Raw genomic sequence first — 911084 nt, forward strand, 5'->3', positions numbered from 1 at the left:
CCGTGCGCTGGAACATGGACACGGATATCCCGTGGGACAAGTTCGACGCGTCCAAGCTGACCGACGACCAGGCGCGCACGATCAAGATGAACGCGATCACCGAGTGGTCCGCGCTGCCTGCCACGGAGATGTTCCTGCGCGACAACAAGGACGACAGCGACTTCTCGGCCTTCATGAGCGTCTGGTTCTTCGAGGAGCAGAAGCACTCGCTCGTGCTCATGGAGTACCTGCGCCGCTTCCGTCCGGACATGGTGCCGACCGAAGCGGAGTTGCACGAGGTGCGCTTCGAGTTCGACCCGGCCCCCGCGCTGGAAACGCTGATGCTGCACTTCTGCGGCGAGATCCGCCTGAACCACTGGTACCGCCGTGCCGCCGAATGGCACACCGAGCCGGTCATCAAGGCGATCTACGAGACCCTGTCGCGCGACGAGGCCCGCCATGGCGGCGCCTACCTGCGCTACATGAAGCGCGCGATGACCAAGTTCGGCGACGAGGCCAAGGCCGCGTTCGCGAAGGTCGGCGTGCTGATGGCCAGCGCGCGCCGCACGGCCCAGGCGCTGCATCCGACCAATCTGCATGTGAACGCCAAGCTGTTCCCGCGCGACACCATCCAGAGCCGCCTGCCCGATCCGGAATGGCTGGAGCGCTGGCTGGACAAGCAGATCCAGTTCGACACCGTGTGGGAGAACAAGGTGGTCGAACGCATCCTGCACAACATGAGCCTGCTGATGGAGCGCAGCTTCGCCAGCGTCCAGGAGCTGAACCGCTTCCGCAAGGAACTGACGCAGCGCCTGGCCCAGGCGGCGCAACAGGCGCAGGGTGGCGACGCGGCGCCGAAGGCGACCTGACCCTCCGAGCCCGCCGCTCGCACGAAGGCCCGCTGACGCGGGCCTTTTCTTTTGTCGTGGCCGCACCGAGGCGGTCCTCGCACATGGCCCTGGCGCATGCGCACCAGGCCCGCCGCGGCCACAATGCATCATTCCCTTCCCCCTTCCTTCCAACGCCATCCGCCGACCGCTCATGAAGTATCTGCACACCATGGTCCGAGTGACCGACATCGAAGCGTCCATGAAGTTCTACCGCGACGCGCTCGGCCTGCAGGAAGTGCGCCGCAGCGAGCACGAGGCCGGCCGCTTCACGCTGGTCTATCTCGCCGCGCCCGGTGACGAGGATGCCCAGATCGAACTCACCTACAACTGGGATCCCGAGGTCTACACCGGCGGTCGCAACTTCGGCCACGTGGCCTACGCGGTGCCGGACATCTATGCCGCCTGCCAACGGCTGATGGACGCCGGCGTGACGATCAACCGTCCGCCGCGCGATGGCCGCATGGCTTTCGTGCGCTCGCCCGACAACATCTCGGTCGAACTGCTGCAGGACGGCCCCGCGCTGCCGCCGGCCGAGCCGTGGATCTCCCTGCCCAACGTCGGCGCCTGGTGATGCTTCGATCGCTGGTCCCCTTGCTGCTGGCCGTGCCGCTGGCCTGTGCCGCGCAGGCACAGGGCAAGCTGCTGCTGACCGGCGGGGTGAGCAGCATCGACGGCGCTGCCGGTGGCGGCCTGACCCCCTGGGCCCTGACCGGGAGTTATGCCACCAGCGGCCAGGTCGGCGCCACGGCCTACTTCACGCGCCTGCCGGTGCAGGACTACGGCCTGTCCGGCTACGGCGCGTCCGTGGCCTTCGGCGAGCGCGCCGAGCTGTCGATCGCGAAACAGGATTTCAGCGCCGGCGGCACGGGCGCGGCACTGGGTCTCCCGGGGCTCCAGCTGAAGCAGACGATTCTCGGTGCGAAGGTCCGGCTGGGTGGAGACGCCGTGCTGGACGCAGACACCTGGATGCCGCAGATTGCGCTCGGTGTCGAATACAAGCATCTGGATGCCGGCGGCCTTGCGCCGACGCTGAGCGCGCTCGGTGCGAAGCGCAACGGCGTCGACGTCTATCCGAGCGCCACCAAGCTGTTCCTGGCGCAGAGCACGCTGGTGAACGTGACCTTGCGCGCGACGCGGGCCAACCAGAACGGTCTGCTGGGCTTCGGCGGCACGGCGAGCAGCCGGTACTCGCTGATGCCTGAGGTGTCGATCGCGTACCTGATCAACAAGCAGTGGGCGATCGGCGCCGAGTACCGCATGAAGCCCGACAAGCTCTACCGTCGATCCTCGGCGACGGGCTGCGCGAGGATGACTGGAAGGACGTGTTCGTCGCCTGGGCGCCGAACAAGCACGTCTCGCTGACGGCGGCCTATGTGGACCTCGGCCGTGTGGTGCCCGGCATCCAGCCGCGGAGACAGCGCGGTGTCTACGGGTCGATCCAGTTCGCGTACTGATCCCGGCGCGACGCCAAATCGCCATCACGACGAATCGACGAGGAGGCCTGGACGATGCGATCTGCTCGAAGACTGTGGACGGCAAGCGCGCTGGCGCTGCTGATCGGCGTCGGTGTGCATGCGCACGCAACGGACGACGCGTTGTACCGTTCGCTCGGTGGCGATGAAGGCATCGCCCGGATCGTCGACGGCATGGTCGATCGCGCCTATGCGGATCCGCGCATCCAGAAGAAGTTCGATGGCGTCAATCCGAAGGCGCTGAAGGAGTCGCTGCGCAACCAGTTCTGCGTGCTCAGCGGTGGCTCGTGTAAGTACGAGGGCGAGACGATGAAGAACTCGCACGCCCACCTGGCGCTGACCAAGGCCGACTTCAATGCGCTGGTCGAGGATCTGCAGTTCGCGATGGACGACCAGCAGGTGCCATTCGCGGTGCAGAACCGGTTGCTGGCGCTGCTCGCGCCGATGCATCGGGACATCATCACGCGCTGAGGCGCGGTGGGAGCCGTGCCCTCGATGGCCTGACTGGCGCGTCGAGGCAGAAAGCAGAAAGCCCGGCAGAGCCGGGCTTTCTTGAATCTGGTGGCCAAGGGCGGAATCGAACCACCGACACGCGGATTTTCAAGTTGGGCGCCAAGCACCCTGAAAACCTCGGAAGCCGCCTGCCGTTTGGCGAGACGACTTTCACCACACCGACGTCGAGCTTGAGCAGTTCGCCGACGTCGAAGGTTGGGCTGTGCTTGAGCGGGCGGGCCTGCCCATGGAGTTGTGCGCCGAACTCAGCGGACTTCGAGCAGATGTAGGCGCCACACCTCAGGCGATGGCCATCGTTCGCTCGGTCGTCGACCAGTTGCCGGACGAAGGCTGGGGTTTCACGGACGCGATCTGGCATCTCCGCCAACGCTTCGGGCATCAACTGCCATGGTCGTATGAGCCATCGTTGTGCGACTTGGTTGTCCGTGTCCTGGGCGCAGAACGGGGCCACAAGGTTTGGGTTCCATACGATCACAGCGGCCAGATCTGCGCTCGACTTGTCCGGGCCGGGGCGCAAGTGGTTCTTGGCGGACCCGGTCAGCGTGACGCCGGCTTGGCCTCTCTGATCCTGGCGCTTGAAGCTGATCTCCGTCAGCCATCGAGCCTTAGTCTCCTGCGCACCGTGGGCGAGGCGGGCGCTGGGCGAGATGAGATTAGCCACTGCTACTGCGCTCCGCCGTGGGGTCTCCGCGTCGAGCATGGCATGTACCCGCCAGGCTGGAGCTACCAGTTCAAGCAGCATCGATTTCTGCGCACGCATGTGGACGATGTTGACCGTGCGGAAGCCTGGAGCATTGCTGCCATGTGGCCCCAAGTCGAGTCGCGCGCCGTCTTTCTGACGTCGCACAGCTTCCTCTTCGGCCAAGGCCAGGAGTCCAAGCTACGCCAAGAGCTGGTCGAGCCCAAGAATCAGATCTCAGCAGTTCTGAACCTGCCACCGGGCTTGATGGGCATGACCAACATTCCCGGCGGCTTGCTCGTACTCGATGCCCGCGCGGAACCCAACGTTCGCATGCTAGACATCAGTGGCCAGACGATCGAAGGTCGAGTCAAGCAGCGCTTCGGGAAGGACCTCGACGTCGCCGGCGTGATGGACTACTACGAGGGTCACGACGACGTCCCTCAGCTGGCGACCGACGCGATAGCACCCGAGATCGCCTCGTGCGACTACTCGCTGATGCCTACGCGGTACACCCGACGCATTCACAGTCTCGGCGACGATCTCGTCCCGCTTGAAGACTTGGTGCTCCAGGTGCTGCGCGCGCCGCCGGCCGTCAAGGACGGCGTATCAGAGGGGGTCCAGGTTCTGAAGATGGGGGATGTCCAAGACGGCGAGGTCATTCTGGGCACCGCAGCCCGCGTCGGGTTCGAGACAGAAGGACTTCCAGATCTGCTGTTGAACTCCAATGACCTCCTCTACAACCGAACCAACAGTGCAGAACTAGTCGGCAAGACAGGCATCTTCAAAGGTCCACCTGCCACTTACTCGTTCGCGTCGTACCTGATCCGTCTTCGCTTCGATCCGGAGTTCATCTCTGCGGATTACGTCAACTTCGCAATGAACGCGCCGTACTTCCGCGCGACGCAGATCAATCCACTGCTAAAGCAGCAGTGTGGTCAGGCAAACGTGAACGGCACAGCGATGCAGAACATGTTGATTCCCGTCCCGCCCGTCGAAGAACAACGCCGAATCGTCGCCGCAATCCATGTGCTCTTCGACATCTGCGACCAGCTCAAGACCCACATCGCTGCTGCACGCACCAAGCATGCCCAACTGGCCGTGGCACTAGTGGAGGCAGCTGTGGCCTGATAGTTCGTTCAACATGTCGCGGACCCGCAGCTTCACAGGGAGACTCAAGTGGCAACAGACCACCAACGCATCCTGATCCTCTGCAAGACCTACCCCTCGCCCAGCGCGCGCTACGTGGAGACGTCGTGCGTGGCCGGCATGGCGGAGGATGGGGCGGCTTGTCCGCCTGTTCCCCGTGCCCTTCCGGCTGGTGGAAGACGATCAGCAATTCAAGAAGTGGCAGCCCTTGGTGTAGGCCTGCCAGTCGCCATCGGCCTTGTAGCGGTCACGCACGGGCTTAGGGCATCCCAGTGCGGCCCGGTGCTCGTAGGCGATGCCTGCGGCCGCCAGCGCCTCGCGGAAGGCCGTCTTGGAGAAGCCCTTCTTGCGTGACAGCGGCAGCTCGCGCACGTCCACGATCAGCTGGACGCGGGCCTGCTTCAAGCGTTCGATGAACGCCTCGATAGTTAGGCCCTCGTAGCCGAAGGTGTAGAGCGCGGAAGCCGCCATGGTGCCTGAGTCTGGTTTCGGTCAGCGTAGCGCGCCTGACCGGAATCCACACGAGGGAAAGCGGTACGCGGACTGCGCATCATTCGGGCGCAAAAAAGCCCGGTCGCTGCCGGGCTTCTCTGCGACCCCTAACGCGTTGCGGCGCTTGGGGCTTTCTATTCTGGTGGCCAAGGGCGGAATCGAACCACCGACACGCGGATTTTCAATCCGCTGCTCTACCAACTGAGCTACTTGGCCGTGAGACTGTGTCTCTCGCTCCGTTGTTCCAGGTCTTGCGGCCTGTGCCGAACAACGAAGACAGCGACTATAGCACTAAATTCCGCTGCCTCGCTTGTTTCTCGACAAATCGACGCCCAGTTGCTTGAGCTTGCGATACAGGTGAGTGCGTTCCAGGCCGGTCTTCTCGGCCACGCGGGTCATCGAGCCGTTCTCCTTGGCCAGGTGGAATTCGAAGTAGCTCTTCTCGAACGCATCGCGCGCCTCGCGCAACGGGCGGTCCAGTTCGAAGACCTGTTCGGAAGCCAGGCCCTGATGCGGCAGCGGCGTCACCGGGGCCAGGCCGGCCGTCTGGACCGGCAGCGTGCCGGCCGCGATGGGCGGCAGCGTCTCCGGACGCGGATAGCTGTTGCCGATCGCCGTCCCGATCACCGGCGCCGCCGGCGGCGCCGGGCGGGGCGCGGTCTTCACCAGGGCCTGCTCGACCGCGCGCAGCAGCTTCTGCAGCGTGATCGGCTTTTCCAGGAAGGCCATCGCGCCGAACTTGGTCGCCTCGACCGCCGTGTCGATCGTGCCGTGGCCGCTCATCATGATGACCGGCATCGTCAACTGCCCGGTGCTGCCCCACTCCTTGAGCAGCGTGATGCCGTCGACGTCCGGCATCCAGATGTCCAGCAGCACAAGGTCGGGACGCGAGCGCTCGCGGCTCGCCCTCGCCTGCTGGGCGTTCTGCGCGAGTTCGATGGTGTGCCCCTCGTCGGAGAGGATTTCGGACAAGAGGGCGCGGATGCCCAGTTCGTCGTCAACAACAAGAATGGTTGCCATGTATGCCTACTGTTCACGCGGCCGAGCGCGCGTCCTGCGCAGGGCTCGGTGCAGTCGCGAGTTTTGAAAATGATAACGAAACTTGTGCGCCGCTCGGCGGCTGATCGGCGCCGCTGGCTGCTGGGAGATTCACCAAGCGGATGCGAGCGCCGTGCTCGTCCGCAATTTTCTTCACCACGGCAAGCCCGAGCCCCGTGCCCTTGGTCTTGGTCGTGACGTAAGGCTCGAAGGCGCGCTTCAGCACGTTCTCGGCGAAACCGGGCCCGTTGTCGACGATCACCAGCCGCAGCGCCCGCAGCTCGCCGGCTTCGGTCAACGACTTCTGGGTCCGCACCGTCACGTGGCCGTCCGGGCGATGGCTGACCGCATCCAGCGCGTTCTGCACGAGGTTGTGGATCACCTGCCGCAGCTGCGGCGCGTCGCCCATCATCAGCGGCGGATCGGTCGCCAGGTCCGCCTTCAGCTGCCCCGCCTCCTGGGCTTCGGCGTACAGCGTCAGCACCTCGGCGACCAGCGCGTTCAGGTCCAGCGGCGAGAGCTTGGCCGCGGGCAGCCGCGCATAGTCGCGGAACTCGTTGACCAGCTGCTTCATCGCCTGGACCTGGTTGACGATGGTGCCCACCGAGCGCACCAGCATCGCCTGATCGGTGCCTTCGAGCTTGGACTCGAGCTTGAACTGCAAGCGCTCCGCCGACAGCTGGATCGGCGTCAGCGGGTTCTTGATCTCGTGCGCGAGCCGCCGCGCCACCTCGCTCCAGGCGGCGGAGCGCTGCGCCGACACGACCTCGCTGATGTCGTCGAACACCAGCAGTCGCGCGCCCTGCGGCAGCAGTGCGCCGCGCACCAGCAGCGTCAGCGCGGTCTTCTCGTCGAGCTGCAGTTCGAACGAATCCTGCCAGTGCTCGCGCTCGCTGGCCTCGGGGCTGCTCTGCAGTTCGAAGCGCTGCCAGATGTCCTTGCCGAATACCGCCAGCACCGGCAGGTCCTCCAGCGGCCGACCCACGTAGGCCGACAGCGGCAGCTTCAGGATGCGCGTCGCGCCGGGGTTGACGGTCTCGATGCGGCGATCGGCGTCGAACACGATCACGCCGGCCGTCAGGTTGTCGAGGATGGTCTGCACGTGCGTGCGCGCGCTCTCGAGCTGCGTCACGCTGTGCTCGACCAACGCGCGCGCGTCGGCCAGCTGCTGCGTCATGTCCGCGAACGAGCGCGTCAGCCCGCCGAGCTCGTCGCGCGAGCGGAACACCGGCTTGGCCTTCAGGTCGCCGGTCGCGACCTCGCGCATGCCTTCGGCCAGCAGCAGCAGCGGCTGCACCAGCTGGTTGGACAGCGCCACCGCCAGCAGCAGCGCCGCGAACACCGCGAGGATCAGCACCAGCGTCAGCGTGCCCAGGTACATGCGCCGCAGGCCGTCGCGCAGCAGCGAGCGCTGCAGGTATTCCTGGTTCGCCGCCGACACGTTCAGCGCGTTGCTGATCACCTTGCCGGAGATCTGCTTGACGACCATCAGATAGCGGTCGCTGTTGGTCAGCTGCAGCGCGCTGCTCGGCAGCAGGGCCAGCGAGCGGATGCGCGCCTCGCCCTGCATCGCCAGTTGCTCGTCCTCCAGACCTTCCAGCCGCGAGGCGATGCCGTTGCTGCGCGCCTGCGAGATCAGCGTGGAATTGGGCCGCGCTGGGATCTCGCTCGACTCACCGCCGGCGGACAGCATGATCTGGCCGTTGCCCGCGACCAGGGCGACGCTGCGCGCGCCCAGCTGATCGCGCAGCCGCTCCAGCGCCAGTGGCGCCAGCGCGCCGTCTTCCCAGCGTTCGGCCGCGGCGCGGGTGCGGACGGTCTGCTCGGTGCGCAGGTTTTCCAGCGTGTCCTGGCCCAGCGCCAGGCCCGCCTCCAGCGCGCTGGCGAGGCGTTGGTCGAACAGGCTCTCGATGCTCCGGTTCACGAACTGGTAGGAGACCGTGTAGATCAGCAAGCCTGGCACCACGCCGACGATCGCGAAGATGCCCGCGAGCTTGAGCAGCAGGCGGCTGCCGAAGCGGCCGCGCTTCACCCGCAGCGCGAGCCGCGTGCCGGCGACGCCGATGACGACGATCAGCGCGGTGGCGACCGCGACGTTGACCCAGAACAGCCAGACGTAATGGCGCTCCAGGAAGCCGCGTTGCGCGGTCGTGCTGATGGACAGCAGGAAGGCCAGCATGCCGCTGGCACCCGCGATCGCGGTCACGGAGATCAACCACGCCAGGCGCGCCGACTTGGTCACGGGTCAGGGTCCTTGCTGAAACAGGGGGATCGGAAAAACGACGGAGGAAGACGACGGCAAGGTCTGCCTGTTCAAGGCTGCGGCCGGTTGGGGGGCGGCGTGGACGGCGCCTCCAGGGTCAGCGTGAGATTGCGGTCGACGCTCAAGGCCCAGCCCTGGCTGCCGCCCAGCCCGATCTGCATCGGCCGCGGGAGCTGCGCGGTGTCCAGCTTGTAGCTGAACTCCAGGTAATAGCGGCCATCGTCCTCGATGTCCTTGGTCTCGGCCACGCGCCAGCCGGACACGCCACGCAGCGACGAGATCGCCTCGCCGAGCGTGTCGAAGCTCTGGTGCAGGCCGCCGGTGCTGACGCGGTATTGACGGGTCAGCGGCTGCCAGGTCAGTCGCCAGGTCCGGCTGGCCTGGGCGACACGCGCATCGCGCCAGTACCAGCGGTTGCGCAAGACCTGGATCTCGGCGACGAAGTAGATCGCCACGCCCTTGAGCAGCGCCTCCTCGGCCTGCCGGGGCAACTCGAAGCGGGTGCTGAAACTGACGGCCAGGCCGTCCTCGACGCGTTCCGCGTTCAGCACCTGCAAGGCCACGCCCTGGGCCAGCGCCCAGCCGTGCAAGGCCAGCAGCGCGCCGACCAGGGTCAGGCGCTGCCACCAGGAACGCAGCGGAACGGGACGGGACGGCGGGGACACGCGGACGGATGCAGGGGGGAAGTTCTCGGGTCAGGTCTTCTGCAGCAGCGCGTAATAGAAGCCGTCGGTGACGGCCGCCGCGCCAGATGCGGAGTCCTGCGGACCATTGTCTGCGAGCGGCAGCAGATGCCCGGCCCCCTGGTCGAACTGACGCGACCGCGCATCGCCATGGCGTTGCAAAAACGCGTCGATCTGGTCCTGGCCTTCGGCCTTGAAGACCGAGCAGGTCGCGTAAACCAGCCGCCCGCCTGGCTTGAGCAGCGGCCACAGCGCCTCGAGCAATTCGGACTGGATGCGTGCGAGCGACGGAATGTCGTCCGGCCGGCGCAGCCATCGCACATCCGGATGCCGGCGCACGATGCCCGACGCGCTGCAGGGCGCGTCCAGCAGGATGGCGTCGAACGGGCGGCCGTCCCACCAGACGGCGGTGTCGCGGGCGTCGGCGGCCTTCACGGCGCCGTCGAGCTTCAGGCGCTGCAGGTTCTGACTCACCCGTTCCAGCCGCTTGGCATCGGCGTCCAAAGCCAGCAGATCGAGGCGGTTGCCGGCGAGTTCCTGCAGGTGGGCCGTCTTTCCGCCCGGCGCGGCACAGGCGTCCAGCACCCGCGCGCCTTCGCCGAGCTCGGGCCACGCCTCGTCCGGGGACAGGTCTTGCGGGCGCCGGCGGCCCAGCACCAGCGGTGCGGCCAACTGCGCGGACGCGTCCTGGACCGAGGCATGTCCGCCGTCGAAGCCGGGCAGGGCCTGGACCGGCCGCGGCTCGTCGAGCACGACGGCCTGCGGGAACAGCGGGCCTGCCGGGTGCGCGGCGATGCCGGCCTCGCGCAGGCGGGCGAGGTAGCCGTCCAGGTCGTCGTGCGCCGGATTGACCCGCAGGGTCATCGGCGGCTTCTGCTGGTTGGCCTGCAGCAGGCCTTGCCACTGGGCGGGCCAGTCGTTGCGAAGGCGGTCCTGCCACCAGCGCGGATGGTTGAAGCGGGCGACGGGATCCGCTTCGGCGGCGGCGACCAGCGCCTCCCGCTCGCGCAGGAAGCGCCGCAGCACCGCATTGACGAAGCCCGCGCTGTTGGGCGCGCGCTGCCGCACCGCATGCACGGCCTGATCCACCAGCGTGTGATCGGCGTACGCGGTTTCGCCGGGCCAGAGCAGCGCCAGCGCGGTCACCAGCAGCGCGTCCACGCGCGGCGGCGGGTTCTTCGGAGCGAGCGCCGCGCGCACCGCCTGCGCCGCGCCGAGCCGGCGCAACACGGTGAAGCTTAGCGCCTGGACGCCGGGGCGGATATCGGCAGGAGAACGGGCGAGCCACTCGGTCAGCGAGTGGCCGTCGCGCACGGCCTGGACCGCATCGGCCGCACCGGCCAGCAGCCGGTGGAGTGGCGGGCGCTGCCGGACACGGCGTTCTTGGACGAGGAAGGGGAAGGAGAAGAGGAGGCAGACACCGGTGGAGTTTAGTGGCGAAGGCAGCGTGCGCTTGTGGGGCCGGAATGACTCTGGGGGTTCCCGGAGGGATGCCCCCTGAGTCGTGGAGAGCCCGCGCCAGGCCTCCCGCCAGCAAGTGCCTCGGCAGGAGGAACCCCGCGCCCCGCCAGGGCCCCTTGCTACCCCCAAGAGCCTTGCTTTCGCAATGGCATGAAGATGCCGCGACAATCCCGCCCCATGACGAGCACCCTCATCCTGAGCCCCGAAGAGTTGGCAGCGCTGCCGGCTTCCGACCGCATCCGTTACCGGCTGGTCCAGGCGGGCCGGCGCCATCATGCCAACGACAACATCGCCGAGTTCATCGAGGCCGGCGAGCTCGACCAACTGCAGGCCGAGGTGCAGGCGCGGATGCAGGACGTGCTGCAGTCGCTGGTGATCGACACCGACAGCGACCACAACACGCAGGAGACGGCCAAGCGGGTGGCGAAGATGTTCGTGAAGGAGGTCTTCGCCGGGCGCTACGCGCCGCCGCCGCCGGTGACCGAGTTTCCCAACGCCGAGCGTCTGAACGAACTGATGATCGTCGGCCCGATCACCGTGCGCAGCGCCTGCTCGCACCACCTGTGCCCGATCATCGGCAAGGTCTGGATCGGCCTGCTGCCGAGCGAGCACTCGAACCTGATCGGCCTGTCCAAGTATGTGCGGCTGACCGAGTGGATCATGAGCCGCCCGCAGATCCAGGAGGAGGCGGTCGTGATGCTGGCCAACGAGCTGCAGGACCGCGTCAAGCCGGACGGTCTGGCGATCGTGATGGATGCGGACCACTTCTGCATGCACTGGCGCGGCGTCAAGGACATGGACTCGACGATGACGAACAGCGTCATGCGCGGCTCGTTCCTGAAGGATGCGACGCTGCGCGCGGAGTTCCTCGCGCTGATGAAGAACAAGAAGGCCTGATCGCTCCCGCGATCGGTGACGAGGGCCCGCCTGGCGGGCCCTTCGCGTTTCGGCTCAGAGGCTGCGCGCCTCGCTGAAGCCGACGAAGCTCATCAGCACGCGGGTCGGGAACTGCCGGATCGCCGCGTTGTAGGCGTCGACCGCCTGATTGAAGACCTGCCGCGAGAACGCCCGCTGGCGGTCGATCATCTTGAGCTCGTCGACGGCGCCGCCGAGGTCCGGATCGGCGCTCAGCTCCGCGTGGTGCTCGACCAGCGACACCATCCGCGTCAACGCCGCGCCGTGCACGGCGGCGGCCACCGCCAGCAGCGCCACCGGATCCGCCGCATAGGGCTTGGCGCGCACCGCCTGCGCGGCGGCCCGGGCCTCGGCCTGCGTCGAGGCCAGCGCGTCCAGGCTGGCCTGCTCGCTGGGCAGGCGTTCGCGCAGCCGTTCCAGCAGCAGATCGCCGTGGGCGAAACGGCGCGTCAGCGCGTCATCCAGCTGCGCGTAGGCCTTCCCGATCTCATTGCGCAGCAGCATCACGCGGTTGTAGGCGCCGATGCTCCAGAAGGCCAGCACCGCGGCCAGACCCCACAGCCACCAGTTCCAGTGAATCGCCTGCACGGTGCTGGCTGCGCTGACGGCGCTGACGGGGATCACGGAGCGACGGCCGGACCGGCCGACGACTTGGCGACCTGGAACTCGTTCCAGCCCTTGGCGCGCAGCTCGCAGGCCGGGCAGTGACCGCAGCCCCAGCCCCAGGCGTGCCGGGTCTTGCGCTCGCCGAGGTAGCAGGTGTGGGTGTGTTCGATGATCAGCTCGTTGAAGGCCTCGCCGCCGAGCGACTCCGTCAACGCCCAGGTCTGCGCCTTGGTCAGGAACATCAGCGGCGTGTCCAGCGTCATCGGCGTGTCCAGGCCCAGGCTCAGCGCGACCTGTAGCGCCTTGAGCGTGTTGTCACGGCAGTCGGGGTAGCCGGAGAAGTCGGTCTCGCACATGCCGCCCACCAGCACCGACGCGCCGCGGCGATAGGCCAGCGTCGCGGCGAAGGTCAGGAACAGCAGGTTGCGCCCCGGCACGAAGGTATTGGGCAGGCCGTTGGCCTGCAGCTCGATCGCGCGCTCCTGCGTCAGCGCGGTGTCGGAGATCTGGCCCAGCAGGCTCAGGTCGAGCAGGTGATCCTCGCCGAGCTTGGCGGCCCACCGCGGGAACTGCGCGGTGATCTGCGCGCGCACGGTCTGGCGGCAGTCCAGTTCGACCCGGTGGCGCTGGCCGTAGTCGAAGCCCAGGGTCTCGACCTCGGCGAAGCGGTCCAGCGCCCAGGCCAGGCAGGCGGTGGAATCCTGGCCGCCGGAGAACAGCACCAACGCCTTGCGGCGCGAGGCATGGACAGCGGGAATCGGGGCGGTGGCGGCGTCGGACATGGGGAAATGGTAGCCAGGGGACCAGCGGTTGACAGGGAATGCGGCAGGCCGGAAGTGTGCCAGCACCGTGATAGCGTCGTCGGCCTCCAGGAGGAAAAGCAATGCAACGAGTGTTCATGGCGTCGGTGATCGCTGCTGGCATCGCAGCGTTCAGTGTTCCGGTCGTCGCGGCGACTGGCCCATCCGCAGGCGCTGCGTCGCAGGGGTCGTCCGTGATCGCCCAGGTGCTGCTGTATCCGGGCGGCGCGCAGGTGGAGCGCACCACGCGCGTGCCGGCCGGCGCAACGCAGGCGCGCTTGGCGTGCCTGCCGGCGGGTCTGGAGCGCGATGCGATCCAGGTGCAGGCCGCCCCGGGCATCAACCTCGGCGAACTCAAGATCGATCGCGTGCCGCGCGACTCCCTGACCGAATGCCGCCAGCGCGATCCGCGCGTCCGCGAGGTCGAGCAGCAGCGCGACGCCGTCGAAGCCGAGATCGCCGGCGTCGACTTGGCGCTCGGTTATCTGAAGGGTCTGTCGGATCGCGAGGCCAAGCCCGGCGCGGCGCTGGCCACGAGCCTCGAAGCCCTGCGGCGCAACGCCCAGGAATTGACGCTGAAACGCCAGGCGCTGAAGGAGCGGCTGACCGACATCGGCAACGACCTCGCGGCAGCGAAGGCTGCGGCGCCGACGGCCTCCAGCCAGGTATCGGTGGTGACGCTGCGCCTGTCGACGAACGATGGCGGTGACATCGGCCTGTCGTACCGGCTGAACGGTGCTGGCTGGCAGCCGCAGTACCGCGCACGGCTCGACACAGCGACCGGTGGTCTCGTCATCGAGCGCCTCGCGCAGATCGCGCAGAACAGCGGCGAGGACTGGACCGACGTGAAGCTGAAGTTGTCGACCGTGCGACCCCGTCAGAGCGTGGCGGTCGATCCGCTGCAGCCGTGGACGCTGGAGCTCGACCGCCCGAAACCAAGCGCGCGCGGTCTTTTCCGGGAGTCTCCGGCGCCGGCCATGGCCATGGCGCCCGCGATGGCGGACATGAAGGTCGAGGTCACCGGCGCCCGGGTGGTGCCGTTGAGCTTCGATCCGAGCGTCTTCGAGGGCGAGTTCGGCGCCGAATACGACCTGCCGCAGCGCGTCACGCTGCGTGCCGATGGCGCGGTATCGACGGTCAGCCTCGGTCGGACGACCGCGGAGGCGCGCCTGCTCGCCCGCGTGCAGCCCAAGACCGAGCCGGCGGCCTACCTCGTCGCCGAGCTGCCGCGTCCGCAGGGCTCGTGGCCGACGGGGCCGGTGCAGCTGTTCCGCGACAACGCGCTCATCGGGCAGGTGCCGCTGCAGTTCGGCACCGAGAAGACCTGGACCTTGCCCTTCGGTCTCGACGACCGGCTGCGCGTGCGGGTCGAACCCGACAAGCGCGAGGGCGCCAACGGCGGCTTCATCGGTTCGCGTCGCGAGGTCGTGCTGACGCGTCAGTGGCAGGTCGAGAACCTGCGCAGCCGCCCGGTCACCTTGCAGGTGCTGGAGGCCGCGCCAGTGCCGGACCATGAGGACGTCCGTGTGCAGACGCAATTCACGCCGCCGGTGACGACGGCCGGCTGGCGCGATCGTCCCGGGATCCAGATGTGGGAATTGCCGCTGGCACCCGGCCAGACGCAGCGCTTCCAGGCGGTCTACCGGATCAGCGCGCCGAAGGACGAGTACGTGTCGAACATGCCCTGAATGCCCTGACCCTCGGGCCCGGCATCGGCATCGGCATCGGCATCGGGCCAGGGACTCGGCCTGGCCCGGCCCTGCCCTGCCCTGCCTGCCCACGGATGTCGAGGCCCGGGCCGGATCAGCCCCTGATCTCGCCCTGACCCAGCACCACCCACTTCATCGACGTCAGTCCCTCCAGGCCCACCGGACCGCGGGCGTGGAACTTGTCGGTGGAGATGCCGATCTCGGCGCCCAGGCCGTACTCGAAGCCGTCGGCGAAGCGCGTGCTGGCGTTGACCATCACGCTGGCCGAATCGACCTCGCGCAGGAAACGCATCGCGCTGACGTGGTTGGTCGTCAGGATCGCGTCGGTGTGATGCGAGCCATGCCGGTTGACATGCGCGATGGCCTCGTCGAGCGAGTCCACGACCTTGATGCTGATGATGGGCGCGAGGTACTCGGTGTCCCAGTCCTCGGGCGTCGCGGGCTTGAGCAGGTCGCGCGGCACCGCTTCCAGCAGCGCCAGCGTGCGCTCGCAGCCGCGCATCTCCACGCCCTTGGCCGCGAACACCATGCCGATGCGGGGCAGGAAATCCGCTGCCTGCTTCGCGTGGACCAGCAGCGACTCGGTCGCGTTGCAGGGGCTGTACTTCTGCGTCTTCGCGTTGTCGACGACGGTCACCGCCAGGTCCAGGTCGACCTCGGCGTCGACGTAGCTGTGGCAGTTGCCGTCCAGGTGCTTGATCACTGGCACGCGCGCCTCGCGGCTGATGCGCTCGATCAGGCCCTTGCCGCCGCGCGGGATGATGACGTCGACGAAGGCGGGCATCGCGATCAGCAGACCCACCGCGGCGCGGTCGGTCGTGTTGATCAGCTGCACCGCGTCGCGCGGCAGGCCGGCTTCCTCGAGGCTGTCCGCCACCAGCGCCGCGAGCGCCAGGTTGCTGTGCAGCGCCTCGGAGCCGCCGCGCAGGATGCAGGCGTTGCCGCTCTTGATCGCCAGCGAGGCGGCCTCGATGGTCACGTTGGGGCGGCTCTCGTAGATCATGCCGAACACGCCCAGCGGCACCCGCATCTGGCCGACGCTGATCCCGGTCGGGCGGCGCTTCATGCCGGTGATCTCGCCGATGGGGTCAGGCATTGCGGCGATCTGCTCGCAGCCTTCGGCGACGGTGGCCAGCACCTTCGCGGTCAGGCGCAGGCGGTCGACCATCGGCGCTTCCAAGCCGGACGCCGTCGCCGCGGCGAGGTCGCGTTCGTTCGCGGTCGCGAGCGCCGGGCCCGCTTCGCGCAGGCGGCGCGCAAGCGCCCGGAGGGCGAGGTTCCTGGCGGCGGTCGGAGCGGCGGCCATCAGCGTCGCGGCCGCGCGGGCCGCCTCGCCGACGCCGGTCATGTAGGCGTTGAGGTCGGACATAGTCTTGGATTCTGACCGATGCCCCGCAGCCGCTGCGACGCCGGGGCCATCGAAAGCCGATAGCCAAGCCTTCGCGGTGTCCGCCATGTCCTCGGTCCATGCGGCTCATGGGAGAGGGGAGGGCTACGGGTATGTCCCAGGAGCCCGGACCTTGCGGCAGGTCGGCTCGATCTTCTACAGTTGTAGTACGACAGTTGTAGAAATACGGGATCCGGCGATGGACGAGTCGATCAACGACGACGGCAAGGGCGACGTGTCGCTCAGCGAGCTGCAGCTGGCGCTGATGCGCGTGCTGTGGACGCGAGGGCAGGCCAGCAACGCCGAGGTGGCGGAAGCGCTGCGCGAGCAGCAGCGCCCGCTGGCGCACACGACGGTGGCGACGCTGCTGTCGCGGCTGGAGAAGCGCGGCCTGATCGCCAGCGAGCGCGACGGTCGCGCGCTGGTCTACCGCGCCGCGGTCAGCGAGCCGGAGGTGCAGCGTTCGATGGTGTCGGGGCTGTTGAGCACGCTCTTCGGCGGCAAGCCCGAGGCGCTGTTGAGCCATCTGGTCTCCGAAGGCGAACTCGGCGACGATGACCTCGCCAGGATGCGCGCGCTGCTGAAGAGCAAGGGAGGCCGCCATGATTGAAGCCCTGTCCGGCTGGCTGTTGAACTACCTGCTGCACAGCACGGTGCTGCTGGGCGGCGTCTGGGCGCTGGAACGCGCGGGCTGGCTGAAGCATCCCGCGTGGCGCGAGGCGTTCTGGCGCGCGGCCTTCTTCGGCGCGGTGCTGACGGCGAGCGTGCAGCCGCTGACGCAGGTCACGCGCGTCGCGTTGCCGGAGGTCTGGGCGCCGGCGCATGAACAGGGCGAGCGCGCCGCTCCCGTCCTGGATGCCGCGTTGTCCACGAGCGTCGGGAACGAGTCGACGTCCGCTCCCTCGCCCACGCCAGGGCCTCTCCCAACACCGGTCGAGCGTTCGACCGAGTCCCTGTCGGTCGTCGCCGACCGCGCCGTCGCCGATCACGTCGTCGACATCGGCGATGACGCGATGGCCCGTCGCCGAGAGCTCCTGCGCGAGGGTCTCGCCGCCCTGCTGCTGGCCTGGCCGCTGGTCGCGCTGCTCGGTCTCGGGCTGACGCTGATCCGCTGGTTGGGACTGCGTCGGCAGGTCCGCGCGCTGCCGGTCTGCGACGACCCGGAACTTCAGCAGGCCGCCGCGGAACTCGCCGGCATTGCCGGCGTGCGCGCGCCGACGCTGCGCGTGAGCCCGCACTGGGCCAGTCCGCTGGTCGCGCCGGGCGGGCAGATCTGCCCGCCCGCACGCCTGATGCGCACGCTCGATGGCCAGCAGCGTGTCGCGGTCCTCGCGCACGAGATCGCTCACCTGCGCCGTCGCGATCTGGCCTGGCGCCTGGCGGCCCGGCTGGTGTCGCAGCTCGGCTGGCTGCAGCCGATGAACCGGCTGGCGATGCGTCGGCTGGACCTGCTCGCCGAGCTGGCCTGCGATGCCTGGGCCGCGGCCGAGGCCGGCGCGATGCCGTTGGCCGAGGGCCTCTATGTCTGCGCCCGGGACCTGGCCGCCGCGACCGCTGCGACCGACGGACGACGCGGCGCCCGGCCGATGCCGGTGCTGGCCAGCGCGATGGCCGCCGCCCGGTCCCCGTTGATGACGCGCATGGACGCGCTGCTGGAGGGCACGCCGCTGGCCGGCACCACGCCCACCCGCCGCCGTCTCGGACGCGTGCTGATCGCCGGCGGCCTGTGCGCCGTGGCGCTGGCCGTGCCGATGCTGGTCATCGGCAAGGCGCCGCGGCTCAACGTCGACCTGAGCGGGGTCAGCGGTGCGTTCTCGTCGGCGTTCAGCGGCATGAAGGTCACGCGGCAGGTCGTGATCGCCGATGGCGTCGAACGTCGCGTGAACTACTCGGGCGACCTGGAATTCAACGGCGACGAGACCGACATCGTCTCGCTCGACGACAAGCTCTCGATCATGGAGCGCGCCGACGGCGTGACGCGCCGCGTCGAGATCGCCGCCGACGGCAAGGGCGGGCAGGTGCGGCGCTTCTGGATCAATGGCGACACGAAGCCGATCGATGCACCGGCGCAGGCCTGGATCGCCGGGCAGATCGGCCTGATCGCGGAAAGCGTCCAGGGCAGCGGACCGCGCGTGGAGCGCCTGCTGCGCCAGGGCGGGACCGAGGCGGCGCTCGCCGACATCGGCAAGGCGCAGGACGCGATGGCGCGCCGCACCCGCATCGAGGCGCTGCTCGAGAGCGGGCCGCAGAGCGACGAGACCCTGTCGCAACTGATCGCGCTGGCCGGCCGGATGAAGGACGACTTCCAGCGCCGCACCGCGTTCATCGCGCTGATCCAGCATCGGACGCTGGCGCCGGGCCAGCAGCGCGAGCTGCTGGAACTGGTCCCGACGCTCAAGGGCGACTTCGACCGCCGCGAGGTGCTGGTGGCGCTGTCCCCGCAGCTCGTCAACGACGGTGCCGTGATGACCGCCTGGCAGCAGGCGGTGCGCGGCTTCGGCGGCGACTTCGACAAGCGGGCCGCCATCGTCGCGCTGATCGACGAGGACCACGAGGCCACGCCGGACCGCCTGCGCACGGCGATCGCCGCGAGCGGCATGATCGGCGGCGACTTCGACCGGCGCACCGTGCTGGAGGCGGCGGCCCATCAGATGCGCGGGAATGCGGCGCCGTACGCCGCGGCCTATGTCGACGCGGTGCGGAGCTTTTCGGGCGACTTCGACCGCCGCTCGGCGCTGACCGCGCTGATGGACGAGGCCCAGGTCGATCGCGAGATCGCGCTGCAGGTGTTGCGGGCCACGGGCAGCATGAGCGCCGGTTTCGACCGCGCCGAGCTGTTGATCGCGCTGGCGGAACACCTGCCGGCGGATCCGGACGTGCTGACGCAGTACCGGCAGGCGGCGCGCGGGCTGAGCACGCACGACCGCGGCCGCGTGGAGGCGGCGATCGACCACCTGGCGCCGTCCTGAGGCGCACAATCGCCGGCATGGCACTGCACACCTGGACCCTCTACTTCCTGGCCGTGATCGGCCTGTCGCTGACACCCGGCCCCAACAGCCTGCTCGTGCTCGCGCATGGCGCGGCGCACGGCAGCCGTCGTACGCTGTGGACGATCGCGGGCGGCGCGACCGGCTTCGCCGCGCTGATCGGCTTGTCGATGCTGGGCATCGGCGCGCTGCTGCAGACCACCGCCAGCGCGCTGCTGGTGCTGAAGATCGTCGGCGGCGCCTATCTGATCTGGCTGGGCATCCAGCTGTGGCGCTCGCCGGCCATCCAGCTGCGTCCGGCCGAGGGCGCTTCCGCGGCGCAGAGACGGGGTCGCGTGCTGTTCCGGCAAGGGCTGCTGTCGGCGGTCTCGAATCCCAAGGTGCTGCTGTTCTACGGCGCCTTCCTGCCGCAGTTCATCGATCCTCAGCGCGATCTGCTGGTGCAGTTCGTGTGGCTGGCGGCGACCTTCGTCATCACCGAGGCGATCGTCGAATTCCTGATCGCCAGCCTCGCGCACCGCGTGCGCCCCTGGCTGGAGCGCTCCGGCCGCGGCTTCAACCGCGTCTGCGGCTCGCTGTTCGCGATGATGGGCGCTGCGCTGCCGCTGACCCGCTGACCCGCCGAAGCGATGAAGCGATGAAGCGATGACCCGCAGGACGGCGGGCCGCTGAGCGACTGAGCGACACAACGGAAAACGGGCGCCGAGGCGCCCGTTGTCGTTGGTGTCCGCGCGATGTCAGCGCGGAGTGGTCCTGACCGTCACGGCTTCGCGGCCGAAGCCGGCGCCGACGGCGCGGTCACATCCACCGGCGCGCCCTGCAGGTCGCGGATCTCCAGCGGCTTGCGCCCCAGGGCCTCCAGCTGCGGCAACACCTTCGCCTTGTCGCCGACGGCCACGACGATCAGCGCGGCCGGATCGACGTAGGTCTTCGTCGCCTTGTAGGCGCTGCTGGCGTTCACGGCGCCGTACTTGCGCGGCAGCGACGTGATGCTGTCCGCCGGCGCGCCGACGGCCCATTCGCTGGCGTAGCTCGACGCCACGACGCGGTTGGTGTCGAACAGCCCCGGCAGGGCCAGCAGCTGCGCGTTGCGCACGCGGTTCAGCTCGTCGGCGCCCATGGGCTTGGCGCGCATGCCGTCGATCTCCTTGAACATGTCGGTCAATGCCGGACCAGTGACGTCGGTGCGCACGCTGCCGCGGATGCCGAACAGGCCGCTGTCGCGGTTCATCGTGTAGGCCGAGTAGATGCCGTAGGTGTAGCCCTTGACCTCGCGCAGCTGCGTGTTGATGCGCGACGTGAAGAGACCGCCCATCGCGGCGTTCATGACCTTGATGTCCTCGGCGTCGGGCGTGCCGGCCTTCGGTCCGGGCGCGACGACGCTCAGCGCGGTCTGCGGCGCATTCGGCTTGTCGACCAGGATCACGCGGGCGGCGACCGGCTGCGGCGCGGCGGCGTTGACGGCCGCGGCGGCCGTCGACGGACGCGCCCAGCCGCCGAACAGGCGCTCGGCCAGCGACTTCAGCTCGTCGGCCGAGATGTCGCCGGCGACCACCAGGGCGGCCTGGTCGGGCCGGTAATGTGTCGCCCAGAACTGACGCAGCGCGGCGGCGTCGGTGGCCTTGATCGAGGCCTCGTCGCCGATCGCGGCCTTGGCCAGCGGGTGGCCTTCGCCGTAGATCACGCGGTTGGAGACGACCGACGCCACGGCCGGCGCCTGCTCGCGCTGCTGCTGCAGCGCGGCCAGGCGCTGGTTCTGCATGCGCGCGATCTCGGCGGCGTCGAAGGCCGGGTGCAGGGTGACGTCCGCCATCAGCGCCAGCGTCTGCGCGAAGTTGCGCTTCAGGCTGCTGGCTTCGATGCGGGCCTCGTCGCGACCCGCGCCGCTGCTGATCGCCGCGCCCAGCGCGGCGGCCTCGTCGGCGATCTGCTGCGCGGTGCGCGTCTGCGTGCCCTGCTGCAGGATGCCGGCGGTGAAGCTCGACAGGCCGGGACGGTCCGCCGGGTTGGCGGTCTGGCCGGCGCGCACGACCAGCGTCGCGCTCACCAGCGGCAGGCCCGGGTTCGGCACGTGGATCAGCGTCAGCCCGTTGGCCAGCGTCAGGCGCTTGCCTTCCGGCAGCACCGAGGCCTTGGCCTTGCCGCCCTTGGGCTGGGTCTTGCGCCAGGCGACGTCGGCGTTCATCGACTCGCGCTCGCCCTTGGCGGCCTTCTCGGGCACCGGCGGGGTGGGGACTTCAGCGGCCAGCTTCTGCTCGCCCGGCGTCGCCAGCACGACGACGCGCGCGTTCTTCTTCAGCTGCTGTGCGACGACGTCGCGGATCTTCTCCGGCGTGATCGCCTGGTAACGCGCCAGGTCCTTGCCGATGTAGTTCGGGTCGCCGGCCTGCTGGTTGTAGTAGTTGATCTGGTCCGCCAGGGCCTGCACCTTCTCCAGGCGCGCCAGCGTGCTGGTCTCTATGGCGGCGCGGGCGCGGACCATCTCTTCGGGCGTCGGCGGGTTGACGGACAGCTCGGCGACCGCGTCGTCGACGATCTTCTGGATCTCGTCCAGCGACTTGCCGGGACGCGCGATCACCTCGACCGAGAACACCGAGCCCAGCGACAGCGAGTACTGCTGCACCTGCACCGACTGCGCCAGCTGCTTGTCGTAGACCAGCGTCTTGTAGAGGCGGCTGGACTTGCCGCCGCCCAGCACGTGGGAGGCGAGGTCCAGCTCCGCGTCGCCGGGCTGGAACACGGCCGGCGTGTGCCAGGCGATGTCCAGGCGGGGGAGCTCGATGCGGTCGGTCACCTCGACGCGCTTCTCCTCGGTCAGCTTCGGCTGCGGGACGTTGACCGGCGGCACCGGGTCACCGGCCTTCAACGGACCGAAGTACTTCTGCACCAGCTGCCTGGCCTGCGCGGGATCGAAGTCGCCGGCCAGCACCAGGGTCGCGTTGTTCGGGCGGTAGTAGCTGCGGGCGAAGGCCTTGACGTCGTTCAGCTTGATCGACTGGATGTCGGCATGCGAGCCGATCACCGTCGCGCGGTACGGATGGCCCTCGGGGAACAGCGCCTGGTACAGCGCTTCCTCGACGATGCCGTAGGGGCGGTTCTCGACGGACTGGCGGCGCTCGTTGCGCACGACGTCCTGCTGGTTGGCCAGCGACACCGAATCGACCTCGTCGATCATGTAGCCCAGCATGTCCGACTTCAGCCACAGGCCGAGTTCGAGCTGGTTCGAGGGCAGCGTGAAGAAGTAGTTCGTGCGATCGAAGTCGGTGGAGCCGTTGGAATCGGTGCCGCCGGCGGCGTCGATGATCTTGTCGGCCGTGCCGCGCGGGATGTGGCGGGTGCCGGCGAACATCAGGTGTTCGAACAGATGCGCGAAGCCGGTCTGGCCCGGGGCCTCGTTGCGCGGGCCGGCGTGCACCCAGAGGTTGAAGGCCACCAGCGGCAGGCGGTGGTCCTCGACCAGGATCACCTCGAAGCCGTTGGCCAGCTTCACCTTCTCCAGCTTCACGTTGAGCGTGCCGCCGACGGTGGTGACGGCGCTGGTGCCGGCCGCGGCCGGAGCCGCCAGGGCCGCCGACGTGGCGGTGGCGCCGCCGAGGGCGGTCAGGACGGCCAGGGTGATGGCGGCGGGTGCCGCGGGCATGAATCGCATGGTGGGACGCTTCCCTTCAATGTTGGTGCGGGGCACGCTAACCAAAGCGGGCCTCCCTCACAAGTGCCGGAACTCTGAAAGATCAAGGTTTGGCGGGTTGGAACCGATCGTGCGGTCGGTGCCACGTCAAGGCCTCGTCAACACGAGGCCTTGTCCAACGAGCGTCGTCACAGCGGGCGCAGCATCAGTTGTTGATGCAGCGGCTGCGGCACGGCGCCCAAGGCGCGCAGTGTGGCACCGCCAAGGTCCTCGCGTTGCAATTGCGGCACGCGCAGGCGGCGTTCCGGATACACCGCGGCGATGGCCTGGATCAGCGCGCGGGCTTCGTCCGGTCGCGGCGCGATGAAGCTGTGGACCATCACGGTCTCGTCGGGCAGGCTGAAGACGATCTGGCTGTCGGCGGTCTGCCAGCCGTGATAGTCGATGCCGTGCCGGATCGTGGCGGCGGTCACCTGCAGCGGCAGGTCGGGAATGCGGTGCTCGGCGGCTTCCAGCCAGCCCAGCAGATGGGGCATGTCGATCGCATGAGGCGCGCCGGTGGTCGAGGGCGCGGGCGCGATCGTGCCGGGCTCGGCCACGAAGCCGAATAGGTCATGTTGCCTGCGGAAGCCGCGTCCCTCATACAGGCGTCGCGCTCGCTCGTTCTGCGCGAAGACCTCGAGCTCCACGGCCCGCAGCCCTGCAGAGGCTGCGCGGGCGATGAAGTCATCGAGCAGCGCGGGCGCGGCTCCGGTGCCGCGCGCGGCGGGCAGCGCGCCCATGGTCGCGAGGCGCCAGCGATTCGACACCGGCCGCTGCGCGACGAACGCGAAGGCCAACGGCTCGCCGGCCGCGTCGAGCGCGACGCGCGACAGCGGCAGGTCGACGCCCTGACGCGCGAGGAACATCGGCCACTGCGCGAACGGGATCTGGAACGGACCGATCAGGTAATCGGCGAACGCGCCGGTGAACGCGGCGTGGAGGATCTCCGGCGCGACTTCGTCGCCGCGGACGAAGGAGAAGTCTGCGCTCGAGGTGGTCATCGTTTCCGTCATGTCGTCCTTGTGTTCAGAGGCAAAGATCGGAAGGCCCGTTCACGTGAGCCACGCCGGAATCGCCAACCAGATGGGCGCGGTCGCCGCGAACAGCAGCGTGCCCAGCACGATGGCGCCGGAGGCCTCGGCCTCGAGGGTGCGATAGCGTTGCGCGAACATCATCGCGTTCGAGCCCGGCGGCAGCGCGGCCATCATGACGATGACGGCGAGCGGCATGCCCGACAGCCCGAAGCCCCAGTGCGCGATGCCCAGCACCAGCGCCGGCAGCACCAGCAGCTTGAGCGCGGCCAGGCCGAGCAGCGTGCGCATCGCGCCGCGCGGCAGGCCGTAGTAGGACAGCGACATCCCGATCAGCACCAGGCACAGCGGCACGACCGCGCTGCCCAGCATCTGCAGCACCTCGTCGAGCACGGCGGGCAGCGGGATGCCGGTGGCGTGCCAGGCGAAGCCGCAGAGCACCGGCAGCACGACCGGGTGGATGACGGTGTTGCGCATCGTCGTGAGGATGGTCCGCTTCAGGCTCGCGCCGTGGGGCGTGTGGCGGGCGAGGTCCATCTCGACGAGGACGGTGGCGATGGTCAGCAGCGTCAGCGCGTGCAGGCTGACCACGGTGATGTGGACTGCGAGGCCGCTCTCGCCGAACACGCCGGCGACCAGCGGCACGCCGACCTGCAGCGTGTTGCCGAAGCTCGCGGTGATGCTGCGCACGGCGGGGGCGGCGGGGCTGTCTGGGTGGCGCTTGCGCTCGTACAGGTAGACGGCGACCAGCATCAGCACCACCGGCGCGAAGAACGCGGCCACGGTGAGCCAGGGCAATTCGGAGATCTCCACGCGCGCGGTGGTGCGGAACATCAGCGCGGGGACGAAGAGATAGAACGCGATGTTCGAGAGGATGCGGGCCGGGTCGTTCTCGCCGCCGGCCTTCCCCAGCCAGCGCATGTGCCCGACGAACCACCCCATGCCCGCGGCGATGAAGATCGCCAGCAGCTTGTAGAACAGGACGACAGTCATGGCGGAGGAGTATGCCGCCGCGCACCTCCCGACCGCGCGCCGCCCGCACACCGCGGTCCTCCAACGACGCCGAAGTCAGCGATCACCACTGGGGCCGGAATGGTGCTGGGGGTTCCCGGAGGGATGCCCCCTGCACCGTGGAGTGCCCGCGCCTGGCGAAGCGAAGTCCGAAGGGCCGTGTCAGGAAGCCAGCGGCAGCTCCAGCGCGAAGCTGAATTTGCTGCCTTCATCGGGCGAGGTCTCGACCGTGATCTCCCCGCCCATGAGCCGCACCAGTTGCTGGCTGATCGCCAGCCCGAGCCCGGTGCCGCCGGTGCGGCGCGACTGGTCCGCCACCTGCTCGAAGGGCTGGAACAGCCGCTCCATCTGCTCCGGCGCCATGCCGATGCCGGTGTCCGAGACGGTGAAGCGCAGCATCAGGCTGCTGGGCCCCTGCGCGACCACGTCGACGGTGAGGCCGATGCGCCCGTGGTCGGTGAACTTCACCGCGTTGGACAGCAGGTTCAGCAGCACCTGCCGCAAGCGCTGCCCGTCCGCCCGCACGCGCGAGGGCAGTTGCGGGTCCAGCTGCACGGCGAAGGCCAGGCCCTTCTCGGCCGCGCGCGGTCGTATCGATTCGCTGCAGATCTCCAGCAGGGCCCGCAGGTCGAGCGGGCTCATTTGCAGCGTCAGCTTGCCGGCCTCGATGCTGGCGACGTCCAGCAGGTCGGTGATCAGCACCAGCAGGTGTTCGCCCGATTCGCGCATCAGCCGGATGCGATGCTGCTGGGCCGGGCTGAGCGAACTGTCCATCTGCAGCAGCTGCGCGAAGCCCAGGATCGCATTCAGCGGCGTGCGGAACTCGTGGCTCATCGTCGCCAGGAACCGGCTTTTCGCCTGGTTCGCGGCTTCCGCGCGCTGCTTGGACTGGGACAGCTCGACCGTGCGCTCGGTGACGAGCTCCTCGAGGTGGTCGCGATGCTGCGTCAGTTCCTGTTCCGCCAGCCGGCGCAGCGTGATGTCGCTGACCAGGCCCTCGATGCGCGGCGCGCCGTCCAGCACCAGATGCAGGCTGAGTTCGACCCACAGGTCGCGGCCGTCGCGCGTCGTGACCAGCAGCGGCACCTGTTGCAGCAGCCGGTGGCGCTCCAGCGCGCGGGCCAGCCGGCGGTACTCGTGGTGTTCGATGCGCACCATGCGCCGCAGGGTCACGCCTTGCGCGTCCTCGGGACGCCCCAGCCCCAGCATCTGCGCCAGCGCCTTGTTCACGCGCAGCAGCCGTCCGTGGCCATCGGCCTGGAAGATGCCTTCGGCCGCGTTCTCGAACAGGCTGCGGTAGCGCTGCTCGCTGCTGCGCAACCCTTCGGCGAAGTCGAGCAGCTTGGCGCTCATCGCGTTGAGCTGCTCGGTCAGGTCGCCGATCTCGTCGGCATGCTCGGGCTCGATGTGGGCGCCGAGCTCGCCGCTCGCCACACGTTGCGCCAGTCCGCGCAGGCGGGAGACCGGGCGCTCCACCAGCCGTCGCACCAGCACGTAGCTGGTCAGTCCGATCGCCAGCAGCACCGTCGCCAGCAGGCTGGCCACCAGTCGACGCGTCTCGCCCAGAGTCTGGTCGATGTAGCTGCGCGTGTAGACCAGCGTCGCGCGGCCCAGCGCGCCCGCCGGGCCTTGCGCGCCGGCGCGGTGGCTCAACTCGAATTCGAGCGAGAGCGGCCGCACTGCCGGCGTCTGGCGCGAGCGCTGCAGCGTCTCCAGCCCCGGCGCCGCCAGCGTGATCGACTGAACCTCCGGATCCGCCATCACGGCGTCCAGCAGCTCCGACAGCGCGGCACTGTCCAGGTTCCAGACCGGCTCCGCGAAGCCCCGCGCCACCAGCTGCGCCATGCGCTGCTGGCGCTCGATCAGCGCCTCGTTGAGTTCGTGCTCGTGGCGGTCGACCCAGTACAGGCCGATCAAGCCCACCAGCACCGTCGCGCTGAGGCTCAGCGCAGCGACCAGCCGCGTCTGGATGCTCAGCGTCGATCGACCCATGACCGCATGCCCTCTCCTGATCCGCAAAATTGTTTGCGGTCGAGTGTCGCGCAAATGCGAGGGGCGTCCGAAGATTGAGGCACGAACCGACCCCCCAGGATTTCACGGGTTGCGAATTGGGGGAGCGCGAAAGGGCCGCCCGCGTGGCCTGCGATCGAAGCCGGGCGCGACCGGTGCCCCTCTTCGCTCAATCGCCTGCGCATGCTCGGCATTCGCTTCGAGGGGCACCGGTCGCGCCCGGCTTCTCCAACTGGGGACTAACGCGGGTGCGGTCCTGGCTCGGCGGTGAATTGGGGCGCGAGAACGCGCTTCGTTCCAGCGCCAGGGCAGGGCGCCGGGGCGGCGCAGCCCGGCCGTGACGCGCAGGGTCAGTCCGTGCTTGTCGTCGGTCCAGGTGACGTCGGACTCGGCGGCCAGGTGCAGCAGCTCGCCGCGCGCGTAGTCGGGCACGAGCAAGCCCGCGCGCGGATGGCGCAGCAGGTTGCCCAGCGTCATGAAGAAGCGGTTGCCGGGAAACTCCGGGATCCACAGCGTGATGCCGCCGTCCAGTCGACGTTCTGCCCGGATGAAGCCGGGCGGGCCGCCGCGGTGCGAGACGTCGACACCGTCCGCGCGCCCGTCGCCGGGCACCGGCGCCGACGCGCTCGCGATGAACAGGGTGTCCGCGGCCTCGATCAGCGCCAGCGCGCCGTCATCGAGCGCCGCGCCCAGCGGCTGCGCCAATGCGGGCGGTGCATCGTCCCAGGCCAGCGGATCACGCGCCTGGATGTACTTCGGGCAATTGCCGAAGCTCTGCACGACGCCGACCGACAGGCGTTCGCCGGACAGCGCAAGCAGCCGCCCGTTCATGCGGTTGCGCCGGCGGGTGTGCGGCTCGAGCCCGAGCAGCCCCACCGGCGCGCCCGGTCCACGCGCCCGCAGCGCGGCGAGCGCGGGATCCTGGGCGTCCAGCGCCGCAGCCACCGTCATCGTCCGCGCGTCCGGTGTCGCGACGAAGCCAGGCGGGCCCGCCAGCATCGTCGCCCACGGCTGGCCCGCGGCATCGATCGCGCCGAGCAACAGCGTGGGCAGCTTGTTGAACAGCTCGCGGTGCTGGTCGGGCATGTGGTCCCGGACCACCTGGGGGGCCGATCTCGGCCATGCGCTCGCGGACGCCCATCCGTTCCTGCAGCGTCTGCTCGCCGGGGTGCCAGGTCGTGTCCATGGCGTGCCTCAGAACTTGTCCGGCAGCGGCTTGAAGCGCGGCAGCGCCTCGATGCGCGCCAGCCAGCCGCGCAGGCGGGGGTAGTCGGCCAGCGACACGCCGCCCAGCGGCGCCTGCGCCGTGTAGCCGTAGAAGGCCACGTCGGCCAGCGTCGGCCGGTCGGCGATCAGGAAGTCGGTGCGGGAGAGCTGCTCCTCGATGAGCGCGAACAGCCGGTGTCCCAACGCCAACGAGGCGGGATCGACCGGCAACCCGGTCAGCGCGCGGAAACGCGGCGTCGCCGCGCCCCGGCCCGAGCAGGCTCACCGACAGGCTGAACCAGCGCTGCTGCCAGGCGGCCTCGATGGCATCGCGCGGCAGCCAGCCGGCATCGGGCGCGTAGCGCGTCGCCAGGTAGACCAGGATCGCGTTGCTCTCCGGCAGGACCAGATCGCCGTCCTCCAGCACCGGCACCTGGCTGAGCGGATTCATCGCCACGAACGCCGGTTGCCGTTGATCGCCGCCGGCCAGGTCGATGTCGACCATCGTGCAGGGCAGGTCGAGCAGGGACAGCAGCAGCTCGACGCGGTGGCTATGGCCGGAGGCGGCCACGCGATGCAGACGGAACGGCGCGGACGGGCGGAGGACGGAGGCGTTCATCGGGGAGGGCTCCAGCGGAGGTCTTCAGAGGCCCGTACCGTAGCTCTTGCAGTTGCTGGCTGGAATGCCGATGGCGGATCATTCAGAATTGCAGCTGCCGAAATAATGTGACGCTGCGGGCTTGCGGCGTTCCTGGACATGGATCACCTCGACCGCCTGCGCTGCTTCGTCGCCGTGGCTGACACGCAGAGCTTTGCCGCTGCCGCGCGACGGATGGGTTGCTCAGCGCCGGCCGCCACGCGCGCCATCGCGGCCTTGGAGCAGCGGCTCGGCGTGCAGCTGTTCCAGCGCAGCACGCGCTCGGTGCGGTTGACCGAGGCCGGGGAGCGCTTCGTCGTCGACTGTCGCCGCATCCTTGGCGACCTCGACGAATCGGAGGCCGCGGCGGCCGGGGCGCAGGCCGAGCCGGCGGGCCTGCTGTCGCTGACCGCGCCGTCGATGTTCGGACGGCAACACGTGGCCCCGCTCGCCGCGGAGTTCCTCCAGCAGCACGCGCGGATCCGGCTCAAGCTCCTGCTGGTCGACCGGGTCGTGTCGCTGCTGGACGAGGGGCTGGACCTGGCGGTGCGGATCGCCCATCTGCCGGATTCAGGATTGACCGCGGTGCCGGTGGGCGCGATGCGACGGGTGATCGTGGCCTCGCCCGACTATCTGCGCCGTGCCGGTGAACCGCGCACGCCGCGGGACCTCGTCGACCACCGGATCATCGCCAGCTACTTCGACGGCCAGAGCATGACGCCCTGGCGTTTCCGCGACGGCCCGCAAGCGCTGTCGCCCACGCTGATGGTGAACGACAACGCCGCGGGCATCGCAGCGGCGGTGGCCGGCGTGGGTCTGGCGCGGTGCCAGGTCTATCAGGCGGCGGACGCGGTGCGGAGCGGCCTGCTGCGCATCGTGCTCGCCGACCATGAACTGCCGGCGGCACCGGTGCATCTCGTCCATGCCGCCGGGCGGCGCGTGCCCGCGTCGCTGCGGCTGCTGGTGGACTTCATGGCCGCGCGGCTGCGCGCCGAGCCGGTGCTGGGCGGCGACGCGTTCCTGCGCGCGCCCTAGCGCCGTGCATGGCGAGGGAATCAGCCCTTCGCCGTCGCCTTCTTCGCCGCGACCTTCTTGGCTGCGGGTGTCTTGGCCGCGGGCCTGGCGCCGGTCTTGGCGCCCGGCTTCGCGGCGCGCGGCTCGAACTCGAAGATCACCTTGCCTTCCTTCTTGTCGTAGGTCAGGAAGGCCTTGAACTTGCGACGCGTCTTGTTGGAGACGAAGTTCTCCAGCAGATCCGTCTTGCCGGTCGCGAGCAGCTTGCTCATCTGCTCGGGCTCGATCGGCTGCTGCAGGATGATCTTGCCGCTCTTGAAGTCGCAGGTGATCTTGTCGCCGACCGCGTGCTCGCAGACGTAGTTGCTGCCGAAGTCGAAGACGCGGCCGTTGCACTTCGGGCAGTGGCCCAGCGGCGTGTGAGCGCTGAAGTCCACCGGCTCGCCGTTCTCCTCGGCCTTCTTCGCGTCCTCGCCGAAGTCGAACTCCAGCTTCCAGTTGTCGATCTCGGCGTCGAACACCAGCGCCAGCTCGGCCGTGAACGGCCAGCCGGCCTTGGAGCGGAAGCCCTCCAGCGGACCGACCTTCTTGTCGCGCAGGAAGGTCTCGACCTCGGCCAGCTCGAAGCTGCGGCCGCCCGGGATCTTGGGGATGGAGAAGCCGCACTCGTCGCCGTTGCCGACCTTGCCGGTGCAGGTGAAGCGGCGGTAGTTCTCCTTGACCACGCCGCCGCACTTCGGACACGGCGTCTTGAGCGTCGCGTAGTCGCCGGGGATGGTGTCGCGGTCGTATTCCTTGGCCTTGCGCACGACCTTCTCGGTCATCGCGGCGATCTCGGCCATGAAGGCCTCGCGCTTGAGGCGGCCCTTCTCCATCTCGGACAGCTGGAACTCCCAGTTGCCGGTCAGCTCGGGCTTGGTCAGTTCCTCCACGCCCAGGCCGCGCAGCAGCGTCATCAGCTGGAAGGCCTTGGCGGTGGGGATCATCTCGCGGCCTTCGCGCAGCATGTACTTCTCGGCCAGCAGCCCTTCGATGATCGCGGCGCGCGTGGCCGGCGTGCCCAGGCCCTTCTCGGCCATGGCCTCGCGCAGCTCGTCGTCGTCGACCAGCTTGCCCGCGCCTTCCATCGCCGACAGCAGCGTCGCTTCCGTGTAGCGCGCCGGCGGCTTGGTCACCAGGGCCTTCACGTCGGTGCTCTCGGTGCGCACGACCTCGCCGGCCTTCACCGGCACCAGCATCGCGCCGCTGGTGCCCGGCTCGGCGTTCTCGTCGGTCGCTTCCTTGCCGTAGACGGCCTGCCAGCCCGGCTTCACCAGCACCTTGCCGTTGGTCTGGAACGCATAGGCCTTCTCCGGCGTCTTCACCGTCGAGATCCGCGTCGTGACCTGGAACTCGGCCGGCGGGAAGAACACGGCCAGGAAGCGCTTGACGACCATGTCGTAGAGCTTGGCCTCGGCCTCGGTCAGGCTGCGCGGCGGCTGCAGCGTCGGGATGATCGCGAAGTGGTCCGACACCTTGGTGTTGTCGAAGACCTTCTTCGTCGGCTTGATGTAGCCCTTGTCCAGCGCCGTCTTCGCGTGCTGCGCCAGCGCCTGCAGCGGGCCGGGCATGTCCTCGCTGGCGATCATGCGCGCGGTGTCCTGCGCGACGATCAGGTAGTCCTCGGGCAGGTAGCGCGAGTCGGTCCGCGGGTAGGTCAGGACCTTGTGCTTTTCGTACAGCGCCTGCGCCAGGCCCAGTGTCGTCTTGGCCGAGAAGCCGAAGCGCGAGTTGGCCTCGCGCTGCAGCGTGGTCAGGTCGTACAGGCCGGGGCTGGCCGTCGTGCTGGGCTTGGATTCCTCGGTCACCGTCGCGGGCTGGCCCAGCGCCGCGGCGGCGATGGCGTCGGCCTCCGCCTGCGTCCAGACGCGGTCCGCGCGCTGCTCGGGATCGTCGGCGTTCTTCTTGAACGCGGGGTCGAACCACTTGCCCTCGTACTGGCCGGCCTCGGCGTCGAAGCTGCCGCGGATTTCCCAGTAGTCGCGGTAGACGTGCTTGCGGATCTTCTCCTCGCGCTCGACGACGATGGACAGCGTCGGCGTCTGCACGCGACCCACGGTGGTCAGGAAGAAGCCGCCGTCGCGCGAGTTGAACGCGGTCATCGCCCGCGTGCCGTTGATGCCCACCAGCCAGTCGGCTTCCGAGCGGCAACGCGCCGCGTCGGCCAGCGGCAGCATCTGCTGATCGGTGCGCAGGCGCTCGAAGCCGTCGCGGATCGCCTGCGGCGTCATCGACTGCAGCCACAGCCGGCTCACCGGCTTGGCGACCTGCGCCTTGGCGGTGCCGGCGTACTGGACGATCAGGCGGAAGATCAGTTCCCCTTCGCGCCCCGCGTCACACGCGTTGATCAGCGAGGTCACGTCCTTGCGCTTGATCAGCTTGACCAGCGCGTTCAGCCGGCCCTTGCTCTTGTCGATCGGGTTCAGATCGAAGTGGGGCGGGATCACCGGCAGGTGGGCAAAACTCCACTTGCCGCGTTTGACGTCGAACTCCTCCGGCGCCTTGATCTCCACCAGATGGCCGACGGCCGAGCTGACGACGTACGCGTCGTTCTCGAAATACTCGTCATGCTTCTCGAACTTGCCCGACAGCGCGGTCAGCGCCTTGACGATGTCTTGCGCCACCGACGGCTTCTCCGCGATCACCAATGCCTTGCTCATGCGCTTGCTTCTTTCCTCTTCGTTCAGGCGTCCAAGATCTTCATGAACGTCTGCCTACAATCCGGCCTCGCGCGCCTACGTACGTGTGTACACGCGCGCGCACCCATGAATTCAATGTACCGGACTCGCTCCATGCCGCAACCGCGCCCCGCTCCGAGTGTTCCCGCCCCCGCCGACGATGCCGTCGCTTCCCCCGTGACCCGGAGAAGCGCCCGGATCCAGGTCCGGGCCTCCGGCGTGCATGGCCGCGGCGTGTACGCGCTGGTGCCGCTGCAGGCCGGCGAGAAGCTCATCGAATACAAGGGCGAGCACATCGACTGGGACGAAGCGCTGCGTCGCCATCCGCACGATCCGTCGCAACCGGACCATACCTTCTACTTTCACCTTGAGACCGGCGGGGTCATCGACGCGGCCGTCGACGGCAACAACGCGCGCTGGATCAACCACGCCTGCAGCCCCAACTGCGAGGCACGCGAGCTCGACGGCCGGGTGTTCATCCATGCGTTGACGGACATTTCCCCTGGCGAGGAGCTGTTCTACGACTATGGTCTGGTGATCGACGAACGCTATACGCCCAAGCTGAAGAAGCGGTTCGAGTGCCGCTGCGGCACGCCGGGCTGCCGCGGCACGATGCTGGCGCCCAAGGACAGGAAGCGCTGAGCGGCGTCCGAAGCGGGCAGGGGGCGTTGGAGGTCGCCGAGGCACCCTGTCAGGTCCTACAGCCACCGATTCGCGGTGCGGGCCCCCGGACGATGACCATCTCCCTCTAGACTCGGACCATTCACGACCACCGGGCCGCTCGGCCCGGGAAGACCAAGACGGATCGCAAGATCACATTCGCGGCGATGCAAGAACATCAGAACTGGGGCGCTGAGGCCCTGTGGCAAGACCTGGAGCCGTTGCTGCCGGGGCTCAGCATCGAGGTGCTGGCGCGGGTCGAATCGACCAACGCCACGCTGATCGATCGCGTGCGCCGCGACGAGGGCACCGTGGCCACGGGCCGCGCCGGCGATCGTCCGTACGGACGGCGCCAGCACGACCTGCACCCCTGCCTGCTCATCGCCGAACACCAGACCCACGGCCGCGGCCGGCAGGGCCGCGCCTGGCACAGCACGCCCGGCGCGTCGCTGACCTTCTCGCTGTCGATGCCGGTGGAGGTGGCGGACTGGTCCGGACTGTCGCTGGTCGTCGGCGCGGCAATCGCCGAGGCGCTCGACCCCGACGGCAGCCGCCTCGGCCTGAAATGGCCCAACGACCTGTGGCTCGATGAGCGCAAGCTCGGCGGCATCCTGATCGAGACCGTGCCGGCGGGCAACTCGCGCATGGCGGTGGTCGGCGTGGGCCTGAACGTGTCGGACCGCGCGAAGGTCGCGGAGTCGCAGCTGAACACCGGCTTCGCCTGCCTGCAGGAACTGATTCCCGACGTCACCCCGCCGCAGGCGCTGGCGCGGTTGGCGCCGGTGCTGGTGAAGGCGCTGGCGGCATTCCCGCAGAGCGGCTTCGACGCCTGGCGCGAGCGCTTCGCGCGCCGCGACCTGCTGCAGGGCAAGGCGATCACCGCCGGCGCGCTGGAAGGCACCGGCGCGGGCGTCAACGATCGCGGTGAACTGCTGATCGACACCCCGCAGGGTCGCCAGACGGTCAGCGGCGGCGAGGTCAGCGTGCGGCTCGGCGGCGCGTCCGCCGGACAGGGGTAAGCCACGATGCTGCGCGCCGCGGTCGTCCTGCTGTTCGTCGTCAACGTGCTGGTGTTCGCGTGGAACAAGGGGTGGATCGCCGGTGTGGCACCCGCCACGCCACGGCTGGACCAGCAGATCAATCCGGAGCGGCTGTCGCTGCTCAACCAGAAGGCCGTCACGCAGCTCGCGGCTCGGTCTTGCCTGGAGCTGGGGCCGCTGATCGGCGATGAGCTGCTCAAGCGCGCCAATGCGGCGCTGACGGGAGCCGGGATTCCGGCGTCGTCGATCGAGGCCAATGCCGTCAACACGGGCGGCGTGTGGGCGCTGGCGACGATCAAGATGCCGAGCAAGGACTTCCGCGAACGCAAGGAAGAGACCTATCGCAGCGCCAAGATCGCGTTCGAGCCGCTGCAGGGCTTCCCCGACGAGCAGCCGACGCTGGTGCTCAGCAAGCACGACAGCGAAGCGGCGGCGCAGGCGGCCCTCGACGGCATGACCAAGCGGAACTACAAGGGCCTGCGCGTGATGCGTCTGCAAGAGCCGCTGCAGCAGACCACGCTGCGGCTGGCACGGCTGGACGGGACGCAGTCCGGGAAGTTGAATGCGCTGGCCAATCCGCCTTGGGGCGAGAAGCGCAAGGATTGCTCCGTGGAGGCACCGGCCGCTTCATCCGCGGCAAGCGCGGCGAACGGCTCAGGGTCGGGCGCGAGCCGCTGACGACAAGACCTGACCCTCGCTGACTGCTGCGTCTGCTGGCCCTCACCCCCACCCTCTCCCGCAAGCGGGGAGAGGGAGTGAGAGTGCACCGAGCTGACCGGATGATTCCCTTTCCCACTTGCGGGCGGTCACGGCGGACCGAGGGAATGACTCCCTCTCCCGCTTGCGGGACACCGCCTACCTGACGAGTTCCGGGCGTTGGCCGCCTATGCGTGGGGCCCCCGCGGCAAGCGCGGAAACCCCACGCATAGCCGTCCCCAACCAGTTCCGTACTGCCCCGGTTTTGCTACCGAGGACTTCGTGGATCTCGGGCTCGATTACTTCGAGCGGATCTTGGCAAGACGCGGCTTCGGCCAACGCAGTGCCACGATCGCCAGCACCAGGCCTGCCAGCCACAGGCCGCTCATGGCACCACCGCCACCACCGCCACCCGAGGACGTGTCGGTGGGTGTCGTCGGCGTCGTCGGTGTGGTGGGCGTCGTCGGCGTAACGGCAAGGACCGCCGCATTCGCATCGAGCATCCCGGCGCCGCAGGTGCTCGTCGTGCAGTTGCACTCGAGCTGCGGCTGCGTGCTGTTGCCGGCCACGCACTGCGCAACGCCCGCCGCGGCGGCCGGGAAGGCCCGGGCCGACGACTGCAGCGCAGCCTTGATCTGCGTCGGCGTCAGGCTCGAATTCACCGACAGCATCAGCGCGATCGTGCCGCTGACCAGCGGTGTGGAGAAGCTCGTGCCGGTGCCGGTGTAGTTGAAGGCGTTGCTGGCCGCGACCGGCGTGGTCGTGCCGCTGTTGCTGGTGGACAGGATCGGGTACAGGCAGGCACCAGTCGTGTTGACGCAGTTGCCGCCCGGCGCACTGATGGTGATCTGCGGGCCCAGGTTGGAGAAGCCGACCTTGGTCCCCGCATGGCGCAGGCCCGCCACCGCGATGACGTTGCTGCAGTTGGCCGGCGTGCCGACGGCGACGCCGCCTTCCTTGGTCGGGTCGTCGTTCTCGACGCCATTGCCGGCGGCCGCGACGACCGTCGCGCCCACGCCGACCGCCGCGTTGATCGCGTCCTGGTAGGTGGAGGAGCAGGCGCCGTCGCCGCCCAGGCTCATGTTGATGACCTTGGCCGGGTTGCTGTTGGTGGGCAGGCCCGGCACGGTGACGCCCGCCGCCCAGCGCATGCCGGCGGCGATGTCCGAGGCCCAGCCGCCGCATTTGCCCAGCACGCGCACCGGCAGGATCTTGGCGTTGTAGGCCAGGCCGGCCATGCCCTGGCCGTTGTTGGCGATGGCGGCGATCAGACCCGACACGCGCGTGCCGTGCCAGGAGCTGGAGCCGATGTCGTCGGCCGTGCAACTGCTGCCCAGCCGGCCGCTGTCGATGTCGGACTGGTCGACCCAGTCGCCGGGATCGCTCGGGTCGCTGTCGGCGCCGTCGCCGTCATTGGCGGTCGCGATCACGCTGGTGCCGCTGTTGCCGAAGCCGATCATGTCGTAGCCCTGGACGAACTGGCCGGTCAGGTCCGGGTGGTCCATGCGCGCGCCGGTGTCCAGCACCGCGACGACGACGCCCGTGCCGGTCGACTTGTCCCCACGCCGCCGGCGCATTGATCGAGGACAGCACCGTGGCGTCCGGCGCCTTCAGGTACCACTGGCCCGCGGTGACGCCGGCCGACGCGGCGGTCGCGTACAGCGGATCGTTGGGCACGGAGAAATGCTTCTGCCAGCGGTCGACCTCGACCGACTCGACATCGCCGTCGGTGGCCAGCCGCTTGGCGAGCTCGGCCGAGCTCATGCCGCTGGCCGTGTAGACGTGGGTGCGGCTGTCCAGGCTGCGACGCGCGTGCAGCGTGGCCGCGTGTCTCATGCCCAGCGTGGTGCCGCGCACCTGCGCGATGTCCTTCGCTTCGGAGGCCGTCGCCCGCACGGCGAGCGGCCGTGCCTTGACCGCATCCGCCTGCGCCTTGAAGCGCACGATCACGCGCGCGAAATCGGGCTGTTGATCCGGCTGCAGAGCGGTGCCGGTGACCGCGCCGGCAGTGCCGGCTCCGAACAAACCGAGTACAGCCACGGCAGCAGCCAGACGCTTCGGCAAAGACAGCACGGACATGCGGAAACTCCACAAAACTGAGCTAACCAGTTTATGTGTGAGGCCGCCAAGAAATTGCTAATACGATGACACATTTGCTGCGAGGCATCACCTCCAAAGGGGGATTCCTCACGCAAATTTGAGTCATCTATCGTCGAAGTGGTGACCGTTCGTATCGGGGGCGGTTTTGGCATGCCGGGAGGCCTTGAGAGACGCCTTGAAGGACGCCTTGAAGGACGCTCGCGACCTGGACGTCACGGAAACGAAAAAGCCCCGCCGGGGCGGGGCTTCGGAAGGCGGGAAAGAGGCCGCCGGGGTCGCTTACTTGGCGACTACCTTGACCATCTCCAGCACCTTGTTCGAGTAGCCCCACTCGTTGTCGTACCAGGACACCAGCTTGACGAAGGTGCCGTCCAGGGCGATGCCGGCGTCGGCGTCGAAGATGGAGGTACGCGGGTCGCCGCGGAAGTCGGTGGCGACGACCTTGTCCTCGGTGTAGCCCAGCACGCCCTTCAGGGCGCCTTCGCTCTGGGCCTTCATTTCGGCGCAGATTTCGGCGTAGGTGGCGTTGTTGTTGAGCTCGACGGTCAGGTCGACGACGGAGACGTCGGAGGTCGGCACGCGGAAGGACATGCCGGTCAGCTTCTTGTTCAGCTCGGGGATCACCACGCCCACGGCCTTGGCGGCGCCGGTGGAGGACGGGATGATGTTCTCGAGGATGCCGCGGCCGCCGCGCCAGTCCTTGTTGGACGGGCCGTCGACGGTCTTCTGCGTGGCGGTGGTGGCGTGCACGGTGGTCATCAGGCCGCGCTTGATGCCCCACTTGTCGTTCAGCACCTTGGCCAGCGGGGCCAGGCAGTTGGTGGTGCAGCTGGCGTTGGAGATGATGGCCTGGCCGGCGTAGGTCTTGTCGTTGACGCCGTAGACGAACATCGGGGTGTCGTCCTTGGACGGGGCCGACATGATGACCTTCTTGGCGCCGGCGGTCAGATGCTTCTCGCCGGTTTCCTTGGTCAGGAACAGGCCGGTGGCTTCGACGACGATGTCGGCGCCGACCTCGTTCCACTTCAGCTCGGCGGGATCCTTGACCTGGGTCAGGCGGATGCGCTGGCCGTTGACGATCAACGTGTTGCCGTCGACCGCCACGTCGCCGTCGAAGCGGCCATGGACGCTGTCGTACTTGAGCATGTAGGCCAGGTAATCGGGCTCGAGCAGGTCGTTGATGGCGACGATCTGGATGTCCTTGAAGTTCGCCACGGCGGCGCGGAACACCATGCGGCCGATGCGACCGAACCCGTTGATACCGATCTTGATGGTCATGAGGAATGTCTCCTGCGAGTGAAATGAATCGATGACGTCATGGGCGCGTCGCCCAGCCAGTGGACGTCGTGCCGCGGAGGTGTTCGGTCCGGCGCGTCGAGCGGGGCTGCGAGGCAGCGGGCCAGGGCGCCGGGAACCCTCGATTTGAACAGATAGTCGCGGACCGGCGTTTCGAGCGGGTTACCGGGTTACGAGGAATTTCAAAGCGTGGGTACATCGCCGGTGCGGGACGCTTCGTTCGAAGCTGCACGCCCAGCAAAAAGGGGTGCCGAAGCACCCCTTTGCTGTCGATCGCCGAAGCGGTCGTGGCTTACTTCAGGCGCGCCTTGCCCAGCACCACCTTGACGGTGTCGGCGACGTTCTCCGGCGTGAAGCCGAAGTGCTTGAACAGCACGTTGGCCGGAGCCGATTCGCCGTAGGTGTCCAGGCCGACGACGGCGGACACGCCGTACTTCCACCACAGGTCGGTCACGCCGGCCTCGATGGCGACGCGCGGCAGGCCGTCCGGCAGCACGCCCTTCTTGTACTTGGCGTCCTGGCGGTCGAACAGGCTCGTGCAGGGCATCGAGACCACGCGCACCGGGATGCCGGCCACGGCCAGCTGCTGCTGCGCCGCGATGGCCAGCTGCACTTCCGATCCGGTGGCGATCAGCACGGCTTGCGCCTTCTTCTTCAGGCCGACGTCGGCCGGCTCGCTCAGCACGTAGCCGCCGGTGGTGATGGCGTCGACGGCCTCGCCCGACTTCTTCAGGTAGGGGCAGGTTCTGGCGGCTCAGCGCGAGCACGCTGGGGCGCTGGCTGTTGGCCAGGGCCAGCGTCCAGGCCACCGCGGTTTCAGCGGTGTCGGCGGGACGCCAGACGTCCAGGCCGGGGATCAGTCTCAGGCTGGAGACGTGCTCGACGGACTGGTGGGGTCGGGCCGTCTTCGCCCAGGCCGATGGAGTCGTGCGTGAACACGTGGATCACGCGCTGCTTCATCAGCGCGGCCATGCGGATGGCGTTGCGGCTGTAGTCGCTGAAGGTCAGGAAGGTGCCGCCGTAGGGGATGAAACCGCCGTGCAGCGCGACGCCGTTCATGATCGCGGCCATGCCGAACTCGCGCACGCCGTAGTTGATGTGGCGGCCGCCGTTGGAGCTGCCGTCCTCTTCCAGGCGGAAGGCGGGCGTGCTCTTGGTGTTGGTCAGGTTGGAGCCGGTCAGGTCGGCCGAGCCGCCCAGCAGTTCGGGCATCGCGGCGGTGAAGGCTTCCAGCGCGATCTGGCTGGCCTTGCGGGAGGCGACGGTCTCCGCCTTCTCATGCGCGCCGATGACGGCCTGCGCGGCGACGTCGGCGAAGTTGGGCGGCAGCACGCCGGCGATGCGGCGGGAGAACTCCGCGGCCAGTTCCGGGAACTGCGTCGCGTAGGCGTCGAACTTCTCGTCCCAGGCCTTCTCGAAGCCGGTGCCGGCGTCCTTGGCGTCCCAGTCGGCGTAGACCTCGGCGGGCAGCACAAAGGGCTCGTGCGACCAGCCCAGCGCTTCGCGGGTCAGCTTGATTTCCTCGGCGCCGAGCGGCTCGCCGTGGGCCTTGGAGGTGTTGGCGCGGTTCGGGCTGCCCTTGCCGATGTGCGTCTTCGCGATGATCAGCGAGGGCTTGTCCTTGCTGGTCTTGGCCAGCGCGATGGCGGCGTCGACGGCGTCGACGTCATGGCCGTCGACTGGGCCGACGACGTTCCAGCCGTAGGCGGCGAAGCGCTTGGCGGTGTCGTCGCCGAACCAGGGACCGACCTGGCCGTCGATGGAGATGCCGTTGTCGTCGTAGATCGCGATCAGCTTGTTCAGCTTCCACGAGCCGGCCAGCGAGCAGGCTTCATGGCTGATGCCTTCCATCAGGCAGCCGTCGCCGAGGAAGGCGTAGGTGTGATGGTCGACGATGGTGTGGCCGTCGCGGTTGAATTCCTTGGCGAGCTGCTTCTCAGCCAGCGCGAAGCCGACGGCGTTGGTGATGCCCTGGCCGAGCGGGCCGGTGGTGGTCTCGACGCCGGGGGTGATGCCGACTTCCGGGTGGCCCGGGGTCTTGGAGTGCATCTGGCGGAAGGCCTTGAGCTCGGAGACGGGCAGGTCATAGCCGGTCAGGTGCAGCAGGGCGTAGATCAGCATCGAGCCGTGGCCGTTGGACAGCACGAAGCGGTCGCGGTCGGCCCACTGCGGGTTGGCCGGGTTGTGGCGCAGGTGGCGCTTCCACAGCGCGACGGCGATCTCGGCCATGCCCATCGGGGCGCCCGGGTGGCCGGAGTTGGCCTGCTGGACGGCGTCCATCGCCAGGGCACGGATGGCATTGGCCATCTGGGTGGTGTTCGGGGTGACGACGGCAGCGCTGGTCTCGGCCATGGTGTTGGTCTCGGGCAGGAGTTGGGGCAAACCCGGCATTCTAGTGACCCGCCGCAACTCGCTTTGGGCGCCCCGCTTCGTTGCGAATCCTCGCCATAGCTGGGCTATGGCTCCGGTTCACGCCTAGCGGTGCATCCCAAAGCGAGTCCGCGGCGGGTCACTAGATCGAGCGGTGTGGTCGAACACTACACTCGCGCTCGATATTTTCTGGATTGACGATGCGAGCCATGATCCTCGCGGCCGGGCGCGGCGAGCGCATGCGGCCGCTGACCGACCACACGCCCAAGCCCTTGCTGAAGGTGCGCGGCAAGCCGCTGATCGAGTGGCACATCGAGGCGTTCGCGCGGGCCGGGATCCGGGACATCGTGATCAACACGGCGTGGCTGCACGAGCAGTTCGAAGCGACGCTGGGCGACGGCGCGCGATTCGGCGTGACGCTGCACTACAGCCACGAAGGCGAGCGCTACGGTCGCGCGCTGGAGACCGGCGGCGGCATCGCGACAGCGCTGGACCTGCTATGCGCGGATGGCGACGATGCGTTCTGGGCGGTGTCGGCGGACATCTTCATTCCGGAGTTCGAGTTCGATTCGTCAAAGGCCGCGGCCTTCGCGGCGAGCCCGTTGCTGGCGCACCTGTGGTTCGTGCCGAAGCAGCCGCGGCATCCGACGGGGGACTTCGGCATCGATGCAGATGGCGTCGCGACGATCGATGGCGACCTCGAGGTCTACAGCAACATCGGCCTGTACAAGCGCGCGTTCTTCGACGGCGTACTGCCGGGGCAGCACCAGCGCATCCGCGCGAGCCTCGACCGCGCGATCGGCGCGCGAGCGGTGACGGCGGAGCTCTACCCCGGGCCGTGGGCGAATGTGGGGTCGCCGGAGCAGTTGGAAGAGCTCAACGGCAAGGGCTGACAACGAGCAGCCTGTTTTTTGAGATCGCAATTTGCGATCTCAAAGAACCGTCACTCCATGAGCTTTCTGAGGCCGGTCTGGAAGGCGACGGTGAGCACGCCAATGATGAAAGCGCCGAGGAAGCTGGTATCCAGGATGAACTTGAAGGCGACCAGCATCAGCAGAGGCGCGACCAGCAAACCGCGCAAAGGTCCGAGCAGCAGCAAGCCGGCGATCACGACCAACCCCGACACGACGCTGGCGACCGCGCAGCGACCGAAGCTCACTTCATGCGCGCCAACGATCTTTGCGGCGAACCAGATGCAGCCAATGCTGGCGATGGTCGAGACGACCATGGAGAGCAGGCTGAAAGTGGCGAAGAGGGTGCTCATGGCGTGCGCGTTCTGACAGTCCGGAATCGAAGCGCGCGAGTCTAGATCCCGCGCGTGTGCTCGCGAGACCCTCTGAAGAGGGGGGCAACTGCGGAAATTCGAGCGGAGCACTGCGGCGTTTCGAGATCGCAATTTGCGATCTCAAACGATGAGACCCAGAAACGAGAAACCCGCCTTTTGCACGTCTGCTTGCGCAGAACCCTGGCCGAAAACCAGGACGTGTGGCGGGTGTGTCGGGGATGAAGTCTAAGCGGCAACTTCGGGATGAAGCAAGGGCCGTGCGGCGTCGTTGACGACGACCTGACAAGACCTGGCCCTTCGGTGGGAAGCGCATCCCCCACACGACCCCACGATGGCGGAATCGCCGGAGCGCTTTGATTTTTATCAGAGAGTGATTCGCCGACCGGTTGCACGATGCACGCAGGTGCTTCAAACACCTTGAGAAGCGCGCCACCTCAGACGTGGTGCGACCCCGATCATTCGATTGCGGGCGAGATGGGTCATTCCGCGAGGATGGCCGCACTTCGTTCTCAGGCGTTTGAACATCTCGCCCACCCCTTCGATCGATCGACCGCATGTCGCGGCTCGGCAGTCGAAGCCGGTGGTTTCCAAAGTTCTTCGGAGTCTTACGAACATGGGAACCCTGCATCAAACGCGTATCAACGAAGCGCGCGGTCCGATCCGCGACCGCCGTCCGCTGGCGGGCTGCGACGTCGGCTCGCTCATCAGCCTTCAAAACGAATGGGGCATGAGCGACGCGCAGCTCTTTGGCCTGCGCCTTGGCGCCGACGCGGTTTGCCTGCGCACGGACGTGTCCGTCGCCTCGGCGATCGCCAACCTGCGTCACACCCTCGTGTCCGCAGCGGCGACGCTGTCGATGGTCGAGGACAACTGCGTCGAGGGCGATCCGTCTCGCCACGTGGTCGAGAGCGTGCGCCAGTCGCTGCGCGAAGGCCTCGGCATGCTGGGCATCGTCGGCCGCGCTGTGGACGAAGTGCCCGTTTGAGATCGCAGATTGCGATCTCAAAAGCTGGGATGTCGACCTTGAACTGGCAATGCCTCGATGGGCGCAACTTCGACTGCGCCCTCTGCCGACTCGGAGGAGGAAGTCGGCGCAGAAAAGGCGAAGGCCCGATCAACAGACCGGGCCTTCTGGTCGCTTACCGGAAAACGCATTCGCCGGGGCTAACACACGACAGAGCGTTGAAAGCGAACTCGCAACGTCATGGAAGCAATCCTAAGGAAAGACAGAGCTCTCCGCCATCACCCATATTTGCTGGTAATGCGTCAACGACGAGGCACTCGTTTGAGATCGCAAATTGCGATCTCAAACAGCGCAAGGTCTTCGTGATCAGCTCTTGTCTCGCCACGATCAAAGCGTTGGCCGTCGCGTGTCGTGGCGGATGGAGCGGGACGGAGCGTGACGCCTGGCGCGGCCCTCAGCTCTTCTTCAAAATCTTCAGATGATCACATTCAAGCAAGGCGACCTCTTCGACTCCGACGCCGAAGCCATCGTCAACGCCGTCAACACGGTTGGCGTGATGGGCAAGGGCATTGCGCTGGCCTTCAAGGAGCGATTCCCTGAAAACTACCGGCGCTACGCTGCGGCGTGCAAGGGTGGACTGGTGCAGGTGGGCGCGATGTTTGCGACGAATCCGCCGAGCTGGATTCGCCTAAGTGGATCATCAACTTTCCGACCAAACAGCATTGGCGCAGTCCGTCTCAGATGGCATGGGTTGAATCCGGCCTCCATGATCTACGGCGATTCATCGTCGAGCACGATTTGAAGTCGGTCGCCATCCCGGCTCTGGGCGCTGGAAATGGAGGGCTGGACTGGCAGAAGGTGCGACCGCTGATCACGGAAATCCTGGCGGATCTTCCGGGCGTCCAGGTTGAAGTCTTTGAGCCCATCGTTTGAGATCGCAGATTGCGATCTCAAACCCGCGTCACGCAGAAAGTGGACTGATGTTTTGAGATCGCAATTTGCGATCTCAAACGCTCAGAAGGTCCGGTTCAGCGCGCCGTCCCCACCGGCCTTCCCGCCCAGCGCTCGCACTGCTGCCGCACCAGCTCGTTCAGCAGCTGCTCCTTCTCCACGACCCCGCGCGCCCACGTCGCGTCGTTGCCCTGCCAGCGCATCTCCTCACGGACATACCGCAGCGCCGGTTCCGCCTTCAGCGCCACCGCGTGCGGCTCCAGCGCGTGCAGCGTCACGTTCAAATCCTCGCGCAGGCTGCGGTGCTCGCCGCTCTTCGGATCGACGAAGGTCCCGTCCAGTCCGAACCGGCACGCCTGGAACCGGTTGAACGTGTAGGGCAGGTAGTCGTCCTCGTGCAGCTCGAACGGCTTGTCGTGCGAGATCCACCGTGCCAGGCACTGGATCAGCGCCGCCAGCGCCGACGCCTTCTCGATCGTCAGCGGCGTGTCGAGCACCCGCACCTCGATCGTGCCGTACTCGGGCTTGGGGCGGATGTCCCAGTAGAAGTCCTTCATGCTCTTCACGACGCCCGTGTGGGTCATCTTCTCGAAGAACACCAGGAAGTCGTCCCAGGTCAGCACGAAGGGCGCGCGCCCCGACAGCGGGAATGCGAACACCGAGTTCAGCCGCGCCGAATGGAAGCCGGTGTCATTCCCCTGCACGTACGGCGACGACGCCGACAGCGCGATCAGATGCGGGATGAAGCGCGACAGCCCGTGCAGCAGCCGCAGCGCCTGGTCCGGGCCCTCGCAGCCGATGTGCACGTGCTGCCCGAACACCGTGAACTGCTTGCTCAGGTAGCCGTACAGCGACGAGATCTCCTGGAAGCGCGGCTTGTCGAAGATCCGTTGCTTGCTCCAGTGCTGGTACGGGTGTGTGCCGCCGCCGGACAGGCCGAGGTTGAGCCGGTCGGCGCTGCGCACCAGCGCGTCGCGCGTGACCGTCAGCTGCTCCAGCACCTGCTCGTAGTTCGTGCACACGTTGGTGCAGAGCTCGATCATGCTGTCCGTGATCTCGGGCGTCACGTCACCCGGCACGGTCTCGCCCTTCATCACCCGCAACAGATCCTTCGAACCCGGCATCAGGTCGTAGTCGTGGCGATTGACGATCTGGAGTTCGAGCTCGACCCCCATTGTCAGGGGCTTCGAGATTGCAAATGGTTCGAGGCTCATGTGTGCTCCCTCGGCTTCGCCGGTCCCTCCAAGAGGGACGCAGCACCGCCTTCGGGCGGCCGTGCGGCTGTGCTCATCGCTTCGCAGCCTCCTTGACTACAGGCGTTTCAGGGTGATGCTCGCCGGCGAGGCGCAATCCCCACTGCACGGCGATCGGACCGACCAGCTCCATCAGGGCGATCGTCGACAGGATGACGGGTGCGAGCAGGGTCGCAATCTGTGGATGGTGCAACTGCACCTCGCTGAACAGGACCAGCATCGTGCCCGACACCGGACTCAGGCACACCGCCAGCGCGATGCCCTGGCGGGCGTCGATGCCGCTGAGGCGCGCCATGCTGGTCAGGGCCAGCGCCTTGGCCACCAGGCGAAGCAGCAGCAGCGCCAGCGCCAGCACCGCGCCCATCGCCAGCGCCTGCAACGTCCAAGCGGAACCCACCGCGACGAACAGCATCAGCACCAGCACCCCGCCCGCCGTGCCGAAGTGGCGCGGCCAGACCCACGGCCGTTCGGTCGTGTTGCGCAGGATCATGCCGGCCAGCAGCGGCACAAGCAGCGTCGACAGGTTCAGCACCCGCGCCACGCTCAGCGCCACCAGCACCAGGCCGAGCAGCATCAGCACCGAGTTCTCGTTGCGCAGATCCAGCCGGCGCATCAGGTTGGCGGTGAGCCGCGCCAGCAGCGCGGCGACGATGATCGAACCGACGAAGGCATACAGCGGCTGCGCGACGGCTTCCAGCCAGTCGCCCTTCTGGTCCAGTGCGAGCCAGCCCAGCAGCAGCTTGTGCGCGAGCACGCCGTAGATCGTGTTCAGCGAGGTCAACGCGAGCATGCGCTCGCTCACCTGACCGGCGGCGCGCAACTCCGCGCCGACTCTGCCGACCACTGCGGCACTGGACGCCATCGTCAGGACCGCGCAGCTGAATGACACCAGCGGACTCACGCCCAGCAGCGTCAGCCCGAAGCCGACGACGACGAAGGACGCGAGCGCCTCCGCCGCGCTGGCGCCCAGCAGTGCCTTGTTGTTGCGCAGCCAGCGCAGGTTCACGCGCGAGCCCATCTCGAACAGCAGCAGCGCCAGCGCCAGATCGACGACGAGCCGCAGCCGCGCGTCCAGCGCGCCGTTGGCGAAGATGCCGTGGCCGAGCGCCGCCAGCACCATGCCGACGACGCTGTAGCCGACGACACGGGGCAGGCCCAGGCGGCGGTTCACGAATTCGCCGAGCACGCCGGCGGCCACCATGGTCAGCGAGGCCCAGAACAGCCAGTCGGGCCGAGGCGGCCAGCTGCTGAACTGCAGGAAGTTCGCAAAGTCGTTCATCAAAACGAAGGTTCTCCTCGATTCGTGGACGGCGGCCAGCTCCGGATGTCCGGAGGGCCGGGGGACAGCCCCCGATCATCGGGCCAATCCGGTCGCCATGGCGGCGATCCAGGACAGGCGCTGGCAGCCTTTACTTGTCGGCTTTACCGATTGCCGGTCATCGGCCATCGGGTGGGAGCGTCAATTGCCGTCTCCGCGCCGGTCTCGTCGCACGTGGGGCAATCGGCGGACCGGGAGGTGATCCGGACGGGCCGTGCCGCAGGGGTCAGGACTTGCCGGCGTCGATCCCCCGCGAGGGTGCGGATCGGGGATCGGGAATCAAAGGGCCGGCGGCGAAGAGCGCACGACCGTCAGGTCGCCGCTCGTCAGCCAGTCTGCCATCGATTCGCGCGAGTGCTGGCGCAATGCGCCCTCGAGGTCGGGGACATCGTCCCGCGGCGGGACGCCGATGACGCCCTTCCACCCGTTGCGCCCGCGGCGCTTGACCGCGTACAGGGCCTCGTCGGCGAGCGCGATCGTCGCGGCCCAGTCCAGCGCGCGCGGGAACGCCGGCGCGAGCGGGAAGGCCGCGAAACCCACCGAGCAGGTCACGTCCACGGTCCGGCCTTCGCCGAGATCGAACGGCGCGCCGCTGACCTGCAGGCGCGCTCTTTCGGCGAGTTCGGCCGCATGCGCCCGCGACGTGTCGCGCGCGACGATGAGGAACTCCTCGCCGCCCCAGCGAACCAGATAGTCCGCCTCGCGGAACACCGCGGTGAGCCGCTCGCGCATCTGCTGCAGCACCGCGTCGCCGGCCGCGTGGCCGAGGCGATCGTTCAGCGCCTTGAAGTGGTCGAGGTCGAGCAGGAAGAAGATCAGGTCGCCGTCGTCCGGCGGCGTCACGCCGTCGCCGTGCGCCTGCTCATGACGGCGCACCGCGAGCGCCACGTCCGCGTCGATGTGCTGCGTCAGGAAGCGGCGGTTGCGCAGGCCGGTGAGCGGGTCGGACAGGCTGGATTCCTCCAGCGCCACCGTCTTCGCCTGCAGATCGAGCGAGAGCCGTTCGAGCTCCGCCGTCCGTGCCCTCACCTTGATCTCCAGCGCCATCTGCGAACGCCGCAGGTACGAGGTCCGCAGCGCCACCAGCAGGTAGACCAGCGCGATCAGGGTCGCGCCGCCGAGCGTGCGCGCCCACCAGGTCTGCCACCAGTCCGGCAGCACGCGCACGGGGATGTCGAGTTCCAGCGGGCTCCACACGCCGTTGCGGTTGGTGCCCCGCACACGCAGGCGGTACTTGCCCGGATCGAGGTTCGTATAAACCGCGACGCGCAGGTCGGCGCCGGTGCTGATCCACTCCGGATCGAAGCCCTCCAGCTGGTAGGCGTAGCGGTTGCGTTCGGGCTCGCTGAAGTCGAGCGCGGCGAACTCGACGCTGAAGCTGCGGTTGTCGGCGCCGATGGTCAGGCCGTTCTCCGGCAGCTTGCCGGCGGCCAGGCGCTGGCCGTCCACGCGCAGCTCGGTCGTGACCAGCGCGGGCTGATAGGCCCAGGCCTCGAAGCGTTCGGGCGTCACCACCAGCACGCCCTTGCTGCCGCCGAACAGCAGACGTCCGTCGCGCGTCTTCATGTAGGCGCGGAACCAGCCGGTGCCGATGTCGACGCCGTCGGCGTTGGTCAGCTCGTAGTAGTTGTCCTTGGCCGGGTCGTAGACGAAGTTCTGCGACCAGATGCGGCCCTCGCCGTCTTCGAGCAGGTTGGCGCCGAAGGCGCGGCCGAGCACGCCGTGCTTCTCGCTGATGCGGTCGAACTCGGCATCGCGGCCGTCCCAGCGCGTGAGCAGGTGCAGCCCCGCCGCGGTGTCCACCCACAGGCGCTGCTTCGAATCGACCAGCAGGCCGACGATGGAGTGGTGGCTCAGGTCGCGGCCCGGCCGGGCGCGCGCGACGACCAGTTCCTTGCCGCCCGGAGCGATCCGGTACAGGCCCTTCTCGGTGCCGACCCACAGGCCGCCGTCCTCGGTCTCGGACAACGCGTTCACGTCGCCGGTCAGCGGCTGGCCGCCTTCCTGCCGGAGCCGGATCGGTGTCGTCAGTCCGGCCTGAGCGCCGTGTGCGCCTTGAGCGCTTTGAGCGGCCTGCGCCGACGAACCCGGTGGCAAGCGGAAGAGCCCGTCCTGCGTGCCGATCCACAGCGTGCCGTCGCGCCCGGCAAGCAGCCGTCGCGCGCGGCCCGTGCCGGCCTGGATGACGCGCAGCAGCTGCCGGTCACGCGTGTACTGGTGGAGGCCGCCGTCGCTGCCGAGCCAGATCGTCCCGTCCTTCATCTGGACGAGGCTGGAGATGCGTCCGCCCGACAAGCCGCCGCGCTGACCCGGCGCGGGGCGCAGCGTCGCGATCGAGCGCAGTTGCTCGTCGAGCACGGTCACGCCGCTCTCGTTGCTGCCGAGCCAGATCTCGCCGCTGTCGAGCTGCACCATCGCGCGCGTGCTCGGGTCGATCAGCTGCGCCTGCCTGCCCGGATCGCGGCCGCGCACCCAGGTGCTGGTGTTCGACGGGTTGTGACGCTGGAGGCCTCCCCCGTACCCGCCGGTCCAGATCCAGCCGGCGCGGTCGCGCATCAGCGCGCGGACCTCGTTGCCGCCGAGGCTGCCGCGGTTGAGCGGATCGTGCTTCATGGTCCGCAGCAGCTCGCCGCTGGCGACGGCGCGCAGCTCCAGCCCGCCGTTGCGGCCCAGCCAGAGGTGGCGATCGTCCAGCGCGACGAAGGTGTTGACCGAGCCGTTCACCGCCTCCTCGGCGCGCTCGAGCAGCGTGCCCTCGCCGGTCTTCGGATCGACGAGGGCGAGGTCGCCCTGCTGCGTGCCGGCCCAGACCCGGCCGTCGGGCGCGAGGAACAGGCTCAGCACGATCTTGTTGGCGAGGCCCGGCTTGCCCGGCGTCGAGAACACCGGCTCGAAGCGATCGGAGCCGGCGCGCTTGCGCGCCAGGCCCTTCCAGGTGCCGACCCACAACGAGCCCTCGCCATCGACGACCAGCGACTGGACGCGGTCGTCGGGCAGGCCGCCTTGCGCGCGGTCGGCCTGGCGGAAATGCTGGAAGCGGCCCTCGACCGGGTCGTAGCGGTCGAGCCCGTGACCGATCGTGCCGATCCAGAGCTGGCCGTCGCGATCCTCGGCCAGCGCGCGGATCGTGCCGGCGGAGACCGCGCTGCGCGGCAACTGCGGATCGGCGTCGGAACGGAACAGCGACAGCTTCTCGCTCTGCGGGTCGTAGGCGGCCAGGCCGTCGGCCTCGGTGCCGATCCACAGGCGGCCGTCGCGCGCGACCAGCAAGGCGCGGATGAAACCCAGGCTGCGCGCCGAGCGCACGCCGTTCTCGATCGGAGCACCGGGCTGGCGGAAGTTGTAGCCGTCGAAGCGCACCAGGCCGGCGCCGGTGCCGATCCACAGGAAGCCGGTGCGGTCCTGCGCGATCGCCGAGATGATGTTCAGCGGCACCGGGGCGTCGATGCCGACGGTCTCGAAACGCGGCTCGGCGAGCAGCGACACCTCCGGCGGCGCGGGACGGTCCGCGCGCGCCTCGTCCGGGAATGCGGCGGCACCGCCCGGCGTGAGCGCCATGGCCGAAGCCAGGACCAGCACGACGGCGGCGCACAGACTCGGCAGCAGGGGAAGGGCACGTCGTCGCAACATCGCGCGGGATGCTAGCTGGCCGCCCTGCAGGATTGCGGCACCGGCGCGACAACCCCGCCCCGTCAATGAGGGGCTTGGCGGGCGGTCTGCGGACAAACCCCGAGGCCGGGGCGAAGGATGGTGCAGGCGGCGACAGCCTGCGTGAGGCCAGGCGCGGGCACTCCACGACGCGGGGGGGCATCGCCTCCGCGAACCCCCCGCATCATTCCGGCCCCACGGGCACTCGCTGCCCGCGGGGCAGAGGCCTGCTCTGCGACTACTTGGCGAGGGGCAGGGTGATCGCGTCGATGCGCGCCAGGATCTCGGGCGTCAGCTTCGGCGTGACGCTCAGCGCGCCCAGGTTGTCCTGCAGCTGCGAGAGCTTGCTCGCGCCGAGGATCACCGTCGACACGCGCGGGTTGCGATTGATCCAGGCGATGGCCAGTTGCGCCAGCGTGCAGCCCAGTTCGTGGGCGATCTTGCCCAGCTCGGCCACCGCGGCGTTGCGCTGCGGTTCCTGCAACTGCTCGCGCAGCCAGGACATGCTCTCCAGCGCGCCGCGGCTGCCCTCGGGGATGCCGTTGCGGTACTTGCCGGTCAGCAGGCCGGAGGCCAGCGGGCTCCACGTCGTCAGGCCCAGGCCGATGTCCTCGTAGAGGCGGGCGTACTCCTTCTCCACGCGCTGGCGGTGGAACAGGTGGTACTGCGGCTGCTCCATCACCGGCTTGTGCAGGTGATGGCGCTCGGCGATCTCCCAGGCGGCGCGGATCTCGTCGGCGCTCCACTCGCTGGTGCCCCAGTACAGCGCCTTGCCCTGCGTGATCATGTCGCTCATCGCGCGCACGGTCTCCTCGATCGGCGTGTGCGGGTCGGGACGGTGGCAGTAGACGAGGTCGATCTCGTCCAGCCCGAAGCGCTTGAGCGAGCCGTCGATGGCCTGCATCAGGTACTTGCGGTTCAGCGTGTCCTTGTAGTTGATCGTGGTGCCCGACTTGTCGATGCCCCAGTAGAACTTGGTCGAGACGACGTAGGTGTGGCGGCCCCAGCCCAGCTGCCTGAAGACCTGGCCCATGATCTCCTCGCTCTTGCCGAGCGCGTAGGCCTCGGCGTTGTCGAAGAAGTTGATGCCAGCGTCGCGGGCCGCGGCCATCAGCTCGACGGCTGAGCCGGTATCGACCTGGTTGTGATACGTCACCCAGGAGCCCAGGGACAGTTCGGATACCTGCAGGCCGCTGCGGCCGAGTCGACGGTATTGCATGCGTCTTTTCTCCTCTTAGAGGCGCGCAAGGTTAGCGGAGCCCGGCGCGGCTGTCAGAGGGCATGTCGAATGCCCCGTTCCCGTGGGGACGTCCCTGTCATCGCCCCGCTGTGGCCCTGCCGTCGCCTTGCCGTCGGGTTGTCGTCGTCATGTCACCGTGAACACGAACACTGCGCCGCGCACATGCGACTGCACGTGCTTCATCCTCATCACGCCAGCCTCCGCTCGCCCGACCATGACCAAGAAGCCCCTGCTGAACCTGCTCAAGAACGACGAGCCTGCCTCGTCCTCCGAGACCATCGATCACACCCGGCGCCATCTGGTGCGTGGCGCGCTGGCGGCCGGCGCATTGGCCGGCCTGCCGCTGGCCGGCTGCGGCGGCGACGACGGCGATGCGCCGCAGGTCGCGGTGGTCTTCAGCCACGGCGTGGCCAGCGGCGATCCGCTGAGCGACCGCGTGATCCTCTGGACCCGCGTGCTGGCGCAGGACAGCGCCGACGTCCGTGACGTGCCGGTGAGCTGGGAAGTCGCGAGCGATGCCGCCTTCGCGTCCATCGTGGCCAAGGGCGACGCGACCGCGCGCGCCTCGAACGATTTCTGCGTGAAGGTCGACGCCACCGGCCTGCAGGCCGGCGTGCGCTACTGGTATCGCTTCAAGGCCTACGCGGCGACCTCGACCGTCGGTCGCGCGAAGACCTTGCCGACCGCCAACGTGGCGCAGGTGCGGCTGGCGGTGTTCTCGTGCTCGAACTACCCGACCGGCTACTTCAACGTCTACGCCGAGGCGGCCAAGCGCGCCGAGACCGACAGCTACGACGTCGCCGTCCACCTGGGCGACTACATCTACGAGTACGGCCCCGGCGGATACGGGAGCGGCAGCGCTCAGGCCCTGGGCCGCGTGGTCGAGCCGCAGAAGGAGATCGTCGCGCTGGCCGACTACCGCCGCCGCTACGCGCAGTACCGCGCCGACGCCGATCTGCAGAAGCTGCATGCCGCGCTGCCGATGATCGCCGTCTGGGACGACCACGAGGTCGCGAACGATGCCTGGAAGAACGGCGCCGAGAACCACCAGCCGGCCACCGAGGGCGACTTCGCCGCGCGCCGCGCCGCCGCCGTGCAGGCCTGGCACGAATGGCTGCCGGTGCGCGACGGCAGCGATCCGCTGACCACGTACCGCAGCTTCAACTTCGGCGCGCTGATGTCGCTGCACATGCTGGACACCCGGGTGCTCGCGCGCGACAAACAGCTCGACTACGCCGACTACATCACCGCGTCCGGCCTGGACAGCGCAAAGTTCCAGACCGACATGGCCCGCACCGACCGCACGCTGATGGGCGCGACGCAGAGCCAGTGGCTGCAGGCGCAGATGCAGGCCTCGACGGCGACCTGGCAGGTGCTCGGCCAGCAGGTGCTGATGGGGCGGATGAACATCCCCGCGCCGATCCTGTTCGAGGCCAACGCGCCGGGCACCGGCGTGTCGGTGTCGCAGTACGCGGCGATCGTCGCCAAGGCGCAGAGCAATCCGGCCGGCCTGACGTCGCAGGAGCAGGCGGTCCTCGCCGCGCCGAGCATTCCCTACAACCTCGACGCGTGGGACGGCTATCCGGTGGCGCGCGAAACCTTGCTCGGCACCGTGCGCCAACTGGACAAGAACCTCGTCGTGCTGGCGGGCGACACGCACAACGCATGGGCGAACGATCTGCTCGACGGCGCGAACCGCCAGATCGGCGTCGAGTTCGCGACCTCGTCGGTCACCTCGCCGGGCTTCGAGGAATACCTGTCCAAGGAGAACCCGCAGCAGCTCGCCGGTGCGCTCACGCAGCTGATCGGGCCGCTGGTCTACGCGGACACCTCGCGCCGCGGCTACATGACCGTGACCGCGACGGCGACCGAGTGCCGCTGCGACTGGATCTTCGTCAGCACGATCCTGAGCCGCGACTACACGGCGACGGTGGCCCAATCGCTGCGCACGCTGCCCGGCGCGAGTGGGCGCAAGCTGGTCGCGGTCTGAGGTGTGCGGGGAGGGCGGCGATATAGTGATCCGCAACCGGTCGCCTGACGCGACCGGAGCAGTTTCACGGGTCGATGCCATGCCCCAGCCTTCAGACTCCGCCGCTCAGGACGGCGCCGCCTCCGCGGCCGCCGATGCCTTCGATGCCTCCTTCGACGGCAACGCGCCGCCGCTGCGCCTTGCGGTGATCGGCGCGGGCCCGGCGGGCCTGGCGCTGGCGTTGCTCGCCGCGCGTTACCTGCCGCAGGCGCAGGTCAGCCTCTTCGACGCCCGGCCGCTGGAGCGCGACGTCTCCGGCGATCCGCGCACCATCGCGCTGTCGCTGGGCAGCGTGCAGCTGCTGCAGCGCCTGCGCGTGTGGCCCGCGGCGCAGGCACAGGCGATCCGCGAGGTCCACGTGAGCCAGGCGCCGCCGACGCTCTCCAGTCCCTGGTTCGGACCGTCGGGCGAGCCGGAGGTGCACATCTCCGCCGCCGAACAGTCGGTGCCGCAGCTCGGCGCGGTGCTGGCCTATGGGCAACTGGTGGCACCGCTGCAGGCCGCCTGGCAGCAGGCGAGCGCGCTGGAGCCCAAGCGCCTGATCAGCCGTTTCGGCCAGGCGGTGGACGGCATCAAGCAGGACCGCCCCGACGAGGTCGAGATCGACGCCGGCATCGCCGAGCGCTTCGACCTGGCGGTGGTCGCCGAGGGCGGCGTGTTCTCCGACCAGGCCCGCAAGGCGCTGGCGCACGACTACCGGCAGAACGCCTGGGTGGGCACGGTGACGCTGTCGCCGGACAGTCCGGCGGGCGTCGCCTACGAGCGATTCACGCGACGCGGCCCGCTGGCGCTGCTGCCGCTGCCGGACCGCGAGGGCCAACGTCGCGCCGCGCTGATCTGGTGCCAGCCGCAGGACGAGGACGAGGTTGCCGGCCTGACCGACGCGCAGCGGCTGACGGTGATCCAGCAGCAGCTGCCGGACCGCGTGGGCCGTCTGCAGGGCATCGGTCCGCTGAAGTGTTTCCCGCTGGGCCTGAACGCCGAACGCACCCTGGTCGAGGGCCGCCGCATCCGCATCGGCAATGCGGCGCAGACGCTGCACCCGGTGGCCGGACAGGGCCTGAACCTGGGCCTGCGCGACGCCTTCGCGCTGGTCGAGGCGCTGCGGCGCGATCCGCGCATCGACACGGCGCTGCGGCGCGTCGAATGGCAGCGCGCGCCGGACCGCTGGGCGACGATCCTCACGACCGACTTCCTGGCCCGGACCTTTGCCTGGCGCTGGCCGGGCCTGCCGGCGGCGCGCGGCCTGGGCCTCGCCGCGCTGCAGGCCCTGCCGCCGCTCAAGCGCGCGCTGGCCGGGCAGATGATGTTCGGCCGCCGCTGAGCCTGCGCATCGAGCCGTTCCGCCGAGCCATCCCGACGATCCTTCCATCGAGCCGCCGCCGACCGCGCCCCTTCCCATGAGCAGTCCCCCGGGCGCGGCGAGTGCCGCCGCCTCCCTCCACGACTACGCCGAACCCGGCACCACCGCCTACCGCCGCATCGCGTTCGCGCTCTTCCTGGCGGGCTTCACGACCTTCTCGCTGCTCTACAGCGTGCAGCCGCTGCTGCCGCTGTTCGCCGCGGAGTTCCACGTCGGCGCGGCGGCGAGCGCCTTGTCGCTGTCGCTGGCCACGGGTGCGCTGGCCTTCGCGATCCTGTGCGCCGGCGCGCTGTCCGAGAGCATGGACCGCAAGCGGCTGATGTTCGCGTCGATGGCGATGGCCGCGGTGCTGAACCTGATCGCCTCGGTGGTGCCGAGCTGGCACGCGATGCTGGTCGCGCGGGCGATCGAGGGCCTGGTGCTCGGCGGCGTGCCGGCGGTGGCGATGGCCTACCTGGCCGAAGAGATCCACCCCAAGGGCCTGGGCCGCGCGATGGGCCAGTACGTCGGCGGGACGGCCTTCGGCGGCATGATGGGCCGGGTCGGCGTGAGCGTGCTGAGCGACGCCTTCGGCTGGCGGCCGGCGCTTTTCGTCGTCAGCGTGCTCGGGCTGGCGGCGGCGATCGGGTTCTGGTTCCTGCTGCCGCCGTCGAAGCACTTCGTGCGACGCACCGGCGTGAAGCTGTCGGAGCACGTGGCCGCGTGGCGCGGCCACCTGACGCATCCGATGCTGCCGCTGCTGTTCGCGATGGGCTTCCTGATGATGGGCATGTTCGTCGCGGTCTACAACTACGCCGGCTTCCGGCTGATCCGCGCACCGTTCTCGCTCAGCCAGAGCGCGATCGGATTGATCTTCTGCGCCTACCTGTTCGGCATTGCCGCGTCGGCGACGGCGGGCGGCCTGTCCGACCGCTTCGGGCGCGCCCCGGCGCTGCTGTCGGGCATCGCGCTGGCGACGACCGGCGTGCTGCTGACGCTGACGACCTGGCTGCCGGCGGTGATCGTGGGCATCGTGCTGCTGACGATCGGTTTCTTCGTCGCGCACTCGGTGAGCAGCGCCTGGGTCGGCGCGCTCGGCGGACGCAGCAAGGGGCATGCGGCGTCGTTGTACCTGCTGGCGTACTACATCGGCTCCAGCACGCTCGGCGCGATGGGCGGATGGTTCTGGGACCACAGCGGATGGGGCGCGCTGGTGGGGTACGCGCTGGCGGTGCTGGCCGTCGCCGCGCTCGCCGCCAGCAGCTTGCGTCGCCGGGCGAAGCAAGCTGCCGTCTGACGCGTGGATCAGCCGAAGGTGCCCGCGCCCGAGCCGGCGCCGGTCTGGAATTCAGCCGCCGCGCCGGACTCGTTGTGGTCCCGGATCGCGTCCCAGGCCAGGTCCAGCAGTTTCCCGCCGCCCCAGCCCCGGAGGAAACCGATGACGCAGACCTGGCCGAGGAGGCCGCCGCTGACCAGATCCATCAGGCCCAGGTCCAGTTCTTGGATGTCATTCATGTCGTCGCTCACTTCCTTCAATGGAGTCAAGAACGGTCCGCGGATCGAGTCCCGCGTACCGGACGGCGTGAGTAGCGACCGTGCCATGGGGCTGCATGACACCTCCGAGCGAGTGGCCAGGCCCCATGCGATGTCGGTCGTGCACGCGAGCCGCGTGCACCTGCCTGGTGTTTGCTGTCGACACGTCCAGCTACCTGACACGACGCTGAACACCCCGATCGGGGTTTTCGATTACGTAGTCGCCTGCGTGCATTTGGACACGCTTGATGCACCATGCGCCGAGAAGGCTGACGCCGGGCGTCCGGCTGCTGTTTCGCCGCGCTCCAGGGTTGGCATTCCGACCCCTCATGGACCAAGACCATTCGGAGACAAACATGAAGTTCAGCGCGCGTTGGATCACCGCTACCGCACTGGCCGCCGCCAGCTTCGCCGCCCTCGCGGCCGACCCGATCAAGATCGGCGTCTCGGGTCCCTTCACCGGCGGCTCGTCGTCGATGGGCGTCAGCATGCGCGACGGTGTGCGATTGGCAGCCCAGGAAATCAACAAGAACGGCGGGGTCTTGGGTCGCCAGATCCAGCTCATCGAACGCGATGACGAAGCCAAGAACGAACGCGGCGTCCAGATCGCCCAGGAGCTGATCAACCGCGAGAAGGTCGCCGCCACCGTCGGCTTCATCAACACCGGCGTGGCCCTGGCCGCGCAGCGCTTCTACCAGGACGCCAAGATCCCGGTGATGAACAACGTGGCCACCGGCTCCGTGATCACGCAGCAGTTCAAGGACGCGCCGGACAACTACGTCTTCCGCAACGCCGCCCACGACAGCATCCAGGCGCCGATGATCGTGGAAGAAGCTGTCACCCGCCGCGGCTTCAAGAAGGTCGCCATCCTGGCCGACTCGACCAACTACGGCCAGCTCGGCCGCGCCGACCTGGAGAAGGCGCTGGAGCTCAAGGGCATCAAGCCGGTCGCCGTCGAGAAGTTCAACATCAAGGACGTCGACATGACGGCCCAGCTGCTCAAGGCCAAGGAAGCCGGCGCCGAGGCCATCCTGACCTACGGCATCGGCCCCGAGCTGGCGCAGATCGCCAACGGCATGACCAAGCTCGGCTGGAAGGTGCCGATGGTCGGCAGCTGGACGCTGTCGATGGCCAACTACATCGACAACGCCGGCCCCGGCGGCGAAGGCGCGCGCATGCCGCAGACCTTCATCCAGGAACCGACGACGCCCAAGCGCCAGGCCTTCATCGTCAACTACCTGAAGACGTTCAACCCGAAGAACAGCCGCATCGACTCGCCGGTGTCGGCCGCGCAGGGCTATGACTCGATCTACCTGCTGGCCGCCGCGATCAAGCAGGCCGGCGGCACCGACGGTCCCAAGGTCAAGGCCGCGCTGGAAGACCTGAAGGCGCCGGTGGAAGGCGTCGTGACGACCTACAACAAGCCGTTCACGAAGACCGACCACGAGGCCATCACCGCCAACATCCCGGTGTTCGGCGAAGTGAAGGGCCAGCGCGTCGTCTACGCCTACGAGGCCGACTTCAAGGCCGCCTCCGAGATCAAGGTCAAGGACGTGAACGCCAAGGGCGCGCTGACCCAGAAGAAGTGACCCACTGGAACGGCCGCCTCGCGCGGCCGTTTTTCCGGGCGCCGTCCTCGCGGCGGCGCCTCCGACTTCCCAGCAGTTCCGGACTCCGTATGCAGATCCTGACCCAACTGGTGTTCAGCGGCATCGCGCTCGGCATGATCTACGCGGTCATCGCCTTCGGCTACCAGCTGACCTTCTCGACTTCCGACACCCTCAACTTCGGCCAGGGCGACGCGCTGATGCTCGGCGCGCTGGTCGGGCTGACGCTCGTCGGCCACGGCGTCAACTACTGGCTCATGATCCCGATCGTGTGCCTGTTCGGTGCGCTGCAGGGCGCCTTCGTCGAGCGCATCGGCGTGCGGCCCGCCATCAAGATCAAGTCGGAGTTCGGCTGGATCATGTCCACCATCGCGCTGGGCATCATCTTCAAGAACGTGGCCGAGAACGTCTGGGGCCGCGACGACCTGAAGTTTCCCTCGCCGCTGCCGGAGGCGCCGATCAAGTTCCTCGGCGCCAACGTGCTGCCGATGGAGATCCTGGTCGTGGGCGGCGCGCTGGCGCTGATGCTGGCCGTCGAGCTCTTCAACCGGCGCTCGATCTACGGCCGCGCCGTCGTCGCGACCTTCAACGACCGCGACGCCGCCAAGCTGATGGGCATCAACACGGGGCTGGTGATCACCTTCTCCTACGCGCTGTCGTCGCTGACGGCGGCCTTCGCCGGCGTGCTGATCGCGCCGCTGACGCTGACCGGCGCCACGATGGGCGCGGTGCTCGGCCTGAAGGCCTTCGCCGTGGCCATCATCGGCGGACTGACCTCGGGCATGGGCATCATCGTCGGCGGGATCATCCTGGGCATCGCCGAGACGACGACGGGCTTCTACCTCTCCACCGGCTACAAGGACGTGCCGGGCCTCGTGCTGCTGCTGATCGTGCTGGCGTTCAAGCCGGCCGGCCTGTTCGGCAAGACCGCGATCAAGAAGGTCTGAGCCTCATGAGTGCCACTGCCAAGATCAATCCGAAGAAGTTCATCGCGGGCGCGATCGCGCTTGTCGCGCTGCTCGCGTTCCCGCTGGTGTCCGGCAACCCGTACTACATCCACCTGGTCGAGACGATCCTGATCTACGCGATCGTGCTGTTCGGGCTCGACATCGTCGTGGGCTACACCGGGCAGGTGTCGCTGGGCCACGCGGGGCTGTTCGGCGTCGGCGCCTACACGGCCGGCGTGCTGGTCATGAAGTTCGGGCTGCCGATCTACCTGACGCTGCCGGCGGCGATCGCGGTGACGGCGGGCTTCGGCGCGCTGCTGGCGCTGCCCGCGCTGCGCGTGACCGGTCCCTACCTGGCGATGGTGACGCTGGCCTTCGGCACCATCATCCAGATCCTCATCAACGAGATGGACTTCCTGACGAACGGGCCGATGGGCATCACGCTCACCAAGCCCAAGCTGATGGACCACACGATGACGGAGGACGAGTACTACTGGCTCGTCGTGGTGATGCTGATCGCGTCGCTGGTGTTCGTGCATCGCGTGCTGCGCTCGCACCTTGGGCGCGCGTTCGAGGCGCTGCGCGGCAGCCCGGTGGCGTCGGACTGCATGGGCGTCTCGGTCTACCGCTACAAGGTCTACGCGTTCGTGATCAGCGCCGGTCTCGCCGGCCTGGCGGGCGCGCTGTACGCCTATTCCGAGCAGTACATCTCGCCCAACACCTACAACTTCGAGCTGACGGTCTTCTTCCTGCTGGCCATCATCATGGGCGGCCGCAAGACCCGCACCGGCGCGCTGCTGGGCGCGGCGATCATCGTGGTGCTGCCCAAGCTGCTCGACGACCTGGAGCTGTTCCGCTACGTGTCGGTGATCTTCGCGATCGTCGTGGCGGCGGTGACGGCGGTGGCCTGGCGCCGCGGCAAGGTCAGCGGCGTGCAGGCGGCGATCCCGGTGGTGGGCAGCATCGCGCTGGCGGCGCTGTCCTTCGTGCTGCAGACGATGACCGACTGGCGGCTGTCGATCTTCGGGCTGATCACGCTGTTCGTCGTGTACTACCTGCAGGACGGCATCGTCGGCTTCGTGCGCAACGCGCTGCACCTCAAGGCCAAGCCGGTGGGCGAGGGCGGTCCGGTGGCGGAGAAGCCGTCCGATGCGATCTCCCAGGCCACGGGCGCCGGCGCGGGCGACGAGGTCCTGATCGACGCGCGCGGCGTGCTGATGCAGTTCGGCGGCCTGAAGGCGCTGAACAACGTCGACCTGCAGGTGCGGCGCGGCACGATCCATGGCCTGATCGGGCCGAACGGGTCGGGCAAGAGCACGATGATGAACGTGCTGACCGGCATCTACGTGCCGACGGCGGGCGAGCTGAAGTTCGTCGACCGCTCGCTGGTGGGGCGGACCTCGGCGGACATCGCGCTGTCGGGCATCGCGCGGACCTTCCAGAACGTGCAGCTCTTCGGCGAGATGAGCGCGCTGCACAACGTGATGGTGGCGCTGCATCACAGCTTCGGCAGCAACCTGGTGCAGGTGGCGCTGCATTCGCCGCGCTACAACGCCGAGGACGCGAAGGCCCGCGCGCGGGCGCTGAGCCTGCTGGACTTCGTCGGCCTGGCCGACCTGGCACTCGAGGAAGCGCGCAACCTGCCCTACGGCAAGCAGCGGCTGCTGGAGATCGCGCGGGCGCTGGCGCTGGACCCGCGCCTGCTGCTGCTGGACGAGCCGGCGGCGGGGCTGACCGCGCCGGACATCAAGGAGCTGATGCGCATCATCGGCAAGATCCGCGACCACGGCATCACGGTGATCCTGATCGAGCACCACATGGACGTGGTGATGGGCATCTGCGACGTGGTCTCGGTGTTGGACTTCGGCCAGAAGATCGCCGAGGGCAAGCCGGCGCAGGTGCAGGCCGATCCGAAGGTGATCGAGGCTTACCTCGGCGGCCAGGCGGCTTGAGCGGAACGGAACTGACATGCTGAAGATCGATCAACTGCATGCCGGCTACGGCAAGGTCGAGGTGCTGCACGGCATCTCGGTGGAGGTGCCCAAGGGCAAGGTGGTGACGCTGATCGGCTCGAACGGGGCCGGCAAGACGACGACGATGCGCGCGGTGTCGGGAATGATCGCGCCGAGCGCCGGCCAGATCACGCTGAACGGCAAGCGCATCGACGGGCTGGAGTCGTATCACATCGCCCGGCTGGGGCTGGCGCATTCGCCGGAAGGGCGCCGCGTCTTCGCGACGATGAGCGTCACCGACAACCTGCGGCTGGGCGCGTTCCCGCGCTACACCGGCGCGCGGCCCAAGGGCGACGTGGAGGCCGACCTCGAGAAGGCGATGGAGCTCTTCCCGCGCCTGAAGGAGCGGCGCCAGCAGCTCGCGGGCACGCTGTCCGGCGGCGAGCAGCAGATGCTCGCGATGGCGCGGGCGACGATGCTGAATCCGGAGGTCGTGCTGCTGGACGAGCCGTCGATGGGCTTGGCGCCCATCCTGGTGGACGAGGTGTTCCGCATCATCGCGCGGCTGAAGTCGGAAGGCGTGACGATGCTGCTGGTGGAGCAGTTCGCCGCGGCGGCGCTGGCGGTGGCGGACTACGGCTACGTGCTGGAGAACGGTCGCATCTCGCTGCACGGGCCCGCGGAGAAGCTGCGCACCGATCCGGCAGTGAAGGCGGCGTATCTGGGCGGCGGGCACTGACGGGCGGACCACCGTTCGTATCAGCGTCGACACGAACGGTCCCGAACGTGTCGGCGGCTCGGCGAGCCGGCCAAACCGGCGATACGTCGCACCGCTTCAATGGGGGGCACCGCGCGGCCGTCGCCGCGACGGTCCCCGCCCTTGTTGGAGCGACCGATGCCGACCCTCTCCCTGCCTGACCGCCCGCGCCGCAATCTCGTGATCGTGCGTGCGGGTGATTGCTCGCTGCATCCGCAGTGGGTGGCCGCACCGCGGCGCAACTTCGATCTGCTGGTGTCGTACTACGGCGCGATCGACGGCCTGCATGCCGACACCTGCGACCTGTACGAGCGCCGCCGCGGACCGAAGTGGCCGTGCCTGGGCGAGCTGCTGGACCAGCAGCCGCAGCTGGCCGAACACTACGACGCGGTCTGGCTCCCCGACGACGACCTGGCGGTGGACACGGCGACGATCTCCCGCATGTTCGATCTCTTCCATGCGCACGGGCTGGCGCTGGCGCAGCCGGCGCTGACGCGCGACTCGTACTTCACCTTCGACACGCTGCTGCGGCAGGACGGCTTCCTGCTGCGCCACATGGGCTTCATCGAGGTGATGGCGCCGATCTTCTCGCGCGACTCGCTGCTGCGCTGCCAGCCCTCCTTCCATCGCAGCCGGATCGGCTGGGGGCTGGACTTCGTCTGGCCGGGCCTGATCGACAACGCGGACAGACGCCGCATCGCGGTGCTGGACGCGACGCCGGTGTGGCACACACGACCGGTGCGGGGCGGCGATCTCTACAAGAACCATCCGGACACGGATCCGAAGGAGGACGAACGCCGTGTGCTGGCGACCTACGGTCGGGAGGCGTCGCGCTTCTTCGCGAAGTACCAGTTCTTCGGCGGCGTGCGCGAGGTGCGACCGCCGCTGGGACAGCGCCTTGCGCTGGCGCTGCGCGGGCTGAACGCGAAGCGGCGCTGGGCGCGCCGGCGCCGGCAGTTGCTCGAGCGCGGCATCGTGACGACGGAAGGCGGGGAGAAGACGGGGACGGTGTGAATCCGGCAGCGCCCTACTTGAAGCAGTAGGAATCGCGCGCACGTCGACCGCGAATGCGCAGGTGTCGTCGGCGCCTCGACTGCATAGAGTGACTGCATCGCCCAACCGGGCTTCCAGCAGTCGAGGTGCATGCATGACGACAGAATCCCATCGCGAGCCGGACCGCCCGCCCGTCGAAGCGTGGCAGGCGCAAGGCCTCTATCCGTTCCCGCGCGAGCCGGAGACGGCGGTCGAGGTGCTGGAGCGCCAACTGTTCGATCAGGCGGCATGGCACCTGTCCCGCTTCCATCCGGTATTTCGTACGCTGGCGCCGGAGGCGATTGCCTTCCAGTTCAGGCTGCTGAGGCAAGCCGTCGAGTGCGGGCCTGAGGAACTTCAGACGTTGTTGACCGAAGTGCTGGACCTTCCCGCCGACGATCGTCGGAGGATGGCGGAGCTGCTCAAGGATGTCTCGTTGTCGTCGGTGATTCGCGAAGCGCACGTGGTCACCGAACGCTTGCTGCTGCTCGACGGCCTGGAAGCGATCGTGTTCGAGCAGGATCTGCAACCGCACGTGAAGGAGCGCGGCGAACTGCACCGGATCGTCGCGCGCAATCCGTGGCTCTTCGGGGAACGCTTCGCGCTGTCCGTGGACAACCGGTCGCTCACGGAGGTGCTGCGCAAGCACCGCGCGATGTTGGGCCACGACGTGCTGATCGATGAGCCGGTCGGCGCACCGGGGCAGAAGCGCGCCATCATCGATCTGATGTTCTCCCGAGCCACGCGGCGCCACCAGCCGTCGACGCTGGAACATCTCGTCGTGGAGCTGAAGGCGCCGCGCGTCAAGGTCGGCCAGGATGAGATCAGCCAGATCTGCGACTATGCGTCGCGTGTGGCGCGAGACGAGCGCTTCCGTTCCGTCGATGCGAGGTGGTCGTTCTGGCTGGTGGCACGGGACATCGAGGAGGGGGTACTCGATGCGACTGAACGTCGGAACCAGATCGCACTGCCCTTTGCGTTCAATCATGCGGTACGCGTCGTGACCTGGGCGCAAGTCATCGACGAGAACCGCGCGCGACTGCAGTTCCTGCAGGAGAGTCTGGACTACCAAGCCAGCCGGCAGGCGGGACTGAAGCACCTGCAGCGGCGTTATCCCGACTGCCTGGGCGAAGTGGTCCAGCGCGCGCAGGAGCCTCAGGCAACTTATGCACGAGCCGGATGATCCGAGGCGAAGGGGCAGCATCGCCGCCGCCTTCGCTCACGCCATCAGACAAACATGCCGCCCGACGCCTCCACGCGCTGCGCGGTGATCCAGCCGTTGTCGTCCGACAGCAGCGAGGCCACGACCGGGCCGATGTCGTCCGGCAGGCCGGCGCGGCCGAGCGCCGTGACCGAGGCGATGAAGCCGTTCACCTCCTTGTTGTCGCGCACCGCGCCGCCGCCGAAGTCGGTCTCGATCGCGCCGGGCGCCAGCGTGTTCACGCGGATGCCGCGGGCACCGAACTCCTTGGCCATGTAGCGGGTCATCACCTCGACGCCGCCCTTCATCGTCGCGTACGCGCCGTAGCCGGGAATCGTGAATCGCGCCAGGCCGCTGGACACGTTCAGCACGCTGCCGCCGTCGTTGATCAGCGGCAGCAGCGCCTGCGTCAGGAAGAACGGGCCCTTCAGGTGCACGCGCATCAGTTCGTCGAACTGGTCTTCGGTCGTGTCCGCCATCGGCGTGTGGACGCCCATGCCGGCGTTGTTGACCAGGTGGTCGAAACGATCGCGCTGCCAGTGCTGCTTCAGGGTCTGCTTCAGCGCCTCGGCGAAGGCCGGGAAGGCGCCGCTGTCGCCGACGTCCAGCTGCAGCGCCGCCGCGCGTCCGCCGAGCGCGCGGATCTCGTCGACCACGGCCTGCGCTTCGCCCTGCTGGCTGCGGTAGGTCACGATGCTGTCGATGCCGCGGCGGGCCAGATGGACGGCCGCATTGCGGCCCAGGCCGCGGCTGCCGCCGGTGATCAGCGCGATCTTGGTGTTGGAGGAAGTGGTCATGGTGAGCTCCTGTTCGGACGGGTTGATCGGATGCAGGAACTTTATTGATCGACGAATCGGCGTATAAATCACCTCAGTCTGATTTGACCGTTCGTCCAAGGTGAACAAATGAGCGACGCCAACGTCCTTTCCTCACCGATCTCCGCGGCGCCTGCAGCGACTGCGCCCGCTCCTCCCACGGCGCCGGGCGCCACGGCAGGCGCAGCGCTGGCCTCGCCGCCGCCGTCCCTGGACACGCTCCAGGTCTTCGTCCGCGTGGCGGAGCTGGCCAGCTTCACGCAGGCGGCGCAGAGCCTCGGCCTGCCGAAGGCGAGCGCCTCGACGGCGGTCCAGCGGCTGGAAGCCAGCCTGGGCACGCGGCTGTTCCACCGCACGACGCGGCGCGTGCAGCTGACGCAGGACGGCCAGGCCTGCTACGAGCGCTGCAAAGACCTGCTGGCCGATCTCGACGACATGCAGACGATGTTCCAGCCGGCGGCCAGCGGGCTGCGCGGCCGGCTGCGGGTCGACATGCCGATGCGGGTGGCGCATGACATCGTCGTGCCGCGCCTGCCGGAGTTCCTCGCGGCGCATCCCGGGTTGGAGCTGGAGCTCAGCAGCACGGACCGGCGCGTGGACCTCGTGCGCGAGGGCTTCGACTGCGTGCTGCGGGTGGGACCGCTGAGCGACTCGAGCCTCGTCGCGCGACCGCTTGGCGGGATGGAGATGGCCGACCTGGCCAGCGCCGGGTACCTCGCCGCCTTCGGCGTTCCGCAGTCGTTGGAGGATCTCGCGCACCATCGGCTCGTCCAGTACGCCACGACGCTCGGCCAACGCTGCCCGGGCTTCGAGTGGTGCGACGCGTCCGGCGCGACGCGCTTCGAGCCCATGGCAGGGGCGCTCACGGTGAGCGATTCCGGCTCGTACACGGCGGCCTGTCTCGCGGGTCTCGGCATCACGCAGGTGCCGCGCCATGGCTTCGAAACGGAGGTGCTGGATGGCCGGCTGGTCGAGGTGCTTCCGCAGTTCCGGCCCGCGCCGATGCCGGTCCACCTGATCTATGCGCACCGCCGGCAGTTGCCCCGGCGCGTCCAGGCCTTCATGCAATGGCTGGCCGACCTGATGGTCCCGCGCCTGTTGCCGCTATCCTCTGCGTCTCCGGCCCCGACGGCCTGAACCGCTGATCACCTTGCGTTCCGATCCCCTCTTGGACCCGCACACCGCCCCTTCCCAGCAAGCCCGCGCCGCGTTGCAGGCCGGTGACGCCGTTGCCGCGCAGGCGCCCGGCGAGGAGTGGCTGCTGCTGGCGCTGGAGGAGGGGGACGACGCGCAGCGTGCGCAGGCGCTGCTGCACCTGGCGCGTTGCGACCGCGTGCTGCACCGGCCCGGTGACGCACGGGAGCGGAGCGAGCTGGCGGCACGTCTGTTCCGGGCAGCAGGGCGACGCGATCGGCGAGGCCGGCGCGCTGTCGGTGCTCGCGCACAGCGCGTCGACGGCCGGGCATCACGAGGAAGCGATCGAGGCGGCGCTGCTCGGCCTGCGCCTGGCGCAATCGCGCGGTGACGGCGCGGCGCTGGTGGTGGCGCTGCAGGACCTCGGCGCCTGCCACGTGTGGGCGCGCAATTTCGACAAGGCGGCCGAAGTGCTGCGACAGGCCGCCGACGCGGCCAACGCGTGCAAGCCCCGGCTCAGTCCGCTGATTGCCTGCCTGTGGCTCGCGCTGGGGTCACTCCTTGCCTACGCCGGCGAGCGCGAGCAGCGCGGCCAGTTGCCGCCGCTGGGGCCGCTCGAGGGCCACCTGATCAACGCGCGGCATCTGCTGTCCGAAGGCGATGCCGAGACGCACTGCTGGTGGACGCTGATGCGAGACGATGGCGCAGATCTGGAAGGGCGCCACGGCCTACGCGCAGCCGGAGCTGCAGCAGACATTGGCGCAACTGCCGGAGCAGGAGCGCCACTGGCTCGTCGCCTTGGCGGGCTGGGTGCAGGCGGAGCTCGCGTGGGCGCGACGGCTGTGGCCGCAGGCGCGGCGCGCGGCGGCGCAGACGGTGACGGCGGCGGACGCCGTGCAGCACGAGCCGCTGGCGCAGCTCGGCGAGCTGATCGCCAGCCAGATCGAGGAACAGCAAGGGCAGCCGCAACGCGCGCTGCAGCGGATGCGCGCGCTGCGCGAGCGCGAGGCCCGCGTGCGGATCGCGAGCCTCGCGAGCCGCGAGGCGACGGTGCAATGGCAGCTCGACGCACGCCGCAGCGAGCGCGACCGCGCGCAACTTGCGGACGAGGCCTTGCGGCTGGAGAAGCTGTCGATGGAGGATCCGCTGACGGAGCTGGCGAATCGCCGCAGCTTCGAGGATCACGCGCGGGCGCAGCTCGCCGGTGGTGGTGTGGTGAGCCTGGCGCTGATCGACGTCGACCATTTCAAGCAGGTCAACGACCGGCACTCGCACCTGGTCGGCGACCAGGTGCTAAGCCAGATCGCGCGGCTGATGCGGCAGCACGTGCGGGAGCACGACGTCGCCGCACGCCTGGCCGGCGACGAATTCGTGCTGCTGCTGCGCGGCGCGACCGAAGAGATCGCGCAACAGGCCTGCCTCCGGCTCGACGAGGCGGTGCGCAAGCACGACTGGTCGACGGTGTCCGAGGGCCTGCAGGTGAGCATCAGCATCGGCGCCGCGCAACGCCAGGAAGGCGACACGCTGGAGACGCTGATGGCGCGCAGCGACGCCGCGATGTACGCCGCCAAGCGCGAGCGCAAGAGCGCCGCGATGGCGGGCACGTGGCTCACCGATGAGAGCGAAGGCGAGGGCGATTCGCCGGATTGACTACTGCGCGTTGCAAGAGTGCAAAGAGTTGCGAGTTCGCTGAAAGAGCGCTGTTCCTAGACTGCGAGCCTTTCTACAAAGGGCTTTGCATGTACGACGAGGACATCGACATCGGCATCGACATCGCAGCGATCAAGCAGCTGCAAGGTCCCGCGCGCTGGGAACGCCTGAAGGAGCTACAGCGGAAGCTGTTGGCTATGGCCGCGGCGCGGCCGCTACCTTGGACTGAAGAGGAGGGGCCGCCTCCCTCGATGTTTTGCCGGTGTGGGAGTAGCGCCTGTCTCATACGGCTAGGCCGCGAGGAGAACTCGCTCCGAGGAACGGAGTTGCGAGAGTTCTTTCTCTGAAGGGGCCTCAGTGCCCCTGCTCCCTTGCCCGTTTGAGCAGCAGCTCCCGCTCGCGCTCATTGCCGGTCATCGCGGCGGCGCGTTCGAATTCCTCTTTGGCCTCGGCATTGCGGCCGAGCTTGGACAGCAGGTCCGCGCGCACGCTGGGCAGCCAGTGGTACTGCTTCAGCGCGGGCTCTTCCATCAGGCGGTCGACGATCTCCAGACCGACCGCAGGCCCGAAGGCCATCGACAGCGCCACCGCGCGATTCAGCTCCACCACCGGCGACGGCTGCCGCACCGCGAGCGCCTCGTAGAGCGCCGCGATGCGCGGCCATTCGGTGTCCTCGGCGCGACGTGCCCGCGCGTGGCAGGCCGCGATCGCCGCCTGCAGCGCGTAGGGTCCCAGGCCTTGCCCATCGTCCAGCTCGGCGGCCAGGCGGTCGGCCGCTTCCAGCGCCGTCAGGCCGCGTTCGATAGCCGCCGCATCCCATGTCGACCGGTCCTGCTCCAGCAGCAGCACCGGCTGCCCCTGCGCATCGACACGCGCCGCGGCGCGTGAGGACTGCAGCTCCATCAGCGCGAGCAGGCCGTGCACCTCGCTCTCCCTCGGTGCGAGCTTCACCAGCATGCGCGCCAGCCGCAGCGCCTCGTCGCACAGGTCCTGCCGGATCCAGCGCTCGCCGCTGGTGGCCGCGTAGCCCTCGTTGAAGATCAGGTAGAGCACTTCCAGCACGGCGGCCAGCCGCTCGGTCAGCGCCTCGCCGCGCGGCAGCTCGAACGGCACCTGCGCGTCGCCCAGCGTGCGCTTCGCGCGGACCAGCCGCTGCGCCACCGTCGGCTCCGACTGCAGGTACGCGCGGGCGATCTCGCCTGTCGTCAGGCCGGCCACCATCTTCAGCGTCAACGCGACGCGCGCTTCCAGGCTCAGCACCGGATGGCAGGCGCAGAACATCAGTCGCAGCACGTCGTCGCCGATCTCGCGCGCCGCGCGCTCGTCGTCCAGGCTCTCGACGAAGTCCGGCACGATCATCGCCTCGCGCGCGTCGAGCTCATGGCCGAGCTGCTCCAGCTTGTCGCCGCTCAGCTTCACGTGGCGCAGCCGGTCCAGCGCGCGGTGCTTGGCCGTTGTCATCAACCAGGCGGCGGGCTTGTCCGGCAGGCCCTGCCGGGGCCAGGTCTCCAGCGCGGCGACCAGCGCGTCCTGCGCCAGCTCCTCCGCCAGCGGGACGTCGCGCGTCAGCCGCGACAGGGCACCGATGATCTTGGCGGACTCCTGCCGCCAGACGGTCGTGATCGCGCGATGGGTCTCGTCGGTCATGCGCGCGATGGTACGCGCGCGCGCTCAGCCTCAGGCGCCGGGGAACTGCGTGATGTCCATGTACATCAGCTCCCAGATGTGCCCGTCCGGGTCCGCATACGCCTGCGAGTACATGAAGCCCATGTCCTGCGGCTCGCGCGGCACGGTGCCGCCGGCGGCCAGGGCCTTGGCGATCAGCTCGTCGACCTGCGCCTTGCTCTCGCAGGACAGGCAGGTCAGCACCTCGGTCGTCGCATGCGCGTCCGAGATCCTGCGCGGCGTGAAGGTCTGGAAGAACTCCTCCACCAGCAGCATCGCGTAGATGTCGTCCGAGATGATCATCGACAAGGCCTGCTCGTTGGAGAACTGCGGATTGAACTCGTAGCCCATCGCGCCGTAGAAGCGCTTGCTGCGCTCGACGTCCTTGACGGGCAGGTTCACGAAGATTTGCTTGTGTCGCATGGAGGAACTCCTCGAGGGGTGTGAAGTCGTCGGGCCCGTGCGGGTGGATCGGTGGTCGCATCGTGCCCTCCTGATGGCGGCGCTCCGCTTCCGGAGCGTCCACACTGGCACGACGACGCAGCCCCGCCGGTTTCGACAGGACGCGACGCGATCCTGGAAAAAAACTTCGGGGAGTCCTCGGGAGGCGGCCTCAGGCCTTCGACTCCGCGTAGCAGGGGACCAGCGAGCGGACCTCCACCGTGCACCACTCCGCCGCCGGGCATTCGCGGGCGATCGCGAGCGCCTCCTCGCGGGTCGTCACGTTCAGCCAGAAGAAGCCGCCGACCATTTCCTTGGCCTCGGCGAACGGGCCGTCGATCGTCGTCATGCGACCGTCGCGCTTGGCCACGCGGGTCGATCCGTTGACCGACTGCAGCGATTGCGCCGCATGGAGCAGCCCCTTCGCCTGGAGCTGCCCGGCGTAGGCGGTCATGCGGTCGTAGGCCTCGCGGCCTTCCTCCGGCGTGCGCGCCTCGCGTTGGCCGACAGGTTCGTTGATCAGCAGGATGTAGCTCATGCGGGTCTCCGTGGAATGCGGGCGGAATGCCGGGGAAGGCGGACTTGGCGGGAGTCGCCCGGATCTGCGGGCTATTGGACACCACGTGCCCCCGGCACTGTCAAAGGTCAGGGCATGAGGGGCCGGCGATGGGCCCGTCCACGCCGCCCGCCGTCGATCCGCCCGGCGCGCTGTCGATCCGTCGTTTCCCCGGGCCGGGCGGCCACGGCGGCTCCCTACACTGCGCCGCATGACTCCCGCCCCCTCCCGGCCCCTCTGGCGTGACGCCCGCCGACTGCGCGCGTCCTGGCATGCCTGGCTGAGCAACGACGTCCAGCCCAGCGGCCCCGAATGGCTGCAGTGGGTCTGGACGCTGCTGTTCTCCTGCGCGCTGGCGGTCGGCTTCACGGTGCTGGGCTTCCTCCTGAACGCGCGCTCCGCCCGCTGGACCGATCCCGCGATGTGGGCCTGGTGGTACTGGAAGAACGTCGTTGTCTGCGTGACCATCGGCCTGGTGATCCAGACGCTGTTCACGATCCTCGTGCCGCTCTTCGGCGGCCGCGCCCGCATCCGCGCCTGGGCGGACTGGAAGCGCACGGTGTTCTTCTCCGCCGTGCCCTTGCTGGGCGTGCTGATCGGCTGGGTACCGGGCATGTGGATGGCGGGCCTGGCGAACTGGGTGCGGATGGACTGGTCGCAGGGCGGGAAGATCATCGGCATCACCTCCGCGCTCTCGCTGTGCATCACCTTCGCGTTGCACCACTGGTTCGCGTCGAGGCACCGGCAGCTCACCGCCGAGCGCCGCGCCACCGAAGCGCAGCTGCGGCTGCTGCAAGGCCAGATCGAACCGCACTTCCTGTTCAACACGCTGGCCAACGTCCACTCGCTGATCGACTACGACGCGCCCAAGGCCAAGGAGATGCTGGGCGCCTTCACGGCCTACCTGCGGGCGTCGCTCGGCGGCCTGCGTCGCGAGACCGGCCCGCTCGACGACGAGCTGTCCCTCGCCACCGCCTACCTGACGGTGCTGCAGACGCGGATGGAAGACCGCCTGCGTTTCGAGATCCACGCCACGCCCGAGGCCCGCGTCGTGCCGTTGCCGCCGATGCTGCTGCAGCCGCTGGTCGAGAACGCGGTCCATCACGGGCTCGAGCCCAAGATCGAGGGCGGCACCGTGCGCGTCGATGCCGCGCTGAGCGGCGGCTTCCTGGTGATCGAGGTGCGCGACGACGGCGTCGGCCCCGGCGCCTCCCGCCGCACCGGCAACGGCATCGCGCTGGCCAACCTGCGCGAGCGCCTGATGACGCACTACGGCGACCGCGCGTCGCTGACCCTCGTTCCCGCCGAGCCCGGCTGCCGCGTCACGCTGCGCGTGCCGCTGGACACCTGAACGCTTGAACGCTTGAACGCCTGAACGCCTGAACGCCCGACGGCCTGACTCACTTCTTCTTCCCATGCCGACCATGACCGCACCCACCGCGCTGATCGCCGACGACGAACCCCACCTGGCCCGCGCGCTCGCGGCGCAATTGACCGCCGTCTGGCCGGAGCTCGACATCGTCCACATCGCCCGCAACGGCCAGGAAGCCGCCGAGCAGATCGCGGCGTTGCAGCCGGACCTGGCCTTCCTCGACATCCAGATGCCGGGCCTGACCGGACTGGAGGTCGCGGAGGGCATCGAGGGGTCGACGCGAGTCGTCTTCGTCACTGCCTACGACCAGTACGCGGTGCAGGCCTTCGAGCAGGAAGCGATCGACTACGTGCTCAAGCCGGTGGAGGCGGAGCGGCTCGGTCGCACGGTCGAGCGGATCCGCCGCGCGCTGGCGAAGCGGGACGCGGGCGCGGCCGGCGCGGCTGGCGATCACGGCGAGGACGGCGTGGACGCGCGCCTGCTCGCCGCGCTGCAGCGCCTGCACGCGCCGGGCAGCGCGCTGGCGAGGGCGGCGGGGCCGCTGCGCTGGGTGCGCGCGACGCAGGGCGACCTGATGCATCAGGTCCCCGTCGACGAGGTGCTGTTCTTCCGCGCCGACGACAAGTACACCTGCGTGCAGACCGCGACGACCGAGTACCTGATCCGCACGCCGATCCACGAGCTCGCCGCGCAACTCGACGGCGAACGCTTCTGGCAGGTGCACCGCTCGACGATCGTGAACCTGGACCATGTGAGCGGCACGCGCCGCGACGAGCTGAGCCGGCTGTTCGTGCGCGTGCGCGGCCACGCGAGCGAGCTGCCGGTCAGCCGCGCGTACGTGCATCTGTTCAAGTCGATGTAGGCCTCAGGGCGGTTGGCGGCCTGCTGGCGCGCGGCGGCGGGCCGCGGCGGGCTGCGGCGGCGAGGCGGCCGAGGTCCCGTCACGGGCGCCCCCTACACTGGCGGGCACATGCAGCTCGATCCCCGCTCGATCACCGTCATGACCGCGCTGATGGCGGCGATCATGGGCGGCGTGCTGCTCGGCGTGCGGCGCAACTATCCGCCGACGATCAGCGGATTGCTGCCCTGGGCGCTGGCGCCGATGACCTGCGCGCTCGCCGCCGGCGTCTACGCGCTGCAGGGACTGCTGCCGGAATTCCTGGTGGCGCAGACCGGCAACGTGCTGCTGCTCACGGGGTGCGGCCTGTTCTATTTCGGCTCGCAACGCTTCTTCGGACAGCGCGTGACCTGGCGCCTGTGGGGCGCGATCGCGCTGCTCAGTCTGGCCGTGCTGACCTGGTTCCTGGTCTGGCCGGACTACCGCGTGCGCATGGTCGTGTTCACCGGGACGATGACGGCCTGCGTGCTGGCGCATGCGCGGCTGGTCCTGCGGGACGGCCGCGGTTTCGCGGCGCGCCTGATCGGCGCGACGCTGCTGCTGCAGGCCGCCGTGCTGGTGCTGCGCGGCCTGGCGACGTTCTGGGTCGATGGCGCGCAGTCCTCGCGTTTCGCGATGACGGCGGTGCAGACGAGCTACATCGCGAGCTATTGCTTCAGCGTGCTGCTGCTGAGCGTGGGCGTGCTGCTGATGGCCAGCGAGCGCGTGCGCGAGGAATTCGAGCTGCTCGCCACCCGCGACGCGCTGACCGGCGCGCTGACGCGTCGCGCGCTGCTGCAGGCCGGCGGCGAGGAATTCGATCGCTGGCGCCGCTACGGGCAGCCGCTGTCGCTGCTGCTGCTCGACATCGACCACTTCAAGCTGGTCAACGACCGGCACGGTCACCAGGCCGGCGACCGGGTGCTGGCCGGCGCGGTGGCGGTGATGCGTGAGCAACTGCGCGTGACGGACCGGCTCGGTCGTTATGGCGGCGAGGAGTTCGTGATCCTGCTGCCGTCCACCGATGCCGAGGCCGCGCATGCCTCGGCCGAGCGCGTGCGGGCCGCGCTCGCGACGCACGCGCCGGAACCCGGCATCCCGCCGTGCACGGCGAGCCTGGGCGTGGCCTGGGCGCTGCCGGGGGATGTCAGCCTGGACGCGCTGCTCGCGCGTGCCGACGCGGCGCTCTATCGCGCCAAGGCGAACGGTCGCGATCGCGTCGAGTGACGCCGGCGCGGCCTCACTTGAAGAACCAGTACCCCACCACGATCGCGCCCACGAGGCCGACGAAATCCGCGAACAGGCCGCAGGTCAGCGCGTAGCGGGTCTTCTTGATGTTGACGCTGCCGAAGTAGACGGCCAGCACGTAGAAGGTGGTCTCGGTCGAGCCCTGGATGATCGCGGCGAGCTTGCCCTCGAAGCTGTCGACGCCGTAGGTCTTGAGCACGTCCACCATCAGGCGGCGCGCGCGCCGCTGCCCGACAGCGTCTTCATCAGCCCGACCGGCAGCGCCGGGACGAAGTCGGTCGGCAGGCCCAGCGCGCCCACGCCGGCGGCGATGCCGCGCACGACGAACTCCATGCAGCCCGTCGTGCGGAACACCGAGATCGCCACCAGGATCGCGATCAGGTAGGGAATGATCTGGATCGCGACGCCGAAGCCCTCCTTGGCGCCTTCGACGAAGGACTCGTAGACGTTGATGCGGCGCCACGCGCCGACGGCGACGAACATCACGATGATGCTCAGGATCACGCCGCTGCCCAGCACGCCGATGTACTGCGACATCACTTCCGGCGGGTAGCCTGTGCAGCCAGCCGAAGACGCCGGCCATGATCGCGATGAAGCCGCCGACGAACACCAGCACCGGCACGCTGAACAGGTTGATGCGCTGCACCCACGCCACCGCGATCAGCCCCGACATGAACGAGATGAAGGTGGCGATCAGCGTGGGCAGGAAGATGTCGGCCGCGTTGAACCCGACCAGGCCCTGGTCCACCGCCATCGCCTGCCGGATCGCGATCACCGTGGTCGGGATCAGCGTGATGCCGGCGGTGTTCAGCACCAGGAACATGACCATCGCGTTGCTGGCGGTGTCCTTCCGCGGGTTGAGCTCCTGCAGCTCCTTCATCGCCTTCAGGCCCAGCGGCGTGGCGGCGTTGTCCAGGCCGAGCATGTTGGCCGAGAAGTTCATGACCATCGAGCCGCCCGCCGGATGGCCGCGCGGCACCTCCGGGAAGATGCGGCCGAAGAACGGGCCCATCGCCCGCGCGAACAGCTGGATCACGCCGGCGTTCTCGCCGACCTTCATCAGGCCCAGCCACAGGCTCATCACGCCGACCAGGCCGAGCGAGATGTCGAAGCCGGTCTTGGCCGTGTCGAAGATGCCGGTCAGCACCTGCGTGAAGATGGTCAGGTCGCCCTGGACCAGCCGCGCCAGCGCGACCGCGAAGCCGATCAGGAAGAACCCGATCCAGATGAAATTGAGCACCATGGGCGCGCATTATTCCGGCCCCGCGCGCGCCGGGCCGAGGCGACTGGGGATTGCGAGCATCACCTTGTGGGGGCGGGTCATAACTGCCGCGGGACAGGGGGAGGATCACGTCGGGCGGACGGCGGACCGCCGCAGCCGTCGCGCGCACGACATCGGCACACCTGGGGCCGGCGAGCCCGATGCCGGGCAGTCGAGGGCCGAGCTGCCCCTGCTCGCGGTCATTGAGCCGCGAGGGCGATCTCCGAAGAATGGCCTGGCCCTTCCTGTCGTCGAAGGGCTGGAGACCGTCATGTCGATCCTTTCCTGCTGTCGAGGGCCCGCCGGCCCGATCTCCCACGCCAGGCGCCCCGGCATCCGCCGCGGACGCGGACCGTGGATGCTCGGCGCCCTGCTGGGCACGATCCTCGCCGCCGAGGCGGCCTCGGACGCCCCGCGGCGTCCCGCGCCGTCCGCGACGCTCTACCAGGTGCCCTTGTGGGTGCTGGGGCGGGACCATTGCTCCGCGACGCAGATCTCGCCGCGCGTGGCGTTGACGACCTACGCCTGCGCCGTCGGCGCGTTGTCCCCGCGGGCGATGGACGCGTGCAGCTCACGCAGCGCGTCAATCGGCGGCCGTTGAGCGGGCGCCTCATCGAGGATCGCCTGCTGAGCCACGCGCCTCCGGCAGGACTGCAACTGATCCTGCTGGACGAACCTCAGTCCTGGGAGCCGTTGGGCACCACCGGCGCGCCGATCCCGAGCTATCGGCGCGAGCGGGAACTGCTGCGCGATCCGGCCGCGCCCAACCCCGCCCGGTGGGAGGGCACGCGCCTCTATGCCTACGGACCCACGCCGACGCGGGCCGATCGCACCGACACGCCCATGTTCATCAGGAGCTATCACGGCGTGATGGGCTCGGGCTTTCGATTCGGCGATGAGGTGAACGTGCCGCTGACCTACCGCTCGCTGGCCTTCCACAGGAAGACTGAACCGGCGCGTTTTGACGCCGCTCCCGGGACGGCTGCCAGCGGCGTGGACACCTTGGGCCCGGACGTGACGGCGGCCTTGCACGGCCGCGATGACGTGCTGCGCGCCGACCGCTGGCTGATCCCGCTGGTCGGAACGGCGGCGGACGGCATCACCCGCACCGGCCGCCCGGTGCCCTTGCCCGGTCAGCCGGCCGTGCTCGACGCGCCCTTCATCGGCGCCAACCAGGGCGCCGGCCTGATGGCGACGCGCGCCTCGCCCGTGGACGAGTACTACCTGCCGGGGGCGCTCGTGGGTCTTGTGGCCGCGCCGGGCACCTTGCATCCCCGTCTGGCGCTGCATTGGCCGGAGGTGCACCGGGTGATGCTGGCTCAGGGACTGCGGGCCGATGCCGCGCATCTGGCGCGGCAGGTCCTGGATGCCAGGCTGCCGTGGAACGGCAATGCCGAAAGCGGAGCACCGGGCGACATCTTCGAGAGCGAGGATTCCCGGACCGGCGCGACGAGCTTCTATCGACTGAAGGCGCGGATCCCGGAAGGGTCCTACTGGTGGTTGCCGAGGATCGGGGACGACAGCGATCCGTGGTAGGAGCCGCTCGGCACCGCGCTGCCGACGCGTTGGCGCGTCCTGGGCTGGCGCGCGCCGCAGTCGGGCCGCGCGCCGGAAGTCGACGACATGCCTGCCGAGGAAGCCACCGTGCCCTGACCTCGACCGGGAGGAGACCTGACCCCGGTCGGTCGACGCGGGTCGCGGTCCGGCTCAAGCTCATTGGGCCGGCGCGACCGACTTCGAAGAATGGCCAGACCCTTCCGGTGTGGAAGGGGTGGCGTGCCTCATGAATGATCGTCTGTCCCGGCCTCGTCGTGGCCTTGCCCGCTGGCTGCTCGCGATGCTGCCGCTGACCGGCGCGGCAGGCGTCGGCGCCAGCGTCACCACCGGCGTCAACAGCGGCGCCCACATCGAGATGCCGCCCGCCTGGCTGCTCAGCAACATGCATTGCTCGGCGACGCTCATCACGCCGCGCGTCGCACTGACGGCGCAGCGCTGCGTCGAGGGCTGGCCTCACCACAGCTTTCGTCACCGCGGGACGGATCAATGGCAGACGGGCGTGGCGGTGACGTATTCCCGCCAGCTCGGGCCGTTGGGCGATCTGGCGCTCGTCCTGTTCGACGCGCCGTTCGGCGGCGGCATGCCGACCACGGTCCCCATCCCCAGCTATCGCCTCGAGCAGCGGCTGCTCTCGGATCCGGTGCCGATGACCGGCGAACGCATCAGGACGACCCTGGCGGTCTACGGCCAGGATCACGATCCCGGCGGCGTCCGGACCTCCGCGCGCCGCAGGACGACGTATGTGGCCGACACCGAGATGCCCCTCATCCATCGATCCTTTGCCGGGATTCGCGCCTGGAGGACCTCGGATGACCTCTACCGGCACTTCTTCTTTCCCTACAGCTACTTCTGGCAGTCGGCGGCCACCGGCCTCCATGCGTCGCTCTATGAGACGCCCGCCGGTCAGGGCGGGCTGGCGTTCAGCGACAGCGACACGGACGACCTGATCGTGGGCCTCACCGGGCACACGGCCGGCTGGGGCCGGTTCGCGGTGTCGCCCATCGATGCCGGCGACCGGGGCGGCGCCATCCTCGCGACCCGGCAGGTCGGCGAGTGGCTGGTGAGCACCGTCTCCGGCACGGTCGGTGCATCCGCGGCTGAGCGCCTATTGGCCCTGGGTCTACAGGACGCTGATGGCCCGGGGAATGCGCGACGACGCGGTGCAGCTGGCGAGGCAGGTGCTGGGCACCGGCCGCTGGGGCGACAACGATCACCGCGGCACCCTCGGCGACATCCATGTCTACGAGAACCCGTACAACGGCGATGTCGAGTTCTTCCGGCTGGCGGCGTTCGACGGCGAGGGCCGCTACTGGTACTTCTCCCCGGCAAGACGGACAACCTCCACTGGGAATACCTCGGGACGGATCTGCCGGAAAAGCTGCAGGCGACGACGCCGGTTCATGCCTGGGGCGAGAACGATTTCCGGGGCACCGTCGGCGATGTCTTCATCCATGCCAACCCGTACTCGAATCGCGTCGAGTATTTCCGCTTGAAGGCACTGGACAGCGATCAGCGCTACTGGCTGTTGCCGAGGGACGCCGGCGACACGTTCTGGTGGACCTATCTCGGCACTGATCTGCCGACGCGGACGCTCAGGTTCGTCGAGTGACCGTGACGTCGCCCGGAGATTCCGCGCGGCCCAGGCCCAGGCCCAGGCGTGGGGTCAACTCTCGAGGAAGCGCTCCCGCACTTCCAGCACCTGCGGCAGCACGCCGATGAAGAGCTCCACCAGCGCCGGATCGAAGTGCCGGCCGGCTTGCGCGCGCAGGTGCTCGACCGCGCGCTCGATCGGCCACGCCGGCTTGTAGGGCCGGATGCTGGTCAGCGCGTCGAAGACGTCGGCGATGGCGACGATGCGGGCCTCCTGCGGGATCGCCTCGCCGGCCAGTCCTTCCGGATATCCGCTGCCGTCCCACTTCTCGTGGTGCGTCAGCGCGATGCGGCGCGCCAGGCCCAGCAGTCCGGTCGTCTGGTCGCCGAGGATCTCGGCGCCGATGGCCGGGTGCCGGCGCATCACCGTCCACTCGGCCTCGGTCAACGGACCCTGCTTCTGCAGGATCGCGTCCGGAATGCCGAGCTTGCCGACGTCGTGCATCGGCGCGGCGTGCAGCAGATCGTCGGCCTCCCGGTCGGTCCAGCCCGCGGCCAGCGCCAGCAGGTGGGCGAAATGGCTCATGCGGACGACATGCCAGCCGGTCTCGTTGTCCTTGTATTCCGCCGCGCGGCCCAGCCGCTGCACGATCTGCAGCCGCGTCTCGCGCAGCTCGTCGGCGCGCACCAGCGACAGGTGCGTGCGCACCCGCGCGCGCACGACCGGGGGGCTCACCGGCTTGGCGATGTAGTCCACCGCGCCGGCCTCGAAGCCCTCGGTCTCGTCGCTCGAATCGGCCAGCGCGGTGACGAAGATCACCGGCGTGCGCTTCGTCGCCGGCTGCGACTTCAGCACCCGGCAGACGTCCAGGCCGGACATGCCCGGCATCATGATGTCCAGGAGGATGAGCTGCGGGGACTCGCTCTTCGCGAGCTCCAGCGCCTTCTGCCCGTCGCGCGCGAACAGCAGCCGGTAGTCGTCCTGCAGCACGTGGCGCAGCACCTGCAGGTTGGCCGGCTCGTCGTCGACAAGCAGCAGCTTGGGGCGGTGGTCGGCGATCACGGCGTCATCCTCGCGCGCCCGAGGCCGCCGACGAGGCCGCGCTCAGCTGCCTGCGCAGCGACTGCAGCAGCAGCACCGCCGCGTCGAAGTCGAAGTCGTCCAGCGCCTGCGCCAGCGGCGCGATGCGCCTCGGCGCCGAAGGCGGTGCGCAGCGCGGCCAGCGATTCGTCGTCGAGCTCGCTGCGCTTGAGGGCCGCCGCCAGCCGATCGATCAGCGTCTTCTTCTCGCGGATCTCCTGCGCCACGGCGACCGCCGCGGCCGACGGCTCCGCCATCGGCATCGGCGCGCTCGCGGCAAAGCCCGACGGCGTGCCGTCCAGTTCCACGATCGCGTCCAGCGTGTGCTGCAGCGCCATCGCCAGCGTGTCGACGAGCGCCATCAGATCTTCCTGCCGGCCCAGCCGCAGCGCCGATTCGACCGGCTGCGCCGCGGCGAGCAGTGCCGGCATCGCCAGGCTGCCGGCCACGCCGCGCCAGCGATGCACCAGCCCGCGCATCTCGATCCATTGCCGGCTGTGCGTCAGCTGATGCAGCCGCGCGACGCCGTCGCGCTGTTCCTCGGCGAAGCGGCGCAGTCCGCGCTGCCACGCGGTCACGCTGCCCCACAACCGCAGGCCCTGCTGCCAGTCCAGCGGGCCGGCCATCGCGCCCGCGACGCGGGCATCGATCGCATGGCGCGTCGTCGGCACCGGACCGGCGAGGGCCGGCGAGCGCCCCGGCGTCAGGCCCAGCACGCGGGCGATCTCGGCGAACAGCCGCGCCGGGTCCAGCGGCTTGACCGCGAAGCCGTCCATGCCGGCGGCCAGCGCCGCCTGGCGGTCTTCTTCCAGCACGCTCGCGGTCAGCGCGACGACCGGCGTGTGGCCGCGACCCTGCGCATGCTCGAAGTTGCGGATCCGGCGCGTCGCGCCCAGCCCGTCCAGCCCCGGCATGTGGACGTCCATCAGTACCGCGTCGAAGCGTTCGTCGGAGAAGGCCTTCAGCGCCTGCAGCCCGTCCGAGGCCAGCGTGACCTGATGGCCCTCGCGGCCCAGGATGATCTGCAGCAGCTCGCCGTTCTGCGCCACGTCGTCCGCCACCAGCAGGCGCAGGGGCGGCAGCGTCACGGCCACCTCGGTCGCGTCGGACTCGGCGCGCGCGGCGTCGCCCGCGGGCAGCGGCAGCCAGACGTGGAAGGTGCTGCCCTGGTCGACCTCGCTCTCGACGGTGATGCGGGCCGCCCATGCGCTCGACCAGCTGGCGCGAGATCGTCGTGCCCAGTCCGGTCCCGCCGAAGCGGCGCGTCGTCGAGGCGTCGGCCTGCGCGAAGGCGTCGAAGATCCGGTCCAGCCGGTCGGCGGCGATGCCGATGCCGGTGTCGATGACGGCCAGGTGGATCTGTCCGCCCTCCTGGCGCATGCGCAGCGTCACCACGCCCCGCTCGGTGAACTTGATGGCGTTGCCGACCAGGTTCAGCAGCACCTGCTGCACGCGCAGCGGGTCGCCCTTGAAGAAGCGCGGCTCGGCGCCCGGATAGTCGAGGTGCAGCGCCAGGTTCTTGCGTTGCGCCAGCAGCCGCAGCGAGTCCAGCGCCTGCTCGCAGACGGTGCGCAGCGAGAAGTCGACGACCTCCAGTTCCATCGCGCCCTTGTCGAGCTTGGCGGTGTCCAGGATGTCGTTGAGCAGCGACAGCAGCGAACGCGCGGAGCCCCGCACCGTCGTCAGATGGCGGCGCTGCGAGTCCGTCAGGGTGGTGTCCAGCAGCAGCTCGGTGAAGCCGAGGATGGCGTTCATCGGCGTGCGGATCTCATGGCTCATGTTGGCCAGGAAGGCGCTCTTGGCCGCGGCGGCGGATTCGGCGCGTTCCTTGGCTTCCTCGAGCTGGCGCTGCAGGCGCTTGGGTTCGGTGATGTCGAGGATCACCCCGTCGATCCACTGCGCCGCGCCGCGGGTGTCGCGTACCGCGCGACCGCGCTCGGACACCCAGCGTTCGCCGGCTTCGCGGGTGTGGACGCGATACTCGATCGAATACGGCGCATCGGCGGCCACGGCGGTCTCGACCGATGCGTTCACGCGCTCCTGGTCGTGGCGGTGGATCAAGGCGGCGAAATGCTGCCGGCCCTCCAGGAAGTCCTGCGCGGGCCAGCCGGTCAGTTCCTCGACGGCGTCGTTGATCAACAGCATCGACCAGTTCTCGTCCATGCGGCAGCGGAAGGTCACGCCGGGGCTGTTGGCGATGACGGTGCGGTACTTGGTCTCGCTGTCGCGCAACGCCTGCTCCATCGTGAGCATGCGGCGGCGCTCGTCCATCAGGTCGGTGTTGAGACGGCGCAGCGCCAGCAGGCCGTTGGCGCCGGCGGTGATCGCGCTGATGGCCAGCGCCATCACGGTCACGGCCAGGGCGAGCCAGCCCGCGTTCTCGACGCTGGTGTTGCAGGGGCCGTCGCCCAGCCCGACGAAGCGCGCCGCGCCCATCGCCGTGTAATGCATGCCGGCGATCGCGCAGCCCATCACCAGGCCGCCCAGCGCGATCGCCCAGTGACGGTGGATCCGGCCGGCCAGGCCGAAAACGGATCCACAGCGCCAGCATCGCCAGCAACACCGCCACGACGATGGAGGCGGCGAACCAGACGGGGTCGTAGCGCAGCGCGAGGGACATCTCCATCGCCGCCATGCCGGTGTAATGCATCGTGCCGATGCCGGCGCCCACCAGCACGCCGCCGACGACCAGCCGCCAGCCGTTGAGCTGGTGACGGGCCAGCAAGGCCAGCGCGACCCAGGACGCGATCACCGCCGGCACCATCGAGATCGCGGTGATGTGGGCGTCGAAGGCGACCTGCGCGCACAGTTCGAACGCCAGCATGCCGATGAAGTGCATCGACCAGATGCCGCCGCCCAGGGCCAGCGCGCCGGTGGCCAGGATCGCCTGGCGGCGCCAGCCCTTGGCCGGCTTGGCCACGCCCGCGACCTGCAGCGCCAGCGCCGAGGTCAGCGAGGCGACGGCCAGCGACAGCAGCACCAGTGGCCAGTCGTAGCGGCCGGTGAGCAGCAGCGTCGGGGCGCCGTCGCGGAACAGGAAGAACTGCGGCAGGACCGCGAGGAGGTCGGACACGGAGGGGCAGGTCGTGCGCTCGCGCGAGCGCACGACCCGGGCATGGGAGGAGGGCGCCATGGTGCCAAGAAGCGGCGTTCGTCATACGGCACAAATGCGCGACTACTCGCCCGCAAATGCAAACGCCCCGCGAATGCGGGGCGTTTAGCGGAGCGTCCGGAAATCAGAAGGCGGGGACGACCGCGCCCTTGTACTGCGTCTGGATGAAGCGCTTGACCGCCTCGGTCTGCAGCGCGGCGGCCAGCTTCTTCACGGCCGGGGCGTTCTGGTTGTCGTCACGCGTGACCAGCCAGTTGGCGTAGGGCGACTCGCCGCCCTCGATCGCCAGCGCGTCCTTGGACGGATTCAGCTTCGCCTCCAGCGCGTAGTTCGTGTTGATCAGCGCCAGGTCGACCTGCGGCAGGATGCGCGGCAGCGTGGCGGCCTCGATCTCGCGGAACTTCAGCTTCTTCGGGTTGTCGGCGATGTCCTTGGTCGTGGACAGGATGTTGGCCTTGTCCTTGAGCTTGATCACGCCGGCCTTGTCCAGCAGCAGCAGCGCGCGGCCGCCGTTGGTCGGGTCGTTGGGGATGGCGACGGTGCCGCCGTCGGGCAGCGCGGCCAGGGTCTTGTGCTTGGTCGAGTAGGCGCCGAAGGGCTCCACGTGCACGGCGGCGACGGCGACCAGGTGCGTGCCCTTGCCCTTGTTGAACTCGTTCAGATAGGGCTTGTGCTGGAAGAAGTTGGCGTCCAGGCGCTTCTCGGCGACCTGCACGTTGGGCTGGACGTAGTCGGTGAAGACCTTGACCTCGAGTTCCACGCCTTGCCTGGCCAGCTCGGGCTTGACGAGGTTCAGGATCTCGGCGTGCGGCACCGCGGTGGCGGCGACGGTCAGCTTCTCGGCGGCGGCGGTGCCGGCGGCCGCCAGGGACAGGGCCGCGACGGCGGCGGTGAACAGCTTCTTCATGGGTAGAACTCCTCTGAGGGAACGGTGCCGCGCGCCTGCTTGGGGCGCCCGGCGATGGAAGGGGGAGGCGGGGTACGGGTCGACGTGACTAGCGATGGGAGACGCGGGTCACCAGCCAGTCGCCGAACATCTGCAGCAGTTGCACGAGCACCAGCAGCAGCACGACGGTCACGACCATGACCTCGGTCTGGAAGCGCTGGTAGCCGAAGCGGATGGCCAGGTCGCCCAGGCCGCCGCCGCCGATGACGCCGGACATCGCCGTGTAGCCGACCAGCGTGATGGCGGTGACGGTGAGCGCGGAGACGAGACCGGGCAGGGCCTCGGGCAGCAGGCCCTGCCACACGATCTGGCGTGTGCTGGCGCCCATCGCGAGACCGGCCTCGACGATGCCGCGGTCGACGCCGCGCAGCGCGGTCTCGACCAGACGTGCCAGGAAGGGCGTCGCACCGACGACCAGCGGCGGATGGCGCCGGCCACGCCGAGCGAGGTGCCGGTGACCAGCAGCGTGAACGGGATCAGCACGATCAGCAGGATCACGAAGGGCAGCGAACGCAGCACGTTCACGACGAAGGACAGCAGCGTGTACACCTTCGGCGAGGACACCAGCCGGTCGCGGTCGAACAGGTAGAGCGCGATGCCCAGCGGCAGGCCGAGCAGCGCGGTGAACAGCAGCGAGCCGCCGAGCATCAGCAGCGTGTCGCCGCCGGCGGTGGCGATCTCGGGCCAGTCGATGGCCTTCAGCGTGTCGAGCAGGGAAGGGGTGGTGGCGAGGCTCATGCGCGCAGCTCCTCGACCTGCACGCCGCGCTCGGCCAGCAGCTGCCGCGCCGCGGCGTGATCGCCGCCGCTGACGGCGATGGTCAGCTGTCCATAGGGCTGCTTCTTGATCCGGTCGATGCGGCCGGCCAGGATGCCGAAGTCCAGATTCGCGTGACGGGCGACTTCGCCCAGCAGGGGCTCGTAGGTGCGTTCGCCGAAGAAGGTCAGCCGCCAGAGACTGCCCGCGACATGCGCGTAGTCGTCGCGCTGCTCGCCTTCGTCGACGTGTTCCGCGGCGAGGACGAAGCGCTTCGCGGTGCCCGAGCGCGGATGCAGGAAGACCTGCGCGACGGGACCCTGTTCGACGATGCGGCCGCCCTCGAGCACCGCGACCCGGTCGCAGACGCGGCGGACCACGTCCATCTCATGCGTGATCAGGACGATGCTGAGCTTCAGCTCTTCATTGAGCTCGGCCAGCAGGTCCAGGATGGAGCGCGTGGTTTCGGGGTCGAGCGCGCTGGTGGCCTCGTCGCACAACAGCACCTGCGGGTCCAGCGCCAGCGCGCGGGCGATGCCGACGCGCTGCTTCTGTCCGCCGGACAACTGCGCGGGGTACTTGTCGGCCTGGTCGGCCAGACCCACCCGGGCCAGCAAGGCCTGCACCCGCGGGGCGATCCGGGCCGCCTCCCAGCCGGCGATGCGCAGCGGCCAGGCGACGTTCTGCGCGACGGTGCGCGAGCTCAGCAGGTTGAAGTGCTGGAAGATCATCGCGATCTTCTGCCGGGCAGCACGCAGGCCGGCGGCGTCCAGCGCCTGCAGGTCCTGGCCGGCCACCACCACGCGGCCGCTGTCCGGCCGCTCCAGCAGGTTGATCACCCGCAGCAGCGTGCTCTTGCCAGCGCCCGACGCGCCGATGATCCCGAACACTTCGCCCGATTCGATCTTCAGATCCACGCCCTGGAGCGCCAGAACGCGGCGACCCTCGACGTCATACGATTTGTGCAGGCTTTGAAGTTCGATCACGGGACGATGAAGGACGCTAGCGGCAGGTGACACCCGTTGCCGTCGTGCGCCTCTCTTTGGGGCGGAAACCGTGATGCTTAGGGATTACCCGGCGTTTGGCAAGCAATCAATGCTTATATGCATATGCCGGGGTGGGGGGATCTGCTGAATTCGTATAACGGGAAGGGCGCCTTTCCTGCGGCGGCCAAGCGTTGGCCGCCGAGGCATGGGGCCCCGGACGCAAGGTCCGAAACCCCACGCCTCACCGTCCCCAATCACTTCCGTACTGCCCCGGTTTTGCTACCGAGGACTTTCTACGCTGGAAGAGCGAGGGAGGCGAGCTCGCGGATCAGGTCCGCAATGTTGTTGCGCAGCGCGGACTCCGTGGCGATGCGCAGTTGCTCGCTCGGGTTCAGGCTGTCGTCGATGCCGGCCTTCTGCGTCGTGCGCAGCGTCCGCTGATAGAGCACCTTGCCGCCGCCAGCGGCACGTTCCGTCAGTGTGTAGCGGACGGAGAGGGCGACCTCGGGCAGCACCGGCACGTTCGGCTGAGCCAGCGCCAGGACCTCGACCTGCAACTGGTAGCGGCCGGTGTCGGGAACGTCCGGCATCAGCCCCAGGCGCCGCAGCGACTCCTGGTAGGTCTGGTTCAAGGTCATCGCGTTGATGCGGCTGCCCCACCACATCGAGGTCTCCTGGCCCCCGGTGACCGGCAGCAGGTCGATGTTGCGCCGCAGTTGCGGACTGATCCACGAACGCAGCTGCAACGACTCCATGTCGGTCAGCGAAGACTCCAGCGGCCGAGCCGGCGTGCCGCATCCCGCCAGCAGCGCGCAGGCGCACGCCGCGGCAGCCAGTTGGGCCAGCGCGGAACGGAGAGGAGCGGGGCGACGGTCGATCATGCCGGGCATCTTGCCTCCGCAAAGCGGGCGTCGATCGCCCGAAGTGGACCGCTTTCGGGGCTCAGTGTCTGAGGCTCAGGGGACGAGGCTCAGAGCCGCCGATGCTGCAGCGCCGGCAGTTGCTCGCGCACCTGCGCGATGCGCGCCGGATCGATCCTGGCCACCGCCAGGCCTTCGCCCTCGGGCACGCAGGCGAGCACCTCGCCCCACGGGTCGACGATCATGCTGTGGCCCCAGGTGCGGCGGCCGTTCTCATGCGTGCCGCCCTGCGCGGCGGCGATGACGTAGGCCTGGTTCTCGACCGCGCGGGCGCGCAGGAGCAGCTCCCAATGCGCCTGTCCGGTCGTGAAGGTGAAAGCGGCCGGTACGCTGATGAGGTCGAGCGGCCGCTCGCCGCCGAAGCTCATGGCGCGGTACAGCTCCGGGAAGCGCAGGTCGTAGCAGATGGACAGGCCCACGCGCAGCGTCGGTCCGTCGGGGATCGCCGCGTCGACCGTCACGGGCGCCTCGCCGGCTTCCAGCACGCGGGCCTCGTCGTAGCGCTCGCGGCCGTTGTCGTAGCAGAACAGGTGGAGCTTGTCGTAGCGCGCCGTCAGCGAGCCGTCCGGCGCGAAGACGCAGGTGGTGTTGCGCACCCGCTCCGCCGGCACCGGCGCGCCGTCGATGGCCATCGGCAGCGTGCCGCCGAGGATCCACACGCCGTGCTCGCGCGCCGCGCGGCTGAGCGCCCCCTGGATGGGCGCATCGACGTCACCGGGCCGCTCGGCGAAAGGCAGCTTGTCGGTGTCCTTGTGGCCCATCAGGCAGAAGTACTCGGGCAGCGATACCAGCGCGGCGCCTTGCCGGGCGGCCTCGCCGATCCAGTGGCGGGCGCGCTCGAGGTTCTCCTCCAGCCGGGTGCCGGCCACCATCTGGATCGCGGCGACGGTGACCGGGGCGGCGGCGCGCGGCCCGGCGCTGGGGGAGGCGGTGGATGGCGTGCTCATGGGGCGGTCTCTCCTTGCGGGGCGGCCGTGCTGTTGTAGCTGCCCTGCGGCTGGGCGCGCCGCGGCAATTGCTCGATGCGGGGATCGGACCAGGTGCCGGTGACGCGGAATTCCTCGCTGCTGGCCGCGGCCAGCGGCTTGCGCAGCAGCCACTGCGCCAGGAAGGCGCCCAGCCCGATCGCGGGGTTCACCGCCGCATAGGCGAGCGCGGCGCCGCCGGCGTTGATCTCGGGCAGCACCAGCACGTGCAGGTCCTGGGTCTCGGCGGCAAGGTCCGCGCTGCCTTCCATCAGCACCGCGGCCTGCAGGCCCTTCATGCGCAGGTTGTCGCTGCGGGCCACGCCCTTGCCGATGCGGATGTCGCCGGTGACGTTGTCGAAGGCGAAGCCCTCGGAGAACACGTCGCGGAAGTCCAGCATCAGCCGCCGCGGAATGGACTGGAGGCTCAGCACGCCCAGCAACCGACCGACGCCGGGCTCCGCCTTGAGGAACTGGCCCTTCTCCATCGCGACGCTCAACTGGCCGCTCATGCTCGCGTAGTCCGGCGAGAGCGGCGAGCCCTGCCAGGCCACCTGGCCGGTCAGTTCGCCCTTGCCGCCGCGCAACACCTGGCCCTGGCCGAGGCGCTCCATCAGCTTGCCGGCGTCCGCGACGTCCAGCTTCCAGTCGAGCTCGGTGCGGCGCAGCGCCTGGCCGGGTTCCGGCGCCCACTTGCCGGACGCGCTCAGCGTCGCGTCCGGGCTCTTGAGCACGAGCCGCCCGAGACGCCAGTCCCGCGCGTCGCTCTGCTGCTGGGCGTCGATCTCCAGGCGGCCCAGCCGCTTGCCGCGCAGCTCGAAGTCCTCGACGACGATGTCCAGCGTCGGCACCGACTTGGGCTGCTTGTCGAGCAGCTGCTCGACGCCGTCGACGTCGCTGCGGGGCACGGACAGCCGCGACAGCCGGGCATAGACGCGGCCCGGCTGGTTGGGCTTCGCGGCCCGCACCTCGATCAGGCCGCTGAGCTGCTGCGCGTCCATCGAGACCCGCCAGCCCGCGCCACTGTCGTGCGAGATGCCGGCGGTGACGGCGTTCAGCGTGCGGCCCGCCACCTGCAGCGTCTGCGCCTTCAGCGTCAACTGCGACGGCGCGTACCCGCCGTCGGCCATGCCGTCGGTCGCGCTGTCGAGCGCCGTGCCTTCCTTCCCGCCGGTCAGCCCCGGCAGCGCGGTCTGCCAGGCGTCGGCGTTGAACTGGTCGAAGGTGGCGCGGGCGACGGCGCCCTGCGCCGGCAGCTCGGGCAGCTTCTCGCGCACGGCGACGGCGCCGCGCAGGACCTTCGCCTCGTGCGTCGTCACGTCGCGCTGGTAGAGCGCCTGCACCGGACCGGCCTCGACGCGCAGCTCCTCGCGCTGCGTGCCGGCCGGCGCCGCGATCGCCCGCGTGGCGATGCGCAGGGGCCAGGTCTCGTCGGCGGACTTGTGCATCGGCGCCGGCAGGTTGACCGCGATGCCCTGCATCGGACTGGTGACGGTGACCTCCGTCTGCCCGCCCTTGAGCACGCCCAGCTCGAAGCGCAGCGAGGTCTGTCCGGTCATCACAGACGCGACCTGCTGCAGCCCCAGTTCGGGCGCGTTGCGCAGCGCCTCGGCCGTGACCGTGCCCAGCGCCGCGAAGCGCATCGAGCCGTCAGGCTGGCTGCCGCCGTCGAAGGTGGCGTCGCCGCCCAGCACGCGCGCCTGCCCGCCGCGGATCTGCAGTCCCTTCTGGTCGAAGCTCACCAACGCCTTCGCCTGGCCGAGCAGGGGGGTGTCGGGCCGGATGCGCACGTCGTTGCCGGTCAGCGTGACCAGGCCCTTCACCGTCGTGTCGTCGATATGCATCAACGGCAGCCGCAGGTTGAGCTTCAGCGCCATCGGGCCGGTGGCGATCGTGTTGTCCAGCACGTGGCTGGTCAGCGCCGCGACCGGCGAGTTCTTCACGTAGCGCAGGCCGTCGACCAGCGCGCCGCGCGCCTGGCCGTCGATTTCCAGAACGGGCGCGTGGTGGTACAGGTCGGGGATCGATCCCTGGACGTTGAACAGCTCCACGCCCATCAGCTTCGTCTTGGCGTTGCGGATGCTCATGGCGGCGCGGTCGAAGATCAGCTCGGCGTCCAACTGCTCCATCGCCGGCCACGGGGACTGGAAGGCCGGATGCTCGTCGTCGGCCGGGTGGCTGGGCACATAGGCCAGCGTCAGGTTGCGGACCTGCCCGGACACGCGGAACTGGCCCTTGCTGCGCGGCGCGTCGAAGGGGAAGTCGAGCAGGTCGCCCTGCAGCCGCACCTGGATCTTGTGGACGGTGCCGTCGCGGATCGCGTCGCGGACATACCGTCGCGCCTCGTGGCCCATCGACGCGGGCAGGTAGCGCAGCACGCGCGGCGCGCTGATCTCGTCGATGCGGCCGGTCAGGTCGAGCTTGCCCGCGTCGTGCGGACGCTTGCCGTCACCGCTCTGCCAGGCGCCGTCGATCTCCGCGCGCAGGTCGTCGTTGGCGATCCGGACGCCGTTGAACTGCACCGACCAGCGCGTGCGGGGCTCGTCGGGGGCCGACGCCGCGGTCGCGATCGAGGCCGCCGCGAGCGGGCTGACCGCGGGCTTCACCGTAGACGGCAGCGTCGTCGGCAGCACTGTGGCTGGAGCCGGCGCGCGCTTGCCGCCGAGGGGCGCCGGACGCTGCGCCTGCCAGCGCAGGGTGGCCTGCGCCTGCTTCAGCGGCAGGGACGGCTCTTCGAAGACGCCGGGCAAGGTCACTTCGCCGTTGTTGATCGCCAGCGTGGCGGTGCCGCCCTGCTCGTTGGCGTCGAACTGGAGGTCGGCGCCGCTGACGCCGGGCCGGCCGGTCGGCGGCGAGGAGCCCGGATCCGCAGGCGCTTCCGGCGCCGCGGCCGTCAGGTGCAGTCCCTGCAGCTGCCCCTTGGCGCGGTAGCTGCGCGGCGCGTCGAGCGTGCCCTCCCAGTGGAGCTGCAGCGCGTTGAGCAGGCCACCGGGTTTCATGTCGGCGATCAGCTGGCGTTGCGACTCGGCCAGCGGCAGCCGGGCCAGGATCTGCGCCCCGAGGGTCAGGTCCAGCTGCTGCGCCTGGAAGTCGCCTCCGGTCAGCGCTCCGGTCTTGGGGTCGCGTTTCACGTCCAGCAGCCAGTCCGAGCGCGGCCAGTCGAGGCCGTCGCCCGCCTGGAAGCCGAGCCCCTTGGCCTCCAGCGACAGCGATTGCGGCGTCTGCTTGAGCACCAGCCGGCCGCCGATCTTGGCCAATGCCAGCTCCGGCAGTCCCGGCGCGACGCGCAGCTTCACCGCGCGCAGGCCCATGTCCAGGGTCAGGCTGCGCGGCTCGCCGCGATCCACTTCCAGCCAGGCGCGCAGCGCGCCGTCGCCTTCGTTGAGCTCGAAGGGCAGGTCCACGTAGCGGCGCAGCTCGCTGACGTCGGTGCGCGGCAGATGGCCGAAGAGCTGCCCGCTCCAGCGCTGCACGTCGCCGGGGCGGTCCAGCAGCGATTGCGTGAATTCGCCGCGCAGCGTGAAGCGCTCGCCCCAGCCGGCCGGCGGCGTCGCGTCCAGCCGCAGCCGGTGGCGCCGCAGGCCGTTGCGCAGCACCAGGTTCAGGTCGAAGAGCTCCAGCGGCGGCGCCGCGCGCAGCTCGTCGACCCAGCGGATGCGGCCATGCAGGATGACGAATTCATGCTGCTCGAAGAACCAGTCGGCGGCGTCGTCGGAGGCCTGCGTGTCGGACGGACCGTCGACGCTGAGGCCGGCGACGAAGACGCGGCCCTTGGCATCGCGACGCAGCAGCAGCTCGGGGCTGTCCAGCAGCAGCTGGGAGAAACGCAGTTCAAGGGCCAGCAGCGAGCGCGGCGACAGCGCGGCGCTGACGCGCGGCAAATGCAGGGCTTCGTGGCCGGCGGCGTCGGTGATCCGGACGTCGCGCAGGTCCAGCGTGGGGATCCAGCCCGAGGATTTGGCGCTGATGGCGCCGATCTTCACGGGTACCCCCAATGCCTGGGTGGCTTGCTTTTCGAGCTCGGGTCGCCAGTCGTCGATGTGGGGCAGAATCGCCCAGTGCAATGCCAGCCAGGCCGCGATCAGCAGGGAGAAAACCCCTGCCGAAGCCAGACCGAGCCAGAGGGCGCAACGTGCCCACCAGCGTCGTTTCGCGACCGCGGAACCGGAGTCAGGACTGGTGGCGGCGGACGAAGACATGTAAGGGTGGACGGCGGTCGCCGAATCTAGCACAGCCATTCCGGCCATGAGCCAGCGAGAGCATTCTTTACCGATGGATTCAGTTGCCTCGGCAACCTCGAACCCGGCAGGCGCCACGACGCCCGCCGCGTCCGCGGACCACAGCCGTTTCGTTCAGCGCATCCGCCGCCGTTACGCGGCTGAATTGCCGTTGCTGCCGCCCGGGCTGCCGGACGACGTCACGATGCGTGCCGTCGTGGACCGGCTCCGGCAAGCCGGGCGCCCGCTGCCCGCCGCACTGCGCGTGATGCGACAGTTGGTGATGGAACGGCTGGCCGTGCTCGACGTCGAGCAGGGCGCCCCGATGACCGACGTGACGCAGGCGATGACGCACCTGGCGGAGGTGACGCTGGACATCGGCGTCGTGGCCTGCCGCGCCGAACTCGACGCCCAGTACGGCGCGCCACGCGACGCCGTCGGCCAGGACATCGACTTCTGGGTCGTCGGCATGGGCAAGCTCGGCGGGCGCGAACTCAACGTGTCCTCCGACATCGACCTGATCTATGTCTACGAGGAAGACGGCCAGACGGAAGGCAACGGTGCCGGCGGCCAGAAGATCTCCGCGCACGAATACTTCGCCCAGCTGTCGCGGCGGCTGTCGACGCTGATCGGCGACGTGACCGAGGATGGTCAGGTCTTCCGCGTCGACCTCGCGCTGCGGCCGAACGGCAACTCCGGACCGCCCGCCGTCAGCATGGCGATGCTGGAGGAGTACTTCCTCGTCCAGGGCCGCGAATGGGAGCGCTTCGCGTGGTTGAAGAGCCGCATCGTCGCGCCGCGCGAGAGCGTCAAGAGCGGCCGCGCGATGCAGCTGCGCAGCCTGGTGACGCCCTTCGTCTACCGGCGTTATCTGGATTACGGCGTCTTCGAAGGCCTGCGGCAGCTGCACCGCAAGATCCGCGACGAGGCCCAGCGCCGCGCCGCCGGGCGGCCCGAGCGGGCCAACGACGTCAAGCTGTCGCGCGGCGGCATCCGCGAGATCGAGTTCATCGTCCAGCTGCTGCAGGTGGTGCGCGGCGGGCAGTTCCCGGAGATCCGCACCCGTTCGACGTTGAAGGCGCTGACGCGGCTGGCCGCGCGCGGCCTGATGAAGCCCGAGACCGCCACGGCGCTGGCCCAGGGCTACGACTTCCTGCGGCGCGTCGAGCACCGCATCCAGTACCTGGACGACCAGCAGACCCACTGCCTGCCCGCGGCGGACGAGGACATCGGCTGGATCGCGCGCAGCCTGAACCTGACCTGCAACAGCCACGCCTGTCCGCTGCTGGACAAGCTGATGGAGGTGCGGGAGCTGGTGGCGACCGAGTTCGACGCGCTGCTGCACGACGGCGTCGCGCCGGGCGGCAAGGGCAATTGCAGGAACGGCATGTGCGGCGGGCCGCCGCTGCCGATCGACAGCGAGGAATTCCTCGACAAGCTGCCTGCCGAACTGGCGGGCAATGTGCGCCGCTGGGCCCAGCAGCCGCGCGTGCAGAGCCTGCGCGAGGAATCGCGGCTGCGGCTGGCCAAGCTGGTCGGGCGCGCGGCGCAGGCGGTGCGCCAGGGCGAGTGCACGATGGACGCGGCACAGCGCTTCGTCGACTGGATCGAGCCGCTGCTGCGCCGCGAGAGTTACCTGGCGCTGCTGGTCGAACGCCCCCCCGTGCAAGGCCGGCTGCTGCGCCTGCTGGGACTGGCGCGCTGGCCGATGCGCTACCTGATGCAGCATCCCGGCGTGATCGATGAACTGGCCGACGCGCGGCTGCTGAACGAGCGCTTCGACGGGCCGGCCTTCATCCAGGACCTGCAGGCGCGTCACGACGCCTGGGCCGAACACGGCGAGGCGAGCGAGGATGCGCTGCTCGACAGCGTGCGCCGCGCGCATCACGCCGAGGTCTTCCGCACGCTGGTGCGGGACGTGGAAGGGCAGATCAGCGTCGAGCAGGTCGCCGACGAACTGTCGCTGCTGGCCGATGCCACGCTGCAATGCGTGCTCGACTGGGCCTGGGACCGCCTCAAGCAGAAGCACCGCCCGGCACCGCGCCTGGCGGTCATCGCCTACGGCAAGCTGGGCGGCAAGGAACTGGGCTACGGCAGCGATCTGGACCTGGTCTTCCTCTTCGACGACGAGGACGACAACGCGGCCGAGATCTACGGCGCCTTCATCCGCAAGCTGATCACCTGGCTGACGATCCGGACCGCGGCGGGGGAGCTCTTCGACATCGACACGGCGCTGCGGCCCAACGGGAACTCGGGGCTGCTGGTGACCTCGCTGTCCTCGTTCGAGAACTACCAGGGCGGGCGCGGCAGCAACACGGCGTGGACCTGGGAACACCAGGCGATCACGCGGGCGCGTTTCTGCGCCGGCGACGCGTCGCTGGCCGAGCGTTTCGAGGCCACGCGTCGTGCGGTGCTGACCGCGCCGCGCGATCCCGGCGGCGCTGCGCGAGGAGGTCGTCGCGATGCGCGAGAAGCTGCGCGCCGCGCGGACCGTGCGCGCCGGCTTCTTCGACGTCAAGCACAGCCCGGGCGGCATGGTCGACGCCGAATTCGCGTTGCAGTACCTGATCCTGGCGCACTCCGCGCAGCACCCGGAACTGCTGGCCAACGCCGGCAACATCGCCTTGCTGCAGCGCGCCGAGTCGTTCGGACTGCTGCCCGCCGACGTGGGCCGCGCAGCCGCTGACGCGTACCGCGAGCTGCGCCGCGTGCAACACCGGGCGCGGCTGAACGAGCAGTCGACCTCGCTCGACGGCGAGGCCGCCGAGGCGCTTGCGCCGCAGCGCGACGCGGTGCTGGCGCTCTGGCGGGCCGTCTTCGGCTGAGTCGCGGAGCGGGACCGGATGCCGGGACGCGCTTGGCTCCTCGTCGCGATGGCGTTGGCCATCGGCTCGATGGTCGCCTGGATCCAGCCGCCGCAAGTGCAGGCCGCGATGGCGTGGCGACCCGAACTTGCGGCGACCCAACCCTGGCGTGCCGTCAGCGCGGCGTGGCTGCACTGGAGCCCGCAACACCTGATCGCCAACCTCACCGGCTGCGCCGTGATCGGGCTGCTCGGCATCGCCGCGCGGCTGACCGCGCGTGACGCGGCGGCGTGGCTGCTGGCGTGGCCGCTGACGCAGTTCGGCCTGCTGATCGAGCCGTCGCTTGAGCGTTTCGGCGGCGCGTCCGGCGTGCTGCACGCGGGGGTCGCGGTGGCCGCGATCGGGATGATGCGGATGCGGGCGTCTCACGGGCGGGAGCGCGTGATCGGGCTGCTCATCGGCGTCGGACTGGCCGTGAAGGTCGCGGCGGAGCGGCCCTTGTCGGCGCCGGCCTTGCGGCACTGGGACGGCTGGAACATCGCGATCGCGCCGCTGGCGCACCTGACGGGGCTGATCGCCGGCGTGGCGACGGCGCTGCTGTGTGCGTTGGCCGCGCGGGCCTGGGCAGGTCGCACTGGCCGCCGGGCATGATCCGGCGCCATGGAACGCAAGCAGCATCTCGACAGCACGGCGGTGGTCATCCTCCTGGGATGCTGCGTGCTGTGGGGCCTGAACCAGGTCGCGGCCAAGGCCGCGCTGACCGAGATCGGTCCGCTGTGGCAGGCAGCCTTGCGCTCCGGCCTGGCCGGCGCGCTGGTGTGGGGCTTCGCCGCGGCGCGCGGCATCGCGCTGTTCCGGCGTGACGGCAGCCTGCCGGGCGGGCTGCTCGCGGGCCTGCTGTTCGCGGCCGAATTCGCCTGCATCTTCATCGGCCTGCAGTACACGACGGCGTCGCGGATGGTGGTCTTCCTCTACCTGTCGCCGTTCGTCGTTGCGCTGGGCATGCCCTTGATCTCGCCGGCCGAGCGGCTGACGAAGCGGCAAGCCGCGGGGCTGCTGGTCGCCTTCGGCGCGGTGGCCTTCGCGTTCGGCGAGGGACTGCATGGGACCGGGCAGACGATGCAGTGGCTGGGCGATGCACTCGGCGTGCTGGCCGCGCTGCTGTGGGGCGGAACGACGCTGGCGATCCGCGCGACGAAGCTGTCGTCCGCCAGCGCGGAGAAGACGCTGCTGTACCAGCTGGCGATCTCGGCGATGGCGCTCGCGGCGGGCGCGATGGCGGCTGGCGAGTCGCTCCCGCTCGACTGGTCCTGGCGCCTGCTGGGGCTGTTCGGTTTCCAGGCGGTGATCGTGTCGTTCGCGAGCTACCTGCTGTGGTTCTGGCTGATCCGCCACTACCCGGCGACCAAGCTGTCCAGCTTCACGCTGAGCACGCCGTTGTTCGGCCTCATCGCGGGCGCGCTGCTGCTGGGCGAGCCGATCACCCCGCGATTGATGCTCGCGCTTGCGGGCCTGGCGGCGGGGATCGTGATGGTGAATCGCTGAGGCTGCTCAAGGCGAATTGAGGAAGTCGAGCACGGGGTTGCGAGGCGGCGGCGGCGGATCCCTGTCGAAGTTCCGTTTGGCCCATTGGGCCAAGGGAGAGTTTTCGGGAAGGGCTTTTCGGATTCGTTCTTCCTCCAGATATTGTTGAAGCACCTCGCCGAAAGTGATTTCATGCGGCGCCTTTCGACGCGGATGCTGGACAAGGGGGCTGGGCATGACGTCAATCGTCGCTGCATGGTCTATCGCGTTCATGTGATGGCCTTCAAGCAAGTGAGTGATGGAGTCGCGCCGAGTAGCGCGTGTTCCGGCTGAGGTCGAAGAAGTGCTTCCGGTGGATCCATACCAATCCTTCTTCTTTGGTAATGACCGCCACGTCGATGGGTCCGCCAACGGTCTCGGTTGACGATGTCACCCGTTCTTTCAGGGACTGGAGTTCGAGAAGAGATGTCGCCAAATGGGCCATCTCCTCGATGCCCAGGCTTTGAAGAATCCCAAGCAGCGGAGCCCGGTTGCTCTGCCAGTTCAGCCGTTTCCAGTCCGCCATGAAATCGCGCTGGCAGGTGTCGGAAATCTGTTCGATGCACTGGTCTGGAACGTCAATGCCAGCCTCATGAAGTCGCTGGAAGACCTTCGCGAAAGCAATCTGGCTTTGTTCATTGACGATGCCCTCGAGGGCTCGATCGAAGCCGTCCGTGAAGACATTGATCATCGAACTCATGGCGAACGGCTGGATCAAGGCGTCTCCGTCTCGCGTCATTTCATATGAGTTCTGAAGTCGATAGAACAGCTCGTCGCCCAGATGACCGAATATCTCCAGCTGGACATAGGAGGGGAAGATCTGATCCTCGCCATACCCCGCGATGACGAGGCCGGAACGCGGCAGAAGGACCTCGGGCATGACATACCGCAGTCGATGCCCCAGGTCGGCAAGGTCCTCGCAGTCCATCGCCTGCAACGAGTCAGATCCTGCGATTTGGATCTGCGCGCGCCGCACCCAGGGATCCAGGTCTTCGAGAGCGCGATGCATGGCCTCTTCCGTCAAAGGGGCGGCGACGCCCCTCGCATTCAGAATCGCACGGATGCGGTTCACCTGCCTGTCCCAAGCCGACCGACGCAGATCGAGTGGCAGTGCTGTGTCGAGGATCGATTCGTCGCCGTTGCACGCGAGGCGGGCGACCTCCTTGATCGCTGCGTCGAACTGCCCGGTCGTCTCTTGTTCCCTGAACGTCGTTGGAAACAGCCGGTCGTTGGCGGTCAAGAACGAGATGATCGCCGCAGCGTATTCGAGCGTCCGATTGAAGGTCCTCGGCCCAAGATGTGAGCGAAACAGTTTGATCGCCAATTCCCAGGGGACAGCGTCGATGCTGGCGTTGCCGAAGACGGCTGCGGCCATCGCGCCGTTCTTCGTCAACTCGAAGATCTTGTTGGCCGACTTCGAGTAACGCGGATGGTCGGAGCCGGACGAGGTCGTCGCGGCGCTGTCGGCGCCGATGACGATTGCGCGCTTGTTGAGAAGAAGTACTTCGCTGGTCATCCGATGTCCCGGTTCAGGAGAACTGACGTTTCGAGCGCCGTCTGCCTGATGCGGAAGCGACCGAAGGAAGCTTGAAATTGTTGGCGACGGTCGGCGTCACTGGCAATTCGCTCATTTCGGTGAGATCGATGCAATTGCATGCAGTCGCTCCCTCCAAATGGGAGCGCATGGGCTGTGGATGTCACCCCTTCGACCCTCGAATGGGGGAAGCACCTACCGCTCGCATCGCCGTCCGTCTATACGCCTGCTAGAGCGCCTGGAGGGCCTCGCCATTCGACTGTGACCCCCTCGCTGCCGGATTCGCCGGCTTCGAGCAGCCACGCCTCGTCGCCATCGCGCCCCCGACCGACATCGAGGTGGGCCGGGTGGGCGACGGGACTTGAGGGCGCGGGGCAGGCCGCTTCCGGCCCGGCCGCGGTCAGGCGTTCAGAGTTCGATGATCCCGCGCTTCAACGCGATCGTGACCGCGTGGGTGCGGTCCTTCGCCGACAGCTTGCCCAGGATGGTCCGCATGTGGACCTTCACCGTCTCCTCGGTCAGCGAGAGGTGCTCCGCCACCTCCTTGTTCGCGTGACCGAGCGCCACCAGGCGCAGCACCTGCGTCTCGCGCAGCGACAGCGCACGGCTGCCGGCATGCTGCGCGATGGCAGCCTCGATGGCCGGCGGCACCATCATCCGGCCGGCATGCACGCCGCGGATGGTGTCCAGCAGCTCGGTGCGCATCAGCCCCTTGAGCAGGTAGCCCACCGCGCCGGCCTTGATCGCGCGCGCGGCCTGGAAATCGCCGGGAAAGGTCGTGAGGATGACGATCCGCGCCTGCGGGAACTCGCGACGGATGGCCGTCATCGCCTCGATGCCGTCCATGTCCCGCATGCGCAGGTCCATCAGCGTCACGTCGGGCTGGTGCTGGCGGAAGCGCGACAGCGCCTCCAGGCCGGTCGTGGCCTCGGCCACCATGCGCATGTCGGGCTCGGCGTCGATGACCGTCGTGATGCCGCTGCGCATCAGCGCATGGTCGTCGACGGCCATCACCGTGATGGGGGAGGAGATCGGGGCGGAGTCGTTCACGCGCGGTCAGCGGTCAGGTCGGGAGCGCCGGCTCATGGGCGCAAGGGCCGAAGCGTAGCCGCAGCCGACGGTCCGGATCGCCCCTGGGGCTACTCCCGCTCCCTCGAAAGAGTTAGCCCGGAGGTGTCGCGCCGGCGCCTCGCGCCACCCCCGCGGCTCGCCCGATCCGCCCGCCGCTTCTGCTAGTGTTCCGGCCCCATGACGTTGTCGCTCGTGATGTCCGCTCCCATGCGCCGTACGCCCCGGGCTTCGCCGGCGGCGACGACGGCGTTGCGCGCGATGGCGACGCTCATGTCGATCGCGAGCGGGGCCTGGAAGGCGGCCGGGATGGCGGTGCTGGCCGCGACGCTGCTGCTGGCCGCCGTGCCGGTCCGCGCGCTGGACCACGGGCTGGCCATGAACCAGTTCCATCACCGTGCCTGGACCGCCGAGGACGGCGTGCCGATGGAAACCTGGACCATGGCCCAGACGCCGGACGGACTGCTCTGGATGGGCGGACCGAACGGCTTGACGCGCTTCGACGGCGTGCGCTTCGAGCGCTTCCGCCCGCCGCCGCCGCAGGAGTTCCCGTCCGGCACCGTGGCGAAGGTGCTGGCGACGTCCGGTGGCGATCTGTGGGCCGCCTTCTTCCCGCGCGGGCTGGTCCGGATCCGCGGCGACCAGGTCTGGCGCGTGCCGGTGACGGAGGCGGTGGCGACCGCCCGCATCCGGTCCATCGCCGAGGATGCGGACGGCGCGATCTGGGCGGGCGGTGCCACCGAGCTCTTCCGCTTCCAGAACGACCGCTGGGAGCGCATCGACGCGTCGTGGGGCGTGGAGGGCCGCGCCATCGACGGCGCGGTCGTCGACGGGCGCGGCACCGTCTGGATCTGCGACAACGAGCGCCTGCTCGGACTGCCGCAGGGCGAGACGCGTTTCCGCGCCGTCGGCGACTGCAAGGAGGCGACCAGCCTCCAGGTGCTGCGCGGCGAGACCTGGCTGGTCTTTGCCAACGAGATGCGCAAGGCGCCGGCACTGTCGCGGATGGCCATCGCGCGGGACCCGCGGCTGTCGACGCGGCGGGGGTCGTCGACCGTGGTGGACCGCGACGGCAACCTGTGGACCGTGTTCTGCCCGGCGGGCCTGTGCCGCCGCCGGCTGCCCTGGCCGCTGGAGGGTGACCGCGTGCCGCTGACCGGCGAGTACGAACGCTTCGCCGCGCCGGAGGGCCTGTCGGGCGACTTCGGGATGATGATCCTCGAGGACGTCGAAGGCAGTCTGTGGGTCGCGACCAAGACCGGCCTGGACCGCTTCCGGCGGGCCGCGCTCGTGCCCGCGCCGATGCCGCGCGCCACCAGCAATTTCGCGCTCGCGGCGGATCCGGGCGGCGGGGTGACGGTCGCGGCGTACTCGCCGGTGGCATCGACCGTGTGGCGGCTGTCGGGCCCTGCGGGCGAGGCCGAGAAGCTGCCGGCGCCGGGCGCGCAGATCACCGCGGCGGGCCGCGACGGCCAGGGGCGGCTCTGGCTGGTCGGACCCGCGGGACTCTGGCGCCGCGAGGGCGCGCGGTGGGAGGGGATTCCCAGACCGCCGGGCGTCGGGGAGCGCTGGATCAGCGGCATCGTCCCCTACGGCGACGGCTTGATGGTCGCCTTCCAGCGCGGAGGCGTGCAGACCTGGGAGGACGGCCGCTGGCAGCCGCTGTCGTTGCCGGGACAGCCGTCGCCGCTGGAGGCCGCGGTGGCGTGGGCCGGCGACGGCACCTACTGGTTCGGACTCAAGGACAACCAGGTGCTGCGCTGGGCCGACGGCAAGGTGCGCAGTTTCGGGCCGGCGCAGGGCGTGGATGTCGGCGACGTGCTGCTGGTGCATGCCGGCCGATCGCGACTGCTGATCGCGGGCGAACGCGGCGTGGCGATCCTGTGGGACCACCGCTTCGTGCCATTGGCGACCGAGGTGCCGGAGACGCTGGCCGGCGTGTCCGGCATCGCCGAGACCGCGGACGGCGACCTGTGGCTCAACGGGCGCAAGGGGGCGGTCCATGTCCGGCGCGAGGACCTGCTCCGCTTCCTGGGCGATCCCGGCGAGCCGCTGAAGGTGGAGGTGCTGGACACGCTGGACGGCCACCCGGGCGGCGCCACGGCCTTCTGGCCGCAGCCGAGCGTGGTGGAGGCCGCGGACGGCCGGTTGTGGTTCGCGGGCACGACCGGCGTGGCGTGGCTGGATCCGCGGCGGTCACGGCGCAACGCGGTGCCGCCCGTGGTGCGGATCACCGGGCTGCGCGCCCATGGCGTCGAGTACGCGCCGGGCGCGACGGTGACGCTCCCGAAGCACGCCGAGATGATGGAGCTGCGCTTCTCCGCCGCGAGCCTCGCGGTGCCGGAGCGGGTGAGCTTCCGCTACCGGCTGGACGGGGTCGATACGCGCTGGCGCGACGCGGGGCCGCGGCGGGAGACGGCCTACAACAGCCTGGGTCCGGGCAGCTACCGCTTCCACGTGCTGGCCATCAACAGCGACGGCGTCGCGGCGCCGCAGGAAGCGATCCAGGACATCGTCATCCCGGCCGCCTGGTACCAGACGGCGCTGTTCCGCGTGTTGTGCGTGGCGGCGGTGATCGCGCTGATCTGGGCCTTGCACCGGCTGCGCCTGAGGCAGGCCGCGCGGCGGGCGCGCGAGAAGATGCGCACCCGCATGGCCGAGCGCGACCGCATCGCCCGCGAGCTGCACGACACGCTGCTGCAGGGCGTGCAGGGGCTGATCCTGCGTTTCGAGGCGCACTCCGCGCAGCTGCCGGCGGCGCATCCGGTGCGCGCGGCGATCGATGCGGACCTGCTGATGGCCGACGACGTGCTGGATGAGAGCCGCCGCCGCGTGATGGCGTTGCGCGGCTCCCAGCCAGGCAGCGCGAGCCTGCCGAGGGCGCTGGAGGACATCGCGTCGCAGCTGGCGCGGGACTACGACGGCGAGTTCCGTCTGGAGATTGTCGGCCGCGAGCGGCCGCTGCGGGCGGAGGTCCGCGATGAGCTGCGCCTGATCTTCGGCGAAGCGCTGTTGAATGCGTTCAGGCACGCGCGGGCGAATCGCATCACGATGACCTGGCGCTTCGGATGGTGGCGACTGCGCGTGGAGCTGCGCGACGATGGCGAAGGCATGCCGCCGTCGCTGGCCGCGAGCGGCCGACCAGGGCACATGGGACTGGCGTCGATGCGGGAGCGCGCGCGCGCGGTGGGCGCGCGCTTGACGATCACCAGCGCGCCGGGGCAAGGCACGAGCGTGACCTTGACGATGCGTGCATCGCGCGCGAGCTGAACGCTGGCAAACCCTTCTGGAAAAGCATGCACATCGAAATCCGTTTGACAGCGTTCTTCTCGCATGGCGATGAGCGACGGTTCTTTGAAGGGCTGCGAGAGCTCGACTGCATCAAGGATTTCAAAGGTGTCGGCCGGGGCCTGGTGCTGAATGTCGAACTCAATCGACTCAGCAAGGAGCGTGTCTTCGAGTTGATGGCCTTGTTGTGGCGGTATGAGATCGATCTGAGCCCCTTGCGGGAACTCTCGAAGAAGGAGAAGTTCTCATGGATCTTGCGACCGGATTTCTATTGGCATGAGCGTCTGTGTCGATGAGGCGAGCTCGGAGATGCAAGGCCTTGAAACGATCTTCAGTGGGGCTCGCGTCGCGCAGGAACGGGTGAGACAACCATGATCATGAAGACAAGATTTCGTGAGGGTGCTTGGTTTGCCGCCGCCATCGCAGCGGCGTTGGTGTTCATCCCCTCCGCTTTTTGCCCACAAGCTCGATGGATGGAATGCCGCCAAGGAGCTCCTGCCTGCCGAGCAGGCGCTGGTCGCCGCATGCGGCAAGGAGATGCGAGTGGACCTCAGCAGATGGTTCTATACGTACCAGTTCTCCGGCGACAACGCCGAGGCGAAGTTTCGAGGGCGGGTGACCAGCCCGAGTTGCGATCGAGGCTTCACGGTCGAGCTGCGGAGCAGGTCCGATGCATGGAAAGTCACCAAACTCTCCATGACTTGAAGACGCTGCGCCCGATGGGCGCTGATCTCTTCCAGATCATCGACCTGCAGAGGGATTCCCTATGAGTTCAAGACTGATTGTCCTGGCGACCGCCGCCGCGCTGATCAGTTGTCGGCGCAAGGATGGTTTTCATTCCGCCGCTCTTTGCGGATAGGCTTGACGCTTGGGATGCTGCTTGTGTCAGCTTCATGGAGAAGGCACGCCAATGGATCGTCAGACGGGATTGAAATGGCTGCGTCGCGCGGCGAAGGGCGGTCATCGGGACGCGGCTCGCATGCTGACTGCGGCGACAGAACGCTCTGCGCCGGGTGGAAGTGACCTCGGCGGTGCGGCCGGTGCCGCCGCGGGCAGCGCAATGGTTGAGGCGGTCAAATACGGGAACGACTGCGGATGCAAGAAGTGAACAGATACATGAAACTCGCCGGGACGCTTGGACTCGGAATCTTGTTGATACTTGCTGGCGCAGGCGCGGTCTTCGTATTGCGGTGGGCCGTCGAGGCGATGGGCTATGTGGTACCGCCATTGCTATTCCTCGCCATCTTCTGCGGCGTTATCGGGCTGACGGTTTCGGCCGCAAACCAAATGTGGCTGAAACAGGGCCACCGACTGGGCTTCATCAAGCCAAAGAAGGCGCAGGACTGAGTGCGTGGGCTAATGAAGGGGATCGCAAAGACCCTACCCGTGCCAATGTTGGGCGTGGTGCTGGTTGCTGCCTTCCTGGTGGCATGCGGAGCCAGCGATGACGGGCGCAACCTGCCTGAAAGGTGGAATCTCGCCTTCGGTCAAAGGTCAATCGGCGAGATCGTGGAAAAGATTGGCGCCCCGCAGGAAGACGCGTCATCCAAGCAGTTCCTGAATTGGGTCGAGCCGACACCGGCCGGCAAGCGCTTGCTGAAAATCATCTGCCCGATCAAATGCCAGGCCAATGAAATGCCAACAATGGTGCTCTTCATCGTCCATCGCGGTGAGGACGACAAGCAGGTCCACCTGAAGGTGCTGTTCGAAGCCAAGTCGGGGACGGTTCGAGGGGCGGTGCAATGAAGAGGTATCTGCGCCTTCTCCTTGCCTTTGCCGCCGGTGTTGCACTACAGGTGTCGACCATGGTTTCGATCCATTTCCTTCAGATCTGGCTGCCTGCGAACGGCGTCATGGTGTCGGAGCAAGTCTTCCTGGGCGTTTCATGCGGGGCCATGGTTCTTGCATTCGCAGTAGGCGCGAAGTTGTGCTTGCGTGAGGCAAGGAGGCTCGGCCCGGCACGTCCCGGGCCAATGGACAGGATGAGATGAAGACCTCACGCGTTTCTCCTTTCTGCCGGGCAGCCATGACTTGAAGACGCCTTGCGGGATGAGCGCTACGCTCCTCCAGATCATCGACCTGCAGAAGGAGCCCTCATGAGTTCGAGACTGTTCGCGCTGGCCACCGTGACCGCCGCCGCGCTGATGTCGTCGCTGGCCATGGCGCAGACGCCCGTCGTCGACGCCGCCGTCTCCGCGGCGGTGGCGGATGCGACACGACCTGCCAAGGACGTCCAGCAGGACGCCTCGCGGCGACCGGCGGACCTGGTCGCCTTCTCCAAGGTGAAGCCCGGCGACAAGGTCATCGACGCCGTGCCCGGCGGCGGGTACTGGACCAGGATCTTCTCGACGCTGGTGGGCCCCAAGGGCAAGGTCTACGCCTACGTGCCGAGTGAGTTCGCTGTCTTCAAGTCGAACCCGGCCGCCACCGCGAGGGCCATCACGGCGGAGCCCGGCCATGGCAACGTCGAACAGACCTCGAGCCCGCTCGCCGAGCAGCCGCCGGCGTCCATCCACAACACGCTCGACGTGTTCTGGACCTTCGAGAACTATCACGACTTCCACGACAGCTTCATGAAGGGCGCTGACGTGAACGCCTACAACAAGGCGGTCTTCAGCCTGCTGAAGCCGGGCGGGTACTACATCGTGGCCGACCATTTGGCCGTGGCGGGGTCAGGTCTGAAGCACACCGAAGACCTGCATCGGATCGACCGTGAGACGGTCAAGGCCGAAGTGGAGAAGGCCGGATTCGTGCTCGACGGGGAAACCGATGCGCTGGCCAATCCCGCCGACGACCGCACGCTGAAGGTGTTCGATCCGGCGATCCGGGGCAAGACGGATCGCTTCGTGCTGCGGTTCAGGAAGCCGGCGCAGTAAGCGCTGGCGCCCCGCGCCGCCCGCGCTCGCGGATGCGGATGCGGATGCGCGGCGCCTGCGGCCTCGATGGCGACCTCGTGTCGCTGCGAGGCGCTCGCGGGATGCGCCGGGGAATGTCGCCGCGTGGCTGGTCGAGGAGGCGAACTGACAGGGCTTCTGCGCGTCGAACACGGGACGGCCGGTGACAGCGGCACAGCCGAGTCCGGGAGGGAAAAGATCGGCAGCTCGGGGGGGCCAAGTTCAGCCTTCGTCCGATGCCGGGTCGGGCGTGTCCTCCATAAGGTCTCCCTTCCCGGCCGCGCATCGGCGTGGACTGGACCACTTTTAGGAGACCCCGGATGGCCGACCACGATGCACGGGCCCGAGCGCCAGAGTCCCGCCGCGGACCCGCCGCGGAACGCTCATCGCCTGGCCATGGCGGGGCGATGGCGGGAAGCTGTTGCCGTCTCTCCCCGCATGGCGGCCCAACGACGCGCGCTGCAGGGCGTCCTTTCCGCCTCCCCCCACCACCGGACGATCGGCGCCCGTCCAGCGCAAGCTGAACGTGACGTCGCCCGAGCAGGACGTCCTCGCGACCCTGGCGACCGTCATCCAGTTTCGCGACTACATCTGGGCCGCTTTCCTGGCCGGGGGCCGCCGCCCCCATGACGCCGAGAGGCTGGAAACGGTGCCGGAACGCTTCTGGATCTGGGAGCCGCTGCATGACCACCTGAAGCCTCTGCTGGCGGAGGAGCCCACGGCGGTCGGTCATGACCAGTTGAAGCAGGACGTCGACCGGCAGATCGACAGGGAAGCGCAGGAGCAGCGTCTGGATGTCGAGCGGCTTGGCACACTCGATCGCGACGGAAAGCTTCCGAATCACCATGAGGCCCCCACCTTTGGCGAGGAGATCCAGCCCGAACTCGGCTACCGGGCGAAGGGCCCCGTCGGGTACGCCGAAAAGATGATGGGGAAAACCGACGCGCCGGATGACTTTCGCAAGACGTTGCAGGGCGTGGAGGACGTGCTCCTGACCACCGGCACGCTCGAGGAAGCCAACGAAGCACTCGTGAACTGGACGCTGGTCCCGGGGCCCGAGCAAGGTCCCTCCGATTCCCAGCGACGGCCGGGACTCTCGATCATCAACTACTCCCAGTCGATCTACCGGAACGGCTCGAAGCTGGCGATCTGCGGCATCCGAGGGAAGTTGCTGATGGACCAGTTCGCCTTGTCGATCCGCGAATACAGCATTGCGATGCTCTCCAAGGATATCAAGCTGGAACTGAGGCACGTCCAGGGCGAGGCGCTGCTGCACAACTACGGGCGGCTGCTCGAGTTCTTCAAGACCCATGTGGATTTCCAGAAGGCCGACACGATCGTGTTCGGCTACGCCAACGCCTTCAAGACCGAACATTCCGGGATGAAGACAATAGCGACCGGAGAGGCTCACGGTTGGGTGGCCACGCTGTTCGAAACAGAAGACGGCCGTCGTTTCGCCGCGTTGGATTCGGACACCCAGCACTCGTACCACGGCGAAGTGCTGGCCGAGAACGTGAAGCGCCTGTTGCTGGCGCCAGAGGGGCGCGCCGTCACTCAGGTGTTGATCGGCGGCTCCGCCGGCTCGCTCGTGGGCCCCGAGGAACAACCGCGGGAGGACGAGCAACGCCAGTCGCTGGACGGTGAACGGGAGGGCCCCGAGACCCTGAGGCACAACGGGCTCTACGTGCCCGAGGGCATCCTCCGGCAGGACGGCTACTTCAAGAAGAATGCCCTGCATCCGGGTGACGTCCAGGGCCAGGACAACTTGGCGACCTTGCCGGGCTCCATGCACGCCAGCGTGATTTCTGTCCTCGCCGAGACGCCGTCGGTGCTGTCCGACCTCCTCAACTACGGCATCCGCACCGTGGACATGGAATTTGGCTATGTGGCGCTGGTGCTGGGCGAACCGAAGGAACCAGAGCAGGTCGAAGACAAGCAGCAGTCGCAAGAACGGCCGCGCGACCTGGCCTATGTGAAGTTGGGTATTGCCTGCCTGGTGACGGACTTCCCGAAGACAGGCGCACACGGCGTGGCGCTCGCCGAGAAGGACGAACAGGCCAAGACCAAGACGAAGCTGCAGTTCGTCCAGTCCGTCCTGAATGCCATGAAGAAGTGAGCCCATCGGACCTGGCGTGCCCCGCCGCCACGCCCATCGACACGAATGCCTCGGGGCCTTCCCCTGGCGGTTGTCGGTTCTCACTCATGCGAAAACTGGTCTGCCGGCGCGCCGCGGGCTTAGCCACGACCACCTCAGTGCACCTTGAACCGCCGTCTCACTGAAGGTTGAATATTCCGGATTCCGTTTCGTTCAAGATGAAACTTAAGCGGCGCACCCAGCCGCCTATGGTTCGTGCAAGCGCCTACTTCACGCTCCACGGTACGAGCGAGAGCGTCGCGCCGAGAGCGAGAGCGAGGATCATCAGGCCGACCCACCACCGATCGAATGGAGGCCTGCGCTGCGCGACCAGCATGACCGAGCCGAATCGGTCTTGCCTTCTCGTCGAGACAACATTGCGGGCCGGCCGGCTCCTTGTCAGGCCAAGCTATCGAGCACGGCTTGAAGATACAGGCGACATTTGGCCGGGTAATGCTTGATCTTCAGATCCTGAAACCCCACTCCCACGATGCGCCCCAAGGCATCGGGTTCGAGGAAATACATCGCGCCTTCCAAAGAGAGCACCTTGTCGTCGACCAAGCGCTGTCGCAGGGCCTCGCCGAGCGGACCCTTGGTCATTCGAAAGTGCTCAACCTTGCCTTTGAAACGAGCAAGGCGGCCTTTGCTGTGTGAGCGAAAAGAGATGCACAGCCGGCGTAGTGCCCGTTGGGCGTCTGCCATGCGCGGATCCGGATCTTCTGCCTCCTCGGTCGAGAAGGGAGTCCAGGGGTAGGCCTTAGATCCGGGCCAGATGACCTGTAGGGTTGCGCCGTGTCGCACGAGGGGAGGCCGCAAGCCGCCTTCTGTCAGCGCCTCGCGCGCCTCCAGAACAATGGTCTGGTCGATCGCAGCCGTTGCGGGGTCCGGCTTGACGACCAGCTCGCTGCAATTCATGACGAGAGCGCCAGCGCGTAGGGCAATGGGCGCCGCGAATTCGAGCTGGCCCCCTTCGCCGCACTCGACCTCAGTGTTCTCGGCGTCGACGTTGATGCCGGTGACCCTTCGACCGAAGCGGAGCACGCCGCCTGGCACTGTGTTGAAGTCGTAGTGCTTTTCTGAGCCGGATTGCTGGACCAGCGCCATCTCGACGTCGAGCGCATCCTCGCCGTCCGCCGAAAGTCGGACGATGTCGCCCGCGCCAGCCATGGCTTCCAGCGACGCGTAGAGAAGACCGACATGGGAGGCTGGAATGGGGCCATTGCCAGAGGCCTCGCGGTAGAACTCGAGCAGGAAAGGATTAGGTGTGTTGGGGCCGCTGCCCGCGAAGCGCTCGGCGGCCTTGGCCACATCATGATCGGCGCTCGTCAGCGCCGCAGCCAGGATGCTGGCTCCAAAGACGGCACTGGAAGGCTTGAGTTCCTTGGTGTCCAGGAACGGGTGCTGGGGCAGCAAGCTTTCTACCGCTTGCTCATATGGCGCCACGGCATGCTGGGGAAGGCCGACCGGAACTTGTGGTTTGCCCGTCTTGAAGATACGTGACGCGAGCCGAGCTAGTTGCTCGCCTGGGCCGTAGAGACCTGTGGCATCGAAGCCAGCAACACTCTCCGCCAGCTGTGTGGCGAGCTTTCCAGACTCGCGGATCATGACCTGTGAGGTCACGCGACCGAGAACCTGTCCTTCCAGGATTGAACGGGTCGCATCGCTGATCTTGGCCGGGTTTGGTTCCGATGCGATCACGGTGGCCACCGCTTCTCAGCACCGGGGCGTAACCCGCGAATTGCGGTCCGTCGGCATGTGTGACGTCCGTGAGGTGCTGCACGAGAAAATCCGCAGCGTCGCGGTACACCGAATCATGCGTGGCGAGCGTCGTGGCAAGGTGTGGAAAAAGCTTGCGAGGCGGCCCCTCTTCAGTGGCGCTCGACAGCCGCTGCAGCGCTGCAAGGACAAAGTCCTTGGCTCGGTCGGCGTTGAACAACTGGATGTCGAAGATCGGCGGCGTCAGGCCAGCACGCTCATTGAGGATAGTCCACGCTTCTTCGACGATGCCAACCCGTCCGAGCAGCACGACCGGCACGCCGCGCTTGCCGGCGACGTTGGCCACGTCGGTCAGGAAGTCTTCGAACGATGACTGGGTGACGCGTAACCTGGCCTCATCGAGAGCGTCGACAAGCAGCGTCGAGGTGCCGACTTGCCAGGAATTCCAGAGGCCAGCGTTGACCAGGCCGCCGACAAGGTAGTTGCCCGCGACGGTAGCGGCAATCGACAGGTCCAGGTAAACGGCGTTCGTGGCAGCGCAGATCTCCCGAGCCAACGTCGACTTACCCACCGCCCCGGAAGCCGCAATCATCCAGACGCTCTGCGTCAGGTCATCGAAGCCGTCTCGCAACGAGAGACTGGCTTCAACGAAGGACGGCGCGTGTTCGACCACGGGGCTCCATCCCTTGAGCACGCCCGCGTGGCGTTGAGGCGCGACTGACGCAAACTTTGGGCGCCAAAACGCCTGAATTGAATAGTCCATGAACCTCTCCCTGATTTTTTGGAATGCCCGCCCAGCAATGCCGCCGACTTAACAACAGCGCCGAGTGGTGGGCCAGCCAGGGGGAGCGTACGGCCTAGGCTTCGTCTGTCAATCGTGATGTGCTCGGACAGCGTAGCCACCCTGCGCCACGGCAGCTCTTTGGCGGTATTGTGGCCGCCGCTGCGAGTCATCTTGACCTAGCAGAGCACGAGCAGAGCTGTATGAGTTCGACCGGCCATGGCGATCAAGGTCTTGGAATACGCCGCATGTCGAGGCCACGAAAATTCATCTCTTCAAGAAAGTGCGTGAACTCTTCCATCAGTGGAAGAACAACATCCTCGACGTAGCCCGGACCGCCTTCTACGAAGTGTGGAAGGGTCCGCCGCAGGATGTCCGAACCTCTTTGGAGCAGATGTTCTTCGGGCAGCGAGCGGAGATAAGGGTGGGCTCGGTACTCGCGGCGCCACCACTCGTGCCTGGGAAGCTGTGCGGGCGGCGCTTCAAGCGCCTCGCGCATCGTCGTGAACTTCAGCTCCGACGCATCCGATATTTCGCTTGACCCGCTGACGCCGCCATTCGCGACAGCCCACCTCTGTACCAGGTCGTGATGGAAGTCCTTAAACCAAGGAAACTTCCGGGCAATGTCGTTGTCGATCAGCATGAACGGGGCTGCGGGCCGGCCCTCGACGGCTCCGACGGAATGGCTCTCAAAGCAGAGGCATACAAAGTCCAGCTTCTCCGCTTCGCTTTTCCCCGTGCGGGGGGCGTCGCAGTAGCTGTGCGACGCGATGACCAACCACATAGGGGTCGAGGATCTCGATGGAATCGTTCAAGATCAGGAGTACGCCTGCGGCGTCTGGAAGATCAAGTGCGCGGCGAGTGTGCGTCACCTGTTCTTCCGCGGAGCGGACTGCAGTTTCGACTGACCGCCCCAGCGCGTTGACCAGCCTCTTGTAAATGGCGTCGCCATCTGAGAGGTTCGATAGCACCTTGCGCACATTGGCCTTGCCATAGAAAAGAGGCCAGTCGCCACGCGTCCGATGCTGATCGCCCAACGTCTCAACCTTGTGCGACGGGTCATCCGTGAGCGTTTTGATCTCGACGATGACCTTGCGATTCGCAAGCAGATAGTCAGCCTTGCGCCGATTCTTCCCGTCATCCGGCAGCTGCAGTCGGTCTATAGACTCGGCGGCTGACAGACCATCGAGGAAACGGGTGAACCGTGCTTCAAGCGTTTCGCTGTCCATGAGAAGCGCTCAACCTCGAGAACGTTTGGGGTCAACACTGCGCGGGTAGGTGCGTTCCTCCTGGAACTGGTTATCCATCTTTTTGATCTTCACCGAGGCGCCCGCACCGGACGCCTTCGCAAGCACGCCGCCTTTGGTGGCTGCCTCCTTAGTGTCGAAGCGTTTGACCACGCGATTCGTCGCATCATTTGTCAGACGCCAGTCTTCCTTCCTCTTGTCGTAGTCCAGCGTAAATTTGGTCAGCTTTGTCATGATGCCTCCCGAGATGGAGTCGCAAATATCGCGAGGCTGAGGACGCGCGTCAACGATCTTGCTGTACTGCTCACTTCATGTTGACCGGTGGCAATGCGTTGGAGAGCCGTGCCCCGCACCAGCATGGACTTTGGTGGCGAGCGAGGCGGAGCCCGCCGTAGAGACATCTTCGCCCGCAACCCCGCCATTGGGGCGTACACCAGATCGGCCGTCATCTTGAGGTGCCCACGAGTTCGCGAGCGCAGGGGACTCGGCCGCTCGGTCATCTACCGCATGATGCCGTCCGGGCACTGCAATCGTTCAAACTCTGGTGGATCAACGTGGTGCGCACTATGGGCATCGGCCCCAACGAGACAACCACCGAAACGCAGCCGGCCGCCGCCTCAACAAGGATAGCGATCCTTGATGTGATCGTTGTAGTAGCTGCCTTTCGAAGCCGCTCGTATCAGTCCGTCGAATACGTGCTGAGGCACGCCGCAGAAATCGTAGGTGTGGCCCTGAGCAAAGGTGATCTTCATGCGACGGGTATGGGGGTCATAGCCGACGGCCACCATGGCGGAAGAGCTCACTCCAATCATCTGCATGACATGCCCTCGTTTTCTAGACTGACGCGATGGCGCCATCGCGGCGAATGCAGGACCTTACGCTCGGCAGCTCGGTCTCCCAACCAGCGCTCAATTCGTCGCGCTAGGTCCACAGGCCATTCCGCTACTTGAGACCAAAGAGCCTCAGCTGTACGCTCAACAAAACTGAGCCGGGAGGACTCAATGGCCACAGCAAAAAAGGCAGCAGCTGGGACGGCTGCATCATCCATATCTTTGGTGCCGGAAGACCCCAAGACTCCGCGCCCGAGGCTTCATAAGCTAATCATTAAGAACTTCAGGGCAATCGGCCCCAAGCCGGTTGAGATTGAGCTAGACGAAATTGTAGTTCTGGTGGGACCGAACAACGCTGGTAAGAGCAGCATCCTGCGCGCGTACGACGTGGCCATGAAGCAAGGCTCTACCGAGGGCAAGCTCCAGATCGAAGACTTTCCTAACGGCAAGGTTCTTGAAGTGGCACTACCGGAGATCGAACTCCAAACGATCGTGTTCGATAACGCTCCTGGTGACCGATGGTTGGCACCCACCGCTGACGGGGAATGGCTAATTCGCGAGCAGTGGGTGTGGTCTAACCCCGGCGAGAACCCGAAACGGCGGGGCTTTGACGTAAAGAAGGGGGACTGGGACGAAGCCGTTCCATGGGGCGCGCCCGCGATCGCTAACGCCAGAAGGCCTCGGCCCCATCGCATTGAAGCCTTTGCGTCACCGGATGTCCAAGCAAAGGAAATTGCATCGCTGCTTATCGATGTCCTCATGGACAAGTACAAAGGGTTTAAGACCGATCCAGCGCAGGAGAAATCAGACTATGAGCTGCTGATTGCGCAGATTTTCGGCGTTTCAGAAACGAGTGGTCGACTCAGCGACCGGGGAAATGCAGAAGATTGAGGCGGAGGTTTCGACTCTGCTTGAAAAGGTTTTTCCTAAACATCGCATCAAGCTGGATGCTAGGGCGGAAACCGACGTCGACAAGGCGTATACGCCTTTCAAAAGCGGCGCCGAGGTGCTGATGGGGCCGGACGGAGGCTACTTCGGCAAGGTGGCGCAGCAGGGGAGCGGCGCACGACGGACACTGCTTTGGGCCGCGCTTAAGTATTTGACCGAAACTGAGGCCGCTAGACAGCCAGTTCACGGCCGCACGTCCTGCTTCTCGACGAGCCTGAGATATGCCTACATCCGAATGCCATCCGTGAGGCCCGCGAAGTCCTCTATGCGCTCCCGGAGACAAAAAACTGGCAGGTGATGATTACAACGCACTCCCCAGTGTTCATCGACCTTGCGAAAAACAATACGACGGTGATTCGCGTTGAGCGCGGGCAGGACGACGCAATCAGAAGCGTGACGTTGCATCGCCCATCCAAGATTAAGCTGGATGACGATGACCGTGCAAATCTCAAGGCACTTAACGCCTGTGATCCCTACTTGAATGAGTTCTTCTTTGGTGGGGATGTTGTCGTCGTCGAAGGGGATACCGAGTACACAGCCTTCCAGCTATTGAAGGCCAATTTTCCAACGAAGTATCGAAATTTGCATGTGGTTAGGGCCCGGGGAAAGGGGGCAATTCTCACCGTCCTGAAGATCCTGAATCAGTTTTCTGCAAGATATGCCGTGCTTCATGACTCCGACGTGCCGCTGACCAAGAATGGAACCGCCAGCCCCGCCTGGGGGGCTAACACTTCCATTCGTGATGCGATCGAAAGCGGTGCGGCGGCAGGCGCAGTCGTGCACATTGTGTCCGTGACCAACTTCGAGGTTGCGCTGTTTGGAGAAGAAGCGGCGGCCAACAAGCCCTACAACACCCTCAAGAGGCTAAACGATTCCGTCGCCCTGCAGGAGCGGGCCTGCGGCCTGCTCGATGCGTTGCTAGATCCCGCACAGCTGGTCGGTGAACCGTTCCATAGATGGACGACATTGGCCGACCTTCAAGCGGCCATTGCGGGCCCCGCCCCAGCATGAGCCGGCGTACACAGCCTGAGCCGGCTCCGGCCTGAATTGGCACTCGTCAGGCGAAGTCGAGCTAGGTGTGAGCGGTTGGTGGCCAACGTCCTTTAGGACTAGTGAAGTGAGCCGCGTCGATCGGGTGCGTCCCCATCTCGTAAGGCTTCGTACGAAGCGGCGCGGACGCGATGAATGAGATAGAGAATCCAAGCAGCAGCATTCGCGGTTCCGTAGACCTTATCGCCCGCGCTTTGCGGTTCCTAGGGGCAATGACGGCGGGCGTTGAGTGGATGTTGCTTGAACTCAGGCCGTGTTTGACCCGGGTCATTTCCGTGGAAACTGACCCCGTGTTGATTGCCGCCGAATCCTGACCCACCGGCCGCACTGATTTCCGTTCAAACCTGACCCACGTATGAACCCTAGCCTGCCGCAACTTGCGGCAGGAGCATTGGAGTGATTGACGTGGCGACACTAAGTGTCATCAGGCGATGGGCCCTGCGTGAGCAGTTGTCCATCCGAGAGATAGCCCGGCGCACCGGCCTGTCTCGCAACACCATCCGGAAGTACCTGCGCAGCGACGACAAGGAGCCGTCGTACGCCAAGCGAGAGAGCCGCAGCCGGCTCGATCCGTTCGCGGAGAAGCTGGCCCAGTGGCTCAAGACCGAGTCCGGCAAGAACCGCAAGCAGCGGCGCACCTTGAAGCAGATGCACGCTGAGCTTATGGAACTCGGCTACGACGGCTCCTACAACCGCGTGGCCGCCTTCGCGCGGGACTGGGCGCTCAAGCGCCAGGAGGCCCAGAAGACCACGGGCCGCGGCACCTTCGTGCCACTGGTCTTCGAGCCCGGCGAGGCCTTCCAGTTCGACTGGAGCGAGGACTGGGCCGTGCTCGCCGGCGAGCGCACCAAGCTGCAGGTGGCGCACTTCAAGCTCAGCCACAGCCGGGCCTTCTACATGAGGGCCTACCTGCTGCAGACGCACGAGATGCTGTTCGACGCTCACAACCACGCCTTCCGCGTGTTCGGTGGCGTGCCCAAGCGCGGCATCTACGACAACATGAAGACCGCCGTGGACAAGGTCCTGAGCGGCAAGGCGCGCGACGTCAATGCGCGCTTCGCCGCGCTGGTCAGCCACTACCTCTTCGAGGTCGAGTTCTGCAACCCAGCCTCGGGCTGGGAGAAGGGCCAAATCGAGAAGAACGTGCGCGACGCCCGGCACCGGCTCTGGCAGCCCGTGCCAGCCTTCCCCTCGCTGGACGCGCTCAACGTCTGGCTGGAGGAGCGCTGCAAGGCGCTGTGGACCGAGATCTCACACGGCAAGCTGCCAGGCACCGTGCACGACGCTTGGCAGGAGGAGCGGCCGCTGCTGATGCAGTTGCCACGCCCCTTCGACGGCTTCATCGAGCACACCAAGCGCGTCTCACCGACCTGCCTGGTCACCTTCGAGCGCACCAGGTACAGCGTGCCGGCGTCGTACGCCAACCGGCCGGTGAGCCTGCGCGTCTACGCCGACAGACTCGTCGTCGCAGCCGAAGGCAACATCATCTGCGAGCACCAGCGGTTCATCGACCGCCGGCACGACACGCTCGGCAAGACGATCTTCGACTGGCGTCACTACCTGGCGGTGCTGCAGCGCAAGCCTGGCGCGCTGCGCAACGGCGCGCCGTTTGTCGAGCTGCCGCAGGCCTTCAAGCGGCTGCAGGCCGAGCTGCTCAAGAAGCCTGGCGGTGACCGAGAGATGGTCGACGTCCTGGCGCTGGTCCTGCACCACGAGGAGCAGGCGGTGCTGGCAGCCGTCGAGCTGGCCCTGGAGGTCGGCGTGCCGACCAAGATGTACGTGCTCAACGTGCTGCACCGGCTGGTGGACGGGAAGGCCGCGCCACCGCCCGTGGACGCCCCGCACGCGCTGCGCTTGACCAACGAGCCGCAGGCCAACGTGAACCGCTACGACGCACTGCGCGAAGAAAGGAAGGTCCGCAATGCGTGACTCAGCAACCAACGGGCTCATGACCGCGCTGCGCGAGCTCAAGATGTTTGGCATGGCGCAAGCCGTGGGCGACCTGGCCGAGCAAGGCGCACCGGCGTTTGAAGCCGCGCAGCCCTTCCTGGCTCAGCTGCTCAAGGCAGAGTCCGCCGAGCGCGAGGTGCGGGCCGTCGCGTACCAGCTCAAGCAGGCCAAGTTCCCGGTTTACCGTGACTTGGCTGGCTTCGAGTTTGCGCACAGCGAGGTGAACGAGGCGTTGGTGAAGCAGTTGCACCGCGGCGAGTTCATGGACCGGGCCGAGAACGTCGTGCTGGTCGGTGGGCCGGGCACGGGCAAGACCCACCTGGCCACTGCCATCGGCGTGCAGGCGCTAGAGCATCACCGCAGGCGAGTGCGCTTCTTCTCCACGGTAGAACTCGTGAACCTGCTGGAGCAGGAGAAGCTGAACAACAAGACGGGCCAGATGGCGCACCGGCTCGCCCATATGGACCTGGTGATCCTCGACGAGCTCGGTTACCTGCCGTTTAGCTCATCGGGCGGCGCGCTGCTCTTCCACCTGCTGAGCAAGCTCTACGAGCGCACCAGCGTCGTCATCACGACGAACCTGAGCTTCAGTGAATGGGCCAGCGTCTTCGGCGACGCCAAGATGACCACAGCCTTGCTGGACCGGCTCACCCACCACTGCCATATCCTTGAAACCGGCAACGAGAGCTACCGGTTCAAAAACAGCTCAGCACAACCCACCCAGAAGGAGTCCAAAACCAAGAAGTTACCCACAGCCTGAGCCTCAGTGGCTCGAACAAGGGTGGGTCAGGATTAGATGGAAACGGCGGGTCAGGATCGAGTGGAAATCAACAGGGACCTTCGAGGTGCGTGCGTTGGTAGGGAAAAAGACCCCCACCGCCTCCCCCCGGGTCTCAGGCGAAATAAGGGGGCCATGTTTTGCCAACGGGGTCACCGTCGGGGGAGACGCCGCCTAGACATTCAGTTTGGGCTTGGGCTTGGGCTTGGAGCGAGTTCCGCCCGTTCCGTTCCGCCTCGCCCCGCGAACCTGAAATGCCGGCCACCATTTGCCGAGGCGCTGCTTGATCGTCGCCAGCACTGACTCTTCCGTCTGGATCGCATGCAGGATATGTGAAGGCACCTCGGTAAAAGCGTGGTGCGCCATACGCTCTGGCGAGATCCTGATGAACTGCCTAATCTCGACCGGTGACACGGGCTTCGTGCTATCTGCTTGGAGGTCGAAGACGCAGATGTACGCATTGAGCAGCGGTTCAGCCGGCGCCTCGGGGGCCACTCGCAGACGTTTCACCTCTGCAGACTCATCCTCAAGCTCGGGGGCGCCAAGGAAGGGCTGCCACGAGTCCCATACCGACTGCGGAATCGCAAGCACCGTGCCAGCGGCTGCAGACCCTTCTCCCGCAAGGCGAAACTTGAGAAGCATCTGATAGAAGGTGCGCTTGAACACGTTGGCGATGTTCGGCCCCTCTACTTCTTTGCCCGCCCATCGCTCTAGATTGGCGCCCAGCGCATCCGCGAAGGTTTCCTCGTGCAGACGTAAGCCATCGCGAAGGTTGCCGACCGCGTGCTTATAGGTCCCGTGGTAATCCATCGTCTGCAGTTCGAGGATGCCGTAACGGGAAACAGCAAATCCGCCCTCTCCATCGGGCTTGATCTCCACGATGGTGACGTCGAACGACATCTCAGGCGACCGATGCGTACCGATCACAGAGATTTCGCCGCCGAGCTTGTCTTGGAAGAAGACATAGCCGGAGCCATCGCGATTCACACGATCAACGAATGCCGCAAGCTCGGCCTCGTCGCTAAGGATCGGCACTGGGATAGGCTCGACCGGCTCCGATAGTCCGAAAATCATCTGGCACCCCCGGATGACGATTGAAGAGCTGATCACCCGGTATGGGCACACGAGCCAGTCCTGCCTCGAACCGTTGCTGGAACTGCTGATGGTGCAGACGCCTTTGCTGTTCTCGTTCTTGACGCAGTTCGTTGGTCGATGGAGGACATCGGTGAGAAAGGGGCACTGATTCGCGCAGGATCCCGACACCGCAGGGTAGGAGAGCCTTACCTGAGGATAGATCCGCTGGCCAAACCACTCACTGACGTAATTTCCGCGGCTGTTTGAGGTTGCCATTCAGCTTGGTCTTTTGCAGTTGCACGAACGTCGGTTGCGCATCGAACCCGATTGCGTTTCTCCCATGTTCCAGGGCCACCTCTAAAGCGCGGCCTGTTCCCGAGAAGGGATCCAGCACCTTCCCACCTGGCGGGCAAGAGGTGAGGATTCGGGGCTCGATGAGATCGTGCGGGAACGTAGCGCTGTGCCCACCTTCGCCGGGCGCGACGTTCACCGTCACGACATCACCCGCCCTCGGCTCTGCATGAGAGATGTCGTAGTAGTACGTCGCACGTCCCGCTGTGGGCTTCTTCACAAAATGGAAGAAGTGCTCGTGCGCACTCTTGAGTCGATCGACTTCGGGACGTGGGACCGCGTTAGGCTTATGCCAGATCACGTCGTTCCGAAGGATCCAGCCCCGTTCTTGCATGGCTATGGCGAATCTCGCGGGGATCAACATGAGATTCTTCTCCGCACGGATGCCTCCCATGGGAGTTTTGCGACGATACCGCTCGTCGGAGCCTAAGCCTTGGCGTCCCTGCTCTCGAATGCTGGCCCACCGCGCGAAGTACGTGTCGCCGATGTTCACCCACATGTTGCCTGACGCCTTTAGACCTCGCTTCGCCTTATCGAGGATCTCAGCGAGATGTTGGACGAACCACTCAGGATAAGGTTCGAGGCCCAGCAACCCCCCACTTGATCGATACCAGTCATAGCCTGGGCTGTCCGGGCCGATCTCGCGAACAGTTGGAATGTCGTTGAATAGATCCCAGTTGTGCGGCAGGCCATAGTCACGATGACCCCAATACGGGGGCGATGTGATCACAAGATCAACCGAGCTCTTCGGTAGTTCGTCAAAGAGGTCGAACGCATCCCCGTGACGCACCTCAGCGGTTGGCGTTACTTTTTTTGCTCGCTTCCCGGTCCCCGGCGCAGCTACCACATGTTCTTCCATCCAGTCATTCTATGAGCCGCCCTTAGGTTGACGCCAACGTGGAAACACCGGCGCGGCGCGTCTACGCACAGGGAGGCTTCTCGCGTCGTGAGGAGCTCTAGGTCAAGCCTCTGCCCTGCCGTTTGGCTTCGAGTTTGCACACAGGGAGGTGAACGAAGTGCTGGTGAAGCAGTTGCACCGCGGCGAGTTCATGGACCGGGCAGAGAACGTTGTGCTGGTCGGCGGGCCGGGCACGGGCAAGACCCACCCGGCCACGGCCATCGGCGTGCAGGCGCTCGAGCATCATCGGCGACGGGTGCGCTTCTTCTCCACGGTGGAAGTCGTGAACCTGCTGGAGCAGGAGAAGCTGAACAACAAGACCGGCCAGATGGCGCACCGGCTCGCCCACATGGACCTGGTGATCCTCGACGAGCTCGGCCACCTGCCGTTTAGCTCATCGGGCGGCGCGCTGCTCTTCCTCCTGCTGAGCAAGCTCTACGAGCGCACCAGCGTCGTCATCACGACGACCCTGAGCTTCAGCGAATGGGCCAGCGGCTTCGGCGACGCCAAGATGACCACGGCCCTCTTGGACCCACTGCCATATCCTTGAAACCAGCAACGAGAGCTACCGGTTCAAGAGCAGCTCTTCACAACCCACCTCAAAGGAGTCCAAGGCTGAGAAGTTGCCCACCGCCTGAGCCTCAGAAGCTCAAAGCAGGGTGGGTCAAGATCGGATGGAAACGGTGGGTCAGGATCGCGTGGGAATCAACAGACTAGACGCCTTACGCCTTTTGGAAGTCTTGTCACTTTCTAGCGCGGTCATGTTGAATCGCCATTTGCTGTGGGATTTCTATCCCGAGTTCGCTGCATAGCCGCTGTTTGTCGCGGAAGGGAACCTTGAACATATGAAGGTGACGCAACGCCATTGAACGGAGCATGGCAATGGCAAAGAGGTTGTTATCCATCTCCTTGCGAAGCGCTTTCACGGAATCAAACGGGATCGGCTCTGGTAGATCCAATTGGTGGGCCATCTGAATTAGCCTGTAGCTAAGCTTCCCGGAATTGCCCGCGACCTCCGAAAGGTTGCCTTTAAGAAATTCACTTCCGATTGCTGTGGAAGCTTTTTGGGTGAAGGCAAATGCAATCATTCCAAGTGCGTCGAAAATAACTTGCCGAGCCATTTGTTTGCGTTGGTACTCTTCTAGATCTCCCCGTGAATCCCTAATTGCCCTTTCGATCATGTCTGAGAGGCTTTCTGTGTGGGCTATCAGTATCTCTGTTGTGCCCCTCAGTCCGCGAAGGCCGCTATGAATGAGTGTTTCGATCAGATTGTTCTTGATCGGATTTTTCGTTGTTCCATAGTGGTTCTTCAAAAATTGCCCAAGAATTTCCATTCCACGGAAGAGTCTGGTGATTGCGGCAGCGGAGCCAAGTTGTTCCTCAGTCTCTGCGACCGATTTAGACGAACGATCTTCCATGCTATCTTGCCGCGCCCTCATCTCGGCACGATGGTCGCGGCCAGGAACGTCATCAAACAATAACGTCGGAACTTCATTGATTAGCTTGTTGATGTTCTTGACGTCTTCAATGAAATCAAAAGGCGTGGCATCCGCAAAGCAATTTACAAGCGAGTTGGCGATCCGTTCGTAGATGACCGGGCTCTTCGTATGGTGGCTGACGAATAGGACAATATTTGCGTTATCTCGCAGATGCAAGTCTTCGCAAAGTGAAGTGATCACATTGTCGACTTCCGGCTCATGCAAATGATCGGCAATATATTGCCCGAGGAACATAAAGTACAGATAGGGATATCTGAACTGGTAAGCGTCGTCGACAGTTATTAAAATCCCAGCCTGGGTTAACTCTCGAAGTCGTTTGCCTGGGGCGATTGGCGTAAATTCGCGAGAATATGCGGCGCTGAAAGCGTGAATTTCTGCGTCGCTAAGCTCTTTCCTCGCACTGGAGTGAAGGGTCCATGCGAGGTTGGAGCAGTAATTGAATACTTCACTCCATTGGTCTCGTTGCACACCAATCGTTTCCAGTGAGGAGGTTATAAGGTAATGATAATAGTGGCCGAGAGCGCTGTTCTGGAGATCAGCGGACCGCTTAGCCTCGGCACTCTGCAAAAGAGTCAACAAGAAAATGGGCACTGCTGGGACCAGTTGTCGGCCGACTGCAGTGGTGAGGTCTTTTTCAGACTTGTCGATTGTCGCCATCCATTCTTGTGATCCCTCCTCTGTAGTCTGACCGATTGCCACCCACCGCCTGATCAATTCATAACGTTTCTTATGGCCGAATTCGCGAATATCGAAATGCTTGAGCTTCTGCAATGCTGGCACTCTGTCCGTGGAAATTAGGTCCAGGGCCTCTGGACCATCCTTTCCCGTGACAATTACCGCTCCAAAATGATTGAAGAGTGTCTCCAGAAGATCTGAGAGAGTTTTGCCAGTCAGATTGGAATTGTGCAGGTCGTCAAGTAATAGTATCTTTTTTTCTTTTGTTTCTTGGTGAAAGTTCGTGTGCTGCGTGCGCAAATATTGCCGATCCAGTGCAAAATTGAGCGCTTTCAACGGCTCGGCGAGATGCTGCCGTTGCAGCCAATTTCCTCGGATATATAGCGGTAGAAAACCTCGTCTGTGGTAACTGCTGAAATATCTGTACAGCAGTGTCGTTCTTCCAAGCTTCTCATCCCCTTTTATTAGCACCCCCGGCGATCCTATATTTTCAAGCGACTCAAACATCGCGGCGCTGTGGTGTCGCTTTACGACGGAGGTGTCGTCCAAAAAGGTCAGATCCGGCCAAACAAATATGTCGCTGAGCGAAAGGGTCTTCTTTGCGGGATGGCTGAATGTCGCACCAGGATCCTCAAGGCTTGCAGCGAACTGGTCGGTCAACTGCATTTGCTGACTTCCCTTTGAAGGGAGTGGTCTAAACGAGCCCCAATCAGATTCATCTACGCTGGCGACATATCGATTCCCGTCCCAGCCCAGCAGAGCGGTTTGATACTTCTCCTCCCGGAGATCCAGCAACACCAAATTAAATGTCGATGTGGCGCCGTCATTGTGTGATTCGAAGAGTACACCGCCTTCTACGAATACGCTCGGGGAGCTATGAATATCCTGCGTCTCACCAACATTCTGATAATGTTCGTGGCCGGTTAAAACGAGATGGCTTTCGCTACGCACCGCATTCTTGAAGGGTTGATATGACGACTGCGCATACCAATTGAATGGGTGGTGGAGTATTGTGATGTTCAATCCCGATTTTGAGCCGTGATTAAACGGGCGCACTGCGGTGTCTGGGAAATGGAGCATCCCCTGCCGCTCTTTAATCTCAGACATCCACGCGACGTTCAAACACCTGATCCCAATACTTTGATTCGCGATTTCAATTCGGTGTTCCCAAGTGAGACGATTGTCGCGCTCTATCGGCAATGATGTAATCGCATCTCGAAAACTGAAGAAGTTATTTTGTACGCTTGTCGCAGCGTCGATTAGCTTCTGCGAAACGTCTTTAACCCCACTTGTCTGGAGCGTGGCCAACACCGCCCCTCTGATTTCGTCGTGGGCGTCGAAGTCAACATCGTGATTTCCAGGACAAACGACTAAATCGATTTTGACTGGGGGCGCTTCTTTCCTCATGCATTCGATCACTTGCGTAATCAAAGCCGTCGCACGTTCGTATTGGTCTTTCTGGCCGCTCCAGACGATGTCGCCCGAGACCGCGATCAATACATTACTAACTTGTGGGAGGTGCGAGAAAGTGGCTGCGGCTATCGCATTAGCCCGTTGCAAAATTGCGTCGGTCTCTTTCCGAATATGGATGTCGCTCAGATGAACGATTAGTAGCTTCTCAGCAGTCATGCGTACCCTCCCTGTTGGTATGCCCGGAAGATTAACGCATTTCGTTACCACTTATGGCCGTGCTGAATGCGGGTTGCGTGGACTACATGCGCACTGCGCCGCCAGGAGCCTTTGTGTCCAACGGTGGCCTCGACACCCCCGACGTGTCCGCGGAATCTGTCCGAGCTGCCATCGCGAGATCCACTGCGGGTGGGAGGTGCGGCGCTCAACGACGCGTTGCGCACGACCATGGAAGAGCGGGAGGATGCTTTGGAGCGAGATGAATCATGGGAGGCGTAGATCTCTCGGCAGCTCAATCACTTGCCCTAAGACGCATCGCCACAAAGTGATCCAGAGCGGCAAGACGAGCTAGCTCAGGATGCTCATATTTCCCGCCCAAGGTCACTCGAACCGCCGGGCCCATCTCGTTCGGCGGAGAAAAGACGAGTACCGCCTGGAACCCACCACCTGGGAGCTCCTCCGCGTCCACGTCTGCATCCCAGTTGTCATCCATCGCGGTAACCCTAGGCTGGACGAGTGGCAGCGCTGCCGGCATCGAGTCTGCACCTTCGTGCTGCTACGCATAATCGGACCCCTCAGGTCCACAGCGACTTCAAGAGGGTGCCCAGCCGAGGCCGCAAGGCGACCGAGCGCTGCATCAGATATCGGCGGGACTACTATGCTCTGCCGCGGCGCTCAAACGTTGAAGTCTCCGGCCTGATTCAAAGGGACAGTGAAGAGCAGCCTCGGGCCCCAACTTCTTCGCAACCTGCTTCCATACGACTGGAGACTACGCTGATCTTTGGTGTGGGTTAGTCCGCCATGTTCTCGGATCACCCTTGTCATTTTCGACCACAGCGCGAGCGACGGCAGCGGACGAGGGCACGGGTGATGGAAGAAGCAAGGCCCATCGTGCTCACCAGAGCTCGGAAGGGCCAGGAGATCAACGATCATCCGTCCGCGCCAAAGCCACCTCCCTTCGACTGTGTCGAGAGCGCCTGGACGCGTTAGGTCGACATAGCAAGGTGCGATGGCGGACAGCTCCGCACCGCAGAACTGGCAGCGGTGCTGACTTGCATAGCCCAGCTTTCCAGCCGGGAACTTGGTCATGTCATGCGGGTACTGCAAGTGCATGCCGCAATGATGGCAGTTGGTCTCCATCAGGCATGAATGCAGTGGGCAGTACCGTCTATCCAAGAACCGCCAAAAAATGGAGAGCGTTCGCGGCTGCCCTTGTCCTAGGCAGACTGGACAGAACAGGAATCTCGGGACCCGAGGTCCGCACCGGTAGAGAACGTCTGATCCAAGTGCGGCAGCTCCAACCCTTCCCATAATTAGATCCGAGAGAGCAAAGGCGGATGCAGACAAGCTGCACCTTCGTCGCAGCTCAGCGAGGCGAGGTCCCCACAGCAGTAGATCTACATCGGAACCTACGGTCAGCCCCAGGAAATCCAACATTTCTCCGATTGAGCAGCCCTGCGCTAGGGCGAGTCGGCACATCCAACCACTTGGCGCTTCGTCCCGTAGCGGTTCAACCATGCCATGCTGAAGAAGTCGATCTGTGGTCATGGCAGGAATAGCGGTAGTTGACCCTTGGGCCGAAGCCCCGCGCGCGTCTTGCTGGGAACGCCGTTGCTTCGAAACACGGCAAGTAGCCACCATGCAATTGCATGATCGGCGCTGCAGGCGTGATCCTTCGCCAGCTCGACGATCGCAGATTGATGCGTCAGCGCGGCGAAGGGCGCAGCATCTTCCGGGGAGGCCTCAATTGCGCGTAGCCGCGCGATTCCCCGGGAAAGCGTCGCCCCTATCTGCTGGGGAGTCGTGCAAGACGCTATCGCCTGACGCGCCGAGCTGTTTGACTCTTCGTAGATCCCTAACGCTTCCAGCACTCGAAACGCGCCGTCCGGGCTGAGATGGTCGAACACAGTGGGTAGGCTGTCTGACATGGAGCACGTGACGCTCTCGATGTTCAACGCTGCTTCCAGCCAAAGCTGCCACGCAAGGACATTTGGTTCAAGAGCAGTGGCGCCAACCGCTTGGAACGGAAACCCGCAGCGACAGATGTCGACATCGGGTCGGTCCCACCCAATACGTTCGCCGCATCGACGGCATGACCAGATTAGGCTGTAGCCATGATGGGGACATCCGACGCTCGCCCGCAGCAGCCAGCTCAGCCGGACGATCCCCGTTTCACGAACGCATTGCGGACACAGCTTCGCATAAAGCTTCGTAGAAGCCACATGGCGACGGAGCCGAAGTCCGGCCAAACGAACCCAGCCTGCCCGGCCGGGTTCGACCATCGCGACCCGCCGGGCCCACTGGTCCGAGTCGACGTTCAGCGCCCAAGCGATTCTTCGGGCGGCGTCCCGGTCGATCGGATGGAAACGAGTCAGGCTCAGCCATTTCATGCCGACATGGAACGCGATGCCGTTCGCTCGAAGGGCACGAAGTGCATATCCAAGTCCCGACTCTCCGTCCGCGAGCTGCAGGCGGACCGGGAGCTGGGTGCGGTTAGCTCTCTCCATAGGGATTAGGGGTCACATTTCCAGGACCACTGGTCCGCTCGAACGCCAACCGAAAATGAGCTCTAGTGACTGCGGTTTTAGAGTCGTCGACCGCGACGAGAACCGCCTCAGTGATGAGTCTCTTCACGGATCTCCTGCAACCGGCCGTCGCCACAAATGTGGCGGCCCTTACAGACGTCTCGTTGAGCGAGCTGAGGTCGATGACCTTGAAGCGGGAGAACTCCCCGAGGAAGGCCCCCCAGTTACCGTCGTTCTGGAACGGAGCCAGAGTCAGCCGAACGGAGACTCGGTCGGCGAGCGCACGGTCGACGCGCTCCAGGTGTTGAAGTCGATGATCAGCGAGCAGTACAAGGGCCACGTTCGCCCGATCCATCAACTCTCGCAGAAGGTTTCCTGCTGAAGTGTCGCGGTCATCGAGAGACCGCTCCTTGCCGCGGACGGCAAGGCATTGGGCTTCGTCGACAAACAGGATCCGCGTGCCCTTGTGCAGCATCGCTTCGCAAGCAATATCGCGCATCGACGCCATCCGCTCGGGTCGCACGATGGTGAATGGATGTCGCACGGCGCTGAGGACTTGGGAAACAACGAAGCCCGCCGAGGCAGCTGGCCGCATCCGGACATAGAGCGCGCCGAAGCCGTCGACGATGTCCGCCGTCGGCGGAAGCGAACGCATGAAGTAGTCCGCGATGCTCGTCTTAGAGGAGCCCGGAGGGCCCGACAACAGGACGCCCTGAGGGATTCCCAACTCGCGCGAAAGTTGATAAACCCGATCGAACGAAGCGAGAGCCGTCTTCAGCTCGGGGAAGAGGATGTACTTGTAGGCCACATCGCGTGCGATGGCGATGGCGCCGGGCGAGTACATCGCCATGCGTCGTGCCCTGACCTTGCGTTCCTCTTCGGGCCAATCATCACTGGGATCAATCACATCGAATGACATATGTCCCCCCCTCAACCGAGCTCGATCGTTTCGAAGTCCTCGGCGCACAGAGGCATGGGACTAGGACCAACGGGTGGTGGTGAACTCGACGCTGGTAGCTGCGCGGATGCTTCGGAAGCGGTCAGAACGCGCGCTGACGAGTAGCCAGCGAACTTCGCCGCTGTGGATCGATCTACGCGGCTCTTCCAGGCGACCGAGTCCATCCAGTGACCGTGGAGACGCAGGCGCGCTTGCTCCAGGTACTCAAGAGCTCCGTTGTTCTTGAGCTCTTGGCGAGCGAACTTGCGGATCATCAGATGCTGGTTCCAGCTGAGTCCGCGCGTGTACTCGGGCCAGCGAGACGCGCACGCCAACCAAGTCTTGGCGATAGGGTCCTGAACCCATATCTGGTCAATCTCGTCCGGATCCCACTTCACCAGCGCCTTGAAGCGCTCGCCTAGGTGTCTTCGCATCGGCAAAAGCTCGGCACCGCCGTAGGGGATCCCGTGAAGCTCTACGCCGCCTGGCCCGACAGTAAGCTGCTTTGAGAGTCCCGAAACCTGTCGAAGCGCTTCCATGTCCCGAGGAAAATGCACTTGTGGCCGTCGTTCGATGCCCTCGGCGAACAGATGGTAGGGGCGAGCCATCTTTCTCTGGTTGATCTGGAACGGGTGAACATCGACGACGAACTGAACAATGCCCTGCACGAAGTCGGAGAACATCACCGCGGCCCCTTCGTTTGGGTCCACCTCCACCACGTTGGCCACCCGCTTGTGAATGCGGCCGGCGGCAAGCGTGATCGAATCCAAGGTGGAGAAGAACCGCTCCACATGTGGCTTGAGCCACGGCGTCCGAACCCGGCAGTACGTGAAGTTCATGCCGAGTTCCCAGCCCATCAGCTGGAACACGGGGCTATGAAATTCCAGTCCGTTATCGAGCATGAGCTGATCGGGGACACCATGTGCAATCCACGCGTTCTTCAAGCCCAAGCCGCGCGTGATGTCGTCCTTCACCCTGATCGCCGAGCGCAACGCGCCGGAAACACTGGTGAGGCCCGCGCCGTAGAAGCTCACATAGAAGCCGAGCACATAGCTTGAGTAGGCGTCGATCAGGACGGTAAGCAACGGGCGTCCTAGAGGTAGGCCGGTCCTGTCGCAGACAACGACCCAGTTCATGGGGGTGTGATCGACCTCAACGCGCTGGAGGGGATATTCCGCTGCCGCTCCATCCATGCTTGTCCGGCAAACCATGCGGGCTCGCGCGGATCCTTGGCGTGCTTCGATGACACGATATCGATCGAGCGCTGCAACACGGCGACTCAGCGTTGCCAGGCTGACGCGCGAATCCATGGCATCTAGCTGGCCAGCGCGTACCCGACGCGCCGCTTCAGCATGGATCATGGCCTGCGTATGTACGAGCGAGTTCCGTGCGCGGGTCAGATATACGCGCTGCAGTGTTGAACCGATGATCTGTTCCATCGCGCTGGCGATTCGCGATGGGGCTTGATGTACCGCCCGTTTGTCGAGCAGCGCCCCGGCATAGCCATCGGCGGCTTTGAAGCGGCGCGCCCACGCCATTACCGCCGATGTGGATGGCTTCCTGGAATCTCCGATCCGGCTGGAGACGGCGTCGATCACGCGAGCAACCCGCGGACGGTCGCCATATGAGACATGCGCCTTGTCGAGCCCGGTCACGTAGGCCAGCCGGCGTTCAATACCTTTGCGAGCCGACGGCTTCAGGGAGGCTAGCTGTTGAATCGACAGAGTTCCATCGCGGGGAGCGCCCCGAGTCGGAGCGGGGTCCTGCAAGGTCATCCGGCCAGACCAAATCTCGTCGAGGAGTCGGGTCTTCTCGTACAAGGATTGACGCCGAGTCTGGCAGTCTTCAAGGGCAAGTTTTCCATCGGGCAGCTCCCGGACCAATTCCAGCGTCCGCGCGCCACGGCGAAACATCAAGCCAGCTTGCAAGCAGAACGTCATCGCTCTTCTCCAGTAGGTTCGGGAGGGTGATCAGGTCATCAGGACTGACGCGGTTTTTGAACGTCAGTTGTCGACGTGCGAGAAGGTGATAGATCAGCTCGCAAGGAACGGACGCAAGTTCGACGAGCGCCCTGATGGGCAGACCAAGCGGCTCAGATCGAATCCGATCCAGCACCCGTTCGATGCCCGCGGCGCTCGGCTGGTCCCTTTCGTAGCGCTGGAGGAGTGCTGCGAACCGATGACGGTCATGTTTGCGCAGTGATACGTTGGACACCGCGTAGAAGCGGAGGCCTTGCTTGCCCAGTTGCTGTGCCGCTTCGTTGAACAGCGGGCGGTACTGATCAAATCGAGAGGCGAGCTTGATCTCCCAGTACGAGGTCTCACTGCTGTGGAACTCGATGAGGAAGTCCGGTGTGTACTGACCGCTGCTTAGCTGCAACGTGCACGGTTGCGCAACGACCTGTCTCACGGTAGGGCACAGCGCTGCCAGGCGGACGAAATCTGCCTCAGTTGAAGCCTCCGCCTGCACCGGTGATGCCAGTGAGCGGATGTTGAGGAGATGGACGGTGCGCGGCGTGGTTGGCTTGATGAGCCTGCGGACCGGGGCGTTCATGACACCGCTCCCCGGGCGTCGCAATCACACGGTGGCCGCGTCTCTGATGGCCGGTCGATGAATCCGCTGTTGAATGGGCGCGGGCGCCCAGTCTCGGGCATGTGCATGGGCAAATCCGTTCGAGAACGAAGGGACGAGTTCGCCCAGCTACCCAGAGGCTTGACGCCTCAAGGCATGCGGCCCATACTAACCACACAAGTCCGCACTTGCTCTGGTCTTCGGGCCGGACGAACAAACCCGAGGTTGGCGCCTCGGGTTTTTTCGTTTCTGGGCGGGCAAGGGTTGAGCGGTTTCTGGGTGTGGCGGTCCTTCCGTTGAAAAAGTGATTGCTCAGTACCGGCTCGCGTTCATTCGCATCGGCTGTGCTGCGCGGATGCCGTCAGCCCCCTGCTCGTCAGATGCTTGGACGGGGGCAGAGTTGCGGCGGTCACGACGGTTTCGTCGTTCAACATGCAATCAGCTAGCCACCTGACTACATCCTGTGTCAGAGCGAACTTGCCGCGTCGATTCTTGAGATTGAAAAGCTGCACGCCGACCTGGTTCCGCAGAACAGCTTGGCGCATAGCGGCCGCAGAGGAAAAGCCCAAGGCCTGCCGTAGCGCCGTGCCACCCATGATCGGTCCGTAGCGTGTCGCCATCTGACGCAGCATCTTCTGCGTCGTGTTGGTTTGTTGCGCTTGGTTCATGCTTGGCTCCGTCGGACATGGCTGATCGTAGGAACCAGAAGAGCCAACGTCCAGGCACAAAATTGCTCCCAGCTTTCGGGACGGCACGCTAACCTTCTACGCATGCAAGTTGTTGAATCGGCGGAGCTTTCGCTGACTGACTTCGCACTCCGGGCTGGTTTCTCGTTAGCCGGAGCTGGTTTTTCGCGTCCAAGGCGAGACATCACATCCGCGCTGAAGACGGTGTTTTGGACTTACAGCCTGTGCCGACTGACGAAAACCCCTCGGCCATACGGACTCCAGCAGCGGTTGGAGCCAGAGAGCTTGTGGCGCGATAGCGAAGGAAATCGCCGGCGGCGTAATCGGTGGCCAGAATTCGCCAAAGGACTGAACGAGCCCCGCGGGTTCCTGAAGCAGATCGAGGAGGCGTGCCCGGGTTCAGGTAGCTGTCTGGAATGCCCACTTTGGGAGGGCCTTGCGGAGGGGCCTCTCCCGATGCCGCAGATTGAAGGTCTGGCTAGGAGGCTCAGCACGCCTGTTAAAGCACTGTTGGAGCGGAATGGGCTTTGGCCTGGCAAACAGGGAAAGCCGGTCCCTAAGCTCTTCGACGGAAAGTTCGCTGCTGCATTAGAGCGCCGCGCATGCTTGGACGCGCTGGCAGCAATCATTCTTCTAGTCCGTGCGGCGCATGCAAGCGATCGTCCGGAGATCGCTTACAAGTGGGGTCGACAGCTGTGGCGGATGTGGGTGCTGCTTACTCCCATGCTGGTCAAGGGAGGCATCGCCCGGGCCCTGGCAGAGCTGATTCAAGAACGAATCATGCCGATGGCGTGCTATGCGGGTGCTTGCTATGGCTTTCCGGACGGTACGGTTGTGGAGGTCGCCCGAGAATTCCCGAAGGCTTGGCGGTCGTTATTTGCGCTGGAGCGTACCGGCACGTTACGAGGCGCCGCGCGAAGGGCTCGCATCGGGCCGGACTTGCTAGCTGGACAGCACGGTTGGGACTATCACTTTGCTTTCCATCCCATTCCGCTGCTCGACGGTGGAGAAGCTCCTTGGCAACAGTCCCGACAGGCTGATCCCGATGTTGACCATGCAGTTCAGTGCCTATGGCTGCACAGCTGGGGGAAAAACATGCTCAAACAGGGGCGGCACCCCGCTTACCCGGCTCGCGCTGTGTGGGATGGTGCTGATCTGCACAGCAGGTCGTCTACGCCCTTGATCATGTGGGGCGTCAAGACGAACAAGCGTTGGCGGGTGACGCGCCTATGAGCTCGGTAGCCGCAACCGATTCCGCCGCAGCAATGTCGTCGATGCCCACTCTGTTGGAGGTTCGCTCCGGTGGCAGATTCAGCCGGTCTCGCGGCTAGACCGACTTGAGCAGGTCATCGGCTGGCGCCTGGTAGTCAGTTCAGACTCGAATGCAAAAAATTCGAGATCGAATGAGAACCGACAGCGGTCCCGCGGCAGCCTCCCGCTTCATCCCCCCCTTTCTGCAGTCTGTCGCCCCCCGCTAGGGGAGAACGGGGGTGCTTGATATGGTGTGCTACATCAGCAACACACCGGCGCTTCCGCGCCCCGCGTCATGCACAGCTGGAACGATCAAGCGCCGATCTATCAGCAGCTCGCCGACCGACTGGCGTCGCAGCTGCTCGACGGCGATCCCCCCGAAGGCGAAGCGCTGCCATCCGTGCGCACGCTCGCCAGCCAGTACCTCATCAACCCGCTGACCGTCAGCCGCGCGCTGCAGGCCCTCGTCGACGAGGGCCTCGTCGAGAGCCGCCGCGGCCTGGGCATGTACGTCCGCGACGGCGCCCGCATCCGCTTGCTGCATACCGAGCGCGAGCAGTTCCTCCAGGAGGAATGGCCCCGGTTGCGGGAGAAACTTCGCCGCCTGGGCCTCCGGCCCCAGGACCTGAATTGGGAGGACGCATGAAGACGCTCATCGAGGCCAGCCACCTGAGCCTGAACTACGGTCGCAAGGCCGCGCTGCAGGACCTGACCTTCACCATCCCCGCCGGCCGCGTCGTCGGACTGCTCGGCCACAACGGCGCCGGCAAGACCACGCTGATGAAGACCCTCGTCGGCCTGAAGCGCGCCGAAGGCGAGCTCCGCGTGCTCGGCCTGGATCCGCATGCGGATCGCGCCCAGCTCCTGACCTCGCTCTGCTACATCCCCGACGTGGCCGTGCTGCCGCGCTGGGCCAAGGTCTCCGAGCTGATCCGGCTGATGGCCGGCCTGCAGCCCGCGTTCTCCGCCGACCGCGCCCGGCAACTGCTCAAGCGCACCTCGGTCACCGAGAACGACAAGGTCAAGCAGCTCTCCAAGGGCATGGTCACGCAGCTGCACCTGGCGCTGATCGCGGCCATCGACGCGAAGCTGATGATCCTCGACGAGCCGACGCTCGGCCTGGACGTGATGTCGCGCAAGAGCTTCTACGAGATGCTCATCGACGAGTGGTGCGACGGCGAGCGCTCGGTGCTCATCTCCACCCACCAGGTCGAGGAAGTCGAGACGCTGCTGTCCGACGTGCTGATGCTCGACGAGGGCAAGCTGGTGCTGAACATCTCGCTGGCGGAGATGGACGAGCGCTTCGTCGCGCTGTCCCATGACCCCGACGCCGCCGAGCTGGTCGCCGCCAACCATCCGCTGCTGCGCTACCGCGTCCAGGGCCGGCCCGCCGCGCTCTTCGACGGCGTGCCGCCCGATGCCGTCGCGCATCTGGGCCAGCGCGTGCGCCCCAGCCTGGTCGACCTGTTCATGGCGCTGACCCGCAAGCCCGAGCGTCAGGCCACCGAAGCCTGATAGCCCCTCTACCAAGGACCCTCCCATGACGCTCTTCAACACGCTGCTGCTGCGCGAGTGGCTGCAATACAAGCGGGCCTGGATCGGCCTGGTGCTGGCGCCCGTGCTGGTGCTGCTGGCGCTGGTGCCGTTCAGCCAGGTCGACGGCATCGACGTGCCCAGCCCCGAGCCGGTGGCGCTGATCGCCGGCCTGCTGACCGTCGGCCTGGTGCTGGCGCTGGCCCTGGCCGTGTCCGTCTACCAGCTGATGGGCCTGGCCCGCCGCGACCAGCAGGACCGCTCGATCGAGTTCTGGTCCTCGCTGCCCGGCAGCCATGCGGCCAGCATCGGCGCGCCGATCGTTGCCCACGGCATCCTGGTGCCCGTCGTCGCCACGCTGCTGGCCCTGGTCGGCGGCGCGATCGTCGGGTCCGCGATGGCGTTCAAGGAATTCGGCCTGGCCGCGCTGCAGCAGACGCAATGGTCGGCGCTCTTTGCGGCTACCTTGTGGCTCGGGCTGCGGCTGGCGGTCGGGCTGGTACTCGCGGCGCTCTGGCTCTCGCCGATCGTGCTCGCGCTGATGGCGGCCTCGGCCTGGCTCAAGCGCTGGGGCGCGCCGCTGCTCGTCATCGCGGTCGCGGCCTTCCTCAACATCTACAAGAACGAAACCGCCGCCGAGGTGCTGCGCAACGCGCTGATCACGCAGGTCGCCGGGGTCGGCGCATCGCTGGTCCAGACCGGGACCAGGCTGGTGATCGACTCGGACCGCGAGGGCCATCTCAACATGCAGGACTTCTTCGACATGCTCTACCGCTTCCCGGACTACGCCCGGGAGGGTTTGCCGCAGGTGCTGCAAGCCGCGTGGCATCCGCAGTTCGTCGGCGGCCTGGTGATCGCGGGCCTGTGCTTCTGGCTGCTGGTCCTGCAGCGCAAGCGCAGCCTCTGAGCAGACAGGAAGCGCCCGCCGAGGGCGCTTCCTTCATCCCATCGTCGGGAAGGGACTGACGCCGATGATCAGCCGGTGCAGCCCCATGACGAGCGCGATCCAGGCGACCACGCCGATCGCGACCGAGATCGCCGTCCCCGTGGCGGTCCCCGCGGGCGGCGGCGGAGCGCCACGGCGCCGGGCCGATCGGAAGTCCAGGATCGCCCAGGCCAGGAAGGCGCCGAACAGCACGAGGTCCGCGACGGTGTTGTTGGCCAGCAGGTGACCGAAGGCCCACAGCTTCACGGACAGCAGCATCGGGTGATGCAGCTTCGCCTTGATGTGGTTGCGGGGCACCTGCGAGGCCGCCAGCAGGATCAGCGAGGGCAGCATCAGCAGCCCGGCCAGATGATTCATGCCGCGAGGCGTCGCCCACAGCGGGTGCGGATCGAGCCGCGCCTGCCCGTAGCCCCAGATGATCAGCAGCAGGCCGATCACGGAGAGGGCGGTGTAGCTGAGCTTCCAGCGTTTCTCGCCCCACGCGGCGAGGCGGACGTCGCGCCAGGCCGGCGCGACGATGCGGACCGAATGCGGCCCGAGGAAGAGGATCAGTCCGAGGATGAGTGCCCACATGGTGAAGTCGCTCCTTTGCGGCGCGGACTATGCGCCTGCCGGAAGGACATCACCAGTGCCTGACGGATCAAGAGACCCTTGTCGCGGACGGCTGGAATGCGGGAGAAGCCGGCGTCGTGGCGGCGGGCTCCCCGGTCGGGGCACGGACCTGGCGCAGATCGCCTTCGGCATGGTCGAGCCACGCCATGGCCGCCAGCAGGGCCAGCACCGCGACGGCGATGCCGATCGCGGGCAGCAGCAGGCGTCGCCAGCGGTGGGCGGCAATGGGCGGCTGTGCGGGCACCGGCGGTGCGGCGCCGTGGAGACGGGCAGGGGCTTTCATGGCGGAACTCCGGTGGACGTGGAGGTCGCCGCGGCGCTCAGGGGAGCACGGCGCCGAGACCCCACAGCAGCGACGGATAGACCGCGCCCCAGGCCACCGCGAGGATCGCGAGGGCCTTCATGCCGACGAAGATCGGCGGGACGTACTTGGCGGTGACGGCGGGCTTCGACATGGTGCGCTCCTTGAGCTGGCGACTCATGAATTGCAAACGGCGTGCCAGCTCGGCGCGTTGACGAGCGCGGGCGTCGAAAACATGACGTTACTCACGCATCACGAGACCGACATGGTCCGCGCGGCCGGGCTCACGCGCGCTTCACGCCGCGAGCTTGCCGCCGCGAGCGTCACGCGCTCCGGTCCACCCGGAGCGCCAGCAGCACCGAGGTGTGCGTCTTGATCACGCCCTCGATGTCGCCGATCTCGTCGAGCAGCGCATCGAGTCGCGCCGTGCTGTCGGCGCGCAGCGTGGCCATGTAGTCGAACTCGCCGCTGACCGACGCGAGCTGGCGCAACTCCGGCAGTCGCGAGAGTCGCTTCACCACCTCGCGCCCCGCGCGGGGCTGCACCGTGATGCCGACGAAGGCCTGCACGCCGCGCTCGACCGCCTCGCCGCCCAGACGCACGGTGTAGCCGGCGATCAAGCCCTCGGCCTCCAGGCGCGCCAGCCGCGCCACCACGGTGGTGCGGGCCACGCCCAACTTGCGTGCAAGGTCGGCGGTGCTTTCCCGCGCATTCGCCTGCAGCAGCGCGATCAGGTCGCGGTCGGTCCGGTCGCGCAGGGTCGCGGGCGACGAGGGGAGCGATTCGGACGCCGGGTCCGGCGCGGTCTTCCTGGCATTCATGGGCGAGGCCTTCGACAGGCTGTGACGGAGTTCTCGGGATAAACCCTCGTTTTCGCCGGAATGAATGATCCGGCTGACGAATCGTCAGTATCGACCTGTTTTCCGTCGAACTCGCGCTTTCTTTCGTCAGCGGAGGTTCCGACACTGCCCGCATCGCATCTGAAACCTCATCCGCACAGGATCACAAGGAGTACGACATGAAAGTGGCACTGCTGGGCGCCGGACACATCGGCCAGACCATCGCGCGACTGCTGCAGGGCAGCGGCGACTATCAGGTCACCGTGATGGACAAGAACGCCGGCGCGCTGAAGCTGCTGGCCGGCCAGGGCGTCGCGACGAAGACCGTCGACACGGAGGACAAGGCCCAGCTCGCCGCCGCGCTGCGCGGCAACGACGTGGTCGTGAACGCGCTGCCGTACCACCTGGCCATCACCGCCGCGCACATGGCGCTGGAAGCCGGCTGCCACTACTTCGACCTGACCGAGGACGTGGCCGCGACCAAGGAGATCAAGCGCATCGCCGAAGGCGCGAAGACCGCCTTCATGCCGCAATGCGGCCTGGCGCCGGGCTTCATCGGCATCGTCGCGCACCACCTGGCCAAGAGCTTCGACTCGCTCAGCGACGTCAAGATGCGCGTCGGCGCGCTGCCCGCGTTTCCGACCAATGCGCTGAAGTACAACCTGACCTGGTCGGTCGACGGCCTGATCAATGAGTACTGCCATCCCTGCGAGGCGATCCACGACGGCGCCCTGATCGCCGCGCTGCCGCTGGAAGGCCTGGAGCACTTCTCGCTGGACGGCACGGAGTACGAGGCCTTCAACACCTCCGGCGGCCTGGGCACGCTGTGCGAGACCTGGGAGAACAAGGTCCGCAACCTGGACTACAAGACCGTCCGTTATCCGGGGCATCGCGACCTGATGATGTTCCTGCTGGACGACCTGGCGCTGAAGAACGACCAGGAGAAGCTCAAGGACATCATGCGCAGAGCATGCCCGCGACGATGCAGGACGTGGTGCTCGTGTTCGTGACCGTGTCGGGCATGAAGAACGGCGTGCTGATGCAGGAAGTCTTCGCCCGCAAGATCTTCGCGGAGCGCGACGGCGCGCAGCCGCTGTCGGCGATCCAGATCACCACCGCCGCCGGCATCTGCGCCGCGGTCGACCTGTTCCGCGAAGGCAAGCTGCCGCAGTCGGGCTTCGTCCGTCAGGAAGAAGTGGCGCTGCCCGATTTCCTCGCGAATCGCTTCGGCAAGGCGTATCAGCAGTCGCGTCAGGTTGAATCGATTGGTTGATCGATCGATTCGATCGGCTGATCGCACGACCCGCCTGAACGGCTGAAGGAGAATTCCCCGATGACTTCCACCACCACCGACTTGCTGGCCGCCCTGGGCGTGCCGGCCGCCGCCGTCACCGGCGGCGCCATGACCGTCCGCAGCCCGATCGACGGCGCCGTGATCGGCGCGGTCCACGAGGCCAAGGCCGCCGACATGACCGCCGCGATCGCGAACGCGCAGCAGGCCTTCCTGGCCTGGCGCACCGTGCCGGCGCCCAAGCGCGGCGAACTCGTGCGCCTGTTCGGCGAGGAGCTGCGCGCCAACAAGGCGGCACTGGCCCGCCTGGTCTCGCTCGAAGCCGGCAAGGTGACCAGCGAAGGCGAAGGCGAAGTGCAGGAGATGATCGACATCTGCGACTTCGCCGTCGGCCTGTCGCGTCAGCTGCACGGCCTGACGATCGCCAGCGAACGTCCCGGCCACCGCATGATGGAGCAGTACCTGCCGCTGGGCGTGGTGGGCATCATCTCGGCGTTCAACTTCCCCGTCGCGGTGTGGGCCTGGAACTCGGCGCTCGCGCTGGTCTGCGGCGACACCTGTGTCTGGAAGCCCAGCGAGAAGACCCCGCTGACGGCGCTCGCCACGCAGGCGCTGTTCGAGAAGGCCGTCGCCCGTTATGAAGGCGCGCCGAAGTTCCTGTCGCAGGTCCTGATCGGCGGCGCCGGTGTCGGCGAGGCGATGGTCGACGATGCGCGCGTGGCGCTGGTCTCCGCGACCGGCTCGACGCGCATGGGCCGCGCGGTCGGCCCGCGCGTCGCGGCGCGTTTCGGCCGCTGCCTGCTGGAGCTGGGCGGCAACAACGCCATCGTCGTCACGCCGAGCGCGGACCTGGACCTCGCCGTGCGCGGCATCCTGTTCGGCGCCTACGGCACGGCCGGCCAGCGTTGCACGACGACCCGCCGCGTGATCGCGCATGAAGCTATCCATGACGAGCTCGTCGCCCGCCTGGACCGCGCCCGCGCGCAGCTCAAGATCGGCAGCCCGGTCGAGCCCGGCAACCTCATTGGCCCGCTGATCGACAAGGCCGCCTTCGACGCGATGCAATCGGCCCTGGCCGCCGCGCGTGAACAAGGCGGCGAGGTCAGCGGCGGCGAACGCGCGTTGGCGTCGCAGTATCCGGAGGCGTTCTACGCGGTGCCGGCGCTGGTCCGCATGCCGGCGCAGTCGGCCATCGTGAAGCACGAGACCTTCGCCCCCATCCTGTACACGCTGAAGTACAAGACGCTGGACGAGGCGATCGCGCTGCAGAACGACGTGCCGCAGGGCCTGTCCTCGGCGATCTTCACCAACGACATCCGGGAAGCCGAAACCTTCGTCAGCGCCAGCGGGTCCGATTGCGGCATCGCCAACGTGAACATCGGCACCTCGGGCGCGGAGATCGGTGGCGCCTTCGGCGGCGAGAAGGAGACCGGCGGCGGTCGCGAATCCGGCTCGGACGCGTGGAAGGCCTACATGCGCCGCACGACCAACACGGTCAACTATTCGCGCGAGCTGCCGCTGGCGCAGGGTGTGAAGTTCGATGTCTGATCTGACGGCGGAATTGAAGGCCCGCGTGGCCGAAGCCGCCGGCAGCGGCGTCTTCCAGGTGTTGAGAGCCGCGCTCGGCGAAGAGGCGGCCTCCGCCGCCTTCGCCCGAGTGCAGGTGGTGCCGGGCCTGCGGCGCCCCGCGGGCGAGCGCGTGTCGCGCGCCGAGCTGGCGCAGGCGCTGAACATGGCGCTCTTCCTCGACGTCACCGATCGCGTGCCGATGGCCGCTGCGTACGTGGCCGACCTTCAGCGCGACGGACAGCAACTGGTCTTCGACCACGGCGCGCTGCGCACGGTGGCGTGGCCGTCCGGCGCGCTGCCGCCGGGCGAGGCCGCGATCACGCGCGTGTTGCGTCCGCTGGGCTTCACGATGGCGGCGACGTATCCGCTGCCGCGCCTGAAGATGACCGGCCGCGCCTGGCGCCACGCCGACTTCCCCGAGGACATCGCGCAGTTCTTCGTCTCGGAGCTGCATCCGGAGCGCTTCTCAGGCAGTTTCCAGGGCGCGGTGACGCGGGTGCTGGCGACGTCGCAGGATCCGCTGACACCGGGCGATCTGGCGCTGCTGGAACAGCTCGCGCGCGACGGCGATCTGCCGACGGCGTCCGCGGTGGCGCTCCTTCCCCAGCTGGTCGGCTGCTTCGCGCGGCAGCATGCGCTGTTCGAGGCGGACGACTACCAGGTGCTGCTCGCCGAGTCGGCCGAGATGGCCTGGATCGCGACCGAAGGCAACGCCTTCAACCACGCGACCGATCGCGTGGCCGACATCGAGTCGGTGGTTGCGGCGCAGCGCGCGCTCGACCGGCCGGTGAAGGACGCGATCGAGACCTCCGCGACCGGGCGCGTGCGCCAGACCGCGTTCAAGGCGGCGCGCGTGATGCGCGAGTTCCTCGATCGCGGCCAGCGCGTGATGCTCGAAGTGCCGGGCAGTTTCCACGAATTCATCCAGCGCGCGCCTCTCGATGAGTCCGGTGCGCTGGACCTGGCCTTCGACGCGGGCAACGCGACCGGCATCTTCAAGATGACGGCGGGCGCGGCCAAGGACGCCGACACGACGGGCGAGGCCGCGGCGTGCTGAGCTTCCAGGCCGGCGGCTTCCTCGCGGAGGCCATCGCCGTCTGCGGCGAAGCATTCGTCCAGGTGGGCGCGGACATCGAGCCACGCTTCCTGCAACCGGCGCGTTATGCCGCGGGGCGGGCCGCCGCGCTCGTGCGTCCGGGCAGTCGCGACGAGGCGGCGCGCGTGCTGGCGCTCGCGGCCGCTTGCGGGCTTCGTGTGGTGGTGCAGGGCGCGCACACCGGGCTGGTCCGCGCGGCCACGCCGGATGATGCGCACGGCGAGGTGCTGCTCAGCACCGAGCGGCTGCGCGAGGTCTTCGAACTCGACCTGCTCGATCGCACGCTGCGCGTGTCGTCGGGCTTCCGGCTGTCGGAGATCAACGAGCGTCTTGAGCCGCACGGCGTGTGGTTCCCCGTCGACCTCAGCGCCGATCCGTCGATCGGCGGCATGGTCGCTCACAACACCGGCGGCACGCGGATGCTGCGCTACGGTGACGTGCGCGCCAACACGCTGGCACTGGAGGTTGTGCTGGCGGAGCCGGCGGGTCAGGTCTTGCGTCTGGGGCAGGGGCTGCAGAAGGACAACTCGGCGCTGGCGCTCGGACAGCTGTTCATCGGCTCGTCCGGCAGCCTGGGGCTGGTCAGCGAGGTGACGATCAAGCTCGCGCCCTTGCCGCGCCAGCGGGCCGTGGCGCTGGTGGCGCCGGCATCGCTGGCCGAGGTGTTCCCGCTGTACGCCGACGTGATGCAGCGTTGGGGCGGGCTGGTCTCGGCCTTCGAAGGCATCAGCCGCGCGGCGCTCGAGGCCGGGTTGCATGGCCAGGATGTCGCGCGCTGGTTCGAAGGGCAACTGCCGGACTACGCCCTGCTGATCGAACTCAGCAGCGAGCTGCCGGCGGATCAACTTGCGCTCGACGGACTGCTGCAGGGCTGGCTCGAGGGCGAGTTCGAATCCGGACGGGTGCGCGATGCCGTGCTCGATGCCGACGAGGCGATCTGGGGACTGCGCCATCGCATCAGCGAAGGACTGCGGGTGCAGGGCAAGGTGATCGGGCTCGATCTCTCGCTGCCGCGCAAGCACTTCATGGCGTTCCGCGAGCGCGGGGCGGCGTGGCTGGCCGAGCGCTTCCCGCAGGTCCGGCTGGCCGACTTCGGCCACCTGGGCGATGGTGGGATGCACTTCAACATGGTGTGGCCGGCGACGGCTGGCGCGCTCACGCCGGAGCAAGAACTGACCCTGCGCGAAGGCCTGTACGCGCTGGTCGCGGAGCTGGGTGGATCGATCAGTGCGGAGCACGGGGTCGGGCCTCAACTGCAGGCGGCGTATCGGGCGCATTGGGAGCGCGTGGAGCCGGGGATGCTGGATTGGGCGAGGAGAGTACAGGTGTTGTGGGATCCGCACGCCCGTCTTGGAAAAGTGAGTTGGGGTGGTTGAATCGCTTGTCAGTGTTCAAAACCATGCTAAAGTCCGATTCCTCGCTGCAACGGAAGTTGTGACGGGGAAGAAATCCTGAAAGCCCAGGTGGCGGAATTGGTAGACGCACTAGTTTCAGGTACTAGCGGGTAACTCCGTGGAGGTTCGAGTCCTCTCCTGGGCACCAAATCTGAAAAGCCGGCTTCTAGCCGGCTTTTCTCATTCTGAGGCCCAGGAAGTGATGTCCGGGGGACATCACGGGAGGACTCGAATGGTTTGGACCGTGAGGTCCAAACTGGGGTCGCGCTTGCGTGACCGAGTCCTCTCCTGCGGGGTCGGCGAGCGGTGCTGAGGTGCTCCGGGGCTCCCCTCCCACGCCGACCGTTTCCCTATGGCAAAGTCGGGCGAGCCTTCCGGACCCATATGCCGCCACGTAAACCCGCCACCATCATCGACGTTGCCCGAGAAGCGGGGGTCTCCATCAAGACGGTATCCCGGGTTCTGAACCAGGAGCCCGGCGTCCACACAGAAACCCGCGAGGCGGTCCTGAAGGTCGTCGCCGACCTCAAATACCGCCCGAAGCAATCCGCCCGCAGCCTCGCCGGCGGCCGCTCCTTCCTGATCGGCCTGCTGTACTACGACCCGTCCGCGGCCTTCGTCGGCGGTGTCCAGCAAGGCGCGACGCTGCGCTGCCGCGAAGCCGGCTACCACCTGGTCGTCGAGTCCCTCCACAACGACGCGCCCGACCTCGCGATGCAGGTCGACCGCATGGTCTCCGCGCTGCGCCCCGACGGCATGATCCTCACGCCCCCGCTGTGCGACCACCCCCAGGTCCTGGCCGCCTTGCGCGAGAGCCAGACCCCTTGCGTGCTGATCTCCCCTGCCGCCGACCAGCCCGACCACCCGAGCGTCCGCATGGACGACGTCCACGCCGCCGAGGAGATCACCAACCTGCTGATCAGCCTGGGTCACACCCGCATCGCGATCATCAAGGGGGCGAAGGAGCAGGTCGCTTCCAAGCGCCGGTACCAGGGCTACCTGTCCGCGTTGAAGGCGCACAAGCTGCCGCTGGACAAGGACCTGGTGGTGCAGGGCGACTTCACCTTCGACGCCGGTGTCGAGGCCGCCTATCAGCTGCTGAGCCGTCGCCAGCGTCCGACCGCGGTTTTTGCGAGCAACGACGACATGGCGCTGGGCGTGCTCGCCGCGGCGCAGCGCCTCGGCCTGGCGGTGCCGGGCGATCTCTCGATCGCCGGCTTTGACGACACACCCGCCGCCGCGCGCGTGTGGCCGCCCTTGACGACGGTGCGCCAGCCGATGGACGACATGGCGCGCGTCGCCGTGGACCTGCTGATCGGCGCGCCGCGCGATGCCGAGCCGGATGCCGAAGCCGACGAGGCCGCCAAGCCCCGGCACCGCGTCCTGCCGCATGAACTGGTCGTGCGCGACTCCACCGCGGTGCTCGGCACAACCACCGCGCCGCGCCTCAAGAAGCCCTGAGCGCTTCGAGCGCCCGAGGCCCGTCCTCGCGACGTGCCTTCAGGCGGCCCGCCGTCCCGTCCGCGCGAGGAGTTGCTCGATCAACACCCGATGCGGCGGCAGATCCCGCAGCGCATGCGCGCCGAGTTGCGCGATCGTCGCGAACTCCCGCCGGGCCTCCTCGCTGCGCATCAGTGCGGCAGCGCCGGTCCCGAGCTGGGTCTCGAATTCCATCCCGTAGAGCACGTACTGCCAGCTCGCCGGCAGGTACATCTCGACGTCGGTGATGAAGTCCAGCCGCTGCGGCGGCCGGCAGCGCCACATCGCGAGCTTCTCCTTCAGCGAATCCGTGAACGACGCCGGATCCGCGTTGTCGCGCCAGAACGCGGTGTCCGTGCGCCGCGTCAGTCCGTAGTGCAGCTTGATGAAGTCGACGATCCGCGCGTAGCGTTCCTTCATGAACGCGTTGAAGTGCTTCGCCACCGGCGCTGTGTCGCCGTTGAACGGGAACAGCTGCCCGATCAGATAGGCCGCCGTCTCGATGAGCCCGATGCCCGACGACTCCAACGGCTCCAGGAAGCCACCCGACAGGCCGACCGCCACGCAGTTCTTCACCCACTGCGTCTCGCGGTAGCCGATGTTGAGCGCGAGCTTGCGCGGCGTCAGCGCGTCCGACGCCGGGCCGATGTAGCGCCGCAGCGCGCGTTCCGCCTCGTCGTCGTCGCAGTACCGGCTGCTGTAGACGTGACCGATCCCGCGGCGTTCCTGCAGCCCGATGTCCCAGATCCAGCCGTGGTCCTGCGCGCTCGCGATCGTGTACGCCGCGATCGGCGCATCGGGCTTCGCATACGGCACCTGCATCGCGAGCGCGCTGTCGACGAACAGCACATCGCTCATCGACTTGAACGGTGAACCCAGCGCCTCGCCGATCAGCCGCGCGCGGAAGCCGCTGCAATCGACATAGAGCCCGGCCGTCAGCGTGCCGGCCTCCTTCGTGTGCACCGCGGCGATCGCGCCCTGTTCATCGAGGTCCACGCGATCCACCGTCGCGATCACGCGCTTCACGCCGAGCGCCTGCCCGTGCTCCGCCAGCAGCGCGGCGAAGCGCCCCGCGTCGAAGTGATACGCATAGTTCAGCGGCCCGAGGAAGTCCCCGTCGCTCGCGCGTTTCGGTCCATGCCGGGCATCGGCCACCGCCTTCTGCAAGGTCACCGCCTCCGCGAACGCGCGCCCCTCGCCGGCCTCGCCCAACAGCCAGTACGGCAGCAGTTCCGGCGCGCCGGGGCGCTGGCTCGGCTGGCTGAACGGATGGAAGTAGTGATCGGCGCCGGGCGTCCCCGGCGGCCGCACCCAATGCTCGAAACGGATGCCCTGCTTGTACGTCGCCGAACAGGCCTCGAGGAATTCCGCCTCGGCGATGCCGATCGCCGACAGCGTGCCGCGGATCGACGGGAAGGTCCCTTCGCCCACGCCGATGATGCCGATGTCGCTGGACTCCACCAGCGTGATGCGGACGCCGCCGTGCGTGGTGCCGAGCTGTCGCGCGAGGAACGCGGCGGTCAGCCAGCCGGCCGTGCCGCCACCGACGATGAGGATGTCCTGGATGGGCTGCATGCGCTTGTCTCCTGATGTTGTGGGGCGCGGTCCGATCTACGGGTAAATGATAGTGAGCAAAATGACAACGATGTCAATCGACCCGTTGACAGCGTTGTCATGCGTTGCCTGACGATGCACTCAAATTACAAGAACAAGACCCGGAACAGAGCTTCGTATCGAAAGCCCACCAGGAGACAACATGACTGACCGCCTCATCCGCCGGCCGCGCCTCGGCCTGTCCACGCCTGTCCAGATCGCGGTCCTCGCGCTGATGGCCGGCGCCGCCCACGCCCAATCGACCGAAGCTCCCGCGCCTGCGCCGCAGGCCGAAAGCAGCAGCTCCGCGTCCTCGACCGACGCCAAGGAGAACAAGGCGCTGCCGCAGGTCGTCGTCACGGCGACCAAGCGCAGCACCTCGCTGCAGAAGACCCCGATCGCGGTGACCGCGATCAGCGCGTCGACCATCGACGACGCCCACGTCAAGAGCATGCTCGACGTGTTCAACCTCGTGCCCAGCATGCAGGGCACCGGGCAGGGCGACCACGGCATCGTGAGCATCACGCTGCGCGGCATCGGCAACGACTCCGCCAAGACCGAGTACGCCGACCCCGAGGTCGCGCTGTTCGTCGACGGCGTCTTCGCGCCGCGGCCCGAGGGCGCCGCGACCATGCTGTTCGACCTGGACGGCATCGAAGTGCTGCGCGGCCCGCAGGGCACGCTGTGGGGACGCAACTCCACCGTCGGCACGATCAACATGAAGACGGCCAAGCCGGTGTTGAAGGACAACACCGGCTACGTCGAGCTCGGCACCGGCAGCTACAACCGCCTGGGCGCGAAGGGCGCGATCAACATCCCGCTGGGCGACACGCTCGCCGCGCGCGTGGCCTTCATCCACGAGCAGCACGACGGCTACGTCGACTACCAGAAGCCCACGCAGTACACGCTGGCGCAGCAGCAGGCGGCGTACAACGCGGGCAACACGGGCGGCACCTTCCCGCCGTTCCAGCCGATCAACTACAACCTGTTCACCACCGGCGGACCGAAGTACAACGCGCAGGACCAGACCGCCGCGCGGCTGAGCTTCCTGTGGCAGCCGATCAAGGCCTTCCGCTGGGACGTGTCGGTCGAGCAGTTCGCCGACCGCGGCACGCCGGCGATGAGCCTGATGCAGACGCCGCGCGAAGGCCAGAAGTTCTGGTCCGCGCTGATCGACACGGCGCCGTCGCTCAAGCGCGACTCCACGTCGATCCGCAGCCGCGCCGAGTACGACATGGGCGGCATGTCGCTGGCCTACGTCGCGGGCTACACGCACTTCAAGGGCTCGGGCACCTACGACCAGGACCTCGGCGTGCAGATGCCGACCAGCTTCACGACCGGCGCCAACCACCAGGAAGACAACACCGTCTGGACCAGCTACCGCAGCCAGAGCCATGAGCTGACGCTGCAGAGCACGCAGAAGCAGACCATCGACTGGGTGCTGGGCCTGTACTACGCGGCCGAGGACAACGGCATCCGCTTCGACATCCCGATCATGAACGGGACGCAGCAGGGCACGGTGAGCTGGCAGGGCTCGTTCATCCAGCCCAAGGAGACGGTCGATTCGAAGGCCGCCTTCGGCCAGGCGACCTGGAACCTGACCGACGCGTTCCACCTGACCGGCGGCCTGCGCTACACGCACGACGACCGCAAGAACATCGGCGGCCGCGGCTGGACCTGGGCCTACAACGCGGCGGCGCCGCAGATCCCGCTCAATCCGACGATCGATCCCACCGATCCGGCCAACGGCTACCAGGCCGGCAACATCAACGACGCGCACTACAAGGGCAGCAAGACCACCTGGCTGGCGCGCGCGACCTACGACATCGACAAGAACTCGATGGCCTACGGCAGCGTGTCCACCGGCTACAAGTCCGGCGGCACCGGCGACGGCGGCCTGCCCTACGGTCCGGAGACGCTCACCAACTACGAGGTCGGCTACAAGACTTCGCTGCTGGACGGCCGCATGACCTTCAACGTCAGCGCGTACCACATGAAGTTCAAGGACTTCCAGTTCAGCGCGCCGGTGATCGTCAACGGCAACCGCCAGTTCGCGTACTCCAACGCGGAGGGCGCGAAGGTGTCCGGTCTCGAGCTCGAGACCGCCTGGATGATCACCAACGACGACAAGCTGATGCTGTCGGCCTCGTACACGAAGACCAAGCTCGGCGCGCTGGTGGCCGCGTCCAACGACTACCAGCTGCCGACCTGCTTCGACCCGACGCTGGGCGGCACCTGCCTGAACGTCACCGGCAACGAGCTGCCGCACGCGCCGAAGGTGGCGATCCAGCTGATGTACGAACACGTCTTCCCGCTCGCCAACGGCGATCAGGTCGCGCCGCGCATCAGCTACCACTACCAGTCGGCCAACTGGCTGTCGGTGTTCAACCTGGGCGAGGGCGATCGTCAGAAGGCGTATTCGACGGCGGACATCAGCGTGCGCTACTCGTCGAAGAAGAACTGGTACGTCGACGGCTTCGTGCGCAACGTCTCGGACGAGAAGATCAAGACCAGCGCCGGCAGCGCGGTCAGCTTCGCCAATCCGGTCTGGACCGCGCAGTACGCGGCGCCTCGCACCTTCGGCGTGAACGCGGGCTACAACTTCTGAGCGCTGTGCCGACTGTCCACCTGAACCGGCGATCGGCAGCGTGCGCGCTGCTGGCTGCCGGGGTGGCCGCCGCCGTTCCTGCCTCGCTCCCTGCGGCGGCCCAGGTGCTCCCGACGCGCACGCCGACCTCGGTGCTGCGCGTCGCCACATTCCCCCGATCTCGATCGCGCCGCGATCGCCGCCGCGCCGCGCTGGCGCGCGCTGCATCCGGACGTCGAGCTCAAGTTGCTGTCGATGCAGTACGCCGATCACCACCTGTCGATGACGACCGCGCTGGCGACCGGCTCCGGCCTGCCCGACGTGATGGCCATCGACCTGCGCTACATCGGCAAGTTCGCCGGCTCGGGCGGATTCGTCGACCTGAACCAGGCGCCGTTCAACGCGGCCGCGCATGCGGACGAGTACGTCCGCTTCGCAATGGCGCAGGGCGTGGGGCCGACCGGCGCGCAGGTCGCGATCCCCGCCGACATCGGCCCCGGCACGCTGATCTATCGCAAGGATCTGCTCGACCGGGCCGGTGTCAGCGAGGCGGAGATCACCCGCGACTGGTCCTCGTACCTCGCCGCCGGCGAGCGCATCCGCAAGGCCACCGGCGCGTACCGATGGCCGATGCGGCCGACCTGCGCGACATCGCGCTGCGCCAGGGGATTCAGGACGGCGAGGGGCTCTACTTCGATGCGGAGGGCCGCGTGCTCGTCGAATCGGCCCGCTTCCGCCACGCGTTCGAGCTCGGCCGCGCCGCGCGCCGCGCGGGCCTGGACGCGCGCGCGATCGCGTGGACCAACGACTGGGCGGCCGGCTTCAAGCAGGGCCGCATCGCGACGCAGATGATGGGCGCGTGGCTGGTCGGCCAGTTGCGCAACTGGATCGCGCCGCAGACGGCGGGGCTGTGGCGTTCGGCGCCGCTGCCCGGCGGCGTGCAGGCGGCCTACGGCGGATCGTTCTATGCGATCCCGAAGAAGGCCGCCAACAAGACGGCCGCTTGGGACTTCATCCGCTTGATGACGGCCGACGCGCAGGTGCAGCTCGAGTCGCTGAAGGTGCTCGACAGCTTCCCCGCGATGCGCGCGGTGCTGCGCGATCCGGTGATGGACGAACCGATCGCCTTCCTTGGCGGCCAGCGCGCGCGCCAGCTGTGGCGCGAGACCGCGTCGCAGATCCCCGCGATCCCGGTGAACCGCTTCGACGCGCTGGCCACGACGGTGATCCGCGACGAGTTCGAGCGCGTCATCGCCAAGGGCAAGGCCATCGCGGAGGCCCTGGCCGACGCGCGCCATCTCATCGAACGCCGCGCGCGCCGCCGCTGAGGTCACACGCATGTCTGCGCGTCGATTCCCCTCGCTGTCCGCACTGCGCTGGCCATCGTTCCGCCTGCCGGCGCTGCGCTCGCGGCGTCTCGCGCCTTACCTGTTCATCGCGCCGTTCTTCGCGCTGTTCCTGGTGTTCAGCCTGTTCCCGCTGGTGTTCTCGATCTACCTGTCGCTGCAGCAGTGGAATCCGGCCGAGGGCCTGCACACGATGCACTGGGTCGGGCTGGAGAACTACGGCTACGCGCTCACCGACCCGTGGTTCTGGGACGCGCTCTACAACACCGCCTGGTTCGCGCTGGTGGCCGGCGTTCCGCAGCACCTGGTGGCACTGCCTCTGGCGTTCTTCATCCATCGCCGCTTCAAGCGCGGCCGGGACCTGATCGTCGGCGCGTATTTCGTCCCGTACATCACGTCGAGCGTCGCGATCGCGCTGATCTTCACCACGCTGTATTCCAAGGACTACGGCCTGATCAACGCCGCGTTGGCCGAGCTGACGCGCATCCCTTTCATCGGCAGTCCGCTGGCCTCGCTGACGGCGCTGAAGGACGGCGGCATCGACTGGCTGGGAGACGCCGACGTCACGCGACCCGCCGTGGCCTTCGTCGTGTTCTGGCGCTACCTGGGCTGGAACCTCGTGCTCTATCTGTCGGGCCTGCAGGTCATCGACAAGGACCTCTACGAGGCGGCGACGCTGGACGGCGCGACCGAGTGGCAGCAGTTCTGGCACGTGACGCTGCCGCTGCTCAAGCCGATGATGTTCTTCGCGGTGACGCTGACGATCATCGGCAACCTGCAGCTGTTCGAGGAGCCGTTCATCCTCGTCGACGGCGAGAAGGGCGTCGCGTCGTCGGTGATGACGACGGCGATCTTCATGTACCGGACGGCGTTCTCGGACGGCGACTTCGGCACCGCGTCGGCGATGTCGTGGTTGATGTTCGTGCTGATCGCCGTGCTGACCTGGGTCAACGCGCGGCTCTTCGGCCGCGATCCGCGGAGTCGCCATGACACGCGGTAAGAAGAACTGGCTGGCGGGGCTGATCGTCGCCGGGGGCGCGCTGCTGCTGGTGGCGCCGCTGTACTTCACCTTCGTCTTCGCGACGCATGGCCGCACGGACATCTTCAATACGCCGCCGCCGCTGTGGTTCGGCGACGCCGCACCTTCGAACCTGCGGCTGCTCGAGGAGCGCCTGCCGTTCTGGCGCAACCTCGGGATGAGCCTCTACGTCGCGTCGATGACGACGGCGCTGAACCTGCTGTTGTGCTCGCTGGCCGGTTACGCCTTCGCGATCTACGAGTTCCGCTTCAAGCGCACGCTCTTCGCGATCGTGCTCGGCTCGATGATGCTGCCGGCCTTCCTGCACATGATCCCGAGCTTCATGGTGATGGACGCGCTGGGCTGGATCGACGAGCCCCGCGCGCTGTATGTGCCGGCGGCCGCGAGCGCGCTGGGCATCTTCCTGATGCGGCAGTACATCGGCTCCGCGATCCCGCCCGACCTGATCGACGCCGCACGCATCGACGGCTGCGGCGAGCTGCGCATCTTCTGGAGCATCGTGCTGCCGCTGCTGACGCCCGCGCTGGGCACGCTGGGGCTGATCACCTTCATCGCGAGCTGGAACAACTTCGTCGCGCCGCTGGTCGTCATGCGCTCGGCCGAGAACTACACGCTGCCGCTGGCGCTGCGCTCGATGCAGGCGCCCAACAACACCGAATGGGGCGCGCTGATGATCGGCAGCGCCATCGCGATGCTGCCGCTGCTGGTGGCGTACTTCTTCAGCGCCCGGCGGCTGGTCGCCGGGCTGACCTCGGGAGCCGTGCGCGGCTGAGGCCGGCACGCTCCCCCGCAACCGACCGCCGGAAACGCCATGTCCTCTCCCGCGATTCCTTCGACCTCTTCGATTCCCTCGATCTCTTCGACCACGACTGCCACCACCATGCACGCGAACGACGCCAACCCCGCCGCAGACACCGCCACCTTCCAATCGCTGATCCAGTCGTTGCCCGCGGACTTCCAATGGGGCTCCGCCACCAGCGCCGCGCAGATCGAGGGCGCGGCCCGCGAGGACGGCAAGGGCGAGTCGATCTGGGACCGCTTCTGCGCCCAGCCGGGCCGCATCAAGGACGCGTCCAACATCGACGTGGCCTGCGACCACTACCGCCGTTATCCCGAGGACGTGAAGCTGATGAAGTGGCTGGGGCTGGACGCCTACCGCTTCTCGTTCTCCTGGCCGCGCGTGCAGCCGCTGGGACGCGGCGCGTGGAACGAGGCCGGCTTCGCGTTCTATGACCGGCTGATCGACGAACTGCTCGCCGCGGGCATCAAGCCCAACGCGACGCTCTACCACTGGGACCTGCCGCAGGCGCTGGACGATTCGATCGGCGGACTGCTGTCGCGCGACGTGGTCCCGCTGTTCGCCGAGTACGCCGCCGAGATCGCGCGGCGCTTCGGCGACCGGTTGTCGACGATCGCCACGCTGAACGAGCCGTGGTGCTCGGCCACGCTGGGCTACGAGACGGCGCAGTTCGCGCCCGGCCACACCAGCCGGGCCGAGGCCTACCAGGTCTCGCACCACCTGCTGATGATGCACGGCGCCGCGATGCAGGCGATGCGCGCGGTCGGTTCCAAGGCCCAGCTCGGCATCGTGCTGAACCACACGCCGTCCTTCCCGGCCGACCCGCTCAGCGAGGACGACCGCCGCGCCGCGCGCATCGACGACGGCACCAACGTGCGCTGGTACATGGACCCGGTGTTCCGCGGCCAGTACCCGGCGGACATCGTCGAGCACCTGGGCGCCGACGCGCCGAAGGTCCAGGACGGCGACCTCGCGCTGATCCAGCAGCCGCTGGACTTCCTGGGCATCAACTTCTACACCCGCAGCGTGCTCAACGGGCAGCAGCAGTTCGTGACGCCGCCGGGGGAGCTCGGCTTCACCGACATGGGCTGGGAGATCTACCCGCAGGCGCTGACCCAGCACCTGCTGCGCATCACGCGCGAGTACACGCCGCCGCCGATCGTCATCACCGAGAACGGCATGGCCAACGCGGACAGCGTCGTCGACGGCCGCGTGCCTGACGCGGCGCGCATCGCCTACCTGCGCGGCCACCTGGAGGCGCTGGCGCAGGCGGTGGCGCTGGGCGCGGACGTGCGTGGCTATTTCTACTGGAGCTTGCTGGACAACTTCGAGTGGAACTCGGGCTATCTCAAGCGCTTCGGGTTGTTCCACGTCGACTATGCGTCGCAGCAGCGACTGGCCAAGGACAGCGCGCACTGGTACCGCGACGCGATCTCGGCATTCAAGGCCGGTCGCTGACGGGCGCGTTGAAAGGCGCGTTGATGGGGACGTTGAGCGCGACGCGCTAAACACCGGCCGCAACGGCGTCCGTCACCGGGATCCGGCGACGGACTGTGGCAGCATCCATGACTTTTCGGGGCAGGCGACCCACTTGCCCCGCAAACGCATGGAGCATCGGTGAAGGAGCACAAGGCATGACACAGGGCGCAACGGCGCCAGCGCGGTTGCTGGCGGATGTGGGCGCGACGCACGTGCGTTTCGCCAGCCAGGGCGGTGCGGCCGAGCCGCTGGAACACGTGGCGCGGTATGTCTGCCAGGACTTCGACACGCTCGCGGACGCCATCTTCTATCACCTGCATCGCGAGGGCCTGCCGACGCCGCGCAGCTGCGCGATCGGCATCGCGACAGCGGTCACCGGAGACCACGTCCGGATGACCAATCACCACTGGAGCTTCTCCACGCGGGCGCTGCAGTCGGCGCTCGGGGCGGAGCGGCTGCTGGTGATCAACGACTTCACGGCGCTGGCGCTGGCGTTGCCGACGATCGGGCCGCAGTCCACGCGCAAGGTCGGTGGCGGCGAAGCCGTCGTCGGTGCGGCGCGCGGGTTGGTCGGACCAGGGACGGGATTGGGCGTCTCGGGGCTGTTGCCGTCCGAGGATGGGACCTCGATGGTCGCCGTCGGCGGTGAGGGCGGGCATGCGACGCTCTCGTCGTACGAGCCCGAGGAGCGTGCCGTGCTCGACCTGCTGCATCGTCGCTTCGGTCATGTGTCGGCGGAGCGCGCGGTGTCCGGGCCTGGACTTGAAAATCTCTACACGGCGCTCGCCGAACTGCGCGGACTCAAGCTCGCACCCGGCGAAGGTCGGACCGCGCCGGCCATCACCGCCGCCGCGCTCGCCGGCGAACCCTTCAGCAGCGACGTCGTCAGCATGTTCTGCGCGCTGCTCGGCGACATCGCCGGCCACGTCGCGCTCACGCTGGGCGCGCGCGGCGGGCTCTACATCGGCGGTGGCATCGTGCCTCGCCTCGGCGAGTGGTTCGATCGCAGCCCGTTCCGGACGCGTTTCGAGACCTGTGGACGATTGACGTCATATCTGCGAGCAATCCCCACGTTCGTCGTCCACGAGGCGGATCAGGCGCCGTTGCTCGGTGCAAGCCGCGCGCTTGACCGGGATGTGCTGACGCACTGAGGGCGGTTGTCCTTCTTCGGTCGGGGCGTTGGCCGCCGATGCATGGGGCCTTGGCGTCAAGCGCCAAAACCCCACGCATCGCCGTCCCCCATCACTGTCATCCTTCCACGGGTTTGCGACTGAGGACTGTGAAGGTGGCGACCGAGGACTGCGATGAAAAGCGGCCGGGGACTTGGTAGTCGCCGGCCGTCCGTTGCGGGGTCAGGTGTTACCAGATCCGGATGCGGTCCTCGCTGGGCTTGAACATCTTGTCGCCCGGCTTGGTCTTGAAGGCCTCGTGGAAACCGTCGTGGTTGACGGCGGCGCCGTTGGCACGGAACTCCGGCGGCGAGTGCGGATCGATCGTCAGCAGTTGCAGCTTGCGCTCGTCACGCGCCTTCTCGCGCCAGGCCTGCGACCAGCCCATGAAGAAGCGCTGCTCACCCGTGTAGCCGTCGATCACCGGAGCCGGCTTGCCGCCCAGCGAGCGCAGGTAGGCCTTGTAGGCGATCTGCAGGCCGGACAGGTCGGCGATGTTCTCGCCCAGCGTCAGCTTGCCGTTCAGGTGCTTGCCGGCGATGGGCTCGTACCCCTCGTACTGCGCGACCAGCTTCGCACCGATCGCGTCGAAGGCCTTGCGGTCGTCGTCGGTCCACCAGTTGCGCAGCTTGCCGTCACCGTCGAACTGGCTGCCCTGGTCGTCGAAGCCGTGGCTGATCTCATGACCGATCACCGCGCCGATGGCACCGTAGTTCACCGCATCGTCCGCCTTGGTGTTGTAGAAGGGCGGTTGCAGGATGGCGGCCGGGAAGACGATCTCGTTGAGCGTCGGGTTGTAGTACGCGTTGACCGTCTGCGGCGTCATCAGCCATTCGCGCCGATCGACCGGCTTGCTGGCCTTGGCGGCCTGGCGCTTCCATTCGAAGGTCGATGCGCGCAGGTTGTTGCCCACCGCGTCGCCCGCCTTGACTTCCAGCGCGGCATAGTCGCGCCAGACGTCGGGGTAGCCGATCTTCACCATGTACTTCGACAGCTTGTCCTGCGCCTGCGCCTTGGTCGACGGCGTCATCCAGCTCAGCTTGTCGATCGACTCCTTGTACGAGGCCAGCAGGTTGTTGACCAGCTCCACCATCCGCGCCTTGTCCGCGGCGGGGAAGTAGCGCGTGACGTAGACCTCGCCGACGGCCTCGCCCAGCGCGCCGTTGACGTTGCCCACCGCCTGCTGCCAGCGCGGCAGCGGGCTCTTCGCGCCGGTCAGCGCCGCGCCGTGGAAGGCGAAGTGCGCGTCGCGGTAGACCTTGGGCAGCGTCGAGGCGTTGGCGTCGATCGTGCGGAAGGTCAGGTAGAGCTTGAGGTCGTCCAGCGGCGCTTCGCCCAGGATCTTCGCGGCGCCCGTCAGGTAGCTCGGCTGCGAAGCGGAGAGCTTGTCCAGGCCCGGCAGCGAGGCGGCGGTGAAGAAGGCGTTCCAGTCGAAGCCCGGTGCCTTCTGCGCCAGCTCGGCCGGCGTCATCGGGTTGTAGGTCTTCTGCGGATCGCGCAGCTCGACCTTGTCCCATTGCACCTGGGCCAGACGCTCCTCGAGTGCCAGCACGCGCTGCGCGCTGCCCGCCGGATCCGCGATGCCCGCGGCCTTCGCCAGCTTCTGCAGGTAGTCGACGTAGGCGCCTCGCGCCTTGGACAGGCGCTCGTCGTCCTTCTTCAGGTAGTAGTCGCGGTCCGGCAGGCCCAGGCCGCCTTGCCAGGTCTGCAGGCGGTTGATGGTCGGGTCCTGGTAGTCGGCCTCGATGCCCAGCGGCACCGGCAAGTCGACGACGCCGGTCTGCGCACCCAGCCAGGTGGCCAGCTGCTCGCGTGTCTGGATCGCCGCGATGCTGTCCAGCAGCGGCTTCACCGGTGCGAGGCCGGCCTTGTCGATCGCCGCGGTGTTCATGTAGGCGGCGTAGTAGTCGCCGATCTTCTGCTCGACGGTGCCGGCCTTGGCCTTCTTCTTCGAGAGGTCCTCGATGATCGAGCGGGCCCGCTTGTCGGAGAGATCCGCCAGCAGGTGGAAGGCGCCGTAGGAGGACTTGTCTGCGGGGATCTCGGTGGTCGAGAGCCAGTGGCCGTTGGCGGCGCGGAAGAGGTCGTCCTGCGGTCGGACCGACTTGTCGTAACCCTTGAGATCCAGACCCGATTGCGGCTGTGCCGCCATCGCGAAGCCGCCCAGCTGCATCAGCAGGGCGAGGGTGGTGAGGCGGAGGACATTCTTCATCGCAAGCAGCTCTTGAGCGCGGGCCGGGCCCGACGAGGCCGCCAGCCTATGCCAGAAGACAGCCCCATGACAAAAGGCATGAGGCCGTCTGTGGCGCCCGTCGCACCGGGGCTTTCCAGCTTGCCGGGAGGCGCCTCAAGTGGCTGCGCACCGCCCGCCGGTACTCGCCATCGCCCCGACCTTTACCTCCGCTTTACCGGAGGCACGGTCCGCTGTTCCGGTGAGGCCGTTGAGGCCGTTGAGGCCGATGGCCGGCGCTGCCGATGCCGGCGACCTCGTGCTCAGCGTGAGGGCCGCGATGACGAGCGCCGCGCCGATCCATTCCTGCATGGCCGGATGCTGGCCCAGCGCGACGCTCATCAGCAGCGCCGACACCGGCACGCCGTTCAGGAACAGTGTCCCGCGCGAAGCGCCCAGTTGCCGCACGCCGAAGTTGAACGCGACCACCGCCGCCACCGTGGGCACTGCCGCGATGTAGATCAGATGCGGCGCGACGGTCGTCACGTCCTGCCAGGCAGGCGCGTCGATCCAGCCGCCGGCGGTGGCGACGAGCGCGAAGGCCACCTGCCAGGGCAGCGCCGCGATGGCGGTCAGGCCGGTGTATTCCAGCGGACTGAGGTCCGGCACCTTCGCCGCGCCCCGCGTGTAGAGCACCCAGCCGACCGTGCCCAGCAACGTCAGCGCGTCGCCGAGCAGCATGTGCGGCGGACCGTCGGTGCGCCCCAGCACGCCGGAGACGAGGATGACGCCGCTGAGCGCCAGCACCGCCGCGCCGGCCACCGCGATACCCGGCCGCTGACCGTCGAGCAGCCAGCGCAGGAGGATCGTCGTCATCGGCAACGTCGCCATCAGCACCGCGCCGTGCGAGGGCAGCGACAGCTTCAGCCCCTCCAGCACCAGGATGCCGAAGAAGCCGTAGCCCAGCACGCCGTAGCGCGTCAGCGTGCCCCAGTGGGCGCGGAGCTTGGCCCAGGGCCGTTCGCCGAAGAAGACGACCAGCAGCGTCATGCCGACACCCGCGAGCAGGTAGCGCACCGCCGTGAACCAGATGGGATCGAGCCGGCTCAGCACCGGCTTGCCGACGAGGAACAGGCTGCCCCACGAGATCGCCGCGAACAGCATCGCGACGGTGGCGGCATAGGGGTTGGAGAGGCTGATGGCGCCCTTCGCTTTCGCAAGACTTCGATGGGAGGGAAGTCTGGGCGCCGCCTCGCGCGGGGTCCATGCGCATCTTTGGAACACGCGTTCCGAGAATGTGAACAACGGTCCCGCGGCGGCTTGTCAGAATGCGGACCCATGGAGCTGTACCAGCTGAAGAGTTTTCTGGCCGTCGTGGCCGAACGCAACCTGACCCGCGCCGCGGAGAAGGTGTTCACGTCCGTGCCCGCCGTCAGCGCGCAGATCAAGGCGCTGGAGGAGGAACTCGGCGTCCAGCTGTTCGAACGCAGCTCGCGCGGCATGACACTGACGATCGCCGGCGAGAAGCTGGCCGAGGAAGCTCGACGGACGCTGGACGCCGCGCAGCGCCTGCGCCAGGCGGCGGCGCAGATCCGCGGCGACGTCCAGGGCGTGCTGCGCATGGGCACGGTCAGCGACCCGATCTCGCTGCGCTTGGGCGAGGTGCTGGTCAAGCTGGCGGAACGGCATCCCGGAATCGGTCTGCAGTTGATGCAGCGTCTGTCGCTGCACAGCGTGCAGGCGCTGCGCCGGGGCGAGGTCGATTGTGCGTACGTGCTCCATGACGGCGAGACCGCCGAGGGGTTGATCGTCAATCGCCTGCGACGGATGGAACTCGCGGTCGCGGTGCCGCGCCGCTTCGCGGACCGCGATTGGCCGGTGTCGCGCGACGCGCTGCTGTCGCTGCCGTGGATCGGCACGCCGGTGGACTGCGGTCTGCGCGCCGCGGCCGAACGCCTCTTCCAGAGCGCTGGCCGCGAGCCGCCGCACAGCCTGATGGCCGAGACCGAAGCCGCCGTGCGCGGCATGGTCGCCAGCGGCCTCGGCGCCGCCGTGCTCCGGCTGGATCAGGCGCAGGCCGCCGTCGACGCCGGCGAGTTGCGCATCTGGCCGCACTGGCAGGACGAGACCTGGCTGTGCTGGCTCCAGAAGGATGGCCCCGAGGAGCATGCGCTGACCGCGCTGCGCGAGCTGGTCGAGGAAGTCTGGCGGGAATGAACGAACGTTCGGGTTGATTTTTCGACCGATCGGTCGGGCTGCGATACTCCGTCGATCACAACGGAGACTGCATCGTGGAGACTCTGCAGATATCGACCGACACGCGTGGCGTGACCCGCGTGACGATGAACCGGCCCGAGGTGTTCAACGCCTTCGATGAAGCGATGATCGTGGACCTCGATGCCGCTTTCGTGCGACTTGGCCAGGATCCTGCCGTCCGGATCGTGGTGCTGGAGGGCGCCGGCAAGGCCTTCAGCGCCGGTGCCGATCTCCAATGGATGAAGCGCGCGTCGGAAGCGACGCAGGCGTGGAACGTCGAGGACGCGCGCCGATTCTCCGGCATGCTGGACCGCATCGCCCGCTGCCCGAAACCGACGATCGCGAAAGTCCACGGCGTGGCGCTGGGTGGGGGCGTCGGATTGACGCTGGCCTGTGACATCGCCGTCGCCACGGCGGGCGCGCAGTTCGCCGTCAGCGAGGCCCGCTTCGGGATCCTGCCGTCGGTGATCGGCCCCTACGTGATCAACGCCGTCGGCCCGCGTGAGGCGCGTCGGCTGGCGTTGACCGCCAGTCGCATTCCCGCCGCCGAGGCACTGAGAATCGGCCTGTTGCATGAGGTCGTCGAGAGCGACGCGGCCGGCGGACTTGACGGCGCCGTTGAGCGCTGGATCGCGGAGCTGCTGATGAACGGCCCTCAGGCGCAGGCGGAGATCAAGACGCTGTTCGCGCAGCTCGAGGTCGGACCGGTGAGCGGCGAGGTCCGCGAACTGACGGCCCAGACCATCGCCCGCGTGCGCATGGGCGCCGAGGCGAAGGAGGGCTTCGCCGCATTCCTCGCCAAACGACCTCCCGCCTGGGTGCCGAAGCCCGACGGTGCAGCGTAGAGGTGACAGGACGCGGGTCGGCGCGCGATGCGCCGCTTCGCAGGATCGACAGCGAGACACGAAGAGAAGATCAGGAGACAGCAATGGCGAAATCGACGGGATCCTGGCGCATTGCGACGGCCGAAGCCGCGCAGGCGCCGGTGGCGGTGATCGGCGCGGGCGTGATGGGCGCGGGCATCGCGCAGGTGGCGGCGCAGGCCGGTCACCCGGTCCAGCTGATGGATCTGCGTGAGGGCGCCGCCGCTGCGGCGATCGCGCAGATCGGCAAGGCGCTCGACGGACTCGTGTCCAAGGGACGCCTGGAGGCGGCCGAGCGCGACGCGGTGATGGGCCGGCTCTCGCCGGCCGCCGCGACGGTTGAATTGAAAGACGCGGCGCTCGTGATCGAGGTGATCGTCGAGAAGCTCGAGCCCAAGCAGGCGCTGTTGCGTGAACTCGACGCCCTGCTGCCGCCCGATGCGCTGATCGCGTCCAACACCTCTTCCATCAGCATCACCGCGCTCGCCAACGGCATGGCGACGCCGCGCCGCCTGGTCGGCATGCACTTCTTCAATCCAGTGCCGCAGATGAAGCTCGTCGAGGTTGTTGGGGGCGCGGAGACCGCCTCCACCGCCGCGTCGGCGATCGAACAGTTGTCGCGCCGCTGGGGCAAGACGCCGGTGCACGCGAAGTCGACGCCGGGGTTCATCGTGAACCGCATCGCGCGGCCGTACTACGCCGAAACGCTCGCGTTGCTGCAGGAACTGGCCGGGTCACCCGCGCAGCTGGACCGCGCGCTGCGCGGCGCCGGCTTTCGCATGGGGCCTTGCGAGTTGATGGATCTGATCGGACACGACACCAACTACCTGGTGACGCAGTCGGTGTTCGAGGCCAACTTCGGCGACAAGCGATATCAGCCGTCGCTGGTGCAAAAGGCGCTGGTCGACGGCGGCCGGCTGGGACGCAAGTCCGGCAAGGGCTTTTACAACGGCGTGCCCGCCGTCGCGCCACCGGCCGCTCCCGCCGAGGAGGACGTCGGTCCGGTCACGCTGGCGGGACAGGGCGTGTTGATCGACCGGCTCGGCGACTGGATGATGACGCGCGGCGTCACGTTCGAGCGCGATCTGACGGCGGACTGGCAGGGCGTGGCCATCGAGGGTCTGCAGTTGCACTTCACTCGAGGGCGTTGCGCCGCACAGCTGGCGCATGAGCGCAGCCAGCCCGGCCTGGCCGTGATCGACTGGCCACTGGTCCCGGACCGCATTGACGGCCTGGCCATCGCCTTTGCGCCGCGCATCGAGGCGGCGCTGCGGACGCGCGCCGAAACGCTGCTGCGCAGCCTCGGCTGGGAGCCGCTGGTCCTGCGCGACGTGCCTGGTCTCGCCGTCGCGCGGACGATCGCGATGCTCGTCAACGAAGGCGCCGACGCGGTCTGGCAGGGGGTCTGCGACGAGGTCGGCGCCGACACGGCGATGAAACTCGGCGTCAACTATCCGGCAGGCCCCTTCGAATGGCTCGCGCTGCTCGGCGCGCCGGTCGTCGTCGACATGCTCGACGGGCTCTTCGACGCGTATCGCAGCGAGCGCTACCGCGTCAGCCCGCTGCTGCGGCAGCGCCTGTGGGCCTGAACGGCAGGCTCGCACCGACCGGACCTGGATCCGGACATGAAAAAAGCGACCCGCGGGTCGCTTTTTCATTGGCGCTTTCGAGCGCAGTCCGGACGCCTCAGAGCAGCATGCGCAGGTGCGCTTGCGCCTGCAGCAGCGGCGGCAGGCAGTGCTCGACCATCTGCTCCATGCTCATGCGCGTCGCGTGGACGCTGATGGCCATCGCGGCGACGGTGTCGCCCTTGTAGTTCTTCAGCGGCACGGCCACCGAGCGCAAGCCTTGCTCCAGCTCCTGGTCGATCAGCGCGTAGCCCTGGGCGCGGGCGCGGGCGATCTCGATGCGCAGGCGTTCCGGATGCGTGATCGTGTGCGGGGTCAGCGCGGTCAGTTCCTGGCGGGCGATGAAGGCGTCGACTTCCGCTTGCGGTTGAGCCGCCAGCAGCACGCGGCCGTTGCCGGTGCAGTAGGCCGGCACGCGAGTGCCCGGCTGCAGCGTCGGGGAGACGACGCGGCCCGCGCTCGTCGCCGAGATGCAGATCACGTCATTGCCGTCCAGAACGCCGGCCGACGAAGCTTCCTTCATCGCATACGCCAGCTTGTGCAGCTCGGGTTCGATGATGCGCGGCAGGCGGGCGGAGTGCATGTAGCTCTGGCCCAGGCGAAGCACCTTCGGGGTCAGCGCGAACATCTTGCGGTCCTGCGAGACAAAGCCCAGATGGGTCAGCGTCAGCAGGTAGCGGCGGGCGGCCGCGCGGGTCAGGCCGGTGCGGCCGGCGACCTCGCTGATGGTCAGTCTGGGGCGTTCCTGATCAAAGGCTTCGATCACGGCCAGGCCTTTTTCCAGGCCGGCGACCAGATCACGCTTCAGCGGACCGGTACGGACTTCAGCGTCAGGGGAGGGGACGACCGCTTGGATTGCGGTCAGTTCATCATCGTGGGCTCGTGCAGCGGACATGGCGGGAGGGAGGACGTGCGTTTGACGCCCAAATCTGCTGGGCGTAAGCAGGTGATGTCCACGACTATAGGGACAACCCTGTGAAGAATGTTTGCCAGGGCAAATGTTTTATCCGCAAATCGCACGCTCATGCATCAAATTGGTGCGTTTTCTGCGCAGAACGCCCCACCGCCTTGGTCAGGTGGTGTACGTGGGCGTTCAGCGGGAAAAAGGTGCGCGAAACCGCGGTCGGTGGTCGCTAAGCAGGCGGTCAATAGTCAGACATCATGCTTGTCACCGCATACCCTACATATATGAGCGGTATGCGCCATCAAACGAAGTCAGTATCACACGCGGTGTGCGATTGGCGCCTACGTGGTCCTACGTGCGCCCATGACTATTTCTTTGCCGCCCCCAACCTTTGGCTATGGGTCCGTTCGCAGTGGTTGGCTCGATCAACGCTCTCGCCCTGCACCAAAATGAGGTCAGACAACCTGGGCGACTGCTGGAATTCTCAAACGCTTCTCGGAATGCCGCGTTCAGCCATGAACGAGGGACAGGAAGCCGGTCACCACCGGCGCCTGAGCAGGTCAGACGCGCTCGACGACGACCGCGATGCCCTGGCCCACGCCGATGCACATCGTGCACAGCGCGTAGCGGCCCTGGATGCGGTGGAGCTGGTTGATCGCCGTCGTGACCAGCCGGGCGCCGCTGGCGCCGAGCGGGTGGCCCAGCGCAATCGCGCCGCCGTTGGGGTTCACGCGAGCGTCGTCGTCCTGCAGGCCGAGGTCTCGCAGCACCGCCAAGCCCTGGGCGGCGAAGGCTTCGTTCAGTTCGATGACGTCCATCTGGTCCAGGGTCAGGCCCACCTGGGCCAGGACCTTCCGCGTCGCCGGCGCAGGGCCGATGCCCATGATGCGCGGCGCAACGCCGGCCGTCGCCATGCCGAGCACGCGTGCCCGCGGGGTCAGGCCGTGCCGGGCGATCGCGGCTTCGCTGGACATCAGCAGCGCGCAGCTGCCGTCATTGACACCGGACGCGTTACCGGCAGTCACGCTACCGTCCGGTCGGACGACACCCTTGAGCTTGGCCAGCGCCTCCAGGCTGGTCTCGCGCGGGTGCTCGTCCTGGCGCACGATGACGGCGTCGCCCTTCTTCTGGGGAATCGTGACCGGGCAGATCTCGGCGTCAAAGAATCCGTTGCGCTGCGCGGCCAGCGCCTTGGTTTGGCTGGAAAGCGCCATGCGGTCCTGCGCGTCGCGCGCGATGGCGAAATCGACGGCAACGTTCTCGGCCGTTTCCGGCATCGCGTCGACGCCGTACTGCGCCTTCATCCTCGGATTGATGAAGCGCCATCCGATGGTCGTGTCGTAGATGGCATTGGCGCGGGAGAATGCGGTCTCCGCCTTGGGCATGACGAAGGGCGCGCGGCTCATGCTTTCGACGCCGCCGGCGATCATCAGATGGGCTTCACCGGCCCGGATTGCTCGGGCGGCGCTGCCGACGGCGTCCATGCCGGAGCCGCACAGCCGGTTCAGCGTCACGCCGGGCGCGCCGATGGGCAGGCCAGCCAGCAGGGCGGACATGCGCGCCACGTTGCGATTGTCTTCGCCCGCCTGATTCGCGCAGCCGTAGAACACGTCGTCCAGCGCTTCCCAGTCCAACGACGGGTGACGCGCCATCAGGGCCTGGATCGGTACCGCACCCAGATCGTCCGCGCGAATCGACGACAGGGCGCCGCCGTAACGCCCGAAAGGGGTGCGCTGCGCATCGCAGATGAAGGCGTGCATGAAAAGTCTCCTGTATCTTTATGAGAATGCGAGGTTCGGAGGATCATAGGGGGGTGCAGGAAAAACCTGTGACAAGTTGCACGATCCCCCCGCGATCATGCGCAACGCCGTACGGTTGACGCGCTTTTGATTTAAGTTGCGCCCCTCCGCAGCCGAAGCTGCTGACGAGGGCGTCCGAACAGGGACGCGGAACTACAAGAATGAAGGACAGATCGGCAGACCCGCTCATCGATGTGAACCAGCTGAAAGTCGGGATGTTCATCCATCTCGACCTCGGCTGGATGTCGCATCCGTTTCCGCTCAGCAGCTTCAAGCTGAGTTCGGAAGAGCAATTGCTGATTCTTCGCCGTCTTGGCCTCAAGCAGGTGCGCTGGAGTCCGGGCAAGAGCGACCTGCCGCTGGAGGCGACGCCGATGCCCGCGCCGATGCCCGCGGCCGCCGTCGTCGAGGAAAACCGCAGCGCCGAAGACGAGGTCCGCGAACGCCATCGCCGCCTGTTGGCCGAGCAGCGCGAGGCGCTGCTGCTGTGCGAGCGCCAGTACGCCGAGGCCGCGAGTGCCCTGCGCGACCTGATGGACCTCGTGCCGCGCGAGCCGACGGACGCGCGAGACCGGTCGTCCGCGTTGTCCCGGGCGCTGCTGGACAAGATGCTGGTCGAGGGCGACATCAACATCCGCCTGCTCAACGAAGGCGCCGGCGACCGCGGCACCGCGCATGCGCTCAACGTCGCCGTGATCGCGATGCTGCTGGGCCGCGCCTTCGGCCTCGGCCGCGACGAGATGCTGGACCTCGGGCAAGGCGCGCTGCTCCACGACATTGGCAAGATGGAGCTGACCGCCCGATTCCGTCACCGTGACGACAGCTTCACCGCCGCCGAGGTCGCCGCCTACCAGCAGCACGTCGCCAAGGGAGTGGTGCTGGGACAGAAGATGGGCGTGGGGGCTGGGCCGCTGCTGATCATCGCGCAGCATCATGAACACGCCGACGGCAGCGGCTTCCCGCAGCGCCTGAACGCAGACCGCATGAGCATCGGCGCCCGCATCGTGGCGCTCGTCAACCGTTTCGACGGCCTGTGCAATCCGCTGCTCAGCTCCAAGGCGATGACCCCCCACGAAGCGCTATCCCTGATGTTCGCGCAGGGACGCAGCCGTTTCGACGCCACCATGCTCAACGCCTTCATCCGGATGATGGGCGTGTATCCGCCGGGCTCCGCCGTGCAACTGACCGACGACCGCTATGCGCTGGTCGTGGCCGTGAACTCGTCGCGCCCGCTCAAGCCCAAGGTCATGGTCCACGACCCCAAGGTGCCGCGCGACGAGGCGCTGGTGCTGAACCTGGAAGAGCTGCCCGACCTCGGCATCCGCCGCAGCGTCAAGCCGCAGCAGTTGCCGCGCGCCTCGCTGGACTACCTCAGCCCGCGCAGCCGCATCGCCTACTTCTTCGAGTCCGCCGGTGTGACCTCCCTCCCGCCGCCACCCCCCGGGGAGATGGCTGCGTGAATCTGCCGACCCGAGCCACCGCCGCATCTCCCGCGGTGTTCAACACCGCGTTCCTGCCGCTGATCGACGGCCTGCAGGAAGCGGTGTGGCTCGTGGACGCGCGCACCCACAGCGTCGTGGCAGTCAACCACGCGTCGCAGCAGTTGCTCGGACTGCAGGCCAGGGACCTGGTCGGAAGCAGCGTCGAATCGCTGGCTTCCACGCCGGAGGACGCGCTGTTCTGGATGGACGCCGCGATCGGCCGTCGCGAGAGCCTGCACACCGACACGATGATGCGTCACGCCGACGGCCGGCATGCTGTGGGTCTCCCGCCGCATCAGCTACGTCGCGCAAGCGCAGGGCGACGGCCTGTGGCTGATCGCGATGCGCGACCAGACCCAGCAGCGCCAGCATGACGAAGAGCGGGAGACGCTGCTCGCCGAACTGCGTGCCACGCTCGAATCCACTGCGGATGGCATCCTGGTCACGGACCTGGCCGGCCGGATCCGCAGCTTCAACCAGCGGCTGGCGTCGCTATGGGGCATTCCCGAAGACCTGCTCAACGATCGCAATGACGACGCCGTCCAGGCCTGGATGCGGCGCAGCGTCGTCGACGGTGCCGCCTACGCCATGCGGCTCGGCGCGATCCAGGAATCACCGCTGCTGCACACCAGCGACAACCTCAAGCTGATCGACGGCCGCGTGCTCGAGCGCGTATCGCTGCCGCAATGGAGCCGGGGCCGGCCGATCGGCCGCGTCTACTCGTTCCGCGACCTCAGCGAGAAGCTCGCCGCGCACCAGCGCATTGAAGAGCTGTCGCACAACGACATGCTTACCGGGCTGCCGAACCGTCGGGCGCTGATGGAACGCGTCGACTACGCGCAGGCCATGGCACGCCGCGAGACGACCCCGTTCGCGCTGCTCAACGTCGACCTCGACCGTTTCAAGCAGATCAACGACACGCTAGGCCACTCCTACGGGGACCGCGTCCTGAAGGAAGTTGCGCTGCGCCTGAAGGAGTCGCTGCGCGAGGTCGACACCGTCGCGCGGCTTGATGGCGATGAGTTCGCGCTCTTGATCCATCAGGCAGACGCCCGCGGCGCCGAGCACGCGGCGCGCCGCGTCCAGGAGGCGATGTCGCGGCCATTCTGCTTCGACACGCTGAGCTTCACGGTCACCTGCAGCACCGGCATCGCGCTGTTCCCCGGCGACGGCGCCAGCGCCGAGGAACTGCTGGCCAGTGCCGAGCGGGCCATGCACTGGGTCAAGGAAAGCGGCCGCAGTGCCTTCCGCTTCCACCAGCCGCGCAAGGACGTGGACCTGCTGTCGCGCATGCGGCTGGACCACGCGATGCGACAGGCGCTCCAGGAACACGAGTTCCGCCTGCACTTCCAGCCGCAGGTCTCGCTGGAGACCGGCGAGCTCATCGGTGCGGAGGCGCTGATCCGCTGGCGCGATCCGCTGCGCGGCGACGTGCCGCCGTCCGAGTTCATCCCCGTGGCCGAGGAGAGCGGCTTCATCGTCGCGATCGGTCAGTGGGTGCTGCAGCAGGCGGTGGCGCAGGCCGCGGCGTGGCTCCAGAAGGGGCTGCGCGTACCGGTGGCGGTCAACGTGTCGGCGCTGCAGTTTCAGCAGACGCAGTTCGTCGAGCAGGTGGCGCAGGCGCTGCGCGCCTACGACCTGCCGCCGTCGCTGCTGGAACTGGAGCTGACCGAATCCGTCCTGCTGCGCGATGCCGAGGAAGCCTTGCATCGGATGGAGGCGCTGTCGGAACTCGGCGTGCTGATGGCCATCGACGATTTCGGTACGGGCTACTCCAGCCTGGGCTATCTGAAGCGCTTTCCGATCCAGCGCCTCAAGATCGACCGCAGCTTCGTCAAGGGGCTACCGGGGGATGCGAGCGACGCCGGCATCGTCAACGCGATCGTCCAGATGGGCCGCGCGCTCAACCTGAAGGTCATCGCCGAGGGTGTCGAGACCGATGCGCAGCGCGACTTCCTGGCCCGCTGCGGCTGCCACGAGTACCAGGGCTTCCTGTGCGCGCCGGCGCTGGAGACGCGAGCCTTCGAGGAGCGTCAAACCCAGATCGCGGCGCAGGCTGAGGCCGGAAGGCTGGCCCGCGGACAGGCGGTGGCGCCGCGTGCCGCGCGCGCGTCCGTGCATCTGCTGCGCGGCGGGTGAGCCGCACTGCGCCCGAAGGTGCATCGGGATCGACCCGGAGATCGGGCGAACCGGGGTCGGGAGGTCTCTCCACTGCCTGCCGCGCGAGGGCGGCACAATGCGCCGATGGCCGCCGTCGACGGCCGGGAGACACGCGTGCTGTACAAGTTCAAGTCGAAGGCCGGGGCTGATGTCATCATGCTCGCCGCCCATGGCGATCAAGCGCTGCAGGCCCTGGGCCGCATTCCGGCTCCCCAGGGGATTCTCCAGGCGTCTGACCTGCCCGCGCTGATCGCGCAGGGAGAGTCCGCGATTGCCGAGGAGCAGCGAGCGCTGGATCGTGCCGCCGAGGAGGCCGTGGCCGACGGCCGCAAACCGCCGCCCAAGCCCGAGGTCACGTTGCGCCAGCGCCTGTGGCCGCTGCTGGAACTGATGCGTACCGCGCAGGCCGCCAGCACCGATGTGGTCTGGGGCGTCTGAGTGGACTCGACCCTGATCCTGGCCATCCGGCATGGCGAGACCGCGTGGAACCGCGAAGGCCGTTTGCAGGGACACTTGAACCTCCCGCTGAACGCTCTGGGCGAGCGTCAGGCCGAGCGGCTCGGTGCCGCGCTGGCCGAGCATCCGATCGACGCGATCTATGCGAGCGACCTGGATCGAGCCGCGGTGACGGCCCGGCATCTGGCGGCGCCGCACGGTATCGATGTCCAGCTCGATGAGCGACTGCGGGAACGCGCTTTCGGCATCCACGAGGGCAAGCTCTGGACCGAGATCGAATCCGGTTTTCCTGAGGACGCCCTCCGCTGGCGCCGGCGTGAGCCGGACTTCGAGCCGCCCGGCGGCGAGAGCCTGATCACGCTGTACGCGCGTTGCGTCGCCGTCGTGTCCGAACTGGCCGCGGCGCATGCGGGGCAGACGATCGCGATCGTCGCGCACGGCGGAGTGATGGACTGCCTGTACCGGGCCGCGACCCGCATCGACCTGCAGGCGCCGAGAAGCTGGGTCCTCGGCAACACGAGCATCAACCGACTGCTGTATTCGCCGCAAGGATTCAGTCTGGTCGGATGGAACGATGATCACCATCTGCAAGGCCTGACGCTGGATGATCCTGGCGTGCCGGGCTTCATGCCGGCCACGACGGTGACAGCCAAGGCCTGAGCGCCGGATCGCCGGCTCCCTCGAGGGACGGCGGCCGCGGAGATCGACAGAAGCGCCGCATCGAGCGCTCATCGAGGAGACACATGACCGACGCACAGATCATCGTGCTGGCCACGCCGGTGTTCTTCGCCCTGATCGGGCTTGAGTACTGGGTCGGCCTGCGCCGCGGCCGCAACACCTACCGCCTGAACGATGCAGTGAGCAGCATCGCGCTGGGCATGCTCAGCCAGGTGGTGGGCGTGCTGACCAAACTTTTCACGCTGGGGATCTACACCTGGGTCTTCGAGCGGGCGGCCTTGACCCAACTGGACGCAGGTGCCTGGTGGGTCTGGCTGCTGGGGCTGCTGCTGTACGACTTCCTCTACTACTGGCACCACCGGCTCGGTCACACGACCGCGCTGCTCTGGGCCGCGCATGCCGTCCACCACCAGAGCGAGGACTACAACCTCTCCACCGCGCTCCGCCAGACCGGGAGCGGTTGGCTGGTGGGCTGGATCTTCTACATGCCGATGGCCATCCTCGGCTTCCCGCCGCTGGTGTACGCAGTCGTCGCGCTGATCGACTTGCTGTACCAGTTCTGGGTGCACACGCAGCAGATCGGCAAGCTCGGCTGGTTCGACCGCTGGTTCTGCTCGCCGTCCAATCACCGCGTGCATCATGCCGTCAACGATCCCTATCTTGATCGCAACTACGGCGGAATCCTCATCATCTGGGACCGGATGTTCGGCAGCTTCCAGGAGGAGCTGGATCGCGAGCCCTGCGTTTACGGCACCCGGGATGCGCTGAAGAGCTGGAGCCCCTGGACCGCCAATGTCCAGGTCTATGCCAAGTTGCTGACCAAGACGCGACGCACGACGCGCTGGCGGGACAAGTTGCGCCTCTGGTGGGAGCCCGCGCACTGGGAGCCCGGTGTCGGCGCCCGCATAGCGCCCGGATATGACCCGCACACCAGGCCGCTGTTCGACCCGAAGGTCTCGTCCTCGCACGCCTGGGCAGCGGGAGCGATGTTCCTGCTGCTGCTCGTCGCCGTCGCGCTGTTCCTCTGGAACGCCCATCGACTCGGTCCGATCGAGCAGATCGCCGTCCTCGCCGGACTTCTGGCGGGGCAGGTGCTGACCGCGCGTCTGCTATCACCCGCCGACCCCCTCGTTCACCCCTAACGGGGAACTGTTGCAATTTTGCGTCGGGCGTTATGGGTGCGTGCAACGCACTTCTATACTCCGCACACCTTGCAGTAAAGCCATTGAGCCAGACCGGCTGAAACCTCCAACTGGATGAAGGTGGGTATGAAAAAGATTGCATTCGCTGCGGCCATCGCGGCTCTCTCCGCTCCCGTGTTCGCGCAGAGCTCCGTCACGCTCTGGGGTCGTATCAACACCTCGGTGGAAAGCATCAAGACCGGCAACAACGACCGCGTCGCCTCGGTGATCAACAACAACTCCCGCCTGGGCTTCAAGGGCACGGAAGATCTGGGCAGCGGCCTGAAGGCCAGCTTCGCGCTGGAACACGGTCTGAACTCGGACGACGGTCGCCAGACCAGCTCGGCGTTCTGGAATCGTGAAGCCAGCGTGCAACTGGCCGGCGATTTCGGCGCGATCCGTCTGGGCCGCTGGACGCCGGGTTCGTACTACGCCACCGCGGACTACGTGTCGATGCACAACCACGACACCGGCACGTCGGAAGACAAGCTGTACTCGGGTGCCGGCTTCACGCAGACCAACAAGGTCGGCTACTTCACGCCGAACATCAGCGGCTTCAACGGCGAGTTCACGCTGCACGCCGGTGAAGGCGTCGACCCGCGTGGTTACGACGTCGCCCTGAACTACGACCAAGGCCCGGTGCACCTGGGTGCTGGTTACAGCAAGCAAGGCAGCGCCAAGCAGTACGCGATCCGCGGCCTGTATGAACTGGGCGCCTTCACCTTCGGCGGCTACGCGCAGCGCGAAGAGTCGGGCACGCCGCAGTCGGCCGGCGCGAAAGATTCGCGTTGGATCGGCCGCGCCGCCGTGATGTACACGCTCGGCCAATCGGAATTCCATCTGAACGTCGGTGGCACCAAGGCGGGCGCTTACTCGTTCAACAGTGGTCGTAACGGTGGCAAGCAATACACGCTGGCCTACAACTACAACCTGAGCAAGCGCACCAAGGTCTACGCGTTCTACACCGCCGTGGACGCCACCACTGCGAACAAGCGCGACGATCTGAACTCGTTCGCCCTGGGTGTTCGTCACAACTTCTGATCTCCGGATCACGAAGCAGAAAGGCGCTCCTCGGAGCGCCTTTTTCATTGCAGCGTCGGTGCACCTGTTGTCTTGCAGGCTCACCCGGCGCTCATTCAAGCTCGAACAACTGCCCCGCCTGTTTCGGCGGAGCGACTCCAAGGTGGCGATACGCCGCCAGCGTTGCGATCCGCCCGCGGGGGGTGCGCTGCAGAAAGCCCTGTTGGATCAGATAAGGCTCGATGACGTCCTCGATGGTGCCGGGCTCTTCGCCGATCGCCGCAGCGACGTTGTCCAGCCCCACCGGCCCGCCGTCGAAGCGGTGCACCACCGCCTCAAGCAACTTGCGGTCCATCAGATCGAAGCCCAGCGGATCGACGTCCAGCATCGCCAACGCCTTTTCCGCGATCGTGCGGGTGATGGTGCCATCGGCCTTGACGTCGGCGTAATCGCGGACGCGACGCAGCAACCGGTTGGCGATCCGCGGCGTGCCGCGCGAACGCCGCGCAACCTCAAGCGCGCCTGCCGGCTCGATCGGTGCGCCGAGCAGCGACGCGGACCGCGTCACGATGCGCTGCAGTTCATCGGCCGTGTAGAACTCCAGCCGAGCGACGATGCCGAAGCGATCGCGAAGTGGGTTGGTCAGCATGCCGGCGCGTGTGGTCGCGCCGATCAGTGTGAACGGCTGCAGGTCAAGCTTGATCGAACGCGCTGCCGGGCCCTCGCCGATCATGATGTCGATCTGGTAGTCCTCGAGCGCCGGATAGAGGATTTCCTCGACGACCGGCGAAAGCCGGTGGATCTCGTCGATGAACAGCACGTCGTTGCGCTCGAGGTTGGTCAGGATGGCGGCGAGGTCCTTGGGCTTTTCGAGGACCGGCCCGCTGGTCTGGCGCAGGTTGACGCCCAGCTCCGCGGCCACGATGTGACTCAGCGTCGTCTTGCCCAATCCCGGCGGTCCGAACAGGAGCACGTGATCGAGCGCCTCGCGTCGCTTTTTAGCGGCGCCGATGAAGATCTCCAGCTGCTCCCGCGCCTTGGCCTGGCCGACGTACTCGTCGAGCAGCTTGGGGCGCAGTGCGCGCTCGATCGCGTCCTCGTTCGGCGACGCCGGTTGTGCGCTGATCAGGCGGGCCTGTTGCGGCGCGGGCGTGAAGTCGTCGGTCTGGATGCTCATGGTGGGAGGGTACGCCGCGCGCGCGGATTCATGACAGGTGCTTCATCGCCAGCTTGATGCCTTCACTGACGCCAATGTCCCCCGGCAGCGTCTTCAGCGCGGTACCGGCTTCCTTCTCGCTGTAGCCCAGCGCGACCAGCGCCTGGAGGATGTCGGCCTGCGCGTCGTTGGCCACGGACACCGGCAGCGACAGGTCGGGGCTCAGCTTGCCCTTGAGCTCCAGCAGCAGCCGTTCGGCCGTCTTCTTCCCGATGCCCGGGACCTTCACGAGACGGCCAGCCTCCTGCCTGGATACGGCCTGCGCCAGGTCGCCGACCGACATGCCGGACAGCAGCGACAAGGCCATCTTGGGGCCGACGCCGCTGATCTTGATCAGCAGACGGAAGGTGCTGCGCTCCTCGGCGGTGAGGAAGCCGAAGAGGACGTGGGCATCCTCGCGGATGCTCAGGTGCGTCAGCAGTGTGGCGCGCTCGCCCAGGCCCGGCAGATTGAAGAAGGTGCTCATCGGCACATCGACTTCGTAGCCGACGCCTTGCACGTCGATGAGGACCTGCGGGGGCGATTTTTCCGCGATGACGCCGGTGAGCTTGCCGATCATGGGCGCGGATTATCCGCGTTCAGCGGCGATTCGACGGTGATTTGCTGGATGTTTGTCCAGTATTTTCCCGAGGCGTGCGGCCACGCCTCGAGATCCGGCGCGCGAAGCGCTCAGTTGCGCCCGAAAAGCCCCAGGCGTTGTGCTTCCAGCGCCGCTTCGGCGCGCGAGCTCACATTGAGCTTGCGGTAGATCTGCTTCACATAGTCGGCGATCGTGTGGCGCGACAGCCCCAACTGCACGCCGATCTCCGGCAGCGTGAAGCCCTTGGCGACGCGAAGCAGCACTTCCGTCTCGCGGTCCGTCAGCGAGACCTCGTGCAGCACCTGCGCGGCCTGCGGCCGGCGTTGCGACGTGAAGTAGGCGATGACCTTGCGCGCGATCGACGGGGACAGCGGCGGCTCTCCCTGGCTGATGCGCTGGAGCTGCTCGACCAGCAGCTCGCGCGATTGCTCCTTGAGCAGGTAACCGAAGGCACCGGCCTGCAGGGCAGGGAAGAGATGCTCGTCGTCGTCGTGGATGGTGACGATCACCGACTGGACTTCAGGCTGTTTCTCTCGCAGCGCGGAGATCACGTCGACTCCGGAACCGTCCGGCAGGCCCAGGTCCAGCAGGGCCAGCGTGAAGCGCTGCGAGTTGACCTGCTGCAATGCGTCCTGCACCCGCGAGCACTCGGTGACGACCGCGTTGGCGAAGACCTGTTTGACCAGGACCTTGAGCCAGGCGCGGATTTCGGGAATGTCTTCGAGGAGCAGGATGTGGTTCATGGCGCGGATTCTTGCTCAGGATTGTCGTGCGGGCGGAGTGCTCGCTGACTTCCTGCAACGGTACGGCTTTCTGGAGGGACTGACCATCCTGATCAACGCCGGACTGTGGCGCCGGCGGCAATGGATCACGCTGGCATGCGATCAGAGCGGGATCGTCAGCCGGATGACGGTGCCCCAACCGGGGCCGGATTCGACCAGGCACTGACCATGCATCTGCTTGGCGCGCGCCTTCATGCTGGCCATGCCGTGTCCCTTGTCCAGGCGACCTTCGAGCTCCAGCGGGATGCCCTGGCCGTTGTCCTGGATCACCACGGAGAAGTAGCCGTCCTGCGCCGAGCAGCTGATCACGCAATGCGTGGCGCCGCTGTGCTTGATGATGTTGCTCACCGATTCGCGCAGGATGCGCGTCGTCTGCACGTAGGCGCGGGCGGGGAAGGTGTGCTCGATGTCCTCGGCGGGCGATTTCCACTCGGCCAGGATGTTGGCCTGTGCCAGTCGCGAGACCACCTCCGCGCGCCAGTCCCCCAGCGCGTCCAGCAGTTGCACGGGCTTGCCGGTCAGGCCACGCACCGACAGCCGCATCTCCTCGAGCGCCTCGCGCGCGAGCGTGGAGATCCGGTCCGACTCGCTGGTGTGGACGATGGTCAGCAGCTTGGCACCCAGGTCGTCGTGCAGGTCGGCGGCGATGCGCTTGCGCTCGCGTTCGGTGACCTGCTCCAGCTTGGTTTCCGCGACCTGATCGAAATGGCGCTCCAGCTCGGCGATGCGCTCCTGCAGACGCAACTCGCCTTGCAGGACGGCGAGCTCGGACTGCGTGAGCGCGCGGGCGAACTCGCGCACGCGATGCAGGCCGAGTCCCAGCAGGCACAGTGGCCCGAGGATGCCCGCCAGACCGCTGCCCGGCAGCGTCCATGCGGCCAGCACCGCGAGCGCGCCGAAGCCGATCAGCACGCAACTGAGGATGAAGTCGGACTGCGGGTACCGCTCCTCAAGCGTCGGGAGGAACATGTCCTGCCACAGATGCCAGAGATGCCAGCCCATCGCGACCAGCAACTGGGCGCCCAACCACCAGAGCGCGAAGGAGGCGATCCGTGTTGCCGGCACCGGCAGCAGCAACGCGGCAGGAAAGAGCAGCGCCTGGGCCAGCAGCGCGCGATGCATGCGGCGATCGCGTCGTCGCATCCGCCGCATCAGGTAATGGATGGCGCACCACAGCAGCCACGGCGCCAGGATCACCGCGATCCCCGTGCGCCATGACGACAGGGGCGCGAGGCCGACCGTGACGACCCATCCCGGCATCAGCACGAGCAGCCAGCTGATGTGACGTTGGGCGCGGCGTTGCCAGATCAGCAATCCCAGCACGAAGGCCATCAACACCAGCGCGGACTGCAGACCATAGGCGAGCTGCGGCGCCAGACGCGTCCATAGCGTCGCGAAGGAATCGGTGGCGACGCCGTCGGCACCGGCGACCGCCGCGCCCGCCACCTGGGCGAGACAGACCGGCACGGCCAATGTCAGCGCGGCCGCGGCGCCGAACGCCGCAGGTCTGGATCCTCCCTGTGCCGGCACGGCATCGCAGTGGCCGGCGTCTCCTTGTTGTTCCGTGATCCGGTGCATGGGGGGCGATTGTGCAGGCGCAGCAAGCGCGCGGCGCACTGGCGCGCGACAATACCGCCCTCAACCCCCCTGAATACGGAGCCTCCTCCGCCTTGAACCTGCGCCACGCTTTCACCCCCGCCGACAACCGGCGTCTGTCGCACCTGTGCGGCCCGCTGGACGAGCATCTCCGCCAGATCGAGGCGGCGCTGACCGTGCGCATCACCCATCGCGCCGAGCACTTCAACATCGAGGGCGACCGCGCTCCGGCGCAGCGCACGCTCGCCTTGCTGGAGTCGCTGTACGCGCGGGCCGACCGGGCCATTCCCGGCGAGAGCCTGCGTCTGGCGATCGTCGAGGCTGCCAATGACGTGGCCGCGCCGACGAAGCTCGCCAACGGCGAGGACGCGGACGGCGACAACATCGTGCTGCGCACGCGCCGCGCCGACCTGGCCGGTCGCACGGGCAATCAGCATCTCTACCTGCGCAGCATCCTGTCGCACGACATCAGCTTCGGTATCGGCCCCGCAGGCACGGGCAAGACCTTCCTCGCGGTGGCCTGCGCGGTGGACGCGCTGGAGCGCTCGACCGTGCAGCGCATCATCCTGACGCGCCCGGCCGTCGAGGCGGGCGAGCGCCTCGGCTTCCTGCCCGGCGATCTGACGCAGAAGGTCGATCCCTACCTGCGCCCGCTCTACGACGCGCTCTACGACCTGATGGGCTTCGATCGCGTGACCAAGGCGTTCGAGAAGGGCCAGCTGGAAATCGCCCCGCTCGCCTTCATGCGGGGGCGCACGCTGAATCATGCGTTCGTCATCCTCGACGAGGCGCAGAACACGACGCCCGAGCAGATGAAGATGTTCCTGACGCGCATCGGCTTCGGCAGCAAGTGCGTGGTGACCGGCGACACGAGCCAGATCGACCTGCCGCGCGGCATGCACAGCGGGCTGGTCGACGCGGAGCAGGTGCTGGACGGTGTCGAGGGCATTGCGATCACGCGCTTCACGCGCGCGGACGTCGTGCGTCATCCGCTGGTCGCGCGCATCGTGCAGGCTTACGAGGACCAGGCGGAAGTGCTGGCGCGCGAGGAAGCGCGCGCCCAGGAAGAGCATCGCGCGCAGTTCGCGGAAGAGCGTGAAGAGCGTCGTCTGAGGGCATTGCGCATGCGCGAGGCGGCGATTCGATTCGATGAGGTGCCATCGGCACCGCCGCCGCCGCCGCCCGCACCGGTGAAGAAGGCGCCCACCAGGAAGCCCGCGTCCAGGCCGGCGGCGAAGAGCTCGGCGACGAAGCCCGTCGCGACGAAGACTGTCGCGAAGAAGGTGGCCGCGAAAAAGGTGGCCGTCAAGAAGCCCGCTGCGAAGCAGGCGGCGGCCAAGTCTCCCGGCAAGTCCGCGCGAAAGGGAGCCGCGCGATGAGCCGCCCAGAATTGAGCCTGTCGCTGCAGTTCGCGGACCCGCGCCACAAGGCGCTGCTGCCGCGGCACAAGGTGATCCGCTGGATGCGCGCCGCGCTGGAACTGCCGGGCGAGATCACTGTCCGCATCGTCGACGCGGAGGAAGGTCAGTCGCTCAACCGCGAGTACCGCTCGAAGGACTACGCGACCAACGTGCTGACCTTCGACTACACGCACGAGCCCGTCGTCGCCGCGGACCTGGTGATCTGCGCCGAGGTGGTCGAGCGCGAGGCGAAAGAGATGGGGCTGGACCTCGCGGCGCACTACGCGCACATGCTGGTCCACGGCACGCTGCACGCGCAAGGCTACGACCACGAAGAAGACGACGAGGCCGAGTTCATGGAAGCACGCGAGACCGAGGTGATGCTCGGCCTCGGCTTCGCCGATCCCTACGCCAGACGCTGAGCACTACTGCTGCGTGCCCAGGTAGCGCTTGCGCCAGAAGAAGGCGCCGAGCGCGAGGGCGGTGACGACCATGACGCCGACGGCGATCCAGAAGCCGGTGGCCCGGTGGATCAGCGGCAGGGTGTCGAAGTTCATGCCGAAGACGCCGGTGATCAGGTTCAGCGGCAGGAAGATGGCCGTCAGCACGGTCAGCGTCCGCATGATGTTGTTGGTGCGCTCGCCGGTGAGGGAGAAGTGCATCTGCACCGAGGTCTCGGCTGAAGTCTCCAGCCGCCGCACATGGGTCAGGACCCGCTCGACGTGTTCGAGCACGTCGCGCGACCGCACGCGCAGCAGCTCGCGCTCGCGCTCCGCGCGCGCATCGCCGACGGGCCATTCGCCGAGCGCGTCGATCCATTCCTGCACGGCACTGCGCTGGTCCTCGCAGAGGTCTTCCAGCCGCGACAGCGTGTCACGGGCGTGCAGCACCACCGGCCAGTCGCGGAAGTGGCCGCGCCGATCGAGCAGCAGGTTCTGCAACGTGGTCAGCTGACGCGTGAGCAGCCGGCGCAGATCCAGGTAGCTGTCCACCATGTGGTTGACCATGCGCAGCATCAGCTCGGCCGGGCTGTGGGGCAGGCGGGTGCTGCCACGCAGGTCGCGACCCTCCTGCTGCGCGCCGAGCTTGCCGGCGAAGTGATCCCGCAGCGAGCACTCGCCCGGATGCACCGTGATCAGCACGCGGTCGAAGACGGCGAAACCGACCGGACTCGTGTCGATGGCCTTCAGGGCCTCGTTGACCGCCGCGGCGTGGCGGGGCTCGTCGTCGGACAGGTACTGCTCGCTGCCGGGCATCGTCGCGAGCCGGCGGAAGACCATCAGGTCGTACGAGCTCGTGTAATCGAAATGCGACGGCAGCTGCGGATTCATCAGATCCGATACATGCAGGTCGAGCAGTTGCGCGCCGGCCCAGCGCATCAGCCGCTGCTGCAGCGTGCCGAGCTGGAGCTCGAATTCACGCCGCGGCAGCCCGATCCACAGGAAGCCCTCGGGCGGGAGTTCGTCGGGCAGCTCGGCGAGTTCCTCGTAGAGCGCGTCGCTGAGATGGAAGATGCGCATGCGTCGGTCGGGCAGCCGGCGTTTCCTGGAGCCGCCGAAGCTCAGGCGCCGGCGCGGATCAGACGCGCCGCGTCCATCGCGAAGTAGGTCAGGATGCCGTCGGCGCCAGCGCGCTTGAAAGCGAGCAACGCTTCGAGCATCACGGCGTCGTGGTCCAGCCAGCCGTTGGCCGCGGCGGCCTTGATCATGGCGTACTCGCCGCTGACCTGATAGGCGAAGGTCGGGACCTTGAACTCGTCCTTCACCCGGCGGACGATGTCCAGATACGGCAGGCCGGGCTTGACCATCACCATGTCGGCGCCTTCGGCCAGGTCCAGGCCGACTTCGCGCAGCGCTTCGTCGCTGTTGCCCGGGTCCATCTGGTAGGTCTTCTTGTCCGCCTTGCCGAGGTTGCTGCGCGAGCCGACCGCGTCGCGGAACGGGCCGTAGAAGGCACTGGCGTACTTGGCGCTGTAGGCCATGATCCGCGTGTGGATGTGGCTGTCGGCCTCGAGCGCGGCGCGGATCGCGCCGATGCGGCCGTCCATCATGTCGCTGGGCGCGACGATGTCCACGCCCGCCCGGGCCTGGACCAGCGCCTGTTGCTTGAGTAGCTCGACGGTGCGGTCGTTCAGGATGTAGCCCTGCTCGTCGAGCACGCCGTCCTGGCCGTGGCTGGTGTACGGGTCGAGCGCCACGTCCGTCAGCACGCCCAGGCCGGGCACCTTCTCCTTGAGCGCCCGCACGACGCGGGGAATCAGACCGTCCGGGTTGGTCGCCTCGATGCCGTCGGGCGTCTTCAGCGCCGTGTCGATCGCGGGGAAGAGCGCGATCACCGGGATGCCGAGTTCGACGCATTCCTCCGCGACGGGGATCAGCCTGTCCAGGCTCAACCGGGACACGCCCGGCATCGACGCGATCGGTTCGACGCGGTTCTCACCCTCATGGACGAACACCGGGAAGATGAAATCGCTGGCGTGCAGGCGGTGTTCGCGGACCAGCGCCCGGGTGAAGGCGTCGCGACGCAGGCGACGGGGGCGGCTGGCGGGATAAGGGGCAGGAAGTTGCATGATTTCCGAGAAGTACCACCAGCATGAGGGGTCACTAGGTGGAAAGACGTAGATTCCGAAATTCGGCAGATCTGTTAAAGTCGTTCTTGAATGATAGCCGCTGGCTGTCGTTCCCTGCTTTTCCTCCCTGAGCAGGAGCCTTAACGTGATGACAGCGATAAGGCTTTCCGACCCCGGCTGTGAAGCCGGGTTTTTTTTCGCGCCCTCCATAATGCCGCGATGCTCTGGATCAAAGCGCTACACATCATTTTCGTCGCCGCGTGGTTCGCCGGCCTCTTCTATCTGCCGCGGATCTTCGTGAACCTGGCCATGGTGCCCGCCGACAGCCACGCCGAGCGCGAACGGCTGTTGATCATGGCCCTGAAGCTCTACCGCTTCAGCTCGGGATTGATGCTGCTCGCCCTGGCCTTCGGGCTGACGCTGTGGCTCTACTACGGCATCGGGCGCGGCCCGGGCAACGGCTGGATGCATGCCAAGCTCGCGCTGGTCGTCGCCGTCATCGGCTATCACCACGTGTGCCGCGCGTTCCTGCGCAAGTTCGAGATGCTCGCCAACCGTCGCAGCCACAAGTGGTTCCGCGTGTTCAATGAGGTCTCGGTGCTCATGTTCGCGGCGATCGTGATCCTGGTCGTCGTCAAACCCTTCTGATCCGGTGATGCATCGGCGCAGTTCCGCCACCTGGCTGGCCCTGTGTTACGCCGTGCTGGTGGTCTACGCCAGCCTGTATCCGTTCTGGCCCTGGCGGATGCCGCCGAGCCTGCCCTGGCCCGGCTTCGTGGGGCTGCCCTGGCCGCGCTACTGGGGCAAGTTCGACATCTGGGTCAACGTCGTCGGTTACTGGCCGCTCGGATTGCTCTGCTTCGCCGCGGTGAGCCGCGGCAGCGGCAGTCTCATGCGTGCACTGCTGCTGACGGTGGTCGGGCTGCCGCTGCTGTCGTTCTCGATGGAGACACTGCAGTACTTCCTCCCGGGCCGCGTGCCGTCGCTGGCCGACTTCCTGTTGAACAGCGCCGGCGCCTGGCTGGGCGGGCTGTGCGCGTGGGCGGTGCTGGGGCTGGGTGGGCTCCGGCGCTGGAACGGCTGGCGCGAGCGCTGGTTCGTGCCGCATAGCGCGGGCGCGCTGGCCTTGCTGGCACTGTGGCCGGTGGGGCTGCTGTATCCGGCGCCGCTGCCCCTGGGGCTCGGCCAATTGTTCCCGCGTCTGCGCGAGTGGGCCGAGCTGCTGCTGGAGAACACGCCCTGGGAGCTGGTTCCCAAGGAGCTGACCGACGAGCTGCCGCTGCCGCCGGGACTGGAGGCGATCGCGATCGCCATGGGCGTCCTGGCGCCGTGCCTGCTGGCGCTGTCGGTCGCGCGACCGGGCAGGCGTCGCGCGTTGCTGGTGCTGGGCGCGATCGCGCTGGGCGTGACGACGACGGCCTGGTCGACGGTGCTGAACTTCGGCCCCGATCACGCCTGGGCCTGGCTGACCGCGACGACCGCGCCGGGCCTGATCATCGGCGGCGTGCTCGCCATGCTGGCGGCGTTCATGTCGCGGCGCGCGAACGCGGCGTGGGGGCTGGTCGTGCTGACCGTGCTGATCGCGCTGATGGCCGAGGCGCCGTCCGACCCGTACCTGCTCGAGAGCCTGCAGTTCTGGGAGCAGGGCCGCTTCGTCAACCTTTACGGGCTGGCGCAATGGGTGGGGTGGTTGTGGCCGTTCGCGGCGCTGGCGTGGCTGCTCTACGGCGTCACGCAGAGCGATCGATCAGGCCCGCCGCCTGCCGATGGGCGGTCTGAAGGACAGGCCGATCGTGACGGACCGCACGAACGGCCGCTCGGTGGAAACCCTGAAACTACAATCGACCGATGAGCTCTGCCAGCTACTACCAACGCCACATCTTCTTCTGCCTGAACCAGCGCGAGAACGAGAACGCCTGCCTTCAGCACAACGCGCAGGAGGCTTTCGACCACTGCAAGAAGCGCGTGAAGGCCGAGAAGCTGGCCGGCAAGGGCGGCGTGCGCGTGAACAAGGCGGGCTGCCTGGACCGCTGTGCCGGCGGGCCGGTGGCGGTGGTGTACCCGGACGCGGTCTGGTACTCGTTCGTGGACAACAGCGACATCGACGAGATCGTCGAGCGCCACCTCAAGCATGGCGAGGTCGTCGAGCGATTGGTGCTCGACGATTCGGTCGGCCGCTGATCGGGAGCCCGCTCGCATGAATGCACAGACCCAGCGCCGGCAGATCGCCGGTCCGGCCGGCGAGATCGAATGCGCCGTCGATGAACCCGCGGTCGACGCGGGCCCGCTGCGCGGCGTGGTGGTGATCTGCCACCCGAATCCGACGCAGGGCGGCACGATGGACAACAAGGTGGTGCAGACGATCGCGCGTGCGTTCGTGCACCTGGGCTATCGCGCGGTGCGCTTCAACTTCCGCGGCATCGGCAAGTCGGCCGGCGCCTGGGACGAAGGCCGCGGCGAGGTCGACGACGCGCTGGCCGTGATCGCCGCGTTCCGCGATCCGGCGCAGCCGCTGGCACTGGCCGGCTTCTCCTTCGGCGGCTTCGTCGCGTCGCAGGCGGCGCTGAAGCTCGAGCAGCCCGCGGAGCGTCTGCTGCTGGTCGGTCCGGCCGCGAGCCGCTTCGGCGTCGCGACGGTGCCGGCCGATACCGTCGTGATCCACGGCGAACAGGACGATGTGGTGCCGCTGAGCGCGGTCTTCGACTGGGCGCGCCCGCAGGCGCTGCCGGTCATCGTGGTGCCCGGTGTCGGGCATTTCTTCCATGGGCAGTTGCCGCTGCTCAAGAACTTGGTGCTGCGCGGCTGGCATGCCGTCGGCGACGCGCGCACCTGAGGATTCCTCCCGAATGAAACGCTTCCTTGCCTCCCTGGCCCTCGGCCTGGGCCTGTCCAGCTTCGTGATGACGACCGGCGCCTCGGCGCAGGCGCTGACGCCGCCCGAGATCGCGGCGCGCAACTTCGTCCTGCTGGACCTGACGACGCACCAGACGCTCGCCGAGCGCGACGCCGACACGCCGCAGGATCCCGCCTCGCTGACCAAGCTGATGACGGCCTACGTCGTCTTCGACGCGCTCAAGGCCAAGCGCCTGACGCTGGACCAGACGCTGACCGTCTCCAAGCGCGCCTGGGACGAACGCAAAGGCGACCCGTCGCTGATGTTCATCGACACGACCATGACGCCCAAGGTCGACGAGCTGCTGCGCGGCATGATCATCCAGTCGGGCAACGACGCGTCGGTCGCGCTGGCCGAAGGCGTGGGCGGCACCGTCGAGCAGTTCGTCGCGATGATGAACAAGCAGGCGCAGGCCTGGGGCCTGAAGAACACCGCGTTCAAGAACGTCACCGGCATCACCGAGCCCGGCCACAAGACGAGCGCGCGCGACATCGCGGTGATCTTCTCGCACGTGATCCAGGACTTCCCGCAGTACTACGCCGACTACTACTCCAAGCGTGAGTACACCTTCAACAAGATCCGTCAGTCCAACCGCAACATGCTGCTGGGCCGCGATCCGTCGGTGGACGGCGGCAAGACCGGCTACACCGATGCGGCCGGCTACTGCCTGGCCGCCAGCGCGCAGCGCGACGTGCCCAACGGCAAGCGCCGCCTGCTGAGCGTGGTCATGGGCACGGCCTCGAAGGAGGCGCGCGCGACCGAGAGCCAGAAGCTGCTGAACTGGGGTTACTCGGCCTTCGACGCGGTGCGCCTGTTCGAGAAGAACCAGCCGATCACGACCGTCAAGGTCTGGAAGGGCGCCGTGCCGGAAGCCAAGCTGGGCGCGGCCGACGCGGTCTTCGTCGCGGTGCCGCGCGGCGAGGGCGGCAAGCTCAAGACCGACATCCAACGCACCGATCCGCTGGTCGCGCCGCTGGCGCTGAACCAGCGCGTGGGCACGCTGAAGGTGACGACCGCGGGTGGCGCGCCGGTGGCCGAAGTGCCGCTGGTCGTGCAGCAGGAGGTGCCGCTGGCCGGCATCTTTGGCCGCGCCTGGGACGCGATCCGGCTCTGGATCAAGTAAGACCCGAAGACCCGCGAGTCGGCGAGGTGCTGGCGCCATGGCCGGGTCGGGCCGTGGCGACGGGCCTGTCGGCCAAGGCCCCTCGCTTGCCGGGGTTGGCGAGCCGGGCCGGCGGCGTACAGTCGGTGGCTTCGGCGTGACCACACAGCGGGAGCCACTGATGACCATGCCCTGGGTTGACCTGCCCTGCTACCTGAACGGCCACCTGGGCCGGCTCGGCGATGCCCGGGTGCCGGTGATGGACCGGGGATTCCTCTTCGGCGACGGCGTCTACGAGTCGATCCCCGTCTACGCGCGCCGGCTGTTTCGCGTCGACGACCACCTCGACCGGCTCGGTCGCAGCCTGAAGGCGTTGCGCATCGAGGACCCCTACGAGCGTGAAGCCTGGCTGGACCTGTTCCGCAGCCTGGTCGCGCACCTGCCGGAGGTCGAGGACCAGATGATCTACCTGCAGGTCACCCGCGGCGTCGCGGCGCGCGGCCATGCGATGCCCAAGGACCTGGAGCCGACGGTGCTCGCGTACACACAGCCGCTGCACGCGCTGACGCCGGAGCAGCGCCACCAGGGCCTGAGCTGCGTGACGGCGCGCGATTTCCGCTGGCAGCGCGGCGACATCAAGAGCATCTCGCTGCTGGGCAACGTGCTGGCGCGGCAGGCGGCCGCCGATCAGGACGCCGACGAGACCGTGCTGATCCGCGACGGCTACGTGACCGAAGGCTCCAGCAGCAACGTCTGGATCGTGCGTGACGGTGCGCTGCTGACGCCGCCGCCGGGCGAGACGCTGCTCGAAGGCATCCGCGTGCGTCTGCTCAAGGAGCTCTGCGAGGAACTCGGCATCGCCTGCAACCTGCGCCCGATCGCGGAGACCGAGCTGAGCACCGCGGACGAGATCCTGCTGACCTCCGCCAGCAAGGAAGTCGCACCGGTCACGCGGCTCGACCACGACCAGGTCGGCCATGGCGCGCTGCGCGGCAAGCCGGGCCCGGTCTACGCGAAGCTCCACGAGGCCTATCAGCGGGCCAAGGTCTTGCAAAGCCGCTGACCGACTCCACTTGAATTCCCCATCATGACCAGCTTCAACAACGCCCCGATCCCGCCCGAGCAGTCGCTCATCGAGTACCCGTCGCAGTTCCCCATCAAGGTGATGGGCGCGCATGTGGAGGGCTTCGTCGAGGCGATCGTCAGCGTCGCGCAGCAGTTCGATCCGGCCTTCGACGTGTCGAGGGTGGAGAAGCGCCCGAGTTCGGGCGGCAAGTACCTGGGCGTGACGATCACCGTCACCGCCACCAGCCGCGAGCAGCTCGACGAGCTCTATCGCACGCTCACCACGCACCCGATGGTGAAGGTGGTTCTCTAACGCTCAGACCGAGCCGGCGTCTGCGGCCAGCGCGTCGTCGACCGCCTTGAGCTTGTACGGTGCGGCCTCGTCGCCGTTGCGTGCCGCGATGTCGTACCAGTAGCGCGCCAGTCGCAGATCGCGCTCGACACCCAGGCCCGACTCGTACATCGACGCGATCAGGTACTGCGCGCCGACGTCGCCGCCCTTGGCCGCTTCGCGGTACCACTGCGCGGCCTGCGGGAAGTCTTTCCCGGCACCGCGACCGAGATAGAACGCGGTGGCCACGGCCACCTGCGCGTCGACGCTGCCGTGCTCGGCCGCCTTCAGGTACCAGGACTGGGCCTGGACCAGATCGGGTTTGCCGTCCTCGCCCTGCTCATAGAACTGACCCAAGGCCAGCTCCGCGCGCACAAGACCGCGACCGGCTGCGCGTACCAGCAACCGGCGGGCGAGCTTGGCATCGGGCTTCGGCACTTCCGCGCGCAGATGCATCATCGCGAGGTTGTAGTCGCCCAGTGCCAGGCCTTGCTGCGACAGCGCGCGGAACTGCTTTTCAGCGGCGCGGAGGTCTCCGCGCTCATAGGTCGCGAGGGCCTGTTCGAGCGTGACGCTGGCGGCCGACGCGGTGCCGCCCTGCAGCGCGAGGCAGCAGACCGCGAGCGCGGCAAGGGCCGTGATGTGACGCGGCATGGCGCGGCTCCTGAATGTCCCGATGGCGCAGATGCTAGAGCCATCGCGGATAGCATGCCGACATGCTGATCAAGACCCTGGGCCGCGTCGACTATGCGGCCACGCTGGACGCGATGCGCGCCTTCACGGACGCACGCGGTCCGGACACGCCGGACGAGCTTTGGCTCTGCGAATTCGATCCCGTCTATACCCAGGGCCTGGCCGGCCAGGCCGACAACGTCCTGGATCCTCAAGGCATCCCGGTGGTGCAGACCAACCGCGGCGGACAGGTGACGTACCACGGCCCCGGTCAGGTGGTCGCCTACCCGCTGGTGGACCTGAAGCGGCTGGGCATCTTCGTCAAGGAATACGTGTTCCGACTCGAGACCGCCGTGATCCAGACGCTGGACGGCTTCGGCGTGACGGGTCACCGCGTGGCCGGGGCGCCTGGCATCTATGTACGGCTTGACGACCCGGGGGCGCATGCCGCCCTGACCGGGCCGGCCGACCCGGCGGACCCGTTCCGCGGACTGGGCAAGGTCGCGGCGCTGGGGATCAAGATCAGCCGGCACTGCACGTATCACGGTGTCGCACTGAATGTCGCGATGGACCTGAAGCCCTTCCTGGGCATCCATCCGTGCGGATACGCAGGGCTTCAAACGGTGGACCTCGGTACACTCGGGGTTTTCACGGACTGGGCCACGGTGGCCCAGCGGTTCGGAGATCGGCTCTCAGCCCAGCTCCAACCCTGAGGCCCGGAACAAGGCAACCGAGAGAACGCCTGATGGCAACCGAGAACGTCACCCACGAAGCCAAGAGCGCGTCCGACTACGACGCGACCGCCAAGCAGAAGGCGCAAGCCAAGACGGCGCGGATCCCGATCAAGATCATTCCGGCGGAACAGCTGAAGAAGCCGGACTGGATCCGGGTGAAGGCCGGTTCGCCGTCGACGCGCTTCTACGAGATCAAGCAGATCCTGCGCGAGCACAAGCTGCACACGGTCTGCGAGGAAGCGTCCTGCCCCAACATCGGCGAGTGCTTCGGCAAGGGCACGGCGACCTTCATGATCATGGGGGGACAAGTGCACGCGGCGCTGCCCGTTCTGCGACGTCGGCCACGGCCGGCCGGATCCGCTGGACGTGGATGAGCCGCTGAACCTGGCCAAGACGATCGCGGCGCTGAAGCTGAACTACGTGGTGATCACCAGCGTGGACCGCGACGACCTGCGCGACGGCGGCGCCGGCCATTTCGCCGAGTGCATCCGCAAGGTGCGCGAGCTGAGTCCCCGCACGCAGATCGAGGTGCTGGTGCCCGACTTCCGCGGCCGCATGGACCGCGCGCTGGACATCCTGAAGGCCGCGCCGCCGGACGTGATGAACCACAACCTGGAGACCGCGCCGCGCCTGTACAAGGAAGCGCGTCCGGGCTCGGACTACCAGTTCAGCCTGAACCTGCTGAAGCGTTTCAAGGAAGCGGTGCCGGGCGTGCCGACCAAGAGCGGCATCATGGTCGGCCTGGGCGAGACGGACGAGGAGATCCTCCAGGTCATGCGCGACATGCGCGCCCACGACATCGACATGCTGACGATCGGGCAATACCTGGCCCCGTCGGGTCACCATCTGCCGGTGCGCCGCTACGTGCACCCGGACACCTTCAAGATGTTCGAGGAAGAGGCCTACAAGATGGGCTTCACGCACGCGGCGGTCGGCGCGATGGTGCGCTCCAGCTACCACGCGGACCAGCAGGCGCATGCCGCGCTGGAGAAGGTGGAAGCGGAGAAGGCTTCCGCGGCCTGACCCATCGAACGCCATGCAAAACGGCTCCCTGGCGGGAGCCGTTTTGCTTTGATGCGCTGCCGCAGTCCTGCTTCGGCTGGGAGAACGCCCTTGAGCGCCCGTCAGGCCGGCGTCCAGCGCCCCGCCACGTTCTTCAGCAGCAGGTTGATCGCCGCCAGCTGACGGTTGCGGACCGACAGCAGCGAAGCCTCCGCGTTGAAGGCGCTGTTCTGCGCGGTCGTGACGTCCAGGAAGGACACCGTGCCCGCGCGGTACTGGTCCGTCACCAGTTCGAGGTTGCGCTGCGCGGCGTCGAGCGCCTCCTGCTGCAGCCGCGCTTCCTCGCGCAGATGGTTGGTGAGGATGAGGTTGTCCTCGACCTCCTGCAGCGCCGTCAGCACCGTCTGGCGATAGGTCGACGTCGCGATCTCCGCGCTCGTGCGCGCCTGTGCGCTCGCCAGCTTGCGCTGGCCGCCGTCGAAGATCGCCTGCGCCAGCGACGGGCCCAGCGACCAGAACAGGTTGGGCGCGGACAGCAGGTCCGTCAGCGTGCTGTTGCGATAGCCGGCGCTGCCCGACAGCGTCAGCGACGGGAAGTACGCCGCGTCCGCGACGCCGATCTGCGAGTACGCCGCCGCCACGCGCCGCTGCGCGGCCGCGATGTCCGGCCGGCGCTCCAGCAGCTGCGAAGGCAGCATCTCCGGCACCGCCGGCGGCTTGGGCAGCGCCGCGTTCTTCGCCAGGTCCAGCGCCGACGGCGGCAGTCCCAGCAGCACCGCGATCGCGTGCTCCAGCTGGCCGCGCGTCGAGCGCGTCTCCAGCAGCTGCGCCTCCGCCGAGCGCAGTTGCGTCTGCGCCTGCAGCACGTCGCTGCGCGCGGCGACGCCGCTCTGGTAACGCGCCTGCGTGAGGTCGAGGAAACGCTGATACGCCTTCACGCTGCGGTCGTAGAGCGCTTCCTGTGCTTCGGCGGTCCGCAGCGAGAAGTAGGTCTGCGCCAGCGTGGCCTGCGCGCTGAGCCGCGCCGCGGCGAGGTCGTCGGCGCTCGCCTGCAGCGAGGCGCTCGCGCCCTCGCTCGCCATGCGCAGCCGTCCCCAGAGGTCGGGCTCCCAGCTCGCGTTCAGCGAGGCCTGCACGCTGTTGGTCGGTCCGCGGTTGATCGAGCCGTTGGTGACATTGCCGTCCGGGCTCGCGCTGCGCGTGCCGGAGACGCCGACGGACAGCGTGGGGAACAGCGCCGAGCGGCTCGCCTCCAGCGCGGCGCGGGCGCCGGCCACCTGCGCGATGGCCGCCTTCAGGTTCTCGTTGCCGATCACCAGCCGGTGCTGCAGGTCGTTGAGCACGGGGTCGTCGAACAGCGTCCACCACTGCTCGGGCACCGGCTCCGCGGCGGCGGGGCGCGCCTGCTTCCAGAGCGCATCCTCCTTGAACTGCGCCGGCGCCGCGACCGGCGGGGGCGGATCGACGCGCGTCACCGCGCAGCCGCTCATCAAGGCGATCAGCGCCGCGGTCGCCGCCGCTGCCGCGATCGTGGTGAGGGCCGCGCGCGGGCGGGCGGAGGGGGCATTCATCATCATCGGGGTCTGCATGTCTCAGCCCTGCAGGGTCGGAGCCGGGGGCGGCTCGGGATTCATCGGGGGCGCGGCGTGCGAGGCCTTGGCGGCCTTTGCGACCTTCGCGGCGCGCCTGGCCGCGCGGCGCTTCATCACGCGCTGGCGCAGCCGCTCCATCGTCACGAAGACGACCGGCGTCGTGTAGAGCGTCAGCACCTGGCTCAGGATCAGGCCGCCGACGATCGCGATGCCCAGCGGCTTGCGCAGCTCGGCGCCGTCGCCGCTGCCCAGCGCCAGCGGCACCGCGCCGAAGATCGCGGCGAAGGTCGTCATCAGGATCGGCCGCAGCCGCAGCTTCGCGGCGCGGAAGATCGCCGCGCCCGCCGTCAGGTGCGCCGTCGTGCGCTGCCGCGCGATGGCGAAGTCGATCATCATGATCGCGTTCTTCTTGACGATGCCGATCAGCAGGATCACGCCGATCAACGCGATGATCGAGAACTCCGTGTTGAACATCATCAGCGCCAGCAGCGCGCCCACGCCCGCCGACGGCAGGGTCGACAGGATGGTCACCGGATGCACCAGGCTCTCGTAGAGCATGCCCAGCACCAGGTAGATCGCGATGATGGCCGCGCCGATGAGGATCGGCTGCGACTTCAGCGCGTCCTGGAATGCGTTGGCGGTGCCCGCGAAGGTGCCGCGCACCGAGACCGGCACGCCCAGCTCCGACATCGCGTTGCCGATCGCGTCCGTGGCCTGCGACAGCGACACGCCCTCGGGCAGGTTGAAGCTGATCGTCGATGCCGGCGAGCCGCTCTGGTGGTTCACCGACAGCGGCGTGTTGGTCGTCTCGAAACGGCTGAACGCCGACAGCGGCACCTGCGCGCCCGTGCTGCTCGTGACGTAGAGCTTGCGCAGCGTCTCCGGCCCCTGCAGGTACTGCGGGGCCAGCTCCATCACCACGCGGTACTGGTTCAGCGGGTTGTAGATGACGCCGACCTGGCGTTGGCCGAAGGCGTTGTTCAGCGTCGTGTCGATGGTGCTCACCGTCACGCCCAGCCGCGCGGCCGCGTCCCGATCGATGACCAGCGAGGTCTGCACGCCCTTGTCCTGCTGGTCGGTGTTGACGTCGGTCAGGTCCGGCAGTTGCGACAGCGCGTTGCGCACGCGCGGCTCCCATTCGCGCAGGACCTCCAGGTCGTCCGCCTGCAGCGTGAACTGGTACTGCGCGTTGGCCTGCCGGCCGCCGATGCGGATGTCCTGCACCGGCACGAGGAACAGGTTGGCGCCGGGCTCATGCGCCATCTTGTCGCGCAGCCGGTTCACGACCTGGTCCGCCGAGACCTTGCGTTCCTTCAGCGGCTTGAGCGTGATGTAGAAGTTGGCGCCGTTGCGCTGCCCGCCGCCGGTGTTGCCGTTGACGTTCTCCACCGCCGGATCGGACAGGATGATCTCCATGAAGCGGTCGACCCGCTTGCGCATCATCTCGAAGGAGCTGCCCTGGTCCGCCTGCACGCCGCCGATCAGCACACCGGTGTCCTGCTGGGGGAAGAAGGTCTTGGGGATCGCGCCGTAGAGATGCACGTTCAGGGCGACCACCGCCACCAGCGACAGCAGCGCCACCGGCTGGTGCCGCAGCGTCCACATCAGCGAGCGCCGGTAGCCGCGCGCCAGCGCGCGGTTGAACCGTCCCGCGGCGCGCGCGAACCAGCCCTTGCGTTTCGTCGCGGCGCCCGGCTCGGGTTCCTTGCGCGGCTTCAGCACGCGCGAGGCCATCATCGGCGTCGTCGTCAGCGACACGATCATCGACACCAGGATGGAGGCCGACAGCACGACGGCGAATTCGCGGAACAGGCGCCCGACGACGCCACCCATCAGCAGGATGGGGATGAACACCGCCACCAGCGACAGGCTGATCGAGATCACCGTGAAGCCGATCTCTCGCGCGCCGCGCAGCGCGGCCTCGACGGGCTGCAGGCCCTGCTCGATGTAGCGGGTGATGTTCTCGAGCACCACGATCGCGTCGTCCACGACGAAGCCGGTGGCCACCGTCAGCGCCATCGCCGACAGGTTGTCCAGGCTGTAGCCGCACAGGTACATGACGCCGAAGGTGCCGGCCAGCGACACCGGCACGGCGACCGCCGGCAGCAGCGTCGCGCGCCAGCTGCGCAGGAACAGCAGCACCACCAGGATGACGAGGCCGACCGCGATCGCCATCGCGCGCTGCACCTCGTCCAGCGAGGCGCGGATGGTGGGCGTGCGGTCGCTGATGACCTTGAGGTCGATCGCGGGCGGGATGGAGGCCTGCAGCCGCGGCAGCAGCTCGCGCACGTGCTGCACCGTCTCGATGATGTTGGCGCCCGGCTCCTTCTGGATGAACAGCAGGATCGCCGGCTGGCCGTTGGAGGCGCCGTAGTTGCGCACGTCCTGGACCGAGTCGCTGACGTCCGCCACGTCGCGCAGCCGCAGCGCGGCGCCGTCGCGGTAGGAGAGCACCACCGGCGCGTATTCGGAGGCGGTGCGCGCCTGGTCGTTCGCGCCGACCTGCCAGTAGCGGCCCGACTCCTCGACGGCACCCTTGGGCCGGTTCGCGTTGGTGTTGGTGATGGCCTGGCGCACCTGGTCCAGCGAGATGCCGTTCGCGGCCAGCTTGTCCGGGTTGAGCTCGACCCGCACCGCCGGCAGCGCGCCGCCGCCGACGTTGACCTGCCCGACGCCGCCGACCTGCGCCAGCCGCTGCGCCAGCACGGTGGACGCGGTGTCGTACATCTGGCCGCGCGTCAGCGTCTGCGAGGTCAGCGCCAGGATCATGATCGGCGCGTCGGCCGGGTTCACCTTGCGGTAGGTCGGGTTGCTCGGCATGCCGGTCGGCAGCAGCGTGCGCGCCGCGTTGATCGCGGCCTGCACGTCGCGCGCGGCACCATCGATGTCGCGGCTCAGGTCGAACTGCAGCGTGACGTTGCTCGATCCCAGCGCTGAACGCGACGTGATCTCGGTGACGCCCGCGATGCTGCCGAGCGCGCGCTCCAGCGGCGTCGCCACGGTCGCGGCCATCGTGTCCGGACTCGCGCCCGGCAGCGAGGCGGACACCGAGATCGTCGGGAAGTCCACCTGCGGCAGCGGCGCGATCGGCAGGAAGTGATACCCGAGCATCCCCGCCAGCGCGATGCCGATCGTGATCAGCGTCGTCGCGACCGGCCTCGCGATGAACGGCGCCGAAATATTCATGGAGCACCCCGATCGCCGGGTACGGCGATCGACCCTCCGAGAGGGTCGGGCCCGGCTTGGGGCGGCCCGGCGCTCGGGCCCGTCGCCTCCGATCCAGAGCCCGAATCCGACCCAGGACTGCGGCGGCGCTCGCGCCAGCGCTGCGCCATCCGCGCGAAGCCCAGGTAGATCACCGGCGTCGTGAACAGCGTCAGCAGCTGACTCACGATCAGGCCGCCGACCATGGTCACGCCCAGCGGGTGCCGCAGTTCATGGCCGACGCCGGTGCCCAGCATCAGCGGCAACGCGCCCAGCAGCGCGGCCATCGTCGTCATCAGGATGGGGCGGAAGCGCAGCAGCGAGGCCTGGTGGATCGCGGCGCGCGGCTCGAGTCCCTGCTCGCGCTCGGCCTCGAGCGCGAAGTCGATCATCATGATCGCGTTCTTCTTGACGATGCCGATCAGCAGCACGATGCCGATGATCGCGATGATCCCCAGGTCCAGCCCGCCGAGCAGCAGCGCCAGCAACGCGCCGACGCCGGCCGACGGCAGCGTCGACAGGATGGTGACCGGGTGGATGTAGCTCTCGTAGAGCACGCCCAGCACGATGTACATCGTGACCACAGCCGCCAGGATCAGGAACAGCGTGCTCGACAGCGAGTTGCTGAAGGCCTCCGCCGCGCCCTGGAAGCTGGTCTCGACGCTGATGGGCAGGTCGAGCTGGGCCTGCTCCGCCTTGATCGCGTTCACCGCATCGCCGAGCGCGACGCCCGGCGGCAGGTTGAACGAGATCGTCGCGGCCGGGAACTGCGCGACGTGGTTGATCGCCAGCGCGGCGGGGCGCTCGACGATCTGCGCGACCGAGCTCAGCGGCACCTGAACCGAGGTGGTCGACGCCGTGCCGGTGGCACCGGTCGTCGTCGTGCTGCCGGGCACGTACAGGCCTTCGAGCGCGCGCGGTCCGCTGCGGAACTCCGGCGCCGCTTCGAGCACGACCCGGTATTGGCTGGACTGCGTGTAGATCGTCGAGATCAGCCGCTGGCCGAAGGCGTTGTAGAGCGCGGTGTCGATCGCCGCGATCGTCACGCCGAGCCGGCCCGCCGCCTCGCGGTCGATCTGCACCCCGGCCTGCAGGCCCTGGTTCTGCAGGTCGCTGGCGACGTCGGCCAGTTGCGGCAATTGCTTGAGCCGCTCCAGCAACTGGTCGTTGGCCTTCTGCAGGTCGCCCGAGTCCGGCGAACTCAGCAGGAACTGGTACTGCGTCTTGGAGATGCGGTCCTCGATCGTCAGGTCCTGCACCGGCTGCATGTAGGCGGTGATGCCCGGCACCTGCCGGTTCGCGTCGCCCAGCCGCGCGATGATCTCCGTCGCGGACGCGTGACGCGCCGAGAACGGCTTCAGCGTGATCTGCATGCGGCCGGTGTTCAGCGACGCATTGGCGCCGTCGACGCCGATGAAGGACGCGATGTGGTCGACGTCGGGATCCTTCAGGAAGACCTCGGCGAGCTTCTGCTGGCGCTCGCTCATCGCGTCGAAGGAGGTGCTCTGCGTCGCCTCGGTGATGACCTGCAGCAGGCCGGTGTCCTGCACCGGGAAGAAGCCCTTGGGCACGACGACGTACAGCAGCGCCGTCAGCGCCAGCGTCCCGAAGAAGCCCAGCAGCGTCAGCACCGGACGGTCCAGCACCCAGTCCAGGCCGCGGCCGTAGGCCCGGATCATGGCGTCGAACTTCTCGCCGAACCAGGTGCCCAGGCGCGAGTGCTTCTGCTCGACCTCGGGCTTCAGCAGCCGGGCGCTCATCATCGGCGTCAGCGTCAGCGAGACGAAGGCCGAGATCAGGATGGACACCGCCAGCGTGATCGCGAATTCATGGAACAGCCGGCCGACCACGTCGCCCATGAACAGCAGCGGGATCAGCACCGCGATGAGCGAGACCGTCAGCGAGATGATGGTGAAGCCGATCTGCTTCGAGCCCTTGATGGCCGCCTCCATCGGCGAGTCGCCCTCCTCGACGTAGCGGGCGATGTTCTCGATCATGACGATCGCGTCGTCGACGACGAAGCCGGTCGAGATGGTCAGCGCCATCAGCGTCAGGTTGTTGATCGAGAAGCCGGCGAGGTACATCACGCCGAAGGTGCCGATCAGCGACAGCGGCACCGCGACGCTCGGGATCAGCGTGGCACTGCCGCTGCGCAGGAACAGGAAGATCACCGCCACCACCAGCACGATCGCGAGCAGCAGCTCGATCTCGGTGTCGTCGACCGAGGCGCGGATCGTCGTCGTCCGGTCGGACAGGATCTGCACGTCCACGGACGCGGGCAGCGTGCCCTGCAGCTTGGGCAGCAGCGCCTTCACGCGGTCGACGGTCTGGATCACGTTGGCGCCGGGCTGACGCTGCACGTTCAGGATCACGCCGGGCGTCGTGTCGGCCCAGGCCGCCAGGCGCAGGTTCTCGGCGTCGTCGACGATCTCCGCGACGTCGTTCAGGCGCAGCGGGTTGCCGTTCTTCCAGGCGATGATCAGGTTCTGGTATTCGGCAGCGGAGCGCAACTGGTCGTTGGCATCGATCGTCGACGCGCGCTGCGCGCCGTCGAAGCTGCCCTTGGCCTGGTTGACGTTGGCCGAGGCGATGGCGCTGCGCACATCGTCCAGCGACAGTCCCAGTGCCGCCAGCGCTCGCGGATTCGCCTGGATGCGCACGGCGGGCCGCCGGCCGCCGGCAATGCTGACCAGGCCCACGCCGTCCACCTGCGACAGCTTGGGCGCGAGCCGGTTCTCCACCAGGTCGTGGACCTTGATCACCGGCAGCGATGGCGAGGTCACGGCGATCGTCATCACCGGCGCGTCGGCCGGGTTGACCTTGCTGTAGACCGGTGGCATCGGCAGATCGCTGGGCAGCAGGTTGCTGCCGGCGTTGATCGCGGCCTGCACTTCCTGCTCGGCGACGTCCAGCGACAGGCCCAGCGAGAAGCGCAGCGTGATCACCGAGGCGCCGCCCGAACTCGACGAGGTCATCTGGCTCAGGCCCGGCATCTGGCCGAACTGGCGCTCCAGCGGCGCGGTGACGGTGGTCGAGATGACGTCGGGGCTCGCGCCCGGATAGAGCGTCGTGACCTGGATGGTCGGGTAGTCGACCTCCGGCAGCGCGGACAGCGGCAGCAGCCGGTAGGCGAGCAGGCCGGCCAGCAGGATGGCCAGCATCAGCAGCGAGGTCGCGACCGGCCGCTCGATGAAGGGACGGGACGGGTTCATGGCCATGGCCGGGCCTCGATCAGTTGCCGCCGCCCGAGGCCGCCTGCCGCTTCGCGCGTTCGGCGCGTCGCTCGGCGATCCAGGCTTCCCGCTCGGCGGGACTCATCTTCATGACCTTCTCTTGGACATCGGGCGGCAGGCGGTCCAGCCAGGCGGGACGTTCGCCGCCGGACTGCGCCGCGTCGTTGCGAGCTTCCGCCGTCGGCGCGCGCACCGCGGCGTCGGCCGGATTGCCGGAGCCCTGGGGCGACGACGCGCCCGAAGCCCTGCGGCCTTCGCCCCAAGCGCCGGAAGCGGCGCCGCCCGGTGCGCTCGCGCCACGGCCGCGACGCGGTGCCGCGTTCGCGCCGGCGCGCTGCTTCGGATCGGCGGCGATGACCTCGACCTTCGCACCTTCGCGCAGCCGGTCGACGCCATCGATGACGACGCGATCACCCGGTTCGACCTTGCCGTCCACGGCCATCCAGTCGCCGTCGACCGCGCCGGTCTGCACGACCCGCGTGGTGACGGCGTTGTCCGCGCCCACGACGTAGACGTAGAAGCCCTGCGCGCCGCGCAGCACCGCGGCGGCCGGCACGGCCAGGCGGTTCTGCTCGGTCGCGAGCTGCAGCTTCACGCTGACCGACTGGTTGGGAAACAGCGCATCGTCGTCGTTCGGGAACAGCGCCTTGAGCTTGATCGTGTCGGTGGTGATGTCGATCGCGTTGTCGGCGGTCGCGAGCTTGCCGGTGGCCAGGCGCGTCTTGCCGTCGCGGCTCCAGGCCTCGACCGTCATCGCGGTCTTGCCCTTCAATCCGGCACTGACCTGCGGCAGCAGCGCCGAGGGCACGGCGAAGGTCAGCGCGATCGGGCGCGTCTGCGTGATGCTGACGATGCCGTTGGTGTCGCCGGTCTGCACGACGTTGCCGATGTCCGCCTGCTTCAGGCCGACGCGGCCCGAGATCGGCGCCTGCACCCGGCTGTAGGTGACCTGCAGCCGCGCGCTGTCGACGGCGGCCTGATCGGCCTTGACCGTGCCGACAAGCTGGTTGACCGTGGCCTGCTGCGTGTCGACCTGCTGGCGCGCGATCGCGTCCTTGGCGAGCAGGTCCTGGTAGCGCGTGAGGTCGATGCGGGCGTTGTCCAGCGTGGCCTTGTCGCGGGCGAGCTGGCCTTCGGCCTGGCCGAGCGCGGCCTGGAACGCACGCGGGTCGATCTGTGCGAGCGTCTGGCCGGCCTTGACCTGCTGGCCTTCGGTGAAATGGATCTGCTGCAGCACGCCGCTGACCTGCGCGCGCACGACGGCGGTGTTGGACGCGCTGATCGTGCCGATCGCGGCAGCGGTGTGGCGGATGTCCTGCAGCCGCGCGGGCATCACCGACACGGGCTGCACGCGGTTGGCGGCGAAGCGGCCGCCGCGACCGGGACCACCACCGGGGCCGCCGGCACCGCCCGGTCCGCTGGCGGCCGAGGCGGGTCCGCCCGCCGCGCCGTCGGCGCCGCGGCCCTTCCACCACCACCAGCCGCCGGCCGCGACGGCCAGCACGAGAAGGCCGAGGACCCAGGGCGTCGCCCGACCTCGCTGTCGCCGGTGCGTGAACGCGTGGGAAAGCGGGGAGATCACAGTCCCCGGCGTGCCGGGCAGGTTCTTGTTCGTGTTCATTCGGGCGGGCGATGCTTGCTATGTCGCTACCCTAGTATCTGGCGACAGCAGCCTGGTGTACCCGAGGAAAAGAATCGCAAAGCGTCGGGGCTAACCCGCGCATTCGAGGGGAACACGAGGGGATCGCGAGGGGGCATCGAGGTCGTGCCGGCCTCGCATCGTCCGCCGATCCGCGCCCGGTCGACGGCGCGGTTCGACCATGAAAAATGCCGCTCGACAGCGGCATGGATCGGCGGGGCGGCGCGGGCTCAGCTTTCGGCGAGCAGCTTCTCGATCGTGCCGTGCAGCGCGGCGAAGTCGGGTTCGCCGACGAAGCGCTTGACGATCTCGCCGCGCTTGTTGATCAGGAAGGTGGTCGGCGTGAGCTGCACCTTGCCGAAGCTGCGGCGATCTCGCCGGTGCTGTCCATCGCGACGCCGAAGGGCAGGTTGCGCGTCTCGGCGTAGTTGGCGACGTAGGCCGGCGGGTCGTAGCTCATGGCCACGGCCAGCGTGTCGAAACCCTTGTCCTTGTACTTCTGGTGCGTCGCGATGACCTGCGGCATTTCCTTGACGCAGGTCGTGCAGGAGGTCGCCCAGAAATTGACCAGCATCACCTTGCCGGGCCACGCCTGCGCGGAGGCGTGCTTCGAGCCGTCGAGCAGCACGTAGTTCACCTGCGGGGCAGGTTCGGGCTTCAAGCCCTCATAGGCGAGGCCGGCGCCGACACCGACGGCGGCAACCAGCAGCAGGAGTCCGGACCAGCGAGGCAGCTTCATGGTGCGCGAGTGTATGCGCGAGGGTGTCGGCCCGCCACTTTGGAGGGGCTTAAGCCGGGTGCCCGCCCAAGGCGGCGGCGAGGGGCGGCGCCGAGGGGCGGCTCCGGGTCGGATGGCCCGGGCTTCAGAGCGCCTTGGACAACTCGAACAGCAGCACCGACGGCAGCGCGTCCTGCAGGTTCTGGCGCGAGATCCGCGCCATGTGGTCCGCCGTGGCCGTGGACAGCTGCGTCTGCTGATCGCCGTCCAGCACTTCGATGAAGCTGAAGCTGGGCACCTCGCCGGTGATGTCGGCGCGCAGGCGGTCGAAGTCGGCGTCGCGCATCGACTGCTCGAAAGCGATGCCGTGTGGCAGCCCCTCCTCGCAGAACTGCAGCGCCTCGTCCATCGAGCCGACGGCGTCGATGATCAATCCCATGTGGCGCACGGCGTTCTGGATCTCCTGACGCACCTCGCGGCGCGGCGAGACGATCAACAGATGGCAGCCTGCCAGCGGCTTGGAGTTGTGCGACGGCGTCGGATCGTCGAGCTCGGGCCGTTCCGGCCGGGCCGGCGGCGCCAGTTCGTGCGGCGCGGCGGGCTCGTCGACGGCGACATGCGGAAACTCCAGCGTCAGCATCGTGATGCCGGCTTCGTCGTCGCGCAGCGGCAGCGCGCCGAGGGTCAGCGCGGTCTGCTCGATCAGGCGCCAGTGCAGCGAGTTCAGCGACTCCGGCGGCGCGTTGATCACCGCCGACGGGGCACTGCCCAGGTCCAGCGAGCGGTGGGCGAAGCGACACATCAGTCGCGCCTTGGCGGGCCACGGCGTCACGTCCAGCCGCATCTCCAGCGAGGAATGCGTGTTGGCGAGCGCCCAGTCCATCACCGCGTTCAGCAGCGAAAACAGCAGCGACGCGTCGGTGACCACCTCGATCGGCTGCAGCAGCTGCCGGATCTGGATGCCGCGGGCCTGCGTCTCGCGGCTGCGCTGCGTCAGCACGCCGCGCAGCACCTGCGTCAGCGGCACGCGCTCGCGGGACAGCCTCAGCCGTCCCGATGCCAGCCGCGCCAGCTGCTGACTCACCATGCCCGCCTCGCGTGCCTGCGCCACCGAGTCGCGCAGCGCCCGCAAGCCCTGGCGATCGATCTGGCCCGTGCTGATCAGCGTGTGGATCCGCTCCAGCGCCGCGCTCAACGGGCCGGCGATCTCGGCGCCGAGCTGCTGGACGATGTCGCCCCATTGCGAATCGCTCGGGGGCTGCGCCATGTCATTGGCAGCCAACGGCGCGGCAATGGAGGGGGGCGGGCGGGACATGCTCTCTCGTTCTTGTGAGCCTCCGGCGGCATGCCGGGGCAGGGAGGCGCCATGGTTCCGCGCGGTCCCGGGGGAGGCCATCCCGTGACTCGGGGGCAATCGCCCCCCTGGGTGGATGGCGTGAAATGGCTCACGATTGCTCGGGTGTCGGGGGCGGATGGCGGACGTTCCTGGACTGCTTGCGCCGAGCCTTGGCCGCCAGGTCATGAGGCCCCCGCGGCAAGCGCGGAAACCTCACGACCTGCCGTCCCCATCCACTGCCGTCCTTCGACGGTGTTGCTACCGAGGACGCCGTCAGGGCTCCTGGGCCTGGCGGTCAGCGAGCATCAGGAGACGTTCGGTGAGTTCCTTTGGAGCGGAAACCATGACCTGATGACCGGTGGGGATCTCGAAGAGCTCCCAGCCGGGCTGGCTGCGCGCGCGTTCACGCGCGGCGGCGATGGTGAGGAGGGCCGGACGGTTGCAGTCGATGAAGGTGCGTGGGCGCTTCAGCCACGCCGCCTGGTCGAAGTCGAGCGGGCTGTCATAGACGCCGCCGGGCTGCGGGCGCTGGCAGCGCATCATCCAGTCAAAGTCGTCCGGCTTCAGGCCCATGCCGTTGGGCTCGGTCACCGGCAGGTGGCCGAACTTCGAGATCAACTCGCGACGCTGGATCTGGGTCTCCGGTGTGTGGCGGCTGGACCAGGACTCGCCCGGTTCCGGCACCACGGCGTCCAGGTAAACCAGTCGCGAGATGCGGTCCGGCATCTGATCGGCGACGCCGGTGATCACCATGCCGCTGTAGCTGTGGCCGACGAGCAGGACATCGGCCAGTTCCTCGCACTCGATGACCGCCTTCACATCGTCGATGTGCGTCTGCAGGCGGATGTCCGCGTGCGGTTGATGGGCCCGTTCGCCGACGCCGCTCAACGTCACCGGGAACACGTGATGCCCGGCCGCACGCAACGGTCCGAGCACCCGCTTCCATGCCCAGGCGCCCAGCCAGGCACCGTGCACCAGCACGATGTTCACGCCCTTGCCGGGAGATTCCTCATTCCGGACCTGCGCCGGATCCTTGCTGCTCATGCGATGACCCCTTCCTCGCGCCATGCGGCGATCGCGTCGGGGCCGTGTCCGAGCTCGGCGAGAACCTCGTCGGTGTGCTGCCCCATCAACGGCGGGGGCAATCGGTAGGCCACGGGTGTCTCCGACAGCTTCATCGGACTGGCGACCACCCGCAGCGCATCGCTCTGCGGATGCGCCATCGACACCACCATGCCTCGGTGCTGGACCTGTGGGTCGTCGAAGACTTCAGCCAGGTCGTTGATCGCCCCGCCCGGGACCTTCGCCGCCTCCATCGCATCGAGCCAATGCTGCCGAGGTCTTTCGGCGACGCGGGCGGCCAGCATCGGGACCAGGTCGTCCCGATGCCGGACCCGCTGCGAATTGGTCGAGTAGCGCGGATCACGGGGGAGGTCCGGCAGGCCGAGGAGCTCGCAGAACTTGACGAACTGACCGTCGTTGCCCACCGCGACGATCAGGTGCCCGTCGCTGGCCTGGAAGACCTGGTACGGCACGATGTTCTGGTGGGCGTTGCCCATGCGGCGCGGCGCCTTGCCGGTCGTCAGGTAGTTGGCGCCGAGGTTGGCCAGCATCGCGACCTGCGTGTCCAGCAGCGCCATGTCGACGACCTGACCCTGGCCTGTCGCGTCCCGGTGGCGGAGCGCGGCGAGGATCGCGACCGTCGCATACATGCCGGTGAAGAGATCGGCCACCGCCACGCCGACCTTCTGCGGCCCGCCGCCGGGCAGCGCGTCGGCCTCGCCGGTGACGCTCATCAGTCCGCCCAGGCCCTGGACCGCGTAGTCGTAACCGGCGCGATCACGGTATGGCCCGGTCTGGCCGAAGCCGGTCACCGAGCAGAACACGAGGCGCGGATTGATCTCGAGCAGCGCCGCGGCGTCGAGCCCGTAGCGGGTCAGGTCGCCGACCTTGTAGTTCTCGACCAGGACGTCGGCCCGTCGCGCCAGCTCCCGGATCAAGTCCTGACCCCGTGGGCTGGCGATGTCGATCGCGACCGAACGCTTGTTGCGGTTCGCGCCGAGGTAGTAGGCCGCCTCGGCGGTGTCCTGCCCGTCCCGGTCCTTCAGATAGGGAGGCCCCATCCGCGGGTGTCATCCCCCCCTGGGTGGCCGCCCTTTGGCGGGCGCTCGACCTTGATCACGTCCGCGCCGAGATCGGCCAGCGTCTGCGTGCACCAGGGGCCCGCCAGCACGCGGGAGAGATCCAGCACGCGCACGCCCGTCAGGGCCATGGCGGAGGGCGTGGGAGAGTTCGCTTCGCTCATCGGGGCATTGTGGGGGATGCTGCGGTGGGCCGCACCGGGGGCGCGCGTCGTCGTCACGCCCTCGATAATCGTCCGATGCGTTCGTTGTCCCTGCTTGTTTCGATCGTCCCGCTGGTGCTGGCCGCCGGGTGCAGTCCGGCGTTGAACTGGCGCAAGGTGAGCCCGGAAGGGGCGCAGATGCAATTGATGTTTCCTTGCAAGCCAGACCGCGAGGAGCGTACGCAGCCCGGCCCGGCGGGTCAGGCGGTCGCCGTGCGGTCACTGAGCTGCAAGGCGCGGGGGGCCCAGTTCTCGTTGACCTGGACGGATCTCCGGGAGGCCGGGGCGACGTCCGCGGCGATGCGTCGCATGCATGAGGGCATCGCCCGGCAGATGCTCCCGCAGGCGTCCGCGCCCTTGGGCATGCGCGGTATCGCGGCCGATCCGGAAGCGTTCCAGCAATCGTTCGAGGCCCGCGCCGGCCAGCCCCGCCAGCAGGTGCGGCAGGCGGTGTTCTCCCGCGGGGGACGGCTGTATCAGTTGCTGATGCAAGGCGAACGCCTCGACCCGGAAGCCTGGGACGTATTCCTCGGGTCGGTGGAACTGCCGCCCTGAGGGCGGGGGGGGGCTGCATCCTCCCCACGATTGAGGGTTTGTGCGAGCCACGCCCGCACCATGCTGCGCCGCACGATAATGATCGCCATGTCCGGCCTGCTGTTGATCGCTCACGCCCCGCTGGCCACCGCGCTGAAGCAGGTGGCCGAGCACACGTTCCCGCATTGCTCGCTGCAGCTGAGGGTGCTGGACGTGACGCCTGAGATGAGCGCCGACGACGTCGAGTCGCAGGCGCGCGCGCTGATCATCGCTTCCGGACACCAGCAGACCCTCGTGCTGACCGACGTGTACGGCGCGACACCGACGAATGCGGCGCTGCGCCTGCAGGGCGAGCAGGTGAAGGTGTTGACCGGCGTCAACGTGCCGATGCTGTGGCGCTCGTTGTGCTACGCCGGCGAAGGCCTGGAGGCGCTGGTCCAGCGCGCCAGCCAGGGCGGCACCCAGGGCATCCTGTGCGACGCGACGGCGCCCTGCGCCTCCAACAATTCCTCGTCCCATCCTTCCTGCACATGATCAAGTCGACCCTCACCATCAGCAACAAGCTGGGCCTGCATGCCCGGGCCTCGGCGAAGTTGACGAAGTTGGCGGGAGGATTCAAGGCAGAGGTCTTCATGACCCGCAACGGCCGTCGCGTGAATGCCAAGAGCATCATGGGCGTCATGATGCTGGCGGCGGGCATCGGCGCGGAGGTCGAACTCGAGACCTCCGGCGAGGACGAACAGCCCGCGCATGACGCGATCACGGCGCTGGTCAACGACAAGTTCGGCGAAGGCCAGTAAGGCGAACGCCAGCCCCTTCAATCGCCCCCACGAACCGCGCGATCCGAAGAAGCCGGAGCGCCGGTACCCTGCGGAGCGAATGCCGAGCGTGAGGAGGCGATTGAGCGGAGCGGGGTACCGGCGCTCCGGCTTCGCAGCGCTGTGCTCAACGTGTGCTCGACGCCCCAGGAAGTGCTTCCGGTACCGCGCCGGCAGATCCGCGATGCGCATGATCATCGGCAGGTCGGCGGTATTGAAGTCCGGATCCCACGCCGGCCGGCCGAGGATGCGCGCGCCGACCCGCAGGTAGCCCTTGATCAGGGGCGGTGGCTCGACCACCAGGTCCTGACGTAGCTCGTCGACCGGCAGCGGCAGGCGCGGACGCACTTGCCAGGCGATGTCCGCCATGTGACTGGCGTCCAGCTGGCGCCACAGGCTGGCGGCGTAGTGACCGCCGTCGCGCATGCTGATGCTGGCGCAGCCGATCATCGTGTCCAGGTCGTTGCGCACCATGAATTCGGTGAGGGCGCCCCACAGCGCCATGATGGCGCCGCCGTTGCGATGATCCGGGTGAACGCAGGAGCGGCCCAGTTCAACCATGCGGGGACGCAGCGAGCGCAGGCGGGTCAGGTCGAACTCGGTTTCGCTGTAGAGGCCGCCGGCGCGGCGGGCCGCCTCCGGCGTCAGCACCCGGTAGGTGCCGATCACCTCGCCGGGCTGTCCGTGCTTGTCGAGCGTGCGCACCAGCAGGTGCTCGCAGAAGGGGTCGAAGAGGTCGATGTCGTGCCCGGCGGGCGCGCCGGCCGGCACGCTCAGGCGCGCGCCCATCTCATCGACGAAGACCTGGTACCTCAGGCGCTGGGCCTGGCGGACTTCGTCCTCCGTGCGCGCCCAACCCACGTGGAAGCGAGTGCGCGCAGCATCGACAGCGACGTCTTGCGAACTGGCTGGAAGTGACCTCCGAGGCGCTTCGACAGGGCGCAGATCGGAGAAGGGCAGGGTAGGCAGCGGCAGATCCCTCATGGCAAAGCCTCGCTGAAGTGATGGCCGCGATGCTGAGCGGGCGGGGTGACGCGTCGGTGACCCTCAAGTGAACGAACCGTGACAGTCGCGGCCTCGTCACGTTCATGCATCGGGGTGATTGACGCCGGCTCCACAGAGGTTTTCGCGGAGTTCACCTTCGTCCACCGGGGGATTCGGAACCCGCTGCTAAAGTCGGCGCATGAGTTTCCAGGTCTTCGGCATTCCCGTTTCTCGCGGCGTGGCGATCGGCCGCGCGGTGCTGGTTGCCTCCAGCCGCGTCGACGTCGCGCATTACTTCATCGCCGCCGCCGATGCGGAGCAGGAGTACGCCCGTCTGGTGCGGGGCCGCGATGTGGTCACCCGTGAATTGCAGGGGCTGAAGGCCGAACTGCCGGAGGACGCGCCGCACGAACTCGACGCGCTGCTGGATGTCCACCTGCTGCTGCTGAACGACGAGGCGCTCGTCGACACGGCTCGCGATTGGATCGTCGATCGCCACTACAACGCCGAATGGGCGCTGTCGGCGCAGCTGGAAGTCCTGGCGCGTCAGTTCGACGAAATGGAAGACGACTACCTGCGCGAGCGCAAGGCGGATCTGGAACAGGTGGTCGAGCGCATCCTGGCCGCCCTCGCCGCGGAACTGGACGATGCGCCCGCCGGTGGACCGGCCGCCGTGGTGGCACGGGACTTCGCCGGAGAGGATCCGCTGCTGCTGGTGGCCGCCGACATCGCGCCCGCCGACATGATCCAGTTCAAGCGCAGCGTCTTTCAGGGCTTCATCACCGACATCGGGGGGAAGACCTCACATACCGCGATCGTGGCGCGCAGCATGGCCATCCCCGCCGTGGTGGGAACGCGAGAGGCCTCGCGGCTGATCCGCCAGGACGATTGGGTCATCATCGATGGCGACGCGGGGACGGTGATCGTCAACCCGTCCCCCATCGTGCTGGAGGAATACCGCTTCCGGCAGCGGCAGTCGGAACTGGAGAACGCACGTCTCGCTCGCCTGCGGCACACGCCGGCGATCACCATGGATGGGCAGCGAATCGAACTGCACGCCAATATCGAGTTGCCGGGCGACACGGTGGCGGCGCTGGCGTCCGGCGCAACTGGCGTGGGGCTGTTCCGCAGTGAGTTCCTCTTCATGAACCGCGACGGCGACCTGCCCAGCGAGGAAGAGCAATTCGCCGCCTATAAGAGTGCGGTCGAAGCGATGGCCGGTCTGCCGGTGACGATCCGCACGGTTGATATCGGCGCCGACAAGCCACTGGACCGGATGTCGGTCAACGAGCTCCGGCACGAACATGTGCTCAACCCGGCCATGGGCCTGCGGGCGATCCGATGGAGTCTGGCGGAGCCGAGCATGTTCCGCCAGCAACTGCGTGCGATCTATCGGGCGAGCGCGTTCGGCAAGGTGAAGCTGCTGATCCCGATGGTCGCCCATCTGGGTGAGATCCGTCAGGTCCAGGAGGCCGCCAAACGAGTGAAGGCGCAGCTTGACGAGGCGGGTCAGGCTTATGGCGAAGTCGAACTCGGCGTGATGGTGGAGGTGCCTGCGGCGGCGATCATGCTGCCGCAGCTGCTCAGGCATGTGGACTTCGTGTCGATCGGGACCAACGACCTCATTCAATACACGCTGGCCATCGACCGTGCCGATGAGGCGGTCGCCCATCTCTATGACCCGTGGCATCCCGCTGTCCTCCATCTACTGGCGCATTCGATCGCGCAGGCGCGAGCGGCCGGGAAGGAAGTCAGTGTCTGCGGCGAAATGGCGGGCGATGCCGCCTTCACCGATCTGCTCCTGAGCATGGGACTCACCAGTTTCTCGATGCACCCGTCGCAGATCCCTTCGGTCAAGCAACGGGTCCTGCGGGCCGACGTGCCACGGTTGGCTGCTGCGCTGCCTCGCATCCTGGAGAGCGATGAACCCGCGAAAGTGGCTCTGGAAGTACTCGCGCCGCAGTCCCGCCTGCATTGAGCCGCCTACTCGGGCGGCTGCGGTCGAACATCGCACCTCCCCAAGCAAGTCGTACGGGGGAGTTGCGCCGGTGAAAAAACTCGTGCTAGACTAGCGGTCTTCGCTGTTCACGACATCGTTCTGAACAGCGGCCTCGGAGGGTATGCCGAGGTGGTCGGATGAATAACTAGCAAAAGCTAGTTTTCATTTGACGGCGAGATTCTCGCAGTCGCTGATGAAAATAATTTCTCTGACTGCTTGACGGGTTCGAAAGAAATCGTTCATAATCTCGCTTCTGCGCTGCTGACGACAAATCGGCGGTGCGACGAAGCAAGGCGGAGAGCCTGAAGCGAAAGCTGCTTCGATGTTCTTTAAGAATTTACAGCCGATAAGCGTGGGCGTCTGGACGAGCGACCTGAGAAGGTTAAATCGCTAGATGCTCACGGAAGATATGAATGAAGCTATGAAAGTAGTCTTTGTTCGATTCCGTTGAGTTTATTCAAGATCGAACTGTAGAGTTTGATCCTGGCTCAGATTGAACGCTGGCGGCATGCCTTACACATGCAAGTCGAACGGTAACGCGGGGCAACCTGGCGACGAGTGGCGAACGGGTGAGTAATATATCGGAACGTGCCCAGTTGTGGGGGATAACTGCTCGAAAGAGCAGCTAATACCGCATACGACCTGAGGGTGAAAGCGGGGGATCGCAAGACCTCGCGCAATTGGAGCGGCCGATATCAGATTAGGTAGTTGGTGGGGTAAAGGCCTACCAAGCCGACGATCTGTAGCTGGTCTGAGAGGACGACCAGCCACACTGGGACTGAGACACGGCCCAGACTCCTACGGGAGGCAGCAGTGGGGAATTTTGGACAATGGGGGCAACCCTGATCCAGCCATGCCGCGTGCGGGAAGAAGGCCTTCGGGTTGTAAACCGCTTTTGTCAGGGAAGAAAAGACTCCTACTAATACTGGGGGTTCATGACGGTACCTGAAGAATAAGCACCGGCTAACTACGTGCCAGCAGCCGCGGTAATACGTAGGGTGCAAGCGTTAATCGGAATTACTGGGCGTAAAGCGTGCGCAGGCGGTTATGCAAGACAGATGTGAAATCCCCGGGCTCAACCTGGGAACTGCATTTGTGACTGCATGGCTAGAGTACGGTAGAGGGGGATGGAATTCCGCGTGTAGCAGTGAAATGCGTAGATATGCGGAGGAACACCGATGGCGAAGGCAATCCCCTGGACCTGTACTGACGCTCATGCACGAAAGCGTGGGGAGCAAACAGGATTAGATACCCTGGTAGTCCACGCCCTAAACGATGTCAACTGGTTGTTGGGAGGGTTTCTTCTCAGTAACGTAGCTAACGCGTGAAGTTGACCGCCTGGGGAGTACGGCCGCAAGGTTGAAACTCAAAGGAATTGACGGGGACCCGCACAAGCGGTGGATGATGTGGTTTAATTCGATGCAACGCGAAAAACCTTACCTACCCTTGACATGCCAGGAATCCTGCAGAGATGTGGGAGTGCTCGAAAGAGAACCTGGACACAGGTGCTGCATGGCCGTCGTCAGCTCGTGTCGTGAGATGTTGGGTTAAGTCCCGCAACGAGCGCAACCCTTGTCATTAGTTGCTACGAAAGGGCACTCTAATGAGACTGCCGGTGACAAACCGGAGGAAGGTGGGGATGACGTCAGGTCATCATGGCCCTTATGGGTAGGGCTACACACGTCATACAATGGCCGGGACAGAGGGCTGCCAACCCGCGAGGGGGAGCTAATCCCAGAAACCCGGTCGTAGTCCGGATCGCAGTCTGCAACTCGACTGCGTGAAGTCGGAATCGCTAGTAATCGCGGATCAGCTTGCCGCGGTGAATACGTTCCCGGGTCTTGTACACACCGCCCGTCACACCATGGGAGCGGGTTCTGCCAGAAGTAGTTAGCCTAACCGCAAGGGGGGGCGATTACCACGGCAGGGTTCGTGACTGGGGTGAAGTCGTAACAAGGTAGCCGTATCGGAAGGTGCGGCTGGATCACCTCCTTTCTAGAGAATGATGAGACCGTCGGGTTGCCTAGGCAGCTCGGGAGAGTCGAGTCGAAAAATGCGAGTTCAGCGCGCCCACACTTATCGGCTGTAGACACACAACAGTGAGTGAGAAAACGCGTGAGCCTGGCGAGCTGGCCTTGCCGGTTGGCGCGATACAGGAGCACGCATGAAACGCGTGGGTCTGTAGCTCAGTCGGTTAGAGCACCGTCTTGATAAGGCGGGGGTCGCTGGTTCGAATCCAGCCAGACCCACCACGAGGATCGTCAAGATCTTGGGGGATTAGCTCAGCTGGGAGAGCACCTGCTTTGCAAGCAGGGGGTCGTCGGTTCGATCCCGTCATCCTCCACCAATCACTTCACAAGGGTGGCAAACCACAGCGTCAAGCATGACGTTGTGGTTTGCCAGTCTCGACTTTTTAGTCGGCTGTTGTTCTTTAACAATTCGTAGAGTCGAATCAGCGTTGCTGGCGGAAAGCTTGGCACTCGTAAAGGGGTGACCGGCACCGTGCCGCCAGCGACATTTGATTGCGTCAACAAACTTCAACTCTGAAAAGAGTAGAAATTGAAGAACGGCGAACGCGTGATACTCAAATAAATGCTCAAGTTGTTGAGCATCTGTCCTTGACGACATCTGCGGATGTCAAAGTTATAGGGTCAAGTGACTAAGTGCATGTGGTGGATGCCTTGGCGATTACAGGCGACGAAGGACGTGATAGCCTGCGATAAGCTTCGGGGAGCTGGCAAATAAGCTTTGATCCGGAGATTTCCGAATGGGGAAACCCACCTCGTTTAGAGGTATCGCACACTGAATACATAGGTGTGCGAGGCGAACCGGGTGAACTGAAACATCTCAGTAGCTCGAGGAAAAGACATCAACCGAGATTCCGAAAGTAGTGGCGAGCGAAATCGGAGTAGCCCTCGTGTTTTAGCAGTTGGCATATCAGAACGGAATGGAAAGTCCGGCCATAGCGGGTGATAGCCCCGTATGAGAAATGTCGATTGTGGAACTAGGCACGAATAGAGTAGGGCGGGACACGTGAAATCCTGTCTGAATATGGGGGGACCATCCTCCAAGGCTAAATACTCGTAATCGACCGATAGTGAACAAGTACCGTGAGGGAAAGGCGAAAAGAACCCCGGGAGGGGAGTGAAATAGATCCTGAAACCGCATGCATACAAAAAGTAGGAGCCCGCAAGGGTGACTGCGTACCTTTTGTATAATGGGTCAGCGACTTACATTCAGTGGCGAGGTTAACCGAATAGGGTAGCCGTAGAGAAATCGAGTCCGAATAGGGCGATTTAGTCGCTGGGTGTAGACCCGAAACCAGGTGATCTATCCATGGCCAGGATGAAGGTACCGTAACAGGTGCTGGAGGTCCGAACCGACTAGTGTTGCAAAACTAGCGGATGAGCTGTGGATAGGGGTGAAAGGCTAAACAAACCTGGAGATAGCTGGTTCTCTCCGAAAACTATTTAGGTAGTGCCTCAAGTATTACCTTCGGGGGTAGAGCACTGTTTAGGCTAGGGGGTCATGGCGACTTACCAAACCTATGCAAACTCCGAATACCGAAGAGTACAGCTTGGGAGACAGAGCACCGGGTGCTAACGTCCGGACTCAAGAGGGAAACAACCCAGACCGCCAGCTAAGGTCCCTAAAATTGGCTAAGTGGGAAACGAAGTGGGAAGGCTAAAACAGTCAGGATGTTGGCTTAGAAGCAGCCATCATTTAAAGAAAGCGTAATAGCTCACTGATCGAGTCGTCCTGCGCGGAAGATGTAACGGGGCTAAGCCAGTTACCGAAGCTGCGGATGCACAGTTTACTGTGCGTGGTAGGAGAGCGTTCTGTACGCCTGTGAAGGTGGGTCGTGAGGCCTGCTGGAGGTATCAGAAGTGCGAATGCTGACATGAGTAGCGTTAAAGGGGGTGAAAAGCCCCCTCGCCGAAAGCGCAAGGTTTCCTACGCAACGTTCATCGGCGTAGGGTGAGTCGGCCCCTAAGGCGAGGCAGAGATGCGTAGCTGATGGGAAACAGGTCAATATTCCTGTACCGATCAATAGTGCGATGTGGGGACGGAGAAGGTTAGCTCAGCCGGGTGTTGGATGTCCCGGTTCAAGCCTGTAGTCGTGCCTGGTAGGCAAATCCGCCGGGCTTAGATGAGGGGTGATAACGAGTCTGCTTGCAGACGAAGTGAGTGATACCCTGCTTCCAGGAAAAGCCACTAAGCTTCAGCTATTGACGACCGTACCGCAAACCGACACTGGTGCGCGAGATGAGTATTCTAAGGCGCTTGAGAGAACTCTGGAGAAGGAACTCGGCAAATTGACACCGTAACTTCGGAAGAAGGTGTGCCTTTAGTAGGTGATCCATTTACTTGGTTAGCCCAATGAGGCCGCAGAGAATCGGTGGCTGCAACTGTTTATTAAAAACACAGCACTCTGCAAAGACGAAAGTCGACGTATAGGGTGTGACTCCTGCCCGGTGCTGGAAGATTAAATGATGGGGTGCAAGCTCTTGACTGAAGTCCCAGTAAACGGCGGCCGTAACTATAACGGTCCTAAGGTAGCGAAATTCCTTGTCGGGTAAGTTCCGACCTGCACGAATGGAGTAATGATGGCCACACTGTCTCCTCCAGAGACTCAGCGAAGTTGAAATGTTTGTGATGATGCAATCTCCCCGCGGAAAGACGGAAAGACCCCATGAACCTTTACTGTAGCTTTACATTGGACTTTGAACAGATCTGTGTAGGATAGGTGGGAGGCTTTGAAACCTGGTCGCTAGATCAGGTGGAGCCAACGTTGAAATACCACCCTGGTGTGTTTGAGGTTCTAACCTTGGCCCGTTATCCGGGTTGGGGACAGTGTATGGTGGGCAGTTTGACTGGGGCGGTCTCCTCCCAAAGTGTAACGGAGGAGTTCGAAGGTACGCTAAATACGGTCGGAAATCGTGTTGATAGTGCATTGGCATAAGCGTGCTTGACTGCGAGACTGACAAGTCGAGCAGGTACGAAAGTAGGACAAAGTGATCCGGTGGTTCTGTATGGAAGGGCCATCGCTCAACGGATAAAAGGTACTCTGGGGATAACAGGCTGATACCGCCCAAGAGTTCATATCGACGGCGGTGTTTGGCACCTCGATGTCGGCTCATCTCATCCTGGGGCTGTAGCCGGTCCCAAGGGTATGGCTGTTCGCCATTTAAAGAGGTACGTGAGCTGGGTTTAAAACGTCGTGAGACAGTTTGGTCCCTATCTTCCGTGGGCGCTGCAAGATTGAGAGAGCCTGCTCCTAGTACGAGAGGACCGGAGTGGACGCACCTCTGGTGTATCGGTTGTCACGCCAGTGGCATCGCCGAGTAGCTAAGTGCGGAAGAGATAACCGCTGAAAGCATCTAAGCGGGAAACTCGTCTCAAGATGAGTCTTGCCGGGGCCTAGAGCCCCCTGAAGGGTCGTTCAAGACCAGGACGTTGATAGGCTGGGTGTGGAAGCGCAGTAATGCGTTAAGCTAACCAGTACTAATTGCCCGTGAGGCTTGACCCTATAACTTTGACACTCAAAACGTCAAGGTGAGTGGTCACGCAGATCGACGCGCATCCCGCTCATGCTGGGAATGCCCGATCAAAACCGTTCTTCAAACCTGAAGACGCAATCAAACCAAGCTGATTTGACTCTACCGAATTGGGCCTGCTGAGTTCCTCAGCAAGCCAACCAGTCAAGCCTGATGACCATAGCGAGTCGGTCCCACCCCTTCCCATCCCGAACAGGACCGTGAAACGACTCAGCGCCGATGATAGTGCGGATTCCCGTGTGAAAGTAGGTCATCGTCAGGCTAATATCCGGAGACGCCCGGTCGGATGACCGGGCGTTCCTTTCTCTGCTTGCAGAGATCAGCGCTTCGCGGAGCGTTGATCTCTGGAGCTGAGGCGGTGTCGATCAGATCATGAGAATGATCGTGAAAGACGCTTGACAAGTTCAAACGAACTCGTTTATAGTCTCATCTCTGCGCTGCTGACGACAAATCAGCGGTGCGACGAAGCAAGGCGGAAAGCCTGAGGCGAAAGCTGCTTCGATGTTCTTTAAGAATTTACAGCCGATAAGCGTGGGCGTCTGGACGAGCGACCTGAGAAGGTTAAATCGCTAGATGCTCACGGAAGATATGAATGAAGCTATGAAAGTAGTCTTTGTTCGATTCCGTTGAGTTTATTCAAGATCGAACTGTAGAGTTTGATCCTGGCTCAGATTGAACGCTGGCGGCATGCCTTACACATGCAAGTCGAACGGTAACGCGGGGCAACCTGGCGACGAGTGGCGAACGGGTGAGTAATATATCGGAACGTGCCCAGTTGTGGGGGATAACTGCTCGAAAGAGCAGCTAATACCGCATACGACCTGAGGGTGAAAGCGGGGGATCGCAAGACCTCGCGCAATTGGAGCGGCCGATATCAGATTAGGTAGTTGGTGGGGTAAAGGCCTACCAAGCCGACGATCTGTAGCTGGTCTGAGAGGACGACCAGCCACACTGGGACTGAGACACGGCCCAGACTCCTACGGGAGGCAGCAGTGGGGAATTTTGGACAATGGGGGCAACCCTGATCCAGCCATGCCGCGTGCGGGAAGAAGGCCTTCGGGTTGTAAACCGCTTTTGTCAGGGAAGAAAAGACTCCTACTAATACTGGGGGTTCATGACGGTACCTGAAGAATAAGCACCGGCTAACTACGTGCCAGCAGCCGCGGTAATACGTAGGGTGCAAGCGTTAATCGGAATTACTGGGCGTAAAGCGTGCGCAGGCGGTTATGCAAGACAGATGTGAAATACCCGGGCTCAACCTGGGAACTGCATTTGTGACTGCATGGCTAGAGTACGGTAGAGGGGGATGGAATTCCGCGTGTAGCAGTGAAATGCGTAGATATGCGGAGGAACACCGATGGCGAAGGCAATCCCCTGGACCTGTACTGACGCTCATGCACGAAAGCGTGGGGAGCAAACAGGATTAGATACCCTGGTAGTCCACGCCCTAAACGATGTCAACTGGTTGTTGGGAGGGTTTCTTCTCAGTAACGTAGCTAACGCGTGAAGTTGACCGCCTGGGGAGTACGGCCGCAAGGTTGAAACTCAAAGGAATTGACGGGGACCCGCACAAGCGGTGGATGATGTGGTTTAATTCGATGCAACGCGAAAAACCTTACCTACCCTTGACATGCCAGGAATCCTGCAGAGATGTGGGAGTGCTCGAAAGAGAACCTGGACACAGGTGCTGCATGGCCGTCGTCAGCTCGTGTCGTGAGATGTTGGGTTAAGTCCCGCAACGAGCGCAACCCTTGTCATTAGTTGCTACGAAAGGGCACTCTAATGAGACTGCCGGTGACAAACCGGAGGAAGGTGGGGATGACGTCAGGTCATCATGGCCCTTATGGGTAGGGCTACACACGTCATACAATGGCCGGGACAGAGGGCTGCCAACCCGCGAGGGGGAGCTAATCCCAGAAACCCGGTCGTAGTCCGGATCGCAGTCTGCAACTCGACTGCGTGAAGTCGGAATCGCTAGTAATCGCGGATCAGCTTGCCGCGGTGAATACGTTCCCGGGTCTTGTACACACCGCCCGTCACACCATGGGAGCGGGTTCTGCCAGAAGTAGTTAGCCTAACCGCAAGGGGGGCGATTACCACGGCAGGGTTCGTGACTGGGGTGAAGTCGTAACAAGGTAGCCGTATCGGAAGGTGCGGCTGGATCACCTCCTTTCTAGAGAATGATGAGACCGTCGGGTTGCCTAGGCAGCTCGGGAGAGTCGAGTCGAAAAATGCGAGTTCAGCGCGCCCACACTTATCGGCTGTAGACACACAACAGTGAGTGAGAAAACGCGTGAGCCTGGCGAGCTGGCCTTGCCGGTTGGCGCGATACAGGAGCACGCATGAAACGCGTGGGTCTGTAGCTCAGTCGGTTAGAGCACCGTCTTGATAAGGCGGGGGGTCGCTGGTTCGAATCCAGCCAGACCCACCACGAGGATCGTCAAGATCTTGGGGGATTAGCTCAGCTGGGAGAGCACCTGCTTTGCAAGCAGGGGGTCGTCGGTTCGATCCCGTCATCCTCCACCAATCACTTCACAAGGGTGGCAAACCACAGCGTCAAGCATGACGTTGTGGTTTGCCAGTCTCGACTTTTTAGTCGGCTGTTGTTCTTTAACAATTCGTAGAGTCGAATCAGCGTTGCTGGCGGAAAGCTTGGCACTCGTAAAGGGGTGACCGGCACCGTGCCGCCAGCGACATTTGATTGCGTCAACAAACTTCAACTCTGAAAAGAGTAGAAATTGAAGAACGGCGAACGCGTGATACTCAAATAAATGCTCAAGTTGTTGAGCATCTGTCCTTGACGACATCTGCGGATGTCAAAGTTATAGGGTCAAGTGACTAAGTGCATGTGGTGGATGCCTTGGCGATTACAGGCGACGAAGGACGTGATAGCCTGCGATAAGCTTCGGGGAGCTGGCAAATAAGCTTTGATCCGGAGATTTCCGAATGGGGAAACCCACCTCGTTTAGAGGTATCGCACACTGAATACATAGGTGTGCGAGGCGAACCGGGTGAACTGAAACATCTCAGTAGCTCGAGGAAAAGACATCAACCGAGATTCCGAAAGTAGTGGCGAGCGAAATCGGAGTAGCCCTCGTGTTTTAGCAGTTGGCATATCAGAACGGAATGGAAAGTCCGGCCATAGCGGGTGATAGCCCCGTATGAGAAATGTCGATTGTGGAACTAGGCACGAATAGAGTAGGGCGGGACACGTGAAATCCTGTCTGAATATGGGGGGACCATCCTCCAAGGCTAAATACTCGTAATCGACCGATAGTGAACAAGTACCGTGAGGGAAAGGCGAAAAGAACCCCGGGAGGGGAGTGAAATAGATCCTGAAACCGCATGCATACAAAAAGTAGGAGCCCGCAAGGGTGACTGCGTACCTTTTGTATAATGGGTCAGCGACTTACATTCAGTGGCGAGGTTAACCGAATAGGGTAGCCGTAGAGAAATCGAGTCCGAATAGGGCGATTTAGTCGCTGGGTGTAGACCCGAAACCAGGTGATCTATCCATGGCCAGGATGAAGGTACCGTAACAGGTGCTGGAGGTCCGAACCGACTAGTGTTGCAAAACTAGCGGATGAGCTGTGGATAGGGGTGAAAGGCTAAACAAACCTGGAGATAGCTGGTTCTCTCCGAAAACTATTTAGGTAGTGCCTCAAGTATTACCTTCGGGGGTAGAGCACTGTTTAGGCTAGGGGGTCATGGCGACTTACCAAACCTATGCAAACTCCGAATACCGAAGAGTACAGCTTGGGAGACAGAGCACCGGGTGCTAACGTCCGGACTCAAGAGGGAAACAACCCAGACCGCCAGCTAAGGTCCCTAAAATTGGCTAAGTGGGAAACGAAGTGGGAAGGCTAAAACAGTCAGGATGTTGGCTTAGAAGCAGCCATCATTTAAAGAAAGCGTAATAGCTCACTGATCGAGTCGTCCTGCGCGGAAGATGTAACGGGGCTAAGCCAGTTACCGAAGCTGCGGATGCACAGTTTACTGTGCGTGGTAGGAGAGCGTTCTGTACGCCTGTGAAGGTGGGTCGTGAGGCCTGCTGGAGGTATCAGAAGTGCGAATGCTGACATGAGTAGCGTTAAAGGGGGTGAAAAGCCCCCTCGCCGAAAGCGCAAGGTTTCCTACGCAACGTTCATCGGCGTAGGGTGAGTCGGCCCCTAAGGCGAGGCAGAGATGCGTAGCTGATGGGAAACAGGTCAATATTCCTGTACCGATCAATAGTGCGATGTGGGGACGGAGAAGGTTAGCTCAGCCGGGTGTTGGATGTCCCGGTTCAAGCCTGTAGTCGTGCCTGGTAGGCAAATCCGCCGGGCTTAGATGAGGGGTGATAACGAGTCTGCTTGCAGACGAAGTGAGTGATACCCTGCTTCCAGGAAAAGCCACTAAGCTTCAGCTATTGACGACCGTACCGCAAACCGACACTGGTGCGCGAGATGAGTATTCTAAGGCGCTTGAGAGAACTCTGGAGAAGGAACTCGGCAAATTGACACCGTAACTTCGGAAGAAGGTGTGCCTTTAGTAGGTGATCCATTTACTTGGTTAGCCCAATGAGGCCGCAGAGAATCGGTGGCTGCAACTGTTTATTAAAAACACAGCACTCTGCAAAGACGAAAGTCGACGTATAGGGTGTGACTCCTGCCCGGTGCTGGAAGATTAAATGATGGGGTGCAAGCTCTTGACTGAAGTCCCAGTAAACGGCGGCCGTAACTATAACGGTCCTAAGGTAGCGAAATTCCTTGTCGGGTAAGTTCCGACCTGCACGAATGGAGTAATGATGGCCACACTGTCTCCTCCAGAGACTCAGCGAAGTTGAAATGTTTGTGATGATGCAATCTCCCCGCGGAAAGACGGAAAGACCCCATGAACCTTTACTGTAGCTTTACATTGGACTTTGAACAGATCTGTGTAGGATAGGTGGGAGGCTTTGAAACCTGGTCGCTAGATCAGGTGGAGCCAACGTTGAAATACCACCCTGGTGTGTTTGAGGTTCTAACCTTGGCCCGTTATCCGGGTTGGGGACAGTGTATGGTGGGCAGTTTGACTGGGGCGGTCTCCTCCCAAAGTGTAACGGAGGAGTTCGAAGGTACGCTAAATACGGTCGGAAATCGTGTTGATAGTGCATTGGCATAAGCGTGCTTGACTGCGAGACTGACAAGTCGAGCAGGTACGAAAGTAGGACAAAGTGATCCGGTGGTTCTGTATGGAAGGGCCATCGCTCAACGGATAAAAGGTACTCTGGGGATAACAGGCTGATACCGCCCAAGAGTTCATATCGACGGCGGTGTTTGGCACCTCGATGTCGGCTCATCTCATCCTGGGGCTGTAGCCGGTCCCAAGGGTATGGCTGTTCGCCATTTAAAGAGGTACGTGAGCTGGGTTTAAAACGTCGTGAGACAGTTTGGTCCCTATCTTCCGTGGGCGCTGCAAGATTGAGAGAGCCTGCTCCTAGTACGAGAGGACCGGAGTGGACGCACCTCTGGTGTATCGGTTGTCACGCCAGTGGCATCGCCGAGTAGCTAAGTGCGGAAGAGATAACCGCTGAAAGCATCTAAGCGGGAAACTCGTCTCAAGATGAGTCTTGCCGGGGCCTAGAGCCCCCTGAAGGGTCGTTCAAGACCAGGACGTTGATAGGCTGGGTGTGGAAGCGCAGTAATGCGTTAGCTAACCAGTACTAATTGCCCGTGAGGCTTGACCCTATAACTTTGACACTCAAAACGTCAAGGTGAGTGGTCACGCAGATCGACGCGCATCCCGCTCATGCTGGGAATGCCCGATCAAAACCGTTCTTCAAACCTGAAGACGCAATCAAACCAAGCTGATTTGACTCTACCGAATTGGGCCTGCTGAGTTCCTCAGCAAGCCAACCAGTCAAGCCTGATGACCATAGCGAGTCGGTCCCACCCCTTCCCATCCCGAACAGGACCGTGAAACGACTCAGCGCCGATGATAGTGCGGATTCCCGTGTGAAAGTAGGTCATCGTCAGGCTAATACCCCGCCAAACCCCTCGATCAGCCATGGTCGAGGGGTTTTGCCTTTTCCGGAAGCAATTTCCGACTTCAACCGCTCGCAGCTGAGATTGTTCGAATTGGCGTCGAGTCCTGTTGCAAGGCGCCGCCAAGTACGAGGTTCTGCACCAACTCCGCTGCCCAACCATGTAGCGGATCCGAGTCAAAGAACCGTCTCCAGGTCTGGACCAGGATAGGGGTGCTCGTCAGCCACTCGACCAAGTCCTCCGTTGGGCAGGCTTGAGCTTCGAGCATGTGGAAGACCGTCAGTGCCTTAGCCGCATGCATGGCGTGTTTTCGAGGCTCGCGCTGGAAATACTCGAGTCTTCCGCGTGCAGAGCTCAGGGCGGCTTGTGCATCTTTAAATGGCGAGCCATGACCCGGGATAACGATTCGAGGGTCGAGCGATTCGATGAGGTCTAGCGTCGCGCCCACGTGCGCGAACGCGTGTTCGCCGTCGAGCTCCGGAAACACAATGCCGAAACCCCGTTCCCACAACGCGTCAGCCGAGATCAGTGTCCGGTTCTCTGGCTCAAAAAGGATCACCGAGTGAGGATCATGGCCTGGTGCCGAATGAATCTGCCATTCGTGCCCACCTTGGTACAAGGCTTCGCCGGGAATCAGCTTGCCCGTGGGGCTGAACTGTTCACAGTATTGGCCAGTGGCGCGAAAACTGAGTGCGGCCTCGTCCCAGGCCAAGATCGCCGAGAATTCGCCCGGGGGGATCAAAAACTGGGCAACGATACCTCGCCGAGAGGGCCGCGTTTCCACCGCAATGATCCGAGTGCAAGTGACTATTGGCGATTAGCCGGAGCTTTTCACCCGGCCGGAGTGATTCCGCGATCAGTGCGAGCGTTTGTTCACGATGGGATGAGTACCCGGTATCTACCAAGACCGCACCTTCCTCACGTGTCGCGCCATGAAGCAGGATGTTGTTGGAGGAAAGCCATCCGCGCTCCAGCACTGTCATGCCGGCAGGAAGGTTCAGGTGGCCCATCGCCCCGCGTCTCGCCAAGTCCAATCGAACTGCTACTGGCGCAACTCGCGCCGGAGGATCTTGCCGACATTCGTCTTGGGCAGCTCATCGCGGAACTCGATGTACTTCGGACGTTTGTAGCCGGTCAGTTGCTTATGGCAGTAGGCGGACAAGTCCTCTTCCGCGAGCGCCGAATCCTTCTTGATGACGAAAAGCTTCACCGCCTCACCTGAATGCTGATCGGGAACTCCGATCGCAGCGCATTCCATGACGCCGGGATGCAGATTGACCACCTGTTCAATCTCGGTGGGATATACGTTGAACCCGCTGACAAGGATCATGTCCTTCTTGCGATCTACGATGCGCGTGAAGCCTTCGGCGTCCATGACGCCGATGTCGCCGGTCTTGAAGAATCCGTCCTGGCCGATTGCCTGTGCGGTGTCGTCCGGGCGATTCCAGTAACCGGCCATGACTTGAGGCCCGCGGATGCAGATCTCTCCGCGCTGCCCCAATGGCACGTCATTCCCGTCGTCGTCGCGGATGGCAATCTCGGTATTGGGAACAGGCAGCCCGATCGAGCCGTTGAACTGATCCAGGTCGAGGCGGTTGACCGTCGCGACAGGAGACGTCTCCGAGAGACCATAACCTTCGACGACAGGACAGCCGGTGATGCGAGCCCATTTCTCCGCCGTGGCCTGCTGCACTGCCATGCCACCGCCGTTCGAGATCACCAGTTCGCTGAAGTCCAGCTTGGCGAAGGCGGGGTCGTTCGCCAAGGCGTTGAACAGCGTATTGACCGCGGGGAACATGTTCACGCGGTAGTTGCGAAGCGTGGCGATCAGCCCTGGAATGTCGCGCGGATTGGGAATCAGCAGATTCATGATCCCCATCCGCGCGCCCAGCATGTAGCACGCCGTCAGCGCGAAGATGTGATACAGCGGCAGCGCGCAGACGATGGTCAGCGGCTTGTCGCCCAGCTTGTTGAGCATCGGCGCGAACCACGCCTCGCTCTGCAGGATGTTGGCCACGACATTTCGATGCAGCAGCGTCGCCCCCTTGGACAGGCCGGTCGTGCCGCCGGTGTACTGCAGGAACGCGGGATCCTCGGCGCCCACCTGCACCGGCCTCAGCGGCTGGCCTGCGCCTTCCGCAAGCGCCTTGTTGAAGCGCGTGACGCTACGGCCGCCGGTCAATGGCAGGCGGAATTCCGGCACCATCTTCTTGACATGTCGAACCGCGAAGTTGATCAGTGGCCCGCGCCACCAACCGAGCATGTCGCCCAAGCCGGTGAGCACCACGTGCTTCACCTGCGTTCGGTCGATGACCTCCGACAACGTCTTGGCAAAGTTCTCGAGGACGATGATCGCCTCGGCGCCGGAGTCTTTCAGCTGATGCTCGAGCTCGCGAGGCGTGTACAACGGATTGACGTTCACGACGACGTAGCCTGCGCGCAGGATCGCGGCGATCGTCACCATGTACTGCAGCACGTTCGGCATCATGATGGCGACGCGAGCACCCCGCGCCAGACCGCGGTGCTGCAACCAGGCGCCCAATGCGGTCGAGAGCTCATCGACCTGCGCGAAGGTCAGGCGCTGATCCATGCAGGCGGCCGCATCGCGGCGCGCGTGCTTGCGGAAGGCCTCCTCCAGCAGGGCTACCAGCGAGGGATAGACATCGACGGGGATCTCGGCAGGAACGCCTGGCGGATAGTTCTTGAGCCAAGGCTTGTCGGTGTGGGTTGCGGTCATGTCTCCTCGTCGCGTTCTTGATGTTGGGGAGGGGGCTGGCCCCCGAGGAACTGCCGATGCTGGCGGCTGACGCGGTCTCGTCGTAGCGGGGATGCCCTAGGCCGACGCGTCACGTGAGGGACAACGTGGGTGATCCGAGGGGCGGTGCACGCCGCCGCAGAATTTTCCGAACTCCCGGCGACGCCGAACCCACCTCTACACTCAATGCTTTGCCCGGGAGCCCGGATGAACGGCAGGCTGCAGCGCCTCACTTCCCTGTTTCGCTGGATCGTCGGACCGCTGCTGTCCGCGTGGGCGGCCGTTCTCTGGACGCCATGGATCGGTCTTTCCGTCCTCGCGCTGTTCGTGCTGGGGCCCCCTTTGACGATGCTGCCGCAGTTCCTGGTTCTGCGCGTCATACCGCCGGCGCCGGGGCTCCCGACCGCGCCGCTCGGCGACCTGCTGCACGCATGGTGGCGCGAAGTCGTCGTGGTGACCAAGGTGTTCAGCTGGCAGCAACCGTGGGCAGAGCACCAGGAGCCCGACTTCATCCCCGACGCCGCGCAGGGACGAGGGCAGCGCGGCGTCGTGCTCCTGCACGGCTATGGCTGCAATCGCGGCTTGTGGAACGGATGGATGAAGGCGCTGCGCAAGCGCGGCATTCCCTTCGTCGCCATCACCCAGGAGCCGGCATTTGGCTCGATCGATCGTTACGCGCCTCAGATCGACGCGGCTATGCACGCGCTGCAGGCGTGCACGGGGCAGGCGCCGTTGATCGTCGCGCACAGCATGGGCGGATTGAGCGCTCGCGCCTGGTGGCGCAGCCAGGGCCACGCCTTTGACCGCATCCATCGCATCCTGACGCTGGGCACCCCGCATCACGGCACGCTGCTGGCGAAACTCGGGACCACCGAAAACGCCCGCCAGATGCGCGGCGATTCGGAATGGCTGAATCAGATGGCGCGCGAGGAGCCTGCACAGCTGGCAGGTCATTTCGATTGCCTCTACGGGCACTGCGACCAGATCGTGTTCCCGGCGGAAACCGCCATCCTGCCCGGCGCCCGCGTCCTGCACCTCCCGGCGCGGGGACATCTGCAACTGGTGTTCGAGCCGCAGGCCTTCGAACGGGCGATGCAGTTGCTCGAAGCGCCCGCCCAGCGTGCACCCGAAAGGGCGAGCCGGGCGGGCTGAGTCAGGCAAAGATCAGGCGTCGGCCTTGAGCACGCCGCGGCGGATCTGGTCGAGCTCGATGCTTTCGAACAGCGCCTTGAAGTTGCCCTCGCCGAAGCCTTCGTTGCCCTTGCGCTGAATGATCTCGAAGAAGATCGGGCCGATCACCTCCTTGGTGAAGATCTGCAGCAGCAACTCGTGCGGCGCGCCCTGATGCGCGGCGCCATCGATCAGGATGCGCAGGCGGCGCAACTCGTCGAGGTTTTCGCCGTGCTCGGGCAGGCGCTTCGACACCAGGTCGTAGTAGGTCTCGATCGTGTCCTGGAAGACCACGCCGGTCCCCCGCATGCCTTCGATGCTGCTGTAGATGTCGTCGGTGCCCAGTGCCACGTGCTGGATGCCTTCGCCGTGATACAGGTCCAGGTATTCCGCGATCTGGCTCTTGTCGTCGCTGCTCTCGTTGATCGGGATGCGGATCTTGCCGCAAGGGCTGGTCATCGCCTTGGACTTCAGGCCGGTCAGCTTGCCCTCGATGTCGAAATAGCGGACCTCGCGGAAGTTGAACAGTCGCTCGTAGAACTCAGCCCATTCCTTCATGCGTCCGCGGAAGACGTTGTGGGTCAGGTGATCGATGTAGGTCAGGCCATGCCCCTTGGGCGTCGACTGCACCGCCTTGCCTTCCGCGTCCAGCAGCGGAACGAAGTCGACGTCGTAGATGCTGATGTTGCCGATCTCGCCGGCGGCCGCGCCGTTCTTGCCTTGCCAGCGGTCGACGAAGTAGATCAGCGAGTCGCCGATGCCCTTGATCGCCGGGATGTTCAGTTCCATCGGGCCGGCCTTGTTGTCGAAGCCCCAGGCGCCCAGTTCCAGCGCGCGGCGGTATGCGGAGGCGGCGTCCTTGACGCGGAACGCGATCGCGCAGATCGACGGTCCGTGCAGGCGCGCGAAGCGCTGTGCGAAGGCGTCCTGCTCGGCGTTAATGATGAAGTTCACATCGCCCTGGCGATACAGCGTCACGTTCTTGTGGCGGTGGCGCGCGACGGCGACGAAGCCCATCGAGGTGAACAGCGCGCCGAGCGCGGCGGGATCGGGCGCGGCGAATTCGATGAACTCGAAGCCGTCGGTGCCCATCGGGTTGTCCCAGGGGGTGAATGCCATGTTTGTCTCCAATACCCGGTCAAGGGGATCTGGTCAGAAATGCGATGGCGTCACTGTAGAAGGTGGGGGGCGCAGGAATTCTGCGATCCACGTCGTCCTCGCGGGGTGAGGCGCAGGAATCCTGCAAGAATCCCGACATGGACAAGCAGATCGAGCTCGATGCGATCGACCGACGCATCCTCCACGCCCTCCAGGCGGATGGCCGCATGACCTACGACGCGCTGGCGGCGCAGGTCAACCTGTCGTCGTCCGCGGTGCTGCGGCGGGTCCGGAGGCTGGAAGAGGGCGGCGTGATCACCGCCTACGTGGCGCTGGTGAATCCGGAGCGGGTGGGGCTGGGGCTGACGGCCTACATCAACGTCCGACTGGAGAAGCACACGGAGAGCCACAAGCGCACGCCGATGGACCTCTTCCGCGCCGCGGTCCAGACCTGGCCCGAAGTGGTGGAGTGCGCCGCCCTGACGGGGGAGATGGATTACCTGCTGCGTGTGCTTGTCGAGGACATGAGCCACTACGCGCGCTTCATCAGCGACACCCTGTTGCGTCATCCCAGCGTGCAGGACTGCAAGACGAGCTTCGTGCTGGACCGGTTGAAGAACACGACGGCCTTGCCGGTGTGAGTCGGAGCCGTCAGCGGCGTTCCAGCACCACCGCCAGTTCGAACCACCCCCGCTCGTGGGGGCGTTGCAGGTAGGGCGGCGCGGGCCACTTCCAAAGCGAGAGCGGGAACAGGGCCCTCACCGCGTTGATGTCGCAGTGGTACGGCGGGCCGACGACCTGGCCGAGCTCGGACTCCTCGCGCCGCGCTTGCATGAACAGGCCCAGCAGCCGCCCTCCCGGCTTGAGCCAGCGCTGCAACTGCTCGGCGTAGGTCGTCCATTGATCGGGGTGCAGGGCGCAGAGGCAGGTCTGCTCGTAGACCAGGTCGAGCGGCTGATCCGGACGCCAGGCCAGCACGTCCGCCTGTTCGACCCGGCCCGGCAGGTGCGCTTCCTTGAGCTTGGCGCGCGCGCACTCGACGGCCGCCGGTGTGTAGTCCAGGCCGGTCACGTCGAGCCCCGCCTGCGCCAGCACGGCCAGTTCGTGGCCGCGGCCGCAGCCTGGCACCACGATGCGCTGGCCCTTGCCGAGCAGACCTTCGCCCATCCAGGCCGCCAGTTGCGGATGCGCGCTGCCGCGGTCCCAGCCGGTCTGACCGGTCTCGAACCGCTGTTGCCAGAACGCTTGATCGGGGCCGGCCATGTTGTCTCCTCGCGCGGTGTCCGCGTTCCTGCGAAGCGGACAGCGTAACCGGGCGCGGGGGTCAGATGACGCCGTCGACCTCGTGGACGAGTTTCAGCGTATGGGCGGGAGAGAGGCTCATCAGCTGGCCGATCTCGATGAGATCGTCCGGCACGGCCGGGTTCTCCCAGCTCTGCGCGGTGTGTCGCGCCAGGCGGACCGCCAGCATCACGCTGCGGACCTGCGGGTCGTGGACCTTCTTGTCGTCGACGATGTGGGCGAGCAGCTCCGGCAGCCGCCAGGTGCGCATCAAGGCCTGTTCCAGATCGCCGAGTTCCACGTTGAGCACCGCGCGCTGCGCCGCGACGCTGCGCAGCGTCGGGTCGGCCTCCTGACGGCGCCGGATCTCGAGCGCGAGGTCCGGCGCCTCGCACCACAGCAGCATCTCGGAGAAGTCGTGGAGCAGCGCGGCGCTGTGGATGACGGCGGCGTCGGGATCGGCGCGGTGGGCGGCGAATCCCAATGCGAAGCGGGCCGCGCGCTCGGCGCGGTGCAGCACGCGCTGCACGCCGGCCAGCGCGTCCGGTCGGTCTGCCAGACGCTGCTCGACCGTCGGCTGCTCGCCGAAGGCCTTGAAGAAGGGGGTGATGCCCATCAACACCAGCGCGGCCGTGACCGTCTCGGTGTCGGTCAGCAGCCGGCTGGAGCGCTGCGACGCGGCATGCGCCAGCAGCTTGAGCGTCATCAGCGGGTCCTTGCTCAGGAACTCGCCGAGCAGGTGCGCGTCGACCGCGTCTTCATTCGCGCGCCAGAGCTCCAGTTGCTCGGCCGTGCTGGCCAGCACCGGGATCTCCATGTCGCGAAAGCGGGCCGTCCACGCCGCCAGATCCGGCAAGGGCCGGGTCAGCGGCTGGAACGGCGGCCGCGGCGCCGGAGGCGGCGAGGGAATCGGCGGATTCCCCGGCGCGCTCCCGGACGGGGCAGACGCAGCGGGCGGAGCGCTCTGGGTCATGAAGCGGGGTCGTCGCGTGGGCGGCGATGCACGGTGAACGTTGTTCATCGTATATCGGCTCGGCGCCGGCGAGCTTGATCCCCACCGCGGCCACGGCGACCGCGAGCCAGACCGGCATCACAGCCGTTGCACACCCGCGAGGGTGCCCTGCAGTTGGCCGTCGACGTAGATCCGGCCGGCGCCATCGGCATCGGCGTGGAACTCGAGCCCTTCGGCCGGTGCTTCCCGACGCGCCGCCGGAGCGACGTGCCAGGCCCAACTGATCAGGCGCCCGCCGGCGCTGAGCAGCAGGATCGCCAGCCAGCCCCGGAGGCTCTGCTGGCGGACCAGACCGTGCATGCGGCCTGGCATCAAGGTGATCTCTTGCATTTCTTGTCTCCCGGGGCGGCCTGCGCCGGACCGGGAGGACATCCCGTTCCGTCGGAGGCTACCCTTTCAAGGGCTGAAGTCGTCGTGCCGCTGAAGCGCGCGTTTCAGGGCCTGCTGTTCCTGCTGGCGGCGGCCGCCGGTGCCGGGGCCGTGACGGCCCGCGGAACGGCCGTGGCTCAGGGCCACGAAGGGATTGCGCGGCTTGCGCAGGGTCATTGCGAGACGCGGACGGGGAGTGGTGAACTGGGCCATGGCAGCCTCCTGTGATGACAGACGAAAGGGGACGGAAAGGGGTCGACAGCGTGAGCGCCTCGGTCCCGGAACGGCGCCAGACAGCGCGGCCGTTGCGGCGGGGGCTCAAAAGTTGCGCAGATGATAAACATCTGATTATCAAGCGCAAGAGCTTTTCATCAGACGTTGTCCCTGGGCGACGGGACGCGCCCAGGCTGGCGCCCACCGGGTCGGCGTGGCGTGTGCAGGATTGGGGCGTGCGGAAGAAGCGCGTCAGCGCTTCTTGGACTTCAGCGGTGCGATGCTCCGCTGCAGCTTGTGCCAGTCGTCGACGTCGGAGGCCGCTGGCGCAGCGGCCTTGGGCGCCGGCACTGGCGGCGCATTCGGCGCGGGTGGGGTGAGCACCTCGCCCAGCAGATCCAGCAGGCGCGTGCGCGCCCGTTGCGGATGGCGCCGGTAGTAGGTCAGCACCAGACCGACGATGAAGCGCTCGTCGTCGTCCTGCGGCAGGCTGGGGGAGTTGTCCGCCGCACCTGGCCGGCTTGCGCTTGATAAAGCCGTGTTGCTCTGCGAGGTACCGCCGGCCACCGGCGCGGCGGTGCCGAGCGGGCCGTGTTCCTGGTCCATCCAGCCGTTGGGCTTGTGGGTCAACTGTTCGAACTGGCGGGCCAGCCGCTCTCCGATCTGCCGCGAACGGCTCTTGATCTGGCTCCAGTAGCTGGGCTGGATCTGCAGGCGCTCGGCAAAACGGCGCTCAAGGCCGCGCAGGGCGGCGGCATCGGGATGTTTGATCGTCGCGGAGACAAACTCGTCGAACAAGCGCATCGCGTTGTCCAGGCGGATCTGCGCGACGTCTCGGTGGGCGGAACACATCCCCCAATGATAAAGCTTCGTTCACAAGCGCCCGGCCCCCACCCCGGGGCCAGCGCCGTGCCCATCGGCGTGGTAGCGCTACGGTGAGGGGAGCGGGGCTACTCCTCCTCCTTCAGGTGGTAGCCGGCCACCAACTGGGCCTGTGTATTGGGGGGCACCGCCTCGTAGTGGGACAGCACCATCGTGTAGCGCCCCTGGCCGCTCGTCATCGCGTTGAGCCGGTTCTGGTACGCGCTGAGCTCGGCCAGTGGCGCCAGCCCGTCGACGCCGATCAGTCCAGGCACGCTGCTGCGCGTCCCGAGTACCTGACCTCGCCGCGACGCCAGATCGCCGGTGATGTCGCCGGTCGCGTTCTCGGGCGCGCTGATCTCGACCTGCACGATCGGCTCCAGCACCACGGGTCGCGCTTCGCGGACCGCCGCGATCAGCGCCTTCTTGCTCGCCGTGATGAAGGCGATCTCCTTGGAGTCGACCGAATGGTGCTTGCCGTCGAAGACCGTCACCCGCAGGTCGACGACCGGATATCCGGCCACGACGCCCTGCGCCAGCGCCTGCCGCACGCCTTTCTCGACCGCCGGCATGAACTGGCCGGGGATCGTCCCGCCCTTGACCTCGTCGCGGAACTCGAAGCCTGCGCCGCGCTCCAGCGGCTCGATGCGCAGCCACACCTCGCCGAACTGCCCTGCGCCGCCGGTCTGCTTCTTATGGCGGTAATGCCCCTCGGCTTTCGCCGAGATCGTTTCGCGATACGCGATCCGTGGCGGTTGGGTCTGGACGTCGAACTTGTAGGTCTCCTTGAGTCGGTCCAGCAGCACCCGCAGGTGCAACTCTCCCAGTCCGTAGACGAGCGTCTCGCCGCCTTGCGGGCCGAGTCCCTCCTCCTGACCACCACGTTCCAGGCGCAGGCACGGGTCCTCCTCGACCAGGCGCGCCAGGACCTCCCACAGCCGCTGCTCGTCGCCATGCCGGCTGGGTCGGATCGCCACGCCGTGCACCGGCGTCGGCAATGCGATCGGCGCCAGGTGCAGATGCTCGTCTTCCTGCGCGTCGTGCAGCACCGCGTCGTAGTGCAACTCGTCGATCTTGGCCAGCGCGCACAGGTCGCCGGGCAGCGCCTGCTCGATCTCGACGTGCTCCTTGCCCTGCAGCATGAACAGATGGGCGACCCGCACCGCCTTGCGCGCGTGGCCGACGAACAGCTGGGCGTTCTTCCTCAGCGTGCCCTGATGGACGCGCAGCATCGCGAGCTTGCCGAGGTAGGGGTCGGACTGGATCTTGAAGACATGCGCGACGACGTGCTGCGCCGGATCCATCGCGACGATCAGCGGTTCCGCCTCGTCGCCTTCGCGTCGCATGAACTGCGGCGGGTTCGCCTCATAGGGGTTGGGCAGCAGCTTCTCGATCACGTCGAGCAGTTCCGCCACGCCCGCGCCGGTGCGCGCGGACACGAAGCACACGGGGATCAGGTGACCCTCGCGGAAGGCCTGCTCCAGCGGGGCATGCAGCTCGGTGGCGGGCACGTCGCCGTCGTTGAGGTAGCGGTCGACGAAGTCCGGATCGACCTCGACGACCTGCTCCACCAGCGCGCGATGCGCCGCCTCGACCGAGCCGAAGTCGCTCTCCCCGCTGCAGCCGAAGAAGCAGTCCTGCACCCGCGCGCCGCCCGCGGCGGGCAGGTTCAGCGGCAGGCACTCCCGCCCGAAGGCCGCTTGCAGCTGCCCGAGCAGCGCCTGCGCGTCGACACCCGGCGCATCGATCTTGTTGACGATGATCAGCCGCGTGAGGTCGCGCCCCGCCGCCGCGTCCATCATCCGTTGGACCATCAGCTCGAGGCCGTTCTGCGCGTTGATGACGACGGCGACCGTTTCCACCGCCTCGAGCGCCGGCAACGCCTGGCCGATGAAATCGGGCGCGCCCGGCGTGTCGAGCAGGTGGATGCGCAGGCCCTCGTGCGTGATGTGCATCTGCGAGGCCTGCAGCGAATGCAGCATCCGCCGCTCGAGTGGATCGTGGTCGCTGACCGTGCTGCCTTTCTCGATGCTGCCGGCGGTCTTGATGGCGCCAGCTTTCAACAGCAGGGCCTCGGCCAGCGTGGTCTTGCCGGCGCCGGCCGGGCCGGCCAGCACGAGGGTGCGGATCGCCGCGATGCCGGGATGCCGGGCCACCGCGGCGCCGCCTGGGCTGCCCGCGGGGGCGCCTTCCGTGTCGGGGGAGGGAGTGGGGGACATGGCTCGTTCCTCTCAGGCAAGAGTTGGACGTGGGTCTGGAGCCGGACTGCGGCCAGCGTAGAGGAAGCGCAGGGCCTGCACAAGCAGGGGCATCCGGGCCGGTTCCGGGCGCGCATGGTGATTGCCCGTGTCGCGGGAGCGTCCGGAGACGCCGATTTCATCCGCTTGCAACTCCGTTGCGAGCGCGGCCTAGACTGGCCGCCTTCACGGTGTCGTGACACCGGCACGAGCGGCAGGCAACAAGGAGAACGGACATGAGCGTGGCGGAATGGATGTCGACACTGGCCGTCGCGATGGCGGCCACGGCCTGCGGTGGCGGCGGCGGCGGGGATGACACCGCCGCGCCGACCCAGCCCGGCGGCGGCGCGGCGGCGCCTTCGATGCAGACGCTGAACAGCACGCTCGACCGTCCCTGGGGCCTGGCGCAGCTGCCGGACGGCCGGCTGCTGGTGACGCAGAAGGGCGGCACGATCGTGCGGCTGTCCGCGGCCGGCAAGACCGAGGCGACCGTCGCCGGCGTGCCCAAGGTGCTGGACAGCGGCCAGGGCGGGCTGCTGGGCATCACGATCGACCCGGACTTCGCGACCGCCGGCAGCAACTGGGTCTACTTCTCCTACTCGGAGCCGGGCACCGGCGCCGAGTCCGGCAAGGCCGGCACCTCGGTCGCGCGCGGCCGGCTGGAGGGCGACGCGCTCACCGGCGTGCAGGTGATCTTCCGCCAATCCCCCAAGGTCGACGGCACGGGGCACTACGGCTCACGGCTCGTCTTCGCGCGCGACAAGACGCTCTACATCACGACCGGCGAGCGCATGAAGGGCAGCCCGTCGCAGGACCTGCAGCAGACGCTGGGCAAGGTGATCCGCGTGAACCGCGACGGCAGCATCCCGGCGGACAACCCGAGCTTCGCGGCGGGCGCCAAGCCGGGCATCTGGAGCTACGGCCACCGCAACATCCAGGGCGCCGTGCTGCATCCGCAGACCGGCGAGCTGTGGATCACCGAGCACGGACCGCAAGGCGGCGACGAGGTCAACATCGCGCGCGCCGGCCAGAACTACGGCTGGCCGATCAAGAGCTACGGCTGCGACTACGGCTCGCCGGTCGGCGACGCCTGCCGCATCGGCGGCGGCACGCATGCGCCGACCTATGTCGAGCCGCTGACGACCTGGACGCCGATCTCGGTCGCGCCGGCCGGGCTCGTCTTCTACACGGGCAGCATGTTCCCGGAGTGGCGCGGGCAGTTGATCTCGGGCTCGCTGGCGGGCACCGCGCTGTGGCGCATCGCGCTGAACGGCGACACGGTGAGCGGCAAGGAGAAGATGTTCGGAGATCTCGGCGAACGCTTCCGCGACGTGATCCAGGCGCGCGATGGCGCACTGCTGACGGTGACCGATGGCGGCAAGCTGATGCGCTTGTCGCGTTGATGCGTTGAGGCGCTGATGCGCTGATGCGCTGACCAGCGCTCAGTCCAGCCGCTTCCAGTACAGCGCGGTGGCTTGCAGTTCGCCGCGTGGGTTGGCGGCGAAGCACGGAATCTCGCCGGTGCGCTGGAAGCCTTGCGACTGGTAGAAGGTCTCCGCGGCGGACTGGGCTTCCGTGTCCAGGGTCAGCAAGGTGAGGCCCGCGTCGCGCGCGGTCCGTTCCAGCGTGGCCATCAACTGGACGGCGAGGCCACGTCGCCGCGCGTCGCGGTGGACCATCAGCTTCATCACGTCCGCACGATGGCGCTGATTGGGTTTGCCGCAGATCGCCAGCTGCACCGTCCCGAGCACCCGGTCGCCTTCCCGCACGATCCACAGGCGATGGCGCGGTCCGAGCTGCTCGAACACGCCTTCCCAGTACTCGCGCATCTGCGCCTCGTCGACGTCCTCCAGGAACCCCAGCGAGCCGCCGCCATCGATGACGTCGAAGAACAGCTCGCCGAGCGCCGGCATCCAGTCGCGGTCGGTGCCGCGCAGTTCGATCAGATCCATGAGGCTTCCTTGTTCAAGGATGGGGCGGCAGCGTGGCGCAGCGGCTTGCCGAGGCACACCGCCTCCTCGCGGCCGACGTAGCTGCCGTAGTTGGGAATGTCGGAATAGCCGTGCCGCCGATAGAAGCGCAGCGCGCGCCCGTTGACGCGACGGGTCTCCAGCCACAACGCGCGATAACCCATGGCGAGGGCTTCCCGCTCCAGCGCGGCCAGCAGCGCGGCACCGACACCGCGGGTGCCGTCGCGGGCGAACATCCGCTTGAGCTCGGCCACCGGCGCCACGCCAGCCTGCGCGAGCGGGCGGATCGCGCCGCAGCCGAGGAGGGCGCCGTCGGCGCCTCGCGCAACCAGGAACACCGACCGCCCGGTCGGCATCGAGCCTGCTTCGAAACTGCTGGCGCCGGAGTCGCCGCTGAGCGATGCCAACCGTTGGTTGAGCTGATGCATCAGCAGCACCGCATCGGGGTGAGCGACGGAGACTGCCTCCACCACCGGCAAGGCGAAGGGTGCGTCGGCATGGTCAATCGCAGGGTTTTGTGGCATCGTCCAGTCTTCATTCAAACCGTTGATCAAATACTAACCAATGGTTAGCAAATCCACAAGTGGCAGCCGCGCGCCGATGCCGGACCCGCGTCCGAGCGGTCCGAAAGGCCTGCACAACACGTCGGGCGTCGTGCAGGACCGGCCGGATGGTTCGGCCGATGCGAGACCGCAGGCGAAGCCCCAGCCGCGCGTGCGACAGAAGGTGGCCAAGCCGGAAGGTCCACTCAAGCGTCAGGCGCAACGAAAGGCGTTGAACGAGGGCGACCTCGACGGCGAGGCCGCCCTGGGTCTCGGTGACGATGCGGATGTGCCGCAGACCGCCTCCCAGCAGCGGCGCGCCGCGCACAAGCTCGCGCTGGAGGCCGGGATCCTGGCCGCGGCGCGCGAGCTGTTTGCGGAGCGCGGCGCCGACGCGCTCACGCTGCGCGAAGTCGGCGCGGCGGTGGGCTACTCGCATGCGACGCTCTACAGCTTCTTCCACGACAAGGGGGAACTGCTCGCGCGCCTGGCCGAGGACAGCCTGCGCACGCTGCTCACGCGCTTGCAAGGCGCGGCGGACGGAGCCGCCTCAGGCGGCGAGGCCGCCGCCGTGGCGCGGGCCTTCGTGAACTGGGGGTTGCAGCACCCGCACGACTACCGGCTGCTGATGCTCGACACGCCGGTCGCCCTGCGCGAATCGCTGATCGCGGGCCTGGACGGATTGATCGCCCCCGCGGCGTTGCCGGTGCCGCGCGCCGCGGCGCTCTGGGCGGGGCTGCATGGCCTGGTGATGCTGGAGCAGGGCGGGCTCGCCGCGCTGGGCGGCGTTGCCACGCGAGCGAAGCGCATCGAAGCGCTGCTCGCGGGCCTGCTGGCAGGGCGCTGACGCACGCGCTGCCGGTCGGGCGCACGAGGACGCCGGGCGCCGGGCGCCGGCGTCCGTGCGCTGGCGCGGGAAGCTCAGACCAGATGCGGCAGGCGCTTGTAGTACAGCGCGGCGGCCTGCAGCTGGCCCTCGGCGCCGTGGCAGTGATCCGGGATCTGGCCGGCGCGCTGCCAGCCGAGATGCGCGAACACCGCTTCCGCCTGCGAGTCCGCGCAGGTCTCGAGTTGCAGCAGGAATCGGCCCTGCGTCGCCGCCGCGCACTCCAGGCGCGACATCAGCTGTCCGGCCACGCCGCGGCTGCGTTCCTGGCTGTGCACCATCAGCCGTTGGACTTCCCCACGGTGGTGCGCATTCGCCAGCGGGCACAGCGACAGCTGCACGGCGCCCAGCAGACGGCCCGGACCTTCCGATTCGCAGGCGATCCACAGCATGTGGTGCTGGCCCAGTCGCGCGAAGACACCGTGCCAGTAGTCCAGCGCCTGGTAGCGCGACAGCGGGGCCAGGAAGCCCAGCGTGGCGCCGAGGTGGACGTTGTCGATCAGCAGGTTCGTCAGGGCGGGCAGCCACTGCAGATCGCGAGAGGTCAGCTTGACGACCTCCATCGGCGCGCGTTGCAGGTGCTGCGACGCGGCGGCATCGCTGGCCAGCGGATTGAGGGCGCGAGGGGCTCGAGCGTGAACGGCCGTGGGACTGAGGGCGACATGCATGTGCGGGAACTCCAGGGCGAGGGTCTACGGCATCCCGACCGATCTCGTGGATCACGGCGGGACCTGGAAAACCCTGACGCAAACGTCATGCCAACCGGGCGTTGGCGCCTGTCGACTGGGCGATTGCCGCGCGGGCGGCATGGCGCGCGTGAACCGCGTCACATCGCAGGGCATCGGGGGGAGGTGGACGGGGGCCGATCGGACCTCGTCCCGACGCCGTCGTGCTCGCGGGGGCCGTGAGCGAGGGGGGCTCAGGCCGGAACGGCCACGCTGAGCTCGGCCTCGAGCCCCGGTTCGGCGCACAGGCGCCCCTTTCCCTGGCGTTTGGCGGCATAGAGCGCCGCTTCGGCGCGGTGCAGCAGGTCCTCGATGTTGCGGTCGCCGTTGCGCAGCTTGGCCCAGCCGGCGGAGTAGCCCAACGTGAAACCGAGCTCGCGCGGCGCGAGTTCGAGCAAGGCATCGCGCAACCGGCGGTCGAGCGCGGGCGGCCCCACCAGGTCGGAGCGCGCCATCAGCACGGCGAAGCGTTGGCCGTCGATGCGCGCGACGACGTCGCCCAGGCGCTTCTGCTCGTCCAGGCAGCGACCGAACAGCGCGATGGCCTGGTCGCCCTTGGCCTCGCCGTGCGTGGTGTTGATCGCCTTGCAGCCGTCGACGTCCATGACGAGCAGCATCAGCGGCTCGCTGTAGCGCCGGGCCATCGAGATCATGTCCACCGAACGCTGCTGGAACGCACGGCGGTTGGCCAACCCGGTGGACGCGTCGATCTGCGTGAGGCGGCGCAGCTCGGCCTCGCTCTCGCCGCGCCAGGCCACGAGGATCGCGACCGCGGCGGCCAGCACGCAGACGTTGGCAACGACGGCGAAGACCATGTTGAGCGGATGCGGGGCGTCGAAGCGGGGCAGGTTCGCGGTGTCGAAGCCGGCCAGGTAGGCCCGCGCCAGGTTGAGCACGGCCAGCAGGCCGAGGCTGACCGTGAACAGCAGCCGCCATCGCAGGTTGCCGACCGGGCCGCGCTTGACGGGCTGCATCAGGCTGGCGCCGAGCGCGAGCATCTGCAGGCCGATGCAGCCGTTGGACCAGGCCAGGCGCAGCGCATAGTTGTCCCAGCCGGCACCGTAGCCGACCATGACCAGCACCGGCATGCCGTACTGGAAAAGGCGGCCGAGCCGCCCCGGCAGCCAGCGGTCGGCGGCCATCCACAGCAGCGTGACGCTGAGGCTGAGCAGCCCGAGCGCGACGATCGACGTCAGGCGCGTGCCATCGGGCGGCAACAGCAACAACGCCCAACCGGTGGCCTGCGCGGCCGCGCTGAGCTGCGCGCGACGGGCGGCGATGCTGTCGCACCAGCCGAGCAGCAGCGGCAGCAGCAGCGCCAGCGCCAGGGACTGGATCAGCATCAGGCTGAACAGCGTCGGGACGTCGAAACGCATACGCGGCACCCGCCGGCGAGGACGGGCTGGAGCTGGTCATGACAGGACATTGTGGCCGTAAAGTCGCGCTCCGATGACCCCTGCCACCCCCACGATTTCCTCGGCCCCGTTCGAGGGCTTGCCCTTCGCCTATGCAGGCGGTTATGCGCCGCCATGTGCCGGCATCCACGCGCTGGTGCGCGATGCCGAGGGGCATGTCCGGACGCGCCTCGCGGCGGCGCTGCCGGGCAGTCCGACCTGGCTGCACCTCGCCGAAGGCGGAAGGCATCTGCATGCGCTGCTGGAAGATGGCCACGAGCTGGCGAGCTTCGACGTCGACCCGGAGGACGGGACGTTGACCCTGCTGTCCCGACACGCGACCGGCGGGACCTTGCCGGTGCACCTGGCACTCGATGCGCAGGCGCGCCATGCATGGATCGCGCATTACGGCGACGGCACACTGCGCCGCGCGGCGATCGGCGCGGATGGCGCGCTGCGGGCACCCGAGCGGGTCGTCATGCCGCGAGTCGGTGTCGACCCCGTCGCCGATGCGCATGCGCACATGATTCGCCACCATCCGCGATGGCCGCTGATGCTGGGAAGCGACCTCGGGCGCGACCTGCTGCGGGTGTGGCGGCTCGAGGGGCCCGCCGCAGACCCGCTCGAACTCGACGGCCTGACGCTGCCGACGGGCTCAGGTCCGCGCCACTTCGTCTTCCATCCCCAGGACGACGGACAGGTCTATCTGCTCAACGAGCAGGCCAACGCGCTCGACTGGCTGGGCCTGGACGGGGAGGGCCGTTTGACGCATCGACTTCGGCTCAGCAGCCTGCCCGAAGGATTCGAAGGCCTGAGCTACGCCTCGGACCTGCTCGTCGCGCCGGATGGTCGTCGGCTCTTCGCGCTGAACCGGCTGCACGACGCGATCGCCGTCTTCGACCTCGACGACCAGGGGCGGCCGTCATGGCGCGGCGAGACCTGGGCGCAAGGCAGCTATCCGCGCAGCGCGACCTTCAGTCCGGACGGCCGGGAGCTGTGGGTCTGCCTGCAGCGCAGTCATCAGGTCTGCGTGTTCCGGCTCGACGGCCAGGAACTGCCGCGCTTCGACGGCCGCTTCATCGCCATGCCAGGCGCGGCCTGCGTCGTGTTCCGCTGAGCGGGTGGACGGGCGACGACCGGGCGTCCGTTCAGCCGAATTGCCGCCGATAGCGTGAGGGCGCCGGCAGGCCCATCAGCCGGAAGTGCCGGCGCATCGACTCTGGCGAGCCCAGTCCGGCGAGGTCCGCGACGGCCTCGACATCGAGCGCGTCACGGGTCTCGAGCAGCTCCTTCGCGATGGCGACGCGCTCGCGGGTCAGCCACTCGAGCGGCGCGAGCCCGGTGGCGTCCTTGAAGCGGCGCTGCAGCGTGCGGGCGCTCATCGCGGCGTGGCGGGCCATCGACGCGACGGTGTGTGCCTCGCGCGGATGCGCGCGCAACCAGTCCTGCAGCACGGCGATGGGGCTGGATTCATCCGAAGGCATCGGCCTTGGCACGAACTGGGCCTGGCCGCCCTCGCGGTGTGGCGACATCACCAGCCGCTGCGCCACGGCGTTGGCGACACGCGGACCGTGATCGCGGCGCACGAGGTGCATGAGCATGTCGAGCCCGGCGGCGGATCCCGCCGACGTGACCAGTTCGCCCTCGTCGACGTAGAGCGCGGACCGGTCGACGTCGATCAACGGGAACTCCTGCGCGAGCCGCTCGGCATAGCGCCAGTGCGTGGTCGCGCGCCTGCCGTCGAGCAACCCCGCATGCGCGAGCACGAAGACGCCGGAGCAGATCGTGCACAGCCGCGCGCCGCGCGCGTGGGCGGCGCGCACGGCCTTGAGCAGCGCCTCGGGCGGCCGCTCCGCGGCATCGCGCCAGCCGGGGATGACGATGGTGTCGGCGCGGCGCAGCATCGCCAGCGTGTGCGGCGCTTCGACACGGACACCGCCGGTGCCGCGCAGCGGCCCGGGCTCCGCGGCGCAGATCGCATGCCGGTACCAGGCGACGCCCAGCTCCGGACGCTCGAGCGCGAAGAGTTCGACCGCGCAGCCGAACTCGAACATGCAGAGCCGGTCGTACGCCAGGATCGCGACGAGATGCGGCTTGTCCACGGCGGAGGCAGCGGCGGAACGACGGGCGGCACGGGCGGCGGTAGGCGGACGGGGCATGGCGCGATCTTACCGATTGGCGTCGTTCCGGCCACTCGTCCGAAGCGAGGCGCTTCGCGACACTGGCTGCCGTCGATCCACTCCGTTGAAGGAATCCCCGATGAGCTCGAACATCGCTGCCGTCCCCGCCGCCCCGAGCGCCCAGGCGCTTGCCCACTTCGAGCAGGCGTTCGCCTTCGAGACCGACTGCTGGGACGTGCACGACGCGTTCACGCGTGGCGTCGAGGACTTCGTGCTGCTCGACGTCCGCAGCCACGAGCTCTTCGCCCGCGGTCACGTGCCCGGCGCCGTGAGCCTGCCGCACGGCAAGATCACCGAGGGCAAGATGGCCGCCTACCCGATGGACACGCTCTTCGTCGTCTACTGCGCCGGCCCGCACTGCAACGGCGCGCACCGCGGCGCGATCCGGCTCGCGAAGCTCGGCCGACCGGTGAAGCTGATGATCGGCGGGCTGACGGGGTGGATCGACGAGGGGTTCGAGGTCGCACGCGGCGCAGTGCCGACCGTCGCCGGTGCCGACCGGTGACGCTCTTGGCTGAGGCTGACCGGCGTCGTCACTTCACCGGAATCACCGTCCCCCGATCCACCGGCACGGCCGTCACGCTGTTCTGCGGCGAGCCTTCGATCACCCGGTCCGAGTAGGTCAGGTAGACCAGCGTGTTGCGTTTCGGGTCGACCATGCGGACGACGCGCAGCCGCTTGAACACCAGCGAGGAGCGTTCCGAGAACACCTCCTCCTGCTTGGGCAGCGGCTTGGGGAAGCTGATCGGGCCGACCGCGCGGCAGGCGATCGAGGCCTCCGACTTGTCCTCGGCCAGGCCGAGGCCGCCCTTGATGCCGCCGGTCCTCGCGCGCGAGACGTAGCAGGTCACGCCGTTCACGGCGGGATCGTCGTAGGCATCGACGACGATCTTGTGGTTCGGGCCGATGAACTTGAACACCGTGCTCACTTCGCCGATCTCTTCGGCGCTGGCGGCGACACACGCCGAGGCGACGAGCGCGAGCACGGCGGCACCGGCGGACAGGACCGCCGCGCGGCGCGGGCTGCGGACAGGGCGGGTGGGGCTGGAAGGACGAGGGCTACGCATGCTGGGGACTCCTTGGATCCGCCGTTGTAGCACGCTGTGTGTCGACGAATTGCGAAGGGATCCAACGGTCCCGCAGGCGCATGAACGGCGACTCCACCCACCGGTACAGCAGCCATCCGCCGAGCAGGCAGGCCGCCGCGATCACCGGCACGGTCCATCCCGACGCCCGCATGAGTCCGAGCGCCGCCAGCGGCTTCACGAGCGCGAAGGCGATCGGCTTGTGCGTCAGATACAGCGCATACGACCAGCGTGCCAGCGCGTTCGCACCCGGGACCTGCGCGCGTGCCAGCGGCCCGCGCGGTGCGAGGGCGGCCAGCACCGTCAGGCCGAAACTCCAGGCCAGCGCGCTGTAGCCCCAGCTGCTCATGGCATGGCCGTAACCGTAGCCATCGATGTAGTAGAAGTGCAGCATCAAGGTCAGCATGCCGAGGCTCGCCGCCGCGCCGATCGCGAGCAGCGTCTTCGCGCGCCGCATCAGCGCCGACCAGAGATCCGCGTGGCCATGCTTCAGCAACGCGATCGCGACACCGGGCAGGAACTCGTCCAGTCGCGCGAGGCTGCCGTAGTACAGGTGCGGGTAGTAGCCGAGCGACGGGTCCTGCGTCCCGTACAGGCGCCACAGGTGATCGCGCCAGAGGATCGCCGCGAGGGTCAGCACGCCGATCAGCGACCACGCCAGCGCGCGGCGGTGCCGCTCCAGCGCGGCCCCCAGCATCAGTGCCGCGGGCAGCACCAGGTAGAACTGCTCCTCGATGCACAGTGACCAGGCGTGCGAGAACGCCGTGCCCGGCGTCAGCGCGATGTTCTGCGTGAAGGTGAGGAAGCGCCACAGTGGCGGCGGCTCGCGTCCGCCCATCACCTGCGGGAGCAGCCAGTAGAGCGCGAGCACCACATAGAAGTTGGGCAGCGTGCGCAGCAGGCGCCGCCCGTAGAAGCGCGGCAGCGAGAGCTGCCCGCCGCGCGTCATCCCACCCATCAACTGGTTGGCGATCAGGTAGCCGCTCAGCACGAAGAACAGGTCGACGCCCGCCCAGCCGATGCCGCTCAGCCAGCCGAAGGTCGGCGTGCCGCTCACGAAGACCTGGTAGTGGTACGCGAAGACCAGCAGGATGGCGGCGGCGCGCAGCGTGTCCAGGCCGTGCTGGCGCGGCGAACCCATGGCGGGCAGGGAAGGGGATGACATGAGCGGGGGGGCGGCCTCGAGGCCGTGTCGTAGGAGCGGCGGCGATTCTCGGCGCGCTGCCCGACGCCGGGCGCGATGGTGCGACGGAATCGTCCTCCCCGACGACGAGACCCCGGCGGAAGGCGCGTTACGTGCGTTACGTGCTCCATGCAGGCTCGCGGGCTCAGCCGCGATGCCGCTCGCGGCTATCCGCCGGCGCCTGCTCGCGCTCGGTCATGCCGTAATCGCGCAGTACTGCGGCGACGCGCAGGCGGTAGTCGGCGAAGACGCCCGCGCGCCCCTCCGATTGCGCGGCGCGGTGCGCCTCGATCCGACGCCACTCGCGCACCGCCGCCTCGTCGCGCCAGAAGGACAGCGACAGCAGCTTGCCCGGGTCGGTCAGGCTCTGGAAGCGCTCGATGCTGAGGAAGCCGTCGACCTCCTGCAGCAGCGGCTTGAGTTCGGCGGCAAGTTCCAGGTAGCGGTCGCGCCCGTCGGCGCTGGGGATGACTTCGAAGATGACGGCGATCATGGGCGGAGCTCCTCGTCCAGGAATTGCGGAATGTCCATGTTGGGCAGCGACAGTGGCGGGGCCGGATCAAGCAGCGGTGGGCCGGGCTGACCGGCGAGCCAGGCCAGCGCCGCGTGGAGGCTCGTCAGTGCCAGGCCTTGCCCGGGGCAGCGGTGGGCGCCGTCGCCGAAAGGATGGTCGGTGCTGGAGAGTGGAACGCTCACCGGCGTGGCGGGATCCTGCCGCACATCGAAGCGACGGGTCACGCGGACCGCGCCGCCCTCGCGGGCGATGCGCAACAGGTCCTCGCGCGTCGGCACGCGACCGGTCGACCGCCAGTCGAGCAAGGCATGCCCGAGCAGCGCGGCGCCGGCTTCGTGGCTCTGCCAGATCAGCGCCAGCCGGTTGGCGGTGAACGTGGCGCGATCGGTCCATCGGGCGGGCGGTGCATGGCGCAGCAGGGTCCATTGCAACGGGGCATCCGGCGAACGGCGCTCCGCGTCGTCGAGCGCGGTCAGCAGCGTCGTGACCGCCGCGCCACCCGCGAGCACAGCGTCGGCATTCGCGTCCGCGCCGAGCCCCGCCGCCATCGCGCGCAGGCAGGCGTACAGCCGACGTTGCGCGTCGACGTCGTTGAGCTCGATGCCGAGCAGGCTCGCCGCTGTCGACGCCGGGACGGCCCAGGACCAGTGCGACCACCCGCCTGGCCGCGCGATCGCGGCCTGGCGCCGTGCGTGGGCGCGGATGTCGTCGTCGGAGAGCGCTTGCAGCGCACGCGTCAGCGCGGCCTTCTCAGGCGCGTGTGCGCCATCGTCGCGCTGTCGCAGCCAGCGCGCGAAGACGTCGCCCAGCGGCCCGCCGTGCGCGCACAGCGGCGGAGGCAAGGGCTCACCGGGCGGGCGCATGCGCAAGTCAGGATCGAGCAGCGGCGAATGAATGGGACAGGAGGTCATGGGGGAATCTTCGCGATGGATCGCCAGGAACGCTTCGCTTAGCATCGAAGCATGATTGACGCCCCCACCGCCGACGAGGCGCTGGCCCACATCGCCGCCAGCATGGCCGAGCCGGTGCGCGCGCGCATGCTGTGCTGCCTGATGGACGGCCACGCGCGCACGGCGACCGAGCTGGCCGCCGTCGGCGACGTCGCCGCGTCCACCGCCAGCGCGCACCTGGCCAAGCTGCTCGGGCAGGGACTGGTCGGCTGCATGGCGCAGGGCAAGCACCGCTACTACCGGCTGGCCGGTCCGGAGGTCGGCCAGGCGCTGGAAGCGATGCTGGTGCTGGCCGGTCTGCCGCGGCCGCGTTTCGAGCCCAGCACGCCGCCCGCGCTGCGTCAGGCGCGGCGCTGCTACGACCACCTCGCCGGCCACTGGGGCGTGCGGCTGCACGACCACGCGCTGCGCCTGCACTGGATGACGCCCGACCCCGACGAGGTCCGCGGCTATCGCTTCACCGGCGAGGGCCTGGACGCGTTGCGCGACCTCGGCGTCGATGTCGACGCCGCCACCGGCGCGCGCCGCCGTCGGCTGGCCTGCGCCTGCATGGACTGGAGCGAGCGGCGCCCGCACCTGGGCGGCGCGCTCGGCGCCGCGTGGCTGCAGGCGATGCTGACGCAGGGCTGGCTCGATCCCGACCCCGACAGCCGCGCCCTGCGCGTGACGCGCCGCGGACAGACCCGACTCGAACGACTTCTGGAGGACACGACGACATGAGCACCTCGATCCACGTGGGCATCGGCGGCTGGAACTTCGAGCCCTGGCGCGAGACCTTCTATCCCAAGGACCTGCCCGCCTCGCGCGAGCTGGAGTACGCCAGCCGCAAGCTGAGCGCCATCGAGGTCAACGGCACCTACTACTCGACCTTCAAGCCGGCGACCTTCGCCAAGTGGCGCGACACCGCGCCCGAGGGTTTCGTGTTCTCGCTCAAGGCCAACCGCTTCGCGACCAACCGGCGCGTGCTGGCCGAGGCCGGCGAGTCGGTGATGCGATTCATCGACAGCGGCGTCGCCGAGCTGGGGCCCGAGCTCGGCCCCATCGTCTGGCAGTTCGCGCCGACCAAGCGCTTCGATCCGGTGGACTTCGGCGCCTTCCTGAAGCTGCTGCCGAAGGACTCCGCCGGCGTGGCGTTGCGGCATGCGCTCGATGTCCGGCATGAGAGCTTCCGATCGCCGGAGTTCCTGGCGATGGCGCGCGACCACGGCGCGGGCGTCGTGTTCACCGAGTCCGACGACTATCCGCCGATCCCCGACCTCACCGCCGATTTCGTCTACACGCGGGTGATGCGCACGCGCCCCGGAGCTCGTCACCGGGGTCACGGAGGAGGAGCTCGACGGCCTCGCCGCCAGCGCCTCGCGCTGGGAGTCCGGCGGCCAGCCCGACCGGCTGCCGCTGGTCGAGGCCGACCGCGCGCCGCCCAAGCGTGCGCGCGACGTATTCGTCTTCTTCATCAGCGGCGCGAAGGAGCGAGCGCCGGCCGCGGCGATGGCGCTGATCGAGCGCCTGTCCTGAGCCGGACCAGCCGCACCCGAGCCCGATCTGAGGCGGACCTGAGACGGACCTGAGCGGGAGGGACGCGGGCGCGCTGCCGTCCGCTGTCAACTTCGCGGCAGCGCGCGGCCGACGGGCCGCCTAGAGTCGGCGGTCTCCCGGGAGGTTCCACATGCCGTCGCTCGTCGCTCCGTTGTCCGCCACCGTCCAGCAGTGGCTCGTCGCCGTCGGGGAAGTCGTCCGACGCGGCCAGCCGGTCGTGCGGCTCGAGGCGATGAAGATGGAGCACGAACTGCCCGCGCCGGCTGATGGACGCATCGCGGAGCTCTTCGCCGTCGAAGGCGAGCTGGTGCGCGAGGGCGATGCCCTGATGGCGTGGCAGGCCGCGTCTCCCGCATCCGAATCCGAATCCGCGGCGGAAGCAGCGGACGGGGCCGCGGCCCACCACGGCGCCCCGAACGACAGGACCGTCGAATCGTCGACGACCGGAGAGCGTGCCGACCTTCGCGCCTGGCGCGCGCGCCACGCGCTGCTGACCGACGCGGTCCGGCCCGATGCCGTCGCCAGGCGGCATGCGCGGGGCCAGCGCACGGCGCGCGAGAACGTCGACGCCCTCTGCGATCCCGGCAGCTTCACCGAGTACGGTGCGCTCGCGATCGCCGCGCAGACCGCGCGTCGTCCCGTCGAGGAACTGCGGGCGCAGACGCCTGCCGACGGTGCCGTGACCGGCATCGCGCGCCTGCGCGGCCGGCCGATCGCCGTGATGGCCTACGACGCCACCGTGCTCGCCGGCACACAGGGCTTCCGCAGTCACCAGAAGACCGACCGGCTGATCGAGCTCGCGGAGCGCCGCCAGCTGCCGTTCGTGCTGTTCGCCGAAGGCGGCGGCGGTCGGCCCGGCGACACGGACATGCCGGTCGTCGCCGGCCTGCATGTCGCGACCTTCGCGCGACTGGCCGCGCTGGCCGGACAGGTGCCGACGATCGGCGTCGCGGCGGGACGCTGCTTCGCGGGCAATGCCGCTTTGCTGGCCTGCTGCGATCTGGTCGTCGCCACGCGCGGCAGCAACATCGGGCTCGGCGGTCCCGCGATGATCGAAGGCGGCGGCCTCGGTCGCTTCGAGCCCGAGCAGATCGGCCCCGCGCCCGAGCTCGCGCGGGCGGGTGTCGTCGATGCGCTGGTGGACGACGAGCAACAGGCGACCAGTCTCGTCCGGGCTCTGATGGGCTGGATGTGCCGCCTGCCCGCAGCGACCGCGTTCTCCGAGCCGGACCAGGCACCGCTCGACGACGCGATCCCGGAGATCCGCCAGCGGGCGTACCCGGTCCGCGAGATCCTTGCGCGTCTCTTCGACGCGGGCTCGCTGATCGAGCTCGGTCGTGGCAGCGGCGACAGCGTGATCACCGCCGCCGCCTTTCTCGAGGGCCAGCCGGTGGCCGTCGTGGCGAGCGACTGCGCCGTGCTGGGCGGCGCGGTCGATGGCGCCGCGTCACGCAAGCTGGCGCGCTTCTGGCGGCTGTGCGAGCGCCTCGGCCTGCCCGTCGTCAGCCTGATCGACAGCCCCGGCTTCATGGTCGGCCCGGAGGCCGAATCCACCGGCCAGCTGCGAGAGGCCGGCGACCTCTTCCGCGCCGCGGCGGCGTTGACGGTGCCGCTGGTGGCGGTGGTGATGCGACGCGCGTTCGGGCTCGGTGCGATGGCGCTGGCCGGCGGCAGCCTGCACCGGCCGATCGGCTGCGCCGCGTGGCCGAGCGGCGAATTCGGTGCGATGGGACTGGAAGGGGCGGTGCGGCTCGGCTACCGCAAGGAACTGGCGGCCGTGCCCGACGGACCGGAACGGCAGGCGCTGTTCGAGCGCCTGCTCGCGGCGCAGGTGGCACGAGGTCAGGCGCTGGCGATCGCGGAGACGCTGGAGATCGACGCCGTGATCGCGCCACGACAGACGCGCGACTGGATCGCCGGGCTGATCGGCGCTGCCCCGGCGACGTCCCGCGCGGGCGCCCCCGGCACATCTGCCGGTACATCCGCCGGCAAGGTCGTGAGCGACGCGACTTGACGCGCCCTTCACGCGCGGCGCCTGCGATGTAGGGGGTCTGCCGGCGGGCGTCGATCACTACGCTCACGCGTCATGGCGTCCATCCACATCCCCACGCTGATGTTGGCGCTGCTGAGCGGTTTCGCGATGCTCGGCGTCCAGCTGTGGGCGGCGCAGCGCAGCCGGCTGCGCTACCTCGACCTCGGCGTGTGGACCTGGGGCTCGTGGACGCTGCTGGCCGGCTTCACGATGCTGACGGCGCGCGTGGTGCTGCCGGTCTGGGTGTCGGCGCTGATCGGCAACGGGCTGATCGCGCTGGGCATCGTGTTCTACAACGAGGCCATCCATCGGCATGTGCTGGGGCGTTCGCTGCCGCGCTGGATGTGGTGGGGCGGCCCGACGGTGGCCTGGGGCCTGACGGCATGGATGCTGGCCTGGCCGCTGGCGGTACGCACGAGCGCGATCTCGCTGGTCTTCGCGACCCTGCTGCTGCCGGCGATCTTCGTGCTGCTGGGGCCGGGCTGGCGCGGCGAGTCGTCGCTGCGCGCCGTCGGCATCACGCTCGTGGCCGCGGCGGCGAGCCTGCTGCTGCGCAGCCTGCACGCGATGACGAATCCGGAGGAATACCTGGACCTGATGCAGGGCAGCCTCGGCCAGGGCCTGACCTTCCTCTTCAGCTTCCTCTGCCTGATCGGCGCGGGTTTCGGCTTCGTGCTCGCGAACTTCGAGCGCATCGCGCGGCGCATGGAGGAGGTCGCCTCCACGGACGGCCTCACCGGCTGCCTGAACCGGATGACCGCCGACGCGCTGCTGCGGCACGAGCTGGAGCGCGGCCGGCGCGAGGGCACGCCGCTGGCCTTCGTGCTGCTGGACCTGGACCATTTCAAGGACGTCAACGACTGCCACGGCCATCACGCCGGCGACGACGCGTTGCGCGCGTTCGCGGCCGAGGTGCGGGCGCGGCTGCGCGCGTCGGACGTCGTGGGCCGCTGGGGCGGCGAGGAATTCGGGCTCGTGCTGCCGGCCACCGACGGATCGGGCGCGATCCGTCTGGTCGAGCAGATCCGCGAAGCGGTGGCGACGCTGCAACTGTGCGACGGCGATGGGCGTGCCTTCACGCTGACGGTGTCGGCCGGCGTCGCGGTCGCGGAGCCCGGCGACCAGGTGAGCGCCGATCAACTGTTCATGCGGGCCGACCGCGCGCTGTATCGCGCCAAGGACGGCGGTCGCAACAACGTGCAGGTGCACGACAGCAACTGGGAGCTCGGCGCGGGGTCGTCCGCGGCGTGAGCCTGCGCCAAGCCGCTGGCGGGCCGTGGCCTCAGCAGTTCTCGTACTTCCAGTTCCGCCGCTTGCCTTCGGCCATCCACTCGACGGCCTGCGCCAGGCGGCGCTCGCGCGTCTCGGCCTTCCTGGCCTCGACGATCCAGTCGACGTAGTCACGCTTCTGCCCGGGCGGGAAGGACTCGAAGGTCTTCCGCGCGGCGGGATCGGCCCGCAGCGCGGCGGCAAGGTCGTCGGGCACTTCCGGCGGCGGCTTCGGCGCGGCCGCGCGCGCGGGTCGGGCCTTCACGCCGTCCTCGATCAATTGCATCGCGCGCTTCAGGATCGCCTTCTGCTCGGCCTTGGGCGGCAGGTCCTGGAGCGACGTGAGCTTGCCGAAGTCGCCCATCGCGCCCCCCTTCGCGTGGTCGGCGCCGACGGCCGCCTCGCCGTGCCAGAAGCCGATCGAGCAATGCGCCTTGAAGGCGGCCATGCCGGTCAGGATCTTGTCGCGGTACGTGAAGTTGGGGAAGCCCCACTTGATCGTCTCGACCACGTCGGGGCAGTGCGCATGCACGGTCGCGCGCCAGTGGCGCAGCAGGTCCTGGGCGAACGGGGCGGCGCGGTCGATGTAGGCGTCGACGCGCGGATCGAGGGTCGGCATGGCTGCCGAGCGTAGCGCTTCCGAGGTCGCCAGACCATCGTGGTCTATGCTCGGTCCATGCATGTGAAGCGCTCCAACTCCCTCCTTGCCCGCCTGCCGGCGGCCCTGCCCATCTGGTCGCTGCTGGCGCCGCTGGCCGCGATCCTCGCGCTGCTGGGGCTGACGGCGGGCGCCAATTCGACGCTGGTGCTGACGGTGGTGAGCGTGCTGCTGATCGCCGCGGTGCTCGCGGCGGTGCATCACGCCGAGGTCGTCGCGCATCGCGTGGGCGAACCGTACGGCTCGCTGGTGCTGGCGGTGGCGGTGACCATCATCGAGGTGGCGCTGATCGTGTCGCTGATGCTGGCCGGCGGCGAGTCGACCAACGCACTGGCGCGCGACACGGTGTTCTCCGCGATCATGATCGTGTGCAACGGCGTGCTGGGGTTGTGCATCCTGGTCGGCGGCTGGAAGCATCAGGAGCTGGCCTTCCGTGTCGAAGGCACGAGTCCGACGCTCGCGGTGCTGGCCGCGCTGTCGGTGCTGACACTGGTGCTGCCGGCGTTCACGACGAGTTCGGCCGGGCCGACGTTCACGACCACGCAGCTGCTGTTCGCGGGCGGCGTGTCGCTGGTGCTCTACGGAGCCTTCGTGTTCGTGCAGGCGGTGCGGCACCGCGACTACTTCCTGCCGGTGGCCGGCGTCGACGACCAGGACACGCATGCGGCGCCGCCGAGCTGGCGCGTGGCCGGCACGAGTCTGGCGCTGCTGCTGGTGTGCCTGGTCGGCGTGGTCGGCCTGGCGAAGCTGCTGGCGCCGACGATCGAGCGCGGCGTGCATGCGATCGGCGCGCCGCCGTCGCTGGTGGGCGTGATCGTGGCGATGCTGGTGCTGCTGCCGGAGACGGTGGCGGCGGTGCGCGCGGCGCTGCACAACCGGCTGCAGACCAGCCTCAATCTGGCGCTGGGTTCGGGCCTGGCCAGCATCGGGCTGACGATCCCGACGGTGGCGGTGCTCTCGCCGCTGTTCCCGCACTCGCTGGTGCTGGGGCTGACGCCGTTGAGCATGGTGCTGCTGTTCCTGACCTTCATCGTCGGCGGCCTGACGCTCGGCGGCGGCCGCGCGACGGTGCTGCAGGGGGCGGTCCACATGGTGGTGTTCGTGGTGTTCCTGTTCCTTGCGGTGTTCCCGTGATGTCTGTCAGCGCGGCCAGGCTGTCGCCTTCGACCCGTACTCCCACGTGAACGGCACGCCGGTCTCGCCGAGCACGCGGCGCACGATCGCGGGGTAGAGCCGTTCGGCCATCACGTCGTTGGACAGCAGCACGACGCAGGCGCGGCGCTGTTCGAGGCACACCATCGTGTTGCCCGTCTGATCGTCGTGGCCGCCCTTGAAGTAGCCACGGCCTTGCGGGCCGTCGAACACGACGACGCCCAGTCCGGCCGCGAGGTCCGGCCTGCGTTGCGTCGCAGGCAGCTCCGGCTGCAGCGTCGGGAACTGCGACGCGGTCGTGATCGGTGCCTGCGGGCGCGTCATCTCCGCGCGGCTGCGCGGCGAGAGGCCGTCGCCACGCGCAAGCCCCGCCGCGAAGCGCGCGAAGTCGTCGATCGACGTGTCCATCGAGCCCGCCGCGCGCACGCGGCTGCGCGCATCGTGCGGGACCCAGCGGCGCGCTTCGGTCACGCCGTCCGCGAGGTTCGTCGCGAAGTCCGCCCGCCACTTCATCGCCGTCATCGTCATGCCGAAGCGGTCGAAGACGCGGCGCTGCATCTCCTGGCCGAGGTCCAGCTTCAGCCGGCCCTGTTCGAGCACGAACTGCAGCAGGATCAGGCCCTCGCCGGAATAAGCGTAGCGGCTTCCCGGATCAAAGTGGAAGCGCAGCTTCCCGTCCGGCTCCAGGAACGCGAAGTTGCCGAAGCCGCCGCGATGCGAGAGCAGCAGACGCGGCGTCAGCGCCCGCCAGCGTTCATCGCCGCGCAGGTCCGGCCACGGGCCGTAGCGGGCGTCCTTCGGGTAGTCGGGCAGCGGACGGTCCAGCAGAGCGGCGATCGAGGCGTCCAGATCGACCCGGCCCTCGTCGACGAGCTGCATCACCGTGTAGGCGAAGACCGCCTTGGTCAGCGATGCCCCGTACATCACCGTGTCGGTCTGCAGCGCCTGACCGTCGGCGTTGCGATGGCCGTAGCTGCGCACCGCGCGAATCTGTCCGTCCTCGATCACGGCGAGCGCGAGACCCTTCACCTCGCCCGAAGTGATCGACGCCCTGATCAACGACTCCGCGCCATCGAGGTCCGGCGCGGAGACGACGACGGACGTGCCCGTCTGATCGCGCGCGCATCCGCTCAACGACGTGGTCAACGTCCCCAGCGCCGAACCGGCGACCAGTGCGGCGAAGGCCGCGGCGATGCGCTGTCCGTCGCGACGCCTCATGCCGCCAGTCGGAAGGTGCTCACCAGCGCGTTGAGCTGTTCCGCCTGCGAGCGCAGGCTGCCCGCCGCCGCGGCCGATTCCTCGACCAGCGCCGCGTTCTGCTGCGTCATTTCGTCGAGCCGCTGCACGGCGACGTTGACCTGGCCGATGCCGTCCTTCTGCTCGGCGGCCGCCGTCGCGATTTCGCCGACGATGTCGGCCACGCGGCGCACGCCCTGGACGATCTCGCCCATGGCCAGTCCCGCGTTCTGCGCCAGGCGCGTGCCGGTATCCACGCGCAGCACGCTCTCGCCGATCAGCGCCTTGATCTCCTTGGCCGCGCCGGCCGAGCGCTGCGCCAGCGCCCGCACCTCGCCGGCCACGACCGCGAAGCCCCGACCCTGTTCGCCGGCGCGCGCTGCCTCGACGGCGGCGTTCAGCGCCAGGATGTTGGTCTGGAACGCGATGCCATCGATGGTCCCGATGATGTCGTTGATGCGGCGCGAGCTCGACTCGATCTGCTGCATCACCGCGACCACCTCGCCGACGACATCGCCGCCCTTGGACGCCGACACGCGCGTCGCGCTCACCAGGTCGTTGGCCTGCTGCGCCGAGCTGGCCGTGCTGGCGACCGTGCCGGTCAGTTCCTCCATCGAGGACGCCGTCTCCTGCAGGTTGGACGCCGTGGCCTCGGTGCGCGCCGACAGGTCCTGGTTGCCGGTCGCGATCTCGCGCGTCGCGACATTGATCGTCTCCGTGCCGTCCCCGCACCTGGCGCACCATGCGCCGCAGCGACTCCTGCATCGCGCTCAGCTCGCGCAGCAGCACGCCGATCTCGTCGCTGCGGTCGACGACGATGTCCTGGCTCAGGTCGCCGCTGGCGATGGTCTGCGCCACCGCGCCGGCCCGCACCATCGGCGCCCGCACCGAGTGCGTGATCCGCCACGCGATGAAGATCCCCAGCACGACCGCGACGCCCGTCAACGTCAGCATCAGCGTCGCCGCCTGCGTGGCCTGTTCGCGCTGCTGCGCGGCGAAGTGGTCGGTGTCCTCCGAGATCAGCGTCACCAGCTTCTCGACCGATGCCAGGTAACTCGCCGCCACCGGGATCAGCGTCTGGTCGACCTGCCGCCCGCCGGCCTCCGGGTCCGCCTTGATCGCGGCCATCACGCCCTTGCGGATGTCGACGTAGCGCTGCCGCTCGGACGCGATCACCGGCAGCTGGGCCTTCTGCTCGGGATCGTCGATGACCTTGTCGAGCTCGGCCTGCAACTGGTTGATGCGTTCGGTGGTGCGCGTCATCTCGGCGGACAGGAAACCGCTGAGTCCCTCGTGTCCGCCGGACTTGGCCATCGCCATCACGCGGTTGAGGTTGAGCTCGGTGGCGGCGCGCCAGTTCGTGGCCATCAGCCGGCGCTGCTCCAGCGTGTGCAGCTGGTCGCTGAGCCGCACCATTTCGCGCAGCTTCATCACGCCGACGCCGGTCATCAAGGCGGCCATCGCGAGCACTGCCGCGAAGCCGACTTGCAACAGGGTCGTGATCTTCATCCGGCTCAGGACCTGCAGCATGTCGTACTCCAACAGCGATGGTGCAATCGATTATGGGAGTGCCGCTGCGGGGCGGCAACACGCGGGAGAACCCGGCCCCCCCGGCCCCGGGGGCGCGCGCTCACGCGAGCCGGAACACCCGCACCAGCTCCGCGAGTTCCTTGGCCTGCTGCTGTAGGCTGTCGGCGGCCGCGCTGCTTTCCTCGACCAGCGCGGCGTTCTGCTGCGTCACCTGGTCGAGCTGCGAGCCCGGTGTCACGACGGATCGTCCGCCTGCGAGAGCGGGTCCGCGAAGGTGACGCGCCGGGATCGCGGCCGCGCCGTCAGCGCTTCCATCTGCAGCAGGCCCATGCGGCGCAGCACATCGCCCTCGGGCAGACGCACCTGCCATTCGGCAAAGTTCAACATGGCCTCGCCGAAGCCCTGGCCTCCCTCCCAGGCCTTGCGCAGGCTGGTCGCGGCGGCGTGGCGCGCCTTGCACGCCTCGTCGATGCACTTCGCCCGCGTGTAGAAGGCGTCCGGCCAGGCCCACCGCTGGAGCTTGGCCAGCGTGACGAGGTCGCGCGGCGGCCGGATCGGTCGGAACGCGCCGCGGGGCGGACTGGCGATGTGCCATTGATCGTCGAGGAGGTGGGCGATGCGCAACAGGTCCTGCTCGTCCAGCCCTTGCTTGAGGTAAGGCGGAGGCGCCAGGCGCAGGGGAAGCATCCGGAGCAGCAGGTCCTCGATGGCGATCGAGCCCGGCGCGGGAAGCAGTTCGCGCGGCACCATGCGCAGCGCACGGCCGATCGTGAGCTGCTCCTCGGCGTTCGGCTGGATCCTCGGGTGAGCGCCATCCTTGCGGCTGTCGTCGACGCCGGAGCGGCCGAACCAGGAGGCAAACAGGTCGGCGAGCCGGCGCGACAAGTCCCCGAACGCCTTTGCCGGCGGCAGTTCCAGCCGGCAGTCATCGCTGCACAGGGCGTCGCGCAGGGCGGCGACCGCCATCAGGCGTGTCGGAGCGACGTCGCTGTCTTCCCGCGCCAGAGGCACGCAGCTCGGGGCCCGTTCGGTCAGGCGGAACAGCACCGGAACACCGGACGGGTTGAGCAGGTAGGGGAGCGGGTCCGTGGTCTCGAACAGGCGCAGCGCCGTGTCGGTCGGCAGGTCCACGAGGGTCCGCTGCGCGTCGACATGCGGCGCGCTGACGCATTCCGTGCCGGACAGCTCCCGCAGGAAGCGGTTGACCGTGGAGGCCGTGCAACCGTCCGGCAGCGCCACCACCGGCGGATGGTCGGCGGGGTGCGGAAACGCGTGTTTTCCCAGCAGCCGGAGGAAGCCGTCCGGCAACTCGTCGAGCGTGGTCGGACGCAGGTCGCGCAGATCGGCGACGGACGTGCCGGCGCCGGTCAGGCGCTGCAGCACCGGATGGAGGATCGTCCTGTCGCCGCCGCGGCGCGACAACGTGGAGAACGCCTGGACGAGCGCGGAGGGGAGAGCGGATGGTGGCAGCATGGTGGGAGACCTCGACGAAGGTCTCCCCTAGTGCCGGGCCGGCGGACGCGCGGCGCGCGCCCGCGGATCGCTCACATGCTGCGCCGGTACTGCCCACCCACTTCAAACAGTGCTGCGGTGATCTGTCCCAGCGAGCACACCCGCACCGCGTCCATCAGCACGTCGAAGACGTTGCCGTTGGCGATCACCGCCTGCTGCAACCGCTTGAGCATCGCCGGCGCCTCGGCCGCATGGCGCGCGTGGAAATCGCCCAGGCGCGTCAGCTGGCCCTGCTTCTCCTCCTCGGTCGAGCGCGCCAGTTCGATGTGGTCCGGCACCGGGTCGCCGTGCGGGTTGCGGAAGGTGTTCACGCCGATGATCGGGTACTCGCCGGTGTGCTTGAGCATCTCGTAGTGCATCGACTCTTCCTGGATCTTGCCGCGCTGGTAGCCCGTCTCCATCGCGCCCAGCACGCCGCCGCGCTCGGCGATGCGCTCGAACTCGGTCAGCACCGCCTCCTCGACCAGCTCGGTGAGCTCGTCGATGATGAACGCGCCCTGGCTCGGGTTCTCGTTCTTCGCCAGGCCCCACTCGCGGTTGATGACCAACTGGATCGCCATCGCGCGGCGCACCGATTCCTCGGTCGGCGTGGTGATCGCCTCGTCGTAGGCGTTGGTGTGCAGCGAGTTGCAGTTGTCGTAGATCGCGATCAGCGCCTGCAGCGTGGTGCGGATGTCGTTGAAGGCGATCTCCTGCGCGTGCAACGAGCGGCCCGAGGTCTGGATGTGGTACTTCAGCTTCTGGCTGCGCTCGTTGGCGCCGTACTTGTCGCGCATCGCCACGGCCCAGATGCGTCGCGCGACGCGGCCCAGCACGGTGTACTCGGGGTCCATGCCGTTGCTGAAGAAGAAGCTCAGGTTGGGCGCGAAGTCGTCGATGTGCATCCCGCGCGCGAGATAGGCCTCGACGAAGGTGAAGCCGTTGGACAGCGTGAACGCCAGCTGCGAGATCGGGTTCGCGCCCGCCTCGGCGATGTGATAACCGCTGATCGACACCGAGTAGAAGTTGCGCACGTCGTGGTTGACGAAGTACTGCGCGATGTCGCCCATCACCTTCAGCGAGAACTCGGTCGAGAAGATGCAGGTGTTCTGGCCCTGGTCCTCCTTGAGGATGTCCGCCTGCACCGTGCCGCGCACGTTGGCCAGCACCCAGGCGCGGATCTTGGCGGCCTCGTCGGCGGTCGGGTCGCGGCCGTTGTCGGCCTTGAACTTCACGAGCTGCTGGTCGATCGCGGTGTTCATGAACATCGCCAGGATCGACGGCGCCGGGCCGTTGATCGTCATCGACACCGAGGTCGTCGGGTGGCAGAGGTCGAAGCCGTCGTACAGGACCTTCATGTCGTCCAGCGTCGCGATGCTGACGCCGGAGTTGCCGACCTTGCCGTAGATGTCGGGCCGCGGCGCGGGATCGGCGCCGTAGAGCGTGACCGAGTCGAAGGCCGTCGACAGCCGCTTGGCCGGCAGGCCCTCCGACACCAGCTTGAAGCGCCGGTTGGTGCGGAAGGCGTCGCCCTCGCCGGCGAACATGCGGGTGGGGTCCTCGCCCTCGCGCTTGAACGCGAACACGCCGGCCGTGTACGGGAAGCTGCCCGGCACGTTCTCCAGCATCAGCCACTTCAGCAGCTCGCCCTGGTCCTCGTACGGCGGCAGCACGACCTTGCGGATGCGCGTGCCCGACAACGAGGTCGACACCAGCGCCGTGCGGATCTCCTTGTCGCGGATCTTCACGACGTACTCGTCGCCGGCGTAGGCCTGCTGCATGTCGGGCCACTGCGCGAGCAACTGGCGCGCGTCGGCGTCGAGCTTCGCCTGACGCGAGGTGGCGAGTGCTTCAAGCGTGGACAGCGACGCGGCATGAGCCTGGATATCGCCGCCGGCTCCGGCGCTACCGAGCATCGCGGCGCTGGCGGTCAGCTGCTGGATCTCGCGGGCCAGGCGCGCCTGCGCGCGGGCCCGCTTCTTGTATGAGCGCACCGTGTCGCCGATCTCGGCGAGGTAACGCGAACGCGCCGGCGGCACGATCGGTGTCTGGTGCGTGCTGAAGCGCGTGGCGGCGATCGGCAGGCGGCCGTCGCCGTCTCGCAGCGGCAGGCCGAGTTCGGCCAGACGCGGCTTCAGCGCCTGGTAGAGCGCGGTGACGCCGTCGTCGTTGAAGCGGCTGGCCATGGTGCCGAAGACCGGCAGTTCCTCGGCCTTCTTCCCCCAGGCCTCCTTGTTGCGCTGCACCTGCTTGGCGACGTCGCGCCACGCGTCGGCCGCACCCTTGCGGTCGAACTTGTTGATCGCGACGAACTCGGCGAAGTCCAGCATGTCGATCTTCTCGAGCTGGCTGGCCGCGCCGAACTCCGGCGTCATCACGTACATCGGCACGTCGACGTGCGGCACGATGGCCGCGTCGCCCTGGCCGATGCCGGAGGTCTCGACGATGACAAGGTCGAAGCCCGCGACCTTGGCCGCGGCGATCACGTCGGGCAGCGCCTGCGAGATCTCGGAGCCGAAGTCGCGCGTCGCGAGCGAGCGCATGTAGACGCGTTGACCCGCGGCCCAGGGCGCGATCGCGTTCATGCGGATGCGGTCCCCCAGCAGCGCGCCGCCGCTCTTGCGGCGCGACGGGTCGATCGAGATCACGGCGATGCGCAGCGCGTCGTCCTGGTCCAGGCGCAGGCGGCGGATCAGTTCGTCGGTCAGCGAGGACTTGCCCGCGCCGCCGGTGCCGGTGATGCCCAGCACGGGCGTGCGCAAGCCCTTGGCGGCATCGCGCAGCGCCTGCGTGAAGCTCGCATCGGCGCGACCGTTCTCCAGCGCCGTGATCGCCTGCGCGAGCGCGCGCCAGGCGCTTTCCGAATGGTCTTGCAGCGCGGCCACGGCCTTGGGCGCGGCGGCGCTGAGGTCCTGGTCGCAGCGCATGACCATCTCGCCGATCATGCCCATCAGGCCCATGCGCTGGCCGTCCTCGGGGCTGAAGATGCGCACGCCCTGGTCGGCCAGGTCGCGGATCTCGGCCGGCACGATCACGCCGCCGCCGCCGCCGAAGACCTGGATCTTCTCGCCGCCGCGCTGGCGCAGCAGCTCGACCATGTACTTGAAGTATTCGACGTGGCCGCCCTGGTAGGAGCTGACCGCGATGCCCTGTGCGTCTTCCTGCAACGCGGCGGTGACGACCTCGTCCACCGAGCGGTTGTGGCCCAGGTGGATGACCTCCGCGCCCATGCTCTGCAGGATGCGCCGCATGATGTTGATCGCCGCGTCGTGCCCGTCGAACAGGCTGGCGGCGGTCACGAAGCGGACCTTCTGGGTAGGGCGGTACTCGGCCAGGGCCTTGTACTCGGCGGACATCTCGGTCATGACGTGTGTCTCCGGCTGGGGGCGCGGTCGCCTGCGATGGAGAGGATGGTCCCGCCGCGGCGCCTGTCGTGGGTCGACCCCTTTTGGGGATCGATGTTGCGCGCCGATTCTAGATTCCGGTTGACGTTTACGTAAACGTGAGATGTCCGGGGTTGTTCACCCGCGAAGGGCGGGGAATCCCTAGGGTGCCGGTTGATCCGAGCGATGGCGGCGACGCGAGCGTCCCAGCGCGAGCAGCGCCAGCCCGGCAGCCATCAGCGCCCAGGTGCCCGGTTCGGGGACCGTCGCCGCAGCCAGCGAGGCGGCGTAGTTGATGCCGACGTCGTTGAAGGCGGTCACGTCCGCCATCGGGCGGCCCTGCGCATCGGTGACGCCGACGATCCCCGTCCCAGCTGAAGCTGTGGGAGAAGTCGGTCAGCCCGGCGCCCCAGGCGGTGATGCGCGAGTCGGTGTCGGTCAGGCCGACCACGGCCGTCGCATAGAGCGAGCTGCGCCACTGTATGTCCACTGCTTCGCCGAAGGTGACGGGCACGGTGTACGTGAAGGTGCCTACACCCTCGCCGGAGGCATAGCGGCTGCGCTCGCCGTTGTAGAAGTAGTTGACCTCGTAGCTGTCCACGCGGAACGGCGACGTGGTGGCCGCATTCAGCGTGAGCGCCGTTTGCCAGGAGGTCTCCCCGCCATAGACCCCGCCCGGCCCCTCCAGGACGGAGGCGTAGCCGTCGGGCCAGCGCACGCCGTCGACGACGATGCGGAAGCTCATCGTGCCGGTCGTCCCGGACACGCAGGCGGGGCAGGCGATCGCGAAGCGGTCGCTCCATCCGCCTCCCACCACCGCGGAGCCCACGGCGACGCCGGAGCCGTCGCGGCTGTCGAGGAAAGCGCTGGCCTGCGCCCTCAGGCGCGCGTTGCCATAGGTGAACTCGCCACGCGCCTGGGCCTGCGCGACGCTGCTGTGGCCCGGCGCCTCGCCGTCGGCGGCGGTCACGACTTGCGCGAAGAGCGGTGATTCGGCGAAGCGCTCCTCCAGCCGCCGCTCGTCCTGCTCGGAACTCGTGCGGCTGATGCCGTTGCCCCAGGTCCAGAAGTTGGCGCCCTGCGCGCCGGCGGCGGTGCCGATCAGCAGCGCGGCCAGCGCGCCTTGGCGCCATGCGGTGGCGGGCTTCACGCGCAGAGCTCCGGCGCACGGCCGCGCCCGCGAGCGGTCCGTCCCCACGCGCCCATCGCCAGCAGGCCGAGGGCCATCAGCGCCCAGGTGCCGGGTTCTGGCACGGCGGCGGCCGCGGCTGCGGCGAACGAATACCGGTAGTCGATGCCCGCAGCGTTCAGCGCGGTGAATTCGCGCAACGGCACGCCGTTCGAGTCGACCACGCCGTCGAAGCCGTCCCAGAACGTGGAGCGGGAGAGGTCCGCGGTCGACATCGCCCAACCGTCGACCGAAGGCTGGCCCTGTTCCGACACGACGGCCATCACGCCGGCGCTGCTGTGCAGCTCGAGGTGGATGGGCCGGCCGAAGATGAAGAACACCGTCATGTGGCGATAGCCCGGGCCGAACGACGCATCGCCAAAGGTCTCGGTGTAGTCGTTGTAGAGGATGTCCATCCGCTGCCCGCCCTCGAACACGCGGCCGGGGTTGTTCGGCGGGAAGGGCTCGCCGTGGGGCCAGTCAGGCGGTGGCGTGTCCCAGGGCACGCCTTCGGCTTCGACGCTGACCCCGGCGCCGCGGTCGACATAACCGGCATGGAGCGCGTCGGGGCTGTCCACACCGCCGGCCAGGTGCGTGACGCCGTCGACGTAGACCCGCGCCGAGAAGTAGCCGAGCGTGCCGGCCACGCAGCCGTCGCAGTCGATCACGAAGCTGTCGCGGCTGATGGCCGACGACGAGCCCCAGGCCTCCGCCGCCTGTTCCGGCAAGGTCGTCGACAGCTGGCTCGCGCCCTGTGCGAAGGCCTGGGCGTAGCCGTAGCCGGCGCGTCCCCAGGTCGAGAGCTGCACGCTGCCCGCGAGGTCGGCGGTCTGCGCCATCTGCGACAGCGCGCCGTCGACGCGCACGTTGCGCAGGCTGCCTTCGCGCGTCTGGGTCAGTTGCTGACCCGCGAGCGAGGTCGTGAGCGTCTGGCTGGTGAGGAACTCCGGTGCCTGCGCTTGCGCCAGCATCGGCGCCCCTGCGATGGGAATGGCGATGGCGCCAGCGGACAACGCCGTCGTCAGCGCCGATCGCGCCTGGCGACGCAAGCGCCAGCCCAGCAGCGCCAGGCCTGCTGCCATCAGCGCCCAGGTGCCCGGCTCCGGCACGGCCGCCGCGTTGGCGAACGAGCGCGCGTAGTCGACGCCCGTGGCGTTCAGCGCGGTGAAGCCGTTGACCGCGTTGCCCTGCGCGTCGACCACGCTGGTGATGCCATCCCAGTACATGCTGCGCGTCGCGTCGGTCTCCATCGCGCCGTGCCCGCTGAACGGCGTCGTGTTCTCGCCGGTGTAGACGCCGCCGAGCACGACCGCGCTCAGGCTCATGTCGAGCCGGATCGGCTCGCCGAAGACGAACTGGATCGACAGTTCCTGCAAGCCGGCCGACACGCGCGGACTTTCCTCGATGCCGGGGACGTCGTTGTGCAGCGTCTCCAGACGGTAGAACTGGAAGCCCAACTGGCCGGGGTTCGGCGGCCCGGGCACGTCGGGGGGCGATGGATTCGGCACGCCTTGCGCGTTGATCCCGAACCCGGTCCACCAGTTGGTGTCGGCCAGGTAGCCGCCGGTCTGCGAGACCGGCTGGCCGAGTCCGCCTTCGCGCGCGGTGGCGGCGTCGAAGAAGACGCGGAAGTTCATCGAGCCCACGGTCCCCGCCGCGCAGCCGCCGCACTGGATGACGAAGCTGTCGGTCAGCGTCGCGGTGATGCTGCCCAGCACGTAGGTGCTCTGGTCCGGCGCCTGGGCCGTGAGCGCCGTCGAGCCCTTGGCGAAAGCCTGCAGATGACCGTAACGCGCCGCGCCCCAGCCTTCGATGCGTGCATCCGAGAACAGCGACGCGTCGCTGAAGCCGATCGCATCGCTGAAGCGGCGCACTTCGCCGGCAGACGTGAAGGCGCTGCGCTGGTCCATCCGGCTGGGCGCGCCGGGTGCGACCAGTTGGTAGTCGTAGTTCACCTCGAAGGACGTCGGGGACTGCGCCTGGGCAAGGTGGCCGACGCCCGGACCCAGCAGGCCCCCGCAGGCCGCGACCAGCGCGGCGAACCGGGGCGCTGACCTTGACCTTGACGATGAGGTCGCATCGACGTGCCGCGAGCGCCGACGCCCGGCGATCAGCGCCAGCATCACCAGCCCGATCGCCATCAACGCCCACGTCCCGGGCTCCGGCACCAGCGCCGCATTGGCGAAGGACTGCGCGTAATCGACGCCCACGTTGTTCAGCGCGGTGACCCCATTCACCGCGTTGCCATTGGCATCGGTCACGGCCAGGAGGCCGCCCCAATAGAAGCTGCGGGAGAAGTCCGCGAAGCCGGCGGCGCTCAACGAACCCGCCGGGCCGCTGTCGGCCTCCGCCAGCAGGGCGTCGGCGCTGACGGTGGCATTCATCTGGATGCGGATGGGATTGCCGAAGATGAACTCCAGGGCTTCGACATGCTCGCCGCCCTCCCCTCGGCTGCCGCTGGAAGTCGGCTCGCCGTTGACCTTGAGGAGGTACTCATAGACGTTGATCGTCAGTTCGCTTCCGCCGGGAAAGTTCTCGTGGACGCCTTCCGGAGTCACCCGGAGGAGGGTGCTCCACGCATACGAGGTGGCGCGCAGCGGCGCGTCCTGCAACGGCTGTCCGGCGGCATCGGTGGCCGATTGGCTCTGCCCGGTGCGGCCCTCGATGACATAGCGCAGGAACATCCGTCCCGTCGTCCCGTCGACGCAGGTGTCGCATCGGATGACGAAGCTGTCGGCCACGGACATTTCGGACCGGCCCACGCCGTATGCCCCCGGCTGTCCGCCGGCCGATTGCTGCAGCACCTGCGCCTGCGACGAGAAGGCGAGGTGGCCGTACGAGATGCTCGCCCAGGTGCTGGCCGTCGCGCTCTGTGAGAGCCCCACCTGCGTGTCGTCGAGACGCGAGGCGGCCTGCGTCAGGAAGGGCGTCGAACTCGCGAGCGGCAACCCCACCGTTCCTTGCGTGTCGGTGCGCGTGCCGGTGGTGGTGGTCGCGGAGGACCAGCCCTCGAACGTGGCCGCCGAGGCGACGCCGACGCCCATGGACAGCATCGTCGCGAGCATCACTCGCCGATGATGACGCCGCGCCGCCAGGCCGAGCACCACCAGCCCGGCCGCCATCAGCGCCCACGTCCCTGGCTCCGGCACCAGCGCCGCGTTGGCGAAGGACTGCGCGTAGTCGACGCCGACGCCGTTCTTCGCGGTGAAGCCGTTCACCAGATTGCCGTTGGCATCGGTGACGGCGGAGATGCCATCCCAGTAGAAGCTGTTGGAGAAGGCGGCATAGCCCATCGCGCTCAGCGCGCCGATGGCATTGCCGTCGCCCGCCCGCAGGTCGGCCAAGGACGACGCGCTGGCCAGCCAGTTCATGTGGATGGGGCTGCCGAACTCGAATTCGAGCTGGTAGTCGTAGATGCCCATGCCTTCGCGCGAGCCGCCGGCCACGATGTCGTCGTTGACCATCGCCCGGTAGTCGTAGGCGAACAGCGCCAGCGTGCCGGGGCCGGGGAAGTCCATGGCGACACCCTCGGCGCGCATCGACAGGTTGCTGCTCCAGTAGTACTGCGTGGTCCGGGCCGCGCCTGGGATCGGTTGACCGCCGAGGCTGGTGGACGAATTGTTCAGACCCACGTCGCCCTCCAGCACGACCCGGAAGTTCATCGTGCCGCGCGTGCCGGCGACGCAGGTGGGGCAGGCAACGACGAAGCTGTCGGCCATCGACGCGCTGGCGTTGGATTCGGCGTGCAGCCCGGGCTGATCGCCCGACACGGAAGTCTGGTTCGTCGACGAGCGGGAGACGAAGACCAGGTGACCGTAGCTCGCGCTCGCGTAGGAGATGGCATTGGTGTTCTGAAGGACCCCGGGCACGGCGTCGTACAGGATGAGGTCGGTGCCGGCCCACACCGGCGAGCTGCCCGATCGGGGATCGCCGCCGCCCTGCTGCACGTTCTTCGTCGCGGTCTGGCTGGACGCTCCGGCCCCGGCGGTGAATTCGGCGGCGCAGACCGCGCCGCCGCCCAGCGACAGCAGTGCGATCAGCAGGGCCTGGCGACCCACGCGACGCGGGAGGTGGTGCGGAATCCCGTGTGGGATCAAATGCGTTGAAAGGCGCATGGTCATCTCCCTGGCGACGTGACCGCCGCTCGCCGCGACAGTACGGCGAAGCGCCGGTTTGCGCGGCCCCTTCTTGGCAGGACCCTGGGCACGCCGGTTGCGGTGGTTCAGGAGCGTGCCTTGCCCGGCATCCCGGCGTGGAGGCGGCCGGACTCGGCATGGAACTTGCGCCGTGATCGGCGTGAAGCCGCCGCCCGCCCCCGATGCCAGCCCGCCGCCCGCGCATGCCGCGCATGCCGCGCATGCCGGCTTGCGCGTGCTGCTCATCGACGACGGCGCCCATCGCGTCGACCTGCTGCGCGATGAACTGGTGCGCCAGGGCTGCGAGGTCGTCGGCGTCATCGAGCAGGCCACGCTGATCCACGACTGCGTGCTGCGCCTGCAACCGGACGTCGTCATCGTCGACGCCGAATCGCCGACGCGCGACACGCTCGAGAACCTCGCCACGCTGTCGACGAAGATGCCGCGCCCCGTCGTGATCTTCGCGGAGGACGAGGACCGCGCCCCGATGCGCCGCGCGATCCAGGCCGGCGTCAGCGCGTATGTCGTGGCAGGGTTGCAGACGCAGCGGCTCGCGCCCGTGCTGCACGTGGCGATCGCGCGCTTTGAGCAGGACCTCGCGCTGCGCGAGGAGCTCAGCAGGACGCAGGCGCAACTGGCTTCGCGCAAGGTCGTCGACAAGGCCAAGGGCATCCTGATGCGCGAGCAGGGCCTGGACGAGGACCAGGCCTACCAGCGCCTGCGCAAGCTCGCGATGGACCGCGGCGAGGCGCTCGCGCAGGTCGCCCGGCGCGTGATCGACGCGCACGATCTGTTGCGAGGCTGAACGCACCGCAACGGCGCATGGATGCCGCGAGACAGTGCATCGCGACGGACTTCGGCGTGCCTGTCCGCCTGCTTCCTCCTGGGCCGCGTCGTATCGACCTCGTGGCACGCTTCCTGCAATGCCCTGCTCGTGCCCTCGCAACGGCGTGAGGGTCACATCGAAAGATTTCGGCAAAGGCGTCCGATCGGTTCCGCTTCGACGAAGCGGGACGGTCGCGACGCCTTTTTTGTTTTTCCCCGGAGGTCTTGAATGCAACACGGTTCCCAGGAGGGTCTGATGAGCGCTGAGCGTCGCAAGCTGCTCGCCACCGGCGCGGCGCTGGGCGGGCTGTCCGCGCTGCCGGGCGGCGGCGCGTTCGCCGCCGGCTCCGACAAGCCGGAGAAGGAGGAGGTCCGCATCGGCTTCATCCCGCTGACCGACTGCGCGTCGGTGGTGATGGCCGCCGCGCTGGGCTTCGACAAGAAGTACGGCATCAAGATCATCCCGACCAAGGAAGCTTCCTGGGCCGGCGTGCGCGACAAGCTCGTCAACGGCGAGCTCGACATGGCGCACGTGCTCTACGGCCTGATCTACGGCGTGCAGCTGGGCGTGGCCGGGCCGAAGAAGGACATGGCCGTCCTGATGACCCTGAACAACAACGGCCAGGCGATCACGCTGTCGAAGAAGCTGGCCGAGGCCGGCGCGGTGGACGCGGCCTCGCTGGCCAAGGTCATGAAGAAGGACAAGCGCGACTACACCTTCGCGCAGACCTTCCCGACCGGCACGCACGCGATGTGGCTCTACTACTGGCTGGCCGCCGCGGGCGTGAACCCGATGAAGGAGGCCAAGGTCATCACCGTGCCGCCGCCGCAGATGGTGGCCAACATGCGCGTGGGCAACATGGACGGCTTCTGCGTCGGCGAGCCCTGGAACCACCGCGCCATCATCGACGGCATCGGCATCACCGCCGCCACCACGCAGGACATCTGGAAGGACCATCCGGAGAAGGTGCTTGGCACCACCGGCGACTTCGTCAAGAAGTACCCCAACACCGCGCGTGCCGTGATCATGGCGGTGCTCGAGGCCGGCCGCTGGATCGACGCCAGCCTGTCCAACAAGCAGAAGATGGCCGAGACCATCGCCGACAAGGCCTACGTCAACACCAGCGTCGACGCGATCAACCAGCGCATCCTGGGCCGGTACCAGAACGGCCTGGGCAAGACCTGGGACGACCCCGACTACATGAAGTTCTTCAACGACGGCCAGGTCAACTTCCCCTGGTTGTCCGACGGCATGTGGTTCCTGACGCAGCACAAGCGCTGGGGACTGATCAAGGAACACCCGGACTACCTGGGCGTCGCGCGCCAGGTGAACCAGGTCGAGCTCTACAAGCAGGCGGCATCGGCGCTCGGCGTGTCGGTGCCGAAGGAGACGATGCGCTCGGCGAAGCTGTTCGACGGCGTCGTCTGGGACGCCAAGGATCCCGCCAAGTACGCGGACGCCTTCAAGGTCCGCGCATGACGGGCTTCCTCACCTCTCCCTTCTGATCGATGCAGGAGTCCGCCATGGTCAGTGCCGTTTTTCATTCCCCCGGCGATGCGAACGGTGAGCCGGTCACAGTCTCCGTCGCGACGCCCCTGCCGCTGGCGCGCGACGCAGCCAACGAGCCGGTCGCCAAGCCGGTCCCCGCGCGGCCGCCGCGCGCCGGCATCGACTGGCGCGCCGTCTGGATGCGCGTGCTGCCGCCGGTGTGCGGGCTTGGCCTGCTCTGGCTGGTCTGGTACGTCGCGACGATGAAGGGCGGCGAGTTCCCGACGCCGGGTGCGACGTGGGACGCCGCGGTCAAGCTGTTCGCCGATCCGTTCTATCGCAACGGGCCGAACGACCAGGGCATCGGCTGGAACATCCTGAACTCGCTGCAGCGCGTGGCGCTGGGCTTCGGTCTCGCGGCGGCGGTCGGCATCCCGCTGGGCTTCATCATCGGCCGTTTCGAATTCGCGAGCCGCATGCTGTCGCCGCTGATCAGCCTGCTCAAGCCGGTGTCGCCGCTGGCGTGGCTGCCGATCGGGCTGCTGGTGTTCAAGAGCGCCAACCCGGCGGCGATCTGGACCATCTTCATCTGCTCGATCTGGCCGATGGTCGTCAACACCGCGGTCGGCGTGCAGCGCGTGCCGCAGGACTACCTGAACGTCGCCCGCGTGCTGCGCCTGTCCGAATGGAAGCTGGTGACGCGCATCCTCTTCCCCGCCGTGCTGCCCTACATGCTGACCGGCGTGCGGCTGTCCGTCGGCACCGCGTGGCTGGTGATCGTGGCGGCCGAGATGCTGACCGGCGGCGTCGGCATCGGCTTCTGGGTCTGGGACGAGTGGAACAACCTCAACGTGCAGCACATCCTCATCGCGATCTTCGTGATCGGGATCGTGGGGCTGTTGCTGGAGTGGTTCCTGATGACCCTCGCCAAGCGCTTCTCTTTCGATGACTAGGCCCACCCCCTACCGGCTTCGCCGGCCCCCTCAAGGGGGCGAGCCCGGTGGCCTGGCGGAGCCAGTTCCACGGGCTCCGCTTGATATGTCGGCCCGGTCCCGGGCCTCTTGATCCGAGGAGACTTCGATGAGTCCGTTCATCCGTGTGCAGCAGGCCGAGATGGTCTTCTCCAGCCGCAAGGGCCGCTTCCATGCGCTGCGCGAGATCTACCTCGACATCGCCAAGGGCGAGTTCGTGACGCTGATCGGCCATTCGGGCTGCGGCAAGTCGACGCTGCTGAACCTGATCGCCGGCCTGCTGCAGCCCACCGACGGCGGCCTGCTCTGCGACGGCCGCGAGATCGCCGGCCCCGGCCCCGAGCGCGCGGTCGTGTTCCAGAACCACTCGCTGCTGCCGTGGCTGACCTGCTTCGACAACGTGCTGCTGGCGGTGGAGTCGGTCTTCGGCAGCCGCGAGCTGCGACCGCGCCTGATGGCGCGCACCGAGGAGGCGCTGCACCTCGTCGGCATGAGTCACGCGATGTTCAAGCGGCCGCACGAGATCTCCGGCGGCATGAAGCAGCGCGTGGGCATCGCGCGGGCGCTGGCGATGGAGCCCAAGGTGCTCCTGATGGACGAGCCCTTCGGCGCGCTGGACGCGCTGACGCGCGCGCACCTGCAGGACGAGCTGCTGAAGATCGTCGCCGCGACGCACAGCACGGTGGTCATGGTGACGCACGACGTGGACGAGGCGGTGCTGCTGTCCGACCGCATCGTCATGATGACCAACGGCCCGGCGGCCACGATCGGCGAGATCCTGCCCGTCACGCTGCCGCGGCCGCGCGACCGCGTCGCGCTGGCCGAGGACCCGACCTACGTCCATGCGCGCAAGGCGGTGATCGACTTCCTCTACACGCGGCATCGGCACGTGGAGTCGCGGGCCGCTTGAGCGGCGATCAGCCCAGGATGATCTGCAGGCTCTGTTGGTAATGCACCGTGAGCAGTTCCAGCCGATCGAGCAGCACCTCGCTGCTGCGCGCCAGCCCTTCGGCCGCCTCGCGGCCGTGGGCGTGGCGCACGCTGCGCATCAGCCGCAGCCATTCGGCGCCGACCTCGGCCAGCAGCGCGCGGATCGCGTCGCTCGATAGCGGCGAAGACTCCAGTTCCGCGAGGCCCGCGGCGAAGCGATCCAGGCTGTCGATCAGCACCGCCGTGTCGCGACCCGGCAGCAGGTCCGCGAGCAGGGCCTCCTTCGCCAGTTGCTGGCTCAGCATGCGCTGCCGTCCGCAGACATTGACGACGTGCAGCGGCTTGCCGCCGCCCGAGGCCGCGAGTGCCGTGGCCAGCGCGTCGGACTGCGTCAGCAGGTCTTGCGCGGCGCCATCGGCGGCCGCCAGCGCCTCGGTGCCGGGCTTGCCGGCGAGCAGGGGCTCCAGCCGGTGCCAGGCGTTGATCACGGGGTCGACGAGGTGGGCCGGTGTGCCCGTCGACGGCGGCAGGCCCGCCACCAACGCGGGCAGTCGGGCCAGGTTGGCGGTGACGCGCGCGCAGGACTCGTCCTGCAGCGCCTTGGCGCGCTTGCCCTCGATGCCGGCGGCGCGCTGGGCCATCAGCTTCACCAGCCGCTGGCTGAGCATGCGCTGCTGGCCGGCGAGGTTCACCGCCTCCGCCAACTGGGCCGACTGCACGACCGACCGCGCCACCTCGCCCAGCCGCAGGTGCGCGTGCATCGCCGCATCGCGCAGCAGCCGGAAGGCGGCGTCTTCATCGAGGTCGCGGGCCGACATCAGCAGGCCCTTGGCGCGATCGGTCCACTTGCGGTCGTCCAGCTGCGCCCGCAGCGCCGCGAAGCGGGCGCTGGCCCGACCGCCCAACGCAGCTGGCGACGCAGCGCGGCGGGTTCCGGCATCGACTCGAGGAGCACCTGCACCCCGACCGACATCGCGCGCTGCTGGAACTCGACGGGCATCCGATCGGCGCCGGGCGCCACGCACACACCCGGCAGGTTCAGCTGGGCGGCCTCCAGGGCGTCGAACCAGTCCGACCAGGCCGGCACCATCGACCGCGCCGTGATCGACCGATCCGACGCGCTCGCAGGCGACACGCTCGCAGGAGACGCGCCGAGGTCGAGCACGAACGCCTCCGCGTCCCGTTCCTGTGCGGCGCGCACCAAGCTGTCGCGTTCCGACTGGTGCACGGCTGCCGCAATCCAGTGCGCGGCGGGGTCGCCCGCCAGCGCGGCGGCGCCGAGCAGCAGGACGCGGCGGGGCAGCGTCGCGTCGTCGTCGGCGGAATCGGCATCGGGTCGGGCGAGGGGCTCGGACATGGGGCTGACAGAGGAGGGCGGCGACGGTCTCCGGCCATCGACGGACGGTCTTGCGGAGCGCCGCAGCATAAGCCTGTACCGGTCCGGCGTTGAAGAAATACCGACCGCCGCGCGCGCTGGCATGCGACTTGCGAAGTCTCCGGCGTGGCGCAACGACGCGCCGCACCCGCGCGGGGCTCCGGTCCCGCGGTCTTCGCGCCGGATCGCCCGCGATCCGATGCCTCATCCGTCAGAAGGCCTCGCCGAGCCCCGCGCTCGACGCGGCCTTTTTTCGTTTCCAGCCCCCCACAGCAATTCCGCCATGGCAGCGTTCCGCACCTTCCTGCGCTCCGGCCACGCCCCGACCCTCGGCGCGGCGTTCCTGTACTTCGCCTGCTCCTGCTGCATCTGGGTGCTCAACGGCGCGCTCGCGCCCTTCATCAGCGAGGCCTACCAGCTCACCGCCGCGCAGAAGGGGCTGATGCTGTCGATCCCCATCATGGCCGGCGCGCTGATGCGCTTCCCGCTGGGCGTGCTGTCGCAGTACATCGGCCGCAAGAACGCGACGCTGGTGGAGATGGCGCTGATCGCCGTCGCCATGAGCTACGGCTACTTCATGGTCGAGAGCTACGGCGATCTGCTCGCGATGGGCGTGCTGCTGGGCATCGCCGGCGCGAGCTTCGGCGTGGCGATGTCGCTGGGGGTCGGGCTGGTACCCGCCGAAGTACAAGGGCCTGGCGATGGGCCTGGTCGGCGCGGGCAACGTCGGCACCGCGGTGTCGGTGCTGGTGGCCCCGCCGCTGGCGCAGTGGCTGGGCTGGCAGAGCGTCTACGCGATCGCCGCCGCCGCGATCGCGGTGCCGATGGTCGTGATGGTGGTCTTCGCGAAGGAGCCGCCGGACGTCGACGCCCACGCCGGTCTGCGCGAGCACGTCGCCTGCCTGTTCGAGAAGGACGGCTGGGCCTTCAGCCTGCTGTACGCGGTGACCTTCGGCGGCTTCATCGGCCTCACCACCTTCCTGCCCACCTACTACCACGACCAGTTCGGCGTCTCCAAGATCGCCGCCGGTCAGTTGACGATGCTGGCGGCGTTCATGGGCGCGGCGGTCCGTGTCTTCGGCGGCGCGCTCTCGGACCGCTGGGGCGGCGTCAATGCGCTGACGGTGGTGTTGGCGATGGTGACGGTCTCGCTGCTGCTCATCGGGCCGGCCAACGGCTCGCTGGTGCTGACGACGGTGCTGCTGGTGGTCTGCTTCGGCGCGCTGGGCGCGGGCAACGGCGCGCTGTTCCAGCTGGTGCCGCTGCGCTGGCCCGCGGCCACCGCGGTGGCCGGTTCGATGATCGGCGAGATCGGCGCCCTCGGCGGCGGCGCGGTCCCCAACCTCATGGGCCTGTCCAGGCAATGGGCCGGCACCTACGCCTGGGGCTTCGCGGCCTTCGCCGTCTTCGCGCTCGCGATGCTCGGCCTGCTGCGCGTGATGCAGGCCCGCTGGACCCGCACCTGGGTCGGCGCCGGCGGCCGCGCGCATCCCTCCGCGTCCACCGAGGCGCCTCTCTCACTCCCTCTCCCGCTTGCGGGAGAGGGCAGGGGTGAGGGCCGGGCTCTCCCGACCGCCACCTTCCGCATGGAGCGCTCCGCATGAACGCCACCACCGAACTCGCGCCTCTGAACACCCCAGCTGGAGCCCCTGCCATGAAGAAGATGAAGCTCGTGATGATCGGCAACGGCATGGCCGGCGTGCGCACGCTGGAAGAGCTGCTGAAGATCTCCCCCGACCTGTACGACATCACCGTCTTCGGGGCGGAGTCCCATCCCAACTACAACCGCATCCTGCTCAGCCCGGTGCTGGCCGGCGAGCAGACGCTCGACGAGATCATCCTGAATCCGCTGTCCTGGTACGAGGACAACGGCATCACGCTGCACCTGGGCAAGACGGTGACGACCATCGACCGGGTCCGCCGCAAGGTGGTCGCCGACGATGGCACCGAGGCCGAATACGACCGTCTGCTGATCGCCACCGGTTCCAACCCGTTCATCCTGCCGGTGCCCGGCAAGGAGCTCGCGGGCGTGATCGGCTACCGCGACATCACCGACACCAACACGATGATCGAGGCGGCCGCGAAGTACCGCCACGCCGTGATCATCGGCGGCGGGCTGCTGGGCCTGGAGGCGGCGAACGGCCTGATGCTGCGCGGCATGCAGGTCACGGTGATCCACATCGCCGGCTGGCTGATGGAACGGCAGCTTGACGACCAGGCCGGCGACCTGCTGCGCAAGTCGCTGCAGGAACGCGGCCTGCGCTTCCGGATGGGCGCGCAGACGGAGGCGCTGATCGGCGACAAGGACGGCCGCGTGATGGCCGTGCGTTTCAAGGACGGCGAGGAGATCCCCGCCGACCTCGTCGTGATGGCCGCCGGCATCCGTCCCAACACCGCGCTGGCCGAGCGCGCCGGCCTGCACTGCCAACGTGGCATCGTCGTCACCGACACGCTGCAGACGGTCACCGATCCCCGCGTGTACGCCGTCGGGGAATGCGCCGCGCACCGCGGCATCGCCTACGGTCTCGTGGCGCCGCTGTTCGAGCAGGGCAAGGTCTGCGCGAACCACCTGGCGCAGTTCGGCATCGGCCGCTATCTCGGCAGCCAGACCAGCACCAAGCTGAAGGTCACCGGCATCGACCTGTTCTCGGCCGGCGACTTCATGGGCGGCGAGGGCACCGAGGAGATCGTGATGAGCGATCCCTTCGCCGGCGTCTACAAGAAGCTCGTCATCAAGGAGGACCAGCTGGTCGGCGCCTGCCTCTATGGCGACACCGTCGACGGCAGCTGGTACTTCAAGCTGCTGCGCGAGGGCCGCAAGATCGGCGACATCCGGGACAAGCTGATGTTCGGCGAGAGCAACATCGGCGACGTCGGCCACCAGGGGCACAACAAGGCGGCCGCGATGGCCGACAGCGACGAGGTCTGCGGCTGCAACGGCGTCACCAAGGGCGCCGTCTGCAAGGCAATCAAGGAGAAGGGCCTGTTCACGCTGGAGGAGGTGCGCAAGCACACCAAGGCCAGCGCGAGCTGCGGCTCCTGCACGGGGCTGGTCGAGCAGCTGCTGATGTTCACGGCCGGCGGCGACTACTCGTCGGCGCCGAAGAAGAAGGCGATCTGCGGCTGCACCGACCTGAGCCACCAGGAGGTACGCGACGCCATCTTCGACGAGCACCTGATCAAGCTCGGCGACGTCTACGCGCGCCTGAACTGGAAGACGCCCAACGGCTGTGCGAGCTGCCGGCCGGCGCTCAACTACTACCTGCTCTCGTCGTGGCCCAAGGAGGCCGTGGACGATCCGCAGTCGCGCTTCATCAACGAGCGCAGTCACGCGAATATCCAGAAGGATGGGACCTACTCGGTGATCCCGCGGATGTGGGGCGGGGAGACGACCGCCGACGAGCTGCGCCGGATCGCCGACGCCGTCGACAAGTACAAGATCCCGACGGTGAAGGTGACCGGCGGCCAGCGCATCGACCTGCTGGGCGTGCGCAAGGAGGACCTGGTCGACGTCTGGCGCGACATCGGCATGCCCAGCGGCCATGCCTACGCCAAGGCGCTGCGCACGGTGAAGACCTGCGTCGGCTCCGAGTGGTGCCGCATGGGCACGCAGGACAGCACGCAGATGGGCAAGGACCTGGAGCGCGCGATGTGGCGGATGTATGCGCCGCACAAGGTCAAGTTCGCCGTCAGCGGCTGCCCGCGCAACTGCGCCGAGGCCGGCATCAAGGACGTCGGCATCATCGGCGTGGACTCCGGCTGGGAGATGTACGTCGCGGGCAACGGCGGCATCAAGACCGAAGTGGCGCACTTCCTCGTCAAGCTCAAGACCTCGGAAGAGGTCATGGAATACACCGGCGCCTTCATGCAGCTCTACCGCAAGGAGGGCTGGTACCTCGAACGCACCGTGCACTACGTGAGCCGCGTGGGCCTGGACCATGTGAAGCGCCGCATCCTCGACGACGCCGAGGGGCGCAAGGCGCTGTGGGCCGAGCTGCAGTTCGCGCTCGACGGCGAGCCGGATCCGTGGTTCGAGTTCGCGAAGGCCCAGGTCGACGTGCGCCAGTTCGAGCCGGTCGCCACCGTTCAAGCGTGAGGAACACCCCATGACGAACTGGATCTCCGTCTGCACCGTGGCCGATATTCCCGTGCTGGGCTCGCGACGCGTCGCCCGCGAAAAGGGCCCGCAGGTCGCGCTGTTCCGCACCGCCGACGACCGCGTCCATGCCTTGCTCGATCGCTGCCCCCACAAGGCGGGGCCGCTCAGCCAGGGCATCGTCTTCGGCAACGCGGTCGCGTGTCCGCTGCACAACTGGACCATCGCGCTGGAGAACGGCTGCGCCCGCGAGCCGGATGAAGGCCGCACGCCGGTCTTCCAGGTGAAGGTCGAGGACGGCGTCGTGCTGCTGGACCGCGATGAACTGGACACGGTCGGCATCGATCTGCCGCCGGTGAAGGCCGGCCCCTGCACCCGGGTGGCCTGCTGAGAGGCCGATGGCGATGAGCCCGGACGTCCGCACCACGCGCTCGACCTGCCCGTACTGCGGCGTGGGCTGCGGCGTGCTGATCGACGCGACGGGGGACGGCGCGGACGCCCGGATCGTCGGCGTGCGCGGCGATCCGGCGCATCCGGCCAACTTCGGCCGCCTCTGCACCAAGGGCTCGACCTTGCACCTGACCGCGACGCCGATGGTGCGCGCGCAGCAGCGCTTGCTGCAGCCGGCATGGCGGGCGACGCGCGACGCGCCGCTCCAGCCCGTGGCCTGGGACACCACGACGCAGCGTCTCGCCGATCGATTGCTGGCGATCCGGGCAGAGCACGGCCCGGACGCGATCGGCTTCTACATCTCGGGGCAGCTGCTGACCAGGATTACCACGCGTTCAACAAGCTGGCGCGCGGGCTGATCGGCACCAACAACATCGACAGCAACTCGCGGCTGTGCATGAGCTCGGCGGTCGTTGGCTACAAGCAGTCGTTGGGCGCGGATGCGCCGCCCACCTGCTACGACGACCTGGAGCAGACGGACTGCCTGTTCATCGCCGGCGCCAACACGGCATGGGCGCATCCGATCCTGTTCCGCCGAATCGAGGCGGCGCGCGCCGCGCGCCCGACGATGAAGATCATCGTCGTCGACCCGCGCCGCACCGAGACCGCCGAGTTCGCCGACCTGCATCTGGCGCTGAAGCCCGGCAGCGACATTGCGCTGTTCCACGGGATGATGCACGCGGCGATCTGGGAAGGCTGGATCGACGCCGCGTTCATCGAGCGGCACACGAGCGGCTTCGACGCGTTGAAGGCGCTGGTGCGCACGACGACGCCGGCCGAGTCGGCGCGGCTGACCGGACTGAATGAAACGGACATCCTGCAGGCGGCGCAGTGGTTCGCGCGGTCGCCGTCGACGCTGTCGCTGTACTGCATGGGCCTGAACCAGAGCAGCAGCGGCGCGGCGAAGAACACGGCGCTGATCAACCTGCATCTCGCGACCGGCCAGATCGGCCGCGCGGGCGCGGGGCCCTTCTCGCTCACGGGCCAGCCGAATGCGATGGGCGGTCGCGAAAGCGGCGGCATGGCGACGCTGCTGCCGGGTCATCGCGACCCGGGCAACGCCGCGCATCGTGCGGAGGTGGCGGCGCTGTGGGGCGTTGACGCCTTGCCGGAGCGGCCGGGCAAGACGGCGGTCGAGCTGTTCCAGGCGGCGGCGCGTGGCGAACTCAAGGCGCTGTGGATCGCGTGCACGAACCCGGCGCAGTCGATGCCCGACCAGGCGCTGGTGCGCGCGGCGTTGGAACGCTGCGAGCTGGTGATCCTCCAGGAAGCTTTCGCGGGCACGGCGACGGCGGCGTTCGCCGACGTGGTGCTGCCGGCGGCGACCTGGGCGGAGAAGGAAGGCACGGTCACCAACAGCGAGCGCCGCATCAGCCGCGTGCGTGCGGCGCTGCCGGCGGCCGGCGAGTCGCGCGCCGACTGGCGCATCGTGCGGGACGTCGCTCGCCGCATGGAGACAGCATTGCGACCGGGGCGGGCCTCGCTTTTCGCCTGGGACCGGGAGGAGCAGCTCTGGCTGGAGCATCGCGAGGCGACGCTCGGACGGGACCTGGACATCGGCGGTTTGAGCTACCCGATGCTGGAAGAGGCACCCCGCCAGTGGCCCTGGCCCACGGGCGCGAACGCGGCGACGACGAGGCTCTACGAGGACGGCGAGTTCGCTCACCCCGACGGCCGGGCGCGCTTCATCACGAAGCCCTTCGCGCCGACCGCGGAGGTGCAGGACGCCAGGTTCCCGATGGCGCTGAGCACCGGACGTCTGCGTGACCAGTGGCACGGCATGAGTCGGAGCGGCACGGTCGCCAGGCTCTTCGCTGGCGAGCCGGGGCCGGCGGTGGCGATGCACCCGCAGGACATCGACCGGCGCGGCTTGACGGCCGCTTCCCTGGTCCGCGTGCGGTCGCGGCGCGGCGAACTGATCGTGCCGCTTCGCGCGGACGAGGGCGTCGGCGCACAACAGGCGTGGCTGCCCATGCACTGGGGCAGCGAGTTCCTCGGCGGGCGCGGCCTGTCGGGCATCAATGCGCTGACACAGCCGGCGTACTGCCCCGATGCGCGGCAGCCGGAGCTCAAGTTCACCGCCGTGGCCGTCGAGGCCGTCCAACTGCCGTGGCGCGTCTTCGGCGCTGCGTGGGTCGGCCCGGGCGAGGGCGCGGCGCTGCGCAGCCAGCTTCGCGCGTTGATGGCGGAGGCGGATTACGCCTGCTGCCTGCCAGGCCCCGCGCAGGACGCGCAGGAGGGACTGGATGCGATGGAGGGATGGAGCCTGGAACTCGCCTTCGCGGAGCCGCCACCGGCACCGGTGGTGCAGGCGCTGGCGGCGGTGCTGCAACTGAACGGCGTCGGTGTGTTGCGCTACGCCGATGGGCGCCGTGGGCGCAGTCGATCGTTGCGGATCGACGGCGAAGGGACCGAGGCGAGGCTGCAATCGCTGATGCGCGTCGGCGAGGGCGGCGAAGCGGCCTGGCTCGACACGCTCTGGCGCGAGCGTGTGCCGGTGGCGCCGTTCGGGCGCCGCCTGCTGGCGCCCGATGCGGAGTCGCCCGCCGTGCCCGTCAGCCCGCAGGTCTGCAACTGTTTCAACGTGCGGGAAGACGCCATCGGCGCCTGCCTCCGGCGACTGCCGGAGGGCTCGCCCGAAACCCGTCTCGCCGCGCTGCAGGGCGAGTTGCGCTGCGGCACGCAGTGCGGCTCCTGTCTGCCGGCGCTGCGCCGCCTCGTGCACACCAAGGCACCGAGGGTGCCACCCGTCTCGAATGAAGTGAAGGAACCGACATGAGCCCGCTCGACGCCAGCCCACCTCTCGGTCAGGCCGTTCGCACGCCCTGTGTGTCCCTCGTCGGCGCCGGACCGGGCGATCCGGAGTTGCTCACGGTCAAGGCGCTCAAGCGGCTGCAGCAGGCGGAGGTCGTGCTGACGGACGATCTTGTCGACCAGCGCGTGCTGGCGTGTCTGCCGGCCTCCGCGCGCGTGTTGCGCGTGGGCAAGCGCGGCGGCTGCGTGTCGACGGAGCAGCGCTTCATCCACGAACTGATGATCCGCGAGGCCAGGGCCGGCGCGCGCGTCGTTCGCTTGAAGGGCGGCGACCCGTTCGTGTTCGGACGCGGCGGCGAGGAAGTCGACGCGTTGCGCGAGGCAGGGATCGAGGTCGAGGTGATCAACGGCCTGTCCGCCGGGCTGGCGGCGCCCGCGTCGGTCGGCGTGCCGGTCACGGACCGGCGCTGCACGCCGGGCGTGGCCTTCGTGACCGGGCACAACGGCGAGCACGGCGTCGCACCGGACTGGGCGGCGCTGGCGCGCAGCCGGCTCACGCTGGTCGTGTACATGGGTCTGACGCGCGCCGCGGTCATCGCTCAGTCCCTGCAGGACGGCGGACTGGCCGCCGGCACGCCGGCGGTGATCGTCAGCGCCGCGCACACGCCGCGTCAGCGCGAGTGCTTCACGACGCTCGCCGACCTGCCTGCCGCGATCGAGCGCGAAGGGCTGCCGAGTCCGGCGCTGCTGGTCATCGGCGACGTGGTGGCGCTGTCGCCGCAATGGCGAACGGACCTGGGCCTGGAGGGCTCGACGTCCGCCCCGGATGAAGTGGCCGCCGTGGCCGTCAGGGCCGCAACGGCCGCAATGGCCGCAATGGCCGATGGCATCGATGACTCACGCGTCGCCGCGCGCTTCCAGGCCGCGTAGTCTGAGCATGATCAGCATGCCGACGGTGAGCACGGCGGCGGTCAACCACAGCGATGCGCTGTAGCTGCCGCTGGCCTGCGCCATCGCGCCCGCGAGCGCCGGCGCGGTGACCTGCGCGACGCCGTAGCTCAGGGTGAGGCGCGCCATCGCCTTGCCGGGATTGCCGGGCGAGCGCCGTCCCACGAGCGCGAGCGTGAGGCTCACCAGCCCGATGAAGGTCGCCCCGTAGAGCAGCGCGCCGGTGAGCGCGGCGGCGAGGCTACCGGACAGCATGGGCAGGACGACGGAGACGATCTGCAGCGCGAAGGCGGCGAGCAGCGCGTTGAGATCGCCGAAGCGGCGGGCGACGCGGTCCCACAGGAACACGGCCGGCGTGGCGGAGAGCCCGACCAGCAGCCACGCCCAGGGGCCCTGACCGTGAAGCAGCGGCTGACGCTCGACGATGGTCACGGTGAACGTGGCGCTGATGACGAAGCCCCAGCCGGCGCAGAAGTAGCCGGCGATCATCCACCGCATCCAACGGGCGCTGGGTGCGCCGGCGGCAAGCGTGGCGGTGGCGGGCGGCGGGACGGGCGGACGCCACCACCAGGTGATCGCGAGCAGCGGCGCGCCGATGACGACGAAGCCCCACCAGTGGCCGGCCCAGTCGAGCGCGAGCCGGTCCATCGTCATCGCGCCGATCGCGGAGACGACGATGCCCAGGCCCAGTCCCATGAAGTGGACGCCGAGTTCCGGGCGTCTGCCGGCGCGCATCAGGAAGCCCAGCACGAGGCCGGAGCCGAGCAGCATGCCGGCGGCGCCGCTGAGGCCGCCGAGGTAGCGGGAGACCGCCCACAGCGCCAGGTTGGGCGCGAGCGGCATCAGCGCGGTGGCGACGAGGCCGAGCAGCATGCCCCAGAAGTACAGCCGCGAGCGCCAGCGCGGATCGTCGATGAGCGCGGCGAGGACGGCGCCGCTCATGTAGCCGGCGTAGTTGACGGCGGCGAGCGTGCCGCCCATCGCGTCGCCGAGCGCGGCCTGCTGCTGCATCAACGGCAGCACCGGCGTGTAGGCGAAGCGCGCCAGGCCGATGCTCAGGATCAGACCGGCGATGCCGCCGGTGGAGACTTGCCAGGGGAGGAGGGGGCTGGCGCTGCGCATCGCTCACGAATCGATGAAGGATGTCAGTCGCGACTAAGGCATTGCGTCATGTCACGACGCTCATGAATCACGTCGATCATGCGTACATGATCTTCGGTCTCAACATTGAAGACCTCCTGAGGGGACTTGTGCCCAACGCGCCAATGACGAAGCCGCGTCATGTTCAATGCCTCTGCCTCGGCTTCCTCAAGCAGTTCGTTGAAGTACTGGTCGTCCGCGAAGCCGGCCGGACCTGACTTGATGCTGTTGATCAGTCGACTCTTCAGCGCCTGCCTTTCGCGATGCTGATGGAGAACCTGGACGACGTATTGAGCGCTGTCGTCATGTCCGTGCGCAAAAGCCTGCTCGTCGAGATAGGCCAGCAGATCGTCGGGCAGTCCGAGGTTAAGAGTAGCCATCGTGGCGATGTGGCGGTCGGAGACGGGAGAGGGGGCGTCGTCGGGATGCGGGATGAAGTGCATGCTACGTCCGCAAGCGTTGGAGGAGGGCAGTCAGCCTAAACCTGTTGCGGACGCTAAAAACCCATTCCCAAAGCAAAACGACCTCTATTCAAGAGGTCGTTGCGCCAGATCAAAAAGTTTCCCAATCGCCGTCGGGAGCAGCCGTTGCGCTGGGTCCCGATGGTTTTGGGGCCGCCGGTCTTGGTGTATGCGACGCGGCGGGCGCTTTCGGCGCGGGCGCCTTGGGGACAGGTCTTGCCACCGGCTTCGGCGCGGACGCCTTGGCCGCGGTCTTCACGACCGGCGTCTTGGTCGCAGTCGATGGCCGCGGTGCCGGCGGCTTCTTCGCGACGGGTGTCGCCGCCGGACGGGGAGCAGTCGCCGGTCTGGCGACCGGTGCCGCGGCACGCGCGATCGGCGCGGGCGCCGCGACGACGCTCGTGGCCTCCTCCTGCGTCGGCTTGGGATCGCTGACCTTGAAGTGCCCCACCAGCGCGGTGAGCTTGCGCGCCTGCTCGCTGAGCGACTCGGCGGCGGCCGCCGATTCCTCGACCAGCGCGGCGTTCTGCTGCGTCATCTGGTCCAGCTGCGACACCGAGCCGTTGACGCTGCCGATGCCCTGGCTCTGCTCCACGGTGCTCGCGCTGATCTCGCCGATGATGTCCGACACGCGCTGCACGCTGGCGACGATCTCGTTCATCGTCGCGCCGGCGTTGCGCACCTGCTGCGAGCCGACCTCCACCTTGGTCACGCTGTCGCCGATCAGCGCCTTGATCTCGCGCGCCGCGCCGGCGCTGCGCTGCGCCAGTGCCCGCACCTCGGACGCGACCACCGCGAAGCCCTTGCCGTGCTCGCCCGCGCGGGCCGCCTCGACGGCCGCGTTCAGCGCCAGGATGTTGGTCTGGAACGCGATGCCGTCGATGGTGCCGATGATGTCGTTGATCTTCTTGGCCGACGCGTCGATCTGCGCCATCGTGCCCACGACGTCGCCCACCGCCGTGCCGCCGCGCTCCGCCACCTCGGCGGCGCTGCCCGCCAGTTGGTTGGCGGTGCGCGCGCTCTCGGCGCTCTGCTGCACGGTGCCGGTCAGCTGCGACAGCGACGACGCCGCCTGCTGCAGGCTGGACGCGGTCTGCTCGGTGCGCAGGCTCAGGTCCTGGTTGCCGCTGGCGATCTCCTGGCTGGCGGTCTGCATGCCGTCGGCGCTTGCGCGCACCTCGCGGATGACCTTGCGCAGCGAGCTCTTCATCGCGGCCAGCGCGCGTTGCACGTCGCCGATCTCATCGTCGCGGTAGTCGCGCTCGACGTGGTACAGATCGCCCTCGCCGATGCGCTCGGCTTCGGACATCAGGGACTTCAGCGGCGCCGAGATCGTCCGCACGAAGTACGCCGTGGCCAGCGCCAGCAGGCCGACGATGACCGCCATCAGCGTCGCCACGCCCCACAGTGTGCGCATCCGCTCGGCGCCCGCGGCCTCGCGCAGCGACGCGGAGCGCTTCTGCTGCAGCGCGACGAAGTCCTGCTGCGCGGCCAGGTACTGCTCGATCGCGGGCACGACCTTCTGCTTGAGCGCCTGATGCGCGCCGTCGTTGTCGCCGCCGGCCTTCAGCTTGTTGGCGTCGTTGCGCGCGGCGATGTAGACCTTGCGCTGTTCGGCGATCTTCGCCATCGCGGCCTTGTCCTCGTCGCCTTCGGCGAGCGCCTCGAGCTGCTTCTGGACATCGTTGATCGTCTCGGTGGTCCGGGCGATGTCGGCCTTCATGGCGTCGGCGACGGCGTTGTCGTTGGCCGCCAGCCCGGCCTGCACGCGGCTGGCGTTGGCCTCGGTGAGGCCGCGCCAGCGCAGCGCGAGTTCGAAGCGCTGCTGCTGCTTTTCCTGTGTCACCTGGGCGACTTCCAGCAGGGCGCGTGTCCGGGAGGCCGCTCCCAGCGTCATGACGACGGTCATGACGGACATGACGGCGACGGGGATCCACAGTCGCGTGGCGATGGAGAACTTCATCGGTCCGGAGCCTTGTTGTTGTGACGACGGCGTTGCCCCGGGATGGGCGACGAGCCTCGATTCAATCCTAAATCGGCTGTCCGGTGCACCGGCTTGAGGACAAACACTGCTAACCTGCCGCCCTGTCCCTCACGGCACCGACATTTCCCCAAGAACCGCACGGATTCGCGCAACGCCCATGAGCTTCCTGGCCATCGACATCGGCAATACCCGCCTCAAGTGGGCGCTTTATGCCGGCCCGCAACCGGGCAGTCCGATGCTGGCGCACGGCGCGCAGTTCCTGGAGAACATCGAGAAGCTCGCCGAGGACGACTGGGCGAAGCTTCCTGCGGCGCCCGGCAGCATGCTCGGCAGCAACGTCGCCGGCGACGCGATGCGGCATCGCGTCGAGGAGCAGATGGAGGAGATCTGGGACATCGAGCCGCGCTGGGTCGCCTCGTCGGCGCAGGCGGGCGGCGTGACCAACGGGTACGACCATCCGGGACGCCTGGGCGCGGACCGCTTCGTCGCGCTGATCGGCGCGCGGCACCATGTGGTGGCACGCGGGCGCGGACAGGCGCCGAAGCCGGCGCTGGTGGTGATGGTGGGCACGGCGGTCACGGTGGACGCGCTCGATGCGGACGGCCGGTTCCTTGGCGGACTGATCCTGCCCGGACACGGGATCATGCTGCGGTCGCTGGAAGGCGGCACCGCCGGCCTGCGCGTGCCGACCGGCGAGGTGCGCGAATTCCCGACGAACACGTCGGACGCGCTCACCAGCGGCGGCAACTACGCGATCACCGGCGCGATCGAGCGCATGCATCGCCACATCCTCAAGCGCTGCGGCCAGGCGCCGGTCACGCTGATGACCGGCGGCGCGGGCTGGAAGGTCTCGCCGGCCCTGGACATCCCGCACGAGCTGATCGACTCGCTGATCTTCGACGGGCTGCTGGCGCTGCAGGCGCATCGGCTGGCGCTCTGACTTCGCGCCCGCGGTTGTCCCCTCGCTGCGGGACGGTGCGGATCGACCCTTGCATGTGACACTGGTTTCGTCCGTCACCGTTCACGCCAGGGAGCATCGAATGAGCGAGATGAAGACCATGTTGCCGCTGATCGCCGCTGTCGTCGGCACGGCGGTGTCGATCGGGCTCGGAGGTTGCGCGACCTCCCATCACCACTGGGAGAAGTCCGACGCGCCGATGTCGCAGGTCGAGAAGGACAAGGCCGAATGCGAGTACGAGGCCAAGGCCGCGACCGCGAGTTACTCGACGGCGAGCTCCGGCAAGGAGAGCGGCAGCCAGGCCATGGGCAAGGCCGTCGGCGACGGCATCGTCATCGCCGAGAAGCGCATCGAGCTGACCAACGAGTGCATGAAGGTACGCGGGTACCGGCCGCGGGCGTCGTGAGCATCACACGTCGACCTTGAATCCGAGGTCGATCTCCGACGCCGGCAGGCCGCCGCGCAGGCCCCAGTTCTCGCGCTCCACTTCGTTGAGCGTGATCGTGATGTGGTCGGCGGGAATGTCGAGCGCGCCCAGGCGCTCGACGATGCTGCGATAGAGGCGACGCTTCGCCTCGATCGTCCGGCCGGCGAAGCCGGTGACCGTGACCAGGGTGTAGCACTCGGGGCGCGACAGACGCGGCGGGTAGATGAACCGGTGCGGCTCGTAGGCGACGAGGCGCACGCAGCGGTCTTCCGCCGGGATCTTGAAGCCTTCGATCAGCGCGTCCTGCACGGCTTCGATCAACTGGACTTCCTGCTCCTGAGCGTAGGCGCGGCGGACTTCGATGAGGGTGCTCGGCATGGGCGTGGCTGTGGAGGGCGACGGGCCCAGCAGCTTATCGCGACCCAGGCGGAGAGAGACGTGGAAGTGCGGCATGACGGATCGGTGTCCACTCGTTGAGGAGACGCCAGTCTCGTCATGCCCTTCGAGGGCAGCATGAGCCCGCGGTGAGGTCGGTGTGAAGTCGGACGCCTCCCGACGTCCTCGGCCCTTCATCGACGCTTCAGCGGCTCACCACCTGCTTGCTCTGGAAGTCGACCGGCACGGACGTGTGCTGATGGACGACACGCCACGTGCCGCCGTCGTTGCGCAGGAGCACGGTGAGGCGGTTCTCCGTGGACCGCAACGGCCGGCCGTCGGCGTCGAGCGCGGCGAACTCCAGCATGGCCGAGCCGCCGGCCACGTGGACATCGTGCCAGGTCTTGACGTCCTTCGCCGTGACGCGCACACGCACGTCCCGGATGCCTTCGAACCAGCCGGCGATCATGCCCGCCCAGTCTTCGCGGCCAGCGAACTCCCAGCGGTCCCAGCTGTCGAAGACCTGGACATCCCCGGCGTACAGGCCGACGAAGCGCTGCAGGTCGCGGTCGAAGACTGCCGCGGCGTAGTCGCGCAGGAAGGTGTGAACGGGATCGTCGGTCATCGCGGGCTCCTGGAGTTCATCGAAGGTAGATGACGAACGACGAACGGGATCAGCGGTTTTCGACATGAGCCGGTCGAAGAGGTTCCGCCCGGTCCGGTGCCATCACCGCACGCGCTGCTGATGCCGCGCCCATTCGCGTTTCCACGCCACGACGTTGTACAGCAGCACCGAGGCCGACGACGCCCAGAACATGCCGAGCCAGATGCCGACGACCTTCAGCGTGAAGGCCATGTCGCCGTCGCAGCGGCCGATGGCGTTGCAGGGCGACGGGACGTAGACGTCGATGAGCAGGGCGGTCGAGACGTTCCACACCAGCAGCCCGATGAGCACGGAAGCGAGAAAGCGGTTCATGGCGAGACGAGTCCTTTCCTGAGGTGAAGGACCCAGTCTCGCCATGGGGTTCGAACTCAGCATGAGCCCTGTGTGAGCTCAGGGTGAAGGCAGCGGACGCCGCACGGCAGGCGTCCCGTGCGCCGCGATCACTGCACGATCACTTCGGGAAGTCCGTCGACACCGCCAGCTCACGCCACTGCGCGAGTTCCCCGCGACGAAGGCGTTCTTCTGCTCGATCGCCGCGACGGTGTCCGAGCCGAACGGCATGCGCAGCGGCGGCTGTTCCGCGTCGACGACCTGCAGCAGGGCCTTCGCCAGGCGCGCCGGATCGCCGGGCTGCTGATGGTTCAGTTCCGCCGCGATGCGGCGCACCGCGCCGACCGGCGTGTCGGCGTAGTCGGGGATCGTGGCCGGGGCCGTCGTCAGCGAGCCGCCGTCGAGGAAGTCGGTGCGGAAGTAGCCCGGCTCGACGATCGTCACGTGGATGCCCAGCGGCTTCACTTCATCGGCGAGCGCCTCGCTGATGCCTTCGACGGCGAACTTGGTCGAGGCATAGACGCCGAAGCCCGCAGCGCTGCGATAACCGCCGATCGACGAGATGTTGATCACATGCCCCGCGCGTTGCTGGCGCAACTGCGGCAGCACGGCCCGCGTCACCGCCAGCAGGCCGTAGACGTTGGTGCGGTAGAGCGCCTCGACGTCGGCGGCGCTGGTCTCTTCGATCGCACCGAGCACGCCGAAGCCGGCGTTGTTGACGACCACGTCGATGCGGCCGAAGCGCTTGACCGCCTGCTCGACCGCGGCGCGGGCCTGCGCCTCGTCGGTAACGTCGAGGTTCGCCGCGAGCAGGCGAGGGTGGTCGCCGAATTTGTCGATGATGGCGCGGGCGTTGCGCGCCGTGGCGACGACGTTGTCGCCGCGCTCGAGCGCTTCCTTGACGAACAGGGTGCCGAAGCCGCGCGAGGCGCCAGTGATGAACCAGGTCTTCATGGGGAACTCCTTGTAGGAAAAAGGGGGTGAGGGCAGGGGGACTCAGTTCGCCGCGATCGGGTTCTGCCGCCAGAAATCGTCGAAGGCGATGCTGTCGAAGAAGGCCGTGACGCGGACGGCCTTGCCGTCGCGCATCGTCAGCATCCAGACGTAGCTGTTCGTGTAGGGCTTGCCGGCGTTGGTCGTGCCGGCTGCGGAGAAGTGCGCGACGACGGTTTCGCCGTCCGCGTGGATCGCATGGATCGTGCGCGGCCGGAAGCGGTCCGGCGACTGCGCGAAGCGCGCGCCGAACGGGCCGAGCACCGTGCGGTTGAGTTCATCGCGGCTGCGCGTCGTGCCGGCGACGAGGGAGTTGCCGGTGATCGTCCATTCGATGTCGTCGGCGAGCATCGGCTGCAGCGCGCCGTAGTCGCCGCCCATCCAGCGGCGCAGCATCGTGTCGACGGCGGCCTTGTTGGCGGCGGCAATGGCGACGGCATTGGAAGCGGCATCGGCGCTGGCCTGAGCCTTCGCCAGGGCTGCTGCGGTCGCGGCGCGGGCTGCGGGAATCGCCATCGCGAGCGACGCGATCACGGCGCCCGTCATCACGGCGGAAACAAGTCGGGTGCTGGTCATGGTGCGGTTCCTTTGCTGGTCGTCTCCCGCCGCCTGGTCGATGGCGTCGCGGTATGGAACGAACTCTAGGAACCGGCGATTGATGCGTCTATGCTCAGGAATTGAAACGAGCTAGTGGCGAATCTTCATGAATAAGCGTTCGGACGGTCCCCGTGACTGAGCGTCCCAGCCTCGCGGAGCTGACCGCCTTCCTGGCGATCGTCCGCCATCAATCCTTCCGCGCGGCGGCGGATGAGCTGGGGATGTCGCCGTCCAGCCTGAGCCATCTGGTGCGGGGTTTGGAGGAGCGGCTCGGCGTGCGCCTCTTCAATCGCACGACGCGCAGCGTGGCGCCGACCGATGCCGGCCAGCAGCTCGCGCGCGACGTCGGGCCGATCCTGGCGGAGCTGGACAACGCGCTGGGCGACCTGGGCTCGCTGAGCGGGCGCACGTCGGGCCGGCTGAGGATCAACGTCTCCGAGATCGCGGCCGGCGAGTTGATGCGGGACATCGTGCCGACGTTCGTCGGACGCCATCCGGACGTGCAGCTGGACCTGGTCACCGAGGGCAAGCTGGTCGACATCGTCGCCGAAGGCTTCGACGCGGGCGTGCGGCTCGGCGAGGCGCTGCCGCAGGACATGGTGGCGGTGCCTTTCGGCGGCGACGTGCGATTCATCGTGGTCGCTTCGCCGGACTATCTCGCGAAGCACGGCACGCCGCGCACGCCGGACGCGCTCGCGGAGCACCGCTGCCTCCGCTTCCGCCTGCCGAGTGGAAAGATGTACCGCTGGGAGTTCGAGCGCCAGCGGCAGTCGCTGAAGGTCGACGTGCCGGGCTCGCTGACGCTCGATCACATCGGGCTGATGGTCGAGGCCTCGGCGAAGGGGATGGGCCTCGCGTACGTCTGGTCGACGAAGGCCGAAGCGGAGATCGCCGCTGGCCGCCTGGTGACGGTGCTCGACGACTGGACGCCGCCGATCCCCGGCCATCACCTCTACTACCCCAGCAGTCGCCTGATGCCCGCGGCGCTGCGAGCGTTCATCGAGGTGATCCGGGAAGTCGAGGCTCAACGCGCGCCGGCGAAGGCGCGGGTGACGGCGACGTCGGCGCTGGGAAAGGCGAAAGGTCGGACAACGGCTGCCAAGGCGCCCGCGAAGCGGGGCTGAAGCGCGCGCTCAGGAGCCGGCGACGAAGTCGCCGATCACGCTGGCTCCCAGCATTCCCGCAGCACGTCGCGGAACAGTTCGGACAACAGCGGCTCCACTTCGGGTCGATCCTTGGCCGGAAGCTCCAGACCTTCGACCCGCGCCAGCTCCCGCTCGATGAAGCGCTGGATGGGAACGACCTGCGGCGACAGGCCGAGCTCCGGCGTGTGGCGCTTGAGCGCCAGCAGATCGTCGATCGCCGCCGGCAAGCCTGGCTCGTCGGCGATGGTCTCGAGGAGCCGATGGAATTCGATCGGCGCGGGCTGCTGGTGGCGTTCCAGCCAGCGGACCGAGAGCAGCGGTCGCAGCACGTAGAAGTACTTTTTCAGCGGCACTTCATCGGCCTGCAGGTAGCCGCGGAAGTTGGTCTTGGCCATGCTGCGGTAGTGATGGATGCCGCGCACGGTCGAGTACACGATCGGCAGCAGCTCGCGCGCCCGCGGGTGGAAGCTCGTACTGCTCTCGTAGACGATCGGCGACTGGATCCACTCGACGAAGCCCGGATTGGAGCTTCGGAACAGCCGAAGGGCCTTGCGCAGGTCCCAGCCGTTGATGTCCATCTCATCGACGATCGGGTACTCGATGACGTCGCGCTGTTCTTCCAGGCCGACCGACAGGTACCAGTCCGTCCGGTTCGCGTAGATGAAGCGCGCGTCGAAATCGCTGTTCGGCGACGCGAAACCCCAGGCGCGACTGCCGGACTCGATGGCCAGCAGCACGCGGACCTGGTGCTCGGATTCGGCCGCCCGAAGCCGGGCGTGAATCTCGGTCCGGGCGGATTCGGGGATGACGGAGATGTCGGTGGTCGGAACGGCGTTCATGGACGCCATTCTCTACGTCCAGCCCGTGTCAGGACATGAATCGAGAACAGCGCTGACGCGGTGGCATCAGCGCTGCTGCACCGCGACCTTGAGCCCCAGCGACACGAAGATCGTCCCGATGATCTTGCCCTGCCAGCGGCTGAGCCAGGCCACCCGCTTGAGCAAGCGTCCGAGCGGCTTGATCGACAGCGCGACGGCCGTCGTGTAGAGGCTGCTCATGACGACGAAGATCGCGCCCAGGACCGCGAACTGCACAAAGCTCGAGCCCTTCTCCGGATGCACGAACTGCGGCATGAACGCTAGGAAGAACAGTGCCGTCTTGGGGTTGAGGACTTCCGCCGGGATCGCTTCCAGATAGGCGCGCAGCGGGCTGATCGGCGCCAGGGTCGGCAGCGAGGGATCAGAGGGTTTGGACAGGAAGGCCCGGACGCCGAGGTAGACCAGATAGGCGGCGCCGACGTACTTCACCACGTTGAACGCGAGCGCCGAGGTCATCAACAGGGCCGAGAGCCCGACCGCGGCGAACAGGGTGTGGACGAAGTCGCCGGTGGCCACGCCGAGGCCGGTCATCACGCCCACCTTGCGACCGCCTTGCACGGTGCGGCTCAGCACGAGCAGCACCGCCGGGCCGGGGATCAGGAAGAGACCGAGGACGATGACGACGAAGGTCGCCAGGGTGGTGACGTCGAACATGGAACTCCTTGTGGCCGCGGCACTGCGGATCGGCGGAGTCTACGGAAATCCCGCCGGGCCTGCAGTGCGCGGCCTTGTCCGTCACCGGCCGCAGTGCCAAGCGCGCTTGTGCGCGTTGAAACTGAAGTTGCGCGGCCGCCGCTCCAGCATCGCCGTCAGCCAGGGCGCGCTGATGCGCCGAACTCGTTGACGAAATTGATTTATCAGACGGAGTGCCGTAAATGTCGCTAGCGAGAAATTACACGACTGACGTCTAGAAGGCGGATAAATCGAGAGTCATCCGAGAGGGAAGGCCTTGCAGCTGCGATGGATTCCAAGCACTGCTTGAGATCTCTTGCGTCCCATTGGAGTGATTTCACCAGGATGTCAGCGAGCTGTAGAGACTCAGTTGGAAAGCGCGTGGGCAGTCCAGATTGGCGCAACTTGCGGAGCGCGAAGTGAGGCTGATCGAGCGGAGCTAGCCAGTCATGGGTGACGCGGAGTGCCTCCGGAAACTTTTCACCCGCGGCAATGATCAGGCTGGCAATGTGATTGCCAATTGCCTGGGAGGCGTATCTCCTATCTTTCGGCCAAATGTGCATCCAGACTGGAAGTATTCGAGTCTGCCAGTACTCTTCCCGTCGTTCACCAGCGCCCTCTTGTGCGCGCGCCAGCGTAGCCGCTGCTCGATGGAGGCCATCTTGCGGGAGGCTTGCCATTGCTTGACGGAGTTCGTCTCTACTGAAACCTTCTGTCGGTTGGGCTGGACCGATGGCGAGGTACGTCAGGAAGGCGGCGAACTGCTCTGAATGCTCTCCCAATCTCTGGAAATGAGAAGGTGTTTGAAGTAAATAGGGCTTCATTTCCAGGAGAAGCGGCATGTAGAGACGAGGAGACCAAAGGAATCCTTCCCAAGCCGCCTTCGCCTCTTCCGGATCTGACTCCCAATTAAATAAGGGGAGTAAAAATGAAGTTGTCCAATCTCGGTCTATACGGAATAGGGCGATCAAGCGCGAAGCCAGTACGACGCGGCCATGCCGGTTCTGCGGTCGCGACGACTCGAACAGACGATCGAATCGAACTCTCGAGTTCGATGGGAGCCCCTCTCCGTCGCCCGGGTTGCGACTGAACCAGTGATTGAGCAGCCCCTGTGTGACATGACCTATTGGATGATTGATTGCGCGTGTCACCGGCGCATCCGTGTCGACAGCCTCGGCGTACTCGCCGTCAAGAATCCGATCGCACAAGAGAAAGAAGTTCTCGTCGTCATCAGTGACCGCAGAACCAATCGTCTGAATCCAATACGAGACATTCCTGGCTACAACGTTGAACGCAGCGTCGGGCATCGCGGCAATCAATCCGGAGACCCAATGCCAAGCTTTCGAGGCAAGTCCAGGTTCAGACCAGGCCTGAAGGGCTTCCTTCCAGCGTTCGGCAGGCCAGATGTTCTCTTTGCTTAGATCTCCAAGGGCCATTGCAGTGTGGAAGAACCGAGATCTGCAGGTGTCTCGCCACGTGTCTTCATAAAAGAGTCCTTGAGTCGATGATGAGTCCTGCTTGATCCATGCAACGATCTCGTGACGCCTTCGAGGCGCTGACACAATCTCGCGGAGCTGTTCAAAGTCGTCTTCACCGGACCCTGTCATCCAATGAGAAAACTCATCTGATAGGTTGTCCGCAAGCTCCCAGTCCGGGTGCTTAGCCGTGATGCGCTTCAATCGTGTCGCCGCGCCCTTGCCGAGCACTACGCCAACCGAAGCCAACTTTGCGAGGCGAAGCCAAACAGCGTGCTCCGCTACGAGTTGCTTCTGCTTCTGAGCTGCCGCGTTGGACAACGTTGCCATCGCACTCTTAATGACCAGCGAGCCTTCTAGTCGAGCTTGAGTTCGCTTGTCCAGCGAGTTTCCGCGGAGCACGAGCAGGCGTAGAACTTCCCGCTGGGTCTCTGCTGACCACAACGTGCCTCCACCGTCTCGTAACAACCAATCAACCCATTCTGAGGAGGCAATCGTTGCCGGTTGACTCGCTGCGAAAAGGGCCAAGCGCTTAAAGCTCGCATAGCCGACAGAGAACCATCCGCGAGCAATGAGAGCCGCGCGCTCGACATCCTGTTCGTTAATTCGAAGCCATCCGTCGCGCAAGAGCTCTATGAGGATTACCCACTCACGGAAACCGCGATTCTGATGGTGTGGTTCGACCGAAGGGAGATCCCAAAACGATCGATCAGAAGTAGTGGTGGCATCTCCAATTTCAATCTGTAGTTCAACGGCCTCGCGAAGCAGCTGCTCCAAGTCGGGTACGAGCGCAGCTAGGAGATCGATGATCCCTGGGTCACGCTCCCTATCAGACAAAAGCGACTGAACATGATCGGCCGCCAACGCGGGCTCCCAATCAAGCACGAGTTGAACTCGTTGCCGTTCGTTGCCGAGTTCAATTGAAGGAGCAGAGTCGAGTCGCCATGATCGACGTACTTCGAGTCGAGGTTCCAGAAGGTGGCGAAGTTCTGCTCGTACTGAACCCGTTGGCCCAAGCACTTTGGCTCGCTCAATCCATCCATGCAGGTCTTGATAGTGGTTCGTCGCTTTTAGCCGACCACTGCAGATACATCCCGCCAGAGCGTCCGTAGAGTGGGACTTGGAATTGCGCTCGGAGAACGCTCGAGCAGCGCAGTGATTGTGACTTCGTCGCCTGCGGCTTCAAGCTTTTCAACCGCCGCGATATCCGACTCGACGCTCGACTTGAAGCCTGGGTGTGGGACGATGCCAGTCTCTACGAGCCAGAGTAGTAGTTCTGGGTCGCCCAGATGCCGCAGTAGCCAGCGCGACACTTGGTGCATCACTGGATCGAGGATGTGGACCTGTGAAAGCTGTGAGCACAGTGCCATCCACGGTGAATGGGTGTACGGGGAAGGGCGTTGTAAGAGGCTAAAGCGCAACTTCGCGTCAGATTCGGGATTTGGGGTGACGCCAAATCTGACGAGGTCTGAGTGGCGAAATCGACGATCCGAAAATGCCTTGAGCCATCGAAGCGGGGGGGAAGGCGTCATCTCGGCAAAACGTTTGGCTGGGAGACCATCGGAATGTGCGAGAGCCCAAAGCATGCGACCAACGAAATCGTCTTGCGGCGTGCTCTCTGAGGGATTGGCAGAAGCATGCTCTGCGACGATGGCTTCTTTCCCCAGTGAACCTGCCTGATAGGTTTTCGACCACGCATCCAGTGTGCGCGGCATTGCAGAGTGATCTTTCGACCCACGAGCATCTTTGCTCACTTGGTAGAGGACTGGCTCGACACCCTTCGCACGCCACTCATCTTCCACGGCTCGTTTGTTATCGTCTTCGAATGAGCCAAAGGCATAGGCCTGTGGAGTGATCTCCCCCAACATGCGGTCGGCCGCGAGTGCGTCCATCATGTAGCGCAGCACTGGATCGTTGATGCTGTAGCCCACAAAGCAAACGACATAATTTCGGAACAGTTCAGTCACGAAACGTGCGGCCCACCTTTCGATCAAATAGGCCAGGCCAAAATCCCCGCTGGTCACCACCAAGCGGTTGAGCGCATGAGCATCGTCGATGATCGGCTGCAGACCGTGCAGGTAGACAAGCCCGTCCCACCGCGAGTTCTTGGGGATCGGTAGGGACGGTGCTGAATAGACGCTGTGCCTTCGCCGCTGTCGACTGGCCACGGTTTCGAAGATTCGGTCGAAATTGGTGGTGACGAGTCGTAGCGCGCCACTCCTATCTCGCGCAAGGCTGAGCAGAGCCTCATGCGTGGTCGTCGCGCCTGTGCGTCTCAATCGAGGTTGAAGAGACTCGACCATCGCTCTTCGTACCGCCAGCCGCCCGCCTTGATGTCGCCGCTCTAAAAGGTCCAACGTTACGTCGAACTGGGATCTGTCAAACGCTCCTCGTTCAAGATGATTCATCGACATGCCAGTCTTGTCGAAGATCTGTTCCACCAGTCCCCTAAACAGCGGCAAACCCGCCGGATAGGAGATCCCGGCGCCGCAGAAGAACACGACTCGACCCTCTTCTTGAGCCTGGATAAGTTCTTCCGGAACATCCGGCCCGTTGATCACAAATTGCATCTCGCCTCCCTCTGTCTGATTCTGTTTCTCTGGCACTTGAGCGTTCGTTGCCACTCTCTTGCTGCATCGGACACTGTTCTACATAGAAACGGATTTGCGCTCGCAAAAGCGACAAAAAAAAGCCGGGCTAGGCCCGGCATTTGGGAGGCAGGCGTTGCCTTACAAGATGAATCTGCTCAGATCCTCATCCTGCGCCAGCGCGCCCAGCTTCTCGTCGACCTGCGCGCCGTCGATCGTCACCGTCTTGCCGGCGTGCTTGTGCGCGTCGAAGCTGATGTCGTCCAGCAGCCGCTCCAGCACCGTCGCCAGGCGGCGCGCGCCGATGTTCTCGGTGCGCTCATTGACCTCGTAGGCGATCTGCGCCAGCCGGCGGATGCCGTCGGCGCTGAGCTCCAGCGTCAGGCCTTCCGTCGCCAGCAAGGCCTGGTACTGCTTCACCAGGCTCGCGTGCGTGCTCGAGAGGATCGCTTCGAAGTCGCCCACCGACAGCGACTTCAGCTCCACCCGGATCGGGAAGCGGCCTTGCAGCTCGGGGATCAGGTCGCTGGGCTTGCTCAGGTGGAACGCGCCCGAAGCGATGAACAGGATGTGGTCGGTCTTCACCATCCCGTATTTCGTGTTCACCGTCGTGCCCTCGACCAGCGGCAGCAGGTCGCGCTGCACGCCCTGGCGCGACACGTCCGCGCCGCCGCTGTGCTCGTTGCGGGTCGCCACCTTGTCGATCTCGTCGATGAAGACGATGCCGTTGTCCTGCGCCATGGCCAGCGCGGCGGTCTTGATCTCGTCCTCGTTGACGAGCTTGCCGGCCTCTTCCTCGACCAGCAGCTTGCGGGCCTCGGCGATCTTGAGCTTGCGCGTGGTCTTCTTCTCCTGCCCCATCTGCGAGAACAGGCCCTTGAGCTGCTCGGCCATCTCCTCCATGCCCTGCGGCCCGAGGATCTCCATGGAGGGCTTGGCCTCGATCAGCGCGATCTCGATCTCCTTGTCGTCCATCGAGCCTTCACGCAGGCGCTTGCGCATGACCTGGCGCGCGGTGTTGTCCACGCCGCCGCTCTCCGTCGCCGAAGGGGCGAAGCCGGTCGAGGATCGCGGCGGGGGGACCAGCACGTCCAGGATGCGCTCTTCGGCGGCGTCCTCGGCCCGCGCGCGCTGGAAGCGCATCTGGCGCTCGCGCTCCTGCTTGACGGCGATGTCGACCAGGTCCCGCACGATGCTGTCCACGTCCTTGCCGACGTAACCGACCTCGGTGAACTTCGTCGCCTCGACCTTGATGAAGGGGGCATCCGCCAGCTTGGCCAGGCGGCGCGCGATCTCGGTCTTGCCGACGCCGGTCGGGCCGATCATCAGGATGTTCTTGGGCGTGATCTCGCCGCGCAGCTTCTCGTCCACCTGCTGGCGACGCCAGCGGTTGCGCAGCGCGATCGCGACGGCGCGCTTCGCATCGGCCTGACCGACGATGTGCCGATCGAGTTCGGAGACGATTTCCTGCGGGGTCATGCTGCTGCTCATTGGAGCCCCTCGTTCGATGAGTACATCGACCGATCCCCCGAGGGGATGGCCACTTGCTTGGGGCGGCCCGGCGCCGCGTGGCTGTTCATTCGAGGACCTCGATCGTGTGATTGCCGTTGGTGTAGATGCAGATCTCGCCGGCAATGACCAGCGACTGCTTGACGATGTCCACCGCGCTCAGCTCGCTGTGGTTGAGCAGCGCCTTGGCCGCCGCCTGCGCATACGCGCCGCCGCTGCCGATGGCGACGATGCCTTGCTCCGGTTCCAGCACGTCGCCGTTGCCGGTGATGATCAGCGAGGCCGTGCGATCGGCCACCGCCAGCATCGCCTCCAGCCGCCGCAGCACGCGGTCGGTGCGCCAGTCCCGCGTCAGCTCCACGGCCGCGCGCACGAGGTTGCCCTCGTACTTCTCGAGCTTGGCCTCGAAGCGCTCGAAGAGCGTGAACGCGTCCGCCGTCGCGCCGGCGAAGCCGGCCAGCACCTGGTTCTTGTGGAGCTTGCGCACCTTGCGCGCCGTCGACTTGACGACGATGGTGCCCAGCGTGACCTGACCGTCGCCGCCGATCGCGACCTGGTTGCCGCGGCGCACGCTGACGATGGTGGTGCCGTGGTACGGCGGGAGCGGGGAGGAATGGTCTTGAGACATGGGCGATCCAAACGTCTTGAACGTCGTGAAGACCTCACGTGGGTTCCCTCGCGGAAATCACAAGGTGAGGAGACGGTGAGGAAAAGGCTGCGGCGCCGCGTGTGCGAAAGCCGGTTGACGAGGTCGATGATCGGACATCCGAAAGCACAACGGGGCCAGAAGCCCCGTTGTCGCGAAGGTCGCGAAGTGTGAAACCGCCAGGACGGCCAGGACGGCCAGGACGGCCAGGACGGCCGCGTCGCCTCAGACGTGCCGGACCTTGACCCGCGCGTGTTCGTTGATGCCCATCGCGCCGAAGAACAGCGCGACCAGCCGGTGCGCATCGCTGAACTGCACCGCGCGGTTCTCGCTGCGGCGGGCCAGGACCCAGTTCAGCAGGTCACCCGCGGCCATGAAGTCCAGGCGGATCAGCTTCGGGCAGGCGATCGTCACCAGCGACGCGCCGCCCAGCTGCTCGGTCATCAGCGCCAGCGTCTCGCTGATGTCGCCGCTGAGCTGGCCGGACAGTTCCATCAGCGCCGCCGTGTTGACCGCGTCGGTCATCGTCGACTCGAGGAAGGCGATGCCGGTGTCCATCGCCGCCGGTTGGATGGACGACGGCGAACTGGTCGACAGCGCGTTGCCGCTGATGCGGACGTGGCACAGCGCCTTTTCCCAGCTCGGCGGGGAGACCTCGTAGGTCACGCAGTAGTCGATCGCGACCTCGTCGAACTGGTCCGGGCGATTGGCCAGGCGCAGCGCTTCGAGCCGCAGCATCCAGAGGATGGGATCCGCGTCGCGGCTGCCCACCGGCGCCTGGTCCCGCAGCACCTGGAAGAAGTGGTCGCCGGACAGCCAGCGCAGGTCCAGCGCCTGTTGCGCCCAGGCACGGAACAGGTCGCGCAGCTTGGCGCAGGCCTCGATGTCGATCTGGCGCAGCGGCGCCCAGTCGATCACCCAGGGCATCGGCAGGTTCTCGCAGCGCGTGCGCATCTGCGTCACGGCCTCGGTGTCCAGGTACTCCGGCGTGGTCCACGACACGCTGCTCGCGCGGCCGCGCGGGGCGCGTTCCGCCTGCACCGCCTCGGCCACCAGCTTGGGCAGCGAGAACCATTGCGGCGACGACAGCCCGAACTGCTGCGCGTAGTCGTTGGCCAGATTCTCGAACTTGCCCTGCTGGCCGGTCGCCCGGTAGAGGTCGAACAGCACCAGCCAGGTCTCGGGGTGCTCGTGACGCGCGCCGCCCTCGCGGGTCAGGTCGATCAGGCTGCGCTCGCAATGCTCGTAGTCGGCATTGGCGAAGGCGATGACCGCCTCGTCCAGCTCGGCGTCGTGGACGACCTCGCTGACCTCGACCTGCGGATCCGCGACGTGGAAGCTCAGCGTCGGGATCTCCTTCTTCAGCTCGGGGATCGGCGCCGGAGCGCCGGCCGGTGCCGGCGGCGCGATGCCGCCGCCCATCGACGCCGCGGCCGGCGCGGGCGTCAGGTCCAGGCGTTCGATGTCGGCGCGCGGCGCATGGTCGGAGACGCGCGCGCCGATCTGGTCCGCCGGCTGCGTCGCCGCGAAGTTGATCGGACGCGTGCTGGTCTCGAAGAAGCCGGGCGGATGCTGCCCCTGGATCTGCGGCGGGACGAAGCCCTCGCCGACCATCTGCTGCTCGATCTGGTCGATCTTGGCCTTCACGGTGCCGTCGTCGCGCCGCACGCCCTGGATCTCGCTGATGCGGCCCAGTTCGTCGATGCCCGAGGTCGCATGACCACCCAGGGCGGCCAGTTGCTCGGGCGTCAGGCCTTCACGGCGGATCTTGCGCAGCATGTCGAGTTCGCGCTTGCGCACGAAGTCGTTGCGGCGCTTGCGCTCCACCATCGCCCGCAGCTCGGCCTTCGCGGCGTCGGCCTCGGGATCGTCCTGGCGCGAGTTGATCTCCGCCCAGTCGGTCGTCGGATTGGCGACGAAGCGCGCCACCTTGCGGAAGAAGCTCTCGCCTTCTTTGGTGCCGTCTTTGGGGTCGGACATGCTCTAGCGGACCTTGCTCTTCGCAGTGTTGCGCGGTAATGCGCAGTGTTGGCGGTTCTTCCTGTGGCTTGGCGGGCGAAGCCCGGGCGACTCAGTCGCCGAACATCTTCTGCTTCAGCTCGCGGCGCTGCTGCGCCTCGAGCGACAGCGTGGCGGTCGGACGGGCGATCAGGCGGCCCAGGCCGATCGGCTCGCCGGTCTCGTCGCAGTAGCCGTACTCGCCGCTGTCCAGGCGCGTCAGCGACTGCATGATCTTCTTGAGCAGCTTGCGCTCGCGGTCGCGGGTGCGCAGCTCCAGCGCGTGCTCTTCCTCGATCGTGGCGCGGTCGGCCGGATCGGGGACGATGGACGTGTCCTCGCGCAGGTGCTCGGTCGTCTCGCCGGCGTTGGACAGGATGTCTTCCTTCAACTGCGTCAGCTTGGCGCGGAAGAAGTCGACCTGCTTGTCGTTCATGTATTCGGTGTCGGGCATCGCGAGCACTTCGGCATCGGACAGTTCGGCACCGGCCTTGGTTTTCCAGGCAGAGGAGAGTTTGGGATCGGCTTTCACGGCAGGTCGGCTGTTCTGGTTCGTTGATGTCGGGGTCGAGGGCCGGACGGGGCTGTCCAGCAGTGAGACCGTGCTGTCGGGGGCGTCCGCCACGGCGGACTTGTCCTCCGCCGCGGCCTTGGACGCCTTCGAGGGAGTCTTGGTCGCAGCGGTCTTGGAGGCCGGGGTCTTGCTCACGTTCACTCTCCTAGCGGCTCTTTATACCTGCTCGACATGAGAAGCCGGGGCTTCCCGCCGTTGGCGCAGGGGCCTGGTTCGGGCGCGGCGGATTGTAGCCACCTCCGCCGACGTCCCAGCGATGGCCTTGAGCCATCGGTCAGTGTGGCACTAAGCCAGACACCCTTCCAGCCCCTGCATGAGGATGTCCTTCGGCAAATCGATACCGATGAACACCATCTTGCTGACCTTCTTTTCATCGGGCAGCCACTTCGGACCGAGATCCGAGCCCATCAGCTGGTGCACGCCCTGGAAGATGACCTTCTTGTCGGTGCCGTTCATGTTCAGCACGCCCTTGTAGCGCAGCATCTTCGGGCCATACACCTGCACGATCGCGCCAAGGAAGTCCTCCAGCTTGGCCGGATTGAACGGCCGTTCCGAGCGGAAGACGAAGGACTTGACGTCGTCGTCGTGGTGATGGTGGTGCGGATGGTCGCAGGCTTCGCCGGGGGCGTGGTCGTGGCCTTCGTGGCCGTGATCGTGGCCGTGATCGTGCGAATGACCGTGGTCATGGCCGTGGTCGTGTCCGTGGTCATGCCCGTGGTCATGCCCGTGATCGTCCACGGCCAGGAACTCCGGATCGATCTCCAGCTTGGCGTTCAGGTTGAAGCCGCGCAGGTCGAAGACGTCCTTGATCGGCACCTCGCCGAAATGGACCTTGGACTGCGGCGCGCGCGGGTTCATGTGCTTGAGGCGGTGCGACAGCGCGTCGACCGCCGCGGCGTCGACCAGGTCGGTCTTGCTCAGGAAGATCTGGTCGGCGAAGCCCACCTGGCGGCGTGCTTCCTGGCGCGTGTCGAGCTGGTCGTTGGCGTGCTTGACGTCCACTAGCGTCAGGATCGAGTCGAGCAGGAAGGTCTCCGCGATCTCGTCGTCCATGAAGAAGGTCTGCGCGACCGGGCCCGGATCGGCCAGGCCGGTGGTCTCGATGACGACGCGCTCGAAATCGAGCTCGCCCTTGCGCCGTTTCGCGGCCAGATCGGCCAGCGTGGTGCGCAGATCCTCGCGGATGGTGCAGCAGACGCAGCCGTTGCTCAGCTGGATGATCTGCTCCTGGGTCTCGCTGACGAGGATGTCGTTGTCGATGTTCTCCTCGCCGAACTCGTTCTCGATGACGGCGATCTTCTGGCCGTGCGCCTCGGTCAGCACGCGCTTGAGCAGCGTGGTCTTGCCCGAGCCCAGGAAGCCCGTGAGGATGGTGGCGGGGATGAGGCCCGTGGCGGCACTGCCCGCCGGACTCGTTGTGGAAGCCTGTGCGGCGGTATCAGGGACGGACGACATGGTGAAGACCAATCTGTAAGGGAAGCCTGGGCCCGGCAACTGAGGGCGGATGACTGTGTTTCAAGCGAATGTCAATGTCAATCGGTTATTCTGGCGCCTCTTCAACGACGGCACACACCCCAGTGTCTGAACCTCAGCCTAGTCGGCCCGCCAAACATGGCGGGCGTGGCAATGAACAACGCGGCCTGCTCGAACGCGTCCTCGAATTCCTGCACCCCGGGCCCGACTCGACCAGCGAGCTGATCGAGAACTTCGCCGAAGCGGAGGAGCGCGACCTGATCGCGCCCGAATCGCGCCAGATGCTCGAGGGCGTCCTGCGGATGGCCGAACTCAGCGCCGGCGACGTGATGGTCGCCGCGCCGCGGATGGACCTGCTGGACATCCAGTCTTCCGCCGACGAACTGCTGGCCTACGTCATCGACACCGGCCACTCGCGTTTCCCGGTGTACGACGGCCAGCGCGACAACATCATCGGCATCCTGCTGGCCAAGGACCTGCTCAAGCTCCAGCGCGCGCCGGAACTGAACCTGCGCGCCTTGCTGCGCCCGGCAGTTTTCGTGCCCGAGAGCAAGGGCCTGAACGAACTGCTGCGCGATTTCCGTTCCAACCGCAATCACCTGGCCATCGTCATCGACGAATTCGGCAACACGGCGGGCCTGATCACCATCGAGGACGTGCTCGAGGAGATCGTGGGCGAGATCGAGGACGAATTCGACGTCGGCGACGGCGATGCCGGCATCTACACGCTGGCCGACGGCAGCTACCGCGTCGCCGGCGACGCCGACGTGGCCGCGGTCAACGAGTCCTTCGGGCTGTCGCTGTCGGTGGCCGACTTCGACACCATCGGCGGCCTGGTCGCGCACGAGCACCGGCCGCGTGCCGCGGCGCGGCGAGACCGTCGAGGTCGCCGGGCTGCGCTTCTCGGTGATGATCAACCGCGGCGGCGCCGTGCGCTGGTTCAAGGTGACCCGCGCGCCGGCTTCCGAGGCCGACGACCACAGCGGCTGATGCGCCGCGGATCTCGCTTCGACGGCTCCCGCGGGGCCGACGGATTCGAACGCCCCGCCCGCCAGGGATGGCGCGCGTGGCTGTGCCATCCCGCGCTGGCGCTCGTCGCCGGCGTGCTGCACACGGCCTCGTTCTCGCCCAGTCCGGCGTGGTGGCTGCAGCCGCTGGCGCTCGCCTGGCTGATCGCGGCCTGCGACGGTGCCAAGCCGCGCCGCGCCGCGCTGACCGGCGCGCTGTTCGGCGTCGGCTGGCTGGCCTCCGGGCTGTGGTGGCTCTACATCAGCATGCACGACTTCGGGCATCTGCCCGCGGCCGTGTCCGCGCTCGCGGTGCTGGCGCTGGCGCTGTTCCTGTCGACCTACTACGCCGCCGGCATGGGCCTGGCCGCGCGCTGGTCGGCGGGCGCCGCGCCGTGGCGGCGCGCGCTGGCCTTCGCCGGGCTGTGGCTGGGGGCGGAACTCGTCCGCGCCACCTTCCTCACCGGCTTCCCGTGGATCGCCAGCGGCTACGCGCATGCGCAGGGTCCGCTGGCCGCGTTCGCGCCCTACCTGGGCGTCTACGGCATCACGGCGCTGGCGGCGCTCGTGGCGGCGGCGCTGGCGCTGCGGCGCTGGGCGCTGCTGGCCGCACTCGTCGTCGCCATCGGCGCGGGACAGTTCCTGCCGCAGGACTTCACGCGGTCCACCGGCACGCTGGCCGTCTCGCTGGTGCAGCCCAACATTCCGCAGGACCAGAAGTTCGATCGCGAGCGTTTCGACCAGAACCTGGACCAGCTGATCGCGCTGATCGACGCCGCCCGGGGTCAGGTCGTGATCACGCCGGAGTCGGTGCTGCCGGTGCCGCTGGCCTTCCTCGACGAGGACCACGTCGAGCGCCTGCGCCGCGGCGCCGAGACGCGTCCGCTGCTGCTCGGCACCTTCCTGGGCAACTCGACGGACGGCTTCGTCAACTCGCTGGTGGGCGTGGGCTTCGCGCGGCGCTACGACTACGGCAAGCGTCATCTGCTGCCCTTCGGCGAGTTCATCCCGCCGGGCTTCCACTGGTTCGTCAAGGCGATGGACATCCCGCTGGACGATCAGGCCAGCGGCACGCACGAGGGCGCGCTGCCCTTCGCGGGACAGCGCCTGCGGCCGCTGATCTGCTACGAGGATCTGTTCGGCGAGGACGTCGTCGCCAGCGCGCTCGACAGCGGCGAGCCGGCCGCGACGGTGCTCGTCAACGTCAGCAACCTGGCGTGGTTCGGGCCGCGCATGGTGCAGGACCAGCACCTGCAGTTCTCGCAGATGCGGGCGCTGGAGTTCCAGCGCCCGATCGTGCGCGCGACCAACACCGGCGCGACCGCGCATGTCGACCACCGCGGGCGCGTGCTCGCGCGGCTGCCGGCGGAGCAGGCCGGCGTGCTGGAAGTGAGCGTCGACGGCCGCAGCGGCGTCACGCCGTATGCGCGCTGGCTGGCGCTGCTCGGGCTGTGGCCGTTGTGGGCGCTGGCCGCGCTCGGCGTGCTGCCGGTGCTGGGCCGTCGCCGTCCCGCGTCGGCGCGCCTGGCCTGAACGGGGTCCGCGTCCCCGAGACGGGACGCCGGTGCGCGGCACGAGGCGCACATAGAATCGGTCGGTTTTCTCCAACGCCCGCCGACGGCCCGACGTCCCTATGCTGACTTTCCAGCAACTGATCCTCCGCCTGCAGGAATACTGGTCCCAGCAAGGCTGTGCCCTGCTGCAGCCCTACGACATGGAAGTCGGCGCCGGCACCAGCCACACCGCGACCTTCCTGCGCGCGCTCGGTCCCGAGCCCTGGAAGGCCGCCTACGTCCAGCCCAGCCGCCGCCCCAAGGACGGCCGCTACGGCGAGAACCCGAACCGCCTGCAGCACTATTACCAGTTCCAGGTCGTGCTCAAGCCCGCGCCGGCCAACATCCTGGAGCTCTACCTCGGCTCGCTGGAGGCGCTCGGCTTCGACCTGAAGAAGAACGACGTCCGCTTCGTCGAGGACGACTGGGAGAACCCGACGCTCGGCTGCTGGGGCCTGGGCTGGGAGGTCTGGCTCAACGGCATGGAGGTGACGCAGTTCACCTACTTCCAGCAGGTCGGCGGCATCGACTGCAAGCCGATCACCGGCGAGATCACCTACGGCCTCGAGCGCCTGGCGATGTACCTGCAGGGCAAGGAGTCCGTGTACGACCTGGTCTACACCGACGGCCTCACCTACGGCGACGTGTTCCATCAGAACGAGGTCGAGCAGTCGACCTACAACTTCGAGCACAGCGACGTCGACTTCCTGCTGAACGCCTTCGGCGCATATGAGCGCAAGTCCAAGGACCTGATGGACGCGCACCTGGCGCTGCCCGCCTACGAGCAGCTGCTCAAGGCCGCCCACACCTTCAACCTGCTGGACGCGCGCGGCGCGATCAGCGTGACCGAGCGCGCCGCCTACATCGGCCGCATCCGCAACCTCGCCCGCGCCGTGGCGCAGAGCTATCTGGAGAGCCGTGCGCGGCTCGGCTTCCCGATGGCGCCCAAGGACTGGGCCGACGAGGTGATCGCGCAGATCGAGAAGAAGAGCGCCGAGGCGGCCGCCAAGTCTGAAAAGGCTGCCGACAAGGCTTCGGACAAGAAGACCGCCGCCTGACGACGAGGAACCCCCCAGCATGACCACGAAGAATCTTCTCGTCGAACTGTTTGTCGAGGAACTGCCGCCCAAGGCGCTGAAGAAGCTCGGCGAGGCGTTCTCGACGGCGCTGACCGACTCGCTGAAGGCGCAGGGCCTGGCCGAGGCCGGCTCCGCCGTGACCGCCTTCGCGACGCCGCGCCGCCTGGCCGTGCACCTGACCGGTGTCGGCGCCAAGGCCGCCGACCGCGCCGTGCAGCAGAAGCTGATGCCGGTGGCGGTGGCGCTGGATGCGTCGGGCAACGCGACGCCCGCGCTGCTGAAGAAGCTGGCTTCGGTCGGCGCGGACGCGTCGGCCGTCCCCAGCCTGAAGCGCGCGCCGGACGGCAAGGCCGAGGCGCTGTTCCTGGACACCGTCGTCGCCGGCGTCACGCTGAAGGACGGCCTGCAGAAGGCGCTGGATGAGGCGCTCGCGAAGCTGCCGATCCCCAAGGTCATGACCTATCAACTGGCCGACGGCTGGAGCGACGTCAAGTTCGTCCGCCCCGCCCACGGCCTGATCGCGCTGCATGGCGACGAGCTCGTCGAGATCAGCGCGCTCGGCCTGACTTCCGGCCGCATGACGCGCGGCCACCGCTTTGAGACCCAGGTGGCCGAGATCTCGATCAAGAGCGCCGACACCTACGAGCAGCAGCTGCGCGAGGAAGGCCGCGTCATCGCGTCCTTCGAGCAGCGCCGCAACGACATCGTGCGTCAGCTGCAGGCGCAGGCCGAGCCGCTGGGCCTGACGCCGATCGACGCGCCCGAGCTGCTGGACGAAGTGACCGCGCTGGTCGAGCTGCCCAACGTGCTCTCGTGCCAGTTCGAGCCCGAGTTCCTGGCCGTGCCGCAGGAATGCCTCATCCTGACGATGAAGGCCAACCAGAAGTACTTCCCGCTGCTGGACGGCCACGGCAAGCTGACGCACCGCTTCCTGGTCGTCAGCAACGTGCATCCGGACGACGCCTCCAAGGTCGTCGAGGGCAACGAGCGCGTCGTGCGCCCCCGCCTGGCCGACGCGAAGTTCTTCTTCGACCAGGACCGCAAGAAGACGCTCGCCTCGCGCGTCGAGGGCCTGGGCAAGGTCGTGTACCACGGCAAGCTCGGCAGCCAGGGCGACCGGGCCGAGCGCGTGCGCGCGATCGCGCACACGATCGTCAACCAGCTGCGCATGGCCCAGCACCCGTACACGGCGGAAGCCAAGGACGAGTTCGACATGCTCGACAGCAAGGTCAAGGAAGCCGCGCTGCTGGCCAAGACCGACCTGCTGACCGACATGGTCGGCGAGTTCCCCGAGCTGCAAGGCATCATGGGTGGCTACTACGCGCGCCATGAAGGCCTGCGCGACGGCGTCGCCAAGGCCATCGAGGACCACTACAAGCCGCGCTTCGCCGGCGATGCGCTGCCGCGCAACCACACCGGCACCGTCGTCGCGCTGGCCGACAAGCTGGAGACGCTGGTCGGCCTGTTCGGCATTGGCCAGCTGCCCACCGGCGACAAGGACCCGTTCGCGCTGCGCCGCCATGCGCTGGGCGTGATCCGCATCCTGGTCGAGAACCACATGCACCTGTCGCTGCCCGAACTGATCGAGGGCGCGCTGCCCGCATTCGGCGAGCTGATCCAGGACCCGAGCGAGCCGCTGCTGGGCTTCTTCGCCGACCGCCTGGCGGTCAGCCTGCGCGACCAGGGCTACAGCGCCCAGGAAGTCGACGCGGTGCTGGCGCTGAACCCGGCCCGCCTGGGCGACGTGCCCAAGCGCCTGGGCGCCGTGCGCGCCTTCGCGGCGCTGCCGGAATCGGCCTCGCTGGCCGCGGCCAACAAGCGCGTGGGCAACATCCTCAAGAAGGTCGAGGGCGAGCTCCCGACCGAAGTGACCCCCGCGCTGCTGACCGAGGCCGCCGAGAAGGCGCTCGCCGACGCGCTGGCCGGCGTGAAGCCGCAGGCCGACGCGCTGTTCGAGCAGCACGACTACGCCGGTTCGCTGAAGGCGCTGGCCGCGCTGAAGGCGCCGGTCGATGCGTTCTTCGACGACGTCATGGTCAACGCCGAGGACCCGGCCTTGCGCGCCAACCGCCAGGCGCTGCTCAAGCAGCTGCACGAGGCGATGAACCGCGTGGCCGACCTGTCGCGCCTGGCCGTCTGAGCGGCGGCTGATCGTTCCCCGTCGTCGCCCCTCGTCGCCCCGTCGTCGTCCAAACGCAGTTCACTGGAGACCCCGATGCCTACCCGGTCCGACCATCCGCACGGCATGAAGCTGGTGATCCTGGGCCGCGACGGCACGATCAACCGCTACCGCGACGACCACGTGAAGTCGCCCGAGGAACTCGAGCCGCTGCCCGGCGCGCTCGAGGCCGTCGCGCGGCTGAACCACGCCGGCTGGCACACCGTCATGGCCACGAACCAGCCCGGCATCGGCCGCGGGCTGATCGACATGGCCTCGCTGAATGCCGTCCACCTGCGGCTCAACCAGCTGCTGGCGGAGAAGGGCGGTCGGCTCGATGCCGCGTTCTTCTGCCCGCACGCGCCGGAAGACAACTGCAACTGCCGCAAGCCGCTGCCGGGCCTGATCGAACAGATCGGCGAACGCTTCGGCGTGGACCTGAAGAACGTCCACATGGTCGGCGCCAGCGTGCGCGACCTGCAGACCGCGCGCAACGCCGGCTGCGTGCCGCACCTGGTGCGCGGCGACCGGCTCGCCGGCGTCGAGGAAGCGCAGCTGCAGGAGCAGATCGCGCTCGTGCCCGGCTCGCGCGTGCACCAGGACCTGGCGGCCTTCGCCGAAACCCTCATCCACGCGGAACGCCGCGCCCGCGCCGAGTCGCGGGGCGAGTCCGCCGAACCCGATACCGCTCCTGGAGACCTGGGCTGATGCTCGTTGCGCTGCGTTCCTTCCTCTTCGTCCTCTACCTCATCGTCACCGTCGTCCCCTGGGGCAGCGCGGTGGTGCTCTGCTCGCTGTTCCTGAACAGCACCCAGCTGTACTGGATGTGTGCCAACTGGCTGCGCGTCGCGATCTGGGGGGCCAAGCTCATCTGCGGCGTGCACTGGCGCGTCCGCGGCATGGAGCACCTGCCCACCGACCCGAAGCAGTCGGTGATCCTGCTGTCCAAGCACCAGTCGACCTGGGAGACCTTCGCCTACCCGATGCTGATGCCGCGGCCGCTGGCCTACGTGTTCAAGCGGGAGCTGATCTACATCCCGTTCTTCGGCTGGTCGATGGCGCGACTCGACATGATCCACATCGATCGCAGCAAGCGCAGCGAGGCCTGGAACAAGGTGGCCGCGCAGGGCAAGCGGATCGCGGCGCTGGGCCACTGGATCATCATGTTCCCGGAAGGCACGCGCGTGGCGCGCGGCAAGGCCGGCGATTACAAGACCGGCGGCTCGCGCCTGGCGGTCGAGACCGGCGTGCCGGTGGTGCCGATCGCGATGAACTCCGCGACCTGCTGGCCGCGCAAGAGCTTCCTGTTGAAACCTGGCACGATCGATGTCTCCATCGGCCCGATGATCCCCAGCACCGGTCGCGCGCCGGCCGAACTGATGAAGGAAGTGCAGGCCTGGATCGAGGCCGAGATGCGGGTGCTCGACCCCGCGGCCTATCCGGCGTCCGCGTCGGGCGAGGTGACTCAGGCACCGCCCACGCCGCCTGCGCCACCCGCGCCGCCGCCCACGCCGGCCGCCGCCTGATTACACTCGCAGCCCATGCTGCCTTCCAAGCTGCGGGGACTGGGCGCGCTGCTGAACAACTTCACGCAGCTGTCGCTGTTCGACACCGAGCCCCAGCCCCAGCCCGTTTCTCCGACAACGTCACCGCTGCCCCCGCCGGAGCCGCTCGCGCCGACGCCGCGGTCGCGTGGCGATGCCGGCGCGTCGACGCGTCAGGTCTTGCTCCAGGGCCAGTCCATTCCCTATGAACTGAAACGCGCGCGGCGCCGCAGCATCGGCTTCACCGTGAGCGAGGACGGCCTGCGCGTGTCCGCGCCGAAGTGGGTGCCGCTGGGCGACATCGACAAGGCGCTGCAGCAGAAGGGCGAATGGATCCTGCGCAAGCTCGTCGAGCAGCGCGAGCGCGCGCGACGCACGCAGGCGGCTCGCGTCCATTGGGGCGACGGCTGCAGCCTGCCTTACCTGGGCGAACCGCTGATCGTGGTGCTCGATCCGTCGCAGACGGGCGCGCGGCTCGACGAGGGTCAGGCCGATCCGCAACCGACGCTGGCGACGGTGCCGCGCCGCATGCTCTACCTCGGCCTGCCGCAAGACGCGACCCCCGAGCAGATCCGCGACACGGTGCAGGCCTGGTTGCAGCGCCAGGCGCGGCAGCGATTCGAGCAGCGTTGCCGGCACTTCGCGGGGCCGCTCGGCGTCACGATGACGGGGTTGCGGCTCTCGTCCGCGCAGACGCGCTGGGGCAGCGCCAGCGCGGACGGCATGATCCGGCTCAACTGGCGGCTCATCCACTTCTCGCCGGCGCTGATCGACTACGTCGTCGCGCATGAACTCGCGCACCTCAAGGAGATGAACCACAGCCCGCGTTTCTGGGCGGTGGTGAGATCCGTGTTCCCCGAATACGAGCTCGCGCGCGATCGTCTCAAGCAGGCCGTGCTGCCGCTGATGGACGAGGCCTGAGGCGGGCGGACGCAGTACGTTTCGGGCTTCCCCCTTCAGGGGGGCTTGTAGCTGATTTGAGTGGCGGTACACACTGCGAGTTGCTGTCATCACTCGCATCTGAGTCAGAACTTCCTCCCGCGTTCCGCTCCCGGCGGCGCTCAGGGTTCCCCGGCCGACAGGCTGCGTCAGGACAACCCGCGCTCAGAGCCGACAAGCTGATGCATAACAAGGCGCAGCGCCGCCGTCCCGTGATCGGGGCGGCGGCGACTGTCTTTCTGGGGGCTGTTTTCTTGCGCCGTCGCGCACGGACGGACGCCAGCGCGGCGTCGCGGCCTCAGGCCGAGAAGCGATGGATCCCGTCCTCGTCCAGCGTGCGCCGCAGCAGCCCGCCCAGCCACAGGCGATTCAGGTGGGCCACCGCCTCGCCCATCGCGAAGGTCGTCTGGTGCAGGTCCAGCGGCCGGCGGAACATCATCGGCAGCAGCTCCGCCGCATGACAGGGCTTCGCCGTGCAGGCCTCGAGCACTTCCGCCAGACGCTCCCGATGGTGCTGTTCCAGCTGATCGATGCGCGCATGCAGGCCGCGGAACGGCTTGCCGTGGGCGGGCAGCACCAGCGTGTCGGCGGGCAGGGCGGTCAACCGCGCGAGCGAGTCCAGGTAGAGCTGCAGCGGATCCGCTTCCGGCTCCCCATCGACGACCGACACGTTGGTCGAGATCCTCGGCAACACCATGTCGCCGGCGATCATCACGCCGAGCCCGTTCCCCTGCGTCTGGCTGAACAGGCTGATGTGCTCCGGCGCATGACCGTAGCCGACGAGGCAGCGCCAGTCGTGATCGCCGATGCGCACCGTCATGCCGTCCATGAGCCGGCGGAAGGCGGCGGGGATCGCCGGCACCATGCTCGGGTAGTAGCTGGCGCGGCCGCGGATCTTCTCCAGTGCCGCGGAGTCGGTCAGCCCATGGCTGCCGAAGAACGCCGCCGCCGCTTCGCCGCCCATGCCGACCGTCGACGACGAGGCGACCTTCGCCAGCTGATAGTCGGTGGCGCTGATCCACAGCCGGCACTGCCAGCGCTCGGTCAGCCAGTGGCCCAGTCCGAGGTGGTCGGGATGGAAGTGCGTGGCGATCACGCGCAGCACCGGCAGGCCGTCCAGGCGCTCGGCGAAGACGCGCTCCCAGTTCGCCTTCGTGGTGTCGTTGTGGATGCCGCAATCGACGATGGTCCAGCCCTCACGACCGTCGAGCACGTCGCGCAGCAGCCAGAGGTTGATGTGGTCCAGCGCGAAGGGCAGCCCCATCCGCACCCAGCGCACGCCGGGCAGCAGGTCCAGTGCTTCGCCGGGACCTGGCAGCGTGTCGCCCAGGGGGTAGGAGAGTTCCGATTCGCGAGGATTGGCCATGGCTTTAGACTTACGTTTACGTCAACGTCATTTGCCAGTGTAGCCATGAGCCCCTCACCCCGCCCGACCCCGGCCGATGACCTGCCCGAGGACGCGCTGCCCGAGGCCGGCGACGACGCGGGGCCGCTGTTCACGATCACCGAACTGGCGGCCGAGTTCGACATCACTCCCCGGGCGATCCGTTTCTACGAGGACATGGGACTGCTGACGCCTGCGCGTGCCGGTCGCAACCGTGTCTACACGCAGCGCGACCGCACGCGACTGAAGCTGACCTTGCGCGGCAAGCGGCTGGGCCTGTCGCTGCAGGAGATCAAGCAGCTGGTCGACATGTACGACAACCAGTCGGACACGGTGCCGCAGGCGCGCGCCTTCCTCGGCGTCCTGGAGCAGCACCGCCGCCAACTCCAACAGCAGCTGAACGACATCGAGATCACGCTCGAGGAAATCGCCCAGCACGAAGAGCGCTGCCACGCGCTCCTCGCCGAGGCCGGCGCCGAACAACAACCGACCGCCTGACTCGGTCCCAAACCGCGGCAGTACGCCAGTGGTTGGGGACGGCAGGGCGCAGGGTTTCGGCGCTTGCCGCCGGGGCCCTGCGCTCTGGCGGCCAACGCCCCGGTTTCCGCAGGACAGCCCTGCGCAGGACAGCCCCTAAACTCCCAGCCAATGAACGGCTTGCACCTCACCGCCGACCTGGCCGGCTGCGCCAACGAAGATCTGCTCACGGACGGGTCAGGTCTTGCGCGGGCGATCCGAGCGGCCGCGGAGGGTGCGGGCCTGAGCGTCGTCGGCGAACACTGGCACCGCTTCCCCGATGCCCCGGACGGTCAGCCCGGCGGCATCACCGGCATGCTGCTGCTCGCGGAGTCGCACGTCGCGCTCCACACCTGGCCCGAGATCGCGTCGGTCACGCTGGACGTCTACGTCTGCAACTACGGCGGTGACAACTCGGCCAAGGCGCGCGCGCTGATGGCGACGATGGTGGCGCTGTTCGCGCCGGCCGACGCCCGGGAGCACACGCTCGTCCGAGGGCGGCTCGGCGCCGAGGCCCTTTAGTAGACTCGCCCGGGCCGCGAGAGCCCGGGAGTAGAGGGATTGATCGAGAGCACGACCGAGCTGACGCTGGTGCCCAAGGCGCCGCCGGCGGCACCAGCCACGTCCGCGCCTGCGCGCGGGCCGGGCTCGGTGTCGCCTGCGCCCGCGCGGCCGGTCGGCCGGTCGTCGGGCGCCGCGTCCGCGCCGGACGCCCTCGCCGCCCAGCGTCATGCGCAGCGGCTCGAGTTCACCGGCACCGGCGGCGACTACTTCCGCGTCTGGATCGTCAACGCGCTGCTGACGCTGGCGACGCTCGGCGTCTATTCCGCCTGGGCGAAGCGCCGCAAGGCCCGCTGGTTCGCGCGGCACACGCTGCTGGCGGGTGAACCCTTCGACTTCCACGGCGACCCGCGCCGCATCCTCGCCGGACGCGTGATCGCGCTGATCCTGCTGATCGCCTACGGCCACGCATTCGACTGGTCCGCGGTGGCGGGCTTCGCCATGCTGGCGGTGCTCTACGCGGCCGGACCGATGCTGTTCGCGGGCGCCCAGCGCTTCAAGCTGGGCAACACCAGCTGGCGTGGCCTGCGCTTCGGGTTCCAGGCAAACGCCGTCACCGTCTATGCGTCCTGCCTGCCGCTGCTGGTGGCGTGGACGCTGGCGTCGTTGGTCGCGGGCTGGGGCTCGAATCCGCTCGTCGACGGGCTGGCCGCATTGGCGCTGTTCCTGCTGCTGCCGCTCGCGCATGGCCGGCTCAAGCGCTTCCAGCATCGCCATGCCCGCTACGGCACGCTCGCCTTCGACTTCCAGCTGTCCGTCGACGCGTTCTACGGTCTGTACGTGCGTCTGGGGTTGGCGCTGATCGTCGGCGGCGTCGTGGCCGCGCTGCTCGGCTTCGGCGTGTCCGCCGCCTTGAAGCTGGTACCGGGCGCGGAAGAAGGGCCGGTGAGTACCGTCCTGCCGCTGATGGCGCTGGCCGTGGTCTGGACCTTCGCCTGGCCGGTCTACGTCGCGCGGCTTCAGCACCTCACCTGGACCCGCACGCACCTGTCGGGCGGCATCGGATTCGCCTACGCGATCTCAGAATTCGCGCTGTTCAAGACGCTGCTGACCCACGGCCTGCTGACGCTGCTGACGCTGGGCCTGTACTGGCCCTTCCTGGCCGTGCGGATCGCCAAGATGCGCATCGAGGGCCTGGTCGTGCTGTCCGATACCCCGATCGGTGAACTCGTCGTGACCGCCCCGCAGCGTCGCGGTCGCGGCGCGATCGGCGACGGCGCCGCCGAGGCCTTCGGCCTGGACATCGGCTGGTGAGCGCGCAGGACCCGCCATGAAACCGCAAACCCTCACCGCCACCGCCCGCTGGTTCGACGGCGCCGAGAACCGGCCGCACGAGGTGCGCGTGCGCCTGAGCCGCAATCACTTCGAATTCATGCCGTGGCCGCCGCGCCCGCAAAGCTCGTCGTCGACGCCGCCGTCGGAGGCGGAGCTGGCCGCGTCGCGGCCGTCGATGCCCGGCCTGCGCCGCTACGCCCGCAAGGCGCTGCAGGTCGGCGAATGGTGGCGCGGCCGCCCGACGCCGGTCGGCCTGCCGGACGGCGGTACGGTCTGGCTCCCCGCGGACAGCGCGATGGGACGGGTACTCGGCGGCCAGTCGCTGATGTCGTTGATCATCGGCAGCTGGAGCCTGGCCGCGTGCGCGCTTGTGGCGCTGATCGCGCTGGTCGTGTGGTTCGACCGCCAGGGCGTGGGGCTGCTGGCGCGTGCCGCGCTGCCGCTGATTCCGACGCAGCTCGACGGCGCGGTCGGCAAGCGGGTCGAGGAGCAGCTCGCGGCCACCTGGCTGAAGCCGTCCCAGCTGCCGGCGCAACGCCAGCAGGCGATCCGCGCGCGCTTCGCCGACATCGCCGGACGCGTGTTCCCGGGCGTGGCCCTGGACGTCCGCTTCGCGCGCCAGGGCGACCGCCCCGGCCTCAATGCGATGGCGCTGCCCAACGGCACCCTCTTCGTCTTCGACGGCCTGGCGGAATTGCTGAGCGAGGACGAGCTGATCGCCGTGCTCGGCCACGAGGCCGGCCATGTGAAGCACCGCCACGCGATGCGCCACCTGGTGCAGGGCGCCGGGCTGCTGTCGGTGGCGGGCGTGGTGATGGGCGACTTCTCATCGGTCGCGGCGGGCACGCTGGCCTCGGTGCAGACGCTGCGCTACTCGCGCGACGCGGAGCGCGAATCCGACGCCGAGGCGCAGCGCCTGATCCTGCGGGAACACCTGCCCAACGAGACGCTGGTCGGCGCGTGGCTCAAGGTGCTGGAGCAGATGCGGCGGGACGGCCGCGTCGACAGCGGCACGGCATGGCTGTCGATACACCCGCCGATCGGCGAGCGCATCGAGAGCGCCCGGCGCGCGGCGCAGAACGCGGAACCGCCGCGCTGAGACCTACTGGCGCTCGTGGAGGTTGACGATTCCTGGCCCTTGGCCACGGCGGTCTCCGCCGGCGGCGTCGCCGGTTTGAACTGGCCCATCACGTCGCGCTTGCCCCGTTCGAGGCAGGGCACCGGCTGGTCCATCCACGTGGGCCGCGGACTGCCGAGCAGGTAGTGATCGAAGAACTCGGCCATGTGCACGGTGAAGTGCTTCATGTCGTCGCGGTCGCGCAGGCCGTGCTTCTCGCCGTTGTAGTTGAACCAGTACGCCTCCTTGCCCAGGCGGCGCAGCGCGGTGAAGAACTCGATGCCCTGGTACCAGGGCACCGCGTCATCCTCGTCGTTGTGGATCGTCAGGTAGGGCGTGGTGACCTTGTCGACACGGAAGATCGGCGAGTTCTCCAGGTACAGGTCCGGACGCTCCCAGGGCGTGGCGCCGATGCGGCTCTGACCGTGCTCGTACTGGAACGCGCGGCTGATGCCCGCGCCCCAACGGATGCCGCCGTAGCCGCTGATCATGTTGGCCATCGACGCGCCGGCCTCCGCCGCGCGGAACTGGTTCGTGTGCGTGATCAGGTAGTTGATCTGGTACGCGCCCCAGCTGTGCCCCTGGATGCCGACGCGCTTGGGATCGACGTAACCCTTGGCGATCTGCTGGCGGATCGCCGGCAGCACCGTGTTCATCGCACTCTTGCCGGGCTGCCCGGTCGTGTAGACGATGTCCGGACGCAGCACCAGGTAGCCGTTGCTGACGTAGCGCGTGACGTTGATGTTCTGCGCCGGCGCCGGCGGGATGTAGCGGTACCGGTTGTCGGTCATCTTCTCGTAGATGTAGACCATCATCGGGTACTGCTTTTTCGGGTCGAAGTCGGCCGGCTTGGCCAGCAGCGCGCGCAGCTTCTTGCCGTCGGCGGCGGTGTACTCGATCAGCTCCTGCGTGCCCCATGCGTAGCGCGACTGCTGCGGGTTGGCGTCGCTGATCTTCTGCGGCTGCTGGAACGCGAGCGTCGAGGTCCACAGGTCCGGGAACTGCGTGAAGCTCTGCTGCGTGAAGACGATGCGGTCCGCGTCCTTGGCCTTGATCAGGCCGCCGATCATGCGGTCGTCCTGGATCAGCGCTTTCGGCACACCACCGGTCGCGTCGACGCGGTAGTAGCCGCTGGCGCGCGTGATGTCCTGCGTGCCGGCCAGCGTCAGTGCATCCGCGGGCAGGGGCTTCTTGTCGGCGTCCTCGGGATCGAGCGGCACGACGCGCAACTGCAGCTGCTGCTTGCGGCCCCAGCCCTGCGTGAGGTTGCGGGACTGGCCGGTGGCCGGCTGCACGGCCCAGAGGTCGAACTTGTCGTAGACGACGACGCTGTCGTCATCCGCGGTCCAGCCGGCGCTGCCGTAGGGGGAGGGCAGGTCGGGCACGTCGCGGTCGTCGTTGTCGAAGCGCGACTTGATCTTGCCGGTGAGGTCGATGGCGGCGGCGGTGTCGGTGCGCCAGGCCATCCAGCGCGCAGCCGGCGCGTCGAAGCCCAGCACGTAGCGGCCGGCCGGCGACAGCGTCGGCGCATGGCGCAGCTTGCGCGCCAGCGGCCGGGCCGCACCGGTGTTCAGGTCGACGGCATAGGCGTCCATGTAGGCACCTTCCCACGACATCAGCTGGCGATACGGCAGTTCGCTCAGGCCGAGCGCGACGGTGGCGTTCTCGTTGACCTGGATCGTGGGCAGGTCCTTCGTCGCGAGCTGCACGAAGCGCGCCGCGTCGACGTCGTCGCCCAAGTGCACGACCGCGCGGTAGCTGCGCGTGCGCTCCCGCTCGGCCTTGGCCTTCTGCGCCGACTGCAGCTCCGGATCCTTCCAGTGCCAGAGGTCGACCTTCATCGGCTCGGGCGCATCCTTGGGCTCGGGGCGCGGGGAGCTCGGCGGTGCCGAGGAACAGGCGCTGTCCGTCCTCGCTGAAGGCGAGCGCGGCGTGCTCGCTCGGCGTCCAGCCGGCGGGCATGCCGGCGGTCTGCGCGCTGACCAGCACCGCGGCGCGCTCCTGGCCGGCCTTCCACAGGAAGAGCTTGAACGGCGTGGGATCGGGCCTGTCGGCCTTCTCGTCCTTCTTCTCCTCCTTTTCGTCGGCCCGCTTCGCCTTCTCCGCGGCCTTGGTCTCGGCGACGTGATCGCGGCTGCTGACGAACGCCAGGCGGCGGCCGGCCTCGTCGAAGCGCAGCTGCTTGTAGCTGCCGGCGCCCGACATCACCGCGCGCGCCTGCGTCGGCGCGGCCGGGTCGATCAGGTAGACGCCCTCGCGGGCCGCGTCATCGGGGCAGGTCTTGCCTCGGCGACGACCGCGGGCGGAGCGTCCGATACCGTGGATGCGCCGGGGACGCCTGGGCGCCGATGCCGACGCTGCGGGCACGGCGGGCGCGCTCGGCTTGGACGCGTCCTTCTTCGCCGGTTCCTTGACGGACACGACGTAGGCCAGCAGCGTTCCGCCGTTGTTCCAGGCGAAGTCCGACGCGTCCTTGAAGGCGTTGCGCTGCTTCGTCTCCGCGTCGATCAGCAGCAGGTCGTTGCCGGGGACCTTCTTGGCGGATGGCGCGCCGCCCTCGGCGGGCGCTTCCTGATCGCGCGGATTCGCGTCGAGATCGGCATCGATGCCGGCATCGATCCCGTCATCCATCTCGGCGTCGACCTTGGCCGGCGCCGCCTTGGCGTCCTTCGAGCCTTCCTTCTTCGCCGGCGCCTCCAGCAACAACGCCAGATGCTGGCCGCCGTCCTTGCCCCAGGCGAAGCGCTTCACGCGGTCGACGATCTGACCTTGCCGGTGCTGAGGTCCATCCAGGCCGCGCCGGCCTTGGGGGGCGTCGTCGCCCTTCTTCTTGTCCTTCTTGGCCTTGTCGAGCTCGACCCGCGTCGGCTGCACGGCGAAGGCGACGAATCGCCCGTCGGCGCTGAACTGCGGCGAGGTCCCGCGCGGCGCGCGGTACTCGCGGCCGTCGGCGACGTGGCGCACGACGAGTTCGCCATCGGCCTCCTGCGCGACCAGCGCGTAGGCGATCCACTGCCCGTCGCGGCTCAGCTGCGTGTGCTGGATGCTGCGCCAGGTGGCGTAGACGTCGTGCGTGATCGGCAGCCTGGCGGCGATGGGCTGCGCCACCGAAGCCGCCGCCGCGGCGACCGGCGTGGCGGACTGCGGCGGCGTGGCCGCGGACAACGGCGCGAGCGGCGCCAACGGCAGCAGGGCGAACGACAGCGCGGGGAGCGAGGACAGGAGGGACCGGTTGGACATGGGGCGGAAGAAGAAGTCGAGGAAGTGGGCGGACAGGCAGTGGGAGCCGAGGGACAGGAGCCGCGGATCAGCCGCCGGCTGAGTCCGCGGCGCCCGCGGCGGTCAGCGTCTTCACGAGCCAGGCCTGCAGGTCCTGGATCTCGTCCATGCTGACCTCGTGGGCCATCGGGTACTCGTGCCACTCGACGTCGTGGCCGAGCCGGCGCAGCTCGGCCAGCGACGCGTGCGCGCGGGCCGGCACGACGACGCCGTCGTTGCTGCCGTGCGCCAGGAAGATCGGCGTGTCCGCGTTGGCGGCGTTCCGTTCGGCTTCGGTCGTGCCCAGCACGGGCAGATAGCCGGACAGGCCGACGAGCCCCGCCAGCCGTTTCGGATACCGCAGCCCGGTCATCAGCGTCATCGCGCAGCCCTGCGAGAAGCCCATCAACACGACGCGCTCCGGCGGGATGCCGAACTCGCTTTCCTCGCGCGCGATCAGGTCCTCGATCAGGCGCTGCGACACGCGCAGGCCGTCGGCGTCCTCGCGCTGGCTGAGGTCGCCGTGGCGGATGTCGTACCAGGCGCGCATGCGCATGCCGCCGTTGATGGTGACGGGGATCTCGGGCGCGCTCGGCAGCACGACGCGCAGGCCGCCCAGCGCCAGCACCGGCGACAGGTCCAGGGCCTGGACCACGGGCACGAAGTCGTTGCCGTCGGCGCCCAGGCCGTGCAGCACCAGGAGGCTGAAACGGGGCGCCTCGCGGGTCTGCAGTTCGATGGTTTCGAGGTTCATGGACGGGAACGCTAGTCCGCCGCGCGGCGCCGGGCCTGGGTGGAAACGCCCTGTCGCGCCTCATCCGCTCCGCATCGCGCCCAGATGCAGCCGGTCGCACACGCCTCGCGGCAGGCCGGGCCGATGCGTAGTCTTCAACCCATCGCATCTTCCGATGCACGACTCTCCGGGAAAGGAGCCCACCATGTCCGACAGCGAAGAACTCAGCCGCCTGGCCGATCTGCATCAACGCGGCATCCTCAGCGACGAGGAGTTCGCCAAGGCCAAGGAGCGCGTGCTGAACGCCAGCGCCCGGTCGTCGAGTTCGACGTCCTATGCCTACGCCACGCCGCACGGCGGCAGCAGCGGCGCGCCGGTGGTGAACGCGATCAACACCTTCCGTCGCAGCCGCGACGACCGCTGGATCGGCGGCGTGTGCGGCGGGCTCGCCCGGCTGAGCGGGCTCGCGGCGTGGTTCTGGCGCATCGTGTTCGTGGCGCTCACGACCTGCGCCGGGGGTGGGGTGCTGCTCTACCTGCTGTTGTGGATCTTTGTGCCGCTGGAGGATTGAGGGAGGCCGCCTGCCTGCGGAGGGTGGGGCGTTGGCCGCCGAGGCATGAGGCCCCGGAGTCAAGCTCCGAAACCTCACGCCTCACCGTCCCCAACCACCACCGTCCTTCGACGGTTTCGCTACCGAGCACCCCGTGAGGCTGTGAGGGCTAGACCGAGCCGGTCAACACATACGCGGAGGCGAGCCAGCGGCGCTCGACCTCCGCGTTCTTCATCCGGGACTCGAGCAGCCGCCATGGGCACTCCAGGCCGTCCATGCGCACGATCGAGTGCATCGCCGCACCAAGCACGAACAGGTTGCTCACCGGCATCCACGGCGGCGCCCAGGCGAGTCCCGCCGCCACGATGCGAGCACCGGGCTTGAGCGCCGAGAAGGCGCGCTCCAGGCCTTCCTCGCTCTGCAGCACATCGTGCGTGAAGAAGAAGAGCGCCGCGTCCGCGCGGCGCTTGCCGAGCACTGACGCGTAGTCCGCGTCCTCCGCGGTGGCCGGCAGGAAGTCGATCGATGCGTCGAGGTGATCGACCGCGCGCGCTGCCGCGCCTGGCGCATCATCGTCTCGCAGGGCTCGACGGCCACCACGCGGCCGGTGCGTCCGACGGCGCGGCTGAGGCCGGGCAGGCTCAGCCCCGTGCCCGCGCCGACGTCGAGCACGGTCTGCCCCGGTTGCAGGCCGAGCAGCGCGATCGCCTCGCGCCGCAGCGGCGCCACCGGCATCAGCTCGTAGTCATAGACCGGCGCACGGCGCGCGTACAGCGCGTTCAGGGCGTGAAGCCCGGGCCGAGGGTCTGGCGTGTTCATGGACTCCCTTGTGCTGGCGGGCCAGCTTCGCGGCGTGCGACCCGCGGTGTCAAGCAAGAAAAACGGAGCGTCACGGAACCGTCATGCGGGACCGAAAAGAATCGCGTCCCTATGTGCGTCCAACTCACCACAGGTACGCGGCTTGCCCGCCGTGCCGCCCGCTCGATTGCCGCGCTGTGCGCCGCGGTCGCCCTTCTGCCCCTCTCCGTGTCCGGGCACACGCCGGGCCCGCCCCCGCTGAAGCGGTGGCCGATCTGAAGTTCGCTCAGTTCTTCAAGTCGCCGATCGGGCCGGCGGGCCTGGAGCTCTCCGACCAGCTGCGCGCCGCCGATGGTCGCGCGGTGCGACTGGTCGGCTACATGGTCGCGCAGGAGCAGGCCAAGCCGGGCCGCTTCTGGCTCACGCCGCGCCCGGTGCGCATGAGCGAACACGCCGACGGCGAGGCGGATGACCTGCCCGCGGCCACGGTCACCCGTGCTGCTCGATCCGGCCCAGCGGGACCGCCTCGTCGCCCATCGCAACGGACTGGTGACGCTCACCGGCACGCTGTCGATCGGCCGCGTCGAGGACGAGACCGGCCGCGTGTCCTGGATCCGCCTGCAACTGCCGACCGACGCCCTTTCCGATTCCCCCGACTCGAGCTCCCAACGATGAAACATCTGCCTTCCCTGCTCGCCGGCGCTTGCGCGTTGCTGGCGCTGAGCGCCGCGAACAACGCTGTGGCGGCTCCGACCGTCACCCGCCTGACGCCGCCGAGCGAGCGCTTCTCCAGCGGCCAGCCGGAGCCGGTCATCGCGCGCTTCCTGCCCGGCCAACGCTTCGACCTGCAGGCCACGATCAAGCCGGACGCCGGCCAGCGCATCACTGCCGCGCGCTTCGTGATCGATGGCAAGCCGGTCGACGCGACGGTCGCGTTGCGCGACTGCGCCACCGGCTGCGTGAAGGGCGTGAGCGCCGAGACCGCGATCGCGACGATCCGCGCGGTGAGCCTGGACAAGGCCGGCCGCCATGAGTTCAGCGTCGAGGCCACCCAGTCCGACGGTCAGAAGGTCGCCGCCATCGGCAATTTCGACGTGGTGCCCTTCACCGCGGCGATGGGCCCGAAGGTCAAGAACATCATCATCCTGCTGGGCGACGGCATGGGCGCCGCGCAACGCACCGCGGCCCGCATCGTCAAGGGCGGCTACGCGCAGGGCAAGGTGATCAACCCGCTGGCGATGGACACCTTCCCGGCGACCGGCATGGTGAAGACGGCGTCGTTGAACTCGGTGGTGACGGACTCGTCGCCGGGCATGACGTCCTACGTCTCGGGCAACAAGAACAACAACAATGAAGAAGGCGTGTTCCCCGACGACACCGTCGAGCCCTTCGACAACCCGCGCATCGAATACCTGTCGGAGTACCTGCATCGCACGCAGGGCAAGGCGCTGGGCATCGTGACGACGGCCGACGTGTTCGACGCGACACCGGCTGGCAACGCAGTGCACACGAGCAACCGCGGCGCGGGCACCGGCATCGTCGACCAGTTCTTCGACGACCGCTCGCGCACCGGCCTGACGGTGCTGCTGGGCGGCGGCCGGCAAGTGGTTCCTGCCGGCGGGCACGGCCGGCTCGGAGCGTGCCGACAGCAACGACTACGCGTTCTCGGCGACCGATCCCCACACGTCGGAGATCGTCAAGCGCTGGGGTGCCGCCCCGGGTTCGAAGGACAAGGGCCGCGACCTGATCCAGGAGTTCCAGGGCGCCGGCTACCGCTACGCGCCGACGAAGACCGAGCTCGAGGCCGCCACGGCGGGCGCGGGCGCCGACAAGCTGCTGGGCCTGTTCGCGTTCTCCAACATGAACGTGGCGCTGGACAAGATCGACGGCCGCCGCGGCGCGAAGAAGGGCCTGGCCGGCGGCAGCGTCGTCGACGACTACGGCTTCCCCGACCAGCCGATGCTCGACGAGATGGCCAAGGCCGCGATCGCGACGCTGAAGAAGCAGTCCAAGGGCTTCGTGCTGATGATCGAGGGCGCCTCGATCGACAAGCAGGCGCACAACATGGACAGCGAGCGCTGGATGCTCGACACGATCGAGTTCGACCGTGCCGTGCAGGTCGCGCAGGATTTCGCGCGCGAGAACGGCGACACGCTGGTCATCGTGACGGCGGATCACGAATGCTCGGGCGCGGCGCTGATCGGCGGCTCGATGCTGACCGACCAGGCGCTGCTGGACGCGGCGACGAAGAAGGGTGCGGCCAACCTGCGCGACAAGGTCGTCGGCGTGTACGAGAAGGCGGGCTTCCCGCGTTACCGCATCGCCGCCGACGGTTATCCGGAAGCGACCGACATCGACTACCGCCTGCTGGTCGGATACGGCGCGAACGCCGATCGCTACGAAGACTGGCGCACGAACGCGACGCCGCTGCGTGATTCGCAGCAGCCGCTGGCCAAGGCCGAACCGCTGAAGTGGTACCCGGCCAACGCCGCCGAACGCGACGACGCGACGGGCGAGTTCCTGGTCACGGGCCAGGTGCCCGGCGAGCAGGCGGTGCACACCGCGACGGACATCCCGCTGTCGGCTTTCGGCCCGGGCGCGTTGGCGTTCACCGGCGTCATCGACAACACGGACGTGTTCTTCAAGCTCGCGCAGGCGGCGGTGAAGGGCGCGACGGCGCCGGCGGATGCAACCGGCGCGAAGCGGCCGGCGAAGGTCACCAAGCAGTGATCGTCATCGCCCGGCAGCGACTTCAATGGCGGGGCCCGTAAGCCCCTGTCCTGCGCAACTCGACACTGCGTCACTCGCAGACAACCGCGACGAAATCTGCGAGGCGGCGAACCTGAAGGGACAAGTTCCGACAAATGAACTTGTCCTTTTTTTGCCGCTTTCGTGGTCGATCCGTTGTCCGATCTCCGGGCCCACATGCCGGTGTTCGGCTGGGTTATCAGAAGCTGGCCCTGCCGCTGGCGACGCGCGCCCTGATCACCGACGCGCTGAGGCGGGCAAACGATCCGACCCCGTCGCTGCGGGCTCGAGTGGCACGCTGGCAATGAGCGCGACCGGCCTGGTCCGGCCGTCTGCACGTCGCTGTCGAGGTCACTGCAACAGTCCCGACAGCCGTGCCAGCGCATCGTCGATGACCTCCATGGGCACCTGCTCGATGCGTCGCGCCTTGCGCGCGTGGAGGTCCAGCATCCGGATCTTGTTGACCAGCGCCGCGCCCTGCGTCTTGCATCCCGTGCCGGTCAAGGTCACGGCGAAGCCAGCATGACGAGCGAAGTCGCCTCCCTGCGTGATGGGCGCCACCAGGACGTCTCCGAGCGCGTTGAACTCCTTGGTCGTCAGGACCAGGGCGGGGCGCGTCCCGCGCTGTTCGAATCCCAGCGCGGGATCGAGAGGCACCGCGACGATATCGCCTCGGTCAAAGACTTTCCTCACCACGCTTCACCGCCTTCCGGCTTCATGCGATCCCAGTCCGCCATGTCCGCCGGTGGCGCTGCGGAGAGATCGCACTGGGCAATCATCTCGGCCAGCGTGTACTTGCGTTTTCGGGGTCAGGACGATGCGACGGTCGGACGTGGTCTCCAGCGTCAGGGCATGACCCGCGGTCAGACCCAGGTTGCGGAGCACGGTCGGCGGGAGGATCAACGCGGTACTGTTTCCCATTTTCTTCAACACCACTTCCATGAGCGCCTCCCTTCCATTGCAGCCTGGGTCGGATTCTAGAAGGGCGATGCAGTTGACGTAAAACAAAGTTGTACGTCCGTTGCAACGCCGGGCGACCCTTCGGAGGCAGTGGAAGGAGATGACGATGTGGGCCGCCCGGCGTGCATCGAACGAGCCCAGATCCTGCACCCGAGACCGGCAGTTGGAAATCGCGCCAAGGGGGGCACTCCAAATGGCGAGACGCAGGAGCGACATCCCTCCTCGCATTTCTCATACCGGGAAACCTTGGCAACACTGCCCCGTTTGCGGCGCGTGGATCGAGCGGCGATCGCGGCGATCGCCGCCATCCACCACCCAACGCCCGCACCAGCGCCAGCGGGTTCTCCAACTCGCTCTGCAGGATGCGGATCAGGTCGTTGTCCTGCGCGAAGAGCTTGCGCCGCGCGTCGATGACTCAGAAGCAGGTGACGACAAGCGCCCCTTCGCCACCATCTCCTCCGCCGCCCGCACCAGGCACATGGCCGTCGCGCCGGCGGCCAGGCCGGCGCGCCACTGGCGCTCCTCCAGCACGCCGCCGATGCCGACCACCGGCACGCCCGCCATGCGCGCCCACCAGCGCAACTGCGCCAGCCCTTGCGGCAGCCACGGCATGTCCTTGGTCGTCGTCGGCCACAGCGGGCCGCAGGCGATGTAGTCCGGCGCCACGCCGCGCGCGCGGGCGAGCTCCCACAGGCTGTGGCTCGACAGGCCCAGGCGCACGCCGTGCCGCGTGCGGCGCTGCTGAAGATCGTCGCGGTCCTCGCCGCCCATTCCCGCCCAGTCCTCCTGGCCGAGGTGCAGCGCCCGCGCGCCTTCGTCCAGCGCCAGCCGCCAGTGGTCGTTGATCCACAAGCTCGCCGACCGGCCCGCCATGTCGCGCACCGCCTCGCGGATCGCCGAGCGCAGCGCCTCGTCATCGGTCGACGGGCCCCGCTTGATGCGCAGCTGCACATGCTCGAACTGGCCGCTGAGCGCCAGGGTCGCCACGCGTTCCGCTCGGTCCGTGATCGCGTACAGACCGGTGGCGAAGTGCGCCGGACGGCGCGACGCCGGCCACATCACCTCGCGCCAGCGCGTCAGCGTCGCGCGATCGGGTGTCGTTTCGTCGTCGAAGCCCATCACGGGCATCGCGCGGGGGTCGTCCACGAAGCGTCGGTCCGGGCGCAGCGGTCCGGCGCCCGCGCCCGCCGCGTGGCCGTCGCGCAGGGCGCTCCAGGTGAGCATCTTCGCGAGGATCACCGCGTCGGGCACGGCGAAGCCGCGCGCCAGCGCGGCGGCCACCGCGGTCGCGAAGGTGCAGCCGCTGCCGTGGTGATGCGGCGGTCCGCCGTTGCGGCCGGACAGGCGCGGCAAGGCGATCCATCCCGTCGCCAGCGGACTGTCCAGCCAGTCCATCGAGAGCCCGTCGACCTGCGCCGCATCGTCGCCGCCGGTGATGCAGACCGCCTGCGCGCCCATCCCGCGCAGCATCGCGGCCAGTTCCGGCACCGGCAGCTGGCCCGTCGGGACGCCGAGCAGCCGTTCCGCCTCGCGCCGGTTCGGCGTGATCAGCGCCGCGCGCGGGACCAGTTGATGGCGATAGGCGCCGAGCAGGTCGTCGTCGCAGAACGCCGCGCCGCCCGCGCTCGCGCCGAGGACCGGATCGACGACCAACGGGGACTCGCCGATCTGCGCCAGCAAGGCGTCCACCGTCGCCGCGCTCGCGAGCAGGCCGGTCTTGACGACGCGCGGCGGCAGGTCCTGGCGCAGGGCGCTCAACTGCGCGCGCACCTGGCTGGCGGGAAGCGGGAACACCGCGTTCACGCCTTGCGAGTGCTGCGCCGTGACGGCCGCGACGACGGGGCAGAGATGAACGCCCATCGCCGCCGCCGCGCGCGTGTCGGCGCTGAAGCCCGCGCCGCCGCCGCTGTCGGTGCCGGCGACGCTCCAGATGACCGGCGGCGTCGGATCGTCGGTCCACGGCGTCAGGGTCAGCAGGTCCGGATCGATCGTCGCGGCCCAAGGTCCCGGCAGGCTCGGATGCGGCACGGCCGGCGACGGGCGGGCCATCGCGGCGGACTCGCGCCGATCGCCGTGTTCGTTCTGCCCGTTCATGCGTCCCCCAGCAGGAAGGCATGGCCGCCGACCGGCGTGCTCGCAACCGCAAAGGCCTGCGGCGCCATCAGGCCCGCGCGGAAGGCTTGCCGACCCGCGCGCACGGCGTCGGCGAACGCGCCCGCCATCGCCACCGGATCGGCGGCCTGCGCCACCGCGCTGTTCAGCAGCACCGCGTCGAAGCCCAGCTCCATCGCGCGCGCGGCCTGCGACGGGGCGCCCAGGCCCGCGTCGATCACCAGCACGGTGTCGGGCAGGCGCTCGCGCAGCGTGCGCAGCCCGTGCAGGTTCAGCAGTCCCTGGCCCGATCCGATCGGCGCTCCCCACGGCATCAGCAGCGGACAGCCGGCATCCAGCAAGCGCCGGCCGAGGATCAGGTCCTCCGTGCAGTAGGGAAAGACGACGAAGCCCTCGCGCACGAGTTCGGTCGCCGCGGCGACCAGCTCGAACGGATCGGGCTGCAGCGTGTGGTCGTCGCCGATGACCTCGAGCTTGATCCAGGCCGTGCCGTAGAGCTCGCGCGCCATGTGGGCGAGCTGCACCGCCTCACGCGCGCTGCGGCAACCCGCGGTGTTGGGCAGCAGCCGCGCGCCCTGCTCGCGCCCGACCGCGAGGGCCCGCGCCAGCGCGCCGTTGTCGCCCGCCTGCAGCGTGCGCTTGAGGCCGACCGTCAGCAGCTGCGAGCCGGACGCGCGGATCGCGTCGCACAGCGTCGCGGGGCTGGGGTACCCGGCCGTGCCGAGGAAGAAGCGGCTGTCGAGCGCGACGCCGTCGATCAGCAGCGGATCGTCCGTTTGAAGATGCGGCGGTGACGGATGGGGCACTCCTGGATCGACGGATTGCGGATCGGTGGACTGCGCAACGGTGGTGAGCAGCATGTCAACCTCCGACGATCGGTTGGAAGAAGAGCACGACGTCGCCGTCGTTGAGCGCCGTGCCCGCGCGCGCGTCTCGGGCGACGAAGCGGCCGTTCAGCGCGGTGGCCACGGCGTCGGCCTCGCGTCGTTCGAGTTCAATTAGCTGCGCCAGCGTCGCGCCGGCGGGCATCGCCACGGCGCGGTCGTCGAGCCGCACGGTGATCGGGGGAGGGCGTTCATGGGGAAGTCTCCAGGAGAGGGGCGGCCAGCCCGGCGTCGTCGAGCAGCCGCTCGACCAGCGCCGGCGCGAGCAGCCAGCCATGGCGGTACAGGCCGTTGAGCCGCAGCAGGCCGGGCTCGTGATGGGTGAAGGGCAGGTTGTCCGGCAGCGCCGGCCGGAGATGCCGGTCGAGCCGCACGATGCGTGCCTCCGACAACGCCGGCAGCACGCTCTGCGCCGCCGCCATCAGCTCGACGGCGGAGCGCAGCGAGACGGGGCTGCGGTCTTCGCTCTCGATCTCGCTGGCGCCGACGACGAGCTCCTCGTCGGAGCGCGGCACGAGATAGACGCGATGCCGCGGATGCAGCAGCCGGACGGGCCGGCGCAGACCGTGAGCGGGCAGCGAGAGCGTGATGATCTCGCCGCGCACGCCGCGCAGCGGCAGCGGCGGCCGGGCGCCGAGTCCGCGCGCATCGATCGCCCAGTCGCCGCGCCAGCGCCCGCCGTCGGCGAAGTGCAGCTCGCCGGGCAGCACCTGGTCGACCGCCCGCGCCCAGTGCCAGCGCGCGCCTGTCGCGCCGTCGTGCAGCGCGGCCATCGCGGGTATCGGCGCGATCAGGCCCTCGCGCGGCAGCAGCCATCCCCGCAGGCCCGGCGCGAGCATCGGCTCATGCGCGCGCAGCGCGTCCGCATCGAGCGGCTCCGCGCCCGGCATGCGCATCAGCGCGCGCTGGGCCGCACCGAGGTCCGCGCGATGCGACAGCAGCAGGCTGCCGTCGATGCGCAGTGGCACCGGCCGCGACGCTGAACTCGACCCCGAGCTCGAGCCAGGGCCAGGGCCAGGGCCAGGGCCAGGGCCAGGGCCAGAGCCAGAGCCAGAGCCAGAGCCAGAGCCAGAGCCAGAGCATGACTCCGGTCGCGACAGCGCCGCGACGATGCCCGGCCACAGCGCCAGCGAGCGCCAGCCCAGGGCGGCGATCTCCGCGCCGCCCTGTTCCTGCTCGGCGAGCGGACTCAGCATGCCGGCGGCGCTGAACGCGGCCGCGCCGTGCGCGTCGAACGCAGGCCCGGGGCCGGGCGACGCGTCGAAGACCTCGACGCGATGTCCGGCCCGCGCGAGCGTCCACGCCAGCAGCCGTCCGGCGAGCCCCGCGCCGGCGATGGCGATCGCGGCCATCGCGCTCAGGCCTGGCGGATCGGGATGTAGAGCTCGCCGCCGCCGGCCAGGAACTCCGCGCTCTTCTCGCGCATGCCCGCTTGCGCCTCGGCGTCCGCCGCATGACCGCCATGGCCGTCGGCATCGCCGTTCGCCGCCAGCTGCGCGCTGTACTCCCGCACGTCCTGCGTGATCTTCATCGAGCAGAACTTCGGTCCGCACATCGAGCAGAAGTGCGCCACCTTCGCGCTGTCCTTGGGCAGCGTCTCGTCGTGGAACTCGCGCGCCGTCTCGGGGTCGAGGCCGAGGTTGAACTGGTCCTCCCAGCGGAACTCGAAGCGCGCCTTGGACAGCGCGTCGTCGCGCGCCCGGGCCGCCGGATGGCCCTTGGCGATGTCGGCCGCGTGCGCCGCGATCTTGTAGGCCATCAGGCCCTGCTTGACGTCGTCGCGGTCGGGCAGCCCCAGGTGCTCCTTGGGCGTCACGTAGCACAGCATCGCGCAGCCGAACCAGCCGATCATCGCGGCGCCGATGCCGCTGGTGATGTGGTCGTAGCCCGGCGCGATGTCCGTGGTCAACGGGCCCAGCGTGTAGAACGGCGCCTCGTCGCAGTGCTTGAGCTGCTCGGTCATGTTGGCCTGGATCATGTGCATCGGCACGTGTCCGGGGCCTTCGATCATGGTCTGCACGTCGTGCTTCCACGCGACCTTGGTCAGCTCGCCCAGCGTGCGCAGTTCGGCGAACTGGGCCTCGTCGTTGGCGTCCGCCAGCGATCCCGGCCGCAGCCCGTCGCCCAGCGAGAAGCTGACGTCGTACGCCTTCATGATCTCGCAGATCTCCTCGAAGTGCGTGTACAGGAAGTTCTCGCGGTGATGCGCGATGCACCACTTCGCCAGGATCGAGCCGCCGCGCGACACGATGCCGGTGCGGCGCTTGACCGTCATCGGCACGAAGGGCAGGCGCACGCCGGCGTGGATGGTGAAGTAGTCGACGCCCTGTTCGGCCTGCTCGACCAGCGTGTCGCGGAACAGCGCCCAGGTCAGGTCCTCGGCCACGCCGCCGACCTTCTCCAGCGCCTGGTAGATCGGCACGGTGCCGATGGGCACGGGGCTGTTGCGCAGGATCCAGTCGCGCGTCGTGTGGATGTTGCGGCCGGTGGACAGGTCCATCACCGTGTCCGCGCCCCAGCGCGTCGCCCACACGAGCTTCTCGACCTCTTCCTCGATGCCCGAGCTCACGGCCGAGTTGCCGATGTTGGCGTTGACCTTGACCAGGAAGTTGCGGCCGATGGCCATCGGCTCGACTTCCGGGTGGTTGATGTTGGCCGGGATGATGGCGCGGCCGCGGGCGACCTCGTCGCGGACGAACTCGGGCGTGATGATCCCGGGGATCTGCGCGCCCAGGCCCTGGCCGCGCAGGCGCTGCTCGCGCTCGGTGTCGGACAGGTACTCGTGCATCCAGGCGCGGCGGCCGTTCTCGCGGATGGCGACGTACTCCATCTCGGCGGTGACGATGCCGCGTCGCGCGTAGTGCATCTGCGTCACGTTGGCGCCGGACTTCGCCCGGCGCGGCGGACGCGTCAGCGCGGCGCTCTGCGCGCGCAGCGCCTGCTGCTGCGCGGCCTCGCGCAGGCCGTCGTCGAAGAGCTGGATGGCGCGGCCGGTGTAGGGCTCGGTGTCCCCGCGCGACTCGACCCACGCGGCGCGTGTCGTCGGCAGGCCGCGGCGCACGTCGGTCTCGACGGCGGGATCGGTGTACGGGCCCGAGGTGTCGTACACCGTCAGCCGTTCGCCGTTGGTCAACGCGATCTCGCGCAGCGGCACGCGCAGTTGCGGATGCAACACGCCGGGCTCGTGCGTCTTGGTCGACGCGGGCAGCGGCGCGCGGCTGGCGGCGAGGCGGTCTTGGAAGGCGGCGGCGGCCGGGGCAGGTCTTGCTGCAGGTCAGGCGTCGAGTCGGGCATCAGGGTCTCCGGTTGGGCGCCGGAGGCTGGACTGACGGGGACGTTCGGACGTTCGGAACAGACCCCTTCCTGGGCGGGGCGCACGGGCGCGGTGCGGGACCGCTGGGCGTTGGTGCGGGCCTGGGGGCTCGCGATTCGCCGAGGTGCGCCTGGAAGGGCGGGCTCTTCTTACGCCGGTACGAACCGGATCAAGTTCAGCGGGTCCACGGCTTCATCGCCATGTCTCAGCCCGTGCCGGCGATGCGCGAAACGCGTCGTCGACCCAGGGCTCCCCGGAGCAGGCGCGCAGTATAGGTCCGGTCGCGCGCGGCGCGGCGCGGATGTGAATTCCTCGACGGAACCCCGACGCCATGGGGCTTCCAGGCCGCTGTTACATCCTGATTCCGGGGAAACACCGAGGGGGATCCACCCAGGTGACTTCTTACACTGCGGCGCTCATGCCGGGGCGCGAAAGAACCACAGCAACAAGCAGTAGACAAGACCGGCGTTGTCTCCAAAAGAGAGCAACCAGCGCAATCGAGAGGGTGGAGTGATGAGCAGCCGTAGTCTCCCGAGCGTCCGACGCCGCGGCCTGGTCGCGTGCCAGGTGTTGACCCAGGCCCTGACCTGGGGTCTGGTCGCGATGACCGCGCAGGCGCAGACCGCGCAACCCGCGCAGACAGCACCGACCGCGGCGGCCACGTCGGCCGCGCCGGTCGATCCGAAGGCGGCCTTGAGCGACGTCGACCGCGCCAAGCGCGATGCCGACAAGGTGTTCCAGTGGATCAAGTTCCACGCGGAGAAGGGCGAGAAGAAGCCCGCGCACGAAGCCAAGGCCGAGGCGCCCAAGCCGGTCGCCCGGCCCGTGGCCACGGCCGCGCCGGCCGCCGCGCCCGTGGCGCGTCGACAGGACCTGGACCCCGCCGCCGAGCGTGCGCTCGCGGCCCGCAATGCCGTGCCCGATACGGCGCCGGTGCCAGTCGTTGCCACGGCGTCGCCCACGCCTGCGGCGATCGGTCAGTCCGCCGCGCAGACGATCGCACCGCCGATGCCCGTGCCGCAGCCGATGTCGGAAGCGCCGGCGCCGCAGGTCGTGTCGATGGCGGCACCGTCGACCGCCGCGCCGGCCGGCAAGGCGCCCGAGCCGGAGCCCGACGACGAGCCCGTGCCGCTGAAACTGCTGCGCAAGGTCGATCCCGAGTACCCCCGCTCCTTGCTGGCGCAGCAGCGCGCCGGCTCGGTGCTGGTGCAGTTCACGGTCCGGCCGGACGGCTCGGTCGATGGGGCGCAGGCCTTGCGCTCGCCGGATCGCAAGCTGAGCACGGCCGCGATCAACGCGGTCAAGCAGTGGCGCTTCGGACCCATCCCGGCGCCGCGTCAGGTCAGCGTGGAGATCGGCTTCCAGGTGGAGTGACGCCCCGGCGATCGAAGACGTGAACCGCGAGGGGGTGTGCAGCGCACCAACCCCTCCTTGTTCATGCTTCCTGGGGTGTTCGCCGTGTATCCATCGTTCTCTCAATCGCCGCCGTTCCTGAGCTTCGACTGGCCGTTCCCGTCGACCACGCCGTCGGAGGTATCCGCTCGCAGCGACGTGAACGGACCGGCGCGCGATGAGTTGTCCGTCCTCTTCCGCCGGCTGACGGCGTCGCTTCCGGCGACTGGCCCGCATGCGGACGTGACGCAGGCCATCGGACGACAGGCGGCGGGGTGGACCGATCCGCGCTCGGCCATGGGCCCTGCGCAGGCGCAGATGTCGGGTGCCGGCAAGCGCCTGCTGGTCGAGTTGTGCCAGGCCCTGGAGGCCAATCCGCAGCCCGACATCCAGGCCTTGGCCTGCCACCCTCTGCGTGCCGGCTTCGTGCCCGGTACGGACCTGGATCCGCGCGCCGTCACGGCGATCGGACGGGCGCTCTCCGCGGTGATCGCCGCCAACGATCCGGACCTTGCGTTGCGTCGCCGCGAGCAGGCCCTGTCGAAGCTGGAGGCCTGGGCGCGCACCTGCAGTTTCCCGGGTGTCACGCCGGCCGACGTGGCGCGGAGTTTCCTGCAGTATCTCGGCTTCGACGAGACGTCCAAGGTCTCCGCCAAGCGCGAGTTCTGTGCGATGTCAGCCGATGCCCAGACATGCGACGCGGCCGCTGCGGCCTGTGCGGGGCTCCTGCCACGGCGCCCGGACTCCTCGGTGCCCGAAGAATACTTGCATGAACGCGTCGAGGAGCTGCGCCAGCTGGCCGTCCAGCTCGGCGTCGGGCCGGTGGAATCGCTTGACCGGTTCATCGAACGATTCGCCGGGCGCAGTCCGACAGGCGGGCAGGTCGACCCGGTAGGCAATCTGCATCGCTTCGGGTTGGAGGCGCTGAAGCACCTGTGCTCGCGGGCGAAGGAACGGGGCTGGAAAGAGGAGGGCAAGGTGCGTGACGTGCTCGAGCGCGTGCTGCATGGCATCGGAAGCGCCGAGGAACCCGCGGCGCTTCTGCTGAGCGCCCTCCGATACCGTCTGCCCAGGTTGGATATCCGGCCCGGCGACAGTGATGTGGAGGACCAGGCTCGTGTGCGTGTGATCCGCGATGCCGTTCGAACGCAGCGCCGAAGGACCGCTGATGAACTGGTCGGCGCGGGAACGAGAAGCCCTCGTCGAATCGGCGGTGGCCAAGGTGGCGGAGCTGCTGGGGATTGCCCTGAGCGTGCCCGAAAGCCAGTGGTCGACGACCTCGGGGCTCATCGATGTCTCGACGGACAACCTGGCGGCGCTGCTCCAGAAGACCCGTGACGAGGCCGGACATGCCGTCGAACGGCGGTCCTCTCATCGTCATTGACGACCCTGGGTGCGCGGCCGTCCAGGTCGCGTCGCTTCGGACCGCTGCCGTCGCCTACATCCCGTACATCGCCGCCTGATCGAACGGCGTCAGCGCCGCGGCCATCGCGTCCAGGAACAGCCGCGTGCGCAGCGGCATCAGGCGGCGCTGCGGGAACACCGCCCAGCAGGTCGACGGTTCCGCGCACCACGACGGCAGCACGCGCAGCAGCTCGCCGCGGTCGACGAAGGCCTGCGCATACTGGTTGCCGACCCAGGTGATGCCCAGGCCCGCGCGGGCCATCTGCAGCAGCATGTCCGGCGCGTTCACCAGCGTGCGGCTGTCCGGCACGCCGACCCATTCGATGCGCTGGTCCGCCTGTCCGTCGACGATGCCGAACAGGCGCCAGGGCAAGGGCTCGCCGGCGCGGCTCAGGATCATCAGGCCGTGCATGCTCAGCAGACCCTCGGGCAGTTGCGGCTCGCCGTGCCGTTGCAGGTAGTCCGGCGAGGCATACAGGCCGCTGCTGAACATCGCCATGCGCCGGGCCGCCAGTTGGCTGTCCGGCGGCAGCTGGCCCATGCGCACGGCGATGTCGAAACCTTCGGCGATCAGGTCCACGCGACGCGGTGACAGGTCCAGCTCCAGCTGCACCTCCGGGTAGTCGCCGACGAAGCGGCTCAGCATCGGGATCAGCATCTGGTTGGCGAAGTCCGCCGGCATCGACACGCGCAGGCGCCCCGTCGGCCGCTGCTGCCGATGCAGCGCCAGCGCGAGCGCGCCGTCCACCTCGCCCGCCAGCACGCGCGCATGCTCCAGCACGCCCTGGCCGAACTCGGTCAGCGTCAATCGCCGCGTGCTGCGCTGGAGCAGCTTCTCGCCCAGCCGCTCCTCCAGCGCCGCGATCCGGCGTGACACCGTCGACTTGGGCAGCTGCAGCCGTTCCGCCGCGCGGCTGAAGCTGCCGCTTTCGATCACGCGGGCAAAGACCAGCAGGTCATCGGCATCAAGGCTCATGGGCAAGGTGCTTTCCGGGCAATTGGATTGTTCGTTGAATGGAACAATCTTATCCAGTACGACGTCTTCCGGTGCTGGCAGGGGATCAATAGAGTTCACTCCATCCCATCACACCCCGGCTGATCCAGCCGAAACGCCCGGAGAAACGCACCATGAACATCCTCCAGATCAACTCCAGCGCTCGCCGTCTGCACGAGGGCCAAGGCTCGGTCTCGACCCTGCTGGCCAATGAAGTCGTCGCCCAGCTGGTGGCCCGCAATGCCGGCGCCACGACGGTCGTCCACGATCTGGCGGTGCGCCCGCTGCCCGCGATGGACGAGGCCACCCTCGGCGCGCTGTTCACGCCGGCCGACGCCCGCACCCAGGCGCAGGCCGACCGCGTGGCCTTCAACGACCAACTGATCGCCGAGCTGAAGGCCGCCGACGTCATCGTGCTGACCGCGCCGATGATCAACTTCGGCGTGACCTCGCAGCTGAAGAACTGGATCGACGCGGTCGCCCGCGCCGGTGCCACCTTCAAGTACGGCGCCAACGGCCCCGAAGGGCTGGTGACCGGCAAGCAGGTCATCGTCGTCAGCACGCGCGGCGGTGTGTACCGCGGCCAGCCGGCGGACAACATCGTTCCCTACCTGCAGCTGACGCTGGGCTTCCTAGGCATGACCGACGTGAAGTTCGTGCTGGCCGAAGGCCTGAACATGGGCGAGGAAGCCGCGGCCAAGGGCCTGGCCACCGCCCGCGAAGAAATCGCCGCGCTGTTCGGCGAGACGCAGCCGGCTTGATCGCCGTGACGGTGGCGCAACCGGCCTGATAGACCGCGCGCGCCCTCCACGGGGCATGGGGGATCCCTCCTGGACCCCCAAGCCCCATGCCGGGCCGGCAGCACCCGCTGACGGCCGGCACAGACATTCATCGACACCTTGGAAAGGAATCCATCATGACCGCCGCCACCCCTGTCACCTCTCTTCGGACGCCCCGCCAGGTCGAGCGCCTGGTGCAGGGCAGGGCCACCAGCGACGGCGCCGGCGTCAAGCTGACGCGCGTGTTGACGCAGGACCTGCAGCGGCGCCTGGATCCTTTCCTGATGCTGGATGCCTTCGGCACGGACAACGCCGACGACTACATCGCCGGCTTCCCCGACCATCCGCATCGCGGCTTCGAGACGGTGACCTACATGCTCGAGGGCCAGATGCGCCATCGCCGACTCGGCGGGCCATGAGGGCCTGCTCGGTCCCGGCGGCGTGCAATGGATGACCGCCGGCCGCGGCGTGGTGCATTCCGAGTTGCCCGAGCAGCAGGAAGGCCGCATGGAAGGCTTCCAGCTGTGGCTGAACCTGCCCGGCCGCGACAAGATGCGCGACCCCTGGTACCGCGACATCGCCAGCGCCGAGATCCCCGAGCTGACGCTGCCGGGCGCGACGGTCCGCGTGATCGCGGGCGAGAGCCACGGCGTGGCCGGCGCGATGCAGCGCGACGTCACGTTGCCGATCTACCTCGACGTGCATCTGGAACCAGGCGCGACCTTCGAGCAGGCGCTGCCGGCGACGCACAACGCGTTCCTGTACGTGTACCGCGGGGCGCTGCGCTTCGACACTGGCTGCTTGGTGCCGAGCGGCCGGATGGCGATCCTCGCCAACACGGCCGGCTCCGATGGTGCGCGACTGACGGCCTCCGATGAAGGCGCCCGCGCGATCCTGATCGCGGGTCAACCGCTCGGCGAACCGATCGCGCAGTACGGTCCGTTCGTGATGAACACGGAAGGCGAACTGCTGCAGGCGGTTCGCGACTTCCAGGCGGGCAAGTTCGCCTGAGGACAGGGCCGGTACCGAGGGTTCGGTACCGGTCCGCTTGTCGCCGGAACCAGAACGGCTGGGAGTGAACTGATACGGCCTCACTTTTTGGAGCCGCCATGTATCACCAGCCCACCTCTCCGCGCGTGGCTGCGGGGCCGTCGATGGCGTCGATCCCCGACGTCGATGGTCACGCTGTTGCGCCCGTCCCTGCCCGGATCAAATTCGCCAGAGCGTCGAGTTGTTTCGTGGACCACATGGACATCCAGCCGAATCAGATCCAGGAATGGGTGGACGTTTCAGACGGGCGGCCGGCACTGTCGTGCACCCTCCACTGGCTGCAGACCTTGCTGCCCGGAAAAGGCGAAGAGGCGGCCGTGAGGCGCGGCCTCGCCAACCTCGACCGCCGGCTGACCGATCCTGGGCAGCGGCTGACGGGGGACGACCTGTACACGCTGTATGGGTCGCTCAAGCGCAGCGTGAAGAAGCTGTGCCAGGGGCTGGAAGCTGACCAACGCCCCTCCACGATCGCGGCGGCTTGCCGCGAGTTGAATCCGGTGTTTGGCGTAGCGCGAGGACTGGGCGAGGTTGTCGAGATGGCAGAGGCGACCGAACGCGCGGTCTCGGCAGTGGCGGAACAGTCGGCTTCGCCGCAGCGTCGTTGCGAGGCACAGGCACCGCGGCCCGTGCCGAAGCCCAGGCGGTTGTTGCCCGCCGGGTCGACGACGCCGGCCGTCCCGTCACCGTCCGCTCCCGCTGCGAAGCCGCTGCCCAAGTCCGATGATGTGGTGCTCACGCAGGCTCTGACGGACATGGGCGAGGAGGGCGTTCGAGCGTGTTACGCGCAGCTCGGTGCCGCCTTTGATCGCCTCATCAGCTTGATGCCGCCGGGCACGAATCCCCTGCTGAAGAGCGGGGTCGCCAAATGGCGCGACAGTTATGCGACTCCGGCAGACGGCTTTGGACGGGAGCATGCCGAGATGCTCCTCGGTGGCCGCCTGATGTTGACGGCACTCTGCAATGAACTGGACAAGCTCGATCGCGATCGTCGCCAGGGCGTATTCCGTAGTCTGGAGCTGCTCATGCCTCAGGAATATGTCCATCCCAAAGCTCGCTCCTGCTCGTATGGCTCTCATGTCAGCATGCTCGCCAATGTGCTGACTGATGCGGAGAGCACCTCCGAACTCGGGAGCCCCCATCTGGAAGAACGCCGATCGGCCTTCGAGGCGTTGGTCGCGCCGCTGCTGACGAGGGAGCTGGTGACCGAGGAAGACGTCCGTCGCGGCATGTTTGAGCTGGGCTTGGCACCCGACTGGGCGGTCCATGGCGCCAACTCCAAGATGCACCCTGTCTACAACAATGCAGCCTGGCAGGTCTGTCTGGAGAGTGTTCTCGGCCCTGTCGAGCCGCACCCACTGGCCGACGTCGGCAAGGCCAGTCTGATATTGGCGCTGATGAAGCGCTACAGCATTGCAAAGCTTCCGACATGAACACGGCAGTGCTCGACGGGTGATCCGACACGTTGCTCAACACGGTCCCGGGCAAGAAGGACGACAAGGACGGCACGCTGCAAGGGGCATCGCGAATGCACTCCGACGCATCGATCGAAAGCTTGCCGGAGGCCCGCTGGAGGAGCAGCGGGAGGTGCTCAATTCGACGTTGATGTTGATTCAGACGGCCGAAGACCCGGTGACGCTGTTGCGCTAACTCGCGATGTGACCAGGCCTTCCGACCGGGCGCTGCGGCGCGGTTCGATACCGCGCCGCCTGGTCGTCGGAACCAGAACGGCGATGCAGGAACTGAAGCGGCCTCATCGCCATCTACAGGGCGCTCGACAAGGTGCTGGATCAGTTTTCCCAATCGACGCCCAGGTGACCCTGGGCCTGAACGATCCCGACATCGATGTCGACGGCGACCTCACCCGGATGCATCCCATCCGCAACAACGCGGCGTGGCGTGTCTGCCTGGGGATGTCCGTCGAACCGGGCCATGTGCCCCCCCTGGCGGACCTCCGCTACGCGGACCAGGCCCCGGCGCGACACAGCGGCGCAAGCAGAATCTGACCGCGGCACGACAAAGCGGAGCTCATCGCTCCGTCGTGCCCCATGTCGTCGTTCCTTGTCGTCTCTCCGCTCGCCCCCGATGGCGCCTTCGATCCGCACTTCGGGTTCGCGCCCGGCATCGAGCCGGACCTCGCGCCCGTCGCGCCGGCCAAGGGCGTCGAGGCCGGACGCGACCTGGCGCGGACCCTCGCCTCGGCCTGCGCCGATCTGTCGGCCGGCGCGAGCGCGCTGGGCGCGGCACGCGAGGCGGCGCTGTTCGGCGACCTGCCGGCGCGCACCGAGGACGTCGAAGACCCGGCGTCAGAGTCCGATCGCAGAATCTTCTTCCATGGTGAGGGCGCGGCGCTGCTGCAGGCGCTCGCCCGGCTGGCCGTCGATCCGGCCATCGCCGCCTTGCTGCGGCGGGAACAGCTGGTCCTGGCCGCCGAGGCCATCGGCCTGTGCGTGAGAGGTTGCGTCACGGCCTTGCGCGACGCGGTGCACCGGCTGAGCTGCGCCGCGGGCGGTGCGACACAGGCCGCCGCGCTGCGTCGCACCGAACTCGTCCGGCAGACGCTGATCGAGGTCGTGCGCGCGACCGTGGGCCGTGATCCGGACGAGGGGTTCCGGTCGCTCGCGAATTACGAGTCCCACTACGTCACCGCGCTGGAGCAGCGGTTGCGCCTGCCGTTCGTCCAGGATCAGCCTTACGACCGCTACTTCGACGCCGGGACCTTGGCGCCCGAGATCGTGAAGCGCGCCCGGCTCGCCCTGCGCCAGCGTGTGACGCCGACGGCGGTCGCGCGCTCGCTCGCCGAAGAGGCCTTGGACCGTCTGCGCGCACGCCTGGGCGAGGCGGGTGTGAATCTGGCGTGCGTGTGGCCCGCGACTGCGGACCAGCAGGCGGTGATCGACGAGGAGATCGTCGCCATCGAGCGTGCGCTAGGACCGGTGGACCGCTGGGCCTTGTTCCATGAGGACATCGATAGCGGCCGGGCCGGCCTGCTCGGACATCCGACCTGGCTGGCCGTGCAGGTGCTGCTGAACCTCATGGACAACGGGGCGCTGCCGGCCCGTGCGATCGACACGCGTCTGGCTTGGACGGCCGCCGACGGACCCCACCGGCTGCGCCAGCTGGGCGAGGGGCTCTGGTGGGTGCAGACCGGCCGCGCGGAGGACTTCGACCCCGGCGAGGCCTTGCCGGTTCGTGTCCGGCAGTTGCGCGAACTCGATCACGAGGAGACCCGGGGGCCGCCTCATCGCAGGCGCCTGGGCGCGGCGGAGCGCGAGGGCCTCGCGCGGATGCCGATCCTGTTCGATACCGAGGACGCCTTGCGATGGATCACCCCGCATTGGCTGGTGACCGATGAGCTCACCGGCATCTGGTGGCGCCGCATGGGCGAGGCGCGCTGCAAGGACTGGCTGCAGAGCCATCGGACCGATGGCCTGCCGGCGGATCTGCGTCATCGGTTGATGCTCGCCGCGGACGCCGCCGACCAAGCGTGGGCGTTTGCCCGCCTGCTGCCGAGGAAAGAGGAAGCCGCGGCCCGGGCATGGCTCGGGTGTGACGGCACCGGCATCGTGGCCGCCGCGGTCCGGCGCGACGACGTCACGCGGCTCCAGCGCTGGCAGGTCCTGCTGCAGATCGCCGCGCCGGCGCTGGGCGCGCGGCAGCGCGGGCGGGCGCTGGTGGCCCGCGACGACCACGGGCAGGCCGCGCTCGCGCGCGCCATGAGCCTGCCGGACGGCGCGGACACGGTGCGCGAACTGGTGGCGACGATGCTCGCGATCCGGGCGCATCCCCGGCCGGCGCCGCTGTCCATGTGGCCGCCCTTCAACGAGATCCTGGCGGGTGGCGACGCCGACTCGCTGGGAGCCATCGGGGTGGCGCTCGCGGAAGGCCGGGCCGCGCCGCTGCAGGCCTTCCTGGACGCCGTCGAGGTCGCCCACGAACGTGGCGTGCTGACGCATCCGGAAGTGCGGGGACTGCTGATGGGACTCGACGATGCGGACGGCCCCGGGCACTGGTGCGGGTTCGAGTACGCGATGGCGCGCAACCACGCCGACGTGATCGTCGTCTGGACGCAGGCCCTCATCGGCATGGCGCGACAGGGCGTGCTCGACGGCCCTGATCTCTTCGATGCCCTGAAGGTACCTCGGGTCGATGGCTCGGGCGTCTATCACCAGGCGATGCGCGAAGGATCGTGCGAGGCGGCGGCCCGCTATCGCGATGCGCTCCACGCCGCGCGGACGGATCGTCTCCTGTCGCGCGACCAGGTGGGCCGGCTGCTGCTCGGTGAGCGCGACGAGCCGCAGCCGCTGTTGCTCGCTGCTGCCGCGGGCCATGCGCGCGCGGTGGCGGAACATCTGCGGGAAGAGCTGACCGTGCTGGACCTCGGGCGCTTCTTCGACGTGGAAGACAAGGTGCATGCGCGCTGGTACCGGCGCGGTGGGCACGTCGCGATCGGCGCGGCGATGCGGTACGGCCAGGTCGAGGTGGTGGGTGTGCTGACCGGGCATGCGCTCGCACTGCAGCGGGGTCTCTGGCGGCCGGCGTTGTTCCCGTCCTTCGAGGGGGTGCCGGGCGATTCGCCAGCGATCGGTGTCGCCGTGACGGCGGGCCATTTCGATGCGGTGGGCCTGTGGATGGGGGCGTTGGCCCGGGGCGTGGAAATGGGCTGGATCGACCGCCGGGACATGCTGACCCTCATCGCGGCCAAGGACCGCCGCGGCGTCCGTCTCTTCCACATGGCCGCGCTGGTGCTGGAGCCCGTCGCCCTGGGCGAGCTGCTGGATCTGACGGTCGAGACCGTCCGCCCGGCGCGGCTGCGATCGTCGGACCTGATGCGACTGCTCGGGCCGGGGGCGGCGTCAGCCGTCTCCGCTCGCGGCGGCCCTGCTCGCGGACCGGGCCGGCGCGGTGCGGCAGATCGGACGCTGCCTGCTGCGTCTGCACGGCGAGGGCGCCTTGTCGTCGCGCGACCTGCACCGCCTGCTGGCCCTCCGGGGCCGGCCTCGCTGGTGGGGCGGCAAGGCGCCGCGTCAGACGCCGACGGCCGGTGGGCCGCGCCCCGCGGCCGCGATCGAGGCCTACGTCGCGCTCATCCGGTCGGCTGTCAGCAGCGGTTGGGTGGACGAGCCACGCGCGCATCGGTGGCTGCAGGCGTGGACAGCCGCTCCTGCCGACTAGTGCGGCGTCTTGAGCGGCGGCACGACGGGCGCCAGCAGCCGAGGGCCGTCGAAGCCGTGGACCGCGCCGAAGCGGCCGCCATCCTCGCGGCTGTTCCATTCCTCGGCGTAGACCTGCATCTCCTCGCGCGTGCGGCCGACGAAGTTCCAGAACAGCAGCACCGGTTCGCCGAACGGCGGGCCGCCGAGCAGCAGCGCGCGGCTCTTGCCGCCGCCCGACAGCAGCTTCAGCGACTGCGCGCCCGGCGCGATGTAGAGCAGCTCGCCGGGCTTGCTCGCGCCGGTGGATTCGCCGTCGAGCGTCACTGACAGCTCGCCCTCCAGCACCATCAGTCCGTACTCCTGATCGGGGTGCAGCGGGGTCGTCGCCTCCGCGGCGCGCGTGGCGCTCAGGTCCACGCCCAGCAGCGGCGTGTGGCTGGGCACCGGCGAGCGGTGACCGCCGAACTCGCCCACCAGCAGCATCGTGTCGAAGCCGCCCGTCGCGAACGACGGCAGCTCGGGGAAGTGCTCGAAGGCCGGCTCGCGATGGCGGGCCGCGTCCGGCAGGGCGATCCACAGCTGGGCCAGCTGCAGGCGGTCGGACTGCGACTCCTCCGTGTGGCTGATGCCGCGGCCCGCCGTCATGAGGTTCACCTGGCCGGGGCGCAGCATCTGCTGGGAGCCCAGGCTGTCGCGGTGCAGCACCTCGCCCTCGATCATCCAGCTGAAGGTCTGCAGGCCGGTGTGCGGATGCGGGCCGACGCGCATGGCGTTCTCCGGCGTCAGGTCGGCGGGGCCTGCGTGGTCGAGGAAGCACCAGGCGCCGATCATGCGGCGCTTGGGCGTCGGCACCGCGCGCCGGATCGTCAGGCCGCCGACGTTGCCGAGATGCGCGGTGATGCGCTCCCAGCGGGCCGGGACGGGATCGGCAGGGCTGCCGGATGCGGGATCGGAATCGAGGGGGGCGCTCATGGGGCGGCTCCTTGTGCGAGGTCGTCGAGGATGGGGCAATCGGGGCGGTCGTCGCCGTGGCAGCAGTGTGCGAGCTCGGCCAGCGCGCGGCGCATCGCCTGCATCTCCGCCATGCGGCGGTCGAGGTCGGCGATGTGCGTCTCGGCGATGCGCTTGACCTGGCCGCTGGCGCGGCGGCGGTTCTGCCAGAGCTTGAGCAGCTCGGCGATCTCCGCCATCGAGAAGCCCAGGTCGCGCGCGCGGCGGATGAAGCGCAACGTGTGCACCTCCTTCTCGCCGTAGAGGCGGTAACCCGCCTCCGTGCGCGCCACCGGCGGCAGCAGGCCCAGCGATTCATAGTGGCGCAGCATCTTCGGCGACACGCCGGAGCGCTCGGCGGCCTGGCCGATGGTCAGCGGCGACGGGGGTCATCGCGCGGCTCCCTTCCAACGCTTGAGCAGCAGCGCGTTGCCCAGCACCGAGACGCTGGACAGCGCCATCGCCGCGCCGGCGATCACCGGGCTCAGCAGTCCCAGCGCGGCCAGCGGCACGCCCAGCAGGTTGTAGATGAAGGCCCAGAACAGGTTCTGGCGGATCTTGGCGACCGTGGCGCGCGACAGCGCGATCGCCTCCGCGACGAGCCGAGGATCGCCGCGCATCAGCGTGATGCCGGCGGATTCCATCGCGACGTCCGTGCCGCCGCCCATCGCCATGCCGACGTCCGCGGCGGCCAGCGCCGGCGCATCGTTGATGCCGTCGCCCACCATCGCCACGTGCGTGCCGTCGGCGCGCAGCCCGGCCACGATGCGGGCCTTGTCCTCGGGCAGCAGCTCGGCGCGGACGTCATCCAGCCCCAGGGCATCGCCCGCGGCCTGCGCGGCGGCGGCGTTGTCGCCGCTGAGCATCAGCGTGCGCAGGCCCAGCGCCTTCAGATCGGCGATCGCCGCGGCCGATGAGGCCTTGACCCGGTCGCCGAACGCCAGCATCGCGAGCAGCACCGGCGCACCGGGACCATCGGCGGCGGCCAGCCACGACAGTGTGCGGCCCTGTGCCATCGCCGCCTGGGCTTGCGTCTCGAGCGCCGACAGGTCGACCCCGAGCTCCGCCATCCATCGCCCGCTGCCCAGCATCAACGCGCGGGCCTGGACACGGCCCTCGATGCCGCGCCCCGCGATCGCGCGCACCGAGGCCGCCGGCGCCGTCGTCAGCGCGCGCTCGAAGGCGGCGTCGCGCACCGCGCGGGCCAGCGGATGCTCGCTGCCCATCTGCAGCGCGGTCGCGAGGCCGAGCGCATCGTCCTCGCGCCCGCCGGGCGCCGCGACGAAGTCGGTCAAGCGCGGCTTGCCCTCGGTCAACGTGCCGGTCTTGTCGAACACGACCAGCTCGACGCGCCGTGCCTGCTCCAGCGCCTCGGCGTCCTTGATCAGCAGCCCGCGCCGCGCGGCCACGCCGGTGCCGACCATGATCGCCGCGGGCGTGGCCAGTCCCAGCGCGCAGGGGCAGGCGATCACGAGCACGGCGACCGCATGGATGAGCGCGCGTTCCCAGTCGCCCGTGGACAGGCCCCACGCCAGCAACGTCACCGCCGCGATGCCGAGCACCGCCGGCACGAACACCGCGCTCACCTGGTCCACCAGCCGCTGGATCGGGGCCTTGTGGGCCTGCGCGGATTCGACCAGGCGCACGATCCGCGACAGCGTGGACTCCGCGCCCAGCGCCGTGACCTCGACGAGCAGCAGCCCCTCGCCGTTGACCGCGCCGCCGACCACGCGGTCTCCTTCGGCCTTGTCCACCGGCAGGCTCTCGCCGCTGATCAGCGACTCGTCGACGGGACTGCGGCCCTCGCGGATGCGGCCGTCGGCGGGAATGCGCTCGCCCGGACGAACCACCATCAGGTCCTTCAAGCGCAGCTGCGCGAGCGGTACCTCGATGTCCGTTTCGGCGCCGGCGGGTCCGCGGCGAACGCGCGCGTGGTCGGGGCGGAGCTGCTTGAGCGCGGCGATCGCGCTGAGCGTCTGACGCTTGGCGCGGCCTTCCAGCCACTTGCCCAGCAGCACCAGCGTGATGACGGCGGCCGCCGATTCGAAGTACAGCGCCGTGCTCATCGGACCTTGCCGGAGGAGCTCGTAGACGCTGAGGCCGTAGGCGGCGCTGGTGCCCAGCGCGACGAGCAGGTCCATGTTGCCGCTGCGGTCCTTCAGCGCGGCCCAGCCGGCGCGGTAGAAGCGCGCGCCGAGCCAGAACTGGACGGGCGTGGCCAGCGCCAGCTGCCACCAGCCGGAGAGCATCCAGTGGCCGCCCCACGCCATGGCGATCATCGGTGCGATCAGCGGCAGCGTGAGCAGCGCGGCGGTGAGCACCGGCCAGCCGGTCGCGGCCCAGGGCGGCGGGGGTGGGGGCGAGTCGTCTTCCGCGGCGATCACGTGAGCGTCGTACCCGGCCTTGGTGATGGCGGCGACGAGCGCATCGACGGCGAGGCTGGCGGGTGCGCGCACGGTGGCGCTTTCCGTGGCGAGATTGACTTCGGCGCCTTCGACGCCGGGCACCTTGCGCAGTGCGCGTTCGACGCGGTTGACGCAGCTGGCGCAGGTCATGCCGGACACGGCGAGCTGGAACTCGCCCGTGGCTCCGGCAGCGGCAATGGTGGGGGTGGTGGCGATGTTCATGGCGTCAGTCTCAAGCTTGCCATGATGGGAAGGTCAAGGCCATGCCCCTGATGGGAGAGGTGTCCGAGGCCCCGAGCGACGCGGTGGACCGGTCTGCGGGATCCGGTGCCGGCCGACCGATTTGCGGAACATGTGCAGCGTATGAGGGCGGCCGGCACCGGATCCCGCAGACGTGCTCGACGACGGCAGGCTTGACCTTCCCATGGCGGCAAGGTTTACGCTTGAGCCTGAAGACTGATCCGAAGGATATCCCCATGCATGAATTCAAGCTTCCCGACATGAGCTGCGGGCACTGCCTGGCTGCCGTGACCGAGGCGGTGAAGGAGGCCGACGCGCACGCCGAGGTGAACGTCGACCTGCCGCAGAAGACGGTGAAGGTGGAGAGCGGCCTGAGCCGCGAGCAGCTGGCGGGTGTGCTCAGCGAGGCCGGCTACCCGCCGGCGTCCTGAGCGTGGGACAGGCGCTCAGGCGCCTGCTTGATCAAGCCTGCTTGAGCGCCTCGCTGTCGAACGGCAGCTGGCGCAGCCGCTTCCCGGTGGCTGCGAAGATCGCGTTGGCCACGGCCGGCGCGATCGGCGGCGTGCCGGGTTCGCCGATGCCGCCGGGGGCTTCGTTGCTCTGCACGATGTGCACGTCGACCTTGGGCATCTCGTTCAGGCGCAGCACCGGGTAGTCGTGGAAGTTGCTCTGTTCGACCTTCCCGTCCTTGAACGTGATGCGTCCGTACAGCGCTGCCGACAGCCCGTAGACCACCGCGCCCTCGATCTGCCGGGCGATCGTCTGCGGGTTGACGGTCTGGCCGCAGTCCACCGCCGCGGTCACGCGATGGACCTTGATGCCGCCGTCCTTGGCCACGGACACCTCCGCCACCTCGGCGACCCAGGTGCCGAAGCTTTCCGCCACCGCGATGCCGCGATGCCGGCCCTTGGGCAGCGCCCGGCTCCAGCCGGCCTTCTCGGCCGCCAGCAGCAGGACGCCCCGGGCGCGCGGGTGCTTCTCGAGCAGCGCCAGCCGGTACTTCAGCGGATCGGCCTTGGCGGCGTGCGCCAGCTCGTCGATGAAGCTCTCGATGAAGAACGCGTTCTGCGAATGTCCCACCGAACGCCAGAACCACACCTGCGGCCCCGGCTCCGCGCGGCCGTAGGCGATGCGCTGGTGCGGGATCTCGTAGGGGTGGTCCGCGAGCCCTTCGACGGCCATTGCATCGACGCCGTTCTCGGGAATCTTCATGAAGCCCGACGCCGCCATGATCGACGGGCTCGCGACATCGGCGCGCAGCATCAGCGGCTGGCCCTTGTCGTCGAGCCCCGCCTCGAAGCGCACGCGCGACGTCGGCCGGTAGTAGCCGGCGGCCATGTCGTCCTCGCGGGCGTAGACCAGCTTGACCGGGCTGCCGCTGAGCTTGGACAGCAGCGTCGCGTCGATGGTGAAGTCCGGCGCGAAGCGGCGTCCGAAGCCCCCGCCCAGCAGCATCGTGTTGACCTTCACCTTGGCCGGCGTGACCTGCGCGACCTGCGACAGGATGCCCTGCGCCGGCCCCTGGCTCTGCGTGCCGGCCCAGATGGTGACCTCGTCGCCCTTGACCCAGGCCAGGCAGTTCAGCGGCTCCATCGCGGCGTGGGCGAGGTAGGGCACGTCGTACTGCGCGGACAGGTTGCGCGCGGCGTTGGCGCTGCCGTCCTTGACGTTGCCCACGTCGCGCGCGATCGCGGTGGCGTTCTGCAGGCCTTCATCGAGCGCGCTCGAGACCTTCTCCGACGACAGGTCCGCATGCGCGCCCAGGTCCCATTCGATGCCGAGGGCGTCGCGGCCCTGCTTCGCCGCCCAGTAGCCGTCGGCCAGCACGGCCACGCCCGACGGGATGGCGATGACCTTGCGCACGCCCTTGATGGCCTTGGCCTTGCCTTCGTCGAAGGCCTTGGGCTTGGCGCCGGCGATCGGCGCGCGCGCCATCACCGCGACCAGCAGGCCGTCCACGTGCGCGTCGATGCCGAACTTGGCCGTGCCGTTGATCTTGGCCGCGCTGTCCAGCCGGCGCGTCGGCTTGCCCATGATGCGGAAGTCCTTGCGGTCCTTCAGCGTGGGCTTGTCCGGCACCGGCTGTTTCGCGGCGGCGTCGACCAGCGAGCCGTAGCTGGCCTTGCGGCCGTTCGGGCCGATCACCTGGCCGCGTTCGGTGCGCAGCGACGAGGCGTCCACGCCCCATTGCTTCGCCGCCGCAGCGACCAGCATCTGGCGCGCGGCGGCGCCGGCCTGGCGCACCGGCGTCCAGTGCGCGCGCACCGTCGTGCTGCCGCCGGTGGCCTGCATGCCGAACATCGGGTTGTTGTAGGCGGCGTCCGCCGGCGCCTGCTCGACGGAGACCAGCGCCCAGTCGGCGTCCAGTTCCTCGGCCACCATCATCGGGATCGCGGTCAGCACGCCCTGACCCATCTCGGCCGAGCCGCAGACGACCGTGACCTTGTTGTCCGGCGTGATCCGCAGCCAGGCGTTGGGCGCGAAGGTGTTGGAGGCGGCGCCGGGCTGTGCCAGCGCCGCGCGACCCGCGGCCAGCGGCAGCGCGAACGACACGGTCAGCGCCGCGCCGCCCTTGAGCAACGAACGACGGCTCGTGGAAACCGGAGAGGCGGGAGCAGCAGGAGAAGCGGGCGAGGACGGCGTTGTCATCGCGTCCTGGTCGAACATCATGCTCATGATCAGCCTCCCTTCGCCAGCGTGGTCGAGGCGTCGTGGATCGCCGCCCGGATCTGGTTGTAGGTGCCGCAGCGGCAGACGTTGCCGCTCATCGCGCCGTCGATGTCGGCGTCGGTGGGCTTCTTCTTGCCGGCCAGCAGCGCACAGGCGCTCATGATCTGGCCGCTCTGGCAGTAGCCGCACTGCGGCACGTCGATCTTGAGCCAGGCGTGCTGCACCGCGCGGCCGGTGGGCGTGGCGCCCACGCCCTCGATCGTGGTGATCTTCTTGCCCGCGGCCGCCTCCAGCGGCGTCTGGCACGAGCGCACCGGCTGCCCGTCCAGGTGCACGGTACAGGCGCCGCACAGCGCCATGCCGCAGCCGAACTTGGTGCCGGTCAGTTGCAGGTCTTCGCGCAGCGCCCACAGCAGGGGCATCTGCGGATCGGCATCGAGCGTCACCGCCTTGCCGTTCACGGTCATCGAAATGGACATGGGGGGTTCCTCCTGGGGACGCCTGGGCGGATCCGTCGCGCCCGGCCCTTCTGAAAGGGGGTCGGGTCTTGCGTTGGGGGTGCGCAAGCGTATCGCTTTCGAACTTCCAGCGTGCGGGGTCAGGGCTTGAGGGGGCGATGCCCACCGAAGTCCTGAATGCTTCGGGAGAACCCCTGCAGGGTTAACTCGCATGAAAGGGCGGTCAGCGCACCTGAATGGTGCTGCTTTCAACTCAGAGGGTTTTCCCTTCCTGGAACCGCTGTCATGCCCTGTTTCCACGCGCCGTTCGCCCGCTTTTGCGGCATCAGGGCGTTCATCGCCCGCCAATGCGAAGAGTGAATGCTGCGATGTGAATGATTGTTGCGGTTTTGCAATGGATGACGACGGACATGGGGGAGGGGGCTCCCCAGAATCCGCCCCCTCGCGCCCCTCGGGAGATCCCCGGACGCGACCCCGGTGCCCACCCGGCTGCCGGTCTCCTCGGCCGATGCCACCCATCCGGCCCTTCATCAATTCGCAAGTGGAAGTATGAGAAAAAACACCCAGCTCTCCCTGTCCCTGAGCGCCGCCGCGGCGCTGCTGTGCTGCGTCCAGATCGCGCAGGCCCAGGCACAGGACACGACCCAGCTTCAGCGCGTCGAGGTGACCGGCTCCAACATCAAGCGCCTGGCCTCCGAGACGGCCTCGCCGGTGCAGGTCTACAACCGTGACGAGATCCGCCGCACCGGCGCCAACACCGTGCGTCAGGTGCTGGACACGCTGACCTCGACCTCGAGCAGCGAGATCAGGGACGACGGCAACACCTCCAGCTTCGCGTCGGGCGCCTCGGGCGTGTCGATGCGCGGCCTGGGCAAGGGCGCCACGCTGGTGCTGCTGAACGGCCGCCGCGTCGCCAACTTCGGCCTGGCCGACGGCGCCAAGGACACCTTCGTCAACGTCGACTCGATCCCGGCCGACGTGGTCGAGCGCATCGAGGTGCTCAAGGACGGCGCATCCGCCATCTACGGCTCCGACGCGATGGCCGGCGTGATCAACATCATCACGCGCCGCTCGTACAACGGCGTCGGCGCTTCGGCCAGCTACACGTTCAACGAGCACCCGAGCGTCGGCGCGCAGCGCCAGGCCAGCGTCGTGGCCGGCTTCGGCGACCTGGACAAGGACCGCTTCAACGTCTTCGCCAACATCGAGGCGTACCGGCGCGAGGGCTACACCGTGGCCGACGTGAAGGACGACTATCCGGCCTGGCACAAGGGCTTCTACAACCCGGCCTTCGGCGACCCGAGCCTGAGCTCCTACCCGGGCAACCTGCGCGTGGGCACGACCCGCGTGCCGGTGGCGGGCTGCACGACGCTGAATTCGGCGGGCCAGTGCGTGACCGACATCAACGGGCTGAACCCGGTCTCCGACCCGGCCCGGCGCGTGAACCTGTTCAGCGCGGGGCGCCTGAAGGTCACGGAGGACATCCAGGCCTTCGCCGAGGTGTCCTACTCGAAGACGACCACCGAGTACCTGACCGTGCCGATGACCATCGGCGCCGGCGCCACCTCGCGCTGGTACGACGGCTACAACAAGGTCGCGCAGTCGGTGCCGCATCCGGTGCTGTCGGCCACGAACCCGGCCAACCCCACGGGCCAGGCCCGCGGCATCGACTACCGGTTCATGGACGACCCCAGCCTGTTCAACTATGACGGCACCGGCAAGCAGTACCGCGCGCTGACCGGCCTGCAGGGCACGTTCCGCGACATGGACTGGGAAGTCTCGATCGGCCGCAACGCCGCCGAGGCCGAGAAGCTGGCCCGCTGGGGTTCGCGCGACCTGTTCGCGGCCGTCGCGTCGGGCGAGTACAAGATCGGCGGCGGCAACAGCCGCGAACTGCTGGAGCGCCTGTTCCCGGTCAACGGCTCCAAGGGCAAGAACCACCAGACCTGGGTGGACGCCAAGCTGAGCGGCGAGCTGTTCCAGCTGCCGGGCGGTCCGCTGGCCTTCGCGCTGGGCGCCGAGCACCGTCAGGAAGGCGTGTCGATCAAGTCGACCGACAACGTCCTGAAGGCGCAGATCGTCGGCCGCGGGTCGGTGCTGATCGACGGCGAGCGCAACCTCGACGCCGCCTTCCTGGAGCTGAACGCCCCCGTGCTGAAGAAGCTGGAGCTGAACGGCGCGCTGCGCTTCGACAAGGCCTCGGGCTTCGACGGCCGCGTGTCGCCGAAGCTGGGCGTCCGGTTTGAGGTGCTGCCGCAGCTGCTGCTGCGCGGCACGGTTGCCGGCGGTTTCCGCGCTCCCAACATCCCCGAGACGCTGGGCCAGGTCGGCGTGACCGGCTTCTTCAACAACACGGTGGATCCGGCGCGCTGCGCGACCGCCACGGCCATCAGCGACATCCTCAAGAAGGGCAACGCCGCCGACCAGTCCGATGCCGCGCTGGCCCTGGCCAGCGGCTGCCGCGCCTCGGTGCCGGCGATGATCTCGGCCAACCCGGACCTGAAGCCGGAGACGTCCAAGAGCGTGACCGTGGGCTTCGTGTTCGAGCCGACCAAGAACGCGTCGATCGCCGTCGACTACTTCAAGATCGAGCGCAAGAACGAGATCAATTCCCGTGATCCGTCCTACGTGCTGGACCGCGAAGGCAAGCCGGGCTACGAGAACATGATCAGCCGCGGCGCGCTGACCGCGCAGGAGCAGGCCTGGGCGACCCGCGCCAACCAGCTGTCCGGCGGCACGCTTGCGTGGCAGGCGGGCCAGATCACCTCGCTGCTGCTGCAGTACGAGAACTTCGGCAAGACCGAGACCTCGGGCGTGGACATCGACGTCAAGGGCCGCGTGGCGGCGGGCTCGTTCGGCACGCTGAACCTCGGCGTGGCGGCGACCTATGCGCTGACCTACAAGGCCTGGGACATCGACGCGAACACGTGGCGTCCCAACCAGGTCGGCCTGTACGAGAACCCGCGCCTGAAGGCCGTGTTCTCGGCCGCCTGGAACAAGGGCGACTGGACGACCGGCCTGCGCTTCAACTACACGTCCCGCACCGCGCTGAACCGCGACGAGACGGACGTGGCCAGCTGGGGCGAGGAGGGTTGCCAGAAGACCCTGAAGCCGGGCGCGCTGCCCTGCTACATCGACGAGGACATCCGCACCGACTTCAGCCTGGGTTACACCGGCATCAAGAACCTGCGCCTGTCGCTGAACATCAACAACCTGATGGGCGACGAGCGTCCGGTCAACCTCCGCGATGGCTACCGGATCCGTCCGCGCAGCTACAAGGTGGGCGCGTCCTACGACTTCTGATCGCCGCGCGCGATCTCCGGATACCGCGGTCGGGTTTCCCCCGACGCGGTGGTCCGCACCCCAAGCCCGGCCTCGGCCGGGTTTTTTTCGTCCGTCGATCGCGGCGAGGGGGCCTCAAGCATGTCGAACCGGACAAGAACCGCGGAGGACCCCCCTGCCTTTTGACACCGTGGATGCCTGGGTCATGGGAATGACCCGGCATATCCGTGTGATTTGCGCCTGCATTTGAGGGGGTTTGTGGGGATAGGGTTCCCCCTGCTTTGACCCATGACTTTCGGGTTTCTTCTTATAGGTCTGTCGCTCTTTTGCTGCGCGATGTAGCAAATGTTTAAGTCGGTGAACCACACGTTTGCGCTACTGAAAAAATCCGCTCACGCATCGCACCGGACACATCACCGTCTGGGGCGCTCTGCAACGTTCGGGAAGAAGCGCCAACACCCGGTGCGACCCCATTCTCAGAAGAGGACCGCAATGTCTCGTCAACTTACCCACAGGGCGCTGGTACTCACCAGCATCGCGATCGCCAGCACGCTGGCCTGCGGCATCGCCGCCGCGCAGGAGTCGCAGCAACTGGAGCGCGTCGAAGTGACGGGCTCCAACATCCGCCGCACCACCGCCGAAGGCACCTCGCCGATCGACCGGATCACCGCCGCGGAAATCCGCGCCAGCGGTGCGAAGACCGCGCTGGAGCTGATGAAGATGGTGCCCGCGATGGGCACCGACGGCTTCAGCGACACACCGGGACAGAACGGCTTCTCGCGCGGCGTCGCCACCGCCTCGCTGCGGGGCCTGGGCTCGACCTCGACCCTGATCCTGCTCAACGGCCGCCGGCTCACCCCTGCCGCCTACGCGAACCCGAACAACGGCACGTCGACGCTGTACGACCTGAACTCGATCCCGGTCTCCGCGCTGGAACGCGTGGAAATCTTCAAGGACGGCGCCTCGGCCGTTTACGGCTCCGACGCCGTCGGCGGCGTCATCAACTTCATCACGAAGAACGACTACCAGGGCATCCAGATGGGCGCCACGGTGGGTGCCAACGACGATGGCGAATTCAGCCGCCAGACCGTCAACGGCGCGTTCGGCTTCGGCGACTTCGCCAAGGACGGCTTCAACGTCCTGGTGAGCGCGGACATCACGCATCGCGGCCGCACCATGACCCGCGACGTCAAGGACATCCACGCCGACGACTACAACAAGATCAACCTGCGCCTGAACCCCTACGGCTCGTTCTCGTCGGCGTCGCCGTTCCTGACGCGCGAATCCGCCCCGGGCAACCTGAGCTTCCCGCAGGGCACGGCCGCGAACGTGATCAACCGGACCAATTGCGATCCGTCGCAACTGATCACCGGCGGCGCGGTCTACGGCATCTCCACGGCGCCCCTGCTGAACCGCACGTTCTGCAACTACAACCTCGACAACTTCAACGAGGCGCAGAACAAGGGCACGGACGGCAGCCTGATCTCCCGCGCGAGCTTCCGCGTCACCAACGACATCACCGCCTTCGCCGAAGCCGGCTATGCGCGCACCGAGCGCGATTACCTGGGCGCCTCGCGCACGATCAGCGGCCTGAGCCCGAGCAGCAACTTCCTGCTGGGCAACGTGGCGCCGTCGTTCCAGCCGATCCTCGAGATCGGTCATCCGGACAATCCGTTCCCGAACGCGCGTTCCTCGGTGCAGATGCGTTTCGAGAACATCCGCGGCGGCAGCGAGCTGACCAACCAGCAATACCGCGCGCTGGGTGGCGTCAAGGGCACGACCGGCAACTTCGACTGGGAAAGCGCCGTCCTGTGGAACAAGGCCAAGCGTGAGGAAACCAGTTTCGGCTTCCTGAACCTGGACGTGCTGCGCACGATGCTCGGCCCCAACGGCCGAACTCTGGCGCAGATCGCCGCCGATCCCAACCTGTCGACGCCGCTGACCAACAACGCGAATGCGTCCATCTGGCAATGGGATGCCAAGGTCGCGACCGAGTTCGGTTCGCTGCCGGGCGGCGCCATCGGTGCGGCCGCGGGTGTGGAAATCCGTCGTGAAACGCTGGAGATCACGCCTGATCCGCTGAACGCCAACGGCAAGATCCTGGGCCTGGCGAACACGCAGATCGACGCGGGCCGTACCGTGAAGTCGGCCTTCGTCGAGTTCCGCACACCGTTCTTCAAGTCCTTCGAAATGGACTTCGCGGGTCGTGCCGACAAGTACCCCAGCATCAAGACCAACTTCGTGCCGAAGGTCGGCGCCAAGTGGACGGTGATCCCGCAGCTGTCGTTCCGCGGCAGCTACTCCGAGGGCTTCCGCGCCCCGGCTGTGTCGCAGATCGCTCCGGGCGGCGCGCAGTACTTCGTCAACGGCGTGATCGACCCGCTGCGCTGCCAGGAAGATGGCGTCACGCCGAAGCCCGGCGCCGCCGCGGCCGACTGCGCGAAGAGCGTGGCCGGCGTGGGCACCTCGAACCCCGAGCTGAAGCCCGAAAAGTCCAAGAGCCACTCGTTCGGCGTGATCTTCTCGCCGAGCAAGAGCGTGGACATCGTGGTCGACTACTTCAACATCGTCAAGAAGGGTGAGGTCGCCCTGCTGGACGTGCAGAGCGTGGTGGACCACCCGGAACGTTATCCGACCCTGATCCTGCGCGACTCCAACCCGGCGCTGCAACTGCCGGGCGTGGCGAACTCCGGTCCGCTGCTGTTCGTGCAGACCCCGTGGGTCAACCAGGGCAGCACCGAGGTGTCGGGCATCGACTTCGAGGTCAAGACCAACATGATCCCGAAGGAAGGCCTGCGCTGGACCAACCAGCTGCGCGGCACCTACATGACCCGCTACAGCCGCGAAGAGCACGTGGGCGACGCGCGTAACAACCTGGTGGGCACCAACGGCGGACTGGCCGACTGGGCGACCTCCGCCGGCGACACGCCGCGCCTGAAGTTCCGTGCGACCTCGACGCTGGAAATCGATGGCCGCCACTCGATCATGGGCGCGATGAACTGGGTGAGCGGTGTCTCGTTCATCCGCCGCATGGACGGCGCGGTGCCGGAGTACTACTCGGGCAACACTTGCCACTGGGGCGGTGCCAATCCGGACGGCCTGACTGGCCGCACTGTGCTGGGCGTGGCGCCCACGGCGACCAATGGCCGCGACCTGTACATCAACCGCTACCCGAACTGCGCAGTCGGCAAGTGGATGACCTTCGACGTGGGCTACACGTACTCCGGCTTCAAGGATCTGTCGCTTTCGCTGAACATCCAGAACGTGATGGACGAGAAGGCGCCTTACTACCCGGGCACCAACACCGCGGCCGGCACGATCCTGGGCTGGAACTCGGGCATGCACAACGGTTATGGCCGCTACTGGACACTGACCGCCAACTACACGTTCAAGTGATCGACACCGGCTCCGGCCGGTTCAAGCCTCACTCTGAACGTCACTCCGAAGGGGACCGCAAGGTCCCCTTTTTTCGTCTGTACGGGCTCAACGGCGCCGCTTCTTCTTGGGCGAGGGCAATCGCACGCGGGCCTGGTCCTTGGAATGCTCGAAGCGCGCGGCCAGCGCGTCGATGAACAGCCGCGTGCGGGCCGGCAGCAGACGCCGCGACGGGAACACGAGCTGCAGCGGACCGACCTCGCCGGCCCATTCGGGCAGGACCTCGACGAGGCGGCCGTCGTCGAGTTCGTCGACCACGTCCCAGACCGCGCGGCGCACCAGGCCCAGGCCGGCCAGCGCCCAGTCGTGCGCCTGCTCGCCGTTGTCGGTGACGAGCCGGCCCTGCACGGTGACCGTGCGCGGCGACGGCGACACTGTGGGATCGGCAGGCATGAACAGCCAGTCGGACTGCCGGGTGGCGATGCGCTCCTGCAGGATGCAGTCATGACCGGCGAGGTCCTCGAGCGAGCGCGGCGTGCCGCGGCGGCGCAGGTAGTCCGGCGTCGCGCAGAGCACGCGCCGGTTCGGGCCGAGGCGGCGCGCGACCAGCCGCGAGTCCGCCGGTCCGCCGATGCGCACGGCGCAGTCGAAGCCTTCCTCGATCAGGTCCACGAGCGCGTCGGACAGCGAGACCTGCACGGTGACGTCGGGATGCTCGCGCATGAACTCCGCAGCCAGCGGGCCGATGCAGCGACGGCCCAGCGCGACGGTCGAGGTGACGCGCAGCAGCCCGCGCGCCTGCTGTCGGCCCTGCGTGAGCTCGGCCTCGGCGTCGTCGATGTCGGCGAGGATGGTCTGGCAGCGCTCGAGGTAGATCGCGCCTTCGTCAGTCAGCGCGAGGCGTCGCGAGCTGCGCTGCAGCAGCCGCACGCCGAGCCGCGCCTCGAGCCGCGCCAGCCGCTTGCTGCCGACGGCGGGGGAGAAGCCCAGCTCGCGTCCGGCGGCGGACAGGCTGCCCGCCGCGACGGCGCGCACGAACAGGCGCATGTCATCGAGTTCATTCATCGGAAGACTCCAACGGATCGCCGCGTTCCCCCTCTATCGAGGGAGGTGGCGGGTGCCCTCTTCGGGGTGTCATCTGTTCCATCCGGGAACAGATACTTGTGCGGCGCGATGGATTCTCATCCGGATCGGTTGAGATCACAGTGTCCGCATTGAAATCACCGTTGGAGTCCTCCGATGACATCCGTTTCGACATGGCCGGTCCGCCCGGCGGGAGTTCCGGCGTGAGCGCCGTCATCACTCCTGGCGCGGCGAAGGACGGCGTGCCGCGCGCGTCGCGCGGTTTCCCGCTGCCGATCCTGGCGTTGGCGCTGGCGGCATTCGCCATCGGCACGACGGAGTTCGTGATCATGGGCCTGCTGCCGGCGATGGCGCAGGACCTGGCGGTGAGTCTGCCGCGCGCGGGACTGCTGGTGACCGGTTATGCGCTGGGCGTGGCCTTGGGCGCGCCGCCGCTGGCGGCGCTCAGCGCCGGCTGGCCGCGCAAGCGGGCGCTGCTGGTGCTGATCGCGCTGTTCATCGCGGGCAACGTGCTGTCCGCGATCGGCGGCGGCTACTGGACGGTGATGGCGGGGCGCATCGTCGCGGCGCTGGCGCACGGCTCCTTCTTCGGGATCGGCGCGGTGCTGGCGAGCGAACTGGTCGCCCCCGATCGCAAGGCCGGCGCGATCGCGCTGATGTTCACCGGGCTGACGCTGGCCAACGTGCTGGGCGTGCCCCTGGGCAACCTGATCGGCCAGGAATGGGGTTGGCGCGCGAGCTTCGGTGCGGTGGCGGGGCTGGGCATCGTCGCGGCGATGGCGCTGGTGGCCCTGCTGCCGAAGGCGAAGGACGCCGATGCCGGCGCTCAAGCGGGCAACGACTGGTCGGTGCTGAAGCGCCCGCAGGTGCTGATCGCACTGGCGCTGACGGCGGTCGGCTTCGGCGGCATCTTCACGGCGTTCACCTTCATCGCGCCGATGCTGGCGGAGGTCACCGGCCTGACCCCGGGCTGGATCACCGGTGTGCTGTTCCTGTTCGGCCTGGGCCTGACGATCGGCAACACGCTGGGCGGCAGGCTGGCCGACTGGAAGCTGATGCCGTCGTTGATGGGCGTGCTGGTCGCGCTGGCGGTGGTGCAGGCGCTGCTGGCGGTGGTGCTCGACTGGCAATGGCCCACGATCGTGACCGTCTTCGTCTGGGGCATGGCCGCGTTCGCCACGGTGCCTGGATTGCAGATGCGGATGATGCAGCAGGCGCCCGATGCGCCGGCGCTGGTGTCGACGCTCAACATCGCGGCGTTCAACCTGGGCAATGCGGGCGGTGCGTGGCTGGGTGGGTGGATGCTGACGCACGGTGCATCGCTGCGCTCGCTGCCGGTGGCGGGGGCAGGGCTTGCCGTGGTCGGGATCGGTCTGGCGGCGATCAGCGTGCTCATCGAACGGCGGGCTCGCTGACTTCAGCGATGGCCGCAATGAGGAAGGGCGACCGCATGCGGTCGCCCTTTCGCCGGGAATCAGCTTGCCAGTGCAGAGGCTGAGGGGTCCGGCCAGTTCTGTCGCGTGTGAACGAGGTCCAGTACTTCGATGGCCTCGGGCGTGACGCGATACGGTACGAAGTAGTTGGGGGTGAGGACGATCTCGCGGATCCCGGCCACGCGCGACGAGGCGCGATAAAGCATCGGGAACGACAGGGCCAATCGCAGCTTCTTGACCATCTGCCGACCGAACTCTTCTGCAGCCAGTTGATTGTGTCGGGCCATTTCCTCGAGGATCAGATCGATGCGGAGCAGCGCGCGGGCGCGACATTCAATCGTTTTGGGATTGAGCATGGCGGCTCCTCATGTCCTGAAGCTTGCGCTCCATCCAGTCGACGAAGTCATCGAAAGGAATGCTCGGTCGCGGGTCTTCGATCGACAGGCGGATCTGCTCCCGATACCAACAGTCCCAGGCTTCCTGATCAAAGTTGTCCTCGCTGATGCGAGGCGCGTACGCGCCGGGGGCAGTGGGTGGAGGGATCTGTATCGGCGCAATGCCAGCGCCCAGCAGCTCTTGAGCTGCGGATCGATGTCGTGGTTCACGTTGTCGGTCTCCATGGAATGACTCGAAAGTCGGAGCCGTCATCGTTCCCGAACAGGGGCCGTCGAACTATGACCTCAACTGCTGATCTTTTGACCTTCCCAGGTCTTGCGCGCTTCGACGCGTTGCGCTGAGGGTCAGGCCTTGCCGTCGACGGCGTCCATGCCGCCGCCGTCCAGCGCCTCGGCCACGCGGGCCTTCAGTCGACGCAGGGCCTTGAGCTCCTGGTCCGGCGCCTGCAGCGCCGGCCACAGCAGCGCGACCAGATCGCGCGCCGCCGCGTCCACCTGGATCTGCCGGCCGGCGATGATCACCTCCCACAGCATGTGTTCCATCGGCCCGAACACCAGCGAGCGCAGCAGCCGCAGCGGAATGTCCTGCCGCACCTCGCCCTGCGTCTGGCCGCGCGCCAGCAGGTCCATCAGCGGCGCCGTGTAGCGCCGCTGCAGGTCGACGAAGGCTGCGCCGAAGTCCTGGCCCTCGCCGCGCGCCACCGGCGCCTCGCGCTTGCGGCCTTCCGACAGCACCAGCTCGCACAGCCCCGTGCCCTGGATCAGGAACAGCCGCAGGTGGGTGTGGACCACGAACTCCAGCTGGTCCCGGATCGGCCGCTCGCGCGGCAGGCCCGATTCGATGGCCTCGATGATCTCGTCGTACCAGTCGCCGATCACCCGCATGCAGAGCTCGCGCTTGCCGCGGAAGTAGGTGAAGACCGTCGCCTCGGAGATTCCCAGCCGCTGTGCGATCTCGGTCGTCGTGGCGCGCTCATAGCCGCGCTCGGCGAACACCGCGCGGCTCGCGCGCAGGATGTCCTTCACCCGCTGCTCGGCCTTCGCGCCCACCGGCGAACGGCGCTGCGCGGGCAGGGCGGCCGCGGAGGGCGGATCGAGGCGGGCGTCAAGGCGGGTGTCCTCTCGGGACATCGGTGCGGGGCTCATGTGGAGCGCATTCTCCGGGTTTGTTGAGCCGGGCTCAAGTCGTTTCTCCGCAGGCTTGGAAACCCCCGCCATCTCGCTTATGCTTCGCGCCTTGCGTCGCTCCGGCGATCCCGGAACGGCGCCGTCAGCCAGCGCCCCCGCACCGAATTGAGCGCGGCTCATAAGACCGTCCCCGACGGTCACAAGACCGGAGACCCAGAACCATGCCCTTGCTGCCCACCAAGCTCAACGCCCGTTCGGCCGACTTCAAGGCCAACGCGGACGCGATGCGCGGCCTGATCGACGACCTCAACGCCCGACTGGCGAAGATCGCCGAGGGCGGCGGCGAAGCCGCGCGCGCCAAGCATGTCGGGCGCGGCAAGCTGCTGCCGCGGGACCGCGTGGAGATGCTGCTCGACCCGGGCACGCCCTTCCTGGAACTGGCGCCGCTGGCGGGCCTGGACATGTATGACAACGCCGCCCCGGGCGGCGGCGTGATCGCGGGCATCGGCCGGGTGTCCGGCGTCGAATGCGTGATCGTCTGCAACGACGCGACCGTCAAGGGCGGCACCTACTACCCGATCACCGTCAAGAAGCACCTGCGCGCGCAGGAGATCGCCGACCAGAACCGCCTGCCCTGCATCTACCTGGTGGACAGCGGCGGCGCCAACCTGCCCAACCAGGACGAGGTCTTCCCGGACCGCGACCACTTCGGACGCATCTTCTTCAACCAGGCGAACCTCTCCGCCAAGGGCATCCCGCAGATCGCCGTGGTGATGGGCTCCTGCACGGCGGGCGGCGCCTACGTGCCGGCGATGAGCGACGAGACCGTCATCGTCAAGAACCAGGGCACGATCTTCCTGGGCGGCCCGCCGCTGGTGAAGGCCGCGACCGGCGAGGTCGTCAGCGCCGAGGACCTGGGCGGCGGCGACGTGCACACGCGCCTGTCCGGCGTGGCGGATCATCTGGCCGAGAACGACACGCACGCGCTGGCGATCGCGCGCCAGTCGGTCGCGCGGTTGAACTGGCGCAAGCAGGGCGAACTGCTGACGCAGTCGCCCCAGGCGCCGGCCTACGATCCCGCTGAGCTGCACGGCGTGATCCCCACCGACACGCGCAAGCCCTTCGACGTGCGCGAGGTCATCGCCCGCATCGTCGACGGCAGCGCGTTCGATGAATTCAAGGCCCGCTATGGCAACACGCTGGTCTGCGGCTTCGCGCACATCGAGGGCATGCCCGTCGGCATCGTCGCCAACAACGGCATCCTGTTCGCGGAGAGCGCCAACAAGGGCGCGCACTTCATCGAGCTGTGCTGCCAGCGCAAGATCCCGTTGGTGTTCCTGCAGAACATCACCGGCTTCATGGTCGGCCGCAAGTACGAGAACGAAGGCATCGCCCGCGCCGGCGCCAAGATGGTGACGGCGGTGGCGTGCGCGCAGGTGCCCAAGTTCACCGTGATCATCGGCGGCAGCTTCGGCGCTGGGAACTACGGCATGTGCGGCCGCGCCTACTCGCCGCGCTTCCTGTGGATGTGGCCGAACGCCCGCATCTCGGTCATGGGCGGCGAGCAGGCCGCGTCGGTGCTGGCGACGGTCAAGCGCGACGGCATCGAGGGCAAGGGCGGCCAGTGGTCCGCGGACGAGGAAGAGGCCTTCAAGGCGCCGATCCGCCAGCAGTACGAAGACCAGGGCCATCCGTACTACGCCAGCGCCCGGCTCTGGGACGACGGCGTCATCGATCCGGCCGACACGCGCCGCGTGCTGGCGCTGGGCCTGTCGGCCGCGCTGAACGCGGAAATTCCCGAGACGAAGTTCGGCGTGTTCCGGATGTAAGGTGCCGAGTTTTCGACCGTGCCCATGCCCGTTCCGACGATGACCGACCTCACCCTGCGCCCGCTCGCGCCTGACGATTCCATCGAGGCCCTGACCGCGCTGCTGCACGCGTCCTACGCGTCGCTCGCGGCGCAGGGCTGGAACTTCACGGCCGTCGACCAGAGCGTGCAGACGACGCGCGAGCGCGTGGCCGCCGGGCAGGCCTTCGTCGCGCTGACCGCGACCGGCGAACTGGTGGGCACCATCACCATCGCGCCGCCGAAGCGACCCGATGGCCGCTATCTCGGCGACCCGGTGCCCGAGTGCTACACGCAGAGCGACACCGCCATCCTGGCCCAACTGGCCGTGCATCCGTCGTGCCGCGGGCAGGGCGTCGCCGAACGGCTGATGGACATCGCCGAAGCCTGGGCGCTGGCCCAGGGATATGCGCACGTGGCGCTCGACACCGCCGTGCCCGCCGAGGCGCTGCGCCGGCGCTACGAGCGCCGCGGCTACGCCTACGTGGGCGACGTGCAGTGGGCCGGCAAGACCTATCCCAGCGTGCTGATGCGCAAGGTGCTGGTGCGCCCGGCAGGACGCGCAGAAACCGCATGAAGGACGAGGACCGCATAAACGTCGTTCCGCGCTCACGCCCACGCGCCGCACACAGGGTGGTTCTCGGCCTCGTGATCGCGCTGGGCCTCATCGCCGCCGGCGCGCACGCGCAGGACGCGACCGTCGGCGAGGCGCCGCAGGCCGCGCCGGCGCGACTGGCCACCGACATCCGCGAGGCCGTCGTCCGTGTGCCGGTGTCGGTCGAGAACCACATCGGCCGCACCGTCCAGGCGGACCTGATCGTGACGACCTTCCGGCCGGCGGGGACAGGGGCCGTTCCCACTGGTGGTGCTCAACCACGGGCGCCCGGTCTACGAGCAGGAACGCGCCGCGATGAAGCGTCAGCGGCTGGAAAGCGCGGCGCGCTTCTTCGTCCGCAAGGGCTTCGCCGTCGCCGTCCCGACACGCATCGGTTACGGCGAGTTGGCCTCTGTCGGCGATCCGGAATCCAGCATCAGGTGCGACACACCGCGCTACGAGACCGCCGCGGCCGCGAGCGGCCGCGCAGGTGGCCGCCGTCGTGCGTTTCATGCAGTCCGCGGCCGACATCGATGCGCGACGCGTGGTGCTGGCCGGCCAGTCCCTGGGCGGCTTCGCGACGATGGCCGCGACCGGCGAGCGACTGCCCGGCGTCGTGGCCGCCATCGATTTCGCCGGCGGCCACGGCGGCAGCCCGGATCTGCACAGCGGCGAGCCGTGCCGCCCCGACGAACTCACGCGCCGCTTCGCCGACTTCGGCCGCCGTGCCGCCGAAGGCGGTCATCCGGTGCCCACGCTGTGGGTGTTCACCGAGAACGACCGCTTCATCGCGCCGCGTTTCCAGGAACGCTGGTCCGCGGCCTACCGCGAAGCCGGCGGGCTGGCGCAGACGCGGCTGATGCCGGCCTTCGGCGAGGACGGCCATTCGCTCTTCGTCAAGGGCAACGACCTCTGGCAGCCGATCGTCGACGACTTCCTGAAGCCGCTGGGCTTTCCGATTCCCGGCGCGCTGGCGGTGCCGCCCGGTGGCACGGTCGCTGTCGAGGACACGTCGGCGCTGCCCTCGGACGGGCGCGTCGTCAACGGCTACCGCAAGTTCCTCGCGGCCAAGGAGCCGCGCGCCTTCGCGACCAACGGCAACCATTGGGGCCTCGCGACCGGCGACGACGCGCCGTCGCGCGCGCTCGCGTTCTGCGACCAGCACACCGACGGCGAGGAACGCTGCCGTCTCTACGCCATCAACCGGACCGTCGTCTGGAGCCACCCATGATCTCGACCCGCTCGACCGATGCCCTGTCTCCGACCACGCTGCGCGTCGAACGCTCCGGTCCGTCCGATGCCGTCGCCCGCGTCACGCTGAACCGGCCCGACGTCCGCAACGCCTTCAACGACACCGTCATCGGCGAGCTGACCGCGGTGTTCGAGGCGCTCGGCCGCGACCCGTCGCTGCGCGCGATCGTGCTGGCAGCCGAAGGCAAGGCCTTCTGCGCCGGCGCCGACCTGAACTGGATGAAGGCGATGGCTGGCTACAGCTGGGACGAGAACCACGCCGACGCCGGCCGCCTCGCCCACATGCTGTGGACGCTCTACAGCTGCCCGGTGCCGGTGATCGCGCGCGTGCAGGGCGACGTCTACGCCGGCGGTGTCGGCCTGGTGTCGGTGTGCGACATCGTCGTGGCCGCCGAGTCCGCCGGCTTCTGCCTGTCCGAGGCCAAGCTCGGTCTGCTGCCGGCGACGATCGGTCCCTATGTCGTTCGGGCGCTCGGCGAGCAGGCGTCGCGCCGATACTTCGTCACGGCCGAACGTTTCTCCGCGGCCGACGCGCATCGCCTGGGTCTCGTCCACGAACTGGCGACCGATGCCGAAGCGCTGGACGCGAAGGTCGAGGCGCTCGTCGCGTCGCTGCTGGCCAATGGGCCGGCCGCCGTGCGGGCGTGCAAGCGCCTCGTCCAGGACGTCGCGCATGCCCCGATCAGCGCGACGCTGCGCGACGACACCGCACGACGCATCGCCGACATCCGCGCCAGCGACGAGGGTCGCGAGGGCGTGCAGAGTTTCCTGTCGAAGGGCAAGCCCTCGTGGCTCGCCTGATCGATCCCGCCGATCCGACGCGGGTGCCCGCTCGAGCACCGCGTCCTTGTTTTCCGAGAGCAGGTCTTTTGAATGTCTGAAGCAGTACGACAAGATTGGCAGCGCCGCAGCCTCGCGGCGGTCTGGCACCCGTGCACGCAGATGGCGCGCGCGCAGGACGTGCCGCCGCTGCCCATCGCCCGCGGCGAGGGCCCCTGGTTGTTCGACCACGAGGGCCGGCGCTATTTCGACGCCAACAGCTCCTGGTGGGTGAACCTGTTCGGCCATGCCGACCAGGGCCTGAACGACGCGATCAAGCGGCAGCTCGACACGCTGCCGCACGTGATGCTGGCCGGCTGCACGCACGAGCCGGCGGTTCGGCTGGCCGAGCGCCTGTCCGCGCGCACCGGCGGCGCGCTGGGACATCTGTTCTTCGGCAGCGACGGCGCCTCCGCGGTCGAGATCGCGTTGAAGCAGAGCTTCCATTCCTGGCGCAATCGCGGTCTCACGGACAAGCGCGAGTTCGTCTGCTTGAAGAACGGCTATCACGGCGAGACCATCGGCGCGCTGGCCGTCACCGACGTCGCGATCTTCCGCGACGCCTACGACCCGCTGCTGATGCGCAGCCACATCGTGACTTCGCCGGATCAGCGTCTGGGCAACGAGGCGCAGGCGATCGATGAGATGCGCGCGCTGCTGGCCGATCGACACGATCACATCGCCGCCGTCATTGTCGAGCCGCTGGTGCAGGGCGCCGCCGGCATGTCGATGTACGCGCCCAGCTACCTGAAGGCGCTGCGCGCGCTGTGCACCGAATTCAAGGTGCACCTGATCGCCGACGAGATCGCGGTCGGTTGCGGCCGCACCGGCACCTTCTTCGCGTGGGAGCAGACGGCTCCCGCCGCGAAGGCGGACTGGCCCGATTTCCTCCTGCTGTCCAAGGGCATCACCGGCGGCACGATGCCGCTGTCGCTGGTGCTGACGACCGACGACGTCTATGAAGCGTTCTGGTCGCAGGACGTGACGCGGGGGTTCCTGCACTCGCACAGCTACACCGGCAATCCGCTGGCATGCGCCGCCGCGAACGCGGTGCTGGATCGCTTCGACGCGGGCCAGCTCGAACGCAACCAGCAGCAGGCCGCGTGGCTCACCGAAGCGTTCGCGCCGCTGGCCGCCGATCCGCGCGTCACCCATCTGCGCCAGCGCGGCATGATCCTGGCCTTCGACATCCATCCGAAGACGACGGTGCCGGTCGAGCGCTTCTCCGAGAAGTTCCACCTCGCGGCCCGCAAGCACGAACTGCTGATCCGCCCGATCGGCCAGACCGTGTACCTGATGCCGCCGTACCTGATCGACGAGGCGGCGGCGAAGTTCCTGGCGAACGCCGTGACCGCGACGCTGGAGGAGGTGCTCCATGCTGCTTGATCACCTGAAGTCGAAGCTGGACGCGATCCGCGCCCAGGACCTGACACGCTTCACCCGCATCGCCGAGACCGGCACCGCGGCGCGCCAGACGGTGCGTGGCGCCGACGGCGTCGCGCGTGAGCTGACGATGTTCTGCAGCAATGACTACCTCGGTCTCGCCGCGCATCCGGCGGTGGCAGAAGCGCTGATCGAGGGGGCGCACGTCTACGGCGGCGGCTCGGGCGCATCGCCATTGGTGAGCGGCCATTCGCGTGCGCACCATGACGTGGAAGCGCTGCTGGGCCGCTGGTTCGAGCCTCATATCCCGAGCGCCAAGGCCATCGGCTTCTGCACCGGCTACATGGCCAACCTGGCGGTGGTGACCGCGCTCGGCGACGCCGACGCGGAGATCTTCAGCGAGACGCTGAACCACGCCTCGCTGATCGACGGCACGCGGCTGGCGAAGGCCAAGGTCTCGCGCTACGGGCATTGCGACGTCGAGGACCTGCGCGCGCAGCTCGCGGCCAGCGCCGCGCGTGTGAAGCTGATCGTCACCGATGCGGTCTTCAGCATGGACGGCGACATCGCGCCGCTGCCGGCGCTGCTGGCCGCGGCCGAGGAATTCGACGCCTGGCTGATCATCGACGACGCGCACGGTCTGGGCGTGCTCGGCGAGAACGGCGTCGGCTCGCTGGAGCACTTCCAGTTGCGCAGCGAGCGGCTGATCCTCGTCGGCACGCTGGGCAAGGCGGCGGGGCTGGCTGGCGCCTTCGTCGTCGCGCATTCGACGATCACCGACTACCTGCTGCAGGCGGCGCGCAACTACATCTTCTCCACGGCCTCGCCGCCCGCGGTGGAGCACGCGCTGCTGACCAGCCTGGACCTGATCCGGGGCGATGTCGGGCGCGAGCGTCGCGCGTCCTTGCGCGCATTGCAGGCGCGCTTGCGCGATGGCATCGGGGCGCTGCTCGATCGGCATCCGACGCTCACCTGGAAGCTCGCCGATTCGCAGACACCGATCCAGCCGCTGATCGTCGGCGGCAACGCCGAGGTGATGGCGCTCGCCGCCGCGCTCGAGCGCGAAGGCCTGCGCGTGCCCGGCATCCGCCCGCCGACGGTGCCCAAGGGCGAGGCGCGTCTGCGCATCACGCTGTGCGCGACGCACACCGAGGCGGATGTCGATCGCCTCGTCGCCGCGCTGGAGGCCTGCGCATGAGCACGATGCATCCGCTCCACGGCTTCTTCATCACCGGCACCGACACCGAGATCGGCAAGACCTGCATCACCGCCGGTCTGACGCGCGCGTTCGACGGCCTGGGCCGCTACGTGACGCCGATCAAGTCGCTGGCCGCCGGTCAGACGCAGAACGCCGACGGCGTCTGGGTCAACGACGACGTCGCCCAGCTGCATGCCGCGCAGCAGCAGGGCATGACGATGGACGAGGTCGGCCCGCTGCAGTTCCGCGAGCCGTGCGCCCCGCACATCGCCGCGAAGCTCGAAGGCCGCGAGATCGATCGCGCCGCGTTGCTGGCCGCGATCCGGCGTTCGGCGTCCAAGGGCGACTTCGCGCTGATCGAAGGCGTCGGCGGCTTCCGCGTGCCGCTCACCGACGACTGGGACACCGCCGACCTGGCCGTCGACCTGGCGATGCCGGTGGTGCTCGTGGTCGGGCTGCGACTGGGCTGCATCAACCACGCGCTGCTGACGGCCGAGGCCATCCTCGCGCGTGGCCTGCGGCTGGCGGGCTGGGTCGCGAACACCGCCGACCCCCATCAGCCGCATGTGGCGGACAATCTGGCCGCCTTGCGCGCGCGCCTCGACGAGGCGCTCGGCGTGCCGTGCTGGGGCCATGTGCCCCGACTCCAAGATCCCTCTCCCGCGGCCGTGGCCGCGCACCTGCAGCAGCCGCTGCTGTTGAACGCATTGAAAGCATGACGATGAAGCAGACCGTCAACCAGATCCAGACGCTGACGCCCACCACCGACGAGCAACGTCGCAACGCCAAGCCCTGGACCGTCAACGAGATCGCCGCGCTGTTCGAGCTGCCGTTCAACGACCTGCTGTTCCGCGCGCAGCAGGTGCATCGCGAGCACTTCGATCCGAACGCGGTGCAGCTGTCCACGCTGCTGTCGATCAAGACCGGCGGCTGCGAGGAGGACTGCAAGTACTGCCCGCAGTCGGCGCACTTCGACACCGGCCTGAAGGCCGAGAAGCTGATCCCGCTGCAGGAGGTGATGGAAGCCGCCCGCGCCGCCAAGGCCAACGGCGCGACCCGCTTCTGTATGGGCGCCGCCTGGCGTTCGCCGAAGGAGCGCCATCTTGAGGCCATCGGCGAGATGATCGCCGAGGTCAAGGCCATGGGTCTGGAGACCTGCCTGACCGCCGGCATGCTGGGCGACGGCCAGGCCGAGCAGCTGCGCGAGGCGGGGCTGGACTACTACAACCACAACCTCGACACCTCGCCGGAGTTCTACGGCCAGATCATCACCACGCGCACCTACCAGGACCGCCTGGACACGCTGGAGCGCGTGCGCGGTGTCGGCCTGAAGGTGTGCTCGGGCGGCATCGTCGGCATGGGCGAGACCCGCCGCCAGCGCGCCGGCCTGATCGCTCAGCTGGCCAACCTGGATCCGTATCCGGAGTCGGTGCCCATCAACAACCTGGTGCAGGTCGAGGGCACGCCGCTGGCAGGCACCGAGGCGCTGGATCCGTTCGAATTCATCCGCACGATCGCGGTCGCCCGCATCACGATGCCGCGCGCGATGGTGCGCCTGTCCGCCGGCCGCGAGGAGATGCCCGAGACGATGCAGTCGCTGTGCTTCCTGGCCGGCGCGAACAGCATGTTCTACGGCGACAAGCTGCTGACCACCAGCAATCCGCAGGCCGAGAAGGACCGCCAGCTGATCGATCGCCTGGGCATGCACTGCGCGACGGAGGCCGAGCTGAGCGCCGACACCGTGCCCGGCTGCGCGCCGGTGGGCGAGGACGCCGCGGCCTCCTGCGGCCATCGCCATTGAGCTGAACCGACCTGACCTGAACCGACCCGACAACGCGTGACGGCCCCTGCCGGCACGCGGCCCCGGACGATCGCGACATGCGGTCGCCCGGGCGCACCCGGCGCGAAGCGGCCATAAGCCGCGACGCGCCGAGGACCCGAAACATGAGGAGACACCCGTGTTCAAGAAGATCCTGATCGCCAACCGCGGCGAAATCGCCTGCCGCGTCGCCGCCACGGCGCGCCGTCTCGGTGTGAAGACGGTTGCCGTCTATTCCGATGCGGACGCGAACGCGCGCCACGTCCAGGCCTGCGACGAGGCCGTGCGCATCGGCGGTCCCGCGCCGCGCGACAGCTACCTGCAGTGGCAGCGCATCCTCGAGGCCGCGAAGGCCACGGGCGCGCAGGCCGTCCATCCCGGCTACGGCTTCCTGAGCGAGAACGAGGAGTTCGCGCAGGCCTGCGCCGACGCGGGCCTTGTGTTCATCGGCCCGCCGCCGTCGGCGATCCAGGCGATGGGCCTGAAGGCCGAGTCCAAACGGCTGATGGAGCAGGCCGGCGTGCCGCTGGTGCCCGGTTATCACGGCGCCGATCAGGATCCGGCGCTGCTGCGTCGCGAGGCCAATCGCATCGGTTTCCCGGTGCTGATCAAGGCCAGCGCGGGCGGTGGCGGCAAGGGCATGCGCGCGGTCCACGCGGACGAGGAATTCGACGCCGCGCTCGCCTCCTGCAAGCGCGAGGCGATCAACAGCTTCGGCGACGACGCGGTGCTGATCGAGCGCTACGTGCAGCGCCCGCGGCACATCGAGATCCAGGTCTTCGGCGACAGCCACGGCGATTGCGTCTATCTGTTCGAGCGCGACTGCTCGGTGCAGCGCCGGCATCAGAAGGTCCTCGAGGAAGCGCCGGCCCCCGGCATGACGGCCGAGCGCCGCGCCGAGATGGGCGCGGCCGCGGTCTCGGCCGCGAAGGCGGTCGGTTACCAGGGCGCGGGCACCGTCGAGTTCATCGCTGAGCAGGACGGCCGCTTCTACTTCATGGAGATGAACACGCGGCTGCAGGTCGAGCATCCGGTGACGGAGGCGATCACCGGCCAGGACCTGGTCGAGTGGCAGCTGCGCGTCGCCGCCGGCGAACCGCTGCCGCTGAAGCAGGACCAGCTGCGCATGCACGGCCACGCGATCGAGGCCCGCATCTGCGCCGAGAACCCCGAGGGCGGTTTCCTGCCCGCGACCGGCACGCTGTCGGTGGCGCGCTGGCCCGCGCACGAGGCGTTCCACCGCGCCGACGTGCGCATCGATTCAGGCGTGGGCGAGGGCGATGCGATCAGCCCGTTCTACGACTCGATGATCGCCAAGCTGATCGTCTGGGGCGAGACGCGCGAGCAGGCGCTGGCGCTGCTGGACGCGTCGCTGCGCGACACGCACATCGTGGGGCTGCATACCAACGTCGCGTTCCTGCGCCGCTGCGCGGCGACGGCGTCGTTCACGGATGCCGATCTGGATACCGCGCTGATCGAGCGCGAGAAGGCGGTGCTGTTCGGTCAGCCGGGCCTGCCGCTCGCAGATGCCGCGGCGGCCGTCGTGGCACACACTCTGGCGGAAGAAGCGCTCACCGAATCCGTCGATCCGTGGAGCCGCCGCGATGGCTGGCGGATGTTCGGCGCGGCGCAGCGGCGCTTCGAACTGGACGTCGACGGCGAGCATCACCAGGTGCTGCTCGCGCGCCACCATCACGGCAGCCTGTCGCTGTCGGTCGGCGGCGAGTCGATCGCGCTGGCGGTGCGTTCGTCGGGGCCGGAGCGCCATGAGCTCTACCTGGGCGAGCGTCGCATCACCGTCTCGACCTACAAGGTCGGCGAGCAGGTGGCGGTGTTCGGCGCGGACGGCTCGGCGCTGGTGACTGAGGTCGACATCATCGCCCACGCCGGGCAGGGTCAATCGGAAGCGGGGCGACTGACCGCGCCGATGCCCGGCAAGCTGGTGGCTTTCCTGGCCCAGCCGGGCGATGCGATTACCAAGGGCCAGCCGCTGGCGGTGATGGAGGCGATGAAGATGGAACACACCATCACCGCGCCGCGCGACGGCGTGGTGGCGGAGCTGCTGTTCGCGATCGGCGACCAGGTCGGCGACGGTGCCGAGCTGCTTCGGCTGCAGGCGTGAGGCCGCTGGCCCTCACCCCCGCCCTCTCCCGCAAGCGGGAGAGGGAGTAAGCCAGACACCCAGCCAGAGGATCAAGCCATGACGACATTGCCCACCCGCGTTACGCTCGTCGACGTCGGCCCGCGCGACGGCCTGCAGAACGAAAAGGAAAACGTCGGCACGGCCGACAAGGCCAGGCTGGTCTCGCTGCTGCAGGACGCCGGCCTGAAGGAGATCGAGGTCACCAGCTTCGTCTCGCCGAAGTGGGTGCCGCAGATGGCGGACAACACGGCGGTGATGGCGGCGATCGAGCGCCGGCCCGGCGTGCGGCACAGCGTGCTGGTGCCCAACATGAAGGGCCTGGAGGCCGCGCTGCCGACGAAGCCGGACGAGATCGTCGTCTTCGCGGCCGCGTCGGAGGCCTTCTCGCAGAAGAACATCAACTGCTCGATCGCGGAGAGCATCGAGCGCTTCGCGCCGGTCGTGGCCGCGGCGCACGAGGCGGGCATCAAGGTGCGCGGCGCGCTGTCGTGTTCCGTCGGCTGCCCGTACGAGGGCGACGTGTCGGCGGACGAGGTCGAGCGCGTCGTGCAGCTGATGAAGGCCATCGGCGTGGACCACCTCGGCGTGGCCGATACGATCGGCGTCGGCACGCCGCGCAAGGTGCAGGCCGCGATGGAACGTGCGCTCAAGCACTACCCGCTGGTCGAAGTCAGCGGACATTTCCACGACACCTACGGCCAGGCGCTGACCAACATCTACGCCTGCCTGGAGATGGGCATCCACACCTTCGACGCGAGCGTCGCCGGCCTCGGCGGCTGCCCGTACGCGAAGGGCGCGACCGGCAATGTGGCGACCGAGGACGTGGTGTTCCTGCTGAACGGCCTGGGCATCGAGACCGGGATCGACATCGACAAGCTGGTCGATGCGGGGGCGTTCATTTCGGGCGTGCTGGGCCGGCCGCCCGTCTCGCGCGTGGGGAAGGCGATCCTGGCGAAGCGCAAGGGCTGACGCCGCGCGACGCGTGCGGCCGCGTCCGGGGCCGCCGGGTGTCTCAACCCCTGACCCGCTCCACGAACCACCACAGGTGGCCGCCGAGGTCGAGCACGCCGTAGCTCTTGTCGGCCCAGTACTCGGGGCCGTAGTCCTCGATCTTGGGCTCGTAGACGATCGTGGCGCCCGCCGCGCGGGCGCGCTCGCAGTGCGCGGCGGCGTCGTCGACGTAGACCATCAGGCTCTGCGTGTTGGCCCCGCCCACGCCCTTGGGACTGCGCAGCGGGATGCCGAAGCGCTGCGAGCGCTCCCCTTCGCCGCCCTCGCTGACCATGATCAGCGCGTCCCCGTAGATCAGCTGGCTGTGGACGACCGAACCGTCGTCGCCATCGACCCGCAACTGCACTTCGAACCCGAAGGCCTTGCACAACCACGGGATCGCCTCGGCGGCGCTGTCGTAGAACACGGCGCTGGACAGACGCGGCCAGCCGGCGGGCGTGGGTTTCATCGCAACTCCTGCGGGTCGGCTCCGGGACGAAGCCAGGCGTCAGCATAGGCGATCGGACGTCCGACGCGCGACGAGCCCATCTCGAACCAACTGTTGGACCCGCCAACCAAGACGCCTTTCCATGTTCGAAAGGCGTTTCGATGAAAGTCTCCCTGCGACAGATCGAGGGTCCGTGGACCGCTGGTTTCGTGCTCGACAAGCAGATGCTGAGCAGCGTCTACGTCGGCGACGACCGCGAAGGTCGTCCGCAGTTCGAGCACACACGCACCGACGCCGGCGAGGCCTTGTTCCAGCTGAAGTACCGCGGCGACAAGTCGCAGGCGGAGCCGCTCGCCCGCGCATTGCGCAACTTCATCCTGCCTCGTCTCGGACCGGTCGGTTTCATCGTGCCGATGCCGCCGTCGCGCGTGCGCCCGTGGGACCCGATGTCGCTGATCGCGCGCGAGCTGGCGCTGCAGCTGCGCGTGCCCGTGTTCGAGCGGCTGCTGCTGAAGACGCCGCTGTCACGACCGCTGAAGGACTTCCCCACGCGCGAGGAAAGACTGCTGGCCCTCGCCCAGGCGTTCTCTCTGCACGACGAGGTCCGCAACCAGGGGCTGTGGAACGCCCTGCTGATCGACGACGTGGTCGACAGCGGCGCCACGATGGAGGCGGCCAGCCTGATGCTGCGCAAGTACCGCAAGGTCAACCACCTGTACGTCGCGGCGGTGACCTGGACATGAAGGGAGCGGGTGTCGATGATCAGCCGGCGGTGAGCGTTCGCGCGACGCTGTCGCGGAACTTCGCCGCGCGCTCGGCGTCGGATTCGGTCTCGATGCGCTCGCAGCAGAGGTCGATCCATTCCAGGAAGCGGCTTTCGGTGTCGGCCTGCCGTGCCAGGTCTCGCAGTTCGCCTTCGCGGCCGGCCAGCATCCGGGTGACGAGGTCGAGACCGAAGAACTTCGCGGACACGAGCCGGCGCGCCCGCTCCTGTGCGGCGCGCGCCAGCGCGGCGGCTTCGAGTACTTCGGCCTCGTGGATGACGTCGAGGCCGGTGACGATCGGAGGCGTCGCGGCCACCGTCGGCCGCATGACGATGGCCGGTACTTCGACCAGCCCCTGGTCGACCAGGCGCGTCAGGCCGTCGTCGCCCAGGCCCAGGCCGCGGCCGAGCTGGCGCAGTTCTTCGGCGTTGCGCTTGCCGTCGACGGTGATGAGCAGCGCGCGCAGCGCGGGCGGCAGCCGGCGTTGCCCCCGGCGCGAGCATCTCGCGCGCCAGCTCAGTCTTGCGGGGAGGTGTTACGGATGCTTGCATGGCGGGCGGATCTTGCGGAGCCCGCGTGCACGCTTGATGACACCCCCCATAGGCCTCCCGCCTCCACCTCCGCGGCCGCCGCGGCGCCGATTTGGGCGCCCCGCGTCGTTGCGAATCCTCGCCATAGCGCTGCTATGGCTCCGGTTCGCGCCTAGCGGTGCATCCCAAATCGGCGCCTCGGCGGCCGCGGAGGGCAGGGCAGACCTGAACTAGGATCCATGTCTTCCGGGCGGCGGGCCGGACCAAGGAGACCTCCATGGACAAGCTGGTGATCGTTCATCGCGGCGCGCTGCGCGCCAAGTACGGCGCGACCGCGCTCATGAAGATCGACGCGGCGTTGAAGGCGCTGGCCGCCGCGGACAAGCGGCGCGGCGTCGACACGCTGATCGTGGCCGTGGACCTGGCGTCGGTGATGAAACCCTACAGCGTCGCGCCCGTGCCGGCGCGACCCGACGCCAAGTCGCTCAAGGGCGTCATCGACGCGCTGGCCCATGCGCGTCTGCCGCATTACTTCGTGCTGCTGGGCGGGCCCGACGTGCTGCCGATGGTCCCGCTGAAGAACCCGGCCCATGGCGGCGAGCTCGGGGACTCGGACAAGCTGGTCCCCAGCGACCTGCCCTATGCCTGCGAGGCCGCCTACTCGACCGATCCGAACCGCTTCCTCGGGCCGACGCGCGTCGTGGGCCGCCTGCCCGACCTGCCCGGCGCGACGAAGCCCGACCTGCTGCTCCAGTTGATCCGCGCCGCCGCCCGCCACAAGGGCCTGCCGCGCGACGCCTTCGCCGACAGCTTCGGCCTGTCGGCCGAGGTGTGGCAGGGCTCGACGCGGCTGAGCCTGACCAACACCTTCGGCAATGCCGACCGACTGCACCTGTCGCCGCCCGGCGGCCCGAAGTGGACCAAGGCGGACCTGGCGCCGCGGATGCACTTCATCAACTGCCACGGCGCCGAGGACATGCCCGAGTACTACGGCCAGCGCGACGAAGACTTCCCGGTCTCGATGCGATCGGCGCTGCTGCGTGACCGCGTCACCGCCGGCACCGTGGTCGCGGCCGAGTGCTGCTACGGCGCGCAGCTCTTCGATCCGGCGCAGGCCGACGGCGACTGGCCGATGGCGCTGCGCTATCTGGCCGACGGCGCCTGCGGCTTCCTCGGCAGCACGACGGTGGCCTACGGCCCCAGCGACGGCAACGGCTCGGCCGACCTGATCTGCCAGTATTTCCTGCAACGGGTCCTGGCCGGCGCCTCGCTGGGGCGGGCCCTGCTGGAGGCTCGCCAGAAATTCGCCGGCGAGCGCACCCACCTCGATCCGATGGACCTCAAGACGCTCGGACAGTTCTACCTGCTGGGCGACCCGTCGCTGCAGCCGGTGTCAGGGACGGGGCATGCGCTGTCGCGGACGAAGGCGTTCCGCAAGGCCTTCGCCTCGGTCGAGGATCGCGGCGTGCGTGGCCTGCGGCGCGAGCGGCTCGAGCGCGAGGGGCGCAACCTGGCGCGTTCGTTGCCCCGTCTTCAGTCCACCGACGCCGCGCCCGCCAAGGCCGTCGCCGACGCCGTGCGGCCGATGCTCAAGGAGTCCGGCATCGACGCCGACCACTGCGTCCCCATCAGCTACCGCATCGCCGGCGCGCCGGGCCATCGCACGATCCACGTCTACAAGGGCTGGGTCGATCGCCGGCTGCTGGCGCTGATCGCGACCGAACAGGACGGCCGCCTCCTGCACGTGAGACGCATGCATGCCCGCTGACCTCGACGAATCGACCGCCCCCCGCCCCCACGGAGCAACTGCGCGGCCGCCTGTGCCGCGAGCGCGTCGACGCAGGCAGCAAGAGCGAGCGCCAGGCCTTGCTGCTCGCAGTGGCCGACGGCGAACGCGTCGCGTTGCGCCGCGCCGGCGCCAATCCCTTCCGCGATCCGGAGCTGGAGGCGCTGGAGGGTCAGGTCTTGATCGTCGAAGGCGAACGCCGCGCGCGTTATTTCCTGGTGCGCCACTACACCGTTTGCGCCGAGGATGGCGGGTCGCCGGGGTGATTTCCTCTCTCTCGCGCGGCTACCGGGAGCGAAATCTGCCGGAAGCGGGCGCATGGCCCGCGCATTGGCAAAACCGCGCGCCGCGGTCGGACACCCGTCGGGGCGACTTGCCGGGGACTGCTCGACAGACGTACAACCGGACTCCGTCCCGCGCCGATGCGCTTTCTGATCCCACAAACCGACCAAAAGGAGTAACGCTCATGGCCAAGACCTCTCCCTCCGACCGCCTGCTGACCGACCTGCACCAGGTGGTGACCGACGCCGAATCGCTGCTGCGCGCCACGGCCGACCAGACGAGCGCCGGCGCCTCCGAGCTGCGTGCCCGCGTCCAGTCGACGCTGGACCGCGCCAAGTCCAGCCTGGGCGAGTTCCAGTCCGTGGCGGTCGAACGCGCGAGGGCCGCCAGCAAGGCGACCGACGACTACGTGCATGACAACCCGTGGCAATCGATCGGCGTGGCGGCCGGTGTCGGCCTGCTGATCGGGCTGCTGCTCAGCCGCAAGTAAGCCGCAAGGCGATCGACGACGGCGCTCGCGCCGCCGTCGATCGGCGACCGCCGTCAGTCGTCGCGGTCCAACGACCGCCGGGTCCAGGGTGGCCGTTCAGCGGCCGCTGCTGGCTGGCGCCGCGCAAGGCGCCGCCAATACCGTCACCGCGGTCGTCGCGGGCGGATCCGTTTCCCAGGACTTGGGCGCGGCCAGCCAGCGATCCAGTTCGTCCGCCGGCATGGGCTTGGCGAACAGCCAGCCCTGACCCTCATGGCAGCCCAGCGCCAGCAGATGCTGGCGTTGTTCCTCGGTCTCGATGCCTTCGGCAACGACGCGCATGCCGAGGCTGCATCCCAGGTTCACCACCATCTGCGCGATCGTCGCGCCCGCGGCGGAGCTTTGCGCCTCGCGGACGAAGGCGCGGTCGATCTTGAGCCGTTCGACGTCCAACCGGCGCAACTGGCTCAGCGACGAGAACCCGGTCCCGAAGTCGTCGATCGCGACCGAGGCGCCCGTCCCGCGGATCTCCGCGAGCACGCGCAGCACGGCCGAGACTTCTTCCATTGCCATCGATTCGGTGATCTCCAGCTCCAGCGCGGCGCCGGGCACGTCAGCGTCGGCCAGCGCGCGGCGGACCGTGTCGATGAAGGCGGGATGGCGGAACTGCGCCAGCGAGATATTCACCGCGATGCGGAATTCCGAATAGCCGGCGTCGCGCAACTGGCGCACCTGACGGCAGGCGGTCCTCAGCACGAATTCGCCGATCGGGACGATCAGTCCCGACTGTTCGGCCAACGGGATGAACTGGTCGGGCGGCACGAACCGGCCTTCGTCGGTGCGCCAGCGCAGCAGCGCCTCGGCGCCGATCACGCGGTGCGTGGCCAGCTCGACCTGCGGCTGGTAGACGACGAACAGCCGCCGCTCCTCGAAGCTGGCGCGCAGCCCCTTGAGCAGCTTGAAGCGCTCGCGCGCATCGATGCCCATTTCCGGAGAGAAGTACTGCGACGCGCCGCGGTTGCCCGCCTTGGCGCGCTTGAGCGCGATCTGCGCGTCCAGCAGCAGTTCGGACCCCAGGGCGCGCGACTGGGCCAGGCGCACCAGGCCGGTCGTCGCCGACAGCTGCAGCCGCTCGCCGGAGACGGTGAAGGGATCGTCGAAGACGCTGCCGATGCGCTGGCCGTTGACCATGTCGTCCGGCCCCAGCAGGCCGAAGGCGTTCGACGAGATGCGCGCCATCGCGGTGTTGAACCCGAGCCGCTGCGCCAGCCGCTGCGACACGGCTTGCAGCACCTGGTCGCCGAAGCGGTGACCGAAGGCATCGTTCACATCGGCGAAGTCGTCCAGGTCGATCAGCGCCAGCGTGATGCCTTCGGGCGACTTGAGGTTGTGCTCCAGCAGCTCGATGAAGCGGGTGCGGTTCGGCAGCTGCAGCAGCGGGTCGTTGTACGCCTGGTCCGTCAGCTGTGTGTAGAGCATGACGTTCTCGAAACCGACGGCGATGTTGGAGCAGAACGCGCGCAGCAGCTGGCGGTCGAGCTCGTCGAGTTCGCGCTGGACCTCGACCAGCGCCGCCATCGCACGCCCGCTGGGCAGGCCGAAGAACAGGACGGTGCAGCCGTCCTCGTACAGGTTGTGGCCCACCGACAGGCAGCGCGAGAGCAGTTCGCGGATCTTGCCGGCCGGCACCGCATGCAGCGGGCGGTTGATCAGCGAGCTGTACTGGCCGGCGGCCGCGATCACGCGGGCTTCTTCGCTGACCTCGCCGCTGTGGTGCTTGGGGGCCTGCACGCAGACCAGGCCCTCGGGCAGCGTGCCCAGCAGCGCGCACAGCTGCGTGACCACGCCCTCGGCGAAGCGGTGCAGGCCGTGCTGGCGGCCGAGCTCGGTGCTGGCCTCGACGATCATCTCCAGGCCCTGCCGGTTCGCCTCCAGCGCGCGGATCTGCCGGTACGACCGGATCGCGGCGGTCAGCACCGTGTAGAGCCGGGTGCGGGTCAGCTCCGACTTGGTCTTGTAGTCGTTGATGTCGTAGGCCTGGACCGTCTCGATCTCGGGCGCGTAGCCCGGCTGGCCGGTGCGCAGCACGATGCGCACGGCGCGCTGGCGCAGCTCCTCGCGGATGTGGCGCACCAGTTGCAGGCCGGCGTCGTCGGACTCCATGACGACGTCCAGCAGCACGACGGCGATGTCGGGTTCGTGCCCCAGCAGCGAGCGGGCCTCGGCCGCGGACTTGGCGTGAAGGAAGGCCAACGGCTGGCCCTCGACCTGCAGTCCCTGCATGGCGAGCTCGGTGGCCTTGTGGACGTCGGTGTCGTCGTCGACGATCAGCACCCGCCAGGGCTTGCGCGCCTCATCGGGCTCGTCGGCCGCGTGCTCGTGGTCATCCAGGAACTGCAGCAGGTCATCGTCTTCGACGACGGCGGAGTGCGGCGTGTGCTGGCGATCAGGCATTGAATGGACCTTGTCAGGCAGGCGGCGCGGGGTCCGCGCAACCAGGCGTTACCGCACTGTAGCCCAAGCCCTGCGGGCGGATCGGACAAAGAACGCCCTCGTTTCCCCCGATTCAGTGATAGCTTTGGCACACCGAGAGGACGGACACAGAGGAGAAACAATCGATGGAATCACGCGATCCGGGGCTGACCGAGCGGCTGCGGCGAGTGGCCGATCGGGCGCTCGAACTGGCCCGCGTGCGGCTGGAACTGCTGGGCGTGGAACTGCAGGCGGAGCTGCTGCGTCTGTTCGGCGCGCTGACCGCGCTGTTGCTGGCCTTGCTGCTTGGCGTGGCCGCCTTGCTGATGCTGGTGTTCGCCGCACTCCTGTGGGTGCCTGACGTGTGGCGGGCGCCGGTGGGGGCGGGGCTGGGCGCGGCATTCCTGATCGGCGCCGCGGGGTGCTGGTTCTGGGCGAAGCGGCAACTCGCGGCGGGCAAGCCGTTCGCGGCGAGCGTCGCCGAACTGGCACGAGACCGGCGGGCGCTCGAGCCTGAGGACGGGCCGGCAGGCGGCGGAGTGCGGCCGTGATGTGGGGCGACGCACGTCAGCGGCTCCAGCTGCGGCAGCTCGAACTGCAACTGCGCAGCGCCGAGTTGCGGCTCGGCTTGCGGCACGAGGTGCAGGGGCTGGAAGGTCCGATGCGATGGGCCAACCGCGGCCATGCCCTCTATCGGTTGGCCGGCAGTCTGCCGCGACTGTGGCGGACCGTGGCGGCGCTCGCCGCGGCGGGTGGCCTGGCGGGCCTGATGCGCACGTTCCGGCGGCACGATCCGGAGGCGGCTGACAGCCCGCCGGGACGGATCGCCCGGCTCTGGGCGTGGATCAGCCTGGGATGGAAGGTGTGGCAGTGGGTGAAGCCGGCGCCGCCGGCCGGGCCGTCGACCTCGTCGACGTCGCCGGACGCCGACGACTGCTGATCCGCTGCCTCAGCGCGGGCCGCGCTTGGCGCCCGCTGCTTTTGTGCCCGCTTTTGCGCTGGCGTTTGCGCTGGCTTTTGCGCCGGCCTTCGCGCCCGCCTTCGGCGCCGTGCCGCCGTGCGTCTTGACGAAGGGCGTGGCCGGCGAACGCTGCGGGGTCCGCGCCGCGCCAGTCTCGCGCGGCGGCAAGCCGGTGTGCTGGGTCAGGATCTGGCCCGAGCGCCGGCTTGTTGGGCGCGACCTTCTGGCCGGCCTGCGTCGAGTTCTTGCGCCGTGCCGATTCGTAGCCGCCGTCGGTCGCCGGCTGGAAGGTCGGGATCAGGTGGTGCTTGCCGTTGCCGATCAGGTCGGCGCGGCCCATGTCCTTGAGTGTCTCGCGCAGCAGCGGCCAGTTGTTGGGGTCGTGGTAACGCAGGAAGGCCTTGTGCAGGCGCCGACGGCGCTCGCCCTTGACGATGTCGACCGGCTCGCTGTCGCGCGTCACCTTCTTCAGCGGGTTCTTGCCCGAGTGGTACATCGCCGTGGCCGTGGCCATCGGGCTCGGATAGAAGGTCTGCACCTGGTCCGCGCGGAAGCCGTTGCGCTTGAGCCAGAGGGCCAGGTTCATCATGTCCTCGTCGGCCGTGCCCGGGTGGGCCGCGATGAAGTAGGGGATGAGGAACTGCTTCTTGCCCGCCGCCGCACTGGCCTGCTCGAACAGCTGCTTGAAGCGGTCGTAGGTGCCGATGCCTGGCTTCATCATCTTCGAGAGCGGACCGCCCTCGGTGTGCTCCGGCGCGATCTTCAGGTAGCCGCCGACGTGGTGGGTCACCAGTTCCTGGATGTACTCCGGCGACTCGATGGCCAGGTCGTAGCGCAGGCCCGAGCCGATCAGGATCTTCTTCACGCCGCGCAGCGCGCGGGCGCGCCGGTACAGCTTGATCAGCGGACCGTGGTCGGTGTGCAGGTTCGGGCAGATGCCTGGATAGACGCAGCTGGGCTTGCGGCAGGCGGCCTCGATCTCGGGGCTCTTGCAGCCGATGTGCCACATGTTGGCGGTCGGGCCGCCGAGGTCCGAGATGATCCCGGTGAAGCCCTTGACCTTGTCGCGGATGTCCTCGATCTCGCGGATCACCGAGTCCTCGCTGCGGCTCTGGATCACGCGGCCCTCGTGCTCGGTGATCGAGCAGAAGGTGCAGCCGCCGAAGCAGCCGCGCATGATGTTCACCGAGAAACGGATCATTTCCCACGCCGGGATCTTGGTGGCGTGGTCGTGGCTGCCGTTCTCGTCGGCGTAGACCGGATGCGGGCTGCGGGCGTAGGGCAGGTCGAAGACGTGGTCCATCTCGACCGTCGTCAGCGGGATCGGCGGCGGATTCAGCCAGACGTCGCGGTCGACGCCGCCCGACGAATGCCGCTGCACCAGCGCGCGCGCGTTGCCGGGATTGGTCTCCAGGTGCAGCACGCGGTTGGCGTGGGCGTAGAGGACCGGATCGCTCTTGACCTGCTCGTAGGCCGGCAGCCGGATCACGGTGCGGTCGCGCGGCGTGACCAGCGCGCGGCCGTCGGTCTTCGACAGCGTCTGGCGGATGATCTTGATCGGCTTGATCTCGGGCATGCCCGGCTGAGGCGCAGCACCCGTCGCCGGGGCGCCGGGAGCGCCGGCGGCCTGGGCCTGTTCCTGCTGCTTCGAGCAATCGGTGCCTTGATCGGCGGCCGCTTCCTCGGTCGTCATGTAGGGACTCAGCAGCGCGTCGATCTTGCCGGGGGCGTCGACGTCGGTCGAATCGATCTCGAACCAGCCGTCCAGCGAGACCTCGTCCGGCTTGCGCATGAACGCGGTGCCGCGCACGTCGGTGATCGACTCGATCGGCTTCTTCTGCGACAGGCGGTGCGCGATCTCGATGATCGCGCGCTCGGCGTTGCCGTAGACCAGCAGGTCGGCCTTCGAGTCCACCAGGATCGAGCGCCGGACCTTGTCCTGCCAGTAGTCGTAATGCGCGATGCGGCGCAGCGAGGCCTCGATGCCGCCGATGATCACGGGGACGTCCTTGAACGCCTCCTTGCAGCGCTGCGTGTAGACCAGCGTCGCGCGGTCGGGCCGCTTGCCGGCGCCGCCGCCCGGCGTGTAGACGTCGTCCGAGCGGATCTTCCGGTCCGCCGTGTAATGGTTGATCATCGAATCCATGTTCCCGGCCGCCACGCCGAAGAACAGGTTGGGCTTGCCCAGGGCCCGGAACGCGTCCGGCGAGTGCCAGTCCGGCTGCGCGATGATCCCGACGCGGAAGCCCTGCGCCTCCAGCGTCCGTCCGATGACCGCCATGCCGAAGCTCGGGTGGTCCACGTAGGCGTCGCCGCTGACGATGATGATGTCGCAGCTGTCCCAGCCCAGTTGCGTCATCTCCTCCCGCGACATCGGCAGGAAGGGGGCGGGGCCGAACCGTTTCGCCCAGAACGGGCGGTACGAGGTCAGCGCCTTCTGGCCGGTCTTCTTCAGATCGGACAGTGGACGGGTGGGCGGAGGTGCGATGGACACGGCGGCGGCTCGGGCGTGGGCAACCGGGTATTGTCGCCGCTGACTGGGGTTCTCCCCAGGGCAGCCTGCATAAATGCAGGGCTTTCCAACGGAATAGGCGTCAGTCTCGGGGCGTGGCGGGGTCGGCGGTACGCCGGACGCCATCGTCGCCGCCATGTTCCGCATCGTCGGCCGCGTGGCCGTGACCGGGCAGGTCGTGGCCGCGGCTCGCGTCGCAGACCGGCTGCCGGCCCAGCGCGCCACGCTCGGCGGCGGTCAGCGGCGGGAAGCGGTTCGGCACCACGACCGTCAGCGAGGACAGGTAATGCTCCAGCCGGGCCTGGCCGACCACGATCAGGTCGAAGGCCTCCGGATCCAGGATCCAGTGATGCAGCAGCCCGCCGATCAGCGCCATCAGCCCGATGGCCGCCTGGTGGGCATCGACGTCCTGGGGCAGTTGGCCGAGCGCCTTGGCGCGCTCGAAGGCTTCCCGGTTGTGGGCGGTCCATTCCCGGTGGGCGGCGACCTTGCGGCCGCGGATCGACGCCATCTCGCCGACGAACTCGACACGCAGGTTGGCGATCTCGAAGGCGCGGCGGGTGCGGGCATTGAACGCCGCGCAGTGCATGACGTTCATCAATCTCAGCCGCAGATCGTCCAATGGACGGTCCGGTCCGGGGGACACCGACGCCTCGAAGTCTTCCTCCAACGGCATGGTGGCGCGTTCCATCATCGCGTTGAAGAGCTGGACCTTGTCCTCGAAGTGCCAGTACACGGCCCCGCGGGTCACGCCGGCGGCCTGCGCGATGTCCTGCAGCGAGGTGCGGGAGACGCCGCGCTCATGGAAAAGCTGTTCCGCGGCGTCCAGCAGACGGGCGCGGGTTTCCTGGGCTTCCTGTTTGGTTCGACGAGCCATGTTCCGATTGTAGGAGCACATGGCAGAAACATACATGCATGAATGTATGTATATACTGCGCCACTTTGGTCGAACCGTACCGATGCCGTACGTCGTGGCGGTAGGGCCGCGGTTTGCCCCGTCCGCCCGGCTGTTCGAGCCGGGCCGACCATCTGAATCTGCGAATCTGTACTTCGAGAGGAATCCCATCGTGATCTCTACCCCTCTGACAAGAGCAACGCCGGGGTCGGAGCGCCCGGTCCTGAAGGCCGGCGCACGCATGCTGTATCTGCTGCCGCTGGTGATTTCGATCGCGGCCGTGCTGACCGCGTGCGGCAAGGACGAAAAGGCCGCCGGTGCGCCGGGCGGCGGCATGCCCCCGGCCAACGTCGGCGTGGTGACGGTGGGTCAGCAGGCGGTGGCGCTGCAGACCGAGTTGCCGGGCCGCGTCGAGGCACTGCGCACCGCCCAGGTCCGCGCCCGGGTCAATGGCGTGATCCTCAAGCGCCTGTTCACCGAAGGCTCCGAAGTGAAGGCCGGTCAGGCACTGTTCCTGATCGATCCGGCGCCGTACCAGGCGCAGCTCGACAGCGCCAATGCCAACGTGGCCAAGGCGCAGGCCAATGAAGCCCAGGCCGCCGCGCAGGCCGCGCGCAACAAGCCGCTGGCCGACGCGAAGGCGATCAGCCAGCAGGAATACATCACCTCGGTCGCGACCGCCAAGGCCGCCGCGGCCGACGTGGCCGCCGCCAAGGCGGCCGCGGTGACGGCCAAGCTGAGCCTGGACTACGCCCATGTCTACGCCCCGATCGCCGGCCGCATCGGCCGCGCGCTGGTGACGGAAGGCGCGCTGGTCGGCGCGTCGGACGCCACGCAGCTCGCGCTGATCCAGCAGGTCAGCAGCGTCTACGTGAACTTCACGCAGTCGGCCAACGAGGTGCAGGCGATGCGCCGCGCGCTGGCGGCCGGCCAGCTCCGCAGCGCGGGCACGAACGCCGCACAGGTGGAAATCGTCGGCGACGACGGCACCGTGCTCCCGCGGACCGGCAAGCTGCTGTTCACGGACCTGACGGTCGATCCGACCTCGGGCCAGGTCACGCTGCGCGCCGAAGTGCCGAACCCCGACAGCGCCCTGCTGCCCGGCCAGTACGTCCGCGTGCGCGTGGCGCAGGCGGAGCTGCCGTCGGCGATCCTGCTGCCGCAGCAGGCGGTGACGCGCGGCTCGACCGGCGACACCGTGCTGGTGGTCGGACCCGACAACAAGCCCGCGCCGCGCAAGGTCAAGATCGGCAATGCCATCGGCAACCAGTGGGTGGTGCTCGACGGCCTGAAGGCCGGCGAGAAGGTCATCGCCGACGGCTTCCAGAAGATGTTCGTGCCGGGCGCGCCGGTCAATCCGGTGCCGTTCAACCCGGCCAGCGCCGCCTCCGGCGCAGCGCCCGCGGCCTCGGCCGCGGCGAGCCGCTGAGCGCCTGACGCTCAGGAAGGATCCAAGACATGGCACGTTTCTTCATTGATCGCCCCATCTTCGCGTGGGTGATCGCCTTGTTCATCCTGGTCTTCGGCGGGGTGGCGATCACCCAGCTGCCGGTGGCGCAGTACCCGACCGTGGCGCCGCCCTCGCTGGTGATCTCGGTGGCGTATCCCGGCGCCTCGGCCAAGACGCTGGACGAGGCGGTCGTTTCCGTCATCGAGCAGGAGCTCAACGGCGCGCCCGGACTGGCCTACATGGAATCGATCAGCCAGGCCAACGGCACCGGCTCGATCACGGTCACCTTCGAATCGGGCACCAACATCGACCTGGCGCAGGTCGAGATCCAGAACCGCCTCTCGCGCGCCACGCCGCGCCTGCCGGCGGCGGTCACGCAACAGGGCGTGCGCGTCGACAAGTCGCGTTCGAACTTCCTGCTGTTCGTGACGATGGCGTCCAAGGACGGCTCGATGGACCCGATCGCGCTGGGCGACTACGCCGCCCGCAACATCGTTCCTGAAATCCAGCGCATCCCCGGCGTCGGCCAGGCCCAGCTGTTCGGGTCCGAGCGCGCGATGCGCATCTGGCTGGATCCGGCCAAGATGCAGTCGTACAACCTCAGCCCCGCCGAGGTGAGCGCGGCCGTCGGCGCGCAGAACGCGCTGGTGCCGGCCGGCGTGCTGGGCGACCGCCCGAACACCTCCAGCCAGACCATGTCCGCGACCATCGTCGTGAAGGGTCAGCTCGAGGACAAGGCGCAGTTCGAGAAGATCGTGCTGCGCGCCAACACCGATGGCTCCAAGGTGCTGCTGAAGGACGTCGCCCGCATCGAGCTGGGCGGCCAGAGCTACGCCACCTACACGCGACTGAACGGCCAGCCCTCGACCGGCATCGGCGTGCAGCTGTCGCCCACCGGCAATGCGCTGGGCACCGCCAATGCGATCAAGAAGCGGATGGAGGAGCTGCAGAAGTTCTTCCCCGCCGGGGTCGTCTACACGGTCCCGTACGACTCGTCGAAGTTCGTGAAGATCTCGATCTCCCAGGTGGTCGAGACCCTGATCGAGGCGATCGTGCTGGTGTTCCTGGTGATGTACCTGTTCCTGCAGGACTGGCGCTACACGCTGATCCCCACGCTGGTGGTGCCGGTGGCGCTGCTCGGCACCTTCGGGGTGATGCTGTCGCTGGGCTTCTCGATCAACGTGCTGACCTTGTTCGGCATGGTGCTCGCGATCGGTATCCTGGTCGACGATGCGATCGTGGTCGTCGAGAACGTCGAGCGCATCATGAGCGAGGAGGGCCTGTCGCCCCGTGAAGCGACGAAGAAGGCGATGGGCCAGATCTCCGGCGCCATCATCGGCATCACCACGGTGCTGATCGCGGTGTTCGTGCCGATGGCGTTCTTCTCGGGCTCGGTGGGCAACATCTACCGCCAGTTCTCGCTGGCGATGGTGGCGTCGATGGCGCTGTCGGCGCTGATGGCGCTGTCGCTGACGCCGGCCCTGTGCGCCACGCTGCTCAAGCCGGTCGAGGCCGGCCACCACCACGAGAAGCGCGGCTTCTTCGGCTGGTTCAACCGCGGCTTCTCCCGCACCGCCAAGGGCTACGAAGGCTGGGTGTCCAGGCTGCTCAAGCGCGGCGGCATCATGATGGTGGCGTTCGCCGCGATCGTGGCCGTCGTCGGCTGGCTGTACATCCGCATGCCGACCTCGTTCCTGCCCAACGAAGACCAGGGTTACCTGATCGTCAACGTGCAGCTGCCGCCGGGCGCGACGTCCAACCGGACCGAGCAGGCCGTCGCCGCCGTCGAGAGCTTCCTGCACAAGCAGCCGGAAGTGGCCGACACGATCGGCGTGATCGGCTTCTCCTTCTCGGGCCAGGGCCAGAACGCCGCGCTGGTGTTCGTGCCGCTGAAGCCGTGGGAGGAGCGCGGCGGCAAGGAGCACAGCGCGCAGGCGCTGGCCGGCCGCGTGATGGGCGCGATGATGGTGGGCGTGCGCGACGCGTTCATCTTCCCGCTGTCGCCGCCCCCGATCCCGGAACTGGGCACGGCCACCGGCTTCGCGCTGCGCCTGCAGGACCGCGGCGGCCTCGGCCACGAGGCGCTGCTCAACGCGCGCAACCAGCTGATGGGCATGGCGCAGAAGAGCAAGCTGATCACCGGCATGCGGCCGGACGGCCTCGAAGACGCGCCGCAGCTGCAGATCGACATCGACCGCGAGAAGGCGCAGGCGCTGGGCATCGGTTACGACACGATCGCGCGCACGCTAGGCATCCAGCTGGGCTCGACCTACGTCAACGACTTCCCGAGCAGCGGCCGCATGCAGCGTGTCGTGGTGCAGGCCGATGCGCCCAAGCGCATGACGCCGGAAGACGTGCTGTCCATCAACGTGACCAACGCGCAGGGCGCCAACGTCCCGCTGTCGGCCTTCGCGTCGAGCCACTGGATCACCGGCCAGATGCAGGCCACCCGCTACAACGGCTATCCGGCGATGCGCCTCGCCGGCGACGCGGCAGCCGGCGCCTCGACGGGTCAGGCGATGAAGGAACTCGAGTCCATGATCGCCAAGCTCCCGCCCGGCATCGGGTACGAGTGGACGGGCCTGTCGCGCGAGGAACAGCTGTCGGGCTCGCAGGCCGGCATCCTGCTGGCGTTCTCGCTGCTGGCGGTGTTCCTCTGCCTGGCGGCGCTGTATGAGAGCTGGTCGATCCCGCTGTCGGTGATGCTGGTGGTGCCGCTCGGTCTGCTGGGCGCGCTGCTGGGCGCCACCTTCCGGGAGATGCCCAACGACGTGTACTTCAAGGTCGGCCTGATCACGATCATCGGCCTCTCGGCGAAGAACGCGATCCTGATCATCGAGTTCGCGAAGGACCTGCAGGCGCAGGGCAAGGGGCTGGTCGAGTCGATCCTCGAGGCGGCGCACCTGCGCTTCCGTCCGATCATCATGACCTCGCTGGCCTTCATCCTGGGCGTCACGCCGCTGTTCTTCGCGAGTGGCGCGGGCTCGGCGAGCCAGCGCGCCATCGGCACCGGCGTGCTGTCGGGCATGGTCACCGCGACCTTGCTGGCGGTGGTGTTCGTGCCGGTGTTCTTCCTGGTCGTGCGCCGCTTCTTCAAGGGCAGCGACCGCCAGAACAAGCTGTACGCCCACGAACTGGACGGTCCGGATCCGACCAAGGCCATCGCGGCCGCCAAGAACGCGGACGGAGTCTGAGCATGATGAAGAGCAAACTTTCCGTGATGGCCGCCGCGGCCGCGACCGTGGCGCTGCTGACCGGCTGCGTGAACCTCGCGCCGGACCACAAGCGTCCGGACGCGCCGGTGGCGCCGCAGTGGCCGCAAGGCCCGGGCGCCGAGTCGACCGACGCCAAGGCGGCGACCGAGCTGCAATGGCAGCAGTTCTTCCGTGACGAGCGGCTCAAGCAGTTGATCGACCTCGCGTTGAAGAACAACCGCGACCTGCGCATCGCGCTGCTGAACGTCGACGTCGCACGCGCGCAGGCCAACGTCACGGCGGCGAGCCGCTGGCCGACGGTCAACGCCGGGCTCTCGGCGTCGCGCGGCCCGCAGACCACGTCCAACGGCGACAGCCGCATCGTCAACGCCTACCAGGCGGGTCTGCAGATCACCTCGTACGAGATCGACCTGTTCAGCCGCGTCAAGAACCAGAGTGCCGCGTCCTTCGCGCAGTACCTGGCAACGGGCGAGGCGGCGCGGTCGGCGCAGATCAGCCTGGTGGCCGGCGTCGCGTCGGCCTACCTGGCGGTGCAGGCCGACGAGGAACTGCTGGCGCTGACGCGCCAGACGCTGTCGACGCGCGAGGACAGCCTGAAGCTGATGCAGCTGAAGTTCGACAACGGTGCCGCGTCCAACCTCGACCTGAGCACGGCGAAGTCGTCGTACGAATCGGCGCGTGCCACCTTGGCCCAGGCCGAGCGCACGCGCCAGCAGGACCTGAACGCGTTGACGCTGCTGGTGGGGCAGGGGGTGCCGGATTCGCTGCCGCAGTCCAGGCCGCTGAGCGACCAGACCATGGGCGCGCTGCTGGCGGGCATGCCGTCGCAGGTGCTGGTGAGCCGGCCTGACGTGGTCCAGGCGGAGCAGCAGCTGGTGGCGGCCGAAGCCAACATCGGCGTTGCGCGGGCGGCCTACTTCCCGAGCATCACGCTGACGAGCAGCGTGGGCACGGCGAGCAGCGCATTGCGTGACCTGTTCAGCCAGAGCGCGTGGAGCATCGCGGGTTCGGCGCTGATGCCGATCTTCGACGCGGGGCGCGTGCGCAACAACGTCGATGCGGCCAAGGCCAACCGCGAGATCGCGGTCGCCCAGTACGAGAAGGTCGTGCAGACGGCGTTCCGCGAAGTGGCCGATGCCTTGGCCGGCCGCGCGACGCTCGACGAGCAACTGCGCGCGCAGGATGCGCAGGCGGCCGCGGAAGCGACCCGTCTGGAGCTGGTCGACCTGAGCTTCCGCAACGGTGCGGCGTCGAGCCTGGATCTGCTGGACGCGCAACGCGCGACCTTCGCTGCTCAACAGGCGGCGCTGCAGGTGCGCCTCGCGCAACTGCAGAACCAGGTCCAGCTCTACAAGGTGCTGGGCGGCGGGGTGTCGAGCGGAGCCGTGGTCAGCCAGTGATGGTGGGGCCGGAATGATGCGAGGGGTTCCCGGAGGGATGCCCCTTGCGTCGTGGAGAGCCCGCGCTTGGCGTGCCGACCGACAGCGTCCTGGCGATCAGCGCAGGCGCTTGATCAAGCTCGACGTATCGAAGCGGTTCCCGCCCATCTCCTGCACATCCGCATAGAACTGGTCGACCAGCGCCGTCAGCGGCAACCGGGCGCCATTGCGGCGGGCTTCGTCGAGCACCAGTCCGAGGTCCTTGCGCATCCAGTCCACGGCGAAGCCGAAGTCGAACTTGTCTTCGACCATGGTCTTGCCGCGGTTGTCCATCTGCCAGCTCTGCGCGGCGCCCTTGCCGATGACGTCGAGCACCAGCGGCATGGGCAGGCCGCTCTTCTGTCCGAAGGCGATGGCTTCCGACAGTCCCTGGACGATGCCGGCGATGCAGATCTGGTTGACCATCTTGGCGAGCTGTCCGGCGCCGGCGTCGCCGACGCGGGTGACCGCCTTGGCGAAGTGGATCGCGTAGGGGCGGATCTTGTCGAACACGGACTCCTCGCCGCCACACATGACCGTCAGCGCGCCGTTGACCGCGCCGGCCTGTCCACCGGAGACGGGGGCGTCGATGAAGTGGAGGCCGAGCTTCCCTGCTTCGGCGAAGAGCTCGCGGGCGACCTCGGCCGAGGCCGTCGTGTGGTCGACGAAGACCGCGCCGGGCTTCATGCCGGCGAAGGCGCCGTCGGGGCCCAGCACGACCGAGCGCAGGTCGGCGTCGTTGCCGACGCAGCAGAAGACGATGTCCGCGTCCTTGGCCGCTTCACGCGGCGTCGCGGCGGATTGGCCGCCGAACTCGGAGGTCCAGGCTTGCGCCTTCGCGGGCGACCGGTTGTAGACCGTGACCTGCTGGCCGGCCTTGGCCAGATGGCCTGCCATCGGGAAGCCCATCACGCCGAGTCCCAGGAAGGACACGCGGAGGGACGGAGTCGATTCGTACGAACGCTGGCCGATGCTGCTCATGGAAGGACCTGTCACGGGGTGTTGAAGACCGCGTGATTGTGGCCCTTCCATCGGGCTCGGAACGCTTCAGACGATGGTCAGATGCTCGGTGCCCGACGACAGATCGCCGCTGCGCGCCCGCTCGCTGTTGAGCTTGATCTGCAGGCGCAGGTCGTTCACGGAGTCGGCGTTGCGCAGCGCGTCCTCGTAGGTCACCTTGCCCATCTCGTAGAGATCGAACAGCGCCTGGTCGAAGGTTTGCATGCCGAGCTCGCGCGAGCGCTTCATGATCTCCTTGATCTCGCCCACCTCGCCCTTGAAGATCAGGTCGCTGATCAGCGGCGTGTTCAGCAGGATCTCGACCGCGGCGATCCGGCCCTTGCCTTCCTGGCGCGGCAGCAGCCGCTGCGACACCAGCGCCTTCAGGTTGAGCGACAGGTCCATCAGCAGCTGCGCGCGCCGCTCTTCCGGGAAGAAGTTGATGATCCGGTCCAGCGCCTGGTTGGCGCTGTTGGCGTGCAGCGTGGCCATGCACAGGTGACCCGTTTCAGCGAAGGCCACCGCGTGCTCCATCGTCTCGCGGTCGCGGATCTCGCCCATCAGGATCACGTCCGGCGCCTGGCGCAGCGTGTTCTTCAGCGCCTGCTCCCAGCCTTCGGTGTCGAGGCCGACCTCGCGCTGGCTGACGATGCAGTTCTTGTGCGGGTGCACGAACTCGACCGGGTCCTCGATCGTGATGATGTGGCCGTAGGTCGTCTGGTTGCGGTGGTCCACCATCGCCGCCAGCGAGGTGCTCTTGCCCGAACCGGTCGCGCCCACCAGGATCACCAGGCCGCGCTTGGTCTGCACCACGTCCTTGAGGATGTGCGGCAGTTCCAGCGACTCGACGGTTGGCAGCGTCTGCGGGATCGTCCGCAGCACCAGCGCCACGTGGCCCTGCTGGATGTAGGCGTTGACGCGGAAGCGGCCGATGCCTTGCGGCGAGATCGCGAAGTTGCACTCCTTGGTGCGTTCGAAATCGGCCGCCTGCTTGTCGTTCATGATGGCCCGCGCCAGCTGCAGCGTGTGCTGGCCGGTCAGCGGTTGCGGCGACACCTTGGTCACCTTGCCGTCGACCTTGACCGCCGGCGGGAACTCCGCCGTCAGGAACAGGTCGGAGCCCTTGCGCGACACCATCAGGCGAAGCAGGTCGTTGATGAACTTGGTGGCCTGATCGCGTTCCATGGCGGCGTCCTGTCCTGTGTGCCGGGGCGTGGCGGTCACCCGCCCGCGCCCGGTCGATTTGTCGTTGTGGTGGCGGCCGGCCCGCTCAGCCCGGGAAGTTCTCAGGCATCTTGGCCTTCGCGCGAGCCTCGGCCGGCGAGATGATGTTGCGGCGGACCAGGTCGGTGAGGTTCTGGTCCAGCGTCTGCATGCCCAGGTTGTTGCCCGTCTGGATCGACGAGTACATCTGCGCGACCTTGTTCTCCCGGATCAGGTTCCGGATCGCCGAGGTGCCCAGCATGATCTCGTGCGCCGCGACCCGGCCGTTGCCGTCCTTGGTCTTGCACAGCGTCTGCGAGATCACCGCCTGCAGCGACTCGGACAGCATGGCGCGGACCATGTCCTTCTCGGCGGCGGGGAAGACGTCGACGATCCGGTCCACCGTCTTGGCGGCCGACGACGTGTGCAGCGTGCCGAAGACCAGGTGGCCCGTTTCCGCGGCGGTCAGCGCCAGGCGGATGGTTTCCAGGTCGCGCATTTCGCCGACCAGGATGCAGTCCGGGTCCTCGCGCAGCGCCGAGCGCAGCGCGTTGGAGAAGCTCAGCGTCTGCGGACCCACCTCGCGCTGGTTGACCAGGCACTTCTTGGATTCGTGGACGAATTCGATCGGGTCCTCGACGGTCAGGATGTGGCCGTACTCGTTCTCGTTGAGGTGGTTGACCATCGCGGCCAGCGTCGTGCTCTTGCCTGAACCGGTCGGTCCCGTCACCAGCACCATGCCGCGGGGCTTCATCGCCAGCTCGGTGAACACCTTCGGGCAGTTCAGCTGCTCGAGCGTCAGGATCTTGCTCGGAATCGTCCGGAACACCGCCCCGGCGCCGCGGTTGTGGTTGAACGCGTTGACGCGGAAGCGCGCCAGGCCCTGGATCTCGAACGAGAAGTCGACTTCCAGCGTCTCCTCGTAGGCCTTGCGCTGGGCGTCGCTCATGATGTCGTAGACCATGTCGTGCACCTGTCGGTGCTCGAGCGCTTCGACGTTGATGCGGCGCACGTCGCCATGGACGCGGATCATGGGGGGCAGCCCGGCGGACAAGTGAAGGTCGGAGGCCTTGTTCTTGACCGAGAATGCCAGCAGTTGGGTGATGTCCATGGGATGAGGAAAAGCGTGGGCGATTATGGCGACGATCTCCGAGAACATACAACAGCTCCATGGCCGCATTGAGAGGGCTTGCCAGCAGGCGTCGCGGCCTGTCGACAGCGTCACGCTGCTGGTGGTAACAAAGACTTTCCCGGCCCCGGATGTGAGAGAGGCCTTCGAGGCGGGGGAGCGCCGCTTCGGCGAGAACTACGTCCAGGAGGGCGTCGACAAGATCGACGCCCTGGCCGATCTGCGCGGACAGGTCGAATGGCACCTGATCGGCCCGCTGCAGAGCAACAAGACCCGCGTCGTGGCCGAGCGCTTCGACTGGGTGCACGGCGTGGACCGCCTCAAGATCGCCCAGCGGCTGGCGGAACAGCGGCCCAAGGACCTGCCGCCCCTGAACGTCTGCCTGCAGGTCAACATCAGCGGCGAGGACAGCAAGAGCGGCCTGGCACCGGCGGAGGTCGCCGGCGTGGCCCGGGCCGTCGCCGCGCTGCCGGCGCTGCGGCTGCGGGGGTTGATGGCCATCCCCGAGCCGGCGGCCACGCTGGAGGATCAGCGCCGGCCGCACCGCGCGCTCGCCGGGTTGATGGCCACGTTGAACCGGGACCTCGGCCTGGGCCTGGACACGCTCAGCATGGGCATGAGCGCCGACATGGACGCCGCGATCCTCGAGGGCGCCACGATGGTGCGCGTCGGCTCGGCGATCTTCGGCGCGCGTCCCAGACCGGAGCCTCCGTCCGATCCGTCTCCCCCGGCGGCCTGAATGGATGCGCCGCAGCGCCCCGCAGAGCTGGTACCCCAGACGCCGGGCAGCCTGTCTGTCCGGGCGCTGTGGCGCGAGGGGCGTACGGCGGAGCGCGCGTGGCTGCTCGGCGGCTGGCTCGCCACGATCGCCGCGTGCGTCGTGCTCGGACTCGTCACGATCCGCGAAGGCTGGTCCGGCATCCCGGTCGACCTCGGCGGCGCCAACGCGTTCCTGACCTTCTATCCCCCGGTTCCGTTGTGCCTGTGGTGGACGCTGTGCTTCGGCTGGCGGTGGGGGGCCGTGCCGGCCTGGCTGGCGACCTTCGTCCTGGCGCTGGCCGCCGGCATGACGACGCCCTGGGCGGCACTGTTCGCCTGCGCCAATCCGCTGGGGCTGGGCGTGCTGGCGCTGGGCTACCGTGCCGTCGACGCCCCGCGCGGGCTGGGCAGCCTGCGCGCCTGGCTGTTCTTCGTGCCGCTGTGCTTCGTCGCGGCGGTGTTCAGCTCCTCGGGCGCGCTGATCTGGAACTTCAGCCACGACCTCCCCGCGCATCGCCAGCTGCCGATCTGGCAAGGCTGGTGGCTGGGCGCGTTCCTGCAGAGCGTCCTGCTCGGCGGACCCTTGATGGCGCTGACCTGGCCCCGCCTGTCACGGTGGATCGCGGCGCGGCCGGTGCTGTTCACGCCGCCACCCACCGGCCGGCGGGCGATGGGCCTGGGCCTGCTGTTCTCGATCGTGCTGGCGGTGCAGGGCTACGGCCTGGTCAGTCTTGGGTTGGGCTCGCTGCAGCTCCGGACCGCGCTGGGCAGCCACGATTGGGCGAAGCTGGATGAAGCCTCCCGAGTCATGCTCAGCACGGCCTGGGTGTTCTTCTGGGTCTTCACGCTGATCGTGCTGTTCGTCGCCCAGTTCGGCTACCAGGCGCTCTCTCGCTGGCTGCGCTCGACCGAGGCGCTCGTGACGCAACTGGCGCGGGTGAACGCGGAACTGGAGCAGCGCTCGCGCACCGACGGGCTCACCGGCCTGGCCAACCGCATGGCGACGGAGGAGGGCCTGCGCGCCTTGCTGCGCACGGTGCGGCGCTACCGGACGCCGTCCGCGCTGCTCATGCTCGATATCGACCACTTCAAGCAGGTCAACGATCGTCACGGCCACGCGGCCGGGACGCAGTGATCCGTTCGTTGGCGCAGGTGCTGAAGGCGTCCTCGCGCGACGTGGATCTGCCCGGGCGTTTCGGCGGAGAGGAATTCGTCATCGGGCTCGCCCACACGGACCTGCCCGGCGCTCGCCGTTTCGCGGAACGGCTGCGCGAGCGCATCGCGGCCACGCCGGTGGCGATCGACCCGAAGGATGGCGGCGCGGCGTCGGTCGCGTACACCGTCAGCATCGGCGTCACCGTGCTGCGCGACAGCGATCCGGGCATCGAGGACGTGCTGCGTCGCGCGGACGCGGCGATGTACCGGGCGAAGGAGGGCGGGCGCAATCGTGTCGAGGTCCTCGACACGGACGCCGCATCGCTGCCCGAGGCGGCGCCGCCGACGCCAGGCAAGGCCTGACCCTTGCCGGACCCGGACGCCCGCGGTTACTGCGCGGGTACGTGCTCCGCGCCGACGTCCTGCGCAGGAATATGCAGGAATCATGAAACCCCGCCGAGCGGCTCATTAGGGCTTCTACCAAGTGGTTCGGACGGCCGTTTTCATTCAGTTGCAAGTGACGCGTCAGAATTCACGGGGCCTCGAACAGGCCATGGATTCCCTGAATCAAGTCCAACGATGATCGCGCCGAAGCCGATGGTCGGTCCGCACGGCGGCGCCACGAGCGCTCGAAGCTCGCCGCGGTCGGCCATTCAAACAACTCAATCGTTGCGAGGGAATCGATGTCGTTTCTGTCCCGCCTGCGTATCGGCCAGCGCCTGACGCTGAGCTACGCGCTGCTGATCCTGCTGCTGGTCGTGATCGGCGCCTTCGGCGCCCACAACGCCAGCCGCCTGTCCCATGACCTGAGCACGACGGCCAATTCCAGCCTGGTGAAGATCGCGCTGGCCAACGCGCTGGAGAGCGACGTCAACGTCATCGCCCGCGCCTCGCGCGACCTGCTGCTGCTGGACACCGCCAACGCGATCAAGCGCCAGAAGGCCGACATCGCCGCTGCCCTCGAAGACGGCCAGAAGCAGCTGACCGAACTCGACGGCAAGGTCTCCGACGCCAAGGACAAGGAACTCGCCGCCAAGGTGCGCGATGCCCAGACCAAGTTCGTCGACGCGGTGTCGAAGTTCCTGAAGGTCCAGCAGGACGGCAGCCCCGACGAAGCCCGCGAAGCGCTGATCAAGGACGTGCGTCCCGCGCAGAAGGACTACCAGGACACGCTCAAGAGCCTGGTCGACCTGCAGTTCGCCAACGGCCGGGATCTCGCCGAAGGCGGCGCCAAGCTGGCCAACCAGTCGATCGTCATCACCGGCATCCTGGTGGTGATCGCCGTGATCATCGGCAGCGTGGGCGGCCTGACGATCGCCCGCTCGATCATCGTGCCGGCCCGCAAGGCCAAGGACGCCGCCCAGGCGATCAGCTCCGGCGACCTGTCGCAGCACATCGAGGTCGAAGGCTCCGACGAACTGGCGCAGATGCTGCACGCCATGCGCGACATGCAGACCGCGCTGTCCGGCGTCGTCGCCAGCGTCAGCTCGGCGGCCGGCGAAGTGGCCCAGAACTCCAACGAGATCGCCGGCAGCAACGTCGATCTGTCGGACCGCACCGCGCGTTCCGCCGAGAGCCTGCAGAACACCGCCGCGTCGGTCGAGCAGATCGCCTCCAACCTGAACGGCGCCAGCGAGCTGACCCGCAAGGCCGCGAGCATCGCGACCAAGGCGCGCCAGTCGGCCTCGGCCGGCGGCACCGTGGTGAGCCAGGTCGTGTCGACGATGGAAGAGATCAGCGCGAGCTCGCGCAAGATCGGCGACATCATCGGCGTCATCGACGGCATCGCCTTCCAGACCAACATCCTGGCGCTGAACGCCGCCGTGGAAGCGGCCCGTGCCGGCGAGCACGGCAAGGGCTTCGCGGTGGTGGCGTCGGAAGTGCGGGCGCTGGCCTCGCGCTCGGCGCAGGCCGCCAAGGAGATCAAGGTGCTGATCCAGGAATCGTCCGTCAAGGTCGAGAACGGCACCGCCCTGGTCAACAACGCCGGCGCGACCATCCGCTCGGTCGTCGACGAGGTCAACAACATGGGCCAGCTGATCGAGGAGATCTCGCACTCGGCCCAGGAGCAGGCGGCCGGCGTCGGCGTCGTGAACAACGCGATGAACGAGCTGGACCGCGCGACGCAGCAGAACACCACGCTGGTGGACGAACTGACCCGCTCGACCGACTCGCTGCGCGACAGCAGCTCGCGCCTGGTGCAGGCCGTGGGCTTCTTCAGCACCGCGCGCGCCGCCTCCTGAATCCCCAGTTCCTACCGGAAACCCGTTTTCCTCATCCAAGACGTACGAGGTCCCCCATGAGCAAGCATCTCACCACCACCGTTTCCCGCACCCTGCTGGGCCTGGCCGCCGCGCTGGTCCTGGCCGCCGGCGCCCATGCCACGCCGAAGATCGTCAAGAAGGTGCCGCCGGAGTTCCCGGCCGAGGCCGCCCGCCAGTCGATCTCGCAAGGCTCCGTGCGCGCCAAGATGAACATCGAGCCGGATGGCAAGGTCTCGGGCGTCGAGATCCTGGAAGCCGAACCCCGCAAGGTGTTCGACAAGGCCGTGACCCGCGCGCTGATGGACTGGAAGTTCGAGCCCAGCGGCCAGAAGGAAACGCACGAGGTCAAGCTCGTGTTCAAGAACGAGGACTGATCGCCGTCGCCGGTCCCCTGGGCCGGCCGCTCGATGTCACCGAAGGGCCGCGCAAGCGGCCCTTGTCTTTTGCAGCCGGCAGGCGGCGTCTTCAGCATCGAATCCCCAGGCACGTGCCCGCTCCTGTGTCGATCCGGCCCCGGGCGTCACATCATGCGTTGTCGCTTGGTCGGCGGCTCGGTCACGACGTCGGTCGCGAGTCTGGCCCGGATGTGCCTCAGTTCCGGGAGCAGCGTATCCAGGCGGGTCTGGTGGAGGGCCGCGTCGATCGCCTTCAGCTTTTCGAAGGTGGCCGCTTGCAGCGCCTCGTCCTCGCCCCCGTCCTCGCCCTCCTCCTGCAGGCGTTCGTAGTCCCTCAGCACTTCCTGTCTGGCCTCGCGCAGGGCCCTGCAAGCGGGTTCCTGGTCGACGCGGGACTGCAGCATGTCGCCCAGCGGATCGTTCTCGACCGACAGGAGAAGCACGACGCCGGGGCAGTCGTCATCGGACTCGGCGGTGACCAGCGCGAGCGCCGCCTCCTGGAACTTCTCGCTGCGTGTCGCCGAGTTCCAGTCGTCGCCCGCGCCGACAGCGCCGAAGACCGGCTTGTCGGCGACGCGGACCCGATCGGCGCCCAGCAGTCCGGCGAGCACCCGCGACACGTGCCAGCGCAGCACCATGGCCTCCTCGAGCACCTCGTCGAAATCGGGCTGGCGCTGTACGCAATCCGCGTCGACGCGCGCGAGGCAGGCCTGGACGAAGGCATTGCCGGCCACTTCAGACAACGAGCTCGCCTCCGTCGCATCCCGCATCGCTGACATGGCCGACAAGGTCAGCATGCCGGCGTCCACGCAAGGGCCGACCGGCTGTTCGACCATGGCGCGGCAGCGGCGCGCGAAGTCGGTATCGGTGGCGAGTCCGTCGACGATGGTGGCCAGGTGGGCGCAGAAGGCGATGTCCCTGGCGCTGAATTCCCCGACCACCGCGCGCAGCTGACGCACGTTGGCGATGTAATCCAGCACCGGTTCGCCGTCGGGCAGGACGTTGACGGCGCGCGCCCGCAGCGCGGGCGGGAGCCGGCCTTCCGGCCACAGCGCCCGGATCGGTTCCAGGCGCTGCCGATTGGCGTTGCGACGGCGGTGGAACAGCACCCCCTCGACGCCGGAGGTCCAATCGGGTGGAAGGGCGTCGGGCGGCAGCGACCGGCCGCGCTCCGGCAGCCGGATCAGATAGAGCGACGGCAGTGCGCCGCTCAGGTGGCCGATTCGCCTCGCCAGGTCCGCGGGTGCCAGTTCGTGCGTGTGGTGCAGCGTGACGACGGAGATGTCGGCGTCACGCAGGCTCGAGGGGAGCGTCGAATGCGACAGCGGTGGCGTCGCGATGTCGATGTGACGGACGCCCAGACGGTCCAGCAGCTTGGCCATGCCATCGCTGGCGTGCAGCCGTTCGCCGCGCCAGATCAGCGTGCCGCGATCGTTCAGGCTGTCCGGCGGCACCAGCTTCAACAGCGCGTTCATCGGGGGCAGCGCGCAACCGCGACGCAGCATGGGGGCGGACAGCAGGATCCGTCCGTCCGGGTTGGCCGCCCTCTCGCAAAGCAGTTCCACCCAACGTTCCCGACGCACGCCTTCACGGCCCTGCGCCTGACGAGCCCACGCGACGAGTGCGGCGGGGTCTCGATGTCACCGGTGTAGCGCGACAGGGGTGCACCGCTGAGTCCCGCCACGGCCGGGGCGTGCGCCACCCGTGTCATGCGCAGGTGGCCATGCGTCGCCAGACGCAACAGCGACATCTGCTCCGGTGACGGGGTGGCAGTCGGGTCGTCGACCAGATCGTCCAGGACGGCAAAGGCCTGCGCGCGCAGCCATTCGTGCGCTGCGGTGATCAGTCTGCGATCCAGGGACGCCAGGTGCGCGCGCAGTGACGCCGGACCGTCGAGCGAGCGCGGGATGACGGCGAGGTCCAAGGCTGAGCCGGGACTGTCGAGCGACAGCAGGTTGGTCGACGGCAGCCATTGCACGGATTCGAGCGAGGGCAGGTCGACCTCGGACGCGACGTGCGACTCCCGCGGGCTGCGACCGCTGGTCATCAACGGGGCGAGGCCTGTCGCCTGGCGGCGTACGACCAGTGACGGTGGTCTCGACGAAGTGTGCTGATCGGCGACCCGCCCGGACGTCGAACGCCCGTCGTCGCCGTCGGGATCCGGCGTCTCGATGTCGCTCAGCAGGCGTTCGAAGAAGGGGATGTTCAATCCCGCGCCGGGTGTCCTAAGCGGTCCCTCAGGGATCGGTCCGGGGGACGTCACGGGATCGATCCCATCGATCGTTGGCCAGACGGCGCCGGGCGACGGCAAGGACCGGCCCGAGGTGAAGGGTGTGCCCGGCGTGCTCTCAGGCGTCTGCAGGCTGTCGATCGACGACAGGCTCGAGATCGATGACGTCGGAGGGGAGTCCGACGGATCCGGCGAGGCGGGGCGCGGCAGGCAGGATTGAGGCATCTCCCTGGCGGCCTGGAGCACTTCCACCAGCAACATCACCCGTCGTGCCGGTAAGGCGTCGGGTTGTGGCCGCGCGTGTGCGGCCGCCAGGGCCGCAGTGAGGTCGTCTCGCATCACGCGGTCGACCAGCTGGCAGATCTCGGCGGCGGTGGCTGCAGAGATGGGCGGACAGCTTGCGCCGGCGGTGGCGCGAATCTGATCCAGCAGTTCCGGCACGCCCGCCGCATTCAGGCGTCGCCATGCAATGCGAGTGCCGGAGTGCAATTCGGCCATCGGCCCCAGCGCCGCGATCGATGCCCGGGGATCGCCCGCCTGCAGTTGCCGACCCAACAAGTGACGCAGTTGGCCGCGTCCATCCGTTCTGACCGTGCCGGCGATTTCCGCAGGCGCAGCGGTGCCCGCCCATCGAGCAAAGACGTCGCTCGCCGAAAGCGGACGGACGCCGGGCTCCGATCCGGCCTGGCAGGACGAGGCGGTCGGCGCGAACGACGACGGCAGGGTCGATGCCGACCTGTCCAGGTCGCCGAAGTCGGGATGAGGATGAGTGGATTCGGGACGAAGAGGGTTCATGGGGCACGTTCTGGGGTAAGCGGAGCTTCCTCAGTGTTCACACGGCTCCACTCGACCTGTCCTACACTCCTGCCCCATGTCCCGCCTGAACGCACCCGGTCCGCGCCGGCTCCTCTGGAGCCGCTGGCTGGTGCTCGCGTTGCTGAGCCTGACCCTGCCGTTGCAGGGCGCGCTGGCCGCGACGATGGGCATCGGCATGGCGCTGATGCCGTCGAACGCGGGCGCGGCCGTGATGACGATGCCGAGCGACTGCGAGGACATGGGTCACGACCTGTCCGCCATGGCGGGGATGTCGCAGGACATGCCCGGCATGGACCACGCCGGCATGACCGCGACGGGCCACGCTGCGTGGCAGGACGACGGCGCGGATCATGCGTCCACCTCCGATCATCATTGCGGCATCTGCCTGCAGTGCTGCATCGGCGCCGCGATGCCGGTCGCCCCGCTGACACCGGCCGCGCACGACCTGCGCGACGCCGCGCCCTCGCTCGACGCCCACGGTGCGCCCGAGCAGTCTCCCCAGCCGCTTGAGCGGCCTCCCAAAGCCTTCCTCGCCTGAACGCCGGCGCCCGTCCTGGACGAGGCGCCGTCCGAGCCGTCATCCGTCTGCGCCTTCGCAGCGGATCGGCATCGATCCTGTTCATCCGCGAGGAAGCCATGTCTTCTCGTTTCATTCCCGCACTCGCGCTGACGATGTGCCTGGGCGCCGCCATGGCCGCGCCGCCCGATCCCGCCGACGCGCGCCAGGGCGCCGCCCCGCCGCGACCCAAGCCTCCCGCCGCCGCATCGAGCGCCGCGGTCGTCGATCCCGGCGTCGGCGACTGGCGCCAGGCCAACCGTCGCGTGCTCGACGCCGGCGGCTGGCGCGCATTGCTGCGTGAGAGCCAGGCCGCCTCGGCGCCGGCCGGCGGCCATCATCACCATTGAGGAGCGTCCGATGTCCTCCACGATGACCTCCGGTCGACCCGAAGGCCGGTATACGCCGCGGCTGTTGGCACTGGCGGTGGCCTTCACGCTGTCGGCCTGCGCCTCGCTGTCGCCGGAGCAGGCCGCCGCGCCCGTCCAGCAGAAGAGCCGCGACTGGCTCGGTGCCGACCTGCCCCTGCAGCGTTCCGACGATCAACGCGCCGCCGCGCGCGCGCGCACCGAGGCGCTGCTCGCGCAACCGCTCGACGCGCAGGGCGCGGTGCAGCTGGCGCTGCTCAATCACCGCGGCTTGCAGGCCGGGCTGTACGGCCTCGGCATGGCGGAAGCGGAGCGCGTGCAGACGCTGCTCTGGCCGAATCCGGTGCTCAACATCGGCCGGCTGGTCCGGGGTGACGAACGCGAGATCGAACGCGGCCTCCAGTTCAACCTGCTGAGCCTGCTGGGCCGCGGTGCCCGCCAGGACGCCGGCGCCCGGGCACTCGAACGCGAGCAGGCCCGCGTCGCGCAGCAGTTGCTCGACGTCGCCGGCCAGGCACGCCGCGGCTGGATCCAGGCGGTCGCGTCGCAGGAGCAACTGCGGCATGCGCGGACGGTGCTCGACTCGGCGTCGGCAGGCGCCGAGCTCGCGCTGCGGATGCGCCAGGCCGGCAACGTCAGCGCGTTGCGACTCGCTCGCGAGCGCAGCGTGCTCGCCGAGGCGCAGCTCGCGCTGGAACAGGCGCAGTTGCAGGCCGAGGGGGACCGCGAGGCGCTGATCCGCGCGATCGGTCTGTGGGGTGACGACCTTGCCGCGCTGAAACTGCCCGAGCGCCTGCCGGACGTGCCCGCCGATTTCCGGACCGCGGACGACGTCGAACGCCAGGCCGTCGCGCAACGGCTGGACATCCTGGCGGCGAAGCGCGAGTCGGAGCAACTGGCCGCGCAACTGGGGCTCACGCGCCGGACCGGCCGGGTCAACGTGCTCGAACTCGGTCTGCAACGCAACAGCAGCAACGAGGAGCCGACGCAACGCGGCGTCGAGCTCAGCGTCGAGCTGCCGCTGTTCGACTGGGGTCAGGCGCGTGTCGCCGGTGCTCGCGAGGCCTACGGCCAATCGCTGGAACGGACCGCGCAGATCGCGATCGAGGCGCGTTCCGAAGTGCGCGTCGCGCGTGCGCGCGCCGAGGCCGCCTGGCGCATCGCGCGGCGCCATCACGACGATGTGCTGCCGCTGGCCAGGCAGGTCTCCGACGAGACCCTGCTCCGCTACAACGGCATGCTGATCGGCGTGATGGACCTGCTCGCCGACGCGCGCGCGCAGGCACGCGCCGTGTCCGCGACGCTGAACGCGCAGCGCGACTTCTGGCTCGCGGAATCCGAGCTGTCGCAGAGCCTGCTCGGCCCCTTGCGCGACGGCGCCACCGCGGCCTCCTCTTCTTCTTCTTCATCGACCGCCGGCGCGCCTGAAGCCGCTGGCGGCGCCGCGCACTGAGCGCGCGGCATCGAAAGGACCTTCCGATGATTTCCCGGAGAAACCTCTTCGCCCGAGCGGCCGCTGGTGCGGCGCTCGGCGCTGCCGGCGCGGTGAACGCGAGCGGGGTCTCGCGCGTCGCCATGGCGGCGCTGCCCGAGCCCGCCCTGCGCGACAACGCCGAGACGGCCCCGCCGCTGGTGCCGCCGAACGGCCGGCCCTACAACCCGGTCGTCACGCTCAACGGCTGGACGCTGCCCTGGCGCTTGCGCGACGGCGTCAAGGAGTTCCACCTCGTTGCCGAGCCGGTGCTGCGCGAACTGGCGCCCGGGTGCACGGCGCACCTGTGGGGCTACAACGGCCAGTCGCCCGGTCCCACCATCGAGGTCGTCGAGGGCGACCGCGTCCGCATCTACGTGACCAACAAGCTGCCCGAGCACACCAGCGTGCACTGGCACGGCCAGCGGCTGCCCAACGGCATGGACGGCGTGTCGGGCCTGACCCAGCCGGCGATCAAGCCGGGCGAGACCTACGTCTACGAGTTCGTCGCGCGGCGTCCCGGCACCTTCATGTACCACCCGCACGCCGACGAGATGACGCAGATGGCCATGGGCATGATGGGCTTCTGGGTCACGCATCCGAAGGGCCGGCATCCGCAGATCGCCGAGGTGCAGCGCGACTTCTGCTTCCTGCTGTCGAGCTACGACATCGATCCCGGCAGCTACACGCCGCGCACGATGACGATGACCGACTTCAACCTGTGGACCTGGAACAGCCGCGTCTTCCCCGGCATCGACACGCTCAACGTGCGCCAGGGCGACCGGGTGCGGATCCGCGTCGGCAACCTGACGATGACCAATCACCCGATCCATCTGCACGGGCACGAGTTCGAGGTCACCGGCACGGACGGCGGCCCCGTGCCGAAGACGGCGCGCTGGCCGGAGGTCACGACCGACGTCGCGGTGGGGCAGATGCGGCAGGTCGAGTTCCTCGCCGACGAGCCCGGCGACTGGGCGATCCATTGCCACAAGAGCCATCACACGATGAACGCGATGGGGCATGAGGTGGACACGCTGATCGGCGTGGATCACCGCGGTCTCGCGTCGCGCATCAACAAGGTCATCCCGGACTACATGGCGATGGGCGAACGCGGCATGGCCGACATGGCCGAGATGGAGATGCCGCTGCCCGAGAACACCGTGCCGATGATGACCGGGCAGGGGCCCCACGGCTCGCTCGAGATGGGCGGCATGTTCAGCGTGATCAAGGTGCGCAAGGACCAGAGGCCCGGCGACTACGGCGATCCGGGTTGGTACGCGGCTCCGGCGGGCACGGTCGCCCGCCCCGTGGCGGCACCGGCCGGCGCGCCGATCGCCCCCGCTCCGAAGCCTGCCGCCGCTCCCGCCGCGGAACCGTTGCGCGTCCGCAAGCCCGATGGACACGGACATCAGGGGCATTGAGCTCCGACGCCCCCCACATTCACGAATTCTGAAAGTCATCATCATGAACCGCATTCACACCACTTTCGCCGCCCTCGTCGTTGTCCTGACCGCTGCCGCTTTGCCGGTCCGCGCGCAGGAGCATTCGCATGAAGGCCATGAACAGCACGCGCAGGCGACCGACGCCGCGACGCCGTCTTCGCAGGACTGGATCCCGGCCGAGGTCCGTCGCGTCGATGCCGCGCAGCAGAAGCTCACGCTCAAGCACGGCGACATCCGCCACCTCGACATGCCGGGCATGACGATGCCGTTCCGGCTGGCGCCCGGCGTCGTCAGCGCGGCGCAGCTGTCCGCGATCAAGGTCGGCGACAAGGTGGAGGTCCGCATCGAGTCACGCGACGGCGCACCGACCATCGTCGAGCTGCGTCCGGCGACTGCCTCGAACTGAGGGCAGGCCGCCGCTGGTTCAGGGACGGCTGTGCTTGAGGTTTTGACGCTCGCCGTCAAGGCCTCATGCACTGGCGGCCAAGCGCTGAGAAGACGCAGGTGGAAAGCTGCTTCCCGGATCGCGGACAATCGCCCCCATGGCGATTCAATGGTTTCCCGGGCACATGCACAAGACCCGGGGCGCGATCCGCGAGCGCATGAAAAGCGGGATCGACGTGGTCATCGAGATGCTCGATGCCCGCGTGCCCGCGAGCAGCGCCAATCCGCTGCTCGCGCAGCTCACGCAGGGCCGGCCGGCGCTGAAGCTGCTCAACAAGCAGGATCTGGCCGATCCGGCCCGCACGGCGGAGTGGCTGGCGTTCTATCGCGCGCAGCCGGACACGCAGGCCGTTGCGATCCACCAGGGCCAGCCCGGCCTGGCGAAGATGATGGCGGCCGAGTGCCGGGCGCTGGCGCCTCACCGCGGCGGGCTGGACAAGCCGTTGCGCGTGCTGATCTGCGGCATCCCGAACGTCGGCAAGTCGACCCTGATCAACACGCTGGTCGGCAAGCGCGCCGCGGCCACCGGCGACGAGCCTGGCATCACCAAGATCGAGCAGAAGATCCTGCTCGACAAGGGTGTCTACCTGTTCGACACGCCGGGCATGCTGTGGCCCAAGATCCGTGTGCCGGAAGCGGGCATCAACCTCGCCGCCAGCGGTGCGATCGGCCGCAACGCCTTCGAGGAGGAGGTGGTGGCGCTGGACCTGCTCGGCTATCTGCGCCGTTACTACCCGCAGTCGCTGAAGAGCCGCTACCAGCTCGAGCCCGACGCCTCGCTGCTCGACGGCGAGGTGCTGCAGCTGATCGGCAAGCGGCGCGGCGCGGTGCTCTCCGGGGGGCGCATCAACATGCAGAAGGCCGCCGAGGTCCTGCTGTACGACCTGCGTCAGGGGCAGCTCGGGCGCATCACGCTGGAGACGCCGGTTGAGTTCGAGGAGTGGACCGTCGCCGCCGAAGCCGCTGAAGCAGCCAGGATCGCCGAGAAGGAAGCCCGCGCCGCCGAAGCCAAGCGCGGCACGCGGGATGCGCAGCAGGCGCATGCCGCGGACGACCTCGAAGACGACGACGAGGACGAGGACGAGGAGGAGGACGACCTCGACCGCGAGAAGTGAGCCGCGCGAGACCGAGCACGACGGCAGAAGCCGGGTGCCCCCTCGCTCATACGCTCGCAGGCTCCGCTAAATCGCTCAGGGGCACCCGGCTTCCGCCGTCCGGAAAGGATGACCGGTGCGCTTGTCAGGGATGCACTTGCAGCATCTGCAGCGCAGGCAGTTGCCAGCCGAAGTACAGCGCCGCCAGGCGCAACGCCGCAACACCCACCATGCCGGTGACGAAAGCCCAGCGCATCGGAACGCCCATCGCCTTCAGCAGGAAATACAGCGCGATGCCGCCGATCGCGGCCGTCGCGTAGATGTCCTTGCGCAGCAGCAGCGGCGCCTGCCCGCTGAGCAGGTCCCTCAGCACGCCGCCGCCGCACGCCGTCAGCGTGCCCATCAGCAGCGCAGGCATCGGCTTCAAGCCGTGCTCCTCGGCGATCTCCGTGCCGCACAGCGCAAACAGCGCCAGCCCCAGCGCGTCGGCGATCTTCAGGATCCCGATCGCATGCTCCGGGAACGGCCCCACGATCAGCGCCGCCAGGGCACTGGCGATGATCACCAGCAGGTAACGCGTGTCCTTCATCCAGAACACCGGATGCCGGTTCAGCAGCAGGTCCCGCAGCGTGCCGCCGCCCACCGCCGTCATCGCAGCGATCACCAGCAGACCGAACAGGTCCAGCCCCGCCTGCATCGCGGCCAGCGCGCCACTGACGGCAAACACCGCCACGCCCAACAAGTCGAACCAGTAGATCATCGGCATAGGGCGCGGAGTTTAGAGGCGCGAGCCGTCCCCCCTTGAAATCGGACCGGGCCGGGCCCATCTGTCGCCGCGATAATCCTGGCCCCATCGGGGCTTGCCCTGTCGCACCCCGTTGGCATCCCTTTGGCATCACCGCTCTCACGAACGATGGACAAGCAAACCCATTCCTTCCAGGCCGAAGTCAAGCAGATCCTGCATCTGGTGACGCACTCGCTCTACTCGAACAAGGAAATCTTCCTGCGCGAGCTGGTCAGCAACGCCTCCGACGCCTGCGACAAGCTGCGTTTCGAGGCGCTGGACCATCCGCAACTGTTCGAGGACCAGCCGAACCTCGAAGTCCGCGTGTCCTTCGACACCGAGGCCCGCACCGTCACCATCAGCGACACCGGCATCGGCCTGTCCGCGGAAGAGGCCATCGCCCACCTCGGCACGATCGCCAAGAGCGGCACCCGCGAATTCATGGCCAAGCTCGAAGGCGACCAGAAGAAGGACGCGAACCTGATCGGCCAGTTCGGCGTCGGCTTCTATTCCGGTTTCATCGTCGCCGATCGCATCACGGTCGAATCGCGTCGCGCCGGCCTGCCGGCCGAGCAGGGCGTGCGCTGGTCCTCCGAAGGCACCGGCGACTTCGAGGTCGAGACCATCACCAAGCCCGGCCGGGGCACCGACGTCATCCTGCATCTGCGCGAAGGCGAGGAGGAGTTCCTCAAGACCTGGCGCCTGAAGTCGACGATCTCGAAGTACTCGGACCACATCTCGCTGCCCATCCTGATGCGCAAGGAAGAGTGGGACGCCGACAACGCGACCCAGGTGCTGAAGGACGAGTGGGAGCCGGTGAACAAGGCCTCCGCGCTGTGGACGCGCGCCAAGAGCGACATCACGCAGGCCGAGTACGACGCGTTCTACCAGCAGATCAGCTACGACACCGAAGCGCCGCTGGCCTTCACGCACAACCGCGTCGAGGGCCGCAGCGAATACACGCAGCTGCTGTACATCCCGGCCAAGGCGCCCTTCGACCTGTGGAACCGCGACAAGCGCGGCGGCGTGAAGCTGTACGTCAAGCGCGTGTTCATCATGGACGACGCCGAGGCGCTGATGCCGGTCTACCTGCGCTTCGTCAAGGGCGTGATCGACTCGGCCGACCTGCCGCTGAACGTCAGCCGCGAACTGCTGCAGGAAAGCCGCGACGTGAAGGCGATCCGCGAAGGCTCGACCAAGCGCGTGCTGTCCATGCTGGAGTCGCTGGCCAACAGCGAGGACGCCGGCGAGCGCGACAAGTACGCGCGCTTCTGGACCGACTTCGGCCAGGTGCTGAAGGAGGGCGTCGGCGAGGACCACGCCAACCAGGAACGCCTGGTCAAGCTGCTGCGCTTCGCGTCGACGCATGCGGACGAGAACGTCTCGTTCGCCGACTACGTGTCGCGGATGAAGGAAGGCCAGGAGGCGATCTTCTACATCACGGCCGACAGCCTGGGCGCCGCGAAGAACAGCCCGCAGCTCGAGATCTTCCGCAAGAAGGGCATCGAGGTGCTGCTGCTGACCGAGCGCGTCGACGAGTGGATGCTGTCGCACCTCCATGAGTTCGAGGGCAAGGCGCTGCAGTCGGTCGCCAAGGGCGCCGTCGACCTCGGCCAGCTCCAGGACGAGGAAGAGAAGAAGAAGGCCGAGGAAGCCGCCGAGCAGTTCAAGCCGGTGCTGGACCGTCTGAAGACCGCGCTGGAAGGCCGCGCCAAGGACGTCCGCGTGACGACGCGGCTGGTGGATTCGCCGGCCTGCATCGTGGTCGAGGAACACGACATCAGCGGCCACCTGGCCCGCATGCTGAAGCAGGCCGGCCAGACCGCGCCGGTGTCGCAGCCGACGCTGGAGATCAACCCCGACCACGCGCTGGTGAAGAAGCTGGGCGCGATCGAGGGCGACGACGCCCGCTTCGGCGACCTGGCGCAGGTGCTGTTCGACCAGGCCCTGCTGGCCGAAGGCGGCGTGCTGGAGGATCCGGCCGCCTACGTGAAGCGCGTCAACGCCTTGCTGCTGGGCTGAGCCGCCGGCCGCCTGATCGTCGCGGCGGCCCCCGATCCTCGTGGGGTCGATCCGCGGCGTCAGGGTATCGATGCGGCCGTGGCGTGGATCGCGGCCGTTGAGCGGCACGGCGATGACTGCCAGGTCAGCGCCAGGCTCGGGGGGCCGCCGGGCGGCCCCCCGCCGCCCGCCATCGCGTCGATGAACTGCGCGGCTTTCAGCCGCCAATGGGCAGGCGCCGCGGCGGCCGCCGTGCCTCCAAGCGGGATGTCCCGGCCCTGAGGCCGTCCTGCCCCGTCGGCAACGTCAGGGGCTCGCTGCAGCAGCGACTCTCCGTCGGCAGCCCGTAGATCACTCGCCAGCGACCATCTCTGTGGCGAGGTCTGCGATGCATCGGCCATGAGCGTGGCGAGCGATGCCGGCAGTGCCGCCATGCGCCACGCATCGGGAGCGATCGGATGCCGCAACAGCGCGACGGGTTCCTCGTCGGCGCCGACGGCGGCCACGGCGGCATCGGATGCCGGGATGTCTGGCAGACGGACACGGTCCCAGAGCGCCCCGTCGCTGATCAGCAGGTCGGCGTCGTCCCGGGTCGTTTCCAGTTGGCCGCTGCGCACCGTCAGCAAGGGCCGCGCCAGCGTGCGCGACACCGACGGCCATGCCAGGCAGCGCGCCTCGCCTTGACCGGTGATCCGGGTGGACGGGTCGGGCCGCCAGTCGTCATCGACGGGATCATCGGACAAAACCGTGAGTGCATTGCGGATCCGGATCAATTGGCCGCTGTCCGGCCGGTGGATCAGGAGATCGCTGCCTTCGTAGAAGGCCTCGTCGTCATCGAGCCCGAGGTCGTCCAGGTCGATGCGGCGCGGTGCGCCGTCGATCTCCTCCAGGATCACGATTTCCGCTGCTCCCAGCGCGGTGGCGCCATCCAGGTCGATGGGGCGTCCGTTGCCCTGGATGAGCACCAGCGCCGGCGCCGCCCGATCCGCGAGGAATTGCGCCTTGAAAGCACGGAAGTCGGCGTCGTCCTTCAAGTGGAACGGCGTGGTGTCGCCGTCATCCAGGCGGATGTAGAGGCGGCGACCGTCCGTGAAGCCGAAGTGCGTGCGACCCTGGGTCGTCGCTTCGAAGCCCGTGTCGTCGAGCTGGAAACCGGAGTAGCCGTCGGGCGACCAGGCGGGAGACAGCTGTCGCATCCACCATTCGATCAGCCCGCGGGAGAAGGTCTGAGGTCGCGCGGGGTCCGGGTCCACGCGCAGGCGCAGGTCCGTGCCCAACTCCCTGGCGCTCCCGATGTCGGCCCAGTAGAGGTTGTCCCTCGACGTCGCGGAAACGGGCGGGAGTTGGTGGAAGGCGGGGTCGGGACGCAGCATCAGCGCGTAGCGGGCGTCGCCGTCGCCGCCGTCGATCCGGAACACGTCGCCCGGACGCCCCCCTGTCGTTCCGATGTCCTTGATGATCTCGGGGCCCGGCACCAGCCGCTGGAGGGCCGTCAGCAACTGACGGCCCAGCAGCGCGTCGTTGGCCAGCGGCGCGTGCGACAACTTCGCGCGGTCCATTTCGTCGCGCACGCGGATCAGCCGATCGCGCAGGGCGGTGGCCGCCGATTCGCGCAGGCAGGACTCGACCGGACTGCGCGGTTCCGCGTGACGTGCGTACCAGGCGTCCAGCGGCAGACCTTGGACGCCCGCCTGGGCCTGCCAGAGCCTGAAGGTCGCCGACTCGATCTCCCAGCCGTCCGCGTCGCGTGCGATGCGACCCAGCGTCGAACCGGCGAAGTGCTCGGCGGCGGCATCGTCCGAGCCGCTCAGTCCTGGCGACGGGTCTCGCACGGTCAGGCCGGCGCGCCGGATCCGGTCCAGCAGCGTCTGGGGCAGTCCACCCATGCGGCCCTCGGCGCGCAAGGTGCCGGGCTCCGCGGCCCAGGCGGTGAGCGCCTGCTGAAGGGGGCTGTCGACCAGCCCTTCGACGCCCGTGGACGCGAGCACATGGGTGGACCGGTCGTCGCGCGTCAACTGATCGGTCAGGTCCTGCATGAACAGCCGCAGGGTGGGCGGCAGGACGTCGTAGTAGTCGTGCGGGCCGTCCCGGTCGGTGCTGTGCGAGTCGGCCGCCAGGGAGTACACGTCGATCCGGATGTCCACGCCGGCATCGCGCAACAGGTGGACCAGTTCCGAGGATTCGGGCGGCGTCGCCCCCAGCCTGATCCACGCCGACCCGTGGTCCCTGCCGGCCAGATGCTGGTCGAGCAGATGCTGGAGGCGGTTCACCAGCCCCTGGAGGTGGAGGCGCTGCGGCGCGGTCAGTCGCGGCAACGCCGGCAGCAGATCCGCGGGTGCCGTGCCCGCGGCCAGGTAGGCCTGCGCGTGGTGGAGGATGAGCCACTGTTTCGTCAGCGCGATGTCGTCGGAGGACAGCGCCTGGACGCCGGGATTGCGCAGGGCGCCGACGCCGACGCCGGCCAGCGACAGCGCGCCGGCCAGCGTGGGATCGGCGGCCAGACTCACCGTCGGCGCGCCGGCCGCCGACTGCTCCAGCGCGTCCACCCGGCCCCAGAGCGCCAGGAAACTGGCACCGCCGGACGGGCGGAGGGTGGCCGAGAGGCGGTCGGAGAATTCGATCGCCTCCAGGGGCTGCGGGGACCGCCGTCGGGGCCGGCGAGTTCTGTGCCTGCCGCGAGCTGCTCGTTCAGGAACGTGGTCAGGCGTTGCGGCGTCCATCGAGGATTCCCCCGGAGCCATCGCATCAACGCTTCTTCGCCGGCGTCGGTGAGCATCACGGGCTCGCGGGCGAACTCTCCGGATTCCTGCCGGAAGGTGTAGGTGATCGGCTGGAGGAAATGACCGCCGTCGTAGCGGACCATGGGACGTCCTTCGGGGTCGAGGCTGACCTCCCCGCCGCGCAGGTCATAGCGGGCCCACGCGCCGGTGCCGATCGTGGCGCCCGGTCTGAAGAGCATCAGATGCCGCTTGCTATGGAGCGCGGCCGCGCCGGAGACCGGGTCCATCAGCCCTGAGAGCGCCTCGCCGTCTTCCAGCGAACTGGACAGGTGGATCTGCCGGTGGATGTGTTCCTGAGCGAGGGGCAGGAACAGCGAATCGGGACGGAGCTCCGCCGGTGGTGCCAACGCGATCAGTGCCTTCCTCAGCGCCGTCTCGGGACGCAGGGTGGTGGACCACGCCGGCAATGCCAGCATCAGCGAGGCCCGCCGGTTGTCGAGGTCCAGCAGAACCCGCACGTCGGGTACCAGGGGGTCCGCGAGTTGGATGACCGCATCGTTCAAGGCTTCGAAGCGCAGCTCCTGGCCGCCGATGCGGACGCCCTTCTGGTCCCCGTCGATGAAGTCGACGGGCTGGCCGCCTCGGGCCAGCCCGCCCTTGCGCATGAAGGTCCAGACGTCGCGTCCCTGGGTGGCGGGCAGGATGATGACCGGGTTGCGCACGGTGCCGTCCGGCGGCAGCGCCAGCGTGTAGCGGCCGCCGCCGCCCAGCAGCCGGAGATGGACCAGCGACTGGTCGAGCGGCAGGAGGGTGCGGGCATTCTGGTCGTCGAAGACGAACCGGTTGCCCTCGGCCTCCGAGGCGGCGGGGAGCGCCAGCACGCGGTTCTGGTCGTCGAGGACGACCTCCAGCAGGGTGCTCAGGTACTCGTAGCGCCACAGATCCGCCGATTTGGCGAAGCTGCTCGAGGTCACGTAGTCGCCGACGAATCGGGCATCGCTGTTCACCTGCATCCGTTCGATCAGGTCGTCGTGCAACAGCGAGAAATCGCCGCCGGCCCGGGAGGAGGAATACCCGTCGTGGTGGATCCGGACATTGGGCGACGTCATGAGCACCAGCACCAGACCTGGATCGCGCAGCGGCCGGGGAAGCGGCACGCGCGGAACGGTGGCCCGGTCCGCGGTGCGCATCAGCGTCCAGAGGTCCATGTCCAGCCCGTCACGCGCATAGGTGGCCTGCCGGTCCGAGCCGTCGGCCACCCACCAGTCGTGCAGTCGCCGGCTGCCGGCCTGCCAGTACAGCTGGCTGGCCTGCAGCGCCGAAGCGCCCATCGATGCGTCGGCGAACACCACTTCGCCCTTGCGGAAATCGATGCGTTTCATCGGCGCCCAGCCGTTGGCCAGCAGCACCTCGGCGCCATGCGTCGGGCCGGCCCGCACGCGCCGCAGCGGTTCGATGTATCCCCGATTGATCTGGCGCAGCGGCCGGAGGTTGCGATCGACGCGTGCGATCGCGCCGGTGACGGCCCGGTTGAGTTCCACGATCCCGTAACCCAGTCCCGTGATCGGCACCAGGGCGCAATCGGCCGCGGCGGCAAGCAGCGAGGCGCCCAGCAGATCCGCGACCGCGGCGGCCCCCGCCAGCAGCAAGCCCTCGGAATCGATGACCAGCTTGACCGTGGCGCGCGAGACGTCGGTGCTGGTGCCGAGATTCAGCGCCTGGACCAGTTCGTTCAGGTCGGCCATCAGGACGCCGGCCTGCGCCGCGCCGCCCAGTGTCGACAGCGCCCTGGACAACTGATTGCTCGTACGCACCAGGCCGTCCATCGGAAGCAGCTGGGACTGGCTCATGGCCGCGCGGACATCGGCGACCATCGCCGCGACATCGGCGCCCGCCTGCAGACCTTGCTGGGCGACGCCCAGGTACCAGAGCGCGCCCTGATAGCGCATGCCCTCGGGCGAGTTCGTGGACAAGTCCTTCAGCGACAGGGCCAGCATGCCGACGTTGAGCAGGTCCAGGCCGCGGCCGGCGGACATCACGTCGTTGTCGCGCGTCTCGAGCTGGGACAGCCCGTCATGGATCACGGCGATGCCGGCGCGCAGCGCCTGACGATCGGCGGGTGCGGTGACGGTGCGACTCACCGTGGCGTCCGTCGACAGGTCGAGGTAGGTCAGGGTCAGAGGACCCTCGGCCAGGTCGTCGATCCGGGGGAGCAGCACCATGCCCGCGGGGCGATGCTGATCCACCACCTCCTTGAACCGCCGGCGGATCTGGAAACTCTCCCCGATCCTGGCGCGCGCGAACGCGTGGAACCGCTCGGTCGCGCGGTCGTCCGCGGCGCCGTCCAGGACGACGCAGCAGGCGGCGCGCGCCGGCTCCCCCACGCCCCCATCGGGGTACTTGTCGCGGACGCGGAGGCTGCCCGTGTCCGGATCGGACCAGTACACCCAGGTCTTTCCCGCGGCGCGGCGCACGGCAGGTGCCTGGGGGTGGGGCCGCGTGCCCTTGCGAAGGCGCCGGTGGCCGTAGTCCAGGAGCACGGTGTCGGTGTAGACCGTCGTTTCCATGCCCGGCCGCCCCAGCGCCTGGGTCACGGCTTCGCTCGTGAACTCGCGGCCGAAGCTGCGAAGCGTGGCGGGCGTCTCCAGCGAGCAACTGAGCAGATCGACGCTGGAGATCTTCGGAAGCGGACGGTCCGGCGTCTCGAGCCTCGTCATGAGCCCTTTCAGCGCCACGGCCAGGTCCGTCGCGGAGCGGCCGCTGAGCAGCCGCTCCTTCGTGATCCAGGAGGTGTGGCCGTGGCCGTTCACGATCAGCTTCACGCGCGCATCCGGCATGGCGTTCGCCAGCAAGGACTGACCCCGCACCACCTTGTAGCTGCCGTCCGGATGGAGTTGCACCCAGACGAGTTCGTTCGGATGGATGCGGCTGAGCGTCGCCCCGGCGGCATGGATCGCGGCGTCGTCCTCCATCTGCACGAACACGCGCAGCATCGGGCTGCGGGCGTCCGGCAAGGTGTCGGCGGGCAGGCGCGACGTGTAGGTGCCGGTCGTGGCGCTCCAGGCCGACAGGTCGGGAACGCGCGCACCGTGGAAGGCGGGCTCGCCGAAGATGTGGCGGACCACGGCGGTGCCGTGGGCCTGGAATTCCCAACGCCCGCCGTCACCGCGCTTGACCACGGGAATGTTCCCCACGCGGAACTCGTCCGCGGTCAGGGTGGCTTCGGGAGGCATGCGCTCATGGCGGAAGGGCAGCGAATCTCCGAACAGCGCGACGCAGAACGCGTCCCCGAGCTCCAGATCCAGGTTCTGCGTGCGGATCGCCGCCGGCCCTGCCGACAGGGCGAGCGCCGGCAGATGGAGCTGGAATGTCGGCGCCCCGGGACCTTCGATGCCGGTGAACGTCACGCGCCCGGCCTGCCGGTCCAGGCTCTGCTCCAGGTCGGGCGCGAGCGTGTGGAACAGCGGCAACGGCACGCGGTCGGAAGCCGGCAGGAGCGGGACCGGCGGGTCGCCGAGAAGGTCCGGGTCGCTGGGCATCGTCTCGGGGACCAGCAGCTTCAGCAGCGCGGACTCCTGATGGGTGATGTACAGGCCGGGCCTGACGCGGGCCCAGGGCACTGAACCGTCCGGCGTGCTGGACAGGAAATGCAGCGGGCCCATCATGTCCAGGTTGGACAAGGTCCGCAGCGGGCGCCAGAGTTTCCGCAGCGTGCCGACATGGCCTCGCGCCAGGGTGTCGCGTATCCCGACCACCTTCGCCAGATGATCCAGGTCCAGCAGGAACGGCACGCGGGCGCTCCCCGAATAGAGGGCGGCGGCCGTCAGTCGTGCCGCGGCGATGCGGTCCGCCAGGGCGTCCGGCAGTGAGTCGCCGACCGATTGCCGGACCAGGCTGTTCACCACCAGCAATCCCTCCGCCAGAAGCCCGCTGGCGCGATGCACGGGGATCTTCTGGCGAAGGAGCGGGGACGAGGCTCCCCCCAGGTTCTGCGTGCCGACGTCGCCGATGGTCCAGGTCCGGAGCATCGAGGCGACCCGCAGGTCCTGCGGTTCGAGGATGGCCTTCGCGAGCGTGTCGCGCGGGCCTCCGTTGCCCAGCAATCCCGCGTAGGCGCCATCCAGTACCGCACTCACCAGCCGTTCCGACAAGGTCTGCAGGAACTGCCGTTCCGCGGGCTCGATGCGGGCATCGCGCAGTCGTCCGATCAGGTGGGCGAGCACCTCGTCCCGCAGCGCGTCGCGCCGGTCGGCCAGCAAGGGGTCGGCGTCCGCCGCGCCGCCGCGCACGGCGTGCCCGACGGTCGACAGGATGACATGCAGACGCCCCTCCTCGGCGTGGACGGCCGGATGTCCGAGCGGGGTGAGCAACACTTGTTCAAGGGAGATTCCCGGCCCGGTCCGGGCGGGCGTCGACCGCGACGGCGTCGGGGTCGACGACAGCCGGGGCAGCGGGATCTGCAGATGCAGCGAGGACGGCATGGCGAACGCTCCTGAGCAATGGAACGTCGTCTCAGTCGTCCGCGCCGAGTGGCCCCGGCCAGGAAATCGGGGACCTCAGCGCTGGACCTTGATCGCCCTCCCTGCCTCGAATCGGTGAGGGGACCGCTGGAGAGGGCCGTTGCGTCCGGAGCGCGTCGCCGCGCTCCCTGGCGTCATCCGGGCCAGGCGTCGTGACGGCGCGTTTCCACCTGCATGACATCGAGCTGCTCCCGCAGCTTCACGACCTGGTCGCTCCAATAGTTCGGCGTGCCGAACCAGGGGAACGCCGCCGGGAAGGCCGGGTCGTCCCAGCGTCGCGCCAGCCAGGCGCTGTGATGGATCATCCGTTGCGTGCGCAGCGCCTCGACCAGCCTCAGCTCACGCCAGTCGAATTCACGCACGCTCTCGTAGCCGTCCAGCAAGGCATCGAGCTGCCGCCGCGCCGCGTCGGGCTCGCCGGACAGCAGCATCCACAGGTCCTGCACCGCGGGGCCCTGCGCGGCGTCGTCGAGGTCCACGAAGTGCGGTCCCCGATCCGGCGTCCAGAGGATGTTGCCCGGATGGCAATCGCCGTGCAGGCGCAGCGCGCGGCGATCCGGCAGCGCATCGAAGGCGGCGTCGATGGCATCGATGCATCGGGCCGCGGCGTCGTGCCAGTTGGCCGCCACCTCGGGGGCCAGCGTGTCGTTCGCGCGCAGCCAGTCGCGCGCCTCGCGCGCGGGCGCGGCGCTGTTCCATGCGAGGCGATGCTGGAAGGGCTCGCGCTGGCCGACCTCATGCAGTCGCGCCAGCAGGCGGCCGATCCAGCGCAGCACTTCAGGATCCTCGAGCTCCGGCGCGCGACCGCCCTGCCGCGGCGTCACCGCGAAACGCTGGCCCTGGAAGTGGCCGAGCGTGCCCGACGTGTCGTCGGTCGTCAGCAGCAGCGGCGGGACGACGGGCACCTCGGCGTCGGCCAATGCGCGCGCGAACGCGTGTTCCTCCAGGATCTGCGCGTCGCTCCAACGGCCGGGCCGGTAGAACTTCGCCACCACCGCCGACCCGTCCTCCAGATGCGCCATCAGCACGCGGTTCTCGTAGGAGTTCAGCTGCAGCAGTCGGCCGTCGGGGCGCAGGCCCGCGTGCTCGAGCGCGTCGAGCATCAGTTCGGGGGTCAGGAGGCCGAAACCGGCCGTCATGTCAGTCATCGGAGCGGCGAGGGCAACAAAAACGGCGCCGAAGCGCCGTCGTGTCCTCGAAGAGCGGGCAGGGGCGTAGCTTAGCGCCGCCCGTAGCGGGGCGAGTCGACGACCACGCCGCCGATGTCGGGGTCCGGCAGTTCGCCGGGCAAGGTCGGGAAGTCGCGACCGTACTGGGAGTCGCGGAACTGCGCATCGCGCCCATGCGGGTCCCGGAGCTGGGGATCGCGGAGCTGGGAATCCCGGAAGCCCGGGGCGTCCTGGGCGCCGGCGCGCGGTCGATAGCCGCGGGCACGCGGCTCCGCGGACGGCAGCGGCGCCTGCATCGATTCGCCGCTGAAGGCGTCGTAGCGGCTGTCCGGCGCGAAGAAGGAATCGCTGAACACCGGCGAATCGTTCCACAGCGTGTTGCGCGATGTCGCCGGCGCGGCCGCCGGGGCCGGGCGGCGCGGGGCGACCGGCGGGGCGCTGGGCAGGTGCGTGGCGCCTGTGCGCGGCATCGCCGCCATGCCGGCCCGGCTGCCCTGGTTGCTGTAAGGCACAAGCAGTTGCAATTCGGTGGCGCTCGGCAGGGTGTCCACCGAGGTGCGCAGGTAGCGGATGCGGCACGCGGCCAGGACCGCCTGCTTGATCTGCAGGTTGCGCGCGGAGCCCGGTCGGTCCGTCTCGATGTCGATCGCGGCGAGCACGCGACCATTGGGGCTGCAGATCGCGAAGTTCACGCTGATGCCGCCCAGCAGCTCATACCAGTAGCGCACGTCGCGGGCTTCGGTCGGCTGGCAGAAGCGCACCATCGGCAGCTTGCACATGACGACGTGGTGCGGCAGCGCCTCGCGCAGCAGGCGGAAGACGCGGCGTTCGTCGGCGCTGAAGACGGGACGGGCGTTGAGCGACCACTCCGTGGGCAGCGGCTTGCGCTCGCGACGCGGGCGCCGCAGCAGCAGTGCGGCGGCCAGCCCCAGGACTGCCAGCGCCGACAGCCCCGCGATGATCCACGGAAGCAGGTTCTGCATATCCCAATGAGCTGGACGGACCGGACGGATGGCGCGCGAGGACGCCGGCGGACGCACGGGAGCAGCGGATCAGAGACACCGTACCGGGCGGATCGCGGGAATGTAGCGGAAAGGCGTTACAAATTGCATCCGCAATCGCCCCGGAACCCCCTGGAATCGGGTGGGCCGGGAGGGAATGAAACCGGTACCTGTGCGATCAGCGGTTTGTCAGCGTTTGGAATCCGGGTCGTCGGAACGGTCGCGCGCCTTGCGGATGCGGGACTTCACTTCCGCCACGCCGTCCAGGAAGTCGCCGACGGTGCGCATGTGGCGCTTGAACTGGAAGTCCCATTCGGCCATGTGACGCTCGAGGGCCTCGTCCACGTGCGAGGACACCGAGTCCGGCGGCAGGCGAAGCCAGGCTTCGGATTCGCCGCCATCGCGCTCGACCGTCGCGCCGGCGTTGCGGGCGATCTTCAGCATCGGGGCGTTCTCGCTGAGCGCGTGGATGAAGAGCGTGTCGATGCCGCGGTTGCGCGCGTGCAGCGAGGCACGTTCGAACAGCCGGCCGCCGAAGCCCTTGCCACGGGCGGATGTGGCGACCGAGACGCCGAATTCCGCCATCGCCGGACGGCCCTTGATCTGCGGCGCCGGCGCGTAGGCCAGGTGGGCCACGGCGATCAGCTGCAGGCGGCGGTTGAAGATGCCCAGCACCTCGTCGCGCACCAGATCCAGGCCGGCGACGTACTTCCCGATCTGCTCGTCGCGCGCCGGATAACCGAAGCGCAGGTAGCGGTCGCGCTCGCCGAGCGCCAGCAGGTGCTGCAGGATGCGCTTGCGGTGGCGCTTGCCCAGCGAGCGGATCGGCACCCAGCCGGTCCAGCGCGCCAGCATCGCGCGCGGGCTCCAGCGGGAGGACGGCGCGGCCTCCGGCGCCTTCGGCCGGGGCGTGTTCGGGCGGGGATCGGGCGGGGTGGGCATGGCGGGCTCGGCGATGGGGAGGGATGCTAGCGGGGAACGGTCCCGGCGCCTCCCCGGACGCGTCACAAATCGGGTCGGAAGGGCGGTGGGCAGGGCGGATGGGGCCGCATCGGCGGTCAGGATTTGGGCTTTCGAACGGGTTCTGCTAGACTCGTCGGCTTTCCCGTTTCCAAGGCAGCGGGGGAACGTCCGTGAGAGGCCGCAAGCAAAAGCGTGCACCGAGCGTACGGGGGCAGATCGCCCGAAGTTTCGCCTTTTGAAAGAATCTCATGAAGACCTTCAGCGCCAAGCCGGCCGAAGTGACGCACGAGTGGTTTGTGATTGACGCCACCGACAAGGTGCTCGGACGTGTTGCCAGCGAAGTGGCACTCCGTTTGCGCGGCAAGCACAAGGCCATCTACACGCCTCACGTCGATACCGGTGACTTCATCGTCATCATCAACGCCGAGAAGCTGCGCGTCACCGGCAACAAGGCCACGGACAAGGTGTACTACCGTCACTCGGGTTTCCCGGGCGGCATCTACGCCACCAAGTTCAAGGACATGCAAGCCAAGCATCCGGGCCGTGCCCTGGAAAAGGCCGTCAAGGGCATGCTGCCCAAGGGCCCGCTCGGCTACGCGATGATCAAGAAGCTGAAGGTGTATGCGGGCGACACGCATCCGCACACCGCCCAGCAGCCCAAGGCGCTGGAAATCTAAGGAGCGGAGATGATCGGAAACTGGAACTACGGTACCGGCCGTCGCAAGTCGTCTGTGGCACGTGTCTTCATCAAGAAGGGCACTGGCCAAATCACGGTGAATGGCCGCTCGATCGAGCAGTACTTCGGCCGTCAGACGTCCATCATGATTTCGCGCCAGCCTCTGCTGTTGACGAACAATGGTGAAGCGTTCGACATCAAGGTCAACGTGCACGGCGGCGGCGAGTCCGGCCAGGCCGGCGCGGTCCGCCTGGGTATCACCCGCGCGCTGATCGACTATGACGCGGCCCTGAAGCCCGAACTGAGCCGCGCCGGCTTCGTCACGCGTGATGCGCGTGAAGTCGAGCGTAAGAAGGTCGGTCTGCACGGCGCCCGTCGCCGGAAGCAGTTCAGCAAGCGCTGATCGACTTCCGTCCGCTGGTGGCATCCGGGTTGGGATGTTGCCGGCGGCGAAAGCTCAAGAACAAGGCCGCTGCTTCAGCGGCCTTGTTTTTTGTCCGGCAGGGTGCATATCCTGCTGAAGGGGCTTATCTCCAAACGTCCGTTGCATGTGCGGGGGCTTTGAGATAATCCCGCCATTCCTCCGACACAACAGGATCCACGATGAGCGCAGTCCTCGAAACCACATCCACCGATCTGGGCGGCATGCCGGCACCGCTGGTCTTCACCGACAGCGCGGCTGAGAAGGTGCGCGAGCTGGTGCTCGAAGAAGGCAATCCGGAACTGAAGCTGCGCGTGTTCGTGCAAGGTGGCGGTTGCTCCGGCTTCCAGTACGGTTTCACCTTCGACGAGGCCGTGAACGACGACGACACGCAGATGGCCAAGAACGGCGTGACGCTGCTGATCGACGCGATGAGCCTGCAGTACCTGGTGGGCGCCGAGATCGACTACAAGGAAGACCTGCAGGGCGCCCAGTTCGTGATCAAGAACCCGAACGCGCAGACGACCTGCGGTTGCGGTTCGAGCTTCTCGGTCTGATCGGAGCACGCTCCGGACTCGTCGGACGCACCGGCCCTCGGGCCGAATGACAAAGACCGCCTTCGGGCGGTCTTGTCGTTTCTGGGGTGTGGAGCCTGTTCCGAGGTTCTCAGGCGGGTGTGTAGCTGCCCAGCACACGAGGGCCCGACGCGCCGGTCACTGCGGGCAGGTTGCCGGGCAGCCCGCGCACATGACGCATGGCCAGCCATGCGAAGGCGGCGCCTTCGACTTGCATCGGTGGCAATCCCTTCGCCGCGGTGGTGCTGACGGCCACCGTGGGCAGCAGCACCTGCAGCCGCTTCAGCAGCGTGTCGTTGAACGCGCCACCGCCGCAGACGAGCAGCTCGCGCCATGCGCCCGGCGCGAAGGCGACCAGACTGTCGAGGACGCAAAGCGCGCTCAACTCAAGCAACGTCGCCTGCACATCAACGGCGGAAACACGCGGCGCGTGCGCCGCGATCCTGGCATCGAGCCAACCGAGGTGGAACAGATCCCGCCCCGTGCTGCGCGGCGGGGCTTGGCGGAAGTAGGGCTCGGCCAGCAGCGCATCGAGCAACCCCGCATGCACCTGCCCCTGCGCGGCCCATTGGCCGCTGGCGTCGTATTCGGCGCCCTGATGGCGATGGATCCATCCGTCCATCAGGCAGTTGCCGGGGCCGCAGTCGAAGCCGCCGCTGCGGCCGTCGGCCCAAAGGAGGCTCACATTGCTGATGCCGCCGACGTTCAGCACGACCATGTCGGTGCCGTCCTGCCCCAGTACCGCGCGGTGGAAGGCCGGCACCAGTGGCGCGCCCTGACCCCCCACCGCCAGGTCGCGACTGCGCAGATCGTGGACAACGGCAATGCCGGTGAGCTCGGCCAACAGCGCGGCGTTGAGCAACTGGATCGTGAAGCCGGTGCCATCAAACTCGCCGGGCCGGTGCCGCACCGTCTGCCCGTGCGCGCCGATCGCGCGGATTTCCTGCGGCGCCAGTCGCTGGGACATCAGCAATGATCGGCAGGCCTGCGCGTAGGCGCGGGCCATGGCGTTGCCAGCGAGCGCGGCACGCTGCAGTTCGTTGTCACCGGGGCTGTTGAGCGCGAGCAGCTCCGCGCGCAGCTCTGGACCGAAGGGCTGGTAGTCGTGGGCGAGGGCGTGAACGCGACCATTGGCCTCGGCCCGCACCAGTACCGCGTCGACACCATCGAGCGAGGTGCCGGACATCAGTCCGATGTAGAGCTCGGCGCCGGAGGTCGTCATGGCCGAAGGGGCTGGGAAGCGAAGCGCTTGCGGCGAGCGCCGGACGCCTTACTCGCCGACGACGCCGTCGTGGATCGAGGCCGCAGCCTCGAGCGCGTTCTTCGCGCTGGCGACCTGTGCCTTGAATGCGGCCTTGGCGGTCGCGGGCAGCGTGACGGCCTCGGAGGCGCGGGCAATCACACGCGGATCCTGCTGCTTGCCGTTGACGCGGAATTCGAAGTGCAGGTGCGGCCCGGTGGCCCAGCCGGTCGAGCCGACGGCGCCGATCTTCTGCCCTTGCTCGATCTTCTGGCCCTTCTTGACGTCGATCCGGCTCAGGTGGGCGTAGACCGTCATGCGGTTGCCGCTGTGCTTGAGCTGGATGACGTTGCCGAAGCCGTTCTGCCAGCCCGCGAACTCGACGTTGCCGTCGCCGACGCTGCGCACCGCGGTGCCGGTCGGTGCGCCGTAGTCGATGCCCTGATGCTGGCGCCAAGTTTGCAGGATCGGATGGAAGCGCATCGCGAAGCCGGATGTGACGCGCGAGAACTCCATCGGGCTCGCTAGGAACGAGCGGCGCTTGCTCTCGCCGTCGAAGCCGTAGTAGTTGCTCTTGCCGCTGGTCGGGTCGCGGAAGAACACGGACTGGTAGCTCTTGCCGTTGTTCACGAACTCGGCGGCCAGCAGGCGGCCCGAACGGTTGCCCCAGGTGATGGGTTCGCCGTCGGCGGTCAGGGTTTCGTAGACCAGCGAGAAGCGGTCGCCCTTGCGCAGTTCGCGGTGGAAGTCGATGTCGCCCGAGAACATGTCCGCCAGCTGCGTGGCGATCGCGTCGGGCACGTTGGCCTCGTCGGTCGCGGCGAACAGCGAGGACTGGATCGTCCCGCTGCCCAGGCGTGTCTGGGTCTCGTACGCCACGGTCTCGAGCTTGGAGACGAACTTGTCGCCTTCGCGCGTGATGCTCAGGCGGGTGAAATGGGTGTCCAGCTGCTCGCTGGCTTCGGCGGCGTAGCGGGCGACGATGGACTGCACCTCGCCGCTGGCGGTCGCGACGACCTGGACGCGCTTGCCGACACGGCCGGTCAGCAGCTTCTTGGCGGTGTCGTCGGTGCGCAGGAAGGCGGCTGCTGCCGTGTCGAACGCGCCCATGCGCTTGAGCAGCGCATCGGCGGTGTCGGCGGCGCGGGTGACGTCGCTGCGCGAGAGACCCGGATCGAACGCGGCCAGGTCGGCCAGTTGGTCGTCCAGCGACTGCAGCGGGATGGATTCGGAGACGACGCGTTGCGGGAGGTCCGCGGCGTCAGGGGCCATCGGCGCGACGCCGAAGGCAGTCACGGCGAAGCAGCTCAGGACACCGACCACGGTGCCGGTCAGGGCGCGCGGGTGTTTGGCCGCGAAGGATTCGGCGCGAGCGAGGGTGCGCTGCACGCGCTGCCATTCGTCATTCCAATTCATCACGCGCCGAAGACCTTTTTCTGGAGCCTGAGAAAGTGCCGCCCGCCGCCACGCCTGCAAAAGCGCGTGGCTCGAACGGCCCGTGCCGGAGATCCGCAGCGCCTGCAAAACGAAGGACGCCCTGAAGGGCGTCCAGATGCTGCGAGGAGCGTCCACTAGAATCGCCGTCTTGCGTTGCAGCGACAGGTCAGGCATGTGAATTGCCCTCCTTGCGCCCCGCAAAAACAGCCGAAAGTATAGCGGCGGGCCCGGGTTACAAATGCTAGAAAACCCGGTAAATCAAGACTTTACGTAAGCCCGTGCGGGCTCCGAAGTGCCATGTCTGACATCCGAACCCCCGCCGCGTCGGCCCCCGAATTTCCGATCACGGACCGGGTCCGTCATGCGATGCAGCAATCCCTGCGCGGCTGCGAGGAATTGCTTCCGCAGGACGAATGGCTGAAGAAGCTGGCGCGCTCCGAGGCCACCGGCCAGCCCTTGCGGATCAAGCTGGGCCTGGACCCGACGGCGCCCGACATCCACGTCGGCCACACGGTGGTGCTGAACAAGATGCGCCAGCTGCAGGACCTGGGACACCAGGTGATCTTCCTGATCGGCGACTTCACCTCGATGATCGGCGACCCGTCCGGCCGCAACGCGACGCGCCCGCCGCTGACGCCGGAGCAGATCAAGCACAACGCCGAGACCTACTACAAGCAGGCCAGCCTGGTGCTGGATCCGGCGCGCACCGAGATCCGCTACAACAGCGAATGGAGCGACCCGCTGGGCGCGCGCGGCCTGATCCAGCTGGCCGCGAAGTACACGGTGGCCCGCATGATGGAGCGCGACGACTTCACCAAGCGCTACGCCGCCGGCACGCCGATCTCGGTGCACGAGTTCCTCTACCCCCTGATGCAGGGCTACGACTCGGTCGCGCTGAAGTCCGACCTGGAGCTCGGCGGCACCGACCAGAAGTTCAACCTGCTGATGGGCCGCCATCTGCAGGCCGAGTACGGCCAGGAGTCGCAGTGCATCCTGACGATGCCGCTGCTGGAAGGGCTGGACGGCGTCGAGAAGATGTCCAAGTCCAAGAACAACTACGTCGGCATCACCGAGCCGGCCAACGGCATGTTCGCCAAGATCCTGTCGATCAGCGACGTGCAGATGTGGAAGTGGTTCGACCTGCTGAGTTTCAAGTCGATCGAGGAGATCGCCGCGCTGAAGCGCGAGGTCGAGGGCGGGCGCAATCCGAAGGAGGCGAAGGTGATGCTCGCCAAGGAGATCACCGCGCGTTTCCACAGCGCGCAGGCGGCGGAAGACGCGGAGGCCGACTTCAACAACCGCGCCCGCGGCGGCATTCCGGACGACATTCCCGAGCTGTCGCTGAGCGGTGCGCCGATGGGCATCGCCGCACTGCTGAAGGCGGCGAACCTGGTGCCGTCGAACGGGGAGGGCAACCGCAAGATCGAGCAGGGCGGCGTCAAGATCGACGGCGTGACCATCAGCGACAAGGCCTTGAAGGTCGAGGCCGGCACGATGGTGCTGCAGGTTGGCAAGCGCCAGTTCGCGCGCGTGACGCTGAGCTGAACGCGCGACGCCAACGAAAAACGGGAGGCCAAGGCCTCCCGTTTCTGTTTGCGCAGGTCACTGCTTGATCGGCCGCAGATACGGCCCCGGCTTGGGCGTCTTGATCGGATCCTTCGCGATCGCGTCCTTCAGCCAGGCGATGGCGGCATCGAGCTGCGCGTCCTGCCCGTTGGCGGTCGCCCGTGGCGGGTTGTCGACCTCGATGTCGGGCGTCACGCCCTTGCCCTCGACGAGGAACTGTCCGTCGACGGTGATCTGGCCGTTCTCCGCGGCGCGCATCAGGCCGTTGTCCATCAGGCGGTTCTGGTCGGACAGCCACACGCCGGCCCCCGAGGTCGTCTTGCCGATGACGGGACCCAGGCCCAGGCGCTTGAAGCCTTCGGAGAAGGTCTCGCCGTCGGAGTAGGTCTCCTCGTTGGCGATCACGACGACCTTGCCGCGGAACACCTGCTGCATGTTCGGATACGGCTTGCTGCCGTAGGGCGAGCGCGGCTGCCAGAAGGCCCAGGCGCGGCGCAGCAGCGTCTGCAGGATCCAGCTGTCGATGTTGCCGCCGTTGTTGTGGCGGACGTCGATGATCAGGCCTTCGCGCTCGCTCTGCGCGTAGAACTCGCGGACGAAATCGCCGATGTCGTCGCGGGTCATCGCACGCAGGTGCAGGTAGCCGATCTTGCCGTCGCCGCCCTTGTCGACAAGCTTGGCGCGGCTGAAGCGCCAGTCGTTGACACGCAACTGGCTTTCGCGGCGCAGGTCGACCGGCGTCACGACGACCGGGCGTTCCTTGCCGGAGGGCTCGCGGATCTGCAGCAGCACCTGCTTGCCGGCCTGGCCGCGCATCAGCTCGCTGGGATCCGGCACCGACTGGGCCTTGCGTCCGTTGATCTGTGTGATCACGGCGCCTTCGGCGATGTTGAGGCCGGGCGCGGCGAGCGGGCCGGCCTCCGATGGCAGTTCCGGATCGCCGGCGAAGATGCGCGTGATCTTCCAGCCGTTGCCCTTGGGATCGCGCTCGAGCTGCGCGCCCAGGCCGGCGTAGCCGGGTTCCTCGGCGCCCTTGCGGAGTTCGCCCGGGGCGACCTGGCTGTGCAGCAGGCTGAGTTCGCCGACCATCTGCGCCATCAGCTCGGCGAGTTCGCCGCGCTCGGTGACGCGCTCCGTCAGCGGGAAGTACTTGGCGCGCATGGCGACCCAGTCCACGCCGTGCATGTCCTTGTCGTAGAAGAAATCGCGCTGCATGCGCCAGGCGTCGTTGAACATCTGACGCCATTCGGCCTTCGGGTCGACCGCAATCTGCCAGTCGGACCAGCGCACGCGCGACTTGTCCAGATCGCCCGGCAGCTTCGGACCGGCGTCGACGATCAGGATCTCGGGCGCGGTGCCCGGCGCGGCCGAGCGGCGGATCATCAGCTTCTTGCCGTCGGCGCTCAGGTCCCAGGCGGCGACGCCGTCGGCGAAGGTCTCGATCTTGGTCTCCTGCGGACCGATCGGCAGCTGGCGCAAGGCGGTGCCTTCCTGCACATACAGGCGCTTGGAGTCGACCGCCAGACCGCTGTAGTTGCCGGCGGCGGCCGGGACCTCGTACAGGCGCAGCGCCAGGCCCGGGATCTGGATCTCGGGTTTGCCGCCCTTCGCGGCGGCAGGCTTGGCTTCCTTGGCCGCGTCAGCCTTGGCTTCCTCGACCTTCTGCTTGGACTCCTTGTTGTCGGGCTTGTCCTTCTCCTGCTCGCGGATCTCGGCTTCTTCCTTGGCCTTCATGCCTTGGAGTTCATCCGGCGCGGCGAACGGGAAGCGCAGGTTCGGCTGCAGTGCGATCGCGTAGATCTTCCAGCCCTTGTCGAAGTAGGGACCCATGTTGCGGTCGCCCCAGGGGCCGGGGTTGCCGGTCACGCTGAAGGTGCGACGCGACAGGAAGTACAGCCATTGACCGTCGGGGCTGAAGGCCGGCGCGGTGGCGGCGTAGCGATCGCTGCCGAGCTGATGGACCTTGCCGTCGGCGACGGTGAGCAGCATCAGCTGCTCGCGGTACGGGTTCGCCGTGGTGCGGACGAAGGCGAGGGACTTGCCGTCCGCCGACCAGCTCAGCGCCGCGGCGCCGTCGCCGAGCGTGTCGTGGTCGACCTCGCGCGTCGCGGCGGCGCGGGCGGGGTTCTTGAGGTCGGTGAGGAAGAGCCGGCCTTCCTTGTCGGTGTGCGCGATCCAGCGGCCGTCGGGCGACGGCGACAGGCTGCGGCGCAGCACGGTGGCGCCTTCGGTGATCTGCCTGGGCTGGCCGGTGCCGTTGGCGGCGAAGCGCCAGATCTCGAATTCGCCGCTGAAGTCGCAGAACGCGAAGACGTCGCGGCTGTCGCCGCTGAAGGCGCTGTCGCGGCAGCGACCGGCGTCGTCGGCGGAGGCGGGGATCGGCAGTTCGGCGCGGCGCAGCGGGCCGACGCCCTGCGTGGCGAGGCGGCCACGCGCGGTCAGCACGACCTGCTCGCCGTTGGGCGAGAGCGAGACGCCGGTCAGGAAGTCCTGCGGACGAGCGATCCAGCGCTTGCGCTGCTGGTCGTAGTCGCCGGCCAGGCGGAGGTCGATCTTCCGTTCGGCGGCGCTGCCGTCGAGGTCGACGCGGTAGAGGTCGGCACCGAGCGCGTAGACCGCCTGCGCGCCGTCCAGGCTGGCATGGCGGACGTCCCAGCCCTTGTGGCGGGTGTGCTGGCGCAGGTCGGAGCCGTCGGCCTTCACCGACCACAGGTTGTAGGTGCCGTCGCGGTCGGAGAGGAAGGCGACTCGGGCGGTGCCGGACGCGTCCTTGTAGGGCATCGGGCGGCGGTCGTTGGCGCCTTCGGGCAGCAGCGGCCGGGCCTCGGCGGTGCCGGCGAGATCCATCACCCACAGCCGGGCGAGCGCGCCGCCGCGGTACTGGCGTGCGTTGTCGCCGCGCAGGCCGTTGCGGGTGAAGTAGAGGGTCTTGCCGTCAGGGCTCAACGCGCCGTCGCTGGCCTGACCGACCGGCAGCGCGCGATGCAGGCCGCTGGTGAGGGAGACCAGGTGCAGCTGGGTGCCGGGCTCGCCGCGTTCGGTGGCGCCGGAGTAGAGCACCTCGTTGTCGGCGGTGATGCCCCAGACGCGCACGGCGCCGGTGTCCCAGGTCAGGCGGCGGGCGATGCCGCCGGCCGCGGGCATCACGAAGACGTCGCCGGCGGATTCCTGCTGGCCGACGAAGGCGATCCAGCGGCCGTCGGGCGAGACGGCCGGGAAGGTCTCCGCGCCGCCGTGCGTGGTCAGGCGCTGCGCGGTGCCGCCACCGACGTTGGCCTGCCAGAGATCGCCTTCCGCGACGAACACCAGGCGGTCGCCGCGCAGCGCGGGCTGGCGATAGAAACCGAGCGACGGGTCGACGAGGGCGGGCCGGACCGGCGTGCTGCGGGCGACGGCATCCGCCGTTCCGGAGGCGGCGGCCGAGGTCGCGGTGGATTCGGCGGCGATGGCGAGGGTGGCCATCGAGCAGGCCGTGGCGATGGCCAGGCGACGGAGCGTGATGCGCATCGGAAGTCTTCCTTGTGGGAGTCCGGGACGGAGCGTCGGAACGTGAAGGGGAAGGGGCCCGGCCTGACGGCTGCCGGAAGTCATGCGGCGCGGATTCTGGCGCCGCGATCGGCGTCAGCGATTCGTCACCCCCATGGCCACGTGCCCGGCGGGCACGTGCGGGACGGCGTTCTGGACGTGGCCGTGCTGGTCGTCGAAGAAGAAGTCGGGCTCGAACTCCCGGAGGAATTCGCCCTTGGGCAGGCCGCCGAGGAACATGGCCTCGTCGACCTCGACGTCCCAGTCCATCAGCGTGCGGATGGCGCGCTCGTGGGCGGGCGCGCTGCGGGCGGTGACCAGGGCGGTGCGCAGGCGCATCGGCACGGCGGGCGCGGCCTGCAGACGCTGGAGCTCATGCAGCACTTGCTTGAACGGACCGGCGGGGAGCGGGGTCAGCTTGCGGGCGATCTCGTGTTCCTGGAAGGCGTCGAGGCCGTCGCGCTGGTAGATCTGTTCGGCCTCGTCGGAGAAGAGCACGGCGTCGCCGTCGAAGGCGATGCGCAGCTCATCGGGATAGGCGGCGGAGGCGCGCGCCGACTGCGGGAAAACACGGGCCGCGGCAACGCCCGCGATGAGCGCTGATCGCACGTCGTCCTCGTTGGCGGAGAGGAAGAGCTGCGCCTTGAGCGGCTTCAGATAGCGCCACGGACTGTGGCCGCGGGTGAAGACGCCGCGTTCGATGTTCAGTCCGTAATGCTGCGCGGAGCGGAACACGCGCATGCCGGAGATCGGGTCGTTGCGCGACAGCACGACGACCTCGACCCGGGGCGTCTCGCCGGCCACGTTGAAGGCGAGCAGCTTGCGCACGAGGGAGAACGCGGTGCCGGGTTTTGCCGGCTCATCCAGGCGCTGCTGCTGCAGGCGCATGTAGGCGCGGTCGTCGCTGTCCTCGAAGAGCTGGTTCTCCTCTTCGAAGTCGAACAGCGCGCGGGAGGAAAGGGCCACCACCAGGCGGCCGTCGAGAGAGGCGGGCATGGGCGGGATGATAGGCCGCCGCCCGACCCCGAGGCATCGGCGCGTGTGCGCCAATGGAAAGCCTTACTGCGCCGCCAGCTTGTTCATGTCGATGATCGGCAGCAGCACCGACAGCACGATCAGCATCACCACGCCGCCCATCGCGACGATCAGCAGCGGCTCCAGCAGCGTGGCCAGCGTCATCGCGCGGCGCTTCACTTCATTGCCGAGCTGCTTCGCCGCGCGCTGCAGCATGTCGGGCAGTTGACCCGTCTGCTCGCCCAGTCGCGCAAACATCGAGAGCAGGCCCGGGAAGCGCTTCTTCCCCGCCAACGCCGCGCCCAGCGGCGCGCCTTCGCGGACCTGCGCCAGCGCATCCATCGCGTCCGCGCGCATCGCCTGGTTGGACAGCGTCTCCGCCGCGGCCTGCAGCGCCTTCAGGATTGGCACGCCCGCGCCCGCCAGCATCGCCAGCGTGCCCGAGAAACGCGCCGCGTTGTAGCCGCGTGCAAGCCGACCCAGCAGCGGCAGGTTCAGGAACGCCGCGTCGAAGCGCTGACGCGGCCCTTCGCGCTTGAGGATCTGTCGCATGCCGATGACGCCGCCGACGACGACGATCACGATCAGCAGCCCCCAGTTCCGGAGCACGTCGGAGATGCCCATCATGATCCGCGTCAGCAGCGGCAGCGTCTGGCGCGTCTGCGTGAACACCGCCGCCACCTGCGGCACCACGTAGGTCAGCAGGAAGCTCACCGCCAGCACCGCGATGATGCAGACGATCACCGGATACGCCAGCGCCCCGAAGAGCTCCGAGCGCAGCCGCTGCTGTTCCTCGAGGTCGTCCGCCAGGCTCTCCAGCACGGGGCCGAGCGCTCCGCTCTGCTCGCCCGCGGCGACCACCGCGCGGTAGACGTCGTCGAACTCGCGCGGCGCGGTGGCCAGCGCCCGTGCGAAGGACGAGCCCGCATTGACCTCCGCCTTCAGCTGCGACATCAGCTCGCGCTGGCGCGGATCCTCGGCTTCATCAGCCAGCGCCGCCATCGAGCGTTCCAGCGGCAGACCCGCCGACACCAGTCCCGCCAGCTGTCGCGTCCACACCGCCAGCCCTGCCGCCTTGAACGCGCGCCGCGCGAAGCGCGACTGCTTGCCCGGCTGCGCCGCCACCGCCTTCACCTCCATCGGCACCAGCCCCTGCGCCCGCAACTGCGAGCGCGCGGCTTTCAGGGTGTCGGCCTCCAGCAGGCCCTGGCGGGCTTTGCCGGACGCGTCCAGGGCGTCGTACTTGAAGGCGGGCATCGCTCGGAACCTCGTGTCTCTACTGCTCGTGCGTCCGTGTCATCGCCGCGATCACTCGCGCGTGACCCGCAGCACTTCCTCTTCGGACGTGATGCCCGTGGCCACCAGCCGGTCGCCGTCCTCGCGCATCGAGCGCAGGCCGTTGGCGCGCGCCGCGGCCAGCAACTCGGACTCCGCCGCCTGGTTGTGGATCAGGCTGCGGATCGCGTCGTCGCACACCATCAATTCGTACACGCCGGTGCGGCCCTTGTAGCCGCTGCTCGAGCAGGCCGGGCAGCCCACCGGGTGGTAACGCACGCCGCCGCCGGGCAGCGACTCCGACGACTTGCACACCGGGCACAGCTTGCGCACCAGCCGCTGCGCCAGCACGCCCAGCAGCGAGGAGCTCAGCAGGAAGGGCTCCACGCCCATGTCGGTCAGACGCGTCACCGCGCTCACCGCGTCGTTCGTGTGCAGCGTCGCGAGCACCAGGTGACCCGTCAGCGAGGCCTGGATCGCGATCTGCGCGGTCTCGTAGTCGCGGATTTCGCCGATCATGATCACGTCCGGATCCTGGCGCAGGATCGCGCGCAGTGCCTTCGCGAAGGTCAGGTCGATCCGCGAGTTCACCTGCGTCTGCCCGATGCCGGGCAGCTCGTATTCGATCGGGTCCTCGACGGTCAGCACGTTCGTCGTCGACGTGTCCACCGTCTGCAGCGCCGCGTACAGCGTCGTCGTCTTGCCCGAGCCCGTCGGACCCGTCACCAGCACGATGCCGTGCGGCTGCTGCACGACGCGCTGGAAACGCTCCAGCCGCTCGCCGTCCATGCCCAGCGCCGACAGCGTGAAGCGTGATTCCGACTTGTCCAGCAGACGCAGCACCGCGCGTTCGCCGTGCGCCGACGGCAGCGTGCTCACGCGCACGTCGATCGCGCGGCCGCCGATGCGCAGCGAGATCCGGCCGTCCTGCGGCAGACGCTTCTCGGCGATGTCGAGCTCCGCCATGATCTTCAGGCGCGAGATCAGCGCCGCGTGCAGCGCGCGGTTCGGCCGCACGACCTCGCGCAGCGTGCCGTCGACGCGGAAGCGCACCGAGCTCTCGCGCTCGTAGGGTTCGATGTGGATGTCGCTCGCGCCGTTGTTCGCGGCCTGCGTCAGCAGCGCGTTGAGCATCCGGATGATCGGTGCGTCGTCGGCGGCTTCCAGCAGGTCCTCGACCGCCGGCAGGTCCTGCATCAGGCGCGACAGGTCGACGGCGTTCTCGACCTCGCCGATCACCAGCGCCGCGTTGTCCTCGCCGCCCGCGTAGGCGGCCTGGATGCGCGTCGAGAGTTCGGCGACGCTCAGGCATTCGATGCGCGACGGCGCGTAGACGCGCTGCAGCTCGGACAGCACCGGCAGCGTCAGCGCCGGCGAGGCCCACAGCGTGCGCTGCTGGCCGTCGTCCTCGATCAGCAGGTGCTGCGCCTTGGCGACGGCGTAGGGAAGGGGATGGCGGCTGGCCATGATCGCTCCGGGCTCAGCGGCCTTGCGGGTTGCTCGGCGGGGTGTTGCTCGGCGTGGCCGGTCCCGGCACCGGCGACGACGCCGGGTACACCGGCAGCGGCAACTGCTGGGGCAGCGTGCCGCCCGGCGTCGAGGCCGGCTTCTCCGGCAGCAGCGGGGCGCCGGTCTCGGGCAGCACCAGCGTGCTCTTCGGCTGCGATTCCTGCTGGTAGGCGCGGATCGCGTCGTAGCGGTCCATCGTCAGCGCCGCGGCGCTTTCCGGCGTGCGCAGCACCACCGGACGCAGGAAGATCATCAGGTTGGACTTGACCCGCTTGCGGCTCTGGTTCTTGAACAGGTTGCCCAGGATGGGGATGTCGCCCAGGCCGGGGACCTTGTCCTCGCCGTCGGTGTATTCGTCCTTGAGCATGCCGCCGAGCACCAGCACCTGGCCGTCCTCCAGCGTCACCGAGGTCTCCACCGCGCTCTTGTCGAAGGTCGGACCCTGCGTGGCCGAGTTGACCGAGGCCACCACGCTGGAGTTCTCCTGATACGCCTTCATGCGCACCGTGCCGTTCTCGCCGACGGTGGCGCGCACCTTCAGCCGCAGGCCGACGTCGCGACGCTCGAAGGTCTGGAACGGGCTGGTGGTCGTGCCCGACGTCGTGGTCGAGTTGCCGGTCAGCACCGGCACGTTGCTGCCGATCAGCAGGTCGGCTTCCTCGTTGTCCTGCACGATCAGCGACGGCGTGGACAGCACGTTGGTGCCGGACACCGAGCCGAGCACGTTGGCGATGGCGCCCAGCGTGTAGAGGCTGCCGACCTTCTTGATGATGCCGACGTTCAGGCCGGTCGGGATCGTCCCGCTCGAGATCGCGCTGCTGACGCCCGTGGTGCCGCCGGCCGTGGCGGCCGTCAGGTTCAGGATGTTCGAGAAGCCGGTGCCGAAGTTGGTGCCGATGGCGCCTTCGCCGAAGAGCTGCTGGAACTGCACGCCGAACTGGCCGGCCTTGCTGGCATCGACCTTCACGATCAGCGCCTCGACGTAGACCTGCGCGCGGCGCGTGTCGAGCTGCTCGACGACCGCGCGGATCTGGCGGTACATCGGCTCGGGCGCCGTGATGATCAGCGAGTTGGTCGCGGGGTCGGCCTGGACGAAGCCGCCCGTGCTGACCTGCGCGGTCTGGCTGACCTGCGTGGAAGTGCCGCCGCTGCCGCCCGACCCGCTCGTGCCCGAACTCGACGAACTGCCGCCGAACGACGAGCTGTTGCCCGCGAAGCCGCCGGACTGTCCCGCGCTGCCGGTCTGCGCGCCGGCGAAGCTGCCGGTGCCGCCCTGGCCGCTGCTGGAGCCGCCCGCGCCCGGGCCCGCGTTGTTCGTGTAGGCCGCGCGCAGCACCGTGGCCAGGCGCACCGCGTCCGCGTTCTTCAGGTAGATCACGCGGATGCTGCCGCCGGTGTCGCTGCTGGGCTGGTCCAGCTTGGCGATCATCGCGCGCAGCTGCATCAGCTTGGCCGGATTGGCCGCGCGCACGATCAGCGCGTTGCTGCGCGGATCGGCCATCACGCTGCCGCTGCCACCGCCGGCGCCACCCTGCACCTGGACGCCCTGCGTGCCGCCGCCGCCGTCCGACAGCCGCTGCACCAGCTGCACGATGTCCGAGGCCACCGCGTTGCGCAGCGGGATCACCTCGATGTCGGTGTTGGACGGCTGGTCCAGCGCCGCGACGATGCGGCTGATCCGCTGCAGGTTGTCGGCGTAGTCGGTGATGACCAGGCTGTTGTTGCCCGGGTTCGCGTTGATCGTGTTGTTCGGGGTGATCAGCGGACGCAGCACCGCGACCAGGTTGTTCGCGTTCTCATGGCTGAGCTTGAAGATCTGCGTCACGACCTGGTCGCCGCGCGTGCGCGACTCGCCGGCGATCGTCACCGCGCCGGTCTGCAGCTTGGCTTCGGCTTCGGGCACGAGCTTCAGCAGTCCGCCCGTCTCGACCATCGCGAAGCCCATGCCGCGCAGCGAGGCGAGGTAGCTCAGGTAGGCCTCCTGCACCGGCACCGGCTGCTCGGCCGTCAGCGTCATCGTGCCCTTGACCCGCGGATCAACCAGGATCGGCTTGCCCAGCGCGGCGGACATCGCGCGCGACACCGCCTCGATGTCGGTGTTGACGAAGTTCAGCGTGACCGGCGTGCTCGCGCGCACGGCCGGCTGTCGGCGGTTCTGCTGCTGATTCGACTGTGCGCCGGCCTGCATCGGCAGGCTGCCCGCGATCAGGGTGATCGCGACGCCCAGCGCCGTCGGTCGCATCATGTGCTTGTTCATGCTCATCCCACCGAGATGATCGAGCGCGCACCGTTGCGGCGCCCGATGATGTTCAACAAATTGGCCAATGCGGCTTCGCTGCCCGGCGCGGCTGTCGCCTCGCCCCGGAATTGCGTCCGCGTCGCGCCCAGGCTCCCCTGGCCGCTCAGTTGCAGCGGGCCCTGGATCGTGGTCAGGATCAGTTGCGGCGCCTCGCTGCCGCCCACGAGCCCCATCCGGTAGCTGCCCAGCGGCGTCACCTGCGCCAGGCGCGAGGAGAAGTCGCGCAGCTCGACCTGGGCCATGCCGTTCACCTTGACCGTCTTGCCCCGGCCCTCGAAGACGAAGCCCTGCGAGCTGACGGCAATGACGCCGTCCGGTGCCAGCGTGTTCCACGGCGTGCCGAGCCCGGCGAGCCAGGCGGCCGGCCAGCGGATCCACGGCTGCTCGGGCGTGGCGTCGGGCAGGCGCACGGTGACCCGGTCCATGCCGAAGCTCGCCGTCAACGGGACGCCGGGCTTGATGCAGCAGGACTGGTCCAGCGTCAGCCGCATGGCCAGTCCGCCGTCGATCCACGCCGGGCGCAGCGACCAGCCCAGCCGTTGCGGCAGTTCGCTCGCATCGCGGCTGCCTTCGCCCGGGCTCAGGATCACGCGCGCGCTGCCGTTCCAGAGGCTGCCGCGCGCGTCGGCGAGCAGCAGCCGTTCATTCGTGGCCGAGGCCACCGCCTTCGCCAGCCAGGCCGCCGGGGCCCAGACCACGACCGCGGTCAGCAGGCCCAGCACGGCGCCGGCCAACGCCCAGCGCATGGCGCCGCGATCGGTGCGGACCAGCGCCACGGCCTTGCCCGGAGCAGCCAGGAGCATGAAGGCCGACTGCATGAAAGCCGACTCCATGAAGCGTTGTTGTCGCGACATGGCTCAGTTCCCCGCCGCTGCGGGCAGCAGCACCGTCAGGCGACCGCTGAAACCCTGCGGACCGTTCTGCAGCTCGGCTTCCTGAGGCCGGGCGCGCGCGCCCTGGCGCGCCTCGCCGAGCCACATCGCCAGCGCGCCGCCGGGCACGCCGCGCAGCCGCAACTGCGCCTGCGTGCCGTTGATCGTCAGTTCGGCGGCCGGGCCGAGGCGGGCCGTCGCGGCCCGCAGCGCGGTCATCGACTGCTCGGCCGAGACCGGCACGGCTTGCTTCAAGGCCTGCGTCTGCTGAGCCATTGCCCGCATCTGCTGAAGCTCGCGATCAAGCCGGTCGATCTCGCCCGGCGCCTTGCGCAACGTGGCCCAGGCCGGCGCCAGCGCGATCAGCCAGAGCAGCAGCAGGCCGACGATCGCGGCGGTCGCCCGCGCGATCAGACGTTCGCGCGGCGTGGCGGCCTGCCAGCGGGCCCGGAGGTCCCGTTGCATGGTCGTGAGGGCGTTCATCGGTTGTCGGGTCGCAGGCTCAGTTGGAGCGTGTCGCCGTCCTCGGCGACCCGCAGTGCGGGGTCCTGGCCCAGCCGCTCGCGCAGTTGCGCGCGTTGCGGGGGCGAGAGTCCGGCGAGTTGCAGCCGGCCCTGTTCGAAACGGACGTTGGGCAGCGGCGGCTCGCCTTGCGGCCACACGCGCGCCACGGCGCCGAGCAGGTCCTCGAGGTCGCCGGGGCCGACCTGGCCGGCGCTGCCGCGCAGGGCCTCGGTCTCGCGGACCATCTGTGCGCGGGCGTCGCGAACCACGCGGACCTGCGGGAAGGCTTGTCGCAGCAGCGCTTCCTGCTCGGCCTTGCGCGCATCGATGGCGCGGCCTTGTTGCCACGCCATCGCGTTCAAGCCGATGACCTGCACGGCGATCAGGCCGATGACGCCCCAGCGGAACGGCCGCCAGGCCGGCGTCTGCAGCGTCTGCCACGCCTGGTGGACGCGCTGCCAGCCGCGCCGGCGCGGGGTCAGGTCGAACTGCAGCAGGTTGATCGGTGCCTCGCGGGCCGCCCAGGCGCGCTCGGTGTCGTTGAGGACGCCCACCGGGCGACCCAGCCACTGCTCGGCCACCGCCGAGGCGGCGGGGCTCGCGGTCACGGGCGCGTTCGTCCACCAGTCCTCGCCGAGCCAACCGCGCAGCCCGCCGCTGTCCAGCGGGAAGGTGGCCACGCCGTCGACGCGCGAGACGCGCAGCCGGGCGCGGTCATCGGAGCCGGCGTGGATGTGCCCGCCCTCCGTGCCGCCGGCGGTCTGCGGCCACGACAGCGGCAGCAGCGACTCCACCAGCAGACCGGCGGCTTCCATCGCCTGCAGATGCGCGCGCAGCGGTTCGCGCGCGGTCACGGCGATCCAGTGCGACTGGCCCTCGGTGCCGGAACTTTCCATCAGCGCGAGGTGCAGCCGATCGGGGTCCTCGAGCAGGTGATCCTCCATCACGCCGACGACGGCGCTGCGCAACTTTGCGCCCTTGATCTTGGGCAATTGCGCGGGGAGCCAGCTGACCTGATCGTCGCCGAGCAGCAGCATCACGCGGTCGGCGGGCGGCATCGCGGCCAGCGCGGCGCGCTGACCGTGCCCGCGTGCGTGGGCCGGCGCCTGCGCGTCGTGGCTGAACCAGAATTCGTAGTCGTGCGGGGCGGCACCGTTCTGAGGCGGGCTGGCCGGCAGGAGGATGAGCAGGGTACTCATAGGATCGCGGATTCTAGGAGGGCTTGCGTGACGGAACGGCGCCGCGCGCCCCCGAGCAAGCCCGTAGTCGCGCCTTTACAAGTGCATGCATCCCGTCCCTCTTCTTTCCAATCGTTTCAAGAGCGCGTGGGCGGCGCGCGACGCCGCCTCCGGCGTTCAAGGTGTGGCCCCGTAGCCGTTGGTGGTTCCCGCCAGCGTCGACTGGCGTTGCAGGCGCTGCCGATCGATGACGCGAACGTTAGTGCCGTCCCGGAACACTAGTGAGCGCTGAGCGAGGATCCGATCATCCATGCGCAACTGGCCTTCGACGAAGAAGTAGTTCGAGGTGAAGGCGGCCATCTGCTGGCGCGTGTCGGTGGCGGGGGATCCCCGCCACCAGCGAGGTCAGCCGGTCGTCCCAGGCGGTGAAGGCCTTGCTCTGGCGGGCCCGCACGATGCTGTCGGCGACGCCGAGGTCGACGCCCAGGACGTCCGCGATGACTTCCCGGGGCGCGGTGTTCAGGTTCAGCGTCGTCTGCGCCTTGGGCAGCAGCACGGCGAGCGTGCTCAGGCGGGCGATCTGTTCATCGTTGAGGCCGAACCAGCGCAACTGCTCGATCCGGGCGGGCCTCAGCGGCACCTCGCCCTGCTGGTCCGTGCCCTTGCTGCCGGCGGAGGCGATGAGATTCTTCTGGACCTGTTCGGCGATCGAGGCGCTCATGCCCGCGCGCTGGAAGATCCTGCGCGCCGCGTTCAGGTTGTCGAGGGCCTTCTGGACGGCCTGGGGATCGGGCGCCTGTCCGGGCTGGGTCTGCGCCGGCTGCGTCTCCAGGTTGCGCAGGTTGAACAGCCCCTGCGCGTCCTCGATGTGGCCGGAGAGGAACGCGTCGGGCCCCGAGTCCTCCGACTTGTTCTCGTCCTGCGACAGGAAGCTCGACAGACGCGCCTCGGCCAGCGGCACCGCCCACACTTCACCGAGGTCGTCGCTCTTCGCGGTGTTGTTGCGCGCGGACCGGACATCCTCGCTCAGGATGAGCCGTGCCCAGTCCAGCGCGCCCTGCAACACCCAGTCCGCCTGCGCGCGACCGCGGTCGGCGGCCTCGATCTGGATCGAGCGCGACTGCCGCCACAACATCGCGGCGGACAAGGTCGTCACCAGCACCACGATCAGCAACGCGGTGAGCAGGGCCGCACCCCGGCGCGATCGCGTCGACCGCGGGGCGCGGGCGGGAGCGTGAACGGCGCGCATCAGCTGCCCCCCTCCACCGCGACCTCGCGGACCAGCTCGCCGCGGTAGCCGCTGTCCTCGCCGAACTGCAGCCGCATGCGGACGCCGTCAGGCACCGCGTTGGTCGCGGCCGCGTTCTTGTTCGCCGGGTCGCTGTTCGCCGGATCCTTGTCGAGCGTGGACTGCGCGTTGGCCCACGCGCCTTGCTGGAAGAAGTACATCTGCCAGCCGACGACGCGATCGAGCCCCGGCAGCTCGCGCATTTCCTTGGCGTTGAGCTGCTGGCTGCGGAACCACGCGTCCCGCAACGCATCGGCGTTGTTCAGCGTCTGCGACTCCCAGCGCGCCAGCCGGCCTTCCTTCAACTGCCAGGCGACGAGCTGCAGGCCCGTCTCGCGCCGACGTGTGATGCGCAGCGTCGCGCCGTCGAAGGTCAACGCGTCGAACACGTCGCTCTTCTGCACCTCGCGCAGATCCAGCTCCCATTGGCGGATCAAGGTCTGCAGCGTCTCGGCGCGATCCATCGCGACCTCGTTGCGCTCGCGGCTGGTCGTCAACGCCGACACCGCGCGCCAGGCCATGACCGACATCACCGCCATCACGACGAGCGCGACGACGACCTCGATCAGCGTGAACCCGCGCGCCGCGCGCCGGGAGGAGCCTGTGGCGCGGCGCATCAGGAGTTGCGTCCCACGATGGTGGTGATGGTCAGCAGCGGCCGGTCCTTGTCGTCGAAGACCTGTGCCTCGACGCGGCGGAAGTTCGGATTCGGCGTGCCGCGCACGATCATCTTGACGCTGAAGTCGCGGCCGAGCTGCGAGCAACTGACGCTGTTGTCGCCGATGCCCGGGAAGGCCTTGGTCAGGCGCATCTCGGTGAGCTCGTTCTCGGCGCACCACTGCGCCAGCGAGTTGATCGCCAGCCGGTCGGAGTTCGAGGTCATCGCGCCCGCCGCGCGCAGCCCGGCGGCCAGGCACAGCGCGACGATCGTCAGTGCCACCAGCACCTCGACGAGCGTGAAGCCGCGGTCGCGCGGCGCAGGCCTGGCGACGGGCGTGGTTCTCATGTGCCGCCCTTCGCGATCGCGAACGGCCGCAGCCCATCCGTGGCCAGCGTGATGCGGTGATCGCCGCGGATCAGTGTCAGGCGTTGCGCGCCGATCAGCGGTTCAGGCCCCAGACGGATCGAGCGCCCATTGGCGCTGGCGCCCTCGATCTCGACGATCGGCGGGTCGCCCAGCCAGGGCCGCTCCAACTCCAGGCGCTTGATCAGCGCGACCGGCAGGCCGGTGACGCGGTAGCGGCTGGCGTCGTTGTTCGAGTCGGGGACCCAGCGCACGTCGAGCGACGCCGCACGGGCCTCGGAGCGCGCGGTCTCGAGCACGGACGCCAGATGCAGCGCCTCGCGCTCCAGCTGCACGTCGGCGCGGTCGCGCATGGCCACCGCGACGGTGGCGCTGGCGATCGCCACGATCGTGATCGCGACGATCAGCTCGATCAGCGTGAAGCCGCGTTGGAGCAGTCGGCCGGACGGACGCGCGCGCACGGCTCTGGGCAGTCGGTGGGGGAGGGACAAAGCGCACGGCGGGCCGCGCGCTTATTCCCAGGAGCCGATGTCGGCGTCGGAGCCCTCGCCGCCCGGCTTGCCGTCCGCGCCCAGGCTGTAGACGTCGATCTCGCCCTTCAGGCCCGGGTTGTCGTACTGGTACGGATTGCCCCAGGGATCCTTGGGCAGCTTCTCAATGTAGACCTTCCAGTTCGGCGCCGCCGGGCCGTTGGTGGGCTTGGCCACGAGCGCGCCCAGGCCCTGCTCGCCGCTCGGATAGCGGCCGTTGTCCATCTTGTAAAGCTTGAGCGATTGCATCAGCGTGTTGACGTCGGAGCGCGCCGCGGTGCGACGGGCTTCGGACACGTGGTTCATCACCGCCGGCACGACCACCGCGCCCATGACGGCGACGATGGTGATGGCGACGATCAGTTCGATCAGCGTGAAGCCGCGGGCACGGCGCGGAGAGAACTTGGAGAAGGGTCGACGCATGGTGTTGCAATCCTCGTGGAGCCACCCTTGGTGGCCCATCGCGCTGCATCATAATCGTCGGATGCATGCACGATGGTTAAGCTTCGTAGTCTGGGCGGCGCTGGCGGCGAGCCTTGCGTATTGGGCGTTGACGCTGATGGTGAAGGGGCCGCAGGCGCCCGCCATGACGCGTTCCGCGACCGGTGAAAGCGCGCCCGCAGACTGGACTCGACTGTTCGCTGCCGCGAAGGTGGCGGAGACGCCGGTCGAATCCACCTCGTCGCGTTTCCAGCTGCTGGGTGTCGTGGCTCCGACCGCCGGCGGGCGCTATCCCGGGGAAGGCGTCGCCTTGATCGCGATCGCCGGCGCGCCGCCGAAGCCCGTGCGCATGGGCGCTTCCGTCGATGGCGACCTGAAATTGATCGAGATCAATCGTCGTGACGTGGGCCTGGGCACCGGCAACGCGGTGACCGTCCGGCTGAGTCTCGCGCCGGGCGCGCCGGATGTGGTGCTCGCTCCGCCGCCGCAGTTCGCGCCGGGTGGCGGCATGGCCCCGCCGCCGAATTTCAATGTTCCGCAGATGCAGCCTCATGCTGGCGCGCCGGGACCCGACGGCATCGTGCCGCCCACCGCCGTCACCGGTTCCTTGCCGCAGATGCCCCCCGGCGACGGCAGCGCCAACCCCATCAAGTAGTTCCAAAGAGGTAGCGCGTGAGGCGTTGAGCACGCCTGGCGCGTCATCGGGCGCGTCGGCGCGCGCGCAGGGTCAGTACTTGCTGCCCAGCGTGGACCGGCCCGGACCTGTGTGCAGCGCGCCCGCGTTGCTCGATCCCGTGTCGCGCAGGTCGGACGGACGACTGTGGATGGCCCCGTCGGGCAGGTCCTGCACTTCCGTCAGCAGCGCCGCCGCGCAACGGACCAGCGGCCACGCCAAGGTCGCGCCGGTGCCATCCCCGCATTCCATGCCGAGTTCCAGCAGCGCCGCCGCGTGGAACAGCTGAAGCGCCTCGTCCAGTCCGCGATGGGTGGTGCTGCGGCAGAACACCGCGTAATCGGTGACCGGGGGAGCGATCATGGACGCCACCTTCAACGCCGCGCACGCGGCGATGCCGTCCACCAGAATCAGCTGCCGCTTCGACGCCGCGACCAGCATCGCGCCGACCATCACCGCCAGTTCGAATCCGCCGAAGGCCGCGAGCACCGCCATCGGTTCGCGCACCTCGCGGTGCCGCTGCTGAGCGCCTTGCAGCACCAGCATCAGATGCGACAGGTCGTCGTGCGGCATGTCGGGGCCGGAGATGATGAAGTCCTGCACCGGCATGTCCATCAACCGGGACAGCACCAGCGCAGAAGCCTCCAGCGAGCCTTGGCCCAGCCCCGCGCAGGCGATCACGTTGCCCGCCAGGTTGTCGGAGATTTCCATGCCGACGCGCACGCCGGCATGCGCCTGTTCCACCGTCATCGCCGCGCCAGCCCGCGAGTTGCGCGTCCCGTGCGCGATCTTGCGCGCGAGCAGACGCTGCTGCGGGCTGAGCGGCTCGGCGATGCCGCAGTCGACCACCGTCACATGCATGCCCTGGTTGCGCGCGAACACGGTCGAGGGCAGGCGGTGTTGCAGGGCGAGCAGGGCCTGCTCACGCGTGCTGCGACCGTTGGGCAATGCGATGCCGTCCACCGCCAGGCCGTGGTCGGCCGCGAACAGCACCAGCGTGGGGTCGCGGAACTTCGGTGTCTGCGTCGCCTGGATCAGGCCCAGTCGCACCGCGAGCGGTTCCAGTTCACCCAGTCGGCCGGCCAGCGTGCAGCGGCGTTCCAGGCGCTGGCGCAAGGCGCGTTCCAGCTCCGGATTGGCGGTCGGCGAGATGAGGGACTGATGAATGGACATGGGGACCGCCATTCTCGGCCCGCGCCGCGGGCGGGCCATCGGCAATTGCCCCCGCCGCCTCGCCTCTGCCCCTTGTCCCGGGGGCAGCTGTCGGTGTCAAGCCGTAACCGCCAGGCCGTCCGGGCGTCGGTGCGCCCGCGCGGTCACGGCCCCTTGACGCGGTTCAACGCAGGAAGAGCCGGTACACCGGGTTGTCGGTCTCTTCGGTACAGGGGTAGTTCAACTGGTCGAGGAAGGTCTTGAACGCCTTGCCGTCGCCCTTCGGAACCTGCAGACCGACGAGGATGCGGCCATAGTCCGCGCCCTGGTTGCGGTAGTGGAACAGGCTGATGTTCCAGTCCGGGCTCATGCTGGACAGGAAGCGCATCAGCGCGCCCGGCCGCTCCGGGAAGATGAAGCGGAAGAGGCGCTCGTTCTCCGCGAGTTCGGTCCGACCGCCGACCATGTGGCGGACGTGCTGCTTGGCCAGTTCGTCGTCGGTGAGGTCGACGGTGGCGAAACGATGGCGCTCGAAGCTGCGGACCAGCTTGTCGGCTTCCTCGCGCTTGGTGATGGAGACGCCGACGAAGACGTGCGCCACCTGGCGGTCGGAGATGCGGTAGTTGAATTCCGTGACGCTGCGGCCCTGGACCAGTTCACAGAAGCGCCGGAAGCTGCCGCGTTTCCTCCGGGATGGTGACGGCGAACAGCGCCTCGCGCTCCTCGCCGACCTCCGCGCGCTCGGCCACGAAGCGCAGCCGGTCGAAGTTCATGTTCGCGCCGCAGGTGATGGCGATGTAGGTCTCGCCCCGGGTCCCGTGCTGCGCCGCATACTGCTTGATGGCTGCGACACCCAGTCCGCCGGCCGGCTCCAGGATGCTGCGGGTGTCGACGAAGACATCCTTGATCGCGGCACAGACGGCGTCGGTGTCGACCAGGATGTAGTCGTCGACCAGCTCGCGGCAGATGCGGAAGGTTTCCTCGCCGACCAGCTTGACCGCAGTGCCGTCCGAGAAGAGCCCCACGTCGGTCAGCGTGACCCGCTTGCCGGCGCGCACGGAGCGCACCATGGCGTCCGAGTCCTTGGTCTGGACGCCGATGATCTTGATCTCCGGCCGCACGGCCTTGATGTAGGCCGCGACCCCCGAGATCAAACCGCCCCCGCCGATCGCGACGAAGATCGCGTCGATCGGCCCCGGGTGCTGGCGCAGCAACTCCATCGCGATCGTGCCCTGGCCGGCGATGACGTCGGGATCGTCGAACGGGTGTACGAAGCTCAGTCCGTGCTGCTGCTCAAGCTCCAGCGCGTGCCCGTACGCGTCCGTGAAGGACTCCCCGGCCAGCACCACCTCGCCGCCCAGCGCCTGCACGGCGTCGATCTTGACCTTGGGCGTCGTCACCGGCATCACGATGACCGCGCGGCAGCCGAGTTTCTTTGCCGACAGCGCCACGCCCTGGGCATGATTCCCCGCCGATGCGCAAATCACCCCGCGCGCCAATTGCTCGGGCGCGAGATTTGCCATCTTGTTATAGGCACCCCGCAATTTGAAGCTGAATACCGGCTGCTGATCTTCGCGTTTCAGCCAGACTTTGTTGCCGATGCGCTTGGAGAGATTGCGGGCGGCATCGAGGGAGGTTTCCTGCGCGACCTCATACACCTTGGCGTTAAGAATCCGTTGGAGATAACTCTGGTCGGCCGGGAGTAACGCGGGGTGTTGCGCCGATGGGCGCGTCGAGGTGTTCTTGCGCGATGCGCGGCGGGTGCCGGCCATGGAAATCCCTCCAGTTCCCCGTCCCGCGCGGACGCGGCGGGAGTCGGGCGGACGATGATAGCGAGGGTCTGCCCGGGGCGCGGGCACGCCTGAGCGGCGGCGGCCCATGCGCTTTCGCCATTGGAGGAGCGAGCCTTGCGCTGCGGAGCGTGCGCGGACGGACGAAAAAAAGCCCGAGGCTTGTGGCCTCGGGCTGAATCCACCATGGAGGCGGTGGAGGAGACAATCGGTGCGGGGCTGACCCTACAGAGTGGGGTAGCGCTATCGCATGCCTAGAATTCTAGGGGGATGCATGTTGCGCTGCAATATTTTTTGGGGGGTCCAGCCCTGGAGTCGGGCCTCTAAATGCGCAAAATCACCGCCAGAGTGGGTGACCGTGATGGGCGGTCCCGCAAGAAATGGGGTCAGATCACCGCCCCGCATGGCTCGAACGGCCCATGGAACGAAGGAACGACGAATGGAATGCACGATCAACTGGATGGGCGCCGACGGCATGAGCTTCATCGCCGAGACCGGCAGCGGCCACATGATCAACATGGACGGCGCGCCCGATGGGGGTGGTCGCAACCTGGCGCCGCGACCGATGGAAACCGTGTTGGCCGGGACTGGCGGCTGCACCGCCTATGACGTGGTGTTGATCCTGAAGCGCGGCCGCCACGATGTGCGCGGTTGCCAGGTCAAGCTGAGTGCCGATCGCGCCGACGCCGATCCGAAGGTCTTCACCAGGATCCACATGCACTTCGTCGTGACGGGCAAGGGCCTGCCGCAGGCGAGCGTGGAGCGCGCGGTGCAGCTCTCCCACGAGAAGTACTGTTCGGCCAGCATCATGCTGGCGAAGACGGCGGAGATCACCACGTCGGTGGAGATCGTCGAGGTCTGATTCCCGCCCGCCCGCCCGGCGGGCGAGGGCGCACGCTAGAGATGGTGCGCCGTGCGGGTCATGACCTTGGCGGCTAGGCGCATCAAACCCCGTACCGGCGCAGGCAGGTCGACGCCGCCGAGCCCGCGCGCCTCTTCGGCGTGACGGGCCTCCTCTTCCTTCATCTGCGCGACGATCGCTCGCGAACTGTGGTCGCCCGCGGGCAGCCGCTTCAGGTGGCCAGCGAGGTGCGCCTCGACCTGACGCTCGGTCTCGATGACGAAGCCCAGGCTGACCTTGTCCCCGATCAGCCCGGCGACGGAACCGATCGCGAAGGCGCCGCCGTACCAGAGGGGATTGAGCAGGCTCGGGCGGTCGTTCAGCGCACGGAGTCGCCCGGCGCACCAGGCGAGATGGTCGATCTCCTCCTGCGCGGCGTGCTCCAGGTGTTGACGCAGGGCCGCGTCCCTCGTGGTCAGGGCCTGGGCGCGGTAGAGCGCCTGCGCGCAGACCTCGCCGACATGATTGACCCGCATCAGCGACGCGGCGAGCTTGCGCTGCGGCTGATCCAGCGGCTCGTCGGCGGATGCCGCTTCGGGCGCCGGTCTCGCCATCGGCGCGACACCCGCCAGCGTCTTCAGGCTGTGATCCAGCGTGGATATCCACGCGTCCGCTCGAGAAAGTATGCGCGCCGGGCGCTGAGGCTGGGATTCCATCTTGAATGCTCGCGGTGGGCGTGACGCCGCAGTTTAGGAGCGGGGCGTCAAGTGGTTCGGTGGTGCCGGGTGATCCTTTGTGCGAATGCGTGATGACACAATTTTTTAATCCCATACGCGTTGCTTCGATCCAACGAAATCAGGACTTTTACGGGGTGGCTGCTGGTCAGGCGTGATCGGACCTGTTGCAATACACCACAGCTTCATTGCAGGAGCTTGGTTTGCGGGCGATCTACCAACCGCAACCTCATTGAAGATCTAGGAGTCTCTAATGAAGAAATCTCTCGTCGCGCTGGCTGTGCTGGCTGGTTTCGCTGGTGCCGCTGCCGCTCAATCGTCCGTCACGCTGTTTGGCGTGATCGACGTGGCCGCCCGTTACACGAAGGCCAATGGCCAGGACACGAAGCAACTGACGAACGACGGCAGCTCCTCCAGCCGCATCGGCGTCCGTGGCGTCGAAGACCTGGGTGGCGGCCTGAAGGCTGGCTTCTGGCTGGAAGGCGCCCTGGCTGCCGACACCGGCACCGCTGACGCCACCCGCTTCTGGGGCCGTCGCGCTTCCGTGAGCCTGATGGGCGACTTCGGTGAAGTCCGTCTGGGCCGTGGCAAGACCTCGACCCGCCTGGTCGTCGATGATTTCGACGTCTACAGCACCACCGGTCTGGGTGACGTGACCCGCACGTACAGCCTGCTGGGCTCGAACATCGACACGATCAACCGTGCCGACAACCTGGTTCAGTACTTCCTGCCGGCCGACCTGGGCGGCGTGTACGGCTCGTTCGACGTGGCTGCTGGTGAAGGCACCGACGGCAAGAAGTCCTTCGGTGGCCGTCTGGGCTACAAGATCGCCGACTTCAACGTGGCCGGCGGCTACCAGTCGACCGACTCGCTGGGCTCGAAGTTCAAGCAACTGTCGCTGGGCGCCAGCTACGACTTCAAGGTCGTGAAGGTGCAAGGCCTGTTCAGCCAGCTGAAGTTCGGTTCGCGCAAGCAGAACCTGTTCACGGTCGGCGCCGTGGTGCCGGTGACGGCTGCCGGTTCGGTGACCGCTCAGTACACCAAGGCTGAGACCAACGGTGCTGCTGACGCAGTGGTGGCGGCACGCGGCGACGCTCAAGCCTTCACCATCGGCTACCAGCACAACCTGTCCAAGCGCACCGCGCTGTACACGACCGCGTCGATCATCGACAACGACAACTCGAACTTCCGCGTTCAGAACAACGCTGTTGCCGCTGCTCGCGGTGGCAAGTCGGGTGGCCTGGACGTCGGTATCAAGCACAGCTTCTGATCTCCGGATCAGCGCGCTGCGCTACGAAAGCCGCCCCTCGGGGCGGCTTTTTTTCGTCTCAACGTTAGCCCGTAGGGAGCCTGTCGCGCAGGTGCCAGGTCTTGCGCCAGTCGATCAAGCACTGTCGTCGCAACGCACTGTTGTAGATTTTGTAGACAGTCTTCGCGGGTTTTCCCTCTGGGAGGGCGTCACAAACTTGACAGGGTTTGCTCGCGTGGGCGATGTGCAACACAAAGCGTCTCCGTCTGGGGGCTTCGCTGAGAATCGATCTCGGCGACCACACCAAACATACAGGAGACATCACATGAAGAAAGCCGCCTTGGCGTTGAGCATCCTCGCAGCGAGCACCAGCGCCGCCTGGGCACAGTCGACCGTGCAGCTCTACGGCATCGTTGACGTAGGTCTGCGCTGGACCAGCAATGCGAACGCCGGAAGCTCCGAGAAGCAGGTGATCCCCGGTGGCATGTCCCAGAGCCGTCTTGGGGTGAACGTGACCGAGGACATGGGCGGCGGGCTGAAGGCCATCGCCAACCTCGAGCACCGCCTGAACTCCGACACCGGCACCGTGGCCGCCGCCGATTTCTGGCGTCAGTCCTGGGTCGGCATCCAGTCGGCCGACTTCGGCCGCCTCACGCTGGGCCGCCAGTACAACATCCTGTTCGACATCTACACGTCGACCTACGCGTCCTTCAAGTACTCGCCCTACATCGAGGCCTACAAGCCCGAGATCGGCCTGTCGATGGGCGCGCGCCAGGACAACATGGTCAAGTACCTGTTCGAGAAGGGCCCCATCCGCGGCGAGGTCCAGGTGTCGGCGGGTGAAGGCAATTCACAGAACAAGTCGTTCGGCGGCCTGCTGCGCTACAACCAGGGCCCCATCGCCTTCGGCGGCGCCTTCCTGCAGGTCGAGGACACCCTGGGCAAGAAGGTCAAGGGCTACACCGCCGGCGGCGCGTACACGAGCGGCCCGTGGTACATCAACTTGTCCTGGGCGACCAACAAGTTCGACCGGGGCGGCTTGCTGGGCGCGGCCTACACGTCCGGCTTGCTGGGCACGGTGCTGAATGCGGCCGCGAACGATGTGAAGAAGCGGGACATGATCTCGGTGGGCGCCGCCTATCAGCTGACCCCGCAACTGAACTTGGGCGCTCACTATTGGTACGCCACGCAGACGCACTACAGCGCTGCTCTGGCCAACACCAAGAGCAAAGGGCACTACGTGGCCTTCGTCGCGGACTACGCTTTCTCCAAGCGCACCGACGCTTACTTCGAGCTGGACTACACCAAGCACGAGGGCGCGGTCCGCTTCGCCAACAACGCCGAGAAGCGTGGTGGTTCGATCGTCGGTATCCGTCACCGCTTCTGATCGTCCTTTGGGAGACGGCGGACCTGACCACCCCGCCGCCGCCTCGCAGCAAACCGCCTTCGGGCGGTTTTTTCGTTCTTGTGCAACGGTCGGGACGACGTCGCGTTCGCGCCGCGTCAAGGGCTAACCCACTTGCCGGTGGGCGTACGCTGCTTGATGATGGTTCCCTTCTGAAGCGCTCCGCCTCCGGGGTCAGGTCGTGCCAGGGCCGATCACAAGTCGCGTCGCCCGAGCCCATGCCGGAGGCCCTCGTCCATGCTGGTTTTCATTCTTCGCCGTCTGGCGCAGGCCGTCGTCGTCATGCTGACGGTGGCCTTCATCGCCTTCATGCTGTTCCAGTACGTCGGGGATCCGGTCAACAACCTGCTCGGCCAGGACGCCACGCCGGAGCAGCGCGAGCAGTTGCGCAAGGATCTGGGGCTCGATCAGAGCTTCATCGTGCAATTCGCGCATTTCGCCGGCAATGCGGCGCAGGGCGAGTTCGGCGTCAGCCTGAAGCAGGGTCGCAAGGTCTCCGCGCTGATCGCGGAGCGCTTCCCGGCGACGCTCGAGCTGTCTGCGACGGCCGCGCTGATCGCACTGCTGTTCGGCATCCCACTGGGCGTCTACGCGGCGCTGCGGCGCGGGACCTTCGGCTCACAGCTGTTGATGACGCTGTCACTGCTGGGCGTGGCGCTGCCGACCTTCCTCATCGGGATCCTGCTGATCCTGATCTTCGCGGTGCAACTGGCCTGGCTGCCGAGCTATGGCCGGGGCGAAGTCGTGATGCTCGGTGCCTGGAGCACCGGGCTGCTGACCGGCGACGGGTTGCGTCACCTGCTGTTGCCGGGCGTCACGCTGGCGGTGTTCCAGCTGACCTTGATCATGCGCATCGTGCGCGCCGAGATGCTGGAAGTGCTGCGCGCCGACTACATCAAGTTCGCCCGCGCCCGCGGCCTCAGCGACCGGACGATCTACTTCGGGCACGCGTTGAAGAACACGCTGGTACCGGTCATCACGATCACCGGCCTGCAGCTGGGATCGCTGATTGCCTTTGCGATCATCACCGAGACCGTGTTTCAATGGCCCGGCATGGGATTGCTGTTCATCCAGGCGGTGCAGTTCGCCGACATTCCCGTGATGGCGGCCTACCTCTGCCTGATCTCGCTGATCTTCGTCGTGATCAACCTGGTCGTCGATCTGCTGTACTTCGCTGTCGATCCGCGCTTGCGCGTGAGCGGCGGCGCGCATTGACATGAACGCTCCAGAGCACCTGACCGCCGCCGCGGCCGGCACCTACCAGCGACTCTTCGAGGCGCGCGGAGAGCTTGTTGCGCTGCGCCGCGAACTGCACACGATGCCGGAACTCGGCTTCGAGGAACACCGCACCGCCGCCCGGATCGTGCAGGCGCTGAAGGCCTGCGGCGTCGACGAGATCCACCAGGGCCTGGGCCGCACCGGCATCGTCGCGACCATCCATGGCCAGACGACGCCGGGCACGGCGCCCAGACTTTTCGGGCTGCGCGCCGACATGGATGCGCTGCCGCTGCGCGAGCAGAACGACTTCGCCTGGCGTTCGTCGACGCCCGGCCTGATGCATGCGTGCGGACACGACGGCCATTGCGCGATGCTGGTCGGGACGGCGCGCTACCTGGCGCAGACGCGGCGTTTTGCCGGTACGGCGGTGCTGGTGTTCCAGCCGGGCGAGGAGGGCTATGGCGGCGCGCGCGAGATGATCGCCGACGGCCTGTTCGAGCGTTTCCCGGTGGAATCCATCTACGCGATGCACAACTGGCCGCACCTGCCGCCCGGGAAGATCGGTCTGAACCGTGGCGCGATGATGGCAGCGGCGGACCGCGTGAACATCACGATCCAGGGGCGTGGTGGTCATGGCGCGCATCCGCACCTGAGCGTCGACCCGGTGCTGATCGCCGGCCATGTGATCACCGCGGTGCAAAGCCTGGTGTCGCGCAACATCGCGCCGATCGAGCAGGCGGTCGTCAGCCTCTGTTCGATGCATGCCGGCGAGCCGAGCGCCTTCAGTGTCATCCCCGAGGCCGCGCAGTTGACCGGCACGGTGCGCAGCTTCAAGCCCGAAGTGCAGCAACTGCTCGAGGAGCGGATGACGCGCCTGGTCGAATCGGTCGCCCTGGGTTTCGGCGCAAGCGCCAAGGTCGACTACCAGCGGCTCTATCCCGCGACCGTCAACAGTGCGCGCGAGGCCGACTTCGCGGTGCGCGTCGCGCAGTCGCTGGTCGGCCCGGAGAACGTCGACGACAAACTCGTGCCGAGCATGGGGTCCGAGGACTTTGCCTTCATGCTGCAGGCCCGACCCGGCGCCTATCTGCGGCTGGGACAAGGCGGCCCCTGCGGGCTGCATCAGCCGCGCTACGACTTCAACGACGAGATCCTGCCGCTCGGGTCCGCACTGTTCGCGGCCCTGGTCGAGCAGGGCCTGCCCCTCGCACCGCATTGAGCGGACCTCCGCGTCCCGCCGCCATCGTCCCGACAGCCCGCCCTCCTGATCTCCGAATGACCGCCTCCCTTCCTCCTCCGCCGGCCTCCGGTGCGCCGGCTCCGCGCCCGCCGACCGCGTTGAAGCGCTTCTTCGACGGCGACGTCTGGCATTCGTTCACCCGCTCGCCGTTCGCCATGGTCGCGGCCTTCGTCGCGCTGTGCTGTCTGATCTGCGCGCTGTTCGCGACCTGGATCGCGCCGCACGATCCGTTCGACCTGTCGGCGCTGGAGCTGATGGATTCGCGGCTGCCGCCGGCGTGGATCGAGGGCGGATCGACGAAGTACCTGCTAGGCACCGACGACCAGGGTCGAGATCTGCTGTCCGCGATCATGTACGGCGCGCGGATCTCGCTGCTGGTGGGCGTGGCCTCGGTGATCCTGTCGATGATCATCGGCGTCGGCCTGGGGCTGCTGTCCGGCTTCGTCGGCGGCAAGGTGGATGCCTTCATCATGCGCATCTGCGATGTGATGCTGTCCTTCCCGTCGATCCTGATCGCGCTGCTGATCGACGGTATCGGCCGTGTCGTGTTCAAGGATGCGCACGAGTCGCTGGCTTTCGCGGTGCTGATCCTCGCGATCTCGCTGACCGGGTGGGTGCAGTACGCGCGCACGGTGCGCGGCTCGACGATGGTCGAGCGCAATAAGGAATATGTGCAGGCTGCTCGCGTGATCGGCGTGCAGCCGATGGCCATCATGTGGCGACACGTGCTTCCCAACGTGACCGGTCCGGTGCTGGTGTTGGCGACGCTGCAGGTCGCGTCCGCGATCCTGACGGAGGCGACGCTGTCCTTCCTCGGCGTCGGCGTGCCGCCGACCAGCCCCTCGCTGGGGACGCTGATCCGCGTCGGCAACGACTTCCTGTTCTCCGGCGAATGGTGGATCACGATCTGGCCCAGCACGATGCTGGTGTTGATCACGGTGTCGGTGAACATGCTCGGCGATTGGTTGCGCGATGCGCTCAATCCCCGCCTGCGCTGATTGGATGACGGCCCCATGACCGCCTCTGCTTCCCTGCTGCAAGTCCGCCATCTGCGCGTGGAATTCCCGACCCGGCGTGGCACGCTGCTCGCGCTGGACGACGTGTCCTTCGACATCGCGCCGGGCGAGGTGCTCGGTGTCGTCGGCGAATCCGGCGCCGGCAAGTCGCTGACCGGCGCGGCGATCATCGGCCTGCTCGATCCACCTGGGCGCATCGCCGGTGGAGAGATCCTGCTCGACGGTCGTCGCATCGACAACCTGCCTGCGGACCAGATGCGCCGTGTTCGCGGTCGGCAGATCGGCGCGATCTTCCAGGATCCTCTGACGTCGCTCAATCCGCTGTATACGGTGGGCCGGCAACTGGTCGAGACGATCGCGACCCACCTCGGGCTCAGTGCGAAGCAGGCCCGCGCCCGTGCGATCGAGCTGCTGGCGGCGACCGGCATCCCGGCACCCGAGGCTCGTGTGGACCAGTATCCGCATCAGTTCTCCGGTGGCATGCGGCAGCGCGTGGTGATCGCGCTCGCACTCGCGGCAGATCCGAAGCTGATCGTCGCCGACGAGCCGACAACGGCCCTCGACGTGTCGATCCAGGCGCAGATCATTGCCTTGCTCAAGCGTGTGTGCCGGGAGCAGGGCGCGGCGGTCATGCTGGTCACGCACGACATGGGCGTGATCGCCGAGACCTGCGACCGCGTGGCGGTGCTGTATGCCGGGCGCGTGGCCGAGATCGGGCCGGTGCAGGAGGTGATCCATCGCCCGGGCCATCCTTACACGTCGGGGCTGATGGGCTCCATCCCCGCGATGGACGAGGACCGCGAGCGGCTCGTGCAGATCGACGGGGCCATGCCGCGCCTCACGTCGATTCCGACCGGTTGTGCCTTCCATCCGCGCTGTCCGCGGGCCTTCGATCGCTGCCACGAGCAGCGCCCCGAGTTGATGAAGGCGCCTGCGACCCAAGCAGCGTGCTGGTTGCACGCCGCGGATGTCGCTGTCGTGCAGGGAGGCGTCGCATGACTGTGTTGAACGAGACGCCACGCGCGACGGACCCGACGAAATCGGGCGACGGCGAGCGAGCCACAGCCAGCCCCGGTGAGGTGCTGGTTGAGGTGCGTGATCTGGCCAAGACCTTCGACGTGTCGGCCCCGTGGCTGAATCGCGTGATCGAGCGCAAGCCACGGCAGTTCGTCCATGCAGTGGATGGCGTCAGCTTCTCGATCGAGAAGGGCCAGACGCTCGCGCTGGTCGGCGAGTCGGGCTGCGGCAAGAGTACCGTCGCACGCCTGCTTGTCGGGCTCTATGCACCGACGCGCGGCGAGGTGCGCTTTGATGATGCGGACATCGCCACCACGTTGAAGGGACCGGATGCACTGGCCTTGCGACGCCGGATGCAGATGATCTTCCAGGATCCCTATGCGAGTCTCAACCCGCGCTGGAAGGTCCAGGACATCGTCGCCGAACCGCTGCGCGAGCACGGCCTGGTGCGCGACGCGCAAGCACTGAAGCAACGCGTCGGCGAGCTGCTGCAGTCGGTGGGGCTGTCGCCGGTGGACGCGGAGAAGTTTCCGCACCAGTTCTCAGGCGGGCAGAGGCAGCGTATCTCCATCGCCCGCGCGCTGGCGACCGAGCCGGAGTTCCTCGTCTGCGACGAGCCGACGTCGGCGCTCGACGTCTCGGTGCAGGCGCAGGTCCTGAACATCATGAAGGACCTGCAGCGCAAGCAAGGCCTGACCTACCTGTTCATCTCGCACAACCTCGCGGTGGTGCGGCATGTGGCCGACCAGGTGGGCGTGATGTACCTCGGTCGGCTGGTGGAGCAGGCCGACAAGCGCGCGCTGTTCGCGACGCCGCGACATCCGTACACGCGGATGCTGCTCGACGCGATTCCCGACATCCACATGTCGGGTCGCTCTCGCACCCCCGTGCAGGGGGAAGTGCCCAATCCGCTGAATCCCCCGAGCGGGTGCAGCTTCCACCCCCGGTGCCCGCACGCGAACGCGCGTTGCAGCGCGGAGCGGCCACAGCTGCTCGAGTTCCAAGGGATCCGCGTGGCCTGCCACGCGGTGGAGGAAGGGCGGATCTGAGGTCCGCCTCGCGCGGACGCGGCGGCGTCAGTTCGCGGCGCTGGCGGCCGAGGCCGGCGAGGAGGCCGTCGACGCCGACGACGGCGTCGGATGCTTCGCCTGCGGCAACTGGAGCGGTCGCTTCTGGCCACAGGCGCTGACGGCGAGCGCAGCCGCGCACAACATCAGGGTTGTCATGGCCTTGGCGGCGCGGCGGCGGGTCGTCTTGGAGGCAGCGCCTACACTTCGCATCTTCACGTTCTTCATGGGCTCGCAGTCTAGTCTCTCGCGAGCCCGCTCCCGATTGCCCATGACGCCCACGCCACTGACCGATGCCGACTACGACGCCCGCACCGACGCCGTGCTGGCCAGCATCGAATCCGACATCGACACCTGGCTCGACGACGACGTGGTCGACATCGACCAGCATCGCACCGGCGGACTGCTGGAACTGGAGTTCCAGGACCGCAGCAAGATCGTCGTGAACACGCAACCGCCGCTGCACGAGCTGTGGCTCGCCTCGCGGCGCGGTGGGTATCACTTCAAATTCGTCGACGGGCAATGGATCGACACCAAGGATGGCGTCGCCTTCTTCGCGCGCCTGTCCGAGGAGGCTTCGCACCACGCGGGCAGGCCGCTGGTCTTTTCCGGGAGCTGACTGAGCGAGTCCTGGGCGAGATCGTCCCGACCAGGCGGTCGGGGGAGCTAGCGCTTGAAGAGATCGAGGATGCTCTTCTTCTCTTCCTCGGAGCCGGTGGTCGGCACGTGCTCCTCGTTGCCGAGTGCCTTCACGCCGCTGTTGCCGGCGAATTCGTCGTAGTACCACTCGCCGTTGAAGTTCACCACGCCCTCGGGAGGCTGTATCTCCTGGACCGGCGTGTTGCGCAGTGCGTATTGCATGAACTCGATCCACACCGGCAGGGCGAGCCCACCGCCGGTTTCCCGGTCACCCAGCTTGCGCGGCTGGTCGTAGCCGATCCACACCACCGACACCAACTCCGGCTGGAAACCCGCGAACCAGGCGTCCATCGAGTCGTTGGTCGTGCCGGTCTTGCCGTAGATGTCCGGGCGCTTGAGCGTGGCCTGGGTACGGGCCGCCGTGCCGCTGCGCGCGACTTCCTGGAGCAGGCTGTCCATCAGGTAGGCGTTGCGAGGTTCGATGGCCCGCTGCGAATCCTCGAACTGCTTGGGTTGCTGCTGGTAGAGCACGCGGCCCGCATGGTCCGTGATGCGCTGGACCAGCTGCGGCGCGATCCGGTACCCGCCGTTGGCGAAGACCGAGTACGCCTGCGCCATCTGCATCGGCGTCACCGACCCGGCGCCCAGTGCCATCGTCAGATAGGCCGGGTGCTTGTCCGCGTCGAAGCCGAAGCGCGTGATCCAGTCCTGCGCGTACTTCACCCCCACCGATTGCAACACCCGGATCGACACCATGTTCTTGGACTTGGCCAGCGCGCGCCGCAGCGGCATCGGACCGTCGAACTGGCCATCGTAGTTCTTGGGTTCCCAGGGCTGGCTGCCGGTGGTCGTCGCGTCGAAGAACAGCGGCCCGTCGTTGACGATCGTCGCGCCGTTGAACCCCTTCTCCAGCGCGGCTGAATAGATGAACGGCTTGAAGCTCGAGCCCGGCTGCCGCCAGGCCTGCGTGACGTGGTTGAACTTGTTCTTGTTGTAGTCGAAGCCGCCGACCAACGCCCGCACGCTGCCGTCCTTCGGGCTGAGCGCCACCATCGCGCCCTCGACTTCGGGCAGCTGGGTGATCGTCCACTCGTCCTTGTTGTTCCTGACCAGCTTGATCACACGGATCACCGCACCACGGCGGATGCGCGTCTTCGGGTTGCCCTTGTCGGACAGCCCCGAGGTGGCTGGCTTGAGTCCCTCGCCGGTGATGGTCACCGACTCGCCGCTCTGCAGCGCCGCGACGACCTGCTTCGGACCGGCTTCAAGCACCACGGCCGCCAGCAGTTCGTCATTGGCCGGGTGGTCCGAGAGCGCCTCGGCGATGCGGGTGTCCAGTTCCTTGGGGTCGGCCGGCAGATCCACATAGGCCTCGGGTCCCCGGTACACCTGGCGGCGCTCGTAGTCCATGATCCCGCGGCGCAAGGCGCGGTAGGCACGTTCCTGCTCGTCCGCGTGCAGTGTCAGATAGACATTCAGACCGCGCGTGTAGGCCTCGTCCCCGTACTGGCTGAAGATCAGTTGGCGGGCCAGTTCGGCGACGTACTCGGCGTGGCTGGCGGCTTCCTGCGGCGGCCGGATGCGCAGTTTTTCGGCCTTGGCCTGGGCATGCTGCTCGGGCGTGATGAAGCCCATTTCCAGCATCCGGTCGATGATGTATTGCTGGCGCAACACTGCCCGGCGCGGATTGTTGATCGGGTTGTAAGCAGATGGTGCTTTCGGCAACCCGGCGAGCATCGCCGCCTCGGCGATCGAGAGGTCCTTCAGAGGCTTGCCGAAGTACACCTCGCTGGCCGCCGCGAAGCCGTAGGCGCGGTGCCCCAGGAAGATCTGGTTCATGTAGATCTCGAGGATCTTCTCCTTGGGCAGCGCGCTCTCGATCTTCAGCGCGAGCAGGATCTCGTAGATCTTGCGGGTGAAGGTCTTCTCGGTGGACAGATAGAAGTTGCGCGCCACCTGCATCGTGATGGTCGAGGCGCCCTGGCTCTTGGACTCGCTGACGTTGGCCAGGCCGGCGCGGATCACGCCCAGGTAATCCACGCCGCCGTGCTGATAGAAGCGCGCGTCCTCGATGGCCAGGATCGCGTCCTGCATCAACTTGGGGATCTCTCGGATGTCGGAGTAGCTGCGGCGTTCCTCGCCGTACTCGGCCAGCAACTGACCCTCGCTGGACATCACACGCAGCGGCAGCTTCGGCCGGTAGTCGGTCAGTCCGCTGATGTCGGGCAGTTGGGGGTAGGCGATCGCCAGGGCCATGCCGACCAGCAGCACCACTGCACCCACTCCCGCCAGCACCAGGCCGAAGAGCCAGCCGACCAGCCGCACAAACCAGGGCCGGCGCGGCTTGCCGTCGCCCTGGGGCTTCTTGCGGGTGGAGTTGCTCTTCTCTTTCCTGGATGCGGCGCCCTTGCCCGAATCGGACGGGGCGTCGAAGGAGGGTTCGTTGTCGGAGGAATTCTTCGAGGGCATGGGCCGGAGTGTGCAATCTTGCGTGCCTGGCCGCGCCCTATCAGGGCCTGTACGGGTGACGATGCGGGCCGCGAGCGACGATTATAGGAACGGCCCCCACTGGGGCTTCGCCGGGTCAGTCCGCGACCGCTTGACTGTTACAGGAGTTGTGGGGACTTTCGCGGACACTGCGCGGCTGCCTTTTTCCTCCGCCCGGGACATCCCTCTTGAAGGTGTCCCGGAGGGGATTCGGCAAAGCGGGAATCTGTCGCAAAACCGTTCCGAATGGGGAGTAAAAGGGCCATTTTTTGGCGCTTTACCACCCGTCGGTGGCGTGTATGTTACGCAACGCTGCGTTACTTGCTGTGACCGCTTTGCCTTGGGGCGACAAAGGCTTTGCTGATAGCATTCAAGTAACTTATTAACAAACCGGCGCATGAGCGGCGCGTTGGGGGAACGCATCATGGGGCTGTTGGACCTACTGCGCGGACGTGCGCATCCACCCATGATTGGCCTGGACATCTCGTCGTCCAGTGTCAAGCTTGTGGAATTGAGTCAAAACTCGAATGGCGAATACGTTCTTGAACGTTTCGCCACCGAGCCATTCGAAAAAGGCTGGATTACCGACGGCCAGATCGAGAAATTCGACGAGGTCGCGGACGCCGTCCGTCGGGTGGTCACGCGCAGTGGCAGCAGGACCCGGCAGGCTTCGCTGGCGATGCCGCAAAGTTCGGTGATCACCAAGAAGATCATGCTGCCGGCCGGCCTCCGCGAGGAGGAGCTCGAGCTGCAGGTCGAGGCCGAGGCCAACCAGTACATCCCGTTCTCGCTGGACGAGGTTTCGCTGGACTTCTGTGTCATCGGCCCGAGCCCGACTTCGGTCGGCGACGTCGAAGTGCTGATCGCCGCGTCCCGCAAGGACCGCGTGCAGGATCGTCAGGCGCTGGCGGAAGCTGCCGGCCTCAAGCCGGTCGTGCTGGACATCGAGTCCCACGCGTCGCGGATGGCCGTGGGCCGTCTGGTGGAGACGCTGCCCAACGAAGGCAAGGACGCGCTGGTCGCGCTGTTTGAGATCGGTGCCGACACCACTTCGCTGAAGGTGCTGCGCGACGATGAAATGCTTTACGACCGCGATCAGGCCTTCGGCGGCTCGCAGTTGACTCAGCTGATCTCGCGGCAATACGGTTTCTCCTTCGAGGAGGCGGAGCTGAAGAAGCTCAGTGGCGAATTGCCGGATGACTACGAGACGCAGGTGCTGAATCCCTTCGTCGATTCGCTGTCGCAGGAAATCGGCCGGGCGCTCCAGTACTTCTTTACCAGCACGCCCCATCACAAGGTCCATTACGTGATGCTCGCCGGCGGTACCGCCACCTTGCCTGGCCTCAAGGAGCGGGTGACCGAACTGACGGGCTTCGCCTGCATGGTGGTCAATCCTTTCGAGAACATGGTGCTCGGGTCTGCGGTGCGCGAATCCAAGTTGCGCCGTGAAGCCCCGGCCTATCTGACAGCGTGCGGCCTCGCCATGCGGAGGTTCTTTCAGTGATTCTGATCAACCTGCTCCCGCACCGCGAGGAGAAGCGCAAGCGCCGCAAGGCCGCGTTCTTCGTCGGGCTGGGAATGTCCTTCGCCGTCGGCGTGCTGATCGCCGCCTTCATCTATCTGCTGCTGCAGCAGTTGACCGCCGCGCAGGCGAGCCGCAATGACTATCTGAAGGCCGAGATCACCAAGCTCGACATCCAGATCAAGGACATTGCGACGCTGCGCGCCGAGATCGACGCGTTGCGTGCCCGGCAACGCGCCGTCGAGAACTTGCAGAGCGATCGCAACACACCGGTGCACCTGCTCAACGAACTGGCGAAGTTCACACCCGAGGGTGTGTTCCTGCAGTCGGTGCGCCAGGTCAACAAGGCGGTGGTGATCGCTGGCGTGGCGGCGTCGAACGAGCGTGTATCCGAGATGCTGCGCAATCTGAGTCGCGCCGAGTGGGTCGAGAACCCCGATCTCGTCGAGATCAAGGCGGCTCCCGTGAATCCGCGTGATCCGCGCCGGCTCTTCGATTTCTCCATCAAGGTCGGGATCAAGAGCGCGACGCCGGAGCCCGCGGCCGGCGCTGCCAGCGGCCCCGGCACCAAGCCGGCCACGAACGCCCCGGCGAAGAAGGCGTGAGGACCCCATGGCAAGCTTGAAAAACCTGGACCTCAACGCCTGGTTCGCAGACTTCTCCGGTCAGTTCCAGAACCTGAACATGCAGGAGCCGGGCCAATGGCCGCCGGCGCCGCGTTATGCCGCCTTCGTCGTGGTGGCGCTACTGACTGTGGTGCTGGGCTGGTTCGCCGTGCTGTCGGACGAGCAATCGGCGCTGGACGCTGAGGTCCAGAAGGAACCGCAGTTGAAGGAAGACTTCAACAACAAGCTGACGCAGGCAGTGAACCTGCCCGAGCTGCGCAAGCAGAAGAGTCAAGTCGAGGAGTACGTCCTGCAGCTTGAAAAGCAGCTGCCGGGCAAGGCCGAGATGGATGCGCTGCTGTCGGACATCAACCAGGCGGGCTTGGGTCGAGGCCTGCAGTTCGAACTGTTCCGTCCTGGCGGCATCGTCATGCGCGACTACTACGCAGAACAGCCGATCGCGATCAAGGTGTCTGGCCGTTATCACGACATCGGCGCCTTCACGGCGGACGTGTCGAATCTGTCGCGGATCGTGACGCTGCACGATCTGGCGATCGTGGTGCCGGGTGTCTCGTCCAACGCGAATACGCCCCCACGCACGGACACCAATGCGGTGTTGTCGATGGAAGCCACGGCTCGGACCTATCGTTACCTCGATCCGGCTGAGGTCGAGGAACAGAGGAAGGCCGCGGCGGCCGCGGAGAAGAAGAAATGACGCGCTTCATTCGCTCCCGCACAGCGTCGCCCGGCGTGGCGACCCCGGATCGAGCGCCTGTGCGTGCGCTCGGCCTGCTTGGCCTGGCGCTGACAGGTGCGTTGCTGACGGGTTGTACCTCCAGCACTGATGAGCTTCAGCAGTGGATGGAAGAGCAGCGCCAGCAGACGCGCCCGACCGTCAAGCCGCTGACACCGCCGAAGACCTTCCAGCCTCAGCCTTACGAAGCGCAGGCGATGGTCGACCCCTTCAGCACGCAAAAGCTGACGGTGGCGTTGCGGCGCGAAGCCACCCAGCCCAGTTCGCTGCTGGCTGCGGAGATGAAGCGCCGTCGCGAGCCGCTGGAGGCCTTCCCGCTGGACTCGATGACGATGGTCGGCAGCGTCTCCAGGGACGGTCGTCCGTACGCGTTGCTGCGGGTGGACAACCTGCTGTACCAGGCGCGGGTCGGTGACTACATGGGGCAGAACTTCGGCCGCATCACCAAGATCAGCGAAACCGAAATCACGTTGCGAGAAGTCGTCCAGGACGCTGCGGGCGAATGGATTGAACGCACCAGTACTCTCCAGCTTCAGGAGCAGGGACGATGAAGAACACTGTTGTGGAGAACGCTTCGATGAGCGTCCGTACGAGGGAACGAGAAGGGCGCGTCAAGCGCTGGCAAGCCTTGGCCTGCGCGGTGGGCCTGGCAGTTCTGCTGCCGGCGCAGGCCTGGGCGCAGAACATGATCCGGTCGATCAGCGCGACGCAGCAATCCGGTACGGACATTGTCCGCATCGAGTTGGCACAGCCGCTGACCGAAGTGCCGCGCGGGTTTGCCGTGCAGGTGCCGCCGCGTATCGCGCTGGATCTGCCTGGCGTATCGAACGGTCTTGGCCGCAGCGCGGTCGAGATCAATTCGGGCAACATGCGTTCGGCCAACGTGGCGCAGGCAGGGGATCGCTCTCGCGTCGTGCTGAACCTGCGTCAGGCGAGCACCTATCGCGCCCAGCTGCAGGACAACTCGCTGCTGATCTTCCTGGATGGCTCGCCCGCCGCGGCAACCGCTGCCGCTGCCGCCACGACGGTCGCGTCTGACCCGGTGCACTTCGCCCCGAGCCAGAATGCCGCCGCGCAGGGCTTGCAAGACATCGACTTCCGTCGCGGCAACGACGGCGCGGGTCGCGTGGTCGTGAACTTGCCGAGCAGCCAGGTCGGTGTGGACATTCAGCAGCAAGGTCAGAATCTGGTTGTCGAGTTCCTTCGCAGCACGCTGCCGGAACGTCTGCGCCGCAAGCTGGACGTCACGGACTTCGGCACGCCGGTCCAGTCGATCACCGCGACTCAGCAGGGCGACCGCGTGCGCCTGATCGTGACGCCGAAGGGCATCTGGGAGCACAGCGCCTACCAGAGCGACAACCAGTTCGTGCTGGAAGTCCGTCCCCAGAAGGTCGACCCGAACAAGCTCACGCAAGGTCCGGGTTATGCCGGTGACAAGCTGAGCCTGAACTTCCAGAACATCGACGTGCGCGCGTTGCTGCAGGTCATCGCCGATTTCACCAACTTCAACGTCGTCACCAGCGACACCGTCACCGGCAATGTGACGCTGCGCCTGAAGGATGTGCCTTGGGACCAGGCGTTGGACATCATTCTGCAGGCCAAGGGCTTGGGCATGCGCAAGTCCGGCAACGTGCTATGGATCGCGCCGAAGGAAGAGCTGGCCAACAAGGAAAAGGCCGAACTGGAGGCCAAGCAGGCAGTCGCGCAGCTGGAGCCGCTGCGCACGCAGTCCTTCCAGATGAACTACACGAAGGCCGAGGAGGTCGCGAAGGGACTGACCGGTCAGAACAACCAGGGTGGTGGCGGCACCACGCAGACCTCGCGCATCCTGTCGCCGCGCGGTAGCGTGATCTGGGAGACGCGTACGAACCAGCTGTTCGTCAGCGACATCCCATCCAAACTGGAAGAGATCCAGGCGCTGATTGCGAAGATCGACGTGCCGGTCCGTCAGGTGTTGATCGAGGCCCGCATCGTCGAGGCTGACGACAAGTTCGGGCGTGCGCTGGGTGTCAAGCTGGGCGCGAGCGACCTGCGCGGACGTCAAGGTGGCATTCCCGGCTATAGCGTTGGTGGCAGCAACTATGTGACGGTTGGCGGGAACTACTCGGCGGTCGGCTCGGCGACCAATCAGCAGACGGCATACAACTATGCGGACTCGCAGTTTGTGAATCTGCCCGCCAACGTGGCTGGCGATGCCTTCGGCGGTGCGACTGCCGCGAACTTCGCACTGTCGCTGTTCAGCGCCACGGCGAACCGGTTCCTGAATCTCGAAATCTCGGCGCTGGAAGCCGATGGTCGCGGCAAGGTGGTGTCCAGCCCGCGTGTCGTCACGGCTGACCAGACCAAGGCGCTGATCGAACAGGGCGAGGAAATCCCCTATCAGCAGTCGACATCGAGCGGCGCGACCTCGATCACATTCAAGAAGGCTGTGCTGAAGCTGGAAGTCACGCCGCAGATCACGCCAGAGGGCAACGTGATCCTGACAGTGGACGTCAACAAGGACAGCCGCGGCACGCTGACCCCGCAGGGTTATGCGATCAACAACAAGCATGTGCAGACGCTGGTGCTGGTCGAAAACGGCGGCACGGTCGTGATCGGCGGCATCTACACGCAGGAAGACCTGGAGAGCGAGAACAAGGTGCCGTACCTTGGCGACATCCCGCTGCTGGGTAACCTGTTCAAGAACAAGTCGCGCAGCACCGCGAAGACGGAACTGCTGATCTTCATTACCCCGAAGGTGGTGAGCGATCGGGTGACGGCGACCACACGCTGAGCGGAGCCGGCGCCTAGCGCCGGCCGCTCGCGGCATGATGCCAAGCAGCTAAGCGCGTTCGCGAGAGAACAGCCGCCACAAGAGCCGGAAAGGGCCGGTGGCGCGAACGCATTTCAGAGAGGATGCCGTGGCCAGGCAAGTGCCGCGGACGCAGGAGTAGCAAGACATGAAGCGAATCGAACGAGTGGCCAGCGTGGGCGGCAAGTCAGTGGTGATGCGCGGCACCGCCCGCCTGGTGTTGACGGGCACGATGGTGGCAGTGCTGGCTGCTTGCGGCGGCGGCGGTGGTGGCGATGCTGGTACGCCGGTGGTCGGGCCGGGTAGCGGCTCGGGCAGCACCCCGACGACGCCGGTGGTGACTGCGCCGACGATGACGCTCAAGCTGACGTCTGTGACTGTCACTGCCAGCGCCCCGGCCACGGTGACCGCCTCGTTGCGGACCGCAACCGGTGCTCCTGTAGCCAACACGGTGGTGACCTTCACGACCGCTGCGGGTCTGGGCAAGTTCGATTCGACGACGGCCCTGACCAACGACAGTGGCGATGCCACGGTGACGCTGAGTCCCGCGAGCGCGACGACAGCGGGTGCGGACACGATCAACGCAACGGCCACGGTGGCGGGAGCGAGCATTACGGCGAGCAGCGGTTTCCAACTTGCGGCGACCAATGTGACGATTGACTCACTGACCTCCGACTTGGCGCTGTCTGCATTGCCCCCGAACGGTGAGACGACCCTGACGGTCGGCCTGTCCTCCACGGCGATCGGTACGCCCGTCAACGTGTCGTTGACGTCCGCCTGTGTCGTGGCTGGAAAGGGCACGCTGACTCCGACCGGCACAGTCACGACGACCACCGGATCGGCCAGCTTCCGTTTCCGTGACAACAGCTGTGGCAGCTTCCAGGGCACGGACACCTACCAGGCCACCATTGTCGGCAGCACTTCGACGCGTCAACTTGTGCTGACTCTGGGCACGCCACAGGCACAAAGCCTGCAGGCCACGGACACGGCGACGAAGACGATCTACCTGAAGGGTTCCGGCTACACCGAATTCGCGAATGTCACGTTCCGCTTGGTCGATGCCGGCGGCAACGGCGTGCCGAACCAACCGATCGATCTGTCGGCCAACGTCTGGTCGGGCGGCTTGACGTTGGATGGCGTCACCGGAGCGACGATCACCAAGAATACGGACACCAACGGCGACGTGGTGGTTCGCATCAATTCTGGCACGGTGCCGACGCCGGTGCGCGTGGCGGCAACGTTGAAGAACACGACCATCTCGACGGTGTCGAGTTCCCTGTCCATCGCTGTCGGCCTGCCGTCGCAGCTGAATTTCTCGCTCGCCCAAGGATCGGCGAACATCGAGGGCGCGGACCGGGACGGTACGCCAAACACCTATTCGATCATCGCGTCGGATCGACTGGGTAATCCGGTGCCGGATGGCACAGCCATCAACTTCGTGTCGGAGGCAGGTCAGGTGGTGAACACGGTGTTCACGGCCAAGGACACCAACGGCATTTCCCGTGCGACCTCCAACTTCGCTGCGGCGGAACCGCGTCCTGCCGATGGCCGTGTGACGGTGCTCGCTTATGCCCTGGGCGAAGAATCGTTCATCGACAAGAACGGCAACAACGTCTACGACGCGGGTGAGCAATTCCAGAATCTGGGTTCTGTGTTCCTGGATCGCCTGTACAACAATAACTACAGCACGACAGACCAGTTCATCAAGCAGAACGACAGCACCGGGACCGGTGTTTGCGCGAACGATCCGAACAACGTTCTGACAGAGCCGGCCAAGTCGCTGTTCGCGTTCGGTTCGTACACGCCTTACGTGCCGGGCACCTGTGACGCCGGGCAAGGTCGCGCTTACGTCCGGCGCGCGGTCGAGACGGTGTTCTCGACTTCCAAGGCCAACATCGTTTGGGGCCTCAAGGCTCCGGGAAATCTCCGCCAGGCTGCTGTCAACGGAACTTGTCCGGACACGCGCAAGCTGATCGATTTCGGCGCTTTCGCAAAGGGGTCGGGTGTTGATGACAACGGCGCTACGGCGAACTGGTGGGGTTATTCGGATGACGGCCGTGACGCACCGAACTGGGTGACGGTGTCGCGAGTCGGCTCCGGCAACAACGTGCTGTACGGCGGCGCTGCCACGATGTCGCTCTACTTCCTGGTGAGTGACAACAACGGGACCGCGTTCAATCCGATGCCCGCAAGCTCCAAGGTGACGGCAACTGGCAGCGACGGTCTGACTGTGACAGTCCAGGCGGGCAGCTCCACTCCGAGCACGCTTGTGCCTACCGGCGCGACGGTGGACGTGAAGTTCGCGGACGCAACGGATAGCGGCACGGTGTACATCACTGTGACATCGCCCGCGGGCCTGGCCACCACCTTCTCGCAAGCGGTGGCCAAGGCTGGACCGACCGGAACGGCGTGCCCCTGACGATCTCCCTGGTCGGCATGCCCGGCGGTGGCAAATCCACCGTCGGCCGGTTGCTGGCCAGGCAGCTTGATATCGCCTACGTCGACTCCGACGCCGAGATCGAAAAGGATCTCGGCGGCGAGTCGATCAAGGACTACTTCGCCCGTGAGGGCGAAGCGTCGTTTCGGGACCTCGAATCGCGCACCATCGCGCGACTGCTCGACGGCGCGAACAGTGGCCAGGAGCTCATCCTGGCGACTGGCGGCGGCGCGGTGCTGCGCGAGATCAATCGCGATCGACTCAAGGCGCATTCGACAGTCGTGTACCTTCGCTCGTCACCTGAAGAACTCTTCAGACGTCTGAGGCACGATACCCAGCGCCCCCTGCTGCAGGTGGCCAATCCACTGGCGAAGTTGCGCGAACTCTATGCGCAGCGCGATCCGCTCTACCGGCGTTGTGCGCATTTCGTGCTCGAATCGAGTCGTCCATCGGTGCATGGTTTGGCGAACATGATCCTGATGCAGCTGGAGTTGGCGGGGTTGATCGATCCAGCGCGGGTCGCGGCCACCGTGGGGGCGAGCGAGGCCCCGTACACTTCCGGGAATGACCGCTCCGGCTCCTGATCCCACATCCACCGTCGCCATCGACCTCGGCGACCGGCGCTACGACATCCTCATCGGCTCGGGTCTCTTCGACGCTTCGTCGTCCTGGTCCGGCTTGCCGCATGCCTCCGCTGCGCTGATCGTCACCAACGACGTGGTTGCGCCGCTGTACCTCGAACGCCTCCAGCGACAGCTCGCACCCCATTACTCGCGTGTCGAGACGGTCATCCTGCCGGACGGGGAACAGCACAAGAGCTGGGAGTCGCTCGACGCAGTCATCGACCATCTGCTAGCCGGCGCGGCCGACCGTAGGACGGTACTGTTCGCACTGGGCGGTGGCGTGGTTGGCGACCTGACCGGCTTTGCGGCCGCGATCTACATGCGCGGCGTGCCGTTCGTGCAGGTACCAACGACCTTGCTGGCGCAGGTGGACTCATCCGTCGGCGGCAAGACGGCAATCAATCATCCGCGCGGCAAGAACATGGTCGGCGCGTTCTATCAGCCGGTCCGTGTTGTCGCTGATCTGGACACGCTTGATACGCTGCCGGAGCGCGAACTCTCGGCTGGTCTCGCCGAGATCATCAAGTACGGACCGATCGCCGATGTGTCCTTCCTCGAGTGGATCGAGGACAACCTGGACGCCCTGCTGGCCCGTGACAAGTCAGCGCTCGCTTATGCAGTGAAGCGCAGCTGCGAGATCAAGGCGTGGGTGGTCGGACAGGATGAGCGCGAGGCCGGCCTGCGTGCCATCCTCAATTTCGGCCATACCTTCGGCCATGCGATCGAGACCGGCCTCGGTTACGGTGCATGGTTGCACGGCGAAGGGGTGGGTTGCGGCATGGTGTTGGCCTCCGAGTTGTCGGCCCGGCTGGGGCTGATGCCGGCGTCGTTCGTCGACCGGATGACGCGGCTGATCGAGCGGGCGCACCTGCCGGTGAAGGCCCCCCGGATGCCGATCGAACGCTGGCTGGATCTCATGCGTGTCGACAAGAAGAACGAGGGTGGCGAAATCCGCTTTGTCGTGATCGAGAGCCTTGGCAAGGCGGGCATGAGGGGTGCGTCCGATGTGCTCGTGGCCGAGGTGATCGCCGCTCACACTGAGACAGGGCCCCGTTGAAGGCTTGAACCGACGATGATGATGCTGCGCGCGCCCTTTGCCTCCGATCCCGCGCGCAGCCGCGGTCGACGGCACGCCGAGGTGTCCGCGCCGACGCGCAGCGAGTTCCAGCGCGATCGCGACCGCATCGTTCACAGCACGGCGTTCCGCCGGCTGGTCTACAAGACCCAGGTCTTCCTCAATCATGAAGGCGACCTGTTCCGCACGCGGCTGACACATTCGCTCGAAGTCGCGCAGTTGGGGCGATCGATCGCGCGCAGCCTGGCATTGGACGAAGACCTCGTCGAGACCATCGCGCTCGCGCACGACCTCGGGCATACGCCTTTCGGGCATGCCGGGCAGGACGTGCTGGACGACTGCATGAAGGCGCACGGCGGCTTCGAGCACAACCTGCAATCGCTTCGAGTCGTCGACAAGCTCGAGCAGCGCTACCCTGCATTCGACGGGCTCAACCTCAGTTTCGAGAGCCGCGAGGGCATTCTCAAGCATTGCAGCAAGCGCGACGCCCAGCGCATCGAGGATCGCGAGCCCGGCGGTGTCGCGGCTCGCTTCCTTCGCGGCGGGCAACCGAGCCTGGAGGCGCAACTCTGCAACCTTGCGGACGAGGTTGCCTACAACGCCCACGACGTCGATGACGGCGTGCGATCGGGACTGGTGACGCTGGAGCAGCTGGAGCAGGTGCCACTGGTCCATCGTTACCTGCGCGAGACGTTGGCCGCATACCCGGGGCTCGTGGGGAAACGGCTTCTGGCAGAGACCATCCGCCGCATGCTGTCGCAGCAGGTCTACGACATCATTGACGCCACCCGCACCGCGATCGAGACGGCTGATCCCGTCGATGCTGAAGACGCGCGCACGAAGGGGCCGCTGGTGCGTTTCAGCCCTCAGATGCGCCACGCGAGCACCGAGCTCAAGCGATTCCTGTTTGCCAACCTCTATCGCCATCCCATGGTGCAGCAGCAGCGCGACCGCGCCGAGCAGGTGCTGCGGGAACTCTTTCAGCTTTACCTCTCAGATGCGGGACACCTGCCTGCGGATTTCGCTGACGCCGAAGACCATGCCCGCGCCTGCTCGGACTACATCGCGGGAATGACCGACCGCTTTGCAATCAAGGAGCACGAGCGGCTGACCGGGAAGAAGTTGATCCCAGCATAATTGGGGACAGATTACTGCTGTCCCCCTCATGGCAAGACTCCCACGGCTGGCGCTCGCCGGCCATCTGCATCATCTGATCCACCGCGGGCATAACCTGCAGCCCATCGTCGTCGACGACGAGGACCGAAAGGCTTTGCTTGCTGCGCTGCAGGACAGCGCCGCCACTCACCGGGTTGCCATTCACGCGTACGTCGTGATGCCGAACCATCTCCACCTGCTGGCCACGCCCTCCTCGGACGACGGCCTGAGTCGAATGATGCAGGCGCTGGGGCGGCGTTACGTGAGCGCTTTCAATCTGCGCCATGGTCGCCTGGGCACGCTCTGGGAGGGGCGTTTCCGCGCCGCACCGCTGGAGGCCGACAGCTACTTGCTCGCCGTCATGCGCAGCATCGAGCTGAACCCGCAGCGCGCCGGCCTGAGTGGGGATCCCGGCGAGTTCGTCTGGTCGTCGGCGGCGCACCATCTCGGTCGACGGCGTGATCCGCTCATCACAGATGCGCCGGGGTTCTGGGCGCTCGGGAACACGCCGTTCGAGCGCGAACTGGCTTGGCGTCGCTGGCTGGAGGAGGGAGAGTCCGAGACGGAGCGCCAGAAGCTGATCGATTCGGCGCTGAAGGGTTGGCCGCTTGGCTCGGCACGTTTCCTGCAGACGCTTGGCGAGATCAGTGCCCGACCGATCAGCCCGCGCCCCCGTGGTCGACCTCGCAAGGAGAAGACACCGAGGACAATTTGACTCTTCCCGTGATCTGTCCCCAATTAACAGGCGCCAATTCGCCACGCATCCATTTAATCGATACTGACCCCGTTTAGTTGTGCTTGTGCCCTTGCGGTACGCGTCTTAATCTGCGCGGGTTTCGTTTTCGAGTTCAGGAGGCCACCGATGTCGGCAGCTCAAGATCCGCGCACCGCGCAACCGTCGTCCAGTATCACGAGCCCGGCAACGATGCCGGCCAGCGGGCCGTCCACCAATGAGATCCGCGAGCTTGCCGCACACGGCCTCTACGACGGCGCCAATGAGAAGGACGCCTGTGGTCTGGGATTTGTCGCTCACATCAAGGGCCAGAAGGCGCACCACATCGTCCAGCAGGGTCTGAAGATTCTGGAAAACCTGGACCACCGCGGCGCGGTCGGCGCGGACAAGCTGATGGGCGACGGTGCTGGCATCCTGATCCAGATCCCGGACGAGTTCTTATCGCGCGGAGATGGCCAAGCAAGGTGTCACTTTGCCCCCGCCTGGCGAATACGGCGTCGGCATGATCTTCCTGCCGAAGGAACATGCGTCGCGCCTGGCCTGCGAGCAGGAACTGGCGCGCGCCATCAAGGCCGAGGGTCAGGTGCTGATCGGCTGGCGCGATGTGCCGGTGGATCGCGACATGCCGATGTCGCCCACCGTGCGCGAGAAGGAGCCGATCATCCGGCAGATCTTCATCGGTCGCGGTCCGGACATCATCGTCCCCGACGCGCTCGAGCGGAAGCTGTACGTGATCCGCAAGACCGCCTCCAGCGCGATCCAGGCGCTCAAGCTGACGCACAGCCGCGAGTACTACGTGCCGTCGATGAGCTGTCGCACCGTCATCTACAAGGGCCTGCTGCTGGCCGACCAGGTCGGGAAGTACTACCAGGACCTGGCCGATCCGCGCGTTGTCAGCGCGATCGCGCTGGTGCACCAGCGTTTCTCGACCAACACTTTCCCCGAGTGGCCACTGGCGCATCCGTACCGGATGGTCGCTCACAACGGGGAGATCAATACCGTCAAGGGCAATTTCAACTGGATGCGCGCCCGCGAGGGCGTCATGAAGTCCCCCGTGCTGGGCGACGACCTCAAGAAGCTGTATCCGATCAGCTTTGAGCACCAGTCCGACACGGCCACCTTTGACAACGCCATCGAGTTGTTGACGATGTCGGGGTACCCGCTCGCGCACGCGGCGATGATGATGATCCCCGAAGCCTGGGAGCAACACGAGTGGATGGACGAACGCCGCCGCGCGTTCTACGAGTATCACGCGGCGATGATGGAACCGTGGGACGGTCCGGCCGCGATGGTCTTCACCGATGGCCGTCAGGTCTGCGCCGCACTGGACCGCAACGGCCTGCGCCCGGCCCGCTACTGGGTCACCGACGATGATCTCGTTGTCCTGGCGTCCGAATCCGGCGTCCTGCCGATTCCCGAATCGCGCGTCGTCAAGAAGTGGCGGCTGCAGCCGGGCAAGATGTTCCTGATCGACCTGGAGCAGGGGCGCATCATCGACGACGAGGAGCTCAAGACCCAGTACGCCAACGCTCGTCCGTATCGCCAGTGGATCGAGAACGTCCGCGTCAAGCTCGACGAGATCCCGGCGCCGGAGGTCACCGCGCCCGTGTTCCCTGCCTCCCTCCTGGACCGCCAGCAGGCTTTCGGCTTCACGCAGGAAGACATCAAGTTCCTGCTCGCGCCGATGGCCGCGAACGGCGAGGAAGGCATCGGCTCGATGGGCAACGACAGCCCGCTGGCCGTGCTCTCCGACAAGAACAAGCCGCTCTACAACTACTTCAAGCAGCTGTTCGCACAGGTCACCAACCCTCCGATCGATCCGATCCGCGAGGCGATCGTGATGTCGCTGAACAGCTTCATCGGCCCGAAGCCCAATCTGCTCGACATCAACGCGGTGAACCCGCCGATGCGGCTCGAGGTCACGCAACCCGTGTTGGACTTCGAGTCGATGGCTCGCCTGCGCGCGATCGAGCATCACACCAACGGCAAGTTCAAGCCTTACGAACTCGACATCACCTACCCGCTGGACTGGGGGCGCGAAGGCGTCGAGGCGCAACTCGCGTCGCTGTGCGCCGAGACCGTCGATGCGATCAAGAGTGGACACAACATCCTGATCATCACGGACCGCCACCTGAGCGCGAACCGGGTCGCCATCCCCGCGCTGCTCGCGCTGTCGGCCGTCCACCATCATCTGGTACGCGAGGGCCTGCGCACGACGGCGGGTCTGGTCGTCGAGACCGGCACCGCGCGCGAGGTGCATCACTTCGCCGTGCTGGCCGGCTTCGGCGCCGAAGCGGTCCACCCCTACCTGGCACTGGAAACGCTGCAGGCGATGACGTCGGAACTTCCGGCCTCGCTGTCGGCCGACAAGGCGGTCTACAACTACATCAAGGCGGTGGGCAAGGGCTTGTCGAAGATCATGTCCAAGATGGGCATTTCGACCTACATGTCCTATTGCGGCGCGCAGATCTTCGAGGCCATCGGTCTGAAGGCGGATCTCGTCGCCAAGTACTTCCGAGGCACGCCGACCCAGGTCGGCGGCATCGGCGTTTTCGAGGTCGCGGAAGAGGCGTTGCGCCTGCACCGCGCTGCCTTCGGCGATGACCCGGTCCTGGAGCACATGCTCGACGCTGGCGGCGAGTACGCGTGGCGCGCCCGCGGCGAGGAGCACATGTGGAGCCCCGACGCCATCGCCAAGCTGCAGCACAGCACGCGTTCGGGCAAGTTCGACACGTACAAGGAATACGCTCAACTGATCAACGATCAGAGCAAGCGTCACATGACGCTGCGCGGCCTGTTCGAGTTCAAGTTCGACCCTGGCCAGGCGATTCCGCTGGAGGAGGTCGAATCCGCCGCTGACATCGTCAAGCGCTTTGCCACCGGTGCGATGTCGTTGGGTTCGATCTCCACCGAAGCACACGCGACGCTGGCAGTCGCGATGAATCGCATCGGCGGCAAGAGCAATACCGGCGAAGGCGGCGAGGATCCGGCGCGTTACCGCAACGAGCTCAAGGGCATCAAGATCACGGCCGGCACGAAGATGTCGGACGTCGTTGGCAGCAAGGTGGTCGAGGCCGACTACGAACTGCAGGACGGCGATTCGATGCGCTCGCGCATCAAGCAGGTCGCGTCGGGCCGCTTCGGCGTCACGACGGAGTACCTGGTCAGCGCCGACCAGATCCAGATCAAGATGGCGCAAGGCGCCAAGCCCGGCGAGGGCGGTCAACTGCCTGGCGGCAAGGTTACCGACTACATCGGCTTCCTGCGCCATTCGGTGCCTGGCGTGGGTCTGATCTCGCCGCCGCCGCACCATGACATCTATTCGATCGAGGATCTGGCGCAGCTGATCCACGATCTGAAGAACGTCAATCCGCGTGCCGACGTCTCGGTAAAGCTGGTGTCCGAAGTAGGCGTCGGCACGATTGCGACCGGCGTGGCGAAGGCCAAGGCGGACCACATCGTGATCGCGGGGCACGACGGCGGGACCGGCGCTTCGCCGTGGAGTTCGATCAAGCACTGCGGCACGCCGTGGGAGTTGGGGCTGGCGGAGGCGCAGCAGACATTGGTGCTGAACCGCCTGCGTGGCCGCGTCCGCGTGCAGGCCGACGGTCAGATGAAGACCGGCCGTGACGTCGTCATCGGCGCTTTGCTGGGTGCGGACGAATTCGGCTTCGCGACGGCGCCGTTGGTCGTCGAGGGCTGCATCATGATGCGCAAGTGCCACCTGAATACGTGCCCGGTGGGCGTCGCGACGCAGGATCCGGTGCTGCGCAAGAAGTTCAGCGGCAAGCCCGAGCACGTGGTGAACTACTTCTTCTTCGTCGCGGAAGAGGCGCGCCAGATCATGGCGCAGCTGGGCATCCGCAAGTTCGACGACCTGATCGGCCGCGCCGACCTGCTCGACACGAAGAAGGGCATCAGCCACTGGAAGGCCAAGGGCCTGGATTTCACCCGCGTATTCCACCGTCCGGAACTGTCGGCTGACGTGGCCCGCCTGCACAACGACCAGCAAGACCATGGACTGGATCGCGCGCTGGACGTCAAGCTGATCGAGAAGTGCCTGCCCGCGTTCGACAAGGGCGAGAAGGTGCGCTTCATGCAGGAGGTGACCAACGTGCGCCGCACCGTTGGCGCCATGTTGTCGGGCGAGCTGATCCGCCGCCGTCCCGAAGGACTCGACGACCAGACCATCTTCATCCAGATGGAAGGCACGGGTGGTCAGAGCTTTGGCGCCTTCCTTGCGCCGGGCATCACCTTCTACCTGATCGGCGACGCCAACGACTACACCGGCAAGGGCTTGTCTGGCGGTCGTATCGTGGTGCGGCCGTCGATCGACTTCCGCGGCGATGCGACGAAGAACATCATCGTCGGCAACACCGTGCTGTACGGCGCGACCAAGGGCGAGGCCTTCTTCCGTGGTGTCGCCGGGGAACGCTTCGCGGTGCGCCTGTCTGGCGCGACGGCGGTCGTCGAGGGCACGGGCGACCACGGGTGCGAATACATGACCGGTGGTACTGCGGTCGTGCTGGGTCGGACCGGTCGCAACTTCGCCGCCGGCATGAGTGGAGGGCTCGCGTACGTCTTCGACGAGGACGGTCAGTTCGCCAAACGCTGCAACACCAGCATGGTGTCCCTGGACAAGCTGCTGCCTGCGCATGAGCAGGAGGCCACGATGGACAAGGCGCTCTGGCACAAGCTCGGCGACGGGCAGGCCCGCACCGACGAGGCGCTCCTCAAGAAGCTGATCGAGGACCATCACCGCTGGACCGGTAGCCAGCGTGCGCGGGACATCCTGGACCACTGGGCCGAATCTCGCGCCAAGTTCATCAAGGTGTTCCCGAACGAGTACCGCCGCGCCTTGGGCGAGATGGGTGCCGCCAAGGAAACCGCCGCCACGATTGCCCAAGCCAAGGCGCCCGCCGCCAAGGCCAAGGCCTGATCGTCACCGCATCGAAGATTCAGGAATTCAGGAGCGAGCCGTCATGGGAAAAGTCACCGGCTTCATGGAGTACGAGCGTCTGGAAGAGGGCTATGAGCCCGTCGAGGCGCGACTCAAGAACTACAAGGAATTCGTCATCGGCCTCAATGTCGAGCAGGCGAAGCAGCAGGGCGCGCGCTGCATGGACTGCGGCACGCCGTTCTGCAACAGCGGCTGCCCGGTCAACAACATCATTCCGGACTTCAACGATCTGGTGTATCGGGGCGGAGATACGGACTGGAAGAGCGCCATCGCGGTGCTGCACTCGACCAACAACTTCCCCGAGTTCACCGGCCGCATCTGCCCAGCGCCCTGTGAAGCAGCTTGCACGCTGAACGTCAATGACGACGCCGTCGGGATCAAGTCGATCGAGCACGCGATCATTGATCGTGCCTGGGCCGAGGGCTGGGTGCCGCCACGTCCGGCGAAGGTGAAGACGGGGAAGACCGTTGCCATCGTCGGTTCCGGCCCGGCGGGTCTGGCCGCCGCGCAGCAATTGGCGCGCGTCGGGCACAGCGTCACGGTGTTCGAGAAGAACGATCGTGTCGGCGGTCTGCTGCGCTACGGCATCCCCGATTTCAAGATGGAGAAGAGCCACATCGATCGCCGTGTCCAGCAGATGGAGGCGGAGGGCGTGGTCTTCCGGACCGGTGTGATGGTGGCGCATCTGCCGGAGGGGTCCAAGGTCACGAACTGGGCCAAGGACGTGATCACCGCGGACGAGCTGACGCAGCAATTCGACGCTGTGCTGCTCGCCGGCGGCGCGGAACAGTCGCGTGATCTGCCGGTGCCGGGGCGTGACCTGGCCGGCGTGCATTTCGCGATGGAGTTCCTGCCGCAGCAGAACAAGGTCAATGCCGGTGACAAGCTCAAGGGCCAGTTGCGCGCCGACGGCAAGCACGTTGTTGTGATCGGCGGCGGCGATACCGGCAGCGACTGCGTGGGCACCAGTAATCGCCATGGCGCCACGAGCGTGACGCAGTTCGAGTTGATGCCGCAGCCGCCCGAAGTCGAGGACCGGCCGATGACCTGGCCCTACTGGCCGATCAAGCTGCGCACCTCGTCCAGCCATGAGGAGGGTTGCGAACGCGAGTTCGCGATCGCAACCAAGGAGTTCCTGGGCGAGAAGGGCAAGGTCACCGGCGTGAAGACGGTGCGCGTGCAATGGGTCAACGGCAAGGTCGTCGAGGTCCCGGGCAGCGAGCAGATCCTGAAGGCTGACCTCGTGCTGCTGGCGATGGGCTTCGTGAGTCCGGTGTCGGCGATCGTCGAAGCATTCGGGGTGACCAAGGACGCACGTGGCAACGCCAAGGCAACGACCGAATTCAACGGCGGCTACAAGACGAACGCAGCCAAGGTCTTTGCTGCCGGAGACATGCGACGTGGTCAGTCGCTGGTGGTCTGGGCCATCCGGGAGGGCCGGCAGGCCGCTCGGGCGATCGATGAGTTTCTGATGGGAGACAGCGCGTTGCCGCGCTGAGCCACGGCGGACGCCCAAGTAGGCTTGCTGCCGCAAGGCAGCGGGCCTTTTCCATTCGTAGCGCGGATCTGCTGCGGCAATGCCTCCGGACAAGTGCCACCCATTCTTCAGGCGCCGACCCCCTTTGTCCCGAGTCTTCACAAAAGATGACCCGTCCCGAATGCGTTGAAACGCCCTAAGCGGCAATCACGCATTGCACAACCAGCTCAACACCGCCGAGTGCCCTGGGCCGCCGTACTCGGCCTTGCGCCCTCTTCCACGTCGGTACGTCCCCTCTTACCTGCGCCACGACAGCCAACTGAAGGCCGTCGTGTATTCGCGCGGCGCTCTACTTCACCCTCGAATCCATAGACATCGCCCTGTTGGGCAGTCCCAGGTGTGAATGTGTGGGGCTGGACGGTCACGCCCGGAAAAAAGCCCGGCGAGGGCCGGGCTTCTAGGGAACGTGGGGATCGTCAAAGGCTGCCGTTGGTCGGGGTCCGCAGCGGAATCTCGCGCCAGTTCAGGATCTTTATGCCGTAGTTCGGATCCTCCCCGGCTTCCTGGTTGCAGGTGATCTGTCCCGGCGGGCAGCAATCCTTGTCGCCCGGCTTGCAGATCTTCTCCACGCACGTGGGATCGTTGGCGGCGCAAGTGTTCTTCGAGCCCGAAGACTCGTTGGCCCCGCCGATCGTCAGCGAGATCTTCTTGTCGCCGCGCGTGAACATCAAATCAGTCACCGAGAAGCCAGGTTCGACGTAGACCGCGTTGTTGGCAAAGCGCGTCTGTCCGCTGCCCAGATCGATCATGTACACGCGACTGGAACCTGACGGGTTGCAGGGATTTTGCGAAGTCGGCAGCGTGGCGGCGAAGGCAACGGTACCCAGGTAATACACCGGATCGTTCAGCACGCGATAGCCACCCGGCAGGTCGAAGTACCAGCCGGCCTTGCTGTTGAAATCGATCACCGCCGGTTGCGATAGATCGGTCAGTTGGACCAGGTTGGCACTGGTGATGGGCAGACTGACGCCGGCTGGCAAATCGGCGCTGGACTCGACAAACTTGCCCAGTGAACCGTCGACCACCGCATACAGGCGCTGCAAATCCGTCGTGTTGATGTCGTTGGCGTTCAGCAGCTTGCCGGTGCCAAAGGCAAGGAATCGGCGGTAGGTCTTGGGATCGACGACCGGGACTACCTGTGTCGTGATTGACTGCGGGGTGCTGTTGGGGCCGACCGCGCGAGCGACCTTGACCATGTTGCTGAAGCCGCCGGATGTGTTGCGGAGATCCGCACGCCAGACGTTGCCCTTCAAGTCGCCGATGTACACGGATTCGACCTGCATGGTCGTCAGATCCTGATAGAAGGTAGACGGCTGGCCCAGGCCGGACGGCGAGGCCGCCGTGCCGTCATCGGTGATGTCGCCGTTGAGGGTGGTGATCAGCGCGCCGGTGCGGGCGTTCAGCACGTAGAGATGCACCTTGCCGGTGGCATTGTTGTATCCGCTCGACACCAGCACCACCCAACCGTATTGCGCGGTCTTCGTGATCACAGGTTCTCCGAACATGAAACCCATGTCGGCGGCGGAGAACTCCCACAGGACCTTGCTCGCAGCCACCGTTTCTGAATTGACGTTCGACAGGTCGGTCAGGTCCAGCGCATAAACGCGCTTGCCGCCCTTGCCCAAGCCGCCGACGACGATGGTGCGCCAGTCGGTGCCCGAGCCGCCGACCGTCTTGCCGAAGTCGACGTCCATGGCGGTCGGACGTGCGTCCACGAAGAAGCGGTGGTTGAAGCTGGGGTTGCCCAGCGAGGCGAGACCGTCCACGCCCGGGGTCGACGGCGTGCTTGGGCCGTCGAAGGCTGCGCCTGGAACATACGAGAAGATCTCGCGACCTGCGGTGTTGCCGGTCAGCGAGCCGTCGATCACGTGCACGACGCCGCTGTTGGTGCCGACCACCAGATAGTTCGGACGGTTTTTCTTCGCCACCACGTAAGCGCCGTAGCCTGGGTTTGCCCCTTCCGACAAGGTGAGCGATGGCGGCGCCACCACGGTGACCTTCGAGTTCACGATGTCACCGACCAGCGAAGAACGCGTGCGGTAGGCCTTGGAACTGCCGGCAACGAGGGAACCCTGTTCCTGGCTGGTGTCGCCGCGCAGATAGTTCAGATAGTCCTGGGCATCGTTGCCGCGATACGCGGTGTTCAGCAGGCTGAACTGGGCGGCCGGGATGTTGGCCTTGCGGAACGGCACCCCCACGTTGGTGGTGTTGCTCCAGGTGACCATGTACCGGTTGGTGTCCCAACCGGTACCAGCCAACTGCGTCGCCAGCTTGGTGGAGAAGCGCCAAGCCTCCTCCTGCGTCAGGCTGCTGTTGCCATCGACGGCCTTCAGCGTACTGGCGATGACTTCGCCGGTCCAATCCTTCGCATCGAACTGCGTCGCGTAGCTGGCCACGCCGATCGAGGTGATCTGCTGTTGCGCGGTACTGAAGCCGGTTGAGTAGGCCTTCATCCGCGAGGCGATGCTCGTGAACGCGCTAGCCAAACCGCTGACCATCGTGTCGGCCTTGGCCGCGGTGAAGTACGTGTCCGGGCGCAACTGGCCTCCGACCGTGTCGTTGGCCGGGCCGGTGTGCCACCACGACTGGTTCAAATCGGTGGTGCGGGTCGCCGGATTGAAGTCGGCCGGCAGATTGGCGCCACCATACTTCGTGGCCAGGTAGTACTGGTTGTTAGTCTTGAAGGTCTGCAGCTCCAACACGTCCACCCAGTACGTCTGCACGGTCTGCATACCGGTGGTCTTGATGTCGGACGTGTCGGGACGAATGTCGTTCGTATTGGCCCAGTAGGCCATGCCCGCCATTAGGGCGCCGTTGTTGGTGCAGCAGCCGCCGTAGGGTTGCTGGCCTGCCAGGTTGTTGATGCCGGCCATCGTGCCGACGTAATTGGTGTACGTCGTCGCGTTCAGTGCGGTGTCTGCGGACACTTCAGCCGGCTTGGATGGCTCCGAATTTCCAGTGGCGCCGGGTAGATTGCGGTCCGCGTGAGTGTTGACGTCGCCGATGCCGAGGATGAAGTTCTTCTGGCAGGAGTATTGGATCGGATCATCCCAGGTGGAGATCACCGGGAAGCCATCGGCGTAGGTGGTTTTGGTCGTTGCGTTGGTCGTATTGGGCGCCGACCAGGTTGAGACATTGCCAAGGTTGCGGTAGTAGCGAAGTGCTGCGTAGTAGAGCTCGCCGACCGGGTCATAGGTCTTGTAGCTCTTGGATGCACCGAACTTGTTGAGGTAGTTCATCACCCCGCTGTTGGCGACGGAGCCGAAGATCGCCGAAGTGGCGCTGGCGTCGGCCGCGTCCGGATTGACAACCATCACGCCGGTCATGGCGTCCCACTCTGTGAGGGCATTCGTGGTCGGATCACCGCCCGGTATGGGTTGAGTCGGACCGACGAACTTTTGACGAGCGCGCAGCACGCCGCCGTCGCGCGATAGATTGCCGTCGTTCAGATAGCCGAAGGCGCTGAAGCGGATCTGATTCGAGTATTGCTGGATCAGGCCTTCGGGCTTGTAGCCCGAAGAATAGGGCCTGCAATTGGACTCGAGAAAGCTTGCTCCGAGCGTCGAATCGCAGACGCGCGGCCGAACGGAGACGACCCAAGACGTGGCACCGTTCCAGCTCGTGGCGCTTGGATCGAACGCCGTCGGGTTGCCGGAGTTGTTGTCTCCGCTGTTGGCGAAGCGCAGTTGGACGCCCATGCCCTGCACCCGCAGCTTGAGGCCGTTCCAGGTCGTGCCGTTCGAATTCTTCAGTGGCGTCGCGCCGGCGATCGTCGTGCTGTTGGTGATCGACCGGTCCGGGAAGTTGCCGGTGCCGCCTTGGCCGCTCGCATAGGCCTTTTCCAGCACGGTGGCGTTCGGTGTGTCGAAGACACGGAAGCCGCCCGTCAGTGCCCACCGGAACGGGTCGATGGTCTGCATCGTGGCCCAGTTCAGGAAGTTGCCGCTCCATTTGTTGGAGCAGACGTGTGCTGCCGCCTTGGCTGCGGGCACAAAGTGATCCACGGTGATCGCATTGGCGCCGGTGGCCGCCAGCTTGTAGTCGTAGCACTTGTCCGGGTCGAAGTAGCCCAGGTACGTCGTCGCGGGAGCATAGGTGCTGTCGATGTGCGCGTTGCCGACGGCCGTCGGAAACTCCACGGACAGCGCCAGTGCCAGGTTGCCAGGCACGGAAACCGAAGCCAGGACCGGCTTGTCGGCCAGCACCGTCTGCGCCGCAGCCGGGTACACGGCCACGGCGATCAGCGCCGCCGCGCCCGCGCCGCTCAGGCGCGAAATGAATCGGGAGGTGGACGACATCGAGGACCTCTTAATCCAGGGTGGTGAACGTGCTCTGATAGAACGAGTACGCGTTGTCGGGGCCGGTCACGCGCACGGTGATCCGGTAGGTCGGCTGGGGGGGCGGCGTCGGGGGGCCCTGTCTGCTTCCGAACGAAATGAAGTTGCCGCGTTTCTGGCAGGTGATCGGGTTGAAGGCGCCCGTGTTGATGCAGATCCGGTCGATCAGGTAATGGACGGTGATGCCGTCCGCGGTGGACTTGATCGCATTGCCCGCCGCTCCGAACCCGCCCATGCCGTCCGCATTGGTCATGTTCAGCATGACCAGGGGAATGCCGGAGGCGTCGCTTGGCAACATCCTCGCGCTGTAGTTCTGCGCCGAGTTGTCGTTCCAGCGCGATCCCGTTGCAGACAGCGCGCCGGTGGTCAAGGCGGTCGTGGCGAGACGCAGTCCACGCTCGGCCTGATTGGTCATGTCACGCTTGAAGCCAAAGAAGCCGACGCTGGATAGCGTCACGTTCATTGAACGCATGGCTGCGGCTGCGCCGATCAGCAGCACGGCGAGCGTGATGAGCGCGATCACCATGATCACGCCACGTTCGTGACGCATGCGGCGCGCCTGGTGTTCATGGAAGGAGAGAGTGCGCATCGGTATGTTCTCTGGAGAAGAGTCGGAACAGGCGCTCATGTCGGTGGGATCCGCTTCGGCGCGGAGAGGATCGCGTTGCGGATCGGGATCGAGAGCTCGATCAGCCGATAGTTCCGGCGGCGTTCCTGGTCATCGATGGCGACCGTCCGGGCGAAGCCGGGCAGTGCTGAGAACATCGTCAACGATGTCGGAGCGACACGGGGATCGGACTCTTTTTCGATACGGTCGCCGCGAACGACCAATGACAGCCGCAGCGCCACGATGCTGGCCATGGCCCCCTGTGCTGCTGTCGTGTTGTTGTTCATGGTCGCCGGGTCGAAAGGCGCCGCCGACGGCGCGACCCAGCGGTCGACAATGCCATCTTCGTTGTTGTCGACGCCATACAGCGCGCGCATGTCCATGACGTTCTCGGCCAGCGGCACGGGAACGTCGGAATTGGGGACGTTGTTGAACTGCAGTGCGTCGTAGGCGACGAGCTGCTGGCTGGCATTGATGCCGATCAGTTGGATCTGCGGCTGGTTGCCATTGGCGTTGCCGATCGGCATGACGTTCGCGGCGCCGGTTCTGCCGTAAGCGACGATACTGGTGAGGCCCACCGCTGCGGCGAACCGTGGACCGGCGAGCGGCAGCACCGTCGTCGCGGGAGCAGCAGCGAAGGTGGGGTCGATCTGCACGATGAGGCAGTTCAACGCGGTCTCCTGCATCATCAGCAAGTCTCCGGCGCGAAGTCCCAGCGTGTTGAACAGCGTCATCGAATTGACGGTGACCGTGTTCGGCTGGACCTGGAGCGGCGATTCGCTCGTGCCCGAGGCGAAGGTCGTGACCTGAATGAGGTCGGAGCCACCCTGACCGGCGCCAGGAAACACGATGAGCGGAACTGCGCGCAGGTTTACCGGCACGGCAGCAAAGGGGGCGGGGAAGGCTGTCAGCCGAGGCAGGATCTGGGCGCCGTTGCGGGCGGCCGCCAAGGGACAGCCGAAACTTGCCCCTTTGCTCGTGAACATCCCGGAGCCCGCGCTGCGGATCTGCCGATCCAGGTCGTAGGCCATGTAGCCCGTGCCTTGGGCCAGGTCCATGGTCGTCGAGTTCTGGTTCTTGGACTGCTCGAACCTGGCCATGATGATGCCCAGCGCGCCGATCAGCACGAGGCCGATCGTCATCGAGATGAGCAGTTCGATCAGCGTGAAACCGCGCGACGCGCGGCCGGATCGAAGAGAAGGGCGGCGGGAAAGGGTCATGGTCAGTTCAGCCGCACGTTGGTGAAGTAAACGCGGCGGGAAACGTTGACGTCCTTGGCGCCGGCGGCCGTCCAGACGATCGTGATCCGCGCAACGTTCTGTCCTGGAAATGTCACGGTGCCGGTCGCGCCGTTGAGCCCTGATTGGGCCGGCGTCGCGACGCGCGTCTGCCAAGCCGTCTGGGTGGGTGGATTGGTGCTGTTGTAAATCCACATGTCGTTGGCCAACTCCGCAGCCAGCAGCGCAGCGCGCTGGTTGTCATCGGCGCCGGCTGCGGCCTGCGAGGCGCGCGCCATCATGGCGACCAATCCCACGATGCCGATCGTCATGACCAGCATCGCGACCATCAATTCGACGAGCGTCATGCCGCGGGCTGCGCGGCGGGAACGATGTGTCATGACGTGTACCCCTTGTTCGCCGTGGTGCAGCCTTCGGGCGTCGTGTCGGAGATCGCGGTCTCGCGTGCGCAGGTCCGGATCGTGCCGCCGAGCGTCGTCCACACCGACAGCTTGCGCATGTTGTTGACCGTGGCGGAGGAGTCGACCCAGTAGACGATCACGCCGTCCGCGTTGACGTTGCAATTCGCCACGCCGGGAATTGGCCCAGTCACGGGAATCGGACGACCGTTGGGGCCGAAGCAGACCGCGGTCGGGCCGTTGATCGTGAGATTGGCCGTGTTCTCAGTCATCACGCCGCAAAGCGCCGGAGCCTGCGCCGACGGCAGTGTCAAGACCGCATTCGGGATGACCTTGACGACCCAGTACTTGCCGCCTGCGTTCGCGCTGGAGTTCGTCGAGCAGGTGGCGTCGTTCGTACGATAGAAGATCACCGGCTGGTAAGTGCGGATCGCTTCCGCCTGGGCCATACGCAGGCTGGTTGCCAGCGAGCTGGCCGCTGTCTTCACCTGCGCGTTGGCCGACCAGCTGCGCAGTGCCGGAGCAGCCAGCGCCGTTGTGATGCCGACGATCGCCAGCACGATCATCAGTTCGATCAGCGTGAAGCCGCGCGCAGCGCGGTGCCGCGTTGTCAGCATGCTTCGCCCTTGGACATTACCCAGCGAGCGCAAGGCAACGTGTTGGTCCAGCCAGTCGGGGCGTTGACGGTGCTTCGCGTGTCCTGCTGGTTCACCGTGAAGATGAAATCCTTCAGGAGGTTGTCGGTGCTCACCGCCTGGAGTCTGAAGCTGTCGGCTGCGACCATGCCGTTGGCGCCGGTGCAACTGACCACGAACTTTCCGTATTTGGCGCCGGTGGCGCACGGCGGCGTGCCGCCATTTGCGGCCGCGTAGCTGCGGTAGTTCTGGTAATAGGTCTCCATGTCCGCCCGCATCGACGTCAGACCGGTCGCCGCGTCGGTCAGCGAGCCGCGGATCGCATAACTGCGGTAGCTGGGAATGGCGATCGCGGCGAGGACACCGATGATGGCGACCACGATCATCAGCTCGATCAACGTGAAGCCCCGGCCGTCGCAGGTCCGGCGTTGAGCGGAAGAGGTCTTGAAGGTCCCGAACATGAAGCGCTCCTTGTTTCCGAAATTATCGACAGCGGCCTTCGGAAGGCGAGGCCGCTCGTCGTGCCTTGGATTCCGCCCGTCTCGCGACAACCTCCGAATGTGACGTCTGTCACGCCTGGGGCGGCGGACCCCTGGCACGAATGCTCCCTGGGCGCCTCATATCTGCACCCCGCCCCAGGTGCCCTCCGGCATCAATTCGGGCTTTACCCTATGATCCCGGCTCCCGGACGCCTGCCGCCCGGCATCGTCCCGGATCGATCCCAAGGAAATGGCATTCACTGATCCCAATTCATCCAGAAGCGTCCGCCCACTGATCGAAGTGAAGGATGTGACCGTCGGCTATGGCGACCGGATCATCCTGAAAGACGTCAACGTCACCTTGCCACGCGGCAAGGTGATGGCGCTGATCGGCTCATCGGGCGGCGGCAAGACCACGTTGCTGCGGCTGCTGACCCGGCAATTGCGGCCGCGCTCCGGACAGGTGCTGTTCGATGGGCAGGATCTTGCGCCGATGGACCAGACCCAGCTCTATGCTCAACGTCGCCGGATGGGCATGCTGTTCCAGTTCGGCGCGCTGTTCACCGACTTGAGCGTGTTCGACAACGTCGCGTTCCCGTTGCGCGAGCACACACGGCTGCCTGAACCCATGATCCGCGACCTCGTCCTGATGAAGCTCAACGCGGTCGGGCTGCGCGGTGCCCGCGACCTGATGCCGAACGAGGTGTCCGGCGGCATGGCACGTCGCGTTGCTCTGGCGCGCGCGATCGCCTTGGATCCGGATCTGGTGCTGTACGACGAACCCTTCGCGGGCCTGGACCCGATCTCGCTGGGCGTGACTGCGCGGCTGATCCGCGATCTCAACGACGCGTTGGGCCTGACCAGCGTGATCGTCTCCCATGACATCCACGAGATTTTCGGCATCGCCGATCACGTCGTGATGGTGGCCAACGGCGGTGTCGTCGCCCAGGGGACGCCGGACGAGTTGCGCCACAGCACGGATCCGCTGGTGCATCAGTTCGTCAATGCCGAAGCCGACGGCCCGGTGCGTTTCCACCAGCCCGCCAAGCCTGTCCGCGAGGACTTCGGTCTTCCGCAGGAGGCATCGGCATGATCGGTTTCGCCACTTCGATCGGGCGCGGCCTGCGCCTGAAGCTTGGCGATTGGGGCGCCTCGGCCCGGCTCCTCGGTACGCTGATGCTGCATCTGGGCGCCTGCCTGCGCCGCTTCTCGCTGGTGCGGGAGCAGATCTACTTCCTCGGCAACCGTTCGCTCTCCATCATCGGCGTGTCCGGACTGTTCGTCGGTTTCGTCCTGGCACTGCAGGGCTACTACACGCTGCAGCGCTATGGATCGGCGGAGGCCGTCGGCCTGCTGGTTGCCCTGAGCCTGGTGCGCGAACTCGGCCCGGTCGTGGCGGCTTTGCTGTTCGCTGGCCGCGCTGGGACCTCGTTGACCGCCGAGATCGGCCTGATGAAGGCCGGCGAGCAGCTCAGCGCCATGGAGATGATGGCTGTCGACCCGGTGCAGCGTGTGCTCGCGCCGCGCTTCTGGGCCGGCTTCATTGCGATGCCACTGCTCGCGGCCGTGTTCTCCGCAGTCGGCATCATTGGCGGCTGGCTCGTGGCCGTGCCGCTGATCGGCATCGACGCGGGTTCGTTCTGGTCGCAGATGCAAGGCGGCGTCGACGTGTTCAAGGACGTCGGCAACGGGTTCGTCAAGAGCGTCGTGTTCGGCGTGACAGTCAGCTTCGTCGCCCTGTTGCAGGGATACGCCTGCAAGCCCACGCCCGAGGGTGTGTCCCAGGCGACGACGCGCACCGTGGTGCTGTCGTCGCTGGCGGTGCTGGGTCTGGATTTCATCCTGACCGCCATGATGTTCTCGATCTGACGCGCAGCGCGCGATCCATCGACACCACAATCGAATTCAAGAGATATCTCGGAGTTGCCTGATGCAATCCTCTCGTTATGACGCGCTGGTCGGATTCTTCGTGCTGCTGGGCGGCGCGGCCCTGCTGTTCCTGGCCCTGAAGGCGGGCAACCTGCTGTCGTTGAACTTCCAGGACACGTACACCGTGACGGCCAAGTTCGACAACATCGGCGGACTGAAGCCTGGTGCGGCCGTGAAGAGTGCGGGCGTTGTCGTCGGCCGGGTGGGCACCATCAGCTTTGACGACAAGAGCTTCCAGGCGCGTGTGATCCTGAACATGAACCAGGGCGTCGCGTTTCCGAAGGACAGCTCGGCCAAGATCCTCACGTCCGGCCTGCTGGGCGAGCAATACATCGGCCTCGAGCCGGGTGCGGAAGAAAAGAACCTCGCCACGGGCGACATCATCACGCAGACGCAGTCGGCCGTGGTGCTGGAGAACCTGATCGGCCAGTTCCTCTATAACAAGGCGGCCGATGCGTCCTCGACGCCGGCCTCGGGAGAGAAGCAATGACCACCACCACCACGGTCGGGATCGCCGGAGCGGCCCGGACTGAACTCGCGGCTGCGCTGCTGAGTGCCACGCTGCTAGGCGCGGCGGCACCAGCGATGGCGCAGACGGAGCAACCGCTTGAGCGGCCCCAGACGTTTGCCTTGACGGCGCTGCCCGTCCATCAGGCCATCGAGGAGCAGCAGGCCGTCGAGCAACAGCAGGCTGACGAATCGAAGGCTGCTGAGCCGCAGGCCGACCAGGAAGAGAAGACCCAGGATCAGGCAGCAGTCGCGGCGTCCGCGGCCTCCGCCGCTGCGCCTGCGTCAGGCGCCTCGTCCGCTGAGCCTGCCGCGGCGGGACAAGCCGGCGCGGCTGCGGCTGCGGCTGCGGCCCAGGATGCGCCAGCGCCGGGCCCGCGGGTGCGCAATCGCCTGGACCCCTGGGAAAGCTGGAACCGCAAAGTCTTCAACTTCAACGAGAAGCTCGACGAGAACCTGCTGCGTCCCGTCGCCACGGCGTACTCGGACCTCGTGCCGCAGCCGGCGCGTCAGGCCGTGGACAACTTCTTCGGCAACTTCTCGGACGCCTGGTCGGCGGTCAACCTGTTCCTGCAGGGGCGCTTCAAGACTGGTGCATCCCAGACGATGCGCGTGGCCGTGAACTCGGTGTTCGGCATCGCCGGCCTGATCGACATCGCCACGCCCGCAGGCCTGGAGAAGACCTCCGAGGACCTGGGACGTACGCTCGGCTACTGGGGCGTCAAGACAGGTCCGTACATCGTGTGGCCCTTGCTGGGGCCCTCGTCGTTGCGTGATTCGGTGACGCTGCCGGCCAACATCTACTACTCGCCGGCCTATCTGTTCGACGATGGCGAATACAAGTTTGCGATCTCGGCGCTTCAGCTGATCAACACCCGCGCCAACCTGCTGCGAGTGACCGACATGCTGGATGGCATCGCGCTGGACAAGTACACCTTCGTGCGTGACGCCTACATGCAGCGTCGCAACGTCAAGACGCACAAGGAACAGGAAGAAGACGATGACTACGAAGTCATCACCCCGGACGAGAAGCCGGTCAACCCTCAAGGCGATCGCTGAGCGACGCGTGAGAGATGGTTGAGTGTCGCAACAACCGGTAACGCCCATTGGGCGCGGCCGGTGAACCGGTACCGAACTTGCCGCGTTGTGATCCGGTCCGTGTCATGAAGAGAAAGAAAGGACAAGCATGAATGCCACCAAACGACTGCTGCTGGGCGCGATCGTCTCGATCGCCGCGCTGAGCCCGCTGGCCTCCTTCGCAGCCGACAGCTCGGCGCCAGATCAGTTGATCCGCGACCTGTCGATCGAGACGCTGGACGCCGTCAAGGGCGACAAGGCCATCCAGGGCGGCGACGTCAACAAGATCATGCAGCTGGTCGACAGCAAGGTGATGCCGCACGTGGACTTCCAGCGCATCACCGCAACGGCGGTGGGCCGTTTCTGGCGCCAGGCGACGCCGGAGCAGAAGCAGCGTCTGCAGGACGAGTTCAAGACCCTGCTGGTGCGCACGTATGCCGGCGCGCTGACGCAGGTCAAGGATCAGACGATCGCGATGAAGCCGATGCGCGCGGCGCCCGAGGACAAGGAAGTCATCGTGCGTACCGAGATCCGCGGCAAGGGTGACCCGATCCAGCTGGACTACCGCCTGGAAAAGCTGGATTCCGGCTGGAAGATCTACGACGTGAATGTGCTGGGCATCTGGCTGGCGGATCAGTACAAGAACAGCTTTGCGCAGGAGATCAACGCCAAGGGCATCGACGGCCTGATCAAGTCGCTGGCCGAACGCAACGCGCGTCCCACGACGGCTGCTTCGGGCGCGAAGAAGGGCTGACGCGATGCTGAAGCTGCCGTCGCGGCTGCGTCTCGAGAACGTGCCTGATGAATGGGTGCGGCTCGAGAGCGCGCTGCGCGCCGAGTTGGCTCAGGTTGGCAATGCCGCCGGACGCAGCGTGACCTTGGATGCCAGCGGGCTGATCGACTTCGATTCGGCGGCGCTGAGCTTGCTGCTCAGCGCGCTGCGTCTGTGCGGTCAGGACGGTTGGCAACTGACGCTTCAGCAGGCGCCGCGCGAGTTGCGCGAGTTGGCGCGCGTGTACGCGCTGGAACATCTGTTCTGGGCCGATGCAACGGCTCCCGCCGAGATGGTGTGACCTTCTGTCGCACTGAATGAAATCGGGCCGCTGATGCGGCCCGATTGTTTTTCAGCGTCGCGTGCCGACGAGCATGGGAGTCACTGTGCGTAACGCTTGGTGCGGAGGTTGCGTTTGATCTCCTGCAGCATTGGACGCAGGTTTTCGCCCAGTCGCAAAGCGACGCCGGTGGTCAGCACGTCCACGACGATCAGGTGCAGCAGCCGCGACACCATCGGGCTGTAGCGGTCGTAGTCTTCCGGGTGATCGACGGCCAGCAACACCTGGCCTGGCAACTGCCCCATCTGGGCCAGCGGCGAGCCGCTGGCGGTGATGATGATCGTCGTCGCCCCCTTCTTGCGGGCGATCTCGGCGGCATCCATCAGGTCGCGACTGCGTCCCGAGTTGGAGATGATCACCGCGCAGTCGCCCGAGCCCAGCATCGTTGCGCTCATCAGCTGCACGTGGCCATCGCTGCAGGCGAAAGTATTGGCCCCGAGCCGGAAGAACTTGTGCTGCGCGTCCTGCGCCACGATCCCGGAGTTGCCGACGCCGTAGAACTCGATGCGCTGACGCTGACGGGCCGTCTCGGACAGTGCTGCAATGGCGCGTTCGAAGGCGTGGCTGGCGGCGTCGTTGCGGTAGTGGAGCAACGCCGCGACCGCGTTGTCGACGACCTTCACGATCAGGTCGCCGGGCTTGTCGTCCTCGTCGACGGCGCGGTGCACGAAGGGCACGCCTTCATTGACGCTGCCGGCGAGCTTCAGCTTGAAGTCGGCCAGGCCGTCATAGCCGACACTGCGGCAGAAGCGCACGACGGTCGGCTTGCTGACATGGGAACGATCAGCGAGTTCGCTGACCGGCAAGCTCGCGAACGAGCGCGGATCGGCCAGCAGCAGCTTGGCGACCCGCTGTTCGGCGGGCGGCAGCGCGGGCAGCGCGGCCTTGACTCGTTCGAGCATGCTCATCGCTTCAGCATTCCTCGATCCAGGAGTGGCCGTCGCGCGCCACGAGCGCGCTCGAGGCGGGAGGGCCCCAACTTCCGGCGACGTAGGTGCGTGGTCCGGTGCTGTCCTGCTTCCAGAAGTTCAGGATCGGCTCGACCCAGCGCCAGGCCTGCTCCTGCTCGTCGCTGCGGACGAAGAGGTTGAGGCGTCCGGCGATGGCGTCCAGCAGCAGCCGTTCGTAAGCGCCGACACGGGTGTGGGCGAAGGCCTTGTCGAAGTCCAGGTCCAACGAGACAGGGCTCAGGGCCTCTGTGCTGGAGCCGCCCTTGTTGGCCATCAACTGCAGCTCCAGGCCGTCCTCGGGCTGCAGCTTGATGATCAAGCGGTTGGGACAGCTGCTGCCCGGGAAGATCGGATGTGGCACCGGGCGGAAGTTGATGACGATCTGCGCGTCCCGCGCGGCGAGGCGTTTGCCGGTGCGCAGGTAGAAGGGAACGCCTGCCCAACGCCAGTTCTGGATCTCCGTCTTCAGGGCGACGAAGGTCTCGGTGTGGCTGTCCGCGGGGATCTTGCCCTCGTCCAGATAACCCGGCACCGGCTTGCCCTCGGCGTTACCGGCACGGTACTGGCCACGCACCACGTCGCGCGCGACGCTCTCCGCGGTGAACGGCTTGAGCGCGCGCAGCACCTTCAACTTCTCGTCGCGGATCGCATCGGCGTCGTTGCTGGAGGGGGCCTCCATCGCAATCATCGTCAGCAGTTGCAGCGCATGGTTCTGGATCATGTCGCGCAGCGCGCCGGTGCCGTCGTAGAACGGACCGCGTGTGCCCACGCCCAAGCCTTCGGCCAGCGTGATCTGGATGTTGGCGATGCTCTCGCGTCGCCACAGCGGTTCGAACAGCGCGTTGCCGAAGCGCAGCGCCATCAGGTTCTGCACCGAAGGCTTGCCCAGGTAGTGATCGATACGGAAGGCCTGCGTCTCCGAAAACACCGAACGCACGACGCGGTTGATCTCCTGCGCGCTGGCCAGATCGTGGCCCAGCGGCTTCTCCAGCACGACGCGCACGTTCGCGCCGTTGAGGCCCGCAGCGCCGAGCTGCTGGCAGATCTGCGTGAACAGGTGGGGACTCGTCGCCAGATAGAACACGACGGTGTCTGCGTTGCGCTCGCCCAGCCACTCCTTCAGCCGCGCATAGTGGTCGGGCTGGGACAGGTCCATGCGGCGGTAATGCACCAGCTCGGAGAAGCGGGCGAATTCTTCGTCGTTCGGCCGCTTGCCGGCCTCGACCTCCTGGAAGCGCTCCTTGAGCCATTCGCGATAGCGCTCGTCGGATTGCTCGTCGCGGGCGACGGCCAGGATGCGGCCGCCTTCGGGCAGCTTGCCGTGGCGGAACGCCTGGAAGAGGGCGGGCATCAGCTTGCGCCAGGTCAGGTCACCAGTGCCACCAAAGAAGACGAGGTCGAAGGACATGAGCGCGGCACCCCGCATCGGGGCGTAAGAGTTGTTGGCGATGTCTTGATGTAACGAAGTTACCGGAATTATGATGCCCCAGTTTCTTGGGCCGGTCAACGGCGCGGCGCCTCGGAAGGCGGGCGCCGCAAGCAGTTCTAATACGGGTTTCCCTGTCGTCGTCGAGGGGCAAAGCCCATGCCTCCGACGCGTCCCGTCCGTTCTCGATCGCCTCAGGCGCCTACGCTCATGAACCAGCTCGAACAACTCAAGGCCTTCACCACCGTCGTCGCCGACACCGGCAATTTCAAGCAGCTGGCGCAGTTCACGCCGCGCGATGCCACGACGAATCCGTCGCTGATCCTGAAGGCGGTGCAGTCGCCGGACTACGCCCATCTGCTGGAGGACACCGTCGCCGCCAGCAAGACCGATGCGTTGGATCTGATCGTCGACAAGGTGCTGGTGGCCTTCGGCCTGGAGATCCTCAAGGTCGTCCCCGGCCGCGTGTCGACCGAGGTCGACGCCCGACTGAGCTTCGACACCGTGGCCACGCTGGCGCGCGCGCGCCGCCTGATCCAGATGTATGAGGACGCGGGCATCGGCCGCGACCGCGTGCTGATCAAGGTCGCGTCGACCTGGGAAGGGATCCAGGCCGCGCGCGAGCTGGAGCTCGAAGGCATCCACACCAACCTGACGCTGCTGTTCTCCTTCTGCCAGGCGGTGGCCTGCGGCGAAAACGGCATCCAGCTGATCTCGCCCTTTGTCGGCCGCATCTACGACTGGTGCAAGAAGGCTGCCGGCCCGAACTGGGACGAGGCCGCCAATGCCGGCGTCAACGACCCTGGCGTGAAGTCGGTCGCCGCGATCTACAACTACTTCAAGAAGCACGGCATCCAGACCGAGGTGATGGGTGCAAGCTTCCGCAACATCGGGCAGATCCAGGCGCTCGCCGGCTGCGACCTGTTGACGATCAGCCCCGATCTGCTCGCCCAGCTGCAGGGCAGCGAAGCGCCGCTGGCGCGTGCGCTCGACGCCGACGCCGCCAAGGTCCAGGACTTGCCCAAGGTCTCCTTCAACGAGGCGGCCTTCCGCTTCGCCCTCAACCAGGACGCCATGGCCACCGAGAAGCTGGCCGAAGGCATCCGCCTGTTTGCCGTCGATGCCGGCAAGCTGGACCAGATGATCGAAAGCCTGCGATGACCGAGTTCCCGCGTTGCGACCGCAGCCCGACCTGGGCGGCCTTGCAAAGTCATTTCCAGCAATCCGGGCGCGCGTTCGACGTTCGCCAGGCCTTCGCGACCGATGAGGACCGCTTCGCGGCCTGGTCGCTGCAGGCGCCGGAAGTGTTTGCGGACCTGTCGAAGAACCGCATCGACGCTCGCACGCTGGAACTGCTGCTGACGCTGGCCCGGGACGTTCAGCTGGAGTCGCAGCGCGAGGCGCTGTTCAACGGTGATCCCATCAACGCGACCGAAGGCCGCGCCGTGCTGCACACGGCGCTGCGTGCGCCGGCGGGGCTGGGGCCGCACTCGGATGAGGTGCAGGCTTCACTCGCGCGCATGCTGGCCTTCGCCGACTCTGTCCGCGATCAGGCGAGGAGCGGCATCACCGACATCGTCCACATCGGCATCGGTGGCTCGGACCTCGGGCCGGCCATGGTCGTGCAGGCCCTGCAGTCGTATGTGCCGGCTGGCCTGACGCTGCATTTCGTGTCGAACGTCGACGGGCACGACCTGGCCCCGGTGCTGCGCGGTCTGGACCCGAGGACGACACAATTCGTCGTCGCCTCCAAGACCTTCACGACGCAGGAGACGCTGGCCAACGCGATGGCAGCCAAGGCCTGGTTCCAGCAGAACGGTGGTACCGACATCGCGAAGCACTTCGCCGCCACGACCAGCAATGCGAAGGCCGCCGCCGAGTTCGGCATCACGACGACCTTCGGTTTCTGGGACTGGGTCGGTGGGCGCTACTCGCTGTGGTCGGTGATCGGGCTGCCGATCGCGATCGCGGTGGGCTCGGCCCACTTCCGCGCGCTGCTGGCCGGTGCGCATGCCATGGACCAGCACTTCCGCAGCGCTCCGCTGGAAAAGAACCTGCCGGTGCTGCTGGGCCTGCTGGACGTCTGGTACCGCAACTTCCACGGTTTCACGAGCCGCTCGGTGGCGCCGTACCACCAGGGGCTGCGCCGGCTTCCGGCCTATCTGCAGCAGCTGGAGATGGAAAGCAACGGCAAGGGCGTCGATCGCGCGGGCAATCCGCTGAGCTTCGCGACCAGTCCGGTCGTCTGGGGCGAGGCTGGCACCAATGGCCAGCATGCCTACTTCCAGATGCTGCACCAGGGGACCGATGTGATCCCGGTGGAGTTCATCGCCGTGAAGACGCCGAACTTCGGCCCGGAGGTCGGCGGCGAGCTCCTGGACAAGCTCAAGGACCAGCACGTGAAGGTGCTGGCGAACTGCCTCGCGCAATCGCAGGCGCTGATGCAGGGCAAGACCGCGGAGGCTGCGCGCGCGGAGAAGGCGCCGACCGCGTCGCAGGATCTTGATCCGGACGTCTTGGCTCGGCATCGGAGCTTCACCGGCAACCGGCCGAGCACGACGCTGCTGCTCGATGCGCTGACGCCATCGTCGCTCGGCGCGTTGATTGCGCTGTACGAGCACCGCGTGTTCGTCAGCGGTGCCGTGTGGAACATCAACAGCTTCGACCAGTGGGGCGTGGAGCTGGGCAAGGCGCTGTGCAACAGCCTGCTGCCGCGCTTGACCAGCGGCGATGTGGCGGGCTTGGATGCCTCCACGGCCGGACTGCTCGCCAAGGTGCGCGGCTGACCCATCTTCCCGATTCCCACGCAGTAGAGAACCCGTCAGATGAAGATCGTTTTTGATTTCGGCGCGGTGCTGTTCCGCTGGCACCCGCCGAGTTTCCTGGCCCGCGTCTGGGCCCACCGTGTCGCCGACGAAGTCGAAGGCGCGGCCATCGCCAAGGACTTCTTCCAGGCCTACAGCGGCGATTGGGGGGCGTTCGACCAGGGTCTGGCCGATGCGCCGACCACGGCCGATCGCATCCATGCGCGCACCGGCTGGTCGCGCGAGGACATCGTCGCCGTGATGGAGGCGGTGCCGTCGGAGCTCAAGCTCATCGAAGGGACCGCGGCGCTGATCCAGGAGTTGAAGGCACAGGGTCACACGCTGCACTTCCTCTCCAACATGCCGGAGCCTTATGCCGACTACCTCGAGCAGAGCTTCCCGCTGAAGGAGTGGTTCGTCTCGGGTGTCTTCTCGGGCCGCGTGAAGCAGTCGAAGCCGTCACGCGAGATCTTCGACCTCGCGCTTGAACAGTTCGGCGCCAAGCCCGAAGAGGTGCTGTTCCTCGACGATCATCCGGCCAACATTGCGGCAGCGAATGAACTCGGCTGGCACACACACCTGTTCACGACGCCGGAACTGGCGCGGGAAGACCTGGTGCGTCGGGAACTGCTTCCGGCTTGAAGGACGTCGGCTGGCGCGCAGCCCGCGCGTGAAGCGGCCTACTTCGAGGCGTCGTCCTCGTCGATCGTCGTCGGCGGCGCGGCCACGCGGAAAGATTCGTCGGACCAGTGGCCCAGATCGATCTGGCGGCATCGCTCGCTGCAGAACGGGCGCCAGAGATTGCTTGGTGCGAACAGGCTGTCACCGCCGCAGGTCGGGCAGGGCACGATGCGGGGCGCCGGCGTGGCGGGGATGAATTTCTCGGTCATGACGAATTCGGAACTGCGGCGTGCGGCGGGGCGCATTCAGCGCCGAGCGCACCAGGTCAGGAACACAGGGTCAGTTCGAAGGTGGCGTCCACGGGCGCTGGTTTCAAGCGTCCGTCCTCGTCCTGGCGCATCAGCCGGATCGAGACCATCAGACGGTGGCCGCTGATCTCCGGAATCAGGCCCAGGCTGGGGTCGATGCGCATGCGCAGCATGTGGAAGCTGCGCCCCGGCGGCAGGCTCTGCTGGTACTGGCCGCCGTGGGCGGCCACCTTGTGCGGCGAGCCGCTGTCCCGCAGCAGGCCCAGCAGCACGTTCAGCGCTTCGGCCAACGGCATCAGCGTCTGTGCCCACTGCATCAGGTCGTTGCGGCGACGCACTGGCAGCAGCTGCTGCCACGCGTAGTAGGCAGGCAGATCGAACTCGCAGGTGCCGCCCGGGATCGAAATCCGGCTGCGGATGCTCATCAGCCACTCGTTGGTCGTGAGCGCATGACCGGCCTTGCCAGGCAACTGGTTGAGCTTGTCGAAGGCGGCATCGATGCGGCCGACCACCTCGTCCAGCACGGCTTCAGACACCGCCGGATTGCCGCGGTAGCTGTTGAACTGAGTGCGGTGGCGCTCCAGCTCCTTGAGCAGGTCGGCCTTGAGGTCGGCACGCGAGGCGACGTCCATCACCTCGAAGATGGTGGCCAACGCGAAGTGGTGATCCATCGCGGTGTCGCGCGCCATCAACTGACCGAGCCGATCGAACAGGTGTTCGAGTCTGAGCATCGTGCGGATGCTCTCGTTGAACGGGTATTCGTAGAGGACCAAGTCGACATCCCTTTGCGGCAAGTGACCATTGTTCCACAGTGTCACAGTGCCCCCCGATCCGGTAGCGGGGTCAGAGCAGGGGACTGGTCAGCAGCATGCGGACTTCTTCTTTCAACTGTTCGAGCGTGAGACCGTCGTTGTGGATGACCGCGTCCGCGGCGGCTCGGCGTTGAGCGCGCGTCGCCTGCTGCGCCAGGATGGCGCGCACGGCCGGCTCGCTCAGGCCTGATCGCGCGATCACGCGGGCGAGCTGAGTCTCTTCCTGGCAGTCGACGACCAGCACGCGGTCGACCAGGCGCCGCCAACGGCCGGATTCGACCAGCAGCGGCACATCGAACACGACCCGTTGCCCCGGCGTCGCGAGCGCTGCCTGCCGCGCCGTTTCCGCGCCGATCATCGGATGCAGGATGGCTTCGAGCGCGCGTTTGGCCTCCGGGTCCCGGAAGGCCAGTTCCCGCATCGCGGCCCGGTCCAGCGCACCGTCAGGCGCGACGAAGGTCGGACCGAATCGCATCGCGATGGCCGGCATCGCGCCGCCGTCAGGCAGGGTGAGTGCGCGGGAAATCGCGTCGGTGTCGATCAGCAGCGCGCCGCCCAGCGCCACCAGTGCCGACGCCACGGTGCTCTTGCCGCTGCCGATGCCGCCGGTGAGACCGATGCGCACGAGTTGCTCCGAGGAGAGATCAGACTGGCTGAAGTCCCAGCCAGACCGCGACCTTCGCAGTCCCGAGGAGCAGCACCGCAAGTCCGCCGCCGGCCAGGAAAGGCCCGAACGGCACATAGCGACCCTCGCGCAATCCCCCTCGGAGTTTCAGTCCGATGCCCACGAAGGCGCCGATCAGCGAGGCGAACAGCGCGACCGGCAGCACCATCTGCCAGCCCAGCCACACCCCCAGGGCTGCCAGCAGCTTGAAGTCGCCGTAGCCCATGCCTTCCTTGCCGGTGGCCAGCTTGAACACCCAGTAGATGGACCATAGCGAGAGATAACCCACGAGCGCCCCGATCAACGCATCGGTCAGCGAGACCGGAATCCATCCGGCGTACGCCGCGATCAGGCCGGCCCACAGCAGGGGCTGGTTGATGCTGTCGGGCAGCAGCGTGGTGTCCCAGTCGATGCCGGCCAACGCGACCAGCGCCGCGGCGAAACCGCAATACAACAGGCTGGCCGACTGAGGGCCCAGGCGCCAGGCGATGCCCGCGAACAGCAGGCCCGTGAGCAGTTCGACGAATGGGTAACGCGCCGAGATCGACGCCTTGCAGGACGCACATTTCCCACCCAATCGCAGCCAGCCGAGCAGTGGCAGATTTTCGTGCCAGCGCAACCGGTGGCCGCAATGCGGGCATCGCGATGCCGGACGGACCAGCGAGAACGCGGGCTGGCGATCGAGCGACTCCCGCAAGGGGCCCGCCGCGGCCGCCAGGTGACGCGCCGCGGCCTCGTCGAGCCCGGCGTGGGTGCGCAGGTCGCTTTCCAGCGCCAGTTGGTCCGCGCAGTCGGACAGCCACTCGCGGTGCAGCATCACCGGCAACCGGTAGATGACGACGTTGAGGAAGCTGCCGACACACAGGCCGATGAGGCCAAGGAACGCGGGCGAGAGCAACGCGTCCAGCAGAGCCGGGTCCAGCACTTACACCACCGCGCCCAACTTGAAGATCGGCAGGTACATCGAGATCACGATGCCGCCGATCAACGTGCCCAGGAACACGATGATGATGGGTTCCATCAGGCTGGACAGCGCCTTGACGGCGTCATCCACCTCTTCCTCATAGAAGTCGGCCGCCTTGCCCAGCATGTGGTCCAGCGAGCCGGATTCCTCGCCGATCGACGACATCTGCAGGACCATGATCGGGAAGATGCCGGTCGTCTGCATCGATGTGGTCAGCGAAGCGCCGGTCGACACGTCGCGCTGGATCTTTTCGGTCGCCTCGACGAATACCGCATTGCCGGAAGCGCCCCCCACCGAGTCCAGGGCCTCCACCAGCGGCACGCCCGCGGCGAACATCGTTGCCAGCGTGCGTGTCCAACGTGCGACCGCCGACTTGTAGATCAACTGGCCGAACACCGGGATTTTCAGCAGGAGCCGGTCCATGAACTTCTGCATCTTCTCCGAGCGTTTCCAGCTCTGGAAGAAGAAGTACAGGCCACCGCCGATGACGCCGAAGATCAGCCACCAGTACGCGACGAAGATCTCCGACATCGCCATCACGAACAGCGTCGGAGCCGGGAGGTCAGCACCGAAGGACTTGAACACGTCCTTGAAGGCCGGGATCACGAAGATCATGATCACGGCCGTCACGACGAAGGCCACGATCAGCACCGCGATCGGGTAGGTCAGGGCCGACTTGATCTTGCCCTTCAACGCAACGGTCTTTTCCTGGTAGATCGCCAGACGGTCCAGCAGGGCTTCCAGGATACCGCCCTGCTCGCCGGCCTCGACCAGGTTGCAGTACAGCGCGTCGAAGTAGAGCGGGTGCTTGCGGAAAGCGGCCGACAGCGAAGTGCCGGTCTCGACGTCCTGACGGATGTCGGTCAGCAGCTTGGTCAGGCGGGGATTCGGGCTGCCGCGGGCGACGATGTCGAACGACTGCAGCAGCGGGACGCCCGCGCGCATCATCGTCGCGAGCTGACGTGTGAAGACCGAGATGTCCTTCTGCTTGATGGACTTGCCGCCGGAGCTGCGCCGCTTCTTGATCTTGCTGACCAGGATGCCCTGGCGCCGCAGCGACGCGCTGATGACGGCTTCGCCGCCGGCCCGCATCTCTCCGCGAACGATCTTGCCGTTGCGGTCCTTGCCTTCCCATTCGAAGACGTATTCCTTGATGCCCTTGGCCGCGCTCTTGGCGCCTGCGGTGGTCGTCGCCATATCACCTCCTGCCGTCGCGCCAGACGAGTGGCGCTCCCAATCTTTGACTCGTTCGATCGGTCCTGGTGACCTGACGCCGGACATGCGAACGCGGCGCCCGAGGACGCCGCGTCATGCTCCCAGTGTCATTCGTTGGTGGCCGCCAGCACCTCTTCCAGTGTTGTGACGCCCGCCCGGACCTTGACCAGCCCGGACTGCCGCAAGTCCCGCACGCCATCCGCGCGGGCTTGCTGGGCGATGTCCACGGCCGTTCCCTCGGACAGGATGATCCGCTGGATCGCCTCCGTGATGGGCATCACTTGGTAAAGGCCGACGCGTCCACGATAACCATTGTTGCAATTCGAGCAGCCGACGGCCCGATAAGGCTTCCAGCTGCCGTCGAGGTCCGACTCCACGAAGCCCGCGCGAAGCAGTGCTTCGCGCGGATATTCGGCCGGCGCCTTGCAGTTCTCGCACAAGCGGCGCGCCAATCGCTGTGCGGTGATCAGCAGCACGCTCGAGGCGATGTTGAATGGCGCGACGCCCATGTTCAGCAGGCGGGTCAGCGTTGTCGGCGCGTCGTTGGTGTGCAACGTCGACATCACCATGTGACCGGTCTGTGCAGCCTTGATGGCGATGTCCGCCGTCTCCAGATCCCGGATTTCACCGACCATGATGATGTCGGGATCCTGGCGCAGGAAGGCCTTGAGCGCGGCCGAGAAGGTCAGCCCTGCCTTGTCGTTGACGTTGACCTGGTTGATGCCGGGCAGGTTGATTTCCGCCGGATCCTCGACGGTGGAGATGTTGGTGCCGGGAACGTTCAGGATGTTCAGGCAGGTGTACAGCGACACCGTCTTGCCCGAGCCGGTCGGCCCGGTGACCAGGATCATTCCGTAGGGCCGCTGGATGCAATGCAGCAGCCGTTCTTTTTCAATCTTCTCGTAACCCAGGGCCTCGATGCCGAGCTTGGCCGAGGAGGGGTCCAGGATCCGGATCACGATCTTCTCGCCGAACAGCGTCGGCAGCGTCGAGACCCGGAAGTCGATCGCCTTGGAGCCGAACTTCAGCTTCATCCGGCCGTCCTGGGGGACGCGGCGTTCGGAAATGTCCATCCGCGAGATCACCTTGATCCGCGATGAGAGCTTGTCCTTGATCGCGATCGGCGGCTGCGTGATCTCGCGCAGCTCGCCGTCGACCCGGAAGCGGACACGGTAGTGGTATTCGAACGGCTCGAAGTGCAGGTCCGAGGCCCGCATGTTGATGGCGTCCACCAGCATCTTCTGGAGGAAGCGCACGACCGGCGCATCCTCGACGTCGGTGATTTCCTGCGTTTCCTCGGGCGGTGGTGCGTCGTCCTCGGCGATGTCGAAGTCGAAGTCCTCGCCGGAGATCGCCTCCAGGGCCTCGGCGGTCGAAGCGGCGGCGATGCCCAGCAGTTTCGTGAGCTTGTCGTGCTCGACGATGATCCATTCAGGTGTCAGCTGGGTGGCGAATTTGATGCGCTCGACGACTTCCTGCTCGGTCGGATCCGCCCCCGCCGATGAACAGCCGGTTGCCACGGCGCGCCAGTACCACGACCTGATACTGCGCCGCGAGCTTCGCGTCGATGATGTTCTGCGGCAGCTTGTGCCCGTCGACCGCATTCAGATCCAGCAACGGCAAGGCGAGCGCATGCGACAGCGTGTGGGCGAGGTCCGTCGGCGAGACGGTGCCCGAGGCCATGACCGCATTGATGAAGCTGGTCTTCTTTTCCCGCGCGAGTTTGACCAGGTCCTCGGCCGCCTGCGGCTTGAGCTTGCCGGCGTGCACGAGCACGCGGGCAACGCCTGACAGGGCGGACTGAGGGGGTTCGGCCAGAGTGGTGTCCACGGATATCGCCATCGGGTAGGGTCTTGCCGGATGCCGGCGCGCGCGCCGGAGCAGCCCCTCACTTTACCCCCATGAACGGAGGGCCGGCAGCAGGGGCTGTCCTGGCTTTCACTGAAGTCAGACGCTTCGTGCAATTTCGGCCTTGGTCACTGGAAATTGAGCGCGAAATGTGCGAGACATCCCACTGCCGCCGGCTTCTGCGCAAGGCCTGACCCTCGGATCGTCGGAGCATCGCGCGACGACGCCTTGCGTGGCGTGATCTGGCGCGCAAAGAAAAACGCCGCGAATCTTGCGATTCGCGGCGTCATCGATGTGCCTGGTCGGGGTGAGAGGATTCGAACCTCCGGCCTCTACGTCCCGAACGTAGCGCTCTACCAGGCTAAGCTACACCCCGTTTTGTCACTCGATCGAGAGTCTGTTCAAGAACTTCTCTCCACCGACTGAGCCGCAAATTCTCAGCAGGCTTTCTTTCCACTTGGAAAGAGGCAGTGCGGACAAATGTTGTCTCGCCTGTGCGACTTCCGCGCGGGCGGCTTCGCGCGTCGCTTCCAGCGCGCCGGTGCGGCGCACGATCGCGACGATGTCCTGCAGGCGCTCGACCTCGCCGTGCTCGATGGCGTGGCGGATCAGCGCGCGGTCGTCCTCGGTGCCGCGCTCCATCGCGATGAGCAACGGCAGCGTGGGCTTGCCCTCTCGCAGGTCGTCGCCGACGTTCTTGCCCAACGATTCGCTGGTGCCTTCGTAATCCAGCGTGTCGTCGATCAGCTGGAAGGCTGTGCCCAGGGCGCGGCCATAGCCGGCGCAGGCTTCCTCCAGCGCGGGCGGGGCATCGGCCAGCACCGCGCCGAGGCGCGCACTGGCCTCGAACAGCTTGGCCGTCTTGTAGCGGATGACACGCAGATAGCTGTCCACCGCGACGTCCGGATCATGCATGTTCATCAACTGCAGGACTTCGCCTTCGGCGATCACGTTGGTCGCGTCCGCCAGCACTTCCAGCACGCGCATCCGGTTCACGGACACCATCATCTGGAAGGCGCGCGAGTACAGGAAGTCGCCCACCAGCACGCTCGCCGCGTTGCCGAACAGCGCGTTGGCGGTCTGCTTGCCGCGACGCAGCGCGGACTCGTCGACGACGTCGTCATGCAACAGCGTCGCGGTGTGGATGAACTCCACGACCGCGGCGAGTTCCCGGCTGGCGGGGGAGTCGGCATCCAGTGCGTTGGCGAACATCAACACCAGCTTGGGCCGCATCCGCTTGCCACCGGCGTGGATGATGTAGGCGGAGATCTGGTTGATCAGGGCGACGTCCGAGCGAAGCCGCTGCGCGATCACGGCGTCGACTTCATTCATCTGCGCATTCAGCGCCTCGAGGACCTCGGTAACTGGGGTAGAGGCAATGGGCTGCACTCTGGACTCACTGTGAGGGGAAGCGCGGATTATAGGAAGGTGCGGACGCGGGCCCGTCCGTGAAGTCCACGCCTTCGCACGGGCGCGTCGTCGTTGCCAGTGGGGCGGGTTCCGGCGCGTGTCGCATCGGCCGCGGATTTCCGCGGACGCGCTGCGGAAGGCCGGTGGTTGCGGGCTTTGCGGCTGCTCAGGGTTTGCATCAGTGCAGCAGGTTGTGCTACATTCTTGGGCTCCGCATCTTTGTGCGGTGTTTTTTCTTGGGCGGTCGGCAGGCGCTTCTGGCACCTGATGCGCCGCTCTCATGTGAAAGGGCTGATATGTACGCGGTCATAAAAACCGGCGGCAAGCAATACAAAGTTGCTGCTGGCGAAAAGATCAAGGTAGAACAGATTGCTGCGGACGTTGGCCAAGAGATCGTGATTGACCAGGTGCTGGCCGTCGGAAACGGCGCGGACCTGAAGATCGGGACTCCCTTGGTTGCGGGTGCAAGCGTCAAGGCCACTGTGGTGGCTCACGGCAAGCACGACAAGGTGCGCATCTTCAAGCTGCGTCGTCGCAAGCACTACAAGAAGAGCCAAGGCCATCGCCAGACGTTCACCGAGCTGGAAATCAGCGCGGTCAACGGCTGATTCCCTGACTCTCTCGTAATCTGATCAAGGAGTAATCCATGGCACAGAAAAAGGGCGGCGGCTCGACACGAAACGGCCGCGACTCGAAGCCGAAGATGCTTGGCGTCAAGGTGTACGGCGGCCAGACCATCTCGGCTGGCTCGATCATCGTCCGCCAACGCGGCACGAAGTTCCACGCTGGTACCAACGTGGGCATGGGCAAGGACCACACGCTGTTCGCGCTGATCGACGGCACGGTGTCCTTCACCGTCAAGGGCGAAAACAGCCGCTCCACGGTCGTCGTCACGGCGATCTGAGCGACTTGATGTCCTGACGCCGCGACGCGGGAGACCTGGTCTCCCGTGCTCGGCGGACCCAGAGCCCGGCATCGTCCGGGGCTTTGTTTTTCTCGGTGCCTGATACCGTCGGGCGCCGCGCCGACCGCGAGTCCCGGCGAAACCTGACTCGCTCCGATTCAAAGCATGGCCTTGCGCGGGAGCGCGGGGGCGTGAATTACGATAGCCCCGCTCCGGGACTGAAGGCCATCCATGAAGTTCGTTGACGAAGCCACCATCGATATCGCCGCCGGCAACGGCGGGGCGGGCTGCGCCAGTTTCCGCCGAGAGAAGTTCATTCCGTTCGGCGGTCCGGACGGCGGGGATGGCGGCCGCGGCGGCAGCGTCTTCGCGGTGGCCGACCGCAACCTGAACACGCTGATCGACTACCGCTACGCGCGCCGCCATGAGGCCCGCAACGGCGAGGCTGGCCGTGGCTCGGACCAGTTCGGCGCTGCCGCGGACGACATCACGCTGAAGGTGCCGGTGGGCACCATCGTGCGCGACCTGGAGACCGACGAGATCATTGCCGAGCTGCTCGAGCCCGACGTGCCGGTGCTGCTGGCCAAGGGCGGCGACGGCGGCTTCGGCAACCTGCACTTCAAGACCTCGACGAACCGGGCGCCGCGTCAGAAGACGCCCGGCTGGCCCGGCGAGATCAAGAAGGTGAAGATGGAGTTGCGCGTGCTGGCCGACGTCGGCCTGCTGGGCCAGCCCAACGCCGGCAAGTCGACGCTGATCGCGGCTGTGTCGAACGCACGTCCGAAGATCGCCGACTACCCGTTCACGACCCTCTACCCGAATCTGGGCGTGGTGCGTGTGGGTCCGGAGAAGAGCTTCGTCATCGCCGACATCCCGGGTCTGATCGAGGGTGCCGCAGAAGGCGCCGGCCTGGGCCATCAGTTCCTGCGTCACCTGCAGCGCACGCGCGTGCTGCTGCACGTGGTCGACCTGGCGCCGTTCAACCCGGACGTGGACCCGGTGGCCGAGGCCAAGGCCATCGTCAAGGAATTGAAGAAGTACGACGAGGCGCTGTACGAGAAGCCGCGCTGGCTGGTGCTGAACAAGCTGGACATGGTGCCCGCGGAAGAGCGCGTCGCCCGTGTGAAGGACTTCGTGAAGCGCTACAAGTGGAAGGGGCCCGTCTTCGAGATCTCCGCGCTGACGCGCGAGGGCTGCGAGCCGCTGATCCGCGCCATCTACGAGCACGTGGCAGCGATCCAGTCACCGCCGGTGGAAGACCCGGATGCACGGTTCGACGCACCGACGATCGATCCGCCCAAGGCCTTCCAGGAAACGCGCAAGACGCGCGCCACGAAGGCCAAGGTGATCAAGGCGGCGAAGGCTGAGAAGGCCGACAAGGCGGAAAAGCCGCCCGAGCGCGATCCGCGCTTCGATCCGCTGCCCTGACTTCCGTCTTCGACCTCACGGCACCCTGATCCTCCGCGCATGAGCAACGACAACTTGAACGGCCACTCGACGGGTGTCTTGAAGGACGCACGACGCATCGTCGTGAAGGTCGGCTCGAGCCTGGTGACCAATGAAGGCCGCGGCGTCGACGCCGAGGCCATCGGCAACTGGTGTCGGCAGCTCGCGGAACTCGCCCGCGAAGGGCGGGAAGTGGTGATGGTGTCCAGCGGCGCGATCGCCGAGGGCATGAAGCGCCTGGGCTGGGCGAGCCGGCCCAAGGAACTGCACGAACTGCAGGCTGCGGCGGCCGTCGGCCAGATGGGCCTCGCGCAGATGTACGAGACCAAGCTTCGTGAGCAAGGCTTGACGAGCGCGCAGGTGCTGCTGACGCACGCCGACCTGGCCGACCGCGAGCGCTATCTGAACGCGCGTTCGACATTGCTGGCCTTGCTGCAGCATCGCGTGCTGCCGGTGATCAACGAGAACGACACCGTCGTCAACGACGAGATCAAGTTCGGCGACAACGACACGCTCGGCGCGCTGGTCGCGAACCTGGTCGAGGCGGACGCGCTGGTGATCCTCACGGACCAGAAGGGCCTGTACTCGGCGGACCCGCGCAAGGATCCGAACGCCCGCTTCATCGATCGTGCGACGGCGGGCAAGCCCGAGCTCGAAGAGATGGCCGGCGGCGCGGGCACCAGCATCGGGCGCGGCGGCATGATCACGAAGATCCTGGCCGCCAAGCGCGCGGCCAGCAGCGGTGCCAACACCGTGATCGCCTGGGGTCGCGAGCCCGATGTCCTGCTCCGCCTGGCTGCCGGCGAGGCCATCGGTACGGCGCTGATGGCATCGACCGCGAAACTCGCGGCGCGCAAGCAATGGATGGTCGATCACCTGCAGTTGCGCGGGAAGGTCGTCGTCGACGCGGGCGCGGCGATCAAGTTGCGGGAAGAGGGCAAGAGCCTGCTGCCGATCGGCGTGCAGGAGGTGTCGGGTGAATTCCATCGCGGCGACGTCATCGCGATCGTTGATCTGGCCGGGCAGGAGCTCGCACGTGGCCTGACCAACTACGGCAGTGCCGAGGCCCGGCTGATCGCGCGCAAGCCGTCGTTCGACATCGAGCGCGTGCTGGGTTACGCGGCCGAGCCCGAGCTGATCCACCGCGACAACCTGGTGCTGCGCTGACGCAGCGTTGATGCGGCGCCGAAGCGCGAACACCAAGAACAATGGCGCCCGAGGGCGCCATTTTCATTTCCACGGCGGGTTGCGGGCCGTCAGTCCTTCGCGGGCTCCACCGGACCACCATGGGCCGCCGCGGGCGGCGCGACCTCACGGGCATCGCGCGATTCCTGATGGGAAACCTCCGCATGCGCGGTGCCGTCGTGCTCATGGGGCCGGTGATCGAAGCGCTCATGCCGGTGATGGTCCTGATCACCATGGTCGCCATGTCCGCCCTGGCGGTCGCCGCGCGGAGGCGGCCGCATGCCGGCGCGCAGGTAGCGGTTGTGGTGATTCAGGCGCGGCAGGAAGCGCGCCAGTTCAGTCAGCGCCATCTGATACACGCCGCGCTTGAATTCGATCACGGCCTCCAGCGGCACCCAGTACTCGTTCCACCGCCAGGCATCGAACTCGGGATGGTCGGTGGCGCGCAGGTTCATGTCGCTGTCACGCCCCATCATCTGCAGCAGGAACCAGATCTGTTTCTGCCCGCGGTAATGACCGCGCGCGTCGCGCCGGATGAAGTGGTCGGGAACCTCGTAACGGAGCCAGTCCCGCGTGCGCGCGATGATGCGCACGTGGTCCGCAGTGAGGCCAACTTCCTCATGCAGCTCCCTGAACATCGCCTGCTCGGGCGTCTCTCCATGCTTGATGCCCCCTTGGGGGAACTGCCAAGAATGGGTGCGTATGCGCTTGCCCCAGAACACCTCGTTCTTGTGGTTGAGCAGGATGATGCCGACGTTGGGCCGGAAGCCTTCACGGTCGAGCATAATCAACCTTCAAATCATTCGTTGGATTGATTATTGCACCGGGGCTGCAACCCGGCGCGATCATCGCTAACCCTCGGTGATGCACGGTTTTTTTCCGCGGCGGCCTGGCTGACCGCGGACTTTTATTTTCTGCGCCCATGAAAGCCTCCCAGTTCTTCATCTCCACGCTCAAGGAAGCGCCCGCCGATGCGGAAATCGTCAGCCACAAACTGATGATGCGGGCCGGCATGATCAAGCGCCTGGGCGCGGGCATCTACAACTACATGCCGATGGGCCTGCGGGTGATCCGCAAGGTCGAGAACATCATCCGCCGCGAGATGAACCGCGCTGGCGCGGTCGAACTGCTGATGCCGGTCGTGCAGCCGGCCGAGCTGTGGCAGGAGACGGGCCGCTTCGACAAGATCGGGCCCGGAGCTGCTGCGCGTGAAGGATCGCCATGGGCGTGACTTCATCATCCAGCCGACGTCGGAGGAGGTCATCACCGACATCGCGCGCCAGGAGCTCCGCAGCTACAAACAGCTGCCGAAGAATTTCTATCACATCCAGACGAAGTTCCGCGACGAGCGCCGCCCCCGCTTCGGGATCATGCGCGGCCGCGAGTTCACGATGAAGGATGCGTACTCGTTCGACCGCGACAAGGAGGCGGCCGGTCGCAGCTACGACGCCATGTACACGGCCTACGGCAGGATCTTCGACCGCCTGGGTCTGCAGTACCGCGCGGTGGCGGCGGACACTGGCGCGATCGGTGGCGATCGCTCGCATGAGTTCCAGGTCATCGCCGAGACCGGCGAGGACGCGATCATCTATTGCCCGACCAGCGACTACGCGGCCAACATCGAGTTGGCCGAGGCGCTCTCGCTGATCGCCACGCGCGGCGCGGCGACGCAGACGCTGGCGAAGACGCCGACGCCCGGCAAGGCCACCTGCGCCGATGTCGCCGAGCTGCTGAAGCTGCCGCTGTCGCAGACGGTGAAGTCGCTGGTGCTGGCGACCGACGAACTCGACGAGCACGGCACGATCGTCAAGTCGCAGGTCTGGCTGTTGCTGGTTCGCGGCGATCACGACCTGAACGAGGTGAAGGTCGGCAAGCTCGAGGGCCTGAAAGGCGGTTTCCGCTTCGCGACCGCCGCGGAGATCGACGCCCACTTCGGCTGCAAGCCCGGCTACCTCGGCCCGATCGGCCTGAAGCAGCCGCTGAAGATCATCGCCGACCGGACCGTCGCCAACATGGCGGACTTCGTCTGCGGCGCCAACGAGGCCGACTTCCACTTCACCGGTGCGAACTGGGGCCGTGACCTGCCCGAGCCCGACCTGGTGGCCGACATCCGCAACGTCGTCGAAGGTGATCCCTCGCCGGACGGCAAGGGCGTGCTGGCGATCCAGCGCGGCATCGAGGTCGGCCACGTCTTCTATCTCGGCACGAAGTATTCGGCCGCGATGAACGCGAACTACCTCGACGAGAACGGCAAGCCGCAGCTGATGGAGATGGGTTGCTACGGCATCGGCGTGACCCGGATCCTGGGGGCGGCGATCGAGCAGAACCATGACGAGCGCGGCATCGTCTGGCCTGACGCGATCGCGCCCTTCACCGTGGTGGTCTGCCCGATCGGCATGGATCGCAGCGAGGAGGTGAAGGCGGCCGCGACCAAGCTGCACGAAGAGCTGCTGGATCTTGGCATCGACGTGCTGCTGGACGACCGCGGCGAGCGCCCCGGCGCGATGTTCGCGGACTGGGAGCTGGTCGGCGTGCCGCACCGCGTGGTGATCTCCGATCGCGGCCTCAAGGAAGGCCAGGTCGAGTATCAGGGCCGCCGCGATGCCGCCGCGACCAAGCTGCCGCTGGCCGAGGTCATCGCTCATCTGAAGCAACGCCTGGCGTGAATCCGGCCCGTCCGCCGCAGCGCGTCGCGGCGGTGGACGCGCTGCGCGCGATCGCACTTTTCCCGGTGATCGCCGTCAACTGGGTCGGTTACCCGGCCCTGCCGGATGCCGGACCGCTCAGCCCGCCATCGCCGGCCGATGGGATCGTGGCCCAGGTGATCTCCTGGTTCCTGCATGCGCTCATCGCGGGCAAGGGCATCGCGCTGCTCGCCTTCCTGTTCGGCTACAGCCAGGGGCTGTCCCAGTCGCGGGGCGATGAGGCCTTGGGCAAGCGCCGGCGTCGGCTGGTCAAGATGCTGACGCTCGGCCTGCTGCACGGGACCTTTCTCTACATGGGCGACATCCTGACGCTCTACGCCGTCGCCGGCGCGGTGCTGGCGATCTGGGCCGGGCATTCGATGGCGATGCTGAAGGTTCGACTGCGCGTGTTGATCGCGCTGGAACTCGCGGTGATCGCGCTCACCGTCCTGATGGCCAGCATGCCGCTGTCAGGCGAGCCGTCGATGCCGCTGTCGACGCCGGCGTCATGGGGCGACTGGACGCTGCGCAACGCGGGACACTTCCTCGCGTCGACCATCGCCTTCGCCACCCTGGGTCTGCCGACGCCGCTGCTCTTGATGACCGCGGGATTGATGGCGGCACGCTTGCGGCTGTTGTCCCACCCGCGCTGGGAGCCTGCGCTACGGCGTTGGTCGCGCCGCTGGCTCTGGCCGGCGGTGGCGACGAACATCGCGTTCGCCACGCTGCTCTGGCCCGGGCTGCGAGATGGCGACACCTCCGTCACCAGCCGCTACGCGATCTTCTATCTCTATCCGACGATGCTGCTGTTGAGCGCCGCCGTGCCCGCGCTGGTGCTGCGGTTGCGCGGCAATCCGCGACTGCTGAACGCGCTCGCGCCGCTGGGGCGGCACACGCTCACGCTGTATCTCTCCAGTTCGGTCCTGAGCTTTGGGCTGTTCGGCGGTGCCGGCCTGGCGTGGCAGCCGGGGACGGTGGTGGTGGCCGGTCTCGCGCTCGCGTACTGGACCGGGGGCCTGCTGCTCGCACGGGCGCGCGGTCCGAGACCTTTGCCGCTGGAGCGCTGGCTGTCCCGCTGACGGCGGCGGCTCGCGCCGTTATGCTGCCGCGCCTCTTCCTTCCGCATTCCGATCGATACCGATCCCGCTGTTCCCGTGACTGATCCTGGCTTCAAGACGATTGCCCCGACTTCGCGCCGCGCGCTGCTGCTCGCCGGCGCGGCCGTCTGCCTGCCGGCGCCAGGCGCTCGCCGGCGCGCAGGTGGAGGAGCCGCTGGCCGACGCGGTCCGCTCCGCGCTGTCCGCGGCGATCGCCTCGGACGCGCCGCCCAAGCCGCATTTCGATTCGATCGAGCCGCGCCTGGCTTACCTGCGCTGGCTCGGCGAAATGAGCGAGCGCATGAAGCGCAAGAAGAGCGAGACGCAGACGCGGATCGAGTTTCTCGAGACCATCTGGTACGAGAGCGCCCGCGCGGGCCTTGAGACGGCGCTGGTGCTGGGACTGGTGCAGGTGGAGAGCGGTTTCCGCAAGTACGCGATCAGCGTCGCGGGCGCGCGCGGCTACATGCAGGTGATGCCGTTCTGGACGCGCTCGATCGGCGATGGACAGGTCTCGCGGCTGTTCCACATGCAGACCAACCTGCGCTTCGGCTGCGTGATCCTGCGGCACTATCTCGACCGCGAGAAGGGGGACCTTTTCCTCGCGCTGGGACGCTACAACGGCAGCCGTGGACGGCCCGAATACCCGAACATGGTGATGGGCGCCCGCAAGGCCTGGCTGATGCCTGGGCAGACCTGACGCCAGGTCAGGCCCGATCTCAGATCAGGATTGAGGCCGCAGGCCCAGCCACGCCTGCGGCGTCGCGCCGGGCAGTTGCGCCAGTTCGAGCACGCGCTCGACGGTTTCCGCCACCATCTCGTCGATCGACTTCGGCTTCAGGTACAGCGCCGGCAGCGGCGGAAAGATGATGCCGCCCATCTCGGTCACCGCGGTCATGTTGCGCAGGTGGGCGAGGTTGAACGGCGTCTCCCGCACCATCAGGATCAGCCGCCGGCGTTCCTTGAGCGTGACGTCGGCGGCTCGGGTCATGAGGTTGTCCGACAGCCCGTGCGCGACCGCGGCCAGCGTGCGCATCGAACAGGGCGCGACAACCATCGCGGCGGTCGGGAAGCTGCCGCTGGCGACACAGGCACCGACGTCGCCGGGCGCGTAAGCGAAGTCCGCCTCGCGCTCCAGCGCGTCGCGTGCGAGCCCCAGTTCATGGTGGGCGTCGAGCACGCCGGCGGGGCTGAGGATCAGGTGGGTCTCAGCGCCGATCGCCCGGGCCCGGCGCAGCAGTTGCAGCCCGTAGGCGGCGCCGGTCGCGCCGGTGATGCCGACGATCAGGCGTGGCCGAGGCGCCGCAGCTGCCGTCATCAGGCCTTGGCCAGCAACTGCTGCAGCTCGCCGCTCTCGTACATCTCCATCATGATGTCGGAGCCGCCGACGAATTCGCCGTCGATGTAGAGCTGCGGGATCGTGGGCCAGTTGGCGTAGTCCTTGATGCCCTGGCGGACGCTTTCGTCCTCGAGCACGTTGAAAGTCTTCAACTCGCTGGCACCGCTGGCCTTGAGGATCTGGATCGCGCGCCCGGAGAAGCCGCACATCGGGAACTGCGCAGTCCCTTTCATGAAGAGCACGATGCGGTTGCCCTTGACCAGGTCGTCGATGCGTTGCTGAACGTCGCTCATGGCGGAGATCCTCTGAAAGCTGATGCGGGAAGGCGTATGCGCTGCACGGCAGGATCCGTTCCGGGCTACGGAGCCTGGGCCGGCGCGGTGCCGCGCGATTCGTGGATTATCAAGCAGCGCGCAAGCCCGCGCTGCGCAGGGCTCAAGTCGCTCGCGCGGCGTCCGGCCAGCGGGAGAGGATCAGAAGCTGTAGCTGACGCCGAACTGGACGACCGGCTTGTAGCGCAGGTCCTGCGACAACTCGCCTTGCGGGGCGCTGTTGCCCAGGCGCAGGCTGGAAGCACCACCGCCCACCACGCCGACGTCGGCGCTGAAACCCCAGCCGCCGCGCAGCGAGTAGCTGGTATAGCCGACGCCCACGTAGGACAACGACAGGTTGGGCTCGCGCTCCGGTCCGGTGAGCAGACTGAGGCTCCGACGGCCGGCCGACAGCGATGGCGAGACCGCCGCGCTCTGGCCCAGTGCCAGGCCGGAACTGCTCTGCAGCAACGACATCGGGCCGAGCATCAGCCCGCCGGTGGCCCGCAGGCCGCCGCGCGTGCCGGCGCCCAGGCCGGATCCGGTGAGGTAATAGTCCGCCAGCAGGTTCGCGCTCAGCAGGCGGCTGCCATTGCGGGCGTCGAAGGAGAGACTGCCGCTGTCCTGGCTCTGGCTCAGCTGAAGCCGGCCTTGCCAGTTGGTGAACGCCTTGCGATCCGGTTTCAGTTGCAGGCCCTGTTGGGCCCAGGCGGCGCCAGCCATGCAGACACTGCCGGCCAGGACCACGGCAACGCGCAGGAGCAAGGGGGCGGCGCTCATGACAGGTCTCCCAGACAGACGACGAACCCGTTTCAAGATGGATCAAAACGGGCACCAAGTCAGACCATGCTACGCCCGCCCCGATGACCGCGCCAGATCGAGTTGAGGGGGATTCCCGGCACTGTTGCGGATTCCCGGCGCGGTTTCTCGCAGTGTGGAAACAGTCTGTGAGCCGCGCCACATTCCTGTGAGGCGCGGCACATTCCTTACGCCGGCCAGCGGCCGCCAGTGGCGCGGGCTTGGCCGCCCAGGTCGCGGCGGTTCTCCACGTCGACGAAGCCGCGTGCGCTCAGCAGATCGGCCACCGCGTCGGCCTGGTCATACCCGTGTTCGAGGAGCAGCCATCCGTTGGCGCGCAGCCAGACCGGGCCTCCCTCGATCAGTCGCCGCAGATCGGCCAGCCCGTCGCCTTCCGGCGTCAGCGCCATGCGCGGCTCGTGCCGCAGGGCGTCGAGGTGATGATCGTCGCCGGCAACGTACGGCGGGTTACTGATGATCAGGTGGAACGCCAATTGACCCGCCAGCGGCTCATACCAGCTGCCGAGATGCGCGTCGACCGACAGGCCCAGCCTGCGCGCGTTGTCCTGGGCGACGGCGAGGGCCCCGGCGCTGGCGTCGACCATCCGGACGTCCGCTTCGGGGCGTCGCGACTTGATTGACAGCGCGATCGCACCGGTGCCCGTGCCCAGGTCGACAACTCTCGGCACGGGCAGGTCGGCGATCCGTTCGAGGGCCCATTCCACGAGCACCTCGGTGTCCGGCCGCGGGATCAGCGTGTCCGGCGTGACGCGCAGCGTCAGGCCGAAGAATTCCTTTTCGCCGCTCAGGTAGGCGAGCGGCACGCCGTCGAGGCGGCGGGCGAGCCATTCCTGGAAGCGCTCGCGCAGCGAAGCATCGAGCGGATCCGTGTCGTGTGCGATCAGCCAGGCGCGCGAGACGCCCAGCAGCGCCTGCAGCAGGTATTGCGCCTCGCCGCGGGGCAAGCCAGCGGTGATCGCGGCGCGTTCGGCTGCTGCAACCGTCATCGCATCGTTGGAAGCGCTCATCCCTGGCCGCCTTCCAGCGCCGCGAGCTGTTCCGCGGCTTGTGCCTGTTGCAGGCCGAGCAGCACGTCGGCGAGATCGCCGTCCATGATCGCGCCGAGCTTGTAGAGCGTCAGATTGATCCGATGGTCGGTCAACCGTCCCTGAGGGAAGTTGTAGGTGCGGATGCGGTCGCTGCGGTCGCCGCTGCCGATCAGGCTCTTGCGCTGCGCGGCTTCCTTGGCGGCACGCTCGTTGCGGTCCTTGTCGCGCAGCCGCGCGGCGAGCACCGCCATCGCCTTGGCCTTGTTGCGGTGCTGGCTGCGGTCGTCCTGGCACTCGGCGACCAGACCGGTCGGCAAGTGGGTGATCCGGATCGCGCTGTCGGTCTTGTTCACGTGCTGCCCGCCCGCGCCGCTCGCGCGGAAGGTGTCGATGCGCAGCTCGGCGGGGTTGAGCTGGATCTCCTCGGCCTCGTCGGGCTCGGGCATCACCGCGACCGTGCAGGCGCTGGTGTGGATGCGGCCCTGCGACTCAGTGGCGGGCACGCGCTGCACGCGGTGGCCGCCCGACTCGAACTTCATCTGCCCGTACACGCCGTCACCGTCCAGGCGCATCACGATTTCCTTGTAGCCGCCGAGGTCCGATTCACTCGCCGACAGCACCTCGCAGCGCCAGCCCCGGTCCTCGGCGAAGCGCGTGTACATGCGGGTCAGGTCGCCCGCGAAGAGCGCCGATTCGTCGCCGCCGGCGCCGGCGCGGATCTCGAGGAACGCGGGCCGGTCATCGTCCGGATCCTTGGGGATCAGCGCGAGCTGCAGTTCCTGATCGAGTTGCGCCAGATCCGCTTCGGCGCCGGCGATCTCCTCGCGCGCCATCTCGATCATGTCGGCGTCGCCGCTGTCGAGCAGCTCGCGCGCGGCGGCAAGGTCCTGCTCGCGCTGGACATAGCGGCGGTAGCGCTCGACCAGCGACGACACCTCCGACTGCTCGCGCGTCAACGCGCGATAGCGCTTCATGTCGGCGGCGACGCTGCCGTCGGCGAGCGTGCTGTCGAGTTCCGCCAGCCGATAACCGAGGCGGTCGAACTTCTGGCGCAGGGCGTCTTTCATGGGCGTGGGCAGGGGAAAAGCGGAGGGACGACGGTGCGGTCCGTGGACCGCGAGCGGAAAGGCACGGCGTGCCCCGAAGAGAGCGACCGGAGCCGGCCGCCCGTGCGCGAGAACGCGCCGCTACGAATCCGCTTCGTCGCCGAGTGCGTCCGGACGGGCGCCCGACGCTTTTGCGCTGCCGCGCAGGAACAGGCGCGACACCGTCTGCGCCATCTGCAGCCGCTGCTCGCCATCGCTGCCGTTGAGTTCGGCCATCGCGCCGTGCAGCATCTTCTGGGTGAGGCCGCGTGCCAGCGCGTCCAGCACATCGTCGATGTCCTCGCCCTTGGCGATCAGCTTGCGTGCGCGCTGGATCTCGGCCTGCCGCCAACTGTCGGCCTGCTGGTGCAGGGCCTGGATCAGCGGGACCGTGTGGCGCTGGCCCAGCCAGTGGACGAAGCTCTGGACGCCGGTCTCGATGATGGCCTCGGCCTGCTGGACCGCGGCCTGGCGCTTCTCGCCGGCGGTCTGGACCAGCTTGGACAGGTCGTCCACGGTGTAGAGGTAGACGTCGTCCAGCTTGGCCACTTCCTGCTCGATGTCGCGGGGACCGCCAGGTCGACCATGAACATCGGCTTGTGGCGGCGCTTCTTCAGGGCGCGCTCGACGGCGCCCAGGCCGATCAGCGGCAGGCTGGACGCGGTGCAGGAGATCACCGCGTCGAATTCGTGCAGGCGGTCGGGCAGGTCCGCCAGCCGGAAGGCTTCACCGCTCAACTGATGGGCGAGCTTCTCGCCGCGCTCCTGCGTGCGGTTGGCAATGGCGATCGCCTTCGGCCCCTTGGCTGCGAAATGCGTGCCGACCAGTTCAATCATCTCGCCCGCGCCGACCAGGAGCACCCTGATGTCAGTGAGTTTCTCGAACAGCTGCGAGGCCAGTCGCACCGAGGCCGCGGCCATGCTGATCGAATGGCTGCCGATCTCCGTGGAGCTCCGGACTTCCTTGGCCACCGAGAAGCTGCGCTGGAACAGCTGGTGCAGCGTCGTGCCGAGCGTGCCGGCCGAATCCGCCTCACGCACGGCCTGCTTGAGCTGGCCGAGGATCTGCGGTTCGCCCAGCACCATCGAGTCCAGCCCGCTGGCGACCCGGAAGGCGTGCCGCGCGGCGGCGCCGTCCTCGACCACGTACGAGTGGTCCATCAGCGTCGAGCTGCCAACCCCGCCGACCTGAGCCAGCCAGTCGACGGCGGGGCGGACCATGTCGGCGTCGCCGGCGACATAGAGTTCGGTGCGGTTGCAGGTCGAGAGGATGGCCGCTTCAGCCGCGGCGGTGCGGCGGCGGTGGGGCGTGCCGATCTGGTCCTGGAAGCGCAGCAGCGTCGGGGCCAGTTGCTCGAGCGTGAACGCGAAACGTCCACGCAGATCGAGCGGCGCGGACGTGTGGTTCAGACCCAGGGCAAAGACGGACATGCAGCGATTATAAAATTCCCGCCCGACCCGTGTCTCGCACGGGCCTTGGCGGCGCGCTCATCGCCCCGGGATGCGTCAAGAATGACGTCGCTCGACCGCCGTCCTGTTACATCTACCCCTCGCGCGGAGCGTACCGACCTGTGGATCCACTCGACGCCGTCTGGCATTTCGGCAACCTGTTCCTGCCCGCCTGGGGTGTCGCGGCGCTGATGGCGTCGGCGCTCAAGCTGATCTGGCGTGAGACCGTCTCCGGCATGCGTTGGCGCACGCTGGCGTCCTGGGGCGGGCTCGGCGGCACGCTGGGCCTCTGCGCCGCGTTGATGCTCACCGGCCGCGACGGCACGATGGCCGGCTACGGCCTGATGCTGATCGGCATCACCGCCACGCAGTGGGGCGTCAGTTACAAGCGCTGAGGGAGCGCGCTACCGCTTTCGAGGGAGGGGCTGCCGCCCCTCCAACGCTTCAGCCCGGCAGATCCTCGGTCACCGGCACCTCGCCGCGCAGCGAATGCGCGAAGGCTTCGGTGATGTGCATCGGGATGATCTGGTGCATCAGCCGCTCGTGGCCCTTGAAGTTGACGATGCGGTTGCACTCGGTGCGGCCCATCAACTCGGTGGCGTCCTTGCGGGCATGACCTGACACCAGCACAGGCACGGTCTTGCCGACCATGCTGTGGTTGTAGCGGATGGCGGTCGCCTCGATCTCGGCCTGCAGCTCCTGCAGGCGGCGGACCTTCACCTCGTGCGGCGTGTCGTCGGCGAGGTTGGCGGCCGGGGTCCCGGGACGCGGGCTGAAGATGAAGCTGAACGACGCATCGAAGCCGACGTCTCGCACCAGCTGCATGGTCTTGGCGTGGTCCTCGTCGGTCTCGCCAGGGAAACCGACGATGAAGTCCGACGCGATGCGGATGTCCGGTCTCACCGCGCGCAGCTTGCGGACGATGCTCTTGAACTGCAGCGCGGTATAGCCGCGCTTCATCGCCATCAGGATGCGGTCCGAGCCATGCTGCACCGGCAGGTGCACGTGGTTCACCAGCTTGGAGATCGTGCCGTAGGCGTCGATCAGGCGCTGGCTGAACTCGTTGGGGTGACTGGTCGTGTAGCGGATGCGCTCGATGCCCGGAATCTCGGCGACGTATTCGAGCAGCAGCGCGAAGTCGGCGATCTCGTCGGTGCCGCCCATCGTTCCCCGATAGGCGTTGACGTTCTGGCCCAGCAGCGTCACTTCCTTGACGCCCTGGTCGGCCAGTCCGGCGACTTCCTCGAGCACGTCCTCGAAAGGCCGGCTGACCTCCTCGCCGCGGGTGTAGGGCACGACGCAGTAGGAGCAGTACTTCGAGCAGCCTTCCATGATGGACACGAAGGCGGACGCGCCCTCGACCTTGGCCGGCGGCAGGTGGTCGAACTTCTCGATCTCGGGGAAGGAGATGTCCACCTGCGGGCGCAGCTGCTGCTGGCGCTGGGCCAGCATCTGCGGCAGGCGGTGCAGCGTCTGCGGACCGAAGACGACGTCGACGTAGGGGGCGCGTTCGATGATCGCCGCGCCTTCCTGGCTGGCGACGCAACCGCCGACGCCGATCATCACGCCCTTGGCCTTCAGGTGCTTGATGCGGCCGAGGTCGGAGAACACCTTCTCCTGCGCCTTCTCGCGGACGGAGCAGGTGTTGAACAGCACCAGATCGGCCTGCTCGACGTCGGTGGTGGGTTCGTACCCTTCGGCGGCGCGCAGGACGTCGGCCATCTTGTCCGAGTCGTACTCGTTCATCTGGCAGCCGAAGGTCTTGATGAAGACTTTCTTGCTCATGGCTTCAAGGCCTCACGACATCAGGGCTTGCGCCAGACCTGGCTGGCCTGGTCGAACACCAGCTTCGAGGCCTGGTCCGGCGTGGTCGGCCAGGACTTGTTGGCCAGCTCGACCTCGCTCAGCAGCCAGATCTCCATGAGCAGGCCGTTGATGTCGCGGGTGTAGAGCACGGTGGCCTTCTGCTCGTAGAGCGAGCCCGGCGTGGCGACCAGATCGACCGCGTTGCGGATGCGGGCGCCGGGCGCGAGCCGCGCCGGCTTGCCGTTGAGCAGCACGTCGGGCGTGACGCCGAAGACGATCTCGCCGCGCAGCGCGCGCTGCGGGAAATAGCGGTGGCCCGGGGCGATCTGGGCCTGGGCGGACGTCGGCGTCGCGATCGCGGCGACGCCGCCGAACGTGGCGACCAGCGAGAACAGGGCGGTGCTGGCGGCCGCCGCCATCATCGAGCGACGGCGGGCCGGGGCGGGCGGGGCACAGCGGTACATGGTGTAGATCCAGTGGCTGCGGAAATGCGCAAGGGCGCAAGTGTAGCGGGCGTGGTCCCGTCGCCGGCTGGGGCGGGCTCCCGGTTTCCAATGGGGCCGGGCGGTCCGGAGTGATTCAGAGGGCCGCTCGAAGACGGGTCAGCGGGGGATCAGGGCGGCCCAGGCGCGGCTCAAAGGCGCCCGCTGGCCGTGTTCTGTGCCACGGCTGCGGAGGCCGGTTCGGGCAGCACGTAGACGACGCCCGGCCCATGGCCGAGCACCGGCGCGACGACGCGGCCGAAGAAGTCGCCCGTCACGACCACGCAACCCAGCGAGATCCGGTTGTCGTCCGGCGACAGCGAGGCGAGCCGCTCGGCACGGCGCTCGTAGGCCGGGCCCGGGCGCAGACGGTGGATGGCGAATGCGGCGTCGTAATCGACCCAGATGACGGTCTCGCCCTTCAGATTGGGACCGGGTTGGCTGTCGTAGCGACCGGAAGGGGTGGTCCGCAGATCCGGCGGGATGCCGGTGCTCACCATCTGACCCACGCCGGGCGCGACCGTGTCGCCGCGAGCCAGGCCCAGCAGCGCCGATGCGGCACCGATCAGATGGCCATCGGCGCTGAAGACGAAGAGTTTGGCTTCCTTCTTGTCGACGACGGCGAAGGGCAGGCCCTTGGCGTCGGCGTGTTCGAAGGCGACCCTGGCCATGGCGCGGGCCTCGGGCGACGCCGCTTCGCCGTGGAAGTCGACGGTGGCCGGCGCCATCTGCGCAGAAGGCTGCGAAAGCTGCGTCTGGAGTGCGGGCTCGGCGTTGACGCCTGGAGTGACCGTCGACAGTGCGACGGCCGCTGCCATCGCCATCCATGCCTGTACCGCTTGTTTGGACTGAACCAACGACCCGATCGACTTCATGCTGCCCGATGTCTTTCTGGCGGACGGTCTTGCTTGCTCCGGCTGGGGCCGGGCGGGTCCGCTGGGGCCGCATATTAAGGAGCAACCGGGTGTTTCAACGGTCGATCTGTCGGCAAAAACGGCAGGACTTTCCCGGGAATTTGTAAGGCGTGCGCGTTGCGGCACGAGTTGGCGTACGTTAGGTACGAGATAGGAACTTCCGTCCGGTCGCCGCCCGCTTTTGCGACAGGTTTCGCACCACCTCGATGCCTGCCGCCCAAACGCGGGGTGCGATCCCCCGTACGCGTACGGTCATTACCGATCAGCAATACAGGGGGGCGCGTCGACACACAAAATCCGCGCTCTGCATGACCGGGAAGCGGTCAAAGAAGAGAGCAACGATGACACCGATCGTGGGAACCCGTCCATGCTGATGGCCGCCGTGCGCGTCGCGCTGCGACGTCCTTACACCTTCTTCGTGCTGGCGCTGCTGCTGCTGATCCTGGGCCCGCTGGCAGCCCTGCGCACGCCGACGGACATCTTCCCGGAGATCCGGGTGCCGGTCATCGCGGTCGCCTGGCAGTACACCGGGCTGCCGCCGGACCAGATGGCCGGGCGCATCTCGACGCTGTTCCAGCGCACGCTGACGACCACCGTCAACGACATCGAGCACATCGAGGCCAACACCTATCCTGGTGTCTCGGTGGTGAAGATCTTCTTCCAGCCGGGTGTGAACATTGCGGTGGCCAACGCGCAGGTCACCGCGGTCGCGCAGGTCGCCGTGCGGCAGATGCCGGCCGGCACGACGCCGCCGCTGATCCTGAACTACAACGCCGCCACGGTGCCCATCCTGCAGCTGGCGCTCTCGGGCAAGGGGCTGTCGGAGCAGCAGCTCTTCGACCTTGGCTTCAATACCATCCGCACGCCGCTGGTGACGGTGCCGGGCGCGGCGATCCCGCTGCCCTACGGCGGCAAGCAGCGCCAGGTGCAGATCGACGTCAACCCGGCCGCGCTGCAGGCGCGTGGACTGTCTGCGCAGGACGTGGCCACCGCGCTGGCGACACAGAACGTGCTCACGCCGATCGGCACGCAGAAGATCGGTGAACTCGAATACACGCTGCAGCTCAACAGCGCGCCGTCGGCGATCGAGGAACTGGGCCGGCTGCCCGTGAAGGTGGTCAACGGCTCGACCATCTACCTGCGCGACGTGGCCGACGTGCACGACGGCAATGCGCCGCAGACCAACATCGTCCATGTGGACGGCGGGCGCTCGGTGCTGATGTCGGTGCTGAAGAACGGCGCGGCGTCGACGCTGGCGATCGTCGACGGCGTGCGCGCCAAGCTCGGCGAGTTGCGGCCCTCGCTGCCCGACGAGCTCGAGGTCAAGCCGATCAACGACCAGTCGGTCTTCGTGCGCGCCGCCATCAAGGGCGTCGCGATCGAGGGCGCCATCGCCGCGGCGCTGACCAGCGCGATGATCCTGCTGTTCCTGGGCAGCTGGCGTTCGACGGTGATCATCGCGGTGTCGATCCCGCTGTCGATCCTCGGGTCGATCATCGGCCTGGCGGCGATCGGCGAGACGCTGAACCTGATGACGCTGGGCGGATTGGCGCTGGCGGTGGGCATCCTGGTGGACGACGCGACGGTGACCATCGAGAACATCAACTGGCACCTGGAGCATGGCAAGGGCGTCGAGGAGTCGATCATGGACGGCGCGCGCCAGATCGTGACGCCGGCCTTCGTCTCGCTGCTGTGCATCTGCATCGTGTTCATCCCGATGTTCTTCCTGGAAGGCGTGTCGCGCTTCCTGTTCGTGCCGATGGCCGAGGCGGTGATCTTCGCGATGGTGTGCTCGTTCATCCTGTCGCGCACGCTGGTGCCGACGATGGCGAAGTACCTGCTGCAACCGCACGCGCCGTTGACCGACGGCCACGGGCATCTGGCGCAGGCGCCGTCGCGCAATCCGCTGGTGCGCTTCCAACGCAATTTCGAAGCGCGCTTCGAACGCGTGCGCGAGGGCTACCGCCGGATGCTCGAGACCGCGCTGGGCAGCAAGAAGCCCTTCCTGATCGGCTTCGCGGCGGTGGTGCTGCTGTCCTTCGCGCTGGTGCCCTTCATCGGAAGCAACTTCTTCCCGCAGGTCGATTCCGGCCAGATCCTGATGCACGCGCGGGTGCCGGTGGGCACGCGCGTCGAGGAGACCGCCGCGCGCTTCGCGAAGATCGAGCAGGCGATCCGCCGCGTGATCCCGTCCGAGAAGATCGAGACGATGGTCGACAACATCGGTCTGCCGCCGTCGTCGATCAACCTGACCTACAACAACACCGGTGTGCTGGGCACGTCCGACGGCGACTTCCAGATCGCGCTGAGGGAAGGTCACGCGCCCACGGCCGACTACGTGAGGCAGCTGCGCCAGATCCTGCCGCGCGAGTTCCCGGACACGACCTTCTCCTTCCCCGCCGGCCGACATCGTCAGCCAGATCCTGAACTTCGGCGCGCCCGCGCCGATCGACGTGCAGGTGCGCGGACGCGATGTCGAGTCCAACTTCGCCTACGCGCAGCAGCTGCTCAAGCGCATCAAGGCGATCCCCGGCGTGGCCGATGCGCGCATCCAGCAGTCCAACAAGGCGCCGACCTTCAATGTCGACGTCGACCGCACGCAGGCGCAGCTGCTGGGACTGACCACGCGCGACGTGGCCAACAGCCTGGTCGTGAACCTCGCCGGCAGCAGCCAGGTCGCGCCGACCTTCTGGCTGAATCCGCAGAACGGCGTGAGCTATTCGATCGTGATGCAGACGCCGCAGCACCAGCTCGATTCGCTGGCCTCGCTGAGCAATCTGCCGATCGGCAACGGCAACCAGGCGGGCACTTCGACGCTGGGCGGTCTGGCGAGCTTCCAGCGCGTCAACAGCCCGGCGCTGATCAGCCAGTACGACGTTGCGACGATGGTGCAGATCCATGCGACGACGCAGGACCGCGACCTCGGCGCCGTCGCGCGCGACATCCGCAAGGTGCTCGCCGACACGCAGGCCGACGTGCCCAAGGGCTCGAACGTGCAGCTGCTCGGCCAGGTGCGCACGATGGACCGCGCGTTCTCGGGGCTGCTGTTCGGGCTGCTCGGCGCGGTGGTGCTGATCTACCTGCTGATCGTCGTGAACTTCCAGTCGTGGCTGGATCCGGCGGTGATCGTGTCGGCGCTGCCGGCGGCGCTGGCGGGCATCGTGTGGATGCTCTTCGCGACGGGGACGACGCTGTCGGTGCCCGCGCTGACCGGGGCGATCATGTGCATGGGCGTGGCCACCGCCAACAGCGTGCTGGTGATCAGCTTCGCGCGGGAGCGGCTCGAGGAACTCGGCGACGCAACCGCCGCCGCGATGGAAGCCGGCTTCGTGCGTTTCCGGCCGGTGCTGATGACGGCGCTGGCGATGGTCATCGGCATGCTGCCGATGGCGCTGGGCCTGGGTGAGGGCGGCGAGCAGAACGCGCCGCTGGGACGCGCCGTGATCGGCGGACTGGTCTTCGCCACCTTCGCGACGCTGGTCTTCGTGCCGGTCGTGTTCAGCATCGTGCACCGACACCACCGCAAGACCGGACCTGCTTCCGACCTTTCCGAATCGAACGACTTGACTGCCGGTGCCGCGACTGCGCTGCCCGGGGCCGGAGATCCTTCCCATGCGAACTGATGCCGACAACGCCGTTGTGTCTTCCCGTCCTCCCGCGCGCTTCAAGCTTGCCGCGACCGTCGCGGTCGTGATCGCGATCGCGGTGGTGGCGGCAGGCCTGTGGGCCCGCAAGTCCAACGCCGAGCAACTGCAGACCACGGCGGACGAACGCGGTCAGCCGAGCGTCGCGCTGGTCACGCCGCAACCCTTGACCGAAGGCGGCCTGGAGCTGCCCGCGCGGATCGAGGCCTGGTCGCGCGCGCCGATCTATGCGCGGGTCAGCGGCTACCTGAAGCGCTGGAACGTGGACATCGGTGGCAAGGTCAAGGCCGGGCAGCAGCTCGCCGAAATCGAGACGCCCGACCTCGATCAGCAACTGATGCAGGCCAAGGCCGAGCTGGCGACCGCGCGCAGCAACGCCGCGCTGGCGGCGAGCACCGCCAAGCGCTGGCAGGGGCTCCTGGAGTCGGACTCCGTGTCGAAGCAGGAAGTGGACGAGCGCACCGGCGACATGACCGCCAAGCAGTCGCAGGTCAATGCGCTGCAGGCCAACGTCGATCGCATCGAGGCGCTGAAACGCTTCACGCAGTTGACGGCGCCGTTCGACGGCGTCGTCACCGCGCGCAACACCGACGTCGGCGCGCTGATCAACATCGGCGGTGCGCCGGGGAGCGAGCTGTTTGTCGTTTCCGACATGCGCAAGCTGCGCGTCTACGTCAACGTGCCGCAGCGCCAGGTCGCGCAGGTCCGGGCCGGCGGCAAGGCCGTGCTGACGGTGCCCGAGCGGCCCGGCCAGCGTTTCGCCGCGACGGTGCAGTCGACTTCGCAGGCCATCAACACGGCCAGCGGCTCGATGCTGGTGCAACTGGCCGTCGACAACGAGAAGGATGAATTGCTCCCGGGCGGTTTCGCGACGGTGCGCTTCGACGGCGCGGCTTCGGCCGGGACCGGCGCGCCGGCGAATGCCGCTGTCTCGCTGCCGCCGGGCGCCGTGATCATCAACAAGGACGGCGTGCAGGTCGCGACCGTCGACGCGAGCAATCGCGTGAAGCTGCGCAAGGTCACGATCGCGCGCGACATGGGCACGAGGATCGAACTTGGCGGCGGGCTGACGGCCTCGGATCGTGTCATCGCGAATCCGCCGGACGGCATCGCCGATGGCGACGTGGTGCGTGTCGCGCAGCCCGCGGCCGCGCCGGGCTCCGCGGCTCCGGCGAAGGGACGTTCATGATGGAGCGCCGGTCAACACGCCGGGCCGCGTACGTTGCTCGTGGCGTCTCGCTGGTCGCTGGCGCCTTGACGGCCGCGTTGATAGCGGGCTGCGCCCAGCCCCCGAAGACGGCGTTGCCCGAGGTGCCGATGACGACGGCTTTCAAGGAAGCCCGTGGTCCGTGGGTCGAGGCTGGCGCCGCCGCCGCCGCCGCCGCGCCGATCGCGTTCGATGGTTGGTGGAAGGGCTATGGCGACCCCGAGCTCGACGCGCTGCAGCAGCGCCTGGTCGAGAACAGCCCTGACCTCGCCTCCGCGCTCGCCCGCTACCAGCAGGCGAAGGCGGCGACAGACAGTCTGCGTTCGGCGCAGTCGCCGACGCTGAACAGCTCGCTCAACGGCCAGCGCGACCGGCAGTCGGAGCGTCGCCCGTTGCGGGTGCTCGGACCGACCTCGCCGGATTGGTACAACAGCGCGACGCTCGGCCTGGACCTGAGCTACGAAGTCGACCTGTGGGGCCGCATTTCGGAACAGGTCCGCGCGGGCCTGGCGACGGAGCGGGCGGCTGCCGCGGACCTCGCCGCCGCGCGACTCGCGCTGCAGGCGCAGCTCGCGGATTCCCTGCTGCAGCTGCGGGGCCTGGATCGCGACAACGCGCTGCTCGCCGATGCCGAAGAGGCCTACACGCGTGCCTTCGATCTGATCTCTCGCCGGCATCAGGCCGGCATCGCGTCGGGTCTGGATCAGGCGCGGGCCGAGGGCCAGCTCGAATCGGCGCGCTCGCAGCGCCGGCAGTCGCAGGCACAGCGCGCGGTGCTGGAGCACGCGATTGCCGCCCTGGTCGGGGCCAACGCGTCGAGCTTCCGCATCGAGCCGGCTCCGTCATTGGATCTGGCGATGCCGGTGGTGCCACCGGGGCTGCCCTCGACCTTGCTGGAGCGCCGTCCCGACATCGCGGCGGCGCAACAGCGCGTGGTGGCGGCGACCGCGACGCTGGGTGTGGCGAAGACGGCGTTCTTCCCGTCCGTCGTGCTGAGCGCGCAGGGCGGATTCCAGAGCAGCGACTTCGGCCGCTTCCTCGAAGCACCGAACCTGTTCTGGGCCATCGGTCCGACGCTGGCCTACAACCTGTTCGACGGCGGCCGCCGCAAGGCCGAGGAAGCGCGCGCGAGCGCGGCGCTGGAGGAATCGGCGCAGCGTTATCGTGGGACCGTGCTCGCGGCGTTCCAGCAGGTCGAAGACCAGCTGGTCCTGCTCGATCGATATGGCGAGGCGCTGGTGGCGGAGAACAAGTCGGTCGACGCGGCGGAGCGCTCGCTCGCGCTGGCGACGAACCGCTATCGCGCCGGTGCGGCGGCCTACCTGGAGGTGGTCACCTCGCAGACGGCGGGACTGCAGGCGCGGCGCAGCGCGGTGGATCTCGCGACGCGGCAACGCCGCGCGACGGTGGCGCTCGTGAGGGCGCTGGGCGGCGGATGGAATGCGCCGATGGAGATGAAGGCGGACGCGCAACGCTGAGCGCCCCGCGCGAGTCAGTGAAGTCAGGCCGGCTGCATCGGCATGGCCACCAGGCGCAAGCCCAGCGCCGCGCAGACCTTGCTGACGGTATCGAAGCGGGGCGAGGCGCCTGGGCGTAGGGCCTTGTACAGCGCCTCGCGGGTGATCCCGGAGTCCTTGGCGATCTGCGTCATCCCGCGAGCGCGGGCAATGTCGCCGAGCGCTGCCGCCAGCAGCGCGGAATCGTTCTCTTCGAGCACCACCGTGAGATAGATGGCGATGTCTTCTTCGGAGGTCAGATATTCGGCGGCGTCGAATTCCTGAAGGTCTGAAATCTTGATCTTCTCGCTCACGGCTCACTCCTCAAGTTTGGTCGCCACTTGAATGGCCCGCTGGATGTCGGCCTGCTGCGTGCACTTCTCGCCGCCGCCCAGCATCCAGATCGCCGTGCTGCTCCGACGCACGTAGTACATGCGCCAGCCGGGACCGAAGTGCTCACGCATTTTCATGGATCACGCCGCCGCCGACAGGCGCCACGTCACCCAGGTTGCCGAACTGGACTTTGCGCAGGCGGTTGGTCAGACGCAGCCGGGTGGTCGGGTCTTCGCAGGCTCCGGAGCCAGTGCGAGAACTCGTTCACCTGCATGACCGTATAAGACATGCGCGAAGTGTAATCGAACGATGACACTCACCAGGTCGGTGCGGCGTTTGATAGCGATCCGTAACGCCAGATCGGCAAATGTAAAACGGCTTTTCGAAAATTCGCGTTCTCGTTAGTCTGCGCCCGTTGTCGACGTGGCCGCGCCTGCGCGCTGGCGCATCGACACGTGGCCTGTGCCGACGGCCACCGTCCCCGACGCGGATCCTGCAGGTCCGTGCCGTGCGAGGCGGAGGAAACGGCGTTGGGTTCCCGAACATTTTTTGATTCACCGCTGACCGGTGAGGGCGGAGCCATGCCCGCGCCGGTCGCTTCAACGACTTTGGGAGACATTCGATGAAGAGCACCCGTAATGACGAGTCCGGCGCGCTGATCGCGCCGAAGCCGCCCACCTCTGGCGCGCTGCGCGCGCCGAGCCCGCGGCAGGGACTGATGGCGATGGCGGTCGTGGTCGGCGCCGTTGCGCCGATCGGCGCGGCGCACGCGGTCGATTGGCCGTCCGGCTATTCCAAGTGCGCGGACGAAGGCGGCACCTGCAAGGTGGGCGACACGGCGCGTCAGGTGTCCTTCGGCGTGAAGGACAAGTGGGTCATCAAGACGTTGAGCGGCAACGTGGCCTGCGCGTCGGCCACCTTCGGCGGCGCGGATCCGAATCCGGGCAAGGCGGAGAAGTGCGCGGTGGGACCGGCCGGTTCGCCCGCGCCATCGCCGTCTCCGGCACCGTCTCCCTCGCCGGCGCCTTCCCCTGCGCCTTCACCCGCGCCGTCGCCTTCTCCTGCACCGGCGGGTCACAGCGGCGGCTACGCGGGGCAGGTCACCGGCGGCGGCTCGGCAACGCCGATCACCGTCACGACCGCCGCGCAGATGCAAGCCGCGATCGATGCCTACAGCGGCACCGGTGGCCTGGTGATCCGCTACGCGGGGACCTTCGATTTCGGCACGATCCCCGATCCCTGCGCGCAGTGGAAGAAGGCGGCAGGCGCCGTCGTCGAGGTCAAGAACAAGAGCAACGTCACGATCGAGGGCGTCAACGGTTCGGCGGCCAACTTCGGGCTCGCGATCAAGGCCGCGGCGACCAACATCATCATCCGCAACATGACGATCGGGCTGCTGCCCGGATCCATCGATGCCATTGGCATCGAAGGCCAGAGCGGCAAGTTCCCGGGCTACGTCTGGATCGACCACAACACGCTGTTCAGCTCGACGGCCGAATGCTCCGGCGCCGGCGACCTGGAGTTCGACGGCCTCATCGACAGCAAGGCGGGTGCGCATCACATCACCTACTCGTACAACTACCTCCACGACCACCACAAGGTCGGCCTGATCGGATCGAGCGACAGCGACGCGAGCGACCGCTACATCACCTTCCACCACAACGTGTACAGCAACGTCGGCTCGCGGCTGCCGCTGCAGCGCGGGGGCTACACGCACCTGTACAACAACCTGTACTCGGGCGTGCTGACCTCCGGCGCCAACATCCGGATGGGGGGCTATTCGCTGATCGAAGGCAACTACTTCGAGAACGCGCAGAACCCGGTGACCTCGCGGGACAGTTCGTCGATCGGCTACTGGGAGCTGCGCAACAACAACGTGCGCAGCCCGGCCGACTTCGCGACCTACGGGATCAAGTGGGTGGCCAGCGGTTCGAGCCCGTCGCGCGACGCAAGCGATTGGACGACGACGGCCAACTTCCCCGTCGGCATCCCGTATGCGTACACGGTGCATGCGCCGGCCTGCGTGAAGCAGAAGCTGCTCACCGTGGCGGGGGCGGGGAAGAACTACGCGACCTTGAGCTGCAATTGAGCTGCCGTTGAGTCATTGAGTGGCTGACCATGAAGGGGCCGTCGCGACGCGATGGCCCCTTGTCGCTGATGGATGCTGGAGACACCGATTCGGCGACCCCCAAACGGCGACTCCAAACGGAAAACCCCGCAGAACTTGCGTTCTGCGGGGTTTCGTATTTGGTGGCGCTTCAGGGATTCGAACCCCGGACCTGCGGATTATGATTCCGTCGCTCTAACCGGCTGAGCTAAAGCGCCTTGCGAAGACAGCGACTATAGCAAAGTTTTCGCAGACAATGCAAGCCCCGCCGATCACGGCATCGACAGTTCGGCGCGCGAGTCCCACTCGACCCCCTCCATGTTCAGCTTCCTCAAGAAAAAACTGGGCTTCGGCTCCGCCGAACCCACGCCGGCCCCCGCTCCCGAAGCGGCGCCTGTTCGTCGATACGGCGCCCCCGCCGGCCTCGGCCTCGGCTTCGGCCGTTGTGCCATCGCCGGTCCCGGCCCCTGCGCTCGCAGCGCCGCAAACCCTGACCCCATCGCCAACGCCAGCGCCCGCTCCGGTCTCAGCCCCGGTCTCAGCCCCGGTCTTGGCACCGACACCCGTTGCTCTGGCTCCGGTTGCAGCGCCGACGCAGCCCAGCTTCCACCCACCGTAGCGCCTGTTCCCGCTCCCGCACCGGCGCCTGTGACGCCGCCGGTCGTCGAGGTGGCGCCGCGCAAGAGCTGGATGGACAAGCTCCGCCAGGGACTGCGCAAGACCGGGTCCAGCATCTCCCAGGTCTTCACCGGCACGCAGATCGACGACGCGCTGTATGAAGAGCTGGAGGCCGCGTTGCTGATGGCCGACGCGGGCGTGAAGGCGACCGAGTTCCTCCTCGAGGACTTGAAGCGCCGCGTGAAAGACGCCAAGGCCACCGAGCCGGCCGCCGTGCGGCAGTTGCTTGTGGACGCGCTGACCGAGCTGCTGCAGCCGCTGCAGCGTCAGCTCGTGATCGGCGAGCACTCGCCGACAGTGATGATGGTGGTCGGCGTCAACGGCGCCGGCAAGACGACCAGCATCGGCAAGCTCACGCGCCACCTGGCCGATGCCGAGGCCAACGTGCTGCTGGCCGCGGCGGACACCTTCCGCGCGGCGGCGCGCGAGCAGCTCGCCGTGTGGGCGGACCGCAATCGCGTGCAGATCGTCAGCCAGGAGGGTGGTGATCCGTCCGCGGTGACCTTCGACGCGGTCGTCGCCGGCAAGGCGCGTGGCTGCGACGTCGTCATCGCCGACACCGCCGGCCGGCTGCCGACGCAGCTCCACCTGATGGAGGAGCTCAAGAAGATCAAGCGTGTGATTGCCAAGGCCCAGGAGACGGCGCCGCACGAAGTGCTGCTGGTCGTCGACGGCAACACTGGCCAGAACGCGCTGATGCAGGTGAAGTCCTTTGACGACGCGCTCGGACTCACCGGGCTGATCGTCACCAAGCTCGACGGCACGGCCAAGGGCGGCGTGCTTGCGGCGATCGCGCGCGAGCGTCCGATCCCGGTGTACTTCATCGGCGTCGGCGAGAAGCTCGAAGATCTGCAGACCTTCGACGCGCGCGAGTTCGCGCAAGCGCTGCTGGAGTAACGACCGAAGTCCCGGGTCGCAAAACCGTCGAAGGACGGGGATGGTTGGGGACGGTGATTCGTGGGGTTTCGGCGCTTGCCGCCGGGGCCCCATGACTCGCCGGCCAGCGCGCCGAACCAAGCAGGCAGCAAAAGAAAAGGGCTCCGTGTTGGAGCCCTTGTCATTGGTGACTGACGGTCACATCGGGAACCCGCCGCCCCCGCCACCCATGAGGTTCTTGAGCCCGCCCATCTTCTTCATCATCTTCATCAGCCCGCCGCCCTTCATCTTCTTCATCATCCCCTGCATCTGGTCGAACTGATTGAGCAGGCGGTTGACTTCCTGGATGTGGACGCCGGCGCCCGCGGCGATGCGGCGCTTGCGGCTGGCCTTGGACTTGCCGTCCATCAGCAGCGACGGCTGGCGGCGCTCCTTGGCGGTCATGGCGTTGAGGATGCCTTCCATGCGCTTCATGTCGCGCTCGGCCTTGTCCATGTCGGGCTGGCCGGCCTTGGCGGTCATCTGGGTGGGCAGCTTGTCCATCAAGCCGGACAGCCCCCCCATCTTCTTCATCTGCGAGATCTGCGCGAGGAAGTCGTTCAGGTCGAAGCCGTCGCCGGACTTGAGCTTCTCGGCCAGCTTCTGCGCCGCCTCGACGTCGACGCCCTTCTGGACTTCCTCGACCAGCGCGACGATGTCGCCCATGCCGAGCACGCGGCCCGCGTGGCGGTCGGCGTCGAAGACCTCGAGGCCGTCGATCTTCTCGGACACGCCCGCGAACTTGATCGGCGCGCCGGTGATCTGCTTCACCGACAGCGCCGCGCCACCGCGCGAGTCACCATCCAGCTTGGTCAGCACGATGCCGGTCAGCGGCAGCGCTTCCTTGAAGGCCTTGGCGGTGTTGATCGCGTCCTGACCCTGCATCGCGTCGACGACGAACAGCGTCTCCACCGGCTTGAGCGTCGCGTGCAGGTCGCGGATCTCGGCCATCAGCGCCTCGTCGATCGCGAGCCGGCCGGCCGTGTCGACCAGCAGCACGTCGAAGAAGTGGCGCTTCGCATGATCGAGCGCCGCCAGCGCGATGTCGTGCGGCTTCTGGTCCGGCGCCGACGGGAACCATTCGGCGCCCGCCTGCTTGGTCACCGTCTTGAGCTGCTCGATCGCGGCGGGGCGGTACACGTCCGCGGAGACCGTCAGCACCTTCTTCTTGCGCTTCTCGGTCAGGTGCTTGGCGAGCTTGGCGGTCGTCGTCGTCTTGCCGGCGCCCTGCAGGCCGGCCATCAGGATGATGGCAGGCGGCTGCGCGGCGAGGTTGATGTCGGCGACGCCTTCGCCCATCGTCGCGGCCAGTTCCTTGTGGACCACCGAGACCAGCACCTGGCCCGGATTCAGCGAGGCGACCACCTCCTGGCCCAGCGCCTTCTCCTTCACGCGGGCGATGAAGTCGCGCACCACGGGCAGCGCGACGTCGGCCTCCAGCAGCGCCATGCGTACCTCGCGCAGCATGTCCTGCACGTTGGACTCGGTGATGCGGGCTTGGCCCCGCATGGTCTTGACGAGCCGGCTCAGTCGATCGGTCAGGGTGGATGCCATCGTTTCGGCGCCGCGCAAGCGGGCGCGCCTCATTACACTTTGCGGATGATTTTATCGTCCGCCTCCGCCGAGCCCAGCGGCCTGCTCCTCGCCGCCCTCAGCGCCGCCGGGGCGTTGGCCTATGCCGCCGCTGCCGTCTTCGCCCATCGGCGGCCTCGCACCTGGCGCGCGGTGCTGGTCCTGGCCTGGCTGCTGCACCTGGCCGCGCTGGTCGTGGACATCGGCGGCATCGGGGCCGAGCCGGTCAACGGCGGTCATGCCGCGCGCTTCGGATTCGCGCCGTCGCTGTCGATGACGATCTGGCTGATGATCGGCGTCTATCTGGTCGAAAGCCGCTTCCTCCCGCTTCCGTCGGCGCAACGGCTGCTCAGCGTGCTGGGGCTGGTCGTGATGATGGTGGCCTGGGCCTTCCCCGGCGAGTACCGCCCGCAGGCGGGCTCGCCGCTGGCGCCGCTGCACTGGGCGATGGGCCTGGCGTCCTACGGCCTGTGCGGCGTCGCGGTGATGCACGCGGTGATGCTCAACCGCGCCGAGCGCCAGATGCGTTCGCAGAAGGGGCAGGGCGCGCCTGCCTTCGGCACGCCGCTGCTGCGGCTCGAACGCCTGACCTTCCAGTTCGTGGGGGCGGGTGTCGTCGTGCTGTCGATCGCCCTGCTGCTGGGCGTGGCCTTCACGCCGCAATGGCGCTGGGACCACAAGACCTTGTTCGCCGTGCTTGGCTGGATCGTGCTGACCGGGCTGCTCACCGGACGCCGCGTGTTCGGCTGGCGCGGCAGGCGCGCCACGCGCTGGCTGTACTTCGGCGCCGCGCTGCTGCTGCTGTCCTACGCCGGTTCGCGCTTCGTGCTGGAAGTCGTGCTGCAACGTCCACCGGTCTGATCGCAGATCGCCCCCGTGTTCCTCTCCTCGATCCTCCCGACGCCCTCATCGTGATCAAGCTGCTCTTCTGGATCGTCCTGCTGGCGGTGGTCGCCTTCATGCTCGGCTTCAAGCGCGGGCGGCCGGCCTCGCGCGAAGAGCGCGGCCCGACCGCGCCCCCGCCGTCCTCACCGGCACCCGCGCCGCCCGCGCGCGAACTCGAGTCCATGGTGAGCTGCGCCGAATGCGGCACGCACCTGCCTGCCGGCGAGGCGGTGCCGGGTCGCGGCGGCCAGTTCTGCAGCGTCGCGCATCGCGCCGCCCATGAGGCGCGCCTGGACGTGGCCGAGGCGGAGCGCGCCCGCGGCGGCGGTGCCGGGACTTGACCGCCGGAGCGCGCATGGCCACCAACGAGGCCCGCGGCGCCATCAGCGCCAGCACCATCCAGCGGCTGTACCGTGCCTTCATGGGCGCGCGCGCCGCGCTCGGCCTGGCCTTGCTGGCCACGCAATCGCTGGCCGGCCTGATGGGCGCGCGGCCGACGGGCTGGGTCGCGCTGCTGGCGCTGATCTACGGCGTGCAGACGGTGCTTGCGTGGCTGCTGCCGCGCTGGTTCGGCGGCGGCGAAGCGCCGCCCAAGGACCGCCCGGGCCTGAGCGCGCGCCAGTTCCTGGTCAGCATCGGGGCCGACCTGCTGCTGTTCACGGGACTGCAGTTGCAGGAACCCGGAGGACCCTACGGCGCGCTGTTCTTCATGCCGGCGCTGATGGCCGGGGCGCTCTTGCCGCGCCTGCGGGCGCTGGGCTGCGCCGCGCTGCCGAGCCTGGTGCTGCTGACGCTCTCCGGCTGGGCCGTGCTGAGCGATCGCGACGGCGCGTTGCGCATCAGCCAGGCGGGTCTGCTGGGCTGCGGGCTGTTCGTCGTCACGTTGCTGTCCAACGAGATCGCGTCCCGTCTGGCACGCGAGGAGCGCGCCGCGCGCGGCAGCCTCGAGTACGCCCGCCAGCAGGCCGACCTCAACCGCCTGGTCATCGAGGAGATGGAGGAGGGCGTCCTCGTCGCGGACCGCCGCGGGCTGGTGCGCACCGCCAATCCGGCGGCGCGCGCGTTGCTGGCGGAGGGCGCCGCGCTGCGCTCCGGCGCCTTCCGGCTCGACACGACGCCGGCCTGGAAGCCGCTGCTGCGAGCCATCGAGAAGGCCTTCGGCGGCGAGCACTGGCCCGAGTCCGGCCGCGACCTGCTGCTGGACTTCGGCCGCGGCAAGCAGCGCTCGTTGCGCGCGCGGATGCGTTTCACGCAGCGGCCGGTGGACGGCGACGACCTGTGCGTGCTCTTCCTCGAGGACAACCGGATGCTCGAGGCGCGCAACCGCCAGGAGAAGCTCGCCGCGATGGGGCGCGTGTCGGCGGGCATCGCGCACGAGATCCGCAATCCGCTGACCGCGATCGCACAGGCCAATGCGCTGATGGCCGAGGACCTCGCGGACGACCCGCGGCTGGAGCCGCTGACCCGCATGGTGAGCTCCAACGTGGAGCGGCTCAAGCGGCTGGTCGAGGACGTGATGGAGGTCGCGCCCGGCATCGCGCCGGTGTCGCTGACGCTGGCCGCCGCGCCGCTGGTGCGTGAGTACTGCGCCGACTGGGCCGCGACGCAACGCCTGCCCGAAGGCGACGCCAGTCCGCTGCGCATCGAGATCTGGCGTGACGGCCTGCTCATCAGCTTCGAGCCCGAGCATCTGCGTCGCGTGCTGATCAACCTGCTGGACAACGGTCTGCGCCACGCGCGGCCCGGGCCCGGCGCGCTGCGCGTGCAACTGGCCGAGTCGGACGAGTGGGTGCGACTGTCGGTGTTCAGCCGCGCGGAGGCGATCCCGCCGGAAGTCGAACGACATCTGTTCGAGCCCTTCTTCTCGACGCGCAGCCGTGGGTCGGGTCTCGGCCTGTACATTTGCCGCGAGCTGTGCGAGCGCTACGGCGCCCGCATCAGTTACCACCGCCATGCCGCGCCCACGGGCGGCCCGGCGGATGCCGAAGCCAACGAATTCCGCGTGCTGCTGCCGCGGCCGGCGACGCCGGCCGGCGTGCTGGCCTCGATCCCGTCCGCGGGGCCGGACTCCTACTTCCCTGACACCGAACTCCATGAGCGCTGATCCCCGCCTGCTGGTCGTCGACGACGAGCCCGACCTGCGCACCCTCTACGAGATGACGCTGCTGCGCGAGGGCTTCACGCTGGACAGCGCCGGCACCGTCGAGGATGCGCTGGAGCTGCTCGGTTCACGCCGCTACGACGCCGTCATCACCGACATGCGGCTGCCCGACGGCAGCGGGCTGGACATCCTGCGCTGGCTCGAGCAGCAGGGCCGCAGCGAACGCGCGCTGGTGATCACCGCCTACGGCTCGGCCGAGAACGCGGTCGAGGCGCTCAAGGCCGGCGCGTACGACTACCTGACCAAACCGGTCGACCTGCGCCAGTTCCGCATGGTGGTCGCGTCGGCGCTGGGGCGCGCGTCCAAGACCGAAGGCACGGTGCCGAGGCCCTTCTCGTCGGCCCCGCCCGCCGTGGCTGGTGGCCTGTCCGGTGGCGCCTCGCGCGGAGCCGCTGCTGCTGCTGCCGCCGACACCGATGCGGACACCGACGCGTTCGCTCCGACCGCGCCGGCCACCTTCGACGTGCTGCCCCCGGTGGATGCACCCAGGCCCGGGACGCCGGAACGGCGCAAGGCCCCGCGCCCCGCGCCGCCGCTGACCGGGTCGACCTCGGCGCTGGAGCGGCTGGTCGGCGATTCGGCACCGATGCGGCAGGTGCGAGAACTGATCGAGAAGGTGGCCCGCAGCATGGCGCCGGTGCTGATCAACGGCGAGTCCGGCACCGGCAAGGAACTGGTCGCGCGCGCGATCCACGACGTCAGCGCGCGCCGTCCGCAACCGTTCATCGCGGTGAACTGCGGCGCGATTCCGGAGCAGTTGCTGGAGGCCGAGTTCTTCGGCTATCGCAAGGGCGCGTTCACCGGCGCGAGCGAGGACCGCGAGGGCTTCTTCCAGGCCGCGCAGAACGGCACGCTGTTCCTCGACGAGATCGGCGACCTGCCGATTGCGATGCAATCCAAGCTGCTGCGCGCGCTGCAGGAGCGTTCCGTGCGTCCGGTCGGCGCGGTGGCCGAGATCCCCGTCAACGTGCGTCTGCTCAGCGCCACGCACAAGGACCTGGCGGCCGAGGTGGCGGGCGGTCGCTTCCGGCAGGACTTGTATTACCGGCTCAACGTCATCCAGATCCGCGTCCCGCCGCTGCGCGAGCGCATGGAGGATCTGGCGCCCATCAGTGCGCGGATCCTGCTGCGCATCGCCGCCGACGCGGGCGTCGCGCCGGTCCCGGTGTTGACGACGGCCGCGCTGGCGACCCTGTCGCGCTACAGCTTCCCCGGCAACGTGCGTGAGCTGGAGAACCTGTTGCATCGCGCGCTGGCGCTGTCCAGCGGCGATGGCATCGATCTCGCGGCTCTCGGTCTGCCCGACAGCGTGCTGGGCCCGGACGACGCGCCGGTCGATCCTGCCTTCGGCAGCATGGATCCGTCGCTGGCGGCTGTGCTGCCGGCCGAGGCCGGCGGCGGCGCACCGCTCCCGTCCGATCTCGCGGCCTACCTGGACGAAGTCGAGAAGCAGATCCTGCTGCGGGCGCTCGAGCGCCATCGCAACAACCGCACGGCCGCCGGCGCAAGCCTGGGTCTGTCGCTGCGCCAGATGCGTTACCGCATGGCGCGCCTGGCGATCTCGATCGGCGGCGACGAGTCCTGACCCCCGACTGTCTTCTGCGCGCATTGCGACCATGACCCCACCGCAGGTGGCGACTCAGGGAAGGTCCTCATCGGACTTGTCCTAGCCCCCAGGGACACCCTGCGAAGTCGTCATCGAATTGCCATCGTCGCAAGCGCAGCAACCATGGGCGTTCGCAGCGCATTCGGTCCGCCAGCCCGCGTGGATCCTGGCGGTCCGGACGCGATGTGCGAATCCATCGGGCATGTGCGGGGTCAGGTCTTCCGGCTAGCCCAGCGGGTGGCGGACGTCAAGCGGGGAGGACGCTACCGCTAGTTCCTTGAAGGTCCGGAGACCACTAGATATAGTGTTTTGCATGCTATCCTGCTGACTTCGCAAACACGGCGATGAATGCTCCATCAGAAGTCTTGTCCGCAGTGCCGGCCCCCCAGCCGGAGGAGCGGAATCACCAAGCCAAGGCGCATCTTCAGCATCGCGAGCACCACCTGACCCCCTGATCGTTTGGCCCTTCGGAAAAGCCGGGCCGGGCGCAGCATTTTTTGTTTTCCAGACCAGAACGAGGATCCCATGCAGACAGTCGCCGCCACACCGACCGCTGAAACGGGCCTGGCGCAGGCTCCCCGCGAGTCCGCCGCCGCTTCGGCCAGCTTCCCGCAGCACCAGATCATCCGCCGCAACGGCGCGGTGGTGCACTTCGAGCCGAGCAAGGTGGCGGTGGCGATGATGAAGGCGTTCCTCGCGGTGCACGGCACCAGCGGCGCCGCCTCCGCGAGCGTGCGCGAGACCGTCGACGCGCTGACCGACTCCGTGACCCGCGGCCTGCTGCGCTCGCGTCCGGCCGGCGGCACCTTCCACATCGAGGACGTGCAGGACCACGTCGAGCTGGCGCTGATGCGCGGCGGTCACCATGAAGTGGCGCGCGCCTACGTGCTGTACCGCGAGCGCCGCACGCAGGAGCGTGCCCGCCAGGGTGAACAGCAGCAGGCCGCCGTGCTGGAGTCCGGCATCTCGGTGACCGAGAACGGCGTGCGCGTCCCGCTCGACCTGAACAAGCTGGCCGCGCTGATCGCGTCGAGCTGCGAGAACCTGGGCGCCGACGTCAAGCCGGACCCGATCCTGGCCGAAACGAAGCGCAACCTGTACGACGGCGTGCCGATCGACGAGGTCTACAAGGCCGCCATCCTGGCCGCCCGCACGCTGATCGAGAAGGACCCCGGCTACACGCGCGCCACCGCGCGTCTGCTGATGCACACGATCCGCCGCGAGATCCTGGGCGAGGACGCGACGCAGGCCGAGATGGCCACCAAGTACGCCGACTACTTCCCCGGCTTCATCAAGAAGGGCGTGCAGGCCGAGCTGCTCGACGAGAAGCTGCAGCAGTACGACCTGGCCAGGCTGGGCGCCGCGCTGAAGGCCGAACGCGATCTGCAGTTCGACTACCTGGGCCTGCAGACGCTGTTCGACCGCTACTTCCTGCACGTCGACGGCACCCGCATCGAACTGCCGCAGGCGTTCTTCATGCGCGTCGCGATGGGCCTGGCCCTGGGCGAGATCGACCGCGAAGCCCGCGCCATCGAGTTCTACGAAGTCCTGTCGACCTTCGACTTCATGAGCTCCACGCCGACGCTGTTCAACGCCGGCACGCGCCGCTCGCAGCTGTCGAGCTGCTACCTGACGACGGTGGCCGACGACCTGGACGGCATCTATGAAGCGCTGAAGGAAAACGCGCTGCTGTCGAAGTTCGCCGGCGGCCTGGGCAACGACTGGACGCCGGTCCGCGCGCTGGGTTCGCACATCAAGGGCACGAACGGCAAGTCGCAAGGCGTGGTCCCGTTCCTGAAGGTGGTCAACGACACGGCCGTCGCCGTGAACCAGGGCGGCAAGCGCAAGGGCGCCGTCTGCGCCTATCTGGAGACGTGGCATCTGGACATCGAGGAATTCCTCGAGCTGCGCAAGAACACCGGCGACGACCGCCGCCGCACGCACGACATGAACACGGCGAACTGGATTCCCGACCTGTTCATGAAGCGCGTCATCGAGGGCGGCGACTGGACGCTGTTCAGCCCGTCGACCTGCCCGGACCTGCACGACCTGTTCGGCAAGGCCTTCCAGACCGCCTACGAGGCGTACGAAGCCAAGGTCGACCGCGGCGAGCTCAAGCTCTACAAGCGCATGCCGGCTCGCGACCTGTGGCGCAAGATGCTGACGATGCTGTTCGAGACCGGCCATCCCTGGATCACGTTCAAGGACGCCTGCAACGTCCGCAGCCCGCAGCAGCACGTGGGCGTGGTGCACTCGTCCAACCTGTGCACCGAGATCACGCTCAACACCAACGACAACGAGATCGCGGTCTGCAACCTCGGCTCGGTCAACCTGGCGCAGCACGTCAAGGACGGCCAGATCGACCAGGAGAAGCTGAAGAAGACGGTGTCGACGGCGATGCGCATGCTCGACAACGTCATCGACATCAACTACTACGCGGTCAAGAAGGCGCGCGACTCGAACCTGCGCCACCGTCCGGTGGGCCTGGGCATCATGGGCTTCCAGGACGCGCTGTACCAGCTGCGCGTGCCTTACGCCTCGGACGCCGCGGTGGAGTTCGCCGACCGTTCGATGGAAGCCGTCTGCTACCACGCCTACTGGGCCTCGACCGAGCTGGCCGCCGAACGTGGCCGCTACAGCAGCTATCGCGGTTCGCTGTGGGACCGCGGCATCCTGCCGATCGACTCGCTGGACCTGCTGGCCGAAGCCCGCGGCGGCTTCGTCGACGTGGACCGTTCGTCGACGCTGGACTGGGACGCGCTGCGCGCCAAGATCGCCCGCGACGGCATGCGCAACAGCAACTGCGTGGCGATCGCGCCGACGGCGACGATCTCCAACATCATCGGCGTCGACGCGTCGATCGAGCCCTGCTTCGGCAACCTGTCGGTGAAGTCCAATCTGTCGGGCGAGTTCACCGTGGTGAACGAGCACCTGGTCCGCGACCTCAAGAAGCTGGGCCTGTGGGACGACGTGATGGTCATGGACCTCAAGCACTTCGACGGTTCGCTGCGCCGCATCGACCGCGTGCCTGAAGAGCTCAAGCAGCTCTACGCGACCGCGTTCGAAGTCGACACCGTGTGGCTGGTGGAAGCCGCCGCGCGCCGTCAGAAGTGGATCGACCAGGCGCAGAGCCTGAACATCTACATGGCCGGCGCGTCGGGCAAGCGCCTGGACGACACCTACAAGCTGGCGTGGCAGCGCGGTCTGAAGACCACCTACTACCTCCGCACGATGGGTGCGACGCACGCCGAGAAGAGCACGGTGCAGAACGCCGGTCAACTCAACTCGGTGAGCAGCGGCGGCAGCGGCGTGAGCGCCGCGCCGGTCGCGGCGGCACCGATCGTCGTCGCTCCGATCGCTGCATCGGCGGCGCCGGAACTGGGGAATGCGACGCCGGCCACCGACGTCACGTTCTGCGCGATCGACGACCCCGGTTGCGAGGCCTGCCAGTAATCGAAACAGGAGGTGTCGGCGTCATGCGCCGACACCTTCGACGCTCGCGATGCGAGTGTTCATCGATGTTTGCGGCGATCGACGGTTTTTTCCGCGACGCTTGCCGACGATCGATGAACGCTTGATACGACGCCCCGCCGCGCTCATCAGAAGGCGCGCAGCACACGGTCCCACGCCGCCAATGCGATGCGGACCAGCAACAGCGAAGCGGCGTCAAAGTCAAGAAGTCCTTTGTGTTTGAACACAACACTCCGATAATCCGCGACCATAGGAAGACCACCATGCTGGTTTGGGAAGAAGACCGTAAATCCTCGAGCAACGCGCCGCAGTCGGGCGCATCGATCCACGCAGCGACGCCCGCCGTCGCGCGTGATGCCGCCACCGCCGCGGCTGGCTCGGTGTCCTCTTCTGAATCGACGACCAGCACCGCGAGCGAGCGCCGCGTGAACGTCGCCGACAAGCGCATCATCAACGGCCAGACCGACGTCAATCAGCTGGTGCCGTTCAAGTACAAGTGGGCGTGGGAGAAGTACCTCGCCACCTGCGCGAACCATTGGATGCCGCAGGAAGTGAACATGTCGCGCGACATCGCGTTGTGGAAGGACCCGAACGGTCTGACCGACGACGAGCGCCGCCTGATCAAGCGCAATCTGGGCTTCTTCGTCACCGCCGATTCGCTGGCCGCCAACAACATCGTGTTGGGCACCTACCGCCACATCACGGCGCCCGAAGCCCGCCAGTTCCTGCTGCGCCAGGCCTTCGAGGAAGCGATCCACACGCACGCGTACCAGTACATCGTCGAGTCGCTGGGCCTGGACGAGAGCGAGATCTTCAACGCCTATCACGAGGTGAAGTCGATCCGCGACAAGGACGAATTCCTGATCCCGTTCATCGACGCGATCATGGATCCGAACTTCGTCACCGGCACGCCCGAGAACGACCAGACGCTGCTGAAGTCGCTGATCGTCTTCGCCTGCCTGATGGAAGGCCTGTTCTTCTACGTCGGCTTCACGCAGATCCTGGCGCTGGGTCGCCAGAACAAGATGACCGGCGCGGCCGAGCAGTACCAGTACATCCTGCGCGACGAGTCGATGCACTGCAACTTCGGCATCGACCTGATCAACCAGATCAAGCTTGAGAACCCGCACCTGTGGACGCCTGAATTCCGCGCGGAGATCAAGGCGCTGTTCCAGAAGGCCGTGGAGCTCGAGTACCGCTACGCTGAGGACACCATGCCGCGCGGCGTGCTGGGTCTGAACGCGGCCATGTTCAAGGGCTATCTGCGCTACATCGCGAATCGCCGTGCGACGCAGATCGGCCTGGAGCCGCTCTTCCCGAACGAGGAAAACCCGTTCCCGTGGATGAGCGAAATGATTGACCTGAAGAAGGAACGCAACTTCTTCGAGACGAGAGTGATCGAATACCAATCGGGCGGCGCCCTGTCCTGGGACTGAGTTCCAGGCGGGAGCGACCTCCGAGCATTGTTTGTTGAAGAAGAGATCAAGCTTGGCGATGCACTTTGAGACCGACGCAGAAGCGGCTCGAGCGCATCGCACCCCGATTCACCGCACCGCGGATCGCAACTCCCGCGAGTCGTGGGCGGTGAATACCTGCACCGGCATCAACCGGTTGATGACGGGCAGGGCTATTTCCACTTGATCAAGGAGAACTGAAATGGCAACTGCGAAGAAGGCCGCTCCGGCCAAGAAGTCGGCTCCGGCCAAGAAGGCCGCCGTGAAGAAGGCTCCGGCCGCGAAGAAGGCCGCTCCGGCCAAGAAGGCTCCGGCCGCCAAGAAGGCCGCTCCGGCCAAGAAGGCTGCGCCGGCGAAGAAGGTCGCTGCGGCGAAGAAGGCTGCTCCGGCAAAGAAGGCCGCTCCGGCGAAGAAGGCTGCTGCCGCGAAGAAGGCGGCTCCGGCGAAGAAGGTTGCAGCGAAGAAGGCTGCACCGGCGAAGAAGGTTGCTGCCGCCAAGAAGGCTGCACCGGCCAAGAAGGTCGCCGCCGCCAAGAAGCCCCCGATCAAGGCCAAGGCTGCGAAGCCCGCCGCGAAGAAGGCTGCTGCTCCGGCGAAGAAGGCCGCTGCTCCGAAGAAGGCTGCTCCGAAGGCCGCCGCCAAGCCTGCTGCGAAGCCGGCCGCCAAGAAGGCTGCTGCTCCGAAGAAGGCTGCCGCCAAGCCTGCCGCTGCCCCTGCCGCGAAGCCTGCCGCTGCTCCGGCGCCTGCCGCGAAGACCGCGCTGAGCCCGCAAGCCGCGTGGCCCTTCCCGACCGGCAACAAGCCCTGAGCTTGAACGATGACCGGGCCTTCGGGTCCGGTCCTCTCCCGAAACCCGGCTCACGCCGGGTTTTTTCTTTTGGGCTCCCGCAAGACGCCGCAAAAGCGAAGGGCGCCGAAGGCGCCCTGGGAGGATGGAGCGGGGTCTGCGGCGCGCTCAGGGATAGAACAGCTCGACGGAATAGCCGCTGATCTTCTGCGTGCCGCTGTCGAAGACCAGCTGCAGCTGCTGGTCCGCGCCCCCGGGCAGTGCGGTGCGCCCGGCCTGCATCTCCGTCGGCGACAGCATCCGGCGCACGACGAGCACGCCGCTCGCGTCGGTCAGGCTCAGGTCCACCCACGGCTGCGCGACTTCCCAGTTGCTGCGGTTGCGCAGGCTGATGCTGAAGCGGTAGTGGTTGCCGGCGCCGGCCGGATTGAGGCTGCTGCTCTCGACGCTGAGGGCCTCGATGTGCTGCCAGGGCTTGATCTCCTGGCCCATCGCCTGCGCGACGGAGACCAGCACCGGTTTGGCGTCCGGGTACTGTGCGGCGATCGCTTCGCGCGCATGCCACAGCAACTGGCCCATCAGTCCAAGCGCCAGCACCGTGGCCGTGCCGCCGAGGGCGATGCGCACGCCGGGACGGCTCCAGCGGCGCGCTGCTTCAGCCTGGCGCATGAAGCTCGGCAACTGATCCGGCATCACGCTCGGCGAGCCCTGCGCGGAGGCCGCGTCGGCCATTGCCGCGCGGGCGGCCATCAACTCGGACTCGGCGGCGAGCACCGTCATCGTCGTCTCAGGGCTTTCCGTCGTCGTGCGCTCGCTCCGACGTCTGAACAGCGACCACCCGCGGCGCGGCTTGGCGGGTTGCTTCGTCGCTTGCCTTGCCGCTTCCTTGGCGGCCTTCCTCGCCGCGATCTTGGCCGACTTCGCGGCGCGCTTGGCGTCGGTGATCGTGTCCTCGTCCGCCGCCATCATCGAAGAGCTCGGCTCGAGTGACGGCTCCTGGCCTGGCGACAGCTCGCCCGCGCGCAACTGCGCCGCGGTCGCGGGACTCAGCGCGAGTGTCACGTCCGGACGCTCGTCGTCGTCGATCATCGGCGGCGGCAGCTCGTCCTCTTCGAAGCGCATGCCCTTCGGTTCGGGGAGATCCTCGCGGGGATCGGGAACGGCTGGCGCTTCGAGGAAGGGCTCGCGGCGCGCCTCGAACGAAGGCTCGTCGAAGCGCGATGTCGACGCCTGGAAGCGTGCGTCGACGACGTCATCCGTCGGTTCCTCGTCGGGCAGGCGACGCGGCGGCGCGAAGGGGTTCAGCGACTCGTCGTCGGCGGCCATCCAGCCGCTGTCGCGCGGCGCTTGATGGTGGGACGGCGGCTCAGGTGCGAAGACCGGCGCGGGCGGCGGCAAGGGAGCGGGGCGGCTCGGTGCGAAGTCGCTCGGATGAGGCGCGTAGGACGGCGCAGGCGGCGTGGGGGCGGGCGGGGACGGGCGACGCTCGATCGGCGCGGGTTCGGCCGGTGCGCTCAGCGGCGGCCAAGGCGGCGGGCTGTCGCGCTCGAGGTCGAACAACTGCTCGCGCGCGTCGAACACCTCGGCGCAACGGCCGCAGCGGACCCAGCCCTCGGAGACGCGCAGCTGGTCCTGCACCACCCGGAAGATGGTGCCGCAGGTCGTGCAGCGGGTCGCGAGATTCATGGACGCGATGATGCCACGAAGCAGGGTCAGTCCTTGCCGCGAACACCCCCAGATTGACACTCGGTCACCGGGTGGGCGAAGGCGGAGAACCGGCTGTTCATCGGGGCTGGCGGGCGACGGATCGGCGGTGGATGGGGCGGTGGTGAGGCGGCGGGGGCTGGGTTGTCGTCGTCAGACCGCGCGTCGCGCGGTCATCAGGATCCAGCCGTCCTCGCTGTCCGCGACCTCGAGCTGGACATGCGGCGCGTAGGCCGTCTTCAACTCATCGGCCTGGCGCTCGAGGATGCCGGCCAGCACCAGGTGCGCGCCGGGGCGCAGGTGGTTGCACAGCAGCGGCGCCAGCAGCTTCAGCGGCGTCGCCAGGATGTTGGCGAGCACGACCGGGTACTCGCCCCGGGCGGCGTCCGGCATCGCGGCGTTCAGCGTTACGCCGTTGTCCTTGGCGTTCTGCGTCGAAGCGATCAACGCGGCCGGGTCGATGTCGACGGCGTCGATGGCCTTCGCGCCGAACAGACCGGCGGCGATCGCGAGGATCCCCGAGCCGCAGCCGTAGTCGAGCACGCGATCCCAGCCGGCCGCCTCGGCGCCGTGGCGCGCGATCCAGCGCAGGCACATGCGCGTCGTCGGATGCGTGCCGGTGCCGAAGGCCAGGCCCGGATCGAGCCGCATCACCTGCTTCGCCTGCGCGGGCGCTTCGTGCCAGGACGGCACGATCCAGAACTCCGGCGTGATCTCGACCGGCGCGAACTGCGACTGCGTCAGCCGGACCCAGTCCTGCTGCGCGATCGTCTGGATCGATTGGACGTGCACGTCCTCCGCCCAGTCCTGCGCGAGCAGCAGCGTCGCCGCCTCGGTCGCCTCCTCTTCGGTGGCGAACAGTGCCTTCACGACCGAACGATCCCAACCCGCGCGCGGCGCCGGCATGCCGGGTTCGCCGAACAGCGCGCGTTCGGCAGGGGTGTCGGCGTCGGCGTCCTCGACCGACACGGCCAGCGAGTCCACCTCCATCAGCGCGTCGCTGACGGTCTCGACGTCCTCTTCGCGGCAGATGAGTACGAGCTCGTGCAGCAGGGGATCGTTGGCGTGGTCTTCGCTCATGGCGGCTCCGGGACTTCGGTGGACTTCTGAAATGGAGAAGCCCTCAAGGCGGACTCGCGTCCACGCCTGAGGGCCTCGGTATTGTCGCTCAACGATCCGTGCCAGCTTCGCTTGGGTGTGGACCCGGCGGAGCCCGTGGAACTGGCTTTGCCAGGCCACCGGGCTCGCCTCTTGAGGGGCCGGCGAAGCCGGTCGGGGTGGTCAACGTTTATGCGCCGCCATCCATTGTTCGAGGTAATGGATGTCGGTGCCACCCTCGATGAACTTCGCATCGGCCATCAGCTCGCGGTGCAGCGGGATGTTGGTCTGGATGCCTTCGATGACGGTCTCCGACAGCGCGATCCGCATGCGGGCCAGCGCCTGCTCGCGGGTGTCGCCGTGGACGATGATCTTGCCGATCATCGAGTCGTAGTTCGGCGGCACGAAGTAGTTGGTGTACGCGTGCGAGTCCACGCGCACGCCAGGGCCGCCCGGCGGGTGCCACATCGTGATGCGGCCCGGCGACGGGATGAACTTGACCGGATCCTCGGCGTTGATGCGGCACTCGATCGAATGGCCGCGCATCGTGATGTTGCGCTGCGTGAAGGGCAGCTTCTCGCCAGCGGCGATGCGGATCTGCATCTGCACGATGTCGATGCCGGTCACCAGCTCGGTCACCGGGTGCTCGACCTGCACGCGGGTGTTCATCTCGATGAAGTAGAACTCGCCGTCCTCGTACAGGAACTCGAAGGTGCCCGCGCCGCGGTAGCCCATCTTCTTGCAGGCGGCGGCGCAGCGGTCGCCCACGCGCTCGATCAGTCGTCGCGGGATGCCGGGCGCCGGCGCTTCCTCGATGATCTTCTGGTGGCGGCGCTGCATCGAGCAGTCGCGTTCGCCCAGCCAGACGGCGTTCTTCTGCCCGTCGGCCAGCACCTGGATCTCCACGTGGCGCGGATGCTCCAGGAACTTCTCCATGTAGACCTGCGGATTGCCGAAGGCCGCGGCCGCTTCGGCCTTGGTCATCTGCACCGCGTTGACCAGGGCGGCCTCGGTGTGGACGACGCGCATGCCGCGTCCGCCGCCGCCGCCGGCCGCCTTGATGATGACCGGATAGCCGATCGCGCGGGCGATGCGGACGATCTCCTTCGGGTCGTCCGGCAAGGCGCCCTCGGAGCCGGGCACGCAGGGCACGCCGGCCTTGATCATGGCCTGCTTGGCCGAGACCTTGTCGCCCATGGTCCGGATGTTCTCCGGGGTCGGGCCGATGAAGGTGAAGCCGCTGCGTTCGACGCGCTCGGCGAAGTCGGCGTTCTCGGACAGGAAGCCGTAGCCGGGGTGGATCGCCTCGGCGTCGGTGACTTCGGCCGTCGCGATGATGGCCGGCATCGACAGGTAGCTCTGCGCGGACGGCGCGGGGCCGATGCAGACGGCCTCGTCGGCCAGCTTCACGTACTTCGCGTCGCGGTCCGCTTCCGAATACACGACGACCGACTTCACGCCCAGCTCGCGACATGCGCGCTGGATGCGCAACGCAATTTCGCCTCGATTGGCGATCAGGATCTTTTTAAACATCTGCGCCTCGGCTCAACTGCGTTGCCGCGCTGCGCGCGGACTGCGCTGTGGCTTCGCCGCAAGGCCTGCGGCCTTGTCCCCGCGATTCGCGATGAGGATCTTCTTGAACATCTCGGACCGCCTTACTCGATGACGATCAGCGACTGGCCGTATTCCACCGGCTGGCCGTTCTCGGCCAGGATCTTGACGATCGTGCCGGACTTGTCGGCCTCGATCTCGTTCATGATCTTCATCGCCTCGATGATGCAGATGGCGTCGCCTTCCTTGACCTGCTGGCCGATTTCGGCGAACGGCTTGGCATTCGGGCTGGACGCGCGGTAGAAGGTGCCGACCATCGGCGACTTCACGATGTGACCGGTCTCGACGGCCGGCGCCGGAGCGGCGACGGGCGCCGCGGCGGCGGCCGGCTGGGCCGCGACCGGCTGGGCGGCCACCTGCGGCGCGGCCTGCATCACGGGCATGGCGGCCACGAGGGGCTGGCCATCGGACTTGACGATGCGCACCTTGCCATCGGCCTCGGTGATTTCAAGTTCAGAAATGTTCGACTCGGACACGAGGTCGATCAGGGTCTTGAGCTTGCGCAAATCCATAAGAACTCTCCAACGGGGATCGGTGATCGGTGGTGATCTTCGGTGATGTCTTCCGGTCCGCGACGGGGATCGACGGACCGCGGCGCTCAGGTGGACGAGGCTGGCCGGCTCAACTGCTGGATCGCGAACTGCAGCGCCAGCCGGTAACCGGTCGGGCCCAGGCCGCAGATCACGCCCTCCGCGAGCGCCGACAGGTAGCTGTGATGCCTGAACGGCTCGCGCTTGTGGATATTGGACAGGTGCACCTCGACGAACGGCAGCGCCACCGCCGCCAGCGCATCGCGGATCGCGACGCTGGTGTGGGTGTAGGCCGCCGGATTGATCAGGATGAAGCGCGTTCCATCGCGACCCGCCGCCTGAATGCGGTCCACCAGCGCACCTTCATGGTTGCTCTGATAGCTCTCCAGAGCTACGCCGGCTTCCTGCGCGATCTGGCGAAGATCTGTATCGATCTCCGCCAAAGTGGTCGCGCCATACACCCCAGGCTCGCGGGTGCCGAGCAGATTGAGGTTGGGGCCGTGTAGTACCAGGACTTGCATTCAGCGACCGGTCCCGCCAATTAGAGCGAAGACACTAGAAGCGTAAAAGGGTGGACTTTACGCGTTTTGAGACCAGATCCCGGCAGCAGCCCAAAAATAAAGAGCTTGACCGGCCCTGGGGCGGTCGCTATGGCTGCGGACCGCCGCTTCTAGGGGTTGACCCGGGGTCAGACTTTGCTGGCGCGCGCCATCGCGCGCAGTTCCTCAAGATTCGTCGCACCCAGTTTGCGCCAGATTGGTTCCCCTTGGATACCGAAGGCGACGGTAAATGGCAGACCGCCCTTGGCGTTGCCCAAGGTCTTCGAGAGATCAGTGCCAGTGAATCCCGCCAGCGCCACGGGGAACTTCAGCGGGATCTTCTCCAGGAATCCTCGCACCGGCGTCGGCGCGTCGACGGCCAGACCGAGCACCTGCCAACCCTGCGCGCTGAACTCGTCGTGGAATTGGTTGATCTCAGGCAGCTCCTTGACGCAGGGCGCGCACCACGTTGCCCAGAAATTCAGCAGCAGCGGCTTACCGCGCAGATGTTTGGCCGGCTGATAGGTCTGCTGATCGAGGGTGTCGAAGCTGGCATTCCAGAACGCCGCAGCTTCCGCCGACAACGGGCCGGACGGCGCGCCGCCTCCCGGGCCGCCTTCCGCCGCCTGCTTTTCATGATGCAGGGCGAGATACGTGCCCGCGCCTGCCGCCACCAGGCCAGCGGCGCCCAATCCCAGAACAGCGCGTCGTTGCATTCAGTCGTCCTTCGAATTCATCAGTTGGCGCAGCGCGCCGAGGTCGCCGCGTTCGGTCCGGCCACGGGCATCGGGCTTGAGCCCGCCGCGCAGGTCGTCATGGTCCAGGATGGTCAGGGCGATCGCGACGCGTTCGTTCAGCGCGCGACAGGGCGCGTCGAGGATCAACTGGTCCACCGTCTCGCCCTTCGCATTGCGCGACTGGCCGACGTCGAAATCGATGCCCTGGTTCAGCAGCGCGATCTCCGCCGATTTGCTGTCATCGCAATACAGCTGCAGGTGGATGTGGGACAGCCGCGTCGCCGTGCCGCGCCAGACGGCGCCGGTCAGGTGCGGCCGGAACTCCGCCAAGCGCTCCATCCAGACGGCGGCCAGCTCTCGTAGCGCCTGCAACTCGGCGGGCTGGGTATCGGCGCAGAAGATGTCCAGATACTCGCGGACCTGGTCCTCGAGTTCATCGTTGTTGGGCAGCGCGGTCCGGGGCGGCAGCCCCAGCACCTTCAGCGCGCGGGACTTGGCGGGGCCGTATTCCAGGCCTTCCTCCACCACCAGCCGGGCGGCGGTGGCGGCAATCTCAATCGTCAGTTCGGATGTCATGGCGGTCTCCCGGCCCGGGGCGGGCGGTCCGGAGGGCGCGAACAAAAGCGCCTGAAAAGCGGTCAGGGTACCTCGACCGCGCCCATCCGGGCCTCGATGGTGCCAGCACGGCCGAGCACGTAGGGCGAACCTGGGCGTTTCTCGAACCGCTTCGGCGCCGGGAGCATCACCGCCAGCCGGGCGGCCTGGTTCGGCCCGAGCCGGGACGCGTCGATGCGGTAGTAGTGACGCGCCGCCGCCTGGGCGCCGAACACGCCTTCGCCCCACTCGACGTTGTTCAGGTAGATCTCCAGGATGCGCTGCTTGCTGAGCATCGCCTCCAGCATCAGCGTCAGCACCAGTTCCTGGCCCTTGCGCGCCAGGTTGCGCTCGGAATTCAGGAAGAGGTTCTTGGCCAGTTGCTGCGAGATCGTCGACCCGCCGATGATCTTGGGAACGGGCGGCGGCTTGGCGGGATTGATCCTGGCGAGCCGTGCGGCGCGCTTGTCGGCCTGCTCCTGCGCACGTTGGTTCTTGTCCCAGGCCTTCTCGAGCGCGTCCCAGTCGACGCCGCCGTGTTCGTTGAAGCCGGCGTCCTCGCTGGCGATCACGGCGCGCTTGAGGTTGCGGCTGATCAGGGCGTCGTCGACCCACTGCTGGGACCAGAGGATCTGATGCTTCTCGCGCAGCAGCCGCATCGCTTCGGAGCGCTGGAAGGTCGTCGACTGCGGCGACACGACCGCCATCAGCGCGATGCGCGCCGCGAAGAAGAGCTGCAGGCAGAGGACGCTGACCAGCAGCATCCCGGCGAAGCGCCAGAACTGTTTCATGCCTCGAGGCCTCAGTGGGAGACCAGCCGCTGGCGGAGGTCCGCGAGCACGGTCGCGCTGTCGGGGCGCACGCCGCGCCAGAGGAGGAAGGCTTCGGCAGCCTGCTCGACCAGCATGCCCAGGCCGTCGCGCGTCGCGCCGCCGGGGCCGGCTTGATCGGCCGCCCAATTCAGGAACGGCATCGCGGACGGGCCATACATCATGTCGACAGCCAGACCGCCGCGCGCGAGCACCAACGCCTCCGGATCGGGCAGCGGGAGGCCGGCGCCGCTGAGCGAGGCGCTGGTGCCATTGATCAGCACGTCGTGCCGGCCGTCGGGCGCGGCCTCGTCGAGGCCCCCGGCGCTCAGGCGCACGCCGTGCTCGGCGGCCCAGGCGCGATGGCTGTCGGCGAGCGCCAGAGCCTTGTCGGCGTTGCGGTTGATGATGCGGATCACCGCCGGTCGCCCGGTGATCAGACTGCCGAGCACGCCCGCCGACGCGCCGCCGGCGCCGATCAGCAGCACGCGCTGACCCTGCAGCGGACGCGCGGCATTGCGCTCGATGTCGGCGAGGAGACCGGCGCCGTCGGTGTTGTCGCCGAGCCAGCCGCCCGCCGACGCATCGTCGAAGCGGAAGGTGTTGACCGCGCCGGCCAGTTGCGCGCGCGGCGTCCTGCGTGCGGCCAACCGGAAGGCTTCGAACTTGAACGGCACGGTGACATTGCAGCCGCGACCGCCGGCGGCGACGAACGCACGGATCGACGCCTCGAAACCCTCGAGCGGGCAGAGCAGCCGCTCATAGACCAGCGACTGGCCGGTCTGCGCGGCGAAGGTGGCATGGATCTCGGGGGAGCGGCTGTGCGCCACCGGATTGCCGGCGACCACGTAGCGGTCGACGCCGGCGCTCTCAGGGGAAGTCGGCTTGGAGGCCGGGCCGGAAGTCGATGCGGATGGATCAACGCTCATGACAGTTCCATGGAAACAGGACGACCGACGTGTTGACGCTCAGGACGGTTGGGAGCTGAGCGTCGTCTCCACGCTTTCATCGCGGTTGAACCGGAAGCGGAAGGTCATCACGAGGACCTCCGCGCCGCGCCGCATCTCCGACGTGAACTGCCCCAACGGCCCGCTCGCCCGCACGATGGCGACGGCGCGGCGGTCCAGCACCGCGTTGCCCGAGCCCTGGACGATCTCCGTCTCGACGACGCGGCCGCGGTAGTCGACCTGGATGTTCATCGTGAGCTCGCCATAGAGCTTGCGGCCCTGGTAGCTGGGGAAGTCGCGCGTGCCGCGCGCCTCGATCCGACGACGCAGCTGGTCGTAATAGAGCGCATGCACGGTCTCGCGGGTGGCGGACTCACATAGCGCTTCTTCGGCCGCGCGTTCTCGGTGTTCACGCGCTTCTCGATCTCGGCCAGCGTCTGGACCAGCTGCCGGCGGTGTTCGGCGATCTGGCGGCCCTCGGCGGTGCTCTTCTCCCGCGCGGGATCCGGCGGCGGCAGCATGGCCAGCTGCCGGCGCAGCACGGTCAGCAGCTGTTCCTGCGCCTGCTGCAACTGCTGGATCTGGCTCTTCTGGAGCTCGATGCTGTCGCCGGTCTCCTCGATCGGCGAGGGCGCCAGCGGCGAGGTCGCCCGCACGTTGGCGGACATTTCGCCGCCGCCGGCCAGGTTGGCCTGCGCGAGCGCCTGGGCCTTGGACGGCGCTTCCTGGCCGCGCGCGTTGACGAGGATCACCTCGAGCGGCTCGTCCTGGAAGATCCGGTCGAACTGCTCCGGCGCGACCAGCTTCAACGTTCCCAGGCCCAGGTGCACCCCGGCCGAGGCGATCAGCGCGTAGTGCAAAAGGCTGAGCTTGGGCATCTTGAAATGGAAGGATCAGGAAGCGGCGGGCGCGGGCGCGGACGAGGTCGGCGCCGCGCCGTCGCCGCCCTTCGCGGTGTCGGAGCCGTCGTCGTTGACGTCGATCGCCAGCGTCAGCACGCCGCTGGGTTCCTCGTCCTCGTCGGCGCCTTCGTCGGCCTGGGCCGGTGCGGCCTCGGCGTCGAGGCGTTCGACCAGGTTGGCATGCAGATCCAGCGTCAGCTCATCGAGTCCCGTGATGCGCACCTTCACGTGCGCGTTGCGCGGCAGGCTTTCGCAGCCGAGCGCGCGGAACACCAGCGGCAGTTCGTCGGCGCGGACCAGGCCGTCCTTCAGCACGGACGCGGTCAGTTCGGTGATGCCCTGCTGCTGCAGATAACGCAGCGTCCAGTAGCGCTCGATGCCGGACTGGAAACCGTTGTACGCGCTGTACGCCGCGTCGAAGCCCGAGATGATCGAGAACAGCTGCGCGTCCTTCGGCTTGAACGGTGCGGCCAGCGCGGCCGTCTTGCCGTGGCGGGCGCACGCGATGATCTGCCACTGGTTCACCAGGTCGACATAACGGCGCAGCGGCGACGTCGCCCAGGTGTACTGCGCGACGCCCATGCCGGCGTGCGGCGCGGGCTTGGTGCCCATGCGGACCTTGATGCCGGGGGCGAGGCTGGCCTGGCTGCGGTAGATGCCGGGCACGCCGCACTCGGCGAGGAAGCCGCCCCAACTGGAGTTGGCCAGGATCATCGCCTCGGCCACGATCAGGTCCAGCGCGGTGCCGCGCTTGCGCGTCGTGATGCTGACCTGTTCGGCACCGGCGGGTTCGACCCCCTCGTTGTCGAGACGGAAGTTGTAGTCGGGCCGGTTGAAGGTCTCGGGCTTGCCGCGCACGACCTCGCGCTTGGACTTGAGGTCCTTGGCGAGCCGGTAGGCGAAGGCCAGTTCCGGCGCGAAGTCGTAGTCGGCCGGCGCGTCGCCGGTCAGCGTCGCGTCGGTGATGACGTCGTCGAGCTTGTCGTGGCGCAGGTTGGCCGCGATGGGCACGCGGTCGAGCCTGGTCTCACGCGCGGTGATCTCCAGCGTCGCCTCGTCCATCGTCAGGTAGATGCTGACGGCGGGGCAGTCACGGCCCTCGATCAGCGTGTAGGCCTGGACGACGTCGTCCGGCAGCATCGTCAGCTTCCAGCCCGGCATGTAGACGGTGGAGAAGCGCTCGCGGGCGACCTTGTCGACCGGCGAGTCCGGCTGGATGGCAAGACCGGGCGCGGCGATGTGCACGCCGAAGATCACCGTGCCGGTGCCCAGGCCCTGGACGGACAGCGCGTCGTCGATCTCGGTCGTGGCCGAGTCGTCGATCGAGAAGGCGCGGACCGGAGCGAGCGGCAGCGCGTCCTTGATCTCGGGCGCGGACAGCGCAGGGAAGTTCGTGCCCTTCGGGAAATGCTCGAAGAGGAAGCGCTTCCAGTGGAACTGGTAGGGGCTGGCGATCGCGCCGGCGTCCTTGAGCAGGTCCAGCGGTGCCTTGTGGCTGCGCTTGGCGGCCTCGACGACGGCCTTGTACTCCGGGCCGTTCTTGTCGGGGCGGAACAGGATCTTGTAGATCTGGTCGGCGATCGGCGCCGGGCACTGGCCCTCGGCCAGTTCGGCGGCCCACTGCTCGATCTGCGCGGCGATCTGCTTCTTGCGCTCGATGCCGAGCAGGGCGGCCTTGACGGTCTCGGCCGGCGCCTTCTTGAACTGGCCCTTGCCCATGCGGCGGAAGTAGTGCGGCGCCTCGAACAGCCGGAACAGCGCGCCGGCCTGCTGGGCGAGCGTGGACTTGGCGTCGAAGTAGTCGCGGGCGAGGTCGGCGAAACCGAACTCGCCTTCGGGCGCGAACTCCCAGGCCAGATCGAGGTCGATCTCCTCGGCCAGACGCTGTCCGTCCGCGATCAGTTCGGCCGGGAGGGCTTGTCGAACTTGAGCAGGACATGGGCGGTCTTCACTTTGACGCGCTTTCCGGATTCGAGCTCGATCTGCATCGAGGAATCGGCTTCGGACAGGATGCGGCCGGCGAGGAATTTTCCGGCGTCTTCGAACAGGGCAAACATAGAGGGCGGATTGTCGCTGATCGTGGAGGGGGTGCCGGGTGGGTGCGCGTGGGGGGCGTGTCAATTCGTTGTCAACACGCGGTCACGCCACTGACGCAGACTCGCCGCGCACTCCGCGCGCCCATGCCCCCACGCTTCCACACCCTCATCGCCGCCCAGTTCTTTTCCGCCCTGGCCGACAACGCGCTCCTGATCGTCGGCATCGCGCTGCTGCGCGAGATGGGGCAGCCGGTCTGGTGGGCGCCGCTGCTGAAGCTGTGCTTCACGCTGGCCTACGTGGGGCTGGCGCCGGTGGTCGGGCTGATCGCGGACGCCTGGCCCAAGGTCGCGCTGATGACCTGCATGAATGGCCTGAAGGCGATCGGCGTCGGCGCGATGGCGGCGGGGCTGGATCCGCTGCTCGCGTTCGGGATCGTCGGCACCGCCGCCGCCTGCTACGCGCCGGCGAAGTACGGGTTGATCACCGAGATCGTGCCGCCGACGCGGCTCGTGGCGGCGAACGGCTGGATCGAGGTCTCGGTCGTGTGCTCCGTGCTGCTGGGCACGATGGTGGGCGGGCTGCTGGTCAGTCCCTGGTGGATGGCGGCGATCGGGGAACTGGGCGTCGCCCGGCCGCTGACGGCGTCGCTCTGCGCGCTTCTCGGGGTCTACGCGCTGGCCGCGGTGCTGCAGCTCCGGGTGCCGGAGAGCGGCATCGTCTATCCGAAGCCGCCACGCCGCCTGCGCGAGATCCTGCGTGATTTCCGGACCTCGAACCGGGCCTTGTGGCGCGATCGCTTGGGCGGGCGGCTGTCGCTGTCGATGACGACGCTGTTCTGGGGCGCGGGTGCGACGCTGCAGCTGGCGGTCCTCCAATGGGCGCAGGACGTGCTGGGCTTGCGGCTCAACCAGGGCGCCTACCTGCAGGCGACGGTGGCGATCGGCGTCGTCGCGGGGGCAGGTCTTGCGGGACGATGGATCGCGCTGCACCACTCGTTGCGAGTCATGCCGCTCGGTCTGATGCTGGGCGCGCTGATGCTGGCGACGCCGTGGGTGACTTCCTTGGGTTGGGCCTTGCCGGCGATGGTGATGGTCGGCGCGGTCGGGGGAGCCATGGTCGTGCCGATGAATGCACTGCTGCAGCACCGCGGCGTGCAGATCCTGAGCGCCGGCCGGTCGATCGCCGTGCAGGGGTTCAACGAGAACCTGAGCATCCTCCTGATGCTCGGCGTCTACGCACTGCTGCAGGCCATGGGCGTACCGCTGGTCTGGCTGATGAGCGGACTCGGCGTCGTCGTGTTCACGGGCGTGCTGATCTTGATGATCCGCCGTCGTGCGCGGCGTGAAACCCCGTCCGACGACGTTGTGGAAGGTGGGATCGCCGGTTGAGTCGGTGGAGCGGGACGAAGAGCGCCCGGGGCCGGCGGCGTCGTCCGCCTTGGGGCGCCAACTCGCGACGCTCACCTGCGGTTCGCTCTGCTCGAACAGACGGCGCCCAGTCAGATGGGGAAGGCGGACAACGCCGCCGGCCCCGGGCGCCCTTCGTCAGCAGCGAGCGGTTCAGTGCGCGCGGGCTTCGAGACCAGAGAGGTGGGAGCCGGCGCGCAGCGCCACGGAAGTGCCGTCGATCGCGGAGGCGTAGACCTGCTCGATGCCCTGAACGATGCCGTCCCAGTCGAGCGATTCCGCGCTGCCACGTGCCGCGAGGCTCATGGCGCGGAGCCTTGGCAGGTCGTCCAGCAGGGCCAGCGTGCGCGTCTGGAAGCTCGTGGGATCGTTGAACGGCGCAAGCCCGCCGTTGATGCCGTCGCGCACGAGCAATGCCGCCGCGGCGTACTGGTAGGCCATCACCGGCAGGCCGCTGGCCAGCGCCTCTGGCGTGACGTTGCCGTAGGTCTCGGTGATGCTGGGGAAGGCGAACAGGTCGCCGCTGGCGTAGCAGGCGGCGAGGTCCTCACCGTGTTTCATGCCGGCGAAGACGACGTTGGACGACGGCGGCAGGAGTTGCTGGAAGTCGGCTCGCGCCGGTCCGTCGCCGACCAGCACGAGCCGCGCGCGCGGATGGCGCTGACGGACTGCCGGCCAGAGATCGACGAGCAACTGGAGATTCTTCTCCGCGGCGAGCCGGCCGACGTGCAGCACCACGGGATCGCCGGGCGCTGCGCCCCAGCTGTCGCGCAGCGCGTCGCTGCGGCGCGAGGGGTGGAAGAGCTGCGTGTCGACGCCGCGCGCGATGACGCTGACGTGGCGGAAGCCTTGCGCCATCAGTTCGCCGGCGAGGGCGGCGTTGGGCACCATCGTCGAGTGGCAGCGGTTGTGGAACTTGCGCAGATAGGCGAGCAGCGGCCGGCGCAGCCAGCCGATGCCGTAGTGCTGGGCGTAGGCGTGGAAGTTGGTGCGGAACTCCGACACCACGGGCAGCTTGAGCTGCCTTGCGGCCTGGAGTGCCGACCAGCCCATCGGACCTTCGGTCGCGATGTGGACGATGTCGGGGCGCTTGCTGGCCCACAGGTTGACCAGCGTGCGCTTGGACACGACGCCCATGCGAAGGTGCGGGTAGCGCGGCACGGCCAGGCCGCGCATCAGCACCTCGTCGACGGGCGCGTCGGGCACCGGCGGCGTGCCGGCGGGCGCCTGTCGGGGGCGCAGCAGCTGCACCGCGTGGTCGCGGGCCTGGAGGCCCTGGACGACGCAGGCGATGCTGCGCGCCACGCCGTTGACCTCGGGCGGATAGGTCTCCGTCACGACCGCGACGCGGAAATGCCGCTGACGCGTGGGGAGCTCGTCGACTTCGAGTTCGATCGGCGGTGTCGTCATGGCGCGGATGATGGGTCGCGAACGCAACAGTTCTGTGACGGTCCTGTCCGTCACGCGCCTGACACGGCCGATCGACACAGTCGCCACGCGTCCGTCATCGATGCATCACCGGGCCATCACGGCACTGACATCGACCGGCGTCACGCTCACCGCTCATTTCAAGGACGAGGCCCCCATGAAGGACTTTCTGGCACTTCTGAATGAACAGCGTTGGGACGACCACCGCTACTACCACCATTGCCGCATCAACCAGTCGCTGCATCTGCTGAGCGCCTGCTGCTTCGTGGTCGCCTACGGGCTGTTGCTGGTCGATCCCGCGTGGTCGGCGCTGCTGGCGTGGGGCGTGTCGATGACCAGCCGCCAGGCCGGCCATTTCTTCTTCGAGCCCAAGGGCTACGACCACGTCAACCAGGCGACGCACGAGCACAAGGAAGAGATCAAGATCGGCTACAACCTGCGCCGCAAGGTCGTGCTGATGGCGCTGTGGGCCGCCTCGCCGGTCGCGCTGTGGCTGCAGCCGGGCCTGTTCGGCCTGTTCGCGCCGGCCGCCAGCTTCACCGAGTACCTGCATCAGCTCGGCCTCGTGTGGTTCTGGCTGGGCGTCGGCGGTCTGGTGTTCCGCGTCCTGCAGCTGGCGGTGATCCGCGACCTGCGCACCGGGCTGGCCTGGGCGACGAAGATCATCACGGACCCCTTCCACGACATCCAGCTCTATCACCGGGCACCGTTGCAACTGTTGCGCGGTGAGCGGCTGGATCCCGCGTTGTGGCCGCGCGACGATGGGCACAATGCCGGGAACGGCGAACAGGCGGCCTGATCCACCAGGGATGACACGTGCCGCGATCCTCCTTGCGGGGATCGCGCACAGATGCGGGACCGGCCGGTTCGCCGGAAGAAGGAGTTCCCGCATGTGTGGAGTTGAACGGCGCCTTCGGGCGCCGATGTCGTTGGCGGTGGTCCTTGCGACCGCGGCCGCCGTGCTGGCCGGCTGCGCCAGTCCGATGCCGAACACCGGCAACCAGCGGGTCACGGGCGGTCCGATCGTCTTCACGAAGGTGGGTCACGGCGAGCCGACGGTCGTCCTGCAATCGGGGCTCGGCGATGGTCGTGATCCGTGGGCGACGGTGCTGAACGAGCTGCGTGCCGACCACAGCGTGTTCGCCTACGACCGCCCCGGCTACGGCGACAGCACGGCCACGCCGCCGGTGCCGCGCAATCCCTGCGGGATCGCGACCGAACTGCACGGACTGCTGCAGAGCGCCGGCATCAAGCCGCCGTACGTGCTGGTCGGCCATTCGATCGGCGGGGCTGTACCAGTACGCGTTCTCGCGGTTGTATCCGGACGAGGTGGCGGGCATCGTGCTCGTCGATGCGACGCATCCGCTGCACCTGCGACGCATGCAGGTCGAGGTACCGGTGATGGCCAACATGCTGGACAGCATGAGCCGGCGGGTGTTCCGGGGCATGATGCAGGCGGAGTTCCTGCAGCAGCAGGACTGCATCGACACGCTGTGGCAGAAGCCGCGGCCGAACGTGCCGGTGCGGGTGTTGACGCGCACGGTCTATTCGCCGACGGAAATGGCGAGCGGGTTCGAGACGATGGTGCACAACCTGGAGCCGAACTGGCTGCCGCTGGTCGGCGGCAAGGAACTTCAGCCGGTCGAGGGATCGGGTCACTACATCCAGCGGGACAAGCCGGAGGTCGTCGTGAAGGCGATCGAGGAGGTGGTCAAGGAGGCGCGGGAGCGCGCTCGTCCTTCCCCGGAAACAGCCCTCGGATCACTCCCAGGAACGCCGCCAGCACGCTGAAAGGAAGCGCAGGGCCAGTCGCGCCGTGGAGAAAGGTGTCCTGGAAGAGCGGGATGCCCTTCTTCTCGAGGCGCCAGGCCTGCGCGAAGAACATGAGCTTCTGAAGCTTCATCGAGTTCAGATCGCGCAGACGACCGTCGAGCGCGCGCCCGATGAAGGCGTTGGCAACGCAAAAGGTGGAATACATGTGACAACTCCCAATGGCACACGCAAATGCGCATGCAAGGCGGAGCAGTCTAGGAATCGCGCGGCGCCCAGGACAACGGGGCGCTCTGACATTCGTCAATGAATGTCGAGGCGCCCCGCCTTGTGGGGAGTCATTGGGGAGTCATGGGGGATTCGCGGGGGATGCCTGCAGCCCCTGGTCGATGGCTGACTCGCCGTGATCGTCAGCTGTGCAGCCCGAGCGTCTCCATCAGCAGCCGGCGCTTGATCGCCTTGTTGGTCGGCAGCGCCGGGTTGCTCCACCAGCCGCCGTCGCGCATCGCACGGGCCGCGGCGACGATGCGGCGCTGGACTTCGTCGAAGTCCGCGTCGCTGAAGTCCAGGCTGAAGATGAGCCGGCCCGTGCCGACCCAGCTCAGTGCCAGGCCTTGCTCGCGCAGGAAGTACTGCAGCATCCAGTTGTAGCGCGACGGCTCCGTGTAATAGAGCGTCCAGATCGACGACATGTTGGCAGCGCGCAGCGGCAGCTGTTCTGCCTCGAGCGCCGCGTTCAACCGCGCGCGCCGGCCATCCTGCTGCTCGTCCTGTTCATCGAGCCGACGCAGGCGGTCGGGGTCCTCCAGCGCGTCGAGGAACACCGACATCGCGCCCATCACGTACGGATGCGTGTTGAAGGTGCCGCGCGCGAAGCAGACATCGGCGGGACGTTCGTCGCGGAAGCGCTTCATCCACGCCGCGCGGCCGCAGACCACGCCGACCGGCAGGCCGCCGCCCAGCGTCTTGCCGTAGGTCACCAGGTCCGCCTGCACGCCGAAGTAGGCCTGCGCGCCACCCGCGCCGAGGCGGAAGCCCATGAACACCTCGTCGAAGATGAGCGCGATGCCGCGCTCGGTGCAGACCTGCCGCAGCTCGCGCAGCCAGGCGGCATAGGCGGCCTTGTCGTAGGACGCGCGGCGGGAGCTGTCGACCAGCGAGCCGTCGCCCGGCGCCGGCTTGTTGGGATGCAGCGCCTGCAGCGGATTCACCAGCACGCAGGCGATGTCGCGCCGCGTGCGCAGCACCTGCAGGCTGCGTTCATGCATGTCGCGCAGCGTGTAGGTGCGCTCGGCGGGCAAGGGATTGCCGGGGCCCGGCTGCGCCTCGTCCCACCAGCCGTGGTACGCGCCGCAGAAGCGCACCAGGTGCGTTTTCCCCGTGTGGTACCGCGCCAGCCGCACCGCCTGCATCACCGCCTCGGTGCCGGACATGTGGAAGGAGAGCTGGTCCATCCGCGCGTGCGACAGGATGCGGCGCACGTTGTCCTCGACCAGCGGGTGATAGACGCCGAGCACCGGTCCCAGCGCGTCCACGCGCGCCGCGCCCTCGGCGATGCAGCGCTGATAGAACGCGTAGCCGAACAGGTTCACGCCGTAGCTCCCGGCCAGGTCGATGAAGCGCTCGCCGTCGAAGTCGGTCAGCCAGTGGCCGTCGCTGGCGACCATCACCGGCCCCAGCGGCAGCTCGCGCTGCACGAGCGGGCTGAACGACGGCGGTACCCGGTAGCTGCTGGTGAACTGCAGGTCGGGGAGCGACGGCTTCATCGACTGCGTCGCGGCGATGCTGCGCGCGTGGCGCGTCTTCAGCGTGTGCGACAGCGCGGCGAAGCTGGATCGCCGCGTCGCGACGATGTCGGCCGGCGCGTCGTCGGCGTTGAAGAAGTGCGCGTCGTCGAAGCGCTGCGTCGGCATCAGGCGCGCCAGCCGCACCGCCATGCGCGAGTGACCCGCCAGCGATGGATGCTTCGCGCGGGAGAGCTGCAGGCGTCGCCAGCCGGTCGGCGCGTAGTACAGCGCCAACAGTCCCGCCGCCGCCGCGGCGACGGGCAACAGGTCAAAGGTGAAGAACGTCGTCGACATGGGCATGGGCCTCCGGAGCCTCGTTCAGCTGTCACACAGCGTTGGCAAATTACCGGGGTGTATCCGACGGAATTGACATGTCAATGAAACTGGCCCGCTTTCGCGACCGTCTGACCCAGCAGGAGTCCCTCAACTTCCTCCTCACCAACCGGGTGCCCCGCCTGGCGCTGACCCGCTTCATGGGCCGGTACGCCCGGATCGACAGCCCGGCGTTGACGCGTTTCAGCGTCGCGGTCTGGCGGATGTTCACCGACCTCGACCTGAGCGAGGCCGAGCCGCCCGCCCACGGCTACCGCTCGCTGCGGGACGTGTTCACGCGCCGGCTGAAGCCGGGACGGCGGCCGGTCGACCCGGCGCCGGCCACGATCGTGAGCCCCTGTGACGCCATCGTTGGGGCGCACGGCCCGGTCACGCGTGGGATGGCGCTGCAGGCCAAGGGCATGGACTACCGCATCGCCGATCTGTTCGGCGATGCCACGCGCGCCGCGCCCTATCTCAACGGCACCTATGTGACGCTGCGGCTGACCTCGGCGATGTACCACCGCTTTCACGCGCCGGCCGACCTGCGCATCCAGCGCGTCACGCACATCGCGGGCGACACCTGGAACGTCAATCCGATCGCGCTCAAGCGCGTGGAGCGGCTGTTCTGCCGCAACGTCCGTGCCGCCCTCGAATGCACGCTGCCCGACGGCACGCCGATCGCGCTGGTGCCGGTGGCGGCGATCCTGGTCGCCAGCTTGAGGCTGCATGCGCTGGACCTGACCTTGCGCCCGGACCACCCCGGTCCGCATCGCTTCGAGGTGGGCCACGATCACGCGCGCGGCGAGGAGATGGGCTGGTTCGAGCAGGGCTCGACGATCATCGTGTTCCTGCCGCCGGGCGTGAACCTGTCGACCGGCTTGCAGACCGGGCAGCGGGTCCGCATGGAGAGGCGATCGCGCGTCTACCATCCGCCGATGGCGATGAATGACACGACGCAGCTCCCGGGGGGATTGACCGGTCCCTATGCCGGCCCGTATGGCGGAGACGAGCACGGCCTGATCTGCGGCTTCTGGATCCATCCGGACCGGCCGACCGAGGCGCTGCCGACGCTGGCGCAGGCCCAGGCCCGGCTCGCCGAGCCGGACGGCGGCTATCTCTGGCTGCACCTGAACCTGGCGCATGCGGGCGCGCTGCCCTGGCTGCGCCGCAATGCCGCACTGGCCGAGAGCTTCGACGAGGCGCAGCAGCAGGGCTCGCGCTCGTCGCGGATCGAGCGCGTCGGCGACCACCTGTTCGCCGTGCTCAACGACGTGACCTTCGATTTCGCCTTCGACGTGGGCGATGTCTCGACGCTGTGGATGCAGGTCAGCGAGCACCTGGTGCTGAGCGTGCGGCGCGCGCCGCTGCGCTCGGTGGATCGGCTGCGGATGGCGATCAAGCGCGGCGACCGGCCGCGGTCCAGCGTCGCGCTGCTCGACCACCTGCTGCGCGACCAGGCCGACGAGCTCCAGCGCATCGTGCGCCAGGCCACCGAACGGGTCGACGACATCGAGGATGCGCTGCTCGCCGGGCGTCATGCCGGCCACGGTTCCGAGGTCGCCGCGCTGAGGCGGCTGATGGTGCGCTTGCAACGGTTGCTGGCGCCGGAGCCGAGCGCGCTGCTGCGCATGCTGTCGAATCCGCCGGGGTGGGTCGCCGAGCGCGACAAGCAGCAGCTGCAGCAGGCCAGCGAAGAATTCGCGCTGGTGCTGCGCGACATCCAGGCGCTGCAGGAGCGGATCCGCGCGGTGCAGGACGAGACCTCCGCACGTGTCGCGCAGGAGAACAACCAGACGCTGTATGTGCTGACGATGGTCACCGTGCTGGCGCTGCCGATCAACCTGATCAGCGGCCTGTTCGGCATGAACGTCGGCGGGCTGCCGCTGCTGGCGCATCCGCACGGGTTCTGGGTCGTCGTCGGATTGATCGTGCTGCTCACCGGCCTGGTGACCTTGCTGCTCCTGAAGGCGACGGGCCGGAGGAAGTAGCGGCGACGGCATGTCCCGCCGGGACGTGTGCGCGGGCGAGACCGGCGATAGCCGCCGGGAATGACCGTCCCGCCGATTGGCATGACCGATGGTCCCGGGGCGCTCCCACAATGCGCGCGACTTCACGCCGCCGCGCCGCCATGACCTTCCCGCCGCATCGATGCCTTGTCCACGCCGTGCTCGCGACGGCAACGGCGTTCGTTCCCGCGCTCGCCGCCGCGCAGTCGTGCGAGGCCCCCGGGTACGGCCCCCGACGTCGGCGCGCGCATCGCGTCGATCGCGATGCAGGAGTACCAGCGCTTCAACGGCCATCGCATCGATGCACGCGGACATCTGTGGAAGTTCGGCTCGGTGGAGACGGAGACCGAACCGCTGCGCACCGCCGATGGCGATGTCGCGCCGCCCGCCGATCGCTACGCATGGCGACGTGTGTGGCACTACTGGCAGACGCTGGACCAGCATCGGCCCGGCCTCCTCGGCCAGCGCGACCTCAAGTGGGCGCCGGACCTGCTCGACGATCCGGTGTCGGCCGGCAGGAGCCGCGTCGACGCATTGGGCCCGCTGCTCGCCGCCGTGCCGGCAGACGCGCCGCAGGCGGAGCAGATGCGCGAGGCGCTCGTGCGGACCGCCATCTCCGATTCGCCATGGTCAGGCGCGTTCATCTCGTTCGTGATGCACGAGGCGGGGCTGAGCGACCAAGCCTTCCATTTCTCCGGCGCCCACGCCGTCTACATCGGCGGCGCGCTGCGCGAGACGCCGGGCTACGCCTTCCGCGCCTGCGACATCCGGCGCACCGCGCCGCGCGTCGGCGACTTGATCTGCTACTCGCGCGGCCGGCCGGTGCTCGATACCTTCGCGGATTGGCAGGCCCTGGCCGATCGCATCGACAACCGCACCAAGTCGCACTGCGATGTCGTGGTGTCGGTCGACCGCCGCGCGCTGAAGATCGAATCGATCGGCGGCAACGTGCTGCAGGCCGTGACCCGTCGCCAGCTGATGGTCAACGAGGCGGGCCTGCTGTCCCGTCGCCACTACGCGAGTGCCCCGACGAACCGGCCGCGTCCCGGCAGCCCTTGCGCCGAGGACGTCACCTGCGAGAAGTCCGATCTCAACCAGCAGCACTGGAGCGTCCTGCTGCAGCTGCGCTGAAGCACTTCCAATCGCCGGTCAGAGGCCGAGGAAGGCGGTCAGTTCGTCCAGGTAGTCGTCGAAGTCGGCCAGGCCATGGTCGCTGCCTTCGAGCAGCTTGATCCGGCAGGACGCGTAGCGCGCGTGCATCTCGCGCCAGTCGAGCACCTCGTCGCCCTTGGCGATCACCGCGAGCATCCGGTCGGGATGCGCCAGCGTGCCTGCATTCAGCGCGACGAGTTCGTCGACGAACTCGGGCCGGAAGAAGAAGCGCTCCTCCGGGTTCTGCCAGCAGGTCTGTTCGCCGATGTAGTGGGCGAGGTCCCGGGCCGGATCCACAGCCGGATTCAGCAGCACGGTCCGCGCGCCGGTGTGCTGCGCGACCCAGGTGGCATAGAACCCGCCGAGCGAACTTCCCATCACGGCCATCGTGTCGCGCGGCCAGTCGCGGATCAGCGTGTCGACGAGCGCCATCGCCTCGCGCGGCGACGGCGGCAGCTGCGGGCACACGAAGACCAGGTCCGGACGGTGTTCCGCCGTCCATCGCGCCATCCGCAAGGCCTTCGCCGAACGCGGCGACGAGCGGAACCCGTGCAGGTAGAGGAGATGGGTGCGACGGGCGACGGTGGGCTCGGTGGGGGAGGGCTGCGCGGCCGCAGCGGAGGACGGGGGACTCATGGCGGGGCAGTGTAGGCGGCACCCCCCGCGCCGGGTGGCCGGGTCACTTCCGGCACGGGTGGGCGGACGTCGACGTGGGCGATCATCGCCAAACGCGCGATTCGCAGGGGCTGCGCGCTCGTTAGTGCGCATTGACGCGAGGGCCCCGGCCCCGCACATTGCCCGCTTCACCGGGGCCCATGCGGCGCAACGACCGCAACGCCCGCTTTCTCAACACGGTCCGGCCCCTCCAGGACGGACCCACGACCACATCGATCCATGATCCACAGGGACACGATCCAGCTGACGGCCATCGCCGCCGCGGCGCTGCTGCTCACCGCCTGCGCCACGACCGGCCCGGCCGGCACCTCCACCACCGCGCCGACCGCGCAGGCGGCGCAGCCGCCGGCCAGCGCCGCCTCGGGGGCACCGGGCCAGCCGGGCGCTTCGTCGCCGATGACGGCGCCGCGTCCCGCCGCCGATCCGACCGCGCCGAAGCCCTTCGCCGAAGTCAGCCGCGACACCAAGCGCGACGACGGTCTCTTCCCGATCCTGCGCAAGGACGAGAAGGTCTGGCTCGAGATCCCGCGGGCGATGCTGAACAAGCCCTTCCTGTTCACCATCAACATCACGAGCTCGATCGGCGAGCGCGGCTTCTACGCCAGCCAGATGGGCCCGGAGATCCTGGCCGAGTGGCGCCGCGTCGGCAATTCGATCCAGCTGATCGCGCTGAACACGGCGTTCCGCGCCGAGGGCGGCGGCAAGCGCGCCGGCGAGGAGGCGTTCTCGCCCAGCCTGATCGCGGCCGGTCCGGTCGCCAGCGCGGACCACCCCGAGCGCAAGGCCTTCCTGGTCGACGCCGGCCTGCTGCTGAGCGACATCCCCGGCATGTCCACGCGCCTGGAAATGGCCTACCGGCTGCCTTACAACGTCGACCGCGGCAACTCGTACTTCGAGCACACCCGCGCCGACGCGCAGCTCACGACGCTGAACGCCAAGGTCCACTACTTCACGCCGCGCATCCCCGCGCCGCCGCTGGTGGCTCCGCCGGTCCCGGTGCCGACGCCGCCGCAGGCGCTGCCGGATCCGCGCTCGATGTTCATGGGCTTCGTCTACAACTTCCGCGCGCTGCCGGAAGAGAAGATGGCCACGCGCCGCGCCGACGGCCGCCTGGGTCACTTCACCGAGTCCTTCACCGACCTGAGCGACGACGCCAAGCCCAATCCGCGCGTCCACTACATCGCGCGCTGGCGCCTGGAGAAGAAGGACCCGGCGGCGGCCTTGTCCGAGCCGGTGCAGCCCATCACCTACTGGATGGACAAGAACATCCCGCCGAAGTACCGCCCCGCGGTCGAGGCCGGCATCCTGGAATGGAACAAGGCCTTCGAGAAGATCGGCTTCAAGAACGCGGTCGTGGCCAAGCAGCAGCCCGATGACGCGGACTGGGACAACATGGACGCGTCGCACGCGTCGATCCGCTGGTTCGTCGGCTCCGACGTGGGCTTCGCGATCGGCCCGAGCCATCTGGACCCGCGCACCGGCGAGATCCTGGACGCCGACATCGGCATGAGCGACGTGTTCGCCCGCGGCGGCCGCGCCTTCATCGCGGAAGACGCGCCGCGCGGCATGGCCGGCGGCCAGGTGTCGACGCTGGCGGAAGAGGCGCAGGCGCTGGCCGCGCTGAACCAGGGCTGGCGCGAGGGTCGCAACGCGACCTACTGCACCTACGCGCACGACGCGGCGGCGGAGATGGACTTCGCGCTGGACGTGCTCGAGGCTCGCGGCGACATCGCGCCGGACAGCCCCGAAGCCGACGCCTTCATCCAGGCCCGGATCAAGGACGTGATCATGCATGAGGTGGGTCACACGCTCGGCCTGAAGCACAACTTCAAGGCCTCGACGCAGGTGACGCAGGCGCAGCTCAAGGACAAGGCCTGGACCGACGCCAACGGCCTGTCGGCCTCGGTGATGGACTACAACGCCTACAACATCCCGCTGGAGGGCGAGGCGCCGACCACCTACAACAACACGACGCTGGGCACCTACGACTACTGGGCGATCGAGTACGCCTACAAGCAGGTGCCCAAGGAGCAGGAAGAGGCGGAGCTCAAGCGCGTCGCCGCGCAGAACACGCTGCCGGGTCATGCGTACGCGGACGACACCGACGCCGGCGGCTTCGGCCCGTTCGACGGCATGGATCCGACGATCAACCGCTTCGACCTCGGCGACGACCCGATGGCCTACTTCCGCAAGCGCCTGAAGCTGACGCAGGAGCTGTGGACGCGCGTGCAGAACCGGACGCCAGAAGCGGGCGACGATCCGCTGCGCCAGCGCCGGCAACTGGCCAGCGGCTTCAACCAGCTGGCGCGCGCGTCGGACCTGGTGGGCAAGTACGTCGGCGGCATGTACACGCACCGCGACGTGCCGGGCGCGTCGGTCGCGGCGATGCGGCCGGTCGATCCGGCCAAGCAGCGCGAGGCGCTGCGCTTCCTGGCGCAGGGCATCTTCAGCGCCGACAGCTTCCGCTTCAAGCCGGAGTTCCTGACCTCGATCACGACCGACTATGTCGAGTTCATGCGCGCGGGCTTCGTGAACATCCCGGCGGCGGTGGCGCGGGTGCAGCTGGGGTCGCTGGACCGCCTGCTGCAGGCGCAGACGGCGATCCGCCTGATGGAGCTGCCGGCCTATGTGCCGGTGTCGCAGCGCAAGGGCCTGATCACGATCGGCGAGGTCTACGGCACGCTGCAGGCCTCGATCTGGAGCGAGCTCAAGACCGGCGCGGAGATCGATCCGCTGCGCCGCAACCTGCAGCGCGAGTACCTGCGTCGCATCCAGGCCAACCTGACCAAGAGCGGCGCGGCCTCGGGCCAGTTCGCCGATGCCTACGCGGTGCTGCGCCTGCACGCCGTGCAGCTGCAGAGCGACCTGCGCGCCGCGCAGGGCAAGGGCTCGATCGAGACCCGCGCCCACCTGGCGGAAAGCCTGGACTTCCTCAGCAGCGTGCTGAAGGCGACGATGACGCGGACGTGATGCCGGGCGAGCGGCCTCGCGGTCGCACGCCCAGCAACGCAAAGGCCGGCGAAAGCCGGCCTTTTTCGTTGGTGCGGGCGCTGGCCGGTCAGTGGTTGTCTCCGACCGGATAGCGCCGTTCGGCCGCGACGATGTCCCAGACCGCGATGAACATCGCCGCGATCAGCGGGCCGATGACGAAGCCGTTGATGCCGAACACCGCCATCCCGCCCAGCGTCGACAGCAGCACCACGTAGTCCGGCATCTTGGTGTCCTTGCCGACCAGCAGCGGGCGCAGCAGGTTGTCCACCAGGCCGATGACCACGGTGCCGAAGACGATCAGGCCGATGCCGGAGCCGACGTGCCCGGTCGACAGCAGGTAGATCGCCACCGGCGCCCACACCAGCGCCGCGCCGACCGCGGGCAGCAGCGACAGGAAGGCCATCAGCACCGCCCACAGCACCGGCGCGTGAATGCCCAGCACCCAGAACGCGATACCGCCCAGCGCGCCCTGGATCGCCGCCACGGCGATGTTGCCCTTGACCGTCGCGCGGATCACCGTCCGGAACTTCTCGCCCAGCTGGCGCTTGTACGAGTCCTGCAGCGGCAGCGCATCGCGGATGCGCGTCGAGAGCTGCTCGCCGTCGCGCAGCAGGAAGTAGAGCAGGTAGAGCATCACGAAGAAACTCACCAGGAAATCGAAGGTGTCCTGCCCGAAACCCAGCGCCTTCGTCGCCATGAACTGGCTGCCCTGGTTCAGCGCGCTGCCCAGCTTCTCCTGCAGGTTCGCCAGGTTGTGCAGACCCAGCCGCTCCAGCACGTCGAGCAGCCACGACGGCAGCGCCGCGTAGATCTGCGCCACATAGGTGTTGAAGTTGAACTGGCCGGACTTGACCATCTCGAAGACGACCGCCGCCTCCCGCACCAGCGCGCCCATCACGTAGGTCATCGGCAGCACGACCAGCAGCAGGATCACGAGGATCGTCAGCCCCGCCGACGGCCCGGGCCGCTTCGTCTTGCGCAGCAGCTTGCGATACAGCGGCTGGAACACGATGGCCAGCGCCACGCCCCACAGGATCGCGCTCATCATCGGCCACACGATCCAGCCGAACGCCACCGTCACCAGCGCCAGCAGGCACAGGAAGGACCGGTTCTGCAGCGCAGGCACCAGCTTGCCAGGACCACTCATCGTGAAGTCGCTCCTCGGGAATCTTGAAGGATCTTGCAGGGGGCGGGGATCGCCGGATCGGCACGCGGCGTGCCCATCCGCCGCCGATGCAAACCGGGCCGGCGGCGCAGGATCGCCGGTTTACTTCAGCGCGTCCAGCAGCTTTTCGTGGATGCCGCCGAAGCCGCCGTTGCTCATGCACAGCACATGATCGCCGGACTTGGCCGCGCGCTTGACCATCGCCACCAGGTCGTCGACGTTCGCGCCCACCAGGCCCTGCTCGCCGAGCGGGGCCAGTGCCTCGCGTGCGTCCCAGGTCAGGCCGTCCTGGTTGCAGAAGCTCAGGTCGGCTTCCTCCAGCGCCCAGGGGAGTTGCGCCTTCATCGTGCCCAGCTTCATCGTGTTCGAACGCGGCTCGAAGACCGCCAGGATGCGTTCCTGCGGCGCGATCCGGCGGCGCAGGCCGTCGACGGTCGTGTGGATGGCCGTCGGGTGGTGCGCGAAGTCGTCGTAGACCTTGATGCCGCGCACCTCGCCGCGCAGTTCCAGCCGCCGGCGCACGTTCTTGAAGCTGTCCAGCGATGCCGCTGCCTGCCCGGCATCGACGCCGACGTGCTCCGCCGCGGCGATCGCCGCCAGCGCGTTGAGCTGGTTGTGCTCGCCAAGCAGCTCCCAGTTGACGTGGCCGACCTTCAGGCTGCCGCGCAGCACGTCGAAGGACTGAGGCTCGCCGCGCGCGCGCAGCGCGCCGGGCTCCTCCTTGCGGGCGCCGAAGCGTTGCACCTCGCTCCAGCAGCCGCGCGACAGCACGCGCTGCAGCGCTTCCTCGCGCGCGTTGACGACCAGCCGCCCCGATGCGGGCACCGTTCGCACCAAGTGGTGGAACTGGGTCTCGATCGCGGTCAGGTCCGGGAAGATGTCGGCGTGGTCGTGCTCGAGGTTGTTCAGGATCGCCGTGCGCGGGCGGTAGTGGACGAACTTGCTGCGCTTGTCGAAGAAGGCGGTGTCGTACTCGTCGGCCTCGATGACGAAGAAGCTGCCGCCGCCCAGGCGCGCCGAGACACCGAAGTTCTGCGGCACGCCGCCGATCAGGAAACCCGGCGCCAGGCCCGCCGATTCCAGGATCCAGGTCAGCATCGAGCTCGTCGAGGTCTTGCCGTGCGTGCCGGCGACCGCCAGCACGTGCCTGCCCTGGAGCACGTGCTCCGCGAGCCATTGCGGTCCGCTGGTGTAGGGCAGGCCGGCGTCGAGGATGGCCTCCATCAGCGGGAAGCGTCCCTCGGACGAGCGCGTCACCACGTTGCCGATCACGAACAGATCGGGCTTGAGGGCCAGCTGTTCCGCGCCGAAGCCCTGGATCAGCTCGATGCCGAGGGCCTCGAGCTGCGTCGACATCGGCGGATAGACGTTGGCATCGCAACCGGTCACCGTGTGGCCGGCTTCACGGGCGAGGGCCGCCAGGCCGCCCATGAAGGTGCCGCAGATGCCAAGGATGTGGATATGCATGTCTGTCTCTCAGCTGCTGTACCAATCGGTAAGCAAGCGTAATGCCTGTCGCGGTTTGAAAGGATCGCGACAGGGCTGGCTCAGTGTTTGCCGAGGCCAGGCTTTCCCGAACCGGCAACCGGGCCGCCCGCCCGGTCTGCCGACGCGCTCAGCGCAGTGCGGCGCGGGCTGCTTCCAGCGTGGCGTCGATGTCCGCATCGGTGTGCGCGGCGGACACGAAGCCGGCCTCGTAGAGCGCCGGCGCCAGGTACACGCCGGCGTCCAGCATCGCGTGGAAGAAGCGGTTGAAGCGCTCCTTGTCCGTCGTCATGACGGTCGTGTAGTTCTGCGGCAGCTCCGGCATCAGGAAGAAGCCGAACATGCCGCCTTCGCTGTCGGCGCTGAACGGCACGCCGTTCTCGGCCGCCACGGTCTTCAGGCCGTCGACCAGACGGCGCGTGCGCGCCGACAGGGCATCGAAGAATCCGGGCTTCTTGATCTCGCGCAGCGTCGCCAGGCCGCAGGCGGTCGCCACCGGGTTGCCCGACAGCGTGCCCGCCTGGTAGACACCGCCCAGCGGGGCGAGGTGGCGCATGATCTCGCGGCTCGCGCCGAAGGCCGCCAGCGGCATGCCGCCGCCGATGACCTTGCCGAACACGCTGATGTCCGGCACGAAACCGGGGATCAGGTCGGCGTACACGCCCTGCGCGCTGCGCAGGCCGACGCGGAAACCGGTCATCACCTCGTCCAGCACCAGCAGGGCGCCGTGCTCGCGGCACAGCGCGCGCATCCGGGTCATGAAGGGCACGCTGGCGCGCACGAAGTTCATGTTGCCGGCGATCGGCTCGACGATCACGCAGGCCAGTTCCGGACCGTGCAGGGCGAAGGCCTCTTCCAGCTGGGCGACGTTGTTGTACTCCAGCACGATGGTGTGCTGCGCCGTCGCCTCCGGCACGCCGGCCGAGGTCGGGTGACCGAAGGTCGCCAGGCCCGAGCCTGCCTTCACCAGCAGCGCGTCGGTGTGGCCGTGGTAGCAGCCCTCGAACTTGATGAACTTGTTGCGCTGCGTCGCGCCGCGGGCCAGCCGGATCGCGCTCATCGTCGCCTCGGTGCCGGAGCTGACCAGGCGGACCTGCTCGCAGCTGGGGACCAGCGCCAGGATCTCCTCGGCCAGTTCGACCTCGCGCTCGGTCGGCGCGCCGAAGGAGAAGCCCTCCAGCACGGCCTTCTGGACCGCCTCGACGACCGCCGGATGGCCGTGGCCCAGGATCATCGGGCCCCAGGAGCCGATGTAGTCGATGTAGCGCTTGCCGTCGGCGTCGACGATGTAGGCGCCTTCGCCGCGCGTGATGAAGCGCGGTGTGCCGCCGACCGCGCGGAAGGCGCGCACCGGCGAATTCACGCCGCCGGGAATGACGCGCTGGGCGCGGGCGAACAGGGTCTCGTTCTGGCTCATGGGGAAATCCGGTGCTGCGTGGCGCTCGGCCAACTCAAGGCGGAAAAGGACAAGGGCGCCGCGCGGGCGCCCTCGGCGGTCTCAATGGATGCGGCGAGGGCCGCGGCTGGGCGGCTCGTCGATCGGCATCTCGTCGGTGGCCGGCGCGGTCTCGGCGCCTTCCTCCCCCTCCTCGCCGGGCGGCAGCGCCCAGAAGAAGCGGTCCGGCACGACGTTGCCCATGCCGGGGCGGAAGCCCGCCTCCAGCGACTGGTCGAGGAAGGCGAGCGCCTCGCCGACGGCGTCGTGCGGCTCCGAGCCGACCGACAGCAGCGCCGCCAGCGCCGCCGACAGCGTGTCGCCCGAGCCGACGAAGCTGGCCTCGAAACGCTCGAACTTCTCCCCGGTGATCGCGCCCTGGGAGTTGGCCAGCACGTTGTCGATGTACTGGTTGGGCAGCTGGATGCCGGTCACCAGCACGTTGGCGGCGCCGTGTTGCTGCGCGGCGACGGCCAGCTCGCGCGGGGACGCCGGGCGGTCCGCGTCCCAGTCGGGCAGCAGGCAGTCGCTCAGCGTCTTCTGGTTGCCGACCAGCACCAGCGTCTGCGGCAGCACCAGCTCCCGGAACGCGTCGAGGTAGCTCTGCTGCTGTTCCTCGTCCAGCCAGGAGATGCTGGGCAGGTAGGCCACCAGCGGCACGTCGGGATAGTCGGACAGGACCTCGGCGACCGAGGAGACGCCTTCGGCGCTGCCCAGGAAGCCGACCTTCCAGGCGGCGACCGGGACGTCCTCGAGGATGGAGCGCGCCTGCTCGACGATGCAGTCGCCGTCCAGGGTCTGGTGGTCGAAGACCTCGGCCGTGTCGCGCATGACGATGGCGGTGACGACCGGCAGGGCGTGCGCGCCCATGGCGGCGATGGTGGCGACGTCGCCGGCGCTGCCGCCCGCGCCGCTGGGGTCGGACGCGTTGAAGCTCATCACGCAGGCCGGGGGCGGCGAGTCCTGGTCATCGATCGCGGCGGCGTCCTGGGGATCTTGTTGGTGCGGGTCTGGGCGGCTCATGAATGGTTCGGCGATAAGCCGTGAACTGGTGCGCATAACGTGAAGAAGCACCGCAACCGACTGTTGTTTCATCGGTACTTCCGCCCCCCGGGCCTGACCGGGGGCATGGCTACAATCTTTCGATCATTGTAGTGATGCAAAGTCAACCCATCGTGAGCGAAGCAAGGACCTGGATGTGCCTGATCTGCGGCTGGATGTACGACGAGGCCGTGGGCGACCCTGAACACGGCATCGCTGCCGGCACGCGCTGGGAAGATGTCGACATGAACTGGACCTGTCCCGAATGCGGCGCCCGCAAGGAAGACTTCGAAATGGTCCAGATCTGACCCTCGCATCGAGCTTTCGGCCAGGTGCCGGTCCTCGATCATCCGGCGTTCCTTCCAGTGCTCGGCGCCTGTCGCGAGCCTGAAATCTCTTTGACAACCATTGTCTGAACAATACGGAGAAGAGCTTGGATTCCAGCGCAAGCCCCCGCACGGCGACCAAGGTGCTGGTCATCGATGACAGCAACACGATCCGCCGCAGCGCCGAGATCTTCCTGAAGCAGGGCGGCCATGAGGTCGTCCTGGCCGAAGACGGTTTCGACGCGCTGGCCAAGCTGAGCGATTACCAGCCGGACCTCGTGTTCTGCGACATCCTGATGCCGCGCCTGGATGGTTACCAGACCTGCGCCATCATCAAGCGCAACCCGCAGTTCGCGTCGGTGCCCGTGATCATGCTGTCGTCCAAGGACGGCCTGTTCGACAAGGCCCGCGGCCGGATGGTCGGCTCGCAGGACTACCTGACCAAGCCCTTCACGAAGGACCAGCTGCTGCAGGCGGTCCGACAGCATTGCCAGGTGGGCTGACCGGCTCGACGGACAGCCCGCTTTCAACGACCTCATCCACGACATCCAACGACGCTCACGCCTGGCTCGAACGACGAATCCACCGACGCGAATCGACACGAGCCAAGACAGAGGGAGATCCCATGCCCATCCACAAGATCCTGCTGGTCGACGATTCGAAGACCGAGCTGCACGCGCTGAGCGACCTGCTGACCAAACGCGGCTTCACCGTGCGCACCGCCGAGAACGGCGAAGAGGCGATGAAGCGCCTGGCCGAGGAGAAGCCCGACCTCATCCTGATGGACGTGGTCATGCCCGGCCAGAACGGCTTCCAGCTGACCCGCGCCATCACCCGTGACGAGCGTTATGCCGACGTGCCGGTGATCATGTGCACGAGCAAGAACCAGGAAACCGACAAGGTCTGGGGTATGCGCCAGGGCGCGCGCGACTACGTCGTCAAGCCGGTCAAGGCCGACGAGCTGCTGGCCAAGATCAAGGCGTTGGGCTGACATCATGGCCAACAAGCAAGCGCTGCGCGAACTTCAACAACGGCTGGCGCAGCGCATGCAGGCGGCGCGTGAGGCGCCGCAGGCCGCGAGTTGGCTGGCGGTCGAATGCGCGGGCCTCGGCCTGCTGCTTCCGCTCAAGCAATCCGGCGAAATTTTCACGCCGGTGCCGCTTCAGGCGGTCCCGTACACGCAACCTTGGATGCTGGGCGTGGCCAACTTGCGGGGCGGTCTGCATACGGTCGTGGATCTGTCGGCCTTCCTTGGCCTGCGGGGCCCGGCCCCGCTGACATCGGCCCACCGGCTGGTGTCGATCAATCCGGAACTGGGCATCAACTGCGCGCTGCTGGTGGACCAGCTGCTGGGCTTGCGCGGCGATGAACAGCTCCAGGCCGAGCCCGATGCGGGCGGCCATCCCGATTTCGCTCCTGCCCGCATGCGCGACGGGCAGGGCCGGCGCTGGCAAGTGCTGGACCTGGATGCGCTGACGCAGCATCCGCAATTCCTGCGCATTGTTTTGAACTGATAGCCAGACGACGGTCCCGTCACAGGCGCCGATTCGACGAACGAGATCAAACGAGGGTGAGATGAGCTTCCTGGACAAGATCAAGAACAAGGGCAAGAACGAGGGCAACGACGACTTCGACGCCGGTCCGCAGACCGACGCGGGCTCGGCGCCGGAGGACACGCAAGACTTCCAGCCCTCGATCATCACCACGGCGCAGCCCACGCCGGAGTTCCAGGACACGTCCGCGGGCTATCAGCCCTCGGCGTCCGCCCCGGAATCGCCGACGCCGATGCCGGCCGTGGCCCGCCAGCCCGAGCAGCGCCGCACCGGCCTGCTGACGGCGCTGGTGGCCGCCGGTCTGATCGGCACGACGCTGACGGTGTCCTGGTCGCTGATCAGTTCGAACCGCTCCGCGGCGCAGGTGCGCGGCGCGGGTCAGGCAGCGACGCAGTCGCAGCGTCTGGCGAAGGCGGTCTCGACTGCGCTGCTGGGCAACAAGAACGCGTTCCCGGAAATGAAGGAAGCGTCGGAGATCCTGACCGGCGTGATCGGCTCGCTGCGCGACGGCAGCGGTGAGCTGGCCAAGGCGCCGGGCTCGGTGGATCCGCTGCTCGAGAAGATCGCCCCGATGGTGGCGCGCGCCGACAAGAACACCAAGGTCATGCTGGCGCAGGAAAAGGTGTTGACGCAGGTCGGCGCCGCGCTGCGCGCGATCAACCGGCAGTCGTCGGACCTGCTGGAGAGCGCGGAGGCCGTGGCCTCGCTGTCGCTGCAGAGCTCGGCGCCGACGGGCGAAGTCGCCGCGGTCGGTCAGCTGGTGATGCTGACCCAGCGGATCGGCAAGTCCGCCAACGAATTCCTGACGCAGGAAGGCGTGAGCCCGGAGGCTGTGTTCCTGCTCGGCAAGGACTTGAACGCGTTCCGCGAGATCGCCCAGGCGCTGCTGAACGGCAACCCCGAGCTGCGCCTGAACGGCGCCAAGGACGCGCAGGTGCGCGAACGTCTGAAGGTGCTGCTGTCGCAGTACGACCAGACCCGCTCGCAGGCCACTGCCATCCTGTCGAACCTGCAGGGCCTGGTGTCTGCGCGGGAAGCGCAGACGGCGATGCTCAATGACTCGGAATTGCTTCGCAAGGACCTGGACGACCTGGGCGTCGGCCTGGAATCCGCCGGCGGTTTGAATCCGGCGGTGCTGATCGCCATGCTGGCCTCGCTGGCGGTGCTGGTGATCGGTTCGGTCGGCTTCCTGCGGCTGTACGTGTCCGACCAGTCACGTCGTGCCCAGATGGCGGAAGAACAGCGTCGTGAAGCCGAGGCGCAGGAGCAGGAAGCCAAGCGCGTCAACGACGCGAACCAGGCCGCGATTCTGCGACTGATGAACGAACTGCAGACGGTGGCGGAAGGCGACCTGACGCACCAGGCGACCGTGACCGAGGACATCACGGGCGCGATCGCCGACTCGGTGAACTACACCGTGGAAGAACTGCGCTCGCTGGTGCATCAGGTGCAGACGACGGCGGTCCGGGTGACGGACACGACCGCGCAGGTCGACCAGACCTCGACCGAACTGCTGGCCGCGTCGACCGAACAGCTGCACGAGATCCGCGCCACCGGCGAGGCCGTGCTGCAGATGGCGCACCGGATCAACCAGGTGTCCGCGCAGGCCCAGCAGACCGCCGACGTGGCCCGCCAGTCGCGGGAAGCGGCCGAGCAGGGTCTGGAGGCGATGCAGAACAACATCGGCGGTATGAACCAGATCCGCGACCACATCCAGGAGACGTCCAAGCGCATCAAGCGGCTGGGCGAGTCCTCGCAGGAAATTGGCGAGATCACCGAGCTGATCTCGGACATTACCGAGCAGACCAACGTGCTGGCGCTGAACGCGGCCATCCAGGCGGCGTCGGCCGGCGAAGCGGGTCGCGGCTTCTCGGTCGTGGCGGAAGAAGTGCAGCGTCTGGCGGAACGTTCCGCCGACGCGACGCGCCGGATCGCGGCGCTGGTCAAGACCATTCAGACGGACACGCACGATGCGGTGGCCGCCATGGAGCGTTCCACGCTGGGGGTGGTCGAAGGGACGAAGCTGTCCGACGCGGCCGGTCGCGCGCTGGAAGACATCGACTCGGTGTCGCGTCGCCTGGACGACCTGATCGGCCAGATCTCGACGGTCGCGCAGAACGAAGCGCGCGCCGCCAACGAGGTCGGCGCCAACATCCAGCACATCTTCGCGGTGACCGAGCAGACCTCCGACGGTACGCGTTCCACCGCCCAGATGGTGCATGAGCTGTCGCGGTCGGCGGAAGCGCTGAAGCAATCGGTGGCCCGGTTCAAGGTCACGTCCTGATCGGACGGGCCCCACCACGCGGCCACACCGGTAGAACAGGGATCACCCCGCACCGCGTCGACAATTAGAAGAGAACAAGAGCGAGCATGGACCTTACGCGCGAATCCGAGTTCCCCGCCGACCTGAGCCCCTTGGCCTGGGTCCAGGAGGAGCTGCGCCGCACGCTGGAATCGGTGCACAAGGCCCTTCGCCGCGTGCTGCGCGATGCCGATGCGCGGTCGACGACGCTGGGCGGCGACGGCCAGCCCAGTCCCGCCCTGCAAGGCGCGGCCCAGCAGATGCACCAGGCCGCCGGCGTGCTGGCGGTCGTCAGCCTGCCCGCCGCGGCGCATCTGCTTCGAGCCGCCGAGGCGACGCTGTTCCGTCTGGCCGAAAACCCGGCCGCCGTGAGCATCGCCGAGGTCGAGGCGGTCGAGCGCGCGGACTTCGCGGTGCTCGCCTTCATCGCCAAGACATTGGCTGGCGGGCAGCCGAGCTCGCTGGCGCTGTTCCCCGCCTACCAGACGCTGCAGGAGCTCAACGGCGCCGGTCGGATCCACCCGGCCGACCTGTGGACCGAGGAATTCCGCTGGCGCGAACTGCCGCTGGACCGTGGCGTGCGCGCGCTGACGTCCGAGCAGATGCGCACCCCGTTCGAGGCGCTGCTGCTCAAGCAGATGCGCGCGCCGGCGCCGGGACAAGGGCAGCTGCTGAGCGATCTGTGCGCCGGTCTGGCGCTGACGCAGACCCAGGCCAACGCGCGGACGCTGTGGATGCTGGCCGCGGGCCAGTTCGAAGCTCAATCGCGCGGCCTGCTGCCGGTGGACACGCTGGTCAAGCGGCTCGGTTCGCGCCTGCTCGCGCAACTGCGCGCCGGCAGCGACGCGGCGCCTTCCGAGCGCCTGGCCAAGGACCTGCTGTTCTTTGCCGCCGCCGCCAAGCATGCGCAGCCCGGCTCCGCGCCGCGCCTGAGCGCGGTGCAGCAGGCCTATGGCCTGGTCGAGGCCGACACCGTCGACTACCGTGACGACGCGCTGGGCCGCATCGATCCGAACTGGGTCGCTGCCGCGAAGCGTCGCGTGGTCGCGGCGAAGGAATCCTGGGCCTCTGCCGCCGAAGGCGAGACCCACCGGCTGGGTGGCCTGGACGAGCAGTTCGCCAACGTCGCCGAGTCGCTGCAGAAGTTGTTCCCGAGTGGTGAAGTGCTGGGCGACACGCTGCGCCGCGCCGTCGTCACGACGCTGCGTTCGGGCCGCGCGCCCGAGCCGGCGCTGGCGATGGAGATCGCCACGTCGATGCTTTATCTGGAGGCCGCGCTCGAGGACGAAGCCTTCGACCAGCCTGAACAGGGCGAGCGCGTGAAGAGCCTGGCCCGCCGCATCGAGTCGGTGGGTCACGGCGAGGCCCCGCTGGCGCTCGAGAGCTGGATGGAGGAGCTCTATCGCCGCGTCGCCGACCGGCAGACGCTGGGCTCCGTCGTCCATGAACTGCGCGCGAGCCTGTCCGAGGTCGAGCGCCAGTGCGATGAGTATTTCCGCGACCCCAGCAAGCGCGACCTGCTGATCCCGGTGCCGGGACAGCTGCAGGCGATGCGGGGCGTGTTCAGCGTGCTGGGCCTGTCGCAGGCCGCGCAAGCCACGCTGAAGATGCGCGACCAGGTCGACGAACTGGCCAACACCGAGGTCGATCCGACGCTGTCGGGGCCGCGCGCGCAATTCGACCGGCTCGCCCACAACCTGGGCGCGTTGGGTTTCCTGATCGACATGCTGAGCGTGCAGCCGCAACTGGCCAAGCGCATGTTCCGCTTCGAAGAAGACACCGGACTGCTGCAGTCGCTGGTGGGCCGCGAAAGCGAACTGCAGGCGGACGGGGAGGAACTGGCCGCTGCGGAAGCTGCGGCACAGCCCCAGCTGATCGATCAGTTGCAGGCCACGGCGCAAGCGGTTGCGCAGGGCGATCGCTCGACTGAGGATCTGGCCCGCGATCTGGAGCGGATCTCTCACGAAGCCCGCGCCGCCGACGACCTCGGCATGGCGCAGGCGGCTCAGCAGGCGCAGCAGCAGCTGTTGTCGGCCGGCGGCGACGCCGCAGGCAGCCATGCGGCCGAGTCGTTGCAGCAGTTCATCGAGGCCGCCGCCCCGGCGGCCCCGCCGGCGCAGGCGCCAAGCGCGCCGATTCCGCAGGCCGAGGAAGCCATCGACGAGGAGATGCTGGGCATCTTCCTGGAAGAGGCGGCCGAGGTCGTGACGACAGCTCGCGAGGCGATGACCGCGCTCGCCCGCAACGGCAGCGACAAGGAACAGCTGACAACCGCGCGTCGCGCCTTCCACACGCTGAAGGGCAGCTCGCGCATGGTCGGGCTGAACGAGTTCGGCGAAGCAGGCTGGGCCTGCGAGCAGCTGTACAACCAGCGCCTGTCGGAGCATCCGCAGGCCGATTCGGATTTGCTGCGCTTCAGCAACGAAGCGCTGGACGCCTTCCAGGCCTGGGCCGCCGCGATCGCCGAAGGGCGTCCGCACGGTTTCCACAGCGCGCCATTCCGCGCTTCCGCCGACGCGCTGCGCCTGGAAAACCGCTACGTGCCGCTGCAGGTGTCGGCCGAGCCGGTCGCCCCCGCAGCCGCGCCGATCGCCGCCCTGCCTGACGCCATCGAAACGGTGGAAGTGGTCGAGGTCGGCTCGATCCCTGACGTGATCGAGGTCGCCGAGGTGGCTGAAGTCGTCGAGGTTCCCACCGTCGACGAAGTCCATGACATCGATCTGTCCGGTCTGCCGGAGCTGTCGCTCGCCGACGAGGTCGCGGCGCCTGCGCAGCCGGCCACGTCCGAACCTGCATCCGACGAACGGGCCGCGCTGGACCTGCTCGCCAGCCTGGACGCGGAACCGGTTCCGACGGGCTCGGTCCTGCCGTCGCTGGATCTGCCGGCATTGGATCTTCCCGGCCTGGACGTGCCGGCGCTGCCGGTGGCCGACCTGGGCATCGTCACCGCCGTCGAGCCCGCAACGCCTCACGCCGATTTCTCGCTGGACTTCCCGGGCGAGCTGCCCGAATTGACCCGGGCGGTGCCGGAACTGCGTTCCTCGATCGACCTGGACGCGCTGTCCGGGGCCGACCTGCCCGCGCTCGACACGACGATGTCGCTGCCGACCGTGGCTGACGTGATCGAGCCGTCGTCGTTGCCGACACCGTCGACAGCCGAGTCGCCACTTGCCGTCGAGTCGCCGGTCTTCCACGACGAGCCGACTCAGGCCCTGGAGCCGACGCTGACGTCCGTCGAAGAAACGGATGTGACGATGGACCTGCCGGCAGGCTGGCCGGAAGATGCGGCGATGGTCGAGATCGAGGCCACGACACCGATGCCGCTGGACGAGCTGCCGGTCGCGTCGGTGGTCGACGAGCCTGCGTTGGACCTGCTGGATCTGTCCGACCTGAATACCGAACCGGTGACCGCGATCGATGCGGCGTCTGCGCCGGATCTGTCGCTGACGCTGGACCTGGGGCAGGAGCTGGTCGACACGCCGCCGGAAGGCCTGTCGCCACGTACCTTGTCCGATCTGGACCTGCCGGACCTCGACCTGGACACGCCGCCCGTGCCCGCGACGCACGCGCCGGCGCTGAGCCTGGTGGGCGGAACGGCGGTCACTCCGCCGGTCGCCGAGGCACCGATCGAGACGCTCGACGAGGATGTCGACGCCGAGGACAGCGACGAAGGTGTCAAGGTCATCGGCCCGCTGCGCATCAGCATCGCGCTGTTCAACATCTTCCTGAACGAAGCCGACGAGCGTTCGCGCCGTCTGCAGGTGGAATTGACCGAGTGGTCGCTGCTCCCGCAGTCCCCGCTGCCGCAGGACGCGGAAGCGCTGGCACACGGCCTGGCCGGCAGCGCGGCGACGGTCGGCTTCGACGACCTGTCGACGCTTGCCCGCTGCCTGGAACATGCCCTGGGCCGCGCCCAGGGTCATGAGGTCGGCGACCCGACGCTCTTCCAACGCGCCTCGGACGAGATCCGCCGCCTGTTGCATCAGTTCGCCGCCGGATTCCTGAAGGAAGCCGATCCGGCGCTGCTGGTCGAACTGCAGGCCTTCGAGCCGGGCTCGGTGCTGCCCGACGGTCATGCCGACAGCGACGAGGGCCTGCTGGCCATGTCGCTGGAGGAAGTGTCCACCGCCTCGCTGCCGGCCAGCCTGCTGAGCGTTCCGGTGACGCCGGTCGTTCCGGACGAGCCTGAATTCCCCACCTCGCAGGCCGCGTTCCATCGGGCCGCCGAGGCGACCGACGACGATTTCGACTTCAACCAGCCCGACCAGATCGAGCCGGAACTGATGCCGATCTTCGAGGAGGAAGCCGAAGACCTGCTGGGTGAGTTGCACGGCGCGTTGCGCGAGTGGGCGGCCCAGCCGGCGGACACCAGTCGTGCGGCGGCCTGCATGCGTGTGCTGCACACCTTCAAGGGCGGCGCCCGCTTGTCCGGCGCGATGCGTCTCGGCGAGGAAGCGCACCGCCTGGAATCGCAGATCGAGCACCTCCTGGCCGACGGCGAACCCCGCTTCGAGCAACTGCTCGCGTTGCAGGACGCCGGCGACAGCCTGGAACATACCTTCAAGACGCTCCAGCGGACCTGGCGCAATCCGACGCCGGTGGTGCCCGCACCGATGGCGCCGGCCGCGCCGATCGCCGAGCTTCCCGCGTCCGTCCAGGCCGTGGAGACCGTCGAATCGCCCGCCGAGGGTTCGGATGCGATCCCGGCCCCGGTCGGTGACGTGATTGCCGAACCGGAGATCCCGGCCGCGGAGATTGCGGAGTTCGTCGAACCGGCTGTGCCGGTTGAAGAACCTGCGGCCGCACCGGTGATCGAACCCATCGCCGAACCCATTGCCGAACCCTTCGTCGAGCCTGTTGCCGCGATCGCTGAGCCGGTCGCCGAGGTGCCGACGGTCGAAGAGGCGCCGGTGCCCGCACCCGTCGTGGCGGCACCCTTGGCCGACATCGAGATCGACTGGGCTCACTTCAGCGAGGTCGCTGATCTTGGCCAGCCGCTGGAAAGCGCGCCGGTCGCTCCGGCCGCGCAAGTGCGCGTCCGTGGCGCGCTGCTGGAACGCATGGCCGCGCTCTCCGGCGAAGTGTCCATCCGCCGTGCCCGTCTGGAATCCGAGCTGGGCCAGATGCGCACGTCGTTGTCCGACCTGGACGACAACCTGGAGCGCCTGCGCACGCAGTTGCGTGAGCTGGAGTTGCAGGCCGAGGCCCGCATCGCCGCTCGACAGGAAGCCGCGCAGGCCACCGGCAAGGACTTCGACCCGCTGGAGTTCGATCGCTACACCCGCTTCCAGGAACTGACCCGGATGCTGGCCGAGTCCGTCAACGACGTGGCGACGGTCCAGCGCGGCCTGCAGCGCAACGTCGCGGCGGGCGAAGACGAACTGGCCGGACAGTCCCGTTTGACGCGCGAGCTGCAGGACGACCTGCTGCGCACGCGCATGGTGGAGTTCGACAGCAGTCTGGGCGAGCGTCTGCATCGTGTCGTCCGGCAGGCTTCCCGCGAAAGCGGCAAGCAGGCGCAACTCGAGATTCGCGGTGGCGGCGTCGAACTGGACCGCGCCGTGCTGGAGCGTCTGACGGGCGCCTTCGAGCATCTGCTGCGCAACAGCGTGGTGCACGGCATCGAGACGCCGGACGTCCGCCAGCAGGCCGGCAAGGCCCCGGTGGGCCGCATCGTGCTGAACCTGCATCAGGAAGGCAACGAGATCCAGGTTCGCTTCAGCGATGACGGCGCCGGCCTGAATCTGGCGCGGATCCGCGCCCGTGGCGAGAGCCAGGGCCTGATCCAGCCGGGCCAGGACGTCAGCGATTCGCAGTTGATGGACCTCATCTACGAGCCGGGCTTCTCCACCGCCGATGCGCTGACCGAAATGGCTGGGCGCGGCGTCGGCATGGACGTGGTCCGCTCCGAAGTGAACACGCTGGGCGGCTACGTGCTGACGCAGTCGACCGCGGGGCAGGGCGCGAGCTTCGAGCTGCGCGTGCCGCTGACGACGGCGCTGACGCAGGTCGTCGTGCTGCGTTACGGCGATCGCAAGGTCGCGGTGCCGGCGGCGCTGATGCTGTCGGTGCAGCGTCTGCCGGTCGAGACGGTGGAGCAGGCTTACGTCGACGGCTCGCTGATGGCGGCCGGCGAGCGCATGCCCTTCTACTGGCTCGGCGGCCTGATGCGCCACAGCGACCGCGGCTTCGCCCATGGCAAGACGCTGCCCGTGGCACTGGTGCACAGCGCGCAGCAGCGTCTGGCGCTGCACTGCGACGAAGTCCTGGGCAACCAGGAAGTCGTGATCAAGAACCTGGGCCCGCAGCTGATGCAGGTGCCGGGTCTGGCGGGCATCAGCCTGCTGGCGTCGGGCGACGTGGCGCTGATCTACAACCCGGTGGCGCTGGCCAACCGCTACGGCCACGCTGCGCAGCAGCGCGTGCACGACGCCGAAGCGGCGGCGCGCCAGGTCGTGGTCGAGGAAGCCAAGGTCCAGCTCGCACCGCTGGTGATGGTGGTCGACGACTCGCTGACCGTCCGCCGCGTCACGCAGCGCCTGCTGGAGCGCGAGGGCTACCGCGTGCTCCTGGCCAAGGACGGCCTGGATGCGATGGAGCGCCTGGGCGGTGACGAGTTGCCCACGGTCGTGCTGTCGGACATCGAGATGCCCCGCATGGACGGCTTCGATCTGGTCCGCAACCTGCGTGCCGACGCGCGTCTGGCGGGACTGCCCGTGATCATGATCACGTCGCGGATCGCTCAGAAACACCGCGAGTATGCACAACGGCTCGGAGTCAACGATTACCTGGGCAAGCCCTATGACGAAGAGCACCTGTTGGGCCTGATCGCCCGATACACTTCGCATCTGTCCGCCGGCCAGCCGGCGAGGGCGTAGCGTCCGGCCTCCCGGACATCGGAAAGCCGGCGCCAGGATCCTCCCTCCACGCTGCAAACACCATGTCCGGGGTAGTCGACCATCTTGCCGAACTGACGGGCTTCCGTGACCGCGATGTCATGGACGTCACGCTCGTCACCGCCCTGCGGGATCTGCTCAACGGCCCGGTGGCCGCGGTGGCGATCTACCGTTGCGTCGGCGAGCCCGGCCAGCAACGCTGGCTGACCCGAGCACGGCTGCGCTCGGGCGACTCGGTCGCCACGGCCGACTCGCTGTGGGTCGATCCCGAATCATTGCCCAGACTGGCCGAGCACGCGCGTCGCCTCGAATGCCTCACGCAGCGCAGCGTGCTGCAGCAGCGCGAGGGCGACGAGTGGGTGACGCTGTTCCCGCTCGCCACCGAGCGCGAGGTCGTCGGCGTGCTGGAACTGCACACCGCGCGCCGCCTCAAGGCCGAGGCGCAGCGCATGGTCTCCAGCGTGCTGCGGATCTATCACAACTTCCAGGGGCTGCTGGACTACAGCGAGCGCGATACGCTGACCGGCCTGCTCAACCGCAAGACCTTCGATGAAAGCTTCCTGAAGGCCGTCTCGGAACTGCCGATGCGCGCGCTGGGCGAGGCCGCCGCGCAGGATGAGACGGGCGAGGATCGCCGGCATGCCGCCGTGCATCCGCGCTACTGGCTGGGCGTCATCGACATCGACCTGTTCAAGTCGATCAATGATCGTTTCGGCCATCTGATCGGCGATGAGGTCCTGCTGTTGCTGTCGCGGCTGATGCGCAGCAGCTTCCGTTTCAACGACCTGCTCTACCGCTTCGGCGGCGAGGAGTTCGTCGTGCTGATGCGATGCGAGGACGAGCCCGACGCGGCCCATGCCTTCGAGCGATTCCGCAACAACACCGCGCAGTACGCGTTCCCGCAGGTCGGCCGCATCACGGTCAGCATCGGCTTCACGCAGATCCGCGGCGGCGATTCGCCGGCTGCGGCTTTCGAGCGCGCCGACAAGGCCGTCTATCACGCCAAGGGCGCGGGACGGAATCAGGTGCAAAGCCACGCCACGCTGGTCGCGCAAGGCGCGATGTCCGAGGCGAAGCACCTGAGCGACGTCGAACTCTTCTGACATCGTGACCAGGACGTGGCGCTGGACCGCGCTCGCCGCCTCGGCAGCCGCAGCGTTCACGGCGCTGCTCATCGGCTGCGCCTCTCGCCCGCCTGCGAGCGGGCCTGACCTGCCGGCGCAGCCCGATGCGCAACTGGCCGACGACGGCAGCCACCACTGGCAGGACTTCGACTGGACCGATCCCGCTCGCCATCGCGCGGTCCCCGTGCGCGTCTATTGGCCCAGCGGCGCCGCCCCGGCCGGTGGCTGGCCGGTGGTGGTGTTCTCGCATGGCATGGGCGGCTCGCGCCGAGGCTACAGCTATCTTGGCAGCTACTGGGCCGCCCACGGCGTGGTCGCGATGCACGTCCAGCACATCGGCAGCGACCGCCGGCTGTGGACGGGCGGCTTCGGCTGGTCCAACTCGCTGAATCTGGTCCTGCGGCTGCAGCATGCGGCCCAGCCGGAAGAAGCTGTCGACCGCACGCAGGACGTGCGCTTCGCGCTGGACCAACTGCTCGCCGGGCCGTTGGGTCCTCAGTTCGACCCGGCACGGCTCGCGATCGCCGGGCATTCCTACGGCGCCAACACCAGCCTTCTGCTCGCCGGCGCCAAGGTGTCGGCGTCAAGCGGGATGCTGGGGGGCGCCGCGTCGATGCCCGCCCTGGCCGATCCGCGCTTCAAGGCGGCGATCCTGATCTCCGCGCCACCGTTCTACGGTGAAGGCGACCCCGTGCCCATCCTGGGCGGCATCGCCATCCCCACGCTGCACATCAGCGCCACCGACGACGAGATCACCATCCCTGGCTACTACAGCGGCCCGGCGGACCGTGTGGCGCTGTTCGACGCGACCGGCGGTCCGCACAAGGCGCTGGCGATGTTCAGCGGCGGCTCGCACAGCATCTTCACCGACCGGATGAACACCGGCGGCTTCGACCTCAATCCCAAGGTCAAGGCGGCCACGCGTGAACTGAGCCTGGCCTATCTCCGTCTGGTCCTGGACGGGGAGGACGCGCCGCTGCGTGACTGGCAACGGCGCCACGGCGCGTTGCTCGCACGCTGGCAAGCCCCTTGATCCGAGCCTGAACAGGACGTGCGATCGGGTCAAGTCCTGACCCCGCGATCGAGTACGTCGTGTATTGAGCGCGGACTCCGGCGGGTCGACGTGGCTTCCGCGGAACGCGGCACGTGAGCAGGGACTTGCTTTTCCGGCGCTACCCCTCTAGCGTTAGGCCCATGTGAACGGTCTCCGCAGAGAGACGCGACACCGGCCCCGGATGCGAGGGGCCGTAGAGAGGCGCGACGACATGTCGCGAGCCACAGAAGCACTGGGGTGGATGTCGGCGCGGATGTCATCGCTGTGATGCCGTCGTCCACAGGGTTGTACCAACACGGGCGCGCAAGCCCGGACCTTTGATGCGCATGCTGACCTTTCCGGTGGCTGCGGGCCTGTTGCTGGCCGGCTGCGTTGCTTTCGTGGCCACCGCCTACGGCGAGTACCGCAGTCTTGGCGAATTGACGCGTCAGGAGAACGTGCGCGCCCACGCGTTGCGCACGCAGCAACTGATTTCCGACCTCAATGCGCTGCTGATCGATCTCGAGACCGGCACACGCGGATTCCTGATCACCGGCGACGCCGCGTTCCTGCAGCCGTACGAGCACGCCCAACGCGACCTTGATGCCCACTATGCCGAGCTCAAGACCGCGCTCGCGCATTCGGGCGACCGCCAGGAAGCGGCGTTCGTGCGCCTGGACCGCTTCATCGCCGAGCGCCGCCAGCAGGTCGAACGCCAGGTCGAGAGCCGCTGGAAAGAGGGCGAATCGGTGCTGAAGGACCGTCAGGCCTACGTGGCGGGGAAGCAGCTGATGGACGAGATCCGCGGCGAACTCGGCCGCTTGAAGTCCGTGCAGCAACAGCGGATCGACGGGATCGAATCGGCTGTCGCGATCCAGACGAAGGAGACGACGCTGCTGGCGCAGGTGCTGCCCTTGGCCGGCGGCGTGATGGTGGCTGCGGCGATGGCGGCGCTGTGGATGGAACGCGAGCGGCGTGACCAGGCCGAGCGCGCCTTGCGCGACAGTCACGCGCAACTGGAAGGCGCCGTGGTCGAACGCACCCGCGAATTGACCGAGGCGCTCGGCCAGATCCAGAGCTTTGCGGCGGAGCTGGATCGCAGCGTGGAGGCGGAGCGGCGCCGTCTGGCGCGAGAGGTTCACGATCAGCTGGGCCAGCTCGGCACGGCGGCCAAGATGCTGGCGCTGTCCCTGGCGCGCAAGATCGCGCCGGCCAAGGAACCGATGCATGAGGAGATGCTGACCATCGCCGACGAAGTCATCGGCGCGGCGCGGCGCATCGCCAACACGCTGCGTCCGCCGCTGCTGGACGACTTCGGCTTCGCCGCAGCCGTGCAGCACTACGTGCAGGGGCTGCAGCGGCAGAGCGATCTCATCGTCGATGTCGACCTCGCGTCCGACGAGGCGCTGACGCCCGAGCAGCACAACCAGCTGTTCCGCCTGCTCCAGGAGGCCGCGACGAATGTGCTGCGGCATGCGCAGGCGCAGCAATTGACGATCGAGTCGCGCCTCGAGGACGGCGAGTACCGATTGAGGATCGAGGACGACGGGGTGGGCCCCGGCCATGTGCGGGTGGACGCGTCAGGTTTACGGAACATGCGGGAACGCGCCGTGCTCGCAGGCGGGGACATGATGTTCGGGCCGGCGCCCCAGCGCGGCACGCGGATCGACGTCCGGGTGCCGCTGGACGCCGGCGCAGACGATGCGGGGGGCGCGGACGGCATCACCGGTGGTGCCGTCGCGAGGCGGGAGAACGAGGAGGGTTGGGATGAGATTTCTGATCGTTGACGACCATCCGATCATGCGACTCGGGGTCAAGCAGTTGATCCAGGGTTACTGGCCGCAGGCGGTGATCGACGAAGCGTCGACCATCGCCGAGGGGCTGCAACTCGGCCAGGCGAACAAGCCCGACGCGCTGGTGCTGGACCTGTCGTTGCCCGACGCGAGCGGGACCGAGGGCGCCAGCCGCATGCTGCGCGCGATCAAGGGCGTGCCCGTGCTGGTGCTGAGCCTCAATGCGGAGTCCGCCTACGCGGCGCGGCTGCTGCAGATGGGCGTCTCCGGCTACCTCCCGAAGGACAAGGCGACCGACGAGCTCGTCGTCGCCTTGCAGCGCCTGCTGCAAGGCGGGCGCTATGTCACGGCGGCGATGGCGGATCACCTGCTGGGGCTGCTGAGCGGCGCGACGCCAGGGCAACTGCCGCATGAGCAGTTGTCGGCGCAGGAGCACCGCGTGATGCTGCTGATCGCCGCCGGCAAGACGCCGGCCGAGATCGCCGACACCATGCACCTGTCGGCCAAGACGGTCGGCACCTACCGTGCGCGCATCCTCGAAAAGACGGGCTGGCGCAACAACACCGAGCTGACGAAGTACTGCGTCCAGCACGGTCTCACGGACATCCAGTGATCGGGCGCAAGACGTAGGTGATTGCCCGACAAACCCTGCGGAGGCAACCCGACACCAGCTTGGGCGCGGTGCTGCTGCTGCGGGCGCAAGGGCGCGCGCAAGATGCCGGGCAGGCGGTGACAACCAGTCGCCGCGTCGATCCGGAGCACCCCTTCATGGATATCTTTCTCGTCGAGGACTCGTCGGCCATCCGCCGGCTCCTGGCACGCCGGCTTGAAGACTTGCCCGGCGCGCGCGTCGTGGGCGAGGCGGACTCCGCGCCGCAGGCGATCGCGCTGATCGACTGGCTGCAACCGGACACGGTGCTGCTGGACATGACCCTGCTGGTGGGAACCGGGATCGACGTGCTGCGCAGGTTGCGCGGCAAGGGCTATCGCGGGCGCATCCTGATGCTCACGCATCATGCGATGGACGCCTACCGAGACATGTGCATGAAGGCTGGCGCCGATGGTTTCTACGACAAGGGGAGCGGGCTGGAGACGCTCTTCGGTGATCTCGATGAACTGCTGCAGAGCGAGCTGGTGGTCGGGCGGCAGCAGCGGCCGTCGCCGTTGCTGCGCGATGCCGCGACCGGCCTGCTCGGACAGGTCGCCTTGCTCGAGCGGCTGGACCAGGTGTTGCGCATGGTCCATGCCGAGGCCGGCAAGGTGGCCGTCTCGGTGGTCGTGCTGAAGGGGCTGGAGGCGCTGCTGCGCAGCCAGGGCGTGTCGGCGGCGGCACCGGTGCTGGTCGAGATCGGCCGGAGGATGTCGGGCTGCGCCGGCCCGGCCGACCTTCTGGCGCGGCATGCCAACGAACAGTTCGCGCTGGTCGTCTCCCGCTGCGGATCGGCGCAGGAGGCGGAAGCGTTGACAGACCGCATCCGCGAATCGCTGGCTGACCCCTTCGCTCTGGGCGGCCATGAGGTCAGGCTGGACAGCCATGTCGGCCTCGCCGTCTATCCGCGCGATGCGGTCTCCGCACGCGGACTGCTCATCCTGGCGGAGGCCCGCGCCCACGGCACGCGGCTGCCCGAAAGCGGCAGCGCCGTGGTGCACTGACGGGACACCGATGCCCTCAGCATGACGCTCACATGCCCGTGACGTTCATTCCCCGGAGAACCCCCGGTCCTTGACCACGGCATAGCGCGCCATCGTCGCCATCCGTGCCGTCTCATGCCGCACGACCGGCTCCGGATAGTCGCGCCCGAGCACGACGCCGCAGGCCGCGAGTTCTGCCGGCTTCGCCAGCCACGGTGCGTGGATCAGCTTGGCCGGCAGCTTCGCGAGTTGCGGCAGGTGGCGCTTGATGAACTTGCCGTCGGGGTCGAACTTCTCGCTCTGGTTGACCGGATTGAAGATGCGGAAGTAGGGCTGCGCATCGCAGCCGCTGGATGAGGCCCATTGCCAGCCGCCGTTGTTGGCGGCGAGGTCGAAGTCGATCAGCTTCTCGGCGAAGTAGGCCTCGCCGCGGCGCCAGTCGATGCCGAGGTCCTTGATGAGGAAGCTGGCCGTGACCATGCGCAGCCGGTTGTGCATGTAGCCGGTCTCGTTGATCTGGTGCATCGCCGCGTCGACCAGCGGATAGCCGGTGCGCCCCTGGCACCAGGCCTCGAAGTCGGCATCCGCATCGGGGCCGCCGGCCCAGGCGATGCGGTCGTATTCAGGGCGGAGCACCCCCCACGACATGTGGATGGTGATGCAGGACCTGGTGGTAGAAGTCCCGCCAGATCAGTTCGGACAGCCAGGTCTGCGCGCCCGCGCTGACGTTCTTGCCGGCCTGCGGCGCATGGCCGCGCTGCCAGGCTTCGCGTGCCAGGCGGCGGATCGAGATCGTCCCGAAAACGCAGATGCGTGCTGAGATAGCTGGGCCCCTTCGCGGCGGGAAAGTCGCGTGTCTCGGTGTAGCGGTCGATGCGTTCGAGGAACTCTTCGAACAGGCGCTGCGCGCCCGCGCTGCCGCCGGTCAACGCCGCGGCGAGACCGGCCGGCTCGAATCCGATGTCGCCCAGCGACGGCACGCCGCGCTGGGGCGCCTCCGCCAGATGGGGCGCATAGCGTTCGACCGGATAGCTGCTCAGGAAGAACGGATTGATCTCCCGCAGCCACGCGTTCTTGTAGGGCGTGAAGACGCCGTAAGGCTTGCGTGAGCCCGTCAGGATCTCCGAGCGCTCGAAGACGACGTGGTCCTTGAAGCTCTCCACCTGCACGCCGCGTGCGAGCAGCGTGTCGCCGACATCGGCATCGCGGCGCAGCGCGTCCGGCTCGTCGTCGTGGTTGAAGTAGAGCGCGCCGATGTCCAGTTCCGCTGCCAGGGCCGGGATCTGTTCCCGCGCAGTCCCGTGCCGCACGATCAGCCCGGCGCCGGGCGCCAGCGCCGCCAGGTCCGCGTCCAGCACGCGCAGGGCGTCGACGATGAACTCCACACGGCGGTCCCGCGCGCGGCAGCGCGTCCAGGATGTCCGTGTCCAGCACGAAGGCGCAGAACACGCGCGGGTGGCGCTTGAGGGCGTGGAACAGGGCGGCATGGTCGTCCGCGCGCAGATCGCGCCGGAACCAGACAAGGGCGTTCATGGAGAGGGAGTGTCGGTGAAATAGAATCCGTCCCTATGTCCAAGGAACGCATCGACCTGACCAACCAGTTCCTGATCGCCATGCCCGGCATGGTGGACGAGACCTTTGCCGGCTCCGTCATCTACCTGTGCGAGCACAACGAGAAGGGCGCGCTGGGCCTGGTCATCAACAAGCCGATCTCGCTGACCCTGGGCAACCTGTTCGAGAAGGTCGAGCTGGAGCTGTCCGATGTGGACATGGCCGCGCGGCCGGTGTTCTTCGGCGGCCCGGTCCAGACGGAGCGCGGCTTCGTGCTGCATGAAGCGCTGGACGAGCAGGGCAACCACTACAGCGCGACGCTGGCCGTACCCGGCGGGCTGGAGATGACCACCAGCCGTGACGTGCTCGAAGCCCTGTCCAACGGCGCCGGTCCCAAGCGCGTGCTGGTCACGCTGGGCTACAGCGGCTGGGCCGCCGGTCAGCTCGAGGAGGAACTCGGCCGCAACGGCTGGATCACCGTCGACGCCACGCCCGAGATCATCTTCGACACGCCGATCGAGGAGCGCTACGACAAGGCGCTCGCGCTGCTCGGCATCGACCCGCGCATGCTCAGCCAGGAGGCCGGGCACGCATGAACCCCGGAAGCGCCATGAGCCTCGCTTCCCCGTCCTCCTTCGTCGCTCCCCTCGCGTTTGATTTCGGTATCAAGCGTCTCGGCGTGGCCACCGGCAACCGGATGTTGGGGAGCGCGCGCGGCCTGCGGACCGTGACCGAGCAGGGCGACGCCCGCTGGGCCGCGATCACGGCGCTGATCCAGGAGTGGCAGCCCGATGCGCTGGTCATCGGCGTGCCGCGCCATCCCGATGGCGCGCCGCACGAGATGACCGCCCGCGCGCTCAAGTTCGCCGGGCAACTGCGTGGCCGCTATCGGCTGCCGGTGGTCGAAGTCGATGAACGCTATACCAGCGCGGAAGCCCAGTCGCAGGGCGCGCGCGATCTCGATGCCGCGAGCGCGGCATTGATCCTCGAACAATTCTTCCGGGAACATCCATGAGCACATTGCACCTCGATGCGGAAGCGCTCTACGCCGACCTCGTGCGCGGCGTCCAGCGCCTGCTGCAACCCGACTGCGCGCTGGTCGGCATCTGGTCGGGCGGCGCCTGGCTCGCCGAGCGCCTCCAGCAGGACCTGAAGCTCGCCGGCCAGCACGGCGTGATCTCCAGCGCGCTGCACCGTGACGACTTCGGCAGCAAGGGCATGAACGCCAGCGCCGATCACACGAAGCTGCCCTTCGAGGTCGACGGCCGCCACATCCTGCTGATCGACGACGTCCTCTACACCGGCCGCACGACGCGCGCCGTGATCAACGAGCTGTTCGACTTCGGCCGCCCCGCGAGCGTCACGCTGGCGGTGCTGGTCGACCGCGGCGGCCGCGAGCTGCCGATCGAACCGGTGTTCTCCGCCGCCCGCGTCGCGGTCGCGCCGAACCAGCGCCTGAGCCTGGTCAAGGGTGACGGCGGCCGCTTCAGCTTCGACGTGAAGGAGGACTGACCCCATGCTGAGCAAACGCAATCCGCAGCTGAACAAGCATGGCGAGCTGATCCACCTGCTGTCCACCGAAGGTCTGCCCAAGGCCGTGCTGCACCAGATCCTGGACACGGCCGGGACCTTCCTCTCGGTCAACGACCGCGAGGTGAAGAAGGTGCCGCTGCTGCGCGGCAAGTCGGTGTTCAACCTGTTCTTCGAGAACAGCACCCGCACCCGCACCACCTTCGAGATCGCCGCCAAGCGCCTGTCCGCCGACGTCATCAACCTCGACATCGCGCGCTCCAGCACGGCCAAGGGCGAGACGCTGCTCGACACCGTGGCCAACCTGTCGGCGATGCACGCGGACATGTTCGTGGTCCGCCACAGCGAGTCCGGCGCGCCCTACCTGATCGCGCAGCACTGCGCGCCGCATGTCCATGTGGTCAACGCCGGCGACGGCCGCCACGCGCATCCGACGCAGGGCCTGCTCGACATGTACACGATCCGGCACTACAAGAAGGACTTCTCCAACCTGACGGTGGCCATCGTCGGCGACATCGTGCACTCGCGCGTCGCGCGCAGCGACATCCACGCGCTCACGACGCTGGGCGTGCCGGAGATCCGCGCGGTCGGCCCGAAGACGCTGGTGCCGGGGGATCTCAAGGACATGGGCGTGCGCGTGTGCCACGACATGGCCGAGGGCGTCCGCGGTGCCGACGTCATCATCATGCTGCGCCTGCAGAACGAGCGCATGAGCGGCGCGATGCTGCCCAGCGCCGGCGAGTACTTCAAGAGTTTCGGCCTGACGCCCGAGAAGCTGGCGCTGGCCAAGCCCGATGCGATCGTGATGCATCCTGGCCCGATCAACCGCGGCGTGGAGATCTCGTCCACCGTCGCCGACGGCCAGCACAGCGTCATCCTGCCGCAGGTCACCTTCGGCATCGCGGTGCGCATGGCTGTCATGTCCATCCTGGCGGGGAACGAAGCATGATTGACGCCGGGCCGTCCCAAGACAATCAACCCTCCCTCGGGGAGGCGGTGCGCAGCACCTGGAGGGCACAATGAAAATCCTGATCCAGAACGGTCGCCTGCTCGATCCGGCCTCGGGCCTCGACAAGGTCGGCGACCTCGCCATCGCCTCGGGCCGCATCGTCGGCCTTGGCAGCGTCGGCGACTTCAACGCCGATCGCGTCATCGACGCGACCGGACTCGTGGTGGCGCCGGGTCTTGTCGACCTCGCCGCCCGCCTGCGCGAGCCGGGCCACGAGCACGAAGGCATGCTGGAGAGCGAACTCGCCGCGGCTGCCGCCGGCGGCGTCACCAGCCTCGTCTGTCCGCCCGACACCGATCCGACGCTCGACGAGCCCGGCCTGGTCGACATGCTCAAGTTCCGCGCCCGCAAGCTCAGCCGCTGCCGGCTGTTCCCGCTGGGCGCGCTGACGCGCGGCCTCGCCGGCGAATCGCTGACCGAGATGGCCGAGCTGACCGAGTCCGGCTGCGTCGGTTTCTCGCAGGCCTACGTGCCGATCCGCAACACGCTGACCGTGCAGCGCGCGATGCAGTACGCCGCGAGCTTCGGCTACACGCTGTGGCTGCATGCGCAGGATCCGTGGCTGAGCGGCGGTGTCGCGGCCAGTGGCGCGGTGGCGACGCGACTGGGCCTGTCCGGCGAGCCGGTCGCGGCCGAGACCATCGCGTTGCACACGATCCTGGAACTGGTCCGCGTCACCGGCTGCCGCGTCCACCTGTGCCGAATCAGCAGCGCTGCTGGCGTGGAGCTCCTGCGCCAGGCCAAGAAGGACGGACTGCCGATCACGGCGGACGTCTCGATCAATTCGCTGCATCTGACCGACGTCGACATCGGCTACTTCAACTCCTCGATGCGCCTGCAGCCGCCGCTGCGTCAGCAGCGTGACCGCGACGCGCTGCGCGCCGCGCTGGCCGACGGCACCATCGACGCGCTGGTCAGCGACCACAACCCGGTCGCCGCCGACGAGAAGACCTTGCCCTTTGCCGAAGCCACGCCCGGCGCGACCGGCCTGGAGCTGCTGCTGAGCCTCGCGCTGCGCTGGGGTCAGGACGAAGGACTGTCGCTGGCGCAGTCGCTCGACACGATCACCGCTCGTCCGGTCAAGGTGCTGGGCAGCGCGCTCGGCTCGCTGGCGGCGAGCGCGGGCCGCCTGGTCGAGGGCGGCGTCGGCGACGTCGTCGTCTTCGATGCCGAAGCCACCGGTGCCGTGACGCCGGAGCGTCTCGTCAGCCAGGGCAAGCACACGCCGTTCGCGTTCGACATCACCGGCTTCGAGCTGCCGGGCCGCGTGCGCTACACGCTGGTGGCCGGCACGGTCGCCTACGAAGCGCTGGTCACCGAAGCCGAGCGGATCGCCTGATGCGGACGCTGGTCGGCGTGTGGCGTGCGCTGCGGATGCTGGCGCACATCGTGCACGGCGTCTACATCGTGCAGGTGCGCTGGCGCGGTTTCGACACGCCGACCAAGCATCGCCATGTCGGCTGGTGGTCCGCCGAGCTGCTACGGGTGCTGGGCGTGCGACTGGAGGCGCCTGGTCCGCAGGCGCCGTCGCCGCGGCTGATCACGGCGAACCACATCTCCTGGCTGGACATTGCCGCGATGCATGCGGTGATGCCGGAGGCGCGTTTCGTCTCGAAGGCCGACATCGCGACCTGGCCGCTGGTGGGCGCGCTGGCGACGGCGGTCGGCACGCTCTACATCGAGCGCGCGAGCAAACGCGACGCGCTGCGTGTCGTGCACAAGACGGCGGAGGCGCTGGCTGCTGGCGAGACGGTGGCTGTCTTCCCCGAGGGCACGACAGGCGCCGGCTATCCGCTGCTGCCTTTGCACGGCAATCTGCTGCAGGCCGCGATCAGCACGCACACGCCGCTGCAACCGGTGGTGCTGCGCTGGCACCAGCCGAACGTGCCGTACAGCGCCGCCGCGCAGTACATCGGTCAGATGTCCTTGATGGAGAGCCTGTGGCGCATCCTGACCGCGAAGGACCTGTCGGTCGAAGTGCGTTCCTTGCCGGCGATGCCCACGGAGGGTCTTGATCGCCGCCATCTGGCGGGGGCTCTCTCGGACCGAATCAACAACGCACTCCCCAGGCCCTGAGTCCTGGGTTGATCAGGGACGCCCCAACCAACGGGCTCAATTCGCCCAGCCCGGGTATGCCGGATGCCCTCCGGGTCCCGATTGGTGCGAGGATTCGCCGATGCTGCTTTGTTTCGAAGATGAACAGGAGTTGGCCACGCGTCTGGCGCGTGAGTTGGGCCGTCCGCTGGGCGTGATCACGCGCCACCGTTTTCCGGACGGGGAACTGCGCCTGGTCCTGCCCAAGCCGTTGCCGGTCGACATCATCGTGCTGCGTGGATTGCAGCATCAGCCGAACGATCGCCTGGTCGAGCTGCTGATCGCCGCGCCTGCCGCGCGCGGTTGGGGTGTCCGGCATCTGATGCTGGTGGCGCCGTATCTCGCCTACATGCGACAGGACATGGAGTTCACCCCCGGCGAGGCCGTGAGCCAACGGCACATCGCCGCGCTGCTGTCGACGCAATTCGACCGCGTGGTGACGGTGGACCCACATCTGCACCGCATCGCGAGCCTGGACGAAGTGATGCCCAAAGGGCGGGGCGTCGCGCTGTCGGCGGCGTCGTTGCTCGGGCGTTTCATCGCGACGCAGGTCCCCGGTGCGGTGCTGGTCGGGCCGGATGAAGAGTCCGGCCAGTGGGTCGCGGAGGCGGCGCGTGCCGCCAAGCTCGAACATGCGATCGGCCGCAAGGTGCGTTTCGGCGATACCCAGGTGCAGCTCGCGTTCCCGGATCTGGACGTGCGCGGTCGCGCGGTGGTGCTGCTCGACGACATGGCGTCGACGGGTCGCACGCTGATCGGCTCGGCGCGCGAGGCGTTGGAACGCGGCGCGGCCAGCGTCGACGTCGCGGTGACGCACGCGCTCTTCAACGGCGACGCGTTGCCGGCGTTGCGGGCGGCCGGCGTGCGCCACGTCTGGAGCAGCAACGCGGTGCCGCACGAGAGCAACGCGGTCTGCATCGCGGAACTGCTGGCGACGGCGTTGCGCCGCAAGTAGGGCGCATCCGCGCAGCGCGGCGCCTCGCGCGCCATCAACGAAAAAGCCCGGCACTGCCGGGCTTTCGTTCTTCTGCGTCAGTCCCTGTGCGCCACCGAGCGCGGCGCACGAGGACGTCGCCTGACCCTCAGGCCTTGCCCTGGTTCGCCACCGCTGCGGCAGCCTTCGCGGCGGCTTCGGCATCGCCCAGGTAATAGCTCTTGATGGGCTTCAGGTCCTTGTCCAGTTCGTAGACCAGCGGAATCCCATTGGGAATATTCACGCCAACGATGGCTTCGTCGGCGATGCCGTCCAAATACTTCACGAGGGCACGGATCGAGTTGCCGTGGGCCGCGATCAGCACGCGTTGGCCCGACAGAATCGCGGGTGCGATCTGTTCGTTCCAGTAGGGCAGCACGCGGGCCACGGTGTCCTTGAGGCACTCGGTCAGCGGAATGTCCGAGGGCTGCAGTCCGGCATAGCGGATGTCGCCGCGCTCGCTGCGCGGGTCCGACGCTTCCAGCGCCGGCGGCGGGGTGTCATAGCTCCGGCGCCAGACGAGCACCTGCTCGTCGCCGTACTGCTTGGCCATGTCCGCCTTGTTCAGACCCTGAAGGCCGCCGTAGTGGCGTTCGTTCAGGCGCCAGCTGTGCTTCACCGGCAGCCACTGGCGATCCATCTGATCCAGGCAATGCCACAGGGTCCAGATGGCGCGCTTGAGCACCGAAGTGTGGGCGACGTCGAAGTCGACGCCGGCTTCCTTCAGCAGACGGCCCGCCTGCTTGGCCTGCTCCACCCCGGTGGGCGTCAGATCCACGTCGGTCCAGCCGGTGAAGCGGTTCTCGAGATTCCAGGTCGATTCGCCATGGCGAATCAGCACGAGCTTGTACATGGGTCTTGGGTGGGTTCGTGAGGTTTGGCCGGGTTCCGGCAGGCCCGGCGGATTCTAGAGGCAGCCCTCCAGGGCGCCCGCCTCAAGAAGGCTTCCGCAGGGCCGACAACTGCTTTCGTGCCGGGCGAAAGGCGCACCTGCGCCCCAGTTTGGTTCGTCAAAAGAACATGCCCACGTTGGGCATTCACGCTGTACAGGAGTACTTGCAATGATGGTGGTGAAGAACTTGCGCATGACGCCGCTGGCGCTGGCGTTGGTGGTTTTCGGCGCGCAGGCGCAGGGCCAATCGGACTCGATGTTCTCGTTCTCCGGCTTCGGCACGGTCGGCCTGACCGGCACGACCAAGGATGGCGCCGAGTACGTGATCCCCGGCCAGGTCCACGGCGCGGACAAGACGGTCAGCGGTGAAGTCGACAGCAAGCTTGGTCTGCAGGGCACGGCGAAGTTCAACGCGCAGTTCTCGGCCACCGTGCAGGTGCTGACCAAGCAGACCGGCAAGGGTGACTGGACGCCGCAGGTCGAATGGGCCTTCGCCAAGTGGCAGGCCACCCCGGGTCTGGCGATCCGCGCCGGCCGCATCGGCGCGCCGTTCTTCGCGGTCTCCGATTTCCGTGACGTGGGATATGCCAACACCTGGCTGCGTCCGCCGATCGACGTCTACGGCCAGGTGCCGGTGAGCCACTTCGACGGTGCCGACGTGAACTGGACGACGCAGGTCGCCGGCAAGAGCGTTTCGCTGCAGGCTTTCGGCGGCGAGGCCTCGTCGTACGTGCGCCAGACCAAGCTCGAGATCAAGAAGATGATTGGCGTGAACGCCACCGTCGAACTGGCCGACGGCTTGAACCTGCGCGTCGGCCATGCGCAGGGCAAGCTGACCGCGCACAGCGCCACCGTCGCCTCGCTGGTCGGCGCGTTGCGCCAGACACCGTTCGCCTCGGTCGGCAACGAGATTGACCCGACCGACAAGGACGCGAGCTTCTCCGGCGTCGGCCTGACCTACGACGAAGGCCAGTGGGTCGTCGCCGCCGAGTACACCAAGCGCCGCAACGACTCGTTCGTGCCGGACACCACCGGCTGGTACACGACCGTCGGTTATCGCGTCGGCAAGTTCACGCCGTACGCGACGCTGTCGCAGCAGAAGACCGACAGCAGCAACGTCAACAACACGATCCCGGGCACGGTCGTCGTGGGTGGCCTGCCGCTGCGCGCCGTCGTCGACGCGGTCACCGCCGCGCAGAGCACGCCGCAGAAGACCATCGGTCTGGGTGTGCGTTGGGACGCTTGGCGCAACATCGCCGTCAAGGCCCAGTACGACAGCATCAAGACCACCGGCGCCGGCCAGTTCTACAACGTCCAGCCGGGCTTCAACAACGAGCGCGTCGGCGTCTACAGCGTTGCCGTCGACTTCGTGTTCTAAGCATCAGAAGAAGAGGCCCCCATGCAGTTCAACATGATCAAGCCCGTGATCGGCGCGGCGCTGTTCGCCGCTGCCGTGGCCGCGCAGGCGCAAGTCGCCGTCGTGGTCAATCCGAAGAGCCCCCGTCGCCAGCATGACCGCCGACCAGGTCGCGAGCATCTTCCTGGGCAAGTCCAACCAGTTGCCCAACGGCAGCGCCGCGCAGGCGGTGGATCTGCCCGACAGCGCCGCGGCGCGCGAGCAGTTCTATTCGAAGGCCACCGGCAAATCGTCCGCGCAGGTGAAGGCCGCGTGGTCGCGCCTGGTGTTCTCGGGCAAGGGCACGCCGCCCAAGGAACTGGGCAGCGCGGCCGACGTGAAGAAGTTCGTCGCCGCGAATGCCGATGCCATCGGCTACATCGAGAAGTCGGCGGTCGACGGCTCGGTGAAGGTGGTGCTCAGCGTCGATTGACGCCGCCGCCCGGGCGGCCCCGGCCGCCCGCGCCCACCGGCGCGAGTCCGCGCAGACGGACCGGCCGGTCGGCGCACCGGCGTCTCGCGAGGAGCGGGCGCTGCCGACCTGGGGAGGTCGTTGGAGACACAGGAAGAATTGGAGTCAGGCATGAACTTGAAGACCCGTATCGCGATGCTGCCGGTGCTGGCGGCGATCGTTTTCGCGGTGGGCATCGCGGTGGTGCTGTTCTTTTCGTCGCGGACCTCGGGCGCGATCCACGCGCTGGGCGAGGCGGACTATCCGTACCTCGTGGCCACCAACCAGGTGGCCGCGCAGCTTGAGGCGTTGGGCGGGACGATCCAGTCCGCCGTCGCCGAGGGCGAGAAGAAGCGCCTGGACGAGGCCGCCGAGCGCGCGACCGCGATGCGCAAGGTGATCGCGTCGATCAAGGCGATCCCGGGTCGCGCCGATGCCGGTGCGAAGCTGGAGAGCGGCTTCGAGGCCTACTACGCCGCCTCGGTCGAGACGGCGCAGCTGTTCCTCGGCATCAAGCAGGGCGATCAGGCGGGCTCGATCCCGAAGATGCAGGCGGCGCAGAAGGCGCTGGAGCAGACGCTCGGCGACGCGCGCGCCGACGCGAAGACCACCTTCGACGCGACGCTGTCGAGCGCCGAGAAGGGCGTCGGCGCCGGCCTGTGGGCGACGGTGCTGAGCGGGTTGATCGTCGTCGTGTGCCTGGGCGCCGGCTCGTGGCTGCTGATCACCAGCGTGTGGCGCCAACTGGGCGGCGAGCCGGAGTACGCCCGCGACGTGATGCGCCAGATGGCCGAGGGCGACCTCTCGCAGGCCATCCGCGTCGCGCCGGGCGCCGAGGCGAGCCTGCTGGCGGCGGTGCGCGACATGTCGCAGGGCCTGTCGGCCATCGTCGGCAATGTGCGCAGCGGCACCGACTCGATGACGGTGGCCTCGCGCGAGATCGCCGCGGGCAACCAGGACCTGTCGGTGCGGACCGAGAAGCAGGCGGGCTCGCTGGAGCAGACGGCGTCCAACATGCAGCAGCTGACCGAGACCGTGCGCCAGAGCGCCGACGCGGCCAGCCAGGCGAACCAGCTGGCTGGCAGCGCGGCGACCGTCGCGAAGAAGGGCGGTGAGGTCGTGGGGCAGGTCGTCTCGACGATGGACGAGATCAGCGCGAGCTCGCGTCGGATCGGCGACATCATCGGCACCATCGACGGCATCGCGTTCCAGACCAACATCCTGGCGCTGAATGCGGCGGTCGAAGCGGCCCGCGCGGGCGAGCAGGGCCGCGGTTTCGCCGTGGTCGCGAGCGAGGTCCGTTCACTGGCCCAGCGCAGCGCCGAAGCGGCCAAGGAGATCAAGACGCTGATCGGCGCGAGCGTGACGCGCGTCGAAGCCGGTTCGCGCCTGGTGCAGGACGCGGGCGCGACGATGGAGGAGATCGTGGCCAGCGTGCAGCGTGTCTCCGACATCATCAGCGAGATCACCGCGGCGTCCGCCGAACAGAGCCAGGGCATCGGCCATGTCAACGAGTCGGTGGTGCAGCTCGACCAGATGACGCAGCAGAACGCCGCGCTGGTCGAGGAGGCCGCCGCTGCCGCCAACAGCCTCGAGCAGCAGGCCCGCGCGTTGCAGTCCGCAGTCTCCACCTTCAAGCTCAGCTGACGCGGGCATGGACCGAAGTGCTCGGTCCGAGCTGGCGCAAGCCGGGGCGGGGTCGACGATTTGTGGAGTCCGCGAGACGTATGAGGAGACCCCGCCCCGGCTTGAGCCGGCGAGCGGTGTCCGCGGACCCAAGCCGGCTTCCTATAATCCTCGGCTTTTGCATCCAACCGAACGGGCCCCGCCTTGAAGTTCCTGATTGAAAATTGGTATCTCGTGCTGTCGGCCCTGGTGTCGGGCGGTCTGCTGCTGTGGACGTCGATGCGCGGCAAGGCGGGCGGCGTGCCGACGGCCGAGGCGGTGCGCCTGGTCAACCGCGAGAAGGGTGTGCTGGTCGACGTGAGCGAGCCGGAGGAGTTTGCCGCCGCCCACGCGAAGGGCGCCCGCAGCGTGCCGCTGTCGACGTTGACTGGCACGGACCTTCCGGTCAAGCAACTGCCCAGCAACAAGGCCCTGCCGGTGGTGCTGATGTGCAAGACCGGCGCACGCGCGCAGCGCGCTGCTGGCATCCTGCAGAAACAGGGCTACGCGAACGCGGTCGCTGTCCAGGGCGGTCTGACCGCCTGGCGCGAGGCGAGTTTGCCTGTCGAGACGTCCGCGGCCTGACCGCCCTGGCGACCGAGCCGGCACCTCGATTGCCGGAAGAGGACGCTCGACACGATTCTTGGAGAACTGGCGATGGCCGCCGTGAAGATGTATACGACCCTGGTCTGCCCGTACTGTGTGCGGGCGAAGCACCTGCTCAACCAGCGGGGTGTCAGCCAGATCGAGGAGGTCCGCGTGGACCTGGATCCGTCGCAGCGCGACGCGATGATCCAGCAGACCGGTCGCCGCACCGTGCCGCAGATCTTCATCGGCGAGACCCATGTCGGCGGTTGCGACGACCTCATCGCGCTGGACCAGCGCGGCGGTCTGCAACCGTTGTTGCAGGCCTGAAACCTCGCCACCGAAGTCCTCGACATTCTCCGGAAACCCCTCACCGGACTGTCGCGAACGCTCGGTCATAATGCCCGCCACGGCTCGCCGCTGGCGGGCTTTTTCATTTGGATGACCCCATGGCCGACGACAACAACGCTCCCGTGTTCCAGATCCAGCGCATGTACCTGAAGGACCTGTCGCTGGAGCAGCCCAACGCCCCGGCGATCCTGCTGGAGCAGGCCCAGCCGCAGGTCGACATCAAGCTCTCGCTGGCCGCCGAACCGGTCGCCGAGGGTCTGTTCGAAGTCAGCGTCACCGCCACCGTCACGACGACGGTGCAGGACAAGACCCTGTTCCTGATCGAAGCCAAGCAGGCCGGCATCTTCGAGATCCGCAACCTGCCGCAGGATCAGCTCGAAGGCATCCTGGCGATCGTCTGCCCGCAGATGATCTACCCGTACCTGCGCGCGATCGTCTCCGACGTCTGCACGCGCGCCGGCTTCCCGCCGGTGATGCTGACGGAAGTGAACTTCCAGGCGATGTTCGAAGCCCAGCAGGCGCAACTGGCCGCCAACGGCCAGGGCAACGGCGAAGCCATCCCGAACTGAGCTTCGGCCCCATGAGCGCGCCGGCCTCGCGGACCTGTCCGCTGGCCGGCGTGTTTCATTGCGAGATTCATTTCACCGATCCTCCGAACAGACCATGACTGCTCCGCGCATGAAGATCAGCGTGCTCGGCGCCGGTGCCTGGGGCACGGCGCTGGCGATCGCCGCGAGCGCGCGCCATGAGGTGACGCTGTGGGCGCGCGACGCCGGCGCGATCGCCGCGATGCGCGCCGACCGTTGCAACGTCCGCTACCTGCCTGATTCGCCGCTGCCGGCCCGCCTGGCCTTGACCGACGACCTCGAGGGCGCGCTCGCGCACGGCCGCGACGGGCTGATCGTCATCGCGACGCCGATGTCGGGCCTGCGCGGCATGCTGGCCCGTTTGCCGGCGGGCGCACGGGCGCAGTGGCTGTGCAAGGGCTTCGAGGCCGGCACCGGTCTGCTGGGCCATGAGATCGCCCGCGAGGTCGCGCCGCAACTGGCCACCGGCATCCTGTCGGGCCCGAGCTTCGCGCAGGAAGTGGCCGCCGGCCAGCCGACCGCGCTCGTGTCCGCGTCCGGCGACGCGGCGCTCGCGCAGCTGGGCGTGTCGGCCTTCCACAGCGAGCGGCTGCGCGTGTATTCGTCGGCCGATCCGGTCGGAGTCGAAGTCGGCGGCGCGGTGAAGAACGTGATGGCGATCGCCGTCGGCATCGCCGATGGCTTGCGGCTCGTCGCCGAGGCGAAGGGCGTGAAAGGCCCCGGCCTCAACGCCCGCGCCGCGTTGATCACGCGCGGACTGGCGGAGATGCAGCGGCTCGCGCTCGCGCTCGGCGCGCAGCAGGAGACGCTGCTCGGGCTCGCGGGCCTGGGTGACCTGGTGCTCACCGCCACCGGCGACCTGTCGCGCAACCGCCGCGTCGGCCTGCTGCTCGCCGAGGGCCTGGACCTGCCGGGCATCCTTGTGAAGCTGGGCCACGTCGCCGAAGGCGTCTACAGCGCGCCGACGGTGCTGGCGCGCGCGCAGCGTGCCGGCGTCGACATGCCGATCACCGCGGCGGTCGTCGAGGTCCTGGAGGGACGCATGACCACGCACGAAGCCCTGGATGCGCTGATGGGGCGCCAGGCCAAGTCCGAGTGGTGAAGCGCCGCGCGCTGATCGCCGCGACCGCGCTCGGCGCGCTGCCGCTGTCCGGTCGCGCGGCAACGCCGTGGCCATCGCGGCCGATCCGCCTCGTCGTGCCGTTCCCCGGCGGCAGCTCGCCGGACCTGATCGCGCGTGATCTCGCCGAGCCGCTCGCGCAAGCACTCGGCCAGCCGATCGTCGTCGACAACAAGCCTGGAGCGGGCGGCAACATCGGCACTGGCGCTGTTGCGAAGGCCGCGCCCGATGGGCACACGCTGCTGTTCACGATCCAGGGACCGCTGATCACCGCGCCGCTGCTGGCGAAGGCCTTGCCCTACGACCCGCAGCGCGAGCTGCGCGCGGTCAGCTTCATCGCGAGCTCACCGAACGTGCTCGTCGTGCCGCCGTCGCTCGGCGTGGAGACGCTCGCGCAGTTCGTCGCGCTGGCGAAGCAGCGCACGGGAGCGCTGAACTACGGCAGCATCGGCAATGGCAGTGCCGCGCATCTGGCGATGGAATCCTTCATCGCGCGCGCCGGCTTGAAGCTGGTCCACGTGCCGTATGCCGGCTTCCCGCAGGTCGTCAACGCGATGCTGGCCGGACAGATCCACGCCGGCTTCATGGTGCCGGCCATCGCGATGCCGCAGGTCAAGGCCGGCAAGTTGAAGGCCCTGGCCGTGACCAGCGCCGGACGCTTCGGCGCGCTCGCGGAACTGCCGACCGTGGCGGAATCCGGCTATCCCGGCTTCGAGGCCACGTCGTGGCAGGCGCTGCTGGCGCCGGCCGGCACGCCGGAAGTGATCGTGCGTCGCCTGGCCGACGAGGTCATCCGCATCGTCCGCGGCGACGCCTTCCGGCGCCAGCTGCTGCCGCTGTACTTCAGCGCGGCAGGCACCTCGCCCGAAGGGCTGGACAGCCTCATGAGCGACGAACGCAAGCGCTGGGGCGCGCTGATCCGGCAGCTCAAGCTGGAACGCGAATAGGCGGCCTTTGACGGCCAGCAGCGGTGGAAGTGCCGTCGTGGGGTGTCGGCGATCAGACGCCGTCGGCGTAGCCGTTCTGCCGCCACGCTTCGAAGACCGCCACGGCCACCGCATTGCTGAGGTTCAGGCTGCGCTGCCCGTCTCGCATCGGCAGCCGCACGCGCTGCTCCAGAGGGAAGCTGTCGCGCAAGTCCATCGGCAGTCCCGCCGTCTCACAACCGAAGACCAGCCAGTCGCCGGGCTTGAGCGCGACCGACGGCAGCAGCCGGCTGCCGCGCGTGGTGAACGCGAACATCCGCGTCGCATCCGGCTGCTCTGCGGCGATGAAGCGTTCCCAGTCCGCGTGCCTCAGCACCGGCGCGTACTCGTGATAGTCGAGGCCGGCGCGCTGTAGCAGCTTGTCCTCCATCGAGAACCCCAGCGGTTCGATCAGGTGCAGCCGGCAGCCGGTGTTGGCCGCCAGCCGGATCACATTGCCGGTGTTGGGCGGAATCTCCGGATGGACCAGCACGATGTTGAACATGGGGCGAAGCTCTTTCGACAAGGATCAAGGCGTGCGCGCGGCCACCCAGGCCTGCACCTCGCGGGCGCCCGCGCGGCGCAAGGTCAGCGCGGCCTCGTGCAGCGTGGCGCCGCTGGTCATGACGTCGTCGACGATCGCGACACTCAAGCCGTGCACCGGCTTCACGACGGCGAACGCACCGCGCAGATTGCCGCGGCGCTCGTCGAGCGGCAACTGCGCCTGCTGGTCGGTGTTCCGCAAGCGCATCAGCGTCCGCGCGCAAAGCCGGGATTGTCGCTCGGCCTCCGGCGGCAGCACGAGGCGGCGCGCGATCTCGTGCGCCTGGTTGTAGCCGCGCTCGCGCAGGCGCTGCGCCGACAACGGGATCGGCACGATCAGGTCGGGCGGCTCGACCTCCGCGAGCGCCAGCGCGCGCGACAACCGCGTCGCGAGCAGCGGCGCATGTTCGAGCCTTTCGCCGAACTTCAGGCCGAGCAGCAGCCGGTCCCACGGGAACAGGTAATCCATCGCCGCGATGCATCGCGACAACGGCATCGGATGCGACGCGCATCGTCCGCAGCGCATCGCGTCCGTGGCGCGCTCGCCCGTCGGCAGTCGAAGGGCGCAGAGCGCGCAGCGCGGCCCCGCGTCGACCGGATGTCCGGCCTCGCAGTCCGCGCACAGCGGTCCCTGGCACCAGCATCGGCAGAACGCGCACTGCCCTGGCCAGAACCGCGCGAGGCCGCTTGCCATCGAGGATCGCGCCAATGACCGGCGCCGGAACAGGTCAAGCATGGCCGCCTACAATCCCGCCCCATGACTGGAGATGAGGCCTTGCCGCCGAGCACACAGCAGATCGATGCGGGCGCGGCGCGGCGGCAGCGCCGTCGCCTGGCCGCGTCGGACCAGGCCCCGTGGCTGCATCAGGAAGTGGCCACGCGCATGCTGGACCGACTGCCGGTGATCCGGCTGCAGCCGACGGCCGTGCTGCAGAGCCGCCCGTCGATCGGCGGCGGCGACGAAGGCCTGCGCCAGCATTACCCGCAAGCGACCCAGCTGTGGCTCGAACCCGACGCCGATGTTCGCGCGCTGCTCGCGCAACGCCTCAAGCGCGGCTTCATGCAATCGATGGTGGACAAGCTGCGTGGCAGCGCGCCGACCGAGCTCATCACCGAGCCGCCCGTCGGCGCCGCGCAACTGGCGTGGTCCAACATGGAACTGCACGCCGAGGCCGACAAGCCCGAACTCGTCAAGCGCTGGCACGCGGGCCTCGCGGTCGAAGGCTGCCTGATGTTCTCGTGCCTCGGGCCGGACAGCTTCATCGAACTGCGCCCGATCTTCGCCCGCGAGGGCTGGGGCCCGCCGGCGCCGGACTGGGTCGACATGCACGACCTCGGCGACCTGCTCGTGCACGCGGGCTTCGCCGACCCGGTGATGGACCAGGAACATCTGCGCCTCACCTGGAGCTCGCCGCAGGACCTGCTGCGCGATCTGCGCGCACTCGGCGGCAACCTTGCGCCGGCGCGTCTGCGCGGTCTGCGCACGAAAGCCTGGCGCGAGCGGCTCATGCACGCGCTCGAGTCCTTGCGCGGCGCGGACGGCCGCCTGTCGCTGAGCATCGAACTGGTCTACGGCCATGCGTTCAAGCCTCAACCGAAGGTGAAGGTGGCGGCCACGACCGAGGTCTCGCTGGATCAGATGCGGGCGATGGTGCGCGGCGCGGGCAAACACTGACCCCCGTCGTTCGCGGGCTCGGCTAGCCCCGCGTTGTCAGAGGGCGAGAGCGCACCATTCTGCGGGTAATCCTGGGCGGTTCCGCGCGCTGCGCCCAGTCATAGTGCGCCAGGGGGGTGGGCTAGAATCCGCCCCCGACTGGAGTACGTCTGCTGGCCCCGTAGGTTTCCGCCATCGCTTGGCGCCGGAGCCCGCGCTACGAGCGGGCTCGAGCACCGAAGCCGCCTGGCCGAGACCCGGGTGACAAGAGCTTGAGAAAGACTGGATAAAGAGACGACCATGACGATTGAACACAGTTGTGTGCAACTGGGGCGCCGCTGCAGCCAGCTCGCGTTCGGCCTGTCGGCCGCGCTGGCCAGCCAGGTCGCCTTGGCGGTCAACGACCTCCCCGGAGGTCCGGCCGTCAACCAGCTGAATCTGCACCCGCCGGTCACCAAGATCGCGCATGAGCAGATGTGGCTGCACAACATGATGCTGATCCTCTGCCTGGCGATCTTCATCGCCGTGTTCGGAGTCATGTTCTATTCGATCTTCAAGCACCGGAAGTCCAAGGGCGCGGTGCCGGCGAACTTCCACGAGAGCGTGAAGGTCGAGATCGCGTGGACCATCGTGCCCTTCATCATCGTCATCCTGATGGCGCTGCCCGCGACCAAGGTCGTCGTGGCGATGAAGGACACCACCAACTCCGACATCACGATCAAGGCCACCGGCTACCAGTGGAAGTGGGGCTACGACTACCTGAAGGGCGAGGGCGAGGGCATCGGCTTCGTCTCGACGCTGGACGCCTCGCACCGCGCGCTGTCGGACTCCGGCCATCCGGGCCAGGTCGACAACTACCTGCTCAAGGTCGACAACCCGCTGGTGGTGCCGGTCGACAAGAAGATCCGCATCATCACGACCGCCGACGACGTCATCCACGCCTGGATGGTGCCGGCCTTCGGCGTCAAGCAGGACGCGATCCCCGGCTACGTGCGCGACACCTGGTTCAAGGCCGAGCAGGTCGGCGACTTCTACGGCCAGTGCGCCGAGCTCTGCGGCAAGGAGCACGCCTACATGCCGATCCACGTCAAGGTGCTCAGCGCCAAGGACTACAGCGCCTGGGTCGGCGAGGAACAGAAGAAGATCGCCGCCAAGGCGGACGATCCGAGCAAGGTCTGGACGATGGACGAGCTGCAGGCCCGCGGCCAGAAGCTGTTCGACGCCAACTGCGCGGTCTGCCACAAGGCCGACGGCAAGGGCATGGGCCAGTTCCCGGCGCTGGACGGCTCGGCGATCGTGAAGGCCGACGACCACACCCAGCAGCTCCACCTGGTGCTCAACGGCAAGGGCCAGATGCCGGCCTGGAAGACGGTGCTCAAGGACAGCGAGATCGCCGCCATCGTCACCTATACGAAGAACGCCTGGTCCAACAAGACCGGCCAGATCGTGCAGCCCGCGGAAGTCGTGGCCGAGCGCGCCAAGTGACCGCCGTCACCGCCGCCTGACCCGACGCCTTCCGACTGAACGACTGAACGCCAGATCGCCCCGGCGACCAGCTACCGAGGATTTGACATGAGTGCAGTGCTCGACCACCCGACCGGTCATGCCCATGACCATGACGATCACCACGACCACCACGCCCCGACGGGCTGGCGGCGCTGGGTCTTCGCGACGAACCACAAGGACATCGGCACGATGTACCTGCTGTTCAGCTTCACGATGCTGATGGTCGGCGGCATCCTGGCGCTGTGCATCCGTGCCGAGCTGTTCCATCCGGGCCTGCAGTTCTTCAATCCTGAGCTGTTCAACCAGTTCACGACGATGCACGGCCTGATCATGGTGTTCGGCGCGATCATGCCGGCCTTCGTCGGCTTCGCGAACTGGATGATCCCGCTGCAGATCGGCGCGGGGGACATGGCCTTCGCGCGGATGAACAACTTCAGCTTCTGGCTGATGATCCCGGCGGCGCTGATGCTGGTGGGTTCGTTCTTCATGCCCGGCGGCGCGCCGGCGGCCGGCTGGACGCTCTATGCGCCGCTGACGCTGCAGATGGGCCCGTCGATGGACGCCGGCATCTTCGCGATGCACATCCTGGGCGCGTCCTCGATCATGGGCTCGATCAACATCATCGTGACCATCCTCAACATGCGCGCGCCCGGCATGACGCTGATGAAGATGCCGATGTTCGCGTGGACCTGGCTGATCACCGCCTACCTGCTGATCGCGGTGATGCCGGTGCTGGCCGGCGCGATCACGATGACGCTGACGGACCGCCACTTCGGCACCAGCTTCTTCACGCCCGCGGGCGGCGGCGACCCGGTGATGTACCAGCACATCTTCTGGTTCTTCGGCCACCCCGAGGTCTACATCATGATCCTGCCGGCGTTCGGCATCGTGAGCCAGATCGTCCCGGCCTTCGCCCGCAAGCGCCTGTTCGGCTACGCCTCGATGGTGTACGCGACGGCCTCGATCGCGATCCTGTCCTTCATTGTGTGGGCGCACCACATGTTCGCCACCGGCATGCCGGTCACGGGCCAGCTGTTCTTCATGTACGCGACGATGCTGATCGCGGTGCCCACCGGCGTGAAGATCTTCAACTGGCTGGCGACGATGTGGCGCGGCTCGATGAGCTTCGAGACCCCGATGCTGTGGGCCGTCGGCTTCATCTTCGTGTTCACGATGGGCGGCTTCACGGGCCTCATCCTGGCGGTCGCACCGGTCGACATCCAGCTCCAGGACACCTACTACGTGGTGGCCCACTTCCACTACGTGCTGGTGGCCGGCTCGCTGTACGCGCTGTTTGCCGGCGTTTACTACTGGGGTCCGAAGTGGAGCGGCGTCATGTACTCGGAGACGCGCGGAAAGATCCACTTCTGGGGCTCGCTGATCTTCTTCAACCTGACCTTCTTCCCGATGCACTTCCTCGGCCTGGCCGGCATGCCGCGACGCTACGCCGACTACCCGATGCAGTTCGCCGACTTCAACGCGGTGGCCTCGATCGGCGCCTTCGGCTTCGGTCTGATGCAGGTCTACTTCTTCCTCGCCGTGGCCATCCCGATGATGCGCGGCAAGGGCGAGAAGGCCCCGCAGAAGCCGTGGGAAGCCGCCGAAGGCCTGGAATGGGAAGTGCCGTCGCCGGCGCCGTTCCACACCTTCGAGACGCCGCCCAAGCTGGACGTGACGGCCACGAAGATCATCGCCTGACCGAAATCGCCACCGCAGCGGAACCCGAGGACCGATCGATGTCGCCGACACCCGAGCAACGCAAGAGCAACCTGCGCCTGGCCCTCATCCTGGCCAGCGTGGCGGCGATCTTCGGGATCGGCTTCGTGGTCAAGATCGCGTTCCTCGGGGCGTCATGACCGAACCCACCAAGCGCGCCACCTGGATCCGCCGGGAGAACCTGCGGATGACCGGCAAGCTGCTGGTCGTGGTGGCGGTGATGTCGTGCTTCGGCTACGCGCTGGTGCCGATGTACCGCGCGATCTGCACGGCGCTGGGCATCAACGTGCTGTCGCTGTCGGAGCGCCAGCACGCGGTGCGCGCCGAGGACGTGAAGAACACGCAGATCGACTACAGCCGGACGATCTCGATCGAGTTCGACGCCAACGCCCGCGGCCCATGGGACTTCAAGCCGGCCAAGCGCCACCTGACGGTCCATCCGGGCGAGCTGACGACGGTGATGTACACCTTCCAGAACATCCAGACGCGGACCATGTCCGCGCAGGCGATCCCGAGTTACGCGCCCAAGCAGGCGACGCCGTATTTCAACAAGCTCGAGTGCTTCTGCTTCAACGAGTACACGCTGAAGCCGGGCGAGCAGAAGGAGTGGCCGGTGGTGTTCGTCATCGACCCGAAGATCCCGAAGGACGTGCGCACGATCACGCTGTCGTACACCTTCTTCGAGGTTGCGGGGAAGGGCAAGGCGCAGGCGAACCTGTCGGCGCCGACCACGGTGAAGACGCCCGCGGGCGAAGTGAAGATCCAGCCCGGCGCCTGAGCGCGGCGGGCTGAGCAGAACGACGATAGCGACGATGTCCGATGACCTGAAGCCGGGCGAGGATCTCAAGCAGGCGATGCAGCGCAAGGGCTCCTTCTGGGCCACGCTGCGCGCGGTGGCCTGGTCCTTCTTCGGCGTGCGCAAGGGATCGGACTACGAGAAGGATGTATCGCAGCTCAATCCGCTGCACGTGATCGTGGCGGGCGTCATCGCCGCGGCGCTGTTCGTGGTCGGATTGATCCTGCTGGTCCGCTGGGTGGTGAGCAGCGGTGCGGCAATGAACTGAGAACCGAGTTCGAGGAGAAGAACGCATGTCGGCAACGACGACTCATGGCAACACGCCTTATTACTTTGTGCCTGGCCCTTCACGGCATCCGGCGATGGCCGCGTTCGGCCTGTTCTGGGTGATCCTGGGCGCGGGCCAGTGGATCAACGGCCATGACTGGGGCAAGTGGTCGCTGCTGTTCGGGCTGCTGTGGTGGGCGTTCACGCTCAAGCAGTGGTTCGGCGACGCGATCCGCGAGAGCGAAAGCGGCCAGTACAGCGACCGCATCGACCTCTCGTTCCGCTGGAGCATGGGCTGGTTCATCTTCTCGGAGGTGATGTTCTTCGCGGCCTTCTTCGGCGCGCTGTTCTGGTCGCGCGGCTACAGCATCCCGACGTTGGGCAGCCTGGACAACGCGCTGCTGTGGCCCGACTTCAACGGCCTGTGGCCCAGCGTCGCGGCGGGCGCGACGGCCTCGCCGGCGGGCACGGTGGACGCGTTCGCGACGATGGGCCCATGGCCGATCCCGACGATCAACACCGCGCTGCTGCTGACCTCGGGCATCACGCTGACCATCGCGCACCATGCGCTGATCGCCGGCCATCGGGCCAAGACGATCGCGTGGATGTGGATCACCGTGATCCTGGGCGTGACCTTCCTGGGCTTCCAGGGCTACGAGTACTTCCACGCGTACCACGCGCTCAACCTGAAGCTGAACTCGGGCATCTTCGGCTCGACCTTCTTCATGCTGACGGGCTTCCACGGCTTCCACGTGTTCGTCGGCATGCTGATGCTGCTGTTCATCACGCTGCGGCTGATGAAGGGGCACTTCACGCCCGACCGCCACTTCGGCTTCGAGGGCGCGGCCTGGTACTGGCACTTCGTGGACGTGGTGTGGCTGGGCCTCTACGTCATCGTCTACTGGATGTGACCGCGCCGCGCGGCGCGATCCCCTGAACGACCAAGCGCCGCTCGATGCGGCGCTTTTCTTTTGCGGCGGTCCGGTCGGCGACCGGATCGGGTGGTCGGATCAGGCGATGATCGGCCGCCGGTCAGGGGCTCACTTCCCGATCGGCAGTCCCGTGGGATGGATCCATCCCATCCAGGCGCTGAAGAGGATGAACAGGAACAGCGCCACCGACAGCCCGACGCGCACCGCCAGCGCGCGGGCCATGGTGGCCTTGCCCTTCTGCTTGCGCAGCATCAGGATGCCGGCCGAGAAGAGCGCGGCCAGGATGCCGATGAACGCGATGAGGACGATGACTTTCATGGCGGACGATTATTCCCACCCGGCCCCGTCGGGGCCATCGGGCCGGGCCCGAAGGCGTCACGCCGTCGTGGCGATCGCGACGATCGCCGGCGTGGCGGCGACGCTGTCGCTCGGGACCTGGCAACTCGATCGGGCCGATCAGAAAAAGACGATGCAGCGGGCGATCGACGAACGCGGACAGGCAGCGCCGCTCGCGACGGCCGCGCTGCCGCGGGCGGACCAGGCGCCACCGCCCACGCTCGAGCATCGCCGTGCGACGCTCACCGGCCAGTGGGATGCGGCGCACACCGTCTACCTCGACAACCGCGTGATGAACGGCCACACCGGCTTCTACGTGGTGACGCCGCTGAAGCTCGCGGGTCGCGGCGACGCGATCCTCGTGCAGCGCGGCTGGGGCCCGCGCAACGCGGCGCAGCGCGAGGCGCTGCCGCCGGTGTCGACCCCGACGGGCGAGGTGCGGATCGAAGGCCGCCTGGCGGCCTCCGTGTCGAAGGCCTATGCGCTGGGCCGGGACGCGGAGACGGGGCCGATCCGGCAGAATGTCGACCTCGCGGCCTTGCAGGCCGAGACCGGTCTGCGGCTGCTGCCGCTGGTGCTGCTCCAGACGGAGCCGGACCGGGTGGCGCCGCCGGACCGCGCGGCCCCCGCGACGCCAGCCGCCGACGGTCTGCAACGACACTGGCCACCGCCCGCGGTCGATGTCCACAAGCATTACGGGTACGCGTTTCAATGGTTTGCGCTCGCGGCGCTGATCCTGGGTCTTTATGTCTGGTTCCAAGTCCTCGCTCCCTACCGCGCTGGCCGAGCCGCCCGTGCCACCAAGGTCTCCGATGAACAGCGTGATGCGTGACGAGCACGACCACGGCCGCGATGCCGCCCCGGCGCCCATCGACACACCGCTGCCGCCGGACGGTCCGGTGACGATGGCCGTCCATTCGGTGCCGATGCCCGACCTCGATCCTCCGAAGCGCACGCGCTGGACGCTGTGGCTGGTGCTGCTGGTCTGCGCGGCGCCGGTGATCGCGTCGTACTTCAGTTTCTATGTGCTGGATCTGCGCGGTCGCGCCTACAGCGACCTGATCACGCCGACGCGCGATCTGCCGGCCGCGATGCCGCTGACGACGCTGCAGGGCGCGCCGGTGGCGGCTGAATCGCTCAAGGGCCAATGGCTGCTGACCTATGTGCCGGACCGCGCCTGCGACGAGGCCTGCGAGCGCATGCTCTTCATGCAGCGCCAGTTGCGCGAGATGCTCGGCAAGGACCGCGACAAGCTCGACAAGCTGGTGCTGCTGCCCGACGACGTGACGCTGACGCCGGCGCAGATCGACGCGCTGACCGGCCACGGCGCGCCGGCGACGGTGCTGCGCGCGCCGCGTGCCGCGATCGAAGGCTGGCTGATGGCTGCACCGGGGCGTCGGATGGGCGAGCATCTGTTCCTGGTCGATCCGATGGGGCGATGGATGCTGCGCTCGCCGGCGACGCCGGAACCCTCGCCGCTGAAGAAGGACCTCGAGCGCCTGATGCGCGCCAACGCCGGCTGGGACAAGCCGGGCCGGTGATGAAGAGGACGGCCCGCGCATGAACGGATTGGCGATCGGTTTCGATTTCGAGCCGCTGCTGGAGCTGCTGGCGATGGCTGCGCTCGTCGGCGCGGTGCCGCTGGTCTGGTGGCAGTGGCGGCATCGCGGCGACGCGGCGGCGAAGCGGCTGCGCGCGCTGACGGTGCTCGCAACCTTCCTGACCTTCGACCTGATCCTGATCGGCGCGCTGACGCGGCTGACCGATTCCGGCCTCGGCTGCCCGGACTGGCCGGGCTGCTACGGCAGCGCCTCGCCGATCGGCGCGAGCGCCGAGATCCTCGCCGCGCAGACGGCGATGCCGACCGGGCCGGTGACGCATGGCAAGGCATGGATGGAGATGCTGCATCGCTACATGGCGGGCGGCGTCGGATTCCTGCTGGTGGTCCTGGCGGTGCTGAGCTGGTGGGTGTGGCGGCGCGGCCGCCGCACCGGCGAGGCGACGCCGTCGCCGTGGTGGGCGACGCTGTCGCTGGTCTGGATCCTGGTGCAGGGATTCTTCGGCGCCTGGACGGTGACGATGAAGCTGTTCCCGGCGATCGTGACCACGCACCTGCTGCTGGCGCTCGGGCTGCTGATGCTGCTGGCCTGGCAGGCCGAGTCCTACGCGCCGAAGCCACTGGCCTGGTCCACCGGCCTGAGACGTGCATTCCTGGCATTCACGGCGCTGGCGATCGCGCAGGTGGCGCTGGGCGGCTGGGTCAGCACGAACTACGCGGTGCTGGCCTGCCAGGACTTTCCGACCTGCCAGGGACAATGGCTGCCGCCGACCGACTTCGAACACGGCTTCACGCTGTGGCGCGAGCTGGGCCGCGGCGCCCACGGCGGCTGGTTGCCGTTCGAGGCGCTGACGGCGATCCACCTGGCGCATCGCGGTGGCGCGATGATCGTGTTCGCCGCGCTGCTGGCGCTGGCCTGGGCCTTGTGGCGCCAGGGCGGCACCGGTGCCGGCGGTGACGGCCTCGAAGCCCGACGCTGGGCGCGCCGCCTGCTGGCGGTCGGCGCGTGGCAACTGGCCTCCGGCCTTTCCAACGTGGTGCTGGGGTGGCCGCTGGTGGCCGCGCTGGCCCATACCGGCGGCGCCGCGGCGCTGTTGCTGATGTGTGCGATCGTGCTGGCGCGGCTGCGTGCCGGCACGACCCGCAATGTGATCGAGCCGGCGCCCGTGCGCGCCGGCATCCTGACGATGGGTTCGAAATGAGTTCCGCGACGCAGGCCGCCATGCCCTCCCGCTGGTGGCAGTTCTACCAACTGACCAAGCCCAAGGTCGTGCAGCTGATCGTGTTCTGCGCGGTCATCGGCATGGCGCTGGCGATCCCCGGCCTGCCGCAGGGCGAGGAATGGGTGCGCCTGATCGCCGCCACCGGCGGCATCTGGCTGGTGGCGGGCGCGGCGGCGGCGTTCAACTGCCTGATCGAGCAGCACATCGACGCCAAGATGAAACGCACCGCGTGGCGTCCCACGGCGCGCGGCGAACTCAGCCGCAACCAGACGCTGCTGTTCTCGGGCGGGCTGTGCGCGCTGGGGTCGGCGATCCTGTACGCGCTGGTGAACCCGCTGACGATGTGGCTGACCTTCGCGACCTTCGTCGGCTACGCGATCATCTACACGGTGATCCTGAAGCCGATGACGCCGCAGAACATCGTGATCGGCGGCGCCTCCGGGGCGATGCCGCCGGTGCTGGGCTGGGCGGCGATGCGCGGCGAGCTCGGCGCCGAGGCCTGGCTGATGTGCCTGATCATCTTCCTGTGGACGCCGCCGCACTTCTGGGCGCTGGCGCTGTACCGCAGCGAGGACTACCGCAAGGCCGGGCTGCCGATGCTGCCGGTGACGCACGGCAACGAGTTCACGCGGCTGCAGATCTTCCTCTACACCTGGGTGCTGTTCGCGGCGACGCTGCTGCCCTTCCTGACGGGCATGAGCGGCTGGATCTACCTGGCCGCGGCCATCGTGCTGGGGCTGATGTTCTGCCATCACGCGTTCAGGCTGTGGAAGGCCTATTCGGAAGCGCTGGCGCGCAAGACCTTCCTGTTCTCGATCCTGCATCTGTCGCTGCTCTTCGGCGCGCTGCTGCTCGATCACTACGTCAGTCCCTGGATCAGTTGAGCCGCCTCGGCGCTCGGGACCTTCTTTCGGATCGGATGTGCAGATGATCTCGCGACGTTTTCTGGGCCTCGGCGCCTTGGGGGCCCTGGGTGCGGCAACGCTGCTGGCGGGCTGCGACAAGCTGGGCTTCTCCTCGGCGCCCAAGGCGAGCTTCCAGGGCGTGGACCTGACCGGCGCGGCGTACGCGCGCGGCTTCAGCCTGCCCGACCAGAACGGGAAGACCCACACGCTGGAAGACTTCAAGGGCAAGGTCGTGGTCGTGTTCTTCGGCTTCACGCAGTGCCCCGACGTCTGCCCGACCACGCTGGCCGAACTGGCGCAGGTCAAGAAGGCCCTCGGGCCAGAGGGCGACAAGGTCCAGGGCGTGTTCATCACCGTGGATCCGGAACGCGACAAGCCCGAACTGCTGAAGGCCTACCTCGAAAGCTTCGACCCCGGCTTCGTCGCGCTGCGCGGCTCGCCGGAGCAGCTCAAGGAAACGGCCAAGGAGTTCAAGATCTACTACGCCAAGGTGCCTGGGAAGACACCGGACAGCTACACGATGGACCACACGGCGGCGAGCTTCCTGTTCGATCCGCAAGGGCGGGTGCGGGTGTTCTCGCGCTATGGGGCGGGGGCGTCGGCGTTGATGGGCGACATCAAGGCGTTGATCGCCGGTCAATGAACGAGCGCTCGGCCTGCGGGGCCAGGGGCTTGGCCCTCATACGTCTCGCAGGCTCCACAAATCGGGCCAACCCCCTGGCCCCGCAGGCCTCAGGGACGGGGCGTTGACATCCGAAAGACGAAGGCCCCGCAGTGCGGGGCCTTCTTCATGGGGCATCGATCAGGGGATCGAGCGGCTTTCCGATCAAGCGGCTTCCGCCACCATCGCCTTGCGCATCTTCTTCATCGCGGCGACTTCGATCTGCCGGATGCGTTCCGCAGACACGTTGTACTCGGCCGCCAGCTCGTGCAGCGTCATGCCGCCGGACCCGTCGTCGTTGACGTTCAGGTAGCGCTCCGTGACCACGCGGCGGCTGCGGTCGTCGAGCTGCTCCAGCGCCTTCTGCAGGCCGTCGGTGGCCAGCCGGTCGCGTGACTTGGACTCGATCACCCGCGTCGGTTCCTGCGTGTCGTCCGCCAGGTAGGCGATCGGCGCGAAGGTCTCGCCGTCGTCGTCGGTCTGCGGCTCCAGCGCCACGTCACCGCCGGACAGGCGCGTCTCCATCTCGACCACGTCCTCGGGCTTGACGTTGAGCTCTTCCGCCACCAGGGCGATTTCGGCTTCCGTCAGCGAGGTGCGCTGCTGGTTCGCGGCGTGTTCCTTGAGCGCGTGCTTCTTCGAGCGCAGGTTGAAGAACAGCTTGCGCTGCGCCTTGGTCGTCGCGACCTTGACCATGCGCCAGTTCTTCAGGATGTACTCGTGGATCTCGGCCTTGATCCAGTGCATCGCGTACGACACCAGCCGCACGTTCTGCTCCGGATCGAAGCGCTTGACCGCCTTCATCAGGCCGACATTGCCTTCCTGGATCAGGTCGCCCTGCGGCAGGCCGTAGCCCAGGTACTGGCGCGAGATCGACACCACCAGCCGCAGGTGCGACAGCACCAGCCGGCCCGCGGCGTCCACGTCGCCATGCGTCTTCAGACGCGTGGCGTAATCCTTCTCTTCTTCCGGCGTCAGCAGAGGAATGTGGTTGATCGCCGTGATGTACGCATCCAGGTTCCCGAGCGATGGCACCAGGGACCAGGGATCGCGGACCTTCAATGCAAGGGTGTTGGACATGTGTTCGTTGCTCCTGTATCGGGCCGGTCCTCCGGCTCGACGCTGAGAATATTAGCACTCATGGACGATGAGTGCTAAGGCTCCGGAAATCGGACGCGTCACGGGAGGGCTACCCCTGAAACCGAGTGTGTGCCTGCCGTCTTAGGATCCACTTAAGTCATTGATCTACCGAAGAAATCGGCAGCTCAAAGCTGAATGTCGCCCCTTCGCCGGCGGTGCTGGCGACCCGCAATTGGCTGCCCATCAGCGCCAGCAGCCGCTGGGTGATCACCAGCCCGATCCCCGTGCCTTCGATGCCGCCGACCTCCCGGCCCAGGCGGTTGAACGGCTGGAACAGCTGCGCCTTCTGCGCCTCGGTCAGCCCCGGCCCGGAGTCAGTGACGCTCAGTTCAACCTGCGAATCCCCGACCCGCCGCGCCCGGAGCCAGACGCGCCCGCCGTCGTGGTTGTACTTGACGGCGTTGCTGAGCAGGTTGGTCAGCACCTGCTTGAGGCGGGTCGCGTCGGCGCGCACCCGGCCGACCTCGGGGGCCAGTTCGACCTCGATGCTCACCCCGCGTCGCTGGCGCTGGGTCTCGATCATGGCGAGGCTGTCCGACGCGATCGGCGCCAGGTCCTGGTCGTCGATCTGCACGCGCAGGCCGCCGGCGTCCAGCCGCGAGAGGTCCAGGGTGTCGTTGATCATCTCCAGCAGGTGCCAGCCCGACTGCTGGATCTGCGCCAGCCAGCCGCGCTGCCGGGCGCTGAGCGTCGACCCGAGGTCCGACTCCAGCAGTTGGGAGAAGCCGAGCATCGCGTTCAGCGGTGTGCGCAGCTCGTGGCTCATCCGGGACAGGAACTCGTTCTTGGCGCGGTTGGCGGCCAGCTCGGCCTCATGGATGCGCTCCAGCTCGGCCAGCCGGAGCTGTTCGCCGATGTCCTCGACGACGCCCAGCAGTCGTGACGGCCGGCCCTGCGCGTCGCGCAGCAGGCTGACGGTGGCCCGGACCGTGATCACCTGACCCTGGCCGCCGATGTAGCGCTTGATGCGGCTGTAGCGGCCGAGTTCGCCCCGGATCAGCGCCATGCCCAGCCGGCTGTCCTCGGCCCGGTCCTCGGGGTGGGTGATCGCCATGATCGAGCGCGCCTGCAACTGCTCGACGCTCATGCCCAGCAGCTGGCAGAAATAGGGGTTGATCTCCTGCGGCCGCGCGTTGAGGTCGCAGGAGACGACGCCGATCGGCGCGTGCTCGACGATGGTCCGGAAACGCTCCTCGCTGGCGCGCAGGCGCTGGGTGGCTTCCTCGACCCGGCGCGCCACCCGCGCGGTGCTGCCGGTGACCGAGAGCAGCAGCAGGCCCAACAGCGCGGTGCCGGCCAGCCCCGCGATCGCGAAGGGCAGGGCGGCGCTGCCGTCCAGGGTCGGCAGTCCGGACGGGTTGTAGACGATCAGGCGCCAGGCCCGGCCGGCGAAATCGAAGTCTCGGGATCGGCTCGGGAGCGCGGCGGGCAGGTGCAGGCAACGCTCGTCGCCGGCCAGCAGCGGACGGCGGCTTCCGGACGTGGCGTCGATGAGGCAGTAATCGAGCCGGCCTGCGCGAGCCGGCAGCGCATCGTGCAGCAGCGCCTCCGGGCGCAGCGTCGCGAAAGCCACGCCGGTGGGTTTGCGGGCGCGGCCGGCGGCGTCGCGCGGATCGGTGGAGCCGCCCTCGTAGAGCGCGCGGTAGACCACGACGCCCATCAGCGTCACGCCGGCGTCCTGCGACAGCGGGAAGCTTTCGCTGGCCGACGGCTCGCCGGTGGCCATCGCGCGCTCCTGCGCGGCGCGGGCCTGCGGGATGTTGCGGATGTTGGCGCCCATCGCCGGCCGGTTGCGCGCGAACGGCGCGATGAGGCGGATCGGCAGCCTGTCCTCGGCCGGGTCGGGGGTCAGGTCACCGGGCCGGCGTCGTTCGTAGACGCGATAACCGACGTAGCCGTCGGCCTGGGCCGCCCGTTCGAACGTGGGCACCTCCTGCGGACGCACGAGCGGCGCCCAGCCCACCGCGTACACGGCGCCGCCCGCGCGGGCGCGCTCGGCATGGGCGCGTTCAAAGTCACCGCGGCTGATGTCCGGCGCGACCAGCAGCAGGCTGTGGTTGGCCTCGAGCGCGGTCAACGGCATCGACAGCTTGTCGGACAACGAGTTCAGCGCATTCACCGCTTCGAGTTCGAAGGCATGGCGCCGGCGTCCATCCTCGTTGCGCGCGACATGCAGCGTGGCGCCGAACAGCAAGGCGCACGCGACCAGCATCGGCAGGGCGACGCTCAGTCGTCGCGGCGCCCAGTGCTTGCGCGGCAGGCCGAACAGCGCCAGCGCCACCGGCGCGCCGATCAGCACGCCGATCGCGTCGCCGACCCACCACGCGAGCCAATGCGGCATGACCTGCGACGGCCCGATCGCACCGGTGATCCACAGCGCCGCGACGCCGAAGCTCGGTGCGACGAGGCAGGCGATGCCGGCGGTCGCGGCGAGGAAGCGCATGAGTTCGGCGGGTTCGCACAGCGGCGGGTTCGCGCCGATCCAGCGTCTCGCGAGCCACGCGCCCAGCCACGCCTGCAGCGCGCCGCCAAGGCCGACCATCAAGGGCTGCAGCGGTTGAAGGTGCGCGCGCTCGACGCCGATCGCCAGGCTGACCGCCGCGCCCCCGATCGCGATGCCCGGCAGCGCGCCGGGGCCCCAACGCAAGGCGGCGGCGACGGCGAGGCCGGCGGCGGGATAGATGGGGGAGACGAAGTCGGGCGGCAGGATCAGCTTGAGCGCCAGCACGCCGAGCGCGGCGTAGGCCACCGCAAGAGCGATGTTCAGCAGCACCAGCCGGACGGTCCCGCCCGGCGCGCCCGGTGGCGGATCCCCGCTGCCCTGATCGAGCGCGAGCGCGATGGAGGCGGACGTGGCGGGCGCAGCGCCCGCGGCGTTCGTGGCGGCCGGAGCGGGGAGGACGCGTCGGTCATGAACGCCAGCCTACCCTTGCAACGACGCGCCCGATATGCCGGAATGCCCCCCGGATCGGGCGCTTGTCCTGGGAAACCAACGAGGCGCCCGGCCGCCGGCGTCGCGGCGGCCGAGGCCCGATCGCGCCAAGGTCGGCGGTGGCGGCCTCAGGCCGGCAGGTCCCAGCCCAGGCCCAGGCTCTTCTGCAGCGCGACGAAGTCCTTCAGCAACGCGGACTCGCCGTCCAGCGCCTTGAGTCGCGCGTCGATGTCGCGGCGCTGCGCGTCGAGCAGGTCGATCTGGCTCGCGACGCCGGCCTGGCGGCGTTGCCCTGTCAGATCGAGTGTCCGCGCCGTGGAGCCCCGCTGCGCGAGCAGATGCTGCACCGACTGACGCTGCCGGCCGAAGCGCGCCAGCGAGGTGTTGGCGTCCTGCAGCGCGCCGAGCACGGCGGACTGGTAGTTGGCGATGGCCTCGTCGCGGCCCGCCTCGGCCTCGCGCACGGCGGCGGCAGTGCGGCCGAAGTCGAGGACGTTCCAGCTCAGGTACGGCACGGCGGCGAGGGCCAGGTTGTCCGTCCGCAACAGCTTGCCAGGCTCGGTGCCGGCGACGCCGATGTTGCCCAGCAGGCTGAGCTTGGGAAAGTACTTCGCCGTCTCCTGGCCGATCTGCGCCGTGCGGCCGGCCAGGCGGCGCTCGGCCGCGCGGATGTCCGGACGGCGCTGCAGCAGCGCGGCGGGATCGCCGATGGCGACGCGGTCCGGCGCGTGCGGCAGCTCGGGCGTGGCGGCGGCCAGCGCGTCATCGAGCGTGCCCGGCGCCTGTCCCGTCAGCAGCGCAAGCTGGTCGAGCGAGGCGGTGATCTCCGCGGCCACGTCGGCAAGCGAAGCCTGCGTCGCCTCGGCCTGCTGGGCGCGTTGCTCGACATCGTCGGCGGTGGCGACGCCCTGGTCGCGCCGCTGGCGGACCAGCGTCAGCGCCTGCGCGTCGACCGCGGCCGTGTCGCGCAGCAGCGCCTGCCGGGCTTGCTGGGCGCGCAGGCCGACGTAGGTGGACGCGACTTCGGCCGTCAGCGACACCTGCGCATCGGCCAGGTCCGCCTGCACCGCCTGCGCCTGCGCCGAGGCGGACTCGACCGCGCGGCGCGTGCCGCCGAAGAGATCCACTTCCCAGGTCGCATCGAAACCGACGCTGTAGAGATGAAGCGAAGTCTCGTGGTCGGTGCCCGGGCCTTGCCAGACGCCGGCGCCGAGCGCCGACGCCGAGCCCTTCGGTCGACCGTTGGCCTCCTGCGCGTTGAACGCGGCACGCGCCGAACGCAGACGTGCCTCGGCGGCCTGCAGCGTGGGGCTCTGCCTCAGCGCCTGCACGACGAGGGCGTCGAGCGTGCTGTCGTCGAGCGCACGCCACCAGCGCGACGCGACGGGCGCAGAGGCGTCGGTGGATGCGCCGGCAGACGCGCCTGCGGTCGCGCTGATGGTCGCGCCGCTGGTCGCGTCATCGCGTTTGAAGCGCGTCTGCCGGAGCGCGTCGCTCGCGACGGCGGGCGCGCCCGCGTAGTCGGGCCCGACCGTGGTGCAGCCGGCGAGCAGCAGCATGGCCGCGGCGGCGGCCACGGCCGACAGCGTCGTGACCGTGGTGAGCCCGACGCGGAGCGGGCTGGGCCATCGCACGCGGGGCAGGAGGGAGACGTGTGGGAAGTGGGTCATGAGGATCTCAATGGGCGTCGTTGGACGCCGGTGCCTGGCCGGGCTGCCTTGGCGTCCTGAGCGTCAGCGCGAGCGGCACGCAGAGCAGCAGCGCGGCCGCGAGCACGTAGAAGGTTTCGGAAAAGGTCATCACGCTGGCCTGCTGATGGACGGTGAGCACCAGTTCCTTCATCGCCTGCAGTTGCGCGTAGGCGAGATCGCCCCCCTGCGCGAAGTGGCTGGCCGCACTGCCGGCGAGCCGTTCCTGGACCAGCGTCGAATTCGCGTTGAGCGTCTCGCCCAGCCGATCGATGTGCAGGCTGTTGCGTCGGTCGATGAAGGTGCCGATGACGGCGAGTCCCACCGAGCCGCCCAGGTTGCGCGCCATGTTGTAGATGCCGGCGGCGTCGCCCGATTCCTCGCGCGTGACCGTCGCCATCGAGGCCTGGTTGAGCGGCATCATGCAGAGCATCTGCCCGACGCCGCGCAGCAGCTGCGAGCCGACGAAGTCGTGGCCGACGCTCTGGGCGGTGAGGCTGATGTCGAGCAGGCAGCTCGCGGCGAAGGCCGTGAGTCCGAGGATCACCATCACGCGCAGGTCCACGCGCGAGATCAGCCGCGGCAGGATGGGCATCATCAGGAAGGCGGGCACGCCGGCCAGCAGCATGATCGCGCCCGACTGCTGCGCGTTGTAGCCGGCGATCAACGCGAGGAACTGCGGCACCAGGTAGGAGATGCAGTACAGCCCCGCGCCGACGGTGAACACGATGACGATGACGCTGGCGTAGTGCCAGTTGCGCATCAGCTTCAAGCGCAGGATGGGCCTGGACGCGTAGCGCTGCGAGAGCGCGATCATCGCCATGCCGATCGCCGAGACCAGGCTCAGCGACACGATCAGCGAGGACTCGAACCAGCGCTCGCGCTGGCCTTCCTCGAGCACGACGGTCAGCGTCGACAGGCCGACCGCGAGGCCCACGATGCCGAGCCAGTCGGCGCGGATGAACTCCTCCAGGTGCATGCGCTGCGCGGGCAGTCCCAGCAGCAGCAGCGTCAGCAGCGCGGCGCAGACCGGCACGTTGATGAAGAAGCACCAGTGCCAGCTGGCGTTCTCGGTCAGCCAGCCGCCGAGCACCGGGCCCAGCAGCGGCCCGAGCAGCACGATCAACCCGAACAGCGTCATGCCGACGGGAAGCTGATGGCGCGGCAGCCGCGTGCGGATGATGGTCTGCGCGGTGGGGATCATCGCGCCGCCGGTGAAGCCCTGACCGATGCGGGCGAGGATCAGCATCGGCAGGCTGCCCGAGAGGCCGCACAGCACCGAGAAGAAGGTGAACAGCGCCGCGTTGCCGACCAGGAAGTTGCGCAGCCCGAAGACGCGCGTGAGCCACGCGGCCAGCGGGATCATGACGATCTCCGACATCAGGTAGCCGGTGGAGATCCAGGTGCCCTCGGTGCCGGTCGCGCCGATCGCGCCCTGGATCTGCGGCAGCGCCGAGTTGGTGATGGAGATGTCCAGCGTCGCCATCAGCGCGCCGAGCGCGCCGGCCGCGACGGCGATCCAGTCGCCCGTACCGGCGTTGGGCTCGGCGTGCGGTGTCGCGCCGGCCGCGCGCGGCGGACCTTGCGTGCTTGGTGCACCCATTGCACCCGGCGCGGCCGACGATGCGGCCTCAACCATGGCGGGCTCCGCGGGTGTCCACGTCGGTCGTCACGGAGAGTCCGGGCAGCAGGCGGTCGCGCAGCGTCGGGTCCGCCTTCGGATCGAGCTGCACGCGGATGCGCACCGGCACGCGCTGGACGATCTTCGTGAAGTTGCCGGTGGCGTTCTCCGAGGGCAGCAGCGCGAACTGCGCGCCGGTGCCGGGCGAGAAGCTCTCGACGGTGCCGTGCAGGTCCAGGTCGGGCAGGGCGTCGACGTGCAGCGTCACCGGCTGGCCGGCGCGCATGCGGCCGATCTGCGTCTCCTTGAAGTTGGCGACGAGGTAGACGTCCTGCGTCGGCACGACGGTCATCATCCGCGTGCCCGGCTGCACGAACTGCCCGACGCGCACGGTGGTGTCGCCGATGCGGCCGTCGATGGCGGCACGCACGACGGTGTCGTCGACGTCGAGGTGGTTCTGGCGCAGCGCGGCCTCGGCGGCCTCGACCTGCGCCTTCGACTGCGCGACCTGCGCCTCGCTCGACTTCAACCGGCCATCGGCGGCCTTTACCGCGGCGTCGGCGGCGGCCAGGCTGGCGACGGCCTGGTCGCGCGTGTTGCGCAGCTCGGCCAGACGTTCGGCGGTCGTGGCGCCGGTGGCGGCCAGCGGCGTGTGGCGCGTGACCTCGTCCTGCGCATGCGCCAGCGCCAGGCGCGAGGCCTCGGCCTGGGCGCGGGTCTGCGCGAGCTGGCCCTGCTGCTGGAGGATGTCCGCCTCGAAGCGGCGGATGTCGGCCTTGCGGCCGTCGATGGTCGCCTGCGACTGGTCGGCGGCGGCCTGGTACTGGCGGGCGTCCAGCTTCACGAGCGGATCGCCGCGCTTCACCGCCTGGTTGGCGACGACATAGACCTGCGTCACGTAGCCGCCGACCTTGGGCGCGGCGGTGACGCTGTCGGCCTTCAGGTAGGCGTCGTCGGTGGTCTCGATGAAGCGGCCGGTGGTCCACCAGTGCACGCCGTAGGCGCCGGCGGCGAGGAGCGCCGCGGCGGCGATCACCAGCAGCACGGGCTTGCGGCCGGAGGGGGACTTCGGCCCGTTCGGGCCGGCAGGGGTCTGGGACGACATGGGCGGGGCCGGGCTGACCGGCTCGAAGAATTATTCCGACCGATATCTTTTTCCAGTTGGAAGATTTCTGTCAACTGCTATATTTTTGACTTCAGCTTCCTTTACACATGACTGAACGCCCTGTCCGAGCTCCCCGACACCGCGCCGATGCGGCCTATGCGCGTGGCGAGGAGACCCGTCGCCGCATCATCGACGTCGCGCTGCGGCTGTTCAGCGAGCGCGGTTTCGAAGGCGCGTCGACGCGGGAGATCGCCAAGGCGGCGGGGGTGAACGCGCCGGCGCTGCAGTACTACTTCGACAACAAGGAAGGCGTGTACCGGGCCTGCGCGCAGTACATCGCGGACAGCTCGGCGGCGCATTTCGGACCGGTGGTCGCGCAGACGAAGGCGGTGCTCGCCGACCCGGCGGCGACGCCGGACCAGCTCTTCGAGGCCTTCGGCGTGATGCTGGACGCGCTGACCGATTTCCAGCTGCTGCCCGACGACGCCGAGTACCGCCGCCTGTTCATCGCGCACGAGCAGATCGGGCATGCGCCCGGCGTGCTGTTCGAGATCTTCGACAAGACGATCCGCCCGCAGATGGGTGAGCTGTCGGCACGCGTGGTCGCGCGCTACTGCGGCATGCCGGAGAAGGACCCGCTGCTGGCGATGCGCGTGATGATGCTGTGCGGGCAGGTGATGGTGTTCTCGCTGGGACGACGGACCATGCTGACCAAGCTCGGCTGGGAACGCTTCGGGCCCGAGGAGGTCGCGACGATCAAGCGGTCCTCGCGCGAGCACAGCCGCGTGCTGATGGACAGCTGGCGCGAGGAGTCGCGCAAGAGCGCTGCCGGCCGCTGACGAAGGACGGTGTCCGCGCCTAGGCTTATCGCGGCTCGCTACCGGGATCTGTCAGCAGACCCTGCTGTCAAGCGCATGCCATGCGTCTTCCTACATTGAACGGACCGGTCGCGACGTGCGTCGCCATGCAACGCGGCGCAGCGCGATCGGGCTTGTTCAACGATCCCAGGAACGACCATGGCACTGACCGTCACCACGCACCTCAACTTCCGCGCCCAGGCCCGCGAGGCACTCAACTTCTATCACGGCATCTTCGGCGGTGACCTGATGGCCGTGACCTACGGCGAGGCGCATGCCGCGCGATCCGAAGCCGATACCGCGCTGCTGCTGTTCGGGCAAGTCCTGGCACCGAACGGTTTCCGCGTCATGGCCTACGACGTGCCGACCGAGCTGAGCTGGGACCGCGGCGACCGCTCGTTCTTCGTCTCCATCCAGAGCGGCGAGGCGGAGGAAATCTCGGGCTTCTGGCGGCAGTTGGCCGAGGGCGCCTCGATCCTGCAAGATCTCGCGCCCTCGACCTGGTCGCCGCTCTACGGCATGCTCATCGACAAGTTCGGCGTGACCTGGGTACTCAACGTCGCCACGTCCTGACCGAAGCGCCGCTCGGCGACCCGAGGCGGGCGTCAGGCCTCCTGCCGCAGCAGTTCCACCTGGCGGCCACTCAGCAGCGGCAGGATGCGTTGCACCACCAGCTCCTTGTAGTGGGCCGAGGCGCGATGCGCCTCGATGGCGGCGTGGTCGGCGTAGCGCTCCAGCAGGAGCAGTTCGCCCGGGACGCCGACGCTCTGGAACGCCTCGTAGCCTTGGCATCCCGGCTCGGCCAGCGATTGCTCGCGCAGGCGGGCCACCAGCGCGAGGACCTCCGGTACCGTCTCCGGCGCCATGCGCCAGCGGGCGACGACCACGATCGGACCGCCGGCGCTCATGCCGCGTCCTTGTTCAAGGCGGCCACGATCTCCTTGGCCAGCGGGGCGCCGGACGCCGGGTTCTGACCCGTCATCAGACGGCCGTCGACGACGACCTTGGGCTGCCACACGTCGGCCTTCTCGTAGGTCGCGCCTTGCTCGACCAGCGCGCTCTCCAGCAGGAAGGGCACGTCGGCGATGGCATACCCTTCCTCTTCGGCGTTCGAGAACGCGGTGACGCGTCGACCCTTCAGGAAAGGCGTGCCGTCGTCCAGCGTCGCGCCGGCGAAGGCGACCGGGCCGTGGCACACGGCGGAGACGATCTTGCCGCCGTTCCAGGCGCGGATCACCGCCTGCTTCACGTCGGGATCGGTCGCGATGTCGGCCATCGGGCCGAGGCCGCCGGGGAAGAAGATCGCGTCGTAGTCGAGCACGTCGACCTCCGACAGCTTGCGGCTGCGCGACATGCGGCGGAACGCCGCGCTCTCGCGGAAGGCGCGCTGCGCCGGGTCGGTCTCGTCATACGCATCCGAGGGTGGCGTGCCGCCGAGCGGCGACACGAAATCGACGGCCACGCCGGCGTGGTCGAATACCTCGAACGGATGCGCCACCTCGGCGAAGAAGTAGCCGGTCGGGCGATGGTTCGGGCCGATCTGAGCGGTGTTGGTCAGAACGAAGAGGACATTCTTGACAGTCATGATGAGCTCCTTGGCGGTGCCCGCGTGGCGGGCGATTTGAGGGTCGTCGCTCCCCTGGGGGAGATGAATTTCGACGTCGCCAGGGAATGATGGGCGTTCGACTTCAATTCATGAAATTTATTCGATGGATATCAGTCATTCACAGCGGAGCATGACTCCGGGATTCGTCTGGCTCAGCGAAGCCGCGCGCGTGTTGACCTTCCGCGCGCCGCGCTGGGAGCGGCTCGACGGCGGGCCGTGGACGCTGGTCGTGCTGGTGCTGCTGTCGCTGGCGGTCGGACTCGGCCTGCAGCGCGAGGCGATCGACGGCGCCGCCACCTTCGAGTGGCGCAGCATCTTCAAGAGCTGGAGTGCGACGGTCGTGTCGGTGTGGATCTGCTGGCTGCTGATCGCGTCGCCCAGGCGCCTCGAGCCGGGGCCCGCCAACGTCGGCACGCTGGTGTCGCTGCTCGTCGCCGTCACGGTGCTGCTGAACATCGCCGACGGTCTTGCCGCCAAGCTCGCGCCCGCGGTGTTCGGCCCGGCCGACGCCTGGCCCGATTGGGGCCGGTGGGTCGCGTGGCTGTTTCCGATGGTCTGGGAGGGCCTCGCGAGCCTGCGCCTGTGGTGGCGGCTCACGGCCTCCGGCATGGTGCGCGTGATCGCGCTGCTGCTCACGCCGCTGCCCATCGCGATCAGCGGCTGGCTCGATCCGATGTACTTCTGGTGGCCGGCCCGTTCCGCCGAAGCGCGCGAGGAGTACTCGGGCCTTTCGCTGAGCGAGGACGTCCTCGACACGCAGTCGCAGCTCATCGCCAACGCCCTGCGCGCGTTGCCGCCCTCTCAACCCGGCGTGGTGAATGTCTACGCTGCGACCTACGCGCCGTATGCGTCCGAAGACGTGTTCATGCATGAGAGCGCCGTCGTCGCGAAGACGATGAGCGAGCGCTTCGGCACGTCGGGACGCACCGTCGAGCTGGTGACGAACGCGAAGTCGCAGAACACGCTCCCGTGGGCGACGCGGCCAAACCTCCACAAGACCATCGCGCGCATCGGCGCCGTCATGGACCGCGAGAAGGACGTGCTGTTCCTGCACCTCACTTCGCACGGCGGACGCGACGGGCTGCTCGCCACCGACTCGTATCCGCTGGAGAGCGAGCCGATGACGCCCGCGCTGCTCAAGCAATGGCTCGACGAGGCGGGCATCCGCTGGCGGGTGATCTCGATCTCGGCGTGTTTCTCCGGCAGCTGGATCGAGCCGCTGGCCGACGACGGCACCTTGGTAATGACGGCGGCCGACGCGACGCACACGTCCTATGGCTGCGGCTCGCGCTCGCCGCTGACCTTCTTCGGGCAGGCGATGTATGTCGACGCGCTGAAGGCAACGTGGTCCTTCCGGCAGGCGCATGCGCAGGCGCGCCAGCTGATCGAGGTCCGCGAGAAGGAAGCGGGGAAGACCGATGGCTATTCGAATCCGCAGATCCGCGAAGGCGCGGCGATCGGCGAGGTGCTGAAGCGGCTGGAGGCGCAGCAGAGCGCGCAGACGCGTCGTTGACGGCACCATGAAGAGGACCGCCCTCGGGCGGTCTTCCTTCCTCGCGTCGTCATGTCAGCGCAGGTAGTTGAACACCGTGATCATCACGGCCAGCATCCCGCTGCTACCGAAGACCGACGCCACGACGAAGCGCTGCAGGTCGGAAATCCGTTGGATCAGGTCGCCCCGCAAGTCGGCCAGATCGGTCTTGGTGGCCATGTCCTTTGTCGCGTCGCGAACTTCACTTCGCACGCCCTGTTGAATCGCCTCTGCCGCGGATCGCGCGTCGGCTTCAGACACACCAGCGCCCTTCAGCGCCTGGAAGATCGCTATTTCCATTCATCACCTCACTTTCAGCGAGTCATTGCGGAGAGAGAAACTGTACGCCCGCAGGCCAGACTTGGCACTGACTGGTTCTGAGGTTTCTCGTCGCGATCCGACGCGAATGAGTAGTGGTCCTTCGCAGCAATGAGTGACTGCGGCTTGCGCTGTCGAGCGACCGCAACACCTGACCCTGAATCGGGTGCGGTCATCGCGGCGGCCCATTGCGCGGCCGCATCGATTCGCTCAAAATCACGTCCATCATGAAGACCTCCCAAGTGATCAAGGCGACTTTCGCCACCTGACGCGCCCTCCGATCGCATTCGGAAGGCGTGCGCGCCTTCCGGTCTTCCACAGAACCCCGGCAGGCCCAGCGCCCTCCGGGGTTTTCTGTTTTCCGAGTCCACCCATGCGCACCCGCACCTACGACAAGCTGATCGCGACGATTCCCGCCCGCCGGAGTCGCGTCCGCACGCGCCTGCGCCCAAGCCCACGCTTGCGCCCGCGCACCGCGCTGCACTCCGGCAGTCAGCCGCTTCTCTCGACGCTAGCCCCATCAGGTGAATCCGCCTGAGGGCCGCGTCTTGCCCTCAGATTTCGAAAGAAGGATTCACCATGAACCCGGTCCACAAGCCTCTGCGCAATCTCGGCGTCATCGCCCACGTCGACGCCGGCAAGACCACCACCACCGAACGCATCCTGTTCTACACGGGCGAGAGCCATCGCATCGGCGACGTCAACGACGGCACGACCCGCATGGACTTCGATCCGCAGGAGCGTCGCCGCGGCATCACGATCAACAGCGCCGCCGTGTCCGTCCAATGGAAGGGCACGCAGCTCAACCTGATCGACACGCCCGGGCACATCGACTTCAACATCGAGGTCAACCGCTCGCTGCGCGTGCTCGACGGCGCGGTCGTGGTGTTCGACGGCGTCGCCGGCGTGGAGCCGCAGACCGAGACCAACTGGCGTCTCGCGGACAAGTACCGCGTGCCGCGCATCGCCTTCATCAACAAGCTGGATCGCGTCGGCGCGGACTTCCTGCGCGTCGTGGCCATGATGGAGGACCGTCTCGGTGCGACCGTGCTGCCGCTGCAGCTGCCGATCGGCGCGGAGGGCGACTTCCGCGGCGTCGTCGACCTGATCGCGATGAAGGCGCTGGTCTGGGAACGCGACGACGCGACCGCGCCGTTCGTCGAATCGGACGTGCCCGCCGCGATGCTCGACCAGGCGCGCGCCCATCGCGCCCGCCTGATCGAGACCGTGGTCGAGCAGGACGATGCCGCGCTCGTCGCTTATCTGGACGGTCAGCCGATCGATGACGCCACGCTGCGCCGCTGCGTGCGACGCGGCGTGCTGTCGGGCGCGTTCGTGCCGGCGCTGGCGGGCTCGGCCTTCCGCAATCGCGGGGTGGAGCCGCTGCTGGATGCGGTCGTCGACTACCTGCCGGCACCGGAGGACATCCGCCGCGCCGACATCGACGACGCGGCGGGGTCGCCTTCCGATCCGGACGGCCCCTTCGCGGCGCTCGCCTTCAAGGTGGCGGCGGACGGTCACGGGACGATGGTCTTCGTGCGTGTCTATCGGGGACGTCTGCGACGCGGCGACGCGGTGCTCGACGTCAACACCGGCCGCATGGAACGCGTCGGGCGGCTCTACGAGATCCACGCGGACGACCGCGTCGAGCGTGACGAGTTGCGCGCTGGCGACATCGCGGCGGTGATCGGCCTGAAGGAGACGCTGACCGGTCACACGCTGTGCGACCCGGCGAGTCCGCTGCATCTCGAGGAGATCAGCGTGCCCGAACCGGTGATCGACGTGGCGATCGAGGCGAAGACGCGCGACGACGTGGCCCAGCTGTCGAAGGCGCTGCAATCGATGCTGCGCGAGGACCCGAGCCTGCGGATGCGGTTTGACGCCGAGACCGGGCAGACCATCCTCTCCGGCATGGGCGAGCTGCAGCTGGAGGTCTCGATCGAGAAGCTGCGCGCGCGTCATGGCGTCGAGGTGCAGGTCGGCCGACCGCAGGTGGCGTATCGCGAGACGCTCGGCCGGTCGGTGGACGTGCATCACGTCCACAAGAAGCAGAGCGGCGGCCCCGGGCAGTTCGCCGAGGTCGTGCTGCGCTTCGAGCCGCTGGCGCGCGGCGAGGGCGTGCGCTTCGAGAGCCGCATCGTCGGCGGCGCGATTCCCCGCGAGTTCATTCCCGCGGTGGAGGCGGGCATCCGGCGCGCGGCGCTCAGCGGCGTGATCGCGGGCTTCCCGTGCGTGGACTTCCAGGCCACGCTGCTCGACGGCGGCTTCCACGAGCGCGACTCGTCGGCGATGGCCTTCGAGCTCGCGGCGGCGAATGCGGCGCGCGAAGCCTTTGCGAAGGCCGATGCGCAGCTGCTGGAACCGGTGATGGCGGTGGAAGTCGTCACGCCGGCCGAGTCGCTCGGCGACTGCATCGGCGACCTGAATCGCCGGCGCGGTCTGGTGCGCGGCCAGGCGCTGCGTGGCACCGCGATCGTCGTCGACGCCCAGGTGCCGCTCAGCGAGATGTTCGGCTACATCGGCAACTTGCGCGCGCTCTCGTCGGGACGCGCGTCGTTCTCGATGCAGTTCGAGCGGCACGAACTGGCGCCGCGGAAGGTCCGCGACGCCGTGGTCCAGTGATCGTCTGAAAGCGATGGTCTGACTGCCGCCTCATGAGGCGGCCCCAAGGAGCCCGCGACTGCGGGCTCCTTTTTTCGTCAGTGCGAGGTCTTGCGACGTCGCGTCGTGAACCCCAACGCGCCGAGACCCAGCGCCGCCAGCAGAGCGGAGGTCGGCTCCGGCACCGCAGACACCGCGAGATTGAGCGACGCGTTGAGCGGCTGCACATCGCTCCACAAGTAGCTGAGCCCGTGGTTCAGATTGCGGGCGTCGGTGATCAGGCTGATCTGCGCGAGGCCGCCCTGCAGCGCGTCGAAGTGCAGCGTGCCGAGCAGCAGCGAGCCCTGACCGCCGTTGGCGACGCCGGGGAAGCTCGATCCGCCGAAAGTGCCCGCGCCCAGCCACGGGCTGTCGTCGTCCCAGCCAGCGGCGGCGGTGAAGCTGCCGAAGGAGAGCTTCGTCGTGTCGTAGCTGAGGCGGAAGCCGAAGGACAGCAGTTCCTCATCGGAAGGCAGGCCGCCGAACGGATCGACGAGGCTGATGAGCAGGTCCACGCCTTCACCGACCTTCGCCGGACCGGCGGCGGTGAGCGAGACCGTGGCTGCATGAGCGGTCGTGGCGGCCAGCGAGGCGAACGCCAGCGCAGCGGCGGCGAGCAGGGGCTTGAAGTTCATGAGGGTTCTCACAGGGTGCTGAAGAGCTGGTACCAGACGCGGTAGTCCGCTTGCGTGATGCACTTGTCGCCGTCCATGTCGGCCAGCGGCTCGAAGCGCGTATCGCCGGCGCAGCTGCCGATGGCGTTGCGCAGCGTGTCGCGGTCGGCGGCGGTGACGGCGCCGTCGGCGTTCACGTCGCCGTTCTTGCGGATGCGGACCGACAGGCGCGGCGCGGCCTCGCCGTAGCCGTCGTTGAGGAACAGGCCGAAGAAGTAGTCCCCTTCCGGCTGACCGGCCAGCGAGAACACCTGCGATCCCGACGGGCTCGCCACGTAGTTCCACTTCAGCGAGCCGGGGCCGCCCGGCGTCATGCCGACGCGGTAGAGGCCGATCCAGTTCGTCGTGCTCGACGGCAGCCCGGTCCAGCTCAGCGACACGCCGCCGCCGATGCGCACGCGATCGACGTCGGCCTTGAACGTGGCCGTCGGCGTGCTCGGCGGCAGCACCGGCGGCGCGTTCCACGTGACCTGCGCGAGGCCGTTCAGCACCGGGTCGGTGAAGTCCAGGCCGGCGCCTTCGACGTGACCCGCCAGGCGGCGCAGGAAGGCGTTGTCGCCGTCGACGGTCACGACCAGGTCGTACCAGCCGTAGCTCGACGTCACCGCGCGGCCATGGTCGCGGCTCGAGCCCGCCGGCACGTCGATCGTCACGACGGTCTTGTCGCCGTAGGCGTTGTCGACGATGCGGAAGCGCATCGCCTGCGTGCTCGCATTGCGCAGCGTCAGCGTGACGCTCGCGGTCGCGGGTTGTTCCTTCAGGCTGGTCGCGGCCAGACGGCCGATGCCGTCGAAGCTCATGCGGAACTCGCGCAGGAAGCCGTTGTCGCCGTGCACGGCGAGCTGCATCGGCGCGCTGCTCCAGTTCCAGACTTCCTGGTCGATGCGCTTGCCCGGCTCGACGGTGTAGTGCCACGGGCCGTCGGTGCGCAGCGTCGAATAGACGATGAACGCCGCCGTGACGCTGCCCTCGTTGGCGAAGCTCAGCGCGAACTGGCGCGCGTTGGTCGCGGCGATGCCGTCGACGGTCGAGCGGTACGGCAGCGGCGCCGCGCGGCGCGGGATGCCGCTGGCGGCCTTCTCCTGGCGCGGCAGGCTCTGGTTGGCCGGCGGCAGCGCGTCCTTCGTGCCCCAGCCCTTGAAGTACACGGCGTTGGCCGGCACGCTGGACGGGAACTCGGCGCCGCCGGACTTGAAGTCGAAGGCGCTGGTCATGTCGCCGCAGACCGCGCGGCGCCACGGCGAGATGCCGTTGCACTGCACGCTGCTGCGCGGGTGGCCGAGGGCCACGAGCCATTCCTCGGTGAAGCGGATCAGCGAGGTGTGGTCGAACAGCTGCGAGCAGACGCGGCCGCCCTTGCTCCACGGCGAGATCACCATCGTCGGCACGCGGGGGCCGAGGCCGATCGGCTGGCTGTTGGCGATCTCGCCCTGCGTGGCGTTGGTCATCGTCGTGCGGCCGCGGTCGGTGTTCAGCGGCGCCATCACCGACGGCATGTGGTCGAAGAAGCCGTCGTTCTCGTCGTAGGTCAGGATCAGCGCGGTCCTGGACCAGACCTCGGGCGTCTGCACCAGTGCCTGCAGCAGGCGCGCGGTGAGGTTCTCACCGGCGTTGGGCGTGTCGTCGGGGTGCTCGCAGTACTCGGTCGGCGCGCAGATGTAGGACACGCGCGGCAGGTTGCCGCTGCGCACATCGGCGGCGAACTGGTCGATCAGCCACTGACCCGTGGTGCCCGGCGCGTTCGACTGCGTCGAGCCGGCGGCGAGCGCGCGGCCCTTGCGATACAGCGGCGAGGCGCTGGTCAGCTTCTGCCCGTTCGCGTCGGTGCGGAAGTTCTTGAAGTACTGGAGGTAGTTGTCGCCGTAGTTGTCCCACTCCTGGTAGACCTTCCAGCTCACGCCGGCGGACTCCAGGGTCTCGGCGTAGGTCAGCCACTCGTTGCCCTTGGCGGCGGGGTTGTCGTTGGCGATGTCGCCGTTGTAGGTGCCGTTGGTGACGTTGTAGAGCTTGGAGTCCGAGATGCCGGTCACGACCGCGTTGCTGTGGCCGGTGAGGGCGTAGAAGCGGTTGGGATCGGTCGGTCCGAAGATCGAGCAGTGGTACGCGTCGCAGACAGTGAACGCGTCGGCGAGGGCGTAATAGAAGGGCAGGTCGCTGCGGTCGAAGTAGCCCATGGTGCGCGACGACTTCTTCGGCACCCAGACGTTCCAGTCCTTCCAGGTGGCCTCCGTGCCCTTCCAGCTGTGGTCCAGGCCGACGCGCAGCGCGTTGGTGTTGCGGATGTCGAAGTGGTAGGGCAGGACCTGCGAGCCGACGGCGGTGCCGGGCTGCATCCACACGGGCTGGCCGGAGGGCAGGGCGATGGGGCGCGGATCGCTGTAGCCGCGCACGCCGGCCAGCGTGCCGAAGTAGTGGTCGAAGGAGCGGTTCTCCTGCATCAGGATGACCACGTGCTCCACGTCGGCGAGGGTGCCGGTGGCGTTGTTGGCCGGCGTGGCGAGCGCCTTGCGGAGGGTCTGCGCGAACGAATGGCTGCTGGCCATGCCGGCGACCGCGGCGGTCAGGAAGGACCGGCGGGATGTCGTGCTCATGAAGCTTCACCTGGGAGGTCGTGAAGCGCGTGATTTTTTTCGCGGAGGAAGTCAGCAGCGTGAAGGGATGAAGTAGCGCGTGCGATGGGGGGCGCACGCTGACGTCAGAAGCTGTGCCGCAGGCCGGCCTCGCACCCCTTCGAGTCGCCGCCCGCGGGCAGACCCGGAGGGCCGCCGGGAACCACCGCGGCCGCCCGACCCTTGTTGCTGATCCAGGACGCGGTGGTGTAGAGGGCCGTGCGCTTGGAGAGGCTGTGCACATAGCCCATGGCGAGCTGGGTCGACGCGTTGCCGTCGATGCTCGTCGCGCCGACCCGCCCGTCGAACTTCGCCCGGTTGATCGAGAACTTGAGCTCGCCGGCCACGCCCAGCGGGACGACGGCGCCCAGCAGCATGAGCAGCTGCTTGGCATCGGCGTACTTGAACACGCGCAGCGCGCGGAGAACTTCGCCCCGGCGAGGCTGACGGTGCCGCCGATGCCTGAGTCCTTCAGCTTTCCGGCCGTCGTCAGGTCATTTTCGATCTGCGCATGCGCCACGGAGATCTCGAAGGTCGGTGCCGTGTAGCCCAGGCGGGCGCTCGTCAGCTTGTGCTGTGCATTGGCCGAGAGACCGCCTTCGCCCGCCGCCACCATGACGACGCCCTCCACGCCGCCGAGCTCGCCAGGCAACACGTATTGCACCGCGTTGCTGGATCGGACGGTGGGGGCGAGTCCGGTGCCGAACGCCGACCGCACGGGCCCCACCGCGGTGGTGTTGATGAAGTTGCCGGCGCTGGCGGCGCCCGTGTATCCGAACGGGTCGAACCGCGCCCAGTTGGTGAAGTTGGGTGTGTAGTCGCGGCCGAGGCGAACTTCACCGAGCTGCTTGTCGGCGATGGCGACAATCGCGCGGCGGTCCCAGAACTGCGACGCGGACGCCTGCGTCCCCGAATCGACGAGCACGCCGTGCTCCAGGTTGAAGGAGGCCGTGAGGCCCCCGCCCAGGTCTTCGACGCCGCGTACGCCCAGGCGGCTGGTCATGCCGCTGCCGCTCACGAGCGACTTGATCGAGCCGACGGCGTCGTTGTGGACGTAGCGCATGGCGGAGTCGAGGATCCCGTAGAGCGTGACGGTGCCCTGCGCGTGCGCCGGTGTCGCGATCAGGGGCAGCGTGGCGGCGAAGGCACCCAGGAAGGGGACCAGGGAGGACGGTGGCTTCTGCATGATGCTCTTTCTCCAATGCGCCGTGGCGCTCTCGATCGTTGACGGGTTGAGGACTCGGACAACTGGGACCAGGCATGGCTCCGCCCATGGCGGAGGCATCCGCCATACGCTGGGTCGGTCAAGGGAGGGCTGGCGGAGCGCGAGTGGGACACGAGGCCCGCGGCCTCGATGACCTGGCCCAGGTCATCGATCCGGCGGCGTGGAACCGTGCCAGCCCTTCAGGCGTGGAAGTCGAGGGCTCAGCGCCGGTGGCGTCGAAGCGATCCGGGGCAGCGAGGCTTCTGCGGTCGGGCCGGAGCGGGCGCGTCAGGCGCGCCGACGCTGATCGTGATCGCCGCGGCCAAGGCGCTGCCGGCCCAGCGTTCGATCTGAAGCTGCTGCATGTTTGTCTCCAACGTTTTCTTATCGTGGGGCGTACTCTAGGGAGCGCTGAGCTACTCGGGAATTCGAAAGATAAGATCAACCTATCTGGAATGCCGATCAATCCCGCCACTGAGCCAGCGACTCCTCACGCCGTTGACGCCATGTCCGCAGTCTCCGACCTGCTCGCCGCTTACGACGCGCAACTCCGCTCGGAGGCCGAGACGCCGAGCGCGATTGCGGTCGCGCTGTCGGGGCCGCTGCGGCTGGTGACCTTCGCGCGTGGGCGCGGCTTCGTGACCTACCGGGATCTCGGCGGCGCCGATGCGACGGAGATCCGGCGACTCGTCGGAGCCGCGCTGCGGCACTACCAGGCCGACCCCGCCATCACGCACGTCGAATGGAAGTCGCGGGGGCATGACCTGGCACCGGGGCTGCACGAGGCGCTCATCGAGCACGGTTTCGAGCCCGATCCGCCGGAGTCGATCATGGTCGGCGAGGCGCGGCTGCTGGTCGCCGACGTGCCCTTGCCCGCGGGGGTGACGATCCGCACCATCCGCGCACCGCGGGAGGTCGCGCGCATGTGCGCGATGCAGGCCGAGGTCTTCGGCGACCTTGATCCGGAGCCGATGACCCTGTCGCTGCTGGAACGGCTGGCGCGCAACGACGGCATGTCCTTGTGGATCGCCGAAGCCGACGGCGAGCTCATCACCGCCGGGCGCCTGGAGCCCGTCGCGGGCACGGCCTTCGCCGGCATCTGGGGCGGCGCCACGCGCCCGGCCTGGCGCGGACGAGGCGTCTACCGCGCGCTGACGGCCGCGCGTGCGCGCGCCGCGCTGGCGCTGGGGAAGACGCTGATCCACAGCGATTCCACCGACTTCTCGCGATCCATCCTCGAGGCCTCAGGTCTGGTGAAGGTGTCGACGACGACGCCGTACAACTGGGAGCGCCAGACGGTCCGTGGTGTCACGCCCTCTCCCCTTCGGTCGCGGGAATGATCTCTCGCATCGGAACTGCAGTTTCCTGGCTTGTCGGCCCGGCGCTTGCCGCCGCCCTGATCACCTTCGCCTTGGTCGGAGGAGGCGGCCCCGGGTTCGTGCTTCTGGCGCTGGTCGTCGGTGCGTGGTTCTTGGTGGGGGTTCCGCTGGCGCAGGCCCTGCTGCTCAGGACGCCGAGATTCAAGGGGCGTCACTTCGAGGCATGCGGCATTGCGCTGCTGATCGGCCTGAGCGCGCTGCCGCTCGTCGCGATCCTTGGCAACTTCAACATCTGTTGAGCGCATGCACGGCGCAGGCCGATGCGCCCCTCACTTCGCAGGATTCTCATCCGGGTCCTGCATGCCCCCGGCGGCGTGGCTCCCCCGCCGCCCCGAGTCCAAGTCCCGCACCGAGTCCACCTGCGCCCGCAGCGCCGCCTCCAGCACCGCCGCCGCCGCGTGACCCGCCTTCACGCCCTCCGGCTCCGCCTGCCTTGCCGCCGCCCGCGGGCCTCAGCGGCCCCTGCTTCGGAATCACGACGGACGCCGGGATCGGATCGAGCTCCAGCACCTCGCGGATGAAGTCGCGCAGCGAGGCGACCAGCGCCGCGGTCTCCACCGGCTTGCCCGTGACCATGTCCTGCGCCGCCTGCGCGGCGAGCCGCACCTGCTCATCGGTGCCGAGCAGGATGATGTCGGACAGGGCGGCCTCGACGGCATCGCGCATGCGTCGCGCGCGGTCGGAAGCGCCGATCGCCATCGTGCCCGGCTCCGCGAGCTGGCGCAGTTCCCGCAGATGGCGCGGGTCGACCGCGAGCGTGCCGGTGAACGATCCGCCCAGCGTCTTGTACGCGGCGATGAGCGTCTTCAGCCGCTCATTGATCTGGCGGTTGGCGCGCTCGCGCCGCTGCTGCACCGACTGCATCACGAGCAGTCGCACGCCGACGGCGATGAGCGACACGATGACCAGCCCGATCAAGGTCGAGAGCATCGTCTGCCAGGAAGTGAAGTCGAGGGCGCTGCGCATGGATGGATCTCCGGGATGGCGGGCCTGGGCAAGCCGAAGGCCCGGCACGTGCGGGTACGCCATCCGGCTTATTTCCCGGGTGCGTCGACCCATTCATCATGCGCGTCACGATGTCGCCCCGGCACGCAGGCGCCGTGTCTCGTTCTCATCCCGAGTGGGAGCTTCCCATGCTCATCGGGCACCTTTCCGATCCTCACGTCCGCCCGCGCGGCCAGCTCTACCAGGGCGTCGTCGATTCGAATCAGGCGTTGCGTGAGGCGATCGACCATCTGCTGCGCATGGACCGACAGCCGGACCTGATCCTGGTCACCGGTGATCTGGTCGACGAGGGACGGCCCGACGAATACGAGGTCGCTCGTGAGCTGCTCGACACGCTCGGCCTGCCGTATCTGGTGATTCCCGGGAATCACGACCATCGCGAGCAGTTCCGTGCCGCGTTCGCCGATCTCGGCTATCTGCCCGGCGAAGGGCCGTTGCACTACTGCATGGACGACTATCCCGTCCGCATCATAGGTCTCGACTCCTGCGTCCCTGGCGCGCATCACGGCCATATCGACGAGGCAGGACTGCGGTGGTTGACGGAGACCCTCGCGAGCGATCGATCCAAGCCCACCCTCGTCATGCTGCACCACCCGCCTTTCGCCTGCGGGATTCCCTACATGGACGAGTACCGCTACCTCGACCCGGGTCCGTTGGCGTCCGTGCTGGATCGATGCGCGAATGTCGAGCTCGTCCTCTGCGGTCACGTTCATCGCCCGATGCTGCGGCGCTGGGCCGGCACCGTGGTGTGCGCCTGCCCCAGCACCGTGACCGAGATCGACCTGCAACTGCATCCTGCGGCCGCGCCCAGCAGTCATGCGGGCCCGCGCGGCGTGATGCTTCACCTGTGGGAACCGGGACTCGGCATGGTCAGCCACTTGTCGCAGATCGGCGCGTTCGCGGGGCCCTATCCCTTCGCGTGACGACCGGCCGCGCCCCGATCAGACCCCCGGAATGCCCCGCCGTCGCAGGATGACGTGCGACAGCGCGAGGGCGATGCCGGTGGAGGCGAGGAAGCCGGGCATCGTCCAATCGACCGGAGACGCGTCCCCGAGTCCACAGGCGCCGAGGAGGACGCCCGCTCCGAAGAAGGAGGTCACGGAAAACAGCAGCAGTGGCCTGAGCCTTGCGATGAAGGCGACGGTGCCGCCGGCACCCAGGCGCTGGTCGATGAGGCTCGCGAGCCACGGCGACATGAACGGGGACCGCTTCGTCCAGAAGGACCCAACGCCGATGACCAGCACGGGCATCACCAGCATGAACAGCCGCATCTCCGGCGGTATCGGCATCGGCGTCGGCAACGAGCAGAACAAGCGATCCGGTCCGCTCGTGAGGCTCAGCACGTTGAGCGCGATGAAGGCGATCCAGAGGCCGATGATCAGCGCGGTCGACTTCCAGTCGGAGCCAGTGACGGCGCCAGGAGCGGTCGTCGATCCGCGCGGCACCGGCACCGGCATCGGCGCCGCCACGGGCGGCGGATCTCCCTGCAGCAGATCCCGTCGCCGGAGCGCGATGAACCGCCAGGTCACCAGGCCGCCGAAGGAGAGGACGGCCCAGATGCGAGCGAAGAAGCCGAAGCTCCGTTGCTGGAGCCGGTCGTATTCCGCCTCCGTGATCTCACGCGCCTCCCCGCGATTGATGCGTTCGAAGTAGCGGTCGCCGCTGGCGTGCCATTGACGACTGGTCACGGCACTGCCGTCCGGCGCCTGCCCCAGACCCCACCAGGGTGATGGCCCCCAGCTCGGGACCGCGACGGCGGCGGACACGAGCGCAAGGACCAGCACCCAGGGTGCAAGCAGTTCACCCAGCCGTGGGGAGACGCGCCCCGCGGGTGCGGCTCCCAGACGGCGCGCCGCCCATCCGCTCGCGCCGACCACGATCATGACCGCGATGTGGTTCCACATCAGGAACACGACCAGGTGTGCCCATTCGGGCACCGCGCTGGCAATGATCGCGATCAGGCTGACGACCAGCAGGACGGCTGACAGGCCCATCATCCGACGGGCGCGGCGCAGTTGTTTCTCGGTGGTGGGTTTCTGTTCCTGAGGGGCGGTCATGCGCTTTCAATCCTGGTCGTGGAACGGGGTCGGAGTGACATGCTCAACGCAGCGTCTGCAGCACCGCCCCCAAGGCCAGCGCAGCGATCGCCGCGGCCACCGCCGGGACCAGGAGCCGCTTCTTCGGATAGTGGCTGCCATACGTCTTGATCAAGGCGCGGCTCTGCTTCTGCCCCGCGATGACGTACCAGATGACGTTGACGGCACAGAGCAGGAGGCTGGCCTCGAAGACCACGAACGGTCCGTCGGCGTTCTCATGCAGCGCATAGATCCCGACGAGCGAGAGGGCGCTCAGCAGGATGAAGCTGAGCCATGCGTCGGCGCTGAGCCGTCCATCCCGGATGGCCCGGGCGTTCGCGAGCTGGATCCCCGCGCCGAATGCCGGCGTCAGCAGGAAACCGAGCAGCACGGCGCGGTCCGGACTGAACAGCGGGACCGTCAACGGGATCGTCGCAGGCGCGGCGCTCTCTTCGCCTTCGAGCTGGAACGCGCCAGCGTCGAACTCGGCAATCGCTTCCCGCGCCGCGGGGGCCTGCGAACCAGGGACCAGCACCCGGACGCCACCGACCGCGTGCGCGATCAACGAGTAGCTCTGGACCATCTGGTCGTCCGCCACATGCGGCGTGAGGCCGGCGGCCTCGAGCACACCCCTCAGCAGATGCGCTTCGGTCGGCGTGGTCCGCGTCGCGACGCAGACGAAGTCATCGGATGTCGGCTCGTTGTGTTCTGGCATGGATCCTCCCAGCCGCGAAGCTTAAATCGCTTTGCGACCGGGGCGACCCGTCTGGATGCATGGCGATCACACAGGCACCGCCGCCCTCGGCGCGACCGCCGCCGGCGCATACCGCGTCACATACTGCTGATGCCCGGCATCTGCGCCACGGTCTTGTCGATGCGCGCGGTGATACCGCCGAGGAAGCCGGCGAGCTCGCGATCCCCCATCAGGTCCGCCGACGGATGATGCTGCTCCGGCACCAGCCCCTGGCCGAGCATCACCTGCACCCACGAGTTCTCGGTGAACAGCTCGTTGGGCACGCGGAACACGCGCCCCGTCTCGCGGAACAGGTCCAGCCGGTGCTGCAGCGAGGCCGGCACCGGCATCTCCCGCATGGCCTGCCACATCGGTGAATCCGTCCGCTGCTGCACGTGGTAATGCAGCACGATGAAGTCGCGGATGTGCTCCAGCTCGTCGCGCATCTGCGCGTTGTACTCGTCGATGTCGGACTGGCGGATCCCGTCCTTCGGGAACATCTGCAGCAGCCGGATCGCCGTGCGCTGGATCAGGTGGATGCTGGTCGATTCCAGAGGCTCCAGGAACCCGCTCGACAAGCCCGCGCCGACGCAGTTGCGCTTCCACACCACCTCGCGCTGGCCCGGCTTGAAGCGGATCACGCGATGCGGTGTCAGCACCTCGCCGGCGATGTTGCCGAGCAGCGCGGCGCGCGCCGTCTCGTCGTCGGTGTAGCGGCTGCTGAAGACCACGCCGTTGCCGACGCGATGCTGCAGCGGGATCTGCCACTGCCAGCCCCACGGGTGCGCAATGGCGCGCGTGTACGGCACGGCGTCGCGCACCGACGCCGTCTGCAGCGCGATCGCGCTGTCGCAGGGCAACCAGTGCGACCAGTCCTCGTAACCGACCCCCAGCGCCTGGCCCAGCAGCACCGAGCGCATCCCCGTGCAGTCGACGAAGAGGTCGCCTTCGATCTCCGTCCCGTCCTGCAGCCTCAGCGCGCGGATGTCGCCGTCGGGCTGCATCAGCACCTCGGCGATCTTGCCCTCGAGGCGCTTCACGCCGTAGCCCTCGCTGAACCGGCGCAGGAACTGGCCGTACAGCGTCGCGTCCAGGTGGTACGCGTAGTTGATGCCCTCGTCGGGCAGGTGCGCGAACTTGTTCTCCTTCGCCGCGCGCAGCTCCAGGCAGTAGTCGCCGTAGTCCGACGCGAGGCCGCGCTCGCGGCCCTTCAGCCAGAAGTGCTGGAAGCCCGCCGTCCAGTGGTCGACGCCGGTGCTGCCGAACGCGTGGATGTAGCTGGCGCCCAGGTCGCGCCATCCTTCGAACTGGATGCCCAGCTTGATCGTCGCCTGCGTCGCGGCCATGAACTCGCGCTCGTCGAGCCCGAGCAGCTGGTGGAAGGTCAGCATCGTCGGGATCGTCGCCTCGCCGACGCCCACGGTGCCGATCTCGTCGGACTCGACCAGCCGGATGTCCAGCTGCTTGCCCAGGTGCTTGGAGATGCAGGCCGCCATCATCCAGCCTGCGGTGCCGCCGCCGGCGATGACGACGCGCTTCACCGGACGGCGCGGGGTGGGGGGCTCTGGCGAGGTGAAGGTCATGGCGTCTCCTCCATGGGGGTGGGGGTGTTCAGCGTTGCTTGAGCCGCTGAATCAGATGTCCGCGCAGGTGGCCGGCGCCTTCCGCCGTCAGCGGGGCGAGCGCATGCCGCGCGTGCTCGGGGATGTGGGCCGCCGTGTCGGCGTCCGCGTTGAACACGTAGTGATCGAAGATCCCGCGCCACGCCGCGCGCTGCGGCGCGGGCAGGTCGCGCATCGACAGCAGCGCCTGCATCAGCGCGAACAGCGGCGGGTCCATGTGCGCCGGCGACTGCCGCCACCAGTAGTTGATCAGGACGTTGAACGCATCGAGCGCCTCGACCTGATGCCACCACATGCTCGGGATGTAGAGCGCGTCGCCGGGGCCGAGCTCGGCGACCTGCGCCTGCTCGAGCGCCTGCGCGAAGCGCGGGAATCGCTCGAAGTCCGGGTGTTTCAGATCGACCAGGCTCACCGGCTGACCGGCGGGCGTGAAGTCGATCGGCCCGACGTAGAGATTGGCCAGCTGCTCCGGCGGGAACAGCGTGAAGCGCCGATGCCCGGCCGCGACGCAGGCGATGTTGTCCGGCAGGTCGTAGTGCGGCGCGATGCGGCTGCGATTGCCGAGCCACACGCTGGCCAGCGCGTCCTGCGCCGTGCCTTCGCCGGTCGCCAGCGGTGAGAGGTCCAGGTCGTTCGCGGCCCGGAAGCCCGGCAGGCAGGTGTCCACCGTCGTCGAGCCGACGTAGTAGCAAGGCGGACGTTCGACGTCGGCCAGCTTGAGCAGCTCCTCCATCAGCGCCGGCAGCGGCGCGTCGGCACGACCGAAGTTCATGCCGGTGAGGTCGTCGTTGTAGAAGATGCGGCCGTCGATCTCCGGCGGCCCCGTCATGATGGCCACCGGCGCGCCGCGCCAGCAGCCGTGCAGGTAGTCGACCGCCGCGCGGTCGGAGCGCCGCGCCTCCCGCACCATCGGCCAATGCGACACGAGGCCGCGCAGCACCACCGGCTGCGCGGCCTCGAGCAGGTTCGACGGAAGCCGACCCGGGACCAGGTCCTTGATTTCCAGGATCGGCTTCATGCGGGCAGGGGCCCTCGCGGGCTCAGAACTTGTAGCGGAGTCCCAGCATATAGCGGCGACCCGTCTGCGTGACCGAGTAGACCTCCTCCGTCGTCCGCCCGTGCTGGCGCAGGATCGAATCGCCGACGTTGATCACCTCGGCCTGCAGGCTCAGCTTCTCGCTGAAGTTGTAGCCCAGGCTGATGTCCACCTGCGAGTACGGCTCCGTGAAGATCGGCGCCGAGCGGCCCAGCTGGTTGCCGTCGTTCACCGCGGCCAGGAACTTGTCGCGCCAGTTGTAGGCCACGCGCACGCTGAACCTCGCGTCCTCGTAGAAGCCCACCAGGTTGGCGGAGTCGCTCAGACCCACCAGCGCGTACTGCTGCGCGAAGCTCGCGTTGTCGTACTTCAGTCCCGACTTGACCTTGGTGTAGTTGGCCGCGACGCCGAAGCCCGAGTTCCCGAACGCGTGCTGCACGTTCAGCTCGAAGCCCTTCAGGCTGTTGGACTGCGTGTTGGCCGGCACCGTGATCTGGAAGTTGGCCACCGGATCGCCCGGCTGTCCCACGATCGTTCCCAGCGCATGCCCGTTGCTGTCGCCGGTCTTGGTCACGCCCGGCTGGCCGTTGTAGCGGTTGAGGATGTAGTCGCGGATGCAGGTGATGTCGCTGCCGCAACCGCCGGTGGTCGACGCCTCGTTGTAGTACGCGCCGCCGATCGGCGTGTGCAGGTTGAACGGGGTCGCGTTCTCCAGCGTCGAGCCGATGTAGTTGCTGATGTTCTTGCGGAACACGCCCGCCGCCACGTAGCTCGACCGGGCGTAGTAGTACTCCAGCGAGAAGTCGATGTTCTTCGACTTCAGCGGCTTCAGTCCCGGATTGCCCTGCGAGCCGGTGCCGCCGCTCAGGCGCGCCAGATCGTTCAGCGTCTGTCCGCCCTGGATCGCGTCCCAGCCCGGACGGCCGATGGTCGTGCCGTAGCTGGCGCGCAGCTTCAGCTTGTCGGTCAGGTCGGCCTGGTAGTCGATGTTGGGCAGCCAGTAGCTGTACTTGCCGTCCAGCGTCGTGAAGCCCGGATCGCCCTTCAGCACCGTCAGCTCGTTGTTGGAACCCCAGGTGATCCCCGTGGCGATCGGCACCAGCGCGCTGGAGGTGACCTTGGTCTTCTCGTAGCGCATGCCGACCGTGGCGCTCATCGGCACGCCCAGTTCCCACTCGCGGGTGTACTCGGCGTAGGCGCTGGTGGACTTCTCCGTCGTGCGGCGGTCGGTCGAGAAGACGTTGGACGCGAGGTACTTCGACGGGTCGCTCCAGGACTTCGCCGCCAGGTCGCGGATGGTGCCGAAGTCGAAGGTGTAGAACTGCGTGAACAGGCGCGGGTCGCCGACGCCGCCGATCTTGCCGAAGAAGTCGCGCAGGTCCTGCGGGATCCAGACGTTGTCCGGATAGTTGGCCGGACCGTTGGCCACGCCGCCCCAGTTGTCCAGCTGGACGTTGGAGTAGGCCGAGCGGTTCTTCGCCTTCGTCAGGCCGACGCCGAAGTCCAGCTTCGACTCGTCGCTGATGTCCCAGCTGCCGCGGATCTGCTGCTGGTCCACCTCGGCTTTCATGTAGCTGTTGCGGAAGGACGAGCCCGTCACCTGCTGCAGCGCCGCGTTGCGCGTCGTCGTCGGCATGATCAGGATCGGCAGGTCCTGGCTGAAGTCGACGCCGGTCTGGCCGCGGTTGAAGCTGGCCGTGCCGATCACGTTGTTGCTGCCCCAGGGGCTGTCGGCGCCGGACTTGGCGGTGGACTTGTGCGCGTCGAATTCGAAGCGCAGCTTGTCGGTCGCCTTCCAGTCGAGGTTGAAGCCCAGCGACTTGTTGTCGTTCTTGGTGGCGAAGTCCGCGCCCCCCATGGACAGGTCGGCGTCGCCGCCCGCGATCAGCTCGGTGTAGTTGAGCGGCCGGACACCGGGCCGCCGGTCCACGAGCTCGACGACGGACCGAAGCTGAACCACGCCGACAGGTCGTTGCGGCGCGTGTGCACCTTGTTCTGCGAGGCCGTGTAGTCCAGCGTCGTCGTCAGCGACTTGGTCGGCGCGAACTGGAAGGTCACCTGCCCGTTCGTGCGCTCACGGCGGATGCCGTTCATGTTGTAGTTGACGTTCTGCGGCAGCGAGTAGACGTCATTGGGACCGGGACGGTTGGTGATGCGCTCCGACCCCGGCGCGCCCGGCAGCGGGATCGCGCCGTTGCCCGTCTCGTCGCCCTTGAACGGCAGCCAGCCGTTGGGCACGCCGGCGCTGTTGTAGCCGGCGTCGCGCTTCTGGTAGCTGCCCGAGACGGACACGCCGAACATGCCCTCGCCGAAGGTCGTGCTGTAGATGCCCGACACCTCGGGCGTCACGCTGTCGCCCTTGATGTTGTCCGGCAGGCGCGAGTTGCCGCCGTCGTGCACGGCCTTGACGCCGATGCTGGCGATGGTCTTCTTCGTGTCCAGCGGACGGGCGGTCTTGATGTTGATCGTCGCGCCGATGCCGCCGGTCGGGGCGCTGGCGCGGCTGGTCTTGTAGACCTCCAGCGCGGCGATCGATTCCGTGGCCAGGTTGGCGAAGTCGAAGGCGCGCGAGTTCGACGGACCCGTGTCCGCCAGCGTCGACGCCGGCATCTGGCGGCCGTTGAGCAGCACGAGGTTGAAGTCGGGGCCGACGCCGCGCACGGTGACCTTGGAGCCTTCGCCCATCGAGCGGTCGATCGACACGCCCGAGATGCGCTGCATCGATTCGGCCAGGTTGGTGTCGGGGAACTTGCCGATGTCCTCCGCGACGATGCCGTCGACCACGCCGCGCTGCTGGCGCTTGAGGTTCAGCGAGGTGTCCAGCGACTGGCGGATGCCGGTGACGACGACGGTGTCGATCGTCGCGTCGGCCTTGCGCTGCGCCTCGGAGGCGGCCGCCTCGGGCGCCGCCGGCGCCTGCTGCGCATGCGCGGCAGCGGCGATGAACAACAGGGCGCAGGCGGCCGCCACGGGCTGGCGCTGCGGTCCGCGGACCTGCCGCAGTCGGGTGGGGTGGACGTGCTTCATCTTGTCTCCTTGTTATCTCTCAGTCTTGACCATGACCCCCATGCGATGGCGGGCCCGATTGTCTGCAGGGCAAGCTGGATCCGTGTATTCGGCGGTAACTTTGAAAGCGCTTTCAGAATTTATCTGCTTCAGCCACGGGACCTCTACTGACTTTCCCTAGCGAGGGGTTCGCGCCACACGGGCGCGGGGGTACTGCGGGGATCGGGGCCGGCCTCCGCGCAGGGAGGCGGGCCGGGGCAGTCCCGCACCGGGACTGCCGGGAGCGTGGCGGCTCAGGCCGCGGCCGGCACCGGAACGCGCGGCTCGAGGGCCCGCGCCTCGGCGTCGAAAGCCAGTGCGTGGTCGGCGGTGGCGATCAGGCGGACGGTGTCGCCGTCATGCAGCGACGCCGCGCCCGCGGGGAGCTTGGCGGTGAGCAGGTCGGCGATGCCGTCGACGCGCAGGTGCAGGATCGAGGTGTCGCCCAGGTGCTCGGCGAGCACGACGGTCGCGGGCACGGCGCCCTCGTCGTTGCTTGTCCCCAGAAGCAGGTGCTCGGGCCGCAGCCCCAGGCGCTGCGCCGCGGGTCGCGACGCGCCGCCGAGCGAGTCCCACAGGCGTCGTGCCGCGCCGGGCGCGTTGGCCGTCGGGCGTTCGATGAAGTTGATCTTCGGCGCGCCAAGGAAGCCGGCGACGAACTCGTTGGCCGGACGGCGGTAAAGGTCCATCGGCGCGCCGAGCTGCTCGATGCGGCCCTTGTTGAACACGGCGATGCGGTCGCCCATCGTCATCGCCTCGACCTGGTCGTGGGTGACGTAGATCATGGTCGTGCCGAGCTGCTGGTGCAGCCGCGTCAGCTCGATGCGCATGTCCACGCGCAGCGCGGCGTCAAGGTTGGACAAGGGCTCGTCGAACAGGAAGACCTTGGGTTTGCGCACGATCGCGCGGCCGATGGCCACGCGCTGGCGCTGGCCGCCGGACAGCTGCTTGGGCGTGCGCTGCAGCAGGTCGGTGATGCGCAGGATCTCGGCGGTGCGGCGCACCTGCTCGTCGCGCTCGGCGCGGCCGACGCCGGCCATCTTCAGCGCGAAGCCCATGTTCTCCGCGACCGTCATGTGCGGGTAGAGCGCATAGCTCTGGAACACCATCGCCGCGCCGCGGTCGGCGGGGCGCAGGTCATTGGCGCGGTTCCCGTCGATCAGCAGGTCGCCGGCGCTGATCTCCTCCAGGCCCGCGATCATGCGCAGCGTCGTGCTCTTGCCGCAGCCCGACGGGCCGACGAAGACCATGAACTCGCCGTCCCGGACGTCGAGGTCGATGCCCTGGATCACCTCGTGATCGCCGTAGCGCTTGCGGATGCCGCGCAGCGTGACTTGTCCCATGACGGTCTCCCGATCAGCCCTGGCGCGCGGCGCGCCGTTGCAAAACAAAATCGCGGTAGGCGAGCGCGCTGTCCTTCGGGGTGCGCTGCTGCGTCGCGTAGTCGACGTGCACGATGCCGAATCGTTTCGCGTAGCCGGACGCCCATTCGAAGTTGTCCAGCAGGCTCCACACCATGTAGCCGCCCATCGGCACGCCCTGCGCGATCGCGTCGCCGACGGCGGCGATGTGCGTGTCGAGGTAGCGGGTGCGGTCGGCGTCATGCACCTGGCCGTCGACGCCGACCGGATCGGGGAAGGCGCCGCCGTTCTCCGTCACGTACAGGCGCCGGGCGCCGGGGTAGTCGCGCTTGATCGACACCAGCAGGTCGGTCAGCCCCTGCGGATAGACCTCCCAGCCCATGTCGGTCAGCTCCAGGCCGCTGGTCTTGCTGTCGACCGGACCGGCCGCGCTGATCAGACCGCGCGAGTAGTAGTTGATGCCCACGAAGTCGATGGGCACCTGGATCTTTGCCATGTCGCCGGCCTCGATGTAAGGCGCGTCATGGCCGAGGGTGGTCCAGCACGTCCTGCGGATACCGGCCCTCGAAGAGCGGGTCCATGTACCAGCGGCGCAGCTTGCCGTCTTCCAGTCGGGCCGCGGTGCGGTCCGCGTCCGACTCGGTGGCCGGGTACATCGGCGCCATGTTCAGCACGATGCCGAGCGCGGCCTTCACGTTGAGGGCTCGCATCGCGGTGACCGCGAGGCCGTGGCTGAGCAGCAGATGGTGCGAGACCTGCGCGGCGATCTTGCGGTCCTTCAGGCCGGGCGCGAAGACGCCCGACTCATGGCCCAGCTGCGCGACGACCCAGGGCTCGTTGTGCGTGGCGATGGAGACGACCTTGTCGCCGAGCCGCTTCGCGATGCCGACGGCGTACTCGACGAAACGCTCGACGGTGACGCGGTTGCCCCAGCCGCCGATGTCCTGCAGCGCCTGCGGCAGGTCCCAGTGGTTGAGCGTCAGGTAGGGCTTCATGCCGCGGGCGAGCAGGCCGTCGACGAGCTTCTCGTAGAACGCGAGGCCGGCCTCGTTCCAGTCGCCTTGCCCGGTGGGCATCACGCGCGGCCAGGACACCGAGAAGCGGTAGGCATCGACGCCCAGGCGCTGGATCAGGTCCAGATCCTCTTCCCAGCGCGTGTAGTGCTCGCAGGCGACGTCGCCGTTGCTGCCGTCGGCGATCACGCCGGGCTGGCGGCAGAAGGTGTCCCAGATCGACGGCCCCTTGCCGTCGGCGTCGTGCGCGCCCTCGATCTGGAAGGCGCTCGTGGCGACGCCCCACACGAAGTCGGCGGGGAAGTCCTTGGCGGCGGCCGTCGGCAGCGCGGACGAGGCGGCGGTCGGCACTGCAGTCGACCCTGCGGTCGATGCGGCGGACGAGACGGGAGTGGCAGATGACATCGATGCAGGCTTTGTTGTGCGTTGGAGGAGAGGCGCAGGCGTCGGGCGTCACTTCACCGCGCCGACGGTCAGGCCCGAGATGAGCTGCCGCGAGCACAGGACGAAGAGCACGATCAACGGCAGCGTCGCGATGGCGGATCCGGCCATCAGCGCGCCCCATTCGGTGTCCACCGGGCTCTGCAGCGATCGCAGCGCCAGCGGCAGCGTGTACATGTCGGGCGAGCGCATGACGACCAGCGGCCCGATGAAGTTGTTCCACGAGGAGATGAAGGTGATCAGCCCCAGCGTGCCCAGCGCCGGCTTGAGCAGCGGCAGCACGATGCGGGCGTAGATGCCCAGCTCCCCGCAGCCGTCCATGCGCGCGGCCTCGACCAGCTCGCGCGGCACGGCGGAGCCGATGAACTGGCGCATCAGGAAGATGCCGAAGGCGCTGGCCGCGCCGGGGATGTAGAGCGCGCGCGGCTGATCGATCCAGCCCAGCAGGTCCATGATCATGAAGCTCGGGATCATGTTCATGAAGCTGGGCAGCAGCATCGTGCCCATGACCAGCCCGAAGAGCGCCTTCTTGAAGCGGAACTCGTACATCGCGAAGGCGTAGCCGCCCATCGAGCAGAACAGCAGCGTCAGGCCGGTGTTGCAGATGCCGACGTACAGGCTCAGGCCCAGGTTGCGCCAGAAGGGCAGGCGCTTGGTCAGGATGTCGACGTTGGCGAGGAAGTCGTCGCCGAACCACATCGGCGGCGGCAGGCTGAAGATCTCGGTGCGCGAGTGCGTCGCGAAGACGAACATGAAATAGAACGGCGCCAGCATGATCAGCGCGCCGGCGCCCACCAGCAGGTAGGCGGCCCAGGCGGTCATGCGCGGCGGCTGCGCGGCGTGGGCGCGGCGGCGTCGAGGGGGCGTGCATCGTGGTGCTCATGGCGTTTGCTCCGGTCGGCCCTCAGTCGTCCTTGCGCCGGAACGCACGGTTGGTGAGCCACGTCAGCGCCGCCACGACGAGGAACAGCAGCCACGACATCGCGCTGGCGGCGCCGAAGTCGTTGAAGTCGAACGCGTTGCGGTAGAGGTAGACGGCCGCACTCATGCCGGCCTGGTCGGAGCCGCCCTTGCCGCCGGTGAGGATGAAGGGCTCCTCGAACAGCTGCAGCCCGCCGATGACGCTCAGCGTCACGCCGAAGAAGATCATCGGCCGCAGGCTGGGCAGCGTGATGTGGAAGAACTGCTGCAGGCGGCTGGCGCCGTCCATGGTCGCGGCCTCGTAGAGATCGGGCGGGATGGTCTGCAGCGCGGCCAGGTAGAGCACGACGTTGAAGCCGACGTAGCGCCAGAACACGATCATCGAGATCGCGGGCTTGAGCGCGTCGGGGTCGTTGAGCCAGTCGACGGCGGCCTGCGGCACCAGATGGCCGAGCAGCGGGACCTCGCGCAGCGTCGCGATGGCGAGGTTGATCAGGCCGTAGTCGGTCGAGAACAGCGAGCTGAACAGGATCGCGATCGCGACCGACGAGGTGATGTACGGCAGGAAGTACGCGCCGACCATCGGGTTGCGCCAGCGCTTGAAGGCCAGGTGCAGGAAGGTGGCGAGCGGGATCGCGACCAGGTGCTGCGGCACGCCCGAGGCGATCGCGAGCCAGCCGGTGTTGCGCAGCGACTTCCAGAACCATTCGTCCTGCAGCGCGAAGGCGAAGTTGTCGAGACCGACCCAGTGCATCGCGCCCAGGCCGCTGGTCGGTTCCCAGCTGTGGAACGCGAGGTACAGCGAGAACAGCAGCGGGAACAGCCCGAAGACCACGAACAGCAGCAGGAACGGCGCCAGCAGCGCGTAGGGCGCGTAGCGGGGCGAGAGGCGCAGGGCTTGTGGCAGGCGGAAGCTCATCGTCGTCGTTCCGGGTCAGCGGTGCGCGCGCAGTTGCAGCAGGCGCTGCGCGTCGGCCAGGGCGGTCGGGATGTCCTTGCCGCGGTCGAGCACCTTGTCGAGTTCGGTGTCGATCACTTCCTTGGCGAAGTTGTCCTGCTTGTGCACGGGGAAGGCGCGGATGTGGTCGGCGGCCTCGCGCCAGTCGCGGCGGGCCCGCTGGCCGCCGAGGAAGGGCAGCGGCAGGTCGTAGAAGGGATCGGTCTGCGCGTCGATCAGCGCGGGGAAGGCGTCCTGGGCCTTGAATGCCGCGAGCTGCTGCGTGCGGTTCATCGTCATGAAGCGGATGAACTCGTAGGCCATCCGCTTGCGGGCCGCGTCGCCGTGGCGGGCGATGGCGAAGAAGGTGCCGCCGTAGGCTGCGAAAGCGCCCTCGGGCAGTTGCGCCGAGCGCCACTTGCCGCGGGTGCTGGGCGCGAGCCACGTGTTCAGGTGACCGGCCAGCCAGGCGCCGGACATCTGCGTGGCGATGCCGCCGCGCTTGAAACCCTCGGACCAATCGGAGGACCAGGCGATGACCTTGGCGTCGAGCTGCTGGCGGCGCACGGCGCGGGCGAGCTCGAAGGCGCGGACGAAGCGCGGCGTGTTCACCAGCGGGCGCGAGTCCTTGTCGAAGAACAGGCCCTCGCCGGGCTCCAGGCCGGTGCGGATCAGGATGTCCTTCATGTCGCGGGCATGGGCCATCAGGTAGGCGCCGGTCGCGGCCTTGATCTTCACGCCGGCGGCGACGTAGCCTTCCCAGCTCGTGGTCAGGTCGGACTCCTCGAGCCCGGCCTTGGCCAGCAGGTCGGTGCGGTAGAGCAGGGCGCCCGGGCCGATGTCCGTCGGGACCGCGAGTACCGCGCCCTTGGGCGTCGTCGCCTGGTCGAAGGCATAGGCGACGAAGCGCGCCTTGTCGCGGTTCAGGTCGTAGGGCGGGCCGGAGAGGTCCTCGAGGCCGGTGCCCTGCGCGAAGCGGCCGAGGTAGCCGATCTCCAGCGCCATCACGTCCGGCAGACCCTTGGCGGTCGACAGCGCCGTCGTCATCGCGGTGTGGTGGTCGTTGAGCTCGCGGCTCACGATCTTCACCTCGACGTCGGGATGCAGTTCCTTCCAGGCGGGAAGCGCGCTGCGGACGATCTCGTCGATGGCGGGGAAGGCGGCGACGGTCAGCGTGGTCGTCGTCGTGGGGGTGGTCGTCGTCGCGGGCGCGGCCGGCGAGGACGCCTGCGCGGCAACGCCTGACCCCGCCTGGGCCACACCCAAGGTCAAAGCCAATGCCGATAGCCACCGGGCCCACTGCCGCATGCTGTCCGTCTCCGAGTTCGTTCTGTTTATGAAAGCGCTTTCATGATATCCAACGAGGCAGCGTGACCGTACCAGGGTTATCGCTAGGGAGGGGCCTTGACTGCCTGGGACAGAGCGTTGGCCGCCATTGCATGGGCCGCAGCCGGCAAGCGGCTGAACCCCAAGCAATGCCGTCCCCCATCACTGCCGTCCTTGGACGGTTTTGCGACCGAGGACTGCGGGGAGGCAGGGGAGACTCTGGCGTCAGAGAGAGCGGGTGGACGATCGGATGATCAGCCGCGGCTCGGGGAGCTGGGCGGTGGGACTCTTGTTGCCGAGCAGGTCCAGCAGTGCCTGGGCGGCGCAGCGGCCGAGCTCAAGCCCGGCCTGGTGGATCGTGGTGAGCGGCGGGATGCAGTGCGCGGCGCCGGCCAGATCGTCGAAGCCGACGATGGAGACGTCCTCGGGCACGCGCAGGCCGCGGCGGTACAGCGCCAGCGACGCGCCGAACGCCATCTGGTCGTTGGCCGCGAAGATCGCGGTGAAGGGCTCGCGGCTGTCGATCAGGCGTTCGACCGCCATCACGCCGCTGTCTTCGTGGAAGAGACCCGGCAGCACCAGCGCCGGCTTGTATTTCACGCCGGCCGCTTCGAGCGCGGCGCGGTAGCCCTTCAGGCGCTCCTGCGCGTCGGGGTGGACCGGGTCGCCGGTGATGAACGCGATCTTGCGGTGGCCCTGCGTCAGCAGGTGATGCGTGGCGAGACGCGCGCCCTCGAAGTCGTTGAAGTTCAGGGAGTACAGGCTGGTCGCCTTCAGCGTCCGGCCGGTGACGACGACCGGAAGCTCCTTCGCGAGCTTGCGCAGCGACTCGTCGCTGAGCCGGCCGGTGAGCACGATGATCCCGTCGACGCGGCGCGCGCGCAGCGTGTCGATGCAGCGCTGCTCTTCCTTGGCATTCCAGTGGCCGCTGGCAAAGAGGGGCACGTAGCCGGCGGCGTCGAGGACTTCCTCGATGCCCCGCAGCGCGACGCCGTAGTACGGGCTGTCGATGGCCTGCGTCACCACGCCCACGCTGAGCGAGCGTCCGCCGGCCAGCACGCGGGCGATCGGGTTCGGAACGAAGCCGAGGTCCGCGATCGCGCGGTCGACGGCGTCCTTCTTTTCCTGGCTGACGACGGCGGTGCCGTTGAGGATGCGCGAGACGGTGCTCGGCGAGACCCCGCTGACTTCGGCAACCATGCCCAGCGTCACCTTGGCGGGCGTGCGGGCGGACTTGGTGCTCTTCATGAGGGGGATCGCGTTGTCGGTGGGCGCGGGCGAGTGTAAGGGACGGTTGCAGGACGTTGGCAAGCGGGACGGTGACCGGGTGATGTCAGGGGCGAAGGCCGGTGCCTTGGTGGGGGCACGGATTGATAAGGCGGCGTGAAGACGGTAACGTCGCGCCCCGGCGCATGGCGGGAGCCCTGCGGACACGACCTCGACAACGGGGCGATGTCGAAAAACATAAGAGATTCACTGAGGGAGTGGAACCATGAAGAAGCTGGCAAGGCTGATGGCCTTCGTCATGGCAGCGGTGCTGCCGGTGCAGGTGTTCGCGGCGTTCGAGTGCAACGTCAAGATCAAGGCGGTCCTGGTCTATGGCGACGGCATGGTCAACGTCCTGCACACGGGTCGCGGCGACTACACGGTGATCTGCAACCTCAACAGCAACTGGGGTGTCGTCTCCCCGACCACCTGCGCGATGTGGACCGCTGTCGTTCTCGGCGCGAAGAAGCGCGATGCACTCGCGACCTTCTACTTCCCCGGTGAGGGCAGCTGCGCGACGCTCAATACCTATGGCTCCGCCGCCATCCCGACTTACGTCGGAGAACTGTCGACGCCGCAATGACGTCGGTGGCGGGACGCGCAGGGGACTTGCGCCCAAGCAGGCGTGATCGAAGGGGAGTGCTCATGAAGCGAGTTGGAATTGCCGCTGTTGCGGCGTGTCTGGAGCTGTTGTCGACCGCAGCAAAGGCAGAGACGCAGATCACCGGCCAAGTCGACCTCATGCGCACGCATGACGCAGTGGCGATCCCGGGCTGGCCGGCGCCGATGTTCTGGTTCACGCTGAAGGGCGTGACCGCAGTGGAGAACTGCGGGAAGTTCTCCAACGGTCAAGTGCTGTTCGTTGGCCGCGACCTGCAGATGATGGCCTTCGTGATGTCGGCGCTCGGCAAGGGGCTGACGCTGAACGTCAACATCGATGCGCCGGAGACCGCCAACGGCTTCTGCGTGGCGCGGCATGTGACGGTGAGCAAACCCACATGACGAGGGAGAACGCAATGAAAGTCATCGGACGAATCGGCCGCGCCATCGCGACGGCGATGGTGATGTCGACGTTGGCTGGTGCGTCAGCGCAGGCGGCGGAGACCTACCTCGGACCACTCCTCCTCGAAAGCGTCGGCGTGCAGCAGACGCCGGCTGCCACGGGACATCTGTCGGGCAATCTGGAAGTCAAGCTTCGCAGTCCCGCCACTTTTCCGACGGGCATGAGCTGCGAGACGAGCTACATCACCACGAAGCGCGAGAACGATCCTGACAAGCGGCTGTTTGCGCTGCTTACGGCCGCCCATCTGGCGGGGAAACCAGTGAAGCTGCAGGTCTCCGACGATCCGTCGCTTCGTGCGTTTCCAGGCCGCTGCAGCCTGTTGTGGGTGGAAGTGCTGCCCTGATCCATTGGGAGTGAAACCATGAAATCGAGCTGGAGTTTTGGCCGTCCCGCATTCGCTGCGAGGCTCTTGGCTCTGATGTCGCTGGCCGGAACTGCGCAAGCGGCCGAGGGTGACACCGGCCCCGTCTTCCTCGACAACGTCGGCGTACTGGAAGTCGCCGGCGGCGGGCATCTGGCCGGCAACATGGAAATCAAGATCCGCGGCGGCTTCACGCTGCCGACGGGGATGACCTGCAGCAACGAATACATCACCACGCTCAAGTCCACGGACGCGAGCCAGCGGATGTTCACGTTGCTGACGATCGCGCACGTGAAGGGGAAGGCCGTGCGTCTGCGCATCACGGATGACCCGGCATTGCGGGCGTTCAGCGGGCGATGCAGCTTGATGTGGGTGGGGTTGGAACCATGAGGAACAGAGGCGGAATTCAATGCCCATCAAATTGATCAAGGCTGCATCGGGAGCCACCTTGCTGGCAGTCGGCGGCCTGAGCTCGCTCGCCCACGCCGCCATGATCCAGATCACCTCCGACCCGGTCACCTGGCGCGTCGAGAACTACGAGAACGATCTGGTGGTGATCTGGTACGCCACGTCCGAGGCCGAGTGCCCGGGCCGTCAGATGGTCTTCGCGCCCAGCTTTACGAAGTCCGACATGAATCGCTTCTGGGCGACGTATTCGATGGCGCGAACAGGCGCGGCAAAGATGCTGCTGTACTACCAGACCGTCGGACAGCCGGTGCGCTGCGAGATCAAGAGCTTCGGTTTCGAAGCCGGCCGATGAATCATTGAGAGAGTCCGCAACCATGAACTTCAAACACCTCTTTGGCGCCTTGCTCGCCGCCCTGCTGCCCCTGACCAGCCAAGCCTATACCGAATGCCCACCCGTCAAATTGACGAAGGTCTGGAGCGACATCAACGGCAACTTCTTCATTGGCACGGTCTCCGACCTCAACGGCACCATTGATGCAGTGACCAATCCGCCGTTGGCCAAGCCGGCGATCGCAGTGGCCATTGCTGCGTACACGGCCAATCGGAAAGTGGTCATCCGCTATGCGCGAGACAACGTCAACTGCGCAGCGCCGAGTTGGAGCGAGCTGATCGGCTCCATCGGCATGGCCGGCGACTGACGCTCACTGAATCCTGGAACATGAACAGCCACTTCCGACTCCTTGCCACCGGCCTGCTGGCCGCATCCACCTCCTGTGCCTTCGCCGCCGGCGGCAACCTGCCGCAGACCGTGGTGAGCGTCGGCATGCACGACACCGGCCACGCGATGGTCGAGTACGCCGCGGTCGGTCATTCCGACGGCTGCGCGACCGCCGGTCACGAGAAGCTCGTGCTCATCGAGAAGACCAACCCGAGTTTCAAGTACATGTATGCGACCGCGCTGGCCGCCGCTGCGTCGGGCAAGAAGCTCAATGGCTGGGTCGACGGCTGCGTCGGTCTGTGGGGCGACGGGCGGGTCCGCATCCCCAAGGCGCTGACGCTCGGGATCATGGGGCAGTGAGAACGCGAAAGCGTTCCGACGCGCACTGACCTCCCCGCTACTTCTGAAAGCCTCGCATGACCTCGATGCGCTCCGTGTTCTCGACGATGCTCGTCGCCCTCGGCCTGCTCACTGCCGTCTCCGCGCAAGCCGAGGAGTGGCTCACGCTGAGGCCCCAGGACCTCGTCCAGTACGAAATCACGCAGGCCAACACCGTCAACAACGCGGCTGAAGGCCTCTACATCAAGCACGTCGGTCTGTTCCAGCCCACCACCTTCACTTGCGCCCGCAAAGACTTCGTGATGATCGGTGGTGACGCCCGCGTCGTGAACCGGGCGCTGGCCACCTTGATGTTCGCGATAGCCAACAACAAGACCATTCAGTTCTGGGCGACCGGTTGCAACACCGCTTACATCGAGGCGAAGAACCTCATGTTGATCAACCAGTGAGCCTGCGGCGCCGAGGCGGTTGGCTTGATGGGGTGGCGCGGCCGACCTAGGGCAATCCTCTAGCCCTCTGCAGGCCTGTCCGAAATCCATCCGCCATGCCGACACGGTAAAGTCGCGCCCTGGCCGCACAACAGCAAGGCCACCCGGCGCGCCAAGCGTCGCGGAGCAGGGGAGGGTTTCATGAAGTTTTCTTTCGTGCGCGTATCGGACGCGCTACGGGGTGGCGCGCGTGCCGCCGCCATGACGGTCGTCGCCGTCGCCATGACGGCGTCTGCCGCCGAAAATACCTTCATCACGGGACCGATCCAGGAAGTGATCGTCAACGGCGGCGCCGATACCGTCAACGGCGGGCTCTCCTGCATTGCCATGGCCGGACTGCCTGAACAGTGCCGCGGCTTCGTCGCGATTCCCAACGGCAACAAGTCGCTGCTCTCCGCCGCGCTCATGTCGCGCGCCAAGGGTGGCGACTCGCGCGTCTACATGCAGTTCGACACCACCCAGAACCACCACTGCCCCGGCATCGCCTTCACGAGCTGCCAGGCCATCTCGATTTCGCTCAAATAGCGCGGAGCCTGCCATGCATTCGGCAGCAGTTCCGGCCGGATTCCTCCGTCCCGCCCCACCATCGATCTCGTCATGCGCCTGACCTCCATCGACTGGCGCGCGCTGACGGATCCCGCCACGCTCAAGCAACGTCTCTCCCGCGCGCCGACGGCCGTGTGGGTCGGTGTCGCGCTCGTGCCGCCGCTCGTCGCCGGCGCGCTACTGGTGGTCGCGCGTCAGGCCGAGCACCTCTCGCTCGCGCATGAGCAGGCCACTCGCACCGAACTCGCCGCGCTGCGCGCCAAGGCCGCTGCCGCGCCGGCCGCCGACGTCTCCCCGTTCGCCGCGCGCCTGCCGCTGACGCAGTCGTCCGCGCGCGCCGTCACGCACCTGCGCGAAGCCGCGGAGTCGCAGTCCGTGCTCGTCACCTCGATCTCCACGGCCCATCAGGCGCCGACCGCCAGCACGCTCGGACGCATGAGCCTGGACGTCAACCTGCGCGGTAGCTACGCCGCGATCAAGACCGTGCTGGCCGAGCTGCTCACGCGGGATGCGCAGCAGGCCGTGCTGCAGCAGATCTCGATGCGGCGCGCGCCCGGTACCGCCCCCCAATCCGGCGGGCGGCTTCGCGCCGATGAACGCGATGAACACGATGAACGGCATGAACGCAGGGCGCCCGGCCGGAGGCGACCTGGAAGCCCGCGTCGTCGCCACCTGGCTGAGCCGACCGCTGGCCGACCGGCCGTCCGCTGCCGAAGTTGTCTCGGCATCCACAGCGATCGCCGCCTCGTCGACCGCCGCGACCGCCGTGGCCGCTTCGGCTGCAGGCGCTGCTTCAGCCGCCACCGCCGCCGCACCGAGCACCGCCACCTCACCAAGCGCCAGCGCCGCATCGGCCGGCAAGGCTGCTTCGCCGACACGTCCGATTCCCGCTGCGAGCGCCGCTCCCATGACGGGCCGCTGGCCTGCTCCTACCGCGTCATCGGCGTCCGCGCCGGCGCCGCGTCGCTGAAAGCGCGCCGATGTTCAAGCGCACTCCCACCACCACCGTCACGGGCGCCACCGGCGCGCCGGCCAAGGGCTTGCGTCCCGGCCTGCGCTGGGCGCTCGGCCTGAGCGCCGTGGCCAGCGCGTGGGCGATGCTCGCGCCGGCCGATCCGCCGGTCGTCGCCGCCACCTCGCCGGCTCCGGCGGGGCAGGGCGGACCGAGCGCTCCCGCACCGCGTCCGCCGATGCCGACGACCGCGCCGACGAATGCACGGACTGCCGCACCGGGGCAGGCACTCGCGTTGGCGTCCGTCCCGGGGCGTCTGCCCGAGCAACCCCTCGAGCCCGCCGACCGCGATCCGTTCTCGATCCCGCAGCCGCCGGCCCCACCGCCGCCACCGCCGCCTCCACCCCCGCCGCCGCCGCCGCCGCCGCAGGCGCCGGCGCTGAACTACCGCTACCTCGGCCAGTTCATCGACCCCCAGGGCCAGCGCAAGGTCTACCTCGCGCGGCCCGACAAGGACCTGCTGGTCGAAGCCGGCACCCGCCTCGACGAGGGCTACCGCGTCGAATCGATCACCGACGACGAGATCCGTCTCGTCTACGAACCCCTCCAGCAGCGCACCGTGATCCGCATTCCGGCGGCCGCGCCGTCACCCTGATCCGCCCGCCCGATGCTTCAACGATCCGTCCGCCTCGTCCGTTTCGGTGCCCTCCGGTCCCCGGCCCCGACGACCCGCTGCACTGCCGGCGCGCTCGCGGTGCTGCTGCTGCTGGCCGGCTGCGCCGAGAACCGCATCCGCGACGAGTCGCGCCGCGCCATGGCCGGCGGCCAGTACCGCGAGGCGATGAGCACCCTCGAGAACGGCCTGCGCGACTATCCCGAGAGCACCGCGCTGCGCACCACGCTGCTGCAGGCGCGCGCCGATGCGCAGCTGCGGCTGGTCTCGCAGGCGCTGACCCAGCGCGCCGCGGGCCAGTTCGACGAGGCCACCGCCACGCTGCGCCAGGCGCTCGAACTCGATCCGACGAACGCGCGCGTGCAGGCGCTGCTGTCGGACATGGAGCTCGAACGCAAGGGCGCCGCGGACCTGGCCGTCGCGCAGAAGTGGGTCGAGGCCAAGCAGCCCGACCGCGCGCTGCGCGTGCTGGAACAGGCGCTCAAGGACAACCCCCGCCACGGCGGGCTGCAGGACCTGCAGCGCCGGCTGCTCAGCGACCAGCGCAGCGCGCAGGTCCAGGCGCTCAACGGGGTGCTGACCGAGTCCCGTCCGATCTCGCTCGACTTCCGCGACGCCAGCCTGCGCACCGTGCTCGACGTGGTGACGCGGCACAGTGGCATCAACTTCGTGCTCGACCGCGACGTGCGCGCCGACGTCCGCGTCACCGTGCTGCTGCGACAGGCCAAGGTCGAGGACGCGCTGGACCTGATCACCTCCAGCAATCAGCTGGCGAAGAAGGTCATCGACTCGCGCACCATCGTCATCTATCCCAACACCGCCGAGAAGCACCGCGAGTACCAGGAGCAGCTCGTGCGCGTGTTCAACCTCGCCAACAGCGATCCCAAGGGCGCCGCCGCCTTCCTCAAGGCGATGCTCAAGATCCGCGAGCCCTTCGTCGATGAACGCTCCAACCTGCTGGCGCTGCGCGACTCGCCCGAGAACATCCAGCTCGCCGAACGCCTGCTCGCCGTCTTCGACAGCGCCGAGCCCGAGGTGCTGCTCGAGGTCGAGGTGCTGGAGGTCAACGCCACGCGCCTCACCGAGCTCGGCGTCAAGCTGCCGACGTCGTTCTCGCTGACGCCGCTGCCGATCGGGAACTCCTCGCAGCTGACGCTCGCCGACTTCGAGAACATCGGCCGCAACCGGATCGGCGTCGGCCTCAACCCGAACAACGTCCTGGTCAACCTGCGCCGCGAGGTCGGCGACAGCTCCACCCTGGCCAATCCGAAGCTGCGCGTGCGCAACAAGGAGAAGGCCAAGATCATGATCGGCGACAAGATCCCCGTCGTGTCCACGACCACGGGCACTGGCGGGTTCGTTTCCGAGAGCATCAGCTACCTCGACGTCGGTCTGAAGCTCGATGTCGAGCCCACCGTGTTCGCCGACGACGAGGTCGCCATCAAGGTCGCGCTGGAAGTGAGCTCGCTGGGCACGTCGATCAAGACCTCGGCCGGATCGATCGCGTATCAGATCGGCACCCGCAACGCCACGACGCTGCTGCGCCTGCGCGACGGCGAGACCCAGTTGCTGGCCGGCCTGATCAGTCGCGACGAGCGCGCGACCTCCAGCCGCGTGCCTGGACTCGGCGACCTGCCGGTGCTCGGCCGGCTGTTCTCCAGCCAGCTCGACGACGGCAAGCGATCGGAGCTGCTGCTCGCCATCACGCCGCGCGTGCTGCGCAACGTCAAGCGCCTGAACGCGAGCGAGTCCGAGATGTGGGTGGGCACCGAAGCCTCGCCCAAGCTGCGCCAGGTCGGCGGGCTGCAGTTCAACACGCCGCAGGCGGATGCGAAACCCGGTGCGCCTGGCGCGGCCGGCGCACCGGGCTCGCCCTCGACAACGGGTGCTCCTGGCGCCCCGGGCACCGTTGCACCGGGAACGCCCGGCGCCGCGGGACCGTCCGGCGTTCCTGGCGCCTTGCCGGCTTCGGGGCAGCCCGGCATGGCAGGCGTCGCCGATCTGCCGTCACGCAAGATGCCCGCGTTGTCGCTCGCCGCGCCGGCGCAGGCCAAGGTCGGCGACACGGTCGAGGTGCGCCTGGACCTGCGCGACGCCAACCTGCGCGGCCTGATGACCGAGCTCCAGTACAGCGCCGACAAGCTGACGCTGGTCGACGCGGATGAGGATGAGTACTTCCGCAAGGGCGGCGCGGTCACCAGCTTCAGCAAGCGCGTCGAACCCGGCCGCATCAACCTCAGCGTACTGCGCAACCAGGCGACGGCGGCGGAGGGGGCGGCGGCGTCTTCAAGCTCCGCTTCAAGGCCGTCGCCTCGGGTCGGGCCGAAGTGCGCGTTGGTACCGCACAGCCGGTGTCGCTCGAACCCAACGGCGAACGGCCCACGCTGCCCGCGCCTGCGGTGATCGAGGTGAAGTGACGATGACGCCGTACCGCACGCCCGCCCCCGCCATGCGCCGCTCAGGCGGCGTCGGTGCGCGCGCGCGTTTGCGGATCCGCGGCTTCACCCTGATCGAGTTGCTCGTGTGCCTGGGCATCCTGGGCTTCCTCGCCTCGCTGGCGCTGCCGATGGCCGAGATGACGGCGCAGCGCGAGAAGGAACGCGAACTCAAGCGCGCGCTCTGGGAGATCCGCGACGCGCTCGATGCCTACCGCGCCGCGCGCGAGTCCGGCGCCGTGCTCGGCCCGAGCGACCGGCCGCCGTATCCCGAGACGCTGCAGAGCCTGACGGTCGAGGTCGCCGACGCGCGCACCGAACATCAGGGCCAGACGATCCGCTTCCTGCGGCGCGTGCCACGCGATCCGTTCGCGGAGCCCGGCGTGACGGCCGAGCAGAGCTGGGGCCTGCGCGGTTACCAGTCGGACGCCGACAACCCCCAGCCGGGCTCGGAGGTCTACGACGTGTATTCGAAGTCGACGGCGACCGGTCTCAACGGCGTGCCGTTGAAGCAGTGGTGAGGCGATCGTGAGACGAGAAAAAGTCCGGGGCTTCACCGTCATCGAACTGCTGGTGGTGCTGGCCGCGTTGGCGCTGCTGCTCAGCGTGGCCGCGCCGCGCTATGTGCAGCATGTCGACCGCGCGCGCGACACCGCCCTGCGGCACAACCTGCACGCGATGCGCGATGCGATCGACAAGTTCTACAGCGACCAGGGCCGGTATCCGAAGGAACTGCCCGAACTGGTCGAGCGACGTTATCTGCGCGCGATTCCGGTCGACCCGGTGACGAGCCGCGCCGACACCTGGGTCGCCGTGCCGCCGCGGGCGGGCAACGCCGACGGCGAAGGCGTCTTCGACGTGCGCAGCGGCGCGCGCGAGATCGCGTCCGACGGGAGCAGCTATGCCTCGTGGTGATCGCTGCGCCTTGCACGTTCCGATGCGCGTCCCGATGAGCAGCCCCATGAGCCGCCCGACGCGGACCCCGATGCGCGTCTGCACGCGCGGCTACGGCCTGGTGGCGGTGCTGGTGCTGGTGGCGCTGGCCTCCGCGGCGCTGTCGGTCACCGCGCAGTCCTGGGCCGACGCGGCCCGGCGCGAGAAGGAGCAGCAACTGCTGCGCGTCGGCGCGCTCTACGTGCAGGCGCTGGAGCGCTACCGGCGCAGTTCACCCGGTACCGACAAGCGCCTGCCGCAGGAGCTGGAGGAACTGCTGATGGACCAGCGCTTCGTCGGCACCGTGCGCCACATGCGCCGCCTCTATCCGGACCCGGTGGGGGCCACCGGCCGCTGGGCCGTCGTGCGCGGCGAGGATGGGCGTGTCCGCGGCGTCCAGAGCCTCAGCGAGGAGACGCCGCTGATCGCGGGCGCCGTGCGCCGCCCCGGGTTGCTCTTGCAGCCGGCGCAGCGCTATTCGGATTGGAAGTTCGTCGTGGACTCCGAGAAATGAGAGACCAGAGCAACATGAAGCACACCGAGCACATCAATACCGTCGCGGCCTCCGCATCCGCTGCACCCGTCGCGCGTGGCCGCGTCCCCGGCCTGCGGCGCTCCCGCGGCTTCACGTTGCTGGAACTGCTGGTGGTGATCCTGATCATCGGCCTGCTGACCGGCATCGTCGGTCCGCGTTTCCTGGCCCAGATCTCGCGCTCCGAGGTCACGACGGCCAAGGCGCAGCTCGACGCGATCGACAAGGCGCTGCAGGCCTACCGCATCGACATGGGCCGCTTCCCCGACACCGGCGAAGGCCTGGCCGCGCTGGTGCGCAGCGACGCCAACGATCCGCGCTGGCGCGGCCCCTACCTGAAGGGCGAACTGCCCAACGACCCCTGGGGCATGGCGTACCAGTACCGCATCCCGTCGCAGCAGCCCGGCAAGGACTACGAGCTGTTCAGCTTCGGCCGCGACCGGGTCGCCGGCGGCACCGGCGACGATGCCGATGTGCAGCTCTGACGACGGGCGTTGACGACCCGCTCCGACGACCCGCTCCGACGAATCGATCCGACGATCGCCACCGACCACCCCCGACCTGTCGCCACGACCCCGGCATGAAGCTCCGCGTCCGTCTGCTCGATCCCGTGCACCTGTCCATCAGCGAGGAGCTGATGGAGGTCGCGTCGCGCGAGTCGCTCGGCGCGCAGTTGCCCGACGGACGCAAGGTGCTCGCCGCCGAGCCCGTGCGCGAGCCCGCCACCGTGCGCGCTTCCGCCGGCGCCGGGACCGCCGGCGCGCGGGCGAGCGCGCTGGACATCGCCTGGTGGTGCCAGGAGTTGCGCACGCTGCTGGTGGCCGGGATGACGGTGGTCGAGGCGATCGAGACCCTGCAGGCGCAGTCCGGCGCCGACGGCGCCCGCGCCGAGCTCCAGGCCGCGTTGCTGGCGCAGCTGCATCAGGGCAAGGCGCTGTCCGTCGCGATGGAGGCGCTGGGCCGATTCCCGATGGTGCTGGTGGCGAGCGTGCGCGCCAGCGAGCGCAGCAGCTCGCTGTCCGAGGCGCTGTCCGAGTTCCTGCGTTATCACGAGATGGTCGAGACGCTGCGCAAGAAGGTCGTCAGCGCCGCGATCTATCCGAGCCTGGTGCTCGGCCTGGGGCTGCTGGTGAGCGGCTTCCTGATCGTCGTGGTGCTGCCGCGTTTCGCGTCGATGTACGCGGACCTGCGCGGCGAGATGAGCTGGTCGACCCATCTGCTGACCGTCGCCAGCACTTTCGTGCGGGAGCACCGCCTCGGCATCCTGGCGGCCGCGGCGGCGCTGGGCGCGCTGGGCGTCGTGGCGTGGCGGCAGGGCGCGATCCAGCGCGCGGCGATGCGCGCCGCCGCCGTGATCCCGCCGGTGCGGCGCGCGCTGCGCGAGTTCCGCCTGGCCAAGCTGTACCACTCGATGACGGTGATGTTCCGCGGCGGCTACACCCTCGACGAGACCCTGCTGCGCTGCGAGGGCTTGGCCCTGGGCGCCGACATGGACCATGCGATGCGCGACGCGCGGCTGGCGCTGACGCGCGGCGTGCGCGTGTCCAGCGCGTTCTCGGAGCACGGCCTGACCGACACCGTCACGCAGCGCCTGCTGGCCGTGGGGGAGCGCTCCGGCAACTTCGAGCGCGTGCTGCAGACGATCGCGGAGCGGCACGCCGGCAACTTCGCCGCCTTCATGGATCGCGCGACGCGCATCGTCGAGCCGGTGATGCTGCTGCTGGTGTCGCTGCTCGTGGGCAGCATCGTCGTGCTGATGTACCTGCCGATCTTCGACATCGCGAGCAGCATCCGCTGAGCGCCATGTCCCGCCCTTGCCGAATTCACCGACTCCGCCAACGCTGCCCGTTCCACGGACCCCGCCGACCGACTTCCCGATGAGAGCCTCCTTGCGATGAACGCCGACTCCCGCCCCGACTTCCGCGCCGCGCTGCAGGCCGCGCGTCGTCAGGCCGCCCAGGCCGGCGCGGACACGGTCCTCGACCACCTGCTGCGCGGCGGCTGGGCGAGTACCTGCCCGCGCTGCTGCGCGAGATCGGCGGCATGGAGATGCTGCAGGGCCCCAGCGCGGACCGGGCCATCGCGGACCTGGCGCTGCTGGGCGCGGGCGGTGTCGCCGTGGCGCGGCAGCTGCGGGCGGTGCCGGTGCGGCTGGACGGCGATCCGGACCGGCTGCGTCTGGCCATGGCCGATCCCTGGGACGAGGCCGTGCTGCGCCGCGCGGCGCAGGCGGCGGGACGACGCATGGCCGCGGTCGCGGCGACACGCGCGCAACTGGACGCGTGGTGCGGGACGCCCGCCGCGACGCCGGGCCAGAGCGCCGGCGTGGCGGACGCGGCGACCACGGCGGACGGCCCGGTGGTGGCCTTCGTCGACCAGGCGCTGCGCCGCGCATACGAGGTCGGCGCCAGCGACATCCACTTCGAATGCGACCGTCAGGGCGTGACGGTGCGCCTGCGCCGCGACGGCGTGCTGATGCCGCATGGCCGCCTGGAGGGCACGCGGGGCGCGGAGGAGGCCATCTCCCGCATCAAGGTGCTGGCGCAGCTCGACATCACCGAGCGGCGGCTGCCGCAGGACGGTCGCTTCCGCATCGCCTTGGGCGGCGGCGAGATCGACCTGCGTGTGTCCATCATCCCGAGCGTGTTCGGCGAAGACGCGGTGCTGCGGCTGCTGGACAAGGCGCAGCTGCGCGACCCGGCGGACCAGGTGTCGCTGGACCTGCTCGGCTTCGACGCGGCAGGTGCGGCGATGATCCGCGAGCTCGCGGGCCTGCCGCACGGCATGCTGCTGGTGACGGGACCGACGGGCAGCGGCAAGACGACGACGGTGTACGCGGCGCTGTCGGAGGTGAACAACGGCATCGAGAAGATCATCACGATCGAGGACCCGGTCGAATACGAGCTGGCCGGCGTGCTGCAGGTGCCGGTGAACGAGCGCAAGGGACTGACCTTCGCCAAGGGGCTGCGGTCCATCCTGCGGCACGACCCGGACCGGATCCTGGTGGGCGAGATCCGCGACGCCGAGACGGCGGAGATCGCGGTGCAGTCCGCGCTGACCGGCCACCAGGTGCTGACGACGGTGCATGCGAACAGCGTGTTCGACGTGACCGGGCGCTTCAAGCATTTCGACCTGGACATGTTCGGCTTCATGGCAGCGCTGAACGGCGTGATCGTGCAGCGGCTGGTGCGCTGCATCTGCCCGCATTGCGTGAGCGACCGTCCGGCGCAGCCGCGCGAGCAGCAATGGTTCGTCGACATGGGGCTGGAGCGGCCGGACACGATGCCGCTGGCCGTGGGATGCGAGCGCTGCGGCGGCACCGGCTACAAGGGCCGGCGCGTGATCGCGGAGGTGCACACGATCGACGACGGTTTCCGCGACCTGGTCACGACCGGCGCGCCGGTGTCGGCCTTGCGGGAGCACGTGTATCGCAAGGGCGTCCGCACGCTGTCGCAACTGGGCGCGGACATGGTGAGCCGGCGCGAGTCGAGCGCGGAGGAGATCAAGCGTGTGGTGGGCTGGTAAGCGCGCGTCGGCGCGGATGGCGGTCGCCTATGCAGGCGAGCGCGCGGTGCGGCTGTCGCTGGGCGGCATGCTGCTGGTGGCCGCGGACGTCGACGGGCGCGACGCCGCGGTGGCGGCGTTGGCTGCCGGCGTCCGGGAGCTGCCGCGCGGGACACCATTGCGGATCACGGTGAGCGGCGCGGTCTGCCGCCCGTTCCTGCTGCCGGAAGTGGCCGGGGTCGCGGGGGAATCCGACTGGATGGCGATCGCGACGTCGATGGTCGAGGACCGCGCGGGACTGCCCGCCGGTAGCCCCGTGTGGCTGGACAACGGGCAGTCGTCGCCGCGGATGGCCGTGGCGATCGATGCGCCGTGGCAGCGTGAGCTGCTGGCGCTCAGTGGCCGCGCATTGGAGAGCATGAGGCCCTGGTGGGCCGTCGCCATCGAGTCCGTCGGGACGGATGTTTCGGGTCTGGCCGTCGCCGACAGCGACGAACTCGTGCTGTTGATCGCCGAGGGCGACACCTATCGCGTGGCGCAGACCTACCCGCTGGACGGAGAGTCCGCATCGGCCGTCCTCAACCGGGCGCTGGTGACGCACGACGTTCCGGCGGACGGGATCGAGTTGATCGAATTCAACGGCGGTGCGCTTCCGGGGCAGCAAGCCGGCGATGCGTTGCCGTTCCGCAAGGAGGCCTCGGCATGAGGGCGTTGAAGGTGGACTTCGCGCCGGCGCGGCGACCGATCGCGGTGTTGGCGGTCTGGGGCGCGATCTGTGCCGTCGCGACGGTGGGGCTGGGCGTCGGTGCCTGGCAGGCGTGGGAGGAACGAGCCACGCGCGTGGCGCGGACCGATGCCGATGCGGCTGAGATCGCGCGTCTGAGGGACACCCTGCGTCTTCGCGCGGACAAGGCGGCGTCGGATGCCGTGCCGCCGTCCTACGCGCGCGACGCGCTGACGGTCGCGCGCACGGCGGCGTTCCCGATGCAGTCGGTCCTGCGATCGCTGGAGACCGTGGCGGTCGACGGCGTGCGCGTCAGCGGCATCGAGCTCAACGCCACGCGCGGCGGCGCCGACGTGACGCTCGAGTTCGATGACTACAAGGCGCTGCTCGCTTACCTCGAGCTGCTCAACGAGGGCGAGACCGTACAGCGCTGGACGCTGGTTCGCGCCGAGGCTGCCGGCGCGCGGCGCCAGGCGGTGATCCGGTCGACGTGGCCGTGAGGCCTGTGACAGAAATACTCAGGAGGACCTTGATATGAAGAAGACCTTGCTCGCTTTAGCGCTCATCGCGCATACCTTCACCGCTCACGCAAACATCGCCTGCACGGGCCAGATCAACTATCTGGGCTACGACCAGAACGGGGCTGTGGTGGTCGCCAACGGCGCCAACCTCCACACCATCTGCAGTTCCTCCGTCCAGGGGAACTTCCAGATCAATACGCTGGCGTGCAAGGGCTTCTACGCCACCTTGCTCACGCACCGGATCGCCGGCAAGCCGGTCACGATCTTCTACAACGATCCCGCGCTGACCGCGTGCTCGCAGATCGGTGCCTGGACGAACCAGCCGAGCGCGTACTTCATCCAGATGGCGGATTGACGGAACCGAGGCCGTCGGCACGGAACCATTGGCGTTTTCGAACACAGCGCGCCGTCCGCAAGACTTCGAACGGACATCGCCCCGTGGGATGATCCTCGCCGCAGAAAAAATAGCTCCACAAGGAGTCAGGGAGGAATCAATGAACACTCGCGTCCATCGCGTCCATCGCGTCCATCGCGTCCTGGCCGGTCTGGCCGCCGCGGCCTTCGTCCTGAACCCGTTGGCCGCGCAGGCATTCGATTGTCAAGGCCCGGTGCGTCAACCTTCGGTCGAGGCCTCGACCGGCGATGTGCTCGCCCAGGGCATCGGCGACTTGCGCTGGCCACGCCTGTGCAACTTGCGCGCGACGTCGCCGCAGGGCATCACGCCCGAGACCTGCAAGGTGATCTACGCCACACTGATGACGGCGGCGCTCACCGGCAAGCATGTCCGCGTGGCGACGAAGACTGCGCCCTACGCCTCTTGCGGTGCCTATCCGGAATGGGTCTGGTTGCCGGACTTCTATTGGATGGTGCTGGTCACCGAGTGACCCGAGTCAGAAGGACTTCGACATGAAACGCTTCCTGGCCGTGATGGCCCTGGGCGCGCTCGCATTCTGCGCGAACGCACAACCGTGGGACGGCTCCGCCGTCGGCAAGGTGAGAACACTGGACGTGACGGCCTCCGAGAACTTCGGATTCCGCGTCTACCTGGAGGGGCAGGCCATGTGCACCGGCGGCCCGAGCTGGGCCTACGTGAACGGCTCCGACCCGAGCTACAAGAGCTACGTGTCCTTGCTGATGATGGCGAGAGCCATGGACAAGCCCGTACTCATCTATTCGCAGCGCACCGGGGACTACTGCAAGATCGGCTACGTGTCGATGCAGCCTTGAGCCGTGGCATTTCAGACATCAGGAATCATCATGATCAGATTCATCGCGACCGCGTTGCTGGCAATCGCCGCCATCGCGCCCGCCCATGCCGGCAGCCAGGTCGGCAAGATCAAGACGTTGACGATCCGGGCGTCCGACGGGCTCGTCTACTTCGTGCTCGAAGGCCAGCGCAATGAACGCCCGGCATGCGCCAGCGGCGATTACTGGATGATCCGTGCCGAGGATTCCACGACCGGCAAGCGGCAGTTGGCCGTCCTGCTGACGGCCAGAGCATCGGGCCAACCGGTGACTGTCATCGGCTTCAATGCCTGCACGCGCTGGGCGGACGGTGAGGACGTCAACGAGCTCTACCTCTGAGGCGTCCCGCGCCGTCGTGGTCGCCTCACGGCAGCATCATGTATCCCGGTGACGCATAGACGGCGTTCTTCTCGCTGCAGGCGTTGATCCCGCTCCAATAGAACGTCACCGGCCGTTCCGCCAGCTTGGCGGACAGCAGCATCGCCAGCCCGGTCTTGTTCTTCTCTGCCGTGCCGTAGTTGATCTGGCACCACCCGTTGCTGCAGGTGCTGTCGGTCTGGAAATAGACGTCGCCGTTCTGGTGATAGATGACGAGCGAGATCTTCTCGGTGCAATGCACGCCAGCATTCGCCAGCGGTGCATGGAGTGATGCCGTTGCAACGATGGCGGCGGCTACGGCTCAGGTCAATGCGCGTTTCATGGATTCCCTCTCCTGGATGTGCCCGTTGATCGGGCTGTATCGATGAACCGGAGCGGATTCTGGCAAAGCCTGACCCCGGACAGCCTGACGCAAGTCATCGGGCGGCTGTCGCCCCAATCTGCCAGGTGAGCGTTAAAAACCCCCGCTTCCCGGCAACCTGGCGGCCGGAGGTCCGGGTTGTCCCGTGGCTGTAACGAAGCATTGCAAGACTCGCGGCGCCTCCCCAGCACCGGCCTCCCCAGGTCCCGCCGCATGTCTCTCAAACATCGTCTCGCCGTCGTCGCGCTCCTGTGCGGCGCCGTCTGCCTGCTGCCGACCGCGCAGCTGGGCTTCAACCTCCTCGACGCCCTGCGCACCGTCAAGGCGCAGCGCGCCGCGCTGCCCGCCAACCAGGCGTGGCAACGCGTGATCGCGGATCTCTCCGAACACCGGCTGGCCTCGGCCACCGCCTCCAGCCATCCCGAGCAGGCCGCCGCGCGCGACGCCGCCGCCACGAAGATCGAGAAGGACTTCGAGGCCGTGCTCGCCGACCTCGACGACGTGCGGCATGGCGATGCGCTGGTCGACGAAGCGACGAAGGTCCGTGAGCAGTTCAAGGCGCTGCACGCCAAGGGCGTGAGCCAGATGCTCCAGGTCCAGGCGCCGCAGTACCGGGCGCTGTTCGACGCGATCTTCGATGCCGTCGCGCAACTGAACGCGCGGTCCGGGGTTGCTGATGCAGCAGGACGGCGCGACCTACTTCAACGTCGTGGCCGGGCTGCAGGTCGCGCCGCAGTTGACGGATACGTTGGCCGAGCTCGGCGCGATCGGCGCCGCGGCTGCGGTGGACGACGTCGCGGCGGTCGGCAATGCCGCCGGGCGCTACCGCGCGGACCTGCGCCAGCTCAACGCGGCGCTGCGACAGGCGGCCGTCGCGGACGCGCCGCACGCGGCCGACTACGCCGAGACGCTGCAACGCGTCGCCCGGCAGCGCCAGGTGGTGCTGGATGCGCTCGATGCGTCGGCGAAGGACGTGAACTATCCGCTCGATCAACTGGTCGCCACGCTGAAGAAGGGCGCGGTGCTGCAGTCCGAGCTCTCCGCCCGCGTGATGGACACGCTGGCGCAGCGGCTCGACGACAGCGAGTCCGCCGTCGCGCGGCGTTTCCTGTTGACGACGATCGTCGTGATCGGCGGGCTCATCGCGATGGGCCTGGTGCTGTGGCGCACGCTGCTCGGCGTCTGGCGTCCGATCCATGAGGCGGAGACGCTCACCGAGCGCATCGCGCAAGGCGATCTCACCGCCGAGTCCTCATGGCACACGAACGACGACCTGGGCCGGATGCTCGATGCGATCCGCTCGATGCGCGACCGGCTGCGCGGTCTGGTGACGCAGATGCAGGTCGCGTCGGGCGAGATCCACGGCGCCGCCGACGAGATCGCCTCCGGCAACCAGGACCTCAGCGTGCGCAGCGAACACGCGGCGGCACGCGTGCAGGAGGCGTCGAGCAACGTGCAGCGGCTGTCGGAGACGCTGGACGGCACGGCGCAGGCCTCGGTCCGCACGCGCGGGCTCGCCGATGAAGCCAGCGCGAGCGCCGCCGCCGGCGGCCGGATGGTGCAGGGCTTCGTGGAGACGATGAACTCGATCGGCGCGAGCTCCAGGCGCATGTCGGAGATCGTCTCGGTGATCGACATGATCGCGTTCCAGACCAACATCCTCGCGCTGAACGCGGCCGTGGAGGCGGCGCGGGCGGGCGAGCAGGGCCGCGGCTTCGCGGTCGTCGCCGCCGAGGTGCGCCACCTGGCCAAGCGCAGCGCCGGTGCGGCCGGCGAGGTCAAGGTGCTGATCGGCGAATCGGTCGCGCGGGTGGAGCGCGGACAGTCCGAGGTGCAGGCGGCCGGCGCGGCCATCGCCGGCATCGAGCGCGGCATCGGCGCCGTCAGCGCCGAGATCGAGCGGATCGCCCACGAGGTGGCCGAGGAAGCCGTCAGCCTCCAGCAACTGCGCGGGACCTTCACCGATGTCGAGCGCATGGTTCAGCAGAACGCCGCGCTGGTCGAGGAAGCCGCCGCGTCGGCCGCCTCGCTCAACGATCAGGCGGAGCGGATGAACGAGCTGGCGTCGGCGTTCCGGCTGGGCTGATCGTCGGACCGATCGAGTGTCCCGCGCCGGCGACCAGCCGCGCGCGGGCTTCGTCGAGCACGTCCACGAGTTCGGACGATGCGACGTGAACCGCGAAGCTCGCTGGCGAGGTACCCCGATCGTCCGGCGCGTCGCTGCGATCGACGCGTTCGGCGTCGTGCAGCCACAGGGCGAGCCGGTAGGCGCGCTCCAGCAGCGCGGCCAGTTCGCAGCGCTCGTCGCGGGGCGGATCGATGCTCATAGCCCCCGCCACAGGTTCGCGATGCCGAGCACGATGAAGACGACGAACAGCGCGCGCTGGAACGTCGTCGCGCTGATCCTCGCCCGCACGGCGGCGCCGACGCCCAGGCCGGCGAAGGCCGCGGCGAGCGCCAGCAGCGAGGACACGGTCAACACCGATCCGCTCTCGAAGGAATGCAGCCGCGCGGCCAGCGACAGCGTCGCGACGGTGAAGGACAGGCCGAGCGCCTGGATCATCGTGTCCTTGTCCAGGCGCAGCGCCTGGAGGTAGGGCACCAGCGGCAGCGCGAAGACGGCCGTCGACGCGGTGACGAAGCCGGTCGCCAGTCCGGCGGCCAGGCCGATCCACCAGGCGTGCGGCGACACCTGCGGGACGACCGGTTTCCACAAGCCCCACAGGCCGTAGACGACGAGGATCGCCCCCAGCGCGATCCGGGCGTCGATCGGCGCGATGTCGCCGAGATCCGGCCCCCACACCGTGGTGGCGACCATGCCGAGCCACACCGGCCACAACGTCACGACGATGCGGCGCCAGGCCGGGCCCTGGCATTGCGCGATGTTCGTGACGAGGGACGGCATCACCAGCAGCGCCGCGGCCTGCGCCGGGGCCATCCACAGGCCGAGCAGGCTCATGGCCACCGTCGGCAGTCCCATGCCGGTGACGCCCTTGACGCCGCCGGCCAGGATGAAGACGAACCCGATGCCGAGCCAGGGCGCGAGCGCCGCGAAGGAAGTGGAATCCATGCGGCGCATCTTCGAGGCGTGCCCGACGACTGTCGATCTCGATGTGCGGCGGATATCCTTCGCGTCCGCAAGAGGATTCGCGAGAGGATGGCCTCGATGAACGCAATGCGCTCCACCGCCCGCCCGATCGACTACCGCGTCGATCCCTTCGACCTGCAGCTGTTCGAGGCGGTCGTCGCGCACGGCTCGATCACGGCCGGCGCGGCGGCGATCAGCCTATCGCTCGCGGCCGCGAGCGCGCGCCTGAAGGTGCTCGAGCACCGGGTCGGCGTGCGGCTGCTGGATCGTTCCAAGGCCGGCGTCGTCGCGACCGATGCGGGCAGGGCGCTCTCGCGCCAGGCCCGCCGGGTGCTGTCGGAGCTGGATTCGCTGCATGTCGAGATGTCGGCCTTCGGCCGCGGGCTGCGCGGCACGGTGCGCCTGCTCGGCAACACGGCCGCGGTGGTTGAGGCGCTGCCGCCCCGGCTCGGCCGCTTCCTCGCGGACCATCCGGACATCGACGTCGAACTGCAGGAGATGCCCAGCGACGCTGCGCTGCAGGCCCTGCGCGAAGGCGTCGCCGACGTCGCGATCGTGACGAACCACGTCGACACGACGGGCCTCACCTCGCAGCCCTGGGTGGAGGACGAACTGGTCGCGCTGCTGCCCGCGGTGAAGCGGGGGCGGGCGCCGAAGAGCGTGCGTTTCATCGAGCTGCTGGATCAGCCCTTCGTCGGTCTCGGCGCCGACAGCGGCCTGAGCCGCTACCTGCTGGCGCAGGCCGCGCGCAGCGGCCGCGTGCCGCATCACCGCGTGCGCGTGTCGAGCTTCGAGGCGGTCGCGCGGCTGGTCGAAGCCGGCGCGGGCGTGGCCGTGATGTCGCGCAGCGCGGCGGAACGCGGGAAGACGGACGGCGTCAGGATCGCCCGCCTCGACGAGCCGTGGGCGCGCCGCACGCTGATGCTCTGCCATTCGGGGCAGGCGTTGGAGCAGCCGGGGGTGATCGCGCTGGTGACGGCGTTGATGACTGCGCCTGACGCTTCGCGGGCCTAGGTGAACGGTGGCCAAATGGCCACATCGCCTGCGGCGTGCTTGAGCGCCGTCTGGTGATCGGGCTCGAGGATGTGGCCCTGCGGGGCGGCCGCTAGCCCTTCCGTGCAATTGACGGATGGGTATGCGCTCCGGAAATATCCGCAGTTCACCGATTCAATTTCATGAATCGCCGTTCAGCCTCTAGATTGGGAACAAGCCACTCTTCCCGAAAGGACTTCCCATGGCTCTGAAAGACCTTCTTCCCGGCAAGCTGGGATTCGGCACCGCCCCGCTGGGCAACATGTTCCGCGACATCCCAGAGGCCGAAGCCCGCGCCACCGTCGACGCCGCCTGGAACGACGGCATCCGCTACTTCGACAACGCACCGTTCTACGGCGCCGGCCTCGCCGAGATCCGCATGGGCGACGCGTTGGCCGGGCGCCCGCGCGACGAGTACGTCATCAGCACCAAGGTCGGCCGCCTGATCCTCGACGAGGTCGAGGACGTCAGCGCCCGCGACAACGGCGAGAAGGGCGACGTCTTCAGTACGGCCGCCCCAACAGGATCGTCAACGACTACTCCGAGGACGCGACGCTGCGCTCGATCGAGGACAGCCTCAAGCGCCTGAAGACCGACCGCATCGAGATCGTCTGGGTGCACGACGTCGCGCAGGACTTCTATGGCGACGAATGGCTGGGCGTGTTCGAAGGCGCGCGCAAGGGCGCCTTCAAGGCGCTCGACCGGCTGCGCGACGAGGGCGTGATCAAGGCCTGGGGGCTGGGCGTCAACCGCGTCGAGCCGATCGAACTGGTCATGGCGCTCGACAGCGCGCGCCCCGACGGCTTCCTGCTCGCCGGCCGCTACACGCTGCTCGATCACGATCGCGCATTGCAGCGCGTGATGCCGGAAGTCACCGCCCAGGGGCTGGGCATCGTCGTCGGCGGGCCGTACAGCTCGGGCGCGCTGGTCGGCGGTCCCAACTTCGAGTACGCGCCCGCGACGCCGGCCATCCTCGACAAGGTCGCCCGCATCAAGGCGATCGCCGACCGTCACGGCATCAGCATGAAGGCGGCGGGGTTGCAGTTCTCGCTCGCGAATCCGGCCGTCGCCGCCGTCATCCCGGGGGCGAGCCAGCCGAGCCGGCTCGCCGAGGATCGCGCCGCGCTGAATGAGAAGGTGCCGGCCGACTTCTGGCGCGAACTGCGTCAGGCCAGGCTGGTGCATCCGGAAGCACCGCTGCCCGGCGGCGCATAAGAAACGCGGGGCATAGCACCCGTCACGGAGCGCGCACCGGGCAGCGAGGAGCAAGGAGCAAGGATCAGAGAGCAGGCGGGCGGGCAGGCAGGCGTCCGGCTTGCCGGGACGTTATCGTTCCAGCCTTCCGCCACGCCGCGCGTCTCCTTGCTCATGCCCATGCCCTTGCCGACCGATTCCCGTCTCCCGCCGCTCTTCGTCGTGTTCAACCGCGCCTCGGGCCGTGGCAACCGGGATGAAGTCGGCCCCGCCGTGGAAGCCGCCTGCCGCGCGGCCGGGCGCGAGGTGCACCTGCTGCCCATCGAGGCGCCCGGCAAGCTGGCCGAGACGGCCCGCGAAGCCGTGCGCCGTGCCCGCGAAGTCGACGGCGTCGTCGTCGCCGCCGGCGGTGATGGCACGATCAACGGCGTCGTCCAGGAAGTCCTCGGCAGCGGTTGCACCTTCGGCGTGCTGCCGCGCGGCACCTTCAACTACTTCGCCCGGACGCACGGGATCCCTGCCGACCTCGACGGCGCGCTGCGCGTGCTGCTCGAAGAGCAGGCTGCACCGGTGCAGGTGGGCCTGCTCAATGAGCGGGTCTTCAACGTGAACGCGAGCCTCGGGCTCTATTCGCAGTCGCTCGAGGACCGCGAGGTCTGGAAGCAGCAATTCGGCCGCAGCCGCCTGATCGCGGCCGGCGCGGTGCTGGCGACGATCCTGCGCGGCCATCGCAGCCTCGGCTTGACCATCGAGCTGCACGGGCAGCCCAGGCACGTGCGCACGCCGACAGTCTTTGTCGGCAACAACGCGCTCCAGATGGAGCAGGTCGGCCTGCCTGAGGCGCAGGCCATCGATCGCGGCGAACTGGCCGGCGTGATGCTCAAGCCCGTCGGGCGTTGGGGCCTGCTGAAGCTGCTCGTGCGCGGGGCGATGGAAAACTTGCCGAGGCGGACCAGATCGTCAACTTCCCCTTCAATCGCCTCACCGTCCGCAGCCGGCGCTTCGGCGCGCGCCGCGTGAAGGTCGCCACCGACGGCGAGGTGTTGTGGATGCGCCTGCCGGTGTGCTTCGAGGTGTCCCCGCATCCGCTGATGTTGATCCGCCCGGAGGGGCTGTCGGAAGAGCGGCGGCAAGCGCAGGCGGCCTTCGCTTCCGATGCCGCTTCTTCGCACGCCTCCGCCCCCGCCCCAACGCCAGCTCCCACGTCAACACCGGTCTCCACGGAGCCGAGGACATGACCGTCGTGCTGCAGATGTCCGATCCGCACTTCGGCACCGAGCGGCCGATGGCGGTGGGCGCGCTCGAGCGTCTCTGCGGCGAGCTGAAGCCCGACCTGCTGTTGATCACCGGCGACATCACGCAGCGCGCGCGCCCGATCGAGTTCTCCGCGTGCGAAGGCCTTCGTCGACAAACTGGGCGTGCCGGCGCGGCTGGTCATCCCGGGGAATCACGACATCCCGCTCTATGCGGTGACCACGCGGTTGCTGCATCCCTATCGGCGCTATGAGCGCGCGTTCGGGCCCGCCGAGGACGGTGAGTTCGAGAGCGACGACCTGCTCGTCATCGCGCTCAACACGACGCGCCGCTACCGCCACAAGAACGGCGAGGTGTCCGATCCGCAGATCGAGCGCACGGCGCAGCGGCTGGCGCGCGCCAGGCCCGGGCAGGTGCGACTCGTGGCCGTGCATCAGCCGGTCGCGGTGACCAAGACGGCCGACCTCTCCAACCTGCTGCGCGGCCATGCGAAGGCGGTGCGGCGCTGGTCGGAGGCAGGGGTGGACGCCGTGGTCGGCGGCCACATCCACTTGCCTATGTGCTGCCGTTGCATGAGCGCCGGACGGACCTGCCGCACCCGGTCTGGGCGGTGCAGGCGGGCACGGCGCTGAGCATCCGCGTGCGCGGCGGGATTCCGAATTCCGTGAACGTGATCCGGACCGGTCCGGGGCGCGCGGCCGTCGTCGAACGGTGGGACGTCGACGAGACCGCCGGCCTCTTTCAGCGTGTGAGCTCGACCGCGCTGGCCTGACGCCCGACGCGTCTGCGGCGCGCCCAGCGCGCGAGTTCGATGCTGACGATGGAGACGGTCAGCCAGGCGGCGCCGGAAGCGAAGCCGGCCAGCACGTCGCTCGGGAAGTGCACGCGCAGAAAGATGCGGCTGGCGCCGACCGAGAACGCCAGCCCCGCCGCCGCGATCCAGGCCGCCACATGCCAGCGCCGCGGCAGCAGGCGCACGGCGAGGTAGGCGAGCATCCCCATCACGATCACCGTGCCGGAGCTGTGGCCGCTGGGGAAGCTGAATCCCTCCTCGGTCAGCCAGCGGGTCGGATGCACGGGACGGGCGCGTTCGAAGATGTGCTTCAGCGTCGGATTGAGCGCGGCGTTGCCCAGCATCGCCAGCGCCCAGCCGAGCGCCAGCCCGCGGCGTCGCAAGAGCAGCAGCAACACGGCCATCGCGATGCCGAGCGTGATCAGCGTCTCCCGGTTGCCGACGAACGTGATCAGGTAGAACGCCCGCAGCGCGAGATCGGGCACGTGATCGATCATCGCGACGATGAAGGCCTCGTCGAGCTGACCGAGCGTCTGCTCGGTGTGGAGCTCTTCCGCGATCTCGGCGAACAGCATCGCGCCGCCGACGATGAAGGCGAAGCCCGCCGCGAAGCGCAGCAGCAGCGCGGCCGGGGAGAGCGGTTCAGGCGTCGCGGCCTGCCCACCGCGGTCCGGCAGCAGCGCGCGCGCGGCGAGCCAGGTCGTGCCGGTGACCAGCACCAGCAGCGCGCCGTAGATCGCCAGCGCATGGGCGCCGGCGAAGCCGGCGGCGTCGAGGAGAGAGACGTGGGACATGCGTCGATTGTTAGCTCAACATCCACGGATATTTCTGCATCGACCTTCGATACAGCCATTCGAAAAGATCGACGGCCACGGACACGTCGTTGCGCTCGTACACGCCGAGCATCGCCACCACGTAGTCGCACGCCTCGACGCCGCCGAAGCTCAGCGGCGCGCAGTGCCCCGCCAACAGCGGCATGTTGGCCGATAACCGACCCGTGCGCTTGTTGCCGTCGGCGAAGGCCTGCAGGTAGGCGACATGGATCCAGAGGAAGAACGCGGCTTCGACCGGATTGAGGATCGCTAGTGCCTTGATGGCGATCTGTTGAAGCAGTTCTTCGAGGAGCGCGGGGATCCGTCCCGGCTGGCCGCGGGGCGAAACAGGTCGAATCCGGTTCCGCTACCGCAGGGGACGGCAGTTCAAGCAGCTCAGGCTTGTATCGCATCACTCACCTTGTTCTCTCAACAACAAGGCATCGATACTGCTCGGCGACGGGCTTGACCCCGGTCAAAACGCCGCGGGCGGGCTCAGCGGCGTGGCGGGATTTGACGGATCACGACTCGCGCACTCCCTCAAATCTGCAGGTCCGGCTGTCGCCCGACACCCGATGTGCGGCTTCCACGCGACAAAGAAAAAAGCCGGACCTCGCGGCCCGGCTCTTCCTTGCAGGAGGGACGCTGGTCAGGCGTCCTGAAGAACTCGGCTCAGTACATCATCCAGCCGTTGCGGGCGACGCGGCGCAGCGAGAAGGCCAGGTCCGGGCGCTCGGCCGACTGCTCGGCGGCGGCTTGCAGGACGGCTTCGCGGGGGCGCAGCTCGACGGCGGCGTGGACGAATTCGACGACGGCGTGGCCGGCGCGCAGAGCCAGGCTCACCAGGCGCTCGCCGGCCACATTGGCGGTGCGAGCCCGGGCTGCGTCGGCAGCCATCACTTGGACATTCAGCGTGGCGGTGATCATGGCGGTTCCCTTCTGAGGTGATGTTGGGTGGCGCTTGCTTGGCGGGTGGCCGTGCGCCATGGACGAGATATTGCGGTTTTCACGTACGGCACGCCAATTGCGCTTGGGAATCGCGTCATCACCGCCGGAAATGACCCGTGACGGAATTAGCATCCGACGCATGAGCACCCCCCGCCCCGTCAACTTCCGGACGCTGGACCTGAACCTGCTGCGCGTCTTCGACGTGGTGATGGAAGAACGCCACGTCACCCGCGCCGCGCACCGGCTGTCCATCACCCAGCCGGCGGTCAGCAATGCGCTGCGGCGCCTGCGCGAGGCCACGCACGAGGAACTCTTCATCCCCAGCTCCACCGGCGTCGAGCCGACGCCGCACGCCCAGTCGCTCTGGCCGGTGGTCCGCCGCGCGCTGGCCGCGCTGCAGCAGGCGCTGGAGCCGCAGGTCTTCGACCCGCGCGCCGCCGGCAACACGGTCAGCTTCACGCTGGCGATGGCGGACGCGACCGCGGCGCTGGTCGTGCCGCAACTGAGCCGGCGCTTCCTGGAGGAGGGCATCCACGTCGGCCTGCGCGTCGTGCCGCTGACCACCCGCGACCCGCGCGAGCTGCTGGAGCAGGGCTGGGCCGATCTGGCGATCGGCTTCTTCCCCGACCTGACCGAGCAGTTGATGATCGAGGACGACAGCACCGCCTTCCGGCGCGAGGCGCTCTACGCGAGCCGCTACGTCTGCGTCATGCGCGCCGACCATCCGCTGGCCGAGCACGGCGCGTTGACGCTGGATGCCTACTGCGCCGCGCAGCACCTGCGCGTGAGCTTCGCGGGCCGCGCGCACGGCTTCGTCGACGACGCGCTGGCGACGATCGGCCGCAAGCGGCGGGTGGCGATGACGGTCAACAGCTTCTTCACCGGCACGATGGCCGTGCAGCAGTCCGACCTGATCACGGTGCTGCCGGACAGCTTCGTCCCGGCGACCGGCTTCGCCGGCCAGCTCGCCTGCCGGAACCTGCCCTTCGCGCTGCGCGGCATCGACATCAGCCAGGTCTGGCACATCCGCGCCGAGCTCGATCCGGCGCAACGCTGGCTGCGGCAGATGATCGGGGAGATCTCGGACGTCATCGCCGACGGGGCGCGGGCGTTGCCACAAGCCACGGCTGCGGCCTGAAGACCGCCCGAAGCCGCAGTCAGGCGTCACCGCCATCCAGGCCCCGGTTCTTCCTGTGGACCCTTGCAGCTTTTGTCTCCTTCCGCCGGGCGGACGGCGCGCCTACATTGCGCGTCTCTCCAGATGAGAGCCGTTCTCATCGACGGAGCTCGAAGTTTCCGGTCCGACTCCGTCCCCGGGGTCCCTCGTCCGTTCTGACGCCTGAGAAAGAGACAACACGATGCGCCGATCTGCCAAGTCCTTGCGTTCCAAGCTCCGCCCGATCGGCGCCACGGCGGCCATGGTGGTGTCTGCCATCGCGCTGGTGCCAGGTGTTGCGCAGGCCAACGTACCCGCCGGTGGTGAGCTGACGCTCTACACGACGCGCGAGGTCGCGCTCGTCCAGCCGCTGCTGTCCGCGTTCACCGCGAAGACGGGCACCAAGGTCAACACGGTGTTCGTGAAGGACGGGCTGCTGGAGCGCGTCAAGGCCGAGGGCGCCCGCTCGCCGGCCGACCTGCTGATGACGGTCGACGTCGGCAACCTGATCGACCTCGTCGAAGGCGGCGTGACGCAGCCGCTGAAGTCAGCCGAGATCGAGTCGGCCGTGCCGGCCAACCTCCGCGCGGCCGACGGCCAGTGGACCGCGCTGTCGCTGCGGGCCCGCGTGCTCTACGCGGATCCGTCCCTGAAGACCGGCGCGATCCGCTACGAGGACCTGGCCGATCCGAAGTGGAAGGGCAAGGTCTGCACGCGTTCGGGCCAGCACCCGTACAACACGGCCCTGGTCGCCGCCATGATCGCCCACGACGGCGAGGCGAAGACCGAGCAGTGGCTGCGCGGCCTGAAGGCCAACCTCGGTCGCAAGCCCACCGGCGGCGATCGCGACGTCGCGCGCGACATCCTCGGCGGCATCTGCGACGTGGGGCTGGCCAACTCGTACTACGTCGGCCAGATGAAGTCGGCCAAGCCCGGCAGCGACGCGCGCAAGTGGGGCGACGGCATCCAGGTGCTGAAGCCCGTCTTCGCGAAGGGCGCGGGCACGCACGTCAACATCAGCGGCGCCGCGGTGGCGAAACACGCGCCGAACAAGGCGGCCGCGCAGGCGCTGATGGAGTTCCTCGTGTCGGAGCCGGCGCAGCAGCTCTACGCGCAGACCAACTACGAGTACCCGGTGCGTGCCGGCGTCACGCTGGATCCGCTGATCCAGTCGGCGATCGGCCCGGTGAAGGCCGATGCGCTGCCGCTGACGGAGATCGCGCGCCACCGCAAGCAGGCCAGCCTGCTGATCGACAAGGTCGCCTTCGACCAGTGACGGCGTGAGGCGTTTCTTCGGCCGGCCGCGCGCGGTCGGCCCGTTGTGGCACGCGACGGCTTCGGTCATCGCGCTCGTCGTGCTGGCGCCGCTGGGCGCGCTGGCGTGGACGGCGCTGGGTGCCGGGGCCGCGCATTGGGCCCACCTGTTCGAGCATGTGCTGCCGCGCGCCGCCGCGCAGACGGTGACGCTGCTGATCGGCGTCGGCCTGCTGACGGCGATCGTCGGCACCGGCTGCGCGTGGCTGGTGACGCGTGTCGACTTCCCCGGCCGCGCGGTGCTGCGCTGGGCGCTGCTGCTGCCGCTGACGGTGCCGACCTACATCGCGGCCTACAGCTACGTCGACCTGCTGCATCCGATCGGGCCGTTCCAGGGCGCCGTGCGCGCGCTGCTCGGGTTCGAGTCGCCGCGCCAGTTCCGGCTGCCCGACGCCCGCTCGATGGGCGGCGCGGTGCTGGTGCTGTCCGCCGTCCTTTATCCCTACGTCTACCTGAGCATGCGCGCGATGTTCTCGACGCAGCCCGCGCGCTTGATGGAGGCGGCGCGCTTGCTCGGCGAAGGGCCGTGGGGCGCGTTCCTGCGCGTCGCGCTGCCGATGGCGCGCCCGGCGCTCGCGGTGGGCGTCGGCCTGGTGCTGCTGGAAGTGCTGAACGACGTCGGCGCGTCCGAGTTCCTCGGCGTGACCACGCTGACCACGACGATCTACACGACCTGGGTGACGCGCTCCGACCTGGGCGCGGCCGCGCAGATCGCCTGCGCGATGCTGGCGATGGTGGCGTTGCTGGTCTGGCTGGAGCGGCAGGGACGCCGCCGTCAGCGCGCGGGCAGCGTGCGCGCGATGCGACCCGCGGCGCGACGTCGGCTGCGCGGCGCCTCGGCGTGGCTGGCGACCGCGGCCGCGGCCTTGCCCGTGCTGATCGGATTCGTGCTGCCGGCGGGGCATCTGACGGTGCTGGCCTGGAAGCGGGCGGTGGACGGGCACGGACTGTCCCCGGAGGTCCTGTCCGGCGCGATGCATTCGTCGGGGTTGGCGTTGAGCGTGACGGTGATCGCCGTGGCGGCGGGTCTGGTCGTCGCCTGGGCGTCCCGGTCGACGGGCGGCGCCGGACGTCCGCGCGCGTGGTGGCTGGGCAGTGCCGCGCTCGGCTATGCGGTGCCCGGCACGGTGCTGGCGATCGGCCTGCTGCCGCCGGCCTTGGCCGTCGACGGCTGGATCGCCGATCTGCTGGGCCTGCCCGGCCTGCCGTTGATGAGCGTCGGCGCGGTGCTCGTCGTGGCCGGCGCGATCCGTTTCCTGGCCTTGCCGATCGGCGGTGTCGAGGCGGGGCTGGCGCGTCTGCCGGCGCCGCTGGAGCAGGCCGCCCGCAGCCTCGGCGAAACGCCGTTCGGCACGCTGCGCCGCGTCCATCTGCCGCTGCTGCGGCCGGCGCTCATGGCGAGTGCGCTGCTGGTCTTCATCGACGTGATGAAGGAACTTCCCGCCTCGCTGCTGCTGCGGCCCGCCAACGTCGAGACACTGCCGACGCTGCTCTACGCCGAGGCCGCGCGCGGCAGCTACGAGCACGGCGCGCTCGCCGCGCTGCTGATCGTCGCTGTCGGCCTGCCGGCGGTGCTGCTGCTGAGCCGGGAACCCGCGGAGCGGACGCCTCCTGCGCCGCCCGTGCCGGACGCCAGGTCCGACGCGGAGACACCCGCCGCGTACGTGGCGATGAAGGGCACGACATGAAGGCATCGACGTGAAGGCATCGACATGAGCACGCTTACCCTTGAGAACCTCCACCTGCGCTACCCGGGCGCCGAATCCGCCGTCCTGAACGGGCTGTCGCTGACGCTGCCACTGGGCGGCATCGCCTGCCTGCTCGGTCCATCGGGTTGCGGCAAGAGCACGGCGCTGCGCGCGATCGCCGGGTTCGAGCCGCTGAGCGCGGGGCGCGTGCTGCTCGACGGACGGGAGCTGTCCGGCCCCGGTGGCCACGTCGAGCCGGAACACCGCGGCGTCGGTCTGCTCTTCCAGGAGATCGCCCTGTTCCCGCATCTGAATGCGGCGGCCAACGTCGGCTTCGGCCTGCGTCGCCGGGCGGCCGCCGAGCGGGACCGCCGCGTGCGCGAGCTGCTGTCGCTGGTGGGGCTCGACGACCTGGGCTCGCGCATGCCGCACGAGCTTTCCGGAGGCCAGCAGCAGCGGGTCGCGCTCGCACGGGCGCTGGCGCCTTCACCGCGACTGCTGCTGCTCGATGAGCCGTTCTCCAACCTCGACGCCGCGACGCGCGACCGGCTCGTCGTCGAAGTGCGCGACATCCTGCGCTCGGCGGGCCAGACCGCGTTGATGGTCACGCACGATGCCGATGAAGCCGAGGCGATGGCGGACTGGATCGGTGTGATGGCGGACGGGCGACTCGTCGAATGGCGACCGACTCGGGTAGCCGTCTAGCGCATTGCAGTCATTGAAAGTTCCGCAGGGAGGCGGAGCATGGCGGGCTTCTTCAAGACGGAGCCTGTATGCGACGCGGAATTGCTGGTTGCCACGAATATTCCATTGCCGGTGGCGAGGTGTGCCAGGCCTTCGTGCCGACGCCGCTGCCGCCGCGCCCCTCCCTGATCCTGGACACCGACCTGGAGATGCGTCTGGACCGCGCGAACCAGGCGTTGGGGCGACTGGATGGCCTGTCGCTGCTCATGCCGGATCCTTCCATCCTGCTGTACAGCTACATCCGCAAGGAAGCCGTCCTGTCGTCGCGGATCGAGGGCACGCAATCCTCGCTGGCGGATCTGCTGTTGTACGAGGCGGATGGCGCGCCCGGCGTGCCCGTGGACGATGTGCAGGAGGTGTCCTGCTACGTGTCGGCCCTGGAGCATGGGGTCGATCAGCTGCGCCGCGGGCTGCCGATCTGCACGCGGCTGATGAACGAGATGCATCGGCGCCTGATGACACAGGGCCGGGGCATGGGGAAGGCCCCGGGGGAGATCCGTCGCACGCAGAACTGGATCGGCGGTTCATCGGCGACGGACGCCAGCTTTGTGCCGCCCCCGCCGCATCGACTCGCCCAGTGCCTGGCCGATCTGGAACGCTTCATCAATGACCAGCCGGAGCGCCATCCGGCGCTCAAGAAGGCGGCCTTGACGCACCTCCAGTTCGAGACCATCCACCCCTATCTGGACGGCAACGGCCGGCTCGGCCGATTGCTGATTCCACTGATGCTCATTGCCGACGGGGTCCTGCGCGAGCCCGTGCTGTTCCTGTCGCTCTACTTCAAGGCGCATCGGAGCGACTACTACGAGCTGCTGCAGCAGGTGCGCGAGCACGGCGATTGGGAAGAGTGGCTGTGGTTCTTCGCCGGCGGCGTGCAGGTCGCGTCGGAGCAGGCGGTGGATCTGGCCCTGGCGATCACGCGGCTGTACACGACGGACGGCGTGCGCATCCGGCGTGAGGCCAGCCGCAACGAGGATGCCTTGCGCGTGCATCACGCGCTCTTCTGCCGGCCGGTGGCGCGCCGCGCCGACATCACCGCATTCAACGGCCTGGACGCGGCGTCCATCGACCACGGTGTGGCGGTGCTGGTGGATCTCGGCCTGATCCATCGGGTATGCGGAACGGCCGGGGAGCCGATCTTCGTGTACACCGCCTATCTCGACCTGCTGAACCACGAAGAGACATGAGCTTCTTCCTCCGCCCCGCCGTTCCGTCCGACATCGCCGCCTGCATCGACCTGCGCGGCCGCACGCGCGAGAACGCCGTGCCGGCCGCCCGCCTGGCCGAGCTCGGCATCACGGAAGCGTCCTGGTCCGGTCAGGTCAGCGATGGCGCGCTGCCGGGCTTCGTTGCGGAGACGGGCGGCGTGATGGCCGGCTATTGCTTCGGCGATGCCGCCAGCGGCGAGATCGTCGTCCTCGCGCTGCTGCCCGAGCATGAGGGTCACGGCCTCGGCAGGGCGCTGCTGGACCGCACCGTCGCCCATCTGCGCGGGCTGGGGCATCAGCGCCTGTTCCTCGGCTGCTCGGCCAACCCGGCGCATCGCTCGCACGGCTTCTACCGCCGGCTGGGCTGGCGGCCCACCGGCGAGCGCGATGGCTACGGCGATGAAGTGCTGGAACTCCTGCCCCCGTGAACAGGGCGGATTCCCCTTGGTTTCTTTGATGCCGTCTTGATTCCGTTCGGGCTACGCTAGCGTCAAGCAAGAACATCGAGACAAGCCATGCTCATCAACTGTGTCGCCTACCGCGACGGCCGCCGGCTGGCCGATATCCAGCCTGAAGCGATCAGCGACTACCTCAAGCTGCCCGACTGTTTCGTCTGGGTCGCCCTGCGCGATGCGTCGACCGAAGAGGTCCTCGCGATGAAGGAGGAGTTCGACCTGCACGAGCTCGCGGTCGAGGATGCGCTGCATGGCCAGCAGCGGCCCAAGGTCGAGGAGTACGGCGACACGCTGTTCGCCGTGATGCAGACCGTGCAGTTCACGCCGACGGACGAGCTGTGCACGGGCGAGGTGTCGATCTTCGTCGGCAACAACTTCGTGCTGTCGATCCGCAACCGTGTCGCGCAGAGCCTGCTGGGCGTGCGCGCCCGCGCGGAGAGGGAGCCGCACATGCTCAAGCGCGGCCCCGGCTTCGTGATGTACGCGATCATGGACGCGATCGTGGACCGCTACTTCCCGGTCATCGAGGCGCTGGAGACGGAACTCGAAGCGATCGAGTCGCAGATCTTCGAGCCCGGCGTCACGCGCGAGAACATCCGCCGGGTGTACGAGCTCAAGCAGCGCGTCACCGTCGTCAAGCACGCGGTCTCACCGCTGCTGGATGCCGTCGGCAAGCTGGTGCGCGGCCGCGTGCCGCCGGTCTGCGAGGACACCCGCGAGTACTTCCGCGATGTCTACGACCACCTGGAGCGCATGCAGTCGGCGCTCGACTCGCTGCGCGATACCGCGACGACGGTCATCCAGGTCCACCTGTCGATGGCTGCCATCGAGGACTCGGAGACCACCAAGCGCCTCGCGGCCTGGGCCGGCATCTTCGCGGCGGCCACGGCGTTCGCGGGCATCTGGGGCATGAACTTCGAGGTCATGCCGGAGCTCAAGTGGCGCTTCGGGTATCCCGTGGCGCTCGGTGTCATCACCGCGACCTGCGGCGTGCTCTTCTGGAGATTCCGAAAGGCTGGCTGGCTGTAGCCAGCCCAGCGCTTCAGATCAACGCGGCGATGGCTTCGCCCATCTCCGTGGTGTTGGCCGTGCCACCCAGGTCGCCCGTTCGCGGTCCCGACGCGAGCGTCTGCTCGATCGCCTTCAGGATCGCGTCGTGCGCGGCCTGCTCGCCGAGGAACTGCAGCATCAGCGCGCCCGACCAGATCATCGCGACCGGGTTGGCGATGTTCTTGCCGTAAATGTCCGGCGCCGAGCCGTGCACCGGCTCGAACAGCGACGGGAAGTTGCGCTCCGGGTTCAGGTTGGCCGACGGCGCCAGGCCGATCGTGCCGGTCGTCGCGGGACCCAGGTCCGACAGGATGTCGCCGAACAGGTTGGACGCGACCACCACGTCGAAGCGGCCCGGCTGCAGCACGAAGCGCGCGCTCAGGATGTCGATGTGCTGCTTGTCCACGGTGACCGACGGATAGCCGGCGCCGACCGCGTCCGCGCGGCCGTCCCACCACGGCATCGAGATCGCGATCCCGTTGCTCTTGGTCGCGACCGTCAGGTGCTTGCGCTCGCGGCTCTTCGCCAGATCGAACGCGTACTTCAGCACCCGGTCCGCGCCGAAGCGCGAATAGACCGACTCCTGGATCACGATCTCGCGGTCGGTGCCCGCGTACATGATGCCGCCGAGGTTGGTGTACTCGCCCTCGGTGTTCTCGCGAACCACGAAGTAGTCGATCTCGCCGGGCTTGCGGTTGGCCAGCGGGCAGGGCACGCCTTCGAAGAGCCGCACCGGGCGCAGGTTGATGTACTGGTCGAACTCGCGGCGGAACTTCAGCAGCGAGCCCCACAGCGACACGTGGTCCGGCACCGTCGCCGGCCAGCCCACCGCGCCGAAGAAGATCGCGTCCTGGCCTTCCAGCTGCGCCTTCCAGTCGTCCGGCATCATCTGGCCGGTCTCGCCGTAGTAGTCGCAGCTGGCCCACTCGATGTGGGTGAACTCGAACTGGATGCCGAAGCGCTTCGCGGCGGCTTCCAGCACGCGCAGCCCCTCGGGCATCACTTCCTTGCCGATGCCGTCGCCGGGGATGACGGCGATCTTGTACGTCTTGCTCATGGTCGTGCTTTCAACGGGTTCAGTAAGGCGAGCCGGTCGGGGCCGGCAGCGGCGGGGCCAGGTCGAAGTCTGCCGCAAGGCGCCTCGTGGCCTGTGCGAGCAGCGTGACGTCGATGCCGACGGCGACGAAGCTCGCGCCGAGCGACAGGTAGTGGCGGGCGAGCGTCGCGTCGCCCGTCAGCGTGCCGGCGGCCTTGCCGCTGGCGACGATGGTGCGGATCGCGCCGTCGATCGCCGCCTGCACCTCCGGGTGCGTCGGCTGACCGCGATGGCCCATCGACGCCGCGAGGTCCGCCGGCCCGATGAACACGCCGTCGACGCCGTCCACGGCGCAGATCGCCTCGAGGTTGCTCAGCGCCGTGGCGGTCTCGGCCTGGACGAGCACGCAGGCCTCGCCATCGGCTTCGTCCAGGTACTGGCGCCGCAGGCCCCAGCGCGACGCGCGCGCCACGGCGGCGCCGACGCCGCGCACGCCCAGCGGCGGATAACGCGTGGCCGCGACCACCGCCGCGGCCTGCTCCGCCGTGTCGATCATCGGCACCAGCAGCGTCTGCACGCCGATGTCGAGCAGCTGCTTGATGCCGTCCTTGTCCCCGTTGACCGCGCGCACGACTGGGTGGGCCGGGTAGGGCGCCACCGCCTGCAGCTGCTGCAGCGTGCTGGTCAGCTCGTTGGGCGCGTGCTCGCCGTCGATCAGCAGCCATTGGAAACCGGCGGTCGCGCAGACCTCCGCGCTGTAGGCCTGCGCCATCGACAGCCACAGGCCGACCTGCGGCCGGCGCTCGGCCAGGCCCTGCTTGAAGGTGTTGGAGAAGTTCATGGAAGCCTTCATGGATGGCGTCGCGGATGACGTCGTGGATGCTGCATGCCTGGATGCCGCGTCGATGGGCTCGGCGATGTTTTTGTCGATGTCCTCGTTGACGTCCTCGTTGACGTCCTCGTCGAGGCGCTCACGACAGCCCGCCCTGGCAAACGTACTTGATGTGGAGGTAGTCGTCGAGCCCGTGCGTGGAACCCTCGCGGCCGTAGCCGGATTCCTTGACGCCGCCGAAGGGCGCGGACTCGGCCGCGATCGCGCCTTCGTTGAGGCCGACGATGCCGCTCTCCAGCGCGTCCGCGACGCGCCAGGCGCGGGCGATGTCGCGGGTGTAGAAGTAGGCCGCCAGGCCGAAGGGCGTGTCGTTCGCCGCGGCGACGACCTCGTCCTCGGTCTCGAAGCGGAACACCGGCACAACGGGCCCGAAGGTCTCCTCGTGCCAGAGCAGCATCTCCGTCGTCGCGCCGGTCAACACGGTCGGAGCGAAGTAGTTGGGGCCGGCCGCGACCGCGTTGCGCACGCGCTCGCCACCGGTGATGACCAGGGCGCCGTGCGCGACGGCGTCGTCGACGTGGCGCTCGATCTTCTCCAGCGCGCGGGCGTTGATCATCGGACCGATCTGCGAGTCGGCACGGCTGGCCGGCCCAACCTTCAACGCGGCGACACGCGCCGCGAGTTTCTCGACGAACAGGTCGTGGATGCCCGCCTGCGCGAACACGCGGTTCGGGCACACGCAGGTCTGGCCGCCGTTGCGGAACTTGGCCGCCATCAGCCCCTCGACGGCCGCGTCGACATCGGCGTCGTCGAAGACGATGAAGGGCGCGTTGCCGCCCAGCTCCAGCGACAGCTTCTTCAGCGTCGACGCCGATTCGCGCGCCAGGTGCTTGCCGACGGGCGTCGAGCCGGTGAAGGTGATCTTGCGGACGCGCGCATCGGCCAGCCAGACGTCGACGACCTCCGGCGTGCGCTCACGCGACGCGCACACGATGTTGAGCACGCCCGGCGGCAGGCCAGCCTCCACCGCCAGTGCCACCAGCGCCAGCGAGGTCAGCGGCGTGTCCTCGGCCGGCTTGGCGACGACGGTGCAGCCGGCGGCCAGCGCCGGCGCGATCTTGCGCGCGATCATCGCGGCCGGGAAGTTCCATGGCGTGATCGCCGCGACGACGCCGACCGGCTCGCGCAGCGCGAGCATCCGACGACCTTGGACCGGCGCGGGGATGACCTCGCCGTTGGCACGCGTCGCTTCTTCGGCGAACCACTCGACGTAGCTCGCCGCGTAGGCGCCCTCGGCGCGGCCTTCCGCCAGCGGCTTGCCCTGCTCCTGCGAGATCAGCGCGCCGAGCCGGTCCTGGTCGCGCAGGATCAGGTCGTTCCAGCGCTTGAGGATCGCCGCGCGCTGTTTGGCCGGCACCATGCGCCAGCCGTCGAAGGCCGCGTGTGCGGCGTCGACCGCGGCGCGCGCGTCGTCGGCGCGACTGTCGGGCACCTCGGTGATGAGGCTGTCATCGGCGGGATCGACGACCGGAAAGCGGTCGCCGGCGGCCGCGTCGCACCAGCGACCGGCGATGTGGTTCTTCGTCTGCATGGAGGACCTCGGATTCAGGAAATTCAGCTCACGATGCCCAGATGCCAGGGCACGAACTCGTGGTCGCCGAGGCCGAGCAGCTCGCTCTTGGTCGGTTCGCCCGAGGCCGAACGCAGGATGTGTTCGAAGATCCGCTGCCCCATCTGCTCGATGGTCAGCGCGCCGTCGATGACGAGGCCGCAGTTGATGTCCATGTCCTCTTCAAGGCGCGTGTACATCGGCGTGTTGCTGGCCAGCTTGATCGTCGGCGCCGGCTTGGAGCCGAACATCGAGCCGCGCCCCGTGGTGAAGCAGATCAGGTTGGCGCCGCTGGCGATCTGGCCGGTGACGGCGACCGGGTCGTAGCCCGGCGAGTCCATGAACACGAAGCCCGACTGCTCGATGGGCTCGGCGTATTCGTAGACCTGCTGCAGCGGCGTCGTGCCGCCCTTCATCGCGGAACCCAGCGACTTCTCGAAGATGTTGGCGAGCCCGCCGGCCTGGTTGCCGGGGCCGACCACGCCGTTGAACTGGCCGTTCTGGCCGCGGGTGTACGCCTCCCACCAGGCCAGCCGGTCCAGCAGCTTCTGGCCGACCTCGGGGCTGACCGCGCGGCGGGTGAGCATGTACTCGACGCCGTGGATCTCCGGCGTCTCCGAGAGGATGGCGGTGCCGCCGTGGCGCACGAGGATGTCCATCGCCGCGCCCAGCGCCGGATTCGCGCCGATGCCCGAGAAACCGTCCGAGCCGCCGCATTCCAGGCCGATCTTCAAGTGGGCGGCGCTCACCGGCTGCCGCGTCACGCGGTTGGCGATCGGCAGCATGGCCTCGACGGCGCGGATGCCGGCCTCGATCGTGGCGCGCGTGCCGCCGGTGTCCTGCATCACCAGGGTCTTCAGCGTCTCGCCGGGCACCAGGTGTTGCGACTCCATCAGGCCGGCGACCTGGTTGCGCTCGCAACCGAGGCCGACGATCAACGCACCGCCCAGGTTGGGGTGCTTGGCGTAGCCGGCGATCGTGCGGCGCAGCAGGTCGAAATGGGGGCTGGGCGAGGACATGCCGCAGCCGGTGGTCTGCGCGAAGGCGACCACGCCGTCGACGTTCGGATAGTCCTTCAGCCGCTCCGGCGTGAAGTGCTCCGCGATGCGGTTGATCGCGGTCGACGAGCAGTTCACCGAGGCCAGGATGCCGATGAAGTTGCGCGTCGCCACGCGGCCGTCGGCGCGCACGATGCCCAGGAAGGTCGCGCGCTCGGACTCGGGCAGGTAGTCGACGGGTTTCACGTCGGCGCCGAAGGCCGGATCTCGGTCGAACTCGACCAGCGCGATGTTGTGGGCGTGGACGTAGTCGCCGGCCTCGATGTCGCGCGCGGCGACGCCGATGACGGCGTTGTACTTGCGGATCGGCTCGCCCGCGGCGATGCGGCGCGCCGCGATCTTGTGACCGGCAGGCACCTGCGCCTTCAGGCGAAGTCCAAATTCCGGCAGGTCCTGCCCCAGCGTCAGCATCTGGCGCGCGATCAGGACGTTGTCGTCGCGATGCAGGCGCAGCAGCGGCGAGGACGTCGCCATCGCGGCCGACGCGGCGGCCACCGCGTCGGAGGTGGTGGCGCCGGCCGAGCTCACGGCGCCCGGGGCCGTCCCCGTCGCGATTGCCGTTGCGCTTCCCGTCGCGGTTTCCGTCGCAGTGCCCGTGGCGGTGCCGATGGCGCTCATGGTCAGCCCTTCGCCAGCAGCTCGCGCAGCTTCAGGCGTTCGATCAGCTGCGTGTCCTTGCGGTAGGTGGCCTGGATGTACTTCTCGTACTCGGGCTGGTCGAGGTACATCACCGGCGAGTCGATGCGATCGCAGGTGGCGATGAAGTCGGCGTCTGCCGTGGCCTTGCGGAAGGCGTCGCGCAGCTTGGCGACGATCGCCGGATCCATGCCCTTGGGCGCGCCGATGCCGTTGGGCGCGTCGACGACCAGGTCGTAGCCGGCTTCCTTGAGCGTCGGCACATCGGCGAAGTCCTTGGTGCGCGTCGCGCCCCAGGTGACCAGCAGCCGCAGCTTGCCGGACTTGACGTGCGGCGCCCACGAGGTGGAGTCCGCCACCGCGTCCACCTGACCGCCGAGCAGATCCTGCAGCGCCGGCGCGCCGCCCTTGTACGGGATGTGATTCAGCTGGATGCCGGCGAGCAGGTTGAATTCCTCCATGCCGACGTGCGTCGCCCCGCCGATGCCGGCGCTGCCGTAGGTGATCAGGCCGGGCTTGGCCTTCGCGGCGGCGACGAATTCCGCCAGCGTCTTCCACGGCGAATCCGCGCGCACGACCAGGCCGAAGGTCTGGCCGTTGACGCGGGCGAGGTAGGTGAAGTCCTTGAGCGGGTCCAGCTGCACGGTGCGCAGCTGCGCGAAGCGGGTCACCGAGATCGGCACCTGGCCGATCGTGTAGCCATCGGGCTTGGACGTCGACAGCACCTTGGTGCCGAGCATGCCGGAGGCACCGGCGCGGTTCTCGATGATGATGGTCTGGCCCAGGACCTTGCCCGCGGCCATGCACAGCGAGCGCATCGTCACGTCGGCGGTGCCGCCGGCGGGCCAGGGGCAGATGAAGGTGATGGCGCGCTCGGACGGATAGGTGGCGGCCTGAGCGAGGCGCGGCAGCCCGAGGGCGCTGGCGCCGAGGCCGGCGGCGCCGGCGAGCAGGACGCGGCGGCGGTCCATGCGGATGGTCATGTCTTGTCTCCTGGCTCGGGGTCGATGCGGGCATCGATCGATGTCGTGGGCGGGGCCTCGTCGGGCCATTGGGCAATGGTCGCGAGGTCTCTGTGCGATGCATTGTGGGCACCCGCTCCATGCAACTCAATTGAGGAACTGGACTGCCTTCATGTCATGAACGGCATGAAGGTCCGTCAAGCTCCTAAGATCGACCCATGAGCCAGATCGACCGCGTCCTCCGTTCCAACCTGAAGCTGCGCCACCTGCAGATGCTGGTGGCGCTCGACCAGTTCCGCCATCTCGGCCGCGCGTCGGAGTTCCTGTCGCAGACGCAGCCGGCGGTGTCCAAGTCGCTGGCCGAGGTCGAACGCATGTTCGGGCTGGACCTGTTCACGCGCTCCACGCGCGGCACGGAACCCACGCCCTTCGGTGAGGCGGTGGTGCGTTTCGCGCGGTCGGTGCTGTCGGACTTCTCGCGCACCCGCGACGAGATCGCCGCCGTGGCCAGCGGCGCGGCGGGCCGCGTCAGCGTCGGCGCGATGGTGGTGGCGACGCCCGGGCTCGTCGTCGGCGCGGTCGAGCGGCTCAAGCGCCATTCGTCGCTGACGACGGTCCACATCGAGGAAGGCGACCTGACGCGCCTGCTGCCGCGGCTGCGCGTGGGCGAGCTCGACGTGATCGTCGCGCGGCTGGAGCCGGGCTACGCGTCGCCGGACCTGGCGACCGAGCCGCTGGTCGAGGAGGCGATGCGCATCGTCGTGCGGCCGGATCACCCGCTGGCGACGGCGCGCAAACCCAGGCAGCCGCCGTGGGCCGAGCTCGCCCGCATGCCGTGGGTGATGCCGCCGCCGTGGGCCTCGTCGCGGATCAAGCTCAACCAGATGTTCTATTCACAGCAGCTGGACCCGCCGAGCGACATCGTCGAGAGCGCGTCCTTCCTGGTCACGCTGACCTTCCTGCGTCAGCGCGGCGCGGCGGCCTTCGTGGCGGACAACGTCGCGCGCTACCTGGCCCGGGAAGGACTGGCGAAGGCCCTGCCGATCGACGTGCCGATCGAACTCCCGCCGGTCGGCCTGCTGACGATGCGCGCCCGCCGGCAGTCGCCGGCCGCGGAGCAGTTCATGGCCTGCTGCCGCGAGGTGGCCGCCGCTCACCCGCCTGAGCGCCAACCTCAGCGCCAACCCAAGGCGGCATCGCGGAAGCTGTCCAGGGCGAGCTCGTAGTTCATCTCCCCGAGCAGGCCGACCAGCCGGTCGCGGTCCGCGTTCCACGCATCGACGACATGGCGCCAGGCCGGCGCGAGCGAGCGGGGCTCGGCTTCGTCGGGCGGGATCTCCGCGTCGATCGAGGCCGGCGGCAGGTCCGACGGCAGCATCAGGCGCGACGGCACGGCGGGCCGGTCCGCATCCTCGTCGTACTGCGTGTCCGCGTCGCTGGCGTCCGTGCCGGGATCGATGCGCCATCGGCCGTCGTCCTGCACGGTGATGCGCGGGCGCAGCCACGGCTCATGGGCGCGCGGGTTCAGCAGGTGGCAGGTGCGATGGCGCGCATCGACGACCAGCAGGCTCAGCACCGAGCCCCGGCCGTTGGCGAGCTCCTCGACGTAGTCGGGGTGCTCCATCGGGCCGTCGACGTCGACGACGAAGTAGCGGTCGTCGATCCATTCGCCCGACCCGTTGACCGAGCAGCCGAAGGTCAGCTCCTGCGGATAGGGCAGCAGCCGGCCGTCGAGCCAGAGCGCGGCGCCGTAGGGCATCTCGAAGACGCGTCCGGCGTCGGGGTACTCGGGCAGGCGCCCGTCCTCCCACCAGACGACGGCCCGGTGCAGGCGGCCCGGTGCGTCGGCGATGCGGAAGCCGGCGGTCCGCCATTCGGGCCACGAACTCCACACGCGGGCCTCGACGCGCTCGTCGAGTCCCATCGCGCGCAGGTCGCGGGTGCTGGCGTGCTGCAACAGATGCTGTGCGAAGTGCCGCCACATGGCGGGGCCCAGCGCGCGGGCGATGGGCTCCGCGTCGCGCAGCCAGTCCAGCAGCAGCGGCACGATGGGCGCCTGCCGGGACCACAGCGCATGCGCGGCGATGGACCGCGCCCAGCGGCGCTCGAGCGCCCGCTCGCCCGGCACCTCGGATGTCGGGGGCGGCGTGGCGGGATCGGGGATCTCGTCGGACAGGGACCGTCCGACGGGCGTGGCGGGCATCCCGACCGAGGAGGGAGGGATGGGCGAAGGCGGAAGGTGGTACAGCGGCATCAGAGGGGGTGCACCGGGGTGAGGGAGGCGGTGGCGCTCGACCGGGGGCAGATGGGAGTCCCGGGGGAGGGGGCGCCCGTCACCGTCGTCGGGGACGTTCGAGGAAAGCGGTGTGGGGCCGGGTCTTGCCCGGCGGTGCGCGGCATCGGAAAAAGCTGCCGTGCGGGCGCCTGTCCCCTCCACGGGGGATGACAGTGCCGGCACCGCGCACCATCCTGACGCCTTGGGAGGCAGATGCGATGACCGATCCAGGGCCGAACCCGCAGGACGTACGCCAGGAGACCGAGGCGCACGAGGCGCACGAGGCGCGCGATGGTCGCGGGGAGGCGGACGCGACGGCGGCGCGGGGCGCGCGCGTGGCGGTTGTCGCTGTGCACGGGGTCGCGGATCAGGCGCCCGGTGCCACGGTGCATCAGCTGGCGGCGCTCCTGACGGTGCGGCCTCCCCGGGACGTGCACTACCGTGACGGGACCTGCGACTGCCTGCTGCTGCAGGTCCCGGTCCTCGAGGGCTGCGTGCCGGCGGCTCACGACCCCGACGCCCGGCCGACCGCGATGAAGGCCTTGCGGCAGTCGCTGAGATCGGACTTCCAACGGACCGGATGGATGGATGCCTCGGCCCGCGGCGTCGCGGAGGACCGGGTGAAGGCGCGGGACTACCAGTCGACCGTCCGGTCCGCGCACACGGCCAAGGGGGCGACGTCCCAGGCGCCGGGGGATCCGCTGAAGGGCGAGCCGGACCAGGGCATCGCCTTCACCGACTACCTGCTCTTCAAGGCGCAGCGCGGCAAGGCGGCAACCGAGTACGTCGAGGGCCACCGGATCCGCCTCACCCGCGAGGATGCGCGGGCGCGGACCACCCAGCAGGTGGACCTCCACGAGATGTACTGGGCCGACCTGTCGCGCTTGTCGAGCGCGCTGCCGACCATCCTGACGGAGCTGTTCACCATCCTGTTCCGGCTGTCCAAGCTCGCGCGCGACACGATCGACCAGGCGCGCCACGCGGCCGATGCCGCCGGAGCGCCCGCGGGGATCCGGCAGCGCTGGGCCCGGCTGTCCTGGCTGCAGACGGCGCTGGACTGGTCCTTCGCCCACCTGCTGTCCAACCTGTTCCTGCAGACACTGCTGCTGGGGACCTTCGTCGTGGTGATGTCGGCGCTGAACGGCGACCCGCGGGGCGGGATCGCGGAGAGTGTGCGGACCATGCTCGCCGTCGGGCTGCCGGCCCTGACCTACTGGTGGCTGGTCTATCGCCATGTTCGCTCGGCGGTCGGGCGCGCGGTGCTGCTCCTGCTGGCGGTGGCCGCCGGGGTCGCGTTGAAGCTCTTCGCCGCGCCCTGGGTGCTGGGCATCGTGGTGCTGGCCGCGCTCGCGCTGCTGTGCGATGCCGGCCTGAAGCTCGCGGACCGGCGCTTCGTGTCGACGCGTCAGGTCGGCCTGGTCTTCCTGGCGCTGAGCCTGGGCACCATCGCGGTGGTGATGCTCTGGTTCTCCCCGCGGCAGGACCTCTGGACCTGGTGGACCGCCGCGGCGCTGCGCGCCTTCGAGCTGATGCTGATGGGCACCTACCTCTGGTGGATCATCGCCGCCGCGCTGCTGGTGCCGTGGACGTGGTACGGCGTCCGGCAGGCCGGGCTCGGCGACGCGGCGCGGGCCAGCGTGGCGACGGCGCGGCTGGGGCTGTTCGTGTCCGTGACCTCGTTCACCGCAGTGGGCATGGTGATCTGGGCCGCCGGCCACCAGGTCCTGGAGCGTGCGGGCGGCAAGTGGGGCTACCGGCCCTGGCTGTTCGACCTCCAGTTCGAGGTGAGCGCCGACGCCTGGGGCTTCCAGCACCGGGCCGCGGAGATGTACCGCGCGCTGCCGGCGGAGAGCTTCCTGACGCTGCGCTACGTCTACAGCACGGCGACCTTCTTCCTCGTGGCCATGCTGCTGCTGGCGCTGGTGGCCTACGTGCTGGTGTCGCTGCTGCCCAGCGTGCTGGCCGAGCTGCAGCGCGGCGTGGGGACGGCGGGCCACCTGGGTCGCTGGCTGACCGGCGGGTATGAGCGGCTGGAGGACTTCGTCGCGCTGCTCGCGATCGCGAGCGCGCTGGTCGCCACCTACATCGGCGGCGTCTACCTGCTGGACCTGCTCCGCCTGGTGTCCCCCTTCACGGCGGCGGACCTGAAGCAGGCCATCGCCGGCACCGGCTTCGGTTCCCAGCTGCTGCTGGCGCCCTTCGTGATCGGCTCGGTGTCGGCGATCGGCGCGTTGACGCTGTTCGGACGCGCCTTGTCCAAGTACGCGCCGTGGCTGCGGGCGCCGCTGGACGCGATGCTGGACGTCGACAACTATCTGCGCGAGTTCCCGCGCAAGGCCATTCCGCGCGCCCGCATCTTCGCGCGCTACGTGGCGCTGCTGGAGCATCTGAAGCGGGACGGCGCCACGCGCGTCGTGATCGTGTCGCACAGCCAGGGCACCGTCATCACCGCGGACCTGCTGCGATACCTCACCTACCGCGCCATGCGCGATCCCGGCAGCCGGGCCGGTCAGCTGGGGCAGTGGCTGCAGGACATCGAGGTCCACCTCTTCACCGCCGGCAGCCCGCTGCGCCAGTTGTACGCGGCGCGTTTCCCCGACCTCTACCACTGGGTCCGCACCGGGCCCTTGCTGGATCAACTGGGCGTGGACAAGTGGACCAACGCCTTCGCCGCCGGGGATTACGTCGGGCGCTGGATCTGGGCGCCGTCGTCACCCGAGGCGCCGCATCAATCCGCGTTCTATGCGCCGGGCGCGGCGGCGCTGGATGTGCCGCCGCGCAAGGACCTCTGCGTCGGCGCTGGCGCGCACACGCACTACTTCGATGCCGACAGCGAACTGGTCGCGCAATGCGTGGATGAGTTGATCCGGTCCTGAGCCTGCATCAGCAGGCGGCTCAACGCCGCCGGCGCCACCACAGCCACGTGCCGGTGACGCCCATGCCGAACAGCACCAGTCCGAGTGCGCCGGTGATCACGCGGTTGGCGAGGCCGAAGAGCTCGCCCGCATGCAGCGGGTAGATCCACGCGGTGGAGCGCACGGCGAGGTCGAGGTCCTCCAGGCGCTGCTGGCTGAGCACGCGACCATCCACCGGATGCGCCCAGATCGACGACAGCCCGTTCGGATGCGGATCGCCCGCCAGCTTGAAGCGCAGGCGCACCGGCCGCGTGTCCGCGGCGCCCAGCTGGATGAAGCCGAGCTGCGCGCCGGGCCAGCGCTTTCGCGCCTCGGCGACGACGAGGTCCAGCGGGACGCGCTCCCCGTGCGCCTTGTCGATCTTGGGCGGCTTCGGCGCGGTCTCGCCGACCAGCGTGTTGAGCCAGCCGCCGATGGGCCGGTAGGCCATCCACGCGCCGCTCGCGACCGCCACGGCGATCAGCAGCCCCAGGACGGCGCCGGCGAAGCGGTGCAGGTCGAACAGGCTGCGTGTCGTGCCCTTGTCGAGCTTCAGCTTGAATGCGTGCTTCCACTGCGCCGCGTTCATCGGCCACCACAAGATCAGCCCGGTGATCAGCAGCAGGAGATACGCCAATGCGGTGAAGGCGAGCGTCGCCTTGCCGGTGTCGCCGAGCAGCAGCTCGCTGTGGAGTTCGAAGACGAAGTTGGCGACGCCTTCCGTCTCGCCGCGTCGACCGAGTTCGACGATGCTGACCGGGTCCAGGTACACGGTGCCCGCCCAGCCCGGCGAGCGGACCGCGACGCGCAGCGACTCGCCGTCCTCGCGCGGCGGACGGATCGTCATCGTCGCCTTCGGGCCGAATTCATCGGCCACGCGGCGTCGCAGCGTCTCGAACGGCGTGCTCGATGCGACGACGGCCGTCGCCGCGTCGTGAGCGGGCGCGCGGAAGAGCTCCGGATGCATGGCCTCGTCCAGCGGGCGCAGCACCGTCATCAGCGAACCGAGCAGCGCCGCCGCGGCGAGCAGTATTCCCAGCGTCAGCCCCATCCAGCGGTGCAGCCACATCCAGACGCGGCGCGCGGTCATCAGAGCCATGGTTCGTTGCTCCCAGGGCCAGCGATCAGAAGTCGACCTTGGCGGTCAGGCGCACCGTGCGCGGCGCGCCGACGCCCAGCAGGTTGTTGCCGGCCGTGCTCCAGTAATCCTTGTCGGTCAGGTTGTCGACGTTGGCCTGCAGGTTGACCGCCTTGTCCATGACGCGGAACTGGTAGCGCGCGCCGATCGACAGCGTCTCGTACGCACCGACCCAGCCCTGGTTGAGGTTGTTCACGGCGCGCTTGCCCGAAGTGGTACACGCCGGCGTTCAGCGACAGGCCCGGCACCATCGGCACGCGGTATTCGCCGAACAGGCTCAGCGTGTTCTTCGGCGTGTTCTCCGGCGATTGGCCGAGCTCGCCTGCGTTGCTGGTGCCGACGCGGGTGATCTCGGCATCGAGCAGCAGCGCGGAGGCCACGAGCGCGAAGTCGCGCCCGATCTCGCCGCTGGCGGAGAACTCCAGGCCGCGATAACGCGCCTCGCCGCCGACCTGGAAGACGCGGTTGATCGTCGTCGTCAGCGCGCGGTCCGTCTGGAACACCGCCGTCTGCAGCAGCACCTCGCCCACGCGCGCCTTCACGCCCAGCTCGCGCTGCTTGCTCACGGCCGGCGCCAGCACCTGGCCGGCGTTGTCGGCGGTCAGCGGCGCGGTACCGGTCTCTTCCAGGCCGCGCAGCAGGCTGCCGTAGACGCTCAGGTTCTTCATCGGCTTCCACATCACCGAGAAGTTGGGCGTGACCTTGTCCGCGCGATAGACGCTGACCGGCGCGGTGGGGCTGGTCGCCTCGCTGCGGTAGATCGTCTTGCGCAGGCCGGCCAGGAACTGCCACTGCTCGCCGACGGAGATGCGGTCGAAGGCGTACAGCCCGCGGTCGTTGATCTCGGACGGGAAGCCGGCCTGGCGCAGCGTGGGACTCAGCTGCGCGATGTCGACCGGCGCGTACAGGTTCTGCGGCGCGGTCGCCGTGCCGCTCATCCAGCCGGCGGACTCGCGCCGGTTGTAGGTCGCGCCGAAGGTCAGCTCGTGGCCGATGCCGACCGTGTCGAAGCGGCCGATGGCCTCGACGCGGTGGTTCGTGTTGGTGTACTTCTGGCCCTTCAGCACGTTGACGCTGGCCGTGCCGGCGCCGGTCTGCGGGTTGTAGTTGATGAAGGTCGTGTTGTTGCGATCGCGTTCGGTCTGGGCGCGGCCGGTCTCGATGCTCAGCACCCAGTCGTCGCTCAGCGCGAAGTCGCCGCGCAGCAGCACGTTGTCGGCCTGCGCGTCGTAGCGGGCCCGATTCGGGCGCGAGGTTGGTCTTGTTGTCCGGCACGCGCGGCAGCGTGATCACGCCGTTCACCGCGGCGGGCAGCTGGATGGCGGCCTGCTCGCTGGTGTTCTTGCGGTAGTGCTCGACGTCGAGCTTGAAGTTGGCCCAGGACGTCGCGCGCCAGTCCGCGGCCAGGGTCAGCACGTCGCGATCGCCTTTGTAGCGGTCGATGCCGGTCTCTTCCTTGCTGGTCGCGGCGTTGACGCGGATGCCCACGCTGTCGTCCTCGCCGAAGCGCCGGCCGATGTCCATGTGGACCTTCGCGCCGCCGTGGTCGTTGACGGTGGTCGTGATCGACGTCACCGGTGTCGGGCCGGCGCGCTTGGTCACGAAGTTGACGATGCCCGACGGCGGCACCATGCCGTAGTACATCGACGAGGCGCCCTTCAGCACCTCGACCTGCTCCTTGTTCTCGAGCGGGATGTCGATCAGGTTGACGACGGGCAGATTGCCGTTGAGGCGGTAGTTGCTGCGGTTCTCGACAATGATCCCGCGGATGGAGAGGTTGTCGTAGGTGGAGCCGCTGACCTGCGAGCGGGTCACGCCGGCGGTGTTCTTCAGCGCGTCGAACAGGCCCTGAGCGGCCTGCGCGTCCAGCAGGTCGCGCGACATGACGTTGTTGGTCAGCGGCACGTCCAGCGGATCCTGGTCGCGGAAGGCGCCGACGCGCACGGTGGTCGGTGCGAAGGTCTTCTTGCGCACGCCGGTGACGACGACCTCGTCCAGCAGCTTCTTCGCCGTGCCGTCGCCGGGACTCGGGGATGCGGCCTCCACGGCCGATGCATCGGCTGGCGCGGCCTGCGCGTGGCCCGCGAGCGGCGTCAGCAGCGCCATCACGGAGAGGGAGATGAGGGACAGGCGCGGCGCGGAGGCTTGGAGGGACATGGAGTGGGGACCGGGGGCGGGAACGGGAAAACCGACATTCAGCGTAACGCGACACGTTATCAAATGCGAATGGTTCGCAACATTGTGGTTGGGGCTGAGGGTGCGCAGGCCGCGCGATCTGCCCCTGTTCGCAGGAGAAAGCCGGAAAACCGTGGCGTCGTCGCCACCCTTTTGGAGGTAAAGGGGGGGCGGGGCGCCACGGGTGCGACGCAGGAACAGGTCCGATTGCTGCCAGACGGCGGCAGCAGCGCGGCCTAGCATCCGTCGTCTGTCCCACCGAGGAAGCCGCCATGAACACCGTGTCGACCCCCGACGAAACCACCTCCGAGACCCAGGCCGCGAAGGCCGCCGCGCTGCGTGCCTTGCACGAAAGGCCTGACCCCTTCGTGATCGCGAACGCGTGGGACATCGCCTCGGCGCGCATGTTGGAAGCGGCGGGCTTCGCCGCGCTGGCGACGTCGAGCGCCGCGGCGGCCGAGGCCGTCGGACGCCGCGACGGCCAACTCACGCGCGAGGAGACGCTCGCGCACATCCGGCTGCTCGCGGGCGCCACGCCCTTGCCGCTGAGCGCCGACCTGGGCAACGGCTTCGGACATCGCCCCGAGGATTGCGCGCTGACGATCCGCCTCGCCGCGGAGGCGGGCGCGGTCGGCGGTTCCATCGAGGATTCGTCCAGCGAGGGCGGGGCGCCTATCCTCGACTTCGATCTCGCCGTCGAGCGGGTGGCCGCCGCGGTCGAGGCGGCGCGCGCGTTGCCGTTCCGCTTCCTGGTCACGGCACGCTCGGAAAACTTCCTCCACGGCATCAACGACCTCGACGACACGATCCGCCGCCTGCAGGCTTTCGAACGTGCCGGCGCCGACGTGCTGTTCGCGCCGCTGCTGCCGGACCTCGACGCGGTGCGCCGGGTCTGCGCGTCGGTGACGAAGCCGGTCAACTTCATGGCCGGCATCCCGGGGCGATCGTTCACGGTGCGCGAGCTCGGCGAGGCCGGCGTGAAGCGCGTGAGCCTGGCGATGTCGCTCTTCCGGCATGCGATGAAGGCGGCGCGACTGGCCGCGGAGGAGATCCGCGATCACGGCAGCTTCGGCTATCTCGATCAGCGTTGAAGCCCCTGAGGGCTGCACGCGGGGAGAGAGGGAACGACACTTGCTCGCTTCGGCGCGCCGTTCCGTCGCCACTGGAGTTCCCCGTGATGAAGATGTTGTCCGCCGCCGCGCTCGCGGCATTCGCCCTCTGCACGCTCAGCGCGCAGGCGCAGAGCGCCCCGCCCACGAAGACCGCGCCGTCGGCGCAGGACGCGCCCGCCTATGGCGCGCGCCTGGAGGGCTTCGACTACCCGCATCCGCCGCAGCGCTTCAAGCTGACGTCGCAGCGGCAGGCGCTGGAGATGGTCTACATGGACGTCACCCCGACCGGCCAGCCCAACGGCCGGACCGCGGTGCTGCTGCACGGCAAGAACTTCTGCGGCGCGACCTGGGAGCAGACGATCACCGTGCTCACCGGCGCGGGCTATCGCGTCATCGTGCCGGACCAGATCGGTTTCTGCGCGTCGAGCAAGCCCGGCGGCTACCAGTTCAGCTTCAACCAATTGGCGGCCAACACGCAGGCGCTGCTGCAGTCGCTGGGCATCGCGAAGGCGACGGTGATCGGGCACTCGATGGGCGGGATGCTCGCGATGCGCTTCGCGCTCGCGTACCCGACGCAGGTCGAGCAACTGGTCGTCGTGAACCCGTTGGGTCTCGAGGACTGGCAAGCCGCGGGCGTGCCATACGCGACCATCGATCAGCTCTACGCGCAGGAACTGAAGACGACGGCGGAGACTATCAAGGCCTACCAGCTGCGCTTCTATTACAACGGCCAGTGGAAGCCGGAGTACGACCGCTGGGTGCGCATGTCCGCCGGCCAGTACGCGGGGCCGGGGCGCGAGCAGGTCGCGTGGAACCAGGCGCAGACGTCGGAGATGATCTTCACGCAGCCGGTGGTGCAGGAACTGCCGCGGCTGCAGGTGCGCACGCTGCTGATGATCGGCGGCAAGGACCGCACCGCGCCCGGCGCGGTCCGCGCGCCCAAGGAGATTGCGGAGAAGCTCGGCGACTACGCGACGCTCGGCCGCTCGACGGCGAAGATGATTCCGGGCGCGTCGCTGATCGAGTTCCCGGCGCTGGGGCATTCGCCGCAGGTCGAGTCGCCGAAGGAGTTCCATGAGGCGCTGCTGAAGGGGTTGAGCGCGCGGTGAGTGCGTGTTGAGTGCGTGTTGAGCGCGCGCTGAGCGTCTGGTCTCCGGGCATTCGTGTCCGCAGTTCAACAGGCTGTTGATCGCGGCGCGTCTACTGGCGCGTCGCCTCTTTGCCTAGCATCGGGGAACCCCATCCGACCTCGGAGTTCCCATGCGTCTGCTCCTCTCCACGCTGGTCCTTGCGGCCACGCTTTCGTCCAACGCCGGCGCGGCCGACATCAAGTCGGTCTCGCGGCTCGCCGCAGGGCCGGGCAACGTGCTGTTCCTCGCCGACTGGAAGGATGCGAAGGTCCACGCGCTCACCTTGTCGGACGCGCCGGCCAAGGCGGCCGGCACGGCCTTCAACATCCTCGACCTGGAGCCGTTGCTGTCCGCGCAGGTCGGCGGCGCCAAGGTCGTGGTCGAGGACATGGTCGCCCGGCCCGGTACGGCCGAGGTCTACATCGCCGTCAGCTACGGCCCCGCGAAGTCGCCGGCCCTGCTCGTCGTGACCAGCGACCGGCATGCGCGGCGCATCGACCTGAAGAAGGCCAAGACCACCACTGTCGCGCTGCGTGACGCGCCGGCGTCGTCCGGCGTGATCTGGCGGGACCTGCCCGAGCGCAGCTTCACCGTGACGGACATGAAGTGGCGCGAGGGCGAGCTGTTCATCGCCGGCTTGTCCAACCAGGACTTCTCCTCGAGCCTGCGGCGCGTGAAGTACCCGTTCGACGCGACGCAGGCGATGGCGTCGATCGAGATCTATCACACCGGGCACAACCTCCTGGAGACGCGGGCGCCGATCCGCGCGATGAGCTTCGCCACGCTGGCGGGACGCCCGTACCTGATCGCCGCCTACACCTGCACGCCGATCGTCACGATCCCGCTGGACGACATCCGCGACGGCGCGCACCTGCGCGGCAAGACGATCGCGGAGCTTGGCTATGGGAATACGCCGGCGGACCTGATCTCGTATTCGAAGACCGAGGACGGGCAGACGCGCGACTACCTGATGCTGCTCAACTTCGAGCGCGGCGCCAGCGCGATCCCGCTGTCGCAGGTGGAGGCCGCCAACGCGAAGCCCGGCATCGAGCAGGTCGTGCAGTTCGGCCAACTGAGCGGGCTGGAGCCGACGACGGCGCCGCTGGCCGGCGCGATCCGCATCGACAACCTCGACGATCAGTCCTTCATCGTCGTGCGCCGCCGCCTGGAGCAGGACCGCCTGCAACTGGTGACCATCGGCAAGGAGCTGTCCTTCCGGTTGACCGACTTCGTCTCGGAATACGCCTTCCCGAAGTACAGCTTCAAGGGCGACGGATTCCAGCTGAAGTACATCAAGCCGCGTCAGGACATGCTGCTGGAGCAGGAAGGTTTCGCCGACCACATCAAACCGAATCAGTGATGCCATGCGGCGGGAGCGATTGATCGGGGTGGCGCCGTCACACGCGAGGGGCCATGCGATGGGCCTCGCGAAGGCGATGGCGTTCGCATGGACACTCGCATTGGCAACGGCGGTTCTGCTCGTCGGCATGGAAGCTCGGGCGGCGAATCGCGCCGTGAGTGACGAGCTGCCCGACATCGTCGGCGTGGGGCCTTCAGGCCCCGCCATTCCCGAGAACCTGCTCCGGATCTCGATCCGCTTTGCGTCCGCCCCCGACGGACCTGTGCTGCGTCGTCTGGCGCTCATCGGCCGCGACGATCGACCATTGTTCGAGCCGTTCCTCGATCAGGAACTGTGGTCGCCCGATGGCAAGGTGCTGACCGTGCTCTTTCACCCGGGCCGGGTGAAGACGGGACTGATCGCCCATGACGAGCTCGGCGGTGTCCTGGTCGAAGGCGAGTCGATCCGTCTCACCCTCGACGGCCGCGAACTGCAGCGCTGGCAAGTCCTGGCACGGGACGAGACGGGGCCGCGTGCCGACACCTGGGCGCTGTCTCCGGTGGCGGTCGGTCGTCGCGATCCGCTGCTGGTCCGGCTCGATGCCCCGGTCGACGCGCTGGAGGCCGGCTACCTGGCCGTGCTCGACGCGCGAGGTCGGCGCGTCCCCGGACGCGGCGAGTTCCTCGACGGCGAGACCACCTGGCGCTTTTCGCCGGCGCGTGCCTGGACGGGCGGACCGTTCCGGTTGGTCGTGCGAGGCACGCTCGAAGACCCCGCAGGCAATCGCCTCAATGGCCGGTTCGAGGTCGCCGCCGGGGAGGTCCCTCCGCCTGCGCGCGATGTCGTGCTGCCGCTGACGCTCTGTTCGAGCAAGGCGGCCTGCCCGAGTCGCTGAAGGCGTTCCAACCTTCACCCCACCGCCAGATTGCTCGGCACCGTCTTCAACGCCGGCGCATGCGCCTTCTTCCGGAACAGCTGCGCGGGCCGGTGGCTGCCGCCGCTGGTGAACGCGCCGGGGATCTCCTCGATCACGTCGAGTTCCTCGATGCGGCGGCGGAAGCCGCGCTTGTCGAGCTCGGCACCCAGCACCTGTTCGTAGGTGCGCTGCAGCTCGCCGAGCGTGAACTCGGCCGGCATCAGGTGCACGGGCAGCGATGAGTACAGCGTCTTCGACCGCACGCGCTCGACCGCCGTGCGCAGGATCTGCGCGTGGTCGAAGGGCAGGGAACGCAGGCTGTCGACGGCGGCCCAGCGGAAGCGTTCGTCGGCGCCGCCATCAGCCGTGGCGCCGGTGTCGACATCGCCCGCCACGACCGCGTAGTAGCTCACCGACAGCGACCACCCGCGCGAGTCGCGATGCATGCCCGAGAAGGTCCGGAGCTGCTCCAGATACGGAGACACGAGACCGGCCTTCTCGCGCAGGATCCGGGCGGCCGCATCATCGGCGTCCTGGTCCGTGTCCGTGTGCACCCAGCCGCCAGGCAGCGTCCACGCGCCCAGCGCCGGCGCCTTGTCGCGCTGCGCGAGACCCGCATGCAGCGCACCGTCGCGCAGCGTCAGCAGCACGATGTCGACGGTGACGATGGGACGTTCGAACTCCACGGCGTTCTTCTTCTTAGTGCGGAAAAGCACGAATTATGGGCGGCAACGATTCAAGACGTCAAACCGCCGCCTTGCACGCATCCTGGAATCAATCGCACAGCACGCTACACCTCGTTGCACCGTGGGACGGGTCACGCCGATTCACTTAGTGCAAACAAGCACGAAGTGAGATATGCTGGCGCCACGACATGACAAAGACGGAATCGGAACTCTCATGACCCAGCGCCTCCAGCAACCCCTGCAACTGCTGATCGTCGATCCGCAGAACGACTTCTGCGACATCCCCGGCGCGACGCTGCCGGTGACCGGCGCCGACGCGGACATGAAGCGCCTGGCCGCGCTGGTGGACCAGGCCGGCGGCGCGATCGCGGACATCGTCGTGACGCTGGACTCGCACCCGGTCTATGCGATCGAGCGGCCGGCGTTCTGGCAACAACCCGGCGCCAATGGTGCTGACGGCGCTGACGGCCCGGCCGGTGCGCCGCAGCCCGTCGCACCGTTCACGCAGATCAAGGCCGAGGACGTCCGCGCCGGCCGCTTCGCCCCGCGCGATGCCGCGTTGCGCGATCAGGTGCTGGCCTACCTCGATGCCCTCGAGGCCAGCCCGAAGAAGTACATCCTGATGGTCTGGCCGACGCATTGCGTCGTCGGCACCTGGGGCCACAACGTGCATGGCGAGCTCGCCGCCGCGCTGGGCCGATGGGAGGCCGCGCGGCTGCGCACCGTGGAGAAGGTCCTCAAGGGCCAGAACCCGATGACTGAGCAGTACAGCGCCGTGCGCGCCGAAGTGCCGATCGCCTCGGACCCACGCACGCAGACGAACCGCGCGCTGGTCGACCGCATCGTCGACTTCCCCGGCCTCACCTTCATCGCCGGGGAGGCCAGCAGCCACTGTGTCGCGGCGACGGCGGAAGACCTCTTCGCCGAGATGAGCGCCGAACGGCTCGCGCGCATCGTGCTGATCGAGGATGCGATGAGCCCCGTCGGCGGTTTCGAGGCCGGCGCGACGGCCTTCGTCGACCGCGCCCGCGCGCTTGGCGTGCGGACGATGACTGCGGCACAGGCGCTCGGCCTGCTGTCGGCCTGATCGGAGCGATGTCATGAACGACGCCCCTGTCATCCGCTCGCTGCTGGAGACCGACCTCTACAAGTTCACGATGTGGCAGACGCTGCTGCACGCCTTCCCCGCCAACGACGCCGAGTACCGCTTCGTCTGCCGCAACACGCCGGTCTTCCCGCTGAGCGAGCTCAGCGATGCGGTGAACCGCGAGCTGGACCACCTCTGCACGCTGAGCTTCAGCGATGAGGAACTCGCATACCTCGGCGGCCTGCGCTTCATGAAGTCGGACTTCATCGACTTCCTGCGGATCTTCCGCTTCCAGCGTCGCTTCATCGACGCGCGACCGGGCGAGGGCGCCGAGGCGGGCCAGTTGGTGATCGTCGCCAAGGGACCGCAGGTCCACGTGATGGCGTTCGAGATCTTCGTGCTGGCCATCGTGAACGAGCTGTACTTCCGCCGCCTCTGCGCCGGGCGCGAGCAGGAGGTGCTGGTCGAAGGCCGCGCCCGGCTCGCGGCGAAGGCGGTCCGCCTGCGCGACTACGCGGCGGCCGTGCCGGGCACGCTGGGCGACGACGCCTATCCCTTCGAGTTCTTCGACTTCGGCCTGCGCCGCCGCTTCTCCGGCGACTGGCACGACGAGGTGGTCTCGACGCTGAAGCGCGAGATCCCGTCGGTCTTCAAGGGCACGTCCAACGTCGAGCTGGCGCGTCGCCACGGTCTGATTCCCATCGGCACGATGGCGCATGAATACCTGCAGACCTACCAGGCGGTGGGCGTGCAGTTGAGGCTGTCGCAGAAGGCGGCGTTGGAAGGCTGGGTGCAGGAGTTCCGCGGCGACCTCGGCATCGCGTTGACCGACGTGATCGGCATGGACGCGTTCCTCGCCGACTTCGACCTGTACTTCGCGAAGCTCTTCGACGGCCTGCGGCATGACAGCGGCGATCCGGTCGTTTCGGGCGAGAAGGCGCTGGCGCATTACGCGAAGCTGCGCATCGATGCGCGCACCAAGCGGCTGGTCTTCAGCGACGGCCTGAACTGCGACGAGGCCTTCCGCCTGCACACGCACTTCGCGCGGCGCGTGCCGGTGGGCTTCGGCATCGGCACGCATCTGAGCAGCGACCTCGGACCGAAGCCGCTGAACATCGTCATGAAGCTGGTCCGCTGCAACGGCCAGTCGGTCGCCAAGCTCTCGGACGCGCCCGGCAAGACGCTGTGCGACGACCAGACCTTCCTCGATTACCTGCGGCAGGTGTTCAAGGTGAAGCAGGTCGGATGACCGCAGCCCTCACCCCCACCCTCTCCCGCAAGCGGGAGAGGGAGTCCGACCGGCGCCCTGCTTACCCCCTCTCCCGCTTGCGGGAGAGGGCAGGGGTGAGGGCCAGCGGCGGATGAAGTACTGAAACCCTCAAGGAGCGAAGTCATGCTCAAGATCACCCTGGCCCAGATCAACCCGACGATCGGCGACCTCGACGGCAACCTGGCGCTGCACCTGGATGCGGCCCGGCAGGCGCGCCACGACGGCGCGGACCTGGTCGTCTTTCCCGAACTCTCGCTGACCGGCTACTACCCCGCCGACCTGCTCGACGACGAGGACTTCCGCCAGCGCCTCGACCGCGCGATGACCGCGCTGCTGGCCGCGACGCGCGAGGTCGGCTCGCTGCACTGGGTCGTCGGCGCGCCGACGCGCAATCCCGGCGCGGGCAAGGCTTTCCGCAACTCGCTGCTGGTGATCCGCGACGGCGAGGTGCTGCTCGAGTGCCACAAGCAGCTGCTGCCGACCTACAACGTCTTCGACGAACGCCGCCACTTCGAGCCGGGCCCGGACGTCGCGCGCGTGCTGCGGATCGGCGGCACGCAGGTCGGCTTCATGATCTGCGAGGACGGTTGGAACGACGATGGCAAGGACTATGCGGTCAACCCTTTCCAGCGTCTGGCCGATGCGGCGCCGGACCTGATCGTCTCGATCAACGCGAGCCCGAGCAACGTCGGCAAGCGCGAGCAGCGCCACGCGGTGTTCCGCGCCGCCTGCTGGCGGCATCGCCTGCCGCTGGTGTTCGTGAACCAGGTGGGCGGTCATGATCAGCTGGTCTACGACGGCGCGTCCTTCGCGATCGAACCGGAACCGGGCGTGGTCTTCGAGGCCGAGCGCTTCGAATCGCACATCGTCACGCTGCGCTTCGAGACGGACCGCGGTCTCTTCTCCTCGCGCGATGGCGGTGCGCTGCCACCAGCCAGCGCCGGGCTCGACACGATGGCGTTCTACCGCAGGCAGATCGTGCTCGGCCTGCGCGACTACGCGCGGCGCTGCGGCTTCGATCGCGTCGTCGTCGGTTCATCCGGCGGCATCGACTCGGCGCTGACGCTGGCGCTCGCGGTGGAGGCGCTCGGCGCGGACAAGGTCGCGGCGATCACGATGCCGTCGAGGTTCTCGTCGTCGGGCAGCGTCGACGACTCGAAGGCCTTGTGCGACGCGCTCGGCATCCCGCTGGACGTCTGCCCGATCGAGGACATCGTCCGGCAGGTCGGCGACACCATGGCGGGCAGCACGCTGGGACTTCGGCCCTCTGGACTCGCGCTGGAGAACCTGCAGGCGCGCGTGCGCGGCATGCTGCTGATGGCCGTGTCCAACGCGCAGGGCCATCTGCTGCTGACGACCGGCAACAAGAGCGAGATCGCGGTCGGCTACTGCACGCTCTACGGCGACACCAACGGCGGGCTGGGGCTGATCGGCGATCTCTACAAGACGGAGGTCTTCGCGCTGAGCCGGCACCTCAACGAGACGGCCGGCCGGGAGATCATCCCGGCGGCGATCCTCGACAAGCCGCCCAGCGCCGAGTTGGCGCCGGACCAGCGCGACACCGACAGCCTGCCGCCCTACGAGGTGCTGGACGAGGTGCTGAAAGTGCTGATCGAAGGCGAGCGGCTCGCCGAAGACGAACGCACCGCCGCGGAGGCCGCGGTCGCCGCGCTGCGCGGCAGCGACGAAGGTCAGGCGCTGATCGCCCGGATCAAGGGCATGATCGCCCGCAACGAATACAAGCGCCGTCAGGCGCCGCCGATCGTGCGGCTGCGCGCGCGGGCCTTCGGCAGCGGCCGGCAATTGCCGATCGCGGCGAAGCACTATTGAGAACAGGAAGGACCTTCATGACTCGCAAGACCGTCGCTGTCGTCGTCGGCCGCTGGCAGCTGGTGCACCTCGGGCAGGAGGCGCTGTTCCAGGCGGCCTTCGGCCTCGCGGACGAGGTGATCGCGGTGCTGGGTTCCTCGTACAAGGCGCGCGATCCGCGCAACCCTTTCGTCCATGAGGAACGCCGGCTGATGCTGCTGGCCAACCTGACGCCGGAACAGCAGCAGCGGCTGCACGTGCTGCCGGTGCGCGACTACTTCGACGACAAGCGCTGGAACGCCGCCGTGATGATGGGCGTGCGCGCCATCGCCGGAGAGGACGCGGACATCGTGCTGGTCGGCCACCAGAAGGACCACACGAGCTACTACCTCAACAACTTCCCGCGCTGGCGGCAGCAGCTGGTGGAGCGGCTCGCCGACGTCGACGCGACGGCGATGCGCCAGGTCTTCTTCGAGGCCGACGATCCCGACGCCGCGCTGACGGTGATGACGCCTTACGTCAGCGCGCCGGTGCGGGCGTGGCTGCAGGCCTGGAGCCGCCTGCCGGAGTACCGCAGGCGCAAGGCCGAGCATGCGGCCATCGCCAGCTATCGGAAGAAGTACACGGCGGTCGCTTACATGACCGGCGACGCGGTGGTGACGGTCGGCGACCACGTGCTGCTGGTGCGGCGCAAGGGGCCGTTCGGCGAGGACCTCTGGGCGGTGCCCGGCGGCCACCTCGACCGCGGCGAGAAGCTGGTCGCCTGCGCGATCCGCGAGCTGATCGAGGAGACGCGCTTCCCGCTGCTGCCGGCGTCGATCCTGGCGGCGCTGCACGGCGTCGAGACCTTCGAGGATCCGCTGCGCAGCGCGCGGGGCCGGCTGATCACGATGGCGCACCACTTCAAGTTCGGCGAGATGGGCACGCTGCCCGAAGTCGTCGGCAGCGACGACGTCAAGGAAGCGCGCTGGTTCCACCGCGACGAGCTGGCCGCGATGGAATCGCAGCTGTTCGAGGACCACTTCGTGATACTCGACCACTTCCTCAACATCATCGTCGGCTACAGCGGCAAGCCGACGTAGTTCTCGGCGAGCGCTCGCTGCGCGGCTTCGGATCCGAGTACGTAGTCCAACTCTGCGGTCTGCAATTTCGCCTGGAACGCCGGCTCCTGATCGAAGTTGTGCATCAGGCTGGTCAACCACCAGGAGAAGCGCTCGGCCTTCCACACGCGGGCGAGGCAACGCGCGGAGTAGTGATCCAGGCCGGCATCGCTGCGCTCCCGGTAGTGCTCGATCAGCGCCTGCGACAGGTAGCGCACATCGGAGGCCGCGAGGTTGAGCCCCTTCGCGCCGGTCGGCGGCACGATGTGCGCCGCGTCGCCCGCGAGGAACAGCCGGCCGAAGCGCATCGGCTCCGCCACGAAGCTGCGCAGCGGCGCGATGCTCTTCTCCAGCGAGGGGCCGGTGATCAGCGACTCCGCCGCTTCGGGATCGAGCCGCCCGCGCAGTTCGTCCCAGAAGCGGGCGTCGCTCCAATCCTCGACGCGCTCCGTGAGCGGCACCTGCAGGTAGTAGCGGCTGCGCGTCGCCGAGCGCATGCTGCACAGGCTGAAGCCGCGCGCGTGGCGGCTGTAGATCAGTTCCGCCGACACCGGCGGCGTGTCGCTCAGCAGGCCGAGCCAGCCGAAGGGGTAGACCTTCTCGTAGAGCTGGATCGCGCCCGTCGGGACGCTCGCGCGGCAGACGCCATGGAAGCCGTCGCAGCCGGCGATGAAGTCGGCGGTGATCTCGACCGGCTCGCCGTGGATCGAGCAGAACGCGCGCGGTGTCGATGAGTCGAAACCTTCGATGCGGACCTCAGCGGCCTCGTACAGCGTGGTTAGACCCGCTTCGGCACGCGCTTCCATGAGATCGCGGGTGACCTCGGTCTGCCCGTAGACCAGCACGGTCCGTCCGCCGGTGAGCGCGCGCAGGTCGATGCGATGGCGCACGCCGTCGACGGCCAGCTCGAAACTGTCATGCACCAGCCCCTGCGCATGCATCCGCGCGCCAACGCCGGCCTCGTCCATCAGGTCGGCGGTGCCTTGTTCGAGCACCCCGGCGCGGATCCGCGACAGCACATGGTCGCCGCGCTGTCGTTCGACGATGACGGTGTCGATGCCGGCCCGGTGCAGCAACTGGCCGAGCAATAGCCCGGAGGGCCCGGCGCCGACGATGAGCACCTGCGTGCGTAAGGTCTTCATGGGATCGAGGCGCTGTGCCGAAGGCCTTCTTGCGAGGCATTCCGGCGAGGCCGTGGTGTTGTCTCCGATGAGTCGGAGCCTACGGGGCGACCGCAGGACGGTGAATGGACGAGTCCGACCTCGGCTTGCACAATCCGAACCATGGTCATCGACAGCAAGCCGCGCCGGTCTTCCCGTCGACAGGGGGCGACGCCCGTGTATTCGCTCTACGGCGAGGAAGGACGATCGTCGGCGCTGGACGGGTTGCACCTGGAGTCGATCGCCGATCGCAGCCGCTTGCACAATTGGGAAATCCAGCCGCATCGCCATGGTGCGCTGGTGCAGCTGCTGCTGGTCGAACGCGGCCGCGTGACCGTCCGCATGGACGAGGAGGAACGCGTGCTGCGCGCGCCGGCGCTGGTGTGGGTGCCGGCGCTGGCCGTGCACGGCTTCCGCTTCGCGCCGGAGACGGAAGGGCTGGTGGTCACGCTGGACCAGAGCCGCCTGCGGGACCTGCTCGACCACCTGCCCGAACTGCTGGACAGCCTGTCCGAGCCGCGACTGGTCGCGCTTGATCGCGGCGCGACCGTGACGCGCGCGTTGTTCGCGGTCGGTCACGGCCTGCGCGAGGACTACGCTGGCGCCGGCGCCTGGCGCGGTCCGTCGCTGGACCATGCTGTCGCGCTGCTGGCAACCCAGGCGGCGCGCTTCGACGTTGCAGAAGGGATGCACCACGCAGCCGGTGAAGGACGCGCGTTGCAGCACCTGACCCGCTACCGCGACCAGGTCGAGCGCCACTACCGCCGTCAGCCCGCGGTAGCGGAAATGGCCGAACCGCTGGGCATCACGCCCACGCAGCTGAACCGGCTGTGCCGCCGGCACCTGCAGTGCTCGGCGCTCGCGGTGCTGCACCAGCGCGTGCTGCTCGAAGCCAAGCGCGAGCTCGGCTACACGAACCTGATGGTCCGGCAGATCGCCGATGGACTCGGCTTCGCCGACGCGGCCTACTTCACGCGCTTCTTCCTGCGCCACACAGGGCGCTCGCCCAGTGCATGGCGGGAAGAGGTCGGCGGACGCTGAGCGACCTCAAAGGCCCAGTTCAGTCAGCCCGGGATGGTCGTCCGGACGCCGTCCCTGGGGCCAGAAGAACTTCCGGTCCTCGGCCTTGATCGGCTGGTCGTTGATGCTCGCGTGGCGATGCGTCATCAGGCCTTGCGCGTCGAACTCCCAGTTCTCATTGCCATGGCTGCGGAACCAGTTGCCGGCGTCGTCATGCCATTCGTAGACGAAGCGCACGGCGATGCGGTTGCCGTCGAAGGCCCACAGCTCCTTGATCAGGCGGTAGTCCAGCTCGCGCGCCCACTTGCGTTCCAGCAAGGCCTGCGCCTCGGCGCGGCCGCGCGGGAACTCCGCCCGGTTGCGCCATTGCGTGTCCGGGCTGTAGGCCAGCACGATGCGCGCCGGGTCGCGGCTGTTCCAGCCGTCTTCGGCCAGGCGGATCTTCTGGATCGCGGTCTCGCGGGTGAACGGGGGCAGGGGCGGGCGGGTGTCCATGGTCTAGGTCCTCTCGTCGATGGGTGGAAAGTCGGGGCGACTCATGTAGACAGGTCTGTCTACTCGTTCCGATTCTGGCGGATGTAGACAGGTCTGTCTACAATGACCGGATGAACGACACCGAACGCAGCGTGGATATCGGCGAGCTGCCCGCCCGCGAGCGCATCCTGCGCACCGCGCACGACCTGTTCTATGCCGAGGGCATCCGCGCGACCGGCATCGACCGCGTGATCGCGGCGTCGGGCGTCACGAAGGTCACCTTCTATCGCCACTTCCCCAGCAAGAACGACCTGATCCTGGCCTACCTCGAGCTGCGACACGGGCGATGGATGGGCTGGTTCACCGGCGCGCTGGAACGCCACGGCGGCGCGACCAAGGGCGCGGCGGCGCTGGTGCCGACGATGTCGGAGTGGTTCGGCGGACAAGCGCTCGGCGAGTTCCGCGGCTGCGCCTTCCTGAACGGCGTCGGCGAGATGGGACCGAGCCTGCCGGAGGTGGTCGACGTGACCCGTCGCCACAAGCAGGACATGACCGATGCGATCGCGGCGCTGCTGCCCGCGTCGCGACAGCGGAAGAAGATCGCCGCGGCGCTGTCCATGGCGGTCGATGGCGCGATCGTGCAGGCGCAGTACGCGGAGGATCCCGCGCCGGTGCTGAAGAGCCTGCAGATGATCGTGGACTTCGCCGCCGGCAGCGCCGTCTGAGCTGGCGAACGGCGTCGCTCTGACGCCCGACCGGCGCCCGGGCGACAGCCGACGGCAGGCGTCGCGACAGCGGGTGACACCGGCGTGCGGGTCTCGCCCCCGGCGTCCGACTTCGAGGGGAAACGCGGAAGCGTCGACGGGGACCGGCGCCTACGCTCCATCGGCCGCGGCTGTCCGCCAGGGGCGGGCCGCGTCGGAGCACTCAACCTCGAAGGAGACCGCGATGGACCGACGTTCCCTGCTCAACACCTCGGCGGCGATGGCTGCCGGCGCCGTCGCTGGCTGCGCGCTGCCCGGCCAGGCCGATCCAGCGTCCGCGACGGCAAAGACGCCGTTCGACGTGCCGCAGACGACGATCCCCATCGTCGGCAGCGACCAGCGCTTCCCGGTGCGCCGCATCTACTGCATCGGCCGCAACTACGCGGCGCACGCGCGCGAGATGGGCAGCGACCCGACCCGCGAGCCGCCGTTCTTCTTCCAGAAGCCCACCGATGCGATCCAGAACGTCGCACCCGGCACCGTCGCCGATCACCCGTATCCGACGCTGACGAAGAACTATCACTACGAATGCGAACTGGTCGCCGCGCTGAACAAGGGTGGCCGCGACATCACGACGGAGCAGGCGCTCGACTGCGTCTTCGGCTACGCCATCGGGCTCGACATGACGCGTCGCGACCTGCAGCGCGGCATGGGCGACCAGAAGAAGCCGTGGGAGATCGGCAAGAGCTTCGACCGATCGGCGCCGATCGGTCCCATCCATCCGGTGGCCCGGCTCGGTGGTCACCCGTCCAAGGGCGCGATCTGGCTCAAGGTCAACGGCCAGACCAAGCAGGATGCGGATCTGAGCCAGATGATCTGGAGCGTCGCCGAGCAGATCTCGCAGCTGTCGCGGGCCTTCGAACTCAAGCCCGGCGACATCATCTACAGCGGTACGCCGGAGAACGTCGGCCCGGTCGTGAAGGGCGACGTCATCGATTGCCACATCGACGGCCTACCGAACCTGGGCATCCGGATCGTGTAGCCACCCTCCAGCCCCAAGTTCCCCACGCCTCCCACGCACCTCCAGCGCATCCCAAGGCCCGCGACCAGCGAGCCTTGCTGGGGCCGGAATGAGGCTGGGGGTTCCCGGAGGGATGCCCCCTGCCTCGTGGAGTGCCCGCGCTTGGCCCCCCGCATGAACGAGCGCTGCCTCATTCCGCAGCATTGCAAGCAATTCCCTGCCACGACAAGCACTTGCAGCATCCTTGCCCGGGCAGCCAACAGACTTGTCCACAGAGGCCGTGGACAGTCTGGCGGCCCGGTGCACAACCGGTGGGCACTGTGAGCAACTGCGGCGAGGGAACGAAGTTTGCCCACCGCGTCGGCTGGTCGAGTCAAGCGCTGATGGTCACCAACCGCCCGCGCCTCCATGGTGCCTTGTTTTGGAGCACGGAAAGCTTTTGCTTTGTATAACAACAGCTTACCTCGCCCCTGCAGAGGCAGCCAACAGACTTGTCCACAGTTCGCAGGGACAGTCTGACGGCTGGCGAAGTGCGCGTCGGATGGCCCGTCCGGATCATTGCCTCATTTCGCGGCATTGCAATGAATTCCGTGACGAATCAACGGCTTGCAGCATCCCTGCCCGTTGAGCCAACAGAGTTGTCCACAGAAGCCGTGGACAGTGTTCAAGGCAGCGATGCCGGGAGGGTGAGGCGCGCTTCGAGCCCCCCGCCGGTCCGGTGATGGAGGGACAAGCTCCCTCCCATGGCGGTGGCGAGCTGCAGCGCGATCGCCAGGCCGAGGCCGGTGCCGCCGGTGTCGCGATTGCGTGAAGTCTCCAGCCGGTGGAAGGGTTTGAACACCGCCTGCAACTGGTCTTCGGGAATCCCGGGACCCCGGTCCAGCACCGCGATCGTCAGGCGAGGGGTCGGGTCTTGCGCGGCGCTGCGCGTGACCTGGATCTCGGCCTGTCCGCCGAAGGCCAGCGCGTTGTCCAGCAGGTTGACCAGGATGCGCTTGAGCGCCTGCGGCTGCGCCATGATCGGCGCGCCGGCCTCGCCGCTGAGCGTCACCGCTTCGCCGGCGTCCTCGTAGTCGCCGACGATGCTCGCGAGCAGCGCGTCCGCGTCCAGGCGCGCGGGCACTTCGGAGGTGCCGTGCAGCGTGCGCGCATAGGTCACGCCTTCGCGGACCAGCAGGTGCATCGCGTTCAGGTCATGGCGGAACTTGTCGCGCAGTTCCTCGTCGTTCATCAGGTCCGCGCGCAGCCGCATCCGCGTGATCGGCGTCTGCAGGTCATGCGAGATCGCGGCCAGGATCTCCACCCGTTCCGCCGTGTAGCCGGCGATGCGCTGCTGCATCGCGTTGAAGGCACGCGCGGCGTGCGCGACTTCGGCGGGGCCTTCCTCCGGGATCAGCCGCGGCGACAGGTCCGGACCGAGGTCGTCCGCCGCCGAAGCGAGCGTCTTGAGCGGACGCGTCACCAGCCGCACCACCATCCAGCTGCACACCGCCAGCACGATGAGCTGCGCGCCCAGCACCCACATGACCCACTCGGGGACGGGCATGTCGACGCGGCGCGCGTGCACGGTCACCGCCGATCCGTCGTTGAGTCGCACCAGCAGTTGATAGCGTCTGGCGCCGAGCTGCACGACGCGCTCGATGCGGAAGGGTTGCATCGCCTGCGTCAACGCGTCGACGAAGGGCCCGTTGAAGTCGGTCCGCTCCACGGGGCCGGCTTGCGGGTCGATCTCGTCGGCGAGGGCGAAGCGGTAGTTCGGGCGCTCGAGCCGGTCCAGCCAGGCGCCGCGCTCGGCCGCGGGCAGGCGGTCCAGCACGGCGACGCCGGTGGCGATGTCGCGTTCGACGCCGGACATCATCAGCGCCCGCAACGCCATCGAACGCTCCTGGCGGATCGCGACGTAGGCCATCGCCTGCGCGATCGCGATGCCGAGCACCATCAGCCAGAAGACGCGCGCGAAGAGCGTGCGCGGGCCGAAGCGGCGCTTCGGCGCCGGCGTGGAGGTCGGCTCGGGCGCTGACGCGCGTGTCGAGGCGGGCACGGTGCTCATGCGCGGTCGGCCGCCAGCGCGCGCTCGACGAAGTCCAGACGGTCCTGGCCCCAGAACAGCTCGCCGTCGATGACGTAGCTCGGCGCGCCGAACAGGCTGGCGTCGATGGCGCGCTGCGTGTTGGCGTCGTATTGCGCGCCGATGTCGTCCTCGGCGGAGCGCGTCAACCGCTCGGCCGGCAGACCCTGCTCCGCGAGGATGGCCGTCAGCGTCGCGTCGTCGGCGATGTCGCGCTGCTGCTCCCAGACCGCGCGCAGCAGCGCGCCGGTCACGCGCATCGCGGCGTCCGCGCCGTCGGCCTGGTCGACCGCGATGATCAGCCGCGCGGCCTTGTGTGGCGCGACCGGGAAGCAGGCCGGCTCGACATTCATCGGCATGCCCAGGTGCTGCGAGAAGCGTCGCAGCTCCAGCAGGCGATAGGCCTGGCGCTGCGCGGGACGCTGCGACAGCGGAAGTCCGCCGGAGACGGCGAACAGCTTGAGCAGGTCGATCGGTATCAGCCGCACGGTGGCGCCGGCGTCGCGCGCGATGGCCGAGAAACGCTCGTGGCCGAGGTAGGTCCAGGGGCTGATCGGGGCGAAGAAGTAATCGATGATGCGGCTCACGAGGATCTCCAAAGCGTTGGGCGGACGACGTTCACCAGGATCTCCGAAGCGTTGGAGAAACGGCGAAGGCAAGAGGCCCTTCTAGCTCCCTCTCCCGCTTGCGGGAGAGGGCGGGGGTGAGGGCCAGCGGCGGTGGAAGTGCTGAATCCCGCAGGCAGGGTTATAGGCGCGGGCGGCGCGCTTGTGGGCGCCTTTGTATTGGCGTGTATCCGTGTCCCGCACCGGAGACACAACATTGCCTGGCCGTACCACCGGCGGGGCCGGGACCGGTACATTGCGGCTCATCCCGTTCGATGCGTTCCACCGAATCCCCATGCAGACGTCCGCCCCCACCCAGGATCATGTGTTGATCGTCGACGACGACCGCGAGATCCGCGAGTTGCTCACCACCTACCTGACCCGCAACGGCCTGAAGGTGACGGCCGTGCCGACCGGCCGGCACATGCGCATCGCGATGGAGACCGGCACGCCGGTGGACCTGGTGATCCTGGACCTGATGCTGCCGGGCGAGGACGGTCTGTCGCTGTGCCGCGATCTGCGCGCAGGCAAGCACAAGGCGACGCCGGTCATCATGCTGACCGCGCGCGGCGACGAGGCGGACCGGATCCTCGGGCTGGAGATGGGCGCCGACGACTATCTCGCCAAGCCCTTCGCGGCGCGCGAGCTGCTGGCGCGGATCAAGTCGGTGCTGCGGCGCGCGCGGATGCTGCCGCCCAACATGCGCTCCACGGACGAGTCGCCGCGGCTGGCCTTCGGCGAGTGGGTGCTCGACACGATCGAGCGTCACCTGATCGACCAGCAGGGCACGGTGGTGCCGCTCAGCGGCGCGGAGTACCGGCTGCTGCGCGTCTTCCTCGACCACCCGCAGCGCGTGCTGAGCCGCGATCAGCTGTTGAGCCTCACGCAAGGGCGCGAGGCGGAGCTCTTCGAACGCTCGATCGATCTGCTCGTGAGCCGCATCCGGCAGCGGCTGCGCGACGATGCGCGCGAGCCGAAGTACCTCAAGACCGTCCGCAGCGAAGGCTACGTCCTGTCCATGGCGGTTGAGGGTCGCGACTGAACGTCGCGCCCTCCCGATCATTCAAGCCTGCTCGCTCAACCCTGCTGCTTCAGCAAGGCCTGGATCTGTGCCTCGGTCTGCTGGTACTGGCCCTCGCCGAAGTGGGAGTAGACGATCTTCCCCTGCTTGTCGATGAGGTAGATCGCCGGCCAGTAGCGGTTGTTGTAGCTCTTCCACGTCTTGAAGTCGTTGTCCTGCGCGACGGCGTGGCGGATGCCCAGGCGCGCGATCGCGTCCTTGAGGCCGGCGGTGGAACGCTCCTCGTCGTACTCCGGCGAATGCACGCCGACGACCACCAGGCCCTGGTCCTTGTACTTCTCGTGCCAGGCCTTCACGTAGGGCAGCTGGTTCAGGCAGTTGATGCAGGTGTAGGTCCAGAAGTCCACCAGCACGACTTTGCCGCGCAGTTCGTCGATCTTCAGCGGCGGGCTGTTGATCCAGTTGTCGATGCCGGTGAAGGCGGGCGCGGGTTTGCCGGCCATGCCGGTGCTGCCGAAGAGCGACGCCGCCGCCGCGTCGGAGGTCATCGGCGGCAGCGAGAAGGCCACCGCCGCCACGGCGGAAGCGCCGGCGAGCAGCACCGGGAAGAGGGAACGACGGAAGAGGGAACGTCGGGTGGTCGGTCGCATGGGGAATCCTTTCCAGGCTGGCAGTGGAATGCTGCGATGGAGCGGATTCTTCGGGGACCCGTCGATCCGCGATACGGCTTTCGTATGCCTGTGTATCCCGCCCGGGAAGGAAAGACGATCCGATGCTCAGCGCAACAAATGCAGCGTGATGCCCGTGAGCTCGCGCTTGAAACGCGCCGGGTCATTGGGCAGCGTCGACACGGCGCGCATCACATGCGCGTAGGCCACCGTCTTGCTGATGCCGTTCATCAGCACCGAGAACAGCAGCGCCGGCTCGCAGCGGTGCAGTTCGCCGGCGTCCATCGCGTCGCTGAACAGCGGCAGGCAGACATCGTGGAAGGGCCGCACGATCGTGTCGACCAGCACGTTGAGGCGCTCGCCTTCCTCGGTCGCGGCGGTGGAGAAGAAGATGCCGATGTCGGGATGTTCGAACACGCGGTCGATGAACGACAGCATGCAGTGCTCCACGCGCTGCCGCGGCCCCAGCGCGACATCGCTGCGCAGGTCCGCGGCCGTCCGCAGCATCGGGTCCATCAGCACCCTGATCTGCTCGACGACCGCCAGCCACAGCGCCTCCTTCGACCCGAAGTGATGCGCGATCAGCGCCGGGTCCACATCGGCCTGGCGCGCGATCTCGCGCACGCTGGCGGCCTCGTACCCCCGCAGCGCGAAGATCCGCCGCGCCGTGCGCAGCAGGTTGTCCGCGCCTTGCGCACAGTCCGCGCTCGGCCGCCCGCGGCGCCGTGGCGCCCTGGCCGCCTTCGGGGTCTTGTTCATCGGGAGGGCCGCCTTTGTTATATTCATCACGCGTTGAATTATTTCAGGCTTTCACGCCGGATTGTCGGCGGATGAGAAAGGCGGTGTCGCATGTACAGGGATCTCGCGAGCGATCCGTCCCGGGACGGTTGGCTGCGCACAGTGGCGTGGCTCGGCAACGGCGGCGTGCCCCCTGCGCCGCAGCCCGCAGTCGCTCGACACGTGAAGGCAGCCCCCACCATCCACGTGCTCGATCGGCCGACACCACGCACCGCCGCCATCTCCTGGTCCGATCCAGGCGCCTGCCATTACGGCTATCAGATCTGGGACATGGTGCCGTCCAAACGCGACGGCATCTGCGTGCTCACCGGCTCCACCATCCGCACCGGCGAAATGATCTACACGCCGCGCGTTGATGAGCCTTCACCCATCAACGCGGGCGAGATGATCGCGGCAGCGTACGTGGACGCTTGAGACCGCAGCGGACGAGCTTGGCCGGAGCCGGCGGCTCACGCCTCGCTTGGCGCGCCAACTCGCTCCGCTCGCCTTCGGCTCTCTTCGCTCAGGCAGACGGCGCTCAAGTCAGTTCTGGAACGCTCGGCTTCGCCGCCGGCTCCGGCCAAGCTCTTCGAGACATCACAGCACCACGAAGAGGAACCAGACCACCACCGGGGCGATGACCGTCACCGCGGCACCGTAGAGCAGCAGCAATCGGAAGAAGCGGTCGCGGTCCATGCCCTTGGCATTGGCCAGCACCAGGGCGCCGTTCGTGGAGAACGGACTCACGTCCACGATCGTCGAAGACACCGCCATCGCAGCGATGAAGCCGATCGCCATCGTCGAGTTGTCGCCCGTCAGGAACGGCACACCCAACGGAATCAGCGATCCCAGCACCGCCGTCGACGACGCGAAAGCCGAAACCACTGCACCGACGAAACACAGCAGCAGCGCCGCCATCATCGGCGACGTCAGATTCGCGACGCTGTGGCCCACGTACTCGATCGTGCCCATCTTCTCCATCACGCCCACATACGTGCTCACGCCGACGATCAGCATGATCTCGGGCCACGACACCTGACCCAGCGCACTCTTCTGCAGGCGCGGCTGCATCAGGCTCAGGACCAGACCGATCGTGATCGACACGAAACCGATGTCCAGCTTGTAGCCCAGCGTCAGCACCGCCAGCAGCAGCAGGCCCAGCGCCGTGATCACCTGGTGCGGACCGGTCGTCTTGAAGGTCTGCGTCTGGACCTGGCCCAGCATCGAGGACTTGCTCGACGCGACGCGGCGGCCTTCGCCGTAGGACGCCGCCTCCGCATCGCCGAAGACCTGCGGGCCGCCTTGGGCGCGCGCGACCGGCGGGATCGGCGCGAGCTCCCCGTCGTCCGCGACCCGGCCGCGCCGGATCAGCTGCAGCCCGCCGAGCGCGATGAAGAGCCCCAGCGACACCGCGAAGTTGACGCCGAAGCTCGCCAGCATCGTCGTGATCTCGCTCAACGGCAGACCGGCCTTGGCGACGATCTTGTTGGTGATGCCGCCGTAAATGCTCATCGGCGAGAAGCCGCCCGCCTGCGCGCCGTGGATCACCATCAGGCCCATCATCAGCGGATTGATGCCGTGGCGCGCGGCGAAGCCCAGGGCGATGGGCGCGATGATCGCGACCGCCGCCGGGCTCACCGCGCCGACCGAGGTCAGCAGCGCGGCAATCAGGAACATGATCCACGGGATCGCCGCGATGCGGCCCCGCACGGCCCGCACGGCAAGCCGCACCAGCCAGTCGATGGTGCCGTTGTTCTGCGCCAGCGCGAAGAGGTAGGTGATGCCCGCCAGCGTCAGGAACAGCTCCGCGGGGAAGCCGGCCATGATGGCCTTGGCGCTCATGCCGGCGACCAGCGTGCCGACGAGGAACGCGCCGACGAAGGCCAGCACCCCCATGTTGATGGGCAGGGCCGTGGCCACGATGAACATGGCCACGAGTGGAAGGATCGACATCCAGTGAATGCTCATCGCTGTCTCCTGTTGTGACGGTCCGGCAAGTCGGGCGCCGGCCGCATCGTTTCTCGATGAAGCGCACGGTATCGACCGTGCGACGGCGCTTCAATCAAGGTGGCGCGCGGACCGTTACGCGCGCCGCAACGATCAAGGGAGAACCCGCGCCGCGCGCCTCACGGCGCGGAACGCTCGATCCATGCGAGCACGCCGTCGAGCGTGCGGAACTCGTCGGCCGAGCGCGCGGGAATCAGCGGGTGCCGCTGCTGCCAGAGCCGCGCGAGCGCCTGGCCACCGCCGATCTCCAGCACGCAGGACGGCCCGCGCGCGGCGAGCTGATCCATGACCTCGTCCCATCGCACCGTGTGGGCGATCTGGCGGGCGAGACCGGCGCGCGCCTGGTCGCCGGTCCAGACGCGGTTGGCGTCGCTGTCGAAGAGCGCGAGCGCGGGGGCGTGCATGGCGGCGCCGGAGAGTTCGGAGGAAAAGCCCTCCGCCGCGGCGCGCATCAGCGGCGTGTGCGAAGCAACGGCCACGGCGAGTCGCGTGCAGCGCGCGCCCCGCGATGCGAGCGAGGCTTCGACCGCATCAAGTGCCTCCGACTTGTCAAACATGTCGGACGCGTCGGACGCGTCGGACGCGTCGGATGCCTCGGGAGCCACGGCGCCAAGTGTCGGGCGGAGGGGCCCGCCGATCACGACGGAGTCCTCCCCATTGCGGATCGCGATGCTCACCGCGGTGCCGCGCAGGACGTCGTCGACGTCCGCGGACGCGAGACCGGTCACCCCGCAGAGGCCGCCGGCATGCGCGCGGCCCGCCTCGTCCATGAGGGCGGCCCGTCGCGCCGCAAGCGCGATCGCGTCCGCGTGATCGAGCACGCCGGCCGCCGCGCATGCGGCGAGCTCGCCGACGCTGTAGCCGGCGACGCCATCGATCTCGATCGAAGCGGACACCAGGCGCGGCGCGATCTGTGACCACGCGGCCAATGCGGTCGTGGTGATCAGCACCTGGGCGTGCGCGTTCGTGCGCGCCCATGCGGGATCGGCGAGCGCCGCACGCCAATCCGCAACGTCCAAGGTCTCGCACATGAGGGAAAGCAGTGCCGTGGTGGACGGCGATGCATCGTCGCCCAGCCACGGCAGCATCGCGGGATGCTGGTTGCCCTGTCCGCTGAAGACGATGGCGACGCTCACCCGATCCTCTCGATCCCTTCGATCGCACCGAGGCGCCGCATCCAGCACACGGCCGCCAGCATGTCGGCGGCACCGCCGGGGGAGAGCCGCCGGGCCTCGAAGTCGGTGGCGATCGCGTCGGCGCGGGCGAGCGCGTCCGGTGCCGAAGCGCCGCCCTGCTCGAGGAAACCGCGCGCGGCGCGCTGCGCGAAGCGCAGGCCTTCCAGCCCGCCGCGATGCGCGAGGTTGCTGTCGTCCAGCGTCGCCATCAGGTGGAAGAGCGTGTCGAGCTGTGCGCGCTCGCGCGGGAGGCCGCGCGCGACGGCGGACCGCATCGCGGGCACGGCGGTCTCGAAGACGGCGGGGAAGCCGAGCGCGGCCTCCTCGGATGCGCTGCGCAGACCGAGCCGCCGCGCCGCAGTGCCGCCCGGCAAGGTCGAAGGCCGCAGCGCGCGCTGTGCCAGCGCTGCTCCCCATCGCTCGATCAGCGTCCTGCGGATCGACTCAGGCGTCAGTCGCCGATGACCGGCGACCACGGCGCCGGCGGACGCGCACAGCAGCCCCAGCAGGAAGATCGCGCCGCGGTGGGTGTTGATGCCGCCCGTCGCTTCGAGCATCCGGGCTTCGGCCTCGATGCCGGCGCGCTCGAGCGCCGGGAAGTCCGCGTCCATCGCCCCCAGGTGGGCGATGCGGACGAAGTACCGTCGCAGCGATGAGATGCTGCGCATGAAGGTCCGTGCATCCATGTCGCGATGGCTGCCGTTGCTTGTCAGCGTGACCAGGCCCGGCTTGGGCGAGAGCGCCAGTTCGTCATGCAGCGCGACCGCGGCGGCGCGCCCGATGTCGCTGGCGGTCAGTCCGCGCCCGGCGGACACGGGGTGACGGTCCGAACGCCACGCGCTGTGCCACGCGGAGTCGTGGGCCAGGACAGGCCTGTTCATCGTGTCCTCCTGGACTGGGCGGCCTTCATGTCGCGCTGCCATGTCCGACCTCACGCGGCTGCCTTGACGTCGCGGACGATCTCGCCGAGCGCCGTCGCGAGCCGGCTGCCGCCGATGGATTTCACCAGGATCGAGCGCACGCCGCCGGCGCGCCACGTGAGCCACTCGCGCCAGGACACGGCGTTGTCGCCGTCGAAGACCAGCTCGCCGTCGAGCCGCAGGCCGGGAACCTCCGCGTCCGCCAGCAGCGCGGCGACCTGGTCGGCCTGTTCGGCGTCGGTCACGGCCACCCACAGGTCCGCGTCGGAGTCGGCCCGCACATGGCCCATCGCCGACAGCGCCTGCCAGCCGAAGCTGCCGTAGACGCGCGGCTGCACACCGCAGGCGTGCGTCGCGCGGCACAACCTGTCCCATGCGGCGCGCGCCGGCGCGGGCAGCAGCTTGGCGACGGCGCGGGCGGTGGGGAACTCGTCGAAGAACATCACCTCGCCGCGAGGGACGCTCACGCCGATGCGGCGCGATTCCCAGCGCAGCGGCGCCGACAGCCCCATGGCGATCCACGCCGGATCGGTCCCCGCGTCGCAGCGCTGCTGCGTCACCACCAGCGGCAGGCCGCGCGAGGCCCACAGCGTCAGGCATTCCCGCTCGGTGGCGTCGCGCGCGATCGCGCGCAGCCGCTCCCACGCGGTGGGCGTCAGGTGCACGAGTTGATGGCGGTGCAGGCGGGTCATGGCGGACTCAAGCGGGGTCAGGCGGCGTCAGGCGGCGTCGAGCACGCGTTGCATCACGCTGGCGGCCAGCCGTCGACCGCCGCGCTCGGCGCCGTCGACCGCGCGCCGGTCCTCGGTCGGCGCATCGGTCAGCGCCTGCCGCAGCGCGGCCCGCAGGTCGCCGGTCCACAAGCGGCGCACGCCGCCCATCGCCACGTAGTTGTCGACGCCCGGCGCGAAGACCGGGTTCGTCTCGGACAGCGCGGTGAGCATCTCTTCCGGCAGCTTCGTCACGCGCGACATCGCCGGGATGCGCATCACGCGGATCTCGGCCTCCGGCAGCGCGTCGCAGGCGTCGGCGATCAGGCCCGAGGTGATGAAGCCGCCCGACAGCGCCTGGTCGTAGACCAGCCCCAGCACGCGATGCCCGCGGCGGCGCGCCAGATCGATCGTCATGCCCAGGTGCGCCATCGCGCGGTTGATGCCGAGCAGCTCGTCGCGCCGCCGCAGCTGCTGGCCCTGCGTGTCGATCAGCAGCAGGATCGGCCGGCCGGGATGCCGGGTCAGCGTGTCCAGCACGACGCGCGTCTGCGCCAGCGCGAGCTTCACGCCGATCGCCGCATGCCCCGTCGTGCCCACGATGGTCAGCGGCTCGCCGTCGAGCTCGACGGTGCCGTGCAGGAAATCGCCGTCCAGGGTCAGGCCGCGGTCCGATCCGAACAGCGTCGTCGCCAAGGTGTTCCAGTCCATCTTCGAGTCTCCTACCGGGTTCGGTCGTTCAGCCGTTCATCCGCTCTGGTGTACGGGCGCTCGCGCCGCGGCCGCACGACCATTTCAACGGGTCAACGGCCACGAGGCCGAGGGACGCAGCGGAATGACCTCGGCCACGTCCAGGTCCGGCACGCGCGCTGCCTCCTCGACACCGAGCCGTGTCCACAGCACCTGCGCGTCGTCGCCGTCGACGGCCTCGTCGAGCAGCGCCAGGCGGCGCGCCAGCAGGGCACGCTCCGCTTCCAGTGCGTCGAGCGTCACCGGGCGCGATGTCGGCAGCCGGTCCATCGCCGCGATCGCCGCCCGGCGGAAGGCGGCGACGTCGTCCTCGACGAGGGCGTCGCAGTCGCCGCTCAGCCAGCGGTGCTTGCCGCCGGTGGTGCGCCAGACCAGCGCGCGGTCGCGGGCGTCGAATTCCTCCACGCCGTTGGACGCCTCGATGACCTCCGGGCCGGACATCGCGAGCCGGCCCAGGTCGCTCATGACGACGAAGTCCGTGCACCGCGCGACGATGCCCATGCCGCCGAAGCAGCCGTTGGCCGCGCCGATCAGCGTGATCACCGGGATGCCGGCGTCGCGCACGTCCAGCACCGCGCGCATGACCTCGGACACGGCGATCAGGCCGGCGTTGGCCTCGTGCAGCCGCACGCCGCCGGAATCGAGCAGCAGCAGCACGGCGGCGGGGCGGTCGCGCCGGGCGCGGCGCAGCAGGCCGACGAGCTTGGCGCCGTGGACCTCGCCGACGCCGCCGCCCATGAAGGCGCCTTCCTGCGCCGCCACGAAGATCGGCCGACCGTCGAGCACGGCCCGTCCGATCGCGACGCCGTCGTCGAAGGCCGAAGGCACGCCGAGCTGCGCGAGGTGCGGGCTGATCACCCGCTCCTGCGGCGGCAGCCATTCATGGAAGCTGCCCGGATCGAGCAGCAGCGCCAGTCGCTCGCGCGCCGAGCATTCGGCGTAGGAGAGGACCGTCATGGCTGCAACTCCTGGACCGCCTGATCGAGCCGCAGGCTGACGACCGCTGGCGTGGCGCCCATGTCGTTGATGGACACGCGCACGCCGGCCAGGTCGTGACGGCGGTGGAAGTCGTCCAGCACGGCCTGCCAGATCGGCGCGAAGCCACGCGCGGAGGTCTGGACGCGGACCGCGCAGTCGCCGCCGGGCTCCGGCTCGAGCATCACCTCGAGGTTGCCGGAGCCGACCACGCCGACCAGCACCGGCGCGAAGGCGCTCCGGGCCTGGGAGCCGGCGAAGCGGAAGTCCAGGGTCTCGAGACCAGGGGGGACAGGCGTCATGGCATTGCTCTCGTGTTGTCTCTCACCAGTTGCGGAAGCGCTTCGGCGGGCGGTACAGGCCGCCGGAGGCGCGCACCAGGTCGCGCATGCCGCGCGCGGCGAGCAGGTTGCGGGTGGCGTCGCGCGGATCGATGCCCAGGTCCTCGGGGCGCCTGATCACGCCGCGGTCGCGCAGGTTCTCCACGGCGCGGCGATCGCGCCCCAGGCCGACGGCCGTGTAGCCGGCGACGCCGCGGATCGCCTGCTCGCGTTCCTCGTCGCTGCGGCACAGCAGCAGGTTGGCGATGCCCTCTTCGGTGAGGACATGCGTCACGTCATCGCCGTAGATCATGATCGGCGGCAGGTCCATGCCGGCCTGGCGCTGCAGTTCCCACGCGTCGAGGTGCTCGACGAAGGCGGGCTGCATGTGCTCGCGGAAGGTCTCGACCATCTGCACGACCAGCTTGCGTCCGCGCGGCGTCGCGGCGGCGCCGGTCAGATGGCCGCGCGCCTCCTCGCCGGCCTTCAGCCAGGCGGGGCTGGCGTGACGGCGGCCGCGCGCGTCGGCGCCCATGTTGGGCGCGCCGCCGAAGCCGGCGATGCGGCCGAGCGTCGCCGTCGAGCTGTTGCCCATCAGGTCCATCTGCAGCGTCGAGCCGATGAACAGGTCGCAGGCGTAGTGGCCCGCCGCCTGGCTGAACGCGCGGTTGCTGCGCAGGCTGCCGTCGGGGCCGGTGAAGAAGATGTCGGAGCGGGCGCGGATGTAGTCCTCCATGCCGAGCTCGGAGCCGAAGGAGTGGATGGACTCGACCCACCCCGCCTCGATCGCCGGGATCAGCGCCGGGTGCGGGTTCAGCGCCCAGTGGCGGCAGATCTTTCCCTTCAACCCCAGCGATTCGCCGTAGGTCGGCAGCAGCAGCTCGATCGCCGCGGTGTCGAAGCCGATGCCGTGATTGAGGCGCTGCACTCCGTACTCGGCGTAGATGCCCTTGATGGCCATCATGGCCATCAGCACCTGGATCTCGCTGATCTGCGCCGGGTCGCGGGTGAACAGCGGCTCGATGAAGTCGGGCGTCGGCGCGCGCACGACGAAGTCGACCCAGTCCGCGGGCACGTCGACGCGGGGCAGGGCGGTGCCCTCGGGCAGCAGCTCGTTGACCTGCGCGATGACGATGCCGCCGGAGAACGCGGTCGCCTCGACGATCGCGGGCGTGTCCTCGGTGTTGGGGCCGGTGTAGAGGTTGCCCTGGGCGTCCGCGGCGTGCGCGGCGATCAGCGAGACCTTGGGCGTCAGGTCGACGAAGTAGCGGGCGAACAGCTCCAGGTAGGTGTGGATCGCGCCGATCTTCAGGCGTCCGGCGGACAGCAGCTTCGCGAGCCGCGCGCCCTGCGGCCCGGAGAAGCTGAAGTCGAGCAGGCTGGCGATGCCGCGTTCGAAGACGTCCAGGTGCTCCGGCAGCGCGAGCACGGACTGGACCATGTGCAGGCCGTGGATGCGCGTCGGATCGAGCCGCACCAGCGCCTTGGCCAGGAAGTCGGCCTGCTTCTGGTTGTTGCCCTCGAGGCAGACGCGGTCGCCGGGCTTGAGCACGGCGTGGAGCAGGTCGACGATCGCGTCGGTGTCGGCGTGCCTGCCGGCCAGGCGCGAGCCGAGTGCTTCGCGGGCCGCGGCGAGCCGGGCGGCGCGGTCGCGGGCCTTGGTGTCCATGGGAGTGCGGTCCATGGAGACGGAAGTTACGGGCGCCGATCCACCCGATCAATCAACCGGGGCGCGGGACGATTACGGGGAGCGGAACGGTTGCCGGCCGGGCGCCCCCTGCTGGCGAGCCGGCGGCGAGGGGATACCCGGAGATGTCCGGAGATCTCTGGACATCACCGGACGAGGCGGGGGGCGTCCGGCTCAGTGGCCGCCGAGCTTGAGCGTCCGGCTGGCGGCCAGCAGGGCCAGCAGGTTGGGGTCGCGCTCCCGGGTCCGCAGGAAACACAGCGCGATGGTCTGGCGCACGGCGGCGTAGCTTGCCTGGAGCGGGATCAGCCGCACGCTGGGCGGCAGCACGCCGCGCACGCGCCCGGGCAGCAGGGTGCAGCCGATGCCGCCGCCGACGAGGTTCATCAGCGAGAAGATGTCGTTGGTCTTCATCACGATCTGCGGCTCGAACCCGGCGATGCGGAAGGCGTCGACGAAGCGGCTGTAGGTGACGAAGCCTTCCTGCAGGCTGACGAACCGTTCCTCGGCGCAGTCGCGCAGGTCGATGCGCTCGAGGTCGGCGTAGGGGGACTGGGCGGGGGCGGCGAAGAAGACGTCGTCCTCGAAGAGGGCGTGGGTCTCGAACTCCGGCGCGGCCTCGGGCAGGCCCATGACGGCGGCGTCGATGGTGCCGTCGCGCAGGCGCTGGGTGAGGTCGGAGTTGGACCCGAGGATGAGCTCGGCCTGCACATCGGGCTTGCGTGCCTTGAGCGCCATGATCATCGACGGCACGGTGCCGCTGGTCAGCGAGTACAACGAGCCGATGCGGATGCGCTCGGCGCCGTAGCCGGCGATGGCGCGGGTGGCGTTGATGCCTTCGTCCATGCGCTGGAGGATCTCGCGGGCGACGTCGGCGAGCACGTGGGCGGCGTCGGTGGGCTGCAGGTTGCGGCCCTCGAGCCGGAACAGCGCGCAGCGCGTGCCGGCCTCCAGCGAATGCAGCGCGCGGTGCACGCTGACGGCGCTCGTGCCCAGCCGCTCCGCGGCGCGCGCGAGGCTGCCGCTCTCCAGGAACGTGATCAGGATCTCGAGCTTGCGGAAGGTGATCTCTTCGCTGATGCGGGGGAGCATCATGTGTCCTCGAACGCAGTCTTGACTGCGTCAATGATCCGCTCCTGACGTGCGTGCAGCTTGCCGTCGTTCTGGAAGATCTCGGGCAGCGTCTTGCGCAGCTTGTTGCTGACGGTCCAGTTGCCTTCCTTCAGCGATCGGATGATGCGATCGGCGTCCTGGTCCGGCATCTCGACAACACGCTTGATGGCGGCTCGAGCCCGATCGTTCTGGCGCAGCAGCTGCGCCTCCTCCGCCATCTCGTGCTCGACGGTCTGTCGCAGGACGGCGCTGAGGTATCGCGTGTGGGCGGTGAGATCGAGGAAACGCCAGACATGCCCCGCGTCCTCGGTCTGGAGGAACTCGAAATCGGTCGTGACGCCGTCCGGGCACTTCCGCGGCTCGCCGAATCGGAAGCCGTCGGCGTAGCGTTTCATGAAGGGTTTGGAGATCGTCTCCAGCACTTGGTCGTATTCCGCCCGCGCCCGGGCGGTGCCCGCGATCGTGGCGGAGACCGGCACGATGATGGTGGGCGGCACCAATCCATCGCCTGCCAGCAGATGATTGATCAGGAAGCGGTGGATGCGCCCGTTGCCGTCCGCCAGCGGATGCAGGTAGACGAATCCGAATGAGATCGCCGCAATGCGAGCGGCACCGGGGACGCCGCGCGTGCGCAGCTCCAGTTCGCGCAACGCGTCCAGCATCGGTTCGACATCGCCTTCAGACGGAGCGACGTAGTGGACGATCTGCCCCCGGAACGTGCTTTCGCCGACAAACACAGGAGACTGCCGGACGCCCGTCCTCAAGGCAGCCTCTCCCAGAACGGCCTTCTGCAGCATGTCGAGGTTGACCGGCGACATCGCGTCTTCGAGATGGCCGCTGTACTCCTGGATCACCGCCGCGAACCGCTTCACGCGATCTTCCTGATCGGCCTCATGTTCGATGGCGAAGCTCGCGCGCGATTCCTTGAACGTCAGCCATGCCGAGCTGCGCAGGAGGATCTCGGCGCCATAGAGGTCGTCGAGTTCCTTGACGCCCGCCGTGACGTCATAAATCCAATCGCGTTGCTGGGCGGGGCCGAGATAGACCACCGGGCAGAAGGCCGGCGTTCCCGGCATGTTGTTGTTGACCCGCCATCGGCGATTGCGTTCGGAACGTGCGGCGGTCAAGTAGAGGTCCGCGGGGAGGGCGTCGACGTAGCCCACGGTCGACTTGCAGTCCGGCACAGGCAACTCCCTGCCGGTGATCCACTCGAAGTAGAAGGCCGTGCGCCGGGCGTAGATGCCGGACGGTTCCTGCCTGACCCAGTCGGCAACCTCCTCGGGATCGATCGTCGCGAAGAGCCGGGAGAAGAACTCCAGATTGAGGCGTTCGTATTTGAGGCCGAACTCGAAGTGACCTCGCAGGCTGTCTTCCGGCTGATAGGAGGGGGTCCAGGTCTTGACCTCCCGTCCCGACACTTCTTCCGCTGCAGACGAGTGCCGATGCGGCTACGGGTGAAGAGCGGCTGCACCAGCCGGAGTTGGTGGCGCTCCACCAGTCGCTGAAAGCCAATATGGATGTCGGCCATCACGTCAAATTCGCTAGAGGGGCGTTCATTTTGCTAGAGAAAGATGAATTCTCAAAAAAAACGCTATAGCGGATGTGTTGGATGACCTCGCGGGGATACAGGAATCGAGGGCAGCGCCATTGTGCGGGCAGCGAATGCAGGGTGCAGATTCGCGTGAGAGCAAAGAGCCCGCGATCCCCTGACGGCGATCAACAGTCTCGGCTGCGAACGCCGCAAAGGCCGTCATCGCCGACTGATTCCAGGGATCTGGCATCACTCAAATCACGCATCGATGCAGGCGTACCGACCTTCATCTGCCGTGGGTGTTGCACGCGCATCTACCAACGAATTGAGGATCGCGTTGCGCGGCAGAGCGCAGTGCAATGAGCCCATGCAACAACTCAATCTGAAGGGCCTGTCGACGCGGGTGGCCCTGGAGAGCTCGCTCAACCCGCCGCGCCTGTTGCTGGACCTGCACAAGCCGGAAGCTGGGTACCGGCACTGCTCCGCCTGGTCCCGTGCGATCCATCCTTTCGAGGTGCGTCAGGAGTGGTACCGCGACTACGTCCTTGAGCTGGGCGAGGACCCGCTTCCCTTCGTTGGAAGCATCACCGTGAATGGTGTGGAACGCATTGCAGCGTCCTCGATCGTGGCGTTCCTCGGTACGCGCGGAAGGACGACGTGCTGGCCCGAGCCTCGAAGCCATCTGTTCGATGTTGTCGTCGACATGGCGGAAGCGACCGGCATTCTTGTGATGACAAGTCCGTGGGTCGCCGATGCAGCGGTTGCCTCCCCTGATGGGAAGGAAGTACATGGCTTCACGCTCGCCGATGATCTGGCGCCGTTGATTGTCATCAACGAGCGGCAACCCAAGGACGAACAGCTTCTGACGCTCGCCAGGCACCTGGCCTTGTTGTGGCTCGGACAGTCGGGCATCAGCACCGCGGCTTCTCCAGTCAGCAGCGACGGCAGCCTGCCGAGCTTCTGTGACGTTGTCGCCAGGGAGGTGGTGGACAGGCTTCATCGGCATGTGGCCGCGAACAAGCTGGTCGTCCCATCGATGCCCGCCATCGATGGCTGGCTGGCCGTCGCCACCCGGTCGAGCCGCACCTTCACCCGGGCCCTGATCGGCAACACGGGGGGAACGTCGACGACCTTCCTCTCGGCATTCCGGATGCTCGGCATCCGATCCACCGACGTGTTCAACGCGATCGGCCGATCCCTTGATCTGGAGGTCTGAGATGGCTTATCTGCTGGATGCGAATGTGTTCCTGGAAGCCCGAAAAACGCATTACGGCATGGACTTCTGTCCCGCCTTCTGGCGATGGCTGACGGTCAGCCAAGCGGATGGCCAAGTGTTCAGCGTCACCCAGGTGCGCGATGAACTGACTGATGACGTCATCGTGCCCTGGGTTGCCGCGCAATCCCCAGGCTTCTTTCTTTCCGCGGATGACACTGTCGCCCTGGCGATTCACGCGGTCACGCAATGGGTCAACAGGCAGCCCCTGCTGGATCCCGTGATCCACGAGTTCATGGACTCCGCGGATATGTACCTCGTGGTGCATGGGCTCGCGCATGGTCACACGGTCGTGACATTGGAGAAGTCGGCCAAGGGGTCGAAGAAAAGGATCAAGATTCCGGACGTATGCGCCGCCCTCGGCGTGCGCTGCATCGAGCCGCACGTGATGCTGCGCGAGCTCCAGGCCCGCTTCGTGCTCGGCCCGATCCACGAGCCGTACGAAGGCGCGAATCTCGCGAAGATCTCGAAGGACGAACCGCCGAGACAAGCGGCTGCGGACGTTCAGGAAGCGCTGCTGCGCTCGGTGGCCACGGGCACGGATTGACTCGCGCAGGTCGCCAGCGCTTCATCCAGCCGCGCCTGCCAGACTGCGTTCCATGAACGCGGCGTGGCCTGGGAGAGCGCCTGCAGCGGCTCGACCAGACGCGGATCGGCAAGCGCCTCGGCCGCATCCAGTTCGTACATGTGGCACTCGGGCGTCAGCAGACCGATCAGCCGTTCGACGATCCCCTCGTCCCGCCGCCGCGCCAGCCCGACCAGCGCTTCGCCGCGCACATCGATGTCCGGATCGTCCAGGTTCCTGCGCAGCGCCGCGCGGATCGCGGGCGTGTCGTCCATGCGCAGCGAGCCAAGCCCGAAAGTCGCCCAGTCCCGCACCTCGGCGGACGGATCCGTCGCGAGGCGGATCAGGCCCTCGATCGCCTCCGGCTCCTCATAGGAGCCGAGCGCCACCGCGACCTGCCATCGCATCTGGCTGTCCGGACTGGCCGAGAGTCGCAGCAGCGCCTCGACGCTCGCCGCATGCGGACGGTGCCCCAGACCGGCCACCGCCGCGCGCACCACGTCATGATGCGGATCGGACAGCCCGTGCAGCAGCAGCTGATGGGTCTCCGCCTCCGCGTACATCGCGAGCTGCCCCTGCACCTTGTGCATCAGCTGCCCGGCGATGGCCAGGCCGACTGCGCGCCGGCGAGCCCGCAGGCTCGTGCACAGCGCGGTGATCGTCGCCAGCAGCTGCGGCGACCCCCGCACGTGCAGTGCCTGCACCGCGCGCCAGCCATCGTCGGCATGCCAATGCCTCAGCGCATGACGCAACAGGCGATCGACGCTGAAGGACTTCAACCGGTTGCGGGCAAGGCGTTTCATCGGCGCGAGTCTCGAAGACGCGATGTGCCGACTCTACTGGCAGTGCTGAAGCCTCTTTCAGCGCGTCGCCGTTTCCTCATCCCCCGTCGGCAACCGCAGCGCTCCGGTGTTGTAGTCGTACTCGAACACCTCGCCGTGCCGCGCCCAGGTCACCGCCGTCTGCAGCACCGCATCCGCCTCGGTGTCGTCGAGGTGCTCGCTCAGCAGTCTCAGCACCGGCTTGTCCGGCATCACGCCGCTGGGCTCCTGCTCCAGGCTGTGCCGGATGTGCGCGATCAGCGGCACATGGGCGAGCAACTGTTGACCGAAGAGATCGCGCCGCAGTCCATGCGCACCTTCCACGTACCGCCGCCCCAGCGGCGTCAGCTGCAGGTCGCCGCTGTCGAGCTGCGCCAGCCCCAGCAGCGCCAGCGCGTGCGCGACCGGCAGCAACTCGGAGTCCGGCAGCCCCGCTTCCTCGCACAGCTGCGGCAGGTCCGCGCGGCCGTCGAAGGGCGGCTCGGCCAGCAGCTCCAGCAGGCCGTCCATCCGCGCCACGTCCGCCGCCGGCAGGCGCTCGGCCAGCGGCGCCGGCGCCGTGGCGGCGTCGACCGTGCCCGCCGCGCGTGACGGCCTCGCCGCGCCCGCGGTCATCAGCGCATAGACCTCGTCGATCAGCGCGCGCACGTCGGCGCTCTCCGGGTCGCGCGGCCGCGGCAACTGCACCGACAGCTGGCAACGGATCCTTCCCGGATCGCTCGCGAAGATCAGCACGCGGTCGGCCATCATCACGGCCTCCTCGATGTTGTGCGACACGACCAGCATCGCCCGCGTCGGCATGTGACCGCCGTCCCAGAGCTCGAGGATGTCCTCGCGCAGGCGCTCGCCGGTCAGTACGTCCAGCGCCGAGAACGCCTCGTCCATCAGCAGCACGTCCGGCTCGGTCACCAGCGCCCGCGCGATGCCGACCCGCTGCCGCATCCCGCCCGACAGCTCGCGCGGCAGCGCGCCCTCGAAGCCGCTCAGGCCGATCAGCGCGATCGCCGCCTCGGCCTTGGCCTCGCGCGCGGCCTTGGCCACGCCGCGCGCCTCCAGCCCGATCTCGACGTTCTGCTGCACCGTCAGCCACGGGAACAGCGCGAAGGACTGGAACACCATGCTGATGCCGCGCGCCGGTCCCGACAGCGGCTGCCCGCGATATCGCACCTGGCCCGCGTCGGCCGGCACCAGCCCGGCCATGATCCGCAGCAGCGTGCTCTTGCCCGAGCCCGACTGCCCGAGCAGCGCGACGATCTCGCCTTCGCGCAGGTTGAAATCGACGTCCGCCAGCACGGGACGCGGATGGCCGTCGGCCGAGCGGAAGCGCTTGCCCACGCCGTGGAGTTCGATGATGGATGCGGTCATGCCGGTCTCCTCACAGATCGCAGTTCACAGATGCATGCGGTCTTCGGCCAGCCGGTACAGGCGGCGCCAGACGAAATGGTTCAGGCCCATCACGAAGATGCACATCACGCCGATGCCCAGCGCGATCCGCGGGAAGTCGCCCTTGGCGGTCATCTCCGCGATGTAGCTGCCCAGGCCGTGCGCCTTGAGCGTGGTGTCGCCCCAGGAGACGTACTCGGCCACGATGCTCGCGTTCCAGGAGCCGCCGCTGGCGGTGATCGCGCCGGTGACGAAGCTCGGGAACACCGCCGGCAGCAGGTAGCGGCGCCATTTCAACCAGCCGCTCAGGCCCAGGTTGCGCGCCGCGTGGCGCAACTCGGCGGGGATGTTGGACGCGCCGGCGATCACGTTGAACAGCAGGTACCACTGCGTGCCGAAGATCATCAGCGGCGAGAGCCAGACGTCCGGGTTGAGCTTCCAGCGCACGATCAGCACGACGGCCACCGGGAACAGCAGGTTGGCCGGGAACGCCGCGAGGAATTGGGCCACCGCCTGCAGTCGCCCCGACCAGCGCGGATTCATGCCGATCCAGATGCCGACCGGCACCCAGACCAGCGCCGCCAGCGCGATCAGCACCAGCACGCGCACCAGCGTCAGCATGCCGAGTCCGAAGACGTGGCCGGCCTCGGACCAGCCGACCTCGGTGTGGACGAAGCGGACCAGGTGGTACAGCGCCACCATCACCGCCGCGGCCACGACCGCGTCCCAGGCGCGCGTCCAGGTCGCGCTGGCGATGCGCGGCCGGGCGCGGATCGAGGTGCCGTCGTGATGACGGCGGAACCAGATCATGCTGCCTTCGAGCCGGTCCACCAGCCAGGCCGCCGAACGGCGCGTGAACGAGGTGCGGCGCAGCCAGTTCAGCATCCATGAGTTCGGCGCGGCGTCGGTGCCGCTGTCCTCGAAGCGGAACTTGTCCGCCCACGCGACCAGCGGCCGGAACACGAGCTGGTCGTAGAGCACGATGCCCACGAGCATCGCGACGATCGCCCAGCCGATCGCGCCGAGGTCGCGGGCCTCGATCGCCATCGCGATGTAGGACCCGACGCCGGGCAGCTTGATGCTCTGGTCGGAGACCGAGATCGCTTCCGACGCGACGACGAAGAACCAGCCGCCGGACATCGACATCATCATGTTCCACAGCAGGCCCGGCATCGCGTAAGGCAGCTCCAGCCGCCAGAAGCGCTGCCAGCCGGAGAGCTGGAACACGCGCGCCGCCTCGTCGAGTTCCGACGGCACCGTGCGCAGCGACTGGTACAGGCTGAAGGCCATGTTCCAGGCCTGCGAGGTGAAGATCGCGAAGATCGCCGCGCACTCGACGCCCAGCAGGTTGCCGGGGAAGAGGGCGATGAAGCCGGTCACCGTGATCGACAGGAAGCCCAGGATCGGGATCGACTGGAGGATGTCGAGCATCGGCACCAGCACCTTCTCGGCGGCACGGACCTTGGCCGCGAGCACCGCGAAGACCGCGCTGAACAGCAGCGCCAGCACCATCGCCGCAAGCATCCGCAGGTTGGTGCGCAGCAGGTAGTAGGGCAGGTGGGACGGGTCCAGCGACAGCGGCAGCGGATCGCCCAGCGCGAACGGGCGCGCCATCTGCGCGGCCCCGTAGGCCAGCAGCACGAGCAGCGCCAGCACCAGCGGCAGCAGCGCCCAGTCCCAGCGGTTGGTGCCCGCCTCGACGACCGGGCGGGGGAAGAATTGGCGGCGGTCCATGAGCTTGCCTTTTTGTTCTGCATGGATTCCAGGGAACAGACGGCCTCCTGGGCCCCCCGCACGAAGGTGCGCAGGATGCCTGGGGTGGCCTTCAGAAACCTGTCCCGTTTCTGATGGGAGTCTGTCTGGGGGAGATCGCCCACCTGACTCGGGTGAGCGTCGGCCGCGAGGTCATGGGGCCCCCGCGGCAAGCGCGGGAACCCCACGACCTCCCGTCCCCCATCGTCGCCTTACTGCAGCGGATTTGCTACCGAGGACTCCGGGAGGTTCTTCAGGGCGGTGGCGGTGTCGAAGAATGAGTTCAGCAGGAGACTGTCCCGGCGTTCCTTGAGGCAGTAGATGTGCGTCTCGGTGAAGGCGGGATCGCCGTCGATGCGCACGGGGCGGAAACGGGCGTCGGGGATGAACTCGGCCTCGGAGACGACGCCGATCCCGATGCCGCGCGCGGCCGCTTCCCGCAGCGCCTCGCGGCTGCCGATCTCCATCGCGACGCGCGGCGCGATGCCGGCCTGCCGCAAGGCCGTTTCGAGCGCGCGGCGCGTGCTCGATCCGTCCTCGCGCTGCAGCAGCGGCTGGTTTTCCAAGGCTTGCAACGGAACGCTCTCGTGCTTCGCGAAAGGGTGATCGAGATGCACGAACAGGATGATCGCGTGCCGCGCGTACGCCATCGTCTCGAAGCCCGGCGCGTCATGGAAACGCGCCAGCACGCCGACGTCGATCACGTAGTTCTCCAGGTCCCCGAAGACCTGCGCCGAGTTGCCCAGCCGGATCGACACGTCCACCTTCGGGTAGCGCTGGCGGTAGGCGTCCACCATCTCGATCACGTGGAACGGGCCCACCGCGCCGAGCTTGAGCTGACCCCGCGTGAGCTCGCCGCAGTCGTGCAGCAGGTTGTAGGCCTCGACCTCCAGGGCGGCCAGCTGCCGTGCGATCGGCAGCAGCTGATGGCCGACGCTGGTCAGCTCGATCCGGTGGCCGCGCCGGTGGAAGAGCTCCACCTTGTGCTGCTGCTCCAGCCCCTGCACCTGCGTCGTCAAGGTGGGCTGCGACAGGCCCAGCGCCCGCGCCGCGGCGCTGAAGCTGCCATGGCGGGCGACGGCGAGGAAGGCGCGGAGCTTGGCGGCCGACATGGGTATAGAGACTCTCGATGATTTCGTGCGGTTCGCGATATTGATTCGATCGAGTGACGGTCACGTGACGTTCCTACGCTGCGGGGGCTTTATTCCTCAACCCGCTCGTTTGAGCCTGGAGCCTTCATGACCCTGATCCTTTCCCTGAAACGCCAGGCGGCCGCGCTGCGCGCGCTGGGCGCCGCCCTGGCCCTGGCGGCGCTCGCGCCGGTCGCCGGCGCCCAGACCGCGCCGTCGCCGCTGGCGTCGTTCACGCGCACGATCAACGCCGCGATCTCGGGCTACAACCGGGAGCACCTGACCGCCGTCACCCCGGAAGCCTGCGCCGCCGCGTGCCTGAACGACTCGCGCAAGTCCTGGTGCGTCAGCTTCGACTTCTACAAGAACGCCCAACAGTGCGACCTCAGCGACAAGCGCGCCGCCGATGTCGGCGGCCTGAAGACCGACTACGCCGGCAATCCGTATGACCATTACTCGCTGATTCCCGGCCCGGGCGTGCCCAATCCCATCGTGGGCCCGAACGGTCGCAAGCATGTGCTCGTGGTCGGCATCGACGGGTTGCGCGGCGACGCGCTGTTCTGCGCCGGCTGCGTCGCGACGCCGGCGCTCAGCGCGCTCGCCGGTAGCGGCGCATTCCACGGCAACGTGCTCGCGGGCGGCTCGCAGGCCACGCTCAGCGGCCCCGGCTGGGGCACGCTGTTCACCGGCTTCTGGGCCGACCAGCACGGCGTCACCAGCAACGACATCGCGTTGCCGCTGAAGAAGCCGCACCTGTTCGATCGCATCAAGACGGCCTATCCGACGGCCACCGTGGCGGTCGTCGGCGACTGGGCCAACATCACCGGCAACCTGAAGCCCGCGGGCGCCGACTTCGTGGTGGCGAATGCGGCCAAGAACTCGCAGCAGGCCACCAACGCCGTCAAGGGCTGGCTGTCCTGGACGAATCCGCCGACGGCGATCTTCTACTACCTGCACAACGTGGACATCCACGCCGCCAGCTACGACCCGTTCAACGCGTACTACCAGTCCAAGATCGCGGGTGAGGACGCGCAGATCCAGCAGGTGCTGGACGCGCTCGCGGCGCGGCCGACCTACGCCGCGGAGGAGTGGCTGATCGTCGTCGTCTCCGACCACGGCGGCACGGGCAGCGGCCACGGCGGACAGAGCGCCGGCGAACGCGATGCGACGCTGATCCTCACCAACAGCTACCGCAATCCGACGAAGCCGGCCTACTGCCAGGGCGACCTGACCGGCACGACGCTGCCGCAGACCGGCGCGCTGACGCCGCACGTGCTCGACTTCCTGGGCCTGCCCAACGACACGGCGGGAACGAAGCACCCGGCCTGCGGCCAGCACTGACCCTTCGCCAAGCCTCCGTCGCATCCATAGATCACCTCAATGGTTTGATCATGAATTCAACATGGCATCGATGGATGTCCTGTCATGTTGGATTCATAGAGTGGCGGCATCCGCTCACCACTCCCTGGATGCCGCCATGCGCCACGTCCCCCACGTCCCCCACGCCCCCCAAGCCCGCTCGTCCGTTCTCCGGCGCGCCGTCCTGGCCGCTGCCGTCGCCGTCGCGGCGGGGCTGCCGGCCGTGTCTTCCGCCCAGCAGCAGACGCTGACGATCGGCCTGATCCCGGCCGAGGACTCGCAGGCGATGATCGAATCCAGCCGCCAGGTGCTGGACGCGCTGCAGCAGCAGCTCGGCATGACGGTGAAGCCCTTCGTCGCCACCGACTACAACGGCGTCATCGAGGCGCTGCGCTCGAAGAAGCTGGACGTGGCCTACCTCGGTCCGTTCTCGTACGTGCTGGCCAGCTCGGTCGCGAACGTCGAGGCCTTCTCGGTCGCGGTCACGAAGAAGACCGGCCAGAGCGCCTACAAGAGCGTGATCCTCGCCCGCAAGGACAGCGGCGTGCACACGGTCGCCGAGTTGAAGGGAAAGAACTTCGCCTTCGTCGACCCGAGCTCCGCCTCCGGCCATCTGTTCCCGAAGGCCGGCCTGCAGCAGGCGGGCTATGACCCGGACGCGCTGTTCGGCCGCGTGCTGTTCTCCGGCTCACATGACGCCAGCATCCTGGCGGTCGCCAACAAGAAGGTCGACGCGGCCGCCGTCGCCGACCGCATCTTCGCCAGCGCCGTCGCCAAGGGCACGGTGAAGCAGGACGACTTCGTCGTGCTGTGGTCGTCCAAGCCCATCCCCGAATCGCCGATGGTCTGGCGCAAGGACCTCGATCCCGCGCTGAAGGACAAGCTCGCCAAGGCGCTGGCCAACCTGAAAGACGTGAAGTGGGGCGACCAGGGCGTGCTCAACGGCTTCCAGCCGACCAACGACGCCGCCTACGACGTCGTCCGCGACACGGCCAAGGTGCTCAAGCTCGACCTGCGGAGCATGAAGTGATCACGCTGCGCGGCGTCACCAAGCGCTTCGGCGACAACGCCGTGCTGCGCGGCGTGGACCTGGATGCGAAGGCCGGCGAGTTCCTCGTCGTGCTCGGCCCGTCGGGCGCGGGCAAGTCCACGCTGCTGCGCTGCATGAACCGGCTGGCGCAGCCGGACGCCGGGGCGATGACGATCGCGGGCCTGGACGCGATGTCCGGCTCGCGCGCCGCCGATCTGCGCGAACTGCGACGCCGCGTCGCGATGGTGTTCCAGCATCACCACGTGGTGCCGCGCCTGAGCGCGGTGAAGAACGTGCTGACGGGGCGGCTCGGCGCAGTGTCGACCTGGAGCTCGGTGCTGCAGCTGTTCCGCGCCGCGGACGTGACGCTGGCGTTGGAGTGCCTGGATCGCGTCGGCCTCGAGCACAAGGCGCAGGAACGCACCGACTCGCTGTCCGGCGGCCAGATGCAGCGCGTGGGCATCGCCCGCGCGCTGGCGCAGCGCCCGCAGGTGATCCTCGCCGACGAGCCGGTGGCCAGCCTGGATCCGCACACCGCGCGCCAGGCGCTCGGCTACCTGAAGCAGGCGTGCCGCGAACTCGGCATCACCGTCGTCTGCAACCTTCACCAGGTCGATTACGCGAAGGAATTCGGCGACCGCATCGTCGGGCTGTCGCAGGGTCGTGTCTTGTTCGACCGGTTGCCGGGCGAGCTGTCCGATGCGGAGCTTCATGAGCTTTACGCCGGTGGCGCCGGCCGCGCTGGTCACACCGGCCTGCAGCTCATCGAGCCCGTGGCGGTCGAAGAGGAAAGGAAAACCGCTTGACGACGATGAATGCCGTCGACCGTGCCGCCGCCGACCGCTATCGCTGGCTGGTCGGCCTGCCCACGACGCCGGGCGGCTGGACGAAGCTGCTGGCCGCGATGGTGCTGGGCCTGTGGGCGCTGCAGTGGAGCGCCAGCGGCGCGCAGTTGAGTCCGTCGGAGCTCGCGAACGGCCTGCCCCAGATCGCCGACTTCCTGAGCCGCACGTGGCCGCCGGACTGGCGCATCCTCGACCGGCTCTGGGCGCCGGCGTTGGAGACGATCCAGATCGCGGTGTGGGGCACGCTGCTGGGCGCGGTCGCCGCGGTGCCGGTGTCCTTCCTCGCGGCGCGCAACCTGTAGGGGCCGCGCTGGCTGTACCAGCTCACGCGGCAGGGCCTGAACGTGACGCGCAGCATCAACGAGCTGATCCTGGCGTTGGTGTTCGTGTCGGCGGTGGGACTGGGGCCGTTCCCCGGCGTGCTGGCGCTCGCGGTGCACGGCGCGGGGATGCTCGGCAAGTTCTTCGCCGAGGCGATCGAGGAGATCGACCAGGGGCCGCTCGAGGCGCTGCGCGCCACCGGCGCCCGGCCGCTGCAGGTGATCGTCTTCGGCGTGCTGCCGCAGGTGGTGACCGCGTGGATCGCCGTCGTGCTGTACCGCTTCGAGGTCAACCTGCGCTCGGCCACGGTGCTCGGCATGGTCGGCGCGGGCGGGCTGGGTTTCGAGCTCGTGGGCAGCCTCAAGCTGTTCAAGTACCCCGAGACCGCGACCTGCATCATCGTGATCACCGTGATGGTGGTCGCCGCGGACTTCGTGTCGAGCCAGCTGCGCCGCGCGATCCAGGACAGCGGCCGGCATTGAGAACGAGGACAACGACGTGAACGTGTGGAAGTTTCACAACCCGGTCGATGTGCGGGCCGGCATCGGCGCGCTGGAACTGCTGCCCGACTTGGTCGGCGAGCGCGATGCGCTGCTGATCGCCTTTCCGGAGGCCGAGCCGCTGGGGCTGGTCGGTCGGGTCAGGGCGATGCTCGGCGACCGCCTGGTGGCGGTGGAGACCGACATCTCCCCGAACCCCGATGTCCGCTGGCTCGCGCCGCTGTACGAGCGCCTGTGGCGCGACCACGGCGGCGCGCGCTGCGTGATCGCGCTGGGCGGCGGCAGCAGCATCGACGCGGCGAAGGCGATGCTCACCGCCACGCCGTCGGGCCGCTTCGACGAGCTGCTCGACCATCTGGTCGATCCGAAGGCGGCACCGCTGCCGGTGAACGGTCCGCATCGCGCGCTGATCGCGATCCCGACGACCGCGGGCACCGGCAGCGAGGTCACGCCCTGGGCCACGCTGTGGGACGCGGGGCGCTCGCGCAAGCATTCGCTGCACCTGCCGTGGACCTGGCCGGAAGCCGCCCTCGTCGACCCGTCGCTGATGGTCAGCCTGCCCGCGAGCGCCACGCTGGCCAGCGGACTGGACGCGCTGTCGCATGCGCTGGAGTCGCTGTGGAACGTGCATCGCAACCCGGTGTCGTCCAGCCTCGCGGCGAGCGCCGCGCGCGCCATCGTCGCCACGCTGCCCGCGCTGCTGCGCGAGCCGCGCCGGCTCGACCTGCGCGAAGCGCTCGCGATCGCCGCGCTGCAGGCGGGCATGGCCTTCTCCAACACGAAGACGGCGCTGGCGCACTCCTTGTCCTACGACATCACCTTGACGCGCGGCACCGTGCACGGCATCGCGTGCTCGTTCAGCCTGCCGCGCGTGATGCGGCTGGCCTTCGGGCGCGACGCGGCGCTGGATGCGCAACTGCTGGCGATCTTCGACGCGGCCGATGCCGACGGCGCGGTCGCCGCGCTGGAGCATTTCCTCGACGCGCTCGGCGTCTCCACCGATCCCGCCGACTACGGCATCGCGCCCGCCGACTGGGACGCGCGCGTCGAACAGGCGCTGCGCGGTCCGCGCGGTCGCAACTTCATCAAGGCCTACGCATGAACACGCTCTATCCCCATCTCCAGGCGGTCATCTTCGACTGGGCCGGCACGCTGGTCGACCATGGCTCGTTGGCGCCGACGCAGATCTTCGTCGACGCGTTCGCGACCTTCGGCATCACGCTGACGCTCGACGAGGCCCGCGGCCCGATGGGCCTGTCCAAGCGCGATCACATCCGCACGCTGCTCGAGGACGCGTCGCTGCAGGCGCAATGGCAGGCGCGCGTCGGCCGCCCGTCGACCGCCGCCGACATCGACGCGATCTACGAGCGCTTCATGCCGATGCAGATCGAGAAGGTCGGGCGCTACTCGCAGCCGATTCCCGGCGCGGTCGAGATGCTGGCCGCGCTGCGTCGTGCGGGGTTGAAGATCGGCTCCTGCTCGGGCTATCCGCGCCAGGTGCTGGATGTGCTGCTGCCGCAGGCGAAGGCCGATGGCATCGCGGCGGACCACGTCGTCGCCGGCGACGAACTGGCCGCCGGTGGCCGGCCGGGCCCCTTCATGGCGCTGGCGAACGTGCTGGCGCTGGGCATCGGCGACGTGCGCGCCTGCGTGAAGGTCGACGACACGACGCCGGGCATCGAGGAAGGCCGCCGCGCCGGCATGTGGACCGTCGGCCTCAGCCTGTCGGGCAATGAGACGGGCCTGACCTTGGCGCAACTGCAGGCGCTGCCGGATGCCGAAGTCGTGGCGAAGCGCGCCGCCGCCACACAGCGCCTCACGGCGGCGGGCGCGCATCTGGTGATCGACTCGGTTGCCGACTTGCCGAAGGCGCTGGCTGAGCTCGATGCGAGGATGGCGCGCGGATTGACGCCCTGAGGCGCTTCCCCTCCAATGCCTGCTTCCTTCTTCGGGACGCAAGACATGGCTTGGACTCTCTTCGGATCGGCCGCCTCCGGATCGACCGCGGTGGAAGCGGCGCTGACGCTGCTCGGCATTGATTTCGACCTGATCGAGGGCGCGACCTGGGAGGCCGAGGCCGCCCGGGTGCGCGTGGGCGCGGCCAATCCGATGCGGCAGATCCCGACGCTGGTCGATGCCGACGGCCGCGTGATGACCGAGAGCGCCGCGATCCTGATCCACCTCGCCGACACGCATCCGCAGGCGCGGCTCGCGCCGGCGATCGACGATCCGCGGCGCGCGGAGTTCCTGCGCTGGATGGTGTTCGTGTCGTCGGCGATCTATTCGCTGCACTGGATCAAGCCGGACGTGACCCGCATCGGCGCGCGGCCCGATCAGCGCGACCAGGTGGTCGACGCGGTCCATGACCGCATCGCGTTCTGCTGGGGCGTCATGGACGCGCAGATGACGCCGGGACGCTACCTGCTCGGCGACGAGCTGTCGGTGCTGGACTTGTACGTGACGGTGGTGTCGCGCTTCGGGCCGTGGCGGGAGCGCTTCCACGAAGTCGCGCCGACGATGTCCCCGATCGTCCGCCGCGTCGACGCCGACCCGCGCCTGCAGGACTTCTGGGCGGCGCGTTTTCCGCTCGACGAGGATTGACCTTCACGGCGTGCGAAGCGCGTGCGCGCCCTGGCAGGCACGCGCGATGGCGCTCCTATCATCGACGGCGAACTCCCTGACTCCATGAGGTCGCCGTGTCCGTCAACCCTTCGTCCGCCAGTCCCTCGTCCGGTTCCCCCCGTCGATTGCTCGTCCTGATGCCGACGGCGGAAGAACATCTGGCGCAGTTCCGCGCGCGCTACGACGTGATCTACGCGCCGACGGCCGAAGCGCGCGCGAAGGCGGTCGCCGAGCACGGCGCCGACATCGAGATCGTCCTGACCATCGGCGCTGTCGGCCTGCGCGCCGACGAGATCGCGGCGATGCCCAAGCTCCGCGCCGCCGCGGCGCAGGGGGCCGGTTACGAGGCGATCGACCTGGCCGCCGCCAAGGCGCGTGGCCTCACGTTGTGGAACGGTGCGGGCACCAACGATTCATGCGTCGCCGACCACGCGATGGCGCTGCTGCTGGCCTCCGTGCGCGCGCTGCCGCAGCAGGAGCAGGCCCTGCGCGCCGGACTGTGGCGCGACGCGCTGCCGCTGCGTCCGAGTGTCAACGGGCGCAAGCTCGGCATCCTCGGCATGGGCACGATCGGACTGCGCATCGCCAGGCGCGCGCTGGCCTTCGACATGGAGGTCGGTTATCACAACCGTCGCGAGCGCAACGACTCGCTGGGCTGCCAGTACTTCGGCTCGGCGCTCGAGCTGGCGCAGTGGGCGGACTTCCTGATCGTCGCCGCGCCGGGCGGCCCGACCACGAAGCACATCGTCAACGCCGAGGTGCTGAAGGCGCTCGGCCCGCAGGGTCACGTCGTCAACATCGCCCGCGGCAGCCTGGTCGACACGGCCGCGTTGGCTGCGGCCTTGGCGGCCGGCGAACTCGGCGGCGCGGCGCTCGACGTCTACGAGTCGGAGCCGAAGCCGCCGGAGGCGCTGCTCGGTTTCCCGAACGTGATCCTCACGCCGCACATCGCGGGCTGGTCGCCGGAGTCGGTGCAAGCCACGGTCGACCTGTTCCTCGAGAACGCCCGGCGCTGGGAAGCCGGCGAGCCGGTGCTCACCCCGCTGTAGTCGACATCGCGTCCAGCCGCGCCACGGCGTCGGCGGGAAGCGTCAGCGAGGCCGCCTGCAGGTTCTGCCGCAGGTGATCGACCGACGAGGTGCCCGGGATGAGCACGAGGTTGGGCGAGCGCTGCAGCAGCCAGGCCAGCGCCACCTGCATCGGCGTCGCGCCGAGTTCGGCGGCGACGGCCGACAGCGTCTCCGACTGAAGCGGCGAGAAGCCCCCGAGCGGGAAGAACGGCACGAAGGCGATGCCTTGCCCCGCCAATTGATCGAGCAGCGCGTCGTCGTTGCGGTGCGCCAGGTTGTACTGGTTCTGGACGCAGACGATCTCGACGATCTTGCGGGCATCGGCGACCTGGCGTGCCGTCGCGTTGCTCAGGCCGATGTGGCGGATCAGGCCTTGCCGCTGAAGCTCGGCCAGCGCGGTCAGCTGCGGCTCCAGCGAGCCTTCCGCCGGGCCGTGCACGTCGATCATGCTGCGCAGGTTGACGACGTCGAGCACGTCCAGGCCCAGGTTCCGAAGGTTGTCGTGGACCTGCTGCGTCAGCGCCTCGGCCGACTGCGCGGGTTGCCAGGAGGCGTCCTCGCCGCGCCGGGCGCCGACCTTGGTGACGATCGTCAGGCTGTCGCGATAGGGGTGGAGCGCCTCGCGAATGATCTGGTTGGTGACATGCGGGCCGTAGAAATCGCTGGTGTCGATGTGATCGACGCCGAGCGCGACCGCTTCTCGCAGCACGGCGACGGCGGCGGCTCGGTCCTTCGGCGGACCGAAGACGCCGGGCCCGGCCAGTTGCATCGCGCCGTAGCCGATGCGCGTCACCGTGCGGGTGCCCAGCTTGAACGTGCCGGCCTGGTCGAGGAGGCGGGAAGGGGTGCTGCTCATGGGGGAGTCCTTCAATGCTTCGGAGGGAGTTCGGGAGAACGTCGAATGAACTTCGGGGGAGATCGGCGACGTCGTGGAAGGACTGTAGGCAGCGCGCAGTCGTACGATAAGGGGATCGAATCCGCACGGGCTGTGCGAAATCAAGGACAGTGAGATGGAACTGGGCGATCTGTCGGCCTTCCTCGCCGTGGCGCGATCGGGCGGCTTCCGGGAGGCTTCGCGGCAGTCGGGCATGAGTCCGTCAGGACTGAGCGAGGCGGTGCGTCGGCTGGAGACCAGGCTCGGCGTCCGGCTGCTGCATCGGAGCACCCGCAGCGTCGCGCCGACCGAAGCCGGTGCACGCCTGCTGGACCGACTCGGACCGGCACTGGGCGAGGTCGAGGCGGCACTCGACGTCGTCAACGGTTTCCGCGAGCGGCCGGCCGGCACGCTGCGGCTCAATGTGCCGGCGAGTGCCGCGCGGCTCGTGCTGCCCAAGATCGTCCCGGCATTCCTGAAGGCGTACCCGGACATCAAGCTCGACATCACCGTCGAGGAGAGCTTTGTCGACGTCCTCGCCGCCGGCTGCGATGCCGGCATCCGCTATGAGGAGCGGCTGGAGCAGGACATGATCGCAGTGCCTATCGGCCCGCGGACGCAACGCATGGTCACGGCGGCATCGCCGGCCTACCTCGCCGAGCACGGCCAGCCGGCACATCCGCGTGACCTGCTCGCCCACCGCTGCCTGCGAGGCCGCTTCCCGAGCGGAACGATGCCCGCCTACGAGTTCCAGCGCGAAGGCGAAGTCGTCACCGTCGATCCCGACGGTCCGATGATCGTGCGCCTGGGCGGCGGCCTGGACCTGGCGATCGACGTGGCGGTCGCGGGTGGCGGCGTCATCCAGACCTTCGAGGATTGGGTGCGACCGCACCTGGACAGCGGCGCGCTCGTGCCGGTACTCGAGGACTGGTGGGTGTCCTTCAGCGGTCCGTTCCTCTACTACCCGGGCCGGCGCTACCTGCCCGCGCCGTTGCGTGCCTTCGTCGACTTCGTGAAGGACGGACAGGCTGCACCGGATGGATGGGGCGGACAAAAAAAGTCCGCCGCTTGAGCAACGTCCAGGACCGGGGTCAGGCGTTGCTCAAGTCGAGCGGACGAAAGGTGTGAGAACTGAAAATGGCCCCTCGAAGCAGGGACCGTGGCTCCGCGAACGGAACGCTGGAGGCGAAGGGCTCGCCAGGCTGAGCTAGGATCTCAACCCAGCAGACCCGTCGCCAGTCCGAGGCAGGACATGACGCCGATGCAGACCACCCAGGCATCCGCGTTGTTCAACGAAGACCAGACCGTTTGCTTGAGCATCTGCATGACCATCTCCTGCTGCAGCCGGGTTGGCTGCGATGGATGGAAATATACTGTATGCCCATACAGTATTCAACAGGGAAGCGCCGGATTGTGCGCGCCTTGCGACAGACGCCTCGGATTCAGCCGGCCCTTCAACGGTGGCGCTTCGCCCGGCACTCCGGGTTCGAGCACAGCCCGTACAGCGCGAGCGCATGCTCGACCAGCTCGTAGCCCCGCTCTTCGGCGATCTCGCGCTGACGCTGCTCGATGCCGGCGTCGTAGAACTCCTCCACCCGGCCGCAGGCCAGGCACACCATGTGGTCATGGTGCTGGGCGGAGTTGAGCTCGAACACCGCCTTGCCCGATTCGAAGTGCTGCCGCGCCAGCAGCCCCGCCTCGACGAACTGCATCAGCACCCGGTACACGGTCGCCAGGCCGATGTCCGCGCCGTCCAGCAGCAGCGCCCGGTAGACGTCCTCGGCGCTGAGGTGGCGCTGGTCCGATTGCTCGAAGATCTGCAGCACCTTGATGCGCGGCAGGGTGGCCTTCAGGCCGCTGGATTGCAGGCTCTCGATCTGGTGCTTGGGGGAATCGGGCTTGTGCGAGTCAGGCATGTGCGGTGAGTGTGATCGTGCGGACTGGCGATCAGGCGGCCGCGGTTTCGGGATTCTTGGCGTCGTCCAGGTCGTCGGCGGTCGAGGCCGACGCGCCCTTCGCGCCCTTCTTGTCTTTCCTGGCGCCCTGCGGCTTGCGCACCCACAGGTAGAGGCCGCTGCCGAGCACGACGATGGTCGCCACGTCCAGCAGCGCCCACAGGATCTTCATCGGCATGCCGCCGTAGTCGCCGAAGTGCAGCGGCTGCGACACCAGCAGCGCCGTCAGGTACCACGGCAGCTCCGGCGCCGCCGTGAGCTGCGAGGTCTTCGCGTCGATCAGCAGCGGCTGCAGCAGCTTCGACGTCAACGGCGTCGTGCCCTTCAGGAAGAAGGTGTTGTGGTGCGGGCTCGAGAAGGCGGTGCCGGGGAACGCGATGAACGAGACCTTGCGCTGGGCGCCGACCTGCATCGCCGTGTCCATCGACCCCTGCAGCGGCGCGCGCTCGGCAGCGGTGAGCAGCGGCTGGTCCTTGTACGGCGCCAGCAGCGCGGTGACCTTGTCGTACTGCCAGTACTGCACCAGCAGCTCCGCCCAGGTGTTGATCATCCCGGTCGCACCGACGACGAAGCACCACACCAGCGTCACGATGCCGACCAGGTTGTGCAGGTCCAGCCACTTCACGCGTGTCGAGCGGTCCTTGCGCACGGCGCCGAAGTCGAGCTTGCGCATGAACGGTGCGTAGAGCACCACGCCGCTGACCAGCGCGATCAGCAGCAGCAGGCCCATCAGGCCGAGGAAAAGCTTGCCCGGCAGACCCGCGAACAGGTCGACGTGCAGCCGGAACATCAGGTCCATGAAACCTTCGCCGATGCGGTACTCGCGCACCGCCAGGCCCGTTCGGGCATCGACGGCGACCGACTTGAACTGATCGGTCGGCGCCGGCGTCGGGGCCAGCGTGAACCACCACAGGCGCGGGTCGTCCTCGTTCTCTCCGGCGTACTGGATCACCATCGTCGGATGGACCGCGTTGGCCGCCTTGGCCATCACGTCCAGCGACACGCGCTGCTTGTCCATCGCGGCGGGCAGTTCGGGCGCCTCGATCTCGTCGCCGAGCAGGTGACCGATCTCGTGATGGAAGATCAGCGGCAGGCCGGTCAGGCACAGCAGCAGCATGAACAGCGTGCAGACCAGGCTCGTCCACTTGTGAAGCCAGGTCCAGACGCGGATGGCGCGCGAGCTCAGCATCGTCGTGTCCTCAGGCCTTGCGTTGGGAGCGCTGCGGCCGCCACGCGTACCAGGCGATGACCGCCACCGGCACGCCAAGGCCGACCCAGGACCAGGCATCGCCCCAGTCGTCCGACACCAGCGCGGTGAGCAGGCCGGAGGTGCTCAGCAGGCCCAGCGCGATCGGCCAGGCCCAGAGACGGCGGGATTCGGGAGACAGCATCGGACGGCGCCAAGTTTGCAAATAACAATTATTCGCATTCTATGGCGAAGCGCCGCTCCGGAAAGGGGGCGTCAGCGGGAATCGGCGGGGGGGCCCCGCCTGCCTCAGGCCGTCACGCGGGCCACGGCGGCAGGGCTGAGGCGCTCGGCGCGCGCCGCGTCCTGGCGGGCCAGGTACTGGTGGATGCTGGCGACGACCTGTGCGCCTTCGCCGATCGCCCCGCCGACGCGCTTCACCGAACCCGAACGCACGTCGCCGACCGCGAACACGCCGGGGATGCTGGATTCCAGCGGCTCCGGCTTGTACTCGGACAGCGGGCAGGCGCAGGCGCGGCCGGTGATGATGAAGCCGGCCTGGTCGAGCTCCAGGCCGCATTCGGCGATCAGGCCGGTCTCCGGCTCGGCGCCGATGAACATGAAGAGGTGCTGCAGCGCCAGTCTGCGTTCCTGGCCGTTGCGGCGGTCGCGCCAGCTCACGGCTTCCAGCGCGTCCCCGCCTTCGAGCTGGCAGAGCTCCTGGTGCGGCAGCAGTTCGATGTTGGCCGTGCCCTGGATGCGGTCGATCAGGTAGCGCGACATCGTCGCTGCCAGCCCCGGACCGCGGATCAGCATGATGACCTTCGCCGCGTGGTTGGCGAGGAACACCGCCGCCTGTCCCGCCGAGTTCCCGCCGCCGACGATGACCACCGTCTGCCGGCTGCAGATGCGGGCCTCGATCGGCGAGGCCCAGTACCAGACGCCGCGGCCCTCGAAGCGGGTCAACTCCTCGATATTGGGCCGCCGGTAGCGCGCGCCGGTGGCGATCACCGCGGTGCGGGCGCGCACCTTGCGGCCGTCCTCGAGCGACAGGTGGAGTTCGTCCTCCATGCCTTGCCGCTCGCAGCTCATCTGCATGACCTTCGCGGGGATCAGCATGTCCGCGCCAAACTTCTGGGCCTGGACGAAGGCCCGGCCCGCCAGCGCCTGGCCGGAGATGCCGGTCGGGAAGCCGAGGTAGTTCTCGATCCGCGAACTCGCGCCCGCCTGGCCGCCGAACGAGCGGCAGTCCAGCACCAGCACCGACAGCCCCTCGGACGCCGCGTACACGGCCGACGAGAGGCCCGCCGGGCCGGCGCCGATGATGGCGACGTCGTACAGCTCGGTCCGCTCGCGCATGTCGACGATGCCCATGCAGCGCGCGACTTCATCGTCCGTCGGATCGACCAGGACCTCGCCGCCGGGGCAGATGACCAGCATCTGCACGCCCTCGGTCATGTACTGGTCGGCGAGGGCCTTGGCGTCCTCGTTCTGGTCGGGCTCCAGCTGCTGGTGCGGGTAGCCGTTGCGGCCCAGGAAGCTGCGCAGCCGCATCACCGGCGCGGACTTGCCCCGGCCGATCAGCGTCGCGCCGCTGGCGCCGGCCTCGATCAGCCCGACGCGGCGCAGGATGAAGGCGCGGGTCAGGCGCTCGCCCAGATCGGCCTCGCCGATCAGCAGCGCGCGCAGTTGCGGCGGGCTGACGTCGACGGCCTCGACCTCGGTCTCGGCGATCGCATCGATGAAGGAGGGCCGGCCGCTGAGCTGGCCGACCTCGCCGAGGAAACCGCCGGGCCCGTGCCGGTGGATCGGCGTCACGTGGCCGAGGCTGTCGCGCTGCGACACGGTGATCTCGCCGCTGAGGATCAGGATCATGCCCATGCCGGTGTCGCCGGCGCGGACGACCCATTCGCCTTGGGAATAACGCCGGAACCGGCCGAAACGCGCGACGCGCGCGATGTCGGCGACGCCGAGCGCGGGGAACATCTGGGCACCGCGCGTGTCGACGATGCTGGGCTGCTGGACCTGGACCATGGAACCTCCTGGCATCCACCCTAACCGACGCGCGTGTCAGCGGCAAGCGCCATAAGAGGGAACCTCGGGGCCCCAGGAGTCTGGCACCATGGCGGCCACTCCCTCACTCCCTGATCCGATGCCGGATCCCGCGCCATGGACCTGCCTTCCCATCAACTCACGATGACGGTGCTGATGACGCCGGACATGGCCAACTTCTCCGGCAACGTGCACGGCGGCACCATCCTGAAGCTGCTCGACCAGGTCGCGTACGCCTGCGCCAGCCGCTATGCGGGCCGCTACACGGTGACGCTGTCGGTGGACCAGGTGATGTTCCGCCAGCCGATCCATGTCGGCGAGCTGGTCAGCTTCCTGGCGACGGTGAACTACGCCGGCACCTCGTCGATGGAGATCGGCATCAAGGTCGTCACCGAGAACATCCGCGACCAGGTCGTGCGCCACGCCAACAGCTGCTTCTTCACGATGGTGGCGGTCGGCGAGGACGGGCGCCCCGTGCCGGTGCCCACGCGCACGCCGACGACCCCGGACGAGCAGCGCCGCTGGGACGCGGCGCTGGAGCGCAAGAAGCTGCGTCAGGAATTGCAGAAGCGCCACGACGAGCTGCGCAGCTCGTCGCTGCCGGGCTGAGCACCGGACCCGTCGCCTTTCGCGGGAACTTCAGTCCACGATGAAGAAGCGCCGGCCCAACTGGCGGTTCCGCTTCTCCATCGCCTTGAGCAACGCGTCCCGCCGTGACTCGGGCTGCAACTGCTCAAGCTCCGACCGACAGATGTGGATCTCCTTCACATCGCGGTCCAGCTTCAGCCGGCCATGGATCTGCGCCTCGATGTAGCCGTGTTTCTTGCCTTTGCCGTAGCGGGCCGGTACCTTGCCGACGATACCGGCGGCGGCGTCTTTCAATGTGGTCAGGCAGTTGTAGCCGACCTCATTGTTCTGGGCGTGGACGATCAGGCGGGGAAAATGGTGCCAGGTGCAGATACGCTCCGGCTTCACCATTCTGCTCCTCGATGGCGACAGGTCGCGAGCGAATGAATCGACCGACGAAAACGTGCTGACGTGCTTCATGTGTTCGGCCAGAACGAGGTAGGACTTCCCGTAAGCCTGAGCCCCTCCGCGCGGTGACTTCAGGAAATCCACCGCGCAATAGAGTGGGCGGCTGGTCCACTGGAACGAAGGATTGCCGCCGTCCCCGCCGTTGGCGGAGCGGTATTGTCCAAAGTCGCGGTAGGCGCTCCTGGCCAGCGTCTCGTGCATGCCCAGGGCCTGCTCCTCGAGCTTCGCGCGTTGCGGAACGTAGTCGGGGCGCTTTTGTATCTGGCCTGAGCGGGCGAAGCAGTTGAGGTACTCGCCACCGGAGCCGGGCGCCATGAACTCGAGCAGCCGCTCGAGCGGCATGTTGATGGTGAGCCGCGCGTCTTGCAGCACCGCGGTCATCTTGTCCAGCAGCACCTGGGCCTGCGCTGGCGCCACGCCGGTCTGGCGAAGCCGGCGCAGCGCCGCATCCCGGTCCTGTTCAAGCGTGTGCTCGCAGTCGTCGAATACCTGCCGCAGGAAGTCCGCCCTGAAGAACTGTCCGAGGATCTCGCGATGCTCGTGGCCCAGTGTCTCCAGTAACCGTCGCTCGAACGGCGGTTCGCCCGGAGTCTGTTCGGGCTGCTGGATATCGCTGTCGTTGGAAGGGAAGCCGGAGCCTGATGCGCCAGGGAATTTGACCGGAGGCATGCGCTCTCCCGATGGGGGAAAGCGATGTCAGTTGACAGACGCGTCGATCAGTTCGCCTGTCGATCTGAATTCAGGAACGCCCCGCGGCGTGTGGCTCAACCGCGCAACTGCGCGGGATCGAGATACTGCTGACGGAAGGTCTCGAAGTCGACGGTGTCCGCCGCTTCGATCGCGGCCTGCGCCTCCAGCGAGGCGCGCGCCGACTGGTCGAAGCGCGCCATCAGGCCGTCGGGCAGCGGCGCCTCCAGCATCTGGCGGCGAGACGCCTCCGACTGCGCCGCGACGAAGGCCAGGTGCGAGGACTCGTACTTCGCCGCGCATCGCCGCCAGCACGCGGGCCGACGGCAGTTGATCGGGATCGTCCCAGCGCTCGACCGCCTGCGCGAGCGCCTCGCGGTACAGCGAGCCGCCCAGGGTCGCGTCCACCTTGGCTGCGATCGGCGCGAACTCGCCCAGGAGTTCGCGGCCCCAGTCGCGCAGCGACACCTCGCCGCCGCGGCGCTCCAGCTTCAGGCCGGGTTCACGGCCGGCCGAGGCGGTGCGGTGCTGGTTGCGCGCCAGCGCGCCGAGTTCCTCCGGCGTGTCGTTCGGGCTGTCCGTCAGCCAGCAGTGCAGCAGGAAGAGGTCCAGGAAACGCATCGTGCTCGCGGCGATGCCGACCGGCTCGAACGGGTCCAGGTCCATGCAGCGGACCTCGATGTATTCGACGCCGCGCTCGCGCAGCGCGTGCAGCGGGCGCTCGCCCGAGCGGATCGTGCGCTTGGGGCGGATCGTGCCGTAGAACTCGTTCTCGATCTGCAGCAGCGTCGTCGACAGCTGGTTGTACTCGCCGCCCGGATTGACGACGCCGACCTTCTCGTAGGCCGCATACGGGCGCGTCAGCGCGTCCTGCAGCGAGGCGGCATAACCGTCGATGCTGTTGTAGCTCACCGCCAGCGAAGCCTGCGCGTCGCTCTGGTAGCCGAGGCGGCCCATGCGCAGCGAGGTGCCGTAGGGCATGTGCAGCGTGCCGTCGACCAGCGGCTGCAGGCCGTGCTCACGGCCGGCGACGAAGCTCGCGCACAGGGCCGGCGACGCGCCGAACAGCGTCAGCAGCAGGAAGGAGTGGCGGCGGAAGTTGCGGATCAGCGCGAAGTGGTCCGCGTTGTCCAGGCCCGGCATCGACCAGTTGTAGTGGATGCCGGAGATGGTCTGCATGCGCCGCCCGTAGCGGTGCCCCAGTCCCATGCGGTAGACGCTCTTGGCACGCCCGATGTTGGAGGCGCCGTAGCGGCCGATGGGGATGGTCTCGTCGGCCGGGAGCTGGCAGGGCATGCTCGACGCCCACATCAGTTCGTTCCCGAGACAGCGGTAGACGGCCTGGTGGATTTCGGTCAGCTGGCGTTCGCAGTCCTCGGCGGACGCGTGCACCCCGGTGATCAGCTCGAGTTGCGATTCGCTGAAGTCGGTGGTGACGGTCTCGTGCGTCAGCGCGGAGCCGAGCGCCGTCGGGTGCGGCGTCAGTGCCAGGGAGGCGCCGCTCGGTTGCGCGCGCAGGCTTTCCTTCTCCACGCCGCGGCGCATGCCCGCCAGACGGGTCGGATCCAGGGCCTCCAGTCGCTTCAACCAATCGTTCAAATGCCGCTCCTCGTTCACTGTGGGCGCGCAAGTTACCAGAAGTGCACGAATCCCGCTTGACTTGGATTTATGTGAATTGTGCTAGCCCGGCGCAGGGCAAAAGACGGGCCAGCAAGGGTTCACCAGGATCCGGCCCCGAGGAAGTGATGCTAAGCCGGAGCGCCCATCCGGCGGCGGGTACGACGGAGTTGCTGGTCCGAGCTAAAGCCGGCCGCGAGCGCCGCCTGCGCCGGTCGTACCCCGCGCTGGAGTTCGCGCCGGGCCAGTTCCAGCCGGATCGCGCGCAGGTAATCGAGCGGCGTCGTGCCGCCGTGCTGCGCGAACAGCCGGGTGAGGTGCCGGGGCGTGACGTGCGCCACCTCCGCCATGCGGGCGAGGCTCCAGTCGGCGCGCGGATCGCCGCAGACGGCGTCCTGCACGCGGTGCAGCGCCGGATGCAGATGGTGCCGGTGCGCGAGCATCGGCGACAGCTCCGGATCCTGCGCGCCGCGGCGCAGGTAGACGACCATCACCTGCGCCACCGACGCGGCGATCGCCTCGCCGCAGTGCTCGGCGATCAGCGCCAGCACCAGATCGATGCCGGCCGTGATGCCCGCGCTGCTGGCCAGCGGACCATCGAGCACGAACACCCGGTTCGCCTGCACGTCGGCACGGGGCGCGGCGTCGCGCAGCGCGTCGAGCGCCTCGTGGTGGGTCGTGCAGCGGCGGCCGTCCAGCAGCCCGGCTCGCGCCGCCAGCAGCGCACCGGCGCAGATGCTCAGCAGCCGGCCCTGTCCGCCCGCCAGCAATGCGCTGCCTTCGCGATGCAGCCAGCGCTCGATGCGCAAGGCGTCTTCCCGGTCCGTGGTGTCGGGCGGCGGATCGTCCGGATGCGGATGTCGCCGGCCGCTCAGGATCAGCCAATCCCGCTCGCCGAGCGCCGGCAGCGGTTCCAGCGCGGCGAGCGTCAGGCCGACCGACGTGGACGCCGATTCGCTCGCGGCGCAGTACCGCAGCCGGAACGCCTCCGGCTCGCCGCGACGGCGCAGGGCCTGGTTGGCGAGCCGCAGCGCCTCGGCGGCGCCGGCCAGGTCGAGCAGCAGCGTGTGGCGCTCGACCAGGATCCAGACGTCGACGAGGGCGGCGTCCCGAGTGGCGCCGGAAGCCGGATCGGGCGCCGAAACGGAATCTAAAAAGGACATCGCCGCAGTATGCGCTCAGACCGCGCGGGCCAGCGCCTGCTCGACGCTCACGATCTCGGCGAAGCGGCCCTGCAGGGCGACCTCGGTGCGCAGCTTGAGGTCGTCGACGCCGACCACGACACCGCTGGCGTGCGGGATCGGGAAGGTGTGCGTCGCCTCGGTCACGTAGTCGACGGTCCAGCCCTCGTCGCTGGCGTGGCGGGTGGTGGTCTCGCAGCACTGCTCGGTGCGGATGCCCGCGACGATCAGCCGGCGGATGCCGTGCTCGGTCAGCCACACCGACAGCCCCGTGCCGACCAGCGCGCTGTGGCGGCGCTTGAGGAACTCGGCGGCGATGGGCACCTGGGCCAGCCCGTCCAGCGGGCGGACGTGGCCGCTGACCAGCGAGAATGGGTTGTCCGCCGTCTCGGGGCCGTCGCTGTGGAGGATGCGGATGATCGGCAGGCCACGAGCCGCAGCGCCGTCGAGCAGGGCGTTGGTGCGTTCGAGATACGCGGGCCAGGTGGTCTCGTCCCAGTACGGGCGGTGGCGGAACGACTCCTGCACGTCGATCAACAGGACGGCGGTCGTGGGGGGTGGCGTGGGCGGCGGTGTTCGAGGCGGTGTTCGAGGCGGTGGTCATCAAGGACTCTCCATCGGGTGGTTGATGGGAGTCATCGTGCCGGCGACGGGTCGATCCGTCGCGCCGCCGGCGGACCAGTCGCGGTCAAATCAGGACATCAGGTCTGCCACGATCCCAGCCCTTGCCCGAGCCCTTCTTGCTCCCTCTCCCGCTTGCGGGAGAGGGGGGTGAGGGCCAGCGGCCTCTCGCTGGGCTCAGTCCTCGCGCGTGACGCGCTGGGCCAACGGCAGCTTCGCCTCGACGTCCAGCGCCTCCCAGCCCTTGCGGCCGATCCGGCGCAGCGTGTCGATGTTGGTCTCGTAGATCGCGTCGGTGTCGGGCATGGTCTCGACGGCGCGCTCGATGCTCTCCTCGCGCAGCAGGTGCAGCGTGGGGTAGGGCGAGCGGTTGCTGAGGTTGTCGACGTCGTCCGCGTCGGTGCCGTCGAACTGGTAGTCCGGGTGGAAGCTCGCGACCTGGAGCACGCCGTCCAGGTCCAGGTCCTCGACCAGCGCATCGGCGGCGCCGAGGAAGTCGTTGAAGTCCAGGAAGTCGTTCAGCACCCAGGGGTGGACCAGCAAGGTGGTCTCGGTCTCGTCCGGATCGGCGCGATTGAGCGCGAGCAGCTCGTGGGCCAGTTCCTTGAGCAGGTCCTCGGGCGTGCGGGCCGCGCTGACCACGGTGCGCAGCCGCTGGTTGACCTCCACGCTCTTGGCGAAGGGGCACAGGTTCAAGCCGATCACCGCCCGCTGCAGCCAGCGGTGGGTGTCGTCGAGGACGGTCTTTTCCTGGTCGTCGGTCATCGGTCGGAACCCGTCATCGGGCCTGCTTGAACCAGGCGTCCACCAGCCGGACCCACATCGAGCCGCCCAGCGGGATCAGCTCGTCGTTGAAGTCGTAGCTCGGGTTGTGCAGCATGCAGGGCCCCAGGCCGTGACCGCCTTCGCGGTGGCTGCCGTCGCCGTTGCCGATCAGGAAGTAGCAGCCCGGCACTTCCTGGAGGTAGTAGCTGAAGTCCTCGGCGCCCATGGTGGGCTCGAAGGCCTGCACGTTGGGCGCGCCCAGCATCTCGGTCAGCACGCCGCGGACGAACTCGGTCTCGGCGGCGTGGTTGATCGTCGGCGGATAGTTGCGGTGGAACGAGAACTCGCACTTCACCTCGAAGGCGTCGCCGGTGGCCTCGGTGATTTGCTTCATGCGGCGCTCGATCAGGTCCAGCGTCTCCAGCGTGAAGGTGCGGACGGTGCCTTGCAGTTCGCAGCTCTCGGGGATGACGTTGGTGGCCTCGCCGGCGTGGATCATCGTCACCGAGATCACGCCCGCGTCGATCGGCCGCTTGTTGCGGGTGATGATGGTCTGGTAGGCCTGCACCAGCTGCGCGGCCACGACCACGGGATCGGTCCCCAGATGCGGCATCGCGCCGTGCGCGCCCTTGCCCTTGATGGTGACCTTGAACTCGTTGCTCGAGGCGAAGACCGGGCCGCTCTTCAGCGCGAACTGGCCGGCGGCCATGCCCGGCCAGTTGTGGATGCCGAACATGGCTTCCATCGGGAACTTCGTGAACAGCCCGTCCTTGATCATCTCGCGGGCGCCGCCGCCGCCTTCCTCGGCCGGCTGGAACACGACGTAGACGGTGCCGTCGAAGTCGCGCTGCGACGCCAGGTGCTTGGCGCCGGCCAGCAGCATCGCGGTGTGGCCGTCGTGGCCGCACGCGTGCATCTTGCCGGGGTGCCTGCTGGCGTGGGCGAAGGTGTTGTGCTCGGTGATGGGGAGCGCGTCGATGTCGGCGCGCAGACCCAGCGTGCGGCCGCTGGCGCCGCCGTCGCGGCCCTTGATGATGCCGACCACGCCGGTCTTGCCGAGGCCGCGGTGGATCTCGATGCCCCAGTCGGTCAGCGCCTGCGCGACCACGTCGGCGGTGCGTTCCTCGTGGAAGCAGAGTTCGGGATGCGCGTGCAGGTCACGTCGCAGCTTGGCGATGGCCGGGGCGTCGGCCAGGATGGGTTCGATCAGCTTCATGGGCGGGCACTCCGATGTCGTCGCGACAGCGCGTCGGGCTTGCCGCGGGCCAGAAAGGCCGCGGCGCCGCTCAGGGCGGCGCCGCTGTGGTCGGACCAGTGTACCCGCGGGTCCGGATCGTCGCCGCCAGCGGCGTGCGATCCGGCGTCCGGGTCTGCCCGGGGAGGGCAGGTCAGCGCTTGACGCGCCCGTCGTTGGTCAGCATCGTCATCTCGACAAAGCTCGAGCCGACATGCTTGTTGGGCTTGAAGTTCACGTTGAAGCCGCCGACGTTGTAGTTCGCCAGGGTGTCGAGCGCCGCGACCAGGCCTTCGCGGGTCGGGCGGGTCATGCGGCGGATGCCTTCGCTGATGACCTTGGCGCCGATGTAGCCCTCGATGGCGGTGTAGTTGAACTTCTGGCCGGCCTTGGTGGCGGCCTGCTGGTACTCGTGGACCACGCCGACCTGCGAGCCGAACGGATAGGGCATGACCTGGCTGACGACCACGCCCATCGCGTCCTTGCCGAGCTCGTCCAGCAGCGACTGCGTGCCGACGAAGGACACGTTGTAGAACACGCCGCCGTAGCCGGCCTTGCGGGCGGCGCGGATGAAGGCGGCGCAGCTCTTGTAGGCGCTGATCATGACGATGGCCTCGGGCGGCGCGCCGTTCTGGATCAGGTCCTTGACGGCCTTGGTCACCTCGACGCTGTTGCGCTCGACGGTGGAGGTGGCCTGCGGCTGCAGCGCCAGCGGCTTCATCGCGCGCAGCACGCCGTCCAGGCCGGCCTTGCCGTAGGCGTCGTTCTGATGGAAGACCGAGATGCGCATCAGGCCCAGATGGGTCAGCTGCTTCACGATCAGCGCGGTCTCGTCGTAGTACGAGGCCCGCACGTGGTAGACCCACGGGCTGAACGGGTCGCGCAGCGCCTCGGCGCCGGTGAAGGGGGCGACGAAGGGGATCTTGGCCTGGTTGACCAGCGGCAGCGCGGCCAGCGAGGTCGGCGTGCCGACGTAGCCGAACAGCGCGAACACGTCGTCGGCGATCAGCTTCTCGGTGTTGGCCTTGCAGCGGTCGGGCTCATAGCCGTCGTCCAGCGTGCGCAGCTCGATGGTCGTGCCGTTGATGCCGCCGGCGGCGTTCTGGGCGTCGAAGAACAGCTTCGCGCCGGCCTGCATCTGGATGCCCAGCTGGGCGGCGGCGCCCGTCAGCGGCACCGACTGACCCAGCACCAGGCGTTTGCCTTGAGCGCGGACGGCCGTCGGGATGGGCAGGGTGGCGAGCGCGCCCAGGGCGCTGGCGGAGGCGAGAAGTTGGCGGCGATCCAAGGGGGACTCCCAGAGGGGTGCGAATTGATATTGTGGCGTCCGCCGGAGGGCAAGCGCGCCAGGAGGCTCGACACGACCTATTTCGGCCTCCTGGCGCGCGAGCTTAGCGGCTCGTGCGTCCAGCGTTGTCGCCGACTCCGGTAAGAAAACGCAAGGGTGTGGCGCCTGTGCAATAGTTGACGCATGTCGTCCGTCCTCTCTGAATCCGCCGTGAACCTCCCGCCACAGGCCGCCGATCGCGGCACGCGCATCGTCAAGGGAGCCTGCCCGCACGACTGTCCGGACACCTGCGCGTTGCGCATCACGGTCGAGGACGGCAAGGTCGTGAAGGTGCAGGGTCAACCCGAGCATCCGAGCACCCACGGCGCGCTGTGCACGAAGGTGTCGCGATATCCCGAACGGACCTATCACGAGGAACGGGTGCTGCATCCGCTCAAGCGCGTCAGCGCGAAGCACGAGGCGCCGCGTTTCGAGCGCATCGGCTGGGACCAGGCGATCGCCGAGATCGCCGGCCGGCTGAAGGCCGTCGCGGCGCGCGATCCGCAGGCGATCCTGCCTACAGCTATGCCGGCACGATGGGGATGCTGCAGGGCGAGGCGATGGCGGGGCGTTTCTTCAACCGGCTGGGCGCGTCCTGCCTGGACCGCACGATCTGCGCGTCGGCGGGCGGCGCGGGGCTGGCGGCGACCTATGGACACAAGGTCGGCATGCACCTGCCGCACTTCGCGGAATCGAAGCTGATCGTCATCTGGGGCAGCAACTCGATCGCGTCCAACCTGCATTTCTGGACCTTCGCGAACCAGGCCAAGCGCAACGGCGCGAAGCTGGTGTGCATCGATCCGCGCAAGACCGAGACCGCCGACAAGTGCCATCAACACCTGGCCCTGCTGCCGGGCACGGACGGCGCGCTGGCGCTGGGGCTGATGCACGAACTGATCGCCCACGACTGGCTCGATCACGACTACCTCGTCCGGTACGTTGACGGCTGGGACGAGTTGCGCGAGCGGGCGCTCGCGTGGCCGCCCGAACGCACCGCTGCCGAATGCGGGCTCACGCCGGACGAGGTCCGCGGCCTGGCCCGGGACTACGCGACGCTGACGCCGGCGGCCATCCGGCTGAACTACGGCATGCAGCGCGTGCGCGGCGGCGGGAACGCGGTGCGGCTGATCGCGCTGCTCCCCTGCCTGACCGGCGCGTGGCGCCATCGCGCGGGCGGGCTCCTGCTGTCGAGTTCCGGCTGGTTCGCGCCGTTCAAGAACCCGGCGCTGGAGCGTCCGGACCTGCGTGCCGGCCGCCCCTCGCGGACGATCAACATGAGCACGATCGGCGACGACCTGCTGCGCGAGGCGTCCCCCACGTTCGGCCCGAAGGTGGAGGCGCTGATCGTCTACAACAGCAACCCGGTCGCGGTCGCGCCGGAGTCGCCGAAGGTCGTGGCGGGCTTCCAGCGCGAGGACCTGTTGACGGTGGTGCTGGAGCACTTCATGACGGACACCGCCGATCTGGCCGACTACGTGCTGCCGGCCACGACGCAGATGGAGCACCTGGACATCCACACCAGCTACGGCCACACCGACGTGCTGGTGAACGAGGCGGCGATCGCGCCGCTGGGCGAGGCCCGGCCGAACACCGCGATCTTCCGCGCACTGGCGGCGGCGATGGGCTTCGACGAGCCGGCCTTCCACGAAGACGACGAAACGCTGTTGCGCCAGGCGTTCCGCGACGACGTCGATCTGGCGCAGCTGCGCGAACGCGGCTGGTTCAAGCTGCCGCTGGCGGAGGCGCCGTTCGCGCAAGGCGGCTTCCCGTCGGCGAACGGGAAGGCCGATGCGCGTGGCGCGGACTACGTGCCCAACTACGAGAGCCGGGCGAGCGACCCGGCACTCGCGGCGCGCTATCCGCTGGCGATGATCTCGCCGCCGGCGCGCAACCACCTGAACAGCACCTTCGTGAACGTGAAGAGCCTGCGCGACATCGAAGGCGAGCAGGTGCTGGAGATGAGCGCCGGCGACGCCGCGTCGCGCGGACTTGCCGATGGCCAGCTGGTGCGCGTGTTCAACGACCGCGGCAGCTATGCGTGCCGGCTGGACGTGAGCGCACGGGCCCGCGAGGGCGTCGTGCACGGGTTGGGCATCTGGTGGCGCAAGCTGGGCGCGGACGGCCGCAACGTCAACGAGGTCACGCACCAGCGGCTGACCGACCTCGGACGCGCGCCGTGCTTCTACGACTGCCTGGTCGAAGTGGCCGCGGCCTGAGCCGGGTGCAAGGCGCACCGAACGATGCCCGCAACGATGACGAAACGCGCGCGACGACTGCTGCTGCTCCTGCTGGCCGCGCCTTTGCTGCTGGCGATGACGGCGCTCGGCGGCTGCGCGCAGCTGTCGTACTACGGCCAGTCGTTGTCGGGGCACCTGTCGCTGGTGCGCTCGGCCAGGCCCGTCGACGAATGGCTGGGTCAGCAAGACCTGGACCCGGAGATCCGCCAGCAGCTCGAGCTGTCGAAATCGCTGCGCGATTACGCGTCCTCGGAACTCAAGCTGCCGGACAACGACAGCTACCGCCGCTACGCCGATCTCAAGCGCGGCGCGGCGGTGTGGAACGTCGTCGCGACCCCGGAGCTGAGCCTGCAGCTCAAGACCTGGTGCTACCCGATCATGGGCTGCGCCGGGTACCGCGGCTACTTCGATCCGCACGATGCGCGCGAGCTGGCGCAGGAGCTCCGCAAGGACGGCTTCGAACCCTACGTGTACGGCGTGCCGGCGTACTCGTCGCTGGGCTGGAGCAACTGGCTGGGCGGTGATCCGCTGCTGAACACCTTCATCCGCTATCCCGAGGCCCAGCTGGCGCGGATGATCTTCCACGAGCTGGCCCACCAGGTCGCGTATGCGGGCGACGACACCACATTCAACGAGAGCTTCGCGACGGCGGTCGAGCAGATCGGCGTGGCGCGCTGGCTGAAGGATCGGCCCCAGGCGCTGCGCGACGACGAGCAGTCGAGACGCCGTCAGGACGAGATCCAGGCCTTGCTCAAGTCGACGCGGGAGCAACTGCAGGACGTGTTCCGCAGCACGGCCAGCGACGATGAGAAACGCGCCGGCAAGGCCGCGGCCTTCGCGAAGCTGCGCGCGGACTACGAGGCGATCAAGCGCGACCGGTGGAACGGCGACACGCGTTTCGACCGCTGGGTGCTGGGCCTGAACACGCCGGCGCTGGCGATCCAGGGCAGCTACACGGACCTGGTGCCGGACTTCGTCCGGCTGTTCGAGCGGCAGGGCGCGGACTGGCCGCGCTTCTATGCCGAAGTGCAGCGGCTGGCGAAACTGCCGAAGGATGAGCGCAGGGCGGAGTTGGCGCGCTGAACCGCATCTGCCTGGGCGATGTCAAGTCGTTGGCGCCGCGACAACGCAACATGGGCGGTTTGATTCCAGCATCGTTTGATCGCGATCAACCGTTCCCCAATCGACGCTATCTTCTGTCCGATGTGATTTCTAGACTGCGCACCTCCTTTGAAGTTGGAGTGGCTCCTCATGTCGATGATTCACAGCGCCCGGTCACCGGGTTCCCGCGCGCCGATGCGCTGGCGGCGCAAGGCCGAGATCCAAGTCGTCCCCGCCGTCTGCCATGGCGTGGTGTCCCCGCCCCGCGGTAGTGGCATCACGTTGCATGGCGTGGCCGAACGGGGCATGCAATGGTGGCCGCACCGCCGGCAACGCCAGCTCTATGCGAAGTTGATGAACGGCACCTTGCCATTGCGCCTGCTTGTCAATGGCCGCGAAGCCGCTCGTTTCGGGCATGACTTCGTCATGGTCAGTCGCGCAGCCGATGGGTTGACGATTCAGGCGGTCTTCGACCGTTGGCCGGAATGGGAGGACTGACCGATGGTCCGACATGTCACCACACGGCCGCGGGAAGCGGCAGGTTTGCGGGGCAATCAGTTTCATCGCTGCCACCACTCGCGACTGCAGCTCGTGCAGGCGGCGAGCCAGTTGGAAACTCTGTTGTCGGCCGCTCCGGAAGAAGGCTTTCGTGAGCGACCTCTGCTGGAATGGTTCGGCGCGGCGACCGAACGAATGGCGTTGTTGGCGCACGCGGGCGGGCATGTCTATCCGACGCATGTGGCCAGGGAGTTGATGCTCGACGACATGCGTACGGACTTCGCGATACTCAGCGTTCCAGACTTCGAGGATGCAGCACCTCGACTGCTGCTCGTGGAATGCCAGGGCGCTCGCGCCAACACCCTTTTCGAGCAGAGGGGTCGACAGCTGAAGCATTGGGGACAGGACTTCCTGGACGGCTTCGGTCAACTGGTCGATTGGGATTGCTTCAGCGACGTGGCCGGACGCAACCAGCGCGTGGCGTCCTTGGTGGCTCACTGTCGTCGGCCTCTTGAAGTCAGCTATCTGCTGGTTGCTGGGCTCCGGAAGTTCTCAATGGACGCGCTGTCGGTCGAACGGCTTCACTTCTGGTCCAAGACGCTTCGGCTTGGCGCCCATTTCCAGATTCGCCGTTTCGATGACGTTGCCGTCGATGCGCAGAATTGGATTCAGCAGGCACTCTGGGTTGGGCCCACGGTCGAAGGCGTACGACCGGATACAGCGCATTTGCCAGGCATCGAACGTGCCTTCCCCTCGGTGGGAGGTCGTGGGTCGCTCAAGCTGCTCTGAAAAGCAAAAGCCACCCGGAGGTGGCTCTTGCACCTGTCCGGCGCGAGCGCCGGCACTTGAGGACTTACTTCAAGCCTTCGACCAGGTCGATGTAGTCCTGCATCGCCTCGTCGTTGGTCTTGCCTTCGAGGGTCTTCCAGGCGTCCCACTTGGCGCGGTTGACGAAGTCGGTCATGCCGGGGCGGTCGCCCTCGACATCGCCGGTGGTCGCCTGCTTGAACAGCGCGTACAGCTTCAGCAGCGTCTGGTTGTCCGGGCGCTCGGGCAGATTCTTGGAATCGGCGACGGCGGCGTCGAATTGGTCCTTCAGGCTCATGGTGTGTCTCCCGTGGCGGTGAGCAGGGCGTCCCGTTGGCGACAATCGGGACGGACGGCCGCGATGTTACCCACCCCACCCCCACGTGCGGACTGGGGCCGCCTCTCTAGATGACGGATGATTCGGGCGTCAGCGCCTCGTCCCTCGCCCCGTACTTCGCCCCGTCCGTCCAGGAGACCGCATTGCCCACCCCCGCCGCGTTGAGCCCGTCCCCCTGTCGAAGCGCCAAGTCCACCCCGTCGACGACCGCTCCCTCGAAGCGCGGCACCGCCGGCAAGACGCCGCTCAAGGCCTCCGGGAACGGGCGCGCCAGTCGCCCCGACGGCCTGCCGAAGGGTGCCGAGCCGATGTCCAAGGTCGACACCGCCTGGCTGCGCCTGGACACCGAAGCCAATCGGATGATCATCCACGGCGTGCTGCTGCTGAAGCCCGCCATCGCGCTTGAGGACCTGCGGGCGCGCGTCGCCGAACGGCTGCTGCGCTTCCCGCGCTTCCGGCAGCGCGTCGTGGAGGCGGGCGACCGCGCCTGGTGGGTCGAGGACGCCGAGGTCGACATCGCCCGGCACGTCGTTCCTGAGACCTTGAACCGCCGCCGGGGGCGTCCGCTCGAAGGCGCGCTGCAGGACCGTCTCGCCGACCTCGCCGCCGAGCCGCTCGATCCCGCGCGTCCGCTCTGGCAGCTGCACCTGATCGAACATTACGACGGCAGCAGCGCGCTCATCGCGCGCGTGCATCACTGCATCGCCGACGGCATCGCGCTGATCGCGGTGCTGCTGTCGATCACCGACGGCGGTGCCGTGCCGCCGGCGCTGCCGACTGCGAAGACAGGCAAGGCTGCCAAGGGAACGAAGGCCATTCCCGACGAGGCCGCCGAGCCCGAATGGCTCGCCGACGCGATGGTCAAGCCGATCAACGCCTGGACCGTCCGCGAGATCCAGGCGCACGCCGGGTCGGGGACGCCGGATGTCTCCCCGGCCGAGCGCCTGGGCAAGCAGGTCCTCAAGGACGCCGCCGCGCTCACCGAAGCGCCCGACGACGCGAAGACCCGCCTCAAGGGCAAGGCCGGACGCGCCAAGCGCGTCGCCTGGGGCGCGCCGCTGCCGCTGGACGCCGTCAAGGCGGTCGGCAAGTCGATGAACGTCTCGGTGAACGACGTGCTGCTGAACTGCGTCGCCGGGGCGATCGGGCTGTATCTGCGCGAACACGGCGACAACACGGACGGCCAGGAGATCCGCGCGCTGGTGCCGGTGAACCTGCGTCCGCTGGAGACGGCGTGGCAGTTGGGCAACCGCTTCGGCATGGTGCCGCTGCCGCTGCCCGTGGGCATCACGAATCCGGTCAAGCGGCTCTACGCGGTGCATGCGCAGACGCAGGCGCTCAAGAACAGCCTGCAGCCGGCCTTGTCGATGGGCCTGATGGCGACGTCGGGCTCGGTCGAGAAGGCCGCCCAGCGCGCGATGCTGAAGACGCTCTCGCGCAAGGCGACGGCGTTGATGACCAACGTGCCGGGGCCGGCGCAGGCGTTGCAGCTGTGCGGCTCGGCCGTCGAGCGGGTGATGTTCTGGGCCCCGCAGGCCGGCGACATGAGCCTGGGCATCAGCATCCTGACCTATGCCGGCCAGGTGCAGTTCGGCTTGATCGCCGACGCCGGCCTGTGCCCCGATCCGGAGCGCATCGTGGCCCACTTCGAGCCCGAGTTCCAGCAACTGCTCACGCTGGCGCTGATGCTGCCGTGGGAGGTCAAGGCCTGACCCCGGGCGCCGGGTTCAGGCCCCGCCGCCATGAAAAACGCCGCCCGAGGGCGGCGTTCGTCGTTCCGGGCCCCGTCGTTCCGGACCCCGGCGTATCGAAGCCCGGGTTTCGATGTCCGGGTTCGAGGCCCGGTGTCGAAGACGGGACCGATTACTTGGCGGTCTTCTTGGCCGGCTGCGGGCGGCCCGCGGCGGTCGGGTAGGCGGACATCACACGGACCGGATCGGCGCTGGCCAGGTATTCGGCGTATTGCGTCTGGCCGCAGGCAACCGATTGACCGGCGGTGGCTTCGCCGCGGTATTCGCCGCGGTTGTAGACGAAGCGGTACTCGTTGGCGGCGGCGGCCTGCTCGAACTTCACCGCGTGCTGGCTGGCGCACTCGGCGCGCAGGGCCTTGGCGTCGGCGTTCTCGGCGGTGGCGGCGTGGGCCATCGGGGCGATCAGGGCCAGCAGGGCGGCGGTGGTCAGGATGCGCTTCATGGAATCGGTCCCTTGATGTCGGTGAATGCGATATCCCTAATTTATAGGGTGTCGTTTTTCGCCGCCAACCGCGACCAGGGGGTCCGGCTTCGCACGAATCCAGGGTTTGTGCGGAGGACCGGTCCCGAGCTTGCTGCTAGCCGGGAGGCTCGTCATTCCCACGCGAAAGGGTCCATCGAGACTCGCAGGTCCGCCAGGTGAGCGCCCCCCAGATCACGCCGATGACGAGGTAAGTGGTCCCCAACGCGATCCATCGCACCAGGGAGACCGACACGCCCGAGAGGATCATCATGCCGACGATTGGCGCGGCCAGCCATGGCGCGATGCGAAGCAGGCCGAATCGGACGACGAAGCCGAGCGGCCCAGTCCGCCTCCACCGCGCCCAGTCATTCAACAAGGACGACGGGCCCCAGGGCGTAATCCCGAACATGCTCGATGCTCCAGACAAGTCCGCGGCAATGTCGCCGCCCTTGCACCGTATTCATCAAGCTGCGGGCGCGCATGACTCAAGCCAGTCAATCCGACTGGCAGAGATGAGTCAAACGAAGAGGGGTTTGACAAGCATCAAGCCGACGTCGAGTCCCGATGGCGGGACTCGATCGTTCATGCTTGGGAGGCGCCGCCCGCTGGCGGCTGGTACTTCCCCACCAGCTGGAACAGGTGGTCGCGCGAGGCCGGTTCCAGGTACGGCAGCAGCAGTCCCAGCACATGGAAGGCGCCGCGCATCAGCGCCTCGCCGGCGCGCTCGGGCTCGAGCGCATTGCGCGGATCGCGCACGTATTCGTAGCTCAGCCAGTAGCTCAGCAGCACGACCATCGCGTTGGCCGTCGGCACCGCCTCGCGGACCTGCATCGTCAGCGCGCCGCTGGCCTGCAGGCCGCCCAGCAGGCCGACCATCGCCTGCGTCTTCTGCTCCAGCACGTGCTGGAAATGGGTCTCCAGCTTGCGGTTCTTCGACAGCAGGTCGTTGAGGTCGCGGTACAGGAAGCGGTGCTGCCAGATCAGCTCGAACAGCATGTGGAAGAACAGCCAGGCGTCCTCCACGTTGCGTACGTTGCCCACCGCCCCCAGCAGCTCCGACAAGGCCTTGTCGTAGCGGTTGAAGAGCGCGTTGATCAGCTCGTCCTTGGCCGGGTAGTGGTAATACAGGTTGCCGGGCGAGATGCCGAGCTCCGCCGAAATCAGCGTGGTGGAGACGTTCGGCTCGCCGAAGCGGTTGAACAGGTCCAGCGTGACTTCGAGGATGCGTTCGGCGGTGCGGCGCGGCTTCTTGGTGGCCATGGGCCCGGGGGCGTTGAGGGGTGGGGGGAGGTGGGCGCATTCTGTCATGACCCCAGGCCGGCGCGGGACGGACCCCCTGCCTACAATCGCCGCCCATGCCCGCAAGCCCCCCACAACAGTCGGCCGCCATGTCCGTGCCGGCCGGCGGTCCGCCCGCCCTGCGTTTCACCAATGTCAGCAAGACCTACCGCGACGGCCAGTTCCGTGCGCTGGACGGTGTCAGCTTCGACATTCAGCCCGGCGAGTTCTTCGGCCTGCTGGGCCCGAACGGCGCCGGCAAGACCAGCCTGATCAGCATCCTCGCCGGCCTGTCCCGCGCCAGCGGGGGGCAGGTCTCGGTGCTCGGCCATGACGTGGTCGACGACTACGCCGAAGCCCGCAAGAAGCTCGGCATCGTGCCGCAGGAGCTGGTCTTCGACCCGTTCTTCAGCGTGCGCGAGACGCTGCGCATCCAGTCCGGCTACTTCGGCGTGCGCAACAACGACGACTGGATCGACGAGCTGCTGCTCAACCTCGGTCTGGCGGACAAGGCCCACAACAACATGCGGCAGCTCTCGGGCGGCATGAAAGCGCCGCGTGCTGGTCGCGCAGGCGCTGGTGCACCGCCCGCCGGTCATCGTGCTGGACGAGCCGACCGCCGGCGTCGACGTCGAACTGCGCCAGACGCTGTGGCAGTTCATCGCGCGACTGAACCGCGAAGGCCACACCGTCCTGCTGACCACGCATTACCTGGAAGAGGCCGAGGCGCTCTGCCATCGCATCGCGATGCTGAAGCAGGGCAGGGTCGTCGCGCTCAACCGCACGTCCGAACTGCTCGCGGGCACCGCGTCCACGATGCTGCAGTTCAAGACCGATTCGGCGCTGCCGCTGTCCTTGTCCGAACGCGCCCGCAGCACCGGCCGCATCGTCCAGATCACCGCGCACGACGCGGCCGAGGTCGAGCAGATCCTCGCCACGCTGCGCGAAGCCGCCGTGCCCATCGAAGACCTGGAGATCGGCCGCGCCGACCTCGAGGACGTCTTCCTCGAAATCATGCAAGGGGGCCGGGCATGAGCGCCAGCCATTTCCCGATCCGCCTCGAAGGCGCCCGCACGCTTTTCTACAAGGAAGTGCTGCGCTTCTGGAAGGTCGGCTTCCAGACCGTCGGCGCGCCGGTGCTGACTGCCGTGCTGTACCTGCTGGTCTTCGGCCATGTGCTGGAGGACCACGTCAAGGTCTACGGCACCGTCGGCTACACCAGCTTCCTGATCCCGGGCCTGGTGATGATGAGCGTGCTGCAGAACGCCTTCGCCAACAGCAGTTCCTCGCTGATCCAGAGCAAGATCACCGGCAACCTGGTGTTCCTGCTGGTCACGCCGCTGTCGCACTGGGCCTGGTTCCTGGCCTACGCCGGCGCGTCCATCCTGCGCGGCCTGATGGTGGGCGCCGGCGTGTTCATCGCCACCGTGTGGTTCGCGCCGCCGGGCATGGCCAATCCGCTGTGGGTGCTGGCCTTTGCCATCCTGGGCGCCGGACTGATGGGGTCGCTGGGCCTGATCGCCGGCCTGTGGGCGGAGAAGTTCGACCAGATGGCGGCCTTCCAGAACTTCATCGTCATGCCGATGACCTTCCTGTCGGGCGTCTTCTACTCGGTGCACTCGCTGCCGCCGTTCTGGCAGGGCGTCAGCCACCTGAACCCGTTCTTCTACATGATCGACGGCTTCCGCCATGGCTTCTTCGGCGTCAGCGACGTCTCGCCGTGGGTCAGCCTGGGCGTCGTCGCCATCGCGTTCGCGGCGGTCGCCGCCATCGCGCTGGAACTGCTGCGCCGCGGCTACAAGATCCGTCACTGAGCCCAGGTAGAATCCCGCTCCATCATGGCCGATCCGACCCCCGCAGAAGTCCAGAGCTACATCGCCCAGGGACTCGCTTGCAGCGAGCTCCAGGTCGAGGGCGACGGACGCCATTTCTTCGCGACGATCGTGTCGGCCGAGTTCGAGGGCCTGAGCCGGATCAAGCGCCACCAGCGCGTGTACCAGGCCCTGGGCGATCGCATGCGCGAGCAGATCCACGCGCTGTCGATGAAGACGCTGACCCCCGACGAGTTCGCGCAGCAAGGCACCGCGCACCACCATCACTGACAGCCACCCGGCCTGCAGGCGGGTGGCGGTGTGTCCCCGTCCGGTGAACCCGCTGCCGTCCCCCTGAACACCCGAGGCCACAGCCCGAGGCGCTTTCCCGAGACACTCGAGAGGCGCGCGTTCACCGAGGACACCGCATGATCACCCTGGCACTTTCCAAGGGCCGCATCTTCGAAGAGACCCTGCCGCTGCTGGCCGCCGCCGGCATCCAGGTGCTGGAAGACCCGGACAGCTCCCGCAAGCTGATCCTCCCGACCAATCAGCGCGAGGTTCGCGTCGTGCTCGTGCGCGCGACCGACGTGCCGACCTACGTCGAGTACGGCGGCGCCGACATCGGCGTGGCCGGTCGCGACGTGCTGATCGAGCACGGCGGCGCGGGCCTGTACCAGCCGCTGGACCTGCGCATCGCGCAGTGCCGCATGAGCGTCGCGGTGCGCGACGACTTCGACTACGACAACGCCGTCCGCCAGGGTTCGCGGCTGCGCGTGGCGACCAAGTACACGACGATCGCGCGCCAGCATTTCGCCGACAAGGGCGTGCACGTGGACCTGATCAAGCTCTATGGCTCGATGGAACTGGCGCCGCTGACCGGCCTGGCCGATGCGATCGTCGACCTGGTCTCCACCGGCAGCACGCTGAAGGCGAACCGCCTGGTCGAGGTCGAACGGATCATGGACATTTCCTCGCGGCTGGTCGTGAACCAGGCGGCGCTCAAGCTCAAGCGCGAGGCGCTCAAGCCGCTGATCGACGCGATCGCTTCCGCCATTCCTGCCGCCTGATCCGCTGCCTGGAGCTTCGCCATGACGACGACCCTTCGCACCCTCATCACCGCCGATGCCGATTTCGAGACCCAGTTCCAGCGCGTGCTGCACTGGTCGGCGGAGACCGATGCCGCGATCGAGACGCGCGTCGCCGAGATCCTTGCCGATGTGCGCGCCCGCGGCGACGCGGCGGTGCTCGACTACACCGCGCGCTTCGACGGATTGCAGGCGGCGTCGCTGGCGTCGCTCGAGCTGACCCGCGAGGAACTGAAGGCGGCCTTCGACGGCCTGCCCGCCGACCAGGCGAAGGCGCTGACGCAGGCGGCCGAGCGCGTGCGCAGCTACCACGTGCGCCAGAAGCAGGCCTGCGGCGAGAGCTGGAGCTATCGCGACGAGGACGGCACGCTGCTGGGCCAGAAGGTCACGCCGCTGGACCGCGTCGGCATCTACGTGCCGGGCGGCAAGGCCGCCTACCCGTCGAGCGTGCTGATGAACGCGATCCCCGCGCAGGTCGCGGGCGTGCCGGAGATCGTGATGGTCGTGCCGACGCCGCGCGGCGAGAAGAACCCGCTGGTGCTGGCCGCGGCCTACGTCGCCGGCGTGCACCGGGCGTTCACCATCGGCGGCGCGCAGGCGGTGGCCGCGCTGGCCTACGGCACCGCGACGGTGCCGCGCGTCGACAAGATCACCGGCCCGGGCAACGCCTATGTCGCCAGCGCCAAGAAGAACGTCTTCGGCCAGGTCGGCATCGACATGATCGCGGGCCCGAGCGAGATCCTCGTGCTGGCCGACGGCACCACGCCGCCGGACTGGGTCGCGATGGACCTGTTCAGCCAGGCCGAGCACGACGAGATGGCGCAGAGCATCCTGCTGTGCCCCGACGCCGGCTACATCGCCCAGGTCCGCGAGGCCATCGAACGCCTGTTGCCCGGCATGCCGCGCAAGGACGTCATCCGGGCTTCGCTGGAAGGGCGGGGCGCGCTGATCCAGACGCGCTCGATGGAGGAGGCCTGCGAGATCAGCAACCGCATCGCGCCGGAGCACCTGGAAGTCTCCAGCGCCGATCCGCATCGCTGGGAGCCGCTGCTGCGGCATGCGGGCGCGATCTTCCTGGGCGCCTACGCCAGCGAGTCGCTCGGCGACTACTGCGCCGGGCCGAACCACGTGCTGCCCACCTCGGGCACGGCGCGCTTCTCCTCGCCGCTGGGCGTCTACGACTTCCAGAAGCGCTCCAGCCTGATCGAGGTCAGCGAGGCCGGCGCGCAGGTGCTCGGACCGATCGCCGCGACGCTGGCCTATGGCGAGGGCCTGCAGGCGCACGCGCAGGCGGCGGAGTTCCGCCTCAAGCGCTGAGCGCGTCGGCGCGAGCCGACAACGCGGGCAACCCGGCCGTCGGCGGGGTCGCGCAGATTTCACGCGGCCACGCCGGGCAAACCCTGGATCGCGGATAAACCGCCACATTTCCTGGTGTTTCGCGGTTCGCCCTTTCGTGCGAAACGCCTAGCATGCTTCGACATCTTCATAACAGGACGTCGAAGCATGAAGGTCTCAGATCTGCGCGTCGGGGTACGCATCTCCCTGGGTTTCGCGGCCGTGCTGCTGGCCACCGTGCTGGTCGGCGTGGTGGCGATCAGCCGCATGCAGGTGATCCAGGGCAACGTGGAGGAAATGGGGGGCGACTGGATCCCCTCGATCAACGCCATCAACGCCTTGCGCGGCGACCTCAACGAGTTGCGCCGGGCCGAGATGGGGATGTGCCTGAAGGACGTCATCCTCGAGGTCGAGCAGGAGCAGGAGCGCATCAAGAACCTGCGCGAGAAGTCCCTGCCCGCGCTGGCCAAGGCCTACGAGGCCATGGTGTCCACCCCGGAGGAAGCCGAGCAGTGGAAGGATGCGAAGGCGAAATACGCCACCTTCATCGCCGTGCAGGACAAGCTGATCGCCGCGCGCAAGGCCGGCAACCGCGGCGAGTACCAGTCCACGGTCAACGGCGAATCCCAGCAGGCCTTCGTTGCCCTCATCGGCGCGGTGCAGAAGCTGGTCGACATCAACACGCAGGGCGCGGACGCCAGCGTCGAGGAATCGCGCAAGGCCTACAAGGCGGTGCTCACGACGATGGCGGTGTTGATCGTCGCCGCGCTGGCCGCCGGTGGCGTGCTCGCGTTCTACCTGACCCGCAGCACCGTCAGGCCGCTGAACGACATGGTGAGCGTCGCCAGCCGTGTCGCCGAAGGTGACCTGACCGTCGAGATCGATACCTCGCGTCGCGATGAACTGGGCCAGTTGGCCCAGGCGCTCTCGGCGATGCAGGGCGCGCTGAACCGCTCGCTGTCGGCGGTGCGCACCAGCGCCGAGAGCATCGCGATGTCCAGCGCCGAGGTCGCCGCCGGGAGCAGCGACCTGTCGGCGCGGACCGAGCAGATGGCCTCCAGCCTGGAGGAGACCTCCGCCACCATGCACGCGCTGACCGACACGGTCCGCCTGAATGCCGATTCCACGCGTCAGGCCAGCCAGTTGGCGCTCAATGCCAGCCAGGTCGCGGATCGCGGCGGCGTGGTGGTGTCCGAGGTGGTCAGCACCATGGACCAGATCAATGCGTCCTCGCGCAAGATCTCCGACATCATCGGCACGATCGACGGGATCGCTTTCCAGACCAACATCCTGGCGCTGAACGCCGCGGTCGAAGCGGCCCGAGCGGGCGAGCAGGGTCGCGGTTTCGCGGTGGTGGCGAGCGAGGTCCGTTCGCTGGCCCAGCGCAGCGCCGAGGCGGCCAAGGAGATCAAGACCTTGATCGGTGCCAGCGTCGAGCGCGTCGACGTGGGATCGAAGCTGGTCAGCGATGCCGGCGAGACGATGCGGGAGATCGTTGCCGCGGTGCAGCGGGTGACGGACATCATCCAGGAGATCTCCTCGGCCACGCAGGAGCAGAGCACCAGCCTGATGGAAGTGGGCCAGGCGGTGCACCGCCTGGACGAGGTCACCCAGCAGAACGCCGCGCTGGTCGAAGAGTCTTCGGCTGCTTCCGAGTCGCTGCGCGAGCAGGCTGGCAGCCTGCAGCACGTCGTCGCTCAGTTCCGCCTGCACCCCTGACCGAACGCAGGCAAAGAACCGAACCCCGTCAAAGAACCGGAGGCAGCGAGTCTCCGTGGGGCCGGAATGACTCTGGGGGTTCCCGGAGGGATGCCCCCTGAGTCGTGGAGTGCCCGCGCCCGGCCTCCCAAAGTCGGCCTTCACAGAACACGAAGTTCGTGCGCCACGAACTTCGTGTTACTCTGAAGCCCTGATGAAGAACGTCACCGTGACCATGGAAGACAGCGTCGCCGAATGGGCGAGGCTGGAGGCGGCGCGACGCAACACCAGCGTCTCGCGGCTGGTCGGCGAGCTGCTGGCCGAGAAGATGCGCCACGACGACGCCTATGAGCGCGCCCTGCAGGACTGGCTGCACCGCGAGCGCACCTGGTCTTCCGACGGTCAGCCCTACCCGGGACGGGAGTTGCTGTGAGCGCCCCCGTCGAATTGACCGCGCCGGTCTTCGTCGACACCTCCGTGCTGATCCTCAGCGAGGATGGCGCCGATCCTGCCTGCCGCGCGCAGGCGATGGCCTGGCTGCGCTGCCTGTGGCAGCAGCGCCTGGGCCGGACGTCGAGCCAGGTGCTCAATGACTTCTACCGTTCGGTGACGACGCGCATCTCGCCCGCGATGCCGAACGGCGATGCGCGGGCCGAGGTCCGCCGCTACCAACGCTGGGCGCCGTGGTCGACCGACCACGCGACCGTCGAATCGGCCTGGTCGATCGAGAGCCGCTTCTCACTGCCGTACGCCGACGCGTTGATCGTCGCGGCCGCGAAGGCGCAGGGCTGCGAGATCGTGCTGAGCCGGGCGCTGCCGCACGGGCAGCTCTACGACAGCGTCCTGATCGTCGATCCGCTGCGCGCGCTGCCGGCGGGTGTTTCCCTTCCGACTTGCTGCCCGCCGCGGCGCTTGCCCCATGAACGCTGCCCTCGATCGAGCCCTCGGTGTCCTGCGCGAGGACGTCCGCGCGATGCATGCCTACCAGGTGCATCCGTCCGCCGGCCTGATCAAGCTGGACGCGATGGAGAACCCCTTCCGGCTGCCGCCCGACCTCCAGCGCGCGCTGGGCGAGCGCCTCGGCGCCGTCGCGATCAACCGCTACCCGGGCGAGCGCACCCAGGCGTTGGCTCAGGCGCTGGCCGTGCACGCCAAGCTGCCGGAGGGTCAGGCGCTGATGCTGGGCAACGGCTCGGATGAATTGATCTCGCTGCTGGCGATGGCCGTCTGTCAGCCGGGCGAGCGCGTCGTCGTGCTGGCGCCGGTGCCGGGCTTCGTCATGTACGAGCTGTCGTCGAGGTACCAGCACCTGGACTTCGTGGGCGTGCCGCTGACGGCGGATTTCGAGCTTGACGAGGCCGCGATGCTCGCCGCGATCGCCGAGCATCGTCCCGCGATCGTCTACCTGGCCTATCCGAACAATCCGACGGCCAACCTCTGGGACGACGCCGTCATCGAACGCATCGCCCAGGCCGCGCCGGGGCTGGTCGTCATGGACGAGGCCTACCAGCCCTTCGCCGCGCGCGACTCGATGGCGCTGATGGCGCGGCATCCGCAGGTGCTGGTCATGCGCACGATGAGCAAGTTCGGCCTGGCCGGCGTGCGCATCGGCTACATGATGGGCAACGCCGAGCTGATCGGCCACATCGACAAGCTGCGTCCGCCGTACAACGTCAGCGTGCTGAATGCGGAAGCGGGGCTCTTCGCGCTGGACCACGCCGAGGTCTATGAGCGACAGGCCGCCGAGCTGCGTGCCGAGCGCGAGAAGCTGCAGACCGCGCTCGCCGCCCTGGCAAAAACCGCGGACGTGCATGCCTATCCGAGCGAAGGCAACATGATCCTCGTGCGTGTCCCCGACGCCAACCGCCTGCATGCGGACCTGAAGGCCCGCGGCGTGCTGGTCAAGAACGTCTCCGGCATGCATCCGCTGCTGGCGCGCTGCCTGCGCCTGACGGTCGGCACGCCGGACGAGAACGCGGCGATGCTGGCGGCGATCGACGCCGGTTTGAAGCAGACCTGAACGTCCACCGTCCCTCCTTGATCCTTCCTGATCTCCCTGGAATCCCCATGAGCTCCGAACGCATCGCCGAAGTCCGCCGCGACACCAAGGAAACGCAGATCCGCGTGCGCGTGAATCTCGACGGCACCGGGCAGTCGACGCTGAACACCGGCATCGGCTTCTTCGACCACATGCTCGACCAGATCGCCCGCCACGGGCTGATCGACCTGGACATCGAGGCCAAGGGCGACCTGCACATCGACGGCCACCACACCGTCGAGGACGTCGGCATCACGCTGGGCATGGCCGTCGCGCAGGCGATCGGCGACAAGAAGGGCATCACCCGCTACGGCCACAGCTACGTGCCGCTGGACGAGGCGCTGTCGCGCGTGGTCGTGGATTTCTCCGGCCGCCCGGGCCTGGCGATGGAGGTCAAGTTCACCGCCGGATCCGTCGGCGCCTTCGACACGCAGCTGACCTACGAGTTCTTCCAGGGCTTCGTCAATCATGCGCTGGTGTCGCTGCACGTGGACAACCTCAAGGGCCACAACGCGCACCACCAGTGCGAGACGATGTTCAAGGCCTTTGGCCGCGCGTTGCGGATGGCGATGACGCTGGATCCGCGTTCGGCCGGTGTCATCCCATCGACGAAGGGCACGCTGTGAGCAACCCCGGAGCCAGCCAGCCGCGCACCGTCGCGGTCGTCGACTACGGCATGGGCAACCTGCGTTCGGTGTCGCAGGCGGTGCTGGCGGCGGCGCAGGACCAGGGCGTGCGCGTGATCATCACGTCCAAGCCCGACGAGGTCTACGCCGCCGAGCGCATCGTGCTGCCCGGCCAGGGCGCGATGCGCGACTGCATGCGCGAACTCGCCGACAGCGGCCTGAAGGAGGCGGTGCTCGACGCCGCCGCGCGCAAGCCGCTGATGGGCGTGTGCGTGGGCATGCAGATGCTGCTCGATCACAGCGAGGAGCAGGACACGCCGGGGCTGGGCCTGATCCCGGGTCGCGTGAAGCGCTTCCGGCTCGACGGCCAGGTGCAGCCCGACGGCAGCCGCTACAAGGTGCCGCAGATGGGCTGGAACCGCGTGCACCAGACGCGGGCGCATCCGGTCTGGGGCGAGGTGCCGGACGAGAGCTGGTTCTACTTCGTCCACAGCTTCTACGCCGAGACGTCGGACGCGCGCGACAGCGCCGGCGAGAGCGAGTACGGCCCGCGCTTTACCTGTGCGGTGGCGCGGGATAACATTTTTGCCACCCAATTCCACCCCGAGAAAAGTGCCGCGTCCGGGCTCGCCCTGTATCGCAACTTCCTGCACTGGACGCCCTGAGCGCATGGCGCGCGGCCTGGCGTCCCATGCCGGATGCGCCGCACGCGCCGTTCTCGAGTCCCGCCGAACCCTTCCCCTTCCTTCACCCCCACTGCCTCGGCCATGCTGCTGATTCCCGCGATCGACCTGAAAGACGGCAAATGCGTCCGCCTCAAGCAAGGCGACATGAACGACTCCACGACCTTCGGCGAGGATCCCGCCGAAATGGCTCGCCGATGGGTCGATGCCGGCGCCCGGCGTCTGCACCTCGTGGACCTGAACGGCGCCTTCGCCGGCAAGCCGGTCAACGAGGCGGCGATCAAGGCGATCCTGCGCGAGGTCGGCGACGACATCCCCGTGCAGCTGGGCGGCGGCATCCGCGACCTCGACACGATCGAGCGCTACCTGGACGACGGCCTGTCGTACGTGATCATCGGGACGGCCGCGGTGAAGAACCCCGGCTTCCTGAAGGACGCGGCGTCGGCCTTCGGCGGCCACATCATCGTGGGCCTGGACGCGAAGGACGGCAAGGTCGCCACCGACGGCTGGAGCAAGCTGACCGGTCATGAGGTCATCGACCTGGCCAAGAAGTTCGAGGACTACGGCATCGAGGGCGTGATCTACACCGACATCGGCCGCGACGGCATGCTCACCGGCATCAACATCGACGCGACGGTGAAGCTGGCGCAGGCGCTGTCCATCCCGGTGATCGCGTCGGGCGGGCTGTCCAACATCGCCGACATCGAGGCGCTCTGCGCGGTCGAGTCCGAGGGCGTGGGCGGCGTGATCTGCGGCCGCGCGATCTACACCGGCGACCTCGACTTCGCCGCGGCGCAGCGTCGCGCCGACGAGCTGAACGGGGACTGACCGGTGCTGGCAAAGCGGATCATCCCGTGCCTGGACGTGACCGGCGGTCGCGTCGTCAAGGGCGTCAATTTCCTCGAGCTGCGCGACGCCGGTGATCCGGTGGAGATCGCGGCCCGCTACAACGAGCAGGGCGCCGACGAACTGACCTTCCTCGACATCACGGCGACCAGCGACGGCCGCGACCTGATCCTGCCGATCATCGAACGGGTGGCCTCGCAGGTCTTCATTCCGCTGACGGTCGGCGGGGGCGTGCGCGCGGTCGCCGATGTGCGGCGGCTGCTGAATGCGGGGGCGGACAAGGTCAGCTTCAACTCGGCGGCGGTGGCAGATCCGGAACTGATCCGCGCGGCTTCGGACAAGTACGGCGCGCAGTGCATCGTGGTCGCCATCGACGCCAAGCGGCGTCAGGGCGGCGACGGCCAGCAAGGCTGGGACGTGTACACGCATGGCGGCCGGAAGAACACGGGCCTGGACGTCGTCGAATGGGCGACCCGCATGGCCGCGTTCGGCGCGGGCGAGATCCTGCTGACCAGCATGGACCGCGACGGCACGAAAAGCGGCTTCGACCTGGCGCTGACGCGTGCGGTGTCGGACGCCGTGGGCGTGCCGGTGATCGCGTCGGGCGGCGTGGGATCGCTGCAGGACCTGGCCGACGGCATCACCAAGGGCGGCGCCGATGCGGTGCTGGCCGCGAGCATCTTCCATTACGGCGATCACACCGTCGGCGAAGCCAAGGCGCTCATGGCGTCGCAGGGCATCCCGGTGCGCCAATGAGCACGTCCGGTGGTCGAGGCAAGGGTCGCGAGGGCCGCGATGGCCGTGATGGCCGTGAGCGCGAGCAGGCGCCGGGCATCGACGGCCTGCGCCGGGCGGCCCGTCCCGGACCGCGCGTGACGGTCGGCGAGGGCGCGGTCAAGCCGCGTCCGCGCGAAGCTGGGCCGGGCGAGGTCCGCATCGTCGGCGGTGTCTGGAAGCGATCCAAGCTGCCGGTGCCATACGTTCCCGGTCTGCGTCCCACGCCCGACCGCGTGCGGGAAACGCTGTTCAACTGGCTGGGCCAGGACCTGGGCGGCTGGCGCGTGCTGGATGCGTTCGCCGGCAGCGGTGCGCTCGGCTTCGAGGCCGCGTCGCGCGGCGCGGCCGGCGTGACCTTGCTGGAACGCGACGCGCAGCTCGCGAATGCGCTGCGCGCCAACCTGAAGCGGCTCGACAAGGACGGCACGGTGCCGATGACGATCGCGAACGCCGACGCGCTCGCCTGGATGCGTCGGGGGGCCGCGGGATCGTTCGACCTCGTGTTCCTGGACCCGCCGTTCGCGGAGGGGCTGTTCGTCGACGCCCTGACGGCCGCGGCCCCGCTGCTGGCCGAGAACGGGCTGATCTACCTGGAGTCGCCGGAGGCGATCGAGGCGCCGGCGGCGCTGGGCTTGTCCGTGTGGAAGGAAGGGCGGGCCGGGGCGGTGCATTACCGCCTGCTGCGGCGCGGCGGATAATCCCCGCCCATGACCTCCCAGATCCTGCTGACGGCCGTCTATCCCGGCACCTTCGACCCGATGACCCTCGGCCACGAGGATCTGGTCCGTCGTGCCAGCCGGCTGTTCGAGCGCCTGGTGCTGGCGGTCGCGGCGGGACATCACAAGAAGACGATGTTCAGCATCGACGAGCGGCTGGACATGGCGCGCCAGCTGGTGGCGCCCTATCCCAATGTCGAGGTGGTCGCGCTCGAGGGCCTGCTGAGCCACTTCGTGATCGCGAACGGCGGCAAGGTCGTGGTGCGCGGGCTGCGGGCGGTCTCGGACTTCGAATACGAATTCCAGATGGCCGGCATGAACCGGCAGCTGATGCCCGAGGTGGAGACGGTCTTCCTGCCGCCGTCGGACCATTACCAGTTCGTCTCCTCGACCTTCGTGCGGGAGATCGCCACCCTGGGCGGCGACGTCTCCAAGTTCGTCTCGCCGCTGGTCCGCGAGCGTCTGGAAGAGCGGATCGCCAAGAACCGTGTGGAGCAGTAAGCCATGGCTCTCATGATTACCGACACGAGAGGCGGAAACAGGCAAGGCATGCCTTGCCCCGCCGAGCGCGGCAAGCGCCTACGAGCGCTTGCCGTATTCGTCGGTTGCTGGGAGGGCGCAGTATGGCGCTGATGATTACCGACGAATGCATCAACTGCGACGTCTGCGAGCCCGAGTGCCCCAACCATGCGATCTCGATGGGCGAGGAGTACTACCAGATCGAGCCCAGCAAGTGCACCGAGTGTGTCGGGCATTTCGACGAGCCGCAGTGCGCGATGCTGTGCCCGGTGGCCTGCATTCCGGTCAATCCGGAGCACGTCGAATCGCGCGAGACGCTGATGCAGAAGTACGTGCGACTGACCCAGCAGAGCGCATGAGGCATTCGCCTACTTGAATGGGCAATTGAAGCGCCGACCGCCTCGGCGCAAGATCACCGCCTTCTGATTCCGGAACCCTTGTGAGCGTCGTGCCGATGCCGATCGCTGCGCCGGGATCGCTTCAACGGAAGGACGGTGGTGATGGCGGACATCCATGATGTGGCGGACTACTTGATCGTGAAGCTCTGGGAGGCTGGAGAGCGTCCCAGCGTGCATCGGCTGCACAAGCTGCTCTATTACGTGCAGGGCTGGCATCTGGTCATGCACGAACGACCGCTGTTCCCGGAGCGGTTCCAGGCCTGGATTCATGGGCCGATCAGCAAACCGCTGTTTGATCGCTTCGCGTTCGATCGCTCGCTGTACGCGATGGTGGAGCGCCGGGATATCCGGGAAGGATTCACCTTCGATGCGCTTTCCCCGATGGAACGCGATCATGTCGATCGGATCCTGGACGAGTACGCGATCTATCCGACCTTTCAGTTGATGCGCATGTCGCGGGAGGAGCTGCCTTGGCTCAAGGCCAGGGGAGGAATCCCCTTGGACGAGCGCAGCGAGCGGGAATTGGAAGAGTCGGTCATGCGGGACTTCTTCCGAAGCCAGATGGAGGATGAACATGAGCCCGACGGCATGCAAGCGCACGCCTGAGCGCCATCGAATCCGATACGCCGGCAATGCCGCCGCGCCGGACCGACGACCTCGTGCTGCCGAAGTCTCAACCCGCCCGGCAAATCCCCAATGGTCCTTCGGACTCAAATTTTTCCGGGAGACCAAATTCTTCGGTTTCGACGCGCCGGACATTGACCGACGTTGGATGGTCTCGATGCTTTACCGGCTCGGCGAACTCTCTGGCCTTCGGGTGCTCGATGTCATGGACGATGCCGGGGTCCGCGAGGGCACCCTGCGCATTCACGACATTGATTGGGCGGCGCGCAATGTGCCAATCAAGCCCGAACAGTTCGACTGGTTGCCCCCGGCATGTCGAGCGGCGGGCGATGAACTCGTGCTGATTCAGATCGCGGTGTCGAAGGCGGAGGGACGGCTGATCGGCTTCTTCGACGAAGAAGCGATCTTCCAGATCGTGCTTTTCGATCCCCTGCACAACGCCCAGCCCAGCAAGTACAACGACTACAAGGTCCGGCTGTCCAAGCCTTTGGGCTGCGAGGTGACGGCACTGCGGCATGAAGTGACGCAGGTGATGGCGAAGAGCCGGGATCGCGCCTGCGGATGCGAGTCCGACCTTGCCGCGGCGCTGCAATGGCGCCGCGATCAGCGTGGCAGCGCGATCGTGATGCCAGTCATCGACGGCACCGAGATCGAGGACGCCGACCAACTCATTGCCGAAGGTCGCGTCGGCAGCTATCGAGACATCTTTGCAGCCGGCCTCGTGACTGTGTTGGAGAGACGTCTCGATAGCTGAGGTTGATGCCGGGACTCAGAGCTCCCAGCGCTCCGAGTAGGCTGGCGGTCGCGGCCATTGATCGGCTTGAGGCGGCGCGTCGGGATGCTCCTGTCCCCACCGCCTCGCCAGCATCCACCCGCCATGGCTGACGACCAGCGCGCCGCGCGACCACGTCGAGGCGCGCTCCAGCAATGCCGTGAGCGACTCGCCGCCCGCCGGTGCAAAGCGAGCGAAGTCGGCGACCCATGCATCGATCTCGTCTTTTGGGATCTCCGCCCAGGGCCGGCCATCCCACGCGCCAAAGTCGATTTCCGCGAGCGCCGCATCGACGCGATGCCGCCATCCCCAGCGTTTCAGCCATCGCCCCACGTCGGCACAACGCCGCAGCGGTGAGGTCCACACCTCATGCGGCAGCCGGAGTCGTCGCGCGTGGGCCTGGATGCGTCGCGCAAGCCGCTTGGCACGGCGGCGTTCCACCGGCAGGTCGCAACGTGCGCCGACGCACAATCCCGTCGCCCCTTCGGGCCGCGGATGCCGCCAGACAGTGATATCGGCGCTGCCGTCCGCGCTCATGCTCATGCTCAGGCTGACGCTCAGTCCGCCGGGAACAGCGGCGCCATCGCCAGGAACGCCAGTAGCGCGCCCAGCTCCACCACCTGCTGCGTCGCGCCGAGCGTGTCGCCGGTATAGCCTTGCAGCCGACGCTCCAGCATCGACTGCATGTAGAAGGTCAGCCCCGCGGACACCACCACGGCGGCCAGCATCTCCGGCACGTTTTCCGGCGTGATCCACGCGCCGGAGATCGTCGCGAGGACCACCAGCGCCAGCGCGATGATCAGGCCGGGGCCGGTGATCTGTGTCGCCAGCGGCTTGGCCTTGGCGTGCTCGGCGTCGCCGGCGTAGGGCAGGGCATGCAGCAGCCAAACCGGCGCCGCACGCGAGGCCACATGCGCCCACACGATCGCGAGCATCGCGAGCGTCGGATCGAGGTCCGCGAGTCCCAGCAGCACCGTCGCCTTCAGGCCCAGCACGAGGATCAGGCCGAGCGCGCCGTAGCTGCCGATGCGCGAGTCCTTCATGATCGCCAGCGCCTTCTCGCGCGAGACCGAGCCGCCGAGCGCGTCGCAGCTGTCGGCCAGTCCGTCCTCATGGAACCCGCCGGTCAGCCAGACGCTGGCGGCCATCGCGAGACCCACGGCGACCGTGGCCGGGAAGAGCTGCAACGCGCCCCACAGCACCAGCGCCGAGACGCCGCCCACCACCGCGCCGACGAGCGGGAAGTAGCGCGCGCACTGCTGCAGCCAGGCGGATTCGAACCCGACCCAGCGCGGCACGGGCACGCGCGTGAAGAACTGCAGGGCGATGAAGAAAAGGCGGAGTTGATGCATGGACGCGGACCGGGGAACCGGCCGCGATGATAGGGCGCTTCAGCGCGGCCGATCCCGCTCCAGCAGCCCCTCGTACGCGATCGCGACATTGGCGCAGAAGATGTCGAGCATCTCCCGCCCGTCGTCGTCGAGCGGATCCGACAGCACCATGTACAGCAGGCTCTCATTGCCCGAGTGCGTCCGGTAGTAACCGATGAAGCGCCCGTCCTCGAAACTGCTCTGCCGGGTCGCCAGCGCGCGGTCCAGCGCCTCGCGCACGTCGGCGGGCAGGTCCGAGACCTGGGCGTCGGCGAGCAGCCCCTGGTACTCCGACGTCGCGGCCAGCACCTGCAGCCGGCCCTCCACGTGCGAGGCGGCGTACATGCGGCTCGCGCACAGCCCTTGCGCCTGGTAGCCGAGCATGTGCCCGACCTGCTCCAGCAACGCCGACGCGAAGTGGCGCAGGTTGCTCGAGTCGTGGATCTGCGTGATCGCATCGATCGAGCGCCGCAGCGCCGCGCGCGACTGCGACAGGATCACGATGTCGCGGTACGACCGCAGCGCCGAGTAGAAGACCGTGATCAGCTTGCGCTTGGTCAGCTCGGTCTTCTCCTTGTAGTCATTGATGTCGTAGGTCTTGATGACGTGTTCCTCGGGCGCCTGGCCCGGCTGCCCGGTGCGCAGCACGATGCGCACCTGGGTGTTGCGCAGCTCCTCGCGGATGAAACGCGCCACGTCGAGCCCGGCGTGCTCGGACTCCATCACCACGTCGAGCAGGATCAGCGCGATGTCCTGGCGGTCGCGCAGCAGGTCGCGCGCTTCGGCGCCGTTGTAGGCGTTGAGGAACTGCAGCTTCCGCCCCGCGAACTCGAAATCCGCCATGACCAGCTGGGTCACCTGATGCACCGCCGGATCGTCGTCGACGATCATCACCAGCCACGGATCGAGCGTGCGCGTCCGGGTGTCCTCTCCGGGATCCGGCAGCTCGTCGGCGAACACCATGTCGGTCATCGGTTCCTCCCTGGCTGATTTTGTTGCGAGCCATTATCAACAGCGGAGGTGACATGGGAAGACCGAGCCGCGTGCCGTGGCGGCCGCCGGTGTGACCCTCGCACGACATGGCGGGAATCCGTCGGGATCTCAGCAGGAAGGCTCGAGCGGCATCGGACCCGTGCGGTCCCTGCCTTGCCGCGTACGCTTGGCCTCGTACATGCGCATGTCGGCGCATTCCATCAGCGCCGTCGCGTCGCGCCAGTCCTCCGGACAGCGTGACGCCCCCATGCTGGCGCGCAGCTGCAGCACGCGATCGGCGTAGGCGAAGGACCCCTCGATCGCCGCGTGGATGCGCAGCAGCGTCGCCTCCAGCGTCGTCGGGGATCCCGCATGGGTCAGCAGGATCGCGAACTCGTCGCCGCCCAGCCGGGCGACCGTGTCCGTTTCGCGCGTGGTGCTCGCGAGCCGGCGGCTGAACTCGATCAGCGCCGCGTCGCCGGCCGCGTGGCCGAGCGTGTCGTTGATGTGCTTGAGGCCGTCCATGTCCAGCAGCACGATGGCGATCGGCGGGTCGCCACGCTCGACCTCCGCGGTGGCGTGGCGCAGACGGTCCATGAAGAGCGAGCGGTTGGCCAGCCCCGTCATGTCGTCGTGGGTGGCGCGGTGGAACAGGTCGTCGCGACCGTAGCGCGTGGCCCAGTACATCGCGGCGCCCAGCACCTTGGACATCAGGGACAGCACCTCCACCTCGTGGTTGCCGAAGTCGCGCACGCGGGACGAGAAGGCCTTGAGCACGCCGACCGGCGTGCCCTGGTGCGTCAGCGGCAGCACGACCATCGAGCGCAGCCCGACGCGCCGGCAGGCCTCGATGTCGACGCGGCTGTCGGAGTCGACGTCGTCGCAGATCAGCGGGATGCCCTGGCGCAGGCAGGTGCCGGAGAGGCTGCCGTCGCGGCGCACGCGCACGCCGAGCTGATGGCCCGCGGCGCCGGCGACGGCGCGGTAGACGAGGTCATCGCCCTCGGCCAGTTCGATGGCGGCGCCGTCGGCGTCGACGAGCTCCAGCGTGCCGTGGACCGACAGCGACATCACGCCCGCGAGGTCCAGCCCGAGCTGGGCGACCTGGCTGTGGATATCGATGATGCGGAGTAGTGCTTCCCGGCTCGGCATCGACCGCCCCGAAAGAACTCGCTCCCTGGCCCACGCCGGCCTCCTCCGCGCGCGCACTGCGTGCATCGATGCGCGGGACCACCTGCCGTCGTGCCGCCAGTCTAGACCTGGCGCCCCCGCGATTCATCCCCTGTTTCCGGTGACGTTGCGGCGCGGCACCGGTGGCCTCGGGGAATCTCCCGATGGAGGCCATGTCTTTACGCTGCGGATACGAGGGATGCGCAGAATCGCGCCCATGTCAGAAAACAAATCCTCCGCAGCCGATGGGCTCCCCCCCGGCGTGGCCGCCGCGGACACGGCCGGCGCCCAGCCCGGCGCGCCCGCCCCGATGCTGGCCTTCACGCCCTATCAGAAGCTCGCCGCCGGGCTGATGGCGTTGCTGCAGTTCTCCGTCGTGCTGGACTTCATGATCATGTCGCCGCTGGGCGTGATGATCATGCCGGCGCTGAGCATGAGCTCCGGCCAGTTCGGCCTGGCCGTGTCCGCCTATGCCTTCAGCGCCGGCATCGCCGGGCTGCTGACGGCGGGCTTCGCCGACCGCTTCGACCGCAAGCGGCTGCTGCTGTTCTTCTTCTGCGGCTTCCTGCTGGGCACGCTGTGGTGCGGCCTGGCGACGAGCTTCCCCTCGCTGCTGGCGGCGCGCATCGTCACCGGGCTGTTCGGCGGCGTCATCGGCTCGATCGTCATGGCGATCGCCGCGGACCTGTTCCCGCCGGCGCAGCGCGGCCGGGTGATGGGCCTGCTGCAGGGCGGTTTCGCGGCCAGCCAGGTGCTGGGGCTGCCGTTCTCGATCTTCCTGGCGTCGCGCTTCGACTGGCATGCGCCGTTCATCGCCATCGTCCTGTTCGGGCTGCTGGCGGCGCTGGTGATCGCCTTCAAGCTGCAGCCGGTGAACGCGCACCTGGGCGCGGGCGGTACTGGACAGCACAGCGCGGCGCGGCATCTGCTGCAGACGGTGCGCATCCCGCGCCAGCAGCTGGCCTTCGCGCTGACCGCGCTGCTGACCACCGGCGGCTTCATGCTGATGCCCTTCGCCAGCGCCTTTGTCGTGCACAACGTCGGCATCCCGCTGGACCACCTGCCGATCATCTACCTGATCACCGGCATCTGTACGCTGGTGTTCTCGCCGCTGATCGGCCGCCTGTCCGACCGCATCGGCGCCATGCCCGTCTTCTACGCGGGCTGCGCCATCACGATCGCCACGGTGGCCTTCTATACGCACCTCGGCACCTCGCCGCTGTGGGTGCTGATCGTGGTCAACGTGGTGATGTTCGTGGGCATCTTCTCGCGGATGATTCCGGCGCAGGTGACGCTGGCCGGCGTGCCCGCGCCGGAGCAGCGCGGCTCGTTCAACGCGATCAACTCGGCGCTGCAGCAGCTGGCCGGTGGACTGGCCTCGCTGGTGGCCGGGCACATCGTGCACATCGGCCCGGACGGCCACGTCAACGACTTCCCGTACGTGGGCTATGTCGTCATCGCGTCGACGCTGGTCGCGGCGCTGCTGATGCGCCAGCTCGTGCGCGGCCGGTCGGCAGGCGGCGTGCCAGCCACGGTCAAGCCGGGTTGAGTTCGGACATCGATCCGTGATGGATGTCACGGATCGGTCTTCCTTCCGGTCAAACCGTCTAGAGGCGGCACTCGAGCGTGGGGCGTTGGTGACAACTTGGGAACGTCGTCTCCCTAGAATTCAGGGTTTTCACCGACCCGGAATTCGAGCATGTCCTTCGCGATCCGGCGCCTGAGCGGCGCTTTCGTCCTGTCCGCCGCTGCGCTGACGTCGCTGTCGGCCGCCGCCGCCGGCCCCGCCGTCGACACGATGGCCCGCATCAAGGACACCCGCGCGATCACGCTGGGCGTGCGCGAATCGTCGCGGCCGTTCTCCTTCGTCAATGAGCAGAAGCAGGGTCAGGGCTACTCGGTCGACCTGTGCCTGGCGGCCGTCGAGGAGATCAAGAAGGAACTGAAGCTGCCCGAGCTGAAGGTCAACTACGTGGTCGTGTCCGGCGCGGACCGCATCCCGAAGCTGCAGAAGGGCGACATCGACCTGGAATGCGGCTCGACGACCAACACCAAGGCGCGTCAGGAGCAGGTCGACTTCAGCTACACGATCTTCGTCGCGGGCATGCGCGTGATGATCCCGAGCGGCGCCAAGGTCGACACGATCAAGGACCTGGACGGCATGACGATCGCGCTGACCAAGGGCACGACCTCGGAGAAGCTGTTCACGCAGCTGAACACCTCCGGCGAGGCCAAGATGCAGCTGGTCCAGTTCCCCAACAACACCGATGCCTTCAAGGCGCTGCGCGAGGGCAAGGCCCGCGCGTTCGCGCAGGACGATGCGCTGCTGCTGGGCCTGGCGTCGAAGGACAAGGCGCTGGACAGCCTGAGCCTGGGACAGATGGCGTTCTCGGTGGAACCCTACGGGATCATGATGCGCAAGGGCGACGCCAAGCTGGCCGCGGCCGTGGACCGCGCGCTGAGCCGCGTGTACGGCAGCGGCGAGATCGAGCAGCTCTACAACAAGTGGTTCCAGACCGCGGCGCTGTCGATCCCGATGAACCGCCTGACGCGCGACGGTTTCAAGCGTCCGAACCGCGAAGCCGGCGTGGCGATGCTGCTGGGGTATTCGATCTGATCCTCGATCGGATCGATCCCTCCCGGATCCTGGTGAACGAGCGGGCCTGCGGGCCCGCTTTGCATTTGAGCGCCACAAGACGTCGGCCTGCGGCGGGCAAGACCTGGACCCGCGAGGTCCGGACGCACTCCCTAGCCCTTGGGGGACGCATTCGCGCGCATCGCCGGGACACTGCGCCCTTCCCGTTGCTGCAGGAAGATCATGCGTTGTCTCGAAGTCGTCCGTCGTTGTTCATCGATCCTTGGCCATGCGGCCTCCGTCGCTGCACTGGCCGCAGTGGCCGCCGCACTGTCGGCGCCGCTAGCGCCCGCGCTCGCGTTCGACGCTCCGCCCGGCTGGACGCAGCGCGTGCACGAGGACGGCCTGCTGCTGCAGCCCGCGGACCTGCCGCCGGGCAAGGTGATGCAGCTCTGGGTCGCGCCGCCGTTGGAGGTCGGGCGCGATGACGGACTTGCCGCGTTCGCGCGCATCAAGGAGCCGATGCGCGGCCTCGGCGCCGCGGGTCAGCCGGCGTGCAAGCCGCCGCAGATGCTGCAGGCCGGCGTGGTGCTCCAGAACTGCGTGGCGACCGTGAACGCCGCGCCGATCGAGACGCAGATCTACATGCGACCGTCGCGCAACGGCCAGCTCGAATGGATGCGCATCGCGATGTCGCAGGACGAGGCGCTGCTGCAGCGCTACGGCGGCGGATTGAAGACGCTCTCGGCGAAGTCGAACGAGTTGTGGCCTGCGTTGAAGGCCCTGGCCGGGGACGAGCGTCGCCAACGGGAAGCCGCCGAACGGGCGGCCACGCTGGAACGCCGCGCCGCCGCCGATCGCGCGATCCACGTCGCGCCGGGCAAGGGCGTCGCGGAGCGCGACATAGCCTTCATGCTCTGGACCTGGTACCAGCCCAGCGGCGAAAGCCTGGTCGAGAACCTGCACCTGCTGCTGAAGGACGGCACCGGTTATCGCAACCTCGATCTTCCGCCGGACGAGTTCGACATGGCCGCGGCGCGTCGCTTCAAGCCGGAGCGCGTGATCCAGTGGCGCCGCAGCGGCGGCGACTGGCAGATCAAGGACCACGACGACAAGGACTGGCGCACGATCAGCGGCACGCCCGCGACGCCGGCCGCGGCGGGGCAGCGGATCGACGGCACGTTCACGCACTCCTGGTACTCGATCCTGGGCGGCGGCAGCTCGCAGAACCGCTTCCATTTCGATTCGGACGGCAGCTTCGAGCAGACCGGCAAGTCGGTCTTCGGCACCGGCGCCATGGCTGCGGCGAACGGCGTGGCGGGGATGGCGACGAACACCTACTCGCGCGGCGGCAGCACGACGACGTCGTCGGTCAGCGCCGTTGGCGCCGGTGCCGGCGGCGCGCAGCGGCAGCGGCGCAACGGGGCCGACTTCGCGGGCCGCTATCGCCTCGACCGCTGGGCCATGGTCGTCGAGCGCGAGAACGGCGAGCAGGAACGGGTGCTCTTCGCGTTCAACGGGGAGAAGCAGCGGGCGGTGTTCATCAAGGACATGGGCTACTCGAAGTAGCCCGGAAGTAGGCCGCCGATGAGCGACGACGTCATCGCGGGACTGCCTCCGACCGAACCGGATCGATGGCTGCGGTCCCTGGGCCCATTCGCGGATGAGCAGGGCAAGCACTTCCGGCTCGCCATCGACTGCACGCTGGCCCGATCGAGCTGGCGGGCGCGAAGGAAGCGCCTGCTGGCGGCGCTCGGGATGCATCGTGCAGCGGACCGGATCTCGCTCCAGGCGCGCATCGACATCGAACTGTTCGCAATCCAGCACATTCAAGGCGACCTCGTCGATCGCGACGGTGTTCCTCGTGAGGAGCTCTTCGTTGCGAGGTCGCCGCGCGTTCTTGATCTCCAACTGAACGTCACGCTTGGGCAGGGGGTGACGTACTACCTCCTCAAGCTGTCCACCGACGCGGGGAATGCGGAGTTCCCGTCGTTCGAGGCGATCGTGCAGTGGCGATTACGGTGACGGCGCCCGACGGCGGGCAAGACCCGGCACCTCATGACAGAACATGCTTGACTCGATTCAAGCGCGAATCAAGCAGCTCTGCCCGGGAGACCAAAGCGATCTGCAACGCGCATTTGATGATTGGGTTGTCCGAGCTGATCCGAATATCGAGAACATGGTCAAACGAATGAAAACTGGCTATGCAACAACGAAGGGCAATCAAACAACGTTCGGACTACCCTTCTTCCAGATCGAGCCCTATGAACAACCAAGCCGCGTCTACGTTGGCTGGCATGAGTTTAGGCATACCATGCCCGCAAATCGCGCAATAGTGGACCCGTCCAACTCCCTTGGGAACATCCTAAGGGGCCGAGCCGATCTAGTACCGTCTGAAATCGACGCAGATCGATTTGCGGACTGGTTCACCAAAACATCCAACCAATGTGGGTGCCCAAAATGAAAAAGCTTTTGCCTTGTGGCTCTTATTGGTAGCAGCAGCGCAAGCTCATGCCGCTACATATATTGATATATTTAATAAGGGTGCATTCCTGGTAATTGAACCTCACTCGGTTCAACTTGCTGATGTCGTTCATGATGCGACTTCATGCGCATCATCCGATTCTTTTGCCTGCCTCAAGTCGAATCACTTTAATATTGGCATGCCCAAAGACGCTCGATTGAAAAATTGGATTTTCGCAGGTGCACGCTATCGTATCAGGGAAGAATTAGAAGCAATATTTTTTTGGCATACCCTCTCGATATCTATTGATTAGCGTACAGGGTAAGTCGCCGTTTCAATTTGCTTATTCCCGTGCCAGGGGAATAGTCGCATTCAAGGTTCAGGGCGGCAATAGCCTAATACTCAACGAGACCTGCGGACTGCTGGCGCAAACATCTGATCTGGATTGCATGCCAAAATGAAAACTCCATTGCTGCTGAACCGGAAAAAATGGAGACTGATCAGATGAACGTACTGAAGCAGGAACTTGAACAGGCCATGCGCAGCGAGTCTCCGCTCATGGCGTTCCGTCAGACTGTGGCGCGGCACCTGGCCCAGGGATTGAACCGAACATTCCTCACCGAAGAACTGGAGAAGCTGCGCACGGTTGTCGAATCAGATAGCGAGGACGTGATTTTGGAGGTGCTCGATTTCATCGCTGGCTGGTGTCATCCAGATATGAAACTTTGACAAACCACGAGGACTGGGCGGTCAATTTGCCAACGCACATGCCGTTCCGAATCCGGCTGTGACCGGAACCAATACGACTTGAACGATCGAACGGCGAGCATTTGGACAATGATTGGACTCGGTCGGAAAATGGGGTGTGACATGTCTGCGGAGGCCGCAGCTGCCATGACGCTTTGCACACCTGGTGCACCGCTATGAATGTGGAGATTGACTTCAGTATCTTCAGCAGCCCGACCAAAGCGTTCGCTCGTGTCTTCGGAGGTTGGGCGGCCCGTCCTGATCTTGCCGAAGGCGACGTGATCGACCTTTCTCCTACGGCCCTCACGCTAAAAGTGGTGTCTATCGCGACGATGACCCCTGGTGGAATCGTGATAGGCCTCTCGGACGTCGTATTCAACTCGCTTGCTGAGGCCGAAGAGTTGGCACAGAAGTTGGAAACGGACTGTGGGCTGTTTGTGGATGTCTTCGATTGAGGCGGCGATCGTCGACGCCGGTCTTGGTTCCGCGATCCTGGGTGCGGTGCTCGCCATGCTGTTTTGCGCGATGGCCGCCAAGGGGAGTCGAGAAGAGATTCTCAAGGGGACCGCAAGCGCGGTCGCGCAGATCAGAGCGGGCCGCATTTGATCGGCGGCCGTGCGGTCACGCACCGTTCGAGCAATCCCTGACCAACAGATCCACCAGCAGACTCCCCTGCGTCGCATAGGTCCACTTGTCGGTCTTGAGCAAGGTCGCGATGGGTTGGGCTGTTGCGCCTGACCGGTCGATCACCGCGACGTCATAGTCTTCGCCTCGCTGTCGAAGACCACCTCCGCGTCCATCGACCGCTTCAGCGTCACCACCACGCGCCGCTTGTCCTTCTCGCTCCCTTGCTCGACCTCCAGCGCGCAACCGTCGCCCAGCGCGTAGCGCCAGCGCGGTCCGGGCGCGTCACGGCCGACGACGTTGAGCTCGGCGACGCGCTCCGCGTTGCTCATGTCGAAGGGACTGACCAGCGGCCGGTCCTCGCCGGGATAACCCTCCGAGCATGACCCGAGCAGCGCTGCGAACGCGAGCACGCTCACCACGCGCGCGCCATCACGCCACGACATCGCCGGCCTCCACCACGCGCGATGCCAGCACCTTGTCGATCGTCTTGCCGTCCATGTCGACGATCTCGAAGCGCCAGCCTTCCCACTCCACCGTGTCCGCCTCGCGCGGCAGTCGTCCGGAGAGCAGCATCATCATCCCGCTCAGTGTGTGATACCGGCCGCGTTCCTCCTCCGGCACTTCGTCGAGGCCCAGGCTGTCCTTCAGCTCCGGCACCGGGATGTGACCGTCGAGCAGCCACGAGCCGTCCTCGCGCTTCACCGCCCAGGCGGACGCCGGATCCTGCGGCTGGAACTCGCCGGTGATCGCCTCGATCAGGTCGTGCAGCGTGACCAGGCCCTGCACCTCGCCGTACTCGTCGATGACGAAGGCCATGTGCACCGCGGACAGCCGGAAGTTGGCGAGCAGCTCCATCCCCGTCAACGTCTCCGGCACATAGAGCGCCGGGGCGAGGTGCGCATCCAGACGCGGCTGGCGCTGGCGCAGCATCTCCGACAGCAGCTGGCGCGCGTTGACCACGCCGACGATGTCGTGCAGCCCGCCGCGCACCACCGGGAACAGCGCGTGATCCGAGGCCTCGATGCGCGCGAGCGTCGTCTCCATCGGATCGTTCATGTCCAGGCAGACCACGTCGCGGCGCGACACCATCAGCGAGCCGATCTGGCGGTCGTCCAGGCGGAAGACGTTGCGCACCATCGCGTGCTCGTGCGACTCGATGACGCCGGCGCTGGTGCCTTCGGCGAGCACGGCGTGGATTTCTTCCTCGGTGACGTTGAACGCCGCCGATGGCTTCACGCCGAGCAGGCGCAGCAGCGCGTTCGTCGAGCCCGACAGCAGGCGCACGAAGGGCTTCGTGGCCACGGCCAGCGCGGCGATCGGCCGCGCGACCAGACGGGCGACCGCCTCCGGATTGGACTGTCCGAGGCGCTTGGGCACCAGCTCGCCCAGCACGATCGAGAAGTAGGTGATCAGCACGACGACCAGGCCGGTCGCGGCGCCGCTGGCGTACTCCGCCGGCACGCCGTGGGAGGCGATCCACAGCGCGAGCGGGCCGGCGAGGGCGGCCTCGCCGACGATGCCGTTGAGCACGCCGATCGAGGTGATGCCGATCTGGATGGTCGACAGGAAGCGGGTCGGATCCTCACCCAGCTTGACGGCTGCCGCGGCGGCGCTGTCGCCCTCGTCGATGAGCTTCTGCAGGCGCGCGCGGCGCGCGGTCACCAGTCCGATCTCGGACATGGCGAACAGGCCGTTGAGCAGGATGAGGAAGAAAAGTAAGGCGATTTCCATGATGGATGAGGAAGACGCACCGGCCTGCCGGACCTCAAGGACGAGGCGCGGCGACGGCGGCGCAGACGCACGCGAGCGCGGAAGGCGCGGCGCGTGCTGAAAGGGACGAACGGGGAGGTGGAGGCGGCGAGGCGCCTCGGCGCGGGCTACACGGGGCGCGTCAGGCGCGTGGCGGCCGCAGCAGCGGCTGCGGGCAGCGCTGAGGCTCGTGCAGCTGGGGCGTGGGGAGCGGGCTCGACTGCGGCGGCGCGACGCGCAGCGGGCGCGCGTCGGGCTTGCAGTGGTCGGACATGTCGTCCGAGGTGTCGCCGAGCTCGAAGAGCAGGGCGGCGATGTCGGCGGCCTGGTCGTCGTCGGTGCCTGACTGCACCGCGGCGATTGCAGTGGCCGAGGGATCCGCGGGCTGCCCGTCGACCAGCAGATGCTGGGCATGCGCGACCCCCGCGGCGAACATCGTCACGCCGGCGGCGGCGATGCCGTACGCGGGTACGAGGATCGTCAGGACAAGGATGCGGAGCCAGCGGGTCACGGGCGTGATTCTATCGAGACGCCTGGATGGACCTGTTGGAGGATCAGGCGTTGTCGAGCTGAGCTTGGCCGGGAGGCGCTATCGGATATGCGCCGTCCCGGTCGAAACGCGTCAGCACGACGATCATGCCAACGATGCGATCGTTCAGCGCCTCCAAGTCTTCTGCGGGGATCCACCACTCCGTGTGGCGGGTGCCGCCGACTTGCTGGACCGGATAGCGGTCCATGAAGTCTTTGCGAACCTCGAAGCGGGTGACGAAGCCTTCGCCGCTGGCGGGCACGTTCCAGTCGCGCGCGATCTCGACGGCGTACTGCTCGTTGGTGACCGGATAGAAGATCGGCTGGTCCGGAAGCCGCGGCGGCCAACGCCGATAACCCGACTGAGCCACGAGCGCCAACTCCTGCGGGCCGGTCGGCCGGAAGAGCGTGACGGTGGTGAATGTCATGGCATCACTTTCAAGTAGGTGTGCGGCACGGCGTCGGTCAACCAGACCCCGTTCTCCGTCCTGAAGAACTGATGACCGTCCCGGTGCATCCGGCCGGCGTCGACTTTCAGCAGCACGACTTTGCCGTAGCGCGAGCCGACCTGGCGCGCCGTGTCCGCGTTCTCGCTGAGGTGCACATGGTGGCGTTGCCGCTTGTCGAGCCCCTCGGCGAGGATGGCGTCGAGGAAGCGCGTCGCCGTCCCGTGCAGCAGCGTCTCGGGCGGCGTCACCGGGGACAGGTCGAGGGCCACCTCGACCGAGTGCCCCTGGTTCGCGCGGATGCGCAGGCCATCCTCGCTGAAGGCGAAACGCTGCTTGTTGTTGGTCTCGACGATCTCGCGCAATAGCGGCAGGTCCAATCGCTTGCCTGCGGCCCGCGCGCCGGCGAGCAGCGCGTCGACCGTCACCCAGCCGTTCTCGTCGAGCGTGAGACCCAGCGTCTCGGGCTTGTGCCGCAGCGACAGGCTGAGCAGCTTGCTCAGCGAGGTCAGTGCCTTGTCGTTGTGCAAGTCGCTCATGGTTCGGTCGTCTCCTTTGCCGCTTTCAGCCGCGCGCGGACTTCCATCAACGCGAAGCCGAGCAGGTTCAACCCCTTCCACTGCGCAGGGTTGCGGGCGTCGGCATCGTTCGCCGCGAGCCCGATGCCCCAGACGGAATCGACGGGGCTGGCCTCGACCAGCACCTGGTCGCCGGTACCCAGCAGAAACCGTCGCAGCGGACCGTTTCCTCCGAACTTGCCCATGTTGGCGGCCACCACGATGTCGAAGCGATGCTCGGCCCATCGACGCTCGTCGAAGCCTGCGACCTGGCGACCGAGTTGTTTGGCCAAGTCAGGGGTCTTGGCTTCCAGAATCTGCTGACGCAGTACTTGGTCGCCGAAGAGCATGGCCTTGGCAGCCATCATGAAGTGCTCCGCCGTACGGAACGTCTCCGTCCCGACCTGGAACGACGCGTCGTACCACTGGCTGAAGCAGGAGGCGTTCACGCCGCGATCCTTCGGCGGGCGATGGCCCCAGAAAAGGATGTATTCGGCCGTACGGCCAGCCTGCAGGGATTCCACCAGACTGCGGACGTCCCGAGCTTCGCTGGCTTGATTCATTTCTTGTTCTCCCAATGTCTGTAGAGTTGTATAGTGCAACTCATCGAAGGTTGCACAATACAACTCTCCGCCGATCCGATCAAGTGAGAACGACGATGACGACCGATGCTTCGCGCCGGAAACCACAGCCCGCGCCGGCGATGGCCCCTTCTCCACCGGCTTTTCCACTGCCGTTCACGACGGTCGACGTGGTGATCTTCTCGGTGCTCGAGGACCAGCTGCGCGTCCTGCTGGTGCAGCGGCCCTCGAAGGACGAGGAGCCGTTTCCCGGTCGCTGGGCGCTGCCGGGCGGTTTCGTGGACATTGCTCGCGACCGCGATCTGGAGGCCTGCGCACGGCGCAAGCTGTCGGAGAAGACCGGCGTCGCCAGTCCGTATCTGGAGCAGCTCGGCAGCTGGGGCGGCAGGGATCGCGACCCGCGTGGATGGTCGGCGACCCATGTGTACTTCGCCCTGATGCCCGCCGACGGCGTGACGCTGGCCAAGGGCGCGAACGCCGCCGACGTCGGCTGGTTCGAGGTGGAGACGCTGCTCAAGCGCCCCCGTCTGGCCTTCGATCACGCGGCGATCCTGAAGACCGCCGTCGAGCGCTTGCGCGGCAAGGTGGAGTACACGTCGCTGCCGGCGTTCCTGCTGCCGCAGGTCTTCACGCTGCCGCAGCTGCAGCGGATGTACGAGGTCGTGCTGGGCCGGCCGGTCGACAAGAGCGGTTTCCGGACGCGGATGCTCGCGGCCGGGTTCCTGGAGGAGGCCGGACCGATGGCCGGCGACGCCAAGCGCGCCGCGATGGGTTATCGCCTGCGGGACCGCAAGAGCGCGGTGGTGTTCCCGCGGACCTTCAGTCCGCGACAGGGAGAGTGAGATGACGACATCGGCACAAGCGCTTCGCCGCGATCGGGCGCTCGGCGCCTTGCTGGGGCTGGCCTGCGGCGACGCTGTCGGCACCACCGTGGAGTTCGAGGCGCGCGGCAGCTTCGCGCCGGTCACCGACATGGTGGGCGGCGGCCCTTTCTCGCTCGCCGCCGGGCAATGGACGGACGACACGTCGATGGCGCTGTGCCTCGCGACCAGCCTGGTCCATCGCGACGGATTCGATCCGGTCGATCAGATGAACCGCTACGTCAACTGGTGGCAATGGGGTTACCTGAGCAGCACCGGTGAATGCTTCGACATCGGTCTCACCACCGCCAAGGCCTTGCAGCGCTACCAGCTCTCGGGCGACCCGTACGCGGGCGACACCGATCCACGCAGCGCCGGCAACGGCTCGTTGATGCGGCTGGCGCCGGTGGCGCTGCATTTCCTGTCGGACCGCGCGGCGCTCCGGCGGAACGCCCGTTTGAGCTCGATGACCACCCATGCCGCCGTCGAGGCTGTCGACGCCTGCGAGCTGTTCGCGGACCTGCTGGCCCGCGCCATCGACGGCGACGCGAAGGCCTCGTTGTGGGCCTCGCCGCGCGACGCGCACCTGAGTCCGACGGTCCGCATGGCCGCCGATCCGTCGCTGCGCGACAAGAGCGTCGACCAGATCAGAAGTTCCGGCTACTGCATCGACTCGCTCGAAGCGGCGATGTGGTGCTTCGCGCGATCGTCCTCCTTCGAGGCAACGATCCTGACCGCTGCCAATCTCGGGGGCGATGCCGACACGGTCGCTGCGATCGCGGGGCAACTGGCAGGCGCACATTACGGCGCATCGGCGATTCCCCCGCGGTGGCTGGAACGGCTCGCGATGCGCGGCGAGATAGAACGCCTGGCCGAGGCGCTGCTGACGTCGGTTCCGGGCTGAACGCAGACCGCCGCGCGCGGCCTCATCCTTGCAGGAACGGCTGGAGCCACCGTTCGAATTCGTCCTGCCACGCGCGCTGAGCGGCCTCGAGGATCGCCTCCGGATCGTCGACCGGCGCCAGCTGCAGCTGCGCCCGCAGCCAGTCGATGTAGGCGTCGAGCCCCTCGCTCTTGCGGTAGTGATGCTCGCTGCGGAAGTAGTGGATGCGGTCGAAGTCGATGCGCGGCTCTACATCGCAGCTGCTGACGCGCAGCAGTTCGCGCACGTCGCGCGCGACGATCCATTCGCCGCCTTCATCGCCGAAGGCCACCACCGGCCAGCGGTCCGGCACCAGCGCTTGCGACGGGTCCGGATTCCACAGCGCGTAGAACGAGCCCGACGCGGTCGCCCGCGCGAACGGGATCAGCCGGGACAGGAAGGCGGATCCTCCGACCAGCCGTATCGCAGGCCGTCGTGGTCGTCGTCGGTGAGTGTCAGCGCGGCGGAGTAGTTGCCATCGCCGATGTCATTCTGGAAGCGCAGCAGCGCGAGCAGGGACTCGGGAACGGGCAGGTCGCCGAAGGGCGCGGCGAAGTCGGTGGGATCGATCATGGGAGGAGCGGCGAGTCGGTACAACGACCGGCTGGACCCGGCCAACCCCGCCGCTCTGGACAGCAGCGGAGCCGCCGCGAATCTAGCGCCCATCGGCCTTCCCGGGACGTGACCTTCGTCCACTTCCGCGCCCATGTCCCCTGACCCGGCGTCGCACGCGGATCGTGCGCGCGTGCACCACGACGTGCGTGGTGGCGGTGCGCCTCACCAGGCTTGTGCCGCCGGCGTCCCCTGGTGATATCGCATCTGCCACCCCTCCGCCGTCTTCAGCCAGAGCGAGGACCGCAGCGTGTGATGCACCAGCGAACCGTCTTCCTGGCGATGCGCCGAACGGTAGGTCAGCAACGCCGCATCGGGTGCGAGCGGCGCGATGCGGAACTCGTCCGGCACGACCTTCGGCGGCTCCTGGTCGTCGGCAAGCCAGCGGATGATGGTCTCGCGGTCGTACTGGCGGCCGGAGCGGCCGACCTCATGGAAGTCCGGATGCAGCAGCTGCGACAGCCGCTCGGCGCTGCAGCGCACGCCGGGGTGGTGGAGCTCGACTTCCAACGCGCGCAGCGTGTCGAGCAACGAGCGCTCAGTGTTGGACATGGCGGTTCGAATCCTTGTGGAGCCGCGAGCATAGCGTCGGCTGCCCGCCTGACCGCTCGCGGAAGCGGCGTCAGGTCTTGTCGCTCACGCCCGCCGAATCGAAGCTCGCCATCTCGCCCAGCACGCGGCAGGCCGATTCCAGCAGCGGCCAGGCCAGCGCCGCGCCGGAGCCTTCGCCCAGGCGCAGGCCCAGGTCCAGCAGCGGCTGCGCCTGCAGCGTGTCCAGCATCAGGCGGTGGCCCTGCTCGTTGGAGCGGTGCGCGAAGATGCAGCGCTCCAGCACCGCCGGCTGCAGCTTGGCAGCCACCAGCACCGCCGCGCCGGTGATGAAGCCGTCGACGACGATCACCCGGCGTTCCAGCGCCGCCTGCAGCACCGCGCCGACCATCATCGCGATCTCCAGCCCGCCCAGCGCGGCCAACGCCGCCAGCGGCTCGATCGCGCGCGGATGCTTCTCCAGCACGCGCGCCAGCACGCCCAGCTTGTGACGCAGCTGCGCGTCGTCCAGGCCGGTGCCGCGGCCCACGCAATCGGCCAGCGCAAATCCGCCCAGGCGCGACAGCAGCAGCGCCGCCGACGAGGTGTTGCCGATGCCCATCTCGCCCAGCAGCAGCGCATTGCCCGGCCGCTTCTGCAGCAGCGTCTTGCCGGCGGCGATGGCGGTCGCGCACTCGTCGACCGTCATCGCCGGGCCCTCCAGCATGTCGCGGCTGCCCATCGCGATCTTCGCGATCAGCAGGCCCGGGCGCGGCTCGAAGCTGTGGCGCACGCCGGCGTCGACGACGCTCAACTGCAGCCCATGTTGACGCGCCAGCACGGAGACCGCCGCGCCGCCGGCCAGGAAGTTCTCCACCATCTGCCAGGTCACGTCCGACGGGAAGGCCGACACGCCGTGCGCCGCCAGCCCGTGGTCGGCCGCGAAAACCATCATCTGCGGGTCCACCAGCTGGGGCTGCTCCGTGCCCTGGATCATCCCCAGACGCAGCATCAGGCCCTCCAGCCGGCCCAGCGAACCCAGCGGCTTGGTCTTGCGATCGATGCGGTGCTGCAGCGCCGATGCCAGCGCCGCATCGTGCAACGAGGGGATCGAGGGAATCAGGTCTTGCTTGGTCATGGGACTTCTCGGGACATCAAGGGGAAGGAGGAGAGGGCGGCGACGGCGACAGCAGGTCCATCAGCACGCCGGGCGCGAAATGGCGGTCGATGTAGTCGGCCAGTTCGTCGAAGACCTGGTCGAGCGGACGCGCCGGCCGGTCGAACAGCGCGGCCAGCACGCGGTCGTCCTCGAACAGGCCGTGCAGGTAGTGGCCGAGCACCGGCCCGTGCTGCCAGCCGACCGGCTCGCCCAGGCCGTCGAACAGCACCGGCCGCGCCGCGGGCAGGCCGGGGTGCTGCGCCGTGCGGCCATGGTGGATCTCGTAGCCGCGGGCCACTTCGCCGTTCAGCGACGACCACGGCGCATCCAGCGACGGCGCGAAGCGGCATTCGGCCTCGCGCAGCAGCTTCTCGCGCTCGAACAGCGTCACCAGCGGCAGCAGGCCCAGGCCCGGCGCGTTGCCATCGAGCCCGTGCGGATCGACCAGCGCCTCGCCCAGCATCTGCAGGCCGCCGCAGATGCCCAGCACCCGCCGGCCGGCGGCCGCGTGCGCCGCGACCGCGACGTCCAGCCGCTGCGCGCGCAGCCAGGCGAGGTCGGACGCCACCGCTTTCGACCCCGGCAGGATGATCCAGTCGACACCGTCGAGTTCGGCCGGCGTGCGGACCCAGCTCAGGCGCACGTCCGGCAGGTTGCGCAACGGCTGGAACTCGTCGAGGTTGGACAGCCGCGGATAGGCGATCACGGCGACGCGGATCACGTCACGTCCGCCGCCGCTGACGCCACTCGCGCCGAGCCCGCCGGTCGTGCGGTCGTCGAAGACGCCGTCCTCTTCGGGCAACCCGTGGCCGCGCCACATCGGCAGCGTCGCGAGCGTGGGCACGCCGGTCATCTGCTGCAGCATCTCCGGTCCCGGCGACAGCAGCGCGGCGTCGCCGCGGAAGCGGTTGAGCACAAAGCCGCGGATCAGCGCGCGCTCGTCCGCCGGCAGCAGCGCCGTGCGTGCCGTACAGATGGGCGAAGGCGCCGCCGCGGTCGATGTCGGTGACCAGCAGGCAGGCGGCGCCGGCCTCGCGCGCGGTGCGCATGTTCACGTAGTCGCTGCTGTGCAGGTTGATCTCGGCGGGCGAGCCGGCGCCCTCGATGACGACGACGTCGTTCTCGTCGAGCAACTCGTGCAGCGCGCCGCGTGCGCGCGTCCACAGCGCCTCGCTGCGTTCGCGCCACGGCGCGCGGCTGAGCGCCTCGTCGACCTCGCCCATCACGACGACCTGCGAGGCGGTGTCCTTCTCCGGCTTCAACAGCACCGGGTTCATGCGCACGTCGGGCCGTGCGCGGGCGGCCAGCGCCTGGAAGTACTGGGCCGAGCCGATCTCGCCCTGCCGACCATCAAGACCTGGCACCACGCGCGCGTTGTTGCTCATGTTCTGCGCCTTGTACGGCGCGACGCGCAGGCCCTGCCGCGCATACCAGCGGCACAGCGCCGTGGTGAGGAAGCTCTTGCCCGCGCCGCTCGTGGTGCCGAGCACCATGACGGCCCGCCCCCGCCCCCGACCCCGCCCGGCCACCCCCTCCGGGGTCAACGAGTCACCCTGGGGCCGGAATGGGGCTTGGGGGTCCTGGAGGGATCCCCCATGCCCCGTGGAGAGCCCACGCTTGGCGGTCCGGCTGACATCATCCGACGCAGGACCGCTCACAGCGTTTCTCCAAACGGATGCGTCGTGTCGAACGCGCCATGGCGCGACGGCGGTGCCGGCAGCGGCGTGTGGCCGCCGAAGGTGAGCATCGCGGCGGCCAGCGCGTCGACGGCCTCCGGCGCCTGCACCGACACGCGCACGAGCCCCGGCAGTCCGAACGACGTCGCATCGCGCAGCTTGATGCCCATCGCGCGCAGGCCTTCGAGCAGCGGCTCCGGCATGCCATGCCACGGCGACGGCAGCGCGGCGAGCCAGAAGTTGGCGATGCCGCCGTCGATCTGGTCGAAGCCCATCGCGGCCATGCGCGTCCACTGCGCTTCGCGCCACTCGCGCAGCAGCGGCAGCGAGGCTTCGAGTTCGTTGCGGATGGACGGCGTGGTCCAGGCCTCGAGCAAGGCCTGACCCTCGGACGACAGCACCCAGCTCGGCGCGAGCTCCTCGACGCGATCGATCCAGAGGCCGTCGCGCGGACCGATCAGGTAGGCACCGCGCACGCCGGTCAGCCCGAAGGCCTTGTTGGGACAGACCAGCCGCCAGGCCCCGTCCGCGATGGGCTGCGGGAGCGCGCAGCCGCCGGCCAGGCGCAGCGCGTCGTAGGCCTGGTCGACGACGAGCTGCGAGCCGCTCTGCCCGAGCGCCAGCGCCACGGCCGTCCACTCGGCGGGGCCGAAGCTCGCGCCGGTGGGATTGTTGGGATCGCAGACCCACACCAGCGAGGGCAAGGTCAGCGCGTCGGCGAGCTCGAACGCGTCGTCGTAGCCGGTCACCTGCAGGCCGAGCGCGTGGGCCGCCGCCGCGTAGTCGCCGAAGCCGGGCTGCGGCACGCAGACGCGCGTGACCCCCGACAGCATCGCGGCGAGCGTCAGGCGGCGGATGGCTTCCGAGCCGCCGGAGGCGGGCAGCACGCGTTCGGGCTCCACGCCGTGCCAGTCGCCCAGGCGGGCGCGCAGCGCGGCGTAGGTCGGGTCGGGGTAACGCAGCCGGTCGGCGCGCAGCACCGCGTCGAGCGCCGCCGGCGGCGGGCCGAGCGGGTGGGCGTTGGTCGAGAAGTCGTGACGCACCGGCGGCCCGGCATCGGTGCCGCCGTGCGTGAGCGATGGGAAGCGAGTCATCGTGCGAATCCGCCGCGCAGTGCGGCGGTACCGAGCGCCAGCAGCGCGGCGAGGCCCAGCATCGCGCGGGCGGCGAGCCGTTGGGCGGTGAGCATGTCCTCGGCGACGACGTCGCTGCCGGACGGATTGAGCCGATAGTGGCCGGGCTTGCTCAGCGCGCGGCCGAGCCGCAGCGCCATCGCGCCCATCGGCCAGCCGCCGTTGGGCGAGGGCGTGCGCGTGGCCTCGCGCAGCAGCGGCGCGAGCAGCGCGGGACGCAGCGCGACGATCGCCAGTCCGGTCAAGCGCGCCGGGATCCAGGACAACACGTCGTCGGCGCGCGCGGCCCACTTGCCGGCCCATTCCCAGCGGCCGCGATAGCCCCACATCGCGTCGGCCGTGTTGGCGAAGCGGTAGACCGCCGCGCCCGGCAGGCCGGCGACCATGAACCAGAACAGCGGCGCGATGACGGAGTCGTTGAGGTTCTCGGCGAGTGTCTCGATCGCGGTCTCGCGGACCTCGAGCGCGGAGAGCTGCCGCGTGTCGCGGCTGACCAGGCGCGACAGCTGCGCGCGGCCCTCGTCGAGCGATCGTGCGAGCGCGGTGTCCACGGCGGCGACCTCGTCGCGCAGCATGCGCCACGCGAGCATCGGCTTCAGCGCGAGTCCCAGCAGCAGCGCCGCGACCGCGAGCCGCCACCCGCCGAACCATGGTTCGAGCCCGACGATGACCGCATGCTCGATCGCCCATGCGGTGCCGGCCGAGAGCGCGATCCCTGCGGTCCACGCGAGCGCACCGCCGATGAACGCTGCCTTCGGCGACATCGCGCAGAGCCGGTCGCCGAAGAGACCCAGGAAACGGCCCATGCCGACGACCGGATGCACGGCGGCGGGCGGCTCGCCGAAGCAGCGGTCGAGCAGCAGTGCGATGGGGATCGCGAGGGCGAGCAGCCAGGACATGGAGTTCAGAATAAGGATGTCAGCAAGCGCGCTGACGAGGGCGAGCAGGGCGGCGGAATCCGTCCAATCTAGGCGCAAAGCGGAGCAGTAGCGGCGCTACTGCGAGCATTTGCAACGACGAGTGGGCGGATTCTGCCGTCATGAGCGTCCTCGTCAGTCTTCGATTCCTCGCTGGGCCGGCACTCCTGCCTTGAAGTGATGTTTCACCATTGTCATTTCCGTCACCGTGTCTGCCAGATCCATCAATTCCTGAGGCGCGTTGCGCCCGGTCAGACAGACGTGCACCTGCGACGGCCGCTCGCGCAGCGTCTCCAGCACCGGCTCCAGCGGCAGCCACCCGTAGCGCAGCGGATACATGATCTCGTCCAGCACGACGAGGAAGTGTTCGCCGGCCAGGATCGTGGCCTTCGCCCGTTCCCAGCCGTCGCGCGCGAGCTGCGCCGAATGGTCCAGGTCCTTGCTCTTCCACGAGAACCCGTCGCCCAGACCCTCGATGGGCACGCCGATCTGCTCGAACAGCCGGTGCTCGCCGAAGCGCGCGCTCGGCACCTTCATGAACTGGTAGATGTGGACCGGCTTGCCGCGCCCATGCGCGCGCAGCGCCAGCCCGAAGGCCGCCGTGCTCTTGCCCTTGCCGTTGCCGGTGTGGACGATCACCAGCCCGCGGCGTTCGCCGTCGGGAATGATGCGCACCCGGTCGACGGGCGGTTTTTCGATTTCCATGTCGATGCTCCGATGAATGCGTTCAGATCCGCGCGCGCAGGCTGAGACGGAAGGTGCGCGGCTCCATCGGATGCACGAGGCGCCCGTTGATGCCTTCGCCGTTGTTGCAGCCCGCGCCCTCGGCGCGCGTGCAGGCGGCGCCCCAGTACTCGATGTCATTGGCCTTGGTGTCGAAGAGGTTCAGCACGTCCAGGCCGAGCTGCCAGCGGTCGCTGAGCTGATAGCCCAGACGCCAGTTGGCGGTGAACACGGCCTTGGACTTCTGCGTGCCGGTCTCCTCGAGCGCGTAGGCGCCCAGGTACCGCAGCTTGAAGCCGCTGGACCACGGACCCGCCGGCGCCCAGTTGGCCGACATCGACGCGGACCACGGCACCGCGTTGGGCACGCGCTTGCCGCTGCCGAACTCGGTCTCGGTCGTCTCGACGAAACGGGCGCGGGACCAGGCCACGTCCGCGTCGATCAGCCAGTCGCGGCCGACCTGCACGTCGTTCGACCATTCCAGCCCCACGCGCTTGGACGCACCGCGCGCTTCGGTCACGCCCTCGTCGCCGACGAAGACCAGCTCCGAGGCCAGGTTGGCCTGCCACAGCGCCAGACTGGTGGTCCAACCCGTGACGGGCTTGGTGCGCAGACCCAGCTCCGTGCTCTTGGTGCGCGCCAGCAGCGGCAGGCGGTCGACCTCGCTGCCGTCGGCGGGATTCGTCGTCGAGGTCGCGCCGCGCGCGTCGTTCGATCGGAAGGCCCGTGCCCAATGCAGGTAGACCTCGGTGTCCGCCGCGACGCGCGCGATCAGGCCCAGCTTCGGGCTGAACTGCGACTGGCTCGCCTTGCCGCCGTTGTCCATGTTGAACTCACCCGCGGTCGGCGAGACCGTCGCGCGCATCGTGTCCCAGCGCGCGCCCACGGTGCTGCGCAGCCAGTCGGTCCAGCGGCTGCCGAGCTCGACGAAGACGCCCGCGTTGTCCTGGCTGACGCGGTCCTCGCGCACGGTGTGCGTGCGCACGCGGTCGACGGTGTCGTACAGGCCGAGCGTGCCGATCTTGTCGTGGCGCCATTGCAGGCCCCAGGTCAGTTGCTGATCGGCGGGCAGCCACGCGGCGGGCAACTGGTGCTTCAGCGAGCCGCCCCAGAGCTTGCGGTGATCGGCCTGCTCGTGCTGGTCACCGTCGGGGCCGTTGATGAAGCCGGACGGCGCGGAGAACAGGTTCAGCGCGTAGTCCACCACCCAGGCGTCGGCGGTCCACTGGCCGCTGCCCTGGTTGTAGGCGAATCCGCCGCTCAGACTGTGGCGGTGCGTGCGGCCGCCATCGTTGGCCAACAGCGTGCCGTAGCGGCCGATCTCGCCGCTGTCGATGGCGCGCTCGGGCACGTGCTCGCTGGCCCGCCAGGCGGCGCTGTAGCTCAGCAGGTCGACGTGCGCGCCGTTGCGCTCGTCGCCGCGCGTCAGGCGCAGCACCGCGTTGCGGCGATGCAGGTCCTCGGCCTGGTCCCACGGGCCGTCGTAGACGCTGCCCTCGACCGCGCCCAGCAACGACCAGCCGCCGCCGACCTTCGCGCTGCCGGCGCTCAGCGCGCGCCGGTAGCCGTAGGGGCCGGCCGTCACTTGCGCGAAGGGGCGCTCGATCTCGCTCAGGTAGCCGATGCGCGCGGCGCCGGTCGTCGCGAAGTCGCCGTCCTCCGCGTTGAACGCGCCCTTGCGGTAGCGCAGGCTGTCGACCAGCTCCGGGATCAGGAAGTTCAGGTCCATGTAGCCCTGGCCGTGCGCGTGGCTCGCCATGTTCACCGGCATGCCGAGCACGAAGGTCGCGAAGTCGCTGCCGTGGTCGAGGTTGTAGCCGCGCAGGAAATACTGGTTGGCCTTGCCGTCGCCGCTGTGCTGCGTGACGGTCATGCCGGGCATCGCTTCCAGCAGCTCGGCCGGGCGCAGCAGCGGACGCAGCGCCAGGCGCTCGACGCCGACCTCGCCCTCGGAGGCGCTCTCGGCCTCGCCGAGCTGCGCGCGGCTGCTGATGCGGACGGTGTCGAGCGTGTTGGCGTCCTGCGCGTGGGCGGCGCCCGCGAGCAGTGCGATCGCGCTCGCGATCACGGTGATCCTGTTGTTCGAGTTCAAGCGGCTCCCCGTGGGATCAGGTGGTTGTCGTTATGGAAATGCAGGCCCGCTCGATGCGGCGGATTCGATCGGCGCGATTGCCAGATGGCGCCGGCGCACATGAGCAGCGCCATCGCGATCCAGGCGAGCGCCTGTTCGAGGCGCTCTGCGGTCGGCGCGGCCGTTGGCGGCTTCGGAGGCTCGGGCACGCGCTGCAGCGCGAGACCACGCACGGTCGGAACCGGCGGCACGGCGGGAGTCGCGCGCCGTTCCGCAGGCTTCTGCGCCTTGTTGGCCGGCTGAGGCGCGGCGGGTGACGCCGGCTGGAAGGCCGGCACGTCCTGCGGCAATTGATCCGCCGTCCAGCGGCGCACCGAAGCCAGTTCGTTGTTCAGCGGCGCCGCTTTCGTCAGGTCGCGGTACAGCGAGGCGATCTCCTGCTTCGTCCGCGCGTCCGGCTTCCAGTAGCCCATGCGGTCGGCCTGCACCAGGCGCTCCAGCGCCTGCGCATAGGCCTGCGGGTTCTGCTTCAGCCACGCCGGCACGCCGAGCTTGTGCCTGTCCTTGACCAGCACGTCGTAGAAGCTCTGCCAGTGGTCCGCCCGCACGGTGCCCGGCGCGATGCTCTGCCAGCCGAAGCTGTACTGCACCGCCTTGAGCACCTGCAGCGCGCCGGACCAGCCCTCGGCCTGCTGCGCCTTCAGCCAGCCGGGGTGCAGGTAGCGGCTCTGCATCTCCAGCGCGATCGCCTGCGCGGCGGTCTCGGTGTGCTGCTCGGCGGCGTCCTGCAACTGGCTCACGTGGAGGGCGACGCCCGTCGTGTTGCCCGCAACCTTCGCCGCCGCGGCCAGGCCGCCGAGGTACTGGAACGGATCGTCGCTGCTGACCATCGCGTACAGGTGGCTGCTGCGCGACATCAGCGCCGCATCGGTGTGACGCAGGTGCGCGCCCAGCGCCTGCTGCGCCTGCGCCGGCGGCACGCTGAGCGGCTCGCCGTCGACGTAGGGCTGGCTCATGGTCGACAGGAAGAGCTGGCCCAGGCGTGGATCGGTCTGGCCGTCCTTGCCCTTCAGGCCGTTGTCCTGCACTGCATCCGCGATGCCGGTGCCGTAGTCGCCGGCCGGGTTGCCGAACACGCGTGCCTGCGCCAGCGCTTGCGCCTGCGCGGGCTTCAAACCCGCCTTGCGGAGCTCACCGGCGATCGCGCGGTTGTTGCTGGCGATGGCGTTGTCGGACTCGGCCTCGCCGGCCGCGGCGACCGCCTGGTCGATCAGCTTCATCAACGCCGGGAACTGGTCGCGGTAGGAGCCGGTGATCGACAGCAGCACGTCCACGCGAGGACGGCCGAGCTCCTTCGGGCTGAGCAGCTTGATCGAGGTCGGCCGGCCGGTCGCGTCCCACACCGGCGTGGCGCCGAGCGCCACCAGCGCCTGCGCTTCCATGATCCCTTGATGGCGGAGCGTCTCGCCCGCCCACAGCGACAGCGCGAGCCGCCGAGGCGCGGTGCCGGCCTTGGCCTGCTCTTCGTACCAACGCTTGAACAGCGCCTGCGCGGCCTCGAAGGCCTGGCGCGTGGGCAGCCGGTTGGGATCGAGGCCGGTGAGGTTCCGGCCCGTCGGCAGGCTCTCCGGATTGCGCAGCAGATCGCCGCCGTAGGCCGCGGGGATGAAGCGCCCATCGAGCGCACGCAGCAGCCCGGGCATCTCGCCTTCGGTCGAGAGCCGCGTCGACATCTCCTGCGCGCGCAGCGCGAGTTGGTACAGCGCGGCCTGGTCGATCGGCTTGCGCGCGGCGCGGTTGGGGACGAAGCCGTCGCCGCAGGTGACCAGGGGAGCGCTCGCGGCGGTGCCGGGTGCGGAGGCTGCGTGCTTGAGCTCCGCCGCGACTGCGGAAGCGGCCGATGCCGCCGCTGCCGTGCCGGCCGCGATGCAGGCGGAAGGACGTAGATCGAGGTGGCTCGCTGCGTCCGCGTCCTTCAGCGCGAGGTCCAGCCAGCGCGCCGGCCGCGCCTTGGCCACGCCCTCATGGTTGATGAGGAAGGCCTCGTCGATGTCTTCGCCGAGCGCCTCGATCAACGGCACGCGCAGCAGCTGCAGGATGGAGCCACGACGCTGGTCCTCGTCGGGCACGACGCCGAACAGCGCCAGCCCCTTGGGCTGCGAGCTCTGCGCGAGCCGGTCCAGGTACGGATGCAGCAGCTCCAGATAGCCGCTGAAGTTGGCCGCGATCTGCTCGGCGCTCCAGCCCAGGTCGCGATGCAGGTTGTGCTCGACGAACTGCTGGATCATCTGCCGCTCCAAGCCCTGCCGGGTCGGTCCGGGATCGACGGTCTCCCACTCATGCATCAGCTCATGCATGTAGGCCATCTGCGCGTTGAAGCCGGCGGGCGCGAAGCTCGGCGTGCGATGGCTCACCATCAGCGCGCGACCGCGGCGCTTGGCGGTGAGCGCCTCACCGAGGTTGTCGACGATGTAGGGATAGATCACCGGCGTGTCGCCCAGCGGCAGCCACACGGGATCCATCACATCGGGCCCGCGGATCTTGCCCGGCGCCCATTCCTGCGTGCCGTGCGTGCCGAAGTGGATGATCGCGTCCGCCTGCCGCGCCCACAGGTAGGTGGCGAGGTAGTGGTGCGACAGCGGCGTCTTGCTGCGATGCATGAACGGGTCCTGCCCGTTGCGCAGCGTTTCCTCGCGCGGCGGCTGCGGCAGCACGGTGAGCGCGCCGAGCTTCAGGCGCGGGATCACGAAGACCGGCTCGCCGCGCACGCGCAGGACGTAGCGGCTGCTGGCGGGCGTGCCCCAGCGCGCGACGATGGGATCGCGCACGGCCTTGGGCAGCGCGTCGAACCACGCGGTGTAGCGCGCGAGCGGCAGCGCCTCGGCCTGGTCCGCATCGAGCAGCGCCTGCAAGTCGGTGCCCGGGTAGTACGCGGACAGCAGCGGCTTGAGGCCGGAGATCCAGTCGGCCTCCGCCATCGGCGTGACGCCGTAGCCCGCGTCCTTGAGTCCGGTGCCGACGCGCGCCAGGCTGCGCGGCACGTTGAGGAAGGAGGCGCCGAAGTTGCTGCCGCCCGGCGGGTAGTTGTAGACGAAGGCGACCAGGCGCTTGTCGGCGTTCGCCTTGGTCTGCAGCGTGACCCAGCGCGCGGCCTTGCCGGCGACGCTGGCGGCCTGACGCTCGATGAGCTCGGGCTCGCCGCGCTTCGGATGCGCGACGACGACGACCGGATCGATGAGCCCGGCCGCCTCCGGCTGCGCGAAGTAGAACGGGATGTCGGCCTGCGCGAGGCCGGTCTCGCTGCCTTCCCATACCGCGGCTTCATCCTGGCGATACGGCTGCGTCTGCAGCACCGGCACGCCCCAGCGCTCGAAAGTGGGTTGCAGCGTCGCGCCTTGCGGCAGCAGGCTGTGGTTGACGATCACGCGCGCCTGCACCTGGCCGTCGCGCTCGAGCAGCTCCGACAAGGGCTTGTCGCTGAGCTGGCCGCTGAAGGCGGCGTAGGCGAGCAGGCCCTGCTTGCGGAACATCGCGAGCCAGCGGTCCAGCCACTCGGTGTTGCCCTGCACGAAGTGATAGCGATGCAGCAGGATCGCGACGGGCTCGCCGCGCAGCCCTTGCTGCGCGGCCCAGGCGCGGAACTCGGCCGCGTCGGCGAAGAGCTTCGGAGCGCCGGGATAGTGGATGCCGCGTTGCGGGATCAACTGCGGCGGGCCGAGGTCGGGTGCGCGCTTGCCATCGAGCTGCGCCCGCGCGATCGCGAAGGCCGCGCGCGTGTTGGCCGGACCGCCGGCCTGCAGATAGGCGCGCAGGCTGCGATCGCTCGCGGCGGGCTCGCCCGCGGGAATCCACAGCACGCGCGGGGCGGGCAGGGCGGCGCGTTGCAGCGCGGCGTCGAGGATCTGATGCAGCCGTGCTTCCGCGGTGGCATGCGGGATGTCGATCCAGACGAGGTCCGCTTCGCGCAACGCGCGATCCAGCGCCGGATCCTTGTCGACCGGCGCGCCGCGCAGCGGGTACTCGATCTGGCGCACCTCGAAGCCGAGGGCCTTGCCCTCGCGCTCCAGCAGCGCATGCTTAGCGGCGGGCGTGATGTCGACGCTGAGGAACAGCACGCGAGACGACGTGTTCGCGGCGCTCGCGACGAGCGGCACGCACAGCGACAGGACCGCGACCGCGAGGCCGCGCGCCAGCAGGGACGCGATCCTCATGGCTTGGGCGCTTCCCCGGCCTCGGGCACGTAGATGATCGAGCCGTCCTTCAACTTGTACGCGACGCCGGCGCGCTCGCCCTGGCCTTCGGCGCTGCCGCCGTTGCCGCGGTACTTGATCTCCTGGCCGTCCTTGCGCACGACGATCTCCATGCCCGGCTGGCCGGGGTTGCGGATCACCGTCTCGTCCGCGTGCGACTGCTGCTGCAGCGCGACGGCGGTCAGCAGCGCGACGACCAGCACCAGGAACACGTCCACCAGGTTCACCGCGGACAGCATCGGGTCGTCATCCTCTTCGGCGAGGATGGAGAGGCGGCGGCCGGCGCTCATGTCCAGCCCTGTTCGGTCTTGATGGCGAGCAACTCGGCCAGCAGCCAGCGGCGACGGATCGAGTACACGACGAGCGCGATGGCGGCCGCCGCCAGCGCGAGCACGACGCCCGAGAACGCGGAGCTGAACACCGCCAGCGCGGCCTGACCCTGGCCGGCGGCGACGCTCTGCAGCGCCGGGCCGAGCGGGACCATCGTCGCGATCAGGCCCAGCAGCGGCGCGACGCGGCCCAGCAGGCGCGGCGCCTCGAGGCTGCGGACGATCTGGAGCTCCAGCGTCTCCAGGTTGCTCGTCGCATGCACCTTCAACTGACGGTAGCCGGGCCGGCGGCGCTGCACGGCCTCCATCACCGTGGCGCCCGCCGTCCACAGCGCGTAGACAAAGCCGAGGGCAACAAGGATCAGCACCGGCCACAGCAGGGCCTGCGCGATGTGGGCGAATCCGGATTCGAGGAACATGGTCGGTGGGCTCAGCGCTTGGAGAATGAATCGGTGCCGCCGAAGAACGCCGCGATGGCGCCCGGGTTCGACGGGAAGTAGTGATGGACATAGCTCCGCGCGCAGCGAGCCCAGGGCGTACAGGCGCTCCGCGGCGCGGCCGGCGTTGGGGTTGGTCGCCGTGGCGATGGGAGAGAGCGGCGTCTCCATCGCGGAGTAATGGAAGGTGTGGCCCCGCAGCTCGCCCTCAGGCCAGGCGATCGTCTGCAGCCCCAGCGCGGCCAGCCGCTTCTGCATCGACGCGCGGCCCGGCATCAGCGCCGCCATCGCCTGCGCACCGCCGTCGGCATCGCTCAACTCGTCAAGCAGCACCAGCATCCCGCCGCATTCGGCAAGCAGCGGCCTCTCAGCTTCCAGGTGCGACGCAAGATCGCCGAAGAAGCGCGGATGCTCGCGGAGCGTCCGCGCATGCAGCTCGGGGTAACCGCCGGGCAGCCACAAGGCGTCGCATTCGGGAAGGTCTTCGCCCGCGATCGGACTGAACTCCCGGACATCCGCGCCCAACTCGCGCAGCACATCAAGATTCGCCGGGTAGATGAAGGAGAAACACGCGTCGGTAGCGACGGCAATGCGCCGGCCCTCCAACGGACGATCGAGCGCAAGACCGACGGGCGGTGGCCCCTTTTCTCCGTGTCCCTCCTTCAGTTGCCTGCCGGCAACTGAATTCCCTCCTTGACCTCCGAAAAGGGGCCACCGCCCGTCGGTCTTCGATCCGCTCTGGAAAATGTCCCGCAGCGCGCCAACCTCCCACGCGTCCGCCCACGCCTCCAACTGCTTGTCGATCTCCGGAAGCTCCAAGGCCTGCACCAGACCCAGATGCCGCTCGGGAAGGGACAGCGTTGCATCGCGCTTCAATGCGGCAATCAGCGGGAGGTCGTGGGGCAGACCTTCGCCCACCATGCGCGCGTGCGCATCACTGCCGACACGGTTGGCGATCACGCCGGCAACTTGGATGTCATCGCGGAAGCGCGCCAGTCCCGTCGCCAAGGCGGCGAAGGTCTGCGCCATCGCCGATGCGTCCAGCACCACGATCACCGGCAACCCGAACGTCGCCGCCAGATCCGCGCTGCTCGGCTTGCCGTCGAAGAGACCCATCACACCCTCGACGAGGATCAGGTCGGCGCTCTCCGCCGCGCGAGCGAGCAGTTGCCTGCAATGCGCCTCGCCCCCCATGAACAGGTCGAGCTGGTAGACCGTGTGACCGCTCGCGCGCTCCAGCACCATCGGATCCAGGTAGTCCGGCCCCGTCTTGAAGACACGCACGCGCAGTCCGCGCCGGCGCGCCGCACGCGCCATCGCCGCAGTCACGCTCGTCTTGCCCTGGCCGGAAGCCGGCGCACTGATCAGGAAGGCTGGGCAGGCAGTCATCGGGAGTTCATTCATTGAGCGCGACCCAGCGACCCTGCACTTGAAGGATCAGCAGTCGGTTGTGGAAGACGCGCTGCAGCGCGTCGTGCGTCGTCGCGTCGTGCGGGGCACCCTCATGGACGATGCGACCACCATCCATCACCACCAGCGTGTCGGCCTGCAGGGCGACGTTGAGCTCATGAAGGACGCTGACGACGGCGCCACCCGCCGCGACGCGCTCGCGCACGATGCGCGCCCAGTCGCTCTGATGCGGCGGATCCAGGTGGGCCAGCGGCTCGTCCATCAGCAGCACGCCCGCGCGTACCGCCAGCGCGCGCGCCAGCAAGACGCGCTGCCGCTCGCCGCCGGACAGGCTGCCCAGCGCGCGGTCCTTCCAGTCCCAGCTTTGCGTCTGGCGCATCGCGTGTTCGACTGCCTGGTGATCGGCGGCGCTGGCCGGCGCCAGCCAGGGCTGATGCGGCAGCCGACCCAGCATCGCAATGTCGTAGGCCGTGAGATCTTCCGAGGCCGCTTCGTTCTGGCCGAGCCACGCGACCTGCCGCGCGCGCTGTTTTGCCGGCCAGGCCGTCCAGGGCTTGTCGTCGAGGGTCAAGGTGCCGTCGAAAGGCAAGAGGCCCGCGATCGCGCGCAAGAGCGTCGACTTGCCCGCGCCGTTCGGGCCGACGATCGCCGTCCATGCACGTGGCGCAAGTGCCAGCTTCAGTGCGTGAAGCACGGGGCGATGGCTGAGGGACAGCGACTTCAGGTCGATGCGCAGCGACGGCACGTGGCCGAGATCCACGGCGTCCGCGCTCATCGCGAACCTCCGGTGCCGCCGAAATGCGCCTTGCGCCGGTGCATCAGCCACAGCAGATAGCTGCCGCCGAGCAGGGCGGTGATGATGCCCACCGGCAGTTCCTGCGGCGCGATGACCCAGCGCGCGGCGATGTCGGCGGCGAGGAGCAGTGCGCCCCCTGTCAGCGCCGAGAGCAGCAGCAGCGCGCCGTGCGTGGTCGGTCCCCAGCTGCGCACGAGATGAGGCGCGACAAGGCCGACGAAAGCGATCAGTCCGCATTGCGCGACTGCCGCGCCGGTCGCCAGCGAGAGCGCGGCGATCAGGAGCAGTCGGATCAGCGTGAGCCGCTGTCCGAGCGAACGCGCGGTGTCCTCGCCCAAGGTCAGCGCATCGAGTGTGCGGCTGCAGCCGAGCGCGACCAGCAGGCACAGCCCCATCGCGACGACCATGACCTGCACCGCGCTCCAGCCGACATAGCCGGTGCTGCCGAGCATGAAGGCCTGCATGGCGCGCAGGATGTCGGGATTCATCAGCGTCAGCAGCGCGGAGCCGGAGCCCAGCACCACGCCGACGACCACGCCCGCCAGCAGCAGTCGCAGGCTCTGCGTGACGCCGCGCGCGAGCACGAGCGTGAGCAGCACGGCGCCGATGGCGCCGACGAAGGCCGCGCCGGTCATGCCGACGCGCAGCGCCAGCGCGGCCGCGGCGGGCGAGACACCCATGACGAAGAGCAAGGCGGCGACGCCGAGCGAGGCGCCCGCCGAGCAGCCCAGCAGGTACGGATCAGCGAGGGGATTGCGGAACAGGCCCTGCGCGATCGCGCCGGCCAGCGCCAGCAGCGCGCCGGCGAGCCACGCGCCGATGGAGCGCGGCGCGCGGATGTCCCACAGGATCATGCGCATCGTGTCGCTGCTCTCCGTCCACGGACTCCATCCCATGCTGCCGATGGCCAGGCCCAGCGCCAGCAGGGCGGCGCCGAGCAGCAGCAGCGCCGTCAGCTGCGCCGCCGTCTTGGGGGAGAGCAGGGAGGAGGGCCGCATCAGCGCATGCCCCCGGGCGGCGCGTTGAAGGGCACCGTCGGCAGCGGCACGGGGCCGGCCGCCGCCTCACGCAGGCAACGCGCCATCAGCGCCGCGGCCTCCGACATGCGCGGGCCGGGGCGGACGCAGCACGTCGGACTCCGACGGGATCCAGACGCAGATCCGCTGGTTCTTGACCGCGCGGATCGCGGGCCAGCCGGGTCGTTGCGGCAGTCCCGCCGCGTTGCGCTGGCCGACCATGATGACCTGCGGATCGGCGCGGACGATGAATTCGGGGTTGAGCTTGGGGAAGGGACCGAGCTCGGCCGGGATGATGTTCTTCGCGCCGAGACGCGTCAGGATCTCGCCCATGAAGGACGCCGTGCCCGCGCCGTAGGGGCCGGCGTCGACCTCGTAGTAGACGCTGAGGCCACGCGCGCCCGGAGGCAGCGTCGCGGCGCTCTGCGCGATGTGGCCGTCGACGCGGTTCCACAACCGGCGCGCGTCGTCCTCCTTGCCGAGGATTTGCCCCATCTTGCCCAGCACGCGCTGGACGTCGTTCATGCTCTTGGGCTCCAGCGCGACGACCTTCAGGCCGAGGCCCTCCAGCCGGTCGATGACGCGCGCGGAGACGCCCAGCACCACGACGTCCGGCTTCAGCGCCACCAGCGCCTCGATGCTGGTGTCGTCGAGACCGCCCAGGCGCGGCAGCTTCTGCACGCTCACCGGGAAGTTGGAGAAGCGGTCCACGCCGACGACTTTCGCGCAGTCGCCGAGCTCGCAGATGGTCTCGGTCAGGGAGGGCAGCAGGCTGACGATGCGTCGCGGCACATCGGGCAGCGTGACCGTGTGGCCGCGGTCGTCCTTCAGTGTGATCGGCGCGGCGATCGCGGTCGTCGCGAAGGTCGAGAAGGTCGCGAGCGTCCCCAGCATCGCGCCACCCGCCGCGATCCTGATCGCGCCTCGCATCCAGCGTTCCATCGACGTCATCCGTTGTGCTCCTCGTTCGCTTCGTTCGCCTTGTTCACCGTGTCGGTGGTCTGGCCGGCGCCGTCCGGGTCCTCGACGGGCCGTGTCCATGGCTGTCCCGCGACCATCAAGGTGAGCTCGGCGCACTGCCGCGCTACGAGCTGGTTGAGCCAGCCCAGTTCGTCCACATAGGCGCGCACCTCGCGACCCATCGGCATCACGCCCCAACCGACCTCGTTGGAAACGAAGACGACGGGCGACGCCAGTTGCGGCAGCAGTCGCTGCAGGTCGGCGCATTCGGTGCGCCAGTCGTCGAGACGCGGCGCGCCGTCCATCGGCATCAGCCAGTTCGTCAGCCAGAGCGTCAGGCAGTCGACGACGATCAATCGCTGCGGCGAGGCCGCGGCGCGCAGCGCCTCGCACAGGCGCAGCGGCGCTTCGAGGGTGTCGAAGCCCGCCGGGCGGTCCGCGCGATGGCGCGCGATGCGCTCGCGCATCTCGTCGTCATGGGCCTCGGCGGTCGCGATGACGGTGACCCGGTGCGTCGGCGTGCGCGCCCAGCGCAGCGCGAGGCGCTCCGCGTGGCGCGACTTGCCGCTGCGCTGGCCGCCGATGATCAGGTGATGAGCGGACATCCGGAATCTCCAGTGAAAGCCAGGCATTGACGCCGAGAGACAGACCTTACCGCCTGGGCCCGCCGCGTCGGATTACAGCGACGGCGAATAGCGCAGCGTGACGAACCAGGTGCGCGGCGCCTGCTGGTAGAAGTTCGCCGTCTGGTAGTCGCGGTTGAAGGCGTTGTCGACGTTCAGCTGCAGGCGCCAGTCCTTCGCGAAGGCGTATTGCGCGTCCAGGTTGAGCAGGCCGTAGCCGCCCAGGCGGGTCTTGTTGGCGGCGTCGTCGAAGCGCTGCCCCGAGCCGACGACGTTCGCGCCCAGCGTCCAGGCGCGCAGGGTGGTCTCGGCGCGCAGCGTGCCGAAGCGCTTGGCGCGGCGTTGCAACTGGCGGCCGGTGTTGGCGTCGGTGGGGTCGAGGAAGTCCGCCGTGGCGCTCAGGTTCACCGGACCCAGCTGCGCACCGCCCTTGAGGCTGGTGCCCTTGAGCAGCGCGCGCGCGACGTTGCTGTAGCAGCCGGTCGTCGAGCGGCAGGTCCCCGCCGCGCCGAAGGCGATCAGGTCGGTGACGCGGTTGTGGAAGGTCGTGACCGAGACGTCGACGTTCCCTTGCGCCCACGCCAGCCCGGCTTCGCGGTTCTGCGCGCGCTCGGGGCGGAGCGCCTCGACGCCGGCCTTGGTCGTGTCGGGACCGTAGACGCTGCCGCGCTGATAGAGCGTGGGGGCCCGGAACGCATTGCCGGCCGAGGCCGTCACGCGCCAGCCGCCGCCGATCTTGAAGCCCGCCGCCAGGCTGCCAGTGTCGATGCCGCCGAATTCGCTGTCGTCGTCATGCCGGCCGTGCGCCTGCAGGCTGAAGGCGCCCAGCGTGCCGAGGTAGCTCAGGCCGAGCGCGTTCTGGTCGCGGTCGCCCTTGCCGCCGCCGACGAGGTCGGTGTTGACCAGGCGATCTTCGCGACGCTCCAGCAGGGCGTTGAGCTGATGCTGCTCGTTGATCCGGTAGAAGCCCTGCAGCGAGGCGCTGCGGATGCGCGTCTTCGTCAGGTAGGGCGAGCTCGGCTTGGTCTCGTAGTTCTCTTCGGACTGGCCTGCCGACAGCTGGGTCGACAGCGCGGAGGACCAGGTGGAGTTCAGGCTCAGCTTGCCCGCCAGCGTCTCGGTGATGCCGCGGTCGTCGGCGTTCTTGCCGGCGTCGTAGCCGGCGTTGCTGCGGCTCTTCAGGCCGATGAACTCGAGGCGCTGGCCGTCGGCCACGCGACCGCCCAGGCGCAGGCTGCCGCTGTAGTTGCGCCAGCCGTCGGCGTCGGGGTTGTAGCTCCGGGCGGCCGTGTTCAGGTAGGCGTTGAAGCCGGTGCCGCGATCCAGCGCGAGCGCGCCGGCGTAGTCGAAGTCCGCCGTGCCGCCGCTGATGCCGACGTCGGCCTTCACCTGGCCGAGGTTGCCGCCGCCGAGGCCGAGGTCCAGCTGCGTGCGGCCCGCTCCCCGGCGCGTGAAGATCTGCACCACGCCGCCGATGGCGTCGGAGCCGTACAGCGCGCTGGCCGGGCCCTTGAGGACCTCGATGCGCTCGATCTGCGAGACCGGCAGGTTCTGCCAGCTGGCGCCGCCGGAGGATTGGCCGTCCACGCGCACGCCGTCGATCAGGACCACGGTGTGCCGGGTCTCGGCGCCGCGCACGAAGACCGAGGTCGAATTGCCCGGCCCGCCGTTGCTGGTCATCTGCAGGCCGGCGACGTTGCGCAGCAGAGCGGCGATGTTGCCGAAGCCCTGGCGCTCGATGGTGTCGCGGTTGATGACGGTCAGGTCGGCCGCGACGTCGGACAGCTTCATCGGGCTGCGCGTGCCGGTGACGGTGACGTCGTCGAGCCGGCTCGAAGGGGTGACGGTGGGGGAGGCCGCGGGGGAAGCGGAGGAGGGGGCGGACTGCGCGGCCGCGGCCGTGGAGAACGCCGCAAGCGCCGGGAGCGCCGGGAACGCCAGGAGCGTCGACAGGGCGAGCGCCATCGGGGTGAGGGCAGGCAGCGAGCGGGCACCAGCGCGCGCGCGCGAAACGAACGGAAGCATGAGGAACGGACCTACGACGGAGTTCAGACGCCTGCTCACCCGCAGGGCCTCTGAGAAACGGCGTCGCCGGCTCGTCGTCGGGTCGTCCTTGTGAAAGCTCACGAAGGACGCGTCGCGCGATCGGCTGGAGACGCCACCTGTTGGCCGGTATCCGGGCTGGTGGCCGCTGCCTGTGTCCTTCCCAGTGCAGACGCGCCAGTGGACGTGGGGACAGGCAGTGCCGGCTGCCGCCCGGTGTTCCCTCTTCAGGATCCCGGGCGCGCGACCGGCGGCCACTTACCGTTGCGGGGACAGCTCAGGTTGGTTCGCGCATCGGGGATGCGACCACTTCCTGATTCCCGTTTAACTGCACGGACGCAATGTCCGCACGAGCACCAACGGCGCGCATTCTAGCGAGCTGCGGGCGTCGTGGTGCTGTCGCTCGTCGTGGGCTTGGGCTGCAGCGCGCCATCCGGTGACTTCGGCACCTTGGGCTTCTTCTTCGGCGGCTTCTTCGGATCCTTGGGCTTGGGCTTCTTCGGATCCGCGGGTTTCGCCGGCTTCGCGGCGCGCTGTCCCGGCAGGCGGCCGTCGATGCCGGCGGCCTTGGGCGGCGCCTTCGCCGACTGGCGTTCGCGCTCACGCTCGCGCGCGGCCAGGTCGCGCGTCTCGGCGGCCGTGCGCTTGCGCGCGGCGTCGGCCTCCTTGGGATCGACCGGGTCCTTCGGGACCTCGGCCTTGCGGCCCTGTCCTTCGGGGCAGGGGCTGTCGCGCAAGTCCTGACCCTCCGGGCCGCAGCGGTAGAAGCCGAAGGTCCGCTCCTGCTGCGGGGGCGCCTTGGGCACGTCCTGCGCGTTCGCCGCGCCAAGCATGAGGACCAGAACAGCAGTCGTCAGGATCAGGGCGGCGCGCGCGGGCATGTCAGTCTCCGGGGATAGGGGGTGGGGCAGGGGGAACTGCCGGGGAAAGCACAGGAGCAGGAGCAGTGGCAGGGGTTGCGGCGGCTGCCGTGGCTGCGGCCGTCGAGGCCGCGGTCACCACCGTGCCGGCAACCGGGGCGCCAGCCGTCGGCGCGGCGCCTGCGGCACCGGGCTTGGGCGGCAGGGTCGTCGGCAGATTGGCGGGCAGATTGACAGGTCTGGGCGGCTTGGGCCGGGGCGGCTTGGCATGCAGCAGCGCCACGGCCTTGGCCATGTCGCCGCCCGTCATCAGCTTGAAGGCCTCGAGCGACTTGCCGATGCAGTCCTCGACCGCCTGGCGCTCGGCCACCGGCGGCTTGCGCAGCACGTAGCCGGCGACCTCGCCCTTGTGGCCCGGATGGCCGATGCCCAGGCGCAGGCGCCAGAAGTCGCCGCTGCCCAGCTGGGCCTGCATGTCCTTCAGCCCGTTGTGGCCGGCGTTGCCGCCGCCCTGCTTGAGCTTGAGCTCGCCGGGCGCGATCTCGAGCTCGTCGTGGATCGCCAGGATCTCCTCCGGCGCGATCTTGAAGAAGCGCGCCAGCGCCGCCACCGACTTGCCCGAGAGATTCATGTAGGTCATCGGCTGCAGCAGCCAGATCGGACCGGACGCGCCCGGTGCGTCGTTCACGCGCGCGACCAGGCCGAAGTACTTGGTGTCCAGCTGCGGCGTGACCTTCAGGCCGCGCGCCAGCGCATCGATCCACCAGAACCCGGCGTTGTGGCGGGTGTCCTCGTATTCAGGGCCGGGATTGCCCAGGCCGACAAAGAGACGAATCATGGGGCGCGATTATCAGTGTCGAGCTCAAAAGCAGAAGGCCCCGCGAGCGGGGCCTTCTTGGGAGGGAAGCCACCCTGAAGGGGGGCCTCCCGGCAACGAACGCAGACCTCGTCAGGCCAGCGTCCGGAGAGGAAGAAATTACTTCTTCTTCTTTTTCTTGTCGTCGGCCGGGGCAGCTGCCACGACGATGACTTCTTCCGCCGCGGCCGGGACCGGGGTCGCGACCACCGGGTTCGGCTTGCCGTGCGTGACGATCTTGATGTGATCGGCCAGCTTCAGGTCGTTCACGTGGATCGAGTGACCCATCGTCAGACCGCTCAGGTCGACTTCGATGAACTCGGGCAGCTGTTGCGCCAGGCAGGTGATTTCCAGCTGGGTCAGCACGTGGTTCACGGTGCCCTTGTCGGTCTTGACGGCCGGCGACTCGGCTTCACCGACGAAGTGCAGCGGCACCTTCTTGGTGATCTTGGTCGTGGCGTCGACGCGCTGGAAGTCGACGTGCAGCACTTGCTGCTTGTACGGGTGCATCTGGAAGTCACGCAGCAGCACTTGCGTGGTCTTGCCTTCCACTTCCATGTCGAGGATGGAGCTGTGGAAAGCTTCCTTCTTCATGGCGTGGAACAGCGCGTTGTGATCCAGCTCGATGACGGCCGGCTCGCCAGCACCGTAAACGATGCCCGGAACCTTGCCAGCGTGGCGCAGGCGGCGGCTCGCTCCGGTCCCCTGCAGCTTGCGCTCAAAAGCGACGAATTTCATATCAATCTCCAAGAATGGACGGAGCGCCAGGATTGACGCTCCGGATGAAGGCCCCGCGACCAGGCACCTTCGCGAAACGGCCGCGGTCCTTGCGAACAGCGGCCGGAACTAGGATGCGATCAGAAGTTGTTGTTCTGCTCGCTAAAGAGGGAGGTCACCGATTCACCGTCCGAAATGCGGCGGATGGTCTCGGCGAACAGGAAGGCCACCGACAGCTGGCGGATCTTGCCGCAGGCCTTGGCGGTTTCCGACAGCGGAATCGTGTTGGTGATGACGACTTCGTCCAGCAGCGAACCCGCGATGCGCTCGATGGCCGGACCCGACAGGATCGGGTGCGTGCAGTAGGCGAAGACGCTCTTGGCGCCGCGTTCCTTCAGCACTTCCGCAGCCTTCACCAGCGTGCCGGCCGTGTCGATCATGTCGTCCATGATCACGCAGTTGCGGCCGTCGATCTCGCCGATGACATGCATCACCTCGGAGACGTTGGCCGACGGACGGCGCTTGTCGATGATCGCCAGGTCGCAGCCCAGCTGCTTGGCCAGCGCACGGGCGCGGACCACGCCGCCCACGTCGGGGCTGACCACCACCAGGTCCGCGTAGTTGCGGGCCTTCAGGTCCGACAGCAGCACCGGCGAGGCGTAGATGTTGTCGACCGGGATGTCGAAGAAGCCCTGGATCTGGTCCGCGTGCAGGTCCATCGTCAGGACGCGCTCGACGCCGACGGTCTCCAGCAGGTTGGCCACGACCTTGGCCGAGATCGGCACGCGCGTCGAACGCGGACGGCGATCCTGGCGCGCATAACCGAAGTAGGGGATCACGGCGGTGATGCGGCGCGCGCTGGCGCGCTTCATCGCATCGACCATGATCAGCAGTTCCATCAGGTTCTCGTTCGTCGGCGCGCAGGTGGGCTGGACGATGAACACGTCGCGGGCGCGGACGTTCTGCTGGATTTCAACAGCCACCTCGCCATCGGAAAATCGACCGACCACGGCCTTTCCGAGCTCGAGGCCCAGATGCGTGGCGATTTCTTTGGAGAGGGTCGGGTTTGCGTTACCCGTGAAGAGGACGGTATTGAGCAGCACAGCGGGCCATCCTTAGACTTATGGCCCGGTGGCCAACCCAGCGGGTCCCGGATTGAAACTGAAAATTTGGCAGGGGAGGAAGGACTCGAACCCTCGCATGTCGGAATCAAAATCCGATGCCTTGACCAACTTGGCGACTCCCCTACACCGGACACTGTTCGTGGAACAGCACCCTACAACCTTCAATCTTCGGCCCAGCCCCGCAAAGGGTGAACCGACAGACTGCGACACATTTTTCCGACCCAACCGTCCGGGAGTTTTTCGAACTCACCTTCCGGTGTCGCCTTGAGATTGCTCTCCAGGCCGGAAACTGCATCTATCTTTTCCGCTGCTGTCTGCATTGCATTCAGCGAGGGTCGAACTATAGCAAAAACTGCACTGCCTGAACCCGTCATACGAGAATTTTCGTAGCGGGTCTGCAACCATTCAAGCGCCTTCGATACTTCGTTGCTTGCAGCTTCCGCGGGAGGTTGCAGATCATTTCTGCCCCATCCTTCAAACAACTGCTGAACGAGTATTTCCGACGTTTGGTGATCGCGGCGAATATTGCCTTTGCGTTCACCCCAGCTATTGACTTCGTTACTCTGGGAATCCGTTTCGGGAACCCCTTCGCTGCGTCTGTCGTTCGCTGCAGGAAAGCCCGCTACTATAGCCACGCTTTCAGACCTTTGCAACAGCGGGCTGGAAAAAATGTCCTTGGTGGCGATGCTCGCCCCGGGCTTGACCACCGCGAGCCGCAGCTCCGGTACCTCCAGCGGGGTGAGCACCTCGCCGATGCCTTCGACGAAGGCGTTCCGCCCCCCGACGAAGAACGGCACGTCCGCGCCCAGCGTCAGCGCGATCGGCAGCAGGCGCTCGCGCGACCAGTTCAAGCCCCACAACCGGTTCAGCGCCAGCAGCGTGCTGGCCGCGTCCGACGAGCCCCGCCCATGCCCGCGCCCGAGGGCAGGCGCTTCTCGATGTGGATGTCCGCGCCGAAGGTGCAGCCGCTGGCTTGCCGCAGCGCGCGTGCGGCGCGCAGGCACAGGTCGTCTGGCGGCAACGTGTCGCCCTGGTCATGGCGATGCAGCGCGCCGTCGTCGCGGCGCTCGAAGTGCAGCGTGTCGGCCCAGTCGATCAGCACGAACAGCGATTGCAGCAGGTGATAGCCGTCCGGCCGCTTGCCCACCACGTGCAGGAAGAGGTTGAGCTTGGCCGGCGCCGGCACGTCGTAGAGCGCCTTGAGCGGCGCCGCGGAGGGGGAGGAGATCATGGACGTCGTGGACGTGGGGACGGGGTGGCCAGAGGGAGTCAGGGCGACGCCGGCGCGTCGAGTTTCAGGCGCAGCGTGGCCAGCGGTTCAGGCCCGTTCGGATTGAGGCGCTGGGCGGAGATCAATTGATTGTCGAAGCGCCGCAGGTCGACCTGCCAGCCGAGCTGCTGGAAGCCCGACTCGCCGGCGGCCCGCGACGGCGCCTGCGGCCACGGCCGTCCGCGCAGCCAGTCGAACAGCGCCTGCAGCGGCAGCGTCTCGCCGAGCAGCTCCTGCGTCAGCGCGTCGATGTCGTCATAGGCGCGGTCGCCATCGGGGGTCTTGACCCAGGCCGAGCCCGGCTGCCACGACACGCGCGCCACCAGGCTGCCCATGGGGGTGCTCATCTCGAGCTGGCCACGGCGCGGATCGCCGAGCAGTTCGAAGTTGGCGTTGACGTTCTGTCCCGCGCTGGCCGGCGGCACCGGCCGGGACGATCAGTCCGAACTTGCCGGTCAGGCGCGGCGCATCGGCCAGCGCCGCGGCGTCCGTGCCCGATGCCTTGGGCACCGAGCTGCAACCGGCGAGCGCGACCCCGGCGAGCGCCGCCATCGCGCTCGCGCTGAAGTGCCGCCGCCGCATCAGGGACGGACCTGCAGTCGCTGCATCGCCGACTGCAGCGCTTCATTGCGCGGATCGCGGCGGGCGGCGTCGGCGAAGACACGGCGCGCCTCGTCCTGCTGACCGGCGGCCCAGAGCACCTCGCCCAGATGGGCGGCGATCTCCGCATCCGGACGCGAGCCGTAGGCCTGGCGCAGCAGCCGCTCGGCCTCGCCGAGCCGGCCCAGTCTGAACTCCACCCAGCCCATGCTGTCGACGATGAAGGGCTCGCCCGGCGCGAAGCTCAGCGCTTTCGAGATCAGGTCGCGCGCCTCCTGCAGCCGCTCGTTGCGATCGGCCAGCGAGTAGCCCAGCGCGTTGTACGCGTGGTAGTGCTGGGGCTTGAGCTGGATCACCTTCTGCAGCAGCGCTTCCATCTCCTGCGCGCGGCCGAGCTTCTCGGCCATCATCGACTGCTCGTAGAGCAGGTCGGCGTCCTCGGGGGCGTCCTTGATCGCGGTGCCGAGCAGGTCATAGGCGGCCTGCCACTGCTTGTTGTCGCGCAGCAGCTGCGACTCGGCCAGCGTGCGGGCACGGCGGTCCTGCTCGCGGTCGGCGGGCAGTTGATGCAGCAGCTTGCGGCCTTCCTCGAGCTTGCCCTGGCGCGCCAGCAGCGAGGCGCGGCGATAGGCGATGTCGAGGTTGCCCGGCGCCGCCTCGATCGCGGCCAGCCGCTTCTCGGCGGTCTTGAAGTCGCCGCGCATCTCGGCGGCTTGCGCGAGCAACAACTGACCCTGCTGCTTCGCTTCACGGTCCGCCTTGTCCAGGCCGGCGGCGGCGATCGCGCGCTCGGCCAGCGACGAGACGTCCGGCTTGTCGACCAGCTTCATGTAGCGCTGCAGCGCGTCCTCGGCGGCGTCGGGATGCTGCAGGTCCAGCTCCAGTGAGCCCAGCGCCAGCCAATGGCCGGGCTCGTCGGGCGACTGCTGCGTGAGCGTGCGGAACTCGCGGGCCGCGTCGCCGGGGCGCTGCGCGCGGGCCAGCGCGCGGGCGTAGGCCAGGCGCAGCGACTGCTTGTCCGGCTTGGCCTGCAGCTCGGCGGTGATCAGCGCCTCGGCCTCGGGGCGGCGGGGCAGCAGCTCCAGCGCCATCAGCAGCGGTTCCTCGCGGTCCGGGAAGTCCTTGGCGGCGGCGCGGACGTGGATCAGCGCGGTCTCGTAGCGGTCGGCCTTCTTGGCGAATTCCGCCAGCACCAGCAGCGAGGCGAAACGGGTCTCGGGCCTCGCGGCGGTCTCGCGCAGCATCGGCTCGAAGGCTTCCTGGATGCGCACCGGTTCCGGGTTGCGCTGGAACAGCGCCGGCAGCGCGGCGATCAGCGGGCCGCGACCGTCGGCCGGCGTCATCGCGAGCAGGGAGCGCAGCACCGGCGGGATCTCGGCCGGGCGGTTCAGCAGCGCGAGCAGCTGGATCTGCGTGCGGTGCGCCTCGACCGAGGTCGGGATCGCCTCGCGCCAGGCGCGGGCGGCGATGACGGCCTGGTCGCCGGCGCGCGACTGCAGCGCGATCTGGACGACGCGGCGGAAGAGCTCCTCGTCGCCGCTGCGCCGGGCGGCGTCGAGCAGCACCTGGAAGGCGACGCCGGGTTCGCCGCCCTGGAGTTCCATCTCGCCGATCAGCAGCTGATAGAACATCGGCGCGTCGAGGTCGGAATTGACCACGGGCGCGGAGGCGGCGGAGGCGGGCGCGTCCGTGGCCGCGGCCGCCGGGGCGGGAGACGGATCGGACTGGGGCGACGGCGAGATCTGGGCGTGGGCGGCGCAGCTCAGGGCGAGGGCGGCGGAGAGCCACCAGCGGTGGCGCACAAGGGCGGGCATGACGTGACTCCTGAACTGGGCGGGAAGGCTCGCGGGGCAAACCGGGGGCCGCGGACCATTCCAGGGACCCCGGAACCAGGTCGCGCCTATGATCCCGGGATGCCCGAGTTACCGGAAGTTGAAGTTACACGACGAAGTTTTGCGCCGGCCATCGCCGGGGCGCGCGTGCTGGATGTCCGGCTGGGAAAACCGCTGCGCTGGCCGCTGGGTGTCGCGGCCGAACGGCTGGTCGGACGGCGCGTCGGCGAGACGACGCGGCGCGGCAAGTACCTGTGGCTGCCGCTGGTGCCGACCGCCGAGCAGCCGGGCCATCCGGAGGAGGACGGCGGCGGGCTGCTGATGCACCTGGGCATGTCGGGCTCGCTGGCGTTCCGCGAGCAGCCGCCCCCGGCGGGGCCGCACGATCACTTCGAGCTGGTCACCGACCGCGGCGTGCTGCGGCTGACCGATCCGCGGCGTTTCGGCGCCGTCGTGTGGTCGGACGGGCTGGACGTGGAGCCGGCCGCGAAGCTGCTGTCCCGCATCGGGCTGGAGCCCTTCGACATCGAATTCCACGGCCCCTATCTGCATGCAGGCTTCCGCGGCCGCCGCGTCGCGGTGAAGCAGGCGATCCTGGCGGGCGACGTGGTCGTCGGCGCGGGCAACATCTATGCGTGCGAGGCGCTGTTCATGGCCGGCGTCGATCCGCGCGCGCCGGCGGGCAAGCTCAGCAAGCCGCGCGCGGAGAAGCTGGCGGGCGCGCTGCGGCAGGTGCTCGGCGAGGCGCTCGAAGCCGGCGGCAGCACGCTGCGCGACTTCAAGGACGCGCACGGCGTGGCGGGCAGCTTCCAGATGCAGGCGCGTGTCTACGGACGCGAGGGCGAACCTTGCCGCGTCTGCGGCACGCCGATCCGGCGCATCGTGCAGGGGCAACGGTCGACGTTCTTCTGTCCAAGTTGCCAGAAGCGATGAGCCCCAAACCGCGAGCCGAGCCGCCAGCCTTGAGAGACCTGACCCTTCCGCCGACCTCCCCGATGACCGACGACGAACTGGACGCCCGCGTCGAGGCGGTGCGCGGCGATTTCGCGCCGCGGCTGCTGGCCTGGCAACGCCGCGACGGCCGCCACGACCTGCCCTGGCAGAACACGCGCGATCCGTACCGCGTGTGGCTCTCGGAGATCATGCTGCAGCAGACGCAGGTGACGACGGTGCTGGGCTACTACCGGCGCTTCCTGGAGCGCTTCCCCGACGTGGCCGCGCTGGCCGCCGCGCCCAACGACGAGGTGATGGCCGCCTGGGCCGGACTGGGCTACTACAGCCGCGCGCGCAACCTGCACAAGTGCGCGCAGGCGGTGGTGGCGCTGCATGGCGGCGCGTTCCCGCGCAGCGCGGCGGTGCTGGCGGAGCTGCCCGGCATCGGCCGGTCGACGGCGGCGGCGATCTCGTCGTTCTGCTTCGACGAGCGGGTCGCCATCCTGGACGGCAACGTGAAGCGCGTGCTCGGCCGTCTGCTGGCCTTCGACGGCGATCTGGCCTCGGCGGCGCAGGAGAAGCGGCTGTGGCGCCAGGCGGAGGCGCTGCTGCCGGCGTCGCCCGCGGACATGCCGGCCTACACGCAAGGGATGATGGACCTGGGCGCGAGCCTGTGTTCGACGCGCGGCCCGCAATGCCTGCTGTGCCCGGTGGCCTCGCTGTGCGCGGGGCTGGCGGAGGGCGATCCCACGCGGTACCCGATCAAGACGAAGAAGCTCAAGCGCGGCCAGCGGGAGAACTGGTGGCTGTGGGTGGAGCACGAGGGCCGCATCTGGCTGCAGCAGCGGCCGGCCGAGGGCGTCTGGGGCGGCTTGTGGACGCTGCCCCTCTTCGATGACGAAGCCGCGTTGACCGCGCAGAGCGCGGCATTGGGCGTCGCGGCGCCGGAGACGCTGCCGCAGGTGAAGCATGTGCTGACGCACTTCGACTGGCTGCTGCACCCGCGCCGCGCGCTGCTCACGCGCGAGACGCGGCCCGCCGGCGACGGCGTGTGGGTCGCGCGCGAGCGGCTGGCGGAGTACGCGCTGCCGGCGCCGCTGAAGAAGCTGCTGGACTAGGGCAGGGCCGCGGGACTCACGCGGCGCGTCCCTCGCGGTCCGGACCGGCGACGGGCGGCCAGGGGCGCTGCTGGAACTTGAAGTTCCGCATGTCTCTTCGCCGCGCTCGTCGAGGGCGGCATTGAAAGCCGTCAGCTGCGAGCGGATCTTGGCGATCGCCTGTTGAGCGACGGCCTCGGGCTTGCTGCTCCTGGCCAGGGCGCGCAGCCCGGCCGCCTCGGTCCGTCGCGCTGCCTTCAGGATCGGGTTCAGGGTGTTACTGACCCACGCCGTGCGGTCCTGCCACTGCGCCACCGACTGCGGATCGGGCACGCCGGGCTTGAAACCGAAGAGGCTCAGCGCGGAGCTCCGCCCCCGAGAGGTCATCGTCCAGCAGCGACAGCTCCTCGCGCAGCGGCGCCTGGGCCTCCTGGCGCCGCGCCATCTCGGCGAGCTTCGCCTCTTTTCATCCGCTGGGGCGACAGGTGCTGGACCAAGGCGTTCCGCGCCGACTGCGCGGTATGGGCCACACGCGACAGTGCGCCGCGCAGCAGCGTGGCGGGGAGACCGTGCGCCGTGCGGCGCTCGGGATCGGTTCGGGATGTGGCGTCTCGGGGAGTGCGTCGTCCGGGTGGATGACCTTCTTGCGTTCGAGGAGGCCGCGCAGACTGGCGGTCTGCCCCGTGATCGTCGTCACGTCGTCGTGCAGGGCTTGCATGCGGCCGGCCATGAGGTCGTCGCGACCCGCATCGATCGCCGACGCAATGCGCTGGGCGGTCGCGCGAATCCTGGCGAAGTCGGGTTCGGAGATGCCATACCGGTGGCCGCCCCCGGCGATGCGATCCAGCGCCGTGCTCAGCCGGGAGAGTTCCCGCTGGTCGTACGCGAAGGCGTCGAGGTGGGCGGCGACCTGATGCAGTCCTTGCGGCAACTGGTCGATGTCGCGGTCGAGCTCGTACAACTCGGTGGCGATCGCCCGGGAATTGCCAAGGAACTCGTTCGCCCGCCGCGACAGCGTCTGCGTTTGCGCGCGCAGCGAGTTGTCCGCGCCCGGCCACTGTCGCGCGACCGTGTTGAGCCACACCGCCCGCTTCTTCACCCTGTCCTCGATGCCGGGATTGTTCCTCGGGCTGAAGTTCGTCTCGATGTCGAGCGCCGCCAGCGCTTCGTCGATGGCATCGTCGGTGTGGAGGTCGGTGCGGGCGCTGGGGTGTTCGGAAATGGTCGTCATGCTGATCTTCCTGCGGACATTGCCGTGCAAGGAGAGTCAGTCGTCTGATAACCGATCAGGTTCCCGGGTGGCACCTGCCGCTGTCGCGCGACTTCGGCCGGCGCGCGGAGACGCCGGTGGTCAGGCGCCCCGTTCGGTGGCCGCGGGCGCCTCCGGGGTTCCGCGCGTTGCCGGCGGGCGCTGCTCCGTTATGCTCGCGCGGATCACGGACGGGGGCCAGGGCGGCTCCGCGTCCGCTTCCACCGCATCCAGGGACACCATGTCGAACGACGTCAAGCCGGGCCGGGCCGCGGCCATCAAGAGCGCATTGGAATCGGCCTTCATCGCGCTGCTCGCCAGCGGGGTGTGCCTGTGGTTCCTGATCAGCGAGACCCAGGTGGCCGGCGAGGGCGATCCGGCCAAGCTGACCATGCTCGGCATGGGGCTCTTCGCGGGCTTGTGCGCGCACTTCGCGTACATGGGCATCGCGGTCAAGCGCGCGGAGCGCGGCGTGGTGCTCTGGATGATCCTGATGCTGGTGCTGATGCCCTTCGCGTCGGTCGTGCTGGGCATCCTGCTGTTCAACCAGGTGCAGGAGATCGAGCACCAGGCGGTCGAGCAAAGCTGAACGCCGCGGGGGCGACCCCGTCCGCGCCTGGCACGCCTGCCGTGCGCGCAAGCCCGCGTCGGCTCAGCGCGCGTCGAGTTCGCGATGCCGCTTCAACACCTGCCCGTGGAAGGCGAACTGCTTGGCCAGCGTCTCGACGAGGTAGACCGAGCGGTGCTGCCCGCCGGTGCAGCCGATGGCGACGGTCAGGTAGCTGCGCTGGTCCTGCGCGAAGTTCGGCAGCCACTGCGCGATGAAGGCGCCGATCTGGCTGAGCATCAGCCGGACCTCGGGCTGGCTCTCCAGGTAGGCCGCGACCGGTTCGTCGCGGCCGGTGAGCGGACGCAGTTCGCGGTCGTAATACGGGTTGGGCAGCACGCGGACGTCGAAGACGAAGTCCGCGTCGCTGGGCACGCCGTGCTTGAACGCGAAGGACTCGAACACCAGCGTCAGCGATGAACCGCTCACATGCACCAGGTCGCGCAGCCAGCCGCGCAGCTGCGCGGGGCGGAGCTGGCTGCTGTCGATGACGGTGGACTCCATGCGCAGCGGCGTCAGCAGCTCGCGCTCGAGCGCGATCGCTTCCTGCAGCGCGCGGTGCGTGTCGCCGTCGTCCCGCGCGTCGTAACGGGCGCGCAGCGGGTGCGGGCGGCGCGTCTCGGAGAACCGGCGCAGCAGCGTGTCGTCGCTCGGCGTCCAGGAAGATCGCGCGCAGCGAGACGCCTTCCTGGCGCATTTCCTTGATGTGCAGCAGCAGCTGCGGCAGCGAGCCGGCGCTGCGCACGTCCACCGCGATCGCGACGCGGCGCCAGCCGCGCTGGCGTTCCAGGTCGAGGAACTGCGGCAGCAGCTCGGGCGGCAGGTTGTCGACGCAGAAGAAGCCGGCGTCCTCGAGCGCGTGCATCGCGATCGACTTGCCGCCGCCGGACATGCCGGTGACGAGCACGACCTCGCCGCGGGGCGAGGTGGCGGTGGGGGTGGCGAGGGCCGGGGCACCGGAGCGGTATGGGGCGCGCTCACGGCTTCACCTTTCTGTTGGAGGACTTGCCGGCCGGGTCGGCGGGACTGCCCTTGGCGGACAGCTCCAGCATTTCCTGCGCATGGGCGAGCGAGGTCGACGACAGCCGTTCGCCGCCGAGCATGCGGGCGATCTCGGCGGTGCGGGCCTCGCCGGCGATGGGGCGGACGTCGGAGTTGGTCTTGCCGTCCTTGAGCGCCTTGGCCACGAGGAAGTGGTGATCCGCGCAGGCGGCGACCTGTGGCAGATGCGTGACGGCGAGGACCTGCGCGCGCTGGCCGAGCTGCTTCATCAGCCGGCCGACGGTCTCCGCGACGGCGCCGCCGACGCCGGCGTCGATCTCATCGAAGATCAGCGTGCCGGCGCCGCTGTTCTGCTGGCTGGTCGTGACGGCGATGGCCAGCGCGATGCGCGACAGCTCGCCGCCGGAGGCGACCTTGGCCAGCGGGCGCGGCGTGCTGCCGGCGTGGCCGGCGACGAGGAACTCGGCGGACTCCAGCCCGAAGCTCTGCGGCTCGTCCTGCGGCAGCAGCGCGACCTCGAAGCGGCCGCCGGACATGCCCAGCTGCTGCATCGCCTGCGAGACGGCGTCGGACAGCGTCGGCGCCGCCTTGGCGCGCGCGGTGCTGACGGTCCTGGCTTCCTTCTGATACCGCTTCAACGCGGCGGCCTGCTTGGCCTGCAGCGCGTCGAGGTCGGTGGCGGCGTCGAGCTGCGCGAGCTCGGCCTTCCATTCGTCGAGCAGCGCGGCCAGTTCAGCCGGCTGACGGCGGTAGCGGCGCGCGAGCGTGACCCAGGCGGACACGCGCTCGTCGAGCTGCTGCAGCCGGTCGGGGTCGAGGTCGGCGGCGTTCAGATAAGAGCTGAGGCTGTGCGCGGCGTCCTGCAGCTGCGCCTGCGCGCCGAGCAGCGCGCTGACGGTGTCCTGCAGGCCGGCGTCGTAGACGAGCACGTCCTGCAGCGCGGAGAGCGCCTCGTCGGTCAGCGACTCGGCGTTGATCTCGGCCTCGGCGATGCGTTCGAGCGCGCCGCGGGCGGCGTCCATCAGCGACTGCGCATGCGACAGGCGCTGGTGTTCCGCGTTCAGCTCGTCCCACTCGTCCGCGCCGGGCGCGAGGCGGCCGAGCTCGCCGATCTGCCAGCTCAGGCGCTCGTGCTCGCGGGCGAGGTCGGCCTGCTTGGATTGCGCGGCGGACAGCGCCTCGGTGGCCTGGCGCCACTCGGTGAAGGCGGCGGCCATCGGCTTGGTCTCGATCTGGGCGAAGCTGTCCAGCAGCTCGCGCACGCTCACGGGGCGGGTCAGGCCTTGCCAGGCGTGCTGGCCGTGGATGTCGAGCAGGTGTTCGGCGAGTTCGCGCAGCTGGGCGACGGTGGCGGTGCCGCCGTTGATCCATGCGCGGCTCTTGCCTTGGGCGTCGATCACGCGACGCAGCAGCAGCGTGTCGTCGGCGCCGTCGACCGCGGAGTCGAAGCCGGCTTCCTCGAGCCAGGGGGCGAGGACGGCGGGGGCGGTCGAACTCGGCGGAGATTTCGGGCGCGGGTGGCGCCTTCGCGGACGACGGCGGCGTCGCCTCGAGAGCCGAGGGCGAGCTGGAGGGCGTCGATGAGGATGGACTTGCCGGCGCCGGTTTCACCGGTGAGGGCGGAGAAGCCGGCGGCGAAGTCGAGTTCGAGCGCCGGGACGATCACGAAGTCCTTGAGGGCGAGGCGGCGCAGCATCAGGTGGTGCCTTCGTTCCAGCGGAGTTTGCGGCGCAGGGTGGCGTAGTAGGACCAGCCGCTGGGGTGGAGGAAGGGGGCGCGGTGCTGGGAGCGGCGCACGGTGATGCAGTCGCCGTGGAGCAGGGAGGCGAGGGATTGCATGTCGAAGTTCACCGACGCGTCGCGGCCGGCGACGATGGTGAGGCGGACCTCGCCGTTGTCGGGCAGCACGATGGGGCGGTTGGAGAGGGCGTGGGAGGCGATGGGCAGGAGGACCCAGCCGGCGATGCCGGGGTGGAGGATGGGTCCGCCGGCGGAGAGGGCGTAGGCGGTGGAGCCGGTGGGCGTGCCGACGATGACGCCGTCGGCGCGCATGTTGGCGACGAACTCGTCGCCGACGTCCACGCGCAGTTCGACCATGGCGGCGGTGGCGCCGCGGGAGACGACGACGTCGTTGAGGGCGACGCCGGAGAAGATCTGTTCGCCGTCGCGGATCACGGCGCCTTCGAGGAGGGAGCGGTGTTCGATCTCGAAGTCGCCGGCGAGGATGGGGGCGAGGGCGTCCTTGAACTGGTCGGCGGAGATGTCGGTGATGAAGCCGAGGCGTCCCTGGTTGATGCCGACGAGGGGGAGGTTGTAGCGGGCGACCTGGCGGGCGAAGCCGAGCATGGTGCCGTCGCCGCCGACGACGATGGCCAGGTCGCACTGGGCGCCGAGTTCGGCGTGGGACAGGCCGGGGAGGGCGGTGATGCCGGTGCTGTCGGCGGTGGCCTGTTCGAGGGAAACATCCAATCCCTGGGAGGCGACAAATCGGCAATCTCTTCCAGGATGGGCCGGATGCCCCGCGACTGGGGTTTTCCGACGATGGCCACATGGCGGAAGCGCTTGGACATGGCGGGAATTACACCACAGCGAACTGCTGGGACCGGGGGTATGCGGGGGGTGGCGCCGCCGGCTTCTTTAGAATGAAAAACATGCTCGACGATCGCGCGAAGACACTGCTGAAGGCTCTGGTGGAGCGGTACATCGCCGACGGTTCGCCGGTGGGGTCGCGCACCTTGTCGAAGGCGTCGGGGCTGGAGCTGAGCCCGGCGACGATCCGCAACGTGATGGCGGACCTGGAGGAGCTGGGGCTGATCGCGAGCCCGCACACCAGCGCGGGGCGGATTCCGACGGCGCGGGGGTACCGGCTGTTCGTGGACACCTTGCTGACGGCCAAGCCGGGCATGCCGCGCGAGGGGGTGGGGTCGTTCGAGAGCCAGTTGTTGCCTGATCAACCGCAGAAGGTGATCGCGAGCGCGGCGCATCTGCTGAGCAGCCTGTCGAGTTTCGTGGGGGTGGTGACGTCGCCGCGGAAGACGGCGGTGTTCCACCACATCGAGTTCCTGCGTCTGGGGGATCGACGGGTGCTGGTGATCATGGTGTCGCCGGACGGGGATGTGCAGAACCGGCTGGTGTTCACGGCGCAAGACCTGACCCAGTCCGACCTGACGGAGGCGAGCAACCGGCTGAACGCGCACTACGCGGGGCTGAGCCTGGACGTGGTGCGGGACCGCCTGAGGTCCGAGGTGGACCAACTGCGCGGGGAGATCGCCAAGCTGATGAGCGCGGCGGTGGACGTCGGGCAGCAGGGGGTGACGGAGCACGAGCCGATGATCATCTCGGGGGAGAGGAACCTGCTGACGGTGCAGGACTTCAGCCACGACATGGGGAGCCTGCGGCGGATGTTCGACATGTTCGAGCAGAAGACGCAGCTGATGCGGCTGCTGGATGTGTCCAGCCGCGCGGAAGGCGTGCGGATCTACATCGGCGGGGAGAGCCAGGTCGTGCCTGTTGAAGAGCTGTCGATCGTCTCCGCGCCGTACGAGGTGGATGGCGAGGTGGTGGGCACGCTCGGCGTCATCGGCCCGACGCGCATGGCCTACGACCGCATGATCGAGATCGTCGACATCACGTCGAGGATGGTGAGCAACGCGCTGTCGCAGAAGTAGCCGCGCTTCGCGGCTCGTCAGGCCGGCCCCCAAGCATGCTTACAATCCGCCGCTCCGGTGCAACGCCGGAACCAACGAACCCGCCAGGGTTCGTATATGCGATTACCCCCGGGGGCCGTTAGCTCAGTTGGTTAGAGCAGAGGACTCATAATCCTTTGGTCACAGGTTCAAGTCCTGTACGGCCTACCAACGAATTGCATCTTCTCGCAAATCACGTACGAAGAAATAAGTTCTCGTCGTCCCGCTCGATAAGTACTGAGCGGTGCATCTTTTGCAAAACATCCGCGATGATGCCTCAATCAATTTGTCTCCGGCATTTCGAGCGGGTACAAACATGCAGCAGCCAACTGTCGGCTGCCGCCGGTGGTGCGGATTCTTAATGCGCCAAGAAGTATGAATTGCTTTTTAATTATGAGCCCGTTATGGACTGATCGATACTCGGAGCTTCGAGGTTAAAGAGGATGGAGTTGGTTGGTGAGCGAAGAGAATCCGCAAGTTCGTCTTAGACGTCATAGCACCTACGACCGCAAGGCAATTCGTAGATTGTTCGAGCCTCTTGCCACAGGTAGTCTGGGTGGGCCATGGCAGAGTGGAATTGTTCAAACTCCAAAGGCAAGCGGCGATTATTCATTTCTTGTGACATTGGGTGGTGGTCGGTATGACGACGTCCTCTACGAAGACGGTCAACATGCGTGCGGAAGAATCGGGACAGCGCATACCGCGATTGCAATCCCTGAGTTCGAGATATTCCCGTTTGAATTGCATTCGTGATGGTGTGGCGGGGACGATTGAGAAAGCGCTCGAATAGCCGTGTCTTGGTAATTCTGAACTCAAAGAACTCTTGGCAACGGCTGACTTTCCAGCTCTCAATAATCTCTTGGGCCGTGAAGAAGTAATGGATATGCTCTCCGTCAGCATCGTCGGAGTGTAAGAACGCAAAGAAGTTGGTTCTTGGGCCTGTCATGTCCTCAACATAGCTGCGAAGAATTTTGACGAGATTCTTGCCCTGAAAGAATTTTGCCTGAATTAGGCCGAAGCATTGTGGATCGCCGGCAGCGGCTGGGATACTTGATGAATCACGCCGACGCTCAACCAAGAGATCCTCGCCGTTGATGTCGATCGATCTGCTGAGTAGCCAAAAGAAATCGGCAAGATGAGTTTCAGTGCGCGACTGACCTTTGAACGCATTCTCCTGAATTTGGTCTTGGACGCGTTTCGTTTTTTTTGATGTGGCCATTTGGATCTAAGTTGTTGACGAGAATGCGCAATCAGAGGGCGCGGGTGTATTTGCATACCGGATACGTCGAACACCCATAGAACGCCTGCCCAGCCTGAGGTCCACGCTTGGCAATGCGTCGCACCAACGGATGCAAGCAACTCGGGCATACGACCATCGTGGGAAGGTCGGAAGGTTTCGAGGCGGTCGGCGCTGGCGGCAGATGCGGTTCAACCTTGGCGCTCGCCAGCAACTCCTTCAGCCTCGTTCCATCGATCAGCTCGACGTTTCGACCCTCTGCAAACACCACCGCCTCAGAGGTGAACCTGCCCGACGTCACCACGAATCCACCTGCAGCTCCGCGTGCGGCCATCACTCCGTAAAGCTCCCGCACAACGTTCACGCTGACCTTGAACGCCTTCCAGTGCTTGCACTGAACCAGGAATGTCTCGTTCCCATTGGTCGCGGGTTTGCGCAGGACAAGGTCGACGCCGCCATCAGGCCCGTTGCCGCCGATCTCGACGACGGTGTATCCCTTCTGCCGGAACGCCTCTCCGATCAGCAGCTCGAACTGGTGCCAGGTCATGCCATCTATTGCAGCGGCATCCTGGTTTAGCGCCGAAGCCTGCAGCAGGTCCCTTCTTGCATGCCGGCGAAACGCCGACATGACCGACGCCACCAACAGCAACATCGGCAGCGCGTACTGCAAGCCTCCTGCCGCGCCACGCACTCCGGCATTGGCAACGAGCGTCTGGAATTGCCGCGCAAACGGCCCCGCTTGCGGCTTTGCCGGCGGCAGTCCCGCCAAGGCGTGCGCCCGAAGTATGCGACGACCGCGAGCACCACACTCACCCACCACGGCAGCAACGCGAATAGACCGAGCAGACCCCCTCCCGAGGATCTCTTCTTTCTTCTGGCCATTTTGGCTCTCTCCCTGAAGACGTCCGCCGAGTATCGTGGCCGCATTGTCTGCACGGCTGCGGGCGTTCACGGGGAACTCCCAAAGCGTTATCAATTGCCCAGCTCTCCCGGAAGGATTGCAAGGACGCGCGCGTCAGAACAACAGCGCGATTTCGCGTCTACCGTCTTGGGCGGAACCTTGCTCATCGCCATGTCTGACCGACACCGGAATTGCCGGCGAACTGCACTCCACGCTTCGCGCCGATGCGGCGTGCTTCGCATTGAGATCCCCAACCAAGCAAGTGACTTTCAACTTTCCACCCCACCCTAGACTGGCCGGCCGCTCCGTTGCGCTCCCGCGCAACACTTGCCCCTCACCCATCCCCAGTCCTGGAGCCCCCAGTTGACGAGCCATCAAGCGGACGGTGCAGCCGTGAAACGCTCCCCGTTCCTTCGCATCACCCTCTGGCTTGCTGCGCTCGCCATCGGACTCTTCTCGCTCGCACAAGCCATGGCCTTCTTCAAACCCTTCACCCTGTTCTCCGACCTGGAGGGCATCGTCCTGCTGGAGGGCCGTCCGGTGGAAGGCGTCGAGGTCCAGCAGCACTACTCCTGGCACTGGGGCGACAAGAGGGGCTCCAACGTGACCCGAACCGACGCCAACGGGCGTTATCACTTCCCGGTCATCACCGGGCGATCGATCACCGGCAACCTGCTGCCCCACGAGCCGGTCATCGATCAGGAAGTCAGCTTCGTCTATCAAAGCAAGACCTTCCGCGGATGGTTCCATAGCAAGCACAACTACGAAGACCTGGGCGAACTCGACGGCCAGCCCCTGCGCCTTGTGTGCGACCTCAAGGACGAACCGGTCGGGCGCCCGGAGATCCGGAGCTACGGGATCTGCACGGTGCAGAAGTGACCTCCTAACGCGGCGCCTTGATCCAGTCCGCGATGGAATTCGAGCGGAACACCGCTTCCATGCGCGCCGCAAGCGCCAACGCCTTCTCCCGCTGCGCCGAGCCTTCGGGCCACTTTCGCAGCGCATAGGTGGCGAAATCTCCGTCACATACCCCAGTCTGCAGGCAGGCGCTGTACATCCGCAGATCCCTGGCGCGATCAGCCTGCACGGAGGTCGCATTGAAAGAAGCGAGCAACACCGCGCTCTGAAAGATTTCCGACGCCTCGGCGCCCTTGAAATCCTCGCCCTGGAAGCGAGGGATGTTCGCAAGGATCAACGCTGCAGAAGCGAGCTGCCCTTGCCTCGCCAGCTCAAGCAGGGCAGCCGGCGTGGACGCGTCCATCTTGAACATGTCGACGCGCGCCTTCTGGTAACTGGCCGCGTTGCTGTCGCCCTCCAGGGCCTGGTCCGCCGCAACGTCTTGACGAAAGCTTTCGCATCGACTGCGTACCATCTGCTGGGCCTCGATGAATCGAGCCTGGAACATGGCCGGATCCTTCCCCAGCTGGGTGGCGCGCTGCAAGGCGATTTCAGGTCGGGCCCTCGATGCCAATTGGTTGGCTTCTCGACATTGCCAAGTGATCTGATCAGCCTTCGCAAACGACCCGACCTGCGAGAGCCCGTGTTGCCAAGCGGCAAAGGCCAGTGGATCAGAGCTGACCATCCCATCTTCCAGACCTGCCCCACGCAGTGATGACGGCGCGGAAGCCGGAGTCGCCGAAGCCGCGGGCGGCAGTTGTTGAGCGCTTGCCGCGCTGGACGATGCCGCTGGCGAAGCGGTGGTCCTGACATCCGCCAGCATCAAAACACGCTCGTCGCTGCGCAACTGCCAGAAGGCAAGAGCGCCGACGAAGAGGCCGATCATCAAGGCAAGGAAAATCTTCTTCATGGTTCAAGCCGGCTTCGTCCCCTTGCAGATGGGATACGTCGAACACGCATAGACCTGCTGCCCCGCCGTCGGACCGCGCTTGACCGTGCGCAACACCATCGGCTGCGAGCACGCCGGGCAGACCACCATCGTGACGTCCGCTGCTGACCGCTGTGGCTCGGGCTTCGGGGCAGGGGAGGTCGCCAGCAGCGCCTTCAACTTCGGCCCGTCGATAAGCCGGATGTTCCGGCCCTCGGCGAACGCCAGCGCCTCTTTGGTGAATCCCCCCGCCGTCACCACGAACCCACCCGCGGCGCCGCGCGCCGCCATCACCCCGTAGAGCTCCCGCGCCGCGCCCACGCCGACCTTGCGGGCCTTCCAGTGCTTGCACTGGACGAGGAAGGTTTCGTTCCCCGTCTTTGAAGGCTTGCGCAGCACGAGGTCCACGCCGCCATCGGGGCCGCTGCCGCCGATCTCGACCACGGTGAAGCCCTTCTGCCGGAACGCATCGCCGATCAGCAGCTCGAACTGGTGCCAGGTCATGCCATCGGTCACGGCGGCGCCATCGCCGAGTGCGGACTGCTCGTGCAACTTCCCCGTCGCGCGCGGTCGGAGAACCGACATCACCGCCGCTCCTACTGAAGCGAACAGACCCAGCAGACCCTCTCCCGAGGGTCTCTCTTCGTTCTGGCCATTTCGGCTCTCTCCCTGAAGACGTCAACCGAGTATCGCCGTCGCCATGCCCGCGAGGCATCGGACCTTCAGACAACTTGTTCGGCAACTTCCTGGCCTCGCTGGGACGGGTCAAGACCTACTACGACGTGCTCATCGATGGCGAATGATCAGAACCCCATCGTCCAGCGTTGGTTCGCGATCGCCTTGGTCTCGCTCGGCGCGATCGGCAACGCCGCCGCGGGCTCACCGGACGCGAGCCGCAGTCAGTGCGAGATCGGCGCCTTCGTCCAGGAAACCGATCCTGCCGGCCTGAACGTCCGTGCCGCCCCCCATGCCAAGGCGAAGGTGCTCGGCAAGCTCGTGCCCGTCTACGTGGATCCCGAACAGGGCTATCGCACGCGCGCCGAAGTCGAAGTCGTGGCGTCGGAAGGGGGCTGGTTCCTCATCCGCAATGCGCGCGACAACCCGGACATGACCGGCCAGGCCGAACGGCCGATGTATCGCGGCGAGGGCTGGGTGAGCGGCAGCCGCTTGATCGTGAAGTCGCAGGCCACCGCGGGCCGCGCAGCACCGCTGCGTGATGCCCCCGTGCTGATGCGCTTGCGCGATGGCGACACCTTCGACAGCAGCGCCATGATGGACGGGAGCCGGCTCGCGGCGTGTCAGGGCAAGTGGGCTCAATTGGAGTTCACTGAGGCACGCCTGCCTGCCGACTTCCGCGAGAAGCTGCAGATCACGCCCGCCGCCCGGCAAGGTCTTCCCGCGGGACGCTTCCGCGTCTGGGTGGACAAGATCTGCGATCTTCAGGAGACCAGCTGCAGCGGACTCGGCGGCGACGAGCCCTGAATTGCGGAGCGCTCGAGTCCTCCGCCATTACCTGATCGAAAGCCGACCCACTGCGCCGGACAGCAGTTCTCGCGTCGCGTCCAGATCGGCGCCGACATGTCGGTCGATGCGTCGGATGAAGGGACAGGTCAACACCGCCAGCGCATGGTCACCTGGGCCCACCACGGGCATCGACATGTCGACGACACCGTAAGCCTGCAGGCTGTCCCCTTGCCAATACCCAAGGTCGCGGACCTGCTGCAGGATCGGCGACAGGTCCTCCTCGGACAGCGGCACCTCCCCATCGAGACGCTCATGTTCGGCCAGCATGTCCGCGCGACCTTGGGCGGACTGGAAGGCGAGCATCACGTGACCGGATCCCGTCCCCACCAGGCTGATCCTCGCGCCGAGGCGCACCGACATGCCCCAGTTCCCCGGGCCGTTCACCTGGGCCACCACGATGATGTTGCCCCGGTCGTAGATGCCGAGGTGGCAGGACTGTTCAGCGGCCTTGGCGAACGCGTCCATCGCCGGCAGCGCCTGGGCCACAAGCCGTTCAATCGGCGGGTGACGATGCCCCAGCGCGAACAGCTTCAGACGAGGGCGTACCGGTCGCCCTGCGCTGACCTGGAGACGTAGTGGCGCGCGACAAGCCGCTCCAGCATGCGATAGATCTCGCTGGGGCTGCGGCCCATCTCCTTGACGATCTCGGCACGCGTCAGCCCGTGGGGCTGCTCCGCCAACAGTTCCAGGATGTCCAGCCCCTTGTCCAGTGCGGGGGCGCGGTAGCGGTCTTCTTCTGACATGGGCGGGTAGGGTAATGCGCAGAGTCGGGACGGATTCGAAGCACCAGGGGAATCACTGTTGCCTTGCGCTCATCGGAGTTCTAGATTATCCATCAATGAACTTGAAGTTCATTGGTGAACAGCGAGAACGCCATGAGACTCCGAGACAAGACCATCCTGATCACGGCCGCCGGGCAGGGCATTGGCCGCGCCAGCGCGCTGGCCTGCGCCCGAGAAGGCGCCAAGGTCATCGCCACGGATTTGAATGGCAGCTTGCTGGAGTCTCTGGCCACTGAATCCGGAAACCTGGTGACCCACGTGCTCGACGTGCGAGACGGCGCTCAGGTCAAGCAGCTGGCCGCTTCCGTGCCAGTTCTTGATGGGCTCTTCAACTGCGCCGGCTACGTCCACCACGGCTCGGTGCTGGACTGCGATGAAGCGGACTGGGACTTCAGCTTCGACGTGAACGTCAAGGGCGCGTACCGGCTGATCCGGTCGTTCCTGCCCGGCATGCTGGACAGGGTCGCCACGACCGGCGGTAGCGCGTCCATCGTCAACATGGCCTCGATGGCGTCGTCGATCAAGGGCTTTCCCAACCGCTTCGCCTATGGCGCCAGCAAAGCGGCCGTCATCGGCATGTCGAAGGCCATCGCGGCAGACTATGCGAAGCTGGGACTGCGCTGCAACGCACTGTGTCCGGGGACCGTCGATACGCCGTCGCTTCGCCAACGCATCGCCGCGGCTGCGGATCCCCTGCAAGCGGAGAAGGACTTCATCGCCCGGCAGCCCGTGGGCCGCCTGGCCACGGTGGACGACATCGCGCCGCAGGTGGTCTACCTGTTGAGCGACGAGTCCCGCTTCGTGACCGGACAGGCCGTCCTGGTCGATGGCGGCGTGACGATCTGAACCGCAAGGAAAGAGCACCCTCATGAAGCGGATCGACACACACCCACACTTCCGGGTCGAAGGCAACGGCGGACACCATCCATGAAACTGCTGCGCTACGGCCCGACGGGCCAGGAAAAACCAGGCCTCCTCGATGCACAGGGCCGTGTCCGCGACCTGTCGGCCCTCATTGCCGACATCGCGGGTGATGTCCTGACGCCCGCAGGACTGGATCGCTTGGGCGCCATCGACCCGACCACGCTGCCCTTGGTGGCAGGGACGCCCCAGCGGGATCTCCGCGTGGGTTCCTGCGTCGGCCGCGTCGGCAAGTTCATCTGCATCGGCCTGAACTACGCCGACCACGCCGCCGAATCCGGCCTGCCCGTGCCGACGGAACCGGTCGTGTTCGCCAAATGGACCAGCGCGATCACCGGCCCGGACGACGACGTGAAGATCCCGCGCGGCTCGGTCAAGACCGACTGGGAAGTGGAGCTGGGCGTCGTCATCGGCCAGGGTGGCAGCTACATCGAGGAAGCCGACGCGCTCAAGCATGTGGCCGGCTACTGCGTCGTCAACGACGTGTCCGAGCGCGAATGGCAGCTGGAGCGCGGCACGCAGTGGGACAAGGGCAAGGGCTGCGACACCTTCGGCCCCATCGGCCCGTGGCTCGTCACGGCCGACGAGGTGCCGAATCCGCAGGCGCTGCACCTCTGGCTGGAGGTCGACGGCAAGCGCTACCAGAACGGCAACACGCGCACGATGGTCTTCAACGTGGCGCAGATCGTCAGCTACCTCAGCAGGTTCATGAGCCTGCAGCCGGGCGATGTCATCTCCACCGGCACGCCGCCGGGCGTCGGCCTGGGCCAGAAGCCGCCTGTCTACCTGAAGCCGGGCCAGACGATGCGCCTGGGCATCGAAGGGCTGGGCGTGCAGACGCAGAAGACCGTCGCGGCGTGAGCCGCGTCACCGTGCTGCCGAAACGCCTCGCCGATCTGCAGTTCGAACTGGTGCCAGGTCATGCCATTCATGACCGCGGGTTCCTCGCCTCTCGGCGGCGGCGAAGGCCTACGTCGCCGACAAGCTCTACCAGCGAGCCTACGGCGCCTGGACCCCACCGAGCGGAGCGTCGTCGACGACATCCGTGCATCCTCCAGCGAAGCGCCGCGTCCGGGTCTGGAGCAGGGCATGATCAGCGGGGCGTAGCGCTCACGGTGTGACGCAGGATCCTCACTCCTCCGCCGCTAGCAGCTGCCCGATCTCGCGCCGATTGTTCCTCACCGCCTGATCCAGCGCCGGAATCAGCGCCGCCAGACTGCTCCCCCGCGCCGCCACGAAGCGCTCGCCCAGCGTCCCCAGCGGCGACGGGCCGACCTTCAGCCGCTCCAGGTTGCCGCCCGAGTCGGCGATGCGCTGCCTCAGCGCGCGCACATCCGTGTTGAAGTGATTCGCCAGCAGCACGTCGCACCGGCCGGCCATGAGCTGCCGGACCCTCGTCCGGAAATCCCCGGACACGTACTCCGCCGCGTAGATCGACCCCTTCGCCGCTTCCAGCGCGCGGCCGTAGTCGAGCCCCCGCACCACGCACACCCGCAGGCCCTTGAGGTCCTCCACGGCGCGCAGTTCCCGATCCACCTCGCTCCGCGCGATCGGCCACACCCCGCTGACGAAGACGTCCTCCGAGAACAGCAGCCGCGACGACAGGTTCGACGACTTCCCGGCCCCGAACCCCATCGTCCAGCCGTTCTCCACCATCGCCAGCATGCGCGGCACCGGCACCAGCTGGCAGTCCCACGCCAGCTCGGCGCTCCGGCCGATCAGCTCGAGCACCGGCTTGATCCGCGCGATGTTGATCCCCTCCGGCAGCGCGAGCGGCACGACCGGCATCACGGGCATCACCGGCGCACCCGCCGCCTTCCCGCCCGCGACCAGCGCGAGCAGCGGCGCCAGCGCCACCGCGCGACGGCGCACACCCATCCCCCGCACGCGGGCGGTCACTCCCTCCGCCGCCTGCGGATCCTCCCCGACGCTCACGCCCTTGACGCGCTGCATGGCCACGATCGCTCTCTTCCGCACCGGTGTGTCCGGCTTTGGTGGGAGACTAGCCGCGATGGTTGAAGGCTTGGTGAAGGAAGCGTTGGGAGGCCGCGAGCGGCATGAAAAAGGGCGCCGAAGCGCCCGTGGGAGGGAATGCCTCAGTCGGTCGAGAACATCTCGAGGATCTTTCGGACGCCACAGGAAATCATGGCGGAATTCTCCCCGACGCCTGACCAGCCGGACTGATCTCTCACGCATTCGATATAGCTCTGCATCGGGACCGGTTCGCGGCCTTCGGGCGTGCCGGCCCAGCTGTCACCGCCGGACACCACGTCGATTTCTTGGTCAGTCAAGACTTGCATATTTGCTTTCGAATCTCCGAGAGTCGCTCGGTGCGAGTGGAAGCGAAAGATCCACGACGCGAAAGTTACCGGTTGATGGCCCGCTCGAATATTCCTCATAAGCGCTGGCACAAAGCTGCGCATATCTGCAGGCCATTTGCATGCCTAGGATGCAGCGCTCCAATGCCTCCTGCTCTGAGTCATGTCTGAACTTTCCGCGCGACTTTTCCATCAAACGTCGGTCTTCCGAAAGCTGCTGCACATCGCCCGGTGGGTGCCTTTCCTCATCGTGGCGGTGGCGCTCAGGAATTGGCCCGAGTTCATTGAGGGGCCGCACCTGTGGTCGATCTTTGACTTTGGATACCGCGGGGAATTCCGGCTCTTTCTCAATATCGAATTGACCCTCTCCGGCCTCGCGCTGCTGGCGGTATTCGTGCGCTGGGATGCAAGCCCCAAGTGGTGCCAGTTGTTGCGTCCGCAGCTTCCACTCAGCCTCACCCTGGTCGCCGCGACGCTGGTGCTGGTTGCCGTCATGACATTCGTGGTGAACCCCGAAGCCATTCATTCGGCATTCCGCCCGGTCAATCCGGTCACTCATTTCCCGAGTTGGTCAATTTCAGTACTGGCGCTTTTGCTCGGCGCGTTCCAGCAGGAAATCTGGAATCGCGCGATCCTGCAGTCCACGCTCACCCGCATGTCCGGCAACAGGTGGATCGGCCTGGGCTTCACGGTCATCCTGCTGGTGATGGATCAGCACGGCCATCGCGTCGAGACCCCTTGCTCCGCCGTGCTTCTGGGCATCGTGTTCATGCACACCCGGTCATTGCTCTGCACCACGGCGATTCGTGTCGCCCTCGATCTGTCGCTGGGGATCCTGCAAGGCGGCACCTTCATGGTCGCCAGCTTTCTGACACCCAGCGAGTTCATGGGCACCAAGGCGCTCGTGGTCCTCAGTCTTCTGCTGCTCGCGGTCGGTGTCGAACTCCGGTATCGGCGATCGCCCCGCCTGCTTCAGTTGACCCAGGCAAGCGCGAAAAGCCTGGCGCTGATGTTCTTTGCATACGTGCTTTTCAAGCTCACCGGCAGGCTGCTCGCACCCGCGTGGCGATCCGTCATCGATATCAACGAATGGATGACTCGAGGGCTGGTGACGCGCATGGACTTGTTGATCCAGGCCGTCGTGCCGGTCATCGCACTTGCGGCGCTGGGCAAGGGACCCAGGCTGCGCGAACTCTTGGCGGTCCGTCCGAAAGCGACCTTCGGCCTGGCGGTCGTGGCTGCAGCCGTGCCGTTCCTGGCCGCGAGCATCGCGGTACCCGACGCGTTCCGCGCAGGCTTCTTTGCTCCTCTCAGCCCATTCACCACCAGTCCGCACTTCTGGCTTGGGGCCGTGCTGCCGCTGTTCGTCGCTGCGCTGCAGGAAGAGGTGGTCCATCGAGCGCTCGTCCAACCTCTGTTGAGTCGGCTCTTCCGCAGCGAGTGGGTCGGCGTGGTGACCAGCGCGCTGCATTTCGCCGCCTTCCATCCGCTGGAAAGCGCCGTGTTCGTCATACCGGGGGGCTTGCTCTTCGCCGTCGTTTTCATGCGGACAAGATCCATCGTTTGCACGACCGCCCTGCACCTGACGCTCAACATCGCCCTCTCGCTGATCAATAGCACCAAGTTCACGCTCGCGCTGTTCATTCCTTCCGACGTCCTCGCTGGCGCGGCACCGCTCATTGGCGCGCTGGTATTGGCGCTCGCTGTGGCGTTCGAATGGTGGTGGCGCATGGCAGCCGAGGCGAACGCACGGCGACTTGGTTCTCCCCCGAACGAGAGAGCCGCGACTTGCGGCATCGCGCCAACATCGGCGTGACGCCACCTCGCCCGCTCCGATGCAGTACCGCTCCTTCCCATCGCTCATGCTTGGCGGTCTCGCGCTCGCCGCGACCGCCGCCCACGCCCAATCCACCGTCACGGTCTACGGTCGGCTCAACGTGTCGCTCGAGCACGCCGACGCGAGCCATGCCCCCCGTGACCGCGCCGTCAACCGCGAGTCCAACAACCGCTCCGTCATCGGCTTCCGCGGCGTCGAGGACCTGGGCGACGGCGTCCAGGCGCTGTTCCAGATCGAGGGCTCGCTCGCCCTCGATACCGGCGTCGGGCCGTCCCTCGCCAACCGCGACACCCGCGTCGGGCTGCAGACCCCCTACGGCCTGCTGTTTGCCGGCCACTGGGGCACGCCGTACCTGCTGTCCACCAGCACCCTCGACCCCTGGTATCCCACCACCGCCGGCTACATGGCCCTGATGGCCAACGGCTCCGCGCCCACCACCAACCACCTGGGCAACACCGCGTCCTTCGACCGGCGGCAGCAGAACATCGTCCAGTACTGGACCCCCGCGTGGAACGGCCTCACAGGCCGCGTCGCCTACGCCTTCAACGACGGCGAGGTCGGCCCCAACGGCGCCCGCCCGCAGCTCCTCTCCGCGTCCATCACCTGGGACGACGGCCCTTGGAACCTCGCGCTCGCCCACGAGCAGCACCGTGACTACCAGGGCCCGCACCTCACCGACTCCGCCACCAAGCTCGGCGCCGCCTATCGCTTCGGCCCCGGCCGCCTCGCCGCCGCGGTCGAGCGCCTGCGCTACGAGACGCCGCTCGGCGCATTGACGCGCGACAGCGCCTTCGTCGCCGCCACCTGGCAGATCGGCCCGACCAACCTGCGCGCCAGCTTCACCCATGCCGGCGAGGGCAAGGGCCCCGCCGGCACGCGCATCGGCTTCATCGCGGCGGGCGAGGACACCGGCTCGCGGCAATGGACGCTCGGCGCGGACTACACGCTGTCCAAGCGCACCGGCTTCTACGCCTACGTCTCGCGCATCGACAACCAGGCGCGCGCCGCCTACGACTTCGCGATCAATCCGCTGGGCGTCGGCGTCGGGGAAAAGCCCACCGTGTTCGCGCTGGGGATGCGGCACGCGTTCTGACTTTCCGTCGTCAACCTTTTCGTCGCCAACCGCTCAAGGAGACCCGCCATGGGTGAACGCATCACCATCACGACGCCCGCCGGCTCGTTCGGCGCCTACCTCGCCCGACCGAAGGCGTCTTCCGCGCCGGCCGTCGCGGTGATGCAGGAGATCTTCGGCATCAACAAGGACATGCGCGAGACCTGCGACTGGCTCGCCGACCAGGGCTTCATCGCCGCCTGCCCCGACCTGTTCTGGCGCCTCGAACCCGGCGTCGAGATGTCCGACGGCTCCGAAGCGGAATGGAAGAAGGGCTTCGCGCTCTACCAGGCGTTCAACGTGGATACCGGCGTCGAGGACGCCGCCGCCACGATGCAGCACCTGCGCGGCCTGCCCGGCTGCAACGGCAAGGTCGGCATCACCGGCTTCTGCCTCGGCGGCCTGCTCACCTTCCTCACCACCGCCCGCGAGCGCACGGACGCGTCCGTCGCCTATTACGGCGGCGCCACCGAGCGCTACGTCGAGGAAGGGCGCGCCATCGCCACCCCGCTGCTGATGCACCTCGCCGGCAGCGACGAGTACATGCCCGCCGAGGCCCAGCAGCTGATCCGCGACACGCTCGCCGGCAATCCGAACATCACCATCCACACCTATCCCGGCCGCTCGCACGCCTTCGCGCGCCGAGGCGGCCAGCACTACGAGGCCGAGGCCGCCACCCTCGCCAACGACCGCACGATCGCGTTCTTCCGCGAGCACCTCGGCAGCGTCTGACCGCCATCGCCCCACAGCCTGCGCCGCAGGCTCAGTCCGTGGCGCACGCTCGGCCTGTGCGGACGCTCAGCCCGTGCGTCGGGTTCCCAGCGGACCTGGGATGCGACCGCCTGTCCCTCATGCTGTCCCTCATGTCTTGCACGGCATATCCATATGCCCGTTGACGCGGGCGACTGGTGGCAACATCGGCCCTTCCTACGAACAACGAGGGGCCCCATGAAAGCACTCCGCACTTCCCTGATCGCAGCCGCGCTGCTCGCCGGCGCCTCCATCGCGGCCCAGGCCGCTGATCTGCTCGACGACGTGAAGTCGCGCGGCACGCTGCGCGTCGCCGTCGAAGGCACCTACCCGCCGTTCAACTTCAAGGACGCCAAGGGTCAGCTCGACGGCTTCGACGTCGACATCGCCAAGGCCCTCGCCGCCAAGCTCGGCGTCAAGCCGGAATTCACCACCACCGAGTGGAGCGGCATCCTCGCCGGCCTGCAGGCCGGCAAGTACGACGTCATCGTCAACCAGGTCGCCGCCACCGACGAGCGCCGCAAGACCTTCGACTTCAGCGCCCCCTACGTCACCTCGTATCCCCAGCTGATCATCCGCGCCAACGAGACCCGCCCGCTCAACACCGCCGCAGACCTCAAGGGCAAGAAGATCGGCGTCGGCCAGGGCAGCAACTTCGCCGAACTCGCCAAGTCCTGGGAAGGCACCGACGTGCGCACCTATCCCGGCGCCACCGAGTACCTGCAGGACCTCGCCACCGGCCGCATCGACGCCGCCCTCAACGACAGCCTGCTGATCCCTTACCTCAAGGACAAGACCAAGCTGCCCATCAAGGCCGGTGCCGCCATCGGCAAACCCGCCACCAACGCGATCCCGTTCCGCAAGGGCAGCCCCAAGTTCCAGGCGGCCATCGACAAGGCCCTCGCCGACCTTCAGGCCGACGGCACCTACGCCAAGATCTCGACCAAATGGTTCGAGCGCGACGTCAGCAAGCCGATCGACAACAAGTGATCGCGGAACGTCCGGTGGATCGCCGCCGGATGGCTGATCGAACTTGCGGATCGATCCCATGATCCGCCGGTGATCGATGGATCACCGCAACGGGCCGACGCGATGCCTCGCGCCGGCCCTTTTCTTGGACGTCTGCAAGCCTCTCGCAGACGTCCCGGCCCGAGGGCCACGATCAGCGGCTCTTGTTCTGCGTCTTCGTCAGCGCGTACGCGCCCGCCACCTCTCCCTGGGCTTGCGCACTGCTCGCCGTGCCCGTCAGGAACTCCGCCGTGGCCTGGCACAGTGCGCGGCCTTCGGGCGTTCCGGCCCAGCTATCACCGCCGCTCACCAGCGCGATCTCCTGCGTCGTCAGCTCTTCAAACATCATCGACCTTTCAAGTCATGTCAGTCATGAGGATCCACTCATCCGCAGCCCCATGCCGCGGATGAACACGCATCGGCGAGGTCGCCTTGGAAGGCTGGTTCCGTCGTCGATGTGCGATCAACTCTAGGTCGACGAGCCCGGGAAGAAACTCCCCCGCGAGAGGGCAGCGATGGGGGCCACCGGAAGGGGGAGAGGCGTGGCCTCCCGCAACGCGCCGCGCTCCAGCACCACCACGCGCTGCGCGCCCGCGATCGTGTCTGGCCGGTGCGCGATCATCAGCCGCGTCAGCGGCAGGCCGGCGAGGTTCGCCGCCACCGCGCGCTCGCGCTCAACGTCCAGGTGACTCGTCGCCTCGTCCAGCGCGAGGATCGTCGGCCCGCGGTACAGCGCGCGCGCCAGCAGCAGCCGCTGCTTCTGGCCGCCCGACAGGCCGCTGCCGAGGTCACCGACCAGCGTCTGGTACCCCATCGGCATCTCGCGGATGTCCTCGTCGATCTGCGCCATCAACGCGCAGGCCCGCACGCGCTCGAGGTCCGGCCGGGCGTCGAAGAAGGCGATGTTGTCCGCCAGCGACCCCGTCAGCAGCACGTCCTCCTGCATGACCGTGCCGATCCGGCCGCGCACGTTCTTCAGACCCAGCTGCCGCATCGGCATGCCGCCGTAGCGCACCTCGCCCTCGACCGGCTCCAGCAGGCCCAGCAGCAGCTTCAGCAGCGTCGTCTTGCCCGCGCCGCTCGGTCCGGTGATCGCGACGCTCTGGCCCGCCGGCACGGTCAGGCTCACATGGCGCAGGATCCACGGCTCGCGCTCGCCGTAGCGGAAGCTGACGTCGCGCAGCTCCAGGCTCGCGTCCAGGTGCGCGAGGTCGCTGACCGGTGCCTCGTCGAGCTCGGGCGGTTCCAGCGCGATGTCGGCCAGGCGCTCGGCATGCAGGCCGAGCATGCGGAACTCGACCACGAAGTCGATCAGCGCCGACACGCGTCCGGTGAACTGCGTCCGGTAGCTGAGGAACGCGAACAGCATGCCCACCGTCATCGTCACGGCGCCGGCCTGCTGCCCGTCGAGGATCAGGCCGGCGCCGAGGAACAGCACCAGCAGGTTCTCCACGCCGGAAAGGAAGGTGTTGGCCGCGCTCATCGCCATCGACAGTCTGGCGGTGCGGACGTCGCGGTTCTGGACCTCGACGATCAGGTTCTGCCACTGAGCGCGGCGTTCCTGCTCGCGGCCGAACAGCTTCAGCGGCGTCATCGCGCGCAGTGTCTCGAGGAAGTGCGTGCTCTCGCGCGCGGCGACGACGAGGCGCTCGGCCGAGGCCTCCTTCAGCGGCCGGTAGGCGGCCCAGCGCAGCAGCCCGTACAGCGCCACGGAACCGAGCACCACCAGCGCCAGCGGCCACGCGTACAGCGCCATCATCACCAGCGCCGCCACGGCCATCAGCCCGTCGAGCACGGCCTCGATCGCGGAGGTGGTCAGCGTCTTCTGGATCGCCTCGACGGCGCCGAAGCGCGAGGTGATGTCGCCGAGGTGGCGACGTTCGAAGAAGCCGACCGGCAGCCGGAGCAGGTGCGCGAAGGCGTTGCCGCGCCACTGCAGCGACAGCGTCTGCGTGAGCAGGATCAGCATCCACGAGCGCGCCAGGCCGAGCGCCGTCTGCGTGACGAGCAGCAGGCCGAAGCCGATGACGAGCACCTTCAGCAGGTCGCGGTCGCCGGCGCTGAGCACGTCGTCGACGATGAGCTGGTTGCACAGCGGCGCGACGATCGCGAAGAGCTCCAGCACCAGCGCGACCAGCAGGATCTGCGTCAGCGAGCGGCGCAGCCCCAGCACCTTGCCGGTGAGCGCGCCCAGCGACACGCGCGGCGCGGGCGCGGCGGGCTGGAACGAGGCCGTGGGGCTGAGCTCGACGGCGACGCCGGTGAAATGCGCGGAGACCTCGGCGAGCGTCAGCCGCCGCTCGCCGACGGCGGGATCGAGCACGGTGACGACCCGGCCGCGCACCTTCGTCAGCACGACGAAGTGGCTCAGGTCCCAGTGCAGGATGCAGGGCATGGCGAGCTTGCCCAGGAGCGTCAGGTCCAGCTTCAGCGGCCGGGCCGCGAGGCCGAGGCCGGCGGCCGCGTCGATCAGGTCGCGCAGTTGCATCCCCTTGAGCGCGACGGGGAAGCGGCGGCGCAGCTCGTGCAGGGTCACGGCGGTCCCGTGCGCCGTCGCGATCATGGCCAGGCAGGCCAGGCCGCATTCGGCGATCTCGGACTGGAGGAGGGGCTGGGCGCGGACAGTCAAGGCTGGACCCGTTTGGCCGTTGCGAGCAGCGGTTCCAGCACCCATTCCCAGATGCGGCGATGTTCGAGCGTCACGTCGGCGTCCAGCGCCATGCCCGCCCGCAGGGGGAGCGCGCGGCCGTAGGCGGCGATGTCCTCGCGGTCCAGCCGCACGTCGATCCGGTAGAGCGGCTCGTTGGCCTGCGCCGCGCTGACGAGCGCCTGTGCCTGGCCCGCTGGGAGGTCCTGCGGCGCGATGGGGGTCGGGCTCACGTGGGCGACCTCGCCCGGGCCATGCCGAACTTCTGGTACGGATAGGCGGCGTAGCGCAGCCACACCGGCTGACCGGGTTGGACGAAGCCGACGGTGCGGCTCGGCGCGTAGAGCTGGGCGAGCAGGCGTGGTGCTGCGCCCGCGGTCGACGAGCTCGATGTGCGCGAGCTGGTCGATGAGGCCAATGCGCTCGAAGCATTCGATGTGCCGGATGTGTTCGACGTGTTCGGCGTGATCGACGTATTCAGTGCATCTGGCGTTGGAACGAGGGTGACCAGGGTCTGACCAGCCTGGACCGCCTGTCCGGCGTGAAGCGGCAACGCGCTCACGCGTCCGTCGCGCGGCGCGGTGACGGCGACGCCGGCCCGGGCCTGCAGCTCGGCGCGTTCCTGCTCCAGTTGGGCGACGACGCGATCGAGCTGCGTCAATGAGGTGGCCAGGCCCGTCGGGATCGAGGCGAGCTCCGCCTCCAGCGCCCGGGCGTCGCGCGACAGCGTTTCGATGGCCCGTTGCGCGCCGCGCTCCCGCGCCAGGAGGTCGAGCAGTTCCTCGTCCTTCTGCTGGGCCTGGATCTCGGACACGTAGCCGTTCGCCGCCAGCGCGGCGTAGCGTGTGCGGCTCCGCTGCGCGAGCCCGACGCGCTGGCGGACCATGTCCAGTTCCTCGCTCGCCTGGTCCGTCTCGACGCGCAGGCTGCGCAGTCGGCCGATGATCGTCTCGCGATGCTCCTCCGCCTGACGCCGCTGCAGTCGACGCTCGGTGTCGAGGCTCTCCCGACGCGCCTCGACCGCGCGCAGGTTGAGCGCGGTCATGTCGCCACCGTCGACCAGGCGCTCGCTGCGCACGCGCACCAGCAGCTGCCCGCGTCGCACCTCGTCGCCTTCGTCGACGAGCAGTTCCTCCACCTGGCCCGCCAGGGGCGCGGCGACCTGCAGCAGTCCGCCGACCGGCATCAGCAGCCCGGGCACCCGCGCCTTGCGCGAGACCTGTCCGATCAGCGCGAAGCCGATCAACGCCAGCGCCAACACCACCGCGATCGCCGCGACGAGCGCGGACTCCGGTCGCTGCGCGACGCGGATGCTCCCCATCCATGAGGCCTGCCGTGCCTCCCTGACCGCTGCCCGAAACATGAGATGTGAGTTCGCCCGTGACGCCGCGGCTGCGGCAACAGGTCGGATTCTTCGACGCTTCCACGCCGTCGGATCGTCGGCGGGGAGGGGGCTCCGAAAGAGGATTGATTTCCTCCCGGAGACATGCTCGTGTCGAGGCGTCCAGGCTATCGACGCCGTGGATATGGCGCGGATGTGTGGATGCACCACACGTCGATGTCGTCGGGCTATCCAGATGGGTGGTTGTCGACCGGTCGAACTCCCCTGGAAGAGGGCGAGGCTTCCGCAGATCCCACAAACTGGCTGCTCAGGATCGGGGAGGAGCGGTCGGTGTCCGCCAACGGATTTGTGGCCCGGATGTGGCGCGGCGCCCACGCCGGGGAGGGCGGGGCGCCGCGAAGGGGGCCAGTCGTTGCCTCTCGTCCGCCCTGCGCCGTCGGGAGCGTGCGGCGCGTCCGGGCGGAGGCCTTACTTCTTGCGGTCCTTCATCTGGGCGGCGGCGTACTGCTTGACCTGGTCGAGCGTGACGGCGCCGGACTTCTGCGTGTCGACCTCGTCGAAGTGCTTGGCCAGGCGCGGCATGCCGGCCTCGGCTTCGGCCTTGGTGAGCTTGCCGTCGTGGTCCTTGTCCGCGGCGGCGAACCGGTCCTCGAGCTTCTGGGCGGCCTTGCCGTTCTGCGCATGCGCGGGCAGGGCGGTGAGGGCCAGGGTCGCGATCACGGCGCCGGCCATGGCGGTCAGGACTGCTTTCATGTGAACTCCGCTGAAGTGGAGTCCGTAGCTTCGCCGCCGCATGCGCTGCCGTTGATGCGCCGCCGGTAAAGCTTCGTCAACGGGTGTAGCCGGGGGTGTCGTTGGCGTCGTCGGGCGCAACAACACGACATGCCGCTGATAGCGACACGTCGATAGAACGTGTCGCAAGAATCGAGTTCCGACGACATGGAAAAGGCTCATGTCGCAGAAATCGCGTTTTGGCGACATGAGTCCGATGTCATGTCGTCGCCGACGACATATCGCTGGAACGTGTCGCAGAAATCGCATTTTGGCGACATGAGACCGTTCCCACGGCCTCGCGGGCAACGCTTACTTGCAGAACAAGCGGATGTCGCTCTGCGCGACCTGGCGATCGTGGTCGTCGGTCCGGGCCCCATTCGAGTGCCGGACCGCGCCGGCCAGGATGTCCTTGGCCAGCGCGCATCGATAGGCGTCGGTCTCCCGGTTCAGGCCTTCAGACAGCGAGGGCGGCACGGAAGGGGTCTGCCGGGGTGCCGGGGTGGCTACCGGCTGCTTCTTCCGGGACTCCAATGCCGACGGAGAGACGGAGGGAGGCGCCAGTACCGGCTGGGCTGGCGGTGGTGGCTTGACCTCGGTGTGGGGCGTGGCGGCGTCGGTCGGCTTGTGCTGCGAGTACTGCACCCGCCGATTGGCGTCGACCCATTTGTAGACCTGCTGCGCCTGCGCGGCGAGGGTCGGCAACGTCAGCGCGACCGCGATCACCGTTGTCCTCAAGCAGTCCTTGAAGTCGGACCGCTGCATGTTCTTCTGCGCCTGAAATGCCATGGCGCCCCCCTGGAATCGCTTGTTCTTGTGGAAGGCAAGACTGTATCTGGCAGTCAAAGGAAACCAATCCCTCCTGGAGGGGATGCGATTTCGTGCGCTCCGGCCACCGACTCGACTGAGTCGGACACGGTCAAGGTTTGGCGCCACCTCGATGTGCCTTCAACGGTTTTTGCAGACCGAGGCCCCGATGGTCGGCCAAGCGCATCGCCGAGTTGACGCAGCCGGTATTCAGCAGACAGCCGACGAGCTCCAACCTGCCAATCGGCGGTCGCTTGAACCGATGGCAAAGCGCATCGAGCACCAGGCCCGTGTCGTCACGGTGTCGAGAAAAACGGCATCCAGGAATGCATCAGGAGTTGTTGACGAGACCGACGTGCCTTCAAAAGCCGAATGCGGGAGATGGCGCGTATTGGCGGTGACAAGCACCACGGCCCTGCCGCCGGGGACACTTTGGCTGATGCCAAGTGCGCTGGCAGCGACATGCAGGTCCTTCGCGTCGGCCAGCCCGGAGAAGGTCGATTCCAGATGCCGGCAGTCTGGTGCCACGGCCCCAGGGAAGCTGGATCGCATCTCACGCAAGAAGCGATCGACACGCGCCTTCGGCAAACGAAAACTGCCAGCAGGCAAGCAGAGATTTCTCTTCACCTCGGCGATGACTTGTTGAGACCAGAACGGCTGGAAGATGTCGGCTTCAGCCAAGTCCAGAAAGACGGCGCGCAAGTATTGGGGGATCAATACGTTGGCATCGAGAAACACTGCGAGGGAATCTGACTCGACCAGCGCTTCCAGGGCTGGCGAGGGGCACTTCTGAAGACGCTTCATGCAGACTCTGGTCCCCTGGTCGATTTGCCTTTGAACGCTTTGGCCGCAGGTTTTTCCTTGGGACTGTCCACCTGTCGAGCGGGCTTCTTGCTTGACGACGGTGAGTCCGCGTTCTTGTCCGCGCGATCGGTGGCAAAGCGCCATCCGGCGCGTTCGAAGGCGGCCATCGCGTCCGCAAGTTCTGCCTCCATGAGAGGAGCGACCAGCTCGTTCATCTTGTCCAGATGCGCACGCCGGCGCAGACGCTCCTCGCGGTACACCAGCACGCGATCTCGCGCGACGCGCCGCTGCCCCCCTTGCGTGACTTCGACCGTGCCCAACTCGCCCCGATCGCACAGCATCGCCACATGCGGCCGGCTCAAGCCGAGCAGCTTCGCCGCCTCCGATGTCCGGATCAGATCCGATGCGGGCTCGACCACGCCCGGCGCCGTCGACGGCACCAGCCTGAGCAGTACTGATCCCGGCTGGGTCGGGTCCATCAGATAGTCGACTTTCACTCGTCGATCCCCAAATGTCTGATCTCTCACCCGCATCACCGAACTCGCCAGCACTTCCAGATCGGTCAGCGCCTGCTCCAGGGTGCGATGCACGTCGGCCAGGGCCTCCGGTGCCGGGTAGGGATCGTCTTCGCTCAAATGCGCGCAGATCGCGAGCGCCCGCTGGATGGCGGCGCTGACGGACTCCGGCGCGCTGTTGCTCGCGCCCGGCGCGAGACGCATCGGCTTCGATCTGCGTCGTGGCTTCTCGATCTCCGCCGTCGGCGCGGGCGGCGGCGTCGCCCGGCGGCTGCGAGACGGACGGGCGGAGGTGGAAGGCTTCGAGGTGCTCATGCGGCTTATCCTAGCGCCGTCACCATGAACTCGAAAATAACGAAAGAAAGCTAACCAGTCGAAGTCAGCGCCGCCTGTCTACACTGACGCCCCTTCCCCGAACCCTCCCATGCAAGCGCTCCTCGACGCCATCGCCACGCTCCAGCGGCCCACCGACGCCTGCCGCGTCTTCCACGGCCGCGGCGGCCGGTTCCCCGGTTGCGAGCAGTGGGCGCTCGACGCCTATCCGCCGGTGTTCCTGCTGACCAGCTTCGCGCCGGTCGCGGACGAGGAACTCGTCCGCATCGGCGACGCGCTCGCCGCGCGCTGGGCCGAGATCGCGCCCGGCGAGCCGCTGAACTGGCTCTTCCAGCATCGCGACGAGAACCGCCCCACCAACCGCCTGATGGCCGGCGCGCTGCCCGACGAGCACGTCGTCGAGGAAGACGGCGTCCGTTTCCACGTCAACCTGCCGCACGGCCAGAACCACGGCTTCTTCCTCGACATGGCCGAAGGCCGCCGCTGGGTGCGGCGCTGGGCGCAGGCGCATCCGGGCGGCACGGTGCTCAACCTGTTCGCCTACACCTGCGCCTTCTCCGTCGTCGCGCTGCACGCCGGCGCCGGCGCCGTGGAGAACTACGACATGGCGCGCGGCCCGCTCTCCACCGGCCGGCGCAACCACCAGCTCAACGGCGTGCAGGACCGCGCCGCGTTCCACGCGCACGACATCTTCAACTCCTGGGGAAAGATCCGGCGCGGCGCGCCCTACGACCTCGTCGTGCTCGACCCGCCGAGCTACCAGAAGGGCAGCTTCGTCGCGACCAAGGACTACGCGCGGCTCGCCCGCAAGCTGCCCGAACTGCTCGCGCCCGGCGGCCATGCGCTCGTGTGCCTGAACACGCCCAAGCTCGGCACCGATTTCCTGCGCGACACGATCGCGGCGGAAGCGCCTGCGCTCGAATTCATCGAACGCGTCGCCAATCCCGAGGCCTTCGCCGACCTGTCGGACGAACGTTCGCTCAAGGTGCTGGTGTACCGGAACCCCTCGCCATAACGTCCTTGTCATCGGCTCGCAGAACTGCCTGCGCAGCCCGACGACCGAAGCAGTCATTCGCCACCATGTCCGACCCAGTCCTCTCTTTCGAGCGCGATCTGCGCGCCGATCCCGACGTCGCGCGCTTGATGCGCACGCTGACACTGGGCCATGCGCAGGCCCATGCGCAGCTGGAGCAGGAGATCGGCGAGTTCACCCGTTCCGGGCAGCGTCTTCACCTGGCCTATGCGCTGGCGCTGCTGGCGCGCGTCCAGGCGCTGCAGAGCGATCTGGACGCCGCCGACGCGACGGCCCTGCGGGCCCGGCAACTCTTCAAGGAAGAAGGCGCCCTCAGCGGCGAGGCCCTGGTGCTGCATTCGCTGGCGATCCGCAATCTCATCGGCGGTCGTCAGGCGCTGGCGCTGGAGGACCTGAACCGCGCGCTGCCGCTGGCCCGCGGCAGCGGCTGGCCCGATGTCCAGGCCTGCGTCCACAACGTGCTGGGCGTGGTGCTCAACGACATGGGCCGCCACGACGAGGCCGCGCGCGTGCTCCGCGAGGCGCTCGAGCTGCCCGCCCCCAGCGTGTCCAGCCCGTTGAGGCTGCGGCTGCGCAGCAACGTCGCGCTGGCGCTCGCACGCGGCGCGCAACGCGCCAAGAGCCGTCGGGAGGACGACTGGCGGGCGCGGTCCGACGAGGCCGTCGCGGAGGCTCGCCAGGTGTGGCGACATGGCGAGGAACTGCTGCCGGGGGACCGGGCCGCCTTCCTGGACACGCTCGCCACCGCGCTGGTCGCCCAGGGCGCCCTGGATGACGCCCATCGCGCGCTGGACGAGGCGGAAGCGTCGTTCACCGCGCACGGCAACGACCTGGGCCTGCTCTATGCGTCGTTGACGCGGGCGCGCGCCTGGCTGGAAGCCGGCGAGCCCGCCAAGGCGCTCGACGCGCTGGCGCGCGGCAAGGAGGCGGCCACCCGCAGCGGCGCCACGGTCCTGCTGGACGAACTCGAGCTCCAGACGTCGCTGGCTCACGAACAGCTGGGGGACTACCGCAGCGCGCTCGCGGCGCACCGGGAGTTCTATCGCTGGCGCGAGACGCAGGTGCTGGCGCTGGCGGAGGAGCGGGCCCGTTCGCTCGCGGTCACGCTGGACTTCGACCGCGCCCACCGGGAGTCGCGGCATGACGCGCTGACCGGATTGATGAGCCGGCGCGGCTTCGATGAACTGTTCGCGCGGGTCCTGAACCGCGCCGGGCTCGGCGCCGGGGTCGGGTTGGCGCTGATCGACCTCGATCACTTCAAGCAGGTCAACGATCGCTTCGGCCATGCCGCGGGCGACGAGGCCTTGCGCATCGTCGCGAAGCTGCTGGTCTCGGAATGCCGGCCGACGGACTTCGCCGCGCGGCTCGGCGGGGACGAGTTCGTCGTGGTGGTCCAGGGCGACCGCGGCACGGCGGCGACCGTCTGTCGCCGCGTGCGGGAGCGCCTCCACGCCCACGGCCCCACCCATTGGCCAGACGGTCCGGCACTGACGATCAGCGCGGGCGTGGCGGAGACCCTGCAGCCGGTCGATCCGTCGGTCATGCTCGCCCAAGCCGATGAGGCGCTGTATCGGGTCAAGGCTGCGGGGCGAAACGGCGTCCAGACCGGTTGAACCGCGCCCGTTGAGCGCCCATTGAGCGCCCGCGCCGACGCCAGCAGGCGCAAGTTTTGCCCGTCACCGCCGCCGCTGGATCGGCAAGTTTCGCGTCGCATCAGGCAAGCCGTGACCCCTTGTGCCTTTTAGACTGCCAGGGGCGCTCCGAGGGGACGCCTGCAGGGCTTCTTCCGGGGTCACGCCGCAGCAATCAGGAGGTCGAGATGGGTGCTCGCTTCGCTTGGGAATCCTCGTGGGGTTCCTCTTGGCATTCCTTGTGGGGTTCCTTGCGGGATTCCGTGCGGTCCGGGCCGCTGACCTCATCCTGCGCTGTGGCGTGCACGGCGGTGCTGGGGCTGGCGGCCGCCGCGCCGCTCGTCCACGCGGCCGACGGTCCCGCCAACTTTCAACCGACGCCGATCTCGGCCACGCCGAACCGGCAGGAAGGGCTCGCCGCCTTCGCACAGCTGGAGCGCGTGCTGAAGCATCCGCGATGTCTGAACTGTCACGTGCCGGACTCTCCGCTGCAGGGGGATTTCAGCCGCCTGCATTACCCACCGGTGCAGCGCGGCGCCGATGGCAAGGGCGTCGCGCCGCTGCAATGCGCGACCTGCCACTCGACGCAGAACAGCCCGCTGCAGCATGCGCCGCCCGGTCTTGAGACCGACGGCAAGCCCGGCTGGCACATGCCGCCGGCGAACATGAAGATGAACTGGGTCGGCCTGCAAGGCGCGGCGCTGTGCAAGGTCTTCCGCGAGCCCAGGACCAACGGCAACCGCTCGCTGGCGATGCTCGAGCAGCACATGGTCACGGACCACCTCGTCGCCTGGGGCTGGAAGCCGGGACCCGGCCGCGCGTTGCCGCCGCTGGACAAGGCCACCTTCGACGAGCAGGTCCGATCCTGGATCCGCAACGGCGCGCCCTGTGACGCCACCGAGCCGCTGCGCAAGTCCGTCGGCACGACGAAGGCGGATGCGACACGCGGCGTCGTCGATCACCTGCGCGCCCTCGCCACCGATGACGCCCCGGCCAGCAACGCCGCCAACCGTGGCGGCGCCGGCGGCAACAGCGCCAACAGCGCCAACAACGCCAACAGCAACAACGCCGCCCAGGCCGGCGTGACCAGGAGCCAGCCATGATCTCGTTCCGCCTCAACGGGCAAGCGCAACAAGTCGACGTGCCGGGCGACACGCCGGTGCTGTGGGTCCTGCGGGACACGCTGGGGATGACGGGCACGAAGTTCGGCTGCGGCATCGCGGTCTGCGGCGCCTGCACCGTGCACATCGACGGCGAGCAGCGCCGCGCCTGCGTCACCCCGATCGAATCGGTGGCCGGCCAGCAGATCACCACGATCGAGGCCATCGGCGGCGACCGCATCGGGCTGGCCGTGCAGGACGCGTGGGTGAAGCACGACGTCGTGCAGTGCGGCTACTGCCAGAGCGGCCAGATCATGGCCGCCGTCGCGCTGCTCAAGACCAACCCCAAGCCCAGCGACGCCGACATCGACGCCGCCATGAGCGCCAACCTCTGCCGCTGCGGCACCTACGTGCGGATCCATGCCGCCGTCAAGGACGCCGCGCTCGCGCTGGCCTGAAGGAGATCGACATGCGACCCATGTTCCAGTACCTGAGCGGCGAGTTGCCCGATGGCATCGAGGATTCCTCCGTCTCTACTGCCGCCTCGGCCATCGCCGATGCGGGAGGCCTCGGCCGCCGCGTGTTCCTGAAGATGAGCCTCGCGTCGGGCTTCGCACCGTACGCGACCGGAGCCGGTGCGCAGGAGGCCGCGGGCAGCGGCGCTTCCGCGGCGAGCGCGCCGGAAGGCCTCAAGCCGTTCCAGCAGCCGTCGGCTTTCGTGGCGATCGACGGCGACGGCATCGTCACCGTGACGATCGGCAAGATCGATTTCGGCCAGGGCGTGCAGACCGCGTTGCCGATGCTGGTGGCCGAGGAGCTGGATGCCGACTGGAGCAAGGTCCGTTGCGAACTCGCGCCGGCGGGCGAGGCCTACAAGGATCCGTTCTTCCACATCCAGATGGTGGGCGGCTCGACCAGCATGAAGGCGTCGTGGCAGCAGTACCGCGAGATCGGCGCCCGCCTGCGCGCGATGCTGGTCGCCGCGGCGTCCAAGCAGCTGAACACACCGGCGGCGCAGCTGCGGACCGAGTCGGGCAGCGTCGTCGCGCCGGACGGCCGGCGGCTGGGCTACGGCGTGCTGGCGCAGGCGGCCTTCGCGGAGCCGGTGCCGGCGACGGTCAAGCTCAAGGAGCCGTCGCAGTTCAAGCTGATCGGCAAGCCGATGAACCGGCTCGACGCGCGCGCGAAGTCGACGGGGCGCCAGGACTTCGGCATCGACGTGAAGCTGCCGGACCTGCGCACGGTGGTGATGGTCCATCCGCCGGTCTTCGGCGGGAAAGTGTCGAAGTTCGATGCAGCGGCGGCGCTGGCCGTGCCCGGCGTCGAGGAGGTGATCCAGGTCCCGCTGAGCAGCGGCGCGAGCGGGCTGGCGATCATCGCGAACGGCTTCTGGCCCGCACGCAAGGCACGCGAGCTGGTGAAGGTCGACTGGGACCTGAGCGGCCTGGAGCGCGTCGACAGCGCGGCGCAGCTGGAGCAGTTCCGCGCGTTGGCGAAGCAGCCGGGCGCGTCGGTGCAGAAGGCGGACACCTCCGCGCTGGACGCGACGAGCGCGGGCAAGGGCGCTCCGAGCCGCATCACGGCGGAGTACACCTTCCCGTACCTGGCGCACACGCCGATGGAGCCGCTCAACTGCACGATCGATTTCCGAGGCGATCGCTGCACGGTGTGGGTGGGCTCGCAGTTCCAGACGGTGGACCAGGCGCAGGTGGCGGGGGTGCTCGGCCTGAAGCCGGAGCAGGTCACGCTGAACACGATGACGGCGGGCGGCGGCTTCGGCCGGCGCGCGACGCCGACCTCGGACTACCTCGTCGAAGCCGCGCAGGTGGCGAAGGCGCGCCACGCCGCGGGCAAGCGCGGCCCGATCAAGATGATCTGGACGCGCGAGGACGACGTGCGTGGCGGCTTCTACCGCCCGACGCACCTGCACCGCGTCGAGATCGCGCATGACGGCAAGGGCAAGGTGCTCGCGTGGAAGCATGTGATCGTCGGCCAGTCGATCACGATGGGCACGCCGTTCGCGGACTTCATGGTGAAGAACGGCGCGGACGCGACGATGACCGAAGGCGTGGCCGAGAGCGCCTATCCGTTCCCGATCGCGCTGGACGTCCACCACCCGAAGGTCAACGTGCCGGTGCTGTGGTGGCGCTCGGTCGGCCACACGCACACCGCCTTCGTGATGGAGACGCTGGTCGACGAGCTGGCGCGCGCCGGCAAGATCGATCCGGTGGCGTACCGGCGGCAGCTGCTCGCCAAGCATGCGCGGCACATCGCGGCCCTGGATCTGGCGGTCGAGAAGTCAGGCTACGGGAAGACCAAGCTCGCCAAGGGCCACGCCTGGGGCGTGGCGGTGCACGAGTCCTTCAACACGGTGGTCGCGTACGTGGTCGAGGTGTCGATCAAGGACGGCCGGCCGGTGCTGCACAAGGTCACGGCGGGGGTGCACTGCAACCTCGCGGTGAACCCGCGCACGATCGAGGCGCAGGTGCAGGGCGCGCTGGTGATGGGCGTCGGCATGACGCTGCCGGGCGCGCAGATCACGTTGAAGAACGGTGAGGTCGAGCAGGGCAACTGGAACGACTACCGCGTGCCCATCCATGTGGATGCGCCGAAGGTGGACCTGCACGTCGTGCCGTCGGCCGACCCGCCGACGGGCATGGGCGAATGCGGCGTCCCGCCGATTGCGCCAGCGATGGCGAATGCGATGGCGGTGCTGACGGGGAAGAGGATCAGGAGTCTGCCGTTTCCGGTGTGAGGTTCCGTCCCATTAGGAGGAGCGCAAGGAGTGAGATCTCAAGGCTCTCTTTTGCTATTAGAGATGTGGACGTGGTAAGCCAACGAGAAGACGGTTTGAATGATTCCGCCCACGATCCAATCGTCATCTTTGGCGACCCAGCCGATCAATAAGAGGACGATCGGGGACCAATAGAGCGCGGCGTAGTAGGCCGTTCGACTGCCGCTGAGAAGGCCTTTGATCCCCGAGATGATCACGATGCCCTGAAGCAGGAGAAATCCGGCCACGAACAGCAACGTTGTCATCAGAGGAATAACCCAGTCAGTACGTGCCCAAGGTGTCCGGCCTTGTTCTTGATGTTCTCCCTGATCCTCTGGCATTCGCACTCATCCGCTCCAAAGAAATGCAGCGGGGGCTGTTCGCTCAGACTCGTCAGGGTGTTAAGCGTCGTCCCTAGTCCCATGGTCTTGGCAACGCTGCCGAGGGCATATTCAACGCCGACCTTCTTGCCGAGAAATCTGGTTGCCCCCATCGGAATGAGCTTGTTCCCAAGAAGGGTGGGTCCAGCGAAGCCCACGGCGGCAGAGGTGATGACCTTGCGGAAATCCACGCAGCGCGCAGCATCCGCAGCGTTTCCGCCACCAAGATAGTAGTTCACGGCGAACTGGATGCCTCCGTTCACGAGAGCTCCCCCCACTGCACCGGGGATGCCGAACTCACCCGTCGGATCGATGAGCGATGCGGGATCACCGCCGACATAGCTGTACGTGTTGACGCCACCAGCCAGCCCGATGGGATCGCTTTGCGCAAACCGCCCCGTCGTCGCGTCATAGTCCCGGAAGTAGTTGTAGCTCAGCCCCGACTCCTTGTCGAAGTACTGGCCGGGGAAGCGCAGGTTGAGCGTCACCGGCGCGAGGCCGCCTGGCGCCTCTTCTGGCGCGGTGTTCCCGAACGGCTCGCTGATCCAGCGCCAGCGGCCACCGTTGTTCTTGTCGATCATGACGCGCGGTGCGCCGAGGTGGTCCGAGAACACATAGAGAACCTCCGGATCCTGCGATGCGCCGTGAAGCACCGCGACCGGAATGTCGCCCAGCCACACGTACTCCTGTGAGGGCGTCGTGCCGGAGTACTGGCCCAAGATCTGGCCGCTCTGGTCGTAGCTGAAGTGCGTGGTGGTCGAGCCCGACATCTTGCGCACACGCTGACCACCCGCGTCGTAGCTGTAGGTCGTCGTCACGCCGGCCTTCGTGATCGTCCCCATCCGGCCGTCGAGCCGGTAGGTCGTCGAATACGCGAGCCCGGTATCGCTCAGCGTGTTGCCCATCGCGTCGTAGCCGAAACCTCGCGTGGGATTGCCGATGCTCGTGAGGCGGTTGCTCGTGGTCTCCGTCGTGTAGGCCCGAGCTGTTCCGTTGAGCGTCACGCCGGTCCGGTTGCCGTTGGCGTCGTAGCCGATGGACCAGCTTGAGGTGGGCGTGACGATGCCGGTCAGGCGGCCAAGCTCGTCATATCCGAAGCTCTGATTGAGCGACTGGGCCTCGGCCGTTGCCTGACCGGTGGTCGCGTCCAGGTGCGTGTAGCTGACGATGCGATCCGCCGCGTCGTAGGTGATGTCTCGGACCCGGGAGTTCAGCGAGTAGCGGACGATCCGGCCGTATTGATCGAAGACTCGTTCGATGGGCTTCGGGCCAGCGGTCAACTGGATGTTCCAGCTGCGTGCCGGACCGAACGGTTCCCATTGGATGCCGCTGATCAGCGGCTGCGCGGTACTCGACGCATCCTTGGCCAGGCTCATGCTCACCGGCAGGCCCGCGTCGTACTGGATGGTCAGCACGCGACCCGACGGGTAGGTGATGCTGATGACGTGGTCCGCGAGGTCGTACCCGTAGCGCGTGGTGAAGACCGCCGTCCCCACCGTCTGGATCACCGTGATTACACGGCCCTTGGCGTCGTAGCCGTACTTCGTGTTGCCTGCGGTGCCGGTGGCCGTCGTGAGCCGGCCGATCCCGGCACCGAAGTCGCCGCTGGTCTGGTCGTAGGTCCACGCGTAGTTTTGCGTCGTCTGGCCGCTCTGCGTGTACACCGCAGAGGTCATTCGGTCGAGGGCGTCATAGCCATAGGTCGTCAGCACGCCGCGGCTGTCCGTGCGGGTGAGCAGGTTCCCGACCGCGTCATAGGTGCTGTTGGCTGTGCCTGTGTCCGGGCTCACCAACTGCGTGAGGTCACCCAGCCCATTGCGCTGATACGAGGTCACCAGGCTGCGCGGATCGGTGACCTGCTTCAGCTGGTCGATGCCGTCGTAGCCCAGTTGCGTCACGCCGTTGCGAGCGTCCGTGCTGGTCTTGACGCGGTCCAACGGGTCATACGCGTTGGTCGTCGCAAAGCCGAAGCCCGAGACGCCCTTGGCCTTGATGACCTTCGTCGGATTGCCCTTGGCGTCGTACTCGTAGTCGGTGATCGGAGCCGGGGAAACCGGTGGAGGCGGCAGCGTCGCCGCATGGGCGATCGGCCCCACGGCGCCGATCACTCCGATGAACGCGGCCACGGTGGACGCGAGTGTGTTCCGGCACTTCAGGTGCCCGTAGAGGTGATGCATGGCTTACTCCCTGCCCGTCGTCTGTTGTGCCCGGCCCAGTGCATCGAACGCGCGGCTCATCGTCCGCTTGAGCGCTCCCTGCGGGTCCTTGGCGACTTCACCGGTCTTGTTGCCGCTTTGGTCGAGCGTGTATTCGACGCGGTTGCCTTGCGTGTCCGACGCGGCGACGAGTCGATGCGCATCGTCGTACTCGTAGTTCACGGCGCTGCCGTCTGGCTGGGACGACTTCTCGAGCAGGCCCGTCGGCCAGTACTCGTAGCTGGTTGTAGAGCCCGCGCTTGTCACTGACGTCAGTCGCTCGCGCAGGTCATAGGTGTAAGTCGTCGCGGTCGCGTTGGCATTCACCGCCTCAAGCGGTTTTCCGTAGGCGTCGTAGCGCGTGAAGTTCGTGAGGTGCCCCGCGGCATTCTTCGACGACTTCAGATCGCCCTTGGTGTGGTCGATGGTCGTGTCGGCGTAGTACTCGTTGGTGACGACTACGCGGTTGAGCGAGTCAGTCTCCGTCAAGACCTGACCCGTGGCGTTGTAGGTCCAGCTCGTCGCGCGTGCTGGGACACTTGTTTGAAGCGTCGCACCGAAGCCGAGCGCCCCCGTCTCATCGGTCGTCGCCTGCTCGACGCGCTTGCACAACACGACGATGGGCTTGTCATCCGGCAGCTTCGCGTCGGCGGGCGCGCAACTGGCCACCGCGTTGCCGTTAAAGGGATCCGGCTGCCCGTTGTAGACGAGGGTCGTGATGCGACGCGGTTCGGCCGTCTTCGTCGCCATGCGCCAATCCGGGTGCCATTGCGAAGTCACCTTTCGCGCACCGGTCGGAACTGGCGCACCGGCAGTCAGCACAGGCGAGCAGGCCGTGCCGGCGGCCAGACCCTCGACGCGGGCAGACTCCAACTGGCGGCCCGCCACATAGGCATGACACGACTGAGCGCCGTTGAAGTCCGCGCGACGGATCGCATTGGCTTCGCCGTCGTAGTCGACGGAGGAACTGGCCGCTTCGCACCCGGCGCCGGCCGGCTGCGACTGCCCCGTGAGCATCGGGGAGCTCATCAGTGGCACACTGTCCGCGACTTCCCGCCGTCCGTCCGGCCCGATGAGCACGGCCTGGATCGATTCGATCAGCGTGCGCTCCCGGACGATCCGGCGGTTTGGCAGATCGTCCGTCTCCGTGATGACCCACTTGGGCATGCGGGTCCATGAGATGCCCCATCGCTCGCCCTGGCTACCGGTCGCGGTCGAGATCGCGCGGCCAGCACTGTCGTACTCATAGGTGCCGTATTGAGCGCCCGATTCGTCGATACGCGCGGTGATGGCCCAGGGCAGGCTGGCATTGCCGTAGACGTAGCCGCGCGTCGTCCCGTCGGGAGAACCGATGGTCGCCAGCCCCTCACCGGCATAACCGAAGGTGAACCTGCGGCCCGCCGGATCGACGACCGCCTTGACCCGGACGGTCGAGAAATAGACGGGATCGGGCTCGTACTCGAAGCTGAGTGTTCGCCCCGTTTCATCGGTGACGCCGGCGATCACCGGGATCATCATCGTGCCGGCTTCTTTCGCCTTCGCCAGTCCGTATGTGAAGTCGAGGCTACGGCCATCGGCGTAATGGATGCGTTTCAGGTCGGTCGAGAGGTTGCTGGAGACATAGCGTTCAACTGCGGAGGCCGCCATGTCGTAATAGTTCCAGGAAGCGGGATAGCCAAGCCACTTCAGTCGATCGCGCTCGAGCGGCGATCTGGTGTCGCCGTAGCTGTCGAAGATCTTCATCGATCCGTCGCCGCGCAAGAAGGTGATGTAACCCAGACCACCGCCGTTCTGCAGTGCCTGCTTGTGAAGGTTGCTGTGCCAAAGCGCGCCGAACCGCGGCGTCGAGCCGCGATAACGCGAGAGATTCTGGGACTCGTCGAGCGGGTCGTAGCTGAGCACCAGCGAGTGACCGCGCCCCCAGCTCAGCACTTGCTCCTGTTGCGACTTGCGGCCGGTCAATGCGTCGATCGGGTTGCCCACTGGCTTCTTTGCCGTGCACATCTCGACGGGTCGCTTGTCGCGGTACCCCATGCACATGCCCAGATCCGGGCGCCACGTCGAATTCAGTCGGGCACCGCAGTTCATGACCATGCCGAAATAGCTGTTGGTCGTGGAGGTGGTCTGGTAGTCGTACAGCTTCGCGCGGTTCACCGTCTTGACCGAGTAGGTACATCGGTGGATGGGATAGCCATTGCCGTCGAAGCCGTAGGGAGAGCACCCGCCCGGCGTCACCGTGCTGGTCTCGACGAAATCGCCGTAATCGATCGGCTCTTCGATGAGCGGTTGAAGCCGCGCCCACAACTCGGATTTGAGCGCCTCAGGCGACGAAAAGCAGGCACTGAGCCCTTGTGCCTCGGGTCGCCCCGTCAGCCGGCCGACAAAGTCGTTCGCGTCGTTGAACTTGTGACAATCGAGCGCGAATGCCGGCGTGGCACCGGCCAGCGCCATGGACGCGAGCAGCGCGTTCCTGTGCTTGAACATGATGAGGAACTCCCGGAATCATCGAAATGACGACAGGGAGCCCACACGGCCTGCGTGGCCGCGCTCGCGGGCAGCCGGCCAGCGTCTTTGCGCCATGAGCCGGATCGCCTCTCTCCCTGATCAGCGTCGGCGATTCTGCCAATGCGGCCGGTGCATGACCAGCGGTTCGAAGGACATGTAGCCTTTGGTCACATTGTCATCACGGGGGCAGGCCTTGCCTCTCGACGTCCTACACCAAAGGCCGCGCGTCCCGGCAACGCTCTCTCCTGCTGCTCGTCGCCTTCCTCTCGTGCAGGGATGCCGTGCCGAACAGTCCTGTCAGGCGCTCGCGCTCCTCCTCCTTCCAGGCCTTCTGGAGTTTTGCGACCATCACCGCCGCAGGTGCGGCCTGATCAGGCCGCAGATCCGAGGCCGCCGAGCACATCACCCGCAGCGTGCGCATTCGAGCGAGGGCACTCAGGATGTGACGTTCGCTGTCGTTCTTGAAGTACATGGACAAAGCCAGGCCAAAGGCCAAGGCGTACTTCAGCAGGTCGAGCCCGTCGGGAGCGACCTCGAAAAATTCCAGATAGTGTTGAACTAGGCTTCGAGTCGACGCCAGCATGTAGTGAGGGCTGGCCGAGTTGGTCAACACGTCCCTGGTGAAGCCCAGAACGCCCGCGACATAGAGCTCTGGCAATGTGCCTGCTGCCCCGGCGTCATCGGCATTGAAGATGGAGCTGCGGGAGTTCAGTGCGCGGAAATCCAGGTCCAACGGATCCGGGTCTGCGAACGAATTCGCCAGCATGTACATCAGACGACAGAAATCACTCGTTGCCGCGACAGCCACGGCCACCGATCCGATACCGCGTTCAAAGTCAGAGGGGTCCATGAGGTAGAAAGAGGCACGCTCCGCGCCTCTGCCCGATCAAAGGATTGCTCAGATGTTCCTGAATTTCCGAGACAAGTGAAACGGATCTTTCACCATTCGGGCAAGCAGCTCGGAGGAAGCGTTGCTCAAGCTCCGGTCAACAGCGTCCCCCCCGCACTTGGCGAGAATCCGCGCCTGGCATTCCAGGTGAGACGCCGCCAGCGTCTCGCACAGCTCCTTCGATTCGGACAACATCCGTCCCGCCTCTAGCGCCATCGCTTCAAGCTGCTTGAAGTTGGGCAGGTCAGACATCTTGGTCGGTTGAGGCATTCGCTCACCCCTTTCTGGAGAAACCGGAATCGATGTGGCAAATGCTAGTTCCGGCGATCGCGGCCGTCGATGACCTATCTCAGTAGAAGCCTCACGGGGCCAGTCGTTGCCTGGCCACATCCTTGACCCAAGGCTGCGCTTCCCAGTGCGCCTTGGCGAAGGCATCGATCTGCGCGCGGTAGGTCATCGACAGCCCGATCGCGTCGAGCCCTTCCAACAGCATCCGCTGATGCCGCGGCAGCATGTCGAAGCGCGCCTCGACGCCGCCGGCGCTGCGCAGCGTGAGCGTCTCGACGTCGATGGTGACGGCGTTGTCGGGCACGTGGTCCGCCTCGGCCATCAGCCGGAGCACCTCCGCCTCCGGCAGCGCCACGAGCAGCAAGCCGTTCCCCATCGCATTCGAATAGAAGATCTCGCCGAAGCCCGGCGCGACCACCGCGCGGATGCCCGCCTGCTGCAGGCCCCACACCGCGTGCTCGCGGCTGGAGCCGCAGCCGAAGTTGTTGCCGCCGAGCAGCACCGAGACGCCAGCGTACTCGGGCTTGTTGAGGACGAAGTCCTTGCGCTCACGCCCGTCGGCGTCGAAGCGCAGGTCGTAGAGCAGCCCGTCGCGCAGGCCGCTCTTGTCGATGCCGCGCAGGAACTGCTTGGGCATGATCTGGTCAGTGTCGAGGTTCTCGAGGCGCAGCGCCGCGGTGCGGCCCTGGACTTGGCGGACGGGGTTCATCGCGGGATCTCCTGCGGAGCAACGGCACTGGGTGCGGGGTCCAGTCGGCGGACATCGGTGAGGCGACCCGTCACCGCGGCGGCGGCGGCCATCGCGGGACTCATCAGGTGCGTGATCGCGCCGCGGCCCTGGCGGCCTTCGAAGTTGCGGTTCGTCGTCGACGCACAGCGGATGCCGTCGGCGAGCACGTCGTCGTTCATCGCCAGGCACATCGAGCACCCCGGCTGGCGCCATTCGAGCCCAGCATCGAGGAACACGCGGTCGAGGCCTTCCGCCTCCGCCATCGCGCGCACCGCGCCGGAACCCGGCACGACCATCGCGCGCACGCCCGGCGCCACGCGGCGGCCGCGCAGCACGGCCGCCGCGGCGCGTAGGTCCTCGATGCGGCCGTTCGTGCAGGAGCCGATGAACACATGCTGGATCGGTGTGCCTTCCAAGGCCACGCCGCCGTGCAGGCGGGCGTAGCGCAGCGCGCGCTCCGCGCTCGCTCGGGGCGGGCCTTCGTCCATGCGCGCCGGATCGGGAATCGGCGCATCGATCGCGGCGACCTGGTCCGGGCTCGTGCCCCAGGTCACCTGCGGCGCCACCTCGGCGGCGTCGAAGCGGTGCTCGATGTCGAACGTCGCGCCTTCATCGCTGTGCAGCGTCGCCCAGTGGGCGAGGGCGGGCTCACGCCATTCGCCAGCGAGGTCGGGGCAGCGGGCGAGCACGTAGTCGATCGCCGTCGCATCCGGCGCGATCAGCGCGCCGCGGGCACCGGCCTCGACCGCCATGTTGCACAGCGTGAAACGGGCTTCGACGGACAACGCGGTGATCGCTTCGCCGCAGAACTCGACGACGTAGCCGCGCGCACCCTGGGCGCCGATGCGGCCGATGATTGCGAGGATCAGGTCCTTGGACGTCGTCCCGATCGGCAGCGCGCCGTCGACGCGGATCCGCATGTCCTTCGCGACGCGGTAGACCAGCGTCTGCGTGGCCAGCACGTGCTCGACCTCGGTGGTCCCGATGCCGAAACCCAAGGCCCCCAGTGCGCCGTAGGTCGTGGTGTGGCTGTCGCCGCAGATCACCACCATGCCGGGGCGGATCATTCCGTGCTCCGGCGCGACGACGTGCTCGATGCCTTGCAGCGCGTCGGTCGTGTCGAACAGCCGGATGCCATGCCGGTCGCAGTTCGCCTTGAGGTTGGTCGCCTGCAGCGCCGACGGCGGATCGGCGATCACGCGCAGCTTAGTCGCCACCGGGTGCGTCGGGATGATGTGGCTCACCACCGCCACGTTCTGGCCCGGCATCGGCACGCCGCGACCCTGCTCGTGCAGGCCGGTGAAGGCCTGCGGGCTGGTGTACTCGTTCATCAGGTGCAGGTCGCAGAACAGCAGCACGTTCTGTTCGTCGAGGGCCGCCACCGTGTGGCTGTCGACGAGCTTGCGATAGAGCGTGCGCGGTCCGGCGTGTGTGAGCGTGGCGAGCGTGGCGGTCATGGCTGGCTCTCCTGGCCATCGATGGCGATGGCGTCGGCGGTGAAGAAGGGCAGGACGCGATCGAGCAATGCCTCCGGGGCCTCCTCCGGGATGTAGTGGCCGCAGGGCAGGGCCTCGCCGCGCACGTCGTCGGCGACGCCGCGCCACAGCGTCAGCGGCTCGAAGCAGCGGTGCACGACGCCTTCCCGGCCCCACAGCGCGAGCAGCGGCATCTGCAGCCGCCGGCCGGCGGCGCGGTCCTCGCGGTCGTGGTCCAGGTCGATGCCGGCGCTGGCGCGGTAGTCCTCGCACAGGCCGTGCGCGGTGCCGGGCAGCGCGAGGCAGCGCTTGTACTCGGCCAGCGCGCGCGGGTCGAAAGGCGCGAGGCCCGCGCTGCGGCGGCCCATCACGTCGCGGATGTAGGCGCCGGGGTCGGACTCGATGAGGCGCTCGGGCAGCGGCGCCGGCTGGATCAGGAAGAACCAGTGCCAGTAGGCGCGCGCGAAGGCGACGTTGGTGCCCTCGTACATGTCCAGCGTCGGCGCGATGTCCAGCAGGGCGAGCCGCCGCACCGCGTCCGGCGCGTCCAGCGCGAGGCGATGCGCGACGCGCCCACCGCGGTCGTGCGCCAGCACGTCGAAGCGCTCATGCCCGAGCTGGCGCATCACGCTTAGCATGTCGGCAGCCATCGTGCGCTTGCTGTAGGCGGCATGGTCGTTCGGCGCCGGCGGCGTGGGCGGCGTTGACGGCGACTGCAGCGCCTGCAAGGCCTCGGGCACCTCCGGCTTCGACGAGTCCCCATAGCCGCGTAGGTCGGCGGCGACGATGGTGAAGTGCTCGGCCAGCGTCGGCGCGACCTTGTGCCAGATCGCGCGCGTCTGCGGATGGCCGTGGAGCAGCAGCAGCGCGGGGCCGGTGCCGCCCATCGTCAGATGGATGCGGACGCCGTCGGCGGTGGGCAGGCTCAGATGCTGGAAGCCGGGGTACAGCGCATCGAGCGCATGGACGCCTGGGGAAGCTTGCATGGGGTCTCCTGATCGGGCGTGCCGTCCGGAAGGGACGGGGTGGGAGCGGCGGCACGGTCGGCGATGGCCGACTCCTCGTTGGCCCCGATTCTGGAAGTGAATGCAGGGCACATAATTTCCGCTTCGGCAGTTCTTTCGTTCCGGAGGTTCATCAATGGACGGCTTCTCCGACCTGGCCTTCTTCGCACTGCTGGTGAAGCAGGGCAGCCTGGCCGCCGCGGCGCAGCAGCTCGGCGTGACGCCGCCGGCGGTGAGCAAGCGGCTCGCGGCGATCGAGCGCCGGCTCGGCGTGCGGCTGCTGCAGCGGACCACGCGCCGCATCGGCCTGACGCCCGAGGGCGAGACCTACCTCGTCGACGGCGCGCGCGTGCTGGAGGACCTCGAGGCGCTGGAGCGCACCGTGGCCGGCAGCCGCGCTGCGCCGAAAGGCCTGCTGCGCGTGGCGGCGAGCTTCGGCTTCGGGCGCAAGCATGTGGCGCCGGCGTTGTCGAAGTTCGCGCGACAGTTTCCGGACGTCGAGGTGCAGCTCGAGTTGACGGATCGTCCGGTCAATCTGATCGAGCAGGGACTGGACCTGGAGGTCCATGTCGGCGAGCCGCCCGACGCGCGGCTCACGGCGCGGCTGCTGGCGCGCAACCGGCGCGTGCTGTGCGCGTCGCCCGCGTACCTGAAGCGTGCCGGCGAGCCCGCCACGCCGCGCGAGCTTGCGCGCCACGCGTGCCTCTTCATCCGCGAGAGCGACGAGACCTTCGGCACCTGGCACTTCCAGCAGGGCACGCGCAAGGAGACGGTGAAGGTACGTGGGCCGCTGGCCGCCAACGACGGGGAGAGCGTGCTCGCCTGGGGACTCGATGGGCACGGCGTGCTGATGCGCTCGTTCTGGGAAGCGGCGCCGATGCTGCGATCGGGGCGCTTGCGACCGGTGCTGGCGGATTGGTCGCTGCCACCGGCGGACATTCACCTGATCTATCCGCCGCGCGCGCAGCTGTCGGCGAAGACGCGAGCGCTGGTCGATTTCCTGCTCGAACGCTTTGAGCCCCAGCGCGAGGGAGATGACGGCGGGTGGTGATCGACGGCCGCTGGCCCTGACCCTCCACCGCTGCGCAAGCCCCTACGTCGTGGGATGCCGGGCTGTTCGGCGCGCGGACAGAATCGCCGCTTGCATGCCGGAGACAGGCGCGAAAAAAGCGCGGCCGGCGTGCGCGGAAGCAGTCGAGGCGGTGCTCCGCATCGCGTCGCCAAGGGAGGATCCCCCATGAAGGCCATCATTGCTGAACTGATCGGCACGTTCTGGCTCGTGCTCGGTGGCTGCGGCAGCGCCGTGCTCGCCGCGGCATTCCCGCAACTGGGCATCGGACTGCTGGGCGTGTCGCTCGCGTTCGGGCTGACGGTGCTGACGATGGCCTTCGCCATCGGACACATCAGCGGCTGCCACCTCAACCCGGCCGTGTCCGTAGGCCTGTGGGCCGGCGGCCGCTTCGAGACGAAACGGCTGCTGCCCTACATCGTGGCGCAGGTCGTCGGCGGCGCGCTGGCGGGCGGCGTGCTCTACCTGATCGCGAGCGGCAAGCCGGGCTTCACCGTCGGCGGCTTCGCGTCGAACGGCTTCGGCGAGCATTCCCCTGGCGGCTACGCGATGGGCGCGGCGCTGCTGTGCGAAGTGGTGATGACGGCGATGTTCCTGTTCATCATCATGGGCGCCACGGACAAGCGCGCGCCGCAAGGTTTCGCGCCGATCGCGATCGGCCTGGCGCTGACGCTGATCCACCTGATCAGCATCCCCGTCACCAACACCTCGGTGAACCCGGCGCGCAGCACGGGCGTGGCGCTCTTCGCGGAGCCGTGGGCCCTGCAGCAGCTCTGGGCCTTCTGGGTCGCGCCGCTCGTCGGCGGCTTGATCGGCGGCGCGGCGTACCGCGCGCTGTCGAGCGACTGAGCAGGCATCGTCCGGCCCCGACGAGGGCGTCGCGCGCCACCGCCGCGCGCACGCCCGGCCGGGGCGATTTGTCCTAGGGCAATCCGTCCTAGGGCAGCTTGTCCTAGGACGATCTGTCCCTTCCGCGAACTGTCCGACTTCGGAACACTTCAGGGCCATGGACACCCTGATCCTGGCGCGCATGCAGTTCGCGCTCAACATCACCTTCCACATCCTGTTCCCGACGATCACGATCGCGCTGGGCTGGGTCGTGCTCTTCATGCTCTGGCGCTGGCGGCGCAGCGGCGAGTCCGCGTGGCTCGCGGCCTACCAGTTCTGGACCAAGGTCTTCGCGCTCAGCTTTGCGCTGGGCGTGGTCAGCGGCGTGACGATGAGCTTCCAGTTCGGCACCAACTGGCCGGGCTTCATGGAGCGCGCCGGCAACATCGCCGGACCGCTGCTCGGCTACGAGGTGCTCACGGCCTTCTTCCTGGAGGCCGGCTTCCTCGGGATCATGCTGTTCGGGCGGGAGCGCGTCAGCCCGCGTGTGCATTTCATCGCGACGGCGACGGTGGCCTTCGGCACGACGCTCAGCGCGTTCTGGATCCTCAGCCTCAACTCGTGGATGCAGACGCCCACGGGCTACGAGATCCGCGACGGCGTCATGCATGCCGTCGACTGGTGGGCGATCGTCTTCAATCCGTCCTTCCCGTACCGGCTCGCCCACAAGCTGCTCGCCTCGGGGCTGACGGTGGCCTTCCTGCTGGCCGGTGTCAGCGCATGGCAGATGCTCAAGGGCAGCGAGAAGGCGGAGACGCGCCGCGTGCTGCGACTCGGGCTGACGCTGGGCGCTGTGCTGATCCCGCTGCAGATCGTCGCGGGCGACCTGCACGGGCTCAACACGCTGAAGCATCAGCCGGCCAAGATCGCGGCGATGGAAGGCGTATGGACCACCGAGCGCGGCGCGCCGCTGTTGCTCTTCGCGCTGCCCGACGAGCAGACGAAGGAGAACCGCTTCGCCATCGGCGTCCCGCGCCTGGCCAGCCTGATCCTCAAGCACGATGCCGAGGGAGAGATCCGCGGGCTCGATGAATTCGCGGGCGCGCACCCGCCGGTCAAGCCGCTGTTCTTCGGCTTCCGCGTGATGGTGGGTGTCGGGTTGCTGATGCTGGTCTTCGCGTGGGGCGGGTGGTGGCTGTACCGGCGCTCGGGCTGGCAGCGTCTGCCGCGCGTCTGGCTGTGGGGACTCTCGTTCATGAGCTTCTCCGGCTGGATCGCGACGGTGGCCGGCTGGTATGTCACCGAGATCGGCCGGCAGCCCTTCATCGTCTACGGCGTGCTGCGGACGCAGGAGGTCGCGGCGCACAACCCGGGGTCGTTGATCGCGGCCTCGCTCGCCGGCTACGCGACGGTCTACCTGGCGCTGCTGATCGCGTACATCGCCGCGATCAAGCGGATGGCGGAGAAGGCCGCGCCAGGCGCCGTTCCCGTCGATCCTGCCCACTCGCCGGGCGGTGTGCCGGTCGGTGCCGTCATCTCGAGGAGCTTCACATGAACGCGTTGGCGACCCTGCCGGCAGGGGAGGGGAGCGTGCTCCCGGTGATCTTCATGGCCCTGATGGGACTCTCGCTGCTGATCTACGTTGTGCTGGACGGCTACGACCTCGGCGTGGGCATGCTCTGCGCGACGGCGAAGGACCTCGATCGCGACCGGATGGTCGCGTCGATCGGGCCCTTCTGGGATGCCAACGAGACCTGGCTGGTGCTGGCCATCGGTCTGCTGCTGATCGCCTTCCCGAAGGCGCAGGGCGTGGTGCTGACGGCGCTCTACGGGCCGGTGGTGCTGATGCTGCTGGGGCTGATCCTGCGCGGCGCGGCCTTCGACTTCCGCGCCAAGGGCGACCCGGCGCACAAGCGGTGGTGGGATGCCGCCTTCGCGGGCGGCTCCTTGCTCGCTTCGCTGGCGCAGGGCTGGATGCTCGGGCGCTACGTGACGGGCTTCGAGGACAGCATCGCCGCGCAGGTCTTCGCCGCGGGCATCGCGATCGCGCTGACGGCCTGCTACGCGCTGCTGGGAGCCGCATGGCTGCTGATCAAGACGGAGGGCGAGCTGCAGCGGCGGGCGATCGATTGGGCGAAGCGCGCCTGGCCGGTGGTCGTGGCGGGATTGCTGGTCGTGTCGATCGCATCGCCGTGGCTGAGCCCCACGGTCCGGGCGCGCTGGTTCGACATGCCGGGCCTGATCGCGCTGGCGCCGCTGCCGCTGGTCGCGCTGCTGGCGCTGGCGGCACTGCGTGGATTGCTCAACTCGCACCGCGTGCTGGGCAAGCTGAGCTGGGCGCCGTTGGCGCTGATGGTGGTCGTGCTGACGCTGAGCTTCTTCGGACTGTCCTACAGCCTCTACCCGTTCGTCGTCATCGACCGGATCACGATCTGGGACGCGGCGGCGGCGGACGAGTCGCTGCGTTTCCTGCTCGTCGGCGCGGCGCTGACGATGCCGGTGATCCTGGCGTATTCGCTGTTCTCTTATCGCGTGTTCCGGGGGAAGGTGCGTGCGCTCGCGTATTGACTGCAACGGCCAAGCGCGGGCTCTCCGCACAGCAGGGGGCATCCCTCCGGGAACCCCCAGCAGTACTCCGGCCCCACGGAGGTTGCTCATGCAACGGGCGGAGCGGGTCTCGCATTGATGCGTGCCACGGTCCCACTGGGGCCGGAGTGATGCTGGGGGTTCCCGGAGGGATGCCCCCTGCGTCGCGGAGAGCCCGCGCTTGGCAATGGCAGTCCTGGAGAGCCCGCGCTTGGCAATGGCAGTCCTGGAGAGCCCGCGCTTGACCAAGGCAGTCCCGGAGAGCCCGCGCCCGGAGATTGCAGTCCAGGAGATGGCAACATGCCGCCTTCCGCTGAGAAGCGAGCAATTCCAAGAACTCCATGGACTTCCCCTCCCTGCTCTCCCTGGCCGAGCTGGCCTGGCCGGTGCTGTTTGAAGGGCACCGGCTACACGCTGCTCTTCGCGGTGATGGCGATGATCTTCGGCCTGCCGCTGGCGGCCGTGATCACGCTGGTGCGGGTGCTGAAGCTGCCGGTGCTGGACCGCGTGATGGCGGTCTATGTGAGCGCGATGCGCGGCACGCCGCTGCTGGTGCAGGTGTTCATCGTCTACTACGGGCTGCCGAGCATCGGCATCGAGTTCTCCCCGCTGGTGGCCGGCGTGCTGACGCTGACGCTCAACGTCGCCGCCTACATGAGCGAGACCCTGCGCGGTTCGATCGGCGCGATCGAGCAGGGCCAGTGGCTGGCGGGCACCTCGCTGGGACTGAGCCGTCACCAGACACTGCGTTTCGTGATCGGCCCGCAGGCGCTGCGCGCCGCCGTGCCGAGCCTGTCGAACAGCCTGATCTCGCTGATCAAGGACACCTCGCTGGTGTCGGTGATCGCCGTGACCGAGCTGATGCTCGCCACCAAGGAGGTCATCTCCACGACCTTCCAGCCGTTTCCGCTCTACATGGCCGCGGCGCTGATCTACTGGGTGCTGAGCTTCGCCTTCGAGCAGGTGCAGAAGTGGATGGAGAAGCGCCTGGCCTATCCGCATTGATCCGGCCGCACGGATCCAGCCGCATTGAATCAGCCGCATTGAATCAGCCGCATCGATCCGGCTGAACCCCTCCCGCCCGCACTGAAGTCCCGCCCTGATGTCCACCTCCGTCGCCGTTTCCCCCTCGCTCCTTTCCGTCCATCTGCGACTGGTCGGCATGGCCGTGCTCTGGGGCGCCTCCTGGCCCATGGGCCGCGTGCTGGCGCAGACGATGCCCCCGCTGGCCGCGGCGGCTTGCCGCTTCCTCTTCGCGGGCGCGATCCTGATGCTGTGGCTCGCGCGCTCCGGCCGGCTCGCGACGCTGCGGGACTGGAGCGTCCAACGCTGGGCCGGCATGGTGCTGGCCGCGAGCTTCGGCGTCTTCGGCTACGCGACGTTTTTCATGAGCGGGCTGCGGCACGTGCCCGCCGGCAAGGGCGCGCTGGTGATCACGCTGAACCCGGTGATCACGCTGCTGCTGGCGGCGTGGATCTTCCACGAGCGCCTGAACGCGCGGATCGGTCTGGGCATGGCGATGGCCGCGGTCGGCGCCGCCATCGTGATCACGAAGGGCGAACCCTGGCACGTGTTCGATGGCCGCGTCGGCATCGGTGAAGTGCTGCTGCTGGGCTGCGTCGCGTGCTGGGTCGCCTACACGCTGATCGGTCGCAAGGTGATGGTCGGCGTCGATGCGCTGACGACCACCGCCGTCACGGCGGCGATCGGCGCGTTGATGCTGCTGGCGTTGACGCTCGTGGTTGACGGCACGGCCGGCGTGGCTGGCGTGCTGGACGCGCCGCGCAACGCGTGGCTGTGCATGGCCGGGATCGTCGTCGGCTCGACGGCGCTGGCCTACGCCTGGTACTTCGACGGCGTGAAGGCGCTGGGCGCCGGCGCGGCGGCCGGCTACATCACGCTGGTGCCGGTGTTCGGCGTCGTGTTCGCGGCGCTGGGGCTGGGCGAGGTCATCGACGCGTCGCTGCTCGTCGGCGGCACGATGGCCATCGCGGGCACGGCGTTGATGAACCTCGGCCGGCGCTGAGGCTTACTTCCGGCCCGCCCCCACCAGCACGATGCCGCCCACCGCGATGGCGGCGATGCCGGCCCACAGCGGCACGTTGACGCGCTTGGTCTCCTCGACCTTGAGCTCGAGCGGGCCGAGCTTGGCGGCGGTGTTTTCCTTGGTGTACGAGAACCCGCCGTAGACCAGGCCCAGCACGCCCGCGACGATCAGGATCACGGCGATCAATCGAATGCCACCCATGACGTCCTCCAGTGTTTGCGATGTGATGTTGAGATGAACGCGCCCCGGCCGTCGCCTCGCATGTCGTACGGCGTCGGGGTGGCTCGATTGAAGCGCTTCGCGATGCGGACGCACGTAGGACGGCGCCGCATCCGCGTGTCGGGCGGCTCCGTCGACGCGCTGGCCCGCCGATGCCTTCGCGGACCGGCCGGCGGCGGTGAGAATGCGCCGATGCGTGTCCTTCGAGTCCTCGCCGTCACGCGGCGTCATCCGTCCGCGATCCTGCTGATCGTGCAACTGCTCGGGCTGGTGCTGTATCCCCTGCTGGAGGCGAGCCGATCGGCGCCGCTGGCGCTGGGCGCCTTCGGCATCGTCGTCCTGATCTTCACGACGCGCATGGTGCGCAGCACGCCGGGGCTGACCTGGCTGAGCGTGACGATCGCGCTGCCGGCGATCGCGCTGCTGCTGCTGCAGGCGTTCTGGCACATGGAGCAGCTGCTGCCGTGGTCCTCGGGCTGGAGGCGCTGTTCTACTTCTACGCCGCCGGGAGCCTGATCTCCTACATGATGAGCGACTGGCACGCGACGACCGATGAGCTCTTCGCCGCCGGCGCGACCTTTACGCTGCTGGCCTGGGGCTTCGCGCATGTGTTCGTCGTCGTGCAGGCGCTGCATCCGGGCAGCTTCGCGGCGGCGGTGGATCCGCAGCTGCCGCGCACCTGGACCGAGCTGATGTTCCTCAGCTTCGCGCTGCTGTCGAGCACCGGCATCGGCGACGTGATCCCGGTGAAGCCGCTGGCGCGCGCCGTCACGACGGTCGAGATGTTCGTCGGCGTCATGTACTTGGCGGCGGTCGTGTCGCGGTTGATCGGACTGACCTTGATCCAGCACCGGAAGCTGTCGGATCTGGATTGAGACCCCGCCGTGCCGCGGCACGGCGCGCCGCTGGTCGGCGACGCGACGCGCTGAACGCGTCGCCTACGGCTTCTTCGGCGGATCGTCGCGCTGCAACAGCTTGTCGACGCCGGTGGTGTCGGCGGCGCGCGCGGTCAGGTCCTTCGCCCAGGCGAAGCCCTTCTTCGCCGCGCCCATCGCCTGGTTGGCGGCCTCGGCGGTGGTGTTGCGGACCTGCTCGGCGGACGGCAGACGCTCCTGCGTCCAGGTGGCCGCCTTCTTCGCGACATCGGCGGCCTGGGCCACGGTGCTCTCCGCCTGCGCGCGGACCTGGTCGACCGAGGGCAGCTGCTGCTGCGTCCAGTCCGCCGTCTTGCGCGCGGCGTCCCAGGCCTGCGTGGCGGCGGTGGCCGTCGTGACGAGGACCTGATCGGCGCTCGGCAGACGCTGCTGCGTCCAGTCGGCGGTATCGACCAGCACCGTGCGTACCTGTCCGGCGGCGGCGCCGGCCAGCGTCACCGTCTGGTTCCAGCGCTTGGAGAGCTCGCCCGGCGGCGCGGTCGCGAGCAGGCGCACGACGGTGTCGAGCGACTGGGTCTCCTCCGGTGTCAGCGGCCCGCCGGCTTCGAGCATCCCGCGCATGAAGACGCCGAGGTCCTTGGCGATCGCGGCGTGGTTGCAGTCGGGGTTGAGGTGGAGGAAGCCGGCGCCTTCGACGGCCATCGCCTCGAGCTCGCTGCCGCCGAGTCGTGCTTCGACCGCGGCGACGGACTGCTCGACGAAGGCGCGATTCAAGCCCCAGTCGGCGATCAGGTGGTCGATGAGGTACTGGCGCTCGGCGGGCTCGACGGCGCCATCGACGGCGGCCAGGCGCAGCGACAGCGGCGCGATGAGGTCGAACAGCGCGAGGCCCAGCGTGTCCAGCGGCGTGTTGAGGTACTTGGGGATCTCGATGACGCGCTCGCCCTTGGTCGAGCTGAGCAGGCGGTACATGCCGTAGCAGGCGCCGCCCGACGCGAGTGCGGCGAAGGCGACCCAGCCGATCGGCGTGGCCGACGCGCCGAGCAGCGACGCGACCATGCCCGTCTTCGCGACCGCCGCGCCCGCGCCTGCGGCGCCCAGGACGTCCCACACCTCGCGACCGCGGTTGATCATGCGCAGCGAGGCGTAGGCCGCCTCGCCGATGGCGAGCTTGGCCTTGAAGCGCAAGGGATCGGCGACGACCTGGTCGACACCCTTGAGCTCGGGCGGGGGCAGCAGCAGAGGCGCGGGGGCAGGCATCGTGGAAGACTCCGGTCGGATGGGGGGGAGTCTAGCGAAGTGGCATGACTCCCTTGCGCCGGCGCCCCTCGAGCCTACTTCTTCACGTAGGCGTCGATCGCCTTGCGCGCCAGGAACGACTGGTCGCTGAACAGGCCGTCCATGCCGATCTTCAGGAACGCCTCGATCTGGCCGGCGAGGTTGCCGATCGCCGTCGGATCGGCGCTGCTGTCGAAGTCGTCGGGCAGGAAGACGTTCTCCGCGCGGAAGGTCCAGCCGTGCACGATCAGGCCGGCCGCATGCGCGTCCTTCACCAGCGTCGTCGGCGTGCCCAGGCGGCCGGCGACCAGCGGGATCATCAGGTTCGTGTTCGCGCCGATGCCTTGGGCGTAGCTCGCGATCTCTGCCAGGCCGGCCGGCTGGGCGAGGTCCGCGTAGGTGCGCGTGTCGCCGCTCAGCGTGAAGTCGTAGGGCCGGCCCGAGCCGTTGAGCAGCTGCACCAGCGGCACGCGCGTCATGCGGTTGAGCTTGCGCAGGTTGCCGACCTCGAAGGACTGGATGAAGACCGCCGAGTCCGGGCTGCGGTAGCCATACTTGTTGAGCAGGCGCACCAGCGGCTCCTCCAGCGGCTTGCCGATGCCGGCGAAGTAGGTCGGGTGCTTGGTCTCCGGATACACGCCGATCGGCTTGACCTTCTGGCCGTGACCGTGGCCATGGCGGCCGGCCTTGCCGTCCTCTTCCCTGCGGCGCTCGTTGGCCTGCTGGACCAGCTGCAGCACCTCCTCGAAGGTGGGCACCTCGAACATGTCGTTGAAGCGCGTGTTGGCCGGGCGGATCTGCGGGATGCGCTCGCGGGCGCGCAGCGTCTTGAGCTCGGCCAGCGTGAAGTCCTCGGTGAACCAGCCGGTGATCGCGACGCCGTCGATGGACTTCGTCGCCTTGCGGGACGCGAACTCGGGACGCTCGGCGACGTCGGTCGTCGCTTCGCGCACCGAGCCGTCGGGATTCAGGATCGCGATGGCGTTCTCGTGGCGGGCGACCAGCACGCCATCCTTCGTCAGCACGAGGTCGGGCTCGACGTAGTCGGCGCCTTGCTCGATCGCCAGCCAGTAGGCGGCGAGCGTGTGTTCGGGCACGTAGCCGCTGGCGCCGCGGTGCGCGATCAGCAGCGGCTCCTTGGCGCGCGGGGGCTGTTGGCCGCCGTGGGCGCAGGCGGCCGTCGCCAGCGAGGCGGCGAAGAGGGTGGCGAGGACAGCAGTGCGAAGCAACTTCATCGGATGTCTCCTTCGGTCGATCGTCGAATGGACGGGGCGCCGGCAGCGTAGGTCCCCGCCGATAAAGTTTTGATGATCCGCCCTGGGGAGCGAGTCCCTTGAAACAGGTCTTACACACCGCCGAAAGGGCGATGAGGACGACGGACTCAGGACGCGAGGGGCAGGACCTCGTCGCCCTCGCCGGCACGGCAATCGGCCGGCAGCGGGTCCCAGCCGCGGCGGACGACCATGGTCGAACCCGTCGCGCAGAACTCGACGCGTTGCGCGTCGGGAACGAGCCGGTGCGCGAAGGCTTCGAGCGCCGCCGGTGTCGAGACCTTCAGCCGCATCGCGTAGAGGTCGTCGATCGGGTGGTCGTCGCTGTGGATCAGCGGCACGAACTGGGCCGCGAACATGATGGCGTGAGACGGCACGACGACCGGCAAGGGGTCGTAGCCGAGCCCCTTCAACCAGCGCTGTGCCTGCTGACGTGTCGGCGCGCCGCCCTCGACAGGCGGAGCGCCGTCGAGGCGCGCCGGCGCTTCGTCGTCGCGGGGCGCCCAGGCGAAGCCCATGAGCTCCGCCACCCATTGGTTGCAGTTCTGGTACTGCGTGCTGAAGGCGTAGGCGCTGGCGCTGTAGCGCGGCGACAGCAGTGCGAGCGCGAGCCGGTTGTCCAGCGCGCGGGCGGCGAGGCGGGCGCCGTCGCGCTCGGGCAGCGTCACGATGGAGAGTCGGATCGGCTCGGTGCGTCCCGCGCTCAGCAGGAAGCCGGCAAGGCCCTGATCGTAGAGCTTGGCCTGGGATTCGTCGCAGGCGTAGTAGAGCTGCCGCACCGACCACGGGCTGTTGCGGCTGTCCCTCAGCGCGATGCCGCTGTGCGAGTACTGCAGGTGGAAGCGGCTCAGGTCCGTGCCGGAGCGAGAGACCAGCGCGGCGGAGGCGCCGCTCGCCTCCAGCGCGCGCCGTGCGATCGCGACGACCTGGAGCTGGCGGTCCTGCTCGGTGGCGCTGACTTCGCCGCCGCGGTCGCAGAAGGTGGCAGCTTGCGACGCCGACGCCGCAGCGAGCGCAGTCATCGCGATCACCGTTGACGCGAGGCCGCGAAGCACCGGGACGATGCCGGTGCCGCTCAGCGTGCGACGACTTGCCGCGCGGGCCCGCGTACCGGGCCCGGCGGGAATCACAGCGTCACCGGATGCGATTCGAGCTCACGGTGCCAGTCGTCGTGCAGCGCGAGCAGGAAGGCCTGCTTGTTCTCAGCACGGGCGAACTCGTAGCCGTAGTCGCGCTTGTGCGCCAGCACGTGGTCGCCGACGCGCAGCGGCTGGCCGGCGACCGCCTGCTTGGGGACGTAGAGGAAGAACTCGGTGCCGCCCTCGGCGCGGACCGGCTGCAGGCGCAGGCGCTGCGTGTCGGCGCGGCCGGCGGCGTCCTCGACGGCGAGGACCTTGTACTCACCCTCCGCGACCTTGCGGTCCTTGCTGGAGCTGTCGCTGGACTGGCCGATCGAGTCGGACAGCTGGCGCGAGGACACCGAGCCCGCGCTCGAGGCGGAGGTGACGATGCTGTCGGCGTGGGCCGGCAGGGCCGCAAGGCCCGCAAGCGAGGCAATGGCCGCAGCGACAGCGGAAACGAAGGAGAAGGGGGAAGAACTGTGGCGCATAAAACCGTCCATGTGCAGGTCAGTCCGGCCGCGGAACGGCGGCCGGACGGCGCAAGCATAGGGGATGCAATGACACGTTCAGGTGTCGGTGTGTGCGCAGGTCGCGAAGGTCTCGCGAACGCCCTTGATCTGTTCGTTCATCACTTTTTGATCGACCGGCTTCTGCAACTCGTAATCGGCGTGAACTCGCCGGTCGCGTTGCGCCCTCATCAGAAGGGCGAGCGCCCGAGAGCGTTTGGCGATCCTTGCATCGCACAGGGGGTCAGGATCCCTGAGACAGTTGATCAACCACACATGAACGCTCCCGGATTTCGGCGGTTCTGGACGGTTCGGAAGAAGACTGACCCATGCCAGGCACCAGTGGTATGCAGCGTAGTACGCGCGGGACACTGCGGATCGGCGCCGAGCCTCCGACGTGAATCCGTTGGCAAGCGCCTCTGCGTCCTTGAGGAGTTCTTTGGCAGCGATGGACTTCATGGTGAGTTACTCCTCGTCTCCATCGTCATTGTCCCCGTCGAGATCTGGATGAGGACAAGCGCCCCAGTCCTTGGGTTGACAAGGGTGGATGGACCTGAAGCCCACCAGGAATCCGCCGCTGCGACGGTGACAATGCACGAGGTTCATCCGTAGTTCGTCCTCGAGCTCGTAGGTGCGATCGTCGTCCGTGTCGACACTCAGTGTCACGCGCGCAAATTGGAAACCGTCCTCCGCCAGGCAATGGCTGATGTCCACAGGCCCCCGGCACAAGCGCACCGAGTTGTTCGCCAGCACGCCGAGGGCCAGCCTGACCTCGAGGTAGGCGTCGACGCATGTCTCCCTGTTCTCCTCGAACAGCCGGCAGAGCACCTCCCGGACCTCCTCCCAGTCGATGTGCCTGAAAACCGGGGCGGGGATCTGGCCAATCACATAGGGATTGGTCTTCTCCGGATACCGCAGCAGGTGGAGCAGCGCATCCACACCTTCAGTCCAAGCGGGCGCCGATATTTCCTTCTGCAACGCCATCGGTACTTCGATCGGAGCCTGTTCTGGCGTTTCCAATTCCTTCAACACTGCGCTCATCCCGCTCATCCTTTCAAGCTGCGAAGTCATCGCCAATGACCAGCAGTTTCGGCAGGCGGCGCGATGAAATCACTCCCTCGGAAGAGCGCTTCGGCGGGGGATACACCTGTGAGTAGGTCGTTCCCCCGACGCCTACAGATAGTGGGGATTGGCGTTCGCGGGGTCAGGCGTTGCCTGCCCCGCTTGTCTCACGACAACTCGTAGAGGGACGGGTTCAGTTCAGTTCCCCCGCCGGCACCACCGGCAGCACGAGGCTCGACGGCCGCAGCGGTCCGGCATGGATCGTCGTCACGTTGCCGTTGGCCTGCTGCTGCAGCGGCGTCGGCCAGATGCCCTGCGCCTGGTTGCTCGCGCTGACCGCGATGCGCAGCCGGTGCCCCGCGCGGACCAATGCCGCAACCGGGAAGACCTCCACCGGCACCAGCATCGGCTCGTTGGCCACCACCGGCAGCGCCGCGCCCGCCGTGAACGGATGCCACGGCTGGATCATCGTGCCGTTGACGAAGCGCGAGCGGCTCGTGTCCACCGCGCGGTGCGCCGCGGACATCAACCCGTGCGTCAGCGGCTTGACCGCGCCGGTCGCCGGATCGACATCGTCGATGCGCACCGACAGCGCCGCCTGCGACTTCGACGCCGAGATCCACAGGTCCGCCTGGATCGGTCCGTTCAGGTAGAGGTCCTGCGCCAGCGGCGCGGTCTCGTAGATGGCCGCGCCTTGCAGGGACTCGACACGCGCGCTGTCCGAGTAGCAGGGCTTGGGCAGCAGCCCCGCCAGCCCCAACGTCCATTGCACCTGGCTCGCCGAGCAGTCGCTGTGATCGCGGATCTGCACGCTCGCGGTGAAGATCGTGCCCAGCACCGTCCCGCGCGTGGCCGTCGGCGCCGGCGGCTCCGAGACCGTCCACCCGGCCGCGCCCGCCGGGATGCGCGCGGCCAGGCTGCCGTCCGGCTGCAGGTACCAGCGCTGCGGCGCCATCTTCGGATGTGGCCAGTCGCTCGCCGTCGCGAACCGCGGCGTGCCGCCGCTGCCGTATCCATCGACGAACTGCGTCACCGTTGGCAGCGTGTCGGCCCCGGCCGCGCGTCCCTTCAGGTACTGGTCGAACCACTGCAGCAGCAGCGAGGTCGTGCTCGGCGGTCCGTATGACGGCGCGCCGCCGAAGCCGCTGATCCCTCCCTGCACCGACTGCAGGTGCGATCCCGGCAGGATCGCGAGCTTGGCCGTCACGTTGCGCTTGAGCTGCTCGTACAGCAGCGGCTGGTCGCGCTGGAAGATGTCCAGCGACGCGCCGACGATGAAGGTCGGCACGCGGATCCGTCCGGCGCTCTCCACCGGCGAGCGGCCCGCCCAGAACGACCCGTCGTCGGTCGCGATGCCGCTCGCGTTGCCGACGAAGCCGTCGAAGGTCGGCGCATACCAGGTGTCGATGGCCGCGACGTGATCGCCGGTCGCGGCGTTGATCTGGCTCGCGTACCACGGATTGAGCAGCAGCTCCGGCGCGTTGGCCACGCTCAGCGACTGCGTCAGCGGCAGCCAGGTGCTCAGGAACTGCGCGTTGAACAGCCCGCCCGTCGCCGCGACGCCGCGGTACGCGTCGCCCATCGGCACCGTCGCGAACGCGGCCTTGATCGCCGGATGCTGCTGCCCGGCGGTCAGCAACGAGCTGATGCCGAGGTAGGACGTTCCCGCCACGCCGATGCTGCCGTTGAAGAACGGCTGACGCGTCACCCACTCGACCGCCTCGCGGTAGGCCTGCTGCTCGTCGGGACCGATCAGTTGCGTGACGCCGCCGCTCATGCCGGTGCCGTGGGCGTCGATCGCGACCGTGACGTAGCCGCGGCGCACCATGAACTGGTCCAGACCGCCGATCAGCAGCGTGTTGCCGCCGGCCGGCGTGAACACGCCGAGGAACTGGCCGACGTCGATCCGATAGGCCGTCTGCGTCAGCACCACGGGATAGCGCCCGGACTTGGGGAAGCCGAGGAAGTCCGCCGGCATCGAGACCAGCACCGCCAACTGCTTGCCCGACGAGAGCCGGATGAATTGCAGCGGCAGCGTCACCGCGCGGGGATGGTCGGGACCGCGCGCATAAGCCGCGGACGGCCAGGCCGCGCCCGCGTTGGCGGTCACGGCGGGATTCGGCGCGGCGAGCGTGCCGCGCGTGCCCAGCGTGGTCGTCTGCGCCAGGGCGCCGAGCGCCGTGCCGGCGGCCAGCGCCACGGTCCATGCGCGGCAGCGGGCGCGGCACGCGCGCCAGGGGCGGACCGTGCCGCGCTGCGTCGGAAAAGCCAGGGTCATGTCTTGTCTCCAGGTCCCGAGGGTCGGGTGGTCGCTGCGGCGACTCTGTGGGGCTGTGGTCGCAATGCCCCGGCGACTATGCCGGGCCGCGGCGCGCGCGGCACGGGGGAAATCAGGAGGCGGATGGGTATGCGGCTTGCCGTCGCCGGCGCCGGACCGGCGCGGCCGCCGTCCGATTCCAGATCATGGGGAGGCGCCGCACCATGCGGACATGACGCCCGGGAGCGCGCAGGATGTCACGCCCGGACCGTCCGGCGATGGCGGGTTCCGCCGTCCCGGCGGCGCTGTAGGTCAAGTCCCTACAGCAGCTGCGGGAGGCGGCGCTCATCGCGAGTGGCAGCCGCTCGCTGGCGGCGACGCCGTCCGGCGACGACGATGAGACCCATGAACATCGCCGTCATCGAAGACAACGTCCCCGTCCGCCAACTCCTGGTCCGTCGCGCCCAGAAGCTCGGCGGCATCACCGTCGTCGCGCAGGCCTCCGGCGAGGACGAGGCCGTGGATGCCGTCATGGCCACCACGCCCGACGTCGTCCTGCTGGACCTGAACCTGTCGCAGGGCAGCGGCCTGTCGGTGCTGTCCCGCCTGCGCGACCGCGACTACGCGGGCCGCGTCTTCGTGCTCACCGCCGAGGACGCCCGCACCCACGCCGCACCGTGCCGCCGCGGCGGCGCCGATGCCTTCTATGACAAGGCCTTCGATTTCGAGAAGCTGCTCGCCGACCTGAACGACCTGTGCCGGCGCGGCGCCGCCACTGTTCCGCTGAGCGCGGGCCCGCGTGCCGCCGCCAACGGTTGAGTTCCCGATCCACGAACCGGCACGAACAGCCCGGACCATCCGCATCCAGCGCCCTGGGAGGACCCGCCATGAAGCTCACGATGACACTGCCCCGGCTGCCGTTCCCGCTGCCGACGCTGTCCTGGGCGCCGCGCGGTCCCATGGCCTCCTGGCTGCTGGTCGGCAACCTGCTGCTGATCGTGGCGCTGGCCGCGATGACCGCGCTCAGCCTCTGGAACCACCGCGAGACCGAAACCGACCGCGCCCGCGACGTGGTCGAGAACCTCGCGCAGAACCTCGCCGTCGAAGTCGGCGCCGAACTGCGCAACACCGACAACGCGCTGGCCACCATCGCGCTGCGTTACCGCAGCACGCGCCAGTCGCCGGACCAGACGGCGATGGTGGCCCGGCTGATCGACGAACAGCGCGGCCTGCTGCCGCAGGTCGTCGCGCTGCGCGTGGCCGACATCCACGGCACCGTCACCACCGGCCTGATGCCCGGCGAGCGTCCCTTCAACGTCGGTGACCGGACCTACTTCTCCCAGGCGCGGCTGACCGACGCGATGGTCGTCTCCGAGCCGCTGAACAGCCGCGCGCAGAACCACTGGTGCGTCATCCTGGCCCGCCGGCTGATCGACCACGACGGCCAATTCGCCGGCATCGTCTACGCCGTGGTCACGGCCCAGCACTTCGTCGACCGCTTCAGCGGTGTCGCGCTCGGTCCCTCGGGCGCGGTGTCGCTGCGCTCCGACGGCTTGAACCTCGTGGCGCGCTACTCGGCCGGTGAGCCCAGCTCGACCAAGGGATTCGGCGCGAAGCTGCTGTCCGAAGAGGCGCTGCGCTCGCTGGCGCACAACCGCGAGCGCGGCGTCTACGTCACCCCCACGGCGCTCGACCGCGTGGAGCGCATCACCGCCTACCGCAAGGTCCCCGGGTATTCGATGACGCTGTTCACCGGCATGAGCAGCAACTACTTCCTGGCCGGCTGGCGCGGGCAGGTCGTGCAGCAGTCGCTGCTCGCGGCGCTGGTCGCGCTGGCCGTGGCCGCCGCGTCGGCGCTGATCCACCGCATCCATCGCCGCGAACGCCGCGCCAAGGACGCGCTGCAGCATCTGGCGCGTGAACAGGACGCGATGCTGCAGAACGACCTGATCGGCATGGTCCGCATCCGCGACGGCCACGCCCTGTGGGGCAACCCGGCGATGGAGCGCATGTTCGGCTGCGTGCCCGGCGGCATGGTCGGCCACGCGGCGCAGACGCTCTTCCTCAGCCCGCAGGAACACGCGCGCGTCCGCGACGCCAGCCTGGCGACGATGCGATCGGGCGGCCGCTTCCACACGCAGCTGCGCATGCGCCGGTTGGACGGCGCGGAGTTCTGGGTCGACCTGCACGGCACGGTGCTGTCGGAGAACGAATCGATGTGGATGCTGGTCGACATCGACGGCCTCAAGCGCAGCGAGGAGCAGGCGCAGCACCTGGCGCTGCGCGACGTGTTGACCGGACTGCCCAACCGCCGCCTGTTCGAGGAGAAGGTCGGCGACGCGATCAACGGCGCGCGTCGCACCGGACGCGGCTTCGCGGTCTGCTACCTGGACCTGGACGGCTTCAAGCCCATCAACGACCAGCACGGGCACGAGGCCGGCGACGAGGTCCTCACCGAGGTCGCGCAACGCCTGCAGGGCCTGGTGCGCGGCGACGACGTCGTCGCGCGCCTGGGCGGCGACGAGTTCGCGATCCTGCTCTCGGGCATCAACCGGCCGGAGGACGTCGAGCAGACGCTGCAGCGTTGCCTGTTCTCGATCCAACGCCGCATCACGCTGGACAGCGGCGACAAGGTCTCGGTCGCGGCCAGCATCGGCGCGGTGATCGGCGGCGGCGGCGACGCCTGCCGCGAGCTGCTGCACGCGGCCGACGAAGCGATGTACGCGGTCAAGCGCAGCGGCAAGGGCCAGATCCGGATCGCCGGGCAGGTGCATTCCGAATGGGCGGTGGCGGCATGAACCGCCGGGTCGCCTGCGCTGGCCACTCTGCGCGTGCCACCTCGGCGCCGCTGCGACCCTGTCACGCGTGGGCCGCGGGCGCGGCGCCGTCGGGCCTGCTGCGCCTGATGCGCAGGACCGGAGGGCGGTCCCCGCAACGGGTGACAGCGGGGACGGTGCGGGCGACTGCCGTATCGCTCCGTTCAACTTCGGTGCACGATGCGCCGATGTATGGGGAAGCGCCCCGGCGGGACGTCGGCTAGATCCGCCCGCCCGCCGGGGATGTCATTCAAGCCTGTCCAGTGGGAGGAGAGATCAATGAACATCGGCACCTGGCGTCTGTCCACGCAGTTGACCGTGTCCTTCGTGATGCTGGTGGCGCTGTGCGCGCTGGTCGGCGGCATGGGCCTGCTGCAGTTGAACCGCGTGCATGAGAGCACGACCGAGATCGCCGAGGACTGGTTGCCCAGCATCCAGAACATGGCGGCGATCCGCGTGAAGGCGAACCAGATCCGGCGCATGGAGCCGGACCATCTGCTGTCCGAGGACCCGCAGGAGCGGGCGCAGATCGAGCGCAACATCGTGCAGGCCCGCAAGGAGCTGGCCGACGCGGAGAAGGCCTACCTGCCCTTCATCACCAACGACGAGGAGCGCCGGCTCTACGCCGAGGTCGCCGCCGCGCGCGACGCCTACTTCACGGCGCAGGAGAAGCTGCTGCACCTGTCGCGCAGCGACGGCACGGACTCCGAGGCGCGCGCCTTCTTCCGCGCCGACTCGCGCAACAGCTTCAACAACTGGGTGAAGGCGATCGAACGGAGCGCCGACTACAACGCCGCCGGCAGCGATCAGTCGCGCCAGGATGCGGCGAAGAGCTATGCCGCCGGGCACGGCTGGAGCCTGTCGCTGACGCTGGTGTCGGTGGTCGTGGCCGTCGGGCTGGCGGTGCTGTTGCTGGGGCATGTGCGGCGCCAGCTCGGCGGTGATCCGGCCGAGGCGGCCCGCCTGGTGCGGCAGGTCGCGGAGGGCGACCTCAGCGGCGAGATCCGCGTGCGGCCCGGCGACGACCGCAGCCTGATCGCGGCGCTCAAGGCGATGCAGACCGGCCTGCGGCAGGTGGTCGGCGATGTGCGCGAGGGCAGCGAGTCGGTGGCCAGCGCCAGCGGCCAGATCGCGATGGGCAACCACGACCTGAGCCAGCGCACCGAGGAGCAGGCCAGCGCGCTGGAGGAAACCGCGGCGACGATGACCGAGCTCGGCGAGACGGTGCTCCAGACCTCCGAGAACGCGCAGCAGGCCGACCGCCTGGCGCGTTCCGCCAGCGAGGTGGCGCAGCGCGGCGGCGCGGTGGTGACCCAGTTCGTCGAGACGATGCGCGGCATCGACGAGAGCAGCCGGCGCATCGCCGACATCATCGGCACCATCGACGGCATCGCCTTCCAGACCAACATCCTGGCGCTGAACGCCGCCGTCGAGGCCGCACGGGCCGGCGAACACGGCAAGGGCTTCGCGGTGGTGGCCTCCGAGGTCCGCTCGCTGGCGGGGCGCAGCGCCGAGGCGGCCAAGGAGATCAAGTCCCTGATCGCGGCCAGCGTCGAACGCGTCGACCAGGGCACGGGACTGGTCGAGCAGGCCGGCGCGACGATGGCGGAGATCGTCGCGGCGATCGGCCGCGTGACGGACGTGGTCGGCGAGATCAGCAGCGCGACGCGCGAGCAGTCGCAGGGCGTGAACCAGGTCGGCGAGGCGGTGAACCAGATGGACCAGGTCACGCAGCAGAACGCCGCGCTGGTCGAGGAGTCCGCCGCCGCCGCGGAAAGCCTGCGCCAGCAGGCGCAGGCGCTGGTCGCGTCGGTGGCGAAGTTCCGGCTTGGGTGAGACCGCCTGACCGCGCTTCGCCAAGCGCGGGCACGCCACGAGGCAGGGGGCATCGCGTCCGCGAACCCCCAGCCTCATTCCGGCCCCAGTGAGATCGATGCGTGCGGGCCTGACGCTTCTGTCACGGCGCGGCGACTGCGACGACCGCCTTTCCCAGATTGCGTCCCTCAAGCAGGTCGATCAAGCCCCTCGGCGCGAGCTCGAGTCCGTCGACGACATGCTCCAGCGCCTTGATCTCGCCCGCGGCGATCGCCGCGTTCATCTCGCGCTGGAACGCCTTGAAGCGCGCCATGCCCTCGCCGTAATGGTCCAACACGATGAAGCCCTCCATGCGGACGCGCTTCTGCAACACCGTTGCCAGCAATCGCGCCAGCCGATCCGGCGCCATGTCGCCGCCGTTTCCGCGCGGTGAAGCGCCGGCCTCGTTGTAATGCGCGATGAAGCCGCACACCGGCACGCGTGCGCCGATGTTCAGCAACGGCAGCAGCGTGTCCAGGACCTCGCCGCCAACGCTCTCGAAGTAGACGTCGATGCCGTCCGGCGCCGCGGCGCGCAGGCGCTCGGCGAACCGCGGGTCGCGCCGGTCGACCGCCGCATCGAAGCCGAAGGTGTCGATCAGGTGCCGGGTCTTGTCCGGACCGCCCGCAATGCCCACGACCCGTGCGCCGGCCCGCTTCGCGAGCTGCCCCACCATCGCGCCGACCGCACCCGCCGCGGCGCCGACCACCACCGTCTCGCCCGCGCGCGGGCGGCCGATCTCTTCGAGACCGATATGGGCGGTGAAGCCCGGCATGCCCGCCGCGCCCAGCGCCAGCGACGGGCGCGTCATGTCGCCCAGCGGCACGAGATCGGTGCCGTCGCTCAGCGCGTAGTCCTGCCAGCCGGCGTTCGACAACACGAGCTCGCCGGCACGGAAGTCCGGGTGGCGTGACTCGACGACGCGGCTCACCGTGCCGCCGACGATGACGTCGCCGATCGCGATCGGCGGCGCGTAGCCCGGACCGACTTCCTCCATCAGGTTGCGCATGTACGGGTCGAGCGAGAGGTAGAGCGTGCGGAGCAACACCTGACCCTGGACGGGCGAGGGGACGGCCACCGATTCGAGGCGGAAGTCCTCCGGCGCTGGCCTGCCGGCGGGGCGGGCGGCGAGGACGATGCGCCGGTTGAGGGACGGCGCCGAAGCGGACACGGAGGGTGAAGCCGAGGTCGTCGTCGTGGTCGGGATCGAAGAGGCGGTCATGCGCAAGCCTTTCCAGTGATCGAAGGGCGCCAGGGCGCCAGGGCCCCGGGGGCTCGAAGGACGTGCGCCTCAGGCCTTCGCCGCGCGCGGTCCGTGGCGCAGCGTCAGCAGCGTGCCCAGCGTGATCGCCGCCGCCGCGAAGGTCGGCCCGCCGAGCGCGCCGATGTGGTCCACCAGCATCCCGCCGCCGATGGCGCCGCTGGCGATCGCGATCTGGAAGGCGGCGACGAGCAGCCCGCCCGCGCCTTCGGCCTGGTCCGGCGCGGCCCGAACGATCCAGGTCTGGAAGCCGACCGGGAAGGCGCCGAAGGCGAAGCCCCACAGCACGACCGCGACCGCGGTGACCCAGACGGAGCTGCCCGCCATCAGCAGCGCCGCCGCGAGGACCACGATCAGCGAGCCGCCGGCAACGATGGCGCGCCGCTCGCTGCGCTCGGCGAGGAAACCGCCGACGAGGTTGCCGAAGAAGCCGCCGATGCCGTAACCCAGCAGCACCGCCGAGATCATCGACACCGGCAGGTGGGTGATGTTCTCCATCAGCGGGCGGATGTAGGTGAAGCCGGCGAAGTGACCGGAGATGACGAGCAGCACGGCCAGCAGCGCGACGCGCACGCCGGGGCGGGTCAGCAGTTCGCCGAGGACGCGCAGGTTCGGGTTGTCCTTGGGCGGCAGCTTGGGCAGGGTCAGGAGTTGCGCCGCCAGCGTCACCAGGCTGAGCACGCCCGCCGCGACGAAGGCACTGCGCCAGCCCCACATCTCGCCCATCCAGGCGCCGATCGGCGCCGCGCACACGGTGGCGACGGAGACGCCGGCCAGGATGACCGACATGGCGCGCGCGAACAGGTGCATCGGCACGAGCCGCATCGCCAGCGCCGCCGCCATCGACCAGAAGCCGCCCAGCGCGACGCCCAGGATCACGCGCGCCGCGAGCAGCACGCCCAGGCTGGAGGCGGTGACGGCCATGACGTTGGAGAGCACGAGCAGCAGGGTCAGCGCGATCAGGACCAGGCGCCGGTCGAAACGCCGCGTCAGCAGCGGGATCGAGGGCGCGGCCACGGCGCCGACCAGCGCGGTCGCCGTGACGGTCTGGCCGGCGGCACCGGCGCTGATGTTCAGGTCGGCGGCCATCGCGGTGAGCAGGCTCGCGGGCAGGAACTCCGCCGTCACCAGACCGAAGACCCCGATCGTCAGCGAGGCGATCGCCGCCCAGTGGGCGGTCTCCTCGGCAGCGGGAGCGGCAGGGGCAGCCGGGGCGGCAGTCGCCGCCACCGACGCGAGCGCGGCGGAGACGGACTCTCCGCGTGGGGGGTGAGGGGATGCGGACCCGGGTGGCGCGCCCACCGGGGTGTGGGGGGCGTCGAGGCAGTCGGTGCAGGTGGAAGACACGGCGGAGAAGAGGGACAGTGGGTATGGCCTTCAGCTTATGGGTAGGATCCTGGCGTTTCCATGCCGGAAGAGCCGAAATGCATGACGATTCCTCCAGAGCTCCCGTGGAGCCGCTGCCCCCGACGCCCTTGAAGCCCGCCGACCTGCTGACACAGATCCTGCTGGGGCTGCGGCTGGAGGGCGTCGAGTACGGCCGCTGCCTGCTGCGCGCGCCGTGGGCGGTCGCCTTCCCGGCGCGCAAGGAGGCACGCTTCCACTTCGTCGCGCGCGGCACCTGCTGGCTGATGACGCCGGGCAGCGACTGGGTCCAGCTGAACGCCGGCGATGCCGTGCTGCTGCCGCGCGGCAGTGCGCATGTGCTGGCGAGCGCGCCGGACCTGCCGGCCGTGGAGATCGACTCGATCGCGCGCCGCGCGGTCGCGGAGGACATCTATCTGGTCGGCGCGGAGGCGGTGGCCATGGCCGGCGCTGGGGCTGGCACGGATGCGGAGACTGCCTCCGGAGAGGACCCGCCCGACGTCATGTTCTGCGGCGCGATGCGCTTCAACCTGGATCCGTTGCATCCGCTGCTGGCGATGATGCCGGACGCGATGCGCGCCAACGACTTGGCGCGCCGCGACCCGACCGTGCCGACGCTGCTGGAGGCGATGGAGCGCGAGGTGGCGCTGGACCGCATCGGCGCCTGCGGCATCCTCGCGCGGCTGGCCGACGTGCTGGCCGCCAGCATCATCCGGGCCTGGGTGGAATGCGCCTGCAACGATGCCAGCGGCTGGATCGCCGCCGTGCAGTGCCCCGGCATCGGCAAGGTGATCGCCGCGATCCATGCCGAGCCGGAGCGCGACTGGAGCGTGCCCGAGCTGGCCGGCCTGATGGGCGCCTCGCGCTCGCGCTTCGCCGAGGCGTTCACGAAGGTCGTCGGCGACAGCCCGGCGAAATACGTCGCCAAGGTCAAGATGTTCCAGGCCCGCCGCTGGATCGCGCATGAAGGCATGCGGGTCGCCGTCGCGGCGGACCGGCTCGGCTACGACTCCGAGGCCTCGTTCAGCCGCGCGTTCAAGCGCATCGTGGGCCAGCCGCCCGGCGCGCTGCGGCGCTCCGCCGCGCGGCCGCCTGCGGGCTGACATCGCACGGGTGGAGCAAGGACGAAGCCGGGACTGGGCAGGGCCCAGGCCGGACGGGCGGGTCGTCGTATGACGCGGGCTAACCCGGAGTCGACGGCCTTTACACCCCCGCGTCGCGGGGATCCCCCGTGGATCGGGGTGTACGCCGCACGGCACCCGCGAGTGCCGATGCCATCGGGGTTTCCTGCGGGGTACCTCGAAAGTTCGTGACACTTGGCACAGCTTGTGCATCGTCCCCTCTGTTCAGCACCGCACCGAGCGTGGTTGTGCCGCGCGGGGTGTCCACACCTTTTCAGGGGAACGTCCGATGTTCACGCGAATCAAGAGCTTCAAGAGCCTCAAGAACACCTGGCTGCCGATCGCAGCCCTGGCCTTCGGCGCGGCGACGTCCGCGCAGGCGGCCGCAGTCTTCGTCGAAGGCGGCGGCGATGCCGGCGAAACCATCGTCACGGCCAAGACCTTCCTGGGCAGCGGCCCGATCGACGCGATCCAGGGCTCGATCGACGGCGACGCGGACCTGTTCGCGATCTACCTGACCGCGGGCACGGCGTTCTCCGCCACGACCACCGCGTCGGGCATCGACTACAACTTCTTCGACACGGTGCTGTACCTGTTCGATGCCGCCGGCAAGGGCCTGATCGGCAACGACGACGACGGCAACGTCGGCGGCTCGCAATCGACGTTGAGCAACTACATCCCGACCGTGAGCGGCCTGTACTACCTGGCCATCACCGGCGCGAGCTACACGCCGGTGAGCGGCGGTTCGGCGATCTTCCCGTCGCTGCTGGGCCAGGGCGGCAACGTCGCCGCCAATCCCGGCGCCGGCGCGCTGACCGGCTGGAGCAGCCTGACCAGCGAGTTCGGCGAGTACGAGATCCAGCTGGTCGGCGCGAGCGCCTCCGCCGCCTCCGACGTGCCCGAGCCCGGCAGCCTGCTGCTGGCCGGCGCCGCCCTCGGCGTGGCCGGCCTGATCCGCCGCCGCAAGCCCGTCACCACCGCACAAGCCTGAGGAGCCGCCCATGACGACTTCGACTCACACCAAGAACAGCACCGCCCCCCGTCTGCGCGTCCTGAGCGCGCTGCTGGCCCTGGCCGCCTGCGGCGGCGCCTATGCGCAGCACGCCAAGCTCGACGGCGCGCTGTCCGACATCGTCGACCAGCAGTCGCGCCGCCAGTTGCGCTCGCTGGCCGTCGAGACCGATGAGATCAAGCCCTACGTCAAGTCGATGTCCGACGCGCAAGGCCGCGTGCTGGTCGACATCTACCTCGAGGCCGGCACCTCGATCGACGACTTCAAGGCCCAGCTCGAGGCGTCCGGCGCGCAGGTGACCGGCGTCAACCGCGCGTTCAACCACGGCGCGATCTCGGCCTACGTGCCGACGTCCGCGCTGGCCGCGCTGTCGGGCACCAGCGGCCTGCACCTGGCCAAGCTGACGCGCCGTCCGCACAAGAACGTCGGGCTCACCACCTCGCAGGGCGCGCCGGTGCTGCGCAGCAACGTCGCCAACGCCGCCGGCTGGACCGGCGCGGGCATCACGGTGGGCGTGCTGTCGGACTCCTATGACGGATCGCCGCTGAGCTTCACGACGGTGCGTGCCGCCAACGACATCGCCTCCGGCGATCTGCGTCCGCCGAAGTGGGTCCTCGACATCGGTGCCGACCCGAGCAACACCGACGAAGGCCGCGCGATGATGCAGATCGTGCAAGACGTGGCCCCGGGCGCGGACCAGTGCTTCGCCACCGCCTTCGCCGGCGAGGCCGCCTTCGCCGACAACATCCGCCGGCTGCGCACGGAACCCGCGTGCCGCGCCGACGTGATCGTCGACGACGTCTTCTACTACGACGAGCCCTTCTTCTCCGACGGCCAGGTCGCGCAGGCGGTCAACGACGTCGTCAACAGCACGACGCTGGCGGGCCGTCAGGTCTCGTACTTCTCGTCGGCGGGCAACCAGGGCTCGGCCGGCGGCGGTGGCGCGATCGACGTGCCGGTCGCGACCTTCTCGACCACGCCGTCCAACCTGGGCAACGTCAATCTGGCGTCGCTGAACACCTGCACCAGCTCGCCGGCCTCCGGCAGCACCAAGGCCAACCAGGGCGGCGGCTTCCTGGACTTCGGCGGCGGCACCTACGCGCTGCCGGTGACCTACAGCGGTTCGGGCTCGACGCTGCTGCTGCAGTGGGACGACCTGTTCTACCAAGGCAAGGTCACGACCGACCTGAACTTCTACCTGATCAACGCCGCGGGCAACTGCGTCTTCACCTTTGCGACCAACAACATCGCGGCGGACTTCGGCGAGGAGATCGTCGGCCTGTCGGGCGGCGCCAGCGGCACCTACCGCATCATGGTCGGCCGCACGAGCGCCGGCACCAAGCTGGCCTCGCGCGTGCGCCTGGTCAATCTCGACGGCTGGGGCGGCGCGCCCTTCCAGGTGCGCAGCGGCCCGACGACCTTCGGCCACAGCGCGGCGGCCGGCGCCAACAGCGTGGCGGCCTACCGCTACAGCTTCCCGGCGACGCAGCAGAGCCCGTTCATCCCCGCGTTCGAGAGCTTCAGCAGCCCCGGCCCGGTGACGATCGCGTTCGACGCCGCCGGCAACCGCCTGGCGGTGCCCGAGACCCGCAAGAAGCCTGACATTGCCGCGCCGGACGGCGGCAACACGACCTTCTTCTATCCGAGCTCAGATTACGAAGGCGACGGCTTCAACAACTTCTTCGGCACCAGCGCGGCGGCTCCGCACGCGGCGGGTGTCGCGGCGCTGATGCTGCAGAAGGCCGGCGGCCCCGGCTCGCTGACGCCCAAGCAGGTCAAGAGCATCCTGCAGACCACGCCGGCGGCGCGGGTGATCCCGTTCTCCGGCGGCGCCGCGGTCAAAGGCTGGAGCCTGTACGACGGCTTCGGCCTGATCGACGCGGTGAATGCGTTGAACAAGCTGCCCTGAGCGCGCGTCCCGTCGTCCCGGTCTGACCGGGGCGTCTGAAGGCCTCCGAGGCCGCCGTCCGAAAGGTCGGCGGCCTTTTCGCTTGGGCGGTGCGCAAGGACTGACCCCGGCATCGATGACACCGCTGTGATGGTGGTGCAAGGGAGCGTCCCCCAAAAGGCTGGTGGCGGGCGCCGTGCACCTCTTGCAGAATGCGCCCCTGATCAGGGGGTGAGGCGATCCCGGCATTTGCGCAAAGACGCTGACCGGAATTCCGCGAGTGCGGCCGTTGTGGCGCGCATGAGGCCCCTGTCATCGTTTCGATGCCATCGGGAGTCCTCCACATCATGTCCATGCAAAGGAACGCGATCTTTGCGTTCATCGCGCTGATTGGCGCCGCGCCGGTCTTCGCGGTCGACTGTCACCAGTACAACGAGGGGCGGGACTTCGTCGCACGTCTGTCAGGCACGCCGGAGGGGCAAGGACTCAATGGTTGCTTTCCGACGCCCGACGCGCTGAAGAACGAGTTGTGGGCTCGCCTGAGGCCGCTGATCGAGAAGCCGTCCGAGACCACCAATGTCCTGGAGGTCAACACGGTGGCGCCCGGGCCGTGCAAGCCGTTCCCGCGCGACGCCAACGGCTCTCCTGTGCACCGCTGCAGCTATACGGTGACCACGGTGTCGACCTCGAAGCAGACCGGGGTCCGCACCACCTCGACGACCAACAGCTACTTCGGCATGGTGATGACGTGTGGGGACGCGTTGAACACCACATGGCGGGGTGATCTTGCCATGTGCATGAGGTACCGGGACATCCGGCCTGTCGAGATGTGCGCGGCCAAGGCGCCCGGGGGAATCCGATCGACGCCCTGACGGGGCGCAAGTCCCAGCGGGAGGAGGTGTTGGGGTGGGGCCGCGGTCATTTCCTCATGCTCACCTACGAGCCGCTCGACGAGAGCCAGGCGCTCTCCCGCTATCGGGGATCGACGGCCCGCTTCGGCGCGCTCTGGCATAGCAGTCTGCACAGGCAGGCGCTGTGGAACGGCGGCGGCGATGGCTACATCACCTTCCTTCGCGGGGACGGGTCGATGAAGGCCTTCGACGGGTACAACAACACCAAGGCGGCGTTGGAGCGCGATCGCGCGGTGTGGTCCAGGGACGCATCCACCTTCGGCAATTGGTTGTTCTATGACACCGGCGCCGCTGCCGTGGAGCGCTATGTCATGAGCGGCCAGAGCGGCGACCTGAAGCGCATTCATTACGCCGATGGTCGATACCTCGATGTCACGTACGGCGAGACACCGGTCGAGGAGGGGGCGACGATGACGGCGAAGGTGATCGCCGCCGTGACCGACGAGTCGGGCCGCTCGCTCACTTTCAGCTATGAGTCCGATCCGCAGTATTTCTCCACCGTCCGCGTGAAGACGATGACCGACCCGGCGGGGCGCGTGTTTGTCTTTTCCTATGCCACGGGCGGGGGCCTGGAGACGATCGGGTGGCCCGATGCGACGAAGCGCAGATATGCCTACGATCGCGCCGATCTGCCCTGGGCCCTCACGGCGCGCTTCGACGAGTTGGACGAGCGGTACGGCAGCTACGACTACGACAGCAAGGGCCGCGCCATCTCAACGGCCACCGGCAGTGCGGGCGAGCGCTGGAGCATCTCCTGGACCCGCGAGCCTCAATGGATTGTCAGCGCCACGGACGACATTCCAAGTCGGTCGATCATCCGGGAGCGCCGGCTGATCGAGCCGATCCAGGCTGTGATCGTCGGTCCGGACGGTCGAACCGAAGTGGCGGACAGCGTCCCGCTGAAGAGTTCGCCCATGCTCACGGGGCAATCGCAGCCGGCGGGCTCTGGATGCGAGGCCGCAAGCTCGTCGGTGGAGTACGACAGCGAAGCCAATGCGATCCGGCGGGTGGACTTCAACGGCGGCCAGTCGTGTCACGCGTACGTGCCGGGACGCCAGCTGGAGTCGTCCCGGGTCGAAGGTCTCGCGACGGGATCGGCGTGCGCGTCGGTGCTGGCGGCCGGCGTGTCGTTGCCTTCGGGCGCGCGCAAGATCAGCTCGCTGTGGCATCCCGACTGGCGCATGGCAACGAAGACGGCGGAGCCGCGTCGCATCACGACGCTGGTCTACAACGGACAGCAGGATCCCTTCAACGGCAACGCGGTGGCCAGTTGCGCGCCGACCGACGCGAAGCTGCCGGACAACCAGCCCATCGTCGTGCTGTGCAAGCGCGTCGAACAGGCGACGACCGATGAGACGGGGGCACTCGGTTTCAGTGCGACGCTTCAAGCGGGTGCGCCCGCGCGCACGACGAGCTGGACCTACAACGCGACGGGTCAGGTCTTGACGGAGATCGACTCGCGCAACCGCGTCGTGCTCACCAACGAGTACTACGCCGACACGACGGCCGATCACACGAAGGGCGATCTGAAATCGTCGACGAATGCCGCCGGGCACGTCACGAACTTCACGCGCTACGACGCCTATGGCAAGCCGCTCGAGCTTGTCGATGCCAACACGAGCACGACGACTTACGCCTATGACCTGCGCCAGCGGCTGACGTCGGTGACGGCTGCGGGTGCGACCACCGGCTACGACTACTGGCCCACGGGCCTGCTCAAGAGGTCGTCCCAGCCGGACGGCAGCGCGGTGAACTACGAGTACGACGACGCGCATCGGCTTGTCGCCGTCTCGGACACGCAGGGCAACCGCATCGAATACACGCTCGACCAGAGCGGCAACCGGACCAACGAGGTCGCCAAGGACCCGCAAGGAACGCTCAAGCGGACCATGAGCCGCGCGTTCGACGCGCTGGGTCGTGCACAACAGACGACGGGGAGGGAATGAGCTATGAACGGAGGCCACCGATCCACGCATGCTTGCGACGCCAGCGCGCGGCTGTTCGCCGCTTCCTGGTTGGCAAGACCTGTCACTTCGGGAGAGATCGCGTGAGCGATGCAACAAGACGCTTCTCGGCCGCCAAGGCCTTCCGCTGCCTGCTACTGGCAATCGGCCTCGGCTTCTTCACGCTGCCGGCGATGGCCGCCAGGGACTGTTGGGTGGTCTGGGGAACTGACGGCATCCTCCAGTGGGCGGACGATGCGCTGCAGCCGCTGCGATTCGAATGCAAGGACACCGCAGCAGAAGCCGTTGCTCCGGTCCAGGGCATTGCGCAGCCCGTACTCGGATCGGTGACGCCGAACTACACGTCGTCGTACCAGCTCAGTCCTGCCGGTTGCATAGACCAAGGCAAGCGGGGCGGCGCCCCGTGGCAGAGGTGCGCCTTCAATTACACAGGGACCACGCGGTGGTCGGACGGCAGAGTTACCACGTCGACCGGCCAGACCACCGTGGACTTGCTGATGCCTTGCGGTCCGTCGCTCAACACGACACCGATCGGCACGTCGACGGCGACCTGCAAAGGCATCCTGACGAGAACACCGCCTGGATCGAATAGCTGCCCTGCCTTCGGCAATCCCATCGAGCCCCTCACCGGCGTCAAGCGCCAGCACGAGCCGCTGCTGACCTGGGGACGTGGGCATTCGCTGTCCGTGACCTACGTCAGCCGTCCGAAGCCGGAGAGCAACTACATCGAAGACAGCGGGGCGCAGTCCTTCGGGCGCTGGTGGTCCAGCAACCTGCATCGCCAGATGGTGGCGTGGAACGTCGGTTCCGCGCAGCCGCTCTTCCAGCGCGGCGCTGGGGTCTGGAAGCAGTTCCCGCGGGTCGGCGCCAGCAGCGACCCGAGCGAGCGCGACCCGACCCCGCGATGGTCCGACACCGCGCCGTACTTCATGCTGTATCGGGACGAGGCAGCGCGAGCCATCGAGATGTACCGGGAGGACGGCAGCCTGGCGTCGATCGTGTATGCCGACGGACGCCGACTCGACTACACGAGCGTCGCCATGAGCAGCAACGGCTATCCCTTGGCATTCGGGAGGCAGGTGAACTCGATCCAGGACGAGACGGGACGTGTGCTCTCGTTCCAGTACGTGAAGATCGACGACAAGCAGATCGCCATCCAGTCGCTGACTGATCCGGCGGGACACGTGCTGTCGATGGACTACACCGCGGGCGGCGATCTCAAGGAGCTGACCTTCGCGGACCTGTCGAGCCTGGGGTTCGTCTATGAAGACACGGTCAAGAAGCATCTGTTGACGGGCAAGATCGACGAGACCGGCCAGCGGTTGGGGACCTATGCCTACGACGACGCGGGAAGGGCGGTGCTCACCCGCACCGGCTCGCTGGCCGGATGGAAGGTGACGTGGGAATCGCAGACGCCAGACGTTCAGTTGAGCGAGTACTACGACCCGGCGCTCGACGTCGTGATTCGCGAGTACTCACCGCCGCTTCCGCTGCGGGCACGAGTCACGGCGCCCGACGGGCGTGTGATGGACCTGGACAGTGCTGTCGCGGGAAGCGCGACCTACCTGGCCTCCAACTCGCAGCCGGCCGGGTCGGGGTGCGAGGCGGCCACGTCGATCGTCGTGCATGACCTGAACGGCAACGCGACGCAGCGCGACGACTTCAATGGCAATCGCAGCTGCATGGCCTACGACATGTCACGCAACCTGGAGACATCCCGCTTTGAGGGCTTCACCACGGCCACAGCCTGCGAGGCGGTGACGGACGCAACGCTGCCTGCGGGCGCTCGCAAGGTCAGCTCGCGGTGGCATCCCGACTGGCGACTCAGCACGGCGACCGCGGAGCCGCGTCGCATCACGACGCTGATCTACAACGGCCAGCCGGATCCGTTCAACGGCAACGCGGTGGCAAGCTGCGCGCCGACCGATGCGCTGCTGCCCGACGGCAAACCGCTGGTCGTGCTGTGCAAGCGCGTGGAGCAGGCCACCACCGATGAAACCGGGGTGCAGGGGTTCAATGCGACGCCGCAGTCCGGCGTCGCGCCGCGTGCGACGAGGTGGACCTACAACGCCACGGGTCAGGTCTTGACGGAGACCGATCCGCTCAACCGGGTGGTCGTCACCAACGAGTACTACGCCGACACGACGGCCGACCACACGAAGGGCGATCTGAAGTCGTCGAAAAACGCCGCTGGCCATCTCACGACCTTCACGCGCTACGACGCCTACGGCAACGCACTCGAGGCGATTGATGCGAACACGTCCTCGACGATTTACACATACGACCCGCGCCAACGGCTCACGTCGTTGACGACCGCGGGAGCGACGACGACCTACGAATACTGGCCCACAGGCCTGCTCAAGAAGTCGTCCCAGCCGGACGGCAGCGCGGTGAACTACGAGTACGACGATGCGCATCGACTGGTGGCCGTGTCCGACACGCGAGGCAATCGGATCGACTACGCGCTGGATGCCAATGGCAACCGCACGCGGGAAACCGCCAAGGATCCGCAGGGAGCGCTCAAGCGGACGATGAGCCGCACATTCGATGCGCTGGGCCGGGCACAACAAACGACAGGGAGGGAATGATCCATGAATGGAATCAAGAGGCACTTGAAGTGCCGGAGCACACTCGCGCCCATCGTGGCCGCGTTCATCGCATTGATCGGGCTCGGCGCGCATGCCGCGACGCTGCCGCCTCCGCCCGTGTCACCCGCACCGGTCACCGACTACGAGTACGACGCCAAGGGCAATCCCACCAAGGTGATCAAGGCCAAGGGCGTGTCGGGTTTCGGATTCACGTCGTCCAACACGTACGACCCTCTGGACCGCGTCAAGGACAGCACCGACGCGCGCAACGGCATGACCAGGCTCGGCTACGACGGCCTCGATCAGCTCAAGCAGGTCACCGATCCGCGCAACCTCATCACGAGCTACCAGCGCAACGGCCTGGGTGATCTCAACCAGCTCGTCAGCCCGGACACCGGCACGGCCAACAGCACCTACGACGCGGTTGGCAACCTGCTGACTCGCACCGACAGCCGAGGCGTGCTGGCGACCTATACCTACGACAACCTGGACCGCCTCAAGACGGCCGTCTATTCCAAGGCGGGTCAGGCCAGCGTGAGCTACGGCTGGACCTACGACGAGACCGGCGGCGACTTCACCAACGGCATCGGCCGTCTCACGACCGCCAGCTTTCCGGGCGGGTCGAGCAAATACGCCTACGACGCACTGGGCCGGGTGACCACGGTGACCCAGGCGGTCAGCACGGTCGTCAGTACCACGCGCTACGGCTACGACGGCGCCGGCAACATCACCAGCATCACGTATCCCTCGGGTCGTGTGCTGACGATCAGCTACGACCGTGGCCAACCTACCGGACTGAGCCTGGCCAAAGACGCGAGCAGCGCCGCCAAGCCGCTGATCAGCCAGATCCAATGGGAGCCCTTCGGCCCGGCACGGGCGTGGCTGTTCCACCTGAACAGCACAACAAAGAGCTACGAACGGGTCTTCGACACCTACGGTCGGCTCGTGCGTTACCCGCTGAACGGCGTGGTGCGCGACATCACCTACGACGCAGCGGACCGCATCGTCAGCTACACGCACCTGGACGCGACGACCGGCGCGGTGACGGCGGAAGCGCAGGCGATGAACCAGAGCTTCGGCTATGACGAGCTCGGCCGGCTGACGGGCATCGTCACCCCGGCCAACGTCTGGAACATCGGCTACGACGCCAACGGCAACAGGACCGGGGTCACGCTCAACGGCGCGGCGCGGAGCTACGCCACCGAGACGACGAGCAACCGGCTCACCGGCATCGACAACCCGACGCGCAGCTTCGGCTACGACGCCGCAGGCAACACGCTGAGCGACACCGGGCTGGGCTACACGACCACGTACGGGCTCGACAACCGGCTGGCCTCGCTCACGAGCGCGGGCGTCACGACGACCTACAACTACGACGCTGGCGGACAGCGCGTGCGCAAGGTGACGGGGACGTCCAAGCCGCATTACGTCTACGACCAGAGCGGCAAGCTGCTCGGCGAGTACAACAGCTCAGGCGGCGCGCTGCAGGAATTCGTGTGGCTCGGCGACACGCTGATCGCGGTGCTGACGAACTCGACCACGACCGAGCCACGGGTCTACTACGCGTACTCGGATCACCTCAACACGCCGCGCGTGATCGTGAACTCGGCGGGCGACGTGCGCTGGCGCTGGATCGCCGAGCCATTCGGGACCACGGCAGCCGAGACGGTCCCCAACTCGCTCGAGAATCTCGTCGTCAACCTGCGCTTCCCCGGCCAGTACTTCGACAAGGAGTCGGGGCTGAGCTACAACTACTTCCGGGACTATGACGGGACGATTGGTCGGTATGTTCAGAGTGATCCGATCGGGCTAAACGGCGGCATCAATACTTACGCCTATGTTGGCGGAAATTCTATTCAATATGTAGACCCGAGCGGGCTTGAGGTGTTAGTGTGCGCGAGAAAGGCGAGGGGAATGCCTGGCAATCACGCGTATCTCTGGGATACGACGACCTCAACGGCGGCGGGCCGGCGGGCAATTTTTGGAATGTCCATCATTCCAGGAAAAGGGGATGACGAAGCGGGACCTTCAGGAGATTCTTGCCGTCCCGTGGAGGGGAGTGAAGGGAAAGAGGCGAAGATCATGGCAGACATGAAGACATGGGGTAATTGGGGGCTATGGACGCCTTATGTAGACGACTGCCAGAATGCAGTCGATAGAGTCCTTTCGGCAAATGGATTGACCAGTCCTGGCGTGCCTGGGGGGGCGATTTGATGACATCCATCCAACACCCAAGCCGAAAATTCTTCCCCCGAGTCCGGCGGCCAACGCACCACATCGATGAATATAAAATATTTGCTGCATTCTTGTAGGCAAGTCGTTGCCTTCATATTTTGGCTATCAATCTGTCATTTGGCGCGAGGCAGTACCTCTCCAGGTGCGTGCGGCCTTCCGTCTGTTGAAAAGATCCTGCCGAGCGACTGGAAAATATACTCCTTAAGCAGTGAGGTAATACCTAAGGGGCATTATTGGGGGAGGGTTCGCGAATATACCGGGACAAAAGGCGTGGCGGTGCTTGCAATAGGGCCCGCCGCGGTGGATTTCAAGTGGCAAAGCAAATCGGGAGTCTGGACTCGTGAAGCGCTAGCGAGGGAATCATTGGCGTTGTATTTCATGCCTGCCACCTATTCTGAGGATCGCATCCGCTCCCCAAAAGGACCACGATCCGCCACCTTGGTATTCGAAGGCCATGGATGTCAGGTCTATGGCTATGTGTCGTTCCAGATCATCGAAAGTAAGAGGTTTGACGCCCTGCTGAAGGTTGCGAACGCCACAAGTTGGGTTGATGCGCCAACGACCGACGAACAACTTTCCTGGTCAACTTGGAGGCTGCAACTCCGTGAAGCCATGAGGGCAGGGCTCCAAAGCAAGTGATTGCCTCTGCTCAGAGCGGGACTGCCGCTTGCAACCTGTAGGAGTTGTTGAGGCGCGGCGATACGAGTCGGGATGCTTGATTGCCTCATCGGGTCTTCCTTTCCGCTATTTGGGCGCACGCATACCTAGCAGGCACGCTTCGATGCTCCGTGATGGTCGCGTTGGAGGCACGTCCTGCAGGCGCGTCTTCAGGCCACTTTCGCGTGCCCGACGCCTCCCTTCCGCCTCGTCTACTGACGGCTTTTTCAAGCCGTTGCAATGACGTTCCAGCGCGCGTTTTCCTCGTTGTCTTTACAGGCCAGATCCCCCTTGTTCACGGGGTCTGCGACCGCCTGGAGGGCAGGGCCGGGACCCATTCTTGCTATGGACCCCTGCGAACCCGGGATGGGGGCTTTGAAGCCTGCCGGAACGGGTAAGTTCAGTCATGGTGCAGGGCTACACTCGCCGCTCGCGTACGCGTAGAGCACCCCTCAAGGGGCCGCCGGACAGATACAACATCAAGGTCGACACCATGCATGCGATGAGGAATCGGGATCACGGAAATCAAGCGCGACAGGCCACGCCGGCGGTCGCCTCCTTTGCTGCCGTCTCCGCCGCCGTACTGGCCGCGGTCGTGCTCGCCGCGTGCGGCGGCGGTAGCGGCGCCAAGGCCTCGCAGACCGCGGCCAAGGTGAACAAGGAAGAGATCACCGTCCACCAGATCAACTTCGTGCTGCAACGCCAGCCCAACGTGAAGCCCGAGCAGGTGGACGCCGCGTCGCGCCAGATCCTCGAGCGCCTCATCGACCAGGAACTGGCCGTGCAGAAGGCCCAGGACCTCAAGGTCGATCGCGATCCGCGGGTGGTGCAACAGATCGAAACCGCCAAGCGGGAGATCATCGCCAGGGCCTATGCTGACCGCATCGGCGAGACGGCCACCAAGCCGACGGACCAGGAAATCAAGCAGTACTACAACGACAAACCGGCACTTTTTGCCGAGCGTCGCATCTACAACTTGCAGGAAATCAACATCGAGGCGAAGCCGGATCAGTTCGAAGCGATCCGCGCCAAGCTGCAGGGTGCCAAGACCCTCCCCGAATTCCTCGAAGCGCTCAAGGCCGACAACTTCAAGTTCGTCGGCTCGCAGATGGTGCGCTCGGCCGAGCAGATCCCGCTCAACAACCTCGACGCGATCTCGCGCCTGAAGGACGGCCAGTTCATCATGAACGGCCAGACCAACGGGCTCACCGTGCTGTTCCTCGCCGGCTCGCAACGCCAGCCCGCGACCGAGGCGCAGGCCCGCCCGTCCATCGAGATGTTCCTGCTGAACCAGCGCCGCGCGGAACTGGTCGCCAAGGACATCAAGGCGATGCGCGACAACGCCAAGATCGAATACGTCGGCAAGTTCGCCGATCTGGCCGCCTCCGCGCCCGCCGGCACACCGGCGCCCACCCCCGATCCCGCGGTGCCGGCCGTCACGCCCGCCGCCTCCGACAGCCCCACCGGCGCCAGCGGCCCGGTGGACAACAACCTTGCCAAGGGCCTAGGCATCAAATGATGAATACGCGTCGCTTCCCGATCCTCTCCTTCGCTTCGGCGGCCTCCACGGCCGTCACGGCGGTCCTCGCGCTGTCCCTCGCCGGCGGCGCCGTCGCGCAGGCGCCGGCCCGTCCAGCCGCCGTGTCGACCGTGCCCGCCGCGCCGACCGGCCTGGCCTCCGGCGCCACCGCCGAATACCGCCTGGGATCGGGCGACGCCATCCGCATCAGCGTGTTCCAGAACCCGGACATGCTGCTCGAGACCCGCGTGTCCGAAGCGGGCACCATCACCTTCCCGCTGCTGGGATCGATCCGCATCGGCGGCCTGTCGATCAGCGACGCCGAACAGCGCATCGCCGACGGCCTGAAGAAGGGCAACTTCGTCAAGCAGCCGCAGGTCACCATCGTGGTCCTGAAGGTCACCGGCAACCAGGCCAGCGTGCTGGGCCAGGTGAACCAGCCGGGCCGCTATCCGCTCGAGGTCGCCGACACGCGCCTGACCGACCTGCTGGCCAACGCGCGCGGCGTGGCGTCCACCGGCGGCGACACGGTCGTGCTGTCCGGCGTGCGCGGCGGCAAGCCGTTCCGCCTCGAGGTGGACCTGCCCACGCTGTTCGGCGCCAACGGTCGCGAACAGGATGTGGTCGTGCTCAACGGCGACGTGCTGTGGGTCGACCGCTTCCCGATGGTCTACATCTACGGCGAGGTCCAGAAGCCCGGCCAGATCCGCCTGGAGCGCGGCATGACGCTGCTGCAGGGCCTGGCGGCCGGCGGCGGTCTGACGCTGCGCGGCACCGACCGCGGCATCCGCGTGCACCGCAAGGACGCGTCGGGCAAGGTGCAGGAGATCAAGCCCGGCATGGACGAGGCGCTGAAGGACGGCGACGTGATCTTCGTCCGAGAGAGCCTGTTCTGAGTTGTGTGATGCCGGGCCGTCGAGGTCCGGCTGAGGAGTGCCCGTGACGCCAAGCAAACTGTTTTCCATCCTGCGCGCGCGCTGGTCCCTGGTCCTGCTCGTCGTGCTGCTGACCACGCTGACCGCCTTCGCCGTCAGCCTGGTGCTGCCCAAGAAGTACGTCGCCACGGCCTCGGTGGTGGTGGACGCCAAGCCCGATCCGATCTCGGCGCTGATCTATCCGGGCCTGGCGTCGCCGGCCTTCATGAACACCCAGGTCGACGTGATCAGCAGCGACCGCGTCGCGCTGCGCGTCGTGCGCGACCTGCGCCTGTCGGAGGTCCCCGCGATCCGCGAGCAGTGGCAGACCGCCACCAGCGGCGAGGGCACGATCGAGCAGTGGCTGATCGCCTTCCTGCAGGCCAACATGGACGTGAAGCCCTCGAAGGAGAGCAACGTGCTGACGGTGGCCTACCGCGCGCCGGACCCGCAGTTCGCGGCCGCGCTCGCCAACGCCTTCGTCAAGGCCTACGTCTCGACGACGCTGGACCTGCGCGTCGACCCCGCGCGCCAGTACGCCGGCTACTTCGACCAGCAGGCCAAGGTCGCGCTGGAGAAGCTCGAGAGCACGCGCGCCAAGCTCTCCGCCTATGAGCGCGAGCACGGCATCATCGCCACCGACGAGCGCCTGGACGTCGAGAGCAACCGCCTCTCGGAGCTGTCCTCGCAGCTGGTGGCGCTGCAGGCGCTGTCGGCCGAGTCCGGCAGCCGCCAGGGCCAGGCCGCGCGCGGCGCGGACCAACTGCCCGACGTGTTGGCCAACCCGGTGGTGATGCAGCTCAAGGCCGACCTGAGCCGCGCCGAGAGCAAGCTGCAGGAACTGAGCACCCGCTACGGCGACAACCACCCGCAGGTGATCGAGGCCAAGGCCACGGTGACCGACGTGCGCGGCAGGCTGCGCACCGAGATCGGGCGCGTCAGCGGCGGCGTCACCGTCACCAACACGATCAACAAGCAGCGCGAGGCGGAGATCCGCGCTTCGCTGGAGGCGCAGCGCGAGAAGGTCGCCAAGCTCAAGGCCGCGCGCGACGACGCCAGCGGCCTGATGCGCGAGGCCGAGAGCGCCCAGCGCGCCTACGAGAACATCACCACGCGGCTGACGCAGACCAGCCTCGAGAGCCAGACCACGCAGAGCAACGTCAACATCCTGACCGAGGCGGTCGCGCCGCTGAAGCCCTCGTCGCCGAAGATCCTGCTGAACACCGCGCTGGCCTTCGTCGCCAGCGTGATCCTGGCGGTCGGCCTGGCGCTGCTGCTGGAGATGCGCGACCGCAAGGTGCGCGATGCCGACGATGTCATGGCCGTGCTGCCGCTGCCGATGCTGGGCGTGCTGCCCGCGCCGGGCCGGCGCGCCTCGGCGCTGCCGTCGGCGGAACGTCGACTGCTCGGGCATACCGCCCGACCCGGCCGAGGGACCGCCTGATGTCCGATGTGAAGGAACCCATTCCGTTGGCCCAAGAGGAAATCCGTGGACGCACCGACCAACAGCAAGTCTTCCGGCCCGGGCGTGCATGACCGCTCGATCGGCGCGATCATCGCCGAGACCCGCAACCTCAGCGCCGACCAGGTCGAGCGCGTGCTGCAGTACCAGCGCGAACGCGGCATCCGCTTCGGCGAGGCCGCCGTGGCGCTGGGCTACGCCAACGCCGAGGACGTGCTGGAAGCGCTGTCCAAGCAGTTCCACTACCCCTACGCCCCGAGCGAGCGCAAGGTCCGCAGCCCCGAGCTGGTGGCGCTGAACACGCCGTTCTCGTCGCAGGCCGAAGTCTTCCGCGGCATCCGCAGCCAGATCACGATGCGGCTGTACCGCGAGAACGAGCCGCGCCGCGCGCTGGCCGTGATCAGCCCCGACTCGCTGGACGGCAAGAGCTACTTCACGGCCAACCTGGCGGTGACGCTGGCCCAGCTGGGCGGCCGCACGCTGCTGGTGGACGCGGACCTGCGCCGCCCGCGCCAGCACGAGATCTTCGACGTCAACAACCAGGCCGGCCTGTCCTCGATCCTGTCGGGCCGCAGCGAGCCGCGCGTGATCCAGCAGGTGGAGGGCATGAACAGCCTGTTCATCCTGCCGGTGGGCGCGGTGCCGCCCAACCCGGTGGAGCTGCTGGAGCGGCCCGCCTTCGGGCTGCTGATGCGCGAGCTGGCCGGCAAGTTCGACCACGTGCTGGTGGACACCTCCGCGGGCCAGTACGGCGCCGATGCGGCGATCGTGGCCGCGCGCTGCGGCGCGGCGCTGGTGCTGGCGCGACAGAACAAGTCGCGGGTCACCGCGCTGCAGGAACTCACCGACAGCCTCGACGGCGTGTCCACGACACTCGTCGGGACCGTCATGAACGAGTATTGAGTCAGGGCCGCGAAGAGCCCTCGTCGGCCCGGCATGCACCGGGCCTCCGCCGCGACGCGCGCGATCCCCGCCGGATCGCGACGTCGCCGTCTGCCCGTCGCCGACCGTCTTTGCAGGGATCGCAGTGAAAGTCATGGCTAGCAATCTGTTCCTACGCTCGGGTGACCGCGCGGGCCCCGGGCCGGGGCGCGGCTTCTCGGGCGCTCAACCGGCTGGCGCTGGTGGCGCTGGCCGTGGGCCTGGCGCTGCTGTACGTGCCGACCTTCATCGACTTCATCCACGGCCCGTGGCGCGGCGACCGCAACTCCCACGGTCCGATCGTGCTGGCGCTGTCGGCCTGGTACTTCTATTTCCAGACCCGTCGGCTGGCCTCGCAGGGCGAGACCTTCGACGTGCGGCCCGCGCCGCTGGCCGGCTGGTCCGTGCTGGTGCTGGGCCTGGCCGGCTATGTGCTGGGACGCTCGCAGTCGATCGCGCTGCTGGAGCTGGGCTCGCTGCTGCCGGTCCTGCTGGGGCTGGCGCTGATCCTGGCCGGCCCCGCGATCGCGCGTCGCTACTGGTTCGCGTTCTTCCTGCTGCTGTTCGCGGTGCCGCTGCCGGCGTCCATCGTCGACGTCATCACCCAGCCGATGAAGCTGGCCGCGTCCTGGGGCGCCGAGCACATGATGTTCGCGCTGGGTTACCCGGTGGCCCGCGCCGGCGTGATCCTGCAGATCGGGCCCTACCAGCTGATGGTGGCGGACGCCTGCGCGGGCTTGAACTCGCTGTTCACGCTCGAGGCGCTGGGCCTGCTCTACATGAACGTGGTGCGCCATGAATCGGTGTTCCGCAACATCGCGCTGGCCATCCTGATCGTGCCGATCTCGTACTGCTCCAACGTGATCCGCATCCTCATCCTCGCGCTGCTGACCTACCACTTCGGCGACGACGTGGGCAGGGCTTCATGCACGAGTTCTCCGGGCATGGCGCTGTTCCTGACGGCGCTGATGCTGATCGTGGTCGTGGACGGCCTGCTGCGCACGTTCTCGCTGCGCTGGGCCCGCTGGCGCGGCAAGGAGGCGGCATGAGCACGTCGATGAATCCGGGAACCCCGGGAACGCCCGCCACCCCGCCGGCGTCGACGCCGCCCGCGATGCTGCGACTGCCCAAGCTGTCCGTGGCCACCTGCCTGGCCGGCGTGGCGCTGATGGTCGTCGCGGCCGGCGGCGCGTGGCTGGCGACGCCGCGTCTGCAGGCGGTGCAGGGCGCGCCCAGCCTGGATGCGACCGTGCCCAAGGCCTTCGGCGACTGGCGGGCGATCGTGGACTCGGCGCCGCAGATCGACGTTTCGCAGGGCGTGGAGACGGTGCAGGAACAGCCCTACGACCAGACGGTGATGCGCACCTACGTCAACAGCCGCGGCGACCAGGTGATGGTGGCGCTGGCCTGGGGCGAGCGGCAGCGGCAGGACGTCAAGGTCCACCGGCCCGAGGTCTGCTATCCGGCGCAAGGCTACTTCGTGCGCGCGATCGGCGACGGCCGCCCGGTGCCGACGGCCGGTCGCGCCGAGCCGGTGCCCACGACGCAACTGCTGACCGAGGCCCGCGGCGGCGGCGGCTACGAGGCGGTGCGCTACTGGATCCGCATCGGCACGCAATACGGCGGCGACGGCCTGGCCGCGCGCTGGTACATCCTCAACGAGGGTTTCCGCGGCCGCATCCCCGACGGGATGCTGGTGCGCGCGTCGCAGCGGCTGAACCGGCCCGAAGGCGCCGCGCAGTCGCAGGTGGTGATGGAAGGTTTCCTGCGCGAGCTGGTGGACGCGGTGCCTCCGGGCACGCGGCCGCTGCTGGTGCGCTGAAGCCCGGATGACAGGATGACGGCGGCATGAGGATCGGATTGCGGACAGGATCAGGCACGGAGAGCGGGCGCGCAGATCGGGCGGCGGGCGCGGTCGGACGGATCGCGGGCGCGTGGCGCATCTGGCGCGACGGCCTGGACGGGATGTCCCTGCTCGGCCTGGCCGGGCTGCTGGCCGGCGCCGTCGCGATCGGCCTGATGACGGTGATGGTCGGCGGCATGGCATCGGACCGCCCCGCGCTGCTGGCGGTGCTGCCGCTGATGCTGGTCACGGCCTTCCTGTTCCTCTACAGCCGCGAGGCCTTCCTGCTGGCGGTGCTGCTGGTGCGCGCCGGCGCCAATCCGATTTTCGAGGAGACCCGGCTCGCGGCCATCGGCGGCCTGGGCGGCCTGCTGAACGCGCTGATCATCGTGCTGGCGGGGATCATCATCGCGCGCGATCCCAAGCGCGTGCCGCGCGTCGCCTGGATGGTGTGGCTGCCCTTCGTGGCGGTGCAGGCGCTGGGGCTGCTGTATTCGCCGGACAAGGTGCAGGCGCTGCGGCTCTATCTGGGCCAGCTGTCGGTGATGGCGCTGTTCCTGGTCAGCTTCTACCTGGTCAAGGAAGAAGCGGATCTGAACAGGATGCTCAAGTTGGTCACCTGGTCGTCGGTGCCTGTCGCAGTTGTCACGCTGATTTACATCGGCCTGGGCAAGACCGCTGGTAGCGTGGACGCCTTCGAAGCTTCCGCCGGCCGGTACGGCGGACCGTTCCCTCACGCCAACATCCTGGCGTTCTATCTCGTGTTGTCCGTGGGCGTCATCTTCTATCGATGGAAGAGCGGTCTGGCCGGCCGCGGCGTCCTGGCGACCGCGACGGTCGTGCTCTATCTGCTGCTGCTGATCGGGCTGCTGTTCGCGACCAAGACCCGCAGCGCATGGATCTCCGTGCTGTTCATCTTCGTCGTCTACGGCCTGTTCCGCGAGCGGCGCTATCTCATCTATCTGGTGATCGGCGGCATGCTGGCCATGCTGATCCCCGAGGTGCGCGAGCGCGTCGTGGGCCTGGCCGAAGGCAACCAGGTGGTGCAGTTCGCCAAGTTGAATTCCTTCGCCTGGCGCAAGCTGCTGTGGTCGGACGCGCTGTCGTGGATGGCCACCTCGCGCATGGCCTTCGGCTACGGTGCGGAGTCCTTCGTCTTCCACTCGCAGACCTTCTTCTCGATGGCCGGCGGCCGCAGCTGGGGCGCGCACAGCGCCGTGGTGCAGGTGTTCTTCGAATACGGCGCACTGGGCGTCGCGGCCTACGGCTGGGTCTTCCTGTCGACCGCGCGCATGCTGCGCGCGCTGCTGCCGGTGCGCAGCCTGCTGGCGCTGATCTCGCTGGCGCTGCTGCTGTCCAACTTCCTGGTCTCGCTGTCGGACAACATGCTGTCCTACCTCATCTACAACTGGTACTTCTGGTTGACGATGGGCGTGGTGTGCGCGCTGGCCTGCCGCATCGCCGGCGCGGCCGAGGCGCGCAAGCGCCTGCCGTGGGGCATCCGGCCGAGCAAGTACCGGCCGCGGCAGCCGCATGACCGCGTCAGCGAGTTCCCCGCCACGCTGCCCCGCGTCAGCGAGTTCTCGGCCACGCTGCCGATGCACGGCGCGGAGCACGCGCGATGAGCGTCGACCCGGACCGCGATCAGCGCCGCGACCAGGGCCTGGATCTGGCCCTCGCCGCCGGCCACCGGCCCAGCGAGCGCCAGCCCGCGCTGGACGGCGTGCGCGCGGTCAGCATCCTGGCCGTGCTGTGGACCCACCTGTTCCCGCTGCGCGTCGGCGGCACGCCGCTGAACGAGTCGCTGGGCATCTTCGGCATGGCGCTGTTCTTCATCCTGTCGGGCTACCTGATCACCGGGCAGCTGCTGAAGCGGCCGACGGTGTCGTCCTTCATCGCGCGGCGGCTGCTGCGCGTCGTGCCGGCCGCGTGGATCTGCCTGGCGGTGGTCTGGTCGGTCAAGCCGGAGAGCCTGGACACGGCGCTCAGCTACCTGCTCTTCTACGCCAACCTGCCGCCGCAGCGGCTGGTGCCGCCGACCGACCACTTCTGGAGCCTGTGCCTGGAGGTGCAGTTCTACATGCTGTCGGCGCTGCTGCTGTGGCTGCGCCCGCGCGCCATCTGGTGGCTGTTCCCGGCCCTGCTGCTGGCGACCACGGCGATGCGCGTCGGGCACCAGGTGACCGCGTCCAGCATCACCTGGTTCCGCTGCGACGACCTGCTGGCCGGCGCCTGCCTGGCGCTGCTGATGCACTCGCGCCACTGGGCCGTGGCACGCGACGTGCTTGCACGTACCGGCATGGTTCCGCTGTTGCTCGTCGTGCTGCTGGCCTGCAGCTTCCTGCCGCATCCGGGTGTGAATCCGCTGGGCTTCCTGCGGCCGTATGTCGCTGCGGCCTTCGTCGGATCGCTGCTGGCGCAGCCCACGCACCGCTTGTCGCGCGTGCTGGGCGGGCGGGTGTTCATCTACATCGCGACGGTCTCCTACGCCCTCTACATCTGGCATCTGCCATTGGCCGCCACCTGGCTGGGCAGCGGCGACGTGGTCACCAAGTACCTGAAGCGGCCGCTGCTGCTGATCGCGCTGTTCGCGATCGCGCATGTGTCGACCTTCCAGGTCGAGCGACGGTTCAACGACCTCGCCAAGCGCGTCGGCGCCGGGCGCGGCCAACGGTTGAAGGAGGTCTGAGATGACGTCCACGACCCATGTGCCGCGTACGCCTCGCAATGCCCGCGAAGACGCCGACTGGCAGGCCGATCTGGCCCGCTGCGGCGGTGCGTCCGCGCTGCGCCGCGAGCAGTCGCTGTGGGCGCTGCGGGTCTACCGCTACGGCCGGCGCGTCGACGCGATGCCCGAGGGCAGCGCGCGGCGCTGGTCCCTGCGCTTCTACTGGCTGGCCTTCCGCGCGGTGGAGACCGTCACCGGCATCAGCCTGCCCAAGGAATGCCGCATCGGGCCCGGCCTGCGGATCTGGCATTTCGGCGGCGTGTTCGTGAACCCGGGCACCGTCATCGGCGCGAACTGCACCCTGCGCCAGGGCGTGACGCTGGGCAACCGCGTCGAGGACGGGCCGTGCCCGGTGCTCGAGGACGGCGTCGAGGTCGGCGCCTATGCGCAGGTGCTGGGCGGCGTGCGCCTGGGCGCGGGCTGCAAGGTGGGCGCGATGTCGGTCGTGCTGCGCGACGTGCCGGCGGGCGCGACCGCGGTCGGCAATCCGGCGCGGGTCGTCGCGCGTGAGACGACGCCGTCGTCCGACGAGGTCGCCGCGCGCGTTCCGTCGGACCTCGCGTCCCCGATGACCATGGAGGAATGACACGATGACCTGGGATCGACGACGCTGGTGCGCGGCCGCGGGACTGAGCCTGACGGCCACCGCGCTGCCATCGGCGCTGTGGGCCGCCGGGGAGGGGCGTGACGCCCGCGCCGCGCGTGACGCGCGCGCGGCCGACGCGGCCCGGGGCGAGCGTTTCGGCACGGTGCTGCGGCCGTTCTCGGCGCAGTCGCCGTGGAACAGCCGGCCGGTCGAGCCGGTCCTGGACGACTGGGAGATTCCCAAGGCGTCCTACTCGCCGGCGCTGGAGTCGGGCAAGTGGTCGACCGGCGTCTTCGTCTGCCAGCCGGATGATCCGCCGATGCGCGTGGTCGGCCTGCCGGGCCAGAAGGGCGTCTGGGATCCGGATGCCGAGACGACGCAGCCGGAAGTCGTGCTGCCGCACTGGCCTGCCAGCGTGAATCCGGCCGAGGGCCTGGACGGCCACGCCGACATCGTCGATGCCGAGGCGGGCATCATCCATTCCTTCTACAAGCTCACCCGCGTCGACGACCAGTGGTGCGCCAAGCAATACGCCTGGACGCGGCTGGACGGCCGCGGCTGGGGCGACCCGGCCCACTACTTCCAGGGCGCGCGCGCGGCCGCGGTGCCGACGATGGGCGGGTTGGTGCGCCGCCATGAGCTGGAGGAGGGCGCCGGCCCGATCCGCCACGCGCTGGCGATCTCGCTGACCTTCAACGGGCTGAGCGCGGACCCGGGGTATGTCTTCCCCGCGACCTCGGCGGACGCCGGGCTCAACAACAACAACGGCCGCATCCCCGAAGGCGCGCTGCTCGATGCTGCCGCCGGACTTCGACGTCTCCAAGGTGGACGACGCGCGGCTGCGCCGCATCGCCGAGGCGCTGAAGGTCTACGGCGGCTACGTCGTCGATCGCAACGTGGGCACGCCCTTCGTCGTCTATTGCGAGATCGGCAGCAACGCCAAGCTGCACACCGCCAAGCTCTGGAACAGCCGCGCCGCCAGCGACCTGGAGCGCATGCGCCTGGCGCTGCGCCGGGTGAGCTCGGCCAAGGGCTGGCTCGATGGCAACGGCAAGCCGGTCGAATTGCGCCAGCCGATGAACCTGCTGTCCATGCGCGGCGCGTGGCGCTCCGAGCGCGACGACGCGCAGGCGCGCTTCGAGACCTGGCAGCAGGCCGTCGTGCTGAAGGACGCCAAGGCGGGCCTGGCCGTCGTCAACAACTCGGGCCGCCACATCACCGCGGTGAACTGGGCCAAGCCGCAGCCGGGCCAGAAGCTGACGCTGACCGCGCGCACCGGCAACGGCGCGACGCTGCGCCTGCAGCTGCGCGGCGGCGAGCAGGGCGCCAAGGGCGCCGTCGCCTACGACAGCGGCGACCTGGCGGACGGCAAGTCGGTCACCTTCGAGTGGCCAGAGAAATTCGCGGGCTCGCGCCTGGTGGTGCGTGCCACGGCGTCGGGCGATTGCTGGGCCCGCGGCGACCTGCTGCCGGCCTCGACCTGACAGATCCGCGCTGAATCCGGGAGGAACGATTGATCACGAAGCAGTTGGATGACCAAGCCCCTCAAGGCCAGCCCCCGGCCGGCGCGCGCCCGCGCGTCGCCTACCTGGTGAACCATTACCCCAAGGTCAGCCATACCTTCATCCGCCGCGAGATCCTCGCGGTCGAGCAGCAGGGCCTGGACGTGCTGCGCCTGGCCATCCGCGGCTGGGACGACGACGCGCCTGATCCGATCGACCAGGCCGAGAAGGCCCGCACGCACTACCTGCTGAAGGACGGCACGGTCGGCCTGCTGAAGGCGACGCTGGCGCAGGCCGCGCGCGCGCCGGGCCGCTTCCTGTCCGCGCTGAAGCTGGCGCTGCGCATGAGCCGCCGCGCCGACCGGCCCTGGCCCTTCCACCTGGTCTACCTGATGGAGGCCTGCGCCGCGATGCCGGTGCTGCGCGCCGCGCGCATCCAGCACCTGCACATCCACTTCGGCACCAACCCCGCGGAAGTGGGCATGCTGATCGAGGCGCTCGGCGGTCCGGGCTACAGCATGACGGTGCACGGTCCGGAGGAATTCGACCGTCCCGACTTCCTGCACCTGGGCGCGAAGATCCGCGGCGCGCGCTTCGTCGCCGCGATCACTTCGTTCTGCCGCAGCCAGCTGTCGCGCTGGGTCGCGTACACCGAGTGGCCCAAGCTGCGCATCGTCCATTGCGGGCTGGATCCGGAATTCCATTCGGTCGAGGCGCCGCCGCCGCACGGCAAGCGCCTGATCTGCATCGGCCGCATGACCGAGCAGAAGGGCCATCTGCTGCTGATCGAAGCCGCCGCGCTGGTCGCGCGCGAGGTGCCGGACTTCGAACTGGTGCTGGCCGGCGACGGCGAACTGCGCAAGACCATCGAGCAGCGCATCGCGCAGCTCGGCCTGCGGCGCAATGTCCGCATCACCGGCTGGATCTCCAGCGACACCGTGCGCAGCGAACTGCTCGCGGCGCGCGCGCTGGTGCTGGCGAGCTTCGCCGAGGGCCTGCCGGTCGTGATCATGGAAGCGATGGCGCTGGGCCGCCCCTGCGTCAGCACCTGCATCGCGGGCATCCCCGAGCTGATCCGCGACGGCGAGAACGGATGGCTTTTGCCCGCCGGCGATCCCGAGGCGCTGGCGCGCGCGATGCTCGCCTGCCTGCGGCTGGACGACGCCGAGCTGGCGCGTGTGGGCCAGCGCGCGCGGGCCTCGGCGCTGGAGCGCCACGACGTCGATCGCGAGGCCGCCAAGCTGGTCGCGCTGTTCGAGGAGTACGCTTCGCCCGCGAAGACCTATTCGCCTCATCGTGCCGCATCGGCCGCGAAGGAGGGGGCGCATGCCTGAGCTGTTGTCCACCGTGTCCGCCGTGGCCTGGACGCTGATGCTCGTGATCAGCCTGCTGGTGCTCGCGCCGGCGGCGCTGGTGCTGTGGCAGGTGCTGCTGGCGCTGCTGCCGGACCGCCGCGAGCTGCCCGCGTTCGAGCGGCCACCGCGCATCGCCGTCGTCATGCCGGCGCACAACGAAGGCCGCGGCCTGCGGCCGACGCTGATGCAGGCGCTGGCGCAACTCGGACCATCGGACCGCATCGTCGTCGTGGCCGACAACTGCAGCGACGACACCGCCGCGCAGGCGCGCGAGTTCGACGTGACCGTGGTCGAGCGCACGCACGCGACCGAACGCGGCAAGGGCTACGCCCTGGACTTCGGCGTGCGCGCGCTGGAGCGCATCTCGCTCGAGACCGGGCAGGCGCCGGACGTCGTGATCGTGCTGGATGCCGACTGCACGCTCGGCCCGCAGCTGTTGACGCGCATCGCCGCCGTGGCGCATGCGACGGGCCGGCCGGTGCAGGCGACCTACCTGATGTCGGCCGCCAACGACGGCCTGAAGGCGCGCGTGGCGGAGTTCGCGATGCGCGTGAAAAACCTGGTGCGGCCGCGCGGCATGCACCAGGTCGGCCTGCCTTGTGGGCTCTACGGCACCGGCATGGCCTTCCCGTGGGACGTGGCGGTGCAGGCGCCGCTGGCCAGCGGCCACCTGGCCGAGGACATGCAGCTGGGCGTGCGCCTGGCCCAACTGGGCGCGCCGCCGCTGCTGTGCGAGGACGCGCGCGTGACCAGCGTCTTCGCCAACAGCAGCGAGGGCGAGGCCAGCCAGCGCACGCGCTGGGAACACGGTCACCTGGCGATGCTGGTCGGCGAAGGGCCACGGCTGCTGTGGCAGTCGATGCGTCCGGGACGCGGCGCGCAGCTGCTGCAGGTGATGGACATGCTGGTGCCGCCGCTGGCGCTGCTCGGCATGCTGCTGGTCGGCTGGACGCTGGTCCAGCTGCTGCTGGCGCTGGTGCTGGGCTGGACGGCGCCGTTCGTGCTGTCGCTGCTGGGCCTGGGTGCGCTGCTGCTGGCCATCGTGCTGGCGCAACACCGCTGGGCCGGCGACATCCTGACGCTGGGCGAGCTGGCCCGCGCGCCGTTCATCCTGCTGGCCAAGATTCCGCTGTACCTGCGCTTCATCGTCAAGCGTCAGGTGGACTGGGTGAGAACCAAACGAGATGTCTGATCCCATGAGCCTCACACCCCCTCCGCCGGCGACGTCCGCCACGCCCGCGACGTCCTTGCCTCCGGCCGCGTCCACGGCGTCCACGACACCCGTGACGCCCGTGACGCCCGTGACGCCCGCCGGCGCCATGGACACCGGCCCCGCGGCGCTGCCGACCATCCACGTCGACGGGCTGCCCTTCGTCGCCACCACGGTGCCGGTGTTGACCGCCCACATCGTCGACGAGGCCACCGCCGGTCGCGGCGGCTGGGTGGTGACGCCCAACATCGACATCCTGCGCCGCTGGCGCCTGGAGCCCGCCTTCCGCGCGCTGGTGGCCGATGCGACGGTGTTCACCGCCGACGGCCGTCCCATCGTCTGGGCCAGCCAGCTGCAGGGCACGCCGCTGCCGACGCGGCTGACCGGCTCCGACCTGTTCAACGCGCTGATGGGCGCGGCCGCCGCGGCCGGACTGCGCATCGCGCTGATCGGCGGCAACGAAGGCGCAGCCGAAGCCGCCGCCGCGCGCCTGATCCCGGAGGCCGTGGCCGCGGGCCGCGTGCGCTGCCTGTGCCCGCCGTTCGGTTTCGAGCAGCAGCCGCAGGAGATGGCCAGGATCGAGACCTTGCTGACGGGCTGGCAGCCGCACATCGTCTTCATCGGCCTGGGCTCGCCCAAGCAGGAGAAGCTGGCCGCGCGTCTGCGACCGCTGGCGCCGCGCGCCTGGTACCTGGGCGTGGGCGTGAGCTTCAGTTTCGTGGCCGGCGACGTGAAGCGCGCGCCGGGCTGGATGCAGCGCAGCGGCCTGGAATGGGTGCACCGGTTGACGCAGGAACCCGGCCGGCTGGCGCGGCGTTACCTCGTCGACGGCATTCCCTTCGCGGCCGGGCTGCTGTGGCGATCGGCCACGCGGCGCGGCCGGAGTTCGGCAGTCTGAGCAAGACCTGGCCCCGCGCCGATCACGAGCTGCATTCCGAACCCGTCCCGACTTCTGACTCCCGACGCCAGATTCCGTCCCGCCCCCACGGCCCCCGACCTGGTCCCACCTTTCCGGATTCCGCATGACCGACTTCCTGTTCAACGGCTACTACGGCTACCGCAACACCGGCGACGACGTGTTCTGCGTCGTGGCGGACTGGGGCAGCCGCAAGTACTGGGGCGCCCGCGACCTGGCCTTCGTCGCCACCGAGCTGCCGGTGTTGAGCCAGCCCGCGCAGGCCATCATCCCGATCGAGCGTCGCTACCCCGGCCAGCAGACGCTGTCGCGCACGCTGTCGGGCCTGAGCGCGCGGCACATGGTGTATTTCGGCGGCTCGACGCTGCACTCGCCGCAGGAGCTGTGGGTGAACCTGCTGCGCCAGTCGCTGGTGCAGAAGGTCGGCCGCAAGTCGATCGCGGCGGCCGGCGTGTCGGTCGGCCCGTTCAAGTCCACGGACGGTGAACGCGAGATCCGCAAGCTGATCGGCGAGATGAGCTACATCGCGGTGCGCGATCGCGCCTCGTTCGAGATCGTGAAGGCGATGAACGTCGACACGCCGGTGATCCAGGCCTTCGATCCGGCGCTGCTGATGCTGGACGTGATGGCGGACTCGCCGGCGCCGGTGCTGCCGGCGCGGGCGACGGGACGGCCGGTGATCGGCGTGAGCGTGTGCAACGTCGAGCGCTACTACGGCAAGGGCAACCTGGAGAACGAGCAGCGCCGCGTGGCCTCGGTGAAGGCGACGGTGAAGGCGCTGGCGGAGGAGGGCTTCGCGCTGCGCTTCTTCGTGTTCAACGGGCATGCGGCGTCGGGCGACGACGCGGTGACCGACGAGGTGATCGCCTCGCTGGACGGCTATCCGCATGTGGAGCGGCTGCCGTACGACGACGATCCCAAGCGGGTCTACGCCGAGCTGCAGCGCTGCGACGCGATCTTCGGCGTGCGGCTGCATGCGTGCATCCTGGCCTACACGGCGGGCGTGCCCTTCATCCTGGTCGAGTACCACCGCAAGTGCGGCGACTTCCTCGACGAGATCGGCTACCGGCCCGAGGGTCGCGTGGGCGATGCGACCGCCGATCCGGTCGAGGCCGCGCGCCGCATCGCGAAGCTGGCCGTCGGCGGCCGCGCCGCGCCGCCGTGGGCGCGTTCGATCCAGGACTCGTGCGAGATGGCGCGCCTGAACTTCACGGCCGCGCCGTACAGCGAGGGGCGCCGCTGATGTCCGTGCCGTCTTCCTCCTTCGCTCCTTCCGGCGGCGTCGACGCGGTGCCGCGGATCTCCGTCGTCATCCCGCTCTACAACAAGGAAGGGCAGATCGCCCGCGCGCTGGATTCGGTCTTCGCGCAGAGCTTCCAGGACTTCGAGATCGTCGTCATCGACGACGGCTCCAAGGACCGCGGCGCCGACGTGGTCGCGGCGATCGCCGATCCACGCGTGCGACTCCATCGGCAGGCCAATGCCGGCGTGTCGGTGGCGCGCAATCGCGCCGTCGAACTCGCGCGGGCGGACGTGATCGCCTTCCTCGACGGCGACGATGCCTGGTACCCCGATCACCTCGAACGCCTGTGGCAACTGCGCGCGGACTACCCGGGCACCGTCGCGTGGGCGATGAACTACCACGTCGTGGACCTGGCCGGCAGGCTGACGCCCGGCGTGTCGGTCGTGACCGAGCCGCGGCTGGTGCTGACGCCGGAGAACTACTTCCGCATCGCGCGGCATGGCACGCCGGTGTTCTCGTCCGCGGTGGCGGTGGACAAGGCGGCGCTGCAGCGCGTCGGCGGATTCCCCGCCGGCGTGCGGCTGGGCGAGGACCTGGACACGTGGATCCGGCTGCTGTTCTCGGGACCGATCGCCTTCGACGCGCGGCCCGGCGCGTACTACCACGCGGACGGCGACGACCGCGCGCTGGTGCGCAACCCGCCGCCGCCGCGCTACGTGTTCTTCGACACCGACGAGGCCTGGATGCGCGCGCATCCCGAAGCCACGCAGGTGGCGCAGGACATCGAGGCCTTCCACGATTTCTTCCGGCTGGCGCATGCGCATCACCAGATCAAGTGGGGCGACAAGGCCGCGGGGCGCGCAGTGCTCAAGGACTGCCGCTCGCGCGCCTTCGCGGCGGAACGCGATCGCCTGAAGCGCCTGAGCCTGCTGCCGCAGCCGCTGTACCGCGCGCTGGGACGGGTGCAGGCGACGCTGCGGCGGCGCGCCGAGGCGCCGTCGGCGTCGCCCTCGTCGCCCTCGTCGACCACGCAGGCGTCGCGGGGCTGACGTGGGACAAGGCAAGCTCGGGGCCAACCTGGTCAGCAACGTCGCGTTCTTCGCGCTGAACATCGTCGTCTCGCTGTGGCTGGTCTCGTACCTGGTGCGCCAGCTGGGCGTCGCCGCCTACGGCCTCGTGCCGCTGGCGGTGACCGTGGCGGGCTACTTCAACGTCATCACCGCGGGCTTGAATGCCGCGGTGGGGCGGCATCTGACGGTGGCGATGAGCAGCGGCGACCAGGCGCGCGCCAACGGCATCTTCAACTCCTCGCTGTGGGCGTCCGCGCTGGTCGGCCTGCTGATGTGCGTGCTGGGCCTGCCGCTGCTGACCCAGATCGCGCACTGGATCGACGTGCCGGCCGGCTGGGAGCGCGACGCGGGCTGGCTGTTCTTCCTCACGGTGGGCGGGCTGGCGGTGACGACGCTGGGCACGCCCTTCCAGTCGGTGGTCTACAGCCGCAACCGCTTCGACCTGCAGAACCTGGGCAACATCCTCGGCCTGGTGGCGCGCGTCGTCGTCGTGCTGGTGCTGTTCCAGCTCACGATGCCCAAGCTCTGGCACGTCGGCGCGAGCGTGCTGTGCGCGGCGCTGGCCACGATCGGCGTGGTGATCGTGGCGTCGCGCCGGCTCGCGCCCGCGCTGCGACCGCGTCTGGACGGCTTCTCATGGCCGGTGGTGAAGGAACTCGGCGGCACCGGCGGCTGGGTCTTCATCAGCCAGATCGGCACGCTGCTGCTGATCAACATCGACCTGCTGGTGGCCAACAAGGTCGTCGGCGCGGCGGCGGGCGGACAGTACGCGCTGGTGCTGCAGTGGTCGATGCTGCTGCGCAATTTCGCGCTGGTGGTGTCGGGGGTGTTCGGTCCGACCATCCTCACGCTGCACGCGCAAGGCAAGCTCGACGAGATGATCGACTACGCGCGCGCCTCGGTCCGCAACCTCGGGCTGGTGATGGCGATCCCGATCGGCATCGTCTGTGGCTTCTCGGAGTCGATCCTGCATGTCTGGCTCGGTCCCACGTTCGCGCCGCTGTGGCTGGTGATGGTGCTCGCGACCGGGCATCTGGCGCTCAACCTCGCCTACCTGCCGCTGCACAACGTCAGCCTGGCCACCAACCACGTGAAGGTGCCCGGCGTCCTGCAGGTCGTGGCCGGCGTGGTGAACCTGGTGCTGGCGATCGCGATGGCCAGGGCCTGGGGCCTTTACGGCATCGCCATCGCGGGCGGCCTGGTGCTGCTGCTGCGCAACCTGATCTTCACGCCGCTGTACGCCGCGCACATCCTGCAGCGGCCCTGGTGGACCTTCGCCCGCGAGGCGCTGCCCATCCTGATGATGGCGACGCTGGTCTTCCTGGCCTCGCTGGCGGTGTCGCGACTGGCGGTGCCGGCATCCTGGCCCGCGCTCGCGCTGGCCACCTGCAGCGTGGGCGCCGGCGCGGCGCTGATGCTGTGGACGGCGTTCCTGCGGCGCGAGGATCGCGACGCGGTGCTGGGCAAGCTGCGGCGCAAGCTGAAACGCGCGGGCTGAGGCCGCGCGCTTGAGACGGTATTCAGGGGCGCGCGCACATTGCGACGGCGCACCGGCGGGACCAGCATCCTCCACGGGAGCAGCAGGTGCCGCCACGATGGACG

Annotated in this window: 765 protein-coding genes, 10 tRNA genes, 6 rRNA genes, 58 pseudogenes and 2 riboswitches (1 of these 841 only partly in view); of the genes and pseudogenes, 443 read left to right on the plus strand and 396 right to left on the minus strand. The window is 68.0% G+C overall.

Annotation, left to right across the window (positions count from 1 at the left end; translation table 11 throughout):
* The 5 genes and pseudogenes from ACFJIX_RS09550 to ACFJIX_RS09570 all read left to right on the plus strand — a co-directional run.
* Nucleotides 1-848 carry the 3' portion of a ferritin-like domain-containing protein gene (locus tag ACFJIX_RS09550; RefSeq protein ID WP_377159433.1) on the plus strand. Its footprint begins 34 nt before the window's first position, so only the last 848 of its 882 coding nucleotides appear in the window; its start codon lies off the left edge, out of view; its stop codon occupies nucleotides 846-848.
* Nucleotides 849-1020: 172 nt separating this feature from the next.
* A complete protein-coding gene (locus ACFJIX_RS09555; RefSeq protein ID WP_377159435.1) occupies nucleotides 1021-1440 on the plus strand; it encodes a VOC family protein in 420 nt (139 codons plus the stop codon).
* Nucleotides 1440-2323: pseudogene (locus ACFJIX_RS09560) on the plus strand (DUF3034 family protein). Before ACFJIX_RS09555 ends, ACFJIX_RS09560 begins: the two are co-directional and overlap by 1 nt.
* Nucleotides 2324-2377: 54 nt before the next feature.
* A complete protein-coding gene (locus ACFJIX_RS09565; protein WP_377159437.1) occupies nucleotides 2378-2812 on the plus strand; it encodes a group 1 truncated hemoglobin in 435 nt (144 codons plus the stop codon).
* Nucleotides 2813-3140: 328 nt separating this feature from the next.
* Nucleotides 3141-4664 (plus strand): N-6 DNA methylase, encoded by a 1524-nt coding sequence (locus ACFJIX_RS09570; RefSeq protein ID WP_377159439.1) that lies wholly within the window; start codon nucleotides 3141-3143, stop codon nucleotides 4662-4664.
* Between the two features lie 201 nt (nucleotides 4665-4865).
* Here the strand turns inward: ACFJIX_RS09570 and ACFJIX_RS09575 are convergent, their stop codons facing one another.
* The 6 genes from ACFJIX_RS09575 to rsmB all read right to left on the minus strand — a co-directional run bounded on the left by ACFJIX_RS09575 (nucleotide 4866) and on the right by rsmB (nucleotide 10505).
* Nucleotides 4866-5153, minus strand: a complete 288-nt coding sequence (locus ACFJIX_RS09575; protein ID WP_377159441.1) for a DUF488 family protein — start codon at nucleotides 5151-5153, stop codon at nucleotides 4866-4868.
* 161 nt (nucleotides 5154-5314) lie between these two features.
* Nucleotides 5315-5390: transfer RNA gene (locus ACFJIX_RS09580), tRNA-Phe, on the minus strand.
* Nucleotides 5391-5465: 75 nt separating this feature from the next.
* Nucleotides 5466-6194, minus strand: coding sequence for a response regulator (locus tag ACFJIX_RS09585; RefSeq protein WP_377159443.1), 729 nt, complete (start codon nucleotides 6192-6194; stop codon nucleotides 5466-5468).
* Between the two features lie 13 nt (nucleotides 6195-6207).
* Nucleotides 6208-8454, minus strand: a complete 2247-nt coding sequence (locus tag ACFJIX_RS09590; RefSeq protein WP_377159445.1) for an ATP-binding protein — start codon at nucleotides 8452-8454, stop codon at nucleotides 6208-6210.
* Nucleotides 8455-8525: 71 nt separating this feature from the next.
* Entirely contained in the window at nucleotides 8526-9140 is a 615-nt protein-coding gene (locus tag ACFJIX_RS09595) for a DUF4390 domain-containing protein (protein ID WP_377159447.1), read from the minus strand.
* Nucleotides 9141-9170: 30 nt separating this feature from the next.
* Complete coding sequence (gene rsmB / locus ACFJIX_RS09600) at nucleotides 9171-10505, minus strand: 16S rRNA (cytosine(967)-C(5))-methyltransferase RsmB (RefSeq protein WP_377161700.1); 1335 nt, start codon at nucleotides 10503-10505, stop codon at nucleotides 9171-9173.
* A 291-nt stretch (nucleotides 10506-10796) separates the two neighbouring features.
* On the opposite strand from rsmB, the gene folE reads away from it, so the two are divergent.
* Nucleotides 10797-11516 carry a GTP cyclohydrolase I gene (gene folE / locus ACFJIX_RS09605; RefSeq protein WP_377159449.1) on the plus strand — a complete coding sequence of 240 codons (720 nt, stop codon included), beginning with the start codon at nucleotides 10797-10799 and terminating at the stop codon, nucleotides 11514-11516.
* 54 nt (nucleotides 11517-11570) lie between these two features.
* Here the strand turns inward: folE and ACFJIX_RS09610 are convergent, their stop codons facing one another.
* Both ACFJIX_RS09610 and queC read right to left on the minus strand, forming a co-directional pair.
* Nucleotides 11571-12122 (minus strand): LemA family protein, encoded by a 552-nt coding sequence (locus ACFJIX_RS09610; RefSeq protein ID WP_377159451.1) that lies wholly within the window; start codon nucleotides 12120-12122, stop codon nucleotides 11571-11573.
* A 32-nt stretch (nucleotides 12123-12154) separates the two neighbouring features.
* On the minus strand, nucleotides 12155-12922 hold the full coding sequence (gene queC, locus ACFJIX_RS09615; RefSeq protein WP_377159453.1) for a 7-cyano-7-deazaguanine synthase QueC: 768 nt from the start codon (nucleotides 12920-12922) through the stop codon (nucleotides 12155-12157).
* Nucleotides 12923-13023: 101 nt separating this feature from the next.
* On the opposite strand from queC, the gene ACFJIX_RS09620 reads away from it, so the two are divergent.
* Nucleotides 13024-14628 carry a DUF4139 domain-containing protein gene (locus ACFJIX_RS09620; RefSeq protein ID WP_377159455.1) on the plus strand — a complete coding sequence of 535 codons (1605 nt, stop codon included), beginning with the start codon at nucleotides 13024-13026 and terminating at the stop codon, nucleotides 14626-14628.
* Nucleotides 14629-14743: 115 nt separating this feature from the next.
* On the opposite strand, the gene ACFJIX_RS09625 is transcribed toward ACFJIX_RS09620, so the two are convergent.
* On the minus strand, nucleotides 14744-16018 hold the full coding sequence (locus tag ACFJIX_RS09625) for a glutamate-5-semialdehyde dehydrogenase (RefSeq protein ID WP_377159457.1): 1275 nt from the start codon (nucleotides 16016-16018) through the stop codon (nucleotides 14744-14746).
* Nucleotides 16019-16235: 217 nt separating this feature from the next.
* Here ACFJIX_RS09625 and ACFJIX_RS09630 point away from each other — a divergent pair, with 217 nt between their 5' ends.
* The 3 genes from ACFJIX_RS09630 to ACFJIX_RS09640 are packed head-to-tail and all read left to right on the plus strand — an operon-like array spanning nucleotide 16236 to nucleotide 19640.
* Nucleotides 16236-16646 (plus strand): BlaI/MecI/CopY family transcriptional regulator, encoded by a 411-nt coding sequence (locus tag ACFJIX_RS09630; RefSeq protein WP_377159459.1) that lies wholly within the window; start codon nucleotides 16236-16238, stop codon nucleotides 16644-16646.
* Nucleotides 16639-19005: a M56 family metallopeptidase gene (locus tag ACFJIX_RS09635; RefSeq protein ID WP_377159461.1), complete on the plus strand. Its 2367-nt coding sequence runs from the start codon at nucleotides 16639-16641 to the stop codon at nucleotides 19003-19005. The genes ACFJIX_RS09630 and ACFJIX_RS09635 overlap by 8 nt, the downstream gene beginning before the upstream one ends.
* Before the next feature lie 17 nt (nucleotides 19006-19022).
* Complete coding sequence (locus ACFJIX_RS09640) at nucleotides 19023-19640, plus strand: LysE family translocator (RefSeq protein WP_377159463.1); 618 nt, start codon at nucleotides 19023-19025, stop codon at nucleotides 19638-19640.
* 143 nt (nucleotides 19641-19783) lie between these two features.
* Here the strand turns inward: ACFJIX_RS09640 and ACFJIX_RS09645 are convergent, their stop codons facing one another.
* The 6 genes and pseudogenes from ACFJIX_RS09645 to ACFJIX_RS09670 form a co-directional block, all read right to left on the minus strand.
* Nucleotides 19784-22672, minus strand: coding sequence for a M16 family metallopeptidase (locus tag ACFJIX_RS09645; RefSeq protein ID WP_377159465.1), 2889 nt, complete (start codon nucleotides 22670-22672; stop codon nucleotides 19784-19786).
* 167 nt (nucleotides 22673-22839) lie between these two features.
* Nucleotides 22840-23706 (minus strand): GNAT family N-acetyltransferase, encoded by an 867-nt coding sequence (locus ACFJIX_RS09650; RefSeq protein WP_377159467.1) that lies wholly within the window; start codon nucleotides 23704-23706, stop codon nucleotides 22840-22842.
* 39 nt (nucleotides 23707-23745) lie between these two features.
* Nucleotides 23746-24717, minus strand: a complete 972-nt coding sequence (locus ACFJIX_RS09655) for an AEC family transporter (protein WP_377159469.1) — start codon at nucleotides 24715-24717, stop codon at nucleotides 23746-23748.
* A 180-nt stretch (nucleotides 24718-24897) separates the two neighbouring features.
* Complete coding sequence (locus ACFJIX_RS09660) at nucleotides 24898-26727, minus strand: ATP-binding protein (protein ID WP_377159471.1); 1830 nt, start codon at nucleotides 26725-26727, stop codon at nucleotides 24898-24900.
* Between the two features lie 102 nt (nucleotides 26728-26829).
* Nucleotides 26830-27831 carry a pyridoxamine 5'-phosphate oxidase family protein gene (locus tag ACFJIX_RS09665; RefSeq protein ID WP_377159473.1) on the minus strand — a complete coding sequence of 334 codons (1002 nt, stop codon included), beginning with the start codon at nucleotides 27829-27831 and terminating at the stop codon, nucleotides 26830-26832.
* 108 nt (nucleotides 27832-27939) lie between these two features.
* Nucleotides 27940-28570 (minus strand): annotated as a pseudogene (locus ACFJIX_RS09670) (glutathione S-transferase family protein).
* Between the two features lie 138 nt (nucleotides 28571-28708).
* Here ACFJIX_RS09670 and ACFJIX_RS09675 point away from each other — a divergent pair.
* Entirely contained in the window at nucleotides 28709-29623 is a 915-nt protein-coding gene (locus ACFJIX_RS09675) for a LysR substrate-binding domain-containing protein (protein WP_377159475.1), read from the plus strand.
* Nucleotides 29624-29643: 20 nt separating this feature from the next.
* Here ACFJIX_RS09675 and ACFJIX_RS09680 read toward each other — a convergent pair whose 3' ends face one another.
* Complete coding sequence (locus ACFJIX_RS09680) at nucleotides 29644-32301, minus strand: DNA topoisomerase III (protein WP_377159477.1); 2658 nt, start codon at nucleotides 32299-32301, stop codon at nucleotides 29644-29646.
* A gap of 132 nt (nucleotides 32302-32433) precedes the next feature.
* On the opposite strand from ACFJIX_RS09680, the gene ACFJIX_RS09685 reads away from it, so the two are divergent.
* The 3 genes from ACFJIX_RS09685 (at nucleotide 32434) to ACFJIX_RS09695 (ending at nucleotide 34697) form a co-directional block, all read left to right on the plus strand.
* The gene (locus ACFJIX_RS09685; protein ID WP_377159479.1) at nucleotides 32434-32961 is read left to right on the plus strand and encodes an SET domain-containing protein-lysine N-methyltransferase; all 528 of its coding nucleotides are present in this window, start codon (nucleotides 32434-32436) and stop codon (nucleotides 32959-32961) included.
* A gap of 185 nt (nucleotides 32962-33146) precedes the next feature.
* Nucleotides 33147-33998: a biotin--[acetyl-CoA-carboxylase] ligase gene (locus ACFJIX_RS09690; protein WP_377159481.1), complete on the plus strand. Its 852-nt coding sequence runs from the start codon at nucleotides 33147-33149 to the stop codon at nucleotides 33996-33998.
* 6 nt (nucleotides 33999-34004) lie between these two features.
* Complete coding sequence (locus ACFJIX_RS09695; protein ID WP_377159483.1) at nucleotides 34005-34697, plus strand: hypothetical protein; 693 nt, start codon at nucleotides 34005-34007, stop codon at nucleotides 34695-34697.
* 317 nt (nucleotides 34698-35014) lie between these two features.
* On the opposite strand, the gene ACFJIX_RS09700 is transcribed toward ACFJIX_RS09695, so the two are convergent.
* From ACFJIX_RS09700 to tkt, 4 genes and pseudogenes are all read right to left on the minus strand, one after another.
* Complete coding sequence (locus ACFJIX_RS09700; RefSeq protein WP_377159485.1) at nucleotides 35015-36241, minus strand: S8 family peptidase; 1227 nt, start codon at nucleotides 36239-36241, stop codon at nucleotides 35015-35017.
* Entirely contained in the window at nucleotides 36126-36794 is a 669-nt protein-coding gene (locus tag ACFJIX_RS09705) for a hypothetical protein (RefSeq protein ID WP_377159487.1), read from the minus strand. The genes ACFJIX_RS09700 and ACFJIX_RS09705 overlap by 116 nt, the downstream gene beginning before the upstream one ends.
* A gap of 300 nt (nucleotides 36795-37094) precedes the next feature.
* Nucleotides 37095-38093, minus strand: coding sequence for a type I glyceraldehyde-3-phosphate dehydrogenase (gene gap, locus ACFJIX_RS09710; protein ID WP_067281231.1), 999 nt, complete (start codon nucleotides 38091-38093; stop codon nucleotides 37095-37097).
* A gap of 310 nt (nucleotides 38094-38403) precedes the next feature.
* A pseudogene (tkt, locus tag ACFJIX_RS09715) lies at nucleotides 38404-40502 on the minus strand (transketolase).
* 179 nt (nucleotides 40503-40681) lie between these two features.
* Here tkt and murU point away from each other — a divergent pair.
* Complete coding sequence (gene murU, locus ACFJIX_RS09720; protein WP_377159490.1) at nucleotides 40682-41374, plus strand: N-acetylmuramate alpha-1-phosphate uridylyltransferase MurU; 693 nt, start codon at nucleotides 40682-40684, stop codon at nucleotides 41372-41374.
* A 50-nt stretch (nucleotides 41375-41424) separates the two neighbouring features.
* On the opposite strand, the gene ACFJIX_RS09725 is transcribed toward murU, so the two are convergent.
* A complete protein-coding gene (locus ACFJIX_RS09725; protein ID WP_377159491.1) occupies nucleotides 41425-41745 on the minus strand; it encodes a hypothetical protein in 321 nt (106 codons plus the stop codon).
* 538 nt (nucleotides 41746-42283) lie between these two features.
* On the opposite strand from ACFJIX_RS09725, the gene ACFJIX_RS09730 reads away from it, so the two are divergent.
* The 3 genes from ACFJIX_RS09730 to ACFJIX_RS09740 all read left to right on the plus strand — a co-directional run bounded on the left by ACFJIX_RS09730 (nucleotide 42284) and on the right by ACFJIX_RS09740 (nucleotide 43663).
* On the plus strand, nucleotides 42284-42751 hold the full coding sequence (locus ACFJIX_RS09730; RefSeq protein ID WP_377159493.1) for a hypothetical protein: 468 nt from the start codon (nucleotides 42284-42286) through the stop codon (nucleotides 42749-42751).
* 457 nt (nucleotides 42752-43208) lie between these two features.
* Nucleotides 43209-43532, plus strand: coding sequence for a macro domain-containing protein (locus ACFJIX_RS09735; protein ID WP_377159495.1), 324 nt, complete (start codon nucleotides 43209-43211; stop codon nucleotides 43530-43532).
* Entirely contained in the window at nucleotides 43430-43663 is a 234-nt protein-coding gene (locus ACFJIX_RS09740) for a macro domain-containing protein (protein ID WP_377161702.1), read from the plus strand. The genes ACFJIX_RS09735 and ACFJIX_RS09740 overlap by 103 nt, the downstream gene beginning before the upstream one ends.
* 95 nt (nucleotides 43664-43758) lie before the next feature.
* Here the strand turns inward: ACFJIX_RS09740 and ACFJIX_RS09745 are convergent, their stop codons facing one another.
* From ACFJIX_RS09745 to ACFJIX_RS09760, 4 genes are all read right to left on the minus strand, one after another.
* Complete coding sequence (locus tag ACFJIX_RS09745; RefSeq protein ID WP_377159497.1) at nucleotides 43759-44895, minus strand: YbdK family carboxylate-amine ligase; 1137 nt, start codon at nucleotides 44893-44895, stop codon at nucleotides 43759-43761.
* Nucleotides 44896-44968: 73 nt separating this feature from the next.
* Nucleotides 44969-46213 carry a cation:proton antiporter gene (locus ACFJIX_RS09750; protein ID WP_377159499.1) on the minus strand — a complete coding sequence of 415 codons (1245 nt, stop codon included), beginning with the start codon at nucleotides 46211-46213 and terminating at the stop codon, nucleotides 44969-44971.
* A 318-nt stretch (nucleotides 46214-46531) separates the two neighbouring features.
* Nucleotides 46532-49882 carry a two-component regulator propeller domain-containing protein gene (locus ACFJIX_RS09755; RefSeq protein ID WP_377159501.1) on the minus strand — a complete coding sequence of 1117 codons (3351 nt, stop codon included), beginning with the start codon at nucleotides 49880-49882 and terminating at the stop codon, nucleotides 46532-46534.
* Between the two features lie 256 nt (nucleotides 49883-50138).
* On the minus strand, nucleotides 50139-51119 hold the full coding sequence (locus tag ACFJIX_RS09760; RefSeq protein WP_377159503.1) for a potassium channel beta subunit family protein: 981 nt from the start codon (nucleotides 51117-51119) through the stop codon (nucleotides 50139-50141).
* Between the two features lie 235 nt (nucleotides 51120-51354).
* Here ACFJIX_RS09760 and ACFJIX_RS09765 point away from each other — a divergent pair, with 235 nt between their 5' ends.
* The 3 genes from ACFJIX_RS09765 (at nucleotide 51355) to ACFJIX_RS09775 (ending at nucleotide 55808) form a co-directional block, all read left to right on the plus strand.
* Complete coding sequence (locus tag ACFJIX_RS09765; protein ID WP_377159505.1) at nucleotides 51355-53130, plus strand: alkaline phosphatase D family protein; 1776 nt, start codon at nucleotides 51355-51357, stop codon at nucleotides 53128-53130.
* A 79-nt stretch (nucleotides 53131-53209) separates the two neighbouring features.
* Nucleotides 53210-54493 (plus strand): FAD-dependent monooxygenase, encoded by a 1284-nt coding sequence (locus tag ACFJIX_RS09770; protein ID WP_377159508.1) that lies wholly within the window; start codon nucleotides 53210-53212, stop codon nucleotides 54491-54493.
* Between the two features lie 76 nt (nucleotides 54494-54569).
* The gene (locus ACFJIX_RS09775; protein WP_377159510.1) at nucleotides 54570-55808 is read left to right on the plus strand and encodes an MFS transporter; all 1239 of its coding nucleotides are present in this window, start codon (nucleotides 54570-54572) and stop codon (nucleotides 55806-55808) included.
* Between the two features lie 8 nt (nucleotides 55809-55816).
* On the opposite strand, the gene ACFJIX_RS09780 is transcribed toward ACFJIX_RS09775, so the two are convergent.
* On the minus strand, nucleotides 55817-56026 hold the full coding sequence (locus ACFJIX_RS09780) for a hypothetical protein (protein ID WP_377159512.1): 210 nt from the start codon (nucleotides 56024-56026) through the stop codon (nucleotides 55817-55819).
* Between the two features lie 374 nt (nucleotides 56027-56400).
* On the opposite strand from ACFJIX_RS09780, the gene ACFJIX_RS09785 reads away from it, so the two are divergent.
* The 6 genes from ACFJIX_RS09785 (at nucleotide 56401) to ACFJIX_RS09810 (ending at nucleotide 63522) form a co-directional block, all read left to right on the plus strand.
* Nucleotides 56401-57633, plus strand: coding sequence for an ABC transporter substrate-binding protein (locus ACFJIX_RS09785; protein ID WP_377159514.1), 1233 nt, complete (start codon nucleotides 56401-56403; stop codon nucleotides 57631-57633).
* Nucleotides 57634-57722: 89 nt separating this feature from the next.
* Nucleotides 57723-58598, plus strand: coding sequence for a branched-chain amino acid ABC transporter permease (locus tag ACFJIX_RS09790; RefSeq protein ID WP_377159516.1), 876 nt, complete (start codon nucleotides 57723-57725; stop codon nucleotides 58596-58598).
* 5 nt (nucleotides 58599-58603) lie between these two features.
* The gene (locus tag ACFJIX_RS09795; RefSeq protein WP_377159518.1) at nucleotides 58604-60550 is read left to right on the plus strand and encodes an ATP-binding cassette domain-containing protein; all 1947 of its coding nucleotides are present in this window, start codon (nucleotides 58604-58606) and stop codon (nucleotides 60548-60550) included.
* A gap of 16 nt (nucleotides 60551-60566) precedes the next feature.
* The gene (locus ACFJIX_RS09800) at nucleotides 60567-61289 is read left to right on the plus strand and encodes an ABC transporter ATP-binding protein (RefSeq protein WP_297523854.1); all 723 of its coding nucleotides are present in this window, start codon (nucleotides 60567-60569) and stop codon (nucleotides 61287-61289) included.
* A 156-nt stretch (nucleotides 61290-61445) separates the two neighbouring features.
* On the plus strand, nucleotides 61446-62321 hold the full coding sequence (locus tag ACFJIX_RS09805) for a DUF707 domain-containing protein (protein WP_377159521.1): 876 nt from the start codon (nucleotides 61446-61448) through the stop codon (nucleotides 62319-62321).
* A gap of 88 nt (nucleotides 62322-62409) precedes the next feature.
* A complete protein-coding gene (locus ACFJIX_RS09810; RefSeq protein WP_377159523.1) occupies nucleotides 62410-63522 on the plus strand; it encodes a histidine kinase in 1113 nt (370 codons plus the stop codon).
* Nucleotides 63523-63566: 44 nt separating this feature from the next.
* Here the strand turns inward: ACFJIX_RS09810 and ACFJIX_RS09815 are convergent, their stop codons facing one another.
* Nucleotides 63567-64337, minus strand: coding sequence for an SDR family NAD(P)-dependent oxidoreductase (locus ACFJIX_RS09815; RefSeq protein WP_377159525.1), 771 nt, complete (start codon nucleotides 64335-64337; stop codon nucleotides 63567-63569).
* Nucleotides 64338-64445: 108 nt separating this feature from the next.
* On the opposite strand from ACFJIX_RS09815, the gene ACFJIX_RS09820 reads away from it, so the two are divergent.
* The 4 genes from ACFJIX_RS09820 (at nucleotide 64446) to ACFJIX_RS09835 (ending at nucleotide 67486) form a co-directional block, all read left to right on the plus strand.
* Nucleotides 64446-65492, plus strand: a complete 1047-nt coding sequence (locus tag ACFJIX_RS09820; RefSeq protein ID WP_377159528.1) for a LysR family transcriptional regulator — start codon at nucleotides 64446-64448, stop codon at nucleotides 65490-65492.
* Between the two features lie 31 nt (nucleotides 65493-65523).
* Entirely contained in the window at nucleotides 65524-65880 is a 357-nt protein-coding gene (locus tag ACFJIX_RS09825) for a hypothetical protein (protein WP_377159530.1), read from the plus strand.
* Nucleotides 65881-66188: 308 nt separating this feature from the next.
* Nucleotides 66189-67139 (plus strand): GGDEF domain-containing protein, encoded by a 951-nt coding sequence (locus ACFJIX_RS09830; RefSeq protein ID WP_377159532.1) that lies wholly within the window; start codon nucleotides 66189-66191, stop codon nucleotides 67137-67139.
* A gap of 89 nt (nucleotides 67140-67228) precedes the next feature.
* On the plus strand, nucleotides 67229-67486 hold the full coding sequence (locus tag ACFJIX_RS09835; protein ID WP_377159534.1) for a hypothetical protein: 258 nt from the start codon (nucleotides 67229-67231) through the stop codon (nucleotides 67484-67486).
* Between the two features lie 7 nt (nucleotides 67487-67493).
* On the opposite strand, the gene ACFJIX_RS09840 is transcribed toward ACFJIX_RS09835, so the two are convergent.
* The 3 genes from ACFJIX_RS09840 to ACFJIX_RS09850 all read right to left on the minus strand — a co-directional run bounded on the left by ACFJIX_RS09840 (nucleotide 67494) and on the right by ACFJIX_RS09850 (nucleotide 69783).
* The gene (locus ACFJIX_RS09840; RefSeq protein ID WP_377159536.1) at nucleotides 67494-68786 is read right to left on the minus strand and encodes an RNA polymerase sigma factor; all 1293 of its coding nucleotides are present in this window, start codon (nucleotides 68784-68786) and stop codon (nucleotides 67494-67496) included.
* A 30-nt stretch (nucleotides 68787-68816) separates the two neighbouring features.
* The gene (locus ACFJIX_RS09845) at nucleotides 68817-69227 is read right to left on the minus strand and encodes a VOC family protein (RefSeq protein WP_377159538.1); all 411 of its coding nucleotides are present in this window, start codon (nucleotides 69225-69227) and stop codon (nucleotides 68817-68819) included.
* Nucleotides 69228-69417: 190 nt separating this feature from the next.
* Entirely contained in the window at nucleotides 69418-69783 is a 366-nt protein-coding gene (locus ACFJIX_RS09850; protein WP_377159540.1) for a YciI family protein, read from the minus strand.
* Nucleotides 69784-70012: 229 nt separating this feature from the next.
* Here ACFJIX_RS09850 and ACFJIX_RS09855 point away from each other — a divergent pair, with 229 nt between their 5' ends.
* The 3 genes from ACFJIX_RS09855 (at nucleotide 70013) to ACFJIX_RS09865 (ending at nucleotide 73277) form a co-directional block, all read left to right on the plus strand.
* A complete protein-coding gene (locus ACFJIX_RS09855; RefSeq protein WP_377159542.1) occupies nucleotides 70013-71152 on the plus strand; it encodes a sensor histidine kinase in 1140 nt (379 codons plus the stop codon).
* 73 nt (nucleotides 71153-71225) lie between these two features.
* On the plus strand, nucleotides 71226-72035 hold the full coding sequence (locus tag ACFJIX_RS09860) for a LytR/AlgR family response regulator transcription factor (protein WP_377159544.1): 810 nt from the start codon (nucleotides 71226-71228) through the stop codon (nucleotides 72033-72035).
* Between the two features lie 108 nt (nucleotides 72036-72143).
* Nucleotides 72144-73277 carry a GGDEF domain-containing protein gene (locus ACFJIX_RS09865; protein WP_377159546.1) on the plus strand — a complete coding sequence of 378 codons (1134 nt, stop codon included), beginning with the start codon at nucleotides 72144-72146 and terminating at the stop codon, nucleotides 73275-73277.
* 13 nt (nucleotides 73278-73290) lie between these two features.
* Here the strand turns inward: ACFJIX_RS09865 and ACFJIX_RS09870 are convergent.
* Nucleotides 73291-74541, minus strand: a pseudogene (locus tag ACFJIX_RS09870) (nucleoside recognition domain-containing protein).
* 289 nt (nucleotides 74542-74830) lie between these two features.
* Between ACFJIX_RS09870 and ACFJIX_RS09875 the strand changes: the two are divergent.
* From ACFJIX_RS09875 to ACFJIX_RS09885, 3 genes are all read left to right on the plus strand, one after another.
* The gene (locus ACFJIX_RS09875; RefSeq protein ID WP_377159548.1) at nucleotides 74831-75160 is read left to right on the plus strand and encodes a hypothetical protein; all 330 of its coding nucleotides are present in this window, start codon (nucleotides 74831-74833) and stop codon (nucleotides 75158-75160) included.
* On the plus strand, nucleotides 75124-76095 hold the full coding sequence (locus ACFJIX_RS09880) for a hypothetical protein (RefSeq protein ID WP_377159550.1): 972 nt from the start codon (nucleotides 75124-75126) through the stop codon (nucleotides 76093-76095). Before ACFJIX_RS09875 ends, ACFJIX_RS09880 begins: the two co-directional genes overlap by 37 nt.
* Before the next feature lie 247 nt (nucleotides 76096-76342).
* On the plus strand, nucleotides 76343-77725 hold the full coding sequence (locus ACFJIX_RS09885) for a hypothetical protein (RefSeq protein ID WP_377159552.1): 1383 nt from the start codon (nucleotides 76343-76345) through the stop codon (nucleotides 77723-77725).
* Between the two features lie 54 nt (nucleotides 77726-77779).
* On the opposite strand, the gene ACFJIX_RS09890 is transcribed toward ACFJIX_RS09885, so the two are convergent.
* The 4 genes and pseudogenes from ACFJIX_RS09890 to ACFJIX_RS09905 form a co-directional block, all read right to left on the minus strand.
* Nucleotides 77780-78769, minus strand: coding sequence for an HD domain-containing phosphohydrolase (locus ACFJIX_RS09890; RefSeq protein WP_377159554.1), 990 nt, complete (start codon nucleotides 78767-78769; stop codon nucleotides 77780-77782).
* Nucleotides 78766-79875, minus strand: coding sequence for a response regulator (locus tag ACFJIX_RS09895; protein ID WP_377159556.1), 1110 nt, complete (start codon nucleotides 79873-79875; stop codon nucleotides 78766-78768). Before ACFJIX_RS09895 ends, ACFJIX_RS09890 begins: the two co-directional genes overlap by 4 nt.
* Before the next feature lie 157 nt (nucleotides 79876-80032).
* Nucleotides 80033-81259, minus strand: a pseudogene (locus ACFJIX_RS09900) (histidine kinase dimerization/phospho-acceptor domain-containing protein); the annotation flags it as partial.
* Between the two features lie 103 nt (nucleotides 81260-81362).
* Nucleotides 81363-81626: pseudogene (locus ACFJIX_RS09905) on the minus strand (MHYT domain-containing protein); the annotation flags it as partial.
* Here ACFJIX_RS09905 and ACFJIX_RS09910 point away from each other — a divergent pair.
* The gene (locus ACFJIX_RS09910) at nucleotides 81565-81783 is read left to right on the plus strand and encodes a hypothetical protein (protein WP_377162146.1); all 219 of its coding nucleotides are present in this window, start codon (nucleotides 81565-81567) and stop codon (nucleotides 81781-81783) included. The pseudogene ACFJIX_RS09905 and the gene ACFJIX_RS09910 overlap by 62 nt on opposite strands.
* 240 nt (nucleotides 81784-82023) lie before the next feature.
* Here ACFJIX_RS09910 and ACFJIX_RS09915 read toward each other — a convergent pair whose 3' ends face one another.
* The 6 genes and pseudogenes from ACFJIX_RS09915 to ACFJIX_RS09940 form a co-directional block, all read right to left on the minus strand.
* A complete protein-coding gene (locus ACFJIX_RS09915; protein ID WP_377159558.1) occupies nucleotides 82024-82806 on the minus strand; it encodes a MetQ/NlpA family ABC transporter substrate-binding protein in 783 nt (260 codons plus the stop codon).
* 88 nt (nucleotides 82807-82894) lie between these two features.
* Nucleotides 82895-83493: pseudogene (locus tag ACFJIX_RS09920) on the minus strand (methionine ABC transporter permease).
* Nucleotides 83494-83579: 86 nt separating this feature from the next.
* The gene (locus ACFJIX_RS09925; RefSeq protein ID WP_377159560.1) at nucleotides 83580-84587 is read right to left on the minus strand and encodes a methionine ABC transporter ATP-binding protein; all 1008 of its coding nucleotides are present in this window, start codon (nucleotides 84585-84587) and stop codon (nucleotides 83580-83582) included.
* Nucleotides 84588-84880: 293 nt separating this feature from the next.
* Nucleotides 84881-85468 (minus strand): hypothetical protein, encoded by a 588-nt coding sequence (locus ACFJIX_RS09930; RefSeq protein ID WP_377159562.1) that lies wholly within the window; start codon nucleotides 85466-85468, stop codon nucleotides 84881-84883.
* A gap of 89 nt (nucleotides 85469-85557) precedes the next feature.
* A complete protein-coding gene (locus tag ACFJIX_RS09935; RefSeq protein WP_377159564.1) occupies nucleotides 85558-86454 on the minus strand; it encodes a carbon-nitrogen hydrolase family protein in 897 nt (298 codons plus the stop codon).
* The gene (locus tag ACFJIX_RS09940) at nucleotides 86451-90719 is read right to left on the minus strand and encodes a YhdP family protein (RefSeq protein ID WP_377159566.1); all 4269 of its coding nucleotides are present in this window, start codon (nucleotides 90717-90719) and stop codon (nucleotides 86451-86453) included. Before ACFJIX_RS09940 ends, ACFJIX_RS09935 begins: the two co-directional genes overlap by 4 nt.
* 25 nt (nucleotides 90720-90744) lie before the next feature.
* Between ACFJIX_RS09940 and glnE the strand changes: the two are divergent.
* The 3 genes and pseudogenes from glnE to ACFJIX_RS09955 all read left to right on the plus strand — a co-directional run bounded on the left by glnE (nucleotide 90745) and on the right by ACFJIX_RS09955 (nucleotide 95038).
* Nucleotides 90745-93514, plus strand: a pseudogene (glnE, locus tag ACFJIX_RS09945) (bifunctional [glutamate--ammonia ligase]-adenylyl-L-tyrosine phosphorylase/[glutamate--ammonia-ligase] adenylyltransferase).
* An 18-nt stretch (nucleotides 93515-93532) separates the two neighbouring features.
* Entirely contained in the window at nucleotides 93533-94144 is a 612-nt protein-coding gene (locus tag ACFJIX_RS09950) for a rhomboid family intramembrane serine protease (RefSeq protein WP_377159568.1), read from the plus strand.
* A gap of 9 nt (nucleotides 94145-94153) precedes the next feature.
* Nucleotides 94154-95038 (plus strand): DMT family transporter, encoded by an 885-nt coding sequence (locus ACFJIX_RS09955; RefSeq protein ID WP_377159570.1) that lies wholly within the window; start codon nucleotides 94154-94156, stop codon nucleotides 95036-95038.
* Between the two features lie 6 nt (nucleotides 95039-95044).
* On the opposite strand, the gene ACFJIX_RS09960 is transcribed toward ACFJIX_RS09955, so the two are convergent.
* From ACFJIX_RS09960 to ACFJIX_RS09970, 3 genes are all read right to left on the minus strand, one after another.
* Nucleotides 95045-95290 (minus strand): hypothetical protein, encoded by a 246-nt coding sequence (locus tag ACFJIX_RS09960; protein WP_377159572.1) that lies wholly within the window; start codon nucleotides 95288-95290, stop codon nucleotides 95045-95047.
* Nucleotides 95291-95300: 10 nt separating this feature from the next.
* Nucleotides 95301-96572 (minus strand): hypothetical protein, encoded by a 1272-nt coding sequence (locus ACFJIX_RS09965; protein ID WP_377159574.1) that lies wholly within the window; start codon nucleotides 96570-96572, stop codon nucleotides 95301-95303.
* 426 nt (nucleotides 96573-96998) lie between these two features.
* On the minus strand, nucleotides 96999-97601 hold the full coding sequence (locus tag ACFJIX_RS09970) for a response regulator transcription factor (RefSeq protein WP_377161704.1): 603 nt from the start codon (nucleotides 97599-97601) through the stop codon (nucleotides 96999-97001).
* A gap of 267 nt (nucleotides 97602-97868) precedes the next feature.
* Here ACFJIX_RS09970 and ACFJIX_RS09975 point away from each other — a divergent pair, with 267 nt between their 5' ends.
* From ACFJIX_RS09975 to ACFJIX_RS10005, 7 genes are all read left to right on the plus strand, one after another.
* Nucleotides 97869-100928, plus strand: a complete 3060-nt coding sequence (locus tag ACFJIX_RS09975) for an ATP-binding protein (RefSeq protein ID WP_377159576.1) — start codon at nucleotides 97869-97871, stop codon at nucleotides 100926-100928.
* Between the two features lie 26 nt (nucleotides 100929-100954).
* Complete coding sequence (locus ACFJIX_RS09980; RefSeq protein WP_377159578.1) at nucleotides 100955-101242, plus strand: hypothetical protein; 288 nt, start codon at nucleotides 100955-100957, stop codon at nucleotides 101240-101242.
* Between the two features lie 103 nt (nucleotides 101243-101345).
* On the plus strand, nucleotides 101346-101651 hold the full coding sequence (locus tag ACFJIX_RS09985; RefSeq protein WP_377159580.1) for a hypothetical protein: 306 nt from the start codon (nucleotides 101346-101348) through the stop codon (nucleotides 101649-101651).
* Nucleotides 101652-102041: 390 nt separating this feature from the next.
* Nucleotides 102042-102293 (plus strand): hypothetical protein, encoded by a 252-nt coding sequence (locus ACFJIX_RS09990; protein ID WP_377159582.1) that lies wholly within the window; start codon nucleotides 102042-102044, stop codon nucleotides 102291-102293.
* A 45-nt stretch (nucleotides 102294-102338) separates the two neighbouring features.
* Nucleotides 102339-102692, plus strand: coding sequence for a hypothetical protein (locus tag ACFJIX_RS09995; protein WP_377159584.1), 354 nt, complete (start codon nucleotides 102339-102341; stop codon nucleotides 102690-102692).
* Nucleotides 102693-103042: 350 nt separating this feature from the next.
* On the plus strand, nucleotides 103043-103822 hold the full coding sequence (locus ACFJIX_RS10000; RefSeq protein WP_377159586.1) for a class I SAM-dependent methyltransferase: 780 nt from the start codon (nucleotides 103043-103045) through the stop codon (nucleotides 103820-103822).
* Nucleotides 103823-104366: 544 nt separating this feature from the next.
* Nucleotides 104367-105956 (plus strand): hypothetical protein, encoded by a 1590-nt coding sequence (locus ACFJIX_RS10005; protein ID WP_377159588.1) that lies wholly within the window; start codon nucleotides 104367-104369, stop codon nucleotides 105954-105956.
* Nucleotides 105957-106373: 417 nt separating this feature from the next.
* Here ACFJIX_RS10005 and ACFJIX_RS10010 read toward each other — a convergent pair whose 3' ends face one another.
* Nucleotides 106374-107681: a hypothetical protein gene (locus ACFJIX_RS10010; protein WP_377159590.1), complete on the minus strand. Its 1308-nt coding sequence runs from the start codon at nucleotides 107679-107681 to the stop codon at nucleotides 106374-106376.
* Between ACFJIX_RS10010 and ACFJIX_RS10015 the strand changes: the two genes are divergently transcribed.
* Nucleotides 107674-108063, plus strand: coding sequence for a hypothetical protein (locus ACFJIX_RS10015; protein ID WP_377159592.1), 390 nt, complete (start codon nucleotides 107674-107676; stop codon nucleotides 108061-108063). The two genes, ACFJIX_RS10010 and ACFJIX_RS10015, sit on opposite strands and share 8 nt — an antisense overlap.
* 634 nt (nucleotides 108064-108697) lie before the next feature.
* Here ACFJIX_RS10015 and ACFJIX_RS10020 read toward each other — a convergent pair.
* From ACFJIX_RS10020 to ACFJIX_RS10035, 4 genes are all read right to left on the minus strand, one after another.
* The gene (locus ACFJIX_RS10020; protein ID WP_377159594.1) at nucleotides 108698-109114 is read right to left on the minus strand and encodes a hypothetical protein; all 417 of its coding nucleotides are present in this window, start codon (nucleotides 109112-109114) and stop codon (nucleotides 108698-108700) included.
* A 46-nt stretch (nucleotides 109115-109160) separates the two neighbouring features.
* Nucleotides 109161-109700, minus strand: a complete 540-nt coding sequence (locus tag ACFJIX_RS10025) for a hypothetical protein (protein WP_377159596.1) — start codon at nucleotides 109698-109700, stop codon at nucleotides 109161-109163.
* 9 nt (nucleotides 109701-109709) lie between these two features.
* Nucleotides 109710-109952, minus strand: coding sequence for a DUF2188 domain-containing protein (locus ACFJIX_RS10030; protein WP_377159598.1), 243 nt, complete (start codon nucleotides 109950-109952; stop codon nucleotides 109710-109712).
* A 383-nt stretch (nucleotides 109953-110335) separates the two neighbouring features.
* Nucleotides 110336-110536, minus strand: a complete 201-nt coding sequence (locus tag ACFJIX_RS10035) for a KTSC domain-containing protein (RefSeq protein ID WP_377159600.1) — start codon at nucleotides 110534-110536, stop codon at nucleotides 110336-110338.
* A gap of 183 nt (nucleotides 110537-110719) precedes the next feature.
* Between ACFJIX_RS10035 and ACFJIX_RS10040 the strand changes: the two genes are divergently transcribed.
* From ACFJIX_RS10040 to istB, 5 genes are all read left to right on the plus strand, one after another.
* Nucleotides 110720-111439: an AAA family ATPase gene (locus ACFJIX_RS10040; protein ID WP_377159602.1), complete on the plus strand. Its 720-nt coding sequence runs from the start codon at nucleotides 110720-110722 to the stop codon at nucleotides 111437-111439.
* A complete protein-coding gene (locus ACFJIX_RS10045; RefSeq protein WP_377159604.1) occupies nucleotides 111426-111794 on the plus strand; it encodes a hypothetical protein in 369 nt (122 codons plus the stop codon). The genes ACFJIX_RS10040 and ACFJIX_RS10045 overlap by 14 nt, the downstream gene beginning before the upstream one ends.
* Nucleotides 111737-112507 carry an ATP-dependent endonuclease gene (locus ACFJIX_RS10050; RefSeq protein ID WP_377161706.1) on the plus strand — a complete coding sequence of 257 codons (771 nt, stop codon included), beginning with the start codon at nucleotides 111737-111739 and terminating at the stop codon, nucleotides 112505-112507. The genes ACFJIX_RS10045 and ACFJIX_RS10050 overlap by 58 nt, the downstream gene beginning before the upstream one ends.
* Before the next feature lie 435 nt (nucleotides 112508-112942).
* Entirely contained in the window at nucleotides 112943-114475 is a 1533-nt protein-coding gene (gene istA / locus ACFJIX_RS10055; RefSeq protein WP_377155422.1) for an IS21 family transposase, read from the plus strand.
* Nucleotides 114468-115256: an IS21-like element helper ATPase IstB gene (istB, locus tag ACFJIX_RS10060; RefSeq protein ID WP_377155421.1), complete on the plus strand. Its 789-nt coding sequence runs from the start codon at nucleotides 114468-114470 to the stop codon at nucleotides 115254-115256. Before istA ends, istB begins: the two co-directional genes overlap by 8 nt.
* A 192-nt stretch (nucleotides 115257-115448) precedes the next feature.
* Here the strand turns inward: istB and ACFJIX_RS10065 are convergent, their stop codons facing one another.
* Nucleotides 115449-116624, minus strand: a complete 1176-nt coding sequence (locus ACFJIX_RS10065) for a hypothetical protein (protein WP_377159606.1) — start codon at nucleotides 116622-116624, stop codon at nucleotides 115449-115451.
* On the minus strand, nucleotides 116587-117558 hold the full coding sequence (locus tag ACFJIX_RS10070) for a DNA-methyltransferase (protein ID WP_377159608.1): 972 nt from the start codon (nucleotides 117556-117558) through the stop codon (nucleotides 116587-116589). The genes ACFJIX_RS10065 and ACFJIX_RS10070 overlap by 38 nt, the downstream gene beginning before the upstream one ends.
* Nucleotides 117559-117682: 124 nt before the next feature.
* On the opposite strand from ACFJIX_RS10070, the pseudogene ACFJIX_RS10075 reads away from it, so the two are divergent.
* Nucleotides 117683-118235 (plus strand): annotated as a pseudogene (locus ACFJIX_RS10075) (ATP-binding protein); the annotation flags it as partial.
* Nucleotides 118236-118340: 105 nt separating this feature from the next.
* Here the strand turns inward: ACFJIX_RS10075 and ACFJIX_RS10080 are convergent.
* The 8 genes from ACFJIX_RS10080 to ACFJIX_RS10115 all read right to left on the minus strand — a co-directional run bounded on the left by ACFJIX_RS10080 (nucleotide 118341) and on the right by ACFJIX_RS10115 (nucleotide 128101).
* Nucleotides 118341-121400, minus strand: a complete 3060-nt coding sequence (locus ACFJIX_RS10080) for a metallophosphoesterase (RefSeq protein WP_377159610.1) — start codon at nucleotides 121398-121400, stop codon at nucleotides 118341-118343.
* Between the two features lie 292 nt (nucleotides 121401-121692).
* Nucleotides 121693-121893 (minus strand): hypothetical protein, encoded by a 201-nt coding sequence (locus ACFJIX_RS10085; RefSeq protein ID WP_377159612.1) that lies wholly within the window; start codon nucleotides 121891-121893, stop codon nucleotides 121693-121695.
* 182 nt (nucleotides 121894-122075) lie between these two features.
* Nucleotides 122076-123041 (minus strand): TniQ family protein, encoded by a 966-nt coding sequence (locus ACFJIX_RS10090; protein WP_377159614.1) that lies wholly within the window; start codon nucleotides 123039-123041, stop codon nucleotides 122076-122078.
* Nucleotides 122945-123907 (minus strand): TniQ family protein, encoded by a 963-nt coding sequence (locus tag ACFJIX_RS10095; protein ID WP_377159616.1) that lies wholly within the window; start codon nucleotides 123905-123907, stop codon nucleotides 122945-122947. Before ACFJIX_RS10095 ends, ACFJIX_RS10090 begins: the two co-directional genes overlap by 97 nt.
* A complete protein-coding gene (locus ACFJIX_RS10100; protein WP_377159618.1) occupies nucleotides 123894-124844 on the minus strand; it encodes a TniB family NTP-binding protein in 951 nt (316 codons plus the stop codon). The genes ACFJIX_RS10095 and ACFJIX_RS10100 overlap by 14 nt, the downstream gene beginning before the upstream one ends.
* Nucleotides 124845-124855: 11 nt before the next feature.
* Nucleotides 124856-126802, minus strand: a complete 1947-nt coding sequence (locus tag ACFJIX_RS10105) for a transposase (RefSeq protein WP_377159620.1) — start codon at nucleotides 126800-126802, stop codon at nucleotides 124856-124858.
* Complete coding sequence (locus ACFJIX_RS10110; protein WP_377159622.1) at nucleotides 126708-127415, minus strand: hypothetical protein; 708 nt, start codon at nucleotides 127413-127415, stop codon at nucleotides 126708-126710. The genes ACFJIX_RS10105 and ACFJIX_RS10110 overlap by 95 nt, the downstream gene beginning before the upstream one ends.
* Before the next feature lie 347 nt (nucleotides 127416-127762).
* Nucleotides 127763-128101: a hypothetical protein gene (locus ACFJIX_RS10115; RefSeq protein WP_377159624.1), complete on the minus strand. Its 339-nt coding sequence runs from the start codon at nucleotides 128099-128101 to the stop codon at nucleotides 127763-127765.
* A 474-nt stretch (nucleotides 128102-128575) separates the two neighbouring features.
* Here ACFJIX_RS10115 and ACFJIX_RS10120 point away from each other — a divergent pair, with 474 nt between their 5' ends.
* From ACFJIX_RS10120 to ACFJIX_RS10135, 4 genes are all read left to right on the plus strand, one after another.
* Nucleotides 128576-129352, plus strand: coding sequence for a hypothetical protein (locus ACFJIX_RS10120; protein ID WP_377159626.1), 777 nt, complete (start codon nucleotides 128576-128578; stop codon nucleotides 129350-129352).
* 313 nt (nucleotides 129353-129665) lie between these two features.
* Nucleotides 129666-130016: a GntR family transcriptional regulator gene (locus tag ACFJIX_RS10125; protein WP_377159628.1), complete on the plus strand. Its 351-nt coding sequence runs from the start codon at nucleotides 129666-129668 to the stop codon at nucleotides 130014-130016.
* Nucleotides 130013-130885 (plus strand): ABC transporter ATP-binding protein, encoded by an 873-nt coding sequence (locus ACFJIX_RS10130; RefSeq protein ID WP_377159630.1) that lies wholly within the window; start codon nucleotides 130013-130015, stop codon nucleotides 130883-130885. Before ACFJIX_RS10125 ends, ACFJIX_RS10130 begins: the two co-directional genes overlap by 4 nt.
* 25 nt (nucleotides 130886-130910) lie before the next feature.
* Nucleotides 130911-131810, plus strand: coding sequence for a hypothetical protein (locus tag ACFJIX_RS10135; RefSeq protein WP_377159632.1), 900 nt, complete (start codon nucleotides 130911-130913; stop codon nucleotides 131808-131810).
* A gap of 33 nt (nucleotides 131811-131843) precedes the next feature.
* On the opposite strand, the gene ACFJIX_RS10140 is transcribed toward ACFJIX_RS10135, so the two are convergent.
* The 4 genes from ACFJIX_RS10140 to ACFJIX_RS10155 all read right to left on the minus strand — a co-directional run bounded on the left by ACFJIX_RS10140 (nucleotide 131844) and on the right by ACFJIX_RS10155 (nucleotide 133583).
* A complete protein-coding gene (locus tag ACFJIX_RS10140) occupies nucleotides 131844-132422 on the minus strand; it encodes an NnrU family protein (RefSeq protein WP_377159634.1) in 579 nt (192 codons plus the stop codon).
* Between the two features lie 67 nt (nucleotides 132423-132489).
* On the minus strand, nucleotides 132490-132744 hold the full coding sequence (locus ACFJIX_RS10145; RefSeq protein WP_377159636.1) for a hypothetical protein: 255 nt from the start codon (nucleotides 132742-132744) through the stop codon (nucleotides 132490-132492).
* 37 nt (nucleotides 132745-132781) lie between these two features.
* Nucleotides 132782-132916, minus strand: coding sequence for a hypothetical protein (locus ACFJIX_RS10150; RefSeq protein ID WP_377159638.1), 135 nt, complete (start codon nucleotides 132914-132916; stop codon nucleotides 132782-132784).
* Between the two features lie 169 nt (nucleotides 132917-133085).
* Nucleotides 133086-133583, minus strand: a complete 498-nt coding sequence (locus ACFJIX_RS10155) for an Lrp/AsnC family transcriptional regulator (RefSeq protein WP_377159640.1) — start codon at nucleotides 133581-133583, stop codon at nucleotides 133086-133088.
* Between the two features lie 197 nt (nucleotides 133584-133780).
* Here ACFJIX_RS10155 and ACFJIX_RS10160 point away from each other — a divergent pair.
* The 6 genes and pseudogenes from ACFJIX_RS10160 to ACFJIX_RS10185 all read left to right on the plus strand — a co-directional run bounded on the left by ACFJIX_RS10160 (nucleotide 133781) and on the right by ACFJIX_RS10185 (nucleotide 140412).
* Nucleotides 133781-134874: pseudogene (locus ACFJIX_RS10160) on the plus strand (saccharopine dehydrogenase NADP-binding domain-containing protein).
* 60 nt (nucleotides 134875-134934) lie between these two features.
* Nucleotides 134935-136440, plus strand: coding sequence for an aldehyde dehydrogenase family protein (locus ACFJIX_RS10165; protein WP_377159642.1), 1506 nt, complete (start codon nucleotides 134935-134937; stop codon nucleotides 136438-136440).
* The gene (locus ACFJIX_RS10170) at nucleotides 136433-137518 is read left to right on the plus strand and encodes a 2-oxoadipate dioxygenase/decarboxylase family protein (RefSeq protein ID WP_377159644.1); all 1086 of its coding nucleotides are present in this window, start codon (nucleotides 136433-136435) and stop codon (nucleotides 137516-137518) included. Before ACFJIX_RS10165 ends, ACFJIX_RS10170 begins: the two co-directional genes overlap by 8 nt.
* Complete coding sequence (locus ACFJIX_RS10175; protein ID WP_377159646.1) at nucleotides 137512-138933, plus strand: FAD-binding oxidoreductase; 1422 nt, start codon at nucleotides 137512-137514, stop codon at nucleotides 138931-138933. The genes ACFJIX_RS10170 and ACFJIX_RS10175 overlap by 7 nt, the downstream gene beginning before the upstream one ends.
* A gap of 81 nt (nucleotides 138934-139014) precedes the next feature.
* Nucleotides 139015-139099 (plus strand) — tRNA-Leu (locus ACFJIX_RS10180).
* A gap of 236 nt (nucleotides 139100-139335) precedes the next feature.
* Nucleotides 139336-140412 carry a LacI family DNA-binding transcriptional regulator gene (locus ACFJIX_RS10185; protein ID WP_377159648.1) on the plus strand — a complete coding sequence of 359 codons (1077 nt, stop codon included), beginning with the start codon at nucleotides 139336-139338 and terminating at the stop codon, nucleotides 140410-140412.
* Between the two features lie 39 nt (nucleotides 140413-140451).
* On the opposite strand, the gene ACFJIX_RS10190 is transcribed toward ACFJIX_RS10185, so the two are convergent.
* Nucleotides 140452-142005 (minus strand): tryptophan halogenase family protein, encoded by a 1554-nt coding sequence (locus ACFJIX_RS10190; protein WP_377159650.1) that lies wholly within the window; start codon nucleotides 142003-142005, stop codon nucleotides 140452-140454.
* A 181-nt stretch (nucleotides 142006-142186) separates the two neighbouring features.
* On the opposite strand from ACFJIX_RS10190, the gene ACFJIX_RS10195 reads away from it, so the two are divergent.
* From ACFJIX_RS10195 to glk, 6 genes and pseudogenes are all read left to right on the plus strand, one after another.
* Nucleotides 142187-144631 carry a TonB-dependent receptor gene (locus tag ACFJIX_RS10195; RefSeq protein ID WP_377159652.1) on the plus strand — a complete coding sequence of 815 codons (2445 nt, stop codon included), beginning with the start codon at nucleotides 142187-142189 and terminating at the stop codon, nucleotides 144629-144631.
* Between the two features lie 90 nt (nucleotides 144632-144721).
* Nucleotides 144722-145938: pseudogene (locus tag ACFJIX_RS10200) on the plus strand (extracellular solute-binding protein).
* 10 nt (nucleotides 145939-145948) lie between these two features.
* Entirely contained in the window at nucleotides 145949-146956 is a 1008-nt protein-coding gene (locus tag ACFJIX_RS10205; protein WP_377159654.1) for a carbohydrate ABC transporter permease, read from the plus strand.
* On the plus strand, nucleotides 146943-147767 hold the full coding sequence (locus ACFJIX_RS10210; RefSeq protein WP_377159657.1) for a carbohydrate ABC transporter permease: 825 nt from the start codon (nucleotides 146943-146945) through the stop codon (nucleotides 147765-147767). Before ACFJIX_RS10205 ends, ACFJIX_RS10210 begins: the two co-directional genes overlap by 14 nt.
* A 108-nt stretch (nucleotides 147768-147875) precedes the next feature.
* On the plus strand, nucleotides 147876-149252 hold the full coding sequence (locus ACFJIX_RS10215) for a GH1 family beta-glucosidase (protein ID WP_377159659.1): 1377 nt from the start codon (nucleotides 147876-147878) through the stop codon (nucleotides 149250-149252).
* A 176-nt stretch (nucleotides 149253-149428) separates the two neighbouring features.
* Nucleotides 149429-150424, plus strand: coding sequence for a glucokinase (glk, locus tag ACFJIX_RS10220; protein WP_377159661.1), 996 nt, complete (start codon nucleotides 149429-149431; stop codon nucleotides 150422-150424).
* Between the two features lie 208 nt (nucleotides 150425-150632).
* Here glk and ACFJIX_RS10225 read toward each other — a convergent pair whose 3' ends face one another.
* Both ACFJIX_RS10225 and ACFJIX_RS10230 read right to left on the minus strand, forming a co-directional pair.
* Nucleotides 150633-152654, minus strand: coding sequence for a M13 family metallopeptidase (locus ACFJIX_RS10225; protein ID WP_377159663.1), 2022 nt, complete (start codon nucleotides 152652-152654; stop codon nucleotides 150633-150635).
* Nucleotides 152655-152789: 135 nt separating this feature from the next.
* Nucleotides 152790-153896 carry a DMT family transporter gene (locus ACFJIX_RS10230; RefSeq protein ID WP_377159665.1) on the minus strand — a complete coding sequence of 369 codons (1107 nt, stop codon included), beginning with the start codon at nucleotides 153894-153896 and terminating at the stop codon, nucleotides 152790-152792.
* A 54-nt stretch (nucleotides 153897-153950) separates the two neighbouring features.
* On the opposite strand from ACFJIX_RS10230, the gene ACFJIX_RS10235 reads away from it, so the two are divergent.
* The 3 genes from ACFJIX_RS10235 to ACFJIX_RS10245 all read left to right on the plus strand — a co-directional run bounded on the left by ACFJIX_RS10235 (nucleotide 153951) and on the right by ACFJIX_RS10245 (nucleotide 157320).
* A complete protein-coding gene (locus tag ACFJIX_RS10235; protein WP_377159667.1) occupies nucleotides 153951-154829 on the plus strand; it encodes a LysR family transcriptional regulator in 879 nt (292 codons plus the stop codon).
* Between the two features lie 74 nt (nucleotides 154830-154903).
* The gene (locus tag ACFJIX_RS10240; RefSeq protein ID WP_377159669.1) at nucleotides 154904-155713 is read left to right on the plus strand and encodes an enoyl-CoA hydratase-related protein; all 810 of its coding nucleotides are present in this window, start codon (nucleotides 154904-154906) and stop codon (nucleotides 155711-155713) included.
* Between the two features lie 83 nt (nucleotides 155714-155796).
* A complete protein-coding gene (locus ACFJIX_RS10245) occupies nucleotides 155797-157320 on the plus strand; it encodes a 3-hydroxyacyl-CoA dehydrogenase (RefSeq protein ID WP_377159671.1) in 1524 nt (507 codons plus the stop codon).
* A gap of 97 nt (nucleotides 157321-157417) precedes the next feature.
* On the opposite strand, the gene ACFJIX_RS10250 is transcribed toward ACFJIX_RS10245, so the two are convergent.
* On the minus strand, nucleotides 157418-158254 hold the full coding sequence (locus ACFJIX_RS10250; RefSeq protein WP_377159673.1) for an IclR family transcriptional regulator C-terminal domain-containing protein: 837 nt from the start codon (nucleotides 158252-158254) through the stop codon (nucleotides 157418-157420).
* Nucleotides 158255-158823: 569 nt separating this feature from the next.
* The gene (gene pcaF / locus ACFJIX_RS10255) at nucleotides 158824-160023 is read right to left on the minus strand and encodes a 3-oxoadipyl-CoA thiolase (protein ID WP_377159675.1); all 1200 of its coding nucleotides are present in this window, start codon (nucleotides 160021-160023) and stop codon (nucleotides 158824-158826) included.
* A 200-nt stretch (nucleotides 160024-160223) separates the two neighbouring features.
* On the opposite strand from pcaF, the gene ACFJIX_RS10260 reads away from it, so the two are divergent.
* The 7 genes from ACFJIX_RS10260 to ACFJIX_RS10290 all read left to right on the plus strand — a co-directional run bounded on the left by ACFJIX_RS10260 (nucleotide 160224) and on the right by ACFJIX_RS10290 (nucleotide 167059).
* Nucleotides 160224-161522 (plus strand): HD-GYP domain-containing protein, encoded by a 1299-nt coding sequence (locus tag ACFJIX_RS10260; protein ID WP_377159677.1) that lies wholly within the window; start codon nucleotides 160224-160226, stop codon nucleotides 161520-161522.
* Complete coding sequence (locus ACFJIX_RS10265; RefSeq protein ID WP_377159679.1) at nucleotides 161519-161917, plus strand: PAS domain-containing protein; 399 nt, start codon at nucleotides 161519-161521, stop codon at nucleotides 161915-161917. Before ACFJIX_RS10260 ends, ACFJIX_RS10265 begins: the two co-directional genes overlap by 4 nt.
* The gene (locus tag ACFJIX_RS10270; protein WP_377159681.1) at nucleotides 161817-163682 is read left to right on the plus strand and encodes a putative bifunctional diguanylate cyclase/phosphodiesterase; all 1866 of its coding nucleotides are present in this window, start codon (nucleotides 161817-161819) and stop codon (nucleotides 163680-163682) included. Before ACFJIX_RS10265 ends, ACFJIX_RS10270 begins: the two co-directional genes overlap by 101 nt.
* A gap of 105 nt (nucleotides 163683-163787) precedes the next feature.
* Nucleotides 163788-164141 (plus strand): DUF1840 domain-containing protein, encoded by a 354-nt coding sequence (locus tag ACFJIX_RS10275; protein ID WP_377159683.1) that lies wholly within the window; start codon nucleotides 163788-163790, stop codon nucleotides 164139-164141.
* On the plus strand, nucleotides 164142-164819 hold the full coding sequence (locus tag ACFJIX_RS10280) for a histidine phosphatase family protein (protein WP_377159685.1): 678 nt from the start codon (nucleotides 164142-164144) through the stop codon (nucleotides 164817-164819).
* Nucleotides 164820-164902: 83 nt separating this feature from the next.
* Complete coding sequence (locus tag ACFJIX_RS10285; protein WP_377159687.1) at nucleotides 164903-165979, plus strand: sterol desaturase family protein; 1077 nt, start codon at nucleotides 164903-164905, stop codon at nucleotides 165977-165979.
* Nucleotides 165980-166105: 126 nt separating this feature from the next.
* Nucleotides 166106-167059 carry a porin gene (locus ACFJIX_RS10290; protein ID WP_377159689.1) on the plus strand — a complete coding sequence of 318 codons (954 nt, stop codon included), beginning with the start codon at nucleotides 166106-166108 and terminating at the stop codon, nucleotides 167057-167059.
* 91 nt (nucleotides 167060-167150) lie between these two features.
* Here ACFJIX_RS10290 and ruvB read toward each other — a convergent pair whose 3' ends face one another.
* The 4 genes from ruvB to ACFJIX_RS10310 all read right to left on the minus strand — a co-directional run bounded on the left by ruvB (nucleotide 167151) and on the right by ACFJIX_RS10310 (nucleotide 171194).
* Nucleotides 167151-168215 (minus strand): Holliday junction branch migration DNA helicase RuvB, encoded by a 1065-nt coding sequence (gene ruvB / locus ACFJIX_RS10295; protein ID WP_377159691.1) that lies wholly within the window; start codon nucleotides 168213-168215, stop codon nucleotides 167151-167153.
* Between the two features lie 28 nt (nucleotides 168216-168243).
* Nucleotides 168244-168813 carry a Holliday junction branch migration protein RuvA gene (gene ruvA / locus ACFJIX_RS10300; RefSeq protein WP_377159693.1) on the minus strand — a complete coding sequence of 190 codons (570 nt, stop codon included), beginning with the start codon at nucleotides 168811-168813 and terminating at the stop codon, nucleotides 168244-168246.
* A gap of 110 nt (nucleotides 168814-168923) precedes the next feature.
* On the minus strand, nucleotides 168924-169577 hold the full coding sequence (locus ACFJIX_RS10305; protein WP_067069232.1) for a response regulator transcription factor: 654 nt from the start codon (nucleotides 169575-169577) through the stop codon (nucleotides 168924-168926).
* 141 nt (nucleotides 169578-169718) lie between these two features.
* Entirely contained in the window at nucleotides 169719-171194 is a 1476-nt protein-coding gene (locus tag ACFJIX_RS10310; protein WP_377159696.1) for a sensor histidine kinase, read from the minus strand.
* A gap of 92 nt (nucleotides 171195-171286) precedes the next feature.
* Here ACFJIX_RS10310 and ACFJIX_RS10315 point away from each other — a divergent pair.
* A pseudogene (locus ACFJIX_RS10315) lies at nucleotides 171287-172240 on the plus strand (PhoH family protein); the annotation flags it as partial.
* Between the two features lie 347 nt (nucleotides 172241-172587).
* Nucleotides 172588-173034, plus strand: a complete 447-nt coding sequence (gene ybeY, locus ACFJIX_RS10320) for an rRNA maturation RNase YbeY (protein ID WP_377159698.1) — start codon at nucleotides 172588-172590, stop codon at nucleotides 173032-173034.
* 3 nt (nucleotides 173035-173037) lie between these two features.
* On the opposite strand, the gene ACFJIX_RS10325 is transcribed toward ybeY, so the two are convergent.
* Nucleotides 173038-174132: a magnesium transporter CorA family protein gene (locus tag ACFJIX_RS10325; protein ID WP_377159700.1), complete on the minus strand. Its 1095-nt coding sequence runs from the start codon at nucleotides 174130-174132 to the stop codon at nucleotides 173038-173040.
* Nucleotides 174133-174173: 41 nt separating this feature from the next.
* Nucleotides 174174-175181, minus strand: coding sequence for a porphobilinogen synthase (hemB, locus tag ACFJIX_RS10330; RefSeq protein WP_377159702.1), 1008 nt, complete (start codon nucleotides 175179-175181; stop codon nucleotides 174174-174176).
* A gap of 219 nt (nucleotides 175182-175400) precedes the next feature.
* Here hemB and ACFJIX_RS10335 point away from each other — a divergent pair, with 219 nt between their 5' ends.
* The 7 genes from ACFJIX_RS10335 to ACFJIX_RS10365 all read left to right on the plus strand — a co-directional run bounded on the left by ACFJIX_RS10335 (nucleotide 175401) and on the right by ACFJIX_RS10365 (nucleotide 180554).
* The gene (locus tag ACFJIX_RS10335) at nucleotides 175401-175829 is read left to right on the plus strand and encodes a CopD family protein (RefSeq protein WP_377159704.1); all 429 of its coding nucleotides are present in this window, start codon (nucleotides 175401-175403) and stop codon (nucleotides 175827-175829) included.
* Between the two features lie 7 nt (nucleotides 175830-175836).
* Complete coding sequence (locus ACFJIX_RS10340) at nucleotides 175837-177033, plus strand: VanZ family protein (protein WP_377159706.1); 1197 nt, start codon at nucleotides 175837-175839, stop codon at nucleotides 177031-177033.
* Nucleotides 177030-177362: a ferredoxin gene (locus tag ACFJIX_RS10345; RefSeq protein ID WP_377159708.1), complete on the plus strand. Its 333-nt coding sequence runs from the start codon at nucleotides 177030-177032 to the stop codon at nucleotides 177360-177362. Before ACFJIX_RS10340 ends, ACFJIX_RS10345 begins: the two co-directional genes overlap by 4 nt.
* A 16-nt stretch (nucleotides 177363-177378) precedes the next feature.
* Nucleotides 177379-178014, plus strand: coding sequence for an alpha/beta hydrolase (locus ACFJIX_RS10350; RefSeq protein ID WP_377159710.1), 636 nt, complete (start codon nucleotides 177379-177381; stop codon nucleotides 178012-178014).
* 13 nt (nucleotides 178015-178027) lie between these two features.
* Nucleotides 178028-179197 carry a D-alanyl-D-alanine carboxypeptidase family protein gene (locus ACFJIX_RS10355; RefSeq protein ID WP_377159713.1) on the plus strand — a complete coding sequence of 390 codons (1170 nt, stop codon included), beginning with the start codon at nucleotides 178028-178030 and terminating at the stop codon, nucleotides 179195-179197.
* 160 nt (nucleotides 179198-179357) lie between these two features.
* On the plus strand, nucleotides 179358-180239 hold the full coding sequence (locus tag ACFJIX_RS10360) for a D-amino acid aminotransferase (protein ID WP_377159715.1): 882 nt from the start codon (nucleotides 179358-179360) through the stop codon (nucleotides 180237-180239).
* A 24-nt stretch (nucleotides 180240-180263) separates the two neighbouring features.
* On the plus strand, nucleotides 180264-180554 hold the full coding sequence (locus ACFJIX_RS10365) for a DUF493 family protein (RefSeq protein WP_377159717.1): 291 nt from the start codon (nucleotides 180264-180266) through the stop codon (nucleotides 180552-180554).
* A gap of 3 nt (nucleotides 180555-180557) precedes the next feature.
* Here the strand turns inward: ACFJIX_RS10365 and ACFJIX_RS10370 are convergent, their stop codons facing one another.
* Entirely contained in the window at nucleotides 180558-181226 is a 669-nt protein-coding gene (locus ACFJIX_RS10370) for a tetratricopeptide repeat protein (RefSeq protein WP_377159719.1), read from the minus strand.
* Between the two features lie 62 nt (nucleotides 181227-181288).
* Here ACFJIX_RS10370 and lipB point away from each other — a divergent pair, with 62 nt between their 5' ends.
* Nucleotides 181289-181957: a lipoyl(octanoyl) transferase LipB gene (lipB, locus tag ACFJIX_RS10375; protein WP_377159721.1), complete on the plus strand. Its 669-nt coding sequence runs from the start codon at nucleotides 181289-181291 to the stop codon at nucleotides 181955-181957.
* Between the two features lie 32 nt (nucleotides 181958-181989).
* Nucleotides 181990-183001, plus strand: a pseudogene (gene lipA / locus ACFJIX_RS10380) (lipoyl synthase).
* Between the two features lie 101 nt (nucleotides 183002-183102).
* Here lipA and ACFJIX_RS10385 read toward each other — a convergent pair.
* From ACFJIX_RS10385 to ACFJIX_RS10420, 8 genes and pseudogenes are all read right to left on the minus strand, one after another.
* The gene (locus ACFJIX_RS10385) at nucleotides 183103-184569 is read right to left on the minus strand and encodes an efflux transporter outer membrane subunit (protein ID WP_377159723.1); all 1467 of its coding nucleotides are present in this window, start codon (nucleotides 184567-184569) and stop codon (nucleotides 183103-183105) included.
* A 3-nt stretch (nucleotides 184570-184572) separates the two neighbouring features.
* Nucleotides 184573-187758, minus strand: a complete 3186-nt coding sequence (locus ACFJIX_RS10390; protein WP_377159725.1) for a multidrug efflux RND transporter permease subunit — start codon at nucleotides 187756-187758, stop codon at nucleotides 184573-184575.
* Nucleotides 187755-190988, minus strand: a complete 3234-nt coding sequence (locus ACFJIX_RS10395; protein WP_377161708.1) for an MdtB/MuxB family multidrug efflux RND transporter permease subunit — start codon at nucleotides 190986-190988, stop codon at nucleotides 187755-187757. Before ACFJIX_RS10395 ends, ACFJIX_RS10390 begins: the two co-directional genes overlap by 4 nt.
* A 19-nt stretch (nucleotides 190989-191007) precedes the next feature.
* On the minus strand, nucleotides 191008-192630 hold the full coding sequence (locus tag ACFJIX_RS10400) for an MdtA/MuxA family multidrug efflux RND transporter periplasmic adaptor subunit (protein WP_377159727.1): 1623 nt from the start codon (nucleotides 192628-192630) through the stop codon (nucleotides 191008-191010).
* Between the two features lie 248 nt (nucleotides 192631-192878).
* Nucleotides 192879-193387, minus strand: a pseudogene (locus ACFJIX_RS10405) (TlpA disulfide reductase family protein).
* 124 nt (nucleotides 193388-193511) lie between these two features.
* Complete coding sequence (locus ACFJIX_RS10410) at nucleotides 193512-194681, minus strand: hypothetical protein (protein ID WP_377159729.1); 1170 nt, start codon at nucleotides 194679-194681, stop codon at nucleotides 193512-193514.
* A 294-nt stretch (nucleotides 194682-194975) separates the two neighbouring features.
* Nucleotides 194976-195746 (minus strand): alpha/beta fold hydrolase, encoded by a 771-nt coding sequence (locus ACFJIX_RS10415; protein ID WP_377159731.1) that lies wholly within the window; start codon nucleotides 195744-195746, stop codon nucleotides 194976-194978.
* Nucleotides 195743-197007, minus strand: a pseudogene (locus tag ACFJIX_RS10420) (CaiB/BaiF CoA transferase family protein). The gene ACFJIX_RS10415 and the pseudogene ACFJIX_RS10420 overlap by 4 nt, the downstream one beginning before the upstream one ends.
* Before the next feature lie 24 nt (nucleotides 197008-197031).
* Here ACFJIX_RS10420 and ACFJIX_RS10425 point away from each other — a divergent pair.
* The 3 genes from ACFJIX_RS10425 to ACFJIX_RS10435 all read left to right on the plus strand — a co-directional run bounded on the left by ACFJIX_RS10425 (nucleotide 197032) and on the right by ACFJIX_RS10435 (nucleotide 198380).
* Nucleotides 197032-197601 carry a hypothetical protein gene (locus ACFJIX_RS10425; protein ID WP_377159733.1) on the plus strand — a complete coding sequence of 190 codons (570 nt, stop codon included), beginning with the start codon at nucleotides 197032-197034 and terminating at the stop codon, nucleotides 197599-197601.
* 87 nt (nucleotides 197602-197688) lie between these two features.
* Nucleotides 197689-198114 carry a PTS sugar transporter subunit IIA gene (locus ACFJIX_RS10430; RefSeq protein ID WP_377159735.1) on the plus strand — a complete coding sequence of 142 codons (426 nt, stop codon included), beginning with the start codon at nucleotides 197689-197691 and terminating at the stop codon, nucleotides 198112-198114.
* Nucleotides 198111-198380, plus strand: a complete 270-nt coding sequence (locus tag ACFJIX_RS10435; protein WP_067281479.1) for an HPr family phosphocarrier protein — start codon at nucleotides 198111-198113, stop codon at nucleotides 198378-198380. The genes ACFJIX_RS10430 and ACFJIX_RS10435 overlap by 4 nt, the downstream gene beginning before the upstream one ends.
* A gap of 159 nt (nucleotides 198381-198539) precedes the next feature.
* Here the strand turns inward: ACFJIX_RS10435 and ACFJIX_RS10440 are convergent.
* A pseudogene (locus tag ACFJIX_RS10440) lies at nucleotides 198540-199382 on the minus strand (GNAT family N-acetyltransferase); the annotation flags it as partial.
* A 199-nt stretch (nucleotides 199383-199581) separates the two neighbouring features.
* On the opposite strand from ACFJIX_RS10440, the gene ptsP reads away from it, so the two are divergent.
* The 11 genes from ptsP (at nucleotide 199582) to rrf (ACFJIX_RS10495) (ending at nucleotide 212937) form a co-directional block, all read left to right on the plus strand.
* Nucleotides 199582-201360 carry a phosphoenolpyruvate--protein phosphotransferase gene (ptsP, locus tag ACFJIX_RS10445; RefSeq protein ID WP_377159737.1) on the plus strand — a complete coding sequence of 593 codons (1779 nt, stop codon included), beginning with the start codon at nucleotides 199582-199584 and terminating at the stop codon, nucleotides 201358-201360.
* Between the two features lie 486 nt (nucleotides 201361-201846).
* Nucleotides 201847-203376, plus strand: a 16S ribosomal RNA gene (locus tag ACFJIX_RS10450).
* 180 nt (nucleotides 203377-203556) lie between these two features.
* A tRNA-Ile gene (locus ACFJIX_RS10455) sits at nucleotides 203557-203633 on the plus strand.
* A gap of 19 nt (nucleotides 203634-203652) precedes the next feature.
* A tRNA-Ala gene (locus ACFJIX_RS10460) sits at nucleotides 203653-203728 on the plus strand.
* 302 nt (nucleotides 203729-204030) lie between these two features.
* A 23S ribosomal RNA gene (locus tag ACFJIX_RS10465) occupies nucleotides 204031-206911 on the plus strand.
* Between the two features lie 177 nt (nucleotides 206912-207088).
* Nucleotides 207089-207201: ribosomal RNA gene (gene rrf / locus ACFJIX_RS10470) — 5S ribosomal RNA — on the plus strand.
* 382 nt (nucleotides 207202-207583) lie between these two features.
* Nucleotides 207584-209112 (plus strand): 16S ribosomal RNA (locus tag ACFJIX_RS10475).
* Nucleotides 209113-209292: 180 nt separating this feature from the next.
* Nucleotides 209293-209370: transfer RNA gene (locus tag ACFJIX_RS10480), tRNA-Ile, on the plus strand.
* 19 nt (nucleotides 209371-209389) lie between these two features.
* Nucleotides 209390-209465 (plus strand) — tRNA-Ala (locus ACFJIX_RS10485).
* A gap of 302 nt (nucleotides 209466-209767) precedes the next feature.
* Nucleotides 209768-212647 (plus strand): 23S ribosomal RNA (locus ACFJIX_RS10490).
* A gap of 177 nt (nucleotides 212648-212824) precedes the next feature.
* Nucleotides 212825-212937, plus strand: a 5S ribosomal RNA gene (rrf, locus tag ACFJIX_RS10495).
* The 16S, 23S and 5S rRNA genes sit together here with 4 tRNA genes alongside, the layout of an rRNA operon.
* A gap of 71 nt (nucleotides 212938-213008) precedes the next feature.
* Here the strand turns inward: rrf (ACFJIX_RS10495) and ACFJIX_RS10500 are convergent.
* Together ACFJIX_RS10500 and ACFJIX_RS10505 are read right to left on the minus strand one after the other, a co-directional pair.
* Nucleotides 213009-213954, minus strand: a pseudogene (locus tag ACFJIX_RS10500) (MBL fold metallo-hydrolase).
* Between the two features lie 32 nt (nucleotides 213955-213986).
* Nucleotides 213987-215681 carry a long-chain-fatty-acid--CoA ligase gene (locus ACFJIX_RS10505; RefSeq protein ID WP_377159739.1) on the minus strand — a complete coding sequence of 565 codons (1695 nt, stop codon included), beginning with the start codon at nucleotides 215679-215681 and terminating at the stop codon, nucleotides 213987-213989.
* A 225-nt stretch (nucleotides 215682-215906) separates the two neighbouring features.
* Here ACFJIX_RS10505 and ACFJIX_RS10510 point away from each other — a divergent pair, with 225 nt between their 5' ends.
* Nucleotides 215907-216851 (plus strand): esterase/lipase family protein, encoded by a 945-nt coding sequence (locus tag ACFJIX_RS10510; RefSeq protein ID WP_377159741.1) that lies wholly within the window; start codon nucleotides 215907-215909, stop codon nucleotides 216849-216851.
* A gap of 12 nt (nucleotides 216852-216863) precedes the next feature.
* On the opposite strand, the gene hppD is transcribed toward ACFJIX_RS10510, so the two are convergent.
* Nucleotides 216864-217988, minus strand: a complete 1125-nt coding sequence (gene hppD, locus ACFJIX_RS10515; protein ID WP_377159743.1) for a 4-hydroxyphenylpyruvate dioxygenase — start codon at nucleotides 217986-217988, stop codon at nucleotides 216864-216866.
* Between the two features lie 137 nt (nucleotides 217989-218125).
* On the opposite strand from hppD, the gene ACFJIX_RS10520 reads away from it, so the two are divergent.
* On the plus strand, nucleotides 218126-218608 hold the full coding sequence (locus ACFJIX_RS10520; protein WP_088407753.1) for an Lrp/AsnC family transcriptional regulator: 483 nt from the start codon (nucleotides 218126-218128) through the stop codon (nucleotides 218606-218608).
* 10 nt (nucleotides 218609-218618) lie between these two features.
* On the opposite strand, the gene ACFJIX_RS10525 is transcribed toward ACFJIX_RS10520, so the two are convergent.
* The 6 genes from ACFJIX_RS10525 to fusA (ACFJIX_RS10550) all read right to left on the minus strand — a co-directional run bounded on the left by ACFJIX_RS10525 (nucleotide 218619) and on the right by fusA (ACFJIX_RS10550) (nucleotide 223922).
* A complete protein-coding gene (locus ACFJIX_RS10525; protein ID WP_377159745.1) occupies nucleotides 218619-219230 on the minus strand; it encodes a methyltransferase domain-containing protein in 612 nt (203 codons plus the stop codon).
* 61 nt (nucleotides 219231-219291) lie between these two features.
* The gene (locus ACFJIX_RS10530; protein WP_377159747.1) at nucleotides 219292-220221 is read right to left on the minus strand and encodes an HDOD domain-containing protein; all 930 of its coding nucleotides are present in this window, start codon (nucleotides 220219-220221) and stop codon (nucleotides 219292-219294) included.
* Between the two features lie 117 nt (nucleotides 220222-220338).
* Complete coding sequence (locus ACFJIX_RS10535; RefSeq protein ID WP_377159749.1) at nucleotides 220339-220590, minus strand: hypothetical protein; 252 nt, start codon at nucleotides 220588-220590, stop codon at nucleotides 220339-220341.
* A 66-nt stretch (nucleotides 220591-220656) separates the two neighbouring features.
* Complete coding sequence (locus ACFJIX_RS10540) at nucleotides 220657-220842, minus strand: hypothetical protein (protein ID WP_377159751.1); 186 nt, start codon at nucleotides 220840-220842, stop codon at nucleotides 220657-220659.
* A gap of 252 nt (nucleotides 220843-221094) precedes the next feature.
* Entirely contained in the window at nucleotides 221095-221694 is a 600-nt protein-coding gene (locus ACFJIX_RS10545) for a hypothetical protein (protein WP_377159753.1), read from the minus strand.
* A 98-nt stretch (nucleotides 221695-221792) separates the two neighbouring features.
* Nucleotides 221793-223922 (minus strand): elongation factor G, encoded by a 2130-nt coding sequence (fusA, locus tag ACFJIX_RS10550; protein WP_377159755.1) that lies wholly within the window; start codon nucleotides 223920-223922, stop codon nucleotides 221793-221795.
* A gap of 254 nt (nucleotides 223923-224176) precedes the next feature.
* On the opposite strand from fusA (ACFJIX_RS10550), the gene ACFJIX_RS10555 reads away from it, so the two are divergent.
* A complete protein-coding gene (locus tag ACFJIX_RS10555) occupies nucleotides 224177-225343 on the plus strand; it encodes a PQQ-dependent sugar dehydrogenase (protein ID WP_377159757.1) in 1167 nt (388 codons plus the stop codon).
* Nucleotides 225344-225382: 39 nt separating this feature from the next.
* On the opposite strand, the gene ACFJIX_RS10560 is transcribed toward ACFJIX_RS10555, so the two are convergent.
* Nucleotides 225383-225892 (minus strand): GNAT family N-acetyltransferase, encoded by a 510-nt coding sequence (locus tag ACFJIX_RS10560; RefSeq protein ID WP_377159759.1) that lies wholly within the window; start codon nucleotides 225890-225892, stop codon nucleotides 225383-225385.
* Nucleotides 225883-226452, minus strand: a complete 570-nt coding sequence (locus tag ACFJIX_RS10565; RefSeq protein ID WP_377159761.1) for a GNAT family N-acetyltransferase — start codon at nucleotides 226450-226452, stop codon at nucleotides 225883-225885. Before ACFJIX_RS10565 ends, ACFJIX_RS10560 begins: the two co-directional genes overlap by 10 nt.
* 58 nt (nucleotides 226453-226510) lie before the next feature.
* Here ACFJIX_RS10565 and ACFJIX_RS10570 point away from each other — a divergent pair, with 58 nt between their 5' ends.
* A complete protein-coding gene (locus ACFJIX_RS10570) occupies nucleotides 226511-227299 on the plus strand; it encodes a TetR/AcrR family transcriptional regulator (protein ID WP_377159763.1) in 789 nt (262 codons plus the stop codon).
* Nucleotides 227300-227373: 74 nt separating this feature from the next.
* Here the strand turns inward: ACFJIX_RS10570 and ACFJIX_RS10575 are convergent, their stop codons facing one another.
* Both ACFJIX_RS10575 and ACFJIX_RS10580 read right to left on the minus strand, forming a co-directional pair.
* Entirely contained in the window at nucleotides 227374-228006 is a 633-nt protein-coding gene (locus ACFJIX_RS10575) for a GNAT family N-acetyltransferase (protein ID WP_377159765.1), read from the minus strand.
* Nucleotides 228007-228257: 251 nt separating this feature from the next.
* Nucleotides 228258-229439: a GGDEF domain-containing protein gene (locus tag ACFJIX_RS10580; protein ID WP_377159767.1), complete on the minus strand. Its 1182-nt coding sequence runs from the start codon at nucleotides 229437-229439 to the stop codon at nucleotides 228258-228260.
* Between the two features lie 73 nt (nucleotides 229440-229512).
* Between ACFJIX_RS10580 and ACFJIX_RS10585 the strand changes: the two genes are divergently transcribed.
* Nucleotides 229513-230574 (plus strand): lactonase family protein, encoded by a 1062-nt coding sequence (locus ACFJIX_RS10585; RefSeq protein WP_377159769.1) that lies wholly within the window; start codon nucleotides 229513-229515, stop codon nucleotides 230572-230574.
* Nucleotides 230575-230605: 31 nt separating this feature from the next.
* Here ACFJIX_RS10585 and ftrA read toward each other — a convergent pair whose 3' ends face one another.
* Nucleotides 230606-231616, minus strand: a complete 1011-nt coding sequence (ftrA, locus tag ACFJIX_RS10590; protein WP_377159771.1) for a transcriptional regulator FtrA — start codon at nucleotides 231614-231616, stop codon at nucleotides 230606-230608.
* 100 nt (nucleotides 231617-231716) lie between these two features.
* Between ftrA and ACFJIX_RS10595 the strand changes: the two genes are divergently transcribed.
* Nucleotides 231717-232142: a rhodanese-like domain-containing protein gene (locus ACFJIX_RS10595; protein ID WP_377159773.1), complete on the plus strand. Its 426-nt coding sequence runs from the start codon at nucleotides 231717-231719 to the stop codon at nucleotides 232140-232142.
* Between the two features lie 28 nt (nucleotides 232143-232170).
* Here ACFJIX_RS10595 and ACFJIX_RS10600 read toward each other — a convergent pair whose 3' ends face one another.
* The 4 genes from ACFJIX_RS10600 to ACFJIX_RS10615 all read right to left on the minus strand — a co-directional run bounded on the left by ACFJIX_RS10600 (nucleotide 232171) and on the right by ACFJIX_RS10615 (nucleotide 235330).
* Nucleotides 232171-232704, minus strand: coding sequence for a CreA family protein (locus tag ACFJIX_RS10600; RefSeq protein ID WP_377159775.1), 534 nt, complete (start codon nucleotides 232702-232704; stop codon nucleotides 232171-232173).
* On the minus strand, nucleotides 232697-233887 hold the full coding sequence (locus ACFJIX_RS10605) for an acyltransferase family protein (protein WP_377159777.1): 1191 nt from the start codon (nucleotides 233885-233887) through the stop codon (nucleotides 232697-232699). Before ACFJIX_RS10605 ends, ACFJIX_RS10600 begins: the two co-directional genes overlap by 8 nt.
* 163 nt (nucleotides 233888-234050) lie before the next feature.
* Entirely contained in the window at nucleotides 234051-234398 is a 348-nt protein-coding gene (locus tag ACFJIX_RS10610; protein WP_377159779.1) for an antibiotic biosynthesis monooxygenase family protein, read from the minus strand.
* Entirely contained in the window at nucleotides 234395-235330 is a 936-nt protein-coding gene (locus ACFJIX_RS10615) for a hypothetical protein (protein WP_377159781.1), read from the minus strand. The genes ACFJIX_RS10610 and ACFJIX_RS10615 overlap by 4 nt, the downstream gene beginning before the upstream one ends.
* Before the next feature lie 51 nt (nucleotides 235331-235381).
* Between ACFJIX_RS10615 and ACFJIX_RS10620 the strand changes: the two genes are divergently transcribed.
* From ACFJIX_RS10620 to ACFJIX_RS10635, 4 genes and pseudogenes are all read left to right on the plus strand, one after another.
* Nucleotides 235382-236089 carry an ArsR/SmtB family transcription factor gene (locus ACFJIX_RS10620; protein WP_377159783.1) on the plus strand — a complete coding sequence of 236 codons (708 nt, stop codon included), beginning with the start codon at nucleotides 235382-235384 and terminating at the stop codon, nucleotides 236087-236089.
* Nucleotides 236086-236884 (plus strand): annotated as a pseudogene (locus ACFJIX_RS10625) (DUF72 domain-containing protein). The gene ACFJIX_RS10620 and the pseudogene ACFJIX_RS10625 overlap by 4 nt, the downstream one beginning before the upstream one ends.
* 151 nt (nucleotides 236885-237035) lie before the next feature.
* Nucleotides 237036-238919: a carboxyl transferase domain-containing protein gene (locus ACFJIX_RS10630; RefSeq protein ID WP_377159785.1), complete on the plus strand. Its 1884-nt coding sequence runs from the start codon at nucleotides 237036-237038 to the stop codon at nucleotides 238917-238919.
* A gap of 72 nt (nucleotides 238920-238991) precedes the next feature.
* A complete protein-coding gene (locus ACFJIX_RS10635; protein WP_377159787.1) occupies nucleotides 238992-240188 on the plus strand; it encodes a diguanylate cyclase in 1197 nt (398 codons plus the stop codon).
* Nucleotides 240189-240219: 31 nt separating this feature from the next.
* Here the strand turns inward: ACFJIX_RS10635 and ACFJIX_RS10640 are convergent, their stop codons facing one another.
* Nucleotides 240220-240825, minus strand: a complete 606-nt coding sequence (locus tag ACFJIX_RS10640) for a YdeI family protein (protein WP_377159789.1) — start codon at nucleotides 240823-240825, stop codon at nucleotides 240220-240222.
* Nucleotides 240826-240882: 57 nt separating this feature from the next.
* Here ACFJIX_RS10640 and ACFJIX_RS10645 point away from each other — a divergent pair, with 57 nt between their 5' ends.
* Nucleotides 240883-241998 carry a calcium:proton antiporter gene (locus ACFJIX_RS10645; protein ID WP_377159791.1) on the plus strand — a complete coding sequence of 372 codons (1116 nt, stop codon included), beginning with the start codon at nucleotides 240883-240885 and terminating at the stop codon, nucleotides 241996-241998.
* A gap of 6 nt (nucleotides 241999-242004) precedes the next feature.
* Here ACFJIX_RS10645 and ACFJIX_RS10650 read toward each other — a convergent pair whose 3' ends face one another.
* The 7 genes and pseudogenes from ACFJIX_RS10650 to ACFJIX_RS10680 all read right to left on the minus strand — a co-directional run bounded on the left by ACFJIX_RS10650 (nucleotide 242005) and on the right by ACFJIX_RS10680 (nucleotide 254882).
* Complete coding sequence (locus tag ACFJIX_RS10650; protein ID WP_377159793.1) at nucleotides 242005-243234, minus strand: serine hydrolase domain-containing protein; 1230 nt, start codon at nucleotides 243232-243234, stop codon at nucleotides 242005-242007.
* Nucleotides 243231-244782 (minus strand): annotated as a pseudogene (locus ACFJIX_RS10655) (methyl-accepting chemotaxis protein). The gene ACFJIX_RS10650 and the pseudogene ACFJIX_RS10655 overlap by 4 nt, the downstream one beginning before the upstream one ends.
* A gap of 100 nt (nucleotides 244783-244882) precedes the next feature.
* Nucleotides 244883-245020 carry a hypothetical protein gene (locus ACFJIX_RS10660; protein WP_377162149.1) on the minus strand — a complete coding sequence of 46 codons (138 nt, stop codon included), beginning with the start codon at nucleotides 245018-245020 and terminating at the stop codon, nucleotides 244883-244885.
* Nucleotides 245017-246255: a hypothetical protein gene (locus ACFJIX_RS10665; protein WP_377159795.1), complete on the minus strand. Its 1239-nt coding sequence runs from the start codon at nucleotides 246253-246255 to the stop codon at nucleotides 245017-245019. The genes ACFJIX_RS10660 and ACFJIX_RS10665 overlap by 4 nt, the downstream gene beginning before the upstream one ends.
* 71 nt (nucleotides 246256-246326) lie before the next feature.
* Nucleotides 246327-249638, minus strand: coding sequence for a fused isobutyryl-CoA mutase/GTPase IcmF (gene icmF / locus ACFJIX_RS10670; protein WP_377159797.1), 3312 nt, complete (start codon nucleotides 249636-249638; stop codon nucleotides 246327-246329).
* A 180-nt stretch (nucleotides 249639-249818) separates the two neighbouring features.
* Nucleotides 249819-249986 carry a PEP-CTERM sorting domain-containing protein gene (locus tag ACFJIX_RS10675; protein ID WP_377159799.1) on the minus strand — a complete coding sequence of 56 codons (168 nt, stop codon included), beginning with the start codon at nucleotides 249984-249986 and terminating at the stop codon, nucleotides 249819-249821.
* 816 nt (nucleotides 249987-250802) lie between these two features.
* On the minus strand, nucleotides 250803-254882 hold the full coding sequence (locus tag ACFJIX_RS10680; RefSeq protein WP_377159801.1) for a PEP-CTERM sorting domain-containing protein: 4080 nt from the start codon (nucleotides 254880-254882) through the stop codon (nucleotides 250803-250805).
* Between the two features lie 238 nt (nucleotides 254883-255120).
* Between ACFJIX_RS10680 and ACFJIX_RS10685 the strand changes: the two genes are divergently transcribed.
* From ACFJIX_RS10685 to ACFJIX_RS10700, 4 genes are all read left to right on the plus strand, one after another.
* On the plus strand, nucleotides 255121-255765 hold the full coding sequence (locus ACFJIX_RS10685; RefSeq protein WP_377159803.1) for an ANTAR domain-containing response regulator: 645 nt from the start codon (nucleotides 255121-255123) through the stop codon (nucleotides 255763-255765).
* A 276-nt stretch (nucleotides 255766-256041) separates the two neighbouring features.
* Nucleotides 256042-257265 carry a CmpA/NrtA family ABC transporter substrate-binding protein gene (locus ACFJIX_RS10690; RefSeq protein WP_377159805.1) on the plus strand — a complete coding sequence of 408 codons (1224 nt, stop codon included), beginning with the start codon at nucleotides 256042-256044 and terminating at the stop codon, nucleotides 257263-257265.
* A 44-nt stretch (nucleotides 257266-257309) separates the two neighbouring features.
* Entirely contained in the window at nucleotides 257310-258227 is a 918-nt protein-coding gene (gene ntrB, locus ACFJIX_RS10695; RefSeq protein ID WP_377159807.1) for a nitrate ABC transporter permease, read from the plus strand.
* 127 nt (nucleotides 258228-258354) lie between these two features.
* The gene (locus ACFJIX_RS10700) at nucleotides 258355-259155 is read left to right on the plus strand and encodes an ABC transporter ATP-binding protein (protein WP_377159809.1); all 801 of its coding nucleotides are present in this window, start codon (nucleotides 258355-258357) and stop codon (nucleotides 259153-259155) included.
* A 7-nt stretch (nucleotides 259156-259162) separates the two neighbouring features.
* On the opposite strand, the gene ACFJIX_RS10705 is transcribed toward ACFJIX_RS10700, so the two are convergent.
* Complete coding sequence (locus ACFJIX_RS10705) at nucleotides 259163-260080, minus strand: type IV pili methyl-accepting chemotaxis transducer N-terminal domain-containing protein (RefSeq protein WP_377159811.1); 918 nt, start codon at nucleotides 260078-260080, stop codon at nucleotides 259163-259165.
* Nucleotides 259993-260532, minus strand: coding sequence for a hypothetical protein (locus tag ACFJIX_RS10710; RefSeq protein WP_377159813.1), 540 nt, complete (start codon nucleotides 260530-260532; stop codon nucleotides 259993-259995). The genes ACFJIX_RS10705 and ACFJIX_RS10710 overlap by 88 nt, the downstream gene beginning before the upstream one ends.
* Before the next feature lie 301 nt (nucleotides 260533-260833).
* Here ACFJIX_RS10710 and ACFJIX_RS10715 point away from each other — a divergent pair.
* From ACFJIX_RS10715 to cobA, 5 genes and pseudogenes are all read left to right on the plus strand, one after another.
* A pseudogene (locus ACFJIX_RS10715) lies at nucleotides 260834-262154 on the plus strand (nitrate/nitrite transporter).
* A gap of 50 nt (nucleotides 262155-262204) precedes the next feature.
* Entirely contained in the window at nucleotides 262205-264646 is a 2442-nt protein-coding gene (nirB, locus tag ACFJIX_RS10720) for a nitrite reductase large subunit NirB (protein ID WP_377161710.1), read from the plus strand.
* Nucleotides 264647-264656: 10 nt separating this feature from the next.
* Nucleotides 264657-265037 (plus strand): nitrite reductase small subunit NirD, encoded by a 381-nt coding sequence (gene nirD / locus ACFJIX_RS10725; RefSeq protein WP_377159815.1) that lies wholly within the window; start codon nucleotides 264657-264659, stop codon nucleotides 265035-265037.
* 13 nt (nucleotides 265038-265050) lie between these two features.
* Nucleotides 265051-267875 (plus strand): annotated as a pseudogene (locus ACFJIX_RS10730) (molybdopterin-dependent oxidoreductase).
* Nucleotides 267872-268780, plus strand: a complete 909-nt coding sequence (gene cobA / locus ACFJIX_RS10735; RefSeq protein ID WP_377159817.1) for a uroporphyrinogen-III C-methyltransferase — start codon at nucleotides 267872-267874, stop codon at nucleotides 268778-268780. The pseudogene ACFJIX_RS10730 and the gene cobA overlap by 4 nt, the downstream one beginning before the upstream one ends.
* On the opposite strand, the gene ACFJIX_RS10740 is transcribed toward cobA, so the two are convergent.
* The 3 genes from ACFJIX_RS10740 to ACFJIX_RS10750 form a co-directional block, all read right to left on the minus strand.
* A complete protein-coding gene (locus tag ACFJIX_RS10740; protein WP_377159819.1) occupies nucleotides 268748-269920 on the minus strand; it encodes a YbfB/YjiJ family MFS transporter in 1173 nt (390 codons plus the stop codon). The genes cobA and ACFJIX_RS10740 overlap by 33 nt on opposite strands.
* Before the next feature lie 23 nt (nucleotides 269921-269943).
* Entirely contained in the window at nucleotides 269944-270381 is a 438-nt protein-coding gene (locus tag ACFJIX_RS10745; RefSeq protein ID WP_377159821.1) for a hypothetical protein, read from the minus strand.
* Between the two features lie 109 nt (nucleotides 270382-270490).
* On the minus strand, nucleotides 270491-272362 hold the full coding sequence (locus ACFJIX_RS10750) for a methyl-accepting chemotaxis protein (RefSeq protein WP_377159823.1): 1872 nt from the start codon (nucleotides 272360-272362) through the stop codon (nucleotides 270491-270493).
* A gap of 178 nt (nucleotides 272363-272540) precedes the next feature.
* On the opposite strand from ACFJIX_RS10750, the gene ACFJIX_RS10755 reads away from it, so the two are divergent.
* Both ACFJIX_RS10755 and ACFJIX_RS10760 read left to right on the plus strand, forming a co-directional pair.
* Nucleotides 272541-273323 carry a type III pantothenate kinase gene (locus ACFJIX_RS10755; RefSeq protein ID WP_377159825.1) on the plus strand — a complete coding sequence of 261 codons (783 nt, stop codon included), beginning with the start codon at nucleotides 272541-272543 and terminating at the stop codon, nucleotides 273321-273323.
* 100 nt (nucleotides 273324-273423) lie between these two features.
* Nucleotides 273424-273747, plus strand: a complete 324-nt coding sequence (locus ACFJIX_RS10760) for a hypothetical protein (RefSeq protein ID WP_377159827.1) — start codon at nucleotides 273424-273426, stop codon at nucleotides 273745-273747.
* Nucleotides 273748-273750: 3 nt separating this feature from the next.
* On the opposite strand, the gene ACFJIX_RS10765 is transcribed toward ACFJIX_RS10760, so the two are convergent.
* The 5 genes and pseudogenes from ACFJIX_RS10765 to ACFJIX_RS10785 form a co-directional block, all read right to left on the minus strand.
* Complete coding sequence (locus ACFJIX_RS10765; protein ID WP_377159829.1) at nucleotides 273751-274146, minus strand: tautomerase family protein; 396 nt, start codon at nucleotides 274144-274146, stop codon at nucleotides 273751-273753.
* Nucleotides 274147-274348: 202 nt separating this feature from the next.
* A complete protein-coding gene (locus tag ACFJIX_RS10770) occupies nucleotides 274349-274768 on the minus strand; it encodes a YybH family protein (RefSeq protein ID WP_377159831.1) in 420 nt (139 codons plus the stop codon).
* A 102-nt stretch (nucleotides 274769-274870) separates the two neighbouring features.
* A complete protein-coding gene (locus ACFJIX_RS10775) occupies nucleotides 274871-275119 on the minus strand; it encodes a hypothetical protein (RefSeq protein WP_377159833.1) in 249 nt (82 codons plus the stop codon).
* Nucleotides 275120-275258: 139 nt separating this feature from the next.
* Nucleotides 275259-276091, minus strand: a pseudogene (locus tag ACFJIX_RS10780) (oxidoreductase).
* Between the two features lie 42 nt (nucleotides 276092-276133).
* On the minus strand, nucleotides 276134-276706 hold the full coding sequence (locus tag ACFJIX_RS10785; RefSeq protein ID WP_377159835.1) for a nuclear transport factor 2 family protein: 573 nt from the start codon (nucleotides 276704-276706) through the stop codon (nucleotides 276134-276136).
* A 152-nt stretch (nucleotides 276707-276858) separates the two neighbouring features.
* On the opposite strand from ACFJIX_RS10785, the gene ACFJIX_RS10790 reads away from it, so the two are divergent.
* A complete protein-coding gene (locus ACFJIX_RS10790) occupies nucleotides 276859-277851 on the plus strand; it encodes a LysR family transcriptional regulator (protein WP_377159837.1) in 993 nt (330 codons plus the stop codon).
* 35 nt (nucleotides 277852-277886) lie between these two features.
* On the opposite strand, the gene ACFJIX_RS10795 is transcribed toward ACFJIX_RS10790, so the two are convergent.
* The 9 genes from ACFJIX_RS10795 to ACFJIX_RS10835 form a co-directional block, all read right to left on the minus strand.
* Nucleotides 277887-278711, minus strand: coding sequence for a DNA polymerase beta superfamily protein (locus ACFJIX_RS10795; protein ID WP_377159839.1), 825 nt, complete (start codon nucleotides 278709-278711; stop codon nucleotides 277887-277889).
* Between the two features lie 66 nt (nucleotides 278712-278777).
* A complete protein-coding gene (locus tag ACFJIX_RS10800; RefSeq protein WP_377159841.1) occupies nucleotides 278778-279404 on the minus strand; it encodes a LysE family translocator in 627 nt (208 codons plus the stop codon).
* Between the two features lie 227 nt (nucleotides 279405-279631).
* On the minus strand, nucleotides 279632-281674 hold the full coding sequence (locus ACFJIX_RS10805) for a hypothetical protein (RefSeq protein ID WP_377159843.1): 2043 nt from the start codon (nucleotides 281672-281674) through the stop codon (nucleotides 279632-279634).
* Nucleotides 281675-281967: 293 nt separating this feature from the next.
* A complete protein-coding gene (locus ACFJIX_RS10810) occupies nucleotides 281968-283467 on the minus strand; it encodes an SIR2 family protein (protein ID WP_377159845.1) in 1500 nt (499 codons plus the stop codon).
* Between the two features lie 159 nt (nucleotides 283468-283626).
* Nucleotides 283627-284976, minus strand: coding sequence for an ATP-dependent protease ATPase subunit HslU (gene hslU / locus ACFJIX_RS10815; RefSeq protein WP_377159847.1), 1350 nt, complete (start codon nucleotides 284974-284976; stop codon nucleotides 283627-283629).
* 85 nt (nucleotides 284977-285061) lie between these two features.
* The gene (gene hslV, locus ACFJIX_RS10820) at nucleotides 285062-285622 is read right to left on the minus strand and encodes an ATP-dependent protease subunit HslV (protein ID WP_297525322.1); all 561 of its coding nucleotides are present in this window, start codon (nucleotides 285620-285622) and stop codon (nucleotides 285062-285064) included.
* Between the two features lie 243 nt (nucleotides 285623-285865).
* On the minus strand, nucleotides 285866-287620 hold the full coding sequence (locus ACFJIX_RS10825; RefSeq protein WP_377159849.1) for a hypothetical protein: 1755 nt from the start codon (nucleotides 287618-287620) through the stop codon (nucleotides 285866-285868).
* 91 nt (nucleotides 287621-287711) lie between these two features.
* A complete protein-coding gene (dksA, locus tag ACFJIX_RS10830) occupies nucleotides 287712-288347 on the minus strand; it encodes an RNA polymerase-binding protein DksA (protein WP_377159851.1) in 636 nt (211 codons plus the stop codon).
* A gap of 150 nt (nucleotides 288348-288497) precedes the next feature.
* Nucleotides 288498-289667 (minus strand): CobW family GTP-binding protein, encoded by a 1170-nt coding sequence (locus tag ACFJIX_RS10835; protein WP_377159853.1) that lies wholly within the window; start codon nucleotides 289665-289667, stop codon nucleotides 288498-288500.
* Nucleotides 289668-289789: 122 nt separating this feature from the next.
* Between ACFJIX_RS10835 and ACFJIX_RS10840 the strand changes: the two are divergent.
* From ACFJIX_RS10840 to ACFJIX_RS10870, 7 genes and pseudogenes are all read left to right on the plus strand, one after another.
* A pseudogene (locus ACFJIX_RS10840) lies at nucleotides 289790-290675 on the plus strand (HlyC/CorC family transporter).
* The gene (gene lnt, locus ACFJIX_RS10845) at nucleotides 290675-292225 is read left to right on the plus strand and encodes an apolipoprotein N-acyltransferase (RefSeq protein WP_377159855.1); all 1551 of its coding nucleotides are present in this window, start codon (nucleotides 290675-290677) and stop codon (nucleotides 292223-292225) included. Before ACFJIX_RS10840 ends, lnt begins: the two are co-directional and overlap by 1 nt.
* Before the next feature lie 100 nt (nucleotides 292226-292325).
* On the plus strand, nucleotides 292326-293303 hold the full coding sequence (glyQ, locus tag ACFJIX_RS10850; RefSeq protein WP_377159857.1) for a glycine--tRNA ligase subunit alpha: 978 nt from the start codon (nucleotides 292326-292328) through the stop codon (nucleotides 293301-293303).
* Nucleotides 293304-293322: 19 nt separating this feature from the next.
* Nucleotides 293323-295464 (plus strand): glycine--tRNA ligase subunit beta, encoded by a 2142-nt coding sequence (glyS, locus tag ACFJIX_RS10855; protein ID WP_377159859.1) that lies wholly within the window; start codon nucleotides 293323-293325, stop codon nucleotides 295462-295464.
* Between the two features lie 75 nt (nucleotides 295465-295539).
* Complete coding sequence (gene gmhB, locus ACFJIX_RS10860) at nucleotides 295540-296190, plus strand: D-glycero-beta-D-manno-heptose 1,7-bisphosphate 7-phosphatase (protein ID WP_377159861.1); 651 nt, start codon at nucleotides 295540-295542, stop codon at nucleotides 296188-296190.
* Nucleotides 296190-297008, plus strand: coding sequence for a lysophospholipid acyltransferase family protein (locus ACFJIX_RS10865; protein ID WP_377159863.1), 819 nt, complete (start codon nucleotides 296190-296192; stop codon nucleotides 297006-297008). The genes gmhB and ACFJIX_RS10865 overlap by 1 nt, the downstream gene beginning before the upstream one ends.
* A 15-nt stretch (nucleotides 297009-297023) precedes the next feature.
* A complete protein-coding gene (locus tag ACFJIX_RS10870; RefSeq protein WP_377159865.1) occupies nucleotides 297024-297947 on the plus strand; it encodes a M48 family metallopeptidase in 924 nt (307 codons plus the stop codon).
* Between the two features lie 316 nt (nucleotides 297948-298263).
* On the opposite strand, the gene ACFJIX_RS10875 is transcribed toward ACFJIX_RS10870, so the two are convergent.
* Nucleotides 298264-299331, minus strand: coding sequence for an MBL fold metallo-hydrolase (locus tag ACFJIX_RS10875; RefSeq protein WP_377159867.1), 1068 nt, complete (start codon nucleotides 299329-299331; stop codon nucleotides 298264-298266).
* Nucleotides 299332-299376: 45 nt separating this feature from the next.
* On the opposite strand from ACFJIX_RS10875, the gene ACFJIX_RS10880 reads away from it, so the two are divergent.
* From ACFJIX_RS10880 to ACFJIX_RS10895, 4 genes are all read left to right on the plus strand, one after another.
* Entirely contained in the window at nucleotides 299377-299847 is a 471-nt protein-coding gene (locus ACFJIX_RS10880; protein ID WP_377159869.1) for a MerR family DNA-binding transcriptional regulator, read from the plus strand.
* Between the two features lie 150 nt (nucleotides 299848-299997).
* Entirely contained in the window at nucleotides 299998-300387 is a 390-nt protein-coding gene (locus ACFJIX_RS10885) for an S-adenosylmethionine decarboxylase family protein (protein WP_377159871.1), read from the plus strand.
* A gap of 39 nt (nucleotides 300388-300426) precedes the next feature.
* Nucleotides 300427-301680: a YjgN family protein gene (locus ACFJIX_RS10890; protein ID WP_377159873.1), complete on the plus strand. Its 1254-nt coding sequence runs from the start codon at nucleotides 300427-300429 to the stop codon at nucleotides 301678-301680.
* A gap of 16 nt (nucleotides 301681-301696) precedes the next feature.
* Nucleotides 301697-302800: a M48 family metallopeptidase gene (locus ACFJIX_RS10895; protein WP_377159875.1), complete on the plus strand. Its 1104-nt coding sequence runs from the start codon at nucleotides 301697-301699 to the stop codon at nucleotides 302798-302800.
* A gap of 170 nt (nucleotides 302801-302970) precedes the next feature.
* Here the strand turns inward: ACFJIX_RS10895 and ACFJIX_RS10900 are convergent.
* The 3 genes and pseudogenes from ACFJIX_RS10900 to ACFJIX_RS10910 form a co-directional block, all read right to left on the minus strand.
* Nucleotides 302971-303888: pseudogene (locus ACFJIX_RS10900) on the minus strand (alpha/beta hydrolase family protein); the annotation flags it as partial.
* 265 nt (nucleotides 303889-304153) lie between these two features.
* A complete protein-coding gene (locus ACFJIX_RS10905; RefSeq protein WP_377159877.1) occupies nucleotides 304154-306058 on the minus strand; it encodes a hypothetical protein in 1905 nt (634 codons plus the stop codon).
* A gap of 67 nt (nucleotides 306059-306125) precedes the next feature.
* Nucleotides 306126-306830, minus strand: coding sequence for an alpha/beta hydrolase (locus ACFJIX_RS10910; protein WP_377159879.1), 705 nt, complete (start codon nucleotides 306828-306830; stop codon nucleotides 306126-306128).
* Nucleotides 306831-307014: 184 nt separating this feature from the next.
* On the opposite strand from ACFJIX_RS10910, the gene ACFJIX_RS10915 reads away from it, so the two are divergent.
* Complete coding sequence (locus tag ACFJIX_RS10915) at nucleotides 307015-307380, plus strand: PspC domain-containing protein (protein WP_377159881.1); 366 nt, start codon at nucleotides 307015-307017, stop codon at nucleotides 307378-307380.
* Nucleotides 307381-307528: 148 nt separating this feature from the next.
* Here ACFJIX_RS10915 and ACFJIX_RS10920 read toward each other — a convergent pair whose 3' ends face one another.
* Entirely contained in the window at nucleotides 307529-307837 is a 309-nt protein-coding gene (locus ACFJIX_RS10920) for a hypothetical protein (protein WP_377162152.1), read from the minus strand.
* Between the two features lie 116 nt (nucleotides 307838-307953).
* A pseudogene (locus ACFJIX_RS10925) lies at nucleotides 307954-308178 on the minus strand (methyltransferase type 11); the annotation flags it as partial.
* Nucleotides 308179-308652: 474 nt separating this feature from the next.
* Here ACFJIX_RS10925 and ACFJIX_RS10930 point away from each other — a divergent pair.
* From ACFJIX_RS10930 to ACFJIX_RS10940, 3 genes and pseudogenes are all read left to right on the plus strand, one after another.
* Nucleotides 308653-308832, plus strand: a complete 180-nt coding sequence (locus tag ACFJIX_RS10930) for a hypothetical protein (RefSeq protein WP_377159883.1) — start codon at nucleotides 308653-308655, stop codon at nucleotides 308830-308832.
* A 485-nt stretch (nucleotides 308833-309317) separates the two neighbouring features.
* Nucleotides 309318-309713, plus strand: a pseudogene (locus ACFJIX_RS10935) (alkaline phosphatase); the annotation flags it as partial.
* Nucleotides 309714-309903: 190 nt separating this feature from the next.
* Nucleotides 309904-310887 (plus strand): alkaline phosphatase, encoded by a 984-nt coding sequence (locus tag ACFJIX_RS10940; RefSeq protein ID WP_377161712.1) that lies wholly within the window; start codon nucleotides 309904-309906, stop codon nucleotides 310885-310887.
* Between the two features lie 369 nt (nucleotides 310888-311256).
* Here ACFJIX_RS10940 and ACFJIX_RS10945 read toward each other — a convergent pair whose 3' ends face one another.
* The 7 genes from ACFJIX_RS10945 to thiC form a co-directional block, all read right to left on the minus strand.
* Entirely contained in the window at nucleotides 311257-311601 is a 345-nt protein-coding gene (locus tag ACFJIX_RS10945) for a type II toxin-antitoxin system ChpB family toxin (RefSeq protein WP_377159885.1), read from the minus strand.
* A 3-nt stretch (nucleotides 311602-311604) separates the two neighbouring features.
* Nucleotides 311605-311847 carry an AbrB/MazE/SpoVT family DNA-binding domain-containing protein gene (locus ACFJIX_RS10950; RefSeq protein ID WP_377159887.1) on the minus strand — a complete coding sequence of 81 codons (243 nt, stop codon included), beginning with the start codon at nucleotides 311845-311847 and terminating at the stop codon, nucleotides 311605-311607.
* 387 nt (nucleotides 311848-312234) lie between these two features.
* Nucleotides 312235-313959 (minus strand): bifunctional hydroxymethylpyrimidine kinase/phosphomethylpyrimidine kinase, encoded by a 1725-nt coding sequence (locus tag ACFJIX_RS10955; protein ID WP_377159890.1) that lies wholly within the window; start codon nucleotides 313957-313959, stop codon nucleotides 312235-312237.
* Nucleotides 313956-314837, minus strand: coding sequence for a thiazole synthase (locus ACFJIX_RS10960; RefSeq protein WP_377159893.1), 882 nt, complete (start codon nucleotides 314835-314837; stop codon nucleotides 313956-313958). The genes ACFJIX_RS10955 and ACFJIX_RS10960 overlap by 4 nt, the downstream gene beginning before the upstream one ends.
* Before the next feature lies 1 nt (nucleotide 314838).
* Nucleotides 314839-315033: a sulfur carrier protein ThiS gene (thiS, locus tag ACFJIX_RS10965; RefSeq protein WP_377159896.1), complete on the minus strand. Its 195-nt coding sequence runs from the start codon at nucleotides 315031-315033 to the stop codon at nucleotides 314839-314841.
* 19 nt (nucleotides 315034-315052) lie between these two features.
* Nucleotides 315053-316213 carry an FAD-dependent oxidoreductase gene (locus ACFJIX_RS10970; protein ID WP_377159899.1) on the minus strand — a complete coding sequence of 387 codons (1161 nt, stop codon included), beginning with the start codon at nucleotides 316211-316213 and terminating at the stop codon, nucleotides 315053-315055.
* Between the two features lie 5 nt (nucleotides 316214-316218).
* Nucleotides 316219-318036: a phosphomethylpyrimidine synthase ThiC gene (gene thiC, locus ACFJIX_RS10975; RefSeq protein ID WP_377159902.1), complete on the minus strand. Its 1818-nt coding sequence runs from the start codon at nucleotides 318034-318036 to the stop codon at nucleotides 316219-316221.
* Nucleotides 318037-318303: 267 nt separating this feature from the next.
* Nucleotides 318304-318440, minus strand: a riboswitch (TPP riboswitch).
* A 247-nt stretch (nucleotides 318441-318687) separates the two neighbouring features.
* Between thiC and ACFJIX_RS10980 the strand changes: the two genes are divergently transcribed.
* Both ACFJIX_RS10980 and ACFJIX_RS10985 read left to right on the plus strand, forming a co-directional pair.
* Entirely contained in the window at nucleotides 318688-319548 is an 861-nt protein-coding gene (locus ACFJIX_RS10980) for a TonB family protein (protein ID WP_377159905.1), read from the plus strand.
* Between the two features lie 36 nt (nucleotides 319549-319584).
* Nucleotides 319585-320904, plus strand: a complete 1320-nt coding sequence (locus tag ACFJIX_RS10985; protein WP_377159908.1) for a hypothetical protein — start codon at nucleotides 319585-319587, stop codon at nucleotides 320902-320904.
* Nucleotides 320905-321004: 100 nt separating this feature from the next.
* Here the strand turns inward: ACFJIX_RS10985 and ACFJIX_RS10990 are convergent, their stop codons facing one another.
* The gene (locus ACFJIX_RS10990; protein WP_377159910.1) at nucleotides 321005-321946 is read right to left on the minus strand and encodes a LysR family transcriptional regulator; all 942 of its coding nucleotides are present in this window, start codon (nucleotides 321944-321946) and stop codon (nucleotides 321005-321007) included.
* A gap of 152 nt (nucleotides 321947-322098) precedes the next feature.
* Between ACFJIX_RS10990 and ACFJIX_RS10995 the strand changes: the two genes are divergently transcribed.
* From ACFJIX_RS10995 to ACFJIX_RS11010, 4 genes and pseudogenes are all read left to right on the plus strand, one after another.
* Nucleotides 322099-322725, plus strand: a complete 627-nt coding sequence (locus ACFJIX_RS10995) for an FMN-dependent NADH-azoreductase (protein WP_377159912.1) — start codon at nucleotides 322099-322101, stop codon at nucleotides 322723-322725.
* 155 nt (nucleotides 322726-322880) lie between these two features.
* Nucleotides 322881-323754 (plus strand): annotated as a pseudogene (locus ACFJIX_RS11000) (pirin family protein).
* Between the two features lie 98 nt (nucleotides 323755-323852).
* Nucleotides 323853-325223, plus strand: a complete 1371-nt coding sequence (locus tag ACFJIX_RS11005) for a hypothetical protein (protein ID WP_377159914.1) — start codon at nucleotides 323853-323855, stop codon at nucleotides 325221-325223.
* A 381-nt stretch (nucleotides 325224-325604) separates the two neighbouring features.
* Nucleotides 325605-325796 carry a hypothetical protein gene (locus ACFJIX_RS11010; RefSeq protein ID WP_377159916.1) on the plus strand — a complete coding sequence of 64 codons (192 nt, stop codon included), beginning with the start codon at nucleotides 325605-325607 and terminating at the stop codon, nucleotides 325794-325796.
* Between the two features lie 3165 nt (nucleotides 325797-328961).
* Here the strand turns inward: ACFJIX_RS11010 and ACFJIX_RS11015 are convergent.
* The 3 genes from ACFJIX_RS11015 to ACFJIX_RS11025 are packed head-to-tail and all read right to left on the minus strand — an operon-like array spanning nucleotide 328962 to nucleotide 332563.
* Nucleotides 328962-329918: a pirin family protein gene (locus ACFJIX_RS11015; RefSeq protein ID WP_377159918.1), complete on the minus strand. Its 957-nt coding sequence runs from the start codon at nucleotides 329916-329918 to the stop codon at nucleotides 328962-328964.
* Entirely contained in the window at nucleotides 329915-330268 is a 354-nt protein-coding gene (locus ACFJIX_RS11020) for a MerR family DNA-binding protein (RefSeq protein WP_377161714.1), read from the minus strand. Before ACFJIX_RS11020 ends, ACFJIX_RS11015 begins: the two co-directional genes overlap by 4 nt.
* A gap of 57 nt (nucleotides 330269-330325) precedes the next feature.
* The gene (locus ACFJIX_RS11025) at nucleotides 330326-332563 is read right to left on the minus strand and encodes a heavy metal translocating P-type ATPase (protein WP_377159920.1); all 2238 of its coding nucleotides are present in this window, start codon (nucleotides 332561-332563) and stop codon (nucleotides 330326-330328) included.
* 254 nt (nucleotides 332564-332817) lie between these two features.
* Here ACFJIX_RS11025 and ACFJIX_RS11030 point away from each other — a divergent pair, with 254 nt between their 5' ends.
* Nucleotides 332818-333012 carry a heavy-metal-associated domain-containing protein gene (locus tag ACFJIX_RS11030; protein WP_377159922.1) on the plus strand — a complete coding sequence of 65 codons (195 nt, stop codon included), beginning with the start codon at nucleotides 332818-332820 and terminating at the stop codon, nucleotides 333010-333012.
* A 31-nt stretch (nucleotides 333013-333043) separates the two neighbouring features.
* Here ACFJIX_RS11030 and ACFJIX_RS11035 read toward each other — a convergent pair whose 3' ends face one another.
* Nucleotides 333044-335257, minus strand: coding sequence for a molybdopterin cofactor-binding domain-containing protein (locus tag ACFJIX_RS11035; RefSeq protein WP_377159924.1), 2214 nt, complete (start codon nucleotides 335255-335257; stop codon nucleotides 333044-333046).
* Between the two features lie 2 nt (nucleotides 335258-335259).
* A complete protein-coding gene (locus ACFJIX_RS11040; RefSeq protein ID WP_377159926.1) occupies nucleotides 335260-335730 on the minus strand; it encodes a (2Fe-2S)-binding protein in 471 nt (156 codons plus the stop codon).
* Nucleotides 335731-336258: 528 nt separating this feature from the next.
* On the opposite strand from ACFJIX_RS11040, the gene ACFJIX_RS11045 reads away from it, so the two are divergent.
* Entirely contained in the window at nucleotides 336259-339012 is a 2754-nt protein-coding gene (locus tag ACFJIX_RS11045; protein WP_377159928.1) for a TonB-dependent receptor plug domain-containing protein, read from the plus strand.
* Between the two features lie 471 nt (nucleotides 339013-339483).
* Nucleotides 339484-342387 (plus strand): TonB-dependent receptor plug domain-containing protein, encoded by a 2904-nt coding sequence (locus tag ACFJIX_RS11050; RefSeq protein ID WP_377159931.1) that lies wholly within the window; start codon nucleotides 339484-339486, stop codon nucleotides 342385-342387.
* Nucleotides 342388-342474: 87 nt separating this feature from the next.
* Here the strand turns inward: ACFJIX_RS11050 and ACFJIX_RS11055 are convergent, their stop codons facing one another.
* Entirely contained in the window at nucleotides 342475-343431 is a 957-nt protein-coding gene (locus ACFJIX_RS11055; protein ID WP_377159934.1) for a LysR family transcriptional regulator, read from the minus strand.
* Nucleotides 343432-343580: 149 nt separating this feature from the next.
* Between ACFJIX_RS11055 and ACFJIX_RS11060 the strand changes: the two genes are divergently transcribed.
* A complete protein-coding gene (locus tag ACFJIX_RS11060) occupies nucleotides 343581-344864 on the plus strand; it encodes an MFS transporter (RefSeq protein WP_377159937.1) in 1284 nt (427 codons plus the stop codon).
* 59 nt (nucleotides 344865-344923) lie between these two features.
* Here the strand turns inward: ACFJIX_RS11060 and ACFJIX_RS11065 are convergent, their stop codons facing one another.
* Entirely contained in the window at nucleotides 344924-345238 is a 315-nt protein-coding gene (locus ACFJIX_RS11065) for a type II toxin-antitoxin system RelE/ParE family toxin (RefSeq protein ID WP_377159940.1), read from the minus strand.
* Nucleotides 345239-345622: 384 nt separating this feature from the next.
* Entirely contained in the window at nucleotides 345623-346408 is a 786-nt protein-coding gene (locus ACFJIX_RS11070; protein ID WP_377161716.1) for a TetR/AcrR family transcriptional regulator, read from the minus strand.
* A gap of 218 nt (nucleotides 346409-346626) precedes the next feature.
* On the opposite strand from ACFJIX_RS11070, the gene ACFJIX_RS11075 reads away from it, so the two are divergent.
* Together ACFJIX_RS11075 and ACFJIX_RS11080 are read left to right on the plus strand one after the other, a co-directional pair.
* Nucleotides 346627-348234, plus strand: a complete 1608-nt coding sequence (locus ACFJIX_RS11075; protein WP_377159944.1) for a carboxyl transferase domain-containing protein — start codon at nucleotides 346627-346629, stop codon at nucleotides 348232-348234.
* A 39-nt stretch (nucleotides 348235-348273) separates the two neighbouring features.
* Entirely contained in the window at nucleotides 348274-348828 is a 555-nt protein-coding gene (locus ACFJIX_RS11080) for a GNAT family N-acetyltransferase (RefSeq protein ID WP_377159947.1), read from the plus strand.
* 32 nt (nucleotides 348829-348860) lie between these two features.
* Here the strand turns inward: ACFJIX_RS11080 and ACFJIX_RS11085 are convergent, their stop codons facing one another.
* Nucleotides 348861-349124, minus strand: coding sequence for a hypothetical protein (locus ACFJIX_RS11085; RefSeq protein WP_377159950.1), 264 nt, complete (start codon nucleotides 349122-349124; stop codon nucleotides 348861-348863).
* Nucleotides 349125-349348: 224 nt separating this feature from the next.
* On the opposite strand from ACFJIX_RS11085, the gene ACFJIX_RS11090 reads away from it, so the two are divergent.
* From ACFJIX_RS11090 to ACFJIX_RS11125, 8 genes are all read left to right on the plus strand, one after another.
* Nucleotides 349349-350077: an alpha/beta hydrolase family protein gene (locus tag ACFJIX_RS11090; protein WP_377159953.1), complete on the plus strand. Its 729-nt coding sequence runs from the start codon at nucleotides 349349-349351 to the stop codon at nucleotides 350075-350077.
* Nucleotides 350074-350898: an enoyl-CoA hydratase/isomerase family protein gene (locus tag ACFJIX_RS11095; protein WP_377159956.1), complete on the plus strand. Its 825-nt coding sequence runs from the start codon at nucleotides 350074-350076 to the stop codon at nucleotides 350896-350898. Before ACFJIX_RS11090 ends, ACFJIX_RS11095 begins: the two co-directional genes overlap by 4 nt.
* Nucleotides 350899-350970: 72 nt before the next feature.
* Nucleotides 350971-352302 carry an adenosylmethionine--8-amino-7-oxononanoate transaminase gene (gene bioA, locus ACFJIX_RS11100; RefSeq protein ID WP_377159959.1) on the plus strand — a complete coding sequence of 444 codons (1332 nt, stop codon included), beginning with the start codon at nucleotides 350971-350973 and terminating at the stop codon, nucleotides 352300-352302.
* Nucleotides 352292-353497, plus strand: coding sequence for an 8-amino-7-oxononanoate synthase (bioF, locus tag ACFJIX_RS11105; RefSeq protein WP_377159961.1), 1206 nt, complete (start codon nucleotides 352292-352294; stop codon nucleotides 353495-353497). Before bioA ends, bioF begins: the two co-directional genes overlap by 11 nt.
* The gene (bioD, locus tag ACFJIX_RS11110; RefSeq protein WP_377159963.1) at nucleotides 353494-354216 is read left to right on the plus strand and encodes a dethiobiotin synthase; all 723 of its coding nucleotides are present in this window, start codon (nucleotides 353494-353496) and stop codon (nucleotides 354214-354216) included. Before bioF ends, bioD begins: the two co-directional genes overlap by 4 nt.
* Nucleotides 354213-355298 carry a biotin synthase BioB gene (gene bioB / locus ACFJIX_RS11115; RefSeq protein ID WP_377159965.1) on the plus strand — a complete coding sequence of 362 codons (1086 nt, stop codon included), beginning with the start codon at nucleotides 354213-354215 and terminating at the stop codon, nucleotides 355296-355298. Before bioD ends, bioB begins: the two co-directional genes overlap by 4 nt.
* A gap of 157 nt (nucleotides 355299-355455) precedes the next feature.
* A complete protein-coding gene (locus ACFJIX_RS11120) occupies nucleotides 355456-357438 on the plus strand; it encodes an acetyl/propionyl/methylcrotonyl-CoA carboxylase subunit alpha (protein WP_377159967.1) in 1983 nt (660 codons plus the stop codon).
* A 78-nt stretch (nucleotides 357439-357516) separates the two neighbouring features.
* Nucleotides 357517-358428 (plus strand): hydroxymethylglutaryl-CoA lyase, encoded by a 912-nt coding sequence (locus tag ACFJIX_RS11125; protein ID WP_377159969.1) that lies wholly within the window; start codon nucleotides 357517-357519, stop codon nucleotides 358426-358428.
* Nucleotides 358429-358471: 43 nt separating this feature from the next.
* Here ACFJIX_RS11125 and ACFJIX_RS11130 read toward each other — a convergent pair whose 3' ends face one another.
* The gene (locus tag ACFJIX_RS11130; RefSeq protein ID WP_377159971.1) at nucleotides 358472-358918 is read right to left on the minus strand and encodes a VOC family protein; all 447 of its coding nucleotides are present in this window, start codon (nucleotides 358916-358918) and stop codon (nucleotides 358472-358474) included.
* 140 nt (nucleotides 358919-359058) lie between these two features.
* Between ACFJIX_RS11130 and ACFJIX_RS11135 the strand changes: the two genes are divergently transcribed.
* Complete coding sequence (locus tag ACFJIX_RS11135; protein WP_377159973.1) at nucleotides 359059-359640, plus strand: ComF family protein; 582 nt, start codon at nucleotides 359059-359061, stop codon at nucleotides 359638-359640.
* 19 nt (nucleotides 359641-359659) lie between these two features.
* Here ACFJIX_RS11135 and ACFJIX_RS11140 read toward each other — a convergent pair whose 3' ends face one another.
* The gene (locus ACFJIX_RS11140; RefSeq protein ID WP_377159975.1) at nucleotides 359660-359989 is read right to left on the minus strand and encodes a hypothetical protein; all 330 of its coding nucleotides are present in this window, start codon (nucleotides 359987-359989) and stop codon (nucleotides 359660-359662) included.
* A gap of 479 nt (nucleotides 359990-360468) precedes the next feature.
* Here ACFJIX_RS11140 and ACFJIX_RS11145 point away from each other — a divergent pair, with 479 nt between their 5' ends.
* The 3 genes from ACFJIX_RS11145 (at nucleotide 360469) to ACFJIX_RS11155 (ending at nucleotide 362749) form a co-directional block, all read left to right on the plus strand.
* Complete coding sequence (locus tag ACFJIX_RS11145) at nucleotides 360469-361959, plus strand: hypothetical protein (RefSeq protein WP_377159977.1); 1491 nt, start codon at nucleotides 360469-360471, stop codon at nucleotides 361957-361959.
* A gap of 98 nt (nucleotides 361960-362057) precedes the next feature.
* Nucleotides 362058-362243: a hypothetical protein gene (locus ACFJIX_RS11150; RefSeq protein ID WP_377159979.1), complete on the plus strand. Its 186-nt coding sequence runs from the start codon at nucleotides 362058-362060 to the stop codon at nucleotides 362241-362243.
* A 200-nt stretch (nucleotides 362244-362443) separates the two neighbouring features.
* Nucleotides 362444-362749 carry a YqjD family protein gene (locus ACFJIX_RS11155; RefSeq protein WP_377159981.1) on the plus strand — a complete coding sequence of 102 codons (306 nt, stop codon included), beginning with the start codon at nucleotides 362444-362446 and terminating at the stop codon, nucleotides 362747-362749.
* Between the two features lie 96 nt (nucleotides 362750-362845).
* Here the strand turns inward: ACFJIX_RS11155 and ACFJIX_RS11160 are convergent, their stop codons facing one another.
* Nucleotides 362846-365182, minus strand: a complete 2337-nt coding sequence (locus tag ACFJIX_RS11160) for an EAL domain-containing protein (protein ID WP_377159983.1) — start codon at nucleotides 365180-365182, stop codon at nucleotides 362846-362848.
* A gap of 164 nt (nucleotides 365183-365346) precedes the next feature.
* On the opposite strand from ACFJIX_RS11160, the gene ACFJIX_RS11165 reads away from it, so the two are divergent.
* Nucleotides 365347-365751, plus strand: a complete 405-nt coding sequence (locus tag ACFJIX_RS11165) for a phage holin family protein (protein ID WP_377159985.1) — start codon at nucleotides 365347-365349, stop codon at nucleotides 365749-365751.
* The gene (locus tag ACFJIX_RS11170; RefSeq protein ID WP_377159987.1) at nucleotides 365748-366140 is read left to right on the plus strand and encodes a hypothetical protein; all 393 of its coding nucleotides are present in this window, start codon (nucleotides 365748-365750) and stop codon (nucleotides 366138-366140) included. Before ACFJIX_RS11165 ends, ACFJIX_RS11170 begins: the two co-directional genes overlap by 4 nt.
* Here the strand turns inward: ACFJIX_RS11170 and ACFJIX_RS11175 are convergent.
* Both ACFJIX_RS11175 and ACFJIX_RS11180 read right to left on the minus strand, forming a co-directional pair.
* Entirely contained in the window at nucleotides 366046-368655 is a 2610-nt protein-coding gene (locus ACFJIX_RS11175; RefSeq protein WP_377159989.1) for a YgiQ family radical SAM protein, read from the minus strand. The genes ACFJIX_RS11170 and ACFJIX_RS11175 overlap by 95 nt on opposite strands.
* Before the next feature lie 100 nt (nucleotides 368656-368755).
* Nucleotides 368756-369550 (minus strand): TetR family transcriptional regulator, encoded by a 795-nt coding sequence (locus tag ACFJIX_RS11180; RefSeq protein WP_377159991.1) that lies wholly within the window; start codon nucleotides 369548-369550, stop codon nucleotides 368756-368758.
* Between the two features lie 259 nt (nucleotides 369551-369809).
* Between ACFJIX_RS11180 and ACFJIX_RS11185 the strand changes: the two genes are divergently transcribed.
* Genes ACFJIX_RS11185 through ACFJIX_RS11195 form a run of 3 tightly spaced genes read left to right on the plus strand, consistent with a single transcriptional unit; the run spans nucleotide 369810 to nucleotide 375633 of the window.
* Nucleotides 369810-370997, plus strand: coding sequence for an efflux RND transporter periplasmic adaptor subunit (locus tag ACFJIX_RS11185; RefSeq protein WP_377161718.1), 1188 nt, complete (start codon nucleotides 369810-369812; stop codon nucleotides 370995-370997).
* 29 nt (nucleotides 370998-371026) lie between these two features.
* Nucleotides 371027-374212: an efflux RND transporter permease subunit gene (locus tag ACFJIX_RS11190; protein ID WP_377159992.1), complete on the plus strand. Its 3186-nt coding sequence runs from the start codon at nucleotides 371027-371029 to the stop codon at nucleotides 374210-374212.
* 2 nt (nucleotides 374213-374214) lie between these two features.
* On the plus strand, nucleotides 374215-375633 hold the full coding sequence (locus ACFJIX_RS11195; RefSeq protein ID WP_377159994.1) for an efflux transporter outer membrane subunit: 1419 nt from the start codon (nucleotides 374215-374217) through the stop codon (nucleotides 375631-375633).
* Between the two features lie 96 nt (nucleotides 375634-375729).
* Here the strand turns inward: ACFJIX_RS11195 and ACFJIX_RS11200 are convergent, their stop codons facing one another.
* The 3 genes from ACFJIX_RS11200 to ACFJIX_RS11210 form a co-directional block, all read right to left on the minus strand.
* Nucleotides 375730-376632: an NAD(P)-dependent oxidoreductase gene (locus ACFJIX_RS11200; protein WP_377159996.1), complete on the minus strand. Its 903-nt coding sequence runs from the start codon at nucleotides 376630-376632 to the stop codon at nucleotides 375730-375732.
* A gap of 66 nt (nucleotides 376633-376698) precedes the next feature.
* Complete coding sequence (locus tag ACFJIX_RS11205) at nucleotides 376699-377835, minus strand: PilT/PilU family type 4a pilus ATPase (protein ID WP_088407837.1); 1137 nt, start codon at nucleotides 377833-377835, stop codon at nucleotides 376699-376701.
* Nucleotides 377836-377920: 85 nt separating this feature from the next.
* Complete coding sequence (locus ACFJIX_RS11210; RefSeq protein ID WP_377159998.1) at nucleotides 377921-378964, minus strand: type IV pilus twitching motility protein PilT; 1044 nt, start codon at nucleotides 378962-378964, stop codon at nucleotides 377921-377923.
* Nucleotides 378965-378989: 25 nt separating this feature from the next.
* Between ACFJIX_RS11210 and ACFJIX_RS11215 the strand changes: the two genes are divergently transcribed.
* The 4 genes and pseudogenes from ACFJIX_RS11215 to ACFJIX_RS11230 all read left to right on the plus strand — a co-directional run bounded on the left by ACFJIX_RS11215 (nucleotide 378990) and on the right by ACFJIX_RS11230 (nucleotide 383534).
* The gene (locus tag ACFJIX_RS11215; protein WP_377160000.1) at nucleotides 378990-379721 is read left to right on the plus strand and encodes a YggS family pyridoxal phosphate-dependent enzyme; all 732 of its coding nucleotides are present in this window, start codon (nucleotides 378990-378992) and stop codon (nucleotides 379719-379721) included.
* A gap of 1017 nt (nucleotides 379722-380738) precedes the next feature.
* A pseudogene (locus ACFJIX_RS11220) lies at nucleotides 380739-381259 on the plus strand (GGDEF domain-containing protein).
* 320 nt (nucleotides 381260-381579) lie between these two features.
* On the plus strand, nucleotides 381580-383139 hold the full coding sequence (locus tag ACFJIX_RS11225) for a methyl-accepting chemotaxis protein (protein ID WP_377160002.1): 1560 nt from the start codon (nucleotides 381580-381582) through the stop codon (nucleotides 383137-383139).
* Nucleotides 383140-383195: 56 nt separating this feature from the next.
* Nucleotides 383196-383534 carry an energy transducer TonB gene (locus tag ACFJIX_RS11230; RefSeq protein WP_331613150.1) on the plus strand — a complete coding sequence of 113 codons (339 nt, stop codon included), beginning with the start codon at nucleotides 383196-383198 and terminating at the stop codon, nucleotides 383532-383534.
* Nucleotides 383535-383680: 146 nt separating this feature from the next.
* Here the strand turns inward: ACFJIX_RS11230 and ACFJIX_RS11235 are convergent, their stop codons facing one another.
* On the minus strand, nucleotides 383681-385060 hold the full coding sequence (locus tag ACFJIX_RS11235) for a hypothetical protein (RefSeq protein WP_377160005.1): 1380 nt from the start codon (nucleotides 385058-385060) through the stop codon (nucleotides 383681-383683).
* Nucleotides 385027-386580: a hypothetical protein gene (locus tag ACFJIX_RS11240; protein ID WP_377160007.1), complete on the minus strand. Its 1554-nt coding sequence runs from the start codon at nucleotides 386578-386580 to the stop codon at nucleotides 385027-385029. Before ACFJIX_RS11240 ends, ACFJIX_RS11235 begins: the two co-directional genes overlap by 34 nt.
* Before the next feature lie 76 nt (nucleotides 386581-386656).
* On the opposite strand from ACFJIX_RS11240, the gene ACFJIX_RS11245 reads away from it, so the two are divergent.
* From ACFJIX_RS11245 to ylqF, 6 genes are all read left to right on the plus strand, one after another.
* Complete coding sequence (locus tag ACFJIX_RS11245; RefSeq protein WP_377160009.1) at nucleotides 386657-387139, plus strand: hypothetical protein; 483 nt, start codon at nucleotides 386657-386659, stop codon at nucleotides 387137-387139.
* Nucleotides 387140-387237: 98 nt separating this feature from the next.
* The gene (locus ACFJIX_RS11250; RefSeq protein ID WP_377160011.1) at nucleotides 387238-387507 is read left to right on the plus strand and encodes a hypothetical protein; all 270 of its coding nucleotides are present in this window, start codon (nucleotides 387238-387240) and stop codon (nucleotides 387505-387507) included.
* A 10-nt stretch (nucleotides 387508-387517) separates the two neighbouring features.
* Nucleotides 387518-388978 carry a TolC family protein gene (locus ACFJIX_RS11255; protein ID WP_377160013.1) on the plus strand — a complete coding sequence of 487 codons (1461 nt, stop codon included), beginning with the start codon at nucleotides 387518-387520 and terminating at the stop codon, nucleotides 388976-388978.
* Between the two features lie 26 nt (nucleotides 388979-389004).
* A complete protein-coding gene (locus ACFJIX_RS11260; protein ID WP_377160015.1) occupies nucleotides 389005-390417 on the plus strand; it encodes a multicopper oxidase family protein in 1413 nt (470 codons plus the stop codon).
* A gap of 43 nt (nucleotides 390418-390460) precedes the next feature.
* Nucleotides 390461-390844, plus strand: coding sequence for a copper-binding protein (locus ACFJIX_RS11265; protein ID WP_377160017.1), 384 nt, complete (start codon nucleotides 390461-390463; stop codon nucleotides 390842-390844).
* 136 nt (nucleotides 390845-390980) lie between these two features.
* Nucleotides 390981-391997: a ribosome biogenesis GTPase YlqF gene (ylqF, locus tag ACFJIX_RS11270; protein ID WP_377160019.1), complete on the plus strand. Its 1017-nt coding sequence runs from the start codon at nucleotides 390981-390983 to the stop codon at nucleotides 391995-391997.
* 124 nt (nucleotides 391998-392121) lie between these two features.
* Here the strand turns inward: ylqF and ACFJIX_RS11275 are convergent, their stop codons facing one another.
* Entirely contained in the window at nucleotides 392122-392742 is a 621-nt protein-coding gene (locus ACFJIX_RS11275; RefSeq protein WP_377160021.1) for a trimeric intracellular cation channel family protein, read from the minus strand.
* Between the two features lie 147 nt (nucleotides 392743-392889).
* On the opposite strand from ACFJIX_RS11275, the gene htpG reads away from it, so the two are divergent.
* Nucleotides 392890-394782: a molecular chaperone HtpG gene (gene htpG / locus ACFJIX_RS11280; RefSeq protein ID WP_377160023.1), complete on the plus strand. Its 1893-nt coding sequence runs from the start codon at nucleotides 392890-392892 to the stop codon at nucleotides 394780-394782.
* 59 nt (nucleotides 394783-394841) lie between these two features.
* Here the strand turns inward: htpG and ACFJIX_RS11285 are convergent, their stop codons facing one another.
* From ACFJIX_RS11285 to ACFJIX_RS11305, 5 genes are all read right to left on the minus strand, one after another.
* On the minus strand, nucleotides 394842-397307 hold the full coding sequence (locus tag ACFJIX_RS11285) for a hypothetical protein (RefSeq protein WP_377160025.1): 2466 nt from the start codon (nucleotides 397305-397307) through the stop codon (nucleotides 394842-394844).
* Complete coding sequence (locus tag ACFJIX_RS11290) at nucleotides 397265-401962, minus strand: C80 family cysteine peptidase (RefSeq protein WP_377160027.1); 4698 nt, start codon at nucleotides 401960-401962, stop codon at nucleotides 397265-397267. The genes ACFJIX_RS11285 and ACFJIX_RS11290 overlap by 43 nt, the downstream gene beginning before the upstream one ends.
* A gap of 173 nt (nucleotides 401963-402135) precedes the next feature.
* The gene (locus ACFJIX_RS11295) at nucleotides 402136-403149 is read right to left on the minus strand and encodes a serine/threonine protein kinase (protein WP_377160029.1); all 1014 of its coding nucleotides are present in this window, start codon (nucleotides 403147-403149) and stop codon (nucleotides 402136-402138) included.
* A gap of 71 nt (nucleotides 403150-403220) precedes the next feature.
* The gene (locus tag ACFJIX_RS11300; RefSeq protein ID WP_377160031.1) at nucleotides 403221-404153 is read right to left on the minus strand and encodes a DUF2726 domain-containing protein; all 933 of its coding nucleotides are present in this window, start codon (nucleotides 404151-404153) and stop codon (nucleotides 403221-403223) included.
* Between the two features lie 207 nt (nucleotides 404154-404360).
* A complete protein-coding gene (locus ACFJIX_RS11305) occupies nucleotides 404361-405113 on the minus strand; it encodes a GNAT family N-acetyltransferase (RefSeq protein ID WP_377160033.1) in 753 nt (250 codons plus the stop codon).
* A 269-nt stretch (nucleotides 405114-405382) separates the two neighbouring features.
* Between ACFJIX_RS11305 and rplM the strand changes: the two genes are divergently transcribed.
* The 3 genes from rplM (at nucleotide 405383) to erpA (ending at nucleotide 406788) form a co-directional block, all read left to right on the plus strand.
* Nucleotides 405383-405811 (plus strand): 50S ribosomal protein L13, encoded by a 429-nt coding sequence (rplM, locus tag ACFJIX_RS11310; protein ID WP_067065533.1) that lies wholly within the window; start codon nucleotides 405383-405385, stop codon nucleotides 405809-405811.
* A gap of 9 nt (nucleotides 405812-405820) precedes the next feature.
* Nucleotides 405821-406213: a 30S ribosomal protein S9 gene (gene rpsI, locus ACFJIX_RS11315; RefSeq protein ID WP_067065532.1), complete on the plus strand. Its 393-nt coding sequence runs from the start codon at nucleotides 405821-405823 to the stop codon at nucleotides 406211-406213.
* A 200-nt stretch (nucleotides 406214-406413) separates the two neighbouring features.
* Nucleotides 406414-406788 (plus strand): iron-sulfur cluster insertion protein ErpA, encoded by a 375-nt coding sequence (gene erpA, locus ACFJIX_RS11320; RefSeq protein WP_088407855.1) that lies wholly within the window; start codon nucleotides 406414-406416, stop codon nucleotides 406786-406788.
* A 109-nt stretch (nucleotides 406789-406897) separates the two neighbouring features.
* On the opposite strand, the gene ACFJIX_RS11325 is transcribed toward erpA, so the two are convergent.
* Nucleotides 406898-408028 (minus strand): anhydro-N-acetylmuramic acid kinase, encoded by a 1131-nt coding sequence (locus ACFJIX_RS11325; RefSeq protein ID WP_377160036.1) that lies wholly within the window; start codon nucleotides 408026-408028, stop codon nucleotides 406898-406900.
* Nucleotides 408029-408076: 48 nt separating this feature from the next.
* On the minus strand, nucleotides 408077-409435 hold the full coding sequence (locus ACFJIX_RS11330) for a peptidoglycan DD-metalloendopeptidase family protein (RefSeq protein WP_377160038.1): 1359 nt from the start codon (nucleotides 409433-409435) through the stop codon (nucleotides 408077-408079).
* A 414-nt stretch (nucleotides 409436-409849) separates the two neighbouring features.
* Between ACFJIX_RS11330 and tyrS the strand changes: the two genes are divergently transcribed.
* Entirely contained in the window at nucleotides 409850-411028 is a 1179-nt protein-coding gene (tyrS, locus tag ACFJIX_RS11335) for a tyrosine--tRNA ligase (protein ID WP_377161720.1), read from the plus strand.
* A 57-nt stretch (nucleotides 411029-411085) separates the two neighbouring features.
* Here tyrS and ACFJIX_RS11340 read toward each other — a convergent pair whose 3' ends face one another.
* The 14 genes from ACFJIX_RS11340 to gspG (ACFJIX_RS11405) form a co-directional block, all read right to left on the minus strand.
* Nucleotides 411086-414556 carry a S41 family peptidase gene (locus tag ACFJIX_RS11340; RefSeq protein ID WP_377160040.1) on the minus strand — a complete coding sequence of 1157 codons (3471 nt, stop codon included), beginning with the start codon at nucleotides 414554-414556 and terminating at the stop codon, nucleotides 411086-411088.
* Between the two features lie 114 nt (nucleotides 414557-414670).
* The gene (locus tag ACFJIX_RS11345; protein WP_377160042.1) at nucleotides 414671-415570 is read right to left on the minus strand and encodes a 5'-nucleotidase; all 900 of its coding nucleotides are present in this window, start codon (nucleotides 415568-415570) and stop codon (nucleotides 414671-414673) included.
* Nucleotides 415571-415633: 63 nt separating this feature from the next.
* Nucleotides 415634-416845, minus strand: coding sequence for a type II secretion system inner membrane protein GspF (gspF, locus tag ACFJIX_RS11350; protein WP_377160044.1), 1212 nt, complete (start codon nucleotides 416843-416845; stop codon nucleotides 415634-415636).
* A gap of 51 nt (nucleotides 416846-416896) precedes the next feature.
* On the minus strand, nucleotides 416897-418330 hold the full coding sequence (gene gspE, locus ACFJIX_RS11355) for a type II secretion system ATPase GspE (protein WP_377160046.1): 1434 nt from the start codon (nucleotides 418328-418330) through the stop codon (nucleotides 416897-416899).
* A gap of 13 nt (nucleotides 418331-418343) precedes the next feature.
* Nucleotides 418344-420629: a type II secretion system secretin GspD gene (gene gspD / locus ACFJIX_RS11360; RefSeq protein ID WP_377160048.1), complete on the minus strand. Its 2286-nt coding sequence runs from the start codon at nucleotides 420627-420629 to the stop codon at nucleotides 418344-418346.
* 2 nt (nucleotides 420630-420631) lie between these two features.
* A complete protein-coding gene (gspN, locus tag ACFJIX_RS11365; RefSeq protein ID WP_377160050.1) occupies nucleotides 420632-421489 on the minus strand; it encodes a type II secretion system protein N in 858 nt (285 codons plus the stop codon).
* A gap of 39 nt (nucleotides 421490-421528) precedes the next feature.
* On the minus strand, nucleotides 421529-422008 hold the full coding sequence (gene gspM / locus ACFJIX_RS11370; protein WP_377160052.1) for a type II secretion system protein GspM: 480 nt from the start codon (nucleotides 422006-422008) through the stop codon (nucleotides 421529-421531).
* A gap of 14 nt (nucleotides 422009-422022) precedes the next feature.
* On the minus strand, nucleotides 422023-423246 hold the full coding sequence (gene gspL / locus ACFJIX_RS11375; protein ID WP_377160054.1) for a type II secretion system protein GspL: 1224 nt from the start codon (nucleotides 423244-423246) through the stop codon (nucleotides 422023-422025).
* A gap of 156 nt (nucleotides 423247-423402) precedes the next feature.
* Nucleotides 423403-423585, minus strand: a complete 183-nt coding sequence (locus ACFJIX_RS11380) for a hypothetical protein (protein ID WP_377160056.1) — start codon at nucleotides 423583-423585, stop codon at nucleotides 423403-423405.
* Nucleotides 423530-424474, minus strand: a complete 945-nt coding sequence (gspK, locus tag ACFJIX_RS11385) for a type II secretion system minor pseudopilin GspK (RefSeq protein WP_377160058.1) — start codon at nucleotides 424472-424474, stop codon at nucleotides 423530-423532. Before gspK ends, ACFJIX_RS11380 begins: the two co-directional genes overlap by 56 nt.
* A complete protein-coding gene (locus ACFJIX_RS11390; RefSeq protein WP_377160060.1) occupies nucleotides 424474-425130 on the minus strand; it encodes a type II secretion system protein J in 657 nt (218 codons plus the stop codon). Before ACFJIX_RS11390 ends, gspK begins: the two co-directional genes overlap by 1 nt.
* On the minus strand, nucleotides 425130-425519 hold the full coding sequence (gspI, locus tag ACFJIX_RS11395; RefSeq protein WP_377160062.1) for a type II secretion system minor pseudopilin GspI: 390 nt from the start codon (nucleotides 425517-425519) through the stop codon (nucleotides 425130-425132). The genes ACFJIX_RS11390 and gspI overlap by 1 nt, the downstream gene beginning before the upstream one ends.
* Entirely contained in the window at nucleotides 425516-425998 is a 483-nt protein-coding gene (locus ACFJIX_RS11400; RefSeq protein WP_377160064.1) for a Tfp pilus assembly protein FimT/FimU, read from the minus strand. The genes gspI and ACFJIX_RS11400 overlap by 4 nt, the downstream gene beginning before the upstream one ends.
* Before the next feature lie 51 nt (nucleotides 425999-426049).
* A complete protein-coding gene (gspG, locus tag ACFJIX_RS11405; protein WP_377160066.1) occupies nucleotides 426050-426490 on the minus strand; it encodes a type II secretion system major pseudopilin GspG in 441 nt (146 codons plus the stop codon).
* Between gspG (ACFJIX_RS11405) and ACFJIX_RS11410 the strand changes: the two genes are divergently transcribed.
* Nucleotides 426489-427163, plus strand: a complete 675-nt coding sequence (locus ACFJIX_RS11410) for a hypothetical protein (RefSeq protein WP_377160068.1) — start codon at nucleotides 426489-426491, stop codon at nucleotides 427161-427163. The two genes, gspG (ACFJIX_RS11405) and ACFJIX_RS11410, sit on opposite strands and share 2 nt — an antisense overlap.
* A gap of 72 nt (nucleotides 427164-427235) precedes the next feature.
* Here the strand turns inward: ACFJIX_RS11410 and ACFJIX_RS11415 are convergent, their stop codons facing one another.
* Together ACFJIX_RS11415 and ilvA are read right to left on the minus strand one after the other, a co-directional pair.
* Entirely contained in the window at nucleotides 427236-428354 is a 1119-nt protein-coding gene (locus ACFJIX_RS11415) for a nicotinate-nucleotide--dimethylbenzimidazole phosphoribosyltransferase (protein WP_377160070.1), read from the minus strand.
* A gap of 163 nt (nucleotides 428355-428517) precedes the next feature.
* Nucleotides 428518-430105 (minus strand): annotated as a pseudogene (gene ilvA, locus ACFJIX_RS11420) (threonine ammonia-lyase, biosynthetic).
* Nucleotides 430106-430562: 457 nt separating this feature from the next.
* On the opposite strand from ilvA, the gene ACFJIX_RS11425 reads away from it, so the two are divergent.
* Entirely contained in the window at nucleotides 430563-430985 is a 423-nt protein-coding gene (locus tag ACFJIX_RS11425; RefSeq protein ID WP_377160072.1) for an OsmC family protein, read from the plus strand.
* A 35-nt stretch (nucleotides 430986-431020) separates the two neighbouring features.
* Here ACFJIX_RS11425 and coq7 read toward each other — a convergent pair whose 3' ends face one another.
* Complete coding sequence (gene coq7, locus ACFJIX_RS11430) at nucleotides 431021-431680, minus strand: 2-polyprenyl-3-methyl-6-methoxy-1,4-benzoquinone monooxygenase (protein ID WP_377160074.1); 660 nt, start codon at nucleotides 431678-431680, stop codon at nucleotides 431021-431023.
* A 271-nt stretch (nucleotides 431681-431951) separates the two neighbouring features.
* Here coq7 and ACFJIX_RS11435 point away from each other — a divergent pair, with 271 nt between their 5' ends.
* From ACFJIX_RS11435 to ACFJIX_RS11465, 7 genes are all read left to right on the plus strand, one after another.
* Nucleotides 431952-432968, plus strand: a complete 1017-nt coding sequence (locus ACFJIX_RS11435; protein ID WP_377160076.1) for a porin — start codon at nucleotides 431952-431954, stop codon at nucleotides 432966-432968.
* A 304-nt stretch (nucleotides 432969-433272) separates the two neighbouring features.
* The gene (locus ACFJIX_RS11440) at nucleotides 433273-434334 is read left to right on the plus strand and encodes a porin (protein ID WP_377160078.1); all 1062 of its coding nucleotides are present in this window, start codon (nucleotides 433273-433275) and stop codon (nucleotides 434332-434334) included.
* 255 nt (nucleotides 434335-434589) lie between these two features.
* Complete coding sequence (locus ACFJIX_RS11445; RefSeq protein WP_377160080.1) at nucleotides 434590-435567, plus strand: ABC transporter permease; 978 nt, start codon at nucleotides 434590-434592, stop codon at nucleotides 435565-435567.
* Nucleotide 435568: 1 nt separating this feature from the next.
* Nucleotides 435569-436789 (plus strand): M20 aminoacylase family protein, encoded by a 1221-nt coding sequence (locus tag ACFJIX_RS11450; protein ID WP_377160082.1) that lies wholly within the window; start codon nucleotides 435569-435571, stop codon nucleotides 436787-436789.
* 56 nt (nucleotides 436790-436845) lie between these two features.
* Entirely contained in the window at nucleotides 436846-437808 is a 963-nt protein-coding gene (locus ACFJIX_RS11455; RefSeq protein ID WP_377160085.1) for an ABC transporter permease, read from the plus strand.
* A 15-nt stretch (nucleotides 437809-437823) separates the two neighbouring features.
* Nucleotides 437824-438825: an ABC transporter ATP-binding protein gene (locus ACFJIX_RS11460; RefSeq protein WP_377160087.1), complete on the plus strand. Its 1002-nt coding sequence runs from the start codon at nucleotides 437824-437826 to the stop codon at nucleotides 438823-438825.
* Nucleotides 438822-439892, plus strand: a complete 1071-nt coding sequence (locus ACFJIX_RS11465) for an ABC transporter ATP-binding protein (RefSeq protein WP_377160089.1) — start codon at nucleotides 438822-438824, stop codon at nucleotides 439890-439892. The genes ACFJIX_RS11460 and ACFJIX_RS11465 overlap by 4 nt, the downstream gene beginning before the upstream one ends.
* A 27-nt stretch (nucleotides 439893-439919) precedes the next feature.
* On the opposite strand, the gene ACFJIX_RS11470 is transcribed toward ACFJIX_RS11465, so the two are convergent.
* Nucleotides 439920-440138, minus strand: coding sequence for a lipoprotein (locus tag ACFJIX_RS11470; RefSeq protein WP_377160091.1), 219 nt, complete (start codon nucleotides 440136-440138; stop codon nucleotides 439920-439922).
* A gap of 43 nt (nucleotides 440139-440181) precedes the next feature.
* On the opposite strand from ACFJIX_RS11470, the gene cyaY reads away from it, so the two are divergent.
* Nucleotides 440182-440529, plus strand: coding sequence for an iron donor protein CyaY (cyaY, locus tag ACFJIX_RS11475; protein ID WP_377160093.1), 348 nt, complete (start codon nucleotides 440182-440184; stop codon nucleotides 440527-440529).
* Between the two features lie 47 nt (nucleotides 440530-440576).
* Here the strand turns inward: cyaY and ACFJIX_RS11480 are convergent, their stop codons facing one another.
* Nucleotides 440577-443018, minus strand: a complete 2442-nt coding sequence (locus tag ACFJIX_RS11480; RefSeq protein WP_377160095.1) for a penicillin-binding protein 1A — start codon at nucleotides 443016-443018, stop codon at nucleotides 440577-440579.
* 442 nt (nucleotides 443019-443460) lie between these two features.
* On the opposite strand from ACFJIX_RS11480, the gene ACFJIX_RS11485 reads away from it, so the two are divergent.
* The 12 genes and pseudogenes from ACFJIX_RS11485 (at nucleotide 443461) to ACFJIX_RS11540 (ending at nucleotide 461189) form a co-directional block, all read left to right on the plus strand.
* Complete coding sequence (locus ACFJIX_RS11485; RefSeq protein ID WP_297528858.1) at nucleotides 443461-444540, plus strand: pilus assembly protein PilM; 1080 nt, start codon at nucleotides 443461-443463, stop codon at nucleotides 444538-444540.
* Nucleotides 444537-445163, plus strand: a complete 627-nt coding sequence (locus ACFJIX_RS11490) for a PilN domain-containing protein (RefSeq protein WP_377160097.1) — start codon at nucleotides 444537-444539, stop codon at nucleotides 445161-445163. Before ACFJIX_RS11485 ends, ACFJIX_RS11490 begins: the two co-directional genes overlap by 4 nt.
* Nucleotides 445164-445170: 7 nt before the next feature.
* A complete protein-coding gene (locus ACFJIX_RS11495) occupies nucleotides 445171-445878 on the plus strand; it encodes a type 4a pilus biogenesis protein PilO (RefSeq protein ID WP_377160099.1) in 708 nt (235 codons plus the stop codon).
* Entirely contained in the window at nucleotides 445875-446468 is a 594-nt protein-coding gene (locus ACFJIX_RS11500; protein ID WP_377160101.1) for a pilus assembly protein PilP, read from the plus strand. Before ACFJIX_RS11495 ends, ACFJIX_RS11500 begins: the two co-directional genes overlap by 4 nt.
* 26 nt (nucleotides 446469-446494) lie before the next feature.
* Nucleotides 446495-448690, plus strand: coding sequence for a type IV pilus secretin PilQ (pilQ, locus tag ACFJIX_RS11505; RefSeq protein WP_377161722.1), 2196 nt, complete (start codon nucleotides 446495-446497; stop codon nucleotides 448688-448690).
* Nucleotides 448691-448856: 166 nt separating this feature from the next.
* Nucleotides 448857-451127 (plus strand): hypothetical protein, encoded by a 2271-nt coding sequence (locus tag ACFJIX_RS11510; RefSeq protein ID WP_377160103.1) that lies wholly within the window; start codon nucleotides 448857-448859, stop codon nucleotides 451125-451127.
* On the plus strand, nucleotides 451124-451729 hold the full coding sequence (locus ACFJIX_RS11515) for a shikimate kinase (RefSeq protein ID WP_377161724.1): 606 nt from the start codon (nucleotides 451124-451126) through the stop codon (nucleotides 451727-451729). The genes ACFJIX_RS11510 and ACFJIX_RS11515 overlap by 4 nt, the downstream gene beginning before the upstream one ends.
* Nucleotides 451710-452825, plus strand: a complete 1116-nt coding sequence (gene aroB, locus ACFJIX_RS11520) for a 3-dehydroquinate synthase (RefSeq protein ID WP_377160105.1) — start codon at nucleotides 451710-451712, stop codon at nucleotides 452823-452825. Before ACFJIX_RS11515 ends, aroB begins: the two co-directional genes overlap by 20 nt.
* A 21-nt stretch (nucleotides 452826-452846) precedes the next feature.
* A complete protein-coding gene (locus tag ACFJIX_RS11525; protein ID WP_377161726.1) occupies nucleotides 452847-453980 on the plus strand; it encodes a deoxyguanosinetriphosphate triphosphohydrolase in 1134 nt (377 codons plus the stop codon).
* 28 nt (nucleotides 453981-454008) lie between these two features.
* On the plus strand, nucleotides 454009-454713 hold the full coding sequence (locus ACFJIX_RS11530; protein WP_377160107.1) for a transposase: 705 nt from the start codon (nucleotides 454009-454011) through the stop codon (nucleotides 454711-454713).
* Between the two features lie 210 nt (nucleotides 454714-454923).
* A pseudogene (locus ACFJIX_RS11535) lies at nucleotides 454924-459670 on the plus strand (glutamate synthase-related protein).
* Nucleotides 459671-459713: 43 nt separating this feature from the next.
* Entirely contained in the window at nucleotides 459714-461189 is a 1476-nt protein-coding gene (locus ACFJIX_RS11540; RefSeq protein ID WP_377160109.1) for a glutamate synthase subunit beta, read from the plus strand.
* A gap of 455 nt (nucleotides 461190-461644) precedes the next feature.
* On the opposite strand, the gene ACFJIX_RS11545 is transcribed toward ACFJIX_RS11540, so the two are convergent.
* From ACFJIX_RS11545 to ACFJIX_RS11570, 6 genes are read right to left on the minus strand one after another with little or no spacing between them, the layout of a single operon-like run.
* Nucleotides 461645-465526 carry a pilus assembly protein gene (locus ACFJIX_RS11545; RefSeq protein WP_377160111.1) on the minus strand — a complete coding sequence of 1294 codons (3882 nt, stop codon included), beginning with the start codon at nucleotides 465524-465526 and terminating at the stop codon, nucleotides 461645-461647.
* A 10-nt stretch (nucleotides 465527-465536) separates the two neighbouring features.
* Entirely contained in the window at nucleotides 465537-466193 is a 657-nt protein-coding gene (locus tag ACFJIX_RS11550) for a hypothetical protein (protein WP_377160113.1), read from the minus strand.
* The gene (locus ACFJIX_RS11555) at nucleotides 466190-467392 is read right to left on the minus strand and encodes a PilW family protein (protein WP_377160115.1); all 1203 of its coding nucleotides are present in this window, start codon (nucleotides 467390-467392) and stop codon (nucleotides 466190-466192) included. The genes ACFJIX_RS11550 and ACFJIX_RS11555 overlap by 4 nt, the downstream gene beginning before the upstream one ends.
* A 2-nt stretch (nucleotides 467393-467394) precedes the next feature.
* A complete protein-coding gene (locus ACFJIX_RS11560) occupies nucleotides 467395-467790 on the minus strand; it encodes a prepilin-type N-terminal cleavage/methylation domain-containing protein (protein WP_377160117.1) in 396 nt (131 codons plus the stop codon).
* Nucleotides 467787-468458, minus strand: a complete 672-nt coding sequence (locus ACFJIX_RS11565; protein WP_377160119.1) for a GspH/FimT family pseudopilin — start codon at nucleotides 468456-468458, stop codon at nucleotides 467787-467789. Before ACFJIX_RS11565 ends, ACFJIX_RS11560 begins: the two co-directional genes overlap by 4 nt.
* A complete protein-coding gene (locus ACFJIX_RS11570) occupies nucleotides 468419-468904 on the minus strand; it encodes a type IV pilin protein (RefSeq protein ID WP_377160121.1) in 486 nt (161 codons plus the stop codon). Before ACFJIX_RS11570 ends, ACFJIX_RS11565 begins: the two co-directional genes overlap by 40 nt.
* A 268-nt stretch (nucleotides 468905-469172) precedes the next feature.
* On the opposite strand from ACFJIX_RS11570, the gene ACFJIX_RS11575 reads away from it, so the two are divergent.
* The 6 genes from ACFJIX_RS11575 (at nucleotide 469173) to ACFJIX_RS11600 (ending at nucleotide 473508) form a co-directional block, all read left to right on the plus strand.
* Complete coding sequence (locus tag ACFJIX_RS11575; RefSeq protein ID WP_377160123.1) at nucleotides 469173-470015, plus strand: ABC transporter ATP-binding protein; 843 nt, start codon at nucleotides 469173-469175, stop codon at nucleotides 470013-470015.
* Nucleotides 470012-470791 (plus strand): lipid asymmetry maintenance ABC transporter permease subunit MlaE, encoded by a 780-nt coding sequence (gene mlaE / locus ACFJIX_RS11580; protein ID WP_377160125.1) that lies wholly within the window; start codon nucleotides 470012-470014, stop codon nucleotides 470789-470791. The genes ACFJIX_RS11575 and mlaE overlap by 4 nt, the downstream gene beginning before the upstream one ends.
* Nucleotides 470792-470852: 61 nt before the next feature.
* Nucleotides 470853-471341, plus strand: coding sequence for an outer membrane lipid asymmetry maintenance protein MlaD (mlaD, locus tag ACFJIX_RS11585; RefSeq protein ID WP_377160127.1), 489 nt, complete (start codon nucleotides 470853-470855; stop codon nucleotides 471339-471341).
* Nucleotides 471338-472417, plus strand: coding sequence for a VacJ family lipoprotein (locus ACFJIX_RS11590; protein WP_377160129.1), 1080 nt, complete (start codon nucleotides 471338-471340; stop codon nucleotides 472415-472417). Before mlaD ends, ACFJIX_RS11590 begins: the two co-directional genes overlap by 4 nt.
* A 127-nt stretch (nucleotides 472418-472544) precedes the next feature.
* Nucleotides 472545-473189, plus strand: coding sequence for a phospholipid-binding protein MlaC (locus ACFJIX_RS11595; RefSeq protein ID WP_377160131.1), 645 nt, complete (start codon nucleotides 472545-472547; stop codon nucleotides 473187-473189).
* Between the two features lie 4 nt (nucleotides 473190-473193).
* Nucleotides 473194-473508 (plus strand): STAS domain-containing protein, encoded by a 315-nt coding sequence (locus ACFJIX_RS11600; protein WP_377160133.1) that lies wholly within the window; start codon nucleotides 473194-473196, stop codon nucleotides 473506-473508.
* A gap of 80 nt (nucleotides 473509-473588) precedes the next feature.
* Here ACFJIX_RS11600 and ACFJIX_RS11605 read toward each other — a convergent pair whose 3' ends face one another.
* Nucleotides 473589-474449 carry a MurR/RpiR family transcriptional regulator gene (locus ACFJIX_RS11605; RefSeq protein WP_377160135.1) on the minus strand — a complete coding sequence of 287 codons (861 nt, stop codon included), beginning with the start codon at nucleotides 474447-474449 and terminating at the stop codon, nucleotides 473589-473591.
* 10 nt (nucleotides 474450-474459) lie between these two features.
* A complete protein-coding gene (gene zwf / locus ACFJIX_RS11610) occupies nucleotides 474460-475905 on the minus strand; it encodes a glucose-6-phosphate dehydrogenase (RefSeq protein WP_377160137.1) in 1446 nt (481 codons plus the stop codon).
* Between the two features lie 228 nt (nucleotides 475906-476133).
* Between zwf and tal the strand changes: the two genes are divergently transcribed.
* The 3 genes from tal to ACFJIX_RS11625 are packed head-to-tail and all read left to right on the plus strand — an operon-like array spanning nucleotide 476134 to nucleotide 479369.
* Nucleotides 476134-477084 carry a transaldolase gene (gene tal, locus ACFJIX_RS11615; protein WP_377160139.1) on the plus strand — a complete coding sequence of 317 codons (951 nt, stop codon included), beginning with the start codon at nucleotides 476134-476136 and terminating at the stop codon, nucleotides 477082-477084.
* Entirely contained in the window at nucleotides 477081-478709 is a 1629-nt protein-coding gene (gene pgi / locus ACFJIX_RS11620) for a glucose-6-phosphate isomerase (protein ID WP_377160141.1), read from the plus strand. The genes tal and pgi overlap by 4 nt, the downstream gene beginning before the upstream one ends.
* A gap of 39 nt (nucleotides 478710-478748) precedes the next feature.
* Nucleotides 478749-479369, plus strand: a complete 621-nt coding sequence (locus ACFJIX_RS11625) for an HAD family hydrolase (protein ID WP_377160143.1) — start codon at nucleotides 478749-478751, stop codon at nucleotides 479367-479369.
* Nucleotides 479370-479407: 38 nt separating this feature from the next.
* Here the strand turns inward: ACFJIX_RS11625 and ACFJIX_RS11630 are convergent, their stop codons facing one another.
* The 8 genes and pseudogenes from ACFJIX_RS11630 to ACFJIX_RS11665 form a co-directional block, all read right to left on the minus strand.
* Nucleotides 479408-479617 carry a DNA gyrase inhibitor YacG gene (locus ACFJIX_RS11630; RefSeq protein ID WP_377160145.1) on the minus strand — a complete coding sequence of 70 codons (210 nt, stop codon included), beginning with the start codon at nucleotides 479615-479617 and terminating at the stop codon, nucleotides 479408-479410.
* 56 nt (nucleotides 479618-479673) lie between these two features.
* Nucleotides 479674-480429: a cell division protein ZapD gene (zapD, locus tag ACFJIX_RS11635; protein ID WP_088407952.1), complete on the minus strand. Its 756-nt coding sequence runs from the start codon at nucleotides 480427-480429 to the stop codon at nucleotides 479674-479676.
* Between the two features lie 70 nt (nucleotides 480430-480499).
* A complete protein-coding gene (gene coaE, locus ACFJIX_RS11640; RefSeq protein ID WP_377160147.1) occupies nucleotides 480500-481093 on the minus strand; it encodes a dephospho-CoA kinase in 594 nt (197 codons plus the stop codon).
* Nucleotides 481094-481112: 19 nt separating this feature from the next.
* The gene (locus tag ACFJIX_RS11645; protein WP_377160149.1) at nucleotides 481113-482057 is read right to left on the minus strand and encodes a prepilin peptidase; all 945 of its coding nucleotides are present in this window, start codon (nucleotides 482055-482057) and stop codon (nucleotides 481113-481115) included.
* On the minus strand, nucleotides 482058-483293 hold the full coding sequence (locus tag ACFJIX_RS11650; RefSeq protein ID WP_377160151.1) for a type II secretion system F family protein: 1236 nt from the start codon (nucleotides 483291-483293) through the stop codon (nucleotides 482058-482060). It lies immediately after the preceding gene.
* A 125-nt stretch (nucleotides 483294-483418) separates the two neighbouring features.
* Nucleotides 483419-485153, minus strand: a pseudogene (gene pilB / locus ACFJIX_RS11655) (type IV-A pilus assembly ATPase PilB).
* Nucleotides 485154-485458: 305 nt separating this feature from the next.
* Nucleotides 485459-485535 (minus strand) — tRNA-Pro (locus ACFJIX_RS11660).
* An 8-nt stretch (nucleotides 485536-485543) separates the two neighbouring features.
* A pseudogene (locus tag ACFJIX_RS11665) lies at nucleotides 485544-486491 on the minus strand (polyprenyl synthetase family protein); the annotation flags it as partial.
* A gap of 374 nt (nucleotides 486492-486865) precedes the next feature.
* Here ACFJIX_RS11665 and rplU point away from each other — a divergent pair.
* From rplU to proB, 4 genes are all read left to right on the plus strand, one after another.
* Nucleotides 486866-487177 (plus strand): 50S ribosomal protein L21, encoded by a 312-nt coding sequence (gene rplU, locus ACFJIX_RS11670; RefSeq protein WP_297531896.1) that lies wholly within the window; start codon nucleotides 486866-486868, stop codon nucleotides 487175-487177.
* 38 nt (nucleotides 487178-487215) lie between these two features.
* Nucleotides 487216-487473, plus strand: a complete 258-nt coding sequence (gene rpmA, locus ACFJIX_RS11675) for a 50S ribosomal protein L27 (protein ID WP_088407914.1) — start codon at nucleotides 487216-487218, stop codon at nucleotides 487471-487473.
* Nucleotides 487474-487704: 231 nt separating this feature from the next.
* Nucleotides 487705-488901 carry an Obg family GTPase CgtA gene (gene cgtA / locus ACFJIX_RS11680; RefSeq protein WP_377160154.1) on the plus strand — a complete coding sequence of 399 codons (1197 nt, stop codon included), beginning with the start codon at nucleotides 487705-487707 and terminating at the stop codon, nucleotides 488899-488901.
* 39 nt (nucleotides 488902-488940) lie between these two features.
* Nucleotides 488941-490086, plus strand: coding sequence for a glutamate 5-kinase (gene proB, locus ACFJIX_RS11685; protein ID WP_377160156.1), 1146 nt, complete (start codon nucleotides 488941-488943; stop codon nucleotides 490084-490086).
* 89 nt (nucleotides 490087-490175) lie between these two features.
* Here proB and ACFJIX_RS11690 read toward each other — a convergent pair whose 3' ends face one another.
* A complete protein-coding gene (locus ACFJIX_RS11690) occupies nucleotides 490176-490889 on the minus strand; it encodes an RNA pyrophosphohydrolase (protein ID WP_377160158.1) in 714 nt (237 codons plus the stop codon).
* A 137-nt stretch (nucleotides 490890-491026) separates the two neighbouring features.
* On the opposite strand from ACFJIX_RS11690, the pseudogene ACFJIX_RS11695 reads away from it, so the two are divergent.
* From ACFJIX_RS11695 to ACFJIX_RS11705, 3 genes and pseudogenes are all read left to right on the plus strand, one after another.
* Nucleotides 491027-492770 (plus strand): annotated as a pseudogene (locus ACFJIX_RS11695) (proline--tRNA ligase).
* Entirely contained in the window at nucleotides 492767-493867 is a 1101-nt protein-coding gene (locus ACFJIX_RS11700; RefSeq protein WP_377160160.1) for a DUF418 domain-containing protein, read from the plus strand. Before ACFJIX_RS11695 ends, ACFJIX_RS11700 begins: the two are co-directional and overlap by 4 nt.
* Nucleotides 493868-493967: 100 nt before the next feature.
* Nucleotides 493968-494585 (plus strand): lytic transglycosylase domain-containing protein, encoded by a 618-nt coding sequence (locus ACFJIX_RS11705; RefSeq protein WP_377160162.1) that lies wholly within the window; start codon nucleotides 493968-493970, stop codon nucleotides 494583-494585.
* Between the two features lie 24 nt (nucleotides 494586-494609).
* On the opposite strand, the gene ACFJIX_RS11710 is transcribed toward ACFJIX_RS11705, so the two are convergent.
* The 6 genes and pseudogenes from ACFJIX_RS11710 to hemA all read right to left on the minus strand — a co-directional run bounded on the left by ACFJIX_RS11710 (nucleotide 494610) and on the right by hemA (nucleotide 499897).
* Nucleotides 494610-495203 carry a UbiX family flavin prenyltransferase gene (locus ACFJIX_RS11710; RefSeq protein ID WP_377160164.1) on the minus strand — a complete coding sequence of 198 codons (594 nt, stop codon included), beginning with the start codon at nucleotides 495201-495203 and terminating at the stop codon, nucleotides 494610-494612.
* Nucleotides 495203-495517 (minus strand): glutaredoxin, encoded by a 315-nt coding sequence (gene grxD, locus ACFJIX_RS11715; protein ID WP_377160166.1) that lies wholly within the window; start codon nucleotides 495515-495517, stop codon nucleotides 495203-495205. The genes ACFJIX_RS11710 and grxD overlap by 1 nt, the downstream gene beginning before the upstream one ends.
* A 180-nt stretch (nucleotides 495518-495697) precedes the next feature.
* On the minus strand, nucleotides 495698-496315 hold the full coding sequence (locus ACFJIX_RS11720; RefSeq protein ID WP_377160168.1) for a hypothetical protein: 618 nt from the start codon (nucleotides 496313-496315) through the stop codon (nucleotides 495698-495700).
* A 206-nt stretch (nucleotides 496316-496521) separates the two neighbouring features.
* A complete protein-coding gene (gene prmC / locus ACFJIX_RS11725; RefSeq protein WP_377160170.1) occupies nucleotides 496522-497298 on the minus strand; it encodes a peptide chain release factor N(5)-glutamine methyltransferase in 777 nt (258 codons plus the stop codon).
* Nucleotides 497299-497357: 59 nt separating this feature from the next.
* Nucleotides 497358-498449 carry a peptide chain release factor 1 gene (gene prfA, locus ACFJIX_RS11730; protein ID WP_377160172.1) on the minus strand — a complete coding sequence of 364 codons (1092 nt, stop codon included), beginning with the start codon at nucleotides 498447-498449 and terminating at the stop codon, nucleotides 497358-497360.
* Between the two features lie 120 nt (nucleotides 498450-498569).
* Nucleotides 498570-499897 (minus strand): annotated as a pseudogene (hemA, locus tag ACFJIX_RS11735) (glutamyl-tRNA reductase).
* A 140-nt stretch (nucleotides 499898-500037) separates the two neighbouring features.
* Between hemA and ACFJIX_RS11740 the strand changes: the two are divergent.
* Nucleotides 500038-500310, plus strand: a complete 273-nt coding sequence (locus ACFJIX_RS11740; RefSeq protein WP_377160174.1) for a hypothetical protein — start codon at nucleotides 500038-500040, stop codon at nucleotides 500308-500310.
* A gap of 49 nt (nucleotides 500311-500359) precedes the next feature.
* On the opposite strand, the gene miaB is transcribed toward ACFJIX_RS11740, so the two are convergent.
* From miaB to ACFJIX_RS11755, 3 genes are all read right to left on the minus strand, one after another.
* Nucleotides 500360-501700 carry a tRNA (N6-isopentenyl adenosine(37)-C2)-methylthiotransferase MiaB gene (miaB, locus tag ACFJIX_RS11745; protein ID WP_377160176.1) on the minus strand — a complete coding sequence of 447 codons (1341 nt, stop codon included), beginning with the start codon at nucleotides 501698-501700 and terminating at the stop codon, nucleotides 500360-500362.
* Nucleotides 501701-501720: 20 nt separating this feature from the next.
* Nucleotides 501721-502185 carry a hypothetical protein gene (locus tag ACFJIX_RS11750; RefSeq protein WP_377160178.1) on the minus strand — a complete coding sequence of 155 codons (465 nt, stop codon included), beginning with the start codon at nucleotides 502183-502185 and terminating at the stop codon, nucleotides 501721-501723.
* 170 nt (nucleotides 502186-502355) lie between these two features.
* Complete coding sequence (locus ACFJIX_RS11755) at nucleotides 502356-503021, minus strand: L,D-transpeptidase (protein ID WP_377160180.1); 666 nt, start codon at nucleotides 503019-503021, stop codon at nucleotides 502356-502358.
* A gap of 466 nt (nucleotides 503022-503487) precedes the next feature.
* Between ACFJIX_RS11755 and ACFJIX_RS11760 the strand changes: the two are divergent.
* The 3 genes and pseudogenes from ACFJIX_RS11760 (at nucleotide 503488) to ACFJIX_RS11770 (ending at nucleotide 509446) form a co-directional block, all read left to right on the plus strand.
* Nucleotides 503488-506740, plus strand: a pseudogene (locus tag ACFJIX_RS11760) (efflux RND transporter permease subunit).
* Nucleotides 506730-507950, plus strand: a complete 1221-nt coding sequence (locus tag ACFJIX_RS11765) for an efflux RND transporter periplasmic adaptor subunit (protein WP_377160182.1) — start codon at nucleotides 506730-506732, stop codon at nucleotides 507948-507950. Before ACFJIX_RS11760 ends, ACFJIX_RS11765 begins: the two are co-directional and overlap by 11 nt.
* On the plus strand, nucleotides 507950-509446 hold the full coding sequence (locus tag ACFJIX_RS11770; protein WP_377161728.1) for an efflux transporter outer membrane subunit: 1497 nt from the start codon (nucleotides 507950-507952) through the stop codon (nucleotides 509444-509446). Before ACFJIX_RS11765 ends, ACFJIX_RS11770 begins: the two co-directional genes overlap by 1 nt.
* A gap of 23 nt (nucleotides 509447-509469) precedes the next feature.
* On the opposite strand, the gene ACFJIX_RS11775 is transcribed toward ACFJIX_RS11770, so the two are convergent.
* Nucleotides 509470-509778 (minus strand): addiction module antidote protein, encoded by a 309-nt coding sequence (locus ACFJIX_RS11775; protein WP_377160184.1) that lies wholly within the window; start codon nucleotides 509776-509778, stop codon nucleotides 509470-509472.
* Between the two features lie 3 nt (nucleotides 509779-509781).
* Nucleotides 509782-509934, minus strand: coding sequence for a hypothetical protein (locus ACFJIX_RS11780; protein ID WP_377160186.1), 153 nt, complete (start codon nucleotides 509932-509934; stop codon nucleotides 509782-509784).
* Between the two features lie 485 nt (nucleotides 509935-510419).
* Here ACFJIX_RS11780 and ACFJIX_RS11785 point away from each other — a divergent pair, with 485 nt between their 5' ends.
* Complete coding sequence (locus ACFJIX_RS11785) at nucleotides 510420-511886, plus strand: polysaccharide lyase family 1 protein (RefSeq protein WP_377160188.1); 1467 nt, start codon at nucleotides 510420-510422, stop codon at nucleotides 511884-511886.
* A gap of 159 nt (nucleotides 511887-512045) precedes the next feature.
* Here ACFJIX_RS11785 and ACFJIX_RS11790 read toward each other — a convergent pair.
* Nucleotides 512046-512122 (minus strand) — tRNA-Met (locus tag ACFJIX_RS11790).
* A 100-nt stretch (nucleotides 512123-512222) separates the two neighbouring features.
* On the opposite strand from ACFJIX_RS11790, the gene ftsY reads away from it, so the two are divergent.
* Nucleotides 512223-513479, plus strand: a complete 1257-nt coding sequence (gene ftsY / locus ACFJIX_RS11795; protein WP_377160190.1) for a signal recognition particle-docking protein FtsY — start codon at nucleotides 512223-512225, stop codon at nucleotides 513477-513479.
* Between the two features lie 177 nt (nucleotides 513480-513656).
* Here ftsY and ffh read toward each other — a convergent pair whose 3' ends face one another.
* Nucleotides 513657-515051 carry a signal recognition particle protein gene (gene ffh / locus ACFJIX_RS11800; protein WP_377160192.1) on the minus strand — a complete coding sequence of 465 codons (1395 nt, stop codon included), beginning with the start codon at nucleotides 515049-515051 and terminating at the stop codon, nucleotides 513657-513659.
* A 45-nt stretch (nucleotides 515052-515096) separates the two neighbouring features.
* Here ffh and ACFJIX_RS11805 point away from each other — a divergent pair, with 45 nt between their 5' ends.
* The 7 genes from ACFJIX_RS11805 to ACFJIX_RS11835 all read left to right on the plus strand — a co-directional run bounded on the left by ACFJIX_RS11805 (nucleotide 515097) and on the right by ACFJIX_RS11835 (nucleotide 525454).
* Nucleotides 515097-515930 (plus strand): inner membrane protein YpjD, encoded by an 834-nt coding sequence (locus ACFJIX_RS11805; RefSeq protein WP_377160194.1) that lies wholly within the window; start codon nucleotides 515097-515099, stop codon nucleotides 515928-515930.
* A 50-nt stretch (nucleotides 515931-515980) separates the two neighbouring features.
* Nucleotides 515981-516295 carry a PP0621 family protein gene (locus ACFJIX_RS11810; RefSeq protein ID WP_377160196.1) on the plus strand — a complete coding sequence of 105 codons (315 nt, stop codon included), beginning with the start codon at nucleotides 515981-515983 and terminating at the stop codon, nucleotides 516293-516295.
* 14 nt (nucleotides 516296-516309) lie between these two features.
* A complete protein-coding gene (locus ACFJIX_RS11815; RefSeq protein WP_377160198.1) occupies nucleotides 516310-518058 on the plus strand; it encodes a sensor histidine kinase in 1749 nt (582 codons plus the stop codon).
* Entirely contained in the window at nucleotides 518048-519700 is a 1653-nt protein-coding gene (locus ACFJIX_RS11820; protein ID WP_377160200.1) for a sigma-54-dependent transcriptional regulator, read from the plus strand. The genes ACFJIX_RS11815 and ACFJIX_RS11820 overlap by 11 nt, the downstream gene beginning before the upstream one ends.
* A gap of 546 nt (nucleotides 519701-520246) precedes the next feature.
* Nucleotides 520247-523174 carry a ribonucleoside-diphosphate reductase subunit alpha gene (locus ACFJIX_RS11825; protein ID WP_377160202.1) on the plus strand — a complete coding sequence of 976 codons (2928 nt, stop codon included), beginning with the start codon at nucleotides 520247-520249 and terminating at the stop codon, nucleotides 523172-523174.
* A 281-nt stretch (nucleotides 523175-523455) separates the two neighbouring features.
* Nucleotides 523456-524628: a ribonucleotide-diphosphate reductase subunit beta gene (locus ACFJIX_RS11830; RefSeq protein ID WP_377160204.1), complete on the plus strand. Its 1173-nt coding sequence runs from the start codon at nucleotides 523456-523458 to the stop codon at nucleotides 524626-524628.
* 220 nt (nucleotides 524629-524848) lie between these two features.
* A complete protein-coding gene (locus tag ACFJIX_RS11835; RefSeq protein ID WP_377160206.1) occupies nucleotides 524849-525454 on the plus strand; it encodes a histone in 606 nt (201 codons plus the stop codon).
* 147 nt (nucleotides 525455-525601) lie between these two features.
* Here ACFJIX_RS11835 and ACFJIX_RS11840 read toward each other — a convergent pair whose 3' ends face one another.
* The 11 genes and pseudogenes from ACFJIX_RS11840 to ACFJIX_RS11890 form a co-directional block, all read right to left on the minus strand.
* Nucleotides 525602-527119, minus strand: coding sequence for a zinc-ribbon and DUF3426 domain-containing protein (locus tag ACFJIX_RS11840; RefSeq protein WP_377160208.1), 1518 nt, complete (start codon nucleotides 527117-527119; stop codon nucleotides 525602-525604).
* Nucleotides 527120-527290: 171 nt separating this feature from the next.
* Nucleotides 527291-528187 carry a 50S ribosomal protein L11 methyltransferase gene (gene prmA, locus ACFJIX_RS11845; RefSeq protein ID WP_377161730.1) on the minus strand — a complete coding sequence of 299 codons (897 nt, stop codon included), beginning with the start codon at nucleotides 528185-528187 and terminating at the stop codon, nucleotides 527291-527293.
* 231 nt (nucleotides 528188-528418) lie between these two features.
* Nucleotides 528419-529768, minus strand: coding sequence for an acetyl-CoA carboxylase biotin carboxylase subunit (accC, locus tag ACFJIX_RS11850; RefSeq protein WP_088406404.1), 1350 nt, complete (start codon nucleotides 529766-529768; stop codon nucleotides 528419-528421).
* A gap of 122 nt (nucleotides 529769-529890) precedes the next feature.
* Complete coding sequence (gene accB / locus ACFJIX_RS11855) at nucleotides 529891-530358, minus strand: acetyl-CoA carboxylase biotin carboxyl carrier protein (RefSeq protein WP_377160211.1); 468 nt, start codon at nucleotides 530356-530358, stop codon at nucleotides 529891-529893.
* An 86-nt stretch (nucleotides 530359-530444) separates the two neighbouring features.
* The gene (gene aroQ / locus ACFJIX_RS11860) at nucleotides 530445-530897 is read right to left on the minus strand and encodes a type II 3-dehydroquinate dehydratase (protein WP_377160213.1); all 453 of its coding nucleotides are present in this window, start codon (nucleotides 530895-530897) and stop codon (nucleotides 530445-530447) included.
* Between the two features lie 167 nt (nucleotides 530898-531064).
* Entirely contained in the window at nucleotides 531065-531631 is a 567-nt protein-coding gene (locus tag ACFJIX_RS11865; protein WP_377160215.1) for a TlpA family protein disulfide reductase, read from the minus strand.
* Nucleotides 531632-532228 (minus strand): hypothetical protein, encoded by a 597-nt coding sequence (locus ACFJIX_RS11870; protein ID WP_377160217.1) that lies wholly within the window; start codon nucleotides 532226-532228, stop codon nucleotides 531632-531634. It abuts the gene before it with no gap.
* Between the two features lie 62 nt (nucleotides 532229-532290).
* The gene (locus tag ACFJIX_RS11875; protein ID WP_377160219.1) at nucleotides 532291-533037 is read right to left on the minus strand and encodes a transglycosylase domain-containing protein; all 747 of its coding nucleotides are present in this window, start codon (nucleotides 533035-533037) and stop codon (nucleotides 532291-532293) included.
* A gap of 11 nt (nucleotides 533038-533048) precedes the next feature.
* Nucleotides 533049-533984 carry a shikimate dehydrogenase gene (gene aroE, locus ACFJIX_RS11880; protein WP_377160221.1) on the minus strand — a complete coding sequence of 312 codons (936 nt, stop codon included), beginning with the start codon at nucleotides 533982-533984 and terminating at the stop codon, nucleotides 533049-533051.
* A gap of 39 nt (nucleotides 533985-534023) precedes the next feature.
* Nucleotides 534024-534880 (minus strand): annotated as a pseudogene (locus tag ACFJIX_RS11885) (energy transducer TonB).
* A 15-nt stretch (nucleotides 534881-534895) separates the two neighbouring features.
* Nucleotides 534896-536961: pseudogene (locus tag ACFJIX_RS11890) on the minus strand (ribonuclease catalytic domain-containing protein).
* A gap of 123 nt (nucleotides 536962-537084) precedes the next feature.
* Between ACFJIX_RS11890 and lplT the strand changes: the two are divergent.
* Nucleotides 537085-538329, plus strand: a complete 1245-nt coding sequence (gene lplT / locus ACFJIX_RS11895; protein WP_377160223.1) for a lysophospholipid transporter LplT — start codon at nucleotides 537085-537087, stop codon at nucleotides 538327-538329.
* Between the two features lie 171 nt (nucleotides 538330-538500).
* Here lplT and ACFJIX_RS11900 read toward each other — a convergent pair whose 3' ends face one another.
* Nucleotides 538501-539757 (minus strand): glycosyltransferase family 4 protein, encoded by a 1257-nt coding sequence (locus ACFJIX_RS11900; RefSeq protein ID WP_377160225.1) that lies wholly within the window; start codon nucleotides 539755-539757, stop codon nucleotides 538501-538503.
* Between the two features lie 175 nt (nucleotides 539758-539932).
* Here ACFJIX_RS11900 and ACFJIX_RS11905 point away from each other — a divergent pair, with 175 nt between their 5' ends.
* The 3 genes and pseudogenes from ACFJIX_RS11905 to ACFJIX_RS11915 all read left to right on the plus strand — a co-directional run bounded on the left by ACFJIX_RS11905 (nucleotide 539933) and on the right by ACFJIX_RS11915 (nucleotide 541566).
* Nucleotides 539933-540574 (plus strand): hypothetical protein, encoded by a 642-nt coding sequence (locus tag ACFJIX_RS11905; RefSeq protein WP_377160227.1) that lies wholly within the window; start codon nucleotides 539933-539935, stop codon nucleotides 540572-540574.
* Nucleotides 540575-540758: 184 nt separating this feature from the next.
* Nucleotides 540759-541058, plus strand: a pseudogene (locus tag ACFJIX_RS11910) (alpha/beta fold hydrolase); the annotation flags it as partial.
* Nucleotides 541059-541089: 31 nt separating this feature from the next.
* The gene (locus ACFJIX_RS11915) at nucleotides 541090-541566 is read left to right on the plus strand and encodes an alpha/beta fold hydrolase (RefSeq protein ID WP_377162155.1); all 477 of its coding nucleotides are present in this window, start codon (nucleotides 541090-541092) and stop codon (nucleotides 541564-541566) included.
* Here the strand turns inward: ACFJIX_RS11915 and ACFJIX_RS11920 are convergent.
* On the minus strand, nucleotides 541487-541753 hold the full coding sequence (locus ACFJIX_RS11920; RefSeq protein WP_377161732.1) for a type II toxin-antitoxin system antitoxin SocA domain-containing protein: 267 nt from the start codon (nucleotides 541751-541753) through the stop codon (nucleotides 541487-541489). The two genes, ACFJIX_RS11915 and ACFJIX_RS11920, sit on opposite strands and share 80 nt — an antisense overlap.
* 202 nt (nucleotides 541754-541955) lie before the next feature.
* Nucleotides 541956-543626 (minus strand): aminotransferase class III-fold pyridoxal phosphate-dependent enzyme, encoded by a 1671-nt coding sequence (locus ACFJIX_RS11925; protein ID WP_377160229.1) that lies wholly within the window; start codon nucleotides 543624-543626, stop codon nucleotides 541956-541958.
* Nucleotides 543627-543703: 77 nt separating this feature from the next.
* Here ACFJIX_RS11925 and asd point away from each other — a divergent pair, with 77 nt between their 5' ends.
* The gene (asd, locus tag ACFJIX_RS11930; RefSeq protein WP_377160232.1) at nucleotides 543704-545635 is read left to right on the plus strand and encodes an archaetidylserine decarboxylase; all 1932 of its coding nucleotides are present in this window, start codon (nucleotides 543704-543706) and stop codon (nucleotides 545633-545635) included.
* Between the two features lie 282 nt (nucleotides 545636-545917).
* Complete coding sequence (locus tag ACFJIX_RS11935; protein WP_377160234.1) at nucleotides 545918-546784, plus strand: DUF2272 domain-containing protein; 867 nt, start codon at nucleotides 545918-545920, stop codon at nucleotides 546782-546784.
* Nucleotides 546785-546802: 18 nt separating this feature from the next.
* Here the strand turns inward: ACFJIX_RS11935 and ACFJIX_RS11940 are convergent, their stop codons facing one another.
* The gene (locus ACFJIX_RS11940; RefSeq protein WP_377160236.1) at nucleotides 546803-547441 is read right to left on the minus strand and encodes a YqiA/YcfP family alpha/beta fold hydrolase; all 639 of its coding nucleotides are present in this window, start codon (nucleotides 547439-547441) and stop codon (nucleotides 546803-546805) included.
* Nucleotides 547442-547699: 258 nt separating this feature from the next.
* Between ACFJIX_RS11940 and ACFJIX_RS11945 the strand changes: the two genes are divergently transcribed.
* On the plus strand, nucleotides 547700-550450 hold the full coding sequence (locus ACFJIX_RS11945) for a zinc-dependent metalloprotease (protein WP_377160238.1): 2751 nt from the start codon (nucleotides 547700-547702) through the stop codon (nucleotides 550448-550450).
* Nucleotides 550451-550538: 88 nt separating this feature from the next.
* On the opposite strand, the gene ACFJIX_RS11950 is transcribed toward ACFJIX_RS11945, so the two are convergent.
* The 4 genes from ACFJIX_RS11950 to ACFJIX_RS11965 all read right to left on the minus strand — a co-directional run bounded on the left by ACFJIX_RS11950 (nucleotide 550539) and on the right by ACFJIX_RS11965 (nucleotide 555579).
* Nucleotides 550539-551618 (minus strand): AI-2E family transporter, encoded by a 1080-nt coding sequence (locus tag ACFJIX_RS11950; protein WP_377160240.1) that lies wholly within the window; start codon nucleotides 551616-551618, stop codon nucleotides 550539-550541.
* 120 nt (nucleotides 551619-551738) lie between these two features.
* Nucleotides 551739-553103 (minus strand): UDP-N-acetylmuramate:L-alanyl-gamma-D-glutamyl-meso-diaminopimelate ligase, encoded by a 1365-nt coding sequence (gene mpl, locus ACFJIX_RS11955; RefSeq protein ID WP_377160242.1) that lies wholly within the window; start codon nucleotides 553101-553103, stop codon nucleotides 551739-551741.
* A gap of 148 nt (nucleotides 553104-553251) precedes the next feature.
* Nucleotides 553252-554538, minus strand: coding sequence for a glutamate-1-semialdehyde 2,1-aminomutase (gene hemL / locus ACFJIX_RS11960; protein ID WP_377160244.1), 1287 nt, complete (start codon nucleotides 554536-554538; stop codon nucleotides 553252-553254).
* Between the two features lie 81 nt (nucleotides 554539-554619).
* Nucleotides 554620-555579, minus strand: coding sequence for a hydroxymethylpyrimidine/phosphomethylpyrimidine kinase (locus ACFJIX_RS11965; protein ID WP_377160246.1), 960 nt, complete (start codon nucleotides 555577-555579; stop codon nucleotides 554620-554622).
* Nucleotides 555580-555713: 134 nt separating this feature from the next.
* On the opposite strand from ACFJIX_RS11965, the gene ACFJIX_RS11970 reads away from it, so the two are divergent.
* The 11 genes from ACFJIX_RS11970 (at nucleotide 555714) to ACFJIX_RS12020 (ending at nucleotide 572277) form a co-directional block, all read left to right on the plus strand.
* Complete coding sequence (locus ACFJIX_RS11970; RefSeq protein WP_088406382.1) at nucleotides 555714-555905, plus strand: rubredoxin; 192 nt, start codon at nucleotides 555714-555716, stop codon at nucleotides 555903-555905.
* Between the two features lie 125 nt (nucleotides 555906-556030).
* Nucleotides 556031-556426: a response regulator gene (locus ACFJIX_RS11975; RefSeq protein WP_331615093.1), complete on the plus strand. Its 396-nt coding sequence runs from the start codon at nucleotides 556031-556033 to the stop codon at nucleotides 556424-556426.
* A gap of 122 nt (nucleotides 556427-556548) precedes the next feature.
* Nucleotides 556549-556914: a response regulator transcription factor gene (locus tag ACFJIX_RS11980; RefSeq protein ID WP_088406380.1), complete on the plus strand. Its 366-nt coding sequence runs from the start codon at nucleotides 556549-556551 to the stop codon at nucleotides 556912-556914.
* 4 nt (nucleotides 556915-556918) lie between these two features.
* Complete coding sequence (locus tag ACFJIX_RS11985; protein ID WP_377160250.1) at nucleotides 556919-557437, plus strand: chemotaxis protein CheW; 519 nt, start codon at nucleotides 556919-556921, stop codon at nucleotides 557435-557437.
* A gap of 61 nt (nucleotides 557438-557498) precedes the next feature.
* On the plus strand, nucleotides 557499-559760 hold the full coding sequence (locus ACFJIX_RS11990; RefSeq protein ID WP_377160252.1) for a methyl-accepting chemotaxis protein: 2262 nt from the start codon (nucleotides 557499-557501) through the stop codon (nucleotides 559758-559760).
* A gap of 86 nt (nucleotides 559761-559846) precedes the next feature.
* Nucleotides 559847-566656, plus strand: a complete 6810-nt coding sequence (locus ACFJIX_RS11995) for an Hpt domain-containing protein (protein ID WP_377160254.1) — start codon at nucleotides 559847-559849, stop codon at nucleotides 566654-566656.
* Nucleotides 566657-566718: 62 nt separating this feature from the next.
* Entirely contained in the window at nucleotides 566719-567777 is a 1059-nt protein-coding gene (locus ACFJIX_RS12000) for a GGDEF domain-containing protein (protein WP_377160256.1), read from the plus strand.
* Nucleotides 567778-567781: 4 nt separating this feature from the next.
* A complete protein-coding gene (locus ACFJIX_RS12005; RefSeq protein WP_377160258.1) occupies nucleotides 567782-568831 on the plus strand; it encodes an alpha/beta hydrolase family protein in 1050 nt (349 codons plus the stop codon).
* Nucleotides 568832-569178: 347 nt separating this feature from the next.
* The gene (locus tag ACFJIX_RS12010) at nucleotides 569179-570618 is read left to right on the plus strand and encodes a CHASE3 domain-containing protein (protein ID WP_377160260.1); all 1440 of its coding nucleotides are present in this window, start codon (nucleotides 569179-569181) and stop codon (nucleotides 570616-570618) included.
* Nucleotides 570599-571237 carry a response regulator gene (locus tag ACFJIX_RS12015; protein ID WP_377160262.1) on the plus strand — a complete coding sequence of 213 codons (639 nt, stop codon included), beginning with the start codon at nucleotides 570599-570601 and terminating at the stop codon, nucleotides 571235-571237. The genes ACFJIX_RS12010 and ACFJIX_RS12015 overlap by 20 nt, the downstream gene beginning before the upstream one ends.
* A 68-nt stretch (nucleotides 571238-571305) precedes the next feature.
* Nucleotides 571306-572277: a response regulator gene (locus ACFJIX_RS12020; protein WP_377161734.1), complete on the plus strand. Its 972-nt coding sequence runs from the start codon at nucleotides 571306-571308 to the stop codon at nucleotides 572275-572277.
* Nucleotides 572278-572322: 45 nt separating this feature from the next.
* Here ACFJIX_RS12020 and ACFJIX_RS12025 read toward each other — a convergent pair whose 3' ends face one another.
* The 3 genes and pseudogenes from ACFJIX_RS12025 to ACFJIX_RS12035 form a co-directional block, all read right to left on the minus strand.
* Nucleotides 572323-572904 (minus strand): FAD-binding domain-containing protein, encoded by a 582-nt coding sequence (locus ACFJIX_RS12025; RefSeq protein ID WP_377160264.1) that lies wholly within the window; start codon nucleotides 572902-572904, stop codon nucleotides 572323-572325.
* A gap of 461 nt (nucleotides 572905-573365) precedes the next feature.
* Nucleotides 573366-573743, minus strand: a pseudogene (locus ACFJIX_RS12030) (deoxyribodipyrimidine photo-lyase); the annotation flags it as partial.
* Nucleotides 573727-573789 (minus strand): annotated as a pseudogene (locus tag ACFJIX_RS12035) (hypothetical protein); the annotation flags it as partial. The pseudogenes ACFJIX_RS12030 and ACFJIX_RS12035, both read right to left, overlap by 17 nt.
* Before the next feature lie 35 nt (nucleotides 573790-573824).
* Between ACFJIX_RS12035 and ACFJIX_RS12040 the strand changes: the two are divergent.
* The 7 genes from ACFJIX_RS12040 (at nucleotide 573825) to ACFJIX_RS12070 (ending at nucleotide 579395) form a co-directional block, all read left to right on the plus strand.
* Complete coding sequence (locus ACFJIX_RS12040; RefSeq protein ID WP_377160266.1) at nucleotides 573825-574403, plus strand: YqgE/AlgH family protein; 579 nt, start codon at nucleotides 573825-573827, stop codon at nucleotides 574401-574403.
* Nucleotides 574404-574417: 14 nt separating this feature from the next.
* Entirely contained in the window at nucleotides 574418-574822 is a 405-nt protein-coding gene (gene ruvX / locus ACFJIX_RS12045; RefSeq protein WP_377160268.1) for a Holliday junction resolvase RuvX, read from the plus strand.
* Nucleotides 574819-575319, plus strand: coding sequence for a bifunctional pyr operon transcriptional regulator/uracil phosphoribosyltransferase PyrR (gene pyrR / locus ACFJIX_RS12050; RefSeq protein ID WP_377160270.1), 501 nt, complete (start codon nucleotides 574819-574821; stop codon nucleotides 575317-575319). Before ruvX ends, pyrR begins: the two co-directional genes overlap by 4 nt.
* 4 nt (nucleotides 575320-575323) lie before the next feature.
* Nucleotides 575324-576286 (plus strand): aspartate carbamoyltransferase catalytic subunit, encoded by a 963-nt coding sequence (locus tag ACFJIX_RS12055; protein WP_377160272.1) that lies wholly within the window; start codon nucleotides 575324-575326, stop codon nucleotides 576284-576286.
* A 70-nt stretch (nucleotides 576287-576356) separates the two neighbouring features.
* The gene (locus ACFJIX_RS12060) at nucleotides 576357-577685 is read left to right on the plus strand and encodes a dihydroorotase (protein ID WP_377160274.1); all 1329 of its coding nucleotides are present in this window, start codon (nucleotides 576357-576359) and stop codon (nucleotides 577683-577685) included.
* The gene (locus ACFJIX_RS12065; protein ID WP_377160276.1) at nucleotides 577685-578422 is read left to right on the plus strand and encodes a lysophospholipid acyltransferase family protein; all 738 of its coding nucleotides are present in this window, start codon (nucleotides 577685-577687) and stop codon (nucleotides 578420-578422) included. The genes ACFJIX_RS12060 and ACFJIX_RS12065 overlap by 1 nt, the downstream gene beginning before the upstream one ends.
* 100 nt (nucleotides 578423-578522) lie before the next feature.
* Nucleotides 578523-579395, plus strand: coding sequence for a ribose-phosphate diphosphokinase (locus ACFJIX_RS12070; protein WP_377160278.1), 873 nt, complete (start codon nucleotides 578523-578525; stop codon nucleotides 579393-579395).
* 127 nt (nucleotides 579396-579522) lie between these two features.
* On the opposite strand, the gene gpmA is transcribed toward ACFJIX_RS12070, so the two are convergent.
* Nucleotides 579523-580266 carry a 2,3-diphosphoglycerate-dependent phosphoglycerate mutase gene (gene gpmA, locus ACFJIX_RS12075; protein WP_297526590.1) on the minus strand — a complete coding sequence of 248 codons (744 nt, stop codon included), beginning with the start codon at nucleotides 580264-580266 and terminating at the stop codon, nucleotides 579523-579525.
* A gap of 208 nt (nucleotides 580267-580474) precedes the next feature.
* Between gpmA and ACFJIX_RS12080 the strand changes: the two genes are divergently transcribed.
* The 8 genes from ACFJIX_RS12080 to ACFJIX_RS12115 all read left to right on the plus strand — a co-directional run bounded on the left by ACFJIX_RS12080 (nucleotide 580475) and on the right by ACFJIX_RS12115 (nucleotide 587407).
* Nucleotides 580475-581683 (plus strand): hypothetical protein, encoded by a 1209-nt coding sequence (locus ACFJIX_RS12080; protein ID WP_377160281.1) that lies wholly within the window; start codon nucleotides 580475-580477, stop codon nucleotides 581681-581683.
* Between the two features lie 133 nt (nucleotides 581684-581816).
* Nucleotides 581817-582134, plus strand: coding sequence for a hypothetical protein (locus tag ACFJIX_RS12085; RefSeq protein WP_377160283.1), 318 nt, complete (start codon nucleotides 581817-581819; stop codon nucleotides 582132-582134).
* Between the two features lie 150 nt (nucleotides 582135-582284).
* On the plus strand, nucleotides 582285-583799 hold the full coding sequence (locus tag ACFJIX_RS12090) for a methyl-accepting chemotaxis protein (RefSeq protein WP_377160285.1): 1515 nt from the start codon (nucleotides 582285-582287) through the stop codon (nucleotides 583797-583799).
* 183 nt (nucleotides 583800-583982) lie between these two features.
* Nucleotides 583983-584402: a rhodanese-like domain-containing protein gene (locus tag ACFJIX_RS12095; protein WP_377160287.1), complete on the plus strand. Its 420-nt coding sequence runs from the start codon at nucleotides 583983-583985 to the stop codon at nucleotides 584400-584402.
* A gap of 72 nt (nucleotides 584403-584474) precedes the next feature.
* A complete protein-coding gene (grxC, locus tag ACFJIX_RS12100) occupies nucleotides 584475-584732 on the plus strand; it encodes a glutaredoxin 3 (protein ID WP_377160289.1) in 258 nt (85 codons plus the stop codon).
* 119 nt (nucleotides 584733-584851) lie between these two features.
* Nucleotides 584852-585322 carry a protein-export chaperone SecB gene (gene secB / locus ACFJIX_RS12105; RefSeq protein WP_377160291.1) on the plus strand — a complete coding sequence of 157 codons (471 nt, stop codon included), beginning with the start codon at nucleotides 584852-584854 and terminating at the stop codon, nucleotides 585320-585322.
* Nucleotides 585323-585431: 109 nt separating this feature from the next.
* Nucleotides 585432-586442 (plus strand): NAD(P)H-dependent glycerol-3-phosphate dehydrogenase, encoded by a 1011-nt coding sequence (locus ACFJIX_RS12110; RefSeq protein WP_377161736.1) that lies wholly within the window; start codon nucleotides 585432-585434, stop codon nucleotides 586440-586442.
* Nucleotides 586436-587407, plus strand: a complete 972-nt coding sequence (locus tag ACFJIX_RS12115) for a Bug family tripartite tricarboxylate transporter substrate binding protein (protein ID WP_377160293.1) — start codon at nucleotides 586436-586438, stop codon at nucleotides 587405-587407. Before ACFJIX_RS12110 ends, ACFJIX_RS12115 begins: the two co-directional genes overlap by 7 nt.
* Nucleotides 587408-587459: 52 nt before the next feature.
* On the opposite strand, the gene trmL is transcribed toward ACFJIX_RS12115, so the two are convergent.
* On the minus strand, nucleotides 587460-587930 hold the full coding sequence (gene trmL, locus ACFJIX_RS12120; protein WP_377160295.1) for a tRNA (uridine(34)/cytosine(34)/5-carboxymethylaminomethyluridine(34)-2'-O)-methyltransferase TrmL: 471 nt from the start codon (nucleotides 587928-587930) through the stop codon (nucleotides 587460-587462).
* Between the two features lie 24 nt (nucleotides 587931-587954).
* A complete protein-coding gene (locus ACFJIX_RS12125) occupies nucleotides 587955-588662 on the minus strand; it encodes a ComF family protein (protein ID WP_377160297.1) in 708 nt (235 codons plus the stop codon).
* Nucleotides 588663-588725: 63 nt separating this feature from the next.
* On the opposite strand from ACFJIX_RS12125, the gene ACFJIX_RS12130 reads away from it, so the two are divergent.
* The 7 genes from ACFJIX_RS12130 to ACFJIX_RS12160 all read left to right on the plus strand — a co-directional run bounded on the left by ACFJIX_RS12130 (nucleotide 588726) and on the right by ACFJIX_RS12160 (nucleotide 594818).
* Nucleotides 588726-589643, plus strand: coding sequence for a biotin synthase (locus ACFJIX_RS12130; protein WP_377160299.1), 918 nt, complete (start codon nucleotides 588726-588728; stop codon nucleotides 589641-589643).
* 279 nt (nucleotides 589644-589922) lie between these two features.
* A complete protein-coding gene (coxB, locus tag ACFJIX_RS12135; protein ID WP_377160301.1) occupies nucleotides 589923-591107 on the plus strand; it encodes a cytochrome c oxidase subunit II in 1185 nt (394 codons plus the stop codon).
* Between the two features lie 87 nt (nucleotides 591108-591194).
* Nucleotides 591195-592826 carry a cytochrome c oxidase subunit I gene (gene ctaD, locus ACFJIX_RS12140; RefSeq protein ID WP_377160303.1) on the plus strand — a complete coding sequence of 544 codons (1632 nt, stop codon included), beginning with the start codon at nucleotides 591195-591197 and terminating at the stop codon, nucleotides 592824-592826.
* A gap of 38 nt (nucleotides 592827-592864) precedes the next feature.
* On the plus strand, nucleotides 592865-592984 hold the full coding sequence (locus ACFJIX_RS12145; protein ID WP_331614812.1) for a cytochrome oxidase small assembly protein: 120 nt from the start codon (nucleotides 592865-592867) through the stop codon (nucleotides 592982-592984).
* Nucleotides 592981-593622 (plus strand): cytochrome c oxidase assembly protein, encoded by a 642-nt coding sequence (locus tag ACFJIX_RS12150; RefSeq protein ID WP_377160305.1) that lies wholly within the window; start codon nucleotides 592981-592983, stop codon nucleotides 593620-593622. The genes ACFJIX_RS12145 and ACFJIX_RS12150 overlap by 4 nt, the downstream gene beginning before the upstream one ends.
* Nucleotides 593623-593656: 34 nt before the next feature.
* Nucleotides 593657-593908, plus strand: a complete 252-nt coding sequence (locus ACFJIX_RS12155) for a DUF2970 domain-containing protein (RefSeq protein ID WP_377160307.1) — start codon at nucleotides 593657-593659, stop codon at nucleotides 593906-593908.
* A gap of 25 nt (nucleotides 593909-593933) precedes the next feature.
* Nucleotides 593934-594818 carry a cytochrome c oxidase subunit 3 gene (locus ACFJIX_RS12160; protein ID WP_377160309.1) on the plus strand — a complete coding sequence of 295 codons (885 nt, stop codon included), beginning with the start codon at nucleotides 593934-593936 and terminating at the stop codon, nucleotides 594816-594818.
* A 129-nt stretch (nucleotides 594819-594947) separates the two neighbouring features.
* Here ACFJIX_RS12160 and ACFJIX_RS12165 read toward each other — a convergent pair whose 3' ends face one another.
* On the minus strand, nucleotides 594948-595157 hold the full coding sequence (locus ACFJIX_RS12165; RefSeq protein WP_297529916.1) for a DUF2909 domain-containing protein: 210 nt from the start codon (nucleotides 595155-595157) through the stop codon (nucleotides 594948-594950).
* A gap of 67 nt (nucleotides 595158-595224) precedes the next feature.
* On the opposite strand from ACFJIX_RS12165, the gene ACFJIX_RS12170 reads away from it, so the two are divergent.
* Genes ACFJIX_RS12170 through ACFJIX_RS12190 form a run of 5 tightly spaced genes read left to right on the plus strand, consistent with a single transcriptional unit; the run spans nucleotide 595225 to nucleotide 599504 of the window.
* Entirely contained in the window at nucleotides 595225-596007 is a 783-nt protein-coding gene (locus ACFJIX_RS12170; RefSeq protein WP_377160311.1) for an SURF1 family protein, read from the plus strand.
* The gene (locus ACFJIX_RS12175) at nucleotides 595988-596716 is read left to right on the plus strand and encodes an SCO family protein (protein WP_377160313.1); all 729 of its coding nucleotides are present in this window, start codon (nucleotides 595988-595990) and stop codon (nucleotides 596714-596716) included. Before ACFJIX_RS12170 ends, ACFJIX_RS12175 begins: the two co-directional genes overlap by 20 nt.
* Nucleotides 596717-596735: 19 nt before the next feature.
* The gene (locus ACFJIX_RS12180) at nucleotides 596736-597935 is read left to right on the plus strand and encodes a heme A synthase (RefSeq protein ID WP_377160315.1); all 1200 of its coding nucleotides are present in this window, start codon (nucleotides 596736-596738) and stop codon (nucleotides 597933-597935) included.
* Nucleotides 597932-598840, plus strand: a complete 909-nt coding sequence (cyoE, locus tag ACFJIX_RS12185; RefSeq protein ID WP_377160317.1) for a heme o synthase — start codon at nucleotides 597932-597934, stop codon at nucleotides 598838-598840. Before ACFJIX_RS12180 ends, cyoE begins: the two co-directional genes overlap by 4 nt.
* Before the next feature lie 43 nt (nucleotides 598841-598883).
* Entirely contained in the window at nucleotides 598884-599504 is a 621-nt protein-coding gene (locus tag ACFJIX_RS12190) for an SCO family protein (RefSeq protein ID WP_377160319.1), read from the plus strand.
* Between the two features lie 183 nt (nucleotides 599505-599687).
* Here the strand turns inward: ACFJIX_RS12190 and rpoH are convergent, their stop codons facing one another.
* From rpoH to ACFJIX_RS12215, 5 genes are all read right to left on the minus strand, one after another.
* Nucleotides 599688-600602, minus strand: coding sequence for an RNA polymerase sigma factor RpoH (gene rpoH / locus ACFJIX_RS12195; RefSeq protein ID WP_377160321.1), 915 nt, complete (start codon nucleotides 600600-600602; stop codon nucleotides 599688-599690).
* Nucleotides 600603-600759: 157 nt separating this feature from the next.
* Nucleotides 600760-603435, minus strand: a complete 2676-nt coding sequence (locus ACFJIX_RS12200; protein ID WP_377160323.1) for a CHASE domain-containing protein — start codon at nucleotides 603433-603435, stop codon at nucleotides 600760-600762.
* Between the two features lie 287 nt (nucleotides 603436-603722).
* Nucleotides 603723-605153, minus strand: coding sequence for an efflux transporter outer membrane subunit (locus ACFJIX_RS12205; RefSeq protein ID WP_377161738.1), 1431 nt, complete (start codon nucleotides 605151-605153; stop codon nucleotides 603723-603725).
* A 118-nt stretch (nucleotides 605154-605271) separates the two neighbouring features.
* Nucleotides 605272-606885: an MDR family MFS transporter gene (locus tag ACFJIX_RS12210; protein WP_377161740.1), complete on the minus strand. Its 1614-nt coding sequence runs from the start codon at nucleotides 606883-606885 to the stop codon at nucleotides 605272-605274.
* Between the two features lie 28 nt (nucleotides 606886-606913).
* Nucleotides 606914-608008, minus strand: coding sequence for an HlyD family secretion protein (locus ACFJIX_RS12215; RefSeq protein WP_377160325.1), 1095 nt, complete (start codon nucleotides 608006-608008; stop codon nucleotides 606914-606916).
* Nucleotides 608009-608115: 107 nt separating this feature from the next.
* Between ACFJIX_RS12215 and ACFJIX_RS12220 the strand changes: the two genes are divergently transcribed.
* Together ACFJIX_RS12220 and ACFJIX_RS12225 are read left to right on the plus strand one after the other, a co-directional pair.
* Complete coding sequence (locus ACFJIX_RS12220; protein ID WP_377160327.1) at nucleotides 608116-608847, plus strand: CerR family C-terminal domain-containing protein; 732 nt, start codon at nucleotides 608116-608118, stop codon at nucleotides 608845-608847.
* Between the two features lie 177 nt (nucleotides 608848-609024).
* Nucleotides 609025-609438 carry a VOC family protein gene (locus ACFJIX_RS12225; protein ID WP_377160329.1) on the plus strand — a complete coding sequence of 138 codons (414 nt, stop codon included), beginning with the start codon at nucleotides 609025-609027 and terminating at the stop codon, nucleotides 609436-609438.
* A gap of 32 nt (nucleotides 609439-609470) precedes the next feature.
* On the opposite strand, the gene ACFJIX_RS12230 is transcribed toward ACFJIX_RS12225, so the two are convergent.
* Entirely contained in the window at nucleotides 609471-609773 is a 303-nt protein-coding gene (locus ACFJIX_RS12230; RefSeq protein WP_377160331.1) for a putative quinol monooxygenase, read from the minus strand.
* On the minus strand, nucleotides 609770-610450 hold the full coding sequence (locus tag ACFJIX_RS12235; protein ID WP_377160333.1) for a type 1 glutamine amidotransferase domain-containing protein: 681 nt from the start codon (nucleotides 610448-610450) through the stop codon (nucleotides 609770-609772). The genes ACFJIX_RS12230 and ACFJIX_RS12235 overlap by 4 nt, the downstream gene beginning before the upstream one ends.
* A gap of 151 nt (nucleotides 610451-610601) precedes the next feature.
* On the opposite strand from ACFJIX_RS12235, the gene ACFJIX_RS12240 reads away from it, so the two are divergent.
* Nucleotides 610602-611984 carry a C13 family peptidase gene (locus ACFJIX_RS12240; protein ID WP_377160335.1) on the plus strand — a complete coding sequence of 461 codons (1383 nt, stop codon included), beginning with the start codon at nucleotides 610602-610604 and terminating at the stop codon, nucleotides 611982-611984.
* A 54-nt stretch (nucleotides 611985-612038) separates the two neighbouring features.
* On the opposite strand, the gene ACFJIX_RS12245 is transcribed toward ACFJIX_RS12240, so the two are convergent.
* Nucleotides 612039-612302, minus strand: a complete 264-nt coding sequence (locus tag ACFJIX_RS12245; protein WP_377160337.1) for a hypothetical protein — start codon at nucleotides 612300-612302, stop codon at nucleotides 612039-612041.
* A gap of 597 nt (nucleotides 612303-612899) precedes the next feature.
* On the opposite strand from ACFJIX_RS12245, the gene fusA (ACFJIX_RS12250) reads away from it, so the two are divergent.
* Nucleotides 612900-614942: an elongation factor G gene (gene fusA, locus ACFJIX_RS12250; protein ID WP_377160339.1), complete on the plus strand. Its 2043-nt coding sequence runs from the start codon at nucleotides 612900-612902 to the stop codon at nucleotides 614940-614942.
* A gap of 77 nt (nucleotides 614943-615019) precedes the next feature.
* Here the strand turns inward: fusA (ACFJIX_RS12250) and ACFJIX_RS12255 are convergent, their stop codons facing one another.
* The 4 genes and pseudogenes from ACFJIX_RS12255 to ACFJIX_RS12270 all read right to left on the minus strand — a co-directional run.
* Nucleotides 615020-615595, minus strand: a complete 576-nt coding sequence (locus tag ACFJIX_RS12255; RefSeq protein ID WP_377160341.1) for a cohesin domain-containing protein — start codon at nucleotides 615593-615595, stop codon at nucleotides 615020-615022.
* 8 nt (nucleotides 615596-615603) lie between these two features.
* Nucleotides 615604-618225, minus strand: coding sequence for a phosphocholine-specific phospholipase C (locus ACFJIX_RS12260; RefSeq protein ID WP_377160343.1), 2622 nt, complete (start codon nucleotides 618223-618225; stop codon nucleotides 615604-615606).
* A gap of 104 nt (nucleotides 618226-618329) precedes the next feature.
* Nucleotides 618330-618653, minus strand: a complete 324-nt coding sequence (locus ACFJIX_RS12265) for a porin (protein WP_377160345.1) — start codon at nucleotides 618651-618653, stop codon at nucleotides 618330-618332.
* A 68-nt stretch (nucleotides 618654-618721) separates the two neighbouring features.
* Nucleotides 618722-619528 (minus strand): annotated as a pseudogene (locus tag ACFJIX_RS12270) (porin); the annotation flags it as partial.
* Nucleotides 619529-619953: 425 nt separating this feature from the next.
* On the opposite strand from ACFJIX_RS12270, the gene ACFJIX_RS12275 reads away from it, so the two are divergent.
* A complete protein-coding gene (locus tag ACFJIX_RS12275) occupies nucleotides 619954-620787 on the plus strand; it encodes a GNAT family N-acetyltransferase (RefSeq protein WP_377160347.1) in 834 nt (277 codons plus the stop codon).
* The gene (locus ACFJIX_RS12280) at nucleotides 620784-621065 is read left to right on the plus strand and encodes a hypothetical protein (protein WP_377160349.1); all 282 of its coding nucleotides are present in this window, start codon (nucleotides 620784-620786) and stop codon (nucleotides 621063-621065) included. The genes ACFJIX_RS12275 and ACFJIX_RS12280 overlap by 4 nt, the downstream gene beginning before the upstream one ends.
* Nucleotides 621066-621111: 46 nt before the next feature.
* On the opposite strand, the gene ACFJIX_RS12285 is transcribed toward ACFJIX_RS12280, so the two are convergent.
* Nucleotides 621112-621792: a hypothetical protein gene (locus tag ACFJIX_RS12285; protein ID WP_377160351.1), complete on the minus strand. Its 681-nt coding sequence runs from the start codon at nucleotides 621790-621792 to the stop codon at nucleotides 621112-621114.
* 98 nt (nucleotides 621793-621890) lie between these two features.
* Between ACFJIX_RS12285 and ACFJIX_RS12290 the strand changes: the two genes are divergently transcribed.
* Nucleotides 621891-622754, plus strand: a complete 864-nt coding sequence (locus ACFJIX_RS12290; RefSeq protein WP_377160353.1) for a phosphodiesterase — start codon at nucleotides 621891-621893, stop codon at nucleotides 622752-622754.
* Nucleotides 622755-622772: 18 nt separating this feature from the next.
* Here the strand turns inward: ACFJIX_RS12290 and ACFJIX_RS12295 are convergent, their stop codons facing one another.
* The 12 genes and pseudogenes from ACFJIX_RS12295 to ACFJIX_RS12350 form a co-directional block, all read right to left on the minus strand.
* A complete protein-coding gene (locus tag ACFJIX_RS12295) occupies nucleotides 622773-623714 on the minus strand; it encodes a hypothetical protein (protein ID WP_377160355.1) in 942 nt (313 codons plus the stop codon).
* Between the two features lie 217 nt (nucleotides 623715-623931).
* Entirely contained in the window at nucleotides 623932-624621 is a 690-nt protein-coding gene (locus ACFJIX_RS12300; protein ID WP_377160357.1) for a DUF2007 domain-containing protein, read from the minus strand.
* A 116-nt stretch (nucleotides 624622-624737) separates the two neighbouring features.
* Nucleotides 624738-626222 carry a tryptophan halogenase family protein gene (locus ACFJIX_RS12305; protein ID WP_377160359.1) on the minus strand — a complete coding sequence of 495 codons (1485 nt, stop codon included), beginning with the start codon at nucleotides 626220-626222 and terminating at the stop codon, nucleotides 624738-624740.
* A gap of 28 nt (nucleotides 626223-626250) precedes the next feature.
* Entirely contained in the window at nucleotides 626251-627279 is a 1029-nt protein-coding gene (locus ACFJIX_RS12310) for a cupin-like domain-containing protein (protein WP_377160361.1), read from the minus strand.
* A gap of 22 nt (nucleotides 627280-627301) precedes the next feature.
* Nucleotides 627302-629257, minus strand: a complete 1956-nt coding sequence (locus tag ACFJIX_RS12315) for a TonB-dependent receptor (protein ID WP_377160364.1) — start codon at nucleotides 629255-629257, stop codon at nucleotides 627302-627304.
* Nucleotides 629182-630324: a TonB-dependent receptor plug domain-containing protein gene (locus ACFJIX_RS12320; protein ID WP_377160366.1), complete on the minus strand. Its 1143-nt coding sequence runs from the start codon at nucleotides 630322-630324 to the stop codon at nucleotides 629182-629184. Before ACFJIX_RS12320 ends, ACFJIX_RS12315 begins: the two co-directional genes overlap by 76 nt.
* Nucleotides 630325-630596: 272 nt before the next feature.
* The gene (locus tag ACFJIX_RS12325; protein ID WP_377160368.1) at nucleotides 630597-631685 is read right to left on the minus strand and encodes an ABC transporter ATP-binding protein; all 1089 of its coding nucleotides are present in this window, start codon (nucleotides 631683-631685) and stop codon (nucleotides 630597-630599) included.
* Between the two features lie 13 nt (nucleotides 631686-631698).
* Nucleotides 631699-633121 (minus strand): annotated as a pseudogene (locus tag ACFJIX_RS12330) (GH1 family beta-glucosidase).
* A gap of 48 nt (nucleotides 633122-633169) precedes the next feature.
* Complete coding sequence (locus ACFJIX_RS12335; RefSeq protein WP_377160370.1) at nucleotides 633170-633979, minus strand: carbohydrate ABC transporter permease; 810 nt, start codon at nucleotides 633977-633979, stop codon at nucleotides 633170-633172.
* An 82-nt stretch (nucleotides 633980-634061) separates the two neighbouring features.
* Complete coding sequence (locus ACFJIX_RS12340) at nucleotides 634062-634997, minus strand: carbohydrate ABC transporter permease (RefSeq protein ID WP_377160372.1); 936 nt, start codon at nucleotides 634995-634997, stop codon at nucleotides 634062-634064.
* A gap of 15 nt (nucleotides 634998-635012) precedes the next feature.
* A complete protein-coding gene (locus ACFJIX_RS12345) occupies nucleotides 635013-636275 on the minus strand; it encodes an extracellular solute-binding protein (RefSeq protein ID WP_377161742.1) in 1263 nt (420 codons plus the stop codon).
* 291 nt (nucleotides 636276-636566) lie between these two features.
* On the minus strand, nucleotides 636567-637589 hold the full coding sequence (locus ACFJIX_RS12350) for a LacI family DNA-binding transcriptional regulator (protein ID WP_377160374.1): 1023 nt from the start codon (nucleotides 637587-637589) through the stop codon (nucleotides 636567-636569).
* A 244-nt stretch (nucleotides 637590-637833) separates the two neighbouring features.
* On the opposite strand from ACFJIX_RS12350, the gene ACFJIX_RS12355 reads away from it, so the two are divergent.
* From ACFJIX_RS12355 to ACFJIX_RS12470, 24 genes are all read left to right on the plus strand, one after another.
* On the plus strand, nucleotides 637834-638190 hold the full coding sequence (locus ACFJIX_RS12355; protein WP_377160376.1) for a hypothetical protein: 357 nt from the start codon (nucleotides 637834-637836) through the stop codon (nucleotides 638188-638190).
* Between the two features lie 62 nt (nucleotides 638191-638252).
* A complete protein-coding gene (locus ACFJIX_RS12360; protein ID WP_377160378.1) occupies nucleotides 638253-638609 on the plus strand; it encodes a hypothetical protein in 357 nt (118 codons plus the stop codon).
* Between the two features lie 14 nt (nucleotides 638610-638623).
* Complete coding sequence (locus ACFJIX_RS12365; RefSeq protein ID WP_377160380.1) at nucleotides 638624-639013, plus strand: hypothetical protein; 390 nt, start codon at nucleotides 638624-638626, stop codon at nucleotides 639011-639013.
* Nucleotides 639014-639031: 18 nt separating this feature from the next.
* Complete coding sequence (locus tag ACFJIX_RS12370) at nucleotides 639032-639421, plus strand: hypothetical protein (protein ID WP_377160382.1); 390 nt, start codon at nucleotides 639032-639034, stop codon at nucleotides 639419-639421.
* A gap of 58 nt (nucleotides 639422-639479) precedes the next feature.
* Entirely contained in the window at nucleotides 639480-639791 is a 312-nt protein-coding gene (locus ACFJIX_RS12375; RefSeq protein ID WP_377160384.1) for a hypothetical protein, read from the plus strand.
* A gap of 22 nt (nucleotides 639792-639813) precedes the next feature.
* Nucleotides 639814-640137, plus strand: coding sequence for a hypothetical protein (locus ACFJIX_RS12380; RefSeq protein WP_377160386.1), 324 nt, complete (start codon nucleotides 639814-639816; stop codon nucleotides 640135-640137).
* A gap of 20 nt (nucleotides 640138-640157) precedes the next feature.
* Nucleotides 640158-640517 (plus strand): hypothetical protein, encoded by a 360-nt coding sequence (locus ACFJIX_RS12385; protein ID WP_377160388.1) that lies wholly within the window; start codon nucleotides 640158-640160, stop codon nucleotides 640515-640517.
* A gap of 56 nt (nucleotides 640518-640573) precedes the next feature.
* Entirely contained in the window at nucleotides 640574-640945 is a 372-nt protein-coding gene (locus ACFJIX_RS12390) for a hypothetical protein (protein ID WP_377160390.1), read from the plus strand.
* Nucleotides 640946-641125: 180 nt separating this feature from the next.
* The gene (locus tag ACFJIX_RS12395; protein ID WP_377160392.1) at nucleotides 641126-641509 is read left to right on the plus strand and encodes a hypothetical protein; all 384 of its coding nucleotides are present in this window, start codon (nucleotides 641126-641128) and stop codon (nucleotides 641507-641509) included.
* Between the two features lie 72 nt (nucleotides 641510-641581).
* Nucleotides 641582-642604, plus strand: a complete 1023-nt coding sequence (locus ACFJIX_RS12400) for a GspMb/PilO family protein (protein ID WP_377160394.1) — start codon at nucleotides 641582-641584, stop codon at nucleotides 642602-642604.
* Nucleotides 642511-643137, plus strand: coding sequence for a hypothetical protein (locus tag ACFJIX_RS12405; RefSeq protein WP_377160396.1), 627 nt, complete (start codon nucleotides 642511-642513; stop codon nucleotides 643135-643137). Before ACFJIX_RS12400 ends, ACFJIX_RS12405 begins: the two co-directional genes overlap by 94 nt.
* 12 nt (nucleotides 643138-643149) lie before the next feature.
* Nucleotides 643150-645558 carry a secretin N-terminal domain-containing protein gene (locus tag ACFJIX_RS12410; RefSeq protein ID WP_377160398.1) on the plus strand — a complete coding sequence of 803 codons (2409 nt, stop codon included), beginning with the start codon at nucleotides 643150-643152 and terminating at the stop codon, nucleotides 645556-645558.
* 16 nt (nucleotides 645559-645574) lie between these two features.
* Nucleotides 645575-646111, plus strand: coding sequence for a type II secretion system protein (locus ACFJIX_RS12415; protein WP_377160400.1), 537 nt, complete (start codon nucleotides 645575-645577; stop codon nucleotides 646109-646111).
* A gap of 4 nt (nucleotides 646112-646115) precedes the next feature.
* On the plus strand, nucleotides 646116-646505 hold the full coding sequence (locus ACFJIX_RS12420) for a type II secretion system protein (RefSeq protein ID WP_377161744.1): 390 nt from the start codon (nucleotides 646116-646118) through the stop codon (nucleotides 646503-646505).
* A gap of 46 nt (nucleotides 646506-646551) precedes the next feature.
* Nucleotides 646552-647037 carry a hypothetical protein gene (locus ACFJIX_RS12425; protein ID WP_377160402.1) on the plus strand — a complete coding sequence of 162 codons (486 nt, stop codon included), beginning with the start codon at nucleotides 646552-646554 and terminating at the stop codon, nucleotides 647035-647037.
* 14 nt (nucleotides 647038-647051) lie between these two features.
* Complete coding sequence (gene gspG, locus ACFJIX_RS12430) at nucleotides 647052-647540, plus strand: type II secretion system major pseudopilin GspG (RefSeq protein ID WP_377160404.1); 489 nt, start codon at nucleotides 647052-647054, stop codon at nucleotides 647538-647540.
* A 95-nt stretch (nucleotides 647541-647635) separates the two neighbouring features.
* The gene (locus tag ACFJIX_RS12435; RefSeq protein ID WP_377160407.1) at nucleotides 647636-648853 is read left to right on the plus strand and encodes a type II secretion system F family protein; all 1218 of its coding nucleotides are present in this window, start codon (nucleotides 647636-647638) and stop codon (nucleotides 648851-648853) included.
* A gap of 245 nt (nucleotides 648854-649098) precedes the next feature.
* Nucleotides 649099-650580 carry a GspE/PulE family protein gene (locus ACFJIX_RS12440; protein ID WP_377160409.1) on the plus strand — a complete coding sequence of 494 codons (1482 nt, stop codon included), beginning with the start codon at nucleotides 649099-649101 and terminating at the stop codon, nucleotides 650578-650580.
* Complete coding sequence (locus ACFJIX_RS12445) at nucleotides 650564-651265, plus strand: hypothetical protein (protein WP_377160411.1); 702 nt, start codon at nucleotides 650564-650566, stop codon at nucleotides 651263-651265. The genes ACFJIX_RS12440 and ACFJIX_RS12445 overlap by 17 nt, the downstream gene beginning before the upstream one ends.
* Complete coding sequence (locus tag ACFJIX_RS12450; RefSeq protein ID WP_377160413.1) at nucleotides 651262-651783, plus strand: hypothetical protein; 522 nt, start codon at nucleotides 651262-651264, stop codon at nucleotides 651781-651783. The genes ACFJIX_RS12445 and ACFJIX_RS12450 overlap by 4 nt, the downstream gene beginning before the upstream one ends.
* Nucleotides 651784-651817: 34 nt before the next feature.
* Nucleotides 651818-652159 (plus strand): hypothetical protein, encoded by a 342-nt coding sequence (locus tag ACFJIX_RS12455; RefSeq protein WP_377160415.1) that lies wholly within the window; start codon nucleotides 651818-651820, stop codon nucleotides 652157-652159.
* A gap of 139 nt (nucleotides 652160-652298) precedes the next feature.
* Entirely contained in the window at nucleotides 652299-652688 is a 390-nt protein-coding gene (locus tag ACFJIX_RS12460; protein ID WP_377160417.1) for a hypothetical protein, read from the plus strand.
* 22 nt (nucleotides 652689-652710) lie between these two features.
* Complete coding sequence (locus tag ACFJIX_RS12465) at nucleotides 652711-653031, plus strand: hypothetical protein (RefSeq protein WP_377160419.1); 321 nt, start codon at nucleotides 652711-652713, stop codon at nucleotides 653029-653031.
* Between the two features lie 30 nt (nucleotides 653032-653061).
* The gene (locus ACFJIX_RS12470; RefSeq protein ID WP_377160421.1) at nucleotides 653062-653388 is read left to right on the plus strand and encodes a hypothetical protein; all 327 of its coding nucleotides are present in this window, start codon (nucleotides 653062-653064) and stop codon (nucleotides 653386-653388) included.
* Between the two features lie 25 nt (nucleotides 653389-653413).
* On the opposite strand, the gene ACFJIX_RS12475 is transcribed toward ACFJIX_RS12470, so the two are convergent.
* Entirely contained in the window at nucleotides 653414-653668 is a 255-nt protein-coding gene (locus ACFJIX_RS12475; protein WP_377160423.1) for a hypothetical protein, read from the minus strand.
* 213 nt (nucleotides 653669-653881) lie between these two features.
* Nucleotides 653882-654439, minus strand: a complete 558-nt coding sequence (locus tag ACFJIX_RS12480; RefSeq protein ID WP_377160425.1) for a hypothetical protein — start codon at nucleotides 654437-654439, stop codon at nucleotides 653882-653884.
* A 25-nt stretch (nucleotides 654440-654464) separates the two neighbouring features.
* Here ACFJIX_RS12480 and ACFJIX_RS12485 point away from each other — a divergent pair, with 25 nt between their 5' ends.
* The gene (locus ACFJIX_RS12485; RefSeq protein ID WP_377161746.1) at nucleotides 654465-655874 is read left to right on the plus strand and encodes a methyl-accepting chemotaxis protein; all 1410 of its coding nucleotides are present in this window, start codon (nucleotides 654465-654467) and stop codon (nucleotides 655872-655874) included.
* Here the strand turns inward: ACFJIX_RS12485 and ACFJIX_RS12490 are convergent.
* Entirely contained in the window at nucleotides 655819-656115 is a 297-nt protein-coding gene (locus tag ACFJIX_RS12490; protein ID WP_377160427.1) for a hypothetical protein, read from the minus strand. The genes ACFJIX_RS12485 and ACFJIX_RS12490 overlap by 56 nt on opposite strands.
* Entirely contained in the window at nucleotides 656112-656858 is a 747-nt protein-coding gene (locus ACFJIX_RS12495; RefSeq protein WP_377160429.1) for a sulfite exporter TauE/SafE family protein, read from the minus strand. Before ACFJIX_RS12495 ends, ACFJIX_RS12490 begins: the two co-directional genes overlap by 4 nt.
* 96 nt (nucleotides 656859-656954) lie before the next feature.
* Between ACFJIX_RS12495 and ACFJIX_RS12500 the strand changes: the two genes are divergently transcribed.
* The 6 genes and pseudogenes from ACFJIX_RS12500 to ACFJIX_RS12525 all read left to right on the plus strand — a co-directional run bounded on the left by ACFJIX_RS12500 (nucleotide 656955) and on the right by ACFJIX_RS12525 (nucleotide 660988).
* The gene (locus ACFJIX_RS12500; protein WP_377160431.1) at nucleotides 656955-657890 is read left to right on the plus strand and encodes a LysR substrate-binding domain-containing protein; all 936 of its coding nucleotides are present in this window, start codon (nucleotides 656955-656957) and stop codon (nucleotides 657888-657890) included.
* Between the two features lie 220 nt (nucleotides 657891-658110).
* Nucleotides 658111-659123, plus strand: a pseudogene (locus ACFJIX_RS12505) (aldo/keto reductase).
* A gap of 153 nt (nucleotides 659124-659276) precedes the next feature.
* On the plus strand, nucleotides 659277-660122 hold the full coding sequence (locus ACFJIX_RS12510; RefSeq protein WP_377160433.1) for a diacylglycerol/lipid kinase family protein: 846 nt from the start codon (nucleotides 659277-659279) through the stop codon (nucleotides 660120-660122).
* Entirely contained in the window at nucleotides 660119-660340 is a 222-nt protein-coding gene (locus ACFJIX_RS12515; protein ID WP_377160435.1) for a hypothetical protein, read from the plus strand. Before ACFJIX_RS12510 ends, ACFJIX_RS12515 begins: the two co-directional genes overlap by 4 nt.
* A complete protein-coding gene (locus ACFJIX_RS12520; protein ID WP_377160437.1) occupies nucleotides 660337-660609 on the plus strand; it encodes a hypothetical protein in 273 nt (90 codons plus the stop codon). The genes ACFJIX_RS12515 and ACFJIX_RS12520 overlap by 4 nt, the downstream gene beginning before the upstream one ends.
* The gene (locus ACFJIX_RS12525) at nucleotides 660521-660988 is read left to right on the plus strand and encodes a metallophosphoesterase family protein (RefSeq protein ID WP_377160439.1); all 468 of its coding nucleotides are present in this window, start codon (nucleotides 660521-660523) and stop codon (nucleotides 660986-660988) included. The genes ACFJIX_RS12520 and ACFJIX_RS12525 overlap by 89 nt, the downstream gene beginning before the upstream one ends.
* Before the next feature lie 109 nt (nucleotides 660989-661097).
* Here ACFJIX_RS12525 and ACFJIX_RS12530 read toward each other — a convergent pair whose 3' ends face one another.
* From ACFJIX_RS12530 to ACFJIX_RS12545, 4 genes and pseudogenes are all read right to left on the minus strand, one after another.
* A complete protein-coding gene (locus tag ACFJIX_RS12530; RefSeq protein ID WP_377160441.1) occupies nucleotides 661098-661943 on the minus strand; it encodes a phosphatase PAP2 family protein in 846 nt (281 codons plus the stop codon).
* A 10-nt stretch (nucleotides 661944-661953) separates the two neighbouring features.
* Nucleotides 661954-662127, minus strand: a complete 174-nt coding sequence (locus tag ACFJIX_RS12535) for a hypothetical protein (protein WP_377160443.1) — start codon at nucleotides 662125-662127, stop codon at nucleotides 661954-661956.
* Between the two features lie 6 nt (nucleotides 662128-662133).
* Nucleotides 662134-662319, minus strand: a pseudogene (locus tag ACFJIX_RS12540) (Fic family protein); the annotation flags it as partial.
* 314 nt (nucleotides 662320-662633) lie between these two features.
* Nucleotides 662634-662888 carry a hypothetical protein gene (locus tag ACFJIX_RS12545; protein WP_377160445.1) on the minus strand — a complete coding sequence of 85 codons (255 nt, stop codon included), beginning with the start codon at nucleotides 662886-662888 and terminating at the stop codon, nucleotides 662634-662636.
* Between the two features lie 160 nt (nucleotides 662889-663048).
* Here ACFJIX_RS12545 and ACFJIX_RS12550 point away from each other — a divergent pair, with 160 nt between their 5' ends.
* The 7 genes from ACFJIX_RS12550 to corA all read left to right on the plus strand — a co-directional run bounded on the left by ACFJIX_RS12550 (nucleotide 663049) and on the right by corA (nucleotide 670503).
* A complete protein-coding gene (locus tag ACFJIX_RS12550) occupies nucleotides 663049-664047 on the plus strand; it encodes a LysR family transcriptional regulator (protein WP_377160447.1) in 999 nt (332 codons plus the stop codon).
* 220 nt (nucleotides 664048-664267) lie between these two features.
* On the plus strand, nucleotides 664268-665341 hold the full coding sequence (locus ACFJIX_RS12555; protein WP_377160449.1) for an extracellular solute-binding protein: 1074 nt from the start codon (nucleotides 664268-664270) through the stop codon (nucleotides 665339-665341).
* A 4-nt stretch (nucleotides 665342-665345) separates the two neighbouring features.
* Nucleotides 665346-667067 (plus strand): ABC transporter permease, encoded by a 1722-nt coding sequence (locus tag ACFJIX_RS12560; protein ID WP_377160451.1) that lies wholly within the window; start codon nucleotides 665346-665348, stop codon nucleotides 667065-667067.
* A 24-nt stretch (nucleotides 667068-667091) separates the two neighbouring features.
* On the plus strand, nucleotides 667092-667772 hold the full coding sequence (locus ACFJIX_RS12565) for an ABC transporter ATP-binding protein (RefSeq protein ID WP_377160453.1): 681 nt from the start codon (nucleotides 667092-667094) through the stop codon (nucleotides 667770-667772).
* Nucleotides 667773-667891: 119 nt separating this feature from the next.
* Entirely contained in the window at nucleotides 667892-668998 is a 1107-nt protein-coding gene (locus tag ACFJIX_RS12570; RefSeq protein WP_377160455.1) for a Fic family protein, read from the plus strand.
* Nucleotides 668995-669447: a GNAT family N-acetyltransferase gene (locus ACFJIX_RS12575; RefSeq protein WP_377160457.1), complete on the plus strand. Its 453-nt coding sequence runs from the start codon at nucleotides 668995-668997 to the stop codon at nucleotides 669445-669447. Before ACFJIX_RS12570 ends, ACFJIX_RS12575 begins: the two co-directional genes overlap by 4 nt.
* An 87-nt stretch (nucleotides 669448-669534) precedes the next feature.
* Nucleotides 669535-670503, plus strand: coding sequence for a magnesium/cobalt transporter CorA (gene corA / locus ACFJIX_RS12580; protein WP_377160459.1), 969 nt, complete (start codon nucleotides 669535-669537; stop codon nucleotides 670501-670503).
* A 13-nt stretch (nucleotides 670504-670516) separates the two neighbouring features.
* On the opposite strand, the gene ACFJIX_RS12585 is transcribed toward corA, so the two are convergent.
* The 5 genes from ACFJIX_RS12585 to ACFJIX_RS12605 form a co-directional block, all read right to left on the minus strand.
* Nucleotides 670517-671581, minus strand: a complete 1065-nt coding sequence (locus tag ACFJIX_RS12585; RefSeq protein ID WP_377160461.1) for a tartrate dehydrogenase — start codon at nucleotides 671579-671581, stop codon at nucleotides 670517-670519.
* Between the two features lie 19 nt (nucleotides 671582-671600).
* Complete coding sequence (hpaI, locus tag ACFJIX_RS12590) at nucleotides 671601-672401, minus strand: 4-hydroxy-2-oxoheptanedioate aldolase (RefSeq protein WP_377160463.1); 801 nt, start codon at nucleotides 672399-672401, stop codon at nucleotides 671601-671603.
* Nucleotides 672402-672531: 130 nt separating this feature from the next.
* On the minus strand, nucleotides 672532-673983 hold the full coding sequence (locus ACFJIX_RS12595; protein WP_377160465.1) for an NAD-dependent succinate-semialdehyde dehydrogenase: 1452 nt from the start codon (nucleotides 673981-673983) through the stop codon (nucleotides 672532-672534).
* 23 nt (nucleotides 673984-674006) lie between these two features.
* Complete coding sequence (locus ACFJIX_RS12600) at nucleotides 674007-675533, minus strand: UxaA family hydrolase (protein ID WP_377161748.1); 1527 nt, start codon at nucleotides 675531-675533, stop codon at nucleotides 674007-674009.
* Between the two features lie 146 nt (nucleotides 675534-675679).
* Nucleotides 675680-676678, minus strand: coding sequence for a tripartite tricarboxylate transporter substrate binding protein (locus ACFJIX_RS12605; protein ID WP_377160467.1), 999 nt, complete (start codon nucleotides 676676-676678; stop codon nucleotides 675680-675682).
* A gap of 197 nt (nucleotides 676679-676875) precedes the next feature.
* Between ACFJIX_RS12605 and ACFJIX_RS12610 the strand changes: the two genes are divergently transcribed.
* The gene (locus ACFJIX_RS12610; RefSeq protein ID WP_377160469.1) at nucleotides 676876-677883 is read left to right on the plus strand and encodes a LysR substrate-binding domain-containing protein; all 1008 of its coding nucleotides are present in this window, start codon (nucleotides 676876-676878) and stop codon (nucleotides 677881-677883) included.
* Here ACFJIX_RS12610 and ACFJIX_RS12615 read toward each other — a convergent pair.
* Nucleotides 677832-678860, minus strand: a complete 1029-nt coding sequence (locus ACFJIX_RS12615) for a hypothetical protein (RefSeq protein ID WP_377160471.1) — start codon at nucleotides 678858-678860, stop codon at nucleotides 677832-677834. The two genes, ACFJIX_RS12610 and ACFJIX_RS12615, sit on opposite strands and share 52 nt — an antisense overlap.
* 290 nt (nucleotides 678861-679150) lie before the next feature.
* Between ACFJIX_RS12615 and ACFJIX_RS12620 the strand changes: the two genes are divergently transcribed.
* On the plus strand, nucleotides 679151-681808 hold the full coding sequence (locus tag ACFJIX_RS12620; RefSeq protein ID WP_377160473.1) for a hypothetical protein: 2658 nt from the start codon (nucleotides 679151-679153) through the stop codon (nucleotides 681806-681808).
* Between the two features lie 19 nt (nucleotides 681809-681827).
* Here the strand turns inward: ACFJIX_RS12620 and ACFJIX_RS12625 are convergent, their stop codons facing one another.
* Both ACFJIX_RS12625 and ACFJIX_RS12630 read right to left on the minus strand, forming a co-directional pair.
* Complete coding sequence (locus ACFJIX_RS12625; RefSeq protein WP_377160475.1) at nucleotides 681828-682925, minus strand: PepSY-associated TM helix domain-containing protein; 1098 nt, start codon at nucleotides 682923-682925, stop codon at nucleotides 681828-681830.
* Nucleotides 682916-684175, minus strand: coding sequence for a TonB-dependent receptor (locus ACFJIX_RS12630; protein WP_377160477.1), 1260 nt, complete (start codon nucleotides 684173-684175; stop codon nucleotides 682916-682918). The genes ACFJIX_RS12625 and ACFJIX_RS12630 overlap by 10 nt, the downstream gene beginning before the upstream one ends.
* 230 nt (nucleotides 684176-684405) lie before the next feature.
* Between ACFJIX_RS12630 and ACFJIX_RS12635 the strand changes: the two genes are divergently transcribed.
* Nucleotides 684406-684603, plus strand: a complete 198-nt coding sequence (locus ACFJIX_RS12635) for a hypothetical protein (RefSeq protein ID WP_377160479.1) — start codon at nucleotides 684406-684408, stop codon at nucleotides 684601-684603.
* Nucleotides 684604-684638: 35 nt separating this feature from the next.
* Here the strand turns inward: ACFJIX_RS12635 and ACFJIX_RS12640 are convergent.
* Nucleotides 684639-685382: pseudogene (locus ACFJIX_RS12640) on the minus strand (TonB-dependent receptor plug domain-containing protein); the annotation flags it as partial.
* A gap of 29 nt (nucleotides 685383-685411) precedes the next feature.
* Here ACFJIX_RS12640 and ACFJIX_RS12645 point away from each other — a divergent pair.
* The 4 genes from ACFJIX_RS12645 (at nucleotide 685412) to ACFJIX_RS12660 (ending at nucleotide 689615) form a co-directional block, all read left to right on the plus strand.
* Nucleotides 685412-686230 (plus strand): isocitrate lyase/phosphoenolpyruvate mutase family protein, encoded by an 819-nt coding sequence (locus tag ACFJIX_RS12645; RefSeq protein WP_377160481.1) that lies wholly within the window; start codon nucleotides 685412-685414, stop codon nucleotides 686228-686230.
* A 92-nt stretch (nucleotides 686231-686322) separates the two neighbouring features.
* Nucleotides 686323-687360, plus strand: coding sequence for an alpha/beta fold hydrolase (locus ACFJIX_RS12650; protein WP_377161750.1), 1038 nt, complete (start codon nucleotides 686323-686325; stop codon nucleotides 687358-687360).
* Nucleotides 687361-687511: 151 nt separating this feature from the next.
* Entirely contained in the window at nucleotides 687512-688741 is a 1230-nt protein-coding gene (locus tag ACFJIX_RS12655; RefSeq protein ID WP_377160483.1) for a hypothetical protein, read from the plus strand.
* A 58-nt stretch (nucleotides 688742-688799) separates the two neighbouring features.
* Nucleotides 688800-689615 (plus strand): hypothetical protein, encoded by an 816-nt coding sequence (locus tag ACFJIX_RS12660; protein ID WP_377160485.1) that lies wholly within the window; start codon nucleotides 688800-688802, stop codon nucleotides 689613-689615.
* Between the two features lie 14 nt (nucleotides 689616-689629).
* Here ACFJIX_RS12660 and ACFJIX_RS12665 read toward each other — a convergent pair whose 3' ends face one another.
* Nucleotides 689630-690352 carry an NUDIX domain-containing protein gene (locus ACFJIX_RS12665; RefSeq protein ID WP_377160487.1) on the minus strand — a complete coding sequence of 241 codons (723 nt, stop codon included), beginning with the start codon at nucleotides 690350-690352 and terminating at the stop codon, nucleotides 689630-689632.
* 184 nt (nucleotides 690353-690536) lie between these two features.
* Here ACFJIX_RS12665 and ACFJIX_RS12670 point away from each other — a divergent pair, with 184 nt between their 5' ends.
* The 4 genes from ACFJIX_RS12670 (at nucleotide 690537) to ACFJIX_RS12685 (ending at nucleotide 695570) form a co-directional block, all read left to right on the plus strand.
* Nucleotides 690537-691409, plus strand: a complete 873-nt coding sequence (locus ACFJIX_RS12670) for a cysteine hydrolase (RefSeq protein ID WP_377160489.1) — start codon at nucleotides 690537-690539, stop codon at nucleotides 691407-691409.
* A gap of 13 nt (nucleotides 691410-691422) precedes the next feature.
* On the plus strand, nucleotides 691423-692658 hold the full coding sequence (gene pncB, locus ACFJIX_RS12675) for a nicotinate phosphoribosyltransferase (protein ID WP_377160492.1): 1236 nt from the start codon (nucleotides 691423-691425) through the stop codon (nucleotides 692656-692658).
* Between the two features lie 144 nt (nucleotides 692659-692802).
* Nucleotides 692803-694509, plus strand: a complete 1707-nt coding sequence (locus ACFJIX_RS12680; protein ID WP_377160494.1) for an NAD+ synthase — start codon at nucleotides 692803-692805, stop codon at nucleotides 694507-694509.
* A 17-nt stretch (nucleotides 694510-694526) separates the two neighbouring features.
* Complete coding sequence (locus ACFJIX_RS12685) at nucleotides 694527-695570, plus strand: NUDIX domain-containing protein (RefSeq protein WP_377160496.1); 1044 nt, start codon at nucleotides 694527-694529, stop codon at nucleotides 695568-695570.
* Here ACFJIX_RS12685 and pobA read toward each other — a convergent pair.
* On the minus strand, nucleotides 695549-696730 hold the full coding sequence (gene pobA / locus ACFJIX_RS12690; protein ID WP_377160498.1) for a 4-hydroxybenzoate 3-monooxygenase: 1182 nt from the start codon (nucleotides 696728-696730) through the stop codon (nucleotides 695549-695551). The genes ACFJIX_RS12685 and pobA overlap by 22 nt on opposite strands.
* 141 nt (nucleotides 696731-696871) lie before the next feature.
* Between pobA and ACFJIX_RS12695 the strand changes: the two genes are divergently transcribed.
* Nucleotides 696872-697789: a helix-turn-helix domain-containing protein gene (locus ACFJIX_RS12695; RefSeq protein WP_377160500.1), complete on the plus strand. Its 918-nt coding sequence runs from the start codon at nucleotides 696872-696874 to the stop codon at nucleotides 697787-697789.
* A gap of 6 nt (nucleotides 697790-697795) precedes the next feature.
* On the opposite strand, the gene ACFJIX_RS12700 is transcribed toward ACFJIX_RS12695, so the two are convergent.
* Nucleotides 697796-698263: a DUF1348 family protein gene (locus tag ACFJIX_RS12700; protein ID WP_377160502.1), complete on the minus strand. Its 468-nt coding sequence runs from the start codon at nucleotides 698261-698263 to the stop codon at nucleotides 697796-697798.
* A gap of 110 nt (nucleotides 698264-698373) precedes the next feature.
* Here ACFJIX_RS12700 and ACFJIX_RS12705 point away from each other — a divergent pair, with 110 nt between their 5' ends.
* Nucleotides 698374-698967, plus strand: a complete 594-nt coding sequence (locus ACFJIX_RS12705; protein WP_377160504.1) for a TetR/AcrR family transcriptional regulator — start codon at nucleotides 698374-698376, stop codon at nucleotides 698965-698967.
* A 223-nt stretch (nucleotides 698968-699190) separates the two neighbouring features.
* Entirely contained in the window at nucleotides 699191-699988 is a 798-nt protein-coding gene (locus tag ACFJIX_RS12710) for a fumarylacetoacetate hydrolase family protein (protein WP_377160506.1), read from the plus strand.
* A gap of 643 nt (nucleotides 699989-700631) precedes the next feature.
* Here the strand turns inward: ACFJIX_RS12710 and ACFJIX_RS12715 are convergent.
* Nucleotides 700632-702017, minus strand: a complete 1386-nt coding sequence (locus ACFJIX_RS12715) for an ATP-binding protein (protein ID WP_377160508.1) — start codon at nucleotides 702015-702017, stop codon at nucleotides 700632-700634.
* Nucleotides 702014-702622, minus strand: a complete 609-nt coding sequence (locus tag ACFJIX_RS12720; protein WP_377160510.1) for a 2-hydroxychromene-2-carboxylate isomerase — start codon at nucleotides 702620-702622, stop codon at nucleotides 702014-702016. The genes ACFJIX_RS12715 and ACFJIX_RS12720 overlap by 4 nt, the downstream gene beginning before the upstream one ends.
* Before the next feature lie 313 nt (nucleotides 702623-702935).
* On the opposite strand from ACFJIX_RS12720, the gene ACFJIX_RS12725 reads away from it, so the two are divergent.
* On the plus strand, nucleotides 702936-703682 hold the full coding sequence (locus ACFJIX_RS12725) for a response regulator (RefSeq protein WP_377160512.1): 747 nt from the start codon (nucleotides 702936-702938) through the stop codon (nucleotides 703680-703682).
* A gap of 35 nt (nucleotides 703683-703717) precedes the next feature.
* Here ACFJIX_RS12725 and ACFJIX_RS12730 read toward each other — a convergent pair whose 3' ends face one another.
* Nucleotides 703718-704209, minus strand: coding sequence for a thioredoxin family protein (locus tag ACFJIX_RS12730; protein ID WP_377161752.1), 492 nt, complete (start codon nucleotides 704207-704209; stop codon nucleotides 703718-703720).
* A 228-nt stretch (nucleotides 704210-704437) separates the two neighbouring features.
* Complete coding sequence (locus ACFJIX_RS12735) at nucleotides 704438-705088, minus strand: TetR/AcrR family transcriptional regulator (RefSeq protein ID WP_377160514.1); 651 nt, start codon at nucleotides 705086-705088, stop codon at nucleotides 704438-704440.
* Between the two features lie 90 nt (nucleotides 705089-705178).
* Here ACFJIX_RS12735 and ACFJIX_RS12740 point away from each other — a divergent pair, with 90 nt between their 5' ends.
* Nucleotides 705179-705541, plus strand: coding sequence for a DUF3331 domain-containing protein (locus ACFJIX_RS12740; protein ID WP_377160516.1), 363 nt, complete (start codon nucleotides 705179-705181; stop codon nucleotides 705539-705541).
* 162 nt (nucleotides 705542-705703) lie between these two features.
* Here ACFJIX_RS12740 and ACFJIX_RS12745 read toward each other — a convergent pair whose 3' ends face one another.
* The 10 genes from ACFJIX_RS12745 to ACFJIX_RS12790 form a co-directional block, all read right to left on the minus strand.
* Nucleotides 705704-707074, minus strand: coding sequence for an SLC13 family permease (locus ACFJIX_RS12745; protein ID WP_377160518.1), 1371 nt, complete (start codon nucleotides 707072-707074; stop codon nucleotides 705704-705706).
* Between the two features lie 158 nt (nucleotides 707075-707232).
* A complete protein-coding gene (locus tag ACFJIX_RS12750) occupies nucleotides 707233-708249 on the minus strand; it encodes an ACP S-malonyltransferase (protein ID WP_377160520.1) in 1017 nt (338 codons plus the stop codon).
* On the minus strand, nucleotides 708246-709169 hold the full coding sequence (mdcB, locus tag ACFJIX_RS12755) for a triphosphoribosyl-dephospho-CoA synthase MdcB (protein ID WP_377160522.1): 924 nt from the start codon (nucleotides 709167-709169) through the stop codon (nucleotides 708246-708248). The genes ACFJIX_RS12750 and mdcB overlap by 4 nt, the downstream gene beginning before the upstream one ends.
* Nucleotides 709170-709219: 50 nt before the next feature.
* Nucleotides 709220-709900, minus strand: a complete 681-nt coding sequence (mdcG, locus tag ACFJIX_RS12760; protein ID WP_377160524.1) for a malonate decarboxylase holo-[acyl-carrier-protein] synthase — start codon at nucleotides 709898-709900, stop codon at nucleotides 709220-709222.
* A 27-nt stretch (nucleotides 709901-709927) separates the two neighbouring features.
* Nucleotides 709928-710629, minus strand: coding sequence for a biotin-independent malonate decarboxylase subunit gamma (locus ACFJIX_RS12765; protein ID WP_377160526.1), 702 nt, complete (start codon nucleotides 710627-710629; stop codon nucleotides 709928-709930).
* A gap of 84 nt (nucleotides 710630-710713) precedes the next feature.
* Nucleotides 710714-711625 (minus strand): biotin-independent malonate decarboxylase subunit beta, encoded by a 912-nt coding sequence (locus ACFJIX_RS12770; RefSeq protein ID WP_377160528.1) that lies wholly within the window; start codon nucleotides 711623-711625, stop codon nucleotides 710714-710716.
* Nucleotides 711622-711945 carry a malonate decarboxylase acyl carrier protein gene (gene mdcC, locus ACFJIX_RS12775; RefSeq protein WP_377160530.1) on the minus strand — a complete coding sequence of 108 codons (324 nt, stop codon included), beginning with the start codon at nucleotides 711943-711945 and terminating at the stop codon, nucleotides 711622-711624. The genes ACFJIX_RS12770 and mdcC overlap by 4 nt, the downstream gene beginning before the upstream one ends.
* Before the next feature lie 22 nt (nucleotides 711946-711967).
* The gene (gene mdcA / locus ACFJIX_RS12780; RefSeq protein WP_377160532.1) at nucleotides 711968-713647 is read right to left on the minus strand and encodes a malonate decarboxylase subunit alpha; all 1680 of its coding nucleotides are present in this window, start codon (nucleotides 713645-713647) and stop codon (nucleotides 711968-711970) included.
* Between the two features lie 177 nt (nucleotides 713648-713824).
* Entirely contained in the window at nucleotides 713825-714742 is a 918-nt protein-coding gene (locus ACFJIX_RS12785; protein ID WP_377161754.1) for a LysR substrate-binding domain-containing protein, read from the minus strand.
* Nucleotides 714742-716181, minus strand: coding sequence for a Fic family protein (locus tag ACFJIX_RS12790; RefSeq protein ID WP_377160534.1), 1440 nt, complete (start codon nucleotides 716179-716181; stop codon nucleotides 714742-714744). Before ACFJIX_RS12790 ends, ACFJIX_RS12785 begins: the two co-directional genes overlap by 1 nt.
* 480 nt (nucleotides 716182-716661) lie before the next feature.
* Between ACFJIX_RS12790 and ACFJIX_RS12795 the strand changes: the two genes are divergently transcribed.
* A complete protein-coding gene (locus tag ACFJIX_RS12795) occupies nucleotides 716662-717510 on the plus strand; it encodes a hypothetical protein (RefSeq protein WP_377160536.1) in 849 nt (282 codons plus the stop codon).
* Between the two features lies 1 nt (nucleotide 717511).
* Nucleotides 717512-718114: a DUF4411 family protein gene (locus tag ACFJIX_RS12800; RefSeq protein ID WP_377160538.1), complete on the plus strand. Its 603-nt coding sequence runs from the start codon at nucleotides 717512-717514 to the stop codon at nucleotides 718112-718114.
* On the opposite strand, the gene ACFJIX_RS12805 is transcribed toward ACFJIX_RS12800, so the two are convergent.
* From ACFJIX_RS12805 to ACFJIX_RS12820, 4 genes are all read right to left on the minus strand, one after another.
* On the minus strand, nucleotides 718072-718935 hold the full coding sequence (locus ACFJIX_RS12805; protein WP_377160540.1) for a HEAT repeat domain-containing protein: 864 nt from the start codon (nucleotides 718933-718935) through the stop codon (nucleotides 718072-718074). The genes ACFJIX_RS12800 and ACFJIX_RS12805 overlap by 43 nt on opposite strands.
* A 57-nt stretch (nucleotides 718936-718992) precedes the next feature.
* Nucleotides 718993-720318: a nitrate/sulfonate/bicarbonate ABC transporter ATP-binding protein gene (locus tag ACFJIX_RS12810; protein WP_377160542.1), complete on the minus strand. Its 1326-nt coding sequence runs from the start codon at nucleotides 720316-720318 to the stop codon at nucleotides 718993-718995.
* A 24-nt stretch (nucleotides 720319-720342) separates the two neighbouring features.
* On the minus strand, nucleotides 720343-722070 hold the full coding sequence (locus ACFJIX_RS12815; protein WP_377160544.1) for an ABC transporter permease: 1728 nt from the start codon (nucleotides 722068-722070) through the stop codon (nucleotides 720343-720345).
* Between the two features lie 230 nt (nucleotides 722071-722300).
* Nucleotides 722301-723200, minus strand: a complete 900-nt coding sequence (locus tag ACFJIX_RS12820) for a LysR substrate-binding domain-containing protein (RefSeq protein ID WP_377160546.1) — start codon at nucleotides 723198-723200, stop codon at nucleotides 722301-722303.
* Nucleotides 723201-723326: 126 nt separating this feature from the next.
* On the opposite strand from ACFJIX_RS12820, the gene ACFJIX_RS12825 reads away from it, so the two are divergent.
* From ACFJIX_RS12825 to ACFJIX_RS12860, 8 genes and pseudogenes are all read left to right on the plus strand, one after another.
* Entirely contained in the window at nucleotides 723327-724559 is a 1233-nt protein-coding gene (locus ACFJIX_RS12825; RefSeq protein WP_377160548.1) for an alkaline phosphatase family protein, read from the plus strand.
* A 136-nt stretch (nucleotides 724560-724695) separates the two neighbouring features.
* A complete protein-coding gene (gene phnD / locus ACFJIX_RS12830) occupies nucleotides 724696-725607 on the plus strand; it encodes a phosphonate ABC transporter substrate-binding protein (RefSeq protein ID WP_377160550.1) in 912 nt (303 codons plus the stop codon).
* Nucleotides 725604-726413, plus strand: a complete 810-nt coding sequence (phnC, locus tag ACFJIX_RS12835) for a phosphonate ABC transporter ATP-binding protein (RefSeq protein WP_377160552.1) — start codon at nucleotides 725604-725606, stop codon at nucleotides 726411-726413. The genes phnD and phnC overlap by 4 nt, the downstream gene beginning before the upstream one ends.
* Before the next feature lie 5 nt (nucleotides 726414-726418).
* Nucleotides 726419-727255: pseudogene (phnE, locus tag ACFJIX_RS12840) on the plus strand (phosphonate ABC transporter, permease protein PhnE).
* 22 nt (nucleotides 727256-727277) lie between these two features.
* Nucleotides 727278-728375, plus strand: a complete 1098-nt coding sequence (gene psrA, locus ACFJIX_RS12845) for an iron-containing alcohol dehydrogenase PsrA (protein WP_377161756.1) — start codon at nucleotides 727278-727280, stop codon at nucleotides 728373-728375.
* The gene (gene phnX / locus ACFJIX_RS12850; RefSeq protein ID WP_377160554.1) at nucleotides 728372-729190 is read left to right on the plus strand and encodes a phosphonoacetaldehyde hydrolase; all 819 of its coding nucleotides are present in this window, start codon (nucleotides 728372-728374) and stop codon (nucleotides 729188-729190) included. Before psrA ends, phnX begins: the two co-directional genes overlap by 4 nt.
* 45 nt (nucleotides 729191-729235) lie before the next feature.
* Nucleotides 729236-729874 (plus strand): glutathione S-transferase family protein, encoded by a 639-nt coding sequence (locus ACFJIX_RS12855; RefSeq protein WP_377160556.1) that lies wholly within the window; start codon nucleotides 729236-729238, stop codon nucleotides 729872-729874.
* Nucleotides 729875-730032: 158 nt separating this feature from the next.
* On the plus strand, nucleotides 730033-730944 hold the full coding sequence (locus tag ACFJIX_RS12860) for an NAD(P)-dependent oxidoreductase (RefSeq protein WP_377161758.1): 912 nt from the start codon (nucleotides 730033-730035) through the stop codon (nucleotides 730942-730944).
* Here the strand turns inward: ACFJIX_RS12860 and ACFJIX_RS12865 are convergent.
* Nucleotides 730931-731821 carry an aldo/keto reductase family oxidoreductase gene (locus ACFJIX_RS12865; protein WP_377160558.1) on the minus strand — a complete coding sequence of 297 codons (891 nt, stop codon included), beginning with the start codon at nucleotides 731819-731821 and terminating at the stop codon, nucleotides 730931-730933. The two genes, ACFJIX_RS12860 and ACFJIX_RS12865, sit on opposite strands and share 14 nt — an antisense overlap.
* 154 nt (nucleotides 731822-731975) lie before the next feature.
* Here ACFJIX_RS12865 and ACFJIX_RS12870 point away from each other — a divergent pair, with 154 nt between their 5' ends.
* Nucleotides 731976-732911, plus strand: a complete 936-nt coding sequence (locus ACFJIX_RS12870; protein WP_377160560.1) for a LysR family transcriptional regulator — start codon at nucleotides 731976-731978, stop codon at nucleotides 732909-732911.
* A 382-nt stretch (nucleotides 732912-733293) separates the two neighbouring features.
* On the opposite strand, the gene fur is transcribed toward ACFJIX_RS12870, so the two are convergent.
* The 4 genes from fur to ACFJIX_RS12890 all read right to left on the minus strand — a co-directional run bounded on the left by fur (nucleotide 733294) and on the right by ACFJIX_RS12890 (nucleotide 737014).
* The gene (fur, locus tag ACFJIX_RS12875; protein ID WP_377160562.1) at nucleotides 733294-733755 is read right to left on the minus strand and encodes a ferric iron uptake transcriptional regulator; all 462 of its coding nucleotides are present in this window, start codon (nucleotides 733753-733755) and stop codon (nucleotides 733294-733296) included.
* 31 nt (nucleotides 733756-733786) lie between these two features.
* Nucleotides 733787-734980, minus strand: a complete 1194-nt coding sequence (locus ACFJIX_RS12880; RefSeq protein WP_377161760.1) for a PepSY-associated TM helix domain-containing protein — start codon at nucleotides 734978-734980, stop codon at nucleotides 733787-733789.
* A 13-nt stretch (nucleotides 734981-734993) separates the two neighbouring features.
* The gene (locus tag ACFJIX_RS12885; RefSeq protein ID WP_377160564.1) at nucleotides 734994-735185 is read right to left on the minus strand and encodes a hypothetical protein; all 192 of its coding nucleotides are present in this window, start codon (nucleotides 735183-735185) and stop codon (nucleotides 734994-734996) included.
* 104 nt (nucleotides 735186-735289) lie between these two features.
* Nucleotides 735290-737014: an FAD-dependent oxidoreductase gene (locus ACFJIX_RS12890; RefSeq protein WP_377160566.1), complete on the minus strand. Its 1725-nt coding sequence runs from the start codon at nucleotides 737012-737014 to the stop codon at nucleotides 735290-735292.
* Between the two features lie 135 nt (nucleotides 737015-737149).
* On the opposite strand from ACFJIX_RS12890, the gene ACFJIX_RS12895 reads away from it, so the two are divergent.
* Complete coding sequence (locus ACFJIX_RS12895; protein ID WP_377160568.1) at nucleotides 737150-737641, plus strand: acyl-CoA thioesterase; 492 nt, start codon at nucleotides 737150-737152, stop codon at nucleotides 737639-737641.
* A 30-nt stretch (nucleotides 737642-737671) separates the two neighbouring features.
* On the opposite strand, the gene ACFJIX_RS12900 is transcribed toward ACFJIX_RS12895, so the two are convergent.
* The 7 genes and pseudogenes from ACFJIX_RS12900 to ACFJIX_RS12930 form a co-directional block, all read right to left on the minus strand.
* On the minus strand, nucleotides 737672-738736 hold the full coding sequence (locus ACFJIX_RS12900; RefSeq protein ID WP_377160570.1) for a DUF3626 domain-containing protein: 1065 nt from the start codon (nucleotides 738734-738736) through the stop codon (nucleotides 737672-737674).
* 95 nt (nucleotides 738737-738831) lie between these two features.
* Nucleotides 738832-740299, minus strand: a pseudogene (gene gshA, locus ACFJIX_RS12905) (glutamate--cysteine ligase).
* 203 nt (nucleotides 740300-740502) lie between these two features.
* Entirely contained in the window at nucleotides 740503-741534 is a 1032-nt protein-coding gene (locus tag ACFJIX_RS12910) for a GlxA family transcriptional regulator (RefSeq protein ID WP_377160572.1), read from the minus strand.
* Nucleotides 741535-741549: 15 nt separating this feature from the next.
* Nucleotides 741550-742089, minus strand: a complete 540-nt coding sequence (locus tag ACFJIX_RS12915) for a cysteine hydrolase family protein (protein ID WP_377160574.1) — start codon at nucleotides 742087-742089, stop codon at nucleotides 741550-741552.
* 261 nt (nucleotides 742090-742350) lie between these two features.
* Complete coding sequence (locus ACFJIX_RS12920; RefSeq protein ID WP_377160576.1) at nucleotides 742351-742938, minus strand: DUF1415 domain-containing protein; 588 nt, start codon at nucleotides 742936-742938, stop codon at nucleotides 742351-742353.
* Nucleotides 742939-742951: 13 nt separating this feature from the next.
* Complete coding sequence (locus ACFJIX_RS12925; RefSeq protein WP_377160578.1) at nucleotides 742952-744154, minus strand: M20 aminoacylase family protein; 1203 nt, start codon at nucleotides 744152-744154, stop codon at nucleotides 742952-742954.
* A gap of 172 nt (nucleotides 744155-744326) precedes the next feature.
* Nucleotides 744327-745460, minus strand: coding sequence for an ABC transporter substrate-binding protein (locus ACFJIX_RS12930; protein ID WP_377160580.1), 1134 nt, complete (start codon nucleotides 745458-745460; stop codon nucleotides 744327-744329).
* Between the two features lie 183 nt (nucleotides 745461-745643).
* Between ACFJIX_RS12930 and ACFJIX_RS12935 the strand changes: the two are divergent.
* From ACFJIX_RS12935 to ACFJIX_RS12950, 4 genes and pseudogenes are all read left to right on the plus strand, one after another.
* Nucleotides 745644-747715, plus strand: a pseudogene (locus tag ACFJIX_RS12935) (molybdopterin-dependent oxidoreductase).
* Between the two features lie 36 nt (nucleotides 747716-747751).
* On the plus strand, nucleotides 747752-748819 hold the full coding sequence (locus ACFJIX_RS12940) for an aminopeptidase (protein ID WP_377160582.1): 1068 nt from the start codon (nucleotides 747752-747754) through the stop codon (nucleotides 748817-748819).
* A gap of 168 nt (nucleotides 748820-748987) precedes the next feature.
* Entirely contained in the window at nucleotides 748988-749335 is a 348-nt protein-coding gene (locus ACFJIX_RS12945) for a hypothetical protein (RefSeq protein WP_377160584.1), read from the plus strand.
* Nucleotides 749336-749338: 3 nt separating this feature from the next.
* The gene (locus ACFJIX_RS12950; protein WP_377160586.1) at nucleotides 749339-750124 is read left to right on the plus strand and encodes a hypothetical protein; all 786 of its coding nucleotides are present in this window, start codon (nucleotides 749339-749341) and stop codon (nucleotides 750122-750124) included.
* Nucleotides 750125-750188: 64 nt separating this feature from the next.
* On the opposite strand, the gene ACFJIX_RS12955 is transcribed toward ACFJIX_RS12950, so the two are convergent.
* Entirely contained in the window at nucleotides 750189-750440 is a 252-nt protein-coding gene (locus tag ACFJIX_RS12955) for an acyl-CoA-binding protein (protein ID WP_377160588.1), read from the minus strand.
* 182 nt (nucleotides 750441-750622) lie between these two features.
* Between ACFJIX_RS12955 and ACFJIX_RS12960 the strand changes: the two genes are divergently transcribed.
* Entirely contained in the window at nucleotides 750623-752191 is a 1569-nt protein-coding gene (locus tag ACFJIX_RS12960; protein WP_377160590.1) for a wax ester/triacylglycerol synthase family O-acyltransferase, read from the plus strand.
* A 151-nt stretch (nucleotides 752192-752342) separates the two neighbouring features.
* Here ACFJIX_RS12960 and ACFJIX_RS12965 read toward each other — a convergent pair whose 3' ends face one another.
* Both ACFJIX_RS12965 and ACFJIX_RS12970 read right to left on the minus strand, forming a co-directional pair.
* On the minus strand, nucleotides 752343-752672 hold the full coding sequence (locus tag ACFJIX_RS12965; protein ID WP_377160592.1) for a hypothetical protein: 330 nt from the start codon (nucleotides 752670-752672) through the stop codon (nucleotides 752343-752345).
* Nucleotides 752673-753275: 603 nt separating this feature from the next.
* Complete coding sequence (locus ACFJIX_RS12970) at nucleotides 753276-753953, minus strand: TetR/AcrR family transcriptional regulator (protein ID WP_377160594.1); 678 nt, start codon at nucleotides 753951-753953, stop codon at nucleotides 753276-753278.
* A gap of 128 nt (nucleotides 753954-754081) precedes the next feature.
* On the opposite strand from ACFJIX_RS12970, the pseudogene ACFJIX_RS12975 reads away from it, so the two are divergent.
* The 18 genes and pseudogenes from ACFJIX_RS12975 to ACFJIX_RS13060 all read left to right on the plus strand — a co-directional run bounded on the left by ACFJIX_RS12975 (nucleotide 754082) and on the right by ACFJIX_RS13060 (nucleotide 767884).
* Nucleotides 754082-755006, plus strand: a pseudogene (locus tag ACFJIX_RS12975) (ABC transporter ATP-binding protein).
* Complete coding sequence (locus ACFJIX_RS12980; protein ID WP_331616653.1) at nucleotides 755003-755785, plus strand: ABC transporter permease; 783 nt, start codon at nucleotides 755003-755005, stop codon at nucleotides 755783-755785. Before ACFJIX_RS12975 ends, ACFJIX_RS12980 begins: the two are co-directional and overlap by 4 nt.
* A gap of 24 nt (nucleotides 755786-755809) precedes the next feature.
* On the plus strand, nucleotides 755810-756073 hold the full coding sequence (locus ACFJIX_RS12985) for a BolA family protein (protein WP_088408428.1): 264 nt from the start codon (nucleotides 755810-755812) through the stop codon (nucleotides 756071-756073).
* A gap of 137 nt (nucleotides 756074-756210) precedes the next feature.
* Entirely contained in the window at nucleotides 756211-756852 is a 642-nt protein-coding gene (gene hisG / locus ACFJIX_RS12990) for an ATP phosphoribosyltransferase (RefSeq protein WP_377160597.1), read from the plus strand.
* A gap of 21 nt (nucleotides 756853-756873) precedes the next feature.
* Nucleotides 756874-758187, plus strand: a complete 1314-nt coding sequence (gene hisD / locus ACFJIX_RS12995; RefSeq protein ID WP_377160599.1) for a histidinol dehydrogenase — start codon at nucleotides 756874-756876, stop codon at nucleotides 758185-758187.
* A gap of 186 nt (nucleotides 758188-758373) precedes the next feature.
* Nucleotides 758374-759924 (plus strand): methyl-accepting chemotaxis protein, encoded by a 1551-nt coding sequence (locus ACFJIX_RS13000; RefSeq protein WP_377160601.1) that lies wholly within the window; start codon nucleotides 758374-758376, stop codon nucleotides 759922-759924.
* 193 nt (nucleotides 759925-760117) lie between these two features.
* Nucleotides 760118-760336 (plus strand): CopG family transcriptional regulator, encoded by a 219-nt coding sequence (locus ACFJIX_RS13005; protein ID WP_088408424.1) that lies wholly within the window; start codon nucleotides 760118-760120, stop codon nucleotides 760334-760336.
* 44 nt (nucleotides 760337-760380) lie between these two features.
* Nucleotides 760381-760650 (plus strand): annotated as a pseudogene (locus ACFJIX_RS13010) (VapC toxin family PIN domain ribonuclease); the annotation flags it as partial.
* Nucleotides 760651-760822: 172 nt separating this feature from the next.
* Complete coding sequence (hisC, locus tag ACFJIX_RS13015) at nucleotides 760823-761923, plus strand: histidinol-phosphate transaminase (RefSeq protein ID WP_377160603.1); 1101 nt, start codon at nucleotides 760823-760825, stop codon at nucleotides 761921-761923.
* Nucleotides 761924-761970: 47 nt separating this feature from the next.
* Nucleotides 761971-762567 (plus strand): imidazoleglycerol-phosphate dehydratase HisB, encoded by a 597-nt coding sequence (gene hisB / locus ACFJIX_RS13020; protein ID WP_377160605.1) that lies wholly within the window; start codon nucleotides 761971-761973, stop codon nucleotides 762565-762567.
* Entirely contained in the window at nucleotides 762564-763232 is a 669-nt protein-coding gene (hisH, locus tag ACFJIX_RS13025) for an imidazole glycerol phosphate synthase subunit HisH (RefSeq protein ID WP_377160607.1), read from the plus strand. The genes hisB and hisH overlap by 4 nt, the downstream gene beginning before the upstream one ends.
* Before the next feature lie 102 nt (nucleotides 763233-763334).
* A complete protein-coding gene (gene hisA / locus ACFJIX_RS13030; protein ID WP_377160609.1) occupies nucleotides 763335-764078 on the plus strand; it encodes a 1-(5-phosphoribosyl)-5-[(5-phosphoribosylamino)methylideneamino]imidazole-4-carboxamide isomerase in 744 nt (247 codons plus the stop codon).
* Between the two features lie 3 nt (nucleotides 764079-764081).
* Nucleotides 764082-764852: an imidazole glycerol phosphate synthase subunit HisF gene (gene hisF / locus ACFJIX_RS13035; protein ID WP_377160611.1), complete on the plus strand. Its 771-nt coding sequence runs from the start codon at nucleotides 764082-764084 to the stop codon at nucleotides 764850-764852.
* Nucleotides 764849-765571 carry a 16S rRNA (guanine(966)-N(2))-methyltransferase RsmD gene (gene rsmD / locus ACFJIX_RS13040; protein ID WP_377160613.1) on the plus strand — a complete coding sequence of 241 codons (723 nt, stop codon included), beginning with the start codon at nucleotides 764849-764851 and terminating at the stop codon, nucleotides 765569-765571. Before hisF ends, rsmD begins: the two co-directional genes overlap by 4 nt.
* A gap of 9 nt (nucleotides 765572-765580) precedes the next feature.
* The gene (gene coaD, locus ACFJIX_RS13045; RefSeq protein WP_377160615.1) at nucleotides 765581-766090 is read left to right on the plus strand and encodes a pantetheine-phosphate adenylyltransferase; all 510 of its coding nucleotides are present in this window, start codon (nucleotides 765581-765583) and stop codon (nucleotides 766088-766090) included.
* 122 nt (nucleotides 766091-766212) lie between these two features.
* Nucleotides 766213-766467 (plus strand): YfhL family 4Fe-4S dicluster ferredoxin, encoded by a 255-nt coding sequence (locus ACFJIX_RS13050; protein WP_377160617.1) that lies wholly within the window; start codon nucleotides 766213-766215, stop codon nucleotides 766465-766467.
* A 141-nt stretch (nucleotides 766468-766608) separates the two neighbouring features.
* Entirely contained in the window at nucleotides 766609-767112 is a 504-nt protein-coding gene (locus ACFJIX_RS13055; RefSeq protein ID WP_377160619.1) for a Panacea domain-containing protein, read from the plus strand.
* Nucleotides 767081-767884 carry a hypothetical protein gene (locus ACFJIX_RS13060; protein ID WP_377160621.1) on the plus strand — a complete coding sequence of 268 codons (804 nt, stop codon included), beginning with the start codon at nucleotides 767081-767083 and terminating at the stop codon, nucleotides 767882-767884. The genes ACFJIX_RS13055 and ACFJIX_RS13060 overlap by 32 nt, the downstream gene beginning before the upstream one ends.
* Nucleotides 767885-767899: 15 nt before the next feature.
* Here ACFJIX_RS13060 and ACFJIX_RS13065 read toward each other — a convergent pair whose 3' ends face one another.
* From ACFJIX_RS13065 to ACFJIX_RS13080, 4 genes are all read right to left on the minus strand, one after another.
* Nucleotides 767900-768439: a histidine phosphatase family protein gene (locus ACFJIX_RS13065; protein ID WP_377160623.1), complete on the minus strand. Its 540-nt coding sequence runs from the start codon at nucleotides 768437-768439 to the stop codon at nucleotides 767900-767902.
* A 20-nt stretch (nucleotides 768440-768459) separates the two neighbouring features.
* Nucleotides 768460-769254 (minus strand): adenosylcobinamide-GDP ribazoletransferase, encoded by a 795-nt coding sequence (locus tag ACFJIX_RS13070; RefSeq protein ID WP_377160625.1) that lies wholly within the window; start codon nucleotides 769252-769254, stop codon nucleotides 768460-768462.
* 39 nt (nucleotides 769255-769293) lie between these two features.
* A complete protein-coding gene (locus ACFJIX_RS13075; RefSeq protein WP_377160627.1) occupies nucleotides 769294-770244 on the minus strand; it encodes a DUF3369 domain-containing protein in 951 nt (316 codons plus the stop codon).
* A 129-nt stretch (nucleotides 770245-770373) separates the two neighbouring features.
* Nucleotides 770374-771396: a diguanylate cyclase domain-containing protein gene (locus tag ACFJIX_RS13080; protein ID WP_377160629.1), complete on the minus strand. Its 1023-nt coding sequence runs from the start codon at nucleotides 771394-771396 to the stop codon at nucleotides 770374-770376.
* Between the two features lie 235 nt (nucleotides 771397-771631).
* Here ACFJIX_RS13080 and ACFJIX_RS13085 point away from each other — a divergent pair, with 235 nt between their 5' ends.
* The 8 genes from ACFJIX_RS13085 (at nucleotide 771632) to ACFJIX_RS13120 (ending at nucleotide 777806) form a co-directional block, all read left to right on the plus strand.
* Nucleotides 771632-772963, plus strand: a complete 1332-nt coding sequence (locus tag ACFJIX_RS13085) for an MFS transporter (RefSeq protein WP_377160631.1) — start codon at nucleotides 771632-771634, stop codon at nucleotides 772961-772963.
* Nucleotides 772964-773113: 150 nt separating this feature from the next.
* Nucleotides 773114-774031 (plus strand): amino acid ABC transporter substrate-binding protein, encoded by a 918-nt coding sequence (locus ACFJIX_RS13090; RefSeq protein ID WP_377160633.1) that lies wholly within the window; start codon nucleotides 773114-773116, stop codon nucleotides 774029-774031.
* Between the two features lie 276 nt (nucleotides 774032-774307).
* Entirely contained in the window at nucleotides 774308-775558 is a 1251-nt protein-coding gene (locus tag ACFJIX_RS13095; protein WP_377160635.1) for a hypothetical protein, read from the plus strand.
* Between the two features lie 18 nt (nucleotides 775559-775576).
* The gene (locus ACFJIX_RS13100) at nucleotides 775577-776014 is read left to right on the plus strand and encodes a hypothetical protein (RefSeq protein WP_377160637.1); all 438 of its coding nucleotides are present in this window, start codon (nucleotides 775577-775579) and stop codon (nucleotides 776012-776014) included.
* Between the two features lie 422 nt (nucleotides 776015-776436).
* Nucleotides 776437-776766 carry a hypothetical protein gene (locus ACFJIX_RS13105; RefSeq protein WP_377160639.1) on the plus strand — a complete coding sequence of 110 codons (330 nt, stop codon included), beginning with the start codon at nucleotides 776437-776439 and terminating at the stop codon, nucleotides 776764-776766.
* Nucleotides 776767-776957: 191 nt separating this feature from the next.
* Nucleotides 776958-777182: a hypothetical protein gene (locus ACFJIX_RS13110; protein ID WP_377160641.1), complete on the plus strand. Its 225-nt coding sequence runs from the start codon at nucleotides 776958-776960 to the stop codon at nucleotides 777180-777182.
* 194 nt (nucleotides 777183-777376) lie between these two features.
* Nucleotides 777377-777655 carry a hypothetical protein gene (locus ACFJIX_RS13115; protein ID WP_377160643.1) on the plus strand — a complete coding sequence of 93 codons (279 nt, stop codon included), beginning with the start codon at nucleotides 777377-777379 and terminating at the stop codon, nucleotides 777653-777655.
* Complete coding sequence (locus ACFJIX_RS13120; protein WP_377160645.1) at nucleotides 777642-777806, plus strand: hypothetical protein; 165 nt, start codon at nucleotides 777642-777644, stop codon at nucleotides 777804-777806. The genes ACFJIX_RS13115 and ACFJIX_RS13120 overlap by 14 nt, the downstream gene beginning before the upstream one ends.
* A 140-nt stretch (nucleotides 777807-777946) precedes the next feature.
* Here the strand turns inward: ACFJIX_RS13120 and ACFJIX_RS13125 are convergent, their stop codons facing one another.
* The 6 genes from ACFJIX_RS13125 to ACFJIX_RS13150 all read right to left on the minus strand — a co-directional run bounded on the left by ACFJIX_RS13125 (nucleotide 777947) and on the right by ACFJIX_RS13150 (nucleotide 781670).
* The gene (locus tag ACFJIX_RS13125) at nucleotides 777947-778270 is read right to left on the minus strand and encodes a hypothetical protein (RefSeq protein ID WP_377160647.1); all 324 of its coding nucleotides are present in this window, start codon (nucleotides 778268-778270) and stop codon (nucleotides 777947-777949) included.
* The gene (locus ACFJIX_RS13130) at nucleotides 778257-779558 is read right to left on the minus strand and encodes a hemolysin family protein (protein WP_377160649.1); all 1302 of its coding nucleotides are present in this window, start codon (nucleotides 779556-779558) and stop codon (nucleotides 778257-778259) included. Before ACFJIX_RS13130 ends, ACFJIX_RS13125 begins: the two co-directional genes overlap by 14 nt.
* A gap of 160 nt (nucleotides 779559-779718) precedes the next feature.
* Entirely contained in the window at nucleotides 779719-780087 is a 369-nt protein-coding gene (locus ACFJIX_RS13135) for a hypothetical protein (RefSeq protein WP_377160651.1), read from the minus strand.
* Between the two features lie 43 nt (nucleotides 780088-780130).
* A complete protein-coding gene (locus ACFJIX_RS13140) occupies nucleotides 780131-780532 on the minus strand; it encodes a hypothetical protein (RefSeq protein WP_377160653.1) in 402 nt (133 codons plus the stop codon).
* Complete coding sequence (locus ACFJIX_RS13145; protein WP_377160655.1) at nucleotides 780529-781089, minus strand: RNA 2'-phosphotransferase; 561 nt, start codon at nucleotides 781087-781089, stop codon at nucleotides 780529-780531. Before ACFJIX_RS13145 ends, ACFJIX_RS13140 begins: the two co-directional genes overlap by 4 nt.
* On the minus strand, nucleotides 781086-781670 hold the full coding sequence (locus tag ACFJIX_RS13150) for an NADAR family protein (protein ID WP_377160657.1): 585 nt from the start codon (nucleotides 781668-781670) through the stop codon (nucleotides 781086-781088). Before ACFJIX_RS13150 ends, ACFJIX_RS13145 begins: the two co-directional genes overlap by 4 nt.
* A 140-nt stretch (nucleotides 781671-781810) precedes the next feature.
* On the opposite strand from ACFJIX_RS13150, the gene ACFJIX_RS13155 reads away from it, so the two are divergent.
* Together ACFJIX_RS13155 and ACFJIX_RS13160 are read left to right on the plus strand one after the other, a co-directional pair.
* Nucleotides 781811-782530: an NUDIX domain-containing protein gene (locus tag ACFJIX_RS13155; protein ID WP_377161762.1), complete on the plus strand. Its 720-nt coding sequence runs from the start codon at nucleotides 781811-781813 to the stop codon at nucleotides 782528-782530.
* Nucleotide 782531: 1 nt separating this feature from the next.
* A complete protein-coding gene (locus tag ACFJIX_RS13160) occupies nucleotides 782532-783452 on the plus strand; it encodes an ADP-ribosylglycohydrolase family protein (protein ID WP_377160659.1) in 921 nt (306 codons plus the stop codon).
* Nucleotides 783453-783474: 22 nt separating this feature from the next.
* Here the strand turns inward: ACFJIX_RS13160 and ACFJIX_RS13165 are convergent, their stop codons facing one another.
* From ACFJIX_RS13165 to ACFJIX_RS13290, 26 genes and pseudogenes are all read right to left on the minus strand, one after another.
* Nucleotides 783475-783783, minus strand: coding sequence for a hypothetical protein (locus ACFJIX_RS13165; RefSeq protein WP_377160660.1), 309 nt, complete (start codon nucleotides 783781-783783; stop codon nucleotides 783475-783477).
* A 71-nt stretch (nucleotides 783784-783854) separates the two neighbouring features.
* Nucleotides 783855-784043 (minus strand): hypothetical protein, encoded by a 189-nt coding sequence (locus ACFJIX_RS13170; RefSeq protein WP_377160663.1) that lies wholly within the window; start codon nucleotides 784041-784043, stop codon nucleotides 783855-783857.
* 204 nt (nucleotides 784044-784247) lie between these two features.
* Nucleotides 784248-784634, minus strand: coding sequence for a DUF4440 domain-containing protein (locus tag ACFJIX_RS13175; RefSeq protein WP_377160666.1), 387 nt, complete (start codon nucleotides 784632-784634; stop codon nucleotides 784248-784250).
* 70 nt (nucleotides 784635-784704) lie between these two features.
* Nucleotides 784705-785748: a nicotinate-nucleotide--dimethylbenzimidazole phosphoribosyltransferase gene (cobT, locus tag ACFJIX_RS13180; RefSeq protein ID WP_377160669.1), complete on the minus strand. Its 1044-nt coding sequence runs from the start codon at nucleotides 785746-785748 to the stop codon at nucleotides 784705-784707.
* A 16-nt stretch (nucleotides 785749-785764) separates the two neighbouring features.
* Nucleotides 785765-787262: pseudogene (locus ACFJIX_RS13185) on the minus strand (cobyric acid synthase).
* A gap of 161 nt (nucleotides 787263-787423) precedes the next feature.
* Nucleotides 787424-788539 (minus strand): pyridoxal phosphate-dependent aminotransferase, encoded by a 1116-nt coding sequence (locus tag ACFJIX_RS13190; RefSeq protein WP_377160672.1) that lies wholly within the window; start codon nucleotides 788537-788539, stop codon nucleotides 787424-787426.
* A complete protein-coding gene (gene cbiB, locus ACFJIX_RS13195) occupies nucleotides 788536-789477 on the minus strand; it encodes an adenosylcobinamide-phosphate synthase CbiB (protein WP_377160674.1) in 942 nt (313 codons plus the stop codon). Before cbiB ends, ACFJIX_RS13190 begins: the two co-directional genes overlap by 4 nt.
* A 153-nt stretch (nucleotides 789478-789630) precedes the next feature.
* On the minus strand, nucleotides 789631-790200 hold the full coding sequence (gene cobO, locus ACFJIX_RS13200; RefSeq protein WP_377160677.1) for a cob(I)yrinic acid a,c-diamide adenosyltransferase: 570 nt from the start codon (nucleotides 790198-790200) through the stop codon (nucleotides 789631-789633).
* 22 nt (nucleotides 790201-790222) lie between these two features.
* Nucleotides 790223-792310, minus strand: coding sequence for a TonB-dependent receptor (locus ACFJIX_RS13205; RefSeq protein WP_377160680.1), 2088 nt, complete (start codon nucleotides 792308-792310; stop codon nucleotides 790223-790225).
* On the minus strand, nucleotides 792307-796500 hold the full coding sequence (cobN, locus tag ACFJIX_RS13210; RefSeq protein WP_377160683.1) for a cobaltochelatase subunit CobN: 4194 nt from the start codon (nucleotides 796498-796500) through the stop codon (nucleotides 792307-792309). Before cobN ends, ACFJIX_RS13205 begins: the two co-directional genes overlap by 4 nt.
* Nucleotides 796497-796829, minus strand: coding sequence for a DUF2149 domain-containing protein (locus ACFJIX_RS13215; RefSeq protein WP_377160685.1), 333 nt, complete (start codon nucleotides 796827-796829; stop codon nucleotides 796497-796499). The genes cobN and ACFJIX_RS13215 overlap by 4 nt, the downstream gene beginning before the upstream one ends.
* Nucleotides 796826-797287, minus strand: coding sequence for a hypothetical protein (locus tag ACFJIX_RS13220; protein ID WP_377160688.1), 462 nt, complete (start codon nucleotides 797285-797287; stop codon nucleotides 796826-796828). The genes ACFJIX_RS13215 and ACFJIX_RS13220 overlap by 4 nt, the downstream gene beginning before the upstream one ends.
* Before the next feature lie 11 nt (nucleotides 797288-797298).
* A pseudogene (locus ACFJIX_RS13225) lies at nucleotides 797299-798694 on the minus strand (cobyrinate a,c-diamide synthase).
* 7 nt (nucleotides 798695-798701) lie between these two features.
* Entirely contained in the window at nucleotides 798702-799490 is a 789-nt protein-coding gene (locus tag ACFJIX_RS13230) for an ABC transporter ATP-binding protein (protein ID WP_377160691.1), read from the minus strand.
* Nucleotides 799487-800509 (minus strand): FecCD family ABC transporter permease, encoded by a 1023-nt coding sequence (locus ACFJIX_RS13235; protein ID WP_377160694.1) that lies wholly within the window; start codon nucleotides 800507-800509, stop codon nucleotides 799487-799489. The genes ACFJIX_RS13230 and ACFJIX_RS13235 overlap by 4 nt, the downstream gene beginning before the upstream one ends.
* A 66-nt stretch (nucleotides 800510-800575) precedes the next feature.
* Nucleotides 800576-801478 carry an ABC transporter substrate-binding protein gene (locus ACFJIX_RS13240; protein ID WP_377160697.1) on the minus strand — a complete coding sequence of 301 codons (903 nt, stop codon included), beginning with the start codon at nucleotides 801476-801478 and terminating at the stop codon, nucleotides 800576-800578.
* A complete protein-coding gene (gene cobU, locus ACFJIX_RS13245) occupies nucleotides 801475-802092 on the minus strand; it encodes a bifunctional adenosylcobinamide kinase/adenosylcobinamide-phosphate guanylyltransferase (RefSeq protein ID WP_377160699.1) in 618 nt (205 codons plus the stop codon). Before cobU ends, ACFJIX_RS13240 begins: the two co-directional genes overlap by 4 nt.
* A gap of 72 nt (nucleotides 802093-802164) precedes the next feature.
* Complete coding sequence (locus ACFJIX_RS13250) at nucleotides 802165-804075, minus strand: TonB-dependent receptor domain-containing protein (protein ID WP_377160702.1); 1911 nt, start codon at nucleotides 804073-804075, stop codon at nucleotides 802165-802167.
* A gap of 184 nt (nucleotides 804076-804259) precedes the next feature.
* A riboswitch (cobalamin riboswitch) is annotated at nucleotides 804260-804529 on the minus strand.
* Nucleotides 804525-805034, minus strand: coding sequence for a hypothetical protein (locus ACFJIX_RS13255; RefSeq protein WP_377160704.1), 510 nt, complete (start codon nucleotides 805032-805034; stop codon nucleotides 804525-804527). (Overlaps the previous riboswitch by 5 nt.)
* 214 nt (nucleotides 805035-805248) lie before the next feature.
* Nucleotides 805249-805851, minus strand: a pseudogene (pth, locus tag ACFJIX_RS13260) (aminoacyl-tRNA hydrolase); the annotation flags it as partial.
* A gap of 138 nt (nucleotides 805852-805989) precedes the next feature.
* Entirely contained in the window at nucleotides 805990-806607 is a 618-nt protein-coding gene (locus ACFJIX_RS13265) for a 50S ribosomal protein L25/general stress protein Ctc (RefSeq protein ID WP_377160706.1), read from the minus strand.
* Nucleotides 806608-806726: 119 nt separating this feature from the next.
* A complete protein-coding gene (locus tag ACFJIX_RS13270) occupies nucleotides 806727-807689 on the minus strand; it encodes a ribose-phosphate pyrophosphokinase (RefSeq protein WP_377160709.1) in 963 nt (320 codons plus the stop codon).
* A gap of 67 nt (nucleotides 807690-807756) precedes the next feature.
* A tRNA-Gln gene (locus ACFJIX_RS13275) sits at nucleotides 807757-807833 on the minus strand.
* Nucleotides 807834-807871: 38 nt separating this feature from the next.
* Nucleotides 807872-808941: pseudogene (ispE, locus tag ACFJIX_RS13280) on the minus strand (4-(cytidine 5'-diphospho)-2-C-methyl-D-erythritol kinase).
* Between the two features lie 38 nt (nucleotides 808942-808979).
* Nucleotides 808980-809405, minus strand: coding sequence for an outer membrane lipoprotein LolB (locus tag ACFJIX_RS13285; RefSeq protein ID WP_377160712.1), 426 nt, complete (start codon nucleotides 809403-809405; stop codon nucleotides 808980-808982).
* A 156-nt stretch (nucleotides 809406-809561) separates the two neighbouring features.
* Nucleotides 809562-811394, minus strand: coding sequence for a tetratricopeptide repeat protein (locus tag ACFJIX_RS13290; RefSeq protein ID WP_377160714.1), 1833 nt, complete (start codon nucleotides 811392-811394; stop codon nucleotides 809562-809564).
* A gap of 99 nt (nucleotides 811395-811493) precedes the next feature.
* Between ACFJIX_RS13290 and mutM the strand changes: the two genes are divergently transcribed.
* Nucleotides 811494-812345: a bifunctional DNA-formamidopyrimidine glycosylase/DNA-(apurinic or apyrimidinic site) lyase gene (gene mutM, locus ACFJIX_RS13295; protein ID WP_377160717.1), complete on the plus strand. Its 852-nt coding sequence runs from the start codon at nucleotides 811494-811496 to the stop codon at nucleotides 812343-812345.
* Between the two features lie 29 nt (nucleotides 812346-812374).
* A complete protein-coding gene (gene mutY, locus ACFJIX_RS13300) occupies nucleotides 812375-813463 on the plus strand; it encodes an A/G-specific adenine glycosylase (RefSeq protein WP_377160719.1) in 1089 nt (362 codons plus the stop codon).
* Between the two features lie 445 nt (nucleotides 813464-813908).
* Here mutY and ACFJIX_RS13305 read toward each other — a convergent pair whose 3' ends face one another.
* On the minus strand, nucleotides 813909-814703 hold the full coding sequence (locus ACFJIX_RS13305; RefSeq protein ID WP_377160722.1) for a hypothetical protein: 795 nt from the start codon (nucleotides 814701-814703) through the stop codon (nucleotides 813909-813911).
* A 229-nt stretch (nucleotides 814704-814932) separates the two neighbouring features.
* On the opposite strand from ACFJIX_RS13305, the gene ACFJIX_RS13310 reads away from it, so the two are divergent.
* Nucleotides 814933-815280 (plus strand): hypothetical protein, encoded by a 348-nt coding sequence (locus ACFJIX_RS13310; protein WP_377160724.1) that lies wholly within the window; start codon nucleotides 814933-814935, stop codon nucleotides 815278-815280.
* A 63-nt stretch (nucleotides 815281-815343) separates the two neighbouring features.
* Here ACFJIX_RS13310 and rapZ read toward each other — a convergent pair.
* The 3 pseudogenes from rapZ to ACFJIX_RS13325 form a co-directional block, all read right to left on the minus strand.
* Nucleotides 815344-816190, minus strand: a pseudogene (gene rapZ, locus ACFJIX_RS13315) (RNase adapter RapZ).
* A gap of 85 nt (nucleotides 816191-816275) precedes the next feature.
* Nucleotides 816276-817996, minus strand: a pseudogene (gene recN / locus ACFJIX_RS13320) (DNA repair protein RecN).
* Nucleotides 817996-818870, minus strand: a pseudogene (locus ACFJIX_RS13325) (NAD kinase). Before ACFJIX_RS13325 ends, recN begins: the two co-directional pseudogenes overlap by 1 nt.
* Nucleotides 818871-818951: 81 nt before the next feature.
* Between ACFJIX_RS13325 and hrcA the strand changes: the two are divergent.
* Together hrcA and ACFJIX_RS13335 are read left to right on the plus strand one after the other, a co-directional pair.
* Nucleotides 818952-819968 (plus strand): heat-inducible transcriptional repressor HrcA, encoded by a 1017-nt coding sequence (gene hrcA, locus ACFJIX_RS13330; RefSeq protein WP_377161764.1) that lies wholly within the window; start codon nucleotides 818952-818954, stop codon nucleotides 819966-819968.
* 112 nt (nucleotides 819969-820080) lie between these two features.
* Nucleotides 820081-820157: transfer RNA gene (locus ACFJIX_RS13335), tRNA-Ile, on the plus strand.
* Between the two features lie 313 nt (nucleotides 820158-820470).
* On the opposite strand, the gene ACFJIX_RS13340 is transcribed toward ACFJIX_RS13335, so the two are convergent.
* The gene (locus ACFJIX_RS13340; RefSeq protein WP_377160726.1) at nucleotides 820471-821205 is read right to left on the minus strand and encodes a hypothetical protein; all 735 of its coding nucleotides are present in this window, start codon (nucleotides 821203-821205) and stop codon (nucleotides 820471-820473) included.
* Nucleotides 821206-821236: 31 nt separating this feature from the next.
* Nucleotides 821237-822175: a restriction endonuclease gene (locus ACFJIX_RS13345; protein ID WP_377160729.1), complete on the minus strand. Its 939-nt coding sequence runs from the start codon at nucleotides 822173-822175 to the stop codon at nucleotides 821237-821239.
* A gap of 342 nt (nucleotides 822176-822517) precedes the next feature.
* Here ACFJIX_RS13345 and ACFJIX_RS13350 point away from each other — a divergent pair, with 342 nt between their 5' ends.
* Nucleotides 822518-823003: a DUF6795 domain-containing protein gene (locus tag ACFJIX_RS13350; RefSeq protein ID WP_377160731.1), complete on the plus strand. Its 486-nt coding sequence runs from the start codon at nucleotides 822518-822520 to the stop codon at nucleotides 823001-823003.
* A gap of 4 nt (nucleotides 823004-823007) precedes the next feature.
* Here ACFJIX_RS13350 and ACFJIX_RS13355 read toward each other — a convergent pair whose 3' ends face one another.
* Together ACFJIX_RS13355 and ACFJIX_RS13360 are read right to left on the minus strand one after the other, a co-directional pair.
* On the minus strand, nucleotides 823008-823931 hold the full coding sequence (locus ACFJIX_RS13355) for a hypothetical protein (protein WP_377160733.1): 924 nt from the start codon (nucleotides 823929-823931) through the stop codon (nucleotides 823008-823010).
* Between the two features lie 3 nt (nucleotides 823932-823934).
* Nucleotides 823935-824534: a restriction endonuclease gene (locus ACFJIX_RS13360; protein WP_377160736.1), complete on the minus strand. Its 600-nt coding sequence runs from the start codon at nucleotides 824532-824534 to the stop codon at nucleotides 823935-823937.
* A gap of 207 nt (nucleotides 824535-824741) precedes the next feature.
* On the opposite strand from ACFJIX_RS13360, the gene ACFJIX_RS13365 reads away from it, so the two are divergent.
* Entirely contained in the window at nucleotides 824742-825431 is a 690-nt protein-coding gene (locus ACFJIX_RS13365) for a hypothetical protein (RefSeq protein WP_377160738.1), read from the plus strand.
* A 27-nt stretch (nucleotides 825432-825458) separates the two neighbouring features.
* On the opposite strand, the pseudogene ACFJIX_RS13370 reads toward ACFJIX_RS13365, so the two are convergent.
* Nucleotides 825459-826216: pseudogene (locus ACFJIX_RS13370) on the minus strand (IclR family transcriptional regulator).
* Between the two features lie 132 nt (nucleotides 826217-826348).
* On the opposite strand from ACFJIX_RS13370, the gene ACFJIX_RS13375 reads away from it, so the two are divergent.
* Both ACFJIX_RS13375 and ACFJIX_RS13380 read left to right on the plus strand, forming a co-directional pair.
* A complete protein-coding gene (locus ACFJIX_RS13375; RefSeq protein ID WP_377161766.1) occupies nucleotides 826349-827101 on the plus strand; it encodes an SDR family oxidoreductase in 753 nt (250 codons plus the stop codon).
* 81 nt (nucleotides 827102-827182) lie between these two features.
* Nucleotides 827183-828037, plus strand: coding sequence for an ureidoglycolate lyase (locus ACFJIX_RS13380; RefSeq protein WP_377160741.1), 855 nt, complete (start codon nucleotides 827183-827185; stop codon nucleotides 828035-828037).
* Nucleotides 828038-828307: 270 nt separating this feature from the next.
* Here the strand turns inward: ACFJIX_RS13380 and ACFJIX_RS13385 are convergent, their stop codons facing one another.
* Nucleotides 828308-829129, minus strand: a complete 822-nt coding sequence (locus ACFJIX_RS13385; protein ID WP_377160743.1) for a substrate-binding periplasmic protein — start codon at nucleotides 829127-829129, stop codon at nucleotides 828308-828310.
* Nucleotides 829130-829272: 143 nt separating this feature from the next.
* Nucleotides 829273-829467, minus strand: coding sequence for a hypothetical protein (locus tag ACFJIX_RS13390; protein WP_377160746.1), 195 nt, complete (start codon nucleotides 829465-829467; stop codon nucleotides 829273-829275).
* Between the two features lie 190 nt (nucleotides 829468-829657).
* On the opposite strand from ACFJIX_RS13390, the gene ACFJIX_RS13395 reads away from it, so the two are divergent.
* The 4 genes from ACFJIX_RS13395 (at nucleotide 829658) to ACFJIX_RS13410 (ending at nucleotide 834182) form a co-directional block, all read left to right on the plus strand.
* Nucleotides 829658-831310 carry a CPBP family intramembrane glutamic endopeptidase gene (locus ACFJIX_RS13395; protein ID WP_377160749.1) on the plus strand — a complete coding sequence of 551 codons (1653 nt, stop codon included), beginning with the start codon at nucleotides 829658-829660 and terminating at the stop codon, nucleotides 831308-831310.
* Between the two features lie 19 nt (nucleotides 831311-831329).
* Nucleotides 831330-832424, plus strand: a complete 1095-nt coding sequence (locus ACFJIX_RS13400; RefSeq protein WP_377160751.1) for a porin — start codon at nucleotides 831330-831332, stop codon at nucleotides 832422-832424.
* A 48-nt stretch (nucleotides 832425-832472) separates the two neighbouring features.
* Nucleotides 832473-833174 (plus strand): dienelactone hydrolase family protein, encoded by a 702-nt coding sequence (locus ACFJIX_RS13405; RefSeq protein ID WP_377160753.1) that lies wholly within the window; start codon nucleotides 832473-832475, stop codon nucleotides 833172-833174.
* A gap of 216 nt (nucleotides 833175-833390) precedes the next feature.
* Complete coding sequence (locus ACFJIX_RS13410; RefSeq protein WP_377160756.1) at nucleotides 833391-834182, plus strand: transporter substrate-binding domain-containing protein; 792 nt, start codon at nucleotides 833391-833393, stop codon at nucleotides 834180-834182.
* 172 nt (nucleotides 834183-834354) lie between these two features.
* On the opposite strand, the gene ACFJIX_RS13415 is transcribed toward ACFJIX_RS13410, so the two are convergent.
* The 8 genes from ACFJIX_RS13415 to ACFJIX_RS13450 all read right to left on the minus strand — a co-directional run bounded on the left by ACFJIX_RS13415 (nucleotide 834355) and on the right by ACFJIX_RS13450 (nucleotide 841401).
* Nucleotides 834355-834549 carry a hypothetical protein gene (locus tag ACFJIX_RS13415; RefSeq protein WP_377160758.1) on the minus strand — a complete coding sequence of 65 codons (195 nt, stop codon included), beginning with the start codon at nucleotides 834547-834549 and terminating at the stop codon, nucleotides 834355-834357.
* Between the two features lie 120 nt (nucleotides 834550-834669).
* Nucleotides 834670-836829, minus strand: a complete 2160-nt coding sequence (locus ACFJIX_RS13420; RefSeq protein WP_377160761.1) for a peptidase domain-containing ABC transporter — start codon at nucleotides 836827-836829, stop codon at nucleotides 834670-834672.
* Nucleotides 836826-837080, minus strand: coding sequence for a hypothetical protein (locus tag ACFJIX_RS13425; protein ID WP_377160764.1), 255 nt, complete (start codon nucleotides 837078-837080; stop codon nucleotides 836826-836828). Before ACFJIX_RS13425 ends, ACFJIX_RS13420 begins: the two co-directional genes overlap by 4 nt.
* On the minus strand, nucleotides 837077-838168 hold the full coding sequence (locus ACFJIX_RS13430; RefSeq protein WP_377160767.1) for an HlyD family secretion protein: 1092 nt from the start codon (nucleotides 838166-838168) through the stop codon (nucleotides 837077-837079). Before ACFJIX_RS13430 ends, ACFJIX_RS13425 begins: the two co-directional genes overlap by 4 nt.
* A gap of 489 nt (nucleotides 838169-838657) precedes the next feature.
* A complete protein-coding gene (locus ACFJIX_RS13435; RefSeq protein WP_377160770.1) occupies nucleotides 838658-838942 on the minus strand; it encodes an EF-hand domain-containing protein in 285 nt (94 codons plus the stop codon).
* A 330-nt stretch (nucleotides 838943-839272) separates the two neighbouring features.
* Entirely contained in the window at nucleotides 839273-839749 is a 477-nt protein-coding gene (locus ACFJIX_RS13440; protein ID WP_377160772.1) for a hypothetical protein, read from the minus strand.
* Between the two features lie 228 nt (nucleotides 839750-839977).
* Nucleotides 839978-840571, minus strand: coding sequence for a PIN domain-containing protein (locus tag ACFJIX_RS13445; RefSeq protein ID WP_377160774.1), 594 nt, complete (start codon nucleotides 840569-840571; stop codon nucleotides 839978-839980).
* Nucleotides 840568-841401, minus strand: coding sequence for a helix-turn-helix domain-containing protein (locus tag ACFJIX_RS13450; RefSeq protein WP_377160777.1), 834 nt, complete (start codon nucleotides 841399-841401; stop codon nucleotides 840568-840570). The genes ACFJIX_RS13445 and ACFJIX_RS13450 overlap by 4 nt, the downstream gene beginning before the upstream one ends.
* A gap of 109 nt (nucleotides 841402-841510) precedes the next feature.
* Here ACFJIX_RS13450 and ACFJIX_RS13455 point away from each other — a divergent pair, with 109 nt between their 5' ends.
* From ACFJIX_RS13455 to ACFJIX_RS13475, 5 genes are all read left to right on the plus strand, one after another.
* Nucleotides 841511-842434 carry a class I SAM-dependent methyltransferase gene (locus ACFJIX_RS13455; RefSeq protein WP_377160780.1) on the plus strand — a complete coding sequence of 308 codons (924 nt, stop codon included), beginning with the start codon at nucleotides 841511-841513 and terminating at the stop codon, nucleotides 842432-842434.
* 65 nt (nucleotides 842435-842499) lie between these two features.
* Nucleotides 842500-844065: a diguanylate cyclase gene (locus ACFJIX_RS13460; RefSeq protein WP_377160782.1), complete on the plus strand. Its 1566-nt coding sequence runs from the start codon at nucleotides 842500-842502 to the stop codon at nucleotides 844063-844065.
* A 314-nt stretch (nucleotides 844066-844379) separates the two neighbouring features.
* Nucleotides 844380-845186: a hypothetical protein gene (locus tag ACFJIX_RS13465; protein WP_377160784.1), complete on the plus strand. Its 807-nt coding sequence runs from the start codon at nucleotides 844380-844382 to the stop codon at nucleotides 845184-845186.
* Nucleotides 845183-845641 (plus strand): (2Fe-2S)-binding protein, encoded by a 459-nt coding sequence (locus ACFJIX_RS13470; RefSeq protein WP_377160787.1) that lies wholly within the window; start codon nucleotides 845183-845185, stop codon nucleotides 845639-845641. The genes ACFJIX_RS13465 and ACFJIX_RS13470 overlap by 4 nt, the downstream gene beginning before the upstream one ends.
* Nucleotides 845642-845661: 20 nt before the next feature.
* The gene (locus tag ACFJIX_RS13475; RefSeq protein ID WP_377161768.1) at nucleotides 845662-847938 is read left to right on the plus strand and encodes a molybdopterin cofactor-binding domain-containing protein; all 2277 of its coding nucleotides are present in this window, start codon (nucleotides 845662-845664) and stop codon (nucleotides 847936-847938) included.
* A gap of 38 nt (nucleotides 847939-847976) precedes the next feature.
* On the opposite strand, the gene ACFJIX_RS13480 is transcribed toward ACFJIX_RS13475, so the two are convergent.
* The 8 genes from ACFJIX_RS13480 to ACFJIX_RS13515 all read right to left on the minus strand — a co-directional run bounded on the left by ACFJIX_RS13480 (nucleotide 847977) and on the right by ACFJIX_RS13515 (nucleotide 857404).
* Nucleotides 847977-848222, minus strand: coding sequence for a hypothetical protein (locus tag ACFJIX_RS13480; protein WP_377160789.1), 246 nt, complete (start codon nucleotides 848220-848222; stop codon nucleotides 847977-847979).
* Nucleotides 848222-850513, minus strand: a complete 2292-nt coding sequence (locus tag ACFJIX_RS13485) for an RHS repeat domain-containing protein (protein ID WP_377160792.1) — start codon at nucleotides 850511-850513, stop codon at nucleotides 848222-848224. The genes ACFJIX_RS13480 and ACFJIX_RS13485 overlap by 1 nt, the downstream gene beginning before the upstream one ends.
* A 3-nt stretch (nucleotides 850514-850516) precedes the next feature.
* Nucleotides 850517-853015, minus strand: coding sequence for a hypothetical protein (locus tag ACFJIX_RS13490; RefSeq protein ID WP_377160794.1), 2499 nt, complete (start codon nucleotides 853013-853015; stop codon nucleotides 850517-850519).
* A gap of 229 nt (nucleotides 853016-853244) precedes the next feature.
* A complete protein-coding gene (locus ACFJIX_RS13495) occupies nucleotides 853245-853886 on the minus strand; it encodes a hypothetical protein (RefSeq protein ID WP_377160797.1) in 642 nt (213 codons plus the stop codon).
* Nucleotides 853887-853934: 48 nt separating this feature from the next.
* Nucleotides 853935-854177, minus strand: a complete 243-nt coding sequence (locus ACFJIX_RS13500; protein WP_377160800.1) for a hypothetical protein — start codon at nucleotides 854175-854177, stop codon at nucleotides 853935-853937.
* 109 nt (nucleotides 854178-854286) lie between these two features.
* Nucleotides 854287-854922, minus strand: a complete 636-nt coding sequence (gene leuD, locus ACFJIX_RS13505) for a 3-isopropylmalate dehydratase small subunit (protein ID WP_377160802.1) — start codon at nucleotides 854920-854922, stop codon at nucleotides 854287-854289.
* On the minus strand, nucleotides 854919-856400 hold the full coding sequence (gene leuC, locus ACFJIX_RS13510; RefSeq protein WP_377160805.1) for a 3-isopropylmalate dehydratase large subunit: 1482 nt from the start codon (nucleotides 856398-856400) through the stop codon (nucleotides 854919-854921). The genes leuD and leuC overlap by 4 nt, the downstream gene beginning before the upstream one ends.
* Nucleotides 856397-857404 (minus strand): alpha/beta fold hydrolase, encoded by a 1008-nt coding sequence (locus tag ACFJIX_RS13515; protein ID WP_377160807.1) that lies wholly within the window; start codon nucleotides 857402-857404, stop codon nucleotides 856397-856399. Before ACFJIX_RS13515 ends, leuC begins: the two co-directional genes overlap by 4 nt.
* Before the next feature lie 154 nt (nucleotides 857405-857558).
* Between ACFJIX_RS13515 and ACFJIX_RS13520 the strand changes: the two genes are divergently transcribed.
* The 6 genes from ACFJIX_RS13520 (at nucleotide 857559) to ACFJIX_RS13545 (ending at nucleotide 863931) form a co-directional block, all read left to right on the plus strand.
* The gene (locus ACFJIX_RS13520) at nucleotides 857559-858473 is read left to right on the plus strand and encodes a LysR family transcriptional regulator (RefSeq protein WP_377160810.1); all 915 of its coding nucleotides are present in this window, start codon (nucleotides 857559-857561) and stop codon (nucleotides 858471-858473) included.
* Nucleotides 858474-858659: 186 nt separating this feature from the next.
* Nucleotides 858660-859340 carry an aquaporin Z gene (gene aqpZ / locus ACFJIX_RS13525; protein WP_377160812.1) on the plus strand — a complete coding sequence of 227 codons (681 nt, stop codon included), beginning with the start codon at nucleotides 858660-858662 and terminating at the stop codon, nucleotides 859338-859340.
* A gap of 157 nt (nucleotides 859341-859497) precedes the next feature.
* The gene (locus ACFJIX_RS13530) at nucleotides 859498-860874 is read left to right on the plus strand and encodes a cytochrome ubiquinol oxidase subunit I (protein ID WP_377160814.1); all 1377 of its coding nucleotides are present in this window, start codon (nucleotides 859498-859500) and stop codon (nucleotides 860872-860874) included.
* Nucleotides 860871-861887 carry a cytochrome d ubiquinol oxidase subunit II gene (locus tag ACFJIX_RS13535; RefSeq protein ID WP_377160817.1) on the plus strand — a complete coding sequence of 339 codons (1017 nt, stop codon included), beginning with the start codon at nucleotides 860871-860873 and terminating at the stop codon, nucleotides 861885-861887. The genes ACFJIX_RS13530 and ACFJIX_RS13535 overlap by 4 nt, the downstream gene beginning before the upstream one ends.
* Nucleotides 861888-862334: 447 nt before the next feature.
* Nucleotides 862335-862910 (plus strand): amino acid ABC transporter permease, encoded by a 576-nt coding sequence (locus ACFJIX_RS13540; RefSeq protein ID WP_377161770.1) that lies wholly within the window; start codon nucleotides 862335-862337, stop codon nucleotides 862908-862910.
* 97 nt (nucleotides 862911-863007) lie between these two features.
* Nucleotides 863008-863931 (plus strand): DMT family transporter, encoded by a 924-nt coding sequence (locus ACFJIX_RS13545; protein ID WP_377160820.1) that lies wholly within the window; start codon nucleotides 863008-863010, stop codon nucleotides 863929-863931.
* 3 nt (nucleotides 863932-863934) lie between these two features.
* On the opposite strand, the gene ACFJIX_RS13550 is transcribed toward ACFJIX_RS13545, so the two are convergent.
* Nucleotides 863935-864153 carry a hypothetical protein gene (locus ACFJIX_RS13550; RefSeq protein WP_377160823.1) on the minus strand — a complete coding sequence of 73 codons (219 nt, stop codon included), beginning with the start codon at nucleotides 864151-864153 and terminating at the stop codon, nucleotides 863935-863937.
* Nucleotides 864154-864255: 102 nt separating this feature from the next.
* Here ACFJIX_RS13550 and ACFJIX_RS13555 point away from each other — a divergent pair, with 102 nt between their 5' ends.
* Both ACFJIX_RS13555 and ACFJIX_RS13560 read left to right on the plus strand, forming a co-directional pair.
* Nucleotides 864256-864687 (plus strand): hypothetical protein, encoded by a 432-nt coding sequence (locus ACFJIX_RS13555; RefSeq protein ID WP_377160825.1) that lies wholly within the window; start codon nucleotides 864256-864258, stop codon nucleotides 864685-864687.
* Nucleotides 864636-865046, plus strand: a complete 411-nt coding sequence (locus ACFJIX_RS13560) for an ion channel (protein ID WP_377160827.1) — start codon at nucleotides 864636-864638, stop codon at nucleotides 865044-865046. The genes ACFJIX_RS13555 and ACFJIX_RS13560 overlap by 52 nt, the downstream gene beginning before the upstream one ends.
* 63 nt (nucleotides 865047-865109) lie before the next feature.
* On the opposite strand, the gene ACFJIX_RS13565 is transcribed toward ACFJIX_RS13560, so the two are convergent.
* From ACFJIX_RS13565 to ACFJIX_RS13595, 7 genes are all read right to left on the minus strand, one after another.
* The gene (locus tag ACFJIX_RS13565) at nucleotides 865110-866306 is read right to left on the minus strand and encodes a hypothetical protein (protein ID WP_377160829.1); all 1197 of its coding nucleotides are present in this window, start codon (nucleotides 866304-866306) and stop codon (nucleotides 865110-865112) included.
* Nucleotides 866307-866380: 74 nt separating this feature from the next.
* Nucleotides 866381-867559: a glycerophosphodiester phosphodiesterase gene (locus ACFJIX_RS13570; RefSeq protein WP_377160831.1), complete on the minus strand. Its 1179-nt coding sequence runs from the start codon at nucleotides 867557-867559 to the stop codon at nucleotides 866381-866383.
* Between the two features lie 146 nt (nucleotides 867560-867705).
* On the minus strand, nucleotides 867706-868617 hold the full coding sequence (locus ACFJIX_RS13575) for a DUF2145 domain-containing protein (RefSeq protein ID WP_377160834.1): 912 nt from the start codon (nucleotides 868615-868617) through the stop codon (nucleotides 867706-867708).
* A gap of 104 nt (nucleotides 868618-868721) precedes the next feature.
* Nucleotides 868722-869204, minus strand: coding sequence for a hypothetical protein (locus ACFJIX_RS13580; protein WP_377160837.1), 483 nt, complete (start codon nucleotides 869202-869204; stop codon nucleotides 868722-868724).
* Nucleotides 869205-869282: 78 nt separating this feature from the next.
* Complete coding sequence (locus ACFJIX_RS13585; RefSeq protein ID WP_377160839.1) at nucleotides 869283-869681, minus strand: hypothetical protein; 399 nt, start codon at nucleotides 869679-869681, stop codon at nucleotides 869283-869285.
* 6 nt (nucleotides 869682-869687) lie between these two features.
* On the minus strand, nucleotides 869688-870263 hold the full coding sequence (locus ACFJIX_RS13590; protein ID WP_377160842.1) for a hypothetical protein: 576 nt from the start codon (nucleotides 870261-870263) through the stop codon (nucleotides 869688-869690).
* A 214-nt stretch (nucleotides 870264-870477) separates the two neighbouring features.
* Nucleotides 870478-872562, minus strand: a complete 2085-nt coding sequence (locus ACFJIX_RS13595) for a CocE/NonD family hydrolase (protein WP_377160846.1) — start codon at nucleotides 872560-872562, stop codon at nucleotides 870478-870480.
* 384 nt (nucleotides 872563-872946) lie between these two features.
* Between ACFJIX_RS13595 and ACFJIX_RS13600 the strand changes: the two genes are divergently transcribed.
* From ACFJIX_RS13600 to ACFJIX_RS13610, 3 genes are all read left to right on the plus strand, one after another.
* The gene (locus ACFJIX_RS13600; RefSeq protein ID WP_377160849.1) at nucleotides 872947-873360 is read left to right on the plus strand and encodes a response regulator; all 414 of its coding nucleotides are present in this window, start codon (nucleotides 872947-872949) and stop codon (nucleotides 873358-873360) included.
* A 68-nt stretch (nucleotides 873361-873428) separates the two neighbouring features.
* Nucleotides 873429-875339: a diguanylate cyclase domain-containing protein gene (locus tag ACFJIX_RS13605; protein WP_377160852.1), complete on the plus strand. Its 1911-nt coding sequence runs from the start codon at nucleotides 873429-873431 to the stop codon at nucleotides 875337-875339.
* A gap of 297 nt (nucleotides 875340-875636) precedes the next feature.
* Entirely contained in the window at nucleotides 875637-877193 is a 1557-nt protein-coding gene (locus ACFJIX_RS13610; protein ID WP_377160855.1) for a methyl-accepting chemotaxis protein, read from the plus strand.
* A gap of 121 nt (nucleotides 877194-877314) precedes the next feature.
* Here ACFJIX_RS13610 and ACFJIX_RS13615 read toward each other — a convergent pair whose 3' ends face one another.
* On the minus strand, nucleotides 877315-878433 hold the full coding sequence (locus ACFJIX_RS13615; protein ID WP_377160857.1) for an NADP-dependent oxidoreductase: 1119 nt from the start codon (nucleotides 878431-878433) through the stop codon (nucleotides 877315-877317).
* A gap of 69 nt (nucleotides 878434-878502) precedes the next feature.
* A complete protein-coding gene (locus ACFJIX_RS13620; protein WP_377160859.1) occupies nucleotides 878503-879702 on the minus strand; it encodes an MFS transporter in 1200 nt (399 codons plus the stop codon).
* Between the two features lie 194 nt (nucleotides 879703-879896).
* On the opposite strand from ACFJIX_RS13620, the gene ACFJIX_RS13625 reads away from it, so the two are divergent.
* The 24 genes from ACFJIX_RS13625 (at nucleotide 879897) to ACFJIX_RS13740 (ending at nucleotide 910980) form a co-directional block, all read left to right on the plus strand.
* Nucleotides 879897-880940, plus strand: coding sequence for an AraC family transcriptional regulator (locus ACFJIX_RS13625; RefSeq protein ID WP_377160861.1), 1044 nt, complete (start codon nucleotides 879897-879899; stop codon nucleotides 880938-880940).
* 307 nt (nucleotides 880941-881247) lie between these two features.
* A complete protein-coding gene (locus tag ACFJIX_RS13630) occupies nucleotides 881248-881949 on the plus strand; it encodes a DVUA0089 family protein (protein ID WP_377160863.1) in 702 nt (233 codons plus the stop codon).
* Nucleotides 881950-881959: 10 nt separating this feature from the next.
* Nucleotides 881960-883879, plus strand: coding sequence for a S8 family serine peptidase (locus ACFJIX_RS13635; RefSeq protein WP_377160865.1), 1920 nt, complete (start codon nucleotides 881960-881962; stop codon nucleotides 883877-883879).
* Nucleotides 883880-884211: 332 nt separating this feature from the next.
* The gene (locus ACFJIX_RS13640) at nucleotides 884212-884730 is read left to right on the plus strand and encodes a hypothetical protein (RefSeq protein ID WP_377160867.1); all 519 of its coding nucleotides are present in this window, start codon (nucleotides 884212-884214) and stop codon (nucleotides 884728-884730) included.
* 56 nt (nucleotides 884731-884786) lie between these two features.
* A complete protein-coding gene (locus ACFJIX_RS13645; RefSeq protein WP_377160869.1) occupies nucleotides 884787-886715 on the plus strand; it encodes a hypothetical protein in 1929 nt (642 codons plus the stop codon).
* A 101-nt stretch (nucleotides 886716-886816) separates the two neighbouring features.
* Entirely contained in the window at nucleotides 886817-889321 is a 2505-nt protein-coding gene (locus ACFJIX_RS13650) for an RHS repeat domain-containing protein (RefSeq protein WP_377160871.1), read from the plus strand.
* 3 nt (nucleotides 889322-889324) lie between these two features.
* Nucleotides 889325-891535 (plus strand): RHS repeat-associated core domain-containing protein, encoded by a 2211-nt coding sequence (locus tag ACFJIX_RS13655; protein WP_377160873.1) that lies wholly within the window; start codon nucleotides 889325-889327, stop codon nucleotides 891533-891535.
* 399 nt (nucleotides 891536-891934) lie between these two features.
* Nucleotides 891935-892195, plus strand: coding sequence for a hypothetical protein (locus ACFJIX_RS13660; protein ID WP_377160875.1), 261 nt, complete (start codon nucleotides 891935-891937; stop codon nucleotides 892193-892195).
* Between the two features lie 424 nt (nucleotides 892196-892619).
* On the plus strand, nucleotides 892620-893732 hold the full coding sequence (locus ACFJIX_RS13665; protein WP_377160877.1) for an EpsD family peptidyl-prolyl cis-trans isomerase: 1113 nt from the start codon (nucleotides 892620-892622) through the stop codon (nucleotides 893730-893732).
* Nucleotides 893732-894628 carry a polysaccharide export protein EpsE gene (gene epsE / locus ACFJIX_RS13670; RefSeq protein ID WP_377160879.1) on the plus strand — a complete coding sequence of 299 codons (897 nt, stop codon included), beginning with the start codon at nucleotides 893732-893734 and terminating at the stop codon, nucleotides 894626-894628. Before ACFJIX_RS13665 ends, epsE begins: the two co-directional genes overlap by 1 nt.
* Before the next feature lie 43 nt (nucleotides 894629-894671).
* Nucleotides 894672-896090, plus strand: coding sequence for a chain length determinant protein EpsF (gene epsF / locus ACFJIX_RS13675; protein WP_377160881.1), 1419 nt, complete (start codon nucleotides 894672-894674; stop codon nucleotides 896088-896090).
* 45 nt (nucleotides 896091-896135) lie between these two features.
* Nucleotides 896136-897011, plus strand: a complete 876-nt coding sequence (locus ACFJIX_RS13680) for a polysaccharide biosynthesis tyrosine autokinase (RefSeq protein ID WP_377160883.1) — start codon at nucleotides 896136-896138, stop codon at nucleotides 897009-897011.
* A gap of 161 nt (nucleotides 897012-897172) precedes the next feature.
* Nucleotides 897173-898078 carry an exosortase B gene (gene xrtB / locus ACFJIX_RS13685; protein WP_377160886.1) on the plus strand — a complete coding sequence of 302 codons (906 nt, stop codon included), beginning with the start codon at nucleotides 897173-897175 and terminating at the stop codon, nucleotides 898076-898078.
* Entirely contained in the window at nucleotides 898075-898851 is a 777-nt protein-coding gene (locus ACFJIX_RS13690) for an exosortase C-terminal domain/associated protein EpsI (protein ID WP_377160888.1), read from the plus strand. The genes xrtB and ACFJIX_RS13690 overlap by 4 nt, the downstream gene beginning before the upstream one ends.
* Nucleotides 898852-898877: 26 nt before the next feature.
* Nucleotides 898878-900497, plus strand: coding sequence for an O-antigen ligase family protein (locus tag ACFJIX_RS13695; protein WP_377160890.1), 1620 nt, complete (start codon nucleotides 898878-898880; stop codon nucleotides 900495-900497).
* Nucleotides 900494-901561, plus strand: coding sequence for an acyltransferase family protein (locus tag ACFJIX_RS13700; protein WP_377160892.1), 1068 nt, complete (start codon nucleotides 900494-900496; stop codon nucleotides 901559-901561). Before ACFJIX_RS13695 ends, ACFJIX_RS13700 begins: the two co-directional genes overlap by 4 nt.
* A gap of 1 nt (nucleotide 901562) precedes the next feature.
* The gene (locus ACFJIX_RS13705) at nucleotides 901563-902186 is read left to right on the plus strand and encodes a serine acetyltransferase (protein ID WP_377160894.1); all 624 of its coding nucleotides are present in this window, start codon (nucleotides 901563-901565) and stop codon (nucleotides 902184-902186) included.
* A gap of 794 nt (nucleotides 902187-902980) precedes the next feature.
* Nucleotides 902981-903670, plus strand: a complete 690-nt coding sequence (locus ACFJIX_RS13710; protein ID WP_377160896.1) for a hypothetical protein — start codon at nucleotides 902981-902983, stop codon at nucleotides 903668-903670.
* 44 nt (nucleotides 903671-903714) lie between these two features.
* A complete protein-coding gene (locus ACFJIX_RS13715) occupies nucleotides 903715-905022 on the plus strand; it encodes a glycosyltransferase family 4 protein (RefSeq protein ID WP_377160898.1) in 1308 nt (435 codons plus the stop codon).
* The gene (locus ACFJIX_RS13720; protein ID WP_377160900.1) at nucleotides 905015-906235 is read left to right on the plus strand and encodes a glycosyltransferase family 2 protein; all 1221 of its coding nucleotides are present in this window, start codon (nucleotides 905015-905017) and stop codon (nucleotides 906233-906235) included. The genes ACFJIX_RS13715 and ACFJIX_RS13720 overlap by 8 nt, the downstream gene beginning before the upstream one ends.
* Nucleotides 906236-906239: 4 nt before the next feature.
* A complete protein-coding gene (locus tag ACFJIX_RS13725; RefSeq protein WP_377160902.1) occupies nucleotides 906240-907151 on the plus strand; it encodes a WecB/TagA/CpsF family glycosyltransferase in 912 nt (303 codons plus the stop codon).
* A 124-nt stretch (nucleotides 907152-907275) separates the two neighbouring features.
* Nucleotides 907276-908412, plus strand: a complete 1137-nt coding sequence (locus ACFJIX_RS13730) for a polysaccharide pyruvyl transferase family protein (protein WP_377160904.1) — start codon at nucleotides 907276-907278, stop codon at nucleotides 908410-908412.
* Complete coding sequence (locus tag ACFJIX_RS13735) at nucleotides 908412-909461, plus strand: glycosyltransferase family 2 protein (protein ID WP_377160906.1); 1050 nt, start codon at nucleotides 908412-908414, stop codon at nucleotides 909459-909461. The genes ACFJIX_RS13730 and ACFJIX_RS13735 overlap by 1 nt, the downstream gene beginning before the upstream one ends.
* A gap of 1 nt (nucleotide 909462) precedes the next feature.
* Nucleotides 909463-910980 (plus strand): lipopolysaccharide biosynthesis protein, encoded by a 1518-nt coding sequence (locus ACFJIX_RS13740; protein ID WP_377160908.1) that lies wholly within the window; start codon nucleotides 909463-909465, stop codon nucleotides 910978-910980.
* Nucleotides 910981-911084: the final 104 nt, after the last annotated feature.

Origin of the sequence: Roseateles sp. UC29_93, from assembly GCF_042695725.1 — a bacterium.
Lineage (GTDB): Bacteria > Pseudomonadota > Gammaproteobacteria > Burkholderiales > Burkholderiaceae_C > Roseateles > Roseateles noduli_A.

Excerpts from the sequence above, each read along its gene's own strand:
- ACFJIX_RS09965 (WP_377159574.1), bottom strand. The coding sequence starts at position 96,572 with ATGACCAGCGAAGTACTTCTTCTCAACAAGCGCGCAATCGTCATCGGC.
- ACFJIX_RS12735 (WP_377160514.1), bottom strand. The coding sequence starts at position 705,088 with ATGAACAAGACCCCGAAGGCGGCCAGGGCGCCACGGCGCCGCGGGCGG.
- ACFJIX_RS12555 (WP_377160449.1), top strand. The coding sequence starts at position 664,268 with ATGCGCCGATCTGCCAAGTCCTTGCGTTCCAAGCTCCGCCCGATCGGC.
- hemL (WP_377160244.1), bottom strand. The coding sequence starts at position 554,538 with ATGAGCCAGAACGAGACCCTGTTCGCCCGCGCCCAGCGCGTCATTCCC.
- ACFJIX_RS10540 (WP_377159751.1), bottom strand. The coding sequence starts at position 220,842 with ATGGCCCAGTTCACCACTCCCCGTCCGCGTCTCGCAATGACCCTGCGC.
- ACFJIX_RS13700 (WP_377160892.1), top strand. The coding sequence starts at position 900,494 with ATGAGCGTCGACCCGGACCGCGATCAGCGCCGCGACCAGGGCCTGGAT.
- icmF (WP_377159797.1), bottom strand. The coding sequence starts at position 249,638 with ATGACCGAGATGTCCGCCGAGTACAAGGCCCTGGCCGAGTACCGCCCT.
- prfA (WP_377160172.1), bottom strand. The coding sequence starts at position 498,449 with ATGAAAGACGCCCTGCGCCAGAAGTTCGACCGCCTCGGTTATCGGCTG.
- ACFJIX_RS09620 (WP_377159455.1), top strand. The coding sequence starts at position 13,024 with ATGCAACGAGTGTTCATGGCGTCGGTGATCGCTGCTGGCATCGCAGCG.
- ACFJIX_RS10785 (WP_377159835.1), bottom strand. The coding sequence starts at position 276,706 with ATGACCAGCACCCGACTTGTTTCCGCCGTGATGACGGGCGCCGTGATC.
- ACFJIX_RS10070 (WP_377159608.1), bottom strand. The coding sequence starts at position 117,558 with ATGGAAGAACATGTGGTAGCTGCGCCGGGGACCGGGAAGCGAGCAAAA.
- ACFJIX_RS11190 (WP_377159992.1), top strand. The coding sequence starts at position 371,027 with ATGGCACGTTTCTTCATTGATCGCCCCATCTTCGCGTGGGTGATCGCC.
- ACFJIX_RS13085 (WP_377160631.1), top strand. The coding sequence starts at position 771,632 with ATGTCAGAAAACAAATCCTCCGCAGCCGATGGGCTCCCCCCCGGCGTG.
- ACFJIX_RS12900 (WP_377160570.1), bottom strand. The coding sequence starts at position 738,736 with ATGCCTCCGGTCAAATTCCCTGGCGCATCAGGCTCCGGCTTCCCTTCC.
- ACFJIX_RS12680 (WP_377160494.1), top strand. The coding sequence starts at position 692,803 with ATGCTCAAGATCACCCTGGCCCAGATCAACCCGACGATCGGCGACCTC.
- phnX (WP_377160554.1), top strand. The coding sequence starts at position 728,372 with ATGAACACGCTCTATCCCCATCTCCAGGCGGTCATCTTCGACTGGGCC.
- ACFJIX_RS09645 (WP_377159465.1), bottom strand. The coding sequence starts at position 22,672 with ATGCGATTCATGCCCGCGGCACCCGCCGCCATCACCCTGGCCGTCCTG.
- ACFJIX_RS10740 (WP_377159819.1), bottom strand. The coding sequence starts at position 269,920 with ATGCGCAGCGCCAGCCCCCTCCTCCCCTGGCAAGTCTCCACCGGCGGC.
- ACFJIX_RS11050 (WP_377159931.1), top strand. The coding sequence starts at position 339,484 with ATGTCTCGTCAACTTACCCACAGGGCGCTGGTACTCACCAGCATCGCG.
- ACFJIX_RS11560 (WP_377160117.1), bottom strand. The coding sequence starts at position 467,790 with ATGACACATCGTTCCCGCCGCGCAGCCCGCGGCATGACGCTCGTCGAA.
- ACFJIX_RS13435 (WP_377160770.1), bottom strand. The coding sequence starts at position 838,942 with ATGAAAGCAGTCCTGACCGCCATGGCCGGCGCCGTGATCGCGACCCTG.
- cobN (WP_377160683.1), bottom strand. The coding sequence starts at position 796,500 with ATGAGGATCGCGTCCCTGCTGGCGCGCGGCCTCGCGGTCGCGGTCCTG.
- ACFJIX_RS13065 (WP_377160623.1), bottom strand. The coding sequence starts at position 768,439 with ATGAGCGCGGACGGCAGCGCCGATATCACTGTCTGGCGGCATCCGCGG.
- ACFJIX_RS09845 (WP_377159538.1), bottom strand. The coding sequence starts at position 69,227 with ATGCGACACAAGCAAATCTTCGTGAACCTGCCCGTCAAGGACGTCGAG.
- ACFJIX_RS13695 (WP_377160890.1), top strand. The coding sequence starts at position 898,878 with ATGAGGATCGGATTGCGGACAGGATCAGGCACGGAGAGCGGGCGCGCA.
- hppD (WP_377159743.1), bottom strand. The coding sequence starts at position 217,988 with ATGGCATTCACCCCCTGGGACAACCCGATGGGCACCGACGGCTTCGAG.
- ACFJIX_RS09785 (WP_377159514.1), top strand. The coding sequence starts at position 56,401 with ATGAAGTTCAGCGCGCGTTGGATCACCGCTACCGCACTGGCCGCCGCC.
- ACFJIX_RS11435 (WP_377160076.1), top strand. The coding sequence starts at position 431,952 with ATGAAGAAATCTCTCGTCGCGCTGGCTGTGCTGGCTGGTTTCGCTGGT.
- ACFJIX_RS12150 (WP_377160305.1), top strand. The coding sequence starts at position 592,981 with ATGACCGAACCCACCAAGCGCGCCACCTGGATCCGCCGGGAGAACCTG.
- ACFJIX_RS10750 (WP_377159823.1), bottom strand. The coding sequence starts at position 272,362 with ATGAAGTTCTCCATCGCCACGCGACTGTGGATCCCCGTCGCCGTCATG.
- ACFJIX_RS12765 (WP_377160526.1), bottom strand. The coding sequence starts at position 710,629 with ATGGACTGGAACACCTTGGCGACGACGCTGTTCGGATCGGACCGCGGC.
- ACFJIX_RS11770 (WP_377161728.1), top strand. The coding sequence starts at position 507,950 with ATGGAGCGCCGGTCAACACGCCGGGCCGCGTACGTTGCTCGTGGCGTC.
- ACFJIX_RS12435 (WP_377160407.1), top strand. The coding sequence starts at position 647,636 with ATGAAGCTCCGCGTCCGTCTGCTCGATCCCGTGCACCTGTCCATCAGC.
- ACFJIX_RS12940 (WP_377160582.1), top strand. The coding sequence starts at position 747,752 with ATGACGAAACGCGCGCGACGACTGCTGCTGCTCCTGCTGGCCGCGCCT.
- ACFJIX_RS12320 (WP_377160366.1), bottom strand. The coding sequence starts at position 630,324 with ATGAAGCACGTCCACCCCACCCGACTGCGGCAGGTCCGCGGACCGCAG.
- mlaE (WP_377160125.1), top strand. The coding sequence starts at position 470,012 with ATGATCGGTTTCGCCACTTCGATCGGGCGCGGCCTGCGCCTGAAGCTT.
- ACFJIX_RS13150 (WP_377160657.1), bottom strand. The coding sequence starts at position 781,670 with ATGAATCAAGCCAGCGAAGCTCGGGACGTCCGCAGTCTGGTGGAATCC.
- ACFJIX_RS10635 (WP_377159787.1), top strand. The coding sequence starts at position 238,992 with ATGGCGTCCATCCACATCCCCACGCTGATGTTGGCGCTGCTGAGCGGT.
- ACFJIX_RS10325 (WP_377159700.1), bottom strand. The coding sequence starts at position 174,132 with ATGCGCATCTTCCATCTCAGCGACGCGCTCTACGAGGAACTCGCCGAG.
- ACFJIX_RS12285 (WP_377160351.1), bottom strand. The coding sequence starts at position 621,792 with ATGCGCAGCGCCCTCGACTTCACTTCCTGGCAGACGATGCTCTCGACC.
- ACFJIX_RS12260 (WP_377160343.1), bottom strand. The coding sequence starts at position 618,225 with ATGAGCACGACATCCCGCCGGTCCTTCCTGACCGCCGCGGTCGCCGGC.
- ACFJIX_RS13490 (WP_377160794.1), bottom strand. The coding sequence starts at position 853,015 with ATGTTCAAGCACAGGAACGCGCTGCTCGCGTCCATGGCGCTGGCCGGT.
- mdcC (WP_377160530.1), bottom strand. The coding sequence starts at position 711,945 with ATGACGCCTGTCCCCCCTGGTCTCGAGACCCTGGACTTCCGCTTCGCC.
- ACFJIX_RS12605 (WP_377160467.1), bottom strand. The coding sequence starts at position 676,678 with ATGACCATCCGCATGGACCGCCGCCGCGTCCTGCTCGCCGGCGCCGCC.
- ACFJIX_RS13485 (WP_377160792.1), bottom strand. The coding sequence starts at position 850,513 with ATGCATCACCTCTACGGGCACCTGAAGTGCCGGAACACACTCGCGTCC.
- ACFJIX_RS13535 (WP_377160817.1), top strand. The coding sequence starts at position 860,871 with ATGAACGCGTTGGCGACCCTGCCGGCAGGGGAGGGGAGCGTGCTCCCG.
- coaD (WP_377160615.1), top strand. The coding sequence starts at position 765,581 with ATGACCTCCCAGATCCTGCTGACGGCCGTCTATCCCGGCACCTTCGAC.
- ACFJIX_RS12165 (WP_297529916.1), bottom strand. The coding sequence starts at position 595,157 with ATGAAAGTCATCGTCCTCATCGCGTTCATCGGCATCCTGGCCGCGCTC.
- ACFJIX_RS10560 (WP_377159759.1), bottom strand. The coding sequence starts at position 225,892 with ATGGATCTGATCGAACTGCGCGGCACCGACCGCGACTGGATGCCGGCG.
- ACFJIX_RS11830 (WP_377160204.1), top strand. The coding sequence starts at position 523,456 with ATGCTGGTTTGGGAAGAAGACCGTAAATCCTCGAGCAACGCGCCGCAG.
- ACFJIX_RS12810 (WP_377160542.1), bottom strand. The coding sequence starts at position 720,318 with ATGACCGCATCCATCATCGAACTCCACGGCGTGGGCAAGCGCTTCCGC.
- ACFJIX_RS12825 (WP_377160548.1), top strand. The coding sequence starts at position 723,327 with ATGACCCTGATCCTTTCCCTGAAACGCCAGGCGGCCGCGCTGCGCGCG.
- ACFJIX_RS10620 (WP_377159783.1), top strand. The coding sequence starts at position 235,382 with ATGATTGACGCCCCCACCGCCGACGAGGCGCTGGCCCACATCGCCGCC.
- ACFJIX_RS12245 (WP_377160337.1), bottom strand. The coding sequence starts at position 612,302 with ATGGAAATAGCGATCTTCCAGGCGCTGAAGGGCGCTGGTGTGTCTGAA.
- istB (WP_377155421.1), top strand. The coding sequence starts at position 114,468 with ATGCGTGACTCAGCAACCAACGGGCTCATGACCGCGCTGCGCGAGCTC.
- rpsI (WP_067065532.1), top strand. The coding sequence starts at position 405,821 with ATGATCGGAAACTGGAACTACGGTACCGGCCGTCGCAAGTCGTCTGTG.
- ACFJIX_RS13100 (WP_377160637.1), top strand. The coding sequence starts at position 775,577 with ATGAGCGACGACGTCATCGCGGGACTGCCTCCGACCGAACCGGATCGA.
- pgi (WP_377160141.1), top strand. The coding sequence starts at position 477,081 with ATGACCGAGTTCCCGCGTTGCGACCGCAGCCCGACCTGGGCGGCCTTG.
- ACFJIX_RS09815 (WP_377159525.1), bottom strand. The coding sequence starts at position 64,337 with ATGACCACTTCCTCCAACACCAAGATCGCGCTGATCACCGGCGGCAGC.
- ACFJIX_RS10090 (WP_377159614.1), bottom strand. The coding sequence starts at position 123,041 with ATGGTGGCTACTTGCCGTGTTTCGAAGCAACGGCGTTCCCAGCAAGAC.
- ACFJIX_RS12025 (WP_377160264.1), bottom strand. The coding sequence starts at position 572,904 with ATGTCGTGGGGGGTGCTCCGCCCTGAATACGACCGCATCGCCTGGGCC.
- ACFJIX_RS10435 (WP_067281479.1), top strand. The coding sequence starts at position 198,111 with ATGATCAAGTCGACCCTCACCATCAGCAACAAGCTGGGCCTGCATGCC.
- ACFJIX_RS12610 (WP_377160469.1), top strand. The coding sequence starts at position 676,876 with ATGAGCCAGATCGACCGCGTCCTCCGTTCCAACCTGAAGCTGCGCCAC.
- ftsY (WP_377160190.1), top strand. The coding sequence starts at position 512,223 with ATGTTCAGCTTCCTCAAGAAAAAACTGGGCTTCGGCTCCGCCGAACCC.
- ACFJIX_RS10955 (WP_377159890.1), bottom strand. The coding sequence starts at position 313,959 with ATGAACGGGCAGAACGAACACGGCGATCGGCGCGAGTCCGCCGCGATG.
- ACFJIX_RS11440 (WP_377160078.1), top strand. The coding sequence starts at position 433,273 with ATGAAGAAAGCCGCCTTGGCGTTGAGCATCCTCGCAGCGAGCACCAGC.
- ACFJIX_RS12670 (WP_377160489.1), top strand. The coding sequence starts at position 690,537 with ATGACCCAGCGCCTCCAGCAACCCCTGCAACTGCTGATCGTCGATCCG.
- ACFJIX_RS10365 (WP_377159717.1), top strand. The coding sequence starts at position 180,264 with ATGACCAGCTTCAACAACGCCCCGATCCCGCCCGAGCAGTCGCTCATC.
- ACFJIX_RS11200 (WP_377159996.1), bottom strand. The coding sequence starts at position 376,632 with ATGAGCAGCATCGGCCAGCGTTCGTACGAATCGACTCCGTCCCTCCGC.
- ACFJIX_RS10170 (WP_377159644.1), top strand. The coding sequence starts at position 136,433 with ATGTCTGATCTGACGGCGGAATTGAAGGCCCGCGTGGCCGAAGCCGCC.
- ACFJIX_RS13540 (WP_377161770.1), top strand. The coding sequence starts at position 862,335 with ATGGCGATGATCTTCGGCCTGCCGCTGGCGGCCGTGATCACGCTGGTG.
- ACFJIX_RS10910 (WP_377159879.1), bottom strand. The coding sequence starts at position 306,830 with ATGAACCTCGAAACCATCGAACTGCAGACCCGCGAGGCGCCCCGTTTC.
- ACFJIX_RS10085 (WP_377159612.1), bottom strand. The coding sequence starts at position 121,893 with ATGGATGACAACTGGGATGCAGACGTGGACGCGGAGGAGCTCCCAGGT.
- ACFJIX_RS11785 (WP_377160188.1), top strand. The coding sequence starts at position 510,420 with ATGAAGAGCACCCGTAATGACGAGTCCGGCGCGCTGATCGCGCCGAAG.
- ACFJIX_RS13365 (WP_377160738.1), top strand. The coding sequence starts at position 824,742 with ATGGCGAATGATCAGAACCCCATCGTCCAGCGTTGGTTCGCGATCGCC.
- ACFJIX_RS13125 (WP_377160647.1), bottom strand. The coding sequence starts at position 778,270 with ATGTCGTGGCGTGATGGCGCGCGCGTGGTGAGCGTGCTCGCGTTCGCA.
- ACFJIX_RS10340 (WP_377159706.1), top strand. The coding sequence starts at position 175,837 with ATGCATCGGCGCAGTTCCGCCACCTGGCTGGCCCTGTGTTACGCCGTG.
- ACFJIX_RS13725 (WP_377160902.1), top strand. The coding sequence starts at position 906,240 with ATGAGCCTCACACCCCCTCCGCCGGCGACGTCCGCCACGCCCGCGACG.
- cobA (WP_377159817.1), top strand. The coding sequence starts at position 267,872 with ATGAGCCCGCTCGACGCCAGCCCACCTCTCGGTCAGGCCGTTCGCACG.
- ACFJIX_RS11025 (WP_377159920.1), bottom strand. The coding sequence starts at position 332,563 with ATGAACATCGCCACCACCCCCACCATTGCCGCTGCCGGAGCCACGGGC.
- ACFJIX_RS12355 (WP_377160376.1), top strand. The coding sequence starts at position 637,834 with ATGAAGAAGCTGGCAAGGCTGATGGCCTTCGTCATGGCAGCGGTGCTG.
- ACFJIX_RS12160 (WP_377160309.1), top strand. The coding sequence starts at position 593,934 with ATGTCGGCAACGACGACTCATGGCAACACGCCTTATTACTTTGTGCCT.
- hslU (WP_377159847.1), bottom strand. The coding sequence starts at position 284,976 with ATGAGCAGCAGCATGACCCCGCAGGAAATCGTCTCCGAACTCGATCGG.
- ACFJIX_RS10600 (WP_377159775.1), bottom strand. The coding sequence starts at position 232,704 with ATGCGTAGCCCTCGTCCTTCCAGCCCCACCCGCCCTGTCCGCAGCCCG.
- ACFJIX_RS12660 (WP_377160485.1), top strand. The coding sequence starts at position 688,800 with ATGGGCCTCGCGAAGGCGATGGCGTTCGCATGGACACTCGCATTGGCA.
- ACFJIX_RS11465 (WP_377160089.1), top strand. The coding sequence starts at position 438,822 with ATGACTGTGTTGAACGAGACGCCACGCGCGACGGACCCGACGAAATCG.
- ACFJIX_RS12465 (WP_377160419.1), top strand. The coding sequence starts at position 652,711 with ATGAAACGCTTCCTGGCCGTGATGGCCCTGGGCGCGCTCGCATTCTGC.
- erpA (WP_088407855.1), top strand. The coding sequence starts at position 406,414 with ATGAGCGCAGTCCTCGAAACCACATCCACCGATCTGGGCGGCATGCCG.
- ACFJIX_RS10390 (WP_377159725.1), bottom strand. The coding sequence starts at position 187,758 with ATGAATATTTCGGCGCCGTTCATCGCGAGGCCGGTCGCGACGACGCTG.
- secB (WP_377160291.1), top strand. The coding sequence starts at position 584,852 with ATGGCCGACGACAACAACGCTCCCGTGTTCCAGATCCAGCGCATGTAC.
- ACFJIX_RS13055 (WP_377160619.1), top strand. The coding sequence starts at position 766,609 with ATGGCGGACATCCATGATGTGGCGGACTACTTGATCGTGAAGCTCTGG.
- ACFJIX_RS12000 (WP_377160256.1), top strand. The coding sequence starts at position 566,719 with ATGTCCGGGGTAGTCGACCATCTTGCCGAACTGACGGGCTTCCGTGAC.
- ACFJIX_RS12400 (WP_377160394.1), top strand. The coding sequence starts at position 641,582 with ATGCGCCTGACCTCCATCGACTGGCGCGCGCTGACGGATCCCGCCACG.
- ACFJIX_RS12860 (WP_377161758.1), top strand. The coding sequence starts at position 730,033 with ATGCCGACGGCGGAAGAACATCTGGCGCAGTTCCGCGCGCGCTACGAC.
- ACFJIX_RS13120 (WP_377160645.1), top strand. The coding sequence starts at position 777,642 with ATGTCTTCGATTGAGGCGGCGATCGTCGACGCCGGTCTTGGTTCCGCG.
- ACFJIX_RS11015 (WP_377159918.1), bottom strand. The coding sequence starts at position 329,918 with ATGAGCGCCCCCCTCGATTCCGATCCCGCATCCGGCAGCCCTGCCGAT.
- ACFJIX_RS12415 (WP_377160400.1), top strand. The coding sequence starts at position 645,575 with ATGACGCCGTACCGCACGCCCGCCCCCGCCATGCGCCGCTCAGGCGGC.
- ACFJIX_RS12210 (WP_377161740.1), bottom strand. The coding sequence starts at position 606,885 with ATGGGTGCACCAAGCACGCAAGGTCCGCCGCGCGCGGCCGGCGCGACA.
- ACFJIX_RS13615 (WP_377160857.1), bottom strand. The coding sequence starts at position 878,433 with ATGACCGCCTCTTCGATCCCGACCACGACGACGACCTCGGCTTCACCC.
- ACFJIX_RS13060 (WP_377160621.1), top strand. The coding sequence starts at position 767,081 with ATGAGCCCGACGGCATGCAAGCGCACGCCTGAGCGCCATCGAATCCGA.
- ACFJIX_RS10350 (WP_377159710.1), top strand. The coding sequence starts at position 177,379 with ATGAATGCACAGACCCAGCGCCGGCAGATCGCCGGTCCGGCCGGCGAG.
- pyrR (WP_377160270.1), top strand. The coding sequence starts at position 574,819 with ATGAGCACATTGCACCTCGATGCGGAAGCGCTCTACGCCGACCTCGTG.
- ACFJIX_RS11130 (WP_377159971.1), bottom strand. The coding sequence starts at position 358,918 with ATGAAACCCACGCCCGCCGGCTGGCCGCGTCTGTCCAGCGCCGTGTTC.
- ACFJIX_RS12080 (WP_377160281.1), top strand. The coding sequence starts at position 580,475 with ATGATGGTGGTGAAGAACTTGCGCATGACGCCGCTGGCGCTGGCGTTG.
- ACFJIX_RS13340 (WP_377160726.1), bottom strand. The coding sequence starts at position 821,205 with ATGGCCACATCAAAAAAAACGAAACGCGTCCAAGACCAAATTCAGGAG.
- ACFJIX_RS10865 (WP_377159863.1), top strand. The coding sequence starts at position 296,190 with ATGCTCGTTGCGCTGCGTTCCTTCCTCTTCGTCCTCTACCTCATCGTC.
- ACFJIX_RS11630 (WP_377160145.1), bottom strand. The coding sequence starts at position 479,617 with ATGACCGAGAAATTCATCCCCGCCACGCCGGCGCCCCGCATCGTGCCC.
- ACFJIX_RS13360 (WP_377160736.1), bottom strand. The coding sequence starts at position 824,534 with ATGTCGGTTCTCCGACCGCGCGCGACGGGGAAGTTGCACGAGCAGTCC.
- ACFJIX_RS10260 (WP_377159677.1), top strand. The coding sequence starts at position 160,224 with ATGAAGGACAGATCGGCAGACCCGCTCATCGATGTGAACCAGCTGAAA.
- ACFJIX_RS11595 (WP_377160131.1), top strand. The coding sequence starts at position 472,545 with ATGAATGCCACCAAACGACTGCTGCTGGGCGCGATCGTCTCGATCGCC.
- bioA (WP_377159959.1), top strand. The coding sequence starts at position 350,971 with ATGTCTGAAGCAGTACGACAAGATTGGCAGCGCCGCAGCCTCGCGGCG.
- ruvA (WP_377159693.1), bottom strand. The coding sequence starts at position 168,813 with ATGATCGGCAAGCTCACCGGCGTCATCGCGGAAAAATCGCCCCCGCAG.
- ACFJIX_RS10950 (WP_377159887.1), bottom strand. The coding sequence starts at position 311,847 with ATGGAAGTGGTGTTGAAGAAAATGGGAAACAGTACCGCGTTGATCCTC.
- ACFJIX_RS11205 (WP_088407837.1), bottom strand. The coding sequence starts at position 377,835 with ATGGAACGCGATCAGGCCACCAAGTTCATCAACGACCTGCTTCGCCTG.
- gspI (WP_377160062.1), bottom strand. The coding sequence starts at position 425,519 with ATGAGAACCACGCCCGTCGCCAGGCCTGCGCCGCGCGACCGCGGCTTC.
- ACFJIX_RS11950 (WP_377160240.1), bottom strand. The coding sequence starts at position 551,618 with ATGAGTGGTCCTGGCAAGCTGGTGCCTGCGCTGCAGAACCGGTCCTTC.
- ACFJIX_RS11450 (WP_377160082.1), top strand. The coding sequence starts at position 435,569 with ATGAACGCTCCAGAGCACCTGACCGCCGCCGCGGCCGGCACCTACCAG.
- ACFJIX_RS11290 (WP_377160027.1), bottom strand. The coding sequence starts at position 401,962 with ATGCCGTCCTCGCTGCATCTGCAGATCCCGCTGCCCCGGCTGTCGTCG.
- ACFJIX_RS10245 (WP_377159671.1), top strand. The coding sequence starts at position 155,797 with ATGGCGAAATCGACGGGATCCTGGCGCATTGCGACGGCCGAAGCCGCG.
- ACFJIX_RS11235 (WP_377160005.1), bottom strand. The coding sequence starts at position 385,060 with ATGCTGCGTCGCGGTTGCGCGCTGCCCCCGATGAACGCGCTGTTGAAG.
- ACFJIX_RS10915 (WP_377159881.1), top strand. The coding sequence starts at position 307,015 with ATGTCCGACAGCGAAGAACTCAGCCGCCTGGCCGATCTGCATCAACGC.
- ACFJIX_RS10235 (WP_377159667.1), top strand. The coding sequence starts at position 153,951 with ATGGAGCTGTACCAGCTGAAGAGTTTTCTGGCCGTCGTGGCCGAACGC.
- ACFJIX_RS10990 (WP_377159910.1), bottom strand. The coding sequence starts at position 321,946 with ATGAGCCTTGATGCCGATGACCTGCTGGTCTTTGCCCGCGTGATCGAA.
- ACFJIX_RS13250 (WP_377160702.1), bottom strand. The coding sequence starts at position 804,075 with ATGGCGCTCGCCCTGTCGACGCTCCTGGCGTTCCCGGCGCTCCCGGCG.
- ACFJIX_RS11525 (WP_377161726.1), top strand. The coding sequence starts at position 452,847 with ATGCTGCGCGCGCCCTTTGCCTCCGATCCCGCGCGCAGCCGCGGTCGA.
- ACFJIX_RS11255 (WP_377160013.1), top strand. The coding sequence starts at position 387,518 with ATGTCCTCCACGATGACCTCCGGTCGACCCGAAGGCCGGTATACGCCG.
- ACFJIX_RS11550 (WP_377160113.1), bottom strand. The coding sequence starts at position 466,193 with ATGAGCGCCTGTTCCGACTCTTCTCCAGAGAACATACCGATGCGCACT.
- ACFJIX_RS12855 (WP_377160556.1), top strand. The coding sequence starts at position 729,236 with ATGGCTTGGACTCTCTTCGGATCGGCCGCCTCCGGATCGACCGCGGTG.
- ACFJIX_RS09690 (WP_377159481.1), top strand. The coding sequence starts at position 33,147 with ATGCAAGAACATCAGAACTGGGGCGCTGAGGCCCTGTGGCAAGACCTG.
- ACFJIX_RS11805 (WP_377160194.1), top strand. The coding sequence starts at position 515,097 with ATGATTTTATCGTCCGCCTCCGCCGAGCCCAGCGGCCTGCTCCTCGCC.
- ACFJIX_RS10675 (WP_377159799.1), bottom strand. The coding sequence starts at position 249,986 with ATGGCGGACGTGACCGCCTTCAACGACGTCGGCATCAACTACGCCGCC.
- ACFJIX_RS10395 (WP_377161708.1), bottom strand. The coding sequence starts at position 190,988 with ATGAACCCGTCCCGTCCCTTCATCGAGCGGCCGGTCGCGACCTCGCTG.
- ACFJIX_RS11345 (WP_377160042.1), bottom strand. The coding sequence starts at position 415,570 with ATGCCCGCCTCTCTCGACGGCCGCCTGGTGGTGGCCCTTTCCTCCCGC.
- ACFJIX_RS12205 (WP_377161738.1), bottom strand. The coding sequence starts at position 605,153 with ATGCTGCTGCTCGCCGGCTGCACCACGGTCGGGCCCGACTACGCGGGC.
- ACFJIX_RS11480 (WP_377160095.1), bottom strand. The coding sequence starts at position 443,018 with ATGCCCTCGAAGAATTCCTCCGACAACGAACCCTCCTTCGACGCCCCG.
- ybeY (WP_377159698.1), top strand. The coding sequence starts at position 172,588 with ATGAGCCGCCCAGAATTGAGCCTGTCGCTGCAGTTCGCGGACCCGCGC.
- ACFJIX_RS12615 (WP_377160471.1), bottom strand. The coding sequence starts at position 678,860 with ATGCCCGCCACGCCCGTCGGACGGTCCCTGTCCGACGAGATCCCCGAT.
- gspM (WP_377160052.1), bottom strand. The coding sequence starts at position 422,008 with ATGCAACGGGACCTCCGGGCCCGCTGGCAGGCCGCCACGCCGCGCGAA.
- ACFJIX_RS13710 (WP_377160896.1), top strand. The coding sequence starts at position 902,981 with ATGCTGCCGCCGGACTTCGACGTCTCCAAGGTGGACGACGCGCGGCTG.
- ACFJIX_RS09635 (WP_377159461.1), top strand. The coding sequence starts at position 16,639 with ATGATTGAAGCCCTGTCCGGCTGGCTGTTGAACTACCTGCTGCACAGC.
- ACFJIX_RS13115 (WP_377160643.1), top strand. The coding sequence starts at position 777,377 with ATGAATGTGGAGATTGACTTCAGTATCTTCAGCAGCCCGACCAAAGCG.
- hisG (WP_377160597.1), top strand. The coding sequence starts at position 756,211 with ATGATCACCCTGGCACTTTCCAAGGGCCGCATCTTCGAAGAGACCCTG.
- ACFJIX_RS10155 (WP_377159640.1), bottom strand. The coding sequence starts at position 133,583 with ATGAATGCCAGGAAGACCGCGCCGGACCCGGCGTCCGAATCGCTCCCC.
- ACFJIX_RS11460 (WP_377160087.1), top strand. The coding sequence starts at position 437,824 with ATGACCGCCTCTGCTTCCCTGCTGCAAGTCCGCCATCTGCGCGTGGAA.
- ACFJIX_RS11030 (WP_377159922.1), top strand. The coding sequence starts at position 332,818 with ATGCATGAATTCAAGCTTCCCGACATGAGCTGCGGGCACTGCCTGGCT.
- ACFJIX_RS11040 (WP_377159926.1), bottom strand. The coding sequence starts at position 335,730 with ATGTCCATTTCGATGACCGTGAACGGCAAGGCGGTGACGCTCGATGCC.
- ACFJIX_RS10040 (WP_377159602.1), top strand. The coding sequence starts at position 110,720 with ATGGCCACAGCAAAAAAGGCAGCAGCTGGGACGGCTGCATCATCCATA.
- ACFJIX_RS12060 (WP_377160274.1), top strand. The coding sequence starts at position 576,357 with ATGAAAATCCTGATCCAGAACGGTCGCCTGCTCGATCCGGCCTCGGGC.
- ACFJIX_RS10700 (WP_377159809.1), top strand. The coding sequence starts at position 258,355 with ATGAGTCCGTTCATCCGTGTGCAGCAGGCCGAGATGGTCTTCTCCAGC.
- ACFJIX_RS09685 (WP_377159479.1), top strand. The coding sequence starts at position 32,434 with ATGCCGCAACCGCGCCCCGCTCCGAGTGTTCCCGCCCCCGCCGACGAT.
- ACFJIX_RS12485 (WP_377161746.1), top strand. The coding sequence starts at position 654,465 with ATGCAGCAGGACGGCGCGACCTACTTCAACGTCGTGGCCGGGCTGCAG.
- ACFJIX_RS09850 (WP_377159540.1), bottom strand. The coding sequence starts at position 69,783 with ATGAGCTACATCCTGCTGATCAACGAACCTGTCGGCCAACGCGAGGCG.
- ACFJIX_RS11390 (WP_377160060.1), bottom strand. The coding sequence starts at position 425,130 with ATGCGCCGCGCCACAGGCTCCTCCCGGCGCGCGGCGCGCGGGTTCACG.
- ACFJIX_RS11140 (WP_377159975.1), bottom strand. The coding sequence starts at position 359,989 with ATGCGGCCGACGGTGGCCGCGACGCCTCCGATCGTCACCGGCCTCGAC.
- ACFJIX_RS13395 (WP_377160749.1), top strand. The coding sequence starts at position 829,658 with ATGTCTGAACTTTCCGCGCGACTTTTCCATCAAACGTCGGTCTTCCGA.
- ACFJIX_RS12275 (WP_377160347.1), top strand. The coding sequence starts at position 619,954 with ATGTCCGCAGTCTCCGACCTGCTCGCCGCTTACGACGCGCAACTCCGC.
- ACFJIX_RS10645 (WP_377159791.1), top strand. The coding sequence starts at position 240,883 with ATGCATGTGAAGCGCTCCAACTCCCTCCTTGCCCGCCTGCCGGCGGCC.
- ACFJIX_RS13595 (WP_377160846.1), bottom strand. The coding sequence starts at position 872,562 with ATGACCCTGGCTTTTCCGACGCAGCGCGGCACGGTCCGCCCCTGGCGC.
- ACFJIX_RS12745 (WP_377160518.1), bottom strand. The coding sequence starts at position 707,074 with ATGAGCATTCACTGGATGTCGATCCTTCCACTCGTGGCCATGTTCATC.
- ACFJIX_RS10765 (WP_377159829.1), bottom strand. The coding sequence starts at position 274,146 with ATGCCGAGCACCCTCATCGAAGTCCGCCGCGCCTACGCTCAGGAGCAG.
- htpG (WP_377160023.1), top strand. The coding sequence starts at position 392,890 with ATGGACAAGCAAACCCATTCCTTCCAGGCCGAAGTCAAGCAGATCCTG.
- proB (WP_377160156.1), top strand. The coding sequence starts at position 488,941 with ATGAGCAACGACAACTTGAACGGCCACTCGACGGGTGTCTTGAAGGAC.
- ACFJIX_RS10520 (WP_088407753.1), top strand. The coding sequence starts at position 218,126 with ATGGACAAGCAGATCGAGCTCGATGCGATCGACCGACGCATCCTCCAC.
- queC (WP_377159453.1), bottom strand. The coding sequence starts at position 12,922 with ATGTCCGACGCCGCCACCGCCCCGATTCCCGCTGTCCATGCCTCGCGC.
- ACFJIX_RS12870 (WP_377160560.1), top strand. The coding sequence starts at position 731,976 with ATGGAACTGGGCGATCTGTCGGCCTTCCTCGCCGTGGCGCGATCGGGC.
- ACFJIX_RS10205 (WP_377159654.1), top strand. The coding sequence starts at position 145,949 with ATGTCTGCGCGTCGATTCCCCTCGCTGTCCGCACTGCGCTGGCCATCG.
- ACFJIX_RS12710 (WP_377160506.1), top strand. The coding sequence starts at position 699,191 with ATGGACCGACGTTCCCTGCTCAACACCTCGGCGGCGATGGCTGCCGGC.
- ACFJIX_RS12695 (WP_377160500.1), top strand. The coding sequence starts at position 696,872 with ATGGTCATCGACAGCAAGCCGCGCCGGTCTTCCCGTCGACAGGGGGCG.
- ACFJIX_RS13380 (WP_377160741.1), top strand. The coding sequence starts at position 827,183 with ATGAAACTGCTGCGCTACGGCCCGACGGGCCAGGAAAAACCAGGCCTC.
- ACFJIX_RS11470 (WP_377160091.1), bottom strand. The coding sequence starts at position 440,138 with ATGAAGAACGTGAAGATGCGAAGTGTAGGCGCTGCCTCCAAGACGACC.
- ACFJIX_RS13440 (WP_377160772.1), bottom strand. The coding sequence starts at position 839,749 with ATGGCATTTCAGGCGCAGAAGAACATGCAGCGGTCCGACTTCAAGGAC.
- ACFJIX_RS12650 (WP_377161750.1), top strand. The coding sequence starts at position 686,323 with ATGTTGTCCGCCGCCGCGCTCGCGGCATTCGCCCTCTGCACGCTCAGC.
- ACFJIX_RS09555 (WP_377159435.1), top strand. The coding sequence starts at position 1,021 with ATGAAGTATCTGCACACCATGGTCCGAGTGACCGACATCGAAGCGTCC.
- ACFJIX_RS13255 (WP_377160704.1), bottom strand. The coding sequence starts at position 805,034 with ATGCCCGCGCGCGCCGCCCTGATCCTGACGACTGCTGTTCTGGTCCTC.
- ACFJIX_RS10165 (WP_377159642.1), top strand. The coding sequence starts at position 134,935 with ATGACTTCCACCACCACCGACTTGCTGGCCGCCCTGGGCGTGCCGGCC.
- ACFJIX_RS09570 (WP_377159439.1), top strand. The coding sequence starts at position 3,141 with ATGGCCATCGTTCGCTCGGTCGTCGACCAGTTGCCGGACGAAGGCTGG.
- ACFJIX_RS11710 (WP_377160164.1), bottom strand. The coding sequence starts at position 495,203 with ATGACGGCAGCTGCGGCGCCTCGGCCACGCCTGATCGTCGGCATCACC.
- ACFJIX_RS10225 (WP_377159663.1), bottom strand. The coding sequence starts at position 152,654 with ATGAAGAATGTCCTCCGCCTCACCACCCTCGCCCTGCTGATGCAGCTG.
- hpaI (WP_377160463.1), bottom strand. The coding sequence starts at position 672,401 with ATGAACTTCTCCAACACCTTCAAGCAGGGCCTGGCCGAGCGCCGGCCG.
- ACFJIX_RS09775 (WP_377159510.1), top strand. The coding sequence starts at position 54,570 with ATGAGCAGTCCCCCGGGCGCGGCGAGTGCCGCCGCCTCCCTCCACGAC.
- ACFJIX_RS11990 (WP_377160252.1), top strand. The coding sequence starts at position 557,499 with ATGAGCTTCCTGGACAAGATCAAGAACAAGGGCAAGAACGAGGGCAAC.
- gspE (WP_377160046.1), bottom strand. The coding sequence starts at position 418,330 with ATGGCCAGCCGCCATCCCCTTCCCTACGCCGTCGCCAAGGCGCAGCAC.
- ACFJIX_RS13080 (WP_377160629.1), bottom strand. The coding sequence starts at position 771,396 with ATGCCGAGCCGGGAAGCACTACTCCGCATCATCGATATCCACAGCCAG.
- hslV (WP_297525322.1), bottom strand. The coding sequence starts at position 285,622 with ATGTCTCAAGACCATTCCTCCCCGCTCCCGCCGTACCACGGCACCACC.
- ACFJIX_RS13235 (WP_377160694.1), bottom strand. The coding sequence starts at position 800,509 with ATGCGGCCCTCCTCCCTGCTCTCCCCCAAGACGGCGGCGCAGCTGACG.
- ACFJIX_RS10610 (WP_377159779.1), bottom strand. The coding sequence starts at position 234,398 with ATGATCGCCGTCATCTTCGAAGTCATCCCCAGCGCCGACGGGCGCGAC.
- ACFJIX_RS09995 (WP_377159584.1), top strand. The coding sequence starts at position 102,339 with ATGTTGGGCGTGGTGCTGGTTGCTGCCTTCCTGGTGGCATGCGGAGCC.
- ACFJIX_RS09805 (WP_377159521.1), top strand. The coding sequence starts at position 61,446 with ATGCCGACCCTCTCCCTGCCTGACCGCCCGCGCCGCAATCTCGTGATC.
- rplU (WP_297531896.1), top strand. The coding sequence starts at position 486,866 with ATGTACGCGGTCATAAAAACCGGCGGCAAGCAATACAAAGTTGCTGCT.
- ACFJIX_RS13265 (WP_377160706.1), bottom strand. The coding sequence starts at position 806,607 with ATGAAATTCGTCGCTTTTGAGCGCAAGCTGCAGGGGACCGGAGCGAGC.
- ACFJIX_RS10305 (WP_067069232.1), bottom strand. The coding sequence starts at position 169,577 with ATGAACCACATCCTGCTCCTCGAAGACATTCCCGAAATCCGCGCCTGG.
- ACFJIX_RS11020 (WP_377161714.1), bottom strand. The coding sequence starts at position 330,268 with ATGCTGCGCCACTATGAATCGCTGGGCCTGCTGCCGCCGGTGGCGCGC.
- gspD (WP_377160048.1), bottom strand. The coding sequence starts at position 420,629 with ATGAACAAGCACATGATGCGACCGACGGCGCTGGGCGTCGCGATCACC.
- ACFJIX_RS09990 (WP_377159582.1), top strand. The coding sequence starts at position 102,042 with ATGCAAGAAGTGAACAGATACATGAAACTCGCCGGGACGCTTGGACTC.
- ACFJIX_RS09855 (WP_377159542.1), top strand. The coding sequence starts at position 70,013 with ATGACTCCCGCCCCCTCCCGGCCCCTCTGGCGTGACGCCCGCCGACTG.
- pilQ (WP_377161722.1), top strand. The coding sequence starts at position 446,495 with ATGAGCGTCCGTACGAGGGAACGAGAAGGGCGCGTCAAGCGCTGGCAA.
- ACFJIX_RS13555 (WP_377160825.1), top strand. The coding sequence starts at position 864,256 with ATGCGGACGCACGTAGGACGGCGCCGCATCCGCGTGTCGGGCGGCTCC.
- ACFJIX_RS10385 (WP_377159723.1), bottom strand. The coding sequence starts at position 184,569 with ATGCAGACCCCGATGATGATGAATGCCCCCTCCGCCCGCCCGCGCGCG.
- mlaD (WP_377160127.1), top strand. The coding sequence starts at position 470,853 with ATGCAATCCTCTCGTTATGACGCGCTGGTCGGATTCTTCGTGCTGCTG.
- folE (WP_377159449.1), top strand. The coding sequence starts at position 10,797 with ATGACGAGCACCCTCATCCTGAGCCCCGAAGAGTTGGCAGCGCTGCCG.
- ACFJIX_RS12510 (WP_377160433.1), top strand. The coding sequence starts at position 659,277 with ATGCCCATGCCCTTGCCGACCGATTCCCGTCTCCCGCCGCTCTTCGTC.
- ACFJIX_RS11155 (WP_377159981.1), top strand. The coding sequence starts at position 362,444 with ATGGCCAAGACCTCTCCCTCCGACCGCCTGCTGACCGACCTGCACCAG.
- ACFJIX_RS13600 (WP_377160849.1), top strand. The coding sequence starts at position 872,947 with ATGAACATCGCCGTCATCGAAGACAACGTCCCCGTCCGCCAACTCCTG.
- ACFJIX_RS10290 (WP_377159689.1), top strand. The coding sequence starts at position 166,106 with ATGAAAAAGATTGCATTCGCTGCGGCCATCGCGGCTCTCTCCGCTCCC.
- ACFJIX_RS10355 (WP_377159713.1), top strand. The coding sequence starts at position 178,028 with ATGAAACGCTTCCTTGCCTCCCTGGCCCTCGGCCTGGGCCTGTCCAGC.
- ACFJIX_RS12340 (WP_377160372.1), bottom strand. The coding sequence starts at position 634,997 with ATGAGCTTCCGCCTGCCACAAGCCCTGCGCCTCTCGCCCCGCTACGCG.
- ACFJIX_RS10895 (WP_377159875.1), top strand. The coding sequence starts at position 301,697 with ATGAAACCGCAAACCCTCACCGCCACCGCCCGCTGGTTCGACGGCGCC.
- ACFJIX_RS11410 (WP_377160068.1), top strand. The coding sequence starts at position 426,489 with ATGGTGTTGCAATCCTCGTGGAGCCACCCTTGGTGGCCCATCGCGCTG.
- ACFJIX_RS11485 (WP_297528858.1), top strand. The coding sequence starts at position 443,461 with ATGGGGCTGTTGGACCTACTGCGCGGACGTGCGCATCCACCCATGATT.
- rpmA (WP_088407914.1), top strand. The coding sequence starts at position 487,216 with ATGGCACAGAAAAAGGGCGGCGGCTCGACACGAAACGGCCGCGACTCG.
- ACFJIX_RS13520 (WP_377160810.1), top strand. The coding sequence starts at position 857,559 with ATGGACGGCTTCTCCGACCTGGCCTTCTTCGCACTGCTGGTGAAGCAG.
- ACFJIX_RS10400 (WP_377159727.1), bottom strand. The coding sequence starts at position 192,630 with ATGAACACGAACAAGAACCTGCCCGGCACGCCGGGGACTGTGATCTCC.
- ACFJIX_RS11225 (WP_377160002.1), top strand. The coding sequence starts at position 381,580 with ATGTCGTTTCTGTCCCGCCTGCGTATCGGCCAGCGCCTGACGCTGAGC.
- ACFJIX_RS11900 (WP_377160225.1), bottom strand. The coding sequence starts at position 539,757 with ATGACGACACCGCCGATCGAACTCGAAGTCGACGAGCTCCCCACGCGT.
- ACFJIX_RS11980 (WP_088406380.1), top strand. The coding sequence starts at position 556,549 with ATGCCCATCCACAAGATCCTGCTGGTCGACGATTCGAAGACCGAGCTG.
- ptsP (WP_377159737.1), top strand. The coding sequence starts at position 199,582 with ATGAGTTTCCAGGTCTTCGGCATTCCCGTTTCTCGCGGCGTGGCGATC.
- ACFJIX_RS11840 (WP_377160208.1), bottom strand. The coding sequence starts at position 527,119 with ATGAATCTCGCGACCCGCTGCACGACCTGCGGCACCATCTTCCGGGTG.
- ACFJIX_RS10770 (WP_377159831.1), bottom strand. The coding sequence starts at position 274,768 with ATGACCGACGATCCCGTTCACACCTTCCTGCGCGACTACGCCGCGGCA.
- pcaF (WP_377159675.1), bottom strand. The coding sequence starts at position 160,023 with ATGCACGCCTTCATCTGCGATGCGCAGCGCACCCCTTTCGGGCGTTAC.
- ACFJIX_RS09820 (WP_377159528.1), top strand. The coding sequence starts at position 64,446 with ATGAGCGACGCCAACGTCCTTTCCTCACCGATCTCCGCGGCGCCTGCA.
- ACFJIX_RS10615 (WP_377159781.1), bottom strand. The coding sequence starts at position 235,330 with ATGACCTCCTGTCCCATTCATTCGCCGCTGCTCGATCCTGACTTGCGC.
- ACFJIX_RS09695 (WP_377159483.1), top strand. The coding sequence starts at position 34,005 with ATGCTGCGCGCCGCGGTCGTCCTGCTGTTCGTCGTCAACGTGCTGGTG.
- ACFJIX_RS12310 (WP_377160361.1), bottom strand. The coding sequence starts at position 627,279 with ATGAAGCCGATCCTGGAAATCAAGGACCTGGTCCCGGGTCGGCTTCCG.
- ACFJIX_RS09750 (WP_377159499.1), bottom strand. The coding sequence starts at position 46,213 with ATGAACGACTTTGCGAACTTCCTGCAGTTCAGCAGCTGGCCGCCTCGG.
- ACFJIX_RS10835 (WP_377159853.1), bottom strand. The coding sequence starts at position 289,667 with ATGTCGTCCGTCCCTGATACCGCCGCACAGGCTTCCACAACGAGTCCG.
- gpmA (WP_297526590.1), bottom strand. The coding sequence starts at position 580,266 with ATGTACAAGCTCGTGCTGATTCGCCATGGCGAATCGACCTGGAATCTC.
- ACFJIX_RS12770 (WP_377160528.1), bottom strand. The coding sequence starts at position 711,625 with ATGACGGTCCTCTCCTACGCCGAATGCTCGGCGCGCGAGCGACTGGCG.
- ftrA (WP_377159771.1), bottom strand. The coding sequence starts at position 231,616 with ATGCCCCGTCCGCCTACCGCCGCCCGTGCCGCCCGTCGTTCCGCCGCT.
- ACFJIX_RS12145 (WP_331614812.1), top strand. The coding sequence starts at position 592,865 with ATGTCGCCGACACCCGAGCAACGCAAGAGCAACCTGCGCCTGGCCCTC.
- ACFJIX_RS10640 (WP_377159789.1), bottom strand. The coding sequence starts at position 240,825 with ATGCCGACCCTCGATCCGCGCGTCGACGCCTACATCGACCGCGCCGCC.
- ACFJIX_RS12530 (WP_377160441.1), bottom strand. The coding sequence starts at position 661,943 with ATGTCCCACGTCTCTCTCCTCGACGCCGCCGGCTTCGCCGGCGCCCAT.
- ACFJIX_RS12385 (WP_377160388.1), top strand. The coding sequence starts at position 640,158 with ATGAACAGCCACTTCCGACTCCTTGCCACCGGCCTGCTGGCCGCATCC.
- ACFJIX_RS11340 (WP_377160040.1), bottom strand. The coding sequence starts at position 414,556 with ATGCGCATCACGCTCCGTCGCCTGGCCATCGCCACGGCCTGCTCGATG.
- ACFJIX_RS13460 (WP_377160782.1), top strand. The coding sequence starts at position 842,500 with ATGTCCGACCCAGTCCTCTCTTTCGAGCGCGATCTGCGCGCCGATCCC.
- ACFJIX_RS10125 (WP_377159628.1), top strand. The coding sequence starts at position 129,666 with ATGCACAGCTGGAACGATCAAGCGCCGATCTATCAGCAGCTCGCCGAC.
- ACFJIX_RS10140 (WP_377159634.1), bottom strand. The coding sequence starts at position 132,422 with ATGTGGGCACTCATCCTCGGACTGATCCTCTTCCTCGGGCCGCATTCG.
- ACFJIX_RS11455 (WP_377160085.1), top strand. The coding sequence starts at position 436,846 with ATGACCGCCTCCCTTCCTCCTCCGCCGGCCTCCGGTGCGCCGGCTCCG.
- ACFJIX_RS10035 (WP_377159600.1), bottom strand. The coding sequence starts at position 110,536 with ATGCAGATGATTGGAGTGAGCTCTTCCGCCATGGTGGCCGTCGGCTAT.
- ACFJIX_RS11415 (WP_377160070.1), bottom strand. The coding sequence starts at position 428,354 with ATGTCCATTCATCAGTCCCTCATCTCGCCGACCGCCAATCCGGAGCTG.
- bioF (WP_377159961.1), top strand. The coding sequence starts at position 352,292 with ATGCTGCTTGATCACCTGAAGTCGAAGCTGGACGCGATCCGCGCCCAG.
- cobO (WP_377160677.1), bottom strand. The coding sequence starts at position 790,200 with ATGGAAATCGAAAAACCGCCCGTCGACCGGGTGCGCATCATTCCCGAC.
- ntrB (WP_377159807.1), top strand. The coding sequence starts at position 257,310 with ATGGTCAGTGCCGTTTTTCATTCCCCCGGCGATGCGAACGGTGAGCCG.
- bioD (WP_377159963.1), top strand. The coding sequence starts at position 353,494 with ATGAGCACGATGCATCCGCTCCACGGCTTCTTCATCACCGGCACCGAC.
- ACFJIX_RS10905 (WP_377159877.1), bottom strand. The coding sequence starts at position 306,058 with ATGTCCAACCGGTCCCTCCTGTCCTCGCTCCCCGCGCTGTCGTTCGCC.
- coq7 (WP_377160074.1), bottom strand. The coding sequence starts at position 431,680 with ATGGAATCCCAGCCTCAGCGCCCGGCGCGCATACTTTCTCGAGCGGAC.
- ACFJIX_RS09835 (WP_377159534.1), top strand. The coding sequence starts at position 67,229 with ATGTACGACGAGGACATCGACATCGGCATCGACATCGCAGCGATCAAG.
- ACFJIX_RS09565 (WP_377159437.1), top strand. The coding sequence starts at position 2,378 with ATGCGATCTGCTCGAAGACTGTGGACGGCAAGCGCGCTGGCGCTGCTG.
- ACFJIX_RS12425 (WP_377160402.1), top strand. The coding sequence starts at position 646,552 with ATGAGCCGCCCGACGCGGACCCCGATGCGCGTCTGCACGCGCGGCTAC.
- ACFJIX_RS12300 (WP_377160357.1), bottom strand. The coding sequence starts at position 624,621 with ATGCCAGAACACAACGAGCCGACATCCGATGACTTCGTCTGCGTCGCG.
- ACFJIX_RS11210 (WP_377159998.1), bottom strand. The coding sequence starts at position 378,964 with ATGGACATCACCCAACTGCTGGCATTCTCGGTCAAGAACAAGGCCTCC.
- ACFJIX_RS11070 (WP_377161716.1), bottom strand. The coding sequence starts at position 346,408 with ATGTCCCGAGAGGACACCCGCCTTGACGCCCGCCTCGATCCGCCCTCC.
- tal (WP_377160139.1), top strand. The coding sequence starts at position 476,134 with ATGAACCAGCTCGAACAACTCAAGGCCTTCACCACCGTCGTCGCCGAC.
- leuC (WP_377160805.1), bottom strand. The coding sequence starts at position 856,400 with ATGACCGCCACGCTCGCCACGCTCACACACGCCGGACCGCGCACGCTC.
- ACFJIX_RS13605 (WP_377160852.1), top strand. The coding sequence starts at position 873,429 with ATGAAGCTCACGATGACACTGCCCCGGCTGCCGTTCCCGCTGCCGACG.
- ACFJIX_RS13575 (WP_377160834.1), bottom strand. The coding sequence starts at position 868,617 with ATGACTGCGCTCGCTGCGGCGTCGGCGTCGCAAGCTGCCACCTTCTGC.
- gspN (WP_377160050.1), bottom strand. The coding sequence starts at position 421,489 with ATGCAGTCGGCCTTCATGCTCCTGGCTGCTCCGGGCAAGGCCGTGGCG.
- ACFJIX_RS13495 (WP_377160797.1), bottom strand. The coding sequence starts at position 853,886 with ATGGACCCCTCTGACTTTGAACGCGGTATCGGATCGGTGGCCGTGGCT.
- ACFJIX_RS13640 (WP_377160867.1), top strand. The coding sequence starts at position 884,212 with ATGCAAAGGAACGCGATCTTTGCGTTCATCGCGCTGATTGGCGCCGCG.
- ACFJIX_RS11985 (WP_377160250.1), top strand. The coding sequence starts at position 556,919 with ATGGCCAACAAGCAAGCGCTGCGCGAACTTCAACAACGGCTGGCGCAG.
- coxB (WP_377160301.1), top strand. The coding sequence starts at position 589,923 with ATGACGATTGAACACAGTTGTGTGCAACTGGGGCGCCGCTGCAGCCAG.
- ACFJIX_RS11605 (WP_377160135.1), bottom strand. The coding sequence starts at position 474,449 with ATGCTCGAACGAGTCAAGGCCGCGCTGCCCGCGCTGCCGCCCGCCGAA.
- ACFJIX_RS11500 (WP_377160101.1), top strand. The coding sequence starts at position 445,875 with ATGACGCGCTTCATTCGCTCCCGCACAGCGTCGCCCGGCGTGGCGACC.
- ACFJIX_RS12885 (WP_377160564.1), bottom strand. The coding sequence starts at position 735,185 with ATGCTGTCTCCCGAATCCCGCCGTCTCTGGGCCTGGCCGATCGCGCTG.
- ACFJIX_RS11575 (WP_377160123.1), top strand. The coding sequence starts at position 469,173 with ATGGCATTCACTGATCCCAATTCATCCAGAAGCGTCCGCCCACTGATC.
- ACFJIX_RS12545 (WP_377160445.1), bottom strand. The coding sequence starts at position 662,888 with ATGATCACCGCCACGCTGAATGTCCAAGTGATGGCTGCCGACGCAGCC.
- ACFJIX_RS10210 (WP_377159657.1), top strand. The coding sequence starts at position 146,943 with ATGACACGCGGTAAGAAGAACTGGCTGGCGGGGCTGATCGTCGCCGGG.
- ACFJIX_RS13570 (WP_377160831.1), bottom strand. The coding sequence starts at position 867,559 with ATGAAGTTGCTTCGCACTGCTGTCCTCGCCACCCTCTTCGCCGCCTCG.
- ACFJIX_RS12380 (WP_377160386.1), top strand. The coding sequence starts at position 639,814 with ATGAACTTCAAACACCTCTTTGGCGCCTTGCTCGCCGCCCTGCTGCCC.
- ACFJIX_RS11925 (WP_377160229.1), bottom strand. The coding sequence starts at position 543,626 with ATGTCGACGACGTTCTTCACCTTTGACCTGTTGCCCGTCGCCGCGGCG.
- ACFJIX_RS09655 (WP_377159469.1), bottom strand. The coding sequence starts at position 24,717 with ATGACTGTCGTCCTGTTCTACAAGCTGCTGGCGATCTTCATCGCCGCG.
- ACFJIX_RS12805 (WP_377160540.1), bottom strand. The coding sequence starts at position 718,935 with ATGAAACGCCTTGCCCGCAACCGGTTGAAGTCCTTCAGCGTCGATCGC.
- ACFJIX_RS09910 (WP_377162146.1), top strand. The coding sequence starts at position 81,565 with ATGTGGGCGTCGAAGGCGACCTGCGCGCACAGTTCGAACGCCAGCATG.
- asd (WP_377160232.1), top strand. The coding sequence starts at position 543,704 with ATGTCAATGAAACTGGCCCGCTTTCGCGACCGTCTGACCCAGCAGGAG.
- ylqF (WP_377160019.1), top strand. The coding sequence starts at position 390,981 with ATGGCGATTCAATGGTTTCCCGGGCACATGCACAAGACCCGGGGCGCG.
- ACFJIX_RS09660 (WP_377159471.1), bottom strand. The coding sequence starts at position 26,727 with ATGGGTCGATCGACGCTGAGCATCCAGACGCGGCTGGTCGCTGCGCTG.
- mutM (WP_377160717.1), top strand. The coding sequence starts at position 811,494 with ATGCCCGAGTTACCGGAAGTTGAAGTTACACGACGAAGTTTTGCGCCG.
- ACFJIX_RS12220 (WP_377160327.1), top strand. The coding sequence starts at position 608,116 with ATGACTGAACGCCCTGTCCGAGCTCCCCGACACCGCGCCGATGCGGCC.
- gspK (WP_377160058.1), bottom strand. The coding sequence starts at position 424,474 with ATGCGCGCCGTTCACGCTCCCGCCCGCGCCCCGCGGTCGACGCGATCG.
- ACFJIX_RS12175 (WP_377160313.1), top strand. The coding sequence starts at position 595,988 with ATGAACAGCGTGATGCGTGACGAGCACGACCACGGCCGCGATGCCGCC.
- fusA (WP_377160339.1), top strand. The coding sequence starts at position 612,900 with ATGAACCCGGTCCACAAGCCTCTGCGCAATCTCGGCGTCATCGCCCAC.
- ACFJIX_RS11080 (WP_377159947.1), top strand. The coding sequence starts at position 348,274 with ATGACCGACCTCACCCTGCGCCCGCTCGCGCCTGACGATTCCATCGAG.
- ACFJIX_RS10970 (WP_377159899.1), bottom strand. The coding sequence starts at position 316,213 with ATGGCCGCGATCGCCATCGCCGGCGCGGGGCTCGCCGGACGGCTGCTG.
- ACFJIX_RS11555 (WP_377160115.1), bottom strand. The coding sequence starts at position 467,392 with ATGACCCTTTCCCGCCGCCCTTCTCTTCGATCCGGCCGCGCGTCGCGC.
- ACFJIX_RS12635 (WP_377160479.1), top strand. The coding sequence starts at position 684,406 with ATGCCGGTCTCTTCCTTGCTGGTCGCGGCGTTGACGCGGATGCCCACG.
- ACFJIX_RS12970 (WP_377160594.1), bottom strand. The coding sequence starts at position 753,953 with ATGGCCACCAAGAAGCCGCGCCGCACCGCCGAACGCATCCTCGAAGTC.
- ACFJIX_RS10110 (WP_377159622.1), bottom strand. The coding sequence starts at position 127,415 with ATGAACGCCCCGGTCCGCAGGCTCATCAAGCCAACCACGCCGCGCACC.
- ACFJIX_RS12490 (WP_377160427.1), bottom strand. The coding sequence starts at position 656,115 with ATGAGCATCGATCCGCCCCGCGACGAGCGCTGCGAACTGGCCGCGCTG.
- ACFJIX_RS09950 (WP_377159568.1), top strand. The coding sequence starts at position 93,533 with ATGCCGGGACGCGCTTGGCTCCTCGTCGCGATGGCGTTGGCCATCGGC.
- hemB (WP_377159702.1), bottom strand. The coding sequence starts at position 175,181 with ATGCAACTTCCTGCCCCTTATCCCGCCAGCCGCCCCCGTCGCCTGCGT.
- ACFJIX_RS11995 (WP_377160254.1), top strand. The coding sequence starts at position 559,847 with ATGGACCTTACGCGCGAATCCGAGTTCCCCGCCGACCTGAGCCCCTTG.
- ACFJIX_RS11870 (WP_377160217.1), bottom strand. The coding sequence starts at position 532,228 with ATGACATCCGAACTGACGATTGAGATTGCCGCCACCGCCGCCCGGCTG.
- mdcB (WP_377160522.1), bottom strand. The coding sequence starts at position 709,169 with ATGAACAGGCCTGTCCTGGCCCACGACTCCGCGTGGCACAGCGCGTGG.
- ACFJIX_RS12715 (WP_377160508.1), bottom strand. The coding sequence starts at position 702,017 with ATGAGCACCGTGCCCGCCTCGACACGCGCGTCAGCGCCCGAGCCGACC.
- ACFJIX_RS12040 (WP_377160266.1), top strand. The coding sequence starts at position 573,825 with ATGTCCAAGGAACGCATCGACCTGACCAACCAGTTCCTGATCGCCATG.
- ACFJIX_RS10875 (WP_377159867.1), bottom strand. The coding sequence starts at position 299,331 with ATGGCCAATCCTCGCGAATCGGAACTCTCCTACCCCCTGGGCGACACG.
- ACFJIX_RS12730 (WP_377161752.1), bottom strand. The coding sequence starts at position 704,209 with ATGACCTCCGACGCGGCGGCGGCGTCGCTCTTCGGCAGCACCGGCATG.
- ACFJIX_RS09630 (WP_377159459.1), top strand. The coding sequence starts at position 16,236 with ATGGACGAGTCGATCAACGACGACGGCAAGGGCGACGTGTCGCTCAGC.
- ACFJIX_RS10275 (WP_377159683.1), top strand. The coding sequence starts at position 163,788 with ATGGCCGCCGTCGACGGCCGGGAGACACGCGTGCTGTACAAGTTCAAG.
- ACFJIX_RS09765 (WP_377159505.1), top strand. The coding sequence starts at position 51,355 with ATGACCAAGAAGCCCCTGCTGAACCTGCTCAAGAACGACGAGCCTGCC.
- lipB (WP_377159721.1), top strand. The coding sequence starts at position 181,289 with ATGCTGATCAAGACCCTGGGCCGCGTCGACTATGCGGCCACGCTGGAC.
- ACFJIX_RS11230 (WP_331613150.1), top strand. The coding sequence starts at position 383,196 with ATGAGCAAGCATCTCACCACCACCGTTTCCCGCACCCTGCTGGGCCTG.
- ACFJIX_RS13480 (WP_377160789.1), bottom strand. The coding sequence starts at position 848,222 with ATGACAACGTTGCTGTTCGTGGCCGGATTTCTCCTGCTTCAGGGCATC.
- ACFJIX_RS09830 (WP_377159532.1), top strand. The coding sequence starts at position 66,189 with ATGGCGCAGATCTGGAAGGGCGCCACGGCCTACGCGCAGCCGGAGCTG.
- ACFJIX_RS10415 (WP_377159731.1), bottom strand. The coding sequence starts at position 195,746 with ATGAGCAGCAAGGATCCGGCGCAGGTCCGGAATGAGGAATCTCCCGGC.
- ACFJIX_RS13720 (WP_377160900.1), top strand. The coding sequence starts at position 905,015 with ATGCCTGAGCTGTTGTCCACCGTGTCCGCCGTGGCCTGGACGCTGATG.
- ACFJIX_RS10345 (WP_377159708.1), top strand. The coding sequence starts at position 177,030 with ATGAGCTCTGCCAGCTACTACCAACGCCACATCTTCTTCTGCCTGAAC.
- ACFJIX_RS10095 (WP_377159616.1), bottom strand. The coding sequence starts at position 123,907 with ATGGAGAGAGCTAACCGCACCCAGCTCCCGGTCCGCCTGCAGCTCGCG.
- ACFJIX_RS09705 (WP_377159487.1), bottom strand. The coding sequence starts at position 36,794 with ATGTCCGTGCTGTCTTTGCCGAAGCGTCTGGCTGCTGCCGTGGCTGTA.
- ACFJIX_RS10690 (WP_377159805.1), top strand. The coding sequence starts at position 256,042 with ATGAGCGCTGAGCGTCGCAAGCTGCTCGCCACCGGCGCGGCGCTGGGC.
- cgtA (WP_377160154.1), top strand. The coding sequence starts at position 487,705 with ATGAAGTTCGTTGACGAAGCCACCATCGATATCGCCGCCGGCAACGGC.
- ACFJIX_RS12595 (WP_377160465.1), bottom strand. The coding sequence starts at position 673,983 with ATGCAGACGAAGAACCACATCGCCGGTCGCTGGTGCGACGCGGCCGCC.
- ffh (WP_377160192.1), bottom strand. The coding sequence starts at position 515,051 with ATGGCATCCACCCTGACCGATCGACTGAGCCGGCTCGTCAAGACCATG.
- ACFJIX_RS10800 (WP_377159841.1), bottom strand. The coding sequence starts at position 279,404 with ATGTTCGACGTCACCACCCTGGCGACCTTCGTCGTCATCGTCCTCGGT.
- ACFJIX_RS10150 (WP_377159638.1), bottom strand. The coding sequence starts at position 132,916 with ATGTCGAAGCCCGCCGTCACCGCCAAGTACGTCCCGCCGATCTTCGTC.
- ACFJIX_RS13410 (WP_377160756.1), top strand. The coding sequence starts at position 833,391 with ATGAAAGCACTCCGCACTTCCCTGATCGCAGCCGCGCTGCTCGCCGGC.
- ACFJIX_RS09885 (WP_377159552.1), top strand. The coding sequence starts at position 76,343 with ATGAATGATCGTCTGTCCCGGCCTCGTCGTGGCCTTGCCCGCTGGCTG.
- ACFJIX_RS11265 (WP_377160017.1), top strand. The coding sequence starts at position 390,461 with ATGAACCGCATTCACACCACTTTCGCCGCCCTCGTCGTTGTCCTGACC.
- ACFJIX_RS13645 (WP_377160869.1), top strand. The coding sequence starts at position 884,787 with ATGCTCACCTACGAGCCGCTCGACGAGAGCCAGGCGCTCTCCCGCTAT.
- ACFJIX_RS09875 (WP_377159548.1), top strand. The coding sequence starts at position 74,831 with ATGTCGATCCTTTCCTGCTGTCGAGGGCCCGCCGGCCCGATCTCCCAC.
- ACFJIX_RS11195 (WP_377159994.1), top strand. The coding sequence starts at position 374,215 with ATGATGAAGAGCAAACTTTCCGTGATGGCCGCCGCGGCCGCGACCGTG.
- ACFJIX_RS10710 (WP_377159813.1), bottom strand. The coding sequence starts at position 260,532 with ATGTCCGAGCCCCTCGCCCGACCCGATGCCGATTCCGCCGACGACGAC.
- ACFJIX_RS11820 (WP_377160200.1), top strand. The coding sequence starts at position 518,048 with ATGAGCGCTGATCCCCGCCTGCTGGTCGTCGACGACGAGCCCGACCTG.
- ACFJIX_RS12980 (WP_331616653.1), top strand. The coding sequence starts at position 755,003 with ATGAGCGCCAGCCATTTCCCGATCCGCCTCGAAGGCGCCCGCACGCTT.
- ACFJIX_RS13145 (WP_377160655.1), bottom strand. The coding sequence starts at position 781,089 with ATGAGCGACTTGCACAACGACAAGGCACTGACCTCGCTGAGCAAGCTG.
- hrcA (WP_377161764.1), top strand. The coding sequence starts at position 818,952 with ATGCTCGACGATCGCGCGAAGACACTGCTGAAGGCTCTGGTGGAGCGG.
- lnt (WP_377159855.1), top strand. The coding sequence starts at position 290,675 with ATGCGCCGCGGATCTCGCTTCGACGGCTCCCGCGGGGCCGACGGATTC.
- ACFJIX_RS09955 (WP_377159570.1), top strand. The coding sequence starts at position 94,154 with ATGGAACGCAAGCAGCATCTCGACAGCACGGCGGTGGTCATCCTCCTG.
- ACFJIX_RS13660 (WP_377160875.1), top strand. The coding sequence starts at position 891,935 with ATGCCTGCCACCTATTCTGAGGATCGCATCCGCTCCCCAAAAGGACCA.
- ACFJIX_RS13735 (WP_377160906.1), top strand. The coding sequence starts at position 908,412 with ATGTCCGTGCCGTCTTCCTCCTTCGCTCCTTCCGGCGGCGTCGACGCG.
- miaB (WP_377160176.1), bottom strand. The coding sequence starts at position 501,700 with ATGAGCAAGAAAGTCTTCATCAAGACCTTCGGCTGCCAGATGAACGAG.
- ACFJIX_RS12180 (WP_377160315.1), top strand. The coding sequence starts at position 596,736 with ATGAACGGATTGGCGATCGGTTTCGATTTCGAGCCGCTGCTGGAGCTG.
- ACFJIX_RS10755 (WP_377159825.1), top strand. The coding sequence starts at position 272,541 with ATGAGCTTCCTGGCCATCGACATCGGCAATACCCGCCTCAAGTGGGCG.
- ACFJIX_RS11300 (WP_377160031.1), bottom strand. The coding sequence starts at position 404,153 with ATGCAGAACCTGCTTCCGTGGATCATCGCGGGGCTGTCGGCGCTGGCA.
- ACFJIX_RS10025 (WP_377159596.1), bottom strand. The coding sequence starts at position 109,700 with ATGGACAGCGAAACGCTTGAAGCACGGTTCACCCGTTTCCTCGATGGT.
- ACFJIX_RS12705 (WP_377160504.1), top strand. The coding sequence starts at position 698,374 with ATGAACGACACCGAACGCAGCGTGGATATCGGCGAGCTGCCCGCCCGC.
- rpoH (WP_377160321.1), bottom strand. The coding sequence starts at position 600,602 with ATGTCCAACACCCTTGCATTGAAGGTCCGCGATCCCTGGTCCCTGGTG.
- ACFJIX_RS09735 (WP_377159495.1), top strand. The coding sequence starts at position 43,209 with ATGATCACATTCAAGCAAGGCGACCTCTTCGACTCCGACGCCGAAGCC.
- ACFJIX_RS11095 (WP_377159956.1), top strand. The coding sequence starts at position 350,074 with ATGATCTCGACCCGCTCGACCGATGCCCTGTCTCCGACCACGCTGCGC.
- ACFJIX_RS10190 (WP_377159650.1), bottom strand. The coding sequence starts at position 142,005 with ATGCAGCCCATCCAGGACATCCTCATCGTCGGTGGCGGCACGGCCGGC.
- ACFJIX_RS11755 (WP_377160180.1), bottom strand. The coding sequence starts at position 503,021 with ATGGCAGCGGCCGTCGCACTGTCGACGGTCACTCCAGGCGTCAACGCC.
- ACFJIX_RS09575 (WP_377159441.1), bottom strand. The coding sequence starts at position 5,153 with ATGGCGGCTTCCGCGCTCTACACCTTCGGCTACGAGGGCCTAACTATC.
- ACFJIX_RS13110 (WP_377160641.1), top strand. The coding sequence starts at position 776,958 with ATGAACGTACTGAAGCAGGAACTTGAACAGGCCATGCGCAGCGAGTCT.
- ACFJIX_RS10360 (WP_377159715.1), top strand. The coding sequence starts at position 179,358 with ATGACCATGCCCTGGGTTGACCTGCCCTGCTACCTGAACGGCCACCTG.
- ACFJIX_RS09800 (WP_297523854.1), top strand. The coding sequence starts at position 60,567 with ATGCTGAAGATCGATCAACTGCATGCCGGCTACGGCAAGGTCGAGGTG.
- ACFJIX_RS12895 (WP_377160568.1), top strand. The coding sequence starts at position 737,150 with ATGGACCTGCCTTCCCATCAACTCACGATGACGGTGCTGATGACGCCG.
- ACFJIX_RS13215 (WP_377160685.1), bottom strand. The coding sequence starts at position 796,829 with ATGAGCGCCGGCCGCCGCCTCTCCATCCTCGCCGAAGAGGATGACGAC.
- ACFJIX_RS13175 (WP_377160666.1), bottom strand. The coding sequence starts at position 784,634 with ATGTCCAACACTGAGCGCTCGTTGCTCGACACGCTGCGCGCGTTGGAA.
- ACFJIX_RS10775 (WP_377159833.1), bottom strand. The coding sequence starts at position 275,119 with ATGAACCGCTTTCTCGCTTCCGTGCTCATCGGGCTGCTGGTGTGGAAC.
- ACFJIX_RS10870 (WP_377159865.1), top strand. The coding sequence starts at position 297,024 with ATGCTGCCTTCCAAGCTGCGGGGACTGGGCGCGCTGCTGAACAACTTC.
- ACFJIX_RS12395 (WP_377160392.1), top strand. The coding sequence starts at position 641,126 with ATGAAGTTTTCTTTCGTGCGCGTATCGGACGCGCTACGGGGTGGCGCG.
- fusA (WP_377159755.1), bottom strand. The coding sequence starts at position 223,922 with ATGTCCCCCACTCCCTCCCCCGACACGGAAGGCGCCCCCGCGGGCAGC.
- gspG (WP_377160066.1), bottom strand. The coding sequence starts at position 426,490 with ATGCGTCGACCCTTCTCCAAGTTCTCTCCGCGCCGTGCCCGCGGCTTC.
- ACFJIX_RS11530 (WP_377160107.1), top strand. The coding sequence starts at position 454,009 with ATGGCAAGACTCCCACGGCTGGCGCTCGCCGGCCATCTGCATCATCTG.
- ACFJIX_RS13590 (WP_377160842.1), bottom strand. The coding sequence starts at position 870,263 with ATGAGCGCAGTGTTGAAGGAATTGGAAACGCCAGAACAGGCTCCGATC.
- ACFJIX_RS13240 (WP_377160697.1), bottom strand. The coding sequence starts at position 801,478 with ATGACGTCGATGGAACGCTGGATGCGAGGCGCGATCAGGATCGCGGCG.
- ACFJIX_RS12985 (WP_088408428.1), top strand. The coding sequence starts at position 755,810 with ATGGCCGATCCGACCCCCGCAGAAGTCCAGAGCTACATCGCCCAGGGA.
- ACFJIX_RS10545 (WP_377159753.1), bottom strand. The coding sequence starts at position 221,694 with ATGTGTTCCGCCCACCGAGACGTCGCGCAGATCCGCCTGGACAACGCG.
- ACFJIX_RS10185 (WP_377159648.1), top strand. The coding sequence starts at position 139,336 with ATGCCGCCACGTAAACCCGCCACCATCATCGACGTTGCCCGAGAAGCG.
- ACFJIX_RS12190 (WP_377160319.1), top strand. The coding sequence starts at position 598,884 with ATGATCTCGCGACGTTTTCTGGGCCTCGGCGCCTTGGGGGCCCTGGGT.
- ACFJIX_RS12010 (WP_377160260.1), top strand. The coding sequence starts at position 569,179 with ATGCTGACCTTTCCGGTGGCTGCGGGCCTGTTGCTGGCCGGCTGCGTT.
- ACFJIX_RS13230 (WP_377160691.1), bottom strand. The coding sequence starts at position 799,490 with ATGAGCGCGGACGCCGTGGATCTCGGCCACGTGCCGTCGCTGCGCATC.
- ACFJIX_RS13400 (WP_377160751.1), top strand. The coding sequence starts at position 831,330 with ATGCAGTACCGCTCCTTCCCATCGCTCATGCTTGGCGGTCTCGCGCTC.
- ACFJIX_RS13070 (WP_377160625.1), bottom strand. The coding sequence starts at position 769,254 with ATGCATCAACTCCGCCTTTTCTTCATCGCCCTGCAGTTCTTCACGCGC.
- ACFJIX_RS13625 (WP_377160861.1), top strand. The coding sequence starts at position 879,897 with ATGCATGACGATTCCTCCAGAGCTCCCGTGGAGCCGCTGCCCCCGACG.
- ACFJIX_RS09865 (WP_377159546.1), top strand. The coding sequence starts at position 72,144 with ATGCAGCTCGATCCCCGCTCGATCACCGTCATGACCGCGCTGATGGCG.
- grxC (WP_377160289.1), top strand. The coding sequence starts at position 584,475 with ATGGCCGCCGTGAAGATGTATACGACCCTGGTCTGCCCGTACTGTGTG.
- aroQ (WP_377160213.1), bottom strand. The coding sequence starts at position 530,897 with ATGCAAGTCCTGGTACTACACGGCCCCAACCTCAATCTGCTCGGCACC.
- ACFJIX_RS11035 (WP_377159924.1), bottom strand. The coding sequence starts at position 335,257 with ATGAGCATGATGTTCGACCAGGACGCGATGACAACGCCGTCCTCGCCC.
- mdcA (WP_377160532.1), bottom strand. The coding sequence starts at position 713,647 with ATGGACCGCACTCCCATGGACACCAAGGCCCGCGACCGCGCCGCCCGG.
- leuD (WP_377160802.1), bottom strand. The coding sequence starts at position 854,922 with ATGAACCCCGTCCGCCAAGTCCAGGGCCGCACCGCGGCGCTGCGCCTC.
- tyrS (WP_377161720.1), top strand. The coding sequence starts at position 409,850 with ATGCAGCAATCCCTGCGCGGCTGCGAGGAATTGCTTCCGCAGGACGAA.
- ACFJIX_RS12130 (WP_377160299.1), top strand. The coding sequence starts at position 588,726 with ATGACTGGAGATGAGGCCTTGCCGCCGAGCACACAGCAGATCGATGCG.
- ACFJIX_RS11965 (WP_377160246.1), bottom strand. The coding sequence starts at position 555,579 with ATGAGCCGCCCAGACCCGCACCAACAAGATCCCCAGGACGCCGCCGCG.
- ACFJIX_RS10195 (WP_377159652.1), top strand. The coding sequence starts at position 142,187 with ATGACTGACCGCCTCATCCGCCGGCCGCGCCTCGGCCTGTCCACGCCT.
- ACFJIX_RS11570 (WP_377160121.1), bottom strand. The coding sequence starts at position 468,904 with ATGTTCGGGACCTTCAAGACCTCTTCCGCTCAACGCCGGACCTGCGAC.
- ACFJIX_RS11590 (WP_377160129.1), top strand. The coding sequence starts at position 471,338 with ATGACCACCACCACCACGGTCGGGATCGCCGGAGCGGCCCGGACTGAA.
- ACFJIX_RS09915 (WP_377159558.1), bottom strand. The coding sequence starts at position 82,806 with ATGAAGAAGCTGTTCACCGCCGCCGTCGCGGCCCTGTCCCTGGCGGCC.
- ACFJIX_RS12575 (WP_377160457.1), top strand. The coding sequence starts at position 668,995 with ATGAGCTTCTTCCTCCGCCCCGCCGTTCCGTCCGACATCGCCGCCTGC.
- ACFJIX_RS09790 (WP_377159516.1), top strand. The coding sequence starts at position 57,723 with ATGCAGATCCTGACCCAACTGGTGTTCAGCGGCATCGCGCTCGGCATG.
- ACFJIX_RS13475 (WP_377161768.1), top strand. The coding sequence starts at position 845,662 with ATGTTCCAGTACCTGAGCGGCGAGTTGCCCGATGGCATCGAGGATTCC.
- ACFJIX_RS12815 (WP_377160544.1), bottom strand. The coding sequence starts at position 722,070 with ATGGACCGCCGCCAATTCTTCCCCCGCCCGGTCGTCGAGGCGGGCACC.
- ACFJIX_RS10250 (WP_377159673.1), bottom strand. The coding sequence starts at position 158,254 with ATGTCCGCTGCACGAGCCCACGATGATGAACTGACCGCAATCCAAGCG.
- aroE (WP_377160221.1), bottom strand. The coding sequence starts at position 533,984 with ATGAGCGTTGATCCATCCGCATCGACTTCCGGCCCGGCCTCCAAGCCG.
- ACFJIX_RS10745 (WP_377159821.1), bottom strand. The coding sequence starts at position 270,381 with ATGCACTTCATCCCGCATCCCGACGACGCCCCCTCTCCCGTCTCCGAC.
- ACFJIX_RS13630 (WP_377160863.1), top strand. The coding sequence starts at position 881,248 with ATGTTCACGCGAATCAAGAGCTTCAAGAGCCTCAAGAACACCTGGCTG.
- ACFJIX_RS11250 (WP_377160011.1), top strand. The coding sequence starts at position 387,238 with ATGTCTTCTCGTTTCATTCCCGCACTCGCGCTGACGATGTGCCTGGGC.
- ACFJIX_RS10100 (WP_377159618.1), bottom strand. The coding sequence starts at position 124,844 with ATGTCATTCGATGTGATTGATCCCAGTGATGATTGGCCCGAAGAGGAA.
- ACFJIX_RS13005 (WP_088408424.1), top strand. The coding sequence starts at position 760,118 with ATGAAGAACGTCACCGTGACCATGGAAGACAGCGTCGCCGAATGGGCG.
- ACFJIX_RS12295 (WP_377160355.1), bottom strand. The coding sequence starts at position 623,714 with ATGATCGTGGTCGGCGCGAGCGGATGGGCGGCGCGCCGTCTGGGAGCC.
- ACFJIX_RS11075 (WP_377159944.1), top strand. The coding sequence starts at position 346,627 with ATGCCCTTGCTGCCCACCAAGCTCAACGCCCGTTCGGCCGACTTCAAG.
- phnD (WP_377160550.1), top strand. The coding sequence starts at position 724,696 with ATGCGCCACGTCCCCCACGTCCCCCACGCCCCCCAAGCCCGCTCGTCC.
- ACFJIX_RS10130 (WP_377159630.1), top strand. The coding sequence starts at position 130,013 with ATGAAGACGCTCATCGAGGCCAGCCACCTGAGCCTGAACTACGGTCGC.
- ACFJIX_RS13655 (WP_377160873.1), top strand. The coding sequence starts at position 889,325 with ATGAATGGAATCAAGAGGCACTTGAAGTGCCGGAGCACACTCGCGCCC.
- ACFJIX_RS09725 (WP_377159491.1), bottom strand. The coding sequence starts at position 41,745 with ATGAGCACCCTCTTCGCCACTTTCAGCCTGCTCTCCATGGTCGTCTCG.
- ACFJIX_RS13500 (WP_377160800.1), bottom strand. The coding sequence starts at position 854,177 with ATGTCTGACCTGCCCAACTTCAAGCAGCTTGAAGCGATGGCGCTAGAG.
- ACFJIX_RS11165 (WP_377159985.1), top strand. The coding sequence starts at position 365,347 with ATGGAATCACGCGATCCGGGGCTGACCGAGCGGCTGCGGCGAGTGGCC.
- ACFJIX_RS10595 (WP_377159773.1), top strand. The coding sequence starts at position 231,717 with ATGAGCTCGAACATCGCTGCCGTCCCCGCCGCCCCGAGCGCCCAGGCG.
- ACFJIX_RS13415 (WP_377160758.1), bottom strand. The coding sequence starts at position 834,549 with ATGATGTTTGAAGAGCTGACGACGCAGGAGATCGCGCTGGTGAGCGGC.
- ACFJIX_RS11495 (WP_377160099.1), top strand. The coding sequence starts at position 445,171 with ATGGCAAGCTTGAAAAACCTGGACCTCAACGCCTGGTTCGCAGACTTC.
- ACFJIX_RS09780 (WP_377159512.1), bottom strand. The coding sequence starts at position 56,026 with ATGAATGACATCCAAGAACTGGACCTGGGCCTGATGGATCTGGTCAGC.
- ACFJIX_RS10370 (WP_377159719.1), bottom strand. The coding sequence starts at position 181,226 with ATGCCGCGTCACATCACGGCCCTTGCCGCGCTCGCGGTCTGCTGCCTC.
- ACFJIX_RS13155 (WP_377161762.1), top strand. The coding sequence starts at position 781,811 with ATGGCCCCTTCTCCACCGGCTTTTCCACTGCCGTTCACGACGGTCGAC.
- mdcG (WP_377160524.1), bottom strand. The coding sequence starts at position 709,900 with ATGACCCGCCTGCACCGCCATCAACTCGTGCACCTGACGCCCACCGCG.
- ACFJIX_RS13545 (WP_377160820.1), top strand. The coding sequence starts at position 863,008 with ATGTCCACCTCCGTCGCCGTTTCCCCCTCGCTCCTTTCCGTCCATCTG.
- ACFJIX_RS13635 (WP_377160865.1), top strand. The coding sequence starts at position 881,960 with ATGACGACTTCGACTCACACCAAGAACAGCACCGCCCCCCGTCTGCGC.
- ACFJIX_RS10810 (WP_377159845.1), bottom strand. The coding sequence starts at position 283,467 with ATGCAATTTGTGATCAACGGGCCGGATGTTCCGGAAGAACTTATCCAG.
- ACFJIX_RS11905 (WP_377160227.1), top strand. The coding sequence starts at position 539,933 with ATGAAGGACTTTCTGGCACTTCTGAATGAACAGCGTTGGGACGACCAC.
- ACFJIX_RS12365 (WP_377160380.1), top strand. The coding sequence starts at position 638,624 with ATGAAAGTCATCGGACGAATCGGCCGCGCCATCGCGACGGCGATGGTG.
- ACFJIX_RS11260 (WP_377160015.1), top strand. The coding sequence starts at position 389,005 with ATGATTTCCCGGAGAAACCTCTTCGCCCGAGCGGCCGCTGGTGCGGCG.
- hisD (WP_377160599.1), top strand. The coding sequence starts at position 756,874 with ATGACGACGACCCTTCGCACCCTCATCACCGCCGATGCCGATTTCGAG.
- ACFJIX_RS13385 (WP_377160743.1), bottom strand. The coding sequence starts at position 829,129 with ATGCAGCGCGTCAAGGGCGTGAGCGTCGGGGAGGATCCGCAGGCGGCG.
- ACFJIX_RS09745 (WP_377159497.1), bottom strand. The coding sequence starts at position 44,895 with ATGAGCCTCGAACCATTTGCAATCTCGAAGCCCCTGACAATGGGGGTC.
- ACFJIX_RS11215 (WP_377160000.1), top strand. The coding sequence starts at position 378,990 with ATGGCGACGATCTCCGAGAACATACAACAGCTCCATGGCCGCATTGAG.
- ACFJIX_RS12700 (WP_377160502.1), bottom strand. The coding sequence starts at position 698,263 with ATGGACACCCGCCCGCCCCTGCCCCCGTTCACCCGCGAGACCGCGATC.
- ACFJIX_RS10960 (WP_377159893.1), bottom strand. The coding sequence starts at position 314,837 with ATGCTGCTCACCACCGTTGCGCAGTCCACCGATCCGCAATCCGTCGAT.
- ACFJIX_RS12410 (WP_377160398.1), top strand. The coding sequence starts at position 643,150 with ATGCTTCAACGATCCGTCCGCCTCGTCCGTTTCGGTGCCCTCCGGTCC.
- ACFJIX_RS12520 (WP_377160437.1), top strand. The coding sequence starts at position 660,337 with ATGACCGTCGTGCTGCAGATGTCCGATCCGCACTTCGGCACCGAGCGG.
- ACFJIX_RS10430 (WP_377159735.1), top strand. The coding sequence starts at position 197,689 with ATGTCCGGCCTGCTGTTGATCGCTCACGCCCCGCTGGCCACCGCGCTG.
- ACFJIX_RS11245 (WP_377160009.1), top strand. The coding sequence starts at position 386,657 with ATGTCCCGCCTGAACGCACCCGGTCCGCGCCGGCTCCTCTGGAGCCGC.
- ACFJIX_RS13405 (WP_377160753.1), top strand. The coding sequence starts at position 832,473 with ATGGGTGAACGCATCACCATCACGACGCCCGCCGGCTCGTTCGGCGCC.
- ACFJIX_RS11380 (WP_377160056.1), bottom strand. The coding sequence starts at position 423,585 with ATGGCCGCCTTCACCTCGAACTACTTCTTCGTCGAAGGCCAGTTGCGC.
- ACFJIX_RS12470 (WP_377160421.1), top strand. The coding sequence starts at position 653,062 with ATGATCAGATTCATCGCGACCGCGTTGCTGGCAATCGCCGCCATCGCG.
- ACFJIX_RS12920 (WP_377160576.1), bottom strand. The coding sequence starts at position 742,938 with ATGACCGACGACCAGGAAAAGACCGTCCTCGACGACACCCACCGCTGG.
- ACFJIX_RS11275 (WP_377160021.1), bottom strand. The coding sequence starts at position 392,742 with ATGCCGATGATCTACTGGTTCGACTTGTTGGGCGTGGCGGTGTTTGCC.
- ACFJIX_RS13565 (WP_377160829.1), bottom strand. The coding sequence starts at position 866,306 with ATGCCTGCCCCCGCGCCTCTGCTGCTGCCCCCGCCCGAGCTCAAGGGT.
- ACFJIX_RS10605 (WP_377159777.1), bottom strand. The coding sequence starts at position 233,887 with ATGTCATCCCCTTCCCTGCCCGCCATGGGTTCGCCGCGCCAGCACGGC.
- ACFJIX_RS12125 (WP_377160297.1), bottom strand. The coding sequence starts at position 588,662 with ATGGCAAGCGGCCTCGCGCGGTTCTGGCCAGGGCAGTGCGCGTTCTGC.
- ACFJIX_RS10285 (WP_377159687.1), top strand. The coding sequence starts at position 164,903 with ATGACCGACGCACAGATCATCGTGCTGGCCACGCCGGTGTTCTTCGCC.
- ACFJIX_RS09795 (WP_377159518.1), top strand. The coding sequence starts at position 58,604 with ATGAGTGCCACTGCCAAGATCAATCCGAAGAAGTTCATCGCGGGCGCG.
- ACFJIX_RS13290 (WP_377160714.1), bottom strand. The coding sequence starts at position 811,394 with ATGCCCGCCCTTGTGCGCCACCGCTGGTGGCTCTCCGCCGCCCTCGCC.
- ACFJIX_RS13610 (WP_377160855.1), top strand. The coding sequence starts at position 875,637 with ATGAACATCGGCACCTGGCGTCTGTCCACGCAGTTGACCGTGTCCTTC.
- ACFJIX_RS10105 (WP_377159620.1), bottom strand. The coding sequence starts at position 126,802 with ATGACGTTCTGCTTGCAAGCTGGCTTGATGTTTCGCCGTGGCGCGCGG.
- ACFJIX_RS12910 (WP_377160572.1), bottom strand. The coding sequence starts at position 741,534 with ATGTCCTTTTTAGATTCCGTTTCGGCGCCCGATCCGGCTTCCGGCGCC.
- ACFJIX_RS10145 (WP_377159636.1), bottom strand. The coding sequence starts at position 132,744 with ATGAAAGCCCCTGCCCGTCTCCACGGCGCCGCACCGCCGGTGCCCGCA.
- ACFJIX_RS12390 (WP_377160390.1), top strand. The coding sequence starts at position 640,574 with ATGACCTCGATGCGCTCCGTGTTCTCGACGATGCTCGTCGCCCTCGGC.
- ACFJIX_RS12305 (WP_377160359.1), bottom strand. The coding sequence starts at position 626,222 with ATGACCTTCACCTCGCCAGAGCCCCCCACCCCGCGCCGTCCGGTGAAG.
- ACFJIX_RS11765 (WP_377160182.1), top strand. The coding sequence starts at position 506,730 with ATGCGAACTGATGCCGACAACGCCGTTGTGTCTTCCCGTCCTCCCGCG.
- ACFJIX_RS12070 (WP_377160278.1), top strand. The coding sequence starts at position 578,523 with ATGCTGCTTTGTTTCGAAGATGAACAGGAGTTGGCCACGCGTCTGGCG.
- ACFJIX_RS11305 (WP_377160033.1), bottom strand. The coding sequence starts at position 405,113 with ATGCCCACCCCGCCCGATCCCCGCCCGAACACGCCCCGGCCGAAGGCG.
- ACFJIX_RS12955 (WP_377160588.1), bottom strand. The coding sequence starts at position 750,440 with ATGAGCCTGAAGGACCAATTCGACGCCGCCGTCGCCGATTCCAAGAAT.
- ACFJIX_RS10760 (WP_377159827.1), top strand. The coding sequence starts at position 273,424 with ATGAGCGAGATGAAGACCATGTTGCCGCTGATCGCCGCTGTCGTCGGC.
- ACFJIX_RS10000 (WP_377159586.1), top strand. The coding sequence starts at position 103,043 with ATGAGTTCGAGACTGTTCGCGCTGGCCACCGTGACCGCCGCCGCGCTG.
- ACFJIX_RS12945 (WP_377160584.1), top strand. The coding sequence starts at position 748,988 with ATGTCGATGATTCACAGCGCCCGGTCACCGGGTTCCCGCGCGCCGATG.
- ACFJIX_RS12600 (WP_377161748.1), bottom strand. The coding sequence starts at position 675,533 with ATGGCGACGTCCTCGCCGCTGCTGCGCCTGCATCGCGACGACAACGTC.
- ACFJIX_RS10530 (WP_377159747.1), bottom strand. The coding sequence starts at position 220,221 with ATGACCCAGAGCGCTCCGCCCGCTGCGTCTGCCCCGTCCGGGAGCGCG.
- ACFJIX_RS10080 (WP_377159610.1), bottom strand. The coding sequence starts at position 121,400 with ATGACTGCTGAGAAGCTACTAATCGTTCATCTGAGCGACATCCATATT.
- ACFJIX_RS12110 (WP_377161736.1), top strand. The coding sequence starts at position 585,432 with ATGAAGATCAGCGTGCTCGGCGCCGGTGCCTGGGGCACGGCGCTGGCG.
- ACFJIX_RS09760 (WP_377159503.1), bottom strand. The coding sequence starts at position 51,119 with ATGCAATACCGTCGACTCGGCCGCAGCGGCCTGCAGGTATCCGAACTG.
- ACFJIX_RS12255 (WP_377160341.1), bottom strand. The coding sequence starts at position 615,595 with ATGAACTTCAAGCCCCTGCTCGCCGCCGCTGCGCTGGCGTTCGCCTCG.
- epsE (WP_377160879.1), top strand. The coding sequence starts at position 893,732 with ATGAATACGCGTCGCTTCCCGATCCTCTCCTTCGCTTCGGCGGCCTCC.
- ACFJIX_RS13665 (WP_377160877.1), top strand. The coding sequence starts at position 892,620 with ATGGTGCAGGGCTACACTCGCCGCTCGCGTACGCGTAGAGCACCCCTC.
- ACFJIX_RS11185 (WP_377161718.1), top strand. The coding sequence starts at position 369,810 with ATGCTGTATCTGCTGCCGCTGGTGATTTCGATCGCGGCCGTGCTGACC.
- ACFJIX_RS10135 (WP_377159632.1), top strand. The coding sequence starts at position 130,911 with ATGACGCTCTTCAACACGCTGCTGCTGCGCGAGTGGCTGCAATACAAG.
- ACFJIX_RS09930 (WP_377159562.1), bottom strand. The coding sequence starts at position 85,468 with ATGATCGACCGTCGCCCCGCTCCTCTCCGTTCCGCGCTGGCCCAACTG.
- ACFJIX_RS12225 (WP_377160329.1), top strand. The coding sequence starts at position 609,025 with ATGGCACTGACCGTCACCACGCACCTCAACTTCCGCGCCCAGGCCCGC.
- grxD (WP_377160166.1), bottom strand. The coding sequence starts at position 495,517 with ATGAGCGACGTTCAGCAACGCATCGACGACCTGGTCAAGGGCAACCGC.
- ACFJIX_RS12455 (WP_377160415.1), top strand. The coding sequence starts at position 651,818 with ATGAAGAAGACCTTGCTCGCTTTAGCGCTCATCGCGCATACCTTCACC.
- ACFJIX_RS12785 (WP_377161754.1), bottom strand. The coding sequence starts at position 714,742 with ATGCTCCCCCGCATCAGCGAAGAGATCACCTTCCGCAAGCTCGAGATC.
- ACFJIX_RS13705 (WP_377160894.1), top strand. The coding sequence starts at position 901,563 with ATGACGTCCACGACCCATGTGCCGCGTACGCCTCGCAATGCCCGCGAA.
- ACFJIX_RS12795 (WP_377160536.1), top strand. The coding sequence starts at position 716,662 with ATGCAACAACTCAATCTGAAGGGCCTGTCGACGCGGGTGGCCCTGGAG.
- glyS (WP_377159859.1), top strand. The coding sequence starts at position 293,323 with ATGACCACGAAGAATCTTCTCGTCGAACTGTTTGTCGAGGAACTGCCG.
- ACFJIX_RS10505 (WP_377159739.1), bottom strand. The coding sequence starts at position 215,681 with ATGACCGCAACCCACACCGACAAGCCTTGGCTCAAGAACTATCCGCCA.
- cobT (WP_377160669.1), bottom strand. The coding sequence starts at position 785,748 with ATGACCAAGCAAGACCTGATTCCCTCGATCCCCTCGTTGCACGATGCG.
- rplM (WP_067065533.1), top strand. The coding sequence starts at position 405,383 with ATGAAGACCTTCAGCGCCAAGCCGGCCGAAGTGACGCACGAGTGGTTT.
- ACFJIX_RS10665 (WP_377159795.1), bottom strand. The coding sequence starts at position 246,255 with ATGCTGCCACCATCCGCTCTCCCCTCCGCGCTCGTCCAGGCGTTCTCC.
- ACFJIX_RS13170 (WP_377160663.1), bottom strand. The coding sequence starts at position 784,043 with ATGATCGATCCCACCGACTTCGCCGCGCCCTTCGGCGACCTGCCCGTT.
- ACFJIX_RS13445 (WP_377160774.1), bottom strand. The coding sequence starts at position 840,571 with ATGAAGCGTCTTCAGAAGTGCCCCTCGCCAGCCCTGGAAGCGCTGGTC.
- ACFJIX_RS12290 (WP_377160353.1), top strand. The coding sequence starts at position 621,891 with ATGCGCGTCACGATGTCGCCCCGGCACGCAGGCGCCGTGTCTCGTTCT.
- fur (WP_377160562.1), bottom strand. The coding sequence starts at position 733,755 with ATGCCTGACTCGCACAAGCCCGATTCCCCCAAGCACCAGATCGAGAGC.
- ACFJIX_RS11650 (WP_377160151.1), bottom strand. The coding sequence starts at position 483,293 with ATGGCGACGACCACCGCAGGCGCCAAGAGCGCGGCCAAGGGCATCAAG.
- ACFJIX_RS11780 (WP_377160186.1), bottom strand. The coding sequence starts at position 509,934 with ATGAAAATGCGTGAGCACTTCGGTCCCGGCTGGCGCATGTACTACGTG.
- aqpZ (WP_377160812.1), top strand. The coding sequence starts at position 858,660 with ATGAAGGCCATCATTGCTGAACTGATCGGCACGTTCTGGCTCGTGCTC.
- mpl (WP_377160242.1), bottom strand. The coding sequence starts at position 553,103 with ATGCATATCCACATCCTTGGCATCTGCGGCACCTTCATGGGCGGCCTG.
- ACFJIX_RS13190 (WP_377160672.1), bottom strand. The coding sequence starts at position 788,539 with ATGACTCGCTTCCCATCGCTCACGCACGGCGGCACCGATGCCGGGCCG.
- pobA (WP_377160498.1), bottom strand. The coding sequence starts at position 696,730 with ATGAAGACCTTACGCACGCAGGTGCTCATCGTCGGCGCCGGGCCCTCC.
- ACFJIX_RS10585 (WP_377159769.1), top strand. The coding sequence starts at position 229,513 with ATGACCCCTGCCACCCCCACGATTTCCTCGGCCCCGTTCGAGGGCTTG.
- nirD (WP_377159815.1), top strand. The coding sequence starts at position 264,657 with ATGACGAACTGGATCTCCGTCTGCACCGTGGCCGATATTCCCGTGCTG.
- ACFJIX_RS10570 (WP_377159763.1), top strand. The coding sequence starts at position 226,511 with ATGCCGGACCCGCGTCCGAGCGGTCCGAAAGGCCTGCACAACACGTCG.
- ACFJIX_RS12965 (WP_377160592.1), bottom strand. The coding sequence starts at position 752,672 with ATGAAGCGCATCCTGACCACCGCCGCCCTGCTGGCCCTGATCGCCCCG.
- ACFJIX_RS13550 (WP_377160823.1), bottom strand. The coding sequence starts at position 864,153 with ATGGGTGGCATTCGATTGATCGCCGTGATCCTGATCGTCGCGGGCGTG.
- ACFJIX_RS11325 (WP_377160036.1), bottom strand. The coding sequence starts at position 408,028 with ATGACGACCTCCGGCGCCGAGCTCTACATCGGACTGATGTCCGGCACC.
- ACFJIX_RS13220 (WP_377160688.1), bottom strand. The coding sequence starts at position 797,287 with ATGTTCCTCGAATCCGGATTCGCCCACATCGCGCAGGCCCTGCTGTGG.
- ACFJIX_RS10115 (WP_377159624.1), bottom strand. The coding sequence starts at position 128,101 with ATGAACCAAGCGCAACAAACCAACACGACGCAGAAGATGCTGCGTCAG.
- ACFJIX_RS09755 (WP_377159501.1), bottom strand. The coding sequence starts at position 49,882 with ATGTTGCGACGACGTGCCCTTCCCCTGCTGCCGAGTCTGTGCGCCGCC.
- ACFJIX_RS13090 (WP_377160633.1), top strand. The coding sequence starts at position 773,114 with ATGTCCTTCGCGATCCGGCGCCTGAGCGGCGCTTTCGTCCTGTCCGCC.
- ACFJIX_RS09935 (WP_377159564.1), bottom strand. The coding sequence starts at position 86,454 with ATGAGCACGCCATCCACCGCCTCCCCCAGCGCCGGGCCGCGCGCCGCC.
- ACFJIX_RS12535 (WP_377160443.1), bottom strand. The coding sequence starts at position 662,127 with ATGCCGCTGTTGGCGGGGCACTGCGCGCCGCTGAGCTTCGGCGGCGTC.
- ACFJIX_RS12325 (WP_377160368.1), bottom strand. The coding sequence starts at position 631,685 with ATGGGACAAGTCACGCTGCGCGGCATCCGCAAGCGCTACGGCGATCAC.
- ACFJIX_RS09675 (WP_377159475.1), top strand. The coding sequence starts at position 28,709 with ATGGATCACCTCGACCGCCTGCGCTGCTTCGTCGCCGTGGCTGACACG.
- ACFJIX_RS10995 (WP_377159912.1), top strand. The coding sequence starts at position 322,099 with ATGAACATCCTCCAGATCAACTCCAGCGCTCGCCGTCTGCACGAGGGC.
- ACFJIX_RS12280 (WP_377160349.1), top strand. The coding sequence starts at position 620,784 with ATGATCTCTCGCATCGGAACTGCAGTTTCCTGGCTTGTCGGCCCGGCG.
- ACFJIX_RS12585 (WP_377160461.1), bottom strand. The coding sequence starts at position 671,581 with ATGAGCAAGACGTACAAGATCGCCGTCATCCCCGGCGACGGCATCGGC.
- ACFJIX_RS11940 (WP_377160236.1), bottom strand. The coding sequence starts at position 547,441 with ATGAGTCCCCCGTCCTCCGCTGCGGCCGCGCAGCCCTCCCCCACCGAG.
- ACFJIX_RS09975 (WP_377159576.1), top strand. The coding sequence starts at position 97,869 with ATGCGCCGTACGCCCCGGGCTTCGCCGGCGGCGACGACGGCGTTGCGC.
- ACFJIX_RS11625 (WP_377160143.1), top strand. The coding sequence starts at position 478,749 with ATGAAGATCGTTTTTGATTTCGGCGCGGTGCTGTTCCGCTGGCACCCG.
- ACFJIX_RS10825 (WP_377159849.1), bottom strand. The coding sequence starts at position 287,620 with ATGTCCGACCCCAAAGACGGCACCAAAGAAGGCGAGAGCTTCTTCCGC.
- ACFJIX_RS10310 (WP_377159696.1), bottom strand. The coding sequence starts at position 171,194 with ATGCACCGGATCACGGAACAACAAGGAGACGCCGGCCACTGCGATGCC.
- cyaY (WP_377160093.1), top strand. The coding sequence starts at position 440,182 with ATGACGCCCACGCCACTGACCGATGCCGACTACGACGCCCGCACCGAC.
- ACFJIX_RS09650 (WP_377159467.1), bottom strand. The coding sequence starts at position 23,706 with ATGACGGAAACGATGACCACCTCGAGCGCAGACTTCTCCTTCGTCCGC.
- ACFJIX_RS10525 (WP_377159745.1), bottom strand. The coding sequence starts at position 219,230 with ATGGCCGGCCCCGATCAAGCGTTCTGGCAACAGCGGTTCGAGACCGGT.
- ACFJIX_RS09960 (WP_377159572.1), bottom strand. The coding sequence starts at position 95,290 with ATGAACGCGATAGACCATGCAGCGACGATTGACGTCATGCCCAGCCCC.
- ACFJIX_RS10885 (WP_377159871.1), top strand. The coding sequence starts at position 299,998 with ATGAACGGCTTGCACCTCACCGCCGACCTGGCCGGCTGCGCCAACGAA.
- ACFJIX_RS11945 (WP_377160238.1), top strand. The coding sequence starts at position 547,700 with ATGATCCACAGGGACACGATCCAGCTGACGGCCATCGCCGCCGCGGCG.
- ACFJIX_RS12800 (WP_377160538.1), top strand. The coding sequence starts at position 717,512 with ATGGCTTATCTGCTGGATGCGAATGTGTTCCTGGAAGCCCGAAAAACG.
- cobU (WP_377160699.1), bottom strand. The coding sequence starts at position 802,092 with ATGTCCGCTCATCACCTGATCATCGGCGGCCAGCGCAGCGGCAAGTCG.
- ACFJIX_RS12740 (WP_377160516.1), top strand. The coding sequence starts at position 705,179 with ATGTACAGGGATCTCGCGAGCGATCCGTCCCGGGACGGTTGGCTGCGC.
- ACFJIX_RS10065 (WP_377159606.1), bottom strand. The coding sequence starts at position 116,624 with ATGGCAACCTCAAACAGCCGCGGAAATTACGTCAGTGAGTGGTTTGGC.
- ACFJIX_RS11160 (WP_377159983.1), bottom strand. The coding sequence starts at position 365,182 with ATGCCTGATCGCCAGCACACGCCGCACTCCGCCGTCGTCGAAGACGAT.
- ACFJIX_RS12550 (WP_377160447.1), top strand. The coding sequence starts at position 663,049 with ATGAGCACCCCCCGCCCCGTCAACTTCCGGACGCTGGACCTGAACCTG.
- ACFJIX_RS12405 (WP_377160396.1), top strand. The coding sequence starts at position 642,511 with ATGTTCAAGCGCACTCCCACCACCACCGTCACGGGCGCCACCGGCGCG.
- ACFJIX_RS11425 (WP_377160072.1), top strand. The coding sequence starts at position 430,563 with ATGGAATGCACGATCAACTGGATGGGCGCCGACGGCATGAGCTTCATC.
- ACFJIX_RS09770 (WP_377159508.1), top strand. The coding sequence starts at position 53,210 with ATGCCCCAGCCTTCAGACTCCGCCGCTCAGGACGGCGCCGCCTCCGCG.
- ACFJIX_RS12350 (WP_377160374.1), bottom strand. The coding sequence starts at position 637,589 with ATGAAGAGCACCAAGTCCGCCCGCACGCCCGCCAAGGTGACGCTGGGC.
- ACFJIX_RS12685 (WP_377160496.1), top strand. The coding sequence starts at position 694,527 with ATGACTCGCAAGACCGTCGCTGTCGTCGTCGGCCGCTGGCAGCTGGTG.
- ACFJIX_RS12240 (WP_377160335.1), top strand. The coding sequence starts at position 610,602 with ATGACTCCGGGATTCGTCTGGCTCAGCGAAGCCGCGCGCGTGTTGACC.
- lplT (WP_377160223.1), top strand. The coding sequence starts at position 537,085 with ATGCCCCCACGCTTCCACACCCTCATCGCCGCCCAGTTCTTTTCCGCC.
- ACFJIX_RS11720 (WP_377160168.1), bottom strand. The coding sequence starts at position 496,315 with ATGAGCGCCGCCCCCTTGCTCCTGCGCGTTGCCGTGGTCCTGGCCGGC.
- hisC (WP_377160603.1), top strand. The coding sequence starts at position 760,823 with ATGAACGCTGCCCTCGATCGAGCCCTCGGTGTCCTGCGCGAGGACGTC.
- ACFJIX_RS09585 (WP_377159443.1), bottom strand. The coding sequence starts at position 6,194 with ATGGCAACCATTCTTGTTGTTGACGACGAACTGGGCATCCGCGCCCTC.
- ACFJIX_RS13310 (WP_377160724.1), top strand. The coding sequence starts at position 814,933 with ATGTCGAACGACGTCAAGCCGGGCCGGGCCGCGGCCATCAAGAGCGCA.
- ACFJIX_RS10880 (WP_377159869.1), top strand. The coding sequence starts at position 299,377 with ATGAGCCCCTCACCCCGCCCGACCCCGGCCGATGACCTGCCCGAGGAC.
- ACFJIX_RS11825 (WP_377160202.1), top strand. The coding sequence starts at position 520,247 with ATGCAGACAGTCGCCGCCACACCGACCGCTGAAACGGGCCTGGCGCAG.
- glk (WP_377159661.1), top strand. The coding sequence starts at position 149,429 with ATGACACAGGGCGCAACGGCGCCAGCGCGGTTGCTGGCGGATGTGGGC.
- ACFJIX_RS12495 (WP_377160429.1), bottom strand. The coding sequence starts at position 656,858 with ATGGATTCCACTTCCTTCGCGGCGCTCGCGCCCTGGCTCGGCATCGGG.
- hisA (WP_377160609.1), top strand. The coding sequence starts at position 763,335 with ATGCTGCTGATTCCCGCGATCGACCTGAAAGACGGCAAATGCGTCCGC.
- ACFJIX_RS12725 (WP_377160512.1), top strand. The coding sequence starts at position 702,936 with ATGCAGACGTCCGCCCCCACCCAGGATCATGTGTTGATCGTCGACGAC.
- ACFJIX_RS12155 (WP_377160307.1), top strand. The coding sequence starts at position 593,657 with ATGTCCGATGACCTGAAGCCGGGCGAGGATCTCAAGCAGGCGATGCAG.
- ACFJIX_RS11970 (WP_088406382.1), top strand. The coding sequence starts at position 555,714 with ATGCAAAGTCAACCCATCGTGAGCGAAGCAAGGACCTGGATGTGCCTG.
- ACFJIX_RS12055 (WP_377160272.1), top strand. The coding sequence starts at position 575,324 with ATGCTGAGCAAACGCAATCCGCAGCTGAACAAGCATGGCGAGCTGATC.
- ACFJIX_RS11045 (WP_377159928.1), top strand. The coding sequence starts at position 336,259 with ATGAGAAAAAACACCCAGCTCTCCCTGTCCCTGAGCGCCGCCGCGGCG.
- ACFJIX_RS09940 (WP_377159566.1), bottom strand. The coding sequence starts at position 90,719 with ATGGCCGGAATGGCTGTGCTAGATTCGGCGACCGCCGTCCACCCTTAC.
- ACFJIX_RS13470 (WP_377160787.1), top strand. The coding sequence starts at position 845,183 with ATGATCTCGTTCCGCCTCAACGGGCAAGCGCAACAAGTCGACGTGCCG.
- murU (WP_377159490.1), top strand. The coding sequence starts at position 40,682 with ATGCGAGCCATGATCCTCGCGGCCGGGCGCGGCGAGCGCATGCGGCCG.
- ACFJIX_RS13050 (WP_377160617.1), top strand. The coding sequence starts at position 766,213 with ATGGCGCTGATGATTACCGACGAATGCATCAACTGCGACGTCTGCGAG.
- ACFJIX_RS13580 (WP_377160837.1), bottom strand. The coding sequence starts at position 869,204 with ATGCGCCACAGTTCTTCCCCCTTCTCCTTCGTTTCCGCTGTCGCTGCG.
- ACFJIX_RS13530 (WP_377160814.1), top strand. The coding sequence starts at position 859,498 with ATGGACACCCTGATCCTGGCGCGCATGCAGTTCGCGCTCAACATCACC.
- ACFJIX_RS10980 (WP_377159905.1), top strand. The coding sequence starts at position 318,688 with ATGAGCAGCCGTAGTCTCCCGAGCGTCCGACGCCGCGGCCTGGTCGCG.
- ACFJIX_RS12440 (WP_377160409.1), top strand. The coding sequence starts at position 649,099 with ATGGAGATGCTGCAGGGCCCCAGCGCGGACCGGGCCATCGCGGACCTG.
- ACFJIX_RS10580 (WP_377159767.1), bottom strand. The coding sequence starts at position 229,439 with ATGCGTTTCGACGTCCCGACGCTGTTCAGCCTGATGCTGATCCAGTCC.
- ACFJIX_RS11065 (WP_377159940.1), bottom strand. The coding sequence starts at position 345,238 with ATGCTCAATCCCAAAACGATTGAATGTCGCGCCCGCGCGCTGCTCCGC.
- ACFJIX_RS10650 (WP_377159793.1), bottom strand. The coding sequence starts at position 243,234 with ATGAGGCGTCGCGACGGACAGCGCATCGCCGCGGCCTTCGCCGCACTG.
- ACFJIX_RS11545 (WP_377160111.1), bottom strand. The coding sequence starts at position 465,526 with ATGTCGTCCACCTCCCGATTCATTTCGCGCCTGAGCGGCGCGGGCGCG.
- gspL (WP_377160054.1), bottom strand. The coding sequence starts at position 423,246 with ATGAGTACCCTGCTCATCCTCCTGCCGGCCAGCCCGCCTCAGAACGGT.
- ACFJIX_RS13690 (WP_377160888.1), top strand. The coding sequence starts at position 898,075 with ATGAGCACGTCGATGAATCCGGGAACCCCGGGAACGCCCGCCACCCCG.
- ACFJIX_RS12230 (WP_377160331.1), bottom strand. The coding sequence starts at position 609,773 with ATGAGCGCCGGCGGTCCGATCGTGGTCGTCGCCCGCTGGCGCATGGCG.
- ACFJIX_RS10270 (WP_377159681.1), top strand. The coding sequence starts at position 161,817 with ATGCTGTGGGTCTCCCGCCGCATCAGCTACGTCGCGCAAGCGCAGGGC.
- ACFJIX_RS11690 (WP_377160158.1), bottom strand. The coding sequence starts at position 490,889 with ATGCTCGACCGTGAAGGCTTCCGGCCCAACGTCGGCATCATCCTGCTC.
- ACFJIX_RS12890 (WP_377160566.1), bottom strand. The coding sequence starts at position 737,014 with ATGGTCCAGGTCCAGCAGCCCAGCATCGTCGACACGCGCGGTGCCCAG.
- ruvX (WP_377160268.1), top strand. The coding sequence starts at position 574,418 with ATGAGCCTCGCTTCCCCGTCCTCCTTCGTCGCTCCCCTCGCGTTTGAT.
- corA (WP_377160459.1), top strand. The coding sequence starts at position 669,535 with ATGCTCATCAACTGTGTCGCCTACCGCGACGGCCGCCGGCTGGCCGAT.
- ACFJIX_RS13455 (WP_377160780.1), top strand. The coding sequence starts at position 841,511 with ATGCAAGCGCTCCTCGACGCCATCGCCACGCTCCAGCGGCCCACCGAC.
- ACFJIX_RS10020 (WP_377159594.1), bottom strand. The coding sequence starts at position 109,114 with ATGCTGATCGACAACGACATTGCCCGGAAGTTTCCTTGGTTTAAGGAC.
- ACFJIX_RS13355 (WP_377160733.1), bottom strand. The coding sequence starts at position 823,931 with ATGAAGAAGATTTTCCTTGCCTTGATGATCGGCCTCTTCGTCGGCGCT.
- ACFJIX_RS09665 (WP_377159473.1), bottom strand. The coding sequence starts at position 27,831 with ATGCCCGACCAGCACCGCGAGCTGTTCAACAAGCTGCCCACGCTGTTG.
- ACFJIX_RS09860 (WP_377159544.1), top strand. The coding sequence starts at position 71,226 with ATGACCGCACCCACCGCGCTGATCGCCGACGACGAACCCCACCTGGCC.
- aroB (WP_377160105.1), top strand. The coding sequence starts at position 451,710 with ATGACCGCTCCGGCTCCTGATCCCACATCCACCGTCGCCATCGACCTC.
- gap (WP_067281231.1), bottom strand. The coding sequence starts at position 38,093 with ATGACCATCAAGATCGGTATCAACGGGTTCGGTCGCATCGGCCGCATG.
- ACFJIX_RS11055 (WP_377159934.1), bottom strand. The coding sequence starts at position 343,431 with ATGAATGAACTCGATGACATGCGCCTGTTCGTGCGCGCCGTCGCGGCG.
- ACFJIX_RS10510 (WP_377159741.1), top strand. The coding sequence starts at position 215,907 with ATGAACGGCAGGCTGCAGCGCCTCACTTCCCTGTTTCGCTGGATCGTC.
- ACFJIX_RS13430 (WP_377160767.1), bottom strand. The coding sequence starts at position 838,168 with ATGGGGAGCATCCGCGTCGCGCAGCGACCGGAGTCCGCGCTCGTCGCG.
- ACFJIX_RS12655 (WP_377160483.1), top strand. The coding sequence starts at position 687,512 with ATGCGTCTGCTCCTCTCCACGCTGGTCCTTGCGGCCACGCTTTCGTCC.
- cyoE (WP_377160317.1), top strand. The coding sequence starts at position 597,932 with ATGAGTTCCGCGACGCAGGCCGCCATGCCCTCCCGCTGGTGGCAGTTC.
- ACFJIX_RS11510 (WP_377160103.1), top strand. The coding sequence starts at position 448,857 with ATGAAGCGAATCGAACGAGTGGCCAGCGTGGGCGGCAAGTCAGTGGTG.
- ACFJIX_RS11540 (WP_377160109.1), top strand. The coding sequence starts at position 459,714 with ATGGGAAAAGTCACCGGCTTCATGGAGTACGAGCGTCTGGAAGAGGGC.
- ACFJIX_RS09625 (WP_377159457.1), bottom strand. The coding sequence starts at position 16,018 with ATGTCCGACCTCAACGCCTACATGACCGGCGTCGGCGAGGCGGCCCGC.
- ACFJIX_RS11935 (WP_377160234.1), top strand. The coding sequence starts at position 545,918 with ATGCAGGAGTACCAGCGCTTCAACGGCCATCGCATCGATGCACGCGGA.
- gspF (WP_377160044.1), bottom strand. The coding sequence starts at position 416,845 with ATGCCCGCCTTCAAGTACGACGCCCTGGACGCGTCCGGCAAAGCCCGC.
- ACFJIX_RS13375 (WP_377161766.1), top strand. The coding sequence starts at position 826,349 with ATGAGACTCCGAGACAAGACCATCCTGATCACGGCCGCCGGGCAGGGC.
- ACFJIX_RS13730 (WP_377160904.1), top strand. The coding sequence starts at position 907,276 with ATGACCGACTTCCTGTTCAACGGCTACTACGGCTACCGCAACACCGGC.
- ACFJIX_RS11750 (WP_377160178.1), bottom strand. The coding sequence starts at position 502,185 with ATGTACCGCTGTGCCCCGCCCGCCCCGGCCCGCCGTCGCTCGATGATG.
- ruvB (WP_377159691.1), bottom strand. The coding sequence starts at position 168,215 with ATGAGCATCCAGACCGACGACTTCACGCCCGCGCCGCAACAGGCCCGC.
- ACFJIX_RS12370 (WP_377160382.1), top strand. The coding sequence starts at position 639,032 with ATGAAATCGAGCTGGAGTTTTGGCCGTCCCGCATTCGCTGCGAGGCTC.
- ACFJIX_RS11875 (WP_377160219.1), bottom strand. The coding sequence starts at position 533,037 with ATGAAACAGTTCTGGCGCTTCGCCGGGATGCTGCTGGTCAGCGTCCTC.
- ACFJIX_RS12335 (WP_377160370.1), bottom strand. The coding sequence starts at position 633,979 with ATGACCGCCTGGGCCGCCTACCTGCTGGTGGGCGCCGGCGCGCTGATC.
- ACFJIX_RS10630 (WP_377159785.1), top strand. The coding sequence starts at position 237,036 with ATGCCGTCGCTCGTCGCTCCGTTGTCCGCCACCGTCCAGCAGTGGCTC.
- ACFJIX_RS10555 (WP_377159757.1), top strand. The coding sequence starts at position 224,177 with ATGAGCGTGGCGGAATGGATGTCGACACTGGCCGTCGCGATGGCGGCC.
- ACFJIX_RS10335 (WP_377159704.1), top strand. The coding sequence starts at position 175,401 with ATGCTCTGGATCAAAGCGCTACACATCATTTTCGTCGCCGCGTGGTTC.
- glyQ (WP_377159857.1), top strand. The coding sequence starts at position 292,326 with ATGCTGACTTTCCAGCAACTGATCCTCCGCCTGCAGGAATACTGGTCC.
- ACFJIX_RS10795 (WP_377159839.1), bottom strand. The coding sequence starts at position 278,711 with ATGAACGCCGTTCCGACCACCGACATCTCCGTCATCCCCGAATCCGCC.
- ACFJIX_RS11865 (WP_377160215.1), bottom strand. The coding sequence starts at position 531,631 with ATGCAACGACGCGCTGTTCTGGGATTGGGCGCCGCTGGCCTGGTGGCG.
- ACFJIX_RS13160 (WP_377160659.1), top strand. The coding sequence starts at position 782,532 with ATGACGACATCGGCACAAGCGCTTCGCCGCGATCGGGCGCTCGGCGCC.
- ACFJIX_RS12450 (WP_377160413.1), top strand. The coding sequence starts at position 651,262 with ATGAGGGCGTTGAAGGTGGACTTCGCGCCGGCGCGGCGACCGATCGCG.
- ACFJIX_RS13075 (WP_377160627.1), bottom strand. The coding sequence starts at position 770,244 with ATGACCGACATGGTGTTCGCCGACGAGCTGCCGGATCCCGGAGAGGAC.
- ACFJIX_RS11600 (WP_377160133.1), top strand. The coding sequence starts at position 473,194 with ATGCTGAAGCTGCCGTCGCGGCTGCGTCTCGAGAACGTGCCTGATGAA.
- accB (WP_377160211.1), bottom strand. The coding sequence starts at position 530,358 with ATGGATTTGCGCAAGCTCAAGACCCTGATCGACCTCGTGTCCGAGTCG.
- gspG (WP_377160404.1), top strand. The coding sequence starts at position 647,052 with ATGAAGCACACCGAGCACATCAATACCGTCGCGGCCTCCGCATCCGCT.
- ACFJIX_RS12460 (WP_377160417.1), top strand. The coding sequence starts at position 652,299 with ATGAACACTCGCGTCCATCGCGTCCATCGCGTCCATCGCGTCCTGGCC.
- ACFJIX_RS12565 (WP_377160453.1), top strand. The coding sequence starts at position 667,092 with ATGAGCACGCTTACCCTTGAGAACCTCCACCTGCGCTACCCGGGCGCC.
- ACFJIX_RS12820 (WP_377160546.1), bottom strand. The coding sequence starts at position 723,200 with ATGTCGGCCGCCAAGCTCCGCGCCTTCCTCGCCGTCGCCCGCCATGGC.
- ACFJIX_RS11445 (WP_377160080.1), top strand. The coding sequence starts at position 434,590 with ATGCTGGTTTTCATTCTTCGCCGTCTGGCGCAGGCCGTCGTCGTCATG.
- ACFJIX_RS11240 (WP_377160007.1), bottom strand. The coding sequence starts at position 386,580 with ATGAACCCTCTTCGTCCCGAATCCACTCATCCTCATCCCGACTTCGGC.
- ACFJIX_RS09840 (WP_377159536.1), bottom strand. The coding sequence starts at position 68,786 with ATGACCGACGAGACCCATCGCGCGATCACGACCGTCTGGCGGCAGGAG.
- ACFJIX_RS12865 (WP_377160558.1), bottom strand. The coding sequence starts at position 731,821 with ATGAGCAGCACCCCTTCCCGCCTCCTCGACCAGGCCGGCACGTTCAAG.
- pncB (WP_377160492.1), top strand. The coding sequence starts at position 691,423 with ATGAACGACGCCCCTGTCATCCGCTCGCTGCTGGAGACCGACCTCTAC.
- accC (WP_088406404.1), bottom strand. The coding sequence starts at position 529,768 with ATGTTTAAAAAGATCCTGATCGCCAATCGAGGCGAAATTGCGTTGCGC.
- cbiB (WP_377160674.1), bottom strand. The coding sequence starts at position 789,477 with ATGTCCTGGCTGCTCGCCCTCGCGATCCCCATCGCACTGCTGCTCGAC.
- ACFJIX_RS13130 (WP_377160649.1), bottom strand. The coding sequence starts at position 779,558 with ATGGAAATCGCCTTACTTTTCTTCCTCATCCTGCTCAACGGCCTGTTC.
- gmhB (WP_377159861.1), top strand. The coding sequence starts at position 295,540 with ATGCCTACCCGGTCCGACCATCCGCACGGCATGAAGCTGGTGATCCTG.
- ACFJIX_RS11180 (WP_377159991.1), bottom strand. The coding sequence starts at position 369,550 with ATGGCTCGTCGAACCAAACAGGAAGCCCAGGAAACCCGCGCCCGTCTG.
- ACFJIX_RS12620 (WP_377160473.1), top strand. The coding sequence starts at position 679,151 with ATGACCGATCCAGGGCCGAACCCGCAGGACGTACGCCAGGAGACCGAG.
- ACFJIX_RS11920 (WP_377161732.1), bottom strand. The coding sequence starts at position 541,753 with ATGTATTCCACCTTTTGCGTTGCCAACGCCTTCATCGGGCGCGCGCTC.
- ACFJIX_RS09980 (WP_377159578.1), top strand. The coding sequence starts at position 100,955 with ATGCACATCGAAATCCGTTTGACAGCGTTCTTCTCGCATGGCGATGAG.
- ACFJIX_RS10575 (WP_377159765.1), bottom strand. The coding sequence starts at position 228,006 with ATGCATGTCGCCCTCAGTCCCACGGCCGTTCACGCTCGAGCCCCTCGC.
- ACFJIX_RS13585 (WP_377160839.1), bottom strand. The coding sequence starts at position 869,681 with ATGAAGTCCATCGCTGCCAAAGAACTCCTCAAGGACGCAGAGGCGCTT.
- ACFJIX_RS13140 (WP_377160653.1), bottom strand. The coding sequence starts at position 780,532 with ATGACATTCACCACCGTCACGCTCTTCCGGCCGACCGGCCCGCAGGAG.
- ACFJIX_RS12235 (WP_377160333.1), bottom strand. The coding sequence starts at position 610,450 with ATGACTGTCAAGAATGTCCTCTTCGTTCTGACCAACACCGCTCAGATC.
- ACFJIX_RS11135 (WP_377159973.1), top strand. The coding sequence starts at position 359,059 with ATGAAAGTCTCCCTGCGACAGATCGAGGGTCCGTGGACCGCTGGTTTC.
- zwf (WP_377160137.1), bottom strand. The coding sequence starts at position 475,905 with ATGTCCTTCGACCTCGTCTTCTTTGGTGGCACTGGTGACCTGACCTGG.
- ACFJIX_RS12085 (WP_377160283.1), top strand. The coding sequence starts at position 581,817 with ATGACCGCCGACCAGGTCGCGAGCATCTTCCTGGGCAAGTCCAACCAG.
- ACFJIX_RS09680 (WP_377159477.1), bottom strand. The coding sequence starts at position 32,301 with ATGAGCAAGGCATTGGTGATCGCGGAGAAGCCGTCGGTGGCGCAAGAC.
- ACFJIX_RS10045 (WP_377159604.1), top strand. The coding sequence starts at position 111,426 with ATGCAGAAGATTGAGGCGGAGGTTTCGACTCTGCTTGAAAAGGTTTTT.
- hisB (WP_377160605.1), top strand. The coding sequence starts at position 761,971 with ATGAGCTCCGAACGCATCGCCGAAGTCCGCCGCGACACCAAGGAAACG.
- ACFJIX_RS11295 (WP_377160029.1), bottom strand. The coding sequence starts at position 403,149 with ATGACTGACATGACGGCCGGTTTCGGCCTCCTGACCCCCGAACTGATG.
- ACFJIX_RS11005 (WP_377159914.1), top strand. The coding sequence starts at position 323,853 with ATGTATCACCAGCCCACCTCTCCGCGCGTGGCTGCGGGGCCGTCGATG.
- ACFJIX_RS11145 (WP_377159977.1), top strand. The coding sequence starts at position 360,469 with ATGGACAAGCTGGTGATCGTTCATCGCGGCGCGCTGCGCGCCAAGTAC.
- ACFJIX_RS12645 (WP_377160481.1), top strand. The coding sequence starts at position 685,412 with ATGAACACCGTGTCGACCCCCGACGAAACCACCTCCGAGACCCAGGCC.
- ACFJIX_RS11835 (WP_377160206.1), top strand. The coding sequence starts at position 524,849 with ATGGCAACTGCGAAGAAGGCCGCTCCGGCCAAGAAGTCGGCTCCGGCC.
- ACFJIX_RS12360 (WP_377160378.1), top strand. The coding sequence starts at position 638,253 with ATGAAGCGAGTTGGAATTGCCGCTGTTGCGGCGTGTCTGGAGCTGTTG.
- ACFJIX_RS13450 (WP_377160777.1), bottom strand. The coding sequence starts at position 841,401 with ATGAGCACCTCGAAGCCTTCCACCTCCGCCCGTCCGTCTCGCAGCCGC.
- ACFJIX_RS12950 (WP_377160586.1), top strand. The coding sequence starts at position 749,339 with ATGGTCCGACATGTCACCACACGGCCGCGGGAAGCGGCAGGTTTGCGG.
- ACFJIX_RS10030 (WP_377159598.1), bottom strand. The coding sequence starts at position 109,952 with ATGACAAAGCTGACCAAATTTACGCTGGACTACGACAAGAGGAAGGAA.
- ACFJIX_RS09970 (WP_377161704.1), bottom strand. The coding sequence starts at position 97,601 with ATGGCCGTCGACGACCATGCGCTGATGCGCAGCGGCATCACGACGGTC.
- ACFJIX_RS12090 (WP_377160285.1), top strand. The coding sequence starts at position 582,285 with ATGAACTTGAAGACCCGTATCGCGATGCTGCCGGTGCTGGCGGCGATC.
- nirB (WP_377161710.1), top strand. The coding sequence starts at position 262,205 with ATGAAGAAGATGAAGCTCGTGATGATCGGCAACGGCATGGCCGGCGTG.
- ACFJIX_RS12925 (WP_377160578.1), bottom strand. The coding sequence starts at position 744,154 with ATGAAGCTGATCGAACCCATCCTGGCCGACGCCCCGGCCATCGCCAAG.
- ACFJIX_RS12015 (WP_377160262.1), top strand. The coding sequence starts at position 570,599 with ATGAGATTTCTGATCGTTGACGACCATCCGATCATGCGACTCGGGGTC.
- ACFJIX_RS11815 (WP_377160198.1), top strand. The coding sequence starts at position 516,310 with ATGGCCACCAACGAGGCCCGCGGCGCCATCAGCGCCAGCACCATCCAG.
- ACFJIX_RS11125 (WP_377159969.1), top strand. The coding sequence starts at position 357,517 with ATGACGACATTGCCCACCCGCGTTACGCTCGTCGACGTCGGCCCGCGC.
- ACFJIX_RS12065 (WP_377160276.1), top strand. The coding sequence starts at position 577,685 with ATGCGGACGCTGGTCGGCGTGTGGCGTGCGCTGCGGATGCTGGCGCAC.
- ACFJIX_RS13515 (WP_377160807.1), bottom strand. The coding sequence starts at position 857,404 with ATGCAAGCTTCCCCAGGCGTCCATGCGCTCGATGCGCTGTACCCCGGC.
- ACFJIX_RS09640 (WP_377159463.1), top strand. The coding sequence starts at position 19,023 with ATGGCACTGCACACCTGGACCCTCTACTTCCTGGCCGTGATCGGCCTG.
- bioB (WP_377159965.1), top strand. The coding sequence starts at position 354,213 with ATGACGATGAAGCAGACCGTCAACCAGATCCAGACGCTGACGCCCACC.
- ACFJIX_RS10215 (WP_377159659.1), top strand. The coding sequence starts at position 147,876 with ATGCACGCGAACGACGCCAACCCCGCCGCAGACACCGCCACCTTCCAA.
- ACFJIX_RS12500 (WP_377160431.1), top strand. The coding sequence starts at position 656,955 with ATGAACGCAATGCGCTCCACCGCCCGCCCGATCGACTACCGCGTCGAT.
- trmL (WP_377160295.1), bottom strand. The coding sequence starts at position 587,930 with ATGTTCAACATCGTGCTGGTCCATCCGGAGATTCCGCCCAACACCGGC.
- ACFJIX_RS10535 (WP_377159749.1), bottom strand. The coding sequence starts at position 220,590 with ATGCAAGAGATCACCTTGATGCCAGGCCGCATGCACGGTCTGGTCCGC.
- ctaD (WP_377160303.1), top strand. The coding sequence starts at position 591,195 with ATGAGTGCAGTGCTCGACCACCCGACCGGTCATGCCCATGACCATGAC.
- ACFJIX_RS12215 (WP_377160325.1), bottom strand. The coding sequence starts at position 608,008 with ATGTCGTCCCAGACCCCTGCCGGCCCGAACGGGCCGAAGTCCCCCTCC.
- ACFJIX_RS10120 (WP_377159626.1), top strand. The coding sequence starts at position 128,576 with ATGCCGCAGATTGAAGGTCTGGCTAGGAGGCTCAGCACGCCTGTTAAA.
- rsmD (WP_377160613.1), top strand. The coding sequence starts at position 764,849 with ATGAGCACGTCCGGTGGTCGAGGCAAGGGTCGCGAGGGCCGCGATGGC.
- ACFJIX_RS12625 (WP_377160475.1), bottom strand. The coding sequence starts at position 682,925 with ATGGCTCTGATGACCGCGCGCCGCGTCTGGATGTGGCTGCACCGCTGG.
- ACFJIX_RS13000 (WP_377160601.1), top strand. The coding sequence starts at position 758,374 with ATGAAGGTCTCAGATCTGCGCGTCGGGGTACGCATCTCCCTGGGTTTC.
- ACFJIX_RS10410 (WP_377159729.1), bottom strand. The coding sequence starts at position 194,681 with ATGTCCCGCCCGCCCCCCTCCATTGCCGCGCCGTTGGCTGCCAATGAC.